The following is a 913142-nucleotide window of genomic DNA, read 5'->3' as shown; positions in this document are numbered from 1 at the left end:
CCACAGTAGTCGCTCGTGGTCGTCACTGACTGTGCCTGCCGGCTCGGGGGATGGGTGGGGCTTCCGCCGCCTTTGCTCTGCAGCCATTGGCGCAGCACCGCCTTGAGCAGGATGTCCGAGCCGAGTAACGCTACGTCGATCGGCCGAGCGTCGTCACCATCCGTGCGCGATGCGTCAGTGGGTGCAGAGCAAAGGCGGTGTGAGGTGACCTCGGCGGTGCCAGGAGCAGTCACCCGGCGCAACGCCGTGGCCCGGACGAACCGCCGCGCCCGCCTCGCCGCCGCGGCCGATCGGGATCGAGGATCCCTGGTTGTCCCGCCGTGGCCCGTGTCGCATTCCTTCAAGACCGTTCTCCTACGCTGGTCCGATGAGGACGAAGACTAGTGAGCTGCTGGCCGCCGCCGAGCCCGGCACGGTGACGGTGGTGCGCAGCATCTCCGACGACCAACTCGACCGACCCACGCCGTGCCGTGACTACACGGTGCGTGACCTGCTCAACCACCTGTTCGACGTGGTGGTCAACTTCGAGGCGCTGGCGCGGCGCGAGGAGGTCGACTGGTCGGTCCGGACCGACCACCTGACCAGCGGCTGGCGGGACCGGTTCCCGAAGGAGGCGGCGCGGCTGGTCGAGACGTGGTCGGACCCGGCCGTGCTGGAGGGCGTCTCGTCGGGCATGGGGGTGCCCCAGAAGACGATCGGGTCGATGGCCCTGATCGATCTCACCGTGCACGGCTGGGACCTGGCCCGCGCCACCGACCAGGAGTTCGCCGCGGACCCGTCGGTGGTGGCGGCGCTGCACGACTTCCTGGACGAGAGGGGCGACATGGGCCAGCGGATGGGCGTGTTCGCCGCGCCGGTGCCGACCGACGCGGCCCCGGGCGCGTGGGACGCGCTGATCGGTCGGACCGGACGCGACCCGGCCTGGACCCCCTGAACCGACCGGCCCGCGTGGGCCCGCGTCGGAGCGGGTCGCGCGGGCCGCTCTTGACACTGCTATTCACTCAGCGAATAGTAGGGCCGTGTCCACCCAGCACGTCCTGCTCGGGCTGCTCGCCGCCGGGCCGCGCCACGGCTACGAGCTGAAGCGCGCCCACGACGAGCGGCTGCCCCGGGCGCGGCCACTGGCCTTCGGTCAGGTCTACGCGACGCTGGCCCGCCTGCACCGGGACGGCCTGGTGAGTCCGGCCGGCCAGGTCCGCGAGGGCGGCCCGGACCGCACCACCTACGCGCTCACCGACGACGGGCGGGCCGCGCTCGAGGCATGGCTGGCCACCGTCGAGCCACCGATGCCGTACGTGGCCAGCACGCTCTTCGCCAAGGTGGTGGTCGCGTTGCTGGTGGCCGACGCCGACCAGGCCCGCGCCTACCTGATCGCGCAGCGCCGGGCGCACACCGCACGGCTGCGCGAGCTGACCGCCGTCAAGACCACCCCCGGCGTCCAGCTCGACGAGGTGGTCGCCGCCGACTTCGCCATCGCCCACCTCGACGCGGACCTGCGGTGGCTGCACACCACCCTGGACCGGGTCGCCGACTGGCACCGGGAGGTGCACCCGTGACGTTCCTGGAAGCGCGCGGCGTGGTCCGGGCGTACGGCCCGAGGCCGGCGCTGCGCGGCGTGACGCTCGACGTGGCCGAGGGCGAGATCCTCGCCGTGACCGGCCCGAGCGGCTGCGGCAAGTCCACGCTGCTGCACTGCCTCGCCGGCATCCTGCGCCCCGACGCCGGCCAGGTGACCTGGCGTGGCGAACGGATCGACACGTTATCGGAGACGGCCCGCTCCCGGCTGCGCCGTACCGAGTTCGGGGTGCTGTTCCAGTTCGGTCAGCTCGTCGCCGAGCTGACCGCGGCGGAGAACGTCGCGCTCCCGCTGCTGCTCGCCGGCACCGGCCGGCGGGCGGCGCGGACGGCGGCGCTCACCTGGCTGGAACGGCTCGGCGTGGCCGAGGTCGCCGACGTCCGGCCCGGCGAGATGTCCGGCGGGCAGCAGCAGCGCTGCGCGCTGTCCCGGGCGCTGGTCACCGAGCCACGGGTGCTCTTCGCCGACGAGCCCACCGGCGCGCTCGACACGCTCGCCGGCGAGCAGGTGCTCACCCAGTTGGTCCGGCTGACCCGGGAGCAACGCACCACGGTCGTGCTGATCACGCACGAGCCACGGATCGCCGCGTACGCCGACCGGGAGGTCAGCCTGCGCGACGGAACGGTCGACCACACCGGGCTGGGACTCGACCCGGCGCTGCCGGGCGGCACCCGGTGAGGCCCGGCACGCTGCTGCGGCTCGCGCTGGCCGGCACCCGCACCGACGGGGCGCGGGTGGCGCTGACCGCGCTGAGCGCCGCGCTGGCGACGCTGGTCGGGCTGGCCGCACTGACCGTGCTGGCGGTGGCGAAGCCGCCCGGTGACGAGGGGACGCAGTCCGAGCAGTACACCAACGCGCTGCTGCGCGAGCCCGGCCTGCGCCCCGGTGTCGCGTTCGCGTTGCTGCTGCTCTGCGTGCCGGTGCTCGGGCTGGCCGGGCAGTGCGCCCGCCTCGGAGCGCCGGGGCGGGACCGGCGGCTGGCCGCGCTCCGGCTGGCCGGGGCCACCCCGGGCCAGGTCACCGGGCTCGCAGCCGCCGAGACCGGGGTGGCGAGCCTGCTCGGCACCGTCACCGGCCTGGCCGTGTTCCTGGCCGGCCGTCGGCTGCTGCACCGGCCCGACGCCGACGGCCGGCTGCCGCTGCCCACCGACGTGCACCCCGCTCCGGCCGTCGTGGTCGCCGTCGTGGTCGGCCTGCCGCTGGTCGCCGCGCTGGTCAGCGCGCTGCTGCTGCGCCGGGTCACCACCACCCCGTTCGGCGTCGTGCGCCGGGTCCGCACCCGGGCACCCTGGCCGTGGCCGGGCCTGCTCCTCCTGGTCGCGCTGGCGACATTCGCCGCGATCCGCCCGCTCCGGCTCTGGTACGAGCGGCACGACGTCGTGGAGGCCGACATGCTGGTGCCGACGCTGGTGGTGACCGGTTCGCTCATCGCCATGATCGGCGTGGTCTCCGGCACCGGCTGGATCTCGTACACCACCGGGCGGCTGCTGCACCGTTACGGGCGCGGCCCGGCCGCGCTGCTCGCCGCGCGCCGGCTCACCGCCGACCCGTGGGCCGGCAGCCGCACGTTCGCCGCGCTGCTGGCGGCGCTCATCTTCGGCGCCGGCGCCGCCGGCGTGCGGGCCGACTTCCAGGCCGAGGCCGAGCTGGCCCGCCGCACCGGCGACGGCCTGTCCGACCCGGATTTCTATCTCGGCGCGATGGACCTGGTCGACCTGGCGGTCGTGATGGCGGTGGTGATCGCCTGCGGCGGTCTGCTGGTGGCCGTGGTCGAGGGCATCACCAGCCGGCGTCGGGCGTACGCGGCACAGGTGGCGACCGGGGTGCCCCGGGCCACCATCGGTCGATCGTTGCTCTGGGCGTCGCTCGCCCCGGCCGTGCCGGCAGTCGGGCTCGCGCTGACCGTCGGCTTCCTGCTGGTGCGGGGCACGTTGCCCGCCCCCCGGGGCGGCGGCTTCGAGCAGAGCGTCTGCGACGCCGGCACGCAGGCGTGCGGGACGAACGGCAGCGAGCCGCGTACCGGATGGGTGCCGGAGGTGACCGTCACGCCGGACGTACCGTGGGAGCAGTTGGCCTGGTTCGCGGCGGGTGGGCTGGCGGCGGTGCTGCTCACGGTCGTGGCCGGCCTGTTCCTCCTGCGTTCCGCCACCTCGGTGGAGGAACTGCGCACCGCCTGAGCCGGCGAGGTCAGCGGCCGAGCGCCGAGGCGGAGCGGATCGTGGCGGAGACCGGCGCGGTGGTCACCGGCGGGAACGCCGGTGACCACCGCCGGTGCTGTCCGCGGCGCTCGGGGTGTCGGGTGTCGGCAGAGGTCACGCCCGGCCGAGGCGGTCCAGCGTCCACGCGTTGACGAACGCCTCCTCGCGCCAGGCGTCGTACCGGCCGCTGGGGCCGCCGTGGCCGGCGCCCATCTCGGTCTTGAGCAGGTAGTCGCCGTGCGGGGCGAGCGCGCGCAGCCGGGCGATCCACTTGGCCGGCTCGTGGTAGAGCACCCGGGTGTCGTTGAGGCTGGTCACCGCCAGGATCGCCGGGTAGTCGGCCGACGTCACGTTCTCGTACGGGGTGTACGACTTCATGTACGCGTAGACCTCGGGGTCGTCCAGCGGGTTGCCCCACTCCTCCCACTCGGTGACCGTCAGCGGCAGCGACGGGTCCAGGATCGAGGTGAGCGCGTCCACGAACGGCACCTGCGCGACGATCCCGGTGAACGCGTCGGGGGCCAGGTTGGCCACCGCGCCCATCAGCAGGCCGCCGGCCGAGGCGCCCCGGGCGACCAGCCGGTCGCTCGCCGTCCAGCCGGCCTTGACCAGGTGCCGGGCGCAGGCCACGAAGTCGGTGAACGTGTTCTTCTTGGCCAGCAGCTTGCCGTCGTCGTACCAGCGGCGGCCCAGCTCGCCGCCGCCACGGATGTGCGCGACCGCGAAGATGACGCCGCGGTCGAGCAGGCTCAGCCGGGCGATCGAGAACCAGGGGTCCATGCTGGCCTCGTACGACCCGTAGCCGTAGATGACCGCCGGCGCGGAGCCGTCGCGCGGGGTGTCCCGGCGGCAGACCAGGGAGATCGGCACCCGGGTGCCGTCGTCGGCCAGCACCCAGTCCCGGTGCTGCTCGTAGTCGGCCGGGTCGTACGCCCGCCCGTCCGGGCCGGGCCGGACCGGCTTGCGCCGCAGCAGCGTCAGCTCGCGGGTGGTCAGGTCGTAGTCGTAGACCGAGTCGGGGGTGACCAGCGAGGTGTAGCGCAGCCGGACCGAGCCGGTGCGGTACTCCGGGTTCGCGTCCAGCCCGACGCTGTAGATCGGCTCGGGGAAGTCGATGTCCCAGCTGTCGTCGCTGCCGACCGGCAGCACCCGCAGCCCGGTGAGCCCGTTGCCGCGCAGGGAGACCACGAGGTGGTGCTCGAACGCGTCGACCGACTCCAGCCGGGTGCCCGGCGTGTGCGGGATCAGCGGCGTCCAGTCGCCCGGCGCGTCCGCCGAGGTGTACGCCAGCGCGAAGTCCTCCGCGCCGTCGTTGTGCAGGATCAGGAAGCGGTGGCCGTGGTGCTCGACCGCGTACTCGACGCCCTGCCGCCGGGGGGCCACGATCGCCGGCTCGCCGGTCGGGTTCTCTGCCGGGATGACCCGGACCTCGCTGGTGATCTTGCTGTGGATGTCGATGACCACGAAGCGCTCGGAGCGGGTCAGCTCGACACCGACCCAGAACCGCTCGTCGTCCTCCTGGTGGACCATTACGTCCTCGCCCGGGCCGGTGCCGACGGTGTGCCGCCACACCCGGTTCGGCCGCCACGCGTCGTCCACGGTGACGTAGAACAGCGTGGAGGCGTCGCCGGACCACGCCGTGCCGTAGAACGTGTCGGGCACCTCGTCGGGCAGCAGCTCACCGGTGGACAGGTCCTTGATCCGCAGCGTGAACCGCTCGTCGCCGGAGAAGTCGGTGGAGTAGGCCAGCCAACGGCCGTCCGGGCTCACGTCGAACGCGCCGAGCGAGAAGAAGTCGTGCCCCTCGGCGAGCTGGTTGCCGTCGAGCAGCACCTCCTCGCCGTCGAGCGGGGCGCCGTCCGCGCTGATCGGGGGCGTGGTCTCGTCGGGACGGACCGCGCGCCGGCAGTGCACGCCGTACTGCTGCCCCTCGACGGTCCGGGTGTAGTACCAGTGGCCGTCCTTGCGGGTCGGCACCGACAGGTCGGTCTCCTGGGTGCGCCGGCGTGTCTCCTCGAACAGCTCGGCCCGCAGCTCGGCCAGGTGCGCGGTGCGCGCCTCGGTGTAGGCGTTCTCGGCCGTCAGGTAGGCGATCGTCTCCGGGTCGTCCTTGGCGGCGAGCCAGGCGTACTCGTCGACGACGGTGTCTCCGTGATGGGTCCGCTCGGCCGGAACGCGCTTCGCCGTGGGCTGTGGGGTCGTGGTCACGGCGTCACGTTACCGGTCGACGGGTCGCCGCCGGGCGTCCGCGCCGCGCGAACCGGCGACTCGCCGCCAGCACTTTCGAACATGTGTACGATTGCCGCCATGGCGGCTGCTACGCGATCCACCGACCGACCCGGAGCCCTCGAGATCACCCGGAAGCTGGCCGAGATCTGCGGCCGGCCGTTCGCCCGTTTCGCCGGCCCGGCCGACGAGGTGGCCGGCCGCACCGCCCGCTGGGTGGCCGTGCCGGGCGGTCCGCGTGCCGCCGCCGAGGTGCTCCGGCTGGCGGCGGCGCACGACCTGACCGTGGTGCCGCGTGGCGCCGGCACGAAGATCGACTGGGGTGCCGCCCCGGCCCAGGTCGACATCATGCTCGACACCGGCCGGCTGGCCGGCGTCTGGCACGAGCCGAGGAACGCCGCCGTGGCCGAGATCGGCGCCGGTACGCCGCTGCGGGCCGTCCAGGCCACGTTGGGCCGCACCGGCGGCCGGCTTCCGGTCGACGCGCCCTCACCGGGGGCGACGCTGGGCGGGGTGCTCGCCGCGGACGAGGCCGGCCCGTTGCGCCACCGGCACGGCAGCCCGTGCGCGCAACTCGTCGGGGTGCGTTACCTCGACGCCGACGGCGAGCTGGTCAGCATCGGCGAGTCCGGCACGGCACGCCTCGGGCGGGCGGCCCCGGCGGGCGGTTCCGACGGCCTGTTCGCCGCCGGCTCCGCGGGCGGAGGCGGCGCGGTCCTCGGGCGTGGCGAGCTGCCGGGGCTGGACGTGGCCCGGCTGCTCTGCGGCTCGCAGGGCGGCCTCGGGGTGCTGGTCTCGGCCACCATGCGGGTGCACGCGGCGCCGGCCGGCCGGGTCTGGGTGTCCCGCCCGCTCTGGTCCCCGTTGGAGTTGCCCGACCTGGTCCGCGCGGTGCACGCCGCCGGGGTCGATCCGGCCGCGGTGGAGCTGGACCTGCCGGTGCCGGTGCCGCTGCCCCGCCGCCGGATCCCGGCGAGTCATCCCTCGGTCGCCGGCCGTCCCGACCATGCGGCGGTGACCGGGCGGCCCGCGGTGGGCAGTCTGGTGCTGCTGCTGGAGGGCGGGCCGTCCGACGTGGCGGAGCGGGCCGACCGACTGACCGCCGTGCTCGGCGGCGGGACCGCGGTGAACCAGCACGCGCCCGAGTGGTGGGGGCGCTATCCGTTCGCCCCGGGCGACACGGCGCTGCGCATCGAGGTGCCGGCCACCGACCTGCACGCCGCGGTGTACGCGCTGCGCGACGCCGCCGGCGCCCCGGTGCCGGTGCGCGGCTCGGCCGGCGTCGGCACCGCGTACGCCGCCCTGTCCGGTGCGCTGTCGCCCGAGCGGGTCGGCTCGATCCTCACCGCGGTCCGCAGCGTGCTGATCGCCCGGCAGGGCCGGTGCGTGGTGGTGGCGGCGCCGGCCCCGGTGCGCCGTTCCGTCGACCTCTGGGGTGAACTGCCCACGTTGCCGCGCCTCCGCAGCGCCAAGGCGCACCTGGATCCGCACCGTCGGCTGGCTCCCGGCCGCCTCCCCGGCGGCCTCTGACCCGGCCCGCTCACGCCCACCCGGGCGGTGATCATGAGGTTGGCGGTGACAAATGGACGGATCACGGGGTCAACCTCATGATCAACCACGGGAAGGCCGGGGTGGTCAGGGGATGTCGTTGCGGAGGACCAGGACGGCGATGTCGTCGCGTGGGGGTTCGGGGGAGAAGGCGATGGTGGCGGCGCGCAGTCTCGCGGCGACCACGTCCGCCGAGTAGCCGGCCAGAGGCGCCGCGGACTCGCGCAGCCGCTCGGTGCCGAACAGCTCCCGGCCGCGCCGCCGCTCGGTCACCCCGTCCGTATAGAAGATCAACGCGTCGCCCGGCTTGAGCGCCAGCTCGGCCGTCGGGGTGGTGATCGTGTCGAGCAGGCCGAGCGCGGTGCCGCTGGCGCCGACGAACGTCGCGCCGCCGCCGCCGTGCAACAGCACCGGCCGGTCGTGGCCGGCCAGGTGCAGGGACACGTCGAGCTGGTCGCCGTCGCCGGGCGCGACCGCCGCCAGCGCGAGCGTGCAGTAACGCCCGCCGCCGCGCTCGACAAGCGTCTCGTTGAGCCGGCCGAGCACCTCCGGCAGCGGCTTGCCGTCGCCCACCAGCACCCGGATCACGTCCCGGACCAGGCCGGTCACGGCGGCGGCCTGCACGCCCTTGCCGGAGACGTCACCGACCACCACCAGCCAGCGACCGTCCGGCAGCGGCACCACGTCGTAGAAGTCGCCACCGACCTCGGCGTCGTCGCCGGTCGGGACGTACTCGGCGGCGAAGCCGATGCCCTCGACCACCGGCAGCACCGGCGGCAGCAGCGACTGCTGGAGCGTCTGCGCGACCCGGCGGCGTTCGGCGTGGATGCGGGCGTTCTCGATGGCGAGCGCGGCCCGCCGGGCCACGTCCTCCAGCACCGAGACCTCGTCGGGGTCGTGCCGGTGCCGCTGGTGCCGGCCCACGGCGAGCGTGCCGAGCCGCTGCCCGCGGGCGATCAACGGGACGGCGAAGCCCTCCATCGGCCCGCCCAACGGCACCTGCGTCTGACTGCGGGACGCCTCGCGCAGCCGGGACTGGATCGAGTCCGGGCCGGTCTCGGCGAGGACCCGGTGCAGGTGGGGAAGCATCCCCTCGTCGGCGTGGCTGGACGCGGCGAGGCGCAGCCGCCCCCATTCGTCGGTGGTGTGCACCGCGCACCACTGGCCGAGCCGGGGCACCACGAGCTGCGGGACGAGCGCCATGGTCAACTCGACGTCCAGCGACTGGGCGAGCAGCTCGCTCGCCTCGGCGAGGAAGGTCAGCCAGGCGGACCGGCGGACGTCGGCGCGGCGCAGCCGGTCGTTCTCCAGGTGCAGTGACAGCCGCTCGGCGGCCAGCACCGCGAGCGGCCGGGCGTACGCCGAGGGCGCCGCGTCCAGTTCCAGCTCGCCGGCGTACGGGCGGTGCACGGCGAGCGGGACACACAGCAGCTCGTTGCCCTCCCGGGGCGCCCGGCCGTAGCGGGCGAACACCTGGGTGCCCAGCCCGTCACCGCGGTCCAGTCGGACCGTGCCGCCGGCCGCGCCGACCATCTCGCCCACCCGGGTCAGCAGCCCGGTGGCGAACTCGGGAAGCGGGTCGTCGGCGTACGCGTCGGGGGTGGTCTGCATCAGCGCGCTCATCGCCGCGGCGCTCGGCGTGCCCTGGCCCGGGCGTTCCGTGGTGTCCCGGGCCGGCGCGGCGGACCGCCGGGTGGGCCCGCCGGGGTCGGGCCGGTCCAGGCGGAACCAGACGCCCTTGCCGGTGGGTAGGTAGGTGGTGCCCCAGCGGCTGGCGAAGTGGTCGACGAGCAGCAGGCCGCGACCGCGCGTGGCCACCTCGGTGATGTCGGCGGTGGTGTTGCGTACGCCGACGACGAGTTCGTCGACCGGGCCGGAGGCGAAGTCGGTGACGGTGACGGTGAACCCGGCGGGGTCGGCCTCGACCTCGATGTCCAGTTCGGTACGCGCGTGCTCGACCGCGTTGGTGGTCAGCTCGGTGGTGAGCAGTAGCGCCTCGTTGAGCAACTCGGGCAGGCCGGCTTCGAGGAGCATGGCCCGCACCAGCGCCCGGGCCGCTGCCGGGGTGCGCCGGTCGGCGGGGAGGCGGACGCGTCGGACGTGCTCGTCCGCGCCGTCGCCGTGGGCCGGCCCCGCATCCGCTGCCACCTCCGTATCCTCTACCGCCGCCGCCCCGGCTGCCAACCACCCCGCCCGAACCCGGAAACTCGGGCGGATACCGTCCGTGACGCGCCCTCAGCCGACCGTGACCTCGACGGATCGCGCGGCAGAATGATGGGATGGCCGCGTGTCGGCACGAGCCGGTGGGCCCCGAGCTGAGCGAGGAATGATGACCACGGCGAAACAGTCGGTGAGCGCGGATCCGTCCGCCACCGACCACGAGGCGCTCCTCGGCGAGCTGGTCGAGGCGTTGCAGCGGGTGGCCCGCGGCGACCTCCGGGCTCGCCTGCCGCGACGGGCGGGCCGCTCCGGCGAGGTGGCCGACGCGTTCAACGACGTGGTGTCGCTCCAGGAACGGCAGCACCTGGACCTGCGCCGGATCAGCCGGATCGTCGGCCGGGACGGCCGGCTGACCGAGCGCCTCGACGACGAGGGCCTGGAGGGCTCCTGGGCGGAGGGGCAGCGGGCGGTCAACTCGCTGATCGACGACCTGGGCCGGCCGGCCACCGAGATCGCCCGGGTCATCGTGGCGGTGGCCGACGGCGACCTGTCCCAGCACATGGCGTTGGAGATCGACGGACGCCCGCTGCGCGGTGAGTACCTGCGGATCGGCCGGACCGTGAACACCATGGTCGACCAGCTCTCGTCGTTCGCCGACGAGGTGACCCGGGTGGCGCGTGAGGTGGGCACCGAGGGCAAGCTCGGCGGCCAGGCCGACGTGCGCGGCGTCGCCGGCACCTGGAAGGACCTCACCGACTCGGTGAACACCATGGCGTCGAACCTGACCGGCCAGGTGCGGTCGATCTCCCAGGTGGCGACCGCGGTGGCGAAGGGTGACCTGTCGCAGAAGATCACCGTCGGCGCGCGCGGCGAGGTGGCCGAGCTGGCGGACACCATGAACTCGCTCACCGACACGCTGCGCCTCTTCGCCGAGCAGGTGACGCGGGTGGCGCGTGAGGTGGGCACCGAGGGCAAGCTGGGCGGTCAGGCGCAGGTGCCGGGTGTGGCCGGCACCTGGAAGGACCTGACCGACAACGTCAACTCGATGGCGTCGAACCTGACCTCCCAGGTCCGCAACATCGCCCAGGTGTCGACGGCGGTGGCGAAGGGCGACCTGAGCCAGAAGATCACGGTGGCGGCGCAGGGCGAGATCCTGGAGCTGAAGGACACCGTGAACACGATGGTGGACCAGCTCTCGTCGTTCGCCGATGAGGTGACCCGGGTGGCCCGCGAGGTCGGCATCGAGGGCAAGCTCGGCGGCCAGGCCCAGGTGCGCGGCGTCTCCGGCACCTGGCGCGACCTCACCGAGAACGTCAACCAGCTCGCCGGCAACCTGACCAGCCAGGTCCGGAACATCTCCCAGGTGTCGACCGCCGTGGCGAAGGGCGACCTGGGTCAGAAGATCACGGTGGACGCGCAGGGCGAGATCCTGGAGCTGAAGAACACCGTGAACACGATGGTGGATCAGCTCTCGTCGTTCGCCGACGAGGTGACGCGGGTGGCGCGTGAGGTGGGCACCGAGGGCAAGCTCGGTGGTCAGGCGCAGGTGAAGGGCGTCTCCGGCACCTGGCGGGACCTGACCGACAACGTGAACTCGATGGCGTCGAACCTGACCTCCCAGGTCCGCAACATCGCGTCGGTCACCACGGCGGTGGCGAAGGGCGACCTGTCGCAGAAGATCACCGTGGACGCCCGGGGCGAGATCCTGGAGCTGAAGTCGACGGTGAACACGATGGTGGACCAGCTCTCGTCGTTCGCCGACGAGGTGACGCGGGTGGCGCGTGAGGTGGGCACCGAGGGCAAGCTGGGCGGTCAGGCCCAGGTGCGCGGCGTGGCCGGCACGTGGCGGGACCTGACCGACAACGTGAACTCGATGGCGTCGAACCTGACCGCCCAGGTGCGGAACATCGCCCAGGTCTCCACCGCGGTCGCCAAGGGCGACCTGTCGCAGAAGATCACCGTGGACGCGCAGGGCGAGATCCTGGAGCTGAAGTCCACGGTGAACACGATGGTGGACCAGCTCTCGTCGTTCGCGGACGAGGTGACGCGGGTGGCGCGTGAGGTGGGCACCGAGGGCAAGCTCGGCGGTCAGGCGCAGGTGAAGGGCGTCTCCGGCACGTGGCGGGACCTGACCGACAACGTGAACTCGATGGGGTCGAACCTGACCTCCCAGGTCCGCAACATCGCGTCGGTCACCACGGCGGTGGCGCGGGGTGACCTGGGTCAGAAGATCACGGTGGACGCGCAGGGCGAGATCCTGGAGCTGAAGAACACCGTCAACACGATGGTGGACCAGCTCTCCTCGTTCGCCGACGAGGTGACCCGGGTGGCCCGCGAGGTGGGCACCGAGGGCAAGCTCGGCGGCCAGGCCCAGGTGAAGGGCGTCTCCGGCACCTGGCGCGACCTCACCGAGAACGTCAACCAGCTCGCCTCGACGTTGACCACGCAGTTGCGCGCCATCGCGCAGGTCTCCACGTCGGTGACCCGGGGCGACCTGACCCAGCGGATCAACGTGAAGGCGCAGGGCGAGGTCGCCGAGCTGAAGGACAACATCAACCAGATGATCGTCACCCTCCGGGAGACGACCAAGAAGAACGCCGAGCAGGGCTGGCTCGACTCCAACCTGGCCCGCATCGGCGGCCTGCTCCAGGGCCAGCGGGACCTGGGCGAGGTCTGCCGCATGATCATGATGGAGGTGACCCCGCTGGTCGACGCGCAGCTCGGCGCGTTCTTCCTGGCGGACAGCTCCGAGGGCAGCATGCGGCTGCGGCTCACCGCCTCGTACGGCTACGTGGCCCGGGGCCACGACGTCACGTTCGGCCCGGGCGAGGGGCTGGTCGGGCAGGCCGCGCTTTCCCGCCGCACCATCCGGGTCAAGGCGCAGCCGGGCGGCCGGCTGGTGGTCCGTTCCGGGCTGGCCGACACGCCCCCGGCCGACCTGGTGGTGCTGCCGGTGCTGTTCGAGGGTGAGCTGCTCGGCGTGATCGAGTTCGCCGGCGTGACCACCTTCTCCGAGCTGCACCTGTCGTTCCTGGAGCGGCTGGTGCTCACCATCGGCGTCGCGGTCAACACCATTCAGGCCAACCGGCGTACGGAGGAGCTGCTGGCACAGTCGCAGCGGCTGGCGCACGAGATGCAGGACCAGTCGGCGGAGTTGCAGCGCACCAACGCCGAGCTGGAGGACAAGGCGAAGCTGCTGTCGGAGCAGAAGGCCAACATCGAGACGCAGAACCGGGAGATCGAGCTGGCCCGGCTCGGCCTGGAGGAGAAGGCGCAGCAGCTCACCCGCGCGTCGGCGTACAAGTCGGAGTTCCTGGCCAACATGAGCCACGAGCTGCGGACGCCGCTGAACTCCCTGCTGCTGCTGGCGCGGCTGCTGGCGGAAAACCCGGAGCGGAACCTCAGCGCGAAGCAGATCGAGTTCGCCCGGACCATCCACGGCGCCGGCTCGGACCTGCTGTCGCTGATCGACGACATCCTGGACCTGTCCAAGATCGAGGCGGGCCGGATGGACGTGGAGCCGGCCGAGATCCAGTTTGCCGAGATCCGCGGCTACGTCGAGCAGGCGTTCGCGCCGCAGGCCGAGGAGAAGGGCCTGGACTTCCAGGTCCGGGTCAGCCGGGAACTGCCGCCGGCCCTGGTCACCGACGCCCAGCGGTTGCAGCAGATCCTGCGCAACCTGCTGTCGAACGCGGTGAAGTTCACCGACAACGGGGCGGTGACGCTGCGCATCGGGCCGGCCGCCGAGAACGCGGTCTTCGACGTGCCGGCACTGACCAACGCGCAGCGGGTCATCGCGTTCACCGTCATCGACACCGGGATCGGCGTCTCGGACGACAAGCTCTCGCTGATCTTCGAGGCGTTCCAGCAGGCCGACGGCACGACCAGCCGGCGCTACGGCGGCACCGGGCTGGGCCTGTCGATCAGCCGGGACCTGGCCCGCCTGCTCGGCGGCACGATCACCGTGTCGTCCGCGCCCGGGCAGGGGTCGACGTTCACGCTCTTCGTACCGGACGTGCTGGCGCCGGACGCGGTGGTGGCGCCGGCCCCGCCGTCGCCGAGCCGCGCGGGCCTGCCGTCGTCGCTGCTCATGCCGATGGAGCTGCCGCAGCCGCAGGAGACGCCGGCGACCCGCCGGCTGGACGGCGTGACCGTCCTGATCATCGACGACGACGTCCGGAACGTGTTCGCGCTGACGTCCGCGTTGGAACTGCACGGGATGACCGTGCTGTACTCGGACAACGGCGTGGACGGCGTGCGTCAGCTCGCCGAGCACCCGGAGGTGGACATCGTCCTGATGGACGCGATGATGCCGGATCAGGACGGCTACGAGACGACCGCGCAGATCCGCCGCAACCACCGCTTCGCGGACCTGCCGATCGTGTTCCTGACCGCCAAGGCGATGCCCGGCGACCGGGAGTCGGCGCTGGCGGCCGGCGGCAGCGACTACATCACCAAGCCGGTGGACCTGGACGAGCTGATCGGGCTGATGGCGTCCTGGATCGGCCGCAGCAGAGGCGAGGAGAACGCGTGACGCAGACGGCCAAGGCCCTGCTGGTGGACGACCGGCGGGAGAACCTGATGGCGTTGGAGGCCATCCTCCAGGGGCTCCCGGTGCAGTCGGTCGCGGTGGAGAGCGGTGAGGCCGCGCTCAAGCAGTTGCTGGTGGACGACTTCGCGGTGATCCTGCTGGACGCGCAGATGCCGGACATGGACGGCTTCGAGACCGCCACCCACATCAAGCGGCGGGAGCGCACCCGGCACGTACCGATCATCTTCCTCACCGCGGCGGACAAGGACGCCCAGCTCGCGCTGCGCGGTTACGCGGTCGGTGCGGTCGACTACCTGACCAAGCCGTTCGATCCGTGGGTGCTGCGGGCCAAGGTGACGGTCTTCGTCGAGCTGTGGGTGAAGACCCGGCAGCTCGCCGCCCAGTCGGATCTGGTGCGGGAGCGGGACCTCCAGTGGCGACGCCTCGCCGAGGCGGTGGACGCGGCGACCGCGTTGCTGCGTACCGACGACGACCCGGCGGCCCGGGAGCGGGCGGCGGACCTGTTGGAGCAGGCCCGCTGGGGGAACACCCGCTGAGGTTCAGCCGCCGGCCGGGCCGCCGTGCCCGGTCGCGGCCCGATGGGCCCGCCACCGGTCGCCGAGCGACTCCACCTCGTCCTGTACGAAGAGGAAGAAGTCCCGCATCTCGGTGACCCGTTCGCCGGCCGGGGTGCTCCGGCCGCGCAGCGCGTCGACGCCGCCACCGGCGATGTCGATGAAGTTCTTGTAGAGGTTGGTCTTGGTGATGGTCGCCTCGTACCAGGGGTTGTCCGGCATCCGGTAGCGGTCGCGTCGGGAGCCCTTGACCGGCTCGCGGACCAGCATGGCGAACTGGGTCAGGTAGCGGACCGCGCCGGAGACGGCCGCCGCGCTGACACCCAGCCGCTCGGCGATCTCGGCCGCGGTCAGCGGGTCGTCGGCGCTCATCACGGTGAACAGGACCCGGGCGGCCATCCGGGGGAAGCCGACGTCGGCGAAGGCCATCGCCATCCGCTCGACGAAGAGGTGGACCTCTTCCTCGTCGTACGCGGGGGGTTGGCTCATGGTCGTCTCCTCGGCGCTCATCCCCGTGATCGTCTCTCACCTCTCACTGTCTTCACAAGTTTCTGAAACGAGCGTAGCTTCCGAAGTATGGAAACCACCATTGAGGTGTCCGGCCTGGTGAAGACGTTCGGCCGGACCCGGGCGCTCGACGGACTCGACCTGAGCGTCCGCACCGGTGAGGTGCACGGCTTCCTGGGCCCCAACGGCTCGGGCAAGTCGACCACCATCCGGGTGCTGCTCGGCCTGCTGCGGGCGGACGCGGGGACCGTCCGGCTGCTCGGCGGCGATCCGTGGCGGGACGCCGTCGCGCTGCACCGCCGGCTCGCGTACGTGCCCGGCGACGTCACGCTCTGGCCCAACCTCAGCGGCGGCGAGGTGATCGACCTGCTCGGCCGGATGCGCGGCGGGCTCGACCCGAGGCGCCGCGCCGAGCTGCTGGAGTCGTTCGAGCTGGACCCGCGCAAGAAGGGCCGCACCTACTCCAAGGGCAACCGGCAGAAGGTCGGCCTGGTGGCCGCGCTCGCCTCCGACGTCGAGCTGCTCATCCTCGACGAGCCGACCTCCGGGCTCGACCCGCTGATGGAGGAGGTGTTCCAGCACTGGGTCCGCCGGGCCCGCCACGACGGCCGCACCGTGCTGCTCTCCAGCCACATCCTGGCCGAGGTGGAGGCGCTCTGCGACCGGGTCACCATCATCCGGGCCGGCCGCGCGGTGGAGTCCGGCACGCTCGGCGACCTGCGCCACCTGCACCGCACCGCGATCGACGCCGAGGTCACCGCCCCGCTCGACGGGCTGGCCGACCTGCCCGGCGTGCACGACCTGCGGGTGGACGGCCACCGGGTGCGCTTCGACGTGGACACCGCCGCGCTGGACACCGCGCTGCGCCGCCTCACCGAACTGGGCGTCCGCAGCCTGGTCAGCACGCCGCCCACGCTGGAGGAACTGTTCCTGCGGCACTACGAGACCGCCCCGGAGAAGGTGCTCTCATGAGCGCGCTCACCGGGACCCGTCACCTGGCCCGGCTGATCCTGCGCCGGGACCGCGTCCTGCTGCCGCTCTGGGTGCTGGTCCTCGCCGTGCTGCCGATGTCGTACGCGACCAGCTTCTTCGAGCTGTTCCCCACCGCCGCCGAGCGGGCCGCGTACACCGAGGGGACCGCCCGCAACCCGTCCATCGTCGCGCTGCTCGGCCCGGTCTACGGCGACAGCGTCGGCGCGCTGACCGCCCAGCGCAGCGGCTTCCTGCTGGTGATCGTCGCGCTGGCCAGCCTGCTCACGGTGATCCGGCACACCCGCACCGAGGAGGAGGCCGGCCGGCGGGAGCTGCTCGGCGGCAGCGTGCTCGGCCGGTACGCCGGCCTGACCGCGGCACTGCTCGTCACGTACGCCGCCGATCTGCTGCTCGGGCTGCTCACCGCCGCCGGGCTCGCCTCGACCGGGCTGCCGGCCGCCGGCTCCTGGGCGTACGGCCTGGCCGCGGCGCTGACCGGGATGGTCTTCGCCACGCTCGGCGGGCTGGCCGCGCAGCTCACCGAGACCGCCGGCGGGGCACGGGGGATCGGCCTCGCCGGCCTCGGCGCCGCGTTCGGGCTGCGCCTGGTCGGGGACACCGCCGGCAACGACTGGCCGAGCTGGCTGTCGCCGCTGGGCTGGGCGGCCCGGGTGCGGGCGTACGAGGGGGACCGGTGGTGGGTGCTGCTGCTGCCGCTGGCCGCGATCGCGCTGATCGCGGCGTTCGCGTACCCGGTCTCGGTCCGTCGCGACCTCGGCGCGGGCGTGCTGCCGCCCCGGCTCGGGCCGGCCACCGCCGGCGGTGCCCTGTCCGGTCCGGTCGGCCTGGCCTGGCGGCTGCACCGGGGGCAGCTCCTCTGGTGGTCGGTCGGGTTCGGCCTGCTCGGGCTGATCCTGGGCGGCGCCGCCGAGGCGGCCGGGCGCTCGGTGGAGGGGAACCCGCGGCTGGAGGAGGTCATGGCCCGGCTGGGCGGGGCCTCCGGGCTGGCCGACGCCTACCTGGGCGTCACGCTGAGTCTGGCCGGGCTGGCCGCCGCCGGGTACGGCATCCAGGCGGCGTTGCGGATGCGCGCGGAGGAGACCGCCGGCCGGGCCGAACCGGTGCTCGCCACCGGCACGCGCCGCTCGACCTGGCTGCTCTCGCACGTGGCGTTCGCGCTGCTCGGGCCGGTGGTGGTGCTCGCGGTGACCGGCCTGGCCACCGGCCTCACGTACGGCTTCAGCGTGGGCGAGGTGCCCCGGCAGGTGGGCCGGATGCTCGGCGCGGGGCTGGCCCAGGCGCCGGCCGCCTGGGTGCTGGCCGGGCTCGCCGTGCTGCTCCACGGGCTGCTGCCCCGGCTCGCGTCGGCCGCCTGGGCGGTGCTGGCGGTCTGCGTCCTGCTCGGCCAGCTCGGCGCTGTCCTGAACCTGAACCAGTGGCTGCTGGACCTGTCCCCGTTCACGCACACCCCCCAGGTGCTGCGCGCCGCCTGGACCCCCACCCCGCTGCTCATGCTCACCGCCCTGGCCGTAACCCTCACCCTGACCGGCCTGCTCACCTTCCGCCGCCGAGATCTCCCCATCACCTGACCCCGTTGATCTTGCACATTCGGCCCCGGCGAAAGGGTTGAATCACCTACGCCCGGGGCCGAAAGTGCGAGATCGCGAGTGGGTCAGGGGGCGGTCTCGTTGCGGATCATCAGGGCGCTGCGGAGGCCGGTGATGTCCAGGACGCGGAGCAGGAAGTCGCCGACGTTGCTCAGCATCAGCACGCACTGGGCATGGCTCGCCTTCCGGCTGAGCACCACGAGCGTGCCGAGGCCCTGCGAGTCGCAGAACGTGACGCCGCCCAGGTCGAGCACGATGCGCGGGGGCGGGTCCGCCAGCATCTCGTTGACCACCGTCGAGAGCTGGGCGGCCGTGAGCATGTCGATCTCACCGGCCAGGCGAAGCACGGCTTCGTCACCCGTCCGGTGCACGGTGATGGACAGTTCGGCACGATCCACCCGGTCAGCCTATCGCGATCCCCACCAACGGGCCCGTCGAGCGCTCCCCGCCCACCCGCCCCACCTCCGGGCGGTCGCTGTTTCACGGAAAGAGCGGCCATGGAATGCGAGATGGCCGCTCTTTCCGTGAAACAGCGCGGAGGGGTGAGGGGGTGAGGCGGGTAACGCCCGGGGCGGGGTGCTGGTGGGGGAGGGGTCGGGCGCTGACACAATGGGGAGCATCGTGACCGAGACCTTTTCCGCCGGATCCGGCCGTTACCCGGCCGACGCTCCGGCCTCCGAGGCCCTGTTCGACCGCGCCAAGGCCCTCGTGCCCGGCGGGGTCAACTCCCCTGTGCGTGCGTTCCGTGCGGTCGGCGGCACCCCACGCTTCATGGTCCGGGGGGAGGGACCCTGGCTGTTCGACGCCGACGGTCGGCGCTACGTCGACCTGGTCTGCTCCTGGGGCCCGCTGATCCTCGGTCACGCCCACCCCGCCGTGGTGGAGGCGCTGCGCGAGGCCGCCACGCTGGGCACCAGCTTCGGCACCCCGACGCCGGGCGAGGTGGACCTCGCCGAGGAGATCGTCGCGCGGACGCCGGTCGAGCAGGTGCGCCTGGTCAACTCCGGCACCGAGGCGACCATGTCGGCGATCCGGCTGGCCCGCGGCTTCACCGGCCGCGCCAAGATCATCAAGTTCGCCGGCTGCTACCACGGCCACTCCGACGCGCTGCTCGCCGCCGCCGGCTCCGGCGTGGCCACGTTCGGTTTGCCCGACTCGCCCGGCGTGACCGGGGCGGCGGCCGGCGACACCATCGTGCTGCCCTACAACGACCTGCGCGCCGTCGAGGCCGCCTTCGCCGCCGAGGGCCCGCACATCGCGGCGGTCATCACCGAGGCGGCGGCCGGCAACATGGGCGTGATCGCGCCGCGCGACGGCTTCAACGCCGAGCTGGCCCGGATCGCCCATGCGCACGGCGCGCTGCTCATCGTCGACGAGGTGATGACCGGGTTCCGGGTCTCCCGCGCCGGCTGGCACGGCCTCGACGCCTCCGACGCCGACCTGTGGACGTACGGCAAGGTGATGGGTGGGGGCCTGCCCGCCGCGGCGTTCGGCGGGCGCGCGGAGATCATGGCGAAGCTGGCCCCGGCCGGCCCGGTCTACCAGGCCGGCACGCTCTCCGGGAACCCGCTCGCCTGCGCTGCCGGCCTGGCCACGCTGCGGCTCGCCGACGACGCGCTCTACCGGCGCCTCGACGAGACGTCCGCCGCGCTGGGCAAGCTCGCCACCGAGGCGCTGTCCGCCGCCGGCGTGCCGCACCGCCTCTCCACCGCGGGCAACATGTTCTCGATCTTCTTCACGGACGCCGACGTGCACGACTACGACAGCGCCCGCACCCAGCAGGTGCCGGCGTTCAAGGCGTTCTTCCACGCGATGCTCGCCGGCGGCGTCTACCTGCCGCCGAGCGCGTTCGAGTCGTGGTTCGTCTCGACGGCGATCGACGACGCCGCGTGGGACCAGATCGCCGCCGCCCTGCCGGTGGCGGCGCGGGCGGCGGCAGCGGCGGGACACGGGGGGTAACCGATGGCGGAGACTGTGGTGCACGTGCTGCGGCACGGCGAGGTGTACAACCCGGACGGCATCCTCTACGGCCGGCTGCCCGGTTTCCGCCTCTCCGAGCTGGGCGTGCAGATGGCCAAGGCGGCGGCCCAGGCGCTCGCCGAGCGGACCGTGGTGCACGTGGTGGCCAGCCCGCTGGAACGCGCCCAGCAGACCGCCGAGCCGATCGCGGCGCAGTTCGGCCTCTCCGTCGGCGTCGACGAGCGGCTGATCGAGAGCGCGAACTGGTTCGAGGGCAAGAAGGTCTCGCCGGGCGACGGCTCGTTCCGCGACCCGCGCAACTGGTGGGTGCTGCGCGACCCGGTCACGCCGTCCTGGGGTGAGGCGTACCAGGCGATCGCCGAGCGGATGTTCGCCGCGCTGCACGCCGCCCGCGTCGCCGCCGAGGGGCGTGAGGCGGTGCTCGTCTCGCACCAGCTCCCGATCTGGACGCTGCGCCGGCACGTCGAGCGCAAGCGGCTCTGGCACGACCCGCGCCGCCGGCAGTGCGGCCTGGCCAGCCTCACCTCGTTCCACTTCGACGGCGCCCGGATCGCCGGCATCGGCTACTCCGAGCCGGCGGCCCACCTGATCGCGATCTCGCCGACCGCCCGGACGGCCAAGGGGGCCTGATGCTCACCCGGAGGCTCGCCGCCGCCCTGCTCGCCGCCGTCACCGCCGGTACGGCGCTGGTCGGCTGCTCCTCCGGCAGTCAGGAGAGCCGGTGCGCGGCCGACGGGCTCACCGTGACCTGTGCCCCGGACCAGCGGTCCAAGACCCCGAAGGTGAGCGGTGAGCTGCTCACCGGCGGGAACTACGACATCGCCCGCGACCGTGGGCAGGTCGTGGTGGTCAACTTCTGGGGTTCCTGGTGCGCGCCCTGCCGGGCCGAGGCGGACGACCTGGAGGCCACCTACCAGGCCACCAAGGGCGCCGGTGTGACGTTCCTCGGCATCAACGTGCAGGACAGCAAGGACAAGGCGATCGCGTTCGAGGAGGGCCGGGTCACCTACCCGAGCATCTTCGACCCCTCCAGCCGGCAGGCGCTCAACTTCGACATCCCGCCGAACAGCACCCCGGCGACGGTGGTGCTCGACCGGGACGGGCGGATCGCGGTCGTGATCCGCCGCGCGGTGACGCGGGACGAGCTGCGGCCGATCGTGGAGAAGATCGCCGCCGAGCGGCCGGCGCCGAACGGCTCCCGCTGATGGGCGAGACGTTCGCGCGGCTCGCCGCGTCCGGCCCGCTGCTGTTCGCGGTGGGCGCGGCGGCGCTGGCCGGCCTGGTCAGCTTCCTCTCCCCGTGCGTGCTGCCGCTGATCCCCGGCTACCTGTCGTACGTGACCGGCCTGGCCGGCACCGACCTGGAGGGCCGCCGCGTGGGTGCGACGCCGCCCGCAGCCGCGCCGCCCACCGGCGGCGGCGTCGCCGTGGCGGAACGCGCGCCGGCCCGCACCACCGCCGCCGTCAAGGGCCGGGTGCTCGCCGGCACGTTGCTCTTCATCGCCGGCTTCACCGCCGTGTTCGTCGCCACCGCGATCCTCTTCTCCGGCGTCGGCAAGCTCTTCTTCCGGTACGAGCGCACGCTGGAGATCGTCATCGGCGCGCTGGTGGTGGTGCTCGGGCTCGGCTACCTCGGCGTGATCCCTGGTATGCAGCGCGAGTTCCGCATCCGCGCGCTGCCCGCCGCCGGCCTGCTCGGCGCTCCGGTGCTCGGCGCGGTCTTCGCGCTGAGCTGGCTGCCCTGCACCGGGCCGACGCTCGGCGCGGTGCTCGGCCTGGCCGCCACCGAGGGGAGCGCCGACCGGGCCGTGGTGCTCGCCGTGGCATATTGCCTCGGGCTGGGGATACCGTTCGTCGTCTTCGGGCTGGGCTTCCAACGCCTGCTCGGGGTGTTCCGCGCCGTCCGGCGCAACAGCCGCTGGGTCACCCGCGTCGGCGGGGCCCTGCTGATCGTGATCGGCCTGGCACTGGCCACCGGCGGCTGGCAGAACGTGGTGATCTGGTTGCAGACGCACGTCGGTGTGGGTGAGGTGAGCATCTGATGACGTCCGTGGACGACCGGCCGGCCACCCCGCCGGCCGAGGCGCCCCGGCGGCGGGTCAACCCGGTGCTGGCCCTGCTGCGCAATTCGTGGCGGCAGCTCACCAGCATGCGTACCGCGCTGATCCTGCTCTTCCTGCTCGCGGTCGCCGCCATCCCCGGCTCGGTGCTGCCGCAGCGCGGGGTCAACCCGGAGAAGGTCGACCAGTGGTTCGTCGACCACCCCGACCTGGCGCCCCGGCTGGACCGGATCGGCGCGTTCGCGGTCTTCGGCTCGGTCTGGTTCTCCGCGATCTACCTGCTGCTGTTCGCCTCGCTGATCGGCTGCATCCTGCCGCGTACCCGCGACCACGTCCGGGCGCTGCGGATGCGCCCGCCGGCCGCGCCGAAACGGCTGGAGCGGCTGCCGCAGCACGCGGTGCTGGAGGCCCCGGCCGCCGCCGACCCGGACGCGATCGCGGCGGTGCTGCGCCGCCGCCGGTGGCGGGTCACCGTCCGCGGCAACGAGGTCTCCGCCGAGAAGGGCTACCTCAAGGAGACCGGCAACCTGCTGTTCCACACCTCGCTGATCGCCGTCCTGCTCGGCGTCGCGGTCGGTTCCTGGTACGGCTGGCACGGCAACCGCATCCTGGTCGCCGGCGCGGACAACGCGTTCTGCAACACCCGCCAGCAGTACGCCGAGGCGTCGCTCGGTCCGCGGGTGGACAGCGCCGACCTGCCGCCGTTCTGCCTCACGCTGGAGAAGTTCGAGGCCGACTACCTGGACTCCGGCCAGGCGTCCCGCTTCTGGGCCACGGTCAGCGTCGACTCCCCCGGTGGCACGCCCCGGACCGCCGGTTTCTCGGTGAACTCGCCGCTGCGGCTCGACGCGGCAAACGTCTACCTGCTTGGCAACGGCTACGCGCCGGTGCTGAGGTACACCGACCGGTTCGGCACCAGCCAGACCAGCGACGACCCGTTCCTGCGCACCGGTGACCCGAACGCCACCGAGGAGGGCGTGGCCGTCTTCCCGGACGCGAACGTCGACCCGAAGACCGGCACCCGGGCCGCGGACCAGCAGGTCGCCTTCGACGGGCTCTACCTGCCCACCGCCGGGGACCGCGCGCCGTACGTCGCCTCGCAGTTCCCGGCCGAGCGGAACCCGGCGCTGAACCTGACCGCCTACCGGGGCAACCTCGGGCTGGACGCCGGCATCCCCGGCTCGGTCTACCAGCTCGACCAGCGTCAGGTCGACAACGGCAAGCTGAAGCAGATCGGCACGAAGCTGCTGCGGCCGGGCGAGACGTGGACCCTGGACGACGGCAGCACGCTGGAGTTCGTCGGCACCCGGCCGTACGTGACGCTCGCGATCCGGCACGCGCCCGGCCAGACGCTGCTGCTGGTGGCCAGCGGCACGCTGCTGCTCGGCCTGATGGGTTCGCTGTTCGCCCGCCGGCGTCGGGTCTGGTTCCGGGTGTCGCCCCCCGACGGTGGATCTCCGACGAGCGGTAGTAGCTTGGTGGAGGCCGGTGGGCTGCCGCGCACCGAGCACCCAGGGTTCGCCGACGAGTTCGCGCAGCTCGTCGCCGCGGTCAGCGGCGGCGGGACGGACGAGCGGCGGGCGCGAGAAGGAGACGAGTGATGTCCGCACTCTCGGATCAGCTGGTCACGTTCGCGATCCTGGCGTACCTGATCGCGATGATCAGCCACGCCGTGGAGTTCGCGGTCGGCAACGCGCGGAAGGTGGCCGTGGCCGCCCCGGCCCGCGAGCTGGTCGGCGCGGGCGTCGGCGGGGCCGGGGGGACCGTCGACGAGCCGGCCGCGCCGCAGCGTCCCGACCGCTCCGCCGCGCGGGCCGCGCTCGCCGGGCGGATCGCCGCCTGGCTCACCGCGCTCGCCGCCGCGCTGCACCTGGGCGCCGTGGTCACGCGGGGCATCGCCGCCGAGCGGATGCCCTGGGGCAACATGTACGAGTTCGTGCTGACGGTCACCTGGATCGGGGTGGCCGCGTGGCTCGTGGTGCTCTGGAAGCAGCCGTCGCTGCGCCGGCTCGGGCTGTTCCTGACGCTGGTGATGGTGCTGCTGCTGGCGTTCGCCGAGCTGAAGCTCTACGTCCAGGTCGTGCCGCTGATGCCGGCGCTCCAGTCGTACTGGTTCATCATCCACGTGTCGACGATCATCTTCGCCTCGGGCATCTTCCTGCTGGGCGTGGTGCCGGCCGCCGCGTACCTGATGCGGGCCGGTTGGGAGCAGGGGCGGCGCAGCTTCCCGTACACCCTGGCCCGCCGGCTGCCGGCGGCGGCCGGGCTGGAGCGGCTGACCTTCACGACGCACGCCTTCGCGTTCCCGATCTTCACGTTCGCGGTGATCGCCGGCGCGATCTGGGCCGAGGCGGCCTGGGGGCGGGCCTGGGGCTGGGACCCGAAGGAGACCTGGGCGTTCATCTCGTGGGTGGTCTACGCGGGCTACCTGCACGCGCGGGCGACGCCGAGCGTCAAGCGCAACGTGGCCACCTGGATCGCCGTGGTGGGCTTCCTGACCGTGTTGATGAACCTGTTCGGGGTCAACTTCTTCTTCACCGGCCTGCACTCGTACGCCGGCGTCAACTGACGCGGTCGGCCGCTCTTCGGCCGTCCGGCCGATCGCTGGTCGGTGGTCTCGACGGCGGCGCCGACCGCCGGGAGTCGGGCGACTCCCGGCGGTCGCGTCGTCGCCGGCTCAGCCGATGACGACCGGGGCGGTGTCGTTCGCCGGGTCGTCGTCGGGTCGGGGGTAGCTGTAGGGCAGGGCGACCGAGCCCGGAGCGCCCAGTGGGCCGTCGATCCGCAGGTCGACGTCGACCAGGAAGGTGTCGCCGGCCGGGAAGACAGCGCCCGGCATCGTGCAGTACCAGGTGATCGGCGCGCCCGGGTCCTCCTCGTCGCCGTTGCCCGAACAGTCCTCCGGCGCGTTCGTCACCACCGTCCCGGCCGGTGGGGTGAACGTGAAGCGGGCGGCGTCGCCGCCGGAGACGGTGCCGTCCGGCACGCCCGGCCCGTCGTTGCGCAGGCCGACCCGGACCCGCACCGTGTCGCCGGGCGCCCCGGCGGCGGTCGCGCCGAGCGCGACCACGTCGAACGCGCCGTAGACGGCGCGGAGATAGTACTGACCGGAGGCGTACTGCTGATCCGGGCCGAGCACGTCGACCGCGTCACCGACCGGGCGCAGCCGCAGCGCCGCGTCCGCCGGGCGGCGCCGCAGCACCACGCCCTCGGGCAGCGGGCCGGCGGTGGCCTCGGGCGCCACGGTCTGCACGATGCGCTTGTCGCCGACCGCGGCCGGGCCGACAGTGGTCGGGAAACCATCGGGCACCTGGTAGCGCCGGCCCGGCGTCAGCTCGCGGCCGAAGTGGCAGACCACGACGGTGCTGAGCTGGCCACCCGTGCCGTAGCGGCAGTTGCGGAACGCCGCCGGCTCCAGCCCGACCGGGAAGCGGAACGTGGCCCGCAGGCCGGTCACCGGCTGATCGCCGGCGCTGAGGAGGGTCACCGGCACGGCCAGCCGGTCGCCGGTGCCGGCGCCTTCCACGTACGCGTCGACGAGGTCGACGGCGTCCGGCCCGGTGCGCACCGTGACGGCCGCCTGCTGGGCCTCGCCGTCGACGCCGTCGGCCAGCGTCGCCCAGCCGATGGTGCCGGCGACGCCGTCGACCGCGCCGGCCACCGCGCGGAGCACGATCGGGACGGTGCCGGTGACGCCGCCGAACTCGTCGGTGGTGGCGTCGGCGGGCATCGGGCAGGTCGCCACCGCGCCCGCCCGGTCGCAGCCGGCCGGGAACGTGGCGGTGGCGACGTCGGCGAGGCCGCTCACGTCGATGCGGACGCGCGGGTGCACCGCGTCGGCGTCGCTGCTGAGCGAGAAGGCGGCGGTGCGGGCGGGTGCGGCCGGACCGCCGAGGGTGGTGTCGCCGAGCCAGCCGCCGACCCAGCCGGGACCGGGGTCGGCGGCGGCCGGGGCCGGCAGCGCCACGACCACCCCGAGCGTGGCCAGCGCCGCCGCGCCGGCCGAAACGCGCAGACGTCTCATCGAACTCCTTGCGGACGGGGACGCCGGCCCGAGCGGCCGACGTCCGCGATCCTATGAGGAGGGTGTGACGGTCAGTCAGTGGCAGGTGCCGCTGCCGGAGTCGGTGAAGGTAGCGCCGGCCACCGGGATGAACTGCCACACGTAGGCGCCGCTTGCCATCTCATCGATGGATGTCTATGGTTAACAGAAAGCGCTTTCTCATACAGAGTACGCACGCTTGAAAGGGTGAAACCGGATGAGACGAAAAGTCGCCACGCGGTGGCTGGCCGGCGGTGCCACGGCGATCGCAGGTGCCGTCATCGCGCTGGCGTTGCAGGTCCCCGACGCCTCGGCCGCCACGAACCTCAGCCTCGGCGCCGGCGCCGACGGCTCCAGCAAGGCCGATGGCACCAGCTACGGCAACGTCATCGACGGCAACGCCGGCACCTACTGGTCGCCGAGCGGCTCGACCGGCACGGTCTCGGTCAAGTGGGGCAGCGCCACCACGGTGTCCTCGGCCGTCATCGTCCAGGGCTCGGGCGGTGGCTCGATCAGCGGCTGGCAGCTCAAGAACTACGACACGGGCGCCGTCCTGGCCAGCGGCAGCAGCGCCCCGAGCGTCATCACCTTCTCCTCGACGTCGCTGAAGAAGATCTCCTTTGTCATCACCAGCGCGTCCGGCGCCCCGCGAATCGCCGAGTTCGAGACGTACTCCAGCGGCGGCTCGACCCCGACCACCAGCCCGACCAGTGGCCCCACCAGCGGTCCGACGTCCGGCCCGACCGGCAACCCGGGCACGCCGACCGGTGCGTGGCCGTCGTCGGCCGGCTCGGTGAGCATCTCGAGCACGGTCAACGTCTCCGGCACCTTCGACGGTGGAATGAAGACCTACTGCTGCATGGGTGACGGTGGGCAGGGCGAGTCGCAGGACCCGATGTTCAAGATCGCCAACGGGGGCACGCTCCAGAACGTCATCCTCGGTTCGCCCGCCGGTGACGGCGTGCACTGCGAGGGCACCTGCACGCTGCGCAACGTGTGGTGGAACGACATCGGCGAGGACGCCGCCACCTTCAAGCAGACCAACGGCGGCACGTCCTACGTCATCGGTGGCGGCGCGCGCAGCGGCAGCGACAAGACCTTCCAGCACAACGGCAACGGCACCGTCAGCATCTCCGGCTTCTATCTCAAGGGGTCCGGCAAGCTGTACCGCGCCTGCGGCAACTGCTCCACCTCGTACACCCGCCACGTGCGTGTCGACAACGTCCTCGTCGACGACATCGACATGCTCACCGGCATCAACAGCAACTGGAACGACACCGCGACGATCACTCGTGTGGTCGTGATCGGCTCGGCCACCATCTGCGGCAAGTACAAGGGTGTGGCCAAGGGCAGCGAACCCAGCTACCTCGGCGAGGGCTGGAACGACGCCAACTGCAAGGTCAACAGAAGTGACGTCATCTTCCGGTAGTGGCGTTCAGAAAGGGGCACCCGGCGTCCGGCCGGGTGCCCCTTTCGTGCTTCGTGACGACCGGGGTTCACGCGCCGAACCAGCCGGGGACGTCGAGGCGGAACACGTCGGCGGGGACCATCCGGCGCAGGTCGTCCTCGATGGCGGCGACCCGGTCCGCGCCGAGCGTGGCCGCCCACCGGTCGCGCAGTTCGTCGAAGACGGTCGCCGAGCGGCGCAGCCCGTCGTGACCCCGGGCGGTCATCCGGACCAGTTTCCGGCGCGCGTCGGCGGGGTCGTCCACCCGTTCCAGGTAGCCGAGCGCGACCAGCCGGTCCACCGTCTTGCCGGCGGCCTGCTTGGAGACGCCGAGGCGTTGCCCGAGGTCGGAGGCGGTGGTGCCGGCCGGTCCGACGGCCTGGAGGACGAAGCCGTGCGCCGGTCGCAGCTCGGGGTGCCCGTGCCGGGCCAGCTCGGCGTGCAGGTCGTCGACGAGCGCGCGGAAGCCGGCGAGCAGCAGCAGCGGCAGCGCGAAGCCGGGGCGGTCAGGCGTTGCCATGTTCGACAACCTGGTTTACGGTTTGGTCAACCATGTTGACTATCTTACGAGAGGGGACCCCGGATGTCCCGCTTCACCACGTACGAACCCGACACCGCGCCGGCCGCCGCCCGCCCGGTCATGGCCGGCGTCCACCGCAAACTGGGCCACCTGCCCGCCGCCGTCGGCTTGATGGCCGGTTCACCCGAGCTGCTCAAGGGCTTCCTCGCCGCCAACGCCGCCTTCGAGGTCACCGATCTCGACCCGGTCGCCCGGGAGGTGGTCGTGCTGACGGTCGCCACCCGCAACGAGTGCCACCTCTGCGTGGCCATGCACACCGCCACGCTCACCCGGCAGGACGCCGCGCCCGAGCTGATCGACGCGCTGCGGGCCGGCGGGGCGCTGCCCGAGCCTCGGCTGGAGGCGCTACGCCGGTTCACCGTCGCCGTGCTCGACCACCGGGGCGCGGTCCCCGACGCCGAGCTGGACGCGTTCCTGGCCGCCGGCTGGCAGCCACGGCACGCGCTGGACGTCGTGCTCGGCGTCGGGACCTACACCATCTCGACGTTCGCGAACCGGCTCACCGCCGCGCCGCTCGACGCGCCCCTGCACCGGTACGCCTGGCAGCCGGCCGCCTGAGGTGAGGTGTTAGGCGGGGCCCCCGCCTCTACCGAATACGTTAAGCGGGGCCCCCGCCTTCGCTCCGGGGGCGGCGTGGGGCGGCCCAGCCGAGGAAGCGTTCGTGCAGCGCGGCGGGCTTCGGCGCGTCCTGCGGGGCGAGCCGGTACAGATCCTCCACGGCGGTGTAGAGCAGCCCGGCGAGGTGGATGCACAGAGCGACGCGGCCGTCCGCCCCGTACTCGGTCAGGAGCGTCAGCCGGGCCGGGCCGCACGGCCACGGGCCGCCGCAGGCCCGGCAGAGCCACAGTGGCCGGTGCGGGTCGTGACGTCGCGTCATCGCACGGTCCTCTTCTCGGTCCCCGGGCTGGAGGAGGGGCCGTCCGCCGCCGACGTACCGGACGGCCCCTCCGCGGTTTCGTCCGTCCTTTCGGGTCGGATCCGAACGATTCCGCTGCGCCCAGTTTCGGGACGGCGGAACTACTGGCGGAAGGCGTATGGTCACTCGGTGTGTCGGGCCGGGCGGTCGGTGAGGTCGGTGAGACACACGGAACGCGGCCGTGAGGAGGGCGTGCGGATGGACGAGCGCTTACAGGTGCTGATCGAGGAGCTGCGGCACATGCGCGCGGCCCGGCGGATGACCCAGGAGGATCTGGCGAAGGCGATCAGCTATTCGCCGTCGACTGTGGCGATGGTCGAGACCGGGGCGCGCAAGCCGCCACCGGATTTCTGGGAGCGGGCCGACGTGGCGCTCGACACCGGTGGCGCGTTCGGCCGGATGCTGGCCCGGTTCGGGTCGCCGCAGTGGATGCGGGCCTGGGAGGCCAACGAGCGGCAGGCCACCGTGCTCCGGTCGTATGAGAACACGGTGGTGCCGGGGCTGTTGCAGACCTCGGCGTACGCCCGCGCGTTGTTCCGCAGCGTCGGCCTGTTCCAGGAGGCGGAGGTGGAGCAGCGGGTGGAGGCCCGGCTGGCGCGGCAGGCGGTGCTGACCGGGGAGAAGCCGCCGCAGCTCGTCGCGGTGCTGGACGAGCACGTGCTGCGCCGGCCGGTCGGTGGGCCGCTGGTGATGCGTGAGCAGGTGCTGCGGTTGATGAAGCTGGCCACCGAGCGGTCCCGGGTCCGGCTCCAGGTGGTGCCCGCCTCGGTCGGCGCATATTCCGGTGTCTCCGGGGCCTTCGTGCTTGCTACGCTCCCCACCGGGGAGGACGTCGCCTATCTGGACGATCAGCTCAAGGGCCAGGTGATCGACCACACCGAGGACGTGCTGGCGGTCCGGTCGTCCTGGGAGTCGATCGAGGGGGAGGCGCTGCCGCCCCGGCAGTCGATGGAGTTGCTAGCGGAGGTGGCGGAGACATGGCGGACCTGACCGGCGCCCGGTGGCGCACCAGCACCCGGAGCAGCACCAACGGCGGCAACTGCGTCGAGGTGGCCGACAACCTGCCGCGCGTGGTCGCCGTCCGGGACAGCAAGGACCGCGCCGGGGCGGTGCTGACGTTCCGCCCGGCCGCCTGGCGCGCGTTCGTCGAGTCGGCCCGCCGGGGCTGACCCGCCCGTCCGTCAACCCTTGAGGAACGGCAGCAGCAGGGCGGTGAGCTTCGCCGGCTGCTCCTCGAACAGCCAGTGGCCGCAGTCCTCGACCACCTCGCCGGTGACCCGATCGGCGTACCGGCGCACCTGCTCGGCCACCTGGCCGCCGAGGCTGGCCTGCGCGCCGACGGCAAGTACCGGCATCGGCAGCTTCGTGCCCCGGTACGCCGTGTTGTCCGCGACGTCCTGCCCGAACGCCCGGAAGTAGGCGAAGCTGGCCCGCAGGTGCGCCTCGTCGCGCAGGTGGCCGGCGTACTCCTCGATGTCGTCCGGGCCGAGACTGCCCTTGTTGACCATGATCGAGTCGGTGAACCGGTCGACCCAGAGCGCCTCCCGGCCGGCGACGAGCTGCTCGGGCAGGCCGTTGGGCACGGTGAAGAAACCGAAGTTCCACACCGCCGGGCCGGCCGCGGTGAGCGCCGGCATGGCGTAGATGCTCTCGTCCGGGATCGGCGCCTCGGTCAGCACCAGCCGGGCGACGGCGTCGGGATGGGCGGCGGCATAGGCGTACGCGACCATGGTGCCCAGGTCGTGGCCGACCAGCCGGATGTCGCCGGCCAGGCCGAGCGCGGTGAGCAGCCCGTGCAGCTCGGCGGCGACCGTCTTCTTGTCGTAGCCGTCGGGCGGGGCGTCGCTGTCACCGAAGCCGCGCAGGTCGGGGGCGATCACCTCGTAGGAGCGCGCCAGCTCCGGCAGCACGTGCCGCCACATCCGCCAGCACTGCGGGTAGCCGTGCAGCAGGACCAGCGTGGGGCCCTGGCCCCCTCGGACATAGTTGATCTCCACGTCGCCGACCTGGGCCCGCTGCTCGCTGAACCCCGCTGGCACCCGCTCGTCGCCCATGCCGCCGACTACCCGCCCGACGGGGCGTTAAAAGGGGGCCCCGCCTCTACCGAATGCGTTAAGAAGGGGCCCTTCCTTGCACCTCAGGGGGGTGGGGGAGGATGGAGGCATGGGGCGTGGCTTTCCGTACGACGATCTCAAGGATTTTCTCGCGGCGCTGGAGCGCGCGGGTGAACTGCGGCGGGTGAGCGTCCCGGTCGACCCCACGCTGGAGATCAGCGAGGTGGTCACCCGGACCGTCCGCGCCGGCGGGCCGGCGCTGCTGTTCGAGCGGCCCACCCGGGGCGAGATGCCGGTGGCGGTCAACCTGTTCGGCACCGAGAAGCGGATGGCCATGGCGCTCGGCGTCGAGTCGCTCGACGAGATCGGCGCGCGGATCGGCGAGCTGCTCAAGCCGGAGCTGCCGCAGGGCTTCACCGGCATGATGGGTGGGCTCGGCAAGGTCATGCAGCTCAAGTCCATGCCGCCGAAGAAGGTCCGGACCGCTCCCTGCCAGCAGGTGGTCTACTCCGGTGACGACGTCGACCTGAACCGGCTGCCCGGGTTGCAGGTGTGGCCGGGCGACGGCGGCATCTTCCACAACTTCGGCCTGACCCACACCAAGCACCCGGAGACCGGCAAGCGCAACCTCGGGCTGTACCGGCTCCAGCAGCACGGCCGGAACACGCTCGGCATGCACTGGCAGATCCACAAGAACTCCACCGCGCACCACGCGGTCGCCGAGCGGCTCGGGCAGCGCCTGCCGGTGGCGGTCGCCATCGGCGCCGACCCGGCGGTCGCGTACGCGGCCAGCGCGCCGCTCCCCGCCGACATCGACGAGTACCTGTTCGCCGGCTTCCTGCGCGGCGAGCGCGTCGAGATGGTCGACTGCCTGAGCGTCCCGTTGCAGGTGCCGGCGCACGCCCAGGTCGTGCTGGAGGGGTACCTCGAACCGGGCGAGCGGCTGCCCGAGGGGCCGTTCGGCGACCACACCGGCTTCTACACGCCCGTCGAGCCGTTCCCGGTGCTGCACATCGAAACCATGACCATGCAGCGCGACCCGGTCTACCACTCGATCGTCACGTCCCAGCCGCCGCAGGAGGACCACGGCCTCGGCAAGGCCACCGAGCGGATCTTCGCGCCGCTGCTGCGCTTCCTGATCCCCGACATCGTCGACTACGACCTGCCCGCCGCCGGCGTGTTCCACAACTGCGCGATCGTGTCGATCCGCAAGCGCTACCCGAAGCACGCGCAGAAGGTGATGAACGCGATCTGGGGCGCGCACATGATGTCGCTGACCAAGCTGATCGTTATCGTCGACGAGGACTGCGACGTGCACGACTACAACGAGGTCGCGTTCCGCGCCTTCGGCAACGTCGACTACGCCCGCGACCTGCTCCTCACCGAGGGGCCGGTGGACCACCTGGACCACGCCTCGTACCAGCAGTTCTGGGGCGGCAAGGCCGGCGTGGACGCCACCCGCAAGCTGCCCACCGAGGGCTACACCCGAGGCTGGCCGGAGGAGATGCGCATGTCCCCCGAGGTGACCTCCCTGGTCGACAAGCGCTGGCAGGAGTACGGAATCCGATGACCGTGGTGGCGGAGCGGCCCGGCCGGGTCACGTCCTTCCTCAAGCTCGTCGCGATCGAGCACTCCGTGTTCGCGTTGCCGTTCGCGTACCTGTCGGCGCTGACCGCGATGCAGGTCGACGGCGGGCGGGTCCGCTGGCTCGACCTGCTGCTGATCACGGTGGCGATGGTCGGCGCGCGGACGTTCGCGATGGCCGCCAACCGGATCCTGGACCGGCGGATCGACGCCCGGAACCCGCGTACCGCGAACCGGGAACTGGTCACCGGGGCGGTGAGCGTGCGGACGGCCTGGACCGGCGCGGCCGTCGCGCTGGTGGTCTTCCTGGCCGCCGCCGCGCTGCTCAACCCGCTCTGCCTGATGCTCGCGCCGCTGGCCGTGGTGCCGCTGGTGGTCTACCCGTACGGCAAGCGCTTCACCAACTGGCCGCACGCCATCCTCGCGGTGGCCCAGGCGGTCGGCCCGGTCGGCGCGTGGCTCGCGGTCACCGGCACGCTCCACGGCTCCGGCCCGGCCTGGCTGCTCGGCGCCGCCGTCGGGCTCTGGATCGGCGGCTTCGACCTGATCTACGCCTGCCAGGACTCGGAGATCGACCGGGAGATCGGGGTGCACAGCGTCCCCGCCCGGTACGGCCGGCGCTTCGCGCTGCACGCCTCCACCGCCGCACACGTGGTGACGTTCGCGCTGTTCATCTGGTTCGGCGCGCTGGTCGGCTTCGGCTGGCTGTGGTGGATCGGGCTGGCGCTCACCGCGGTCGCCTTCGCCTACCAGCACCTGGTGGTCAGCCCCACCGACCTGAGCAAGGTCAACCGGGCGTTCTTCACCGCCAACGGGTTCGTCGGGATCGCGTTGTTCGTGCTCGCGCTGCTCGACCTGGTGGTCCGGCTCGGCCTGCGGCCGTGACCTGCCCGAGTCGGCCGCCGGTCGGTCAGGGCGTCGCCGCGACCGGGTAGCGGGTGCTCTCCAGCGTCCAGTCGACGGTGCCGCGCACGGCGGCGGCCACCCCGTCGAGATGGATGGCGACGGCCTCGTCCAGCGCCGGGCCGAACGACGGCACCGCCGCGCGCAGCGTCATGAAGCGGCTCATCTCGGCGCGCCAGTGCGCGGCCACCAGGTCGACCGCGGCCGGCACCGGCACGCCCCGTTCGGCGGCCACCGCGAGCACCAGGTTGTGCCCCCCGCCGGTGGCCCGGTCCCGCTCCAGCGAGGCGATGTCGTTGAACCAGGAGAGCAGGTCGTTGGCGAGGTCCGCGTGGCGGCGCAGCGCCGGATGGTGGTAGACCGCGTCGGGCAGCGGGCGGCCGGCGGCGAACTCGATCAGCGGGTACGACACGTACGCCGCCGAGGTGGCCCGGCGCAACCGCACGTACTCCGCGACGCCGGGCGGGCGGCCGGCCGACGTGGCGGCGGTCTCCCGTGAGACGCCGTCGAGGTGGTCGGCCACGGCGTCGGCGAAGCGCAGCCGCCAGCGTGCCGGCATCCGGCGACGCGGCTCCCGCCAGGCCTGCACGAGCAGCCGGCGCAGCGGACCGGTGAACCCGGGGTGACGGGTCCGGGGCCCCTCGCGGAGCAGCGCGAGCGCGCCGTCGCGCAGCGCGCGGATCTGCGCCGGGACCAGCCCGTCCGGTCCGTCGCAGGCGTCGTCGACCAGGAAGAACCAGGTGAACAGCGCGGCCAGCACCCGCAGGTCGGGCTCGGTGGCGTCCGGGTAGAGCCGGCCGGCGTACCGGGCGAAGCCAGCGCGGGCCAGCCGTCGGCGGGCGCCCGGATCGAGCGGCAGGTCGAGTCGGTCGAGGCGGTCGACCAGCCAGCCCTGCACCTCGTCGGCGTACGGGGAGAACCGGGGCGCGACAGGGCAGGCGGAGCGCAGCGCCCGCAGCACCGCCGCCGTCATCACCGGGCCCTTCCGAGGACGTGGATCGCCGGACGAAAGAATCCCATGGCGCGGGAAGCCCCGTCGACCCGCCGGACATTCGGCCTGGCAGGCTTGACGGCATGCGCGAACCATGGGTGGTGGGCGTCTCCGGTGCCTCCGGGACCCCGTACGCGGCAGCGGTCGTCCGGGGACTGCTCGACGCCGGCGCGGCGGTGGACCTGATCGTGTCCCGAGCCGCCCGGCTGACCGTCCTCGACGAGACCGGCCGGCCCTTCCGGGACGCACACTGGGCCGAAGACCTGGCCGCGTGGCTCGACCGCGACCTCACCGGCGCGGACCTGCGCCACTGGCCCGCCGGTGACCTGGCGGCCGGCCCGAGCAGCGGCTCCTACCGGGTACGCGGCATGGCGGTCGTGCCGGCCAGCACCGCGGCCTGCGCCGGCATCGCGATCGGTCTCTCCAAGGACCTGCTCCAACGCGCCGCCGAGGTGAACCTCAAGGAGCGCCGCCCGGTCGTAGTGGTGCCCCGGGAGACCCCGGTGACCCGCAGCCACCTGGAACACCTCATCGCGCTGCACGACGCCGGCGCCGTGGTGCTGCCGGCCAGTCCGGGCTTCTACGGCGCCGGGGCGTCCGCCTCCGCGCCACAGTTGGTCGACTTCGTGGCCGGGAAGGTGCTCGACGCGCTGGGCGTCGAACACACGCTGTTCCGGCGCTGGTCGGGCACGCTGGCCGCGGACCGCCGACACGTGGACCGGGCCTGACCCGGCCCGCGACCGGCCGGGGCGCGGCCCGCCCCACCGGCCGGACCGCGCCCGCTCGCTCAGTACATGCCGGCGTTCGCCGGTCCGGGGCCGGTCGAAGCGGTCGGGCCCATGTTCCGGGCCTTGCCCATGTCGTCCGCCTCGTCCAGCATGCCCTCCCCCTCAAGCAGGGCCCGCACCTCGGATTCCCGAAACCGGCGATGCCCGCCTGGAGTCCGGATGCTGCCGATCCGGCCGGCCGCTGCCCATCGGGTCACGGTTTTCGGGTCCACCCGAAACAGCGCAGCGACCTCACCCGGTGTCAGCAGGCGATCTCCAGTGTCCACAGCCCCCTCCTCGCGTCGACGAAGCCCCCGGCTGAACACACTGCCCCCGGCCGGTGCGAGCCCAGAGCCGTCATGAGGGACGTATGGCAATTACAGCACCAGGGACCGGGCGTGTCCGCCAAACGCGAAAAACGCACACACTGCGAAGTTAGTAAATGGTACCGGCGTAGAACCTCCATGACCGGACGTTTGTGAATGACGACGTACCGTCATGTTCAACGGGTGCCGTCCGCTCCCGGTCACGGTCCAAGGGATAGGGTCACTCTCCGTGGACACGATCGACCTGGCCCTCGTGGAGCTGCTACGGGGCAACGCCCGCCTGTCGTACGCCGAACTGGCCCGGCAGGTCGGCCTCTCCGCCCCGGCCGTGCACGAGCGGGTCGGCAAACTGGAGTCCGGCGGCGTGATCCGGGCGTACCGGGCCGAGGTCGAGCCGGAGGCGATCGGGCTCGGGGTCACCGCGCTGATCGGCATCATGGAGAACTCCGACGCGGACACCGACGACGTGCTGGAGGCGTTCCGCCAGATCCCCGAGATCGAGTCCTGCTACTTCATGGCCGGCGTCGAATCCTTCCTGCTCAAGGCGCGGGTCGGCACCATCGCCGAGCTGGAACAGTTGATCGTCCGGCTGAACCGCACGCCCGGGGTCGCCTCCACCCGCACCGGCATCGCGCTGTCGACCAAGTGGGAGAACCGCCCCCAGCCGCTCGAACCACCCACTCCCTGACGGCCCACCGCCCGCCGTTCTGCTGCCTACGAAGTTGATGGCACGAACGACTCAGGCTCGTCGGCGGAGCCGCCACAGCAACGGCGACGCCGCCGCGCCCCGCGCCACGCGCTCGCTCCGCGCCCCACGCCCCGCGCTCCGCGCCCCGCGCCCCGCGCCCCGCGCCCCGCGCCCCGCGCCCCGCGCTCCGCGCTCCGCGCTCGCGCCGCGCCCCGCGCTCGCGCCGCGCGCTCGTCGCCCACATTCACGGAAAGAGTGGCTGTTCGAGCCCGAATAGCCACTCTTTCCGTGAAACTGTGCGCGGGCGGGGGTGCGGGGCGCCAGGGCTGCCTGCCGGCCCCCGGGAGTCCACTCGCGGGACCGGGACTCGGATGGCGAGCCTGTGGCGGCCCCAACCACCGGGTCCTGCTCCGCCCGTCGGCATCGATGCTGAACCCCCGAGCCCGACGAGCGTGATCGTCTGCGTGAGCAGCCCGGGTACCGTCACAACGAGACGGCTTGACTCATCTGCGCCGTCAACTTCGTAGGCGGACGCGGGATACCACCGCTACCTCTCTGCTGCCCTGCCTCGCGTTGGCCAGCCCAGCCCAGCCCAGCCCAGCCCAGCCCAGCCCAGCTAAGCCCTCAGCCCCCGGCCCGGTCCCAGCCCACGGCCCGGTCCCAGCCCACGGCCCGGTCCCAGCCCACGGCCCGGTCCCAGCCCACGGCCCGGCCACGGCCCGGCCACGGCCCGGCCACGGCCCGGCCACGGCCCGGCCACGGCCCGGCCACGGCCCGGCCCGGCCTCGGCCAAGGGGCTGGCCCGCGACCGGTGCGGGCGGTTAGCGTGCGGCGATGACGACCTCGGGGCGGGGCGCCGCCGTGGTGACCGGAGCGGCCGGCGGGCTGGGCCGTGCGCTCGCTGCCGCGCTGCACGCCGACGGCTGGCGGGTGCTGCTGACCGACGTCGAGGCGGCGGCGGTGGCCGAAGCCGCGGCGCCGCTGGGCGGCTGGTCCGCTGAACTCGACGTCCGTGACGGGGCTGCCTGCGCGGCGGTCGCCGCCGAGGCGGCCGGCGCGCCGGGTGGGCTCGGGCTGTGGGTCAACAACGCGGGCATCCTGGTCACCGGCCCCTCCTGGGCGCAGGACGCCCAGGTCCGGCAGCGGGTGGTCGAGGTCAACGCGCTCGGCGCGATGAACGGCACGCTGGCCGCCGTGGCGGTGATGCGGGAGCAGGGCCACGGGCACGTGCTCAACGTCGTCTCGCTGGCCGGGCTGATCGCCGCGCCCGGCGAGACGGTGTACGCGGCCAGCAAGCACGCCCTGCTGGCGTTCAGCCTCGGCACGCTGACCGACCTGCGGATGGCCGGCGTCCGAGGCGTACACGTGTCGTGCCTGTGCCCGGACGGGATCTGGACGCCGATGCTGCACGACAAGCTCGACGACCCCGGGGCGCTGGCCTCCTTCACCGGTTCGTTGCTGACGCCGGAGCGGGTGGCCGCGCGGGCGGTCCGGCTGGCCCGCCGGCCGCGCCCGGTGGTGAGCCTGCCGCGCTGGCGCGGCGCGCAGGTCCGGCTGCTCGACGCGTTCCCCCGGCTCGCCCTGGTGCTCACGCCGGTGGTGCGCGCGGCCGGCCGGGCCGGGCAGCGCCGGCAGGCGCGCCGGGTCCGGGCGGATCCGAGCCGGCCTCACTTGTAACGTTGCCGGCGTGACTCATCTCGACCGGTGTGACGAGGTCGGCCGGCACTGGCTCACCGAGGCGATCGCCACGGTCGAGGCGGACGCCAACCGCTCCGCCGACACCCACCTCCTGCCGTTCCCGCTGCCCAAGGCGTGGGGGATCGACCTCTACCTCAAGGACGAGTCGGTGCACCCGACCGGCTCGCTCAAGCACCGGCTGGCCCGCTCGCTGTTCCTCTACGGGCTGTGCAACGGCTGGATCGGCCGGGACACCACGGTGATCGAGGCGTCGTCCGGGTCGACAGCGGTCTCCGAGGCGTACTTCGCGCGGATGCTCGGGCTGCCGTTCATCGCGGTCATGCCGGCCTCCACCTCACCCGAGAAGATCGCCCAGATCGAGTTCCAGGGCGGGCGCTGCCACCTGGTCCAGGACCCGGCCAAGGTGGTGATCGAGGCGCGCTGGTTGGCCGAGGACACCGGCGGTCACTACATGGACCAGTTCACCTACGCCGAGCGGGCCACCGACTGGCGGGGCAACAACAACATCGCCGAGTCGATCTACGCGCAGCTCGCGCTGGAGCGACACCCGGTGCCGGCCTGGATCGTGGTGGGCGCCGGCACCGGCGGCACCAGCGCTACCATCGGCCGGTACGCCCGCTACCGCCGGCTGCCCACCAAGCTGTGCGTGGTGGACCCGGAGAACTCCGCGTTCTACCCGGCCTGGCAGGCCGCCGACTGGTCGGTCCGCACCGGCCGGGGCTCCCGGATCGAGGGCATCGGCCGGCCCAGCGTCGAGCCGTCCTTCCTGCCCAGCGTGGTGGACCGGATGGTCCAGGTGCCGGACGCCGCCTCACTGGCCGCCATGCGCGCCGGCTCGGCGGTGCTCGGCCGCCGGGTGGGCGGCTCCACCGGCACCAACCTCTGGGGCGCGTTCGGGCTGATCGCCGAGATGCGGGCCGCCGGCCGGACCGGCTCGGTGGTGACGCTGATCTGCGACCCGGGCGACCGCTACGTCGACACCTACTACTCCGACCAGTGGGTGGCCGGGCAGGGCCTCGACCTCGCCCCGTACCTCACCGCCGTCGACCGGTTCCTGGACGACGGCACCTGGCCGGCCTGACCGGCGTCGGTCGTCACCGCAGGTCCGGCGGGTACTCGACGGCGGTCCAGGCCCGGGCCCGGTCCCACAGCCGGCCGGCGAGAGCCGGGTCGTCCGCGGGCGCGACGACCGGGTCGAGGTGCACCCGGTCGTCCCACTTCCGGTTGCCGGGGCCGATGAAGACCCCGCCACGCGCTCCGGGATCGGTGGCGGCGAACAGCAGCGGAACCGCCGCGCGTTCGGCCGGGCGACCGATCAGGGCCTGGAGGACCGCCATCGTCGCGCGCAGGGCCGGGTGCCCGATGTCATCGTTCAACTCGGTTTTCGCCAGGCCGGGATGCGCGACCAGGCTCCGCACCGGCCGGCCGGCGCGCCGCAACCGGCGGTCGAGTTCCAGGCCGAAGAGCAGGTTCGCGAGCTTGGACGCCACGTACGCCCGAGAGGGCGAGTAGGACCGTTCGGCGGCCGGGTCGTCGAAGGGCGGTGCCACCCGGAAGAGCCGGTAGAGGCCGGACCCGACGTGCACGACGCGCCCGTCGTCGCGGACCAGGTCGAGCAGGCGACCGGTGAGCGCGAAATGGCCGAGGAAGTTGGTGGCGAACTGCATCTCGATGCCCTGTGGGCTGAGCCGACGGCCCTGGTGGCCACCGATGCCGGCGTTGTTGACCAGCAGGTCGACGGTCCGCCCCTCCTCGTGCAGGCCGGTGGCGAACGCGTCGACCGAGTCCAGGTCGGCGAGGTCGAGCTGCCGCGCCTCCGACCCGGGCAGGACCCGGGCCGCCTTGCCCACGTCGCGGACCGCCGCGATCACCGTCGCGCCGTGCGCCGTCAACTGCCGCGCCACGACCAGGCCGAGCCCACTGCTCGCGCCGGTCACCACCGCCGTGCGGCCGGTCAGGTCCGGTATGTCGGCGAAGGTCCAGCTCACAGCCATGGCCACTCCTCAAGGGATGCATGATCCGATCGGATTATCTATCCGTTCGGGGCCCAGCGTAGCAGGCGAGCGGATGAGTTATCCTTTCGCTGTGTCGACAGGTGGGGGCGGACGGCTGCGGGCGGACTCCGCCCGGGTCCGCGAGCAGATGCTCACCGTGGCCGGGGCCCGGCTGCGCGGCGGCGACCGCGACCTGCCGCTGAACGCGATCGCCAAGGCCGCCGGCGTCGGCGTGGGCACCGCCTACCGGCACTTCCCCAGTCGGCAGGTGCTGATCGAGGCGCTGGCCGCGCAGAGCTTCACCCGGCTGGCGGCGGACGCCCGGGCGAGCGCCGCCGCCGACGATCCCGTCGTCGGGTTCGAGCGGCTGATGTCGACCGGGCTGCGGCTGCTCCGCGAGGAACCGGCGCTGGCGGAGGTGCTGGCCGCCCGTGACGACCTCACCGCCGACGCCGCCGCGCCAGCGGCCGACTTCTTCGACGCGCTCGACCACCTGCTCCACCGGGCGCGGCAGGCCGGCGCCGTCCGGTCCGACATCACGGCCGACGACCTGCGCAGCCTGATGTGCGGCGTGCAACACGCGGTGACGATCAGCGACGCGGACGCCGCCGACCGCTACCTCGGCGTCCTGCTGCGCGGACTACGCGGCTGACCGGCCGGCCCGACGACGGTCAGCGCGGGCCGACCCGCTCCGCGAGCCCGGGATAGCGCACCACGAAGCCCTCCGGATCGACCTCCAGGTCGGCGGTGAACGTGCCACTGGCGTACCGCACCCGGCCCGGACCGAGCGAGGTGTAGACCTGCTCGACGGGGAGCACCGTCAACCCGGGCAACAGCACCCACACCACCGTCACGCTCGTCGCCAGGTCGGCGGGGAGCCGGCCCAGCCCGATCCGGCGGATGGGCAGCGTGTTGGTCAGCGGGGAACCGCCCAGGTCGACGTCGAGCGCGTCGGCCAGCCGGTCCGGGTCGTCCGTACCGGGCAGGCCCGCGGGCGGATGCCCGGCCGCACGCAGCGCCGCGTCCAGGTCACCCTCCTCACCGGTACGCACGCGCCACCCGTCGCCGCCCCGCTCCAGGCGTACGCTCCGCGCCCAGCCGGCGCCGTCCGCGTCGACCTCCAGCCGGCTGGTCGACCAGTCCGGCGCGACCGTCAAGCGGTACCGGCAGGTGTAGGGGATCGGGTCCACGGCCAGCGCCACGCCCTGCGCGGTCAGCCCCTGGCGGTCGTCGAGCACCACGTGCTCGGATCCGGCGGTGTCGGTCCGGGCCCAGAAGAGCGACTTCGGCATGGACCGGACGTTACGCGACCGGTCGGCCACCGGCAGCGGATGCACGAACGCCGCCGCCGAGCGGGTGCTCGACGGCGGCGTTCGAAGGTGCTCTTCGGGAGGCCCCGGATCAGTGGGTACGGGCCGGCGGACGCCCGCCGAAACCACGCCGGTCGTCGCGCGGCCGGTCGTCCCGGCCCCGCGCCTCGGGACGGAACCCGCCCCGACGCTCGGCCGGCCGGACGTCGCCCCGGTCCCCGAAGCGGCGTTCGGTGTTGCCGTCGCGGTCCCCGAAGCGGCGTTCGGTGTTGCCGTCCCGGTCCCCGAAGCGGCGCTCGCCCTGCGGGCGGTCCTCGTGGCGGCGCTCGCCGAAGCCACGACCGCCGGTGGGACGGTCGTCCCGGGCATCCCGGTCGAAGCCACGCCCGCCGGCCGGCCGGTGCCGGTCCCCGAACGGCCGGTCACCGCCGGTACGGTCGCGCTGCGCCCGCTCGCCGAAGCGCCGGTCGTCGGACTGCCGGCCCCCGAAGCGGTCCCCGCGCTCGTCGGACCGCCGCTCGCCGAAGGCCCGGTCGTCGCGGCGCTCGGTCCGGTCACCGCCGAACCGGTCGCCGTAGCCGCGCTCGCCGGTGGGGCGGTCGCCGAAGCGGCGCTCGCTGCTGGGCCGGTCGCCGTAGCCGCGCTCGCCGGTGGGGCGGTCGCCGAAGCGGCGCTCGCCGGTGGGCCGGTCGCCGTAGCCGCGCTCGCCGGTGGGCCGGTCGCCGTAGCCGCGTCCGCCGGTGGGGCGGTCGCCGAAGCGGCGCGGGCCGCGTCCGTCCCGGTCGCCGTAGCCGCGCCCGTCCCGGTCCCCGAAGCGACGGGGGCCGCCGCCGCGGCGGGGCTCCGGCTCCTCGCGGACCGGTACGCCGCTGGGCTCGCGCGCGCCGGTCAGCTCGGCCAGCGCCTCGTCGCCGGCGCGGACCCGAGCCTCGGACGGCTCGACGCCCGCCTTCTCCAGCATGGCCAACGTGGTCCGGCGCTGCTTGGGCAGTACCAGGGTCGCCACCGCGCCGGACTCGCCGGCCCGGGCGGTGCGACCGGCCCGGTGCAGGTAGTCCTTCGGGTCCTTCGGCGGGTCCACGTGCAGCACCAGCGTGACGCCGTCGACGTGGATGCCCCGGGCCGCCACGTCGGTGGCGACCAGCACGTTCATCCGGCCCTCGCGGAACTCGGCAAGCGTCTTGGTGCGCATCCGCTGGGTCTTGCCGCCGTGCAGGCCACCGGCCCGTACGCCGACCGCGGTGAGCTGCTCGACCAGCCGGTCGACGCCGAGCTGCGTACGGGCGAAGACCATGGTGCGTCCCTCGCGGGCGGCGATGGACGCGGTGACCGCGAACTTGTCGTGCGGCGGGATCAGCAACATGTGGTGGTCCATGGTGGACACCGCCGCGGTGGCCGGCGCGGTCGAGTGGGTGACCGGGTCGGTCATGAACCGCTTGACCAGCGAGTCGACGTCGTTGTCCAGAGTGGCCGAGAAGAGCAGCCGCTGGGCGTCCGCAGGCGTCTTCGCCAGCAGCTCCGTGACCTCGGGCAGGAAGCCCATGTCGGCCATCTGGTCGGCCTCGTCCAGCACGGTGACCTCGACGTCGTCGAGCCGGCAGACACCGCGCGTGATCAGGTCGCCGAGCCGCCCCGGCGTGGCCACCACGATCTCCACGCCCCGGCGGAGAGCGTCGATCTGCCGGTCGTACGGCACGCCGCCGACCGCGGTCTTCAGGAAGATGCCCACCGCCTTGCCGAGCGGCACCAGCGCGTCGTTGACCTGCATGGCCAGCTCACGCGTGGGGACCAGGATCAGCGCGCGGGGGTGCAGCGGCCGGGCCCGGTTGCGGTCGGCGAGCCGGGCGATCACCGGCAGGCCGAAGGCGAGCGTCTTGCCGGAGCCGGTCTGGCCCCGGCCGAGCACGTCGCGGCCGGCGAGCGCGTCCGGCACGGTGGCCCGCTGGATCTCGAACGGGGTGGTGATGCCCTGCCGGGCGAGCGCGTCGACCACCTGCGCCGGAAGACCGAGCGAGGCGAAGTCGGGGGCGTCGATGGTCGGGTCGGTGGACGGGGACATGCCGGATTCAGCGAAGGTGGTCAAGAAATGCCTTTCGAGCGGGGCGCATCTTCGCGATGGCCCGCCGCGGCGCCGTCACGCCGCCGAATCGCCCGCAAGATCGCCCATGGGCGCGCAGTCGGGCGCGCCGGGTCAGTGATCCCGACAAGTGTACGGCGCTCCGCCGACACCGCCACCGCATCGCGTGGTCGTAGTGGGCGGGCTCACCCCGTCAGCGCACGAACACGGTGCCGGTCAAGCCGCTCAGCGCGTCGTCGGCCAGGAACACCACGAGCAGGCTGATGGCGATCAGCGCCGTCAACGCGATGGCCAGCACGATGATGACCTTGGTGTTGCTGGCCCGGGTGGTCGGGGTGTCCTCGGCCCAGCCCTGGGCCAGGATGTGCCCGGTCAGCGAACCGGAGTTCTCCGACGGGCTGCCCTGCGGGAACGAGACGGTGGCGAAGCCCGGGCCCTCCGTGCCGCCGTACGCGGTGCCGGCGAGGTCCTGACTGCCGTGCTGCGGGCGTACCGGACGGGTGGCTTCGGGCTGCCGGGCGGAAGCGGCCGGCGGCGGCCAGGTCGGCAGCGCCGGTGCCGGGACGGCCGGGGCCGGTGGCGGCGATGCGGGCGTGGGGGGCCAGACCGGCTGCGGTGCGGGCACGGCCGACCAGGTCGGCTGTGCCCCGGGTGCGCCGGCCATCGCCGGCGGCGGCGGGAACGGGGGCGCGGGCATCGGGCCGGGTGGTGGCGGTGGCGGAGGCACCGCCGGCCCCGGTGGCGGCACGGGTGGCCCGGGCATCGGCGGAACCGGGCCGGGCGGTTTCGGGGACGGCGCGGGCGCGGGGGCCGGTACCGGGGGCGTCGGGCGGAGCGGCGGCTCCGGCTCGGGTACGGGCGGAGCCGGTGACGGGGGCGTCGGGCCCGGCACCGGGGTCGGAGCCGGCTCGGGCTCGGGACCCGACGGGGTCGGCGGCTGCGCCGGCTCCGGCGGCTGGGCGGGCTCCGGCGGCTCCGGGCTGACCGGGCCGGCGCGGTAGACCTTCGAGGCGGCGGGAGCAGCCGCCACCGAGGCGGCGACCTCGTCGGCCGAGACCCGGCTCAGGCCGGGCACCGACGCGCTGGCCCGGGCGGGTGCCGTCTCGGAGTCGGCGCGCGGCGCGGGCGTGGCCCGGCCGGCCGGCTGGTGCAGCACGGCATCGCCGGCCGGGTGATCGTCCCGGCTCGGGTCGGGGGACTCCGTGCGCGGCGCGGGCACCTGGGCGGAGCCGGCGACCCGACCGGCCGGCGGGCCGCCGTCGGCCGGGCCCGTCGCGGCCTCCCCGGTCGGCGTGGGCGCCGGCGTGGGCGCGGCCGGGAGCGGTGCCGGGGGGCCGGCGTCGTCGTCGGTGGGGGCCGGGCGGTCGGCCGCCGCGAAGGCGGACCAGCTGGACGGCGGCGGGACGGTCGCCCCGGGGCGGCGGCGGTCCAGCGGCGGGACGCTCTCCGCCGGGACACCCGCCCGGTACGTGGTGGCGGTGGCCGGCGGAGCGGACCGTTCGCCGCCCGACGGTGGCGGTACGGCCGAGCCGGCCACACTGACCCGGGCCCGCGCGACGGGACCCGGTCCCGGCTGCGCCGGGCGCTGGTCGGCGTCACCGACGGGATCGGGCGTGGATCCCGGTTGGACCGTCTCCGCCGGAACCTCGTGCTCGCCCATCTCCGCCCTCCGCACCCACGCTCGCCCCCGACCGTGGCGCCGGCCGGAAGTGCCTGGATCTCACCGTGCCACATTCCGGCCCGGGAGCACAGTCGGAGCGGGCGGTTGGGTCAGCCGGTGCTGGTCGGGCTGGCGGACTTGCTGCCGACCGTGCTCTCCGTCGGCTTCGCCGTGCTGCTCGACGGCGCGGCGGCGCTCTCGGTCGGCTTCGCCGAGGTCGAGGACGGCGCGACGGTGGCGGTGCGGCTCGGCGTCGGGCTCGGCGTGTCCGACGGGGTGGGCGTCGGGCTGGTGCTCGTCGACGGGGTGGGCGTCGGGCTGGACGTGGTCGGCGTCGGCTTCGGCGTGGCGGACTTCGTCGGCTTCGGTGTCGGCTTCGGCGTGGCGGACTTCGTCGGAGTCGGCTTCGGGGTGGTGCCGGGCTTCGGCGGGTTGGCCGGCACGGTCGGGAGCGGCTTCGGCGTGGCGGGCGCGGGGACGGCGCCGACCACCCGGGTCGCCGCGTAGAGCCGGGACCACCGGACCACCGAGATCTTGACCACGTCGCCGGTCCGCGGCGCCTCGACCATCTTGCCGTTGCCGATGTACATGGCGACGTGGTGGATGCTGGTCCAGCTACCGCCGGAGGCGAAGAAGAGCAGGTCGCCGGGGAGGAGAGTGGTCGGGCTGACGGTGCGGGCGCGGGTCGCGAAGTACTGGTCCCGGGAGACGCGGGGCAGGCCCCGGTAGCCGGCCGACTGGTAGGAGGCGAGCATCAGACCGGAGCAGTCGAACCGGTCCGGCCCTTCCGCCGCCCAGAGGTAGGGGTCGCCGAGCTGGGCCAGGGCGTAGCGCACCGCGGCCAGGGCCCGCGGGTCGGCGACCAGGCCGTTGATGCTCTGGTTGACGACGTACGGGTTGCCGAGCCGCTGCTCGGCGGCGTCCTCCCGGCGCTCGATCTCGAGCAGCTTGGCGGCGTTGTCGCGGCGGAGCTTGAGCAGCGCGGCTTCCTGCTTGTGCAGGTCGGTCTCGACGCGGGTGAACTCCGCGGTCTTCGCGGTGACGCGTCGCTGGACCGAGGCGTGCGCCTCGCGGGCGACCCGCTCGTCGGTGGTGGCGCGCAGCAGCTCGCCGGTCACCGAGGTGGTGGCCCCCTCGGCCTTGTCGCCCCGGGTGATCCGCTGGAGGTCGGAGAACTGGCGCAGGCTGGCGCCGAACTCGCCAGGCGGCAGTGCGGCGTCGGCCTTGACCGCGTCGGCGGCGGCGCTCTTGGCGTTCTCCTGGGCCCGGGCCAGCGCGTCCTGCGCCTCCTTGAGCCGGGCGGCGGCGGCGGTCAGCTCGGTCTGGGCCGCGTCCCGCTCGCCCTTGATCCGCAGGAGGTTGTCGCCGAGCTGGGCGACCAGGCCGTCGACCTGGTTGATCTGCGCGATCAGCGGACCGTCGGCCGGGTTCGTGGCACCCGGCAGCACCGGTGCGCCCCCGGGGACGGTGGCGCCCGGCAGGCCGGGGACGGCCGCGCCGGGCAGACCGGGCACCGCGCCGCCGGGCAGGCCGGGGACGGTGGCGCCGGGGCGGCCGGTGGTGGCGCCCGGCACGGTGGGGAGCTGGAGCGGGCCGGTGACCTGCGGGCGGGAGCCGGTGCTGGGGATGGTGTCGGGCAGCGGTTCGGCCCAGGCCGGGGTGGCGAGCGCCGCAGCCGCGACCGCCCCGAGCAGGGCGGACCAGAGCGCCGGGCGCAGCACCGGTGAGATCACCGGTGCGCGTCGCCGTCGCCTTCGGGCCTTGGTGCTGTCGACCATTCCGCTCCCCGTCCGGTCCGGTGCGTCCCACGCGTCGTGGGCGTGATGGGACAGGGCGGCCCTGGTGTGTGTTCCGCCCCACCCTGTCTTACCTCACGGACGCAACGATGTCGATGTGCGGAGCGTGACCGTCGGTGAACTGGGTCGCTGCGGTCGACCGCGCGGGTCGGCGCGTCGGACCCGCGACGTACGCTCGATCGGGACCCCAGGTGGAAGGACGTGGCTTTCGGATGGACGCCGGACTCAAGCGCGAGCTCGAAGCGAAGGTCTACGCGGGGGAGCGGCTGACCCGCGAGGACGGCATCGCGCTCTACGCGAGCGACGACCTGACCTGGCTGGGCCGGCTGGCCCACCACAGGCGCACCGAGCTCAACGGCGACCGGGTGATGTTCAACGTCAACCGGCACCTCAATCTGACAAACGTCTGTTCGGCGTCGTGCGCGTACTGCTCGTTCCAGCGCAAGCCGGGCGAGAAGGACGCCTACACGATGCGGATCGACGAGGCGGTCCGCAAGGCCAAGGAGATGGAGGACGAGCAGCTCACCGAGCTGCACATCGTCAACGGCCTGCACCCGACGCTGCCCTGGCGCTACTACCCCAAGGTGCTGCGCGAGCTGAAGGCCGCGCTGCCGAAGGTCAACCTCAAGGCGTTCACCGCGACCGAGGTGCAGTGGTTCGAGAAGATCAGCGGGCTCGGCGCCGACGCGATCCTCGACGAGCTGATGGACGCCGGGCTGGAGTCGCTGACCGGCGGCGGCGCGGAGATCTTCGACTGGGAGGTCCGGCAGCACATCGTCGACCACGCCTGCCACTGGGAGGACTGGTCGCGGATCCACCGGCTGGCCCACTCGAAGGGCATGAAGACGCCGTCGACCATGCTCTACGGCCACATCGAGGAGCCCCGGCACCGGGTCGACCACGTGCTGCGGCTGCGCGAGTTGCAGGACGAGACCGGGGGCTTCCAGGTCTTCATCCCGCTGCGCTACCAGCACGACTTCGTCGACTCGGCGGACGGCAAGGTCCGCAACCGGATCCAGGCCCGCACCACGATGGCCTCCCCGGCCGAGTCGCTCAAGACGTTCGCGGTCTCCCGCCTGCTGTTCGACAACGTCCCGCACGTGAAGTGCTTCTGGGTCATGCACGGGCTCTCGGTGGCCCAGCTCTCGCTGAACTTCGGCGTGGACGACCTGGACGGCTCGGTGGTGGAATACAAGATCACTCACGACGCCGACTCGTACGGCACGCCGAACACCATGCACCGGGACGACCTGCTGCACCTGATCTGGGACGCCGGCTTCCGGCCGGTGGAGCGGAACACCCGTTACGAGACCGTCCGTGAGTACGATGCCGCGCCGTCGATGGCCGAGCGCCGCTCCGAGCCGCAGCAGGTCTGGGCCTGACCCGGCGATGAGCACCGGGGAGCAGCAGCGCGGTTTTCCTCGGCGGGACGCCGAGGGGCGCATCCTGACGCTCGGTGACCTGCTCGGCGTGACGCTCGCCGGCCTGGTCATCGGGTTGCTGGCGCTGCTGCTCTTCGAGTGGGCGTTCGCCACCGTCGGCGCCGGCGGGTTCGGGGGGACCAACGGCTGGCTGGCGGTGATCCTGCCGCTCTGGCTGTTCTGGGACGACTTCCGGGCCTGGGAGTTCGGCGCCGCCCGGGTGCTGGCCGCGCTGGTCGGGCTCGGGGTCGGCGTGCTGGCCGGGTTGCTGGCGGCCGGGCTGGCCGCGGGGCTGCCGGCGTTGTTCACCGGCGCGCTGGCCGCGGCGGTGTTCACCGTGGTCTACGCGGTGATCTGGTTTCATGGCGTGCACTGGCTGGCCCGGCGGACGGGCTGAGGCGGCGGAGAGAGTGGGAATGCGGGCATGAGCGCGGCGGTCAAGTACACCCTGGGCCGGATCGGGCTGTTCGTCGCCGTGCTGGCGGCCCTCTGGTTCGTCGAGATGAACATGTTCCTGCGGCTGATGCTGGCGTTGGTCTTCTCCGCCACGCTGTCGTTCTTCCTGCTGAAGGGCTGGCGGGACGAGATGGCCGGGGAGATGGCCGAGGCGGCGGAGCGCCGTCGCGCGGAGAAGGACCGGCTGCGCTCCGCGTTGGCCGGGGACGACCGGACCGAGCCGGGAGAGCCCGGGGCCGACCGCCGCGACTAGCGGTGCGGTGCGGCGAGGCGGTGAGGAGGGGCCCCTTCTCGACGCCAGGCGTCAAGAAGGGGCCCCTCCACTCAGCTCACCAGTTGGTCGAGCCGGGCACGGCCGGCCAGGGCCGGTCCGTCGGCTTGATCAGGTACGCGATGCCGCCGGAGCCGGAGGCCACGGTGCCGTTGGCCCGGTACCGCTTGGTGCGCAGCCAGATCTGCTCGAACTGCTCGCGCTGGTAGACGTTGCGCACCGCCTCGTTCGACGACGACGCCGGGTCGTTGACGATCACGTCGCCGTCGGCGGTGAAGCCGACGATCACGAACAGGTGCCCGGAGGTGCCGTAGTTCGCCCCGTCCAGCTCGCTGGCCAGGAACGACTGCGACGTGACCACCGGGATCCCGGCCTTGATGAACCGTTCCGCCTCGTCCAGCGAGTGCAGCCGGGTGACGCGCGCCTCCAGGCCGGGGAAGCCGGCCGCGTACGCGGTGTTGAACGGCCAGTTGCCGGCGCCCTCGTACTCGTGGTCGTAGGTCATCCGGGCGGCGTGGTCGACGGTCGGGTCGGCGTAGGCGGGGTCGACCCAGGCGGTGTCCTCGGCTGAGGGCTTGCGGCCCCAGTACTCGACCACCATCTCGGTGGAGGTGGGGGAGCACCACGCCTCGCCGCCGCCGTCGTACTCCGGGTACTCGCCGATGTGGACGTTCTGCGAGTAGCGGGGTACGGCCAGCTCGGTGCCCCAGGCGATGCCGCCGCGGCTCGGCGTGACGGTGAACCGGTCCGGCACGTTCGAGGCCATCGCGCCGACCATCCGGACCTGCGGCGCGGCGGCCTGCCCGGGCGCGCGGTAGAGCGTCAGCCGGAGCTGGTACGAGCGCAGCAGCACCCCGGCCGAGGCGTCGTCGATGGAGAACGTGTCGGTCCAGATGCTCGACCAGGGGTCACCCTGGCCGTCCAGGGTGGACCGCTTGATGTCCTGGTCGCCGGAGGCCCAGCGGCCCATCACGTACCACGGGGTCTGTGCCCCGGTGGTGTAGGTGCCGTGCAGCTCGACCTGGATCCAGGTGCCGGCGGGGGTGCTGGCGTTCCACGATGCGACCAGTTCGGTGGCGTCGAACCCGATCCGCCGCTCGGGTGAGGTCCAGGTGGCGTACTCCCAGGTGTGGGTGGTGCCGGTGTGTTCGTCGGTGAATTCGGTGGTGCCCGCCGGGCGGTCGATGGTGAGCGCCGGGTGGCGGCCGGGGACGGCGCGGGTGCCCTGGTGCGAGCCGGTACGCCAGTCGGGGTAGCGGGAGAAGTCCTGGAACGTGATCTGTTCGTCGTGGGTGACGCCCGGCCGGGGGCCGTGCGCCTGGGCGGGTGCGGTGGTGCCGAGCAGGGTGAGCGCGGTGAGGCCGGCGAGGGCGACCGCGCGCAGGGGTCTTCCGAACATGGCAGCTCCACGGGAGACGGCATCGTTGCCGTTCACTGTCGCGCTTGGCGGGAAGTTTCGCCAGATGTTCAGCCATGGAAAATCATTGCCGACGTGAGGATCAGGTCGGGATGGTCCATGGCAGCGACGGATGTTGATATGACCATGTGACTGCTGGTGAAGTGTGCGGACAACGGGATCTCCCCGTACCCCGAGGAGGTTGTCCATGGCCCTCCGCACGTCCCCGCTGCGCCGCCGGCTCGCGTTCGTCGCCGCCGTCGGCCTGATCCTGGTCACCGCCGCCGCCGGGCCGGCCGCCGCCCGCCCCGACCCGGACCGGGCCGGTGAGTCGGCCGCCGTCGCCTACCGGGTGCTCGGCCCTCGGACCGTCGCCGACCGCACCGCGGTCGCCCGCACCGGCGCCGCCATCGACTACTCCGAACACGGCGTGCTGCACGTCACGGCGACCACCGCCGAGGCGAACGCGATCACCCGGCTCGGCTTCCGGCTGGAGAAGGACGTCGCCCCGGCGCCGACCGGCGGCGCGACCGCGTACGCGTTCCCGCCCGCCGACTCGAACTACCACGACTACGCCGAGCTGACCGCCGTGGTGAACCAGGTGGTCGCCGACCACCCGGGCATCGCCCGCAAGCTCAGCATCGGCACGTCCTACCAGGGCCGGGACCTGATGGCCGTGAAGATCTCCGACAACGTCGGCACCGACGAGAGCGAACCGGAGATCCTGTTCAACGCCCAGCAGCACGCCCGCGAGCACCTGACCGTCGAGATGGCGATCTACCTGCTCAACCTGTTCACCGACAACTACGGCAGCGACTCCCGGATCACCAACATCGTCAACTCCCGGGAGATCTGGATCGTGCCCACCGTCAACCCGGACGGCAGCGAGTACGACATCGCCACCGGCTCCTACCGCTCCTGGCGGAAGAACCGGCAGCCCAACAGCGGCTCCACGTACGTCGGCACCGACCTGAACCGCAACTGGAGCTACCAGTGGGGCTGCTGCGGCGGCTCGTCCAGCACCAAGTCGTCGGACACCTACCGCGGCCCGTCCGCCTTCTCCGCCCCGGAGACCGCCGCGCTGCGTAACTTCGTCAACAGCCGGGTCGTCGGCGGGGTGCAGCAGATCAAGGCGAACATCGACTTCCACACCTATTCCCAGCTGGTGCTCTGGCCGTACGGCTACACCTACAGCGACACCGCCACCGGGATGACCGCCGACCAGTACAACACGTTCGCCACCATCGGCCAGCAGATGGCGGCCAGCAACGGCTACACCCCGGAACAGTCGAGCGACCTCTACATCGCGGACGGCACCAGCATCGACTGGATGTGGGGCACCCACAAGATCTGGGCGTACACGTTCGAGATGTACCCCGGCTCGGCCTCCGGCGGCGGCTTCTACCCGCCCGACGAGGTGATCCCGGCGCAGACCTCGCGCAACCGGGACGCCGTGCTGACGCTCTCCGAGTACGCCGACTGCCCGTACCGGGCGATCGGCAAGCAGAGCCAGTACTGCTGACCTCACCCGGCGGCGGGGACCCCGGCTCCACCCCCACCGGGGTCCCCGCCCACCCCGCCCGTCCGGGTGATCTCCGCTGGTCGTGCGCTACGGTGACACCGACCGTGCCACAGCGAAGCCGGTGTGAAACCGGCGCTGTCCCGCAACTGTGATGCCCCGTACGCGCGGCGTCGGCCTCCCGCCGGCGCCGACGGACGTGGGACGAGCCAGGTCGCCTGCGGCCCGGTCGCGACACGCGCTCTCGAGGAAGGGCGCCTCGCGGACGGGCCTTCCACCTGTCGGCGAAGCACCACGCTCCTCGACCGACAGGAGGACCCGTGACCCGACGTACCCCTCGACTCTTCGCCACCGCGCTCGCGGCCGGCGTGTTGCTTCTCGGCGGCTGCGCCGAGAAGACCTCGACCGACACCCCCGCTGCCGGCGCGTCCGGCGGCTCGTTCCCCGCCAGCGTGGGCAACCTGACGCTGGACAAGCGCCCCGAGAAGATCGTCTCGCTGTCGCCGACCTCGACCGAGATGCTCTTCGCCATCGGCGCCGGCAAGCAGGTCACCGCCGTCGACGACCAGTCGAACTACCCGGCGGACGCGCCGAAGACCGACCTCTCCGGCTACCAGCCGAACGCCGAGGCGATCGCCGCGAAGAGCCCCGACCTGGTGGTGATCACCAACGACACCAACAAGATCGCCAGCCAGCTCGTCGCGCTGAAGATCCCGGTCCTGCTCACCCCGGCCGCGACCACGCTCGACGACACGTACCGGCAGCTCACCGACCTGGGCAAGCTCACCGGCCACCCGGCCGAGGCGGACGCCGTGGTGCGCAAGATGAAGGACGACATCACCGCGCTCACCAAGGACCTGCCCAAGCGCGCCGAGAAGCTGACCTACTACCACGAGCTGGGCCCGGAGCTTTACACCGCGACCAGCAAGACGTTCATCGGCACCATCTACGCGCTCGCGGGGCTTACGAACATCGCCGACGCGGCCGACGCCGGCGGCAAGAGCGGCGGCTACCCGCAGCTCTCCCAGGAGGTCATCGTCAAGGCGAACCCCGACTTCGTCTTCCTGGCCGACACCAAGTGCTGCCAGCAGAGCGCCGACACGGTCAAGGCGCGCAGCGGATGGGCCGGCCTCACCGCCGTCAAGAACAACCAGGTCGTGGCGCTGGACGACGACATCGCCTCCCGCTGGGGCCCGCGCGTCGTCGACCTGCTGAAGGCGATCGTCGACGCCACCGCCAAGGTCCCGGCCTGACCGTGGCCGTACGACCGGCGGACGTCGCGCCGGCCGGGACCCCCGACGGGCCCCGGCCGGCCGGCCGGCTGCCCCGCCCCCGCCGGGGCGGCACCCGCGCCGGCACCGGCCGGCCGGCCGGGCTGCGCCCGAGCTGGCTGCTCGCCGGCCTGGTGGCGGTGCTCGTCGCGCTGGTCGCCGGCGTCTCGTTCGGCCCGGTCAGCCTGCCGCCCGGCAGCGTCGCCGCCGAACTGCTCAACCTGCTGCCCGGCGTGCACCTGGACAGCGGGCTCACCGAGCAGGAGGTCGCCATCGTCACCGAGCTGCGCCTGCCCCGGGTCGTGCTCGGTCTGCTCGTCGGCGCGCTGCTCGCCCTGGCCGGCGGGTGCTACCAGGGCGTCTTCCGCAACCCGCTGGCCGACCCGTACCTGCTCGGCGTGGCGGCCGGGGCCGGGCTCGCGGTCACCGCGGCGATCGTGCTCGGCGCCGGGGCCGGCGGGGCGCTCACCGGCCTTCCGGTCACCATTCCGCTCGCCGCGTTCGTCGGCTCGCTCGGCGCGGTGGCCATGACGTACCTGCTCGGCGCCGCCGGCGGCCGGGACCGCTCGCCGGCCACGCTGATCCTGGCCGGAGTCGCGGTGTCGGCGTTCCTCGCCGCCGGGCAGACCTACCTGCTGCAAGCGCACTCGGACAGCCTCCAGCAGGTCTACTCCTGGCTGCTCGGGCGGCTCTCCACCGCCGGCTGGCACGACGTGCTGCTGGTCCTGCCGTACTTCCTGCTCACCGCCGTGGTGGTGCTGGTGCACCGGCGGGAACTGGACGTGCTCGCCCTCGGCGACGACGAGGCCACCAGCCTCGGGCTGCACCCGCAACGCTCCCGCTACCTGCTGATCGCCGCCGCCTCGCTGGGCACCGCCGCCGCGGTCTCCGCCTCCGGCCTGATCGGCTTCGTGGGCATCATCGTGCCGCACACCGTACGGCTGCTCGCCGGCTCCAGCCACCGGGTGATCCTGCCGCTGTCGATGCTCTTCGGCGGCGCGTTCCTGGCGCTGACCGACGTCGTAGCGCGGACCGCCGCGGCACCCGCCGAGATCCCCATCGGCGTGGTGACCGCGCTGCTCGGCGGCCCGTTCTTCGTCCTGATCCTGCGGACCGCCCGCGGGGTGGGAGCATGACCGCCGCCGTCGAGGTCCGTGACCTGCGGGTCGAGTTGGGCGGCAGCCCGGTCCTGGCCGGCGTCGACCTGACGGTCGCGGTGGGCGAGTGGGTCACCGTCATCGGCCCCAACGGCGCCGGCAAGTCGACGCTGTTGCGCGCCGTCGGCGGCCTGCTGCCCGCGCCGGACGCCGTCTCCCTCTTCGGTACGCCGATCCGCGCGCTGCGCCGCCGCGACCGCGCCCGGGTGGTGGCCACCGTGGCACAGTCGCCGGTGGTGCCGGCCGGCATGGCGGTCTTCGACTACGTGCTGCTCGGGCGCACGCCCTACATGCCGCCGCTGGGCCGGGAGTCCGCCGCCGACCTGACGGCCGTGCGCCAGGTGCTGGACCGGCTCGACCTGGCCGGATTCGGCCACCGCGAGTTGGCCACGCTCTCCGGCGGCGAGCGGCAGCGCGTCTTCCTGGCCCGCGCACTGGCCCAGGGCGCCACCCTGCTGCTGCTCGACGAGCCGACCAGCGCGCTGGACATCGGGCACCAGCAGGAGGTGCTGGAACTGGTCGACCAGCTCCGCCGCGAGCACGACCTGACAGTGCTCGCCACCATGCATGACCTCTCCATCGCCGGCGAGTACGCCGACCGCCTGGTGCTGCTCGCCGACGGCCGGGTGGCCGCGGCCGGCCCACCCGACGAGGTGCTCACCGAGGATCTGCTCGCCCGCCACTACCGGGCCCACGTCCGGGTCATCCCCGGCGACCACGGCCCCCTGGTAGTCCCCGTCCGCCCCCACTGACCCGCCCCTCACTCCCCCCCGCCCCACCCCCGCCCCCCGCTAATTCACGGAAACTGTGCAGGCGGGGCGTGGGCGCGGCGGGGGGCGGGCGTGGCGCGGGCGCGGTGCGGCGTGGTGCGGGTCAGCGGAGGGTGGAGATGGAGAAGAGGGCGCCGTGGGGGTCGCGGAGGGCGGCGGCGCGACCGGCCGGATTGTCCCGGGGCGGGACGAGGATGGTGCCGCCCAGTTCGGCGGCGCGGGCCGCGGTGGCGTCGGTGTCCTCCACGGCGAAGTAGACCGTCCAGTACGCCGGCAGGTCGGCGGGGAGCGGCTCGGCCGGCGGCAGCATGCCGGCGACGATGCGGGCGCCGCAGCGCCACCCGATGTAGGGTTCCGGCCCGGTCGACCGTTCCTCGGGATGCCAGCCGAAGACCAGCGCGTAGAACTCCCGGGCCCCTTCCGGGTCGGGGGTGACGAGTTCGTTCCAGCACATCGCGCCGGGCGCGTTGAACAGTTCCGCGCCGCGCATCGCCTTCGGCTGCCAGACGCTGAACACCGCGCCGGCCGGGTCGGCCAGCACCGCCATCCGGCCCTGCGCGGCGACGTCGAACGGGGGGACCACGACCTGCCCGCCGGCCGCCGCCACCCGGGTGGCGACCAGGTCGGCGTCGTCCGTGGCCACGTACGTCGACCAGATCGGCACCTGGTCCGGGGTGGCCGGCGGGCCGACCCCGGCGACGGCCTTGCCGTCCTTGAGGAAGACGGTGTAGCCGCCGGCGTCCGGCACGGTGGAGATCCGCCCGGTCCAGCCGAACAGTTGCGGGTAGAACCGCCTCGCGTCGTCCAACCCGGGGGTGGCCAGGTCGGTCCAGCAGGGTGTGCCGGGCTCGACGCCGTTCACGGTGACCCCTTCCGCCGGGAGCGGCCCCGCTGGCCCGCCCTGCCGGCATCGTGGCACCACCGGGCCGGCCGGCGGGCCGGAACCGGACAAAACGTCAACTGAAGCGGCGTCCCTCGTCCCGCCGGTACGCCCAGCCGGCGACCGCGGCGAGCGCCACCACCCAGACCACCAGCATCACCAGCGCCCGGGGGTCGGGCTGCCAGTCGGTGACCGCCGCCCACATCAGCTCCACCGCGCCCCGCGTCGGCAGGTAGGGGGCGACCGCCTGGACGAAGCCGGGCGCCTGGTCCGGCGCGGAGAGCAGGCCGCCGCCGAACGCCAGCGGGAAGAAGAGCACCTGTGCCACCACGATCGCCGCCTTGCTCGGCAACGAGTAGCCGATCGCCAGGCCGAGCAGCGTGAACGGCACCGAGATCACGGCGACCACGGCGAGCCCGAGCAGGAACTGCGCCACGGTCACCCGGGCCGCGGTGGCCACCGCCGCGATCACCACCACCGGCACCATCGACAGGTAGGTCAGCACCAGGCCGGCCAGGATCCGCCCGGCCAGCCGCGGCGCCGGCCCGGCCGGCAGCGTCCGGGTGTACGGGTTCCAGGGCTGGTCGCGGTCCTCGGCGACGCCCACGCCGTACTGGAAGATGTTGGCGCTCATGGTCGCGAACGTGACCATGGCGGCGGTGGCGTAGGTGGCGCCGGTGGGGTCGTCGCCGGCGAACGGCACCACGAAGAAGAGCATCGCGACGGCGGGGAAGAACGCGCTGCCCACCACCGCCACCGGGATCCGGATGATCTCCAGGAGCTGGTAGCGGGCGTGGACCAGGGCGAGCGGCACGGCGATCTCCTAGGCGGGGGTGGGCGCGGGTCGGTCGCCGGCCGTGATGGCGAGGAACGCCTCCTCCAGCGAGGTGGGGCGGACCTCCAGGTCGCGGAACGCCACACCGGCGGTGACGAGGTCACGGACGAGTTGGTCGGCGTCGGTGGTGAGCAGGTGGACCCGCCCGTCGAGGCGTTCGGTGGCGACCACCCCGGGCAGTGTGGGCAGGTCGTCGGCGACCAGGCTGACCCGGCGTACGCCGACGATGCCCCGGATCGCCGCCACCGAGTCGTCGGCGAGCACCCGACCGTGGCCGATCACCACCACCCGCTGCGCCAGCGCCTCCACCTCCTCCAGGTAGTGGCTGCTCAGCAGCACGGTGCCGCCGTCGGCGTGGAAGCCGCGGACCGCCTCCCAGAGCGTGTGCCGCGCCTCCACGTCCAGCCCGGTGGTGGGCTCGTCCAGCACCACCAGCCGGGGCCGGCCGACGAACGCCAGCGCCACGGCCAGCCGGCGACGTTGGCCGCCGGAGAGGCCGCCGGTCTGCCGGCGCACCTGGTCGGTGAGGCCGAACCGGTCGAGCAGCTCGTCCCGGGGCACCGGGTCGGGGTGGTGCGCGGCGACGAAGTCGACCACCTCGCCGACCCGCAGCGTGCCGGGCAGGCCGGTTTCCTGCGGGGTCACCCCGAGCTGCCGCCGGCTGGTCGGGTCGCGCGGGTCGCCGCCGAGCAGCTCGACCCGGCCGGCGGTCGGCCGGCGCAGCCCGACCAGCAGGTTGATCAGGGTGCTCTTGCCGGCGCCGTTCGGGCCGAGCAGGCCGACCAGCTCCCCGGCCCGGACGGTCAGGTCGACCCGGTCCAGCGCCAGCACCTCGCCGTAGCGGCGGCTGACCTGTTCGGCGCGGGCCAGGATCATCGCGGGCTCCTCGGGCGGCGGGATTGTGCCCCCTCTGTGTACCGGGTGCCCGCCAGTCGCCCCGCCGGGGGCCACCGGTTCCGTCAGCCGGCCAGCGGGGCGGGCAGCGGGGCGCGGTGCAGCACCGCCAGCCCGGAGACGGCCCGGGTCAGCACCACGTAGAGGCGGTGCAGGCCGCGCGGCTCGGCGGCCACGATCGCGGCCGGCTCGACGACCACCACGTGGTCGTACTCCAGGCCCTTGACCAGCGTCGCCGGGACGACCGTGACGCGCGCCGCGGCCTCGACGTCGTCGGCGGTCGCGGTTTCGACGCCGGCGGCGTCGAGCGCCGCGCGGAGCCGGTCCACCGTGTCGTCGGCGGCGATCACACCGATCGAGCCGTCGTGCGCCAGCGCCGCCCGCACCTCGGCCACCGTCGCGGCCGTCAGGTCCTCGACGGTACGCACGTCGAGCGCCCCGTCGTGGCGCAGTGACCGGGCCGGGGGTACGTCGACGGCGAGCGCGGGCAGCAGCCGGTTCGCGAACGCCACCACGGCGGCCGGCACCCGGAAGCCGACGCTCAGCGGCACCACCGCGGCGTCCGGCTTGCCGAGGTGGGCCAGGGACTCCCGCCAGTCGGTCGCGGCCCAGGGCGCGGTGCCCTGGGCCAGGTCGCCGAGGAGCGTGATGGAGCCGTGCTCGCTGCGGCGGGCGATGGCCCGGCACTGCATCGGCGAGAGGTCCTGCGCCTCGTCGACCACCACGTGACCGAACCCGGCGGGCCGTTCCAGCAGCCCGGCGGCCTCGTCGAGGAGGACCGCGTCGGCGGCGGTCCACCGGGTCGCCTTCGCGGTGCGTCCGACCTTGCCGGCGCGGAACAGTTCCTGCTCCTCGGCGCTGAGCAGCCCGTCGGCGGCGGCGGCGAGCGCCTCGGCGTCGGTCCGCAGCCGGTGCAGCAGCCCGTCCGGGGTGAGCGCCGGCCAGACCGCGTCGAGCAGGTCGGTGACCGGCTTGATCCGGCTCATCCGGCGCAGCCAGGTGTCGGAGGGCGACTCGGCGCGGCGGGCCTCGGCCTGGCGTTGCAGCAGCCCCACCACCCGGGCCCGAACCCGTTCCCGGCCGGTGGCGTAGGGCAGCCCTTCCTGCCGCGTCTCGACGACCAGGCGGTGCAGCGGGTCGAGCCCGATCCGCCAGCGGTACGAGCCGTCCGAGACCATGATCGGCTCGGTGGGCGTACCGATGTGGGCGTCGACGGCGCGGCGCAGCACCTCGGCCATCCGGATGTCGTGCTTGAGCGCGGCGGCGGCCGGGTCGTCGACCGCGCGGACCGGCACCCGGGCGACGAGGTCCTCGACGGTGGCCTGCTCGACCTCGACCTCGCCGAGCGCCGGCAGCACCGCCGCGATGTACGACAGGAACGCCCGGTTCGGCCCGACGATCAGCACGCCCGAGCGGCGCAGCCGTTCCCGGTGCAGGTAGAGCAGGTACGCGGCGCGGTGCAGCCCGACGGCGGTCTTGCCGGTGCCCGGCGCGCCCTGCACGCAGATCGAGTCGGCCAGGTCGGCCCGGACCAGCTCGTCCTGCTCGGGCTGGATGGTGGCGACGATGTCCCGCATCGGGCCGACGCGGGGGCGTTCGATCTCGGCGGTGAGGATGCGGCTGGCCGTGCCGAGTTCCTCGCCCCGGTCGAGGTGTTCGTCCTCGAAGCTGGTCAGCGTGCCGGCGCTGAAGCCGAACCGGCGGCGCACCGCGACGCCCTGCGGGTCGCGGGCGCTGGCCCGGTAGAACGAGCGGGAGACCGGGGCCCGCCAGTCCAGCACCAGCGGTTCGCCCCGTTCGTCGGTGACGTGCCGCCGCCCGACGTGGTAGTCCCGCCCGGCGTGGTCCGGGTCCGTCTCCCCGAAGTCCAGCCGGCCGAAGAAGAGCGGGGTGGTGGGGTCGTCGGCCAGTTCCTTGACCCGCCGGGCCATGTGCCGGCCGAGCTGTTCGGCGGTGTACGCGTCGCCGGCCACCTTGTCGCCGGTGGCGAAGAGCGACTCGGCGCGCTCCCGCATCCGGCGCAGCGCGGCGCGGGAGGTGTCCAGGTGGGCCCGCTCGGCGACGAGTTCGTCGTCCAGCGGGGTGGTGGTCAGTTCCGGTGCGGGCACTGTGAACTCCCAAGGCTCAACATGATGCTCGCTCGCGTGTCCGGGGCGGTTGGCCTGCTCCCGGCGCGGGGACGTCCGCTGCGGTGCGTGCTCACCGCGGCCGTCGGGCGGTCGTCAACTATACGGAACTACCTGGCGCGGACGGTAGCGGTTTGTGTTGTCACTGAACGTGTTCGCCTGCTCGGGCTGGGATGTGTCTGGGGCGCCTTTGCTCTGCAGCCACCAACGCATCAGCGCCTGACCAGGGGTGGAGGTCCGGTGCCGCGGACGTAGTGACGGACGGAATCGTTGCTCTGTGTGTCTGCTGCGCCCAAGGCTGCAGAGCAAAGGGCCCTGACGTGGATGTCCGCCGCCCGGACGTCGCTACTTTCTGCCATCTTGTCCTCTCACCGAGGGCGGGTGATCGCCGCGCCGTCCGGACTCGCCTTCCGCGCTCGTCGCCGGCCGGTGCGGGATCACCCGGCCGGCGCGGGATCATTGGGGGCATGAGCGAGGCGCGTCCCGAACAGCACCGGGTGACGATCAGCGACCCGCAGGTGATGCGGGCGCTCGCCCATCCGGCCCGCATGGCGATCATCGAACATCTCAGCGCGGTGGAGGGCGGTGCGACCGCCACCGAGTGCGCCGAGATCGCCGGCCTGTCGCCGAGCGCCACCAGCTACCACCTGCGCGAGTTGGCGAGGTTCGGCCTGGTCCGCGAGGCGGCCGGCCGGGGTGACGCGCGGGAGCGGGTGTGGCAGGCGGTGAATCCGTCGTACTCGGTCGAGGTCGGGCCGGACGCCGACCCGGAGACGCACGCCGCCGAGGCGGCGCTGGTCGAGGCGCACCTGGTCCGGGGCGCGCAGCGGGTTCGGGACTGGATGCGCCGTGCGCCGGACGAGCCGCGCGAGTGGTACGAGGCGACCTGGTTCAGTGACAGCGTGCTGCTGTTGACCGCCGAGGAGCTCATCGAGCTGAACGAGGCGGTTCGGGCGCTGATGTCGCCATACCGGCAGCGGAGCCGGACCGATCCGCCGGCGGGGGCGCGCAAGGTGGCGGTGCAGTACCGGGCGATGCCCATCGAGTGAGGTGGGTTGCGCGCACCAGATGTGAAGGATTATTTTCGAAGTATGTCCTTCGCATCTGGTTCGTCGCGCTGGTCGGACGTCTGGCTCGCCGCCACCGCCCGGGGCGTCTCCAGCTGTGGCGACTTCCTCGCCGCCACCGCCCTGACGCTCGCGCTCCAGTCCGCCGGGGCGGGCGGCCTCGCCGTCTCCGGGCTGCTGCTCGCCGCGACGCTGCCGCTGGTCGCGCTCGCCCCGCTGACCGGGCGCCTCGCCGACCGGGTGGACAGCCGGTTCCTGCTGGTCGCCACCGGCCTGGTCCAGTCCGCGATCTGCGCGGCGCTGGCGTACGCGACAGCGCCGGTCCTGGTCCTCGCGCTGGTGGCGCTGCTGGCGACCGGGCTCGCGGTCACCCAGCCGGTGCTCGCCGCGCTGGTGCCGGTCATGGTCCGGGCCGAGGATCTGCCCCGGGCCGGCGCGCTCAACCAGACCGCCGGCACGCTGGGCGCGCTCGCCGGGCCCGCGCTGGCCGGGCTGCTCGTCGGGCAGTTCGGCACCCGGGTGCCGCTGCTCGTCGACGCGGTCAGCTACCTCGCGCTGGTGGTGGCCGCGCTGCTCATCCGTACCCGCCGGGGTGGCCGGGGGACGACGGTGGCCGGCGTCGCCACGGCCACGCCCGCCTGGCGGCTGCGTCGCGACCCGATGCTGCTGGTCATGGTCGGCAGTGTGGCCGCGGTGGTCGGCGCGGTGGGGGCGATCAACGTGATCGAGGTCTTCTTCATCCGCGAGACGCTGAACAGCTCCACCACCGTCTACGGCCTGGTCACCGGTGCCTGGACGCTCGGCATCGTGCTCGGGGCCTGGCTGTTCGCCCGGGTCGCCCGCCGGCTCGCGGACGACGGCGCGCTGCTCGGGGCCGGGCTGGTGCTGCTCGGTGGCTGCTGCCTGGCGGTGCTCGGCTCGGCGGCGGTGCCGTCGGCCTGGCTGCTGGTGCCGATCTGGCTACTGGGCGGCGTGGCCAACGGCGGCAACAACGTCTTCGACCAGTTGCTGCTGGCCCGTCGGGTGCCGGAGGCGGCCCGGGGCCGGGCGTTCGCGGTCTTCGGCGCGGCGGTGCAGGGCGGTGGGATGGCCGGCTACCTGGTCGGTGGGCTGCTGCTGACGGTGGCCGACCCCCGACCGCTGGTCGCCGGCTGCGGGGTGGCCGGCCTGCTGGTCGTCGCGGCGCTGGCCGGCCCGGTCCGCCGCACGGTACGCGCCGAGCGCACCGCGGTGCGGGATGGGCCACTCCCGGGCCTCCCTGCGGCGCGGGGAGCCGGTGGCGGGGATACGGTCGGGTCATGGCCGACCGCATCGCCCGCCCCCGGGTGGGGCACATCCAGTTCCTCAACTGCCTCCCGATCTACTGGGGCCTGATGCGGTCCGGCGCGCTGCTCGACGTCGACCTGCACAAGGATTCGCCGGACCGGCTGAGCGCCGACCTGGTCCGCGGCGACCTCGACATCGGCCCGATCACGCTCGTCGAGTTCCTGAAGCACGCCGACGAGTTGCTGCTCCTGCCCGACCTGGCGGTCGGCAGCGACGGCCCGGTGCTCTCGGTCAACATGGTCTCCACCCGGCCGCTGGCCGAGCTGGACGGCGCCAAGGTGGCGCTGGGCTCCACCTCGCGTACCGGGGTGCTGCTGGCCCAGGTGCTGCTCGCCGAGCGGTACGGGGTGAATCCGGAGTACTTCCGCTGCCCGCCCGACCTGACCCAGATGCTGCTGGAGGCCGACGCCGGGGTGCTGATCGGCGACGTGGCGCTGCGCGCGCTCTACGAGGCGCCGGGCAAGGGCCTCGCGGTGACCGACCTCGGGCAGGCGTGGCACGAGTGGACCGGGATGCCGATGGTGTTCGCCGTCTGGGCGGTGCGCCGCGACTTCGCCGCCGCCCATCCGGGGCTGGTCAAGGAGGTGCACGAGGCGTTCCTGCGCTCGCGTGACCTGTGCCTGGCCGAGCTGGACCAGGTGGCCGAGGCGGCGGCCCGCTGGGAGCCGTTCGACGCGGCGACGCTGGCCACCTACTTCCGCACGCTCGACTTCTCGCTGGGCGAGCGGCAGGTGGCCGGGCTGCGCGAGTTCGCCCGCCGCGCCGCCGCGTACGGGGAGGTGCCGGCGCTGCCGCCGGGCGGCCCGGAGTTCTTCCAGGGCTGAGCGGGCCGCGCGGGGATCAGGTCGGCTCGCGCAGCAGCGCCTCGGTGATCTGCTCGCAGGCCTTCATGCCGTAGTCCCAGCCGCCCACGCTGAACGGGCTCTTGACCATCACGCCCATCGTCCAGGTGTCGCCGACGGCCAGGCAGTTGACGTGGTATTCCTGTTCCTTCTGCCGGTCGATCCAGCCGTTCTTGATGGCGATCGTCTTCTGCTCGGCGGCCGGGAACGCCTTGCGGATGCCGAAGTCACCGGAGCCGCGCACCAGGCGCATCTCGTTGAGCAGCCACTTCGTCCACTTCGGCCCGGCCGCGCGCCCGTCGTCGATGCAGAGGCCCAGCCGCGCGGTGTCCCGGGGGGACAGCAGCGTGCGGCTCCAGCCGCCGTCGGCGGCGACCTTGCTGTCGGTCAGCTCGCAGATCGAGATCAGCCGCTTGATCGACGCCGCGCTGCCCACGTTCTCGTAGAACTCCTGGGCCCGGGTGTTGTCGCTGTCGCGGATGATGCGCGTGGCGTCGGCGAGCTTGGCGTCGCTCGGGGTCTTTCCCGCCTCGGCGCTGCGGCGCAGGTAGTCGGCGACCACCCAGGACTTGATCAGGGACGCGGTGGTGCTGGTCTCGTTCATGTTCTTCGAGCCGATGATCTGCCCGGTCCGCTTGTCCAGCACGGACCAGGCGTACCAGCCCTTGAGGTCGAGGTCGTCGAGGTCCCTGGCCTGGAACGGCAGCGGCTCCAGCGACGGCGACGGCGACGGGGCCGGTCGGGGCCGGGCGTTGCGGTCGGTGGGCTGCGCGGTGGACCGGTCACCCCTCGGTTCGGGGTGCGTGGCGGCGGTCGGTCGCAGCGGCGAGCCGGGAACCAGCCGGAGCGAGAGGACCAGCAGGCCGACCAGGGCCACCGCCACCGCGCTGAACGCCAGCGGGCGACGGTGGCTGCCGGGCCGTCGCCGGGCGCCGGCCATCAGAGCTTCCCGACCGGCTGCTGCGGCACCTTCAGGGCGGCGCCGGGCTGCGGGGTGACGAGCTGCGTGGCGACGCTCGCGCACACCTTCGAGCCGTACGACAGGCCGGCGCTGCCCGGATAGCGCATCATCACCGCGAGACTCCACTGGTCGGTGACGGCCAGGCAGTTGACGTGCCAGTTGTTGTCGTAGACGAGCCGGGTCCAGCCGTTCTTGATGTGCACCGGGCCCTGCGACGTGATCGAGGCGGGGAGGCCGTCGACGATGCCCCACTTGCCGCCGCCGGACTTCGCCTGCTGGCTCTTGATGCTGCCGCGGACGTTCGCCATCTCGTCGAGGAGCCACTTCGTCCACTTGGGGCCGGCGGCCTTGCCGTCGGCGATGCAGTCGCCGAGCCGGACCGCGTCCCGGGGGGACATCTGGGTGAAGCTCCACCAGCCCTCGTAGGAGGGCACGGTGCCCGCCTTGGTGTCGGTCAGACCGCAGATCTTGACGGCGCGTTGGAGCACCGGGTTCAGCTTGTTGCCCGGCTGCTTCTTGTACGACCCGCCGGCCGCCCGGTAGACCGCATTCGCCCCGTCGTCGTTGCTGTCCCGGATGGCCACGCTCGCCGCCTTCCTGAGCGCGGCGGTGGGCTCCTTGTCGCCGAGCTGGCGCAGGTAGTCCGCGACGATCCAGGTCTTGAGCATCGACTCGGTGGAGCTGGTCTGGCTCATGTTCTTCGCGCCGGTGACGGCACCGGTCTTGCGGTCCATCAGCGACCAGGAGAAGAACTCGCCCTTGAAGCTCACCGAGACGGGGGCGTCGGCCAGCGTCGGGGGCGGGGGCGTGCTCGGGGCGGGCGCCGGCACCTGCTCGGTGCCGCCGCCGAAGCCGCCGAGGCTGCTCGGGCTGTCTCCGCCGGAGAGCTGCGCGTACGCGGCGGGCACCAGCATGCCGCCGCCGACGAGCACTGCCACGACGGCGAGCACCATGGTCACGCGAGGTCGCATGAGTGGGTGAACTCCAGATGTATGGCCGGGGGGACCGGCTTCCGCATGTGTTCGGCCCGATCACCACGAGGCCGGGGGACGGTGGCCTGGGGCGGTGGCGATCAACGGCAGCCGATCGGTGTGCCGGGGGAAGTCTACTTCCGGACTGGCTTTCCGCCAGATCCCGACACCCGGCGACTCGCCAGATCGGCGGGATATTGAGCAGATATGCCCGCCTTGGGAGGTTTCGTTTTCGGCAAGTGGTCGACGTCACAACCATTTCCCCAGCTCAGGGGCGACCGCTGTCGGATTCCGTGCGGCCACGGAAGCTCGCTGCGGAATCCTGTTACACCCTCTGGTGTCATCCGTCGCGAGCTGTAACACTGGCCTCATGTATGGCAACGATTTCGCCCCGCCCGAGGACGCTCCGGGCGGCGGCCTGCTCGGCGAGGTGGAAGCCGCGGAGGCAGCGCTGCGCGAGGCCGCGGCGCGGGCCCGCCGGGGCGGCCCGGGGCCGGACGAGGACTTCGAGGCGTACTTCGCCGACGTGATCGACGCCGACCAGAAGATCGAACCCCGGGACTGGATGCCCGAGGCGTACCGGAAGACGCTGATCCGGCAGATCGCCCAGCACGCCCACTCCGAGATCATCGGCATGCAGCCGGAGGGGAACTGGATCAGCCGGGCCCCCTCGCTCAAGCGCAAGGCCATCCTGCTGGCCAAGGTGCAGGACGAGGCCGGCCACGGGCTCTACCTCTACGCGGCGGCCGAGACGCTCGGCATCAGCCGCGACGAGCTGGTGGAGCTGCTGCTCGACGGCCGGCAGAAGTACAGCTCGATCTTCAACTACCCGACGCTCACCTGGGCCGACGTGGGCGCCATCGGCTGGCTGGTGGACGGCGCCGCGATCGTCAACCAGGTGCCGCTGTGCCGCTGCTCCTACGGTCCGTACGCCCGCGCCATGATCCGGGTCTGCAAGGAGGAGTCGTTCCACCAGCGCCAGGGCTACGAGATCCTGCACACGCTGGCGCACGGCACCGGAGGCCAGAAGGCGATGGCCCAGGACGCGATCGACCGCTGGTGGTACCCGTCCCTGGCGATGTTCGGCCCGCCGGACGGCGACTCCACGCACAGCGCGCAGTCGATGAGCTGGAAGATCAAGCGCTTCTCCAACGACGAGCTGCGCCAGCGTTTCGTCGACATGTGCGTCGGCCAGGCTGAGGTGCTCGGCCTGACCATCCCCGACCCGGACCTGCGTTGGAACGACGAGCGGCAGGCGCACGACTACACCCAGCCCGACTACGCCGAGCTGATGCGGGTCATCAAGGGTGACGGGCCGTGCAACCGGGAGCGGATGGCGCACCGGCAGCGGGCCCACGCCGACGGCGCGTGGGTACGGGAGGCCGCCGCGGCGTACGCCGCGAAGCGGGCGGAGCGGAAGGAACCGGTGGCGGCATGACCGAACGCACCGAGCGAAGCGAGGGCCGTGAGGGCATGCCCGGTCGGCTCGGCATGACCGAACGCACCGAGCGAAGCGAGGGCCGTGAGGGCATGCCCAGTCGGCTCGGCATGACCAGCCAGTCCTCGCCCCTGTGGGAGGTCTTCGTGCGGGCCCGGCGCGGCCTGTCGCACACCCACGTCGGCAGCCTGCACGCGCCCGACGCCGAGTTGGCGCTGCGCAACGCCCGCGACCTCTACACCCGCCGCCAGGAGGGGGTCTCCATCTGGGTGGTGCCGGCGGGCGCGATCACCGCGTCCAGCCCGGACGAGAAGGACGCGTTCTTCGACCCGGCGGCCGACAAGGTCTACCGCCACCCGACGTTCTACGAGGTGCCGGACGGGGTGGCCCACCTGTGACGACCGTCTTCGACTTCACGCTCGCCCTCGGCGACGACGCGCTGATCGCGGCGCAGCGGCTCGGCGAGTGGACCTCCCGCGCACCCGAGATGGAGGAGGACATCGCGCTGGCCAACATCGCCCTCGACCAGTTGGGCGCGGCCCGGCTGCTGCTCACCTACGCGGGCGAGCTGGAGGGCGCCGGCCGGGACGAGGACGACCTGGCGTACCTGCGCGACGACCGCGAGTTCCGCAACTGCCTGCTGGTCGAGCTGCCCAACGGCGACTTCGCGGTGACCATGGCGAAACTGTTCCTCCTGGCCGCCTGGCAGCTTCCGCTCTACACCGCGCTGGCCGGCTGCGGCGACGACCGGCTGGCCGCGGTCGGTGCGAAGGCGCGCAAGGAGTCCGCGTACCACCTGGACCACGCCTCGCTCTGGGTGAAGCGCCTCGGCGACGGCACCGACGAGTCGCACCGTCGCATGCAGGACGCGGTCGACCAGGTCTGGCCGTACGTCCACGAGCTGTTCACCCCCGACCCGGCCGCGCCGGTCGACCCGGCCACGCTGCGGGCCGGCTTCGACGCCACCGTGGCCGCGGTGCTGGACGAGGCCACGCTGACCCGCCCGGAGACGCGCTGGACGCCCGGCGGTGGCCGGGACGGCGTGCACACCGAGCACCTCTCCTACCTGCTCGCCGAGATGCAGGTGCTGCACCGCGCCCACCCCGGAGCCAACTGGTGAACGCGCGGGAGGCCGTGGCGGCGGTGGTGGACCCGGAGATCCGGGTGATCACCATCGACGAGCTGGGCATCCTGCGCGCGGTCGAGGAGGAGCCGGCCACCGGCCGGGTCGTCGTCACCATCACCCCCACCTACACCGGCTGCCCGGCCATGGACGTGATCCGCGCGGACATCCGCCGCGCGCTCGCCACCGCCGGGCACCCGGACGCCGAGGTCCGCACCGTCTACGCGCCGGCCTGGTCCACCGACTGGATCTCCGCCGCCGGCCGGGCCAAGCTGGCCGCCGCCGGCATCGCCCCGCCCGCCCCGCGTGGCGACGACACGGTGGTGCCGCTGACCCTGACGGTCCGCTGCCCGCGCTGCGGATCACCGGAGACCACGCAGGTCAGCCGGTTCGGCTCCACCGCCTGCAAGGCGCTGTGGCGCTGCCGCTCCTGCGCCGAACCCTTCGACCACCTGAAGGCGCTGTGACTGTCACCATCACCCGGCCCGTCCGCCGCCGGCCGGTCTTCCACCCGCTGCCGGTCGCCGCCGTCGACCGGCTCACCGACGACTCCGTGTCGATCACCTTCGCGGTGCCGGCGGAGCTGCGGGAGACGTTCGCGTTCTCCGCCGGGCAGCACCTCACGGTCCGCCGCCCGGCCGTCGCCGACGACCCGGAGTCCGCGGAGGCGCGGCGGTCGTACTCGATCTGTTCCACCCCCGACGAGCTGGCCCGGCACGGCCGGCTGCGGATCGGGGTGCGCGAGGTCCCGGGCGGGGCGTTCTCCGCGTACGCCTGCGGCGCGCTGCGCGACGGCGACACCGTCGAGGTGCTGCCGCCGCTCGGGCACTTCACTTCCGCGTTCGCGCCGGACCGGGTCCGCCGCTACGGCGCGGTGGTCGCCGGTTCCGGCATCACGCCAGTGCTCGGCCTGGTCGCGACCGCGCTGGCCGTCGAGCCGCGGAGCACCTTCACCCTGGTGTACGGCAACCGCACGGCGAACACGGTGATGTTCGCCGAGGAGCTGGCCGACCTGAAGGACCGCTATCCGACCCGGCTGCACCTGGTGCACGTGTTGAGCCGCGAGATGGGCGAGTCGGCGCTGCTGTCCGGGCGGATCGACGCGGACCGGCTGACCCGGCTGCTGGACACCGTCGTGCCGGGCGACGAGATCGAGGAGTGGTTCCTCTGCGGCCCGTACGGCATGGTGGTGGACGCCAAGGCGGTGCTGGCCGGGCGCGGGGTGCCGGACGCGGCGGTGCACACCGAGCTGTTCCACGTGGACGCCCCGCCGGAGCCGGTGCGCCGCCCGGTCGAGCAGCCGGGCGCGGGCGCCGAGGTGACGATCGTGCTGGACGGGCGCTCGTCGAGTTTCACCATGCGCCGGGACGAGCGGGTGCTGGACGCCGCGCTCCGGGTGCGGGGCGAGCTGCCGTACGCGTGCAAGGGTGGGGTCTGCTCGACCTGCCGGGCCCGGGTCACCTCCGGTGAGGTGACGATGGCCCGCAACTACGCGCTGGAGCCGGACGAGGTGGCCGCCGGCTACGTCCTGACCTGCCAGTCCAGCCCGGTGACCGACCGATTGACGGTCGACTACGACGCGTGACGCCACGAGCGTGTGCGCCGGTGCGGGTGGCCGCGTCGCGTCCGGTTCGCGGTCCGACGGATGGGGCCGGAAGCGGACGTCTGGTCGGCCCGTGGACCGCGACGCCCGGCTCGGCGGCTGACGCGGGCTGACGTGCCGTTCCCGACCGTTCGGCGTCAGTCAGGTACGCGCTCGTAGCGAGTGGTGCGCAGCCTGGCCTGGCCGATCATCCGGACCAGACCGTGCGCCCGAAGCAACCGAAGCGCGTGCGACACCTGGTGTGGTTTCAACCCGGTGGCCGCCTGCAACTCCGCACGTGTGAGGCGCGCACCGCCGAGCGCCGACAAGATCGCCGTCTCGTTGGACGACGCCTTTTCGGAGGCTGCTGGACTCGGTGCGGTCGGCGGTGGCGGAATCTCGGAGATCTCAAACAGATTCGGTACGCTGCCAACTGCAATTTGGTAGATTGCGCCGCCGCCCGACCCGTGCAGGGTGACGAGCCCGCGGTCCACGAGATCCCTCAGTTCTCGACTCGCGACCCTGCTGTCCGGGACTCCGGTCGTGGCGCGATAGCCGCTGTTGGTCATCGTCGTTCCGTTGCGCATCACCACCAGGGCTGCCATTTGCGACCGGCTCAGCGGCCCCCTGCCCAGCGATCCCAACCAGCTGATCGCTTCCTCGTCGAGGAGCGTGTGATTGGGGAACTCAACCGAGAAGAGTGAGATGTCGTCGTTGAACCGTGGCTGTTCCATACCTGCCTCGGCCAGCGCCATCCGAATTCGGGCGATACCAGTGCCGCGGTTCTCGCAGACCATGTGGCCGTCTCCGAAGGGAGTGTCCTCCAAGATCTTCAGTAGCGCCCGGTTTCGGGACGAAGTGACAGTGACGGTTCCCAGCGAGCCGACCTCGACCGGACCGAACAGACCGCCAGGGTTCCTGATCAGCAGGCGGTCGGGATACATCTCGACTTGGACCTGCATGCCTCTCGCGAACTCGCTGTAGTCGCGGTGAACCAAGGCGTTGACCAAGGCTTCGCGGAGGACCTCCTCGGGGTACTCCCACTCCTCGACCCGGTAGATGCCGGTGATGACGCTGCGTCGCTTCATGTTCCGCTTGAGGATGCGGACGCATTCCGCCACCAGTACCGGGATGGAGCCGTCGATCGCCTGGTTCTCGGTGAACCGCTCACCCATCGGCCCCAGGGCGCCAGCCGAGTTGGCCGGGTAGGCGACGAATGTGATCCCGAGTTGGGGCTCGAACGTCTGCGGGTAGATGCCGAAGACGAGCAAGCCGGCCAGGGTCGGCACCAGTGATGCCTCATGGTGGGTCAGCACATTGAGCATGGTCAGGGCCCGCTCGTCGGACACCCGGCGGAAGATCTCGCCCTTCGTCTGCCGGATACGCCGGAGAAAAGCCTGGATGAGGTCTTCGTCAAGGTCCGCCAGTGAGGCGCTCGGCACCGGCGCGATGTCGTGCCTCTGGTCGGAGCGATTGGCCAGGAGGACCGCCACCTCGTAGTCCGTCAGTCGGCGGTCGCCGTCACTGACTCGGATGCGAGAGCCGGCCCACGGGCCGAGGTTGCGTTTGTAACACGGTCGCTGGTCGCGGGCGAGTTGCGGTATCTCGCAGATCACTACCATTTCGCCGTCAAGTTCGACCGTAGTGATCTGGGCGCGAACCGGTGGTTCCATCTCAGCGCAGATGGCGCCGAGGGCTGCTTCCATCAGGCCGGGTTCGCGGATGCCGGTGACCTCGAACCCGTTCCGCTCGTCGATCCCCAGGATCAGGAAGCCGCCGCTGGCGTTGGCGAAGGCGCTGACCGTCTCCCACACGCTGGCCGGTAGTCCGCCCCGCGCCCGCTTGACCTCGCACGAAGCGTGGTCGTTGCCCAGGTGGCGCAGCTCGACCAGGAGATCTCTCAGCTCGGACGAGTTCATCGTCCCCCATCCGGAGTGGTCGCTTGCTTTCAGGTACACCCTATCGCTTTCTGGTGCACGGAGCGCCTTTCTGGTACACGACTTGAGGGAGTCGTGTACCAGAACCGACTGGTCCCGCATGGGGCTGACGGGTCGGTTCCGGCCCGACGTAGGCTCGGTGACGTGACGGTGAGCCGGGAGATCGACGACATCCTGCAGCGCGGCGCGGACGGCGGGCGGATCACGCCCGAGGAGGCGCTGCTGCTCTACACCGAGGCGCCCTTCCACGCGCTGGGCGAGGCGGCCGACGCGGTACGACGGCGCCGGTACCCGGACAACATCGTCACGTACCTGATCGACCGAAACATCAACTACACGAACGTCTGCGTGACGGCGTGCAAGTTCTGCGCGTTCTACCGGGCCCCCAAGCACGCCGAAGGCTGGACCCACCCGACCGAGGAGATCCTGCGCCGTTGCGGCGAGGCGGTCGAGCTGGGCGCCACCCAGGTCATGCTCCAGGGCGGGCACCACCCGGACTACGGCGTGGACTACTACGAGGAGCTGTTCTCCTCGGTCAAGCGGGCCTACCCGCAGCTCGCCATCCACTCGATCGGCCCGAGCGAGATCCTGCACATGGCGAAGGTCTCCGGCGTGAGCCTCGACGAGGCCATCGCCCGGATCAAGGCGGCCGGCCTGGACTCGATCGCCGGCGCCGGCGCCGAGATGCTGCCGGACCGGCCGCGCAAGGCGATCGCGCCGCTGAAGGAGTCGGGCGCGCGTTGGCTCGAGGTGATGGAGCTGGCGCACCGGCAGGGCCTGGAGTCGACGGCGACCATGATGATGGGCACCGGCGAGACCAACGCGGAGCGCATCGAGCACCTGCGGATGATCCGGGACGTGCAGGACCGCACCGGCGGCTTCCGGGCCTTCATCCCGTGGACGTACCAGCCGGAGAACAACCACCTGAAGGGCCGCACCCAGGCCACCTCGCTGGAGTACCTGCGTCTGGTCGCGGTGGCCCGGCTCTTCTTCGAGACGGTGCCGCACCTCCAGGCGTCCTGGCTGACCACGGGCAAGGACGTCGGGCAGCTCGCGCTGCACATGGGCGTGGACGACCTGGGCTCGATCATGCTGGAGGAGAACGTCATCTCCTCGGCCGGCGCCCGGCACCGGTCCAACCTGCACGAGCTGATCGGCATGATCCGGTCGGCGGACCGGGTCCCGGCCCAGCGGGACACGCTCTACCGCCGGCTCGCGGTGCACCGTACGCCGGCGGACGACCCGAGCGACGACCGCGTGGTCTCGCACTTCTCCTCGATCGCGCTGCCGGGCGGCGGCGTCGGGAAGTCGCTGCCGCTGGTCGAGGCGAACTGACCGGTCCACCGTTCGGTCGGCCGGGGGCGTCGTGCGGCCGGGTGTCGTACCCGTTTCCGGTGGAGCTTCGGCGTGGCCCTCGACGGGCCTGACCGGGAGCCGCTAACGTCCCGCTCGACACCGCCCATCCGGGCCGCGAGCTGCCAGGTAACAGGTCGGCGGCGACCCGGGCGAGCGTGGCCACGCCGGTCGCCGCCGCGACTACGCTGGCGGCGTTCGTCGGACCGTCGTCCTCCATCGGCCCATGAGGGTCGTTCACATAACGCACCGCGGCAGGGGCGGGATGGGTGACCATCCCGCCCCTGCTGTCGGTCGAGGACGGTGGGAATTCCGCCCGTGGGACGCTGGCGCGGCGCCGCGTCGCTCCGGTACCGTCCGTTCGTTCCGTGCCTGATCGGCACGTCCCTACCCCCGGGGGAACCATGACCTTCCGCTTCCGATCCACACTGGCGCGTGCCGGTGTGGTCGCCCTGTTCTCCACCGCCGGCCTCGCCGCCGTCGCCGGCCCGGCGTACGCCGCCGACGAGGCCGACCTTCAGCTCGTCCCGCTGAGCTACCAGCTCGCCAAGGGTGTCGACGAGGCCCGGGCCAAGCCGTTCAAGTTCCAGGTGGACAACACCACCGGCGCCGTCGACGCGAAGGGCGTCCGGGTCACGGTGGAGACGAAGAGCCTGAAGGACCGCAAGGTCGGCGTGCTGGTCCCGGAGGGCTGCGAGGTGACCGGCACCTCCTTCACCTGCCTGCTCGGCGACCTCGCCGCGGGCACCACCGAGGACTTCGGCATCCCGCTGTTCTCCACCGGCGGCAAGGGCGCGGCCGGCACGCTCACGGTCTCCATCAGCGCGGCCACCGCCGACCCCGACCTGGAGAACAACTCGGTCGAGCACGACATCACCGTGACCGCCCCCGGCTACGACCTCACCACCTGGGTGCAGGACGTGTACGCCGACGTGCAGGTCGACGGCGACGATGCCGGCGAGGCGAACCTGCGTCCGGTCCGGCCGGGCGAGACCGCGCCGCTGGACTGGGCCGTCTTCAACGACGGCAGCCGGAAGGCCACCGGCGTCGCGTACGGCATCACGCTGCCGGCCGGCGTCACCTTCGCCGAGCTGCCCGAGGGCTGCGTCGAGCAGGACCTGGGCGGCTTCGCGCAGGCGTACTGCGAGGACCGGGGCGCGGTGCTGAAGCCCGGCCAGTTCTACACCGCGGGCGTGCGGGTGACCGTCGGCGCGGACGTGACGGAGAAGCTGCTCCGGCCCGGCTTCGTCTTCGCCGCCGGCCTGGACTCCGCATCCGGCGAGCCCGAGGAGGAGCCGCGCGTCGCCAGCTCGGCGCAGCGCCGCGCGTTCTCCGAGGTCGACGACGTCGACAACACCGCCCAGTTCGACGTCTTCGTCGACCCGAACGGGCAGCCGACGCCGACCCCGACCCCGACGCCGACCGGCACCCCGACCGCCGAGCCGACCCCAAGCGGCGGCGCGACCGCGGTCCCGACCCCGACCACGGGTGGCGGCAGCGGCGGTGGCGCCGGTGACGGTGGCCTGCCGGTGACCGGTATGCAGGTCGGCCTGATCGGCGGCATCGGCGCGCTCGTGCTCGCCGCCGGCGCGGCGCTGATGATGCTGTCCCGCCGCCGCAAGGTGGTCCTGGTCGCCCCGACCGAGGAGCGCACCGGGGACTGAGCCGGACGCTCCGGACACGGCGGGGGCGGGGTGGGCGACCACCTCGCCCCCGCGCCGTACCCGGGCCGGCGCGGCTGGCAGAGTGGAGGGGTGAGCCGTACCCCGCAGGGCCAGCGCGCCAGCCTGGAGAAGCAGCCGCACGAGGTCGCCGCCATGTTCGACGGCGTGGCGGCCCGCTACGACCTGACCAACACCGTGCTCTCCTTCGGGCAGGACCGGTCCTGGCGGCGGGCCACCCGGGCGGCGCTCGGCCTGCGGCCCGGCGAGCGGGTGCTGGACGTGGGCGCCGGCACCGGCGTCTCCACCGAGGAGCTGGCCCACTCCGGGGCGTACGCGGTCGGCGCCGACCTGTCGCTGGGCATGCTGCACGCCGGCAAGCGCACCCGCCCGTCGGTGCCGCTGCTGGCCGGCGACGCGCTCCGGCTGCCGTTCGCGGACGCCAGCTTCGACGCGGTGACCATCTCCTTCGCGCTGCGCAACGTGAACGACACCGACGCCGCGCTGCGCGAGCTGGCCCGGGTCACCAGGCCGGGCGGGCGGCTGGTGGTCTGCGAGTTCAGCACCCCGGTCAACCCGGCGTTCCGCACGGTCTACCTGTCGTACCTGATGCGGTCGTTGCCGGCGGTGGCGCGCGCGGTCTCCAGCAACCCCGACGCCTACGTCTACCTCGCCGAGTCGATCCGGGCCTGGCCGGACCAGCCGGCGCTGGCCGCGCGCGTCGGCGCGGCCGGCTGGGGGCGGGTGGCGTGGCGCAACCTGACCGGCGGTGTCGTCGCGCTGCACCGGGCCGTCCGGAACTGATCGTCCCGGCGCATCGGCCGGGCATTTCGTGAATGTCCGGCTTGAGCGTGATTCGCGCCGTAGGCTCGCGCCCATGACGGGACCCGACCACGCCGCCACCGACGACGACGCCGCGGAGCTGATCGCGCAGCTCAGGGCGCTGGCCGGTGCGGATCCCGCCGAGGTCCGCCAGGTGGTCGCCGAGGTGCTGGCCGCGCTGGACCGAGCGGCCGGCGGCGCGCTGCGCGACCATCTGCCCGAAACCATCCGGCTCGACGCCGGGCTGGGACCGGCCGCCCCGGCCCGCTGGTGACCGATCTCCGCGCCCTCACCGGCGGGTTTCCGGGAAGTTAGGACCCCCTCAGCGCATACAGGTGTAACGCCGGTCATAGACTCCAACCCGATCGGCTTGTGAAGCATTTCACGAGCATGCGGGAGGAGGCGCGGATGACCGCGGTGGAGAACGACGCCGACGTCATCGTCGTGGGCGCCGGTCCCGGAGGATCGGCCACGGCATACCACCTGGCGCGGCACGGCGTACGCGTGCTGCTGCTGGAGAAGACGGAGTTCCCCCGGGAGAAGGTCTGCGGCGACGGGCTCACGCCCCGTGCCGTGCGGCAGCTCATCCGGATGGGCGTGGACACCTCGCCCGAGGCCGGCTGGCTGCACAACAGGGGCCTGCGGGTGATCGGCGGCGGGGTGCGCCTGGAGCTGGACTGGCCCGACCTGGCCAGCTTCCCCAACTACGGCCTGGTCCGGACCCGGCTCGACTTCGACGACCTGCTCGCCCGGCGTGCCGTCACCGCCGGTGCGGAGCTGCGCACCGGCGTCAACGTGCTGACCCCGGTGCTCGACGCGGATGACCGCGTGGTCGGGGTGCAGGCCGAGGTGGGCCCGGACAAGGAACCGGCCACCTTCCACGCGCCGCTGGTGGTCGCCGCCGACGGCGTCTCCGGCCGGTTCCCGCTCGCGCTCGGGCTGGCCAAGCGCGAGGACCGGCCGATCGGCGTGGCGGTCCGCCGCTACTACCGCTCGCCCGCGAAGCACGACGACGACTACCTGGAGTCCTGGCTGGAGCTGCGCGCCAAGGGCAACGACGCGTTGCTGCCCGGCTACGGCTGGATCTTCGGCCTCGGCGACGGCCGGGTGAACGTCGGCCTCGGCGTGCTCAACTCGTCCTCGGCGTTCGGCAAGACGAACTACCGCCGGCTGCTCACCGACTGGTTGGCCAACACCCCGGAGGACTGGGGGATGACCGACGAGGCCAACGCGGAAGGGCCGATCCTCGGCGCCGCGCTGCCGATGGGCTTCAACCGGGTCCCGCACTACAGCCGCGGAGTGCTGCTGGTCGGCGACTCCGGCGGCATGGTCAACCCGTTCAACGGCGAGGGCATCGCGTACGCGATGGAGTCCGGCGAGCTGGCCGCCGAGGTCGCGGTGCAGGCGCTGGCCCGCCCGGCCGGCGCGGAGCGGGAGCGGGCGCTGATGGCGTACCCGCAGGAGCTGAAGGCCCGCTTCGGTGGCTACTACCGGCTCGGCGGCGTCTTCGTGAAGCTGATCGGCCGCCCCGAGGTGATGCGGATGGCCACGAAGCACGGCATGCCGCACCCGATGTTGATGCGCTTCGTGCTCAAGCTGCTGGCGAACCTGACCGACCCGCGCGGCGGGGACGCGATGGACCGGGTCATCAACGCGATGACCAGGGTGGCGCCGGCCGTGTAGGAGACCACCGGTGCGCGGTCGACCGACCACGGACCGGAGAGATCGACCCCCGCCGACCGAGGTCGTCAGGGACGTGAATAGTGTGATTTTGGCCGACCACCGAGGTCAGGGAAGGACGAGCAGGGGACAACGATGACGCTCTCTCCTTATGCACCCATCATCGGGCTGTTCGCCCTCGCCGCGGGGTTCGCGCTGTTCTCCGTGGCCGCTGCCCGATTCGCCGGCCCCCGGCGTCTGAACAAGGCCAAGCTCGAGGCGTACGAGTGTGGCATCGAGCCGAGCCCGCAGCCGGTCGGCGGCGGCCGGTTCCCGATCAAGTTCTACCTGACGGCGATGCTCTTCATCGTCTTCGACATCGAGATCATCTTCCTCTACCCCTGGGCGGTCTCCTTCGACGCCCTGCCGATCTTCGGCTTCGTGGAGATGGTCATGTTCATCGTCGCGGTCTTCGTCGCCTACGCCTACGTCTGGCGGCGCGGCGGCCTGGACTGGGACTGAGGAGGTAGCAGATGGGCATCGAGGAGAAGCTTCCCTCCGGCGTCCTGCTCACCAGCGTCGAGAAGCTGGTCAACTGGTCGCGGAAGTCGTCCGTCTGGGGCGCCACCTTCGGGCTGGCCTGCTGCGCCATCGAGATGATGGCCGCCGGTGGCCCGCACTACGACATGGGCCGGTGGGGCATGGAGGTCTTCCGCGCCTCGCCCCGGCAGGCGGACCTGATGATCGTGGCCGGCCGGGTCAGCCAGAAGATGGCCCCGGTGCTGCGGCAGATCTACGACCAGATGGCCGAGCCCCGCTGGGTCATCTCGATGGGCGTCTGTGCCAGCAGCGGCGGCATGTTCAACAACTACGCCATCGTGCAGGGCGTCGACCACGTCGTCCCGGTCGACATGTACCTTCCCGGCTGCCCGCCCCGGCCGGAGATGCTCATCGACGCGGTGCTCAAGCTGCGCGAGAAGATCATGTACGAGCCGCTGGGCCCGAACGGCCGCAAGATGCACGAGGCCCGCAAGGAGCGCGGTGACGTGCCCGTCGTGCCCTACGGCTCGATGCCGTCGTCGTACCGCAACGACAAGGCCCGGCGCGCCGAGTGGACGAAGGCGGTCCGCGAGGGACGCGAGGAGCAGTTGCGGATCGAGAACTGGATGAAGGCGCAGAACCACCTCCAGACGCAGGGGGGACCCAAGTGACGTCGCCGCAGGACAGGAACAACGACGGCGGGGTCCCGGTGCCGACCACTCCCGCCGGAGCCAGCTCCACCGCGCCGGCCGAGTACCCGCCGGCCAGCCCGGCCGGTCGGGGCATGTTCGGCAACCAGGGCACCGGTGACGTCTCCGGCTACGGCGGCCTGGTCCGCCCGCGCAAGCCGATCGAGGAGGCCACCCGGCCGTACGGGAGCTACTTCGACGAGGTGCGGGACGCGCTGGAGGAGGCGTACCCGGGCTTCGGCGACGCGATCGAGAAGGTCGTGGTCGACCGGGGCGAGCTGACCCTGCACGTCCGCCCGGAGCGGATCGCCGAGGTCTGCCAGGTGATGCGCGACGACCTGTCGCTGCGCTTCGAGCTGCTCTCCTCGGTGTCCGGCGTGGACTACCTGGGCGCCGACGTGCGCCGGCTGCACGTGGTCTACCAGCTCACCTCGATGACCTACCGGCGGCAGGTCCGGCTGGAGGCCGCGGTCTCCGCCGAGGACCCGCACCTGCCGAGCGTGACCGCCGTCTACCCGACCGCCGACTGGCAGGAGCGGGAGGCGTACGACATGTTCGGCATCGTCTTCGACGGCCACCCCAACCTGACCCGGATCCTCATGCCGGACGACTGGGAGGGGCACCCGCAGCGCAAGGACTACCCGCTCGGCGGCGTACCCGTCGAGTACAAGGGCGCGGAGATCCCGCCGCCGGACCGACGGAGGTCGTACCAGTGACGACGTCGAACTACGCGACCGAGCGCGAGACCACCGAGGGCAAGGTCTTCACCGTCACCGGCGGGGACTGGGACCAGGTCGTCTCCGGCACCGACCCGATCAACGACGAGCGGATCGTCGTCAACATGGGTCCCCAGCACCCGTCCACGCACGGCGTGCTCCGGCTGATCCTGGAGCTGGAGGGCGAGACGGTCCGCGAGGCCCGCTCCGTCGTCGGCTACCTGCACACCGGCATCGAGAAGAACCTGGAGTACCGCAACTGGGTCCAGGGCTCGACGTTCGTGACCCGGATGGACTACCTCTCGCCGATCTTCAACGAGACGGCGTACGCGCTCGCGGTGGAGAAGCTGCTCGGCGTCACCGACGACGTCACCGAGCGGGCCACCACCATCCGGGTGCTGATGATGGAGCTGAACCGGATCTCCTCGCACCTGGTCTGGCTGGCCACCACCGGCATGGAGCTGGGCGCGATCAACATGATGTTGTACGGCTTCCGCGAGCGGGAGTACATCCTCGACATCTTCGAAACCATCACCGGCCTGCGGATGAACCACGCGTACGTGCGGCCGGGCGGCGTGGCGCAGGACGTGCCGGACGACGCGATCCGCAAGATCCGCGACTTCCTGGTGCTGATGCCGAAGAAGCTCAAGGAGTACGAGAACCTGCTCTCCGGGCAGCCGATCTGGATCGAGCGCACCACGAACGTGGCGGTGCTCGACGTGACCGCGTGCATGGCGCTCGGCATCACCGGCCCGGTGCTCCGCTCGGCGGGGCTCGCCTGGGACCTGCGCAAGACCATGCCGTACTGCGGGTACGAGACGTACGAGTTCGACGTGCCGACCCACACCGACGGTGACGTGTGGGGCCGCTACCTGGTCCGGCTGGCGGAGATCCGTGAGTCGCTGAAGCTCGTCGAGCAGGCGCTGGACCGGTTGAAGCCGGGCCCGGTGATGGTCGCCGACAAGAAGATCGCCTGGCCGGCGCAGCTCGCCATCGGCGTCGACGGCATGGGCAACTCGCTGGAGCACGTCGCCAAGATCATGGGTCAGTCGATGGAGTCGCTGATCCACCACTTCAAGCTCGTCACCGAGGGCTTCCGGGTCCCGCCCGGCCAGGTGTACGTCGGCATCGAGTCGCCCCGCGGCGAGCTGGGCGTGCACGCGGTCTCCGACGGCGGCACCCGGCCCTACCGGGTGCACTACCGGGAGCCGAGCTTCGTCAACCTCCAGGCCCTCCCGGCGATGGCCGAGGGCGGCCTGATCGCCGACGTGATCGCCGGCGGCGCCTCGCTGGACCCCGTGATGGGTGGTTGTGACCGATGAACGTGTTCACTGAGGAGACGCGGCTGCGGGCGCGGGAGATCATCGCCCGCTACCCGGCGGACCGGTCCCGTTCGGCGCTGCTGCCGCTGCTGCACCTGGTGCAGTCCGAGGAGGGGTACGTCTCCCCGGCCGGCGTCGAGTTCTGCGCCGAGGTGCTGGGGCTGAACAAGGCCCAGGTCGGCGCCGTCGCCACCTTCTACACCATGTACAAGCGCAAGCCGACCGGCGACTACCTGGTCAGCGTCTGCACCAACACGATGTGCGACGTGCTCGGCGGCCAGGCGGTCTACGACGCGCTCGCCGAGCACCTGGGCGTCGGGCACGAGGAGACCACCGCCGACGGGAAGATCACCCTGGAGCACGCCGAGTGCCTGGCCGCGTGTGACTACGGCCCGGTGATGACCGTCAACTACGACTTCTTCGACAACGTCGAGCCGCAGGGCGCGCTCGGCGTGGTGCAGGAGTTGCAGGCCGGCGGCCGACCCATGCCGACCCGGGGCGCCCGGCTCTGCACGCTGAAGGAGATGGCGGTGCAGCTCGCCGGCTTCGCCGACGAGCGGGACGGCGCGGTGGCCGACGGCGGGCCGGGTGAGCCGAGCCTGCGCGGCCTGCGCCTGGCCGAGCAGCACGGCATCTCGGTGGCCGGCTTCGACCCGAGGACGCCGATCCGCAGCAAGGCCGAGGCCGACCGGGCCGCCGCCGAGGCGAAGGCGAAGGCCGAGTCCGGGAAGCCGGCCCCCGCGCCGGAGCCGGCCAGGGCCGCCGAGCCGGCGAAGGCCGACACCACCACGGCGAAGGCCGACACCGCGGGCAACGCGGGCGCGGCCGAGCCGGCCACGCCGGAGGCGGCCAGCGGCAGCACCGCGCCGGACGTGAAGGCGCCGGACGTCAAGTCGCCGCAGGTGCGTACCGCCGAGACCCGGCAGCCGGACGCGCGGACCCCGGTCGCGGACGCGCCCGGCACCAAGGTCCCGACGGACGGCCCGGCTCCGGCGCCCCGCGACGCGCGGGCGGCGGAGGCGGCCGGCGCGGCGGCGAACCCGCCGGCCGGTGACGGCAAGCCCGCCGGCGACGCGGCCGGCGCCCAGGAGCGCAACCTCAAGGACGCCGAAGCCGGCACGGGCGCCGACGGCGCCGACCCGGCGGACGCGAGCGGAACGGGGGTCCGGAAGTGACCACTCCTCGGCCGGAGACGCTGGCCAAGCTCACGCCGGTGCTCACCAAGCGCTGGCTGTCGCCGGACGCCTGGCGGCTCGGCACCTACGAGAAGCTGGACGGCTACGCCGCCCTGCGCAAGGCGATCAAGGCGCACCCGGACGACCTGATCCAACTGATCAAGGACTCCGGGCTGCGCGGCCGGGGCGGCGCGGGCTTCCCGACCGGGCTCAAGTGGGGCTTCATCCCGCAGGGCGACGGGAAGCCGCACTACCTGGTGGTGAACGCCGACGAGGGCGAGCCGGGCACCTGCAAGGACCTGCCGCTGATGACCCACGACCCGCACTCGCTGGTCGAGGGCGTCATCATCGCCTCGTACGCGATCCGGGCCAACCGGGCCTACATCTACATCCGCGGCGAGGCCGTGCACGCCGCCCGCCGGCTGCGCAGCGCGGTCGCCGAGGCGTACGCCAAGGGCTACCTCGGCCGGAACATCCTCGGCTCGGGCTTCGACCTGGACCTGGTGGTGCACTCCGGCGCCGGGGCGTACATCTGCGGTGAGGAGACCGCGCTGCTGGACTCGCTGGAGGGCTTCCGGGGCCAGCCCCGGCTGCGCCCGCCGTTCCCGGCGACCCACGGCCTGTACGCCAGCCCGACCGTGGTCAACAACGTCGGCACCATCGCGAGCGTGCCGTACATCGTGCTGGGCGGCGCGGACTGGTGGAAGACCATGGGCACGGAGAAGTCGTCCGGCCCGATGATCTACTCGCTCTCCGGCCGGATCGCCAACCCCGGGCAGTACGAGGCCTCGATGGGCATCACGCTGCGCGAGCTGATCGAGCTGGCCGGCGGCATGAAGCCCGGGCACGAGCTGAAGTTCTGGACCCCGGGCGGCTCGTCGACGCCGCTGCTCACCGCCGAGCACCTGGACGTGCCGCTGGACTTCGAGGGGGTGGCGGCGGCCGGCTCGATCCTGGGCACCACGGCCACCCAGATCTTCTCGGACCAGGACTGCCCGGTGTACGCGACCTACCGGTGGCTGGAGTTCTACCACCACGAGTCGTGCGGCAAGTGCACCCCGTGCCGGGAGGGCAACTACTGGATGGTCCGGGTCTACCGGCGCATCCTGGCCGGCCAGGGCACCCACGAGGACCTGGACACCCTGCTCGACACCTGTGACAACATCCTCGGCCGCTCGTTCTGCGGCCTGGGCGACGGTGCGACCAGCTCGGTGACCTCCTCGCTGAAGTACTTCAAGCAGGACTACCTCGACTACATCGAGGGACGTACCGCACCGAAGCTGTCGGACAAGCAGCTGGTGGGAGCCCACTAATGACGGACGTAGCCAAGCAGACCGAGACCGTCACGCTGACCATCGACGGCGTCGAGGTCACCGCGCCCAAGGGAGCGCTGCTGATCCGGGTCGCCGAGCAGTTGGGCACCGAGATCCCGCGCTTCTGCGACCACCCGCTGCTGGCCCCGGCCGGCGCCTGCCGGCAGTGCCTGGTGGAGGTGGAGGGCCAGCGCAAGCCGGTCGCCTCCTGCACCCAGACCGTCGCCGACGGCATGGTGGTGCGGACCCAGCTCACCTCGCCGGTCGCGAAGAAGGCCCAGGAGGGGGTGATGGAGCTGCTGCTCCTGAACCACCCGCTGGACTGCCCGATGTGCGACAAGGGCGGCGAGTGCCCGCTCCAGAACCAGGCGATGTCCACCGGCCGGACGGACTCGCGCTTCCACGAGCACAAGCGGGAGTACCCGAAGCCGCTGCCGATCAGCACCCAGGTGCTGCTCGACCGCGAGCGCTGCGTGCTCTGCCAGCGGTGCACCCGGTTCTCCGAGGAGATCGCCGGCGACAAGTTCATCGACCTGATGGGACGCTCCTCGCACGAGGAGATCAACATCTACCGGGACGACGCGTACGGCGAGGAGGGCGACGAGGGGGACGTCCCCTTCAACTCCTACTTCTCCGGCAACACCGTGCAGATCTGCCCGGTGGGCGCGCTGACCGGCTCGCAGTACCGCTTCCGCTCCCGCCCGTTCGACCTGGTCTCCTCGCCCAGCGTCTGCGAGCACTGCTCGGCCGGCTGCGCCCAGCGCACCGACTGGCGGCGGGGCAAGGTGCTGCGCCGGCTGGCCGGTGACGACCCGGCGGTGAACGAGGAGTGGAACTGCGACAAGGGCCGCTGGGGCTTCCAGTACGCCCGCGCGTTCGACCGGCTCACCACCCCGCTGGTGCGCGACGAGAAGACCGGTGAACTGCGCGAGGCGTCCTGGAGCGAGGCGTTCACCCGGGCCGCCGAGGGGCTGCGCGCGGCCCGTGACGGCGCGACCGGCACGGCGGTGCTGACCGGCGGCCGGCTCTCCGTCGAGGACGCCTACGCGTACGCCAAGTTCGCCCGGGTGGCGTTGCACACCAACGACATCGACTTCCGGGCCCGCCCGGTCTCCCGCGAGGAGGCCGAATTCCTGGCCAGCAGCGTCGCCGGGGTCACCGACGTGACCTACGCGGACGTGGAGAACGCGCCCGCGGTGGTGCTGGTCGGCCTGGAGCCGGAGGAGGAGTGCCCGATCCTCTTCCTGCGGCTGCGCAAGGCGTACCTGAAGAAGACGCTCACCGTGTACGCGATCGCGCCGTTCGCGACCCGCGGCCTGGAGAAGCTCGGGGCCAAGCTGGCCCGGGTGGTGCCCGGCGAGGAGGCCAGCGTGCTGGCCGAGCACGCCACGGTGGCCGAGGCGCTGGGACAGCCGGGCGCGATCCTGATCGTCGGCGAGCGGCTGGGCGCGGTGCCCGGCGGCCTCTCGGCGGCGGCGGACGTGGCCCGGCGTACCGGTGCCCGGCTGGCCTGGGTGCCGCGGCGCGCGGGTGACCGCGGCGCGGTCGACGCGGGCTGCCTGCCCAACCTGCTGCCCGGCGGCCGGGTGGTCACCGAGCCGGCCGCCCGCGCGGAGCTGGGCGAGACGTGGGACCTGCCGGCCGGGGTGATCCCCAGCCAGGCCGGCCGCGACACCGACGGCATCCTCGCCGCGGCGGCCGACGGCAAGCTCGGCGCGCTGGTGGTGGCCGGCGTCGACCCGGCCGACCTGGCCGATCCGCGCCGGGCCGAGGCGGCCCTGGACGCGGTGCCGTTCCTGGTCAGCCTGGAACTGCGGATGAGCGCGGTGGCCCGACGTGCCGACGTGGTCTTCCCGGTCGCCCCGGTGGTCGAGAAGGCCGGCAGCTTCCTGGACTGGGAGGGCCGGCTGCGGACCTTCGAGCGGGTGCTGGACACCGGCGCGATGACCGACGGCCGGGTGCTGGACGCGATCGCCGCGCAGCTCGACGTGCAGCTCGGCACCGGCGACGTGCTGAGCGTGCGCCGCGAGCTGGGCGCGCTGCCCCGGACCCGCACCGAGCGGCCGTCCCCGCCCTCGGTCGAGCCGGCCACCGTGCCGCAGCCCGGTCCGGGCGAGGCCGTGCTGGCGACCTGGCACCAACTGCTCGACCTGGGCAGCCTCACCGACGGCGACGAGCACCTCGCCGGCACCGCCCGCCTGCCGGTCGTCCGGCTGGGCAAGGGCACCGCCGAGGCGCTCGGCGTGGCCGACGGCGACCCGGTCACGGTCGGCACCGACCGCGGCGCGGTCACCCTGCCGGCGGCGATCACCGAGATGCCGGACGGCGTCGTCTGGCTGCCGACCAACTCACCCGGCTCGACCGTGCGGCGCAGCCTCGGCGCGACGTCCGGTCATGTCGTGAAGGTGACCGCGGGCTCCAACGACGGGCCGGCCGTTCCGGCCGGACGCGTCGCCGCGGACGCCGCCGCACGGCCGGGTCCGCTCCTCAACGCAGGGGGTGCACACCAGTGAACGCGGTCTACCTCGCGGCGCAGGACCCGACGCTGGCCGACTTCGGCAAGGACCCGTGGTGGCTGGTCCTCGGGAAGATCGTCTTCGCGTTCGCGTTCGGTCTGCTGGCCACGCTGCTCGGCGTCTGGTTCGAGCGGCGGGTGGTCGGCCGGATGGCGGTGCGCCCCGGCCCGAACCAGGTCGGCCCGTTCGGCCTGCTCCAGACGCTCGCGGACGGCCTGAAGATGGCGTTCAAGGAGGACATCCTCCCGCGCGCCGCCGACAAGGTGGTCTTCTTCTTCGCGCCGACCATCTCGGTGATCTCCGCGGTCACCGCGCTGTCGGTGATCCCGTTCGGCCCGAAGGTGAGCATCTTCGGCCACTGGACGCCGCTCCAGGTCACCGACGTGTCGGTGGCGGTGCTGGTGATCCTGGCCTGCTCCTCGATGGGCGTCTACGGGATCGTGCTCGGCGGCTGGGCCTCCGGCTCGACGTACCCGCTGCTCGGCGGTCTCCGCTCCAGCGCCCAGATGATCTCGTACGAGGTCGCCATGGGGCTCAGCATCGTGGCGGTCTTCATGACCGCCGGCACGATGTCGACGAGCGGGATCGTCGCCGCGCAGGGCGACGGCACGCGACTGAGCCTCGGCGGCTTCGAGCTGCCCACCCCCGGCTGGTACGCGATCCTGCTGCTGCCCAGCTTCATCATCTTCTTCATCGCCATGGTCGGCGAGACCAACCGGGCGCCGTTCGACCTGCCGGAGGCGGAGTCCGAGCTGGTCGCGGGCTTCATGACGGAGTACAGCTCGCTGAAGTTCGCGCTCTTCATGCTCTCCGAGTACGTCGCCATGGTGACCATGTCCGCGGTCACCACGACGCTGTTCCTCGGCGGCTGGCGGGCCCCCTGGCCGATCACGCTGTGGTCGGGCGCCAACGAGGGTTGGTGGCCGATGCTGTGGTTCTTCGGCAAGGTGATCCTGCTGGTCTTCGTGTTCGTCTGGCTGCGCGGCACGCTGCCGCGGCTCCGGTACGACCAGTTCATGCGCTTCGGCTGGAAGGTGCTGCTGCCGATCAACCTGGTCTGGATCCTGGTGCTCGCCGGGCTCCGCTCGATCGAGGACTGGCAGACCCGGGACCGGCTGCTCGTCACCGCCATCGGCGCGGGCGTGCTGCTGCTGGCCACGCTCTTCTGGCCGAGCCGGAAGAAGCAGCCGAAGCCGTCGCCCCAGGAGCAGGTGGACAGCCGGCCGTACGGCAGCTTCCCGCTGCCACCGATGGATCTTCAGGTTCCGCCGAGCCCGCGTACCAAGCGCGTGGTCGCCGAGCGGGAGCCGGCCAACGTCGTCGCCGGCTCCGAGTCCAGGGAGGTGTGACGTGGGCGCGATCACCGGAACGTTCAAGGGCTTCGGGGTCACCTTCTCGCACATGTTCAAGAAGGTCGTTACCACCGACTACCCGTTCAAGCCGCCGGTCTCGGCGCCGCGCTACCACGGGCGGCACATCCTCAACCGGCACCCGGACGGGCTGGAGAAGTGCATCGGCTGCGAGCTGTGCGCCTGGGCCTGCCCGGCCGACGCGATCTACGTCGAGGGTGGCGACAACACCGAGGAGCAGCGCTTCTCCCCCGGTGAGCGGTACGCCAGCAACTACCAGATCAACTACGCCCGGTGCATCTTCTGCGGGCTCTGCATCGAGGCCTGCCCGACCCGTTCGCTCACCATGAGCAACGAGTACGAGCTGGCCCGGGACAACCGGCAGGACCTGATCTTCACGAAGGAGCAGCTGCTCGCGCCGCTGCTCGAAGGCATGGAGCAGCCGCCGCACCCGATGCGGCTGGGCGACAGCGAGAAGGACTACTACGTCGGTGCGCTGACCAACCCGGGCACCTCGGCCGGCGCCGAGCACTCGCCGATGGGCCCGGGCCGGTACCAGGTGGAGGAGCACCCCGGCGTGACCTTCCCCGGCGCCGAGCAGGCCGCGCAGCGGTCCGAGGCGGGCAAGGGAGCAGGGGTATGACCACTTCTACGGTGCTCGCCGCGGCGGGCGACGTGACCGGGGGTGAGGAGGTCACGTTCTGGATCCTCGCCCCGCTGGCCCTGATCGGGGCGCTCGGCATGGTGTGGGCCCGCAACGCGGTGCACTCCGCGCTCTGGCTGGTGCTCACCATGCTCTGCCTGGGCGTGTTCTACGTGCTCCAGGCCGGCCCGTTCATCGGCATGGTGCAGATCATCGTCTACACCGGCGCGATCATGATGCTCTTCCTGTTCGTGCTGATGCTCGTCGGCCGGGACGCGTCCGACTCGCTGATCGAGACGCTGCGCGGCCAGCGGGTCGCCGCCGTGGTGCTCGGGCTCGGCTTCGCCGGTCTGGTCGGCACCGGGCTCTACCGCGCGCTCGACGGCGTGCGGGCGGCCGGGCTCGACCAGGCGAACGCCGAGGGCAACGTGCAGGGCATCGCCCGGCTGCTGTTCACCAAGTACGTCTTCGCCTTCGAGCTGACCTCGGCGCTGCTGATCACGGCCGCGGTGGGCGCGATGGTGCTGGCGCACGTGGAGCGGCGCAAGGAGGACCGGATGGACCAGGTCGCCACCATGAAGGCGCGGTTCCGGCCCGGCAACTACCCCGGCCCGAAGCCCGGTCCGGGCGTCTTTGCCACCTCCTCCTCGGTGGCCACGCCGGCCCGCCTGCCGGACGGCCGGCTGACCGACCGCGGCATCCCGGAGATCATGCCGGTGCGCGACATGACGGCCGAGGAGACCGCATTGAAGGGCACTGACAAATGACGCCGGACTACTACCTGATCCTCGCGGCGGTGCTGTTCACCATCGGCGCCGTCGGCGTGCTGGTCCGCCGCAACGCGATCGTGCTGTTCATGTGCGTCGAGCTGATGCTCAACGCGGCCAATCTGACCCTGGTCACGTTCAGCCGGATCAACGGCGACCTGAACGGCCAGATCATGGCGTTCTTCGTGATGGTGGTGGCGGCGGCCGAGGTCGTGGTCGGGCTCGCGATCATCATGGCGATCTTCCGGACCCGGCGCTCGGCCAGCGTCGACGACGCCAACCTGCTGAAGTACTGAGGGGCTCGTGGTGGAAGAGACTGTGGAATTCGCGCAAGCCGGCGGGCTCCTGGGCAGCGTCTGGCTGCTGGTGGCGATCCCGCTGGTCAGCGCGGCGGTCCTGCTGCTGCTCGGCAAGCGGGCGGACCGCTGGGGCCACTGGCTGGGCGTGGCGGCCATCGGCGCCGCCTTCGTGCTCGGGTTGACCTACTTCTTCCAGCTACGCGGCCTGGAGAACAAGCAGGTCGAGCAGAGCCTCTGGCAGTTCATCACGGTCGGCGACCTGAAGGTGGACTTCGGTCTGCTCTTCGACCCGCTGGCCGCGGTGTTCGTCCTGCTGATCACCGGGGTGGGTTTCCTGATCCACCTCTACGCCGTGGAGTACATGGCGCACGACGAGGGCCGGCGACGGTTCTTCGGGTACTTCAACCTGTTCGTCGCCGCGATGCTGCTGCTGGTGCTCGGCAACAACTACGTGATGCTCTACTTCGGCTGGGAGGGCGTCGGCCTGGCGTCGTACCTGCTGATCTCCTTCTGGTACGGCCGGCCGAGCGCGGCCACCGCCGGCAAGAAGGCGTTCCTGATGAACCGGGTCGGCGACGCCGGCCTGGCCATCGGCATCTTCGTCATGTTCGCCATGCTCGGCACCACCCAGTACGACGAGGTGTTCAACGGGGTCGGCTCGCTGACCTCCACCACCGTGCTGGTGCTCGGCCTGCTGCTGCTCCTCGGCGCCGCCGGCAAGTCCGGCCAGTTCCCGCTCCAGGCGTGGCTGCCGGACGCGATGGAGGGTCCGACCCCGGTGTCGGCGCTCATCCACGCGGCCACCATGGTCACCGCCGGCGTCTACCTGATCGCCCGCTCCAACCCGATCTTCTCGGCCAACGAGACGCTCCAGCTCGTGGTGGTCAGCGTCGGCGCGCTCACGCTGCTGATGGGTTGCGTCATCGGCGCGGCGAAGGACGACATCAAGCGGGTGCTGGCCTGGTCCACGGTCAGCCAGATCGGCTACATGTTCCTCGGCGTCGGCCTCGGCGGCGCGGCGTACGCGCTGGCCATCGTGCACCTGCTGGCGCACGGCTTCTTCAAGGCCAACATGTTCCTCGGCGCCGGCTCGGTCATGCACGGCATGAACGACCAGGTGGACATCCGCCGCTTCGGCAACCTGTCGAAGTACATGAAGGTCACCTGGCTGACGTTCATGATGGGCTGGCTGGCCATCATCGGCATGTTCCCGTTCTCCGGCTTCTTCTCCAAGGAGCCGATCATCGTGGCCGCCTTCGAGCGGGAGGGCTGGACGGCCTGGCTGTTCGGCATGGCCGCGCTGATCGGCGCCGGGCTCACCGCGTTCTACATGACCCGGCTGTTCGTGCTCACGTTCCACGGCCCGGCCCGCTGGACCGAGGACATCGAGCACCCGCACGAGTCGCCGAAGCTGATGACGATCCCGCTGATCCTGCTGGCGATCGGTTCGGTCGGCGCGGGCTTCCTGCTCGCCACGTCCGTGCCGGACTGGTTGGAGGCGACCGCCGGCCTGGGTGTCCAGGAGGAGGGCCACGAGGCGGTCCTCGCGCACTGGGTGATCACCGTGCTCTCGCTGCTGCTGACGGTGCTCGGTGCCGGGCTGGCCTGGTTCCTGTTCCGCAACGGCACCGCCACCGAGCCGCAGCCGGCCGGCGTGCTGGTCACCGCCGCCCGCAAGAACCTCTACACGGACACCGTCAACGAGGCGGTCTTCGAGAAGCCGGGCATCTTCCTCACCCGGGCGCTTGTCTTCCTCGACAACCGGGGCGTCGACGGGCTGGTCAACGGCCTGGCCGCCGCGGTGGGCGGGGGATCGGGCCGGCTCCGGCGGCTGCAGACCGGCTTCGTGCGGTCGTACGCGACCTCGATCCTGACCGGCGCGCTGCTCGTGGTGGCGGCGTTCCTGGCGGTGCAGGCGGGGTGGCTGGCGTGATCGACCTCAACGCGGCCGCCCCCGCCGGCGGGCCACGCAGTCACGACGGAGGTAAGGCCGAATAATGTCCAACTTCCCGTTCCTCTCGGTGCTGACCGTGGCGCCGCTGGTCGGCGCGCTGGTGGTGGCCCTGCTGCCACGTAGGCGGCCGGACCTGGCCAAGCTGGTGGCGTTCGGTTGGTCGCTGCTGGTGCTGGTGCTCTCGGTGGTGATGTGGTTCGCCTTCTCCGCCGGCGGTGACCGGTTCCAGTTCCGCGAGTCGTACGCGTGGATCCCGAACTGGGGTGTGCGGTTCACCTTCGAGGTGGACGGCATCGCGCTGGTCATGCTGATGCTGATCGCGATCCTGGTGCCGCTGGTGATCCTGGCGTCGTGGCACGACGCCGAGTCGTCGAAGCGCTCGGTGCCGGTCTACTTCGCGCTGCTGCTCGTCCTCGAGTGCACGATGATCGGCGTCTTCGCCGCCGCCGACGTCTTCCTGTTCTACGTGTTCTTCGAGGTCATGCTCGTGCCGATGTACTTCCTGATCGGCAGCTACGGCGGCCACCAGCGGCAGTACGCGGCGGTCAAGTTCTTCCTCTACTCGCTGGTCGGCGGCCTGTTCATGCTGGCCGCGGTGATCGGCCTCTGGGTGGTCGGCGGCAAGACGTTCGACTGGCAGACGCTGAGCCAGGCCGAGTTCGCCACCAACACCGCCCGCTGGCTGTTCCTCGGCTTCTTCCTCGCGTTCGCGATCAAGGCGCCGTTCTTCCCGTTCCACACCTGGCTGCCGGACGCCGGTGGCGCCGCACCGGCCGGCGCGGCGGCGCTGCTGGTCGGCGTGCTGGACAAGGTCGGCACGTTCGGGATCCTGCGCTACTGCCTCCCGCTCTTCCCGGAGGCGTCCCGCTGGTTCGCGCCGTGGGCGATGGCGCTCGGGGTGATCGGCATCATCTACGCGGCGCTGCTGGCGGTCGGGCAGAACGACCTGAAGCGGCTGGTGTCGTACACCTCGATCGCGCACTTCGGCTTCATCGGGGTGGGCATCTTCGCGTTCACCACCCAGGCCGGCACCGGCGCGGTGCTCTACATGCTCAACCACGGTCTCGCCACCGGCCTGCTCTTCCTGGTGGTCGGCATGCTGATCGCCCGGCGCGGCTCGGCGCTGATCAGCGACTTCGGCGGCGCGGGCAAGCTGGTGCCGGTGCTGGCCGGCGTGCTCTTCTTCGCCGGTCTGGCCTCGCTGGCGCTGCCCGGCACCGCGCCGTTCGTCTCCGAGTTCCTGGTGCTGATCGGCACGTTCACCGTCAACAAGCCGGTCGCGGTGATCGCCACGCTCGGCATCATCCTGGCGGCGGCGTACGTGCTGTGGATGGTGCAGCGCACCACCCAGGGCACGCTGAACCCGGCGCTGACCGAGGTCCAGGGCATGCGTCGGGACCTCAGCCTGCGCGAGAAGGTCGTCGTCGCGCCGTTGATCGCGCTGATCGTGCTGCTCGGCTTCTATCCCAAGCCGGTCACCGATGTCATCAACCCCGCCGTCCAGGCGACCATGCAGGACGTCGGCAAGTCCGATCCCGCCCCTGAGGTCGGCAGCGTCCAGGAGGCTTCAAAGTGAGTGAACTGAAGCTGCCGTCGATCGACTACGCGGCGCTCGCTCCCATCCTGATCATGTTGGGCGCCGCCCTGCTGGGCGTCCTGGTCGAGGCGTTCGTGCCGCGCCGGCTGCGCAACGCGGTGCAGCTCGCGCTCGCCCTGGTGGCGGCGCTGGCCGCGATCACCATGGTGATCCTGAAGTCCGACGCCCGGCTGGTCACCGCCGGCGGCGCGATCGCGGTGGACGGGCCGACGCTCTTCCTCCAGGGCGCCATCCTGGTCCTGGCCGTGATGGCGCTGCTGCTGGTCGGCGAGCGCACGGTGGAGCGGGGCGGCGCATTCGTGGCGCACGCGGCGGTCACCGCCGAGTCGCCCGAGGACCGGAAGCAGGCCGACGGCGTCGGCGGGGCCACCGAGGTCTACCCGCTGATCTCGTTCGCGATCGGCGGCATGCTGATCTTCGTGGCGGCGAACGACCTGCTGACCATGTTCATCTCGCTCGAGGTCTTCTCGCTGCCGCTCTACCTGCTCTGCGCGCTGGCCCGCCGCCGGCGGCTGCTGAGCCAGGAGGCCGCGATGAAGTACTTCCTGCTCGGCGCGTACGCCTCGGCGTTCTTCCTGTTCGGCGTGGCCCTGATCTACGGCTTCACCTCCGGCATCCCGGGCCGTGGCGCCGGCGTCGACTTCGCCACCGTGCACGCCGCGGTCGGCGAGTCCTCGTCCAGCCAGGTGCTGCTCTTCGCCGGCATGGCGCTGCTCGCCATCGGCCTGCTCTTCAAGGCCGCCGCCGCGCCGTTCCACGTCTGGACGCCGGACGTCTACCAGGGCGCGCCGACGCCGGTGACCGGCTTCATGGCGGCCTGCACGAAGGTCGCCGCGTTCGGCGCGCTGCTGCGGGTGTTCCACGTCGCGTTCGCCGGGGCCTCCTGGGACTTCACGCCGGTCATCGGCGCGGTGGCGGTGCTGACCATGCTGGTCGGCGCCGTGCTGGCGGTCACCCAGACGGACATCAAGCGCCTGTTGGCGTACTCGTCGATCGCGAACGCCGGCTACCTGCTGGTGGGTGTGCTGGCCCCCAGCAAGGAGGGGCTGTCGGGCACGATGTTCTACCTGGCCGCGTACGGCTTCTCGGTGCTCGCCGCGTTCGCCGTGGTGACGCTGGTGCGGGACGCGGACGGCGAGGCCACCCACCTGTCCCGCTGGGCCGGGCTGGGCCGCCGCTCGCCGTTCTTCGCGGCGATCTTCACGTTCATCCTGCTGGCGTTCGCCGGCATCCCGCTCACCAGCGGCTTCACCAGCAAGTTCGCGGTCTTCGGCCCGGCGCTGGAGGCCGACCAGGCCTGGCTGGTGATCGCCGGCGTGCTGACCAGCATGGTGCTGGCCTTCCCGTACCTGCGGGTCGTGGTGATGATGTGGCTGTCGGAGCCGGGTGAGGCGACCCCGACGGTGACCGTGCCGGGCGCGCTCACCTCGGCCGCCCTGATGATCGGCGTGCTCGCCACGCTGGTCCTCGGTGTGGTCCCCGGGCCCCTGCTGGACCTGACCACCGGTGCCGCCGAATTCGTCCGATGACGGAAGTGGTTCCACCCGGGGGCCGGTACGCCGTGGCGTACCGGCCCCCGGTCCGTATCCCCCTCACCGAGCAGGTCGAACGGGTGTGGCATGGTTGAAGACGTGGTGAACCCGGCTGGCGAGCGTTCAGGTCAGTTCGGCGCGCTCGGCCTGCACCTCGCCGACCCGCGCGTCGAAGCGTCCGTGCTGGGCGTCCTCGACCGCGTCGAGACCCAACTGTGGTCCGGCGTGGCCAGCGCCGACCCGCTGGTCACCGACGCGGCCCGGCACCTGATGGAGGCCGGCGGCAAGCGGTTCCGGCCACTGCTGGTGGCGCTGGGCGCGCAGTTCGGCGACCCGGACGCCGCCCAGGTGGTGCCGGCGGCCGTGGTGATGGAGCTCACTCACCTGGCGACGCTCTACCACGACGACGTGATGGACGAGGCGGCTGTGCGGCGGGGCGCGCCGAGCGCCAACTCCCGCTGGAGCAACTCCGTGGCCATCCTGGTCGGCGACTTCCTCTTCGCGCGGGCCGCGGACATCGCGGCCGACCTGGGCCCAGAAGCGGTCCGGTTGCAGGCGCGCACGTTCGCCCGCCTGGTGCACGGCCAGATCGCCGAGACGGTCGGCCCGCGCGGCACCGACCCGGTCGCGCACTACCTGCACGTGATCGCCGAGAAGACCGGTTCGCTGATCGCCACCTCGGCCCGCTTCGGCGGCATGTTCGGTGGCGCGTCCGCCGCGCACACCGAGGCCCTGGCCGGGTACGGCGAGGTCATCGGCGTCGCGTTCCAACTCTCCGACGACCTGCTGGACATCGCCAGCGAGTCGGTGCAGTCCGGCAAGACGCCCGGCACCGACCTGCGCGAGGGCGTGCCCACCCTGCCGGTGCTCTACGCGCTCGCCGGCGACGACTCGGACGCGGCCAGCGTGCGACTCCGGGAGATCCTGGCCACCGGCCCGCTCGTCGACGACGCGCTGCACGCCGAGGCGCTCTCGCTGCTCCGCGAGTCCCCGGCGCTCAAGCGCGCACGGGAGACGGTGCGCAGCTACGCCGAGGACGCCCGCGCCCACCTGGCCCCGCTCCCGGAGGGCCCCGCCCGCCGCGCCCTCGAATCCCTCTGCGACTACATCGCCGACCGCACCAGCTGACCCGTTCCGGTCGAGAGGTGACTTCCGCACGTCCGGACCGCGGACGCCGGTGCGGTCTCCTGCTGTCCCCGGCCGCTACCGAGCGTGGTCTCCGCCAGGAACAGGTCGTGGTCGAGCCATATACCTCACGGTCATAAATATGACTCCTGGTCATAACCGTCCGAGGCGGTATCTTCCCTCGGCGCCCTGCGCGTCCCGAGCGGCCCACGGCGTAGGGATCAGGTCGGGCGGGACAGCAGGCGGGCGGCGAGCAGCATGAGCACGGCCGCCAGGAGCATGGCTCCGGCCGCGGTCAGCCACATCGCCGGGTAGCCGGCCGCGCCGGCCAGCGCGCCGAGACCGAGCGGGCCCAGACAGCCGCCCGCGTACACGCCGGTCTGGGTGATCGAGGTGGCGGCGGCCGGGGCCTGCGGGTGGAGCCGGACCACCGCGAAGGTCAGCAGCCCCGGCCAGGCCCAGCCGAGCCCGAAGCCGAGCACCACGCCGGCGAGCAGCGGCACCGGCCCGGCCACCGCGAGCAGGAGCAGCCCCACCGAGCCCGCCACCAGCAGCCCGGCGATGACGCCGACGTGCCCGCCGGCCCGCCGGTCGGCCAGCCACCCCACACCGACGCGGGCGGACACGCACACCGCGCTGCCGAGCGTCAGCGTCAGGCCGGCCAGGCCGGGGGAGAGCCCCCGCCCGGCCGACGAGTCGACGAGGAACGTGCCCAGCGCGTTCGCCGCGCCGGCCGCGAGCGTCGCGGCCAGCCCGACCACCACCAGCGCGGCCCGGCCGTCGCCCCGGCCGGCGGAGGCGGACCGGGTGCGCCGGTTCCGACCGGACCGGGGAACGGCCGCCAGTGCGGCCAGCGCGGCCCCGGCAGCCACCACGAACGCCCAGCGCCAGCCGGCGGTCAGCGCGATGGTCGGGACTGCCGCGCCGGCCAGCAGCGTGGAGAGCGGGATGGCGGCCTGCTTCACGCCGAAGGAGAGCCCCTGCCGGTGGGCGGGCACGTGCTCGGCCAACGCGGCGTTGCTGGCGAGTTGGCCGAGCGCGTTGGCGGCGGCGCTGAGCGCGAGCAGCGCCACCAGCGTGGGGTACGACCGGGCGAGGCCGGCCACGGCCAGCAGCGAGCCGGCGGAGAGCGCGATGGCGACGCGCGCCACCGGGGCCGGTCCGTACCGCTCGACCAGGGCGCCGGAGGGCACCGAGGCCAGCGCGCTGATGCCGAAGTAGATCGAGACGGCCAGGCCCAGCCCGGCCGGGCTGAAGCCCAGCTCGTCGCCGAGCTGCACGGCCAGACCGCCGACCAGGAAGACCGGCAGGACGCAGGCGATCGTGGTGACGGTGGCCCCGACGCCGACCCGGACGGGTCGCCCGGTAGCTGCCCGGTTGGTTCGCGAAATTGTTTCAGTCATTGCCGGTCAACCTACGCCGGCCGCGTTTTCGCTGCTGATCGTGTCTGTCGATGCACGGTCTGTGCCCGGTGATCTGACATCCTCGACCCGAACAGGCATTTCGCACTCGGACCTTTTTTCATATGGTGTAAGCCCCCGGCGGCGGAGGTAGTTGTGCGCGACCCTCTGGCGGAACCTTCGGACCTGATCCGCAGCGTCTCCCGCGCGCTTCGAGTGCTCGAGTCGGTCGGCCGTGCACCGAGGGGCCTCACCGTGAAGCAGATCGCCCGCCGCTGCGAGCTGACCGTCGCCACCACCTACCACCTGGTGCGCACGCTCGCGTACGAGGGCTACGTGATCCGGCGCGAGGACGGGACGTACATCGTCGGACTGGAGATCGCCGACCGCTACCGCGAGCTGGTCACCGCGTTCCGGGGCCCGCCCGCGGTCGGTGAGGCGTTGCGTCGGGCCGCCGTGGAGACCGGTTGGAGCCACTACCTCGGCCGCTTCGTGGGCGGGCAGGTGGCAGTGACCGCGTGCGCCGAGGGGGCGCGCTCGCCGTACCTGGAGGATCTGGTGCCGGGCTTCGACGAGGGCGCGCACGCCACCGCGCTCGGCAAGAGCCTGCTCGCCACGCTCACCGCCGAGCAGCGCTTCCGCTACCTGCGGGAATACGGCATGCGGCCGTTCACCACCGCCACCCTGACCACCGTCGAGGCGTTCGAGGCCGACCTGGCCGCCGGCGACCGGCGCGGCATGCAGCTGGAGCTGGGCCAGTTCCGGCAGGGCGTGGCGTGCGCCGCGGTGCTGGTCACCCCGGACAAGGACATCGAGCGGCGGGTGGTGCTGGCCTGCGCGTTGCCGGCCAGCGAGATGATGACCTCGGCACGCGTGGTACGGGCGAAGCTGCTCACCGCCGCGCGGGCGATCGCCGACGGGATCGCCACCGAGAACTGAAAGGGCCACCATCCTGGCCGGATGGTGGCCCTCCAGCGGGCGGTCCAGCGCCGGACCGCCCCGGGGTTGGCTCAGCTGCCGACCGGGCCCCCGTCGAGGCGCCAGGTGACGACCACGCCGGGCTTGGCGAAGTCGCCGTCCGGCCAGGTGGAGGCCGGGTTCTCCACCGTCGCGCCGGAGATCTCACCCGGGTGCTGCACGGCCACGAACACCGACCGGTTGTCCCGGGTGATGAACGGGCCGCAGGTCTCCGCGCCGAGCGGCACGGTGAGGAACTGCTTCAGGTGGCCCCGCTCCGGACCCTCGACGGCGGTGGCGAACAGGCCGTCGTTGCTGCCCAACGCGTTGCCGTCGGTCGAGATCCAGAGGTTCCCGGTGGCGTCGAACGCGACGTTGTCCGGGCAGGAGATCGGCGAGACCTTCGTCTTGTCGTAGCCGGCGAAGTACGTCGACGCGTCGGCCGGGTCGCCGCAGACGATCGGCAGCGACCAGGTGAACGCCTCGGCGGTGTTGTCGCCGCGCTCCTCGACCAGCTCCAGGATCTGCCCGTGCTTGTTGGCGTTACGCGGGTTCGCCTCGTCGGCCGGCGCCTTGCCGGCCTTGCCCCGGTCGGAGTTGTTGGTCAACGCCACGTAGACCTTGCCGGTGAGCAGGCTCGGCTCGACGTCCTCGGGACGGTCCATCTTGGTCGCGCCGACCTTGTCGCCGGCCAGCCGGGTGAACGTGAGCACGTCGGCGGCGGTCATCCCGTCGACGTACGAGCGGTTGCCGCTGACCAGCTTGATCCACCGGCCCCGGCCGGAGAAGCCGCCGTCGGCGGGCAGCGTGCCGCTGCCGTCGATCTCACCGGCCGGACTGTCGCCGGTCAGCGTGGCGACGTAGAGCGTGCCGGACTCCAGCAGCGTCAGGTTGTGCTTGCGGGCCACCCAGGAGTTGCCCGGCATGAACTTCTTGTCCGACACGAACTTGTAGAGGTAGTCGAAGCGCTCGTCGTCGCCCATGTACGCGACCACGTGCCCGCTGCGGGCCACGATGACGTTCGCGCCCTCGTGCTTCACCCGGCCCAGCGCGGTGTGCTTGCGCGGCCGGGCCTGCGGGTCGAACGGGTCGATCTCGACGACCCAGCCGAACCGGTGTGCCTCGTTCGGGTGCCGGGCCAGGTCGAAGCGCTCGTCGGCGCGGTCCCACTTGCGGCTGCCGCTCGGGTAGCGCACGTCGGTCGGGATGCCGTACCGGGCCAGCTTCGGCTTCAGCTCCTCCGGCGCGCCGTCGCCGCCGACGAAGTACTGGTTGAAGTTCTCCTCACCGGAGAGCACGGTGCCCCACGGGGTGACGCCGCCGGCGCAGTTGTTCAGCGTGCCGACAACCGTCCGGCCCTTCGGGTCGGCGGCGGTCCGCAGCCACGCCGAACCGGCGGCCGGGCCGGTCAGCTCGAACTTCGTGGCCAGCGCCGTGACCCGACGGTTGTACTCGCGCCGGCCGCGCCGTACCGGCCGCCACTGCCCGGTGTCCGCCACCCGCTCCAGCTCCACCACGGACATGCCGTGCGCGGCCATCGCCACCCGTACCTGCTCCACGGTCAGCGCGTCCTGACCGGTGAAGCCGGGGAACATCAGGTCCTCGTTGGTGTACTCGTGGTTGACCACGAGCAGCGCGCGTTTGCGGTCGATCGGCAGCACGCCGACGAAGTCGTTGTTGTAGCCGAACTGCTTGGCCTGGGCGGCGGCGCTCTGGTGGTGGACGTCGAACGCGGGCGCGCCGGGGACCACCTCGTCGCCCCACTTGATGACGACGGCGTGGTCGTACCCGTTCGGCACGACGAGCGTGTCGAGCTTGTTCGGCGGGATCGGCTTGAACGTCAGCGCGCCACTGCCCGGGCGTCCGAACGCGGCGGCGGCCTCGTCCGTGCCCGGGGCGGTCGGCGTGGCGGGCGCGGCGGCGGCCGGCGCCGCGCCGGCGAGCGCGCCCACGGCGGTGCCGCCGAAGCCGAGCACCAGCGCGCCGACCGCGCCGGCGCGGACCACGCCGCGCCGGGAGACCTCGGCGTCGACCAGGTCGCCGAAGTACGGGTTGTCGGAAGAGTTGGGCACCGGGTGGTCGCAGGCGTTTCCGCACCGGTACAGACAGGTCATCGCGTCGCGGCTGCCGTGGCGGGTGGCACCCAGCAGCGGAAGCAGGCGAGGACGGTCGCTCATGTGGTGGAGCCTCCTGGTCGGACGTCGGACGGCGCGCCCGGGCGGTCGGCCCGGGCGCGTACCTGCCGGACGGTGCCAGCACGTGGTGAGCGGCCGTCGGCCCGAACGTGAACCGGACGTGAACAGCTCCGGCCTGACCTGCGGCTGAACCGTTCGGTGTCACGGCACGTATGGAAGGGCGAACGCAACCGCCCGGACGGGCGAACGCGTCGCCGGTCTCCCCGTCGCGGGAAGCGAGGTACCGCCATCAGCGACCACGACGCCCAACTGCTGCGCGCGCTGCACGACGAGCACGCCGACGCGCTGTTCGCGCACGCCCTGCGACTGGTCAACGGCGATCGGCCGCGTGCCGAGGACCTCGTGCAGGAGACGCTGCTGCGGGCCTGGCGGCACCCGGAGTCGCTGGACCCACGCCGTGGCTCGGTCCGCGCCTGGCTGTTCACCACCGCCCGGAACCTGGCCATCGACGCCTGGCGTCGACGCTCGGCGCGGGTCGGCGAGGTCTACACCGACGAGCTGCCGGAAACCGCGGAGACGGTCGACGAGACGGAGCGCGCGGTGGAGGCGTGGACGGTGGCCGAGGCGCTCAACCGGCTCAGCCCGACCCACCGCGAGGTGCTGGTCGAATGCTTCTACCAGGGTCGGTCGGTGGCGGAGGCGGCTGCCCGGCTGGGCGTACCGCCGGGCACGGTGAAGTCGCGCACCCACTACGCGCTGCGCTCACTGCGGTTGGCGCTGGCCGAGATGGGGGTGACCGGATGACCCGCTGCGAGTTCGCGCACGACGACGGCGCGTACGTGCTGGGCGCCCTCGCCCCGGCCGACCGCGCCGCCTACGAGCGGCACCTGGGCGGCTGCGCGCAGTGCCGGGAGGCGGTGGCCGAGATCGCCGTGCTCCCCGGCCTGCTGGGCCGGCTCGACCCGGCCGGGCTGGAGCAGTTCCTGGAGGTCGGCCCGAAGACGTCGCGGCTGCCCGCGCTGCTCGACGCCGCGCGGGCGCGCAAGCACCGCGACCGGTCCCGCGCCCGGCGACGGTACGCGTCGACCGCGCTCGCCGCCGCCGTGCTGGCGGTGCTGGCCGGCGTCGGCGTGACAGTGCTCCGGCCGCCGGCCGCGCCGACCACCCGACCGGTGGCGCTGACCTCGATGCGGCCGGTCGCCGGGACCGCGCCGGTGCACGCCGAGGTGGGGCTGACCGAGACGCCGTGGGGCACCGAGGTCACCATGCACTGCGGTTACGACCGGCGGGCCGGGCACCGCGAGGCGTACACGTTCCGGCTGGTGGCGCACGGCCCGGACGGCGCGACCGAGCAGATCGGCTCCTGGCTGGCCGCCCCCGGTGACGACCTGCGCTTCTCCGGCGTCACCCGTTTCACCCGGGGCGACCTGGTCCGCCTGGAACTCCTGCGCGGCGACGAGACCCCCGTCCTCGCCTACGACCTGCGCTGACCGCCCACTCGCCCATCCCCCCACCCCTCTGCCGCTGATTCACGGAAAGCGTGGCTGTTTCGCGCCCCATGGCCCCGCTTTCCGGGAATCAGCGCGGAAGGGCAGGGGGTGCGGGGGAGTGCGGAGTGGGAACGGGGATCCGGGCGGCGGCGCGGGTGCGGCGGGTGTGGCGCAGCGCGTCGACGGTGAAGACCAGCAGGGCCAGCCAGACCAGGGCGAAACCGGCCAACCGGGCCGGCGGCATCGGCTCGTGGAAGATCAGCACGCCGCAGCCGAGCTGGAGGATCGGGGCCAGGTACTGGAGCATGCCGACGGTGGACAGCGGCAGCCGGTTGGCCGCGCCGGCGAAGAGCAGCAACGGGATCGCGGTGGCGGCGCCGGCCAGCACCAGCAGCGCGGTGTGCCCGGCGGAGACGTGCCCGAACGTCGAGTCGCCGCGCGCCGACAGCCAGCCCAGGTACGCCAGGGCGGGCAGCGCCAGCACCGCCGACTCGACGAAGAGCCCCTCGGCGGCGGGCAGGCCGAGCTGCTTCTTGACCAGGCCGTACCCGGCGAAGCTGAACGCGAGCGTGAGCGCCAGCCAGGGCAGGCGCCCGTAGTCGGCGGTGAGCACCGCCACCGCGAGCGCGCCGACACCGAGCGCCGCCCACTGCGTCGGACGCAGCCGTTCCCGCAGCGCGAGCACGCCGAACAGCACCGACACCAACGGGTTGATGAAGTAGCCGAGCGCGGTCTCCACCACCCGGTCGGAGTTCACGCCGTAGATGTAGGTGCCCCAGTTGACAGCGATCAGCGCGGCGGCGAACGCGATGCCGGCCAGCGCCCGGGGCCGCCGGGCCAGCGCCCGCAGGAAACTGACGTGGCGCATGGCGGCCAGCAGCAGCGCCACGAACGCCACCGACCAGATGATCCGGTGCGCGAGGATCTCCACCGGTCCGGCCGGCCGGAGCAGTTTCAGGTAGATCGGAAAGAAACCCCAGAGCAGGTACGCGCCGATGCCGTACAGATAGCCGAGGCGGAGCTGGTTCACCGCTCCACCGTAAGTGGTGAAACCGGTTGTTGATCCTTTCTGGTGAGCGGTGTCACCGCTCGTCCAGCTCCATGTACCGGTCCGCAGCCACCGGGCGGAAGCCGAGCTTGCCGTACACGCCGTGCGCGTCCAGCGTGGCCAGCATGATCCGGCGTACGCCCAGCTCGGCCACATGGTCGCGGACCCCGGCGGTCAGCCAGGTGCCCAGCCCGCGACCCCGCTCGGCCCGGTCCACGTAGACGTCGCACAGCCACGCGAACGTGGCCCGGTCGGTCACCACCCGGCCGACCGCGACCTGCTGGCCGTCGCCGGGGCGGTAGACGCCGAAGCCGATCGAGCCGGCGAAGGCGCGCTCGACCGTCTCCCGTTCCCGCCCCCGCGCCCAGTACGCGTCAGTGGCGAGCCAGGTGTGTACGCGGCCCAGGTCGAGCCGGTCGGGGTCGGTGCTGAGCTGGTAGCCGTCGGCGCGCGTCAGGGTGAACACCCGGCCGAGGCTAGTGCCGCCCCGGGGGCCGCTCGCCAGCCAATTCCCGCGCACTGGCCTGCCCGCCCGGTCGGAGTGCCGGGCGGGCGTCGGGTCTCAGTCGCGGTCGAGGACCGCGCCCAGGATCCAGGTGACGATGCCGACGAGGAGCGCGCCGAGCACCGCCGCCGGCCAGAACCCGTCCACGTGGAAGGGCAGCCCGGCCTCCCCGGCGATCCAGCTGGTGAGCAGGAAGAGCAGGCCGTTCACCACCAGCGCGATCAGACCGAGGGTGAGCAGGTAGAACCCGCAACCCACGGTCTTGATGATCGGCTGGAGCACCGCGTTGACCACGCCGAAGATCACCGCGACGAGCAGTAGCGTCGTCACCGTCTCGGTGGCGGACCCGGAGTCGAGCGTGATGCCCGGGATGAGCAGCGTGGCGAGCCAGAAGGCGACCGCTGTCGACGCCACCCGGATCAGAAGGCCCTTCAGGAAATCCATGGCCGGGATCGTGCCACGCCGCTACCACCGGCGGAAGCGTGCACGCCCTCAGCGACGGGTCGGAGGGCCGACCAACTGCGACTCGACCGGGGTCGGCGACAGCAGGGCCCACCGCAGCGCCCGCCGGTTGACCACCGCCACCATGTCGTCGCGGATCCGGGTGAGCCAGCCGGCGGAACCGCCGAGACCCAGCGCGGTGCCGGCCAGTTCCGCCTCGGCCGGGTCGAGCGGCTGGAGGACGGCCAGGTCGGCGCGGGCCAGCGCGGGGGCGTCCGCCGGGGTCAGCTCGTCGCGGACCACCAGCACCGACTGCCAGGCCGCCGCCGGACCGACCTCCGGCGGCACCGGACCGGCGTCGACCACCAGCAGCAGCGGTCGCAACGGCGAACCGGGCGCCCCGCCGACCGGCCGCCCCGGCGGGAGCAACGGCACCCCGTCGCCCGGACCGCCGACCCCCCGCGCGAACGCCTCCCAGGCGCGTGGCCGGGTGGTCTGCACCGCCACCCGGGCACCGAGCGCCAGCGCCCGCAACACGAGCAACTGCGCGGCGGGCACGCCGCCGACCAGCAGCATCCGGGTCGTCGCCGGGCGGAACAGACGTACGGTGAGCGGGCCGCCGCGCCGGTTGGCGCCCACCATCAGGCCGGACCCACCGACCGGCAGGTCCGGCGCGGCCGGCGGCAGCCCGGCCGGAGGTGCCGCGCCGCCGGTCACCGCCAGCGGCAGGGTGGCGGCCAACCCGGTCAGGTGCTCGCCGTCGAGGCGGCGTAGTTCCGCGCCCGCGGCCCCGGCCACCCGGTCGAGGGCCCGTTCGGCGATTGCCAGCTCCGCCACGCTCCCGGCGGCCACCCGGACGGTCAGCTCGGCCGGGGGCGCCGCGGCATCGGCGCGGGGGCCGACGCAGAGCGCGACGGTGGTGGCGGTGGCCGGCACGGCCAGCAGCCGGGGCACCAGCCCACCGGCGGTCCCGCCCCGCGGATCCGGCCAGCGACGCAGCCGCCACGTGGCCTGCGTCAGCCCACCCACGGTGAGCAGCGGCCAGGTCTCCCGGGCCGGGGCGCCGGCCTCGTGATGGGCCAGCTCGGCGATCACCCGCAGTGCGGCCGGCACGCCCAGCGGCCGGCCGACGAGCGGGCCGAGCCGGCGGACGATCCGCCGGACCGTACCGGAGAGCGCCCGCAGCAGTTCGTCGTCCGACCAGCCGTCGGCCCGCAGCACCCGCACGGCCAGCACCACCCGGGCGCGCCCGGCCAGCCGACCGTCGGTGAGCTGGCGGTAGGACGTCCCGGCCGGACCGGCCGCCACGGCCGGCACGGGGGCCGGCGAGGCGGAAAAGACCAGCTGGAGCCGGACCGGAGGGCTCTCCGGGCCGGCGGGCGGGAGCAGGTCGGGCGGCGCCGGGAGCGACTGGGGACGGTCGCCGAGCAGGTCGTCCGGATCGCCGAGTTCCAGCAGCGCGGTCAACCCGGCGGCGTCGTGCAGCACGGCGGCCGGACCGCCGGCCAGCTCCGCGGCGTGCGCCACCGTGCCCGGCCCGACCAGGTCCAGCAGCGCCGAGGGATCGGTGGCCGGCGGCAGGGCGCGGCGACGACTGAGGTACGCCGCGCCGACGGTGAGCCATTCGTGCAGCCAGCGGCCCCGGAACCGGACCCACGCGGCGGGCACCAGCAGCGCCGCGCAGAACAGCGCGACGGCGGTCGGCACGACGCCCCGCCCCACGGCGGCCACCAGGACCGCTGCCGCGACCTGTGTCGTCACGATCTGCCCGGCGCGGACCCGTCGACCGGGCCGCGCCCTCCACTGTGGGGGCAGGGCGGGCGCGGGCCGGTCCATGGTGCTCGCGGTCACCGCACCTCCTCGTCGGCCCGCCGGGTGACGCCGCCGTGGCACATCGTAGTGGCGTCGTTGTCCACAGGGGAGGCCCGGGGGGTAGCAGAACCGGACCGGGACGGCTACCGTCAGCGACGAAAATCGTTACGCGTGCGCCCGCCGTCTCCCTCCCCCTCAGGCGGCCGCGAGCGCCGCGCCGACGAGTCCACGGTGGTCACGCCGGTGGCCAGCCACGACCGAGGAGACGAGGTGACGTCCGGGATGTCCCAGACCCAGGCAGAAGCCGCGGTGATGCAGCAGACCGCCGCGAAGTTCGAGCAGGTCGACCAGTCGCTCCAGACCATGCTCAGCGGCCTGATGGCCGAGCTCGAAGTGTTGCAGCAGGCGTGGCGAGGCGCCGGCGGGCGCTCGTTCGCGCAGGTCAAGCAGCAGTGGGCGCAGGACCAGGCGGCCCTGCAACGGGCACTGCGCGAGACGGCCACCGCGATCCGCACCGCCGGCCGCCAGTACGACGTCTCCGACACCGAGGCCGCCGGCCGGGTGGCCGGCACCAACCGCGGCATCCAGCTGCCGCTCTAGATGATCGGAAGGATCGAAACCATGGAGCACGGTGTGCTGGTCGTCAACTTCGCCGCCCTGCAACAGGCCGGCGCCGACATCCAACGGGCGCTGACCACCCTCGAGAGCCAGCTCGGGCAGCTCGAACGGGACGCGGCACCGCTGGTGGCGAGCTGGAACGGTGCGGCGCGCGAGGCGTACGAGCAGCGGCAGTCCCGGTGGCGGGCCGCCTCGCAGGACATGCAGGCGATGCTGCGCGACATCAAGCTCGCGGTGGAGGACTCCGCGACCGACTACCTCGACACCGAGAAGCGCAACGCGAACCTGTTCCACTGAGCCGGGTGCGGCCCGGGTGCCCACCACCCGGGCCGGCCCCGTCCGTCGGTCAGGCCGGGCCGGCCGGGTGCCAGCGTCGGCGTGCCCCCCGGGGCAGCACCACGGCCAGCAGCGCCACGAGCACCGCCGCGCCACCTGTCACACCGGCCACCAGCAGCGCCCGGCTCCGGGCCGTGGCCCGGCGGGACTGGCGGGCGAGCGCGGCCGGGTCCGGCCGGTCAGCCGGGAGCGCGGCACCCCGCTCGGGTGGGGCGTCCGCCCCGCCGGGCGACTCGGTCACCGCGCGGTACGGATTGAGCACCCCGGCGCCGTAGCCCTCGCTCCGTCCCGGCGCCGGGTCGGTGCCGGCCACGATCCGCCCGGCGACCTCGGCCGCGTGCAGGCCGGGGCGGTACTGCCGCAGCAACGCCGCGGTGCCGGCGACGAACGGCGTGGCGTAACTGGTCCCCTCCGCCCGGCGGTGGCCCTGCCGGGGCGCCGCCATCAGCACCTCGCTACCCGGGGCGACCAGGTCGACGTACGGGCCGGTCTGGGAGAAGGCGGCGCGCGTCCCGTCCCGCCCGATCGCGCCGACGCCCAGCACCCCGTCGTACGCGGCCGGGAAGGGCCGGGGGTCACCACTGTCGTGCAGGTTGCCGGCGGCGGCCACCACCACCACGTCCCGCCGCACCGCGTAGGCGACCGCGGCGCGCACCGCCGGGTCGTCCGCGTACAGCACGACCGAGAGGTTGAGCACGTCGGCGTCGTGGTCCACGGCCCAGCGGACGGCCCGGGCGAAGTCGGCCGCGTCGACCGTACGACCCGACTCCCGACCGTCGACCACCTGCTGTTCGCTGACCCGTACCGGCAGGATGCGCGCGCCCGGCGCGAGCCCCCGGAACGCGACGCCCGGCCGGGGCGTGGCGGCGATGATGCTTGCCACGCCGGTGCCGTGCCCGGCGCAGTCGCGGGTGCCGTCACCGCCCGGGTCGAGGAAGTCGGCGCCGGGCAGCACCCGGCCGGCGAGCTGCGGATGGGACCGGTCCACGCCCGAGTCGACCACCGCCACCACCACGCCCGCGCCGGTCGCGAGCGGGGCCAGTCGGTCCGGCGCGTACCGTTGCTGGGGCCACGGTTGCTCGGCCACCGGGCGGGCCGGTGCGGGCGGCGTGGCGCAGCCGGACGGCGCGCGGGCCGCCGCCGCCGGGGCCGCCGGCAGGCCGGAGACGAGGAGGGTCGCCAGCGCGGTCGCGGTCGGGCGCGCGAGGGGCCGAGGCATCGACGACCTCCGTAACGTGTCGACTCCGGAACGGGATGTTAGCGCCTCGCCGACGCCACGGCCGACCGTCGATGGCCAGGCATTGTGATCTTGTTTCCACCTTGTAGGTTGTAGGCGATGCCTGTGGCCTGTGCACGGAAGGAGAGGTGGCCGTGACCGGATGGGAGCCGGCCACCGAGGCCGAGGTGGCGATGCGGGACGCGCTGCGAGCGCAGGACCAGCAGCAGTACTTCCGCGTCCTGACCCGCGTCGATCTGGTGCTGCCGGTCGCCGGTGGCCCCACCGCGGGGTGGGGCACCTGGACCTCCGAGGGCCGCACGCACGTGCTGGCGTTCACGTCGGTCGCCGCGCTGCGCGCCAGTCTGGGCGAGAACGCCGGCGCCACGCGTCTCGTCGCGTACCCGGATCTGGCCGCCGGCTGGCCCAACCAGGAGTGGTGGCTGGCGGTGAACCCCGGCCTGCCCGTCGAGGGCTACCTGCCCGCCTGGTACGTAGCCCAGCTCGCCCGGGGTGACGTCCGGCTGCCCGGCCGGACCATGGGCGCCCGCGCCCGCCTGGAGCGGGTGGAGAACGCCGCCCGGGCCGCCCGCGACGGTGCTTCCGCGTCGGCCCGCGACGGTGCTCCCGGACCGGTCCGCGACGGTGCTTCCGCGCCGGCCCGCGACGGTGCTCCCGGACCGGTCCGCGACGGTGCTTCCGCGCCGGTCCGCGACGGTGCTTCCGCGTCGGCCCGCGACGGTGCTTCGGCGCCGGTCGGCGACGGTGCTCCCGGACCGGTCCGCGACGGCGGCGCCGAGTCCGGCCGCTTCGGTGTCCCGAAACCCGCCCGCGAGGCACCGTCCGTCCCGGTTCCCGCCGCCGCGACACCGCCGGCACCGGTCCCGTCCGGCCGCGGCGGGTGGGTGGCCGAGGCCGAGGAGCCGGCCACCGTACCCATGCGATCCGTTCCCCTCCTGGGCCGCCGCGCCCCGACCGCGCCGCGCCGCCGCCCGGCGCCCGGTGACCACGGCCGCGCCGTGGCGGGCGACGGACCCGACCCGGACGCGCTCGACGGTTGGCTCACCGACCTGCGTCGCCGTCCCGACGAGCCGGACCCGTTCGCCGCCGGCCGCGCAACGCCGGACGAGCCACCGGTGCCGCCGGCCCCACCGCCGGCCCGCTCCTTCTTCGAGCCCACGTCGGGCCGGGCGACCCGGCGGCCCTCGCCGCTGGACGCCCCCCGGCGGGCCGGCGAGCGGGCGACGCCGCCGTCCCGGTTCGCCGGTGGCCAACCGTTCCCCCGGCGCCGGCCGCTGAACGAGCCGGTGCGCGAGGACCAGACCCGGGCGTTCCGGGTGGGGGCGGACGAGCCGGCGCCGACGCCGGCCGGGCCGACCTCACCGTTCCGGCCGGCCCGGCCGCCCGAGGACATCCCCCGGACGCTGCCCCGCCGGCACTCCGGCCCGCCCGCGCCGGACCGGTGGGCCGGGACGGTCACCGACCGCGACGCGCCCGGCCTGGCCCCGCTCGACGACCCGGCGGAAGCCGAGGCGCTGCCGCCGTCGATCGCCGAGCCGGTGTCCGCTCCGCCCGCGCCGCGCCGCGACTTCACGCCGATCGTCATCGAGGGCACCGTCATCGAGGCCCGCGACCTGACCGCACCCGTGGCGGCCGGGCCAGCTTCCGAGGGGTACGCCGCCACCGGCCCTGTCGCGTCCGGGGTGGACGCCTCCGCGCCGACCGCGCCGCCGACCGTCGGCGAGCCCGCCCGGGCCGACGAGCGCCGGGCGTCCGAGCCGTTCGCCACCGAGCCGTCCACTGCTGACGCGGTGCCGACCGAGCCGTTCGCCACCGGACTGTTCCCGACCGGGTCGTCGGTCACCGACCCGTTCGCCACGGGGTCGTCGGTCACCGACCCGTTCGTCACCGAGCCGTCGGTCACCGACCCGTTCGCGACCGAGCCGTTCGTCGCCGGGTCGCACTCCGACCAGGTCGGGTCGGCGCGGCAGACGGCGGCGCCGCTCTCGCCGGCCGCCACCCCGCCGTTCCCGTCCCCGGCCGCCGAGCCGGCCACGTCGGTGTTCGGCCTGATCCGACCGGCCGAGACATCCGTCCCGGTGGACGCGGCACCGGTGTCGGACGATCCGACGGTGTCGTTCGCCGGGCCGGCCACGCCCCCGGACGAGCCGACGGTGTCGCTGTTCGAGCCGACCACGTCGCTGTTCGCCCCGTCGTCGGTGTCGGACGAGCGGGGCGCCCCGGTGGCGTCCTCCGCCGAGGAAGCCACCACGTCACTGTTCGAGCCGGCGTCCTCCCCGGCCGAACCGACGACGTCCCTGTTTGCGCCGTCACCCCCGGATGAGCCGACCACGTCGTTGTTCGCGCCGGCCGCGGACGGGGCGGCCACCGCGTCGATCGCGCCGGTCGCGGATGAGCCGACGATGTCCTTGTCCGCGCCGGCCGTCGATGAGCCGACCACGTCGCTGTTCGCGCCGGTTGCGGATGAGCCGGCCACTGCGTCGTTCGTGCCGGTCGCGGATGAGCCGACCACGTCGTTGTTCGCGCCGTCGCTGTCCGACGAGCCGACCACGTCGTTGTTCGCGCCGTCGCTGTCCGACGAGCCGGCCTCGTCGGCGGAGACGACGGAGGCGATCCCGTACGCCCCGGCCGAGGAGTCGCCCGTCGAGCCGGTGACCGACGGCACCGGCCGCCCGACGGCCGAACCGGACTTCGTACCGGCGAACGAGGTGGAGGAGGAGTTGCTGGCGGCTGCCGCCAGCGGTAACACCGACGGCTTCCTCACCACGCTGCTGCTGGCCCGGGTGCTGTTGCCGGTCGCGTTCGACTCGGCGGCGCGCACCCGGCCCGGCGATCCGGGTTTCGCCTGGCGCACCGAGACGGTCGACGGGGTGCGGTACGTGGCGGTCTACACCTCGCCGGAGCGGCTCGCCGATCACGCCGACGGGCCGATCGACACGGTACGGGTCAAGTTCGTCCAGCTCATCCGCCAGTGGCCGGACGTGGCCTGGTCGTTCCGGGTGAACCCGGGCACGCCGGTCGGTGCGGCGTACCCGGGGGAGCAGGTTCTCGCGCTGGCCAACTGGGCGGCCGAGGTGGGACTCGGCGACGATCCGGAGACCGAGCCGGAGCCACCCGCCGCCGGACCGGCGCCCACGGCCGGGCCCCGTCCGGACGCGCCACCGGCGAAACCGACCCCTCCGGTGATCATGCAGAAGGCGATCGCGGCGAGCCAGCTCGCCTACTACCTGGAGCGTGGCTACGACCGGGTTTCCGGTTTCGTGCACCGGGCCGGCGAGCTGGCCCACCTGCGTACTCCGGCGGAGCTGTTCGACGCGCTCGGTCTCGGCCATCCCGGGTCCCCGTTCTCCCGGGACGCCGAGGAGCTCTACCTGCTGCGCTGGCCGGCGTACCGGCCGAGCCTCTACCGGATCCCGTACGGCGGGCAGAACGAGGCCGCGATGCGGGCGATGGAGGGCTGGGTGATCGAGCGGTACCCGTTCCGGGGCAACGGCTTCGCCCCGGGCGAGAGCAGCGACGTGATCGCCGAGTTCAAGGTGGACAGTGCCCGGTTGCCGCACGGCGCCGAGCTGTGGCGGGTCGCCGCCGGCGGTGACGCCCGACTGGTCGCGGTGTTGGACACCGACGCGCTGCTGTGGCGGAAGGCGGACGGGGCGTGACCCGCGACGGCTACGTGGCGCGCTGGCGCGGCCGGGAGTACCAGGCCAGCCCGGACGGCGACGACGTGCGGCTCTACCAGCCCGAACCGGATGAGGGCTTCACCGAGGCGCGCCCCGGCCGGTACGTCCGGGTGGTGCCGGCGGCCGAGGTCGACGACCTGGCGTACGTGCGGACCACCTGCACCTGGCAGGGGCAGCCGTTCATCGTGCTGGCCGAGCACGAGGGCTGGTTGCGGGTGGAGTACACCGGGGGGCGCTGGCCGGTGGCGGAGGCGATGGGGTTGGAGGCCTTCGACTTCGGCGTCTACCAGGGTTGGGCGCCCGCGACCGAGGTGGCCGGTCTGGGCGAGCAGCGGGTCTGAGTCAGGACTTCGCCCACCGCAGGATCTCGCCGAGCACCACGTCCCGGGCCTCCACGTGCGGGAAGTGGCCCACCCCGTCGAGCAGCCGCCACTCGTACGCGGCGCTGACGTAACGGCCGGAGCCCTGCGCGGTGCGGGGGAGCGAGGCCCGGTCCAGCGCGCCGTGCAGTTGCAGGGTCGGGGTGACCAGCGGCTTCTGCATCAGCTTGACGAACCGGTAGCCGTGCAGCCGCAGCACTGACCGGAACGCCCAGCGGTAGCCCTCCAGGGCGCAGAAGGCGGCCTGCGGGATCTGCATCGCCACCCGGCAGCACCGGGCGTAGTCGTCGAAGTCCGGCCCGTCGATCCAGGCCGGCCCGCCCCAGCGGCGCAGCATCTCCGTCACCTCGGCGGCGCCGTCCCGGGTCAGCACGTGCTCGTAGCGGGGGAGTTGGAACTTCAGCGTCGCCGTGGCGGACGCGAACTGGCCGCGCGGGTCGGCGACGATGGCGGCCCGCAGCCGGAGCGGGTGCGGTGCGCCGAGCACCACGAGCCGGCGGACCAGCGTGGGGTGGAACGAGGCGGCGGTCCAGCCGATGAGGCCGCCCACGCCGGTGCCGACCACGGTGGCGGACCGCTCGCCGAGCGCGCGGATCAGGCCGGCCACGTCGGCGGCGAGCGTGTAGCCGTCGTACCCCCGGGGTGGCTTGTCGCTCGCGCCGTAACCGCGCAGGTCGACGGCGACCGCGCGGAAGCCGGCGTCGGCGACCGCCGGCAGCATCTCGTGCCAGGCGTACCAGTATTCCGGGAAGCCGTGCAGGAAGAGCACCATCGGGCCGGTGCCCGCCTCGACGACGTGGAACCGGCTGCCGTTGGCGCCGACGAACCGGTGCGTCCACGGCCCTTCGGGCAGGACGCAGGATTCGTCGGCGAATCCGCCGCGCTGGTCGGTCATGGGGCACAGCCTAGGGCCGCCGGTCGCCCACCGGCCCCGCAGGTGCGCAGGATCAGGGGATTCTCCGGGGAACGCGGTCGAGCGGGTCAGGCCACGCGTTCGATGCGCAGCAGGCCGACGAGCCGTCCCGGCCCGCACTCGACGCCCGCCGGTGGCGGGCCGACGGTGACCCGGACCCAGGTGCCGGCGGGCCAGGTGCCCTGGTCCGGGCCGTACAGGGCGTGTTCCTGGCCGTCGTCGGTGACCAGCGTGTAGCAGGGGCCCGCTCCGCCGTGGCTGATCCGGCCGGCGAGGACGTTCGACTTGCGCTGGTCGGTGGGGTGCCGTGGTGGCCCGGTCGGCGGCCGGAGCGTCGGCAGGTCGGTGGCGGAGAGCGGGCGTCGCCCGGAGGAGGCGGCCGGGGCCGGTGCGGCGGTGGCCGATGCGGTGGGGGGCGTCGGTTCCGGCGTGGAGCTGACGGGTTCGGTGGGGCCGCCCGGTTCGGCGGCGCGCCCGGACGCGGGCACGTCTCCTCCGTCTCCCGGGTTCGCGCAGCCGGCCAGCGCCAGGGCCAGGGGCAGCGCGAGGACCGCGGCGAGGCGGCGGTCGAGGGTTGTGGTCACCCGCTTGGGACGCGCCGTGGGTCGCGACGGTTCCCGAACAGGGGCGAGGCCCGGGCAGGTGACCTGCCCGGGCCTCGTCGTGGTGTCGCGTGGATCAGTGGCTCAGGAGAAGCGGACCTTCAGCGAGGTGCCGTCCTGCTCCAGAACCTTGATCTTGGTGCCGGTGGCCGGGAGCTTGACGCCGTGGTTCGGCAGCTCCGGGTACCAGTACTGCTTGGTGTCATCGAACAGCGGCTGCGCGGCCTGGCCACGGATGTACTGCGGCTGGCTGTTGAGGTGCAGCGTGAACGAGTCCGCCTTCTTCAGGCCGAACGGCGCGTCGTAGACCTGGACGCGGGCCCGCCAGGGCGCCCCGGTCAGGTTGTAGATCGGCCGCGGGTGGGCGTCGATGATCATGTTCCGACCCTCACCCGGGTGCACGAACGTGTCGTTGTCCGCCCACCGGAGGTTCCAGTAGGAGATCAGCAGACCCTCCTGGTACGCGTAGTGGTCCACGTAGTCCGGGCGGGTGTTCGCGTAACCGAAGAAGTACGGGCCGGTCTTGAGGTACTTGTCGTACGAGACGTACGACCGGTTACCGGCGATGTAGTAGTTGTCGAACAGACGGGTGTAGGTCTCCTCGACGATGCTCCAGCCGCTGAGCGTCCAGCCGGGGGCACCGGCCTCGGCGCCATCGGTGAGCAGCGTCTGGCCGTCGGCGGTCACGGTGAGGGCGTCACCGTAGAAGCCGCCCTCGGACACGCCACCGTCGGTCTGGTAGCGGAGCCGGAACTGCACGGCCTTGCCGACGACCGAGTCCAGGTTGACGTTGACGTCGACCCAGTTGCCGTCGCTGGAGCCGTCCAGGGCGTACCGCCCGGGGGAGATCTCCTTGAGCGCCTGGCCGTTGGCCGTGCCCGGGAGCGAGACCCAGTTCTGGCCACCGTCGGTGGACGCCTCGAAGAAGAGGTAGTCGAAGTCCGCCTCGATGCTGTAGCGACCCTTCATCGACACCGCGGCGCTGCTCTTCCCCGTGAGGTCGATGGACCGCGTCATCGTGGTGTTCAGGTCGTCCTCGTTGCCCGAGAAGAACTGCTTCGTACCCTCGAACGGCTTGCCGTTCTGGAACTCGTACGCCCGCTGCGGCAGCACCACCACGGCGCCCTGCGCCTTGGTGGAGTTGTACTCCTGCGGGCCCAGCTCCAGCGTGCGCTTCTGACCGGCGACGACCACCTCGTAGTCGAGCCAGCCGAGCTGGAGCTTGTTCCAGGCGCCGAGGTCGCCGCCGCGGTCGCCGATGCCGGCGTCGTTCTTGGCGCCGAGCCGGCTCTGGGCCATCAGGGTCCAGTGCTCGTTGTTGTTGTCCCCACCACTGGTGACGTTGTAGTCGTCCGGCAGACCGAGGTCGTGGCCGTACTCGTGGTAGAAGACGCTCCGGCCACCGTTCTCCGGCTGGATCGTGTAGTCACCGATCCAGACGCCGGTGTTGCCGATCTGGGTGCCGCCGGCCGGGAAGTTCTCCGGACCGGTGTTGCCCTGGTCGCTGGCGAACGCGTACCAGCGGTGGCTCCAGATCGCGTCCTCACCCTGGATCGGGTCACCGTCGGCCTGGTCGCCGCCGGCGTGGACGATCTGGAAGTGGTCGATGTAACCGTCCGGCTCGTTGAAGTTGCCGTCGCCGTCGAAGTCGTAACGGTCCCACTCGTCCATCGACTTGACGTCGGCCGCGATCTCCTCGTCGGAGCGGCCCTGGGCCTTCTGGTCGGCGACCCACTGGTTCGCGGCGTCGCGGACCAGCGCCCAGGTGTTGTTGCAGACGTTCGAGGCGCACGGGTAGCCGTTGGAACGGCCGTAGCGGGCCTCGTTGTACTTGACCTTCACCCAGTTGGTGACCTCGCCGTCGACGCTGTACCGACCCGACGACTGGGCCTCGTAGTACTGCTTCAGCGACTCGTCACCCGGGTTGGTGCCGAAGTAGACCTGCCGGAAGTGGTCGGCGCTGAAGTCCGGCTGCCAGATCGTGGAGTTGTCCACGGCCCGGTTCGGCTCGGGGATCTGGTTGACGCGCGGACCGTCGAACCGGGTCGGACCCGGCACGGCCGGGGCGGTGTCCTTGTCCGGGTAGTTCGGGTGCCGCTCGTCGCCGAACTCCGCGAGGATGACGAAGATCTTGTCGGTCTTCTCGCGGGACAGCTCGACGTACTGGTCCTCGGTGGGACCCTTGCCGGCCCGGGTGCTCTTGGCGGCCTTGCCCGCCGCGGCACCTTCGGCAGCCTTCTCGCCGACCTTGACGACGGTGCTGCCGTTGATCTTCTGGGCCTTCGCCCTGCCCGACAGGACCTCGCTCAGGCCTTCCTGGCGCAGCGCGCGCCGCTTGTCCTCGAGCGGGTTGGGCAGGTCGTGCTCAGCCTGCGCAGGCTCGGCCACCGACGGGGCGGCGGCTGGCAGCTTCGGCGTCGGCGCGGCGCTGGCGGACGTGCCCGCCATCAACCCCGTCGCGGTCAGCGAAAGCCCGAGCAGACCCACTGCGACTTTGCGCACGTGGTACCTCCGGTGTGAGGGAACCGGCCCCATGGGGGTACGGGCCGGTGGAACGTCCCACAAGTGGGACCCACGGTGAACATAGACACTGCCGGGACTGCTGTGAAGATGTGTGCGTCGATTTGTAGCAACTTTTTGTTGGGGTTGACTTTCGCCGTCACACTCTGGTTCGTCATCTCGGCGTTGACCAGCGGCGATGGCCGTTCGGCCAGAGGTAGTGAAACAGATGGATATGCGGAACGGGCCGGGAGCGCCATGCTCCCGGCCCGTCCGTCATCCGGCTCGTTCGGCCCGTATTCCGGGCATTCCGGTTCCGGTTTGGAGTTGTCGATCAGCTCCGCGGCGGAACCACGTACACCGTGGCGTACGAGTTGTCCTTGGCGGCGCGCTTGATGATGATCGACGTGCCGTACGCGACACCCGCGTCACCCGGATTGCCGGTGCCGAGCACGATCGCCCCGCCACCCAGCGTCGAACCGTAGTAGTCGGTCGCCGGGGTGCCGTCCGGGTTCACCACCCGGGTGGTGTACTGCTGGTTGCCCTTCGACGGGACCACCACCGAGGCGTCGTTGTCCCGCGCGTACGGCGAACCGTCGCGGATCTCGATGCCCGGGTACCAGCCCTTGGTGTCGGTGAAGCCCCGCACCGGCGCCTGGCGGCCGAACGTCGTGCAGTACTCGCTGTACGGCTCGTCGGCCGCCTCCAGGCACTCCTTGAAGGGGTACGTGGGGGTCAGGCCGAACGCGGCGTTCGACGACTGCGGACGGCTGGGCAGGTTCTTCAGCACCGACGGGTCCTTCTCGGCCGCCACGCCCTTGCGACGCAGCGGGTCGTTGTGCGAGTCGACGATCAGCAGCCCGCCCTTGGCGCCGTAGCTGGGCAGCGCGGTCATCTGCGCGGTGACGTGGTTGACGTCGCCCAGCTCGGTGTCCCGGTACCAGACCAGCATGCCCGGCGCGTTGTAGGAGATCCGGTCGACCTTCCACGCCTCGTGCGAGTAGACGGTGTCGTAGGCGTACTTCAGGCCCTTGTCGAAGCCGTCGAAGTTGCGCCACTCGGCCAGGTAGTAGTGCGACCGGACCTGGGTGCCCGTGTCGACGTGCCAGCCCGCGCCGGTGGTGTCGGTGAACGTGCCGCCGGTCTGGGTCCAGCCGGCCGCGCCGCCCTCGACGTCGTCGCTCCACGTGGTCGCGCCGCCGCCGGTGACCGAGAAGTCGTCGGCGAACCAGCCACGCTCCTGGAACGCCTCGTCGGTGGCGTACCGCAGCCGCACCTGCACGGTCTGTCCGGCGTACGGCGACAGGTCCACGTAGTCGTGGCGCCAGCCGCCGGTGCTGCCGGTCAGGCCGTACTTCTTGTTGCCGAAGTCGACCATCCGGCCGTTCGGGTCGGAGTAGCCGTCGTCGGTGGAGACCAGCGCGCCGGAGGAGTCGTAGACCTTGCGCTCGGTCCAGGTGGCGCCGCCGTCCGTGGAGACCTCGACGAAGCCGTAGTCCCAGTCCTCCTCGATGACGTAGTCGTTCCACATCCAGAACTTCGCGTCGGCGGCGTTCGGGACGGCCACCGTGCGGCTCAGCTTGACGTCCGCCCACGCCTGGTCGGCGCCGGAGTACCACATGTTCGCGCCGCTGTGCGGCTCGGCCAGCGTGATCACCTTGTCCGGCAGGTCGATCTTGATGCCGTCCTCGGTGCCCACCGGCGTACGCGAGGTCTGCCCGAGCTTGACCAGCTTGGCCCGGTCGCCCGGCCCGAACGTCTTCGGCTCGGCCCAGCCCAGCACCCACTTGTCCCAGAGGCCCATGTGGGTGGGGAGCGCCTGGAAGATCTCGCCGGAGTGCGAGCCGGACGCCATCAGGTCCCAGAAGTCCACGTCGGAGTCGGCGTTCCCGGACGTGTCGTAGAGGTCCGGCAGGCCCAGGTCGTGCCCGAACTCGTGGGCGAAGACGCCGACACCGGCGTCCTCCGGCTGCACGATGTAGTTCGACACCTTCAGGTTCGTGCCGGGAATGGTGTAGCCACCGGCCACCGTGGAGGAGTGCGCCCAGACCGAGTAGACGCCGACGTCGCCGCCACCACGGGACTTGCCCTGGTTGGCGTGCACCAGCACCAGGTGGTCGATCACGCCGTCCGGCTCGTGGTAGTTGCCGTCGCCGTCGCGGTCGCTCTGGTCCTCGATGTCGTAGTCGGCCCAGGGGAAGTTCGGGTCGGCGGCGGCCAGCGAGTCGATCGCGTCGGTGGCGAGCCGCCCCGCGCCCTGCGGGTTGTCCGGGTGGCCGTTCATCGACTGCTCACGGCCGGCGACCCAGTTGCCGTTCTCGTCCTGGAAGCAGCGGGAGGCGGCGTACCAACCCTCCGAGTGCGGCACCGTGATCCACGGGCTGGCCTGCCCGTCCACGGTGTACGCGTTCTTGGACATCTCCAGGTACATGTTGTGCATGGTCCGGCCGGCGAGGTTGATGCCCGGCTTGCCGTCCGGCCCCTTGAGGTCCTTGCGGACCCGCTCGGTGATGCCCTGCTTGGTGTAGAGCATCTTGTCGTAGTGGGCCGGCGAGAAGTCCGGCACCCACATCGAGTTGTTGTCCTTGTGCGGCAGCGTGGCCGGGTTCGGGATGGTGTTGTGCCGCGGCCCGTTCTGCACCGTGCCGGGCACGCAGGTGCGGTCCTCGAAGACCGTCTTCGGCACCATCACGTTGGTGAAGTCGTCGTTGGCCTTGTCGTTGAACTCCACCAGCAACGTCAGGAGCTTGGCGGTCTGGGTGTTCTTGGCCTTCTTGATCTTGCGAGGGCTCTGGCCGGTCCGGATGGACTTGGCCTCCAGCTTGGCCAGCTCCCGGGCGGCGATCGGGTTGCCGCCGGCGTACTTGCGGTCGTAGGCGCGGGCCTCGTCCGCCGGTGCGGAGAAGACCCCGTCCTTGCCCTTGGTCTCCTTGCCGCCGGTGTCCGGCTGCACCTCGGGCTCGGCGTAGTTGATGTAGAACTCGTCCGCCGCGATGGTGGCCGACGCGGACCGGGACGGCTGGGCCGCCGCACTGCCCGTCACGGTCAGCGACGTGGCCGCGAGGGCGATGGCGGGCAGCGCGACGAGTAGTCGCCGGCGGGCCCGGGATTGCGAACTGGGGAGCATGCCACTCCGTTCGTAGGGAATGGTGAGGGACCGGCCGTCTCAGTGACGCGTGTCAAAATTTGCCGGTGCGGCTGAACGTAGCCGACGACGAGCGCCATCGACAGGGGCTATCCGGGCCCTCTGCCCGTTCAGGTCACTACCTCCTCCGCCGATCGACCGGCCCGTTCCCGGGTACGACGAGGGGCGGGCCGCCGCGCGGCCCGCCCCCCTTCCGTTCCGGTGTCGTCAGTCCTCGTCGGACTTGCCGCCGCTCATCCCTGACGAGATCAACTCCATCACCGAGGAGTCCTGCAACGTGGTCACGTCACCGAGCGACCGGTTCTCCGCCACGTCCCGCAGCAGCCGACGCATGATCTTGCCGGATCGGGTCTTCGGCAGCTCCGGCACCAGCATGATCTGCCGCGGCTTGGCGATCGGGCCGAGCGTCCTCGCCACGTGGTTACGCAGCTCGGTGATGAGCTGCTCGCCCGCGTCGCCGGAGATCTCCGCGCTGCCACGCGGGATGGCGAACGCGACGATCGCCTGCCCGGTGGTCGGGTCGGTCGCGCCGACCACCGCCGCCTCCGCCACCGACGGGTGACTCACCAGCGCCGACTCCACCTCGGTGGTGGAGATGTTGTGCCCGGACACCAGCATCACGTCGTCGACCCGGCCGAGCAGCCAGACGTGCCCGTCGTCGTCCTTCTTCGCGCCGTCACCGGCGAAGTAGACCCACCTGTCGCCGGCGTTGGCGCCCGCCCCGAACCGCGACCAGTACGTCTCCAGGAACCGGTTGTCGTCGCCCCAGATGGTGCGCAGCATCGACGGCCACGGCTCGGTGAGCACCAGGTAGCCACCCCCGCCGTTCGGCACCGACTCGCCCTGGTCGTCGACCACGTCGGCGACGACACCGGGCAGCGGGGTCATCGCCGAGCCGGGCTTCGCCTCGGTCACCCCCGGCAGCGGCGAGATCATCATCGCCCCGGTCTCGGTCTGCCACCAGGTGTCGACGACCGGCAGCTCACCGCGGCCGACGTACTGCCGGTACCAGATCCACGCCTCCGGGTTGATCGGCTCGCCGACGCTGCCGAGCAGGCGCAGCGACGACAGGTCGTAGCCCGCCGGGATGTCCTCGCCCCACTTCATCATCGTGCGGATCAGCGTCGGCGCGGTGTAGAGGATGCTCACCCGGTACTTGTCGACGATCTCCCAGAACCGGCCCTTGTGCGGGGTGTCCGGGGTGCCCTCGTACATGACCTGGGTGGCGCCGTTGGAGAGCGGGCCGTAGACGATGTAGGAGTGCCCGGTCACCCAGCCGATGTCGGCCGTGCACCAGTAGACGTCGGTCTCCGGCTTCAGGTCGAACACCGCGTGCGTCGTGTACGACACCTGGGTCAGGTAGCCGCCGGTGGTGTGCAGGATGCCCTTCGGCCGGGCGGTGGTGCCGCTGGTGTAGAGGATGAACAGCGGATGCTCGGCGTCGAACGGCTGCGCCTCGTGCTCCGGCGCGGCGGTCTCCACCGTCTCGTGCCACCAGTGGTCCTTCGCCGACCAGCCGACCTCCTCGCCGGTGCGGCGGACCACCAGCACGTGCTCCACCGACGGGCAGTTCGCCACCGCCTCGTCCACGGTCGGCTTGAGCGCCGACGGCTTGCCCCGCCGGAAGCCGCCGTCCGCGGTGATCACCACCTTGGCGCTGGCGTCCTGGATCCGGTTGGTCAGCGCGTCGGCGGAGAAGCCGCCGAACACCACGCTGTGCGTGGCGCCGATCCGGGCGCAGGCGAGCATCGCCACCGCCGCCTCCGGGATCATCGGCAGGTAGATCGCCACCCGGTCACCGGCCGTCACGCCCAGCTCGGTCAGCGCGTTCGCCGCCTGACAGGTGAGCCGGTGCAGGTCCGCGTAGGTGACCGTCCGGGTGTCACCCGGCTCGCCCTCCCAGTGGATCGCCACCTTGTCGCCGTGACCGGCCTCCACGTGCCGGTCCAGGCAGTTGTACGCCACGTTGAGCCGGCCGCCGGTGAACCACTTCGCGAACGGGGCGTTGGACCAGTCGAGCACCTGCTCCCACGGCTGGGCCCAGGTCAGCCGGCCGGCCTGGCGCTCCCAGAAGGCGAGCCGGTCGGCGGTCGCCTCCTCGTACGCCTCCGCTGTCACGTTGGCGTTCGCGGCGAGTTCGGCCGGCGGCGGGAACTGGCGCGTCTCGTTCAGCAGATTGGCCAATGCCTCGCTCATACGGTGACTCCATTCGTCGCGTGACCTGCGTCTCCCTACTCCGGGGAAGGTTAGCCGCGCGGTACGCCACCCGCGACCGCGCGCCCCGCTCCGCGCGCTCAGCGGCTCCCCCGCCGCGCTGAGGTGCAAGGAGGGGCCCCCGTTAACGCCTCCGGTAGAGGAAGGGCCCCTTCTCAACATCCCGGACCGTGTCGCTAGCGTGACGGGGTGACCACTGATCCGCTCGCCCCGCTGCTCGCGCTCGCCGACGTCGCGCCCGCCGTCGAGCAGGCCCGGGACCGGGTCGACCAGGCCCACCGGCACCGCGCGCTGCGCCGCCAGGGCGGTCCGCTCGCCGCCGAGATCAGCCTCCGCTCGGCCGTGGCCAGCGCCGCGCTGGAGGGCCGGGACCACGACCGCGAGGAGGTACGCGCCGGCACGGTCACCGACCCGGTGCTCCAGGGCGCGCTGCGGGTGGCCGGGGCGCTGCCCGGCCTGAGCGACCTCTGGCCGAAGGCGCCCCGACAGGTGCTCGCCCGGCTGCACGTGCTCGCCGCCCGCGACGTGGTGACCGAGGAGGAGCTGGGACGCCCGGTGGCCGACCCGGTGGTGGCGGCCCGCCTCGACGGCCTGGCCGGCCTGGTGGCCGGCGGCACGAAGGTACCGCCGCTGGTGCTGGCCGCCGTGGTGCACGGCGAACTGCTGAACCTGCGCCCGTTCCCGGGCCCCTCCGGCGTGGTCGCCCGCGCCGCCGCGCGCCTGGTGCTGATCTCCACCGGGTTCGACCCCCGTGGGCTGGTCGCGGTCGACGTCGGGCACCGCGAGCGGGAACCGGAGTACGTCGGCGCGGCCGGCGCCTTCGCCACCGGCACCCCGGACGGCCTGCGCTCCTGGCTGCGGCACTACATGGCGGCGGTGGAGGTCGGAGCGGACCAGATCACGCTCATCGGCGACGAGATCCTCGCCGCCTCCTGACGCCTTGCCCCAGGCGCTCCCGGCGCTTGGGCGCTGCCTTCCGCCGCGCGGCCGAACCGGGTCAGGCGGTGGGCGCGGCGGCCCGGGTCCGGCGGTGCCGGCCGTACCAGGCGATGCCGATGGCGACGCCGACACCCACGCCCAGCGCCGCCGCCGCGACCGGCACCGCCGGCCGCTCGCGCAACCGGCGGCCCAGCGGGATCGGGTGCCGGAACTCCAGCACCGGCCACGCGTTCTCCATCGCCAGCCTGCGCAGCGCCCGGTCCGGGTTGACCACGGACGGGTGCCCCACGCACTCCAGCAACGGCCGGTCACTGTACGAGTCGGAGTACGCGTACGAGTCGGCCAGGTCGTAGTCGCGCTCCTGGGCCAGCTCGCCCACCGCGTCGACCTTGCTCGGGCCGGCCGCGTAGAACTCGACCTCGCCGCTGTAGCGGCCCTCGACGACAGCCATCCGGGTGGCGATCACGTCGGTCACCCCGAGCAGCTCGCCGATCGGCCGGACCATCTCCTCGCCCGAGGCGGAGACCAGCACGACATCCCGGCCGGCGGCCTGGTGCTCCTCGATGAGGGCAGCCGCCTCGGCGTACACGTAGGGGTTGATCAGCTCGTGCAGCGTCTCCGCGACGATCTGGCGGACCTGCTCCACCGGCCAGCCCTTGCAGAGCGTGGCCAGGTAGTCCCGGGTCCGGGCCATGGTCTGCTCGTCGGTGCCGCCCAGCCGGAACATCAGCTGCGCGTACGCCGACTTGACCACGTCACGCCGGGTGATCAGCCCGTCCCGGTAGAACGGCCGACCGAACGCCAGAGCGCTCGACTTGGCGATGACGGTCTTGTCGAGATCGAAGAAAGCGGCACCACGGCCCACGGCGCGAAAGTCTAGCCGGACGGGCGGCCCAGGGCCCCCCGGCCCGGACCCCTAACCTGAGGTGCACCCGGCCGAGTGACCCCGGTCACATACAAGCGCAAGAAATTAGCTTTGCGTGGAGTGAACACCACTCGACGTATAAGGGTCGGCTGCGGCATGCTTGTCCTCGCGACGGGAGTTCACGTCCCGTCGCCGCTGGAGGCCCTCGGCGGTTGCACCCCCCGTAACCGCTGAGTCGGTTCGGCTCGACCCCCCCGGAGCCGAACCACCCGACGACCCCCGTCTCCCCCCGACGGGGGTCGTCCCTTTGCGGGGAGCGCTCCCGCCCTGGTGAAAGCGCCTTTCCCGGCTCGGCCAGCTCCGGCACCGACGAGCGCCGGACCGTCGCCGGGCCGGCCGCTCCGATGCTGCCTGGGAGGCAGTCCACGCGGGTGGTGAAGTCACCCCGGACGATGGTCTTCTTGGCGATCTCGGTGACGGTGCCGTAGAGCGCCACGGAGGTCGGCTGGTTACAGGTGACCGTGCCGTGCACGATCGCCTTGCCGCTCACCGTGCTGGCCGTGCCATGGGTGGCCACGGCGAGCGCGAGGTCCAGCGGTGCCGGGGCGGGCGGGTTGGCGATGTGCGCCTCGCCGCGGGCCGCCGCGGTGCCGCCCTCGCCGTGCTGCTCGAAGGTGGCGTCGAACGTCTGGACATAGCCGTTCGGTCCGAAGACGGCGTTGAGCACGGTGAACGTGCCGGTCAGCTCGTTGCAGCCGCGGCCGTTCCCGTGCAGGCTGAGGCCGGGGCCCGCGCCGTTGAACGGGTAGCGGGTCGCGTTCTCGTAGGTGCCCGGGGTCAGCGGCTGGCTGCCCGGGCGTCGAAGTCCAGGTACCACCAGTCGCCGCCGTAGCCGTTGACGTTGACCGACACGTGGCTCCTCTCGGTGAGACAGCTTGGCGGTCGCGCCGCCCGGAAGTTGCTGTCGATCAATTACCGCACAGAGTGGTGATGTGTCGTTACACCGCGAGGACGGACCTGTCTAAGAAGGACTGTCAGCGGATCACGGCGCGCAGTGTCTGCCGTGCCGGCTCGAAACAGACGAGCGGGCGGCGCTGCTCGTCGGTCACCACCCACGGGTGGCCCACGTACGTCTGCTGCCGGTAGGACTGTCCCACCTGGAGCACCGCGTACCGCTGGCGTCGGCCGTCGTAGTTCAGCCAGTGGACGACCACGGGCGCGGTCCGGGCGTTGACGAAGTCGACGAAGGTCTCCGGCCCACCCCCGCTGGAGCGCAGCGTCGACTCCCGGGACGCCGGCAGCGGGATGAGTTCGCCGGGCCGGGACACCGGCGGCTTCGTCCGGCTGGCCGACGGCTTCGGCGCGGGTGGCCGGGCGGCCGGAGTGGTGCGACGGGGCGGGGCCGGCGAACGGGTCGGCAGCGCGGCGCGGGTGGAGAGCGACACCGGCGCCGGGGAGTACGACTCGGTCGGCAGGTCCGCGGTCGGTGGCGAGGCCAGGATCGCCTCGCCGCCGACCGGCGGCGGCAGGTCGGGGCGACGCGGCATGGCGAAGAAGCTGAGCGTACCGACCAGCACCACCACCACGATCCCGATCGCCACCGAGGCGAGCGTGGCCGGGGACGGGTCCCGGAGCCAGCCCTCGCCGCCAGTGGGCGGATCCGGCCGGGTGTGGCGCCTTCCGGTGCCGTGCGGTGAATCGGTCATGGCCTCGATCCCGCGAGCCGGTGCCGTCCGTTCCGCGGCAGGGGGCTCCGATTATGCGGGACGGGCAGTGTTCCCAGTCAATGGCTGGCGGTCCCACCGGTGCCGGCCGGTGAGCCCGGCCTGATCAGTCGTCCGGGCAGCGTCGTCCGCCGATTCGGCACGCGGACGCATAGCAGATCGACTCAATTCCCGAGGTCTGTCCACAAGCCCCTCCTTTGTCCACAGGCGAGCGGCTGCGGCGCCCGCGCGGCCGGCCGGATGGGCAGGCTCCACCCCGGCACGTCCGAGTCCGACCGTTGGAGGCCGCCATGCCGCCCCGCACCCCGATCCCGCCGTACCGTCGACTGCCACTGCTCGTCACGGCCGACGGTGACCTGCTCGACGAGCTGTTGCGCCTGGCCGCGGCCGGCGGCACCGAGGTCGAGCTGGCGGCCGACCCGGCTTCCGCCCGCGCCCGCTGGGTGCCCGCGCCGCTGGTGCTGGTCGGTGCCGACCAGGCGGCGGCCTGCCTGCGGGCCCGCCTGCCACGGCGTCCGCGCACGGTGCTGGTCGGGCGTTCCGGCCAGCTCGATCCGGGTACGGAGCTGGCCGAGCTGATCGGCGCCGAGCACGTCGCGGCGTTGCCCGCGGCGGAGCCCTGGCTGGTCGACCGGTTCGCCGAGTGCGCGGCCGGGCCGGTCGGCGCGGGCCCCGGCCGGGTCGTGGCGGTGCTCGGCGGGCGCGGCGGCGCGGGGGCCAGCGTGCTCGCCGGTGGGCTCGCCGTCAGTGCGGCCCGGTCCCGGCTGCGCACGCTCCTGGTCGACGCCGACCCGCTGGGCGGCGGCCTCGACCTGGTGCTCGGGTGGGAGCAGCTCGACGGGCTGCGCTGGCCCGAGCTGGCCGGCGCCGACGGCCGGCTGGATCCACCGTCGCTGGTCCGCGCGCTGCCCAGCCGTGGTGACCTGGTCGTGCTCTCGTGGGACCGGGGCGACCTGCGGCACCTGCCGGCCGAGGCGATGGCCGCCACCGTCGACGCCGGCCGGCGCGGGCGGGACCTGGTCGTGCTCGACCTGCCCCGGCATCTCGACGACGCGGCCGTGATCGCGCTCCAGGCCGCCGACCGGGCGTTCCTCGTGGTGCCCGCGGAGCTGCGTGCCACCGCCGCCGCTGCCCGGGTGGCCGCCGTCGTGGCCCCGCAGTGCGCCGACCTCTCGGTGATCGTGCGCGGCCCGGCTCCGGGCCGGCTCCGGGCGGCCGAGGTGGCCCGCGCGCTCGGCCTGCCGCTCGCCGGCACGCTCCGACCCGAGCCCGGCCTGTGCCGAGGGCTGGAGCGCGGCGAGGCCCCGGGTGCCACCGGAAAGGGCCCGCTCGCCGTGCTGTGCCAGCGGCTCGTCGACGAGCTGACCGGTCGGTCCGCGGCGGGTGCGGCGTGACCGGCCCGGCCGATCCGGAGGAGTTGGCCGCCCGGGTCCGGCACCGCCTCGCCGCCGAGGCCACCCCGGTCACCTCTGCCGCGGTCGTCTCCGCGGTACGCGCCGAGCCGGGCGCCGGCGTGCTCGGCGACACCACCCTGCTGCGGATCGCCGACCGGGTGCACGACGACCTCGTCGGCGCCGGCCCGCTCGCGCCGCTCCTCGCCGACCCGCAGATCACCGACGTGCTGGTGAACGGCGTCCGGGTCTGGGTCGACCGGGGGCGGGGCCTGCACCAGGTGGCCGTGCCGCTCGGCACGGTCGACGACGTACGCCGGTTGGCGCAGCGGTTGACCGCGGCGGCCGGTCGCCGGCTGGACGACGCGTCGCCCTACGCCGACGCGCGACTGCCGGACGGCACCCGGCTGCACGCCGTGCTGCCACCGGTGGCGACCGACGGCCCCTACCTGTCGTTGCGTACCTTCCGGCAGCGGCCGTTCACGCTGGCGGAACTGGTCGACCACGGCACCGTGCCCCGGCCGGTCGCACCGCTGCTCGACGCGGTCGTGGCCGCCCGACTCGCGTACCTGGTCACCGGTGGCACCGGCTCCGGCAAGACCACGCTGCTCAACACGTTGCTCGGGCTGGTGCCCGGCACCGAGCGGATCGTGCTGGTGGAGGACGCGGCCGAGCTGCGCCCGGTGCATCCGCACGTGATCGGGTTGCAGGCGCGTACCGCGAACGTCGAGGGCGTCGGCGCGGTCGGCCTCAGCGACCTGGTCCGGCAGGCGCTCCGGATGCGACCGGACCGGCTGGTGGTGGGCGAGTGCCGGGGTGCCGAGGTGGTCGACCTGCTGGCCGCGCTGAACACCGGCCACGACGGCGGCGCGGGGACGCTGCACGCCAACGCCCCGACGGACGTGCCCGCCCGCCTGGAGGCGCTCGGGATGCTCGGCGGGCTGCCGCGGGTCGCGTTGCATGCCCAGGTCGCCGCCGCGTTGCAGGTCGTCCTCCAGGTACGCCGGACCGGCGAGGGGCGGGTGCTCGACTCGATCGGCCTGCTCCTGCCGGGCGGCCCCGAGCGGGTGGTGACAGTGGTGCCGGCCTGGATCCGTGGCCGAGGTCTCGGCCTGGCCGCCCGGCCGCTCGGCAACCTGCTGCGCGAGCGGGGTGTGCCCGTGCCGCCGATCCTCCGCGCGGTCTGGCCCGACGCGGCAGGCCCCTCGTGACCGGCCAGCTCGGGCTGGTGGTCGTGCTGCTGGCCGGTGCCGCGGTGACGGTCGGTTGGCCGGTACGCGGCGGCCGGGCCCGACAGCGGGCGGTCCTCGACCCGGGGCCTCGTGCCGGCGAGCGGTCCACCCCTGAGCGGCGGGCCACCCCGACGTCGGGCGGTCGGGACGCGTTCCGCGCCGTGTCCGTCCGGCGGGCCCTGCCGGCGGCGGCGCTGCTCGGCGGCGGGGCGGGGGCGCTTCTCGGTGGTCCGGTGGCCGCACTGGTGCTCGCCGTCTACGGCACGCTCGCGGCCCGGGCGGCGCTGCGTCGGCGTACCCGGCAGGCGGTCGAGCGGGACCACCGTCGTGATCTGGACCGGCTCGGTGCGGTCGCCGCCGACCTGCGGGCCGGTCTGCCCGCCGGTCACCTGCTCGACGACGGTGCGGGGCGGATCGCCCGGCTGGCCCGGGCCGCGGTGCGACTGGCCGACCGCACCGGTGCGCCGCTGGCCGACCTGCTCGAGCGGATCGAAGCCGACGCCCGGGCGGCCGACCGGGGGCTCGCCGCTGCCGCCGCCCAGGCCGCCGGCGCGCGGGCGACGGCGTGGCTCCTCGCCGCCCTACCGCTCGGCGGGATCGGTCTGGGTTACGCCATCGGCGTCGACCCGGTGGCCGTGCTCCTGCACACGCCGGTCGGCGGCGGCAGCGCCCTGGGGGCCGTGGTCCTTCAGGTAGGCGGGTTGCTCTGGGCGGAGCGTCTCGGTGCCGGGCCCGGGCGGGCGGCCTGATGTCCCGTCAGACGGTGGCCGCCGTCTGCCTCGGCGGCGCCGCGTCACTCCTGGTCGTGACCGGGGCCGCCGTCCGCCCGGCCCGGCGGCTGCGCCGGCTCGCGCCCACCCCTCGGCCCGGCCGCCCGAACTGGTGGCCGGACCGGATCCGGCTGGGCGCCGGCCTGACCGCCGTGGCCGTGGCGGTGGTCGCCGGTGGCTGGGGCGGCCTGCTCACCGGGCTGCTGGCCGGCGTCGCCGCCGACCGTCTGCTGCGCCGGATCGAGCCCCGCGCCGTACGGGAGCGTCGCCTGCGCGAAACCGCCGACCTGCCGCTCGCCGCCGATCTGCTGGCTGCGGCGCTCCGGGCCGGGGCACCTGTCGACGGCTCGGCGCTCGCGGTCGCCGAGGCGCTCGGCGGACCGCTCGCGGACCGGCTCGGCCGGGTGGGCCGCACGCTGGGCCTCGGCGGCACGGCGATCGAGGCATGGGCGCACCTGCGTCCCGTCTCCGGGGCGGAAAGCCTGGTCGCCGCCGCGGTCCGTTCGTCGAACAGCGGTGCCGCGCTGGCCGGCGCGCTCACCCGGCTCGCGGACGACCTGCGGGCGCAACGCTCGACCGCGGCCGAGGCGGCGGCCCGACGCGCGGGCGTGCTCATCGTGCTGCCACTCGGGCTGTGCTTCCTGCCCGCCTTCATTCTCGCCGGTCTGGTGCCGGTGATCGTCGCCGTCCTCGGCGACGTGCTCTGAACCATCGAGAAAGGACGTACGACATGCGCAAGCTCCTCACCCGACTGCGGGGTGACGCCGGCATGAACACGGCGGAGTACGCCGTGGGCACCCTCGCCGCGGTCGCCTTCGCCGGGATCCTGCTGAAGGTGCTCACCTCCGGCAACGTGCAGTCCGCGCTGACCGCCGTCATCGACCGGGCCTTGAAGTGACCGGGCGCCGGTGGGCCGACCGACACCGTGGCCGGTGGGCCCGCGTTCCGGCCGTCGGGGCGGTGAGTGGCGGGGCGCCGTACGGCGTCGGGTGCGGCACCGCCCGCCGCCGTCCCTGGGACGCCCGGGAACGGGGGTCGTTCACCGCCGAGCTGGCGGTCGGCCTGCCGGCGTTGATGTTCCTTCTCCTCGCCGGCCTCACCGCGGTCGACGCGGTGACCACGCGCGCCGGCTGTGTCGACGCGGCCCGGGAAGCGGCACTTGCCGCCGCTCGGGGCGAGCCGGGCCAGCCGGCCGGCGCCCGGTACGCCCCGCCGGGCGCGGAGGTGACGCTGACCGTGGTCGGTGACCGGGTGACCGCGACCGTCCGGGCGCCCGTCCGGACGTTAGGTACGAGGCTGCCCCGGTCGACCGTGTCCGGCGTCGCGGTGGCCGCCGTGGAACCCGGCGCTCCCGGGCCGCCGCCGTGACGCCGGGACCGCCGGGGACGCCGGAAACACCGGGACCGCCGGGGACGCCGCAAACGCCGGGGACGCCAGGACCGCCGGGGCGGTTGGGGACGCTGGAGGAGCTGGGGAGCTTGTCACCGACCGTCGGCTCGGCCGACGGTGAGCCGCACCCGGATGAGCTGTCGGAACCGGCTGGGCCGTGCCTCGCCGGATCGGGCCCTGGCGGGCCGAGCCATGACGGGTCGAGCCTTGGTGGGCCGCACGCAGGCGGACGGCCCGCCGACCGGTCGGCGCCCGAGCGGGGTGGGGCGACGGTGTGCCTGCTCGCCATCGGCCTGGTCTTCGTGCTCGTCGGGCTGTTCGGCGCGGGACTCGGGGCCGCCCGCTGCGCGCGCCATCAGGCCCGGGTGGCGGCCGACTTCGGCGCGCTCGCGGGCGCGAGCCGGGTGCTCGACGGGGCGGACGCCGCATGTGGGTCGGCCGACGCGCTGGTGTCCGCCAACGGCGGCCGGATGACCGGGTGCCGGGTCGACGGCCTCGACCTGATCGTCACGGCGCAGGTACGCGTCGCGCCGCTGCCCGGGCTGTCCCGCGCTGCCACCGCGACGTCCCGGGCCGGACCGGCGCGCGAACCCGCCACCGCGCCATGATCATCGCCTGACGCCCGCGACGGGACAGGAGCGCAGCCTGCCGCCTGCCGCTACTCGTCGGTCGGCCGGTGGGCCCTGCTCGGCAGTCGGCCCGGCGGGGCCCGCCGCGACGGGCGCCACCGGCCGACGCCCGGCTCAGCGGGACTGGAGCGCGTCCAGGCCCACCGCCATGGCGATGACCAGCCGGCGGTCGATGTGCGGGTGCTGGATGTCGACGACGTACCGGTCGCGCAGGCCCCACTTCTTGTCGACCGAGAACACCGGCTGGCCGCCGGCCAGGAAGTCGAAGTGGTAGGGCAGCCAGGAGAGCGAGTCGACGAAGCGGCGCAGCAGCGCCACCGGCAGGCTGCGCTCCTGTCCCGTCGCGGGCGGCAGACCGGGCTGCTCGACGTGCCAGGTCGACCGCAGCAGCGACTGGGCGAAGTCCTTGCGGAACAGGCCGATCGGGGCGCCGGCGTGGTCGGTCACGTCGTAGGTGGCGCCGAGATCGAGCCGCTGGCGGGCCTTGAATCCGAGAAGGGGGTACTGCTTGGTGTCATCGGTGTAGATGGTGACCTGCTCCTTGAAGGCGAGCCGCTTCTGCTGCGCGAACGCGAGCAGCCCGCCCTCGGAGCCGTCCGGTGCCACGGCGTGCACCTCGTACTGGTTGACCATCATCCGGATTCGCTGGCGGACGATGAACCGGTGCTGGGCCTGCAGGCTGTCGAGCGACATCTGATCTCCTTCGAGGGGTCGCCGGAGTCTCGCACAGCGCCGCCACCAGCGTGCGACGGCGGCTGGCGTGCCGGCGAGCTCGATCGACTCCTGCACGCCGAAGTGGCGGTGCCGGTTGTCGTCCGACACCGCTGTCTCGGTGAACTGGCGGTACTCCACCCGGTTCGACCCCCGGCCACCACGCGCGGCGGCTCGCGCCGCGACGGGCGGTCAGCGTCCGCCGTCGACCGTGGCTTTCATCGCCCACGCGTTGAGCACCTGGTGGATGCCGCGCAGGCGTTCGTTGATCTGGTCCAGCCGCTCCGCCTGGGCCAGGTTCGCCAGTGCGGTGCCCAGTGCTATCTGCTGGTCGGGGGTGAGGGTTTCCTGGTCGATGGTGTAGAGCAACTCGACGGTCTCGGCGATCGTGTCGGCCACGGCGGCACCTCCGGCGGGACGGGTCTCGGGGTCGCGTCTGCGCTACCGGAATGATGCATGGAAGCGCTCCCATACATCAATGCCCCGCTGCGCCCGTCCTCATGCACCCGTCCCACCCACCAGACTCACTTCTCTCTCTCCCCCCAACCCGGCCCGATGAGCGAACCGACAGCACCTCTCCCACGCCCCGCCCCGTCGATCTTGCACTTTGCGCCCAGGCGTATCGGGCGGAACGGGCGAGACGCGGGCCGAAATTGCAAGATCGAGGGGCGGGTAGGGGCCGCGCGCTGTCGAGCATCGGGCGACCCGCTGGTGAGGGGAATAGCGGTCGATTGTCGGCATCACCGCCTCGGCGAGCCGGCGGGCGCCGAGTGATCCGGCGAGGTCAGTCCGTCGTGTTGCGGCCGGCCGCCGACCGTCGGGTTGCCCGGTCGTCCTGCCGTGGCAGCATCCCGCCGCGCTCCGCCCCCGGCCCGTCATCCGCCGCGGCGTCACCCGACGAATCACCGGCCGTCGCGTCGCCGGCCGTCGCGTCGCCGGCGGCGGCGAGGTTGGTGAGCACCACGTCGAGGACCTTGACGGCCTCCGGCTTGGCCAGCGGGTTGTTGCCGTTTCCGCACTTCGGGGACTGGACGCAGGACGGGCACCCGGTTTCGCACCCGCACTCGACCACGGCGTCGCGGGTGGCGCGCAGCCAGGCGGCGGCCGTCCGGTACGCCCGCTCGGCGAAGCCCGCCCCGCCGGGGTGGCCGTCGTAGACGAAGACGGTCGGGGCCTCGGTGTCCGGGTGCAGGGCGGTCGACAACCCGCCGATGTCCCAGCGGTCGCAGGTCGCGATCAGCGGCAGCAGGCCGATCGCGGCGTGTTCGGCGGCGTGCAGCGCGCCCGGCACGTCGGCGGCCTCGACGCCGGCACGAGCCAGCGACTCCGGCGAGAGCGTGAACCAGACCGCGACCGTGCGCAGTTCGCGTGCGGGCAGGTCCAGCGGGCGGGTGTCGATCACCTCGCCGGTGGCGATGCGCCGGCGCTGGTACGACACCACCTGGCTGGTCACGTCGACCTCGCCGAGGAACAGCCCGACCGGGCCGGCGTCGACGTACGAGCGGACGGAGACCACGGACAGCGAGGTGACGTCGCGGGCGTGGGTGGACCAGTCCGGCTCCTCGGCGTGCACCAGCGCGCACCCGTCGGGCAGGTCGAGCGTGTCGACCACGTACGAGACGCCCTGGTGCAGGTAGACCGCGCCGGTGTGGAGCAGGAAGTGCGCGGAGCCGCCGTCGACGGTGCCGAGCAGCCGCCCGGTGGACTCCTCCACCACGCAGACCGGTGCGCCGTCCTCGCCGCGCAGGTCGACCTCGGGGCGTTCCCGGTGCCGCCAGTACCAGCCGGTGGGCCGCTGCCGCAGCGCGCCCGTCTCGACCAGCGAGTCCACCGCCTCCTTGGCGCCCTCGCCGAAGAGTTCCAGGTCGGCGGCGGTGAGCGGGGCCTCGTGCGCGGCGCAGGCGAGTTGCGGCGCGAGCACGTACGGGTTGGCCGGGTCGAGCACGGTGGCCTCGACGGGACGGCCGAACAGCGCCTCCGGGTGGTGCACGAGGTAGGTGTCGAGCGGGTCGTCGCGGGCCACCAGCACCGCGAGGGCCTCGTCGCCGGAACGCCCGGCGCGGCCGGCCTGCTGCCAGAGCGAGGCGCGGGTGCCCGGCCAGCCGCAGATCAGCACCGCGTCCAGCCCGACCAGGTCGACGCCGAGTTCGAGCGCGTTGGTGGAGGCGAGCCCGAGCAGGTCGCCGTGCAGCAGCGCCCGTTCCAGCTCGCGGCGCTCCTCGCGCAGGTAGCCGGCGCGGTAGGCGGCCACCCGGTCGCCGAGGCCGGGCACCGCCTCGTCGAGTGAGCGCCGCGCGTTCGCGGCGACCACCTCGGCGCCCCGGCGGGACCTGACGAACGCGAGCGTGCGTACCCCCTCGACCACGCTGTCGGCGAGCAGGTCGGCGGTCTCCCGCAGCGCGGAGCGCCGGACCTGCACGAGGTCGGCGACGTCGCTCTCCGAGGTGGGCGGCAGCAGCGGCGGCTCCCAGAGCGCGAACGTCACCCCGCCGCGCGGCGACGTGTCCTCGGTGACGGCGGTGACGGGCAGGCCGGTGAGCCGCCCGGCCGCCGTCGCCGGATCACCGGACGTGGCCGAGGCCAGCAGGAACACCGGCGTACGCCCGAAGCGGGCGCACTGCCGGCGCAGCCGCCGCAGCACGTGCGCGACGTGTGAGCCGAACACGCCCCGGTAGGTGTGGCACTCGTCGACCACCACGTACGCGAGGCGGCGCAGGAAGCCGGACCAGTGGGCGTGGCCGGGCAGGATGCCGTGGTGCAGCATGTCCGGGTTGGTCAGCACGAACCGGGCGTGCCGGCGGATCCACTCCCGCTCGGTGCGCGGGGTGTCGCCGTCGTAGGTGGCCGGGCGTACCCCGTCGAGGTCCAGGCCGGCGACGGCGCGGAGCTGGTCGGCGGCGAGCGCCTTGGTCGGGGCCAGGTAGAGCACCGTGGCGCGCGGGTCGGTGAGCAGCGTGCTCAGCGCGGGAAGCTGGTACGCCAGCGACTTGCCGGACGCCGTGCCGGTGGCGACGACGACGTGCTGCCCCGCGTACGCCAGCTCGGCGGCCTCGGTCTGGTGCCGCCACGGCGCGACCACGCCGCGCTCCGCGAACGCCGCCCGCAGTTCCTCCGGCGCCCAGTCGGGCCAGGGCGCGGGCTCGCCGACGCGGGCCGGCACCCGCTCGACGTGGGTGACCGGGTCGGTGGCGTGGCGCAGCCGCAACCGGCGCAGCAGCTCGTCCGGCGTGCGCCGCGGGCCGGGGCTGTCGTCGGTCACGTCCTGCACTCTCGCACTGGTGTTCGGAATTGGGAACCGCAGGGTGGGGGTATGGGGAGGGCCAGGCCGGTGACCCGAAGCGGTCGCACGGGGGGATGGTTAGATGCCCAGGAGAGTTTACCGAGGAGGGGCCGATGGAGCTGTCGCTGGCGACCCGCGCCGTGGGGGAGCACACGGTGCTCGAGGTCGGCGGTGAGGTGGATGTCTACACCGCACCCCGCCTGCGGGAACGGCTCATCGAGCTGATCGACGGTGGGGCCCGCCACGTGGTGGTGGACCTGGGCCGGGTGGACTTCCTCGACTCGACCGGGCTGGGCGTGCTGGTCGGCGCGCTCAAGCGGCTCCGGTCGGCCGGCGGCTCGTTCGCGCTGGTCTGCGACAAGGAGCCGCTGCTCAAGATCTTCCGCATCACCGCTCTGGACCAGGTCTTCCCGCTGCATCCGACGGTCGACGCGGCCATCGCCGCCGACACCACCGGCGCGTGATGGCCACCGTCAAGCTCTCCTTCTCACCGGCGCCGGTCCACGTGCGCACCGCCCGCCTGGTCGGTGTCGCGGTGGCCCGGCGGGCCGGGGTCCGCGAGGACCTGCTCGACGAGGTGCGTCTGGCCATCGGCGAGGCGTGCACCCGGGCGGTGGCGCTGCACCGGCAGTACGGGCTGGGAGAGCTGGTCTACGTGGAGATGTCCGACGGCGGGCCGTACACGGTGCGGGTGGTGGACCGGGCCCCGATCGAGGCGGGTCTGGGGCTGGCCGCGCTCGGCCCGGACGAGTTGGCGAAGGAGTCGCTCAGCGAGGACGCGCTCACCACCGGCGTGGGGTTCGCCCTGCTCGCCGGTTTCGTGGAGGACCTCCAGGTCCGCCCGGTCGACGAGGGCGTCGGCACCGAGGTCCGGATGGCCTGGCCGACCGGCCGCGTCTGATCCGATCGTCACGCAGGCCGCGTTCCCCGCACGGGGAGCGCGGCCTCGTCGTGTTGACCGGCCTATATATCAGATTTCCTCGCATAACACAGTTACGAAGATCATCGAGACACGGTGCCCCCTCGATGTGACCCTCACCACGCCGGAGGGCTACAGTACCCGGGTTGTCAGCAAGTGATCGCTCCCCGCAGCCAGCGGGAACGGGTGGATGGCGCGCGCTGGCGAGTTCGCATCCAGGCGTCGGCCCGTGCGTCTCCACGAGCCGGTGCGAGTGTTCGGTACAGGAGGACATAGATGTCCGGGACCTTGGCCGCCGACGGCGGCGCACTGTCCCTTACCGGAGCCAACGTGACGTACGTCGTCATCGCCGCGGTCATCGCGCTGGTGGCGCTCGTCTTCGCCGCCGCCTTGACCAAGGCGGTACTGGCAGCCGGTACGGGAACCACCAACATGCAGGAGATCTCCGGGGCGGTGCAGGAGGGCGCCTCGGCGTACCTGCTGCGGCAGTTCCGCACCCTGGCGATCTTCGTGGTGATCGCTGTCGTGCTGCTGTTCCTGCTGCCGGTGCACGACACCGACGGCAACCAGACGCTGGTGAAGATCGGCCGCTCGGCGTTCTTCGTGGTGGGCGCGCTGTTCAGCGCGTTCATCGGCGGCGCCGGCATGTGGCTGGCCACCCGCGCCAACCTGCGGGTCGCCGCCGCCGCGCGGGAGCGCGAAGGTGGCCGCGAGGGCGCCATGAAGATCGCCTTCCGCACCGGCGGCGTGGTCGGCTTCCTCACCGTCGGCCTCGGCCTGTTCGGTGCGGCGCTCGTCGTCATCCTGTTCCGCGGTGACGCCCCGACCGTGCTGGAGGGCTTCGGCTTCGGCGCCGCGCTGCTGGCCATGTTCATGCGGGTCGGTGGCGGCATCTTCACCAAGGCCGCGGACGTCGGCGCGGACCTGGTCGGCAAGGTCGAGCAGGGCATCCCGGAGGACGACCCGCGCAACGCCGCGACCATCGCCGACAACGTGGGCGACAACGTCGGCGACTGCGCCGGCATGGCCGCCGACCTGTTCGAGTCGTACGCGGTCACGCTGGTCGCCGCGCTGATCCTGGGCCGGGCCGCGTTCGGCGAGGACGGCCTGGTCTTCCCGCTGATCATCTCCACCATCGGTGTGCTGGTCGCGATCGTGGGCGTGTTCATCACCCGGCTGCGCGCCAGCGACCGCAACGGTCTGACCGCGATCAACCGGGCCTTCTACCTGTCCGCGGTGATCTCCGCGGTGCTGGTGGCGATCGCCGCGTTCGCGTACCTGCCGGCCACGTTCGGCGAGCTGGAGGGCGGGCTGACCGACGTCGACCGCAACCCGCGGCTGGTGGCCATCGGCGCGGTCGTGATCGGCATCGTGCTGGCCGCCGCGATCCAGGCGCTGACCGGCTACTTCACCGAGACCAACCGGCGCCCGGTGCAGGACATCGGCAAGAGCTCGCAGACCGGCGCCGCCACCGTCATCCTGGCCGGCATCAGCATCGGCCTGGAGTCGGCGGTCTACTCGGCGCTGCTGATCGGCGCCGGCGTCTTCGGCGCGTTCCTGCTCGGCGGCAGCTCGATCACGCTGTCGCTGTTCGCGGTCGCGCTGGCCGGCACCGGCCTGCTCACCACCGTCGGCGTCATCGTCGCGATGGACACGTTCGGCCCGATCTCGGACAACGCGCAGGGCGTGGCCGAGATGTCCGGGGACATCGACGAGCACGGCGCGCGGACGCTGACCGAGCTGGACGCGGTCGGCAACACCACCAAGGCGATCACCAAGGGCATCGCGATCGCCACCGCGGTGCTGGCCGCGACCGCGCTGTTCGGCTCGTACACCGACACGCTGCGGACCTCGTACGCGGACGCGGGCGTGGGCGACGTCGGCACCGAGATCCTCAACGCGCTGAACGTGGCCAACCCGCGCAACCTGGTCGGCCTGATCATCGGCGCGGCCGTGGTCTTCCTCTTCTCCGGCCTGGCCATCAACGCGGTCTCCCGCTCGGCCGGTGCCGTGGTGATGGAGGTGCGCCGGCAGTTCCGCGAGCTGCCCGGCATCATGGACCGCACCCAGCGGCCCGAGTACGGCAAGGTCGTGGACATCTGCACCCGGGACGCGCAGCGCGAGCTGCTGACCCCCGGCCTGCTGGCCATCCTGGCCCCGATCGCGGTCGGCTTCGGTCTCGGCCCGGGCGCGCTGGCGTCGTACCTGGCCGGCGCGATCGGCGCGGGCACGCTGATGGCGGTCTTCCTGTCCAACTCCGGTGGAGCCTGGGACAACGCCAAGAAGCTCGTCGAGGACGGCGCGTACGGCGGCAAGGGCTCCGAGGCGCACTCCGCCACGGTCATCGGCGACACGGTCGGCGACCCGTTCAAGGACACCGCCGGCCCGGCGATCAACCCGCTGATCAAGGTGATGAACCTGGTCTCGCTGCTGATCGCCCCGGCCGTGGTGGCCTGGAGCGTGGGCGACGACAAGAATCCCGCGCTGCGGATCACGATCGCCGTGGTGGCCGCGCTGATCATCGCGGCGGCGGTGGTGTTCAGCAAGCGCAAGGGCGTCGTGATGGACAGCTCGGACCACGGTGCGGGCACCTCGGACCAGCACCCGGAGACGGTGGGCGCCTGACCGGCGGGACGGTTCCCGGCCGGCCACGACCGGCCGGGAACCGTCCCGTGCACGAAACCTGACCGGTGGCGGTTCCACCCGGAGGTCGTACGCTGCAACGCATGCGTACGCGCCGGGCGGCAACCGCCGGAAAGCTCACGGTGGTCCTGGCCACGCTGGTCCTCGTGGTCGCCGGCTGCGGCGGCCCCAGCCCACGGGCCTGGGCCGCGTCGGTCTGCCAGGCGCTCACCCCGTGGCGCGCGGAGATCTCCAAGCTGACCAGCAGCACCAAGCAGCAGATGACCGCGCAGACCACCCCGCCACAGGCCAAGGAGAACCTGGTGCGGTTGTTCGCCGGCGCCGAGGCGGCCAGCGAGACGGCGCGGCGCAAGGTCGAGGAGGCGGGCGTGCCGGAGGTCGACCACGGCACCGAGGTCTCCGCCGGGTTCCGCGGCTCGCTGGGCAAGATGCGGGACGCTTACGGGCGGGCCCGGACCACCATCGAGGGGCTCGACACGGCCCAGGCCGGCCCCTTCTACGACGGCGTGCGCGCCGCCGTGGACACGCTGAACCAGGAGTACGACGCGAGCGCGCTGGACACCAGCAAACTCAACTCACCCGAACTCAAAGAGGCCTTCGACGAGGTCCCGGAGTGTCGCTGACGCCACCCTCCCCGAATCCGAACCCGGCCCGCCAGCCCTCGCTGTTCTCCACCGAGGCGGCCGATCCCGCGCTGGCGGACCTCGCCGGCCTGCTCGCCGGGCCGGGGGAGGTGGTGCGGATGGGTGGCACGGCCCGGCTCTCCGTGGTGGTGGACGCGGCCTGGCGGGTGCACGTGCTGGTGGCCGAGCTGGGTGCCCGGGGCGTGCCGGCGGGCTGGGAGCCGACCGGGGACGGCCGGTACCGGGTGCGCACCGCGTACGCGAGCACGCTGACGCCGCTCGCCCGGGGCTGGCTGCACGGCGCGGCGAAGCGACCGCCGGCCCGGTTCCACCTCGACGGGCGGCGGTTGCGGCTCTGGGCCGCCGCCGCCGGGGCCGCCGAACCGGCCGGGTTCCGGCTCGGGCTCGGCCCGGCCGACGGGCAGTGCTGGCCGGCGGTGCGCGCCGCGCTGGCCGCGGTGGGGCTGCCGGCCGCGTTCGTGGAGCCGGGTGAGGGCGGGCCCGCGTACCGGATCGGTGGGCGGCGGGTGACCCGGTTGGCGGAGCTGGTGGGGGAACGGCCGCCGGCCGCGCCGGCCACCGACTGGCCGGGCCTGCACGGCTGACCCACCGGCGCAACCCCGCCGGCTGTCCGATCGCCGACCGACCTGGCGGCGGTTTGCGCAGGAAAACGACTGGAGTCACCTCCGCCGGGGGGTGTGTGATCGTCACAGTGACCCGCCCGGCGCCCTACCCACGGTGTACGGTGGCGCCGTCCGGCAGGGTGCGGCCGGCGCCACCGGGGAGGCGGCCCGTCTGCCGCCCACGAAACCCGGGACGCGGACGGCGCGTTACGTTGGACGTCCGGGCCGGCGGTGGTCCCGGGCGGTGCCACACGGCCCGAAGCGGGCATGGCGTAGGAGTGAGGTCGGGGAGAGACGTGCCGAGCAACGCTGGAACCACCCGTCTGGTCATCGTCGAGTCACCGGCGAAGGCCAAGACGATCTCGGGCTACCTCGGCCCGGGGTACGTCGTGGAGGCCAGCTTCGGCCACGTCCGGGACCTGCCCCGCAACGCCGCCGACGTGCCGGCGAAGTACAAGGGCGAGCCGTGGGCGCGGCTCGGCGTCGACGTCGACAACGGCTTCCACGCGCTCTACGTGGTCTCGGCCGACCGCCGCCAGCAGATCAACAAGCTGGTGAAGCTGGCCAAGGAGGTCGACGAGATCCTCCTGGCGACGGACGAGGACCGCGAGGGCGAGGCGATCGCCTGGCACCTGGTGGAGACGCTCAAGCCCAAGGTGCCGGTCAAGCGGATGGTCTTCCACGAGATCACCAAGCCGGCCATCCAGGCCGCGGTGGCCAACCCCCGGGAGATCGACCGCGACCTGGTCGACGCCCAGGAGGCCCGGCGCATCCTGGACCGGCTCTACGGCTACGAGGTCTCCCCGGTGCTGTGGAAGAAGGTCATGCCGAAGCTCTCGGCGGGCCGGGTGCAGTCCGTGGCGACCCGGATCGTGGTCGAGCGGGAGCGCCAGCGGATGGCGTTCCGCACCGCCGAGTACTGGGACATCCTGGCCACCCTGGCGGTGGCGAAGCCGGGCGAGGGCCCGCGTACCTTCAACGCCACGCTCGTCGCGCTGAACGGCGACCGGATCGCCACCGGCAAGGACTTCGAACCGACCACGGGCCGCGTACGCGCCGGTGCCGGGGTCGTGCACCTCGACGAGGGCGGGGCCCGGGGGCTGGCCGCCCGGCTGGCGGACCGTCCGTTCACGGTCACCCGGGTCGAGGAGAAGCCCTACCGCCGCCGCCCGTACGCGCCGTTCATCACCTCCACGCTCCAGCAGGAGGCGGCCCGCAAGCTGCGCTTCTCGTCCCAGCAGACGATGCGCACCGCGCAGCGGCTCTACGAGAACGGCTACATCACCTACATGCGTACCGACTCGGTGAACCTGTCGGAGACCGCCATCGCGGCGGCCCGCCGGCAGATCGTCGAGCTGTACGGCGAGCGCAGCGTGCCGCCGGAGCCCCGCCGCTACACCGGCAAGGTGAAGAACGCGCAGGAGGCGCACGAGGCGATCCGCCCGGCGGGTGACAACTTCCGCACCCCGGGCGACGTGGCCAAGGAGCTGTCCGGCGAGGAGTTCAAGCTCTACGAGCTGATCTGGCGGCGCACCATCGCCTCGCAGATGACCGACGCGGTCGGCTCCAGCGTGTCGGTGCGCATCCGGGCCGTCTCCGCCGCGCAGGAGGAGGCCGACTTCGGCGCCACCGGCAAGACCATCACCGACCCGGGCTTCCTGCGGGCGTACGTCGAGTCGAGCGACGACGAGAACGCCGAGGCGGAGGACGCCGAGCGGCGGCTGCCCACGCTGGTCAAGGACCAGCCGCTGACCGCCGACGAGCTGGCCGCGCAGGGCCACCACACCCAGCCGCCGTCGCGCTACACGGAGGCGTCGCTGGTCAAGGCGCTGGAGGAGCTGGGCATCGGCCGACCCTCCACGTACGCGTCGATCATGCAGACCATCCAGGACCGCGGGTACGTGACCAAGCGTGGCCAGGCGATGATCCCGACGTTCCTGGCGTTCGCCGTGATCGGGCTGATGGAGCGGCACTATCCGCGCCTGATCGACTACGACTTCACCGCCAGCATGGAGAACGAGCTGGACGAGATCGCCGGCGGTGACCACGCCGCGGTCGACTTCCTCACCTCGTTCTACTTCGGCAGCGCCAACGGCGCCGGTGACCAGGCCATCGCGCACGCCGGTGGGCTGAAGAAGCTGGTCACCGAGAACCTCAGCGAGATCGACGCGCGCAGCGTCAACTCCATCCCGCTGTTCACCGACGACGAGGGGCGCGAGGTCGTCGTCCGGGTCGGCCGGTACGGGCCCTACCTCCAGCGGGCGGTGCCCGGCGAGCAGCAGTCGCCGGCCGTCCCGGCAGAGGGCGAGGAGGGCGGCTCCCAGGGCGACCGCGCGCCGATCCCGGAGGGCCTGGCGCCCGACGAGTTGACCCCGGAGAAGGTGCACGAGCTGTTCCTCGGCGGCGGGGGCGAGCGCAAGCTCGGCGACGACCCGTCGACAGGTGAGCCGATCGTGCTGAAGTCCGGCCGTTACGGCCCGTACGTGGCCAGCGGCGAGCGGAAGTCGTCGCTGCTGCGCTCGCAGTCGCCGGACGACCTCACCCTGGACCAGGCGCTGCGGCTGCTCAGCCTGCCCCGGCTGGTGGGCGTGGCCCCGGACGGCGGGGAGGTCTTCGCCAACAACGGCCGCTACGGCCCGTACGTCAAGCGTGGTGACGAGTTCCGCTCGCTGGACTCGGAAGACAAGATGTTCACCGTCACGCTGGACGAGGCGCTGGCGTTGCTGGCCGCCCCGAAGACCCGCCAGCGCCGGGCCGCCGCGCCGCCGCTGCGGGAGATGGGCGTCGACCCGCTCACCGAGAAGCCGCTGGTGATCAAGGACGGGCGCTTCGGTCCGTACGTCACGGACGGGGAGACCAACGCGTCGCTGCGGCGCGCGCAGACGCCGGAGGCGCTGACGCTGGAAGAGGCGTCCGAGATGCTCGCCGAGAAGCGGGCGAAGGGGCCGGCGCCGAAGAAGAAGGCCGCCAAGAAGGCGGCCCCCGCGAAGAAGACCGCGGCGAAGAAGACCACGGCGGCGGCGAAGACCACGACGGCGGCCAAGAAGACGACGGCGGCGAAGAAGGCTCCGGCGAAGAAGGCCGCCCCCAGGAAGGCGACCTCAACTCCGAAGGAGTGATCCTGGTACGCGTCCGCCCCTCCGGGGGCGGACGCGTACCGAGATCTCCTTCAGGAACCGAGGACCTGCTTCAGATACGGGTTCGTGAAGAGGCGCTGCGGGTCCAGGCGGGACCGGACGGACTGGAACGCGGCGAACTTCGGGTAGGCGGTGGCCAGGGAGGCGGCGTCGCGCCAGTGCAGCTTGCCCCAGTGCGGGCGACCGCCCAGCTCGGTGGCCACCTGCTCGAACGCGCGGAAGTACGGCTCGTACGGCATCCCCACGTACTGGTGCACGGCGAGGTACGCGGAGTCCCGCCCGTAGGAGTGGGAGAGCCAGATGTCGTCGGCGGCGGTGAACCGCACCTCGACCGGAAACAGCACCTTGAACGGCAGCCGGTCCACGATCCGGCGCAGCTCCGCCAGCGCGGTGGGCAGCGCGTCGCGCGGCAGCCCGTACTCCATCTCCACGAACCGGACCCGGCGCGGGGTGCAGAAGACCCGGTCGGAGCGGCCGGTGTAGGTGCGTTCGGTGAGCGCCCGCGCGGAGACGGCGCTGATCCGGGGGGCCAGGGCGGGCATCGCGCGGCCGACGCGGCAGGCACCGGCGAAGACGGTGTTGGCGAGGAACTCGTCGTCGAGCCAGCCGCGCCAGCGGGGCAGCGGCCGGTCGTCGGCGGGCACCCGGTCGTTGGTCTTGACCTGGACCCGGTCGGTGTACGGGAACCAGTAGAACTCGGCGTGGTCGTGCGCCTCGTAGAGGCCGGGCAGGTCGTCGAGCACCTCGGCGAGCGCGGCCGGCCGTTCGTGCGCGTGCAGCACGAAGGCGTCCACGCAGCGCAGTGTGACCTCGACCAGGATGCCGAGGGCGCCGAGCCCGACCCGCGCGGCGTCGAACACGTCGGGGTGCTCGTCGGCGGAGCAGCGCAGCACCTCGCCGGTGCCGGTGACCAGCGTCAGGCCGGCCACGAACGTGGAGAGGCAGCCGAGTGTCGCGCCGGTGCCGTGGGTGCCGGTGGAGAGCGCGCCGGCGATGGTCTGCGCGTCGATGTCGCCGAGGTTGGGCACCGCGAGGCCGTGGCCGGCGAGCAGGTCGTTGAGCGTGTGCAGCGTCATCCCGGCCGGTACGGTGACCAGGCGGCGTGCCACGTCGACGGTGATGTCGGTCGTCAGCTCGGTGAGGTCGAGCCGGTGCCCGTCGGCGACGGCGGTGGCGGTGAAGGAGTGGCCGCTGCCGACCGCCCGGATCGTCGTGCCGGCGGCGGCGGCCCGGTGCACCGCCTCGGCGGTGTCCGCCACGCTTCGGGGGCGCACGGTGACCAGTGCCGTGCTGCGTTGGTTGCCGGCCCAGTTGGACCAGTCGGCGGGGGTACCGGCCATGGCGGACGCTCCTCGACATGAATATGAACTGAATTCATATCAGGAACGTTGTGCCTGGTAAATACCGCAATCGAGGCCGGCTCGTTGTACCGGTAGTCACAGACTCGTGACGTGCAGATATGTTCATCCGTCGAAGGGGGGTGGCGCCGAGTGTCCACACCAGCCGCCACGACCGGGCCGCTGCGTCGGGTACCGGTGCAGGGTCGAAGTGTCGCGCGTGTCCAGCGGATGCTGGACGCCTGCGCCGAGCTCGTCGACGAGGTGGGGTACGAGGGTTTGACCACGACCCTGCTCGCCGAGCGCGCCGAGGTGGCGATCGGGTCGGTCTACCAGTTCTTTCCGGACAAGCGGGCGATCGTGCAGGCGTTGACGTTGCGCACCATGGAGTCCTACCTCCAGCGGCTCGACGAGCGCTTCGCCTCGGACGACCTGAGCCACTGGTGGGACGGGGTCGACGCGGCGATCGACGAGTACATCTCGATGCACCGCACGGTGCCCGGTTTCCGTACCCTGCACTTCGGCGACGTGGTCGACCTGCACCTGCTGGACGACCAGCGCGACAACAACGGGGTCATCGCGGAGCAGCTCGCCCGCGTGCTCACCGAGCGGTTCGGTCTGGCCGGCGTGCCCGACCTGCGCTTCCACCTGGAAGTCGCGGTGGAGGCCGCCGACGCCCTGATCAAGCTGGCGTTCCGCCGCCGTGCCGACGGCGACGAGCGGGTGCTGGTCGAGGCGAAGGCGCTCATCCGGGAGTACCTGCACCGGCAGGTCGACGCCCCGACCGAGGCCGTCCACCAGGGCTGAGCGGCACGCCGAACGGCGGGTTCTGAGAGTGCGCCCGGGGCCCGCCGTCGTCATGTCACGTCACGTCACGTCAGAGGAACGCGTGGCCCTCGCCCCGGTAGGTGGGCACGGTCGCCACCACGGCGTCGCCGTCGACCAGATGCACCTCGTTGACGTGCTCGCACACCTCACCCGCCTTGGCGTGGCGGAACCACACCCGGTCGCCGACCCGTAGGTCGTTTGCGGCGTCGCCGGCGAGCGGGGTCTGCACCTCGCCCGCGCCCTCCGCGCCGAGCAGCTTCAGCCCCTCCGGCAGCCACGGCCGGGGCAGCCGGCTCTCCGCCGCCGGGCCGGAGGCGATCCAGCCGCCGCCGAGCACGGTGGCCAGCCCGGGCGCCGGCCGGCGGACCACCGCGCAGGCGAAGAACGCCGCCGGGGTGGGCCGCCAGGCGCGGTACGCGTCGAACAGCGTCGGGCCGTACAGGCCGGAGCCGGCGGTGACCTCGGTGACCGCCGGGTCGGCGCTGGTGGCGGCCACGCTGCCGGTGCCGCCGCCGTTGACGAACTCCAGGTCGGCGTGCTCGCGTACCGCGGCGACCGCGGCCGAGCGGCGGGCCAGCAGTTCCCGGTACGACCCGCGCTGGGCGACCCGGATCGCCGAGCCGAGCGCCGCCTGCCCGGGCGGGGCGTCCCCGAGGCCGGCGATCTGTGCCTCGTACGACATCAGGCCGACCAGCCGGAAGCCGGGCCGGCCGGCGACGGCGGCGGCGAGCGCGCCGGCCGCCCGGGCGCTGTGCACCGGGGAGCGGCGCACGCCGACGTGCACCCGGCCCCGCAGCGGTCGCCAGGAGGCGTCCAGGTCCAGGCAGATCCGTAGCGCGGGCCGGCCGCCGGGTGGGCACACCCGGTCGATCAGGTCGAGCTGCCCGGCGTCGTCGACCATCAGCGTGACCGCGTCGGCGAGCGCCCGGTCGGCGGCCAGCTCGGCGAGCGCCCCCCGGTGCGCGGTCGGGTACGCGACCAGCACGTCGTCGGCGACGCCGGTGCGGGCGAGCCAGAGCGCCTCGGGCAGCGTGAAGGCCATCACACCGCGCCAGCCGGGCCGCTTGAGCGCGCGGGTGAGCAGCTCGCGGACCCGCACCGACTTGCTCGCCACCCGCAGCGGCTTGCCGCCGGCCCGGCCGGCCAGCGCGTCGGCGTTGTCGTCGAACGCGGAGAGGTCGACCACCGCGTACGGCGGGTCGAGGTGGGCGGTCGCCCGGTCGAGACGATCGCGAAGTTCGGCACGGTCGATGGCCACGTCTGCACGCTAACTGTCCGGACGGCAATGCGAAATACCCTCGCGTCTGTCCGGGCTGCGGGCGGTGGTCCCGGCGGCCTAGGCTCGGCGAACAGGCGATGTCACGGGGGGCGAGGCCCTCCGCGCGGCTAGAGTGTTCCACCGGGGATGCCCAGACCTGGGCCGGCACGTGGAGGTACGGCCATCGAAAGCCAGAAGAACGGCGAGTCGTCCGGCGTGTCGTCGCCCGGCACAGCCGCCGACCGGTCCGGGTTCGCCGCCATCCGCTCGGTGCTGCGCATCCGGCCGTTCCGCCGGCTGTGGATCGTGCTCAGCGCTGCCTCCTTCGGCGACTGGCTCGGCCTGCTCGCCACCGCTCTCTTCGCCGCCTCGCAGGTCTCCGGCAGCACCGCCCAGGGCGCGGCGTTCGGCGGCGTGACCGCGATCCGGCTGCTGCCGGCGCTGGTGCTCGGCCCGGTGGCGGGCGTCTTCGCCGACCGGTTCGACCGCCGGTGGACGATGGTCATCTGCGACCTGCTGCGCTTCGTGCTGTTCGCCTCGATCCCGCTCTACGCGCTCACCGGCGCGGCGGGCGGCCTGGTGGTCGGCTGGGCGTTGATCGCCACCTTCCTGATCGAGTCGATCACGTTGCTGTGGATCCCGGCCAAGGAGGCGGCGGTCCCCAACCTGATCCCGCGTACCCGGCTGGAGGCCGCCAACCAGCTCACCCTGATCACCACGTACGGCCTGACCCCGGTGGCCGCCGCCGTCGCGCTGGCCGTGCTGACCCGAGGCCTGCCCAGCGCGGTCGGCGGCAACCTGCCCGACTGGGCCCAGCCGGCCCAGCTCGCGCTCTGGTTCAACGCCTTCTCCCGGCTGGCCACCGCGCTGGTGGTGGCGTTCGGGATCAAGGAGATCAGCGAGGCCCAGCGCGGCGAGGCCCAGCGCACCGAGCAGAGCATGTTCCGCCAGTTCGCCGACGGCTGGAAGTTCATCGGCCAGACACCGCTGGTCCGCGGTCTGGTGCTGGGCATCTTCGGCGCGTTCGCCGGCGGCGGCATCGTGGTCGGCACGGGCAAGTTCTTCGCCAACTCGCTCGGCGCCGGTGACGCCGCGTTCTCGCTGCTCTTCGGCGCGATCTTCGTCGGTCTGGCGCTCGGTATCGGGCTCGGGCCGATGATCGTGCGGGACATGTCCCGGCGCCGCTGGTTCGGCATGAGCATCGTGCTGGCCAGCGCCTCCGTGCTGGTGCTCGCGTTCGCGATCCACCTGTCCATGGCCATCCTCGGTGCGATCCTGGTCGGCGCCGGCGCCGGCATGGCGTTCCTGGCCGGCACCACGTTGCTCGGCGGCGAGGTCGCCGACGAGGTGCGCGGCCGGGTCTTCGCGGTGGTGCAGATCGGCACCCGGCTGGTGCTGATCCTGGCCATCGCGCTCAGCAGCCTCCTGGTCGGCGTCGGCGGCTCCCGCCAGCTCACCATCGCCGACCTGGGCATCTCCATCTCCTCGACCCGCCTGCTGCTGCTCGCCGCCGGCGCGGCCGGCATCTTCGCCGGGATCAGCGCGTTCGGCCAGATGGACGACAAGAAGGGCGTGCCGGTCCTGGCCGACCTCTGGGGCTCGATCCGGGGCCGCCCGCTGATGCCGGCCGAGCCGTTCGTCTCCTCCGGCCTCTTCGTGGTCTTCGAGGGCGGCGAGGGCGCCGGCAAGTCCACCCAGCTCGCCGCGCTCGCCGAGCGGCTGCGCGGCGACGGTCGGGACGTGGTGGTCACCCGGGAGCCGGGCGCCACCGGGGTCGGCGAGCGGATCCGCTCGCTGGTGCTGGGCACCACCTCCGACGACGCGCCGTCGCCGCGTGCCGAGGCGCTGCTCTACGCCGCCGACCGGGCCCACCACGTGGCCACCGTGGTCCGTCCGGCGCTGGTCCGGGGCGCGGTGGTGATCAGTGACCGGTACGTCGACTCGTCGCTGGCGTACCAGGGCGCCGGCCGGACGCTGCCGGTGGACGAGGTGTCGTGGCTCTCCTCCTGGGCCACCGGTGGGCTCAAGCCCGACCTGGTGGTCCTGCTCGACGTCGAGCCGCACACCGGGCTGGGCCGGGTGGCGGCCCGCCGGGAGGACGCCGACCGGCTGGAGGCCGAGTCGCTGGCGTTCCACGAGCGGGTCCGGTACGCGTTCCTCGACCTGGCCGCCGGCGACCCGAAGCGCTACCTGGTCCTCGACGCGTCCCGCCCGGCCGAGGAGATCACCGACGCGATCGCGCGCCGGGTGGACGAGTTCCTCGTCGACCCGGCCGGCATCGTGCACCCGCGCCCGGCCCAGGGCCCGGACACCTCGGTCCAGCCCGAGTTATCCGAATCGGAGCTGGTGACGATGGAGCAACGCCGACGATGACGGACGTCTTCGGCGATCTGGTCGGGCAGGACGAGGCGGTGGCCACGCTGCGGCGGGCCGCCGCCTCGGCCGCCGCGCTGCTGCGCGCCGCCACCCTCGTGCCGGCCGGCGCGGGCGCCCCGACCGGCGGCGGAGACCCCGACGGGTACGACGATCTCGACGCGCTCGCCGAGCAGTTCGACGAGCCGGGCGATCCGGACGGGCCCGGCGCGACCGGCGACCCGGGCGCGACGGTGCCCGGTGCTGGCATGACGCACGCGTGGATCTTCACCGGGCCACCCGGTTCCGGCCGGTCGGTGGCCGCGCGTGCCTTCGCCGCCGCCCTCCAGTGCGTGCACGGCACCGGCTGCGGTCGCTGCCCCGGCTGCCACACCACGCTCGCCGGCACCCACGCCGACGTGCGGCTCGTGGTGCCCGAGGGGCTCTCCATCGGCGTCGGCGAGATGCGGGCGCTGGTGCTGCGGGCGGCGAGCACGCCCTCCGGCGGTCGCTGGCAGATCGTGATCATCGAGGATGCCGACCGGCTCACCGAGGCGGCCGGCAACGCGCTGCTCAAGGCGGTCGAGGAGCCGCCACCGCGTACCGTCTTCCTGCTCTGTGCCCCGTCCACCCATCCGGACGACGTGTCGGTGACCATCCGGTCGCGGTGCCGGGTCGTGCCGCTGCGCCAGCCGCCGGCCGGCGCGGTGGCCGAGGTGCTGGTCCGTCGGGACGGCATCGCCCCGGACGTGGCCGAGTGGGCCGCCGCCGCCGCGCAGGGGCACGTGGGCCGGGCCCGGCGGCTGGCCCGCGACCCGGAGGCCCGGCAGCGGCGGGACGCCGTGCTGGCCGTGCCGCGCCGGCTCACCGGCGTGGGCGCCGCGTTCGACGCCGCGTCGGCGCTGATCGAGGCCGCCGAGGCGGAGGCTGCCGCCGCGGTCGCCGAGGTCGACGAGGCGGAGCGGGCGGCGTTGCAGACCGCGCTCGGCGCCGGCGGCACCGGCCGGGGCGCGGCCGGTGCCATGCGGGGCGCCGCCGGCCAGCTCAAGGATCTGGAGAAGCGGCAGAAGTCGCGGGCCACCCGGGCCCAGCGGGACGCGCTGGACCGGGCGCTGGTCGACCTGGCCGGCTTCTACCGGGACGCGCTCACCGTGGCGCTGCGGGCACCGGTCGCCCCGGTGCACACCGACACCGCCACGCTGGCCGCCGCCGGCGCAGAGAAGTGGGACGCCGAGGGCTCACTGCGCCGCCTGGAGGCGGTGCTGGAGTGCCGGGCGGCGATCGAGGCGAACGTCAAGCCGCGGATCGCGGTCGAGGCGATGATGCTGTCGCTCTGGCGGGGCTGACCCCACCCCACCCCACACTGTCCACAGGGCATCGACACGTGCGATTGACGTGCGGTACGGTCCGTGAAAGCCGTGGTGACGGAGGCGGCACGCTCAGTGAGGGTGGCGTCGGGGTGGGGCGGCGGCGCCGACCGGGGAGGAGTCCGCCGATGGCGCGGGGGGAGATCGACGAGGCCTGGATCGAGGAGGCGGTGCGGCGTTACCGCCGCATCGAGACGCTCCAGGCCGAGTTCGACCAGGCGGTCGCCACGGTGGAGGTCACCGTCCGTTCACCCGACGGGCTGGTCGAGGTGGTGGTCACGGCCGGTGGGCGGATCACCGACGTCCGCTTCCTCGGCCCGCTGCACCAGCGCAACCCGCGCGACGTGGCGGGTTCGGTGCAGGCCGCGGTGAGCGCCGCCGCGGACGCGGCGCAGTGGGCCCGGGAGAAGCTGCACAACGAGACGTTCGCGGCCTACCGGCCGCTGGCGGGAGCCTGACATGGAATCGCTGCGTGCGCTGGCCGCCCGCCTCGACGAGGCCGCCGCCGGCCTGGCCACGCTGGCCCGCACCGTGCCCGCCACCGACCCGCCGCACCCGGCGTTCGGTGCCCACGCCGCCGGCCGACCCGGCGAGGTCGGGCGCGCGCTGCACCGGCAGTGGACCGCGGCCACCGCCGACCGGGCACGTGAGGCGCAGGCCGCCGCGAACCGGCTGGCCGCCGCCGCGGCGGCGCTGCGCAGCGCCGCCGAGCGTTACGCGGCGGCCGACGAGGCGGTCGCGCGCCGGCTGGCCCGGGAGGCCTGATGGACGCGCTGGACCGCCTCGCCGAGCCGGGCCTCGACCTGCTCACCCGCGTCGACGCGCTGCTCGCCGCCGGAGCGCCCGAGGGGCACCGGCTCTGGCCGCTGCTGCGCCGGATGCAGGTGCTCCCCGGTGCGGCCGTGCGGGAGTTCCTCGACCTGCACCCGGCGCCGCTGACCGGTGCCGGCCACGCCGTGCGCCGGCTCGTCCGGGGGTACGACGACACCTGCGCCGTGCTCACCGACCCGGTCGCCTGGTCCGGATCTGCCGCGTCGGCGTACGACGAGGCGCGCACCGCCCTGCTCCGGCACCTCGACGAAGGGCCGGAGAGCCTGGTCGGGCGGCTGGAGTCGACCGCCGGCTACGCGGACGCGCTGGCCGGCTGGGTGGAGAGCAGCCGCGCCGCCCTGGCGCGGGCGCTCGCCGAGGTGGTCGGCTCGGCCGAGGCGGTCACCGTGCACGCCGCGTCCCGGCCCGGGGTCGAGGCCGGCCCGGCCGGCGCGTCGGCGGCGGCCGAGATCGCCACCCGGGTGCTGGGGGTGCTCGGGGTGGCCTACGACGGGGCCGAGACGCTGCTGCGTCAGTGGGGGCCGAGCCTGGCGGAGACGACCTGGCGGGACCGTGCCGTCTCCGCGCCGCGCTACGGCGGCACCACCCGGATCGGCTACTGACGGCCCACGGCGTCGCACGCCGCTCCGACCGTGGCCGGGCACCGGCGTGCGACGCCGTGGCCTTCCCCTGCACCCCCCGCAGGTATGCCTTCACTCAACGCGGTGGATGGGCGTTTGTCCCGGGGCCGGCCCAGGTTTCAACCGTCCGGGCGAGGGACGGGGCCGGTTCGGTCGGGTCGACCGGGATGGATCGCCGCGCGGTGTGACCGGACGGCGAGCGGTGGGCCATCCGGTCACACGGGTCCGCGTAGGGTAGGCGCATGGGCATGCTCTGCGCGGTCAGTTTCAACCGGTACGGGCGCCTCTACTACCTCGATCCGGGTGAGTTCCGTCCGCAGGTGGGGCAGCGGGTGCTGGTGCCCACCGACGAGGGTCCCGAGGTGGCCGAGTGCGTCTGGGCCGCGCAGTGGGTCAGCGAGGACACCGACGGTTTCCCGAAGCTGGCCGGGCTGGCCGGCGAGGACGACCTGCACCGCGACGAGCTGCTGCGCCGGCGCAAGGCCGACGCGAAGGTGGCCGCCAAGCGGCTGATCCGCGAGCACGGCCTGCCGATGAAGGTGGTGGCCGTCGACCACGTCCTGGCCACGCCGGAGACCGGCAGCGACCGCACGACCATCTACTTCACCGCGCCGCACCGGGTGGACTTCCGTTCCCTGGTCCGCGATCTGGGCGCGACGCTGCACTGCCGGGTCGAGCTGCGGCAGCTCTCCGCCCGCGACTCGGCGCGCGTGCAGGGCGGCATCGGCTCGTGCGGCCGTGACCTGTGCTGTGCCACGTTCCTCACCGACTTCGAGCCGGTGACGATCCGGATGGCGAAGGACCAGGACCTGCCGCTCAACCCGCTGCGCATCTCGGGCGCGTGCGGCCGGCTGATGTGTTGCCTGAAGTACGAGCATCCTCTGTATCAAAAATTCCAGGAGACGGCCCCGGCGGTCGGCAGCCGGGTGTCCACGCCGCAAGGCGAGGGCAAGGTGGTCGGCCACAGCGTTCCGCGCGACGCGGTCACTGTCCGCCTGGACGCCGACGGCTCTCGGTGCTCCTGCTCGCGAGCATCCGTCTGTGCGCCGAGGCAGGCGCATGAAGAGCGATACAGTGAGGAGTGAGCGCTGACTTCGCTGATGGGGAATCCCTGCCCTGGTCAAGATGGGAAAACGTCACCGCTCAGAAGTTTCGAAGTGACGCTCAACGTGATAGTGGCGCCGAATAGAATGGCAGAGGCGGACAGGGACCTTAAATAGAACCGGTCTCTTGCACTCTTGGCGATCTTAGAATCTGCGATCATCTGCTTCCGTAGAGTTAAGATCGACAGTGCAAAGCCCAGCATTGAGCCCCAGGTGGCTCCGTTGCTGATGTTCGACAGGAGTTGGGGTTCGCATCCGTCGCCAGGCTCGAGGTGCAAGGTTGCGAGCGTAGAAATCGATGTTCCGTAGATCGCACCGATGCCAGCTCTCTCGAGGGCCACGCGTACGGCGCTCACGCTGTTCTCCAAGCGCTCGACCATGACGCCCAGGGTGACAGCAATCATGAGGATGGCCGTTACTCCTCCGCCGATTGCCAAGCCTACTGCGATTGACGTAATTACATGAGCTTCCCCTTGGGTCTGTTGAGGGCAGGCAATGTAGTTGGAGAATTTCAACCCCAGGAGGATGGTGGCCGGAAGGGTGATTGCAGCGACAAGCGGAATTGGAATCGGCCGCCTGTGGTCGCGGCCGAGAGTTGCCCAGGTGGTCGACCTGGGTGCATTAGTATATTCTTTCGAGCGGTCAAGTTCAGGGGTTGAGGTATTCGTTGCTGCTTGAGATTTGCGTGGCGGGTTCTTGCGGCGTCGCGTGCCCATTGAGCCGACCCCCCATCTGTCGAGTTCGACCGAAGGGTAGCTAATAGTCGCAAGTCATATTTCTCACCCTGAAGTGCTGCCTGCGGCGAAGAGAGGGCATCCGCTGTACCAGCGGTTTCAGGAGTCCGCGCCGGCGGTCGGCACCCGGGTGGAGACGCCGCAGGGCGAGGGCAAGGTGGTCGGCCACAGCGTCCCGCGCGACGCCGTCACGGTCCGGCTGGACGCCGACGGCTCCCGCTGCCAGTGCAGCCGCGCCTCCGTCTGCGCCCCCGCCAGTCCCACGACCAGCACTACAACCCCGCCACCTGACCCCTTCCCCGCGTCGATCATGAGAGGTCGGCTGTTCGCGCCGCCAACTTCATGATCAACCGGGCGGGGCCTGCGGGCGGGGCGGGCCGTGGGGCGGTCAGCGGAGGGTGATGGGGGGTTCGGCCAGGCGGGGCGTCAGGGGGGTCTTCGGGGTCAGCCACGGGGCCGTGGGGGACTGGTCCGGGTTGAGCTGCCAGGCGTGCGACACGCGGTCCAGCGCGATGGGGTAGATCGTCAGCGTGCCGTCGGGGTCGAACCGGAACCGGAGGAACGCCTTCGAGTCCTCGATGCCCTGGCCGGCGAACAACTCGTTCAGGTTCACCCCGAACGCGCCCGCCACCAGCAGGTAGAGCGCCACGAGCTGACTGGCGGCCAGCCCGCTGGCCGGGCCGTAGAGCACCGCCGCCGCGACCGCCGGCAGCGGCCACGGCCAGTCGTAGAACGGCAGGTGCAGCCAGAGCCAGGTGCCGCCCGCCGCCAGCGCCACCTGGGCCGCCCCGTGCGCCACCCCGAGGATCCAGTGCCGGGCGTGCCGCTTGCCGCCCGCGCTGGGCGGCTTCGCGAAGAACGCCGCGCCCAGCACCGTCACCGCGAGCATCGCCACCAACGGGACGCTGAACAGCCGCTGCGCGGTGGAGTCGGCCCGCTGCGCCGTCACGCCGGCCATGGCGAGCATCAGCAGCGTGTGCACGGTGCCGAGCAGCGTGGTGAAGCCCGGGTTGCGGAACGGCAGCCGGCCGAAGATCCCCCACCCGTACCGGCGGGAACGCGCCCGGTCCGGGTAGCGGGCGGCCAGCTCGTACTCGCGGGTGCGGCTGGCCCGGCGGGTCAGCGTGTCCCGCGGCGGCACCTCCAGCCGCTCCGGAAGCTGGTGCGTCGGATAGAGGTACGCGCCACCGCCACCGCAGGTGATGAGCTGCCGCTCCGGGCCGGCGTACCGGGCGTAGTGGTGCAGGTCGCCGGAGACCAGCACCCGGACCTGGGCCCCGGTGGGCGCCACGATGGTGCGGATGAAGTAGTCGACCGAGTCGTACGCGTTGGGGTGGTCGGCGGCCTTGATCCACGTCGGCGCCGGCACCGCCAGGATCACCCTCGACCGCGGGGTGAGCTTGCGGGCCACCGCGTCGAAGTAGGTGAGCTGCGGATCGTCCAGGTACGAACCGGACTGGTCGTCGAGGCCCAACAGCCACCATCCGGCCGGCAGCTCCACCGCGAAGTAGGAGCGGGACTGGCCGGTGCCCCAACCGGCGAAGTGGCGGTCCCGGGAGCGCACGAACAGCCGCAGGAACGCGGTCAGGCCGTCGTACCAGTCGTGGTTGCCGGGGACCGCGAAGAGCGTCGGCCGCTCCGGCGGGGCGACCGGCAGCGCCGCCTGGTACGGGCCCTTGCACCGGTCCTCGTACGCCTCGTAGCCGGCCGACGGATAGACCTGGTCGCCGCCCATCACCAGGGTCTGTGCCCGGGGCAGCCGGTGCCCGTCCACGGTCAGCTCCGGCTGGGCGAGCAGGTAGGCGATCGAGTACGTGGCGTCGAAGCCGTCGCCCAGGTCGGCCACGTAGTCCAGCCAGAGCCCGCCGTCCGGCCCGACCTGCCGGAACGTGCCGTCGCCGAACGCGTTCTGCAACTCCCGCTTGTCCAGGTACGCCCCGAACAGCATGGCCAGCAGCGTCCGCAGGCCGGTGCTGATCAGCAGCAGCGGCGCGAGCCACGGCACCGGCCGGCGCGGGGTGAAACCCAGCTCCTGCGGGTCCAGGCTGTGCGGCCGACGGCTGGCCCGCTCGCCCGGGCGCGTCTCCGGATCCGGCTGTCGCGGCGGTACGTGGTCGTCGGTCACCCGCCGCAGGGTAGTCCGGACCGGGCGGGAAGTCTCTCCCGTGCCGGGGCCGAGGTGTCCGGTTGTCCGGTTCCGGACGAGGGGGATCCGGTTCGGCGTCCGGCGGCGCGTGCCGTACACTTGGCGGTCGTTGCCGCCTTAGCTCAGTCGGCTAGAGCGACGCACTCGTAATGCGTAGGTCGACGGTTCGATTCCGTCAGGCGGCTCAGGATGATGCCCTGACCAGCGGAGACGCAGGTCAGGGCATCATTTGCATCGATGAAGATTTGATTCACTCCCCGAAAACCTCCCGCGCGCCGCCCGAGCGGAGCCGCCCGGCTGGGTGTCGAGGTAGCCCAGGAACGCCATGACCCCTGAAGGTCGCCTGGTGCGACTTAATCCGATCTCACTGGTCGGGGTCGGGGTCGACCGCGCCGCAACGCTGATCGCCCTGGTCGGCGATGAACTCGACCGGCTGGCTCGCGACGCGTCCTCCCGCCGCTTGGTGTAGCGAGATTCCGGCTCGTCGAAGTTGAGCGGGATTGAGGTGTCCGCGCCAGTCATGAACGATCAAGGCTATAAACACAAAACAAACAAAATGCGTGAATTGGACCTCTCTCAGCTCAGTCGGGAGAGAAACTGTTCCATGGCGGTAGCGATGGCGCCAAGGGCATCGGTGTAGGCACGAAGTGATCCGGGCGGCCGCAGGGCATGGTTGGCGCTGTCGACGGTGACTACCGTTTTCCCAGTTCTCGCCGCGGTTTCGGAGATCCAGCTCGAGTCGCGCGTACCGCCGACGAGCAGGGCCGGTGCGGGGTTGTGAGTGATCGCCTCGGCGACGGCGTGGTCATTTAACAGCGGCGTCAGCCAGATAGCGGGAAGCTGCCGTTCGGCAGCCAGTGCAGCGGCGTGGGTGCCGAGCGACTTGGCGATGATCACGGGCTTTGGCCCTGGCGTTGCCGTGCCGAGCCGGTGTAGCGCGGCCGCGACGTGTGCTCTGACAAATGGCTCCGGGCCGATATCAATGAGGCCGTCGGGAACGGCCCACGTGATGGTCTCGATGGTGGCGTCGAGGTCGGCCAGTGCCTCGTTGGCAAGGTTGAGTAGCGGCGCTTGCGGACCGTAACCGAGCCCGGGGACGATCACTCCAGTGAGCATCCCGAAACCCTACTGGCTGTTTTTCCTTCGACGCACGGATCTGCCGCAGGGCGTTCGAGCGACGCGTCAGAATCGTTACTGTCCGTGCCCATCGGCCGGTTGGTGGCCTGTCTGGCTCGACTGGCAACACACTGTCTGGTCCTTGCCCGAGGCGGACTTGCTGCCCACCGTCGCCGATCCGCAATGGCGATCATGAGAGTATTAGCGACGTGGACGAATATACAGGTGTCGCCCCGGGGGTGCGTGAGTTGGACGGACTGACCATCAGCAAGGTGTCCGTGGGCCGCGGCGACAACAACTGTTACCTTCTGCGGTGCCGATCGACCGGCGAGCAGGTGCTGATCGACGCGGCCGCGGAGCCGCTGACTCTGCTCGAGTTGTGCGATCACCAACTCGCCGGTGTCGTGACGACGCACCGGCACTGGGACCATTGGCAACGTGCACTTCCCCAGGTGGTCGAGGCCACCGGCGCTCGCACGTACGCCGGTGAGCCGGACGTCGCGGGAATCGACGTGCCCACAGACGTCGCTCTCACTCACGGTGACATTATTCGATGCGGTGAGGCGAAGCTGCGCGTGATCCGGCTTACTGGACACACTCCAGGCGGCGTCGCTCTGCTCTACGACGATCTTGCGGGCAACCCGCACCTGTTCACGGGTGACTCGCTGTTCCCAGGCGGTGTGGGGAATACGTTCGGTGACGCAGAGGCGTTCTCCTCGCTCCTGGGGGACGTAGAGATAAGGATCTTCGGTGTGCTGCCGGACGAGACATGGGTCTACCCGGGACATGGCCGCGACACCACGCTCGGTGCCGAGCGGCCGGCGCTGCCGGAGTGGCGCTCACGCGGCTGGTGACCATCCTGCGCGTAGCGGGAATCGACGGGGAGCTCAGAGATGAAGTTTTGCTTGCTCGGTGACCTTGAGGTTTGGGAGGCCGGGCTTCGGCTACCGCCTTTGCGACCGCGACAGCAGAGGTTCCTCGCGCGGCTGCTACTGAGCCCACACACGCTCGTCTCCATCGGAGCGCTGGCGGAGACCCTATGGGATGGGGACCCTCCAGCGTCGGCGGAGCGCCAGGTCCAGAACACGGCCTCGCAACTGCGCCAGGTGTGGCTGGGCGCCGGAGTCACCGAGGCGAGGCAGGTGCTGCGGACGGCCCGGGCGGGCTATGTCCTAGACATTGACCGCGACCAGATCGACCTCTACCAGTTCCGCGGTATGGTCGCCGACGCGGCAGCGATCATCGAGACAGGTGAGCTGCGCGGCGCGGCCAGGACACTGCGGCAAGCGCTGGCCCTGTGGCGGGCACCGGCCTTCGCGAGCGTCGACAGTCGGTTCATCCGCGAGCACGCACTGCTGCTCGATGAGGAGCGCCCCGCCGCCTGGGAGGACTGCATGCGGCTGGAACTCCAGGCGGGGCTGCACGGCCGGGTGATCGCCGAGATGGCCGCGCTAGTCGCCGAATTTCCGTTCCGAGAGCAGCTGACTGGGCTGCTGATGGTCGCTCTCTACCGCTCCGGCCGGCAGAGCGACGCCCTGATCACCTACCAGAAAACGCGGGCCCTGCTCTCCACCGAACTGGGCATCGACCCAGGGCCGGAGTTGCGCCAGCTGCACCAACGGATCTTGCATAGCGACCTCACACTACTTGGGCCGGCTGTGCACGAAACCATGGCGGTCGCGCACCCGGCCGCTCCCGTGGATCCGTACCCGCGGATACCGCGTCAGATACCCCCGGCAGACGGTCACTTCACCGGCCGTGGGAAGGAATTGGAGGCCGTGGTCGGGCACTGCGGGCAAGCCCAAGTGATTGTCATCGTCGGCGGGGCGGGCATGGGTAAGACCTCGCTTGCCGTGCAGGCGGCGCATCAGGTCGGCGACCGCTTCCCCGACGGCCACCTGTTCCTCGACCTCGGCGCGCACAGCGCGGCGACCAACCGCCCACCCACCGGCGTGCTGGCACACCTGCTGGAAAGCTTAAACCTGCCAGCGAACACGATTCCCGGGGCGCTGGAAAAGCAGATCGCTCTATACCGGTCGATAACTGCGGACAAGAAGCTTCTAATCGTGCTCGATAACGCGGGCAGCATCGAGCAGGTGCTCCCGGCGGTGCCAACAGCGGGTGGCTCGCAACTGATCGTCACGAGCCGTAACACGCAAGCTGCCTTGCACGCTCACGTCGCCGTCAAGATGATCGCGCTGGACGGGCTCAGCCGGCCGGTCAGCCGAACCTTACTGACCGAGGCCGCCGGCTTGGCGCCGCAAGCCTCCAGCCCCGCGCTCGAGAGCCTTCTCGACCTTTGCGGAGGGATGCCGCTTGCCCTGCGGATCCTCGCAGCGCGGCTCCTGTCAGAGTCGGCGTTGACCATCGAGGAACTCGCCACCGGCCTCCCGCACCACAACGCGTCACTCGATGGGTTCACGATCGACGGTGACGCGCGCAGCGTCCGATCTGTCCTGGCGAACGTGTACGCGGCCCTCTCACCGGAGGAGGCGCGGCTGCTGCGGTTGCTCGCCGTCCACCCCGGACGACGGATCCGACGCGAAGCCGCTGCCGCGCTGGCCGCCGTGCCGCTGCCGCGGGCCCAGGCCGCCGCGAACAGCCTCATCGCACTGCACCTGCTCGCCGACGGCGGCGACGGATACCTCACCATGCACGATCTTATTCGCTCATACGCGGCGGAGCGCCTTGCCGAGGAGCCGGCAAGCCGGCAGGAGGCCGCATGCCGCCTGCTGGCGTGGTACCTGGCGCTGGCGGCCCGGGCAAACGGCGTTTTGCGGCCGGACCGCGACGCCTTCGGTCCACCGGCAGCCGGCACCAACCCGTTCGTCCAGCCATTCACCAAGGACATCGAGGCGATCAAGTTTTTCAATGCCGAACGAGATAATCTCGCCCCGGTGGTGCTCCTTGCCGTCCGGCACCGCATCGAGGGTGCCGTGGAACTCGTGTACTACCTGCACAGTTATTTCATCCGCTCTGGCTTTCCGAATGCAATCGTGGCCGCCTGGCGGGAATGCGAGCAGCAGAGCGGGCGGATCGGGGAACCTCGCCTGCTCGCCCATCTGCACCACGCGCTAGGCGGCGCGTTAGGCGTCACGAACGAGCCCGAGGCCGCTCTGGACAGCCTGTACCTCTCAGCCGTGCTGTACGAGCGGGCGGGCGACCTCGCGGGCGCTGCGGGCGCGCGGCTCGGCATCGGCGCCGGTCTCGACGCCCAAGGCAAGTACCAGGACGCGCTGGAGGAAACCGAAGGTGCGCTTAACCTCGCTCGCGCGGCGCGCAACACTACTCTTGAGGTGCACGCGCTCAACAATTCGGCGGACATCCTGGTTGCCCTCGGCGGCAGTGACGCCGCGTTGCGGCGACTGGAAGCCGGGCGGGAACTTGCCCGCGACGGTGGCCTGCGCCACCACGAAGCGGCGATCCTGAGCAGTGTTGGTGCGTTGTTCCTGCGCCACGGCGAGTATGCGAAGGCCCTGGAGTACCTGCACGAGGGCCTTGCCCTGATGCGGCGCTCCGGGTTCCGCACGGCCGAGGCCACAACGCTCAGCCGCGTCGGCCACGCGGTACTGGGGTCCGGCGACCGCGACGGTGCCGCCGATTGGTTCCGCAAGGCACAGGAAGTGTATCGGCAGAACAACGACGTGGCGGGTGAGGCGGCGATGACGCGGCTGATGGGCGAGTTCGCCGCCGATCGCCTTTCGCGCACGGCAAGCCGATAGCGGGCGGATGAAAGTCGGATGAAGGCGCAGTGCAGCGTTCCTGCAAGCTTTAGCTGCCGAACCGAACGGGGCGGTACAGCGCCGGGCCGGGGACGTCCTGGAGGAATCCTCCGGTCCATGATCAAGGGAGAGATGCCATGGAACAGGTCGTCGAAATCATCGAGGTTATCGAGGCGCTCGAGGAGACCGAGGAGGGCCTGGACGCGCTGGCCTCGGTGCAGGCCGGTGAGACCTGGTACTGATCCACGGCCGGATCAAAGTATGACGAGGCGCTCGGCCCATACGGGCCGAGCGCCCCTACTTGCGAGGGAGACCCGCCGATGGCTGCCGAACCCGACTACCTCACCGAGGCGGACCGCTTGCGGGCCGCAGCCCGCCGGGCGGCGGTCAAGTACGGCCCGTTTTCCCAAGCGGTGGTCTTCCTCAAGTACGAGGAACTAGTCCGGCTACGGCACGCGGAGCTGACGATGGATCCGCGTCCCACGCTCGCTGGCCGGATCGCCGAGGTTGGCGAGGCGCTTCGCGAGGCGTACTCGCGGGAGTTGGCAGTGCGGCACGATCACCCGACTCGAGTGATAAACGAGGATCCGCTGGTCATCCAATTCGACCGGAAGGTGTTCGACGAACGTTACGCCGGTGCCGCGCGCACTGCGGTCGAGCAGATCTGGAAGGTCGGTGCGGCCGAGCTGCCGGAGGGCATTGTCTCCGGTGCTCCGCACATGTTCGTCATCGACGACGAAGATCGTTTGCTCATCTGGCGCCGCCGATTCACCTTTCGGGAGTTAATCTTCGGCCGGGCCAAGTCGAAGGTCGTGGGCGTGCCCGTGGCGCACCCGATGCTGGTACCGGATCGCCTGCGAGTCCGCGCTGCGGGCGAGATTGTGCTGATCGGTGCCCCGCGCGTCTTCGCAATCGTGGCCAACACCAAGTCCGGGCACTTCCGGCCGCCGCCCTCGACCGGTGCCGTCGTCCGACGGGTGTGCGAGCGGCTCTTCGATGTGCCAGCCGAGCGGATCGACGTTTTCACTGTGGGCGGTCTTTCGGACGTGGAGTATTCGGGATTTACCCATCGCCTGGCGGGGGCAACCTCGTGACCGTCTGCACCGAGTTGTGCGGGCCGCGGCGTCGCGCCTGTTCGTAGGCGAGGGCGGGAAGGGCATGGCAGGTGACGAGGGAGGCTCAGCAGTGACAGTGACGGAACAGGTCCTGCGTGTACCACGGGTGGGCGTGGAGCACGAATACCGGTGGCACCTGGGCAAGGGCGCTCTGGCCGCGCCGGAAGCGAGCGAGGAATTGCGGGAGCAGCTGATCCAGGCCTCCGGGCTGCGGCTCCACGAGCAAGCGAGGATTTCGCAGCACACCCTCTGCTTCGACAGCCCGGACTGGTCTCTGACGTCCGTCGGCTGCTCTCTAACCGCACTGGTCAACCGCGGGGCGGGACCGTCCTGGCTGGTAGCGAAGGAGACCGTACAGTGGGTTGACGGCCGCCGCGACGTTCTTGAGCTGACTGAGTATGTCGCTGATCTCGTGGCCCTCTCCGGCGCGGACCTGATCGCCTCCCGGCCGGGGCAGTATCTGGCCCGCCGAGCAAGTGGCCTTTGCGGGTTGAGCGTCTTCGGCTATCTGTCCCAGCGGCGCACCAAGGCCACGTTGCGGACCGATGACAATGCGGTCCTTGCCCTCAGCTGCGACGCCGTTGAGTTGCGCGACGCGTGCTCTCGACTGGTCAATACATTCGCCATCCTGGAGTTGGAAGTGAACCAGGCCAGCCGTGCCAACCTTGACCTTTTGTCGCGGGTCGCCGGGAAGTTCTCCGCGTTGGTCGGACGGGCGCCCGCGGACACCACCAAACCGCAGATCGCCGCCACCCACCTTGGCTGGGGTTCGCAACGTGGTCACTGACAGCTCGACAGTCTCCACGGCCGAGGCGCCGGAACGGATGGCCGGGCCCTGGCAGGCGTGGCGCATCCTGCTCCTCGCCAACGCCTGTTCGCTGATCGGCAACTACGTCCAAAATCTGGCCCTGCCGCTTTGGGTGCTGTCGGTGACCGGTTCTTACACCGCCACCGGCATCGCCTTCGCCGTCGGGACGCTGCCGGTCGTCTTCTGTGCGCCAGTCGCCGGGCGTATCGTCGACCGCTGGAACCGGCGGTGGGTGTTCGTCGTCTGCGAACTGGTCTGCGCTCTGCTAGTGATAGCCCTGGTATTCGCGGTCCGCGCCGAGAACCTCACGGCTGTCTACCTCCTGGTGGGATTGCTCAAGGCAGTCGGAAGCGTCTCCGTCCCGGCTGCGCAGGCACTCCTAAAGGAACGGCTCGATCCGGAGGCAATCCGTCCGGTCATCGCCCTGTTCGAGATTGCCTTTGGCACTGCGTTGAGCCTCGGGCCGCTCATCGGCGCGGCGCTCTCTGCGGGCCTGGGCATTGAGGTGGCGCTGTGGGTGAACCTCGGCTCGTTCGTCGTGGCCGGTCTGCTGGGTACGTTGCTGCGCCCCTCCCGGGCAGAGGTGTCCCGCACCGCGCCTTCAACCAGCGGAGACGGGATATCTAGCAGGCTGGAGCCGGTGCGTTGGCGGAGCATCGATGCGCGACTGCGCCGGGTCGCCGTCGCCGAGGCGTCGTATTTTCTGTTCCTGGGTTCGGAGGTCGTCGTCGCACTAGCGGTCTTCGAGGAGTCGATCGGTATTGCGGCGGCGGCCGTCTACCAGACCCTGTCCGGCTTGGGCTGGATCGCAGGGTCGTACATCTTCGTACGCCGGTCTACCCGGCCGGCATGGACTGTGTGGCTCGGAGCCGCCCTGTCAGCGGTGGCTGCGGCCATGCTCGTGCTCAATGGCCACGGATGGAGTTGGGTCGCCGTCGTGGTGGTAGGGCTACTCGGCGGGGCCGGCAACGTGATGATTGCCGGTGCGGCCACGGTGGTCTACCAGACGCTGACCGACAACGCGGTTATCGGCCGGGTTTTCGCCTTCCGCCGGGCTGTGCTGAACCTGCTCATGACGGTGTCCTACGTCACCGTGCCGCTGATCGCTGACATAACCCACCATCCGGTGTTGATCCTAATGCTCGCCGGGGCAACGAACCTGGTGATCACCACGTCGCTGCTGGCTCGCACCCTGTTAGGGAGAACCCGTGACGACGGTGCTTAGTCTGCTGGGCCGCTTCGCCGTAGAGCAGCCCGCACGCCGCCCGACTGTGTGGGTCCCCTGGGGCAAAGCTACCGAGGCGCCCGGGGAGTCCGGCCTCACCGCTCTAGCCTGCGCTGCTTTGGCCGGCCCGGAGAACTTCCGCGTCGGGCATCGCCGGTCGGTGATCACGGTGGACGTATCGCTGCCGGATAGGGGTGCGCTTGCTGCGCTCCGGCGTATGCTAGCCGCGCGGCGAACTCAACTGTTGGGTGACCGCGTCTGGCAGGCAGAGCGCGCTATTCACCTCGCGGCCTGGGGCGAGGCATGTGTGGACGACCTACCCTCCCCGACAATGGCCATGGCGTTAACCGACGAGCAGATCCTGTGCCGGGCGCGGGAAATTGCCGATTGCGTACGCGACGGGGGTGTCCGGGATTCACCGCCCGACCCGCTCGACTGGCGCGGAGGCCTTTACTACGGAGTGGGCAACCAACAGCGCCTGACCGTGGGCGTGCGGGTGCCGTGGCCCGGGCCGCTCGACGTGGGCGTCGTCGCCTCGCATCTGGGTCGGGTGGGTGCACCCGGAGCGCTGGTCAGCACGCTCGCGCAGCGGCAGGTGCCGTACTACGCCGCGGCGGCAGCACCCGTGTGGGAACACGCGACGCCCTGTCTCGGCTTGGGTCTGAGCACCACAGCCGAGCATGTGGTGGCGCTGCTGGAGACGGTCCGCGAAGTGTTGCGCACCCTCTACATTCCCGCTTACCGACTGCCGTTCCTGCAAGCGAGCGCCGCGCTCCACGAGGCGATCCACCCGTCGACTGGCCCTTTCGACCAACTCGGCAATGGGCCGACTCCCGCGACGGGGGCACCAGCGGTTGCAGTAGTTGGACGACTTCGAGAGCAGACTGTGACAGAGATGCGAGCTGCCCTGCATGACTGGTGAAGTCTGGCGGTTTTCCGAGGGCGAGTGCCAAGTGATCGCCGTGTACCGGCCCGGGTCGCCGACCACCTCGCTGGTGGCGACGTATGGGCGGGGCTTCGGCGACGATCCCGCGATCACACCGGGCGTCGCCCACCTGCACGAGCATCTGTTTCTAGCAACCCTGCGCACGGTGGTGCACGAACCACTGGTGGCACACGCACAGACCCACGCCGAGTCGATGCGAATTACGGTGACCGTCCGGGCCGGAGCGGAGCGGCAGTTGGTCCAGGCATTGGCCACAACGGCCCACTGGCTGGCCTCCTCGCCGGTGGCTGAGCAGATGCGGCAGCGGGAATGCCGGGCAATTGACGTCGAACTGGCCGAGTGGTTTGGCAGCCCGCTGCTGGTCGCGGGTCACAAACTTGCGGCACTCGCCGCCCGGCGGCCCAAACTGGGCCGGTTCGACGAGTGCCGGCCGGGTGACAGTGCTCGTCTGACGCCAGAAGATTTACTCCGCCATGCCAAATGCGCGGAGCTTCTGTGGCCCCGGCAGATTGTGGTAGCGGGTCCGTCATCGGCGCAAGAGTGGCAGCAGTTGTTGGAAGGTCTCGCCGCCCGTAGCACCGTCTCCTCGCTTTCGGCAACCGGCGGTTCACGCGCTGGCCTAACCGCCCAGGATGGCCGGGTCTACGCGGGCATTCCGCTTCCCGCGACCGACGCCGAGACGGCGTGGCTCGCGGCGCGGGTCATGGTGCACGAGCGAGGCCCCCTCGCAGAAGTTGGGCGTATCGCCGGTGCTCGTTTCCGGGGTGGATCCGTCATCCCGACCGCCACGGGTGCGGTCGTGGCCGTCAGTTGGCTGACTGATGACGCCCGGCAACGAGAAGCCATCGGTTTCGCGATGAGCCAGCACGACGGCTGTGTGGGCGACGGACTAATTGCGGCGCAGGCGGAGGCACTGCCGCCGATGCGGGCCGCCGCAGCAACCACTTCGGCGACGCTGGCGGCGGCGGTCGACGGCTGGCAGTCCGGTTACGGCATCGACCCGACCGCCACCGAGCCGCCCGGCAACAAGCCAGTGAGCCAGACCATGCACGCCGGCTGGAAGCGTGCCGTCCTGGTAGGCGCGAACTTGATGCGCTGCGAGCCATTCTAAGTAGCCTTTTCCGGTTCGATCTTCCAGGTCTTGAGTGTGGCGATCGCTCGTTCTCCGCGGGCGCGGATCTTTGCATGGGCCCGGTTCACGGCCTTCCGCTGGCGTGAGAGTTCGGCCGGAAGCGGCGCCGTTTGAACGGCGTGCGCACGCTACCGTAGGTGGGATCAAGGACGGCTCATCGGATGTCAGGCCATCGAGCCTTTCCATTAGGGCCTGTGTCGAAGTCGGTTACAGTCACTCGTTGATCGCGGCGATGTGAACGGTGGCTTCGTAGCGGACGGCGAGTTTGTCGAACCGGGTCGCTACGGCCCGGTTGCCCTTGAGCCGGTTAATGCCGCACTCCACGGCGTGACGCTGCTTGTACCGCTCGGGGTCGAAGGCCGGTGGTCGGCCGCCCTTGGACCCCAGCTTTCTCCGGTTGGCGTCTTGGTCGGCCTTCGACGTGTACGCCTTGTCGGCCAAGACCCGGTCAGGGCGAGTCCGGGGCCGACCCGAGCCCAAGCGAGGCACCCGGATGCCGTCGAGCACGGCCCTGAACTGCGGGCTGTCCCCGCGCTGCCCAGCGGTCAACACGATCGACAACGGCTTCTGCCCCTGCTCACAGGCCAGGTGCAGCTTCGTGGTCAGCCCACCCCGCGACCGACCGAGCGCGTGATCGGTCGGCTCGACCGCGACCCCGCCCGGCGGCTCGGCCTGCAGATCCCCCTTTTACGCGCCCCAGCGGCGTGCTGGTGCGCCCGGGCGACCGTCGAGTCCACCGACACATCCCAGACCACACGTCCGGCCGCGTCAGCCAGGGCCTGCAACACGGTCAGGATCTTCGCCCACGTCCCGTCACGCTGCCAACGCCGGAACAGCCCATACGCCGCGGCCCAGGATCCGTAGCACTGCGGAACATCCCGCCACGGGGCACCGACCCGGGTCCGCCACCGGATCCCATCAATGAGCTGCCGTTCCGTCCATGTCGACGGCCGACCTGGCCGACGCCCCACAGGCAGCAACGGCTTCAGCGCCACCCACTGTGCGTCGGTCAAGTCGTGCCGCCTCGCCACCGCTAGGGTGTCCACGAGGTCTCCGGTGTTCGGGTTCAGCGAGTGCGTGCTGGGCTGGGCCGCCGGAGATCCCGCCGAGGTGCGGCGGGTCGTCGACCGGGCCCGGGCCGCGGGTGCCCGCGTCGTGACGCCGCCGGCTGAGCAGCCGTGGGGTTACACCGCCACGTTCGCCGACCCGGACGGCCACCTGTGGATGGTGACGGCGTCCTGACGCACGGTCCGGAACCCGGCGCTCGTATCCGGCAAGGACGAGGGTCCGACGGGCCACCGGAACGTTCCCGGTGGCGGCCCGACCGGCCCGTACGGCATTGCCCGCATCCGTGAGAGCCGCTATCGTTCCCTGGCCAGACGCCCCAGAGTTCGAGGATCGCGGTGACTTCCCCGGAGTTGACGAACCAGGTTGCCCGGGACGGCTCCCGCACCGACGAGGCGATCGGGCGCGGCCCGAGCCGGTTCCGGGGTGACGTCGCCGGGCTCCGCGCCGTGGCCGTCGCGGTGGTGCTGCTCTACCACGGCGGGCTGTCGTTCCTGCCCGGCGGTTTCGTCGGGGTCGACGTCTTCTTCGTGATCTCCGGCTTCCTCATCACCGGGCAGATCGTCGCCGAGATCGAGCGCACCGGTCGTCTCTCCCTCGTCGGTTTCTACGCGCGCCGGGCCAAGCGGATCCTGCCCGCCGCGACGGTGGTGCTCGCGGCGACCGCGGTGGCGGTCCGGCTCTTCGTGCCCCGCGGCGACTGGCAGGCCATCGGGGGCGACATCGCCGCCGCGGCGGTCTACGTGGTGAACTGGCGGTTCGCCGACCGGGCGGTCGACTACCTCGCCGCCGACAACGCGGTGGACTCGCCGGTGCAGCACTTCTGGTCGCTCGCCGTCGAGGAGCAGTTCTACCTGATCTGGCCGTTGTTGATCGTGCTGGCGCTCCTCGCCGCGCGGACGTTGCGGCGGACGAACGTGCGGCCGGTCCTGTGGGTGGGTCTCGCGGTCCTGGCGGTGCCGTCGTTCGTCTGGTCGATCGTCGAGACGGCCGACTCGCCGGCGCGCGCGTTCTTCGTCTCGACGACGCGGTTGTGGGAACTCGCCGTCGGGGCCGGCGTCGCGCTGATCGCGACCCGGGCCGCGCGGATGCCACGGGCGGTGGCGGTCGTCCTCGGGTGGCTCGGGCTGGCCGCGATCGTGGCGGCGGCGGTGCTGGTGAGCGGCAAGACGGCCTGGCCCGGGTACGCTGCCGCGCTGCCCACGCTCGGTGCCGCCGCGGTCATCGCGGCCGGCGCGGCGGCGGGGTCCCGGGGGCCGGTGCTGCTGCTCGGCACGCGCCCGTTCCGCTGGGTCGGTGACCTGTCGTACTCGCTCTACCTGTGGCACTGGCCGATGCTCATCGTGGCCGCCGCCCGCTTCGGTGAGCTGTCGCCGGCCGAGGGGCTGGCCGTGGCGCTCGCCTCGGTGGTGCCCGCCTGGCTCACGTTCCGGCTGGTGGAGAACCCGCTGCGGTACTCCCGGAAGATCGCCACGTCGCCGCGGCTCGCGTTGAGCCTCGGCGGCAACTTCACCATGGCCGGGATCTGCGCCGGCCTGGCGCTGGTGCTGTTCGGTGCCTGGGCAGCCGCCGCGACACCCACCAAGGGCCGGTACGCGCCGGGCGCGGCGCTGCTGTCCACCACGCCCGGCACCGCACCGATCGGCCCGGTGCCGGAGCGGTTCGACGTGATCACGCCGGATCCCCTCCAGATCCGGCAGGGGTTCCTGGACGTGCCCGACACGAAACGGGACCGGTGCTTCCAGCAGGTCGAGGGCGCCGAGGTGCTGTGGTGCACGTACGGCAACCCGGCGGGCGCCACCACTGTCGCCCTGGTGGGTGACTCCAAGATGGACCAGTGGTTGCCGGCGTTCCAGGTGCTCGCCGAGCAGAACGACTGGAAGCTGGTGATCGCCGCCAAGGCGGGATGCGCGTTCACCAGCGCCCGGGTGCTCAAGGGCGACAAGTCCGGTAAGCCGTACACCGACTGCATCGAGTGGAACCGGGCGCTGCTGAGCCGGCTGCTGCGGGAGCGCCCCGACTACGTGGTCACCTCGCAGTCGGCGCCGACCGCCCTCAACCGCACCGGCGACGGGGTCTCGGTCGACGCGATGGTCGCGGGCGTGCGGTCCTCCTGGAAGAAGCTCGACTCGGCCGGTTCGCAGGTCGTCGTCATGGCCAACAACCCGCTGCCCCCCGGGGCGCCGGTGGCGTGCGCCGACGAGAACCGGAAGCACCTCTCCGTCTGCGCGTTCGACCGCGTGCTCCACGACCGGGACGAGGCCTATCGGATGCAGCGTCGGGCGGTGGCCGGGGTGCCCGAGGTCAGGATGATCGATCTGTTCGACGCCGTCTGCCCGACCGAGCGGTGCCCGGTGGTGTTCGGCAACGTGCTGATCTACCGCGGCGGTTCGCACATCGGCGCCGCCTACGTGAAGACCACCGCCCCGCACCTCGCCCGCGCCCTGTCCGACGTGGGCGTGCCGGCGGTGTACGCGCCGCAGAAGTGACTCAGGCGTAGAGCTTCCGGGCGTATTCCGGGCCGTAGTGACGTTCCAGGTCGGCCAGGCTCTCCGCCGGCGCCTCCACCTCCTTGATCAGCTTGGCCCGGGACGGCAGCGCGTCCGGCTGCCAGGTCTCCGGCTGCCACAGCTCGGACCGGAGGAACGCCTTCGCGCAGTGGTAGAAGATCTGCTCGATCGCCACCTCCACGGCGAGCAGCGGCCGGTGGCCCTGGACCTCCATCTCGGCGAACCACGGGGCGTCGCGGATCAGCCGGGCCCGTCCGTTGATCCGCAGCGTGTCGGTGCGCCCCGGGATCAGGAAGATCAGCCCGACGTGCGGGTTGGCCAGGATGTTGCGGTAGCCGTCGGCGCGCCGGTTGCCGGGCCGTTCCGGAATGGCGATGGTGGTGTCGTCCCGCACCAGCGCGAAGCCGGGCGGGTCGCCCTTCGGCGAGACGTCACAGGTGCCGTCCGCGCCGGCGGTGGCGATCAGGCAGAACGGGGAGGCGGCCAGCCACTCCCGGTCGCGTGAGTGCAGCGTTCGGCGGTCCTTGGCGGCCGCCCGCGGCGTCGGCACCCCGATCAGCTCGCGTAGCTCCGCCTCGTCGGTGATCTCCCGCGTCGTCACGTCTTCCTCCCCCGTCCGTTGACCTTGATGACGGTTCCGGCCCGCGACGGGCCGGGATCCGTCATCGTCAGTCTAGGAGCGCGTCGGCCGCCGGGTTTGCTCCCGGGGTCGACGGGTAGGGACCGGAACACAGCGCGTGTCCGGAACGCGACGGATGGAGGCCGCGATGGAGAGCCGACTGAAGGTGCTCGGCCATCCCGTGCACCCGATGCTGGTGATGTTCCCGGTGGCGCTCCTGGTGACCGCGGTGATCTTCGACGTGGTCGACACCGTGGGCGGGCCGGACTTCCTCGGCGAGGTCGCCTACTGGAACATCACGGTCGGCCTGATCGGCGGCCTGCTCGCCGCCGTGGCCGGCGCGTTCGACCTGCTCGCCCTGCCGACCGGCACCCGGGCCAAGCGGGTCGGGCTCCTGCACGCCGCCGCCAACATCGCGGTGATCCTGCTCTTCGCCGCCGTCTGGGCGGTCCGGCTCAACGCCGAATCGCGGACCGCCGGCGGCGCGCTGATCGCGATCGAGGTGGTCGCCGTGGCGATCCTCGGGATCAGCGCCTGGCTGGGCGGCGAGCTGGTGGACCGGCTCGGCGTCGGCGTCGACCCGGAGCACGACCTGAACGCGTCCAGCTCGCTGCGGCCCACCTCGACGGCCCGCCGGATCGGAGACGTGCGATGACCGAGCAGGACGGCGGTCGGGGCTGGCGGGGCCGGCAGCAGGGCTGGGACCCGATGGGCGAGTTGCAGGCGCTGCGCGCCGAGCTGAGCCGCCTGGTCGGTGGCCGTCCCGCCACGCCGGACGTGGACGTCACCGAGGTGGCGGACGGCTGGGAGGTGTCGGTCCGGCTGCCCGGCGTGGCGCCGGAGGAGGTGGCCGTCGAGCTGGACGAGCGGGAGCTGTGCGTCCGGGCCCGGTCGGAGGCCGAGGTCAACGCCGACCAGGGCATCCCGGGCGGGTTCACCACCCGGGGCTTCGAGTACCACGTCGACCTGCCGTCGCGCGTCGACCCCGAGCGGATCGACGCGGTCATGGACCACGGCCTGCTCCGGGTGCGACTGCCCCGGGCGGCCCGGCCCGCGCCGCGCACCATCACCGTCGGCCGCACCGGCCCGCGCGACACCGTCGGCCGTACGCCGACCCCGGCCGACCCGGCCGCGGACCGGGAACTGCACCACCCGGACACCGGACTCGACGAGACCGACCGGCCGTAGGGGCGGCGTGGCCAGCCTCTCCGACGACTCCAGCTCGGCGCGTCCGTTGCCGCGCCGCGACCTGGAGCCGTCGTCCGACGACGCCAGCTCGGCGCGTCCGTTGCCGCGCCGCGACCTGGAGCCGTCGTCCGTGCTCGGTCCGGTCGGCGCACTCGTGCCGGACGTCGAGCGGATCGCCGTGCTCCGGGCCAACGCGCTCGGCGACTTCATCTTCGTGCTGCCGGCGCTGGAGGCGGTGCGGGCCGCGTACCCGTCGGCGGAGATCGTGCTGCTCGGCGCGCCGTGGCACGCGACGCTCTGGCGCGACCGGGCCGGCCCGGTGGACCGGGTGCTGGTGGTGCCGCCCGGGCCGGGCATCCGCGACGCCGGCCCGGACGAGTCGCCGGTCGAGCCGGCGGACTTCCTGGCCGCCGCCCGCGCCGAACGGTTCGACCTGGCGTTGCAGGTGCACGGCGGCGGCGCCAACTCCAACCCGTTCGTCGCCGGGCTCGGCGCCCGGGTCACCGCCGGGCTGCGCGCCGAGGACGCGCCGCCGCTGGACCGCTGGTTGCGGTACGTCTACTACCAGCACGAGGTGATCCGTTACCTGGAGGTGGCGGCGCTGGTCGGGGCAGCGGCCACCACTGTCACCCCGACGCTGGCGGTGACCGACGCGGACCGGGCCGAGGCGACGGCGGTGCTCGGCGTGCCCACCCGCCCCCGGGTGGCGCTGCACCCGGGCGCCACCGACACCCGGCGGCGCTGGCCGGCGGAGAGCTTCGCCGAGGTCGCCCGCGAGCTGGTCGCGGACGGCTACGAGGTGCTGGTCACCGGCACGCCCGCCGAGCGGGAGACGGTCGACGCGGTGGTCACGGCGGCCAGCGTGCCGGTCCGCCCGCAGGTCGGCACGCTGAGTCTCGGCGCGCTCGCCGCCGCCTACGCCGACTGCGCGCTGGTGATCTCCAACGACACCGGCCCGCTGCACCTGGCCGCCGCGGTGGGCGCGCCCACGGTGGGCGTCTTCTGGGTCGGCAACCTGATCAACGGCGCGTCCCCGCTGCGCGGCCGGCACCGCCCGATCGCCGCCTGGACCACCCGCTGCCCGGTCTGCGGCGTCGACTGCACGCCCGGGATCTATCCGCACCGCCCGGGTGACGGCGACTGCCCGCACCGGGTGTCGTTCGTGGCCGACGTGCCGGTCGCCGAGGTGGTGGAGGCGGCCCGCGAGCTGCTCACACCTCCGCGCCCGACTCGTTGAGCACGACCTCCCACGCCTCCACGTCGCGCTCGGTGACGGTGGTCGGCGACTCCAGGTGGTAGGCCCCGCTGGGCAGCACGCCGGCGCCGCCGTGGCGCTCCAGCACCGCGAGCTGCGCGGCCACGTCCTCGCCCTGGTGCCGCTCGGGCAGCCGCTCCCAGAAGTCGAAGCCGCCGGCGTCGACCAGCTTCGCCCGGTCGTAGAGCACGCAGCCACCGATCCAGGACACCTTGTACGCCCGCCAGGCGCCCGCCGGCAGGTCGAGCTTCTCGGTGACGTGCAGCAGGTTCGCCGCCGGGTGGATCGACGACCGGTGCCACTCCGGCGTGCCCGGCCGGATCCGTTCCGGTTCCGGCCGGCCCGGCCACTCCTCGTAGTGCCGGTGCGTGTCCGGGCGGACGTCCTCGGTGTAGGAGAGCCCGTGCACCGCGTTGCCGACGAACCCGCAGCCCAGCTCGTACAACGCGGTGACCAGCCGGGACAGCGTGCCCGGCTCCAGCCACACGTCGTCGTCGAGGCAGAGCACGGCGTCGGCCGCCGAGCGGGACAGCAGGTAGCAGCGGTGTTCGGCCAGCCCGCGCCGGGGCAGCCGCCGGGTCAGCAGCACCGGGTGCCCCCGGTGGCGCAGCGCCCGGACCATGGTGGCCGCCGCCGGGTGCGCGTACGCGGGCTCGCCGTCGGACTGGTCGCTGACCACCACCCCGAACCCGGGCACACCCTCCTGGGCGGCCAGCCCGGAGAGCGTGACCGCCAGCTCGGCCGGCCGGTTGCGGGTGGGGATCAGCACGTCGAGCCGTCGGGGGTGACGGAACTGCCCGGGTGCGCCCGGGTCGAGCGGTCGGGTCACGCCGGCCTGCTCTCGCCCACCGTGGGGCTGTGCCGGTCGGGCATGGCCTCACGGCCCTCGCTTCGCTCGGTGCGTTCGCTCATGCTGTGCTGGTTGGGCATGGCCTCACGGCCCTCGCTTCGCTCGGTGCGTTCGCTCATGCTGACCGCCTGGGCGCGGATCCGGTCGATGATGGCCGAGGTGGAGCGGTCCGGCACGTAGCCGAGCGTGCGTACCTGGCCGCCGAGCCGGCGGACCAGCGGCGCCTCCGGCACCATCTCCGGCGGGTAGTCGCCGCCCTTGACGTAGACGTCCGGGCGGACCGCCTCGATCAGCCGGGCCGGCGAGTCCTCCTCGAAGACCACCACGTGGTCCACGCAGGCCAGCGCCGCCAGCAGCGCGGTGCGGTCCTCGACCGGGTTGACCGGCCGGTCCGGGCCCTTGAGCCGCCGTACGCTGCCGTCCGAGTTGACCGCCACGATCAGCAGGTCGCCGAGCGCGCGGGCCTGGGTCAGGTAGCGGACGTGCCCCGGGTGCAACACGTCGAAGCAGCCGTTGGTGAACACCACCGACCGTCCCGACCGCCGGTGCTCGTCGACGAGCGCGGCCAGCTCGTCGGCGCCGACCAGGGCCGGGTGCCCGGCCTCCTCACCGCCGGTGCCCAGCGCGGTGAGCAGGTCTTCCCGACGGCACACGCAGGTGCCGGTGTCGGCGACCGTGATGGTGGCGGCGAGCTGGGCGAGCTGCGCGGCGGTCGGCAGGCCCGCCTCGGCGGCCAGCGCCAGCGTCATGGCCGCCAGGTACGCGTCCCCGGCGCCGACCGCGTGGCTGGCCGGGACCGGGGTGCTGTGACTGCGCCGGGGCGAGCCGTCGGCGCCGCCGACCACCGCGCCCTCGGTGTCCAGGGTCACCGCGACCACGTCCGCGCCGGTGTGCGCGCGCAGCTCGGACAGGCGCGACTCGGCCAGCACGGCCCGGTCGACGCCCTCGCCGACTGTCGCGTTCACGGTCACCCCGGTGCCGGTGACGCTGAGCCCGTTGCCGGTCAGCGCCACCCGCTCCTCGCCGGGCGTCGGCTCGCCGGTCGGCCCGGACGGGCCCGCGGTGGAGCCGTGCACGGGTGCGCCGGAGGCCGGATGTGGGCTGCCGGGCGTACGCGCGCCGGTCGCGGCGCCCGGTGCGCCGGCCCCACCGGCCGCGGCCACCGTCCGTGCGTCGACCTCGCCGGTCGCGGCGGCCACCGTGCGTTCGCCGGCTCCGCCGGGTGCGGCGCCGACCACCAGCTCGGACGGGCCGTCGGACGCCGCCGGATGGTCCAGGTGCAGGTCACCGGTGCGGACGACGCCGCGCTCGGCGTGGGCGAAACCGGCGGCGGCGCGGGCCAGCAGCCGGGTCGCCTCGGCGAAGCTCGGCGTCACCACGGTCGGGTTGAGCCCGCGCCAGTCGGCCAGGTCGTGCGCGTCCAACGCCACCGTGCCGTAGCGGTCACGGTTGGCGACCAGCCAGGCGCGCACCGCCGACGGCAGCGCGCCCAGGCCGTAGTCGCAGACCACCAGCGTGAGTGGCTGCCCGCCGGCCACCGCCCGCAGCTCCTCGGTGGCGCAGTGCAGCGCGGTCAGCAGGCGGGCCACCCCGTCGTCGTCGAGTGCGTCCTCCGGGCCGCCGGAGTCCTCCCGGAGCAGGATCTGGTTGCCGGCGAGCATCCGACGCTTGACCGGGGTGGGGCGGCCGGGCTGGCTCACCGTCCGGTCCCAGACCGCCGCCCGGTCCAGGCAGTCGTGCAGCTCGTCGCCGGCGACGTCGGCGCCGACCGGGGCGACGAGCGCGGCCCGGCCGCCGAGCGCGGCGACGTTGACCGCGGTGTTCGCGGCGCCGCCGGCGGCGGAGATCCGGCGGCGCAGGGTGAGGACCGGCGCGGGCGCCTCCCGGCAGAGCCGTTCCGACTCGGCGAACCGCCACTCGTCCAGCATGGCGTCGCCGACGACCAGCACGGGACGCCCCTGCCAGCTCGCCACCACGGTGGCCAGCCGGCGCTCTTCCGCTGCTGCTCCTGCCATGCCTCCCCGGGTCCCCCGGCGCCGACCGGCCAAACCTGGCCGCCCCGCGACCGGGCTGCGACGCGGCCCACCCGGTGTGTCCGGTTTCCGGGCATCGGCCGGGGGAATCGTCCAGATACCCCCCGGAGAGGAGAAGCAGCATGACAGCGACACTTCAGGGCAAGCGGATCGCGTTCCTGGCCGCCGACGGCGTCGAGGAGGTCGAGTACACCAAGCCGCGCGAGGCGGTGGAGAACGCCGGCGCCCGGGTGGAGCTGGTCTCCATCGAGTCCGGCTCGATCCAGGCGTTCAACCACCTGGACCACGGCAAGCAGTACCCGGTCGACGTCACCACCAAGGAGGCGGACGCCGGCGCGTACGACGGGTTGGTGCTGCCCGGCGGCGTGGCGAACCCGGACTTCCTGCGGACCGACCCGGACGCGGTCCGGTTCGTGAAGTCGTTCTTCGACGCCGGCAAGCCGGTCGGGGTGATCTGCCACGGCCCGTGGACGCTGGTCGAGGCGGACGTGGTGCGCGGTCGTCGGATCACCTCCTGGCCGAGCCTGCGCACCGACCTCACGAACGCCGGCGCCACCTGGGTCGACGAGGAGGTCGTCACCGACAACGGGCTGGTCAGCAGCCGTAAGCCGGACGACCTGCCGGCGTTCTGCGCCAAGATCATCGAGGAGTTCGCCGAGGGCCGGCACACCGCCGGCTAGAAAAACTCATCCGCCCACCGGGGGCATGATCCGCCCCCGGTGGGATAGGAAGCGGGATGAACGCCCAGGCCGCTGCACCCGCGTTGCCCGCCCGCCAGATCCGCCTGCTGATGTTCGGTCTGATGACCGGCATGCTGCTGGCCGCTCTCGACCAGACCATCGTCGGCACCGCGCTGCCCACCATCGTGGGCGAGTTGGGCGGCATCGACCACTACTCGTGGGTGGTCACGGCGTACCTGCTGGCGTCGACCGCCTCGACGCCGCTCTACGGCAAGATGGCCGACCTGTACGGGCGACGGCCGGTCTTCCTCTTCTCGATCGGCACGTTCCTGGTCGGCTCGCTGCTGGCCGGGCTGTCGCGGGACATGACCCAGTTGATCGTCACCCGGGGCGTGCAGGGTCTCGGCGCGGGCGGCCTGATGACGCTGGCGTTCGTCATCATCTCGGACGTGGTGCCGCCCCGGGAGCGGGGCCGCTACCAGGGTCTGTTCGGCGCCGTCTTCGGCGTGTCGTCGGTGGCCGGCCCGCTGGTCGGCGGCTACTTCGCGGAGACCAACTGGCGGTGGATCTTCTACCTCAACGTGCCGCTGGCGATCCTCGCCATCGTGGTCTGCTGGCACGTGATGCGGCTGGTGCCGTTCCAGCGCCGGGAGCACACGGTCGACTGGCTCGGCGCGGCGCTGCTGGTCGCCGGCGTGAGCTGCCTGCTGCTGGCGTTGAGCTGGGGCGGCAACTCGTACGCCTGGGGCTCCGGCGTGATCGTCGGGCTGTTCGTGGCCGGCGCGGTGCTGGGCGTGGCGTTCCTGCTCCAGGAGGCCCGGACCCGGGAGCCGATCCTGCCGCTGCGGCTGTTCCGCAGCCGCACGTTCGCGCTGGCCAACGCCGCCGGCTTCGTGCTCGGCCTGGTGATGTTCGGGTCGATCATCTTCATCCCGCTCTACCTCCAGATCGTCAAGGGCGCCTCGCCGACCCGCAGTGGTCTGCTGATGCTGCCGATGATGGCCGGCATCATCGTCACGTCGATCCTGACCGGCCGGGCGATGAGCCGGATCGGCCGGTACAAGTGGTTCCCGGTGACGGGCGCCGCCGTGCTGGTGGTCGGCATGTTGTTGTTCCGTCAGCTCCAGGTGGGTACGTCGCTGTGGGCCGCGTTCGGCTACATGGTGGTGATCGGCGTCGGGCTGGGGCTGTGCATGCAGTCACTGATCCTGGCCGTGCAGAACGCGGTGAACGTCCGGGACCTGGGTGCGGGCACCTCCTCGGCCACGTTCTTCCGCTCGCTGGGCGGCTCGTTCGGGGTGGCCATCCTGGGCGCGGTGCTGTCGACGCGGCTCGCCACCGCGCTGGCCGACCGGCTGCCGGGCGCGCTCGCCCAGCTCCCGCCGCAGCAGCGGGCGGCGGTGGCGGCCGGCGGCGCGGAGAACATCTCGATCAACGATCCGGCCACCATCCTCGCGCTGCCCGGCCCGGTACGCGCCGCGATCCAGTCCTCGTTCGTCGACGCGCTGCACCTGGTCTTCCTGACCACCGGGCTGATCGCGGTGCTGGCGGTGCTGGTCACCCTGGCGATGCCGAACCTCCAGCTCCGGGGCGCCGGCCCGCAGGGCGCCACCGGCGGGGCGGACCCGCTGGGCGGGAAGGCCGCCGCGCCGGGTGGCAAGCCGCTGCCGAAGGAGTCGAAGGACGAGTCCGCCGCCGAGATGGAGGCGAAGTCGCAGACGATGCTCTGAGCGGGCCCGCTGGGGGAGCCGGCCCGGCCTACTTCAGGATCAGGCGGTTGGTCTGCTCGAAGACGTCCAGGTCGGCGAGCGTCTCGTGGACGCTGGTCGAGAGCGGGGTGGGGAACTCCCCCGGGGGGAAGAAGCCGGCGTCGGTGGTCTCGTCGGTGAACCGGGACAGCTCGCCGTCCCACTCGTCGACCCGGAACGCGGCGGTGAAGACCTGGTAGGTGTGCCCGTACATGTTGGTGTGGATGCGGTCCGGGCCGGTGTAGAGCGCGAACGCGCTGACCCGCAGCGCGCGCAGGCCGGTTTCCTCGCGGACCTCGCGGACCGCGCAGTCGGCGATCGACTCGCCCAGCTCCATGGCGCCGGCCGGCAGCGCCCACTGACCGTTGTCGGAGCGCTGGATCAGCAGCACCCGGGCGGCGTTGTCGCGCACCACGGCGCGGGCGCCGACGAACATCAGCGTGCGGTCACCGGCCAGCGCACGGAGCTGCCCGACGTACGAGTCGGCCCAGGAGATGCTCACCCGGACAATCTACGCAGCATTCCGGGTCGGCTCGACCGTTCCGGGGGGTTCCGCTGGTGTGAACGGCGACACTACGTTGTCACCCATGCGTAGCACGATGATGGACGCCCCGCTCCAGGTGGCCCGGATCCTCGAACACGGCGCCACCGTGCACGGCGCGGCGGAGGCGGTCACCTGGACCGGTGCCGAACCCCGCCGGATGACGTACGCGGAGGTGGGGCGTGCCGCCGCCCGGCTGGCCCACGCGCTGCGCGACGAGTGCGGCGTGACCGGCGACGAACGGGTCGCCACCTTCATGTGGAACAACAACGAACACCTGGTGGCCTACTTCGCGGTGCCGAGCATGGGCGCGGTGCTGCACACGCTCAACCTGCGGCTCTTCCCGGACCAGGTCGCCTACATCGCCAACCACGCGCAGGACCGGGTGGTGCTCGTCGACAGCACGCTCATTCCGCTGCTGGCCCGCGTGATCGGCGAGCTGGCCACGGTGCGGCACGTGGTGGTGGTCGGTGGCGGCGACCCGGCCCCGCTGGTGGCCGCCGCCGGTGACCGGATCACCGTGCACCACTGGGACGCGCTGCTGGCCGACCGGCCGGACACGTTCGACTGGCCGGAGGTGGACGAGCGGGACGCGGCGGCGCTCTGCTACACGTCCGGGACCACCGGTCACCCCAAGGGCGTGGCCTACTCGCACCGCTCGATCTACCTGCACTCGCTCCAGGTGTGCATGCCGGAGGGCTTCGGCCTCGGCCCGAACGACCGGGAACTGGCCATCGTGCCGATGTTCCACGCCATGTCGTGGGGCCTGCCGTACGCGGCGTTCCTCTCCGGCGCCTCGCTGATCATGCCGGACCGCTTCCTCCAGGCCGAGCCGATCGCCGCGATGATCGCCGCCGAGCGGCCCACGCTGGCCGGCGCGGTGCCGACCATCTGGAACGATCTGCTGGCCTACCTGGACAGCCATGACGTGGACACCTCCTCGCTGACCGAGGTGATCGTCGGCGGCTCGGCGTGCCCGCCGGCGCTGATGCACGCGTTCCACGACCGGCACGGCATCGAGGTCATCCACGCCTGGGGGATGACCGAGATGTCGCCGCTGGGTTCGGTGTCCCGCGCGCCGGCCGGCGCGACCGGTGACGACGCCTGGCGCTACCGCTACACCCAGGGCCGTGTCCCGGCCGGGGTGGCGGCGCGGATCGTCGGCCCGCTGGGTGAGCCGCTGCCCGCCGACGGCACGTCCGTGGGCGAGCTGGAGGTCCGGGGGCCGTGGGTGACCGCCCGGTACGTCGGCGACGACGTGCCGGACGCCGAGAAGTTCCGGGACGGCTGGCTGCGGACCGGCGACGTCGGCACGCTCTCGCCGGACGGGTACATCACGCTCACCGACCGCGCCAAGGACGTGATCAAGTCCGGCGGGGAGTGGATCTCGTCGGTGGAGCTGGAGAACGCGTTGATGGCGCACCCGGCCGTGCTGGAGGCGTGCGTGGTGGGCGTGCCGGACGAGCGCTGGGACGAGCGCCCGCTGGCCACCGTGGTGGTCCGCGAGGGCGCCTCGGTCACCGCGGAGGAACTGCGGGACTTCCTGGCCGGCTCGGTGGCCCGCTGGCAGTTGCCCGAGCGCTGGGCGTTCATCGACGCGGTGCCGAAGACGAGCGTCGGCAAGTTCGACAAGAAGGTGGTGCGCTCGCGGTACGCCGACGGCGGGCTTGAGGTGCGGGAACTGTCCGCGCCGTAACGCTTTCCGGCGTACCGTCGCCTACACAGGTAGGACCACGGTTTCCACGGACATTCCTCCCAGAGGGCGGCCCCGGCGTTCGCACCGCGCCGGGGCCGCCCGTCCGTTACGGGGTGACCCGCACCGTCATTGTTGCGAAACTTGTTCGCCTCTGTCCCGGTGTCGGGGAAATCCCTACTCGTCGGCGGTGCTGACCAGCACCTTGCCCACCGCACCGTCCCGTACCGCCTGCTGCGCCGACGCGGTCCCGGCCAGCGGATACCGGTGCAGCGGCAGCCCGGCCTCCGCGCCGACCCGGATCGCGCCCTGCGCCACCGCCGCCGCGATGTCGGTCACCGCCTGGGCCTTGGCCACCTTCGGCGCGGTGTAGACCAGCACGAACTGCCAGCGCGCGTTCGGACCCATCAACGGCCGGATCGGCAGCGTCACCTCGTCGCCGCCGTCGTCGGCGTAGACGCAGACCGCGCCGCCGGTACGCAGGATCCGCACGTCCGCGGCGGCGTTGCGGGCGGCGGAGACCTCGACGATCGTGTGCACACCGTCGGGCGCGATCTTGCGGACCTCCTCGACCACGTCCTGCTCGCGATAGTTGATCACGAAGTCGGCCCCGGCCGCGGCGGCGAGCTGCGCCTTCTCCGGGGTACTCACCGTGGTGATCACGCAGGCGTCGGCCCAGCGGGCGAGCTGGATCGCCGCGTTGCCCACCGCGCCCGCCCCGCCCTGCACCAGCACCACGTGGTCGCTCAACGCGCCGGCGTGCAGCGTGTCCGGCACGAACTCGCCGGCGGTCAGGCAGCGGTGCGCGGTCATGAACGGGATGCCCAGCGACGCGCCCAGATCGAACGACGCCGAACCGAGCGGCACCGCGTGCCGGACCGGGACCACGGTGTATTCCGCCGCGGTGCCCCAGGGGCGCTGCCACGCCGCCTCCCACAGCCAGACCCGCTCGCCGATGAGGATCCGGTCGACGCCCTCACCGACCGCCTCCACCACACCGGCGCCGTCCTGGTGCGGGATCTGCCAGCCGGCCGGCAGCGGCCACGCCTCACGCGCCTTCCAGTCCGTCGGATTCACCCCCGAGACGGCCATCCGCACCAGCACCTCACCCGGGCCGGGCTCCGGCACCGGGCGCTCCACCACCTGGAGCACCGAGGCGTCCCCGCTGCGCTCGTACACGATCGCCCTCATCGTCGTCCCTCCGCCGTCGTCGTCCGATGCGCTACCCGAACCCCGGCCGAACATGCCGGGCCCCGCCTCAGCCCAGCCCGGCCAGCAGCTCCGGGGTGAGCGCGTCGATCGAGGGCAGCAGCACGGCGGCGAGCGCCGCCGCGTCCGGATCCAGCGGGTACGACAGGTGCGGCACCGCCACCACCCGGCACCCGGCGGCTGCCGCCGACCGGACCCCGTTTGACGAGTCCTCCACCGCCACGCACCGGGCCGGGTCGACGCCCAACCGGGCCGCCACCGCCAGCCAGACGTCCGGCGCCGGCTTGCCCCGGGCGGTCTCCTCCGTCGACAGCGTCGCGCCGAACGAGTCGGCCAGGCCCGTCGCCGCCAGCGCCGCCGCGATCAGCCGGGTCGGTGAGGAACTGGCCAGCCCCAGCGGCCACCGCGCGGCCGTCCGGCGCACCACCGCGTCGGCGTCGTCGATCAGCGGTACGCGCTGCGCGTACCGCCGGGTCATCTCCGCCACCACCTCGTCGGCGACCTGCTCGGCCGACCGGTCGACGCCCAGCTCGCCGCTCAGGTAGGCGGCCCACTCGCCGGTGCTCATGCCCATCAGCCGGCGCTGCGTGTCCGGCTGCCAGACGCCCCCGTGCTCGGCCACGTACGCCCGCCGGACCTCCTCCCACACCGGCTCCGAGTCCACGATCACGCCGTCCAGGTCGAAGAGCACCGCGTCTACCATGTCGCCATCCTGCCCCAGCCGGCGGCCCGGCTCACCCCGGCAGCGCCGCTCCGGTGGAGCGCTGCGCCGGCAGCCCGATCGGGGCCTGCGACGGGATGATCGTGCGGCAGCGCGTCGCGATTGGTTCGAGCAGCTCCCGCAGTCGCCCCGTACGCTCCGCGCCCAGGGCCCGCCACGGGCCCGCCGCGGCCCGGTCGGTGGCCTCCTCGACGGCCCGGAACGTGGCGGTGGCTTCCGGGGCGGGACGCCGGTCGTCGGTCAGCCAGCCCTTGTCGACCAGCCGCTCCTCGGCGGCGGACCACTCCTCGTCGGTCCAGCCCCGGGCCGGCTGGTGGAACTCGCGCGACTGGTCGACCCGGCACCGCCAGGCCACCACCTCGAGCGGATCCAGCCCGGTGCCGACCAGCGCGGCCACGTGCCCGTCGCCCCGGTGCTCGCGCAGCGTGGCGGCGGCCTGCCAGAGCCGGGCCAGCGGGTACTCCCCGCGCGGCAGGGCGGCGTTGACCGCGCCGAGCACCCGCCCGGCGGTGTCCACCCGGCCGGCCGCCTCCTCCAGCAGCTCGGCGGCCTCGACGAGGTGCGACTCGGGCAGCTCGTAGGTGAACTCGGCGAGTGCCTGCACCGCGCCGGTGAGCCGGGCGCGCAGCACCTCCTCCGGCGTGGCCAGCCGCCACACCGACGGCAACGCGCGGGCCACCATCGGCGGCGCGAAGCTGAAGAAAGCGGCCGTCACCGTCGGGGCGTCGACCGGCCCGAGCGGCGCGGCCCGGCCGGCGAAGTAGCCACGCCAGTAGCCGCGCAGCCCGACCGCCTCGAAGGCGGCGCGGGCGCGCGGGTGGAAGTAGGTCACCGCGTGGACCGGCTCGAACAGCGTCCACATCTGCCGGGCCACCCCGGGGTCGTCCAGCGCCGCCACGTGCACCTCCGCGTCGGTGGTCAGGTCACCACGGGCGGACGGGCCGCCCGTGGTGACCACGAACCTACTGCCGTTGGGTGACCGGACGGAAGCCTGGAGTGATCTACTGCGCAGCCAGCACGTCGACGACGAAGCGCAGCGGCCCGGCCGGACGGCCGCCCTCGGCCTTGTCGCCGTACGCCAGGTCGGCCGGGAGGTCGAGCTGCACGCGGCTGCCCACCGGCACGCCGACCAGGCCCTGGTCCCAACCCTTGATGACCTGCCCCACGCCGATCTGGAAGGTGGCCGGCTGGCCGTTGTCCCAGGACGCGTCGAACTGCTTCCCGTCCTTGTAGAAGACGCCCACGTAGTTCGTGGTGATCGTCTGCCCGGCCTTCACCGCCGCTCCCTTGCCCTTGACCAGCGTGGTGACGGTCAGCTTCTTCAGCTCGCCGGAGCCGGCCTTGACCGCCGGCTTGGTCTTCAGCGCCGGGTCGATGTTGGCGGGCAGCTCCGGCGCGGGCGGCGCGGTGGGCTCGACCGGCTCGCTCGGGGCGCTGGGGCTGGCCGAGGAGCCGGCGGCGGCCGGCTTGTCGTCGTCCCCGCTGTTCAGCCAGACGAGACCACCGACCAGGGCCACCACGGCGAGCACACCGGCTGCTGCGCCCAGCATCGACTGCCGGCGCCGTCGCGCCTCGGCGGCCTTCTTCTCGGCCAGCTGGGCGGCCAGCCGCCGCCCGGCCTTGGTGGCCGGGGCGGCCTGGTCCTCCGACCGGTTCTCCACACGCTCGCTCACGTCGACTCCCTGCAAATGGGGGGTGGGTGCGCCCCCGGCGGGCCGCCGCCGAGGCCAGCGCACACGGTACCCGCCCGCACCCCCACAGCGACGAAAGGCCGGGGCCCTTCTTAACGCATTCGGTATGGGCGGGGCTCGTTCTTCACACCCCGGGCCGGAGCGGACACCGAGCGGGTACGTTCTCGAACATGGCGATCCTCACCGAAGAAGACCTGACCCTGCTCGGCGAGCCGCAGCTCGCGCACGTGGCCACGATCGAGGCCGACGGCACCCCGCACGTCACCCCGGTGTGGGTGGACACCGACGGGAAGCACATCGTGTTCAACACCGCCAAGGGCCGGCAGAAGTACCTCAACATGGCCCGCAACCCGGTGGTCGCGGTGTCGGTGGTGGACAAGGCGGACGACTACCGCACGCTCTGGGTGAAGGGCACTGTCGAGTTCGTCACCGAGGGTGCCGACGAGCACATCGACCGGATGGCGAAGAAGTATCTCGGCCAGGACACCTACCCGTGGCGCCGCGCGGGCGAGGAGCGGGTCATCGTCCGCGTCACCCCGACGGAGAAGCTCGGCCGCGGGTGACGAACGGGGGCCCCGCCCACACCGAACACGTCGGGCGGGGCCCTCGCCGTACCCCTCAGGCGGTCTTCTTCTTCGCGGCGGTCTTCTTGGCGGCGGTCTTCTTCGCCGGCTCGGCCTTCTTCGCCGCTGTCTTCTTCGCGGCGGTCTTCTTCGCCGGTGTGGCCTTCTTCGCCGGCTCGGCCTTCTTGGCCGGGGTCTTCTTCGCGGCGGCCTTCTTCGCGGAGCGGGCCGACGAGATCGGAGTCGGCTCGGCCCCGCCGCCGGACGGCGCCTCGCCCCGGGCCGTCCGGGCCCGCTCGACCGACGCCTTCAACGCGGCCATCAGGTCCACCGCCGCGGCCGGCGCGGCCTCTTCCTCCTCCGGCTGCACCACCTCGCGGCCCTCCACCTTCGCGTCGATGACCTCCTGCAACGCGGCCCGGTAGTCGTCGGTGAAGGCGTCCGGCTCGAACTCGCCGGCCATCGAGTCGATCAACGAGCTGGCCATCGCCAGCTCCGGCGGGCGGACCTTCAGGTCCTCGTCCAGGAAGCCGAAGTCGGGCTGCCGGATCTCGTCCGGCCAGAGCATGGTGTTGAGCAGCAGCACGCCCTCGCGGACCCGCAGCGTCGCCAACTGCTCCCGCTGGCGCAGCGCCACCTTGACGATCGCCACCCGCTCCGAGTCGGTCAGCGCGTCCCGCAGCAGCACGTACGGCTTGGTGGCGGTGCCCTCCGGCTCCAGGAAGTAGGCCTTGTTGTAGAGGATCGGGTCGACCTGCTCGGCCGGCACGAACTCCAGCACGTCGATCGCGTGCGAGGTGCTCAGCGGTAGTTCGGCGAAGTCCTCGTCGGTCAGGATGACCATTTCGCCGCCGCCGAGGTCGTAGCCCTTGGCGATGTCGTCGTAGGTGACCTCCTCGCCGCAGACCGAGCAGGTGCGCTTGTAACGGATACGGCCGCCGTCCTCGCGGTGCACCTGATGAAACCGGATGTCCTTCTCCTCGGTGGCCGAGTAGACCTTCACCCCGATCGACACCAGGCCGAACGACACCGCTCCTTTCCAGATGGCCCGCATACCCGCGCTCCTCTCCCCGGTTGAAGACCAGAATCGCAAACGATCGAACGGGCCGCACGCCCTTCCGTGCCCTACTACAGTCAGATGGTGTCCGGCGCGCCGTTGAAGCCGATGCTCGCGATGACCGGGCAGCTCCCGGCCGGTGCCGCATGGGCGTACGAGTTCAAGTGGGACGGCATCCGCGCGCTCGCCGACATCTCCCACGGCGACCGGCACTTCTACGCCCGCTCCGGCGTCGAGATCACCACCGCGTACCCGGAACTGCTCAACCTGGCCGAGCAGGTCGACGACGCGCTGCTCGACGGCGAGGTGGTGATCTTCACGGACGGGCAGCCGTCGTTCACCGCGCTGGCCGAGCGGATGCACGTGCGCAACCCGGCCAAGGCGGCCCGGCTGGCGGCGACCGCGCCGGTCACGTACATGATCTTCGACCTGTTGCGGCTCGACGGCGAGGACCTGACCGCCCGGCCGTGGCACGAGCGGCGGGCGGCGCTGGAGGCGCTCGGGCTCGGCGCCGCCCGGTGGGCGGTGCCGCCGGTCTTCACCGACGGGCCGGCCACCTACGAGGCGGCCGGCGAGCACGGGCTGGAGGGCGTGCTGGCCAAACGGGCCGACTCGGTCTACCGGCCCGGGGTGCGCTCGCCGGACTGGGTGAAGGTCAAGCTGGAGGTCACCGGCGACTTCGTGGTCGGCGGTTGGCGGCCGGGCGCGCGCCGGGTCGGCGGGCTGCTGGTCGGCGTGCCCGGCCCGGACGGGCGGTTGGTCTACCGGGGGCGGGTCGGCGGCGGCATCGGCGCGGCCATCGAACGGGAGCTGCTGCGCGAGCTGGAGCCGCTGCGTGCCGGCGTGTCGCCGTTCGCCGGGGGCGTGCCGCGCGAGGATGCGCGGGGCGCGATCTGGGTATCACCCCGGGTGGTGGTGGAGGTCAAGTACGGCCAACGCACCCCGGACGGGCGGCTGCGCTTCCCCCGGGTCCTGCGCCTGCGCCCGGACAAGCCGCCCGAGGAGGTCGAGGATGCCGGCTGACCGGTTCAAGGTCGAGGTCGAGGGGCGCTCCCTGGAGCTGTCCAACCTGGACAAGGTGCTCTTCCCGCAGGCCGGCTTCACCAAGGGCGAGGTGATCGACTACTACACCCGGATCGCCCCGGTGCTGCTGCCGCACCTGCGCGACCGCGCGCTCACCCGGATCCGCTTCCCCAACGGCGTCGACGGCGGCTCGTTCTTCGAGAAGAACGCGCCGGCCGCGACGCCCGGTTGGGTACGCACCGAGAACCTGCCCGTCCCCGGGTCGAGCAAGGGGCGGGAGACCATCGACTTCGTGGTCTGCGACGAGCTGCCCACGCTGGTCTGGCTGGCGAACCTGGCCGCGCTGGAGCTGCACACGCCGCAGTGGAGGATCGGTGCACACCCGGACATGATGGTGGTCGACCTGGATCCGGGCGCCCCGGCGGCGCTGCGGCAGTGTTGCCAGGTGGCGCTGCTGATGCGCGACCGGCTGGCTCTTGACGGCGTGGCGGCGTACCCGAAGACGTCCGGGAAGAAGGGCATGCAGCTCTGCTGCCCGATCGCCGGCACGCAGGACGCCGAGGTCGTCTCCGGCTACGCCAAGCGGATCGCGCAGGAACTGGAGCAGGCGCATCCGAAGCTGATCGTGTCGAGGATGGCGAAGAACCTGCGTCCCGGCAAGATCTTCATCGACTGGAGCCAGAACAGCGCGGCGAAGACGACGGTGGCGCCCTATTCGCTGCGCGCCCAGCCCGTCCCGGCCGCCTCCACGCCGCTGACCTGGGACGAGGTGGAGGCCGGCGCGGCCGGGAAGCGGCCGGCGACGCGGCCCTACACGGCGACCGAGGTCCTCAGGCGGGTGGCGAAGCAGGGCGACCTGCTGGCTCCGCTGCTCGACGCCGGTCCCGAGCTGCCCGCCCGCTGACCCGCCACCACGCGCCACCGACCAGCAGCAGCACGATCACGCTGATCGCCACGTCGCCCACCAGGTCGGCCACCGGGCCCGCCGGGGTGTAGGTCGGCACGCCGTACGCGAAGACGGCCGCGACGACCACGGCGGCCGAGCCGGCGGCGAGCACGTGGCGTTGCCCCCAGCCGGCCCGCCGGGACCACCGTGTCAGCAGTACGGCGGTGACCACGGCGAGCGCGAGCGCGACGCCGATCCCGGTCCATCCCGCCACGGCTCCGGCCCCGGCGTAGGCGACCAGCACCACCAGGCCCGGCCGGACCGGCCGTGGCGCGGCCATGGCGGTCCGGTCGACGGACGCGTCGGCGGGCGCGCCGATGTGTGCGTCGGGGGCGCGGCCGACGCGCAGCAGGGCGGCGGCGATCAGGACCAGCGCCACGCCGGCGGCGAACGTGAGCTGGACCGGCGAGGCCAGGAAGCCCTTGCGTCCACCGTCGTCGGCGAAGACCAGCAGGCTGCCGCCGAGCCAGATCAGCGCGGCCACGACCAGGCCCGGACGACCCAGCCAGGGCCGCGACCGGCGACCCGCCCCGAGGTACGACTCGACGAACGCGATCGACGCGCAGATGGTCAACGCCACGTGGTTGCCCACGTAGTCGACCGCCTGCCGGGCGCTGAACCCGAGGCCGGGCACGAGCGTCGCCTCGGCGACGGTGCGGGCGTCGGCGAACTGGGTGTCGTCGAGGTAGGCCGGGTTGAACAGCGACTGGTCGACCAGACCGGCCTGGACCACGCCGAAGGCGGCGGCGAGCAGCACGATCCCCGGCCAGCCCAGCCCGAGCCGGCGGGCGGTCTCCCGGATCAGCAGCGCGGCGCCGCCGTACATCGGGGCGAGCACCAGCACCACGAACGGCATGCCGGCGAGCGTGAATCCGCCCCAGGAGCACTCGGCGGTCCAGGGCGCGAGCAGCAGCAGCGCGACGGCCGGCGCGAGTCGCCGGCGCAGGGGTTCGGTCGTCATGTCCGCACCGTGCCGCAGCCGTCCGGCCCGTCGATACGGCCATCGGCCGAGGGCGTCCGCGACCAAAGTCGACGGCCGCTTCGGGCCGTCTGTCGGCGCTCCCGGGGGACCGGTTCGTGCCGCTAGGCTGAGCCGACCGCCCGGAAGGAGCACATCCGATGGCAGCATCCGCATCCGCTTCCGTCGCGACCGACGAGCCGCTGCTCAGTTATCTCGACGACGCCACCGGCGAACGCACCGACCTGACCGCGCCGGAGCTGGGGGCGTGGGCGGCCCGGAGCGCCGGGCTGCTGCGGGACGGCTGCGGGCTGCGCCCCGGTGACCGGGTGGCGGTGCTGCTGCCGCCGCACTGGCGCACCGCGGCGGTGCTGCTCGGCGCGTGGTCGGTCGGGCTGACGGTCTCCTTCCGGCCCCGGGCGCTGGCCGGGCTGCCGACGCTGGAGCCGGGCGCGGACCGGCCCTTCGACGCGGTGTTCGTGACCCCGGAACGCCTGGACGACTGGCTGGAGGACGTCCCCGAGGGGACCCACCGCTACCTGGTCGGCGTGCGTTCCGGCGCGCTCGACGAGGTGCCGCCGGGCTGGCTGGACTGGTCGGCCGAGGTGCTGCGGCACCCCGCCGACCCGCCGGACTACGCCGCCGTGGACCCGGCCGACCCGGCCACGCCGGACGGCACCAGCTTCGGCGCGTGGCGGCGGCTGGCCGCGGAGATCGCCGCCCAGCTCGACCTGCGCCCCGGCGACCGCCTCCTGGTCGACCCGACCGAACACGAGCAGCCTTTGAAGTGGCTGCTCGCCCCGCTCGCCGCCCGCGCCACCCTCGTGATCCATGCCAACCCCACCCACCCCGCCCCACCCCACACCCGTCGCCTCTGACCCGCCGCCCCCGCCCCGGCTCCGCGTTGGGAAGACGCGGGTGGGGGAATCCGGTTGACGGGGCGAGTGGGGTCGGGGCCTACTGCTCGCGAGGGGGTGGGCGGTGGGCGGGACGGAAGAGCTGGTCTGGCGGGCGTACGGGGAGGACGACCTCGCCGCGCTGACCGGGCTGGTCGAGGCGTGCCTCGCTGTCGACGGCGGGTTGCCGCTGTTCGCGCGTACCCCGTTGACGCGGGCGCGGCTGCTCCAGACGCGTACCCTCGCCGCCTGGCACGACGGCGGCCCGGTCGCGGCCGTCGGGGTCGGCACCGGGCGGACGCCGGCCACCGCCACCGGCCTGGTGCATCCGGCCTGGCGCGGACGCGGCCTCGGCGGCACGCTGCTGGACTGGGCCGGCGAGCAGGCGGGCGACGGCGGCCTGCTGCTCACCACCGAGACGTGGACCGCCGAGGCGGAGGCGCTGTTCGCGTCGCGCGGCTTCACCCGCACGTTCCTGGAACGGGTGCTGCGGCACGATCTCGACACGCTGCCCGACGTGGCCGCGCCGGACGGTGTCACCCTGGAACCGGCGACGCTCGGGCCCGAGCTGTTCGACGCCTACCGGTCGTCGTTCGCCGACCGGCCCGGCTTCGTCGAGCCGGCGGCCGAGGAGTGGTTGGGTGACCTGCGCGACGACGAGGACTACCGACCGGAGTTGTCGATGGTCGCGCGTGGGCCGGACGGCGGCGCGGCCGGCTTCGTCACCGTGCTCGACACCTGGATCGACCAGGTCGGCGTGGTGCCCGGCCGGCGTGGCCGGCGGATCGGCGCGTACCTGGTGGCGCGCGTGCTGCGCGGGCTCGCCGAGGCGGGCGCGGACGCCGCGTGGCTGTGCGTCAACGACGACAATCCGGCGGCCGGGCTGTACCGTCGGCTCGGCTTCGGCGAGGCCGGCTGTCGCGCGCGCTACCTGCGCCGATGACGGACGGTGCGACGCGGAGCCGCTGGTGCGCGACCACGGGTGCCGGGCCGGGCGGTCGCCGGGCGCAACGCCGTCGCTGGTGCTCTTACCGCGCCTACGAACTTGATGGCGTGGACGGGTCAGCGCCGCCGGAGCCAGGGCGCGCGACGGGCGCACGCCGAGACGTGATCCGCCGGTAGCACACACCGCCCGCCGCCGTCCGGCAGCGGCCGGTCGCAGAAGACCCAATGGTGTACGCGCTGCGCGTCCTCCGCCGACACGGTCACCCCGCCCGGCTCGACCCGGGCGCTGAGCTGGGCCAGCACCCGGGCGGCGGTACGGGCGAAGATGCGCGCCCGGTGCAGGTCCGGCGCGGTCACCGGCAGGTGGATCACCCAACGCTCGGTCATCGGTACCGGTGCTGTGCCGACTGGGCGCTCTGCCAGGCGCGCAGCGCGTTCTTGACGCGGACGTTCTCCTCCCGCAGCGCGACCACCGTGCTCTGTGCGACGGCCAGCTCGTCGGCGACGCGGTGCAGGAAGGCGCGGATCTCGGCCGGGTCGAGGCCGTGCCGGCGGACCGAGAAGCAGCGCTCCCGCACCTGGGCCGGGCGCAGCGGGGAGCGGTACGGCGGCGGGGGTTCGTCGGGCCGGCGCGTCGGCCGGTGGAACGGGTTGCGCACGAGGTGAACGCCCTTCGGTGCGGGTCGCTTGGTCGCGTGGTCTCGACGGCGATGCGAGACCGGTACGAGAGGCGCCAACCGACCGCAACAGCCCGCATCACCGAGAGCGACGGTATTGCCACCGAGTCACCTATGTCAAGCATGTCGCTGAGTCATTTACCCACCTGGTTCACCGCTGCTACATGCGTTGCCTCTGTCGAGTTCGTTGATCGATACTGGGCGGGCCAACCGACTGCAAGGGGCCCGACGTGCCTATCCCGCCCACGATGGATGAGCTGCTCGCCGACCTTTCGAAGAAGATCAAGGACGGCACCTATCCGCCTGGTTCTCAACTTCCATCCGGGCGCAAGCTGGCCGATGACTACGACGTGTCGCAGTCGACGATCAGCCGGGCCGTGGCGCGGCTGCGGGAGCAGGGCGTGCTGGTGGGCCGCCCCGGCCGAGGCGTCTTCGTCGCCGAGTCCCCACGGCACTGATGGCTGAGGTGGTCGCGATGGGATCGGCGTTGACGGCGTGCGGGGCCGAGTTGCGGGCACTCCACTGCCCTATGCTCGTCGAGTGAAGGCGGGAGCAGCACAGACACGGCAGCTTGTGTCAGGCGAGGCGTTGCCGTTGCTGACGGCCATCCCTGCGGAGTCGGTTCAGCACGGCGAGGTGTTCACCCGTCGTTGGGTCGTCGAGTTGATCCTCGACCTTGCTGGGTACACCGCCGATCGTGATCTTGCTGAGCTGGTGGCGGTTGAGCCGGCGTGTGGCGGCGGTGCCTTCCTGGCTGTGATGGCGTCGCGCGTCAGCGCCTCGTGCCGCAAGCACGACCGACCGCTCCTCGACGCCAAGTCAGCTCTGCGTGCCTTCGACCTGCTCGCCCCGAGCGCGGCTAACAGTAGGGCGCTCATCCGAAACGTGCTGGTTGACGAGGGTTGGTCGCTTCCCGAAGCACGCGAGGTGGCAACGGCGTGGGTGCGCCAAGGCGACTTTCTGCTCGATCCGCATCTGCCGACTGAGGTGGACTTCGTCGTAGGTAACCCACCCTACGTCCGTCTTGAGGATGTGCCTCCGGACCGTATGCAGGCCTACCGGGCGGCATGCCCCACCATGACGGGTCGGTCCGATCTCTACGTCGGCTTCTACGAACGCGCGCTGCGATCCCTGCGTGTGGGAGGAGTCCTCGCATTCATCTGTGCCGACCGTTGGATGCGCAACCAGTACGGGCGTCAGTTGCGAGAGCTTGTCGCCGAGGGTTACAGCGTCGACGCCACCATCAGCATGCATGATGTCGACGCTTTCGAGGAGCAGGTGTCGGCGTACCCGGCCATCACTGTGCTGCGCCGAGCCCGGCAGGGTGCAGCCGTGGTCGCGGATACGCGACGAGGCTTCGGGCCGCAGGACGCACCAGAACTGGTGGAGTTGATCCACGCCGCAGAGCAGAGGGCAGCGGCGAACGGCAGTTTCGAGGTGGCCCGGTTGCCCCACTGGTTCACCGGGGGCGACTCCTGGCCGGCTGGCTCACCATCGAGGCTCGCGCTGATCGAGACATTGAACGACCGCTTTCCCCCACTCGAGGATCAAAGCACCGGAACTCGGGTCGGCATCGGTGTGGCAACGGGCGCTGACAAGGTTTTTGTCACCACGCATGCCGACGTCGAGCCACGGCGACTGCTGCCGCTGTCAATGGTCAAGGACACCACTTCGGGGACTTTTTCCTGGTCAGGTCACTACCTCGTCAATCCTTGGGACGTGGAAGGTGCCCTCGTCGACTTGGCTGCGCTGCCGCGCCTGCGGGAGTACTACCAGCGGCACGCGGCGGCCCTCAAGGGCCGGCACGTGGCGGGCAGGCGGCCGGCGCACTGGTACCGGACCATCGACAAGGTGGACCACACCCTGATTGATCGCCCGAAACTGCTCCTACCAGACATGAAGACCATGATCCATCCGGTGCTGGATGAGGGTGGCTTCTACCCGCACCACAACCTGTACTACATCGTCTCCGACACCTGGGATCTGCGGGTACTGGGCGGATTGTTGTTGTCGGGTGTGGCACAGGCCTTTGTGGAGGCTTATGCCGTTAGGATGCGAGGCGGCACCCTTCGATTCCAGGCTCAGTATCTGCGTCGAATCCGCGTACCCAGGCCCGAGGCCATCTCGTCCGCCGACCGTGCTGCGCTAGCCGCGGCCTTCGATGAGCGGAACCCGCAAGCGGCGACGAAGGCTGCGCTACGTGTGTATGGGATCGAGGCGATGGGGGATCTGGTCGGTGGATCAGCACTCGTTGGAAGAGGCGGTTCGTAGCTCCTGGGCTGTTCGCGAGTCACAGGTCGCGAAAAAGCTGCTGGGCGGCAAGACCGATACCGGAGGACGTGGCGCGGTCACCGGCGGAGCCCACCTCGACGCGCTGACGGAATTGCTCGCCCAGGTGTTCCGTGATGCCGGCTTCCCGCCCGACACCGTGCGCTCCAAGTCCGGTGTTGAGCTACCCGGTTACTTCCGACCCACCAAGAAGTGGGACTTGGTGGTGCTTCACGAGGGCGAACTGGTCGCTGCCGTCGAGTTGAAGTCGCACGCTGGCCCATCGTTCGGCAACAACTTCAACAACCGGAACGAGGAAGCGATCGGCAGCGCAGTCGACCTGCGGCATGCCTATGACCACGGCCTACTCGGCCGACTCAGGCCATGGCTCGGTTATCTGCTGCTCGTAGAGGAGGCGCCGGCCTCCATCCGTCCGGGTAGGCCTCGGAGCGGCACCTTCCCGGTCGACCCGTCCTTCGCCGAGACCTCGTATGTCGATCGCTACGTGATTCTGTGCAAGCGGCTGCGCAGCGCCGGCCTTTACGACGCCACCTGTCTCCTCACCTCCGCCCGAGAAGCCGATGCCCACATCCGGCAACCCGACCCGGAGATCGGCTTCGCCGCCCTCGTGAGCGCCATCATGGCGCGGACCGAGGAGGTCGGCCTCCGTCACCCCAGGCAGAATTGAACCGAGGTTCGTCGCCACCTGCGCCGAGTTCCCGTCGCACCTACTCGGGCAAGTTCAACCTCCGCGTCGGTCAGAGAAGGGGCCGGGAAGCGGTGCCGCGCCGGGCGGTCGGGGACTGTTGCGGACGCCGCTGACGTGGTCTTATGTCGGAACGACGACGTCATCGACCCGCAGCTTTGACAACCCCGCGTCGGTTCCGTGTTCCTTTCATGCCTCTCGAAAGGTGCAGCGATGCACAGGAAACCGACCATCCACCTGGCGGTGCTCGCCACGGCCGCCGCCACGTTCCTGACCGGCGGAGCGCACGCCACGGCCGCACCCGTGACCGCCTCCGCCCAGGTCGCCGCCTGCCAGCCGGGCGCCGACCCGCACAGCGCCGCCCGGGTCCGCGAGGGCGCCACCGCCCAGGAGCCGGAGCTCTACTCGAAGAACGAGGCCAACGCGTACGGCGTGATCAAGGACGTGCCGCGCCTGGCCAACGGCAGCGTCACCGTGCCGACGATCTTCCACATGGTTTCCGACCACGAGCTGAGCGCGGCCGAGAAGGCCCGGTGGAACACGCTGATCGCGGCGCAGATGACCGTGCTCAACGACTCGTACGCGGGTCGCACCGCCGCCGACGCCTCGGACACGCCGTTCCGGTTCTCGCTCGTCGACACCACCTGGACCGTGAACAGCGCCTGGTACACGGTGGTGCCGGGCAAGAACGAGCGGGACATGAAGAAGGCGCTCTACACCGGCGACTCCCGCACGCTCAACGTCTACGCGGCGAACATCGGCGGCGGGCTGCTCGGCTGGGCGTACTTCCCGAAGGGCTACAACAACGGCCGCGACTACATCGACGGCGTGGTGATGCTCGACGAGTCGATGCCGGGCGGCACGGCCGGCAAGTACGCGCTCGGCGACACGCTCACCCACGAGGTGGGGCACTGGCTGATGCTGGAGCACACGTTCGCGCACGGCTGCTCCGCCTCCGGCGACTTCGTCGCCGACACGCCTCGTGAGGCGGCGCCGCAGTTCAACTGCCCGGTCGGCGCGGACACCTGCACCGCGCCCGGCCTCGACCCGATCCACAACTTCATGGACTACACGCAGGACTCCTGCATGAACATGTTCACCCCCGGCCAGGCCGACCGGATGAGCGACGCCTGGGTCGCGTTCCGCGCCGGCGGCCAGGGCTGACGCGTCGGAGGGGACGGCCGCCTCGCACCTCGGCCGTCCCCTCCGCTGCCCGAATCAGCAGCCCGAATCAGCAGGTGGTGTTGCCCAGCGGCACCCAGCCGTCCAGCGACGGGTCCTCGGCGCCGTGGCCGTACACCCAGGCGTCGTCGTCCTCGGCCCAGCCCCCGTGCGCCCGGAAGCCACGCCCGGCGGTCAGGGTGCGCAGCACCATGCCGTGCGGTGCGGCCCGCAGCCAGGTGTTCTGCGTGAGGTTGCAGACGAAGCCGGGCGCGTCGCTCGCCGAGGCAGGCGTGGGCGCCACGGCCGCGCCGGCGAGGCCGACGGTGGCGACCGTCAGTGCGGAGAGAATACGGCGTTTCACTCGGGTCCCTTCCGGTGTTCCAGTGACGGCCACGATTGTGCCACTGTGGACCGACAGTCGGGCGGAACCCGGTCCGCCTACTCGAACGACGGCAGCGACGGGCCGAGCACGTCGTCGGCGTCCACGATCGTGTACGCGTACCCCTGTTCGGCGAGGAACCGCTGCCGGTGCGCGGCGTACTCGGTGTCGATGGTGTCCCGCGAGACCACCGTGTAGAAGTGCGCCTGCCGGCCGTCGGCCTTCGGGCGGAGCACCCGGCCCAGCCGCTGCGCCTCCTCCTGCCGCGACCCGAACGTGCCGGACACCTGGATCGCCACCGCCGCCTCCGGCAGGTCGATGGAGAAGTTGCCCACCTTCGAGATCACCAGCGTGCGGACCTCACCGGAGCGGAACGCGTCGAACAGCCGCTCGCGCTCCTTGTTCGTGGTGGACCCCTGCACGATCGGCGCGTCCAGGTACTCGCCGAGCTGGTGCAACTGGTCGAGGAAACCACCGATCACCAGCACCTGCTCCTGCGGGTGCCGCTCCACCAGCGCGCGGACCACCGGCAGCTTGGTGCGGGCGGTCGCCGCCATCCGGTAGCGCTCCTCCGCCTCCGCCGTCGCGTACGCCATCCGCTCCGCGTCGGTGAGCGTCACCCGTACCTCGGTGCACTCCGCCGGCGCGATCCAGCCCTGCTGCTCGATGTCCTTCCACGGCGCGTCGTACCGCTTCGGGCCGATCAGGCTGAACACGTCGCCCTCCCGGCCGTCCTCGCGTACCAGCGTCGCGGTGAGGCCCAGCCGGCGGCGGGCCTGGAGGTCCGCCGTGAAGCGGAAGATCGGCGCGGGCAGCAGGTGCACCTCGTCGTAGACGACCAGGCCCCAGTCGCGGGCGGAGAACAGGTCCAGGTGGGTGAACGCGCCGCCGCGCCGCGAGGTGAGCACCTGGTACGTGGCGATGGTGACCGGGCGGATCTCCTTGCGCTCGCCCGAGTACTCGCCGATCTCCTCCTCGGTCAGCGACGTGCGGGCGATCAGCTCCCGCTTCCACTGCCGGCCCGCCACCGTGTTGGTCACCAGGATCAGCGTGGTCGCCTTCGCCTCCGCCATCGCCGCGGCCCCGACCAGCGTCTTGCCGGCGCCGCAGGGCAGCACCACCACGCCCGACCCGCCGGCCCAGAACGCCTCCACCGCCTCCCGCTGGTACGACCGCAGCGTCCACGGCCGGCCGCCGTCGGAGCCGGACTCGGCCAGCTCGATCGGGTGCGCCTCGCCGTCCACGTAACCGGCCAGGTCCTCCGCCGGCCAGCCGAGCTTCAGCAGCGCCTGCTTGAGCCGGCCCCGCTCGGACGGGTGCACCGCGATGGTGTCGTCGTCGAGCTTCGCGCCGAGCATGCCGGCGAGCTTCTTGCTCTTCGCCACCTCGATCAGCACCAACCGGTCCAGGGCGCGCAGCACCAGCCCGTGCACCGGGTCGTTGGCGAGCTGGAGCCGGCCGTACCGGTCCATCGTCTCGGCCACGTCGACCAGCAGCCCGTGCGGCACCGGGTAGCGCGAATACTTGATCAGGGAGTCGACCACGCCCTCCGCGTCGTGGCCCGCCGCCCGCGCGTTCCACAGGCCCAGCGGGGTCAGCCGGTAGGTGTGCACGTGCTCGGGGGAGCGCTCCAACTCGGCGAAGGGCGCGATGGCCATCCGGCAGGCCTGCGCGTCCGGGTGGTCGATCTCCAGCAGCAGCGTCTTGTCCGACTGCACGATCAGTGGTCCACCGCTCACGCCGCGTCCTCCTCGACTCGCCCGGAAACCTCCCCGCACGGCGGCTGACCTGCCGGAGGCGGACCATCCAGTGTTGCACGCCGGGGAATGTCGGAAAAAAGTCCCGCTGGACAGGCAACGTCATACTCCTCTCACACGTCTAGCAAGCGGGACAACTGTCCAGGGAGGGCCCATGCAGCGTGTCCGGTTTCTCGCCCGGGTCGTCGGCCTGGCGGTGGTCGTGCTGGTCGGCGTCGGCGCGTGCGCGCTCGATCCGCAGACGGAGGGCGCCGGGACCACCACCCCCGCGCCGGTCGGGCTGACGGAACAAGCATCGGGGGCGAGCGCGCCGCCCACGCCCGAACGGTCGGCCACGTCCCCGTCGGCGCAGCCGAGCCGGACGGCCACGCCGAAACCCGCCCGGTCGCCGTCGGCGACCGCCTCCCCGAAGCCGAAGCCGAAGCCGAGCCGGTCCGCCGGGTGCCCGCAGGGCGAGCACCAACGGGCCGTGGAGCGCTACCTGAGCCGGCTGGGCGGTTTCGGGACGCTGACCGTGGACGGTGCGCAGTCCGCCGCCGACTGCGTCGCGATCAAGAAGTTCCAGACCCGGTACGGCATCAGCCCGGCCTCCGGTCGCGCCGGCCCCACCACGTACGACGTGGCGAAGCGGCTGGCCGACACCGACGTGTCCCGCTGCCGGGCCGGTGCCCGGCTCACGTTCTGCGTCGACCTGACCCGGCAGACCGTGTGGGCGATGCGTGGCGGCACGGTGGTGCTGGGCCCGACCGTCACCCGCACCGGCATGTCCGGGTACGCCACGCCGGCCGGCACCTACTCGGTCGGCGGTCGGAACCTGCGCGAGTGGTCCAACCCGTACGAGGTGTGGCTGCCGTACTGGCAGCAGTTCAACGGCGGGATCGGCTTCCACGAGACCACCACCTACCTGCACAACGGCGCGATCGGCTCGCACGGCTGCGTCAACCTGCTGCACCGCGACGCGGTCCGCCTCTGGGAGCTGGGCTCGATCGGCACCCGCGTGGTGGTGATCGGCCGCCGTCCCGGCACCTGAGCCCGACCGCGGTCCCGCCCGTACCCGTGACCGGACCGTCCGGATCAGGGTTTTAACCCCTGTCCGCGCCGTTCGGTCGGTGCCACTCTGGAAGCCGGGTCCACCACGGGGCGGGGAGGGACTGGCATGACCGTCGATCAGGACGTGCTTCCCGAGGGCGAGCGGACGCCACAGCAGGTCTCCACCGCGGTGATGGTCGGTTACGCGACCGCCGCCGCGGGCGTGTTCGGTTGGTTCCTGTTCGGGCTGCTGGTGCAGCGGCAGGGCTTCGTCGACTCGTTCGGCGAGTCGGCCGGCGCGGCGTTCGCGCTGCTGCTGGCGATCTCGGTGATCGGCACGTTGCGCCGCAACGGGGAGTGACTCACTCCTCCAGCACGGCGGCCGTGATCCGGTGCAGCGCGAACGTGTGCAGTATCTCGGTGCGCTCGTCCTCGGCGCGCAGGTAGCCGGCGCCGATCGAGACCGGCCGGACCAGCCGGGACGCGGTCGCCCCGTGCGCGTCGACGTAACCCACCCAGACCAGCGCCTTGTCCCGTACCGCCTGCTGGAGCACGGCCAGCGCGTCGCCGTGCCCGGGCACCGGAGTGGGGCCGCTGGCCGCCGGTCCGCCGCGGACCACCGCCGGGGCCCGCCGCGCCGCCCGGGCCGCCGCCTCGCCCCGGCGGATCTGCTCCACCACGCCCAGCAGGCGGGGCATCGGCAGCTTCGGGGTGGCCAGCGGGTCCACGGCCCGGCCGGCGAGTGGCGTCCGGGCCGGCGCCCGCCGGTTCTTCGGCCGGGACAGCACCGTCGCGCCGCTGGCGTCCTCGGGCACCGGCGCGTATCCCGCGTCGCGCAGCGCGAGCAGCATCCGGTTCACCTGGTACGGGGTGACCAGCACGGTCGGGGCCAGCCGGCGGAACGCCAGCGCCTCCAGCCGCCGGTCCGCCTGCACCTCGGTGAGCAGCGCCTCGTCGTCGCTGCGCACGTAGCCACCGGCCGAGCCGACCCGCAGCCCGCCGTGCTTGCGGGCCACGTCGTCCACCAGATAGGTCAGCCCCTGCGGCACCGGGGTACGCGACCGGCGGCGGAACAGCGCGTGCAGGTCGTCGGCGGTGTACCCGGCGTCCAGCGCCCGCCGGATGCTCGCCGTGGTCACCCGGTGCACGCTCGCCCCGCCCGCCGACTCGTGCTCGGCCACCACGTCCAGCTCGGCGGCGAGCGCCGGGTCGGGCGGGCCGGGCACCACCACGCTCAGGTCGGCCTGCACGAGGACGTGGTCGACCGGGGCGGGCAGCAGCCCGTCCAGCGCGCGTACCGCCGTCGACGGGTCGCCCGACTCGGCGTCGGAGCGCAGCCCCAGCGGGTCGTCGCCCCGCTCGTCGGCGTCGGTCAGCTCGGCCAGCAGCAGCCGCCCGTACGAGGTGAGCGCGCCCAGCCCGGTCACGCCGAGTCGGGCCGCCTCGGCCAGCACGTCGCGGTGCGCGTTCTCCCGTCCCCGGGCCCGCCGGGGCGCCCGCCAGTCCAGCAGCGCCAGCACCTCCTCCGGCGTCGGTGCGGTGGCCGGCGGCAGGTCGGCCAGGACGGCGAGCACGGCGCGGCGGGCGGCCGGCGCGCCGGCGCGTTCCGCCTCGGCCGAGAGCACCGAGATCGGCCGGTCCCGGTCGTCCCGCTGGCCGACCAGGCCCACCTGCCGGGTCATCGCCAGCCACGACCGGGCGAGCTGCTCCCAGCGCTGGGCGAGCGACGCCGCGCGCCACACCTCGTACCCGCCGGTGGGCACGATCTGCTGGTCGCCGCCGTACCGGGTGGTGGCCGCGCCGGTCAGCTCCAGCTCACCGGTCAGCCCGGCCGCGTACGCCACCTCGAAGATCAGCGCGGTGGTCGGCTCGTCCAGCCCGAGGACCCGGGCGAGCCGGCGCAGGTCCCGCACTCCGACGCCGCCGGACCGCAGCACCGGGGCCGGCTCGACGACAAGCGCCTCCAGCAGCGCCTCGGTGTGCCGGACCACCTCCATGGTCTGCCCGGCCCCGGCCGAGTCGACGGCCTTGATCTCCCGGGGCGGGCCGGACACCGCCGGCGGGCTGGTGCGCAGCGGGCCGAGCGGACCGGTGTCGCGGCGTAGCACCAGTCCCACCTCGCGGGGCAGCTCGACCGTGCCGTTGCGACCGCCGGACATCCGTACCAGCAGGTGGTGCTCGACCAGCCAGCGGATCGGGGAGCCGGTGGGCGTCCCGCCGTTGACCAGGTCGGGCGGGAGCACGTCCTCTTCGCCGGTGGCGGGGGCCTCCAGCGCGCCCGGCGCCACGGTGCCGACCGGCGGCCCGGCGGCGAGCCGGTCCAGGACCGCCCGGGCCGAGGGCGGCGCGGCGAGCAGCGCCCGCCGCAGCTTCGCCGGGTCCGCGCAGAGGGCCGCCGCGCGTGCGTCCAGCTCGGCGGCCGGGCGGCCCAGCCCCGCCGGGTACGGGGACACCTCGTCGACGCCGCCGACCACGGTCAGGTCGTGCTCGGGGCCGTACACCAGGAACCGCGCCCGGAGCCGGTCGACGGCGGCACGGACCGCGGTCGGGGCGGGCGGGTGCGGCCCGGTGGTGGCCATGGCGAGGATCTGGTCGGTGGAGGTGGTGCCGTCGGGGCCCCGGGTGAGCCGGGCGGCGTCGAGGATCTGGAGGGTGAACTGGTCCAGCCCGTCGAGGGCCCGGGCCACGGAGACCCGGGACTGGGCGCGCAGGGCGAGAGCGGACACGTCCGCCGGCACCGGCACGACGAGGTCCGGCCGCAGTTGGAGCAGGGCGGCCAGCGACTCGTCGGGGAGGGCCCGCAGATGGTCGGCGAGTGAGGTGGTCATCGTCGTACCACGCTAGCCCGCTGGGTAGGTTCTCGGCATGTCTCTGCTGATGGTCGGCTTCGACCTCGACATGACCCTGGTCGACTCCCGTCCCGGGATCGCCGCCGCCTACCGCGCGTTGACCGAGCGCACCGGCGTGCCGGTGGACGCGGAACTGGCGGTGTCCCGGCTGGGCCCGCCGCTGCGTACCGAGCTGGCGCACTGGTTCCCGCCGGAGCGGATCGAGGAGGCGGTGACGCTCTACCGCGAGCTGTATCCCGCGTACGCGATCACGCCGACGGTGCCGATGCCGGGCGCGGAGGCCGCGGTACGCGCGGTGCACGAGCGCGGTGGCCGGGTGATGGTGGTGACCTCGAAGATCGGCCGGCTGGCGAAGCTGCACCTGGACCACCTCGACCTGGCGGTCGACGAGCTGGCCGGCGACCTGTTCGCCGAGCAGAAGGCGACCGCGCTGCGGGAGCACGGCGCGACGCTCTACGTGGGCGACCACGTGGCCGACATGGCGGCTGCGCGGGCGGCGGGAATCCCAGGCGTGGGAGTGGCAACGGGCCCTTGCTCGGCGGACGAGTTGAGCGCGGCCGGGGCGGAACTGGTGCTCGATGATCTCGGCGGATTCCCGGCGGCGGTGGACCGGATCATCGGGCTAGCCTTGGAGGGGTAGACGGTTCGAGTGGAGCGGGGTTCGACAGGTGCCGACGGGTCGAGTGAAGTGGTACGACGCGGCCAAGGGATACGGGTTCGTCACCAGTGACGAGGGTGGCGACGTGTTCCTGCCCAAGGGCGCGCTACCGGCGGGTGTCGCCGACCTGAAGGGTGGCCAGCGGGTCGATTTCAGCGTGGTGGACAGCCGGCGGGGCGCCCAGGCCATGGGCGTGAAGCTGCTGGAGGCGCCGCCGTCCGTGGCGGAGCTGCGTCGCCGGCCGGCCGAGGAACTGCACGGCCTGGTCGAGGACATGATCAAGGTGCTGGAGGCCAAGGTCCAGCCGGATCTGCGCCGGGGGCGCTTCCCGGATCGCAAGGCCGCGCAGAAGATCGCTCAGTTGGTCCACGCGGTGGCGCGCGAGCTGGAGGTCTGAGGGACGAGCCCGGCGTCGGCGGCCCGGCCCAGCAGCGCCTCCACGGCGGCGAAGCCGGCCTCACCCAGGTCGGCGGTGAACTCGTTGACGTAGAGGCCGATGTGCCGGTCCACCACGTCGGGCTCCATCTCCTGCGCGTGCGCCAGGACGTATCCACGGCTGGCCTCCGGGTCGGCCCAGGCCTGCTGCACCGACTCCCGGATCCAGGCGGCGGCCTCGACCGGGTCGACCGCGCCACGGCGGGCCAGGATCGCGCCGAGCGGGATCGGCAGCCCGGTGTCGCCCTCCCACCATTCGCCCAGGTCGACCAGCGCGGTCAGCCCGTGGCGCGGGTACGTGAAGCGGGCCTCGTGGATCACCAGGCCGGCGTCGTACCGGCCGGCCGCCACGCCCGGCATGATCTCGTGGAACGGCACCACCTCGATCCGCGCCGGCGCCTGGTCCGCCGCCCAGAGCCGGAACAGCAGGTACGCCGTGGTCCGCTCGCCGGGCACCGCCACCGTCGCGCCGGACAGGTCGGCCCGGTCGCCCCGGGTGAGCACCAGCGGGCCGCACCCCCGGCCCAGCGCGCCGCCGCAGGGCAACAGGTGGTAGTCGTCGAGCAGCCACGGCAGCGCCGCGTAGCTCACCTTCACCAGGTCGAACGCCCCCCGCTCGGCGGCCGTGTTGGTCACGTCCACGTCCGCGTAGGTCACCTCGACCGGCGGGGCACCGGCCACCCGGCCGTGCACCAGGGCGTCGAAGACGAACGTGTCGTTGGGGCAGGGGGAGATCGCCAGGGAGAGCGCCACCCGACCACCGTAACCCCGCCCGCCGTGCCGTCCCCCACCCCGGCCCGGCCGGTGTGACCCGCTCGGTCCCGGGGGTGGCGGATTCGCTCGCTCCCGGGTGGCGGAGTGGTCGTTCGCCGGCCCTACGAACTTGATGGCGAGAACGGGTCGGCCGTCGGACCCAACCGTTCACCCACGGCGACGAAGGCCCGCCCTCGCCGTCCCGGTCCCGCACCACGACCCGGGGGACGCTGGTCATCCTCGACGAGATCCACCACGCCGGCGCCGTGCAGGTCCCGCCGGCCGTGCACCGCCGGCGCGGGAGGTGTGACTCACCCGCGCCCTCAGGTTTGCAGGGCATCGGGAGGGGGCCCCGTCCCCAGCAGAGCGGCTTTTCCACAGGGTTGTCCACAGGAGGATGCTGCGGGGTGGAGGACGGCGTGACGAGGGTCGACCATGGCCTGGTGACCGACGCCGGACCGCCCCTGGAGCTGCCGCCGACCGACCTGGGGGCGACGCTGCGGGCGCTGCGCCGGGCGGCCGACCTCAGCCAACGTGAGCTCGCCGCCCGGTCGGGAGTGCCGCAGACAACCGTCTCCCGGATCGAGTGCGGAAGGTCGGCGGGGCCGAGTTTCCGCACCGTCGAACGGCTGGCCACGGCAGCGGGCGGACGGATCGTCATCGTGCCGCCGCCGACCGCGGGACAGGGACCGCCGGTGACGCCGCGGCAGCTACGGGACGCGGCGGGGCGGCACTGCCCGGCGCACCTGGACGCCCGGGAGGTCCGCGAGCCGAAGGACTGGCCGGGGGCCTGGTGGGCACACGTCCCGGGCCTCTCCGGTTACGGGTCGGCGCTGCCGGCGGTGACCTATCGCCTCGACCGCGGGCACCGGGACCGCGACCGCGACCGGGCACGGGTGCGCCGGGAGTGTCGGATCCGGCGGCACCTCGACCCGGCGGTGCCGGCGACGTCCTGGCGCTTCGTCGCCGAGCTGCCGGACGGCGAACTGGTCGGCGAACTGCGCGCGCACGAGCGCAGCGACGAACTGCTCATCGGGTACCCGTTGCCGGGCCGGCACCACCTCGTGCTGGACGGGGTGCTGGTCGCGCCGGCGTACCGGCTTCTCGGCGTCGGCCGGCGGCTGGTGGCCGCGCTGACCGCCGAGATGGCCCGGCGTGACGTGCCGTCGGCGTACGCCGTCACCGACGGGACCGGAACGTGCCTGCTGCACCGCTGCGGCTTCCGGGTCGAGTCGAGGGACGCGGCGGTCATGCGGTTCGACCTCACCGCCGGTGGAGAGCCGCCGCGGCGGTGGTGAGCGCGGCGAACGCCTCGCGCATGCGCCACGCGCCGCGGTCGCGGGGACCGATCGGGTTCGAGATGGTGCGCAGCTCGGCGAAGGGTACGCCGGCCTGGGCGGCGGCCACGGCGACGCCGTACCCCTCCATGGCCTCGGCCACGGCGTCCGGGTGCCGGTCGGTGAGCGCGGCGGTGCCGGCGGCGGTGCCGGTCACGGTGCTGACCGTGAGCACGGTGCCGACGGTGGCCGTGGGCAGCGCGGCGCGCAGCGCCTCCAGCAGGGTCGGGTCGGCGGGCACGGTCCGGCCGCCGCCCAGCAGCTCGGGCGCCATGCCCAGCTCCTCGACCGGGATGAAACCGGTCGGCGACTCGGCACCGAGGTCGGCGGCGACGCTGCGGTCGGCCAGCACGGTGCCGCCGACCGCCACCCGGTCGACGAATCCGCCGGCGATGCCGGCGCTGACCACCGCCCGGTACGGCCGGCCGGCCGCCTCGGCCAGCGCCAGCAGGCGCGCGGTGGCGGCAGCGGCGACGGCCGGGCCGACGCCGAGCGGTCGTACCGTCACGCTCGGGTCGGTGAGGCCGGCGCGGACCGCCTCGGCCTCCGCGGGCACCGCGGTGACCACCAGCAGACCGCTCACGCCACCGGCCCCCGGGGGTCGCGCCGCTTCTCGTCCTCCGCCGTCCCGGGTCCGCCGACCGACGAGGAGGGGCGGTAGATGTGGAAGCCGGGCGGAGCGAGCGCGTCGTCGTCCGGTGGGGGCGTGTCGACCCGCTGCGGCGCCGGTGAGGTGGGCGCCGGGTCGTCGAACGAGGTGACCGGCGGCATCGCCGGCTCGTCGTCGCCGAGCGGGCGGGAACTGGTCGGCTCGTCGTCGCTCAATGGGCGGCCACTGGTCAGCTCGTCGTCGCTCAATGGGCGGCCACTGGTCAGCTCGTCGTCGCCCAATGGGCGGCCGACCAGGTGCTCGCCGCGCAGCCGGCCGGCGGCCAGCACACCGCGTACGGCCACCAGCGCGGCCACGCCGGCGGCGACCGCCACCCCGACCAGGCCGGTGAACGGCACCAGCCCGAGCCCGCCGCCGGCCACGAACGCGAGCATCAGCGCGGTTTCCGAGTGCGCGAAGGAACTGGCCCGCAGCCGCTCCGGGATCCGCTCCTGGATCGAGGCGTCCACCGCCAGCTTGGCGATCCCGCTCATCAGCGCCGCCACCAGGCAGAGCAGCGCCACCATGGGCAGGGAGAACATGATCGCGGCGAGCAGCGCCACGCCGGCCACGATGATCGTGCCGCTGGACTGGATCGCGGTCGGCCGGTGGATGCGCAGCCGGGTGCCGAGCGCGGTGGCCAGGAACGTGCCCACCGCCAGCGCGCCGCCGACCAGGCCCAGCGCGGCCTGGGCGCCCAACTCGCGGCCGAAGAAGTCGGTGGTCAGGTCGCCGGCCTTGATCGCGAAGGCGAGGAAGAGCAACAGGAAGCCGTAGATCCCGCGCAGCGCCGCGGCCCCGATCAACGTGGCGATCACCAGACGGCCGGCGGGGCGGCCCCGGCCCAGCGGGCGCTCACCGTCGCGGCGGCGCATCGCCCGCAGCGGGTGCGGCATCCGCTCCGGCGGCTCCGAGTCGGCCTTCGGCGGCAGCCGGAGCGAGACGACCATGCCGATCAGGAAGATCACCGTGGCGACCCGGAGCGGCCACTGCGGCCCGAACCAGAACGCGGCCAACCCGATCGGGGCGACCAGCGCGCCGGCCACCGTGCCGTAGACGCTGGCCCGCGCCCCGACCTGGGACAACCCCAACCCGGCGGGGAGCAGCCGGGGCACCGCCGCCGACCGGGCCACCCCGTAGGCGCGGGAGAGGGCGAGCACCCCGAACGCCGCCGGGTAGAGCCCGAGCCCGCCCATGTAGTCGGAGATCAGCCAGGCCAGGAACGCCCGGCCGAGCATGGTGGTGGCCAGCGCGTACCGCCGGCCGTGGCGGAAGTGGTCGAGCAGCGGGCCGACCACCGGTGCCAGCATGGCGAACGGGACCATGGTCACCAGCAGGTAGAGCGCGACCTTGTTGCGCGCCTCACCCAGCGGCACGTCGAAGAAGATCGTCCCGGCCAGGCCGATGGCGATCAACGTGTCGCCGGCGCAGGAGAGCGCGTGCAGGTCGAACAGGCGGACCATGCCCACTTCGTTGCCGGCGCTGCGGGCCCGGGCGGTGCCGGCCCGGCGGGTCATCCAGCGCCCGCCGTGCAGTGACCCCCGCAGCAGCAGCCGGGTGGCGCGGATTCCGGTGCCCACGGTCCGCCCGAGGAAGGAGCGGCCGGAGCGGGAGGACAGCGCCATGTGTCCCATCCTCGCCCATCTGCTCCACGCGTGCCGCCTCACCCGGAGAGAACCCGCCGACGGGCATGGGGAACAATGGACAGGTGACCAGGCCCGCCTCTGCCCGCGCTCCCCGGCTCGACCAGGTCTGCGCCGCCGCCGTCGAGGTGGCCCGCGACGCCATCACCGAGGTGGAGCCGACCGACGTCGGCGACCACCTCCAGGCCGTCGCCGAGGGCGACCGGGTCGTCACCCACTACTTCGACTGCCGGATGGCCGGTTACCGCGGCTGGCGCTGGGCCGTCACGGTGACCCGCGTGCCGCGCAGCAAGCACGTCACCATCTGCGAGACGGTGCTGCTGCCCGGGCCGGACGCGATGCTCGCCCCCGGCTGGCTGCCCTGGCAGGAGCGGCTCAAGCCGGGCGACCTGGGTCCGGGCGACCTGCTGCCCACCCCGGCCGACGACGAGCGGCTCGCCCCCGGCTACCTGCTCTCCGACGACCCGGCCGTGGAGGAGACCGCCTGGGAGCTGGGCCTCGGCCGGGCCCGGGTGCTGTCCCGGGAGGGGCGCGCGGAGACCGCCCAGCGGTGGTACGACGGCGACCACGGGCCGGACGCCGCCATCTCGGCCGCCGCGCCGGCCGCCGCCCGCTGCGGCACCTGCGGCTTCTACCTGCCGCTGGCCGGCTCGCTGCGGCAGGCCTTCGGGGCGTGCGGCAACTTCTTCGCCCCGGACGACGGGCGCGTGGTGAGCGCCGACCACGGCTGCGGCGCGCACTCGGAGACGCTTGTCGACACCGCCGAGACGCCGGTCGCCGAGCTGCCCACCATCTACGACGACAGCGCGGTCGAGGCGATGCCGGTCGGCCGGGCCCCCGGTGTCGTGGAGGCGGCCGAGCCGGCGGAGCCGTACGCGCACTCCTGACCGGTCAGCGCTGACGCTCGGCGACCGCCGCCCGACGGCGACGCCGGTTGGCGTCGTGCCGCATCATCGTGGCCAGCCCGGGAAAGCCCCACAGAAAACCGGCGAGGCAGGTCCAGAGCCAGTTCTGGTGGCCGTGCGCGGTGAGCCAACCGCGGCAGAAGATCAGCAGCACCAGGCCGGCCACCGCCCAGGCGATCAGCCCGGCGACGGCGAACGGCACCATCGGCGGGTCGAGCGGCTCCGGCCGCGGCTGTTGCTCCTGGGGCACCGGACCAGCGTACGTGATCGTCCTTCCCTGTCCGCCGGGTGATCTGGCACGATGCGCGCGACAAACCGGTTGATCGACAAGATGAGGACCCGATGTCCATTGCCCCGCCGGCGGACCACGGCACACCGCCCGATCCCGCGCACCCGCGCAACGCGTTCGACCGTTTCTTCGAGATCTCCGCCCGCCGGTCCACCACCGGTCGGGAGATCCGCGGTGGCTTCGCCACGTTCTTCACGATGGCGTACATCGTGGTGTTGAACCCGCTGATCCTCGGCGGCGCGGAGGACGCCGACGGGCGCACGCTCGCCATCCCGGCGCTGGCCGCGGCGACCGCCCTGGTCGCCGGCCTGATGACCATCCTGATGGGGGTGGTGGCCCGGTTCCCCATCGCGCTGGCCGCCGGGCTGGGCGTGAACGCGCTGGTGGCCTTCGAGATCGCGCCGCAGATGACCTGGGCGGACGCGATGGGCCTGGTCGTCATCGAGGGCGTGCTGATCGGCATCCTGGTGCTCACCGGGCTGCGTACCGCGGTGTTCCGCTCGGTGCCGACGCAGCTCAAGACCGCCATCGGTGTCGGCATCGGCCTGTTCCTGACCATCATCGGTCTGGTCGACGCCGGGTTCGTCCGGCGGGTGCCGGACGCGGCGAACAGCACGGTGCCGGTCGGGCTGGGCATCAACGGCAAGATCGTCAGTTGGCCGATGCTGGTGTTCGTGGTGGGTCTGCTGGTGACCGTGGTGCTGGTGGTGCGGCGGGTCCGCGGCGCGATCCTGATCGGCATCCTGGCCTCCACCGTGCTGGCCGTCGTGGTCGAGGCGATCGGCAACATCGGTCCGTCGTTCGTCAACGGCAAGCCGAACCCGAAGGGCTGGGCGCTGAACGTGCCCGAGCTGCCGAAGCGGGTGGTGGACCTGCCGGACCTGTCGCTGCTGGGCAACTTCAACGTGCTGGACTCGTGGACCCGGGTCGGCTGGCTGATCCCGCTGATGTTCGTCTTCACGCTGCTGATCACGGACTTCTTCGACACCATGGGCACGATGGTCGCGATCGGCCAGGAGGGGGACATGCTCGACGAGCAGGGCACCCCGCCGCGCGCCAAGGAGATCCTGCTGGTCGACTCGATCGCCGCCGCGGCAGGTGGCGCGGCCTCGGTGTCGAGCAACACGTCGTACATCGAGAGCGCGGCCGGGGTCGGGGAGGGTGCCCGGACCGGCGTGGCCAACCTGGTCACCGGCGGCCTGTTCCTGTTGGCCATGTTCCTGGCGCCGCTGTCGGCGATCGTGCCGTTCGAGGCCGCGTCGACCGCGCTGGTGGTGGTCGGCTTCCTGATGATGACGGCGGTCCGGACCATCGACTGGACCGACTACGAGATCGCGATCCCGGCGTTCCTCACCATCGTGCTGATGCCGTTCACCTACTCGATCTCGAACGGCATCGGGGCCGGCGTGATCAGCTACGTGTTGGTGAAGCTGGCGAAGGGCAAGGCCCGGGAGGTCCACCCCCTGCTGTACGGCGTGGCCGCGCTCTTCATCCTCTACTTCCTGCGCGGGCCGATCGAGTCCGTGCTGCTCTGACGCTGGTGAGCCTGGTCATAACGCACGTCGTTAGCCAGGCTCATTAGTTAAGCTAACTAGTGTGACGGAGCGGACGGTGACGGCGAAACGCGTGCCACCGGCGCAGCTGGCCCCCCAGCTGCGAGATGCGATCACCCGACTCAACCGGCGGGTCCGACAGGCCCGGCCGGTCGGCGACCTCACGGTCACCCAGCTGTCGGCGCTCACCAGCCTCAAATTGGCGGGCGCCCTCACGCCACGGGAACTGGCCGACGTCGAGCGGGTGCAGCCGCCCACGATGACGAAGATCGTCGCGAAGTTGGAGGAGCGTGGCCTCGTGCAGCGCACCCCCCATCCGACCGACGGACGGCAGGTCATCCTGGCGGCGACCGAGGGGGGACGGGCCGTGCTCGACCAGTTCGAGCGCGCCCGCAACGAGTGGCTGGCCAGCCGACTGGCCGCACTCACCGAGGAGGAACGCGACACGCTGCGGCGGGCCGCCGACATCCTCCAGGGGATCGCCCGCGGCTGACCCCGCGTCGCGCGGTTCGCTTCGTCCGTTGTCGATGAGGCGTACCTGACGCGAGGAGGCGCACCTAGAGTGCAGGCCAAGCTGAGCACGATGTTCCAGTCCCTACGAGTCCGCAACTACCGACTCTTCGCCACCGGGCAGCTGATCAAACTGATCGGCGTCTGGATGATGTTCATCGCGCAGGACTGGCTCGTCCTCGAGCTGAGCGACAACTCCGCCACCGCGCTCGGCGTGGTCACCGCGTTGCAGTTCACCCCCGTACTCCTGCTCACGCTGCTCTCCGGCCGCCTCGCCGACCGGTACGACAAGCGGATGCTGCTCTTCGTCGCCAACGCGTTCTGGACCGTGCTGGCGCTGGGGATGAGCATGCTGGTCGTCACCGGTGTCGTGCGGCTCTGGCACGTGTTCGCGTTCGCCGCGCTGCTCGGCGTCGCCAACGCGGTGGAGACCCCGGTGCGGCAGGCGTTCGTCTCCGAGCTGGTCGGCATGACGCTGCTGCCGAACGCGCTCTCGCTCAACGCGGCCGTGTTCAACTCCGCCCGGATCGTCGGCCCCGCCGTCGCCGGCCTGGCCATCGCCGCGTTCGACGTCGGCCCGGTCTTCCTGGTCACCGCGCTCAGCTCCATCGCGCCGCTGGTCAACGTGGTCAAGATGCGCCCCGCCGAACTGCACCGCAAGGACCTGCCGCCGGCCGGCGAACGGGACCAGGCCCGGGTGGTGGACGGCCTGCGGTACGTGGCGCGCCGCCCCGACCTGCTGCTGCCGATGGTCGTCATGTCGGTGATCGGGATGAGCCTGTTCAACTTCCAGCTCACCCTCGCCGCGCTCGCCAAGACCGTCTTCAACACCGGCGCCGCGTCGTTCGGCCTGTTCAGCACCGTGCTGGCGGTCGGCGCGCTGGTCGGCGCGCTCGCCGGCACCGGCCGGCGCAGCCGCCCCTCGGTCTGGCTGGTGCTGGGCGCCGCCATCGGCTGCGCCACCTTCGGCACGCTGGTCGGGCTCGCCCCCGCGTACTGGATGGTGGTGGCGCTGCTGCCGCCCACCGGGTTCTTCATGATCTTCTTCGCCCAGGCCGCCAACCAGCGGGTGCAACTCGGCGTCGACGCCTCCTTCCGGGGCCGGGTGATGGCGCTGTGGGTGCTGGTGTTCCTGGGCACCAACCCGGTCGGCGCGCCGATCATCGGGTGGACGGCCGAGACGTTCGGCGCCGGCGCGAGCATCTGGATCGGTGGCCTGATCTCGCTGGCCGCCGCGCTGCTGGCGCTGACCTGGCAGTTGCGCCGCTCCGGCGCCCGGCTGCGGCTGCGGATGCTGCCGATGCCCCGCTTCTACGTGGTGTCCCCCGGGGCCGAGTGAAAGGCGGGGCCCCGCTTAACGCATCCTGCGTGGGAGGGGGCCCCGCTTAACACCGCACGAACGCGTACCGACCGGATTCGGCAAACGGGTGGCGGGCGCGGTCGGCAGGGCTTAGCGTCGATGTGTGGGATGGGGGCAGGGGCTGCTGCTGGCGCTGGCGATCCTCGCCGTCTGCTGCCTTCCCGCCGTGTTCGCGCTGGTCTTCTGCGCCGACGAGATCATCGACCGGTTCGCCTGCGGGTGGGCCGAGTGGCGCGAGCGGCGCCGTGAGCGTCGCACCATCGCCCGGCTCGACCGCGCCATCGAGGCCGAGGTGCTGACCCGCGACATCGACCTGACCGAGTTCGAGCGGGAGGGCCGCCGCCCGCTGGAGCAGCTCGCCACCGACCTGCGCCGACTCGGCGGCCACCGGCTCGCCGCCGCCGACCGCTCGGTGGTGTGGCACGGCGCGGTCATCGAGGCGTACGACGAGCGGCTGCGCGCCGCCTGCCACGCCCTCGGCATCGCCGAGCACCTGGCCGAGCTGGCCGGCGTCGACCGGGAGATCGAGCGGGTCCGGGTGGAGGGCCTGCTGCACGCCGCCGGGCTGACGCTGCCGGCGGCGCGGGCGGCGCACCACCAGCGGCACCGCTGACCGGGTGCGGCTCTTCACGGCGGTCTACCCGTCCGCGGCGGCGGTCACCGACCTCACCGCGCGGGTCGTCGGGCTGCGCGTCGGCGTCGCGTCCGCCGCCGGCGTGAACGTCCGGCTCGCCGACCCGGCCCACCTCCACCTCACGCTGGCCTTCCTCGGTGAGGTGCCGGACGACCGGCTGGTCGCGGTGCAGAGCGCGCTCGGTCTGGCGGCGGCGTCCTTCCAGGACGGCCGGGGCAGCTCGCCTCGGCTGCGCCTGGGTGGCGGGGGCAGCTTCGGGCAGGGCCGGTCCACTGTGCTCTGGGTGGACGTGCGCGGCGACACCGAGCCGCTGGACGCGCTCGCCCGCCTGGTCCGCGACGCGTTGCGCCGGGCCGGGCTGCCGCACGACGACAAGCCGTTCCGGCCCCACCTGACCATCGCCCGCCCCGGCGACCGCCTCGACCCGGTCGACGTGCACGCCGACCGGGAGACGCTGCACGGGTACGCCGGCCCGGAGTGGCCCGCCGACGAGTTGGTCCTGGTCCGCAGCCACCCGGGCCCCCGCACCCACCACACCCGCCTCGCCGGCTGGCCCCTGTAACTCCGGGCACGTCGAGTGCCCGCACGTCACGCGTGCGTCCAGGGTGGAACGGTCGATCAGGAGGACTCGCGGGCCGCCGGGCCGCTGCCGAAGAGGACGTCGTCCCAGCTCGGCAGCCGCTTGCGCGGCTTTCCGCCGGCCTCGCCGGACTCGGTGCCGGAACCGCCGGACGCCGGCGGGTTGCCGGTGCGCCGAGGCCGCAGCACGGCCAGCGACGGCACGGCCGGGATCTCCTTCGGCGCGTCCGAGTCGTCGTCGAACGCCGAACCCTGCCCGCCACCGAGCAGCGCGGCGGCACCCCCGGCGACGGCCCGCTGGCGGGGCGCATCCGAACCGGCCAGCGCGGCCGGGGAACGGGTGTCGAGCCCCCGGCCGGACGTGCCGCCGAGCGGCCGGTCGAGCGAGGCGAGCAGCGCGTCCCGGCCGGCGCGGATCGGGTCGCGCCCCGGACGGGCCTGCTCGACCCCGGACGGCAGGCCGTGCCCGCCGCCCCGGTTCGGCTCGCCGCGCGACGGGCCGGGCAGCGCGTGGCCGCCCCGCTCGGGCGCCGGCTCCTGGCCGAGGATCGGCGTGGGCCGCTCGGCGCACAGGTACTGCGCCATGTCGTCGTGCGCGACGACGTTCTGCCGGGACTTGTCGAGATCCCACACCGCCTGGGCGGTGGCCTTGCCGGACGGCCAGGTGGCGATGATCCGCCAGGTGCCGTCGTCGCGGCGGTAGGCGTCCCAGGAGATCTTCTCGGTGTCGATGCCGTGCTGGGCCAGCCGGCCGTTGACCACCTCGGCCAGCGGGGTCGGCTTCTCGGCGCCCTTGAGCCGGGTGCGGCGGGCGTGCTGGGCGAGCATGGCCCGCTCCTGGAGCACCGGGCCGGCGTAGCGCAGCACGCGGTCGACCGGCACGCCGGCGATGCGGGCGACGTCCTCAGCGGACTCGCCGGAACGGATCCGGGCCTGGATGTCGCGCGGGGACAGCGACGGCGTGGGATCGGTGGAGGCCGGCACCACCGCGAGCGGGGTCGCGCCCGGCTCGGCGTGCAGCACCGAGGCGACGCGTTCGTCGATGGGCAGCGCGAGCAGGCGGCCCACCTCGTCGGTGAGCACCAGGGCCTGGCCGTCCTCGGAGAGGGCGACGAAGCGTACTGGGCGCATGGGCTTGCCTCCGTCCCGCTTCGCTGGCCGTCACGCCACGGGCCGGCCACCCGGGCGTCCTCACCACCGTACGCTCATCTACCCGGCGATGGGGATTGCGACACCCCGGCATGTCGCGACTGAGCTGCGGCGATGATCACGGTGGGTGGCCGCCGGAGCCCCGACGACCACCCAGCGTCACGGCGTGATCAGAGTCGCTCGACCACGTAGTCGATGGACGCGGTGAGCGCCTCGACGTCGGCCGGCTCGACGGCCGGGAAGAGCGCGACCCGGAGCTGGTTGCGGCCGAGCTTGCGGTAGGGCTCGGTGTCGACGATGCCGTTGGCGCGCAGCGCCTTGGCGATCGCGGTGGCGTCCACCCCGTCGGCGAAGTCCACGGTGGCGACCACGTTGGAGCGCAGCGCCGGGTCCGACACGAACGGGGTGGCGAACGACGAGCGCTCGGCCCAGCCGTACACGATGCCGGCGCTCTCGGCGGTGCGCTTGGCCGCCCAGCCCAGCCCACCCTGGGAGTTCATCCAGTCGGTCTGCTCCGCGGCCAGGAAGATGGTGGCCAGCGCCGGGGTGTTGTAGGTCTGCTCCAGCCGCGAGTTGTCGATCGCGGTGACCAGGTCCAGGAAGGCCGGGATGTAGCGGCCCGAGGACTTGATCTCGGTGGCCCGGGCGAGTGCGGCCGGCGACATCAGCGCCAGCCAGAGGCCACCGTCGGAGCCGAAGCACTTCTGCGGGGCGAAGTAGTAGACGTCCGTCTCGGCGACGTCGACGTCCAGCCCGCCGGCGCCGGACGTGGCGTCGACCAGCAGCAGGGAGCCCTCGTCGGCGCCCGGCACCCGGCTGATCGGCACCGCCACTCCGGTGGAGGTCTCGTTGTGCGGGGTGGCGTAGACGTCCACGCCCGCCTCGGCGACCAGGGACGGCGCGCTGCCCGCCGCGGACTTGCGCACGGTCGGCTCGCCCAGGAACGGCGCGTCGGCGACGGACTTGGCGAACTTCGCCCCGAACTCGCCGAAGCTGGCGAACTGGGCCCGGTCGCGGACCAGGCCGAACGTGGCGACCTCCCAGAACGCGGTGGTGCCACCGTTGCCGATGATCACCTCGTAGCCCTCGGGGAGGGAGAAGAACTCGGCGATGCCCCGGCGCAGCCGGGCGACCTCGTCGCGGACCGTCTTCTGCCGGTGCGACGTGCCCAGGTAGCTGGTGGCGACGTCGGCGAGCGCGGAGACCGCCGCCGGACGGACCTTGGACGGGCCGCAGCCGAAACGGCCGTCGGCGGGCTTGAGGTCGTCGGGAATCCGGATGGTCGGTGCGTCAGCCACGGTTGTCTCGATCCTTCCGCATGGGCGAGGGCGGGCCCTTCATGCGGGCGCGGACCGACGACCGGCTCGTGCGCCGGGCGCACGGGGCGGCCGGGATCCGAACCCGGCCGGCAGCGCTGCCGGCCTTCATCCTCGCACCCGGCCGGCCGGGACCGGCCGCTGGTCCCACCGCGAGTGCTGAGGCGTACGCCACAGAGCGGGCGTCAAGAAGGGGCCCCGCCTGTGCCGAAAGCGTTAAGCGGGGCCCCTCCTTACGTCTCAGACGCCGTGCGGGATGGCGTCCCAGCCCTCGACCTGCTGCGGCTTGCGGGTGCCCGGGCCGACGTAGGTGGCGGACGGGCGGACCAGCCGGTTCAGCTTCTTCTGCTCCAGGATGTGCGCGGACCAGCCGCCCATCCGGGCGCAGGTGAACATCGAGGTGAACATGTGCGCCGGCACCTCGGCGAAGTCCAGCACCACGGCCGACCAGAACTCGACGTTGGTGGCGAGGACGCGGTCCGGGCGGCGGGCCTGCAACTCGGCCAGGGCGGCCTTCTCCAGCGCCTCGGCGACCTCGAAGCGCGGCGCGCCCAGCTCCTTGGCGGTCCGCCGGAGCACCCGGGCGCGCGGGTCCTCGGCCCGGTAGACCCGGTGCCCGAAGCCCATCAGCCGCTCGCCGCGGTCGAGCACGCCCTTGACGTACCCCTCGGCGTCGCCGCTGCGCTCGACCGCCTCCAGCATGGTGAGCACCCGCGACGGCGCGCCGCCGTGCAGCGGGCCGGAGAGGGCGCCGATGCCGGAGGAGATGCAGGCCGCGGCGTCGGCGCCGGTGGAGGCCACGATCCGGGCGGTGAAGGTGGAGGCGTTCAGGCCGTGCTCGGCGGCCGAGATGAAGTACGCGTCGACGGCCTTGACGTGCCGCGGGTCGGGCTCGCCGCGCCAGCGCTTCATGAAGCGCTCGACGATCGTCTCCGCCTTGTCGATCTCCTTCTGCGGCACGGCCGGCAGGCCCAGCCCGCGCGCCGACTGGGCGACGAAGGACAGCGCGGTGACCGACACCCGGGCCAGGTCCTCGCGGGCCTGGGCGTCGGAGATGTCGAGGAGCTGGTCGAGCCCCCAGTACGGGGCCAGCATGGCGACCGCGGACTGCACGTCGACGCGGATGTCGCCGGAGTGCACCGGCACCGGGAACGGCTCGGCCGGCGGCAGGCCGGGGCCGAACCGGCCGTCCACCAGCAGCGCCCAGACGTTGCCGAAGGAGACCTGGCCGATCAGATCCTCGATGTCCACGCCCCGGTAGCGCAGCGATCCGCCCGCGCGGTCGGGTTCGGCGATCTGGGTCTCGAAGGCTACGACGCCCTCCAGGCCCGGCTTGAAATCGGACATGTCGTCTCCTGGCTTCCGGCTCGGTGCGCCCGGGCGGGCTGATCCAGCCCCGTAGCTCAGGCGACCCTCAGGGATGTGGTTCGAAACATCTTGCCCGGTGGGTAACCGGCTGCGCGACCCGCAGCGACTGTGCGCCACGCGACATCCCCGCCGGTGGACACGCGTGCGGACAGGAGAAGACTAGGCGTCGGGGCCTGGCCAGCGTCGGGGGACGCCGGTACGCCCGGGAGAAGGACGGCGAGAGTGACAGGCGACACACCCGCTCCGGCCGGCATGCGTAACGAGTACGCCGCCGACCTGGGCCTTTCCGAAACGGACCTGGCGCTGGACTGGCACACCCAGTTCGCCCGCTGGTTCGCCGACGCGGTGGCGCATCCGCTGCCCGAGCCGAACGCGATGGTGGTCGGCACCGCCGACGACCGGGGCCGGCCCAGCGGGCGCACCGTGCTGCTCAAGGGCTACGACGCGGAGGGCTTCGTCTTCTACACCAACCACCGCTCGCGCAAGGGCGCGGAGGTGACCGCCAACCCGTGGGCCAGCCTGGTCTTCCCGTGGTTCCCGATGCAGCGGCAGGTGACCGTCACCGGCCGGGTGGAGCACGTCGACCGGGCCGAGACCGAGGCGTACTTCGCCAGCCGGCCGCGCGGCTCGCAGCTCGGCGCGTGGGCCAGCACCCAGTCGGCGGTGGTGCCGGACCGGGCCGCGCTGGACACGGCGTACCGGGCGGCGGCGGAGCGGTTCGCCGGCGTCGGGTCGATCCCCGCGCCGCCGCACTGGGGCGGGTTCCGGGTCCGCCCGGAGGCGGTGGAGTTCTGGCAGGGCCGGGCCGGCCGGCTGCACGACCGGCTGCGGTTCCGGCGTACCGCCGACGGGGTGTGGGTCGTCGAGCGGCTCGCACCGTGACGGAGGTCACCAAGGCCCGGTCGCGCGGACCCCGCCGCTGGGCGATCGACCTGCGCCCGCTGCGGGTGCCCGCCTACCGGCGGGTGTGGCTCGGCAGCGCGGTGGCGATGTTCGGCTTCCAGTTCACCGCCGTGGCGGTGCCGGTGGAGATGTTCGACCTGACCGGCGGCTCGTTCTGGGTCGGGCTGCTCGGCGTCGCCGGTTTCGTGCCGCTGCTGGTCTTCGGGCTCTGGGGCGGCGCGGTCGCCGACGCCCGGGACCGGCGGCGGGTGCTGCTCGCGGGCGGCGCGCTGCTCTGGGCGGCGACGCTCGGGCTGCTGGTGCAGTCACTGGTCGGCGCGCGCAGCCCGGTGCTGCTCCTGCTGCTGGTGGGCGTGCAGTCGGTGGCGTTCGCGATCACCTCCCCGGCCCGCAGCGCGATCCTGCCCCGGCTGGTGCCGGCCGAGCTGGTCCCGGCCGCGACCACGCTGAACTACACCACGTTCACCGCCGCCGCGGTCGCCGGGCCGTTGGCCGCCGGGCTGATCTTCGCCGCCTGGCGGGTCGACGCGGCGCTGCCCATCGCGTACGGGTTGGACGCGCTGCTGTTCACCGTGTCGTTCTGGGCCACCCTGCGGCTGCCGGCGATGCCGCCGGAGCCGGAGCCGGGCGGCGGCGTCCGCCGGGCCGGACTGAGCAGCGTCGTCGACGGCTTCCGCTACCTGGCCACCACGCCGGTGCTGCTGCTCTCCTTCGCCATCGACCTGATCGCGATGATCCTGGCCATGCCGCGGGCGCTCTTCCCGGAGCTGGCCGAGGACCGCTTCGGCGGTGCTGCGGCAGTCGGCTGGCTCTACAGCGCCATCGCCATCGGCGCGATGCTCGGCGGCCTCACCTCCGGCTGGATCGGCCGGGTGCGCCGGCAGGGGCTGGCGCTCACCGTGGCGGTGGTCGGCTGGGGCGTGGCCATCGCGCTGGCCGGGCTGGCCGGCCGGCTCTGGCTGGCGGTGCTGCTGCTCGCCGTGGCCGGCGCCGCCGACCTGGTCAGCGCCACCCTGCGGCAGTCGATGCTGCTGGTGTACGCGCCGGACCGGATGCGCGGCCGGCTCCAGGGCGTGAACACGGTGGTGGTGGCCGGCGGCCCGCGCCTGGGCGACCTGCGGGCCGGCGTGACCGCCGCCGGGTTCGGCACCGGCGTCGCCATGGTCGGTGGCGGTATCGCCGCCGCCGTGCTGGCGGTGCTGCTGGTGACGGCGTTCCCCGCGTTGCTGCGCTATCGCGCCACCGCTCCCACCGAGAACCGTCGGTGACGGTAGGGTCGCCGAATGGGGATCGACGAGCGGGCACCGTCCGGAACACAGTGGACCATTTCCGCCGACGGCCACGAGGCCGTCGTGGTGGAGGTCGGCGGCGGGCTGCGGGCCTATCGGCACGACGGGGTGGACTACCTCGACGGGTACGCCGAGGACGAGCTCAGCCCCGGCTCGGCCGGGCACGTGCTGGCGCCCTGGCCGAACCGGATCCGGGACGGCGCGTACACGTTCGGTGACCGCTCGCTCCAGCTCGACCTGACCGAGCCGGAGCGGCACAACGCGCTGCACGGCCTGGTCAACTGGGTCCGGTGGGAGCTGGTCGAGCAGAGCCCGGCGAGCGTGACGCTCGGCTACGACCTCCCGCCCACCCCGGGCTACCCGTGGGCGCTGCGGCTGCGCAGCCGGTGGAGCGTCGGCCCGGACGGCCTGCGCGCCGAGCACGAGGCGACGAACCTCTCCGCCGAGCCGGCGCCGTTCGGCTTCTCCGTGCACCCCTACTTCCAGCTCCCCAAGGTGGGCGTGGACGAGCTGCTGCTGCACGTGCCGGGCCGGAACCGGGTGCTGGTGGACGGCCGGCTGCTGCCGGTGGGCGCCGCCGCGGTGGCCGGCACCGAGTACGACTTCACCGCGCCCCGACCCATCGGTGACCTGGTCCTCGACCTGGCCTTCGGCGACGTGGAGCGGGACGCCGACGGCGGCTCGGCGGTGACGCTCGGCGCGCCGGACGGCTCGTCCGGGGTGGCGATCTGGGCGGACCGCGAGTTCGGCTGGTGGCAGGTGTTCACCGGCGACACGCTCGGCGGTGAGCGGCACCGCCGCTCGGTCGCGGTGGAGCCGATGACCTGCCCACCGGACGCGTTCCGCTCCGGCCGGGACGTGATCAAGCTGGACGCCGGGCAGACGTGGCGCGGCGCCTGGGGCGTCCGGCCGGGGCGCTGAGGCGTGGAGTTCGGCGAGGTCGTCCGGCGGCGTCGGATGGTCCGCAACTACGACCCCGACCGGCCGGTGCCGCCCGAGGTGGTGGACCGGTTGCTGGCGCACGCGGTCCGGGCCCCGTCGGCCGGGTTCGCGCAGGGCTGGGGTTTCCTGGTGCTGGAGGAGCCGGCGGACCGGGCCCGGTTCTGGGCGGCCACCACGCCGGACGGCGGCGGTCGGGAACGCTGGCTGACCGGGATGCGCCGGGCCCCGCTCATCGTGGTGCCGCACGCGAACCGGGACGCCTACCTGGACCGGTACGCCGAGCCGGACAAGGGCTGGGCGGACCGCGCCGAGGACCGCTGGCCGGTGCCCTACTGGTACGTGGACACCGGCTTCGCGGCGTTGCTGATGCTGCTGACCGCGGTGGACGAGGGGCTGGGCGCCTGCTTCTTCGGCATTCCGCCGCAACGCGTCGGGGCGTACCGGGAGGCGTTCGGGGTACCGCCGGAACTGCATCCGATCGGTGCCGTCACCATTGGTTACCGAGCCGTCGACCACCGGTCACCATCGCTGCGCCGGGGGCGGCGCCCGGTGGATGATGTGGTCCGGCGGGGGCGGTGGAGCTGAGCGGTTAGGCTGGCAGCCACATCGTCAGCCCGGCCTGGGGGAGGAGAGCACGCGGTGATCTTCAGGGCGGTCCGGGACGGGCGTCCCTACCCGGAGCACAACTTCACGCTGAAGCAGTGGGCCGCGATCCCACCGCGTCCACTGCGGCTGGCCGAACTCATCACCACCAAGCGGGAGTTGGCGTTGGACAAGCTGCTCGCCGAGGACTCCACCTTCTACGGCGACCTCTTCCCGCACGTGGTGCAGTGGAACGGCGGCCTCTACCTGGAGGACGGCCTGCACCGGGCGTTGCGCGCGGCGTTGCAGCAGCGCAACCAGATCCATGCCCGGGTGCTGGTCCTCGGCGACCAGGGCGAGTGACGCCGTGACCGCTCTCGACCTGCTCGACCTCGACGCCTCGCTGAGCGAGGAGGAGCGGCAGATCCGTGCCGTCGTGCGTCAGCTCGTGACCGACCGGGTCCGCCCGCACGTCGCCGGCTGGTACGAGGACGGCGACGTGCCGGCCCGGGAGCTGGCCCGCGAGTTCGGCAAGCTGGGCCTGCTCGGCATGCACCTGACCGGGTACGGCTGCGCCGGCGCGTCGGCGGTGGCGTACGGGCTGGCCTGTCTGGAGTTGGAGGCCGGCGACTCCGGCGTCCGCTCGCTGGTCTCGGTGCAGGGCTCGCTTGCCATGTACGCGATCTGGCGCTTCGGCAGCGAGGAGCAGAAGCAACGCTGGCTGCCGGCGATGGCGACCGGCGACGCGATCGGCTGCTTCGGGCTGACCGAGCCGGACCACGGCTCGGACCCGGCCTCGATGGCCACCCGGGCCCGCCGCGACGGCGACGACTGGGTCCTCTCCGGCGGCAAGATGTGGATCACCAATGCGCCGATCGCCGCCGTCGCGGTGATCTGGGCCCGCACCGACGAGGGCGTGCGGGGTTTCCTCGTGCCGATGGACACCCCCGGGGTGGGCGTGCGGGAGATCCGCCGGAAGATGTCCCTGCGTGCCTCGCTCACCGGCGAGATCACGCTGGACGACGTGCGGCTGCCGGCGGACGCGCGACTGCCCGAGGCGACCGGGCTGAAGGCGCCGCTGAGCTGCCTGACCGAGGCCCGGCACGGCATCGTCTGGGGCGCGCTCGGCGCGGCCCGCGACTGCCTGGAGACCGCCCTGTCGTACGCGACCACCCGCACCCAGTTCGGCCGGCCGCTGGCCGGTTTCCAGCTCACCCAGGCCAAGCTCGCCGACATGGCGGTGGAGTGGAACAAGGGCCTGCTGCTGGCGCTGCACCTGGGCCGGCTCGCCGACGCCGGGTCGCTGCGGCCCGAGCAGGTGAGCGTGGGCAAGTTGAACAACGTCCGGGAGGCGCTGGCCATCGCCCGGCAGTGCCGCACCATCCTCGGCGCGAACGGCGTCTCGGGGGAGTACCCGATCATGCGGCACGCCGACAACCTGGAGAGCGTGCTCACCTACGAGGGCACCTCGGAGATCCACCAGCTCGTCATCGGCCAGCGGCTGACCGGGCTTTCCGCGTTCGCCTGACCTGCGGTTTCACCCGATCGGGGCACTCGACGAGCGAGTGTCGCACAGTGCCCGTACCGTCATTGTCAGTCGATGTGTCGGACGAGGACGGTGAGGGCGATGGCCCGCGACGGTGACACCCAGCAGCCCACCAGGGAGTTCCCGGAATACCCGACCAGTGAGTCCCTGCACGACCGGGCGGACGCCCCGCCCGGGTCCGGGCCGGGGGCCCGGCCACCGGTCGGTGGGCCCGCGCGTGGCCTGCTCTGGGTGCTCGGTGCGGCGGCGCTGGCGGTGGTGGTGCTGCTCGGCGTGCAGGCGACCGGTCTGTTGCCCGAGTTCCGCAACCCGTTCGCCAAGGAGCAGACCGACCGCAGTCAGCCGCCGCTGCTCAAGTCGATCCGTGACCTGAGCCGTTACGTCGCGGCGGAGGGCAACTTCCAGGTGGTGGTCGACGTGCAGAAGGACCGGCGCAACGTGCCGGACTTCCTGCTCAACGAGCGCACGCTGTTCGTCGGGGCGGGCCGGGTCGAGGCGTATGTCGACTTCTCGAAGATCGCCGACGGGGCGGTGGTGGCCTCCGACGACGGCAAGTCCGTCGAGATCAAACTGCCCGCGCCGCAGCTCGGCGAGACCGACCTGGACATGGACAAGAGCTACGTCTTCGCCGAGGAGCGTGGCCTGATCAACCGGCTCAACGACCTGGTGGCCGGTGACCCCAACCGCCAGCAGCAGGTCTACAAGCTGGCCGAGGACCGGATCACCGCGGCGGCCCGGGACAGCGGGCTGGCCGCCCGGGCGCAGGAGAACACCCGCAAGATGCTGGAGGGTCTGTTGCGCTCCCTCGGCTACCAGAAGGTGACAGTCACCTACACGGCCCCCTGACCTCGCACGACGCGCCCGCCCTCCCAGGGCGGGCGCGTCGTCGTGTGCGGGTCAGCGGGTGGCGAGGTGGCGGTCCTCGTTCGGCATCAGCACCCACAGGATCAGGTAGACGATCACCTGGGTGCCGGGCAGCAGCAGCGACAGCAGGAACAGCAGCCGGACCATGCCGGCCGACATGCCGAACCGCCGCCCCAGGCCGGCGCAGACACCGGCGATCATGCGCCCCTCACGGGGCCGGACCAGTTTGCGACTCATCGTCGTCTCCCACTTCTGCGGCGATCCGCCGCGCTGATTCCACGGTAGAAAGGGCTGCGCGCCGCGCCCTCGGCCCCGAGGAGGATCGGCGACCCGGGCACCCGTAGGTACTTACCCCGGCCCGCCCTTCCCGACGCCCCGCCTCGTCCTCCGCGATCTTGCAGTTACGGCCCCCGAGCTGCCCCGTATGCCTGTTTCGCCGGGGCGGTAACTGCAAGATCAACGGGGGAGGGGTGGGGGGCGCGTGGTGGGGTGGGGACGGGTATTGAGCTGGGCGGGTAGGCTCGCCGGTCGGGGCGCCCCCACCCCGGGCGCCGCGCCACCGGCCCGTCGAGCGGGCACGTGGCAGACACCGGTTCGGATCCGCACGACGGGGACGACGGCGAGGAAAGTGCAGCCATGATCAGTGTTTTCGATCTCTTCAGTGTTGGTATCGGGCCGTCGAGCTCGCACACCGTTGGGCCGATGCGGGCCGCCCGTACGTTCGTGGGTGGGCTGAAGGCCGACGGGTTGCTCGCCGACGTGGTCCGGGTGCGGGTGGAGCTGTTCGGCTCGTTGGGTGCCACCGGGCATGGGCACGGCAGTGACCGGGCGGTGCTGCTCGGGTTGGAGGGCGAGGCCCCGGAGTCGGTCGACACCGACTCGGTCGGTGAGCGGGTGGCGCGGATGCGGGCGGAGCGGCGGCTGCGCCTGCTGGGCAGCCAGGAGATCGACTTCGACCCGGACCGGGACCTGGTGCTGCACCGTCGGCGTTCGCTGCCGTTCCACCCGAACGGGATGACGTTCGCGGCGTTCGACGCGGCCGGGGACGAGGTGCGGGCGCGGACCTACTACTCGGTGGGTGGCGGGTTCGTGGTGGACGAGGCGGCGGCCGGGGCGGACCGGATCAAGCCGGATTCCACGCGGGTGCGGTATCCGTTCCTGACCGGGGCGGAACTGCTCAGGGTCACCACGGACACCGGTCTGTCGATCAGTGAGGTGATGCTCGCCAACGAGGTGTCCTGGCGTGGCGAGGCGGATGTGCGCGCGGGGCTGTTGGACATCTGGCGGGTGATGCGGGAGTGCGTGGAGAGCGGCTGCACCCGTGACGGTGTGCTGCCGGGTGGGTTGAAGGTGCGCCGTCGTGCCGCGGAGCTGCGGCGTGGTCTGGAGGCGGAGACCGGGGCGGACGATCCGCTGCGCGCGATGGACTGGGTGACGTTGTTCGCGCTCGCGGTCAACGAGGAGAACGCGGCCGGCGGTCGGGTGGTCACCGCGCCGACCAACGGCGCCGCCGGGATCATCCCGGCCGTGTTGCACTACTACACCCGGTTCGTGCCGGGCGCCTCCGACGAGGGGGTGGTCCGGTTCCTGCTGGCCGCGGGCGCGATCGGGGTGTTGTTCAAGGAGAACGCGTCGATCTCGGGCGCGGAGGTGGGCTGCCAGGGCGAGGTCGGCTCGGCGTGCTCGATGGCGGCGGCCGGGCTGGCGGAGGCGCTGGGCGGCACGCCGGAGCAGGTGGAGAACGCGGCCGAGATCGGTATGGAGCACAACCTGGGGTTGACCTGCGACCCGGTCGGCGGGCTGGTGCAGATCCCGTGCATCGAGCGCAACGCGGTGGCCAGCATCAAGGCGATCACCGCGGCGCGGCTGGCGTTGCGCGGCGACGGCGTGCACCACGTGTCGCTGGACAAGGTCATCAAGACCATGCGGGAGACCGGCGCGGACATGAAGGTCAAGTACAAGGAGACAGCGCGCGGCGGCCTCGCGGTCAACGTCATCGAGTGCTGACCCCGTTGGGGTGACCACCCGCTGACGACCGCCACGCCAGCAGGAAAAGGGCGACGATGGTGCGGTGACGTCCGGCGTCGCGGCGCTCTGGTCCGCCCGCACCTCGCTGCGCATCCTGGTCCGGCGGGATCTCGCGGTGAAGTACCAGCAGTCGCTGCTCGGCTACCTCTGGTCGCTCATCGAGCCGCTCGGCATGGGCCTGATCTACTGGTTCGTCTTCGGCGTGCTCTACTCCGGCGCGACCCGGCGGCACCTGGGCGAGGCGGCCGGGTCGTACCCGCTGTTCCTGATCACCGGGATCTTCGCCTGGATGTGGGCCAGTTCGGCGCTGACCGAGGCGGCCGGCGCGCTGACCGGGCAGGCCCGGCTGATCACCACGATGAACCTGCCCCGGCCGATCTTCCCGATCGGCCGGGTCGCCGGCCGCTTCGCCGAGTACCTGGCCGGCCTGCCGATCCTGGTCGCCATCGCGGCGCTCTACGCCAGCCAGGGGAAGATCCACCCCGGGTGGAGCCTGCTCGCCCTGCCGCTGGCGGTGGCCGTGCAGTTCGTGCTGCTGGTGGGCCTGGCGCTGCTGCTGTCGGCGGGCAACGTGCTGATGCGCGACATCGAGCGGACCATGCGGCTGGTCATCCGGCTGCTGTTCTACGCCACCCCGATCATCTATCCGTTCAACCTGGTCCGGGACTCCGGCATGCCGGGCTGGCTGAAGCTCGTGTACGAGCTGAACCCGCTGGTCGGGATCTTCCAACTGCACCACGCGGTCTGGTACCCGGACGAGTTCCCGGACGCCCGGCTGCTCACCGTGACGGTGGCGGGCAGCGTGCTGGTGCTGGTGCTGGGCTGGTGGGCGTTCCGCCGCCTGGAACCGGCCGTGCTGAAGGAACTCTGAGTGGCGCCGATCATCGAGGCGGACCGGCTCGGCATCCGGTTCGTGCGCAACCGGCGTCGGCAGTTGCGGCTGCGGGAGCTGATCGTGCACCGGGGAGCCCGTGACCCGGACGCCGGCCGGTTCTGGCCGCTGCGGGACCTGTCGTTCCGGATCGAGCCGGGTGAGACGGTCGGTGTGGTGGGGCGCAACGGCACCGGCAAGAGCACGCTGCTGCGGCTGATCGCCGGGGTGCTCATCCCGGACGAGGGCACGATCTCGGTGCACGGCCGGGTGGCGCCGCTGCTGGAGCTGTCCGCGGGGTTCTCCGGCGACCTGACCGGCCGGGAGAACCTCTACCTGGTCGGCGGGCTGCACGGGCTCTCCTCGGCGTACCTGCGCCGACACTTCGACGAGATCGTCTCGTTCGCCGGTGAGCAGGTGGAACGCGCCATCGACACGTCGGTGCGGCACTACTCGTCGGGGATGAAGGTGCGGTTGGGTTTCGCGGTGATCGCACACCTGCCGCACCCGGTGCTGTTGGTGGACGAGGTGACCGCGGTCGGGGACGCGGAGTTCCGCGCGAAGTGCTATGCGACCATCGAGCGACTTCTCGCGGAAGGACGCACGTTGGTGCTGGTGTCACACAACGACAAGGACCTCACCCGGTTCTGCCGTCGGGGGCTCTACCTCGACGCCGGACGGCTGATCGTCAACGGGACGATCGACGAGGCGCTGGCCGCCTACGCCGACGCGGCGCAGCGGTGACGCTCGCGATCGTGCTCGCCGCCGAACCGGCGGCGGGCCACCCGACCGACCCGACCGACCCGACCGGTCCCGCCGAACCGGTGGCGGGCCGGCCCACCGGGGAACCGCCCACCGCGAGGCTGGCCGCGCAGTGGCGGCGGGCCGGGGCGGACGACGTGCGGATCGCCGCCGACCTGACCGAGTTGGCCGACCTGGTGGCCGCCGCGACCGGCCCGGTGCTGGTGAGCGGCGCGGATCTGGTCGCGCACACGGCCGTACTCAGGCATCTCGCGACCAGCCCGGTGGGGCCGACGGTGGCCCTGGTGCTCACCGATCCGCCCGCTCCCGGGCAGGCCACGGTGCGCGAGGAGCGCGGACAGGTGGTCGAGGTCGACGCCGCCGACGCGACCGGCGTGTTCGGTGGCGCGCTGCGGGTGGGCGCGGCCGACCTGCCGGCGCTCGCCGAGGCCGCCCGCCGCGCCGCAGGCGTCGCGCCCGACCCGGCGTCCGCGCCGGATGCGCGCCCGACCGTGCCCGCGTCCGCGCCGGATGCGCGCCCGACCGTGCCCGCGTCCGCGCCCGGGGTCGCTGCCGCCGGGGGCGGGACGCTCGGCGCGGTGGACCGGCTCGTGGCCGGGCTCGCCGCCCGGGGCGTCCTGATCTTCGCCCATCGGGTACGCCTGCTCGTGGCGCACCGGGCCGGCGACGCGGCGCAGCGGGCCGCCGCCGAGGCGGAGGTGGCGGCGGTCGACGAGGACCGGGCCGAGCTGAAGCTGTCGGTGAAGGAACGGGACGACTTCTTCACCACGTTCTTCGTCAGCACCTGGTCGCCGTACGTGACGAAGGCGGCGGCCCGGATCGGGATCGGCCCGACCGGCGTCACCATGGTCTCGGTGGCGTTCGCGGTGGCCGCGGCCGTGCTGTTCGGCGTCGGTGGCCGGCCCGCGCTGGTGGCCGGCGCGGTCCTGCTCTACCTGGGGTTCGTGCTGGACTGCGTGGACGGGCAGTTGGCCCGCTACACCCGGCACTTCAGCGCCTGGGGCGGCTGGCTGGACACGATGGCCGACCGGTTCAAGGAGTACGTGGTCTACGCCGGTCTCGGCTACGGCGCCACGCACGCCGGGTTCCGCTACGGCTGGGCGCTGGCGCTGGCCGCGATGACGTTGCAGACCGTGCGGCACATGACCGACACCTGGTACGGGGCGCTGCACGACGAGGCGGCCCGCCGGCCGAAGGTGGTGACCGGGGACGCGGGCGGCATCGGCGGGAAGCTGAACGCCGCGTCGACCCGGGTGCAGGCGGACACCGGCTCGGTGTCGTACTGGCTGAAGCGGACCGTGGTCTTCCCGATCGGTGAGCGGTGGGCGTTGATCGCGGTGGCCGCCGCGCTGTTCGGGCCGCTGGTGGCGCTCTGCGCGGTGCTGGTCTGGGGCACGTTGGCGTTCGCGTACACCGGGGCGTTGCGGACGCTGCGGGCGCGCTGGATGCGGGTGCCGGTGCTGACCACCGTCGACGCGGGGCTGTACCGCGACGACGGCCCGCTGGTCCGGACGCTGCCGGTGGCGCGTCGGCCGCTGGCGCTGGCGGTGCTGGCCGCGCTGGGCGCGGCGGCGTTGCTGGGGTGGGCGCTGTGGGCGGTGCACGGCGGGGGTGACCTGCCCGGCTGGGCGGCGGTTCTCGCGCTGGTGCTGCTGCTGGGCGCGGCGCAGGGTTCCCGGACGCCGCACGCGGGGGCGTTGGACTGGCTGGTGCCGGCCGCGTTGCGGGCCGCCGAGTACCTGTTCGCCGTCGCGGTCGGCGTGGCCGGGCGCGCGCCGGCCTGGCTGATCTTCGGGTACGTCCTGGTGCTCACGCTGCACCACTACGACCTGACCGCCCGGCTGGAGAAGCGGCAGTCGGCGCCGCCGCTGCACGTCGCCACGCTGGGCTGGGAGGGGCGCTCGCTGCTGCTGGCAATCGCGCTGATCGCCGGAATTGCGAGTGTTGCTCTGGCTACACTCGGTGCGTACCTTCTCGTGGTTTTCGTCGCGAGTGTGGTCCTCGCCTGGGTGGTCCTGCCGGCCCGCGCCCGTGGGGGTGCCCCCTCGCCGGGCTGACGGAGGGCGGGCCGGGATGACGCTGATCAGCTTCGTCGTGCCGGCCTACCGGGTGCAGGGCTACCTGCGGGAGTGTCTCGACTCGATCCTCGACCAGCCGTTCGGCGACCTTGAGGTGATCGGCGTGGACGACGCCTCCCCGGACGCCAGTGGCGAGATCCTGGCCGAGTACGCGGCCCGCGACCCCCGGGTCCACCCGGTGCGGCTCGCCGACAACGTCGGGCTCGGTCCGGCCCGGAACATCGGGCTGGACCGGGCCACCGGCGAGTACGTGTGGTTCGTCGACGGGGACGACTGGCTGGCGGCCGGCGTCCTGCCGCACGTCGCCGACCGGCTCCGCGACACCCGCCCGGACGTGCTGATCGTCGACCACGTCCGGTCGCACTGGAACGACGTCGGCACCCCCAGCGCCATGCGGGACGTCTTCCCCGACCCGCCCGGCCCGGAGACGTTCGCGCTGCGGGACCGGCCGGAGACGCTGTGCCTGCTGCACACCGCCTGGAACCGGTTGGTCCGCCGCGAGTTCCTGGTCGGGCGCGGGCTGCGGTTCGCGCCGGGCTGGTACGAGGACGTCTCGTTCAGCTACCCCGCGCTGATGGCCGCCGACCGGATCGGTGTGCTGGACCGGGTCTGTCTCCACTACCGGCAGCGCCGGACCGGGGCGATCACCCGGACCCGGGGCGACCGGCACTTCGAGGTGTTCGCCCAGTGGCATCGCGTGTTCCGGCTGATGGACCGGTGGGCGCCGGTGGTGGACGGGCTACGGCCGGCGGTCTTCGAGCGGATGATCTGGCACTACCTGACCGTGCTCGGCAACGGCGAGCGGATCGCGCCGGAGCTGCGGGCACCGTTCTTCGCCCAGATGCACGAGGACTACGTCCGCTTCCGGCCGCCGGAGGGCTACCCGGTGCCGCCCGGCGTGGAGGGCCTGAAGCACCGGCTGGTGGCGGCCGGCCGGTGGCGGACGTTCAGCGCACTGCGCGAGGCCCACCAGGCCGGGGAGACCGCTCGGCGGACGGCCGGCCAGGCCCGGCGGCGGGTGACGCCGGTGGTGCGGCGGACCGCCCGGCGGGCGCGTGACACCGCGCTGCGCGAGTACTACCGGGCCGAGCTGCGCCGCCCGATCGACCCGACGCTGGCGGTCTACGCGGCCTACTGGTACCGGGGATACGCGTGCAACCCGGCCGCGGTCTACGAGGCCGCCCGCCGGCTCGCACCGCAGGTGCGCGGCGTCTGGATCGTCCGGCGGGACCGGGTGGCCGCGTTGCCGCCGGGCGTGGAGTACGTCGTCGCCGGCACCCGGGAGTACCACCGGGTGCTGGCCCGCGCCCACTGGCTGGTCAACAACGTCAACTTCCCGGACTTCGTCCGCAAGCGCCCCGGCTCGGTGCACGTGCAGACCCATCACGGCACGCCGGTGAAGGTGATGGGCCTGGACCAGCAGCGCTACCCGGTGGGCGCGATCGGCATGGACTTCGCCGGCCTGCTGCGCCGGGTGGACCGCTGGGACTACAGCATCACCGCGAACGGCTTCTCCACGCAGATGTGGGAGCGGGCGTACCCGGCCGACTACACCACGCTGGAGGTCGGCTACCCGCGCAACGACCGGCTGGCCCGGGCCACCGCCGACCAGTGCCGCCAGGTCCGCGCCGCGCTGGGCATCGGCGCGGAGGAGTACGTGGTGCTCTACGCGCCGACGCACCGTGAGCACCTGCCCGGCTGGCGGCCACCGTTCGACCCGGACCGGATGCACGACGTGCTCGGCCCGACCGGGCGGCTGCTGATGCGCAGCCACTACTTCCACGACCGGGAGCGACGGCCGCGTGGACCGGCGGCCGGCGGGGTGCTGGACGTCAGCGACCACGACCGGGTGGAGGACCTCTACCTGGCCGCGGACGTGCTGGTCACCGACTATTCCTCGGCGATGTTCGACTATGCCGTGCTGGACCGGCCGATCGTGGTCTACGCGCCGGACTGGGACGCGTACCGGGTGGCCCGGGGCGTCTACTTCGACCTGCTGGCCGAGCCGCCCGGCGCGGTCGCGGTGGACTTCCCCGGGCTGCTGGACGTCTTCCGCACCGGCGCGGTACGCGGCGCGGCGGCCGAACGGGCGCGGGCGGCGTTCCGGGCGCGGTTCTGCGCGCTGGAGGACGGGCACGCCGCGGAACGGGTAGTCCGCCGCGTGTTCCTCGGCAAATCCACGTAATACGACTGTCACGAGCCGAACATGGCACGTTTACCCGATGTGCGAACCCGATGATCCTGGTCACAGTCATTCCCGGGTTCGGGCGAGCAACTGGGGAGGTGACGGTGACCACCGTCGCGCTCAAGGATGTCACCAAGGTGTTCCAGGACGGAACGATCGCGGTCGACACCATAAATCTGGACGTCAACGACGGCGAGTTCATGGTGTTGCTGGGGCCCTCGGGCTGCGGCAAGTCGACCGTGCTGCGGATGGTGGCCGGCCTGGAGGATCCGACCTCGGGAGCGGTCATGCTCGGCGGCGAGCTGGCCAACGACCTGCCGCCGCGGGACCGGAAGATCGCCATGGTCTTCCAGGACTTCGCGCTCTATCCGCACATGACCGTCGGCGACAACATCGGCTTCCCGCTGCGGCTCTCCGGCATCGAGCCCGGGCCGCGCGGCGAGCGGATCCAGGACGTGGCGGGCGCGCTGGGCATCGGCGACGTGCTCGCGCGCAAGCCGAGCCAGCTCTCCGGCGGCCAGCGGCAGCGGGTGGCGATGGGCCGGGCGATCGTCCGGCGGCCCGGCCTGTTCCTGATGGACGAGCCGCTGTCCAACCTGGACAGCGGGCTCCGCGCCGAGCTGCGGGCCGAGATCTCCGCGCTCACCCGTGAGCTGGGCGTCACCACCATCTACGTCACCCACGACCAGGCCGAGGCGCTCACCATGGCCGACCGGGTGGCCATCATGCGCAAGGGCGTGCTCCAGGACGTCGGCACCCCCACCCAGGTGTACGGGCGGCCGGCCACGCTCTACGTCGCCGCGTTCCTGGGCAGCCCCCGGATGAACCTGCTGGAGGCGTCCGTCTACGTCCACCTCGACCGCTACGTCGCGTTGAACCTCGGCGAGCAGGCGCTCTACCTGCCCTGGGACGACATCCGCAGCCGCGCGGTGGCGCACTACCACGGCGAGCGGATCGTGGTCGGGCTGCGCGCCGAGGCGCTCACCCCGGTCGCCCCGGACACCGCCGGCGACGTGCTGCACGGCCGGATCCGCTACCTGGAGCACCACGGCCACGAGTCGCTGGCCTTCCTCGACATCGGCGCGACCGCGATCGTGGTCGACGAGATGAGCTCCCCGGTCGAGCGGTCCGTCCCCGGCCAGCGCAGCCTGCGCCGGTTCGGCCAGGTGATGCAGCGGCTCACCGGCCGGGCGGCGGAGGCGGCCTCGCCGGAGTCGGCGCCGAGCGGCGCTGGCAACCGCACCAGCGTGCTGCCCGACCCGGGCCGGCACCACCGTCGCCCGGCGGAACTGGCGGTGCGGCTGGCCCCGTACCCGCAGGTGTCGGCCGGACATGCGCTGGCGGTGCAGGTGCGGATGGACGCGCTGCACTTCTTCGACGAGCGCGGCGACCGCATCGACGTCGGCTGGCGCTGAGGTTTCAAGGACGGGCCCCCTGTTAACGCTTTCCACCGAGAACCTGGCCGCGTTCGTCGGCTACACCGCTGCCGGGCCGGCGTTGCAGCTCAGCGGGCTGCGCCCCAGTAGGCGGCGGACTGGCCCGCCAGTTCGGCGTCGGTCGACTGCGGCGTCGTCATGGGAGCGACGGTAGGACCTCCACCCGGCTTCAGCTCAAGGGGTCACGCCTGGCGCCCCAGGCGACGAAGCGGGCGAACATGTCGGCGGGGTCTGGTGCGCCGGCCGGGTTCAGCCGGTAGAGGTCGCGGGTCGCCTCGTAGAACAGCCCGCACAGGTAGAGCGACAGGCCGACGTTGTTGTCCGCGTACTCGCTCTTGAGCAGCAGGCGGGCGGTCGGGCAGGGCCACTGCTGGCCGCACGCCCGGCAGCACCACATCGGACGCAGCGGTGTGTGCGGCGCGGCATGCCGGGGGTACGGGCGTTGATTGGTCACGGGCGCTCCTGTCGGTAGCGGGTAACGGACGAGTTTGGCTCCGTTGCGTGACAGTGTCGTCACCGCGTCGCTAGGGTCGGAAGGCGTTCCACCCCCACCTTCCGGGCCGTCCGACCGGCCGTTTTCCGTGTGCAGCCGTGTGCAGAGGTGTGCAGATGATCCGTATGGCGTTGTGGGAGCTGTTCGCCGGTGAGCTGCGCCGGCTCCGTTCCGAGGCCGGGCTGACGCAGGAGGCGTTGGGCGAGCGGGTGAGCTATTCGGCGTCGCTGGTGGCGGCCGTCGAGCAGTGCCGCCGCGCGCCGCGGGCCGAGTTCACCGAGCGCTGCGACGACGTGCTCGACGCCGGTGGCCTGCTGGTCCGCATCCGGGCCGCGTTGGTGCAGGAGTCGCTGTTGCCGTGGTTCCGCGAGTGGGTGGGCATCGAGCAGGAGGCGACTGCGCTGCGCAATTACGAGCCGCTGGTCATTCCGGGCCTGTTGCAGACCGAGGAGTACGCCCGCGCGCTGCACGAGGGCGCGAGTCCGCTTGTCGGTGAGGCGCTGGAGCAGCAGGTGGCCGCGCGGCTGGCCCGGCAGGCGGTGCTGGATCAGCCCGCGCCGCCGCAGTTCGTGGCCGTGTTCGACCACTCGGTGCTGACCCGACCGGTCGGCGGCCCGAAGGTGATGCGGGAGCAGTTGGCACACCTGGTCGAGATGGGCCGCCGGCCCCGGGTGCACCTGCACGTGGTGCCGGAGACGGTCGGGGCCCATCCGGGGCTCAACGGCGCGTTCGTGCTCGCCACCCCGGCCGACGGCGACGACGTGGGCTATCTCGACAACCAGTTGCACGGCACAATCGTGGAACGGACGACGGACGTGAACTCCCTGCGGCAGACCTGGGAGTCCGTCCGCGCGGAGGCGATGCCGCACGGGGCGACCCTGGCGGCGATCTCGGAGGCGGCGAACCGATGGAGCTGACCGGCGCGACCTGGCGCACGAGCACCCGCAGCAGCGGCAATTCCGGCAACTGCGTCGAGGTGGCGGACAATCTGCCCGGCGTGGTCGGGGTCCGTGACAGCAAGGACCGGCAGGGGCCGGCGCTGAGGTTCACACCGGCGAGCTGGGCGGCGTTCGTCGCCCACACCAAGCGCGCCTGACTCGCCCGCCTCGGAGGCCCTGCCCCGACGAGGAACGCCGTTGCGTGGCTCCGGATGCCGTCGTTAACGTGCGTCGGTGGAATTCGTCACCAGAATCGACCGGCCCGATCTGCACGATTCCGCGGAAGCCGTTTTCCGAGAGGACTGGCCGGAGTTCATCTTCCACGACGATGTTCCGACGAACTACATGGTTCGGGTGGGGAAATACTTTCCCCGATACGACGTCATGGCGCTCGACGAGGGTCGGGTCGTCGCCGGCGGTTGGGGCGTGCCAATGGCCTGGAACGGCACGCCTGACGATCTGCCCGCTGGCTATGACGACACGTTGATCCGGGCGGTGCAGGGCCGGGAAGCGGGCGTCGTACCGACGTGTCTGAGCTTCATGGCGGTCGCCGTCGGCTCGTCACTTGCCCGGCGAGGCGTGGCCGGTGAGGTGCTCGCCGAGCTGACCCGACGTGCGCTCGACGACGGGCTCGCGCACGTGGTCGCTCCGCTGCGGCCGACGTGGAAGGCGCGATACCCGCTGGTGTCGATGGCCGAGTACGCCTCGTGGACGCGACCGGACGGGCTCTCGATCGACCCGTGGATCCGTACCCACCAACGCATGGGTGCCCGGGTGGTCCGTCCGGCCCATGAATCGATGGTCGTCGAAGGGTCCGTCGCGGAGTGGGAAAGCTGGGCGGACATGCCGTTCCCGGTCTCCGGGGACTATGTGGTGCCGGGCGCGCTCAACCTCGTGCTCATCGACCGCGAGCATGATCGGGGCGTGTACGTCGAGGAAAACCTGTGGGTTCAGCACCGCTGACTCAGGAATCAGGGGATCGACGGCGGCCAGCGACGCGTACGCCACTCGTCCCAGCTCGCGAATCCGGCCGGTGGGGCGTCGACGGGTTCGCTGCCGTCGAGTTCGCCAGGTGTGGGGATCTCGATGGTGGCGGCCCACCCGGCGAGTTCCTCGTCGGTCATGGGCCACGTCGTGTGCGGCGCCTCGGCCTGCCGCTGATCGCGTCGCCGGCGCTGTTCGGCAGTAGTGAGTGCGAAGTAGTGCGGCTCCACCGTCGCGCCGAGGTCCGCCACGGCCTGCCGCAGCGCGGAGCGCTCGTCCCGACTCCAGAGGCCGAAGTCGAGCACGACGTTGGTGCCGAGTTCGAGCGCGCGCAGGCCGATCTGGATGAGGCGTCCCTCGATCACGTCCTGAGCCGACGACGGGTTCTCGGGCCCGTAGAGGGCCTTGACCCACTCGTCCTTGGTGAGACGAAGCGCCTGCCGCTCCCGTTCGATGCGCCGAGCGGCGGTGGTCTTGCCGGTGCAGGGGAGCCCCACGGTCAGGTACAGCGTCGGTCGCCTCGTCATCGCCACACCCAATGGTCACGCCTGGCGGCGTAGTTCGCGTAGTACGCCGTGCCGGCGGAGCGCCCACGCGAGGCGCCGGGCGCTCGGATGGCGGACGAACAGCACCGCCGCCCGGCGGATCAGACCGAACCGGTCGTCGCTCACCTGGCGGTCGATCGCCTGCCAGATCAGCTCGCGCACGTCCGCGCTGTCCAGCATCGTGCGCACCTCACGGCGTACCGCGGGGTCCTCGGTCGCCGACGTGATGGCGGCGGCCCGGGCCGGTCGGTCGGCGAGCGGCTCCACCGCCGCGGCGACCAGTGGCCGGCGGACCGTGTCGCGCTCCAGCAGCAGCAACACCGCTTCCCGGACCTCGGTGGTCGCCAGGCCGGACCGCAGCAGACCCAGCAGGCTCCGCTCGACCTCGCCGTCCCGGTCCGGGACGGACAGCGCGGCCAGCAGCACTGTCACCTCGTCGAGGTCGACGAGGTGACGCAGGCCGTCGCGGAACTCGGGCAGCCCCCAGGCCACGGTCAGCCCTCTGGCGAGATCGCGGTTCATGCGCCACTGGCTACCCGGAGCCGGCGGCCGGTGAAACGCCGGAGGGCGTCTTGCCATGCTGCTTGACTGGTGTTCTACTTAACCATAACAATCGTGAAGGGGCTCACCAGGTGATCAACTTTCATGTCGACCGGTCCAGCAGCGTCCCGGCCTACGCCCAACTGGTGCGACAGGTCCGCGAAGGGCTGCGGATCGGGACGCTGCAACCCGGGGACCAGCTCCCCACCGTGCGCAGCGTGGTGACCGCGTGCACGGTCAACCCGACCACGGTGCTCAAGGCCTACCGGGAGCTGGAGCTGTCCGGTCTGGTGGAGGCCCGGCAGGGGGCGGGCACCTTCGTCAGCGGGACGCTCGGCTCCACCGACCCCCATGTGATGGCCCGCCTGCGGAGCAGCCTCGCACGGTGGCTCGGCCAGGCCCGGGAGGCCGGTCTGGAGGACGAGGACGTCCAGGCGCTGCTCGCCTCGGTGATCGTGGAGAACTCCACGCGCCAGAAGCGGGAGGGTGCCGCGTGAGCGGGCAACCCGTCGCCGTCGAGGCACGCGGGCTGAGCCGGCGCTACGGCAGCGTGTGGGCGCTGCGGGAGTGCGCCTTCCAGTTGCCCGCGAACCGCATCGTCGCGTTGGTCGGTGCGAACGGCGCGGGCAAGTCGACGCTGCTGAGCATCATCGCCGGCACGCTGGCGGCCACCAGCGGCACGCTGCTGGTGCACGGCCGGCCGGTGACCCGGGGCGGTTCCACCGACGGCGGGAGCAGGGTCGCGATCCTGGCCCAGGACAAGCCGCTCTACCGCGACTTCACCGTGTCGGAGATGCTCCGCTTCGGCCGGTCGACGAACCGCCTGTGGGACCAGCGGCGGGCGCTGTCGTGGCTGAGGCGCTTCGACATCCCGCTGGACCGTCGTTGCGGCAGGCTGTCCGGCGGGCAGCGGGCCCAGGTCGCGCTGGCGGTCGCGCTGGGCTCCCGCCCGACGGTGCTGCTGCTGGACGAACCCCTCGCGAACCTGGACCCGGTGGCCCGCACCGAGGTCACCGGTGAACTCATGGCGGAGGCCGCCGACACCGACATGACCATCATGCTGTCGACTCACATCATCGCCGAGCTCAGTGGCGTCGGTGATTATCTGCTGCTGCTCGACGCGGGTCGACCCGTGCTCACCGGCGACGTCGAGGAGTTGCTCGACAGCCATGTCCGGCTGACCGGCCCGCGTGCCGACCAACCGCCCGGCGCGGGCGCGGTCGTCCAGGCGCAGCACACCGAGCGTCAGTCCACCTTCGTCGTCCGGCAGCCGGCGTCACCGACGGCGCACGCCGTCGTGGCGCCGGGCTGGACCGCCCAGCCCATCACCCTGGACGAGCTGATCCTGACCTATCTCAGGGCGTCGTCCAGGGCACCGCACGAGCGGGAGGCAGCCGCATGAGCCCGGTCACCGAACTGTCCGCCCCCACGAACCGTCGGGACGACCTCGGGTACGCCGGGGGCGTACGCGGTCTGCTGTGGCTGACCTGGCGTCAGCACCGGTGGACCCTGATCGGCACGCTGGTCCTGGCCGCGGTGCTGGTGGGCTGGATGACCTATCTGTCCGTGGAGCTGACGAGCCTGTGGCACCAGTGTCACGAGGCGTTCTGCCCGGACAACTCCCCCCAGTCCGAGCGGCTCGCCGGGTCCTCGCCCCTGGTCCTGACCATGGCCGCCCTGTTGCGGGTGGTGCAGTGGATGCCGCTGCTGATCGGCGTGTTCGTCGGCGTGCCGGTGCTGACCAGGGAACACGAGCAGCGCACCCTGCTGCTGGCCTGGAGCCAGGACGTCTCCCCGCAACGGTGGCTGTGGACCAGGCTGGCCCTGCTCGGCCTGTTCGTGGCCGCCGTGACCACGGCCGTCGGCGGGGTCAGCGACCATCTGGAGCGGACCCGGGCCCTGGTCGGCCCGGTCAGCCTGTTCGAGTACGAGCCGTTCCTGAACACCGCGATGCTGCCGGCCGTGATCAGCCTCTGCTGGTTCGCGATCGGTGTGGCACTCGGCGCCGCGCTCAGACGCACGCTCCCCGCCGCGTTCGGTGTGATCGTGGGCTTCGTCGGCCTGACCTACTTCGTCCAGTGGCGCTATCCCACGCTGATGACGCCGTTGTCCGCGCGCCGCACCATCGGCGGGCCGAACATCGACGTGCTCCGCGACAACGCCCTGGTCGTCAGCGGCGGCATGATCGACTACGGGGTCGACGGGCCGTCCGGCGCGTACGACGCCTCCGGGCGCGAGCTGACCGGCGTCGAGCTGCAACGCCTCTGCCCGCCCGACAACGGCAGCGGTCGGACGCTCGTCTGCTTCGCAGAGAACCACCTCGAACAGCACCTGCTCTATCAGCCGGGCAGCCGGATCACCGACTTCCACCTGATCGTCTCCGGCGGCTACCTGGGCCTGACCGCGGTGGCGCTGCTGATCGTCTGGTGGATCGTCCGCCGTACCGACCTCCGCGCGGGCTGATCCCGGCCGCCAGTCGGGCTTGCCCGGGAAGTTACCGGCGAGTAGCGTTCGAGCATGTCCATCGACTCTCGGCAGGTGGCGGCCGGTCTCCTCGCAGCGGTGCCATTCGCCCGTACGCTCAATATCGAGATCGTCGAGGTGGCGCCCGAGGCCGACGGCGGGGTCCGCGCCGTGGTGCGGCTCCCCGACGACCCGGCGCACCACAACCACGTGGGCGGCCCGCACGCCGGCGCCATGTTCACGCTCGGGGAGACCGCCTCCGGCGCGGTGGTGCTGGCCGCGTTCGGGCAGGTGCTCGACCGGGCCGTACCGCTGGCCGTGACCGCGACCATCGACTACCGCAAGGTGGCGATGGGCCCGGTGCTGGCGACGGCTCGGCTCGGCCGCCCGCCCGCCGACGTGCTGGCCGAGCTGGACGCCGGGCAGCGGCCCGAGTTCGGCGTCCAGGTGGAGATCGGCACCGAGGACGGCACCGTCACCTCGGCGCTCACCGTGACGTGGACGCTACGCCCGAACCGCTGACACGCGAATCGGGTTTGCCCGGCGAGCCGCCTGGATAGATTCAGGCAATGCTGGGCCTACCCGCGCACGTGACCGCGTGTCTCTTCGATCTGGACGGGGTGCTGACGCAGACCGCCAAGGTGCACAACGCCGCCTGGGCCGAGACGTTCGACGCGCTCCTGCGACACCGGTCGGCCGAGACCGGCGAGCCGTTCCGCCCGTTCGACCCCGGACCGGACTACAACCGGTACGTGGACGGAAAACCGCGAGCCGACGGGGTGCGATCGTTCCTGGCCTCGCGCGGCATCACGCTGCCCGAGGGTTCACCCGACGACCCGCCGGACGCCGACACCGTCAACGGTGTCGGCAACCGCAAGAACGTCGTCCTGCTCCAGCGCATCGCGCACGACGGCGTCGAGGTCTACGACGGCTCGGTGCGCTACCTGGAGGCCGCCACCGCAGCCGGGCTGCGCCGGGCGGTCGTCTCGGCCAGCGCCAACTGCGAGGCCGTGGTGCACGCCGCCGGGCTGGACCGGTGGCTTCAGGCGCGGGTCGATGGCGTGGTCGCCCGGCAACGCGGTCTCCAGGGCAAACCGCACCCGGACACGTTCCTGGAGGGCGCGCGGATGCTCGGCGTCGACCCGGCGCAGGCCGCCGTCTTCGAGGACGCGCTCGCCGGGGTGGCGGCCGGCCGGGCCGGCGGCTTCGGGTACGTGATCGGCGTGGACCGGGTCGGCCAGGCCGACGAGCTGCGCGCGCACGGCGCCGACGTGGTGGTCTCCGACCTCGCCGAGCTGCTGACCACGGAGCCGGCCCCGTGATCCGGGAACGGTCGTACCCGGTCGAGCCCTGGCACGTCCGCGAGGTCCGCCTCGACATGGACGTGCTGGCCCAGTCCGAGTCCGTCCTCGCGCTCTCCAACGGCCACATCGGGCTGCGCGGCAACCTCGACGAGGGCGAGCCGCACGGCCTGCCCGGCACGTACCTGAACTCGTTCTACGAGCTGCGCCCGCTGCCCTACGCGGAGGCCGGCTTCGGCTTCCCCGAGTCCGGGCAGACCATCGTCAACGTCACCAACGGCAAGCTGATCCGGCTGCTCGTCGACGACGAACCGCTCGACGTCCGCTACGGCGAGCTGATCGACCACGAGCGGGTGCTCGACCTGCGCGCCGGCACGCTCCAGCGGGAGGTGCACTGGCGGTCCCCGGCCGGCCGCGAGGTCAAGGTCCGCAGCACCCGGCTGGTGTCGTTCACCCAGCGCTCGGTGGCCGCGATCAGCTACGAGGTGGAGGCGGTCGACGGGCCGCTGCGGCTGATCCTCCAGTCCGAGCTGGTGGCGAACGAGTCACTGCCGCCACAGAGCCGGGACCCGCGGGTGGCCGCGGTGCTGGAGTCGCCGTTGCAGGCCGAGGAGGAGCTGACCACCGGCGACGGCGGCCTGCTCATCCACCGCACCAAGGTCAGCGGCCTGCGGGTCGCCGCCGCCATGGGCCACGACGTGCACGGCCCGGAACGCACCACCATGGAGTCCGAGGGGTACGAGGACTGGGTCCGCACCACCGTCGGCTGCGTGCTCAAGCCCGGTGAGAAGCTACGGGTGATCAAGTACCTCACGTACGGCTGGTCGAGCCGGCGGTCCCTGCCGGCGCTGCGCGACCAGGTCGGCGCCGCGCTGGCCGCGGCCCGGCTCGACGGCTGGGACGGCCTGCGCCGGGCGCAGCGGGAGTACCTCGACACGTTCTGGGACGCCGCCGACGTGCGGGTCGAGGGCGACCCGGAGGTGCAGCAGGCGGTCCGCTTCGGCCTCTTCCACGTGCTCCAGGCCGGCGCCCGCGCGGAACGGCGGCCCATCTCCGCCAAGGGCCTCACCGGCCCCGGGTACGACGGCCACGCGTTCTGGGACACCGAGATGTTCGTGCTGCCGGTGCTCACCTACACCCAGCCGGGCGCGGTGAAGCACGCGTTGCAGTGGCGCTACGACACGATGGCCCAGGCGCAGGAGCGGGCCCGCACGCTGAACCTCGAAGGCGCCGCGTTCCCGTGGCGCACCATCGAGGGGCCGGAGTCGTCGGCGTACTGGCCGGCCGGGACCGCCGCGTTCCACATCGCCGCCGACGTCGCCGACGCGCTGCGCCGCTACGTGCTGGTCACCGGCGACGAGGCGCTGGAACGCGAGATCGGGCTGGAACTGCTGGTCGAGACCGCCCGGCTGTGGCGCTCGCTCGGCCACCACGACCGCGCCGGCCGGTTCCACATCGACGGGGTGACCGGCCCGGACGAGTACACCGCGGTGAAGAACGACAACGTCTACACCAACCTGATGGCGCAGCGGAACCTGCTGACCGCCGCCGACTGCGCGATGCGCTACCGCGACCAGGCCATCGACCTCGGCGTCACCGAGGAGGAGTCGGCGGCCTGGCGGGACGCCGCGAACGACATGCACATCCCGTACGACTCGGACATCGACGTGCACGAGCAGGTGGAGGGCTTCACCCGGTTGCAGGAGTGGGACTTCGAGCACACGCCGCCGGAGAAGTACCCGCTGCTGCTGCACTACCCGTACTTCGACCTGTACCGCAAGCAGGTGGTGAAGCAGGCCGACCTGGTGCTGGCCATGCACTGGCGGGGCGACGCGTTCAGCGCCGCCGAGAAGCTGCGCAACTTCACCTACTACGAGCGCCGTACCGTCCGGGACTCGTCGTTGAGCGCCTGCACGCAGGCGGTGCTGGCGGCCGAGGTGGGCTTCCCCGAGCTGGCCCACCGCTACCTGCGCGAGGCCGCGCTGATGGACCTGCACGACCTGAACGAGAACACCCGCGACGGGGTGCACATGGCGTCGCTGGCCGGCGCCTGGATCGCGCTGGTCGCCGGCTTCGGCGGGTTGCGCGACCACGACGGGACGCTCTCCTTCACGCCCCGGCTCTCCAGCCGGCTCAGCCGCCTGGAGTTCTCGTTGCAGTGGCGGTCGATGCGGCTGCGGGTCGACGTCCGGCCGCACCAGACCACGTACTCGCTGCGCAACGGCGGGCCGGACACGGTGCTGGACCTGCTGCACCACGGCGAGCCGCTGCGGGTCACCTGTGCCCAACCGGTCACCGTGCCGGTGCCGCCGGCACACCCGGCCGGGTCGCAGCCGGAGCAGCCGTCGGGCCGGGCGCCACTGATGCACCTGCCGGAACACCCCGCCTGAGCGGTTCCCGTCCGGCGCGGTCCCGCCCGGGTGGGCGGGACCGCGCGGTGGGCGTACCTCAGAACTGGCGGCCGTTGGACGGACGCCCGCCGGCGTCCCGTGGCGCCACCGCCCGCGGGTCCTCGGGAGTACGCGCCGACGCGGCCCGGTCGGCCCACTCCGGCGAGCCCTCCAGCTCCTGTTCGCGACGCTTCTGGTCGGTGGGTTCCTGCTCTCGCGCCCTGTCCTGTTTCGCCATCGGAGATCCTCGCGATCGGTCGGGGTCCGTGGTCACCCCGCGCGTTCCCGCCCGGCGTCGGCTCAACCGTCCAGGTGGCGGGCGAAGCTCAGCCGGAGGTGGTTCTTCGGCCGGGAACCGACGACCGAGCCGACCACCTCGCCGTCGCGGAAGACCAGCATGGTCGGCGCGGACATCACCCGGTGGGCCCGCGCGGCGGCCGGGTTCTCGTCGATGTTCAGCGTGACGAAGCGCAACGCGTCGCCGAACTCCTCGGCCAGCTCGGCCAGGTGCGTGGACACCACCCGGCAGGGCGGGCACCACTCGGCCCAGAAGTCGACCACTACCGGTCGGTCGGCGGCCAGCACCGTCGCCGCGAACGTGGCGTCGGTGACCGCGGTCAGTCGGCCGGTCTGCGTGTCCTGAGGCATGTTTCCTCCCGATGGGCGATCGCGTGGGCGAGTTGGTCGTGCAGCCGGCGGCGGACCGCGCCAAGCCGGCCGAGGTAGTCGTCCACCTCGGCGAGCTTTCGTCGCAGCACCGCCACCGAGTCGGGGCAGACGTCGCCGGAGTCGTGCCCGGCGCGCAGGCAGGCGACGAACGGGCGGATGTCGTCCAGCCCGAAGCCGATCGCCAGCAGGGACCGGATCTCGTGCACGACGCGCAGCTCCGCCTCGTCGTACACCCGGTAGCCGTTGGCGGACCGGCGTGGCCGGACCAGTCCCTGGCTCTCGTAGTAGCGCAACGTGCGGGCGCTCGTACCGGCCCGTTCCGCCAGCTCCCCGATCCGCATCCGCGCCCCCGGTTTTGTCTCTTCCACGGCCGACGCTAAACCTTGCCGCCGATGTCAAGGCAACCCCACGCGCCCCGCCCCGCCTCGACGGTCAGGAGGGAGCCTCCCTCGACGGTCAACTTCATGATCGGCGAGGGGCGGGGTATGCGGGGAGCGGAGGTGAGGGGTGTGCGGGAGGTTTCGGTGCCGGTGGTGGAGGGCGGGCTCGTGGGGGACGTCGCCGTTCCCTCCGGGGCCGGTGGGATGGTCTTGTTCGCCCACGGGAGCGGCAGCTCGCGGCACAGCCCGCGCAACGTGGCGGTGGCGCGGGCGCTCCACGCGCGCGGACTGGCCACCATGCTCGTCGACCTGCTGACGGTCGACGAGGAGGCGCGCGACGAGGTCACCGCCGAGTTGCGCTTCGACATCGGGATGCTCGCCGAACGGCTGGCCGGCATCGTCGACTGGACCGGTGTCGACCCGGAGCTGGGGCGCCTGCCGATCGGGCTCTTCGGCGCCAGCACCGGCGCGGCTGCCGCCCTGGTCGCCGCCGCGGCCCGTCCGGACCGGGTGGGCGCGGTGGTCTCCCGGGGCGGCCGGCCGGACCTGGCCGGCAGCTCACTGACCGCGGTACGCGCACCCACGTTGCTGCTCGTCGGCGGGCTCGACGAGCAGGTGATCACGCTCAACGAGCGGGCGCGGGACGAGTTGGGCGAGGTGGCGGAGCTGCGCATCGTGCCCGGCGCGACGCACCTCTTCGAGGAGCCCGGCACGCTGGAGCAGGTGGCCGACCAGGCCGGCGCCTGGTTCGTCACGCACCTGCGCCGACCGCACCCGGCCTGAGCCGCCGCCCGGACCCGGTCTGAGCCGCCGCCCGCACCCGGCCTGAGCCGCCGCCCGCACCCGGCCTGAGCCGCCGCCCGCACCCGGCCTGAGCCGCCGCCCGCACCCGGCCTGAGCCGCCGACCGCGCGTCGCCCGCGCGCCGGCCGTTCAGCCGGTGGTCTCGGCGGCTCGCGCGGTCCCGCCGGAGCGGTGCCGCTGCACGGTGTCCAGCACCCGCCAGAGCACCGCGGCGATCGGCACCGAGACGAACGCGCCGGCGACGCCGGCGACGAGCGTGCCGGCGGTGACCACCACCAGGATGACCGCCGGGTGCAGTTGGACCTGGCGGCGCATCACGAGCGGCTCCAGCAGGTTGCCCTCGATCTGCTGCACGGCGATCACCGCCGCCAACGTGAGCAGCGCGGTGGTCGGGCCGTTCGCGGCCAGCGCGACGAGCACCGCCACCGCGCCGGCCACGGTGGCGCCGATGATCGGCACGAACCCGCCGAGGAACGTGATCAGCGCGAGCGGCAGGGCCAGCGGGACACGCAGCACGACCAGCGCCAGCCCGATGCCGATGGCGTCGATCGCCGCGATGATCATCGTGCCCCGGCTGTACGCGCCGAGCGTCCGCCAGCCGGCCCGACCGGCCTCGGCGGTCACCTCGCGACGTGGCCCGGTCAGCCGGCGCAGCACCCAGTGCCACATCGACCGGCCGTCCTTGAGCAGGAAGAACAGGAGGACCAGACCGAGCAGCAGCGCACCAGCCACCTCGGCGGCCTTGCGGGCCCCGGCGACCGGGTCGGGAGCGCCGGCGCTGACGCCCTGGCGGACCTGCTCGACCAGCTTGTCGAGCTGCTGGTCGCTCACCGGCAGCGTGGAGGTGACGAAGTCACGGCTGCGTTGCAGGCCCTCGTCGAGCTGCTGGCTCAGCTCGCCGAACTGGCTGGCGGTGAGGTTCCAGACCAGGACGCCGGCGCCGACCAGGACACCGAGCAGCAGCAGGACCGTGAGCAGCGCGGCCGGCGCGGCCGGCACCCGGAGCCGGCGCAGCCGTACCAGCACCGGGTCGAGCAGCGCGGTGAGGAACAGCGTGCCGGCCAACGCCACGGCCAGCGGCGCCAGCAGCACCGCGACCTGCCCGAGCAGCCACAGCCCGGCGGCCACCACCAGGAGACAGAGGCTCCAGGTGACCGCCGTGCGTACCGGCCAGGGCAGCCCCGCCCACGTCTGTCGCGGCCCGACCCGCGCCGGCTCGGCGTGGGCCGGCTCGGGAGCCGTCCGCCCGGCATGGGCCGGCTCGGAGTGGGCCGGCTGGGAGTGGGCCGGCTGGGAGTGGGCCGGGTCGAACCGGGCCCCGGCGGGGCGAGCCGGGTCGGGCGTGCCAGCGTCGTCGTCCACGTCGCCTCCTCGTCGATCGTGGCCGTTGGTACCCGACCCGGGGGAATCCGACACCCGGGCGGTCATCGCCCGCCCGGTGTTTGTCGCCCCGGCCGCAGGGAAGGCATCCAAGGTACTGAAGGGAGATGCGACATGAGTGACTTCATGGACAAGGCCCAGGACTTCGCCGACAAGCATGACAAGCAGGTCGACCAGGGCATCGAGAAGGCCGGCGACATGGCCGACAAGCGCTCCGGCGGCAAGTACGACCAGCAGATCGACAAGGGCGTCGACATGGCGCAGCAGCGCACCGGAGACGGCGACACCGGACGCTGAGCACCCGACGACGAATCCCGGGCCGGCCCGAAACGGGCACCCGGGATTCGTCGCGTCCGGTGCGCGACGCGTACCGCCGGGGCCGACGGCGGCCACGCCCCGTGGGGAGCGTGGCCGGGAACGTCAGGAGCTGTAACCGCGGCCGGCGATCCAGTTGGCCAGCTCGGTCACGCTCATCCAGTACGTCGGCTCGTCCGGCCGGGCCGGGTCGGCGATCAGCACCGTGTTGCCGTCGTCCTCGTACCGCACCACCGTGACGTAGTGGCCGGGGTAGCTGTGCTCCACCCCGTCGACGTCCCGCGCGGCGCCGAGGATGTTCGTCACCACCGGGCGGTCGGCGTCCACCGCGGTCCGGATGTCCGCGCGCAGCCGTTCGATCTGCTCGCGGCTGGCCACGTCGTCGCGGATCTCGGTGGTCCGGTACTTGCCGCCGGTGTACTCGTTGAGCACACGCGTCACGTCGACGGCCGAGTCGGTGCCGTTCTCGGTGGTGCCGAGCTTGGCGGCCAGCTCGTCCTGGCTGACGTCCCGACCCTCGGCCGAGAGCGCGATCCGGGTCGACGCCGGTCCGCAGTAGAAGAAGTTCGGCTGTGCCTGGTACTCGTAGTCGGCGCTGCGGTCACCCTTGCCCTTGACCGGGGCGGCGTGGGCGGCGGTGACCGGGCCGGCCACGGCGCTGCCGGCGGCGGCCAGGCCGGCGACGGAGAGCAGGCACCTACGGACGATCGGGTTCATGCGAGGCTCCATTCGGGGGTCGACGCTCCACGCGGGAGACGTGGCACCGGGAGTGGCACTCGGCGTACGGGGAGTGCAACGGCCCTGCTCAGCCGCCCATTTCCGGGTGTGGTCGCCGGCACCGTGGAACCGGACGAACCGCTCAGTCGGGCAGGCTGCCCAGCAAACGGGTCACCGCGATCTCCAGCACCACCCGCTCCGGGTTCGGGCGCGGCGTGCGGTAGCGCTCGGCGTACCGGCGTTCGGCCTCGGCCACCGACGCCGGGTCGCGGCGCAGCACCGCCCGGCCCTCCACGGTCAACCACCAGCGGCCGTCGACCTGGCACACCGCGACCGGCGTGCCCGCCGGCCCCGCGGCGGCCACGTGCCGCGCCTTCGCCGAGCCGCCGGAGGTGATCACGCGGGCCAGGCCCGCGGCCGGGTCGAACGTCACCCCGACCGGTACGACGTGCGGCGTGCCGTCGGCGCGCAACGTGGTCAACGTGGCGAGGTGCCGGTCGGCGAAGAAGCGCGCGACCCGTCCGTCGTGCGGATCCAACCGGTGCTGCCCAGTCATGCCGTCTCCTCGCTCGTCCGGAGCCGATCATCACATGTCGGGCCGGCGGCGCGCCGGGAGACGAGGCATATTCCATGCTCGATGTCCGGCGCAAGTGCCGCCGCGTGTGCTCTTCTTCACGCCAAGGTGGACAGTGGGTGAATCGAACGCTTCATAAGGTGACCCCGTGCGCCCGCCGTGCGGTGGGCGTCGTTCGAATCGGGGGAAACATCGTGTCACCGTCGTACCGTCGTGTCGCCGTTCGCGGCGCAGGGCTGTCAGCCGCCGTCCTGCTGGCCGGGACAGCCGCAGCCACACCCGTACAGGCCGTCACCGGCGGCGCCGCCGTCACCGACGGCTCCTACGCCTTCGCCGCCAAGATCTCGATCGGTCCCGCCGACCGCTCGTGCAGCGGTGCGCTCGTCGATCCGTGGTGGGTGCTCACCGCCAAGAGCTGCTTCAGCTTCGACGGCCAGCCCGTCGTCGACGGCAAGCCCGCGCGGCCCACCACCGTCACCGTGGGGCGGTCCGACCTGACCACGTCGGCGGGCGCCACGTCGTCGGCCTTCCGGGTCGTGCCGCACCCCGACCGCGACGTCGCGCTGGTGCGGCTGACCCGCCGGGCGGACGTCGCGCCGGTGGCGCTCGGCACCGCACCCGTCGTGGGTGAGCAGCTCACCGCGGCCGGCTTCGGCCGCACGGCCACCACCTGGGTGCCGGACCAACTGCACACCGGTCCGTTCGAGGTGCAGAGCGTCGGCGCCGCCACGGCCGGCATCCTCGGCACCGGCACGGCCGGGATCTGCCGGGGTGACCTGGGCGGCCCGACCGTCCGCACGACCGGCGGCACGCCCAAGCTGGTGGGCCTGCACCACTCCTCCTGGCAGGGCGGCTGCCTCGCCGAGACGGAAACCCGCCGGGACGCGGTGGACACCCGGGTCGACGACCTCGGCCCGTGGCTCGCCGCCACCCTGCCGCAGGGGCCGGCCACCGACCAGTACGGCGACATCAACTTCCTCTACGTCTACGCCAACGGCGACATCGCGCCGCAGACGTTCCCGGCCACGTCGACCGGCGGGTTCGGCAGCCCGCTGGGTGCCTGGCGAGGCGGTGCCGGCGCGTACGCCACGGACCGGGTCAAGGTGTTCAACGACGACTTCGACGGCGACGGCGTCGACGACGTCGCGGTCATGTCCACCACCACCGCCAACGCGTTCGCGCTCGACACGTTCGTCACCCGCCCGGACGGCACCCACGGCGCGCCGGTCCGCTCCTGGACGTCGCCCAACTTCGGCCACCTGACCAGCATGAAGATGGCGTCGGGCGACATCAACGGCGACGGTCGGGCCGACCTCACCGCCTTCTACGGCTACGCCAACGGTGACGAGGCGTGGATCAACTGGCTCGCCCGACCCGACGGCGGGTTCGACGCCCCGATCGAGGCGTGGCGGGCGTCGACCTTCGGCACCTGGGCCAGCACCAGCGTCTTCGCCGGCGACGTGACCGGCGACGGGCGGGCCGACGCCAGCCTCTTCTACGCGTACGCCAACGGCTCGATGGCGGCCATCACCTGGCAGGGGCAGGCGGACGGGAAGTTCGGCACCGGCTACACCTCGTGGTTCGTTGCGGCGGACAAGTCGCCCGGCGCCCTCTCCACCCTGAAGATCGTCGACGGCGACTTCACCGGTGACGGGCGGGCCGACGTGGCCGCCCTCCAGACCAAGGACAACAAGCTGCGCCTGCTGACCTGGACGGGCCGGACCGACGGCACCTTCGCCGACCCGGTCGAGTCGTGGTCCTCGTCGGCCTTCGGGCAGTTCGCCAGCATCAAGCTGGTCGGCGGCGACTACAACGGTGACCGGCGGGACGACCTGGCCGTCCTCTACAAGTACCCGGACAACGGGCTGGGCCTGCACACGTTCACCTCGACGCCGACCGGCGGGTTCAACGTGCCGCTCGCCTCCTGGCGGGTCGGCTCGGGCGTCTACGGCTGGTGGCCGAGCATGCGGATGGACGGCGAGTAAGGCCGACCGGACGATGCCCTGACCGGCGCCCCGCCCCGTGCGGAGCGGCGTCGGTCAGGGCCGGCGCGGCGGGGCGGCGGGCAACGACGCGGCCGGCGCGTCGCGGGTGACGCGTTGCGCCGCCCGGTGCTTGGCGGCCAGCCGACCCAGATAGAACAGCGCGCCGGCCAGCACGCCCATGTCGTCCAGGTAGATCGGGTCGGGAAGCAGGTCCACCGGCAGGATCGTGTAGATCAACGCGCCGTAGAAGGCCACCTTGCCGCCGGCACCGAGCGCGCCCAGCATGCGACGGGTGCGGACCACCCGGATCGCGAGCAGCACGGCGCCGACCAGCGTCGCGGCTGCGACGACGACAGCGAGAACGACGAGCACCCACGCTTCACGGGACACGACACCACGCTAGCGGAGTCGGGCCGCCGCCGCCCGGACGGTCAGTACGCCGGCACGGCCGCCCGGCCCCGGGCCACCGGCGTCAGCTCCCGGGTGGTCTCCGCGACCGGCGTCGTGGTCGGCAACTCCCGCGTGTTCTCCGGGCCGGCGAAGCCCACGATGGAGAGTGCCGCCGGCGGCTCGACGACCGGGTGCAGCGCCGTGAACGCCTCCTCGCGCAGGCTCCGCGCCGCGGCGGCGGCCGTCTCGGCGGCCCGCCACGCGGCCTGCTCCCGCTCCGACGCGGCATGCTGCCGGGCGAGGAGATTGTCCCGTACCAGCCGGCGCAGCAGCAGTTCCTGCTCCACCGGGTGTCGGCTCGGGTCCCAGCCGCGCCCGCCGAGAATGTCACTGAGCTGCTGCACGCTGATCTCCTTACGCCACTGGGCGTCCAGCGCCGCCCGGTGCAGCCAGCGCTCCCGGTCCGCGTACTCGGCCGGGGTGCGGGCGGTCCGGGGCAGCGGCAGCGCGGCGGCGGCGGCCAACCGCCGGACGTCCTCCTCCGCCGCCTGGCAGGCGAGCCACGCCGCCTCCGCCTCGTCCTGGGCGGCCAGCCACTCGGCCCGGCGCCGCTCGGCGGTCACCGTCGCGCGGGACGCGGCCACCGACACCTCGTCCGCGTACCGGGCCCGTTCCCGCGTCCGCTCCCGGTCCTGCTCGGCCCGGTCGATGCTGCTCGGCCGGGCGGCCTCACTGATCCGTTCGCCGAACACCGAGCGGAACCGGGTGGGGCGGACGACCAGCGCGGCGACCACGACCGCCGCCACGGCGAGCAGGGCCAGCCAGATCACGGCGGCGGCGGGGACGTCGGGCAGGACGGTGGAGAAGACGGTCTGCATACCAGCACCTCGCGGTGGAACGAATTGACGATCAACGGTTGGGGCCCGGGCGTCGGGCGGAGTGCGCGTCGGGGCGCGACGGGGTGCGCGGGTGGGCGGCCTCCGGTGGGGCCGCGCCGGGGCGTACCGGTGAAGGTGGCCCGTCAGGCGCGCGGCGGGCCGCGGCGGGCGATGGCCGCCCGGCCCGGATCGCCGGCGGCCGGGACCTCGACGGTCGGGGCCGGCGCGGCGGACGCGTCGTCGGCCCGGTCGGTGACGGCCGGCCCGGTGGCCGGGTGGGTGACCACCCACGGTGCGGCTTCGGAGCCGGCGACCGCCGTGGCCGATGCGGCCTCGTGGCCGACGTCGACGGTCGATGCCGCACGGGTGTCGGTCACCGTGATGCCGGCGGGACGCGCCTCGGTGGCGGCGTCGGCGGACGTGGCGGCGATGCCCTGGAGGCCGGCGATGAGCGCCAGGGTGGTCACGGCCGTGCGGGCGATCCGGCGCAGCATCGCCGTCCAGGTGGACGAGGCGAACGCTACGGGCAGCACCACCTCAACCTATCGGTTGATGCCCGCTCGCGCAGCTCGACGATCTTGCCGGTTAGGTGAGCCGGCCCACGGGTCGGTGTGGACGGACCCTCTCCGTGCCGTCAGCCGTGCCGAGGTCAGTGGCCGTCGAGCACCGGCGGCGGGGCGGCCCGGCCGTCCCCCCAGACCATCTCGTCCTCCAGGAGCCAGGTCAGCCGGCCCTCGGACTCGTCGTCGTCGGAGTTGCCACGTGCGCCCAGTACCCCGTTGCGGCCGGCCATCGCGGGCCGCCCGCCGGTGCGACCGGTCGACCTGCCCTCCGTGTCGACGCCCAGGCCCCGGCCGGAGGTGAGCCGCCCGGTGCCCGCTGCCGAGCGGCTCTCCGCGCCGGGCACGCCGCCGAACCGGCCGGCGACGGCGTTGGAGCCGGTGCCGGCGAGCGAACCGGTGCTCAGCACGCCGGGACCGCCGAAGAGCCCGCCCCCGCCCGCCGTCACGGTCGGGTTGGCGCCGCCGGGGCCGAACCCCGGGCCGCCGCCGATCGCCGGACCGCCGGGGGCGGTGGTCAGCGGGCCGGCGCCGGCCAGCGAGGTGCCGCTCGGGTCGACAGTGCCGCCGGTCGTGACCGAGCCCGGGGCGCCCGCGCCGGGGTGGCCGCCCGGGTTGCCGCCGCCCGGTGCGCCGTCGCCCGGCGTGCCGCTGGTCGGGGCCGTGTGGTGCACGCCCGAGGTGGTCGCGGTGCCGTGCGCCCCGGGACCGAAGCTACCCAGACCCGGGCCGGACGACGGCGTCCTGACCGAGGGGCCGTCGTGCAGCGTCGGGTCCTTCGGCGTGTGGTGGCCGGGCAGCTCGCTCCCGGGCGGCTCCGGCGCGACGACCCGGCCGTACGCCGAGAAGTCGTAACCCTCGGCCAGCTTCGCCACCACCTGCACCATCCGCTGGTGCGCCTTCTTCTGCTCGGCCTCGTCCTGCTGGTGGCCGATGATGCCACCGATCACCGCGCCCGGACCGCCGCCGAGCAGGAAACCCTTGCCGGCGCCGGAGAGCAGCTTGTCGTTGTCGTCGGTCTTCTCCGGGCTCTCCGCCTCGGCCTGGGCGGCGCGGAGGTCACCGGCCATCATGTCCAGTGCCTGCCGGATGCCGGTCATGCCCTCGGCCAGGTTGCCGGAGTAGCCGGCGACCATGGTGAGCCGGCGCTGGAACTCCCGGCTCGCGTCACCGGTCCAGGTCTTCGCCAGCGCGTCCAGGTCGGCGGTGAGGTCGCGGGCCAGGTCGTCGAGCGTGCCCTTGAGCGAGGTCCACCGGGCGCTCAGCCCTTCGATCTGCGCCGGGTCGCCGGCGTTGACGCCCTGGTAGAGCTCCTCGTGGCTGACGTGCTCGTAGCGTCGGGTGTATTCAGACACGGGGATCCTCCTTCGGCTGCTTCATCGCCTCGTTCAGGCCGGCGAGGGCGGACGCGATGTCGGCCGCGGCGGCGGCGTTGCGGGCCTCGGCGGTCCGGTAGTTCGTCATGATCGTCCCGGTCGCCTCGCGGGCGGCCAGGACCGCCCGGCGCAACCGGTCGACGTGGTCGACGTAGCTCTGGTGGGTCTCGGCGTAGCGACGCGAGTTGTCGGTCGCGTCGGTGAACGTGCCCAACGACGGCGGCCGGCACTGCATCTCGGTGTTGAGCGTGCGCAACACCGACTCGGCCTCGTGCAGGCGTCGTTCGAGCCGCCTGTGGAAGTCCTCCAGGGAGAGTACGTCGACTGTCGTGCGCCCGGTCATGGCGAATCCCCGTTGTCGTCGTCGAGAGCCGTTGGCCATGCTCAGATTAGTCGAACCGCGCCAACCCGGGTGACCCCGGACGCGTCGCTCCACGTCGGCCGGTCAGCCGCCCCGGACCTGGGCCGCCCCCGCGTCCGGGGCGGGCGTCGCGGTGCTTCCCGGCGTCGCCGTCGCATCGAAGTACGCCATGGCGTCCGCGCGGGCCAGCGTCGGCCCGGTCGGCACCAGCGCCAGCAGCGAGGCGGGCACCCCCACCGGGCTCACGTCGCCGTAGCCGAGGGCGCTCCGCGCGTCGCCGGCGGCGGTGCCGAGCGGGTAGCGGATCCCCTGCGCGGTGATCAGGTAGACCGTGGCGCCGGCCGCCGGCTTGCCACTCTCCCCGGCGGTGGCCTGCACCAACGCGCCCTTGCCGCCGGGCAGCAGCACGCTGTCGGCGGTGCGGACCGCGTCCCGGGCACCCTGCCGTGCCGGCAGCGCGGTCGCCGCGGTCAGCTCCGCCGGCGGGGAGTCGAAGACCTCCAGCGTGGTGGCCGGCGGCTGACCGGCCGCACCGGACCGGTAGGTGGCGCAGAGCACGGTGCGGCCGGGGCGGACCTCGTGCAGCGTGGGCATCCGGGCCGGCAGCCCGTCCGCCTCCAGCCGCTGGTCGGAGTAGAGCCGGCCGGCCTCGTCCGGCGTGATGTCGGTGACCCCGCCGCCGCCACCGAGCAGCAGTCGTGCGGTGACCTCGCCGATCGCCGCCAGGCCCTGCCGGGTGAGGACGTAGAACTGCCCGGCGGCCTGGTAGACCTGGCCGATCCGGGCCGGCCGGTCGGCCACCGTCAGCCCGCTCGGACCGCCGTCCCCGGCGATCGTGGGCCGGCGCAGCGCCGGGCCCACCGGCACCGCGTTGAGCAGTTGCGGGCCGACGGTGAGGCTGGCGGTGCCGGCCATCCGCAACGCGACGAGCGCCTGCTCGTCGCCGACCACCCGCAACCGGGCGCCGCCGGTCAGCAGCCAACGGGCGTCGCCGGTGCGGACCAGGACGGCCCGGTCGGTGAGCGGGGTGCCGCCGGGCAACGGCCGGTCGATCAGCAGCCGGGTGGTCGAGCGCCGCGGGTCGTTCGGGTCCGGCACGTCGCAGACCGACCAGGGCAGACCGACCAGCGACCCGCGGTCGGGCAGGTCGTCCGGCGCGCCCACGATGCCCACCGTCCGGCCGCGGGGCCGGTCCCGGATCGACGCCTGGGACATGGTGCGCACCGTCGCCGAGGCGTCGTCGACGACGAGCCGGGCCGAGGCGTAGTTGAGCGTCGGGTGCAGCACCTGGTCGTCACCGAACCAGTAGGTGGCGCCGGTCTCCCGCTCGATCACCACCGTGTTCGGCTCCAGCGGGGCGGAGTTGCTGGTCAGTTGCCCGTACGCGCCCACGCCGCCGAGGACCACCGCCGCGGCGATGACGCTGCCGAACACCGCCGCGCCGAGCCGGCGCATCGGCAGGTCGTTGGTCTCCGGGTCACCGGAGAGCAGCGCCGAGACGATGCGGCGGGTGACGAAGCGGTACGCCTGCACCTGATCGCGGCGGGTCCGCATGACTAACCTCCGGGCCGGGGTGGGTCCACGACGATCAGGTCCGAACAGCGCCGCGGGCTTCCCTACGATAAGGGGCCGTCGGGGGTGCGCCGGACCCCGTCCGCCGCCCGGCGACGCATCCGCCGGCAGGTACCCGGATGTCCAGAAGGGACGCTCACCGATGACGCAGCTCCAGGCGCCGCCCGGTCGTACGGCCACCGCCCCCGCCCCGGCGGACCGGCCGGTCACGCCGGCGGACAAGCGGCGTCGGGGCCGCCTCGGCCCGGTCGTCGTCGGTCAGCTCGTGGTGGTCGAGTGCGCCGCGCTCGCCGTCTGGTTCGCCACCGCCGGCCCGGCCTGGCTGCTCGCCACCGTGGCGCTGCTCGCGCTGCTGGCCGTGGTGGCCGCGTTCGCCCGGCGGGGCGGCCGATGGTGGTACGAGGACCTGATGCTCCGCCGCCGGCTGCGCCGCCGTCGGGACCGGGCCCGGGGGGTGCTGCCGGGCGGTGACCCCCGGCTGGCCGCGCTCGCCCCCGAGCTGACCGTGGTCGAGCTGACCGAACGCGGCACCCGGCTCGGCATCGGCCAGGACGACCGGGGCTGGTTCGCCGCGGTGGCGCTGACCGGCCGGCCCGGCGCGCCCGCCGGGTCGATCGAGGCGGCGACCGTGGACCGCGCCCTCGCGGTGCTCGCCGACTTCACCGGCCCGGTCACCCAGGCCCAGGTCGTCTCGCACACCCTGGTCTGGTACCCCGCGCCGGGGGCGCCCCCGGCCGCGCACCGCACCGTGTGGGTGGCGCTGCGGCTGGCGGTGGGCGACGCCCGGGCCGAGACGGTGAGCCGCGGCGGCGGCCTGCGCGGCGTGCACCGGACGGTGGCGGCCGGGGTGGGTCGGCTCGGCAAGGCGTTGCACGCCGCCGGTCTCGGGCACCGCGTGCTGGGCCGGGACGAACTGCACGCGGCGGTGGTCTCCGGGGCCGGGCTCGACCTGGCGCCGGAGTCCCCGACCGAGACCTGGACCAGCCTGCGCGGGGGCGGCTGGACGCAACGCTGCCTGGCGCTGCGGGTCCGGCCCCACGGCTCGCTGGGCGCGCTGGTGGACGCGGTCACCGCCACCTCCGCGCCCTCGCACACGGTCGCGGCGGTGGTGCTCCCCGGTGGCCGGCGGCTTCCCCCGCTGCTGCGGGTGGCGGCCATGGACGGGCACGCCGAGGCGCTGGTCAAGGCCGTCCGGGAGATGGCCCGGCGGGCCGGTGTGCCGGCCCGCCCGCTGGACGGCCAGCACGGGCCCGGCGTCTACGCCACCGCGCCGGTGGGCACCGCGATGGGCACCGTCACGGTCGAAGGTTGACGATCCAGCCGTACGCGCCGCAGACCCAGACGGCCAGCGGCACCAGCGCGACGATCAGCAGGATCTCGACGATGTCCAGGACGCGCCCCCAGACCGGGGAGATCCGCTTGCCGGCCACGGTGAGCCCGTAGACCAGGCTGACCACGGCCAGCACGGTCAGCCCGCCGAGGATGAGGCCGAGTCGCACCGGCAGCGCGCCGGCGTCGAAGACCGCCGCGGCGACGAGCCCGAGCCCGAGCGTGCCGGCGAACAGCACCGGGGTGCGCTGGTTCCGGCCGAGGAACGGGCGGGCCCGCAGCAGCGACAGCAGGGCGAGCACCAGGCAGAGCAGGGCCGCCGGGAGTCGACCGTCGGCGGCCAGCACCACCTCACCGCCGAGCACCAGCAGCGCGACGGTCCACAGCAGACCGGTGAGGAACCCGTCGGCCCGTTCGCTGTCGCGCAGCACGGACGGCCCGTCCACCGACTCGGTGTCGGTCTTCAGGTCCTCCGGGCCGGTCGGGATGGACGGCACCGGCAGCCGGGCGAGCCGGTAGGCGAGCATCGGCAGCGCCGGCAGCGCGCCGAACGCCACGGCCGACACCACCGCCGCCGAAGCGGCGGCGTCGATGCCGAAGGTCAGGCTGAGCACCGCGCCGAAGCCGACCGCCGCGCCCCCGCCCACGGTGCCGAGGAAGAGCGGCATCCGGTCCCCGACGGCGAGCGCGGCGAGCGCGGCGAAGAGCACCACGGCGGTGCCGGCGAGCAGCACGTGCGGGCTGGCCAGCTCGTGCAGCGGTCGGTCCCCGGCGAGCACCAGCAGGCCACCGACGCCCGCGTAGCCGACCCCGACCAGGGCCAGCACCGCGCCGGTGCGGCTGTCGCCGGCCGCCCGGGACAGCACCGCGGCACCGACCAGCAGGGCGATCGCGACCACCAGGGCGGCCACCGCGCCGGGTAGCTGCGGCGGCCCGGCGAACAGCGCCGCGACCGCGCCGGCGGCCAGTGCCGACGAGGCGAGCAGCACCGCGTACGCCCGGGTGGTGCCCACCTGCCAGGCGCCGGCCCGTTGGGTGGTGGAGGTGGCGACGGCGTCCACCACGTCGTCGAAGACGATCTCGGGCGCGGTGGCGGCGCGCGGGTTGAAGTAGAGCACCTCACCGTCGCGGACGCCGAGCTGCGCGGCGGTGCGCCCGCCGTCGAGCGGCTGCCCGCCGAGCCGGGACAGGCTCCACCCGCCGTGTCGCACGCCCTCGTCGGCGAGATCCTCGCCCGCGTAGCGCAGCAACGTCGGCAGCAGGTCGGCCAGGGGCACGTCGGACGGCAGGGCCAGATCCATCCGGGTCCGTGGCGCCACGATGGTGATCCGGCTCAGCCCGCCGGTCGCCGCCTTCGTCGCCACAGTGGCCTCCTCGTGCTCGCCTACGATCCACCCGGCCGTCGACGTCGTCCCCAGGGGTCCACGACGCCCCCGGGAGATTACCTACGATGGCGGTCGCACAGGTCGCCCACCCGACGCTCGCCGGCGGTGGCGGACCTTCTGGGGAGGGGAGAGCCGTGAGTACGGTGGTGTTCCGCCGGCCACCGCGTCAACCGGGGCCGGCGATGCCGCGCGGTGAGGTGCTGCTGGAGTCCCCGCCCGAGCTGCCGGAGCCGACGGCCAAGGGCATGGGGCAGGTGCTGATGATCCTGCCGATGCTCTGCGGCGTCGGCGCGATGGCCTTCCTCTACGCCGGCCGTGGCGGCGGCATGATGACCTACGTGGCCGGCGGCCTGTTCGGGGTGTCCATGTTGGGCATGGCGCTCGGCACGCTCGGCAACGGTGGCAACGACAAGGCCGAGCTGAACGCCCAGCGCCGCGACTACATGCGCTACCTGGCGCAGATGCGCAAGCGCACCCGGCGGGCGGCCGAGCAGCAGCGCGCCGCGATGACCTGGCGGCACCCGGAGCCGGACGCGCTCTGGTCGATCGCCGCCTCGCGCCGGCGGTGGGAGCGGCGGCCCACCGAGGACGACTTCGGCGAGGTGCGCATCGCGCTCGGCCCGCAGCGGCTGGCGGTGGAGATCGTGCCGCCGGAGACGAAGCCGGTGGAGGACCTGGAGCCGATGAGCGCGATCGCGCTGCGCCGGTTCGTCCGCGCCCACTCCAGCGTGCCGGACCTGCCCACCGCGCTGTCGCTGCGGGCGTTCAGCCGGGTCGCGTTGCGCGGCGACCGGGAGCCGGTGCTCGACCTGGCGCGGGCCGCGCTGGGCCAGTTGGTGACGTTCCACGCCCCGGAGGACCTGCTGGTGGTCGTGGTGGCCGCGCCGGACCGGCAGCCGGTCTGGGACTGGGTCAAGTGGCTGCCGCACGCCCAGCACCCGGGGCGTACGGACGCGGCGGGCGCGCGCCGGATGGTCTTCGCCGGTCTGGCCGAGGCGGAGTCGGCGCTCGCCCACGAGCTGGGTGGCCGTCCCCGGTTCGCCCCCGAGGCGAAGCCGCTCACCACCGCACCGCACGTGGTGGTCGTGCTCGACGGCGGTGAGGTGTCGGCGACCTGCGCGCTGACCGGGGCGGGGCTGCTCGGCACCACGGTGGTGGACCTGTCCGGCGCGGTGCCGCGGGACGCCGGGCGTTGGCTGCTCGGCCTGGACGTCGGCGACGGCACCGGGCTCGGCCTGATCGGCGCCGCCAACGCGCCCCGGCTCGGCCGGCCGGACCGGTTGGCCCTGCCGGCGGCCGAGGGGTTGGCCCGGCAGATCGCGCCGTTCCGGCTCTCGCAGCAGCAGGGCGCCAGCACCGACGAGCCGCTGGCCCGCAGCATGGAGCTGCCCGACCTGCTCGGCGTCGGCGACGCGGCCACCGTGGACACCCGGCAGACGTGGCGTCCCCGCAGCCACCGGGACCGGCTGCGCATCCCGCTCGGCCTGGGGCCGGACGGCAACGTGGTCGAGCTGGACTTCAAGGAGTCCGCGCACGAGGGCATGGGCCCGCACGGCCTGGTCATCGGCGCGACCGGCTCCGGCAAGAGCGAGCTGCTGCGCACCGTGGTCGGCGCGTTGGCCGTGACGCACTCGTCGGAGGAGCTGAACTTCGTCCTGGTCGACTTCAAGGGCGGTGCCACGTTCGCCTCGCTCGACGCGTTGCCGCACACCAGCGCCGTGATCACCAACCTGTCGGACGAGCTGCCGCTGGTCGACCGCATGCGCGACGCGCTGGCCGGCGAGATGAACCGGCGGCAGGAGGTGCTGCGGGCGGCCGGCAACTACGTCTCCCGGTACGACTACGAGAAGGCGCGGGCGGCCGGCGAGTCGCTGGAGCCGATGCCCAGCCTGCTCATCATCTGCGACGAGTTCTCCGAGCTGCTGGCCGCCAAGCCGGACTTCATCGACCTGTTCGTGATGATCGGCCGGCTCGGCCGGTCGCTCGGCGTGCACCTGCTGCTCGCCTCGCAGCGGCTGGAGGAGGGCAAGCTGCGCGGGCTGGACACCCACCTGTCGTACCGGATCGGCCTGCGGACGTTCTCGGCGGTGGAGAGCCGGATCGTGCTGGGCGTGCCGGACGCGTACGAGCTGCCGAACGCGCCCGGTCACGGCTACCTCAAGACCGACACCGCCACCATGCTGCGGTTCCGCGCGGCCTACGTCTCCGGCCCGTACCGGGCGCCGGGGCAGGTGCAGCGCTCCACCCGGGCGCAGGTGCAGCGCCGGATCGTGCCGTACGGCGTCGACTACGTGCCGGCGCCGGCGTTGCCGACCGCGGCGGAGACCGCGGCGGAGCCGGAGCAGACCGGCGACGGCAAGACGGTGGCGATGCTGGACGTGCTGATCGGTCAGCTCAAGGGCCGCGGCCGTCCGGCGCACCAGGTCTGGCTGCCGCCGCTGGCCGAGCCGTCCGGGCTGGCCGAGCTGCTGCCGGCGTTGAGCGTGCACCCGACGTTCGGCCTGACCACCGCCCAGTGGTCGGGGCGCGGCCGGCTGGCCGTCCCGGTGGGCGTCGTGGACCGGCCGTACGAGCAGCGCCGCGACCCGATGATGGTGGACCTCGCCGGCGCCGGCGGCAACGTGGTGATCGTGGGCGCCTCGCTCAGTGGCAAGAGCACCATGCTGCGTTCACTGCTGGCCTCCCTGGCGCTCACCCACACGCCGCGCGAGGTGCAGTTCTTCTGCCTCGACTTCGGCGGCGGCGCGCTGCGCAGCCTGGACGGGCTGCCGCACGTCTCGGGCGTCGCCGGCCGGCGCGACGTCGAGGCGGTGCGCCGGACGGTGGCCGAGGTGGTCGCCGTGCTCGACGAGCGGGAGAACCGGTTCACCCAGCACGGCATCGACTCGGTGGCGAGCTACCGCCGGCGGCGGGCCGCCGGGGAGTTCGCCGACGACCCGTTCGGGGACGTCTTCCTCGTCGTGGACGGCTGGAACACGCTGCGCCAGGAGTACGAGGAGCTGGAGCAGACCATCACCAACCTGGCCAACCGGGGGTTGGGCTTCGGCGTACACGTGGTGGTCACGGCGGTGCGTTGGGCGGAGATCCGGATCAGCATGCGGGACCTGCTCGGCACCAAGCTGGAGCTGCGGCTCGGTGACCCGGCCGAGTCGGAGATCGACCGGCGGGCCGCGCAGAACGTGCCGGTCGGTGCGCCGGGTCGTGGCCTGACCCGCGACAAGCTGCACTTCCTGACCGCGGTCTCGCGGATCGACGGCAAGCGCGACATCGAGGACCTGGCCGAGGCGTCGGTCGCGCTGGTCGGGCACGTGGCGGCGAACTGGCCGGGCCGGCCGGCGCCGAAGGTCCGGTTGCTGCCGCGTCGGCTCACGGTCGGCGAGCTGGCCTCCGTGGTCGACCGGGCCGCCCCGGGCATCCCGATCGGGGTGAACGAGTCGGCGCTGGCCCCGGTCCACCTGGACCTGGCGGGCGAGCCGCACCTGACCGTCTTCGGCGACGCCGAGTGCGGCAAGACGAACCTGTTGCGGCTGATCGCCCGGGGGATCGCCGAGCGGTACACGCCGGCGCAGGCGCGGTTGGTCATCGCCGACTACCGGCGTGGCCTGCTGGGCGCGGTCGAGGGTGACCACCTGCTGGACTACGCGCCGTCCAACCAGGTGTTCAGTCAGGGGCTCGGCTCGATCCGCAGCGCCCTGCAGAACCGGCTGCCGGGCCCGGACGTGACGACCGCGCAGCTCCGCGACCGGAGCTGGTGGAAGGGGCCGGAGCTCTACATCCTGGTGGACGACTACGACCTGGTCGCCTCCGGCGGGAGCAACCCGCTCAGCGCCCTGCACGAGCTGCTGCCGCAGGCGCGGGACATCGGCCTGCACCTGATCGTCACGCGGCGGGTGGGCGGCGTGGCCCGGGCCCTCTACGAGCCGGTGCTGCAACGCCTGCGGGAGCTGGACTCGCCGGGCCTGCTGATGTCCGGCAGCCGGGAGGAGGGCGCGGTCTTCGGCAATCTGCGGCCCAGCCCGCAGCCGCCGGGTCGGGGCACGCTGGTCCGCCGCCGCGACGGCCAGCAACTGATCCAGACCGCCTGGACGGAGCCGGCCTGACGGGGGCGCACGGGGGACGGTCGTTCCGGTAGCGTCGGCCCGACCGTCGTGAGTGTGGGGAGGAGCCCGTGGTGAGCAGCCCGTCGGGTATCGGTGGAGCCGTGGAGAGCCTGTTACGGCAGGCCCAGGAGCAGCAGCGCCGGCTGGCCGAGCTTCAGCAGCAACGGGCGGAGCTGCGGGTGACCGGGGAGAGCCCGGACGGCCTGGTCCGGGTGACTGTCGACGGCGAGATGAAGGTCGGTGACATCGAGCTGAACGCCCGGGCCATGCGGCTGGACAGCTTCTCGCTCGCGGAGTCGCTCCAGGCCGCCGTCGACGCCGCGTACGCGGCCTTCGCGCAGCGGCAGGAGGAGATGCTGGCCGAGACGCTCGGCGACTCCGACCTGGTCCGGCGGGCGCAGGACGGCACGCTGACCCCGGAGGACTGGTTCCGTCAGTTCGGGGTGGACCTGTCCGACCCGACCCGCGGCCTGCGGCGCTGAGCGGGAGGGGGCGACATGGCGAACACGGTGGACGTCGACGCGATCCGCAAGGCCGGCCGGATGCTCGACGCGCCGGACGGCCCGATCCAGTACCTGCGTAACGTGCAGGCGCTGCTGGCGGACGTGAAACTGCCGGGCGGCGCGCTCAGCATGTTCGGCCACGGTGCGGTGGAGCGGCACAACGCCTCGGTCGACGGGCACCTCGACAATGTCCGGACCGGCGTCGAGCACCTGCACCGGGCTGCGGAGCAGCTCGAACAGAGCGCGAAGAACTGGGAGAAGTCGGATCAGCCCTGGGTGGTCAAGTGACCGGCCGGGCCAGCCAGGGGGAGGACGCCTGATGCCACCGGAGATTTTCATCGCCAACGCCTCCGGCTCGGTGACCGGCACGGTCTCGGTCGCCGAGACGACCGCGCCGGTTCGGTCGGCGGCGGCGATCGCCCGGGGCAACCTGATGTGGATCGCCGCCTCGGCGGGGCTGATCGGCGCCATCCTCTACCTGGAGATGTTCGACAACCAGCAGGTCAACGAGACGATCAAGAAATGGGAGGAGGCCGCGCGTCTGCTCGGCCCCGACCAGTTCGGCGCCGCGATGGCGGCGGTTCCGCCGGACGCGAAGGAGTGGGACTTCGACGACCGGGACGCGTTCGACCTCTTCATCCGCAAGCTCGGTGCGGAGATCAACTCGCTGGCCGAGGCGTTCAACGCCAACAAGGAGACGCTCACCTCGGCCCGGGACGCCTACAACGACGCGGTCTCCGGGTTCGCGCAGGCGCTGATGCCGGTCCTGGTCGCGGTGATCGCCTCGATCGCGCTCCAGTTCTTCCCGGCGACCTCCGCGTTGGCGCAGGCCATCGGCATCGCCGGTCTGACGGCGACCGCCGCCATCCTGGTGATGGTCTTCGGGGACATCGGCGCGCTCCTGCACGCGGTGATGGCCGGGTTCAACACCGACAGCCGGGTGATGTTCGCGTCGGACTCCCGGCCCGGTTGGGCGCCCACCGGCACCGACCCGGGCATCAAGGACATCAAGATCGATTGGGTCCGGGACAGCAAGTTCTACCAGTGACGGGAGCCGACCACGTGGACACGCTGATCCCCGGGTTGTTCGTCTATTTCGTGCTCACCATCCCGGCCTTCCTGGTGCTGGCCCTGGTCGGCGGGCTGACCCGCTCGCCGCGGCTCCGGCTGGCCGCCGAGGTGGTGGTGCTCAGCGGCTGTGCCGCGCTGCTGGTGGTGGTGGTCGACGGCGCCTTCGGGAAGCCGTTGCTGTGGTTGGTGGTGGCGCTGCTGGTCGCGGTGTTGGCCTTCGGCGTGACGATGCTGGTGCGAACGCGCGGCGACCGGTTCTGACCTCGACCCGGCCGTCCACTTCGTACGGTGCGCTCCGGATCGCGTTGGCAGGGCTGCGCGGGTTGGAGGTCGTCCGCTACGGTTCGGTTGATGTGTCCGTCGGTGGGGTGTGTTCGCCTTGCCGCGGGGGAGGGCGCGGCGGATCCGCCGCCACAAGATGACGGAAGGGTGTGAAGCATGGCGTTCGAGGTCAGTGCAGCAAGCCTGCACACCGCCGCGAGTGACGTGCGGTCCACGCGCAGCGATGTCGACGGTGAGCTCAAGAAGCTGTGGAACGTGGTCGACGACCTGGCCATGGCCTGGAAGGGCCAGGCTTCCACGGGCTTCCAGAGCCTGATGACCCGCTGGAACGAGGACACGAACAAGCTGCTCACCGCGATGGACAACATCGCGGACCTGCTGGACAAGTCCGGCACGACGCACCAGGTCAACGACGAAGAGCAGCAGCAGATGCTGGACAAGTTCCACGCCGCGCTCAACCCGTGATCCGCGAAGACAGGCAGAGGAGGAATCGATGAGCATCAAGGTTGACTACGCTGTCCTCGAGAGCAGCAACCAGCAGATGCAGGCCATCTCGCGGACCATCGACGAGAAGCTGGACACGCTGCGGGCCATGCTGACCAAGCTCGAGTGGGAGGGCCAGGACCGGGTGGCCTACCAGCAGCACCAGGCCCAGTGGGACGCCGCCGTGCGGGACATCAACAAGGTCCTCAACGAGATCGGCGGCGCGGTGGGCATCGCGCGCGAGAACTACATGACCACGGAGATGAGCAACTCCAAGGTCTGGGGCAACTGACCCTCGACCGGTCCACCGCGGCTCCGCTCCGGCTCGCGTCGGGCGGAGCCGCGCGGTGTTCCGGGCCCGGGGCTCGGGTCCGCCCCGGCCCGGAGGCCGTCCGCGTCGCCGGCCGTTCGGCCGGTCAGGCGTCCCGGGGGACGTCGCGCCGGCCGGGGCGCCATCCGCGCCGCCGGCCGCGTGCCAGGATCGGGCGCACCGTCAGCAGCACGCCGGCCAGCAGCGCGCCGACCACGGCGGCCCAGATCGCCGCGGTGCGCTGCCCGGCCAGCGGGTCGGTGCGCGGGGCGGGCGGCGGCATCGCGCCCAGCGGCGGGTCGCTCCGGGTGCCCAGCAGGCTGGTCACCGCCCGGTAGGGATTGACCATCCCGTAGCCGACCTGCGGGTTGTGCCCGTCGGGCGGGTTGTCCGCGGTGCGGGTCAGCCGGTAGGCCACCTCTTCGGGGCTGATGTCCGGGTACGCGGCGCGGACCAGCGCCGCCGCCCCGGAGACGTACGCGGTGGCAAAACTCGTCCCGCCCTGCGGCTCGGCCCGGTAGCCCGGGCCCTGCGGCGCGGGGCCGACGATGTTCAGGCCGGGGCCGGCGATGTCCACGTAGTCCGCGCTGACCGAGCTGCCGACGTGCCCGCCCTGCTCGTCGATGCCGGCGACGGCGATGACCCCCGGGTACGCCGCCGGGTAGGCCGGCCGGTCCTCCCGGTTCTCCTGCCGGTTGCCGGCGGAGGCGACCACCACCACGTCCCTGTCGAGCGCGTAGGCCACCGCCGACCTCAACGCCGGGTCGTCGAGCGTGACCAGGGACAGGTTGATCACATCGGCGTCGTGGTCGACCGCCCACCGGATCGCCCGGCCGATCTCACCCGGCACGTTCGGGTCGAAGTTCTCCTTGTTCTCCGCCAGCACCCGCAGCGGCAGGATCCTGGCCTCCGGCGCGATGCCGGTGTAGGGCGAGCCGCTGCCCTCCCGGCCGGCGATGATGCCGGCCACCATGGTGCCGTGCCCCACCAGGTCGCACTGCCCACGCAGGTGGACCAACTGGTTGAAGTCCTCACCGGGCAGCACCCGGCCGCGCAGCAACGGGTGGCTCGGCGAGACGCCGGAGTCGACGACCGCGACCGTGACCCCCTGCCCCTTGCCGACCCGCCAGGCGGCGGCCGGATCGAGCCGGCTCAGCGCCCAGGGCGTCTCGGTGGGGGCCGGGCCGCCGGTGGGCCCGCACTTCGGTGCCGCCACCGCCGGTACGGGGACCGCCAGCGCGCCGCCGACGAGGGCGGCCACCGCCGCTCCGGACAGGACGGACCTGATCCGGTGTCCGGTAGGGGCGCGCCCCGTCGTCCGGTCCGGCCGCAAGCTGTCGCGCACGCGGTGAGATTACCGTCGTGGCCGGACGCGTGCGGGCACGGGCGTACGCCCGGCCACGGTCAGCGCTCGGGGGTGGCGTCGGTGGCCGACTGCTCGGCGGCGAAGAGGTCGAGCAGCGCCCCGACCTGCTGGTCGGCCTCGGCCGGGTGCCGGAAACGGCCGTTCGGGTTGATCGTGTACTCGTTGCGCCGGCCCACCCGGGTGCGGTGGAGGTAACCGCCGGCTTCCAGGTCGGCGACGATCGCCTGGGCCGCCCGCTCGGTGACGCCCACCTCGTCGGCCACGTCCCGCAGCCGCGCGGTGGGGTTGCGCGCGATGGCCAGCAGCACGTGCCCGTGGTTGGTGAGGAAGGTCCAGTGCCGGCGGCTCCCGTCCTCGCCTGGTGTGGTCGCCATGGTGGTCATCGTATGGCGTTCCGGGCAGTCAGCCGGAACCGGAGCGGGTGGCGTCATGATGCCTGAAATGCGTATCACGAAATCTTGACGTGCCTTCGGTCCCGTGTGACGGTGGGTCGCGAGGCCGACACCGCCGCCGGCCGGCCTGGTCGTTCCGCCCGAGGACAAGGTGAGCAGCGATGATCCCGAGCACTCCCGAAGAGGCACTCGCCGAACTGCGGGCCGGTAACCACCGGTTCGTCACCGGCGTGCCGCAGCACCCGAACCAGGACGCCGGGCGTCGGGCCGCGGTCGCGGAGGGCCAGCACCCGTTCGCGGTGATCGTCGGCTGTTCCGACTCCCGGCTCGCCGCCGAGATCATCTTCGACCGGGGTCTCGGCGACCTCTTCGTGGTGCGTACCGCCGGGCACACCGCCGGCCCCGAGGTGCTCGGCAGCGTCGAGTACGCGGTGACCGTGCTCGGCACGCCGCTCGTGGTGGTGCTCGGCCACGACTCGTGCGGCGCGGTCCAGGCGGCCCGCGAGGCGGTCCGCACCGGCTCCGCGCCGGCCGGGCACCTGGGCGCGGTGGTGGACGCCGTCTCGCCCAGCCTGCTCCGGGCCGCCCGGCAGGAGGTCACGGAACTCGACGGCATCATCGACATCCACATCGCGCAGACCGTGGAGACCCTGCTGGCCCGCTCGTCGGTGCTCGCCGAGCGGGTGGCCGGGGGAGCGTGCGCGGTGGTCGGCATGTCGTACCGGCTCAGCGGCGGCGAGGTGCGGACGGTGGCGCAGTCGCCGGGCCCGCTGCCCGCGCCGGCCGCACCGGCGGACCCGGCGCTCGCCGGCTGACCGCTCGCCGGACACCCGGAAGGGCCGCCCGGAGGCGGCCCTTCTCGGGTACGCGTCAGAGCAGTGACATGTGCACGTGGTCGGTGTGGTTCGAGGGCCCGCTGTAGGAACTCCAGCCGGTGGCCGGGAACCAGATCTGCCGGTTCCAGATCACGTAGTAGATGCCCAGCCGGTCGGCGTTGCGGATGAGGAAGGCGGCCACCTCGTTGCCGTACCGGCGGGTGTCGTTGTTGTGCCACGGCGCGAAGCCGCTGTTCTGCAACGACCAGTCGCACGCCTTGCCCTTGGGGTGCTCCCACGGCCCGCCGGGGCGGTAGCAGCCCACGAAGCGGTTGAAGCCGGCGCGCTTGACCTCCTTGTACGCGTGCAGCGTGCGCGGCGTGACGCAGCCGGAGGTGGTCGGGTCGTCCTCGCTGCACGACTCGGACTTCCACCCGCCGTCGGCGGTACGACCGGGGCCGATCTTGGCGACCGGCGAGGTGGCCGAGACCAGGCCACCGGTGAAGCCCAGCCCGCCGACGAGCTTCAGCGCCTTCTGCGCCTCGACCTTCTCGCGGGCCATCGCGTTCGTCTGCTTCTCCTGCTCGCGCACCTCGGCGTCGAGTGCGATCTTGGCCTGCTCGGCGCGCGTCTTCACCTCGTTGATGGCGGCGAGCCGCTGCGCGTTGAACAGGTTCAGCTCGTCCAGGGCGCTGGCCCGGCGGACGAACGAGTCGGGCGAGTCGCTCTCCAGCAGCATCGCCATCGCGCCGACGCGACCGGTCCGGTAGGACTGCGCGGCGATCTCGGTGACCTGCGGGCTGAGCGCGTCGAGCTGGTTCTGCGCCGCCTTCACCTCCAGCGCGAGCTGGAGCTGCCGCTTGCGCGACTTGTCCAACTTGGACTTGGCCTGGAGGTAGGCCCGGTTGGCCGCGGTGACGGCCTCGCTGATCAGCGGTGGGTCGTCGTCCTCCGCGTGCCCCGAGGGATTGGGGGCGGCGGTGTGCGGGGCCGCCGACGCCGGGGTCGGGCCGGCCAGCACGGCGAGCGCGGCGAGCACGGCCACCACGGGTGTCAAGCAGCGGCGCAGGGGTGCCGTCACAGTGTTCCCTTCCGTCGGCCGCCGACCGGGTTAGCTGACGGGTTCGGGACGGAAGTGGCCCCTACCGCTCGCGCGGATTCACCCCATGTACCTGGTTCCCCGGCTCGCCCGGAGGCGATTGGGCGGCGGCACCGCAGGCGCGGGTGCGCGCCTTCGGCGGTGACCGGCAGCGAGGTTACCCGAGATGCCGACCGGGGATCTACGCCCGGAAGCCGACCAATCGCGAGAATTCGACATTGCCCAGCGTGACCAGCATCGCGTTTCAGGCGGGCCGTCACGCTGCGGAGTGTCACCATGCGACATCCGTACTTCCCCGGTGGCCGGACCTCCGTTCGGCCGGCGTCCCGCCGAGCGCCTCCAGCGCCTCGCCGCGGGCCGTCGGTGGCCGGCCCGGGGACGGCGACGACGCGCCGGCCGCCGGTCCGCGCCGCCCGGCGGTGGCCACGACCGCGGCCAGCGCGGTGGTGAGCGGTACGGCGGCGATCAGACCGAGCGTCGCCACCGCGCTGCGGACGATCTCCTGGGCGAGGAACTCGCTGGTCAGGATCTCGCTCACCGGGCGGGAGTCGGCGACCAGCAGGAGCAGCAGCGGCAGCGAGGCGCCCGCGTACGCCAGCACGATGGTGTTGACCGTGGACGCGATGTGCGCCCGGCCCACCCGGGTGGCCGCCCGGTAGAGCTGCCGCCGGGACAGGTCGGGGTTGGCGTGCGCCAGCTCGGTGACGGTGGCCGCCTGGGTGACCGTGACGTCGTCCAGCACGCCGAGCGAGCCGATGATGATGCCGGCCAGCAGCAGCCCGTGCAGGTCCACGTCGCCCCGGAACATGGACAGCGTGGTGGCGTCCTCGCTGCCGAAGCCGGTCAGGTGGGTGGCGGCGGTGGCCAGCGTGCCCAGCACGCCGGTGATCACCAGGCTGCCGAGCGTGCCGAGCACCGCCACCGACGTCTGCGCGGTGATCCCGTGGGTCAGGTAGAGCACCACGAACATGATCAGCGCGGCGCCGACGATCGCCACCGGCAGCGGGGACCGGCCGGCGCCGATCCCGGGCAGCACGAAACCGAGCAGGATGGCGAAGCTCGCCACCAGCCCGCCCAACGCGGCCAGCCCGCGCCAGCGCCCGAACGCCACGATCGCGGCGGCGAAGAGCGCCACCAGCCAGATCAGCGGCGTGCCGCGCTGGTGCTCGGCGATGTTGTAGGCCTTCACCGACGGGTCGGCCGGGTCGGTCAGCTCGACCAGGATCACCTCGTCGCCGACCTCGACCCGGGGCGCACCGGGCCCGTTGGGGATCGGCGTCTCGACCTGCCGGCCGGCGTCCGGGCCCTGCTCCGCGGTGACGGTCACGGTGCCGCACCGGCCGCCGCCGCCCGCGGGGGCCTCCGGCGTGGGCGGGCAGGGCTCGGTCACCACCCGGGTCACCGTGCCGTGGTGGCGCGGCACGTTCTCGGCCCCGGCCGGTTCCGGGCCGCCGCCCCGGGGCCAGAGCACCAGCGCCGCGAGCACGGTGAGCACGAACAGCGGCACCACTGTCGCGAGCAGGAGCCGGCGTACGCCCGGCGGCGCGGCGGGGGCGGGACGGGTGTGGTCGGCGCCCACGGCGTCTCTCCCTACGGTCGCGGCGCGCCGGATCACCGGACCGGTCGGGCACCGGCCGGCCCGGACGCGTCCTGACCACGCCCGGTTCGCCGCCGGGCCATGGTAGCCAGCCCACCTGCGCGATCTTGTAATTGTGGACCCGGCAAACGTCACGAACGGGGCGTGTCGGGGGCCGCAAGTGCAAGATCGGCGGGGTCAGCCGCGCTTCATGAGGCGGCCCACGGCGGCCATCATCTCGGTCGCCATCTCGTCGGCGCGGCCCTCGGCGGCGCCCTCGTGCATGCAGTGCCGGGCGTGGCCGTCGAGCAGGCCCAGCGCGACCTTGTCCAGCGCGGCCTGGATGGCGGAGATCTGGGTCAGCACGTCGATGCAGTAACGGTCGTCCTCGACCATCTTCTCGATGCCCCGGACCTGCCCCTCGACGCGGCGCAGCCGCGCGAGCAGTTGGTCCTTGCTGGCGGTGTAGCCCCGGACCGGGGTGGACGGCGTGGTCATGAGTCGAGGATACCGTACCCCTCGGGGGTATGATAGCGTTCGGCTTGTACCCCCGGGGGGTATGAGATCGGAGGGCGAGATGGAGACCACCTACCAGGTGCGCGGCATGACCTGCGGGCACTGCGTCACCGCGGTCAGCACCGAGCTGAACGCGCTGCCGGGCGTCACCGACGTCCAGGTCGACCTGGCCGGCGGCCGGGTCACCGTCACCAGCGGGCAACCGCTGGACGCGGACGCCGTACGCGCCGCCGTGGACGAGGCCGGCTACGACCTCGCCGGCGCGTGACGGGTCCACCGACCCGCAGAACCGAGGAGGCACCATGAACACGGCGACGAAGCTGAGCGGCTTCGCGCTCGGCCTCGCGGCGGTGTTCGCCGGGGCGTACGGGATCGGTCACGTGGCCGGTCCCGCCGCCCCGGCCGCCGCGACCCGGCACGACACCACCGACACCGACCACGGCGCCGCCGGCCACGGCGACGGGGACACCGACCACGGCGACGAGAGCGCCGGCGGCGCGCACCTGCCCGGCGGCCTGCTGGTTTCCGAGCGGGGCTACACGCTCCAGCCGGTGGCCGCACCGGCCGGCGAGTTCGCGTTCCGGATCACCGGCCCGGACGGCGCGCCGGTCACCCGCTACGACGTGGCGCACGACAAGCGCATGCACCTGATCGTCGCCCGCCGCGACCTGTCCGGCTTCCGGCACGTGCACCCGGAGCTGGCCGACGACGGCACCTGGCGGGTCGCCTCGCCGCTCGCCGGGCCCGGCGTCTGGCGGGCGTTCGCCGACTTCACCCCGACCGGCGGCGAGCCGCTGACGCTCGGTGTCGACGTCACCGTCCCCGGCCCGCTGGCCGACCGGCCGTTGCCCAGGCCGACGACCACCGCCACGGTCGACGGCTACGCGGTCACGCTCACCGGCACACCGGAGCCCGGCCGCACCAGCCGGCTCACGCTCACGGTCAGCCGGGACGGTCGCCCGGTCACCGACCTCCAGCCCTACCTCGGCGCGTACGGGCACCTGGTGGCGCTGCGCCAGGGCGACCTGGCCTACCTGCACGTGCACCCGGAAGGCACGCCCGACGACGGGCGCACGCCCGCCGGGCCGGCGGTCACGTTCGCGGCCGAGGTGCCGTCGACCGGGGCGTACCGTCTCTACCTGGACTTCCGGCACGGCGACGCGGTGCACACCGCCGAGTTCACCGTCCTGGCCGGCGACCAGGCCCCGCCGGCACCCGCCGCGCCGGCACCCACCACCGCACCGACCCCGGACGCCGGAAACGGCACGCCGGGGCACGGGCACAGTTGACCGGGAGGTGTCGCGATGACCACCACGGGAAAGACGCTGCCGACCGCGCCGAACCTGCTCGAACTCGCGATCGGCGGCATGACCTGCGCGTCCTGCGCCGCCCGGATCGAGAAGAAGCTCAACCGGATGGACGGCGTCGAGGCCACGGTGAACTACGCCACCGAGAAGGCCACCGTCCGGTACGCCGACGACGTCGCGCCGGCCGACCTGATCGCCACCGTGGAGCAGACCGGCTACACGGCCGTGGTCCCGCCGCCGCCCGACCGGTCCGAGGCCACGGCCGCGCCGGTCGACGAGTTGCGCGGGGCGCGTACCCGGTTGTGGGTCTCCGCCGTGCTGACGCTGCCGGTGATCGTGCTGGCCATGGTGCCGGCCTGGCAGTTCGACTACTGGCAGTGGGCCTCGCTCACGCTGGCCGCGCCGGTGGTGGTCTGGGGCGGGCTGCCGTTCCACCGGGCCGCGCTGGTCAACCTGCGGCACGGCGCGGCGACCATGGACACGCTTGTCTCGCTCGGCACGCTGGCCGCGTTCGGCTGGTCGCTCTGGGCGCTCTTCCTCGGTGACGCCGGGATGCCCGGGATGACGCACCCGTTCCGGTTCGACATCACCCGCAGCGACGGCGCCGGCAACATCTACCTGGAGGCCGCCGCCGGGGTGACCGTCTTCATCCTGGCCGGGCGCTACTTCGAGGCGCGGGCCAAGCGCACCGCCGGCTCCGCGCTGCGGGCCCTGCTCGAACTGGGCGCGAAGGACGTGGCGGTCCGACGCGGCGGGCAGGAGGTCCGGATCCCGGTCGACCAGCTCGCGGTCGGCGACCGGTTCGTGGTCCGGCCCGGCGAGAAGATCGCCACCGACGGCGTGGTCGAGGAGGGCACCTCGGCGGTCGACGCCAGCATGCTCACCGGCGAGTCGGTGCCGGTCGAGGTCGGGCCGGGGGACGCCGTGGTGGGCGCCACCGTCAACGCCGGTGGCCGGCTGGTGGTCCGGGCCACCCGGATCGGCGGCGACACCCAGCTCGCCCAGATGGCGCGGCTGGTGGAGCAGGCGCAGACCGGCAAGGCGGCGGTGCAGCGCCTCGCCGACCGGATCTCCGGCGTCTTCGTGCCGATCGTGATCGCCCTGGCCGCCGGCACGCTGGGCTGGTGGCTCGGCACCGGCGCCGGGCCGACCGCCGCGTTCACCGCCGCCGTGGCCGTGCTGATCATCGCGTGCCCGTGCGCGCTGGGCCTGGCCACGCCCACCGCGCTGCTGGTCGGCACCGGGCGCGGCGCGCAGCTCGGCGTGCTGATCAAGGGGCCGGAGGTGCTGGAGTCCACCCGCCGGGTGGACACCGTGGTGCTGGACAAGACCGGCACCGTCACCACCGGCCGGATGACGCTGGCCGAGGTGCTGCCGGCGACCGGCGAGGACGCCGGCGAGCTGCTCCGGCTGGCCGGCGCGCTGGAAGCGGCCTCCGAGCACCCGATCGCGCGGGCGGTCGCCGAGGGCGCGGCCGAGGCCGGGCCGCCGGCCGCCGTCAGCGACTTCGCGAACGCCGAAGGGCTCGGCGTGACCGGCACGGTCGACGGCCGGAGCGTGGTGGTCGGGCGGCTCCGGCTGCTGCGGGAGCGCGGTCTCGACGTACCCGAGGAGGTCGCGCGGGCCGCGACCGGCGCGGAGGCCGCCGGCCGCACGGCGGTCCTGGCCGGCTGGGACGGGCGGGCCCGGGGCGTGCTCGCGGTGGCCGACGCCGTGAAGCCGACCAGCCGGGCGGCGGTCGACCGGCTGCGCGGGCTCGGGCTCACCCCGGTGCTGCTCACCGGCGACAACGCCATTGTGGCCGGGGCGGTGGCCGCCGAGGTGGGCATCGACGAGGTGATCGCCGAGGTGCTGCCCGCCGACAAGGTGGCCGAGGTCGAGCGGCTCCAGCGTGAGGGCCGGGTGGTGGCCATGGTCGGCGACGGGGTCAACGACGCCGCCGCGCTGGCCCGGGCCGACCTCGGGCTGGCCATGGGCACCGGCACCGACGTGGCCATCGAGGCCGCCGACCTGACCCTGGTCCGGGGCGACCTGCTGGCCGCCGCGGACGCCATCCGGCTCTCCCGCCGCACGCTGGCGATCATCAAGGGCAACCTGTTCTGGGCGTTCGCCTACAACGTGGCCGCGCTGCCGCTGGCCGCCGCCGGGCTGCTCAACCCGATGCTCGCCGGCGCGGCGATGGCCTTCTCGTCGGTCTTCGTGGTGGCGAACAGCCTGCGGCTGCGGCGCTTTCGCCCGATCGGGTGACGACGGGCACCCGCATGGTTGGGCGGGTGACCGGGTGGGTAACTCGTTGTCGTCAAGCAACCGCTGAGCTGGAGGTTCCGATGGGTCTCGACGACAAGATCGACAACGCTTCCCAGGACACCGCGGGCAAGGTCAAGGAGGGCGTCGGCCGGGCCACGGACAACGAGCGCCTCGAGGCCGAGGGCCGCAACGACCAGGCCGGCGCCAAGCTCAAGCAGGCCGGCGAGAAGATCAAGGACGCCTTCAAGAGCTGACGTACGCTCGCACACCCCACCGGGTCGGCCTTCGGGCCGGCCCGGCGTGCTGCGTGGGGAGTGGACACCCGACCGTCCACAGTCGCTCACCCGGGGTCACCGGCACCGGGGCGGTTGTTCTGAGCCGACGCCGGGTCAGCGCGGCACCCGGTAGCGGATGTGGGTGACGGTGGGGCCGGCGACCACCTTCTCCGGCGTCAAGGTGACGTCCAGCGGCCCGTCGAAGAGCGGCGTGCCGCCGCCCAGCACGATCGGCACCATGTGCAGCCAGAGCGAGTCGAGCAGGCCCGCCGCCAGGTAGCGGCGTACCGTGCCGCCGCCACCGGCCACGCAGACGTCGCGGTCGCCGGCCGCCGCCCGGGCCCGCTCCAGCGCCGCCTCGGCGCCGTCGGTGACGAAGTGGAACTCCGTGCCGCCGGCCATCAGCAGCGGCGCCCGGGTGTGGTGGGTCAGCACGAACACCGGGGTCCGGAACGGCGGGTCCGCACCCCACCACCCGGTCCAGGCCCGATCCCACGGCCCCTCGCCGCCGCCGAACATGCGCCGGCCCATCACGTACGCCCCGATGCCGGCGGTCATCTCCTCGACCACGTCGGCGTCGACGGTGCGTTCCCCGCCGGTCAGGGCGTGCTGCGCGCGCCAACTCTCGGTGGCGAACGCCCACTCGTGCAGCCGCAGGCCGCCCTGCCCGAGCGGATCCTGCACGCTCTGGTCCGGCGCGGCCACGTACCCGTCCAGCGACACCGACAGTTGACTGGTGACCTCTCCCATGAGGGGTGGACCTGCCGGGTCGGCGGAACTCATCGCCCGGTGGTCAGCCGCGCGGCGCGTACCTCCAGGTAACGCCGCTCGGGCAGGCTGGTGGTGGCCCGGGCGGCGGCCAGGTAGGCGGCCCGGGCGTCGGCCCGGTCGCCGGCCAATTCGAGCAGGTGGGCGCGGACGGCGGCGAGGCGGTGGTGGCCGGCGGTCCGGTCGTCGGCGTGCAGCGGCGCGAGCAGCGCCAGGCCGGCCCGGGGCCCGTCCACCATGGCCACCGCGACCGCCTGGTTGAGCGTGACCATCGGGTTGGGCGCGATCCGGGCCAGCACCCGGTAGAGCGCCACGATCTGCGGCCAGTCCGTGGTCGCGGCCGTGGGCGCCTCCGCGTGCACCGCGGCGATGGCCGCCTGCACCTGGTAAGGGCCGGGCGCGGACCAGGTCAACGCGTCGGTCACCAGCGCGATCCCCTCCGCCACGGCGGCGGTGTCCCAGCGGGTGCGGTCCTGCTCGGCCAGCGGCACCAACTCCCCGTCCGGTCCCACCCGGGCGGCCCGGTGCGCGTCGGTGAGCAGCATCAGCGCCAGCAGCCCGGCCACCTCGCCCTGGTCCGGCAGCAGCCGGTGCAGCTCCCGGGCCAGCCGGATCGCCTCCCCGGTCAGCTCGGCCCGGTGCAGCGTGTCGCCGCTGGACGCGGTGTAGCCCTCGTTGAAGACCAGGTAGAGCACGCGCAGCACCGCGCCCAGCCGCTCGTCCCGGTCGGCTCCCGACGGGAGCGTGAAACGTGCCCCGGCCGCCTCGATCCGCTGCTTGGCGCGGCGGATCCGCTGGCTCATGGTGGCCTCCGGCACCAGGTACGCCCGTGCGATCTCGGCGGTGCTCAACCCGCCCACCGCCCGCAGCGTGAGCGCCACCTGGGCGCTGACCGGCAGCGCCGGATGGCAGCAGAGGAACAGCAGCCGCAGCGTGTCGTCCCGGCTCGGCGGCTCCTCGTCGGCGGGCGGGGCGACCGCCGCGTACGCCGGCTGCCGGACCGCCACCGCGACCTCGCGGGCCCGGCGGGCGTGCTCGCTGCGCCACTCGTCGGTGAGCCGGCGGGTGGCCACGGTGACCAGCCAGGCGCGGGGGTGCTCCGGCACGCCCTGCGCCGGCCACTGGGTGGCGGCGGCGAGCAGCGCCTCCTGGACGGCGTCCTCGCAGGCGTAGAACTGGCCGTGCCGGCGGACGAGCACGCCGAGGACCTGCGGCGCGAGTGTCCGCAGCAGGTCCTCGACCGCCGGGGACGTCACATCTCCGTCCCGGCTTGCTCCATCACCGCGCGCACCTCCAGCACACCGAAGCCGTGCCGCACGTCCGGCCAGGACGCGGCGATCTCGGCGGCCCGCTCCGGCGTCTCGCAGTCGACCGTCAGGTAGCCGGCGAACTGCTCCTTGCTCTCCACGAACGGCCCGTCGGTGATCTCCGTGCCGCCGCCCGCGGGGCGTACGGTCCGGGTCTGCGACGGGTCGGCCAGCGCCTCCCCGCCGACCAGCTCACCGGACTCGGTCAGCTCCTTCATGATCTCGTCGACCTCGCCGAAGATCGCGGTGCGCTCCGCCTCGGTCAGCTCGTCGGCGAAGCCGGGCCGGTTCCAGATCAGCAGCATGTACTTCACGGTCCACTCCTCGGGTACGGGCCACCGTCGGTGGCGCCTCGCAGACGGGTCGGAGCCGGCCGGCCCGATCCGACATGGGGAGGGGTAGGAAGTTATTCGGGCTCGGCGACGAAAACGCCCTGACCCTGCTGGCCGTAGATCAGGTTTCGGGCGTGCAGTTCCTTCACCGCCCGATAGGCCGTCGAACGGGCGACGTTGTACCGCTCACCGATCTCGGAAACCGAGGGAAGTTGTTGCCCTGGCGCGTAGTCGCCGGCACGAATCTTGGCCTCGATGTCATCGGCGACGCGCCGGTAGTGCGGTGGCCTGGTCGGCATGGTCGGTTCTCCTGGACTTCAGCGGAGATCATGCTTCCAGCCCGGACTGGCCGAGACAAGCGAAGAACCCGGCAATGTGGAGACAGTGAGAACTTGACTACACTGAGACAGTGGATACAGTGAGATAGCGGTCGGCTACTCCTGGACTTCAGCACTCCCGGTTTCCGGCCGTCCCCGCTGTGGGGGAGCACGACGCAGGGACTCTGCCCCCCACGGCGGTCTACTCGCGGTCGTTTCGGGAGGGCGGTCCACCATGCCGATCGACGAGCCAGGTGCGGCCTCGGAGGCGCGGGAGGTCTTCGAGGCGCATCGCATCATCGAAGCTCACTGGCCGCCCACCGCCGGCCGGCCACGGCGTGGCTGCCTTCAGTGCCGGGACTGGCACGCCTGCGCTCAGCTCGATTGGGCGGTGGAGCGGTTCGCACACTACGCATCGATCAGGTTGCAGAAGCAATGAACGGAGCACGTGCCCGTCCGAGGCCGATCATGAGGTTGACGGTGAAAAAACGGACCACGCCTACCGCCAACTTCATGATCGCCGGGGCAGGGGCGCGCAGGCCTCGCGTCGCGCGGGAAGACGGTCAGCGTGGGCCGCGTAGGGGGCGGGGTGCGGGGCGGCCGGCGTCGAGGGAGGCGCGGTCGGCGGCGGTGGTGCCGGAACTCCACCCCTCCGTGTCACGCACCTGGAGCCGGTGCCGGACGGTGCCGGGAAAGAGCGTGTCGGCGCGTTCCCGGACGGCGTCCGACCGGGCCGCCAGCACCGGCAGCAGTCGGTCGTCGGCGTGTTCCTCGGCCGCCGCCGTGCTGGCCGCCCGCAGCCGCTCCCCGATCCGCAGCGCGAACGCGTTGAGGAACGACTCGTCGTAGCCCTTGGTGCGCCGGCCACCGCCCTTGCCGCGCCCGCTGCGGTCGTGGCGACCGCGCAGCATCGCGGCGGTGGCCTGCACCAGCAGCGACGTGTGCAGCAGCTCGACCGCGGCCAGGTCGGCCGGGAACCCGAGCACGGTGGCGAAGCCCAGGTCGTCGGACCAGACCGACTCGCAGCGGTTCGCCGCCGCCACCTCCTGGATCAGCAGCGCCTTCGCCGCCGCGTACGGGGCGTCGGTGCCGAGGCGCATCCCGCCCGGCTGGTCGGGCCGCTCGGCGGTGGCGTCGAGCAGCGCCGCGTCGATGCTGTGCCGGGCCATCAGCTCCTGCGCCTTCGCGGTGAACGCCTCCGCCTCGGCCGGGTAACCGGTCGACTCGGCCTTGGCCAGCAGCGCGCGTACCCGGTCGAGCATCCGGGAACCGGTGGCCGGCACGGCGGCCAGCGGGACGGCGGCGGCGCCGGGCGGCGGGCGGAGCAACGCGATCGGCGGCAGCGTCTCGACCAGCACGAGCGCGTCGACCGCGTCCCGCAGCGCGGTGATCCGGTCGCCGTCGGCGCGGCGGTCCAGCCAACCCGCGTCGGCGTCCCAGCGGGCGTCCAGCTCGGTGAGCTGCTCGTCGAACCAGGCCGGCACCGGTCCGGGGAGCGCGCGGCGCTGGGCGGCCAGCGTGTCGCGCAGCAGCCGGGCACCGCGCGCGGTCAGCCGGCGGGTGGCGAGCCGGTCCAGGTCGACCGGTTGCCAGCCGCGCGGCCAGAGCCGCCCCACGGCGCGGGTGAGGCGGGCGAGCAGCGCCGCGTCCACCGCCGCGCCGTCGCCCACCACCAGCCGGTCGAGGGCGCGCTCGGCGGCGCGTACGTCGGTGCCGCGTGCCGCCGCGAGGGCGTCGTCGAGCAGCGTCTCGGCTGGTGACACGGGTGGCTCCCCTGGAATCCGACAGGCGGCAGGTCGTCCACCCCGGCACTGACGGTACCCGGCTCCTCCGTTCAACCGTCCGGGCCTGGTATCCGTACTCCTGCCCGGAGCGCGGGCGGGCGACGGACGGAGAGCGACGTGGGCGGGCAGGACCGGGGCGTGCACCGCCGCCGACGACGGTCGCGGGCCGGCCTCCGCGCGCTGGCGGCGGTGCTCGTCGTGACCTGCCTCACGGCGGGCGGCGGGTACGCGGTGCGACGCCACCCGGAGCTGCTGGCCTCGGTCGGTGTGGACCGGACGGGACCGTCGGCGGTGCCCTCCGCGCGCCCGCCGGCGGCGACCGCCCCGGCGAAGGCCGCCCCGTCGCCGGTGCCGGCGGCCGGCCGGGTGCCGCCCGGCATCGGCTTTCCGGCCCGGGGCGGCGGCGGGTTCCGCACCGCCGACACCACCGGCGCGGTCGCCGGGCGCGGCGGCGCGCTGCTGCGCTACCGGGTCGCGGTCGAGAACGGCATCCGCAACGTGGACGTGGAGCGCTTCGCCCGGGAGGTCGCGGCGACGCTCGCCGACCCGCGCGGCTGGACCGGTGACGGCCGGTGGCGGCTGCAACGGGTGGGCCGGGACGGGCCGGCCGACTTCACCGTGCTGCTGACCACGCCGGTGACCCGGGGCGAGCTGTGCGGCGACCCGACCGACCGCTACACCTCCTGCCGCAACGGCGACCGGGTCGTGATCAACGTGGCCCGCTGGGTGTACGGGGTGCCGCACGTCCCCGACCTGGACCTCTACCGGCAGTATCTGCTCAACCACGAGGTGGGTCACCGGCTCGGCCACGGGCACGAGCGCTGCCCCCGGGCCGGCGGCCCGGCGCCGGTGATGGTGCAGCAGACGCTCGGCCTGCACGGCTGCGCGCCGAACGCGTGGCCGCTGGTGGGTGGCGAGCCGCTCGCCGGCCCGTCCGGCCAGTACGACGACCCGATCCCGGCCGGGGACCACTGACCGGCCGACCCGCCGGGTGACTGCGGGCCGGGTGGAGAGGCCCCCGCCCGCTGCCGGTCGAGGACGACCGCGCCCTGTCCGGTCTCCTCGCCGACCCGCTGGCCGAGGACCGCCGGCTCGACGTGGGCAGTCGTCGGGACTGCGCACCCCGCACGGCGGTGGTGAGATGGACCGCATGGATTACGTGACGTTCGGCTCCACCGGCCTTCAGGTGTCCCGGCTCTGCCTGGGTTGCATGAGCTACGGCGAGCCGGGGCGGGGCACCCACCCGTGGTCGCTGCCGGAGGACGACGCCCGGCCCTTCATCAAGCAGGCGCTGGAGCTGGGGGTGAACTTCTTCGACACCGCCAACGTCTACTCCGACGGCACCAGCGAGGAGATCGTCGGCCGGGCGCTGAAGGACTTCGCCGACCGCGACGACGTGGTGATCGCGACGAAGGTCCATGGCCGGATGGGGTCGGGACCGAACCGGGGCGGCCTGTCCCGCAAGCACATCATGAGCGAGATCGACGCGAGCCTGCGCCGGCTCGGCACCGACTACGTCGACCTCTACCAGATCCACCGACTCGACCCGGTCACGCCGATCGAGGAGACGCTGGAGGCGCTGCACGACCTGGTCCGGGCCGGCAAGGTCCGCTACCTCGGCGCCTCGTCGATGTACGCGTGGCAGTTCGCCAAGGCGCTCTGGGCCGCCGAGCGGCACGGCTGGACCCGGTTCGTCTCCATGCAGAACCACTACAACCTGCTCTACCGGGAGGAGGAGCGGGAGATGCTGCCGCTCTGCCTCGACGAAGGCGTCGCGGTGATCCCGTGGAGCCCGCTGGCCCGTGGCCTGCTGACCCGCGACCCGGGGGAGCGGACCGCGCGGGCGGACACCGACGAGTTCGGCCGCAAGCTCTACGCGCGCACCGAGGAGCACGACCGGGCGGTGGTCGACGCGGTGGGCCGGGTCGCCGCGCAGCGGGGGGTGCCGCGTGCGCAGGTGGCGTTGGCCTGGGTGGCGCGTCACCCGGCGGTGACCGCGCCGATCGTCGGCGCCACGAAGCCGCACCACCTGACCGACGCGGTCGCCGCGCTGGAGCTGGAGTTGACCGACGCCGAGGTGGCGGAGCTGGAGGCGCCGTACGTCCCGCACCCGGTCTCCGGTTTCTGAGCGCTACCGGGAGAACGAGGCCCAGATGTTCTTGGTCTCCCCGGTGGCGTACCAGCCGACGTCGAGCGAGATCGACTGGGCCAGGAAGAGCCCGCGTCCGCCCGAGTCGAGCGGGTGGATGTCGGACAGTTCCGGCACCGAGCTGACGTCGTGGTCGGCCACGTCGAGCAGGAAGCAGTCGTCGGTGGCCAGCAGCGTGACGATGGTGGGGGGTCGCCCGTGCCGGAGCGCGTTGCTGGCCAGCTCGGTGACGACGAGCAGCACCATGTGCGGCACCTCGTCGAGGTCCTCGCCCTGCACCAGCCCGTGCCGGTTCAACGCGTCGCGCAGCAAGGCGCGCACTTCCCGCAGCTCCGCAGGGGTGGCGAGCACCCAGCGCTCCAACTCGGTGGCCTGTGGCGGCGGCGGCGACGTGCGCAACTGTCCCATGATCTGTCTTTACCCTGCGTAGCGATCTGCTAAGCCGGCCCGCCCCGCGGTCGACGGGCCGGGGCATCAGCGGCGCATGAGCGCGAACACCCCCCAACCGAGATGTTCGCGCTGGAAGCGGACGTACCGCAGCGGGTCCTCGGTCAGCTCCTGTCGTAGCTGCGGGGCCAGCTCGTCGTCCGGGTTGGCGTCCAGCCAGCGGCGCAGGTTCAGCCAGTGCGCGGCGGCGTAGCGGTCCCAGCTGTCCTGGTCGGCGAGGACCATCTCGACCAGGTCCCAGCCGCACGCGCCGAAGAGCCGGACCAGGCCGGGCAGGTCGTGGAACTCGTCCCGGGACCGCGCGTGCGAGCCGGTCACGGTTTCGGCGTCCGGTGGGTCCCGCCGCCAGTACGGCTCGCCGACCAGCGCCAGACCGCCGGGGCGCAGCGCGCGGCCGAGCAGTTCCAGGGTGCCGGGCACGCCGTCGCCGATCCAGGTCGCGCCGACGCAGGCGGCCACGTCGACCGGACGTTCCGGTTCGTACGCGGCGGCGTCGCCGTGCACGAACCGGACCCGGTCGGCGACGCCCAGTTCGGCGGCGCGGTCCCGGGCGGCGGCGGTGAACACGGTGCTGATGTCGACGCCGGTGCCGGTGACGCCGTGGTCCCGCGCCCAGGTGCAGAGCAGCTCGCCCTTGCCGCTGCACAGGTCGAGCAGCTCCGCGCCGGGCGGGAGCCGGAGCGCCCGGCCCAGCGTGGCCAACTTGGCCTCGTCGATCGGGTTGAGGACGCGTAGTTCGCCCTCACGGATGGTGAAGCTCCGTGGCAGATCCATCCGCCGGGACGCTAGTTCGGGCCCCGGCGACGGTCCAGGGGATTTCCGGCTGGACGGCCCACACCGCCCCGGCGGCCGAGGTGCCGGCCGTACGGATATCCGCCACGGTCGATCTCGCTTGTCAACGGCTTGGCGACCGGGCCAACCTCAACCAGTACGCCGACACCAACCGGCTGATCGTGTTCCATCCGCAGGCGATCGCCACCGGAGTCGACCCGAACGGCTGCCGGGAACTGGTGGGACTGCCTCGGCGCCACGAACTACCCGGTCAAGGGTGGTGCCCGGGTCGAGAACGTCATGAACGTGGCCCGTCGGCTGGACGACTGACCGGCGGGGAACCCCGGTCCGGCCGCCGGGTCTGGGCCGGACCGGGTCACCTGCGGTACGGTCAACTCATGGTCGTCGAGGAACACTGGTGGAACGGCGTCAACATCCCTCGCGGGCGCCGCGACGTCTACATCTGCACCGACGGACAGCGCTGGCAGGTCCAGGCCCAGATCGGCGGGGCCGCCGGCCGGTCGAAGATCCAGCAGTGCCCGAGCCGCGGTTCGGCGAGCATCCTCGCCGGCGCCTGGCGGTCGAGCGGCACCGGCTGGCGGGAGATGCCCCGCTGATCCGGGTACGGCGGTCAGTCCCGGCCGCCGTGCACCGCCCGGTCGACGAGTGACTCGGCCACCGCCGAGCACCGGCGCTGGCCCATGATGATGCCCTTCGCCTGCTCGATCACCGCGCGGCTCTGCATCGCCTCCTGCATCTGCTGGGCCAGCGTGGCCGTGCTCTCGTAGAGGTGGACGTTGGCGAGCGCGATGGCGGCGTACCCGGCCAGCGTCTGCGCGAGTTCGACCTGGTCGTCGAAGACGCCCGCCACGGCGGCGTAGATGTTGAGCGCGCCGACCATCGCCTCCTGGATGGGCAGGCCGATGGAGAGTGAGCTGGCGGCGCCCGCCTTGTGGGCCCGGCTCGCCCACTCCGGCCAGCGGCTCTCCGTCGACATGTCCGGCACCAGCATGGCAGTGCCGGTGGTCGCGGCGTCCAGGCATGGTCCGCGACCCTGCTCGTACTGCCACTCGTCCAGGGTCAACGCCAGGTCACCGGTGTAGGCGGCGGTGTGCGCCTCAGCGCCCTGGACCAGGGTGACCGAAACCTCGGCGGTGCCGTGGATGGTGTCCTTGGCGACCTGCGCGATGGTCGACAACACCACGTCGAGGTCGACCTCGTCGTACTTGATCCGCCCGAGTCTGATCAAGGCTGCGGCGAGGTCGGGGTGGGCCTGCGGCATGAGCTGTGACGTCCTTGTGCGAAGCGCCGTCGGCCCAGGGGGTGGGACGGCGGGTGGCGGGGAGACGGCCCGCAGTCGCGGACCGCTGTCCCGATCCGACGGACCGGGACATGCGCCGCTTCTTGACGCTCGTTCGTGACGCCCCGGCCGGGACGTCAGTCACGGGTCAACTCTACGACCCGGCGCGGGCCGGGACGACGGGACGTGCCGGCGCGTTGCCGGTGACCCGGGCGTGTGGACGGTCGACGACCTCGAACACGCCGAGCGTGCCGGTGATCTCCAGGACCCGGCGGACCACCGACGAGGGGCGGCACAGCGTGAGCCGGCCGCCCTGCCCGGTCAGCACCTGATGGGCCCGGACCAGCGCGTCGGTGCCGTTGGCGCCGAAGAAGGTGACCTCGGAGAGGTCCACCGCCACCATCGGGGTCCGGGCGGCGACGTTCTCCAGCAGCTCCGCGAGCAGATGGGCGTTGCTCAGGTCGACCTCGCCGACCACCGAGACCTGGGTCACGTGCCCACGGGCCTCGCAGCTCAGCCACATGATCGGTTCGTCGGGCCGGAGCGACCCGGACGCGGTCGGCACATGATGGCGGCCGAAGCCCGGCAGATTTTCCGACATGGCACCTTCCACGCGACGAATCGGCGGACGCTCCCCGGCCGGGAGAACGAGATCGACCGTGAGCGGGTGGAGGGCACCTGTCTTGACCCGTCCCCGACACTACGTCGGTCCGGCCGCCGCCGCACCTCGGGCTTCCGTGCCGCGTGGCAGCCCGGCGAGTAGGTTGGGCGGTGCCCCGACCGTCCGACCGCCGGCCGACAAAGGACCCGCTGATGGCAGCCCCGAGCACGGACCCCGGTGAGGCCCTCGCCGAACTGAGCCGCATCCGGCTCGACGAGGTGGACCTGGCGGACATCCTGCGACGCGTCGCCGGGCTGGCGAACCAGACGGTTCCGGGCAGCGCGCACGTGACGGTCACGCTGGCCCAGGGCGGTGCCAACTCCAGCGCCGCCTGCACCAGCGACCTGGCCCGGCAACTCGACGAGTGGCAGTACCGGTACGAGCGGGGACCCTGCCTGGACGCCGCGGCCAGCGCGGCCAGCATCTCGCTGCCCGACCTGGCGGTGGAGGAGCGCTGGCCGGAGTGGGCCGCGCAGGCCCGGGCGGCGGGCATCGGGAGTTCCCTGTCGATCGGGCTTCCGATCCAGGAGGCCGTCACCGGCGCGCTCAACCTCTACGGCCTCACCGCGCACGCGTTCGACGGCGTGGCCGTGCGGGCGGCGGAGAACTTCGCCGCGTACGCCGCGGTGGCCCTGGCCAACGCGCACCTGTACGACAACGCCGCGACGTTGGCCCGGCAGATGCAGGAGGCGATGCGCAGCCGGGCGGTGATCGAGCAGGCCAAGGGCATCATCATGGGCGAGCGGCGATGCTCGGCGGACGAGGCGTTCGCGTTGCTGTCGAAGCTCTCCCAGGACGCCAACCGGAAGGTACGCGAGGTGGCCGAGGCGCTGGTCGCCAACGCCGCCGGTCGCTGAGCGGGACTGATCCGACCGGAAGCGGGCCCGCACCGGCGTGGCCGGTGCGGAGGCGGGACGTCGAGGTGGCGATCGCCGCGCGGGACCGGCCGCGCGTGTGAAAGGCGCGTCAAGAAACCGGCGGCCGGCGTGATGGTCGCGTGATAGCCCCTGTCCGCGCGCCCGACCTGGCGTTGTGATTGTCCGGCGCGACCGGGAGGCGGTCGCGGGGACGTTTCGCTAGGAGAGCCAGCCGTGTCTGACGTGCTGTTCGTGTTGCTGACGGTGGGGCTGTTCGCGGCCCTCGCCCTTGTGGTGAGGGGCGTGGAGAGGCGGTGAGCGCCGTCAACGCCGTCGGCCTGGTGCTGGCGATCGGGCTGGGTGTGTTCCTGGTCGTCGCCCTGCTGTTCCCGGAGCGCTTCTGATGAGCACGACAACAGCCGGGGTGCTCTTCGTGTCGTCGCTGGTGGTGGCGCTGGTCGCCGTGCACCGGCCGTTCGGCGACCACATCTACCGGGTGGTCTCCGGCACCCGGTCCACCCGCGTCGAGCGGGGCGTCTACCGCCTGATCGGGGTCGACCCGGCCGCCGAGCAGACCTGGGGCGTGTACGCCCGCGCCGTGCTCGCCTTCTCGGCCGTCTCCGTCCTGTTCCTGTACGCGTTGCAGCGTCTCCAGAACCACCTCTGGCTCTCGCTGGGCTTCGACCCGGTGGTGCCGCACGGGGCGTGGAACACCGCTGTGTCGTTCGTGACGAACACGAACTGGCAGTGGTACTCGGGTGAGTCGACCATGGGTCACCTGGTGCAGATGGCCGGGCTGGCGGTGCAGAACTTCGTCTCCGCCGCGGTGGGCATCGCCGTCGCGGTGGCGCTGGTGCGCGGCTTCGCCCGTAGCCGCACCGGCGAGCTGGGCAACTTCTGGGTCGACCTGACCCGGATCACGCTGCGGATCCTGCTGCCGATCGCGGTGCTCGGCGCACTCGTGTTGATGCTCGGCGGGGTGGTGCAGAACCTCTCCGGCGGCACCGACGTGACCACGCTGACCGGCGGCGTCCAGACGATCACCGGCGGGCCGGTGGCCGGTCAGGAGGTCATCAAGGAGTTGGGCACCAACGGCGGCGGCTTCTACAACGCCAACAGCGCCCACCCGTTCGAGAACCCGACCGCGTGGACGAACTGGCTGGAGATCTTCCTGATCCTGGTGATCCCGTTCAGCCTGCCCCGGGTCTTCGGCCGGATGGTCGGGCAGAACCGGCAGGGCTACGCGATCGTCGCGGTGATGGCGATCCTGGCGCTGGCCAGCATCAGCCTGACCAACGTCTTCGAGCTGGCCGGGCGCGGCACGGTCCCGCAGGCGGTCGGCGCGGCGCTGGAGGGCAAGGAGGTGCGGTTCGACGTGTCGAACTCGGCCACCTTCGCGGCGGCCACCACGCTCACCTCCACCGGCGCGGTCAACTCGTTCCACGACTCGTACACCGCGCTGGGCGGGATGATGACGCTGGGCAACATGATGCTCGGCGAGGTCGCGCCGGGCGGCGTCGGCGCCGGCCTGTACGGGCTGCTGATCCTCGCGGTGATCACCGTCTTCGTCGCCGGCCTGATGGTCGGCCGCACGCCGGAGTACCTGGGCAAGAAGATCGGGCCGCGCGAGATCAAGCTCGCCTCGATGTACTTCCTGATCACGCCGGCGCTGGTGCTCACCGGCACCGCCGCCGCGTTCGCCACCGGCAACTCCTCGACCGCGCTCAACGTCGGGCCGCACGGGCTCTCCGAGGTGCTCTACGCGTTCACCTCGGCGAGCAACAACAACGGCTCGGCGTTCGCCGGCATCACCGTGAACACTCCCTGGTGGAACATCGCGTTAGGGCTGTGCATGCTGCTCGGTCGGTTCCTGCCGATCATCGTCGTGCTCGCGCTGGCCGGCTCGCTGGCCCGCCAGCAGCCGACGCCCGCGTCCGAGGGCACCCTGCCGACCCACAGGCCGCTCTTCGTCGGCATGGTCGTCGGCGTCACGGTGGTCCTCGTCGCGCTCACCTTCCTTCCCGCCCTCGCGCTCGGCCCGCTGGCCGAAGGGCTGTGACCACCATGAGAGACAAGGACATGACGGCACCTCTCGACACCGCCGACGCGCCGACCCCCGGCACACCGGCCACCCCGGGCGGCCGGGTCGGCGGCGGGCTGCTCGACCCGCGCCAGTTGGTCGCGTCCCTGCCGGACGCGCTGCGCAAGCTCGACCCGCGCACGCTGTGGCACAACCCGGTGATGCTGATCGTCGAGATCGGCGCGCTCTTCACCACAGTGCTCGCGGTGGCCGACCCGACCGTGTTCGCCTGGGCGATCACGAGCTGGCTCTGGCTGACCGTGGTCTTCGCCAACCTGGCCGAGGCGGTCGCCGAGGGGCGCGGCAAGGCCCAGGCCGCCACGCTGCGCCGGGCCCGGCAGGACACCGTCGCCACCCGCCTGCTCGGCTGGACGCCGGGCGCGGCGGCAGACGCCTACCGGGACGAGGCGGTGCCCGCGCCGCAGCTCCGGCCGGACGACGTCGTGCTGGTCGAGGCCGGCCAGATCGTTCCCGCCGACGGCGACGTGGTCGAGGGCATCGCCAGCGTCGACGAGTCGGCCATCACCGGCGAGTCCGCCCCGGTGATCCGGGAGTCCGGCGGCGACCGCAGCGCGGTCACCGGCGGCACGCGGGTGCTCTCCGACCGGATCGTCGTCAGGGTCACGCAGAAGCCGGGCGAGAGCTTCATCGACCGGATGATCGCGCTGGTCGAGGGCGCCAACCGGCAGAAGACGCCGAACGAGATCGCGCTCAACATCCTGCTGGCCGCGCTGACGGTCATCTTCCTGCTCGCGGTGGTCACGCTCCAGCCGATGGCGATCTTCGCCAAGGGCTGGCAGGCCGCCGCGCCGGACACCCAGGCGGTCACCGACTCCGGCGTCACCGGCATCGTGCTGGTCTCGCTGCTGGTCTGCCTCATCCCGACCACCATCGGCGCGCTGCTCTCCGCGATCGGCATCGCCGGCATGGACCGCCTGGTCCAGCGCAACGTGCTCGCCATGAGCGGCCGGGCGGTCGAGGCGGCCGGCGACGTCGACACGCTGCTGCTGGACAAGACCGGCACGATCACCCTGGGCAACCGGCAGGCCGCCGAGTTCCTGCCGGTGGACGGCATGGACGCGGCCACCGTCGCGGACGCGGCCCAGCTCTCCAGCCTGGCCGACGAGACGCCCGAGGGGCGCTCGGTGGTGGTGCTGGCCAAGAACGCCTTCGGGCTGCGCGAGCGGGAGCCCGGCCTCGTCCCGCACGCCACCTTCGTACCCTTCACCGCGCAGACCCGGATGAGCGGTGTCGACCTGGACGCCGACGGTGGCGTCCGGCAGATCCGCAAGGGCGCCGCCGCGGCGGTGACGAAGTGGGTACGGGAGCACGGCGGCCACCCGACCGAGCAGGTCGGCGAACTGGTCGACGCGATCAGCGGCGCCGGCGGCACGCCGCTCGTGGTCGCCGAGCGGATGGCCGGTGAACCGGCCCGGGCGCTGGGTGTCATCCACCTCAAGGACGTGGTCAAGGCCGGCATGCGCGAGCGCTTCGACGAGATGCGCCGGATGGGCATCCGGACCGTGATGATCACCGGTGACAACCCGCGCACCGCGAAGGCCATCGCCGACGAGGCGGGCGTGGACGACTTCCTCGCCGAGGCCACGCCGGAGGACAAGCTCGCCCTGATCCGCAGGGAACAGGAGGGCGGCCGGCTGGTCGCGATGACCGGCGACGGCACCAACGACGCCCCCGCGCTGGCCCAGGCCGACGTCGGCGTCGCCATGAACACCGGCACGTCGGCCGCGAAGGAGGCCGGCAACATGGTCGACCTCGACTCCGACCCGACCAAGCTGATCGAGATCGTGGAGATCGGCAAGCAGTTGCTGATCACCAGGGGCGCGTTGACCACGTTCAGCATCGCCAACGACATCGCGAAGTACTTCGCGATCATCCCGGCCATGTTCGCCGGCATCTACCCGTCGCTGGACCGGCTCAACGTGATGCGGCTGGCCAGCCCCGAGTCGGCGATCCTGTCCGCCGTCGTCTTCAACGCGATCGTCATCGTCGCGCTGATCCCGCTGGCCCTGCGCGGGGTGCGCTACCGCCCGGCCAGCGCGTCGAAGCTGCTCAGCCGCAACCTGTGGCGCTACGGCCTCGGCGGCATCGTGGTGCCGTTCGTCGGCATCAAACTCATCGACCTGCTCGTCCAGTTGATCCCGGGGATCTCGTGATGCGCCTTCCCAGTTGGCTCGCCCAGCACCTGGCCGCCCTGCGTGCCGTGCTCGTCCTCACCGTGCTGCTCGGCCTGGCCTACCCGCTCGCCCTGGTCGGCGTGGGCCGGCTCCCCGGCTTCGACGGCAAGGCGGACGGCTCGCTCGTCACCGTCGACGGCCGGACCGTCGGCAGCGCGCTGATCGGGCAGTCGTTCACCGACGCGGAGGGCAACCCGATCCCGCGCTACTTCCAGTCCCGACCCTCCGCCGCCGGCGACGGCTACGACCCGACCGCCACCGCGGCGAGCAACCTCGGCCCGGAGAGCGTGGTGGACACGCTCGCCGCCGACCCCGCCGACTCCACGCCGAGCCTGCTCACCCAGGTCTGCGCGCGCAGCAGGGCGGTCGGCGTGTGGAACGGCGTGGACGGGCGGCGGCCGTACTGCACGCCGGACGGGGTGGGCGCGGTGCTGGCCGTGTTCCGCGCCGACGGCCTCACCGGTCCGGTCACCCGCGTGGTCAGCGTCAACCAGGCCGCGCCGGCGACACCGTTCGTCGCCACCTGGGCGGGTGTCCCGGTCGAGCCGGCCCGACCCGGCCGGGACTACGTGGCCGAGGGCGGCGTGATCACCCCGGTCCGGGGGGACGCGCCGGCCGAGCCGGCCGTGCCGGCCGACGCGGTCACCGCCAGCGGCAGCGGCCTCGACCCGCACATCTCCCCGGCGTACGCGGAGATCCAGGTGGCCCGCGTGGCGCGGGAGCGCGACGCGGACCCGACGGCGGTACGGCGGCTGGTCGCCGAGCACACCACCGGCCGGGCGCTGGGCTTCATGGGCGGGCCCGGTGTGCACGTGCTGGAACTCAACCTGGCGTTGGACGAGGCGTTCCCGGCGAGCTGACGGAAGTGTCAAGAAGGGCCCCCTTCACCTCGCGAGGCGTTGACCGGGGGCCCTTCCTCGCACTCGGGGAGGATGGGGTCGTGGGCAGGGGTGAACTGCGGATCTATCTCGGCGCGGCGCCGGGCGTCGGCAAGACGTACGCCATGCTCGAAGAGGCCCGGCGCCGGGCCGAACGCGGCACCGACGTGGTGGTCGGGCTGGTCGAGACGCACGGCCGGCCGCACACCGCCGCCATGCTCGGCGACCTGGAGGTGGTGCCGCGCCGGAAGATGAGTTACCGGGGCGTCGACCTCACCGAGATGGACCTCGACGCGGTGCTGGCCCGCCGCCCCGAGGTGGCGGTGGTCGACGAGCTGGCCCACACCAACGTCCCCGGGTCCCGGCACGACAAGCGCTGGCAGGACGTCCAGGACCTGCTCGACGCCGGCATCAGCGTGCTCTCCACGGTCAACGTCCAGCACCTGGAGTCGCTCAACGACGTCGTCGCGCAGATCACCGGCGCCACCCAGCGGGAGACCGTGCCGGACCAGGTGGTCCGCGCCGCCGAGCAGGTCGAGCTGGTGGACATGACGCCGGAGGCGCTGCGCCGCCGGATGGCGCACGGCAACATCTACCGGCCGGACCGGATCGACGCCGCGCTCGGCAACTACTTCCGGGTCGGCAACCTCACCGCGCTGCGCGAGCTGGCGCTGCTCTGGCTGGCCGACAAGGTCGACGAGCAGCTCGACGCGTACCGGGCCCAGCAGGGCATCTCCGACACCTGGGAGGCGCGGGAGCGGGTCGTGGTCGCGCTCACCGGCGGCCCGGAGGGCGAGACGCTGATCCGGCGGGCCGCGCGGATCGCCGCCCGCAGCAAGGGCGCCGACCTGCTCGCCGTGCACGTGGCCCGCAGCGACGGCCTGGCCGGGGCGGACCCGGCCCAACTGGCCCGGCAGCGGGTGCTGGTGGAGAGCCTCGGCGGCACGTACCACCAGGTGCTCGGCACCGACGTCCCGGCGGCGCTGCTCGACTTCGCCCGCGGCGTCAACGCCACCCAGCTCGTGCTCGGCGCCAGCCGGCGCGGCCGGTTCGCCCAGGTGCTCTCCCGGGGCGTCGGCGTGACCACCACCGCGCTCTCCGGACCGATCGACGTGCACCTGGTCACCCACCCCCAGGCCGGGCGCGGACGCCGCGGGGCGGCGGTGCCGGCCGCGCTGTCCCGCCGCCGGCGGCTGCTCGGGTACGCGCTGGCCGTGCTCGGCATGCCGCTGCTCACGCTGCTGCTGCGGACGCTGCCCGACCTCACCCTGACCAACGACATCCTGCTCTTCCTCGCCGGCGTGGTCGGCGTGGCGCTGGTCGGCGGCCTGTGGCCGGCGCTGGTCGCGGCGCTCGGCGGTTCGCTGCTGCTCAACTGGTTCTTCACCCCGCCGTTCCACACGCTGACCATCGCCGAGGCGGACAACCTGCTCGCGCTCGGCGTGTTCGTCGGCGTGGCGGTCGCGGTGAGCGGGGTGGTCGACGTGGCGGCCCGGCGGACCCGGGAGGCGGCGCGGGCGTCCGCGGACGCGCAGACGCTGGCCACCGTCGCCGGCAGCGTGCTGCGCGGCGCGCGCCCGCTGCCGGCGCTGCTGGACCGGCTCCGGGAGACGTTCGGGTTGCGCGCGGTCAGCGTGCTCGAACTCGCCGCCGAGGCGGAGGGGCGGCCGGCCCGGTCCCGCGAGGAGGCCGCCTGGCGGGTGGTGGCCAGCGTCGGCGACGCGCCGCCGGGCAGCCCGAGCGCGGGCGAGACGGTGGTGCCGGTGGACGAGCGGCTCAGCGTGGTGCTCGCCGGCCGGCGGCTGGCGGCGGCCGACCGCCGGGTGGTCGAGGCGTTCGCCGCCCAGGCCGCCGTCGCGCTGCGCCAGGAACGCCTGGCCGAGGAGGCGGCCACCGCCCGTCCGCTGGCCGCCGCCGACCGGATGCGCACCGCGCTGCTCGCGGCCGTCAGCCACGACCTGCGGACGCCGCTGGCGTCGGCCAAGGCCGCGGTGAGCAGCCTGCGCAGCCACGACGTGGAGTTCGACGCCGACGACTCCGAGGAGCTGCTGGCCACCGCCGACGAGTCACTGGACCGGTTGGGCCGGCTGGTGGCGAACCTGCTCGACATGAGCCGGTTGCAGGCCGGCGCGCTCGGCGTCGCCGCGACCGCGATCGGGCTGGAGGACGCCGTACCCCGGGCCCTGGACGAGCTGGGCCCGGCGGCGGCCGAGGTGACCACGGACATCCCGCCGGACCTGCCGGCGGCGCTGGCCGACCCCGGCCTGCTGGAACGGGTGCTGGTCAACATCGTCGCCAACGCGTTGCGGCACAGCCCGCCCGGCCGGCCGCCGACGATCACCGGCAGCGCGCACGCCGGCCAGGTCGAGGTACGGGTGATCGACACCGGACCGGGCATCCCGGAGGACCGGTGGGAGCACGTGTTCCTGCCGTTCCAGCGCCTCGGTGACCGGGACAACCGGACCGGGGTGGGGCTGGGCCTGGCGCTGTCCCGGGGGCTCGCCGAGGCGATGGGTGGCAGCATCACCCCGGAGACCACGCCCGGCGGCGGTCTCACCATGGTGCTGCGGCTGCCCGCCGCCGCCGAGTCCGGAGGGCCGCGGGAATGACGCGCATCCTGGTCGTCGACGACGAACCGCAGATCGTCCGCGCGCTGCGGATCAACCTGCGGGCCCGCGGCTACGACGTCGACGTGGCCGGCAGCGGCGCCGCCGCGTTGAAGGCCGCCGCCGGCCACCCGCCGGACCTGGTGGTGCTCGACCTCGGCCTGCCCGACCTGGACGGCACCGAGGTCATCCGTGGGCTGCGCGGCTGGACCGCCGTGCCGATCATCGTGCTCTCCGGCCGGGCCGGCAGCGAGGACAAGGTCGCCGCGCTGGACGCGGGCGCCGACGACTACGTCACCAAGCCGTTCGGGGTGGACGAGCTGCTCGCCCGGATCCGCGCGGTGACCCGGCGGCTGGCACCCGTCACCCCCGGCGTTCCCGCGCTGCGCATCGGCCGGCACCTCGTCGACCTGGCCGACCGCACCGTCACCCGGGACGACGGCACCGAGGTCAAACTGACCCCCACCCAGTGGGCGGTGCTGGAGAAGCTGCTGCGCAACCCCGGCAAGCTGGTCAGCCAGCGCCAGCTCCTGCACGACGTGTGGGGGCCGGAGTACCAGCAGGAGACCACCTACCTCCGGCAGTACCTGGCCCAGCTCCGCCGCAAGCTGGAGGACGACCCGGCCCGGCCCCGGCACCTGATCACCGAGCCCGGCATGGGCTACCGCTACCGGCCCTGACGTTTGCGCCGGTCCTCGCGGGGGACTCGGCGAGCCGGCCGAGCAGCGGGGGAGGGGCATGGCGGACAACCGGTTCGTGACGCCGCCGCCGGAGGGGTTCGGCCGCCGCCTGGACGAGCACGCCGTCGACGCCGGCGCGGCCGAGCCGGAACGGCCCGCCGGGCTGGTCGACAGCGGCGTCTACGTCGACGGCGTCCGGCGCGCGTCGCCGGTCGGCCTCGCCGACACGTTCCGCTGCCTGCAACAGCTCGACGGCGGCATGGCCTGGATCGGGCTGCGCCGGCCGAGCCGGGAGCAGGTCGCCTCGCTCGCCGCCGAGTTCCAGCTCCCCGAGCTGGCCGTCGAGGACGCGATCAACGCGCACCAGCGGCCGAAGCTGGAGCGCTACGGCGACACCCTGTTCGTGGTGCTGCGCGCCGCCCGGTACCTGGACGCGCGGGAGGCGGTCGAGTTCGCGGAGCTGCACCTCTTCCTCGGCCCCGGCTTCGTGATCACCGTCCGGCACGGCGGCACGCCCGACCTGGCGGCCGTCCGGCGGCGGCTGGAGGCGGACCCGGCCGTCCTCGCGCTCGGCCCCGAGGCGGTCCTCTACGCCGTGCTCGACCGCGTGGTCGACGGCTACGCGCCGGTGGTCGCCGGCCTGGAGAACGACATCGACGAGATCGAGACCGAGGTGTTCGGCGGCGACCCGAACGCCAGCCGCCGCATCTACCAGCTCAGCCGCGAGGTGATCCAGTTCCAGCGGGCGGCGAGACCGCTGCTGAACGTCGTCGAGGCGCTCTCCGACGGCTTCGACCGCTACGGCACGGACGAGGAGCTGCGCCGCCGGCTGCGCGACGTGGTCGACCACCTCACCCAGGTGGTGGAGCGGGTGGACGGGTTCCGGCACCTGCTCCAGAACATCCTCACCGTCAACGCGACGCTGGTCTCGCAGGCGCAGAACGAGGAGATGCGCAGCCTCACCGCGGCCAGCTTCGAGCAGAACGAGGAGGTCAAGCGCGTCTCCGCCTGGGCGGCGATCCTGTTCGCGCCCACCCTGATCGGCACCGTCTACGGGATGAACTTCACCCACATGCCGGAGCTGGGCTGGCGGTACGGCTACCTGTTCGCGGTCGCGCTGATGTTCGCCGTCTGCGCGGCGCTCTATCTGCTCTTCAAGCGCCGCGGCTGGCTGTGAGCCCGGCCGTCCGGTCGGAGCGCGGGACCGTCCACAGCAGCGCGGTGCCGAGCAGCGCGGCGGCGGGCGCGACCACCAGCCCGTACCGGACGCCGGCCGACACACCGGCGAGCGCGGAACCGGCCGCGCTGCCCACCACGAACGCGGTGCTCACCCAGGCGAACGCCTCGGCCACCGTGCCGGGTTCGGCGAGCCGCTCGGCGGTGAGGAAGACGGCGGTCAGCACCGGCGGCAGCGCCAGCCCGCCGACCGCGAGCAGCCCGGCCATCGGGACCGGGCCGGGCGCCAGCAGCAGCGGCAGGAAGCCGACGGTGAGCGCGGCGGCCAGCAGCGGCAGCCGACCGGGCCCGCCCGGCCGGACCCGGGTCCAGCACAGGCCGCCGACCAGCGCGCCGGTCGCCTGCGCGGCCAGCAGCCACCCGCTGAGCCGCCGGTCGCCGGCCGCCTCGGCGTAGCCGGTCACCGCCACCGCGATGCTGCCGACCGCCGCGCCGACGCCGACCACGCCGAGCATCATCACCCCGAACCGGGGTACGCGCAGCGGCCCGGCCCAGTGCCGCACCGCGGCCACCCCGCGCCAGGCCCGGGCGGCGGGACTCAGCGCGTACATCGCGGTGCCGACGAGCTGCACCGCGGCGGCGGCGAGCAGCCCGGCGGCCGGCCCACCGACGGTCACCGCGAGCAGCGTGACCAGCGGTCCCACCACGAAGATCACTTCCTGGACGGCGATGTCCAGCGTGTACGCGGTGGGCACCGTGCCCGGCGTCAGCAACGCCGGCCAGAGCGTCCGCAGGCACGCCTCCAACGGTGGGGTGCCGAGCCCGGCGACCGCCGCGCCGGTGACCGCGCCGGCCAGGTGCCCGCCGGTGAGCGCCACCGCGCCGAAGCCGAGGCCGGAGACGACGGCCGCCGCCCAGAGCACCGGCGGCTGCCGCCAGCGGTCCACCGCGCGGGCCAGCAGCGGGGTGCCCACCGCCATCCCCGCCGTGTACGCGGCGACCAGCAGGCCGGCGGCGGCCAGGCTCAGCGACTGGCGGGCGAAGAGCAGCAGCGCCAGCGGGCCGCTGGCGGTGGGCAGCCGGCCGATCTGGCTGGCCAGCAGGACGCGGGCGACCTGCGGGGCACGCAGCACCGCCCGGATGGAGGTGTCGACGGACATGGGGCATCGCTCCCGGAGTGCGGGTCGGGTGGAGGCGTCGGCTGCGTCGCGCGCCTCAGGGAGCGAAGTCGGCCCGCTCGGGATCGTCGCCGTAGAGGGGGAGGGCCGGCGTGATCCACTGCGCGAAGGCGGTCGCCGGGATCATCCGCCGACGTTAACCCATAGGGTGTCGGAATGGTTGACCGGCGGACCGACGTGCCGGCCCAGCGGGGGGCGCGTCGTCCCGGCGGCGCGGAACGGGGACTGGCGGCCGGGTGCGCCCGGATCGTCGCGTCCCGGCCGTTCGAGGTCGCGATCGTCGTGCTCATCATGGCCAACGGCGTGGTGCTGGGCATCGAGACGTACCCGCACCCGGGCACCACGGCGGCGGTGCTGCGCGGCATCGAGTGGGTGTTCCGGGCGGTCTTCGTCGTGGAGATCACCATCCGGGTGCTCGCGTACGGGCGCCGGCCGCAGGACTTCCTCCGGCACGGCTGGAACGTGTTCGACCTGCTGGTGACCGTGGCGATCTTCATACCGTGGCTGCACGGCGACCCGGCCGTGCTGCGCTTCGTACGGGTGGCCCGGGTGCTGCGGCTGGTCCGCTTCTCGCCCGGCCTGCGCACCATCGTCACGGCGCTGTGGCGCAGCCTGCCCGGCGTGGCGGCGTTCCTGGCGCTGGCCGGCGTCACGCTCTACGTCTACGGCATGGCCGGCTGGCTCATCTTCGGCGACCGCTACCCCGAGCAGTACGGCGACATCGGCCGCTCGCTGGTGACGCTTTTCGTGCTGCTCTCCCTGGAGACACTGCCCGACCTGCTCGAACAGGGCCTCGACGTGTCGCCGTGGACGCTGCTCTACTACGTCAGCTTCGTGATGATCGCGGTCAACCTGCTGCTGAACATCCTCATCGCCGTCATCGTCAACTCGATGGAGGAGGCCCGCCGGCTGGAGATGACCGAGGGGCTGGCGCCGGACTACGACTCCGACGGCGACGGGGTGCCGGACGAGGTGGACCGGATCGCCATCAGCCAGCGCCTGGACGACCTGCGGACGGTCATCGCCGAGCTGGAACGGGAACTGCGGATCGACCGGGAGGACGCGCACCGGCGCTGAGGCGCACGGGACCTCGGGGGTTGACCTGGGCCGGCCCGGGCGGGGCGGGCCATGACAGTTCCGTGAAGAAACGCACCTCGCGTTTGGCGGCCGGGTCGGGCGGGGCACCGAACGAGACGTCAGCCCATCGGAAGAACAGGACGGCTCTCGTGGAAGTTACCGGTTTCCTCACCGCGATCATCATCGGCCTCATCATCGGCGCGCTGGGCCGCCTGGTGGTGCCGGGCAAGCAGAACATCCCGATCTGGCTCACCCTGCTCATCGGTGTGGTGGCCGCGATCCTGGGCACACTCGTGGCCGGCCTGTTCGGCGTCGACGACACCGCCGGCATCGACTGGATCGAACTGCTGCTCCAGGTGCTCTTCGCCGCGGCCGGCGTCTACATCGCCGCGGGTGCGTACGGACGTCGCCGCCACTGACGCGCTTCGCGGGGCCCCGCTCGGCGGGGCCCCGCCGCACGTCTACTCCCGCCAGCCGGTCAGCTCGACGCCCTTGGCGAGTTCCACCCGGAAGGCCAGCGTGATCTCGCCGCGGTCGCCCGGTGCCAGCGACAACCGCCAGGTCAGCTCGCCCAGCTCGGTACGCTCCGCCGGCTGCGGCGCCACCGTCGTCTCCCGGACCACCACCGCCTCGTCGCGGGAGACCGGCAGTTGGTCGCGTACCTCGACCGTCGCCGGTCGGGGCGTGTGGTTGGCGACGGTGATCCGGTACTCCACCTCCCGCCGCCGGGTCGACCCGAGCGTCGCCTTCGTCTCGGTGCGCCGGTGCAGTTTCCGCTCCACCCGCAGCCGGTCGTCCACCCCGAGCGCCAGCTCGGTTTCCTCGCCGGGCGCCCACATCGGCAGCCGGGTGGCGGCGACGAAGTCGGCGCCGTGGAACACCGACGCCGGGCCGGGGAGCATCGTGTGCGCCGACGTGTTGCGTACCGTCGCCCGCAGGTGGGCCTCGGCGGCGCGCACCGGCGCTGTCACGTGGTCCAGCCGGGCCGGCAGCTCCAGCACCGCGATGGTGGCCCGGTGCGCGCTGCCGTCGGCCGGCACCGCCACCGGCCGGGCCGGCCGGTAGGTGGCCGCGCTGACCCCCTGCTCGACCTCCGCGACGCTCTCCCGCAGGCGCGGCCGGGGCGCCGCGGACCGGGCCGAACCGCCGCCGGCCGGTGCCGCGCCGGGAGCCGGCGGCGCCGGCATCCCGAACGACATGTCCGCCGACATCGCGGGCAGCGGCATCGGCCGGAACCGGTCGAGGTACCAGGGTGAGAGTTCGGGCACGCCGGCCGTGGCCGCCGGCCGGGCGGTGGAGAGCGCCAGCTCGCACTCCGGCCAGTCCTCCCCGGTGCTCTGGCTGACCAGCCCGAACCAGGTGACGGTCATGGTGTCGTCGACCAGTCGCAGGTCGTAGGCGGGCGTCCAGCGCGCGCCGTCCACCAGGTAGCTCAGTTCCAGCTCGACCTCGGCGTCGTCGGCCTCCACCGCGACTGTCACCTCGGCGGCCAGCCGGTCCGGGGCCCGCTTGTCAGCCGCGGCGGCCAGCTCCCGTTCGACCGCGGCCAGTTCCTCCGCCAGCTCGGTCCGCCGGCGGGTCAGCCCGCGACGTCGGGCCCGGGAGTCGGCGAGCTGACCGGCGAGCGACTCGGTGAAGGCGGCCACGTCGGCCGGCGTGGCGTCGCCGGCGGCCAGCGCCCGGGCGTACGTGCCGCCGGCGCGCTCGGCCAGCCGGGTGAGGAACTGCTCGCGCTGCTCCTCGATGCCGTCCGCGTCACCGGTCCCGGCCAGCTCGTCGGCCAGGTCACGACGTCGCTGTTCCAGGCCGGCCACCTGCGCGTCGGTGCTGCGGGCCTGCCGCCAGGCGGTCACGTCCACGCCGAGCACGGTGGCCGCGCCCCGGCCGCCGACCCGGACCGAGTCGCGCCGCAGGCCGGGCGGGAGCGGCGCGACGCGTACCCGATGGTCGCCGGCGGGCAGCCGGACGCTGCCGCGGCGGGTGACCCGGGCCCGGTCCGGATAGACGGTGACGCCGACGACGGGTGCCTCGATCTCTGCGGTGTCCACGGCGGTGACGCTAGTTCAGCCGTGCATCTTGGCAGCGGGGCCCGCCTCCGCTACCGTCCATGGGAACGCTCCCATGAACTTAGATACATCAATGTGATCAGGAGGAAACACGTCGTGGCTATCCTCTCCCCGCTGCGCCGCAGATCCGCGGCCCTCGGCGTGGCGGCCGTCGCGGCCGTCACCGCCGCCGGTGTCAGCCTCACCATCGGCGACGCGTCCGCCGGCACGGTGTCCGGCTCGCTCTACCGCGACCCGAGTTCGGCGGTCGTCCGCTGGGTCGCCGCCAACCCCGGCGACTCACGGGCCGCCGTCATCCGCGACAAGATCGCGAGTCAACCGCAGGCCCGCTGGTTCGCCAACTTCAACCCGTCGACCATCCAGTCCGAGGTCTCCGGGTTCGTCGGCGCCGCCAACGCGGCGCAGCAGATCCCGGTGCTCTCGGTCTACGAGATCACCAACCGGGACTGCGGCGGGGCCAGCGCGGGCGGGGCACCGGACCTCAACCAGTACCAGACGTGGGTGTCCAACTTCGCCCGCGGGCTGGGCAACCAGACCGTCCTGATCATCCTGGAGACCGACTCGCTGGCGCTCCAGACGTGCCTGAACAGCGGCGAGCTCAGCGCCCGCAACCAGGCGATCTCGACGGCCACCCGGACCATCAAGTCGGCCAACCCCAACGCCAAGGTGTACCTCGACGGCGGTCACTCCACCTGGAACAGCGCGGGTGAGACCGCCAACCGGCTCCGGGCGGCCGGCGTGCAGTACGCCGACGGCTTCTTCACCAACGTGTCGAACTTCAACCCCACCTCCGGCGAGGCGAACTTCGGCCGGGCCGTCATCTCCGCCCTCAACGGCATGGGCATCTCCGGCAAGCGCCAGATCATCGACACCAGCCGTAACGGCGGCGCCAGTGGGGACTGGTGCGCGGACGACAACACCGACCGGCGCATCGGGATGTACCCGACCACCGCCACCGGCGACGCCAACATCGACGCGTACCTCTGGGTGAAGCCGCCGGGTGAGGCGGACGGCTGTCGCTACACGGCCGGTTCGTTCCAGCCCGACCTGGCCTTCAGCCTGGCCAACGGCGTCCCGAACCCGCCCACCACCGCGCCCCCGACGACCGCGCCCCCGACCACCGCGCCCCCGACCACGGCGCCGCCGACCACCGCGCCGCCGACCACCGCGCCGCCCACCACCACGCCGCCGCCGACGGGCAACGGCTGCTCCGCGTCGGTGTCGCTCAACCAGTGGTCCGGCGGGTTCACCGCGAGCGTGACGGTCACCGCCGGCTCGGCGGACCTCAACGGCTGGACCGTGACCATCACGCTGCCCGGCGGCGCCGCGACCACCGGCGTCTGGAGCGCCCAGGCCAGCGGCACCAGCGGCACCATCCGGTTCACCAACGTGAGCTACAACGGGCACGTCGGTGCCGGGCAGTCGACCAACTTCGGCTTCCAGGGCACCGGCACCGGCCCCGGTGCGGCGGCGAGCTGCACCGCTGCCTGACCCGCGTGACGCCGGGGCCCGGTGCGGAGGACGACTCTCCGCGCCGGGCCCCGGCGGGTGGCTGACCCCGCTTCACCGCAGGGGGCCCGCGTCTCGCTGACACCTGCGCCCGGAACACCCGCACAACTACTTCCCCGGACCGTGCAACGTCCCGGGTGGCTGGCTCCGTTCTACCTCCGTCACGAGGAGGCAGTCGACGTGAGAGCCGAAGACGAGCAAGCATTCCGCGAGTTCGTGACGTCGCAGATGGCGGCGCTGCGCAAGCTGGCGTACCTGACCTGCGGCGACTGGCACGCGGCGGAGGACGCCGTGGCCAACGCGCTGATCAAGCTCTACCCCCGCTGGCGGAAGCTGGAGCGCCCCGATCTCTACGTCAAGACCATGGTCTACCGGGCCGCGGTCGACGAGACCCGCCGGCCCTGGCGGCGCGAGCGGTCGTCCGGCGACGCCATGCCGGACATCGCGCTGCGGGACCCGGCCGGTGCGACCGACGAGCGGATGCGCCTGCGCGCGGCGCTCGACGCCGTGCCGGCCCGGCAGCGGGCCGCAGTCGTGCTCCGGCACTACCTGGACCTGAGCCTGGAGGACACGGCCGGCGTACTCGGCTGCACCGTGGGCACGGCCAAGAGTCAGGTCTCCCGTGGCCTGGCGAAGCTGCGCGAGTCACTCGGCGGCGAACGCATCGAACTCACCGGGAAGCCGATGGAGGAGTGGACCAATGCAGTTGCATGACCTGGTGGACGCCGTGACCGACGACGAACCACCGATGCGGCGCACCGCCGACGACATCGTCGCGGCCGGGCGGCGGGCCGAGCGGCGCCGCCGGGCCGGGTTCGCGTCGGCCGGCGCGGCCGGTCTCGTCGTGGTCGCGGTCGCCGGCGCGTTCACGTTGCCGACCCTGGGCGCCGAGCGGGACACCCCGGCCACGCCGGCCCCGGCCGCCGCGGCGGCGTCCCGGCCGGTCGGAGCCACCTGGCCCGCCGCCGCGCCGTTCACCTTCACCTTCCAGGGGTACGACGCCGGCACGCTGCACGTGCAGAACCCGATCGTCACCTCGACCGCGTACCAGATCGCCTCCGTCTACTCCGACCGCCACACCTCGAACGACAAGCCCGTGACGGCGGCGGAGGCCGAGGCGCAGGGCGACACCGTCGAGCAGAAGAGGAAGGCCGCCGGAGGGAAACCGTCCCTGTGGGCGTATCTGACCGTCTACCGGCCGGGCGCCTTCGACCCCGCCGGGATCAGGAACGGCAGGACGGTCACCGTGGCCGGGCACCGGGCGGTGCAGGCGACGCTGCCGGTCGGCCTGGACCCGAAGAACCCGATCGACGCGGGCAACAAACTGTTCGCCTGGGAGTACGCCGCCGACGCGTGGGCGGCTGTCACGTCGATCTCCAGCGATGAGGCCACGCCGAGCTTCGCGGACCTGGGCGGTCTGGTCGAGGGGTTGAAGCCCGCCGGGCCGACGCCGGCCCTGGTGCCGTTCACGGTGGGTTACGTGCCGGCCGGCTACCTGCCGTTGCAGACCGGCACGCACGCCATGCCCGGCCTCAGCGGCATCGCCACCGCCCGCGCCGGTGACTACGGCGGCGCGACGTACACCCGGCCGGCGGCACCTACCTCGGGCCTGACCGCACCGTACGACGCGGTCGAGGGCACCATCAGGGACGGGTTCCACATCTTCGTCACGCCGAGCACCAGCGCGAACCAGTCGCCGGAGCCCGGCACGACGAGGTGCTACCAGGCGTCCGACCGGCGACTGCGGGAAGCGGGTCGCGCGGTCGGCGGCTTCTGCAACATCTGGAGCGCCGACGGCACCGTCGTCCTCCAGGTCAGCGCCACCGGCCTCGGCGACAGGCTGCCGCAGGCCGAGCTGGAGAAGATCGCCAGGGGGATCACGGTCGCCGACGTCGGGGACGAGTCGACCTGGACCCCGGCCGCGAGCGCTCTGCGGCCGTAACGATGGGCACCGGGCTCGCCGGCGAGAAAATCTGTGCCGGCGAGCCTAGACATCCTCGGCGGTGTGGCATACTCTTCTTCAAGTCGAGAGATAAGATCCGTCAAGACGTGGACGGGCCGTCCGGCCGTGAGGTCATGACGGACGGCGTGACGCAGGTGGAGCCAAGGCTCTTTTCGGGGCTGCACCTGATGCTCGCCGCGCGTGTCGGGGCCATGAAGTCGCGTGGGCTCCGAACCGGCGGGCCGCACCACCGCACGTGAAAGAAGTAGGCAGAGGAAAGGGAGGGCCGTACACCGTTGGATCGCCCGCCCTCGGCCGGCACGTCAGGCCGGGCGGACACCGCAGTTTCCATCGAACGAGAGGTGGTCTCCGGTCACGCATACGCGATCCTCGCGCCCGAAGCCGTCCACGGCGGCTGGCGCGCATACGACAAACCGACGTTCCTGTCGGTAGATGGTGTTCAGACCCGTAACCCTGGGCCCCGGCGCTTGTGCGCCGGGGCCCTCGACGTGGAGGTGACATGGGGCAGCAGCCCGACGACATGTTCGGTGATGACAACTACCCGGCCTACACCATCGGCCAGGCCGCGGAGATGCTCGGCGCCACCCAGGACTTCCTGCGCCGCCTGGACGAGGCGGGACTGATCAACCCGCACCGCTCCAGCGGCGGGCACCGCCGCTACTCCCGTTACCAGCTACGCCTGGCCGCCCGGGCCCGCGAGATGGTCGACCAGGGCACCGCCATGGAGGCCGCCTGCCGGATCATCATCCTGGAGGACCAGCTCGAGGAAGCCCTTCGGCAGAACGAGAAGCGGTGACGGTCGCCGCGGCGACCGCCACCACCGGGCCGCCGACCCGCGTCGATCAGTTCCCGGCGCTTTCGTAGCGCCGTAGGCCGTGGTGGAACATGCGGTACGCCAGAAAGGCCCACGCCACCGCCACCACCGGCGTCAGCAGGCCGAGCCAGCCGTATCCGCCCTTGTCGAGGAGCCAGCTCGCCGGCACGAATCCCGCGAAGGCGAAGGGCACCACGACCACCACCACCAGCTTGAGGGCGAAGCCGTAGATCGAGATGGGATAGCGGGCCAGCTCGCCGACGTGGTAGACCGCGGTCGCGAACATCGGAAACGGGGATCGCACCCAGAAGGAGACCGAGTTGGAGGCGACCGTGATGGCAACCCGGATGACGATCGCCGAAACGAGGAGGATCGCGCCGACGAGCACTTTGCCGACCGTCCACCCGACATCCACGTGGAACAGGGCCCAGCCCAAGAGAATGCCGGCCCCCACCGTGTCCCCCACGCCATTGAAACCGACCTGGCTGCTCATCACCTGGAGCACCGGAGGGTACGGCCGGACCAGGTAGTAGTCGAGGTTCCCGTCGTGGATCGACTTTCCGAGTTCCCAGATTCCGTCCGCGATGACGGGCACCACGGACTGCGCGAGGCCGGCCAGCGCGTAGATCAGCACGACCTCACCGAACGTCCACCCGTTCAACGTCTGCACCCGGGCGAAGACCGCCCCCAGGAAGACGATGCCCAGTGTCTGGGTGCCGATCCCCGCCGCCACCAGGATCCAGAAATCGGACTGGTATTCGAGCACGGCCCGGATGTGGGCGCCGAGACTGCGCAGGTAGAACCGGACGTGTCCCATGGTCAACCCCCGTGCACGGTCAGGTGGCGTACGGAGCGCCGCCAGGCGAACTGTCCGATGTACCAGAGGAGGACCACCCACATCAGTTGCAGGCCGACCAGCCTGGCCGCCTCCGCCTCCGAGATCCGCCCGATGAAGATGAGGGCCGGCGTCGACGTGATGCTGGCGAAGGGCAGGGCCGTGGCCAGCACGTTGACCCACTGCGGCAGGAACACCAGCGGCACCAGTGCGCCCGAGAAGACGGCCACGATCACGTTCCGCGCCCAGGACACACCGTGGTAGTTCTGCGTCCAGAAGCAGATCAGGGTGCTCACGTAGAGGATCATGAACTTGATGGGCACCACGGCCAGCAGGCTGATCAGGAACAGCAGGTGGTACGCGGGCGTCATCACCGGGCCGGCGAACGAGGTGAAGACGGTCCCGACCACGACGACCAGCGCCACCTCCATCGGCAGCCCGCCCAGCGACTCGGCGAAGCGCGCCTTCTGGTAGTTGAGCGGTTTGACGAGATCGAGCGACACCGCGCCGCTGCGGATCCGCTCGGCCATCCACTGTTCCCCGAAGCCCGTTCCCAGCACGCCGGTGGCATAGCCGACGAGCAGGTAGCTCTTCATGTCGGTCAGGGAGAAACCCGCCAACTCGTCGCGGTTGCGCAGCAGGGCGGTCCACAGTGCCACCATGGCCAGCAGTTGGAAGATGGCGCCCACGGAGCCGAACAGGAAACTCACCCGGTAGGCGAAGATCGTCTTCGCGGAGGCCCGCAGCACGCGTGCGTACGCCCTGACCCTCACGTGGTCAGCTCCTCGGCGGCGATGTCGCCCGCGTACACGCGCCGTACCACGTCCTCGATCGAGGGCTCGTCGATGCGGACGTCCAACACCTCGGCCAGCGGCGCGACCCCGGTCAGCACCTGCCCCGCCGTGAGCTGCTCCTTGTCGAAGGTGATCGTGAAGGCGCCACGGTCCGCCCCGGCGGACACGGCCGCCATGGGAAATCGCCGGGCCAGCGCCGCCAGGTCGACCGGGCCACCCAACTGCAGATGGACCGACCTCTCGCGGGCGTACCTGTGCTTCGCCTCGGCCAGGCTGCCGTCGTGGATGATGCGGCCGTGATCGATGATCACCATCCGTTTGCAGGTGTCCTCGATGTCGTCCAGGTCGTGCGTGGTGAGCATCAGCGTGATGCCGTCGCCGACGAGGTCCTTGAGAAAGTCCCGCACCTGGTATTTGACGGCGATGTCCAGGCCGATCGTGGGCTCGTCCAGATACACCACCTTGGGGCGGTGCACCAGCGCGCAGGCGAGGTCGGCGCGCATGCGTTGACCGAGGGACAGTTTGCGGGCCACGACCGGTAGTAGTTCCCCCAGACCCAGCACGGATTCGAAGCGCCGCATCTGGCTGGCGAAGTCGGCGGGCGAGATCCCGTGCATGTCCCGCAGCAGTTCCAGCGAGTCCCGGACCGGCAGGTCCCACCAGAGCTGGGTCCGCTGGCCGAACAGCACCCCGATCTGGCGGGCGTTGGCCATCCGGTCGCGGGTGGGCACGACACCGCCCACCCGGACCTCTCCCGACGTGGGCTCGAGGATGCCCGACAGGAGCTTGACCGTGGTCGACTTGCCGGCGCCGTTGGGACCGATGTACGCGACCGCTTCGCCGGCCGTTATGGAAATGTTTATTGCATTGACGACTACCGAATCGACAAACCGTCTTTGAAACAAATTTTTGACAGACCCCCGCAGGCCCGGATCTTTCAAAGGTCTCCGGAAAATCTTTGTTAGTTCATGGGCCTCGATTAATGCCATGTCGAGCAGTGTTGCAGACCGCCACCGAGAAGCACAACCACCCCTGCAATTTCTTGCACGGCTTACACGAGCCCTTGCGTGCCCCTGTACCCCATGCTACGATCTTGACGGGAATCCATGTTAAAAGCAGTTGTCCGGGACGTCGTGCGCATGACTGAAGTGGAGTGTGCTGACCCATTACATCTCGCTGCGGCAGGGTCAGCCCGAAACATGCGCGCCGATTCCCTCCAAGACCTGGATAGCCAGCCAAAACGGGGAGAAGAATGCACATCGGCATGGCCTTCGATGAGAAGTACGCCGATTACGCGGCGGTGACGATCGAATCAATCCTGGCAACCAGGGCGTCAGCCGAGGACGAAGTGACGTTCTGGATCCTGCCGACGCCCGACGTCGGTGCGAGCACCTTCGACCGCATGGTGGAATGTGTGTCGGGGCGGGCGGCGATCAATTTCCTCGACTCCACCGACGCCGTCTCGCACCTCCCGGGCTCGGTCATGAACGGGCTGGAGTACATCAGCTCCGCGATGTACCTGAGGTTGCTCCTGGCGGACCTGGTGCCCGACGAGGTGGACCGCATCCTCTACCTCGACACCGACATCCTGTGCACCGGCGACCTGAGGCCGCTGTACGACACGGAACTGAACGGCGCCCCACTCGCCGCCGTACGGGACGCCTTCACCCTGACCTTCGCCCACAACGGCGGCATTCCCGGTCTCGACGAGGAAGAGGTCGGGTCGCTGGCGGACCGGAAGTACTTCAACTCGGGTGTGCTGCTCATCGACGTGGCGAGCTGGCGCAACAACGGCTTCACCGAGCGGTGCATTCGATATCTGGAGCAGAACGCCGGTAAGCTCCGCTATCCCGACCAGGATGCCCTGAATGTGGTTTTCGACGGCATCTGGCACGAGCTGCCCAAGATCTGGAACGAGATGGAGAGCCACGAGCTGGAGTGGGTCGGTCGGAGCTTGACCGAAGCGCGTCTCCTGCATTTCGCCGGCCCCTACAAGCCATGGCAGAAGGACTTTCCGGACGGCCCCCGGCTGGCCGCCTACCACAAATACATGGTCCAGGTGGGCCTGATCGGGGCGCAGACGGCATGAAGATCGCCATGATTGCGCCGCCCTACACGCCCTGCCCCCCTCGCGGCTGTGGAGGGTTGGAGCACATGGTGGCCGAACTCAGCAACGAACTCGTGGCCCGGGGCCATGAGGTGACGCTGTTCGGCCACCCCGCATCCGACACCCGCGCCCGCCTCGTCTCGATGCCCTTCGAAGAAGGATTCATCTTCGACTCCTTCCGTGAGCACGTCCACGCGGCGGAGTCCCTGCTGCACGCCGCCGAATTCGACGTGGTCCACAACCACACGGTCTCAGCCGTCACGTTCGACAAGCACCTCGACCTGCCGATGATCACCACCGTCCACGGCACGACCGGTCGGGCGATGGAACGCCCGGTGTACGAATACAACAAGCAGGCCCGCTACATCTCGATCAGCTACGGGCAACGCCGGGTGGGCGTCCAGGGCATGAACTGGATCGAGAACATCTACAACGGAATCGACGTCGACTACTTCCGCCCCGGCCCGGCGGACGGGTCGAGGCCGTACCTGCTCCACATGGGAGCGCTGTCGCGCCGCAAGGGGACGGCCGAGGCCGTCCAGATCGCCCAGTTGGCGGGCATGCGGCTGGTCCTGGCCGGGCGGCCCGACCCGATGGACGAGGAGTATCTCGACAAGGACGTCCTGCCCTGGGTCGACGGGGAGAACGTCATCCTGGCGAACGAGGTCGAAGGCGAGGAGCGGCTGGCCCTGCTCCAGGGGGCGACCGCGCTGCTGGCCCCGATCCAGTGGGACGAGCCGTTCGGCCTCGTCCTGGTCGAGGCCATGGCATGTGGTGTGCCCGTACTGGCCTGCGACCGCGGGTCCGCCCAGGAGGTGGTGGCCGACGGGGTCACCGGTTTCGTGCGGCCGACCTGGCAGGAACTGGTGGAGGCGGTCGGGCGGGTCGACCGGTTGGATCGGGCGCGTTGCCGGGAACGGGTGGTTCGGCACTTCCGGAAGGACACGATGGTCGACGCGTACGAAGCGCTCTACGCGCGGATCGCGTAATCGGAAACCGAATCCGCCGGAGCGAGGACGAGTGGGTGGCACGGCGCCCGCGAGGCTCTTGTGGCCCTGTGCGCGGCGGTTCGACGACGCCATGACCTCCGGGACGCCCGCCGCCGGACAGGTGCCGGGCTCCGTCGGCTGGTCGTAGCGCTCGGCCGGCCCGGCTCTCCGGTGCCATGACCGCCCCGTAGGCGTTCGCCGCATATCGACGTTGGGGGCTTCGATGGATGTCGAGTATGAGTCGAATGATTTGTATGAGTTGTCCGCGCCGGACGACCTGGACTGGCTGCTCTACCGGTCGGTGCTCGACGGCGGGGTGGTGACCGACCTCGGAGCGCTGCGCGCCGAGCTCCGGCTCAGCGAGGAGCGCTTCGAGGAGTGTCTGGAACGGATGCGCCGGTTGCGCCTGCTGCGGGTCGACGCCACCGGCGGCCTGAGCGCGGTGCGACCGGACGTGGCCGCCACGGATGTGGTCGACCCGTTGGAGCGACAGATCGTCCGCCTGCGCGCGGAGGCCGACCGGATGCGGGAGAACTTCAGCAAGCTGACGTCCGTGTACCACCATCACCGGGAACGGCAGCTGCGCCGCACCGGCGCGGGCGTGCTGGCGATCCCCGAGGACGCCGGGGTCAACTTCATCATCAGCGAGATCGTGAACGCCGACGTGGCGGAGGTCTCCCTGCTGCATCCCGGGCCCACCCGGTTCGGCGGACTGCTCGACCAGATGATCGCTGAGGCGCCGGCGCTGTCCGAGCGGGGCGTGACCCTCCGTGTGGTCTACGGGGCCGGCGCGTCGGGCCGGGACGAACAGGCGCTGCGCGCCTGCGCCGTCGAAGCCGGCTACGAGGCACGTCTCGTGCCCGAGGTCGCGGGCGCGGTGGCGATCCTCCACGAGCAGGCCGCGTTCATCCCGACGGTGGCCGCCGACGCCGGCGAGGCGGTCGTCGTGGTGCGTCAGGCGACCGTGTTGGAGGTGCTGTGTGGCGCGTTCGAGCAGCACTGGTCGGCGGCGGCGCGGCTGACCGACGACCGGACACCGGAGCCGACCGACGGCGACGAGGTCAAGCGCCGGATCCTGGAACTGCTCGTGCAGGGCGCGCGGGACGAGACGATCGCCCGTCGCGTCGGGATCTCCGTGCGGACGTGTCGAAAGTACGTCGCCCGGATCCTGCACGAGGCCGGTGCGCAGAGTCGGTTCCAGGCGGGGTACCTCCTCGGTGACGCGTCGGAGCGGGAGTGCCGGCTGTCGTCGTGATCCGGGCGGCGGTGCGACAGCAGTCGCGAACCGCGCCGGTCGGCATATTTAGGCAGTGCAGCATGGTGACGTCTGCTCACTCTGGACGCATCGACGGCCGTTCGTGAGGATTGTCCTGGCAGGGTGGCTGAGTCCGAGGGGGATTTCGTGGTGGAAGTTCGCCTCGACCATCTGCGGGTCGACGTCGCAGACATTGACCGCGCCGAGCGGTTTTACGTCGAGGCGCTGGGCTTGGATCGCATTGTCAGATATGAGATCGACAATGGAGTGATCCTTCAGCTCGGGCCCGGCGGCCGGCCACCCGGTGTCGAACTGTGGTGCGAGGCGGGGCTGGTGCCGCGCCCGAGCGCGACGGAGCACCTGGCATTCGCGGTCGATGACGTCCACACGATGGTCGAACACGTGCGTGCGCTTGGTTACCGGGTGGCGCGTGAACCGTGGCGGATCGGGGGCGAGACAGTGGCCTTCGTTCTGGATCCTGACGAACATCTGGTGGAGTTGAACGACTTCGCCGATCGCCGCACCTGAGAACCGATTCGATCCGCGTTCGGCCGACCGCTGATGGGCAACCACACCTAGGGGGACAAGCTGTGATTCTGGCCAGCACCGTGCTCGAAACGGCACATGGCACGTTCAACGTCTCCACGCACGGCGTGGACGGTCCGGAGCGCTGCGTGTCGATCTCGCTGGGGGAGCTCTCACGCGACGGCGCCGCCGTGCGCCTGCACTCCTCCTGCCTCTTCGGCGAGGCGCTGGGGGCGTGCGACTGTGACTGCGGCCCGCAGTTGGCGACCGCGATGCAGGAGGTCGCGAGGCGGGGTGCCGGCGTCGTGGTCTACCTCTACCAGGAGGGTCGCGGCGCCGGCCTGGACACCAAGATCAGTGGCATGGAGCTGCAACGCGTCGAGGGCATCAACTCCTACCAGGCCTACGCGAAGCTCGGACTGTCCCGCGACGTCCGCGACTACCGGCTGGCCCAGGTCGCGCTCACGGACCTGGGGCTGGCCCAACATGTCACGCTGCTGTCCAACAATCCCACCAAGCGTCAGGCGCTGGAGGGGTTCGGCTATGTGATCGACGAGCAGATCGCCTTGTCCTACCAGGTGAGCAAGCGGGCGTACGACTATCTCCTCATGAAGCACGAGGAGGGCAAGCACGCTCTCGACTTCGACAAGATTCGCTTTGTCGGCTGACCCCACCCGCAGGCTGTTCGTCATCGACTTCACCGGGCTGGGAAGCGCGTGTCTGGCGGTCCCCGTGCTGCGCGGACTGGAGGCGGCGAATCCTGGTATTCGCTACACGTATCCGCAGAATGCGATTCTGCGGGACGAACACCTGAGGGCGGCGAGCGACCTGCGCGGCATCCTGGAACTGACGCCGTCGCACTGGCGCCGATTCGATCCGGCGGACTGGCGGCACATGACGCGGGTCATCGAACTGCATCGCATCGACACCATCGTCAACTTTCGCAACCCGGACCTCACCGTCGATCCGCGCTTCCCGCAATTTCGGGCCTGGTGCCGGGAGAACGGCCCGGAGGTGCGATGGCACGACCTCTACGACGTTCCCGACGTCGGTCGGCTGCATGTCCACGAACGGATGCGGGCGGTGCTCGCCTCGGCGGGGCTCACCGTCGCGCCCGTCGAGGACCAGTGGCTGGCCGGATCACCCCCCGTACACCCGGTGATCGGGTTCTTCAGCAGCGCCAGCGCCCCCACCAAGCGTTGGCCGATCGACCGGTGGGTGGAGCTGGCCGGCGAGTTGGCGTCGGACCAGGTGTCCTTCGTGATCCTCGGCGGTGCGGGCGGCGAGGAGTGGGCCGAGGCGTTGGCGCTCGCGGAACGGCTCGGGCGGGTGGTGCCGGCGGAGCGGTTGACGCTCGCCCCCGCCACCGGGGTACGCGAGTTGACGGCGCGGCTGGCGGCGCTGTCCGTGCTGGTCGCCAACGACACCGGCGTCGGCCACCTGGCCGCCGCCTGCGGCACGCCGGTGGTGTCGGTGTTCCTGTCGACCGTCGCGGACGTGTGGGCCCCGCGGTCACCCGGGGGTGTCGCGGTGCAGAGCGCGATCGGCGCCCGCTGCCCGAACCAGCGTCCGGCCCAGGGCAACTGCACCCGGCACTACGACCACTGCGTCGCGCCGTGCCATCTCGATCTGACCGCCGCCCAGGTGGGGGCCGCTGTCCGTACCGTCCTGTCCGCATCGAGGAGGGATCGCGATGTCCCGTGAGCTTGCCGTCGCCGCCCCGGAGTTCTTCGGCACGGGCCCGCTGCTCGGCCGGGTCGACCACCTGCGGGTGCTGCGGGACCTGGGCATCGACGCGCTCGAACTGTGGTCGCCGTGGCAGGTGACCGAGGACGACGCGGCTGACGTGCGCGCCGCCCTGGACGCGGCCGGGCTGCGCACGGCCTGCGTGTCCACCCCGAGCTACCTGCACGGCGAGGAGACCGGCGAGGGGCGGGCCCTCATCTCGTCGAGCATCCGCATCGCGCGGCTGCTCGGCGCCGTCCGGGTCAACACCTACTTCGGCCACGGCGGGGACGGCGACGACCGCCGCGCCGCCGACCGCTACGCCCGGCTGGTCGCCCCGCTGCTGGACCAGGCCGCGGAGGCCGGTGTGCTGGTCGTGCTGGAGAACGAGTTCGACGGGTTCGGCCACGACCCGGAGCACCACGACATCTCCCGACGAGCGTCGTCGCTGGCTCACCTGATGACGGTGGTGGATCACCCGGCGCTCCGGCTCAACTTCGACGCGGCCAACTTCCGCTGCGCCGGCGAGGACCCGGGGAGAGCCGCGGCGCTGCTGGCGCCGTACGTCGGGTACGTGCACGTGAAGGACGTGATCGAGATCGGTGGGCAGCGGCCGGGCGCCGAGTCGGGTTGGCACACCTACACCGACGGCTCCACCGCCTTCCAGACCACCGAGCTGGGCACCGGCGAGGTGCCGTGGACGGACGTGCTCCACGAGCTGGACCGGGTCGGCTACACCGGGCCGCTCACCCTGGAGCCGCACTGCCAGCCGGAACTCCTCGTCGACCAGTTGCGGGCCGGCGTCGCCTACCTCGGGGACGAGCGATGGAGGTGACGGTGGCCGGGCCGGACCTGGCGGGCACCTACCTCGGGTTGAGGCGGACGCTCACCACACCCGGGCCCGTCGTCCTTGAGGTTCCCGCCGACGCCAACGTCCCCTTCTGGACCTGGTACGCCGGATGGCTGCGGGGCGGCCAGGCGCAGATCAGGGTCGTACCCCCGGCGGGTGCGACCTTCCCCGCCGCCACCGGTGAGATCGCCCAGTGGCGGTCGAACGGGCTCGCGTCGGCCTACACGGATCTCGTCGTGGGTCACCTGTCGCCCACCACGCTGCGTCACGAGGGCGCGGCGGACGACGCGGTGCCGCTGCTGTTCGGCCTCGCGGTGCGGTCGGCGCGTCGGGGCGCGTCGTGTGCGTACGTGGGCGTGCACCGGCGGGCCGCTCTGGCCCCTCCCGCGGGGCCGCCCGGCCCGGCCGACCTCGACGCGGACCTGGAGTTCCTCGCACGCTGGAACGAGTTCCATCCGACCACCCAGGTGCGGACCGTGTGCGCGGAACTCACCCGTGACCAACTGGTGGCGGCTCTGCCCCCCGGCGCGGAGCACCAGCTCGAAGGATGCGGCCGGGCGGCGGACGCCTGGTGCGGCGACTGCGCGACCTGCTTCGACACCTACTACGCCGCCAAGGCCGTCGGCCGCCCGATGAGGTTCCGACTGTCCCCGCGGATCTTCGCCAGCCGCTACGACCATGGCTACCGTCCGTGGCTCACCGGTGAGTTCGCCGGTCCCCCCGACGCGGGGTTCCAACTCTTGGCCAGGCTCGCGCTCACCCACGGGCTGCGACCCGACCGCACCGTCGACGTCGACGACGCTCGCGCGCACTGAGGAGTGACCGGTGGATCGTACGTACGTTGAGGAGATCGCCGCACTCGGCGACACCTGGCAGGCGTGGGAACGTTGGCATGCCGACGACGACCTCGCCGAGCTGACCGCACGGCTCGGTGGGCCGGCCGCGTTCGTCGCCTCCGGCGGCTCGCTCGCGGTCGCCCATCTCGCCGCGTCGGTCTACGAACGGCGTTGGCGACAGCCGGCTGCCGTGCTCACCCCCGTCGACTTCGCGCTCTCCCGCGTCCCCTACCGCACGGTGTTCGTCATCTCCGACAGCATGAGCCACCCGGATGCCCTGCTCGCCCTGGAGCGGGCCGCGGAGGTCAGCTCGTGCGCGGTGGTGCTGTCCAACCGCCCGGCCGCGGACCTGCGGGAGCTGGCCGGGGAGAACGTCGTGGTGGTCTCCTGCCCGAGGCCGGGCCGCGACGGCTGGATCGCCACCAACTCCATCCTCAGCCTGAGTCTGGGCGCGCTGACGGTGCTGGGCGTCGGTGACGGCGCGCCGGAGCCGGCGGCGGTCCTGGCGCGCTGGCTGGTGGACGGCCGGTTGCGGGCGTCGGCGGACCTCACCCGTCAGCGTCTTCTCTGCCTCTACACGCCGGGGCTGCGCAACGTCGCCGTCGACCTCGAGGCCCGGGTGTCGGAGGCCGGGCTGGGCGTGGTCACCAGCACCGACCTGCGCAACCTCGGCCATGGCAGACACGTCGGCCTGTACCGCAACGCGCACGTCTCGAGCGTGCTCGTCCTGGCGGAGAAACGATGGGCGCCGGTCGTCCGACGCACCGTCGAGTCGTTGCCGCCCGGGGTCGAGGTGGCCACCTGGCAGGCCGGCGGCTCCGACGAGTGGGCGCCGGTGGAGTTGCTGGTGCCCAGCGCCGCCTTCCTCGCCAACCGCGCCGCCGAGGCGGGTGTCGATCCCGGCAACCCGGAGGTGTGGGCCGGCGGCAACGCGCTGTTCAGAGCCAGGGTGATCGAGCTCGTGCCGGATCTGATCGGGGGCGTGGGTTGAGCGCGGACGCGGTCGTCGACGCGCTGCTCACCAGTTGTGTGGTGGTGACCAGCCGGGACACCGCGCCGAGAGGCTGCCTGGTCGGGTCGGTCATGCCGGTGGGCTACGCCGCCGGTGTGGTGGCCTTCGCGCTGACCACCGGCGGGCGCACCGAACGTGCGGTGGCGGCGAGCGGGGTGGCGGTGCTGCACGTGCTGGCGGCCACCGACCTCACCACCGCGCAGGTCTTCGCCGGCGACGTCGACCGGTTCGCGGCAGTCCAGTGGGCTCCCGGCGCGCTCGGCGCACCGGTGCTGACCGCCGCGACGGGTGTCCTGGAGCTGGTGATCACCGCCTCGTGTTCGGCCGGCGGGTGCACGGTCTTCTGCGGTGAGGTGCGGCATGCGTCCGGCGCACCGGGTGAGGTGCTGACGATCACGGAAATCCGCGCCGCGGGTGTCGAAGCGGCGCGCACGTCGACCGAGGGAAGTGCATGACGCGCATGGAGACTGGATTCGAGCACGTCGCCCGGCTCCAGCACCGGCTGGCCGGTCTGGACCACGCACTCATCGAGCGTTGGGGCGGGAAACTGGCGGACGTGCTGGGCCGGGGCGGGCGGCTGCTGGCGGCGGGGAACGGCGGGTCGGCGGCCGAGGCGCAGCACCTCACCGCCGAGCTGGTGGGCAAGTTGCGTGACGACCGCAGACCCTTCTCGGCCATCGCGTTGCACGCCGAGTCGTCGAGTGTCACGGCGATCGCCAACGACTACGGCTTCGAGGAGATCTTCGCCCGCCAGGTCCACGCGCACGGGCGCCCCGGTGACGTGCTCGTCCTGATGTCCACCTCCGGCGGCAGCGAGAACATCCTCCGCGCGGCACGAGCGGCCCGCGCGGTGGGTCTGCTGGTCTGGGGCATGACCGGTCCGACGCCCAACCCGCTCGCCGAACTGTGCGACGAGGTCCTGTGCGTACCGGACGCCAGCACCGCGACCGTGCAGGAGTGCCATCTGGTCGCGGTCCACCTGATCTGCGCCGAGTTGGACGTGGCCCTGGGCGTGTGCACCAGGACGGTGCCCGCCGCCCGGACGGCGCCGGACGATACGCAGCCCGCGCCGATCGTCGTGGTGGGCGACGCCCTGCTCGACCGGGATCTCGTGGGCGACGTACGCCGGCTCTCGCCCGAGGCGCCCGTACCCGTGATCGACGACGTCCAGGTCCGGACCCGGCCCGGCGGCGCGGGGTTGGCGGCGACGCTCGCCACCCGGGGCTCCCGCCCGGTCGTGCTGGTGACCGCGCTGTCGGCCGACCCGGAGGGCCGCGAGCTCGGCGACCTGCTCCGCGCGCGCGGCATCCGGGTGGTCGACCTCGGCGCGGACGTCCCGACGGCGGTGAAGTCCCGGGTACGCGCGCAGAGCCGCTCGCTGCTGATGCTCAGCCAGACCAGCGACCGGCAGGCCGTGCTGCGCCGTGGCCTGACCGACGGGGAACGGGATCTGCTGCGCGGCGCGGCGGCGGTGCTGGCGTCCGACTACGGCCGCGGGGTCCTGTGGGACGAGTCGGTGCGCGACGCGTTGACCGACGTCGCGGCGGACACGCCGGTGGTGTGGGACCCGCACCCGCGGGGCGCGTCGCCGGTGCCCGGGGTGCGGCTGGTGACGCCGAACTCCCGTGAGGCGGAGCAGTTCACCGGGATCGCCGGGGCCGGGCCGAACGAGGACATCGACCGGGCGGCGGCGCTGCTGGAGCGGTGGCCGGTCGCCGGTGTGGTGATCACGCGGGGCGCGGACGGTGCGCTGTTGCTGGAGTCACGCCAGGACGCCCCCTTCGTGGCGCCGGGCGTCCCGGTCACCGCGCTCGACACGTGCGGCGCCGGTGACCAGTTCGCCGTCGCGGTGACGATGCGACTGGCCGACCGGGCCTTCACCTCGGCGGCGGTCACCTCGGCGGTGTCGGTATCCGCGCAGTTCGTCGCCGCGGGTGGCGCTTCCGCCGTCACCGACCCGGCGTCGGCGGGCGAACCGGGTCGGGCGGCCGAGCAGGTCTTCGACGCCGACGACGTGGTGGCCCTGACCGCCCGGGTCCGCACCATGGGCGGCACGGTGGTGGCCACCGGTGGATGTTTCGACCTGGTCCACGCCGGCCACATCGCCATGCTGGCGCAGGCCCGCCGGCTCGGCGACTGCCTGGTGGTCTGCCTCAACGACGACGATTCGGTGCGGCGGCTCAAGGGCGAGGCCCGACCGGTGATGCCGGAACGGGACCGGGCACTGGTGCTGGCGTCGCTCAGCTCGGTCGACGCGGTCGTGCTGTTCGGGGAGGACACGCCGGAGGAGATCCTCAAGGTCGTCCGCCCGGACATCTGGGTGAAGGGCGGCGACTACCGCGCCGAGGACGTGGTCGAGGCCGGCACCGTCGCGGCCTGGGGTGGTCGAACCGTGATCGTCCCCTACGTCGAGGGTCGTTCCACCACCGGCACGATCGCCCGGATACACGGAGGGGTCTCGTGAGTCGTTCAGCCCGTCTCCAGGACGACGTGCGTGGTGCCGTGGTGCGCGACCACGCTCGCGCCCGCGTTGGCGAAGTGCTGACGGTAACGCGTTTCGAGGCTCGCGTGCACCACGGTGAGCAGCTTGCGGCCGGCGCGGGCGCGATGGACGAGCGCGGCCATCAGCGCCGCCGTCTTCTCCGCGTCGATGTGCGTCGGAACGTTGCACACGGTGAGCGGCGTGTCCTCGACCTCACCCGGGTCCGCCGTGCAGATCGTGCTCAGCGGCACGCCGTTGACCCGCGCGTTGTGCTCGGCGAGGTAGAGCGCGATGCAGTCGATGTCGGCGCCGACCGCGCGCTGGGCCGTGCCCGCGCGGACCAGCGCGACCGCGAGCGGACCGTAGCCGACCCCGATGTCCGCGACCGACGCGACCGGTGGCTGCCGGAGCGCCACCTCGGCGAGCAGGCGGGTGCCCTCGTCGACATGGCCGGGGGAGAACACGCCGTAGTCGGCGGCGAACACGAGGTCGTTGCCGCCGATCCGGGTCCGGAACGCCGGCGGGTCCGGCAGCTCGGCGGTGTCCGCCGGGATGCCGCCGACGCGATGGACCCGGCCCGACCGCTCACGGGTGACGTCCCGCCACCCGAGGTCGCCGAGCAGTGTCGCGATCGACGCCGGCCCCTGCTGCTTCTCCAGCAGGAACGTGGCCTTCCCGCCCGGCTCGATCAGGCGGTGGACGACGAGCCAGTTCAGCAGCCGCACGAGCGACTTGCCCCGGTACGCGGGCAGCCGGATCTCGACCTCCGGGGCCCGGGGCAGGGTCGGCGACGACATGGCCTGGTGTAGGCCGACGGCCAGCGGGCCCCCGAGCTCCGACACGTCGAAGGCGATCCCCCGCTCCGGTGCGCGCAGCTCGGTGCCGGGGAAGCCGATACGCCACCGACCGACGGAAGTGTCATGTGCGGACATCGGTCGGAAATCCTAGCTCATGAGCCCCCGCCACCTGGTTGACCACCACGACGAGAGAACGGAGGGCCGTCTGTGCCCGGCCCCGGTTGGTACCTGATCGATGACGCCGAGGAACGTGCGGTACTCGAGGCGATGCGGGAGCGGCACCTCAGCCGCTACCGCTTCGGCGACGAGTCCGCCGTCTCGAAGACCATGCGGTTCGAGCGTGAGATGGCCGCGTTGCTCGACTCGCCGCACACCCTGGCGGTGAACAGTTGCACGTCGGCGCTCCTGGCCGGGCTCGTGGGCCTCGGGGTCGGCCCCGGCCACGAGGTGATCGTGCCCGGCTACACGTTCATCGCCTCGATCGCGGCGGTGCTGTTCGCGGGCGCGCGACCGGTGCTGGCCGAGATCGACGAGAGCCTGACCATCGCGCCCGAGGACGTCGCCAAGAAGATCACCGAGCGGACCAGGGCGATCATGCCGGTGCACATGATCGGCGGGCCCGCGGACATGGAACGGCTCCTCGCCGTCGCCGACGGGCTGCCGCTGATCGAGGACTGTGCGCAGGCGTGCGGTGGCTCGTACCGGGGCCGGCGGCTGGGCACGATCGGCGCCGCCGGCACGTTCTCGTTCAACGTCGGCAAGACGATGACCACCGGTGACGGTGGCCTGTTGGCCACTGCCTCACCCCAGGTGTACCGCAACGCGTTCGCGCTGCACGACCACGGTTTCGCGCCGGACCGGGCGGGGCTGGTGGAGGACGGTCCCCGGATCGGCCTGAACCTGCGGATGCACGAACTCGCCGCCGCCGTGGGCCTGGTCCAACTGGGCCGGCTGGACCGCACCCTCGAGCACTGCCGGGCGCTGGCCGCCGTGGTCCGGGACGGACTGGACGGGATCCCCGGTGTCGGTCACCGGGTGGTGCACGACGAGGGCTGGTGCGGCAGCGCCCACGTACTGATCTTCGACGACGGGGCACATGCCGCCGCGTTCGCCCGCGAACTCGGCGGATCGACCCTGGACGCGTCGACGAAGCACAACTACGCCCGGATGGGGCAGTTGTACGGCGAGTTCACCGGCGTCGGGGTCGACGGCTCGCGGACGGTGGCCAACGCCGTGCCGGGCGACCTCCCGCGTACCGACGACCTGTTGTCCCGGTCGGTGGCGTTGAGCGTGGGTGTGGTCGACGGGTACCTCGGCACGCTGGGCGAGGTCACTGTCCTCGACACCCCGGCGGAAGCCGCGGTGAAGACGGCGCGGGTCCGTGAGGTGCTGCTGCGCGTGCTGGCGGAGTCGGCCGGATGACCGGCGAGGTTCTGGTCACCGGCGCGGCGGGATTCATCGGCTCCCACCTCACGACCGCGTGCGGACGGATCGGCTTCGCGGTCACCGCCGTCGATCCGCGGCCGGTGCGGGTGCCGGCCGCCCACGTCGTGCGGGGACCGGCGGCGTCGGCGTCGGTGGTCGCCGACGTACGGGCCGGGCGGTACCGGGCCGTGCTGCACCAGGGCGGGATCAGCTCCACCCTCGAGTCCGACGTGGCCCGGCTTCGTGCGGTGAACGTGGCGGAGCCGCTGGCCCTGGCGGAGGCGTGTGCCGCGTCCGGCACGCCCTTCGCCTACGCCTCGTCGCACAGCGTGTACGGCACCGTCCACGCCCGTGTCCCGATGGCCGAGCACGACGTGGACGACGCGGACCGCTGCACCGGGCCGCTCAACGCCTACGCCTGGTCGAAGCTCACCCTGGACCGGGAGATGGCGGCGCGTTTCGGCGCCGACGCCGCCTGGGCGGGTTACCGCTACACCAACGTGTTCGGCACCGGCGAGGAGCACAAGGGATCGATGGCGTCCATCATCTCGCAGCTGCTCAGGCAGACGGCCCGGGGCCAGCGGCTCCGGGTGTTCGCCGACACGCTGGAGGCCTGCCGGGACTACGTGCCGGTGGAGGTCGTCGCGGAGACGATGCTCGCCGCGATCGTCGAGCCGCCACCTGCCGGCGTGTACAACCTCGGGTCGGGGGTTGCGGTGAGCTTCGCCGCGCTGCTGGGCTGGTGCGCCGAGCTGCGGGCGGACGGCGAGCTGGACGTCCGCCTGGTACCGAACCCGGTCCGGGACCGCTACCAGTACTGGACCTGCGCCGACCAGAGCGTCACCGGCAAGGTGCTCGCGCCGGCCCGGGCCCGTACGGTCGACGAGGTGCGGGCCGCCGCGAGCCGGCTGTACGCGACGTTCTCCGCCGCACCCGGGCCGGTGTCGTGACCGGCCGGACCGTGCTGCGCTCGATCAGCGCGGACGGCCGGTGGTGGCCGGTGGTCGTGCGTCGTCCGGTGCCGCCGCGGCCGGGCCCGGAGTGGTCGCTGGCCCGGGTCACCATGGCCGGGATCTGCGGCAGCGACCTGCGCGGCCTCGCCGACCACGACACCGACGGCACCTGCGACTCCGTCGTGCCCGGTCACGAGGTGGTCGGTGTGGTGGAGGACGGTCCACTCGCCGGGCGACGGGTCGTGGTGCATCCGCTGGTCCCGTGCGCCGCGCGGGCGGTCGATCCGTGCCCCGCCTGCCGCGCGGGCCGGTTCGGGCAGTGCCGTTCCTTCTGGGCGCCGGAGCTGCGATGGGGCAAGTCCCTGGGGTTCAGCGCGGCACTCGGTGGCGGCTGGGCCGACCGGGTCTGGGCGCATCGCACGATGCTGCGGCCGGTGCCGGCCGCGGTGCCGGATCGGACGGCGGTGCTCGCCGAACCGCTGTCGGTGGCCGTGGCCGGGTTGCGGGAGGTGCGCGACACGGCGGCGACGGAGGTGGCTGTGGTCGGCGGCGGCACGGTGGGCCTGGTGACGTTGGTGGCCGCCGCTTCCGTGCTGCCGGGACGGCGGCTGTCGGCGATCGTGCGCCACGGCTTCCAGGCGGACGCCGTGCGCGCGCTCGGCGCGGAACCCTCGATCGGGCCGCCCGAACTGACCCTCGACGGGCCGGCGCTGGTGGTGGACGCGGGGGGCACGTCGTCCTCGCTTGTCGACGCGATGCGCGCGGTGGCTGCCGGTGGCACCGTGCTGACCCTGGGCAATCCGGAGGACTGCGCGGACCTCACCCCGCTGTGGCTCAAGGGGCTCACGCTGGTCGGTCACCTCGAACACTCCGCGCACGACGTTCCGCCGCCGGCCCTCGCCGACTCGCTGGACGAGGCGGTACGTCTGCTCGCCGCCACGCCGGACCTCGGCGACCTGCTGGTCACCCACTCATTTCCGCCGGACGATCTTGTCGAGGCGCTCGCCGTGGCCCGGTCGCGGGAGACGCACCGCGCGATCAAGGTCGTCCTGGAGCACCCGTGAGGAGCGCCCCTGTGTTGATCGTCTTCGACCTGATGGACACGTTGCTGACCGACCCGTTCCAGGCCGCTCACGAGGCGGCCTGCGGAATGTCGTTCGCCGAGTTCGAGACGCTACGCCCGGACGGCCTCTACCACCGCCTGGAACGGGGGGAGGTCGAGGAGGGTGAGTACTGGCGGGGGCTGGTGACAAGCGGCCTGCGGTGGGACACCGAGGAGTTCCACCGCACGCGGCGAGCGGGATACGCGTGGATCGACGGCATGCGTGACCTGCTGGTCGACTGCACCGCCCGGCACCGGGTGGCGATCGGCAGCAACTATCCGGTGTGGATCGACGAGGTCGTGGGGGACCATCTCGCCGGGCTGGACGTCGGCGTGTTCGCGTCCTGCCGACTGGGCGTACGAAAGCCGCGTCCCGAGTTCTTCGAGCGGCTGGCCGAGCAGGCCGGCACGGCGGTGACCGACCTGATCCTGGTCGACGACAAGAAGGTCAACGTGGATGCGGTGACCGCCGTGGGTGGGACGGGCGTGCACTTCACCACCGCCGCGGAGACGCGTGCGGCGTTGCGTACGGCGGGGGTGGCCGGTGTCTGACCGCTTCGAGGGCATCGGGTACGCGCTCACCTCCGCCGGGGAACTGGTCGGCTCGCCGACGGTCACCGTGGCGGCGCGGACGGTGGTCCGCGTCGACGCGGCCGGCATCTGCGGCACCGACCTGGCGGAGTATCGCCGACGGTGTGCCGAACCCGGCGTGCTGCCCGACGTGGCGCTGGGGCACGAGGTGGCGGGGACGGTCGTCCACAGCGACGAGGGCTGGGCGCCGGGCACCCGGGTCGTCATCGATCCGGCCATCCACTGCGGCTCGTGCGCCCGGTGCGTGACCGGCCGGACGAGTTACTGCGAGCGGTTGCTGCTGCTGGGCCACAACTACGGTGCCGGCGGGCTCGCGCGGTACGTCTCGGTGCCCGGCTCGGCGCTGCTGGAGGTGCCACCGGGGCTCGACCCGGTGACGGCCGCGCTTGTGGAACCGCTGGCGTGCGCCCACCACGCGGCGGCGAAGGTGCCCGGGGAAGGGCCCGTGCTCGTGCTCGGTGCGGGGACCATCGGGCTCGGCGTCGCCCTGTTCCTGCGGGCCCGAGGTGTCGAGGTCTCGGTCACCGACCCCGTTGCGGCCCGGGCCGCGCTCACCCGGTCGCTGGGCCTGCCCACCGATCGCCCGGACACGCCGTGTCCCGTTGTCGTCGAGGCGTCCGGGACGGCCGCCGGCTTCGCCGAGGCGTTGGGCGCGGTCGACCGTGGCGGGACGGTCGTGGTGGCCGCGCAGCACCCCGGCGTGCTCGCCGTCGACGCCGGCACGGCGTTCGGGAAGGAGGTCACCATCGGCTGGTCACTGGGTGCCCTGCGACCCGACTTCCGGGCCACGCTCGCGCTGTTGGCCGACGGGGTGATCGACCCCCGTCCGCTCGCCAGCCCGATGGCGCCGGCGGATCTCGGCACCGGCACGTTGCGGGACATGGCGGCGGGACGGACCGCCAAACCGGTCGTCGTCTGGCCCGCTCAGGCGTAGTGCTTCAGCTCGATGCGGTGGCCGTCCGGATCGAGCACGAAGGCCATCGTCTCGTCGCCGATGGTGAACGGCTCACGCTCGACCCGGTAGCCGAGGCTCCTGATCCGCTCGACCCACGCGGGCACGTCGTCGGCGAGAAACGCGATGTGCTCGGTGGGGCTGGCGTTCGGGACGAGGTCCGTCAGCATGGTCAACTCGACGCCCGGCGGCTTGCCGCCCGGCGCCATCATCTGGATCACCCCGTCCGGGATGTCGTAGCGGAAGACCCGCTGGAAGCCGAGGGCGTCCCGGTAGAACGCCTCGGCCGCGTCCATGTCGCGAACGTCGAGGCGCGCGCTGTCGAAGGTGAGGTCGGTCATGATGTCTCCTCATGGTGCCGGGGCGGCCTCTCGGCGGGCCGCCCCGGGTCGGTTCCGATGGATCAGGCCGGAGCGTGGAAGTCCACGACCCGGTTCTCCCAGAGGATCAGCAGCGCGTCGAGCACGTCGTCGTCGGCGGGCAGGCCGTGCGCGGCAGCCGACGTCGGGCCGGCGGTCGCGGCGCGCAGGAGACCGAACACGGCCGCGTCGACCTCGACCTCCTTGGCGCCCTGGGTGCGGAACGCCACGACGCGCCGCGACGTGCCGTCGGCGGTGACCACCTCGCGCAGCCGGGTCGCCGGATGCAGCTCGATCCGGGCCGTGTGCAGGGCGGCCCGGAAGCCCTCCTTGCGGCGCACCACGTGGCCGGGGAGGACCACCAGGTCCAGCGCGGTGGTCACCAGGCACCGCAGGACGTCCCGGACCGACTGCACGATCGGCTCCGCGAAGTTGTTGAACGAGGTGTTCAGCAGCACCGGTGTCCCGGTGGCCGCGCGGAAGTGGTCGATCAGCTCCCACATGACCGGGTTCGTGTCCCGGTGCACGGTCTGCACCCGCGCGCTGCCGTCGACGTGCGTCACGGCGGGCAGCCGTTCCCGCCATTCCGGCCGGACGTCGACCACGCACCCCATGAAGTCCAGCCGCGCCCTGGTCGCGGTCAGGTCGAACACCTCGGCGGCCGACTCCGCCAGCACCGCGGGCGCGAACGGGCGGAATCCCTCCCGCTTCTTGATCATCGCGTTGACCCGGTCGCGGTTGGCCGCGTCCCGGGCGTCGGCGAGGATGCTGCGATGGCCGAGCGCACGCGGACCGAACTCGGATCGTCCGTGCGCCCAGCCGACCACCTGGCCGTCGGCGATGGCGGATGCCGCTCGGATGGTCTCGGTGCCCGGATCGATCTCTTCGACCTCCACGAAACTCCGCCAGGAGACCAGTTCGGCGCGGACCGCCGTGTGGTCCCCGAGCTCCGGCCCGAGGAACGCGTTGATCAGCCCCTTGCCGCGTCGGCCACCCTCCTCCGCCTGCCGGTACTGCGCGGCACCGGCCGACGCGCCGGCGTCGTGGGACGCGGGATGGACGAAGACCTCGTCGAACAGGCCCCACTGGAGCACCCGCCCGTTGGCGGTGGAGTTGTGCGTGACCCCGCCCGACAGGCAGAGCCGGGTCGCCCGGGTCTCGCGCGCCCAGTACCGGAAGAGGTGTTGCTCGATGTCCTCCAACGACGCCTGGAGCGCCGCCGCCAGGTCGGCGTCCTGGGTGCGGGTCGCCTCACCACGCCGGCGCGGCCGGAAGCCGCTGCGCAGCAGGTGCTCCACCACGGCGGCCGGGTCCAGCGAGTATCCGCCGTCGGCGAGCAGCTCGTAGTGTTCGCGGATCAGCCCGAGGTAGGTCGAGGGGTCGCCGTAGGGCGCCAGACCCATGACCTTGTACTCGTCGAAGCGCCGGAACCCGAGGAACGGCAGGAGCGAGAGGTACAGGTGCCCCAGCGAGTCACGGGTGGGATAGCTGCGGAGCAGCTCCAGGCCGTTGTCCCGGCACTGGAACACCGAGATGCTCTCGGCCTCGCCGTTTCCGTCGATGACCACCGCGAGCGCGTCGTCGAACCCGGAGTCGGCGAACGATCCGAACGCGTGCGCCCGGTGGTGCTTGGTGAAGTGGATGTCCTCCGGGCGGAACGTGCGCCCCACCGCCTCGGCGAGCCGGGCGCCGAGCAGTTCCCGCGCGGACAGCGCGGGCACGTCACCGAACTTGAGGTACTCGTAGCCGACCTCGAGGTCGGCGTAGTCCTCGCCGAAGAAGAACGCCACCTGGTCGACGTCCCCGGCCCGCACGCCCGCCATCTCCAGGCACTGGCGGGCTGCCGAGGCGGGGAAGAGGTTGCTGTGCTTGAGCCGGTTGAGGCGCTCCTCCTCGACCGCGGCGACGACCGTGCCGTCCACGACCAGCGCCGCGGCCGAGTCGTGGAACAGCCACTCCGGGACGTCGGGCATGAAGGTGCCCGCCAGGTCGGCGAAGCTGCCCGTGATGCCGAGCGTGATCATCGGATGCTTCCTCGCGTGGTCACTTCGCCGTCCACTCGGTTGTCGTGGCGGTGCCGCCGGTCACCCGGATCGAGCATCTCCCGTCGACCACGAGCTGCTCGTCCGGACGCAGGTCGACGGTCCATGCCGGGGGCTCGGGGGAGGAGGGCGGCCACGCCTGGCTGCCGATCGCGATCCGCACCGTCGCGCCGACGTCGGTCGTCAGCACGACAGCGGTACGCGTCGGGCCGAGCGGGTTCTGCGAGTCGGGCCGTTCCGCGCAGGTCCAGGAGTCGGGGGCGGTGCCCCGGGCGGTGACCACCGGGTCGTCGCCCAGCACCGCTGGCACCACGTCCAGCCCTGCCCCCGTTGCCGCCCAACCGCAGAGCGCCACCGCGCGGGCGGCGAACTGCGTGTCGGCGAACCTCGTCGTGCCTTCGAGAATCGTCATCTGCGTCCCCACGTTCACGCCCCCACCTCGTGGTGCTCGGCGGGCAGCACATCGAAACCGTCGTAGAAAGTCCGTGGCTTGCTCGTGTCGTGCAGCCGAGGGTTGAACCACTCCCAGCGGTCACCGCCGGGGCGCGCGATCTCCCGGTGGAACCGGTGGAACTTCTCCTTCTCCCGCCGCATCTCCCGGAAGGACTGGCCGAAGGCGCACTTGGCGCAGATCGCCATCTCCGTGTTGCGCTCACGGAACTCGCGGGACACCGGTTTCGCCCAGATCTCCTCCAGGCTCTCCTGCCGGAGGTCACCGAGCACCATCTCGCCGTTGTAGTCGTGACAACACGGCACGACCCGCCCGTCCCAGAGGATCGCCACGGAGTTCCACGGCCGGGTGCACGGTTCGGTATAGCCGGGTGAGGTGTGCTCACCGAGCTCCGCGACCAGGTCGTCCTCGAAGTCCCAGCGTTCCAGGCGGATCACCACGCCGCGGTCGACGCCGAGCTCCTCGCAGTAGGCCAGAAACCGCGCCGCCTCGTTGCCGTTGGCGTGCATGCTGATCATCTGGAGGGTGAGGTTGGTGTCGTAGCCGCCCTCGTCCCGCATCCGGACCAGCTCGCGCAGGTTGCGGTCCGCGACGTCGAGACGCGCCGCCCGGCCCCGGATCGACTTGTAGACCTCGGGGTCGAGCGAGTCCAGGGACAGCACCATGTTCGCGATGCCCGCCTTCAGCACCGCCTCCGCCCGCGCCGGCAGCAGGCTCGGGGGGTTGCAGGACAGACCGGTGCGTACGCCGTGACCGAGAGCGATGGCGATGGCCTCGCCGACGCCCTTGTGCAGCAGCGACTCACCGAAGTGGTGCAGCGCGCAGAACGTCGTGCTGCCACTGACCTGACGCATGATCGAATCGAAGAGTTCGAGCGACATGTCGCCCAGGCCGCGGTCCATCTCGAAGGTACGCGGGCACATCTTGCAGGTGTAGGGACAGCGGTTCGTCAGCTCGATCTGCTCGATCTTGGGCAGTCGGCCGGCCTGTCGCGAGGGTCCGCTGTCCAGCCAGCGGTTGGCCTGGTCCCGGTCGGCGAAGACGATCTCCAACTCCTCGGCGACCGCCGGCGGAGTGATCGCGGCGGACGGGGCCTCGTGGATCGCCGCCAGCGTCTCGACGGCATCCCACCCGGCCACCGCCTGCCGCTTCGTGATGTGGTTGGTGAGCACCACGCCGTCGGCCACCTGTCGGTAACTGAAGAAGGGCAGCACGTACACGTCAGACCCCCACCCTGGTCGGTGCCGAATCGTCCTCGTACACGGCGTCGCCCCGGAAGAGACGCCAGCGGAGTTCTTCCACGCTGGTGGGCGGCACGTTGTGCACGTTGAGGTACCGCTGTGCGCGTGGCGCGAGTCTGTCCAGGATCTCCGGGGGCACCGCGCGGGTGAAGTCCATCTGCGGGCGGTACCAGGGCGCGGTGAACAGCGTCTTGATCAGGGTGCGCGCCCCGCCGACGTGGTTCGTGCCCGCGCAGTGCCAGATCCGCGCGTCGAAGACCACCCCGTCGCCGGGCTCGACCTCCAGCGGTACGGACAGCGGTGCCATGACGTCGGGGTCGGGCTTGTCGGCGAGGGTGTGGTGGCTTCCGGGGACCACCCAGGTCGCGCCGTTCTCCTCGCGTACCCGGTCGAAGTAGTAGAGGACGTTGACGCCCGGAATGCGCGACGGCGGGAACGAGACGCCGGTGACGTCCATCAGGTCCGTGTGGTAATCCCACGGGTAGCGGCCCTGACCGGGGAAGAGCGTCAGCGCGTCGTAGCAGTTGAGGATGCCCTTGGGGCCGAGCAGGGCGTCCACCACGTCCAGCGCGGGTGACGACTCCAGCAGCGGGTGGAAGGCGTCGTCGGCGGCGGCGAGGTTACGCAGCGCGCCACGCTCGCGGAGCTTGGCGAGTTCCTCGCTGCCGTACGTCTCGTCGTCCTGTTCCGACAGCCGGTGCAGCACCTCCCTGGTGCGACGGGTCTGCTCGGGCGACAGGACGCCGGGCAGCACCGCATACCCCACGGTTCGCACCTTGTCGATGATCACGTCAAGATCGATTGCACTGGCTGGCAATGGCCTTCTCCCCTCGTGGTTCACACATCCGGGCTTGCTCTGAAAGGCTCGGTGCGATCCTCGCCGAACCAGCGGCCGGGGTCCACGCTTCTCCTTCGGCACGATGCTGCACAGCCGCAAGCTGTCCACTAGCCGCCGGCGTGCCCCCGGGTCGGCGCGCTCCGCGCCGGCGCGCGGATCGTGGCCGGTTCCGACCAGGACTCCAGGCGCTCCGCCCGCCGGCGGTACGCCCGCCTCACCCTCGGCAATGCCAGCGCCAACCGGGCGTGTGTGGCCAGGGTGTCGACCAGCAACCGGCGGAACAGCGCCGGACGACGCTCACGCAGCGTGACCTGAGTTCCGTCGGGGCTGGCGACCGCAGCCGCGTCGACGTGCGCGAGGACGTACCACTGGGCCTGTTCCGCCGAGAGGTGCGGTCGTCGGTCCACCGACCCACCACGCCGGATCGGCAGGCAACCCCGGGCGAGCGCCCGCAACAGGCGCAGCGCCGATCCCGGACCGCTTCCCGGCGGCGACACCGTCGGCGCGGGAGATCGAGGGTCCGCCAGCGGGGGCGTCTCCGCCTGCGGGTCCACCGCCTGCGGGGCGTACCGGCCGTGGATCTCCACGGCGCGCGCCCGCGCGGTGGGCAGCGACGCCGCGAGCACCTCCGGGCCCTTCAGGAAGTCCCCGACACCGGCGTTACGCAGGCCGACGTGCCAGTACTGCATGGACACCAGGCGCTGGAGCGTCTCCGTCAGGTGGGCGGCCACCAGCCGGGGAAGCCACCGCGCCGAACCGTGCAACGACGCCGTCACCAGCCGGTTTCGGCTGTGGAAGTAGGTCTGCCAGCCGTTCTCCTCGTCCTTGCTCCACCACGGCTCGTGCCAGACCGCCACGCCCGGAACCGAAACCGTCGGCACTCCCTCCCGGGCGGCGCGCAGGCCGTATTCCACGTCGTCCCACTTGAGGAACAGCGGCAGCGGCCGGCCCAGCCGGGCCGCGACGTCGCGGGGGAAGACACACATCCACCAGCTGTTGTACGAGACGTCCACCCGCCGGTGCAGCCACGGTGTGTCAGGCAGGGATCGCACCGAGAAGTCGTGGTCGTACTCGGCGCCGGGCGGTTGCCGCCACCGGAAGGACCGCTTGTCGATCTGCTCACCGAGCACGTACAACTGCGACCGGATCTCCCGGTTCAGCATCTGGCCACCGACGACCAGCGGGTGTCTGGCGTGCCGGGCGAACGCGACGGCGCGCAGGATGCTCTCGGGCTCCACCACGATGTCGTCGTCCATGAAGGCGATCTGCTCGCACCCGGGCTCGCCGAGCGCCTCCCGTAGCGCGCGGGTGTACCCCCCGCTGCCGCCCAGGTTGTCCTGCTCGATGACGCGGAGGTTGTCGCCCAGGTCGTCCCGCAACGACCGGAAGTCCGGGTGGGCGGTGATCCGGTCGGTGCCCTGGTCCACCACGACGATCCGGGTGACGACCCGGCGTAGCTCGGGATGCCCGGCCATCGCCCGCAGGACCGCGACGCAGTCGTCCGGGCGGTTGAAGGTCGGCATGCCGACGACCACCGCGGCCCGCCCGGGCGCGCGCCCCGGCGCGTGCCACGCGCCGGACAGCAGCCGGGCATCGCCGGTCGGGGCGGTGACGTCGAACCAGTACCACCCGCCCTCGTCGAATCCGGTCAACGGCAGCCGGGTCTCCAGGCAGCCGGGGTCCGGCCCCCGGTGTCGCAGCCCGGCGACGCGTGTCGCGCTCCCGTCGGCCGCGGACCGGTAGACGTCCACCCGGACGTCGCCGGCGACGCGGAGCCGCAACACCACCTGCTCCAGCGCCGACCAGCGGGCCCAGTAGCCCGCCGGGAACGCGTTGAGGTAGCTGCCGAGGGAGACCCGCTCGCCACCGCGCAGGGCCAGCCCGTCCGGGGCGCCGCCCGCAACGGTCCCGGTGACGTCCAGCAGGAGCGCGGTGCGTCCGCCCACCGCGCCCGGTTTCGGCAGGAGGACCCGGTGCAGACAGGTGTCCGCGGCGTCCGCCCGCGCGCCGTCGTCGACAGTCCTCATCGGCGGGACCCGCCGACGGCGGCGATCGAGCCGCTGATCATCCGGTGGAAGAAGGCTTCGAGCATCGGTACGTGGTGGTCGAAGGTCAGCCGGGTCCGGTTGCGTCGCATCGCCTCGGCCCGCCCTGTCGTCAGCCTCCGGTCCGCGAGCAGGGCGAGCACCTCCTCCACCGTGTCGTAGCGGAGGTCGACTCCGAGCGTCTCCGCCAGCGACCCGACGGCGGTCAGCGTGCCCGGCGCGCCCCGGACCAACCACGGCAGACCGGCAGCCGCGCAGGTCCCCAGCCGGGCCGGGAGGTTCAGGTCGCTCCAACTGGCCGCTCGCACGTCACCACCGTTGTCGCTGGGGATGTCGTGCACCCAGGCCGCGTCGTAGCGCGACAGCTCGGACACCCAGTCGGCCGGTTCGACAGTGGCGTGCAGGTGCACGTTCGGCTGTTCACGGGCCAGTCCCGTGACGTCCGGGGCGTGGAAGTTCGTGCCGTACAGGTGGACGTGCACCCCGCGCCCGGCGACCGCCGACAGTCGGCGCAGATTGATCGGACGCCCGACGGAGACCGTGTGCACCGCGCCGTCGGCGTCGGACAGCCGGGGCGACCAGTCGTGCGTCATCCAGTCGGCCTTGGGGAGGTCGCCGTCGAGGACGAGCACCCGGTCGTCGCGCAGCACCCCCGGAAACGCGTGGCGGTGCCAGTCGAGGTTCTCCTGACTGATGAAGATCAGTCCGTCCGCCCTCCGCAGGATCTCCCGCAGCTCGGACCAGAGCCCGAAGGCCATCGCCCGCTGCGGGGACTCCTTGAGGTGGAAGACCACGGGTATGCCGGGCCGGGCCCGGATGGCGGCGTGCACGAGCGGTACGGCATGGACGTTCAGCAACGCGTAGATCACCTCCGCGCCGGTCTCCCGCATCCGGGCGGCCCACGCCGGGCCCCACGGCACCTCACGCAGCCCGCCCACCGGGAGGGTCGAGGCCGCGTCCCATGACTCGGGTCCGGGGATCCAGGTGGCGGAGAGCCGGTGACCCGCCTGCTCCAGGGCCAGGATCCGCTCGGGGTTGAACCCGAGTTCGCCGACGAGGTGGATGCCGAGCGCCTCCGGCCGGTCGGTCGCCGGCCCCGGCCCCCGGTCCAGCCCTCGGTACCGCACCGACTCGTCCACCCGGGGGCCGAGCGAGGGCTGCCAGTTCAGCGCCGCGCCCTGCGGTATCCCGTAGTGCTGGCGGTAGGCGGCCAGACCCCGGCCGGTTCCGGGCCAGACGAGCGGCGGTTGCCGCGCGAAGGCCTCCGCGATGATCTTGTGTCGTTGGTCCGGGTGATCCGTCCACTCGCACGTGACCCGCCCGGTCGAGGCGAACGTACAGCCGGCGTCGAGCAGCGCGGACCAGAACTCCGCCTCCAGGGTGTCGGACACGTACTGCTCCCGTTCCGTCCACCGCACCCCGGCCGGTGCCGGGCGGCGGTGCATCACCTGGGCCAGCGCGAGGAGGTTGCCGCTGGTCAGCCCCAGGGCGTTGCCGTGCGCCAGGCGGCCCCGGAGCGCCGCTTCCTCCCGGCCGACCGCATGGGCGCCCTGAAGCTCGACGTCGGCGTCGCCGTGCAGGGTCAGACCGGACCATCCCCACCAGTGGCGGTGGGAGCGGACACCGGAGTAGGCGAGGAACGCGTCCGGTCGGTCGTCGAGGGTGGCCACCAGCGAGGACAGGTGCCCGGGGTGGTAGAGATCGTCGGACGGGAGATAGGCGAGAAATCGGCCGCGCGCCCGGGCGCCGGCGTAGTTCAACGCCGCGCCCAGCCCGCTGTTGCGGGGAAGACGGTGGTACCTGACCCGCGGATCGGTGAGGTACGGCGTCACGACCGCCCGGGTGTCGTCGGGTGAGCCGTCGTCGACGAGGACAAGCTCCCAGTCCTCGAAATCCTGCCAGAACAGGCTGGCCAAGGCCCTCTCGATCACCCAGGCGTGTTTGAACGTCGGCATCAGCACCGAGACCGCCGGGGGAGCGGGAACCGCGCACGGCTCACCGGAACCACTCCTCGCCGTCAGGTGGTCGTCTCCCGTGGAGCCGTCCAAGACCCTCACCCCTCCGCCGTTTCTGCCGACCCGGACCTCACCGATGGAGGATGCGGGTGAACCGACTCGTCGCCGCCATGAGACACAGGCCGCCCAGGACGACGAAGTAGACGACGCCCGCCGCGTGGGGGTGGCCCGGTCGCACCGCGACGTCACGCAGCAGGACCATGCCCTGGTAGAGCGGAGTCCAGCTCACCGCCTCCTGCAACCAGCCCGGGTAACGCGTCACCGGAACGAACGTGCCGGACAGGACGAACATCGACGTCAGCGCCACGTTCACGTAGTCGAAGTCCTGCCAGCTCCGCATGAACGTGGTGGCGGCCAGACCGGCGAAGGCGAACGTCATGGCGATCAGCACCAGACAGGGCACCGCCCACATCGCGTCCGCCGGATCGACCCACCCGCACGCCGTGGCCATCGCCAGCAGGACCACTCCGTAGAGCGTGCCGCGAACGGTCGCCCACAGGCCCTCACCGAGAACGATCGACGCGGGAGTCACCGACGTCTGGACCACCGTGGCGTAGAAGCCGGATATGCGCATCTTGTTGAAGATGCTGTAGGTCGCCTCGGTGACGCTGCCGTTCATCACGGTGGTCACCACCATGGCCGGCGCCAGGTAGGCGGCGTAGGCGTCCGCGCCCGGCAGGCCGTCGATCTCACCGACGTAGCGGCCCAGACCGATGCCGAGCACCAGCAGGTACAGGACGGGTTCCACCACTCCCGTGGCGATCTCCAGCCAGTCCTTCGTCGCGACGACGACGTTCCGCTCGACCAGGCCGAAGGCGAACCTCGTGCCGGCTCCGCGCGCCCGGGAAACGGTGGCGTTCTCCACGGATTCCGCCCTCACCTGTGCAGGACCCGGGCGAAGCTCCGCGCGGCCAGTCGCCATCCCACGACCACCCAGAGCAGCAGATAGCCGACGTGCAGGAGCGTCGTGCCGCCCGCCTGGCCCAGGGAGAGTTCCCGGTACGCCTCGAGGGCGTGCCACAGCGGTGAGATCCACGCCACGAGCGCCAACCCCCAGGGCAGGTGCTCCACCGGGAAGAAGACGCCGGAGAAGAGTTGCAGCGGCACCACGCCCAACCGGAACACCACTCGGAACGTCGCGTCCGAACGCGCGCGTGCGGCCAGCGCGAACAGCGGGTTCGCGCAGGACAGGGCGAGGAGCATCACCAGCGGGAAGAGGATCAGGAGATCCGGTGGAGGCACCGCGCGCAGGATCGACGCCACGATGACGAAGACCGACGCGCTCAGGCCGGCACGCAGCATGACGAAGCACACGTGCCCGAGCAGGATGTCCCGCGACCGGAGACTCGTCGTCGCCATGCCCTCGTAGATCCTGGTCCAGCGGAAACCGCTGTAGACCGGCCAGGTGGACTCGGTGAAGGTGATGGTCAACGCGCCGGACATGATCATTCCCGGGACGAAGTACCGCAGGTACGGCACGACGGTGTCGCCGACGGTCACGTCCCCGGTCAGGCCCGTTCCGACCACGGTCATGAAGAGCAGCGGAACGACGAAGCTGGTGGAGAGACTGCCCCGCCACGTTCGCCGATATCCCGCCAGGTGGTGCCGGAAGACCGGGAGTACGCGCAGGTGAGCCGTCATGGCCCGGCCGCATCGTCGGTCGTCAACGCCAGGAAGACGTCCTCGAGGTTGCTGCGGCGCACGAGCATGCTGGCGGAACCCAGTGACATGCCGAGGATCGACCGGACCGCCTCGTCGGCGTCGTCGGTGAAGACCAGGATCTTGTCGGCCCGGCGCCGGACCCGGCCTCCCAGCTCGGCGAGGGCCGCCGGGGGCACCGGTCTGCTCGGGTCGAACCGCAGCTCGACGACCTCACGGGCGGCGAACCGCCTCACCAGGTCGGCGGGCACGCCCTCGATGACGATGCGTCCGTCATCGATGATGCCGATCCGGTCGCAGAGCTGCTCGGCCTCGTCCATGTAGTGGGTGGTGAGCAGCATCGTGACGCCGTCGCGCTTGAGCTGGTAGAGCCGCTCCCACAGCAGGTGCCGGGACTGCGGGTCCAGCCCGGAGGTCGGCTCGTCGAGGAGGATCATGGACGGCTCGTTGACCAGGGCCCTGGCGATGCTGAGTCGCCGGCGCATGCCCCCGGAAAGGTCGCCGGTCCTGGCGTCCGGCCGGTCGGCGAGGTTCATGAACTCCAACATCTGATCCGCGCGCTGCCGGGCCACCCGTCGCGGGATGCCGAAGTAGCGGGCGAACATGACCACGTTCTCCCGTACCGTCAGCTCCGAGTCGAGGGTGTCCTGCTGCGGCACGACGCCGAGCCGGGCGCGGATCTCGGGGCCGTGCACGAGGGCGTCCAGCCCCAGCACGCTCAGGTCGCCGGCGGAGGGCTTCGAGACGCAGCCGATCATCCGCATGGTCGTGCTCTTGCCGGCGCCGTTGCGCCCGAGGAGGCCGTAGACCTCGCCCAGGCCGATGCCCAGGTCGATGCGCCGGACCGCCGTACGGTCGGCGTACCGCTTCGTCAGGCCCCGGGCGACCACGGCCCGTGCGTGCGGCGGGTGTTCGGCCGAGACCGCCTCCCGGCCACCGCGCGGCAGGCCGCCGAGCGCCTCGGGGTCGACGGCGGCGCGTCTCATGCGTCGTCTCGACGCAGGGCGGAAGCGACGTCGCGGGCGCACGCCATCCCCTGTTCGATGGCCTGGTCCTGGTTGATGTACTCGTAGTTGGCGAGCCGGCCGCAGTAGAAGACGGCGAGGTCGGTCCGCTCGCGGATCATCGCCTTCAACGACTCGTTCCGGCGTTCGTTGGACCGGTCCGGAGTCTGCACCGGGTAGTGGCGGTCCGCCGACCCGGGGTACTCCTCACTCAGGACCGTGCCGGCGACGCGCTGCCCCGTCGCGTGCTTGGTCTCGACCGTACGGGTGAACGGATGGCGCAGGGACGGCCGGTTCACGACGTAGGCGGGCGTCACGGTCGCGGTCGGATCCGCCAACGGCAGGTAACGCGAAACCGTCCGGACGCCGCGCCACTCCAGGCTGCCGTCCTGCTTCGCGAAGACATCCAACGGCGCGGTGATCACCACTGCCGCGAAGTCGCGCTCCAGGGCCGGGAGGTCGTCCACGGAGATCGACTGCCCGGCGAGCACCGGGATCGGCGCGAGAATGGACTCGATCATCTCCTGGGAGCCGCGCTCCGGGAAGAACTCCCAGGTGTCCCGGAACAGGCGGCGGTTCCCGTCCGTACGCAGATCGAGACGACCGGGCGCGAAGCGACTGGACAGTTCGGTGGGATGCCGCCCCCACTGCTTGACCGAGTAGTCCCGGATGAAGAGCTGGTAGAGCGTCGGCCCCATGATCGACTCGCAGTAGGCCTCGAGGTTGTCCCGCCACGGCTCGGCGGGCAGGTCCGCCAACTCCTTCTCGACCCGGGGCCAGACCGGCAGCGCCCTGAGCTCCTCGACCTGCGGTGGCCAGGAGAGCAGCCGGGGGGAGTCGTCGTCATCCAGGAAGATCTCGGTCAGCACCCGGTGCTCGTAGGTGCGTCTCATGCCGAAGCGCTGCACGTACCGGGCGACCTCCGGGTTGGAGGTGTGGAAGATGTGCGGCCCGTTGGGTTCGAAGACCACGCCGGCCAGGGTCTCCGAACGGGAGTGCCCCCCGACGGTCTGTCTCTCCTCGAAGACTTCCACTGCCATGCCGTCGTCGTGCAGCGCGCGGGCCGTGACGGCCCCCGCCCAGCCGGCACCCACGACGGCGATCTTCTTCCTGTTCATGGACACATGCCTTCCCGGCCACGATGCCAGATCGATCACGTGGGGTCCGCGGCGTCTTCCGCCGGCGCGAAAGAGATCAGGTTCCAGGAGACGGGCGGCAGCATCTGGTGGCAGGTGTCGCCGCCACGCGCGGGGGGAACGTCGCGCGGCCGGCCGGTCGACGGCTGCGCGTCGCCCCCGTCGGCGGCGGCCATCGACTGGTGCCGGGCCACGACGAGGTCACCGAAGCCGGTCGCGGTCACGTCGAGCGCGATCGCCTCGGGACCCCGGTTGACGGCGAACAACGCGAGACGGCCGGTGGCGTCGTCGTACGTTGCCGTCACGTCCACGGCGGGGACCGGGCCGAACCGGCTCGTGGGTACGGTCGGAGCAGCCAGCTCGACGCGCATCACCTCGCCGTGCGCATGCTGCGACATCAGGGCGAACGGGTGGAAGATCGGCTGCTTCCAGGCGGGGCGTCCGTCCGCGGTCCTGATCGGGGCGATGACGTTCACCAACTGCGCCTGGCATCCGATGCGGACGCGGTCCGCGTGGCGGAGCAGCGTCATCAACAGGCTGCCCGCCACCACGGCATCCCGGACCGTGAAGTCGTCCTCGATGACGACGCGCGGATCGTCCGACAGTTCCCACTCGTACGGCTCGACGAAACGCGACTGGTACCAGATGTTCCACTCGTCGAAGGCGAGGTTGACGCGCCGGTCCCTGCCCTGCTTCGCCCGGACGAAGTCCACCGCGGCGACGACGTCCTCGATGTGGCGGTCCATGGCGACGGCGGACGCCAGGAAGGACGCCTCGTCGCTCTTCTCCGGGTCGTAGTACTGGTGCAGCGACACGTAGTCGACGTATTCGTAGGCCGCCTCCAGTGCCTCGGCCTCCCACGCCACGTACGACGGCATGCCCGTGTGCGAGCTGCCGCACAGCACCGTCTCGATGCTCGGGTCCACCAGCTTCATCGCCTGCGCCGCCTGGGCGGCCACCTCACCGTAGGAACGGGCGCTGCGGTGGCCCACCTGCCACGAGCCGTCCATCTCGTTGCCGAGGCCCCACAGCTTGACGCCGAACGGATCCGGCGCGCCGTTTCGTCGTCGCCGGTCGGACAACCGGGTCCCCGCCGGGTGATTGCAGTACTCGACCAGGTCCGCCGCGTCCTTCGGGCCCCGGGTGCCGAGATTCACCACCAGGTAGGGAGCGACCTCCGCGCGTCTCGTCCAGTCGATGAACTCGTGCAGGCCGAACTCGTTGCTCTCGACCGTCCGCCAGGCCAGGTCGATGGTGCGGGGCCGGTCGTTCCGCGGCCCCACACCGTCCTCCCAGAAGTGGCTGGAGACGAAGTTGCCACCGGGGTAGCGAACCGTGGTGACGCCGAGTTCGCGGGTCAGGCGCAGGACGTCGCCCCGCAGGCCCGTCCCCTCGATCTCCGTGGCATGGCCGGGCTCGTACAACCCTCCGTAGACGCCTCTGCCCATATGTTCGGCGAAGGACCCGAAGACGCGTCGGTCCACCGGACCGATGCGGTAACTCCCGTCCAGGCGAACGGTCGCCGTTTCCATTGACGTCCTACCTCGCATCCGGTTGCCGGCCCGCCCAGCGTCCGCCGTTCCACGGCATCGGCGCTCCTCGATCATCCGTCGCCGGTGTGACCTCGTCCACGCCGGCCGACGTCAGGATGTTGCATGACAGACAACTGACAGGCATGGCGGAAAAGCCGCCGCCCGCGCCGGGCGGGCGAAGCGAGGTGGGAGGGCTAGGAAAGCCGGTGGGCCAGTCGCTTGGCCAGTGCCAGGATCGTCAACGCCGGGTTCGCCGCGCCACTGCGGGGGAAAGTCGACGGTCCGGCGGCGTACATCCCCGGGACGCCGTGGAATTGGTGGTCGTCGTCGAGCAGCGTGCCGAACGGCGTGGTCCCCCCTTCGTGCTGCTCGGATCCGAGTTGGAACGAGTAGGTGCGGGCCTCGGTCGGCCCGGTCGCGTCCTTCGGCGCGAGCAACAGTTCCTGGAGATCGGGCGAGCCGAATTCCGGTGCGAAGGCGAGCGGTTGCCGATCGGCGCCCGCGGCGTCCAGGAACTGACTCCAGAGCCGCTGCAACTCCGTCTGCTGTGCGTGGCGGAGCTTCTCGTCGATGTCGCTCAGGCCCGCCACGACGGACGTGGGCCACGGCCACGCCGGTGCGGGCCGGGCCTCGACGTAGGCCGCCTCACCGGCGATCTGCTCACCCATCACCCAGGCGTCGAGGACAGCCGTGCCGTGCGGATTGACGTGCAACGCCAGGAACGTGTTCGAGCGCAGCCCGGACGCGCAGGCCGTGATGCCGTAGCTGTGCTCCCGCGCGGCGTCGGCGAGTTCCGGCGACAGCCGGGCGAGGTCGAAATTGGCATTGAAGCCGTGGACGACCTTGTCGACCAGGCCGGGCAGGCGCGGCTCCGTCAGCCACCCGACCTCGGTGAGCGCCTGGATCGCCAGCCGGCTGTTCTCCACCGTGCCGCCGGCCAGCACCACCCGGTCCGCCCTGAACTCGGTGATCCCCGACTCCGTCTCGGCGCGTACGCCGACGGCCCGGCCGTCCGAGATGATCACCCCGAGTACGCGGCAGTCGGGGACGAGCCGCGGCTTCCCGCCGTCCTTCCACTGGCCGAGTGGGCTGTAGGCCTGCCAGCGCCCGTCGGCCCGACTGACCACCGCCTGCGGCACCGGGCCGAACTCGTAGTCGCCGAACGCGATCCGCCTGCCCGTGCCGGGCGGATCCGTGATGTCGTAGCCCGACCACTTCGTGAGCTCTTCCGACACCCGGTGGTACAGCGACGGCCCGCCGAGCCACTCGGCGGTCAGATCGTGGGTGACGCCGACGGGCCAGCTCTCCAGCGCCCAGTTCTCGATCGGAAGCGTCACGCCGTGCCAGTACAGCGAGCGGCCACCCATCCGCCGGCGCAGCCCGGAGATGCCGGCGTAGCTGACGCCGTCGGTCGCGTACGGGCGCCAGAAGTGCGGGTCCGAGGTGGGGTCGAGCCACTGCCGCATGGCCGTCGGTTCGTCGGCGCTCCACCGGTAGTGCTCACGGTCACCGTCGGGACCGGCCTCGAGCACCACCACGTCGGCGGCCCGTGACGCGCTGAGTTCCGCGGCCACCGCCAGCCCGGCCATGCCGCCCCCGACGATGACGATGTCGACCTTCTCCGAGCGCTCCATCTTTCCCTCCAGGTGGCTCTGCGGCGTCCGACCGGGCGATCCCGGCGTCGCCGAAACGTCAGGGGAGCTGTTCGTGCGGTGCGGCCGACCCTCGTCGGCCGGCCGATCGGCGCGACGGTCGGCCGTGGCGAATCTCAGCGCCACGGACGCGGCGCGCACCGCGTGCGACGCCTCGTCGAGCCGTTCCCGGTCGGGCGGGGTGCCCGGTGCGGTCGACGCACGCCACGTGCAGAGCGCCGCCTCCACGCAGGCGAGCGTGGCCTCCACCAGTGGATCGGAGCGATCCCCGGAACCGGACAGCCGCTCCACCAGGTCGGCGAGGTCCCGGTGGAGCGCCACCTGTTCCGCCCGCTGCGGTGCTCTCGCGTCCAAAGACTCCTCCATCGACGACGTGATGGCTCGACGAAATCGACGGGCGAGCCAGCGGGGATGGATACCGATATGGCGATCTCCGTCGTATCGACGCAACAAATTGACCACCCGAAAAAACAGTGGTAAAATTGTCAGAACTGCGTAAATCTCGGGGAAAAGGGTCGATGTCGCGGCAGACCTGGAAGTCATACGAGAACGGCTGTGCCCAGGGATGCTGCCATTCACCGCGGCTGCGGTGCGGTTGGGGGCAGGTGTCGCGGCGGCTGAGCGGGCCGACTCCGCGGAATTGCGTAAGGCAATTCACGGCGTCGCCGGATGAGGGCCGAGACATCACACGAATCCTAGAAACCGTGGAACGCTAAGTGGGAAATCCGTCCGACCAGAGCGACCCGCCTCAGCCCGAGATGGACGACGTGGCAGTGGAGGCGCTGCTCGCGCCGATAGACGAAACGGCCCACCGGGTCTACGCCTGGTTGCTCGAGAACGGTCGGAGCGACCATCCGAGGATGGCCGCCGAACTCGGCATCGAACCCGACGAGCTGCGGTCCGCGGTGGAGGCACTGAAACACTGGCGGCTGCTGCGGGAAACCGCCGACGGCACCATGGTCCTGGCCGACCGCCCGGACGCCGCGTTGGCCGAGACGATCCTGATGCTCGAAGCCACCATCACCGGGTTCCAGCTCGCGGTCATCCGGATGCGGGACCGGCTCGACGCGCTGCTGACGAGGCGCCGGACGCCGAACGACCAGGGGACGATGGTGTCGCTCGCCACCGAACGTGACCTCGCCACCGCGCTCAGGATCCTGCTCGACGGCTCCCCGCGGGAGGTGCTCATCGCCAGCCCACGCAAGTCGCCGTGGCCCGACGCGATGTGGCAGACCCTGAGCGAAGGTCGACCGCCGCTGCCCAGCACGGCGAAGGTGCAGTTGCTCTACCAGCACTCCTCGCGCTTCGACCCGACCGCCCGCAGGCACGCCGAATCCGCCCGTGCCGCCGGAGCGGAGGTCCGCACGGTAGGCGAACTGCCCAACCGGATCATCATCTTCGACCGGGAGGCGGCGGTGCTGACCGGCAGCGACGGCCAGGACGCGCTGCTGGTGCGGGAGTCGACCGTGGTCGACCTGCTGGTCCGGATCTTCCACCAGTTCTGGCAGGAGGGCACCGACTTCGCCGGTGAGAACGGTTGGCGCTCCGACGCGCACGAACTGGTCGGCACGGTGCGGCAGGACATCATCCGGTTGCTCATGGACGGGGCCCGTGACGAGGCCATCGCCCAACGGCTGAACATGTCGGTCCGCACCTGCCGCAGACACATCGCCGCGATCATGGAGCAGTTGGGCGCGGAGAGCCGCTTCCAGGCCGGACACCTCCTGCGCGAGCAGGGTTACACCGGCTGAATCGGCCCGCCGGGGGACCGTTCGACGCCGGGGCGTCGAACGGTGGCCCCGGTCCGGTCGGAACCGCAGCGACTGGCTATCGCGCACCCGACCTCCACGAGACGATGGGGCATCGGTGAGCGCGACGCCGCGGCAGCGGTTCCGCACCGTTCCTCCGTCACCGCTGTCGGCGGCATCGATCCCGGATGCCTGACCGCACCCAGCGTCGCGTGCACCCGGGGAACGGGTCCACAGCGTCCACGTGGCAACTCCCTGCAACGCAGACAACTGCCTGTTGTCGGCACCAATCCGGGCGGACGTGGACGACGTCCGGCCACCCATGGTCGACCGCCAGGTCGCGAGTTCCCGCGCCCGCGGTCGCGTCGGCGTGCAGGGCCGGCAGGTCGGCCAGCGGAACCCGCCGGGCGACGTCGATGCGCCCTGCTGGGACGACCCCGCCTGGTCGCTGACGAAGGCTCGGACGAGGCCGTTGAGGGTCGACCCCATTGTGCTGGTAGAAGTCGTGGTACGCGCGGTAGCCGACGGCGCCGCCTACCTGTCACCGAAAGTCGCGGCCCGCGTCGTCGCGCACCTCGCCGCGACGGGCGCGGACACCCTGGCCGCGCGGCGCTCCAGCGCCCGTGCCCGGGTCGACGCCCTCAGTCCCCGGGAACGGGAGGCGCTGGCCTTCCTCGGCAGCGGGCTGTCGCCGGCACCGCGCCGGGACGCTCGCCGCCCGGGACAACCCGTGCCGCTGCGGGCCGGACCGGCACGGTTCAGGAGCGCCCGAGGCGGTCCAGCAGCTCGCCGAGGAGCGCGCGCTCCCCGGCGGTGAGCCCGGCCGGATCCTGCTCCAACAGGGTTCGCAGCGCCAGCGCGGTGCTGGCGCGGGTCGCCGCCGGGGACTCGCCGCGGGCGGTGGTGTCGAGGACGCCGGCGAGCGCGGCCTCCCGTACCCGGTCCGAGAGGCCCCGGTCGCGCGCCTCCTCGGGCTGCGTGATCAGGCTGAGGGTGACGCCGACGTTGGCGGCGAGGAGCTGCTCGGCCGCGTCGTCGACCGGTACCCGCAGCAGCCCCTGGCGCGCGGCGGCGCCCAGCAGGTCCCGCAGCATGGCGTGGGCGGGCGCGGTGATGGCGCAGGGCCGGCCGGGCTCGACCCGTCCGTAGAGCAGGGCATAGAAGGAAGGATGTTCCAGACCGAACCGGACATGCTCGTCCCAGCCTTGGCGGATGTCGTTCAGCGCGTCCCGGGTGTCGCCGGAGGGCCGCGGGGAATGGACGTACTGGCTGAAGCCGTGGTTGATCACCGCGTCGATCAGGCCCTGTTTGCTGCCGAAGTGGTGGTACAGCGTCGGCGCCTGCACTCCGGCGCGCTCGCAGACCGCTCGGGTCGACAGGTCACGGTCGCCGGAGCTGTCCATCAGCTCGGCGGCGGCTAGGAGGAGACGGTCTCGGGCACTACCGCTCCACGCACGACGGGCCATAGCGCTAGAGTATCTCATGTAGCGCTACATGAAGCTGTGTAGCATAAATAGCAGCGATGGGAGAGGCATGGACACGGCAGTTCCCACGGTCGTCCGGGAGTACTTCGATGCGAGCGCGCGTCGCGATGTCGAGAGCATCGTCGGCCTGTTCACCGAGGACGCGGTGGTCGTCGACGAGAGTGAGACGCGGCGCGGCCGGTCGGAGATCCGGGCCTGGCAGGAGGGGGCGGCGTCGCGGTACGAGTACACGACCGAGCTGCGCCGGGTGGAGCCGGCCGGGGCGGACGCCTTCCTGGTCAGCGGTCGCATCGAGGGGAACTTCCCGGGCGGCACGGCCGACCTGACCTGGCGGTTCACGCTCGCAGGCGACCGGATCCGTCAGCTGGAGATCGCACCCTGACGCCCTCCGCTCCCCTGGACCGTCGAACCATTTAAAAATCGGGAAGAAGATCATGAGGACCTGGTTCATCACCGGAGGCACCCCGGGCGGCTTCGGCATGACGTACGCGGACGTCGTGCTCGGCCGCGGCGACCGGGTGGTGCTGACCGCGCGGCGCCCCGACGAACTGCGCGACTGGGTGGTGCGGCACGGCGACGACGCGCTCGTCCTGCCCTTGGACGTCACCGACGCCGAGCAGATCCGGCAGGCCGTGGCAGAGGCCGAAGGGCGCTTCGGGAGCATCGACGTACTGGTCAACAACGCCGGCCGCGGCTGGAGCGGCTCGGTCGAGGGAATGGACGAGGCCTCCGTACGCAGGACGTTCGAACTGAACTTCTTCTCGGTGGTGCAGGTGACGCGCGCCGTGCTGCCCGGGATGCGGGCCCGGCGCGCCGGCTGCATCGTCAACATGTCCTCGGTCGCCGGCCTGGTCGGCGTACCCGGATTCGGTTTCTACACGGCGGCGAAGTTCGCCGTCGAGGGGCTGACGGAGGTGCTGCGGCAGGAGGTCGCGCCGTTTGGCATCAGGGTGCTCGCGGTGGAGCCCGGCGCTTTCCGCACCAGGGCCTACGCCGGCTTCGCCGACGAGCCGGTCGAGGAGAGCGTCGAGGAGTACCGGTCAATGCTGACGACCGTGCGAACCGGCATGATCGAACAGAACGGCCGGCAGCCCGGCGATCCCGTGCGCGGCGTCGAGGCCGTGGTCGCGGCGGTCGACCGCGATCAAGCCCCGAGGCGCCTGGTGCTGGGCAACGCGGGGTACGACCGGGTGGCGGACAACCTGGAGGCCATGCTCGCCGAACTGCGGGCGGATGAGGCGGTCAGCCGGGGGGCGGACTTCCCGGCCGAGGCGGACACCGGCGGTCGCCGGTGAACCAGTCGCCGGGTCCCTTGGCGGTGACGATGGAGCTGCGGGTGATCTGCATCAGGTTCCTTCCGAATCGCGGACTGCGGCGGTGGCAGTGGTGGCGGTGGCCGCCCAGGAGGCGAGCAGGCGCATCCGTTCCGCGGACGGCGACCCGGGTTCGGCCGTGTACACGAGCAGCACCAGGCCGGGTTCGGCGGTGATCGCGAGTTCCTCGTAGGCGAGGGTGAGTTCGCCGACGACGGGGTGGCGGAACCGTTTGGTGCCGGCGCCGTGGGTGCGCACGTTGTGGTCGGCCCAGAGCCGGCGGAAGTCCTCGCTGCGGGTGGAGAGCTCGCCGACGAGGTCCTGCAGCGCGCGGTCGTGCGGGTCGCGGCCGGCCTCGGCGCGCATGACGCCGACACACATTTCGGCGAAGCGGTCCCAGTCGGGGTAGAAATCGCGCGAGGCCGGGTCGAGGAACTGGAACCGGGCCAGGTTCGGTGGGCGTCCCCCGTCGCCGATCACCGGTGCGTAGAACGCGCGGCCGAGCGCATTGGTCGCGAGCAGGTTCTGCTGCGGGTCGCGCACGAAAGCGACTCCGTCGGTGATGGCCTCCATCGCCCATCGCAGGCTGAGGCGCTCGGCGGCCTTGGTGGCCGTGCGGCGGCGGGGCCGCCCCGAGGTCGGGATGCCGTCGGCGGCGCGGGCCAGGTCGAACAGGTGGGCCCGTTCTGTCTCGTCGAGCTGCAACGCCCGGGCCAGGGCCTCCAGCACGCCGGACGACGCACCGGCGATCTGGCCGCGCTCGAGGCGGGCGTAGTACTCGACGCTGAGCCCGGCGAGGGCGGCGACCTCGCTGCGCCGCAGCCCGGGGACGCGGCGGCTGCCGGTCGGCGGCAGGCCGACCTGCTCGGGCGTCAGGCGGGCCCGGCGCGTGGTCAGGAAGTCGCGCACCTCCGAACGGTTGTCCATGCGTCGAGCGTAGGCCGCGCGACACCGGGTAGGGGTGCCCTGTCAGTACACCCATCACCAGGGACTTCTCCCCGCTCGGGTGGGCACGTTGACTGGGTCCCGTGGCCCTGTAGGGCCGTCGGAACCGAAGCGAACGGAGCGCACCAGGATGCGTCAGGTTGTCATGCACAAGCCCGGGGACGTGCGGGTCGAACAGCGCCCGGACCCGACGATCATCGAGCCGACCGACGCGATCATCCGGCTGGCCGCGACCTGCATCTGCGGCAGCGACCTGTGGCCGTACCGCGGCGCCGAACCGGTCGACCACCAGGTGATGGGTCACGAGTACGTCGGCGTCGTCGAGGCGGTCGGGTCCGAGGTGCGCACCGTGAAGGTCGGTGACTTCGTCGTCGGCTCGTTCTGGGCGTCCGACAACACCTGTGAGATCTGCCAGGCCGGATACCAGGCGTACTGCGTGCACCGCGTCCTGATGGGCACCATCGGCACCCAGGCGGAGCTGGCCCGCATCCCGCTCGCCGACGGCACCCTCGTCGCCACTCCCGGCCGGCCCGACCCGGAGCTGATCCCGTCGCTGATGGCGGCCTCCGACGTCCTCGGCACCGGCTGGTTCGCCGCGGTCGCCGCCGAGGCCGGACCAGGTAAGACCGTCGCGGTCGTCGGGGACGGCGCGGTCGGCCTGCTCGGCGTCCTGGCCGCCCGGCAGCTCGGCGCGGAGCGCATCATCGCGTTCAGCCGCCACCCCGACCGGCAGGCCCTCGCGCGCGAGTTCGGCGCCACCGACATCGTCACCGAACGCGGTGACGCCGGCGTGAAGCGGATCAAGGAGCTGACCGGTGGCCTGGGCGCGCACAGCGTCATCGAGGCCGTCGGTACCCAGGAGGCCATGATGCAGGCCATCGGCTCCACCCGCCCCGGCGGCCACGTCGGGTTCGTCGGGGTGTCCCACGACGTCGCCATCCCCGGCGACGAGCTGTTCATGTCCGGCGTGCACATCCACGGCGGCCCCGCCCCGGTCCGGCGGTTCCTGCCCGAACTGATCCAGCTGATCTGGGACCGCACCATCGACCCGGGCAAGGTCTTCGACCTCATCCTGCCGCTCGACCGGGCCGCCGAGGGCTACCGGGCGATGGATCAGCGCACCGCCACCAAGGTCCTGCTCACGCTGTGACCCGGTGGCGAACCCGACACCGGGAGATGCCATGCCAGCCACACGCACGGCCGTGGGCGTAGCGCTGTCGGCGCTGCTCGGCCTGAGCCTCTCCGGCTGCGGCGTCAACGGTCAGTCCGGCGATATCGGCGGCGCAACGTCCGCGACGTCGCCCGGCAACGCCGGCCGGGCCACGGCACCACCGAGCGGCACCACCGCGCCCCGGGGAGAGCAGATGAAGATCCAGATCACCATCAACGACCAGCGCTTCCAGGCCACAATCTTCGAAAGCGCCGCCGGCCGTGACCTGCTTGCCCAACTGCCGCTGACCGTCAACATGATCGACCACGGCGCGGTGGAGAAGACCGGCCCACTGCCCGCACCCCTGTCGCTGAGCGGCCAGCCGGACGGCGCGGACCCCGACGTCGGCGATGTCGGCTACTACGCCCCCGGCAACGACCTCGTCCTTTACTACGGCGACCAGTCGTACTATCCCGGCATCGTGATCATCGGCCGCATCGACGGAGACGCCGCCAGCCGCATCGCCGACCTCGACGGCGCCGTCACCGTGACCGTCAAGCCCTTCGCCGCCTGAAGAACACCGAGCGCGCCACCGGGAGACACCATGAACCCCACCTACGACTTCACCGGCCAGGTAGCCCTGGTCACCGGCGCCAGCTCCGGCATGGGGCTCGCCACCGCGCAGGCGTTCGCCCATGCGGGAGCCTCGGTCGTCCTGGCCGACATCAACGACGCGGCCCTGCAGACCGCCACCGCCCAACTGCGGGCGGGCGGGCACGAGGCCCTCGGCATCCGGTGCGACGTATCCGACGAGGCGCAGGTCGCCGCCCTCATTGACCAGACCGTCGCGGCCTACGGCCGGCTCGACATGGCCTTCAACAACGCCGGCATCCAAGCCCCACCCTCCGACGCCGCCGACGAGCCCGCTGACACCTTCGACCGCGTCAACGCCGTCAACCTGCGCGGCGTCTGGGCCTGCATGAAGCACGAGCTGCGGCAGATGCGTGAGCAGGGCAGCGGCGCCATCGTCAACTGCTCCTCCCTCGGCGGCCTCGTCGGCCTGCCCGGACGCGCCGCCTATCACGCGTCCAAACACGGCGTACTCGGGCTCACCAGCAGCGCAGCCCTGGAATACGCGCCGCGCGGAGTCCGGATCAACGCCATCTGCCCCGGCACCTTCGAGACCCCCATGGTCACCGCCATGATCGCCAACGGTGAACTCGACACCGCCGAAGCGCTGGCCAACCAACCCATCGGCCGGTTCGGCCGAGCCGACGAGATCGCCTCCACCGTGCTCTGGCTGTGCAGCCCCGGCGCCAGCTTCGTCGTCGGCGTCGCCCTTCCGGTGGACGGCGGATACACCGCGCAGTAGGGCGGGTGTGCTTACCCGCCATGTGCAGGGTGACCAGGTAGCCTCCTGCTTGACGCTGAGCTGGGTGCCCTGCCCGGCAACGGGCTGCGGGCTCCGTCCCAACAAAGAACGATCGATTTCCCGGATGAGGTCAAGGCTGGACTGCCAGGTAGTCATCCCAGCTGTTGCCGGCGCTCCCTCGGCGCCAAGCCGGGCTCACCGCCCGCGCCGGCCCTGAATGTGCGTCATCCTCACATCGTGTATTTGCGAGAAGGAATGCCCGGTGGTGGCCACGGCCTGACCAGTGGAAGATCGCGTGGACTAGCGTCCCGCCCGGTCCGAACGCGTTCCGGTGCACGTCATGGCGCGGGGTGAGATCACCGAACGCCTCGATCCGTTCCTGTCACCGATCCGTCCCGTTGCCGAGGACTGATCGCCCTACGGATCAGAAGGGTGAAGGTTGGGTCCCTTGGCCGCCTTGGACGAGGACGCTGCCGGAGCCCCGCTCCGGGCCAATCTGAGTTAATGATCTTGTTCATTGCCCTGTCCGGTGTGGTCGGCGTGTGATCGTCGGCTGCGACGGGTTGTTCGGGTCAGTGCAGGTCAACGTGGGTCACTCCCTGCCAACGCGGGTGGACCCGCAGGTCGGTACACTGGCCCCTCGCGCCCTCGTAGCTCAGGGGATAGAGCATCGGTTTCCTAACCGGACGCTCCGCCCGTATTCATAGGCCGACGACCTGCGGTTATCCATCTTTTGTCTTTGCGTCCTGGTCGCTTAGCGGCCTTGCTGCGATCGTTTGCCGAAGATCAGCTGGAGCGTTTGGCCCTGCGAGTGCAGGCATGTCGCTGCCGCGAGCTGAGAGTGGAGCCATCCTTGGCTGCGGCGGACTTTCTTGGTGCATGCCGCGGTAGACCACGAGCGCAGGACGGTGTCCGGGCGGCAACTGAGCGCCGGGAGGTCAGCTGACGGAGCCGTCAGGTCGAGCGGGTACCTCTTCGCCGAGCAGTTCACGGCGCCATTCGGCGAAACGGTTACGGAGATTGTCCAGCGCTCGGCCGGTGACGCCGTACTGGGCGAAGTCGTCAGGATCGAGCAGGGTGGCTTGTCCGAGGGCGTCGGCGAAGACGCGTCGGTCGAAACCACGGTCGGCGCGCTGCGCGAGGGCTAGGAGGGCTTCGTGGGTGTAGCGGCCGGATCGAAGCGTGGCGTCGATGTCGATGAAGTCACGAGCGAACGCTCGCCCGTAGAGTGCGCTCATCTTGTTCGCGACCGCGTCGTCAGGGTGCAGTACCGGCCCGATCGCCATGACGATCGGTTCGTTGGCACGCCAGTCCACGCCGAGTTCGACCTTGGAAACCCGGATACCGTCGGTGACAGCCAGCCGGGCGAAGGTGTCGTACTGTCTCTCGGTCTCGACGCTCAGGCCGTCGTTGCGGTAGGCGTGCACGACGGCGGCGACCGCCGCGGTGAACTCCTGCCGGCGGTCCCAGGCGGTGAACAGATCCACGTCCTCGCTGGGCCGCTCGAGAACCCCGGCGGCCTGGACCGCGTAGCCTCCGGCCAGAGCGAAGCCGTATCGATCGGCCGCCGCGAGCCCCGTACGGGCGAGGCGTTCGTGGAAGGGGTCCACCGCTATGCCGCGTTGCTGCGGGTGGCGGCGAGGTCGGGGAAGGCGTCCTCCCAGCGCTGGCGGAGCTGGGGTGGCAGCCAGAGGGTGGGCCAGAGCCGCCGAAGGGGGTCGGCGTTGAGCCAGGTGTTCAGATCCTCGACCGTGCTGGCTTCGGTGAGCACCACCTTGTACATGCTAGCCAGGCGTGCGGCCCGGTTCAGGTCGTACTCGGCGTGCCCGGACCAGTCGAGATGACGCGGAAGCGTCACCACGCCCTCGGTCGGGCCGTGCAGATCGGCGAGGGTTTCGGCCACCACGTAGGGCTTCCGGTCACCGTAGGGCCGGTAGTCCGTCGGCGGCTGGGGTGATGTCCGGCGCCGGCTGATGTTGGTCGCCCGCCGGACCTCCGGTCGTAGCGCCTGACGAATCGTCTCCCGGCTGTATCCGGTGACCCGCTGCAGATCCACCGGCCGCCACCCGGCCGCGTGGAACGCCCGCAGCTGCTCGTCCCGCTCGGTCAACGCGGCCGCCCGCGTCGCCTCGTACCGGGAGACAACCGCATGCAGCTCATCCTCGGAGAACCGACCCATGCCGTCAGCCTACTACGCTAGGCCCAGCACGCTTGGCTTCCTGTCATATCTCCTTAACCGGCGGGACCAGCCATGGTGATCGCGCTCGGATGCACTCATGTCCTGGTGAAGCCGAGGGCCCGGTATCCGGGCATGCGGCGTGGGAGTGAGGCGGCAAGGATGGGTGTGGCCGAGTCGTGGTAGTCGTGGACCTCGGCGAGGTCCTTGCCGGGCGCGGCGCGGATGACACGGCCGGCGCATTGGACGAGTAGGCCGTCGTAGGAGATCGGGCCGGCGAGGAACAGTGTGTCGAGGGCGGGGGCATCGAAGCCTTCACCGATGAACGGTGTCGTGCCGATGACGAGCAGGCCCTCGCCGGCCTTGGCGCCGTCGAGCCGGTCAATGGTGGCCCGTCGTTCGCTGGTGCTCATCGCGCCTTGGAGCACGAGCGCCTGATGTCCGCGTGCGGCGAGCAGAGCGGTGAGGGCCTCGACCTGGGCGACCCGTCGGGTCAGAACGAGACAGTTGCGACCGCGGGCCAGGGCTACGGCGACATCATCGGCGATCTGGGTGTTGCGGGGCTCGTCGACTGCAAGTCTTCGGTGCACCTCGGCGAGCGCGCCGGGCGCGTCAAGGTCGACGTCGCCGGGTTGGAAGGTGGTCTCGTGGATGAACAGCGCTCGACGGGGTCCGGCGTCGGTGTGCATCGCTGCCGCGAGGGTGCCTTGTTCCTCGTCGGTCAGGGTGTGCCGGACGGGTCCAAGTTGCCAGGTGACGAGTTGGCCGAGGCCGTCGCGTCGGGTGGGTGTGGCGGTGAGGCCGAGCCAGAACTGCGCGGCGATCCGTTTGACCGAGTGCTCGTACGCCGCGGCGCCGAGGTGGTGGCATTCGTCGACGATGACGTGCCCATACCCCTGGGTCAGGGCGGCGACGTCGTCGCGCCGGGCGAGGGAGGGCAGCAGCGCGATGTCCACCGTGCCGGTGAGCTTGCGTCGGCCGCCGCCGAGTTGGCCGGGCTTGATGTCGAGGAACTGTTGGATGCGGGTGCGCCACTGGTCGGCGAGGGCTTTGCGGTCGACGAGGACGAGGGTGGAGGTGTTGCGTTCGGCGATCACGGCGCAGGCCATGACGGTCTTGCCGGAGCCCGGCGGGGCGACCAGGATCCCGTCGTCGTGGGCGAGAAGCGCGCCGACCGCGTTGGCCTGCTTGCCGGTGAGTTCGGCGGTGAACGCGGTGTCGATCTCGGTCCCGGAGTTTCGTGCGTCCGTGACGACCAGCCGCGACCCGGCGCGCTCGACGATGGTGGCGATGGTGTGCCGCAGGCCCCGGGGGACGACCAGGTGATCGTCGAGGGTGAGGTCGTAGCCCTGGATGAATCGTGGGGTGTCCCAGGTGGACTTGCGGAGTCGCTGCAGTTCGTAGAACTTCGGGTTGACCATGGCGGCGGCGTGCTTGAACGTCGCCAGCGCGGCGGGGGTCAGCTGGGCCGCGTCGATGCTCAGCCCGGCACCGGCCTCCGCGTGGACCACCGGAGGAAGCGGAGGATGGACCTGGGTCGCCGCGGATCGGCTCATCGTGGCGACGTCGGCACCGGTCGGGGTTTGCTTGGCCTGCCGGGCGATCTGTTCGGCGTCACCGGGGCTGAGCCGGTCCAGCGTCGACAGGAACGTCCACTGATCGGCGTACGGCTCAAGCGTGCCGAGGTCGAGAAACGTGGTCAGTCCGTCCTTGCGGCGGCGGCCCTGTAGCGGTGCGGCGATGAGGTTGCCGAAGCCGCCCTCGGGCAGGACGTCCTGGTTGGGGAACAGCCGGTCGTACGACCGGAGATCCATCGATCCGCGTAGCACCATCGCCTCACGGAGAAGGACGGTGCCGACGGCGCGCGCGGTGGCCGCGGGAACAGCGCCGGTGAAAAAGACCCACACGTGGGCTCCGCGGCCTGACTGGGAGATCTCCAACGCAGCCGGCACCGTCCTCGCTCGTGCCGCCTTCACATAGGCGAGGGCGTCGAGCATCGCCGTCGGCCCGTCGAAGTCGGCCACGACGAAGTGGCAGGTGTTGCCGGGCATCAGCGGGTACAGGCCCATGAACACGTCGCCGACGAGATGCGCCGCGACGACCTCCGTCGTGCGGGCCAGGTAGGTGGCACCGCGCCGGTCCATACCCTTACGCCAACCGCCGGCGACCGCGGGCATCCACCCGGCAGCGCCGGTACGGGCGTTGTCCCACCGCACGGCGTACACGTCGACCCGGGCCCTGAACCGGTCGGCGAACAACGCCAGCTTGTCCCGAGTCGGCGAGGCCATGGTGACCAGCCCTGGCGGCTCGACCGGCGCGGACAACTGCTCCGGCGCCGCAGACGTGTCCTGGCCGCGTAGCTCCAGCAGACGCGCCAGCCGGGCGTTCTCCGCCCGTAACCGCTCCACCTCCCGCCGGAGATCGACGAACTCGGACACCGAACCCACGCCGACCATCCTCGCGCATCGGACTCCGAACACCCTGACGCCAGTCCGCTATCCTCCGCCGATGGCATCGAAGGGCAACGCCGCGCTGGAGGCGATGATCGAGGAGGCCACCGTCGACACGGACGGTCACGAGGACGAGCGCACCGGCCTGTTCATCATGATCGAGGAGCATCTGGCGGCGCCGTTCCCCACCACCGTCCTCGGCATCGAGGTCACCGTGAGTAAGATCGACCTGACCGCGGACACCATCGTCGCGCTCTGCACCCGAGGCCACCACCGGCAGAGAATCGACCTCCTCGACCTGCCGCTACCCACCCCCGCGCCCGACGGCACCGCGTGGATCGACGACTACCGGCATTGGGCCGGAAAGTAGGCCCCCGTGAGCGAGTACCAGTACTACGAATTCACCGCCGTCGACCGACCCCTCACCGGCCGGGAGCGGGCCGAGCTGCGGGCGCTGTCCACCCGGGCCGACATCGCCGCCACCAGCTTCGTGAATACCTACGAGTGGGGCGACTTCAAGGGCAACCCGCGCACGCTGATGGAACGGTACTTCGACGCACACCTGTACCTGGCGAACTGGGGCACCCACCAGCTCATGCTGCGGCTACCGAAACACGTGCTCGACCCCGCCACGGTGGCCCAGTACTGCCAGGGCGACAGCGCGTCCGCGTGGACGGCCGGCGAGCACGTCATCATCGACCTCCACGACGAGGACGAGGACGGCACCGACGAGTGGGACCTCGACGGCCACGGCCTGCTCACCTCGATCATCCCGGTCCGGGCCGGCCTCGCCGCCGGCGACCTGCGCCTGCTCTACCTGGCCTGGCTCCGCTGCGTACAGTCCGAGGAGATCGCCGACGACGAGCCGGAACCGCCCGTACCCGCCGGCATGGAAACCCTCGACGCGTCCCTCACCGCCGTCGCCGAGTTCCTACGCATCGACCCCGATCTGATCGCGGCTGCGGCGGCCGTGCCGTCGCCGGCCGCCTCCGGTGAACCGACCGCCACGCAACTACGCACCTGGGTCGTCGGGCTGCCCGCTCGGGACAAGGACGCCATCCTGGCCGACCTGATCACCGGCAGCGACAACCACCTGCGCAACCGACTGCTGCGCCGCTACCGCGACGCCCATCCCGCCGACGCATCCGCCCCGACGGCCGTCCGTACCGCCGGGCAACTGCTCGCCACCGCCGCCGAGTTGCGCGCCGTGCGGGAACGACGGGATGCCGAGCAGCGGGAACGCGACCGGGTTCGCCGGGAACGCTCCGCCGCAGCCGCCCGGCAACGACACCTCGACACCCTCGCAATCGACCAACCCGCCGCCTGGCAGCGGGCCGACGAACTCATCGCCACGAAGAAACCCCGCGAGTACGACACCGCTGTTCAACTCCTCGTCGACCTGCGCGAACTCAGTGAACGCGACGGGGACAGCTCATCGTTCCGGTACCGGCTGGCCGAGCTACGGGCGGCGCATGCCCGCAAGCCCAGCCTGCTCGAACGCCTCAACCTCGCAGGCCTCGACACCTGACGGCATGGTTCGCCGCCCGATGACCATCACCCAGGCACGCAAAGATCCTGGACCGCTCGGCGTTCCGGCGCGACGCCCCTGATAGCGGCGGCTTGGGCTCCGGGTGTCCGTCCGGAGCCGCAACCATACATCGAAGCTTGTCGTTTGTCGGGGTGGACCCGGTGGGTCGGGTGACTGTCTGGGTGTGTGCTGCCGCTGTCATGGCCAGCTTGGAGTAGGACGCCCCGGCCCTCGCTGACGACCGCTGTATCAGCACTGGATGGAGACTTGCGACCGATCGCCCTTTCCGAAGTTGTGGCTACTGAACCGCGGCGGGTCCACGCCCCTTGACCAGACAACCGAAGGGGTGATGCCCGATGGGCAGCCTGTGGGCCGGCGTCGACGTCGGCAAGACCCACCACCACGTGTACGTCGTCGACGACGACGGCACCGTGGTGATGTCCGAGAAGATCCCCAACGACCAGCACGCGATCTCCGGCATCGTCGGGCGGCTCGGTAAGCGCCGCAAGCCGATCCGCTGGGCCGTCGACCTGCGAGGCGGACCGGCTTCGCTGTTGCTGGCGGTCCTGTTCGACCGCGGGGCGGACGTGCGCTACGTCAGCGGCACGGTCACCTCGCGGATGGCGGAGGCGTTCCACGGCGAACGCAAGACCGACGCCCACGACGCCTACGTCATCGCCCAGACCCTGCGCATGCGCGCCGACCTGCCGGCCCTCACCCTCGCGGACGGGGTGCAGCAGCAGTTGAAGCTGCTCGTCTCCCGCCGCCTCGACCTGGTCGCCGACCGCGTCCGCCTCACCGCCCGCATCCAGGACCTGCTGGCCATGATCAGCCCCGCGCTCGAGAAGACGCTGAACCTGCGCAACAAGGGCGCGCTACGGCTCCTCACGCAGTGGCAGACACCCGTCGGGCTGCGCCGCGCCGGCGAGGCCCGCATCCTGGCCTACCTACGCCAGCACGGCGTCCGGGCCGCCAAGGCTCTCACCGCCAAGGTCCTCGCCGCCGCGCGGACGCAGACCGTCGCCGTCGCCGGGGAGGCCACCGCGGCCGGGATCGTGGCGCAGATGGCCACCGACCTGGAAGCGGTCAACGACCGCATCACCGCCATCGAGGAGATCATCGCCGGCATCGTCGCCGAGCACGAACTGGGAGAGATAGTCACCAGCCTGCCCGGCATCGGCACCACCCTCGCCGCCGAGTTCCTCGCCCACGCCGGCAGCCTCACCACCTACCCCAGCGCCGCCGCACTCGCCGCCCACGCCGGCCTCGCGCCGATCTCCCGCGACTCCGGGAGCAGGCAGGGTCACCAGGTCCGACCCCACCGCTACCACCGTGGCCTACGCCGGGTGTTCAGCATGTCCAGCTTCACCGCCCTGACCCACTGCCCACGATCACGCGCCTACTACGACAAGAAACGAGCCGAAGGAAAGACCCACCGCCAAGCCACCGCCGCCCTGTCCAGACAACGCCTCAACGTCCTCTGGGCCTGCATCCGCGACAAGACTCCCTACCAGCCCAAACCATCAAGATCAGCAGAGGTGGCGCTGTGCGGACTCGCGTAGAGACTCCGTCTGCTGAAGATCAGCCGAGGGCCCGGCTTCCGATGGGGCGTTGTCTGAGTGGTCTTGCACCCGCGGCTACATGGAGGGTCTGGGTTGCTCGGGTGGGTTGCCGCGGGCCCGGACGCCGTCCGCGATGGCGACCCCCGCCAGGACGAGGGTGGCGGTGAGCCCGGCCACCAGAGTGGGTGCGAGCAGCAGAGCGGGGCCGGCGATGATCAGCACGAGCAGCGCGACCAGCCGGGACGGTGACACCCGGCTGAACACCTCGTATTCGAAGCGGGCTCGTCCGGCCAGGAACAACGCGGGACCGCCGAGGATGACGCCGGCCAGCCAGGGGGTGGTGTGGTCGGTGGGGTGGGTGATGACGACCTCGAAGCCGGCGGAGGCGGCGACGACGCCGGCCACCATCAGCAGGTGGGTGTTCGGTGCGGACCGCACGAATCCGCCGGGATCTCGGGAGGATTCGATGGTGGCCTTGAGTAGGGCGCCGGCGCGGTGGACGTAGATCTGCCAGAGCAGCACGCTGACGGCGAAGGCCAGCACGAGCGCCGCTGTGCGGCCGATCGTCGCGTCGTTGTCGGAGTAGGTCAGAGTGGTGAGGAGGATGAGATCACCGAGGGCGAGAGTGAAGAACTGCTGGTAGCGCTCCGCCAGGTGGTCGGCCGCCACCGTGTACTGGGATGTAGGTACCCGACCGAGCCGGGGCGTGGGGTACCGGAGCCAGGCTGCCCCGTAGTCGACGGCGAGCGCCGCGGCCCACAGCAGACCCCGCGCCGTGCCCGCCACGAGACCGCCGGCGAGCCACGGCACTGCGGACACGACGAACCAGAAGGTGAACCGGCTGGAGCGCACTCGCGTCCTGCTGCCGTGCAGCGCGGCGATGAGGAAGATGCCACGCCCCACCTGGATCGCCACGTATGCGCCCGCGAAGATCAGGGCGTGATCGGAGAAGGCTCCGGGCAGCGAGCCAGCCATCAGGACGGTGCCGAGCATGACCCAGAGCGTCATGACGAAGATGGGTGGCCGCTGGGTGTGGTACAGGTCGGTCACCAGCGCGGTGACCGACCAGACCCACCAGATCGCCATCAGCAGCACCACGGTCTGGAAGGCCCCCACCCAGCCGAGATTCTGCGCCAGGGTTCTAGACGTCAGGGCGAGTGCGGCGACGAATACCAGGTCGAGAAACAGTTCCAACAGGGTCGCCCGCTGGGGCCCCTCGCCCTCCCGGGCCAGCCCTACCGCTTGGTCGATCGTCATCAGGTTCCCGTCTACTGACTCCGGGTCCTCAGGACTGGAGAGGGACTGCAGTAGGGGAACTGACCGAGTCGGGTGGCAAGGAAGCCCCTGAACGACCTTATCGAGGGTGTAAGCCTCAATGCGGCAAAGGTGCGGTTTGTCCTGTGCGGTTGTGCCGGTCACTCGCGCCATGTGGGCTGCCCGTGACTACTGGCGGGGTCTGACCTGCCCGGGGCTGTGTCACAGATCCCGAGCAAGTGTGGTGAGTATGCCGCGGACGACCGGTTCGGCCCGCCGCACGCAGTCGCAGGTGTCGCCGTGCGCGTCGCGGTGCCAGGCGATGAGGTACTGCAGGGCGAGCTGGTTGACCTGGTAGTCATGTTCGGCCTTCACCCGGTCGGTGTCGGCCTGGCGGTTCTGGCTCAGCAGGATCAGGGGGGCGGCGTAGGCGGCCTGGGTGGAGAAGAGCAGGTTGAGCAGGATGAACGGGTAGGGGTCCCAGCGGTGCAGCACGGCGACGACATTGGCGGCTATCCAGGCGACCACGATGCCGGTCTGGATGATGATGAATCGCCAGGAGCCGAAGATCGAGATGACCGAGTCGGCCAGCCGTTGTCCGGAGGTGCGGTGGTCGAGCCGGTACTGGTTAGCGGGGTGCCGGTGGTGACGTGGGTTCATGCCGACCGTCGCCCTTCCGGTTGATTGGTCTTCCGACCGGAGCCGTGCAGGAGCGGAAGTCCGCCGGCGGAGGTCGGTCGATGGTCTGGTCGGCCGGCAGTCGCGGTGCGTGCGCCGGTCCCGGGTCGTCGGTGTCGAGCATGCCGAAGCGCAGCACCAGGTACGGGTGTCCGAGGTTGGCCACAAGCCTCCGGATGGTCTGCCGGCTGTCGGCTACCTCGACGGGGGCGCTGATCGGGAGTACGGACACGCCGAGTTCGGTCGCGGTGAGCCAGGCCGACGACAGGGCCTCGCCCGCTCGTAGCCAGTCCATCGGCTGGTCGGCGCGGCCGTAGAGCACCGCGTAGGTGGCATTGTGGTCGTGTCCGGTGCTGACGGGCAGGTCGCCGTGGTGGCCGAAGTCGCGCCCGGCCACGGTCGTCTGCGGCGCATGGAGCGGAATCGCGGTGTCGGGAATGCCGGTGCCCGCCGGCCGGGAGCCGCCGGTCCAGTACGCCAGCTCCGCCTGCCACGCCGGCTCGGCGGTCTCTGTCTCCTGGGCATGGCTCGTCGCGGCGGCGAGATCCACCACCTGATCGGGTCGCAGGACGTGCAGCAACGTCGCTTCAGCCCGTGCCGCCGCGCTGATCGCCCCGAGATCGTCGGACCCGACCGGAAGGCCGGTGACGGGACGGCGGTCGGTGCGCCGGAGCCGGATGGTGTGCGTACGGCGGACGGCCTGGAGCTCGACGGGTGCCCGCCCGTCGACGCGCAGTCGCGCCAGATGGCCGGGGTCGGCCGGGTCGGGCATCCGGGCGACGGTGACGTGCCAGCCCTGCGCGGCCAGGCCGATCCGGGCGTGGTGCAGCGCGGCTCCGCAGCTCAGCGTGGCGAGCAGGGCGTCGGGGTCGGTGCTGTCGAGGACCCGGTCGTGGTCGATGAAGAGGTCCAGCCGGTTCCGGGCGATCCGCCACCGCCATGGCTGGGTGTTGAGGATCGACGGCGCGTGGCCCGCGACGGTGGCCGCATCGACCAGCGCCTGGGTCATGGATCCACTGCCGGTCGGGTGAGTCTGCGTGGGCACGACGAGGTCCCTTCTCGGGCCTTCTCGCGCGGTCACCGGTACCGGCTGGTCGCAAGGGGCCCGCGTGGGCGAGGAGAGGGGAGGGGTGGCACCGCGTCCGCTGAGGGTTGTCTTCCGGCCGGGGAGTGGGCCGTCCTCGGGTCGGCAACCGTCAGGAAGGGCCGGCCTTGCGGTGGGTGGGACAGCCACCGGGGGCCCGGGCGACACGTTGAGCCTACGCTCCGGTGGGACCGGTGACGAGGACCAGCGGACCGGTACCGGTGATGCCTGGTGCCGCCGATTCTCCCGCCGCCTTTTCGTACGGCAGCGCGTATGGTGAGGATGTCGCTCGGGTCCCCGGTGGCTGACCGCCCGCCGCCGCCTCCGGTCCGCTCGATGTCGAGACCGACGTCCAGCGGCTTTCCCGCCAGGTGCCGAGGCCACGTCGTCCGTCGCATCGGATGTTGTGCCGGCGCCGACCCACCCGTGTCCAGCAGGCCGCGGCACCGCGTGACGAGCAGAACAAGGAATGTGAGTGCGATGGCCTACATCGCCAGGAACCACAATGCAGCATTACGGAACGCCGTGCCGGCCGCCGGGTTGGCGCTGCTGGTACCGGACGCCTCCGCACACCGGCCCGGCGCCGAGTCGGTGGGTGTCGGGCCGGACCGAGCCGGTGGAGCCGTGGCGAGGGCAGCGACCGGGGGCGACCCGCGGGTCAACGCCACGGTGCGGTACCTGCTCGCGGGCATCCGCCTCGCGCTGGGTTGGATATTCCTGTGGGCGTTCCTGGACAAGGCGTTCGGCCTGGGGCATGACACGACCGCCGCGAAGTCCTGGGTCAACGGAGGGAGCCCGACGAAGGGATTCCTGGGATCCGCGGCAACGGGCCCGTTCGCCGGTTTCTACCACTCGATCGCCGGCGTCGCCCTGACCGATGTCCTGTTCATGGGCGCCCTGCTCGCCATCGGCGTCGCGTTGCTCCTGGGCGTCGCGATGCGGCTGGCGGCCGGCGCCGGAGCACTGCTGACCCTGATGATGTGGACCGTCGTCCTCCCCCCGGCGAACAATCCGTTCATGGACGACCACCTCGTCTACGCCGCCGTGCTGGTCGTCCTGGCCCTGTCGGGTGCCGGCGACACCCTCGGTCTGGGCACCTTCGGGGCCCGGATCCCGCTGGTGCGACGCACCGGCTGGCTGAAGTAGACGACCTCAGGTGACAGCCTCCCGAGAGGAGCTCGACGTGACGGACCAGGCCGAGGAGCATGACCGGTGCATCGTGGTCGGAGTCGACGGATCACCGGGCTCACGGATCGCCCTGCGCTGGGCGGTGGCCCAGGCGGAGCTGAGCGACGCGCGGGTCGACGTGGTGGGCGCTTGGCACGACCCGGCGGAGTACGCATTCGCGTACGGGTGGTCGCCCGCGGTGTTCGAGGATGTGAGCATCGCGGCGATCACCGAGAAGATGCTGGTGGAGGCGGTCGCAGACGTGGCCGGCGGCGGTGCGCCCGTCCAGTTCACCACCCACGTGGTACGCGGGCATCCGGCCCAGGTGCTGCTGAACGCCGCGGACGGGGCGCAGTTGCTGGTGGTGGGCAGCCGCGGACACGGAGCCTTCGCCGGGATGCTGCTCGGCTCGGTCACCCAGCACTGCGTACAGCACGCGTCGTGCCCGGTGGTGGTCGTTCCGTCGACGGACCGGACGGTCGACGAGGTCGGGAGCGACTGAGGGCCGCCCTGATCCGGCCGCCAGGAGCCATCGTGCCCGGTCGCTTCGAGGTTCTCGTCGCAGCCGGGCACGGTGACCGGGCCCGCGCCGTGCACCCGGTGCGCGGCGCGGCAACCCGGCATCGGCGCCGCCCGCGACGACCCGTGAGGGATGTCGCGGGCGGTGCCGGTGCACCGCCTCCACGGCGGTCGGTCAACTGCGGCTGAGGACCACCTTCGATGGCCGGCGCGATGGCGTAGGGTGGGGCGGAACGGCCGCCCTGGTCCCTGGTGGTGCCTCAGCCGCAGGCACACCACCAGGAGCATCGGATGCCTGTTTCCCCTGTCTACGTCGTCCCCGGTCCAGAATCGGTGAACGACCTCGTCAAGCGGGTCGCCGACCGTGACCGGGCCGCCTTCGGTCGCCTCTACCGCCGTCTCGTCCGCGTGGTCTTCATCCAGGTGTGTGAGGTGGTGCGCCGCCCGTCGGTCGCCGTCGCGGTGACCCGGGCGGTGTTCGTCGAGGTGTGGCAGCTTGCGCCGAGGTGCGCCGCCGGTCAGGTCGATGGTCTCGCGTGGGTGACGGCCATCGCCGATCGCCGGGCCGCGGAACGGCTTCGCGAGATCGATGGCCGCACTCCGCCCCTCGGCGCCGGATACGACGAGTTCGTCGGTCGCGAACTGATCGCCGCGCTGGACGGCGAGCCGCCGGCACTGCTCGGCACGTCGGTTCCACCGACCACCGGATGACCGGCTGCCGGCGGGCCTCGGCCCGGTGACCGACGCGGTCACCGGGCCGAGCAGCCGTTCCTGTCGGTCAGCCCACCGGCACCGCGGCCGTCGTGGGCTCGGATTCGGGGAGGATCCGCCGGACATCCGGCATCGTCGCTGTCTCCGCTACCCGGGGACGGGTCGCGACGACCGGCGCCGGCGGGGGCGTCGCGTGGTCGAGAAACCGCAGCAATTCGACCGGGAACGGCATGACGAGGGTGCTGTTCTTCTCCGCAGCGACCTCCACCACCGTCTGCAACAGTCGCAGTTGCAGCGCGGCGGGATCGGCGGCCATGGTGGCGGCTGCCAGGGCGAGCTTCTCGGCGGCCTGGTACTCACCGTCGGCGGCGATGACCCGGGCCCGGCGTTCACGCTCGGCCTCGGCCTGACGTGACATGGAGCGTTTCATCGATTCCGGCAGCGCGACGTCCTTGACCTCGACGCGCTCGACCTTGACTCCCCACGGACCGTCGGTGGGTGCGTCGATGATGCCGGTGAGTTCGGCGTTGAGCTTGTCCCGGTCGGAGAGCAGCTCGTCGAGGTCGGCGCGGCCGATCACCGCGCGCAGTGAGGTCTGCGCGACCTGGGAGACGGCGTACAGGTAGTTCTGCACGTTCACCAGCGCCTTGACCGGGTCGACGACGCGGAAGTACACGACCGCGTCGACGCGTACGGAGACGTTGTCGCGGGTGATGCCGTCCTGAGCGGGCACGCTCATGGTGGTGATCTGGAGATTGACCTTCGCCAGCCGGTCGACCCCGGGGACGATCAGGGTGAGGCCCGGGCCGCGGGTGCCGTCGCGCACCCGACCGAAGCGGAACACCACCCCACGCTCGTACTGCTGGACGACCCGCACCGCTCGGGCGGCGGTGCCGAGACCGATGACGCCGATCGCCACGATCGCGATCACGATGACGGTCTGCAGAGCGTTCATGCGGGCACTCCGGTCCGGGGAGGGGTGGTGAAGAAGTCATTGACGGGGCGGCGGCCGATCGGAGCGGTGCTGCCACCTTCGTTGTCCCACACCGCGTCTGCGGCGGAGCCGGTCGCCGCTGCGGCCTGGGGCCCGACCGGTGCGCTGGCCAGGATGTCGGGCGCGCGCCTGAGGTTGGTCGGGTCGGCGGCGGTTGCCATCGCCCACTCGGCTGCCGTCCGTGGCGTGGCGGGCGGCACCACCAGCAGGTCGACCTGGACGTCGCGGCCGGTGGTGGCGACCAGCAGGGCGGGGTCGAGGGTGTCGAACCAGCCGATCCGGATCACGTCCGGTCCGACGGTCAACCGGCGGAACCGGCTTTCCCAGGCGTGGATGTTGAGCATGAGATGCCGGATCCGACCATGGCGTTCGGACAGGGCGAGGACGAGGCCGGGGAGTTCGACGGCCGGGTCCCAGGACCTCGGCCACCACCCGCCGTCCAGGACCGCCCGGTCCCGGGTCGGGGCGAGGACGAGCCGAGGCGCGGACGTAGCCGACGCGGGGGTCGCGGCGGCTCGTCGCGTGTTGACGGACATGGCTCATCCGTCCGCACGGGGTGGGCGGGGCGGCAGCGGGACGGCAGCGATGCCGGTCGACGACGGGGGAGTCGGGCCGGGCCCGTGCGGACCGACCGGCTGCGTGACGGGACGGCGGTCGAACATCCTCAGCTGTACGATCCGGGCGGTGCCGGGCAGGGCGACGAGAAGGACCCCGAAGACTGCGGCCAGCAGCAGCGCCACTCCCATCGGCAGGGTGCCGTGTGCGCCGAGGAACGACACCTCGGCACGTTGCCCGTTCTGCAGTACGAAGATCAGGAGCAGCAGGAGCACGAACGCGAACACCACGGCGGCGACCCACACGCCTCCGACCCGTGAGCGCTTCACCGCCGGCCGCCGGGGCCTCGCACGAGAAGCATCGGTGCCGCTGCGGCCGTCTGGCGGGAGGAATCGAACATGATTGTTCCGGGGTGCGGTCATCACGAACCGCCGCCTTCCGATGAGGACCTGGCGCGCCTGGACGCCGTGGTGCGCTGGCGCGCCCGGATGATGGCGGGCCTGCGACGGACTGTCGCGGTCCGACGTGCTGGTGCGAGGGAGGTGCCTGGTCGGGAATGCGGCGGGGATCCGAGGACCTGACCGGTGCATGCCGTGCGGTGGGTAACCAACAACGGGGACCTCGATCGGTGGGATGCGTCCGCCGGCGGCGAACTGTCAGCCACCGGGGTCCCGAGCGACACCGCAAGCGTACGCTCCCGCGACCGGCTCGTCAGCCGTCGGTGCCCTCGTGGTCCGGTGGGCGCCGGTCGCGCGGCGGCGTCACGCGGGAGTACGGTGTGACCGTCGCCCGGGACCTCGGCGCCGCACGGCAGCGGGTCCGTTCGACTGATCCGGGTCGGAGTCAGCAGTGGGGAAGGCCAACCCGGGGCGCGGGGATCCGATGGACGCCGATCGTCGGCTGCGGCTGTGGGCTGTTGTCGTCGATGTCGCCCGGGGCGGCACCGTGGCGGTCGATCATGTCTGCGCGGCGGCGGTGTCGGTCGCCGGCGTCGACTCCGCCGCCGTCGCGGTTCTCCTCGACGCCACGCCGCGCGAACTGGTGTACGCCACGGACCGGACCGCGTCGGAGCTGGAAGACCTGACCCTGACCCTCGGTGAGGGGCCGTGCGTGGACGCGACCACCGGTGGACCTGCCCTGGTCGCCGATCTGACTGTGCCGGAGTGCCGGAACCGCTGGCCGGTGTTCGCGCCGGCCGCGGTGCTCACCGGGGCCGGCGCGGTGTTCGCGTTGCCACTACGGGTGGGCGGGATCCGCCTCGGTGTCCTGGACCTCTATCGGGCCCGCGCGGGTGACCTCAGGGCGGAGCAACTGGCCGACGCGCTGGTCCTGGCGGACACGGCATGCGGGTGCTGCTGGACGACGCGACGCGCCACGGGGCGGACCGGGACGACCAGTGGCCCGAGGGGCGCCGGCCTGCACTACCCCAGGGTGCACCAGGCGACGGGCATGATCATGGTCCAGTTGGGAGTATCCGCGGCGGTGGCGCTCATCCGGTCGCGCGGCGCGTACGGACCATCCCGCCGGGCGACCGGCGGAACCACTGACGGACGAGGTGACTGACATGGCCGAGACCCCGCTGGCCGACGTTTTCGTGGAGATGGCCGACACACTCGTCGACGACTTCGACGTGATCGAGTTCCTGCACGTGCTGACCGAGAGGTGTGTCGAGCTGCTGGGTGTGTCGGCGGCCGGGCTGCTCCTGACCGACCAGCGGGACACGCTGCAGTTGGTCGCCGCCTCCTCCGAACGCACCCGACTGCTGGAGCTGTTCCAGCTCCAGACCGACCAGGGGCCCTGCCTCGACTGCTTCCGTTCCGGGCAACCGGTGTCGGTCGCCGATCTGACCCTGGCCACCGCCCGATGGCCGAGGTTCACCGCCGCCGCGGCCGAGGTCGGCTTCGCCGCGGTGCACGCCCTGCCCATGCGCCTGCGCTCCGAGGTGATCGGCGCGCTGAACCTCTTCGACGTCCGGCCGGGAGCCCTCGACGAGGACAAGCTCCGCATCGGTCAGGCGCTCGCCGACGTGGCCACCATCGGACTGCTGCAACACCGCGCCATCCACCGGCGTGACATCCTCACCGAACAGCTACAGACCGCCCTGAACAGCCGTGTCCTGATCGAACAGGCCAAGGGGGTTCTCGCCGAACGCCTACAGGTGGACGTGGGCCAAGCCTTCGCGATCCTGCGCGACGGCGCCCGCAGCCGCAACCGGCGACTGTCCGAACTGTCCCAGGCGATCGTCGACGGCTCCGAGCAGCTCGTGCCGGGGCTGGTCACCCACCGGTCCGGCTGACGACCGGTTCGACACCCGAGTGCGCTTCCCAGCGCCCGTCCGGGTGTCGGTCGGGAAGATGAAGGCGTACGGTTGCGGTGTCGCCCGGGTCCCCGGTGGCCGCCAGTCTCGCCGCCACCAGCCCGTTAGGGGCGTTGGAACAAATGGTTCCCTCCGCCGTGACACCCACAGCCGTTTCCTCCCCTCCGACGCTGAGCCCGGCTGTCGGTGACAGCGAACACCTGCTGCGCCGACGCGCAGCCCTGAACGCCGATGATCCCGACCGGGCACGACTGCGGAACCGGATCATCGAGGCGAACCTGCCGATGGCGGGTCGACTGGCCCGCCGGTACACCGGTCGCGGGGAGTCCTACGACGACCTGGCACAGGTCGGCGCGCTCGGCCTGATCAGAGCCGTCGACGGGTACGACACCAACCGGGGCGTGGCGTTCGCCAGCTACGCCATCCCGACCATCCTCGGCGCCATCCGGCGGCACTTCCGCGACACAGCCTGGGCGATCCGGGTCCCGCGCGCGGCCCAGGAACTGAGCGCACGGGTGCCCGAGGCCCGTGGCAGGCTGGCCCAGCAACGCGGTCGCCATCCGACGGATCGAGAGCTCGCCGACGACCTGGAGGTGACCGTCGCCCCACTCGTGGCCGCAGTCGCCGCCTTCGACGTCTATCGCCTGACGTCGCTGAACGAGCCGCGACCCGGGGCCGACGGCCCCGAGCGCCTCGCGCTCATCGGCGCCGCCGATCCGGGATACGCAGCCGTGGACGACCACCTCGCCCTCCGACTGCTCCTCGCGGCGCTTCCCGCCCGGGAACGTCGGATCCTGACCATGCGGTTCTACGGCGACCTGACCCAGGCGCAGATCGCCCCCCGGGTCGGGCTGTCCCAGATGCACGTCTCCCGGCTGCTGAAGCGTTCGTTGGCCCAACTGAGAGCCGGGATGCTCCGCTGACTGTTCGCCGGCCGGACCGCTCAAGCAGTCAGGCCGAATCGTCGAGATCACCAGGAGACGACGACGTGGCCGTTCGGCCGATCGCCGCTACCGGGTCGTCGTCGCCGGTCAGCGGGACATCCACCCCCTCGACGTTCGAAGGGCGGGTCAGGCGGGCCCTCGACGTCCGCGCGCTCCGCCTGCGGGTGTTCCTCCTGGTGGCCGTCCTGCTTCTGCCCCTGGTGCTCGTCACGACGTTCGCCGACCGCTGACCACGACCGTTCCGAACGACCGTTCGAGGAGATAGACGATGAGGCTCGCCAGACACCGGATCGTTGCCGCGCTGCGCGAGCGCGGCCAGCAGACCAGGGCCGACTGGGTCGAGCGGGAACTACCGCCCGCACGCCGTCGAGCTGCTCACCGGCGGCCCCGGTCTGGTCGTACCCATCAGGATCCGGCGGCGCTGGCCGCAGCGATCCGGCGGATCCTGACCGAACCGGGCCTGGGCGCGCGGCTGGCCGGCCGCGTCCGGCCGCTGGCCGCGGACCTGCGCTGACCGGCGGTGGCGGCCCGCTACGGCGCGCTCGCCGAGCGGCTCGTCGCCGCCCGCCGTCGGGGCGATGGTACGACCGCGGCGCCGCCCTGCTGCCCAGGCGACGGAGTAGGCTGAGGAAGCGTTCGCTCCAGACCCCGGCGACGTGCGCTGAGCGCCGGCTGCCGGGAGGATCCATGAGCACCATCGACCAGACCATCGGAGCGGTGCCGCCAGGGGTGCAGCGCCGTCCTGTCAGCGACTACGCCGAGCTGTTGAGCCGGGTGCGCCAGGCGGGCCTGCTCGAACGACGCCCGACCTACTACCTGGTCATGATCGCCGTCAACGCCGCGCTGGTCGCCGCGGGCTGGACGGCCTTCGTGCTGGTGGGGGACTCGTGGTGGCAACTGGTCACCGCCGCGTACCTCGCCGTGGTCTTCACCCAGAGCGGTTTCCTCGGCCACGACGCCGGCCACCGGCAGATCTTCCGGTCCCGGCGTGCCAACCACCTGGTCGGGCTGGTGCACGGCAACCTGGCCATCGGGCTCGCCTTCGGCTGGTGGGTCGACAAACACCATCGCCATCACGCCCACCCCAACCAGGAGGGCCGCGACCCCGACATCTCGGGTGAAGCTCTTGCGTTCACCGGGGCGCAGGCCCGCAGGCGGCGCGGCGCGGGACGGCTGCTCGCCCGCCACCAGCGGCTCCTGTTCTTCCCGATGTTGCTGCTCGAGGCCGTGTCCCTGCACGTGGCCAGCGTCCGTGCGCTGTCCCGGCCCACCTACCGGGAGCGTGGCCGGGAGGCGCTGCTGCTCGGGCTGCACACCGCCGCATACTTCACCGCGGTCTTCGTGGTGCTGTCCCCGCTGCGCGCGTTGGCCTTCGTCGTCGTACAGCAGGGCCTCTTCGGGCTGTACCTGGGATGTGCCTTCGCCCCCAACCACAAGGGCATGCCGATCCTCAGCGCGGACGAGGACGTGGACTTCCTCCGCCGCCAGATTCTCACCTCCCGCAACGTCCGCGGCAACCGGCTGACCGACTTCCTGCTCGGCGGCCTGAACCACCAGATCGAGCACCACCTGTTCCCCAGCATGCCCCGCGCCGCACTGCGCCACGCCCGGCCGATCGTCCGCGCCTTCTGCCGCGAGCACGACCTGCCCTACGTCGAAACCGGCCTGCTCGACTCCTACCGGCAGGCGCTGCGCCACCTGCACCGCGTGGGGCGCAGCGTCCGGCCGGCCGGAGAATCCGCGTCACCCGTCGAGCCGACCTGACCGACGGGACCGGTGGCGCGGCTGCGCCGAGTGAGTTGTCACCGGCCGCGAGCCGCGGCCAGTTCTCGGCGTTCTCCCGGGCGTCGTAGTAGGCGCCGTCCGGGTCGCTGGAGGAGATGGCGTAAGGCTGACCTCACCTGCCAGGGCGTGTGAGGACCTCTGGCCGTGCGGTCAGCCATCCGACCACGACCACGTACCGTGCGGTGGTACTGGCTGCGGCCGTGGTCGGCCTCGTGGCGGTCGGATCCGTCGCGGTGGCCGTGACGCGGCACTTCTGTGCCCTGGCTCACCCGTCCACCCACGCGTCGCGCGATGATCGGGGTGTCCCGCGGTGATGCCAGGGGTGCGGGTGTCGATGTCCCGGAAGGGGGTGGGCAGGTGCGGGTGCTGGTCGTGGAGGACGAGACCGCCCTGGCGCAGGTGCTGCGCGCCGGCCTGACGGACGAGGGTTTCGCCGTGGATGTGCAGCACACCGGGACCGACGGGCTGTGGGCGGCAACCGAGCACCCCTACGACGTGATCGTGCTGGACATCATGCTGCCCGGTCTGAACGGTTACGAGGTGTGCCGGCGGCTGCGGTCACAGGGCGTGTGGACACCGGTGTTGATGTTGACCGCGAAGGACGGCGAGTACGACCAGGCGGACGCTTTCGACCTCGGGGCCGACGACTATCTGGTCAAGCCGTTCTCGTTCGTGGTGCTGGTGGCCCGGCTGCGGGCTCTGGTGCGCCGGGGCGCGCCCGCCCGGCCGGTCGTGCTGACCGCCGGGGACCTGACCGTGGATCCGGCCCGACGGCAGGTCAGCCGAGCCGGCCAGGCCGTTCGGGTCACCGCGCGGGAGTTCGCGCTGCTGGAGTTCCTGATGCGTCACCGTGGTGACGTGGTGTCCAAACGACAAATCATCGACAACGTCTGGGACGCCCACTTCGACGGCGATCCCAACATCGTCGAGGTGTACGTCGGCTACCTCCGCCGCAAGATCGACCAGCCGTTCGGGCGCCGGGCCATCCAGACCGAGCGGGGCATGGGCTACCGCCTGGCCGCCGACGGCGGCTGAGCATGGCCATCGGGTGGATCCGCCGGCATCTGGGAGTACGGCTGCGGTCGGCGCTGGCCGCCGCCGCTGTCGTGGGGGCGGCCTTCGCCGTCGGCGCGGCGGCGTTCGTCTACCTCGCCCGCGCGGATCTCGCCGGCAACGTGGATGCCGCCGCTCGGCAGCGGTCGGCCGAGGTGGTCGCGGCGGTGGCCGCCGGCGATCAGGACGCGCTCGCCCAGACGCTGAGGCCCAGCCCGGGAGAGCAGACGTTGGTGCAGGTCCTCGACCCGACCGGACGGGTCGAGGCGGCTTCCGCCGCGCTCGGCGACGCCGCGCCGTTGTCCCCGCTGCGGCCCCGGCCCGGTCAACTTCTACGCGAGCAGCGGCTGCTGCCGTTCGCCGACGAGGACCCCTTCCGGATCGCCGCCGAGGGGGTGGCCACCGACTCGGGCGTACGCACGGTTCTGGTCGCGCAGTCGCTGCGGCCGGTCAACGAGAGCACCGAGGCGGTCGCGGCGATCCTGGCCGCCGGGCTGGCGCCCATGCTGCTGGTGGTCGGCGCGGCCGTGTTCTGGTTCGTCGGTCGTTCTCTGCGCCCGGTCGAGGCGATCCGCCGCCGGGTCGCCGGCATCAGCGCCCGTGACCTGCACGCCCGCGTGCCCGTGCCGGCCGCCCGCGATGAGGTCGCTGCGCTCGCCGAGACGATGAACCGGATGCTTGAGCGTCTGGAGACCGCCGCGGCGAGCCAGCGCCGGTTCGTCGCCGACGCCAGCCACGAACTGCGCAGTCCTCTGGCCACCCTGCGTGCCGGCCTCGACCGCCTGGCCGTGGCACCCTCGCCGAACGGCCAGCACGACCTGGTCACGCTGCTACGCCGGGAGACCAGCCGACTCGGCGATCTCGTCGCGGACCTGCTGCTGCTCGCGCGCATCGACGAGCGCGGCGCCACCGGGCGCCGCGACGACGTCGACCTCGACGACCTGGCCTACACCGAGCGGGACCGGCTCGCCGCGCACCGCCCGGACCTGACCGTCCGAGCCCACCTCACCCCCGTGCGGGTGGCCGGGGACGCCCACGACCTCGGCCGCGCGCTGCGGAACCTGGCCGACAACGCCGCCCGTCACGCCCGTACCCAGGTGTCCCTGCGCGTGTCGGTACGCGACGGGTGGGGGTGCGTCGAGGTCACCGACGACGGACCCGGTGTCCCCGATGCCGACCGCGAGCGCATCTTCGACCGGTTCGTCCGTCTCGACGACAGCCGCACCCGCCCGGAAGGCGGCACCGGCCTGGGCCTCGCCATCACCCGCGAGGTCGTCCAAGCCCACGGCGGACACGTGCAGGCGATGCCCGGGCCGGGCATGACAGTCCGGATCCTTCTGCCCCGCCACGTCGACTCCGAACATCGCTGAACCGGCGCCGGCCGGTTCAGGCTCCTCTCAGCTGACGGGCGGCACCCTGGACGAGAGGCGCCTGTCTGGGCCGCAGCCACCAACGGGGGAGCGATGAACTATCACCTGTTCCAGATCGTCAACGCCGCCGCCGGCCGCAGCGACCCCGTCGACGACGTCTTCGAATGGTCGGCGGTCTGGCTGATCTACGCCCTCGCCGTCACCGCAGCCATCCCCGCCCTTGCCCACCTGCGGCACGGTCGTGCCGCCCTGGTGCGCGTCGTCGCCTCCCTCGGGCTGGCATTCGCTGTCGGGCAGGCCGTCGCCGCGCTCAGCACCGAGGTGCGGCCCTTCCAGACCCACCCGGTGCACCAGTTGATCCCGCACGCCGCCGGACCATCGCTGCCCAGCGACCACGCCACCGCGGCGTTCGCGGTGGCCTTCGCCGTCGGGGCGTTTCTGTCCCGTCGATGGGGGGTAGCGCTGAGCGTGCTCGCCACCATCATCGGTTTCGCCCGCGTCTGGACCGGCGTGCACTACCCCGGGGACATCCTCGTCGGCACGCTCATCGCCGCCGCGGCAGTCGCCGCCATCGGCGTCGTTGGCCGCGCCCACGACCGCCTTACCAGCCGCCGCCTCGACACCACCGCCTGAGCACCAGCCCTCGCCCCCTCGTTCCGGAGGTCATGCCATGTCCACGCCTCACGCGCTACTCGCCGTGGGCCCCAGCTTCATCGACCCGGAATGGCTGATCTCCACCTTCGGTCTGATCGGAATCCTCGCGATCATCTTCGCCGAATCCGGGCTGCTCATCGGGTTCTTCCTACCCGGCGACTCGCTGCTGTTCACCGCAGGACTTCTCGTCGCCGACGGCCGCTACCTGCACCAGCCGCTCTGGCTCGTCTGCCTCCTCGTCGCCGTCGCCGCCATCGCTGGCGACCAGGTCGGTTACCTGTTCGGCAAGCGGGTGGGCCCGAGCCTGTTCCGTCGCCCCAACTCCCGGCTGTTCAAGCAGGAGAACGTGCACCGGGCCAACGCGTTCTTCGCCCGCTACGGCGCCCGCTCGATCGTGCTGGCCCGCTTCGTGCCGATCGTGCGGACCTTCACCCCCATCATCGCCGGGGTCAGCCGCATGCACTATCGCACCTTCGTCACCTACAACGTCCTCGGTGGTGTTCTCTGGGGAACCGGCGTCACCGTGCTCGGGTACTTCCTCGGGCAGATCAGCTTCGTCAAGTCGAACATCGAGTTCATCCTGATCGCCATCGTGCTCGTCTCCGTCCTGCCCATCGGTATCCAGCTCCTGCGCTCCCGCCGCCGTTCGGCCACCGAGGCGACGGTGGCCGGAAACTCCTCCCGCACCAACTGAACGACCCGTCGGCGCTGAGGCGACACTGGCCGGGTGACCTCGACGATGCTGGTGCTCGGGCCGAAACTCGCCGTCGCGCTGGTGCTGATGACCGCCGCCGCAGCCGCCATCGCCACCGTCGGGCGGCTCGGGCACGGCCGGCAGATCGCCGTCGCCGCCGTCCGCGCCGCGCTGCAACTGGCCGCCGTATCCCTGGTGATCACCGCGATCGTCGGCTCGCTGTGGGCCACCGGGGCGTTCGTCCTGCTCATGTGCGTGGTCGCCGCCGGCACCTCAGGCCGGCGGATCACCGGCGGGCCGTACGGCTGGTGGGCCGGAGTCCCGATCGCCACCGCCAGCCTGACCGTCGTCGTCGCACTACTGCTCGCCGGGCTGGTACCCCTGCGCGGCATCGCGATCATCCCGATCGCCGGCATCCTGACCGGCGGCGCGATGACCGCCACGAGCCTCGCCGGGCGGCGCTTCAACGACGATCTGCGCGCCCGGCGCGGCGAGGTCGAAGCCGCGCTCGCGCTGGGCCTGTCTCCCCGCGACGCCGCGCTGCTCGTCTGCCGTCCCGCCGCGAGCCAGGCACTCATCCCCGCCCTCGACCAGACCCGCACCGTCGGCCTCGTCACCCTCCCCGGCGCCTTCGTCGGAGTCCTCCTCGGCGGCGCCAGCCCGCTGACCGCCGGGATCACCCAACTGTTCGTCCTCGTCGGCCTCCTCGCCGTCGAAGCCACCGCCACAGTCCTCACCATCGAGTTGATGGCCAGAGGACGGCTCCGTCCGCGAGGCGGTCAGCTGACGCCGTCGAACTGATTCAAGGTCGCCATCAGGGTGTCCACCGCCGACGCGCAGTCATCCTGCACCGGACTCGACGCCCGCAGAGCCGTCAGGACCGCATCGATCTGGCCGTCGAGTTGGTGCCACCTCGCCGAATCGCGCGGCTTCAGCCCCGCCTCGGCGTCGTCCCAGGCCACTTCGAGATCCTTCGCCCTGGCCTTCCCACCCACCAGGTCGTCCTTGGCGACCCTTTCCCTGACGTCCGTGACGATCACCGCGAACTTGCCCAGGTTGCCCAGCTTCGTGGTCGGATGAGCCTGCTGCGGAAGGGCCCCGGGGGCACCGGCCGGGCTACCGGGCTGTGCGGTCGTCATGGGCGCAGGCTCGGCGGTCGGCGTCGTGTCCGCAGCCGGCCGCAGCACCCACCCGGCCAGCGCGACAGCTACGACGGCCGCGCCGGCCCACAGGTAGTCCTGCCGGTAGCCGCCCAGCGGCCCCGCGCCCTTCACCGCCACCCCATGACGACTGACCAGAACCTGTTCACGGATGACGAGGACCACGATCGTGCCGAAGAACAGCAGACTGGTCACGCTCGCGCCCAGCCCCAGACCGCCGAGATCCTTGTCCTGCGTCAGCAGGTCACCGAGCGAGGCGCCAAGCGGACGGGTGAGCACGTAGGCGATCCAGAACGTCAGCACCTGCCCGGCGCCCAGCCGGTAGGCCACCCACGTCGCCGCGATCAGGCCCCCGAAAATCAGCACCCCGTTGCGGAAACCGAGGCTGAGTGCCTCGGTGGCGAGGTCACCAGCGGCGGTGCCGAGCGCGAACGTGGTGAGGATCGCGCCCCAGTAGAACGCCTCGCGGCGCGGGGTGTCGATGGAGGTGATCGCGAGAGTACGTTCCTGCCGGTACCAGACGGCGAACACGACCGCGAGGACCACTGCGAAAACAGCGGTGCTGACATACAAGCTCACGCCCAGCGTGTCGGTGAACAAGTCGGTCAACTGGGTACCGACGATGCTCACCAACACCACACACAACCAATAGATCCACGGCGTGTACGCGCGGGTCCGGAACTGGATGACAAGCGCGCCGACCAGCGCCACGGTCATGACCGCGTCGGTGACGGCAGGACCCAGCCCGACGTTCACGGCCAGATAATCGGCGAACGTCTCCCCAATCGTCGTCGACAACACCTTGATGACCCAGAACGTCGCAGTGATCGCCGGGACTTTCGTCAACCACCCGCGCGTACCTACCAGCCGGTCAGTGGCAACGGACACGACTCTTCCCTTCGTCAAGGACACTGACGCGAGCATGGAACGCCGACCCTGAAACCTTGCTGAAGACCTCACCCGCTCTTCGACCTCAGCGACCCCGAGAACCACTCCGGACGCGGCCCTCGCCGCCCGATGGCCATCACCGAGGCGCCCAAAATCGTGGACCGTCCGGCGTTCCCGGCGCGACGCCCCGGACAGCGGCGGCTGGGGCTCCAGGTGTCCGTCGGGACCCGCAACCGGACATCGAGGTGTGTCGAGCGTTCTGGCTGGTCTGGTCCGTGTCGCGCTTTCAGTTGCACTTGGATGACCAGTGGTCGTTGATTGAGGGGATGCTCCCGAAATCGACGGGACGCCCGGGCCGGAAGGGAATGACTGGCGACATATAATCGCGGTGAGGGCGAAGCGCCAGGCCGAGATTCCGCCACCGGTGTGAGGGAGGGGCCAGGATGTTCGGTTCGAAGAAGAAGCTCAACGATCTGATGGCGCAGCTCAGGCCCGACCTGAGTCGGGAATCGCTCGGCGTCGGGCCCGACTTCCCGGGCGTCGCCCCGAACCCGCTCCTGAGCAGTGATGCACGGAAGCGCAATGCGGAACTGCGTACGGGGGCGCTTGCGCTCGGCGTTCTCGTCGACTGGCGGGAGGTCAACAGCAACCCGCGCGTGGTCCTGATGTTCGACGTGGAGACCGCCGACGGCATCTCGTTCCGCGGTATCGCAGACGAAGACCTCACGATCACCGAGCTCACCCGACTCGCCCCCGGACAGACGTTGCCCGTGCGCTACCGGCCGGCCGTCATGGACCACTACGTCGCCCTTGCCCGTGACGCGGACCCCGCCCGTGTGCAGCAGCTCTCTGACGAGATCGCGAGCCGCAAGTGGACCTGACTCGAAGCCATTGGCCGGGTGCGGCTAGCTTGATCTTTAAGCTGCTGGGCGGTGGTATCGACCCCGGCTGATCACGGGGACAGCCCTTGATCGATCATTCCTCTTGTCTAGGGAAGAAGATCGCAAACCAAGGGCTGTCTGGTGATCAGTGTGCACGATGCCGGGCCGACCGATGAGGTCGGGCGGCTGGCGGTGTTCCGGCGTGAGTTCTACCGTTGTCTGACCGCTCGTGCGGATGCGTTGTTCGAGCTGGCGGACGCGTTGTTGTGCGGTGACGCGCCGGTGCGCTCGTCGGTGGAGTTGTCGCTGGTGGGCGAGCACCGGCGCGGTCACGGCTCGTTGTAACGCCGGTACCAAGCCGGCGGCGAGGTGATCGCCGGGGCCGCCCGTCACGCTCGCTCCTACGGATCAGAAGGTAGGGGGTTCGAGCTCTTACGTGCCCTGAATCAGGATGCTGCTCGGCGTAGCCGACCGGCGACCGGCCCTAAGCTCGTGCGATGAAGCGTTAGCATCCGCAACGGCACCAGCGAGCGGCTGGTGCCTAGGCATGACGGGGTCGGGGGGACCCGCTATCGATCTTGCCGATGTGTGCGCTGTGTGCTCTCCAGCGGGGGCCACCCCGAGTCAACCTGTGCCACTCCAGGCCAATCAGGGCCAATGATCTTGTCGATGGTCCCGGCCCGGTGTGGTCGGCGTGTGGTCGTCGGCTGCGACGGATCGGCGGGTCAACACAGGTCAACGCGGGTCACTCCCTGCCAACGCGGGTGGACCCGCGCGGGTGGGGAGCCGGAGCAGGGGCTTCGTCGCGGCGGCGACGGTCACGGGTCTGCTGCTCGGCGCAGCGGTGGGTATCGGGTTGATCTGGTTCGGCATCTCCTTCAACCTGAATGCCTCCACCTGCGATCCCGAGAGCAGCCGATGTGTGACCGTGATCGACGGAGTCGCGCGTGGCGAGTCGACGGAGTCCGTCGGGAGCCAGCAGTTCGGCAACCTCCTACTGTCCCTGGTGGCCATTCTTCCCGGCGCCGTGATCCTTGTCGGTGTGACCCGGGGGATGGTTTCGCTCGTCCGCAAGGGTCGAGGTCGTCCCGGTGCGCCCGGGCCTGACCCGGTGTGACGAGAAGCCAAAACGCAGGAATCCAACCTGCCTCTGCGCCAAACTCCCGAACCCGCAAAGCCGGCGAATCGCAGCTACTCAGGGGCGAACCTCCCGTCACAGGAACGATGAGTCCCTCGCGCTGAAGACGACTCACGTCACGTGGGACCGCTCGACCGTCGCCCCCACCGAGTTCCGATCTCAGTCAAGCCTCAAGCCCTGCCACGACCCGCACACGCGCCTGTAGGGTGCCAAAATTATGAGCCTTTTCATCCTGCATGGCCGGTTGGCTTCGACGTGGTGCAGAACGAGGATGGCCTGCGCGATCGTGGTCGCTCGCCGTGGGCAGCAGCGCAGCTTGGCCAGGCTCCTCCAGGTCTTGAGGGTGGCGATCGCGTTCGCTGCGGGCGCGGATTTTCGCGTGGGCGCGGTTCACGGACTTCTGCCGGCGTGACAGCTTGTGGGCCGGAAGCGGCGCCGCTTGAAAGGCGGGCGCACGCTGCCGCGGGCTCCTTGATAGCCCTTATCGGTGAAGGTCATCACGTCTGTACTGGTCAGTGCCTCGATGATGCCGTGGGTTCGGGCTGCGGTCAGGTCGTGGACCGAGCCGGGCAGTGCCGGCGAAGCCCAAACGAGGCGGCCAGCCGCGTCGGCGATGACCTGCACGTTCACGCCGTGCCGCTGATGTTTTCCGGAGTAGTTCGGCTTCCGGTCGGCGACCCGGTCGATCCGGATGAGGGTGCCGTCCAGGATCGCGTACGCCAGTCGGCGGATCCGGTTCATAACGGTGGCCAGGTCATCGGCGGCCGTCGCGAGCAGGCTATCGCTTCCTGCACGTACCGCCATGCGGTGCTCACGCCGACGGCGAACCCGGGGGCCAGCCGGGTGTAGGTATCACCGTTGCGCAGGTGAGCCAGGGCGAGCAGTGCCTGCTGTCCCGCGTCGAGGCGCCGCCACCTGGATCGGCGCTGGTTGCGGTGGCTGCGGATACGGTCAGCGAGATGGTTCAGGGTCCGGCTGGACAACGAAATCATGGACGGGTAAGACAGCACAGGCGAGGCTCCCGTGTTGGGGCATCGGGTTTTGGTCGATTTGCTGTCTTACCTGGAGCCTCACCCCTCATCGATCCCCGGGCTGCGCGCACCGCCCCTGACCTGCAAGATCTGTGAAGGTGTTTGTCAAGCGGTGGCTTCGAGGGTGCGCCAGATTTGGCGGGCTATGTAGCGTTTGAGGCTGCGGGTGATCTCGGCTGGGGTGCGGCCTTCGGTGGTGCGGCGGTTGATGTAGTCCTTGGTGGGTTGGTGGCATCGTTGCCGGGTTTTGGCGATGGTGTGCAGGGCGGCGTTGAGGGTGCGGTCGCCGCCTCGGTTGAGGCGGTGGCGGGTGATGCGCCCGGAGCTGGCGGGGATGGGGCTGACGCCGGCGAGTGAGGCGAAGGCGGCCTCGTTGCGGAACCGGCCGGGGTGCGACCAGGCGCTCAGCGCAATCGCGGCGGTGACGGGGCCGATGCCGGGCTGCTCGAGCAGGGTTGGGCAGAGTTTGTCGACCAGGGTGCGGATCTCGGTGAGGTTGGTTTTCAGGAGCTGGTCGAGGGTTAGGATCTGCTCGGCGAGTGCTGCCAGTTGAGTGCGGCGCAGCCGGTCGAGACCGCTGCCGCTGCTGGTGGTGAGGGTGGTGGCGTGTTGGACCTGTCGCAGGGTGCTCAGCCCACGCATCTGTGCGCGCAGGTCGTCGTCGGCGGTGAGGATCACCGATTTGAACAGGTTGATGGTGGCGGTGCGGGTGTCGCTGTAGTGGCGGCGGCAGACGTGCAGCAGGCGCAGGGCTTCCCGGTCGCCGTCGGTGCGGGGTGTGGCGACGTGGTCGGCGGCCAGGACGCCACGAGCGGCGTGCACGGCGTCCAGCGCGTCGGACTTGCCGCCTCGTCGGCGGCGCCCGGCAACGGGTTTGGGTGCTTCCAGGACGTACTCACCCGCGGCACGCAACACGCGCAGCAGGCCGACACCGTGACTGCGAGCACCGTCCAGGGCCCAGGCCCGCCGGCCCGCTCCCAGCATGATCGTCTGCCGCCCGGCCCAGGCCAGCAGGACACCGGCGCCCTCGTCGGTGGCCGGCACGGTGATCTCGGCCAGCACGGTACCGACCGCAGTGAGGACCGCAGCGGTGTGCGTATCGGTATGGGTGTCCACACCGACGACCGCATCGACACGGTCAGCCAGACGTTCTGCCAGGATGGAAGGCACGGACGGTTTCTCCCTTGCACGGGACGACGTTCGGACGGCGTCGGCCCGGGAGCGATCACCCGGCGGCACATCTGTGATGAGTCACGCGACACGGGCTGCACACCCTTCGCGGACAGGCTTCTGATCAGGCCAACAAGGTGGGCCGGGCCGACGCCGGCAACCCACGAGGACAAGTCAGCTCCACGGCACGCCATCTGACGGCGGCCAGATCTTGCATGAGTCACTCGTCGATCACCGACGTCGAACCCTACCGATACCAATCCCTCCCAGAACCGGCTCACCTATAGAAGCGTCAGGTTGGAAAAGGCTCAATGCTGGTGTAACGGGGTTGATGTGCGCGCTGTCGTGCTCGCGTAGCAAGGTGCGGCGGAGGTAGTCCTGTTTCAGCTTACTGACCGTCGTTGATGTTGAATTGTCTCTGAGCTAGGAGGAAACGTCGCGAACATGTTCGTGACGTCGGCTGTCTGACCTTCCTGCTCGGTCGGCCTTCGTACTCGAACGCCAACCCGGGCACCTTCACGGCCACCCTCACGGTGAGGATCTGCCACCGCGACAGCCTGAACGCCAGGATGTCCTCCAGGCCGGCAGGCCGGGCGGCGTGTCAACCAACACCGCGAACGTTCGTCGTAGGCGCTAGAAGGCGGGGGATGGTGGTTCGGGTGGGCGGCCATGAGCGCGAACGATGTCCGCGGTGGCGATCCCGGCCAGGACCAGGGTGGCGATGATGGCAGCGCCCAGCGGTGGTCCATGCGCCAGGACCAGTGCCGGCGCGGCGGCGGCCAGCACGAGCAGCGCGACCAGCCGGGACGGGGAGACCCGGCTGAATACCTCGTACTCGAATCGGGCTCGGCCGGCCATGAACAAGGCTGGTCCGCCGAGAACGACGCCGATCAGTCCGGGGCCGCTATTTCCGGTGGGATGATGGATGACCGCTTCGGCTCCGGCCGAGGTGACGGCCACGCCAGCTACCATGATCAGGTGGGTGTAGGGCGCGGACCGCACGAGCCGGCCCGGATCACGGGAGGACTCGATGCTGCTCTGGAGCAGTGCTCCGGCGCGTTGGACGTAGATCCGCCACAGCAACACGGTGGTGGCGAACGCGACCGTGAACGCGATGGTCTGGTCGAGCGTGAACCCGTTGCCGGCGTACGTGAGGCTGGTGACCAGGATGAGATCGCCGAGGGCGAGAGTGAAGAACTGCTGGTAACGCTCGGCCAGGTGTTCGGCCGCCAACCCGTACTGCGACCGGGGCACCCGTCCCAGCCAGGGTGTGGGGTAGCGGAGCCAGGCCGCCCCGTAGTCCAGGGTGAGGGCGGCCATCCACAACGCGCCACGCGCGGGACCTGCCATGGCGGCTCCGGCGAGCCACGGTACGGCCGAGACGGAGAACCAGAAGAGGAACCGCCCGGCGTGCCGGCGTGCCTGCTGGCTCCGTAAAGCGGGTACCAGGATGAGGCTGCGGCCGAGGTGGATCGCCACGTAGGCGCCCGCGAAGACCATGGCATCACGGGTGAAGGCCGCAGGCAGCGCGACGGCCATCAACATGGTGCCGAACATGACCGAGACGGTCATGAGGTAGATCGGGGGTCGGTGCGGCAGGTAGAGATCGGTCGTGAGCGCGGTGATCGACCAGACCCACCAGACCGCCGCCATCAGCACCAGCGTTTCAAAGGCACCGGCCAAGGTCAGATCGGCGGCCAGTTTCTGCGAGATCAACGCAAGAGCGGCAACGAACACCAGATCGAGGAACAATTCCAACAGGGTGGCTCGTTGCGGGCCGCCTGCCCGGCGTCCCAACCCCACCGCCGCGTCGCCCGTCACGGGCCACCCGGTCCGGTCGTATGCCGTCGGCTGCCGACGGTCGATGGTTGGAGCTGGTGCCGATATCCGGCAGCCCACCTGCCCTTACGCGCGATCATTATCGGTGATACGCCCTCCTTCAGGCTGATCGTAAGCGCCGCCAGTCGCTGAGTAACGATTTAGCGGCAACCGGGAACGTTTCGCGTCTCAGCTGGCCGTGACAGGTGCGAGCAGCGGCTGAGCGGCCTCCACGCTATCGAGGAGATTTCAACCGGACGGGTTCGGCAGCGTTCACGGCCGAAGAGTACTTCCTGAGTCCGACGCAGGTCACGAGGTCAATAGTTTACGGAGCGTCACACGCCGTCAACTCGACCGCATCGGCCGCCAGCCGTTGCGACACATGCTGTTGCAACAGTTGGGCGACCGCCGCCGCGACCACGACCGCCGTCGTGCCGAGCAGCGCCCCGAGGACGGCCGGCAGGCTGGGTTGGACACCGCCTGGCAGGACCAGTAGGACGAGGCCCACCGAACCGGCCGCGACCCACCGGCGGGCCGCGGTGCCACGTGCGGCCGCCGCCAGCGGTAGGAGCGCCCACAGCAGATACCACGGATGCACGACGGGACTGGCGAGCACGACCACCCCGAGGCAGCATCCGAGGGCAGCGACCGGACCGATCCGCTCGCTGCGCCGCCACAGGAGCAGGCAGACACCAGCGGCGATGACGAGGCCGACCAGCCACACCACGTGCCGGGCCTGCTCGACATCCACGCCTAGGACATGGTGCAGCACCGCGCCGACCGCCCAGCCCAGGTCCGTGCTGATCGACATCCAGGTACGGGCGTGCGTGGGAGTCCCCAGCGCCCGTACCCACCCGAAGCCGGTCCCCGCCAGGGCCGTGACTGCCAGAGCGGTGGCGCCGGAGATCGAGGCCGCCAACAGCGCTGCCCGCAGCCTCGCGCGGGGGCCGCCCAGTTGGCGTGCCCAGATGGGCACGACGAAGGCGATCGCCAGGGCCGCCGGTGCCTTGACGAGCACGGCGAGTGTGATCAGCATGACCCCCGACACGGGCCGGCGCCGCAGCACCAGGAGCAGCCCCAGACACATCAGCCCCAGCATCACCGCCTCGTTGTGGGCGTCACCGACGAGGTGGAGCAGCACGAGCGGGTTGAGCACCCCCAACCACATCGCCGCGGCCGGCCGCGCCCCGCATTGGCGGGCCAGCCGGGGTACGGACCAGACCAGCAGGCCCACCCCCAGCAGCGCGAGCAGACGCATCCCGAGAATGCCGGCCCAGACGCCGCCGCCGGTCGCGTCGGTCACCCAGCTTGCGAGGTTGAGGAAGACCGGGCCGTACGGTGCGGGAGTGTGCTGCCAGATGTCGGGCACGTTTACGGTGAGGGGCCCGCCCAACGCCGCCGGTCCCGTTCGGTACGGGTCGAGGCCGGCGCTGGTCATGGCTCCCTGGGCCAGGTAGCTGTGAGCGTCGCCGCTGAAGACGGGCGTGGTGAGGGCGAAGGGAAGAGACCACCACGCGGCTGTCGTCGCCAGTGCGGGCACGGGTACCCGGTCGACGGTACGCACCAGGATGCCCACCCGCCACCAGGCGACGACGAGCATGCCGAGCCCGACGTAGACCACGAACACGGACAGCGCCGTGGACGCCCGGAGGGCGAGAACGATCGGCAGGTCGATCGCGACCTCGCCCAGTGGCCGTACGCCCGCCACCTGGCCGCCCAGCACGGTCACCAGGGAACCGGCCGCCCCGAGTGCCCGGCAGATGGCCAGCCCGTACGGTGGGGTCCGCGACGAGTCGAGGCGACCGAACTGTTCCGTGGCAGCGTTCCACCGCATCATCAGCAACCGTTCATCCGGGCGTGCCTCTCGACAGGGCATGCGCGACTGCCGTCCCACCACGGAGCCGTCGCTGTGCATCGGCTCTCGCGTCAACGGGATCGGCTGCGTCCTGCCGTGAATGTAGCGTTCCCGAACGCACCGGACGAAAACCACGAATAGCGTGTTGCGTGAGCTAGATGTACTGCCCAGGGAGGTTGGTTAGGCGGGTGATGGGTGCGGCGCTTGCCGATCGCGGTGTGGGGCCTGTGATGGCTGTATTCGTGAGCCAGGCCGGTAGGGCTTTTCGACGGCCTGACTCGCTGGAGTACATCCGTTTGATAGCTCACCGCTGTGTCATGGTGCGATGGAACCGGCCTCGGTGGCATCGCCGTCGCCACTGGCACAGCATTGCTGCTCTACATCCGCCGAAGGACCTCGCAGCCCTGATCGGGCAGGCCTCGGCGGCCGGTCACGGCCAACCGAGGCACAAAGGTCTGTACATGAGTCCCCGACGCCGCACGGTTGTCAGCGTTGATGGTGTTCGTCGGCTCCGGTCGAGCAGGCGGAAGCGGCGAGCCACACCCCGCCACCGACCGTAACGGCCGCCAGGACGAGACCGACGACCCGGATGGGCTCGTCGGAGAAGGTTTCCCGAAAGACCGTGATGGCGACGAGGACGCTCACCACGGGATCGGTGAGCGTGAGAGCTGTCAGGGGCGCGGCGAGGCGACCGTGCTGGAACGCGGCCTGATTCACCATCAGCCCGAGGGCGACGGCCACCACCAGCGCCGCGGCCCGCCAGCTGACCACGACCCCCAGCAGAGAGCCGGCTGGCCCGCTGGCGAGATCCTTGACCAGCGCCGCCGCGAAGCTGTACGCGACGCCGCCGGCTACGCCCAACAGCGCGCCCCGCGCAGCGCCATGGCGGTGGCGCGCGGCCACGACGCAGACCGCGATGGCCGCTACCGCGCAGCTCATGGCAACCGTCCAAGCCGTCGGCGCAGGGCGGGTCACGCCGGCGTGGACGTCGGCGAGGAGCAGGAACGCGGTCAGGCCCACCACGCCCACCGCGACCGCGAGCAGGTCCCGGCGCGCGACGCGCCGGCCGGCGATGACGGCCTCGATCAGCACTGCCATGAACAGCCCGCTGGCCATCACGGGTTGCACGACCGCGAGCGCGCCGACACGCAACGCGAGCACCTGGAAGACGACTCCGGCCGTGTCCGGGATCCAGCCGGAGAGCCACAGGCGGTTGCGGAACAGCCGCAGCAGCAGCCGCGGATCGAGCACTGCGAAGCGGGGTTGTCGGGTCGCGGCGCGCTGGTGCAGCGCGGCGGACAACGCGAAGCTGAAGGCCCCGGCCAGCGCGTAAAGGATCATGGTCGGGCGCGGGGGTGGTGCGCTGGTGAGCGCCGGGACGTCACCGCGAGTTCCCGTTTGGTCCGGTCCCGGACCAGAGGGCCGCGGCCACGATCGCGGCCACGTCGGCGGCGCCGGCGAGCGCCGGCACCGTGGGAGCCGCTGCGCGGGTCAACTCCTGGCACAGGTCCGTGGGGCTTCGGACATAGGTGGTCAGGCCGGCGTCGGCGAGCACCTGCGCGTTGGCTCGGCCGTGGCCGGGAATCGGGCGGTAGGTGATGGTGGGCAGACCCACGGTCAGGGCCTGCTGGCAGGTGAGGCCACCGGCGTTCTCCACGACCAGGTCCACCGCCTGCATGAGGGTGGGCATGTCGTCGACCCACCCCATGACGTGGCCGGGTAGTCCGGCCAGCCGCCGGCGCAGGCTGTCGTTGCGTCCGCACACCACCACCGGCGTGACACAACCGGCGGCCAGCACATCGCTGGCGGTGCGGGCCACGTCGCCTGCACCCCAGGACCCGGCAACGATGAGCGCCAGCCTTCCCTTTTCGGGCAGCGCGAACTGGGCGCGGGCGGCGCGTCTGGTAGCCTCCGTCCGAGGCCGGTACCGGGCGGGCACCAGCGGGTCGACGAGTCGGACATCCGGTGCGCCTCGAACCGCGGCCTGCTGCTGGGTGGCCTCGTGGATGACGCAGTAGGTGTCCACGCCGGTCGCCATCCAGGTCGGGTGGATCACGAAGTCGGTGACATAGGTGACGACCGGTGTGTCCAGCCGCCCGGTATGGCGCAGCGGCCCGAGGACCTGGTTGGCGAACGGGAACGTCGACACGACCAGGCCAGCGTCCGGAGGCACTTGCATCAGCATCCGCCGGCGGGCCGGCCGCAACGCCGACCTGATCGTCGCCACCAGCGGTGGCGAACGGTCAGTGACCGTGAACAAGGCGTCGTAGCTGAGTGGACACCAGCGCAACAGTGCCCGATAGCCCTCGCGGATCACCCGGTGCAGGGGCTTGGGCAGTGACGCAAAGAAGTTGAGGTGGTGCACCTCGACGCCGTCGACGGCGAGCCGGGCAGCCAGTTCAGCGGCGGCAGCGTCGTGGCCCGCGCCGATGTCGGCCGACACCACGACAATCCCTCCGCCGCCACACCGACGATCCGGCTGCAGTGCCTCGTCGCCGGCCCGACCCGGCGCAGGCCGCTTCCCGGGAGGGACCCGAGCATGAGGTTGCTCCTGCCACCCGTTGTTCACGGGCGCGGGTACCCGCCATCACCGTCGTCACACACAACCACCGTGAGCACTCGGGCGCTGCCCAACTGCCCGCCACGACCCGACGACGGACGGGCACCACCCACGGAGCGAACGCCGCGACTACCAGAGCCCACGCAATCGCGGTCTTTCCGCGTCGACCACCAACCCGCGCTGCTCATCGGTTCGAACTATGCACGCCTCGGCGGTGCCGCTCTTAAGGCGACGCTCTATCTGTACCCAGAGGCTCGCTACCTGCAGGTTCCTATTCCGTATTCACATTAGTGGGTCGCACACGGGCATTGCTGTGCTCGCTTGCCGAAGATCAGCAGAACAGGCGTAAGTCCTGCTCAGGACCTGCTTCGGTCGTGCGATGCGTCCCTTGCCGAGATCCCGTGAGGTTGCCGCGCCGCGTCAGTTTACGGTGCCGCACGAGCTCGGGCCAGCAGCGTGGCGAGTTTGGCTGCGCGTGCCGGATGGTGATGACCGACCCAGAGAACTCGTCCGATGAGCGAAGTCGGGGTGGCCGGTCCGGCTCTGCGCGGCGAGGCCGTGCGGGCGGCGTTGTGGAGGATGGCGCGGAGCTGGTCGTATTCGTCCCGTGGTGTGGCGGGGTGTTGGTTGACGACGAGTCCGGCGAGGAGCTGCCGGTCGGCTCGGCTACGGACGCGGGTCTTGGCTGGGTGGACTTGGAAGCCCTCGTCGCGGGCGATGTCGGTGACGACGGCGATCAGGTCGTCGATCCGGCGGGTGGTGAGGTCGCCGGAGAAGGCGAGGTCGTCGGCGTATCGAGTGTAGGTGGTCTCGAAGGCATCGGCGAGCCCGGTGAGGCGGCGGTCGAGTCGGTAGGCGCGCAGGTTGGCCAGTGCGGGTGAGGTGGGCGCTCCTTGGGGCAGGTGGCCGGTGCGCAGCGCGGTGAGCCGGGCCGCCCGGTGCGTTAGGTCGGTGGGTGCGCGGCGGAGAACGGGGTGCGGGGTGCGGTTGGTGCAGAGTCCGGTGAGGGTGTGGGCGACGGGTTCGGGGTAGCCGGCGGTGCGGAACAGTCTGTGGACGCGGGTGGCGGGGATGTGGGTGAAGAAGGCGAGCAGGTCGATCCGGACGACGACCGGCTGCGCGGTGTGGGCGGCGGCGAAGGTGTGTGCGGAGCGGCCGGGTACGAAGCCGTGGGCGGCGGAGTGGACCGGGATGGGGCCGAGTGCCTCGGCGAGCAGCCGGCCTTGCAGGGCGCGGAGCCGAGACTTGGGTATCTCGATCAGCCGCCCGTGGTCGGTCCACCGGTAGTGGTAGTGGTGCAGCCGGTGGGCGGTGGCGCGTCGGTTCATGGCGCGTCGGTCGGCGTACCAGTCGAGGTGTTCGATGCTCAGGTCGAGCATTGCGGCCAGGTCGTCGACGGTGTCGATGACGGGGGTGTGCCAGGGACGGCGGACCGTGCGGGTCGGCGTCACGGGCCGAGGGTGCTCAGGAACGTGGCCAGCTCGCGCGGCCGGTCGGTGGGTGGGCGCGGGTAGGCGCCCAGCACCGCGTCGGCGGCCGGCCACAGCCATCGCCGTCGGACCCCGAGGACGAGCCCACCCTGGTCGACGAGATCGCCGCGGCGCAAGCCGTCGCCGGCGAGGAACGCGTCGGCGAGCGCGGCGGCCAGGGCATGGATGGTGGTCACGGGCAGGCCGGTAGGGGTGGCAGCGTGTCCCGACGATGCCCGGTCGTGCGGGTGCACAGGCTCGCGGAGCGTGCCGACGCACCTGTGGTGTGGTGCCGAGGTGAGTGTCGCGTCCCCGGGGTTGCCCCGGAGAGACCATGACCGGACCCCGCGTGGGGGAGCGGCCTGGTCAGCTCGGGACACGCTGCCATGGGAGCAGCGTAGAGAGCGGAGACCGTCATCGGTGTCCGCGATGCTCGTGGCGCGGCGGGGAGAGAACGTGCGGGGCTGGGTCTCGCTGTCGTGGGACAACGGGCGTGCCGGCCGGAGTGCGTCGCGGCCGTACGACGCTGTTGATCGGTCGGTAGGCGGTACCGGTGTCGGGTCGATGTCGGCGCGGACCTCGTCGTGCCTGCTGCGGCACGCCGGTGACCCTGACGACGGCGGACCAGAGAATCTAGGCTGAAACGGCTAGACACTCTCGGCGGTGTGGAATACTCTTCTTCGAGTCGAGAGAGAAGATCCGTCAAGACGTAGACGGGCCGCCCGGCCGTGAGGTCACGACGGACGGCAAGAAGTTTCGCCAGAATGGCAGTAGGAGCACGTCAGCCCCAACGTGTGATGCGCGATGGGGGCACGCAGGTGGGGCCAAGGTTTGCTCAGGGCTCCAGCTGATGTTCGCCGCACGTGTCGGGGCCATGAAGTCGCGTGGGTTCCGGCGCCGGCGGACCGTACGACCGCAAGAGCAAGAAGAAGCAGAGGAAAGGGAGGGCCGTACACCGTTGGATCGCCCGCCAGTAGCCGTCATTCCAGGCTCGGCGGACACCGCAGTTTCCATCGAACGAGAGGTGGTCTCCGGTCACGCAGATGCGATCCTCGCACCCGAAGCCTTCAGCGGCTGGTGCGGATACGACAAGCCGACGTTCCTGTCGGTAGATGGTGTTCTGACCCGTAACCCTGGGCCCCGGCGCGTGAGCGCCGGGGCCCTCGACGTGGAGGTGACATGGGGCAAAACCCCGATGACATGTTCGGCGACGAGAACACTCCGGCCTACACCATCGGTCAGGCCGCGGAGATGCTCGGCACCACGCAGGACTTCCTGCGCCGCCTGGACGAGGCCAGACTGATCAACCCGCACCGCTCGGCCGGCGGGCACCGCCGCTACTCCCGCTACCAGTTGCGTCTGGCCGCCCGGGCCCGCGAGATGGTGGATCAGGGCATCGCCCTGGAAGCCGCATGCCGGATCATCATCTTGGAAGACCAGCTCGAGGAAGCCCTGCGGCAGAACGAGAAGCAGTAGCGTGGGCCGCGGCAGCAGACCGGCCGGCCCGCTCTCGGCTGAGGTCGCCGGGCGATGAGCCGGCCGCCCGCCAGAGCGAGAGTCCCCCGTTGCCGGCTCGGTCCTGGTAGCCCCTACTCCTGCTTGTCACACCTCTTCGCATCCCGGCCGTCGGCCGGGATGTTGCTGTTCGTGACCGGCGGTCCGAGGCGGCCGTCGGCCGCCGGTGCCCGCGCGGGGCGGGTCGGCGGCGTGTAGCGTCCGACCATGGGCAGCGGCGGGACGGACGACGTGGGTGCCGGGTGGCGCACCGCTCGTGGCGCCGACGAAGCGGTGCTGTTGTCGGAAGAGATCAGCGCTGCGCGGGTGACCGCGCTGCGACACGCGGTCGCCGCGGCAGCCCATTCGGCGGGTTTGGTGGGCCATGGGCTGGAGGACTTCGTGTTGGCGGTGCACGAGTTGGTCACCAACGTGGTGCGTCATGGCGGGGGTAGCGGCGAGGTGCGTCTGCGGCGGCACGCTGACCTGCTGATCTGCCAGGTCAGCGACGACGGGCCCGGGTTGGGTGAGGTAGAGGTCGCGCTGCCGTCGCCGGGGGAGGTCGGCCACCGGGGACTGTGGCTGGCGCAGCAGCTCACCGATGGACTGATGGTCGACAACTCCGGTCAGGGTACGACCGCCTCGGTGACGGCGCGGCTGCCGACCCGATCGATCGTGAACGAGGGACGGTGACCGTGGCCTCGGAGCAGACCTGGCAATGGCGTGTCGACGTCGGTGCCGCTCGCCGTGTCGTGGTGCTGTCGGGTGAGATCGACATGTCGGGCGCCGACCGTCTCGACGACCTGTTGCACGAGACGATCGCCCAGGCCGCGACGGTGGAGGTGGACCTGGCGGGGGTGGCCTTCATCGACTCGACCGTGCTGAGCATCCTGGTCGGCGCGTACCACCACGCGGCTGACCGGGGAGTGGATCTCTCCCTGGTCAACGCCGCCGGGCAGGTTGGCCGGGTCCTCGACATGACCGGCCTCACGCGGCTGTTCGGCCGGGTGGCAGATCCGCCGCCCGCCGCGTTCTGAACGGGTGACGCTGGGGCCGTGGGATGGTCAGCCGCGGCCTGTCGTGGGCTCAAGGAAGCGGACCATGAGTACGGTGGCGTCGTCCTGGAGTTGGTCGTCCTGGTAGGCGAGGATCGCGTGGACGAGACGCCGGGCGGTCTCTGGTAGCGGAAGTCCGTCGGCCAGGGCCCGGACGGTGAAGTCGACCAGCCGCTCGGTGCCGAACCGCGTTCCGTCGGCCGACCGGGCCTCGATGATGCCGTCGGTGTAGAAGAGCACGTCGTCGCCGGGTTCGAGGGATTCCTCCACTACCACCGGAGGACGCCGGTCGCCCAGGGCCACGGGCAGGGCGGTGGGGGTGGGCAGGACGGTGGCGACCCTGCCGTTGCGGAGCACCAGCCCGCCCGGGTGTCCGGCGGAGATGACGCGCAGCCGGCCGGTGCGTTGGTCGAGTTCGGCCAACACGCCGGTGATCAGCCCGCGCCGGTCGTGCTCACGCACCGCGCTGTCGATGTGGTGGTACGTCTCGACCAGGTCGAACCCGCCCCGGCGAGCGTTGCGATACGCGGCCAGGGCCAGGCTGGCGAGGATCACGGCACGCATTCCGCCGCCGGAGCCGTGCCCGACGGCGTCGAGCAGGGCGAGGTGGGCGATGTCGCCGTTGACCGCGTAGTCGAAGGCGTCACCACCCACTTCGTAGCAGGGCTCCAGGATCCCGCTGATGATCAGGTTGCCGGTGGAGAAGGTGAGCGGTGGGAGTTGGGCGCGCAGCATCTCGGCTGGCAGGCGCATCGGCTCGCGGCGGCGGACCTGCTCGATCGTGTCGCTGTAGTACGACCGTGTGATCACCATTTCGGTGAGCAGGGAGGCGACCGCCTCGAACGCCGCTACCGCGGAGTCGGGCACGGCAGCCGCCGCGACCACCTCCGCGACGCCCATGCGCTCCGGACCGTTGAGCAGCGGCAACCACAACCGCGCACCGTCGTCCACCGGGCTGCGGACGGGGCGCAGCATGCTGAACGCCCGGCCGGCCAGGGTTCCCTCGATGGTCAGCGCTTCCCGGCGCGGCGCGTCCGGGCCGGGCAGGGGCAGGAGCTGACGCTGCTCGTGATCGACCAGGTAGAGGACCATGTCGTCGGCGCTGAGCTGCCGGGCGGCCCACCGTGCCATCCCCGGCAGGTCCTCAGGCAGGGCGTGGCGCGAACGCCGCAGCAGACCTCGCAGTGCGTCCCGCTCGCCCATGCCCACCAACCTTCACCCCTGCCCTCTCGGGGCCGCCCGACCGGTCAGAGTACGCGGGTGATCCACCCATCCCGCACCAGTACGACACGGTGGCCTCGCCCGGCGCACGCCGCGCCGGGTCGCGCGAGGGGGACGCGGTGCCAGTCGCCGCCGACCGGACCGAGCAGGCCGTCGCTGGCCAGGCGGCGGCGGTACTCAGGTAGTGGGGCCGCCAGGGCCGTGATCCTCGAGTTCGGCGCGGAGGGTGTTGGCGAAGCCCTCGGCCGTGGCGAGTCGGTCGCGTAGGGCAGTGACGCGGGCTGTGGAGGCGGGTGTGGAACGTGGCAAGCCTGTCGAGCAGGTCGGCGCGGTCGGTGCCGGTGGCGGGTATGGAGGGCGTCGAGGACGGTGAGGAGGTCGCGCATCTCGTCGAGGGGAGCGGCGTCACCAGGGTGAGCGCGTCCACGATCGCCAGGCGCGCCGGGTTCGCCGAGCGCGGCGTGGATCCGGGCGCGCCTCCGCAGGGAAGCAAGCTCAGTGGCCAGGTCCACTCACCGCCATCGGATCAACCACGGATCATGTGCTACGGTAGCCGAGTTGCAGTTTTGATTTCCGTAGACGTTTTCCGGCGCCTGATGGGGCATCTGAAACCCATCCAGGCGCTTTTCGTTTTTCGTGTCGTTTCGACGCGGGTGATCAACGCGGCGGCGTAAGGGCCCGCACAATGCGGTCTCTCACAGCCTGCGAAGGAGCAGACATGACTACAGGCACCGTGAAGTGGTTCAACGCCGACAAGGGCTTCGGCTTCATCAGCCCGGACGACGGCGGCGCTGACGTCTTCGCCCACTTCTCCGCGATCTCGGCGAGCGGCTTCCGCAGCCTCGACGAGAATCAGAAGGTGGAGTTCGACATCACCCAGGGCCAGAAGGGCCCGCAGGCGGAGAACATCCGCCCGCTTTGATCCACACTCTGCCAACGGCGGCCCGACTGGTTCAGCGGGCCGCCGTTCGGCGTTTCATGCGCTCACCAGGGCATCGCGAAACCGTCTGATCGGCAGAAGGCCGGTCAGCTCGGCGTGGAGCCAGGTCAAATTGCCCCCGTTCTCCTCCCTGGATCGATTCGGACCTCGGGCGCCAGTCTGCCAAGCATCGACCATTATCTATAATGAGCCGGATTCCGCCTCGCCGCCCTGAGGGTCGAGGCTTGTACGGTCGCGGTCGGGTGGAATACACCATGGTCGGACTCGACGCCTTACCTCCTGATGACTGTCAGACAGTTGGGACCCGGGGTGCACGGCGCTACATCCTGAAGGGTTGATGACTATGACGACGACCTACTCCGGTCCTGCGAGGCTGATCCTGGTCGACGGCGCCTGCATCTCCGGCATGGCTTCCCTCAGTACCAACCAGCGCGGAGGACTCAACGGCTGGGGCGGCACGTTCCGTCCGGACGAGATCACGACAGACCTTCGCAACGCAGTCCAAGGGCTGCAATTGGAGCTGCCCTACGATCGCGTGGGGACAGTCGCCGTCACCGGCATACGCAAGCTACTCGCCACGCAGGTATTGATGTCGTTGGCAGGCCGTGGACCCGCACCATTCTGATCGTACGCCGCTACATCGCCGCCGCGACGCGGTCAATCTGCTCTGACGCAGCGACGAGGGTAGGACCGTGTTGATCGGAAGACTCTGCCAGGAACCGTCAACTCTCTAGCCACTGACTGGGCGTCCCGGGTGCGTTACGAGGGTGCGTGCAGCGAACAATCGTTCCTTCCCAAGAGAGTGCGCGCACCTGGCTCTGTCGGCTCCGCCTGAAAAATGACCCCGTGGTTCCGGTTGACTCGACCGTCGCCAGCCCTCGGGTGTCACTCGCGGGTCAGGCCCGGTGGCAGCGCGTCTTCGTCGGGTCGAACCCGGCGGGCGTTGGCCAGGGGGATCTCGTTCGAGGGTGTGGATCAGTGGTTCCGGGCCACCGACGCAGGTCCAGGTGTCGTCCCAGAGTGCGGAGACCAGCCATGATCGGTCGGCGGGGAAGAACAGGTCGGGTAGCGCTCCGTGGGGGTGGCGTATGTGACCTTCGGTGCGCCAGGTGAGGGCTTGCTCCACACCGAGCTCTTCCCCGCTCGATGTAGGTGCTGATGCTCCCGGACCTCGCACCGCGCGTCCGAGATTGCCGGCGGCGGGTGCGGCAGGGCTGGGGTCGCCGTGCTCGCTGGGTCGGGGGTGGGGATGGCCTCTGTGTGTTCCCGACGCTCCGCCGCTGTCCGTGGGCCGATGACCTGCGGCTCTTTGCTTCTTGGCCTCGTGTGCCGGTCGCTGCGCGGTCCAGTTGCGATCGCTTGCTGAAGATCAGCGGACCAGGCCCTTTCGGTCCTCGAGACCACGCCCTTTCGGTCCTCGGCGGCCCTGACCGGCTGAGGAGCGACCTGCGGGCGAGGTCAGCCTGCTGTCGGGGCGGGAGCCTGCCACAGGGTACTGACCGGCATGGCGCGGAGTCTGTCGCCGAACGGCAGCGTGGAGGCTCCGGTGTAGAGGACGATGCCGGCGACGAAGTCATTGCCGAGGCGCTCGGCGAGCCGGCGTAGCCCGCGGAAGTCGTCGGGTCCGACGGTGGTGGCTGCTTTGACTTCGATCCCGACCACCTGACCAGCTCGGTTCTCGAGCACCGCGTCGACTTCGTACCTGCTCTGGTCGCGGTAGTGGGACAGGTCGACGAGCTGCTCGGACCAGGTGAGCTGCCGGGACAGCTCGGACAGGACGAATGATTCGAGCAGCGGACCGAACGGTGCGCCCGGCCGGAGCAGTGCCCGGACGTCGGTCGCGATCTCGTTTGCGGCGATACCCGAGTCGACGAAGATCAGTTTCGACGCGGCGGTGGCCCGGGTGCCCAGGTTGCGGGACCAGCCCGGGATCCGCTTGACCAGAAAGATCTCCTCCAGTGCCTGGAGGTAGCGGGCGATCGTCGGCCGGCTCAGTCCGAGGGCGGATTCGAGGGAGTTTGCGGCGATGAGGGTCGCGGACCTGGCCGCAAGCAGGCGTACCAGTTTGCGTAGCTCGCCCTTGTGCTGGATGTCGGACAACTGCCGGACATCGCGGTCGATGAGCGCCTGGACGTAGGCGTCGAGGAACCGTTGGCGGCGGCGCGGGTCAGTACGGGTGGTGGCCTCGGGTAGGCCACCGCGCACTATTCTGGCCGCGTAGTCGGCGCGGGTCACCTCCGACTCGTGTCGCAGGTCCGCACCGAGCGTGAAGACGGCGTCGATGAATCCGTCCGGCTCAGCGTCGAGTTCCCCTTGGGAGAACGGCCAGAGTTCCACAGTCTCCATCCGGCCGGGCAACGCGTCCGGGGCGGCAACCATGCCGAACAATCGTGACGAGCCGGTGAGCAGATACCGGCCCGGACGAGGGTCCTCGTCGACCGCAGCCTTGATGGCCAACAGGAGTTCCGGAGCGCGCTGAATCTCGTCGATGACCAAGAGTTCGGAGGAGTCCACGAACCCGACGGGATCGGCGATCGCCGCCGCCCGGTCCTGAGCCCGATCAAGATCGCGGCGCTCGGCTAGACGATCGCCGGCAACGAGGCGAACCAGGGTGCTCTTCCCTGCTTGGCGTGCTCCGCTGATCAAGACGACGCGGGTGTCCGCCAGAGCCGCATTGACCTGCGCGGCAGCGCGGCGGGGGATTAGGTGCGGTGTGGGCACGGCCTCATCATAACGACCGCACTTTCGATCCGCGAGGACCTTGGCTTTCGATCTGCGGCACCAGGTGCGTTCGGTTCGCGGTCATTTGATGTTCGATCTGCGGGCCACGCGGGCGAGGTGGTTCGTAGAAGGGTCCACCGCTACGCCGCGTCGCTACGGGTGGCGGCGAGTTCGGGGAAGGCTTCCTCCCAGCGCTGGCGGAGTTGGGGTGGCAGCCAGAGGGTGGGCCAGAATCGCCGGAGGAGGTCGGCGTCGAGCCAGGCATTGAGCGGTGTCCGCAGCCCTGACCGACTGGGAGTCGATAATCCCCGCTGTCGGCTCGGGCTGCCGGTCGTGGGCCAAGCGGACCTGCTCCCGCAGCTCGGTGAGGATCCGCTCGGTCACACCCCGCCGGTTCAGGCGTTGGAAGTGGGAGTACACGGTCTGCCAGGGCGGGAAGTCCACCGGCAGGTACCGCCACGCGCACCCGGTACGCACCACGTACAGGATGCCGTCGACGATCGCCCGACGCGGGTGCTTCTCCGGTCTGCCCATCCACTGCGGCGACGGCAGCATCGGCTCGACGATCTCCCACTCGGCATCGGTCAGGTCAGACGGGTACCGCCGCGCTCGATCCATGCCCGTCTACCGACCGAGCCCGGCCCATCGATCGCACCCACTGTGCGACACACCCGGCCAGCACACATCCCAAACGCGCTCTCACAGTTCGCATCGTTCCATCCGACGGCCGGAAACCCGAGACGCGAGCCGTCCTCTCCGGGGCAGCCTCGCCCCACCATCGACCCAGGCACCAGAACTATCGATCAGGACCTCGCGTCAAGCATCCTGCGATGCCGTTTCGTCAACCATCATGCGAGAGCAGGCATAGAGACAGCGTGTCAGCAGCACCAGATAGCGGCACCTCTGGTCGCCCCCCACTTCTTTACCTCCGCATAGAACTGGGTTGCCTTCAGTTCCGTACACGAAAGCGCGGCGCGAATAGCTCTTCCCGCAGCCTCGACTCCCACGTGTTTCCCGCCCCACGCACTCTTTAGTACGAATGCCAGAGCGGAAATCAGGTCATGCCCAGAGCAGAAGTCCCGGCGGCTATACGTTCCCCAGGACCACGCGCTCATCGCGGTCGCGACATCCTCCGCGCGCACAGCACCCTTGCTTCTACCCGCCGCGATGGCGGCTAGTCTGGGCTGCGAAACCTGCAGAGTAGCTGTATCGATGACTTCATGAACAGGAAAGTCGCGAACCTTTACCCCCCACCCGTTCCGAATGTTGAGCATCCTAAGGACGCCCACCTCTGAGGCAACTTCGACAAGAACCGAGAGCGGGTCCGCCTGCCCAGATTTGGTCAGATGCGCGCGCACGGTTGGACCATCACAGTGAACTGACACAACGCGCTGACACACGTTGCCCGAAAAAAGTGCGGTCGCATCAATGTCATAGAAGTCAGTGTAGATCACGTTCGGGATCCGAACAGCGGCGGCGAGGAGACCCTCCCAATCTCGGTCAGCTATCCCGAGGACTCGCTTGAGCTTCCTCTGGTTGACTAACCGAATGGTGGCTAAGAGATTAACTTTGCCGCCAGTGGGCAGCGAGCGGCATTCGACGTCATCCAGATGCGGCTCCAGTATTGCCATGTCGTTCGGTCCTTCTACCAGAAGGATCGTCCGCTGGTCTTTCGTGCGCAGCATCTCTATTTCCATCAGCAGGACGTCTGGGGTCAGGGACTCAACCAGGTCGTTTGCCTGGCTCATCCCTCGACCTCGCTATCATTAGCGCTCGGCAAGAGGGGAACTGTTCTCTCTATCCACTTGTGCGCGATCTGTGGAGAGTGCGTCGCTACTACGAATCGAAGAGACGTCAGCCGCGCCACCCGGACAATGTCGTTCAAGAATTCTCGCTGCCAACTCACGTGTAGTGAGATCTCGGGCTCGTCGATTAGCACCAAGCTGCCCGCTTGGACCCGAAAGAGCAGGTCGTATACAAGAACCAGTTCGTGCTGCTCCCCCGAAGAGAGCTGCTCGGGACGAACCTCTTCGCCCTGAGCAGTCTCAAAGACGAAGCCTTTCTCTCGATCGATACGCAGATATTTGTGCAGGAATCGAGAGTTCACAATCTCGATAAGCAGTTCAAGCTTCGCTAGAAAATCCTCGAACTGATCGAGCTTAAGGCTGGAGTCCAGCAGGTAAGTCCAAAGGACGCGACGCTGCCACGGCAGGAGGACTTCGGGAATTGGAGGCTCAGGAGCCTCTTCTAGCAGATCGATCTGAGCCAACCGCTCCCGTAGGCGCGCTTGGCGGAAGTACTCCTCTCGGATCTCCGCATCGTCAGGTGGCTCTGGCTGATCATCCCCGGTTAGGACTCGCGCAGGAAAGGTCCGGTCTAGCTCCTGCGAGACTGGGGAGCTTTGTGCCAATACTTCCTTGATGCGGCGGGCGATATCTGCGGAGTACGACTCCGCCCTGGACTTGCTGCGGGATCCGATCTTCTCGCCATCGGGTTTACTAGGAAAGGGCGTCAAATCCAGTAGCCGTTGAGTCTCAATGAGGTGGATGTTGACGTCCTCAATCAGTCTCTTGTAAACCGGATGGCGATCCTCATCGCGGTACCGGCCGTGACTAAGCCTGAGGAATTCCCTCATCAGCCAAGGCTCAATCGAGCTCGAGTCTCGCTGCTGTTGGAGCATCCAGTTTTCGAGCATGAGCATCTCTCGATGGCTCGCGAATGGAGCATCGTGGGCCGGATCCCTGAGAATGGGCTCGGTCCAGCGCTTGACCTCACCCTCGCCCTCGCTGTATCGGAAGACCAAATGAGTGCCGTGCAAATCGTCCTTGTAGGAGACGTTGCTACGCTTCGGGCTTTTTCTGTGCGGACCCTGAGAGCGCTTGGTTCGCTGAACGTGTAGCGTTGAACCTCCGCTGAAGTTCATGACCATCGTTATGAACGGGATGGTGTGAACCCTAGCCAATTCCCCCCGTAGGATGGCATGCGTTAGCTCCAGCAGTTTGGTCTTGCCGATACCATTCGGTCCGTGCAGAATCACAAACTCCCAGTTTTCCGGGAAATCAAAGCGGTGATCGAATGCACCGAGGAGCTTTCCTACACGCACACTTGTAAGATTCCTCATCTACCCCCACATTCCGAGCTAGCCCGTAGGACCGCAAGCCTGCTCACTTCCGATGCGATGAAGCCCTCGAACCCGGCCGACGGACTTCGATCTGAAGGATCGACACGGCCGAGCAGTCCATAAGAGCAGCTTCTTGGCTGCCCCACAAGTCCTCTCTAACAGTCAGGACAAGGATCTAGCGGAGCAAGTCGGGCAGCATACTATTATGCGATGCGTCCACTTCCTGCCAAGGCCGCCGAGGCTGCGGAACGCCACCTAGCTCTCGCGCATCCACGGCGATGGCGGCACGTGCAAGCTGTAGCAGCGAAGGCGACATACCTTGGAGGGCCGTGCTGGCGTCGTATGAACTCAACCGATCGCCGTCTCGTCGAGCCATTCTTGGGGGATGAGCTTTTCTCCGCCTCGCCAGTTGTGCTCCACGGAGTCCTGGAACCATGCCTCAGGCAGGTTTGCGTGGTCGCAGACGATGACTTGCATGTTGGGTGTCAGCTCGACTATCACGTCGTAGATCAGTCGGAAGAGGCGACCGACTGCTTCCCGGTCGGTGTCCTGGCCGGGTGTGCCCGATTGCTGGTCAACCTCGGATCGATACCACACCTGGGTGGGCTGGTCGAGCATGAGCAGGCGGGGGACTGGTCGGTGCTGCCGTACGAAGTATCGGTGCAGCGCGAGGTGGGTGATGAGGTGGTAGCCGACCCAGTTCTCCCCGCTACCGATTCGGAATAGGGGTGCCGGGCCTTGCTCGGTGTCGGTGACGACGGTGAGGCGGTTCAGGTCGAGACGGACGCTCCCACCGCGGTGCTCCAACTGGAGCCGGTCAGCCCACCGGGTCATGTCTTGGCTGATAGACACCAGGCGTGAGGTGAGTTGCTCGCGTTCCTCGGCTGGGTCAAGCTCCGCTTCGAGCGCTTGCACCTGCCCGAGGGTAGTCTCGTATTGACGGCGGAGCCGCGCCAGCTCGGCGTCCGAACTGCCAGGCAGCGCGGCGAGCGTCGCGTGGATACGGCCGCGGGTGAAGTCCCTGCGTGCGGTGTCGGGAAGTTGTTCGGTGATCGTCTGGCTTGCTGTGAGTGCCTGGATGACGCCCTCGGCCGCTCTGAGTTCGTTGCGCAGTGAGGTGGCCCGCTCGTCGAGCGCCTGCAGGGCGGCGCGCCGGGCGGGCCGCGCCGCGTCTACGCCGTTGAGCTGGCTGGTGAGCTGCACCAGACTTTGCCGCAGCTGCTCTGGTGAGGGGTCTGGTTCAGTGAGCTGCGAGCCGCAGAGCGGGCAGGGCAGTGTTTCATCGATGGTGTCGGTGGCAGTTGCTGGGTTGCTGTTGGCGGGCAGCCCGAGGAGGTTGAGGCTTGCCAGCCTCGCGGACTGGAGGCGGACAGCGCCAGCGAAGTCGGTCTCTGTGTCGTTCTGCTGCAGGAGCACGTCGCGTTCCGCGTGGAGGGCGCGTAGCTGGTCACGGAGTTGGTCGCGCTCCCGCTGTAGCCCGGCTATGCGGCTGGCGGTATCGGAGTCGAGTGTTGCCGGGGCGCTGACCGCTGCGGTGACGGCGGTGTGCAGGAGGCCGACTGTGGTGGATCGGTCCGCCGGTTGTGGGGTGTCGACCATTCCGAGGGCGTATGCCTCGCGCCAGAGTGTCGCTAGGCCCGCATCGGCAGCCTCACTTGCTCGAAGTGTTTGCCGGTAGGTTGTTTCCGCGCGCCGCAGCTCGCGACGGGCGGCAGCGAGCTGGGCACGCTTGAGTGCCTGGTCGCGCGGTACGGCGCCGATGAAGTACGGGACGGTGTCTTTGAGGGTTTGCGCCATGCCCTGGTCGCCCTGGCGGTGGAACAGCAAGTCGCGGGCGGCGATTTCGCCTTGCCGCTGCAGGCACAGCAACGCGGCGTGACCGATGTGCGCTTCAAGTGGGTACCGGGAAGACCCTATCGGCGGTTCGTGCAGATTTTCCTCGATGCCAATGCGGCGCCCGAGTTGCTCCCGGACAGCATCCGAATCGGCGTTCACGACGAGGTCATCGAACTCTAGTGGGGCCAGGTCGCTACCGAACTCCAACATCGCGCGCTGGGTAGATGCCTTGCCTACATCAGGTGCAGGTCGCGCGACGAACGCTCGACCGCCGTCGAGCTCGAACAACGCCGCGTACCAGGACACGGTGCTGGTGATCGGGCCAATCGGCATCTGCAACGTGTCGCGACCCAGGCAGTACTCGACGATGTCGAGCAGAGCACTCTTCCCCGTCTTCGACTCCCCGGTGACGATGTTGAGCGCGCCGGTGGTGAAGTTGAGGACGCGCCGACGTCCGTGGGTGCTGTAGAGGATGATCGCGAGCAGCTGCACAGTGGTCAGGGTGTCACGCCGAGTACCGCAAACACTGTCGCGGTGTTGTCAATCTTCGCCAACCAACGGCCAACAAAGCTCGCCCTGCGGAGGATGTCCGCAAGTTCATCGGGCATCTGAAACCCCTTCGGCCGACGCGTCCTACCTCGTAGCGCGGTCCCCTCGAGGGTGAGCGCGCCGTGAGTGAGACCGAACCGCACCCCCTCCTTCACCGGCTCGACAAGACCCTGCGCACGGGGCGGGAACCCGGCGCGCAACGCTGGGTTGCGGGAGGTCCACGTTGCGAGGTGAGTTCTGACCGAGGTCGGGAGAGCTTGGCGGGTGCCGCGGTGCAGGACTAACGGGACGATGATAAAGGCCATCGGCCACGGCATCGCCCGGTTGGACTCCTTGCGGTACCCATCAGCGGCGGTGGCGAGGATCGCCGCGACCAGCGCGGGGTTCAGCATCGCCGCCGTGATTGGCGGCCGTTCATTCCACGCCGTCACAGATCCCCCCAGGGCGTCGCTGTGCTTGAAGACGGTGATGTGCCCGCTCATGCGGCGACCTGCAGCAGCCTCTCGATACGGCTCTCGAAGTCGGGGTGCCAGCCGATCCGGCCGGCATCAGCTAGGACGTGGCGCTTGCCGCGAACGAAGAACGGCTCGTTGTAACGCGCACGGACGCTGATGCCGGTCTGCGCGAGGAGTTGCCGCAGCATCTGTTTGCCAGCCTCTTGCTTGGCGGCCTCGTCCGCGTCGTCGTCGAGCGTGTCGAGCATCCAGTCGAACTCACGATCCCACTCGTCGACCAGCTCGGCCTCGAATCTGTTTAGCTCGGCCACACCGATGAGGTCCTCGTCGAGCCACCGGACCGTCTGGACGTAAGCGCGGTAGTAGTCGACGATTGCCTTCTGCAGGTTCCGCGGCGGATAGGCAACCCACTGCATCTGCTGCACGAACGTATGGGTCCGGTACTCTGCGGCGACCGTCTCGCCATCGACGTCCAGCAACTCGACCATGGTCGGTAGGCTCTCGCTGGTGAACTGGTCGCGGATGTCGGCGATCGCCGAACGCGCCACGCCGACATCGAGGCTCGAAAGCCTGCCCTGCAACATGGCCAGTGCCTGCTCGTCCCACCAGCGCCAGATCATCGCTAAGAACAGCTCCTCGTGCCCCGTCGGCAGCGCCCAGTGAAGGTGCGTGCGAACCAGCGCGGGCACGTCATGGATGTGCGGCGATCCATCGATCACGCGGATCCTCGTGAGGAAGGCTCGGCGGTCTGCCGGACTCAGCTCGAGGAACTGCTCCCGTGCCGTCTTGGTTTGTTGTGAGGTCGTTTCTCTAGCCACAGCTTCCAGCCCGATGAGGGCGGTCTTCTCGTCGAGGGTCTCCGGCCGCAGGGCGGCGATCGCTGTTCCATCAGCTGCTGTCTGGGTCGTGATCAGGAGCAGCTGCGGCCCGGACGTGTCACCCGGCGTCGCGGTATCCATCCATACTTTCAGCGTTCGCCAAACGTCCGGCGAGGTATCGGTCAGTGCCCGGTGTGTCAGCTGGTGATGCTTGACTTGGAGCAGATGAGTCGGGTTGTTGTCCGCCTCCCAGGCGACGTCGTCATGCAGCTCAAGACTGATGGACGCGTCCGGTCTGTCAACCCCGGAGCCTAGAAGCTCCACCAATGCCCACCAGGTCTGATGCTGATACCCGACCGCGTTAGGCGCTGCACTGTGCGAACCCGGAGCCATTGTGTGAGTTTCTACCCCTGCTGACGATCATGTCTAGCCGACAAACAGGGCATTGACGAGGCACCGTCTGGCGCGAACATGAAGCGGATCCGCCACTGCGTCCGACAGACGGCGTGATCAACCATCTGCACCTCGGCAGAAGCGGATGCGAGCGGCTCGGTCTCAGACGGCTGTTTGCGGGGGTGCTATAGCGGGTCTGGCAGCGTTCGCGGCTCATCAGCAGACCCACGGGCACTCACCCCAGGTCGCCGAAGTAGCCCTCTTCCTCGCCGAGCAATAGCGGTACGTCGTACACCGACATGTCCGGCCGCGGCCTCGCGTACCGCACTCCGTGCCGCCAGCGGCCGTGTTCGAAGGCCACATCCGCGTCAATCTCTGCGACTACGGTCGGCTCCACCTGCACGTACTGCAACGGCTCCGGCCGTTCCAGTTGCCCAGACCATGACGCCGGCAGCGGCTCCGGCCACGGGTGGGCCGACACGGCCCGATAGTGCTGCACAGGGTGCAGCGGCGAGAGCATCGCGCCGAGTTGCTCCCGCTGGACTCTGGTCAGCGGGTGGGTGCGGCCGGTGTAACGGAGTCGGCCCCGTCGATCGAACCGGCCGAGCAGCGCGGTGACGGGGCTGCGCATGCTGCCGGTGACCCCGCCGACGATCGCCTCGGTCACGAGCCTCGTCCTGAACTTCCACCAGCCCCGCCGGCCCGGTTCATATCGGCCGGCCAGGCGCTTGCTCACCACGCCCTCAATGCCTGCAGCGACGGTCCAGTTCAGCAGCCAGTCCGCCACCTGCTGCATGTCGGTGGTCTGCGGAGTCTGGGTCAGCTCGGTCGGCGCGTCGATGAGCAGCTGCTCGAGCCGGGCTCGTCGCTCCGACAGCGGCAGCTCCAAGACCAACTCGCCGCCAGCGTCGGCCAGCAGATCGAACAGAACGTAGTGGGCGGGGCAATCACGGGCCAGGCGCAGCAGCCCGCGACCGGCGGTGATCCTCCGCTGAAGCAGCGCGAAGTTTGTCCTGCCTCGCTCCCACACGATCAGCTCGCCGTCCAGCACCACTCCGTGCGGGAGTGTCCGAAGCGCCCGGCTGATGTCCGGAAAGTAGGTGGTCAGGTTACGGCCGACCCGCGACTGCAGGTACACACCGTCGGCCTCGCGGAAGGCGATGCACCTCCAGCCGTCCCACTTGGGTTGATGTACGAGGCCGGGGCCCTCGGGCACGGCGTCGACCGGCTTGGCGAGCATCGGCGCGACCGGCCGGCGCAGCGCCGGGTCTGCGGCTGCGCTCCCGCGGCGCCAGGCCGGGCTCACCGCCCGCGCCGGCCCTGAATGTGCGTCATTCTCGCATCGTGGAGGATGGAAAAGCCGGTGGGGGCTAATATTTGCGAGAAGGAATGCCCGGCGGTGGCCACGGCCTGATCAGTGGAAGATCGCGTGGACGAGGTCGACGCCGGGCGGACGAGGCGAGGGCCCGGCCGGGCCGTCGGGTCTGATGGTCTTCGAGGTGGTCGCGGCGGCGGGGCGGCGCGGAGTTGAGCCGCAACGGTGAGTTGCAGCTCAACGAAATTCGAGTTCGCTGCTTGAATGCTGATCATGCAGCGATTCGGTGGAGCTCACTATTCTGTAGGCCCAATCAAGAACAAGCTCCCCGTGCCCGTCGGCAGCTGGACCAGCAGGAGTTGGGCGGGCAAGTCGACGGCGTCCGGCATACGCCCTGGGCCAGCGCGTTGTGGCTGCCTCGCCGACCGCGTTGGTGGCGTCCATCACCTCCTGCTGGCCCGACCATTCGGTCCAGCCTGGATCGGGTATCGCGGTCGCGGGTGGCGGCGCTGCGGAGGCGCGTCGACGCGGCGGTAACGGCGCTGCACGCGGCGAGCGCCAGCAGCGGTAGTGCCAGCAGTAGGGCGGTCGGGCGTCGGGGCATGGGTCAGCCCTCCTTCGGCGGCCACCTGCGGAGCCGCGAATCAGACTCTTCGCGAACGGCGATCTTTTTGGTGTGAGACGAACGCTCGCCCCGATCGATTCCCCTCAACTGGGCGAGTCCGCTTTACTGCGTGTTGGCCGGTCATTTCCGCCAGAGATCCAGTCGTAGCTGATCTCGGATCTGGACCGACGCCCCGTCCCGAGCGGCTGGATGTTGGTGCGTGCGGCACCACCGGCCGTTGGCAACTGCTCGGGACGGGCATCTCAGGCTGCCTTGGAACGCCTCTTTCTGATCTTGTTCGCGACGGCGTCGGCGGCTTCGCGGTGGAGTTGCTTGCTGACGCTTTGGTAAGTGTCGCGGGTGAGAGTGGTAGTGGTGTGGCCGAGTTGTTCGGAGACGACTTTGATGTCGACGCCGGCGTCGAGGGCCAGGGTGGCGGCGCTGTGTCGGAGGTCGTGTAGGCGGATTGGTGGCAGTCCGGCCTTGCGGACGAGTCGGCGGAATCGTTGGGTGACGGCGTTGGGATGCCAGGGGTGGCCGTCCGGACGGACAAAAAACAGCCCGGTGCTGGGCCATGCCTCGCCGGCTGCGAGACACCACTTGGCGCGGAGGGCCTTGTAGGCGGTGAGGACCCTGACGGTGTCGGCGTCGAGGGCGACATCGCGGTTGCCGGCCTGGCTCTTGGGGGCTTTCTGGACTGGGCTGTATCCGTGGGTGGCGATCTGGTTGTTGATGGTGGTTTCGTGCCGGTGAAGTCGGACTTCGCTGTCGCGTAGCCCGCAGGCTTCGCCGCGGCGGGGTCCGCGGTAGGCCATGTAGTGCCACATCGGAAACAGATCGGGTGCGTGGTTGGCGGCGTAGTCGAGGAATTCCACGATCTGGTCGTCGGTCCAGACCATGACCGGTCCGGGGACCTTACCGGTCTTCTTCCACTGTTGGACGCGTTCGTCTTCCCACATGATTGGGCGGGCGGGTTCGCCGGGGACCTTGACCAGCGCGGCGGGGTTGGCGCCGACGATGAGTTCCTCGGCGAGGGCGTCGTTGATGGCTTTGCGTAGGCAGGCGCGGATGCGTTGGCGGGTGTTGGGGCCGGTGGTACGTACACCGGCGACGGTCTTGCGGACGGCGGGGTCGGGACTGGCTTTCGCGGCGACGATGTCGGCGTTTCGGCCTTCGATCGCGACGAACATGGCGCGGATGTGGCTGGTGCGTAACTTGTCGAGCGGGATGTCAGCGAGGTGTGGGATGAGGTGTACACGCACGATTGACTCGTACCCGCGCAGGGTGTTCGCATCGACGTCGATGTGGGCTAGCCAGCTGGTGAGGTAGTCGGCGACGGTGGGCATGTCCGCGAGGACCCCGTCGCCGCGCAGTCGTTGGCGGATGCGGTCGACGTCGGGCAGGGGTCGTTTGGCACGTACGGCGCTTTGGATGAGGTCGGCGATCTCGCTGCGGCGTCGGGTGTCGGCGGCAGGCGCGAGGGCGAGGAGCTCACGGACGTGGTCGAGTTCGTCGGCGGCAGCTCGTCGGGTGGGTAGGCCGGCGCGTCGCATAGGGCGTCGGCGCCCGTCGGTGCTGGGAGGGAGTTCGAGTTGGTAGGCCCAGCTTCCGTGCTCGGAGCTCCAGGCGCGGTTGGGCCGGCGTAGTTTCGGGCAGTCGTTTCCGTAGGGCTTGCCGGTGTCGGGGTGGCGGCAGCCGCAGCGTTTGAAGATGCTTCCTGCAGGCATGGCTGGTAGTGCTCCTTGTCCAGATGTGGTGCATCGGTTTCGGTGATCCACATCGACGCGTGACATGCGGGCATAATCAAGTCGGCCGGGCTCGTCCATTGGACGGGCCCGGCCGATATGGTTGCGGAATCCGGAATTCAGATGGAGGGGCGCGGGCCAGTATCCGGAGTGGCTATAGGGCCCGCGCCAGGCGGTTATGGGAAGGTGTCCGTTGTGGCCCTGGGTTCCCCTCGAGATGCGGGGGCGTCGAGCAGGTGCAGGGCAGTCAGTAGCGACGCGGTGGGGATCCGGTAGTGGCTGCCGACGCGGAAGTGCGCCACAGGGAACGCGTCACGCCGGATCAACTTGTAGGCCGTGGAGCGGGACATGCCAAGCACCGACGCAGCGGTAGCCAAGTCGGTGCTGGCACCCAAGGCGCGGATACTCTCGGCTGTCCAAACGATCTCCGAGCTGGCCGGCGTGCGGCTGGGAAACTGCTCTTGTAATACCGAATTCTTGTGTTCATGGGGTCGCATGATCGTCTCCTCATTGGTGGCGGGATCTCGAGTGTGGCTCGCGCGCCGTTGTGCCCCTGCGGTCGAAGCGGAGCCCTCATTACAGCGAAGGCGAATCGCTGTAGCGATTCACTACAGGTACTCCGCAGAGGTCGTCGCCGTGGGCGCTGGTGCTGCCGGCGCATCAGGCCGACGGGGATGTGGTTCTCGCGCAGCCACAGACCAGGTCGACCTGATCTAGCGCCGCTGCATGGGCGACTGCCGCCTCAGCTGGTACCTCGACGCTGCATGTTTGGTTACGGCAGATGTGAGCTGCTGGCCAGCTACCGTTGCCTGCGAGCGCCAGGTCCTGCGTTGCGCTGTCGCCGATGACGAAGCAGATTTTCTGCCCGTTCTGCCTCACTGCTCGTTGAAGTGCGGCGGCGAACGCTGGGTCCGCCTTGGCCGCTCCGACCTCACCAGAGATCCAGACGCGATCGAAGATAGGGGTCAGCCGAGTAGCTGCGAGCTTCATGCGCTGTTGGGCGGGCAGGCCGTTGGTGGCCACCCACAGTGCATGGTCCTTCCGGAGCGATTCGAGGCCGTCCTCGACGCCCGGCAGTAGCCGGAGGGCTCCTCGACGGTAGGCGCGAAAGGCGCGGGCGGCGGCAGGTGCCTGAGTCGGGTCACCATGCATCGACTCGATAATCGTCGTCCAGACCTGAGTCTCGTACACGCGCAGTGAGCCATCTACTGCCGCCGGCAGTCCACTGCCCTCATGCGGCAGCCACAAGGCCTCCCACCCGCTTACGGCGGCAAGCGGGCCCGTGCGGCGGTGAGGATGGCGTGACCACATCTTGCGGATATGCGTGAAGGCATTATCGATCACCGTCGGATCTGTAGCTATGTGTGCTGACGTGAGCGCTGCAGTCACTGACTCTCGCGTCGCGAGGGTGTCGTCGACAAGCGTGTCGTCAAGGTCGAGTACGAGGACGTTGATGACTGACCTCCGTGCAATCCGCGCGACGTTCTTGGTTGTGTCTCATAGGGTTCGTGTCGTAGTCTTTGTCAATCAATCACAGAGCCACTTGCCCCGGCATTTACTCCATACGCCGAGAGGGCGGTTGTGCTCCGACGGAGGATACGTGCAGATCGACATAGTGCATCCCGGGTACCTTCCGGTGCGGCCCTCTGACCTACAAGATAAAGGGCTGGGCGGCAACGAGACCGCACTGGTTCTCGCTGCTCGTGGGCTGGCGGATCGGGGGCATCAGGTGAGAGTCTTCGCCGATTGTCCCACCGTCGAGGATCAGGGCGTACGTTGGGAGCCGCTACGTTCGTTGCGCGAAGATGAGCGGCGAGATGTAGTGATTTTCTGGGTACGTACGAAGAGAGTCGATCCTGCAAGGTTCAAGGCGCCGGTTAGGGTGGCGAAGCTGGGCCTCAAGACACCTAATGAAAGTCTGCTGGGTCAGGCCCTGAGGGGTGACGTTAATGTCTTGATCGCCTTCTCTGATTTCCAGCGGAGACTTTACCTGGATAACTTCGGTTACCCCGAGTCTGCGCATTGGGTGGTCACCGCTGACGGGCTGGATGTATCGCATTATGCGCGGAGGTTGCCGAAGGTACCGGGCAGGTTCTTGCACGCCGCCAATCCGAAGCGAGGGCTGGAGCCGCTCCTAGGCATGTGGCCGGCCATCCGTCGGGCGTATCCGGGTGCCGAGTTGTTCATCGCGTCGAGCCACCTGCTGCGGGGGATCTCTCCGGATGAGGATGAGCGGCGCGCGGGAGATCTGTACCGGCGGGCGGCAGCGATGTCGGGCGACGGCGTGCGGTTCCTGGGAAGGGTCGCGAAGCCGGACCTGATCAAGTTGCAGCTGACCGCAGAATTCTACCTCTATCCGACCTCGTACCCGGAGACGTGCTGCATCGCCGCGCTGGAGGCCGCGGCCGCGGGCCAGGTGATCGTGTGTTCGCCGGCCGGCGCACTGCCCGACCGAGTAGTGGACGGCGTAACCGGCTTTCTTGTGGATGGGGATCCGGGGGCTCCTGCGGTGGCACAGCTCTTCGCTGAGCGGGTCGCGCTGCTGCGGCAGGATCCTTCGCGCCTGAGGCGGATGGCGCAGGCGGCTCGTGACCTTGCCGCGACTCATGACTACGCACATGTGCTGCCCATCTGGGAGGAGGCGTTCGCGCGGGCTGCGAGGTCCGCACGAGCGTGACCGGCCGTGGTCTGGCGGGGAGGTCAGGCGTAGGGGTTGTCGCTGCTGTGAAGCATCTCGACCCGCTCGTGTTGAGCGGTGAACTCCTCACGGCGACGGTCGCGCTGCTTCCACAGCACCGCCAGCCACCGTAGAGCGCAAGTTCGCTGATTCGCGGCGAAGCGGCGACGGTTGACGCCGGTGATCCCGAGGTCTGGCAGGAGTTGCACCCAGATGCAGTCCGGGACGGCGCGGCCGGAGATGTGCTCGATGAGGTCGGCGGCGTCGAAGTCGACGTTGCTGTAGCCGGCGTACTCGAAGTCAACGCACGCGGCACAGTCGTCGGTCACCATCCAGTTGAGTAAGTTCGAGTCGCCGCGGGACAGCACCGGTGCGGCCTGAGCGGTGACCAGGTCGGCGTCGCCACTGCGCCGCCAGACCTCCAGCAAGTGCTGCATAGCGGGGGTCAGCGGGTCGTTGGGCTGGTTGGCCAGCAGGTCGGGCCAAGTCTGAGTCAGGCGGATCATGTAGTGCTCGCCGGAGTCGACTCGTGGCAATTCGGCAAGCAGACCGGTCAGGGGCACCGCCTGGAGTCTTCTGGTGGTGCCCGCGAGGGCGCGCAGGGCGGCCAGCTGGTCTGCCGCTTTGATCATCGGCCGTCCATGAAGGCGGGTCATGCCGATCGCGGGCTCGATCGGCTTGGCATCACGCCACAGCGGAGCGGGCACGGTATGGAGGTGGTGGGGGGCGAGCAGGGTCAGGGCTGCCCACTCTCGCTCGACGCGATGCCGGTCGGTCTTGACGTATAGCTTGATGACCGCCTCGCCGTCGTCGTGCGGAGATGTCCACAGATAGATGTCGTTCTGCATCCCGCCGGTGAGGGGGCGCAGACCCAGCGCCGACAGGGCTGCGTCTCGGTCCCCGGCGCTGGCGCGCACGCGACGGAGCTCGGCGAGCAAAGCGGCGGGGGGAACGTCGATGAGCGGCACAGTCATGGCGTACGGACTCCAGCTCGATGGAACGGATCGGACTATAGAGATCGACGGTAGTGCTGGGGCTATGCCCCGAGGCGCATGACGCGGCTTGCATCGTCGCCGGATGGCGGACAGGCCGAGGGCGGCGAAATCAGGTCGGTGACGGCGGCGAGTACCGCCCGCTGCGTCTCGTCCGTGGTGAGTCCGCTGACATTGATTGCATGCAGGTCAGGGTTGTTCTCGGCGAGGGCAGCGTATGCGTCGTGGGCGCAGCGGAGGAAGGCCCGTTGCTCGGCGGTGTACGGACGGCCCTGCCGTCGCTCGGCGCGGGCGATGGCCTCGTCGGGGGGAAGCCGCAGCCATACCGATCTAGTGGCGGCCGGGCCGGCGAACGTGCCGACCTCCAGGATCCAGGCGATCGCCTCGTCAGGTGGGGTTCGGTGTTTCTGCACCAGCGAGGCGAGGCTGTAGGAGTAGAGGGTGTGCAGGCCCCGGTCTTCGATGACGATGCCGGAGGCGAGCGCGCTGGCGATGTGGGTGGCGTAGGTGTCGATCCGGATCGCGGCCGCGAGGTAGGTGTCGGTGAGCACGCTGTCGTGCCGTGAGAATGGGTCACCGGAGTCGAACAGGGCCAGCAGGGCCTGTCCGAGCGGTTCGGCGGCGCGCGTGAGGTTGTCGGGCAGGTATGTGACGGTGGTTCCACGCTCGGACAGGTGGGCGGCGAGGGCGCGGGATTGGGTGGTCTTGCCGGCGCCGGGCAGGCCCTCGAAGGCGATCAGCACGCGGCCGCTCTCCTGTCGTATCGAGTTCCGGTGGCTGCGGTGGCCAGGATGGTCAGCATTGAGTCGGTGAGCCCTGGTGCCGTGGCGATCGTGGTCAGTGACTTGCTGTCGTGAGGGCTGCCGTCGGTGTCAGTGACAGCCGCGCCCGCCGCGCGGGCGATGGCAACGCCAGCGGCCATGTCCCAGTCGCGGTTGCCCAGTGTGACGCTGGCGCCGAGGGTTCCGTCCGCTACGAGGGTGAGGTCGACAGCCGCACTGCCGAGCATGCGGACCTTTCCTGCGACCGGCGCGAGCGCGGCGTGCAGGGCCACAGCGACGGCGTTGCGTGCCGGGGCGTCGTCGCCTGTGCCGTAGTCACCGATCGCGATCATCGATTCGCCGACGTCGGTCGTGCTGGATGGGGTGATCGGGGTCCCGTCGCGCCAGGCACCGAGGCCGGGCGCTCCCCAGTAAGTGCGGCCGAGCGCGGGGAGGCCGATCACGCCGAGCATGGGTCGGATGCCGTCGGTCAGCGCCAGGGAGATGCCGTAGAGCGGCAGGCCGTGCACGAGGTTGAAAGTGCCGTCGACCGGGTCCAGGACCCATCGGTGCGGCGTGGCGGGCTTGCCGCCGGATTCCTCGCCGAAGCGGTCGATGTGGGGTGTGCGGTCGGCCAGGAATGTGAGGATCTCGCGTTCGATGGTGTGGTCGAGGTCGGTGGCCACGTCGCGGTTGCCCTTGGGGATGACCTTTTGGACGGTCTGGGTTGTCAGGCGTTGGGCACTGCGGCGCACGGCGTCAAGCGCGATGTCGAGCAGAGGACCGATGTCGGTCATCGGGTGGCTCCTACGGGGGTGGACGCTGCGGATATGTCGTGGAGGTAGGCGATGGCGGCAGTGAGAATTCGTGCCGGTGGCGCATCGGTGCGCAGATGCAGCGCTGGGGCGTCGATCCGGTCGGCGGTGGCGTGCAGCCGTTGGTAGAGGGCGAAGTCGCGGTCGGAAGCTGGGTGTCGGTCGTGCTGCCGGTCGGCGGCGAGGCGGGCCCGCGCAATCGGAGCCGGGCACCAGCACCTGATGATCGCCAAAGGCTGTTGTAATCCAGCCGCGAGGCGAACGACATCGCCGATCTGGTAGCTGCGAGTGCAGGTGCGCTCAAGGATCACCGTCGCATCTGGGTACCGAGTCAGGTGCTCCCGGGCCGCCTGGTGCAGCAGTGAGATGACGAAGTCGTCCTGGTCCCGGCTGTAGGTGACGTGCCCGCTGGCTTCGTAGAACGCGGCCCGGACGCGGTCTTTGTCGAGCACCAAGCAGCCCTGGCCGAGGCGCGTGTGCAGTGCAGCGGCCAGGGAGCTTTTGCCGGTGCCGGGCAGACCGGCCATCTGCACGATCACGGGCGACCTCCGGTCTCCGGCGGGCGGGTGGTGATGCTGGCGGCATCACCCTCTCCGCCGTTGGACAGGGGCGGCCGTTCGGGCAGCTGGGGCCAACACGAGCGCAGCAGGTGCCATCCGGTCAGGGCGGCGTCGGGTACCACGGCAACGGGGGGCGGCGGCGTGGGGGAGTGGGCGCTGTAGCGGAGCGCATCGGCCAGCGCTGGCCAGCGGCGCTGAGCGGCGACGCGGGCCAGGGTGTGGAGGAAGCCGTCGTCGTGGCTGAGGATCGGCAGCGGCTCAAGGTGGGCATAGTGTTGCGGCGCAGGTGTGCGGCGGTTGAGGACGGAGGCTATGTGGGCAGGGTCGCCCGTGTGCGCGAGGCGTGCGCTCAGGTCGAGGGTGAGGCCGGGGATCAAGGGGTCGTCGAAGTCTCGGTGCAGCGCGGTGGGTCGGCGCCCGGTGGCGTAGTAGCCGCAATTGGTCAGGGCGTTCACGGCGACGTCGGCAGCCTCGGCGGGGATGAGGATGTCGACGTCGCTGGACTGGCGGGATCCATCAGCGCGGTAGAGCAAGGTCGCGTGGGCGATCCCGTTTATTGCGGCGGCCTTGACGCCGCAGCCGGCCAGGATGGTGATGACGCGGGCCGCTTCGCGGTGGTGGGTTCGCCAGCGGTGGGTGTTGAGCCGCCTTTGTCCGCGTAGGAACTGCTGCATCGGCCGCGTCAGGCTTACCGTGTGGCCGTGTCGGTCGAGCCAGTCGGTCAAGAGGCAGAGCATCTTGGCGGTGATGGCGTGCTCCAACACCTCACCGAATGGTGGGAGGTCCCTAGCATCGACATTGGTTGCGGTACCAGTCGGTTCGCAGGCGGCGCGCAGCAGCCGGTATACCCGTGGGTGGCCGGTGGTGTCGGGGAAGAAGCTGGCGGGGGCGTCGGTCATCGGAGCTCTCCAGCGTTGAGGAGGCCATCGACAGCAGCGACCAGGGCGGCCGGGTCCGCGCCGGCGTGGATGCGGTAGCAGGGCAGCAGGGCCAATGCGGCGGCGGTGCGTCGTAGGTGAGCCTCGGTAACGTCGTCGGTCGGGCCGGGCACAAGCCATTGATTGATGTGCGCGCTTGTGCCGCGCTCGGGGTCGTGCATGAACATGCGGGTATCGAGCAGCGTCTGGTGCACCTCGCCGGCATCGACACGCTCGACGCTGACGTCGGCGCGGTGGGGGTCAAGGTGTGGCCAGATCATCAGTGACGGTGTCATCTGACGGGCGACCTTCCCTCCGTGGTTCAGGAGGGTGGAAAATTCTTCCGGCTCGATGGCGACCTTGTTCGGGAAGGCCCACTTGTCGTCCGTCGTCAGCGCTCGCTGATCAGCGGGGACCCGGTGGCGCAGGTGAGGTAGGGCGGCTAGCGTGCCGATCCCCGCGCGCAACGGCATCGGCCAGGGGTATCCGTGCAGGCCGCTGTCCTGGGCGTGCAACATCAGCCGGTCGTTGGTCACGTAGTCGCCGCCGAGGTAGTGCAGCCCGGCCAGCAGGGTGGTCGTCTTCCCGCGTCCACGGTGCCCGGCGACCAGGATGCCCCGACCGCGCACGATGTACGCCGCGGCGTGGGCGTAGACCACGCCCGCAGTCAGCAGCTGCGCGGTCATGGCCTGCCGCACCAGTCGCGGCGCCCACAGGCCGGCCGCCTCCGCCGTGGCGCACCAGACATTGATGATCCTTGTCGCCTGACTGGTACGCAGCAGCGTGCCTCGGTCGGGCACCCAGAAGACGCGTACCGGCCATTCCCCCTGCTGGTAGGCGTAGCTCTGGGGGCCGATGTCGAAGCCCATCCCTCCGGACTTGGCTGCCGGGGTGAACTCGACGTCGCGCTCAAGGCTCAGGTGGATGTTCCACGTCGCGGGCCCGGCCGGTTGGACCTCGTAGGAGTAGAGCACCCGCTGCGCCTCGGCCAGCGCACGCGCGTCGGAGTGAAGCGTGACGCTAGCGTCGCCGCACCGGAACGTTGCGGCGACGCTGTTGGCGTCGAGCGTGACCGGGCCGGCAGGCGTGAGGCTGGTCATCGGTTCTCCGTGACGAGGTGAAGCGGTGAGTGCGCGGGCAGCCGGCGACGCGCATGCCCGATGAGGCTGGCGAGCTTCGATCGGTCTCCTTTGCGGTAGAAGTCCGCAAGATTTGCGCCGTGGAGGGCACGACGCAGCCAGGCTGGCTCCGTGGTCTTTTGGGCGGGCCCCCAAGCGGCGAGTCCGGGCCCAGCGAGCTGGTAGCCGTCTTGAGTGAGGATGGCGGTGACCTCTACTGCCGGCGCGCGGCGGTACTTGTCCGCGTTGGCATCTTCCCGTTTGACGGCCGGGTGCCTTGTGGTGGGTAGGTCGGTGTAGAAGTTCACAACTGCCGCCGGGCCGTCGAGCACCAGGGTGAGGTGCCAACCGCCGAACGGGATCGCCGCTAGGGACCCCGCGGGGCACTCCTGATAGCGCAGGGTCTGCCGGCCGTCGGCGGTCCGCCAGGCGGTGATCATCAGCGTGCGGCCGGTGAGGGTCTGGAAGACCTCCAGCTGGGTCGGGGTGTTCCAGTGCCCGGTCGAGCGGTGCAGCTCCCCGCCGGAAAGCACGCCGGGCTGGTACTCGACCAGGTCGGCGAACCAGTCGGTGTCGAGTAAACGCCGGCACGGCAGATAGTCGCGGTGGGCGGTGTAAAGCACCGGATCGTCCCCGGTTCCCCGTTGGCCAAGCACGGCGTCGCTGACGAAGACGGTGTTCCGACCGTGGTGATGGCGGGCAATCAGGTCGGACAGGCGGAAGCTCGCGCTACCTCGGCGCGCGGGCGGTGCGGTCGAGGTGGCAGCCGCTGCGGTGGTGGTCATCGGGATTCCGGGGCCAGGGCGGCGTGGCGGGCGGCGAGCACCGCGTTCACCATCTGGTCGAGCGCGATAATGCTGAGGACGCCGGGTCGGGCTGGACGACCAGCCTGCCGGTAGTAGACGGCCTGGCAGCCGGCGCCCAATGCGCCTCGGACGTCGGTGAGCCAATCGTCACCGACGTGGATCACCCGGTCCGGCGTGGTGTGCGCGCGTTCCGCGACCCTGAGGAATACCTCGCGTCTGGGCTTCGCGACACCGAGATCACCACTGAACATCATGTCGGCGAAGAACGGCGACAGCTCAAGGCTATCGAGCAGCTGTCGGTGAACCAGGGGCGAGGTCGACAGCGTGTTCGAGGTCAGCACGAGTCGCGCACCCGTTCTGGCGAGCGCCCGTAGCGTGTCCTGCGCGCCGTCGATATGGCGTGGGCATCCGCGCAGGCTCGCGTGGGTGTGCACGACGTCGAGGACCTGCAGCATCTCCGGCGTCTCTTGGACGGCGAGCGAGTTGAGGATCTCGGCGAGCAGCTTCGTGGTGGTGGGCTGCGTCCCTTCGTGGCGCTGTTGGTGAAGAGCGAGGCGGTCGACGGAAGTCACTGCCTGGCGGATCTGGGAGGCGGGTCTGTCCTGGTCGAACGCGGCCAGAACTTGGCCGAACTCGGCCACTCGCCAGTCTGTCACGGCGGCCTGGTCGCTGTGCTCTATCAGAGTGCCCCACAAGTCGAGGCTGACCGTCCATCCCGAGAGATCTTGTCCGGTGGTCATCGTGGGGTCTGCCTTTCGGATGATGCCGGCGTCATCGGTCGGTGGGTGCGGATCCACGCGGCGGTGCTGAGCAGGTCATGGCTGGCCCAGAGCAGGGATCCGGGGACGACACCGTTGGCGCCGGCAGCGGCCACCGACGCGACGGTGTCCTGGCGGATGCCGCCGTCGGCGATGATCGGAACCATCCGCTGCTCAGCATCGAGCAGCCGCCGCGCCGCGGTGATTTTGGCGAGGACAGTGGGCTGCATGGTGGTGCCTTTGGTGCCAAGGGGAGTGCCGATCAGGACGATCGCGTCGGCCTCTGCGAGCAACCCGCGAACGTCGGCAGGGTCGGTGTCGAGCGTCAGCGCGATGCCCGCAGGCCGTCCAGCGTCGTGGATCGCTCGTACGGCGTCGGCCGCGCCTGTGGCTTCCGCGTGCACGGTGATCAGGTCCGCGCCAGCGTCGGCGAACGCGCACGCGAGTCGGGCCGGTCGGTGCGCCATCAGGTGCACGTGCAGCGGTCGGGCGGTGTGCGGACGGACCGCGCGCACGAGATCGGGGAAGAACAGCGGCTCCGGCACGAAGTGGGTGTCGGAGGCGTCGATGTGCAGCAGATCCGCGTGTGGGCTGATCCGGGCCGCCTCAGCGCCGAGCGCGGCCAGGTTAGCCGACCATAGGGACACATCCAGCAGCAGCCGGTCGCGCGGGAGCGCATCGAGCCAGGACGCCATGATCATCCTCTTCTCTCTGCACGCTGGGACAGCGGCGCTGCCTGAAGGGTGCCGAGGAGCCGGTTGGTGATCTCCTCAGCGATCTCTCCCGGGGCGCGCAGTCCAACTGGAACCCGAATCACTCGGTCGTCGTGGTAAGCGAGGATCTGCCGGTAGGCGGCGGTGTAGCGGGGGAGAAACAGCAACCGTTCGATCGCGGCGGGGTGGCCGCCGCCGTGTCCCCGGGCGATTGCGCGTTCCCGAGCCAGTGGCCACGGCGTGTCGAGATACACCGGCACGTCGGGCTCGCAGAACCAGGGCGCGACGACGGCCTGTAGCCGTTGCAGCGTACGAAGGCTGTCGGCATCGGGCTCGGTCTCGGTCAGCACCGTCAGAGCCCATGCGAGTTTGGAGTAGATGCCGTGGTCGACCAGCACCACGTCGTTGACCGCCAAGGCGGGCTGGAAGCAGTGAACGTGGTGGTGGGCCTCGCGGCACAGACGTAGAAGGACGTCGACGATGCTGTGGTGCGGGAGGGTGTATCCGCCTAGACCGGTGCGCGCCCGCAGTGGAGACCGTTCGAGAAACGCAGAGAGTCGGCCGATGCTGCCGGTCTCTCCGCCGTAGTGGACGACTTGGACAGCGAATCCGGCTCGCCGAAGCCGCGCGCCCACGAGCTGGGCCGCAGTCGTCTTGCCCGCCCCCCAAACCCCCTCGATCGTGACCAGGAGGCCTTTCGGCGGCGCCAGTCGCCACGACGGACTGGCCAGCCCGCCGACGACCGGTGTGTCCGGTGACGTCATCGAGTGGGCCCTCCCATCGGTATCCAGTCGTAGTCGACGGCTGGGTTTCGGGTCGGCTCGTACTCCAGCCCGATCCAGCCCTGGTAGCCGATCTCCTGAAGAGCAGCGAGGTAGCCCGGGTAATGCAGGACGCCAGATCCAGGGCGGCCGCGGCCCGGGTCATCGGCCACTTGCACGTGGACGATGCGAGCCGCATGCCGACGCAGCAGCGCGGGTACGTCTTCACCGGAGCGGCCGTGGTGGTAGAGGTCGCACAGGAAGCCGGTGTTGGTCAGGCCGGTGAGGGCATTGACCGTATCGGCGGTCGCCACGGCGGCGTCTGCATCGGCGAGGGGGTAGTTCGGAGCCTCCCTACGGCTGATGGCCTCCAGCACGATCGTGGCGCCGATCGCGTCTGCCGCCGTGGCTGCGGCGGCGAGGCTGTCGAGGGCGAGCTGGTCCTGATGCGCGGGGTCGACGCCTGGTTCCCGGTTGCCGTAGAGCGCGTTGAGGATCCGGCAGCCGGTGCGGGCCGCGAAGTCGATGGCGGTGTCGAGCCCCGCCCGGAAGACCTCTTGGTGACGGGGGCTTGACAGCAGCCCGCGGTCGCCGCCCCGCATGTCACCTTCCACGAGGTTCATTGCGATCAGACATACTCCGGCGTCGTCGAGCGCGTTCTCGTAGGCGTCGACCTCCCGATCGCCGGGCATGTGACTGGTAAACGGCCACCAGCACTCGACGGCGTGGAAGCCGTCGGCCGCCGCAGCAGCCGGCCGCGCCAGCAGGGGCAGGTGACCGTAGAGGATCGACAGGTTCGCGGCGTACCGCATGGCGGGGACTTTCATTGCTGCTCCCGGTGCGTGGTGTCGGTGATGCCGGCGGCATCAGCTGGCGGTTGAGGTGCGTTCACTGACGACGGCAGCTCGGGGAGCAGTCCGACGGTGGCCATGGCGCGGTGGAACTCCTGGGCGCGGTGTGGCGGGTACTGGCCGCTGGCCATCGCCGGCAGGTAGTGGGTGCGAATGCGCTCCCAGGTCCACGGTGAAGAGGCAAAGCGCCCGTTGACGCCGTTGTTGGTCAGGGCGATCCACCGGCGCAGGCAGCTCGGACATTGACCGCAGTGCACCAAGGCGGCACCGGGTGTCGCACAGGAGAACGTCTGCAACAAGTCGTTGACGGGCAGGCCGGAACTGAGGTACCAGGCGACGACGTCCGTCTTCGTCATGTCCCAGAAGGGGCTGTCGACACGGATCGGCCGGTCCGCGAAAGCGGAGAGCATCTCGCTCATTCGTGCGAAGGCCTCAGGGCTCTTGTCGGCCGTGTGGTCGCCTTTGACACCGACACACCAGATCACCTCGGCGCGGAAGCTTGCGAGCATCGCGAACAGCACGTTTCGGAACGGGATGAGATCCCCCTGCGGGGTGGCCCGGCTGGACAGGTCTAGTTCGCTGCTGACCTCCAGGTCCATCCCATGGGTAGCGGCGAGCGCCCGCACGGTGTCGATCTCTTGCTGCCGGCCGTAATGCCCACTATCGAAGTACAGGGCCGGGGGCTTGCCCAGGTAGTGCCAGGCTGGGAAGGAATCGAGGCCGGCGGAGAAGAGGAGAATCTTGCGCATCTGTCACTCCTCGTTGGTGGGGGGCGGCGCGGTGCGGCCGGATGGCCAGGGCGTGCCGCGGAGATGAGGGTCTTCTGAGGCTGAGGATTGCCGGCACCGCTGCCGGTTTCAGGTGGTGAGGGCTGCGGTCGGCTGGCCGTTGCGCGGTTCCAGGTCGAGAGGATCGCGGGCGTTTCGGTTTGTTCGCGAGGATGTAGGCCATGCCGGGCAAGGAGTTGCTGTACTTCGTTCGGGGTGCGCCGGAAATGGAAACCACAGCGGTTCCGCCGCTGATTCACCTCGTACCGCTCGCTGATCACAATGTCGGCGTATGCAAGCAGATTGCCGAGCTCGGCTTCGGGATCGCGAAGGTTGTCGAGCGTGTCGATGGTCCAAAGCACACTCGCGCCTCTGACTTGGGTGCCCGAATCCAGGATTGGGCGGGGATACCCGCCTCGGGCGGCACGCCATTGCATGAAGTCTTGGGGTGACGAAGGGAGGTCGCAGCCCCAGACGTCGAGGCCGGCGTGGTGTATCCGAAGTAGGTCGATGCCGATCCCGCACCCCCAGTTGAGGACCGGCGCACCGTGCGCTCGCAGGATGGGCAGAGCTGCGATGACGTAGTCCGGGCGGGCGCCGCTGGCATGCCAGATGACTTGGTTGTAGAGGTACGCCGGCGTCGTGCGGTAGAACCGCCTGATGTCCTCGGAGGTGACGGGCTTGGCCCTCTCCCAGTCGACCGCTAGGGCATGGTAGGAGTCGAAGTACGGCTCGAAGTCGTCACCGAGGTAGGCAGCAAGTTCCTCATACAGGTCGGTGCCCCGGGCTGCATCCCACCGGACTCGCTTCCAAGCATGCCGGCAGGCGCGACAGCCGTCGAGATGATCACCGACCTGTGCCGTCAGACTTGCGCTGATACTGCGGGTGCGGTAGCCGTCGAGAGCGGCAGCAACCTCGGCGCACCCCACTGCGACCCTGTCACCGTCCCGGACCCCGCTTGTGGTCATGCGTGGTGCCGCCACCGCGCAGCCTCTCGGGAGATCGTCGTTGCGTAGGCCGCGATGCGCCCCTCATCGTCGTGGTCGGTAAGGACGACGGCGAGAGTTCGATCTACGACCGCGGCGGCATTGAGGCAGGGCGCGGTGGTGAAGTCGGCGAATAACGGCTGTTGGTCGGCGGGGATCAGACCGAACGTGCCGACGCTGTTCGGTACTCCGCGGCGGGCAAGATGCTCGCAGAACGCGCGAGGTCGATCCAGGGTCACCGTTGCCAGAAAGCTGTAGCCATTCCAGCCCCGTCGAGCCGGCACGTCAGTCACGTTGATGCCGGGCGTACCGGTCAGCAGGTCGGCAAGCAGGCAGGCCTGGTGGCGGCGGCGCGCGGCTGACGTGTGGAAGCGGGCGAGGTTGGCGCGGGCGATGAGCGCGAGCGGCTCGGCGAGCCGGTAGTTGTAGCCGACCTCAGCAGACGGCCAGTCCTCACGTGGTGGCGGCTGCATATGGGAGCGGAGAGACCTCGCGCGCCAGGCAACGTCGTCACGGTCGGTGAGAAGGTAGCCGCCCTCTCCCGCCCAGAGCACCTTCCCGTCTTTTAGGCTGAAGCACCCGACATCGCCCACGGTCCCGGCAAGTCGACCGCCGGCTCGGCTGCCCTGCGCTTGGCAGGCATCCTCCACCACGGCCAAGCCCCCGTGTTCAAGCCCTGCGCGGGCGAGCCGAGCCGGGTCGGCGGGCCGGCCCCAGAGGTAGACGGGCAGGATCGCCTTGGTGGAGGACGTGACCTTACGGGCTAGGTCGTCGTAGTCGAGGTCGGTGCCGGCGCGGTTACAGTCGACGAAGACCGGGCGGGCGCCGGCGTGGATGACCGAGGCGACCGACATGATCACTGACAGCGCTGGGACGAGGACGTCGTCGCCTGGGCCGATGCGTAGCGCGCGCAGCGCGGTGTGTAGGGCTGCGGTACCAGAGGACACTGCGACCGCATGCCGCACTCCGGTTGTTGCGGCCAGCTCCCGTTCCAGGGCTGCGCCATGCACGGTCCCGGCCGAGTCGGGCATCCGGTCAAGCAGGCGTGCGAGGTCCGCGACGATGGCTTGGTCAATGCCGGCGGTGCCGGGCGGCGCAGCGGGCTGCGGACCATCGGTCGTCATGACGGCGAACCTTCGGGAAGGAACTCGGCGAAGCCCATGAGCGGCCACATGTTGACGCAATCGGCAGAGAACAGATGGCAGTCCGCGCAGCCGCCGCCGCGGCCGAACAGCGTGGTGGCGCTCGCGCCGCGGATCGAACGCCGTGCGCTACCCGCCGCATCGGCGTGGATCTTCAAACCCGAGGGGCAGTCCCAGACACTGCCGTCGGGCTCGATGAAGAACAGATCGGTACCGCCGAAGCAGCAGCGCACGAAGCCGGGACGCTCAGCCGTGACCGCCTTGACGACTTGCCCCGGGTAGCTGGGGGCGGGAAGTTGCACCGGCGGCGCGGCGTACAACTGCGCGAACGCCGCATCCAGATCGTGGGCGTCGGTCGGCGTGAGCGACAGCTGCTGGTGCAGCGCGTGGTCTGGCTCCAGGGCGATCGGCTGCGGCACGAAGTAGTCGCAGCCCAGCCGAGCGGCCAAGGCCGCGGTCTCGGTGACCGCGTCGATGTTCTGCCGCGTGATCACCGAGTAAATGCCCACGCGGGGAGTCCGGTCATCGCCGCGGGCGGTGATCAGGGCTTGGATCCCGGCTACGACGTCGCCGTGGCCGTGCTGGCCGTTACGGGCCGGGCGCCAACGATCGTTGTAGTCGGGGTCGGCGGAGTCGAGCGAGACGGATACGGCGTCGACACCGGTGGTGAGGATGGCTTCGACGACCTCAGGCCGGTTGAGCGGGATGCCGTTGGTGCACAGCACCACTTGGACGCCCGCGGCCTTGATCCCGGCGACCACGTCCATGATTGGTGGCCAGATCAGCGGCTCACCGCCGGCGAGGAAGATCCGCTCGACCCGCGATGCGGGCAGGGTCTGCACGAAAGCAGCTATGGTCGCCAGTTCCAGATCGGTGCGCGCCAAGTGCGACAGCATCCCCGCCTGAGCCGGCATTGCCTGCCGGTGCTCCTCGATGGTGCCGAAGTAGCAATAGCGGCATCCGAGGTTGCATGGTGAGCGCAGCGCCCAGAGCAGAGACACGCCGTGCATCGCCCCGGTCTGCCCTCCGAGCTGCGCGACGGCCGGAGCGCTGGCGCCCAGAGTGGTCCTCGGTGTGAGTGTCACTGGGACCGGGGGCGCCGCCCTGTTCACGAATTCTCCCATGGGAAGATCACCCATCCGATGACGACGGTTCCGATGTAGGTCAGCAACTCCCCGGGTCTCTGCGCCCGCCGCCAGTTGCCGAGGTTGACCACGAGCACCGCCGTCCGAACGCGGGCGGCACCAGCACTTCGCACCAGCTCGACGGTGCGCGCCGCGGTGTCACCGCTGCCGGCGATGTCGTCGACGACGAGTACATCCGCGCCGGTCAGGTCACCCAAACTCGCTGCGTTGTCGACCAGGGGCGCGGCGGACTTCGCCGCGTTGACGCTGTCGTCGGTGGTGTGGAGCACCTCTACGGCCCGCACCGTCCGCACGCCGAGGATGTGTGCGAGTAGCACGGCAGGGATGACCCCACCGCGCAGCACGCCTACCAGCACATCGGGAACCTGGTCAGTGCGGACGGCGTCCGCAAGGCGGGCAGCGGTAGCGGTGACGCCATCCCAGCTGAGCGTCGTGAGGGCGCGGTCACCGTCCACGCTTGTCACCCCAGATCAGCACGTGCTGGCGCGTGGTGAGGTTCCACCCGTGGGTCAGTGCGACATCGGCCAGCCATCGCATCCGGTCAAGGACAACCTCGGTGCTGGTGCCTTCCGGGGACAACCAAACCTCCGTGAGGCCGAACTTTCGCTGGAGATCAGCGATCTCTTGCACGTCGGCGGGACCGGTCACCACGAACTTCCACCGGGTCCGGCCGCTGGACTGGAGCCGCTCGATGACCGAGGGCTTGATCCGCTTGCTGTACGGCACGGCGGAGCTTGCCAGCTTCAGGCCCGCGTTGAAATGCGCTCCCGCGGCGATCAGATCGGCGCCCGGCGCGATGGTTGCGTTCGTCTCGATCTCTAGAGCCCTGCCGGTCGCTGCGGCGCGTCGGGCGAGGTCGGTCACGATGCCGGCGTTCAGGAGCGGTTCGCCGCCGGAGACGACGATCAGATCCACCGGGGTCAAGCCCGGTGCCTCGGTGATGCCGTTGGTACCGCCGAGGCATGGTGAGCCGGTGACCGGATCCAGCCGGATCAGCTTGTCCCAGATCTCGGCGGCACTCATCGTGGGCGCGGCCAGCAGGTCGTGCTTGGCGGCGTTCCAGGTGTACTCGGTGTCGCAGACCATCGCGCCGCCGGTGGGTGCGTCCGCCTTTGGGGGAAGGACCGGGTATCCGCAGGTCAAGTTGCATCTCATGAGGCGGACGAACAGAGCGCGTCGGCCGAGGTTCACTCCCTCTCCCTGGAAGGAGTAGAAGAGCTCGGCGACCGCGACCCGCTCGTCGGTTTGGTTGACCGTTGCCGTGGTGTCGGAAGACATGGTGAGTGGTTCCCTCCGGAGTCAGGAGAGGTCGACGCGGTATTCCGCCCAACTGGTTGTGGTCTCGTGCACCCGCACGGCCTCAATGTCCGCGCTTTCTGGCAGGGAAAGGTGGGACGCGCACCACTCGAACAGCACTCGGGCGAGGTTCTCGCTGGTTGGCTCCACGCCCAGGATTTCGTTCAGGAACTGGTGGTCGAAGTTGTCATTGAGGTGCCGTTTCAGCGGCTGAAGCTCGGCGAAATCGACCACGAAGCCTGGACCGGTCAACTGCCTGCCGGCGAGGGTGATCTCCACCGTGTATCCGTGTCCGTGTAGGCGGGCGCACTGGTGCCCCTCGGGGAGGCCGCCGAGCAGATGCGCTGCCTCGAACTTGAACGATTTGGTGATCCGGTGGATTCCTGGCCCACGGGCGGTCGGTGCCGGGAAGTCCGGCGGAGCCGGGGTCATGAGTCTCTAGCCGACGGCATGGCGAGGCAGAGAAACTCGCTTCGGACCGCCTGGTCGCGCGCCAACCGACCACGGGTGGCAATGGTGACTGCGTTCGTTCCCGCGGCACGCGCTCCTCGGCGTGTCATGCACAGGTGCTCGGCCACGAGCACCACGCCGACGTCATCGCAGCCCAGCTGGGTTTCCAGATACGTGGCGACCTGCTGACCTAGGCTCTCCTGTATCTGCAAGCGAGCCGCGAACGCCGCTACCGCTCGGGCGATCTTCGATAGACCAGGCAGTCTCTCTTTTGGATAAAAGCCGACATGCGCGTGGCCATAGAACGGCAACAGGTGATGCGCGCACAGCGACGTGAACGGAATTTCCCGCACCAGCACCAGGTCGTGGTGACTATCGTCGTTCAAGAACGTCGTGAACGCCAACGGCTCAGGTGTGAGCAACTGCGTTAGCGCATCGGTCACGCGCCGCGGGGTGTTGCGAGCGACTTCGGAGTCCCCAGGGACGCCGAGGGCCTGTAGCAGGTGTGTCACCGCCAGTCTGACCTGCTGCTGATCGAAAGCGTCGGCGCCGGAAGGCGCAGTCTGCGCTGAAGCGTTGAGGCCGGGGAGCGTGGTTGTCACCTAGTCTCCTTGAGGGGGGTGAGCGCGGCCGTCGGGACCTGGCTGATCGCAGGCTGTGCAAAGGCGCGGCTCCCAGATACGGCGCAGCCCTTGCTGCCACCTATAGGGAGGCGTGCAGGCCGTCCAGGGCCACAGTGAGGAGCAGGTCGACCGGTGTCGGCTGCTCGTTGGTTCGACCGCAGAGGCCGTGCGCCTAGCGTGGTCGCATGTGGTGCAGCAGGGGAATACCGACTTGCGGTCCGACTTCGCGTCAGTCTTCGTCGCCTCATGTCCCGACGGCAGAGAGCTGGATGATCTAGACAACCGGTGGCATAGTCGGCAAGGAGTTAGCATGTAGGTAAGGGGAAGTCGTGCCTCGTCATCCGGACACCACGATCAGGCCGAATAGCGTTCTCAGCAGAGCTCGGCATCGACTGTCCTCACCTGTGCGTCCCGGCCAGTGCATGTCCCGTCGCGAGCTGGCTGATGCGGTCAACGCGGCGCTCGATCGGATCTACCCCAGCCGCGACGTCACCGCCCAATACGTCGACTCCCGCTGGGTCGGCAAACTCGAACGAGGCGAGCATCGTTGGCCTAGCGAAGCGCGGCGGACAGCTCTGCGTCAGGTGCTCGGTGCTGTCACCGATGCGGATCTCGATCTTTACAGTCCTCGACGTAGCGACGGCGTAGACGCTGAAGGGCCTGTGGTCGTGCCTGAGCCAGGTAGTTGGGACGAGGCTATTTACCTCCTGCGCGAGCAGTGGCATTTGTTGGTGCAGAACGACAAGATGTTCGGTCCCGAGTACGCACTGATGGGTGTCACGAGGCAGCTGGCCACGATCGAGGACACCTTGTACGGGGTGCCCGAAGCGCTTCGCCCCGCCGTGATTCGACTCGCCGCCCAGTATGCCGAATCCGCGGCATGGCTTCACCAATCTCTCAACGACCACGCCGCCGGCCACCGCCGAACACGACAGGCACTCGCCTGGGCAGACGAGATCGCTGACCCGACGATGACCGCCTGGGCCACGTACCGCAGCAGCCAACAATGGTTGTCCACGGGGCACGCCGCCCAAGCGATTGGACAGGCGGAGGCCGCGCTGCTGCACGACACGAAGCTCCCTCGTCCGATGCATGCAGCGCTGCGCGTGCAGCACGCGCATGCCCTCGCTGCGACGGGTGAGCATCAATCGGCCATGCGGCTGCTGGACGCCGCGCACCGCTGGGCAGCGGACCGTTACCCGGGTAAGCCGGAAGGCGAGCACGGCTCTTACTGCACCAGCGCGTACATCGAAGTACACCGTGGGGCGTGTCTTCGGCTGGCACAGAAGCCCCAGGAAGCGTTCAAGGTTCTCGACCAAGCGCTTCCGGCGATTTCGCGCCGGCATCGCCAGGACTTCGCGTCGGCTCTGTTGATCAAGGCGATGGCTCATGCCGCGGCGCGCCAACCGGATCAGGCAGCGGCAGCGGCACACCACGCGCTGCCTATCGCGCGCCGGGCAGGATCACGAAGGGTCTTGCATCAGCTCGCGCAGCTCGGCGCTACGGTCAGCGGGCACCAGCAATTACCAGCGGTCCGCGACTTCCTCCACGACCTCCCAGGAGGTCACCTGATGGCATCCGACGTCGAACTCGCAGCGATGCGCCAAGCGATCATTCTCTCATCGATCGGGATAGGAACCACAAGCCCGAACCCGCCCGTCGGCTGCGTCATCCTCGATCGCCACGGCGCGACCATCGGCGCGGGCTATCACCGGCGCAAAGGAGAGGCACACGCCGAGGTCAACGCGCTCAGGGCAGCAGGCTCTGCAGCACGAGGCGGTACCGCTGTCGTCACGCTCGAACCCTGCAACCATGTCGGCGTCACTCCGGCCTGCCGGCAGGAACTCATTGACGCCGGCATCGCGCGAGTCGTCATCAGCGTTGTCGACCCGACCTCCCGAGGCGATGGTGGCGCCGCAGTACTCACCGCCCACGGCATCGACGTCGAGACCAACGTGCTTCCCGACGAGACACTCACCGTCCTCGGCCCCTGGCTCACCGCCACCCGTCGCCACCGCCCCTACCTGACCTGGGCCTACGCCCTCGACGGCCAGGACAGCCACGTCGCCCATGAGCAACTAACTGCGGAGCTGCGCAGCGCGGCGGATCTCGTTCTCGGCGAGAAGACAATCGAAGAAGGCAGGCCGGGCAGCCACGCACCTCAACACTTCACCCTGCCCGGCGAGCCAGCCGACGATCTCCAACGGTGGCTGTCGGCCTGCTACGCCACCGGCTCACGCACAGCCCTCGTCACTGGCGGGCATCATCGCGCTGTACTACGAGACAACCTCGACTGCGTCGATGAGGTTGTGGTGGCTGTCGAAAAGACCCCACTGGCGGGCGGGTTCGCGGCAGCCACCGCGGACCTCGCGCCGGCGGGTTTCGAGTTGGCAGACATCTGGCCCGGAGGTACGGGCGTGCGCATTCGCATTCGCCGGCCGAGGATTTCGTCAGCGCGAGCCGGTATAGCAGAACCCGGCATGCGCTGATGCGTTGCCCGCGGCCGGGGTCGAACGATTGCGCCTGCCAGACCTACAACATGTGAGGCCGGAACAGGCAGGCCGATGCCGGCCGGGGAGGTCATCGAGGGGGTTTGGCCGGGAAGGGAGAGGAGTCGGGTGCGTGCGGAAGAAGCGATCGACGCGGTGACGTCGGCGGCCACCCAGGCGGGCCTTCCGGCTCACGATGCCAGCGTGGTGCGTGTGGGCGAGAACGGTGTGGTCCTGCTGCCTAGCGCTGGTGTGCTGGCGCGGGTGGTACCAAGGGCGGCCAAGGGGAGTGCCCCCCGCCGGGAGATCGACGTCGCTACCTGGCTCGCCTCCCGCCACGTGCCTGTTGTTCACCCCGCACGGCCGGAGCCAATGATCGTCGGACAGTACGTGGTGTCTTTGTGGGAGTACCTGGCCGATAGTCGGCCAGCCGACTTGGTCACCCTCGCCAAGTGCCTGCGTCAGCTACACGTGCTTGCCATCCCGGCAAACCTTTTGCCCTGCTTGTCGCCGTTTGATGGGTTCGAAGAGCGGTTACAGGCGGGCGCCTGCCTCGACATCAACGACCGCATGCTCCTGCGGGAACTCCGTGATCAACTCTCGGCCCGGTGGGTCACCGCGGAATTTACGCTCGGTGAGGCAGTGCTGCACGGCGACGCGCATATGGAAAATCTCCTAGTGTCGGCAGGCGGCCGGGAAGCATTCGTGGATCTGGAGGCAGTATGTATCGGACCACCGGAATGGGATTTGACCCTGACGGCCCTCTACTACGAGTGTGGGTGGTTCCCCCATAAGGAGTACGTTGACTTCGTTCAAACGTATGGATTCGATGTCCGCCTGAGTCCGTCGTGGTCGGAGCTGCGAATGGCGCGTATGCTGCGCATGACTCTATGGCTGGCTCAGTCAGCAGGCAACGACCTGCAACGACAGCGTCAACTGAGGCATCGTATCAACACGTTGCGAGACGGAACCGCTCCTGCCGGTTGGACGGGTTACTAGATCTGTGCACGCATCGCCTCCGCTACGTGCGCCCGCGCAGCCTCCAATTCACCTGCGAGGTTCGGCTCCGGATCTGTGTTCGCGAGGACGGAGCCAAGGGCGCGGAGGTCATCCCGCACTCTGCTGGAGTGGACGCCCCGTGCGTCTGCCAAGCCAGCCCGGATCGAGTTCAGCCCACCGACGAAATTGCCACCGCATATCTGGAGGCAGGCGATCCGAATCATGGTGAGAGCTCGCGATCTGGCAGCTTCCTTCGGGTGGTAGGAGTACGCGGACTGCAATCGATTGATAAATGCGTCCGCCTGAAGGCGGTCATCGGTCGCTACGGCGATATCGAACAGAGCATGGCCAGCGTCACCGAGAATCTGGCCGACATCGGCGTAGTAGCCCCAAACTGGATCTTCCGGCCCATCCGAACCGCTCGCCGCGAACTCCTCATCACATAAGCCGACCGCCCGAATGCATGCCCGCCTATCATGGCTCCTTGCATAGTACTCCAGCCGGGGATGTTGACCTCGGCTGAGCTGCGGTTTGGTGCGGTGGGGGTACGAGGACAGCCACCGTCGATCATGGACGGTTGTGTGGACTGACCATGACGCAGCGGTGGCTGCCGGATACAGGGTAGACGCCCAGCGGTGGCGGGTGTTGTTCGACGAGCTGATGTTGACGGTCGGGCGGCGTTTCCGCAGGCCCGAGCCGCGCCGCCGGGTTCGTGACTTCGTCCGAGGGCTGTTGGCGCCGCTACCGCGGAAGAACTGCTGGAGCATCGCTGAGCACGCCGGGGACGCCAGCCCGGACGGGATGCAGGACCTGCTGACCCGGGTGACGTGGGACGACGCTGAGGTTCGTGCCGATGTCCGCGAGTTCGTCGGTGAGCATCTCGGTGATGTCGAGGCCGTGCTGGTCATCGACGAGACGGGTGATCTGAAGAAGGGCCGGCACACCGTCGGGGTACAGCGGCAGTACTCGGGCACGGCCGGGAAGATCGAGAACTGTCAGCTCGCCGTGCACCTGGTCTATGCCACCGAGGCTGGGCACGCGATGCTCGACACGGCCCTCTACCTGCCGAAGTCGTGGTGCGACGACCCTGATCGCCGCGCCGAGGCCGGTGTCCCTGAGCAGGTGCGCTTCGCGACCAAACCGCAGTTGGCGTCCCGCATGATCGCCGCCGCGGTCACCGCTGGGCTGCCGTGCCGGTGGGCGACCGGCGACGAGGCCTACGGCAGCGATCCGCGGCTGGCCGCCCGGCTGCGTCAGCTACGACTGGGCTACGTCCTGGCCGTGGCCTGCTCACATCAGGTGATCACCGGCCTGGGCATCTACCGCGTCGACGGCCTCGCCGCCGAGCTTCCCGACACCGCCTGGCAACGGCTCTCCGCCGGTCGAGGCGCGAAGGGCCACCGCTACTACGACTGGTCCTTCGTCGCCCTGCCCCACGCCACCGACGCCCACGGCGGGCACCACTGGCTGCTGATCCGCCGCAGCCGCCGCACCGGTGAACTGGCCTTCTACCGCTGCTGGTCACCCGAGGTCGTCTCCCTCGGCACTCTCGTCGCGGTCGCCGGCCGGCGCTGGAAGATCGAGGAGTCGTTCCAGGCCGCGAAGACTGGCCTCGGCCTCGACCAGCACCAACACCGCCGCTGGACCTCCTGGCACCGCTGGAGCACCCTGGCGATCCTCGCCCACGCGTTCCTCGCCGCCGCGACCACCGAGCACCGCCACCGCTACCAGCCGGTCGGGCTCATCCCCCTGACTGTCAACGAGCTACGCCACCTGTTCCACGTCCTGATCATCGAACCCACCCGCCGACTCTGCGACCCGCTGCTCTGGTCAATCCGCCGACGCCGCCACCAAGCCCGCGCCATGAACAGCCACTACGCCCGACAAGCCCTCATCGAGCCGTGATCACGATCCCCGGCTGGAGTAATAGGCGCGAGCCTCCACGATGCGAACCGCAGCACGTCCCAACGGAGGAATCAACCGCCAATCCGAGTGGACAAGGCCAATCACATCAAGAGCGTCCGCGACCTGCCCGATGTAGGTGAGATGCCTGCTCAAGGTGGTGGCGGTGTGTGCCCTTTGCTGTAGGCCCTCGGCTTCGCCGGCCAATCGGATCGCCAAAACGAGGTACTGCTGTGTTGTGCCGGGCTCATCGCCTGAATCGAAGCACGCCCATCCGGCAAGGTCAGCAAGTCGGGCCGCCGTCGACAACCAGGCTCGGCGTATCGTCTCGGTGGACGACGCCTGACGGGCGACCTGGCATGCCCATTCGAGCTGACCCGCCATAGCTGCACGGGCGAGTCCGCCACCGTGCTGATGGTCCCACTCTTCGAACAAGGCAATGCTGCGTTGAAGGGCCTCGACATGAGGCCACTCGATTTTGGCCGGTGCCTGCAACCCGAGTCCGGATGTCCATGGTCCCGGAAGCTCAGCAAGGTCACCTGGCAGCTTGCCGAACCATGCAGCCGTCACTTGCCGGCGGTCGGGGATCGCGCAGCCCTCGGTGCGTCGAGGGCTGTAAAGGCCGAGATCTGCGTCTACCGCGGCACCGAGCACCTGGCGCAGGGCAGTGCGGCGCTCGCGGCTGGGCCAGCGGTGTTCTCCTCGTTCGAGTTTGCCGACCCAGCGATGGTCAACGTAGTGGGCGGTAAGGCTTTGCGCGGGGTACAGACGGTCGAGAGCGGCGTTGATGGTGTCAGCCAGTTCGGCTCTGGACATGCGCTGGCCGGGCCGTAGCGGCGACGTCAGGCGCTGGCGGGCCTGGACGAGCAGCCTGTTGGGCGTGATGACGGTGTCAGGATGGCGAGGCATGGCACCTGTTTCGCATGCGGGTCGGGCCGTTCTCTTCCGTCACGCCTGGCTAAGTAGAGCGGCGAGATGGTCGTCGAACGACTGCGCGAGGCTTAGCAGCAGGGCTTGGCCCTTGGCTGCGGTGCCGGCTGAGGGCCGTCCGATGACGCCCGTCTCTGTGTACGCGCTCATCCCCCGGAGTAGCAGCATCGGTCGGTCATCTGCGTAGTGGTCTCCAGCGGTGAAGTCCTCGCCGACCGCGTGGGGCTGTACGTGCAGCAGGATGGACACTTCCAACTCGCCGGCGTGCATATCTTGGTGAGCGTCGCTGTCCAAGCACGCGTCCTTCCGGGCCCTTGCCCAGTCGGTACGGGTCGGGAACAGCGTCATTGAACCGGGCGTCACGGCGTTGGCGGTCTGCACGACGTTGGACAGCACGTAGTTGCCGCCGTGGCCGTTGACGATGGCCAGCCGGGTGATTCCGCTCCCGGCGAGAGAGGACCGGATGTCCTCGATGATCGCCGATAGGGTCTGGTGGCTGATGCTGACGGTACCGGCCCACCCTGCGTGCTCATGCGAGCACGACAGCGTGATCGGCGGAAGGGCCAGGACGTTGTGCCGTTGCGCGATGGCCTCAGCGACCGCGGTGGCGACGATCGTGTCGGTGGTCAGCGGCAGAAACGAACCGTGCTGCTCGAAGCTGCCGACGGGCAGAACGGCTACCTCAGGTGCGCTCGCGGCGATGTCGGTGCTGGTGATAAGCGGCAAGAGGTCCATGCGGTCATCCTGTCACTGGGATGTCACTGCGGTGCGGTGCCTGTCGATGAAGGCTTGGGCTGCGGGCAGTGCTGTGTGCCGGCGCAGCGCTATCGCGAGTGGCTGCGTAGCGCGGATGACACGGTAGGAGGCAGTCTCGTCCGAGAGCCGCAGGGCGCTCATCCCGTGGGCGGCGGCGTGTTCCGGGTTGTGGTGCAGGTAGCACTCAGCGAGGTGGGCGTGCCAGAGTCCCGCGTCGATCGGTGCGATGTCGGCTAGGTCGCTGAGGAGTTCCTGGAAGATCGAGGTGGCGGAGGCCGGGTCACCGAGCAAGTGCCGGCAGCGGGCGTCAACCGCGGCAACGTAACGGGGGTCGCAGTGTCGGGCGAAGTCGTCTTCATCGGCCGCATTGGCGTCCGCACCGAGCAGCCCGCGTCGGGCTGCCATGATTGCGGTACGTGCCTCGTCATCACCGCTGGCAGCCAGTGCTTCGGCTATGCGAGTAAGGCACAGCGTGCGAGTGCGGGCGGGTACCGAACCGGGTGCCAGGGAGCGGCGTGAGAGAGCAATCGCCGCGCGGACGTCGCCGTTGTCGAGAGCACGTTGACTCTGCCGCATGAGCGTGTAGGCGGCAAGCGATGTGTCATCAGCCTCAGTGGCGCGACGGTGCGATCGGTCAAGCCACGTCCAACCCTCGGGTGAGGCGGTGTTGTCGGCGATCCAACTCATGAACTCCGACCAGCGAGCATCGACCCGTGCAAGGTGCGGTCGAGCGTGGCGGCCCTGGAGATGGTCGAGGACTTCGAGGTACTCCTGCACCTGGCACCTGAGTTGAGGCCATGTTCGCATGGGTTGGTTAGTGAGATCGTCGAGCTCATGTAGCCATGCCTCCGGATCGCCGTCGAGAAGTTCGTCACTGACGCAGACGTGGAGTAGCCGGCGTGTGGGCGGTTGGTCCTGGACGCGGCCAGATCGGATCGCGTCCGGAGTGCGTCGCGGACTGTAGAGGCCGAGTTCGGTGTCGGTGGTGGCGCCGATGACGTGACGGAGGGCAGTGCGGCGCTCGCGGCTGGGCCAGCGGTGTTCTCCTCGTTCGAGTTTGCCGACCCAGCGATGGTCAACGTAGTGGGCGGTAAGGCTTTGCGCGGGGTACAGACGGTCGAGAGCGGCGTTGATGGCGTCGGCCAGTTCGGCTCTGGACATGCACTGCCCAGGCCTTTGCGGCGACGTCAGGCGCTGGCGTGCCCGGACGAGCAGCCGGTTGGGCGTGATGACGGTGTCGGGATGGCGCGGCATCCACACCTCCCTCGTGGCAGGGTCGCGATCGTTAGCCGATGCGCAGTTGTGGTACGTCGTACAGGTCGGTGTTCGGTAGCCGACGCATTGCCGGTGAGCTGATCTCGATGATGAGCATTTCGGTGAGGAATGGGACGCTTGCATTTAGCAGGTGGCCGGTGTGAGCGGTCGCGCTGTGTTCCTTGAGTCCGGGCGTGAGGTGGATGTGGGGAAGTGTCTTCTGATTGGTGTCGTCCCAGGCGATGTGCCGCAGAGTGCTTCGACATTGGTCAGGTCGACGTGCGTCCAGACGGGGTCGTCGAGGCGTTGGCAGATACCGACGACCTTGGCGGTCGACAGGCCGGCGATGAACATCGGGATGTAGCCCTGCCTAATGTTGTGGGCGCGGTGGGTGTCTCCGATCATGTGCTGGTAGGGGTGGGGCCAGGCGCCACGGCCGGGCTGTGGGTATGCGCATCGTCTTTGAGTGACGAGGCGCGTTAGTTCCTCCACGTGGGGCGGCGAGGTGCCGCGTCTCGCCGACGTATCGTGCTTGCCCTCGTCGGCGATCAAACCGCGGCGAGCGACGCGGCACCTCGCTTCTAGATCGGCCTTCTTAGCGAGTTGCCGGTTGGCCGAGGCCGCCGATGGGCGGGGTCGACACGAACGTGTGCCACGCCCGGGCATCGAACCGAAGGATTGGACCTTGAGGGTCTTTCGAGTCTCGGACGAGAACTGCGTCGGCGATGGCCACTTCGACGCAGTTGCCGTCGTCGCTGCGGCTGGATTTGCGCCAGGTGTGGGTCGGTGTGGTCATGCTGGGACTCCTTGGGTGGGTGCCAGTTGGTCTGCCGCGGCACGAATGAGGTCGGTGCTCGCCTCACGTGATAGGGCGGCGGCCTTGAGCCTGCTGTGCAAGCTCAAGTAGGGGTCGATCGCGCGGGGATCGGTGTGGATGATGTCTGTGGTGAGGGTGGCGGTTGCCAGGGCGTATGAGCGTTGGGGATCCCGGTAGCGGTAGATCGAGTATGCGGAGCATGGGGCGCTGTGCGACCGGATCACCGCGTCGCTGGCCAGTACGAGAACGCTGACGGACGATCGTGTTTCGCAGACGTCGAGGATGTGTCGTAGTTGTTCGGCGATGATTGGCGGGTCGGCGGCGCGGCGTCGGATGGCGGTCTCGTCGATGATGACGGTGTAGCTCGGCCCGCCGGCGGCGAGTATCTGGTCTTGGCGCCGGGCGCGGGCGGCGACCGCGACGGCAGGGTCGAATGCATGGTGGTGGCGAGCGGGGTCGCTGCGTAGCCGAGCGTCGGCGTAGGCGGGCGTTTGGAGCAGGCCGGGAATCAGGGCTATGGCGTATTCGGTGATCGTTTCGGTGCCGCTTTCAAGGTCGGCGTAGATCGCCTGACGGGCGCCCATCTGGTTGGCGGTGGTCGCCCACCAGCCTTGAGCCCAGCCGTCGGTGGCCGCGTCCATGATCGCTTGCTGACGCCTTTCTCCTACCGTGAGGTAGTCGCATATCCCGCTGACGAGGTCGATGTCCGGGCCGAGGTGTCCGTTTTCCAGAATGCTCAGATGTTTGCGCGGGAATCCGACTCCACGTGCGAGGGCTTCGGCGGTCAGGCCGTGCTCTTCGCGGAGGCGGCGGATCTCGCGTGCGAGCCATTGCCGACGGACGTAGGGACTGGGGCGATTCACCGGCAGCCTCCGGATACCACTGGTGCCCGACCGGCGGCAGCCGATCGGATTGGGGTCAGGATAGCCCCAATTTCGCGGGTTGTGAGGTGGGTGCGAACGGGCGTGTGACCTCGTTTGCGCTGCTCAGGTGCCGGTCGGACCGCAAGTCGGTACGCGAAGTCGGACCGGAAGTCGGCATTCCCAGCATCGTCAAGGTCCGTGATTGTGGATTAGCAGATAGCTATACGCCGTCGTCACGCCTAGTACTCCAGCCGGGGATCGTGATCACGGCTCGATGAGGGCTTGTCGGGCGTAGTGGCTGTTCATGGCGCGGGCTTGGTGGCGGCGTCGGCGGATTGACCAGAGCAGCGGGTCGCAGAGTCGGCGGGTGGGTTCGATGATCAGGACGTGGAACAGGTGGCGTAGCTCGTTGACAGTCAGGGGGATGAGCCCGACCGGCTGGTAGCGGTGGCGGTGCTCGGTGGTCGCGGCGGCGAGGAACGCGTGGGCGAGGATCGCCAGGGTGCTCCAGCGGTGCCAGGAGGTCCAGCGGCGGTGTTGGTGCTGGTCGAGGCCGAGGCCAGTCTTCGCGGCCTGGAACGACTCCTCGATCTTCCAGCGCCGGCCGGCGACCGCGACGAGAGTGCCGAGGGAGACGACCTCGGGTGACCAGCAGCGGTAGAAGGCCAGTTCACCGGTGCGGCGGCTGCGGCGGATCAGCAGCCAGTGGTGCCCGCCGTGGGCGTCGGTGGCGTGGGGCAGGGCGACGAAGGACCAGTCGTAGTAGCGGTGGCCCTTCGCGCCTCGACCGGCGGAGAGCCGTTGCCAGGCGGTGTCGGGAAGCTCGGCGGCGAGGCCGTCGACGCGGTAGATGCCCAGGCCGGTGATCACCTGATGTGAGCAGGCCACGGCCAGGACGTAGCCCAGTCGTAGCTGACGCAGCCGGGCGGCCAGCCGCGGATCGCTGCCGTAGGCCTCGTCGCCGGTCGCCCACCGGCACGGCAGCCCAGCGGTGACCGCGGCGGCGATCATGCGGGACGCCAACTGCGGTTTGGTCGCGAAGCGCACCTGCTCAGGGACACCGGCCTCGGCGCGGCGATCAGGGTCGTCGCACCACGACTTCGGCAGGTAGAGGGCCGTGTCGAGCATCGCGTGCCCAGCCTCGGTGGCATAGACCAGGTGCACGGCGAGCTGACAGTTCTCGATCTTCCCGGCCGTGCCCGAGTACTGCCGCTGTACCCCGACGGTGTGCCGGCCCTTCTTCAGATCACCCGTCTCGTCGATGACCAGCACGGCCTCGACATCACCGAGATGCTCACCGACGAACTCGCGGACATCGGCACGAACCTCAGCGTCGTCCCACGTCACCCGGGTCAGCAGGTCCTGCATCCCGTCCGGGCTGGCGTCCCCGGCGTGCTCAGCGATGCTCCAGCAGTTCTTCCGCGGTAGCGGCGCCAACAGCCCTCGGACGAAGTCACGAACCCGGCGGCGCGGCTCGGGCCTGCGGAAACGCCGCCCGACCGTCAACATCAGCTCGTCGAACAACACCCGCCACCGCTGGGCGTCTACCCTGTATCCGGCAGCCACCGCTGCGTCATGGTCAGTCCACACAACCGTCCATGATCGACGGTGGCTGTCCTCGTACCCCCACCGCACCAAACCGCAGCTCAGCCGAGGTCAACATCCCCGGCTGGAGTACTAGGCCGAGAGGGGAGCGTGCCTTGCTGAAGGTGCTACCTATCGTGACGCGCCGCCGGCGCGGTCGGCCTGCGGCCTCGCCTACGCACGCCGCAGCGGTAGGGCCGCCTGGTGGCCCGGACAATGCCGATGGACGACGCTCTACCGAGGTCCGATCGGATAGCGGGATCGAGGGCGTCGGTCGAGCCAGCGCACCGGGTCCCGCGCCGGCCTCCTTGTCGACGCCTGGTCCCGACGCTGTGCGTCGGTCCCGCGTGGATGTGTTGACAGTCCGTCCCGCGGTGATGGCGCAGGTCGATGCCCTCTCGGGGGTGATTGCTGATGCTCTGTGCGTGAGTGCCCTCGCGGCGTGGCTTGTGCCGGATGCGAGCGAGCGGGCAGGGCTGCTGCGTGCCTACGCTCGGCTGTTGCTGGACGCAGGCATGCGGTCTGGCCAGGTCCACGCCACTGCCGGGGAAGCGGCGGTATCAGTGTGGTACGAGCGGCGCGTATCTCGGAAAGCGGCCGGGACCAACGCAGATGAGCTGCGCACGGCGCTGGGACGGCGCGCCGACCGTTTCGTCTATCTGCACACCTGCCTCGATGCGATTCTCCCCCAGGAGCCGCACGCTTATCTCTCGATTTTGGGGGTCCGGCCTGGGTACGAGAACGCGGCTGTCGCGCTGCTGGAGCACCGCCATCGTCTGCTCGATACCGTGGGGCAGCCGGCCTATACGACGATTGTCACCGCCCAGCCCCGAGAGAGCTTGTTCACGCAGCTCGGCTATGTGCCGCGGTCCCCGATGCAGCTTGAACGTGCCGGCCCGACGTTGTGGCGGATGTGGCGCTCCCCCCAGTCGGAGCGGGACGGACTATTTCCCCATCGGGCCCGGCTTCATCAGGTCACACCCCTTCAGTGGGGGCGGTACGCGGCTCGATGACTGACGCGTGAGCCTTTTGTAGCCCGCAGCTTCCACCCCGCCGGCGGATCGCATCACCACGCGGGGCCGTCCCTTCACACCCTCAACCAGATGGAGGCATCCCTCATGCTGTCCGCGATTCCCCGCCTACACATGATGGCGTTGCCGCGGCGTCATCGTGCGCGGAGATGGTTGTCAACTCGGCGCCGGTCTTCTGGCGTGGTCGCGGGAGGCGCGGCGTCGGCCGGAGATGGCTTGGGCGTTGCCGTGCGCCGCGAGTGGCCCGACGGACGACACGACCTCTTCGGCTTCACCCGCAACGTCGAAGCCGCCATGCGGGGGCTGACGGGTCAGCGCCGCTACTGGCAGCGCAGCCCACTCAGGCCGACAGCGACGTATCTCGTGGCGGCGGATGAGCAGGTCGTCAGGAGCCATCCGGTGACTGGGTGTCGCGCCAAGTCGTGCCCCGGCTATCTGGTGGGGGAGGGGCGATGAGGTCGACGCATGCGCCGGTGGCGTTGCAGCGCGGCACGGTGACGCCGTTGGGGTTGCGGGTGGTAGGTGCAACGGCGTCGGCGCCGCTGGTGGTGCTCGTCGGCGGCATCGTGACCACGTACGCGGCAACGGGCGTGGTTGCTCTGCCCTTGGTGTTCGTGCTGGTGACCGCCGTTGTCGGGTTGCTGGCGGTGGGGTACGCGGCGATGGCCGGGCGGGTGGGGCATCCGGCGGCGTACTACGGGATCCTGGCCGTGGGGTTGGGTCGGCGGTGGGGTGTGGCCGGCGGGCTGGTCTCGCTGCTGGCCTACAACGCGATCCAGATCAGCCTGTACGGCCTGCTCGGGTCGGTGGCCGCTGCCTCCCTGGGCGGGGTGTGGTGGGTGTGGGCGCTGGTCGCGCTGGTCGTGGTGGGGTGGCTCGGGGTCCACACGATCGTGACGTCGACCCGGGTGGTGGCAGCGGTGCTGCTGCTGTCGTTGCTGGTGGTGGCGCTGTTCGTGGTAGCTGGCCTCGGTACGCCGGCGGCCGGCGAAGGGTCGCCGTGGGCAGGGTTCTCGGTCTCGCAGCTGACGGTGGGCGGTGTCGGTGGCGCGTGCGCGTTGTGCGTGGCGGCGCTGATGGGCTTCGACGTGCCGGGGTCGCTGGGTGAGGAGGCCACCGACCGTGGCGCGATCTACCGGGCCACGGTCGGCGGGGTGCTCCTGCTCGGCGGGGTGTACGCGGTGGCGTCGTGGGCGATGGGCGTGGCGGTCGGACCCCGGGCGGTCGCCGCGGTCGCGGCGGACCCCAACGGCGGTTTGCCGTTCTCGGTGCTCGGCCGGCTCGGCGAGTGGTGCGTGCTGCTGGCGGAGGTGCTGCTGATCGCGGCAGTCCTGACTTCGATGCTGGTGTTCCACCACACGGTGGCCCGGTACGTGTTCGCGATGGCGCGTGAGCAGGTGCTGCCCGGGTGGCTGGCGCAGTCCTCCACCGGCCGGCAGGTCGCGGCACCGCGGGAGGCGTCACTGGTCCAGTCGGCCCTCGCCGCCGTGGTGGTCGCCGCCTTCGCCGTGGCGGGGATGGACCCGCTGCGGGTGATGTTCTCGTGGTTGTCGGCGTTGGGCGCGATGGGTCTGCTGTGTCTGCTGCTGGCCGCGTCGGTCGCCGCGCTCCGGGCTCCGTCCCGAGTCCGTGGCGAGGGGTGGAGTTGGTGGCAGTGGCGGATCGCGCCGACGCTCGGCGTGCTCGGCGGCCTGGTGGTGCTGGCGGTCATGGTCGTCAACGCGGACTCCCTGCTGGGCGCCGGCACGGGCTCGCTGTATCCGCTGCTGCTGCCGGCGGCCCTGGCGGTCACCGCGATGGTGGGCGTGGCGTGGGGCGCCCGATTGCAGAAGTCACGGCCGGAGATTTCGGCGGGCATCGGCCACGGCCAGCCCCGCCGGAACGCGGTGCCGGACAACATCTCTGAGTCGATCTGAGGCCAGCCGATGCGATCGAACCCCGACACCGCCCACGCCTACCACCGGCAGGCCGGCCAGTACGGCGACCCCGTCCGGGAGGCCGCGTCGTCCGGGCCGCCGCCGCAGCGGCAGCCACCGGCGCACCGACAGCCCGGCTCGCCGTACGCGGCCCCGCATCCGCCGGCGCGCCGCCATCCCGCGCCGCCGGGTCCACCGTCGGCACCCGTAGGCGGGCCGGCCGATGCGGGATGGCCGGAGCACTACGGTCAGCCGCCTGCGGCCCATCCAACAGTGCAGCCGTCCCCGGCGCGCGCCGCTGCGTCCGAGCCGCATAGCAAGCCTGGTCCGGCGATGTCGGACGAGCAGCAGCCCGCCGAGCCGAGCTTCGGGTTCGAGTCGGTGGACGCGCGGACACTGGCGTCGTTGCGATGGCAGGTCGGCTCTCGCCTCAAGATCGCCAATACCGGACACCTGTCATCAGCGAGCCTGAAGTTCGGCACGCGGGAGGCCCGGGGCCCGCACGCGCTCCTGTTGTTCTTCGTCAGTCACGCGCCCAACGAGCCGGGTGGTCGGCTGCTGCACACGGCGAGCCGACTGTTCCGAGCCGGTCCGGACGCCGATCACCTGCCGACCCTGCTCGATGACCTGGTCATCACCGCCCGAGGGCACATCGCCGCCGCCGGAGCACAGTGGCATCCGCTGGACAGCTCCCGATCGATGGTGAACGGGGAGGACGTGCACCTACCGATCGGGGCGCGCTATCTCGGGGTGGGGGTGAGCACGCTCGACACCGACCAGGGTCGCTGGTCCGACATCGCTACGTCCCTGCACGAGACCATGTCGGCCGGAGTCCTGGGCGCGTCGCAGCAGATCCCCGGCCGCTGTTTCGCCCGCCTGGTGGACCACACCGCGATGCAGGTCGACCGCGACCCCTACGCACGACTCGGGGACAACGGATTACGTTGCAACCGACCGGTAGACATCGATCACTACGACTCGTACCGGCTACATGCGGACCTGACCACGCGGGGGGATCACGACAACCAGCAGATTTGGCAGCGCCTGAGCACCCTGCACGACCTGCTGACCGCCCACCTCAACCCCGGCCGTGATGTATGACGGCGGCCGAGGTGATGGACCTGGCCGGCGCCGCAGACCTCAGCCAGGACCACATCGACATCGCCGCCGTCCTCGATCAGCTCGTGAGCGACGCGGACGCGTCGGCGGCAACCACGATCGGCTACCCGGGTGCGGTCGACCTGGACCACCGTGAAGTCGTCGACCGGCTGGCACGCCGGCTGTGGAACAACATCGGCGATATTTCGGATGATGGGGGATTCGCCCATACTCGGGTCTTGGAGCGGGCCGTGGTCGCCTGGGTGGCTGACCAGCTCGCCGTACCCGACGACGACCGGTGGGGCTACGTCACGACCGGCGGCACCGAGGGCAACCTCGCCGCGCTGTGCGCGGCCCGTCGCCGCTACCCCACCGCCCGGATCTACTATTCCGGCTCCTCGCACTACTCCATCCGCAAGCTCGTCGGCATCCTCGGTGCGCAGGGCGTGTCAGTGCGGGCCGACGAGCGCGGAGAGATGGACTACGACGACCTGGCCGCGCAGCTACACCGCCGCAAGCGGTGGCCCGCGATCGTCGTCGGCACCGCCGGGACGACCCTGACCGAGGCCGTCGACGACACCGACCGGCTGCGGGACCTCCTGACCGCGCACGCCGGCGGCGGCCTCCTGCACGTTGACGCCGCCCTGTCCGGGATTCCCCTGGCGTTGGACGGGCGGTTGCGGCTCGATGATGCCGCCGGCATCAGCAGCATCGCCGTCAGCGGTCACAAATTTCTCGGCACGCCCGTGCCGTGCGGTGTGGTCCTGGTGCGCGGCAGCGCCCATTCCCTCGCCAGCCGGATCGCCTACACCGGCACCGTCGACACCACGATCAGCGGGTCCCGATGCGGCCTGGCCGCCGCGCTGCTGTGGCACAGCATCGCGGTCCAGGGACGGGAGGGACACCGGTGGCGAGCCGTCCGTGCCCGTCACCTGGCCGCCTACGCCGTCGAGCAGATCAATGCCATCGGCTGGCACGCCTGGCGCCACGACCACGCCTTCACCGTAGTAGTGCAAACCCCGCCCGCCGACGTGCGGAACAAGTGGGTGCTGGCCACCGAGAGCTCCGTGAGCCACCTGATCTGCATGCCCGGCATCACCCGGAAGCAGATTGACGCGTTCGTCACCGACCTGGCCGCCGCCGTATCACGCCCGACAGCGCTGCGGCCCCGAACTCCAGCCGACGACGCCGACCTGACGACCACCACCCATTGATGAAGGAGGCCACGATGGCGACCGGTTTCATGACTGACACGCTGTTCTTTTGGCACGACACCGGCACAGCCGCTCTCATGCTGCCGGCCGACCCGCTCGCCGGCGTCGAGCCCGACGCGCACGTCGAGAGCGGTCGGACCAAGCGGAGAGGCGTCGAGCTGCTCGACGTCACCGGCCTGCTGGACACGATGCAGAGGGTGCGGGCGCGTCCCGCGACGATCGGCGAGCTGCTGCGCGTCCACACCGACGCGTATGTGCAGCGGGTCGCGGACGCGAGCGCCCAATCGCGGGGAGGCGACGCCGGGGACGGCTTCACCCCGCTGGGCAGGGGTAGCGCGGAGATCGCCCGCCTCGCCGCCGGCGGGGTCCTGGAACTCGTCACCGCCGTCGCGTCCGGAAACCTCACCAACGGCTACGCGCTGGTACGTCCCCCCGGGCATCACGCCGTCGCCGGCATGGGCATGGGTTTCTGCGTGTTCAACAACGCGGCCCTCGCCGTCCGACACGCCCAGGCCCAGCTCGGCCTGCGTCGGATCGCGATCGTCGACCTGGACACGCACCACGGCAATGGAGGACAGGAGCTGTTCTACAACGACCCGAGCGTGCTGCACATCAGCATCCACGAGGCCGGCGCCTTCCCACCCAACTCCGGATGGATCGACGAGAACGGCGCCGACGCCGGCGAGGGATACACCATCAACATTCCGCTGCCCATGGGCAGCGGCCACGCCGCCTGGCTCTACGCCATGCACCAGGTCGTGCTCCCGGCACTGCAACGGTTCCAACCTGAGTTGATCATCGTTCCGGTAGGGTTCGACGGCGGCTGCTTCGAGCCGTTGGCCCGTCAAGCGCTGGTCGTGGACTCGTACCGGCAGATGGCCCGACTGCTCAGCCGCGCGGCCGAACGGTTGTGCGACGGCCGGATCGTCGGGATCAGCGAGGGCGGCTACAGCTCCGGGATGGCCCCGTGGTGCCTCGTCGGCTTCATCGAAGGTCTGACCGGTGAAACCGGCAGCCTGACCGACCCATGGGCCGGCGTCACCGCCGGGTACGCCGCCGCGCCGATGCTGCCCCACCAGCAGGACGTCATCGACCAGGCCGCCCGCCTGCTGCCCTCTATCACGACAGCCGTCCCGGCCACCTGACACGCTCATGTTCCCAAGCCCAAGCATCGCGGCGACGACCGCCGCGACCCTACTCGTCACGGCAGCTGTCGTGGCCACCCTGCCCCCACCCGCGCCGTCCGAAGGCACCGACCTGCGTGCCGCAGTCGACTGCGCGGTACCGACGCCGGTATCGCTACCGCCTTCCGGCAATTCGCCTTGGTCTACGGGGGTGCGGCTTCGTCCCGGCGATCCAGCACGCCCAGTGCTACTGAACCTGGCGAGCCGACTCACCGCCGACCGCTGCGACACATTGCCCGGCCGGTTCGCCGTCGTGCACCACCGCCTCTGGCGCTACGACACCAACAGCACGAGAGAAACCGATGTGGTGCGCTGGTACGCCGCCGATGACTCCGGCGCGGAGCTCGCCAGACGCTCCCCGAACCGGCAGATAACACAGGACTGGTGGCGACCAGGTGAACTCCGTGTCCGGAACCTCACCAACGCCTACCTGACCAGCGAGTGGTTGATCACCCAGGCGCATATGCAGGGGTGGGGAGACGGCCCGGCGGCGCTCGTGGAGGGCCTCGCCGCATTGGCGACGTGGCACAACCCCGGCCAGAGGCAGCGGCGCCTCGCGACGCGGGTACTCGCCGACACCAGCGGCCTCACCGCACACCCCGCCGTAACGGACCGAGCTGGCAGGCGCGGTGTCGGTATCACTGCGTTCACCGAACAGGGCCACACGCGACACCTGCTGATCCTGGACTCCGACACCGGACAGATCCTCGCCTACGAGGTCTCGACGCTCACCGCGACCGGCTGGCGTGCGCAGATCTACCTGCTCCTGCTCACCCGCACCCACACTCCGCGACGCTGGTGGGAGCCCTCCACCGCAAACAACCCGGCGGCGCCCCCGCGACGGTACCTGCACCCCCGCCACTCACCCGTGTGGCTGATCCACCAAGACCAGCCCTGCCTGGCCAGCCACACTGACGACGGAGCGAGATCATGACAACAACACGCGCCATCGGGATGTCCGCAGCCCTGCGGGAGCTGCTCGACCCGACCGTCACGCAGCAGATCAACCGCCTCGACACCACAGCCGGATCCAAGGTGCTGGAAATCGGCGCCGGGACCGGTCACGTCACCGCCTACCTCGCCCGCCTCGTCGGGCCACTCGGCCGTGTCGTCGCCGTGGACGACAACACTACGTTCCTCAACCCGAGCGCCGTGGTGGACGTGTACCAGCGCGACGTGGCCGCGCCCCCGCAGGAGTTGCCCGGGGATGCCGAGTCCTTCGATCTGGTGATCGGCCGCTGGCCGCACCGCCGACTGTCCGACCCGGCCGGGTTGATCGATCAGATGCTCGCGCGGCTGCGCCCAGGCGGGTGGCTGATCTGCGCCGACGTCACCAACACCCTCCCGCGCGTATACGGCGCTGCCGGGACGGACCACGCTGACTTGATCAACATGATGGTGCGGCGCCTTTACGACACGGTTCTCGGCGCCGGCAGCACCGGCCGCTGGCCAGCCGACGTCGAGGGACTACTCCACCACAGAGGCATGGACAGGGTGTGCCTGACCGCCGCGTCGGAGACGTGGACCGGCGGTGGCCCCGGCTGCGGCATCCTCGCAGCCATCGCCGTCGACGCCCAGACCACCCTGCGCGCCCTCGGGCTAACCACCAACGACCTCGACCACTTCCAGGCGCTCATGGACGACCCCACCGTCGTGCTGCGCTCGGTCGAACGCCGTGGTCTGCACGCCCACAAACCCCTCTGACCGCCGAGATGTGCCGCTGGGGGACCGGCAACCTCCAGCGTCGCATCGACGACCCCAACGACGTGGTCACCGGCAGACAGTGACGGATCTCAAACCACCCGATACCGTCGCCGCGGACGGCCACGCCGGGAGGAGGGTCCCGGCCGGTCGATCATCCCGGCGGCAGTAACACCGACAGCCCCTGCTGTCGGCCGCTCCTCCCGCACGCACGCTCACGGCTCGCACCGGGCGCGGTGATGCCGCCGGCGTCACCCACACCAGCGCCCCTGTTGTCGATCGCCGTGCGACGCCCCTGACTGGCGAGCACCACAGTCACGTTCAGAGAGGGCTGCCATGACCACACGTCTCACCGGAAGGCCCCGCCGGCTGTTGACCGTTAACCGGCGCCGTATCGTCGTCGCCCTCCTACACCATCCGAATCGGTCCTGGACAGTCCGTGAGCTGGCCGAAGCCGTGCCGGACGTTCCCGAAGGCGCGGTGCGGGACACGATCAATCAATTTCTCGCAGAGAGCATCCTGCGGCCGGTGCCCCACCGGGCGCTGACAATCGCGCTCACCGACACCGGGCAAGGGCTGCTCAAACGGCTCGTCGGGTGACTCTCGCCAAGGTACCGGAAGGTCCGCCCCCGAGCTGACGCCCAACCCGCCGGCATGCGCCGGCGCAGGGCTACCCACACGCCGAGCGACGCGCCACAGCATCGGGCCGGGCTGCCCGACGGCGACCTCGTCTGGCCCGCCTGGCAGCAACTCACCCTGTTACCGGCCATGCCGAGAATCCTGACCGGCCGCGACCTTCAACGCCGTGCCGACCCTCGGCAGGCTGCTGAACTCGACGAGAATGCCGCGGCGATCGCGGCGCGACTCGGCTGGACCGACCGGCTGCGGCGCGAGGTATGCATCGGCCTGCGCATCGTGATCGGGCTGAGGGACCACCGCGAAGATCCGGTCCGGGCCAGCGACGTGACACTGCTCAGCACGATCAGACTGCCCGTCGAAGCCGTGACGAGAGTCCTCGACGACGCCGGCATGCTGGCCGACGACCGCGTGCGCGCTTTCGACGCATGGGCGACCGCTCAGATCAGCCGTCTCCCGGACACGATGGCGGCAGAACTGACCCTGTGGTTCGAGGTCATGAAGCACGGGAGTCCCACCCCGCCGCGGCGACGGCCACGCAGCGAGACCACCATCCAGCTGCACCTACGCTGGGCACTGCCCACGCTACTGCAGTGGGCGACGGCGGGGCACCACAGCCTGCGCGAGATCACCCGCGACGACGTGGTCCGCGCGCTGCCGCCATCGGGCAACCCGCGGTCGCAGGTCGGCCAAGGACTCAAGTCGATCTTCCGGCTGCTCAAGGCCCGGAAAATGGTCTTCACCGACCCGACCGCCCGGATCGCCACCGGCCGACACGAAACCCGGCAGCCGCTCCCGGTCGACCTCCCCGCGCTACGGCAGGCCCTCGCCTCGAACAACCCCGCGCACGCCGCAGTCGCCGCGCTCATCGCCTTCCACGGACTGCGCACCAGCCAGTTGCAGATGCTGCGGCTCACCGACGTCCGCGACCGAGTGCTGCACGTCGACGATCGGGCGATGCCCCTGGCCGAGCCCGTCCAGCAGGCGCTGGCCGCCTGGCTCGACCACCGCCGCAGCCGGTGGCCACGCACCAACAACGCCTACCTATTCGTGACCACCCGGACCGCCAACACCGACGCTCCCGTCAGCCGAACCTGGATCTGGAAGGCCACCGGACCCCGGTTGTCCGCCACCGACATCCGCCAAGACCGCATCCTCGACGAAGCCCAGGCCACTAATGGAGACGTTCGCCGGCTGGCCGACCTGTTCGGCCTGAGCACCGCCGCCGGCAACCGCTACGCCGCCACCGTAGAACACCCTGACCTAATACTGCAACGGCAGTAGGCGAATCGAGTTCGACTCGTGTTCGTTGGTCTGCCTGTGACGGATGGTGATGTCGATCGTTGGCGCAGCGAGTTGGACGAGTTACACGGGCGTATCGGGCCTCGGTTTCGTCGCTCGGAGCCGCGGCGGCGTGCGCGACAGTACCTGTGCGGGCTGGTCTCCGGCCTGGGCCGCAAGAACGGCTGGACCCTCGCCGAGCAGGCCGGGGACGTGTCGCCGGACGGTATGCAGCGGTTGTTGCGGTGGGCGGACTGGGACGTCGACGCGGTCCGTGACGATGTGCGGGACTACGTGGTCGAGCACCTCGGAGACCCGGCCGGTGTGCTGATCGTTGACGACACCGGGTTTCTGAAGAAGGGCACGCGGTCGGCCGGGGTGCAACGGCAGTACTCCGGCACCGCTGGCCGGACGGAGAATTGCCAGGTTGGGGTGTTCCTGGCCTACCGCTCCAGCAAGGGTCACGCGTTGATCGACCGGCAGCTCTACCTTCCGGCGTCGTGGACCGATGACCGGGACCGGTGTCGAACGGCGGGGATCCCGGACGAGGTGGAGTTCGCCACGAAGGTGCAGATGGCCCGACAGATGCTGGCCCGTGCGTTGGACGCCGATGTGCCGGTGGGGTGGGTGACGATGGACGAGGCCTACGGCCAGTCGAAGTCACTGCGGCTGTGGTTGGAACACCGGGATGTGGGTTATGTGGTCGCGACCCGACGCAACGACGACATGATCACCACCACGATGCGTCGGGCCCGCGCGGACGACCTGATCGCAGCCCTCCCCGCCCAGGCGTGGTGCCGGTTGTCCGCCGGCGCCGGCGCCCACGGCCCCCGTGAGTACTGGTGGGCGCGGGTGCCGGTGCGCATCGGATGGCAACCCGGCCGGGGGCACTGGCTCCTGGCCCGACGCAGCATCACCACCGGCCAGATCGCCTACTACGTCTGTTACGGACCCCGCCGCACCCGCCTGCTCGACCTCGCCCGCATCGCTGGAGCCCGGTGGGCGATCGAGGAGTGCTTCCAACAGGCCAAGAACGAAGCCGGCCTCGACGAGTACCAGGTCCGCGACTGGCGAGCCTGGTACGCCCACATCACCCTCGCGATGGCCGCCCACGCCTGGCTCTCCGTCGCCCGGTCCCTTACCGCAAAAGGGGATCCAGCACCGACGACGGCATGATGATCGGCTACACCGTACCGGAGATCCGAAGACTACTCACCGCACTCGTAGTGCGATCAATCCACCCACCAGAGCAGGTCTGGGCCTGGTCACGATGGCGCAGGCGACGCCAACACCAAGCCCGAACCTGCCACTACCGACAACGCGGCTACCCCTGACCAACTGCCGTTGCAGTATTAGGGCTGCTTCGGACGTGATTGGCCGACGGCCCAACCCTACGGATCAGAAGGTTAGGGGTTCGAGTCCCTCCGGGCGCACCTCAGGATCAAGGCCGTAACCAGCGGAAACGCCGGGGTCTTGCCCTTGTCCTTGTCCCGGCACGTGGCGCGATTTTCCATGATTGATCTTGGTGATGTGGTCGCCGTGTGGTCTCCAGCGGAGGTCACCCCGGGTCAATCCGCGCCACTCTAGGTTAACCGGGGTCAAGGATCATGGTCGCTGCCCCGCCTGGTGTGGTCAGCGTGTGGTCGTCGGCTGCGACGGATCGGCGGGTCAACGCAGGTCAACGCGGGTCACTCCCTGCCAACGCGGGTAGACCCGCAGGTCGTTACACTGACCACTCGCGCCCTCGTAGCTCAGGGGATAGAGCATCGGTTTCCTAAACCGTGTGTCGCAGGTTCGAATCCTGCCGGGGGCACCGGATCAAGGCCCTGACCAGCAAGAAGCTGATCAGGGCCTGGGGAATCGTTCCCCGAGGCGCCGCCGATGATCATGGCCGACGGTGACGGGCCGGCGCCACCACCTGGACCTGTCGGGGGCTCACCACCTGACGCCCGCCACCCCACTGGCATCGTGGGACGACGATATAGAATTCGGCGCCCGCATTGTCTATGGTGCGGTAGGTAATTGATCGTCATCATCACCTGGGACTGGAGTCGCCGGTGTCGATCATCCTGCGCCGCGTCGTCAGCAATCGCTCCGTCCGATGAGGACCCGTCTGCACCGTGCCGGGACGGTGGCCGTCCTGGCCGCCGTGCCGATCTGTGTCGGCACCACCCCGGCCTGGGCGCACGATCACGATGCCCCGACCGGCGTGGCCCCGTTCGGCGACATCGCGGTCATCATCCACTGTCTGAGCCTGCTGGCCACCGCCGCCGCCGTGGCGACAGCCTGGGGCGGCGGCCGGGCGGGGCGGTCGCGGACAGCCGTCGCCGCGGTCATCGCCGCCGCCGCGGACATCGGCGCGATCCAGGCGTGCGGCACCGAGGTGGTGTCCTCGATCCTTCTCGCGCTCGGGACGTTGGCGCTGCCATGGCTGGTGACCCGCCCCCGGACGGCGCTCGCGCTCGGCGCGGTCATCGGTGCGGGCCGCGTCCTCCAGGTCGTGCCGGACGGGTCCCCGGCCCGGGCACTCACCGCCGCCGGGCTCCTGGCCGCGATGTGCTGTGTGGGCGCGATCGCCGCGATGCTCGTTGGTCGCCGCGGCGTCGGTCCGGTCGCGTTGGGCCCGGTGGCCACCGGGGCAGCGATGGTCACCGCCGGCGTCGCCACGGCGTACTGCGTGCGCGGCGAGGTGCGGCTGGACGCCACGGTGCTGTGGTTCACGTTCGAATGGCTCAGCATCGCGTACTTCGGGCTCGCTGCCGTGGCGGTGACGGCCGGGCCCGCGTCGCGCCGGTTCCAGGCGGTGACGGCGGCGACCGCGCTGGTGGCGGGGGTCGTGCTGGTCGGCGTCCCGCTGCCGCCCGACGCCGGGGTCCCGATGGTGCGGCAGGTCGACGCCGCCGGCCAGCGGCTGCCCGTGCTCGTCGTCCCGCAGCGCCCGGGCTGGAACCTCGTCCACATCGGCGCCGACGACGTGCGGGTCGGCCTCGATCCGGGCCGGCTGGCCGCGACGGGCGCCCGGCCCGGCACCACCGGCTCGTGGGGGCTCGTCCGGCTGCCGGCGGGCCGCAGCCGGCTCTGGTTCACCCACGGTGGCACCACCGCCTCGCTCGCCGTCGACGCGGGTCAGGCCGGCCCCGGCCCGGACGTGACCACTCCGGACGGCCCCGAGTGCGCCAGCGCGAGCCTGGGGGCCGTGCTCGCCGGCGCCAGGCGACCCTTGGCGGCCTGTCCGGCCCAGGAGTTGACCGCCGAGGACGCCGACGCGCTGCGGGCGATGGTGTCCTTCATCGCGGGGCGTGGCGTCACCACGATCTCCGTCAGGTCCGACGACTCGCCCCGCGGCGTCGCGGCCCGGCGGCTCGTCGAGGCCGCCGGCGCCGCCGAGAAACTCCGGGTCACCGACCCCGGCGACCACCCGCTGCTGGTGGTGTCCGGATGGGCGGCGGCCGAGACGACCCTCCGTGAGGTGGCGGCCGACCGTCTCCCCGCGCAGGGCAGCTACCTGGCGCCGTGGCTGCTGACCGGTCCGCTGCTGGCCATCCCGAGCGGTCCGCTGCTGCCGCTGCGTTTCGACGTGCGCGACGACGCGCCGACGGCGTACCTGGCCGGGCTTTCCGAGCTGTTCCCGCTCGAACCGCCGACCGGAGTCGGGTACACGACGTGGATGCGCCAGCGCGCCGTGTCCGCCGGGCCGCTGCGCCTCTACGCGGCGGGCCAACTGTTCGTTCCGGGCGCCGGCGGCCACGACCACGAGAGCACCGCCTGGGTGCCCCAGGGCACCGTCACGGCGGTGAGCGGCCAGTTGCCCTGACGGCACCCGGACGGTGGTGAGCGGCCAGTTGCCCTGACCGGCACCGCGGACGGCGGACGAGGCGCAGCGGTCGCTGCGCCTCGTCCGGGTGCCCAGCTGTTCGGTGTTACTGCCGGTTCAGCGCAGGACCCTGTCGCTGACCACGAAGAGCACGCCGTGCGGGCGGGCCACGCCGACGCTGCCGTGCGGCCAGTCCTGGCGGTTGAAGCTCACGCACGGCTGGTGCGTCTGCTCGTCCCGGAACGCGGTGTCGGGGGACAGGACGCCGGCGTGGTCGAAGTTGAACATGCAGATGCGGTGGTCACCGTCGAGGCCGGTCTTGGCGACGAAGTAGTTCGAGGTGGCGATCCGCTCGATGTGGTCGGCCTCCCGGTAGAAGCCGTTCCGGTCGCGGGTGAACATGTCCTGGCTGCCCCAGTGGGGACCGACGCCGATGTTCGGCGTCACCTTGTCGGCGATCGGGACGACGCTGGTCAGGGCGGGGCAGTCGGACTCCGCCCCGCCGGCGGTGACCTCCTCGATCGTGTCGATCTTGCACGAGGGGTTGGCGCCGGCCGCGAGGAGTTTCTGGATGTCGAGCACGAAGACCATGCCGCTGGTGACGTCGCGTGGCAACCGCGGGTCGGTGCCCATGACCGTGTGGATCAGGAACCGGTCGTCGGGCGTGACCTGCAACCAGCTACCGCCGGCATTGGACCCGGTGAGCACGCCGCTCGAGTCGAACCTGCGGTACGCCGCCGTGTCGTCGAAGACCTCCTGCCACTTCGGCGAGCGACTGGTGATGTCGGGGGTGTAGAAGATGGCGCCGCCCGCCATCGTGGAGGCGAAGGCACCCCGGTGCCGCCGCTGGTTGGTGACCGCGTTCTCCATCACCATGCGGTTCTCGTTGACGGCGGTCGACTCGTCCACGCGCGGTCCGTCCGGCAGGTACGACACGGAGCGCAACGTCGGATTGTTCCGGTTGGTGATGTCCAAGACGCGGATGCTGGTGCGCAACAGGAGTGCGTCGGTTTCCACATCGGAGGGTTCGAGGAAGCTTCTGAGCTCGGCGAAGTCGCTCGCGACCAGTACGTTGAGGTCCTCGCGGACCTGGAGCCCGTGCGGGTTGGCGCACGTCGCCGGGGTGATGCTCGGCCTGTTGTGGCAGATCGCCGGGTCCTCGCCGTTCGGCAGCGCCATCGGGATCTCGGCAAGCGTGCGCCCGTCGGCCGACATCCGGACCACTTCGCCGGGCGAGCCGTTGGCGCCGTTGCCGACGCGGACCTGACCGTTGGTGTAGCGGCAGGGCCCGGCGACATCGGGACCGCCGAGGTAGGTGGCGTAGGCGGTGCCGTCGCGCAGGGACCAGAACGCGTCCGGCGCGGAGCCGCACGGCGTGTCGACGGCGAGGTTGACGCCGGTGAGGCGAAGCACCGGCAGGCTTCGCGCGTCGAACACGAAAGCGGTGTCGCTCAGAATGCTCGCGGCGAAGATCCGTTGGCCCTTGTGCCAGATGTACTGCATGTGGTGCGGCTCGTTCTGACGTTGCGGGCTCAACGTCACCGTGTTGACCACCTGCCCGTACGTCCGCGAGCCCCGCGTCGCGTCGATGACGGCGATGAAGTCCTTGGCCGCCGGATTCGACGCGTCCGCCGCGCCGGCCCAGGCCAGCAGCCACTCACGGGGACCGCCGCGCAGCGCCGCCGCCGTGAGGTGGTTGGTGGCGGTGTACGTCCGGTTGTCCGAACCCCGCACGCTCGAGGACTCCTGCGTGACGGCGTAGGCCGTGCTGCCGGGCGCCGCGACCAGGCCCGTGCTGGCCACGACGACCAGGACCAAGGCCGCCGTGATGCCGGCTGCCCGAGGGACGCGCCGTCTCGGCACGCGTTGTCTCCACATGGCTTGCTCCTGTCAGGACATGTTGGCGGTGAGTGTGGTCATGGCATGCACATGACCGGCCGGAATGCCGGCGATGGCAGCGGTGGTACGGGAGATCACCCTGTTGCGCGCGTGCAGGACCCCGGTGCCCGTCGGGCCGCACCGGGGGTATGTCGAATCGGAGCCGCGGAGGAAGTCGATCCCGCGATCGTGCACGTCGAAGGTGGTCTGCCCGGGCAGGTGGACGCCGTCGGGCACGATGATCAGGTTGCGGCGTCGAAGCTGGCCTGTCCGACGCCGACCATCCCGGCGGCGGCGAATGTGGGGTGCATGTTCCCGTCCAGGTTGGTCGCAGTCCGATAAGACGACATTCGACGGGACGTGTCGCGCCATCCCGCCCGGCGCATATATCTTCGGCGATATTATCATCGCCTAAAGTTGAGTCAAGGGATAGGCGATCGTCGACAAAGCATCGAGATCATTTGCCGAGATCGAACTCGGCGGAAGCCATTCCGAACTGGCTATTGACGTCCAAGCGGTGGCAAAACGTTCGGGGTTGACGCGGGCCGGCCCGGTGGTTCGGATGACGTCCGTGGGCGGGCGGTCTGCGGGGTGCCCGCTGCGCGGCGGCGGGCTGACCGTGACATCGCTGTTGAGCTGGGCTGACAGCTCGTCCATCCGAGTGCTCGGTGGGCCGGATCGCCCAGAACTCGGGCTTCGCCGGGTTGGCGCTGATCTGTGCCGGCCGTCCGGAATGATTTGGGTGTTCGGCATTCGTTAGGGATGTGGCCTATGGTTGCCCCATTCACCCCCGAAAACCCCCTGTCGACGGTTGGTCGGCTGTGACGCGTACGGGTCTCCCGGTTCAATGCCAATTTCTGACAGTCGATGGCAAGTCCGAGGTTGCGATGGTCGAGGGCCGGGTGTCGCGGGTTCGATTCCTGCCGCGGTCACCAGCGTGAAGCTTCGAAAATCCGAAATGCAGCATGTTCCCGATTCGGGCTTGAATCGCCCTGATAATCGTCCCGGCCGGTCCGAGAGTGCTGAGGTTGACAGCTCTCGATCAATGGTGGACTCTCCTGCTGCGTTCGACGTTATGATCGAAAGCTCGGGCGGTGAGGGGTGCGGATGCGAACCATCGACTGGCGAAACGACCGGATCGTCGCGATCGATCAGACCCGGTTGCCGCACGAGGTCGAGTTCCTGGAGATCGACACGGTGGAGGATCTGGTCGTGGCGATCCGGTCCCTGGCGATCCGGGGCGCGCCCGCGATCGGTGTCGCCGGGGCGCTCGGCGTGGCGCTCGCTGCCCGCCGGCACGCGGATCCGGTCGAGCGGGCTCGCGCGGTCGACGCGATCCGGGCGGCCCGTCCCACCGCGGTCAATCTCGCCTGGGGGGTGGACCGGGTCCGTGCCCGCCTCGATGCCGAGGGCGTCGAGGCGGCCCTCGACGAGGCCTTGGCCGTGTTGGCGGAGGATGTGCGCTGCTGTCGGGAGCTCAGCGAGCGCGGCGCCCGTTGGTTGGTCGACACCGTGGGGCCCCAGGTGGCGGTGCAGACGCACTGCAACGCCGGTGCGCTGGCGACCGTGGAGTGGGGCACCGCGCTCGGGGTCGTCCGGTCTCTTCAGGAACACGGTGCGCTCACCCACGTGTACGCCTCGGAGACCCGCCCGCTGCTCCAGGGCGCGCGGTTGACGGTGTGGGAGTTGGCCCAGATCGGGGTGCCGCACACGCTGGTGGTGGACTCGGCGGCGGCGTCGGTGCTCGCTCAGGGTCGGGTCGACGCGGTGGTGGTGGGCGCGGACCGGATCACCGCCAACGGCGACGTGATCAACAAGGTGGGCACGTATCCGCTGGCGTTGGCGGCGGCGCGGGCCGGGGTGCCGATGGTGGTCGCCGCTCCGGAGTCCACGGTCGATCTGGCCACCCCGTCCGGCCGGGACGTGCACATCGAGGTACGCGATGCCGAGGAGATCACCGCCCTGGGGGCGGTGGCGCTGGCCCCGAAGGGCACGGGCACGCTCAACTACGCGTTCGACGTGACCCCGGCGGATCTGGTCACCGCGATCGTCACCGAGCGTCGGGTCATCCTGCCGGCTGCCGGTGGTCGTCCCGACGACCCCATCGGCCGGAGCTGACCCACCCACCCCACGAGGAGCCACACCCCGATGCGTAACCGCTGGTCCGCCGTCGACGCCCCGGACGACTCCGCCCCGATCGCGGGACTCGTGTACGCGTCCCGGCTGCTCGGGGCCGACACCGGCCTGGTGCTGCACGGCGGGGGGAACACCTCGGTCAAGACGACGGTCACCGACCTCACCGGGGAGCCGGTGTCGGTGCTGCACGTCAAGGGCAGCGGCTCCGACCTGGCGACGATGGATCCGTCCGGGTTCACCGCGCTGCGGCTGGACCGGCTGCGGGCGCTGCTGCGGCTGGAGCGTCTCGGCGACAGCGACATGATGAACGAGCTGCGCTGTGCCCGGCTCGACGCGAGGGCGCCGGACCCGAGCGTGGAGACGCTGCTGCACGCGCTGTTGCCGCACCCGTTCGTGCTGCACAGCCACGCCGACGCGCTGCTCGCCCTCACCAATCAGCCGGACGGCGCGCGGCTGGTCGAGGAACTCTACGGCGACAGTGTCGTCGTGGTGCCGTACGTCATGCCGGGGTTCGACCTGGCCCGGCGGTGCGCGGACCTCTACCCGCAGCGGGCTCACGCCGGGACGGTCGGCATGGTGCTGCTCCACCACGGGCTCTTCACCTTCGGCGTGGACGCCGAGGAGGCGTACCGTCGGCACATCGACCTGGTCAGCCGGGCGGAGGAGCGGATGGCGCTGCCGCGGCCCCGGGTCGCGCCGGTCACGCCCCCGCCGGTGGACCGGGTGCGGCTGGCCCGGCTGCGCCGGGAGGTCTCCACCACGGCGGGCTTCCCGATGCTGCTCAGCCGCCATGAGGATCCGGCCGTGCGGGCCTTCCTGGACCGGCCCGACCTGGCGTCGGTCGCCACCCGGGGCCCGGTCACCCCCGACCACGTGCTGCGCACCAAGCGGATCCCGCTGGTGGGCACCGACCCGGCCGACTACGCCGACGCCTACCGCCGGTACGTCGAGCAGCACCGCTCCCGGGCCCGGACCACGCTGACCATGCTCGACCCGGCGCCACGGGTGATCCTCGACCCGGAGTTGGGGATGCTCACCGCCGGTCGGTCGGCGGCCGAGGCCCTGATGGCCCGGGACATCTACCGGCACACGGTCGACGTGATCGAGGCCGCTGAGGCGGTCGGCGGCTACCGGGCGCTGCCGGCGGAGGACATCTTCGACCTGGAGTACTGGGAGCTGGAGCAGGCGAAGCTGCGGCGGGGCGGGGCGGCACCGGAGTTCGCGGGCGAGGTGGCGGTGGTGACCGGGGCGGCCTCCGGCATCGGCCGGGCCTGCGCCGAGGCGCTGCTGGCGCGCGGGGCCTGCGTGGTGGCCCTGGACCGGGACCCGTCGGTCGGCGCGTCCGACGGGCCGGCCCGCCTCGGTCTGACCGTCGACGTCACCGACGCCGCGGCCGTGGACGCCGCCCTGGACGCCGCCGTGGATCGCTTCGGCGGGGTGGACATCGTCGTCGCGGCGGCCGGGGTCTTCCCGCCGAGCCGGGCGATCGCCGAGCTGGACCCGGCCGGGTGGCAGCAGACCATGGCGGTCAACGCGGAGTCCGTGGCGTACCTCTTCGCCCGGACCCACCCGCTGCTGGCGCTCGCGCCCCGTGGCGGCCGGGTGGTCGTTGTCGCCTCCCGCAACGCCCTCGCCCCCGGCCCCGGCGCGGTCGCCTACTCCGCCTCGAAGGCGGCGGTGACGCAGGTGGCGCGCGTGGCGGCGCTGGAGTGGGCGGGCGACGGCATCCGGGTGAACGTGCTGCACCCCGACGCGGTCTTCGACACCGGGCTGTGGAGCCCCGAGGTGCTCGACGCCCGGGCCCGGCACTACGGGCTGACCGTGGCGGAGTACAAGCGACGGAACCTGCTCGGCGCCGAGATCACCAGCGCCCGGGTGGGGGAGCTGGCCGCCACGCTCTGCGGGGAGACGTTCGCGGCCACCACCGGGGCGCAGATCAGTGTGGACGGCGGGAACGAGCGGGTGATCTGAGCACGCCTCGGGGAGCGCTCAGGCCAGCCGGTAGACCGACACGTGGGAGCGGGACTCCGCGGTGAACTCCGCGCCGGACCAGTCGGCGTGCCGGCTCTCCAGCGTGAAGCCGGCCAGCTCGCCCATCAGGTCCAGCTCGGCCGGCCAGATGTAGCGGTGCGGGGAGCGGAAGACCCGCGCCTCGCGGCCGTCGCCGAAGTGGAAGTGGTGCGACACCACCCGCTGACGCAGCACGTCGTAGGTGTCCAGGCCGATGTAGCCGGCCTCGGTGTGCCACACGGTCGCCTGTTGGCCCGGGGGGAGCTTGCGCAGCTCCGGCACCCACAGCTCGATCACGAACCGGCCGCCCGGCCGGAGGTGGCGCGCCGCGTTGCGGAAGCAGGCCACCTGCTCGTCCTGGCCGAGCAGGTTGGCGATGGTGTTGTAGACCAGGTAGACCAGGCTGAACTCGCCCGGAACGGTCGCGCGGGCCATGTCACCGACCACCACCGGGATCGTGGCGGCGTCAGCCTTCGTCCGCAGCCGCTCCAGCATGGGTACGGAGAGTTCGATGCCGCTCACCCGCACGCCGCGTTCGGCGAGTGGCACCGCCACCCGGCCGGTGCCGATGGCGAACTCCAGGGCCCGGCCGGTCCCGGCGAGCGCGGCGAGCCGGTCGACGGTGGGACCGAGCACCTCCGGCGCGAACATTCCGCTGCCCGGCGTGTCATAGCGTCGGGCGGCCTCGCCGTCCCAGATCTCGTCCTGGCGCATCGGGCCACCATCGGCGTCGATGCGGTCGCGTGTCCAGCGCTTTTTCCGGTCGCCGTACGCGGTCCGCTTGTTACTCTCCGTCAGTGGGTGGAGCCCACGGGCGCTCAGGAACGCGTCAGGTCGCATCGGTACCCTGCTAGTCCCGACCAGCCCGCGACGACACATGAGGTATTCGTGAACGATCTTCGAGTGGTGGCGTTCGACCTCGACGACACCCTGGCGATTTCCAAGTCCCAGATCGATCGTCGGATGGCGGACCTGCTCGGTCACCTGCTCGGCGAGGTGGATGTCCTGATCATCTCCGGCGGGCGGTTCGAGCAGTTCCAGTCGCAGGTGCTGGCCCACCTCGACCTCACCGAGGAGCAGCGGGACCGGCTGCACCTGATGCCGACCTGCGGCACCCGCTACTACCGCTGGTCGTCCGGCGACTGGCGGCTGGTCTACGCGGAGGACCTGAGCGAGGCGGACAAGGCCCGGGTGATCGCCGCGCTCACCGAGTCGGCGCAGGCGCTCGGGCTGTGGGAGGCGAAGACCTGGGGCGACATCGTCGAGGACCGGGGCAGCCAGATCACGTTCTCCGCGCTCGGGCAGTCCGCCCCGCCGGCGGAGAAGTACGGCTGGGACCCGGACGGCAGCAAGAAGAAGCTGCTGCGCGACGCGGTCGCCGAGAAGCTGCCCGACCTGGAGGTCCGGGGCGGCGGCTCGACCTCGATCGACGTGACGCGCAAGGGTGTGGACAAGGCGTACGGCATGCGGAAGCTGCTGGAGCACCTCGATCTGAAGATCGACAACGTGCTCTTCGTGGGGGACCGCCTCGACGTGGGCGGCAACGACTACCCGGTCAAGGCCATGGGCATCCGCAGCGTCGCGGTGACGCGCTGGGAGGAGACCGCCGACTACGTCGAGACGCTTGTCGACGGCCTGGTGAAGCAGCGCGCCGAGCGCGCCTGACGGAAACCGCGCCCGTCACCCCTGTGGGGGTGACGGGCGCGATCCGGTCGTTCAGCGCGCGGCGCGGATCGCCTCGGCCAGCGTGGTCGGGGCGTGGCCGAGCAGCTTGGCGAGGTCGTCGCCGACCTCCAGTTCGCCCCGGGCGGCGCCGAGGTCGCTGTCGGCGAGCACGGCGGCGTACCCCTCGGGCAGGCCGGCAGCGACCAGCGCCTCGGTGTAGCGGTCCGCCGGCAGGTCGGTGTAGTCGACCGCCGCGCCGGTCTGCCGGGCCACCTCGGCGGCGAGTTCGGTCAGCGTGAACGGCGCGCCGCCCAGCTCGTACACCTGGTGGTCGTGACCGTCGGTGGTGAGCACCACGGCGGCGGCCTCGGCGTAGTCCGCGCGGGTGGCGGCGCTGACCCGCCCGTCGCCCGCCGCGCCCGCCACCCCGTGCTCCCGGTACGCGTCGAGCTGGTCGGTGTAGTTCTCCAGGTACCAGCTGTTGCGCAGGAAGACGTACGGCAGTCCGGAGTCGCGGATGAGTCGCTCGGTGTCCCGGTGCTCGCCGGCGAGCCGCATGCCGGCGGTGTCGGCGTGGGCGATGCTGGTGTAGACGACCAGCCCGACGCCGGCCTCCCGGGCGGCGGTGACCACGTTGGCGTGCTGCGGCCGACGCCGGCCGACCTCGCTGCCGGAGACGAACATCAGTTTCTCGGCGCCGGCGAGGGCGGCGCGGAGCGAGTCGAGGTCGTCGTAGTCGGCCCGCCGGGTGACGACGCCCCGGTCGGCGAGGTCGGCGAGCCGTTCGCGGTCGCGGCCGACCGCGACGATCTCCGCGGCCGGTACGCCCCGGTCGAGCAGCGCGGTGACGATGAGGCGGCCGAGCTGGCCGGTGGCCCCGGTGACGACGATGGACATGGGCGCGCTCCCTGTGGTTGCGAGTTCAACTTGCGTGAGGGGCAACCACGACGGCCTCGCGATGCTTCCCGGTTCCGGAACCGGCGGGCTCTGGCGGGAGTGGCGGTGATGCGGTAGGAACGCCAAGAGAGCGCTCTCCCCACCATCACCGAACAGGCAGGCAGATGCGATCACCCGACCCCTCCCGCCGCCGCTTCCTCACGCTCACCGCCTCGGCGGCCTCGCTCACCGCCCTCGGCCTCCCGGCCGGTGCCGCCGTCGCCTCGCCGCCGGCACGCCCGACGGAGGAGCCCGACCTCGGCCCCCACGTGCACGTCTTCGACCCGAGCACGCCGGTCGCGGAGATCCAGTCCACGCTGGACCAGATCTTCACCGCCCAGGAGCACAACGAGATGGGCTCCGACCGGTACGCCGTGCTGTTCAAGCCCGGCCGCTACGAGGTGGACGCCCGGCTCGGCTACTACACCACGGTGGCCGGCCTCGGCAGCCACCCGGACGACGTGGAGATCCACGGTGCGGTCCGCGTGGTCGGCCAGCCCGACCCGAACTCGCCCGCCGGCATCTCCGCGCTGACCAACTTCTGGCGCTCGGCGGAGAACCTCGCCGTCACCCCGACCGACTGGTCGAACCAGTGGGCCGTCTCCCAGGCGTCGCCGATGCGCCGGGTGCACGTCAAGGGCGTGCTCTGGCTGGAGCCCGGCAACGGCGGCTACTCCAGCGGCGGCTTCATCGCCGACTCCAAGGTGGACGGCATCACCATCAACGGCTCCCAGCAGCAGTGGCTCACCCGGGACAGCGAACTCGGCGGCGAGTGGACCAACGGCGTCTGGAACCAGGTCTTCTCCGGGGTGATCGGCGCGCCCGCGCAGGGCTTCCCCGACCCGCCCTACACCACGCTGCCGACCAGCCCGGTGATCCGGGAGAAGCCGTACCTCTTCGTGGACGACGCGGGCCGCTGGCGGGTGGCGGTGCCCCGCCTGCGCCGCGACACCGCGGGCACCACCTGGGCCGCCGGCGGCGCGCCGACGCCGTCGCTGCCACTCACCGACTTCTTCGTCGCCCGGCCCACCGACACCGCGAAGCGGATCAACGCCGAACTCGCCCGGGGTCGCCACCTGCTGCTCACCCCCGGCGTCTACCGGCTGGACCGGGCGCTGCGGGTGCGCCGGCCGAACACCGTCGTGCTCGGCCTCGGCATGCCCAGCCTCGCGCCGGCCACCGGTGACGCGGCGCTGCGGATCGAGGACGTCGACGGGGTACGCGTCGCCGGGGTGCTCGTCGACGCCGGGCCGGTCGAGTCCGAGGTGCTGGTCGAGGTCGGCGGGCGGCACAGCAACCAGTCGCACGCGGCCAACCCGATCTCACTCCAGGACGTCTTCTTCCGCATCGGCGGCCCGTCCGCCGGGCGCGCGGAGACCAGCCTGGTGGTGAACAGCCGGCACACGCTCATCGACAACATCTGGGCCTGGCGGGGCGACCACGGCCGGCCGGGCACCATCGGCTGGGACGTCAACACGGCCGCCACCGGCGTGGTCGTCAACGGCGACGACGTCACCGCGTACGGGCTCTTCGTCGAGCACTACCAGCGCTGGCAGACGATCTGGAACGGCGAGCGCGGCCGGACCGTGTTCTACCAGAGCGAGCTGCCCTACGACCCGCCCAGCCAGGCGGCCTGGCGCAGCCCCACCGGTGAGGGCTGGGCCTCCTACCAGGTGGCCCCGCACGTCCGCACGCACGAGGCGTGGGGGCTGGGCGTCTACGCGTACTTCAACCAGGGCGTGGACATCCGCTGCGACCGGGCGGTCGAGGCGCCGCGCCGCGCCGGGGTGCGGTTCCATGACGCGATCACCGTGTTCCTCAACGGCAGCGGCGGGATCGAGCGCACGATCAACGAGGCCGGCACCCCGGTCGTCGGCTCGTACGGCACCAGCCCGGTGGTCAGCTACCCCTGACCCGGGCGGGCGGCCCGGCCGGCGTGACACCGGCCGGGCCGCCCCCGCTCACGCCGTGAGCTGGTCGACCCGGGAGAGCACCTGGTCGACCAGGCCGTACTCGCGGGCCTCCTCGGCGGTGAACCAACGGTCCCGGTCCCAGTCGCGCTGGATCTCCTCCAGCGTGTGCCCGCTGTGCCGGGCGATCAGCTCCTGCATGGTGTGCTTCACGTGCAGCATGTTCTCGGCCTGGATGGTGATGTCGGCGACCGTGCCGCCGAACCCGCCGGACGGCTGGTGCATCATGATCCGCGAGTGCGGCAGCGCGAACCGCTTGCCCGCCGTGCCGGCGCAGAGCAGGAACTGCCCCATCGAGCCGGCCATCCCGAGCGCCAGCGTCGCCACGTCGTTCTTCACCCACCGCATGGTGTCGTAGACGGCCATCCCGGCGCTGACCGAGCCGCCGGGCGAGTTGATGTAGAGGTAGATGTCCCGCTCCGCGTCCTCGGCCGCGAGCAGCAGGATCTGCGCGCAGATCTGGTTCGCCGAGTCGTCGGTGACCTCGGTGCCGAGGAAGATGATCCGCTCTTTGAGCAACCGCTCGAAGACCCGGTCGCCGAAGACCGGCTGCCCCTCGTCCCGCATCCAGATGCCACCCATGACCGCCCACCTCCGTAGCGCCGGTGGACGGGGGACCGCCCGGCGAGCCGGCGGCCTCCAGCGTCCGCCGGGCGCACCCGCCCGGCCCAGGCTTTCTGCCCGGGGCAGATTCGCCCTCGGCAGAAGCCGGGTGGGAGCCGGTGCGAGCGTCCCGCCGCACCCGGCGTCGCCCCCCGGGCCACGTCGTGCCCGGTCGGTGTCCGTCCGGCCCGACCGGGGCGCGCTACGCCGCGACCGGGCGCCGTCGGGCCGCCCGGGCCCGTCGCCGGGCCAGCGCCGGTGAGGTACGCGGACGCGGGCGCGCGGCCGGCGTCGGGATCAGCCAGATCCGGGTGCCGGTGCCGAACAGCTCCGGGGCGCCGTGGCCGAGCGGCGGACCGACCGGCGTGGGGGACATGCCCACCGGGCGCAGCCCACCGCCGAGCAGCGGGGTCGGCCGGACCGGGCGGGCGGCGTGCGCCGGCGTGACCGGACGGGCGGGATGCGGCGCGTTCGGGCCGCCCGGGCGGCGGGTGGCGTGCAGGCGGGGCGGGCCGACCCGGAGCTGCGGGCCGCTGCGGGCGGCGGGCACCCGGTCGAGCCGGGCCAGCGGCACCCCGGAACCGACCGGCGTGGGCCGCTCCCGGCGCAGCTCGTCGCGCGCCTCCTCCAGCAGGTCGGCGAGGTGGATGCCGAGCGCCCGGCAGATCGCGGCCAGCACCTCGGAGGAGGCTTCCTTGCGCCCGCGCTCGACCTCGGAGAGGTAGGGCAGGGAGACGCCGGCCGCCTGCGCCACCTCGCGCAACGTGCGGCCCTGACGCAGGCGGGTCCGCCGCAGCACCCCGCCGATCACCCGTCGCAGCAACGACATGCCGGCCTCCTCGCGGTCGCCGTTCGCCGACGCTACCCATCATGCCCCGTCCCGGCGGCGTGGGCCGGCCCGGGCGGCCCCCGTGGTACCGACCGGACCGGTGTCGGCCTACCGCTCGTGGCGCGGGCCCGGTCCACGGCCCGCCCGGCCGACTCCCGGCGTACCGGCTATCTTGAGGGCGTGCAGGCGACGGTGGCGGGGCGGGACCGACGGTGATCCATTTTCCCGCGCAACGGCGGGGGCCGCTGAGCGCGCTGAGTCTGCGCCTGCTCGCGGCCCTCGGCCTGGTCTTCGCCACGGTCTTCGTGGTCTGGCTCGACCGGGACGGCTACCGCGACGTCAACGAGGACGGCCTGACGCTGCTCGACTGCTTCTACTACACGGTGGTCTCGCTCTCCACCACCGGATACGGCGACATCACCCCGGCCAGCCCGTCGGCGCGACTGATCAACGTCCTGTTCATCACTCCCGCCCGGGTGCTCTTCCTGATCATCCTGGTCGGCACCACCCTGGAAGTCCTGACCGAGCAGTACCGGACCGGCCGTCGCCTGTCGCGGTGGAGGAGAACCGTGAAGGATCACGTCATCATCTGCGGCTACGGCACCAAGGGTCGCAGCGCGGTCTCCGCGCTGCTGGAGAACGGGGCGGACAAGTCCAAGATCGTGGTGGTGGAGCGGAGCGGGCCGGCGCTGCGCCAGGCCACCTCGAACGGGCTGGTCACGATCGAGGGCTCGGCGACCCGCTCGTCGGTGCTGGAGGAGGCGCACATCCGCACCGCCAAGGCGGTCATCATCGCGACCGACAGCGACGACGCCTCGGTGCTGGTGGCGCTGACCGTCCGGCAGCTCACCGCCGGTCAGGTCCGGATCATCGCGGCGGTCCGGGAGGCGGAGAACGCGCCGCTGCTCAAGCAGAGCGGCGCGCACCACGTGATCGTCTCGTCGGCCACCGCCGGTCGGCTGCTCGGCCTCTCCACCTCGGCCCCGCCCCTGATCGACGTGGTGGAGGACCTGCTCACCCCGGGTCAGGGCATGGCGTTGGCGATGCGCTCGGCCGAGCGCAACGAGGTGGGCCGCTCGCCGCGTGAGCTGGAGTCACTGGTCATCGCGCTGGTCCGCCGGGGCAAGGTGGTCACGTTGAACGACCGCGCCGCCGCGGTCATCGAGACCGGCGACATGCTTGTCCACGTCCGCGACGACCGCCCGCAGGCGACCACCGCCGTGTGATCCGCCCGGGGCCCGGTCAGCAGGCGTCCGGGCTCTCCGCCACCGCCTCGGTGCAGGTCGGAGCGCAGCCCTGGCTGGCCCGCCGCAGCAGGTCGTAGAGCAGCTCCCGTTCGCCGGGCGCCAACGCGCCGAGCACCTCGCCCTCCGCGTCGGCGAGCGCGCACTCGGCCTCGCGGATCCGCGTCGCGCCCGTTGCGGTGAGGCTGACGACGTGCCGGCGACGGTCGGTCGGGGAGCGGCGCCGCTCGACCAGGCCGGCCGCTTCCAGGTCGTTGAGCAGCCCGACCACGTTGGTGCCGTCGATCTGGAGCATGCCGGCCAGCCCCTGCTGGCTGATGCCGCCCGAGTCGCGCAGCACGGTGAGCGCGACCAGGTGCCGGGGGCGCAGGCCGAGCGGTGTCAGCACCGACTCCGAGCGCAGCCGCATCCGCCGGGCCAGGTGCTGGAGCAGCGGCCCGGAGCGGCGCGCGTCGGCGGGCTCGGCTGGCATGTGACCCAGTCTACGGCGGACAAGGAACATCGACCTGCTATAAATAGTTGGTGCTACACGAACGATCGATGGAGGAGTAAACAATGGCCCACCTGTTGCACATCGACTCGAGCATCAACGGCGAGCGGTCGGTCAGCCGTCGCCTCACCGCCCGCGCGGCCGACGCCTGGCTGGCCGCCCACCCCGGCGGCACGGTCGCCTACCGGGACCTCGGTCAGGACCCGCTGCCGCACCTGGACGCCGCCGGCGGTCTCGCCCGGGCGGTGCCGCCCGACCAGCACACGCCCGCGCAGCGCGCGTCCTGGCGGCTGACCGAGGAGCTGGTGGGCGAGGTCCTGCGCGCCGACACGATCCTGCTCGGCCTGCCGCTCTACAACTTCGGGCCGCCCAGCAGCGTGAAGGCCTGGGTCGACCACCTGATCGCGCCCGGCCTCGCGCTCGACCCGGCCACCGGCGCCGGGCTGCTCGGCGGTCGCGAGTTCATCGTGTTCGGCACCCGGGGCGGCGGCTACGGCGCGGGCACCCCGCGCGCCGGCTGGGACCACGCCGAGCCCTGGTTGCCGCACGGACTGTCGCGCACCGGCCTGGAGCCGCGGTTCATCTCGGCCGAGCTGACCCTGGCCCCGGTCAACCCGGCGATGGCCGAGCTGATCCCGCTGCACGAGGCGAGCCTCGCCGCCGCCGAACGGGCGATCGACGAGCTGTGGGTGCCGGCGGTCGTCTGACCGGTTCGGGAAACCGCGAAGGCGGGCCGTCCCCGGTGGGACGGCCCGCCTTCCGGATGAGCGGATCAGGGGCGGAGCTACAGGATCGTCCAGGTGTCGCCGCCACCGAGCAACGCCGAGAGCTGCTGCTCCGGGGTCTGGTCGACGCTCGCCCGCGCGGCGGCGACCTGCTCCTGCACCACGCTGTCGTAGGAGGGCCGGTCCACCGACCGGAACACCCCGAGCGGCGTGTTGCGCAGATCCAGGCCGGGCAGCCGGGACAGCGCGAACGCGTACGCCGGGTCGGCGACCGTGACGTCGTGCACCACGATCTGCTCCGCCGGGGTGGCCGCGGTCTCCCGCACCTCCAGCCCGAAGCCGCCCGGCGGGTGGACGACGCAGAACTGCCCCTCCGAGCCGAACGTGATCGGCTGCCCGTGCTCCAGCCGGATCAGGTAGTCGTCCCGGGTGGTCGGCTCCTTCAGCGGCTCGAACGCGCCGTCGTTGAAGATGTTGCAGTTCTGGTAGATCTCCACGAACGCCGAGCCCCGGTGCTCGGCGGCGGCCCGCAGCACCGACTGGAGGTGCTTGCGGTCCGAGTCGAGCGTACGGGCCACGAACGTGGCCTCCGCGCCGAGCGCCAGCGACAGCGGGTTGAACGGGGCGTCCGCGGAGCCGACCGGCGTCGACTTGGTGATCTTGCCGACCTCGGAGGTGGGCGAGTACTGACCCTTGGTCAGCCCGTAGATCCGGTTGTTGAACAGCAGGATTTTCAGGTTGACGTTGCGGCGCAGCGCGTGGATCAGGTGGTTGCCGCCGATGGAGAGCGCGTCCCCGTCACCGGTGACCACCCAGACCGACAGGTCCGGCCGGGACACCGACAGGCCGGTGGCGATCGCCGGGGCGCGGCCGTGGATCGAGTGCATGCCGTACGTGTTCATGTAGTACGGGAAGCGGGACGAACACCCGATGCCCGAGACGAAGACGGTGTTCTCCCGGGGGATGTTCAGCTCCGGCATGAACCCCTGCACCGCGGCCAGGACGGCGTAGTCGCCGCAGCCGGGGCACCAACGCACCTCCTGGTCGGACTTGAAGTCCTTGGCGGTGAGCTTCAGGGCGACGGGCTCAGACATTCTTCAGGACCTCTTCCAGCATCGTCTCCAGCTCCGCGGCGGTGAACGGCAGGCCGCGGACCTGGTTGTAGCCGATCGCGTCGACCAGGTACTTCGCCCGGATCACGTGGGCGAGCTGGCCGAGGTTCATCTCGGGAACGACCACCCGCTCGTAGGAGCGCAGCACCTCGCCGAGGTTGGCCGGCATCGGGGACAGGTGCCGCAGGTGCGCCTGGGCCACCGGCAGCCCGCGCTGACGCAACCCCCGGCAGGCCGCGCCGATCGGGCCGTACGTCGAGCCCCAGCCGAGCACCAGCACCCGGGCGTCGCCGTCCGGATCCTCCACCTCGACGTCCGGCACCGGGATCGTCTCGATCCGGGCCGCCCGGGTCCGGACCATGAAGTCGTGGTTCGCCGGGTCGTACGAGATGTCGCCGGTCTTGTCGGCCTTCTCCAGACCGCCGATCCGGTGCTCCAGCCCCGGCGTGCCGGGCACCGCCCACGGGCGGGCCAGCGTCTGCGCGTCACGCAGGTAGGGCAGGAACGTGGTGCCGTCCTCGCCGTTGGGCCGGGTGGCGAACTCGACCCGCAGGTCGGGCAGGGACTCCACGTCCGGCAGCAGCCACGGCTCGGAGCCGTTCGCCACGTAGTTGTCGGAGAGCAGGATGACCGGCGTGCGGTAGGTCAGCGCGATCCGCGCCGCCTCCAGCGCGGCGTGGAAGCAGTCCGACGGCGACTTCGGCGCGATCACCGCGACCGGTGCCTCGCCGTGCCGGCCGTACAGGGCCATGTTCAGGTCGGCCTGCTCGGTCTTGGTGGGCATGCCGGTGGACGGCCCGGCCCGCTGCACGTCGACGATGACCAGCGGCAGCTCCAGCGCCACCGCCAGGGAGATCGTCTCGCTCTTCAGCGCCACGCCCGGCCCGCTGGTGGTGGTGATGCCGAGCGAGCCGCCGTACGACGCGCCCAGCGCCGCGCCGACCGCGGCGATCTCGTCCTCGGCCTGCATGGTGACCACGCCGAACTTCTTGTGCTTGCTCAGCTCGTGCAGGATGTCCGAGGCCGGGGTGATCGGGTAGGCGCCGAGGAACACCGGCAGCCCGGAGCGCACCCCGGCGGCCACCAGGCCCAGCGACAGCGCCGCGTTGCCGGTGATGTTGCGGTACGTGCCGGGCGGCATCTTCGCCGGCTTGACCTCGTACCGGACGGAGAAGTCCTCGGTGGTCTCGCCGAAGTTCCAGCCGGCCCGGAACGCGGCCACGTTCGCCGCCACCAGCTCCGGCCGGCGGGCGAACTTGCGCTCCAGGAACCGCAGCGTCGACTCGTACGGGCGGGAGTACATCCAGCTCAGCAGCCCGAGCGCGAACATGTTCTTGGCCCGCTCGGCGTCCTTCTTGGACACCGTCAGCTCGGCCAGCGCGCCGACCGTCATCGAGGTGAGCGCGACCGGGTGCACCGCGTAGCCGGCGAGCGAGTCGTCGTCCAACGGGCTGGTCGCGTAGCCGACCTTGGCCAGGTTGCGGCGGGTGAACTCGTCGGTGTTGACGATGATGTCCGCCCCGCGCGGCAGGTCGGCCAGGTTGGCCTTGAGCGCGGCCGGGTTCATCGCCACCAGCACGTTCGGCGCGTCGCCGGGGGTCAGGATGTCGTAGTCGGCGAAGTGCACCTGGAAGCTCGACACGCCCGGCAGCGTGCCGGCGGGCGCGCGGATCTCGGCCGGGAAGTTGGGCAACGTGGAGATGTCGTTGCCCAACTGTGCCGTCTCCGAGGTGAACCGGTCGCCGGTGAGCTGCATGCCGTCGCCGGAGTCGCCGGCGAACCGGATGACCACCCGGTCCAGTTGACGGATCTGCTTGGTCACGCCCGCACCTCGCTTCGCTGAGCGCCGTCGCCCTCGCCGACGCGGCCCGCTCCGTTTCTCACCGTCAGAGCCTACGTCGGACGGTTAGGGCCGCCTTGGTGGCGGTCCGACGGGTGAGATCCGATCGGGCTGCTGTATGCCCCACTTCGGGGCGGTTAGTACCGTCGACCGTAATCGAGATCACCGCGCCGCGCGGCTCACTGCTCCGTGGTCGGCTTCGGCACGGTGATGTCGCTGCGGCGTCGCAGCGAGCGCGTGGCCAGCGTCAACGCGAACACGACGAGCAGCCCCGACATGATGATCAAGGCAATCGCGATCCCCCGCGCCGGGCCGTCGTCGGAACCGGACCGCTCGGACGCAGTCAGCACTCCCTGAGAACCGGTCGGCGCCGGCGCCCCGGCCAACGGGGTGGACTGCGCCGCCGCCGCGCTGATCCGGAAGCTCATCTGCACCTGCCGGTCCCGCCCGCTGCGCGGGTCCAACCGGCCGATCACCGCGCCGGCGAGCGGGGCCATCCGCTGGGCCTCCGCCGACGCGGACACCGGCAGGCGCAGGGTGGCGGTCCGGCCGGCCGGCAGCGTGCCCAGCTCGCACCGGGTCCGGTCCGGGGCCGCCGGGGCGCAGCCGTTGCCCGCGTCGCCCACCGTCACCCCGGCGGGAAGGAGCACCTCCACCCGCCCGGCGGCGTCCACCTCGCCGGTGTTGCCCAGCCGGACGGTGAGCGTGCTCGGTGCGCCGCTGATGTCGAAGAGGACCTCGTCGGCGCGGAGCGCGATGCCGGGCACCGGCGGGCCGGGCGGGAACAGCACGGCGAAGCCCTCGTCGTCGTACGCCGCTCCGGTGACCCCGGGCGCGACGGCGGTGACCTGGACCGACCCGCTCAGCGGCATGGTCCGCCAGGCCTCCCCGTCGACCCGGACCCGGATGGTGGCGCTGAACCGGGCGCCGGGCGCGACGGTCCAGCCGCCGCAGCGGTGGTTGCCGCCGCCGGCAGCGACGCAGCCCGGCGTGCCGCCGTCGACCAGCCCGGCCGGCAACGTGTAGCCGAGGCTGATCTCCTCCTCCCGCCCACCGGTGTTGGTCACCGTCACCCGCAGCGCGGCCACCGTGCTGTCGGCGTTCCAGTAGGCCGGCGTCAGCACCAGGTCGTCGGTGCCGACCTGCACGCCCAGCGGCCCGCCCGCCGGCTGGGTCCGCGGCGGCGGCGGGGGCTGCACGACCGGCGGCGGGGACGTGGTGGTGGCGGGCGCGCCGGTGGTCGGCGGCATGGTGATCGGCGCCGTCGTCGGCGTGGTCGTCGTCGGGGTGGTGTCGACCGGCGCCGGGGGCGTGGTGGGCGGCGGGGCCGGCTCGGTCGGCGGCGCGCTGGTCGGGGCCGGCGCGGTGCTCGTCGCGTCCCCGGTCGGCGTCGGCTCGGTCGGGTCGCCGCCGGGATCGCCGCCCGGGTCGCCCGGCGGGCCCGGGTCGGCCACCCGGACCACCCCGGCCGCGGCGGCGGGGGTGACCGCGGCCCACCCCGGTGCCACCACGGCGACCGCCGCGGTCGCGGCGATCAGCGCGGGCGCGAACAACGCGAGGGTACGGCGAGGCGTGACCCGTTGGGCAGGCCGGACGCGGGGGCGGGTCATCTGTCCTCCGGGGACGTGTCAAGAGGTCTCATTATTCGGGGACCGTTGCCATCCGGCACTAGTCCCCACAGGAAACGAATTCGTAACGTGTCCGAGACGATTCGGCGGGACCGGTACGCTCCGGGGCGTGACCGGATACCTCGGCTCGTACGCCACGCTCGGTCTGCTGCTGCTCGCTGCCGTGCTCTTCTTCGTGACGGCGTTCTCGGCGAACCGGATGTTACGTCCGGCCCGACCGGCGGAGCCGTGGGGCAAGCGGGCCACGTACGAGTGCGGGCTCGACCCGGTCGGTGGCGACTGGGCCCAGATGCAGATCCGCTACTACGTCTACGCCTATCTCTACGTCCTCTTCGCGGTGGAGGCGGTCTTCCTCTTCCCGTGGGCGCTGGTCTTCGACCGGCCCGGCTTCGGGGCGACCACGGTGGCGGAGATGGGCGTGTTCGTGGCGATCGTGGCGCTCGGCATCCTCTACGCCTGGCGGCGCGGCGTCCTGCGCTGGGCCTGACCTAGGCCAGCCCGCGCCGGGTCGCCGCCGGCGGCCGGTCCCCCCGGATCGACGCCACCATGTCCAGCACCCGACGGGTCGGGCGGACCTGGTGCGCGCGGAACACCCGGGCGCCGAGCCAGGCCGAGACCGCGGTGGCGGCGAGCGTCCCCTCCAGCCGTTCGGGCACCGGCAGGTCCAGCGTCTCGCCGACGAAGTCCTTGTTCGACAGCGCCACCAGCAGCGGCCAGCCGGTGCCGGTCAGCTCGGCCAGCCGTCGGGTGATCTCCAGCGAGTGCCGGGTGTTCTTGCCGAAGTCGTGCGCCGGGTCGATCAGGATGCCGTCCCGGCGTACCCCCAGCCCGGCCGCGCGTTCCGCCAGCCCGGTGACGGTGTCGAGCACGTCGGTCACCACGTCGTCGAAGGCCGCCCGGTGCGGCCGGGTCCGTGGGGCCAGGCCGCCGGCGTGCGAGCAGACCAGGCCGGCGCCGGTCGCCGCGGCGACCCGGGCCAGCGCCGGGTCCGCCCCCGACCAGGTGTCGTTGAGCAGGTCCGCGCCGGCCGCGACCGCCTCCACCGCCACCTCCGCCCGCCAGGTGTCGATCGAGACGACCACGTCGGGAAAGGCGGCCCGGACCGCGGCGATGGTGTCCACCGTGCGCCGGATCTCCTCGGTCACGTCCACCTCGTCGCCGGGCCCGGCCTTCACCCCGCCGATGTCGACGATCTCCGCGCCCTCGGTCACCGCCCGCTCGACCGCCCGCAGCGCGCTGTCCTGGGCGAACGTGGCACCCCGGTCGAAGAACGAGTCCGGGGTGCGGTTCACGATCGCCATCACCACCAGCTCGCCGGGGGCGAAGCTCCGCCCGCCGAGCCGCAACACCCCGGTCATGCCCGCCTCCTCGTCTCCGCGCCCCTGCCGACCGGTCACCCCGTACCCACCGTCGTACCGCAGCACGGTGGCGCCCCGAGATCTTGGTATGAAACGGCCCCTCCGGGGGCACCTTCTCGCCAAGATCCTCGCATTTCCCGAGATTTGGAAGATTGATCTCATCTCATTGGAAGGTTTCCGGAGCCGGGACAGCCGGGCGGCGGTGGCAACGGACCCGGGCCGGCCCGGGCGGGCGGATCGGAGCGCCTGCCGTGCGAGAGCAGGCCGTCCCGCCATTTCGGCGAGGTGGTGGGGCGGGCGGCGCCGGTGTCGCCACGCCGCCGAGTCGGCGCGGGGTCGGCCGGTCCGGCTGGCCGAGCGGGTGCGCGGGCCGGTCGAGGGGCTACCGGTACGGCTCGGGAGCGCGGGTTTTGCCGACCGGAGGCCGTGGAGGGCTCGCCCGATCCCGGCCCGCGTGCCACGATCTCTGCATGGGTGAGGTTCTGCTCCTCTTGGTCGTCGCGTTGACCGTCGCGGCAGTGGTGTTCGGAGTGACGGTGCTCGTCTCCGGGCGGGATCCGGGACTGGTGCCGGCCGAGCCGGACGGGCGGGCCGTGCCGCTGCCGGGCAGCCGCCCGCTCGACGAGTCGGACGTGACCGGGGTCCGGTTCGACACCGCGCTGCGCGGATACCGGATGGCCCAGGTCGACGTGGCGCTCCGGCGGGCCGCCTACGACATCGGCTACAAGTCCGAGCTGATCGGCGTGCTGGAGGCCGAGAACGCCGCGCTGCGGGACGGCCGGACCGAGGAGGCCGACGCGTTGCGCCGGGCGCGCGAGGAGGCCGTCGCGGCCGGGGCCGGGGCCGGCGAGGCGGGGCTTGAGACGTCGAGCGCCGCTCCGGTGACCATCGACCTGTCGGCGCCGGAGCCGGAGACCACCGCGACGCCGGCCCTCGACAAGCCCGCCGCCGAGCAGCCCGCCGCCGACCGGCCTGCCGCCGAGCAGCCCGCCGCCGACCGGTCCGCTGCCGAGCAGCCCGCCGACGACCGGCCCGCCGGGAGCCGGCCGGGAGCCATGGCCGGAGCCCGCGCCGGGGCGGCCGAGGCGGGCGTGGCGGAGGCGCCGGCCGCCGCCGCGGTCGAGGACACCACGTCCCCGGCCGGCGGGATCATCGCCGGGCCGGCCGGCGCGGGCGCGGACCGGAGCGACGCGGACGACCGGGAACGCGGGCCGGTGGCCCGCTCGGAGCCGGCGTGACCGGCGCGGAGGGCTCCGCCGGCTTCGCCGAGGCGGCCCAGCCGGGTGCCGCCGAGGTCACCGCCACGGTGATCGTCGACGCGCCGGCGGAACGCGTCTTCGCGGCGCTGACCGCGTGGGAACGGCAGTCCGACTGGATCCCGTTCACCACGGTCCGGGTGGTCGAGGGGGACGGCGGCGAGGGCAGCCTGGTCGAGGCGGTCACCGCGCTCGGTCCGGCGGTGCTGCGGGACGAGATGCGGGTGGTGCGTGTCGACGCGCCCTACGAGGTCGGGGTGGTGCACTGCGGCAAGCTGCTGCGCGGTCCGGGCGTGCTGCGGTGCACCCCGATGGACCGGGAGCGCACCCAGGTCATCTGGCACGAGTGGTTCCACCTGCCGGGCGGGGCGGCGGGCCGGGTGGCCTGGCCGGTGCTCTGGCCCGGCTCGAAGTTCGGCCTGACCCAGGCGCTGAAGAGGTTCGCCCGGCTGGTCGAGCAGGGCCGCCTGCCCTGACGGTGGCGCACGTCGACCCTGTCGGTGGGCCGCACTACCGTGTGCGACGTGACTGACCTGGTGACCGGCCCGGACGGGCTGCCCCGCTGCGCCTGGGGAGCGAGCACCCCCGACTACGCCGCCTACCACGACGAGGAGTGGGGCCGGCCGCTGCACGGCGACGACGCGCTCTACGAGCGGCTCACCCTGGAGGCGTTCCAGTCCGGCCTGTCCTGGCTGACCATCCTGCGCAAGCGGCCGGCGTTCCGGCTCGCCTTCGACGGGTTCCGGATCGAGTCGGTCGCCGGCTTCGGCGAGGCCGAGGTGGCCCGGCTGCTGGCCGACGTCGGGATCGTCCGCAACCGGGCCAAGATCGAGGCGGCGGTCGCCAACGCGCGGGCCGCGTTGGCGTTGCCCGAGGGCCTCTCCGCGCTGCTCTGGTCGTTCGCGCCCCCGCCCCGGGCGGCGCGGCCCGGGTCGTTCGCCTCGGTGCCGGCGCTCACCCCGGAGTCCACCGCGATGGCCAAGGCGCTCAAGAAGCGCGGCTTCCGCTTCGTCGGCCCGACCACCGCCTACGCGTTGATGCAGGCCACCGGCATGGTGGACGATCACCTCGCCGGATGCCACGCCAGCGGTGACCGGGCCGAGGTGTGACGACACGGCGTGATGGGATTGAGGCATGACCGACACCGAGCCACGGACGAGCGGGACGACCGACGGTGACACCACGCCGGGTGCCTGGGCGGTGCTGCTGCCCGCCGAGCGCTACCAGGCCGAGCGGTTGGTGCACCACGACGTGCTGGAGCTGACCGGGTTGCCGGGGGCGGCCCGACCGCGCCCGGGTGACCGGGTGGCGGTGCTGGTCGAGGAGCCGCTGCGGCTGGTGGCGCTCGGCCGGGTGACGCGCCCCGACGCCGGGGGCCGGGAAGACCCGGACGACCCGCAGTCCGACCCGGCGGCCGGCGCGCTCGTGGTGACGTACACCCGGCGGGCGCTCGACGAGCCGGTGCCGGTCGACGGCCCGGCCCCGGACGGCCCGGTCGCCGCGCTCGACCCGGCGCGCTGGCGGGCGCTCGCCGACCGGCTCGGTCCGCCGCCGGCCCGGCGCACCTGGCTGGTCAGCCTCGACCTGCCGATCGAGGCGGCCACCCGGGCCGAGGCGGTCCGGGTCTTCTGGTCCTACGTGCAGGAGCTGGGCCCGCGTGAGCTGCCGGCGTTCGTCTCGCCCGCCGGCGACGAGCTGGCCATGCAGGCGTTCGTGCTCGGCGTCGAGGCCAACCAGGACCCGGAGGAGGACGACTGAGCCTCAGCGGCCCTCGAAGACCGGCTTCTGCTTGTTGACGAACGCCATCGTGGCGGCCCGGTGGTCGGCGGTGCCGCCGCAGATGGCCTGCGCCTGCGCCTCGGCGGCCAGCGCGTCGGCAAGCGTGCCGGCGTCGGCGACCGAGAGCTGGCGCTTGATCGCCCCGTACGCGACGGTCGGGCCGGCGGCGAGCCGGGCGGCCAGCTCCTGCGCGGTCGGGAGCACCTGCTCGTCGTCGTCCACCAGTCGGGTGAGCAGGCCCAGCCGGCAGGCGTCCTCGGCGCCGACCGGCTCGGCGAGCATGAGCAGCTCGACCGCCTTGGCGTGGCCGACCAGCCGGGGCAGCGTCCAGGACGCGCCGGTGTCGGCGGCGAGCCCGACCCCGGCGAACGCCATCAGGAACCGGGTCTTCGGGCCGCCGATGCGGAAGTCGGCCAGGAACGCCAGCGAGGCGCCGGCCCCGGCGGCCATTCCGCGTACCGCGGCGACCACCGGCTTGGGCAGGTTGGCCAGCCGGGCGGCGATCGGGTTGTAGTGCGCCCGCACGGTGGCGAGCGGGTCGGCGTCCGCCGACTCCAGCGTCTGCACGTGCTCCCGCAGGTCCTGCCCGGCGCTGAACGAGCCGCCCGCGCCGGCCAGCACGACCGCCCGGCAGGAGCGGTCGGTCTCCAGCTCGGCCAGGACGTCCCGGAGCGCCTCCTTGAGCGCCACGTCGAGCGAGTTCATCGCCGTGGGGCGGTTCAGCGTCAGGGTGACGACGGCGTCGGTGCGGTCGACGAGCAGCGGCTCGGTCACGTTTCTAACGACCCTTCTGTCGGGCGAGGCGGTGGCTGGCGTCGAGGCACTGCTCGACGTACCGGTCGGCGGCCGGCCGGAGCCGGGCCGCGTGCCGGTCGAAGAACCCGGCCGCGCTGGTGCCGGGCCAGCGCTCGGGGAGCAGCGCCGGGGGCAGTTGCGGGTCCCGGAACAGGAAGGTACGCCACGCGTGCACGAGCCGGAACCGGGCCGCGTACGCCTCCTCGTCGCTGCTGCGGACCGTGACGCCGGACAGCAGCGGCTTCTGTTCGGCGACGAAGCGTTCGTACGCCCGGCCGATCTCGACCAGGTCCCAGGCCCGACGGACCACGCCCATGGCGCCCGGGGTGCCGGCGGCGTGCGCGGCGGTGAACCGTTCGAAGCGCACGCCCGCCTCGGCGAGCAGCAGGTCGACGTCCTCGCCGGGGCGGGTGGCGACCCAGGTGCAGTCGTCGAGCGTGCCGTAGCCCAGGAAGGTGAGGTTCGCGGCGAGCCGCTGCCGGTCCCGCCGGGAGGTGGGCGCCGTGAGGACGAGAAGATCGAACCGTCCGTCCCAACTGTGCCGACCGGTCCGGTAGATCCGGGAAGCCGCCTCGTCCAGTCGACGACCCGCTTTCGGGGTGATCGAATATCCCGGTCCGGAGGCGAGCCGGAGTGGTTCCAGCCAGCCCTGGCGGACCATCCGGGACACCGCGGTACGTACCGCCGGTGGGGCGATCCCGAGCGGCGCCAGCAGCTTGACCAGGGCGGCGACCGGTGCACGGCCACCCCGGACGCGGAGGTGGTCGCCGTACAGGTCGAAGAGTGCCGACCGTGCCTGCATGACCGCACATTGTGACAGGCCTATCCAGGATAAGCTAGATGCTGTTACATCAATGCTGCTTCGGTTTGGGTCCGGCGGTGTTCATCAGGGAAAATCGTTGGTCGACGCCTCCGCGACTGTTGCGGGTGCGATGGCGAAGTGGCTGTGGGGCAACCCACCGACCCTGGCGTAGGTCTGAGGGGAGACAACATGGCGGCGATGAAGCCGCGGACGGGCGACGGTCCGCTGGAAGTCACCAAGGAGGGCCGGGGCATCGTCATGCGGGTCCCGCTGGAGGGTGGTGGCCGGCTCGTCGTCGAGATGACTCCCGACGAGGCCACCGCGCTGGGTGACGCGCTGAAGGCGGCCGCCGGCTGATTCGAGGAGCGGTCCGCGTGGCGTCCGCCGCGCGGACGGTTCGTTCTGCCCTGAGCCACCGGCTTGCCCGGTGGCTCAGGGCCTTCCTCGGCCGGCAAGCGGCAATGCGTCCCGCTTAGAGCGTTTTCGGAGGTACGGTCCAGCGTGCTGGCCATTCGTCTGGTGAGCGGGTCGACGCGACCCGACGCCCTCGTCCTGCCCGTTCGTCCCGGTGGGCCGGACGCCCCGCCGGCGCTGCTCCCGACCGCCGTGCCACCCGGTGACGACGTCCGGGCCGAGGCGACCGCGCTGCTGCCCGCCGCCCGCCTCACCGGCGCCGCCGGCGAGGTCCGCGAACACCTGCGCCCCGGTGGCGTCCCGGGCCGGCTCTGGCTGCTCGGCGTCGGCGACGGCGACGAGCCGGGCTGGCGCTCCGCAGGCGCGGCACTGGCCCGCGCCGCCAAGGATGAGACACAGATCACGATCTCGATTCCCGACGGGTCCGAGGCGGCGCTGCGCGGCCTGGCCGAGGGACTGCTGCTCGGCGCCTACCGGTTCCGGCTCACCGAAGCCGGCGCGCGGCCCGCCCTGGCCCGGGTGGACGTGCTGGTGGCCGACCCGGACGCGCTCGCCGACACGCTGGCCGCGGCCCGGATCACCGCCGAGATGACGCGGCTGGCCCGTGACCTGACGAACACCCCGTCCTCGACCAAGCATCCGGCGTGGTTCGCCGACCAGGTGGCCGGTGCCGCCGCCGGCCGGCCCGACCTGCACCTGCGCGTGCGTGGCCCGGAGGAGCTGTCGGCCGAGGGCTTCGGCGGCATCCTGGCCGTCGGCGGCGGCTCCGCCCAGGGGCCGCGCCTGGTCGAGCTGGACTGGCGGCCAGCCGGTGCGCGTACCCACGTGGTGCTGGTGGGCAAGGGCATCACGTTCGACACCGGCGGCATCTCGATCAAGCCGGTCCCGGCCATGAAACTGATGCGCAAGGACATGGCCGGCGCCGCCGCCGTGGTCGCCGCGACGCTGGGCGCCGCCGCGCTGCGCCTGCCGGTCCGGGTCACCACGCTGGCCCCGCTGGCCGAGAACATGGTCAGCGGCTCCGCGTTCCGCCCCGGCGACGTGATCCGCCACTACGGCGGGCTGACCAGCGAGAGCACCAACTCCGACGCCGAGGGGCGGCTGGTGCTCGCCGACGCGCTGGCGTACGCGGTCCGGGAGCTGAAGCCCGACCTGCTGGTCGACCTGGCCACCCTGACCGGCGCGAACGCGGTCGCCCTGGGCAAGCGGCACGCCGCGCTCTACGCCGACGACGACGACCTGGCCGGCGACCTGCTGGCCGCGATCACCGCGGCCGGCGAGCGGGCCTGGCGGATGCCGCTCCCCGACGACTACCTGGAATACCTGGCCAGCGACGTCGCCGACCTGCACAGCTCCCCGGCCCGGGGCGCCGGCTCGGTGGTGGCCGCGCTCTTCCTCCGCGAGTTCACCGGCGACCGGCGGGACCGCTGGGCGCACCTGGACATGTCCGCCCCGTCCTGGTCCGACGACGTGCACGGCGAGCTGGTTAAGGGCGCCACCGGCTGGGGCGTACGCGGGTTGCTGCGCTGGCTGGCGACGCTGGGCTGACCGGGCGGCGTCAGCTCTTCACGGCGGCGAGCAGCCCGTGGCCGACCGGCAGCAGCGCGGGCACCCAGTGCTCCGACTCGCGGATCGCCTTGATGGTCTCCCGCACCGTCACCGTCTCCACGTCCCGCGCGGCCGGATCACCGATCCGGCCGGCGGCCAACGCGCCGTTGAGGGCGAGCACCCCGCCGGGGCGCAGCAGGCGCAGCGCCGCGTCCACGTACGCCGCGAAGCCGGGCCCCGGCGCGTCCGCGAAGACCAGGTCGTAGACGCCGTCCGCGAGACGCGGCAGCACGTCGAGCGCCCGACCGGTGATGATCCGGGTACGCCCCGACGGGAAGCCCGCCTCCTGGAACAGCCGCCGGGCGATGCGCTGGTATTCCACCTCCACGTCGATCGTGGTGAGCACGCCGTCGGGGCGCATGCCGCGCAGCAGCCACACGCCGCTGACCCCGGTGCCGGTGCCGATCTCCACCACCGCGCGGGCGTTGCCGGCGGCGGCGAGCAGGCGCAGCGCGGCACCGGCGCCGGGCGTCACCGCCTCCACACCCACCTCGTGGGCGAGGGCGCGGGCCGTGCGCAGCACGATGTCCTCGGTGACGTACGACTCGGCGAACTGCAACGCCTGGGCCGTCGAACCGCCGGGACCGGCGACCGTGGCGATGGGGCACCTCCTGGGGGCGGGCTGGTACGAGGGTCGGTTGGCACTGTGAGCGTAGAGGCGAGCCGGTACGCGCGCAGCCGCGAGGCGGCCCCTCGGGCGATCACGGCCGGCAACCCCTGACTCCACCCGGGACATCCGTGCAATCCTGGATGGGTCCCGCGCGTCTCGGTCGTCCGGCTCCGCCGACGTCCGGCGCGGGGCGCGCGGGACGAATGTGGGAGGCACGGACGTGACCGACGGCTGGGACTGGCGCCGGCCCGGCGGGTCCGGCGCACCGGTGGGAGGGCCGGTGCCCGGGCAGCCACCGCCGAGCGCCGGGGGTGGCACGACGTCGCCCTGGTGGTCCGACGCGCTGGCCGACCCGTGGCGGGACCCGTACGCGCCCGCGGCCGTGGTGGTCCCGGCCGCCGCGCCCGCCGGTGCGGGTGAGCCGGAGCCGGTCACCGACCCGGACGCGCCGACCCGGCCGGGGCTGCGCCAGGTGGTGCTGATCTCGCTGATCACCGCGCTGCTGGCCGGCTCACTGGGCAGCGCCCTGACCTACGCCTTCCTGCGCGGCGGCAACGTGCCGACGCTGGGCGCGCAGGCCGGGCAGGCCCCGGCGCTCGCCCAGCGCAAGCCGGAGTCGCTGGCCGGGGTCGCCGAGCGGGTGCTGCCCAGCGTGGTCACCATCCGGGTGGCCAGTCTCGGCGGCACCAGCGAGGGCTCCGGCTTCGTGGTGAGCACCGACGGGCACATCGTCACCAACGACCACGTGGTCGCGGACGGCCCGGGCCGGGCCACGGTGGTCTTCAACGACGGCAGCACCGCCGCCGGCACGGTGGTCGGGCAGGACCCGGAGTCGGACATCGCGGTCATCAAGGTCACCCGGAGCGGGCTGACGCCGGTGCAGTTCGGCGACTCGGACGCGCTCGCGGTGGGCGACCCGGTGCTCGCCATGGGCTCGCCGCTGTCGCTCGCCAACACGGTCACCGCCGGCATCGTCAGCGCGCTGGACCGCACCATGCAGGCGGGTGAGCCGGGCGGACCGACCCGCTACTACGCGGCGATCCAGACCGACGCCGCGGTCAACCACGGCAACTCCGGCGGCCCGCTGGTGGACGGGGCGGGGCGGGTGGTCGGCGTGAACTCGACGATCAAGTCGTTGGTGGCCGACGGGCAGGAGGCCGGCAACATCGGGCTCGCCTTCGCCATCCCGATCAACCAGGCCAAGCGCGTCACCGAGGAGATCATCGGCACCGGCAAGGCCCGGCGTACGGTGATCGGGGCCCAGGTCGGCGGCACCGGCGCCACCGGCGGCGGGGTGCGGCTCAACGCCGTCGAGCCGGCCGGCCCGGCGGCGGCGGCCGGGATGCGCACCGGGGACGTGGTCCTCCGGCTGGACAACCACCCGATGACCGATCCGACCGACCTGGTGGCGCTGGTGCGCAAGTACGCGCCGGGTTCGGTGGTGACGGTGGAGTACCGGCGCGGGTCGGCCCGGCAGAACACCTCGGTGACGCTCGCCGCGGACGCGAAGTGAGGACCGGCGACCCCCTCCCGGAGGGCCGCCTTCCGTGCGTAGTCTTGCCCTGACACGGACGAGGAGGCCGGAGTGTTCGAGAACCTGAACTGGTGGGAGATCGGCGCCCTGCTGCTCCTGGCGTTGTTGATCTTCGGGGACCGGCTGCCCAACGTGATCAACGACGGCCTGCGGATGGTGCGCAACCTGCGGAACATGGCGCGGAACGCGACCGGCGACCTGAGTCGCGAGCTGGGGACGGACATCCAACTGGAGGATCTGCACCCGAAGGCGTTCATCCGCAAGCACCTGCTCAGCGAGGACGACGAGCAGGCGATCCGGAAGCCGCTCCAGAGCATGTACGACAACCTGCGCTCGGACGTCACCGGCGTGCACGACGAGCTGAAGGACGTGGCCAAGGCCGCGGACCTGCGGAACCCCACCGCCCGCCCGGCGGTGGCGACCCCGACCGCCCCCGCCACCCCGCCTGCCCCCGCCCCCCGCCCCTCCTACGACGACGCCACCTGACCCCCACCCCACGGGATCCGCGGGGGAGGGGTCAGGGAAGTGGGTCAGCGGCCGGCGGGCTTGAGGCCGAGCGGCTTGCCGAGCAGGGACTCGCGGCGTACGGCGAGCCGGTCGGCCACCTCGAACATGGCCTTCGCGGCCGGCGCGTCCGGCTGGGTCAGCACGATCGGCTGGCCGGCGTCGCCGCCCTCGCGGACCCGGGTGTCCATCGGGATCTGCCCCAGCACCGGCACCTGCGCGCCGATGGTCCGGGTCAGCGACTCGGCCACCGCGGCACCGCCGCCGGCACCGAAGACCTCCATCCGGGAACCGTCCGGCAGTTCGAGCCAGGACATGTTCTCGATCACACCGACCACCCGCTGGTGGGTCTGCAACGCGATGGCGCCGGCCCGCTCGGCCACCTCGGCGGCGGCTGCCTGCGGGGTGGTGACCACCAGGATCTCCGCGTTCGGCAGCAGTTGGGCCACCGAGATCGCGATGTCGCCGGTGCCCGGCGGCAGGTCGAGCAGGAGGACGTCCAGGTCGCCCCAGTAGACGTCGGCGAGGAACTGCTGGAGCGCGCGGTGCAGCATCGGGCCGCGCCAGACCACCGCCGCGTTGCCGGGGGTGAACATGCCGATCGAGATGACCTTCACGCCGTGCGACTGCGGCGGCATGATCATGTCCTCGACCCGGGTCGGCGCGCCGTCGGCGCCGAGCATGCGCGGCACCGAGTGGCCGTAGATGTCGGCGTCCACCACGCCGACCGACAGGCCGCGGGCGGCCAGCGCGGCGGCCAGGTTGACCGTGACGCTGGACTTGCCGACGCCGCCCTTGCCGCTGGCCACCGCGTAGACGCGGGTCCGCGAGCCGGGCTGGGCGAACGGGATCACCGGCTCGGCGGTGCCACCGCCGCGCAGCTTCGACTGCAACTCCTGGCGCTGCTCCGGGCTCATCACCCCGAAGATGATCTCGACGTGGCTCACCCCGGGCACCGCCCCGACCGCGGCGGTGATGTCGGTACGCAGCTTGTCCTTCAGCGGGCAGCCGGCCACGGTGAGCAGCAGCTCCACCCGCACCACGCCGTCGTCGTCCCGCTCCGCGGAGCGGACCATGCCGAGTTCGGTGATCGGCCGGCGGATCTCCGGGTCGTTGACGGTGGCCAGCGCGGCCTGGATCGCGTCGGAGACGGTGCTGACGGGTGCTGACATGCCCGTAATGCTACGTCGGGCTCTGGTGGCGGACGTCGTGGGCGTGGTCACCGTCGAGCTCGTCGCGGGGCTCGTCGAGCGGGCCGCCACCGGGCGGTCGCCGCGCCCCTCGGTCCTGCTGTCCCCGCTCGTGCTGCCGCCGTTGCAGCTTGCGCCGCCGCTCGGCCGCCTCGTCCAGCTCCTCGGCCAGCCGGGTCAGCTCGGAGCGGAGGAAGTCCCGGGTCGCCACCTCCCCCATCGCGATCCGTAGCGCGGCGATCTCCCGGGCCAGGTATTCCGTGTCGGCCTTCTGCATGGTGGCCCGCCGCCGGTCCTCGTCCAGCGAGACCCGGTCCCGGTCCGCCTGCCGGTTCTGCGCGAGCAGGATCAGCGGGGCGGCGTACGAGGCCTGGAGGGAGAGCACCAGGGTCAGGAACGTGAACGTGTACGGGTCGAACCGCAGGTGCGCCGGGGCCAGCGTGTTCCACAGGAACCAGGCGGCCAGGATCAGCGTCATGTAGACCAGGAAGTTGGCCGTGCCCATGCCCCGGGCGATGCCCTCGGCCCAACGGCCGAAGGAATCCGCGTCGATCCGGGGCAGGTGCAGGCCCCGGGGGGCGCGTGGCTGGTCGAGCCGCTCGCCGCGTCGCTGCTCACTCATCGTCCACGGTCCCGTCGTCGGTGGCGGACGGGGTCGGTGCCGCGTCCCGGTCCCGCCAGTCGCGCGGCAGGGAATGGTCCAGCACGTCGTCCACCGTGACGGCGCCGACCAGCCGGTTGCTCCGGTCCACCACCGGCATGCCCACCATGTCGTAGGTGGCCATCCGGCGGGTGATCTCGGTCAGCGGGGTGGACGTCCGGAGCGGGTCGATGTCGTTGACCACGATCCCGCCGAGCAGGTCGGCCGGGGGCTCGCGGAGCAACCGCTGGAAGTGAACCATACCCAGGTAACGCCCGGTCGGCGTGGTCAACGGCGCGCGGGTCACGAAGACCTGCGCGGCCACGGCGGGCGAGAGCTGCACCTCCCGGATCCGGGCCAGGGCCTCGGCGACGGTGGCGTCCGGTGGCAGGATCACCGGCTCGGAGGTCATCACGCTGCCGGCGGTGCCCGAGGCGTACCGCAACAGCTGGCGCACCGGGTCGGCCTCGTCCGGCTCCATCAGGTCGAGCAGCACGTCCTGCTCCGGCGGGGGCAACTCGTTGAGCAGGTCGGCGGCGTCGTCCGGATCCATCTCCTCCAGCACGTCGGCGGCCCGTTCCCGGTCCAGCGCGGCCAGGATCTCCACCTGGTCGCGCTCGGGCAGCTCGCTGAGCACGTCGGCGAGACGCTCGTCGTCGAGCGCGGCGGCCACCTCGTTGCGTCGGGCGTCGGGCAGGTCCTGGAGCGCGTTGGCCAGGTCGGCCGGGCGCATGTCCTCCAGCACGGCGAGCAGGTTGGCCGTACCCCGGTTGTTGTCGCCCACCGCGCCGAGGCCGCGGACCCGGTCCCACTCGACCTGGTGCAGGTGGCCGCGGCGGGTGAGCCGGCCGGTCTGCTCGCGGACGGCGACCCGGGTCAGCGCCCACTCGCCGCCGCGGCTGTGCTCCATGGCGACGTCCACCACCGAGCCGGCCTGCCCGCCCTCGAGCTGGACCCGCCGGTCGAGCAGTTCCTGGAGCACCAGCAGCTCATTCGGTCGCTTCTCGAACCGGCGCAGGTTGAGCGTGCCGCTGCCGAGCACCACGGCGTCCGGGTCGATCGAGGTGATCCGGTTGATGGAGAGGAAGATGCGGCGCCGCATTGGCATCTCGGCGACCAGCCCCACCACCTCAGGCGGTCGTTGGGTCGGACGCATCCGGGCGACCGCGTCGCGGACGCGGCCCACCTGGTCGCCGTTCGGGTCGAAGACGGCGACTCCGGCGAGTCGAGCGATGTAGACCCGGTTCGGCGTGCTCACGGGGACCAGCCTAAGGGCCTACTCTCTAACAGCATGTCGACCTTGGCCTACGAGATCGTGGACGTCTTCACCGACCGCCCGTTCGCCGGCAACCCGCTGGCCGTGGTGTTCGGCGCGGAAGGGCTGGCCACCGAGCAGATGCAGGCGCTCGCGCTGGAGTTCAACCTGTCCGAGACGGTCTTCGTGCTGGCACCCACTCAGGCCGGTGCGACCTACCGGGCCCGCATCTTCACCCCGACCGACGAGCTGCCGTTCGCCGGGCACCCGAGCGTGGGCGCCGCGGTGACCGCCGGCCGGCGCGGCCTCTTCGAGTTGGGCCGGGTCACCCAGGAGTGCGGCGCCGGCGTGCTGCCGATCGAGGTGACCGCGACCGGCGCGACGCTGACCGGCGGCACCCCGACGCTCGGCCCGGAACTCGACCCGGAGCCGCTGCTGGAGATCGCCGGCCTCACCGCGGCCGACCACGCCGGCCCGCCGCCGCGCGTCGCCGGGTGCGGCCTGGAATTCCCCTACCTCCCGGTACGTCCCGACGCGGTGGCCCGGGCGCGGCTGAACACGGCGGCTGCGGAGCGGTACGGCGTCGAGCACGTCAGTCTCTTCTCCTGGGACCCGGAGTCGCAAACCGCGCACGCCCGGGTCTTCGTGCCCGGGATCGGCGTCCCGGAGGACCCGGCCACCGGCTCGGCCGCGCTCGGGCTGGGCGTCTGGCTGGTCGCCAGCGGCCTGCTGCCGGGCGAGGGCCGGACGTCGTACGCGGTGCGCCAGGGCATCGAGATCCACCGGCCCTCGTCGCTGGCCTGCACCGTGACCGCGGCCAGCGGGACGGCGGTCGGCGCGACCGTCTCCGGTCAGGTGATGCCGGTGGCCCGTGGCGAGATCGCCGTCCCGCCGTTCATCGGCTGAGCCGCCCTCGCTGCCCCCGCCGCCCCCGCTGCGCCGCCGCGCCCGCTGGCGGAGCGATCCGGGCTTGCCGGGGGTATGGCGGGCTGAGGGCCAAGCAGGCCGAGTGGGCTTGGCGGGCCTGGTTGGCCGGCCGCCTGATCCCGGACTGGGGCTGGCCCGCCGGTCCGTCCACGCGCGGGTGGTCAGCGCGGAAGGGACTACTCGCCCGCCTACAAACTTGATGGCGTAGATGGTTCAGCGGCGCGGTCGGCGGGAGCCGGCGCGCTCGCCAACCGGCGATCCATCCGCGCCATCAAGTTCCTAGTCTCCGAAGCAGAGCCTGGACGGCCCGCCTGGTTCCCGCGCAGGCCCGTTCGCTTGGCCTCGCCCGGCTGGCCGAGCTTCGGCCCGAGCGGGCCTTCGTCTGACAGTCCCGCACGGCAGCCCGAGCGGCCCTCGTCAGGCAGTCCCGCACGGCAGCCCGAGCGGCCCTCGTCAGGCAGCCTCGCACGGCAGCCCCGCACGGCAGCCCCGCGCGGCAGCCCCGCCCGACGGGGCGTCCGGCTGGACAGGGCGGCCGTCCGCCGGCCCGAATGGGCGCGGGATGCGGGAGGATGGCGGGGTGAGCGACGAGGTGGACGAGCGGGTGACCCCGCCACTGGTGGACGAGGCGGTGAAGAAGGCCGCCGTCTGCTGGGTGAGCGTGTCGGGCGGCCCGGCGTACGCGTTGTGGTGCCTGCCGCTGGACGGCGCGTTGCTGGTGGTGACCGGCCCCGGCGAGCAGGCCGCGCCCGGGCTGGCCGACGCCGACGGGGCCGACGTCACGCTGCGCGGCGATCACGGCGGGCGGATCGTGAGCTGGCCGGCGCGGGTGACGCGGCTGCGGCCCGGCACCGAGGAGTGGGACACCGTCGCGCCGCTGGTCGCGGCGAAGCGGCTCAACGCGTCCGGCTCGGCGGCGGAGCTGGTGGCGCGCTGGGTGGCCGGGGGCTGCGCGCTCAACCGGCTCACGCCGGCCGGCAGCGCGGTCAGCGGCGCCGACCTGCCGGACGGTTCGTTGGCCGAGCAGCCCCGCCCGACGCCGGCGGTCCGCGCCGTCCGTAAGCCGTTCCGCCTGCACCGGGTCCGCCGCCGCTGACCGCGGAGCCCGCGTCGCGCACCGGCGCGCAGCCCGGCCGCGCGGCGGTCAGCGGGCAGCACGGCAGCGGGGCGCGGGTCAGTCGCCCAGCGGCGTGGGGTCGACGGGCACGGGCACCGGCTCGGTGCGCCGGCCGGCCCGCGCGCCGCCGAGCACGACCACGGCGACGCCGACCAGCAGCAGCGCCAGCCCGGGCAGGGCGAGCGGCCGGGGTAGCTGCCCCAGCCAGACCCAGCCGATCAGCGCCGCGCCCGGCGCCTCCAGCAGGATCAGCACGCTGACCGTGGTGGCGGAGACCCGGTGCAGCGCGTAGTTGAACATCGAGTGCCCGAGGAGTTGGGCACCGGCCACCAGGCCGAGGACGGCCAGCCACGTCCCGCCGTCCCAGCCGTGCAGGGGTACGCCGCCGACCAGGCAGACCACCAGCAGGACCAGCGCGCAGACGCCGTAACAGACGGTGGTGTAGCCGGTGGTGCTGATGCTCGCCCGGGCCCGCTCGCCGAGGGCGGTGTAGACGGCCGCGAACAAGCCGCCGGTCACGGCCAGCAGGTCGCCGGCGAAGGCCCGGCCCGAGACGGCGAAGTCGGCGCCGGTGGCGAGCACCGCGCCGAGCACCGCCACCGCGATGCCGGCCCAGACCGCGGCCGGCAGCCGGCGTCCCTGCCAGCGGGCGATCAACCCCTGCCACACCGGCTGCGTCGCGCCCAACGCGGTCGCTGCCGCGACCGAGGTGAGCTTCGCGCTCGGCATCCAGGTGGCGAAGTGGGCGGCCAGCGCCACCCCGGAGAGTACGCAGTACAGCCCCTCCCGACGGCTCGGCCCGACCAGGAGCGCCCGGAGTTCGGCCCGTCGACGGGTCACCGCGACCGGACCGAGCACCGCCACCGACAGCGCGTTGCGCCAGAACGCGATGGCCAGGGCCGGCGCGGTGGCGAACGCCACCAGCGGCGCGGAGGACGAGACGGCGGCGACGGCCAGCGCGAGCGCGCCGACGGTCGGCGCGTCGAGCGGCGGGCGGTGTGGAGCGGGGTGCACGGCTACGATCATGCGCGTGTTCCACGCGGTGCTGTTCGACTTCTTCGGCACCCTGACCCACAGCGTCCGGCGCGGAGCCGCCCACCACGCCATCGCGGAGCAGCTCGGCTGTTCCACCGAGGCCCTGGTCGAGGTGCTCGACCGCAGCTACTACGAGCGCGCCAGCGGGTTCTTCGGCAACGCCGAGTCGACCATGCGGTGGGTCTGCGCCCAGGTCGGCGTACGCCCCTCGGACGCGGCGGTACGCGCCGCCGTCGCCTCGCGGCACCGGGCCGTCCGGGCCGACACCCGGCTGCGCGTGGAGGCGGTGCCGGTGCTGGCCGCGCTGCGCGGCCGGGGCGTACGCACCGGGCTGGTCAGCGACTGCACCCACGAGTTGCCGGCGTTCCTGCCCCAGCTCGCGGTCGCGCCGCTGCTCGACACCGGGGTCTTCTCGGTACGGCTCGGTCGCTGCAAACCCGACCCGGCGCTCTACCTGGCCGCCTGCCACCGGCTCGGCCGCGCCCCGGCCGACTGCCTCTACGTCGGCGACGGCGGCAGCCAGGAACTCAGCGGCGCGGAGCGGGCGGGGCTGCGCGCGGTCCGGCTCGCTGCTCCCGACCTCGCCGGCCACCTGGTCTTCAACGCCGACCACGGGTGGGACGGGCCGGTGCTGACCTCGCTCACCGGCGTGCTCGACCTGCTCGGTCCGGTCGCCGTCGGCTGATGCCGGTCGGCCGAACTGTGGCCGAACCGGTCACCGGAGGGGCCGGCGTGCACGACAGTGCGGGAGTGGAGGCAGAGCGGGACGGCGCGGAGGAGCCGGGCACCGTGGTCACGCCGTCGGCCGAGTTCCCGCCGCTCGGCACCGAGGAGCGGGCCGCGCTCGGCCGGATCGGCACGCGCTGGCACGTCCCCCGCGAGGCCGGCGACCTGCCCGTCGACCCGACGCTCGGCCGGCGCGGGCGCCGGCCCCGGCCCACCCGGTTCGGGCGGTTGGCCCCGATCGACCTGTTCACCGTGGCGCAGCCGGACGAGGTGGTCGCCACCGGGCCGGCGTACCTGCCCGGCAACCGGGCCGGCCGGGCGGCCACCCGGCTGCGCCGGACCCTGATCGGCCCGCCGCTGGCCAGCAGCTCGGTGCTCTACGAGCGGATGCGCAAGCTGGTCGCGCTGCCGGTGCTCTCCTCGGACCTGCTCAGCTCCGTCGCGTACGGGCCGGAGGCGATGCTCGCCGTGCTGGTGCTGGCCGGCGGCGCCGCGCTCGGGCTGGCGCTGCCGCTGGCCGCGCTGCTGGCGGTGCTGATGGTCGCGGTCGGGCTCTCCTACCGGCAGACCATCCCGGCCTATCCGCACGGCGCCGGGTCGTACATCGTGGCCGGGGACAACCTCGGGCGTACGGCGGGACTGGCCGCCGCGGCCGGGCTGATGCTCGACTACGTGCTGACCGTGTCGGTGTCGGTGGCCGCCGGCGTGCACGCGGTCACCTCGGCGCTGCCGGCGTTCACCAGGTGGACCGTGCCGCTCGGGGTGCTGGTGATCGCCGTACTGCTCGCCGGCAACCTGCGCGGCGTACGCACCGCCGGCAACATCTTCGTACTGCCCACGTACGCGTTCGTGGTGGTGGTCCTCGCGGTGCTGGCGGTCGGCTACGCGAAGGCCGCGGCGCGGGGCTTCGCGCCGGTGCCGCCGCCGGCGGTGCCGGCCGCGGAGGGGCTGGGGCTGCTGCTGGTCCTGCGCGCCTTCTCCTCCGGCGCGGTGTCGATGACCGGCATCGAGGCGGTCTCCAACGCGGTGCCCGCGTTCCGCCCGACGGAGTGGCGCAACGCCCGCACCACGCTGGGCTGGATGGTCGCCATGCTGGTCACGCTCTTCGCCGGTCTGGTCGGGCTGATCCACCTCGACGGCCTGGTGCCCCGGGGGGACGAGACGTTGCTGTCCCAACTCGGCCGCGTCACGTTCCCCACCGGCCCCGGGTACGCGATCCTCCAGGCCACCACCGCGCTGATCCTGCTGCTGGCCGCGAACACCGCGTTCAACGACTTCCCCCGGCTGTTGTTCTTCATGGCCCGGGACGGTCACGCGCCGCGCCGCTTCCTGCACATGGGTGACCGGCTGGCGTTCAGCAACGGGCTGGTCGCGCTCGCGCTCGCCGCGGTGGCGGTCTTCGTCGCGTTCGGTGGGCACACCCAGACGCTGATCCCGCTCTACGCGGTCGGCGTCTTCCTCGCGTTCACGCTGTCGCAGGCCGGGATGGTGGTGCACTGGCGACGCCGGCGCGGGCGGGGCTGGCGTCGCCGGCTCGCGGTGAACGCCGTCGGCGCGACGCTCTCCGGGCTGGTGCTGGTGACCGCCGCGGTCGCCAAGTTCGCCGAGGGCGCCTGGGTGGTGGTGGTCGCGGTGCCGCTGCTGGTGCTGCTGTTCCGCCGGATCCACCGGCACTACGCCACGCTGCACCGCGCGCTGGCGCTGCATCCGCCCCCGTCCGCCGGGCCGCCGGGCCCGGCCGGGTCCGCCGAGGGCGAGGAACTGCCACAGCAGGTACGCCACCTGGTCATCGTGCCGGTGGCCCGGCTGAACCGGGCGTCGCTGCGGGCGCTGGCGTACGCGGCCTCGCTGGGCCGGCCGACGCTGGCCGTGCACATCGCGCCGGAGGAGCCCGAGGCGGACCGGTTCCGGGACCAGTGGCGGGCCTGGGGCGACCACCTGCGGCTGGAGACGATCGTGTCGCCGTACCGGTCGGTGATCGGGCCGCTGGCGCACTACCTGGAGGCGCTGCACGCCGCGCGCCCGGAGCTGACGCTCACCGTGATCGTGCCGGAGGTGGTGCTGCGCCGGCGTCGGCACCGGTTGCTGCACAGCCGCGCCGAGCAGCGGCTGCGCGCCGCGCTGCGGGCGCTGCCCGGCGTGGTGGTGACGAGCGTCCCGGTGCACGTGTCGCAGTGACGCCTCAGACGTCGTGGACCTCCAGCACGCGCGTGCTGGGGGCGGCGTCGCCCAGCACGGCCCGCAACGCGGCGCGCTCCGGGTCGACCAGGAACGCGTCGAGCCCGTCGCGGGCGGCGAACCGGATCACGTGCACCTCGGTCTCCCCGTCCCCGGTGCGCAACCGTCGCTCCAGCCGGCCGCCGTGCCGGCCGAGCAGCGCCAGCACCGCGTCCTCGTAGCGCCGGCCGGCGTCGGCGTCGGCGCTCAGGTCGACCAGCGCGACCAGCAGGACCTCGTTCCCCGTCGTCATGGCGTCGAGTGTCCCAGCCGGCCGGCCGTCGCGGCGTCCCTCAGCGTCCCGGCCGGCCGACCGAAGCGGGGTCCCTCAGCCGGCGAGGCCGACGGCCTCGACGCTGGCCGTCCAGAGCCGGGCCGCCAGCGCCGGGTCGGCCGCCTTGGGGCGCGGCCGGTGCGGCCGGCGGTCGGCGTAGTAACCGCCGTCGGTCAGCCGGGACGGGTCCTGGCCGGCGAGCCAGACAAGCGTTTCCGCGCCCTTCTCCGGGGTGCGGAACGGCAGCAGCCGCATGCCGAGCGCCACCACCCGGCTCTCGTTGCCGAACCGGGTGCTGACCACGCCGGGGTGGAACGCGTACGCCCGCACCCGCGGCCAGCGGCGGGCCGCCTCGGCGGTGAACAGGATGTTCGCCTGCTTGCTGGTGCCGTACGCGCGGAACGGCCGGTAGTGGCGCAGCGCGGCGTTGAGGTCGTCCGGGTCGAGCACGCCGCTGCGGTGCGCGTTGGAGGCGGTCACCACCATCCGGCGCACCCGGTCGGCCAGCAGGTTGCTGAGCAGGAACGGGGCGAGGTGGTTGGCCTGCATGCTCAGCTCGAACCCGTCGACCGTGGTGACCGGTTCGAGCACGATCGCGCCGGCGTTGTTGGCCAGCACGTCGATCCGGTCGTAGTTCGCGCGCAGCCGCTCGGCGAGCCCGCGTACGTCGTCGAGCACGGCGAAGTCGGAGCGGAACAGCTCCGGCTGCTCGCCGCTGGACTCGCGCACCCGCTCCCCGGCGGCGCGCAGCCGGGCCGGGTCCCGGCCGACCAGCACCACCTGGTCACCGCGGCGGGCCAGCGCGACGGCGGCGGCCAGCCCGATGCCCGAACTGGCGCCGGTCAGCACCACGATCCGACGCTCAGTGAGATCTTCCACAGGTCCATTCACCCCGGTCACGGCACGAGGTTACCGTGACGTAGCCCTGCCCTTTGGGATCGTTAAGTTCTCGACATCCACCGCCGCGTCGGCGTGCTGCCGCCGGACGCTGATAGGAGCGCATCCATGGTCGCTGTCGGTCGCCCCCGCCGGTCCTGCCTGGCGGTACCCGGGTCCAGCGTCAAGATGCTCGGCAAGGCCCAGGGCCTCCCCGCCGACCAGGTCTTCCTGGATCTGGAGGACGCGGTCGCCCCGCTGGCCAAGCCGGACGCGCGCAAGAACATCGTGGCCGCGCTGAACGAGGGGGACTGGGCCGGCAAGACCCGCGTGGTCCGGGTGAACGACCTGACCACGCCGTGGACCTACCGGGACGTCATCGAGGTGGTCGAGGGCGCCGGGGCGAACCTGGACTGCATCATGCTGCCGAAGGCGCAGAACGCCGAGCAGGTGCACTGGCTGGACCTGCTGCTCACCCAGATCGAGAAGACGCTCGGCCTGGAGGTCGGCCGGATCGGCATCGAGGCGCAGATCGAGAACGCCGCCGGGCTGGTCAACGTGGACGCCATCGCCGCCGCCTCGCCCCGGGTCGAGACGATCATCTTCGGCCCGGCCGACTTCATGGCCTCGATCAACATGAAGTCGCTGGTGGTCGGCGCGCTGATCCCGGACTACCCGGGCGATCCCTACCACTACATCCTGATGCGCATCCTGATGGCCGCCCGGATGCACGACAAGCAGGCCATCGACGGCCCGTTCCTCCAGATCCGCGACACCGACGCGTTCCGCGAGGTGGCGAAGCGCTCGGCCGCGCTGGGCTTCGACGGCAAGTGGGTGCTGCACCCGGGCCAGATCGACGCCGCGAACGAGGTCTACTCGCCGGCGCAGGCCGACTACGACCACGCCGAGCTGATCCTCGACGCGTACGACTACTACACGTCCGAGGCGGGCGGGAAGCTGGGCGCGGTGATGCTCGGCGACGAGATGATCGACGAGGCGTCCCGCAAGATGGCGCTGGTGATCGCCGCCAAGGGCCGGGCCGCCGGGATGACGCGTACCTCCTCGTTCACCCCGCCCTCGGCGTGACCGCGCGCCGGGCCGCCCCGCGCCGAAGGGCGGCCCGGTCGCCTCAGTAGCTGCTGCTGGAGCTGTCCGCGTTGATGGCGATCGCGATCATCACGATGTAGAAGATGATGCCGGCGACCAGCAGGGCGGTGAGGATCCAGCCGACGATGATGGCCGCCTTCGCCATGCCCTCGCCCTGTTCACCGGTCTCCCGGATCTGCCGCTGGGCCACGTGCCCCATGATCGCGCCGATCGGCGCGGTGATGCAGGAGGTGAAGCCCACCAGCGAGAGCACCAGCGCCACGATGGCCAGCGTGTTCGTCCGGCTCGCCGGCGCGTAGCCGGGGTACGCGCCGGGCGGCGGGTACGTCCCGGGCGGCGGATACCCGGCCGGCGGGTAGCCGGCCGCCGCGTACGGGTCGCCGGGCGGGGGCGCGTAGGGCGACTTCCCGACCGCGTACGGATCCTCGGGCGCGTAGGGGTCGACAGGTGGGCTCGACTGCGGCCCGGCCGAGGGGTCGTGCCAGCCACCGGGCGGTGGGGGATAGCTCATCTGATCATCTCCAGGTACGTGGTCCGGGTCAGGGTAGCCACCACCGGGAAACCCGGAGCACCCCCTTTCCGGGTGCCGCGTTGCCCGGAAGGTCCACAGCGGGCAGGATCCTCGACATGGCACTTGACGCGCGTGGGGGTCGGTCGCGACGGGACACGAGCCGGCCGGGGTCGGTGCGCCGCCCGCGCGCCGGGGAGCCGGCGGGCGCCGACGACCAGGAACGGGCCGCGCCGCTCCCGGAGCCGGCCACCATGCGGCTGGACGGCCGGGTCGCGTTGGTGACCGGCGCGGGCAGCGCGGACGGCATCGGGTACGCGACCGCGCGCCGGCTGGCCGACCTGGGCGCCCGGGTGGCGATCGTGTCGACCACCCGGCGCATCCACGACCGTGCCGAAGAGCTGGGCGTGACCGGCTTCGTCGCCGACCTCACCGACGAGTCGGAGGTGGGCGCGCTCGCCGACGCGGTGGCCGAGCAGCTCGGCGACGTCGAGGTGCTGGTCAACAACGCGGGCCTGGCCAGCCGGGCCAGCCCGGAGGTGCTGCGGCCGGTGGCCCAGTTGACCTACGACGAGTGGCGCGGCGAGATCGACCGCAACCTGACCACCGCGTTCCTGTGCAGCCGCGCGTTCATCAACGGAATGTCCGAACGCGGCTGGGGGCGGATCGTCAACCTGGCCGCCACCGCCGGGCCGGTCAACGCGTTGCCCACCGAGGCGGGCTACGCGGCGGCCAAGGCCGGCGTGGTGGGGCTGACCCGGGCGCTGGCGATGGAGATGATCGCCGACGGGGTGACCGTGAATGCGGTGGCGCCGGGCATCATCCACACCGCCGCGTCCACCATGGCCGAGATCAAGCAGGGGCTCGGCACGCCGGTGGGTCGTCCCGGCCTGCCGGACGAGGTGGCCGCCGCGATCGCGTTCCTCTGCTCGCCGGCCGCGTCGTACATCACCGGGCAGATGCTGGTGGTCGACGGCGGCAACAGCGTGCGGGAGGCGCAGTTCCGCTGAGCGTCAGTAGCCGTTGTTGTCCGCGTTGGCCCAGATCGCCAGCCCGATCCAGCCGCAGCAGGCCAGCAGGCCGAGCGCGGTGAAGACGTAGCTGAGGATCAACCCCCAGGTGGCGAGCTGGTCGCCCTCCTCGCCGGTCTGCCGGATCTGCCGCTTGGCCAGGTGGCCGCAGACGATGCCGGCGGGCGCGAAGACGAACGCGAAGACCAGCGACAGGATGGCGAGCACGTTGGGGCCGCCGCGCGGGCGCGGGCCCTCACCGGGCGGGCCGTACTGGCCGTAGGGCGGCTGCGGGGCGTACGGCGGCTGCTGCCCCCACTGCGGTTGGTGCCCGTACGGCGGTTGTTGCCCGTACGGCTGGCCGCGGTCCGGTGGCTCGTACGGCGACGGTGGCTGCTCGTCGGTCACGCCGGCCCCCTCGGTAGCAGGTCAACCGCCCTCTCTCTTGCGGACGCTACCCGCAGCGGTGAACCTTTTCACAGCGGTTGTGTGGACTGGTCACCTTGGCGCGGCCGGTTGCGGGGCCGATACTGACCGAGCGTTCAGTTACCCATGAGTAATGCGCCGACCCCGGAGGCTGAGATGGCCCGACTCGCCCAGACGCCCGGCCTGACCGACGTGCAGCGGTCGATCCTGGAAACGGTCCGGGAGTTCGCCGACAAGGAGATCGTTCCGCACGCCCAGCGGCTGGAGCACGCCGACGAGTACCCCACCGACATCCTCGACGGGATGCGCGAGATGGGGCTGTTCGGCCTCACCATCGACGAGGAGTACGGCGGCCTCGGCGAGTCCCTGCTGACCTACGCCCTGGTGGTCGAGGAGCTGTCCCGGGGCTGGATGTCGATCTCCGGCATCGTCAACACGCACTTCATCGTGGCGTACCTGATCTCGCAGCACGGGTCCGCGGACCAGAAGGCCCGCCTGCTGCCGCGGATGGCCACCGGCGAGGTGCGCGGCGCGTTCTCGATGTCCGAGCCGGAGTGCGGCTCGGACGTGTCGGCGATCAAGTCGAGGGCGGTCCGCGACGGCGACACCTACGTGCTCAACGGCCAGAAGATGTGGCTGACCAACGGCGCGTACTCGTCGGTGGTGGCCACCCTGGTCAGGACGGACACCGGGGCCGACTCGGTCTACGGCAACATGAGCACGTTCCTGCTGGAGAAGGAGCCCGGCTTCGGTGAGACCGCGCCCGGCCTGACCATCCCCGGCAAGATCGACAAGATGGGCTACAAGGGCGTCGAGACCACCGAGATGGTGCTCGACGGCGTCACCGTGCCCGCCTCCGCCGTGCTCGGCGGCGAGGAGAAGGTCGGTCGCGGCTTCTACCAGATGATGGACGGCATCGAGGTCGGCCGCGTCAACGTGGCGGCCCGCGCCTGTGGCATCTCGATCCGCGCGTTCGAGTTGGCCGTCGCGTACGCCCAGCAGCGCAAGACGTTCGGCCAGCCGCTCGCCCGGCACCAGGCGATCGCGTTCAAGCTCGCCGAGATGGGCACGAAGATCGAGGCCGCGCACGCGCTCATGGTCAACGCGGCCCGGCTCAAGGACGCCGGCCAGCGCAACGACGTCGAGGCCGGCATGGCCAAGCTGCTCGCCTCGGAGTACTGCGCCGAGGTGGTCCAGGAGGCGTTCCGCATCCACGGCGGCTACGGCTACTCCAAGGAGTACGAGATCGAGCGCCTGATGCGCGAGGCCCCGTTCCTGCTCATCGGCGAGGGCACCTCGGAGATCCAGAAGACCATCATCTCCCGTGGCCTGCTCAAGGAGTACAAGCTTTGAAGGACGGGCCCCCTCTTATCGTTTCCGGTGGAGAAGGGCCCCCTCTCAACGCTTCGGCCGGCGTGTGACGGGGTCGGCGGCAAGGTGTCGGCGGGCGTGCTCGACAAGCGCGGCCGGGTCGTCCGCGTACATTCGGATCTCCCGGACCGGGGTGCTCGGCCCGCTCGGCAGCAGCACCGACAGCGGTTCCCGCAACACCAGGTCGATCGCCGTCTGGCTGCCGACGCCGAAGATGAGCACCGTGGGGTCGTCCTCGTCGTACCGGACCGCCCGGCTGGACGGCAGCGACCGGCGGCGGACCGCCACGTCGGCGACGGCGGCCCACGGGATCGTGACGTCGAGCGAGACACCGTTGCGCACCCGCAGGCCGTCGCCGTCGACCACGTGCGGGTGGATCCGGAGGCTGGCCATCAGCCCGAACATCCACAGCAGACCCCAGACGCCGAGCCCGACGGCGGCGTGCCGGATCGTCGGCGAGTCGACGGTGTGCCGCAGGATCACGTCCAGGATCGGAATCTCGATCGCGGACATGACGAGGAAGGCCAGCAGGATCGGCTGTACGCCGCCGACGTAGGCGAACGTCGTCGCGTCGGGCGCCACCGGGTAGGGGCGGCGCAGCACCCACCGGGCCAGGCTGCGCCACATGCCCCACTCGTACGCCACCACCCGTCGGATCAGCCTCATCGTCAGCCCTCCTCCCTTTTTGCAATACAGTTGCAAGGTAAAGGCGACCCGGCCTACGTGTCAATGCAGTTGTATTGTGAAAACATGGGGGGATGCCGAAGCGGGTGGACCACCGGGAGCGCCGGGCGCTGATCGCGGACGCGTTGATGCGGGTCGCGGCCGAGCAGGGGCTGGAGGCGGTCAGCCTGCGACAAGTGGCCGCCGCGGCCCAGGTCAGCACCGGGATGGTGCAGCACTACTTCCGTACCCGGGACGAGATGATGGTCTTCGCGCTCGCCGTGGTGAGCGAGCGCAACGAGACCCGGGTCCGTCAGGCGGTCGAGGCGCTCGGCGTGACGCCGCCACCCCGGGCGTTGCTCCGGGCCATGCTGACCGAACTGCTGCCGCTAGACGAGGAACGGCGGGCGGACGGCCGGGTGGCCCTGGCCTTCCTCGCCTACACCGCCGTCCGGCCGGCCGTGGCCGCTGCGCTGCACGACGACACCGCCGCGCTGCGGGCGTTCGTCGCCGGTCAGCTCGCCCGGTCACCGCTCGCCGCGGACGGCCGGGTCGACCCGGAACCGGCCGCGGTCGGCCTGCTCGCCGTGATGGAGGGGCTCGGCATCCACGTGCTCGGCGGCCACTACCCCCCGGAGACCGCGCTGGCCGCGCTCGACGCCCAGCTCGACCTGCTCTTCGGGGCCGAACCGCCGGCCGATGCGGTCAGCCGCGCCGGGTCAGGCCGGCCGCAGCCCGCTCCACGATGAGGCACCTGTCCTCGACGTAGTCGATGCCGGCCGCCTCGGCGATCCGGCGCGCCTCGGCCGAGAGGATTCCGAGCTGCAACCAGACCGCCGGCGCGCCGATCGCCACCGCCTGCCGGACCACCTCGACCGCGTCCCCCGCCGGGCGGAACACGTCCACCAGGTCGACCGGGTGCGGGATGTCGGCAAGCGTCGGGTACGCCTTCTCGCCGAACAACTCGTCCACCGTCGGGTTCACCGGGATGATCCGCCACCCGTGCCGCTGCATCTCCAGCGGCACCCGGTGCGCGGCCTTGCCCGGGTCGCGGGAGGCCCCGACGACGGCGATCACGGCGGAGTCGGCGAGGAGCTGCTGGGCGGAACGCATTCACCGAGACTAACCCGCCGGCCCGCTCACAGCAGGGAGAGCTGTTCGGCGGTCGACGCCGGCGGTGCGGTGTCGGGCAGCCGGCGGTTGTCGCCGACCTCGCCCCGGTGCAGCCCGTGCCGGCGTGCCGCCATCCGGACCCGCGCCGTCACCTCCCGCTGGTACGCCTGCGGCGCGTACGCCCCGGCCTGGTAGAGCTGCCGGTAGCGGGGCACCAGGTGGGGGAACTCGCGGGCCAGCCAGCGTGCGTACCACTCCCGGGCGCCGGGGCGCAGGTGCAGCGGCAGCGGCGTCACGTCGACGGCCCCGGCCGCCGCGATCGCCGACACGGTGGCGTCGATCGACTCCTCGTGGTCGCTGAGGCCCGGCAGGATCGGGGCCATCAGCACGCCGACCGGGAAGCCGGCGTCGGTGAGCCGGCGGACCGCGTCCAGCCGGCGGCGCGGGCTCGGCGTGCCCGGCTCGGCCAGGCGCCAGAGCGCCTCGTCCACGAAACCCACCGAATAGGACAGCCCGACCCGGGTCACCTCGGCGGCCTGCCGCAACAGGGGCAGGTCGCGCAGCAGCAGGGTGCCCTTGGTCAGGATCGAGAACGGGTTGGCGAAGTCGCGTAGCGCCTCCAGGATCGGCGGCATCAGGCGGTAGCGCCCCTCGGCCCGCTGGTAGCAGTCCACGTTGGTGCCCATGGCGACGTGCGCGCCCCGCCAGCGTGGGGCGGCCAGCTCGCGCCGGACCAGCTCGCCGGCGTTGGCCTTGACGATCACCTTGCGGTCGAAGTCGGCCCCGGCGTCCAGGTCGAGGTAGGTGTGGGTGTTGCGGGCGAAGCAGTTGTGGCTGACCACCCCGTTGGCGATGAAGTCGCCGGTGCCGGTGGTGATGTCCCACAGCGGCAGCTCCAGCCCCAGATCCTCGACGGATGTCACCTGGAGCCGCGCCGCGCACTTGAGCGCCGCGCCCTCGATCGAGCGACGGCCGGTGACCGCCGGATCGGTCAGGTGGAAGAAGCGCAGCCGCTCCGGCAGGCCACCGGTCAGCCGGATCTGGAAACTTCCGCTGCGGTTGCCCGGATCGTCGAGCGCCCACCGGAAGGCGAACCGTTCGAGCGCCTCGACCGCGTGGCGCCGGCTCTCGTCGTCGGTGACGCCGATCCGGAACACGCCCCGGCGGCAGCTGCCGGCGGCGTCGAACATGCCGGCCAGGAAGCCGTGCCGCCAGTCGTCGGTCGGGTCGTCGGGTGGTCGGACCAGCGCGGCGACGACCCCGGCCCGGACCGGCCCCACCGTGCGCAGGGTCGTCAACCGACCGGCGGGCCGCCTGGTCATCCGCTCGACGCCCACCCCGGCGTCGGCGAGGAACCGCTCGGCCCGCTCCAGCGCCTCCGCCTCGACGGTGCGCAGCCGGAAGCGGAGGCGCGGGCCGTCGGCCTCCGCCTCGTCGAGCGGCAGCCGCCGCCGGTCGGCGTCGCGGACCAGCGCGTGCAGGTAACCCCGGTGGTAGTCGGCGGAACGCTTCGGCGGGACCGCGAACCGACCGGTGCCGAGCAGGCGGTTGCGGGTGGTGAGGTGCGGGCGGCGCCCGCCGCCTCGCATACCGCCGGTGACGTGCTTCCAGCCGCGTTCGGTGAGGAACCGATGGTCGCCGCTGGCCACCAACGTGGTGCCGTCGGCCAGGGTGACCCGGTAGGCCCGCTTCACCGTCGACCACGTGTCGAGCACGGTGGTGACGACGTAGTGCCGGTAGGCGCCGCGCCGCTGGGTGCCGTAGATCCGGTCGCCGGGCGTCAGCTCGCTGATCGGCCGGGTGCGCCCGTCCGCCATCAGGATCGGCGTGTCGCCGGCCAGGCAGTAGGTGCAGGCGTGGGAACAGCCACGGTAGGGGTTGACGGTCCACTCGAACGGCACGCGCGACTGACCGGGCACCCGGTTGATGATCGACTTGGCCTGCACCTCGTAGAACGTCATGCCGGCGAAGTCGGGGGTGTCGAACGTGCGGACGACCGCGTGGGGCAGCGCCAGCGGCAGGGGTGGAGCCGCTGGCGCTGCCCGGTCAGGAGTCCCCTCGTCCGGGGGAGCGGAGAGGTTGTCCCAGCGCATGGCGTTCATTCGAACATGTGTACGAACGAAGCGCAAGTGACGCGCCGGACACCGCGTACCGTCGTGATCGGTGCGGGTGCAGGATGGACGCATGGAGACGTCGACCTTCGTGTACGACGGCGACTGCGCGTTCTGCACCCGCTGCGCGCAGTTCATCGAACGTCGGATCCCGACCGGGGCCCGGGTGGTCCCGTGGCAGTTCGCCGACCTGGCGGCACTGGGCCTGACGGAGGCCGAGTGCGAGGAGGCGGTGCAGTGGGTGGGCGCCGACGGCTCCCGGGCCGCCGGGCCGGACGCCATCGCCCGGCTGCTCGGCGACAGCGGGCCGCTCTGGCGCGTCGCCGGTGGCGGGCTGCGTCTGCCCCCGGTGCGCGCCGCCGCCTGGCCCGCGTACCGCTGGGTGGCCCGCAACCGGCACCGGCTGCCCGGCGGCACCGCCGCGTGCGCGCTCCCGCAGGAGACCCGCGACCGCCTCTACGGCCCCACCAACCGCCCCAACCCCACCCCCTAACCACCCACCCCCACCCCCACCCCGGCCCTCGGCCGCCAGCGTGGCGTGATCAAGGGGTTTGTGTCGGCGTCGATCTCTGCGGTGGCGCGAAGTCCTTGATCACCGTGGCGGGCGGTGCGGACGGCGGGGGAGATGCGGGACGGTGGAGCAGGCGGCGGGCCAGGAACACCGGGCGGACCTTCTCCAGCGGGAGGAACGCGGTCATCGCCACCAGGTGCGGGGCGAACGAGATGGTGATGGTCGCGAAGGTCACCAGGTGGAACGAGTAGAAGAAGCCCACCATGGCCGTCCGCCACCGCGCGGGCAGCACGAACACCAGCGGGCTGAGCAGCTCGAACGCCAGGATGCCGAACTGGGCCACGATCAGCAGGTGCGGCACCTGCGCGATCAGGTCGGCGAGGTCGGTGCCGCGGCGGATGATCGCCCGCGCCAGCACCGAGCCGGTCGCCCAGTCGAGGCCGCCGAAGCGGAACTTGGCCCAGGCGGCGAGGAAGTAGGTGCAGATGACCGCGATCTGGGTGACCCGCAGTGCCCAGCCGCCCGCCTCGGTGCGGGTCGCGTCACCGTGCCGGGCCCGGCCGGCGGTGGGCAGCGCGGCCAGCGCCACCAGGAGCCCGAACCGGTCGTGGTCGACCTTGCCGTAGCTCATCGCCACGATCATCCACTCGAGGTAGAGCGCGAAGACCGTCCAGCCGAGCAGTCGCGGCGCCCGACCGGTCGCGGCGAGCAGCGCGGCGACCAGCAGCACCCAGAAGACCACGCCGACCAGGGCCGGGGTGGGCGTGGGCAGCGGCAGCAGCCGGCCGACGAGCAGCGGCTGGTAGAGGTCGCCGGGCACGTCGACACGGGTGCGTACCCAGGGGGTGAAGACGACCAGGTCGGCGGCGACGAAGAGGTAGACGAGGGTGCGGAACGCGGCGACCCGGCCGCGCGGCACCGCCTCGGTGAGCCAGCCGGTCATCCGGCGGTGTCCCAGCGTACGGCCGTGCGGTCGGTCCACTCGCCGGTCGGGCGCCCGCCCCGGATGTCGTGCAGGCGGATCACGATGCGCACCTCCACCAGCGCCGGCGCTCCGGGGTGGCGTTCCGCGTACGCCTCGGCGACGGTGCGCAGCAGGCTGGTATCGGCGGCGTAGCGGCCCTGCTGGCCCTCGATCTCGGCGCGGCGGATGCCGGTGGCGTCCTGGCCGAGCGGCACCACCGCGCCGGTCTCGTCGACGCCCTCGACCCGGGTGTCGGGGGCCGGCGTGTCCGGCGGGTCGGAGGTGGAGTACATCCGGAACGGCCCGAACGGGAAGTCGTCGTCCGTGCCGTGCACGGTGCCGAGCAGGAGCAGCGCCATTCCGAGCAGGGTGGCGCCGAGCCGGACGGCACGCCCGCGCGCGGTCAAGGTCTCCATCAGGTCGTGACGATACGGGAGTGAACCGTCCGCAACTGTCCCTCAGTCGGCCATTTCCCGCTGCCCGTCCCGCCGGTCACCCGGTACGCGAGACGCCGCCGGCCGGGCCCCGTGGACGGGCCCGGCCGGCGGCGGAAGGCGTTGCGTGCTCAGTGCTTGTGCTCGGACAGCTTCTTGCGGACGTCGTCCATGTCCAGCTGCTCGACCTGCTCGATGAGGTTCTCCAGTGCCGACTCCGGCAGCGCGCCCGGCTGGGCGAACACGATGACGCCGTCGCGGATCGCCATCACGGTCGGGATGGAGCTGATGTTGAACTTGGCCCCCAGCTCCTGCTGCGCCTCGGTGTCGACCTTGCCGAAGACGATCTCCGGGTGCTTCTCCGAGGAGCGCTCGTAGACGGGTGCGAAGCGCTTGCACGGACCGCACCAGTCCGCCCAGAAGTCGAGCAGGACGATGCCGTCCCGGCTGGTCACCTCGTCGAAGTTGGCCGTGGTCAGCTCAACCGTTGCCATGTGCTCTCTCCGATCACCGCGGATTGCCGTACGTCCGGTGGAACCAAGGTCGATCCGTGGGAATTCCCGTGACCTGCGCGACGAAACGCCGACCACCCCGCAGGTGACCTCCGCTACATCGAACTCTATCTGTTCGCTTGATCGTGCGGATCGCAAGTGCAGGACGCATTTGCGTGACGGCACGTGATGGGAGCGTTTCCAAGGAGATCACGCTCCGTTCTTGCTACGAGTCGGTAACTTGCGTGCTGAAGAGCGGTGATCCGGCCTGCGGAGATCGCTTAGGGAGGGCCCTTCGATGACTCTGAGTATTGTTACGAAAAGATAAATGTGACGCCGGTCTCTGTCGGACCGGGTCCCCGTACGGCAGAATCTTTCACATCAGAGCGTGGGCGGCGGGTGCCGGGGAGGGCCCCGCCGCTCATTGCGTCTCCTCCCAGGTGGCGCCCGGTGTGACATTTCCGCCGCGCGAGCGCCCCGCCCCTCGCCTTAACCAGCGGTAAGGCATGCTGTGCCGAACTCCATCGCCGCCCGTCGAAGGGACCAGGATGCAGTTCGGCCGCTACTACGAGGAGTTCGAGGTCGGCGCGGTCTACCGGCACTGGCCGGGCAAGACCGTCACCGAGTACGACGACCACCTCTTCTGCCTGCTGACCATGAACCACCACCCACTCCACCTGGACGCGCACTACGCGGAGTCCGCCTCCCAGTTCAAGCGCAACGTGGTGGTCGGCAACTACGTCTACTCGCTGCTGCTCGGCATGTCGGTGCCCGACGTCAGCGGCAAGGCGATCGCCAACCTGGAGATCGAGTCCCTGCGGCACGTCGCCCCGACCTTCCACGGCGACACGATCTACGGCGAGACCACGGTGCTGGACAAGCGTGAGTCGGCCTCGAAGCCCGACCGTGGCGTGGTCGCGGTGGAGACCCGCGGCTACAACCAGGACGGCACGCTGGTCTGCGTCTTCCGCCGCAAGGTCATGGTCCCGAAGCGGGAGTACGCCGTCGCCGCCGTGCCGGACGGCGTCGACCCGGAGCGCCCGAGCTTCCCCGAGCCGCGCTGAGCCGGCCGCCCGCCGACCGGGTCCCGTTCCCGTTCCGCCGGGACGGGGCCCGGACCCTCCTGGCGGGGCATATGCTCGGGCTGGAGGTCCCCATGAGCCACTCCGTCGCCGGAGAGCCGCCCTCTGCCGGTCGCCGCGCCGCACCGCTCACCACCGCCGTCTACTCGGCGGCGGAGTGGGACCTGCTGACCGAACTGCCCGGCCGGGTCCTCGTCGCCGCCGCCTCGCCCGGCCCCGGCCGCCCGCCGCGAGGGATCGCCGCCGGCCTGGCCGGCCTGGACGCGGTGGCCGCCGGCCGCGCCTTCGACAGTGATCTGATCCGTGCGGTGGTCACCGCCATCTACGCGCGCCACGACGGCGCCGCCGACCGGGGCGAGCGCCTCACCGACCTGGTCGACCTGCTCGCCGCCGCCCGGGCCGCGGTACGCGTGCTGCGCCGCCGGGCCGATCCGGCCGACTCCGCCGCGTACCGGCAGTGGGTGGAGTCGGTGGCCGCCCGGGTGTGCCGGGCCGGCGGGACGTCGCCCGGCCCCGCCGACAGGCGTTTCCTGGACCGGCTGGCCGGCGCGCTCGACCTGCGCTGACGGCGCGCGCGGCCGGGTGCGTACCCTCGGCAACCGTGACCGACGACCAGCTCACCGTGGGGGTGGGGCCGTGGACCGGTGACCCGCCGGACGACCCGCGACTCGACCCGGAGCTGCTCGCCGCCGGCGACCGGCGCAACGTGGTGGACCGCTACCGCTACTGGCGGCGCGAGGCGGTGGTGGCCGACCTGGACCTGCGGCGGCACGACTTCCACGTGGCGATCGAGAACTGGCAGCACGACTTCAACATCGGCACCGTGGTCCGCAACGCCAACGCGTTCCTCGCCGCCGAGGTGCACATCGTCGGGCATCGGCGGTGGAACCGCCGGGGCGCCATGGTGACCGACCGCTACCAGCACGTCCGGCACCATCCGACGATCGAGGAGTTCGTCGCGTGGGCGGCCGGGGAACGGCTGCCGGTGGTCGGCATCGACAACCTGCCCGGCTCCCGGCCGCTGGAGACCGCCGTCCTGCCCCGCCGCTGCGTGCTGCTCTTCGGCCAGGAGGGACCGGGGCTGTCGCCGGTGGCCCGGGCGGCCTGCGACGCGCTGTTCTCGATCGCCCAGTACGGCTCGACCCGGTCGATCAACGCGGGGGTGGCCAGCGGCATCGCCATGCACGCCTGGGTCCGGTCGTACGCCGGCCCGCCGCCGCCCGGCTGACGTCGGTGGGTGTGGCGCCGGGCGGAAATCCCACGTTCGTCGGCCCGCCCCGCTTGACGGCTCGCCGCCCCGGCGGGACGGTGAAGGCGTGACTGTCGCGGTGAGTTGTCCGAGATGCGCGGGCCCGGTGCGCGAGCCGGACCTGATGCACGGCGAGTCCCGGTGCCTGCGCTGCGGCCCGGTCCCGCCCCTGCACGTGCCGGAGCACATCGGCGCCGAGATCATGGCGAGCGTGGTCGAGCGGGTGGCCGCCGACGGCGACACGCCCGACCGGCCCGGCGTGCCGCTCTGGTGCCCCTGGCCGCTCCCACCGGGTTGGACGCTGACCGGCGTGGCCTGGGCGGGCGACGACCGGGCCGGCATCCGGGCCACGGTGGTCGCCTGCGCCGGCCCGGCCCCGCTCGACGGTGGACCGGCCGACCTGATCTTCGTCGCCGAGGAGCCGGGTGTCGGTCTGGGTTCCCGCTTCGCGGGACTGCCCGGACCCGATCCCGGCCCCCAGGTCGAGGAGGCGCTGACCGATCCCGGCCCTGGTCACCCGGAGCGTGTGCCGCACGCGAAGATCCGGGTGGCGGGCCATCCCACTCCACTGTGGCTCGTCCGGTCCGAAACGGATCGAAGCGCGTACGCCGGAGAGGCTCGGGGAATGTGGCTCCATGCGATAGCCTGGCCGGCGAGCGCGGGTTACCTCCTCGCGGAAGAAGTCGTCCTGCACGACCTCACCGAGTGGACACCGCCCGAGCTCGTGTACGGCGCACCGTCCCCGTACCTGCACGGGCAGGCCTGACCGGCCGGCACCGGCGAGTCGGGGAACGGACGCAGATATTCACGGTAAGACACCATGCTGATACTCTGGGTGCCGCTGCGGTACATGGACCCGGCTCCGCGCGAGAGGATGGCCCGCTATGGTCAAGAAGGTCCTCACCTGGGCCGGCATCGCATTCTTGATCTTCTTCGTCGCCTACCGACCCAACTCGGCAGCCGACGTGTTCAAGTCTCTCGGTGGCGGCATCATGGACATCGCGCAGGGCTTCGGTGATTTCTTCACCAACCTGGTCGCCTAGCCGGCCATGGGAAGCCCTTCCGGTCCCCCCTTCGACCCGGACGATCCCGACCGGGCACGCCGGGAGCGCGACACCGAGCCGATCCCCCGGATCGACCCGGACGACGGTCCCGGCTACGGCGCCGGTCCCGGCTACGGGGCCGGCCCCTCCCTCTCGGACGATGCCGCATTCGGCGACGGACCCGGCTTCGCCGGTGAGGGGCGCTCCGGTCGCGCCTGGGCGCGTGACCCGGAGGGCTACCCGGAACAGCCGATCTCCGAGGAGGAGCTGGCCGGTCTCCGGGTCGACGCCTCCGGCATGGCCCCGCGCCGGGTGCTGCCGTTGGAGGACGAGCCCAGCTCGCTGGTCGCGCGCTACCTCTTCCCCACCGAGCGCTACCGGGGCGAGTGGAAGCGGCACTGGATCCACCTCAGCACGCCGATCATCGTCGGCATCGCGGCCACGTTCGTGCTCGGCTACCTCTCCGGCTTCCTCGCCGGGCGGGACGTCGGCGCGCTGACCACCATCGCGGTGCTGCTCTGGTTCGCGGTGATGGGCTGGGTCGCCTGGCGGGTCGCCGACTGGTGGTACGACCGGTTCATCCTGACCAACAAGCGGGTGATGGTGGTCAACGGCATCATCACCCGCCGGGTCGCGATGATGCCGCTGGTCCGGGTCACCGACATGAAGTACGAACAGACCCCCACCGGCCGGGCCCTCAACTACGGCACGTTCGTGCTGGAGTCGGCGGGCCAGGAGCAGGCGCTCCGCGAGGTCAAGAACCTGCCCAACCCGAACGAGCTCTACCTGCGCGTGGTGGAGGAGATGTACGAGCCGCAGGCCGTCGAGGCGCGGTTGGGCAAGGAGGCCGACGAGGCCAAGGCCGACGACGGCGCCTGAAACTTTTCGTCCGAACATCTCAAGGACTGCGCACCTTTCGCCGTCGACCCGACCCGCTCGGTCGTGGGAGCCTGCCAGGCAGGACGGGGGCGCGGAGGTGGGTGTGGCGAGCAGGGATCCGCTGGAGGAGGAGTTCCGCGAGTTCGTCGCGGCCCGGTCCGGCGCCCTGCTGCGCACCGCGTATCTGCTGGCCGGTGACTGGGCGACCGCCGAGGACCTGCTCCAGACCGCGCTGACCAAGACCTACCTGGCCTGGAAGCGGCTCGGCGGGATCGACGCCATCGAGCCGTACGCCCGCCGGGTCCTGGTCAACACGTCGACCAGTTGGTGGCGTCGCCGCTGGCACGGTGAACGGCCGACCGAGGTGCTGCCCGAGCGGGCCGGCGTCGACGAGATCGAACACCAGCTCGACCGGGACGCGCTCTGGCGGCACCTCCAGGCGTTGCCCGCCCGCCAGCGGGCCGTGCTGGTGCTCCGTTTCTACGAAGACCTGTCGGAGGCGCAGACGGCCGCCCTGCTGGAGATCTCCCCGGGCACGGTCAAGAGTCAGACCTCCCGGGCGTTGAACACGCTGCGCCGCCGCCTCGGCTCGGAGGCCGCCCTGGGCCTGCCGGGCGAGTCGGCCCCCGCGCCCGCCCCGGCCCCCGCGACCCCCCGGGTCCCGCCGGCCCCGGCCGGTCCGCGGGTCGGGCGCGCGGCGCCGGCACGGCAGCCCGCCACGCCACCGGCGTCCCGCCTCCCGGTCGGGTCGACGCGGCAGCCCGCCGCCCCCGCGCCACGCCCGGCCACGCCACCGGCGACGACCGTGCCGGCCCCGGTCCGCCCCGCCGCCCCGATCCCGGCGGAGACGCGATGAGCGGCGTCCGGTCACCCGGTGACAACCGAACCGGCAGCCCGGAGCGTCCACTCCCCGTGGGCGAGGACGAGCTGGAACGGGTGCTGCGGGAGACGTTCTCCCGCCAGGTCGCCACGCCCGCGCCGCGCCGCGCCGATCCGGCGGGGGAGGTGCTGCGCCGGGCCCGCCGCACCGCGCGCCGCCGGACGCTCACCGGCCTGGCGCTGGCCGGCGTGGCGACGGTGCTGGTCACCACCGGCATGGCGCAGCTCAGCGGGCCGGACGGGCGCGGCGGCACGCCGACCGTGGTGCTCGGCGACCCACCCGCGTTCTCCGTGTCCCCGATGCCGACCGCGCCCACCCCGGTGTACCGGCCGGGCCCGGTCCGCGCCGAACTCGACCTGCTCGTCGGTGGCCAGCTCGACACCAGTGGCGGCCAGCGCCGGGAGCTGAGCGGGGTGGACGGCGTCGAACGGGCGCAGCGGATCCACGACGGGGAGGGCTGGCTGCTCACCTCGGCGGCCACCGCCGCCGGCCGTACCCTGTGGTGGGTGTCGGCCGACGGGGGCGCGCCGCAGGTGATGCTCGCCGCCGCGGACGCGGTCGCGGTCTCGGCGGACGGCCGACAGGTGGCCTGGCGGGACGGCACGGACGTGGTCGCCGCCGGGGTGGTCGCCGGCCAGCTCATCGCGCCCAGCCGGGTGACCGCGCCGACCGGCGTCGTGCCGGTCGGCTTCACCGGCGACGACGTGCTGATCACCCAGCCCGGCCGGGGTGGCATGAGCGTCTGGCGGCGGGCGATGGGCGGCGTGCCGGGCACCCCGAACCCGAACGTCCGGGTCGTCTACGGCACCCGCCCGGACGGTCGGCTCGTCGGCCTCGTCACCGCAGAGCCGGCGCGGCGGTCCTGCGTGGGGCTGCTCGACCCGGCCCGCGGTCTCACCCCGACCCGGACCGGCTGCGTCGCCGAACTGGCCGACGACGGGCTCGGCGGCGTCTCGCCGGACGGGCGCTGGCTGCTGGTGAACGGCACCGGCCGGACCGCCCTGCTGATCGACCTCGCCGACCCGGCCGCCACGCCGGCGGCCCACCCGGCCGGCCCGCTGCTGGCCGGCCCGGTGGCCTGGACCCGGGCCGGCGTCGCGCTGCACGTGGACGCCGCCGGCGGGCTGGTCCGGGTCAAGCCGGAGCGGGTGCTGGCCGGCGAGCGACCGACCCCGTCCACGATCGACGGGATGGCGCCGGGGCAACGGCCGGTGGTGGTGACCGACACCCCCGCGCTGCCCGACGGGGCGTAGCGTCGGGCCGGTGACCGTTCCCGCCCGCATCGACCTGCACACCCACTCCACCGCGAGCGACGGCACACTCGGCCCGGCCGGGCTGGTCCGGGCCGCCGCCGACGCCGGGCTCGACGTGGTGGCCCTGACCGACCACGACACCACGGCGGGCTGGGCGCCGGCCGTCGCCGCCCTGCCGCCCGGCCTCACCCTGATCCGCGGCGCGGAACTGTCCTGCCGCTGGTCCGGCATCAAGCCGGCGGTCCCGCTGCACCTGCTCGCGTACCTCTTCGACCCGGCCGAGCCGGAGCTGGCCGCCGAACTGGCCCGGGTCCGGCGGGCCCGCGAGGAACGCGGCGAGCGGATCGTCCGGCTGCTCCAGGCCGACGGCATCCCGGTGAGCTGGTCGGAGATCCTGGCCGGGGCGGCTGGCGGAACGGTCGGCCGACCGCACATCGCACAGGCGCTGATCCGGGCCGGCCTGGTCGCCACCACCACCGAGGCGTTCGGCAGGGACTGGCTGGGGGAGCGGTACCGGCTGCCCAAGGACGACATCGACGTGTTCCGGGCGGTCGCGCTGGTCCGGGCCGCCGGCGGGGTGCCCGTCTTCGCCCATCCGAGGGCCAGTCGGCGCGGCCGGATCGTGCCCGACGAGCTGATCGCGGCGTTGGCGGCGGCCGGACTGGCCGGCCTGGAGGCCGACCACGAGGACCACAGCCTGGCCGAACGGGAGCACGTCCGCCGGCTCGCCGCCGAGCTGGGGCTGCTGGTCACCGGCGCGTCGGACTTCCACGGCACGCACAAGACGGTCCGGCTCGGCGCGTACACCACCGCCCCCGAGGCGTACGAGCGGATCGTCGCGCTGGCCCGGGGGGTGACCCCGGTCGCTTCAGGCTGAAGCGTTCCGGCGGCACGGCTACCGTGTCCGCGTGGATCTCAAGCTCTTCGGCGAGGTCTTCGTGACCCTGCTGGTGATCGTCGACCCGCCCGGAATGATGCCCATCTTCCTCGCGCTCACCGGGCCGCTGCCCGCCCGCGACCGCAACCGGGCCGCCTGGCAGGCCGTGGCGCTGGCGCTCGGGGTCATCGTGATCTTCGCGGTGGCGGGGCAGACGATCCTGGCCTACCTGCACGTCGACCTGCCCGCGTTGCAGGCCGCCGGCGGGCTGCTGCTGATACTCGTCGCGTTGGAGCTGCTGACCGGCAAGGCGGACGACCCGAGCCAGCAGGTCACCTCCAACATCGCGCTGGTGCCGCTGGGCACCCCGCTGCTGGCCGGGCCGGGCGCGATCGTGGCCACCATGCTGTTCGTGCAGCAGGCCGGCGGCGTCACCGACTACGTCGCCATCGCGCTGGCCATCGTCGCGGTGATGGTCGCGGTCTGGGTGGTGCTGCGCTTCTCCGGCGGGATCGTCAAGGTGCTCCGTCCGGGCGGCATCGAGGTGCTCACCCGGATCGCCGGCCTGCTGCTGGCCGCCATCGCGGTGCAGCTCATCGCCGACGCGATCGCCGCGTTCGTGACCGAGTACGTCAACAACGCCTGAGCCTGTCGTCCGCTGTCGGACCCGGGTGGCAGGATCTGCGGTGTGCGACGATCCTCATCGACCGGCCGCTCCGCGTCGAGCAGCCGACCCACCGGCGGCCGGGCGCCCCGGCCCCGCGCCGAGCAGGCCGAGCAGCTCGGCTTCGAGGGCATGCCGGAACGGCTCTTCGTCTGCACGCCCAGCAAGCTCGGCGCCTACGCCGACTGCCCCCGGCGCTACCGCTACGCCTACGTCGACCGGCCCGCCCCGCCGAAGGGGCCGCCCTGGGCGCACAACTCGCTCGGCGCCAGCGTCCACACCGCGCTGAAGAACTGGTATGCGTTGGCTCCCGACCGCCGCCGCCCCGAGGTGCTCGGCACGCTGCTCAAGGGCACCTGGGTGCGCGAGGGCTACCGCGACGACGAGCAGGAACGCGACGCGTTCCGGCGGGCGCTGACCTGGCTGGAGTCCTACGTGGCGGGCCTCGACCCGGCCGACGAGCCGGTCGGCGTGGAGCGGGTGGTGGCGGTGAAGACCGCGGTGCTCGCCTTCAACGGCCGCACCGACCGCATCGACTCCCGCCCCGGCCCCGACGGGCGGCCCGAGCTGGTCATCGTCGACTACAAGACCGGCCGCACCGGGCTCGACGCCGACGACGCGCGCGGCTCGCAGGCGCTCGCGCTCTACGCGTACGCGGCCGAGCGGGTGTTCCGGCGGCCGTGCCGCCGGGTCGAGCTGCACCACCTGCCTACCGGCACGGTCGCCGCGCACGAGCACACCCCGGAGTCGCTGGACCGCCAGCTCACCCGCGCGGAGCACACCGCCCGCGACATCATGGCCGCCGAACGGGCGGTGGCCGACGGGACGGACCCCGACGAGGCGTTCCCCACCGAGGCGGGGCCACGCTGCGGCTGGTGCGACTACCGGCGCACCTGCCCCACCGGCGCCCAGGTCCCCGGCAAGGAGCCGTGGTCGGCCGTCGAGCGTTCCGCCCAGCCCACCGCCGACGCCGGCTGAAACCGGCACCCGCTGCCGCAGCCCTCATCGGCACCCCGCAGCCGCTGGCGGCACCCCGCTGCCGCTGGCGGCACCCCGCTGCCGTTGCCGGCGGCTCAGGCCGCCGCGAGGCGGGCGGCACGTTCCTTGGCGGCCTGCTGCAACGGCCCCTCCCGGTAACGACGCGGCACCGCCGCCAGCGCGAGCCGCAAGGCCCGCACGCCCACCTCCGCCGACAGCGCGGTGGTGGGCAGGCCCAGCCCGCCGTAGAGCCGCAGCGCCCAGGGCGGCAGCAGACCCAGCGCGGCGCCGGCCACCCCGAGGTACGCCCAGCGTGGCGGGCCGAGACTCAGGCCGAGCCGCGCCGGCAGGTTGAGCTTCCAGGGGATCGGCGGGGCGGTCAGGAACAGCGCGGTCTCGGCCGCCTCGCGGGTCATCCGCAACTCCGGGCGTACGCCCCGGTAGTAGGCCTCGACCTCGGCGGCGGTGCCCGGCACCCCGGCCGGGTCCAGCCCGACCAGGGCCGCCGCCCGGCGCTGCTCGGTGTAGTAGCCGTCCACCTCGTCGTCGGTCAGCGCGAGCCCGGCCCGGCGGGCGGTGCTCACGAACGACTCGACCTCGGTGACGTGCACCCACCGCAGCAGGTCCGGCTCGTCGACGCGGAACTCCTCGCCGGTGACCGGGTCGGTGGCGCGCATCCGGGCGTGCAGCATCCGCAGCCGCCGGCCGGCCGCCTCCGCCTCCGCGGTGGTGCCGTAGATCGTCGTCGCCACGTAGGTCGCGGTCCGGACCAGCCGCCCCCACGCGTCGGCGCGGTAGTTGCTGTTCTGCGCGACGCCCGCCATCGCCCGCGGATGCAACGCCTGGAGGTAGAGCGAGCGCAGGCCGGCGACGATCAGGATCGGTTCCTCGTGCACCTTCCACGTGACCGATCCCGGACCGAACAGGCCGAGGTCGTCGGTGTCCACCGGTCAAGAGTGCCACGCCGGGCGGACCTGCCCGGCCGGCCGACTCAGTCGTCGGCCGAACGACGGGACTGGCAGGCCGGGCAGAGACCCCAGAACGTCACTTCCGCCTCGTCGAGCTGGAAGCCGTGGGCCTCGTTCGGGTCCAGGCAGGGAGCGCCGCCGACCGCGCAGTCGACGTCGGCGATCACACCGCAGCCGCGGCACACCACGTGGTGGTGGTTGTCGCCCACCCGGGCCTCGTACCGGGCGGGACTGCCGGCCGGTTCGATCCGCCGGGACAGGCCGGCGCGGGACAGCGCGCCCAGCACGTCGTAGACCGCCTGGGTGGAGACCGAGTCGAGCCGTTCGCGGACCCGCCGGGTGATCTCGTCGACCTCCAGGTGACCGCCGTCGGCGAGCACGGCCAGCACGGCGAGACGCGGCCGGGTGACCCGCAGGCCCCGCGACCGGAGCAGTTCCTCACCCGTGGCCATGCCCTCATGACAGCACGGAGCCGGCCGAGCCGACAAGTGAGCGTTCCTCGACGGTCGTCATCAGCGTCGCGTGAACCGGGGTGGCGGCCCGTGCGTGTGTGTCGGTGTGCGACAGCACCGCGTCGTACGCTGACCGCGCGAATCCGTCCACTCGCCGGAGGTGTCGGTGTTCAGGGAAATCAACGGCCTCCCGGGCCACGTTCTGGTCATCCACGCCGTCGTGGTGCTGGTGCCGCTGCTGGCTGTGCTCACCGTCGCGTACGGCGTGCTGCCCCGCTGGCGGCCCCGACTGGACTGGGCGGTGGCGGCGCTGGCCGTGGTCACCCCGATCGTGGCCTGGGTGGCGACCGAGTCGGGCGAGGCGCTGGAGGAGGCGCTGCGGTCGCGGGGCTACCCGCCCGAGGGGCTTCAAAAGATCCACGAACATGCCGAGTACGGCGAGACGCTGCTCTGGTTCACGCTCGGCCTGGCCGTGGCGGCGCTCCTGCTGCTGCTGTCCACCGCGGGCTTCGCCCGCGCCCGGAACCTGCCCCGCTGGCTGCCGCTGGCGCTCACCGCCGTGGCCGCCGTGCTCGCCGTGTTCGCGCTGGTCTACGTCTACCTGACCGGCGACAGCGGCGCCAAGATGGTGTGGGACGGCATCGTCTGACGGCTACGGGCTGCACTTCGCCGCCAGTTACCGTGCGTCGCTTCCGGCGAAGAAACTATCGGGTGTGAGCGGTATACCTCAGAGTCATTTTTATGACTCTGAGGTATACCGCTCCACGCATCTCAGTGCCGCCTGCCCCGACACAGACGCTAGAACAGCAACCGCGAGCAGAGCAGGCACATCAGCAGCACCAGCACCACGCCGACGACCGCGCCGATGCCGTAGGTGAGCTGCTGGGCACGCTGTTCCGAGCGGTCCATGGCGGCCATGTCCTGCGGCGGGAGCTGCCGGGGCGGTGGCGTCTGCACGTGCACCGGCGGTCGCCAGCCAGGGGGCGGCGGCGTGCTCGGCGGCGGCCCGGCGTACCCGCCGGCTGCGGATCCAGCGGCGGTGGGCGGTCCACCCGCATACCCGCCCGCTGCCGGATCGAAGGCGGTTGTTCCAGGTGCGCCGGGCCACTCGCCGCCGGTTGCGGTCCAGCCACCGGTCGGTGCGGCCGGGTCTGGCCTGGCCCAGGGACTCTCCGCCGCACCCGCACGCGACCACGGGCTGGCACCCTCGACCCCGCCGGCCCCGGCCGTTGAGGATTCGGCCGTGCCCGCTTCGGTGGTGTGCGGCCCGGTCGTGTCGTCTTCGGTGGTCGTGTCGTCTTCGGTGGTGTGCGGCCCGACGAGGGCGGTGTCGGGCGTCGGCCCGGTGTCGGGCGTCGTGTCGGTGTCGGGCGTCGAGCGTCCAGTCGTGTCGGTGCCGGGTCCGCCGTCCGCGTCGGCCTGCTCCCGGCGGTTGGCCTCGGCCGGGTCGCCGCCAACGGTGAGACCGGTCTCCGGGAGCGTTCCGTCGTGCGGGTGGCCCGCCCCGGCCGGACGGCGGTCAGCGGGGCGGTCCACGGTCGGGGCTTCGTCGGGGGCGGCCGGCTGATCGGGGCGTCGCCAGGTCTCGTCGTCGGTGCTGCCACCGCTCGGCGTCGTCACGCCGACCGACGCTACCAACGCCGTGGCCGGTCGGCCGCCCGACGCGGCGAAGGCTGACCCATTCACGCCCTCAAGTTCGTAGCCATTTCGACCACCCGCCCCGCCCCGCCCGCCCCGCCCCACCCGCCCCGCCCCACCCGCCCCGCCCCACCCGCCCCGCCCCGCCCGGCCCGGCCCGGCCCGGCCCGGCCCCGCCCCGCCCGGCCCGGCCCGCCCGCCCGGCTCCGCCCCGCCCCACCTCGCCCGGCTCCGCTGATTCACGGAAAGCGTGGCTATCGGGCGCGTGATGGCCCCTGTTTCCGTGAATGAGCGGGCGGGGGCGGTGAGGTCGAGATGGCCGCCCGACGGCGGTATCGTTGCTGTTCGTGACCGAACCCGGCATCGGGGTCCCGCGCGGCGACGACGACCGCGTGGTCGACCTCATCGACGATCTCGTGGTGCTGCCTGAGCAGACCACCGACGACACCGACCACGGCTGGGGCGAGCGCCCCGGCGGTGACGACGACTGGCTGCTCGCCGAGCGCCCGCCGCACTGGGGCTGACCCGCGCCGCGGCCGACCCCACCCATCGTCGACCCAGGCGGCCGGAGTCAGCCGCGGACCACCACGGCGAAGCGGCTGCCCTCGGGCAGCCCGACCGCGCGCCGAGCCTGCTCGGGCGGGAGCGCCAGGTAGAGCGCGGACGAACCGTCGACCGCCCCGCCGGCCCCCACCACGTCGAGCACCAGCGCGCGCGGAGCGAGCAGGGTGGGGTCCGGCGACCCGCCGGCCGGTACGACCAGCAGGTCGACGCGGGCACCCGGATGCAGCACCGCGAGGGCGGCCGGCTCGGCCAGCCGGATCGGCACGCCGACCGCCCCGTCGGGCAGCGGTGGAGCCCCCGAGGGCGAAGGCTCGGCGGACGCCGTGGCTCCGGTGCCCGGGGTTGACCCGGGCGGACAGCCGGGCGGCGTCCTGAGCACCACGGCGGCCAGCCCCAGCAGCACCGCGACCAGCGTCACCCGCACCAGCGTGCGGCGACGGGGCAGCCCGCGCCAGTGCACCGGCCGCAACGTCGGCTCCCGACCTGTCACCGCTGCCTCCCCGCCCGCCGATCGACCGTCCGGCAGCAGGCTAGGCGGGTGCGGCACCTCCGCGTCGTCCCGCCGGTCCCTCCTGTGGATAACCCCGCCACGCTGTGGACAGCGTCGGCCGGGACCGGCTCTCCCGGGCTCGGCGCGCGCGAAAGTGGCCGCCCCCGGGCGGGGACGGCCACCTGCGGCTCAGCGCGCGATCAGGAGGAGCTGGAGGAGGCCGGCGCCTTGCTGGCAGCCGAGCCGGACGAGCCCGACCCCGACGAGCCCGACCCCGAACCGGACGAGCCCGACGACGAGGACGACCCGGACGAGGACGACCCCGACGAGGACGCCCCGGACGACGAGTCGGACGAGGACGAGTCGGACTTCCCCGGCTTGTTCGTGGTGCTCGAGGCGCTGTCGGAACCGGACGAACGGGAATCCGTCCGGTAGAAGCCGGAGCCCTTGAACACGATGCCGACCGAGTTGAAGAGCTTGCGCAGCCGCCCCTCACACGCCGGGCACTCGGTCAGCGGCTCGTCCGAGAAGGACTGCACCGCCTCGAGCTGGTGGCCGCACGCGGTGCAGGCGTACTGGTACGTGGGCACGTTCTCCTCCGGATCTCTGGCACGGCCGGTCTGGCACTCGTGGTCTTCGAGTGCCAATGGTGCGTCATGGCACCCGGATTCGTCCAGCGGAAGCGCCCGGCCCCACACCCGGCACCGCCACCAGCCCGTCCCCGGGCGTGATCACGCAGTGCACCGGCCGGTCGTGCGGGTCGGCGGGCACCGCCGTGACCAGCTCGCCGTCGTGCAGCAGCGCCACCGTCGGCACGGTGGCGGGCACCCGGGCCAGCGCGCGGTCGTACGAGCCGCCGCCCCGGCCCAGCCGGACGCCCCGGCGGTCCACCGCCAGCGCGGGCACCACCACCAGGTCCGCGCCGGCCACGGCGGTGCGTCCCCGTGGCGGGCCGGTCGGCTCGCGCAGCCCCCGGCCGGCGGCGCGCAGCGACTCCCGGTCGGTGTAGGCGGCCCAGTCGAGGTCCAGGTCGTCGGCGAGCACCGGCAGCAGCAGCTCCGCTCCGGGCGGCAGCGCGGCCCGCAGCACCTCCGGCAGGTCGTCCCCACCGGGCTCGGAGGCGACCGGCACGTACGCGGTCATCCTGGCCGGGCGCAGCCGGCGTACCAGGGCCACCAGCTCGGCCTGGACGGACGCCGCCGCCTCGGCGCGACGCGCCGCGGGCAGCGACCGGCGGGCGGCGAGCAGCGCGACGCGCAGGTCCCGCTTCGCCTCGTGCACCTCATCCGAAAAATCCGGCACGCAACACTCCTGACGCAACGCTTGCCTACCGGTCGCTCTGTGCCAGCATCGCACCAAGGGCGCGGAACTTCCGGGGGGAAGGCTTTTGACGCTACGCGGGCGGTTGACGGTGGCCTTCCTCGTGGTGGTCCTCGGCCCCGTCCTGCTCGGCGCGTTCTTCGTCGGCGCCACGCTCAGCGCGGTCGACCGCAGCCGCGCCACCGAGCGGCTGGGCCTGGCCGCGGCCGGCGTGCGTACCTCGGTCGACGCGCTCTGCCAGCAACTGCGCGCGGCGGCCGACGCGGTCGCGCTGGTGACCGACCCGGCCGCCCGGTCGCGCGCCGCCGACCAGGTGGTCGGCCGGGGGCTGGCCGCCGCCGTCGTGATCGCCGACCCCGCCGGCCGGACCAGCTACGCCACCGCCGGGGGGCCGGCCGGTCCGTGGCAGGACTGCGTCGGCGCGCCGGCCGGCCGGGTGGGGGCGCTCGCCGTCCAGGTCCGGCTCCGCGACCCGGCCGGCGCCGACCTGGGCGCGGTCGCCGCCGCCCAGCCCGTCGACCCGGCCTTCGTGGCGCGGCTCGCGGCCGTGACCGGCGTCGGGGTCACCCTCCTCGACGGCCCCGGGCGGATCACCCACACGACCGAGGACCCGGGGGTACGCGCGGCGGTGCTGGCCGCCGCCCGCCAGGCGGTCGGGGATCGGGTGGCCGGGACCGGCGACGGGCGGTACGTGCGCCGGGTCGGGCCGTCCCCCGGGCAGCCGCTGCCGTTGGTGCTCTCGGTGCCGGCCCGCCGCCCGCCGGTCCTGTTCGGCGCGTTGGCCGCCGCGGTGGCGCTGGCCGCGCTGCTGGCCGTGCTGGCCGCCTGGCGGCTGGCCCGGGTGACCACCCGGCCACTTGTCGAGCTGGCCGGCGCGGTGGACCGGGTGGCGCACGGCGACCTGACCGCGCGGGTGCCGGTCCGCAGCCGCGACGAGATCGGGCGGCTGGCCGCCGCGTTCAACCGGATGATGCGGGAGACCGGCAGCTACGTGGCGGCGCTGACCAGCAGCCGGGACCAGCTCCGCAACCACCTCGTCGTGCTCGGTGACACGCTGGCCAGCACGCACGACCTGCAACGCATCCTGCGGGTGATCCTGGACAGCGCGATCGCCGGGACCGGTGCCCGGGCCGGCGCGGTGCTGCTGCTCGACGGCCACGGCGTGCTGGTCGGCCAGTGCGTCGAGGGGCTGGTCGGGCGCTGGCCGACCGACGACCCGGCGGACCCGGCGACGCTGCGGGTGCCGGTCGGCACCGGCGTGGTCGGCGCGGTGGCCGCCACCGGCGAGCCGGTGCGGGGCCGCTGGACCGCGCCGGACCCGCCGACCGGGGAGCCGACCTGCGAGACGTACGTGGCGGTGCCGTTCGCCGCCCCCGAGCCGCGCGGCCAGGAACGTCCCGGGCACCCGCCGGCCGACGGCGACCCGGCCGCTCCGCCCAGCGCGGCGCTCGGCGTGCTGGCCCTCTACGACCGGCTCGGCGGGCACGAGTTCGACGACGACGACCTGGCCATGCTGCGGACGTTCGCCGGGCACGCGGCGGTGGCGGTGGAGAACGTCCGGGTGCACGAGGAGGCGCAGCGGCTCTCCCTCACCGACCCGCTGACCGGGCTGTGGAACTACCGCTACCTGCGGGAGTCGATCCGGCGCGAGGTGGAACGGGCGAACCGCTTCGGCCGGATGCTCAGCGTGCTCGCGCTCGACCTGGACCGGTTCAAGGACGTCAACGACACCTGGGGGCACGCCGCCGGGGACGCCGTGCTGGTCGAGTTCGCCCGCCGGGTACGCGGCGTGATCCGCGAGGTGGACCTGGCGTTCCGGCAGGGCGGCGAGGAGTTCGTGGTGCTGCTGCCGGAGACCGACGCCCGGGGCGCCACGATCGTCGCCGAGCGGCTCGGCGCGGTGGTGCGGGACCAGCCGGTGCCGGTCGACGGCCACGGCGACGACGACGAGCCGCTCCGGGTGCCGGTGACGGTGTCCATCGGCATCGCCGTCTATCCCGATCACGCCGCCGGTGACCAGCAGGTGCTGGACGCGGCCGACGACGCGTTGTACGCGGCCAAGGCGGCCGGGCGGGACGGCTACCGGCTGGCGCCCGCGGCCGTCCCCGATCCGGTTCGCACCCAGGAGATTCCGGTGGTGGCCACCACGGTCAGCCCGCCCGACGGGCTGCCCCGGGCCGGCGCGGCGGACCCGGCGGGCGCCGCACAGGGCGGCGCGTCTTCCGGTCCTCACCCGCCGCGGCAGAGCCGTGGCCGATAGTCTCGCGGCATGTCGGAGCACTCAGCGAACCCCTCAGCGACCCCCGGTCGCTCCCGTGCGGTCAAGGCCGTCATCCCGGCCGCCGGCCTGGCCACCCGGTTCCTGCCGGCCACCAAGGCGGTCCCGAAGGAGTTGCTGCCGGTCGTCGACCGGCCGGTTCTCCAGTACATCGTCGAGGAGGCCACCCAGGCCGGCATCACCGACGTGCTGCTGATCACCGGGCGGGGCAAGACCTCGATGGTCGACCACTTCGACCGGCGGCCCGACCTGGAGGAACGGCTCGCCAAGAAGCCCGAGCTGCTGGCCGCCGTCAAGCGCACCGAGGAACTTGCCGCCGTCTACACGGTCCGCCAGCCGGAGCAGCTCGGCCTGGGCCACGCCGTCGGGTTCGCCGAGTCGCACGTCGGCGACGCCGCCTTCGCGGTGCTGCTCGGCGACGAGTTCGTCAAGCCCTCCGAGCCGCTGTTGCCGGCCATGCTGGAGCTCCAGGCCCGCACCGGCGGCGTGGTGCTCGCGTTCTTCGAGGTCGACCCGGCCGAGACCAGCCGCTACGGCATCGCCTCGGTCGAGCCGGCCGAATCGGAGTACGCCGACATCGCCGAGGTCGTCAGGGTCACCGGCATGGTGGAGAAGCCCAGCCCGGAGGACGCGCCCAGCAACCTGGCCGTCCTCGGCCGGTACGTGCTGCCGGGGCGGATCTTCGACGCGATCCGGCGCACGAAGCCGGGCAGCGGCGGCGAGATCCAGCTCACCGACGCGATGGAGCTGCTGCGCACCGAGGGGGTGCCGGTGCACGCCATCGTCTACCGGGGCACCCGCTACGACACCGGTATGCCGCTGGGCTACCTCCAGACCGTGGTGCAGATCGCCGCCGAGCGGGAGGACATCGGCACCGAGTTCCGCAAGTGGCTCGTGGAGTTCGTCAACAACGGCGACGAGACGGTCACCGACGCGGTCCTCAACGGGCTGCGCAACGCGTCCGGCGGTGCCGATACATGACCGCGACGGCCGACGCCGAGGCGGCCGCGAACGAGTTGACGCCGCTCGCCGACTACCTGGGCAGTGTGCTGCGCAGGTTACGCGCGCTGCCTCCGCTCGACCTCGACCTGACCCAGGCGTACGGCAACGTGCTCGCCGAGGACGTGGTCGCCCCGCACTCGTTCCCCGCCTTCGACCAGGCGGCGGTGGACGGGTACGCCGCGCGCTGGGAGGACATCTCCGGAGGGAGCCGGGGGCCGGGCTACGTCCCGGCCCCCTCCGGTATCCGCGGCGGGCGCAGCATCCGGCTCAACGTGGTCGGTGACCTTGGCGCGGCGAGCTGGCGGCCGGTCCGGCTCACCCCCGGCGCGTGCTTCTCGGTGGCGGCCGGCGCGCCGCTGCCGGTGGGCGCCGACGTGGTGGTGCCGGTGGAGTGGACCGACCAGGGCATGGCCGCCGTGGAGATCTTCCGCGCGCCCAAGCGCGGGTACGGCCTCCGCCGCGCCGGCGAGGAACTGGTCGCCGGCACGCTGCTCGCCCGCGCCGGCGCGTACGTCTCGCCGGCCCTGGTCGCGGTGTTCGCCGCCACCGGCATCGGGCACGTGGTGGTGCGGCCCAGCCCCCGGGTGGTCATCGTGGCCACCGGCGACGAGCTCGTCGACGTGGGACGGGGCAGCCAGCCCGGCCAGGTGGTGGACACCAACTCGCACGCGTTGACCGCGGCGGCGGCCGAGGCGGGCGGGCTCGCGTACCGGGTCGGGATCTGCGACGACGATCCGGAGGCGCTGCGCGGCCTGTTGGAGGACCAGACGCTGCGGGCCGACCTGATCATCACCACCGGCGGCACCGGCACCGGGCCGGGCGACATGGTCCGCCGCATCCTGTCCCGCCGCGACGGCGGCCGGGCCGGGCCGGTGACCTTCACAGAGGTGGCCCTCTATCCCGGCACGGCGCTCGGGTTCGGTACGGTCGGCGCCGAGGAGGTGCCGGTGGTGTGTCTTCCCGGTGAGCCCGGCGCGGCGCTGATCGGCTTCGAGGTGCTGGCCCGCCCGGCCATCCAACTGCTGGCCGGCGCGGAGCCGGTGTTCCGGCCCAGTGTGCGCGCGCACCTGCTGGAAACCGTCTCGTCGCCGGGAGGGCTGCGCGAGTTCCGCCCCGCGCACGTGGCCGAGCGGCGCGGCGGCGGCTACACCGTGCAGCCGCTGGCCGGCGGCCCGTACACGCTCTCCGGCCTGGCCGAGGCGAACGGCCTGCTGGTGCTCGGCGAGCGGGTCACCACTGCCGCCGCCGGCTCCACCGTGGACGTGCTGCTGCTGGACCGGCGCCGGTGAGGTTCCGGCGGGCGCCGGGGTGGCCTGCGGTGCTGGTGGACGGTCCGGTGGTGCTGCGGCCGTACCGGCGTTCCGACGCGGTGACCTGGTCGGCGATCCGGCGCGCGAACCGGGAGTGGCTGGCCCCGTGGGAGTCGCACGTGCCGGGCGGCTGGGACGAGACGAACTCGCCGGCCGCGTTCCGCCTGGTCCACGCCGACCAGCGGAAGTCGGCGCGGACCGGTGACGGCATGCCGTTCGCGGTCTGCCTGCGCGAGGACGGGCAGGAGCGGCTGGTCGGCCACCTCAACGTGGGCAGCATCGTGCGGCGGGCGTTCTGCTCCGGGTACGTGGGCTACTGGGTGGACTCGCGGGTGGCCGGGCGGGGTGTGATCCCGACCGCTGTCGCGCTGGCCGTGGACCACGCGTTCGGCCCCGGTGGCCTGCACCGGATCGAGGTGAACATCCGGCCGGAGAACGTCCCGTCCCGGCGGGTGGTGGAGAAGCTGGGCTTCCGCGAGGAGGCCTACCACGTGCGGTACATGCACATCGACGGCGCCTGGCGGGACCACATCGGATACGCGATGACCGGCGAGGAAGTGGCCGCCGAGGGCGGTCTGCTGGCGCGGTGGCACCGCGTACGTGACACCCGGCGCTGAGCCGTTCCGGCCGTGACGCCCGGCGCGGCGCACGGTGAAGCGGGTCGGCGGCCCGTAACCTCAAGTAACTGCAAGCTGTGGCAAGCGCTGCCCGACCGCACGATGTGCGCCGTTAACGAGAGTCGACGGAAGAAGTTGCGGCCGTGTGGCGCTCGCCCCGAACTTGGTGACGGGAGGGGTGAGGGTGCCGACGTCGGTGCTCCTCGCCGTCCTCGCCGCCGCCGGTCTGCTCGCTCTCGCTCCGGCGCTGGTCCGCCGGTACGACGCCACCGAGCGGCTGGTGGCGGAGCGGGCGCAGTCGACGGCGCGGGTGCTCCAGCGCCAGCGTCGTCGGCGCACCGTGCCCGGACGCCAGCCGGTGCACCCGCCCCGCGCGCTCGTCGTCACCTTGAGTGAGGACTCCGACACGGGCGGTCTGGCCCGTCCGGTTTCCGCGCCCCCCGTCCGGCGGCGCTCCGGCCGGCTCCGGCCCGTCTCGGCGGTCCCCGCGCAGTCCCGCCGACGGCACCCGCCCCGCCGCCGGCACACCCCGGCCGTCTACCGCCGCCGCCGGGTGCTCGCCGCGCTGCTGCTGCTCAACCTGGTCGAACTGGTCGGCGTGATGCTGGTCGGGCCCGGGTTCTGGATCAGCGTGTCGGTCACCGGCGCGCTGCTCGTCGCGTACGTCGCACACCTGCGGCAGCGGGCCCTCGCCGAGCGCCGGCGGCGGCGCGCGGACGCCCGGGAAGCGGCCTGGCTGGCCGCCCGCCAGGCCGAGGTGCGCCGCGAACAGGCCCGGCGCGCGGCAGCCCGGCGGGAGGCGCAGCGCCGGCTGGCCGCCCAGCGGGAGGCGGTCCGGCGTACCGCGATGGGCCTGGACCGGCCCGCCGACCTGCCGCCGGCCGCGAGCGGCGGCTCGGTGTCCTACCGGCGGGCGGGTGGGCTGCGTGGTCGCCCGTACCAGTCCGGCCGGGGCGCCTGACCCTTCTGATCCACTCCAGTTCGGGCCTTGATCGGGTCCGGTGCGGCCTTGATCGACTGCCGGTGCGGCCTTGATCGACTGCGGTTCGGGGAAGTGGCGGTATCCGGGTGTCTTGGATGCCACCACTTCCTCGAACTGGTGCCCGCCGGGCCGTCGTGGGGTGGTTCGCGTGACAGGTGCGGGACCTGTTAGCCTTGGTGCCGGCCCGCCCGGTGCAAGCCGGGTGGGACCGACGCTGGTTCGCCAGCGGAGGGGCTGTGGCGCAGTCCGGTAGCGCACCTCGTTCGCATCGAGGGGGTCAGGGGTTCGAATCCCCTCAGCTCCACCAGTTCAATGGCCGTCTCCGCAAGTTGGAGGCGGCCATTTATCATGCGTTCAGCAGCGAAGTACCACATCGACCTCATCAGACGTCGAGCTGTTCGTTGGCGTGCTTGAGGGCGGTCCGGATGTTCTTACTATGCCGTCCCGTCGGAGTGCTCCTTGCCCGCGACCGCTTCGCTGTTGCCCCGACATCCGCCCATCCCCGGTCTTGCGCGAGCTGTGCCCCGTGTCCTCGGTACCCCTACAGATGCTTGAGTTGGGAAAACGTGGTGGGTAGTCGAGGGCGGGCGCCCCTCTGGCGAACCTACGGCGGTTGCCAGGCGGACAGTCTGTCGAGTGAGGGCTGCCGGACGCCTAGTCCTCTGCTGTTGAGAGCATGTTGCCCGCACGGGTCGGAACATCTGGGGCCAGCGACGGAGGGCTACGAATCAGCGCCTGTGACGTGGAGTGGATGCATCAGGATGAAGCGCCCAGGTCTGGCAGCTCAGGGTCAGCTCGCTGGTTCCGTCGGTGGTGTGAGCCAGGCAAGGGGCTGACCGTCCAGTGCTGCGTCGGCGAGTTGCTTGGCGGAGGCGGTGGTGAGCGCGGCGCGGCTGCTGTCGATCCACCGTTGGACGTTGTCGACGCCCTGGTGGCGGTATTCAACGGCTTGGACGAGACATTCGAGTTTGTCGGCGTCCCCGGCGACGACGGCTTCGAGGGTTTCACCGGCTTCGTACTCGGCCACGGCCGCTGTGATGGTGTCGGTGACGCTGGGTGGGCAGCCTGCGACCTGATCTGCGGTGACTGCGGTATTGGGTGCGGCGCTGAGGTAACGCCGGGCGATGTGTGGGATATCCGTGATGCGCGTTTCCTGGGTGTCGTGCAGGACGCAGAGCATTGTGGTCCGCGCGGGATCGGCTCCCTCCATGGCGGCGAGGATCATGCCGATCAGGGCGGTGCGGTGGGAGTGTTCGGCGATCGATTCAGGGTGCTTGACCCCGGCGAACCACCAGCCGGTACGAGCGGCGCGTTTCAGGACGCCGGCCTCGAAGATGAACCTCATCGCTGCGGCGTACTGGTCGTCGCTCATCTGCCCGTCCCTGTGCCAGTGATGCCCTCGGTACGCAGGCTGTAGACAACAGAGGTTAGTTCTTTGCGGGACTGCGCGGAGATCTGGTCGCTGTCGAGGACGGTGCCGGCACGGTTGGCGAGCGTTTGTCCGGTGGCGGGGTGGTCGTGGACGAGCCCGCGTCGGGCAGTGAGCAGAGCCCACAGGTTGTGGATGTTGAGATCGATGAACGGGTGGTCAGCTTCGAGGCGCTCGACGAGGTGCCGCAGGAGACGGCACCGCGCCAATCGTCGATAGTGGCGGGCATGAAGGAGCCGTTGGGTTGGCGATAGGGGATCTCGCCGACCCAGTACGCGGAGTAGTTGAGGGCCGTTCCGTCGGTGGTCGAGTTCGGCGACCCGGCGGAGCTGTCGCTGTGCGGGACACTGCTGGCGCAGGCCGCCCTGGCCGCCGCCCGCGACGGGGACGACCGCGCCGCCGTCGAGCTGGTCGACGAGGCCGCGGAGATGGCGGCGCGGGTGGGGGACGGCCACGACCACCACCGGACCGGGTTCGGGCCGACGACGGTCGAGTTGGCCCGGGTCGCGGTAGCGGCGGAACGCGGTGACGTGGCGGACGCCGTGGCCCGGCACGAGCAGGTGATCACGCGGGAGGGGTGGCGGTGGCTGGCCGCCGAGCATCGGGCCGCGTACCTGATCGACGTCGCCCGTGCGTACCTGCAAGCCGGCGACCCGGTCAGCGCCGGCCGGGTCCTGGTGGAGGCCGACCGGGTCGCGCCGGCCGAGATCCGCCACCGGCCGGACGGCCGGGGCGTCCTCACCGAGATTGCCCGTGACCCGCGCGCCCCGGCGATGCTCGTCCACCTCGCCGCCGCGCTCGGAGTGGGTTGACGATGACCGCGCCGTTTCTGTCCCTGGCCCAGATCCGCAACCGGCTGATTGTCACCGCCCGGTGGATTCTCCACGTTCTCCGCAGGCTGATTGACCTTGACGACACGCCACCCGATACATCCGCGGCCGAGTCGTGTCGAGAAGGCCGGCGTGCCTTCACCATTGACGCCAATGGTCGGTGGAAGGTCAAGGCGAGTAGGCGAGAGGTGAGATTGCCGCAGACAGTCGAGGTGTCGATCTCGCGTCACCCCGCTGCCTGCGGCAACCACACCACACCGTTTATCGGTTCGTCCTACCAGACGACGCGTGGCGGTGCTGTGATGGCTCTCCGCGCGTCATTCGCCGGTTCGGATCAGGTCTTGTCCCGCTGCTCCCCACCGACAATCGCCGTGCAGCAGCCGGGGTTCGCCCAACCCTGCGCGGTAAGGTTCCAGACGATCGTCTGGTTCTCCGGGAAGTCGTAGTTGCAGGTCTTGGAGGTGCCGGCGCCGTTGCTGTTCACACACTGGCCGGTGCGGCTGCCCACCTGCCAGAAGGCGATTGCGGCCCGCCCGTCGCTCTCGTCGTCCCACACGGTGAACTTGTCGCCGTAGCTGGTGAAGGTCGCGTGCGCGATCCGGTTCGGCCAGAATCCGTAGATGGTGTCGCCGGAGTCGGCGAGCGCGGGGGTCGCGGATGCGGCAACAAGTGCCACCACAGCACTGGCGGTGAATCCGATCCTTCGGGCTAGCTTCATGACGAACTCCGTTCCCGGGCACCGCATTAGGCGCCTTCATGGTTCGTTGAACACGACATCCGGGGAATCGGCACACCCGCCGCCCCCCAGCGATCTCCGAGTGAGCATAGTCCACTGTGTCCAACTCCGTTCGGTGAACGTCGATGGGTGGTGGGGTGGTGACGCGGAAACCGCGATAGGAGCGCTCCCAAATGCAGCTATCGGTAAAACCGCGAGAGTGCATGACAATCGCCACCCTGGTCCTATTCGGGCTGACTTATCGGGCGTCGGTCGGTATGGGGGTTCGAATCCCCCTTCGGTCCCCGCGGTTCGGAGGCCGCTCATCGTGGTCCTTTCCGGACTTCGGCCGGCTCTCCGTGAAGGGCGCCCAGTGCCATTCGACTCCTGAGTCGGATAGCCGCTTGTCGGATCGCTTTGAGGGCCGGAGTCCCCGGCACCAGACTTGATCGAGTTCGCGAATCGATGGGGGGCCGCTGATGCGGGAAGGCATGTCCGACTATGAGGCTCGGGCCTGGGCCAGCCTGCTGGAGAGCGAGCGGAAGCGCCGCGACGGCGTGCGAGCGCGCATGGTCGGCCAGGTCGCGCTTCTCACCAGGCGTGCCGGCGAACACGACGTCACGTCCGTCGAGCAGGGCGACTCGACCGTCGAAAAGGAAACCGGTGGGCGTCGACCGCCGCGCACCGCACCGGCATGGGAATCCCGGCGGACCGATGACTTTCCGGGCCGGCGACTGTCGACCGGAGCATGACCACGCAGACACTCCACCTGCCCGACGTCGACCTCGTCTACGACGTGCACGCCCCGAACACCACCGCCGGCGGGCACCGGCCGCTGTTCATGATCGGCCAGCCGATGTGCGCCGACGGCTTCGCGGCGCTGGCCTCGTACTTCCCGGACCGGACCGTGATCACCTACGACCCGCGCGGGCTCGGCCGCAGCGTGCGCCGGGACGGCCGGACCGACTCCGTGCCCGAGGTCCAGGCCGCCGACGTGCGGGCCGTCGTCGACACGCTCGGCACGGGCCCGGTCGACATGTTCGCCAGCAGCGGCGGCGCGGTGACCGCGCTCGCCCTGGTCGCGGCGTACCCGGACACGGTGGCCACGCTGGTGGCGCACGAGCCGCCGCTCGTCACGCTGCTGCCCGACGCGGACGCCGCCGCGCGGGCCACCGCGGCCTGCCAGGAGGCGTACCGGAAGAACGGCTGGGGGGCCGGCATGGCCGCGTTCGTGGCCATGACGTCGTGGCGCGGCGAGTTCACCGACGACTACTTCGCCCGGCCCCTGCCCGACCCGGCGGCGTTCGGGATGCCGGTCGAGGACGACGGCTCCCGGGACGATCCGCTGCTCTCCGACCGGTCCGTGGCGGTCACCAGCTACCGGCCCGACGTCGACGCGCTGCGCGCCACCCGGACCCGGCTCGTCATCGCGGTCGGCGAGGAGTCGGCGGACACGTTCACCGGCCGCACGTCGGTGGCGACGGCCGAGCTGCTCGGCGGGCGGCCGGCGGTCTTCCCGAGCCACCACGGCGGCTTCGTCGGTGGGGAGGGCGGCTACGCCGGGCAGCCCGAGGCGTTCGCCCGCCGGCTGCGCGAGATCCTCGACGACCGGGGCTGACCGGCCGGCCCCGGCCTCAGGCCCGGCGCAGCTCGGTGACCATGACCGGATAGGGGCCGGCCGGCGTGTCGGGGCCGGCCTGGTCCGCCGGGACCACGTTCTCCATCACCAGCCGCAGCGTCGCCGGGTCGGCGGCGTCGAGCGTGATCCGCCACCCCCACCCGCCGGCGTACTCGGCGGCCAGCTCGACCGCCGACGCCGCGCCCGTCGCGCCGGTGAGCGTCATCGCGGTGGGCTGCTGGTGCCACGAGTCGCCCCACCAGGCGGCCAGCGAACCCGGCTGCTCCCCGGCGGCGATCACGAGCAGGCCGTCCTGCGGCCCGTCGGCCGGATGCGCCCACGAGTACGCCACAGTGGTCAGGTGACCGCCGGCAGCGGTCGCCACGGTCAGCGTGGCCGGCGACTCGGCGAACGGATCGGCGGGCAGCATCCGGAAACCGTTGGTGCCGGCCCAGGAACCGGTGGCGTCAGCGAGGATCACCGGCCCAGCATAGGGGCGCGGAGGTCGTCCCCCGCGCCCCTGCGCCGGCATGCGGGAGCCGTCAGTCGTCGCAGCCCACCCCGTCGCCGTCCCGGTCGAGGTCGTAGATGTCGCTGCCGACGACCCGGACCGGGCCGTCGACGTACGCGGGACCGTTGCCGCTGCCGCCGGAACAGTCCACATCGCTCGCGATCGGCACGCAGGCCCCGCTGTAGTTCGGGTCGCACCTGCGCGCCGGCTTGGTGCCGACGGCGACCACCTGCGTGACCGGCTGCCGGGTGACCACCGACCGGATCAGCTTCCGGGCGGTCTGCACGCCGTCGGTGACCGTCACCTGGTAGGTCAGCGTGCGGACCCCGGTGACGCCGCGCGTGCGTACCTTCCTCGTGCCCTGCGGCAGGGTGGCGTCCTTGACGGTCCGGGTCGCGTAGGCGATCTTCGCGGTCGAGGTGACGGTCGTGGTCCGGACCTGGGGCGACGGCGGCGCGCTCGGGCTCGGGCTCGGGCTCGCCTCGGTCGGCGACGCGGTCGGGGACGGGACGGAGGTCGTCGGCGCGGCGACCGCCGCCGCCTCGACACCGGCCGTCGCGGACGTGGCCGGCGCGGCCTTCTTCCCGGCCGGGGCCGAGGGGGAGTCGGGGCCGGCGCCGATCGCCACGCCGCCGCAGCAGCAGAGCAGCAGCACGCCCGAGGCCGCGACCGCGACCTTCGCGCCGCTGGAGAGCCGGCGCCACCAGGACTGCTTCGGAGCGGGGTACGCCGGGCCGTGCGGTGATGGGTTCGTCACGCACCACAGTCTGCTTGCGTACGCAACGATTGCCAGCGGTCAATCGGTGCGCACCGTATCGACGCTCCGACAGCGCCCGACGACGACGAGTCGCGGGATTCGGACCAACCGGCGGGCCCGGGGGCACCGGTCGACCGGGGCCCCGGCCGGTGGACCGACGGCGGCCGGCCGATCGGCCGGGCGCGACACTGCCGGAGATCTTGGTACGGGATCGCCCGTGGAGGGCCGTCTCGTACCAGGATCGGAGTGGCGGGACTCAGCCGGTCGGTAGGGCGGCGGTCAGGTCGGTGGCGTGCTGGAGGGTGTCGGCCAGCCGGCCGCGCAGCGCCTCGTCCAGCGGCACCGCGCCGACCCGCCGCAGCAGCCCACGCGCAACCGCCGGCTCGTCCAACAGCAGCGCCAGCTCGGCGCGGTAGACCAGCGCCTCGACGTGGACGGCCGGATCGTCGGCGGCGTCGGGCCGGGCCAGCGCGCCGTCGAGGATCCGGGCGGCATGCTCGGGCATTCCGCGCGAGTCGGCCTGCACCACCGCGTTCCGCAGTGCCCGGGCCAGCCCGGCCCGGCTGTCGTCCGCGTCCGGGGTGGCGGCCCGGGCCACGAACCGGATCCAGTTGCCGCCGGGGTCGACGATGCTGAACCCGGTGTGCCCGTCGGCGTTGCGCCGGAGCCGGGGGCGCGTCATCCGGGGCACGCCGGACACGAGCACCTTGCCGTAGGCGGCACGCAGGCCCGCCGCGAAGGCCCGGTGGATGCCGACCGGATCGTCCACCACGACCAGGCAACTGCCGTACGAGGTGGCCGGATCGAACTCCGGCATGCCGAAGAAGTGCAGGTTCAGATCCTCCCGGCGCAGCGCCACGTACGGGTTGGGGCGTGCCTGCCGGTGCGTCACCTCGAAACCGAGGGCCCGGTAGAACGGCACGACGTCGTCCAGGGAGCGGCACGGCAGCAGCGGGATGGTGGTCTCGTTCGCCATCCGTCGAGCCTGACGAACGGCGGGCGGCACGCGCACACGGAACGGCCCGATCGGCTCGGCGGCACCGACCGAACGGCCCAGGGGCCGGCCCCGGACGGGACCGACCCCCGGGCGGGGTCACGCGCCGGTCAGGGCTTCCAGGACCCGGCGGTACGCAGGTGGTGCTCGTACTCGACGACGCCGTTGCGGTCCTTGACGTCGAAGACGAGCTGGCCGCTGCGCTTGGAGCCGGCCGGCAGGTTGTTGCCGGAGGTCATCAGCTTGCCGCAGCCGGAGAACGCGCCGGCGATGCCGCTCTCCTCGGTGCCGTCCGCGCCCTTCCAGGTGAAGAAGAACGGGTTGATCGAGCCGGTGCCCTTGGTGACCTCGGCGGACACGTCGGCGATCAGGAACGTGCCGTTCTTCGGGCCGGACGCGTACTCCCGGCAGGCCGCGTCCTTGGTCCGGAAGTTGCCGACCGTGATCTCCACCGTGCCGTCGTCGTCGTTGACGATCAGCTTGTCGCCGGCGGGCATGTTGAACGTCTCGTCGTCGGTCGTGCCCGGCTGCGGCGTGGTGACGGACGGGTCACCGGTCGGCGGCGTGGGGTCGGCCGGGTTGCTGTAGCTGATGCCCGGGGTGGGCAGCGTGTCGATCGCTTCCTTGGTCTTCTTCGCGCCGCTGTAGAGCGCGAAGGCGCCACCGCCGCAGCAGAGCAGCAGCAGGACCACCACCACGATGCCGACGGTGAGCCAGACGTTCCGGCTGGACTTCTTCGCCGGCGGCCCGAACGGCTGCCCCGGTGGCGGCGGGTACGGCCCGGGTGCCCCGTACGCCTCACCACCCGGCGGCGGGTACTGCCCGGGCGGCGGGTAGGCCGCGCCCGACGTGGGCGGATACGGCGGCTGCGCACCGCCCGGCGGCGGGTAGCCACCAGCCTGCGGATACGCGCCACCAGCCTGCGGGTAGCCCTCCGCCTGCGGGTAGCCGCCCCCCTGCGGGTAGCCGCCGGCCTGCGGGTAGCCGCCCGCCTGCGGGTACGCCCCGCCCGGTGGATACGGCGCGCCCGACGTCGGTGGCGCCGGCGGGAACGCCTCGGTGGACGGTGGCGGCGGGAACGTCTGGGGCGACGGCGCCGGCGGGTAGGTCTGCGTCGGTGGCGTCGGCGGGAACGCCTCGGTCGGCGGGGCCGGCGGGATCGCCTCGGTCGGCGGCGCCGGGGGGAACGCCTGGGTCGGCGGCTGGGGCGCGCCGGAGACCGGCTGGGACGGGAACGCCTCGGTGGCCGGGGCCGGCGGGAACGCCTGCGTCGGCGGGGCCGGCGGCTGGGGCGGGCCGGAAACCGGCGGGTGCGGCGCGCCCGAGATGGGAGCCGTCGGCGCGTCCGGGGTCGACGGCGGGCCGGACACCGGAGGCATCGGCGCGGTGGGGAACGCCTGCGTCGGCGGTTCCTGCGGCTGCTGGTCCGGGTCCTGCGACCCGGGCGGAGGCTGAGGGTGGCTCACCGTACTCCTTGGGCACCTTCGGGAGATTTCAGTCGGGACGACGGTACAAGCCGGCGACAACGCCGCCGTCCGGCCCTCACCGACGTGCCAGGACGGCGGCGGTGCGGATCAGGTCGTCGTCCACCGCGAACCGTCCGGTCATCGACGACGGCGGATCGGGCACCGGGGCGGCGGCGAGCCGGGCCGGCGCGATCTCCACGTGGAACGTGCCCGCGTCGGGGTCGAGCGTGACCCGTGCGTCCGGGAAGCCCAGCCAGGTGCCGACGAGCGGGTACCAGACCTTGTAGACGGTCTCCTTGGCGCTGAACAGCACGGTCGGCCAGGAGGGCCCGGACGGCAGCCGGGCCAGGTCCGCCTCCTCGTCGGGGCGGCACACCTTCCGGCGTACCCCCGGGGTGAGCGGGTGGTGCCGCTCGGCGTCGATGCCGACCGCGCGCAGGTCGGCGGCGCGGGCGACGGCGGCGGCGCAGTAGTCCCGGGTGTGGGTGATCGCCCCGACGACGCCGGCCGGCCAGACCGGGGCGCGGTCCGCGCCGGCGGGCAGCGGCGTGACCGGCAGGCCGAGCGCGGCGAGCGCCCGGCGGGCGCACATCCGGCCGGCGGTGAAGTCGCGCCGGCGGCTGGGCACCGCGCGGTCGCCCAGGGCGGCCCGCTCGGCCGGCAGCAACGTGCCGGACCACTCGGCCGGGCCGGCCACCGCCACCGCCACGGTGGACGGCAACAGGTCACGCACGTGCGTCAGTGGGTGACGGGGACACGCGGTGACCGTACCGTAACGGCGGAGTGGAGTGTGGCGCTGACAGAACGTCGTGGGGGGAGGCAGCGTCGTCAACATCGATGAAAGGAGTGGCCGATGGCCCCCGGTGTGGAGGCGTCGGAACCACGGTCCGGCGAGCACGTCCCGGTGACGCCCGACTGGACCTGCCGCTCGTGCGGCGAGGACTGGCCCTGTGCCACCAAACGCCGGCACCTGCTGATCGAGTACCAGGTGGACCGGGCGTCGCTGAGCGTCTATCTCGGTTCCTGCCTGGCGGCCGCCACGCACGACCTGCGTACCGCGCCGGTCACCGCGTTGCAGGACCGGTTCATCGGCTGGGTGCCGCGCGGTCCGCGTACGTTCTGAGTCCGCGCTTCCGGTGGCCGCCGCGTCGGGTTCGCGGCGGCCACCGGTCGCGGGTCTCAGCGGCGGCGGGGCCGCCGGGTGAGGGCGAAGCCGACCACGCCGGCCACGGCGGCGAGCACCCCGCCCACGCTGGTCCACACCCAGCGCGAGCCGGCTTCGGGCAGCCAGCCGGTCAGGTCGGTCTCCTCCTCGGCGGCCGGCTCCGGCGTCGGCTCGGCGGCCAGCACCGTCCCGGCCCGGGTGTTCGGCACCAGCGGCGCCGCCAGCTCACCGTCGTCACCGGACGCGCCGCCGGAGTCGGTCGCGCCGGCCAGCAGGTCCACCTCGATCGGCAGGCCCAGGTCGGGTTCGGGCAGGTCGGTGACGGAGAGCCGGACGTAGTAGGTGCCGGGCAGCGGGTCGCCGGACCACGGCTCGGCCCACGGCCGCACCCGGCGCAGCGTGCAGCCGAGCGTCACGCCGGTCGCCGCCGCGTCCACGGTGGGGGTCTGCGCGCCGGCCGTGCACGCCTGCCGGCGGCGCAGCCCGTCGAAGACGTCGACGGTCCAGGTGGACGCGCCGGTGCGCGGCTTTCCAAAGGTGACCGTGACGCCGACCTCGTGCACCTGCCCGGCCTCGGCCCGGAACGACCAGTACAGGTGGTCGCCGGTCGAGGCGCCCACCCGTACCGGCTGGCCGGCGGTGATGGTGGTGGCGGTGAGGAACGAGGTGCCGGCCTTGGTCACGGTGGTCGCGCCCGGGGACGGGCTCGGCGCGGCGAGGGCCGCACCGGGCACGAGCGCGAGGCCCACGGCGGCGGTCGCCGCGGCGACGCGGATGAGGGTACGCATCCTCAGTTCTCCCTCCAGGTGGCGACCCACCAGCGGGTGAGCAGCCCGGCGGCCAGGCCGGTGACGAGCCCGACCAGGGTGAGCAGGAGCAGCAGGGCCCAGCCGCGGCCCAGGTCCGGCCCGTCCGGGGCGGGGGAGGCGGCGACCACGTCCACGGTCAGCTCCACCGGCATGCCCGGTTCGGCGCGGGTGCCGGCGCGGGCCGCGAACGAGTTGCTGACCACCAGGCAGACGGTCCGGGCCGCCTGCGTCCCGCTCGGGGTCGGCGTCGGGCTCGCCGCGTCCTCCTCCTCGGCGGCGGCCGACCAGCGCAGGCCGGCCGAGACCACGTCGGTACGCCCGCTGCCGGCGTCGACGCCGCGCACCAGTTCCCGCCCGTCCGGCGCGGTGGCCCGCAGCAGCACGCCGTAGTCCGGGTTCACCGGGCGGTCCAGCGCGACGCTGACCGAGGCGCGCAGCTCCTGCCCGGGACGCACCGGCACCCGGTACCAGCGGTGCTCGGAGAACGCCTCGCGGTCGGTGTAGACGCCGGGCGCGAGCAGCGGCGCACCCGCGCAGGCCGCCGCGCCGTCGACCACCGCCGGGGTGACCGTGTACGTGTCGCGGGCCCGGTCGACGAGCTGCTTGATCCGGCCGGTCAGCTCGTCGGCGCTCTGCGCCGCGGTGTAGGTGCCGCCGGTGGCGCCGGCGATGCAGAGCAACTGCCGGCGTACCTTCTCGTCGGGGGCGAGGCCGAGCGTGTCGACCACCAGCCGGGTGCCCTGCGCGGCCAGTTCGCGGGCCACCTCGCACGGGTCGGGCGGGGCGCAGGTGTCCTCGCCGTCGGTGATCAGCACGATCCGGCGGGCGGTGCTGCCGGTGCCCAGGTCCTGCGCGGCGGAGCGCAGCGCCAGCCCGACCGGGGTGAAACCGGTGGGGCGCAGGCCGGCGACGGCGGCCTTGGCCGCGGTCCGGTCCACCGGGCCGACCGGCACGATCTGCTGGGTGTCCCGGCAGCCCTGCTTCTTGTCCTTGCCGCGGTAGGTGGCGCCGAGCACCCGGATGCCGAGTTGTGTCTCGTCGGGCAGGCCGTCGACCACCTCGTTGAACGCCTGCTGGGCGACGCTGATCCGGCTACGCCCGTCGATGTCGCGGGCCCGCATCGAGCCGCTGACGTCGAGCACCAGCTCGACCTTGGGCGGCTCGGCGGCGGGTTCGGTGGTGTCGTCGTCGGCCCCGGCGGGGCTCGGACCGATCAGCGCGGTCGCCGCCAGCAGTCCCCACAGGACGGCCGTCGATCGTCTCTTGTTGATCACCGGGCGAAGTGTAGTGAGATCCACAATGGAAGATCATCCGGGTCGGGGCCGGCCCGGAGGCCGGTCGACGATGGTGACGAACCAGTTATGTTCCCGGCATATGACCCACCGTTAGCTGCCCGATGTAAACCTTTCGGGGGGTGGCGCGTCGGTCGGAAATCTGACTCGGCTGCACCCGTTGTGCGGTCGACGCAGTGTGGTTAAGCTCTGTCTTGCGCGCCCCAATCGCCCGCTTCCCCCGTGGCAGGCGATCGGGGCGCGCTTTTTCTTGCCCCGGCCCGCCATGCAGATCGGCGCCGGGGGCGCAATCGAATTTCGGCCCGGTGGGGTGTCCCCACCGGGCCGTCGCGTGGTCGGCCACGCTCAGATCCAGCGACCGTCCAGCCACATCCGGGCGGACCAGTCCGCGTACGGCAGCAGCCTGCCCACGAAGATCGGATAGAAGTAGCCGAAACAGAGCGCGACCAGCAGCACGTAGGCGCCCGCGATGATGCCGCCGACCAGACGGCGGTCACTGGTCTGCTCCTCGGTCGGCGGCGCGGCCGTGCCGGTGACCGGCGCGGGGGTGGCGATCGCGCCCAGCACGTAGACCACGGCGAGCACCAGGAACGGCACCGCCGGCGCGGCGTAGAACGAGAACATCGTCCGGCCGTCGAGGGCGAACCAGAACCAGGGCAGCAGCCCGGCGGCCACGCTCAGCAGGATCGCCCCGGCCCGCCAGTCCCGCCGGGCCAGGCCCAGCCAGACGGTCGCGACCAGCGCCGGCAGGAACGACCACCAGAGCAGCGGGGTGCCCAGCAGCAGCACCTCGGAGGCGCAGCTCGGCGCACCGCAGTTGCCGTCGCCGGACCAGGAGAACGCCACCGGCCGGCCCAGCAGCAGCCACTGCCACGGCCAGGACTGGTACTTGTGCGGGTCGTCGAGCTGGGTGTGGAAGCCATACGCCGCCTTGTGGTATTCCCACAGGTTGATCAGCGCGCCGATCACAGGCGTGTCGCTCAGGCCCTCGACGTTCGGGTAGCGGGCGGCCAGGCGGTAGTAGCCGTCGTCGCTCAGCAGCCAGCCCGACCAGGTGGCCACGTACGTCACCACCATCAGCACGCCGGCCGCGAGCAGCCAGGGCAACTCGTCGAGGACGGCGTCCCGCCACGGGTGGCGGACCCCGGCCGACCGGCGGACCCCGACCTCCCAGAGCAGCACCAGCAGCGCGAACGCCGGCACGAAGTAGAGCCCGCTCCACTTCACCGCGCAGGCGCAGCCCAGCAGCACGCCGGCGAGCAGCCGCCACCACGGCCAGTTCCGCCAGCCCGACGCCGGTCGGCCGGCCCGCCCCCGTGCCGTCGGGTCGAGCCCCGCCTCCAGCGCCCGTGCCCAGCGTCGCCGCCGGGCGTCCCGGTCGAGCACCAGCGCGCCGAACGCGGCCAGCACGAACAGCAGCAGGAAGATGTCGAGGATGGCGGTGCGGGACAGCACCAGGTGGAAACCGTCCAGCGCGAGCAGCAGACCCGCCGCGCAGCCGAGCGTGGTGGAGCGGAACATCCGCCGGCCGATGCGCACCAGCAGCAGCACCGACAGCGTGCCGCAGATCGCGGCGCCGAAACGCCAGCCGAACTCCGGGGCGGTGGTCATCAGGTGCCCGGGCACCGAGATGTTGGTCTCGGCGTCCTGGTAGCCGAAGGCCCACTCGCCGATCCCGATCAGCCACTTGCCCAGCGGCGGGTGGACCACGTACGACGGGCCGTTGTCCTTGTAGTTCCACTCGACGCCACGGTCGATGAGCCCGTACGCGTCCTTGGCGTAGTAGGTCTCGTCGAAGACCTTGCCGGACGGGTGGCTGAGCCCGACGAAGCGCAGGATCGCGGCGATCGCCACCACCACGGCCGTGGCCAGCCACGCCTGCCCCCGCCCCAGGTGGTCGTCGACGGTGGCGAGCCGGCGTCGGACCGCGGCCGGGATCCCACCCCCGCCGCCGTCGTCGCCCGGTGAGCCGGCGGCCCGGTCGGTGGTGGAGGGCTCCTGTGCTGTCGAGGCACTCGTCACCCGGCGATCGTAGGCTGCGAGGGTGCCCGGTGGCGTCCATCGTCCCCGAAATTGGTACGACCATCGATGAGGGAGCGCCAGCCATGGGGGAAATGTCCGAGGTAGGACGCTTGGTGCTGCTCGGCGCGCCACTGGGCAACCCGGCCGACGCGTCCGCCCGGTTCCGCGAGGTGCTCGCCACCGCCGACGTGGTCGCCGCCGAGGACACCCGGCGGCTCACCCGGCTGGCCCGCGACCTCGACGTCACCGTGCCCGGCCGGATCGTCTCCTACTTCGAGGGCAACGAGGAGCGGCGAACCCCGGAACTGGCCGAGGTGCTCACCGCCGGCTACACCATCGCGCTGGTCACCGACGGCGGCATGCCGAGCGTCTCCGACCCCGGCTACCGGCTGGTCCGGGCCGCGCTGGAGGCCGGCGTCCCGGTCACCGCCGCCCCCGGCCCGAGCGCGGTCACCACCGCGCTGGCCCTCTCCGGCCTGCCCTGCGACCGGTTCTGCTTCGAGGGCTTCCTGCCCCGCACCCCCGGCGCCCGCCGCAGCCGGCTGCGCGCGCTGGCCGGTGAGGAACGCACGCTGGTGCTCTTCGAGGCGACCCACCGGATCGCCGGGGCGCTGGCCGACCTCGCCGAGGCGTTCGGCCCGGACCGGCCCGCCGCGCTCTGCCGCGAGCTGACCAAGACCTACGAGGAAGTGGTCCGCCGGCCGCTCGGCGAGCTGGCCGAGTGGGCCGCCGCGGGCGACGTGCGCGGCGAGATCACGCTGGTGGTGGCCGGCGCGCCGCCGGCCCCGGCGGTCCGCCCCGACGACGACACGCTGCGCGCCGCGGTGGCCGAGCGCGAGGCGGCCGGAACGTCCCGGCGGGACGCGATCACCGAGGTCGCGACCGCGTACGGGCTGCGTCGCCGCGAGGTCTACGCCGTCGTGCACCGCTGAGCCGGTAAGGAGGGGCCCTCCTTGCACCCCTCACCAGGCGGCGGCGAGGAAGCCGACGGTGATCAGCAGCGGGCCGGCCACCGCCAGCCCGACCGCCCAGCGCCGCTGCCGCGGGTCCGCCAGCCGGGTCGCGCCCGTCCACCGGGCGATCCCGGCGGCGCAGCCCGCCACCAGGGCCAACCCGAGCAGCCAGCGCAGGTGCCGCCCGACGCCCGGGTCCGCGTACGCGGTGGCGCCGTCCGGCCCGGTCATCCGGGCCGGCAACGTGCTGCCGGTGGCGGTGTGCCCGGCCGGTACGCCGCTGACCCGGACGCCCTGGGCCTGGAAGCGGTCAGCGTCGGCCTGGAAGATCCCCCGGCAGCGCTGGGTGAGGCCGCCGCCCGCGCACTCGGTGACCATCACGGTGCCGCCGGTCGAGTGCCCCACCGCCAGCCAGAACGGCTCGGCGCTCACCCAGGCGAAGAACGCGGCGAGCAGGCTCAGCGCCACCAGCACGGCGAGCCCGGCGGGCGGGTCCGGCGGGTGGACCGGGCGGGCCGGTTCCCGCCGGGGGCGGACCCGGACGGCCCGACGGCGCGGCTCGTCGCGCAGCGGCGTGCCGTCCCAGTGCACCTCCTCGATCGGCGCCCAGCCGGTCGACTCGTCGCCGGTGGGGGTGGACCACCGCTGCCAGCGCGGCTGCCGCACCGGCACCCGGCGCGGCACGGCGTCCACCGGCGCGCCGGTGGTCGGCTCCACCTCCACCGTCGGGTCCGCCGGGTCCACCCGGGGCTGCGGGGCGACCGGCGTGCCGCGAGCGGCCCGCGCGGCCCGGGCGGACGCGGACGGCTCGGGCGCCGCGGGTCTGCTGGTCACGACGTTCATTCCACACCGGCAAAGCGGGCCAGTCGGGCAGCTCAGGCCGCGTGTCGGCGACAAATCGGGCGTACGGCGGGTGTGCCCGCCCTATTGGTTCGCGGGTCGCCCACGCCAATCACTAGGCTTGGCGCTCATGAGTCACGTTCTCGCCGCGGTCGCCTGGCCCTACGCCAACGGCCCGCGCCACATCGGCCACGTATCCGGATTCGGCGTTCCCTCCGACGTCTTCGCCCGGTACATGCGGATGGCCGGTCACGACGTGCTCATGGTCTCCGGCACCGACGAGCACGGCACCCCCATCCAGGTGCAGGCCGACGCCGAAGGGGTCACCCCGCGCGAGCTGGCCGACCGCTACAACCGGGTGATCGCCGAGGACCTCCGGGCGCTCGGCCTGTCGTACGACCTGTTCACCCGCACCACCACCCGTAACCACTACGCGGTGGTGCAGGAGTTGTTCGCCGGGCTGCACCGCAACGGCTACATCGTCCCGAAGGTCACCACCGGGGCAATCTCCCCGTCCACCGGTCGCACCCTGCCGGACCGCTACATCGAGGGCACCTGCCCGATCTGCGGCTACGACAGCGCGCGCGGCGACCAGTGCGACAACTGCGGCAACCAGCTCGACCCGATCGACCTGATCAACCCGAAGTCGAAGATCAACGGCGAGACGCCGGAATTCGTGGAGACCGAGCACTTCTTCCTCGACCTGCCCGCCCTCGCCGACGCGCTGCGGCAGTGGCTGGACACCCGCGAGGGCTGGCGGCCCAACGTGCTGCGGTTCTCCCGCAACCTGCTCGACGACCTCCAGCCCCGGGCCATCACCCGGGACCTGGAATGGGGCGTGCCGATCCCGCTCGACGGCTGGCAGGACCGCACCGACAAGCGGATCTACGTCTGGTTCGACGCGGTCATCGGCTACCTGTCCGCCTCGATCGAGTGGGCCCGCCGCACCGGCGACCCGGAGGCGTGGCGGAAGTGGTGGTCGGCCGACGCCGAGGGGAAGGACGCGCTCGGCTACTACTTCATGGGCAAGGACAACATCGTCTTCCACTCGGTGATCTGGCCGGCGCTGCTCGGCGGCTACTCCGGCGCCGGCGCCCGCGACGGCGAGCCCGGCGCGCTGGGCCGGCTCAACCTGCCCACCGAGGTCGTCTCCAGCGAGTACCTCACCATGGAGGGGCGCAAGTTCTCCTCCTCCCGCAAGGTCGTCATCTACGTGCGGGACTTCCTGGAGCGGTACGACGCCGACGCGCTGCGCTACTTCATCGCCGTCGCCGGCCCGGAGAGCAACGACACGGACTTCACCTGGGCGGAGTTCCTCCGCCGCAACAACGACGAGCTGGTCGCCGGCTGGGGCAACCTGGTCAACCGGTCCGTCTCGATGGCGGCGAAGAACTTCGGCGCGATCCCGCCGGTCGACCCCGCCGGGCTCACCGACGCCGACCGGACGCTGCTCGACGTTGCGAAGGCCGGCTTCGCCACCGTCGGCGACCTGATCGCCCGGCACCGGCAGAAGCAGGCCATCGGCGAGGCCATGAAGGTGGTCGCCGAGGCCAACAAATACCTCTCCGAGCAGGCGCCGTGGAAGCTCAAGGGCGACGACGACAAGCCGCGGATGGGCACCATCCTGCACGTCGCCCTCCAGGTGGTCGCCGACGCCAACACGCTGCTCACCCCGTTCCTGCCGCACTCCGCCCAGAAGATCCACGAGCTGCTCGGCGGCACCGGCACGCACGCGCCGATGCCGGTGATCGAGGAGGTCGAGGACCTCGACGGCGGCCCGGCGTACCCGGTGCTGACCGGCGACTACACGGTCGGGGCGCGCTGGGAGTCCGTACCCCTGGAAGTGGGCCGGCCGCTCGCGGCGCCCAAGCCGGTGTTCCGCAAGCTCGACCCGTCCATCGTCGACGAGGAGCTGGCCCGCCTCGCCGGCTGACCACCGACGCGACGGCGGCCCCGGGGAAAGCCCGGGGCCGCTCGTCGTCCGGGGTCAGGCCCGGGCCATGCTCGGCTTGCCGATGAACTCCATGATCGCGTTGTTGACCTCGGTCGGGTGCGTCCACGGGGTGCCGTGCGGCGCGCCCTTCAGCGTGACCAGCTTGGCGTCGGGCAGCATGTTCACCAGCCGCTGACCCGTCTTCGGGTACGGCAGCACGTTGTCCTTGTCGCCCTGGATGATCAGCACCGGCACCTTGATGTTCGGCAGGTCGCCGCGGAAGTCGGTCTGCCAGGCGTCCACCGAGTCGTGGGTGCCCTTGGCCGACGCCTGCGCGCCGATCTGCCAGTGCGCGTGGTACGCCTCGTCGCTGACCAGCTTGCCCCTGTTCTCGCTGGCGTTGAAGAACGCGTCGCAGAACTGCGTCAGGTAGGCGAACCGGTCCTGGATGATCGCCTGCTGGAACCCGTCGAACAGGCTCTTCTCGACACCCTCCGGGTTGTCGGCGGTCTTCAGCAGGAACGGCGCCAACGGCGCCATCACCACCGCCCGCGACACCCGGTCCGAGCCGTACGCGCCCAGGTAGCGGGTGACCTCGCCGGTGCCCATCGAGTGCCCGACCAGGATCGCGTTCCGCAGGTCCAACTCGGTCATCAGCACGTCGAGATCGGCGGCGAACGTGTCGTAGTCGTAGCCGAACGCCGGCTGGGCGGAACTGCCGAACCCGCGCCGGTCGTACGTGATCACCCGATATCCGGCGGCGAGCAGCGGACCGCTCATCTTCTCCCAGGTCGCCCCGTTGAACGGGAAACCGTGGATCAGCACGATCGGCTGACCGGAACCGTGATCCTCGTAGTACAGGTCGATAGGTGCGGAGTTCTCCGTACCGACGGTGACGAAAGGCATGTCGGAATTCCCCCTCGCGTGGGTCTCGGACGCCCTCGCCTTCCCGACCCGCCGCCGGCTATGCGTCGCGGCGCGGGTACGGCAGGTCCACCACCCGGTCCTCGGTCAGCTCGCCGCCCGGCGCCCACACCTCGTAGACGCCCCGTTCGTGACACTGCGCCCCGGTCACCGCCACCGCGTCCGGATCCGGGCGGCGCAGCCGCAACCGCAGCCAGCCCGCCTCCTCCCGCAGCACCAGACACGGCACCCCGCGCCAGACGGCCACGCGCAGCCGCCGGGCCGCCGCGTCCACCGGATACCGGGCCGCCCGGGTCATCGCCAGCACCCGGAACCCGCCGGGCTGGTCGGCCACCGCCTCGTACTCGGCCCCGGCGTACGCGCCGACGAGCCGGGTGGAGCGCGGCGCGTCGCCGGTCGGCACGTACTCCTGGTCGGCGGCGAGGCCGGGCACCGCGGCGAGCAGGTGCCGCCACTGCGGACCGGCCAGCCGCAGCCAGCCGCGCTGCTCCGCCTGATAGGTGTAGAGCACCACCTCCACCCCCTCCGCCGGGTAGGCGAGCAGCGAGGCGTTGGCCGGCAACGGCAGGTCGGCGAAGTCCCGGGTGACGAACTCCGGGACGAGCTGCGCGTCGCTCGGCACGAACCCGGTGCCCAGCACCGGCGGCCCGATCCGGTCACGGGGCGGCAGGGCGGTCAACCCGCGGTGCGCCGGGCCGACCGGGACGTCGTAGTCGGCCGGGTCGGCGGCCCGCCAGCGCAACGCGTACGCCACGTCGCCGCCCTCGGAGTCGCCGCGCAGCACCGCCAGCCCCGCCGGCGTCCGCAGGTGCGCCACGTCGTGCTCCCGGTAGCAGAAGCCGTGCGGCAACCAGCCCCGCACGTAACCGGCGAGCTGCCGGGCGGAGAGCACCTTCACCATCCGGGTGCCCGGCCGGATCACCGCCGACGCCCGCACCGCGGCCAGCGTCGCGTCGCCCGCCGCCGCCGGCCGCTGGCTGAGCTGGTGCACGTACGCCCAACCCCGGTCCCGGTGCACCGGCATCAGCAGCGGCGAGTCGGACTCCTCGGTCGGCTCGGCCGCCCCGTGCACCGCGTCCACCTCGGTCGCGTGCACGAACCGCCGCCAGGGCAGCCCGCCGCCCGGCCGGGGACACCACTCGAATCCGGGCACCTCGTCGGCGCTGAACAGCTCGTACGCCGCGCCCCGGGCGAGTTCCTCGGCCGGGTGCACGCGCCCGTCGTACGTCACGCGCACCCCGGTCCGCTCGGAGGCGGCGCCGTCGGTCTGGTCGGTGACGGTCATTTCCGGGACGCTAGGCCGGCCAGATGTGGGGCGTGTGAACGACCGGTGGCGGTCCGGAAACGTGGCCCGGCGCGGATGTGTGATGCTGGCCGCGATGACCGAGCAGACCGAGACCCGCAAGCAGCGCGCGGCCCGCCGGGCCGGCGAGTTCCCGCCCGCCCCCGAGCCGCTGCCCGTGCCCGTGCCGGACAGCCACACCCACCTCGACATCACCGTCGGCGAGTACGGCACGCCCCCGGGCGGACCCACCGGCGGCGACCCGGTCGCCGCCGCGGTCGCGGTCGCCGCCGCCGTCGGCGTGGACCGGCTCGTCCAGGTCGGCGTGGACGTCGCGTCGTCCGAGTGGGGCGCCGACGTCGCCGACCGGCACGCCGCGGTGCTGGCCACCGTGGCGCTGCACCCCAACGAGGCGCCCCGCCTCGCCGACCTGGACGAGGCGCTGCGCCGGATCGAGACGCTGGCCGGACGGGACCGGGTCCGCGGCGTCGGCGAGACCGGGATGGACTTCTTCCGCACCGGCGAGGCCGGTCGGGCCACGCAGGAGGAGAGCTTCCGGGCGCACATCGCCATCGCCAAGCGCCACGGCAAGACGCTCGTCGTCCACGACCGCGACGCGCACGCCGACGTGCTGCGCATCCTCGACGACGAGGGCGCCCCGGACACCGTGGTGATGCACTGCTTCTCCGGCGACGCCGACTTCGCCCGCGAGTGCGTCCGCCGGGGCCACCTGCTCAGCTTCGCCGGCACTGTCACGTTCGGCAGCGCCGCCGCGCTGCGCGAGGCCGCCGCCGTCACCCCGGCCGGGCAGATGCTGGTGGAGACCGACGCGCCGTACCTGACGCCGATGCCGTACCGGGGCCGGCCGAACGCGTCGTACCTGATCCCGCTGACGGTCCGGTTCCTGGCCGACACCACCGGCACCGACCTGGAGACGCTCTGCGCCGCGCTCTCCACCAACGGTGAGCGCGCGTTCGGCCCGTGGGGTTGAGAAGGGGCCCCGCCAAGGGGCCCCTCCTAACCGCCCGGCGCGGGCGCTTACGCTACGGGGCGTGACCGGACTCCTCGGCCCGGCGGAGATCCGGGAACTCGCCGCGCGGCTCGGCGTCACGCCGACCAAGAAGCTCGGCCAGAACTTCGTGCACGACCCGAACACGGTGCGCCGGATCGTCACCGCCGCCGGGCTGGCCCCGGACGACGTGGCGCTGGAGGTCGGCCCCGGCCTCGGCTCGCTCACGCTGGCGCTGCTGCCGGTCGCCGCACACGTGCACGCCGTGGAACTCGACCCGGCGCTCGCCGCCGCGCTGCCGGGCACCGCCGACCGGTTCGCCGGCCCGGACGCCGCCCGGCTCACCGTGCACCCCGCCGACGCGCTGCGGGTCACCGCCGCCGACCTGGGCGACCCGGCGCCCACCGCGCTGGTCGCGAACCTGCCCTACAACGTGGCCGTGCCGGTGGTGCTGCACCTCCTCGCCGAGCTGCCCACCCTGCGGCACGGCCTGGTGATGGTGCAGAAGGAGGTCGCCGACCGGCTCGTCGCCGGTCCCGGCTCCAAGGTGTACGGCATCCCCTCGGTCAAGCTCGCCTGGTACGCCCGCGCCCGCGCCGCCGGCAAGGTCCCGCCCAACGTGTTCTGGCCGGTACCCAACGTCGACTCCGGCCTGGTCGCGTTCACCCGCCGCGAGCCGCCCCGCCCCGACGTACCCCGCAAGGCGGTCTTCGCGGTGGTCGACGCCGCGTTCGCCCAGCGCCGCAAGACGCTACGCGCCGCGCTGGCCGGCTGGGCCGGCGGCGCGGACCGGGCCGCCGCCGCGCTCACCGCCGCCGGCGTGGACCCGGGCGCCCGCGGCGAGTCGCTCACCGTCGAGCAGTTCGCCGCGGTCGCCGCGTCGGCCCCGGACGGCTCCACCGGTGCCCAGTAGGCTGGCGCCGTTGCCCGACCCGCCGAGGAGCTGACCGTGCAGAAGCCGTTCGACACCCGCCTGCGCCCACGGGAGCTGTCCCGGTGACCGAGGCCTGGCGACCGGAGGGCGAGGACGGGCAGCGGCGCGGGGCCAGCGGTCCGGTCAAGGTGCGGGTGCCCGCCAAGGTCAACCTCCACCTCGGGGTGGGGCCGCTGCGGCGGGACGGCTACCACGAGCTGAACACCGTCTACCACGCGATCTCCATCTACGACGAGCTGACCGCCCGCCGCGGCGACACGCTCGCGCTCACCATGGAGGGCGAGGGCGCCGGCGAGCTGGCCCTGGACGACACCAACCTGGTGATGCGGGCCGCGCACGCCCTCGCCGGCTACGCCGGCGTCGCGCCGCACGCCCGGTTGCACCTGCGCAAGCACATCCCGCTCGCCGGTGGGCTGGCCGGCGGCAGCGCCGACGCGGCTGCCGCGCTGGTGGCCTGCGACGCGCTCTGGGGCACCGGGCTGTCCCGCGACGAGCTGGCCGGCATCGCCGCCGACCTCGGTTCCGACGTGCCGTTCCTGATCCACGGCGGCACCGCGCTGGGCACCGGCCGCGGCGAGGCGGTCAGCCCGGTGCTGGCCCGCCCCACCTCCTGGCACTGGGTGGTGGCGATCGCCGACGGCGGCCTCTCCACCCCGGCCGCCTACCGGGAGCTGGACCGACTGCGCGACACCGGGGCCGCCGGCGCGCCGCTGGGCAGCACCGACGCGCTGCTCGGCGCGCTGCGCCAGCGGGACCCGCGGGTGCTCGCCGCCACGCTCGGCAACGACCTCCAGGACGCCGCGCTCGCCATGCGCCCGGCGCTGGCCGGGACGCTGAAGGCCGGCGAGGCCGCCGGCGCGCTGGCCGGCATCGTCTCCGGCTCCGGGCCCACCTGCGTGTTCCTCGCCGCCGACCAGGCCGACGCGGGGCGGATCGCCGACGAGCTCAGCGCCGCCGGGGTGTGCCGGGAGGCGCGGGTCGCCCACGGCCCGGTGCACGGCGCCCGGATCATCTGACGACCCGTACCCTTGAATCAGGCGTCCCGGGCCCCGGGACGCCTGATTCGTGAAAGGTGGCTCAGTGGCCAACATCGTCAACCTGGACCGGGTGTCCAAGGGGTACGGCGCCGCCGGGCCGTTGCTCACCGACGTCTCGCTCGGTCTCGACGACGCCGACCGGATCGGCGTGGTCGGCCTCAACGGCGCCGGCAAGTCGACGCTGCTGCGGATGCTCACCCGCACCGAGGAACCCGACGACGGCCGGGTGACCCACCGCCGCGACCTCCGGGTCGCCTGGCTGCCGCAGCGCCTGGACCTGGCCCCCGACCTCACCGTGCGGGACGTCGTGCTCGGCACCGCCTGGCTCGGCGAGAGCATGGGCGCCGAGCACGAGTGGGCCGGCGACGCCGGCGTCCGGGCCATCCTCGACGGCCTCGGCATGCCCCACCTCGGCCTCGACGCGCCGGTCGGCACCATGTCCGGCGGCGAACGCCGCCGGGTCGCGCTCGCCGCGCTGCTGGTCCGCGACGCCGACCTGCTCGTCCTCGACGAGCCCACCAACCACCTCGACGTCGGTGGCGTCGACTGGCTGGCCCGGCACCTGGTCACCCGCAAGGGCGCGCTCGTCGTGGTCACCCACGACCGCTGGTTCCTCGACGCCGTCTGCACCACCACCTGGGAGGTCGCCGACCAGACCGTCCGGGCGTACGAGGGCGGCTTCGCCGCGTGGACGCTGGCCCGAGTCGAGCGGCAGCGGATCGCCGCCGCCACCGAGGCCCGCCGGCAGAACCTGCTCCGCAAGGAGATCGCCTGGCTGCGGCGGGGCCCGCCGGCACGGACCTCCAAGCCCAAGTTCCGCATCGACGCCGCGAACGCGCTCATCGCCGACGTGCCGGAACCGCGCGACACCATGTCGCTGCAACGGCTCGCCACCGCCCGGCTCGGCAAGCAGGTGTACGACCTGGAACGCGTCACGCTGCACGCCGGCCCGAAGGAGATCCTGCGCGACACCACCTGGCAGGTCGGGCCCGGCGACCGGATCGCCGTCCTCGGCCGCAACGGTGCCGGCAAGACCACGCTGCTGCGGCTGCTCGCCGGCGTGACCCGCGCCGACGGCGGGCGCTTCGCCGCCGGGCAGACCGTGCGGCCGGCGTTCCTCTCCCAGGAACTCGCCGAGCTCCCCGGCCACCTGCGCGTGCTGGAGGCCGTCGAGGAGGTGGCCCGCCGGGTGCAGTTCGGCGACCGGGAGATCAGCGCGTCCCAGCTCGCGGAGATCTTCGGCTTCGACGACCGGCGGCTCTGGACCCCGGTGAGCGACCTGTCCGGCGGCGAGCGCCGCCGCCTCCAGATGCTGCGGCTGCTGGCCGGTGAGCCCAACGTGCTCCTGCTCGACGAGCCCACCAACGACCTGGACACCGACACGCTGGCCGCGCTGGAGGACCTGCTCGACTCCTGGCCCGGCACCATCGTGGTGGCCAGCCACGACCGCTACCTGATCGAGCGGGTCACCGACGTCGCGTACGGCATGTTCGGCGACGGGCGGCTGGTGCACCTGCCCGGCGGCGTCGACGAGTACCTCGCCCGCGCCGCCGCGGCCGGCGGCCCGGCACCCGCCGACCTCACCCCGGGCACGGCGGCGCCGGCCCGCGACGGCATGTCCGCCGCCGAGGTACGCACCGCGAAGAAGGAACTCAACCGGCTGGAACGGCAGATCGCCAAGCTCGAACAGAAGGAGGCGGGCCTGCACGAGCAGCTCGCCGTCAACGCCACCGACTACGCCCGCGTCGCCGAGCTGGACGCCCAGCTCAAGGAGGTGCGGGCCGAGCGCGACCGCACCGAGGAGACCTGGTTGGCCCTGGCCGAGGAGCTGCCCGCCGGCTGAGGCGTGGGGGGTGTGCGGCGTCACTGACCGCCGTACGGGACAATCTCCGGAGGAACCCTCATCCGAACGGTCTTGGAGACGCAGAGATGGCCCACACCCCCGTCAACCACCCCGCGCGGCCGATCTACCGGGCGATCGGCGGGCTCGTTGGTCTGTACTTCGTCGTCTTCGGCGGCCTCGGCATCATCGCCAGCGCCGGCAACGACTTCTTCGCCCAGGACGACACCAGGGTGCTCGGTCAGGGCACCAACCTGGCCTACTCGCTGCTGTCGATCCTGATCGGCGTGGTGATCCTGGTCGGCACCGCGATCGGCCGCAACCTCGACGTGGCGATCAACCAGTGGCTGGCGTACGCCCTGATGGTCATCGGTCTGGCCGCGCTGGCGTTCCTCCACACGGACGCCAACGTGCTCAACTTCTCGATCATGACCGTCATCGTGGTCCTGACGCTGTCGCTGGTGCTCCTGATGGTCGGCATGTACGGCAAGGTCGGCAGTTCCGACGAGCACGAGGCCTGGCAGAAGGCCCGCCTGGTGCTCTGATCCGATTCGTCCCGACGGCCCGGCGCACCGCGCCGGGCCGTCGGCGTTTTCCGGGACGGGAGCGGCCGGCTCGGGCGACAATTGCCCCGAATCAGTCGGACGACTGGAGGGCACCATGGCGCACTTCCCGGTGAACCACCCCGCGCGACCGCTCTACCGGGTGCTGTCCGGTCTCATCGGCCTCTACATCCTGGCCTTCGGTGTCTGGGGCGTGTTCAAGACCTGGGGCGACGGGCTGTTCAGCCGGCAGGACACCTACGCCCTCGGGCTGCGCACCAACCTGGCCTTCTCGCTGGTGTCGGTGGTCTTCGGCGCGGTCCTCCTGCTCGGCGCGTCCCGCCGGAACAACCTCGGGCACTACATGAACCTCACCGCCGGCGCGGTCTTCCTGGTCACCGGCATCCTGATGATGTCCGTGCTCCAGACCTCGGCGAACTTCCTGAACTTCTCGATGTCCACCGTCGTCGTGTCGCTGCTGTTCGGGCTGATCCTGCTCGCCACCGGGCTCTACGACAAGGTCGGGCCGCCCGAGCACGCCGAGGAGGAGCGGCGACGCCGCTACCACCCGGTTGCCGAGGGCAACCGCTAACCGCGGATCGGCCCCGGTTTCGACTCCAGGTGCGACAGGCCGTTCCAGGCCAGGTTCACCAGGTGCGCCGCCACCGTCTCCTTGCGCGGCTTGCGCACCTCCAGCCACCAGCGCCCGGTCAACGCCACCATGCCCACCAGCGCCTGCGAGTAGAGCTCCGCGAGCTTCGGGTCGTACCCCCGACTGGAGAACTCCGCGCCGAGGATGTGCTCCACCTGGTGCGCGACGTCGTTCATCACGCTGCTGAAGTTGCCCGTCGCCGACATCAGCGGCGACTCCCGGACCAGCACCCGGAACCCGCTGGTCTCCTCCTCGATGTAGGTCAGCAGCGTCAACGCGGCCTGCTCCAGCAGCTCCCGGGGATGACCCGCGGTCAGCGCCGTGGTGATCCGGTCCAGCAGCGAGCGGACCTCCCGGTCCACCACCACCGCATAGAGCCCCTCCTTGCCGCCGAAGTGCTCGTAGACCACCGGCTTGGAGACCTTGGCCCGCGACGCCACCTCCTCGATCGAGGTGGCGTCGAACCCGCGCTCGGCGAAGATCTGCCGGGCGATCGAGATCAACTGCTCGCGCCGCTGCGCCGCGGACATCCGCACCCGGGGCTTGGCCGCCGGGACGGCCCGCCGGCGAGCGCGGTCGCTGCCGGGAACGTCGGTCACCCGCCCCATCCTGCCAGGCGCGGCCCGCGCCGGCCGACCGGCGACCAGATGTCGTACACCTGTTCTAAGTTGGGGTGGTGACCGATCCGCTCGCTGCCGAGGCGCGCCGGCTGCGCGTCGAGGAACAACTCTCCGTCGTGGAGATCCGGGCCCGACTCGGCATCGGCCGCGACCGGGCCTACGCGCTGCTGCGCGGCGTGTCGCCGCCGAAGTGGACCCGTCGCCCCCGGGCCCGGGACGACGCCCGCGCCGAGGCGCTGAGGCTGCGCGCGACCGGGTGTTCGGTCAACCAGATCGCGGTGCGGCTGGGCGTGGCGAAGTCCACCGCCTACCAGTGGGTGCGGCACCTGCCGCTGAACCCGGACGCCGCGACGGCCGAGCGGCGACGGGCGCACGCGAAGGTGATGACGGATGCGCGTTGGGGCGCCTACCGGGAGGCGCGGGATGCGGAGCAGGCTGCCACGAAGGCTCGGGCCGCGGCTGCGGTGGGTGGCCTCAGCGAGCGGGACCTGCTGGTGCTTGGCGCGGCGATCTACTGGTGCGAGGGGAGCAAGTCGAAGCCGTGGCGACCGCAGGATCGACTGGAGTTCGTCAACAGCGACCCCGGCTTGCTCGCGCTGTTCCTCGCGTTTCTCGCCGCCTGTGGTGTCAACCGCGAGATGGCGAGTTACCGACTGCTCATCCACGAGTCCGGCGAGGTCGAGGCGACCGAGCGCTGGTGGGCGGAGCGGCTGCGGCTCCCGCTGGAGCGGTTCACGCGGGCGACGCTCAAACGGCACAGTCCGACGACGGTGCGGCGGAACAGCGGCGAGGGCTACCGGGGTTGCCTGGTGATCGCCGTTCCTCGAAGCCGGCAGCTCTACTGGCGGGTCGAGGGCCTGATCGCCGGGCTCGGGGACGCCGTGGCGGGAATGCGCGATGAATGAACGGCCGGCAGCGGAGTGGCTCGCCCGCGTGGCGATGCGCCCGATCCGAGGCGTCCGGAGGTGAGCGAGACCCGGTAAGCTGTCAGCGTTCCCTTCGGCCGTGGTGTAACTGGCAACACCCAAGATTTTGGTTCTTGTGTTTCAGGTTCGAATCCTGGCGGCCGAGCAGTTCCAGGTATAGGTGCCCTTCGTGGGGTACGCGGCAAGCTGCCCGCTGCTCTGGTTAGCATGACCGCGAGACTGTCGCCGTCCCGACGGGAGCCACGTCGTGTCCCAGCCCCACCTCCGCACCGTTGTCGTGCTCGCCGCCGGTGAGGGCAAGCGGATGAAGTCGTCCCTGCCCAAGGTGCTGCACCCGCTGCTCGGCCGCACCCTGCTCGGTCACGTCCTGGCCGCGGCCGAGCCGCTCGGCGCGGACCGCACCGTGGTGGTGGTCGGCCACGGCGCCGACCAGGTGCGGGCGCACCTGACCGAGGTGGCCCCCGGGGCCACACCCGTGCTCCAGGAGCGCCAGCTCGGCACCGGGCACGCGGTCCGCATCGCGCTGGACGCGGTGCCGGACGCCACCGGCACCGTCGTGGTGATCAACGGCGACGTGCCGCTGCTGCGGCCGGAGACCGTCGCGGCCCTGGTCGCGGCGCACGAGGAGGCCGCCGCGGCGGCGACCGTGCTGGCCGCCGAGGTGCCGGACCCGACCGGCCTGGGCCGGATCGTGCGGGACACGGACGGGCGGTTGGCGCAGATCGTCGAGGAGCGCGACGCCACGCCGCAGCAGCGCGCGCTGCGGGAGATCAACGCGGGCATCTACGCGTTCGACCTGGCCCGGCTCCGGGAGGCGCTGGGCAAGCTCTCCACCGACAACGACCAGGGCGAGGAGTACCTCACCGACGTCTTCGCGCTGCTCCGGGACGCGGGCGAGCCGGTGGCGGTGCACCGGGCGGCCGACCACGTGGAGACGCTGGGCTGCAACGACCGGGTGGAGCTGGCCGGGCTGCGCCGGCTGCTGCGCGACCGGGTGAACGAGGGCTGGATGCGTACCGGCGTGAGCATCCTCGACCCGCACACCACCTGGATCGACGTGACGGTGACGCTGGAGCGGGACGCCGTGATCGACCAGAACACCCAGTTGCAGGGCGCCACGACGATCGGCGCGGGCGCTTCGGTCGGTCCGGACACCACGCTCGTCGACACCGCGGTGGGCGAGGGCGCGAGCGTGGTGCGCAGCCACGCGGTGGGCGCCGAGGTGGGCCCGCAGGCCAGCGTCGGCCCGTACGCGTACCTGCGGCCGGAGTCGCGGCTGGCCCGCAAGGCGAAGGTCGGCACGTTCGTGGAGACCAAGAAGGCGACGATCGGCGAGGGCTCGAAGGTGCCCCACCTGTCGTACGTGGGGGACGCGACGATCGGCGACCACAGCAACATCGGCGCCGCCACGGTCTTCGTCAACTACGACGGGGTGCACAAGCACCACACCACGATCGGCAGTCACGCGCGTACCGGGGCGGACAACATGTTCGTGGCGCCGGTGCGGGTGGGCGACGGCGCGTACACCGCGGCCGGTTCGGTGATCATCGCGGACGTGCCGCCGGGCGCGATGGCGGTGGCGCGTGGTCAGCAGCGCAACGTGGAGGGCTGGGTGCTGCGCAAGCGGGCCGGCACGGCGGCTGCGGACGCGGCGCGGCAGGCCCGGGAGGGTGCGTCGGAGCCGGGCGGGGCCGCAAGCGAAGGTGACTGAATCCACGGGGACCGCCGGGCGGTGGGTGGGCCGGTGAACCCGGGGGATACTGCAACCGAACAGTCCCCGGCCCCGCCGGGTACCACCGACATACGGGAGCAGACGGGCCCATGGGCAGCATCGTCGCCGAAAACCGCAAGAGCCTGATGCTCTTCTCCGGGAGGGGTTTTCCGGAGCTGGCCAAGGAGATCGGTGAGGTGCTCGGCGTCGCGCCGACGCCCGCCGACGCGTACGAGTTCGCGAACGGTGAGATCTTCGTACGGTTCAAGGACTCGGTCCGTGGTTCGGACGCCTTCGTGGTGCAGTCCGTGACGCACGGGGTGAACACGTGGGTCATGGAGACCCTGATCATGGTGGACGCGCTGAAGCGCGGTTCGGCCAAGCGGATCACCGTGGTGTTGCCGTTCTATCCCTACTCGCGGCAGGACAAGAAGCACCGGGGTCGCGAGCCGATCTCGGCGCGGCTGGTGGCCGACCTGCTGAAGACGGCGGGCGCGAACCGGATCCTGACCGTGGATCTGCACACGGCGCAGATCCAGGGCTTCTTCGACGGCCCGGTGGACCACCTGTTCGCGATGGACGTGCTGGCCGAGTACGTGGAGCACAAGTACGCGGGCCGGCCGATGACGGTGGTGGCGCCGGACTCGGGCCGGGTGCGCGTGGCGGAGCGCTGGACGGACCGGCTCGGTGGGTGCCCGCTGGCGTTCATCCACAAGACCCGGGACCCGATGAAGCCGAACCAGGTGGTGGCGAACCGCGTGGTCGGCGAGGTCGAGGGCCGGGTGTGCCTGATCGTGGACGACATGATCGACACCGGCGGCACGATCTCCAAGGCGGCGGACATCCTGAAGGAGTCCGGGGCGGCGGAGATCGTGGTCGCGTCGACGCACGCGCTGCTGTCGGACCCGGCGACGGAGCGGCTGAAGAACAGCCCGATCAGCGAGGTCGTGGTGACGAACACGCTGCCGTTGCCGCCGGAGAAGCAGCTCGACAAGTTGACCGTGCTGTCGATCGCCCCGCTGCTGGCGCGGGCGATCCGGGAGGTCTTCGACGACGGCTCGGTGACCACCCTGTTCGGTGGCCTGAGCTGACCGCGGGGTCCGGTCGCCGGCGTGGTCCGGCGGCCGGGCCGTTGCGCTGCGGGCCGGCCGGCGCGGTGATAATGGGGGACTGCCGGCAGGCGCGGAAATCGCTCGGGTAGACTGGTCCGGTTGCCACGGCGAGGGTGCCCGGCGGGCTGCTGAATAGCACCGCGCGGAGGCGCCGTCATCGACGCGGTGCTCCGGGCGGTCGTTCATGACCTTGAGCCCCAGCGAGCCCCTCGCCCAGCACCGCCAGACGACAAGCCGCCGCAGCGAAGCATCAGGAGTTTCCCCGTGTCCGAGGTAAAGATCAGCGCCGAGCCCCGTACCGAGTTCGGCAAGGGTGGTGCCCGTCGTACCCGCCGGGCCGGCAAGGTGCCTGCCGTGCTGTACGGCCACGGCGAGAAGCCCAAGCACATCGCGCTTCCGGCGCGTGAGTTCGCCGCCGCGATCCGCAAGGGCGGCGCGAACCAGCTCTTCGCGATCGAGGTCAGCGACGGCACCCAGGTGCTGGCGCTGCCGAAGGCGATCCAGCGCGACCCGATCAAGGACACCTTCGAGCACGTGGACCTGCTGCTGGTCCGCCGCGGCGAGAAGGTCACCGTCGAGGTCCCGGTCCAGCTCACCGGCGAGGCCGCGCGGGACACCCTGATCGTGCACGACCACGACACCCTGTCGGTGACCGCCGACGCGACGAAGGTGCCGGACCACCTGGAGGCGTCGATCGAGGGCGCCGAGGCGGGCACCACGATCACCGCCGCCGACGTCGAGCTGCCGTCCGGTGTCGAACTGGCCGCCGACAGTGAGCTGCCGGTCGCCTCGGTGACCGCCGCCCCGACCGCCGAGCAGCTCGAGGCCACCCTCCCCGAGGTCGAGGAGGCCACCGAGGAGGCCGAGGCCGAGACCGGCGAGGAGACCGCCGAGGCGCCGGAGGGCGCTCCGGCCGCCGAGGGCGCCGAGGCTCCGGCCGAGGCGAAGACCGAGGCCTGATCGGTCCGCAGGCTGTGCGACAGGCGTCCCCGGTGTCCGGGGGCGCCTGTCGGCGTATCGGGACGGGTCGTCGGGGAAGCGAGCGGGAAGGGGCGTCGGGGTGACGGACGAGGCGGGGCCGTGGCTGGTGGTCGGCCTGGGCAACCCCGGTCGGGAGTACGCGGACAACCGGCACAACGTCGGGTTCATGGTGGCCGATCTGCTGGCCGCCCGGCTGGGCGCGAAGTTCGGCCGGCACAAGCGGGCGGTGGCGGTGGTGGCCGAGGGGCGGCTGGGGTTCGGCGGCCCGAAGCTGGTGCTGGTGAAGCCGCTGACCTACATGAACCTCTCCGGTGGTCCGGTGGCCGGGCTGGCGCAGTTCCACAAGATCCCGCCGGCACGGGTGATCGCGGTGCACGACGAGCTGGACATCGGCTACGGGCAGGTGCGGGTGAAGTGCGGCGGCGGCGAGGGCGGCCACAACGGCCTGCGGTCGATGTCGAAGTCGCTGGGCACGAAGGACTACGTCCGGGTGCGGTTCGGCATCGGACGGCCGCCGGGCCGGCAGGACCCGGCCGACTACGTACTCTCGGATTTCTCCGGCGCGGAGCGCAAGGAGCTGGAGTTCCTGGTCGACCGCGCGGCGGACGTGGTGGAGTCGGTGGTCACCAAGGGTGTGGAGCCGACGCAGAACCTGTACCACGGGGCTTGACCGGCTCCTGAGGTGCCGGCCGGTAGTCTGCGCCTCGCGACGCGAGCGAAGCCGGCGACGGGAGCGGTGACACCATGGGCAGTCCTCCGATGATCGACGGCGCGTTCGCCCGCTGGCTGGCGTCGCGGGCCGGGCAGGCGTTGACCGGTCTGCGCGCGGAGCTGGGCTTCGCGGACGCCGGGGCGCTGACGTCGGCCGGGGACAAGGTCTCGCACGACCTGATCCGGACCGAGTTGGCGCGGTGGCGGCCGGCGGACGCGGTGTTGTCGGAGGAGGACGAGGGCTCGCGGCTGGCCTGGACGGCCGAGGTGAGCCGCGAGGCGATGTCCCGGCTGACCGCGGACCGGGTGTGGATCGTCGACCCGCTGGACGGCACCCGGGAGTACGCGGAGGAGGGGCGCGCGGACTGGGCGGTGCACGTGGCGCTCTGGTCGCGGCACGCGTCCACGCCGCACGGTCTGGTGGCGGGCGCGGTGGGCCTGCCGGCGCAGCATCGGGTGTTGGGTACGGACTACCCGCCGGCGTACCCGCCGATGACGGTGGAGGCGGCGACGGCGGGCGCCGGGCGGGCCATCCGATTGGCGGTCAGCCGTAGCCGTCCGCCGGTTTTCCTGACCGATCTGGCAGAGGACGTCGGCGCTCATCTGGTTCCGATGGGCTCGGCGGGTGCGAAGATCGCCGCGGTGGTGACCGGCGAGGTCGACGCGTACATCCACGCCGGCGGCCAGTACGAGTGGGACTCGGCCGCTCCGGTCGCTGTGGCGACGGCCACCGGACTGCACGCTTCCCGGATCGACGGTTCTGCGCTGAAATACAACGAGGCCGACCCGCGCCTACCCGATCTGCTGGTCTGCCGCAAGGATCTCGCGAGTCGGTTGCTTGCGGCGTTGCAGCGTCGTTCCGGGTAACCTGAGCGTTCTTCTTCACGACTCCGACCGGAAAGGTCTGGAATCCGATGTACGGATCCGAGCGAATCGAGTTCGTGTCATGACGGCCCCCGCCGCGTACCAGGTGTCGCACCTCGACGCGCTCGAGGCGGAGAGCATCTTCGTGATGCGCGAGGTCGTCGCCGAGATGGAGCGGCCGGTTCTGCTCTTCTCCGGTGGCAAGGACTCGATCGTGATGCTCCGGTTGGCGCAGAAGGCGTTCGCGCCCGCCAACATCCCGTTCCCGGTGATGCATGTGGACACCGGGCACAATTTCCCCGAGGTGCTCGACTACCGCGACCAGCGGGTGGCCGAGCTGGGCCTGCACCTCATCGTGGCCAGCGTGCCGGAGGCGCTGAACAAGGGCATGGTCCGCGAGTCGGCCGACGGCATGCGCAACCGCATCCAGACGCCGGTGCTGCTCGACGCGGTGGAGAAGCACCGCTTCGACGCGCTCTTCGGCGGCGCCCGGCGGGACGAGGAGAAGGCCCGGGCCAAGGAGCGGGTGTTCAGCTTCCGCGACGAGTTCGGCCAGTGGGACCCCAAGAACCAGCGCCCGGAGCTGTGGTCGCTGTACAACGGCCGGCACCACCCCGGCGAGTCGATCCGGGTGTTCCCGCTCTCCAACTGGACCGAGCTGGACGTCTGGCACTACATCGCCCGGGAGCGGATTCCGCTGCCGGCGATCTACTTCGCGCACGAGCGCGAGGTGATCGAGCGCGACGGCATGTTCTACGCGGTCAACGAGTTCTTCCGGGCCCGCGTCGGTGAGCAGCCGTTCAAGGCCCAGGTGCGGTACCGGACCGTGGGTGACGCCTCCTGCACCGCGGCGGTCCGCTCGGACGCCGACACGGTGGAGAAGGTGATCGAGGAAGTGGCCGCCACCCGGATCACCGAGCGCGGCGCGACGCGCGGCGACGACCGGGTCAGCGAGGCCGCCATGGAGGACCGTAAGCGAGAGGGCTACTTCTGATGAGTGTCGACACCTTGGCGCCGGCCGACGGTGAGACCGCCGCACGGCCGATGGACCTGCTGCGGTTCGCCACCGCCGGCAGCGTCGACGACGGCAAGTCGACCCTGATCGGTCGGCTGCTGTACGACACGAAGTCGCTCTTCAGCGACCAGCTCGCCGCGGTCGAGGCGGTCAGCGCGGCGCGGGGCGACGAATACACCAACCTGGCGCTGCTCACCGACGGCCTGCGCGCCGAGCGGGAGCAGGGCATCACCATCGACGTGGCGTACCGCTACTTCGCCACGCCGCGGCGGAAGTTCATCATCGCCGACACGCCGGGGCACATCCAGTACACCCGGAACATGGTCACCGGCGCGTCCACGGCCGACCTGGCGCTGATCCTGGTGGACGCGCGCAAGGGCCTGGTGGAGCAGTCGCGCCGGCACGCGTTCCTCTGCTCGCTGCTGCGGGTGCCGCACCTGGTCCTGTGCGTCAACAAGATGGACCTGGTCGACTGGTCGCAGGAGGTGTTCGAGCGGATCGCCGACGAGTTCACCGCGTTCGCCGCGAAGCTCGACGCGCCGGACCTGACCGTGGTGCCGATCTCCGCGCTGCGCGGCGACAACATCGTCACCCGCTCGGAGAACATGCCCTGGTACGAGGGCCCGTCGCTGCTGCACCACCTGGAGCGGGTGCACATCGCCTCGGACCGGAACCTGGTCGACGTCCGGTTCCCGGTGCAGTACGTGATCCGGCCGCAGTCCACCACCGTCACCGACTACCGGGGTTATGCCGGCCAGGTGGCGTCCGGCGTGCTCAAGCCGGGCGACGAGGTGATGGTGCTGCCGTCCGGGTTCACCAGCCGGATCGCCTCGGTGGAGACGGCCGACGGCCCGGTGGACGAGGCGTTCCCGCCGATGTCGGTGACGGTCCGGCTGACCGACGAGATCGACATCTCCCGGGGTGACCTGATCTGCCGGCCGAACAACGCCCCGATGGTCGCGCAGGACATCGAGGCGATGGTCTGCTGGATGGACGAGAGCCGGCCGTTGCAGGTCGGCGGCCGGTACGCGATCAAGCACACCACCCGTTCGGCGCGCACGATCGTGCGGGAGCTGCACTACCGGCTGGACGTCAACTCGTTGCACCGGGACGAGACGGCGGCCGAGCTGAAGCTGAACGAGATCGGCCGGGTCCGGCTGCGCACGACGGTGCCGCTGCTCGCCGACGAGTACCGCCGCAACCGCACCACCGGCGGTTTCGTCATCATCGACGAGGCGACGAACCGTACGGTAGGCGCCGGCATGATCGTCGAAGCCACCTGACACGCCCCTCCCCGCGTCGCGCCTCCCCGCGTCGCGCAGATTCACGGAAAGAGTGGCCATCCGAGCGTGGATGGCCACTCTTTCCGTGAATCAGGGGCGCGCAGGCGGGGCGGGGGTCAGGGGAGGCGGGTGACGCCGGGGGCGGGCAGGACGGTCAGGGTGCCCGGGGCGGCGAAGCCGCGTTCGGCGTACGCGGTCGTCACGGCGGCGGCCACCTCGTCGGCGGCGTCCGCGTCGACCAGGGCGAGCACGCAGCCGCCGAAGCCGCCGCCGGTCATCCGCGCGCCGTACGCGCCGGCGGCCAGCGCCGCCTCGACCGCGGTGTCGATCTCCGGGACGGTGATCTCGAAGTCGTCGCGCATCGAGGCGTGCGAGGCGGTGAGCAGCGGACCGGTGTCCCGGGCCCGGCCGGCGCGCAGCAACGCGACGGTGTCGAGCACCCGCTGGTTCTCGGTGACCACGTGCCGGACCCGGCGTCGGGTCTCGTCGTCGTCGAGGCGGGCCAGCGCCGCGTCGAGCCCGTCGGTGGGCACGTCGCGCAGGGCGGTCACGCCGAGCGTCGCGGCGGCCCGTTCGCAGCTCCTGCGCCGGGCGGCGTACTCGCCGTCGGCGTGCCGGTGCGGCGCGCGGCTGTCGACCACCAGCACGGCCAGTCCGGCGGCGTCGAGGTCGAACGGGATCTGCTCGATCTCCTCGGTGCGGCAGTCGAGGAAGAGCGCGTGACCCGCCCGGCCCCGGATGACCGCGGACTGGTCCATGATCCCGGTGGGCGCGCCGACGTAGTCGTTCTCGGCGCGTTGGGCGAGCCGGGGCCAGCGCCCGGTGGGCAGGTCGAGCCCGCCGAGGTCGACCAGCGCGGCCAGCACCGCCGACTCGATGGCGGCGGACGAGGAGAGGCCGGAGCCGACCGGGACGTCGGAGGCGATCGCGAGCCGCGCGCCGGGGACGTCGAGGCCGGCGGCGCGCAGCGCCCACACCACCCCGGCCACGTAGGCGGCCCAGCCGTCGACCCGGCCGGGCTCGTCCGCCTCGGCGACGTCGAACTCGACCGGCTGGTCGTCCAGCTCCGACCAGACCGTCCAGCGCCCGTCCGGGCCGGGCGCCGCGGCGACCACGGTACGCAGCGGCAGCGCGAAGGGCAGCACGAAACCGTCGTTGTAGTCGGTGTGCTCGCCGATCAGGTTGACCCGGCCGGGAGCCGCCCAGCGGCCGGCCGGCTCGGCGCCGTACCGCTGCCGGAAGCCTTCGGTGGCGCGGGCCGCGACGTCGCCGCTCATGAGGCTCGCCCGGTGAGGTGCTCGCGGTAGAACGCCCAGGCGTCGCCGATCATGTCGTGCAGGGTCGCCTTCGCCGGCACCCAGCCCAGCTCGTCGCGGGCCAGCGCGGACGACGCGACCAGCTCGGCGGGGTCACCCTCGCGACGTGGCGCCACCTCGACCGGCACCGGGTGGCCGGTGACCTCGCGGACCACGTCGACGACCTGGCGGTTGGTGAAGCCGTTGCCGTTGCCCAGGTTGTAGATCCGGTGCCGGCCCGGCGTGGCGGCGTCGAGCGCGAGCAGGTGCGCGCGGGCCAGGTCTTCCACGTGGATGTAGTCGCGGACGCAGGTGCCGTCGACGGTGGGGTAGTCGTCGCCGAAGAGTTGGAGCTTCTCGCGCCGGCCGGCGGCCACGTCGAGCGCGATCGGGATGAGGTGCGTCTCCGGGTCGTGCCGTTCGCCGATCGCCGTCCCGTCGCGCAGGTACGCCCCGGCGACGTTGAAGTAGCGCAGCGAGACGGCGCCCAGCTCGTGCGCGACCGCCTCGGAGGTGAGCGCCATGTCGACGGCCAGCTTGGTCGCCCCGTACGTGTTGGTGGGTGCCTTGACGGCGGTCTCCGGGATGGGCAGCTCGGTGGGGTTGCCGTAGACGGCGGCGGTCGAGGAGAAGACCATCCGGGGCACCCGGGCGGCGCGGACGGCGTCGATCAGGGCGATCGAGCCGACGGTGTTGGTGTGCCAGTAGAGCTCGGGGCGGATCATCGACTCGCCGGCGGCGATCAGGGCGGCGAAGTGCAGCACGCCGTCGAACCCGGCGTCGGGGGTGAGCACCCGGGCGGCCTCGTGCACCGGCAGGTCGACGTGGGTGGCGTCGGGGGCGAGCGCCTCGCGGTGGCCGGTGCGCAGGTCGTCCAGCACGGTCACCTGGTGGCCGTGGTCGAGCAGCATCCGGGTCACCACGCTGCCGATGTAGCCGGCGCCGCCGGTGACGAGCAGTTTCACGTCGATCCTCCTGCCTGGCCGCGTCCGTGTCGGCCGTTCGTGATCACCCTACGGCCGGCGGCCACGGCGCGACGGTCGAGTGCGCGTCACCCCATTCCATCACGATCCACCAGGATTGAACAGATCCGCACATTGGGCCGGGCATCCGGCGGTCGCTGTCTACCATGCTTGTCATGCGGGAAGCGGGTGGTCCCGGGCCCCGGCGGCGACCGTCGGGGCGGCCCCGACGCGAATCCGGCCCGCTGGCCCGGGCCGTGGCCCGGCTCGTGGTGCGGGCCGCCGACGGCGCCACCCGGGTGGTGACCGACCTGCTCGGGGCGAGTCCCACCGCCGGGCGGGAACGGATCAGCGAGGCCGAGCTGCGCGACCTGGTCGCCGCCAACACGCTGCTCGACCCGGACGAGCGGCGGATCATCGACGAGGTGCTGGAGGCGGGTGCGCGGCTGGTCCGCGAGGTGATGGTGCCCCGCACCGAGGTGGTGTTCCTCGCCGCCGGTCTGCCCGTGGCCGAGGCGCAGCGGCTGGTCCGCGCCGACCCGCACACCCGCTACCCGGTGGTGGACGGCACGCACGACGACGTGGTCGGTCTGGTGCACCTGCGCGACGTGCTGCTGCGGCCGGAGCCGGCCGGTCGGGTCGCGGTCGGCGCGTTGACCCGCGAGGTGAAGCGGCTGCCGGGCAGCAAGCGGGTGCTCGCGGCGCTCACCGAGATGCGCCGGGAAGGGCACCACCTGGCCGTCGTGGTCGACGAGTACGGCGGCACCGCCGGCATCGTCACCTGCGAGGACCTGGTGGAGGAGCTGGTCGGGGAGATCCACGACGGGCGCCACGGCCCGTCCGACCCAGGGCCGGCCGGCCTGCCCGCCGTGGTCGACGGCCGGCTCAACCTGGCCGACTTCGCCGAACGCACCGGAGTGCCGCTGCCGGCCGGCCCGTACGAGACGGTCGGCGGGTACGTGATGGCCGCGCTCGGTCGCCTGCCGGTGGTCGGTGACGAGGTGCCGGTACGCGGTGACCCGGCCGACGGGTCGGGTGCCGCCGGTCCGGAGGGCTGGCTGCTGCGGGTGCTGGTGCTCGACGGCCGTCGGGTGTCCCGCCTGGCGGTCTCCGTACGCCGGCTGCCCGAGCCCCGGCGCGAGGTCAACGGCCCGCGCCCACCCGTACCCGCCCGACCCGCCGGCCCGTCATGACGGACCGGGGGGCTTGCTGACAGAATTGCCGCCATGTCCGACGTACCCGCCCGCCCGCGCGTCTTCTCCGGCATCCAGCCGACGGCCGACTCGTTCCATCTCGGGAACTACCTGGGCGCGCTGCGGCACTGGGTGGCGCTCCAGGACAGCCACGACGCCTACTACTGCGTGGTCGACCTGCACGCGATCACCGCGGGGCACGACCCCGAGCTGCTCAAGCGCCGCAGCCGGGTGGCGGCGGCGCAGCTCTTCGCGCTGGGCATCGACCCGGAGCGCAGCGTCCTGTTCGCCCAGTCGCAGGTGCCCGAGCACCCGCAGCTTGCCTGGGTGCTCGGCTGCATCACCGGCTTCGGCGAGGCGGGTCGGATGACCCAGTTCAAGGACAAGTCGCAGAAGCAGGGCAGCGAGCGGGCCAGCGTGGGCCTGTTCACCTACCCGATCCTCCAGGCCGCCGACATCCTGCTCTACCAGGCGCACGCGGTGCCGGTCGGCGAGGACCAGCGGCAGCACCTGGAGCTCTCCCGCGACCTGGCCCAGCGGTTCAACTCGCTGTTCGGCCCGACCTTCACCGTGCCGGCGCCGCACATCGTGAAGGACACCGCCAAGATCGTCGACCTCCAGGACCCGACGGCCAAGATGTCGAAGTCGTCCTCCTCCCCGGCCGGCATCATCGACCTGCTGGAAGATCCCGCCCGCTCGGCCAAGAAGATCCGCTCGGCGGTCACCGACACCGGCCGCGAGATCGTCTTCGACGCGACCGGCAAGCCGGGCGTCTCGAACCTGCTCACCATCTACTCCGCGCTCTCCGGCCGGAGCATCGACGACCTGGTCGCGGCGTACGACGGCAAGGGCTACGGCGACCTCAAGAAGGATCTCGCCGAGGTGGTGCGGCAGTTCGTCACGCCGGTCCAGGAGCGCACCAACGCCTACCTGGACGACCCGGCCCAGCTCGACAAGCTGCTCGCGCAGGGCGCGGAGAAGGCCCGGGCGGTGGCGGCCGACACGCTGCGCACCGTGTACGAGCGGGTCGGTTTCTTCCCCCCGGTGCGGTCCGAGTAGCGGCCCGGGCAGGGCGGGAACGGTGGCGGTGACCGGAGGGATGGCGCGCAACGTGGCGGGCAGTGACGCAGCGCCGGGCGGCGGGGACACGATCCAGATCGGGATCGCGGTCGACGTGCCCGAGCCGTGGGGCGGGCTGCTCACCCGCCGCCGGGTCTCCGCCGGTGACCCGCAGGCCGTCCCGGCCCACGTCACCCTGCTCGGTCCGACCGAGATCCCGGTACGCGCGCTGCCCTCGGTCGAGGCGCACCTGAGCCGGGTGGCCGCCACGCACCTGCCGTTCACGCTGCACCTGCGCGGCACCGGCACGTTCCGCCCGGTCACCCAGGTGGTCTTCGTGACGGTGGCGGCCGGGATCAGCGAGTGCGAGCTGCTCGCCGCTGCCATCAACTCGGCCCCGGAGCTGCGGCGCGAGGCCCGCTTCCCGTACCACCCCCACGTCACCGTGGCCCAGGACGTGCCACCCGAGGTGCTCGACAAGGCGTACGAGGACCTGGCCGACTTCTCCGCGCTGTTCGAGGTGGAGGCGTTCACGCTCTTCTCGCACAGCGGCGCGGCCCGGTGGCAGCCCCGTCGCGACTTCCGGCTCGGCGGCCCGCGCTGAACACCCGGCCGACCGGGCCGCCTCCGCCGGGGGCGGCGATCGGCGAGGATGGCGGGGTGAACGTCTTCGGCCGGATCGAGACGGCGGTCGGGCGCCGGATCGACGCGGCCCGGGGTCGCTCGTCCGTCTTCGACCACGTCTGGCTGGCCGGAACGCTCTACGCCGACCTGCTCGCCGGGCGGCTCGCCGCCGCCATCGCCTACTACGGCTTCTTCGCCGTGTTCGCGCTCGCCCTGGTCGCGTACTGGATCTTCGGCGCGGTGCTGCGGGACAACGAGGAGGTCAGCCGCGCGGCGGCCGAGTTCCTCCGGGAGAACCTGCCCTTCCTCGACCCGGCGCAGATCGCCGAGAGCAGCAACACCGTCGGCGTGGTCGGCCTGATCATCCTGGTCTTCACCGGGATCGGGTGGGTGGAGGCGATCCGCTCGTCGCAGCGGCTGATGTACGGCTTCAACCAGCAGCCCGGCAACCTCGTGGTGCGCCGCCTGGTCGACCTGGGCGTGCTGGTCGCGGTCTTCGTGCTGCTCTTCGTCTCGGTCGCCGCCGTCGACGCGCTGGAGTCGCTGCTGCGCTTCCTGCTGCGCAGCACCGGCTCGGTCGGCCTGACCACTGTCAGCGCGGTGCTGAGCGTGCTGGTCAATGCCGTGCTGGCCGCCGCGCTGCTGTTGGCCGTGCCCCGGCTGCGGATGAGCCGCCGCCGGTTGCGCCCGGCGGTGCTGACCGTCGCGATCGGGATCACGTTGCTCAACACCGTGGGGCGCTACTACGTGGTGCGCACCGAGCGGAACCCGGCGTACACGGTGGTGGCGACCGCCGTGGGCCTGCTGCTCTACCTCTACCTGCTCAACCAGATGGTGCTCTTCGGCGCCGCGCTCGCCGCCACCAGCCGGTACGGCCGGGTGGTCGACCTGGCCGAGGGCGGTGCGCGGGAGGTGGACGTGGAGGCGGACGTGCTGGACGAGGAGACCGACCCGGGCACGCCGGGGGGCGGGGGATGAGCCCGCGGATCCTGGTGGACGCGGAGTCGGCGACACCCCCGTACGAGCAGGTGCGCGCCCAGCTCGCGGGCGCCATCGGGACCGGGAGGCTGGCGGTGGGCACCCGGCTGCCCGCGGTCCGGCAGCTCGCCGCCGACCTGGGGCTGGCGGTGAACACGGTGGCGCGGGCCTACCGCGAGCTGGAGGCCGCCGGGCTGGTGCAGACCCGGGGCCGGCACGGCACGGTGGTGGCGCCCGGACGCGACGACGCCACCGACCGGCTGCACCGGGCCGCGGCCGACTACGCCGTCGAGGCGCGTCGCCTGGGTGTGCCGCCGGATCGGGCGGTCGCCCTGGTCCGGGCCGCGCTGGACGCCGGTACGCGTGGCTGAGGACGGTCGCCTGAGCGGGGAGACTCGGGGGATTGCGGTCCCCGCGCGGGCGCGGACCGACCATGATGAGCCGGTGGGCGCACTCGTGACACTGGACCTGCCGAACGACTCGCCGATGCTGACCCTGCCCTGGATCATCACGTTCGGCCCGCTGGCCGCCGAGGACGAGTGGGAGCCGGTGGTCTGCGGCCCGTACGAGCGACCGCACGCGCTGGCGCTGGCCGAGGCGGTGGTGGCCGAGGAGCAGTTGATGGCGGTCGTGGAACCGCTGCTGCCGGCGTTGACGCCGGAGGAGATCCGCGGTGAGATCGCCGCCGCGCAGCTCGCCGCCGAGGACGAGACCGACCAGGCGGACCTCTACGGCGACTTCGAGGACGTCATCGACGAGGAACTGGAGCTGGCCGCCGAACGCCAGCCGGAGCCGGAGCCGGCGAACCCGCCGGACGCCGACGAGGTCCGCGCCGGCTTCGCCCGGATCGCCGCGCTGCTCACCGCCAAGGGCGGCTGACCACCGGGGTAACCGCACCGGCGGACGCCGGCCCCCGGAAGCGGACTCCCGGGGGCCGATGCCACCTCACCCCCCACCACAAGGGGTCGGCAGCCCAGCCGCCCGTCGGCGCGGAGCACAACGGACGACCAGGTCGTTGGCGGGTTACCCGGCTCAGCGCCGTTCGAACCACGCAGCCGCGTCCACCGGCAGGACGTGCCCGTCGCCCCGCCCGGTGAGATCGGCGCTGGCGACGATCGGCCGGCCGAGGCCGGTCACCGTCACGTCGGCGCCGCTGAGGTTGACCACGCAGGTCAGCTCCGTGTCCCCGGTGGTGCGGCGGAACGCCAGCACGCCGGGTTCGGTCTCCAGCCAGGTGATGTCGCCGACGCCGGCCAGCGCCGGGTGCGTGCCGCGGATCCGCAGCGCCGCCCGGTAGAGCTCCAGCGTCGAGCCGGGCGTCCCGGACTGGGCGGCCACCGAGAGGGCCCGCCAGGTCGCCGGCGCCGGCAGCCAGCTCAGTTCGCTGCCGTCCGGCCCGAAGCCGTACGGGGCCAGCTCGCCGCTCCACGGCATCGGCACCCGGCAGCCGTCCCGGCTCTCGCCGGTGCGGAGGAACGCCGGGTCCTGGCGCAGCTCGTCGGGGAGGTCCAGCACCTCGGGCAGGCCCAGTTCCTCGCCCTGGTAGACGTACGCGCAGCCGGGCAGCGCGAACATCAGCAACGCGGCGGCCCGAGCCCGGCGCAGGCCGACCTCGCCGTCGCCGTACCGGGTGACGTGGCGCTGCTTGTCGTGGTTGGAGAGCACCCAGGTGGTCGGCGCGCCGACGATGGTCGCCTCGGCCAGCGCCGTGTCGATCACCTTGCGGAACGAGTCGGCCGACCAGGTGGCTTCCAGGAAGTCGAAGCTGAACGCCTGGTGCAGCTCGTCCGGGCCGATGTAGCGGGCCAGCCGCTGCGGCGTCTCGGCCCAGGCCTCGGCGACCGCCATCCGGCCGCCCGGGTAGCTGTCCAGGATCGGCCGCCAGGCGCGGTAGATGTCGTGCACCTCGTCCTGGTCGAAGTAGGGCAGCCGGCCCTTGCCCAGCAGATCCGACTGGCGCTGCCCGGTGGTCATCGTGCTGAAGCCGACGTCGGGCAGGCCCTCGGCCTTGATCATCCCGTGCGCCACGTCGATCCGGAAGCCGTCGACGCCGCGGTCCAGCCAGAACCGCAGGACGTCCTCGAACTCGGCGCGCACCTCGGGGTGACGCCAGTTGAGGTCGGGCTGGGCCGGGTCGAACAGGTGCAGGTACCACTGGCCGTCGACCACGCGGGTCCAGGCCGGTCCGCCGAAGATGCTCTCCCAGTCGTTCGGGGGCAGCTCACCCTGCTCGCCCTTGCCGTCGGCGAACAGGTAGCGCTCGCGCTCCGGGGAACCCGGGCCGGCGGCGAGCGCCGCGGCGAACCAGGGGTGCGCACTGGAGGTGTGGTTCGGCACCAGGTCGACGATGATCCGCAGGCCCAGGGCGTGCGCGTCGGTGATCATCTCGTCGAAGTCGGTCAGGTTGCCGAAGAGCGGGTCGACGTCGCGGTAGTCGGCCACGTCGTAGCCGGCGTCGACCTGCGGGGAGGTGTAGAAGGGCGTGAGCCAGAGCGCGTCCACGCCCAGGTCGCGCAGGTAGGGCAGGCGCCCCCGGATGCCCTGGAGGTCACCGACGCCGTCGGAGTTCGCGTCCGCGAAGCTGCGGACGTAGACCTGGTAGACGACTGCGGAGCGCCACCAGTCGTCGTCGGTGGCCGGTGGCGTGGGGGTGGGGGCGGAGGTCATCGGTGTCGATCCCCGTTTCTGTGGCGGCGCAGGGTGTCTGAGCAGAATGCCGCGCCGCCGCTGCAAGAGTCAAGCATTCCTTGCGCAAGAAATGACGCCGGTCACGCCGCTGGCCAGCGTGATCACCCTTCACCACCCGTCCCGCATCCCGAGACACCACCCGCGCTCGCCTCGCTCCCCATGCCCGCCTCCGCCCTCGATCTTGCGGTTGCGGACCCGGCGGCGGGGCATTCATCCCCATTCGCCCCGGCTGAAAGTGCAAGATCGGCGGGGTGGGGGCGGGGGTGGGGGTCAGGCGGGGATGGGGAGGGTGGGGGCGGGGCGTTGGCGTTTGGGGGCGGGGGCGGGCCTCGCCACCGCGGTGGAGCCGCGTACCACCAGCTCCGGGCGGAACAGGTACTCGGAGTTCGGGGACGGGTGCCCGTTGATCTCGTCGACCAGGGCCCGCACGGCGGCCACCGCCATGGCCGCGACCGGCTGGCGCACCGTGGTCAGCGGCGGATCGGTGAAGGCCATCAGCGGCGAGTCGTCGTAGCCGACCACCGAGACGTCGTCGGGGACGGACCGGCCGCGCTGGCGGGCCGCCCGGATCGCGCCGAGCGCCATCAGGTCCGAGCCGCAGACCAGGCCGGTGACGCCGCGTTCGAGGAGCCGACCGGCGGCGGCCTCGCCGCCCTCCACGCCGAACAGGGACAACTCGGTCAGCTCGGTCAGGTCGTCGTCGGCGACGTCGGTGAGACGCCGCATCGCGGCCTTGTAGCCGGCGACCTTGCGCTGGACCGGGACGAACCGGTCCGGGCCGGTGATCAGGCCGATCCGTCGGTGCCCGAGCGCGACCAGGTGGGCGACCGCGAGCTCGGCGGACTCCCGGTCGTCGCAGGAGACGAACGGCGCGGGGATGCCGGGCGCGTACCCGTTGATCATGACGATCGGCAGTGGCCGGGCGAGCAGCGTGCGGTACCGGTCGTGGTCGGCGGCGGTGTCGGCGTGCAGGCCGGAGACGAAGACGATGCCGGAGACCTGCCGGTCCAACAGCATCTCGACGTACTCGTCCTCGCGGACGCCGCCGGGGGTCTGGGTGCACAGCACCGGCGTGTAGCCGGTGGGAGCCAGGGCGGACTCGATGATCTGGGCGAACGCCGGGAAGATCGGGTTGTCCAGCTCGGGCACGACCAGGCCGACCAGCCCGGCGCTGCGTTTGCGCAGCCGGGCCGGGCGCTCGTAGCCGAGCACGTCGAGGGCGGTGAGGACGGCCTGCCGGGTCTCCGGGGCCACACCGGGGCGGTCGTTGAGCACCCGCGACACCGTGGCCTCGCTGACTTCGGCCTGTTGGGCGATGTCGGACAGTCGAGCGCGCATGGCGGCACTTTAGCTCAACGGCAAAGTCTTGCGTACACTTCTGCAAGCTCTTCCATTCTCTGCAACCTCTTGCTAACGTCCCCGCAACATGCGAGAGCAGCGGCGCAGCACCCCGGCGCCGGTCAGCAAGAAATTTCAGAGGTTCCCACTGGCGGTCGCCCTTCCCCCGGCGTGCCGCCATGACGACAGGAGTACCGATGCGCATCCGTACCGCGGGTGTGGTCGCCGTCCTCGGCCTGGCGCTCGCCGCGTCCGGCTGTGGTGACAGCGGCAGCGACAAGCCGGCCGCCGAGCAGTCCGCCAGCAAGGCGACCGGCGGCAAGCTGGTCATCTGGGCCGACGACAAGCGCACGGCCGCCCTCAAGCCGTTCACCGAGAAGTTCGGCCAGGAGAACGGCGTGACCGTCGAGGTCCAGGCCGTCCCGAACGAGGACCTCCAGAACAACTTCGTCACCGTGTCCAGCCAGGGCGGCGGGCCGGACGTGGTGATCGGCGCGCACGACTGGATCGGCAACCTGGTCCAGAACGGCGCCATCGAGCCGGTGCAGCTCCCCGACGAGCAGAAGGCCGCCTTCAACGAGACGGCGATCAAGGCCGTCACGTTCAACGGCCAGCTCTACGGCGTGCCCTACGCGCAGGAGAACCTGGCGCTGATCCGCAACACCGACCTGGCCCCCGAGGCGCCGAAGACGATCGAGGACCTGGTCGCCACCGGCAAGCAGCTCAAGGCGCAGAAGAAGGTCACCGAGACGCTCTGCCTCCAGGTCGGCCAGAAGGGCGACGCGTACCACATCTACCCGCTGTACGCCTCGGCCGGCGGCTACCTCTTCGGCACCACCGCCAACGGCGACTACGACCCGAAGGACCTGGGCGTGGGCAAGCCGGAGTCGATCGCCGCGTTCAAGAAGATCGCCGCGCTCGGTGAGAAGGGCGAAGGCGTGCTGAAGCGCTCCATCGCCGACACCAACTCGACCGCCACCTTCACCGGCAAGAAGTGCGCCTTCCTGGTCTCCGGACCGTGGGCCACCGCCGACGTGAAGAAGGCCGGCATCAAGTACGACGTCTCCGCCATCCCGGGCTTCGCCGGTGGCAAGGCCGCTGCGCCGTTCGTGGGCGTCCAGTCCTTCTACGTGGCCGCCAAGGGCAAGAACAAGGCGCTGGCCCAGGAGTTCGTCGCCAACTACGTCACCAAGCCGGAGCTGGCCGTGGCGCTGTACCAGGCCGACCCGCGTCCGCCGGCGCTGACCGCCGCGTTGGACCAGGTCAAGGGCAGCGACGCGGACCTGGCCAAGTTCGTCGAGGCCGGCAAGAACGGCCAGGTGCTCCCGGCGATCCCGGCCATGGCCGCGGTCTGGGACCCGTTCGGCAAGGCCGAGGCCGCCATCATCGGCGGTGCCGACCCGACCAGCACGGTCACCGCGGCCGGTAAGACGATCGCCGGTTCGATCAAGTAATGAGCACGCCGCTGTCCGGCCCGGGGCCTCTCCAGCAGACCCCGGGCCGGGGGCCCGCCGGCACCGGGTCCCCGCGCTCGTCCCGTACCGCGCGGAACCACGCGCCGATCACCGCGGCCGGCCTCGCCGCGAAGGTGATCCTGCTCGGCCTGGTGGCCGGCATCGCGATCTGGGCGGCCTTCCCGCTCGTGGAGGCCGGCATGTGGGTCGGCCTCGCCGTGCTGGTGGCGAGCACCGCCGCGCTGTTCTACCTCTACCTGGGTCGCCGGCACGTCCCGGCGAAGTACCTCGTCCCGGGCACGCTCTTCCTGATCGCCTTCCAGATCGTCCCGGTGCTCTACACCGCGAGCACGGCCTTCACCAACTTCGGCGACGGTCACCGCGGCAGCAAAGACGACGCGGTCGTCGCCATCCAGAGCTCCTCGGTGAAGCAGGTCCCCGGCTCCGCGCAGTACCCGCTGTCGGTCGCCACCAAGGGCGACCCCGCCACCGGCCCGCTGGTCTTCCTGATCACCGACCCGAAGACCGAGAAGGTCTCCGTCGGTGACGCCGAGGGCCTGCGACCGCTCGACCCCGGCGCGGCCACGGTCGCCCCCGGCGGGAAGGTCACCGCGGCCGACGGCTACACCGTGCTGAACTTCGGCCAGGCCAGCGCCCGCAGCAAGGACATCACCGACCTGGTGGTGCCGACCGCCGGTGGCGCGCTGCGATCGTCCGGCCTGTCCCGGGCGTACGAGGGCAAGGCGGTCCGGGCGTACGACCCGGGTTGTGACTGTGTCAGGGACAGCGACAGCGGCAAGACCTGGACGGCCGACGAGGAGGTCGGCGCGTTCGTCGCCGCCGACGGCGACCGCCTGGCCCAGGGCTGGAAGGTGAACGTCGGCCTGTCCAACTTCACCCGGGTGCTCACCGACGAGCGGATCTCCGGACCGTTCCTCAGCACGCTGATCTGGAACTTCGCCTTCGCGATCGGGTCCACCGGCGGCACGTTCATCCTCGGCATGCTGATCGCGCTCGCGCTGCACTCGCCCCGCGTCCGTGGCACCAACATCTACCGGGTGCTGCTGATCCTGCCCTACGCCATGCCGTCGTTCGCGATGCTGCTGGTCTGGCGGGACATGTTCAACACCGACTTCGGCCTGATCAACAACATGTTCGGGCTGGACGTCGACTGGTTCGGTCAGGCGTGGTCGGCCCGTGCGGCGGTCATCCTGGTGCAGCTCTGGCTCGGCTACCCGTACATGTTCCTGGTGGCCACCGGCGCGTTGCAGGCCATCCCGCGCGAGTTGACCGAGGCCACCTCGGTCGACGGGGCGTCGCCCTGGCAGTCGTTCAAGGCGGTCACGCTGCCGCTGCTGCTGGTCGCGCTCTCTCCTCTGCTGATCTCGTCGTTCGCGTTCAACTTCAACAACTTCAACGCGATCTACCTGACCACCGAGGGCGCGCCGTTCCCGGCGGACAACCCCAGCAACGGCGCCACCGATCTGCTGATCACCTACACGTACCGACTGGCGTTCGGCGGGCAGGCGGCGCAGTTCGGCTTCGCGGCGGCGATCTCGCTCTTCATCTTCGCCATCGTCGCGGTCGTGTCGGCGGTCAGCTTCCGGCGTACCCGCCAGCAGGAGGAGGTCTACTCATGACCACGCTCACCGGCGGCACCCGCACGGGGGGCGCGAGCGGTCCGGCGACCGTCGGCCACCACGCGGGCCGGCGGAAGAACCGGTGGTTCGCCCAGGTCGGTTGGCGGCATCTGGTCGGCCTGCTCGGCGTGCTGTTCAGTCTCTTCCCGCTGGTGTTCGTCATCTCCGCGGCGCTCAATCCGCTCGGCACCCTCTCCTCCACCGCCCTGGTGCCGACCGGCGGGGTGTCGTTCGGCAACTTCTCCGAGCTGTTCGCCCGCACCGGGTTCGCCCACTGGTTCCTGAACTCGCTGCTCATCGCCGGGGGGGCCTCGTTCGCCTCGGTCTTCCTCTCCGCGCTCGCGGCGTACGCCTTCTCCCGGATGCGGTTCCGGGGGCGGCGGGTGGGGTTGCTCTCGTTGCTGCTGATCCAGATGTTCCCGCAGTTCCTGGCGATCGTGGCGATCTTCCTGATCTTCGGCACGATCACCGACCTGTGGCCGGCCATCGGGTTCAACACCCCGTGGGGGCTCCTGCTGCTCTACATGGGTGGCGCGCTGGGCGTGAACACCTGGCTGATGAAGGGCTTCTTCGACACGCTGCCCAGGGAGTTGGACGAGTCGGCCACCATGGACGGCGCCTCGCACGCCCAGGTCTTCTTCAAGATCATGCTGCCGCTGGTGGCGCCGATCCTCGCGGTGACCGGACTGCTCGCCTTCATCAACACCATCAACGAGTTCCTGATGGCGAGCGTCTTCCTCACCGACACCGACGCCAAGACCCTCGCGGTCGGTATGCGGACCATGCTCCAGGGCGCCGAGCGGAACACCAACTTCGGCATCTTCGCCGCCGGCACCCTGCTCACCGCGATCCCCACCGTGCTGGTGTTCCAGTTCCTTCAGCGCTTCATCGTCTCCGGACTCACCTCCGGAGCGGTCAAGGGCTGAGCCTCCTCGGCGCACGCGGCGGCGAGGGGCGTCGGGTCGGCGTACACCGGAGTGGTGTGCGGGGCGCACCGTCGCGGTCGGGTGACCGGCCGCGGCGGGCGCCCGCCCACCCCTGTCGGTACGACGCGAAAGGCCACCCCCCATGTCCCTTCAGCCGCACCACGACGGATCCGCCACCTACGTGCCGGAGCAGGAGCCCGCGCTCGGCGGGACCGTCCCGGTGTTCGTCCGGGTGCCGGCCGGCGCCGACGTCCGCCAGGTGCACCTGCGCACCACCCACGACGGCGAACCCCACTTCACCGAGGCGGTGGTCGACCGCACCGTGGGCGGTGAGGTGTGGTGGCGGGCCGACGTCGAGGTCCGCAACCCGGTCAGCACCTACCGTTTCCTGCTCGACGGCGACGCCGGCGCCCGGTGGCTCAACGCGGCCGGCACCGCCGCCCACGACGTGCCGGACCACGGCGACTTCAAGCTGGTCAGCTACGCGCCGCCGCCGGCCTGGGCCCGGGACGCTCTGATCTACCAGATCTTCCCGGACCGGTTCGCCCGCTCGGCCGCGGCGGACGGACGCACCGCGCCGGACTGGGCCGTGCCGTGCGACTGGGACACGCCGGTGATCGAGCACGGCCCGGACACGCCCCGCCAGTTCTACGGCGGCGACCTGGACGGCATCACCGAGCGCCTGGACCACCTGGACCGGCTGGGGGTCAACACGGTCTACCTCACCCCGATCTTCCCGGCCCGCTCCAACCACAGGTACGACGCGTCCAGCTTCGACACCGTCGACCCGCTGCTCGGCGGCGACGCGGCGCTGGTCCGGCTCGCCGACGCGGTACGCGCCCGGGGCTGGCGGCTGCTCGGCGACATCACCAGCAACCACACCGGTGACGCGCACCGCTGGTTCACCGCCGCGGTGTCCGACGTCGACGCGTTGGAGCGGGACCTGTACTACTTCGACCTCGCGGGCGGGGACTACGAGTCGTGGAACGGGGTGAAGTCGCTGCCGAAGCTCAACTGGGGCAGCGCCGAGCTGCGCCGCCGGTTCGCCACCGCCGAGGACTCGCTGCTGCGCCGCTGGCTGCGCCCGCCGTACGGGCTGGACGGGTGGCGGGTGGACGTGGCGAACATGACCGGCCGGCGGGGCGCCGACGCGTACACCCACGAGGTGGCGCGGCTGCTGCGCGAGGTGGTCGCCGAGACCCGGCCGGACGCGTTGCTGCTCGCCGAGCACGGCCACGACCACACCGGCGACCTGGACCGGGACGGCTGGCACGGCACGATGAACTACGTCGGGTTCACCGACCCGGTGTGGTCCTGGCTGCGCACCGGGGACGCCCCGGTGCCGAACTTCCTCGGCACGCCCGGCGGGGTCCGGCGGCGGGACGCGGACGCGGTGCTGGCCACCATGAACGCCTTCCGGTCGTTGGTCTCGTGGCGGTCGTACACGCACTCGTGGCAGATGCTCGGCTCGCACGACTCGGCCCGGATCCGCACCGTGGTGGGCGACGCGGCCCGGCAGGAGGTCGCGGCCGGGCTGCTCGCCACCATGCCGGGGACCCCGGTGATCTTCGCCGGTGACGAGCTGGGCCTGACCGGCACGAACGGGGAGGGCTCGCGTACCCCGATGCCGTGGCACCGGCCGGCGAGCTGGGACCGGCGCACGTTCGACGCGTACCGGTCGCTGCTGGCGTTGCGCCGTGACGAGCCGGCGCTGCGGCACGGCGGCCTGCGCTGGGTGCACGCCGACGCGGACACGCTGGTCTTCCTCCGGGAGGCGCCGACCGGCACGGTGCTGGCCCTGGCCCGCCGCGCCCCCGGCACCCCGCTGTCGTTGACCGGCCTGCCCGCCGCCGACAACGTCTACGGCGGCGCCCCCGCGCTGTGCCCGTCCACGGACGGCACCGTGACGCTCCCGGCGGACGGCCCCACCTTCCAGGCCTGGCGCCTGTCCTGACCTTTCCCCCTCCGGCGATCTTGCAGATTGCGCCCCGGCAAAGGGGACGAAAGCCGTGAGGCGCGGGCCGCAACCGCAAGATCGCGGGGGCGGGGGTCAGGGCAGGAGGGTGCGGGCGCCGGTCAGGTAGGTGGCGCGGTCGGGGTAGCCGGTGAGGATGCGCTGGGTGAAATAGCCGGGGACCAGGCCGAACAGGGCCGCGCCGACCGCGTCGGGGTCGGCGTTGGGGGGCAGCTCGCCGGTGTCGCGCGCCCGCCGGGCGGCGGTCACGAAGTGGCCGCGCAGCCGGGTGTACGTGGCCGCGACGAACTCGGCCAGCACCGGGTCCCGCTGCGCCTCGCTCCACACCTGTAGCGCCAGCGGCAGCACGCCGTCCGGGCCGAGCTGGGTGTCGACGAAGGTCAGGGCGCGGTCGAGCACACCGATCAGCGGCAGTGGCGGCTCGGCGGTGGACAGGTCGGCGAAGGCCGCGTCCGCGGTGCCGATGACCGCCTGGGCGATGGCCGTGATCAGGTCGTTCTTGCTGGGGAAGTAGCGGTAGACCGCGCCGACCGAGAGCCCGGCCTCCTTGATCACGTCCTGCATGGAGGTGTGGTGGAAGCCGTCGCGCACGAAGCAGCGCCGGGCCGCGTCGAGGATCTGCTGGCGGCGGGCGGCGAGGTGCTCGTCGGACACGCGTGGCACGCCCCACATCTTAAAGCGAACGTTCGTTCTTGACGAACCTCAGGTCGGTGGCGCACGCTCGACCCCAAAGAGAACGAGCATTCGTTTTAGGAGGCGTTGATGCGTCGATCCCGTTCCCCCTGGGCCCTCGCCGCGCTGCTTGTCGGCCTGGTGGTGCTGGCGCAGGCGCTGCTCGTACCGCTGTTCGCGGCGCCCGCCGCGCACCTCGCGCCCCGCGACCTGCCGGTGGCCGTGGCGGGCCCGCCGCCGGCGACCGCCGAGCTGGCGGCCCGGCTGGCCGCCGCCCGCCCCGGCGGCTTCAGAATCACCACGCTGCCGGACGCCGCGGCGGCCGACCGGGCGCTGCGCGACCGGGAGGTCTACGCCGCGTTCGTGGTCGGCCCGGACGGCGTCGGCCTGCACACCGCGCCGGCCGCCGGCCCGACCGTGGCGGCCCTGCTCACCGAGGCCGCCGGCCAGCTCTCGGCCGGCCGCCCGGTGCCGGTGACGCCGGTCGTGCCGGCCGACCCGGACGACCCGCGCGGGGCCGGTTTCGCCGCCGGGTTCCTGCCGCTGGCGCTCACCGGCATGCTGGCCGGTGTGCTGCTCACGCTGCTCGTCGCCGGTCGCGGCGCCCGCCTCGCGGGCCTGCTCGGGTACGCGGTGCTCGCCGGCCTCGGCGGCGTGACGGTGCTGCACGGCTGGCTCGGCCTGCTCGACGGGGACCCGTGGCGGGAGGCCGGCGCGATCGGGCTGTTCTCGCTCGCCGCCGCCGGTGCCGTGGCGGGTCTCGGCGCGCTGCTCGGTCGGCCCGGCCTGGGGCTCGGCGCGCTGCTGGTCTTCCTGCTGGGTAACCCGCTCTCCGCCGTCTCCGCCGCGCCGGAGCTGCTGCCGCAGCCGTGGGGGACGGTGGGCCAGTTCCTGCCGGTCGGCGCCGGTGGCACGCTGCTGCGCTCGGCGGCCTTCTTCGACGGTGCGGGCGCCGGCCGGCCGTTGGCGGTGCTGACCGGCTACGCGGTGGTCGGGCTGGCGCTGGTCCTGGTCGGTCGGGGGAGCTCGGTGGGCGGGGAGGTGGCGGCGCGACCCGGGCCGGCCCGGGTCACGGTATGACGGCAGCTCGCCGGGGTGACTACTACGCAGCGTCGTTGATGGGGGAGGATGGTCGACGTGGAAGCTCTTCGACTGATCCTTCTCTACGTCCATCTGATCGGCTTCGCGCTGCTGCTCGGCGGCGGGATCGCCCAGTACGTCAGCGGCAGGCTGCGGATCAACGCGGCCATGCTGTGGGGGGCGGTGATCCAGATCCTGACTGGTCTCGGACTCTCCGCGCCCCTGCGTGACGGCGACGAGCCGGCCCCGGCGAAGCTTGTTACCAAGTTGGTGCTCGCGCTGCTCATCTTCGTCATGGTCTTCTTCTCCCGTAAGCGGGAGTCCGTGAACCGCGGGCACTTCCTCGCGATCATCGGGTTGACGCTGCTCAACGCGGCGGTCGCGGTGTTCTGGCGGTAGTCCGCCAGGCGCCGGGAGGGCTGCGGGAAACGGACGTTCGGGACGTGCCCACGCACGCCTACCGGCCCGACAAGTGATCTGCCCCACGCAAGGGTTACACCGGGGTAACGGACGCTCAACAGTCGTGCACGATTGTCGGCCGGTGGGTGGGCGCGGGCGTACGCTCCCGTCCGTAACGTGGGACGCCGGCGGCACACCGCAGGCCGGCGCAAGGGCTGCCACCGCGCACGACGCGGTCGGCAATGGGAAGGAGACGTCTTGCGCTCTGTGCGTGGGATGCGGATCGCCTCCGCCTTCGTGGCGGGTGGCCTCGTGCTGGGCGCCGCCGCGTGTGGTGAGGCTCCGGACGACAGCAAGGACAACGCCGGCGGCAACGGCGGCAAGAAGTACAGCGCCTGCATGGTGACCGACGTCGGCGGTATCGATGACAAGTCCTTCAACACCTCCGCCTGGAAGGGCCTTCAGGAGGCGCAGAAGGAGAACGACAACATCGAGATCAAGAACGTCCAGTCGAAGGCCGAGGCGGACTACGAGGTCAACCTCACCGGGTTCGTCAACCAGAAGTGCGACTTCATCCTGGCCGTCGGTGGCCTGATGTCGGACGCCACCAAGAAGGCGGCCGCCGCGAACCCGAACCAGCAGTTCGCGATCGTGGACGCCAACCCGGGCGTGGCCAACGTCTACCCGATGCAGTTCGACACCGCCCAGGCCGCCTTCCAGGCCGGCTACCTGGCCGCCGGGATGAGCAAGAGCGGCAAGGTGGGCACCTACGGCGGCCTGCCGATCCCGCCGGTCACCATCTTCATGGACGGCTTCGCCGACGGCGTGGCGTACTACAACAAGGCCAAGAGCAAGAACGTCCAGGTGCTGGGCTGGGACAAGGCCACCCAGAAGGGCTCCTTCACCAACGACTTCGTCAAGCAGGACGAGGGCAAGAAGGTCTCCGACGCGCTGGTCGCCCAGGGCGCCGACATCATCATGCCGGTCGCCGGCGGCGCCGGGCTCGGCACCACCGCCGCGGCCAAGGCCTCGGGCGGCAAGTACTCGGTCGTCTGGGTGGACGTCGACGGCTGCGAGAGCACCCCGGACTGCTCGGCGATCGTGACCACGGTCGTCAAGAACATCCCGGGGGCCGTCAAGGAGGCCGTGGTGAAGGCCGCCGGTGGCGAGAAGCTCCAGGCGCAGCCCGGCTTCGTCGGCACGCTGGCCAACTCCGGCGTCTCGATCGCGCCGTACCACGACTTCGACAGCAAGGTCCCGGCGGACCTGAAGACCGAGGTCGACAAGATCAAGGCGGACATCGCCGCCGGCACCATCACGGTCACCTCGAAGGCCCAGCCGACCAAGTGACCGCTCCGCCGGCTGCCGCGGTGAGATCATCGGCAGCGGGGCCGGCGGGCACCAGGTAGCACGATCCGGCCGTCCCGGCGTACGGGGTCCGAACCCCGCGCCCCGGGGCGGCCGGTCACCTTCTTCCCCACACCCCACCCGGCGTGGTGGCTGCGCGGCAAGTCGCTACGCTGCACCATCGCTCGCACTCCAGGAGGTTGCGCTGAGACTCGAACTGCGCGGCATCACCAAGCGGTTCGGTGATCTGGTCGCCAACGACCACATCGACCTCACGGTGGAGCCTGGAGAGATCCACGCCCTGCTCGGCGAGAACGGCGCCGGCAAGTCGACCCTGATGAACGTGCTCTACGGGCTCTACCAGCCGGACGAGGGCGAGATCCTGGTCGACGGCGAGCCGCTGAAGCTGAAGGGCCCGTCGGACGCGATCACCGCCGGGATCGGCATGGTGCACCAGCACTTCATGCTGGTGCCGGTCTTCACCGTGGCCGAGAACGTGATGCTCGGCGCCGAGCAGGTCAGGGTGCCCTTCGCCGGGCTCCTCGACCGTCGGCGGGCCCGGCGTGAGGTGGCCGAGGTCTCCGAGCGGTACAACCTCCGGGTCGACCCGGACGCGGTGATCGAGGACCTGCCGGTCGGCATCCAACAGCGGGTGGAGATCGTCAAGGCCCTCACCCGCGACGTCGACCTGCTGATCCTCGACGAGCCGACGGCCGTGCTCACCCCGCAGGAGACCGACGAGCTGCTCACCGTCATGCGGTCGCTCAAGGCCGCCGGCAAGTCGATCGTGTTCATCACCCACAAGCTGGGTGAGGTCAAGGCGATCGCGGACCGGATCACCGTGATCCGGCGCGGACGGACGGTCGGCACCGCCGAGCCGACCGCCAGCCGGGACGAGCTGGCCGCGCTGATGGTCGGCCGCAACGTCCGACTGACCGTGGACAAGGAGCCGGCCCGGCCGGGCAAGCCGGTCCTGGAGGTCGCCGGCCTGGTCGTCGACGACGACCGGCAGGTACGCGCGGTCGACGGCGTCGACCTGACCGTGCACGCCGGTGAGGTGCTCGGCGTCGCGGGTGTGCAGGGCAACGGCCAGACCGAGCTGATCGAGGCGATCATGGGCCTGCGCCCGACGCTCGCCGGCACGATCACGCTGGACGGGGAGTCGACCCACGGCTGGTCCACGAAGAAGGTGCTGCGCGCCGGTGTCGGCTACGTCCCGGAGGACCGCAGCGTCGACGGCCTGGTCAAGGAGTTCTCCGTGGCGGAGAACCTGGTGCTCGACATCTACGACCGGCCGCCGTTCGGCAAGGGCCTGTCGCTGAAGCCGGACGCGATCGCGAAGTCGGCGAAGGAGCGGATCGAGCAGTTCGACGTCCGGACCTCGTCGGCGGAGGCGGCGGTCGGCACGCTCTCCGGCGGCAACCAGCAGAAGGTGATCGTGGCCCGGGAGCTGTCCCGGCCGCTGAAGCTCTTCATCGCCGCCCAGCCCACCCGGGGCGTGGACGTCGGCTCGATCGAGTTCATCCACAGCCAGGTCATCCGCGAGCGCGACGTCGGCACCGCGGTCATGGTGGTCTCCAGCGAGCTGGACGAGGTGATCGGCCTCGCCGACCGGATCGCGGTGATGTACCGCGGTCGGGTCATCGGCATCGTCGGCCCGGACACGCCCCGCGAGGAGATCGGCCTGCTGATGGCCGGCATCACCCCGGACACCGCGGCCACGACCGCGGACGAGGGCAGCGCCGCCGCGACCGCGGACGAGGGCAGCGCCGCCGCCCCGGCCCCCGAGGGCCCTGGCAACGAGGACGAGGCATGACGAACCCGAACCCGGCGTCGGGCTCCCCGGACAAGGAGCCGGCGACCGAGGCGCTCCAGGCGCGCAGCGAGGCCCGCGCGACGCCGACCGCGCCGGCCGGCGACACCGAGCGGGCGGTCACCACCACCGTGACGAAGCAGCCGCCGGCCGAGGGGCCCCGGCCCAGCCTGGGCCGGCTCTTCCTGGAGAACCTCTGGGCGGCCAACACGGTCACCGTGACCGTGCTCGCGGTGGTGCTGGCGATGCTGGTCGGCGCGGTGCTGATCATCGTCTCCGACCCGGACGTGCTGGCCACCTACGGCTACATCACCGCCCGCCCGGCGGACGCGTTGAGCGCGAGCTGGACCGTGGTCAGCGAGGCGTACGCGAACCTGTTCAAGGGCGCGGTCTTCGACCCGGACGCGGTCGGCTTCACCGCCGCGATGAGCCCGATCTCGGAGACGCTCACCTACACCGCGCCGCTGGTCTTCACCGGTCTGTCGGTGGCGCTGGCGTTCCGTGGCGGCCTGTTCAACATCGGCGCCCAGGGCCAGGCGACCATCGGCGTCATCCTCGCCGCCGTGGCCGGCTTCGCGCTGCCGCTGCCGCCCGGCGTGCACCTGCTGGTGGCGCTGATCGCCGGCGCGCTCGGCGGTGCGCTCTGGGGCTTCGTCCCGGGCATCCTCAAGGCGCGTACCGGCGCCCACGAGGTGATCAACACGATCATGCTCAACTACGTGGCGGTCTACTTCCTCTCCTGGATCATCATCCAGGCCGGGGTGCAGAACCCGACGCGGTCGGACGCGATCAGCAAGCCGGTCGAGTCCTCCGCGCAACTGCCCCGACTGCTCGGCGACAACCTGCGGGTGCACGCGGGCATCCTGCTCGCGGTGCTGGCCACCTGGTTCATCGCCTGGCTGCTCAACCGCTCGACGCTCGGCTTCGAGCTGCGCGCGGTGGGCGCGAACCCGGACGCCGCCCGGACCGCCGGCATCAGCGTCACCAAGACGTACGTGCTGGTGATGGTGATCGCCGGTCTGCTGGCCGGCCTCGGCGGCTCGAACATGGTGCTCGGCTCCACCGCCAACGCGCTGACCCCGCTGGTGGTCGCGCAGATCGGCTTCGACGGCATCCTGGTCGCGCTGCTGGGCCGGGTGAAGCCGTGGGGCGTGCTGCTGGCCGCGCTGCTGTTCGGGGCGCTCCAGGCGGGCGGCAACCGGATGCAGTCGTACTCCGGGATCTCGCTCGAGCTGGTCACCGTGCTCCAGGCCCTCATCGTCATCTTCATCGCCGCGCCCGCCCTGGTGAAGGCGATCTTCCAGCTCCGGGCGGCCCGCGCCGCCCGGCTGCAGACGAGCCTCGCGAAGGGCTGGTGAGCATGTCCACCACCGCTGTCCCCGACGTCGCGGTCACCGTGGTCGACGAGGGTTTCTGGACGCGGGCCCGCAAGGCCGGAGCCGTCCTGCTGGCGCTGGGCGTACTCGCGGCGGTGCTGTTCGGGGCGCTCGCCACCGACCAGCAGGCCCGCTTCACGCTCAGCGAGACCGAGGGCGGCGCCGCCCTGGAGATCAACGGCACGGTCGGCGCGATCCTGTTCGGCGTGATCGCCGCCGCGGCCGGGGCCGCGCTGCTGGCCGGCGTGCCGAAGCGCTGGTTCACGCTGCTGCTCGGCGCCGGGCTGGTCGCCTTCGTGCTGAGCTTCCTGTGCTGGCAGGTCTCCGCCGCCCCCGAGGGGCGCAACTTCATGCCGCTGGTCAACGTCGTGCGGGGCACGTTCGTCCTGGCGCTGCCGCTGATCTTCGGCGCGCTGGCCGGCGTGCTCTGCGAGCGCTCCGGCGTGGTCAACGTGGCGATCGAGGGGCAGTTGCTGATGGGCGCGTTCTCCGGCGCGCTGTTCGGCAGCATCTCCGGCAGCGTCTGGGTGGGCCTGGTGGCCGCCGCGATCGGCGGCGCGTTCATCTCGCTGCTGCTGGCCGTGTTCGCCATCCGCTACCTGGTCGACCAGGTGGTCATGGGCATCGTGCTGAACCTGCTGGCGGTCGGCATCACCGGCTTCCTCTACGAGCGGTTGATGGCGACCGACGCGGCGAAGTACAACAGCGCGCCGCGCTTCAGCAACTGGGAGATCCCGCTGCTGAAGGACATCCCGCTGCTCGGTCCGGCGCTGTTCCGGGGCAACATCTTCCTCTACCTGGGCCTGCTGCTGGTGCTGGTGATCCACCTGGCGCTGTTCCGGACCCGGTGGGGCCTGCGGACCCGGTCGGTGGGCGAGCACCCGACCGCCGCCGACACGCTCGGCGTGAAGGTGCTGCGGCTGCGCTACCGCAACGTGATCATGGCCGGTCTGGTGGCCGGCGTCGGCGGGGCGTCGTACACGCTGGCGCTCTACTCGTTCACCAAGAACATGATCGGCGGCAAGGGCTTCATCGCCCTGGCCGCGCTGATCTTCGGCCGGTGGAGCCCGACCGGGGCGCTGCTCGCGGCGCTCTTCTTCGGCTTCGCCGACCAGCTCGCCACCTACCTGGGCGCGATCGGCAGCAGCATCCCGAGCCAGTTCCTGGCGATGCTGCCGTACCTGGCGACGATCCTGGCGGTGGCCGGGCTGGTCGGCAAGGTCCGGGCGCCGGCCGCCGACGGCAAGCCGTACATCAAGGGCTGACCGGCCCGACGTACCGTGCCCGGCGGGGGAACCCGCCGGGCACCGTCGTCTCCGGCCGCGCCCGCGACCGATCGGCGTGAATTGGGCAGAATGGGAGTCGTGATGGACATCGACTGGGAGCGGCTGCGAGCCGCCGCCACCGAGGTGATGCGGCACGCGTACGTGCCGTACTCGAACTTCCCGGTCGGGGCTGCCGCCCTGGTCGACGACGGCCGGGTGGTGGTCGGCTGCAACGTGGAGAACGCCGCGTACGGGGTGGTGCTCTGCGCCGAGTGCGGCGTGGTCTCCTCGCTGCACGCCACCGGTGGCGGCCGGATCGTGGCGCTGTCCTGCGTCGACGCGACCGGCGAGCCGCTGATGCCGTGTGGCCGGTGCCGGCAGCTGCTCTGGGAGCAGGGCGGGCCGGAGTGCCTGATCGAGGCGAAGGGCGGCCCGCTGCGGATGGCCGAGCTGCTGCCGCACGCGTTCGACGTGGCCGACATCGAGGCGGTGACCGGCGAGCACCCGGTGCCGGTGGTGCCGGACCGGCTGGCCGCCTGGCGGGGGCGCGGCACGGTGTTCGTGCACCCGGACCTCTCGGCCGGGCAGCAGGTCTGGACGGCGTACTGGGAGCGGTCGGCCGGGGACACCGAGGGCGCCGAGACCGGGGTGCTGGAGGAGGGCCCGACCTGGGACGATCCGGCCGGGGCGATCGAGTGGGGGGCGGCCCGGACGCCGCGTGTGGTCGTGGTGGACGCGTCGGGCGCGATCTTCTGGGCCGGTGAGGGTGAGCCGCCCTCGGAGATTCCGGTTCGGTGGGGTGGTTGAGGTGCGGGCCGGGGCGCCGTCCGTCCGTGGGTTGAGCGGGACCATCGCAGATTACTGATTGGATCATCAGAAGTGAGTGCTTTTACGGCGGTTGACGTCATCCGGGCGAAGCGGGACGGGGGGGTGCTGGGCGACGGGCAGATCGACTGGGTGGTCGACGCGTACACCAAGGGGTTGGTGGCCGACGAGCAGATGTCGGCGCTGGCGATGGCGATCCTGCTGCGCGGCATGACCGGCCCGGAGATCGCCAGGTGGACCGCCGCCATGATCGCCAGCGGTGAGCGGCTGGACCTGTCGCCGGTGGCCCGGCCGACTGTCGACAAGCACTCCACCGGCGGTGTGGGCGACAAGATCACCCTGCCGCTGACGCCGCTGGTCGCGGCGTGCGGCGCGGCGGTCCCGCAGCTCTCCGGCCGGGGCCTCGGCCACACCGGCGGCACGCTGGACAAGCTGGAGTCGATCCCGGGCTGGCGGGCGGCGCTGAGCAACGACGAGTTCATCGCCCAGCTCCGCGACGTGGGCGCGGTCATCTGCGCGGCCGGCGACGGGCTCGCCCCGGCCGACCGCAAGCTGTACGCGCTGCGCGACGTCACCGGCACGGTCGAGGCGATCCCGCTGATCGCCAGCTCGATCATGAGCAAGAAGATCGCCGAGGGCACGGGCGCGCTGGTGCTCGACGTCAAGGTCGGCTCCGGCGCGTTCATGAAGAACGCCGACGACGCCCGCGAGCTGGCCCGCACCATGGTCGAGCTGGGCGGTGCGCACGGGGTGCGCACGGTCGCCCTGCTCACCGACATGTCCACCCCGCTCGGCCTGGCCGTCGGCAACGCGGTCGAGGTGACCGAGTCGGTGGAGGTGCTGGCCGGCGGTGGCCCGGCCGACGTGGTGGAGCTGACCCTGGCGCTGGCCCGGGAGATGCTCGACGCGGCCGGCCTGCCGGACGCCGACCCGGCCGCCGCGCTGCGCGACGGGCGGGCCATGGACGCGTGGCGCGCCATGATCCGCGCGCAGGGCGGCGACCCGGACGCCCCGATGCCGACCGCCAACGAGGTCGAGCTGGTCACCGCGGACGAGGACGGCTGGGTGGCCGAGGTCGACGCGTACGCGATCGGGGTGGCCGCCTGGCGGCTCGGCGCCGGCCGGGCCCGCAAGGAGGACCCGGTCAGCGTCCCGGCCGGGGTGGTGCTGCACAAGCGCCCCGGCGACCCGGTACGCGCCGGCGACCCGCTGTTCGAGCTGCGCGCCGAGCACGCCGAGCGGATTCCGGCGGCGCTGGAGCAGGCACGCGGGGCGTTCCGGGTGGCGCCGGCGGCCCCGGCCACGACGCCGCTGGTCATCGAGCGCATCGGTTGACCGGCCGCCATGGTGCCGACCCGGTCGGAGCCGCTATCCTCCCAGGCCAGGGGGATCGGCCGGCGACGAGCCGGGGCGAGCAGACAGGGACTGAGGCGTTGCGCGTATCCGCTCCCGACCCCCGGGCCGTCCGTGAGGCGAGCCTCGACGAGCTGTCCCGGCTGGGTCTTCCGCTGCCCCCACCGCAGTTCCCGCTGGTCTGGGAGCCGGGTGACGAGATCGAGCTGCGTCCCACGCCGGAGATCGAGGCGCGCATCGCGGTGCTGCACCTGATCCTGGCCCGCTGTTTCGGGATGCCCCCGCAGGCCGCGATGAGCTGGCTGCTGGAGTCGCACCTGGTGGAGATGCTGACGGCACCGGAGTGGCAGTTCGTGATGGGCGGCCGGGGCGACCACCGGTCGTTCGTGCTGCACCACGACGCGCTCTTCTCGCTGGCCTGGGTGCTCGGCCTGAGCAAGCAGCTCGATCCGACCGTGCCGGTGGACGAGCGGTTGGTCGAGCGGATGCCGAACCTGGTCACCGGCGAGACGTTCGCGCAGTGGCGGGCCCGGATCCTGGCCGCCCCGCAGCATCCCGCCCACGCCGCCGCCCTGCTCGACCTGCACTACTGCCTGGACTGGGCGTACCTGGAGACCGAGCAGGTCGGCGGCGCGCTGCCGGGGCTGGTGGACGCGAACGCGATCGGGCAGCGCCGGTGGGCGCTGGAGTGGGCGGTGGTGCTGCGCGGGCCGTACCACGACGAGCCCCCCGGTTGGGAAGAGGTCGACCTCTCCACCTAGCGGGGGCGGTGCGTGCCGAGCCGGACGGCGAGCGTGACCGGGGCCGGCTCGGGCAGCGCGGCGATCCGCGCGGCGAGCCGTCGCGGGTCGGTGTGCCAGGCGCTGGGGCCCATCCCGACGAGCGTGGTGACCTCGGCGCGGGTCAGCGCCAGCCGGGCCCGGTGCTCGCCGGCGGACTCCTCGACGAAGTGGGCGCCCAGGCTGCCGGCGACCCGGTCGGCCTTGGCCGGGTCCACCCGCAGCAGGTCGAGCGCGTCGACCAGCTCGGCGAGGTGGTCGGCGGCGGGGGTGACCACCAGCAGCGCGCCGGCCGGGTCGAGCACCCGGTGGAACTCCGGGCCGTTGCGCGGCGCGAACACGTTCAGCAGCACGGCCACCGACCGGTCGGCGAGCGGCAGCCGCTGCCAGGTGTCGGCCAGCGCCGCGGCGGCCCGTGGATGGGCGCGGGCCGCGCGGCGCAGCGCCGGCTTGGAGACGTCCAGCGCCAGGCCGGCGGCGTCCGGCAGCGCCGCCAGCACCGCCGCGAGGTAGTGCCCGGTCCCCGCGCCGGGCTCCACCACCAGCGGGTACGGGTGGCCGGCCGCGACAGGTGCCGCGGCGGCGGCCAGCGCGGCGGCGACGGTGTCGTAGTGGCCGGCGGCGAGGAAGTCGGCCCGGGCGGCGACCATCTCGGCGCTGTCCCCGCTGTGCGGGGCCCGGCCGGCGAGCAGGTTGACGTACCCCTGCCGGGCGGTGTCGAAGCTGTGCCCGCGCGGGCAGCGCAGCACGCGGGTGGTGCCGGCGGTGGCCTCGGCCAGCGGCTCGGCGCAGACCGGGCAGCGCAGCCGGGCCAGCACCGGGGGGAACAGTGCGGAAGCGGGATCGGCCACCGGCAGATCCTATTCCGGCGCCGCGCGGACGGATCTAGATTGATCGCATGACGACGGATGCGCGGCTGTGGGAGTTGTTCGGCGGGCACGGGCGCGGGGTGCTGGTCACGCTGCGCCGGGACGGTCGCCCGCAGCTGTCCAACCTCGACTACCTGGCCGGGCCGGGGCTCCTCCTCCGCTGCTCCACCACGGCCGACCGGGCCAAGGTGCGCAACCTGCGTCGGGACCCGCGGGCCAGCTTCCACGTGACGACCGCCGACGGCGGGGCGTACGCGGTGGCCGAGGGCACGGCGACGCTCACCCCGCCGGCCGCCGCGACCGACGACGCGACGGTCGAGGAGCTGGTCGAGGTCTACCGGGGCATCCGGGGCGAGCACCCGGACTGGGCCGACTACCGCGCCGCGATGGTGGCCGACGGCCGGCTGGTCCTGCGCCTGGCGGTGGAGCGGGTGTACGGCTGGCGCCCCTAAGCCGGTCCGATGCCGGGCCGGCACCGCCGGTGACTAGGGTCTGAGCATGGTCGCAATCTCGTACGAGGACATCATCAAGGCCCCGAAGGCGCTGCTGCACGATCACCTCGACGGCGGCCTGCGGCCCGCGACGATCGTGGAGCTGGCCGCCGAGGCCGACCACGAACTGCCCACCACCGATCCGGACGCGTTGGGCCGCTGGTTCGCCGAGTCGGCGAACTCCGGCTCGCTGGAGCGCTACCTGGAGACGTTCGCGCACACCGTGGCCGTGATGCAGACCGCGCCCGCGTTGCGTCGGGTCGCCCGGGAGTGCGCGCTCGACCTGGCCGCCGACGGCGTGGTCTACGCCGAGGTCCGGTTCGCGCCCGAGCAGCACCTGGAGCGGAACCTCACGCTGGACGAGGTGGTCGACGCGGTGGTCACCGGCTTCCGGGAGGGCAGCGCGCTGGCCGGCGAGGCGGGCACCCCGATCCGGGTCGGCACGCTGCTCACCGCGATGCGGCACGCCGCCCGCTCGCAGGAGATCGCCGAGCTGGCGGTGCGGCACCGGGACACCGGCGTGGTCGGCTTCGACATCGCCGGCGCGGAGGCCGGTTTCCCACCCACCCGGCACCTGGACGCGTTCGAGTACCTCCAGCGGGAGAACTTCCACTTCACCATTCACGCCGGCGAGGCGTTCGGGCTGCCGTCGATCTGGCAGGCGATCCAGTGGTGCGGCGCGGACCGGCTCGGCCACGGCGTGCGCATCGTCGACGACATCACGCCGGGCAACCCGCCCGTGTTGGGCCGGCTGGCGGCGTACGTGCGGGACAAGCGCATCCCGCTGGAGCTGTGCCCGTCGTCGAACGTGCAGACCGGGGCGGCGGCGTCGATCGCCGACCACCCGATCGGGCTGCTGCGTGACCTGCGTTTCCGGGTGACGGTGAACACCGACAACCGGCTGATGAGCGGCACCTCGATGTCCCGCGAGATGGCGCTGCTGGTGGAGGCGTTCGGCTACGGCTGGAAGGAACTCCAGTGGTTCACCATCAACGCGATGAAGAGCGCCTTCATCCCGTTCGACGAGCGGCTGCGGATCATCGACGAGGTGATCAAGCCGGCGTACGCCGAGCTGATCGACTGATCACGGCCGGCGCGGGTGACCGGCGAGCAGGGCGGCCACCCCGCGCAGCACCTCCCGTGCCCGGGCGGCCTCGGCGCCCAGCCCGGTCTGGCGGCGCAGCACGGCCGGCTCGGTCCGCAGCAGGGTGATCCCGCGCCGGATCAGCACCCGCGGCGCCTTGCGCTGTTCGGCCAGGTCACGGGCGAGTCGGCGGAGGAAGGTCGCGCCACGCGGGCGGCGCAGCGCGTACGCTCCGGCGAGCAGGCCCCGGCGCCGGCACTCGGCGACGATCTCGGCGGCGAAGATCCCTTCGGCGACGAAGAATGGCGATCCGTCGACGTCGAATGGCCGGGTGGCCACCCGCCGGTCCGCGCCGATCGCATAAACCGGCACTTCGGCCTTGCCCTCCCGGGCCAATCGGGCAATTGTTTCCACCGCCGTGTCCGCATCCCAGGACAGCGGGGACTCCCAGTCGACCTGTCCGTTCCGGCGTGGACACGTAGGGTCATCGCCGTCCTTGTAAAAGTCGTCCAGACAGAGCACGGGAAGTCCGGTTCGATGCGCTATATACGACTTTCCAGAGCCGGAGGGTCCGGCGAGGAGGACGACGCGGTGCGGGTGATTCATTACCTTCAGTGACTCCGGCCAGACGGATTGCTATCAAATTGCATCAACATCTCATCACACCTCCGGTGAGCGACAACCTGGGCTTTCTCTTTGCGGGGCGGCGTGATGGAATCTCGGAGGTCCGACCCGCCGGGTCGGACGCTCGGCGTTGCCCGCAGGTGACGTCGGACGCGGTTTTGCGAGGGCGGTGACGTGAGCAAACGGCCAACGACGGCGGGCTCCTTCCTGTCGCGCCTGCGCCGGCCGGCGAGCCGGCTGCGCGACATGCCGATCTGGTCCAAGCTCGGTCTGATCATGATCGTGCCGACCATCGCCACGGTCGTGGTGGGCACCAGCGGTCTGGTCGACCACCTGGAGACGCTCAACAATGCCAACCGGGCCGGCGACCTGGCCAGCCTGATCGGCTACTCGGGCGAACTGGCCGACACCATGCAGGACGAGCGGGTCGGCTCGGTGCTCTTCCTCGGTGCGAAGGAAGTCCAGACCCGGGCGCAGTACCAGGAGGCCTACAACCGGGCCAACCAGCGGGTGGACCAGGCCAAGGGCCCCTACCTGCGGCAGCGCGGTGAGATCGACGACCTGCCCCGCAACTTCCAGGTCCGGCTGAACGAGATCGACGACCAGCTCAAGGACCTGCCCGCGACCCGTAGCCAGGTGCTGAACGGCAAGCTCAAGATTGACGAGGCGGAGAAGGCGTACGAGCGCCTGATCAACGACCTGCTGTCGATCCGCGACTCGGGCACCCAGCTCGCCGGTGACAACGACCTCAGCGACCGGATGCGCGCCGCCGGCGCGGTGGCCCGGCAGAAGGAATACCTGGCCCAGCGCCGGGTGGTCGTGCACCAGGCGCTCACCCAGGGGCAGTACAGTCCCGCGCTGCGCGAGCAGTTCATCGCCAGCGGCACCGCCCAGGCCCAGGCGCTCGCGACCTTCCGGTCCGTCGCCACCCCGGCCGACTCCGAGTTCTTCGACCAGACCGTCGAGGGTCCCGACCTGCGCAAGGCGGACAACCTCACCGGCTTCATGTCGGCGAACAACAGCGGCTCGATGAAGAACGCGCCGTTCGGGCCGGACCAGTGGGACCAGGCCATGGTCGGCAACGCCAAGCTGCTCCGCGCCGTCGAGTCCCGCCTCGACGGCAACGTGGTCCGGCAGGCCGATGAGCTGCGCTCGGACACCCAGCGCCAGGTGTTCCTGGAGACCGGCCTGCTGCTCACCATGCTGCTGCTGGCCATCCTCTTCGCCTACCTGGTCGCCCGCTCGATGGCCCGCTCGCTGCGCGACCTGCGCCAGGGCGCCCTGTCGGTGGCCCAGTACGGCCTGCCGCAGGCGGTGGCCCGGCTGCGCGACCCGCAGGTGACCGGCCAGCTCTCCCCGGTGCAGTTGGCCAACCAGATCGCCGAACCGCTGCCGGTCCGCAGCAAGGACGAGTTCGGCCAGGTGACCGAGGCGTTCAACGCCGTCCACCTGGAGGCGGTCCGGACCGCGGCCGAGCAGGCCGCCCTGCGCGCGTCCGTCGCGACCATGTTCGTCAACCTGGCCCGCCGCTCGCAGATCCTGGTCGACCGGCTGATCGGCCACCTCGACCGGCTGGAGCGTGGCGAGGAGGACCCGGACCGGCTGGCCGAGCTGTTCCAGCTCGACCACCTGGCCACCCGGATGCGCCGCAACGACGAGAACCTCCTGGTGCTCGCCGGCGCGGACTCCACCCGCGTGCAGCGCGAGCCGGCCGCCCTGATCGACGTGCTCCGCGCCGCCCAGTCCGAGGTCGAGCACTACACCCGCATCGAGTTCGGCGTGATCGACCGGGACATCGAGGTCGCCGCCCACGCGGTCAACGACCTGGTGCACCTGGTCGCCGAGCTGTTCGACAACGCCACCGCGTTCTCGCCGCCGGACTCGCACGTGATGGTGGAGGCCCGCCGGGTCGGCGACCGCGCCTCCCTCTACGTCGAGGACCGGGGCATCGGCATCAGCGCCGAGCAGCTCCACGACCTGAACGACCGGCTGGCCACGCCGCCGCAGGTGGACGTGGCCGTCTCCCGGATGATGGGCCTGGTCGTGGTGGCCCGGCTGGCCGCCCGGCACGGCGTCAAGGTCGAGCTGCGGCCCGCCGCCGACCGGGGCACCGTCGCCGACGTCACGCTGCCCACCACGGTCCTGGTGCCGCGCGCCCTCGCCGGCCGCGGCGGCCCGGCACCCGCCCTGCCCGCCGCCGGTCCGCAGCAGACCGGCCCGGCGCCCGCCTTCGGCCAGTTCGGTCAGTCGGGCGGTCCGGCGCCGGCGTTCGGTCAGTCGGGCGGCCCGGCGCCGGCCTTCGGCGCGCTGGCCGCGCTCGGCAACGGCCCGCACACCCCGCCGCCCGCGCCGCACCCCGGCACCTCCGGCAACCAGGTCACGCTCGGCGGGCGGTCCTTCGACCCGGCCCACCGCAACGGCGCCGGCACGCCGGCCAACGGCGGTCGGGCGATGCCGGCCTGGTCCGACCTGACCGGGGCCAACGCGGGCGCCGGCGACGGTTACCCGCCCCGGTCGTCGAACGGCCAGCCGATCGACCCGCTGCCCCAGCGACGCAACCCGGGCGAGGGTGACCCGGCCACCACCGGCCAGCAGCCGGTGATCCCACGGCAGTTGCCCAGCAGCCCCGAGGCGCGGCCGTACACGCCGCCGCCGGTGTCGGCGCCGCCGCTGCCGCCGGTCTCCGGCGCCCCGGTCTCGGGCCACCCCTTCCCGGGCCGTCCGGTCTCGGCCGTGCCGGTCTCCGGCCACCCGGTCTCGGGTGACCCGTACTCGGGCCGTCCGGTCTCGGGTGACCCGTACTCCGGCCGTCCGGTCTCGGGTGACCCGTACTCCGGCCGTCCGGTTTCGGGTGACCCGTACTCGGGCCGTCCGGCGGCGGACCCGTACCCGGGCCGTCCGGTGTCGGCGGCGCCGGTCTCCGGCCACCCGCTCCCGACCCGTCCGGTGTCGGCCGTGCCGATCTCCGGCCAGCCCGCCGGGGGGAACCCGGTCTCCGCGCCGCCGGCAGGCCAGTTGCCGTCACGTCCGGCGCCCGCGCCGCACGTGGGCGCTCCGCCGGTCTGGCCGCCGGTCGCCCCGGCCACGCCGGCTCCGGCTCCCGCGGTGCCGGAGCGGCTCTCCGCCGGCCTCGACATGACCACCGAGCTGCCGCGGGTCCCGCGGGCGGAGACGCCGTCGGCCGCCGCCCCGCAGCCCGCCGCGCCGTCGGCGCCCGCGCCACGGCCGACCACGCCACAGCCGCCGCAACAGGCCGGCAACCGTCAGCGGTACGCGGACGAGACGATGGAGCTGCCGATCTTCCGGGAGCTGGAGTCCGCCTGGTTCCGCACCCGCCGGCCGGGGCCGAACGACGAGGCGCCGGCCCCGGCCGCCCCGGCGAACAGCGCCGCGACCCAGCAGTTCGCCAAGGTGGACACCGCCGGGCGGCCGGTGCCGCAGCCGACATCCGCAACGACAGGTAACACACCGATGGCACCGACTCCGACGGCCGGCGGAGCGCCGCGAGACGACCGGGCGGCGAACGGCAACGGGCGTCCCGCGTACGCCGGCGGGCTGCCCAACCGGCAGCCGACGGCGCCGCAGCAGTCCTCGCCCTGGCAGACCGCGGCCGACGACGGCTGGCGTGCCGCCTCGGCGGCCACCGAGGTGCCGGTGGCGGAGACCACCCGGAAGGGCCTGCCCAAGCGCACGCCGATGGCGCAGCTCGTGCCGGGCAGCATCGACAAGCCGGCACCGGCAGTCCAGCGGCGGACGCCGGAGGCCGTCCGGGGTCTTCTCTCGGCCTACCATCGGGGCGTACAGCGGGGGCGTAACCACCCGACCGACAGCAACACGACCGGCCCGGAGGGCACTCCGGGGCGGCAGCAGTCCTCGCAGTCTGGCTCAGGCCCGGTGGCCGGGAGCGGGCAGAAGGAGCAACAAGGATGACTAGTACGCAGGATCTCGGATGGCTGCTCGCCAACTTCGCCGACCGGGTGCCCGGCGTGGCGCACGCGGTCGCGGTCTCGGCCGACGGCCTGCTTCTCGCCTCGTCCCGTGACCTCCCGCGGGACCGCGCCGACCAGCTCGCGGCGATCGCCTCCGGCCTGGTCAGCCTGACCCAGGGCGCGGCGCGTTGCTTCGAGGGCGGGGCGGTGCTGCAGACAGTGGTCGAGATGGACAACGGCTTCCTGTTCCTGATGTCCATCTCCGACGGCTCGTCGTTCGCGGTGCTCGCCGCGCGTAGCTGCGACGTGGGCCAGGTCGGGTACGAGATGGCCCTGCTCGTCGACCGGGTGGGCGACGCCCTGACCCCACAGCCGCGTACGGCTGTGGGGATGATGGGCTGAATGACGCGCTGGCCGGTGGGTCAGGAGCGGGAACAACCAGGAAAGCGACGGATGTCACCGGGGCGAGCCGGTGCCGGGTGCGAGGGAGGTGAGCGGCGACATGGCGGATCGTGACGAGCCGACCGGAGCGTTGGTCCGGCCGTACGCCGTGACCCGTGGTCGTACCCGCCCCCGGCTCGACATCGCCCTGGAGGCGCTCGTCGAGACGACGGTGCGCGGCCGAGCGATGGCCACCGGCAACGGTGGCCAAGGCCGTGAACACCAGTACATAGCCGCGTTGTGTGACGGACGCGTGCAGTCGCTTGCCGAGATCGCGGCGCGGATGCAGCTTCCGCTCGGCGTGGCCCGGGTGCTCATCGCCGACATGGCGACGGATGGCCTGGTCGCAGTCCACGAGCCGACCGTTCTGGACGACTCCGACGACGCGGTGGGCACTGAATTGCTGGAGAGGGTGCTGAGTGGACTTCGCAGGCTCTGACATGTCGCACCGGCCGCCGGCCCCGAGCGGGCGCGTGACGTCGGCGAAGATCGTTATCGCCGGTGGTTTCGGCGTCGGCAAGACGACGCTGGTCGGCTCGGTCTCGGAGATCACGCCGCTGACCACGGAGGCGATCATGACCTCCGCCGGCGTCGGTGTCGACGACACCCGGCAGGTGCCGGGCAAGACGACGACCACGGTGGCGATGGACTTCGGTCGTATCTCGATCGACCGTGACCTGATCCTGTACCTCTTCGGTACGCCGGGTCAGACGCGGTTCTGGTTCATGTGGGACGAGTTGGTCCGGGGAGCGATCGGCGCGGTGGTGATGGTCGACACCCGCCGGCTCGCCGACTGCTTCGCCGCCATCGACTTCTTCGAGCACCGGCGGCTGCCGTACCTGGTGGCCATCAACTGCTTCGACGGCATGCAGTACCACGACCCGCAGGACGTCCGGGACGCGCTGGCGATCTCCCGCGACGTGCCGGTGGTGCCCTGCGACGCCCGTAACCGGGAGTCGACGAAGCACGTGCTGATCTCGCTTGTCGAGTACGTGCTCACCATGCGGCGCTCCCGGGCCGTCGCGCCCGCCTGACCGACACGCGGAAGCGCCCGATGGCCGTGGGCCACCGGGCGCTTCCTGCCGTCCGTCGCCGGAGGCGGTACGCGGCCACCCCGCGCCGTCCCGCCGGGACGGCGCGGGCGCGAGGTCAGGCGTACCGGGTCCAGCTGCCCTGGGACACCCGGTAGACGCCGAGCGAGTCGACCTCCATGCCCCCGTGCCGGTCCGCGCTGAACGCGTACCCGCCGGCGATGCCCTCGGTCATCTGGGTCTGGAGGAACGCCCGCAGCCGGCCCCGGTCGAGGCTGGTCGCCTTCCGGGCCGCCGCCGCGAGGAGCTGGAGCGCGTCGGCGGCGTACGGGGCGAAGCCGACCGAGGTGCCGTGCCGCTGGGTGTAGCGGTAGTCGAAGTCGCGCCGGGCCACCTGCGCGCCGCTGGTGGCGGTCAACGCGGAACCACCCAGGCAGGCCGGGTGCACGGCGTACGCCCCCTCGACCGCCTTCGCGTTGGCGCCGCGCAGCGTGTCGTCCACCACCGCGCCGGCGTCGAAGAAGATCGCGCCGCGGTGACCGGCCCGCCGCAGTTCCCGGGCCGCATCGCCGGAATCGGGCGCGGTGCCCCAGACGATGACGGCGTCCGGGTCGCCGGCGGTGGCGCGTTCGGCGACGGCGCGGAAGCTCTGCCCGGTCTCCGGCAGCCGCAGCGTGCGTGCCAGGTCCACGCTGCTGTTGCCGAGCGCCTCCCGCACCGCCCGTACGCCGGAGTCGCCGTGCGGCCCGTCCGCGGCGAGCAGGGCCACCCGCCGGATCCGCTGGGATTCGAGCAGGTCCACCATCCGGCGGGCCACGTCGATGCTGTCCGGGGTGAGCTTGAAGCTGAACGTGCGCTCGGCGAGCGGCAGCACGATGCGGTCCCCCTGGCCGAGCGCCAGGAACGGCGTCTTGAGCTGCTGGGCGGCGGTCGCGAGAGCCGTCGCGGTCTCGCCGAGGACGCCGCCGACCAGCGCGTGTGCTCCGGCGCGGGTGAGGTCGGCGGCGTGCCGCGCGGCGACCTGCGGGTCGCTGCCGTTGTCCCGGATCTCCAACCGGACCGACCGGAGCAGGCTCCCGACCGGGATCCCGGACCGGTTCAGCGACTCCGCGGTGATCTCCAGCGCCCGGCGCTGCACCGCGCCGAGGGCCGCGCCGCGACCGCTCAGTTCCAGGCTGACGCCGACGACCAGGTTCTGGTCACCGGGCGCGCTGCTGCTCCCGCCCTCGTCCGGCCGTTGCCCCTGCGGCCCGCAACCGGCGAGCAGCAGGCTGCCCGCCGCGACCGCGAGGACGCCCCGACGGGTGAGCACGGTGGAGTCGAATGCCGGTGTCGCCAATGGAGTCGCCTTCCCACCCCGGCGAACAGGCGCCGCCGCTGGTCCGCCGGGTATGCTCCCGGCCGGCCGGACCTGGCGTCAAATCATCCGGGTGTGGGTAGGAACACGCCGCCTGCGGGCCGGCTCAGGACCGGTAGCCCGCGGAACGGAACTCGTATTCCCGCTCGTCGTCCCGGTCGCCGGTGTCCCGGCTGAAGTCCCAGCCGCCGGCCGCCTCCCGGCCGGGGCGACCGCCGACGGCGAAGCCGCCGATCTCCTGGCCGCGCCGCCACCCCCGGAAGTAGCCGGTGGTGTTCTCGGCGAGACTGGCCGCGTTCCGGACGATCCGCAGCGGACGCTCCTCGCGCAGCGGGGAGCCCGGCACCAGGTTGGCCTGCGGGACCCGCTTGGGCAGGCCGGCCTTGGTCTCCGCGCCGATCGACGGGCGGGCCGCCTGCTCGGCGGCCTGCCAGCCGGTGTCCGCGGTGGACGCCCACTCCAGGTCGGCCTCGTCGCCGTGCCCGACGAACCAGGCGGACTTGGCCTGCGCGAAGATCAGCAGGTCGCCGTCACCCTCGTCGGAGACGGGCGGCGGCCGGTGCTCCTTCGGCGCGGGACGACGCTCCAGCGGGGCAGGACGGCGCTCCAGCGGGGCGGGCAGCTCGGCACGGGGTGCCGGTCGGCCGGCGTTGCCCCGGTCCACCAGCCGCAGCGGCGGATTGTCCAGCCCCGGGTCGGCCGGCCGACCCGGCTCGCCGCGCAGCGCCCGGTCGGCCAGCGGCGGCGGTTCCACCAGCCGCAGCATCGGCGGCTCCGGCGGCAGGTCGTCGGCGAGCCACGGCGGGGTGACGCGTCCCGGGTCGCTCGGCGCGTCCACGCTCCGCCCGTACGGGTAGGCGGGTGCCTCCCGCTCCCGGTCGGCCTGGTCGTCGCCGTTGTTGACGAGCGGCCAGTTGGCCCGGGAACCCGGCGGGGCGGGCTCCGGCGCGGGCGGACGCGGCGTCGGCACCGGAATGCTCAGGTCGGTGGCGCTGAACCCACCGGTCGGCGGCTCCGGAGGAGTGGTCTTGGGGCGCGGCGGGATGACGGTGCGCTGCCGCTCGGCCCGGGCCTTGTTGATCGCGGCGGTGGTCAGCGTCGGCCGGAACGGCTCGCCGGCCTCGGCCGGGGGCACCGTGCCACGCGAGGACGGGGGGATCGGCGTGATCCCGGGCGGCGGCGGGGGCGGCGCGGAGACCGGCCGGTTGGTCGGCCCGTCCACCCGCGACGGCAGGGGCGCGCCGGTGGGCTCGGGACGGCTCGGCGGCGCGGACGTCGGGCGGCCCAGCGACGCGGCCGGGGCGACGGGGGTGACCGGTGCGGGGGCGACCGGCGGCGGCGTGACCGGCGCGGGTGCCACCGGCGGCGGGCCGAGCGGACGGGGCAGGGCCGGGCCGGTCGGCCCGGACACCGGTTCCGGGCGGCTGCGCCGGCCACCGGGGACCGGCTCGGGGCGGCTGCGGCGGCCCGCCGGCTCGGTGGCGTCGAGGTCCGGCTCGGGGCGGGTGCGCCGGCCGGCCTGCTCGGTGAGCGGCTCGGGCTGGGCCGGACGGACCGGGCGCAGCCCGGCCGGTGCCGTGACGGCCAGGTCGTCGACCTGCTCGCCGCGGCGGGCGGCGGCCCGACGACCGGTGGCCGGGGTCGGCGTGGTGCGCTCGGCCAGCGCGCCCACCAGCGCGTCGCAGCCAGCGTCCAGGGCGCGGACGGAGGCGACCGCCTGCCGCACCGTCTCGGCGACGGCGGCGGTGAGCGCCCGGTTGACGGTGGCCCGGCGGGGCGTCTCGGAGATGGCGACCCGGAGCGCGGTCACCGCCTCGGTGACGGTGTCGGCGTCGGCCAGGCCGTCGGCGGCCAGCTGCGCGGAGACGGCGTCGGTGGCGACGCCGAGGTCACGGCCCCGGGCCGAGGTGCCGGTCAGCATGCTCGGCTCGGGTAGCGCGTCGAGGACCGCCAGCGCGACCGGCTCGGCGGGATCGGGGTACGCGCGCAGCGCGGCCGGGTAGAGCTCGCGGAGCACCTCGCGCAGCGTCACCGCGGCCGAGTGCCGCCCGCTGGCCAGTGCCGCGTGGGCGGAGAGGACCTGCTTGTAGCCGGCCAGGTCGCGCGGCGCCGGGAGCGTCACCGCGGAGAGCGCGCCGGCCTGGAGCGCCCGGGCCAGCCCGACCGCCCGGCGCTCGGCCGGCGGGGACTGCATCTCCTCCAGCGAGTCGTCGTCGGCGAACCGCTCGGCGAAGTCGTCGACCGAGTCGTCGTCGGCGATCGCCAACGGCCGACCGGCGGCGCTGAGCAGCGAGGTGACGGTGTGGTCGTCGCTGTCCGCGGCGATGGCCACGCCGCTGGGCCCACCGGACCGCTCGACCAGCAGCGTGACCAGCCGGGCGTAGCCGGCGGGCTCGTCACCGATCTCACAGACGTGCAGCAGACGGCCTGCGTCGTCGACCACAGCGGACGTCAGCGTCGTTCCGGCCGAAGCCGTTCGGTCGGCCGGATCTGCCGAGGCCAGACCGCAGTACACGCGCACGAGCGCCACAGCGTCGTCCTCCTCCCGGGACACAGGTTGCTCTGCCAGAGACTGATGCTCCCCGCTCCGGGTCAGTCGCGCCAGTCCACAACGGCAGAGATCTTGCCGACAATGGTGCGCCAACCCAGACTTGCGGTTTGTGCCCCGATTTTCTTCAGCCGGCGACGACCCAGGAAACCACCGACCCCGCCGTTGACGGAAGCGCGCAGCGCCTCGTCCAGATCGTCCAGGCTGGAGCCGGCGGAGAGCATGTCCAGGACGGCGGGTAGCCGCAGGGCGTACGCCAGGTCACGGGCGACCTCGCCGGCCTCGATCAGCAGCGCCGGATCCCACGCGTCGTGCCCGCCGCGCAGGTTCTCCACCACCAGGTCCAGCTCGTAGGTGTCCTCGTCCAGCGGGGCGACGTCGGCCGGTTCCAGCCGTTCGGACAGTTCATTCCAGCTGTCCAGTTGGGAGAGGTCGTTGGGCGCACCGGAACGGATGAAAGTGACAAGTGACTCCGGCGTCTTGAAGAGCAGCAGCCGCCCCTTGTGGGTGAGGAAGACCGGCACCTCCTCGTCGCCCGCGGCGTCGTCGTCCTCGTCCGCCTCGTCGTCGGCCCCGTCCTCGTCGTCCGCCCGGGCCTCGTCGGCGGCGCCGTCGGCGTCCGCGTCGGCCTTGCCGGGGCGGCGCTTCCCGTCGGACTTCTCGTCCTCGTCGTCCTCCTCGGCGGAGAGGGCGGCGAACTCCTCGTCGAGGATCACCACCTCCTCGTCGTCCTCGGCTTCGACGACCTGGCGGCGGGCCAGGAACGGGTCGTCCTGGTCGCGCTCGTCGACGTCGGTCGGGGTCAGCTCGCGCGCCGGCCGGTAGGCCCGCAGCGTGAAGCCGGTGCCGGCGGGCAGGGCGATCTCCACCGGGTCGATCCGCACCTCGTCCCAGAGGGCGCGGTCCGCCGCCGGACGGTCGACCTCGACCTCGTCTGCTGCGGCCGAGGTGTCGGTGTCGTCGAGCTCGGGCTCGTCGGCGTCGGGCCGTTGGGGCGACTGGCGGGCCACGCTGACCTCCGTGTGCGTTCGGGTGCCCACCCGGCGGCGTCGCGCCGCCGAGTGACTCTGCGCACATACCCTAGTGGGCAACCGGTTCCGACCGGGAGCCGCACCCCGGTGGCGTCCCGAACGCCTCACAAGTAGGCTTTCTACACATGAAGGCGCAGGCGCTGCACGGACACCTGGACGCGCTGCTGCTCGCCGTGCTGGAGCAGGGCGCGCAGCACGGCTACGCGATCATCGAGGCGTTGCGGGCCCGCAGCGGCGGCGCGCTGGACCTGCCCACCGGCACCATCTATCCGGCGCTGCGCCGGCTGGAACGGGCCGGCCTGGTGGCCAGCACGTGGAGCACCGTCAACGGCCGGGAACGGCGCACCTACCAGCTCACCGACGCGGGCGGCCGGGCGCTCGCCGGGGAACGGGCCGGCTGGCGCGAGTTCAGCGCCACCGTGGGCCGCTTCCTCGGCGTGGACGAGCCGCCCGCGACGCCGGCCTGAGCGGCCTCACCGGCGGGCGAACCGCGGGCCGCGCGCGCTGAGCAGCCACCAGCGGGCCGAGCGGGCCAGCGAGAACCAGGCCGCCGACGCCACCACCGCCCCGATGATCATCGGCGGCCAGGTCAGCGCCGCGTCCCACAGCCGGACCGACCAGCCGAACAGGGCGCTACCGGCGAGCGCGCCGACCAGCAGGCCACCGGTCAACCCGAAGCCGACCGCGCGGGTCGACCGGACGAGCCGGGTCGAACCCCGCCGAGCGGCGAGCGCGCCGAGCACCAGGCCGGCCAGCGCCAGCCCGGCGATCAGCCCCCAGATGCCGTGTATCGACGAGGCGAGCAGCAGGTAGCCCGCCGGCGGTCGGGGGCCGGTGCTCCAGCTCGACCCGTGCCAGGTCAGGTCCCCGGCGGCGATCAGCACCGCCGCGACCGCGAGCGTGCGCACCGCCAGCCCGCGCAGCGCGCCGGCGGCCAGCTCGGCCTGGAAGCCCGGCGCGAGCTGGGCGGCGGTGCCGAACTCGGCCACCGCGCGCCGCTCCGCCTCCGCCCGCGGCAGACCCCCCTCGCGGTACGCCTCGACGGCGTCCTCCAGCGCGTGCCGTGCCTCGGTCAGCAGGTCGGCCTTGAGCCGGGTCGGCCCGTGCAGCCGCCCGGACAGCTCACGCAGCCGGTCCTCGACCCGTGCCCCACCGTGCTCCACCCGCATGGCACCAGCCTGCCACCGCCGGTCGACGGCCGCGTCGGGGGAATCCCCGGAGCCGGCTCAGGGCGCGAGCGCCAGATAGCCGCGCTCGGCCGCCTCCTGGCGCAGCCACTGGTCGCGGTACCAGCCGGGGCGCGCCACCAGCTCCTCGTGCCGGCCGCGCTGCACCACGCCGCCGTCCTCCAGCACCACGATCTCGTCCAGCCCGGCCAGGCCGCTGAGCCGGTGGCTGATCAGCAGCACCGAGTGCCCGGCCGGGGTGGCGGCCAGGGTGGAGGCGAGCACCGCGTCCGCCGCCGCCGGGTCGAGGCCCTCGGTCGGCTCGTCCAGCACCAGCACCGGCGGGGCGGCCAGCAACGCCCGGGCCAGCGCCAACCGTTGCCGCTGCCCGCCGGAGAGCTGCCCGCCCTGCTCACCGACCACGGTGTCCCAGCCCTCGGGCTGGTCGCGTACCCAGTCCCGCAGCCCGGCCGCCCCGGTGGCCCCGGCCAGCTCCGCCTCGTCGGCGTCCGGGCGGCCGAGCAGCAGGTTCTCCCGCACCGTGGCGTGGAAGACGTACGCCTCGGCCAGCAGGCCGCCGACCACCCGGGGCAGGTGTCCGGCCGGGTGCTGCGCCACCGGTACGCCGCCGACGGTGACCCGGCCGGCGTCGGGGCGGACCGCGCCGGTGAGCACCGCGGCCAGCGTGCTCTTGCCGGCCCCGCTCGGCCCGACCACCGCCACCCGACGGCCGGCCGGCAGGTCGAGGTCGAACCCGGTCAGCGCGGGCGCGGCGCCGGCCCGGTAGCGGACCGTCACCCCCTCGAACCGCACGTCGTGACCGTCCGGCACCGGTCCCGCAACCACGGACGGGGCCGGTGCCGAGGGCTCGGTGAGCAGGTCGGCGACCCGGGTCAGCCCGGCCCGGAGCTGGGTCCGTTGCCGGGCGGCGGCGACCAGCGCGAGAGCCACCTCGACGGCGGCCAGCGTGCCCACCGCGAGCACCCCGACCAGCACCCCGCTCACGTCGGCGCGCAGCGCGACGAGCACCACGGCGGCGGCGGTGAGACCGCCCACCAGCACGCCCGCCGCGTCCACCGCGAAGCCGACCGCGGCGAGCCGGCGTTCCAGCCGGGCCAGCCGCCCGGCCCGCCCGTTCGCGGCGGCCAGCGCGGCGCCGGTCGCCCCGAACGCGGCCAGGTCGGCGGCGCCGTGGGTGAGGTCGACCGCGTCCACCGCGAGCGCGCCACGCAACGGGGCCACCTCGTCGGCGGCCCGGCGGGTGAGCCGGGTGGCCAGCGCGGGCAGCGCCACGCCGGCCACCAGCAGGCCGACCGCCAGCACGCCGGCGGCCGGCGGTGAGATCAGCGCGGCGCCACCGACGGCGAGCAGGCTGACCAGCGCCGCCGCCGCACCCGGCACCAGCACCCGCAGGAGCAGGTCCTGGGCCGCCTCCACGTCGGAGACCAGCCGGCTGAGCGCGTCCCCGGTGCGCCGGTCGGCGGCGTCGCGCCGGGCCGCCAGCGTGGCGAAGACCCGGGCCCGGACGTCGGTGATCATGCGGAGTACGGCGTCGTGCCCGGCGAGCCGCTCGGTGTAGCGGAACACCCCCCGACCGACCGCGAGCGCCCGGACCGCGACGATGGCCACGGTGAGCCGGTCCAGCGGCGGCCGGCCGGCGGCGCTCATCAGCAGCCAGGTGGCGGTGGCCATCAACGCCAACCCGGCGAACTCGGTGGCCGCGGCGAGCAGCCCGGCGCCCAGCAACCGGCCCAGGTACGGCCGGGCCAGGCGCAGCACCGCCCGCTCGGCGCCCCGACGGGCGCGCGCCGGTGGCTCTGGCGGGCCGGACGGCTCCACCGGGACCCCGGTCGGCCCGGCGGGCACCCGCCCCACCGGCGTCACGCCGTCGCCGGCGGTCACCGGGCCACCGCCCGGCGGGCACGGCCGGCCCGGACCCTACGGGGGCGCGGGGTCACCGGGTCACCGCCGGGCCGGTGGTCGTGGGGCGTCGTGCGGGGGCGCGGGGTCACCGAGTCACCGCCGGGCCGGTGGTCGTGGGGCGCAGTTCGGTGACCCGGCCGTCCTCGACGCGCAGGATCCGGTCGGCGTCGGCCAGCAGCGCGGGGCGGTGCGCGACCAGCAGCGCGGTCCGGCCGGCGACCAGCCGGCGGGTGGCGTCCAGCACCACCGCCTCACTGGCGCTGTCCAGCCGGGCGGTCGGCTCGTCGAGCAGCACCAGCGGGGCGTCCCGCAGGAACGCGCGGGCCAGCGCGACGCGCTGCCGCTGCCCGCTGGACAGGCCGTGGCCGCGCTCGCCGAGCCGGGTGTCGAGCCCGTCGGGCAGCGCGGTGACCACCTCGTCCAGCGCGGCGTCGGCGACGGCGGCGGCCAGCGCGTCGTCAGGGGTGTCCGGCGCGCCGAGTCGGATGTTGTCGGCCAGCGAACCGGCGAACAGGTGCGCCCGCTGCGGCACCCAGGCCAGCTCGCGGCGCCAGGCGTCCGGGTCGGCCCCGGAGAGGTCGGCCCCGTCCACGGTGATCCGGCCGGCGGTCGGCGTGACGAAGCCGAGCAGCAGGTTGAGCAGCGTGCTCTTGCCCGCGCCGCTCGGACCGATGACCGCCACCCGGTCGCCGGGCCGGATGGTCAACGTCACGTCGCGCAGCGCGGTCGTCCGGTCGTACGCGACGGTCACGCCCTCGAACCGGATCTCGCCGCGGCCGTCCGGCGTCGCGCTCCCGGCGGTGGCCGGGCCGGTCGGCGCGTCGGTAGCGGACAGCGTGAGCGCCTCGTCCAGCGCGGTGAGCCCCTCCATGCTGGCGTGGAACCGGCTGCCGGCGGCGCGCAGCGGCAGGTACGCCTCCGGGGTGAGCAGCAGCACCAGCAGCGCGGTGGAGAGCGTGATCCCGCCGCCGAGCAGCCGGATGCCGACCGGCACCGCGACCAGCGCGACGGAGAGCGTGGCGACCAGCTCCAGCACCAGCGCGGAGAGGAACGCGATCCGCAGCGTCCGCATGGTGGCCTCGCGGTGGCCGTCGGCCATCCGGCGCACCACGTCGACCTGGGCCCGGGCCCGGCCGAACGCGCGCAGCGTGGGCAGCCCGGCGACCATGTCGAGGAAGTGGCCGCCGAGCAGCGACAGCCGCCGCCACTGCCGTTCGGTGGCGGCCTGCGCCTGCCAGCCGAGCAGCGCGCCGAAGATCGGGATGAGCGGGATGGTGAGCGCGATGATCAGCGCCGAGCTCCAGTCGGCGAACACGACCCGGGCCAGCACCGCCGCCGGCACGGTCACGCTCAGCACGAGCTGTGGCAGGTAGCCGGTGAAGTAGGGGTCGAGCGCGTCCAGGCCGCGCCCGGCCAGCGTGGCGAGCTGCCCGGCCCGCCGGCCGGCGACCCAGGTGGGACCGTGCCGGCCGACCGCGCGGAGCAGGTCCGCCCGGAGCGCCGCCTTGACCGTCGCGGCGGCCCGCGCCGCCACCGTGCCCTGCGCCCAGCTCACCAGCGCCCGGGCCGCGACCGCCACCAGGAAACCGGCCAGCGCCGGCCGGTGCAGCCGCCCGTCGATCGCGGTGGCCAGCAGTGTGGCCAGCGCGGTGGCCTGGGCGACCACCAGCAGCGCGGTCAGGCCGCCCAGCGCCGCGAGCACGGCGAGGTCACGCCGGGCCGCGGGGACCCGGCGCAGCAGACGCGGATCGAACGGGCGGCGGTTCACCAGTACACCGGTGCCCTGCCGTCGACTCGTCCTCGGAACACCCACCAGCACATCGCCTGAAAGCCTAGTAGGGCCGGCACGAGCGGCAGCACGAGCCAGCCCAGCAGGACCAGCGTCGGGCGGCTGGCGGCGGCCCCGGCGACCGTCAGCGAGGCCGCCGGATCACCGGTGGCCACCAGGACCCGGGGCCAGAGCGCGGCCCCGACCAGCGGCGCCGGCAGCGCCAGCGCCGTCGCGGTCGCCGCGAACGCCACCCCGGCCCGGCCCCGGCGCAGCGCCGCGCGAGCCACCAGCAGCGCCGCGACCAGCGCAAACGGCAGGAGTACGGCGAGCGCCGGCCGGGCCACGGCAGCGCGTACCCGATCGGAGAGCAGGCCCAGGACGGTGGTCGCGGCGACCGCGGTGAGCGCGGCGGGCACCAGGCCGCGGGCCAGCCGGGCGAGTGCCGGCGCGTCGGCGGGCGGCAGCCGGAGCGTGAGGAACGTCGCACCGTGCACCGCGACCAGCGCGAGCAGCGTCAGCCCGGTGGCGGCCACGAACGGGGTCACCACGTGGCCGACGCCGGCCACGTGCCCGTCGGCGGTCAGCGGCACGCCCTGGAGCAGCCCGCCGAGCAGCGCGCCCCAGCCCAGTGCGGCCAGCACGCTGCCGACCACCACCACCCGGTCCCAGCCGGCGCGGGCCGGGCCGCCGGTCGGCCGGCTGCGGAGCTGCACGCCGGCGGTCACCAGCACCACGCCGGCCAGCGCGCCGAGCACCACCGGGTAGAAGCCGGCGAGCAGCTCACCCTCCAGCGTGGGGAAGGCGCCGAACAGGATGCCGACGGCGGCCACCAGCCAGACCTCGTTGCCGAGGAAGAACGGCCCGACCGCGGTGAGCGCGGTCCGACCGGCGCCCGCTCCCGCGCGCCGGGCCAGCAGCAGGCCGACGCCGTAGTCGTAGCCGCCGAGCACCAGGTAGGCGGCGAAGAAGAGGCCGAGCAGGGCGTACCAGGCGAGTTCCACGGGCGGGCTCCTCAGGCGAACACGGGCTGGTGGTGGGCGTCGGGGTCGGGTGCGGGCGGGCGGCCCAGGGCCGGGTCGAGCGCGCCCCGGGCGGCGTGCCGGGCCATCAGCGCCCAGTTGGTGACCGCGAGCGCGCCGAGCAGCAGGCCGAACCCGAGCAGCGAGGCGAGCATCAGCCCCGGCGACACCGGCGAGACGGCCCGCTCGGTGGGCAGCAGCCCGTACGCCACCCAGGGCTGGCGGCCCACCTCCCGGGCGATCCAGCCGAGCAGCACCGCGACGAACGGCAGCGGCAGGCCGAGCAGGACCAGCCACAGCGGGAACCTCAGCCGGATGATCCAGTCGCGCCAGAGCAGCGGCAGCAGCAGCCAGACGCAGCCCAGCGCGAAGCCGATCAGGATCATGAAGCCGAGGCCGACGCTGGACAACACCGGCGGCTCCCAGTCACCCGGGCCGAACCGGGCGGTCCAGTCGGCGACCAGCGCGTCCCGGTCCGGGCCGCCGCCGAACTTGGTGGGCTGGAGCTGACCGACCGGGCCGAACTGGGCGAAGCCGAAGCCCTGCAACGCGGTCACCGCGAGCGCCGCGGTGACCAGCCCGAGCCGCAGCGAGGTGCGGAACAGCACGAAGTCGGGGGTACGCCGGAGCAGGTGCCACGCGCTGACCGCGGCCATCAGCAGGCCACCGGTGACCAGGCTCGCGGACACCACGTGACCGAACGCGAAGCCGAACGTGGGGTTGGTCACCAGCGCGCCGAAGTCGGTGAGGTGGGCCACGCCGTCGCGTACCTCGTAGCCGACCGGGTGCTGGAGCCAGGCGTTCGCCACCATGATCCAGAACGCCGAGGCGTACGCGGTCAGCGCGACGCCCCAGAGCAGCGCCAGGTGCACACCGCGCCGCAGCCGGTGCCAGCCGAAGATCCACATCCCGAGGAACGTGGACTCCAGGAAGAACGCGACGAGCGTCTCGATGGCCAGCGGCGCACCGAACACGTTGCCCACGTAGCGCGACAGGCCGCTCCAGTTCAGCCCGAACTGGAACTCCATGACGATCCCGGTGGCGATGCCGAGCACGTAGTTGATCACGTAGAGCTGGCCCCAGAACCGGGTCAGCCGCTCGTAGACCGGCTTGCCGGTGAGGTAGCCGGCGGTCTGGAGTCCGACCAGCAGGGTGACCAGACCGAGCGTGACCACCACGAAGAGGAAGTGGATCGAGGTGGTGGTGGCGAACTGGAGGCGGGCGAGGAGCAGGGGGTCCATGGCGCGTTCTCCCACGGGTTGGCTCGCTTGTCGTAGCCACCCTACACGTAGACTGACTACCTATAGGGTCCGGTGAGGTCCCGGTGACCCGCCGAGGGCGGATCAGCTCAGGAACAGGGAAACCGGCAACGCGACGAGCGTCGCGGCGACGGCCAGCGCGGTGGCCCCCAGCACCCGGGGCGGGCGGTCCGCGACCAGCAGACGCTGCACCCGTACGTCGAGATCGCGGTCACCGATGCCGAGCGTGCCGGCCGGCGTCACCCGGTGCCCGGCGGCGGCGAACCGACGCAGCGCGCCGGCCAGCGGCTCGTCCGCGTGCAACTCGCGGGCCTTGTCGTCGGCGCGCATCTCGACCAGCAGCGCCACCCGCGCGTGCGCGTCGCGCACCCAGCGGAACCAGGGCAGCGCCCGGCACAGCGCGGTGAACGGCAGCAGCACCAGGTCGTGCCGCTCCTGGGCGTGCGCACGCTCGTGGGTGAGCACCGCCGCCAGCTCGGCCGGAGCCAGCAGGTCGACAGTGCCGGCGCTCACCACCACGCGGGGACGCACCCCGGGCAGGCAGTACGCCGCCGCGCTCGGATGGTCGAGCACCAGCGCGCCGGGCACCGTCGGATCGCGCCGGGCGACCAGGCTCAGCAGCTCCCGGTGCCGGCGCTGGGCGCGGACCGCGCCGTGCACGGCCCGCACGGTGGTGGTGACCAGCACCGCGCCGATGCCGAAGCCGACCCCGACCAGGCTGAGGTGCACCGCGCCCACGCCGGCCGGCAGCGTGCCGTGGGCCAGGTCGTCGCCGAGCGCCAGCAGCGCGCTCCCGGTCGGCCGGTCGTAGGCGGCGAGCCCCACCGCCATCGGCAGCCCCATGGCGGAGAGCCCCAGCGCCAACCCGACCGCCTGCCAGCAGACGATCGCCACCCGCGGCGCGCGCCACGTCCACCGCGCGGCGGCGAGGACCTGCGCGGTCAGCCAGCAGGCCAGGATGGTCGCGGCGAAATGCACGGCGTACGCCACGGCGGTCGCCTACCGGTCCGTCGCCTCGTCGAGCGCCGGCCCGGTGGCCCGCGGCTCCTCGATCCGGCCGCTCACCCCGGCCCCGGCGGACCGGGCCTGGTCGGGTTCGGCGCGTCCGGGTTCGGCGAGTCCGGCCTCGGCGGCGAGGGCGGAGCGGAGCACGTCCGCCTCCGTCCCGGTCACCGAGCGGGCGAAGCGCACCAACGCCGCGTCCCGGCTGCCACCGAGGTCGAGCGCGTCGAGCATGAGCTGGGCGATGTGCGCCTCCCGGGTGGCGGCCGGCCGGTAGCGCCAGGCCCGCCCCTCCCGTTCGCGCTGCACCATGCCCTTGCCGGCGAGCCGGTCGAGCACGGTCATCACCGTCGTGTAGGCCAGCTCGCGCCCGTCCAGCGCGTCCGCGACCTCGCGCACCGTCACGCCGTCCGACGCGGCGGGGACCGAGTCCCACAGCACGTCCATCACCGCACGCTCAAGGTCCCCCAGCCGAGTCACCCGTCAATCCTACCCCCCGTAGTAGACCCGCCCGTCGCCCCGTCACCCCCGCCCCACCCACCCACCCCTGATTCACGGAAAGAGTGGCCATCCAGGCGCGGATCGCCACTCTTTCCGTGAAAGTGCGCGGATCTTGCTGGGGTGACGTGGCGGTCAGACGCCCTTGGGGTGCCAGACGGTCTTGGTCTCCAGGAGAGTGGTCATCCGGGTGAGGCCCGGATCGGTGTGCCAGTCGTGGTCGGCCGGGGCCGGCCGGAGCACCCGCTTGAGGTTCTCCGCCGCCTTGACCTCCAGCTCCGCCGCCAGCTCGGCATCCGCCACACCGGTCAGGTCGATCGCGTTGACGTCCATGTGCGCGGCGAGCGTCGGCACCGTCTCGGTGATCTTCCCGGTGAGGACGTTCACCACACCACCCGGCAGGTCGGAGGTGGCCAGCACCTCGGCCAGCGTGACCGCCGCCAGCGGCGCGGCCGGGGAGGCGGCCACCACCACCGTGTTGCCCGTGACGATCGCCGGGGCGATCACACTCACCAGGCCGAGCAGCGCCGGGGACTCCGGGGCCACCACGGCGACCACGCCGGTCGGCTCCGGCGCGGAGAGGTTGAAGTACGGGCCGGCCACCGGGTTCGCGCCGCCGTAGACCTGCGGGAGCTTGTCGGACCAGCCGGCGTACCAGACCCAGCGGTCGATCGCCGCGTCCACCTCGTCGGCCGGGACGCCCAGCGCGACGAACTGCTCGCGCCGGCCCTCCAGCATCTCGGCGACCCGGTAGAGGATCTGACCCCGGTTGTACGCGGTCGCCCCGGCCCAGCCCTTCACGGCGGCCCGGGCGGCGACCACCGCGTCCCGCGCGTCCTTGCGGGAGGCCAGCGACACGTTGGAGTCCTGCACGAGATACGACCGTCCCGACTCGCTGCGCGGGAACTTCCCGCCGATGAAGAGCTTGTACGTCTTGCGTACCGCGACCCGCTCAGACATTGAGGTACGCCTCCAGCCCCTGCCGGCCGCCCTCGCGACCGTAGCCCGACTCCTTGTAGCCGCCGAACGGTGAGGTCGGGTCGAACTTGTTGAACGTGTTGGCCCACACCACGCCGGCGCGCAGCCGGTCGGCGACCCACAGGATCCGGGAACCCTTGTCGGTCCAGATCCCGGCCGACAGCCCGTACGGCGTGTTGTTGGCCTTCTCGACGGCCTCCGCCGGGGTGCGGAACGTCAGCACGGACAGCACCGGGCCGAAGATCTCCTCGCGGGCGATGCGGTGCGCCTGGGTGACCCCGGTGAAGATGGTCGGCGCGAACCAGAACCCGCGGTCGGGCAGCTCGCACGGCGGCGACCAGCGCTCGGCCCCCTCGGCGGCGCCGACGTCGGACAGCTCGCGGATGCGCGCCAGCTGCTCGGCCGAGTTGATCGCGCCGACGTCGGTGTTCTTGTCCAGCGGGTCACCGACCCGCAGCCGGGCCATCCGGCGCTTGAGCGACTCCAGCACCTGCTCGGCGACCGACTCCTGGACCAGCAGCCGGGACCCGGCGCAGCAGACGTGCCCCTGGTTGAAGAAGATGCCGTTGACGATCCCCTCGACCGCCTGGTCGACCGGGGCGTCGTCGAAGACGATGTTGGCGGCCTTGCCGCCCAGCTCCAGGGTGAGCTTCTTGCGGGTGCCGGCGACGCCGCGGGCGATGGCCTTGCCGACCTCGGTGGAGCCGGTGAACGCGACCTTGTCCACGCCCGGGTGCTCGACCAGCGCGCGGCCGGTGTCGCCGGCCCCGGTGACGATGTTGACCACGCCGGGCGGCAGGTCGGCCTGCTGGCAGATCTCCGCGAACAGCAGCGCGGTCAGCGGGGTGGTCTCGGCCGGCTTCAGCACCACCGTGTTGCCGGCGGCGAGCGCCGGGGCGATCTTCCAGGCCAGCATGAGCAGCGGGAAGTTCCACGGTATGACCTGGGCGGCCACCCCGAGCGGCTTCGGGTCCGGGCCGAAGCCGGCGTGCTCCAGCTTGTCCGCCCAGCCGGCGTAGTAGAAGAAGTGCGCGGCGACCAGCGGGAGGTCGACGTCGCGCGACTCCTTGATCGGCTTGCCGTTGTCCAGCGACTCCAGCACGGCCAGCTCGCGCGAGCGCTCCTGGACGATCCGGGCGATCCGGAACAGGTACTTCGCCCGGTCCCGACCCGGCATCGGACCCCAGACCTTCTCGTACGCCGTCCGGGCGGCCCGGACCGCGCGGTCCACGTCCGCGCTGCCGGCCTCGGCGATCTCGGCCAGGACCTCCTCGGAGGCCGGGTTGATCGACTTGAAGCTGCCGCCGTCGGCCGGGTCGACGAACGTCCCGTCGACGAAGAGCCCGTACGAGGGCTTGAGGTCGACCACCGAGCGTGACTCGGGGGCGGGTGCGTATTCGAACATCGCGTTCAGTCCAGGGTGAAGTAGTCGGGGCCGGCGTAGACGCCGGTCGTCAGCTTGGTGCGCTGCATGAGCAGGTCGTTGAGCAGGCTGGACGCGCCGAACCGGAACCAGTCCGGGTCGAGCCAGTCGGCGCCGACCGTCTCGTTGACCATGACCAGGTACTTGATCGCGTCCTTGGTGTTCTTGATGCCGCCGGCCGGCTTGACGCCGACCTGCCGCCCGGTGGCGGCCCGGAAGTCGCGGACCGCCTCCAGCATCACCAGCGTCACCGGCAGCGTGGCCGCGACCGGGACCTTGCCGGTGGAGGTCTTGATGAAGTCGCCGCCGGCCAGCATGGCGAGCCAGGAGGCGCGGCGCACGTTGTCGTAGGTGGCCAGCTCGCCGGTCTCCAGGATCACCTTGAGGTGCGCGTCCCCGCAGGCTGCCTTGGTGGCCACGATCTCGTCGTAGACCTCCTGGTAGCGCCCGGCCAGGAACGCGCCCCGGTTGATCACCATGTCGATCTCGTCGGCGCCGGCCTCGACGGCGGCCCGCACGTCGGTGAGCTTGATCTCCAGCGGCGCCTGCCCGGACGGGAACGCGGTCGCCACGCTGGCCAGGTGCACGCCGCTGCCGACCAGCACCTCGGCCACGTACGGGACCATGGCGGGGTAGACGCAGACCGCGCCGACGTGCGGGCAGCTCGGGTCCGCCGGGTCGGGCCGCAGCGCCTTGGTTGCCAGCGCCCGCACCTTGCCGGGGGTGTCGGCCCCCTCCAGCGTGGTCAGGTCGACCATCCGGATCGCCAGGTCGATCGCCTCGGCCTTGGCCGTGGTCTTGATGGAGCGGGTGCCGAGCTGGGCCGCCCGCTGCTCCGCGCCGACCTGGTCCACGCCGGGTAGGCCGTGCAGGAAGGTCCGCAGAGCGGTCTCGGATCGTCCCAGCTCGGAGAGGTCCGACCGGGCCGACGTCGTTGTCGCCGTCATGCCCCGAATAGTACGCACCCGCGAGTCGAGTGATCTTGGTCACTGCGGAGCGGTCTGAGCGCCGCACGTGAGCGGCGTCGCTGGTCCGCCCGCACCCGCCCTGCGCCGGGTCGGGGACCGGTAGGTTGAGCGATCGTGGACGTACACGTCATTGACCATCCGCTCGCCCAGACGCGGCTGACCGCCATGCGGGACGCCCGGACCGACTCCTCGTCGTTCCGGGCGGCGCTGCGCGAACTCACCACCATGCTGGTGTACGAGGCCGCGCGCTCCTTCCCCGTCGAGAAGTACTCGATCCAGACTCCGGTCACCGCCACCGAGGGCACCCGGCTGGCCAACCCGCCGCTGCTCGTGCCGGTGCTGCGGGCCGGACTCGGCATGGCCGACGCCGCGCTCGCCCTGGTGCCCGAGTCGTCGATGGGCTTCGTGGGCCTGGCCCGCGACGAGGAGACGTACGAGCCGCGGGCGTACATGGAGTCGCTGCCCCGGGACCTCAGCGGCCTGCCGGTGCTGGTGCTCGACCCGATGCTGGCCACCGGCGGCTCGCTGGAGCACTGCTGCCGGCTGCTCGCCGACCGTGGCTGCACCGACATCACCGTGCTCTGCGTGCTGGCCGCCCCGGTCGGCATCGCGCGGCTGGAGCGCAGCGGCCTGCCGCTGCGCCTGGTCACCGCGTCCATCGACGAGGGCCTGAACGACCGGATGTTCATCGTGCCCGGCCTCGGCGACGCCGGCGACCGCCAGTTCGGCGGCATGCCCCGCTTCTGACGCCCGCCCACCCCTCGATGTCGCTGATTCACGGAAAGAGGGCTCATTCCCCTCGGAAAGGCCCGCTTTCCGTGAAACAGGCGGGTAGGGGACGCGACGGCGGCGAGTTGGTGCGCGGGGGTGCGGGGAGGCGCTAGCGTTCCGGGCCATGACTGGTGTTGCGCTCGCCGAGGAGTTGCTCCTCCTCGCGTATGACGACGAATCCGGCAAGGCCGCCATGCCCCGGATCAGCCTGGACCTGGGCATGGCCGCGGCGGTGCTGGTCGAGCTGGCCCTGGCCGGCCGGATCGCGTACGCGGACGGGAACCTGGCGGTGGTCGACCCCGCGCCGACCGGCGAGCCGATCGCGGACGCGGTGCTCGCCAAGATCGCCGCGGACACGCCGCACACGCCCTCGTCGTGGGTGCAGCGGCTGCGGCACGGCCTGCGCGACCGGATCCTCGGCGACCTCTGCGAACGGGGCGTGGTCCGCGACGTCGACGAGACCGAGCTGGGCTTCATCCACGTGCACCGCTACCCGGTGGCGGACGCCTCGGTCGAGGCGGACATCCGACGGCGGCTGGCCGACGCGCTGACCAGCGGGCAGCTCCCGGACGAGCGGACCGCCGCGCTCGCCACGCTGGTCGCGGTGCTGCGGATGGAACCGGCGCTCGGGCTCACCGGCGCCGCCGCCGACGACGCCGGCAAGCGCCTGGAGGAGATCGCGGCCGGCGCCGGCTTCTCCGGCACGGTGAGCCTGGACGACAGCGTGGTGCGCCCCTCGGTGAGCCTGGTGATCGCCGCCCTGGGCCAGGCGGTCGACGCCGCCCTCGGCAAGCGGTAAGGAGGGACCCCTGTTAACGCATCCGGTATAGATGGGGCCCCTTCGCACACTCAGGGGTCAAGAAGGGGCCCCTCCTTGCATCTCGGTCAGAGGCCCAGCGCGGCGGCGATCTCGGTGCGCAGCTCGGTGACGGCGGCGCGGGCGCGCTGCCGGGCCCCGGGGACGTCGCCGTCGGTCACCGGCGCCACCACCTCCAGGTACGCCTTCAGCTTCGGCTCGGTGCCGGAGGGCCGGATGACCACCCGGGCGGCGTCGGTGCGCAGGATCACCACGTCCGCGTCGGGGAGCAGGTCGGACGCCTCGGCGACCGGCTGGCCGAGCAGCGACGTCGGGGTGGCCGCCCGGATCCGCGCCATCGAGTCCGCGATCACCCGCAGGTCCTCCACCCGCACCGAGAGCTGGTCGGTGTGGTGCACGCCGAACTCGGCGGCCAGCTCGTCCAGCCGGTCGGTGAGCGTCCGGCCCTGGGCCTTGAGCCCGGCGGCCAGCTCGGCGACGGTCAGCGCGGCGGTGATGCCGTCCTTGTCCCGGACGTGTCCCGGCGCGACGCAGTAGCCCAGCGCCTCCTCGTAGCCGTACACCAGCGGCTCCCGGCCGCCGCCGGCCCGGACGATCCACTTGAACCCGGTCAACGTCTCGTCGTAGGGCAGCCCGCGCGCCTCGGCCATCGCCCGCAGCAGCGTCGACGAGACGATGGTGGTGGCGTACAGACCGGTCACCCCGCGCCGCATCAGGTGGTCGGCGAGCAGCGCGCCCACCTCGTCGCCGCGCAGCATCCGCCAGGAGCCGGCTTCGCGGACGGCCACCGCGCACCGGTCCGCGTCCGGGTCGTTGGCGATCGCCAGGTCCGCGCCGGTGCGCTTGGCGAGCGCGACCAGCAGGTCCACCGCGCCCGGCTCCTCCGGGTTGGGGAAGCTCACGGTCGGGAACGCGGGGTCCGGTTCCGCCTGCTCGGGCACCACGCCGGGCACGCCGAAGCCGGCCCGCGTGAACGCGGCGGTCAGCACCACCGCGCCCACCCCGTGCAACGGCGTGTACGCGACCTTCAGGTCCCGCGGCCCGGCCGGGTCCACCACCGCCGCGGCCCGGTCCACGTACGCGGCGACCAGGTCGTCGCCGAGCACCTGGCCGGCCGGGCCGAGCGGCACCCGGGCGAGCGGGCCGACCGCCCGGATGGCGGCCTCGATGCCGGCGTCGGCCGGCGGCACGATCTGCGCCCCCGCGCCCAGTTCACCGCCGAGCTGCGCGCCCAGGTACACCTTGTAGCCGTTGTCCTGCGGCGGGTTGTGGCTGGCGGTGACCATCACGCCGGCGACGGCGCCGAGCTGCCGCACCGCGAACGCCAGCACCGGCGTGGGCAGCGGGCGGGGCAGCAGCAGCGCCGGCCGGCCCGCGCCGGTGGCCACCTGTGCGGTGCGCTCGGCGAACGCACGCGAGCCGCGCCGGGCGTCGTACCCGATGACCAGCGGGCCCTCGCCGCCCTGGGCGGCGAGCCAGCCGACCAGCCCGGCGGCGGCCTGGGTGACCACGGCGAGGTTCATCCCGTTGGGCCCGGCGCGCAGCGGGCCGCGCAGCCCGGCGGTGCCGAACGTCAGCGGGCCGGCAAACCGGTCGGCCAGCTCGGGGGCCGTGCCGGGCAGCCCGTCGAGGACGGCGCGCAGCTCGTCCCGGTCCGCCGGGTCGGGGTCGTCGGCGAGCCAGCGCTCGGCTCGGCCGCGCAGGTCGTCAAGGTCAGTGGTGTCCGCCGCCATGGCCTCTTGATAGCACATAGCGAAGGGGTGATGGTCAGAGCTGCGGCTCCGAGTCAGAAGTATTCATTGCCCTCAATTGATTTCGTCTGTAGTCTTGGTGTTCAAGCCACCTCGTGGCGGTATAGGAGGATACTGTGTGGAGTCTGCGCAAATCCCGGTTCGGTGCGTCAGTAAGCGTAACCATTTTGGTTGTTGCTACGGCGGGTGTTTCTCTGGCCTTCTCTTCACCGGCTTCTGCCTCGTGTAGTCACTCCCATCGCGTGGCATCCCACAACGGCCCGTTAACGGTTACTGGAGATAGCGTCGCCATTCGCACTGGCCCGCACACGAGTTGCGGCTTGGTGGAGCGACTGGCTGCCGGCACGTATATGACCCCGCATTGCTGGACGTATGGGGATACGGTCACGAGGGGCAGCTCCTCGTCCTCCACTTGGTCCTATGTTTCCTTCTTTGGCACAGGTAGCCCTGAGGGGTGGATGTCAGACTTGTACCTGAGCGGCGTTGGTGCAGACAGCCCGTGCTGATCATCCGAGGCGGAGAATGATGGTGTCGGTGTAAAATTCCGAAACTATTTTCCCGCTTGGTCTTACCCATCGCCTGCGATCTGAAAGCTTTTGCTCATTTCATTGAAGATGGGCTTACTCTCGGCGAAATTCGCCTCGGTCGAGGACAAATAGAACGAGTACATCTTCCCGTCGCTCAGCGCGGCTTGCCAGATGCCATGGCGCTTTCCGTCGCCGTCCCCGCAGGTGTACTCGAACTGCACGCCGGGTCTGCCGGCGATCTCCTTCTCGGTCAGAGCAATTTCCTGGTACGGCTTCGCGCAGTTAGTACTCTTTGAGCGAAGGAAGTTCTGCGCGCTCTCGGCCCACCTGGTCGGCGTTCCTCGCCACTTCTCGGCGATGATCCGCACCTTACGACCCTCGTCCTGGGGGTCGACAAAGTCGACGAATGACTGCCCGGTCGCCTTGTTCCAGCCCTTCGGCACCATGACGCGGACGCCCTTGGCCGAGACTTCCTGCATCTCCGGCGGGGCAGCGGCCGAGTTCGACGGCAGCGTGCCGACGATCGCGGGCGGCGCGTCGTCGCCGCCACTGGTCAGCGCGATCACGCTAACAAGCAGCACCACCGCCAGGCCGCCGGCGGCGAGCTGCACCTTGCGGGGCCACGCCTTCACGCGGCCGAGCAGGCTCTTCGCGCCGCCGGGCGTGCCACCGCCCCCGGCCGGCGCGGTGGCCGGCGTGGTCCATGGCTGGCCGGTGCCCGGCACCGACCACTTCGCGCCACCGCCGTACACCGGCTGGGTGGCGTCGGCGCTGCCGCCGTAGGTGGCCGGCGTGCCGGTGGGGATGTGCTGCGTGGCGTCCGTGCCCGGGCCCAGCCGGACGGTCGGGTCCGACGAGATGCGCTGGGTGGCCTCGGGCGCGTCCGGCCCGGACATCGCGCCGGTGGGGGTGTGCAGCGGGCCGGCGAGCGCGTCGGCGCTGGTCTCGTCGAGCGCCGCGGCGCCGGTCGCCGGCTTCGCGGTGGGCCGCTCCCCGCGCCGCAGCGCGGCGAGCCGGTCGGTGAGCGACTCGCTCGGGCCGATCATCGCCCGGCCGCCGATCTGCCCGCTCGGCTTCGGCTCCGGCGCGGCCGGCGGCGGCGTGGTCGGGCGCGGCACCGGCACCACCGCGTACGGGTCGGTGACCGAGTTGACCGCGGTGGCGGTGCTGGTCAGCGGGCCGGCGAGCAGCTCGCGCAGCATGGCGCGGGCCCGGTGCACGTCCAGCCGGCGGGCCGGGTCCTTCTCCAGCAGGCCCATCAGCACGCCGGTGAGCGGGCCGCTGCGCTGCGGCGTGGCGGGCGGGTCCTCGACCACGGCGTGCATGGTCTCGATCGGGTCGCCCTTGTCGAACGGGGGTCGGCCCTCGACCGCGGTGTAGAGCGTCACGCCGAGCGAGAACAGGTCACTGGGCGGGCCGAACTCCTGGCCCATGGCCCGCTCGGGGGAGATGAAGTGCGGCGAGCCGAGCACCATCCCGGGCGTGGTGAGCTGCACGTCGGTGGGCATCCGGGCGACGCCGAAGTCGGTGAGCACGCAGCGGCCGTCGGAGCAGATCAGCACGTTCGCCGGCTTGACGTCGCGGTGCAGGACGCTGAGGGCGTGGGCCACCTCCAGCGCGCCGAGCAGCGCGATGCCGATCTTGGCGACCGCGCGCGGCGCGACCGGCCCGTCCTCGATCACCATGTCGGCCAGGCTGCGGGCGTCCAGCAGCTCCATCACGATCCACGGCCGGCCACCCTCGGTGACCACGTCGTAGACCTGCACCACGGCCGGGTGCTGGATCGCGGCGGCGGCGCGCGCCTCGCGCAGCGTCCGTTCGTAGAGCGCGTCGCGGTCGCTGGGGGCGAGCCCCGGCGGGAGGACGACCTCCTTGACCGCCACGTCACGGCGCAGAAGTGTGTCTGTGGCCCGCCAGACCGTGCCCATGCCGCCGTTGCCCACCGGGGAGCGCAGCGAGTAGCGACCACCGATGGTGGTGCCGGGCGCCGCGCGTCCAGTGGGGGGACTGGCCGGTCCGCCGCTCCACGTCGGAATCTGAGTCACAGAAAAGCCACCGGGGGATATCGAGGGGGCTGGGACACAACCCCTCTATCTTGCTGGTTCCGACGCCCGATGCGAAACCCGACGCGGCGGGCGTTTACCTACTCGACGGTATGTGGCCAGCTACTCACCTCCGGTGGGCCGCCGGTCCGGTGTGCGGTATCCCTCACCCACCGAGCGGCGACCGCGTCCTACCATCCGGTAATGAGTGATGCGCGGTCAAGCGAGTCGGGTTTCCCGATCAAGGGCGTCTACACGGCGGCCGACCTTCCGGCGGACCTGGACTCCCGACTCGGTGAGCCGGGCGAGTACCCGTACACCCGCGGGGTCTACCCGACGATGTACACGTCGCGGCCGTGGACCATGCGGCAGTACGCCGGCTTCGGCACCGCCACCGAGAGCAACGCGCGCTACCACCAGCTCCTGCGGGCCGGCACGATGGGCCTGTCGGTCGCGTTCGACCTGCCCACCCAGATGGGGTACGACTCGGACGACCCGATCGCGCACGGCGAGGTGGGCAAGGTCGGCGTCGCCATCGACTCCATCGAGGACATGCGCACGCTCTTCGGCGGGATCCCGCTGGACCAGGTCTCCACCTCGATGACCATCAACGCCCCCGGCTCGGTGCTGCTGCTGCTCTACCAGCTCGTGGCGGAGGAGACCGGGGTGCCCGGCGCGGCGCTCAACGGCACCATCCAGAACGACATCCTCAAGGAGTACATCGCGCGGGGGACGTACATCTTCCCGCCGAAGCCGTCCCTGCGGCTGGTCGCCGACACCTTCGCCTACTGCCGGGCCGAGGTGCCGAAGTGGAACACCATCTCCATCTCCGGCTACCACATGGCCGAGGCCGGCGCCTCCCCCGCCCAGGAGATCGCGTTCACGCTGGCCAACGGCGTGGAGTACGTCCGGGCGGCGCTCGCGGCCGGGCTGGCCGTCGACGACTTCGCGCCCCGGCTGTCGTTCTTCTTCGTGGCCCGCACCACGCTGCTGGAGGAGATCGCCAAGTTCCGCGCGGCCCGCCGCATCTGGGCCCGGCTGATGCGCGACGACTTCGGCGCGAAGAACCCGAAGTCGATGATGCTGCGGTTCCACACCCAGACCGCCGGCGTGCAGCTCACCGCGCAGCAGCCGGAGGTCAACCTGGTCCGGGTGGCGGTGCAGGGTCTGGGCGCGGTGCTCGGCGGCACCCAGTCGCTGCACACCAACAGCTTCGACGAGGCGATCGCGCTGCCCACCGAGAAGGCGGCCCGGCTGGCGCTGCGGACCCAGCAGGTGCTGGCGTACGAGACGGATCTCACCGCCACGGTCGACCCGTTCGCCGGGTCGTACGTGATCGAGGCGATGACCGACGAGCTGGAGGCGGCGGCCGTCGAGCTGATGGACCGGGTGTTCGACCACGGCTCGGCGGTGGACGCCATCGAGGCCGGCTTCCAGAAGCGGGAGATCGAGCAGTCCGCGTACCGGATCGCCCAGGAGATCGACGCGGGCGAGCGGGTGGTGGTCGGGCTCAACCGGTTCCGGGTCGACGAGGAGGAGCCGTACGAGCCGCTGCGGGTGGACCCGTCGATCGAGGCGGCCCAGGCGGAGCGGCTGGCCAAGCTGCGCACGGAGCGTGACTCGGGAGCGGTCGAGCGGGCGCTGACCGAGCTGCGCGCCGCAGCCGAGGGTGACGCCAACGTGCTCTATCCGATGAAGGAGGCGCTGCGGGCCCGGGCCACGGTGGGCGAGGTCTGCGGGACGCTGCGCGGCGTGTGGGGCATCCACCGGCCGAGTGACCGGTTCTGAGACGTCCCCGACGGCGGCCCCGCCGAGGCACCCGGTGCCCGGCGCGGGCCGCCGTCGCGTCCGGGGCGGGTGTGCGATTTCCGAATGCGGGTAACCCGATCGGGTGAACGGGACGGACAGCATGTGCGGTCGGTGAGCGGACGGCCATGTCACCGTCGGGAGTCGCCCGGCAGCCGACGGTTGTCGGGCAATTGTCGGAGTGGCAGTTAATTGCCGCGACTAATGCGACAATTCGGAACGACCACTCGGCTTTTGGTAATCGATGAATCGGTTACGCGTTGTAGGAGGTGGGGGGCAGATGACGGCGTCCGACCGCGATCTACCTGCTGTCCCGCAGATATTCGAGCGCTCCCACCAGGGCATTCGTGACGCTGCGCGGTCCGACCGCTACCAGAAAGACGTTGCGCAGCGTCACCGTCGGGGGTCTAGGCTGTCTGCTGTTCTGCCCGATGATCCATCCCTCTCAAGTGATCGAGAATTCGACGTGACGAGTGCGTTGACGCTGCCCTCGGGCGGCCCGCTGGCGTCGTCCCGGCCCGAGGCGCCGACCGGTTCCCAGCCCCTGCCCTTCGAGCTCGACCATCTGCTCGCGCTGCGGGTACCCGGTCTCATCGCGACCCGCCGTCACATCCACTCCCACCCGGAACTGTCGGGCGAGGAGTTCGAGACGGCCGCCCTGGTGCACCGGGAACTCTCCCTCGCCGGGTTGAGCCCGCGCCTGCTGCCGAAGGGCAACGGCGTCATCTGCGACATCGACGGCCGCCCCGACGGGCCGGTGGTCGCGCTCCGCGCCGACATCGACGCGCTGCCGCTCAGCGACCCGAAGGACGTGCCGTACCGCTCGACGGTGGACGGCGTCTGCCACGCCTGCGGCCACGACGTGCACACCGCCGTGCTGCTCGGCGTCGGCATGCTGCTCGCCCAGCTCGCCGACCTCGGCCAGCTCGACGGCCGGGTGCGGCTCATCTTCCAGCCGGCCGAGGAGATCCTGCCCTGCGGCTCGCTGGAGGTCATCGAGGCCGGCGGCCTCGACGACGTGGTGCAGATCTTCGCGCTGCACTGCGACCCGAACCTGCCGGTCGGCAAGGTCGGCCTGCGGGTCGGCCCGATCACCGCCGCCGCCGACAACGTCACCGTCCGGCTCACCGGGCCGGGCGGGCACACCGCCCGGCCGCACCTGACCGTCGACCTGGTCGACGCGCTCGGCCGGCTGGTCACCGAGGTGCCGACGCTGATCAGTCGCCGGGTGCCGGCCAACAGCGGGCTGCTGCTGGTGTTCGGCCACGCCTCCGCCGGCACCCGCTACAACGTCATCCCCTCCGAGGCGTCCGCCGCCGGCACGCTGCGGGTGATGGACCGGGAGACCTGGGAGCAGGCCCCCAAGATCGTGGCCCAGGTGGTGCGCGACGTGCTCGCCCCCACCGGCGCCACCGTCGACCTGGAATACCTGCGCGGTCGCCCGCCGGTGACCAACGACGCCGGGGCCATCGGCGTGCTCACCGCCGCCACCGCGTCGGCGCTCGGGCCGGAGGGCATCGCCGAGACGCCGCAGAGCATGGGCGGCGAGGACTTCTCCTGGTACCTGGAGCACGTGCCCGGCGCGCTCGCCCGCCTCGGCGTCGGCCGGAACGGTCCCAACGTGGACCTGCACCGGGCCTCCTTCGACGTGGACGAGCGCGCCATCGAGGCGGGCGTACGCCTCATGGTCCAGACCGCGCTGCGGGCACTGGCGGCGGCGCGCTGACCGGACCGCCGCCCGGCCCGACCGGCGGCGGTCCCACCGGGTACGGGCCGGGCGGCGGCGTCCGCCGGGCCCGCACCCGCCGCCGCCACCGCAGCAGCAACCACAGCGGTACGCCGATCACCACCGCGAACGGCAGCACGGCGCCGAGCACGGTGAGCAGCACGCGTACCGAGGTGAGGAACACCGCCCAACCGCCGCCCAGCCCGGAGAGGAAGCCGAGGTCGGCACCCTCCTCGGCGGTGCTGGCGTCCCGACCGAGGAACGTCACGGTGATGGTGGAGAGCGCGGTCAGGTCGGCCAGCCGGCGCTTGCGCGCCTCCAACGCGGCCAGATCCGCCTGCCGGGTGCCCACCTCGTTCTCCAACGTGACGAGCTGATCCACAGAACTCGCCTGGGCGAGCAGCTTGCGGGCGCTCTCCACCCGGGCCCGCTGGGTGGCGATCCGGGCGTCCAGGTCGACCACCTGCTCGGTGACGTCCTCGGTGCGGATCTCCCGGCGCTCCTGCCGGCCGTAGCCGGCGAGCTGGTCGATCACACCGGCGAACCTGTCCGCCGGCACCCGCAGCGTCAGCACCGCCCGGGCGTCCGCCGACGAACTCGACCGCCGGTCGCCGCCGACGAAGCCGCCGACCGCGGTCACCGCCCCGGTCGCCTCCCGCGCCGCGCGGTCCACGTCGTCCACCCGCACCTGCATCGTTCCGGTGTAGATGATCGACCGCTGGTCCACCCGCAGGTCGGCGCCGCCGGTCCCGCCCGGCGCCGCCTGGTCGCGATCCGCGCCGCCCTCGGCCGCCTGCGGCGCCCGCGCCGCCGAGTCGCCGCCGCTGTCCCCGCCCGCGCTGCACGCCCCCACCGCCAGCACCGCGACCAGGCCCACCGCCACCAGGGACCCGCCCCGGAGTCGTCGTCCGCCCATTCCCCGCTCCGATCGTCGACGGCCCCGCCAGCCGGGACCGATACCTCGGACGCGACGCGAGGTCGCGCCGGTTCCGGCAGACTGCGCTGAGGACGTCACGATTCGATATTGGAGGAGTCACGATGCGGCTCACCAAGTACGCCCACTCCTGTCTCCGGCTGGAGCACGACGGGGCAGTGCTGGTCGTCGACCCCGGTGTCTTCAGCGACGCGTCCGAGGCGCTGGACGGCGCGGACGCGGTGCTGGTCACCCACGAGCATCCGGACCATGTGGACGTCGCCGCGCTGACCCGGGCGCTGGCGCGGCGGGCGGTGCCGGTGCACGGGCCCGCCTCGCTCGCCGGGGTCCTCGGCGACGCCGCCGAGGCGCTCGTGGTGGTCACGCCGGGCGAGTCGTTCACCGCCGCGGGCGTGCCGGTGCGCGCGTACGGGGGCCAGCACGCGGTCATCCACCCGGACATCCCGGTGATCCAGAACCTGGGCTACCTCCTCGGCGACACGGTCTACCACCCGGGCGACGCGCTGGTCGCCCCCGACGACGTCCAGGTGGACACGCTGTTCGCCCCGATCCACGCGCCCTGGTCGAAGTTCTCCGAGGTGCTCGACTTCGTCCGCGCGGTCGCCCCCCGCCGCGCGTACGCGCTGCACGACGGGCTGCTCAACGCCAACGGCCTCGGCCTGCTGGACCGGCAGTACACGGCCATGTCCGGCACCGACTACCGCCGTCTGGAGCCGGGCACCCGGATCGATGCCTGACGTTCCGGCCGAGGTGGTCCGGCAGCTCTACGCCACGCCGCCGGACCGGTTCGTCGCGGCCCGGGACGCCGCCGTCGCGCAGGCGCGCCAGGCGGGCGATCCGCGTACCGCCCGGGAGATCGGCCGACTGCGCCGGCCCACGGTCGCGGCCTGGCTGGTCAACCTGCTCGCGATCCGGCGACCCGAGCTGGTCGCCGACCTGGCCCGGCTCGCCGACTCGCTCCGCGCCGCACAACGCGACCTGCGCGGCGGCAAGCTGCGGGAACTCTCCGCCCAGCGGCGCGCCGTCGTGGGCGCGCTGGTCGCCGAGGTACGCAAGCTGGCCGCCGCCGAACCCGCCGCGCCGCCGGCCGGGAAGCTGCCGCTGGGCGAGGTGGAGGCGACGCTCAACGCCGCGCTCTCCGACATCGAGGTGGCCGAACAGGTACGCGCCGGCCGGCTGCTGCGGGCCAGCCACTACGCCGGGTTCGGCGAGGTGCCCCGCCCGCAGCTCCGGCTGGTGACCGGCGGCGAGGAGGAGACCGGCGTACCGCAGCGGGCCGGGAGGTCCGGCGTACCGGACGGGGCCGGGAAGTCCGGCGTACCGGACGGGGCCGGGAAGTCCGGCGTACCGGACCGGGCCGGGAAGTCCGGCGGACCGGACGGGGCGACCGCGCGGGCCGACGCGCGCCGGGCCCGCGACGAGCGGGCGGCGCGGGCCGAGCGGGCCGCCCGGCGACGGGCGGCGACCCGGGAACTGGCGAAGGCCCGCGCGGACCTGGACCGGGCCGAGCAGGAGCTGGCCGGGGCGGGTACGGCCGAACGGGACGGCGTGGCGGCGCTGGACCGGATCGAGACCGAGCTGGCCGAGTTGGAGCGCCGCCGGGCCGTGGCCGAGCAGGAGCTGAGCCGGGCCCGGCTGGCCCGCCGGGGCGCGGAACGGACGCTCACCGCCGCCCGTCGGCGTGCCGGCGAGGTGGAGGCCGTGTTGGAGGCGCTCGACGCCGAAGAGGGGGATGCCGAACGCGGTGACGACCGGGCAGACTGAGCGTGATGAACGGCCACGGTGGACGGACGGCGGATCGCCGATGACTCCCGAGCAGGTCGTGGCCGCCAGCAAGCCGCTGGTGCTGGAACTCGGCGAGGCGTTCTCCCGATGCCCGTCCACGCTGCGCCGGGCCCGGCTGCTCGGCATCTCCGGGTGGGCCTTCTACATCACCGGGCGGGCCGGCGCGCTCGGTGACGTCCGCGCCGAGACGGTGGCCGCGACGCTCGGCTTCATCGCCCCGGAGGCGGTCGCGGACGGCTGGGACGCCTCGGCGCGGACGGTGCCGCCGCTGGAGGTGGCCGCCGCCAACCTGGCCGAGTGCTGCCGGTGGGGAACGGCCCGGCTGGGCGACGCACCCGGCGTGGCCCGGCTCGCCGGGTTGCTCGGCCGTGCCGTCGACGCGGCGGACGGCAGCGCCATGCCGCTCTTCGCCGCCTGGCGGGCCATGCCGATGCCGGCGCCCGAGCCGTCCGCCGGCGCCCGCGCGGCCGTCGGCCTGCTGCTGCTGCGCGAGCACTTCGCCGGGGCGTACCTGCTGGCGGTGCGGGCCGCCGGGCTGACCCCGCTGGAGGCGGTGCTGGCCGGGCCGGAAGGGGAGGCGGGCGCCGCCGCCTGCGGGTGGGCGCCGCCGTACCCGCCGATCGGGCCGCTGGTGCGGCGCCGGATCTGGGCCGAGGCGGTGACCGACCGCCTGGTGTCCCCGGCGTTCCACGCCCTCGGCCCGGCCGGCGGCACGGAGCTGGTCGAGCTGCTCACCGCCGCGCGGCGGCACGCCCGGGGCGGATAATTGGGAGGCGCGACGGTCGGCCCGGCTGCCAGGATCGGCCGCGTGACGCTCCCCGCCGGCTGGACGGCCCGCCGCCCCACGCTCGACGACGTCCCCGCGATCCTGGCGGTGGTGCATGCCGCCGACACGTTCGCCGTGGGATACCCGGACTTCGACGCCGACGACGTGCGGGACGCGCTGACCGCGCCGTTCGTCGACCCGGCCCGGGACTCCTGGCTGGTCACCGACCCGGCCGGGACGGCGGTCGCCTGGTCGATCCTGAGCAACCCGACCGGCGTGGGCCGGGAGTGGGTGGACGTGTTCGTCGATCCGGCCCGGGGCGTCGAGCTGCGCGCCCCGCTGCTGGCCCGGCTGCTCGACCGCGTCGCCGAACGGGCCGCCGAGCGCGGCGTGCCCGCGCTGACCGCGCGCACCGGCTTGTGCGCACCGGAGACCCGCTGGGCGGGCGAGCTGGTCGAGGCCGGGTTCCACCGGGTCAAGCGGTACGTCCGGATGAGTCGCCCGCTGGCCGACCTGCCGGCCGAGCCGCCCCCGCCGGCCGGGGTGACGGTCCGGCCGCTGCGCCCCGACGACGAGGCCGACCTGCGGCTGTTCCACCGGATCCACGACACCGCGTTCCGCGACACGCTCGACTACGAGCCGCTCGACTTCGCCCGCTGGCGGGAGCTGATCCCGGCGTACGGCAAGGTCTGGGACGAGTGGTTCGTGGCCGCTGTCGACGGCGAGCCGGCCGGGGCGTTGCAGTCCTCCGACCAGGCGGTGGAGCACGGCGCGGGCTGGGTCCGGACGCTGTCCGTGCTGCCGGCCCACCGGCGGCGCGGGGTGGGTGCGGCGCTGCTGCGCCGGGCCTTCGCGGTCTACGCGGCCAAGGGGCGCGTCCGGGCCGGGCTGGGCGTGGACCTGGCCAACCCGACCGCCCCGGTCACGCTCTACCGCTCGGTCGGACTGGTGGAGGAGCGCTGGACCGACCTGTACGAGCGGAGCGTGACCGCCCCGGGGGTGTGACCCGGGACCCCCGTGCCGGGGTCGCCGAGCGGCCGGCCAGTCGTCCGGCGCACACTGTCGGGGTGGGAGACGCGCTACGCGGACGCTGTGCCGGTGGGGCGGGACCGCAGCTCGGTGACGTAGTCGTCCGGCGCGCCCGCCTTCTCCGCCGCGTTCGCGATCTCCGACAGGTACCACGACGTCGGCAGGCCGCCCTCGTAGCCGTCGAAGACGTAGACCCACGCGGTCACGTCCCCGTCCAGCGTCGAGACGCGGACGGTCAGCTTGCGGTACGTCCCGGCGGTCACGCCCTCGATCTCGTCGAGCTGGGCGGCGTCGTACGGGTGGATGTCGTAGAGCGCCACGAAGACCCGGTCGCCCGGGGACTCGACCACGGTGCTGACCGAGCCCTCCCAGCCGATGACGTCCTCGCCCGCGAAGGTGAGCCGCCACCCCTCCAGCCAGCCGGTGCCCACCATCGGCGAATGCGGGCAGTAGGCGCGCATGCGAGCGGGGTCCAGGTTTGAGCCGTAAGCGGCGTAGAGACGCACGGCGATGACGATAGCCCGGTCTGCGGGTGGGGGAGAATACGACGGTGCGTGTCGGACACGACGGGGAGAAGAAAGTCACTGTGAGCACGGACGAAAGGATGGCTCCGTGAGCCAGATCGTGATCATCGGCGGTGGACCGGCCGGGTACGAGGCGGCGCTGGTCGCCGCCCAGCTGGACGCCGATGTCACAGTGGTCGAGGCGGAGGGCGCCGGCGGCGCCTGCGTGCTCTCCGACTGCGTACCCTCGAAGACCTTCATCGCCAGCTCGGAAGTGGTCACCGGCTACCGGGACACCGAGGAGTTCGGGGTGCACTCCGACGGCCTGGAGGCGGTCACGGTCGACGCCCCGGCGGTGCACGAGCGGGTCAAGCGGCTCGCCCTGGCCCAGTCCGCCGACATCCACGCCAAGCTGGTCAAGGCCGGGGTGGAGTTCGTCGCCGGGACCGCGCGGCTCGGCGAGGACAAGCTCGGGCACACCCACCAGGTGATCGTCGCCCCCGCCGACGGCGGGGCGCGGTACCCGATCGACGCCGCCACCGTGCTGGTCGCCACCGGCGCGACCCCGCGCCAGCTCCCCACCGCGCTGCCCGACGGCGAGCGCATCCTGACCTGGCGCCAGGTGTACGACCTGCCCGAGCTGCCCGAGCACCTGATCGTGGTCGGCTCCGGCGTCACCGGCGCCGAGTTCGCCAGCGCCTACCTGGCCATGGGCGTCCAGGTCACGCTGGTCTCCAGCCGGGACCGGGTGATGCCGCACGAGGACGCCGACGCCGCGATGGCGATCGAGCGGGTCTTCCGCAACCGGGGCATGAGCATCCTCAACAACTCCCGGGCCGAGGCGGTCCGCCGGGTCGGCGACGGCGTGGAGGTGGTGCTCTCCGACGGCCGGCAGGTCTCCGGCTCGCACGCGCTGATCGCGGTCGGCTCGATCCCGAACACCGCCGACCTGGGCCTGGCGGAATACGGCGTCGAGCTGGCCCGGGGCGGCTACGTCACGGTCGACCGGGTCTCCCGCACCAACGTGCCGGGCGTCTACGCGGCCGGCGACTGCACCGGCGTGCTGCCGCTGGCCAGCGTCGCGGCGATGCAGGGCCGGATCGCGATGTGGCACGCGCTGGGCGAGGCGGTGCGACCGCTGCGCCTGCGTACCGTCGCGGCGAACGTCTTCACCGACCCGGAGCTGGCCACCGTCGGGGTGTCGCAGGACGAGGTGGACGCCGGCAAGACCCCGGCCCGCCAGGTGATGCTGCCGCTGTCCGGCAACGCCCGGGCGAAGATGGACGACCTGGCCGACGGCTTCGTGAAGCTGTTCTGCCGGCCGGCCAGCGGTCAGGTGATCGGCGGCGTGGTGGTGGCGCCGAAGGCCAGCGAGCTGATCCTGCCGATCACCATGGCGGTGGAGAACAACCTCACCGTCAACGAGCTGGCCCAGACCATCACCATCTACCCGAGCCTGTCCGGCTCGATCACCGAGGCCGCCCGCCAGCTCATGCTGCACGAGCTGGAGTGACGCCTGAGGGAGCGGTCGCGGTTGTCGCTACGGCCACCACCACTGCGCGATCAAAGGAATCGGCGATCCTGTCATCTGTATCCGAGCGGTATGAAAGCCCCTCATCGGGCCGGACTTACCGACGCACCGTTCTCCGGCAGACACGCCGCACGTCGGGCAGGGCTCGCTGACCCTCTTCACGATCACGTTGGGGTGTGGGAAAGCCTCCGACAGACTATTGCGGTCAATCCTCTTGGCCATCAACTGGGATGTAGGCCCATCCCATCACCCATCAGGGGGTAGCCGCTCGGCTGTCTCCTTCTTGCTGTGCCCGTCTGCGGGCAAGGGAGGAGACGACCAGTGCACACCATCGAGGGCATCACCTACCTGACCGTCGCGGAGGCGGCGGCGCGGGGCTGGGCCAGCGGCACTCAGTACGTGCTCTGCCGATGCGACTGCGGCAACGACAAGCGGGTAGGGCTTCAGAACCTCGCTCGCGGCCTGCTCGTCAACTGCGCCGACCGCGGCCGGCATCCCGATCCCAGGGTCCGGCGAGAGCAGCCGACCGACTACGACTCAGCACACAAGCTGGTCAACACAAGGTCAAGGGCAGCGCCACCGCCCACCGCTGCCGGTGCGGGAAGCAGGCCGAGCAGTGGGCGTACTCCCACGCTGACCCCGACGTCCTGCGCGATGGCGACGGCAGAGAGCAGGGCAAGGCGTTTAGCCCGAATCCCGCCCACTACTCGCCGATGTGCCGTAGCTGCCACGCCCGATTCGACCGGGCGCACGCCCGCATCTTCGGTGACCGGCTCTCGCTGTTCCATCACGTGCTCTGGATGGCCACCGCCCCGGACGACGAACCGACGAAGAGTTGATCGAAGTGCGCCTATCGACCCTGAAGCCGTGGCACCGCATAATCCGGGGACGAGCCCCTACGCCGCCAGGGATACAGGGTCGATAGGCGTCCTGATCACTCCTACACGGTGGCAAGATGGCCGCTGCTATCACTGGGCGGTGGGGAGAATCGGGCGCAGAGGGTCATGCCCCCCCGGCGGCATACTCCCTCGCCCTGCTGGGTTGTGTTTCAATCACGGCCATGAGCGAGGCCAACACTCAAGGCTCTGCAAGCGAGCTGGTCGAGTGGTTGCTAGGGGGCAGGGTGGGGCGGCTAAGGCGTAGAGGCCGACGGCAAGACGTCATCGGCTTCCATCTGGTGGCTGACTTCGGCGATCTACCAGACCTCCGTGAGGTGGGCGATTACCTGCGGAATCTTGATGTCCTCTGGTCCTACTGCCTTGAGCTGGCCATCCTTGACACGAAGGACAAGGATGGCGAGCGGGCTCGGGAACTCCTCGCCGATGCTGAGCGCTTCAGGCTCGGCGACCGGATGCTCGTCGACGAGGCGGTGCCCTCGTTGGGCAGTCCGGATGAAGGCGAGATAGCGCTCGGTCCCGACGAGGCCTACCACCTGTTCATGCGGCAGAGGGGAGCGCGAATCCAGGTCCGGCGTCTGACCATGGCCAGTCCGCTTGACGTGCTGCTCGAAGCCTCGCTCGGCGAGGTCAAGTGGGCCGGATATGTCGCTGGTGGCTTGGTCGCTCTCGAACGGCTCTGCCAGTTGGTGATGAACTGGCAAACGCACCGACTCGATCTAGCCGAACGGCGGGCGGCGCTTACGACTCACCAGGGGCCCGAGCGGGTCGGGACTGAGATTGCGAGCCAGCTATCTCCCCATGGCATAAGGGTGATGCCGCAAGTACAGGACGGTTGGAACACCTCTGATCCAGTTAGCACGCTGGCGGATCGACGGCTGATTCAAGGTCGTGCAATCCCCCCCGACTCCAACCGATGAACCGAGCGAACAGCGCTTGCGGTGGCGGTGCCTCGTTCGGGTTGAGCCGGTGCAGGTCGATCGCTGCTTCGTAGAGCTGCCCGCACAGGTAGACCGACATGCCCACCCGATCTCCGCCGTACTCGGCGACCAGGGCCAGGCGGGCGACCGCGCATGGCCACGGGTGAGCACACCGCTTGCAGAGCCAGATCGGACGCACTGGCAGGTGCGGGCGGCCGGCGCGGCTCATGCCGGCACCGACGCCGCGACGCGTGGCCGGCGGCGGCCGGTGGGTGATGCCGGAGCGGAGGCAGTGAGCCAGCGGAGTCCGGCCGGCTGTACGAATAGCTCCCGCTTGGCGACCGCCTCGCCCATGGCGTTCAGCTCGTAAGCCTCGATCCATGTCCAGCCGTCATAGCAGTGCCGGTCCGTAATCTCTCGGATGACGCGGATGATGATCGGGCGAACGAACTGCACGCTTGCGGCGCGGGTCAGGTGCAGGACGTCTCCGCCCTTGATCGGGCCAGTAGTTGCCGGCACGCTTCCCCCTCTGTCGTTGGGAAGGGGTCGCCCCTGGTTGCTCGCCCACGGGGGCGACCCCGGGCACCGCTCCCGCCTGGCATCGGGCCTCCACCGGGTAGCGCCGCTCAACCATCACCCTGCCGAGAGCTACGGGATCAGTACACAGCGTTGATGTATGGTGCCGAGATATCTGGGACGTCCATAGAGGAGGCGGGATGAACCATGTACTTCAGGCGGCGATGGTTGAGGCTGGCGAGACAGCCGAGAGTCTTGCAGCTCAGACCGGCGTAGACCCGAAGACGGCAGCCCGTTGGATCTCCCCGGGACGTGTGCCGCAACCACGTCGACGCGCGCAGGTGGCCATGCTCCTTGGCCGGGACGTTGAGGATCTATGGCCCGATGTCCTGAAGCGTCGTGAGCCGCAGTGGCTACGCGAGTGGGTCGACTGGGAGCGGGAGGCCGTAGCGCTCCGCTGGTTCGAGCACTGCTGGATACCTGGCCTGCTTCAGACCGAGGCGTACGCACGGGCGACGCTTGCCGGTGAGGCGCTGACTCCAGCGGAGGTAGACGAGTTGGTCGCCTCCCGCATCGAGCGACAAGCCATCCTGCGTCGGGAGCGCCCACCTTTGTTCGTCGCCGTGGTCTTCGGTGGCGTGCTCTACCAGTCCGCGTATGGAGACCGCGAGCTGATGCGGGAACAGGTCGAGCACCTTGCCCGCTGCGCGGCCCTCCCCACGGTGCAGGTGCACATCGTTCCCAGGGACATAGGCATGTATCCGGGGCTAGGCGGAGGCTTCATCCTCGCCGAGCTGCCCAGCGGTGAGCATGTCGCGCATGTCGACAGCCAGGGGCCGGCGCAGATCGTAAATCAGGCTGCAGACGTTGCTACCCTCAGTCGTAGGTGGGAGCGCATCAGGGGTGAAGCCCTCTCCCGCAACCAGTCCCTAGACCTGATCAGAGAAGCGGCAGGATCATGGACATGACCGGTGCGCAGTGGCGCAAGAGCACGAAGAGCGGCAACAACGGTGGCTCGTGTGTCGAGGTCGCCGACAACCTCCCGGGCGTGGTCCTGGTCCGGGACACCAAGGACCGTGACGGCGGAACCCTGGCCTTCGGGCCGGCATCCTGGCAGGGCTTCGTCAACCTTGCCAAGGAGATCGGCGTGGCCTGACCACAGGTCAAGCGCAGCCCCAGCATCCTGATGGGTGCCGGGGCTGCTTGGCGTTGGGCACGTGAGAAATAGTTGTCACTATCCTGCCCTGTTGAATCGAACGTGCGAATAGCCGTCCGATATGGTGTCTCGGGCGCACGACACGAAACCCGAACCACTCTCCGAGAAGCAGGCCGGCACACCCGTCCTGATGCGCGCGGGGGACGGTCCCCCGGCCTCTGAAAATCGGGGAGGGTGGAGAGTGACGACGCGCCGCAAGGGGCTCTCGGGCCCCAAGAAGTACCGGCCGACCAACGCCAACCGGTGGCGGGAGGTCGCGGAGTGGGCGGCACTGATACTCAAGGTGCTTACCTACGCCGCAGCGCTGGCGGTGACGCTGGCTGGAGGTGGATGCGGGCCCAACTGACCAACCGGTAGTTGGACCCACACCCGACGGAGGAAGGGCCCTCGCCTCGTGGCTGCCATACCTGGCGGGGGTTCCTCTGCACTGCAGTGCACTGTTGTGCACTGCACTGTCTCACTCTGTCTCAGACGATACACAACGCGGAAGTATGCCGAGCGGCAACGTAGCGCCATTTTTCTGCACCGTGTAGCGAGGCAGTGATCATGCTTGGCTACTCGGTGACGCTCCCGGACCACCTGGTGAGGTCTGCCCTTGCGTACAAGTCAGCGTTACCGCTCTTGCCCCTCACTCCCGGTACCTCGCCTACGCGCCGCTGTAGCCGCTTCTTCGCGGCCTCGTAGGACCAGGGGAGCACTCCGGTCTCTACCGCTTGGCGTAGCGTCAGGAAGTCCCCGGCGGGGCTTGAAGTTGACGAGTTGTCCGATGGTGGCGTTCAACTCTTCGCAGATGACCAGCACGCGGGGGCCGCAGTCCCAGTCTTCGGCCTCGTGCATGGCCAGGGTGTTGCGCTCGTCGGCGAGCGCGGCCAGGCGCACGAGCGCGTCATGCATCTGCGCCGAGCGGGTGCAGTAGTCGACGCCGGCCAGGTTGAGGGCCCAGCGGTGCGAGCCCTTGCGGTCGAGGATGACCACTCGTCCGCCTCGGTTGAGTATGTTCCCGCACCTGCCGGGCCCGTCTTCTCTTGAGTCCCTGACCCCCCTTTCGCGGTGGCGATCAGGTAGATGACGGCGGCGGCCACGAGATTGGCAAGCACGTTTACACCGACGTCACGCATGAAGCGCTTGAACCGGTCACCGGAGGGCTCTGCCGCGGCGCTCATGCCTCTGCCATAGAGCGGTTTCGCTATCCGGCCGGCCCGGTGCCGCTGGCGTAACGCTGCGAACCAGCCTAGAGGTGAAGTTCGCCGGTCGCGGCCAGGGCGCAGCGACCGGTGAGCCTGGTCCCCTCGGGCGCGACGTCGATGGTCAGGACCGACGGGCGGCCCATCGCGCTGCCCTGAAGGAACCGCACCCGGTCGCCGACGAGCCCACGGCGGTGCAGGTGGGCGGCGAGCGGACCGGCCGCGGTGCCGGTGGCTGGATCCTCGTCTATCCCGACGGTCGGGTTGAAGAACCGGCAGTAGGCGTCGTGCCCGGCACCTGCGTCGCTGGACTGGCTGTATACGTAGCAGCCCTCGGCCCCGAGGTCCGCCAGGACCCGGGCCAGGGCCGGCCCGTGAGGGTCAACGGCGTCGACGTCCCGGGGAGAGGCCAGGGCGACGAGCAGATGGGTGCTGCCGACGGACCCGGTGACCGGGGAAAGCGTCGGGTCCAGGCGTAGCGGGTCGCTCCCGGTGAGCGCCTCGCCCAGCGTCTGCGCCGTCACCGGTGCCTCGGCCAGCTCGACCGGCCCCTGGTCGAGACCGATGGTGAGCACCCCGTCGTCGGTGTCGATGTGCACCGGCAGCGCCCGGCCGCCGAGCTGCTGGACGGCTCCCGGTGCACGCGCGGCACCGATCGTGACGAGCCACCACCAGGCGCCGAGCGCGTTGTGGCCGGCCCCGCCCACCTCATCGCCGCCGGGCGTGAAGGACCGCAGCGAGTGGTCGGCCCCCGGCAGGGTGGGGCGAGAGACGAACGTGGTCTCGGAAAGGTTGAACTCGACGGCGATGGCGGCCATCTGCGCGTCGGTGAGATCGTTGGCGTCGGTGACGACCGCGAGCGGGTTGCCGGTGAGCGGACGGTCCGCGAAGACGTCGACCACGGCGTACGGGTGGGTGTTCCGGTTCCGGCCCGCGTCCGGCGTCACTGATCGAGGAGTGTCCACGCGGTGACGCTAACCATTCGCGTCAGGTCAGGTCGAGCCGGTAAGGCCCGCTGCTTCCGCCAACTGGGCCTGTGTCATGCCCAACTGCTTACGGATCTCCGCCAACTGTGCGCCGCTGACCGAGGCCAGCAACTGCTCCCTGAGCCGGCTGCGGCGGGCCACCCGGTCGGCGTCGTCCCAGGAGGGGTCGACCTCCCGAGCCTTCGCCTTGACGTCGCGCCAGTTCGCCCAATCGGTCATGTCCGGTCTTCCTTCGAGCTGATCAAGTGTTCCCGAGGGCCGGGACCTAGTCGATCGAAGCCTCGGCCCGGGCCGGCGGGTCCGGCTCCTCGCCGGCCCGGTCGGGCCGGGCACCGTCGACCGCGGCCAGCATCTGCTTCCTGAGCTGCCGGCGCCGGGCCACCCGCTCGGGGTCGTTCCAGGTGGGATCGAGTCGCCGGGCCTGCGTCCCGACGTCGCGCCAGTTCGTCCCGTCATTCATGATCGGTTCTCCTCCGCTGTGGTCACGTGCTCGTGGTGTCGCTCCGGCCGGCTGGGGCTGCCGGGTGCTGAGCCAGGTCATCACCCAGCCGGCCGCCGCGAACCCGAGCGCGGCCAGGCCGCCGATCAGCAGCAGCCGCCAGCCCGACTGGGTGAGCGCCCGACCGCCCAGGTGACCGACGAGCGTGCCGTAGCCGGCCCAGCCGACGGCCGCCACCGCCTCGTAGCCCAGGAAGAGGCGGTACGGGTAGCGGCTGCGGCCGGCCGAGAAACAGGCCGCCATCCGGCCGCCGGGCACGAACCGGCAGAGCAGGATCACCAGCGGTCCGGGCTCGCGCAGCCGGCGGGTGGCCCGGGTGACGGCCCGACGGGCCCGCCCCGGCGTCGCGTCCCGGGTCACCCGTCGGGTCGGCGTGGTGCGGCCGAGCAGGTAGCAGGCCAGGTCGCCGACGAAGACGCCGGCCGCGCCGACCGCGATGGTGAGCGGCAGGCTGAGCCCGCCGTAGACGGTCAGCGCGCCGGTGGTGATCATGACGATCTGGGTCGGCACCACCGGAACGAAGGCGTCGGCGACCAGCAGCGTCAACAGCAGCGCGTACGCCCACATGGGCGACGCGACGCCGGCGATGAGGTCAGCCATGACCGCCGCCGGGGATCGGGCGGGGCGGCGGATCCGAGCGCACCGGCGTACCGTTGACGGGACGCGGCACCGGTGCCGTCGGGTCCCCCGTTCCCGATGCCCGAGCCGCCGCGGGTCGCCGGCAGGTCCCGTGCCGGCGACCCGCACCCGGCCTTCGCTGTCGGGCCTGCGACAGCACGCCTCCCTGAGCGCCCTCCCTCGATACGATCTTGGGCCTTAGCAGCAGCAATCGCGCACAGGAGGCTCCATGGTTTCCACCCTGCTCCGGGGTGTGTTCGCTCTGACCCTGGCGATCGGCGGCGGCACGGCCGTCGCGGTCGCCCCGGCGGAGGCGGCGGCCAAGACATACAAGAACTGCACCGAGCTGAACAAGACCTACAAGCACGGCGTCGGCAAGAAGGGCGCGAAGGACAAGGTGCGCGGCACCACCAAGCCGGTCACCAACTTCACCGTGTCCAACACCGTCTACGCGAAGAACACCCACCTCGACCGGGACAAGGACAGCGTCGCCTGCGAGAAGCGCTGACCCGCCACCGGCGGCGCGGCCCGGAAAAGCGGTCGCGCCGTCCGGTCGGCCGGCCGTACGGTCACCGCATGCGCAGCGCGGTGAGGACCACGACGCCGGGAGTTCCCGGCGCGCCGCACTGACGTTTCCGTCGACGAGGCCCCGGGGCGATCCGCTCCGGGGCCTCGCGGCGTTCCGGACCAGCTCGCCTCCGGGTCGTACCCGATCAAGGAGAGCGACATGATCGACCACCGTAGGCTCGGCCGGGACCTGGAGCTGTTCGTCTCCGATCCGCTCGCGGGCGCCGGCCTGCCGATCTGGCTGCCGGCCGGCGCCGCCGCCCGGCACGCCGTCGAGGAGTACGTGCGGGAGCTGGAGCGCCGGGCCGGATACCGGCACGTCTACTCGCCGCCGCTGGGCAAACGGGAGTTGTTCGAGCGGTCCGGGCACCTGGACTTCTTCGCCGACGACATGTTCCCGCCGATGCGCCTGAGCGCCGACGACGAGTTCGTGCTGCGCCCGGCGCTCTGCCCGCACCACGCGCTGGTGTTCCGCGCCCGCGGCCGGTCCTACCGGGAGCTGCCGCTGCGGGTCGCCGAGCTGGGCGGAATGTATCGGGCAGAGCGTTCCGGCGTGCTCGGCGGGCTGTCCCGGGTGCGGGCCATCTCGCTGAACGACGCGCACAACTTCTGCGCGCTGGAGCAGGTCGGCGACGAGGTCCGGGAGATCCTGCGGCTGATCGGCGAGGCGCACGCCGCGCTCGGCGTCCGGCCGGCCGGGTTCCGCCTGTCGCTGCGCGGGCCGGGGCAGCGGTACGTCGGCGACGACGCCGGCTGGGCGCGGGCCGAGGAGCTGCTGCGCGCCGCGCTCGACGGGGTGGACGCCGTCGAGGTGCCCGGCGAGGCCGCGTTCTACGGGCCGAAGATCGACATCCAGATCATGGACGCGGCCGGCCGGGAGTCGACCATCTCCACCGTGCAACTCGACTTCGACAAGCCGGAGCGGTTCGACCTGTCGTACACCGACTCGGACGGGCGCCGGAAACGGCCGGTGATGGTGCACCGCAGCCTCGTCGGCAGCATGGAGCGGCTGTTCGCGTACCTGATCGAGGTGCACCAGGGCGCGTTCCCGGCCTGGTACGCCCCGGTGCAGTTGCTCCTGCTCCCGGTCGACGACGCGCAGGCCGGGGCGGCCCGTCGGCTGGGCCGGGAGGCGGAGGCGGCCGGCCTGCGCGTCGAGGTCGACGCCGGCGGCTCGCTCGGTGCGCGCATCCGGGACGCGTCCCGCCGGCGCGTCCCGTACGTCGGGGTGGTCGGCGCCCGGGAGGCCGCCGACGGTGCGGTGTCGCTGCGCCTGCGCGACGGGCGCGGGCTGGACCCGATGGCCGGCGCGGACGCGCTGACCCTCATCGGTGCCGTGGTCGCGAGCCGGTCGGCCGGCCTGCTCCCGCCGGCCTGACCCGGCCGCGCCGCCCGGGTGACGGGCCGTCACCCGGGCGGCGCGCGGTGTCCGGGCTGTCGCCGGGTCCACGTCAGTTCCCGGCCGGCGCGCCGGCGGGACGCATCCCGACCGGCGGGCCGGCGGGCGCCGGCGCCGGCACCTCGTCGGAGACGACCGCGCCGGTGAACTGCGCCCGGTAGAGCCGGGCGTACGCGCCGTCGGCGGCCACGAGCTGGTCGTGGGTGCCCTGCTCGACGATCCGGCCCCGCTCCATCATCAGGATCAGGTCGGCGTCGCGGATGGTGGACAGCCGGTGCGCGATGACGAAGCTGGTCCGGTCGGAGCGCAGCGCCGCCATGGCGCGTTGGAGCAGCACCTCGGTACGGGTGTCCACCGAGCTGGTCGCCTCGTCCAGGATCAGCAGCGACGGCTCGGCCAGGAACGCCCGCGCGATCGTGATGAGCTGCTTCTCGCCCGCGCTGACGTTGCTGCCCTCCTCGTCGATCACGGTGTCGTAGCCGTCCGGCAGGCTGCGCACGAACCGGTCCACGAACGTGGCCCGGGCGGCGGCCAGGATCTCCTCCTCGGTGGCGTCCGGCCGCCCGTAGGCGATGTTGTCCCGGATGGTGCCGCCGAAGAGCCAGGTGTCCTGGAGCACCATCCCGATCCGGCCACGCAGGTCGTCCCGGCGCATGGTGCTGATGTCCACCCCGTCCAGCGTGATCCGCCCGGCGTCCAGCTCGTAGAAGCGCATCACCAGATTGACCAGCGTGGTCTTGCCGGCCCCGGTGGGCCCGACGATGGCCACCGTGTGGCCCGGCTCGGCGACCAGGGAGAGGTCGTCGATCAGCGGCTTCTCCGGGTCGTAGCGGAACGAGACGTGGGCGAACTCGACCCGGCCGTGCGGGTCGGCGATCCGGGCCGGCTCGGCCGGGTCGCGGGTCTGCTCGTCGGCGTCGAGCACCGCGAAGACCCGCTCGGCCGAGGCCACCCCGGACTGGAGCAGGTTCGCCATCGACGCGACCTGGGTGAGCGGCTGGGTGAACTGCCGCGAGTACTGGATGAACGCCTGCACGTCGCCGAGGCTCATCGCGCCGGACGCCACCCGCAGGCCGCCGACCACCGCGATCGCGACGTAGCTGAGGTTCCCGATGAAGAACATCGCCGGCATGATGATCCCGGAGACGAACTGCGCGCCGAAGCTGGCGTCGAACAGCTCGTCGTTCTTGGTGCGGAAGGCGGCCTCGACCTCCTTCTGCCGGCCGAACACCTTGACCAGCTCGTGCCCGGTGTAGGCCTCCTCGATCTGCGCGTTCAGCTCGCCGGTGTGGGTCCACTGCGCGATGAACTTGCGTTGCGACCGCTTGGCGATCTGGCCGGTGACGATCACCGACAGCGGGATCGCGACCAGGGCCACCGACGCCAGCAGCGGCGAGATCCAGAACATCATTCCGAGTACGCCGACGACGGTGAGCAGCGAGGTGAGCAACTGGCTCAGCGTCTGCTGGAGCGTCTGCGAGATGTTGTCGATGTCGTTCGTGACCCGACTGAGCAGCTCGCCGCGCGGCTGCCTGTCGAAGTACGGCAGCGGCAGCCGGTTGAGCTTGTCCTCCACGTCCGCGCGCAGGCGCAGCACGGTGCGCTGCACCACGCCGTTGAGCACCCAGCCCTGCGCCCACATCAGCACGCTCGCCAGCACGTAGAGCGCGACCGCGAACGCCAGCACCCGACCCAGCCGGGGGAAGTCGATGCCGGCGCCGGGCACCACGTCCATCCGGGCCAGCATGTCGGCGAAGTTGCCGTTGCCGGAGGCCCGGGCCGCGGCCACCGCCGCCTCGGTGCTGGTGCCGGGCGGCAGTTGCCGGCCGATCACCCCGTTGAAGATGATGTCGGTGGCGTGGCCGAGCACCTTCGGCCCGACCACGCTGAGCCCGACGCTGGCCAGCGCCAGCGCCAGCACCCCGGCGAGCGGGAGCCGGTGCGGCCGGAGCCGCCCCAGCAGCCGGCGGGCGGACGGCCCGAACCGCATCGCCTTCTCGGCCGGCATGCCCATGCTCATGTGCGGCGGGCCACCGGGCCGCCGCCCGGCCGGCGGTAGCCGCTTCGGCTCGCCCCCCTGCTGCTGGGGTAGGGCGGTCATGCTCTTCTCACGGCCCTCGCTGCGCTCGGTGCGTTCGCTCATGCCGTGCTGGCCGGGCATGCCCTCACGGCCCTCGCTGCGCTCGGTGCGTTCGCTCATGCCGGCACCCCCGCGGTCTGCTGGGACGCCACGATCTCGGCGTACGTCGGACAGTTCTCCAGCAGTTCCTCGTGTCGTCCCATGCCGACGACACCCCCGTCCTCGAGCACGATGATCTGGTCGGCGTCGATGATCGTGGAGACCCGCTGGGCCACGATCACCACCGCCGCGTCCGCGGTGACCGGCTTGAGGGCGGCCCGCAGGCGGGCGTCCGTGCCGAGGTCGAGCGCGGAGAAGGAGTCGTCGAAGAGGTAGATCTCCGGCTTGCGTACCAGCGCGCGGGCGATGGCCAGGCGTTGCCGTTGGCCGCCGGAGACGTTCGTGCCGCCCTGCGCGATCGGCGCGTCCAGCCCGCCCGGCATCTCGGCGACGAAGTCGCGCGCCTGGGCGATCTCCAGCGCCGTCCACAGGTCGGCGTCGGTGGCCGCCGGGTTGCCGTAGCGCAGGTTGCTCGCCACCGTGCCGCTGAACAGGTACGGCCGCTGCGGCACCAGCCCGATCCGGCGCCACAGCTCGTCCGGCGCCAGCTCGCGGACGTCCACGTCGTCGACCAGGACCGCGCCGGCGGTGGGGTCGACCAGCCGGGGGATCAGCGTCAGCAGCGTGGTCTTGCCGGCGCCGGTGGACCCGATGATCGCCGTGGTCCGGCCCGGCCGGGCCCGGAACGAGATGTCGTGCAGCACCGGCGCGGTGGCGCCCGGGTACTGGAAGCCGGCGCCGCGCAGCTCCAGCTCGCCGCGGCCGGAGACCTCGGTCACCGGGTCCGGCGACGGCACCACCGACGAGTCGGTGTCCAGCACCTCCTGGATGCGTTCGGCGCAGACCGCGGCGCGGGGCACCATCATCAGCATGAAGGTGGCCATCATGACCGCCATCAGGATCTGCATCAGGTAGGCCAGGAACGCGGTGAGCGCGCCGATCTGGATCTGACCGGAGTCGACCCGGGCCGCGCCGAACCAGAGCACCGCGACGCTGGAGACGTTGAGCACCAGCATCACGATCGGGAAGATCAGCGCCTGGAGCCGGCCGATGCGCAGCGCGGTCGCGGTCAGCTCGGTGTTGGCGACCGCGAAGCGGTCGGTCTCGTACGGCTCGCGGACGAAGGCCCGGACCACCCGGATGCCGGTGATCTGCTCGCGCAGCACCCGGTTGACGGTGTCGATCCGGGTCTGCATGAGCCGGAAGCCGGGCACCATCCGGCGGATGATCAGGCCCAGCGCGACGGCCAGCACCGGCACGCAGACCAGCATCAGCCAGGAGAGCCCGACGTCCTCGCGCAGCGCCATCACCACGCCGCCGATGCTCATGATCGGCGCGGCCACCAGCATGGTGCAGCTCAGCAGCACCAGCATCTGCACCTGCTGGACGTCGTTGGTGTTGCGGGTGATCAGCGACGGCGCGCCGAACCGGGCGACCTCGCGGGCGGAGAAGCGGTTGACGTGGCCGAAGATGGCACCGCGGACGTCCCGCCCGAAGCCCATCGCGGTGCGGGCGCCGAGGTAGACGGCGGCGATCGAGCAGGCGATCTGGAGCAGGCTGACCACCAGCATCCACCCGCCGGTACGCAGGATCTGGTCGGTGTCGCCGCGGGCGACGCCCCGGTCGATGATGTCGGCGTTCAGGCTGGGCAGATAGAGCGAGGCCATCGTGCCGACGAACTGGAGCGCCACCACGGCGGCCAGTGGTCGTCGGTACGGGCGTAGGTGCGTCTGGAGCAGGCGGATCAGCACGGATGTCTCCCCGTTGGCGACTCGGTGTCGGACTCGCTGTCCCGGTTCAACCGACGGAGGTCCCCGTCGGACATGCCGGTGATGATTTCGGTCAGGAATTCGCGGATGATCGCGCGCTTGGCCGGGTCGGCGTCGACCGACGTCAGCGGGCGGTCGCTGTGGATCATGTCGATGATGGCGCGGGCGTGCTCGTGCCCCTTGTCGGTGAGCGTGAGCCGGACGGTGCGCCGGTCCTCGGGGACGCGCCGCCGGCTGACGAAGCCGTCCCGCTCCAGCGTGTCCACGATGCCGGTGAGCGTCGCCGGTCGGACGAAGCACAGCTCGGCCATCTCCCGGTGGGTGGCCTCGCCGGAGCGCAGCAGGATCATCAGCACCCGCATGCCGGCGGAGGTGAGGCCGTGGTGCTCGGCCAGGTAGCGCCCCCAGTGCTGCTCGACGACGTGGCCGGCGATGGAGATGAGCCGGCCGAGCGGCGCGTGCTGCAACGCGTCGGGGAAGCGGACGAGCGGTCCCATGTTCACGGCCGTCAGATTAGCGCCCGAATCATCAGGCCCCAAACTAATTACTGAGAATCGCCTCAGTCGCGTTCGTCACGGGGCGGCCGGGCCGGCCCCGGCCCGTCCGGCGCGGTGGCCACGTACTCACGCATCACGTCCGCGACCTCGCGCAGGAACGCCGCGGTGGCCTCGGCCTGCTCCGGGGTGAGCCGGGCGACCGCCCGGTCCACGCCAGCGGGCAGGGCTCCGGGTTGCAGAGCACCGCCCGGCAGGTCGGCTCCGCGCTCGGCATCGCGGTGCTCGGCACCGTGCTCTTCGCCGGCCTGGGCGGGCTGCTCGGCGACCGGCTGGCCGACCAGCCCGGTCTCGACCCGGCCGGCCGGGACCAGGTGGTGACCGCCGTCAAGGAGAGCGCCGACGCCCCGCCCGCCACCGCCGAACCCGCCCGGGTGTGAGGAGGGGCCCCCGCTTGACGCACTCCGCATAGGAGGGGGCCCCGCCTAACAACTCCGGATCACCAGCTCGTCGGCAGCGGCATGCCCTCGGTGTAGCCGGCCGTGCTCTGCACCCCGACCAACGCCCGCTCGTGGAACTCGTCCAGGCTGCGCGCGCCCGCGTAGGTGAACGCGCTGCGCACCCCGGAGACGATCTCGTCGATCAGGTCCTCGACGCCGGGCCGGGTCGGGTCGAGGTACATCCGGGCGGAGGAGATGCCCTCCTCGAAGATCGCCTTCCGGGCCCGGTCGAACGCGCTGTCCTCGGCGGTCCGGGCGCTCACCGCCCGGGACGAGGCCATGCCGAAGCTCTCCTTGTACCGCCGGCCGTCGGCGTCGGTGTAGAGGTCGCCGGGGGACTCGTAGGTGCCGGCGAACCAGGAACCGATCATCACGTTCGAGGCGCCGGCGGCCAGCGCCAGCGCCACGTCGCGCGGGTGACGGACGCCGCCGTCGGCCCAGACGTGTCGGCCCAGCGAGCGGGCCGCCGCCGCGCAGTCGAGCACCGCGGAGAACTGCGGTCGGCCCACCCCGGTCATCATCCGGGTGGTGCACATCGCGCCCGGCCCGACGCCGACCTTCACGATGTCGGCGCCGGCCTCGACGAGGTCGCGTACCCCGTCCGCGGTGACCACGTTGCCGGCCGCGACCGGGACGGCCGGGTCGAGCTTGCGGACCGCCCGCAGCGCCTGCACCATCCGCTCCTGGTGGCCGTGCGCGGTGTCCACGACCAGCGTGTCCACCCCGGCCTCCAGCAGCGCGGCGGCCTTGCCGGTGACGTCGCCGTTGATGCCCACCGCCGCGGCGATGCGCAGCCGGCCCCCGTCGTCCACCGCCGGCGTGTAGAGCGTGGCGCGCAGCGCGCCGGCCCGGGTCAGCACGCCGACCAGGCGGCCCTCGGCGTCCACCACCGGGGCGAGCCGTCGCCGGCCCGCGGAGAGCCGCTCGAATCCGGTACGCGGGTCCGCGTCCGCCGGCACGGTGTGCAGCTCGGTCGACATCACGTGCCGGAGCTGGGCGAAGCGGTCCACCCCCACGGTGTCCGCCTCGGTCACCACGCCCATCGGCCGTCCGTCGGCGTCGACCACGACCACCGCGCCGTGCGCGCGCTTGGGCAGCAGGTGGATGGCGTCGCCGACGGTGTCGGTCGGGCCGAGCGTGATCGCCGTGTCGTGCACCAGGTGCCGCTGCTTGACCCAGCCGACCACGTTGGCGACGACCTCGATCGGGATGTCCTGCGGGATCACCGCGACCGCGCCACGCCGGGCGACCGTCTCGGCCATCCGCCGGCCGGCGACCGCTGTCATGTTCGACACCACCAGCGGCACCGTGGTGCCGGTGCCGTCGCCGGAGGACAGGTCGACGTCGAGGCGGGAGCCCACCTCCGAACGGTTGGGCGCCATGAAGACGTCGTTGTAGGTCAGGTCGTGCGCGGGGACCGCGCCATGAAGGAACCGCACCCGGCCATCATTCCTGCTCCCGGCGCTTCCCGCCGCCGCTGGTGGCCCAGACCACCCGTCGCCGGGGTGTTGACAAGGGCCCCGCCTCCACCGGAGGCGTTAAGCCGGGGCCCCTCCTCACCCCTCGATGGCGCAGATCGGGGCACCGGCGGTGATCACGGCGCCCACCTCGGCGGCGAGCCCGCTCACCGTGCCGGCCTTGTGCGCGTGCAGCGGCTGCTCCATCTTCATCGCCTCCAGCACCACGACCAGGTCGCCCTCGGCGACCGTGTCGCCGTCGGCCACGGCGATCTTGACGATGGTGCCCTGCATCGGGGAGGCGAGCGTGTCCCCGCTGACCGCGGCGCCCGCCTTGCCGCCGCCACCACGTCGGGCCGGCTTCCGGGCGGCGGGCGCGGCGGTCGCCGTACCCGCGCCGAGGCCGGCGGGGAGGACCACCTCCAGCCGCTTGCCGCCCACCTCGACCACGACGGTCTCGCGCTCGGCGGGGGCCTCGGCGGCGCCGGCGACGGCGGTGAACGCCGGGACGGTGTTGTCCCACCCGGTCTCGATCCACCGGGTGTGCACGGTGAACGGCTCGGCGGTGAACGCCTCGTCGCGGACCACCAGGCGGTGGAACGGCAGCGCGGTGGCCATACCCTCGACCACCATCTCGTCGAGCGCCCGGCGGGCCCGTTCCAGCGCCTCGGTACGCGTCTCGCCGACGATGATCACCTTGGCCAGCAGCGAGTCGAAGTTGCCGCCGATCACGTCGCCGGCCGAGATGCCGGTGTCCACCCGGACGCCGGGACCGCTGGGCAGCCGCAGCGCGGTGACGGTGCCCGGGGCGGGCAGGAAGTTGCGGCCCGGGTCCTCGCCGTTGATGCGGAACTCGATGGCGTGCCCGCGCGGGGTGGGGTCCTCGGTGAGGCGCAGCTTCTCGCCGTCGGCGATGCGGAACTGCTCGCGGACCAGGTCGATGCCGGCGGTCTCCTCGGTCACCGGGTGCTCGACCTGGAGCCGGGTGTTGACCTCCAGGAAGGAGATGGTGCCGTCCGCGCCGACCAGGTACTCCACCGTGCCGGCGCCGTGGTAGCCGGCCTCCCGGCAGATCGCCTTGGCGCTGTCGTGGATCTGGGCGCGCTGGGCGTCGGTGAGGAACGGCGCGGGTGCCTCCTCGACCAGCTTCTGGTGCCGGCGCTGGAGCGAGCAGTCGCGGGTGCCGACGACGATCACGTTGCCGTGCTGGTCGGCCAGCACCTGCGCCTCGACGTGGCGGGGCTGGTCCAGGTAGCGCTCGACGAAGCACTCGCCCCGGCCGAACGCGGCGACCGCCTCGCGGGTGGCGGACTCGAACAGGTGCGGGATCTCTTCCAGCGTGCGGGCCACCTTGAGGCCCCGGCCGCCACCGCCGAACGCCGCCTTGATCGCGACCGGCAGGCCGTGCTCGGTGGCGAACGCGGTCACCTCGTCGGCGCCGGCCACCGGGTCCGGCGTACCGGGCACCAGCGGCGCGCCGGCACGCTGCGCGATGTGCCGGGCGGTCACCTTGTCGCCCAGGTCGCGGATCGCCTGCGGGGTGGGGCCGATCCAGGTCAGGCCGGCGTCGATGACGGCCTGGGCGAAGTCGGCGTTCTCGGAGAGGAAGCCGTAGCCGGGGTGCACCGCGTCCACGCCGGCCCGGGCGGCCACGTCGACGAGCTTGTCGATGCGCAGGTAGCTGTCCGCGGCGGTGTCGCCACCGAGGGCGTACGCTTCGTCGGCGAGCGTGGCGTGCAGGGCGTCCCGGTCGGAGTCCGCGTAGACGGCGACGCTGGCGAGCCCGGCGTCGCGGCAGGCGCGAATGACGCGGACGGCGATCTCGCCGCGGTTGGCGATGAGAACCTTGCGCACCTTGGGGGCTCCTCCCGGGAGGTCGATGCCGGGAGTGTATCGGCCGAGCTGCTGACCCTAACGATCGCTCAGTGTGGGATGCCGCACTGTAGTCAAACTTGGTTATTACGCTTGTCCGGTGTCGGCGACGCGGATGATGATCCTGGGACTGGTCAGGTGGATGCAGCCGGTGCACGGCTACGACGTGCGCCGCGAACTGCTCAGTTGGAGTGCGGACAAGTGGGCCAACGTGCAGCCCGGTTCGATCTACCACGCGTTGCGCAAGCTCACCGACGAGGGGCTGCTGCGGACCGTCTCGGTCGAGCAGGTGGGCGCCCGTCCGGCCCGCACCACGTACGAGGTGACCGAGAAGGGCGAGGACGAGTTCGAGACGTTGCTGCGGGCGCAGTGGTGGCAGCTCCACGAGTCGCCGGACCCGTTCGCGGTGGCGTTCTCGTTCCTGCCGGCGTTGCCGCGCGAGGAGGCGGCGGCGGCGCTGCGCAACCGGGCCAACCTGCTGCGTGCCGGTGTCGAGTCGATGCGGGCCTCGCTGGATTCGGACTGGGTACGGACCCGCAAGCCGGTGCACGTCGGCTGGATGTTCGAGCTGTGGCTGGCCCGGGCGGAGGCGGAGATGACCTGGTGCACGCGGATCGCGGAGCGGATCGAGTCCGGGGTGTCGTACCTGCCGGCCGGATGGAGCGGGCCGAGGGCTGGTCCGGCTGGACGGAGGGTGACACGATATAATCAACGTTGACCATAAGAGTTATATCGCGTTAGCCTCAACGTGAACCGCTGACCGGTGGCCGGGCGCCCCCGGCCCGGACGACCAGGAGCAGAAATGATCGAGACCAGGGGGCTGCGGAAGTCGTTCCGCTCCCGCGCGGGTCGCGAGACGAAGACCGTGGACGCGGTCCGCGGCGTCGACCTCGACGTCGCCGAGGGGGAGATCTTCGGCTTCCTCGGGCCCAACGGCGCCGGCAAGACCACCACGCTGCGGATGCTCGCCACCCTCATCGAGCCGGACGGCGGCCAGGCCACCATCGCCGGCGCCGACCTGCGCAAGGACCCGGCCGGGGTGCGCCGCCGGATCGGCTACGTGCCCCAGGGCGGCAGCACCTGGGACGAGTCCAGCGCCCGTGAGGAGCTGGTGCTCCAGGCCCGCCTCTACGGCATCACCAAGGCCGACGCGCACCGACGCGCCGCCCGCGCGTTGGACGCGTTCCAGCTCAGCGACTACGCCGACCGCAAGTGCAAGACCTACTCCGGCGGCCAGCGCCGGCGCGTCGAGATCGCGCTCGGCATCATCCACGAACCGAAGATCGTCTTCCTGGACGAGCCGACCACCGGCCTCGACCCGCAGAGTCGCGCGCACATGTGGGACGAGATCCGCCGGCTGCGCACCGAGGGGATGACCGTCTTCATCACCACGCACTACCTGGACGAGGCCGACGCGCTCTGCGACCGGATCGCGATCATGGATCATGGCGAGATCGTCGCGGAAGGCACCCCGACCGAGCTGAAGCGCGAGATCTCCGGCGAGGTGGTGATCGTCGGCCTGGACGCCGCCACCACCCCGCACGCCGCCGAGCTGCTCGACACCGAGGCGTACGTGACCAAGCTGGAAACCGTCGACGAGGGCGGCCTGCGCCTCTACGTCGACGAGGGCGCCGTCGCCATCCCGCAGGTGCTGCGCCGCCTCGACCACGCCGGGCTGGAGCTGCGCTCGATCGAGCTGCACCGACCCAGCCTCGACGACGTCTTCCTCACCAAGACCGGCCGCTCGCTGCGCGAGTCCTGACCCCCGGAGAAGCTGTCATGAAACTCGCCCGCGACACCTGGCTGATCTTTCAGCGCCAGGCGCAACTGCTGCTGCGCAACCCGGTCTGGCTCTTCGTCGGCGTCTTCCAGCCGGTGATGTACCTGCTGCTCTTCGCCCCCCTGCTCAAGCCGGCCCTGAACGCGCCCACCCAGGCCGAGGCCTACAAGATCTTCGTGCCCGGCCTGCTGGTCCTGCTGGCCATCTTCGGCGGCCTGTTCCAGGGCTTCGGCCTGATCGCCGAGCTGCGCGCCGGAGTGATCGAACGCTCCCGGGTCACGCCGGTCAGCCGGCTCGCCCTGCTGCTCGGCCGCTCGCTGCGCGACGTGGTCTCGCTGATCGCGCAGGCCGTCATCATCACGCTGCTGGCGGTCCTGTTCGACCTGCGGGTCTTCATCGGCTACCTGCTCCTGGCGTACCTGATGCTCGCCCTCATCGCGCTGATGACCTCGGCCGTCTCCTACGGCGTCGCGCTCAAGGTCAAAAGCGAGGACGCCCTCGCCCCGCTGATGAACACGGTCGCGCAGCCGGTGCTGCTGCTCTCCGGCATCCTGCTGCCGCTCACCTTCGCCCCCGGCTGGTTGCAGGGCGTGGCCAAGTGGAACCCGTTCTCCTGGGCGGTCGACGGCACCCGCGCGCTGTTCGGCGGCGACCTCGGCAACGAGAAGGTCTGGCAGGGGCTCGGCATCATCGCCGTGCTCGCCGTCGCCGGCGTCGTCTGGGCCGCCCGCCAGTTCGCCCGCAGCGTGCGCTGAAAGGCGAGCCCCCCGGTTAACGCATCCGGTAGCGGAAGGGGCCCCGCCCAACGCCCACGAGAGCTGCCTCTCACCGGGGGGCGGGGCACCGGCCGGCGGACGTACCGTCGGGCCGGTGCCCCGCCTCACCCGTGACCGGACGACCTGGCTGACCTACGCGCAGCTCGGCCTGTGGGGCTTCTTCCTCTACGGGTTCGGCCCCGTCGTACCGCTGCTCCGCGACGAACAGGGCACCAGCGCCGCGGTGGCCGGCCTGCACAGCACCGGCATCGCGGTCGGCGCGCTGGCCGGCGGCGCGCTCTTCGCCCCGGTCGCCCGCCGCTTCGGCCGCGGCCCGGCCGTCTGGCTCGGCCTCGCCGGCGTGGCCGCCGGCGTCACCGCGCTCGGCGTGCTCCGCCCGCTGCCCGCCACCATCGCCGCCGTCGCGGTCGTCGCCACGTTCGGCATGATGGTGATCAGCGGCGTCAACGTGGTGCTCACCGCCCGGCACGGCCCCGCCGCGCCCGCCGCGCTCACCGAGGCCAACGCCGCCTGCGCCGGCATGGGCATCCTGGCGCCGCTGACCATCGGCGCCACCGTGGACGCCGGCCTCGGCTGGCGGCCCGTGATGGCCGTCGAGGTCGGGCTCATCACGCTGGTCGCGCTCGCCGCCCTGACCTTCCGGGTACGCACACCGCAAGCCGCCCCCGCTGCCGCGGCTACCGGGCCCCTCGGCGAGACCCCGCCGCTCGTCCCCGCCGCGACGGCGGCAGTGGTCGGGTCGCGCGGACTGCCGGACCGGCACCGCACCGCGCGACCGGCACCTGTCCGGCACCCCGGGCCCGGCGGGCGGATCGGGTCGGGGCGGTTGCCGCGGGCGTACTGGATCGCCTGGGTGCTGATGTCGGTCACCGGCTCGATCGAGGTCTGTCTGTCCCTCTGGACCGCCGACGTGCTGCGGACCCACGCCGGGCTGAGTGCCGGCGGCGCGTCGGCGGCCGTCGCGGCGATCGTCTGCGGCATGTTCGCCGGTCGGGTCGCCGGAGGACGCGCGGCGCTGCGCTGGCCACCGGTGCCGCTGCTGCTCGGCGCGCTCACCGTGTCGCTCGCCGGGTTCGCGCTGTTCTGGGCCAGCCCGATCGGCTGGCTGGCGGTCACCGGTCTGGTCGTGCTCGGCCTGGGCAACGCCCTGCACTACCCGCTGGCGATCTCCATCGCGCTGGCCGTGGCCGGCACCGCCACCGACCGGGCGGCGGGCTGGTCGTCGTACTCGATGGCGGTGGGTTTCGGCATCGCGCCGGTCGTGCTCGGCCGGGTGGCCGACGGCGTCGGACCGCATCCGGCGTTCCTGATGCTGCCCGGCTTCATCGCGGTGGCCGTGTTGCTGACCGTCCGCCTGGGCCGCGCCCTGCCCCCGTTCAGCGCACCCGGGCGAGGGTGACCCCGTCGGCGACCGGCAGCATGACCGCCTCGACGCGGGCGTCCGCGACGACCTCGTCGTTGAAGGCGGCGATCGCCCGATCGTCGGCGTCGCGCGGGGCGAGTACCCGGCCCGCGCGGAGCGTGCCGCCGACCGCGATCACCGCGCCGGAACGCATCCGGGGCACCAACTCGTCCCAGTAGACCGGGTAACCCACCTGGTCCCCGTCCAGGAACGCGAAGTCGAGGTACCGCTCCCCGGGCAGCTCGCGCAGCGCGTCCGCCACCGGCCCGACGCGCAGGTCGATCCGGTCCGCGACGCCAGCCCGGCCCCAGTAGCGGCGGGCCACCCCGGCGTGCTCCCCGGAGACGTCGAAGCAGGTCAACCGGCCGCCGTCGACCAACCCACGGGCGATCGCCAGCGAGAGTAGCCCGGTGGACGTGCCCACCTCCACGGCCTGCCGCACGCCGACCAGCCGGGTCAGGAACGTCAGGAACGCCGCCTGCTCCGGCGCGACCCGCATGCCCGCCTCGGCCGGCAGGACCGCCCGGGTCTCCTCGGCCAACTCCCGGACGATCTCGTCGGGGGCGGACCCGTGGGCCACCAGGTACGCGTGCAGCTCCGTGGTCAGCGGCAACGGCTTCGTGCTCATGTCCGGACGTTAGCCGAGATGTTCGATCTCCTGGCCCCCTGGCGCGACCTTCGTCCACAGGTCCACGACGCTCAACCCCCACTCGCCGAGGAGCCGACGCAACAGCGGCAGGGACAGCCCCACCACCGTGCCCGGATCGCCCTCGATGCCGGTCAGGAACGCGCCGCCCAGCCCGTCGATGGTGAACGCCCCGGCCACCGCCAGCGGCTCGCCCGTCGCCACGTACGCGGCGATCTCCTCGTCGCTGATGTCGGCGAAGTGCACCGTGGTCGAGGCGACCGCCTCCGCGCGAGCCCCGGGTGCCACGTCGATCAGGCAGTGCCCGGTGTGCAGCACACCACTGCGCCCGCGCATCCGCTGCCACCGCCGGGTGGCGTCGGCCGCGTCCGCCGGCTTGCCGAGGATCTCGCCGTCGAACGCGAGCACCGAGTCACAGCCGAGCACCAGCGTGCGCTCGCCCGGGACGGAACGCAGCCGGCCGAGCACGGCCTGCGCCTTCAACCGGGCCAGTTCGAGGCACAACTCCTCGGCCCGGTCACTGACCACCTGCGACTCGTCGACGCCGCTGACCAACACGTCAGGCTCGATCCCGGCGGCCTGGAGCAGCTTGCGGCGGGCGGGACTCTGCGAGGCGAGTACGAGGCGCAGCGGCACGGAGTTCGACACCCCGCCGACGCTACCGACTCTCTCGCGGCGGCGGGTCGGCGGCACGCCGTCGCCGCCGCCAGACCAGATAGCCACCGCCGGCGGCCAGCAGCACTCCGAGGGTCGCGAGACCCCGGACCGTGCCGTCGTCACCGCCGGTCCCGGGCCCGGCTGCCGTCGAGGCCGGGGCCGTCACCCCCGTGGACTCGAAGCCGATCGGGGGGACGTCGGCGGTGAGCGCGGCGACCAGGTCGATGACCCCGTACCCGTACTGGTCGTCGCGACCGGGCGGCCCCTTGTCCACAGCGGTCGCGGTGAGCCGGTGCGCGACTTCTTCGGCGGGGAGATGGGGATATTTGGAGCGAATCAGAGCAGCGGCCCCCGCAACGATCGCGGTGGCGCTGGACGTGCCTGTGCCCTTCGAGTATTTGCCGCCAAAGCTGGTGCTGTAGATATCGACAGCAGGAGCTACAACGTCCACCTCTGGTCCACTGACAGAAATTGCCGCATGCAGCCCGTTTCGATCGATTCCGCCCACTGCGATCACGCCCGGCTCAGAGGCAGGGTAGCCCACGGTTGCATCTTCGGGCCGATTTCCGGCGGATGCGACTACTACAATGTCCGCGTCGAGTGCTGACTGAATCGCCTGCTGAAGACGAGCGCTGGCGCCAGCGACTGCCGAAATGCTGACTATATCCGCGTGATGGGCGGTTGCCCATTCTATGCTCGCAGCGAGATCGTTCGTGTCTCCTCTTCCTGCAAAAAGCTCGGATCGTATAGGCAGCAGCTTGGCTTTAGGGGCTACTCCGAGTGCTCCGATATTGTCGCTTCTTCCGTGGGCGGCGATTAAGCCGGCCATGGAAGTTCCGTGTCCATTAGTATCTTTGCGGCCATCACCTGTACCACTTTCATCAGTTCCAGGGAGGACATTTCCTGCCAAGTCTGGGTGAAGGTCGATGCCGGTGTCTGGAACTGCGACTGTGACGCCTTCGCCTTGACTGATTTGCTGTGCGTCAAGCACCTTTAGTGACTTGAGATGCCATTGATCTTTGCGTACCTCGACTGAAGGCGGTTCCACCGGAAGCGCAATTGTAGAACCAGCGAGAACTGAAAGGACTAGCCCGACTGTGAGGCGGAAGGTCATTGTCAGTCGAGGCCGATTGCCGGACCTGGATCGGAGGGGTCAGTCTCGTCAGGCGGTCGCATGACCGGCTCTACTCCTTTGTCGACCTGCCAAGGGTTGTCGGGATCCCATCGGCGCTGCTCATCAGTTCCGTTGCTCTTCCTCAAGTGCATGGTGTCCCCATTGGGATAGCCTGCTCTCATTGGCGCTGAGCCGGGACTTCCACCTAAGGGTGATAATCCGTGGGACCCATTAGGTGAGATGAGCTTACCGCTGCCGGGTCGTGAGCCAGCACCCCCGGTGGGCGCTGTCCCCGCCCCGCCTCCGCCAATCACGCCGCCCACCGGGTTCACCCGGCGAGGTGATACGCCTCCGTCTGAAGTTGACATCCCCGCAGGCAAGTTTCCGCCGATTAGCCCTCCCGTCGGTATTGACCGAGGTGAAGGAGTGGGTGCTGTGCCACCGCCCAGAGGTCGAATTGGCTGGTTTACTCCAGGAGTAGCCGGGATTTGCGGTTTCGTTCCGGGGCCCGTTATCGGCGGAATTGGAAAACTTGTTGCTCCGCCCGCCGTCGTGCCTGGGATCGGATTTGACGGCGACTGTACGGGTGGAGGTGGCGAGGCAAGCCCACTTCCTGCGGCGCCTAATACGGGTCCCGCGCTTGCATGTGGTGAGCCCGCTGATATGCCCGGCCTTGAATCTAGGCGATGTCGGACGTTAACAGGGCTGGCGGTGGGCACCGGCGCAATAGGCGGGATTATCGGCATAGAGTTACCGTATGCATCTGGGTCTTCGACCTGCCTTGGCAGTTTTGCCTTCGGTGGAGGCTGGCGCAGCATGACCTGGGCCTGTTGGAGTTCTCCGCTCAACCCCGTCATCAACCCGCGCGCCCGTACGTTCAACTGCTCCAGGTCGTCGTCCGTCACCGGGGGCCGCTCCGGAAGTCGGCTTCCGGCCACCGCCTTCGGATCGGCGACCGTCGTCTCGTACGCCTGCTTCTGCCGCAGTTTGGTCGCGTACTCGTCGTACAGCGGTTGAAGTTCGCTGCGGGCGCTGCCGATGGCGCGGGCGGCGGCGGCCAGCGCGTCGTAGTTCGCGGCGGCGGCGTCGTGGGTGCGCTGCACCCGGTCGATGAGCTGGTCGAGTTCGCCGACGTACGCCCGCGCGGCGGCGTTGGTTTCGGGCGGCCACGCCTCGGCGAGCCCGCGCCGGTACTCCCGCAGTCGGCTGAGGTGGGCCAGCGCCAGGTCGCACACCTTGCGCCAGCCGGCGACCTGCTTCCACTGGCCGGTGGTGTCCTGGTCCTGGAGGCACGCCCACATGCTGAGCACGTCCATCAGCCGCCAGTCGGTGAGCCCGGAGGTGCGTCCGCCGCCCCGTTCGATCACGGCAGGACCACCCGCCCCTGATCGGGGCCGGTGGGGTCGGCGAGTGGTGGAGTCGGGCGCGCGACGGCGGCGGTGGGGCCGGCGAGTGCCCGTTCGACGTCGCCGACCCGGGCGGAGGAGAAGGCGTCGGAGTCGTCGTAGCGGGCGGCGATCCGGCCGGCGGCCTCGGCGAGCCGGCCGGTGGCGGGTGCCAGGTCCCACACGGCGCTGACCGCTGCCTTCTGCGTCTCGTGGTGGGCCTGGAGGAACTGGACCAGCTCGATGAAGGCGTCGGCGGGGTTGGGCACCGGGGCCTTCATGTCGTCGGCGATGTAGGACAGGTGGGGCGAGTAGTTGCGCGTGACCTCGTCCTGTAGCCGGTCGGCGAACTCTCTCATCTGTCGGATGTCGGCCTCGATGCCGCCGTAGTCGCGCAGCCAGCCGGCTGGCCGATTGTCCTCCGGGATCATCGGACCTCCCTGCCCGTCACCGCACGATCTCTCAGAGTGAGGTTAATGGCTCCACGCCGATCCTGGCAGCCCCGGCACGACTCGCGTACGCGGGGAAGGTTTCAGCGGGGAAGGCCGGAGGTGCGCCACGCGCCGGGGCCGGCGACCGGCGTGGCGCCGGCCGGGCGGGCGCTGCGCGTCCAGTGCGACACGGCGGCCGGCGCGGCGGCCGTGACCGGCCGGGTGCGCACCATGATCGCGCCGACCAGGGCGGCCAGTTCCTCGGCGGTGGGCACGCCACGGACGACCCGGAACATCGGCTCTTCGGCAGACATGACCCAAGGGTACGCGTCGAGAACTCGACCTTCGTCGTAGAGTGGCGTGCCGGCGGTGTACGCGTCGGACCGGCCGGGTACCGTTTCTGCGATGTCGAACGCGCTTCCCCAACTCGTCGCTGACCGATACCGGCTTATCACGCCGCTCGGTCAGGGCGGCATGGGCCGCGTCTGGAAGGCGCGGGACGAGGTGCTGCACCGCGACGTCGCCATCAAGGAGCTGGTCCCGCCGCCCGGTCTCACCCCCGACGAGCGCCGTGAGATGCGGGAACGCTCGCTGCGCGAGGCGCGCGCGATCGCCCGGCTCAACAACGTCAACGTGGTCCGCATCTTCGACGTGCTGCGCACCGACGGCGACCCGTGGATCGTCATGGAGTACGTCGCGTCGAAGTCGTTGCAGGACACGATCGCCGAGGACGGCCCGGTGACGGTGGCCAAGGCCGTCGAGATCGGTCTCGGCGTGCTGGGCGCGTTGAAGGCCGCGCACAAGGCCGGCATCATGCACCGCGACGTCAAGCCGGGCAACGTGTTGCTCGGTGAGGACGGTCGGGTGGTGCTCACCGACTTCGGCCTGGCCACGATCCCGGGCGACCCGAACGTGACCCGCACCGGCATGGTGCTCGGCTCGCCGGCGTACATCTCGCCGGAGCGGGCCCGGGACGGCACCGCCGGTCCGGAGGCCGACCTGTGGTCGCTGGGCGCCACGCTCTACGCCGCCGTCGAGGGCAAGTCGCCGTACGCTCGCCCGTCGGCGATCGCCACGCTGGCCGCGCTCGCCACCGAGCCGATGCCGCCGCCGCGCAACGCCGGGCCGCTCAAGCCGGTGCTCCAGGGCCTGCTGCGCAAGGACCCGGACGAGCGGATCACCGCCGAGGTGGCGGAGCGGATGCTGCGCAAGGTCGGTGGCCGGCGGGTCAAGGGCATCTCGCTGCTGGACGGCGTACGCCGGCCGGGGCCGAACGGTCCACGGGCGCCGCGACCGCCACTGGTGCCCGCGCCGCGCCCGGCCGACGACCAGGTCGAACGCGCGTCCACCTCGGCGTCCGGGGTGGCCGCCGCGGCGAGCGGGGCGGTCGCCGATCCGACCGCGAAGGTGCCGGCGCCCACCTCAGACGCCGGCGCGACAGCGACGGTGACCCCGCCGGTCGCCGATCCGACCACCAGGCTCGACGCCGATCCGCCGGTTGACGAGACGCGGGTGGACGACGTCGACCCGGCGCTCGACGAGACCCGGCTCGACGGTGAGCCGGTGGCCGCCGCCCCCGCGCCGCGCACGCCGGTGAGCCCGGCTCCGGCCGGTGCCGCGCCGGTGAGCCCGGCGCCCGGCGGCGCGGTGTCGTCGACCGGCCGGGCGACCGTGCTGCCGGGCGTCAAGGCGCCGCCGAACCGGCGTAACCTGCTGCTCGGCGCGCTGGTCCTGGTGCTGCTGGTCGGCTTGGCGGTGGCCGTGCCGCTGCTGAACAACGGCGACGACGACGGGGGCGACGGCGGCCGACCGACCACCGGTTCCTCGGTGGCGTCGGCGGTCCCGCCCGCGCCGAGCGCCAGCGTCTCACCGAGCGCGAGCGCGTCGGCCAGCCCGTCCACCAGCCCGAGCCCGTCGGCCAGCCCGTCCCCGTCGGGGTTCGTGCTGCCGGCCGGCTGGCGCTACTACACCGGCTCGAACGGCTTCAAGGTGCCGATCCCGAACGGCTGGCAGGCCCGGCCCGGCAACAACCAGGTCGTGCTCTACGAGGTCGGCGGCGCCCGCCGGGTGCTGTTCATGCAGTGGACGGACCGGCCGGAGAAGGACGCGCTCGCCGACTGGCGGGAGCAGGAGCCGTACCGGCGCTCGCGGGTCAGCAACTACGAGCTGGTCGACATCACGCCGTGCAAGGGCTACTACCGCACGTGCGCCGACTGGGACTGGCTGGAGACGCGCAACAACGGCACCCGCTTCCATGTGCGGAACCGGGGCGTGGCCACGGCCAGCAACCGGGGCTACGCGCTGCGCTGGGAGGTGCCGGCGAAGGACTGGCAGGCCAACCTGGCCGCGTTCGACGTCATCACCAAGGGTTTCGTGCCGGACCGGAAGAACTGACCCGGCGATTCCCGCCGTCGCGAAACTCGTTCGCATGACTTTCCGTAGTCGGGGGTATGAATACCTCCGACGACGAAGGAGGTGCGACATGGGTTACCGACGTAGGGACACCGGCCCCCGGCTGGCACTGTGGATGCTGGTCGCGCTCGGCGACGCCGTCCTGCTCCTGATCACCGCCGGCCTGTCCGCGCCGGTCGCGGTCCTCGGGGTGCTCACCCTGACCGTCGCCGGGGTGGCGGCGTGGCGCTGGACCCGTCGGCCCGCCGCGGTGCCCGTGCCGGTCGCCGCGCGCCGCCGGGCCTGAGCTTCGATCAGACGGTACGACGACAGCGGGACCGCCCCGGTTCGGGGCGGTCCCGCTGTCGTGCACGTCCGTCAGGTGTTGTTGGCCAGCGCGATCAGCCGGGTGCGGTCGCCGTTCCAGTAGTTGCGGTCGACGTTGCCGCTGATGCCGGAGACGCTGCCGGTGCTGGTGTACTGCCAGAAGCTCCAGACCGGGGCGCCGGCCGGCAGCGTGCCGGCGGAGCTGGCCCAGCGGGCGAGCCACAGCGGGTGGTTGGCCCACGGGCCGGTCCAGCTGCCGGTGCACTGGTTCCACCAGCTCGTGGTGGTGTAGATGACCGCGTACCGGCCGGTGCGGGAGCGGTAGGTGTTGAGGAAGTCCTGGATCCAGTTGCGCATGCCGGTGGTGCTCAGGCCGTAGCAGTAGCCGCCGCTGTACGGGTTGGCCTCGATGTCCAGCGCGGCGGGCAGCGTCCGGCTGTCGGCGGACCAGGCGCCGCCGTTGCTGGCCAGGTAGCCGGCCTGGGTGGAGCCGGCGGAGATGTTCGGCCGGGCGAAGTGGTACGCCCCGCGGATCACGCCGGCGTTGTAGGCGTTGACGTAGTTCGCGTTGAAGCTCGGGTCCTTGTAGCTGGTGCCCTCGGTGGCCTTGATGAAGGCGAACTGGATGCCCGAGTTGCGGACGCTGGTCCAGTTGATGGTGCCCTGGTAGTTGGAGACGTCGATGCCGGGCGTGGTCGCGGCGGCGGCCGGTCCGGCGGTCGCCACGAGGGCCGCGGCCGCGGTGGCGGCGACGGCCAGGCCGGCGGCGAGCAGCCGGCGTACGGAGAGTCTGGTACGGGCCATGGTTTGCCTCCAGAGGACGTCAACTGATTGACGCCCATCTTTGGAGATAACTGCCCTGCATCGCAATAGGAAGCAAGGAAATTTTCATTGACGAATGTCGTCGTCCCTGGTGGCGCGCGATTTCGGGGTCAGTGGAGCGCGGCCCGGGTCCATCGCCCAGCGGAACGGCCCGGTCACCGTCAGTGTCTCGCCGACCTCACCGCCGTTCCGGTGCCTCGTCCGATCAGTCTCACACTCCACGAGGCCGGGCCGGTCGATCGACGCGACTCCGGCCGGTAGGCTCCCCGCCCATGCCCCTGATCGACGGTCTCACCACGCTCCGGGACACGCTGCTGAGCGCCCAGCCGGACCCGCCCCCGCTGCTGGTGGTGCTCACCGCGGTGGTCGCGCTCGCGGTGGTCGCCACCCGGCTGCCGTGGCGGATCGCCCGCAACGCGGTGACCATCGCCCACGAGGGCGGCCACGCGCTGGTGGCGCTGCTCACCGGCCGGCGGCTGCACGGCATCCGGCTGCACTCGGACACGTCCGGGCTGACGCTCTCCGCCGGCCGGCCCTCCGGACCGGGCATGATCCTCACGCTGCTCGCCGGCTACGTCGCCCCCTCGCTGCTCGGCCTGGCCGGCGCGTGGCTGCTGGCCGGAAACCGGATCACGCTGCTGCTCTGGGTCGCGGTGGCGCTGCTGCTGGCCATGCTGGTGCTGATCCGCAACCTGTTCGGCGCGCTGTCACTGCTGGTCACCGGCGGGCTGGTGCTCGCCGTCTCCTGGTACACCTCGCCCCAGGTCCAGGCCGCGTTCGCCTGGACCTCGGTCTGGTTCCTGCTGTTCGGCGGCGTACGCCCGGTGTTCGAGCTGCGCCGCCAACGCAGCCGGGGGCGGATGCCCGAGTCGGACGCCGACCAGCTCGCTCGGCTCACGCCGTTCCCGCCGCTGTTCTGGGTGGGCGTGTTCCTGCTGGTCAGCGTCGGTGCGTTGGTCGCCGGCGCGCTGCTGCTGGCCGGCCCGATCCTCGCCGACGCCGGCCTCACCGGCTGACCTTTCGGCGCTTCGACCCCGGCCGCTCCGGCATGCTGCGCCGCGCCCGTCCACCGGGACACGCCGCGGTCCCGGGCGGCACCCGGCCCGACGAGGCAGAATCGGACCGGTGCGATACGTGATCATCGGAGCCGGCGCGGTCGGCGGCACCATCGGCGTACTCCTGGCCGACGCCGGCCGCGACGTGACGTTGGTGGCCCGCGGCGCCCACCTGGACGCGCTGCGCGAGCGGGGGTTGACGCTGCGGACGCCGCGCGGCACGGTGACCGGCCGGCTGCCGGCGGTGGCCGGTCCGGAAGGCCCGCCGCTGCCGGCGGACACCGTGCTGGTCCTCACCGTGAAGTCGCAGGACACCGTCGCCGCGCTGGCCGCCTGGGTGGACGTGCCGGTGGAGGGCGGCGGGACGGCGGGCGAGCGGCTGCCGGTCGTGCTGGCCCAGAACGGGGTCGCGAACGAGCCGGCCGCGCTACGTCTCTTCGCCCGCGTGCACCCGGTCTGCGTGTGGCTGCCCGCCACCCATCTGGCGCCGGGCGTGGTGGTCGCCAACGGGCACCCGCATCCGGGCATGCTGCACCTCGGGCGCTACCCGACCGGCGTCGACGACACCGGCCGGGCGGTCGCCGCCGACCTGACCACCGCCGGGTTCGTCGCCCCGGTCCGCGACGACGTGATGCGCTGGAAGTACGGCAAGCTCCTGGCCAACCTCGGCAACGGCCTCCAGGCGCTGCTCGGCCGCGACGTGCCCGAGTCGCTGTCGGCCCGGGTCCGCGCCGAGGGCGAGGCGGCGCTGGCCGCCGCCGGCATCCCGCACACCACCCGCGAGGAGGAGGCCGCCGCACGCGGCGACCGGGTGTCGCACCGGCCGGTCGACGGCGAGGCCCGCTCCGGTGGCTCCACCTGGCAGAGCCTGGCCCGGGGCGCCGGCTCCGCCGAGGCCGACCACCTCAACGGCGAGATCGTGCTGCTCGGCCGCCTGCACGGGGTGCCCACCCCGGCCAACGCGGCGGTCCAGGTCGCCGTCCGGCGTGCGGTCCGCGAACGGATCCCGGCCGGCGAATTCCCACCCGGCGAACTGGCGAAATTGATCGGCTGACCGGGCAACCGCACCCGGTGCGCCAGGCGTCTCCCCTGCGACCGACACGGGGGAGGTGACAGGGTGCCGGACGTCGACGGGTTCGACGAGTTCTACCGGGGCAGCCGGCAACGGGTGCTCGGCTTCGTCTACGCGCTCACCGGCAACCTGGCCGAGGCCCAGGACGCGGTTCAGGAGGCGTACATCCGGGCCTGGCAGCGATGGCCGACGGTGCGCGGGTACGACGATCCGGAGGCATGGCTGCGGGTGGTGGCCAGCCGGATCGCGGTGAGCCGGTGGCGCAGCCTGCGCAGCCGGGCCCGGGCCTACCTCCGGCACGGGGCCGACGACCACATCCCGGCACCGAGCACCGACACGGTCGAGGTGGTCGCCGCGTTGCGCCGGCTGCCCGAGGAGCAACGCGTCGCCCTCGCGCTCTACTACCTGGTCGGCATGCCGGTCGCCGAGGTGGCCCGGGAGACCGCGGCTCCGGTCGGCACGGTCAAGGCGCGGCTGTCCCGGGGCCGCGCCGCCCTGGCCGAACTGCTCGCGGTCGTGGATCTGGAGGAGCCCGCCGATGCGTGACGACGACCTGACGTTCATCGAAGTGATGCAGCGCGAGCTGCGTACCGTCCGCTGGGCGGAGGCCGCCGAGCTGCGGGCCCGCGCGCGTCGACGCAGCAGGCGCACGGCGGGGGCGGCGGTGGCGGTGGCGGTGCTGACCCTCACCTCCGGCGCCGCGCTCGTGACGCGCGGAGGCACCACCCCGCCGACGCCGGCCGCGGCCCGCCCGTCGGTGTCCGTCTGGGCCGCCGCCGAGGTGCCCGCCGAGGCGCTGCTGCAACCGTCCGACCTGCGGCCGGCCCTCACGAAACCCTGGACCGAGGCCGGTCTCGGCGAGGAGGTCCGGCTGGACCGGATGCTGGAGTACTGCCGGCAGCAACAGGGTCTGCGGACGACGTGGGAGCAGTCGCGCTACTCGCGTTCGGTGACCATGGTCCGGGAGCGTACGGGCGGTCGCGATCAGCGGGAGGGCCAGGTCCTGGCCATGCAGGATCTCTACCGGATCGCGCCGGACCGGGCCGACCGGCTCTTCGACGGGCTGTCCGCGCTGCTCGCACCGTGCGGGAAGTGGCGGTACACCGGTCCGGCGGAATGGCGCGGCAAGACGGTCGACGCGGAGGTGGTCCACTCGTGGCAGGAGGTCGATCACGACTTCGCCGGCGACGAGTCGGTGCTCGTGCGGCACACGGTCAGCCAGGGGCGGCGCCTGGACACCGGCGCGTTGCTCGGTGACGCGCCCGTGACGGGCGACCGGGCGGTGGTCCGGGTGGGGGATCTCGTCACCGTCCTCCAGACCGGGCCGGACGGCGACGAGGTGCGGCTGCGGGAGCTGGCCCGCCTCGCGGCCGAGCGGATGTGCCGGGCCGCCGACCCCGGCTGCTGACCGCGGTGCCCCCCGCCGACCGACCTCGCTGCGGGGAGCACCGGATCCACGCCTACAGCGGGATGTTGCCGTGCTTCTTCGGCGGCAGCGTCTCGCGCTTGGTGCGCAGCACCCGCAGCGCCCGCACGATCTGGGTTCGCGTCTCGTGCGGCGGGATCACCCCGTCGACGTAGCCGCGTTCGGCGGCGATGTACGGGTTGGCCAGCGTGTCCTCGTACTCGGCGATCTTCTCCGCCCGCACGGCGGCCGGGTCCTCGGCGTTCGCCAGCTCGGCCCGGTAGAGGATGTTCACCGCGCCCTGCGCGCCCATCACCGCGATCTGCGCGGTCGGCCAGGCGAAGTTGAGGTCCGCGCCGAGGTGCTTGGAGCCCATCACGTCGTACGCGCCGCCGTACGCCTTGCGGGTGATCACGGTGACCTTCGGGACGGTGGCCTCGGCGTACGCGTAGATGAGCTTCGCGCCGCGCCGGATGATGCCGTCCCACTCCTGCCCGGTGCCGGGCAGGAAGCCGGGCACGTCCACGAACGTCAGCACCGGCACGTTGAACGCGTCGCAGGTGCGCACGAAGCGGGCCGCCTTCTCCGAGGCGGCGATGTCCAGCGTGCCGGCGAACTGCATCGGCTGGTTCGCCACCACGCCCACCGGGCGACCCTCGACCCGGCCGAAGCCGACCACCATGTTCTGCGCGTAGAGCGGCTGCACCTCCAGGAACTCGCCGTCGTCGAGCACGTGCTCGATGACCCGGTGCATGTCGTACGGCTGGTTGGCCGAGTCGGGGATCAGCGTGTCCAGTTCCCGGTCGGAGTCGGTGATCGCCAGCTCGGCCGGGGCGTCGAACACCACCGGCTCGTCCAGGTTGTTCGACGGCAGGTACGACAGCAGCGCCTTCACGTAGTCGATCGCGTCGGACTCGTCGGTGCCGAGGTAGTGCGCGTTGCCGCTGCGGGCGTTGTGGGTGCGGGCGCCGCCCAGCTCCTCCATGCCGACGTCCTCGCCGGTGACCGTCTTGATCACGTCGGGGCCGGTGATGAACATGTGCGAGGTCTGGTCGACCATCACGGTGAAGTCGGTGACCGCCGGGGAGTAGACCGCGCCACCCGCGCACGGGCCCATGATCAGGGAGATCTGCGGGATGACGCCGCTGGCCCGCACGTTGCGGAAGAAGATCTCGCCGTAGAGGCCGAGCGAGGCGACGCCCTCCTGGATCCGCGCGCCACCGGAGTCGTTGATGCCGACGACCGGGCAGCCGATCTTCATGGCCAGGTCCATCAGCTTGACGATCTTCTCGCCGAAGACCTCGCCGAGGGAGCCGCCGAAGACGGTGAAGTCCTGCGCGAACACGCAGACCTGACGGCCGTCCACGGTGCCGTAGCCGGTCACCACGCCGTCGCCGTACGGGCGGGTCCTCTCCAGCCCGAAGTTCGTCGAGCGGTGCCGGGCGAACTCGTCCAGCTCGACGAAGGAACCCTCGTCGAGGAGCAGCTCGATCCGTTCCCGCGCGGTCTTCTTGCCCCGCGCGTGCTGCTTCTCGATCGCACGCGTCGACCCGGCGTGCACCGCCTCGTCGAGCCGTCGCTCCAGGTCCGCCAGCTTGCCGGCGGTCGTGTGGATGTTGATCCCGGTCTCGGTAGTCACCCGTGGAATATAACGATGGTTCAGGTGCGTGAGGTTGTGCAGTGCGCCTCACCCGGGCCGTAGGCTGGCGGGATGCCCGGCTCGCCGTACACCGATCTGGACCGCCCGCCGCTGTCGGCGGCCCGGCTGCGGCGCGCGCTGGTCGCGCCGCACGGGCCCTGGCGGCGGTTGGAGCTGCTGGCGGAGACCGGCTCGACGAACGCCGACGTGGTGGCCGCCGCGCGGGCCGGCGAACCGGAGGGCCTGGTGGTGGTCGCCGAGCGGCAGACCGCCGGCCGGGGGCGGCGCGGCCGGGTCTGGCAGTCGCCGCCGCGCGCCGGCATCGCGGCCAGCGTCCTGCTCCGGCCCGGGGAGGCGGTCCCCGAGCGTGGTTGGTCGCCGGTGCCGACCACCGGGTACGGCTGGCTGCCGCTGCTGGCCGGCGTCGCGGTGGCCGAGGCGGTCCGCCTGCTGGCCGAGCTGGACGCCCGGCTGAAGTGGCCCAACGACCTGCTGGTGGACGGCGCGAAGTGCGCCGGGGTGCTGGCCGAGGCGGTGCCGGGCGACGCTGCCGCCCAGCCGCCGGCGATCGTGGTCGGCGTCGGCCTGAACGTGACGTTGCGCGCCGGCGAGCTGCCGGAGAACCCGACCGGACTGCCGGCCACCTCGCTCCAGCTCGCCGGCGCCACCGCCACCGACCGGGATCCGCTGCTGCGGGCGCTGCTGCGTTCGCTCGCCGACTGGTACGCGCGCTGGCGCGACGCCGGGGGTGACGCGGTGGCCAGCGGGTTGCGCGACGCGTACCTGGCCGGGTGCGCCACGATCGGCCGCCGGGTGCGGGTGCTGCTGCCGGACGGGCGCGAGGTGCACGGCACCGCGACCGGCGTCGACCCGGACGGGCAGCTCCTGGTGGAGGCCGCCGGCGAGACGCTCCGCCTGGCCGCCGGCGACGTGCTCCACCTGCGGTGAAAGGCGGGGCCCCTGCTTGACGCCTCCGGTATAGGTGGGGCCCCTCTCACCCCACCCGCCTCCCGCCCGCGCGGCCGATGCCGCCGGGGTGCGCCGACCGGTTACGGTCAGCGCGTCCGGTTTCGCGAGGAGGTTCGAAGTGGCGTTCCCCGAAGACGTGCTCACCGAGGACGAGCACGTCGTGCTGCACCTGCACCCGCACTGGAAGGCCCTGATCCGGCCGATCCTGGTGCTGGCGCTCACCGTCGCGGCGGTGGTCGCCGGCTGGATCCTGCTGCCCGAGGGCGACGGCGGCACCATCGCGCTCTCCGTGCTCGCCGGGCTGGGCCTGGTGCTGGCGCTGTGGCTGGGCCTGTGGCCGTTCCTGGTCTGGCGCACCACGCACTACCTCTTCACCAACGAGCGGGTGCTGCTCCAGGAGGGCGTGCTCTCCCGCAACCGGCGGGACCTGCCGCTGACCCGGATCAACGACCACGCCATGCACCAGCGTTTCGTGGAGCGCATGCTCGGCTGCGGCACGTTGACCATCGAGTCGGCCGGTGAGCGGGGCCAGTCGGTGCTGCACGACGTGCCGCACGTGGACCGGGTGCAGACGAAGCTCTACGAGCTGGTCGAGGCCCACCACGACAAGCACAGCCTGGGTGACGGCGAGATGCGGGAGATGCTGGCCGACATGACCGAGGGGAAGCCGCTCCGCGACCCCTCCTGACCGGTGCCGCAGTGGCCGGCGCCCACGCTCAGCGGCGGGCGCGGCGGGAGGGGAACTCGGCGGCCAGTTCGGCGTCGGCGCCGAGGGCCCCGCCCAGCGCGGCGTCGACCGGCGCCGTACGCCCCTGGGGCGGCGTGTAGTCGCTCCTCGGGCGGCTCGCACCGGGGGGCGGCTCCTCCTCTTCCAGCTCGCTGACCGATTCGGCCAGCTCGGCGACCGGGTCCATCTCGGCGACGTTGTCCCACTCGTCGCGCGGCACGGCGTGCCAGGTCTCCTCGGCGTGCTTGGGCACCGGCTGGAACACGAACGTGCGGTAGGACCAGAAGCGGAACAGGGTGGCCAGCAGGACGCCGACCGTCTTCGCCACGTTCAACGCCAGCAGGCCGTTCACGCCGAGGCCGTACTTCGCCAGCGCCAGGACGCCGAGTTCGATGACGAGACCGGCGCCGTTGAAAAGGAAGAACAGGACGTATTCGCGCCTGAGGGCCGATTTCGGGCGATCCCGGTACGTCCAGTGCCGATTCATCAGATACGACGTGATCATGGCGACAATGGTCGCGATCACGGTCGCCTTGAGTTGACCGTCCCGGAAGATGGTGAGCGCCAGCGCATTGAACACCGCGTAATTGATGACGGTGTTGATGCCGCCGACGATGCCGAACTTGGCCGCCTCGCGGATGAACTTCTGCCAGCGCTCGGGCAGCAGACGGACTCCAGGCATGCGGAACACCTTAGGGCAGTGGGCCGGCCCGGCTGGGCCCGGCGGGTCGGGATGGGCGGTGCGTCACGCCCCGGACTCTCGATCTCGGCTCGGTGCCGGAACGGGGGGAGTTCCCGCCTCGACGAAGACGAATCGTCGGTACGACCAGAAACGGAACAGCGTCCCGAGGCCGGTGCCGACGATGAAGCTGGCGATGTTGTCGGCCAGCGGCGTCTGGAACACCGCCGGCCAGATCGCGCCCAGGCCGTAGCGGCTGATCGCCAGGCAGGCCACCGCGATGCCGAGACCCACGCCGTTGAAGAAGAAGAACAGCGCGTACTCCCGGGCGGGGTGGGAGCGTTGGCGGTGCCGCCAGGTCCAGAACCGGTTGCCGAGGAAGGCGACCGTCGCGGCGATCACGGTGGAGATGGTCTTCGCCGCCAGCGGCGGCATGCCGCGCCCGCTCGCCAGGTAGTTGAAGAGCGCGAAGTCGACGAGGAAGGCCACACCGCCGACGGTGGCGAACTTGCTCAGCTCGTGGACGAGGTGACCGAAACGGTGGAGCAGTGCACCGACCGGACCCCGACGGGTCGGCGGAGCCCCCGGTTGGTCCCCGGTCATCGTCGCGGCCACCCGCCGAGAGTACCGGGTGGACGGAAGAGGGGCCGCCCGCAACGGCGAGTCGGCCGTGACAACTTCCCCATCGGTCACCGCGGCCGGCCGCCGCGTGGCGGGTCCGGCCGTCCGTTCGAATGTCCCGTGAGCAGAGCGTAACCGACCGTACGAATGCGTGGAGTGCATCACGCAATCACGCTTCCGCGGACCGGATCGCTGAAGGTTCACCGAAGGATTTGCGTGAAACTGCGCGCGAAAGCGGGTATCAGATCGTGTTGCCGCAGCGTGACCGTACCTTGTGCAGTTCTTCACAACCAGTCCCACTGACGGGGGAGGCAGCCCGGTTTACGCTGAGCCCAATCCCAGGTTTCCACGACGGCGGCGCCTCGCCCGCCAGAACTCGTGCATCCCATAGATCGGTCAGCGTCGACCACAAGGAGATGTGACATGGTTGCTCCGGCTGTTGTTCGGGGTATCGATCAGGCCCCGACATCCCACCCCAAACTGCTCGCCTGGGTTCGTGAGGTCGCGGAACTGACCACCCCGGATCGGGTGGTCTGGGTGGACGGGTCCGACGAGGAGTGGCGTCGCCTCACCGACGAACTCGTCTCCAACGGCACCCTGATCCGACTGAACCCCGAGAAGAAGCCCAACTCGTTCTACGCGCGGACGGACCCGACGGACGTCGCCCGGGTCGAGGAGCGCACCTTCATCTGCTCCGTCGACGAGGCGGACGCCGGCCCCACCAACAACTGGATGGCGCCGGCCGAGATGAAGCGGACGATGGCGGAGCTCTACCGCGGCAGCATGCGCGGTCGCACCATGTACGTCATCCCGTTCTGCATGGGCCCGGTCGAGGCCGAGAACCCCATGTTCGGCGTCGAGATCACCGACAGCCCGTACGTGGTCGCCTCGATGCGGATCATGACCCGGATGGGGTCGTCGGTCCTGGAGGCGATGGGCGACGACGCCGACTTCGTGCACGCGCTGCACTCGATCGGCGCGCCGCTGGCGCCCGGCCAGCAGGACGTGGCGTGGCCGTGCAACGAGACCAAGTACATCTCGCACTTCCCGGAGACCCGGGAGATCTGGTCCTTCGGTTCCGGCTACGGCGGCAACTCGCTGCTCGGCAAGAAGTGCTACTCGCTGCGGATCGCCAGCGTCATGGGGCGCGACGAGGGCTGGCTGGCCGAGCACATGCTGATCCTCAAGATCACCTCGCCGGAGGGCAAGGTCTACCACATCGCCGGCGCCTTCCCGTCCGCCTGCGGCAAGACCAACCTGGCCATGCTGGAGCCGACCATCCCGGGCTGGAAGGTCGAGACCATCGGCGACGACATCGCCTGGATGCGCTTCGGCCCGGACGGCCGCCTCTACGCGGTCAACCCGGAGTACGGCCTGTTCGGCGTCGCACCCGGCACCGACTGGAAGACCAACGCCAACGCCATGCGGACGCTGGACCGCGGCAACTCCGTCTTCACCAACGTCGCGCTCACCGACGACGGCGACATCTGGTGGGAGGGCATGGGCGAGCCGCCGGCGCACCTGATCGACTGGAAGGGCAACGACTGGACGCCGGACAGCGAGAACCTCTCCTCGCACGCGAACAGCCGGTTCTGCACCCCGATCACGCAGTGCCCGATCCTGGCCGACGACTACTACGACCCGAACGGCGTGCCGATCGACGCGATCCTGTTCGGCGGTCGGCGGCGGGACACCGTCCCGCTGATCACCGAGGCGCGGGACTGGGTGCACGGTGTCTACATGGGCGCCACGCTCTCCTCGGAGACCACCGCCGCCGCCTCCGGCGCGGTCGGCGTGGTGCGCCGCGACCCGATGGCCATGCTGCCGTTCATCGGCTACCACGCCGGTGACTACTTCCGGCACTGGATCGAGATGGGCAAGGGCACCGACGGCGACGAGGCCAAGCTGCCCAAGATCTACTACGTGAACTGGTTCCGCAAGGACCCCGAGGGCAACTTCCTCTGGCCCGGCTTCGGCGAGAACTCCCGCGTGCTGAAGTGGGTCATCGAGCGGCTGGAGGGTCGGGCGGAGGCCGTGGAGACCCCGATCGGCATGGTCCCGGCGCAGGACGCGCTGGACGTCGAGGGCCTCGACATGACCCCGGAGGACGTCCGGATCGCGCTGAAGGTCGACCCGGAGGAGTGGCGCAAGGAGCTGCCCCTGGTCACCGAGTGGTTCGAGAAGTTCGGGGACAAGCTCCCCGGCGTGCTCTGGGCCGAGCTGGACGCGCTGCGCGCCCGGCTGGACGTGGAGCCGCAGAAGTAACAGGTGTGCCGGTTGCCCGTGCCGGGCAACATCGGATGCCATGAGGACGGCCGTCGAACCTGTCGAGGTCCGGCGGCCGTCCGCCGTCCGGGCGCTGACCACCCTGCTCGCCGTGACCGCGGGCGCCACCGTCGTGGTCGAGCTGCTCAACTACTGGTACGCCCCGGAGCAGGAGTTCGGCCTCGCGGTACGCACGGGTTGGGCGATGCTCCGCTCGCTGGGTTTCCTGATCCTGATCGGGCACGTCAACCGGGGACGGGTGGCGGCCCGGCCGTTCGGGTTGATCCTGGCCGTGACCACGGTCTTCGCGGTGGGCCGCCTGATCGTGCCCCGGCAGGGGGTGCCGGCGCTGCCCGGCCTGCTCGGCTTCGCGGCGCTCACCGCGCTCTGCGTCGCCGTGGTGGTGCTGCTCTACCGCTCCGACGCGGTCCGGGCGCACCTGGTCCGGCACCGGAAGGGCCTGGTCGTCGAGGGCGGGACGATCTCCTGGCGTGAGGTGACGCCGAAGCGCCCGCAGGCGAACGGGTGGCTGCTCACCGCCCGGGTCGCCGCGTTCACCTACAGCCCGCTGATGCTGGTGCCGGCGCTGGTGGCGACCGGGTCGCTGCTGGACGGCGGGATCGCCGCCGTACCCGCGGTGCTGTTCTGGATCGGTGCCGGCATCGCGGCCAGCTACGCGGTGCTGTTCTGCACCGCGTTCCTGATGCGCGGCCGACAGTGGGCACGCCGGGCGTTGGTCGTGGTGACGCTCGGCGTGCTCGCGCTCGACCTGCCGCTCTGCTGGTGGCTGCTCGGCCCCGACGGCCTGATCCGCGACGGCGCCCCCCTCCTGACCGCCGCCGCCCTCACCCTCTACTCCCTCCACCGCGCCACCCCCTGACCCACCCACCCCCGCTTCTCGGTGATCAAGGAGTCCGCGTCGACGTCGAGCCGCACGGTGACGCGAACTCCTTGATCACCGGGTCCGGGGCGGGCCCGTCGACCACCGGTGGCGGTGCGGGCGGGGGAGGATGTGGGGGTGGGTGGTGACGTGGTGTGGGACGTCGTCGTGGTGGGGGCCGGGCCGGCCGGGGCGGCGGCGGCGCTCGCGGCGCGGCGGGCCGGGGCGGCGCGCGTGCTGCTGCTCGACCGGCACGACTTTCCGCGCGACAAGGCATGCGGGGACGGGATCGCCGCGCACGCGCTGGACGTGCTCGCCGAGCTGGGGGTGACCGGCGCGGTCGACGGATACCCGCCGCTGCCGGCGCTGCGCCTGGTCGCGCCCGGCGGCGGCACGGTGGCCCGGGCGCTGCCCCGGCCCGCGTACACGGTGCCGAGGCGGGTGTTCGACGCCCGTCTGGTCCGGGCGGCCGTCGAGGCGGGGGCGGAGCTGCGGCGGCACACCGTACGCCGGGTGGAGGTGGGCGTCGACCGGGTGGTGCTCGACGGGGAGTTGGCCGCCCGGGCGGTGGTCGGGGCGGACGGTGCCGGCTCGGTGCTGCGCCGGGCACTCGGGCATCCGGTGAACCCGGACCGGCACCTCGCGCTTGCCATCCGCGGCTACGCGCCCGCGCCACCCGGGCCGCCCGAGCAGCTCATCGTCACCTCGGCGGCGCGCTGGCCCGCGTACGCGTGGGCGTTTCCGATCGGCGACGGGCGGGCGAACGTCGGGTACGGGGAGGTGCTGCGCGGCGAGCCGCTGACCCGCGCGCACCTGCTGGACCGGATGGCCGCGCTGCTGCCCGGCACGGACCCGGCCACGGTGACCGACCTGCGGGCGCACCACCTGCCGCTCTCCACCCACCGGCCGGCGTCGGGCCGGGGGCGGGTGGTGCTGGCCGGCGACGCGCTGTCGTTGATCAACCCGTTCACCGGCGAGGGCATCTTCTACGCGTTGCGCTCCGGCGCGCTGGCCGGGGCGGCGGCGGCCGACACGCCCGCCGAGGCGGCCCGGCGGTACGCGACGGCGCTGCGCGACCGGCTCGGCACCCACCTGCGGCACAGCTCGGCGGCGGCCTGGCTGGCCCGGCGGCGTCGGGTGGTCGACGCGGCGGTCGGCGCGGCCGGCCGGGACGAGCGGGTCTACCGGACGGTGGTGGAACTGGGGCTCGGCGACGGCCGCCTCGACGCCCGCACGCTGGCCGCGATCGCCGCCGCGGTGCCGCGTCCGCGCCGGGCCGGGGGGTGACGCGCCGCGTCCGCGTCGGGCCGGGGGGAGACGCGCCGTCCCGCGATGCGCCACCGCGGCACTGATCTTTCCCGCGGGTCGCTACCCTGCAAGTGATGACTCTGCGGAAACTCCTCTACTCCGTGTACGAGCGCCGGCTGACGGCGAAGCTCGCGGGCAGGCCCGTGCCCGCACACGTCGGCGTGATGTGCGACGGCAACCGCAGGTGGGCCCGGGAGATGGGCTTCGTCGATCCGAACGACGGCCACCGGATGGGCGCCGAGCGGATCAAGGAGCTGCTCCGCTGGTGCGACGCGGCCGGCGTGGGGCACGTCACGCTCTGGCTGCTCTCCACCGACAACCTCTCCCGGCCGGCCACCGAGCTGGACCCGCTGCTCCAGATCATCGAGGACCTCACCACCGAGCTGGCCGAGGAGGGCAACCCCTGGCGGCTGCGCATGGTGGGGGCGCTCGACGTGCTGCCGGCGCAGCACGCAGCCGCGTTGAAGGCCGCCGAGGAGCGCACCCGGGACCGCGACGGCGGCGCCCAGGTCAACATCGCCGTCGGCTACGGCGGCCGGCGGGAGATCGCCGACGCGGTCCGCTCGCTGCTGCTGGAGCACGCGGCGCAGGGCGGCACGATCGAGGAGCTGGCCACCACGCTCGACGTCGACCACATCTCCGAGCACCTCTACACCAAGGGCCTGCCGGACCCGGATCTGATCATCCGGACCAGTGGCGAGCAGCGGCTCTCCGGCTTCATGCTGTGGCAGAGCGCACACTCGGAGTTCTACTTCTGCGAGCTGAACTGGCCCGACTTCCGCAAGGTCGACTTCCTCCGCGCGCTGCGTTCCTACGCGACCCGCCAACGCCGCTACGGCGTCTGACGCCGCCCCTCGCCGCCGATCGTGCACATCCGGCACCTCGTGCGGGGCTTTTGTCCCCTTTGCCGAGGCGGCACGTGCAAGATCGACGAGGGGGTGGGTCAGGCGTCCAGGTGGGGCAGGGCGGCGGTGAGGAAGTCGCCGAGGGCGGCGGGGGAGTCGAGCGTCAGGTCGGCGGCGTCGGCGACCTCGTGCCCGGTCTCCGGGTTGGCGACCGCCACGCACACGCCGAGGAAGTCGGGATCGGTGGCGGCGCGGGCGCGCAGCGCGGCGAACGCCTTGATGTCGGAGACGTCGTCGCCGAAATACCACGCCCCGCCGGCGTCGCGGACCGTCTCGCCGATGACCATGCCCTTGTCCCGGTCGACGGGGGGCTTCAGCTCCAGCACCATGCGGCCGGCCTGACAGCGCAGGCCCAGCCGCTCGGCCCGGGCCCGGCCCCACTCCTGCACCAGGTCGCCGAGGTGCGGGGCGGTGCGCCAGTGCAGCGCGACGGAGAGGCGCTTGAACTCGACGAGCGCGCCGGGCGGCAGCTCGGCCTGGGCCTGCTCGGCCAGCTCGGCCATGGTCGGCACCCAGGGCAGCGCGGCCGGCTCGGTGACCGTCTCACCGCCGGAGTGGCTGTGCTCCAGGCCGTAGAGCCCGTAGAGGTCGATGCCGGTGAGGCCGCCGAGATGGTCGCGGAGGAACTCCACCGGGCGCGCGGAGACGATCGCGATCCGGCGTACGCGCGGGGCGAGCGCCTCCAACGCGGCGAGCACCTTCGGCGCGGGGCGGACCGCGGTGGGATCGTCGTCGACCGGCGCCAGTGTGCCGTCGAAGTCGAAGAAGAGCACCACGTCACCCGCACGCGCGGCGGTGGTCCGCCAGGCGTGCTCGGCGTCCAACGGGGTTCTCGGCTGCTGGTTGCCCAAATTCAACGGCGGCACGCGCGACAGCGTACCCCGCGCCGGGCGGCGTATTCGTGGCCGAGATGTGACGTCGGGACGACGCGGGAGGTCAGCGTTCGGCGGCTCCTCGTCCCCGGCGCCCGAACGGCACCACGGCCGCTTCCTGCCCGTGGTTGAGCAGGTAGCCCTCCACGAAGCCGGTGTTCCGGTCGCCGGTGTGCGCCTCGATCTCGTTGAGTCGCGCCACCAGGAACTCGGTGAGCGCGCTGACCCGGTCGTTGAGCCGGTCGTGCAACTCGGCCACGACGGCGAGGATCACCGCCGTGCCGGCCGTGGTGAGCGCGAGGAGATTGACGACCACGGGAAGCTGCCCGCCGTCCAGCACGCCGACCACCACGTTGCCGGTCACGCACGATGTCACCGACACCACCGCGACCACGACTGCCAACCATTTCAGGGTCATGGACAGACCCCTCCTTCTGTCCCGCAGGGCTGGGTTCGGCTGTGTCCCGTCCCCCCGCCGACGACGAGCCCCTAGCAGTACAAACGTGGACGCTAGCCGGTCCGATCCGTCCCCGAGGCGAAACGATCGGGACTGCCTTTCCGTTCTTTCGCCATCTGAGAACTAGCCGGCCTGCTTGCCCCTATTTCGGACATTTGCCGGCAGTGTCGGGCGATATGCGAGGTATCTAATGGTTTCTCGAATGTGGAACTTCTCCGCGTCGGAGACGTTCGGGTCGACCAGTCGGCGCAGCAGCGCCTCGACGTCCGGGTCCATCGGGGGCGGGGCGGGGGCGGTGCGGGGGCCGGTCGTCCGGTCCCAGCCGAGCGCGGTGAACGCGGTGGCCGGGTCGAGCCCGAGCCCCTCGCAGAACGCGACCACCCGCTCGGCCTCGGGGTCGCTCGCCCAGTCGCCGCGTACCCAGCGGTTGATGGTCTGGCGGGAGACGCCGGTGCGCCGGGAGACCTCGGTGCCACTCCACGCGCGCATGGCCCGGGCGTCGTCCAGCGCGCGGCGGACGAAGGTGGCAAAGGCGATCTTCCGTGCATTGGCCGTCTCGGTCACCCCGTGACGGTACGGCCAGTCGCTCGCGCCGGGCTCGCTCGGCGCGCTGGTGTCACGCCGACGTGACGCCGACAGATGCGTCCCGATCAACGATCCAGAACTGCTCTTGAGGGGTGCCACCCGGGCAGGATAGAGAGACACGAGTACGGCGGCAAGCAGACGAAAAGCTGATACTGTCACGCCCATGAGACAACTTACGGTGTGTCACGTGCTTGAGACGACGAGTGCTCACATGCGTCACTCCGCAGTTGCGGAGGGGGTGTCGTGACCGAACTCGCGACCCGCGCCCAGGCCTTCGGTCTGATCGCGGACGGCGTCTCCGCCGGGCTGAGCGCGCCGTGGCGCGTCTACCTCGCCCGGGGTTGCCGCTACCTCTCGCTCAGCGTCGGCGACCGGGAGGAGTGGGACGCCTGGCGCACCCATCTCGGCTGCCCAGAGTTGAGCGTGCGGGTCTACGACTCCGGCGGTGAGATCCGCCGGGCCTCGGTGGCCGAGGTGATCCTCGACGGCTGCCGGATCAGTGTCGAGCTGGTCGAGGAGGTCAGCACCGCCGATCTGGAGCGGTTGCTGGTGGTCGACCCGCTGCCCGGGACGGACGAGCGATGAGCCGGGCGGCGGAGGTGGCCCGGTGAGCCCTTTTCTCGCCGTCGTCCTCGTCCTGGTCCTCGGTTCCACCTGCTACGCGGCCGGCCGCCTGCACGGCCAGCTCAGCTACCGGATCGGCTACCGGTTCGGCTACCGGCAGGGCTACTTCGACGGCGACCGGGGCGCCTGGAACCGCCGGCGTCGGGAGGCGCGGGCCGTCATCGCCTCGGCGCTGGCCGGTCCCGCCCCGACGGTGGTGACCTCGGTCGGTCGGTCGGGCACGCCGTTCGCCGGCACCGCCGTGCCCGCCGCGGTCACCGCCCGCTCGGACGGGCCGGGCGTACGGTCGCCGGCCGTCCGGGTCACCGCGACCGCCCAGCTCGGCGGTGGGGCCGCGCGCGCCGGCACCACGTACACCGGGTCCTCGTTCGGCGCGACCGCCGCCGGCCCGAGGGCCGGGACGTTGGTGAGGCGACAGGGCTGAGGCCCATCCGGTACGCGCCGTGCACACCCGCCGCCACGGCGGAGCGGTGCCGGCGGCTCCGGTCCGGCCGGGATGCGCGCAGGGGGCATGCATCCCGGCCGGTTCCGGCGTGTTCACCGGTGATCCATCCGGGCCTCTAGCCGAGCGGGCCCACGGCGATTAGCGTCTAGGCATGGCGCGGGGTTTTCCCGGGCCAGCCGGACAGCCCGGACCTGCGACCTCGCGCACGGGGCCCGCATCCGACCCCGTGTCCGCCGGGCACCGGATGAGGCGGAACTCGGGTGGCCGGGTGCCCATCCGCGGAGCAGGCCTGTGACCACTCGCCGTACCCCCGCCGGAGCCGAGCAGACCCCGGCCGCGACCGCCACGACCCGCCGGACCACGCGCAGCCGGCGGAGCGCCGCTGCCGCCACCGCCGGCACCGAGGAGCCCCGACCATCCGGCCCGGCCTTCGTCCTGGACACCTCGGTCCTCCTCTCCGACCCCGCGGCGTTCCACCGCTTCGCCGAGCACGAGGTGGTGCTGCCGCTGGTGGTCATTTCGGAGCTGGAGGGCAAGCGGCACCACCCCGAGCTGGGCTGGTTCGCCCGCCAGTCGCTGCGCATGCTGGACGAGTTGCGGGTGCGGCACGGCCGGCTGGACCGTCCGGTGCCCGCCAACGACTCCGGCGGCACGCTGCGGGTGGAGCTGAACCACACCGACGACGGCGTGCTGCCGCCCGGCTTCCGCAACGAGTCGAACGACGCCCGGATCCTCTCGGTGGCGCTCAACCTGGCCGCCGAGGGCCGGGACGTGACCCTGGTCAGCAAGGACATGCCGCTGCGGGTGAAGGCGGCCTCGGTCGGCCTGCGCGCGGACGAGTACCGGCACGGTCAGGCCAGCGACCCGACCTGGACCGGGATGGCCGAGCTGGAGCTTCCCGACGACGAGATCGGCCGGCTGTACGCGGGCGAGGCGCTCGACGTCGACGCCGCCGCGGGCCTGCCCTGTCACACCGGCCTGGTGCTGCACTCGTCGCGGGGCTCGGCGCTGGGCCGGGTGCTGCCCGACAAGACGGTTCGGCTGGTCCGCGGTGACCGGGAGGCGTTCGGTCTGCACGGGCGCTCGGCGGAGCAGCGGATCGCGCTCGACCTGCTGCTGGACGAGTCGATCGGCATCGTGTCGATGGGCGGCCGGGCCGGCACCGGCAAGTCGGCGCTGGCGCTCTGCGCCGGCCTGGAGGCGGTGATGGAGCGCCGCCGGCACAAGAAGGTGATCGTCTTCCGCCCGTTGTACGCGGTCGGCGGCCAGGAGCTGGGCTACCTGCCCGGCTCGGAGTCGGAGAAGATGTCGCCCTGGGCGCAGGCCGTCTTCGACACGCTGGGCGCGGTGGTGCACGAGAACGTGCTGGAGGAGGTCACCTCGCGGGGCCTGCTGGAGGTGTTGCCGCTCACCCACATCCGGGGCCGGAGCCTGCACGACGCGTTCGTCATCGTCGACGAGGCCCAGTCGCTGGAGCGGGGCGTCCTGCTCACCGTGCTGTCCCGGATCGGTCAGGGGTCCCGGGTGGTGCTGACCCACGACGTGGCGCAGCGGGACAACCTCCGGGTGGGCCGGCACGACGGCGTCACCGCGGTGATCGAGGCGCTGAAGGGCCATCCCCTCTTCGCCCATGTCACCCTCAGCCGGTCGGAGCGTTCGCCGATCGCCGCGATGGTCACGGACCTGCTGGAGGACATCCCCGGCTGACTTGACTTTTTGCCCCACTCTGTCCCTATTTTCAGTGTGGCGCAGATCACTTTTGGCTCCTGCGGTTTCCCACCCGCCTCACCGTGCGCGATGGTGTCCATCGAGCGTCACCGACAACTCCAGTGCCTGGAGTCCCATTCGCACCCGGCACCTCGTCGAGCATTCTCCGCCACGACGGCGGGAGCCACGGGGGCCGGTGCACCGGCGGAGACCGGTGGGTCGGGGCGCTCGCGGCACCCGGGCGCGGCCGTCAGGCCACGCGTGGTGCCGTGTCCCTGCCTCCGACGAAGGGAAACTTCGTGAGTCGGCTGTGGAGCCGGTTCGGCGCCCGTACGGCCGCTGTCGCGCTGCTCTCCGTGGGCGTCGCCAGTGGTTTCTACCTGGGCGAAGATCGTCAGACCCAGCAGCAGGGCCTGACCGCGCAGGTCGGCCGCGAGGTCGACCGGACCGAATACATGTACCAGCGCGAACGGCAGGCCGATCACCGCCTGCAGTCGTCCCGCCAGCGCGCCGCCGAGTACCAGGCCAAGCTGCGGGCCAAGGCGGCGGCGAAGGAGGCCGCCGAGCGGGCCAGGGCCGCCGAGCGCGCCGCCGCGAACCGCAAGAAGGAGCGCGCCGAGGCGGAGGCCAAGGCGAAGGCCGAGGCCGACGCGAAGACCAAGCCGTACGACGGCCCGATCCCGGCGTCCTGCGCGGAGTACAGCGGCAACCGGAAGGTCGGCTGCGCGGTCATGCTGGACAAGGGCTTCGGCATCGACCAGTTCCCCTGTCTGGACAAGCTCTGGACGAAGGAGAGCGGCTGGAACCCGAAGGCGTCCAACAGCAGCTCCGGCGCGTACGGGATCCCGCAGGCGGTGCCCGGCAGCAAGATGAGCTCGGTGGCCGACGACTGGCGGACCAACCCGGCCACCCAGATCACCTGGGGCCTGGGCTACATCAAGGGCCGGTACGACACCCCGTGCGGCGCCTGGCAGCAGTCGCAGAGCGAGGGCTGGTACTGATCGCACCGAACGGCGGCGGGAGGCACGGTGATCCGGGTGTCCCGCCGCCGTCGTCTTCCCGCCCGAGTGGCGGTCCGCCTCATTTGCTGATAGCTGTTGACAGGTGACCTGGCAGGACAGCCCGCGCGGCGGAGACCCCCACCGGTTCGGCACCGACGCGTTCTACGCGTCGCTCGGCCGGGCGTTCGTCGCCATGTGCGCGATCGTGCCGGTGCTGTTCCTCATCGAGGCGCTCGACGTCGGGTTGCGGCTCAACCTCGACGTCACCGCCGGCATCATCCCGCACCGCATCCAGGGCCTGGACGGCGTCTTCTTCTCGCCGTTCCTGCACGCCGGCTGGAACCACCTCTACAGCAACAGCATCCCGCTGATCCTGCTCGGCACGTTCGTGCTGGCCGCCGGCACCCGCCGGTTCCTCTGGTCCACCGCGGTCATCATCCTGGTCAGCGGTCTGGGTGTGTGGTTCACCGGCTCCCCCAGCTCGGTGGTGGTCGGCGCGAGCGGGGTGATCTTCGGCTACCTCGGCATCCTGCTCACCCGGGGCGTGGTGGAGCGGAGCTGGTGGAACTTCGCGGTGGTGCTGCTGGTCGGCCTGCTCTACGGCTGGCAGCTGCTGGGCATCCTCCCCACCGACGAGTTGATCTCCTGGCAGGGCCATCTGTTCGGGCTGCTCGGCGGCGTGGTCGCCGCGATCCTGTTCCGCCGGCGCGCGGACAGCGGCACGCCGGACCCGCTCGGGTCGCCGCCGGTGCGGCTGCCCTGACGACGCGTTGATCGATCGGCGGGACGTGCTTGCCCCCGGCCACCCGCCCGCCTACCGTCGGCAGCACGGGTTGATCCCTGGCCGAAAGTGACGGTACGCCATGCGCGAGGTCGATGTCGCCGTGATCGGGGCCGGCCCGGCCGGGCTCTTCGCCGCCTACTACGCCGGGTTCCGTGGGCTCTCCGTGGCTGTGATCGACGCGTTGCCCGAGCCGGGTGGGCAGGTCACCGCGATGTACCCGGAGAAGCTGATCCTCGACGTCGCCGGCTTCCCCGCCGTCAAGGGCCGGGAGCTGGTCGCGAACCTGGTCGCCCAGGCCGCGCCGTACCACCCCGACTACCTGCTCGGCGTACGCGCGGAGAAGCTGTCCTACCTCGACGACCGGCCGGTGCTCGGGCTGGCCGGCGGTGAGCAGCTCCGCTGCGGCGCGGTGGTGGTGACCGGCGGGCTGGGCAGCTTCACGCCCCGGCCGCTGCCGGTCGCGGAGAGCTTCACCGGCGGCGGGATCGTCTACTTCGTGCCCCAGCCGGTCGAGTTGACCGACCGGCACGTGCTCATCGTGGGCGGCGGCGACTCGGCGTTCGACTGGGCGGTCACGCTCGCGCCGCTGGCCCGGTCGGTGACGCTGGCGCACCGGCGGGACCGCTTCCGCGCGCACGCCGCCAGCGTCGAGCGGGTCCGCGCGCTGCCGGTGCGGGTCGTGGTGAACGCCGAGGTGAGCCGGCTGTACGGCGAGGAGCATGTCACCGGCGCCGAGCTGACCGTACGCGGCGGCGCGGTGGAGACCCTGCCGGTGGACACGGTGGTGGCCGCGCTCGGCTTCACCGCCGACCTGGGTCCGTTGACCGAGTGGGGGCTGGCGCTGGACCGGCGGCACATCCTGGTGGACAGCGCCATGGCCACCAACCTGCCCCGGGTGTACGCGGCCGGGGACATCACCGAGTACCCGGGCAAGGTCCGGCTGATCGCCACCGGCTTCGGCGAGGCGGCGACCGCCGTCAACAACGCGGCGGTCGCCATCGACCCGACCGCGCACCTGTTCCCGGGGCACTCCTCCGACGGCACCTGAGGTCAGTCGCCGGGCAGGCCGACCAGATCGGCCATCAGGGTGATCTGGTGGTCGAAGTACTCGTCGCGGTGCGGCAGCGCGCGGTTGATCCGGCCGAACAGCTCGAAGCTGATCAGCCCGAAGAGCTGCGTCCAGCCGGCCATGGCCCGGGCCATCAGCGCCGGTGGCAGCGGCACCCCGGTCAGCGTGGTCAGTTCGGCCAGGTCGCCGCGCAGCGGCTCGGGCGGCTCCTCGGCCGGCCGGTCGAGCCGGCCGGCGACCACCCCGTCGCGCAGGATGCCGAGCAGCGTCATCGGGGGCCGTTGGGCCGGCGCGACCGTGTCGTCCGGGGCCGCGTAGCCGGGCACCGGGCTGCCGTAGAGCAGCGCGTACTCGGCGGGGTGGGCGAGCGCCCAGGCGCGCGCCGCGCGGCAGGCGGCGAGCCAGCGTCCGCGCAGGTCGTCCTGGTCGGCTTCGGCGTCGGCCGTCTCCACCGCGTCGCCGAGCGCGTGGTACGCCTCCAGGATCAGCGCGGTGAGCAGCTCGTCGCGGCTGGGGAAGTAGCGGTAGATCGCGGAGGAGGCCATGCCGAGGTCCCGGGCGACGGCCCGTAGCGAGAGGTCCGCGCCGTCGGTGGCCAGGTGGCGGCGGGCGACCGTCTTGATCTCTTCGATCATGCCGGCGCGGACCCGGGCGCGGAGCGAGGGAGCGACCATGCGCCCACTGTGCCACGGATGAGAGCGGCAATCAAAACCGAGAGCACTGCTCTTGACTTTTCGTCGCGTCCTGAGTCATGCTCTTTTTCGAGAGCGGTGCTCTCCATTCGGACTACTGCTTCAGAGAAGGTGGACCACCATGGCCCTGCACGTGATCGTCGGCGCCGGACCCGTCGGCACCGCCACCGCCCGACTCCTCGCCGAGCGCGGCGAACGGGTACGCGTGGTGACCCGGCGCGGCACCGGCCCGCAGCACCCGGCGATCGAGCGGATCGCCGCCGACGCCGGTGACGCCGACCGGCTCACCGCGCTCACCGAGGGCGCGCTGGCGCTGCACAACTGCGCCAACCCGGCCTACCACCGCTGGGCCACCGACTGGCCGCCGCTGGCCACCGCGCTGCTCACCGCCGCCGAGCGCAGCGGCGCCGTGCTCGCCACCGTCGGCAACCTCTACGGCTACGGCCCGGTCGACGCGCCGATGACCGAGGCGACGCCGCCGGCCGCCACCGGCACCAAGGGCCGGATCCGTAACCGGATGTGGGCCGACGCCCTGGCCGCGCACCGCGCCGGTCGGGCCCGGGTCACCGAGGTACGCGGCTCCGACTACATCGGCGTCGGCGGCACCTCGCTCGCCATGATGGTGCTGCCCCGGGTGCTCGCCGGACAGCGGGTGTTCCTGCCGGTCCACTGGGACGCGCCGCACACCTGGACGTACGTCCCGGACGTCGCCCGTACCCTCGTCGCCGCCGCGACCGACGCGCGGGCCTGGGGCCGGGCCTGGCACGTGCCCAGCCCGCCGGCGGTCTCCATGCGGGAGCTGGCCGAGCGGGCGGCGACCCGGGCCGGCGCGCCGGCACCGAGGCTGACCCGGATGCCGTACCCGGTGCTCTGGGCGGCCGGCGTGGCCAACCCGTTCGCCCGGGAACTGCGCGAGACGGCACACCAGTTCGCCGGCCCGTTCGTGCTGGACTCGTCCGCGGCCACCGCCACGCTCGGCGTCGAGCCGACCCCGCTGGACCGGATCGTCGACGAGATGGTCGCCGGCCTGCGCGCCCCGGCTCTGCGTTAGGCCGGGCCCCCTGTCAACGCGCTGGTCAAGCGGGTGCCCCGCCTCTACTGGAGGCGTTGACAGGGGGCCCCGCCCCACCCCCGGCGGCGGCGATGAGGACGGCCACCAGGGTCAGGGCGGCGCCCAGGAGGGTGTTGAGGCCGGGGTGTGAGGCGGCGGTCGGCAGCACCACGTCCAGCAGCACCGCGCCGACGATCTGCCCGGCGATGGTGGCCAGCGCGAGCAGCAGCACCCCGGTGAACCGGACCAGCGCGGCGGCCAACGCGATGAACACGATGCCGATCGGGCCGCCGACGTAGAGCCACGGCTCGCTCGGGAAGCCGCCGGCCGGCCGACCCCGCACCGCCACCTCCACCGCGAACGTGGCGAGCAGCGCCGCCGTACCGACCGCGAAGTTGACGAGCGTGGCGGTCATCGCGCTGTCCGCCGCGGCCCGGACCCGGCCGTTCACCGCCTGCTGCCAGGCGATGCCCACCCCGGCGGCCAGCGGCAGCAGGGCCAGCGCCAACGCGCCCGGGTCGCCGAGCCGGTCGCCCACCGCCAGCAGCACGGCCAGCACGGTGAGCACCGCGCCGATCAGCCGGGTCGGGGTGACCGGCTGGCGGCCGGTCGGGCCGATGCCGGCCCGGTCGACCAGCAGGCTGCTGCCGGACTGCCCGGCCACCACCGCGACGGTGAAGACAGCCACGCCGAGCACGCCGATGGTCAGCCCCTGCGTCGCCACCAGGAACGCGCCGCACACACCGCCCAGGCACTGCCACGGCCGCAGCGTGCCGGTGCGCAGCGCGCCGCGCAGGGCGGCCAGCCCCCGCCGGCCAGCGGCGGTGGCGGGGACCAGCACCAGCAGGATCACCAGACCGAGGCCGAACGAGACCACCGCGGCGGCGATCCCGTCGGCCAGTCGTACGCCCAGCTCGCCGTTGATCCGGGACTGGAGCGCCACCAGGACGCCGGAGGCGGTGGCCAGCCCGACGCCGGCGATCCGCCGGCCGGTCGACAGCGTCGGCCCCGCCGTCCCGGTCGCGGCGGTCACTCCTGCTCGGCCAACGGGCGTCCGTCGAAGTCGACCGCCGAGTAGAGGGCGAGCTTCTCCAGCCGGTGGTACGAGTCGATGACCCGGATCGTGCCGCTCTTGGAGCGCATCACGATCGACTGGGTGTACGCCCCGCCGGCCCGGTACCGCACGCCGCGCAGCAGGTCGCCGGAGGTGACGCCGGTGGCCACGAAGAAACAGTTGTCGCCGGTGACCAGGTCGTCGGTGAAGAGCACCCGGTCCAGGTCGTGCCCGGCGGCCAGCGCCTTCTCCCGCTCGGGCGCGTCCTTCGGCCAGAGCTTCGCCTGCATCATGCCGCCCATGCACTTCAGCGCGCAGGCCGCGGTGATGCCCTCGGGGGTGCCGCCGATGCCCATCAGCACGTCGACGTCCGACTCGCCGCGGGCCGCCGCGATGGCGCCGGCGATGTCGCCGTCGGAGATGAGCCGGATGCCGGCGCCGGTGCGCCGGATCTGCTTCACCAGCTCGTCGTGGCGCGACCGGTCCAGCACGCAGACCGTCACCTCACTGGTGTCGGTGCCCTTCACCTTCGCGATCCGGCGGATGTTCTCGGCGACCCCGGCGTTGATGTCGACCACGTCGGCGTACATCGGGCCGACCGCCAGTTTCTCCATGTAGAAGACCGCGCTCGGGTCGAACATCGCGCCGCGTTCGGCCACCGCCAGCACGGCGAGCGCGTTCGGCATGCCCTTGCTCATCAGCGTGGTGCCGTCGATCGGGTCGACCGCCACGTCCACCTCGGGACCGGTCCCGTCGCCGACCTCCTCGCCGTTGAAGAGCATCGGGGCGTTGTCCTTCTCGCCCTCGCCGATCACCACGACGCCGCGCATCGGGATCGAGTTGATCAGCTTGCGCATGGCGTCGACGGCGGCGCCGTCACCGCCCTCCTTGTCGCCCCGGCCGACCCAGCGGCCGGCAGCCATGGCTGCGGCCTCGGTGACCCGGACCAGATCGAGGGCGAGATTGCGGTCGAGATCCTGGGGCGTCCGCGTACCGGTGGTTGTCATGGCGGCCTCCTCCTCGCGACGTTGCGGGGTGGACCGGCGGGATGCCGCCGGTTTTGTCGCTGATCCTCACACGATCTCAGGTTCGTCGCCCCGGCGGGGCGGAGGAGGCCAGGATCACCTTCCCCGTCGGGCTGCGACAATGGCCGGGTGGAACCCGCACAGCCTGCCGACCGCGTACCGTCCGACGCCACGCCGCCCGACGGCCAGCCGCCGGTGCGGCCCGACGCCGCCCCGCCCGCGGGCAAGGAGAAGGCCCGCTCCGAGCGGTCACCGAAGGACATGGTGCTGTCGCTGCTGATCCTGCTGGTCCCGATCGCGCTGCTGATCGCGTTCTACCGGGGCTTCCTCGGCGGCGACTCGCCGGTCACCGTCGACCCGGCGCCCGCGCTGGATCAGGCCCGCGCGGCCAACGCCTTCCCGGTCGCCACGCCGTCCGGGCTGGGCGACGACTGGCGTACGGTCAACGCCCGCTTCCGGACCGAGACGGACGGCGCGACGCTGCGGATCGGGTACGTGACCCCGGAGGGCCGGGGCGCGCAGCTCGTGGAGAGCAACGTCCCGGCGGAGAAGCTGCTGCCGGCCGAGCTGAGCGACGGCCAGCCGCAGGGCCCGGCCGACCTGCCGGACGGGCTGAGCTGGCAGCGGTACACCGCCCGCGGCAACGAGCAGGCGCTCGTCCTGCTGGAGCCGAATCGCACGGTGATCGTGGTCGGCGACGCGGGGGAGACGGAACTGCGCCGGCTCGCCACCTCGCTGCGCTGACGGTCCCGGTCGGGTGACCGGGATTGCGGAACGCCGCTTCAGGGAACAGAAGGGACACGATCCCGGACGACCCACCTGGAGAGGTTGACGTGAAGATACGACGCTTCAGCGCCACCGCGTTCGCCGCGGCGCTGCTCATTCCCGGCCTGGCGGCCTGCAACGGCAACGGGACCTCCGACGCCTCCGCGACCCCGAGCGCCGGCGCCTCCGGCAGCGTCGCCCCCAGCGCCACGGCGTCCGGCAGCGCGGCCAAGCAGGCATTGCTCGACTCCACGAACGCGATCCGGGAGGGCAACTTCCGGTTCTCCATGACAGGCGCCGGCTCCACCGCCGAGGGGCAGGTGCACGAGCCCAGCCAGAGCGCGGAGATGCGGATGACGATCGGTGACCCGTCGTCGGACCTGATGATGAAGCTGGATCTCATCCACGCCAAGCCGGACAGCTGGGTCAAGCTGGAGCTGGGCGGCACCGCCGCCACCCAGATCCCCGGCGTCAAGAACCTCAACACCGGCAAGTACCAGCACCTCGACCAGAGCCGGATCAAGGGCAACCGGGCGCTGGGCTTCGACTTCGAGAAGGTCGACCCGGCCGGCAGCGCGGTGCTCACCCAGGGCGTCACCGACGTCCGGCAGACCGGCGACGGCGCGTACGAAGGCACCGTCGACGTGTCGAAGGCCGCCGAGGCGGGTTCGCTCGACCCGGCCGTGATCACCGCACTCGGTGCGCAGGCCCAGTCGGTGCCGTTCACCGCCAAGGTCGACCCGCAGGGCCGGCTCAGCGAGCTGGTGCTCAAGATCCCGGCCGCCGGCCAGAGCGCCGCGCAGGACGTGAAGATCACCTACAGCGACTACGGCGCTGCCGCCGCGGCCCAGAAGCCGCCGGCCGACCAGGTCGTCGAGGCGCCGCCGGAGCTCTACAACCTGTTCAACTGACCGGAGGTCGTCCGGCGCACCCAACACTTTTTCGCGGTATACCTCAGCGGCATTTTTATGCCGCTGAGGTATACCGCCTTCCGGTGACAGGGTTGCGTCCCCAGCCGCGCTCAGCCGGCCCGGCCCGCAGCCGGCCGGAGCCGCTCGGACGCCGATCGCGGCTACTCCTCGGCGCGCTGCCGGGCGGCGTCGATGCGGGCCCGGGCGCCGTCCAGCCAGCGCTGGCAGACACCGGCGAGCTGCTCGCCGCGCTCCCACAGGGCCAGCGACTCCTCCAGCGAGGTGCCGCCCGCCTCCAGCCGCTCCACCACCGAGGCCAGCTCGGCGCGCGCCTGCTCGTAGCTGAGCTGCTCGGTCCTGGTCGATTCAGTCATCGGTCCCATCTCATCAGCCGTCGACGGTGGCGGTCAGCTCGCCCTCGGCGAGGCGTACCCGCAGTGGATCGCCCTTGGTGACCTCGGACGCCGCGCGGACCACGTGGCCGTCGGCGCGCTGGACGATGGCGTAGCCACGGTCGAGCGTGGCCGCCGGGGAGAGCGCACGCAGCCGGGCCAACGTGTGCCGCAGGTCGTCGTCGGCGGCGCCCAGCCGGTGCTCCAGACACCGACCGGCGCGGTCACGCAACGCGGTGACCTCGACGGCGCGCTGGTCGACCATCACCTGCGGCCGGGCCAGCACCGGGCGGGAACGGAGCAGGTCGACCCGGTGCTGCTCGCGGTCGACGAGATGACGCACGGCCCGCTCCAGCCGGGACCGGGCCTGACCGATGAGGCGGACCTCCTCGGTCAGGTCGGGCACGACCCGTTTCGCCGCGTCGGTGGGCGTGGAGGCGCGGACGTCGGCCACGTAGTCGAGCAGCGGCGCGTCGGTCTCGTGGCCGATCGCGCTGACCACCGGCGTGCGGCACGCGAAGACCGCCCGGCACAGCGCCTCGTCGGAGAAGGGCAGCAGATCCTCCAGGCCGCCACCGCCACGGGCGATGACGATCACGTCGACCGCCGGGTCGGCGTCGAGCACCTTGAGCGCGCCCACGATGTCGGGCACCGCGCTCGGCCCCTGCACCGCCACGTTGATCGTGCGGAACTCCACCGCCGGCCAGCGGCGCCGGGCGTTGGTCAACACGTCGCGCTCGGCCGCCGAGGCCCGCCCGGTGATCAGGCCCACCCGGGCCGGCAGGAACGGCAGCCGCCGCTTGCGGGACCTGTCGAAAAGCCCCTCGGCGGCGAGCAGCTTCTTGAGCTTCTCCAGCCGGGCGAGCAACTCGCCGAGGCCGACCTGGCGGATCTCGTCGGCGCGCAGACTCAGCGTGCCCCGCGCGGCGTAGAACTCGGGCTTGGCGTGCAGCACCACCCGGGCGCCCTCGCGCAGCTCCGGCGCGCCCGCGTCGAGCACGTCGCGGTTGGTGGTGACGGCCAGGCTGAGATCGGCCGACGGGTCACGCAGGGTGAGGAACACGGTGGCGGCACCGGGCCGGCGGCTGATCTGCGCCACCTGGCCGTCGACCCAGACCCAGCCGAGCCGGGCGATCCAGGCGCCGACCTTCTGGCTGACCACCCGGACCGGCCACGGCTCCTCGGACGTGCTCCGGTCCACCTCACCCGCGCTCACCCCGCCCACCCTACGGCCCGGGGCCGACAGGCCGGGCGAGGGCGCGTCCGGCGCACGTACGATGGTCGGGTGACTGACGCTGAGACGACTCCCCGGACCGGCAAGCGCGTGCTCCTGGCCAAGCCCCGCGGCTACTGCGCGGGCGTCGACCGGGCGGTGCAGACCGTCGAGGAGGCGTTGAAGCTCTACGGCGCGCCGATCTACGTCCGCAAGCAGATCGTGCACAACAAGCACGTGGTGCGCACGCTGGAGGCCAAGGGCGCGATCTTCGTGGAGGAGAACGAGGAGGTGCCGGAGGGCGCCACCGTCATCTTCTCCGCCCACGGCGTGGCCCCCGAGGTCTACGCGCAGGCGAAGGAACGCTCGCTGAAGGCGATCGACGCCACCTGCCCGCTGGTCACCAAGGTGCACCACGAGGCCCGGCGGTTCGCCCAGCAGGACTACGACATCCTGCTCATCGGCCACGAGGGGCACGAGGAGGTCATCGGCACCGCCGGTGAGGCCCCCGCCCACATCCAGCTCGTCGACGGGCCGGACAGCGTCGACCAGGTCACCGTGCGTGACCCGGAGAAGGTGGTCTGGCTCTCCCAGACCACGCTCTCGGTCGACGAGACGCTGGAGACCGTGGCCCGGCTCAAGCAGCGTCTGCCGCTGCTCCAGTCGCCGCCCAGCGACGACATCTGCTACGCCACCTCCAACCGCCAGCACGTGGTCAAGGAGATCGCCCCCGAGTGCGACGTGGTGATCGTGGTCGGCTCGCGCAACTCCTCGAACTCGGTCCGCCTGGTCGAGGTGGCGCTGGACGCCGGCGCCCGCGCCGGCCACCTGGTCGACTTCGCCCACGAGATCGACGACGCCTGGCTGGCCGGCGCGCGCACCGTGGGGCTGACCTCCGGCGCGAGCGTGCCGGACGACCTGGTCCAGGACGTGCTCGCGTACCTGGCCGAGCGCGGCTTCGCCGACGTCGAGGAGATCACCACCGCCGACGAGCGGCTGACGTTCTCGCTGCCGCAGGAGCTGAAGCGCGACATGAAGGCCGCCGCGGCGCGCGGCTGACCGGGAACGGATCCGGCGCCCGACGCGTCCAACCGACCATGAAGACTCCTCGGACGGTGCTCGTAGCCCTGATCGCCGGTGCCGCGCTGACCGCCTGCGCCGGCCCGGGCGACGAGCCCGCCAGCCCCAGCCCGAGTCCGACGGGAGCCGCCCCGGTGAGCAGCCAGCCCGACCCCGCCCCCAGCACGGGCCCGAGCCGCCCCGACCCCACCTGGAAGGGCGGCCCGTCGACGCCGCCGGGCGTCGGCGGCACCACGCTCAGTGGCACCATCCGCGCCGGTGTCGAGCCGAACTGCCTGCTGCTCGACGACCACCTGCTGGTCGGCGGCCCGCGCGACCTGCTCAAGCCCGGCGCCAAGGTGGAGGTCACCGGCCGTCCCGAGCCCGGCATGATGACCACCTGCCAGCAGGGCACCCCGTTCGTGGTCGAGTCGGCCCGCCCCGCCTGACGCGCGCGTACGGCAGGAGCCCCGCCCCCCGGACCGGGGGACGGGGCTCCCGTCGTACCAGCGGCTAGTTGACCGCGTGGACCTGCACCGAACCGCGGCCGACGACCGCGCCCTCGACGGTGGTGACGGCCATGTCACCGAAGAGCTCCCGGCCGGCGGCCGGGGTGGCGAGCGCGTTCACCGCACCGGTCAGGGTGGCGGTGGCGCCGTTGGCCAGGGACAGCGGCGTGGCCGGCGCGGAGAGCGAGCCCAGCGCCGGGGACGCGAACGAGTCACGGTAGTCGTACGCCGTGCCGCCCGCGGCGACCGCGTAGCCCTCGATGACCACCCGGTAGGTGGCAGCCACCGGGTTGGTCAGCGTGACGGCCTCCTCCGAGTCGCCGTCGGCCGACCGGCCCACCTCGGTGGTGCCCCGGAAGATGTACAGGTCCAGGTCGGCGCCGAGGTCGGCGGTGTTGCCGATCCGGGCGGAGAACGAGGTGGTCCCGGCCGGGATGTCCACCGTGTACTCCTGGGTGGCGCCCTCGGTGATGGTCGGCCGCTCGGCGCGCACGCTGGACAGCGGCCCGCCGACGCCGGTCACCTGGACCGGGCCGAACGTGTTGGTCAGGCTCCAGCTCACCGGGGCCGGCGTGCCGGCGGTCACCGACGGCAGTTCGACCACGGCGGGCTCCACCTGCACGCCCTGCACGCGGGCCTGGAGCGTGAACGGGTTGTCCAGCGCCGGCGAGGTGCGTCGCGCCTCCACCTCGATCTCCCAGACGCCCGGGATCGGGTTCTGGTAGTCGCGCTCCTGCGGCTTGCAGGCGGCGGCGTCGGAGAAGTTGGTGTAGCAGGCGGTGCTCGCGGTGCTCTCGACCGGAACGCCGTACGGGTTGATCGCGATGAACCGGGTCTGCGAGCCGGTGGCGATGCCGGACAGGTTGACCTGGAGCGCGCCGGCGCCCTGCGGCACCGTCACGAAGTACGACGTGAAGCTGTTCCGCTCCACCGAGCCGTTGGCCGAGTACGAGTACGCCGGGCCGGTCACCGCGTTCGAGGCGACCACGACGGTGGCGACCTCGAAGTCGACCACCGAGGTGGCCGGGTCGTCGACGGTCATGATCGCGCCGTGCGCGCCGACGGTCATCGGCTTGGCCTTCACCTTGACGGTGACGGTCGAGTTCAGCGGCAGCCACACCTCCTTGGGCGCGGTCCAGGTGCCGTCGTTGCCGCGGAAGTCGACCAGGTGCTTGATGCCCTTGTTCGGGCCGCTGGTGCGGGTCAGCTTGACCTCGTAGTAGCGGCTCTCCTTGGCCTTCTGCCCGCCCCGGTCGGCGGCGCAGCGGTTGTAGACGCCGGTGCCGACGTTCGGGTTCGGCACGAACGTGCCGGAGGCCCGGTCGTAGCGGGTCAGGTTCGGCGACAGCTCGGTGCAGACCGGGGCCTCGGAGGTGTAGGTGCGGGTCTGCACGCCCTGGGCGAGCAGGTTCCACGCGCCGGACACGTTGACCATGCCGTAGCCCTGGGCGTACGTCGGGACGTCCGCGATCGGCTTGGCCGAGGTGTAGACGGCCCGGCGCAGCGCGGCCGGGGTGACGCCGGTGCCGGTCGCCTTCGCGGCCGACAGCAGCAGCGCGGCGGCGCCGGTGGCCTGCGGGGAGGCCATCGAGGTGCCGTTCAGCATCTGGTAGCCCGGGGGCAGCGGGTAGCCCGCCTCCGGCACCGGGTTGCCCGCCTGCCAGGTCGGCGCGGTGGAGATGGCCGAACCGGGGGCGGTGATGTTCGGCTTGAAGCCGCCGTCCTCACGCGGGCCCCGGGAGGAGAAGTTGAACAGCCAGTTGTCCTTGCGGACCACCGAGCCGTAGTTCGCCAGCCAGGTGTCCTTGCTGACGTTCGCGGCGACGCTGACCACGTCGGTGGCGACCGACGGGTCGCCGACGGTGTTCAGGCCCGGCCCGGAGTTGCCGGCCGAGATGAACAGCTGCACACCGTAGGTGTTGATCAGGTCGTTGTAGAGGACCGAGCGGGCGTTCGCGCCGTCGTTCAGCGCCGGCAGGCCGCCGATCGACATGTTCACCACGTCGACCTTGCGGTTGACCACCAGGTCGACCATGCCGGTGGTGAGCGCCGCGGCGGTGCAGCCGCCACCCCAGGAGCAGGCCCGGGCGGAGACCAGCTTGGCACCCGGGGCCGCGCCGTCGAAGGCGCTGTTGCCCAGCATGTCGTTGGCGGCGGTGATGCCGGCGACGTGCGTGCCGTGGGTGCTCTCGATGATGCCGATGTTCACGTAGTCGACCAGGCCGGGGCCGCCGACCGGGGTGGTGTCCACGTTGCGGCGGTACTCGACCACGAACGGGATCTGCTCCCGCACGGCGGTGGCCGCGTTGTCGGTGCCGAAGTGGCCGACCTGGAACTTCTCCTTGTACGGCCGCCTCACCTCGTCGTCGGTGAAGTCGTTGTTCTGGTTCACGTCGACGCGGATGTCACCGTTGGCCGGGTTGTAGAGGATGCCCCAGGCGTCGGTGGTGTCCCCGTCGCGGTTGACGTCGCCCCGCGCGTCGCTGCCCGCGGTGATGTTCTCGCGGAACACGTTGAACTTGTAGGTGCCCGCCGGTGCCGTCCAGGTGCCCAGCGAGTTGCTGAACGACGGGCCGGTGACCTCGGTGGTCATCGGACGCCAGGACGCGTCCTCGAGCGGGTCGGTCGCGGTGACCCAGTCGACGATCTTGCGCTCGCCGGTGGTGGTCTGCTGGAGCGCCGGCTGGTCCAGGTCCACACCGGAGTCCATGATGCCGATGGTGACGCCGCGGCCGTCCCACTCCGGGTGGGCGGCCTTGAACGCCTCCGCGCCGGTCTCGTTGGTCGGCATGTACGGGTTGACCGCGCCGGTGTCCGCGCCGGGGCCGGCCAGCGTCTCACCCTGCTCGGCGGCCTTGGCGCCGTTCGGCGCGGCCTCCGGCGTCGGGTCGGGGAGCGTGATGGTCTCGTCGAGGTCGGCGGCGGCGACGCCGGGCAGCGTGGCGGCCTTAAGCGCCTTGGCGGTGGGGACCTTGGCCAGCACGTAGCCGACCTGGTCGTAGCGCTGGCTGACGGTGGCGCCGAGGCCGGTCAGCCCGTCGACGACCTTCTTGGCCGAGCCCTTCTTCGCCGCGATGATCATCGTGACGGTCGGCGCGTGCTTCGCCTCGGCCGCGTCGAGCAGCTTGGCGTCGTGGGCGCCCAGGGCCTTCGCGGCGGTCGGCAGCGAGGGTCGGGGGGCGGCGGGGGCCGCGCTCGCGGTTGCGGCGCCACCCCCGACGGTCATGGCCCCGGCCGCGAGGACCGAGGCGAAGAGCGCGGCGGAGGGACGCCGGCTCCGATTGCGGGGTTGACTCACGTTCTCTTCCTCCAGAGAACAGGGCCCTTCGAGGGGCAGGGCACGTGTGACGCAGATCCTTCGTGGCGTGTCGAGTCGTGTCACTACCAGGGATGGCTTTGTGACCACTCCGTGACAAGGATCGGCCGTCATCGTCACATCGACCGTGTTAGACGTCGATGCCTGCCGACCGTTCGGCCGATGTGGACGGGCCGTTCAGCAACTCCGGCGCCTGCGGCTGCCGGGGTGCCAGCTCGACCTGCGCCGGGGCGGCCAGCTCCTCACCCGAGACGCCCAGCTCGGCCAGCTTGCGCGCGCTGACCAGCACCCGGGCCTCCAGCGAACCGACCGCGCGGTTGTACGCCGTCACCGCCCCGCTCAGCGAGCTGCCCAGCTTGCCGACGTGGTCGCCCAGCGTGGACAGCCGCCCGTACAGCTCACGCGCCAAGGAGTGGACGGTGGCCGCGTTGCGCGCCAGCGCCTCCTGCCGCCACGAGTAGGCCACCGTGCGCAGCAGCGCCACCAGCGTGGCCGGTGTCGCCAGCACCACGTTGCGGGCGAACGCGTGCTCCAACAGCGCGGGATCGCGTTGCAGCGCCACGTCGAGGAACGGGTCGGCCGGCACGAACAGCACCACGAAGTCGGGCGTCTGGTCGAACGCGGTCCAGTAGGACTTGGCGGCCAGGCCGTCCACGTGTGCCCGCAGGTGCCGGGCGTGCGCGTCGAGCTGGGTGTCCCGCCCGCGCTCGTCACGCGCCTCCATCGCGGTCAGGTAGGCGTCGAACGGCGCCTTGGCGTCGACCACCACCGTGCGCCCGCCGTGCAGCCGCACCACCAGGTCGGGGCGGACCCCCTGGTGGTCGGTGGCGGCGGTGACCTGCTCGCTGAAGTCGCAGTGCTCCAGCATGCCGGCCGCCTCGACGATCCGCCGGAGCTGGTGCTCGCCCCAGCGACCCCGCACCTGCGGCGCGCGCAGCGCGGCGACGAGCTGCTTGGTCTCGGTGCGCAGCTCGCCGGAGACCGTGCTCATCGCGCGCACCTGCTCGCGCAGCTCGGCGTAGGCGTCGACCCGGTCGTGCTCCAGCTCGGCGACGCGTTGCTCGTAGCGGCGCAGCGAGTCGTGCAGCGGCGCGACCGCGCGCGCCACCGCCTCCTGCGACTGCGCGGTCGCCTCGTAGCTGAGCGCGCGCATCGACTGCTCCAGCCGCCCCTCACCCTCCCGGGTGGCCGCCAGCGTCGCCTCCAGCCGGGCCACGTCGGCCGCCGACCGGGCCCGGGCCGCCAGCCAGCCCACCGCGCCGCCCGCGGCGAGGCAGAGCACCACCACGGCCAGCGTCGAGAAGCTCATGCCGAAGAGCTTGCCAAACGGGTACGACGTGCGCGCGCTGGGTACGTTCGAGTCATGGAAGGTGCCCTGTGGCTGTTCCTGATCCTGATGCTCGGAGGTGCGCTGGTGTTCTGGCGGTGGGGGAGCAGGTCCCGGCGGGCGAACGAGCTGGCGGACGCCCGCGCCGAGGCGCAGCGCTGGTACGAGCGGCTCGGCGGCCAGCTCATGAACCTGCACGGCGACGCCCCGGCGGTCCGCCAGGCGCTCGCCGACGCCGGTGAGCGCTACAACGCCGCCGGCTCGCAGCTGGAGCAGGCGCGCACGCCGCACCAGTTCGCGCTGGCGCGGGAGACCGCGCTGGAGGGGCTGGCGTACATCCGGGCGGCGCGGACGGCGATGGGCATCGACCCGGGTCCGGAGCTGCCGCCGCTGGCCGCCGCCCGCGGGGTCGGCCAGCTCACCAGGGAGCGTGAGGTGAACGTGCAGGGCCAGACGTTCCGGGCCGGCCCGCAGCCGGGCAGCCACACGCCCTACTACTACCCCGGTGGTCACATGCAGGGTCGGCCGGTGCCGGCCGGTTGGTACTCGACGCCGTGGTGGAAGACCGCGCTGGGCGCGGGCGCCGGCGTGATCGGCGGCATGCTGATCGCGGACGCGCTCTTCTCGCCCGCGTTCGCCGACCCGGGCTACGGCTACGAGTCCGGCTACCAGGAGGGCTTCCAGGACGGCTTCGGCGACGGCCAGGACTACGGCGACCCCGGCGGCGGCGACGTCGGCGGTCAGGGCGACTTCGGTGGCGGTCAGGGCGACTTCGCTGGCGGCGGCGACTTCGGAGGGGACTTCGGTGGCGGCGACTTCGGTGGCGGCGACTTCGGTGGCGGCGACTGGTAGCCCGCGCCGCCGGTGTTGACAGGGCCCCCGCCTGTGCGTGACGCGTCAGGCGGGGGCCCCTGCCTACCGGCTCAGCCGGTGTTGCGCATGCCGGCGGCGATGCCGTTCACGGTGGTCAGCAGCGCCCGCTCCAGCGCCGTACCGTCGCTCGGGGCACGCCGGCCGCCCGGCGCGGTCGCCACCGCCCGCCCGGCGGCGCCGGACTCGCGGTACTGCCGCAGCAGCGCCACCTGGAGGTGGTGCAGCGGTTCGAGGTAGGTGTCCCGCACCGCGAGCGTCCGCTGGAGCACCGGCGAGTTCTCCAGCAGCGCCGGCGAGCCGGTCACCGCCAGCACCTCCCGCTTGGTCAGCTCGTACTCCTCCTCGATCTTGGCGAAGATCGGGTGCAGCTTCTTCGGGACCAGCGTCTCCACGTAGCGGCGGGCGATGCTGAGATCGGTCTTGGTCAGCATCATCTCGACGTTCGACAGGAACGTGCGGAAGAAGTGCCAGTTGCGGTTCATCTCGGCGAGCACGTCGGCCAGCCCGGCCTCGCGCGCCGCGGCCAGCCCGGTGCCGACGCCGAACCAGCCCGGCACGATCTGGCGGGTCTGCGTCCAGCCGAACACCCACGGGATGGCGCGCAGACCGGACAGGCCCGCGCCGGTGTTCGGGCGCTTCGCCGGCCGGGAGCCGATGTTCAACGCGCCGAGCAGCTCGGTCGGCGTGGAGGCCCAGAAGTAGGCCGGCAGGTCCGGGTCCTCGACCAGGGACCGGTAGGACCGGAAGGCGGACTCGGACACCACGTCCATCGCCGCGTCCCAGCGCTCCAACATCTCGGCCGGCTGCCGGGGCGCGGTGTGCAGCAGCGTGGCCTGGAGCACGGCCGCCACGGTCAGCTCCAGGTTCTCCCGGGCCAGCGCCGGCAGCGTGTACTTGTCGGAGATGACCTCGCCCTGCTCGGTCACCTTGATCGCGCCGTCCAGCGTGCCGTACGGCTGGGCCAGGATCGCCTCGTGGGTGGGGCCGCCGCCCCGACCGACCGTCCCGCCCCGGCCGTGGAACAACCGCAGGTGTACGCCGTGCCGGGCGGCCACGTCGCGCAGCGCGCGCTGGGCCCGGTGGATCGACCACTGGCTGGTGGTGATGCCGGCCTCCTTGTTGGAGTCGGAGTAACCCAGCATCACCTCCTGCACGTCGCCCCGCGCCGCGACCAGCGCCCGGTAGGCCGGCAGCGACAGCAGCTCGTCGAGCAGCTCGCCGCCGGCGTTCAGCTCGGCCGGCGTCTCCAGCAGCGGCACGATGCCCACCCGGGCCCGCCCGCTCTGCACGTCGACCAGGCCGGCCTCGCGGGCCAGCACCACCGCGGCGAGCACGTCGTCCACGCCCAGCGTCATGGAGATGATGTACGACTCGATGACCTCGGGACCGAACCGGTCCTGCGCCTCGCGGATCGCGGAGAACACGTCGAACGTCTTGCGGGCCGACTCGGTGAGCGGGCTGTCCTGGGTGGAGAGCGGCCGGCGGCCGGTCAGCTCGTCGGCGAGCAGCTTGGTGCGCTCCAGCCGGGTCAACGACGGGTAGTCGGAGACCTCGCCGACCGTCTCGTAGAGCTGCGCCAGCACCTCGTGGTGCTTCTCGGCGTGCTCCCGGATGTCCATGGTGGCCAGGTGCAGCCCGAACGCGGAGACCGTACGGATGGTGGAGGCCAGCCGGCCCACGGCGGTGAGCTGCCCGGCGTTGCGGGCCAGCGAGGCGCGCAGCAGCTCCAGGTCGGCGATCAGCTCCGTCGAGCCCCGGTAGTCGCGGCCCGGCACGTGCGGCGTGCCGGCGCGCAGCCGCTCCCGGGTGTTGGCCAGCTTCGCCTTCACGCACCGGGCCTTGAGGCGGTAGGGCTCCTCGGCGTTGACCCGGCGGAACCGGGGCGCCACCTCGGGCAGCGCGTCCAGGTCCTTGGCCAGGCTGGCGGAGAGGTCGAGCGAGACCGCGCGCAGCCGGCGGGAGACGCTGACCTCGCTGATGAGCTCGTCCATCGCCTTCTCGGTGGCCTCGATGCCGTGCTCGTGCTGGATGTGCAGCACCTCGCGGGTGACCGCCGGGGTGACGAACGGGTTGCCGTCGCGGTCGCCGCCGATCCAGGTGCCGAACGTCAGCGGACGGGCCGTCGGCGACGTCTCCACGCCGAGCGTGCGCAGCGTGTCGGCGAGGTCGTCGAGGACCTGCGGGGCGGCCTCGGCGTGCAGGTCGCGCAGATAGTAGATGGCGTTGCGGGCCTCGTCGGTCGGGTCCGGCCGGTCCAGCCGCAGCTCGTCGGTCTGCCACATCAGGTCGAGCAGCTCGGCGAGGCGGCGGTTGGCCGGGCCCTCGTCGCTGGCGCCGTAGAGGATGGCGTTGGCGGTCTCGGCGTCCAGCTCGTCGGCGACCGCGCGCAGCTTGGACAGGATGGACCGGCGGGCCGCCTCGGTGGGGTGCGCGGTGAACACCGGGCGGACGGCCAACCGGCGGGCCGCGGCGGCGATCTCCTCGGCCGGCACGCCGCGTTCGGCGATCATCTTGGCCGCCTGGTCCAGCCAGCCACCGTGGGTGGCGCGGCGGCGGCGCAGGTCGCGGGCGCGGTGCACCTGCTCGGTGATGTTCGCCAGGTGGAAGTAGGTGGAGAAGGCGCGGGCCAGCTTCGTGCCGGTGGTGACGTCGAGCCCGGCGAGGCGCTGCGCGGCGGCCGGCGCGTCGGAGCGGACCTGGGCGCGGATCTCCTCGACGAGGTCGAGCAGCGGGCGGCCCTCCTGGCGGGCGACCGTCTGCCCGAGCAGCGTGCCGAGGCGGCGGATGTCGGCCCGGAGAGCGGCGTCGGGGCCGTCGTGGTCGTGCTGGTCGGTCACGGGTGCGCTCCTTACGCGAGGACGAAGGACAGCGCTGTCCGACTCCCCTGGATGGTATCCGCGCGGGCCCCGGACGGAGGAGGGGGACGGCGTGATGATCTGCACTCTGGGACGGGCCGGCCGGTCAGCCGTCGACGGCGGCGTGCCGTCCCGGGCCGGTCCGCGCGGCCCGACGGCGGGCCCGGAACACCGTGGCGGTGAGCAGCCCGACCAGGCCGACGACCACCCAGACCAGCAGCCCGGTCAACGCCCAGCCGCCGCCGCGCCAGTCGAAGTAGACGGCCGACTTGAGCAGGTCGGTGGCGAGTCCGGGCACGTTCCAGCGGTGCATCCCGCGCAGGAACGCGGGCAGGAACTCGGGCGCGTAGATGCCACCGGAACCGGGGTTGCCGAGCACCACCAGCAGCAGGATCACCAGGCCGGTGCCGAGCAGCCCGAGCCACGCCTGCACGGCCGCCGCCACCATCCCGGCCGCGAACGCGGCCAGCGCGCCGACCACCGCGATGGTGCCCACGTCGTGGTCGAACACGTCCAGCACCGGCCCGACCAGCACCGCCCCGATGACGCCGAGCAGGATGGAGTGCACCGCGAGCGTGGCGATCCGCAGCCCGGCCCGGCGCAGCCCGCGCGGGCTGGTGCCGAGCGAGATGCCCAGCGCGGTGGAGGCCAGGTAGCCGCCGAGCACCACGCCGACCGCCAGGTAGAACGGGACCAGGCCGCGCGGGTCGCCGCCGGACACCGGCACCTCGTCGGTGACCTGCAACGGCACGCCGGCCTGCTGGGCGGCCTGGGTGAACACGTCGGTGACGAGTTCGGTGGCGGCCGGCGCGCCGGCACTGGCGGTGGTCAGGGTCAGACCGCCCGGGGCGGAACTCAGCACCGCGTACACCGATCGGTCGTTGAGGCCGCCGACGGCGCGGGCCTGGGTGTCGTACCCGACGGGTTTGACGGCGTGGGTGCGGGCGCGGACGGCGGTCATCACGGCCTGCGCCTGCTGGTCGGAGGTCACCACGGCGACCGGCAGGTCGCGTGGTTCCGGCTTGTGCAGCGCGCCGACGTAGGCCGCGATGAACGCGCTGGCCAGCGCCAGGGTGCCGAGCACCAGCGCCGCCGTGCGGGGCAGCCAGTCCCGGGTCCGCAGCTCCGGCTCGTCGTCCACGGGCCCAGCCTATTGCCGGCATGTGCCCTACTTGTGGGGTTTTGCTGGGCGGAAATCGCTGGTGCGGACCGATAGCGTTCGGATCATGACGATGCCGCGCCACCCCACCAAGCCGCAGCCGGGCGACCGGGTCGCCGTCGTCTCACCCTCCGCCGGCCTGCCGGGTCTCTTCCCGCACGTGTACGAGCTGGGCCTGCGCCGGCTCCGCGAGGAACTGGACCTGGTGCCGGTGGAGTACCCGACCACCCGGCAGATGGGCGCCGACCCGCGTGACCGGGCCCGCGACCTGACCGCCGCGTTCGCCGACCCGACGATCACGGCGGTGCTCGCCACCGTCGGCGGCGACGACCTGCTCACGGTCACCCCGTTCCTCGACGACGACGTGCTGCGGGCCAACCCGAAGCCCTACTTCGGCTACTCCGACAACATCAACGTGCTCAACCACCTGTACCGGCTGGGGATCGTGGCCTATCACGGCGGCTCGGTGCTGGTGCACCTCGGCCGGCCCGGCCGCCCGCACCCGCTGACGGTCGACTCGCTGCGCGCCGCGCTGTTCACCACCGGCTGGTACGACCTGACGGCGGCCACCGAGTGGGGCGACCAACCACTCGACTGGCGCGACCCGGCGACGTTGACCGAGGAGCCGCCGATGCTGCCCGGCGAGGGTTGGCGCTGGCACGGGCCGGCCCGGGTGGTGCGGGGCCGCACCTGGGGCGGCAACCTGGAGATCCTGCACTGGCTGGCGGCGGCCGACCGGGTGCCGACCGCCGCCGAGCTGGCCGGCTCGGTGCTGTTCCTGGAGACCTCGGAGGAGATGCCACCGGCCGAGGAGGTCTTCCGGATCGTGCGGAACCTGGGCGAGCGCGGCCTGCTGGCCGGCTTCCCGGCGATCGTGGTCGGCCGCCCCAAGGCGTGGGACTTCGACCGGCCGCTGTCCGTCGCGGAGCGACTGGCCTGGGGCGAGGCGCAGCGGGCGGCGATCCTGCGGGCCATCGGGCCCTACGTGGACGACCCGGTGGTGGTCTTCGACGTCGACCTCGGTCACACCGACCCGCAGTTGATCATCCCGTACGGCGGGGAGATCCGCGTCGACGCGGTCGACCGCCGCATCGCGGTGCGCTACTGAGCCATGGGTGGCGGGCGATCAAGGAGTCCACGTCGCCCACGAAGACCGACTCCGACGCAAACTCCTTGATCACACCGAACGAGTGGGCGGGAGCGCGGGAGAAGGGGCGTGGAGGCGAGGGGTCGTCCCGTTGGGCATGTGCGATAACGGTACGGAACCGACATGTACTGGCACCGCTACGCCAAGATCGGCGGTGCGGTGCGGTGCGGGGCGGGTCAGGCGTCGACGGTGGCGAAGGCGCGGACCGGGAACGTGCCCATCCCGGCCACCCTCGGCGGGGCGGCGGTGAACCGGAAACCGGTGGGCGGCAGCGCGTCGAGGCCGGTCAGGTGTTCCACGATCGGGATGCCGGCCGCCAGCAGCGCGCTGTGCGCCGGGCGCTCGCCGGCCGCCGCCGGCGTCATGTCGTCGATGTTGATCGAGTCGATGCCGACCAGTGCCGCGCCGGCCTCGACCAGCCAGGAAGCGCCGCCCCCGGTCAGGTAGGGCGCGTCCTCGGCGGCGTACCGGTCGGTGCCGAAGTGCCTGTCCCAACCGGTGTGCAGCAGCACCGCCCGCCCGGCCACCTCGTACGGGGCGAGCAGCAGGCGGTCCACCGCGCGGACCCCGGCGGGCACGCGTACCACCAGGCCGGGCAGGTCGGACAGCCGGTCCAGGGGCACCCCGGCCAGGTCGGGACCATCCGCGAAGCGGTGCGACGGCGTGTCGACGTACGTGCCGGTGTTGGCGATCATGTCGATGCGCCCGACGTGGAACTCGACGCCCGGCGCGTACCGGTCCCGGGACGTCTCCCGGGTGAGCCAGTCGGTGATCCGCGGCCCCGGCCAGCCCGGCAACGTGACCAGACCGGCGGTGATCTCGTGACTCAGCTCGACCAGCCGCCGCCCGCCGCCGAGCGGTGCCTCGACGCCGCGCCCGCCCTTGTGCGGCTCCTCGACGACGGTCCGGTTGCTGATCCGCACCTCACCGACCATGAGCAGCCCGAGATGCCGGACCAGCAACGCGGCCAGCTCGTCGTCGGTGATCTCGGGGCCGGGCACGTCCAGCCGGAACCCGTCGGTGCGCAGTCCGCCACCGTTCGCGAAGACCACCTCGGCGTCGAAGACCGCCCGATACTCACCCATGCCCCACGCCACCACGCCCCCTCGACCCCCGTCAAGCAGCGCCCCGGTCAAGGAGTGCCCCCGTCAAGCAGCGCTCCCGTCAAGGAGTGCCCCCGTCGAGCAGCGCTCCCGTCAAGGAGTGCCCCCGTCGAGCAGCGCTCCCGTCAAGGAGTGCCCCGTCAAGGAGTGCCCCGTCAAGGAGTGCCCCGTCAAGGAGTGCCCCGTCAAGGAGTGCCCCGTCAAGGAGTGCCCCCGTCAAGCAGCGCTCTCGTCAAGCAGCGCTCCCGTCAAGGGGCGCTCCCCTCAAGGGGCGCTGCAAATTCACGGAAAGAGTGCCTATGAGCGACCCGAAGGCCACTCTTTCCGTGAATCTGCGCGTGGCGGGGCTGCGCGTGGCGGGGGTGGCGCGTGGCGGGGGGTGGGGCGTGGCGGGGATGGCGCGTGGCGGGGCGGCGCGTGGCGGGGGCGCGCGTGCGGTGGGCGCGCGTGGGGTGGGCGGTGCGTGGGGTGAGGGAGGGGCGGGGCGCATCCCGGGGTGGGGGGTGGGGAGGGCGGGAGGGGGATAGGGTCGAACGGTGGGCCCCCCGTCCGGCTGGACGCGGGGTCGTCGTCATGCGTCAAGCCGCTGGAAGTGATCACTCATGCTCACCGGACTCTTCGCCGCCGCCCTGGCCGACCCCGGGCTGACCCGGGCGCGTGACCTGGCGCGCTCCGGTGCCGCGCAGGTCGACGGCCTCGACCTCACCGCTCCTCCCGCGCTGCGCCCGTTCGCCGTGGCGGCCGTCGCCGCCGACGAGCCGGCCGGCGGCGCGGGTCGGCCGGTGCTCGCGGTCACCGCCACCACCCGTGAGGCCGACGACCTGGTCTCGGCGCTGGGCAGCCTGCTGCCGCCGGAGCAGGTCGCGGTCTTCCCGTCCTGGGAGACGCTGCCGCACGAGCGGCTCTCGCCGCGCTCCGACACGGTCGGGCGGCGTCTGGCCGTGCTGCGCCGGCTGGCCCACCCCGACTCGGCCGACGCGCACGGGCGCACCGGGCCGCTGCGGGTGGTCGTCGCGCCGGTCCGGTCGCTGCTCCAGCCGCAGCTCAAGGGCCTCGGCGATCTGGAGCCGGTGCAGCTCGCCGCCGGCGAGGAGGCCGACCTGGAGGAGGTCGCCCGCCGGCTCACCGACATGGCGTACGCCCGGGTCGACCTGGTCACCAAGCGCGGCGAGTTCGCTGTGCGCGGCGGCATCCTGGACGTCTTCCCGCCCACCGACGAGCACCCGTCCCGGGTCGAGTTCTGGGGCGACGAGGTGGAGGAGATCCGCACCTTCGCGGTCGCCGACCAGCGCACCATCGAAGGCGTACCGCAGCTCTGGGCGCCGCCCTGCCGTGAGCTGCTGCTCACCCCGTCGGTCCGGCAGCGGGCCGCCGCGCTCGCCGCCGCGCACCCCGAGCTGGCCGAGATCCTCGACAAGCTGGCCGAGGGCATCCCGGTGGAGGGGATGGAGTCGCTCGCGCCGGCGCTGATCGGCGACGACGCGTTGGAGTTGCTCGTCGACTGCATGCCGGCCGGCACTCACGTGCTGCTCTGCGACCCGGAGCGGATCCGCACCCGGGCGCACGACCTGGTCCGTACCTCGGAGGAGTTCCTCCAGGCGAGCTGGGCCGCAGCCGCCGTCGGAGGCCAGGCCCCGGTCGACCTCGGCGCCGCCGCGTTCAAGACCCTGGCCGAGGTACGCACGCGGGCCCGCGCCCTGCGCCAGCCCTGGTGGACGCTGGCACCGTTCGGCCTGGTGGAGGCCGGGAGCGCGCCGGCCCGGCAGCCCTGGGAGGACGCGCCGGCCGAGGTCGACGTCACGCCCGACGACGCCATCGCGGTGAGCCTGGCCGCGCAGCCGGCCCCGCTCTACCACGGCGAGACCGCCCGGGTGGTCGACGACCTGAAGCGCTGGGCCGGCGAGGGCTGGTCGATGGCGCTGGTGTTCGAGGGGCACGGCCCCGCGCAGCGGGCCGTCGAGGTGCTCCGCGACGCCGGCCTCGGCGCCCGGCTGGTGGAGGAGGTGCCGGCCGCGCCCGTCCCGGGTGAGCTGCTGGTCTCGTGCGGCTGCCTGACCGCCGGCTTCGTCGACGAGGCGTCGAAGTTCGTGCTGCTGACCGGCAACGACGTCACCGGCGGCCGGGGCACCTCCACCCGCGACATGCGCAAGATGCCCAGCCGGCGGCGCAACACCATCGACCCGCTGGAGTTGCGGGCCGGCGACTACGTGGTGCACGAGCAGCACGGCATCGGCCGCTACGTCGAGCTGGTGCAGCGCACCGTCAACGGCGCCAGCCGCGAATACCTGGTCATCGAGTACGCGGCGAGCAAGCGCGGCCAGCCCGGTGACCGGCTCTTCGTCCCCACCGACCAGCTCGACCAGCTCTCCCGCTACGTCGGCGGTGAGCAGCCCACGCTGCACAAGATGGGCGGCTCGGACTGGCAGAAGTCCAAGGCCCGGGCCCGCAAGGCGGTACGCGAGATCGCCGCCCAGCTCATCCAGCTCTACGCGGCCCGCAAGGCGTCCAAGGGGCACAACTTCGGGCCGGACACGCCGTGGCAGCGGGAGCTGGAGGACGCGTTCCCCTGGCAGGAGACGCCGGACCAGATGGCCGCCATCGAGGAGGTCAAGCGGGACATGGAGCAGACCGTCCCGATGGACCGGCTGATCTGCGGCGACGTCGGCTACGGCAAGACCGAGATCGCGGTACGGGCGGCGTTCAAGGCGGTGCAGGACGGCAAGCAGGTGGCCGTGCTGGTGCCCACCACGCTGCTGGTGCAGCAGCACTACAACACGTTCGCCGAGCGGATGAGCCAGTTCCCGGTGAACATCCGGCAGCTCTCCCGGTTCCAGACCCCGAAGGAGTCCGAGCGGACGCTGGAGATGGTCGCCGACGGCACCGTCGACATCGTCATCGGCACCCACCGGCTGCTCCAGGCGGCCACCCGGTTCAAGCAACTCGGGCTGGTCATCATCGACGAGGAGCAGCGCTTCGGCGTCGAGCACAAGGAGCACCTGAAGACGCTGCGTGCCTCGGTCGACGTGCTCGCCATGTCGGCCACCCCGATCCCGCGGACGCTGGAGATGGCGATCACCGGCATCCGGGAGATGTCCACCATCGCCACCCCGCCGGAGGAGCGGCACCCGGTGCTCACGTTCGTCGGGGCGTACGACGACCGGCAGGTGGCCGCGTCCATCCACCGCGAGCTGCTCCGCGACGGGCAGGTGTTCTACCTGCACAACCGCGTCGAGTCGATCGACCGGGCGGCCCGCCGGATCCGCGAGCTGGTGCCCGAGGCCCGGGTCGCGGTGGCGCACGGCCAGATGGGCGAGGAGGCGCTGGAGAAGGTGATGGTCGGCTTCTGGGAGAAGGAGTTCGACGTCCTGGTCTGCACCACGATCGTGGAGTCGGGCATCGACATCCCGAACGCCAACACGCTGATCGTCGAGCGTGCCGACCTGCTCGGCCTGGCCCAGTTGCACCAGATCCGCGGCCGGGTCGGCCGGGGCCGGGAGCGCGCGTACGCGTACTTCCTCTACCCGGCGGAGAAGCCGCTCACCGAGAACGCGCACGAGCGGCTGGCCACCATCGCCCAGCACACCGAGCTGGGCGCCGGCATGTACGTGGCGATGAAGGACCTGGAGATCCGCGGCGCCGGCAACCTGCTCGGCGGCGAGCAGTCCGGCCACATCGAGGGCGTCGGCTTCGACCTGTACGTGCGGATGGTCGGCGAGGCGGTGTCCGCCTTCAAGGGGGAGCGCACCGAGGAGGAGGTGGACGTCAAGATCGACCTGCCGATCGACGCGCACCTGCCGCACGACTACGTCGGCGTGGAGCGGCTGCGGCTGGAGATGTACCGCAAGCTCGCCGAGGCCCGGGACGCCGAGCGGCTGCGCGAGGTGGTCGCCGAGATGACGGACCGCTACGGCGAGCCGCCCGCCCCGGTGCAGAACCTGGTCGCGGTGGCGAACTTCCGGCTGCTGGCCCGCCGCTACGGCCTGACCGACGTGTCGATGCAGGGCAAGCACATCCGGTTCGGCCCGCTGCCGCTGCCCGACTCGAAGCAGATGCGGCTCAAGCGCTACCACCCCGACTCGGTCTACAAGCAGGCGCTCGACCAGGTCAGCGTGCCCCGGCCGAGCACCCGGCGGATCGGTGGCGAGCCGCTGCGCGACCAGGCGTTGCTGGAGTGGTGCGCGCAGCTCCTCAAGGACGTGTTGGGGGAACCGGCGGCGGCGCAGCCGGCCGGGGCGGGGGCGCGGTGAGGTGGGCGGCGTCACAGCCGGATACGGGGCGTGAGAGAGTGACCGTCATGCGTGCTCGCCGTCTTGTCGCCGTCGCCAGCGTGGCGGTCGGCCTCGTCGCCCTCTCCGGTTGCCGTACCGAGCCCGGGGTCGCCGCCTATGTCGGCGACAACCGCGTCACCGAGGATCGGGTCACCTCGATCCTCGACGAGGTCCGGGACGGCCTGGCCAGCCAGCCGGCCACCGCCGCTCAGGCCGACGCGTTGCTGCCGGCCCGGGACCAGGTGGTCGCCACCCTCGTGCTGTCGGACGTGTGCCGGGCCCTCTCCGCCGACAAGGGCTACCAGCCGCAGGGTCAGGTGACGCCGGAGCAGGTGGCGCAGCAGACCGGGCTGCCCGCCGACGCGACGTACCCGAAGAAGGTGGCCGAGTTCTACACCTGCATGTCCGGCCTGCCGGCCGGCGAGCCGGCCGCTCCCACGGCCGAGGACCTGGCCACCGTGATCGCGGCCGGCCGGGCGGCCGGCGCCATCCCGCCGGACGTGAAGGACGCCGACGCGGCCAGCCAGCTCGACGGGCAGCAGCTCCGCTCCGCGCTGGCCACCCGCAAGGTGCTCGCCGACGCGATCGGCGGGTACGACGTCTCGGTCAACCCGCGCTACCGCCCGCTGGCGTTCCCGCTGCTCAGCTTCAAGGGCGACGTGCCGGCGGTGGCCGTGCCGCTGGGTGAGCCGGGCTCGTCGGTCACCGACGTCTCCACCCCGGAGCCGGAGACCGGTGAGTCGGTGCCGGTGATCGATCCGTCGGCGGCGCCCGGCGCATGACCGCGCGCATCGTCCTGCTGGTCACCTCACCCCGGCTGCCGGCCGGTCTGCTGACGTCGGCCGCCTGGGACGCCGTACGCTCCGCGCCGGTCCTCACCGGCGCGGAGAGCGAGCTGACCCGGGCGGTCCGGACGGCCGGCGCCGAGGTGCGCGTGGTGTCCGAGGGCGCGACGCAAGCGCTGCTGGACGCCGCCGCGACCGAGGGCGGCGCGGTCTGGCTGGCCGGCCCGGCCGGCGACGAGGCGCTCGCCCGCGAGTTGGGGCTGCGGCTGGCCCGGCAGCCCGGCCTGGCCGAGCTGGAGCTGATGTACGGCTCCTGGGACCCGCCCGGCGCCCGGCTGCTCGACGCGGTCGAGGTGATGGACCGGCTGGCCGCCCCGGGCGGTGACCCGTGGAAGCGCGCGCAGACGCACCGCAGCCTGGCCCCGTTCCTGCTGGAGGAGTGCTACGAGGCGTACGACGCGATCGGCGACGGCGACACCGACGCGTTGCGCGAGGAGCTGGGCGACGTGCTGCTCCAGGTGCTGCTGCACGCCCGCCTCGCCGAGGACCTGCCGGAGGGCCGGGGCTGGACCGTCGACGACGTGGCCGGCGGCCTGGTCGACAAGATGGTGCGGCGCAACCCGCACGTGTTCTCCGGCGAGCAGGCCGGCTCGATCGAGGAGATCGAGGCGAACTGGGAGCGGATCAAGCGGGCCGAGAAGACCCGCGACTCGGTGCTGGACGGCATCGCGTTGAGTCAGCCCGCGTTGGCCCTGGCCGCGAAGATCCTGGACCGCGCCGGCCGGGTGGGGCTGGCCGTGCCGCCGCCGCTCGCCGAGTCCCAGGTGGACGCCGAGGCGCGGCTCGGCGCGAGCCTGTTGGCCACCGTCGCCGCCGCCCGGCAGGCCGGCATCGACCCGGAGGCCGCGCTCCGACGCGCCACCCTGGCGTACGCCGAAGCGGTCCGCGCCGCCGAACGCCGGTGACCACCTCGTCGATCTTGCACTTTCCGCCCCGGCAAACCGGCTGAATCCGGCATCGGAGGGGCCGCAACTGCAAGATCGTGGGGGTGCGGGGTCGGGGGTGATCGGTAGGGTTCGGGGAATGGAAGCGTTTGGGCCGCTCGCGGAGCGGATCGTGGAGGCGTTGCTGGAGAGCCGGCCCGGGTTGGCCACCTCCGCCGGGGACCACCGCTACGACGACCGCCTGCCCGACCTCTCCGACGACGCGCTCGCCGCCGACCGGGCGATGCTCAAGGACGCGGCCGACGCGCTCTCCGAGATCGACCCCGACGTGCTCGACACCGACGAGAGCGTCGACCACGCGCTGCTCAGCAGCCTGGTCGACCGGGGGCTGTTCGAGGCCACCGAGATCCGCAGCCACGAGTGGGACCCGCTGCGGCACAATCCGGGTCCGCTGCTGCACGCGTTGCTGGCCCGTCCGTACGCCCCGGTCGAGGAGCGGCTGACCCACCTGGTGGGGCGCCTCTCCGCCGTACCGGATGCCCTGGCGACCGCGCGCGCGACGCTGCGGGACATGCCGCGGGTCCACGCCGAGACGGCGGTCGGGCAGTTCGCCGGCGCCGCCGCACTGGTCCGCGACGAGGTGCCGGCGCTGCTCGCCCGGTTGCCGGCGCTGCGCGACCGCGTGGGGCCGGCCGCCACCGCGGCGATCGCCGCGCTCGACGAGTTCACGGCGTGGCTGCGGGCCGGGCTGGCGGCCGACGCCGGGCCGGGGCGCGACCCCCGGCTGGGCCGGCGGCGCTGGGAGGCGCGGCTGTGGCACACGCTCGACACCGAGCTGAGCGCCGCCGAGGTGCAGCGCCGCGCCTGGGCCAACCTCGACCGGGTCACCGACGAGATCCGCGCGGCGGCCGTCGAGCTGGTCGGCGGTCCGGCCGACGACGAGACGGTACGCCGCGCGCTGGACCTGCTGGCCGCCGAGCACCCGGACGACGCCACCATCGTCGACCTCGCCTCGGTCACGCTCGACGAGGCCGCCGACTTCGTCCGCCACCACGACCTGGTCAGCCTCGTCGACGACCCGTGCGTGATCCAGGAGATGCCGGAGTTCGCGCGCGGTGTCGCGGTGGCCTACTGCGACTCCCCGGGCCCGTTGGAGACGGCCGACGTGCCGACGTTCTACTGCATCGCGCCCACCCCGGCGGACTGGCCGGCGCAGCGGGTCGAGTCGTTCTACCGGGAGTACAACGACCACATGATCCGCAACCTGACCGTGCACGAGGCGATGCCCGGTCACTTCCTCCAGCTCGCCCACGCCCGCCGGTACGCCGGCCCGACCCGGGTACGCGCGCTCACCGAGTCCGGCGTGTTCATCGAGGGCTGGGCGGTCTACACCGAGGAGCTGATGGCCGGGCTCGGCTTCGGCGGGCTGCCGGTGCGGTTGCAGCAGCTCAAGATGCAGCTCCGGATGACCATCAACGCGCTGCTCGACCAGCTCGTGCACTGCGACGACCTGCCGGAGGCCGACGCGATGGCGTTGATGACCGGGCGTGGCTTCCAGGAGGAGGGCGAGGCGGCCGGCAAGTGGCGGCGGGCGCTGCTCACCTCCACCCAGCTCTCCACCTACTTCGTCGGCTACAGCGAGATGGCGGACATCGCCGCCGCCCGACCGGTGGGCGTGTCGGCCCGTGACTGGCACGACGCGATGCTGTCGCACGACTGCCCGCCGCCGCGCCACCTGCGCACCCTGCTCGCCGTCTGACCCGTCAGCCCGCCGGTCACGGGGCCATCTCCATCGCCGTCGTCCTCTAGGGTCGGCCGGGGCCACCGATGGCCGGCCGGCGCGGCGGGCAGCCCCGGTTCCGTCGGATCGACCACCGGCTCGGCCGCAGGGTCAGGACGCCTTCGGGCGGCGGTCCACCACACCCGCGCCGGCGGGCACCGCGAACGCGCCGGCCTCGACCGTGTCGGTGTAGTGGCTCAGGGTGATCTCGGCGGGTCTGCCGTCGAGCGTGCCGGTGAAGCTGCCGAGCACCCCCTCGGTGGTGACGCAGGCGGTGAAGCGTTCCCCGGCGTCGGTGACGTCGACGCAGGTGGCGTGGTGCCCGGCCAGCGTGGTGTCGCTCTGCTTGATGACCGCCTCGGGTTCCAGCGCGGCGGCGGTGAGCAGTCGGATCACCGCCGGCGGGGTGACCAGGCCCTGCTTGCGCGCCTCGTCGTAGACGACCACCGACGGCTTGCCGGCGGTCAGCACCGGCGGGGACATCGTGCAGGAGGTGCGGGCGGTGGTGCTCGCGCACCGGGTCACCGCCTCCTGGGTCACCGTGATCTTGCCGCCGGGCCAGGCGTAGGTGGAGCGCAGCGGCTTCGCGGTCTGCGCGATCGAGGCGGTCCCGCCGCCGGTGAGCTGGTATTCCGCGGCCCAGGTCCGCTCCAGCGCCCGGTCCATCCGCGCGGCGAGGTCGTTGACCAGGTCGGCCCGTCCGAGCGCGACGCCCGCGTCGTCCAGGGCCTGACAGCCGGTGACCGAGAGCGACGCGATGACCGAGGCGGCGAGCACGCGGAGGGTCGTCGAAGCGGCAGGCATGATGCCCAGCCTTGTCGATCGACGCAACCTCTCGCAAACCCGTTGCCGGTTGACGACCGGTAAAGCGGGAATGTCCGTCTCATTCGCTGCCCCGGGGTCCGCCCCGAGCGCCGTACCACAGGGCGGGGACCGATACGCTGCGTTCAACACCTGCCTCAGCCGCACCGTCGCGGCCCACACCGGACCGGAACACACAAACGAGGAGCGACTCAGTGGCAACCATCGAGGGAATTGTCGCCCGGGAGATCCTGGACTCGCGGGGCAACCCGACGGTCGAGGTCGAGGTCGGGCTCGACGACGGCACGATCGCCCGCGCCGCGGTGCCGTCCGGCGCCTCCACCGGCGCCTTCGAGGCGGTCGAGCTGCGCGACGGCGACAAGGACCGCTACCTGGGCAAGGGTGTCGAGAAGGCCGTCGCGAACATCGAGGACCGGATCGTCGACCAGCTCATCGGCTACGAGGCCAGCGAGCAGCGGCTGATCGACCAGAAGATGATCGACATCGACGGCTCGGACAACAAGGGCGAGCTGGGCGCGAACGCCATCCTCGGCGTCTCCCTGGCCGTGGCGAAGGCCGCCGCCGGCAGCGCCGAGCTGAGCCTCTTCCGCTACCTGGGCGGCCCCAACGCGCACCTGCTCCCGGTGCCGATGATGAACATCCTCAACGGTGGCGCGCACGCCGACTCGAACGTCGACGTCCAGGAGTTCATGATCGCGCCGATCGGCGCGCCGACGTTCCGGGACGCGGTCCGCTCCGGCGCCGAGGTCTACCACGCGCTCAAGTCGGTGCTGAAGAAGAAGGGCCTGTCGACCGGCCTGGGCGACGAGGGCGGCTTCGCCCCGAACCTGCCCACCAACGCCGCCGCGCTGGACCTGATCGCCGAGGCGGTGGAGAAGGCCGGCTACCGGCTCGGCACCGACATCGTCTTCGCGCTCGACGTGGCCGCCACCGAGTTCTTCGACAACGGCTCCTACACGTTCGAGGGCAGCACGAAGAGCGCCGAGGAGATGAGCAACTACTACACCAAGCTCGCCGGCGACTACCCGATCGTCTCCATCGAGGACCCGCTCGCCGAGGACGACTGGAGCGGCTGGGCCACGCTGACCGCCGCGCTGGGCGACCGGATCCAGATCGTCGGCGACGACCTGTTCGTGACCAACCCGCAGCGCATCGCCCGGGGCATCGCCGAGCGGGCCGCCAACGCGGTGCTGGTCAAGGTCAACCAGATCGGCTCGCTCACCGAGACGCTGGACGCCGTGGACCTGGCCCACCGGGCCGGCTTCCGGTGCATGATGAGCCACCGTTCCGGCGAGACCGAGGACACCACCATCGCCGACCTGGCGGTGGCCACCGGCTGCGGTCAGATCAAGACCGGTGCGCCGGCCCGCTCCGACCGGGTCGCCAAGTACAACCAGCTCCTGCGGATCGAGGAGGAGCTGGCCGACGCGGCGCGGTACGCCGGTGCCGGCGCGTTCCCGCGTTACCGTTCGGCCTGAGGTCGACGCTCCGGGGGAGGGGTGTGACGATGCAGCAGCGCCGCACACCGGGCGGCCAGCGGCCCGCCCGCCGGCCGGGTCAGGCCGGCCGGGCGGGCGGTGCCCGGTCCACGGCCCGGGACGGCGGTGTCCGCGCCCAGCCGCGCGCCGCCGGCCGGTCGCCCGGCGCGTCCCGCGTCACCGAGGGCGTACGCGCCGCGAACCGTCCGGGCGCGGCCCGGCGCAGCGCGGCCGGCGGCCCCGTCAAGCGGCTCACCGCACCCCAACCCCGGCGCTTCACCGGTCGCGCCACCGTGCTGTTCGCGGTGCTGATCGCGCTCGCCCTGGCGTACACCTATCCGGTCCGGGTCTACCTCGACCAGCAGACCGACATCGAGCGGATGGAGGCGTCCCAGGCGGCGCAGCGGGCGGAGATCGACCGGCTCACCGCCGAGGCCGCCAAGTGGAAGGACCCGGAGTACGTCAAGACGCAGGCCCGGGAACGGTTCTTCATGGGCAAGCCGGGGGAGACGCTGCTGGTGGTGCTCTCCGACCCGGACGGGGCCGCCAAGGACGCCGGCAAGGGCGCGAAGCCGGGGGCGCCGAAGCCGCCCGACCCGTGGTACGACACGCTGTGGTCGAGCGTGCAGGCGGCGAACGCCGAGCGCCCCGACAAGTGAGCTGTTCTTCCGAGAGGCACAACCCGTGAGCGTCGAACCACCGCAGGACCCGGCGGCGGACTCCGTACCCCCGCCGGAGCGCCAGCCGGCCACCGAGGCCGACCTGGCCGCGGTCGCCGCGCAGCTCGGACGCCCGCCGCGCGGCACCCGCGCGGTGGCCCACCGGTGTCCGTGCGGCCTGCCCGACGTGGTGGAGACGACGCCCCGGCTGGCCGACGGCACGCCGTTCCCGACGCTGTTCTACCTGACCTGCCCGCGGGCCACCGGGGCGTGCAGCCGGCTGGAGTCGGCCGGGCTGATGAAGGAGATGGCCGACCGGCTCGCCGGGGACCCGGAGCTGGCCGCCCGCTACCGGGCCGCGCACGAGGACTACCTGGGCCGCCGCGACGCGATCGGGGAGGTGCCGGAGATCGCCGGCATCTCGGCCGGCGGGATGCCCGGGCGGGTGAAGTGCCTGCACGTGCATCTCGGTCACGCGCTGGCCGCCGGCCCCGGGGTGAACCCGTTCGGCGACGAGACGCTGGCGTTGGTGGAGAAGTGGTGGGCCGCCGGCCCCTGCGTGGACGTGCCCGAGGCGTGAGCACCGCCGACGAGGTTGTCGTCCGTCGGGCCCGGACCGCCGACGTGCGCGGCATCCGCCGGCTGGTGGACACCTACACCGACGACCGGCGGCTGCTCAGCAAGGCCACCGTGACGCTCTACGAGGACGTGCAGGAGTTCCGGGTGGCGGTGACGCCGGACGGCACGGTGGTCGGCTGCGGCGCGCTGCACGTCATGTGGGAGGACCTGGCCGAGATCCGCACGGTCGCGGTCGACCCGTCCTGCCGGGGGCACCGGATCGGCCACCGGATCGTCGGTGAGCTGATCGACGCGGCCCGCGAGCTGGGCGTCGCCCGGATCTTCGTGCTCACGTTCGAAACCGGCTTCTTCGGCGGCTTCGGCTTCCACGAGATCGACGGCGCCCCGGTGCCGCAGCCGGTCTACGAGCAGCTCCTCCGCTCCTACGACGAGGGTGTGGCCGAGTTCCTCGACCTGGAACGCGTCAAGCCCAACACCCTGGGCAACACCCGCATGCTGCTGCGCCTCTGAGCCGGTTCGGGCTGCCGTAGGGTGGGCGCGTGAGCGTGCGCGTGGGGGCCATCGACTGCGGGACCAACTCGATCCGACTGCTGATCGCGGACCTTCCCGATCCCTCCGCCGGGGAGGCGGCGCCGCTGACCGACGTCAGCCGGCGGATGGAGATCGTGCGGCTGGGGCAGGGGGTCGACCGGACCGGCATGCTCGCGCCGGAGGCGATCGAGCGGACCCGGGTGGCGCTCGCCGACTACGCGGCGGAGATCGAGAAGGCCGGCGTCGAGCGGGTGCGCATGTGCGCCACCTCGGCGTCGCGCGACGCGTCGAACGCCGCCGACTTCCGGGCCATGGTCGAACGGACGCTCGGCGTACCGCCGGAGGTGGTGACCGGCGACGAGGAGGCCCGGCTGTCGTTCACCGGTGCGGTGCGCGGCCTGCCCGCCGACGCCGAGCCGCCGTACCTGGTGGTCGACATCGGCGGCGGCTCGACCGAGTTCGTGGTCGGCACCCGCGCCGACGGCGTACGCGGGGCGATCTCGGTGGACATCGGCTGCGTCCGGATGACCGAGCGGCACCTGCACGGCGATCCGCCGACGCCGGCGGAGACCGCCGCCGCCGAGGCGGACATCGCGGCGGCGGTGGACCGGGCGCTGGCCGCCGTCCCCGGCCGGGAGGCCGCCACGTTGGTCGGGCTCGCCGGTTCGGTCACCACAGTGGTCGCCCTGGCGCAGGGGCTCCGGGAGTACGACCCGAGCCGCATCCACCACGCCCGGGTCCCGTACCAGCGGGTCGCCGAGGTGACCGCCTACCTGCTCGGCGCCACCCGGGAGCAGCGGCTGGCCGAGCCGGTGATGCACCCGGGCCGGGCGGACGTGATCGGCGCGGGCGCACTGGTGCTGCGGGTGATCATGGAGCGGGCCGGCATGTCCTCGGTGGTCGCCTCCGAGCACGACATCCTCGACGGCATCGCCTGGAGCCTCGCCTAGCGCGCCCTTCCGCCCGTCCCGTCCGTCTCTCGCTTGGACGGGCGTGGGCCGCAGTTCCGTGCGGGGCGGCTCAGTCGGTCGGCAGGTCCGGGCGGTGCTCCCGCACCCACTTCTCGACATCCGACTTCCGCCAGATCTGGCCCATCTTGAGCACCTGATACGGGGCGGGGAAGTCGCGCCGGGAGGCAACCACCGACGCGCGGGCGCGCGAGACGCCTCCGAGCATGTCTCGGATCTCAGCGATGCCCACGAACTCGACCACCTCTTGACGGTAGGTATGGCCGGTTGTCGGACGATCGATAACACCGATCAGGGTTGACGGTCGCCAACAGGGCGGCCACGATTGGGGGATGAGTGCGTCGAATGGCTATCCCGTACCCGATCGCGGTCGTCGGGCGATGCGACCGCACGTGCCGATGCGACCGCGCTGGCTCTGCCGGGTGTGCGCCGGCCCGTGGCCGTGCCAGCCGGCCCGCCTGTTGCTGCTGATGGACTACCGGCGCGACCGGGTCGCCCTCTCGGTCTACCTGGCGAGCTGCCTCTTCGAAGCCGCCGCCGACCTGCTGAACCTCAACCCGGATCCCCAGGAGTTGTTCGACCGCTTCGTCGGCTGGGCCGCCCGCCCCCCACTCCGTTGATCAAGGAGTTCGTGTCGGCGGCCGACGGCGAACCCGACGCAAACTCCTTGATCACCGGGTGGGGGGCGGAGGCGGGGTGGCGCGCGGGGGTGCAGTGTTCTTGACGGTACTGTGCAATGCGCACTAGTGTGCGGAGCGTGGATACGACGCAGCTCCTCAAGGGTGTCCTCGACCTGGCCGTGCTCGCCGTGCTCAAGGACGAGGACGGCTACGGCTACGACATCCTCCGCCGGTTACGCGACGCCGGCCTGACCGAGGTCGGCGACGCCTCGGTCTACGGCACGCTGCGGCGGCTCTTCGCGGGCGGCCTGCTGACCACCTACGTGGTGCCCAGCGAGTCCGGGCCGCACCGCAAGTACTACGCGTTGAACGCCGCCGGGCGGGATCAGCTCACCCGCTCCGGCAAGACCTGGCGCTCGTTCGCCACCACCATGGACGCACTGCTCGACGATCGGGGGATGGCGGCATGACCGTCACTGGGCAGGAGATCACGGACTACGTCGACCGGGTGCGGGCCGCGCTCGCCGACCTGCCGCCGGCACTCCGCGACGAGTTGACCGAGGACCTTCCGGAGCACCTCGCCGAGGTGGCCGCCGAGGGCGACGGCGCGCTCGTCGACCGGCTCGGCCCGCCCGAGGCGTACGCGCGGGAGTTGCGGACCGCGGCCGGCGCGGAGCCGGGCGGCCGACCGGCCCGCCTGCACCGGTTTGCCGCCGCGCGGGACCGCGCCGCCACCCAGGTCCGCCTGCTCGACCGTCAACTCGGCCCGCTGCTCGGGCACGCCCGGGTGGCGGACTTCCTGCGCTCGCTGCGCCCGGCCTGGTGGCTGGTGCGCGGCTGGCTGGCCGCGCTGCTGATCGGCGAGATGACGCGCAGCGGCCGGGCCGGCCTGCTGCCCCGGCTCGACGACAGCCTGCTGGGCGGCCTGCTGCTGCTCACCGGCGCGATCCTCGCGTCGCTGTGGCTCGGCCGTCGCTCCGCCGGCTTCACCGGATGGCCGCGCCGGCTGCACCTGGTGGGCACCGCCGTGCTGGTGGTCTTCTCGTTCGCGGTGCTCGCCGACGTGCACCGCAACGCCAGCGAGGACGGGTACGCCGACTACCGGGAGGTCGCGGTCGACCGGCGGTACGACCGGATCGAGGACGTCTTCGTCTACGACCAGCAGGGGCGGCTGATCCGCGACGCCCAGCTCTTCGACCAGAACGGCGTGCCGATCCGGCTCGGCTGGCCGAACTGCCTCGACGCGTCCGGCGCCGTGCCGGCACCGCGCAACGCCTACCCGTACTGCCCGGGACTGGCCCCGTTCGGCCCGCCGGCCCCGACGCCGGTGCCCTCCGCCCCGCCCACGGACGCCGGCACGTCCGCGCCGACCGCCCTCCCGTCCGCGCCGACCGGCCTCCCGTCCGCGCCGGCCGGCCTCCCGTCCGCGCCGGCGGCGACCGCCACGCCCGGCGCACCGGAGCCGACACCGACGCCCTGAGGCCGGCGGCGCCGGACGGTCCGGTGCGTCCGCGATCCACGACCTGTCGAGTCTCGACGAACAGCCGCCGCCCTGCCGCGGACGGTCCTCCTGTCCACCGGATCGACAGGAGGTGAATGCCACTGTTCTTCCGTCTTCCCCGCGCCGGTGACCGCGTGGCACGCTACCGGCACGTAACAGCCAACTGTGCGACCAGCCAACGGTGACTGACCGCTAGGAGGACGGGCCCATGGGCGAGATGGTGAGCTTCACCGGCAACGGGGGGACGAGCGAGGGGTATCTCGCGATACCCTCCGGCGGTGCGGCCAGCCCGGCGGTCATCGTCATCCAGGACTGGTGGGGCCTGGTGCCCCACGTCCGGGCCGTGGTCGACCGCTTCGCCGAGGCCGGCTTCGTCGCCCTCGCGCCCGACTTCCGTCACGGTGGCCCCGCCGTCAAGCCGACCGAGCCCCGGCAGATGCTGAACAGCAGCCAGATGGCCGAGGCGGCCAGCGACATCACCGCCGCCGCCGAATACCTGGCCAGCCGCGCCGAGGTGGCCGGCAAGGTGGGCTGCGCCGGGTTCTGCGCGGGTGCCAGCCTGGCCCTGTGGGCCGGCACGGCCTCCGAGCGGATCGTCGCCACGACCGCCTTCTACCCGCGCCTGCCCTGGGACGGCATGCCCGCCGGTGCGCCGGACGGCGACGACTGGGCCGGCTACGCCGGGAAGGCCGCGCTCATCCACTGCTCCGAGGCGGACGGTCTCTCCGCCGCCGACGGGGTGCAGGACGTACGCCGGTCCATCGAGGCCGCCGGCGGCACCTGCCAGACGTTCGACTACCCGGGCACCGCGCACGCGTTCTTCAACGAGGACCGGCCGGAGCACTTCGACCAGCGGGCCGCCGCCACCGCGTGGGCCCGCACCCTGGAACTGTTCCGGGCGAAGCTTGGCTGAGTCGCGTACCGCCGGGGAGGTGGTCGCCCGCGCGGCGCGGGCGACCGACCTGGCCGACCTCGACGGCGCGGTCAGCGACTGCTTCGCCTGCCCCCGGCTGGTGGCGTGGCGCGAGGAGGTGGCCCGGGTCAAGCGGGCCGCGTTCCGCGACCAGGACTACTGGGGGCGGCCGGTGCCGGGTTTCGGGCCGCCGGACGCGCGGATCGCCGTGCTCGGTCTGGCGCCCGCCGCGCACGGCGGCAACCGCACCGGCCGGATCTTCACCGGGGACCGCTCCGGCGACGTGCTCTTCGCCGCGCTGCACCGCGCCGGGCTGGCCAACCAGCCCACCAGTGTGGCCGCCGACGACGGCCTCACGCTCCGCGACACCCGCATCTTCTCCGCCGTGCGTTGCGCGCCGCCGGACAACAAACCCACCCCGGACGAACGGGACACCTGCGCGCCGTGGCTGCACCGTGAGGTCGAGCTGATCCGTCCCACGCTGCGCGTGGTGGTCGCGCTGGGCGCGTTCGCCTGGGCCGCGTGGTGGCCGGTGCTCCGCCAGGTGTACGGACAGCGCCCGCCCACACCGCGACCCGTGTTCGGCCATGGGGCACACTGGTCCGGCGAGTCCGTGCCGGCGTTGCTCGGCTGCTATCACGTCAGCCAGCAGAACACGTTCACCGGCCGGCTCACGCCGGCGATGTTGGACGACGTGTTCACCCGGGCGAAGCACCTGTCCGGGGTGGACTGAGGAACACCTGAGGCGGGGGAATGGACTTCGGCGTGCTGCGCAGGTGGTGGCCGGTCGCGGCGGTCGCGGCGCTGCTCGCGGTCGCCGCCTTCGCCGCCGGGCACTCCGCGATCGGGGCCAGCCGCATCCCGCCCGTGTCGGACACCATCCCGTACGTCCCGGAGTACCCGTCCCCGGAGGCGGTGCGCTCGATCCCGGTGGAACCCCGGGACGCGGGCGAGGCCACCTCGGGCGGAGTGCCGGACTGGCTGCTCACCGCCGTGCTGGTGGTGTCCGGTGCGGCGGTGCTGGTCGCCGTCGGCTACGTGCTCTGGAACGTGGTACGCGGCGCGCTGCGCCGGACCACCCGCGCGGTGCCGGCCCGGCGCGTCCGGCGTACCGCCGAGGGCACCGCCCGCGAGGTGGTGGCGGCCCTCGACGCCGGTCTGGAGGAGCTGGACGACCGCTCCACCGACCCACGGACCGCGGTGATCGCCTGTTGGGTGCGGCTGGAGGAGGCCGCCGAGGACGCCGGCGTGCCCCGGCAGACCGGCGACACCCCCACCGACCTGGTCAGCCGGCTGCTGCGCGGTGACCCCGGGGCCGGCATCCCGGCGATCGCCAGCGCCGACGTGCTGGACGGGTTCGCCCGCGTCTACCGGGAGGCCCGCTACGCCACCCGGGACGTCGACGAGCACACCCGTGACCAGGCGCGGGCGGCGCTGCGCCGGTTGCGCGGCGAGCTGACCAGCGTGTCGGCGGGGGAGGTCGGCGCTCCGTGAGCACCAGCATCGACGATCTGCTCGGCTCCGGCGAGGAGCCGGTCGGGGACGCCGAACGGCCCTCCGGTGGTCGGGCGCGTGGGCTGCTGCGGACCGCGGCGGTCACCGCCGCCGTGGTGGTGGTGATCGTGGTCGGCCTCCGCGCGGTCGGCCTGCGGGTGCCGATCTGGATCATCGTGGCGGGCGTGCTCGCCGTGCTCGCCGTCCGCCGGGTCACCGCCGCGCTCTCGCCCCCGCCGCCACCGCGCGCCGGCGTGCGGGCCTCCTCCGCCGGTGAGGAGCCCGGCACCTGGAACTGGTCCGCCCGGGACGCGCTGCGGACCGCCATCAACGGCTGGGAACGTCCGCTGGACTGGTGCGCCGACAACCGGGAGCGGTTCACCGAGCGGGTGCTGCCCCGCCTCGGTGAGCTGGCCGACGAGCGGCTGCGCCAGCGGCACGGCGTCACCCGCGAATCCGACCCGGCGCGTGCCCGTGCCCTGCTGGGCGAGCCCCTGTGGACGTTCCTCGGCACCCCCGCCCGCCGCCCCCCGACGCCGCGCGACCTCGCGGCGATCGTCGCCGAACTGGAGAAGATCTGATGAACGACGTGGACCGGAGCATGCCTCCCGCCGAGGTGGGCCGGCTCGCCCGGACCGTCCTGGACGCGGTCGGCACCGTCGTGGTCGGCAAGCGCGAGGCGCTGGAACTGGTGCTGGCCGGCATCCTGGCCGGTGGCCACGTGCTGCTGGAGGATCTGCCCGGCCTGGGCAAGACGCTCACCGCGCGGTGCTTCGCGCAGGCGCTCGGGCTGGACTTCCGCCGGCTCCAGTTCACCCCGGACCTGCTCCCCGCCGACGTCACCGGCTCGTTCCTGTACGACCAGAGCAGCGGCGACTTCTCGTTCCGGGCCGGGCCGCTCTTCACCAACCTGCTGCTCGCCGACGAGATCAACCGGACGCCGCCGAAGACCCAGTCGGCGCTGCTGGAGGCGATGCAGGAGAAGCAGGTCTCGGTGGAGGGCGTGACCTACCGCCTGGACGAGCCGTTCCACGTGCTGGCCACCGCCAACCCGATCGAGTACGAGGGCACCTACCCGCTGCCCGAGGCGCAACTCGACCGGTTCCTGCTGCGCGTCTCGTTCGGCTACCCGAACCACGACGAGGAGTGGGACGTGCTGCGCCGGCGTATCGCCCGTCGCCGCGAGGAGGCCGAGATCACGCCGGTGGTGGACGCCGCCACGCTGCGCGCCATGCAGGCCGCGCTGGAGGACGTGGTGGTCGAGGACTCGATCGGCCGGTACATCGTGGCGCTCACCGCGGCCACCCGGGAGCACCCCTCCGTGCTGGTCGGCGCGTCGCCGCGCGGTTCGCTGGCGCTGCTGCTGCTGTCCCGGGTACGGGCCGTGCTCGCCAACCGGGACTACGTGGTGCCGGAGGACGTCAAGGCGGTGGCGGCGCCCGCGCTGGCGCACCGGATCACGCTGCGTCCGGAGATGTGGCTGCGCCGGGTCGACCCGTCGTTCGTGGTCGGCGAGGTGCTCGAGTCGACGCCCGCCCCGGCCAGCGGCGCGCTGCCCAGCTACGCCGCCGGGCGCTGATGGACGAGCGGGCCGAGCCGGCGCACGGCTGGGCGCCCACCTGGGCGCTCGGCCGGGCCGTGCTGCTCACCGGCGTGCTGCTCGTCGCGGCCGTGCTGCTCGGCCGGATCGACCTGGTGGTGCTGGCCACGCCGTTCGCGCTGGGCACCGCGTACGGGTTGCGTCGCCGCCCGGCCACCCAGCCCGAGCTGGAGCTGAGCGTCACGGACACCCACCTGGTCGAGGGGTCGCCGATGGCCGCCACGGTGGCGGTGGCCAACCCGGACCTGATCGGCTACGACGTGGCGGTGGTGCGCACCCGGATGTCCCCGTGGCTGCGGGTGGAACAGGTCGGTTTCGGCGGCGCCGGGCTGGACGTGAGCCGTTCCGGCGCGGACCGGCCGTTCGTCACGTCCGTGCCCCGGGGCAGCGCCGTCGACCTGGAGCTGACCGGCACCGCGCTGCGCTGGGGCCGGCACCCGTTCGGCCCGGCCGGTGTCCGGGTCGCCGCCGCCGACGGGCTGCTGGTCTCCCGGGCGGTGATCACCGCCCCGATCCGCGCCCGGGTCTACCCGCGCACCGAGCCGTTCGACGCGGTCGAGGCGATGCCCCGGGCCGCCGGCCTGGTCGGGGCGCACCGGTCGCGGCGGCCGGGGGAGGGCGGCGAGCTGGCCGGCGTACGCGTCTTCGCGCCCGGGGACCGGCTGCGCCGCATCGACTGGCGGGTGTCGTTGCGGGCCCGTCAACTGCACGTCGCGGCCACCCTCTCCGACCGGGACGCCGAGGTGGTGGTGCTGCTGGACGTGCTCGCCGAGGCGGGCCGCTCCGGCGGCGTACGCGGGCCGGCGTCGGTGCTCGACACCACGGTCCGGGCCGCCGCCGCGATCGCCGAGCACTACCTGCACCGGGGCGACCGGGTGGCGCTGCTGGAGTACGGCCCGGCCGCCCGGCGACTGCGCCCGGCCACCGGGCGCCGGCAGTACCTGACGGTGCTGGAGTGGCTGCTCGACGTGCACGCCGAGTCGTCCCCGCACGAGCCGTACGACCAGGTGTTCGGCCCGCAGGTGCTCTCCTCGGACGCGCTCGTGGTGGTGCTCACCCCGCTGCTGGACGAGCGCTCGGCGCAGATGCTGGCCCGGCTGGCCCGGGGCGGGCGGTTCGTGGTGGCGGTGGACACGCTCCCGGCGGAGCTGCCGGTGCCGAAGGAGCGGGGCTGGGCCGAGGTGGCGTACCGGCTGTGGCGGCTGGACCGGGACACGATGATCGGGCAGCTCCGCGAGCACGGCGTGCCGGTGGTGCGCTGGGCCGGCGCGGGCAGCCTGGACGAGGTGCTGCGCGACGTGTCCCGCCTGGCCATGGCGCCGAGGGTGGGGTTGCGGTGAGTGACATGGCGGACGGGCTCGTCGAACGGGCGCGGGCGCTGCGGTACCGGGCCGCCCGGGTCAGCCCGCTGCCGCTGCTGGTGCGCGGCGGCATCTTCCTCGTCGTGCTGGCCGGCTTCCTGCTGGCGTACCCGGTGCAGGCGCTGGCCCCGCGTTCGCTGCTGGCCATGGCGGTGGCCGCGGTGCTGCCGGCGGTCGGGCCGCGCCGGCTCTGGCCGACGTTCACCGCGCTGGTCACGGTGGCCGGCTGGCTGCTGGCCACGCTCGGCTTCGACCGGCCGCCGGCGCTGTGGCGGCTGCTCGCCGTGGCCACGCTGCTCTACCTGGCGCACACGCTCTGCGCGTTGGCCGCCCTGCTGCCCTACGACGGGTTGATCGATCCGGACCTGGTGTTCCGGTGGCTGACCCGGGCCGGCGGCGTGGTGCTGGCCAGCGCCGTGCTCGGCATCGTGCTGGCCTGGCTCGGCGGGGTCGGTGGGGCCGGCGGGACCCAGGCGGCGACCGTGGTGGGGCTGCTGGTCGCGGTGGGGCTGAGCGCGCTGCTGGGGTGGCTGCTGCGTCGCAGATGACGGGACGCCGGGCGACGTTGTGCAGGTCACACCGGTTGTGCTCCGTCACAGAAGGGGGTCTCGCGCGGTATTACCGGAGCCGCCCGGGGAAAGATGGATACGTGAATCCGAAGCGGATCCTTGTCGTGGGTGCCGGGCACGTCGGCCTGTACGCCGCTCTGCGTCTGTCGAAGAAGCTGAGCTCGCGTGAGGCCGAGGTGGTCGTCGTCGACCCGCAGCCCCACATGACGTACCAGCCGTTCCTCCCGGAGGCTTCGGCCGGCAACATCTCCCCACGGCACGCTGTGGTGCCGCTGCGGCGGGAGTTGCGCAAGTGCACGGTGGTGGCCGGCACGGTCACCCGGATCGACCACGGCCGGAAGACCGCCGTGGTGCAGCCGATCAGCGGCCCGGCCCGGGAGATCCCGTACGACCACGTGGTGGTCGCCCCCGGCTCGGTCTCCCGCACCCTGCCGATCCCGGGGCTGCACGAGAACGGCATCGGGTTCAAGACCATCGGCGAGGCCATCTTCCTGCGCAACCACGTGCTGGACCGGCTGGACGTGGCGGCTGCCACGACCGACCCGGAGGTCCGCCGCCGCGCGCTGACGTTCACCTTCGTGGGCGGTGGCTACGCCGGCATCGAGGCGCTCGCCGAGATGGAGGACATGGCCCGCGACGCGCTGCGCTACTACCCGGAGCTGAAGCCGGAGGAGATGCGCTGGGTGCTGGTCGAGGCGACCCAGCGGGTGCTGCCCGAGGTCGACCGGGACATGGGCGCCTACACGGTGCAGCAGCTCCTGAAGCGGAACATGGACATCCGGCTGGACACCCGCCTGGAGTCCTGCGTCGACGGGGTGGTCAAGCTCTCCGACGGCGACAGCTTCCCGTCCGACACCATCGTCTGGACCGCCGGCGTGAAGCCGTCGCCGATGCTGGACGCGACCGACTTCCCGCGCGACGAGCGTCGCCGGGTGACCTGCCGGCCGACGCTCCAGATCGTGGACGGCGACCGGGTGGTCGAGGGCGCGTGGAGCGCCGGCGACTGCGCCGCCGTGCCGGACCTGACCAAGGAGCCGGGCAACTTCTGCTCGCCGAGCGCGCAGCACGCGGTGCGGCAGGCCGCCCGGATGGCCGACAACATCGCGAACGTGATCCGCGGGCGCGAACCGGTCGACTACAAGCACAAGCACGCCGGCAGCGTGGCCAGCCTCGGCCTGCACAAGGGCGTGGCGCAGGTCTACGGCGTGAAGATGACCGGCTGGCCGGCGTGGTTCATGCACCGGACGTACCACATGTCGCGGATCCCGTCGTTCAACCGCAAGGTCCGCGTGGTGGTGGACTGGTCGCTGGCGTTCTTCCTCAAGCGCGAGGTGGTCGCGCTGGGCCAGCTCCACGACCCGCGTGAGGAGTTCGCCGAGGCGTCCGCCCCGCCGGTCGGCGCGCGCGTCTGACGTTCGTCCCGAAGGGCCCCTTCCCGCACGGAAGGGGCCCTTCGGCGTACCCGGGTCAGAACCGCCAGGTCCAGGCGTCGGCGACCCGGAGGCCCGGACCGAAGAGCGCCTCCAGCGTCCGGCGCAGCAGCTCCGCGTGCGGGGCGTCGTCGGTCAGCGCCACGCAGGACGCGCCCCAGGCGTCGACGTCCCGGGCCGCCTGCCGGCGCTGCCGGTCACCGATCGCGGGCGGCACGCCCCGCCGGGCCACGTCGGCGAGCAGCGCCGAGGTGGGGCGCTGCCAGGTGCCCATGGTGGCCGAGCCGCCGGGACCGTACGGGCCGATGAAGAACCCCTCCGGCATGCCGAACCCGACGCCGGTGGCGGTGGCCCACCGCATCGGCCCGGGTTGCTGCGGGGTGGCCGTGGGCACCGGCACCAGCACCCCGCCGGGGCGTACGCACTGCCGCCAGTGGCCGCCGGTGACGAACTCGGGCAGCGGTGGCCGGTCGACCGTGGGCAGCGGCGTCGGGAAGACGCTGAGCAGGGCCGCGCCGACCGCCAGCGGCACCAGCCGGCGCGTCGGACCCGGCTCGTGCAGCGCCCGGTGCAGGGCGAGCGTGAGCACGGTGCCGACCAGCGGCAACACCGCCAGTGCGAACCGGGCGGGCAGCGCGCCGTCCACCACCGGCAGGCCGGCGAGCAGCGCGTACGGGCCGGGCACGCCGGTCCGCCTGCCGTCGGCGACCACCTCGGGGCCGAGCGAGAACGCGGCCATCACCAGGGCCCCGGCGGCCAGGGCGTGCACCAGCGCGCGCCGGCCGAGCCAGACCGCACCGCCGACCGCCACCAGCAGCAGCGGCCAGCCCAGGAACGTGGTGAACTCCGCCGGGCCGGTGGTCAGCCGGACCGCCTCCGGGCTGCCGAGCACGGTCAGCGCGGAGAGCCGGGTCCAGCCGGTCAGGTCGGCGGAGAAGTAGGCGGGCGGAAACATCCCGTCGGCGACGCCCTGCGGCCCGGCGAACTGGAGCCAGAGCGGGTACGCCAGCACCACCAGCGCCAGCCCGGTGGCGCCGAGCAGCCCGCCGGCGAAGCCGGGCAGCGCCCGGCGCGGCAGGTCCCGGTCGGCCAGCCCGTACGCGACGGCCAGCACCGCCAGCGTGAGCGCGGTGAGGAAGAGCACCTCCTCGCCGACGAAGACCTGGACGACGGCGGTGCCGGCCAGCCCGACCGCCGACGAGATCATCCGGCGGCGGTCCGGGCCGTCCCGGCGACCGGCCGGGTCGGCGGCGCGCAGCAGCCGTACCACCAGCCAGACCAGCACCGGGACCAGCCACTGCGCGGTCATGTGCAGGTGACCGTTGCTCTGCGAGATCATGCCCGGCCCGAAGCCGCAGAGCGCCGCGCCGAGCCCGGCGGCGAGCCGGTGGGCCCGCAGCGTCCGGGTGAACAGCAGATACCAGGCGACCGCCGTGCCGGCCAGGTTGCCGGCGACGAGCAGGGCGAACGTGACCGGCGCCCCGAACGCCAGGGTGACCGGCGCGAGCAGCACCCCGAGCGCGACGATCGAGGTGTTGGCCATCAGGTTGACCCCGTCCGGCGCGTTGAGCCGGTCGGTGACCAGGTCGAGGTCGCCGCGCAGGGCCCGCGCGTCGAGCGCCAGGAACCACTCGTAGAGCGTCTGGTCGGCCGGGTTGAGGGCGAGCATCCGGGTGCCCGGCGCCGGCCACAGGCCGTGGGTGAGCCCGCCCGCGAACGCCACGAACAGCAGCCCGACCAACAGGTCCGCGCGGTGCCGGCGAACGGCGGCCGGCAGCCGGCCGATCCGCGCCGGTGCGGTCGCCGGTGCGGTGCGGACCGCCTGGTCAGGGTCGGGCCCGGGGGCCGCGCGGGCGGCGCTGGTCACGGCCTCGACCCTATCGACCGCACCCGACGGGGTACGCCGCGGCGCGGCGCAGCCGCTACGGTGAGATCTGCACCGCGCGTGTCGGCGCGGCGGTGTCACCCGCCCGGGTGGTGGAACGGCAGACACGGCCGCCTTAAAAGCGGCTGCCGAAAGGCGTGCGGGTTCGACCCCCGCCCCGGGCACGGAACTCTCAGCTTTCCCACAGCTTGACGCCGCGCACGGTTTGGTCGCCACGTCTACGCTGGAAGCGCACGTCTACGTGCGAATGACCCCCTGAGGGAGGCCTGAGAAGTGAAGACCTCGAACCCGGTGCTCGCCCGGCTCGGCCAGGCGGCCGAGCGTGAGCGGGCGACCGGGTACGCCCAGCCCGGGCCGTACGCTCAGCCCGGATACCCCCAGCAGTACCCGCCGCAGCAGCCCTACCCGGGCGGCTACGGCCAGCCGGTGGCCCCGCCGGCAGTGACGCCGATGACGCTCGACGACGTGGTCGTCAAGACGGTCCTCATGCTCGCCATCCTCGGCGCCTCGGCCGCCGCGGCCTGGGTGCTCGTGCCGGACGCCCTGGTCGGCGTGGCCTGGATCGGCGCCGCCGTGGTCGGCCTGGTGCTCGGCCTGGTCATCTCGTTCTCCCGGATGGCGAATCCGGCGCTCGTGGTGGCGTACTCGATCGTCGAGGGCGTCTTCGTCGGCATGGTCAGCAAGGCGTTCGACTCGCTCTACGACGGCATCGTGCTCCAGGCGGTGGCGGCCAGCTTCGGCGTCTTCTTCCTGATGGCGATGATCTACAAGGCGCGGATCATCCGGGCCACCCCGAAGTTCGCCCGGATCATGGTGGCGGTCATCGCCGGCCTGTTCGGTGTGATGCTCGTCAACCTGGTGCTGGCGCTGTTCGGCGTCAACACGCACCTGCGTGACGGCAGCCCGCTCGCCATCGGCTTCAGCCTGGTCTGCATCGTGGTGGCGTCGCTGAGCTTCGTGCTCAACTTCGCCCAGATCGAGGAGGGGGTCCGGATGGGGCTCCCGCAGCGCTACGCCTGGACGGCCGCGTTCGGCATCGTGGTCGGCCTGGTCTGGCTCTACATCGAGATCCTGCGGCTGCTCAGCTACTTCCAGGGCGACGACTGATCGCCCCGCCCGCCCGTCGACGCCCGCCTGCCGCATCCCGCGGCGGCGGGCGTCGTCCGTAGACTCGGTGGTGATGAGCGCAGCGGAGCTGGACCGGGTGGTGGCCCTACTGGTCCGACAAATCGGGCACTGGCAGCAGTCGCGGTGGTCGGCGCCGGCCGCGGGCGGCAACGTGTCCCGGGCCGACCTGGTGCACAAGCTGGTCCAGGAGCTCGCCAACCTGGCCGCCGACGCCACCGGCGAGCCGCGCCGCGAGGTGCCCCGGCTGCCCAGTGACCTGGCCCTGCCCGACCAGCTCCGGGTGGTCGCCGCCGACCTGGCCCTGGCCGCCCCGCCGGACCCGGTCCTGGCCGGCGCCGCCGACGCGGTGGCCCGCACCCGCGCCGCACTCTGACCGCACCTTCTCACCCCGCCCTCTCCTCTCCGCCGGACGTGCGCGGGCGAGGCGCGGCACGTCTGCCGGTCCGGTGGTACGCCGGGAGGGCTGCCTCGCGGCGCGGGCGGTGGCAGCGCGGCGGGTCGCGCCGTGGTCTGTCGGATGCCTACGAGGTTGATGGCGTGAATGGGTCGGGCGGACGACGCGGCCCGGGCACGACGACCGACGCGAGGCACCGACCCGTCTGCGCCATCAAGTTCGTAGGTGCCGGGGAAGGCGGTGGCGACCGGAGCGTCCCCCTGCCGGGCTGGCGGGCCTCGTGAGAACCCGGGATCAGGGCTTCAGCCAGCGGCGCACGCTCGGTCGTCGGGCCCGGTCCCGTGCGCGCAGCACCGCCGGCAGGTCGTGCCCGGCGGCCTCGGCCTGCCGCGCGTGCAGCAGGCCGTAGGTGAACGTGTTCTCGCCCTCGGCGTACGCCCGCAGCGCGTGCCGGCGCAGCGCCTCCCGGGTCACCACCGAGTCCTGGTGGGTCCCGAGCAGATCCTGGAGCGTCTTGAGCCGCTTCACCAGGCGGGCGGCCGGCCGGCCGGCGTCGGGTACGCGCACCTCCACCGCGTACCGGGCCGCCTTGTACTTCTTGCGCGCCTCGTGCAGGGCGGCGTCCCCGGCCGGCCCACGGTCGGCCAGCGCCCGGTCCAGCCGCTCGTCGGCGCGACGCACCGCCCGGCGGACCCGGCGGTCCACCCAGCGGCGGTTCACGTCGCCGGTCCGGCCGTCGAGCAGCCGGTCCAGGCGGGTCAGCAGGTCGGGATAGCGGTCGGAGTCCAGCGCCGCGCGCAGTCCGGTGGTCGCCTCGGCCAGGTCGGCGGCGAACCGCTCACCGACCCGCGCGGCGACCGGGCCGAGCACCAACCCGTCGGGCAGCTCGTGCACCGCCGCGGAGAGCCGGGCGGCCATCACCTGGTGGTCGCGGACCGCGCCCAGGTCGCCGCCGAGCCGGCGCAGCTCGCCCCGGACCGCCTCGCTCTCCCGCCGGTCCCACAGACCGCGGAACGTGCGCAGCGTGGCCCGCAGCCGGCGGATCGCCACGCGCATGTCGTGCACCGCGTCCTCGTCCCCCTGGTACGCCGCCGCGTGGTTGCCGACGATCGCGTACCGCTGCTCCCGGGCGTACCGCACGACCGGCCCGGCCGGGCCGGTGGGCGGGCGGTCCTCGAACCGCGCGAGCCGCCCGGCGACCGCGCGGTGGGACTTGCTGGTCGGCACCTCGCGGGCGCCGGCCCCGGCCAGCCGGACGGCAACCGCGTCGAGCAGCTCCTCGTCGCCGTCGACCAGCTCGACCTCGATCTCGTGCCAGGTCCGGGCGGTGCCGTCGACCAGGTCCTCGGACCGGACGTCGTCCTCGGCGACCTCGGCCAGCACGTGCCCGTCGGCGTCCAGCAGCCGTCGCTCCCGGCGGTGGTTGACGATCCGGGCCGCCGGGGCCACCGGCCGGCCCCGGGACGCGCCCCGGATCAACGCGACCAGCTCGACCGGCGGGCCGGCGTCGGCCGCCCCGGCCGGGAACTGGTGCTCGACCCGGGCCCCGCCGACCGCGCCCACCTTGAGGTGCCAGCCCGCGTCGTGCCCGCCGGTACGCCGCCGCAGCGCGTGACCGCTGCGCAGCAGCCGCAGGTCGTCGGTGTCCCAGTAGACGGCGTCCAGCTCCGAGTCGGTGGCGTCGGACATGGTCACGACGCCACCGCACCCGGTCAGGTCGGGCAGCCGGAAACCCTCGTCGCCGGAGAATTTCCGCTCGCGTTCCACGACGGTCGCCATACGGGTTGCGGTACCCGGTGCGTGCCGTGGTGAATCGACCTCAGCTCAGTCGTTCGAGCACCATCGCCATGCCCTGGCCGCCGCCGACGCACATGGTCTCCAGACCGATGGTCCCGTCGTGCCACTCCAGCGCGTTGAGCAGGGTGCCGGTGATCCGGGCGCCGGTCATCCCGAACGGGTGGCCGACCGCGATCGCGCCGCCGGCCACGTTCAGCTTCTCCTCCGGGATGCCGAGCTGCCGGTACGACGGGATCACCTGGGCGGCGAACGCCTCGTTGATCTCCACCAGGTCGACGTCGTCGATGGTCATGCCGGCCCGCTTCAGCGCCTGCTTCGACGCCTCGACCGGGCCGAGGCCCATGATCTCCGGGGAGAGCGCGGTGACGCCGGTGGAGACGATCCGGGCCAGCGGGGTGAGCCCCAGCTCGGCCGCCCGACCGGCGCTCATGATCACCACGGCGGCGGCGCCGTCGTTCAGCGGGCAGCAGTTGCCGGCGGTGATCCGGCCGTCCGGGCGGAACACCGGCTTGAGCCCGGCCACGCCCTCCAGGGTCACCCCGGGACGCGGACCGTCGTCCGTGCTCACCACGCTGCCGTCCGGCGTGGTGACCGGCGTGATCTCGCGGGCCCAGAAGCCGTCCGCGATCGCCTTCTCGGCCAGGTTCTGGCTGCGGACGCCGAACGCGTCCATGTCCTCGCGGGACACGTCGTAGACCTGGGCCAGGTTCTCCGCGGTCTGCCCCATGGCGAGGTAGACGTCCGGCAGGTGGCCGGCCTCCCGCGGGTCGGTCCACACCTCGGCACCGGCCTGCGTGCGGGCCTGCGAGCGCTCGCGTGCCTCGGCGAAGCGCGGGTTCTCCCAGCCGCCGCCGACCAGCGCCTGCGCCTCCGGCGGCAGCGTGTCCGAGTTGCCCCGGGCGTAGCGGGAGACCATCTCCACGCCGGCGGAGACGAACACGTCGCCCTCGCCGGCCCGGATCGCGTGCATCGCCATCCGGGTGGTCTGGAGCGAGGAGGCGCAGTAGCGGGTCAGCGTGGCGCCGGGCAGCCCGTCCAGGCCGAGCAGCGTGGCGACCACCCGGGCCATGTTGAAGCCCTGCTCACCGCCGGGCAGGCCGCACCCGAGGTAGAGGTCGTCGATGGTGGTGGGATCGAGCGCCGGGACCTTGTCGAGGGCGGCCTGGACGATGGTGGCGGCGAGGTCGTCCGGGCGGACCTCGCGCAGGGAACCCTTGAACGCGCGGCCGATGGGGGACCGGGCGGTGGCGACGATGACGGCGTCGCGGGGCGACTCAATCGGCATGAACCAACGTTAACCCGCGGGTAACTTGCGGTGGAAGCCGCACGCCGGGCGGGAAATGTCACCCCGCCGGCGGCCGACGATGGTGCCGGAACGCGACCGCCGCGGCGGCCTCGACCGCCGGGAGCAGCGCGTGGGCCCAGACCCGGTAGCCGTCCGCGGACGGGTGGAAGCCGTCGTGGCAGAGCGTGCCGGCGTCGGCCCGGAACACCGGGCCGGTCTCGGTGCCCAGATCGACCACGGTGCCGCCCGCGTCCAGCACGGCCGCTGTCTGGGCCCGCGCCATCCGCCGCCCGGACCAGCCGAGCACCTGGCGTAGCGGGGCGGCGACGGCGCGTACCGCGCCGAGGTCGGGGCAGGTGCCGACGACGACCTCGACGTTGGCCTCACGCAGCCGGCGGACCGCCGAGCCGAGGTAGGTCGCCGCGTCGACCGGACGGCCCAGCGCGGTGGCGTCGTTGGCCCCGATCAGCACCACCGCCACGTCGGGCCGCTCGCCGAGCAGCGCGCGGGCCACCTGCGTGGCCAGGTCGGTGGCGCGGGAGCCGGAGACCCCGACGCTGGACAGGTGCACCCGCCGGCCGGTCGGCCCCTCGGCGAGCAGGTTGGCGAGCTGGCCGCCGATGGTCTCCTCGAACCGGTCGACGCCCACGCCGATCGCCGACGAGTCGCCGAGCAGCACCAGCCGCAGCGGCGGCGCGTCGGCCCGACCGACCGTGGCGCGCAGCACCAGACCCAGCTCGGGCTGCGCGTACTCCCGACTGCGGGCGGCGATGGCCTGGCCGGCGAGGACCGCCGCGCCACCCACCGTGCCGGCCAGCAGCGACAGCGCCGCGGCCCGGCCCCACCGGGCCGCCGTCTCGTTCCGTCCGCTCATGCCGGCACTCCGCTTCGCTCGCTGCGCTCGCTCATGCCATTCCCTCCAGCGTGGCCGAGTCGGTGGCGGTGCCGGTCGGGGGCATCGCGCCGACGCCGAAGAAAGCCCGTCGGCGAAGCTGCGCCCACCGCCCGCCCGGCCCACGGTCGCGGCCCCGGAGCTGGGCGCCGCTGACCTCCGTCCCGGCGTGCCGGGCCGCCTCGTGGGCCGCCTCCGGGAGCGACCGTACGCCCTCCAGCCCGGCGAGCGGAGGACGGCGTTCCGGCACCGCCCCCAGCGCGGAGAGCACGGTGGGCAGCAGCGCCGCCGCGGCCATCGCGTACCCCTCCGCGGAGGGGTGGAACCGGTCCCAGGCGAACATCCGGCCGGGCTCGGCGGCGAACCGCGGCCCCAGCAGGTCACCGAGGGAGACCGTCCGGCCGCCCGCCTCCACCACGGCCACCGTCTGGGCGGCGGCGAGCTGGCGGCTCCAGCGCCGGGCCAGCCAGCGCAACGGCGGCTGGATCGGCCGGATCGTGCCCAGGTCGGGGCAGGTGCCGACGACCACCTCGCAGCCGGCGCCGCGCAGCGTGCGGACCGCGTCGACCAGGTAGCGCACGGCCAGCGCCGGCGGGGTGCGGTTGGTGACGTCGTTGCCGCCGACCAGCACCACGGCGACGTCCGGCGTGACCTCCAGGGCGGACTCGACCTGCGGCTTCAGCCCGGCCGACAGCGCGCCCACCACGGCGAACCGGTGCAGCCGGACCGGGCGGTGCAGCCGCCGGGACAGCCCGGTGGCCAGCAGCGAGCCGGGTGTCTCCCGGCGTCGGTGCACGCCGTAGCCGGCCGCGGAGGAGTCACCGAGGACGACCATGGTGACCGGCCGGCCGGGGAACCTCGCGCCGTAGACGCCGTCGCAGCGCGGTGGCGGCGCCTCGGCCATCGGGATGGTGCGGCGGGCCTGCCGGGCCTGGCCGAGCAGGACTCCGCCGGTGGCGGCGGTGGCCGCCACCGTGGCACCCGTGCCGATCGCCGCGAGGCGGGCGATCTGCCGGGCACGCCGCCAGCGGACCGGCGCGACGGAACCGACGTCCCCCATGAACCGACAGTATCGCGCCGGTACGACGACCGCTGTCCTTGATCCTGCGGCTGGGAGTCGGCCGTTCTGGGTACCGGTGGGGTGGGCTTGCCCCGGGGCCGCACCCTGGTCGGGCGAAGAGAGGCGGAATCATGGGAAAGACGTTGAAGCGCAGCGCCGCGTTCGCCGCGCTGGCCCGGGCACTGGCGGCCGGGGCGCGGGGCGGGCCGTCGCTGGGTGCCCGGCTGGCGGCGCTGCCGCGCATGATCCGGGCGACCGGGCGGGGGGAGTACGACGGCGGGCTGCGCCTGGCCCTGATGGCCGGCGCGGCGGCGTACGTCGTCTCCCCGATCGACCTGCTGCCGGAGATCCCGCTGGCGATCTTCGGGCTGGCCGACGACGCCGTCATGGTCACCTGGCTGGCCGGCAGCGTGCTCGCCGAGACCGAACGGTTCCTGGAGTGGGAGGCACGCCGCGGCTCTGTCATCCCCGGGCATGTGGCGCCCTGACGGCACGTACGCTGGGCGGCGAACCGGCTGACCGGCCGCCCCCGACGGCGGCGCTACGAAGGGCACAACGAGGTGCAGTACTACGACAACGTCGTCGAGCTGATCGGCAACACCCCGCTGGTTCGCCTGCGCAACGTCACCGAGGGCATCCAGGCGACCGTGCTGGCGAAGGTGGAATACGTCAACCCGGGCGGCTCGGTCAAGGACCGGATCGCGTTGCGCATGGTGGAGGACGCCGAGAAGGCGGGCATCCTCGGGCCGGGCGGCACGATCGTGGAGCCGACCAGCGGCAACACCGGGGTCGGGCTGGCCCTGGTGGCCCAGCTCCGGGGCTACCGCTGTGTGTTCGTCTGCCCCGACAAGGTCAGCCAGGACAAGCAGGACGTGCTGCGGGCGTACGGCGCCGAGGTGGTGGTCTGCCCGACCGCCGTCGCGCCGGAGGACCCGCGCTCCTACTACAACGTGTCCGACCGGCTGGCCCGGGAGATCCCCGGCGCGTGGAAGCCCAACCAGTACAGCAACCCGGCCAACCCGCGCTCGCACTACGAGACGACCGGCCCGGAGCTGTGGCGGCAGACCGAGGGCAAGATCACCCACTTCGTCGCCGGCGTCGGCACCGGCGGCACCATCTCCGGCATCGGCCGCTACCTCAAGGAGGCGTCCGAGGGGCGGGTCCGGGTGATCGGCGCGGACCCGGAGGGCTCGGTCTACTCCGGTGGCACCGGTCGGCCCTACCTGGTCGAGGGTGTCGGCGAGGACTTCTGGCCGGAGACGTACGACCGCTCCGTCGCCGACGAGATCGTCGAGGTGTCGGACAAGCAGTCGTTCGAGATGACCCGCCGGCTGGCCCGCGAGGAGGGGCTGCTGGTCGGCGGCTCCTGCGGCATGGCCGTGGTGGGCGCGCTGGAGGTGGCCCGCAAGGCCGGCCCGGACGACGTGGTGGTGGTGCTGCTGCCGGACGGCGGCCGGGGCTACCTGTCGAAGATCTTCAACGACCGCTGGATGGCCCGGTACGGCTTCCTGGACGACGCCGGCGCCGAGCCGACCGTGGCCGACGCGCTCGGCGGCAAGCCGGGTGGCCTGCCCGAGCTGGTGCACGTGCACCCGACCGAGACGGTCCGCGACGCCATCGACTACATGCGTGAGTACGGCGTCTCCCAGCTCCCGGTGCTCAAGGCCGAGCCGCCGGTGGTGACCGGCGAGGTGGCCGGCTCGATCGCCGAGCGGGACCTGCTCGACGCGCTCTTCACCGGCCAGGCCCACCTGCACGACACGATCGAGCGGCACATGGGTGAGCCGCTGCCGATGATCGGTGGCGGGCAGCCGGTCAGCGAGGCGGTGACGCTGCTGGAGAAGGCCGACGCGGCGCTCGTGCTGGTCGACGGCAAGCCCAAGGGTGTGCTGACCCGGCAGGACCTGCTGGCCCACCTCGGCGCGCGCTGAGCGGGTGAGGGGTCCCGGCGACGGGGCCCCTCACACCTCGCGCGCGTAGCGGAGCCGGGAGACCCGCACGGGACCGATCCGGTCGGTGCGCCGGGTGCCGGTGGCGTGCCAGCCGCCGCGTTCGTAGAAGCGGCGCGCGGACGCGTTGTCGGCCAGCACCCACAGGGCCGCCCGGCTCCACCCGCGGGCGCGCAGCGCGTCCAGCGCGTCCACCATCAGCGCCCGGCCGGTGCCCCGGCCCCGCTCGTCCGGGTCGAGGTGGATGGCGCTGAGCAGCCCGGTCGTCGGGTCGCCCTCGTCGTCCGGCCCGAGATAGCTGAAACCCACCAGCCGTCCGTCCCGCTCGGCGACGGTCATCCGGTGGTCCGCGCCCTCCCAGGTCAGCCGTTCCACCCAGTAGCGGCCGAGCGCCTCGGGGGTGGGATCGACAAGCGCGTCCGGGGGCAGGAACGACGAGTACGCCGCCACCCGGGAGCGCTGGTGCAGGGCACCGACCGCCATCAGGTCGGCCTCGGTCGCGAGACGTAGGGAGACGGTCACCCGGGCGACGGTACCCGGCGGGGCGGCACCTGCACCGTCTGGAGGTCCTCGGCGATCACCAGGTCGCCGGCGAAGTGCTCGCGGGCCTCGTCGTGGAAGCGGCGCGGGTCGGCGTACCGCTGGGAGAAGTGGGTGAGCACGAGCGTGCGTACCCCCGACTCGGTGGCCACCCGCGCGGCCTGGCCGGCGGTGAGGTGGCCGACCTCGGCGGCGAGTGCGGCCTCCGACTCGCAGAACGTCGACTCGATGACCAGCAGGTCGGCGTGCTCGGCCAGCGCGTACACCCCGTCGCAGAGCCCGGTGTCCATGACGAACGCGAACCGCTGCCCGGGTCGGGTGACGCTCACCTCGTCGCGGGTGACGCGGCGTCCGTGGACGTCCAGGTGGCCCTCGCGGTGCAGCTTCCCCACCGCCGGACCGACGATGCCGTACGCGGACAGCCGCTCCGGCAGCATCCGGCAGCCGTCCGGCTCGACGAGCCGGTACCCGTACGTCTCGACGGGGTGCCGCAGCCGGCGGGCCTCCAGCGTGCCGACGCCCAGCGTGATCCGTTGCCCGTCGGCGTGGATCGGCTCGACGGTCAGCTCGGCGGTCTCGTGGAAGCTGGAGGCGTGGCGCAGCCGGTCGAAGTACTCGGCGCCGCCGGCCGGGAAGTGCACGGCCACCGGGTGGGGGACCCGGTCCAGGGAGAGGCGCTGGATCATGCCGGGCAGCCCGAGGCAGTGGTCGCCGTGGAAGTGGGTGACGCAGATCCGGGTCAGGTCGGTGGCGGTCACGCCGGTGTGCAGCATCTGGCGCTGGCTGCCCTCACCCGGGTCGAAGAGGATCACCTCATCGTCCCAGCGCAGCAGGTAGCCGTTGTGGTTGCGGGCCCGGGTGGGGGCCTGACTGGCCGTGCCGAGCACCACCAGCTCACGCATGGACACGGTTTTCTCCCGGGCATGAAGCGACCCCCGGGGCTTCCGCGCTCGCGCGCGGGCCGGCTGGACTGGGCCGGCACCCCGGGGGTCGGGTGGCTGTCGTGGTTTCGCCGCACCGCTGCCACACGGTCTCGACGATCGAGCTGCCCGCCTCGCGGCGGACGATGTTTCACTGTCGAGGACAGCGGCTAGCGGACAGCCACCTCACGAGTCCGATTGCTATACAAGTCTGGACCACCTCCTTTCCCGTGTACCGCCACGCTATCCACTTCCCGGCGGCCACGGCAACGGATTTCGATCACAGACGTTCACTCCACGCCGATCGGGCCCTCGCGCGGGCCGTCCTCGTGCGCCGGCTGCACCGCCAGCGACGGGAAGTCGGCCAGGTCGCCCTCCGGCTCGGCGTCCCACTCCGGGAAGACGAGCGGGCTCTGGAGGTAGAGGCAGAGCAACTGGGTGAGCTGGTGGAGGCCGTCCAGGTGGGTCCGCTCGTGGCCGTGGGTGGCGTCCACCCCGAAGCCGAGCAGCGCCACCCGCGCGTGCGCGCCGGCCTCGACCGCGGACGCCGCGTCCGAGCGGTAGTAGTCGAAGACGTCGCGGACCAGGTCGACGCCGTGCTCCGTGGCGATGGCGGCCAGGTTGCGGGTCAGGTGGTAGTCGAACGGCCCGACCCCGTCGCCCATGGCCAGCGTGGCGGCGTTCTCCCGGGACTGCTGGCCGGGCGCGACCACCGCCGCGTCCACCGAGACGATCTCCGCCACGTCCGGGTCCAGCCCGTGGCTGGCGCCGTGGCCGATCTCCTCGGTAACGGTGACCAGCAGGTGCGCGGTGACCGCCGGGGTCACGCCGGCGTCGACCATCGCCTTGAACGCGGTCAGCACCGCGGCCACCCCGGCCTTGTCGTCCAGGTGGCGGGACTTGACGTACCCGGCCGGGGTGATGGTCGGGTTGGGCAGCAGCGCGACGAAGTCCCCGGCGTCGATGCCGAGCGCCCGCAGTCCGGCCTCGTCGTGCACCGGCTCGTCGACCCGGACCTCGACCAGCTCCCAGCCGACGCCCTGGAGGTCGACCGCCTCGTTGTAGCGGTGCCCGCTCGCCTTCAGCGGCAGCACCTGGCCGGTGACCACCCGGTCCAGATCGTCGGTGAAGATCCGCACGTGGGCGCCCTCGGCGAAGCGGGCGCTGTGCGTGCCGATCGGGTTGATCTCCAGCCGCCCGTTCTCCTTGAGCCGCTTCACCATGCCGCCGATGGTGTCGGTGTGCACCACCACGGCCCGGTCGGCGCCGGTCGGCCGGGGCCCGGGCAGGCAGGCGCTCAGCGCCCCGCGCCGGGTCAGCGTGGAGCTGATCCCGAGCGCGGAGAGCCGCTCGCCGACGTACTGCTGGATGTGGTCGGTACGCCCGGACGGGCTGGGGATCTCCAGCAGTTCCACCAGCACCTGACGCAGGTATTCGAGGTCGAGCTTGAGCGGTTGGGGTTTGCGTGCGGTCATGCCCCAGAGCCTGCCGCACCGGCTGGCGACCAGAGTCGCTGCGGTGCCCGCGTACCCGGGAAGAGCAGGTCGACGAACCGTTCGGCGGTCGGCTGCGGCTCGTGGTTGGCCAGGCCCGGCCGTTCGTTGGCCTCGATGAACACGTGCTCCGGGGCGTCCGGCGCGGGCACCAGCAGGTCCAGCCCGGTGACCGGGATGTCCAGCGCCCGGCTGGCCGTCACGCACGCCTCGGCGATCACCGGGTGCAGTTCGGCGGTCACGTCGTGGATGGTGCCGCCGGTGTGCAGGTTGGCCGTCCGGCGGACCGCCAGCACCTGACCCTCCGGCAGCACGTCGTGCATCTGGTGGCCGGCCTCGGCCACCACCTCACGGGTCATGTCGTCGACCGGGATCCGGGACTCGCCACCGGTGGCGGCGGCCCGGCGACGGCTCTGCCGGTCGATCAGCTCGGTGACGTCGTGCACGCCGTCGCCGGTGATCTGCGCCGGCCGGCGGACCGCGGCGGCCACCACCTCGTGGTCGATCACCACCACCCGCAGGTCCTCGCCCGCGCGCAGCTCCTCGATCAGCACGTCCGGGCAGAAGCGCCGGGCCAGCTCGACGGCGGCGGTCAGCGCCTCCGGCGTCCGTACGCCGACGGTGATCCCGTTGCCCTGCTCGCCGCGCGCCGGCTTGACCACCACCGGGCCGACGTCGGCCAGGAACGCCAGGTCGTCGGGGTCCCCGGTGGCGGTGCGCCCACGCGGCACGGACAGGCCCGCCTCGGTGAGGATGCGCCGGGTCACCCGCTTGTCGTCGCAGCGGCTCATCGCCACCGCCGAGGTCAGCTCCGACAGCGACTCGCGGGTGTGGATGGTCCGGCCGCCGCTGGTCAGCTTCAGCTCACCCCAGTGCGGATCGGTCACCTCCACCCGGATGCCGCGCCGCATCGCCTCGTCCGCGACGATCTTCGCGTACGGGTTCAGCTCGTCGTACCCCGCCGGCATCGCGGGCAGGAACAGGCGCTCGTTGATCGGGTTCTTCCGCTTCACGCAGAGCGTGCCGGTGCGGTGGAAACCGAGCCGCTCGTAGAGCCGGATCGCGCCCGAGTTCTCCGCCAGCACGGACAGGTCCACGTACGCCCGGCCGCGCGCGTCGAGCTGGTCGGCGAGCGCGGTGAGCAGCGCCTGGCCGGTGCCGGGCGGCGCGGTGTTGAAGTCCACCGTCAGGCACCACAGGCTGGCGCCGTTCTCCGGGTCGGCGAAGACCGCGACGTGGTCCACACCGGTGATGGTGCCGACCACCTCGCCGGTCGCGTCCTCGGCGACCAGGTGCAGGAACCGGTCGGTGGCGGCGTTGTCCACCAGCACCTCGACCGGGGCGGTGACCATGCCGTTGCGGGCGTAGATCCGGTTCACCGCGTCCGCGTCGTCGGCGTCGCGCAGCGGCCGGATGGCCAACCCGGGAATGTCCTCGCCCCCGGTGGCGGCCGGCCGGCGCTCGCCCAGCGGCAGCCGGTAGGTCAGCGACGGGTCGATGAACAGCTCGTCCGGCAGCCGGGAGACCAGCACGTGCGGGTCGCGCAGGTAGATGCAGATGTCCCGGGCGCCGTTGGCCTCGGAGCGCAGCACGTCGGCGACGTGCACCTGGTCGGCGAAGGTCTGGCCGAAGACCAGCCGGCCCCAGCCGCAGTCCAGCACCACGCCGGAGGCGTCGGTGGCCGCGGCGGTGGACGGCAGCGCCGGTTCCGGCGTACCGGGGGCGACCGGGTCACCGCCCGGGCCGGTGCGTTCCCGGCGCCGGCCCAGCACCCGTTCCCGGTCGGTGCGAGCCGTGCCGGTGGCGAGGGTGTCGGTCACGGTCAGTCGATTCCGTGGCTCTGGAGCCACATTTCCAGGAGTCCCAGTTGCCACAGCTTGTTTCCGTTCAACGGGGTCAGTTCGGCGTTCGGGTCGGCGAGCAGCGCGTCGACGTAGTCGGCGCGGAACAGGTCACGGCGGCGCGCCTCGGGGGCGCCGAGCGCGTCGCGTACCCGGTCGAGGAGCTTGCCCTCCAGGTGGGTGAGGCCCGGGACCGGGAAGTAGCCCTTGGGCCGGTCGATGACCTCGTGCGGCAGCACCCGGCGGCCGATCTCCTTGAGCACGCCCTTGCCGCCCTGGGCCAGCTTCAGCTCCGGCGGGCAGCTCGCGGCCAGCTCGACGAACTCGTGGTCGAGGAACGGCACCCGGGCCTCCAGCCCGTGCGCCATGGTCATGTTGTCGACCCGCTTCACCGGGTCGTCGGTGAGCATGACCTGGGTGTCGATCCGCAGGCCGGCGTCGACCGCGGTCTGCGCGCCCGGCCGGCCCAGGTGCGCGGCGACGAACTCGCGCGCCGGGTCGCCGTCGGCCAGCCAGTCGGGGTTGAGCACGCGGGCCAGTCCGGCCGCGTCACGGTCGAAGAACGCCTTCGCGTACGTGTCGAGCGCCTGCTCCCGGTCCACCCCGGCCAGCGGCGGGTACCAGTGGTAGCCGCCCAGGATCTCGTCCGCGCCCTGGCCCGACTGGACCACCTTCACGTGCCGCGCGACCTCCTGGCTGAGCAGCCAGAACGCCACGCAGTCGTGGCTGACCATGGGTTCGCTCATGGCCGCGACGGCGGCCTCCAGCGGCGGCAGCAGGTCGCCGGTGGGCACCCGGATCTGGTGGTGGTCGGTGCCGAACGTCTTCGCCACCAGGTCGGAGTAGACGAACTCGTCGCCCTCCCGGCCGCCCACCGCGTCGAAGCCGATGGAGAACGTGGCCAGGCCGGAGCGGGCCTGCCCCTCGCCGGCCAGCAGCGCGACCACCAGGCTGGAGTCGAGGCCGCCGGAGAGCAGCACACCCACCGGCACGTCGGCCACCATCCGGCGGCGTACCGCGGTGGTGAGCGAGTCGAGCAGCGCGTCCTGCCAGTCCCGCTCGGACCAGTCGGCCCGCTCGGTGGCCCGGCCGAACGTGGGGTCCCAGTAGACCCGCTCGCGGGTGGTGCCGTCCGCCTCGTACACCTTGACCGTGGCGGGCGGCAGCTTGGTGACGCCGCTCAGGATGGTCCGCGGCGGCGGCACGATGCTGTGGAAGCTCAGGTAGTGGGCGAGCGCCACCCGGTCGATGGTGGTGTCGACGCCGCCGCCGGCCAGCAACGCCGGCAGGGTGGAGGCGAAGCGCACCACGCCGGGGCTCTCGGCCAGGTACAGCGGCTTGATGCCGAGCCGGTCCCGGGCCAGCACCAGGCGGCCGGTGTCCCGCTCGCTGATCGCCACCGCGAACATGCCGACCAGGTGGTCGACGAAGTCGAGCCCCCACTCGGCGTACGCCTTGACCACGACCTCGCTGTCCCCGGCGGAGAAGAAGCGGTGCCCCTTGGCCTGCAACTCGGCGCGCAGCTCGCGGTAGTTGTAGATGCAGCCGTTGAAGACCCCGGTGAGGCCCGCGGCGGCGTCCACGATGGGTTGGCCGCTGGCTGCGGACAAGTCGATGATCTTCAGGCGCCGGTGTCCCAGCGCGGTCGGGCCCTGCGACCAGATGCCGCTGTCGTCGGGCCCTCGGTCACTCATCGTGGCCGCCATCCGTTCCACGGCCGAGACATCGGCCCGTGAACCGTCACGACGGAACTCTCCCGCAAGTCCGCACATACGAGCCAATGCTGCCAGAGCTTGTTGCAGTTCGCCTGTTGAGACGATGACGAACGTGTGACAGCTTGCTACGATGCGCCGTCACCGAGGGTGGTTGCCTGTCACGGCTGGGGTTCCTGCCCGCCCCGGGACGGATGCCGGAAATGCGCCGGGCCCACGGTGTGACGAACACCGCAGGCCCGGTCGGCGGACGTCTGGGGTCAGCCGGCGGTACGGGCCACGCCGACCGGGCAGCTCAGCCCGTTGGGCCCGTGGTTGCAGTATCCGTTCGGGTTCTTCGTCGGGGCCAGGTACTGCTGGTGGTAGTCCTCGGCAAAGAAATAGTCGCCCAGCGGGGCGATCTCCGTGGTGATCTCCCCCTTGCCGGCGCGCGCCACGATCGGCGCGAACGCGTCCCGCGAGGCCAGCGCCGCGGCGCGCTGCTCGTCGGTGGTGGTGTAGATCGCGGAGCGGTACTGGGTGCCCACGTCGTTGCCCTGGCGCATGCCCTGGGTCGGGTCGTGGTTCTCCCAGAAGACCTTGAGCAGGTCCTCGTAGGTGATCTTCGACGGGTCGTAGACCACCTGGACCACCTCGGCGTGCCCGGTCATGCCCGAGCAGACCTCCTCGTACGTCGGGTTGGTGGTGTAGCCGCCCGCGTAGCCGGCCGACGTGGTGAGCACGCCGGGCAGCGTCCAGAACAGCCGCTCGGCGCCCCAGAAGCAGCCCATGCCGAAGACGGCGACCTGCGCGCCCTCGGGGAACGGGCCCTTCAGCGAGGACGGCAGCACCTCGTGCCGGTCGGCGACGGGCATGGCGAGCGGGCGACCCGGCAGGGCCTGGTCAGGAGCGATCATCTCGGCCTTCATGCGGCGGAGGAACACGGTGGGACTCCTCTCGTGGCTTTCCCCAGCCTGTAACAGCGCCGGCGCCCGGTTCCTTACCCACCCGCCCGCACGTCAGGCCAGCGCGGCCGAGATCCGCCCGGCGAACCCGGTCGCCTCCGCGTCGTCGGCGTAGCGCGTCCGCGGCCAGAAGAAGCCGCGCAGCCCGTCGCCCCTGGTCCGGGGCACCACGTGGGTGTGCAGGTGCGGGACGGACTGGGACACCTTGTTGTTCATCGCCACGAACGTCCCACCGGAGCCCAGGCCGGACTCGACCGCCACCGCGACGCGCTGCACCAGGCGGAAGTAGCCGGGCAGTGCGTCGGTCGGCAGGTCGGCCAGCGCCACCAGGTGGGTGCGCGGCACCACCAACACGTGTCCCTTGAACACCGGCCGGGTGTCCAGGAACGCCACCCCGTCCGGCTCGTCCGTCACCACGAAGCCCGGCACCTCGCCGGCCACGATCCCGCAGAACACACACCCAGCCATCCGCTCAGGCTAGGCCCACCCCACCGGTCCCGCCGGGCGCGCCCTGCCCCCGACCGGGCGGGTTGGTCAGGGCCGGTCCAGGTAGGCGTCCCAGTCGTCGTCGGGGATGCCGGGTGGGCCGGTTTCGCCGTTGGCGAGGCGCGCCTGGATGTCGGCCTCCCACCGGTGGGCCCAGCGGCGCAGTTCTCCGATGTCGTCCTCACCGAGGCCGTAGGCCACGAACGTCTCCACGTCGAGTTCGTCGATCCCGCCGAGTCGGTCCGCGAGGTCATGCAGCGAGAATCCAGCGGTGTGCCGGGCGGCCAGGGACTCCATCTCCGCGCATGTCATCAACCTGTTGGCGGCCCGGACATCTATGTAGTCGCGATGGGCGGCGCGGTCGTGCAGCGCCCGGACCTTGAGCCCGACCGCGTCCTGGAGCGCCAACACCGGACCGACGTGCAGTTCGACCGGCGGACCGATCGCCTCTTTCAACAGGTCGACCTCGCAGTCCCCGGCTGGGCCACTGACCATCAGCCGGGCCATTCGAGGAGTCGCCTCGACCACACGACAGTCATGGCCCGCGGCCTGGTACGCCTTCGCCAGGCGATCAGCCACCGAGACAAGCGGTAAGGCGGTGGCGGTGGCGAAGTCGATGTCGCGGGACGGGCGACGGAGAAGTTCGTGCGCGGCGAGGGCGTAGCCGCCGGCGAGCACCAAGCCGAGATCGTCGCCGGCCTGGAATCCGATCCGCAGCAAATGGAGATGCAGCTCGTCCACGGCTATGCGGCGAGGCCGGGCATTCGGCTCTCCCAGAGCGCGATGACCCGCCGCGCGGTCAACCTACGTATGCGGGGCCAATCCGCGCGGAGCAGGATGGGATTGACGTACCGGACGATGTCCTCACGTTGCCCGCAGTCCATCAACGTGCGGTACAGCGTGAGCCGCTGCCCGGAATCGTCGACGTCGAAGTCGGTGAGCCCGGACCAGGCGAGGCGGACCGGCAGGCTGAGGTGCCCGTGATCCGGCCCACGGAGATCGTCGAGCGACGTGGGGATCCGGTGCATGACGCCGTGCAGGCGCGAGGGCAGCGCTTCGGTCGAACTCACCGGCCCAGTATGGCCGACCGGGCGACGACCTCGCGGTCGTGACCCGCGCGCCGGGTTCCCTGCGTCGGGGTGAACCGGCGGACTAACGTCTCGGGCATGAGTCACGGCTTCGAGACGCTCGCCATCCACGCCGGCCAGGACCCGGAGGCCCGCACCGGCGCGGTGATCCCTCCGATCTACCAGACCAGCACCTACGCCCAGGACGCGGTCGGCGCGCCCCGCGAGGGCTACGAGTACAGCCGCTCCGGCAACCCCACCCGGGACGCGTTGCAGGAGTGCCTGGCCGCGCTGGAGGGCGGCCCGGTGGGGCTCGCCTTCGCCAGCGGCCTGGCCGCCGAGGACACGCTGCTGCGGACCGTCTGCAAGCCGGGCGACCACGTGGTGATCCCGGACGACGCGTACGGCGGCACGTACCGGCTGTTCGCCAAGGTGGCCGAGCGCTGGGGCCTGGACTACACCCCGGCGAAGGTCTCCGACGCGGACGCGGTCCGGGCCGCGATCCGACCCGGCGCGACCCGGATCGTCTGGGTGGAGACGCCGACCAACCCGCTGCTCGGCATCGCCGACATCGCCGCCCTGGCCGCCGTGGCGCACGACGCCGGCGCGCTGCTGGTGGTCGACAACACGTTCGCCTCGCCGTACCTGCAACAGCCGATCGCGTTCGGCGCGGACGTGGTGGTGCACTCCACCACGAAGTACGTCGGCGGGCACTCCGACGTGGTCGGCGGCGCGCTGGTCGCCGCGGACCGCGCGCTCGGCGAGGAGCTGCGCTACCACCAGAACGCGATGGGCGCGGTCAACGGCCCGTTCGACGCCTGGCTCACGCTGCGCGGCATCAAGACCCTCGGGGTACGGATGGACCGGCACTGCGACAACGCCGAGCGGATCGCCGCCTTCCTGGACAGCAACGCGAAGGTCGCCCAGGTGCTCTACCCGGGCCTGCCGTCGCACCCGGGTCACGAGGTGGCCGCCAAGCAGATGCGCCGGTTCGGCGGCATGATCTCGTTCCGCGCGGCGGGCGGCGAGGAGCACGCCGTGGAGATCTGCAACCGGGCCCGGCTGTTCGTGCTCGCGGAGTCGCTCGGCGGGGTGGAGTCCCTGATCGAGCACCCGGGCCGGATGACACACGCGAGCGCTGCCGGCTCGCCGCTTGAAGTTCCCGGCGATCTCGTGCGACTGTCTGTCGGCATCGAGACGGTCGACGACCTGCTCACCGATCTGGAGCAGGCACTGGGCTGACCGCTGGACGGGAGGGTGGCAGTGCCGGACATCTTGCCGACGACCTGGGTCGGGGCGACCGCGAAGCAGATCGCCCGCGCGGTACGCCGCGGCGACGTCTCCGCCACCCAGGTGGTGGCCGACCACCTCGACCACGTGTCGCGGGTCGACGCCGAGCTGGCCGCGTTCCGCGCGGTCCGTGGCGGCGAGGCGATCACCGAGGCGGAGAAGGTCGACGAGCAGGAGGAACTGGCCGACCTGCCGCTGGCCGGCGTGCCGGTGGCCGTCAAGGAGAACACGCCGGTGGCTGGCCTGCCCACCTGGAACGGGTCGGCCGCGATGCGTACCGCGGTGGCGGAGGCCGACCACGAGGTGGTCCGGCGGCTGCGCGGCGCGGGCGCGGTGATCATCGGGGTGACCCGGATGCCGGAACTCGGCCTCTGGGCCCTCACCGACGACGACACCGGCGTGACCCGCAACCCCTGGGACCGGACGCGTACCCCCGGCGGTTCCTCCGGCGGCGCCGCCGCCGCGGTGGCCGCCGGGTTGGTGCCGATGGCCCACGGCAACGACGGCCTCGGCTCGATCCGCATCCCGGCGGCCTGCTGCGGTCTGGTCGGGCTCAAGCCGGGCCGGGGCGTGGTGCCCTGCCAGCTCGGCGCGGACGACTGGTTCGGCCTCACCGAGCACGGCATGCTGACCTCGACGGTGGCGGACGCGGTGGTCGGCTTCTCGGTGCTGGCCGGCCGCCGGCCGGACAAGCTGGTCCCGCCGCCGCGGCTGCGGGTCGGCGTCTCGCTGCGCTCCCCGGTGAAGGGCGTCTCCCCGGACGCGGCGAACTCCGACGCGGTCGCCGCCGCCGGCCGGCTGCTCGCCGCCGCCGGGCACGACACCGTCCCCGCCGACCCGATCTACCCGACCCGGCTGGGCCTCCAGGGCATCGCCACCTGGTTCGCGGCTGCCGCCGCCGACGTGCGGGCCGCCGGCGTGGCGCCGCGCCAGCTCCAGCGGCGCAGCCGCCGGCACGTCGCGCTCGGCGAGTGGGCGCAGCGCCGGGGGTACGTCAAGGAGGCCGACCGGGCCGCCTGGCGGGAGCGGTCGGTGCACTTCTTCGACGACCACTCGGTCGACCTGCTGCTCACCCCGGCGCTGGCCGGGCCGCCGCCGGAGGCCGCCGGCTGGTCGGGGCGCTCCTGGCTGGCGAACATGTCGACGAACATCCGGTACGCCCCGTACGCCGCGCCGTGGAACATCGCCGGCCTGCCGTCGATCGTGGTGCCGGTCGGGCGTCGCCCGGACGGGCTGCCGGTCGGGGTGCAGTTCGTCGGCCCGCCCGGCTCCGAGCTGCTGCTGCTCGGGGTGGCCGGCCAGTTCGAGATGCAGGCGCCGTGGCAGCGGCACGCCCCCGGCTATCCCCGCGTCGGAACGGGGTCACCGGCCGTCGCATGATCGTCTAACGTGTGCGCGTCCCTGTCGCGCGTATCCCTCCGGACGGTCCCGATGCACTGCCAGACCTGCGGGGACGCCACGTCTCCCGCCTTCGACGAGTGTCAGCGCTGCGGCACCCGCCACGGCCAGCCCGCGGTGCTGCCCGGCGTGCCCACGTACGCGGTCCGGGGCCTGGGGCTGGCCGTCCGCGTCGCGGTCGGCGCGACCGCCGCGCTGTTCACGCTCTCCGCGCTCTTCCCGCTGCTCGGCGTCCACCTGGCCCGCTCGGCCGCCGAGCAGCTCGACCGGGACGTGCTGCTCGGCGCGGTGCTCGCCGAGGTCCTGTTCACGCTGCCGTTCGTCCTGGCCGTGCTGGTGGCCGCGACGCTGGTGGTGATCTGGACCTGGCGGGTGCGCAGGAACCTGGACGCGTTCTCCGGCGCGGCGCCGACGCAGAGCACGGCGTGGGCGATCGCCGGCTGGCTGGTGCCGTTCGCCAACGTCGTCGTGCCGGCCCGGGTGGTGGCCGAGGTGGCGCGGTACAGCCTGTGGCGCCGCCGCACGCCGTGGCTCGTTCCGCTCTGGTGGACGGCCTGGCTGGTCTTCTCCATCGGGGAGCGGGTGGTGGCGCAACTGGAGGAGCAGCGGTACGGGCGGCTGACCGAGTGGCCGCGCAGCGAGGCCGAGTTCGCCACGTACGTCACCTTCTACCAGGAGGCGTTCGTGCCCCGCCTGGTGCCGGTGATCGCCTGCCTGGTCGCCGCGATCTCTTTCGTCGTGCTGGTTCGCCGGATCTCCGCCGCCCAGCAGGACCGGATCGCACGGGCCCGACCCGTGTTCCCGGGCTGGCCCGGTCACCCCGGCTGGCCGGGACATCATGCCTGGTCAGGGCAGTTCGACCAGTCCGGCCGGCCCGGTCCGCCGACGGCCGGCGTCGCCGTCCCCGCGCCTGTCGTGGGGCCCGCGCCCGGTGCATCCGCGGCGACGTCGCCGCAGCTTCCACCCGGGGCGGGTGGCACGATCGGGGCATGACGGAACTGGTCGGTCTCGCCGACGTACAGGCCGCGCGGGAACTGCTCGCCGGCGTCACCCGGACCACCCCGCTGGAGCCGTTCCGGCCGCTCAGTGCCGCGTTCGGCGGGCCGGTCCTGCTCAAGTGCGAGAACATGCAGCGCGCCGGGTCGTACAAGGTGCGCGGCGCGTACGTGCGGATCTCCCGGCTCTCGGCGCAGGACCGGGCCCGGGGCGTGGTGGCGGCCAGCGCCGGCAACCACGCCCAGGGGGTGGCGCTCGCCGCCGGCCTGCTCGGCGCGGAGGCCACCGTCTTCATGCCGGTGAACGCGCCGCTGCCGAAGGTCTCCGCGACCAAGGGGTACGGGGCCCGCATCGAACTGGTCGGCACGACGGTGGACGAGGCGCTGGTCGAGGCGCAGGCGTTCGCGGAGCGGACCGGCGCGGTGTTCATCCACCCGTTCGACCATCCGGACGTCATCGCCGGTCAGGGCACGGTGGCGTTGGAGATCCTCGAACAGTGCCCGGACGTGCGCACCATCGTGACCGGGGTGGGTGGCGGCGGCCTCGTCTCCGGGATCGCGGTGGTGACCAAGGCGCTGCGCCCGGACATCCGGGTGATCGGGGTGCAGGCGGCGAGCGCCGCCGCCTTCCCGCCCTCGCTGCGGGCCGGCGAGCCGGTCCGGCTGCCCTCCTTCTCGACGATCGCCGACGGCATCGCCGTGGGTCGTCCCGGCGAGCTGACGTTCACCCACGTCCAGCGGCTGGTCGACGACGTGGTCACGGTCTCCGAGGAGGACATCTCGCGGTCGTTGCTGACGCTGATGGAGCGCGGCAAGCAGGTGGTGGAGCCGGCCGGCGCGGTCGGCGTGGCGGCGCTGCTGGCGGCCGTCGTGGAGGTGGACACACCGGTGGTCGCGGTGCTCTCCGGCGGCAACATCGACCCGCTGCTGATGCTCCGGATGATCGAGCACGGGCTGGCGGCGGCCGGGCGTTTCCTGCGCATCACGGTGCGCTGCACGGACCGGCCCGGGCAGCTCGCCTCGCTGCTCGGGGAGATCGCCGGGCACCGGGCCAACGTGGTGGACGTGGTGCACCAGCGGGCGAACCCGCACCTGCGGCTCGGGGAGGTGGAGGTGGCGCTCTCGGTGGAGACCCGCGGGGTGACGCACTCGGACAAGCTGATCAGCGCGTTGCGGGCGAGCGGCTACCAGGTGGATCTGGTCGGCGACGTGTGAGATCGCGAACGCCCCGGCCGGATCATCCGGTCGGGGCGTTCGACGGGTGTGGCTCGGGTCCGAGGAGCCTGTCAGCCTCGGTCGGGTCGGACCCGAGCCGGCCGGCGCGGGTCCGCCAGCGGGGTCAGCCGGAGTACGGCTCGAACGACACCACGGTCACCTTGATGTCGGCGCCGCTCGGCGCCGTGTAGGTGCAGGTCTGGCCGGCCTTGCCGCCGAGGATCGCCTTGCCGAGCGCGGACTCGGGGCTGTAGACGGTGAGCTCGGTGGTGGAGGCGATCTCGCGGGAGCCGAGCAGGAACGTCTCGGTGTCGTCGGCGTCGTCGTCGAAGTAGATCGTCACGACCATGCCGGGCGACACGGCGTCGGCATCCGGCGCCTCACCGACCTTGGCGGTGCGGAGCAGCTCCTTGAGGTAGAGGATGCGCCCCTCGGCCTTGCCCTGCTCCTCGCGGGCGGCGTGGTAGCCGCCGTTCTCCCGCAGGTCGCCCTCCTCGCGCCGGGCGTTGATCTCGGCGGCGATGACCGGCCGGTTGGCGATCAGCTCGTCGAGCTCGGCCTGGAGGCGGTCGTGAGCGTCCTGGGACAGCCAGGTGGCGGGCGCCTCGTTTCCGTTGGTGGACACAGGCGATCTCCTCGGTTGGTGCGGACTGGCTGACAGGTGAACTACCAAGCTACCAGTGCCGCGCCCGTGCGGGTGTGCTCGATCACCCGGGGTGCCGGCGGCGGGACCCCGGGTGCGTGTTCCGGCAGCTCGCCGGCGCTCCGGCTCAGGCCGGTCGGCAGCGCAACACCTCGCCGATGAAAGGCCGGGCGCTGGTCGGCACCGCCTGGCTGACCCGGACGTGCCGCTGGCCGGGCCCGGCGGTCACCGTCGCCTCGACGTGGCCCACCTCGGCGCCGTCGTGCGAGCGGGCCCGCAGCAGGCAGGTGGCCGAACCGCCCGGCGGCACGGTGACCCGGAAGTCGACCACCACCCGGGAGTCGGTGATGCCGGTGTAACTGATCATCTCGCCCTGGTACTCGGGGTCGCCGTACTGGGCGTAGAGCTTCGCGGCGCCCAGCCCGAGGACGGCCAGCATGACGGCCACGGTCAGGGCGAGCAGGAACGGCCGGCGGCGACCCGGCTCCCGGCGGCGGCCGTAGCGGCCGGGCGGGAAGACCGGCGTACCCGGTACGACTGTGGCGTGCGTCTCGCTCACCGGCGGGTATCTCCTGGCGTTGTTGTCGGCGGCATCGGCAAGAATGGCAGGGTCCATCTTCCCAGCCCGGCGCTGAGCCAAGGATGGCAGGTCGGCCCCGACCGGCCGAGTGGTCCCGGCCACTCCGACGGGGTGCCGACCGGCCAGCACGGGGGCTTTCGCAGGCGCGGGGGGAGATTCCGGCAGGTCAGCCGGTCGGCCCGGGTGGGTCGGCCGGTGGGCACAGACGAGGAGCGCCCAAGGTGGCAGAGCAACTGCGTCTCATGGCGGTGCACGCCCATCCCGACGACGAGTCGAGCAAGGGCGCCGCCACCATGGCGAAATACGTCGCCGAGGGGGTGGATGTCCTGGTCGTCACGTGCACCGGCGGCGAGCGGGGCAGTGTGCTGAACCCCAAGATGGACCGGCCCGACGTGTGGGCCAACATCGGCGACGTCCGCCGCGCCGAGATGGACGCCGCCCGCGCGATCCTCGGCGTCGAGCAGGCCTGGCTCGGCTTCGTCGACTCCGGGCTGCCCGAGGGCGACCCGCTGCCGCCGCTGCCGGACGGCTGTTTCGCCCTCCAGGAGGTGGACGTCGCCGCCGCGCCCCTGGTGCGACTGATGCGGCAGTTCCGCCCGCACGTGGTCACCACGTACGACGAGGAGGGTGGCTACCCGCACCCGGACCACATCATGACCCACAAGGTCACCGTGGCCGCGTTCGAGGCGGCCGGCGACCCGGAGCGCCACCCGGAGCTGGGCGAGCCGTGGCAGCCGCTCAAGCTCTACTACGACGTGGGCTTCTCCCGCGCCAAGATCATGAGCCTGCACGAGGCGATGCTGGCCGCCGGCCGCGAGTCGCCGTACGTCGAGTGGATGAAGCGCTGGGAGGACCGCCCCGACAAGGGCGACCGGATCACCACCCGGGTCGACTGCGCCGCCTACTTCCCGGTCCGTGACGACGCGCTGCGCGCCCACGCCACCCAGATCGACCCGGACGGGTTCTGGTTCCAGGTGCCGATGGACCTCCAGCAGCGTGCCTGGCCGACGGAGGATTTCCAGCTCGCCCGTTCCCTGGTCGACAGCCCGCTGCCCGAGTCCGACCTCTTCGCCGGCGTACGCGAGACGTGCCGTGCCCACTGACGTCGGCGCGGGCTACCCTGGTCGTCAGCCGCACATCGGAGGAACACCATGCTGACCACCGCCCAGATGCTCGCGGAGAACAACTTCGGTGACACCCGCACGGGTGGTCTGGCCGGCCCCATGGGCCTCTTCCTCATCGTCGCGCTGGCCACCGTCACCGTCCTGCTGATCCGCAACATGAACGCCCGGCTGCGCCGCCTGCCGGACCGGTTCCCGCACCAGGCCGAGCCGGGTCGGGCCGACGCGGCAGTCGTCGATCCGACAGCCGGGACCCTTGAACAGGATTCACCGACGAATACTCCCAACGGCTCCCAGCAGCGCCGCAACAGCTGAACACCGCGTGAATCACGCCCAAGCCGGTCGTCGACCCCTGTTGCGACCACCGGCTTTGGCTTAGCCTTCCGCCGGGGGGACCGTCAGGCCCCGGACCCTGCGCGGAAGGGGGCGCCGATGTCGAGGACAGCAACGCGCCCCGACCCTGCCCCGATTTCGGGCCCCCTCGGGGCGGGGCCGTGACCTCCGAACCGGCCGACCGTCCCCCGGACCGGCTCGGCCTGCGCGGCACGCCGTTGAGCGTCGTGCTGCTGACCGTCGCGGTCGCCGTCACCGCGCTGCTGGCCGCGGTGCTCGGCCTCGCCGTACCAGCGCACCTGCCGGCGGGCGACCCGCTGCCCGCGCCGGCGCGGTTCGGCCTCGCCGCTGTCGCGTTCGCCGTCACCCAGCTCGCCCGCCTGCGCTTCCGCGCCGCGGCGGGCATGGTCAGCATCACCTGGGGCGAGGCCGCGCTCGTGATCTGCCTCTGGCTGGTGCCCGCCGGCTGGCTCCCGGGCGCGGCGCTGCTCGGCGTCGGCGCCGCCTGGACCACCATGTCGCTTGTCGCCGACCGCCGACCGGTGCTGGAGCTGGTCCGCATCGCCGGCTCGCTCACCGCCGCCACGGCGCTGGCCGGGGCCGTCGCGAGCGCGCTCGGCCGGCCGCTGCTCGCCGCGCCGACCCCCGAGCTGGCCCTGGCGCTGAGCGCCGGCGCGGTGACCTACCTGCTCACCACCGCCTGGCTGGGCGCCGCCACGATCGCCCTGCGGCACGGCATCCCGATCGGGCCGCCGCTGCTGGCGGCGCTCCGGGGCAAGCTGCCCATGTTCGTGGGCAACGTCGCGGTCGGCCTGGTGGTGGTCGCGCTGCTCGAACTCGACGCACGCTGGCTGCTGCTCCTGCCGCCCCCGCTGTGGCTGCTGCAACAGACCTACCGGCACCGGCTCCGGGCCGATGCGGAACGGCGGACCTGGCGGGCGTTCGCCGAGGCCACCGCCGCGCTCAACCAGCTCGACGAACGCGGCGTCGCGACCGCCGCGGTGACCGGTGCGCTCACCCTGTTCGGGGCCGAGCTGGTGGAGGTGGACGTGGCGCGCGGGGAGGGGCACTGGCGCCGCTACCGGGCCGACCTCGGCGGTCAGGTGCGGGACGTCGAGGTGGACCCGGCCGCGGCACCCGGCGCGGGCGAGCACGAGCTGGTGCGGCGGCTCGCCGTGGGCAGCGTCGAGGTGGGCCGGCTACGGGTGCGTTTCGCCCGTTCCGCCCCGCCCAGTCACGCCGAACGCGACGGCGTGGCCGCGTTCTCCGACGCCCTGGCCGCCGCGCTGCACGACGCCGCGACCCACCGCGAGCTGCGGCTGGTCACGGCCCGGTCGTCGTACGAGGCGGTGCACGACCAGCTCACCGGGCTGCTCAACCGGGCGGCGCTGCTGGCCCGGGGCGACCAGGCGCTGCGGCAGCGCCCGCACGACCACCCGGTGGCCCTGCTGCTGCTGGACGTGAACCAGTTCAAGGAGGTCAACGACACGCTCGGGCACGCCGCCGGCGACGAGCTGCTGCGGCTGACCGCCAACCGGCTGTCCGTGCTGACCCGGCCGGGCGACCTGCTCGGGCGGCTCGGCGGCGACGAGTTCGCGCTGCTGCTGACCTCGGTCCCGGTGATCGACGACCGCACGGCCCCGCTGGCGTACGCGCTGCGTCAGGCCCGGGAGGTCGCCGAGCGGCTCGCCGCCCCGACGGAGGTGGCCGGCGTACGGATGTCGGTCGAGGTGGCGGTCGGCGTGGTGGTGGCCGACGCGGGCGCCGCCGACCTGACCGAGCTGCTGCGCCGCGCCGACATCGCGATGTACCAGGCCAAGGAGGGCGGCGGCAGCGTCGCCGCGTACGACAGCTCCCGGGACGCGGCGAGCACCGACCACCTGGCGTTGCTCGCGGAGCTGCGGGAGGCCCTGGCCGCCGACGACCAGCTGGTGCTCGCGTTGCAGCCGGCGGTGGACCTCGCCACCGGCGCGCCGACCGGGGTGGAGGCGTTGATCCGGTGGCGGCACCCGCGCCGGGGCTGGTTGGGCCCGTCCGACTTCATCCGGCCGGTGGAGAACAGCGAGCAGCTCGGCAGCTTCACCCGCTACGTGCTGGACAAGGCGTTGGCGGTGGCCGCCGAGTGGGCGCGTGAGGGGCTGGACGTGCCGATCTCGGTGAACCTGTCGGCGCGCAGCCTGCTCGACCCGCGGCTGCCCGCCGAGATCGAGGAGGCGCTGCGCCGGCACCAGGTCCCGCCGCGCCGGCTGGTCCTGGAGATCACCGAGACGGTGGTGATGAGCGAGCTGGAGGTCATCGACGAGGTGCTGGCGACGCTGCGGGCGATGGGCGTGCAGCTCGCCGTGGACGACTTCGGCACCGGTTTCTCCTCGCTGACGTTCCTGACCCGGATCGCGGTCGACGAGTTGAAGGTGGACCGCTCCTTCGTGATCCGGATGGCCGACTCGCCGGAGGCGGCGGCGATCGTGCGGACCACCGTCGGGCTCGCCCACGAGCTGGGGCTGCGGGTGGTGGCCGAGGGCGTGGAGACCGCCGAGCAGCGCACCGCGCTGGCGGAGCTGGGCTGCACCGCCGCCCAGGGCTACCACTTCTTCAAGCCGATGCCGGCGGACAAGATCGGCGCGGTGCTCGGCTCACTGCGCGACACCGCTCGCGGCAACGTCTTCCCCCTGCGCGCCGACGGCGCCTCCTGACCCTCCCGCGCCCGCCCGCCCTCCCGCGCCCCGCGCCCCGCGTGCCGCCCGCCCCCCACCCGCCCGCTGGCCGCAGATTCACGGAAAGCGTGGCCATCCGAGCCCGAACAGCCACGCTTTCCGTGAAACAGGGGCGTCAGTCAGGGGTCAGCCTCGGGGGAGGACGTCGTTGAGGACGGTGGGGAGACTGGACCAGTCGGCGGAGGCGATGCTGGCGTGCGCGCGGGCGAGCTGGGCGACCCGGGCCGCCGCCGCGTCGGCGTCACCGGCACCGACGGCGGGCGGGACGTTCTGCGCGTCGGTCATCACCAGCAGGTAGTGGTTGGTGTCGTACCAGGCGGTGTCGATGCCGCCGGTGACGTACGCCGAGGCGTCGCCGTCGAACAGCACGAACCACTGCCGCAGCGCGGTGTCCGCGTACCGGACGCGCGGGTCGCCGGACTGGGCCCGGTGCACGGCCGGGAACGCGCGGGCGGTGTTCAGTGTGCCGGCCGCCGCCAGGCCGGCCAGGTGGCGCGCGTACTCCACGTCGGTCCAGAGCGTGTCGGTCGGGTTGCCCTCCTCGACGGTGCCGGGGATCAGCTCGACGATCACCTTGCCGGCGAGCTGCGCCCGGGTCGGCCAGGCGTCCGCGCGGGCGGCGGCCTCCAGGCTGGGGTGGCCGCCGAGCAGGTCGGCCGGGCCGAACACCCGGTGGCCGAGGCGCGCGGCGAGCACCGCGTCGAGCTGGGCCGGCCCCTGCCCGGTACGGCTGCTGAAGCCGGTCTTGAGTTCCAGCTTGAGGACCACCGGGCCGGCGTCGGGGTGGGCGCCCAGCCAGATCCGGATGTCGTCCAGGCAGTGCTCCAGGTTCTTGTTGCGGGTGCCGGTGTAGAGCTGGGCGGCGCTGGTGGCGGCCACGCAGTTGTTGTCGTTGCCGAGCGGGTTGCTGTGGCTGACCCGCCACTGTCGGGTGAGCACGTCCGGCCAGACGTCCAGTTCGATCAGCCCGGGTCGGGCGTCGAGCGCCTGGGCCAGGTAGGTGTAGGTGCCGCGCTCGTACGTGTTGTGGATGCCGACGGCGGTGGTGGCGGACCACCGGGTGTCCGGCGGCACCGCGGCGGACGCGGCGGCGGGGGGCAGCGCGGCGCCGGCGAGGGCGGCGAGGGCGAGCAGGGCGGGGAGTCTGCGCATGGACCGTCTCCTTCGGACGTGCCGGCGGTGGGCGACGCCGGACATGCGCCGATTCAAATTGATGGAGGTGAATAACGGAAGGACGTTCCGTGGCGGGGCGTCGGGCTGCCGACATCCCGCCGGTGCGGGGCAGCGGAGGGCGGCCGGTCCACTCGCGGCGCGGGGGCGTCGCGCGCTCGCTATGGTCGGATGGTGAATCGACTCGCCCAGGCCACCTCGCCCTACCTGCTCCAGCACGCCGACAACCCGGTCGACTGGTGGCCCTGGTGCGACGAGGCGTTCGCCGAGGCGAAACGGCGCGACGTGCCGGTGCTCATCTCGGTCGGCTACGCGGCCTGCCACTGGTGCCACGTGATGGCCCACGAGTCGTTCGAGAACGAGGCCGTGGCCCGGCTCATGAACGACGACTTCGTCTGCGTCAAGGTCGACCGCGAGGAGCGCCCCGACGTCGACGCGGTCTACATGACCGCGACCCAGGCGATGACCGGCCAGGGCGGCTGGCCGATGACCGTCTTCGCGACCCCGGACGGCACGCCGTTCTTCTGCGGCACCTACTTCCCCCGGGCCAACTTCGTCCGGCTGCTCGGCTCGGTCGCCGCCGCCTGGCGGGACCAGCGTGAGGAGGTGCTGCGGCAGGGGGCCGCCGTGGTCGAGGCGATCGGCGGCGCCCAGGCCGTCGGCGGCGTGACCGCACCGCTCACCGCCGAGCTGCTCGACGGCGCCGCCGCCCAGCTCGCGAGCGAGTACGACGAGACGAACGGCGGCTTCGGCGGCGCGCCGAAGTTCCCGCCGCACATGAACCTGCTCTTCCTGCTCCGCCACCACCGGCGCACCGGGTCGGCGCGCAGCCTGGAGATCGTCCGGCACACCGCCGAGGCGATGGCCCGGGGCGGCCTGAACGACCAGCTCGCCGGCGGCTTCGCCCGCTACTCGGTGGACGGCCACTGGACCGTGCCGCACTTCGAGAAGATGCTCTACGACAACGCGCTGCTGCTGCGCGTCTACACCCAGCTCTGGCGGCTCACCGGCGACAGGCTGGCCCGCCGGGTGGCCCGCGACACCGCCCGGTTCCTCGCCGACGAGCTGCACCGGGCCGGCGAGGGCTTCGCCTCGGCGCTGGACGCGGACACCGAGGGCGTCGAGGGGCTCACCTACGTCTGGACACCGGACCAGCTCGTCGAGGTGCTGGGGGAGGACGACGGCCGGTTCGCCGCCGACCTGTTCACCGTCACCGCCGGCGGCACCTTCGAGCACGGCTCCAGCGTGCTGCGGCTGGCCCGGGACGTGGACGACGCCGATCCGGCGGTCCGGGCCCGCTGGCGGGACGTGGCGGGCCGGCTGCTGACCGCCCGCGACACCCGCCCCCAACCGGCCCGCGACGACAAGGTGGTGGCCGCCTGGAACGGCTTGGCGATCACCGCCATCGCGGAGTTCCAGCAGGTCGCCGCGCTCTACGCGTCCCCGGAGGACGAGGACGCGAACCTGATGGAGGGCGTGGTCATCGTCGCCGACGGTGCGATGCGCGACGCCGCCGAGCACCTGGCCGCCGTGCACCTGGTGGACGGCCGGCTGCGCCGGGTGTCCCGGGACGGGGTGGTGGGCGAGCCGGCCGGGGTCCTGGAGGACTACGGCTGCGTCGCGGAGGCGTTCTGCGCGCTGCACCAGCTCACCGGCGAGGGGCGGTGGCTGGCGCTGGCCGGTGAGCTGCTCGACGTGGCGCTGGCCCGGTTCGCGGCGCCGGACGGCGGCTTCTACGACACCGCCGACGACGCCGAGCGCCTGGTCACCCGGCCGGCCGACCCGACCGACAACGCGACCCCGTCGGGCCGGTCGGCGGTGGTCGCGGCGCTGGTCGCGTACGCGGCGTTGACCGGGGAGACCCGCTACCGGGAGGCGGCCGAGGTGACCCTGTCGACCGTCGCGCCGATCGTGGACCGGCACGCCCGGTTCACCGGTTACGCCGCCACCGTGGGCGAGGCGCTGCTCTCCGGGCCGTACGAGATCGCGGTGGCGACCGACGACCCGGCGGGTGACCCGCTGGTGGCCGCCGCGCACCGGCACGCCCCGCCCGGCGCGGTGGTCGTCGCCGGCGCCCCGGACCAGCCCGGCGTGCCGCTGCTGGCCGGCCGGCCCCTGGTCGACGGGCGACCGACCGCGTACGTCTGCCGGGGGTTCGTCTGCCAGCGGCCGGTGACCTCGGTCGAGGAGCTGGTCGCCCAGCTCGGCTGAGTCCTCGCGGCGGGCCGCCCTCACGGTCGGGCCCGGTGCCGGCCCGGTTAGGCTGGCGGCGCTATGGACTCCCGTACCGGACTCCCCGTCGTGGGCATGGTGGGTGGCGGCCAACTGGCCCGGATGACCCACCAGGCCGCCATCGCCCTCGGCCAGTCGCTGCGCGTGCTGGCACTCGCCCCGGACGACGGCGCGGCCCTCGTGGCCGCCGACGTCCAGTACGGCGACCACACCGACCTGACCGCGCTACGCACGTTCGCGAAGGGCTGCGACGTGGTCACGTTCGACCATGAGCACGTGCCCAACGACCACATCCGCGCGCTGGCCGCCGAGGGCGTGAAGCTGTTCCCGCCGGCCGAGGCGCTGGTGCACGCGCAGGACAAGCGGGTGATGCGGGAGCGGCTCGCCGAGCTGGGCGCGCCGAACCCGGCCTGGCGCCCGGTGGAGTCCCCGGCCGACCTGGTCGGGTTCGGCGCGGAGACTGGCTGGCCGGTGGTGCTCAAGGCCGCCCGGGGCGGCTACGACGGCCGGGGCGTGTGGCTGGTGGACGGGGCCGACCAGGCCGCCGAGCTGGCCGCCACGCTGCTCGCCGGCGGCACGCCGCTGCTGGTCGAGGAGCGGGTGGCGCTGCGCCGGGAGCTGGCCGTGCAGGTCGCCAGGTCGCCGTTCGGGCAGGTCGCCGCGTACCCGGTGGTGGAGACGGTGCAGCGCGACGGCATCTGCGTCGAGGTGCTGGCACCCGCGCCCGATCTGCCCGAGGAGCGGGCGGTCGCCGCGCAGCAGCTCGCCATCGACCTGGCCACCGCGCTCGGCGTGGTCGGGCTGCTCGCGGTGGAGCTGTTCGACACGCCCACCGGGCTGGTGGTCAACGAGCTGGCCATGCGTCCGCACAACTCGGGCCACTGGACGATCGAGGGCGCGCGCACCTCGCAGTTCGAGCAGCACCTGCGCGCGGTGCTGGACTACCCGATGGGGGACACGTCGCTCGCCGCGCCGGTGGTGGTGATGGCGAACGTGCTCGGCGGTGAGCCGGGCGGGATGTCGATCGACGAGCGCCTGCACCACCTGTTCGCGGCCGAGCCGGGCGCCAAGGTCCACCTGTACGGCAAGCAGGTCCGACCGGGCCGCAAGATCGGGCACGTCACGGTGCTCGGGACCGACCTGGCCGACGTGCGGGCCCGGGCCGCCCGCGCGGCGCGGTGGCTTCAGGAGGGAACAGCATGAGCACGGTCGGGCTGATCATGGGCAGTGACTCGGACTGGCCGACCATGCGGGCCGCGGCCGAGGCGCTCGACGAGTTCGGCGTGCCGCACGAGGTCGGCGTGGTCTCGGCGCACCGCACCCCGCTCAAGATGATCGAGTACGGCCGGGCCGCGGCGGGCCGTGGCGTCCGGGTGATCATCGCGGGTGCGGGTGGGGCCGCCCATCTGCCCGGCATGGTCGCCTCGGTCACCCCGCTTCCGGTGATCGGCGTGCCGGTGCCGCTGAAGTACCTGGACGGGATGGACTCGCTGCTGTCCATCGTGCAGATGCCGGCCGGCGTGCCGGTCGCCACGGTGTCGATCGGCAACGCCCGCAACGCCGGGCTGCTCGCGGTCCGCATCCTGGGTGCCTCCGACCCGGCGTTGCGCGACCGGATGGCCGCCTACCAGGCGAGCCTGGAGGATCTGGTCGCCGAGAAGGAGGCGGCGCTCCGCGCCTCGCTGGCCTGACCGGCGGCCGTTCATTCACTCTGCGTGGCGACTCTCGCTGTTGCTGAGCGTGATCGGCTGCGGCGGGAATGGTTGCCCTCGCCGCCGCCTTTGCTCTGCAACCATTGGCGCAGCACCCCACTGACCTGCGGTGACGTCTTCGCCTGTGGCAGGCGGCGGAGGGATGCCTGATCGCGCAGGGTGACCGATGCGCCCGTGGCTGCAGAGCAAAGGCATCAACAGGTGGCCGGGCTCCGCAGCCAGCCCGCTGCGGAGCGTAACCAGCCGGCCGGTGATCAGGCCGGCAAGGCGGTCCTGGTCACCGCATGCCGCGCAGCGCCGTCTGGAGACGCTCCTGGGCGCGGCGGCGGCGCTCGTTGCTGGCGCCGAGCACCAGCAGGACGATGCCGACCGGGATCAGCACCAACCACGGGCCGAGACTGAACAGCGCGTGCACCGCGGCGACGGCGGTCACCGTCGCGCCCACGATCACCGGCGCCTGCTGCCGGCTCGTCGAGCCGAAGATCAGCACCGCCACGGCACCGAGTAGCAGCAACACCTGGCGCAGCATGCTGGAGTCGGTGGCCACCACGATCGCCAGCGTGGGCAGGAACGCGGTCACCAACGCCGGCCCGTACGCCACCCAGCTCGACAGGTCGGGCCGGTGGCGCAGTTGCAGCACGCCGACCAGCAGGGCCAACGCCGCGAACGGCAGGGTGTACGCCTCGGGCAGCGCCACGTCGGCCACCCGCATCAGGATCCACCAGGCGGTGATCTCGCAGGCCACCACCGCCCAGAACAGCAGGTTCCGCTCGAACGGGCGGCGCCCCGGACGGCTGGCCGCCACCCCGAGCACCGCACCCCAGGCGGCCAGCAACGCGGCGATGTGCCGGGGCGAGTCGTACGCCAGGGCCAGCGCGATGAGCGCCGCCCCGTACCCGCTCCACTCGACGGTGGCCGCCTCCCGGTACGCCTCGGGCCGGCGCAGCCGGGGCAGCGTGGCGGCGAACACCTGCAACGCCGCGCCCACCGCGAGCACCCCGAACGCCGACCACACCGCGGCCAGCCCGGCCACCAGGCCCAGCGTGAGCACGAAGAGCTGAGCCATCAGCGAGGCGAACAACCAGCCGAGGATGCGGGCCCGCTGGGTGGTGCCGAAGAACGCGGCGACCGCACCCACCCCGACCGCGCTCCCCAACGTGATCAGGGTGAGCTCACGGGTGGCGAGCGCCCCGGCCAGCCCGGCGCCGCCGGCGGCCAGCCCGATGGCGAAGACCAGCACCCGGGCGACCCGGATCGAGCGGCCCGGCTCGGCCAACGCCGGAGGCGGGGTCAGCGCCAGCCCCAGCATCGAGATGGTGAACACCACCAGCCCCGCCTCCGCGGTCACCGGCCAGCCCTGACCGAGCGCCACCGGCGCGATCAGCAGCGTGAGCGCGGCCCCGGGCAGGATCACCGGCACCGCCCGGGAGCGGCGACCGCCGCTGAACCCGGTCGCGGCCAGCGCCGCGGTCGCGGTGAGCAGCAACGCGGTGAGCACGTGGGTCGGATCCACCGCGTCCGGCGGCGGGGTGAGCAGCTCCGGTGGGGGCCCCTGCCACACCCGGCCCAACACCACGAACGTCGAGAACAGCGCCACCACCAGGGACGGCGCCAGAGTGACAAGCGCCAGCGCGGTGGGCAACGCCGCCGCGGCCAGCGCGCCGGCCGCCGGGCTGACCCGCCACCGCAGTTCGGTGGGCCGCTCCGGGTCCCGGCGCAGCGCCCCGTCCAGCAGCACCGACCACCGGCGTACCGGCCGGGCCGAGCCGACCGGCGGGACGGTGGCCGCCCGGATCAGTTCGGCGAGCACACCGAGCAGCGCCGCGGCAGCGGCGAACACGCCGGCGGGCAGGTGGACGAGGAGCGCGGCGGCGGCGGTGACGGTGCCCGCCCCCACCACGGCCACACTGGCGTACGGCAGGTACTGCGGCACCTGCCGGCGGACCGCCGCGACCACGGCCAGGCCGATGCTGGTGGCGGCCAGCGCGGCGGTGAGCACCACCTGCGCGGGGCGGCCGAACTCGACCGACAGGGCGGCCACCGCGCCGGGCAGCGCGAGCAGGGCCGACCCGGCCGCCGCGCCGCCCACCTGGACCAGGTGCGGCGGCATCCCCTCGGCGCGCACGTCCTCCACCAGCGCCGGCGCGAACGACCGGGCCAGCGCCGCCACCGTCACCCCGATCAACGCGATGCTGCCCAACGCCAACGCGGTGGTCCAGGGCCGGACCAGCCCGGCGCCGGCGGCGTGCAACGCCACCACACCGGCCACCGTGGCCCGGGACAGCGCGGCCCTCGGGTCCGCCGAGGCCACCGCCGCCATCCCGTAGACCGTGGCCACCATGGCGCCGACCAGCACCGGTGACCACCACGGCAGGTCGAACGCGGCCGGCGCGCCCACGGTGGCGAGCACCGCGCACCCGCCCGAGACGTCGTACTTCCAGGGCGGCGGCAGCAGGACGGCGGCGGTCACCGCCAGCAGCGCCAGCGCGACCGGTGCCTGCCAGGTCGTCCCGCCGGTCGGCGCGGCCGGCCAGCCGCTCAGGTCCCCGGCCCAGATCGGACCGGGGGTGGCCAGCACGCCGACCCCGCCGCGCAGCGCGCTCCAGGCGGCGACCAGACCGATCAGGGTGCCGCCGGCGGCGATGCCGAGGATCGGGCCGCGCCGCCACTCCTCCGGCAGTGCCCGGGCCGCGACGGCCACCACCAGCACCAGCGCGGCGGCCACCATGAGTTGGCCGCCCGGCGCGAGCACGGCGGCGATCCGCACCAACGTGGCGACCAGCGCCACCGTGGTGGCGGCGAGCGCCAGGTCGGAGCCGTCGAGCGACATGTCGGCGCGGCGTCGGGCGTCGATCCGCGGCGCCGCCGCCAGCAGCCCGGCGGCGATCAGCAGCAGGCCGCCCACCCAGGCGTCCGCCGAGGTGGCGCCGGGCGCGAAGAACCCGGCGGCGGCGACGGCTACTGCGCCGAGCACGGTGCCGAGCGCGTGCGGCATGCTCAGCTGCCGCTGCGCCACCTGGACCAGGGCGGCGTAGGCGAGCGTCACGCAGACGCCGAGGAAGCTCGCCGCGAGGATCGGAACGGTGATCTCGCGCAGGTTGGCCGGGGTGGGCGCCGGCGGGGTCGGCACGGTGGCGGCGACGAACGCGGCCACCGCGCCGGGCAGGGCGAACGCCGCGCCACCGGCCGCCCAGGCGCAGACCGTGTCCGTCGCGGCGGCGGCGATCCGGACCCGGGGCGCGAGCGAGACCAGCGCCCCGGCCAGGAAGAGCACGGTCAGCGCGGCGGCGGTGAGCGCGGGTCGGGCGAGCGCGGCGCCGGCACCGGTCAGCCCCAGCCCGGCCGCGGTCACCGCGTGCACCACCGCGGCCCGTTCCGTGCCGGCGGTGAGCCCGAGCACCCCGATGGCGACGGCGGTCAGCAGCATCGGCCAGCAGGCCGTCGCCCAGCCCAGACCGAGCGAGGCCGGCACGGCGAGCGCGGTGAGCGCGGCGCCGACCACCGCGAACTCGCGCCGGATCGTGGTGGGCAGCGCGACCACGGCGGCGACGGTGAGCAGCAGGGCGCTGGCGGCGAGCTGCCAGCCGGTCGCGCCGACCGCCCGGGCCAGCTCGGCGTGCCAGCCGCTCAGGTCGGCGGACCAGGCGGGCAGCGCCGCCCGGACCGGGGCCAGCCCGGCGCGCAGCGCGCCCCCGGCGACCACCACGCCGCTGACCGTCAACGCCACCGCGGAGGCGAGCTGCGGGCCCCGGCGGGCCGTCTCCGGCATGGCCCGCACGGCGAGCCCGGTGAGCGCGATGACCGCGGCGATCAGCAGCAGGGACCGGCCGGGCAGCGCCACCGAGGCGACCCGGCCGAGCGCGCCGATGACCGCGAGCGTGAGGATGCCGGCGCCCACGTCGGGCAGCGGCGGCCGGCGCAGCACCAGCGTGCCGGCCAACGCCGTCAGCGCGGCGAGCAGCACCACCGTGCCCGCGCCGGCGGCGGCCGGCACGGTGGTGGCGCGCAGCAGGGCGGTGACCGCGTACGCCAGGGCGAGCGCCACCGCCGCGCCGTGCAGCAGCCAGGTCAGCTCGCGCAGCCACGGCACCGGCCGGGCCGGCGCGGCGGTGGCCGGACCGGCCGGCGACTCGCCGCCGAGCACCTCCGCGGACTCCTCCGGCGCCGACTCGGGCCGGTCGTCGTCGGCGCGTTCCCGGGCCGGGGCGGGTGCCGGCGGGGCGGTGCGGGGCAGGTCCGCCCGGACCGGCCGTTCGCGCACCACCGCGGACCGGGCCAGTGCCAGGTCCAGCACGGCCACCACGGTGAGCACCAGCGCCCAGCCGGTCGGCCCGGTCACCCGCTCGTACGCCAGCAGCGGCAGCACCGGTTGGGCGGCCAGCACGGTGGCGAAGCGGGGCGCGCGCAGCCCGGTGCCGTACGCGTACCCGACCGCGACCACGGTGGTGACCAGGAAGATCGCGCCGGCGAACGCGGCGCCCGAGGTGCCGCCGCCGATCCGGTCCACGGCCCAGACCGCGTACCCGGCCAGCGGCACCAGCAGCAGCCCGACCGCGGCGATCGTCTCGGCGGTCGAGGTGAGCCCGCGCCGGGCCAGCACCGGCGGGGCGAGCAGCATCAGCACGGTCGCGACCAGCAGCACGCCGAGCCGGGCCAGCGCGTCCATCGAGCTGGTGGCGACCGCCGCGAAGACCACCGCCGCGACGCCGAGCAGCAGCGCGCCCAGCCCGAGCGGGATGTTCTGCACCTCGCGCGAGGACGCCTCCGGCGGGTGCTCCGGGTCGTCCGCGTCGAGCCACTGCGGCCGGCCGCGGGGCGGCGACGGGGGAAGGTCCTCCGGCACGGGCGGCGGGGTGCCCTGGCGGGGCACCCGGGGCGGCGCGCCGGTGGCGGCGGTGGGCGGCCGGCGGCCGGGCCGCCGGCGCAGCACCCGCCGGGGCCGGGTGGCCTGCTTGACGCGCTCCTCACCGGCGTGCGCCAGGATGTCGCGTTGGAAGAGGGCGGCCTGCATCTTGGCGGCGATCTGCCGTTGCTCACGGGCGATCTCGGCGTCCCGGGCCTTCATCTCGGCGATCGACCGCTCGATGTCGGCCAGGTGTTCGGCCCACTGGGGCTGTTCCGCGCCGCAGTGCGGACAGACGGCGGCGGGCTTGATCTCCCGCCCGCACGAGGCGCACCTGAAGCTCTCCACGACCGTCTCCCGTCCGCCTGTGCCCTCGCACTGTGGACCTCCCAGAGGCAGCATGCCTTGACCGGGCCGGGATTTCGACAGTTGCCGGCGCGTTCCGGACAACAAAAAGGACCGGGCGGCCGGGGAAGCTGCTCCCCGGCCGCCCGGCCCGGTGTCGATCGGTCAGGGACGGCCCAGGCCGCGGTACTCCCAGCCGGCCTGCGTCCACAGTGTCGAATCGAGGCAGTTGCGCCCGTCGACGACCCGCCGGCCGTTGGCCAGCTCGCCCAGGGCCACCGGGTCGGCGTTGCGGAACTCGGCCCACTCGGTGAGCACGCAGACCAGGTCGGCGCCCTGGACGGCGTCGTTCATGGTCTCCTCGTAGGCCAGGCCGGGAACCGCGCGGCGCGCGTTCTCGATCCCCTGCGGGTCGAAGACGTGCACGTCGGCGCCGGCCTTGCCGAGCAGCGCGGCCACCGCGAGGGCGGGGGCGTCGCGTACGTCGTCGGTGTTGGGCTTGAACGTCGCGCCGAGCACCGCGACGCGGGTGCCGGAGAGGTCCGGGCCGGCCGGCCCGGAGCGGCGGCCGAGCAGTTCGGCGGCGAGCTGCACCACCCGGGTACGCCGACGCAGGTTGATCAGGTCGACCTCGTGCAGGAAGCGCAGCGCCTCGCCGGCACCCAGCTCCTGGGCGCGGGCCTGGAAGGCGCGGATGTCCTTGGGCAGGCACGCGCCGCCGAAGCCGAGGCCGGCCTGGAGGAAGCGGTTGCCGATGCGCGGGTCGTACCCGATCGAGCGGGCGAGCTGGGTGACGTCGCCGCCGGCGGCCTCGCAGACCTCGGCCATCGCGTTGATGAAGGAGATCTTGGTGGCCAGGAACGCGTTGGCGGCGACCTTGACCAGCTCGGCGGTGGCGAAGTCGGTGACCACCAGGGGCACCTCGCGGTCCTCGGTGGCGGCCAGGTCGAAGACGCCCTTGTGGGCGGCGAAGAGCATGCCGTTGGCCCACTCGCTCTTGACGCCGACCACGATCCGGTTGGGGCGCAGCACGTCGTCGACGGCGAAGCCCTCCTGGAGGAACTCGGGGCTCCACGCCACCTCGACACCCAGGTCGACCGGCGTGTGCTTGCCGACCAACTGCTCCACCCACTCGGCGGTGCCGACCGGCACGGTGGACTTGCCGACGATCAGCGCCTTGCGGGTCAGGTGCTGGGCCAGGCTGGTCACCGACGCCTCGACGTACGACAGGTCGGCGCCCATGCCGTCGGCCCGCTGCGGGGTGCCGACGCAGATGAAGTGCACGTCGCCGAAGTCGGCGGTCTCCTGGATGTCGGTGCTGAACCGCAGCCGGCCGGCGGCCAGGTTGCGCCGGAGCAGCTCGTCGAGGCCGGGTTCGTGGATCGGCACCTCGCCGGCGTTCAGCTTGGCGATCTTGTCGGCGTCGACGTCGAAGCCGAGCACCTCGTAGCCCAGCTCGGCGTAGCAGATGGCGTACGTCGCGCCGAGGTAACCGGTGCCGAGGAAGGTCACCCGGGGCCGGGCCGCGCCGGAGGGCGGGGTCACCGCGGCGATGGCGGGCATCGGCTGGGAGTTCGGGTACGGGATCGTCACGCCTGTTTTCTCCGCTCGCACTGGCGGCGCATCCTCGCGTCGCGTTCGGCTGGGGGCGCCTAGGCCGGGCACCGAGGGAAACTGATTCTGGTGTGAGGGTAGTGGGTCGGGTTGCCGCCGCCCGGGCGCGAGCCTACCCGCCGGTAAGGTCCGGTCGAGGCCCGGTGGCTATTCTTCAGTGTGCGGCAGTCGGCGGCCCCCGGGCGGTACGGACTGCGCATGATAGCGGTGGAAGGGGAGGGCCGACATGGCCGCAGAGCAGTCGTTCGACGTCTACCGGTTGCCGGAGGAGCACGAGGCGATCCGGGAGGCGGTCCGTGAGGTCTGTGCGGCCAAGGTGGCGCCGCACGCCGCTGAGGCGGATGAGACAGGTGAGTTTCCCAAGGCGTCCTACGACGCCCTGCGGGCGGCCGACTTCCACGCCCCGCACGTCCCCGTCGAGTACGGCGGCGCCGGCGCGGACGCGCTGGCCACGGCCATCGTGATCGAGGAGGTGGCGCGGGCGTGCGCCTCGTCCTCGCTGATCCCGGCCGTCAACAAGCTCGGCACCATGCCGCTGCTGCTGGCCGGCTCCGAGGAGCTGAAGCGGACGTACCTGACGCCGGTGGCCTCGGGTGACGCGATGTTCTCCTACTGCCTCTCCGAGCCGGAGGCGGGCAGTGACGCGGCGTCGATGACCACCAGGGCGGTGCGTGACGGCGACCACTGGGTGCTCAACGGCGTGAAGCGGTGGATCACCAACGCGGGCGTCTCCGAGTACTACACCGTCTTCGCGGTGACCGACCCCACGGCCCGGTCGAGGGGCATCTCGGCGTTCGTGGTGGAGAAGTCCGACCCGGGGGTGAGCTTCGGCGCCCCGGAGAAGAAGCTCGGCATCAAGGGTTCGCCGACCCGCGAGGTCTACCTCGACAACGTCCGGATCCCGGCCGACCGCATGATCGGCGCCGAGGGCACCGGCTTCGCCACCGCGATGAAGACGCTTGACCACACCCGGGTCACCATCGCCGCCCAGGCGATCGGCATCGCGCAGGGCGCGCTCGACTACGCCAAGGGCTACGTCCAGGAGCGCAAGCAGTTCGGCAAGGCGATCGCGGAGTTCCAGGGCATCCAGTTCATGCTCGCCGACATGGGCATGAAGCTGGAGGCGGCCCGGCAGCTCACGTACGCCGCCGCCGGCAAGTCCGAGCGGGGCGACGCGGACCTCACCTATTTCGGCGCCGCCGCGAAGTGCTTCGCCTCGGACGCCGCCATGGAGATCACCACCGACGCGGTCCAGTTGCTCGGCGGCTACGGCTACACCCGGGACTACCCGGTCGAGCGGATGATGCGGGACGCCAAGATCACTCAGATCTACGAGGGCACCAACCAGGTGCAGCGCATCGTCATGGCCCGTCAGCTCCTCAAGGGCTGACCGGCGGGGCCGGGCGGGGCAGTCGGCGTCGCCCGGTCCGACCCGTGACGGTCGGCCCGGCCCGTCGGCCGGACCAGCCGTCGACCACGTCGTCGAGCTGGTCGACCAGCAGCCGTCCGCACCCGGTCAGCCCGTCGGCGGTCCGGAGCAGGTCGGTCACCTCCCGGCAGGCCCCCCGGAGCCGGGCGAACTCGGCGTGCGCCAGGTGACGGCCGGTGGTCGTGCCGAAGTGCCGTTCCCGACGCCAGAACTCGCCGACCGCCACGTGGGCGTAGAGGCCCTGCACGAGCGCCGGCAGCGGACGGGCGCCGGCCCGCCACGGCGCCGGGTGGCGGGCCGGCTCCGCCGCCTCGACGAGCGGGAAGAGGTGGTCCAGCGCGGCCAGCTTGTTGTGCGCCAGCTCGTGCACGAGGGCCGCGGCGATCGGGCCGGCCGCGCCGGGGCCGTCGGACAGGGCGACGCATCCCACCGCGACGGGGAACGTCCCGCTGATCAGCGGGGCGGTCAGCTCGTCGGGCGTACCCCCGCTTGCCACCGCCGCCCAGGGCCGGCCGGCCGCGTCCCGGGCCAGCGGCATCACCATGGAGATCGCCTCGGTCAGCTCGGCGGCGGCCCGCCGGTGCCGGATGGCCAGCAGCCGCCAGCCGGGGGACAGCCGGGTCGCCCAACGGGCGGCCCGGGTCGCGTCGACCGGCGCGACCGCGGCGGGGTGGGCCAGCGACCAGAGGTCGTCCAGGTGCAGCCGTGGGCCGTGCCCGTGGGCCCGTAGCCGGGGCACGGGGTGCCAGACCGGCGCCGGGCCGCCGCCGGTCGCCCGCGGGCACGGTCCCGGACCGGTCACCGGCACGCCGTCGAGCGTCAGCGTGCCGCGCGCCCCGTCCACGGTCAGCTCCGCCAGGCCGGCCCCGCCGCCCGGCCCTCGGTGGACGAGTCCCAGGCCGGGCAGCGTCACCGCCACCGCGCCGGAGGGGCTTGTCGGGAAGCTGACACGGGCCCGCGCACCGGCACGCAGCGCCACCGCGGCCACCACCGCGCCCAGCGTCGCCGGGTCGTCGACGGACCCCCGGTCGCCGTGCCCCAGGGCCCGCAGCGTGCCCGCCGCCCAGACGCTCACGGTGGGGTAGCCGAGCACCGCGCGGGTGGGCGCCGGAGCCGACCGCCGCAGCTCGCCGAGGAGCTCCCAGGCGTGGTTGACCAGCGGCGCGTGCGGGTGCCCGAGGTCCGTGGCGAGCATCACGGCCGAGCGCAGCGCGAGCAGGTTACGGCTCACCGGCACCGCCAGCAACCGCCGGACCGCCGCCCGGCCACCACCTCCCCGGGCGATCGCCCGGAACGTGCCGACGGGCATCTCGAACCGGCCCGTCCGCATGCGCGGCCTCCCCAGACCAGTCGGCGGCCCACCGCGACGACGGTGGACATCGATGAAGGCTACGATATGTTACTGCCGGAACGCTGGCTGTGCCGTGCGGAGTGGTGGTGTCGATGGATCGAAGGTTGGGCCGGAGATGTCGGATCGGGTGAGTGGTGGCGACCGGGCACTGATATCCCAACTGCTCGACGTCGCGGAACTCGACCCGGCCGACCTCGACGCCATCCCGCGCGGGCAGTTGCACCGTTCGCTGCGGCGGCTGATCGACGAGACCGGCGACCCGACCGCCGAGTTCCTCTGGTTCGGCAACCAGTCCGACAATCCGGGCGCGCGGCGGCGGTGGGCGGCACCCGACACCGGGTCCGACGGGGGGACGGCATGACGATCGACGGGTTCCCGGACGGCCCGGTGCGCGGGACGCCCGCGTCGAGGCCCGAGCCGGGGGCGACCGAGACCAGGGTGACCGCCTTCGTCGCCGCGGAGAGCCTGACCGGGCGCACCAACGTGGCCAGCAACGTGGCATGGCTGCTGGCGCGCGCCGGCCGCCGGGTGCTCGTGGTGGACGCCGGCCGGGGGGCGGTCCGGGTGCACGAGCACCTGAGCCCCTTCTACAGCGGTGAGTCGCCGCTCACCGACCACCTGCCGCGCGGGCTGACCGACCTGATGTTCGCGCTGCCCGGGTTCACCACCGGGCAGCCCACCCTGCGGCGCTACGCCGCCCCCGCCGGTCACCTCGACGTGGTGTGGGTGCCCGAGTCGGCGACCTGGCCGCCGGTGACCGAGATCGGCGGTGACCTGGGCGGGACGATGCGCAGCGAACTGCGCCGGCAGTTGCGGTTCATCGAGTACGACGACGTCCTGCTCGACCCCGCCGACTTCTCCGGCACGGTCGCCCAGTGGCTGGCGGTCCTCTGCGACGCGCTCGTCGTCTGCTTCCCCTACCGGGCGCCCCGGCTCGGCGCCGCCGCCGCCGTGGCCCGTCAGGTGCACCGCAGCGCTCCCGCCGGGGTCCGGATCATCGCCGCCACCACGCAGTCGGCCCCCGCCGACTCGGTGGCCGCCGTCCGGCACGCCGACGAGGTGGCGTCGAGCTTCCGGGGCGCCCTGGACGAGCCGGCGTTGGGCGTGGACTTCTGGCAGGTCGCCATCCCCGGCGGCCCGGAGGGCCAGCCGCTCGCCCCGCTGCTGGAGGAGTCCCCGCACCGCGCGTCGGTGCTGACCGCGTACGGCGAGCTGCTGCGCCTGCTGACACACGGTGAGCTGGAACGGGCCGAGCCGGAGGCGGAGCCGGTCCGGGCGCGTTACCGGTTCGGGCTCAGCCGGCCGCTCGCCGAGAACGTCGGTGAGGTGTTCGTGGCCACCCCGGAACGGCAGCGACCGTGGGCCGACTGGCTGGGCGCGGAGCTGACCGAGCTCGAGATCCGGGTCCGGCCCTGGCGCCCACGCGGCCCGGCCGCGCCCGGCCCGGCCACCGTGCTGGCGGTCGCCCCGGATCCCACCGCGCACCGCGCGGCCCTCCCCGCCGTCGAGGAGGACGACGAGGCGTGGCTCGACGCGTTGACCGGGGAGGTGGCGGGGCGGCCGGGCACGGAGCTGCTGGTGCTGCGTACCGTGCCGTCCGGGCCACCCCCGGCCGGTCGGCCGGTGGACCTCTTCGACTGCGACGAGCAGGAGGCACGCCGACGCCTGCGCGCGGCGCTGGGACTGGCCGCGCTCAAACCGTCGCCGCTGGACCGGCCCTGGCGGGTGGGTTTCCCGGGCCGGGACGAGCAGTCCAGGAAGATGTTCCACCTGCCCGAGCGACCGCGGCTGTTCCTCGGCCGGGACCGTGAGCTGAGCGAGCTGCGGGACCTGCTGCTCGCGAGCCCGGGCGGTCAGCCGGTGTGGGTACGCGGCCCGCTGGCCGCCGGCAAGAGCACGCTGGCCCGCGAGTACGTGGCCCGGTTCCACCGCGACTACCGCCTGGTCGTCTGGATCCCGGCGGGCAGCCGGCACGCGGTGCGTACCGCGCTGGCGGGGCTCGCCGACGCGCTCGGGGTCGAGCCGAGCGGCAACGCCGTCCACGAGATGCTGGCGGAGCTGCGGAAGCGCAGCGACCAGTGGCTGGTGGTCTACGACGGGGTCCGTGACCCGACCGACCTGGTCGGGCTGCTGCCGGCCGGCCGCGGGCACGTCGTGGTGACCGGCGGCGCCGGGGACCCGCAGGCGCTCGGTCCCTCGGTGGCGGTGGAGGGGCTGCGCCGCGACGACGCGATCGGGTTGCTCATCCGGCAGGTGCCCGGGTTGTCCGCCGCCCCGGCCGCCGCGGTCGTCGACGCGGTGGGCACGTTCCCGCTGGACCTGCGGCTGGCGTCGGGGCTGTTGGGCCAGGCCGGCATCCTGCTCAACAAGCGGGAGGCGGTCACCGGGTCGCGGGCCCCGGACGCGGCGGTGCCGGCCTTCCTGGAGGCGATCCGGCCCACCGGGGACGGGGCGTCCCCCACCCGGCGGATCGTCCGGGTGGCGTTGCGGCTGATGGACGAGGAGTTCAGCGGTCGGGTCGCGGTGATGCTGACGGAGATGTACGCCTTCGCCGCGCCGATCGGCATGTCGCTCGCGTTGGTCCAGTCCCGACGGATGCGCGGGCAGGTCGCCGCCGACCTCGCCGACGAGGACGCCGCCCTGCTGCGCGCCGACGGGTGGGAGATGGACCGGGCGATGGCGCTCGGGATGCGGTTCCGGCTGTTCGACGTCGGCTGGGGCCGCGACGGGGCGGTCCGGATGCACCCCGCCGTGCAGGCCACCGTGCTGGCCGACATGACAGTCGAGCAGCGCGCCACCCGCCGGAAGCGGTTCCTGCTCGCCCTGGCCGGGGCGGCCCCCCGGACGATCGCGGCGGCCTCCGCGCTGCGGCACGAGCTGCACCAGCACCTGCTCAGCTCCGGCGCGCTCGACGAGGACGGGCCGGACGACGTCCGCCGGCTGGTGGTCGAGCAGCTCGAACACCTCATCGCCCGGGGCGAGGACGAGGCCGCCGAGGCGCACCGGCTCTGGCGGCCGGTGCTGGACCGCTGGCTGGCCGCGCACGGGTGGCGGGACCGGATCACGCTGCGGCTGGCGACCCGCCTCGCCGACGTCACCCGGTCCCTGGGCCGCAGCGAGGAGGCGTTGACGCTGAGCCGGCAGGTGCTGCGGGAGAGCACGGTCCTGCTCGGTCACGACCACCCGCGGGTCCTCGTCACCCGGCGGGGTCTCGCCGGTGACCTGCGCGGGCTCGGACGGTTCCGGCCGGCCCTCATCGAGGACCAGGCCACCTGGCGGGGCTTCCGGGACCAGTTCGGCAACTCCCACCCGGAGACGCTTGTCGCCGCGCACAACCTGGCCCACTCGTACTACCTGGCCGGGCGCACCGACGAGGCGGTGCGGGTCGCCCGGGAGACGCTCGAACGCCGCTGGCGGCTCTTCGCCGACAACCACCCCGACACGCTCGAACTCGCCAGCGACCTCGGCCGCTACCTGGGCGATCTGGGCGACCTCGTCGGGGCGCGCAAGCTGCTCCAGGACGCCTACCAGGAGCGGTTGCCGGTCGGCCGCAACGGCGAGGAGGACACGCTGCTGTTGCGGATCATCCGCCACCTGGCGGTCATCGTCCGCAGGCAGGAGGAGCTCACCCGGGCCAAGGAGCTGAACAGCCGCGCCTATTTGGCGTTGCGGCGGCTGCTCAGCGAGGACAATCCGCGTACCCAGTCGTGCCGGCTGAGTCTCGCCGTCGACTACCACCTCGGCGGGGAGAGCGAACACGCGGTGCGGCTGGCGGACGAGAGCCTGGCCGGCTACCGGCGCGACCTTCCGCCCGAGCATCCGTTCATTCAGGTCTGTCTGAGCCTGCGCGGGGTGCTGCTCCGCGGCGTCGGTGACCTCGAGCAGGCGGTGTCCGCCGGGCGTCAGGCCGCCGCCGGGCTGGAGGCCACCCTCGGCGAGTCGCACCCGTGGACGCTGGGTGGTCAGGTCAACCTGGCCGGCAGCCTGGCGGCGGCGCAGCGGACCACCGAGGCGGAGCGGTTGCTGCGTGGTGTCCTCGACGAGGGCCGACACTTCCTCGGGCTCCAACACCCCTACCTGCGCGCCACCCGGCGGCTCCTGGCCGCGCTGGTGACCGACGGCGAGATCAGCGGTGGCATCCCGTACGGCCCCGCGAAGCTCGACTTCGTCGACATGGAGGTCCCGGCGACATGAGCGCCCCCATCCCCGCCGACGAGGCGGCCCAGCCGGCCGGCGTCGACAGGCGGATCGACGTGATGCTCGCCGAGCACGTCCGGGAACGGCCGGCCGCGGTGGACGCCTGCGAGCGGCTGATGCGGAGCCTGCCCGGGCTGCTCCACCTCGCCCGGTACCGCACCGGGGTCTGCGACTTCGCCCTGGACGCCCCGGCGCCGGTGGCCGGCCCTCACGAGTTGGACGCCGACGAACGGCAGCTCGTCGACCGGGACGTGGTGCACGCGATGACCACCCTGGGCGGGGTGTTGCGCCCGGCGCGCAGCGGCGACCTGATCCGGGTGGTGCTGCACACCGCGCGGGGCGCGCTCTTCGCCCTGCAACTGAGCCGGGAGCAGCACCTCGTCGGCGTGGTCCGGGCGGAGGAGCCGGCGGACGAGCCGCCGCCCCGGCAGCCGGCGGTCCGGGCGGCCGACATCGGCCTGTTCCGGCTGGCCAACGAGGAGCACGCCGCGGTCGGTCAGCAGCCCACCAACTACGGCGGCTGGCTCACCCCGGCCAGCACCGCGTCGGGCCACCCCGGCCCGTCCGGTCCGCCCGCCGCCGACCTCGGGCCCCGGACGTGGGTACGCGACGAGTCGTACGCCGGGTTGGCGGCGCGCTGCGCCGGGCAGGTCCACGCCGAGGGCCTGCACTACGTGGCGGTGTGTCGGCCGGGCCGGCTGGAGGCGACCGCGGACGTGCTCGACGACCGGCGGTTGGACGGCTTCTTCGCGGACGTGTCCCCGGGCCGGCGGCGGGCCTTCTACGCCCAGCTCGCCCAGCGGGTGGACGAGCTGCTGCGCGCCGTGGTGCGGTCCGCGTACCCGGCGATCGGCTCCCGGGTGCGCCGGCTGGTGCTCGACGTCGAGCAGGGCGCGTTCTTCTGCTACCCGGTGGGGCTGGACCGCTACCTGCTCGCCGTCACGCTCGACCAGGACCGGGTGGCGGAGGGGGACGAGAGGGCGGCGGTGTTCGGCGCCGAGCTGGCCGGATGAGCGTGCCGCCGGGCGGGGCCGGGCCGGGTCCCGCCGACCGCCGGGCCCGGGTGGTCGAGGCGGTCCTGCCGTCGCTGCGGCGCAGCGCCCTGTTCGTGCTGGTCGCGACCGCCGGTTGGGCGTTGGCGGCCGGGCAGGGCTGGACCGGCGTCCACCGCTCCGACGGGTACCTGACGGTGGCCACCGCGCTGCTGGCGGTCGGCCTGTTCGCCAGCACCCACGGCATCGACCTCGCGGCGGCCCGGCGGAACCTGCGGCTGGTGGTCCTGGCGGTCACCGTCGGTGTGCTGGTCAAGGCGGCACTGATCTCGGCGGTGATGTACCTCGCGTTCGGTCGGCCCGCGTTCCTGGTGCTCGGGGTGGCGGTCGCCCAGATCGACCCGTTGTCGTTCGCGGCGACCCGGCTCCGCTCGCGGATGTCCGTCCAGGCCGAGTCGATCCTGTCCGCGTGGGCGTCGTTCGACGACCCGGTCACCGTGCTGCTGACCGTGTACGCCGCCGCCTGGGTGGTCCCCGCGCTGCCCGGCGGTCCGGCCGGCCCGACGGCGGCGGACCTGGGCGGGTTCACGCTCTCCCTGGCGCGGAACGCGCTGCTCGCCGCCGTCGCCGCGGTGGCCTGGTGGGGTACCCGGCTCCTCCACCGCCGGGCGGCCACCCGGGCCCGGTGGGTCGGCCGGGCGGTGACCGCCGGTCAGCTCGTCGTCCTGCTCGGGCTCGCCGTGCTGGCGGTCACCCAGTTCCTGCTGCTCGGGCTCGCCGTGGCCGGGTTGTTCTACCGCCCCCCGATCGGGCGGGTGCTCGACCTGCTGACCCGCGGGGCGTTCCTGGCCGCCACGTTCGCGCTCGGGTTGGTCCTGGTCGGTGGCGTGGACCCGGTGCCGGGTGTGGTGCTGGGGCTGGCCGCCGTGGCGGCGCACGTGGTGGTGGCGTCCGTGATCTGTGCCCGGCTCCCCGCCTCCGACCGCCTCGACGTGCTGCTCGGCCAGCAGAACGGCATCACCGCGGTCATCCTGGCCCTGGTGCTGCAACGGCAGTTCGTCGGCACGGTCGCCGTGGTGGCGCCGGCGATCCTCGTCGTCAACCTGGTGCACGCGGTGACCAACGGCCTGCGTGAGGCGTCCGGCCGGGACGGTCCGGGGACGACGCCCGCGGGGTCGGCGTCGCCGGTCAGGCCGCGTCGTCGGTCAGCGCGGTCACCAGCTCCCGGCGCACCCGCGCGCTGAAGTCGGTCAGCACGTCGCCGGCCGATTCCGGCCGGCGTACGTCGTCGTCGACGAGTTCCCGCGCGCCACGGAGCTGCCGGACGGGCAGGTACTCGTGCACGGCGTCGAAGATCAGGCACATCTCGTTGAGCCGGTCCCACTGGTAGGCGGCGGGGCCGTCGGGGCGCTGGCGGGCCGCACGGTACCACTCGGCCACGGCCAACCCGAACGCCTCGACGAGCGCGTTCAGCAGTGCGGCGACCCCGACCGCCGACTGGACCTCCGGGGTCCGGACCCGGGCCCGGACCGCCTGCCGGGCGCCGCGGCCCCCCTCGTCCTCGACGAACGCCCGCCGGAACAGCACGCCGACCGGTGTGCGCAGGTCGACCACGGCGAAGGCGCGGTCGAACAGCTCGGTCACCGGCGTCGGCAGGTCGGCGAGGTCGTCGCCGTTGCGGCGGTCGCCGGGCGGGACCGGCCAGCGTTGCAGCTCGCGCAGTTCCCGGCGGATCGCGGCCAGGTGCTCGTCGTTCTGGGCCCGCAGGTCGCTGAGCGAGCCGGTGAGCAGGCCGAGCAGGTGCTGGGTGGCCGACTGGCGGCGGTCCAGCCGGGCCATGTGCGGGGCCAGCGGAACCAGCGGCCCGTCGGCCGGGTAGCGCTCCTCGAGCCGCCCGGTCATCGACGTCACCTCGGCGGCGAGCTGGTCGGCGAACGACCGGGGGCGGTAGAGCAGCGGCTCCCGGCCGACGGCCTCGCGGATCCGGGGGAGGAAACGCTCGGGCACCGGCTCCAGCACGATGAGCAGCAGTTCGCAGTCGCGGTGCGCGTGGCTGATCCGGGCCCGGGTCTCCACCCGGGCGGCGTCGCTCTCCTCCAGCAGCGGGCCGGAGAACAGGATGCCGCAGCCGGCGTCGTCCCGGCCGGCCGGGATCCAGTAGTCGATGCGGCTGTCCGGGTTGTCGGTGGGGAAGTAGTCCGGTCGGAAGTTCTCGTGGCCGGTGCTCACCAGCACCCGACGGATCTCGGCGAGGATGTTCTGCGCGCCGACGCCCCCGTACAGCTCGCGGGCCGCCTCCCGGACCATCACGGAGGTGACCGGGCCACCCTGGTCGCGGGCCCGGCGCCAGAGCCGGTGACAGAGCGAGATGACGCCCCGGGGGACCCCGTTGGCCAGCTCGACGAGCTGCCCGACGGTCGTCTCGCTGAACGGTTCCAGTCGGCCCCGCTGCCGCCGCAGCACGTAGTCGAGCACGTCGGCCGTGCCGAGCGGGGTCATCGTGATCTGCTCGCCGCTGCGGTCCCGCACGTCGCGGCGCAGCGTGCTGAGCAGGTCGGGCAGCCCGGCGAGGAGCAGGAACGTGTTGGAGGCGGCGAAGACCCGCAGCATCTCCTTGAACGCGTCGAGGGCTTCGTCCTCCCGCCGGCCGGCGGCGGTGAGTAGCTGATCCAACTCGTCGATGACCAGGACGAACGGGTTCGGGCCGTAGCCGATCAGCAAAGCGAAGACGCCCATCGCCTGGAGCGCGGTGGCCTCGCTGCCGGTGAGCGTGCCGGTGATCCCCCGCTCGCGGAGCACGTCGGCCGGCGGTCGACCGGCGATCCACTCCCAGACCTGGTCCTCGAACCCGCCGCGCAGCAGCAGCGTCAGGGCGCGGGCGAACTCGGCGTTCTCGGTGACCTCGCGCAGCCGGTCGCGTAACTGCCCGAGCAGTTGGCTCTCCATCATGTTGAACGTGTCCACCACGGCGACCGGGTCCAGGGTGCCCGCGAGCAGTTGCTCGGCCAGGGGTTCGGTGACCCGGGACCGGCGCAGCTCGACGGCGAGGATGTCGGCGTACAGGCCGCGGACGCGCCGGTGCACCACCTCCCGGCGGTCGGCGAGCTTGTCGGCGAAGGTGCGGTACAGCGAGACGAAGGTGTCCGGCGGGGCGGTCAGGTAGATCGACTGGAGGTCGCCGTCGAGGCGGTCGGCCGCGTGACGGACCAGGTAGGACGCGAGGTGGGTCTTGCCGGTGCCGTAGTCGCCCACCACGGCCACCACCCGACCGGCCGGCGTCTGCGGCGCGACCCGCAGCGCGTCGAGGTAGCCGTCCATCGCGGTGGTGGCCCGGCGGACCGCCACGGTGGGAATGGTGTAGACGGTCGACCCGGTGTCGGCGACCTGCGCCACGGCGCTCGACGGGTAGGGGTTCGCCTCGCCGATCGGGGCCGGGTCGTACGCGTCCATCAAGGCTGCTCCCTGAGGCGGCGGGCTTCTCTCATGAAGTGTCGGGCCAGATCCTGCCAGGTCACCTGGTTGGGTCGGTCATCTTGCACACGTAGTGTCTCGTAAACGCCGAAGAGTAACCATTGCATCTCGCGGATCGTTGCCAATCTGCCGTCGTCTATGTACTCCTGGAGTGCGGTGTCCGCCAGGGGCGGGAGCAGCCCGGGTGGCAGCCGGTCGAGCCGGTCGGCGGCGAAGCGTGCCGCGTGCTCGTGGTCGAAGCCGTCAACCTCCAGGTGGACGGTGTGGCGACCCAGCGCGTCCCGGTCCCGGCGTTCGAGTGCGGCGGTGGTCTCGGCGAGGAAGACCATCCGCCGGGGCGCCCGCGCCGCGTAGTAGTGCAGCTCGTCGAGGAGTTCCACCGGCGGCAGCAGCACGATCAGCGCCTGCTCGTCTTCCAGGCAGCCGGGCAGGTTGCGGTACGCGTCGTCGGGCCTGTCGCGCATCTCGTACGCCAGGTTGTGCCGCAGCAGTTGCCGCTCGTTCAGCTTGTCGAGCAGCGCCCGGCAGGTGTCGCCGCGCCGGGTCGGGATCGGGTCGTTCTCGTGGGCCTCCTGGCGCAGGTTGACCACCTCCGCCCGCAGCCCGTCCCGGCCGAGCCGGTCGCGCAGCCAGTGCGCGCACCGGTTGACCAGCGCGGTCTTCCCGCATCCCCGTTCGCCCCGGACCAGCACCAGCCGGCCCTCGTGGTGCAGGGGGGCGACGTCCTCGAACATCCTCTGACAGTGCTCGAAGGACGCCTCGGTGTTGTCGACCGGGACGTAGTAGTGGACGTGTTCGGCGTACCAGATCGGGTTGAGCGGGTCGGTGCTGCCCAGCCTGGGCACCGCGAACGGATTCGGCGGGTGACCCGGCGCCGGCGGTGGCGCGTCGGGCGGCCGGGGGGTCACCGTACGCCCGCCGGGGTGCGGCCCGGGACCAGCCCGGGATTCTCCACCGCCTGGGCCACCTGCTCCACCTGCGCCTCCAGCCGGCTCAGTTCGGTGCGTTGCCCGCGCACCCACTCGGCGCGCCGGGGATCGTCCGCCGCACCGCCGCGCGGCACGTCGTGCAGCGGGCCGGCGGACGAGTCGAGCGCGTCACCCAGCCGCCGGGCCAGCCGCCAGCGCGGATGCGCGCCGGTCACCGCGTGCAACCGGCTGGCCAGTTCCCGCCGCCGGGCCCGGATGCCGTCGACTCCCGGGAACGGACCCGGCGTGACCCGTTCCACGTGCGACAGCAGTGGCTCGACGGCCAGCGCGTACTCCCGGGCCGCCGTGCGCAGCGCGTCCGCCTCCGTCCGCCGGATGCCCGCGGTGGCCGACCGGCGACTGAACCAGCCGGCCAGCGCGGCGCTGGCGGCGGCCAGCAGGATCGACGGAAGGAGGGTGGCCCAGGGTGACGGCGGCGGCGTGCCGGCGCCGGCCCGCTCCGACCGGGCGGCGGCCGTCAGCGCACGGCAGGTGCGGTCGAAGTCGGCGCGCCGGGCGGCCCGCCACTGCTCGGGGCTGCCGTGGCGGCCGGACCAGCTCAGCTGCCCCTCGGCCGGGCCGGGGGTGGCGAGGTCGAGCGCGCGGGCGGCGTCCACCAGATCCGCACGGTGGCCGGTCGACAGGCACCAGACCCGGGTGCCGTCGTCGACCGGGGGGTCACCCCGGGTCGCCAGGTGGACGCCGGTGGCGAGGAGAGCGGCGGCCAGGACGACCGTGGCCACGCCGACGACCCGTCGTGTTCTGACGGAAGGCAGCGGCATAACGGCTGACTGTAGTGACAGTCACTCATCCGTGGGTACCGCGGCCGGGGTCCGAGATCCGACTCGGCCGAGGCGTCGCCGCGCCCCGGAACGGGTGGGTCGACCGGGGCCGGCCGGCCCACCCGGGGGCGGTCAGCGGAGTTCGTCGTCCGGGCGGTTGCCGGCGCGCGGCGGCGCCGACCAGGGCGACTCGCCGCCGGTACGGCGGGGCAGGGGTTCGGTCGGGGTTTCGGGATAGGCCAGCGTGAGCGGGGCGGTGTCCGGGTCCTTCGCCGGGGCCGGCGCGGACCAGCCGGTGAGCGCGGGCTCGGACTCGGCCGGGGTGCCGGCCGGGGTCAGCTCCGCCCCGGCCGCCTCCGGCGTGGGTCGACGACGCCACCGCCCGCCGCTGAACACGGCCATCAGCAGCAGCATGCCGATGAGGAACAGCGTGCCGTTGTCCAGCGGCTGGCGCAGCGGCAGCGGGTCACCGAGCAGCTTCAGGTCGCCGGGGATCCGGTCCCGCACGGTGAAGGGCGCGACGAACAGCCCCACGTACGGTGCGGTGAGCAGCAGCCCGGCCACGAGCGGGCCGAGCGGCGAGAAACGCAGCGTGCCGAGCAGGCCGAGCAGGATGCCGGCGACGCCGAGGTAGACGGCCGGTTCGATCAGGTTGGGGGTGCTGTACGTACCGATCTCCACCCAGCGGTTGACGGTCCGCCCAGATCCGTCCTGACCGAGTGTGACGAACACCCAGGTGACGGGCGCCACCACCAACCCGGCGAGGAAGCTCCAGAGATGTCGCATCCGCGCACCGTACCGTTTTCGCCATGACAGATCATCCCGCGGTCCCGCCGGGTAAGCCGACCTCGTACTCCCGCGTCACGCTCAGTCGCATCATGACCGCTGTCGATGTCAATCTGTACGGGACCGTGCACGGTGGGGTACTGATGAAGTTCGTCGACGACGTGGCCGGCGCGGCGGCGGCCCGGCACAGCGGCGGCACCGCGGTCACCGCCTCCATCGACGAGATCGTCTTCTCCGAGCCGGTCCGGGTGGGCGATCTCGTGCACGCCCACGCCCAGGTCAACTGGACCGGCAGCACCTCGATGGAGGTGGGGGTGCGGGTGGTCGCCGAGCGCTGGGACTCGGCCGAGGACGAGCCGGTGCGGGTCGCCACCGCGTACCTGGTCTTCGTGGGCGTGGACGTCGGCGGCGCGCCGCGCCCGGTCCGCCCGGTGCTGCCGGAGACGTCCGACGACGAGCGCCGGTTCCGGGAGGCGGAGATCCGGCGTGCCCACCGGCTGGCCCGCCGTCGCGCCATCCAGGCCCACCGCACCGCCTGAGACGGAGCCGGCCCACATGGGGCAGGGGTGCGGGGTGTGGCGCGGGCACGCCCCGCAGCCGGTGCCGGGTGCGGAGAATGGCGGCACGAGGTAGGGCAAGATGGCGCCACGGCCCATGCACAGTGTCGTGCCGGGCCTTCAGGGAGGGTGGAACGTGTCTGACGTGCTGTGGACGCCGCCGGCCGACGTGCGTGATCGGTCCCGGATCGGTGCCTACCTTCGCTGGCTGGCCGAGCACCGTGGGCTGGAGTTCGCCGACTACGACGCGCTGTGGCAGTGGTCGGTGACCGACCTGGACGCGTTCTGGCGCTCGATCTGGGACTACTTCCAGGTGGTGGCGCACACCCCACCGGCCGTCACGCTCGCCGACCGGGCCATGCCCGGTGCCCGCTGGTTCCCCGGCGCGACGCTCAACTACGCGGAGAACGTGCTGCGCATGCCGGGGCTCGGCGACGACGACCCGGCGGTGATCGCGCACGGGCAGACCCGTGCGCCGGAGACGCTCACCGCGGCGGAGCTGCGCGATCAGGTCCGTCGGGTGGCCGTCGGCCTGCGCGGGCTCGGCGTGGGCGCCGGCGACCGGGTGGCGGCGTACGCGCCGAACATCCCGGAGACGTACGTCCTGCTGCTCGCCACCGCGAGCCTGGGCGCGATCTTCTCCTCCTGCGCGCCCGAGTTCGGCACCCGCAGCGTCACCGACCGCTGGCAGCAGATCGAGCCGTCGGTGCTGGTCGCGGTGGACGGCTACCGGTACGGCGACAAGGCGGTCGACAGGCGCGCCGAGGTGGCCGCCATCCGGGCCGCGCTGCCGTCGTTGCGGCACACCGTCGCGATCGCGTACCTCGATCCGGCGGGTGACCCGCCGGAGGACGCGATCTCCTGGGCGGCGCTGGCGGCGGAGACCGACCAGCCGCTGTCGTTCACGCCGGTGCCGTTCGACCACCCGCTCTACGTGCTCTACTCCTCCGGCACCACCGGCCTGCCGAAGCCGATCGTGCACGGCCACGGCGGCATCCTGCTCGAACACCTGAAGATGCTGGCGTTGCATCACGACCTGGGCCCGTCCGACCGGTTCTTCTGGTTCACCACCACCGGCTGGATGATGTGGAACTTCCTGGTCTCCGGGCCGGCGGTGGGCGCGGCGATCGTGTTGTTCGACGGCAACCCGGGCCACCCGGACCTGGGCGCGCTGTGGCGGCTGACGGCGGAGACCGGCACCACCTACTTCGGCACCTCGGCCCCGTTCCTGCTGGCCTGCCGCAAGGCCGGGCTGGTGCCGCGGGAGATCGCCGACCTGTCCGCGCTGCGTGGCCTCGGCTCGACCGGCGCGCCGCTGCCCGCCGAGGGCTTCACCTGGGTGTACGAGAACGTCGGCGACCGTCTCCAACTCCAGTCGCTCTCCGGCGGCACGGACGTCTGCACCGGGTTCGTCGGTGGGGTGCCGCTGCTGCCGGTGCACGCCGGTGAGATCGCCTGCCGGGCGCTGGGCGCGAAGGTGGAGGCCCGCTCCGCCGACGGCTCGGCGGTGGTCGGTCAGCTCGGCGAGCTGGTGATCACCGAGCCGATGCCGAGCATGCCGGTCGGGTTCTGGAACGACCCGGACGGCGTCCGCTACCGGGAGGCGTACTTCGAGGTCTATCCCGGCGTCTGGCGGCACGGCGACTGGATCACGGTGAACGAGCGCGGCGGCTGCGTCATCACCGGCCGGTCGGACGCCACCCTGAACCGGGGCGGCGTGCGGCTCGGCACGGCCGAGTTCTACTCCGTGGTGGAGGGGCTCGACGAGGTGGTCGACTCGGTGGTGGTGCACCTGGAGGACGACGAGGGCGGCGCGGGGGAGCTGCTGCTGTTCGTGGTGCTCGCGGACGGCCTGGAACTGGACGACGCGATGCGGAGGAAGATCTGCCGCGAGCTGCGTACCGCGCTGTCGCCCCGGCACGTGCCGGATGAGATCCACCAGGTCCGGGCCGTGCCGCGCACGCTGAGCGCGAAGAAGCTGGAGGTGCCGGTCAAGAAGATCCTGACCGGCACCCCGGTCGACCGCGCCGCGGCCAAGGGCGCCCTGGCCAACCCCGAGTCCCTCACCGCGTTCGCCGCCTTCGCCCAAACCCGCACCTCCCCCTGACCCTCCGGCGATCTTGCACTTGCTGCCCAGGCGAAAGGGGTGAATCGCCCGGAACCGGGGCGGCAACCGCAAGATCGCGAGGGAGGGGGTGGGGTCAGGACAGCGTGTGGGTGGTTCGCTCCGTCGCGGCGCGGGTCGTCAGGTGGGCCGGGGTGGGGTGGGCGCAGGCGACCACCGTGGCGCGGGCGGTCAGCGGGGCCAGCAGCCAGTCGACCGGGTCGGGGTGCCGGGTCACGTCGACCAGCAGGCGGTCGCCGGGGGTGAGGCCCAGCTCCGTGGCGCGGGCCGCCGCGCGGGCCAGCAGCGCCGCGTCCCCCTCGCCACCGGAGGGGTACGGGGTGAAGTGGTCGCCGTGCCCGCGTACCGCCGACACGAAGTCGGTGCAGCCGGCCGGTACCTGCCGCATCGGCAGCGCGAACGGGTCCAGCGCCAGCGCGTAGCGCTCGCCGGCCGGCCAGCGGGCCGCCTCGTCGACCCGGTCGACGGCGGTGAACAGCACCTCCACCGGGCCCGGCGCGTCGACCACCGTCAACGCCGCCGACCAGCAGCCGAGCAGCACCGCGGCGGTCTGCCAGTGCGGCGGCAGCAACACGCCGGCCATCTCGTCCGGTGCGGTGCCGACCTCGTCCACGAGCAGGTTGGCGGTCTTGGCCACCCAGTTCGCCAGCGTCGCGCCGGAGAGTTCGGTGCGCTCCCCGGTGGCGTCGTCGTACCAGGTCAGCAGCGGTCTGGTGGGATCGGGCGCGATCGCGTCGGCGAACACCCGGGCAATGTTGTCGGCCATCGGCGCGAACGATACGCGCCCGGAGTGCGTACTCGATGACGACGGCAAGTCGGCGTACCGTCGGGTCGCAGTCAGCGTAGGGCGGCCCGCCCGGCGTAGGCTTGCCGGCAGTGTTCTTCCCCACAACCGTGCCACCTGAGGAGTCGCCCCGTGACCGCCGGTCGCCCGCCCCGCGTTCTCATCGACGCCACGAGTGTCCCCGCCGACCGCGGCGGCGTCGGTCGATACGTCGACGGCCTGCTCGGCGCGCTCGGCCGGGTCTGCGGCGACGGCGTGGACCTGGCGGTGGTCAGCCTCCGCACCGACCTGGAGCGCTACACCCGGATGCTGCCCGGGGCCGAGATCGTCCCGGCGCCGGCGGCGGTGGCGCACCGGCCGGCGCGGCTCGCCTGGGAGCAGACCGGCCTGCCGCTGCTGGCCCAGCAGGTCGGCGCGGAGGTGCTGCACTCGCCGTTCTACACCTGTCCGCTTCGGGCCGGGTGTCCGGTGACGGTCACCGTGCACGACGCGACGTTCTTCACCGAGCCGGAGCACTACGACAAGTCGCGCCGGACGTTCTTCCGCAGCGCGATCAAGACCTCGCTGCGCCGCGCCGCCCGGGTGATCGTGCCGAGCAAGGCCACCCGGGACGAGCTGATCCGGCTGCTGGACGCCGACCCGACCCGGATCGACGTCGCCTACCACGGTGTCGACCAGGCCGCCTTCCACGCGCCGGGCGACGAGGAGAAGGCCCGGGTCCGGGCCCGGCTGGGGCTGGGCGACAACAGCTACATCGCGTTCCTCGGCGCCAAGGAGCCGCGCAAGAACGTCCCCAACCTGATCCGCGGCTGGGCCCGGGCGGTGGCCGACCGGCCGAACCCGCCGGTGCTGGTGGTGGCCGGCGGCCAGGGGCACGACGACGACATCGACCGCGCGGTGGCCGAGGTCCCGTCGCACCTGCGGCTGCTGCGCCCCGGCTACCTGCGCTACGCCGACCTGCCGGGCTTCCTCGGCGGCGCGCTGGTCGCCGCCTACCCGTCCTACGGCGAGGGCTTCGGGCTGCCGATCCTGGAGGCGATGGCGTGCGCCGCGCCGGTGCTCACCACGCCGCGGCTGTCCCTGCCCGAGGTGGGCGGCGACGCGGTGGCGTACACCAGCGAGGACCCGGATCAGATCGCCGCCGACCTGGGCGCCCTGCTCGACGACGAGCAGCGGCGGCTGTCGCTGGCCAAGGCCGGCTTCGACCGGGCCAAGGAGTTCACCTGGGAGTCCAGCGCCGAGGTGCACATCGCCGCCTGGCGGCGGGCCCGCTCCTGACCGGCGGTGCGGCGCGCCGCCTCATCCGCCGTGGCGGCTCGCCCGCTTCGGGCATGATGTGCTGATGTTCTACGCCGTCATCCCGGCGGGCGGCAGCGGCACAAGGTTGTGGCCACTGTCCCGCGCCGGCCATCCCAAGTTCCTCCACCCGCTGACCGGCACCTCCGCCTCGCTGTTGCAGGCCACGGTGGACCGGTTGGGGCCGCTGACCACACCGGAACGCACACTGGTGGTCACCGGGGCCGCGCACGCCGCGGCGGTGGCCCGGCAACTGGCTGGCGTGCCGGAGGAGAACATCCTGGTCGAGCCGTCGCCACGGGACTCCTGCGCGGCCATCGCGCTGGCCGCCGCGGTGATCGCCGACCGCGCCCCGGAGGCGGTGATGGGCGCGTTCGCCGCCGACCACCTGATCGCCGACCCGGCCGGCTGGGCCGAGGTGGTGCGGCAGGCGATCCGCGGCGCCGAGCAGGGGTTGCTGATGACGGTGGGCATCACCCCGACCCGGCCGGAGACCGGCTACGGCTACCTGGAAACCGGCGACCCGGTCGGTGACGGGCCGCTGCGGCCGGTACGCGAGTTCAAGGAAAAGCCTGCGGCCGAGGTGGCGGAGGGTTACCTGCGCTCCGGCCGGCACCTCTGGAACGCCGGCATGTTCGTCTGGCGGGTGGACGTCTTCCTGGCCGAGCTGGCCCGCCAGCAGCCGGCGCTGCACGCCGGGATCACCGCGATCGCGGCGGCCTGGGGCGCCCCGCAACAGGACGACGTGCTCGGCACGGTGTGGCCGACGCTGCCGAAGATCTCGGTCGACTACGCGGTGATGGAGGGCGCGGCGACCGCCGGCCGGGTGGCGACCGTGCCCGGCGACTTCGGCTGGAACGACGTCGGCGACTTCCACACGCTCAGCGAGGTGCTGCCGACCGACGCCGCCGGCAACGTGGTGCTCGGCGGCGACGCGAAGCCGGGTGTGCTGCTGCACGACACCACCGGCACCGTGGTGGTGCCGCACTCCGGCCGCCTGGTCGCCACCGTCGGCGTGCACGACCTGATCGTGGTGGACACCCCGGACGCGCTGCTGGTCTGCCCCCGGGACCGGGCACAGGACGTGAAGAAGATCGTCGACCAGCTCAAGGAGCGCGGCGAGGAGGGCCTGGTCTGAGCCGGCCGCGCCGTCACCCGGCGGCGCGGCGGGCCAGTGCCGCCAGCGCGGGCGCCACCAGTTGGGCGGTCCCGCCGGCCAGCGGTTCCGGCAGCCGGTCCGGCGGGAACCAGCCCAGCGCCTCGGACTCGTCGCTGACCCGTTCGACCGCGCCGGGCGGGGCGAACACGGCGTACCGGACGTCGTAGTGCAGCGAACCGCCCTGGCAGGCGACCGGGTGCACGTCCACGTCGATCGGCTCCGGGTCCAGGGTCAGGCCGGCGATCCCGGACTCCTCGGTGGCCTCGCGCAGCGCGGCCGTCGCCAGCGTCCGGTCGCCGGGCTCGCAGTGGCCGCCGAGCTGCACCCACTTGTGGAACTTGCCGTGCAGGCAGAGCAGCACCCGGCCGCCGGTCGGGTCGAGGACCAGCGCGCTGGCGGTGACGTGTCCGGGCCGGTGCGCGCGGCTCATCGCCACCGGCCCGGCGGCCAGCAGCGCCAGCGTCCGGTCCCGGTCGGCGGCGGCGGCCGGGCTGGTCGCCGTCCAGCGGCTCAGCGCCGCCGTGGCATCGGCGTGCAGGTCGGCGTACGCGGTGCGGAAGGTGTCGGGCACCCGGACACTGTACGAGCGCGACCTCCGTACCCTGACGCGGTGACCCTACGACTCGTCGAGTTCCTGGTGGCCGGCAACGAGGCGAGCGATCTGCTGCCGGTCCGCTCACCGACACTGCTGCGGGCGCACGGCGCGCGGCGCGGCTTCTGGACCGTGCTGGACGAGGGGCCGGTCGAGCGGTGCCTGGCGTTGCTGCTGGAACGCGACGACGGTGAGTGGGTGGCGCACCACGTGCCCGCCGACGCGGGCCGGGAGAACGGGCGTACCGAGGACGGCGAGGCGCTCGCCCACCACGACGGCTGGGTGTACGTCTTCGGCTCGCACTTCGGGTCGAAGGGTGGGCCGTTGCGGCCCCGGCGTGCGTTCGTGGCCCGGTTCCGGGAGGACGACGCGGTGTCCGGGCCGCTCGCCGTGCACGTGGTCCGTAACCGGTTCCGGCTGCATCGGGCGATCAACGACGCGCTCGTCGCCGCGCCGCTGACCACGCTGCCCCCGGGCGAGAACGTCCGGCGGCGGTTCGTGTCGGAGACCGTGGCGCGGGGCACCGCCCGGGCCAAGGGCTGGGTGGGCCGGCTGGCCGAGGACGACCTGCCGCTCAACGTGGAGGCGGCGGCGTTCACGCCGGACGGGACGGTGCTGCTCGGGCTGCGGTTCCCGGTGACCGCCGCGGGTGAGCCGATCTACGTCGAGCTGACCGGGGTGGCGGGGATGTTCGACGAGGCGGGCACGCGCTGGCCCCGGGCGCTCGGGGCGTACGCGCTGACCGGGGTGACGCCGGCCGGGGCGCTGGCCGGCTTCCGCGCGATCACGCCGACCGACGACGGCGGCTACGCGGCGGTGATCGGGTCGATCGACGCGCTGGGCAAGGGTTCGGTGCTGCTCGACGACCACCCGCACGGCGGCGAGGTGACGTCCCGCCACGTGCGGTTCCGGCACACCGCCGCCGACGACGCCCGGGTGGGCGCGGAGCTGGTGGCGGACCTGGCGCCGTTCCACCACGTGGAAGGGTTGGCCGAGGCGGCCGGGCGCTGCTATTACGTGACCGACGAGGACCACCGGGTGGCGCTCTGGATCGGATGAGCGACGACCGGACGGCACCCCTGCGGAACGAAATCCGCAGACCCTCGTGGTGCCGTCCGGCCACGCCCGTCAGCCGGCGCCCGGGTCGACACTGCGCCCCGGCGTCGGCGGGCAAGGAAGAGTCTGCCGAACCGGCCGCCCTACCGTCGAGGTCTTTCACGTCACGCTTAAAGATGGAGATTACTGCCGGCGGGTAAAGTGCCAGGGGTGGCGGGCACCTCCGCCGTCCACCCGGGAGCGCTCTCCATGCTGAAGATCATTTTCTCGAGTGAGGACATTCTGCGGACCCGGGTCGCCCCGGCCGCGGACCCGCTCTGGGAGTTGGTCCTCAGCCTGCACCTGCTCCAGGGCCGCGGCCGTGACCCCATGATGACCACCTGGCGACGCGCCGTCGCGCAGGGGCTGCGGGCCGACAACGGCGCCGAGCACTACCGGTTGCTCCTCGCGCTCAATCCACCGCGCGGCTACTTTCCCGACTTCCTCACGCCGTCCGCCAGCAAGGACGGCATCGAGGCGGGGTTGGAGGCGGTCCGCGGCACCCCGCGCGGAATGCTGCGCCGCGACCTGACCATGCTCGCCGCGGAGACCCCGCTGCCGCCCTCGGCGACCGCGCTCGTCCGGGGCGAACCCGAGGTGTTGCAGAACCTCACCGACAGCATGGCGCGCTACCAGTCCCTGGCCGTCACGCCCTACTGGGCCCGGGTCCAGGCCGCCGTCGAGGCGGACCGGGCCCGACGCGCCCGAGCCATGCTCGACGGTGGCGCCGAAGGGCTGCTCGCCAGCCTGCGACCCGCCATGCGGTGGGGCGGCGGGGTGCTCGAGGTGCTCGACTACCCGGACAGCCGGGAGCTGCACCTGGACGGCCGGGGGCTGCTGCTCGTCCCGTCCTTCTTCTGTTCCCGCACCCCGGTGGCGCTTGTCGATCCGACGCTGCCCCCGGTGCTGGTCTACCCGGTCGACCGGCTCGGCGGCCTCACGCCCGGCAACGGCGCCGCCCGGGACGGCGCCGGACAGGGCGAGGCGCTCGCCGCGCTGCTCGGCCGCACCCGCGCGGCGGTGCTCCAGGTCGCCGACGAGGGCTGCACCACCGGCGAGATGGCCCGACGGCTGCGCATCTCCGCCGCCGCGGCCAGCCAGCACACCACCGTGCTGCGTAACGCGGGGCTGCTGGTCAGCCACCGGGACCGCAACACCGTGCTGCACACGCTGACCCCGCTGGGCCGCGCCGTCCTCGACGCCTGACCGCGCCGGGGCCGGCCGGTCAGCGTGCCGCCGTGCCGCCGTGCCGCCGTGCCGCCGTGCCGCCGTGCCGCCGTGCCGCCGGGGCGCCGGGCGGCGGGGCGGGGCGTGGGCCCGGGGCCGGTCAGAGCGCCAGCGTGGCGCTGGCGGTGCTGCCCGCCGGTGGTGGCAGCAGCACGGACCCGATGCCCTCGGCGGCCAGCGCGGTGCGCAGGCGTTGCAGGTCGGCGCCGAACCGCACCAGGTCCGGCCGGTCCACCGGCGTCGGCGCCGCGCCGAGCAGCAGACCGGTGGCCGTGGCCGGCCAGTCGGGCACGGTGGCGGCGAATCCGGCGCGTACCTCCTCGTCGGTGACGTGGGTGAACACGGTGCCCGGGGCGACCACGTCGGCGACCGCGGCGATCGCCCGGTCCACCGCGGCCGGGTCGGGGGGCGTCGGCCCGGTGCCCTCGGGGAGCGTGGCCGCCGCCCGCAGGCCGGCGGCGCGCGCCTCGGCGGTGCCCAGCGAGAAGAGGTCCAGCGAGGCGTCCCGCACCAGCGCGCGGGCGCCCTCGTCGTCGTCCCGGGCCGCGCCGAGGTAACCGCGGACCACGGCGACGGGCACCTGGTCGCACTTGCCCTTGATCAGCTCGCCGGCGCCGGCCAGCTCGTCGACCACCGCCATCTGGGTGAGCTGGAGCTCGTTGCCGTACGGGTCGACCTCGCCCCGGTGGTCGCGGATCGCCGGCATGCCGGCCACGCCGAGCGCCACGTCGGTCAGGCCGTTGCGCCACGGGCGGCCCATGGTGTCGCTGACGATGACCGCGACGTCGAGACCGTGCCGCTCGCGCAGCGCGGCCCGCAACGCCCGGGCCGACGCGTCCGGGTCCACCGGCAGCAGCACCAGCCGGGTCTTGTCCACGTTGGACGCGTCGATGCCGGCGGAGGCCATCACGAACCCGTGGTGGGTCTGCACGATCCGGGTCGCGCCCCGGGAGGCGACCACCCGGGCGGTCTCGGCGGCCAGCACCCGGTCCCGCGCGGCGAGCCGCTCCGGACCGTCGGCGGGCACGTCGACCAGTCGGCCCTCCGCCTTCGACACGATCTTGCTGGTGACCACCAGCACGTCGCCGTCGCGCAGCCAGGGCGCCGCGCCGGCGATCAGCGCCGCCAGGTCGTCGCCCTCGGTCACATGGCCGATGCCCGGCACCGGCAGGATCTCCAGCCTCACATCAACTCCAACGCGGCGCGCACCATCGCGGCGGTCGCCGCCTCGTCGGTCATCCGCAGCGGCGCCGCGCGGACGGTCACCCCCGGCACCACGGCGTCCTCGTCCTCCGGGGCGACCAGCCAGCCGTCGAGCAGCCCGCCGCCGGACCGGCTGCCGTAGAGGGCGCCCACCCCGGCCGCGCTGCACTCGACGCCCAGCACGGCCAGGCAGCGGTCGGCCATGCCGCGTACCGGCGCGCCGCCGATGATCGGCGACACCCCGATCACCGGGGCCGGACCGCCGACCACCGTCTCACGCAGGCCGGGCACGGCCAGCACCGGGGCGACGCTGACCACCGGGTTGCTCGGCGCGATCAGCACCACGTCCGCGGCGGCGATCGCCTCGACCACGCCGGGCGCGGGCTTCGCCGCCTCCGCGCCGACGAAGACGAACTGCTCGGTGGGTACGGCGGCCCGGTACCGCACCCACCACTCCTGGAAGTGGACCGCCCGCCGCCCCTGCTCGTCGGAGATGACCGCGTGGGTCTCCAGGCGCTCGTCGGTGGCCGGCAGCAGGCGTACGCCGGGCTGCCAGCGGGTGGCCAGCGCCTCGGTGACCTGGGACAGCGGGTAGCCGGCGTTGAGCATGGAGGTGCGCACCAGGTGGGTGGCGAGGTCCTTGTCGCCGAGGCCGAACCAGCTCGGCTCCGCCCCGTACGCGGCCAGTTCGGTCTTCACCGTCCAGGTCTCACCGACCCGCCCCCAGCCACGCTCCGGATCGGCGCCGCCGCCCAGCGTGTAGAGCACGCTGTCCAGGTCGGGGCAGACCTTCAGCCCGTGCAGCAGCAGGTCGTCGCCGACGTTGACCACGGCGGTCACGTCGGCACCCGTCTCCCGGGCGTACGCCCGGACGCCGAGCAGGAACCGGGCGCCCCCGATGCCGCCGGTCAGTACCACGATGCGCATGCCGTCCATCCTTCCGCACGTGCCGCCGTGGATCGCCCGGTGGCCGGAGAGACTAGGCTCACGTCGCCAACTGTCCGCTTTCGTCCCCTGGGGGAGTCCGTGACCAGCCCCACCGAGCCCGCGTCCGGTGACGCCGCGCAGGCCAGCCAACTGACCAAGCCGCTGCGCGAACTGGCCGCGCTCGTCCTGCTCGGCGCGAACGCCGTGCTGCTCTTCGTCGGCCTGCTGCGCCTGCTGGTGCCGGTCGACGACTACAGCACGTTCGGCGGTCGCGCCGGCAGCACCTTCTTCTCCTTCGTCGGGCTGGAGTCGACGGTCCTGCCGCTGCTGGCCGTGCTGCTCGCCACCCACGTCCGGCCGACGCTGCCGAAGGCGAAACTGATCACCCAGGTGGCGTTGGTCGAGTACGCCGTCGCCGCCCTCTTCGGCGCGCTGACGTTCCTGATCTGGCTGGTCAACCGGCTCGCCGACGGCGAGGTGCTCGACGCGTTCCTCGGGCTGCTCACCCGGGTGGCCTGGCTGGCCGTCTTCGCGGTGGCCGCGTTCGTGGTGTTCAAGATCTGGCGCACGCTCTACTACGTGCCGAAGCCCAAGCCCCAGCCCGGCGTCTACGGTCAGGCCCAGCCCGGCTGGCCGCAGCAGCCCGGCCAGCCCGGTGGCTACCCCGCCCAGGGCGGTTACCCGCCGGCCGGGGTGCCCCCGCAGCCCGGCCAGCCTCCGGCGGGTTACCCGTCGGCGGGCGGGCCCCCGCAGCCCGGCTGGCCGCAGGCCGGTCCGTACGGCCAGCCGCAGTCGGCGCCGCCGTTCAACACCGCTCCGCCGCACGCCCCGCAGTCGGCCCCGCCGTTCGCCGGCCCGCAGTTCGGCGCCCCGCAGGGTGGCCCGCAGTTCGGCGCCCCGCAGGCCGGCAACCCGCAGTTCGGCAACCCGCCGTCGGGCTCGCCGTTCGACGGGCCGCAGTTCGGTGCTCCGGGGGCCGGCGGCCCGCAGGCCGGCTCGGCGCCGACGGCCCCGCCGTTCGGCCAGCCGCCGTCGGCCGACCCCACCCAGGCGATCCCGCGCCAGAGCGCCGAGCCGGGCCAGCCGGCGTCCCCGGCCGACGACGAGCGCACCCAGCGCTTCGACCGCGAGGACCCGCACCAGCCCCGGTGAACGCCGGGCGCAAGTGTCAGGCGGGGCCCCCTCCTCTTCCGGAGGCGTTAAGAGGGGCCCCGCCTTACACCTCGACGGGACGCGGCGGGCAGCGCATAGGCTGGGCCGATGGTTGATCGCAGCGACTCCCTCCCGACCGAGGCCAGCGTCCGGCGGGCGCTGGGGCGGGCCGCCACCGGCCGGGCGTTGGACATGGACGAGGCGGGCGCGTTGCTCACCGCGCGCGGCGCGGCGCTCGACGAGCTGCTCCGCGTCGCCGGTGAGATCCGCGACGCCGGGCTGCGCGAGGCCGGCCGGCCGGGCGTCGTCACGTACTCCAAGAAGGTCTTCATCCCGCTGACCCGGCTCTGCCGGGACCGCTGCCACTACTGCACGTTCGCCACCGTGCCGCACCGGCTGCCCGCCGCCTACCTGGAGCGCGACGAGGTCCTCGCCATCGCCCGGGAGGGTGCCGCGCAGGGCTGCAAGGAGGCGCTGTTCACGCTCGGCGACCGCCCCGAGGAGCGTTGGCCGGCGGCCCGCGAGTGGCTGGACGAGCGCGGCTACGACTCCACCCTCGACTACCTGCGCGCCTGCGCCGTGGCGGTGCTGGAGGAGACCGGCCTGCTGCCGCACCTGAACCCGGGCGTGCTGTCCTGGTCGGAGTTGCAGCGGCTGAAGCCGGTCGCGCCGAGCATGGGCATGATGCTGGAGACCACCGCGACCCGCCTCTGGTCGGAGCCGGGCGGCCCGCACTTCGGCTCGCCGGACAAGGAACCCGCGGTGCGGCTGCGGGTGCTCGACGACGCCGGCCGGGTCGGCGTGCCGTTCACCACCGGCATCCTGATCGGCATCGGCGAGAACCGGGCCGAGCGGGTCGACGCGCTGTTCGCGATCCGTCGCGCGATGCGGGAGTACGGCCACCTCCAGGAGGTGATCGTGCAGAACTTCCGCGCCAAGCCGGACACCGCGATGCGCGGCATGCCGGACGCGGAGCTGCACGACCTGGCCGCGACCGTGGCGGTGGCCCGGGTGCTGCTCGGTCCGAAGGCCCGCATCCAGGCGCCGCCGAACCTGATCGCCGGCGAGTACGACCTGCTGCTGCGCGCCGGCATCGACGACTGGGGCGGGGTCTCCCCGGTCACGCCGGACCACGTCAACCCGGAGCGGCCCTGGCCGCAGCTCGACGAGCTGGTCGCGCGGACCGCGGGCGCGGGGTTCACGCTGCGCGAGCGGTTGACCGTCTACCCGGAGTACGTGCGCGCCGGCGGGCCGTGGCTGGACCCGCGCCTGCTGCCGCACGTCACCGCGCTCGCCGACCCGGCGACCGGGCTCGCGGTCGAGGCGGCCCGCCCGGTGGGGCGGCCCTGGCAGGAGCCGGAGGAGGTCTTCGGAGGCCGGACCGACCTGCACGCCACGATCGACGTGACCGGCCGGACGGAGGACCGGCGGGGCGACTTCGACAGCGTCTACGGCGACTGGTCCGAGGTGGCGAACAAGGTCACCCGTCCGGTGCCCGGAAGCGGCGGCGGGGACGCCGACCTGCGCGCCGGCCTGCGGCTGGCGGCGGACGACCCGGCCGCGCTGCTGACGCCGGCGCACGAGGCCGAGGCGCTGGCGTTGTTCGGCGCGGACGGGCCGGCGCTGGACGAGCTGTGCCGCATCGCCGACGACGTGCGCCGGGACGCGGTCGGCGACGACGTGACCTACGTGGTCAACCGGAACATCAACTTCACGAACGTCTGCTACGTGGGCTGCCGGTTCTGCGCGTTCGCGCAGCGGGAGAGCGACGCCGACGCGTTCCGGCTCTCCCTGGAACAGGTCGCCGACCGGGCCGAGGAGGCGTGGACGGCCGGCGCCACCGAGGTCTGCCTCCAGGGCGGCATCGACCCGAAGATGCCGGTCACCGGCTACGCCGACATCGTCCGCGCGATCAAGACGCGGGTGCCCGGGATGCACGTGCACGCGTTCTCCCCGATGGAGATCGTCACCGCCGCCGCGAAGGCCGGCGTGCCGGTGCGGGAGTGGCTGGTCCGGCTGCGCGAGGCCGGCCTGGACACCATCCCGGGCACCGCCGCCGAGATCCTCGACGACGACGTGCGCTGGGTGCTCACCAAGGGCAAACTGCCGGCCGCCGCCTGGGTCGAGGTGGTCAGCACGGCCCACGAGCTGGGCATCCGGTCCAGCTCCACGATGATGTACGGGCACGTCGACCACCCGGGCCAGTGGTTGGCCCACCTGCGGGTGCTGGCCGGGGTGCAGGACCGTACCGGCGGGTTCACCGAGTTCGTGGCGCTGCCGTTCGTGCACACCAACGCGCCGATCTACCTGGCCGGCATCGCCCGGCCGGGGCCGACCTGGCAGGAGAACCGGGTGGTGCACGCGATGGCCCGGCTGCTGCTGCACGGCCGGATCGACAACATCCAGTGCTCCTGGGTGAAGCTCGGCGACGCCGGCACGGTGGAGATGCTGCGGGGCGGCTGCAACGACCTCGGCGGCACGCTGATGGAGGAGACCATCTCCCGGATGGCCGGTTCGGGCAACGGTTCGGCCCGCACCGAGGAGCAGTTGCGGGCGATCGCCACGGCGGCCGGCCGGCCGTTCCGCAAGCGGACGACCGCGTACGGTCACACCCGCGTCTGACGTCGAACCTTTCCCCGCGCCGCGCCGTACCTGTGGATGCCGGCGGCGGTTGCGGCGAGGACCGCCGCCGGTGACCCCAGCCCGGGGATCCGGCGGCGTCCGGGTGCCCGGCCCCCGCGGCGCTGCGGCGCCGGTTGCGGAAAGGTTGCCGATGAGCACTGACGAGACCACCGACGCGCCGAAGCGGCGGCCCTGGCCGCGGCTGACCCGCCGGCAGACGCTGACCGCCGCCGCGAGCGCCACCCTGGGCGCGGCGGCGCTCACCGTGCCGGGCCTGTCCGCCGCGCAGAACGCCCCCACCGCGGGCCGGCGCGACGAGCCGATCGTGGTCCACCTCCGTGACGCCGCCACCGGCACGATGGACGTCTTCGTCGGCACGACCCGGGTTCAGGTGCGCGACCGTGGGCTGGCCGACCGTCTGGTACGCGCCGCCGGCCGCCGCTGACCCCGCTCTTCCCGGCGCGGGCTCCCGGCGCCGGTCCGACAGACGTTTCCCCCGACGAAGGTGTGGTCCGCCATGTCCTCTCACCGCGAGGCCCCGGAGATCGCCAAGGATCCGGTCGCCGACAGTTCCGACCTGTACGCGTTCGTCAGCCCGAGTCGGCCCGACACGGTCACGTTGATCGCCAACTACGTGCCGGTGCAGCTCCCCTCCGGCGGCCCCAACTTCTTCGAGTTCGGTGACGACGTCCGGTACGAGATCCACGTCGACAACGACGGAGACGGTTACCCGGACGTCACCTATCGTTTCGAATTCACCACCGAGATCACGAATCAGAACAGTTTTCTCTACAACACCGGGCCGATCGAGTCGCTGGACAGCAAGAACTGGAACCGGCGGCAGTTCTACAAGCTGACCCGGATCGCGGACGGCCGGGAGCACGTGCTGGCGAACAAGCTGCCCTGCCCGCCGTGCAACGTCGGTCCGCTGTCCACGCCGAACTACCAGAACCTGGTGAAGCAGGCGACCTTCAAGCTGTCCACCGGCGAGAAGGTGTTCGCCGGCCAGCGCGCCGACGGCTTCTTCGTCGACCTGGGCGCGGTGTTCGACCTCGGTACGCTGCGGCCGTTCCAGCAGCTCCACGTCGCCGGCAGGAAGCTGTTCAAGGCCGAGGGCGAGCCGGTCAACGCATTGGACCGGCTGAACGTGCACAGCATCGCGGTCCAGGTGCCGCTGGGCAAGGTGCGCCGCCGGGCCGGCCGGTACGGCTACGCCGACCGCGCGTCGACCATCGGTGTCTGGACCACCGCGTCCCGCCAGCAGGTGCGGGTGCTCGGCGACCGGGTGTCCGCGGACACCGCCACCGGCCCCTTCGTTCAGGTGTCCCGGCTCGGCAACCCGTTGTTCAACGAGGTGATCGTGCCGATGTCGAAGAAGGACCTGTGGAACACGCTGCCGCCGTCGGAGGACAAGCGGTTCGCCGGGTTCGTCGAGCGGCCCGAGCTGGCCGGGCTGCTGCCGGTGCTCTACCCGGGTGTCTTTCCCCACCTGGACGCGTTGAACAAGGCGAAGAAGCCGCGCGCCGACCTGGTGGCGCTCCTGCTCACCGGCGTACCGGCCGGGCTGGTGGACGGTTTCGCGAACACCACCGGCGACACCCAGGCCGACATGCTGCGGCTCAACACGGCGATCCGTCCGAGCGCCCGACCGGACCGGTTCGGGGTGCTCGGCGGCGACCTGGCCGGCTTCCCCAACGGACGCCGGGTCGGCGACGACGTGGTGACCATCGCGTTGCGGGCGATCGCCGGGTTGACCGTGCCGCTGGTCGACAAGACGTTCCAGCCGGACGCCGCGGCGGCGGCCGTCACGCCGGGTCTGGACGCGACGGACGTGACCGCGCCGTTCCTCGGTGACTTCCCGTTCCTCGGCACCCCGTACGACGGGTTCGGCAACCCGCCGGCGAAGCGGTCCTGAGGGGAGGGGTGGCATGCACCGGCATCACGACCTCGGCCCGTCGTACCGCGGGACCGTCCTGCTCGACCTCGGCGGCGACTCCGGCGCGCTGATCATCCACACCGGCCGGGACCTGCACGGGCGGGAGATCGAGATCAGTCGCGCGGACCGGGACGGCCCGCGTACCCACTCGGCGGTACGGGAGCGGCACGTGCGGGACGGGGTGTTCCACAGCGCCGTCTACCCGGACCTGGAGGCGGGCGCTTATACCGTCTGGTGGGACGAAGATACGCCGGCCGGCACGATCTCCGTCACCGGCGGAGCGATCGCCGAATTCGTCTGGCCGACCAGCTCACCACCGCAAAGGGACTGACCGAACGCTCAGCGACCTACGCGCCCCGTCCACATGTTGGACGGGGCGCGGTCGACGTTGGCGGGCTGGACGGGCGGTACCGCGCCGAGCGCGTTAACCTTTGCCCCACCATTAGTGATCTTGGGGCGGCGGCCGGCGGGGGCGTCCGGCCGGCCCACCGGGGTTGCGCCACGGCAGAAAACTTGGAGCAACTCGCCGGGGAGGGCGTTACTCGCCCGGGGTCTGAATCGATAGGGCAGGTTGCGAGGCTACGGACGGCCGCAGCGGTCGCGCCGGACGTGTCGGGAGGGCGACTCCATTATCAAGTTCGGCTTGACGGCGCACGCATTACACGCGTGTAATTTGAATGGGGTTGTTCGCGCGGAACGCACCAATTCGGTCCGTACGGACAAGCACGCCTTTCGCGTGGGGGGTTGCAGCGGCGAATGACGCCGGTGCGCGACAAGGAGGCAATCGATGGACGGCCAGCTCGAGGTGGCCGACCTGCTCGGGAACGCGCCGGAGTGGCAGGAGCGGGCGCTCTGCTCGCAGACCGACCCGGAGGCGTTCTTTCCCGAGAAGGGCGGCTCGACCCGCGAGGCGAAGCGCATCTGCTCGCGGTGTGAAGTCAAGACGGAATGTCTGGAGTACGCGCTCGGCCACGACGAGCGGTTCGGGATCTGGGGCGGCCTCTCCGAACGGGAGCGGCGCAAGCTCAAGCGGCGGGTGGCCGCCTGACCCGACATGGACCGGGCGGTGGGGGCCGCCCGGGTCCGTGGGTCGGCGTGCGGGGTGCCACGCGGCCGACGGTCAGGCCAGTTCGTCCGGGTCGACCCCGAGCAGGTTCGCCACCTGCTCGATGATCACGTCGTGCACGAGATCCGCGAGGTCCTCCCGGTCCATCGCGCGGAACTCCAGCGGCCGACGGTAGAGCACGATGCGCGGCGGCACCTCCTGCCGGCCGGGCCGGCCCGGCAGCAGTCGGGCGAGCGGCACCTCGCCGTCCTCCAGCACGTCCGAGTCGTAGACGTTCAGATCCGGGGGGACGTCCTCGACGGCGAACTCCACCCCGGCCAGCTCCTTGGCGAACCGGCGTTCGAGCGTCTCCACGGTGTCGAGCACCAGATCGTCGAAGACCTCGGCCTTGGTCCGGGCCAGCGGCACGGTGGCCGGCACCAGCCGCCCGCGCAGCCCGCGACCGTGCCGGTCGCGGTGGGTGCGCCGACCCGAGCCGGGGCGGCTGTTCTGCGGGCTCGTCATGACGGACAGGGTAGCCCGATGACCCGGCCGTCCCGCCGTCGCGCGGCACGCCCGGCGCGCCGGTGCGCCGATCGGACGAATTGTGATCACCGTGACGGGCGTGTCGTAACGCGAAGCAGTGCGCCGGACCCGGTAATGGGGATACCCTGCCGCACGTGAGGTCACCACGGCGCTGCTCCCGTAACGGCTGCCCCCGGCAAGCGGTCGCCACATTGACCTATGTCTACAACGAGTCGACGGCGGTGGTGGGGCCGCTCGCGGCGTTCGCCGAACCGCACACCTACGACCTGTGTGAGCAGCACGCCCGCAGCCTGACCGCCCCGCGCGGGTGGGACGTGGTGCGGCACGAGGGCGAGTTCGAGCCGCCGCCGCCCACCACCGACGACCTGGTCGCGCTCGCCGAGGCGGTCCGCGAGGCCGCCCGCCCCGCGCCGCCGCGTCCCCCGGAGGACCCCCAGTCCCGCCCCCAGTCCCAGCCCCCGCACCAGCAGGGCCGCCGGGGCCACCTCCGGGTGATCCCCCCCAACCACTGACCCCGGGGTCAGTGGCCGAGGAAGCGGGCGAAGAGGGTGGCCCGGCGGGCCGGGTGGTGGGTGCGGGTCTCCGTGGCGTCGGCGGAGGACATGATCTTCAGGCCGGCGTTCATGGCCAGCCAGCGCAGCGGCTCCGGCTCCCAGCGCGGGGAGCGGTGCCCGACCCAGGGCAGCGCGGTCAGGTCGCTCGCCTCGCCCCGGATCAGGTCCGCCAGCGTGCGGCCGGCCAGGTTGCTGGTGCCCACCCCGTCGCCGACGTACCCGCCGGCCCAGGCCAGCCCGGTGCGGCGGTCCAGCCCCACCGAGGCGGCCCAGTCCCGGGCCACGCCGAGCGGACCGCCCCAGGCGTGCGTCACCGGCACGTCCGGGCCGAGCGCCGGGAACAGCTCGGCGAGCGCCCGGCGCAACGCCGCGAACACCTGGGGCTCCCGGTCGAAGCCGGGGCGCACCCGGGAGCCGTAGTGGTAGGGGGCGCCCCGCCCGCCGAACGCCAGCCGACCGTCGGCGGTGCGCTGGCCGTAGACGATGAGATGCCGGTAGTCGGAGAACGTCTCCCGCCCGGCCAGGCCGATCCGGGCCCAGGTCTCCGCCGGCAGCGGCGCGGTGGCCACCATCAGTGAGTAGACCGGCGCGACCGCCCGCCGGTGCCCGGGCAGCCCCGGCGTGAAGCCCTCGGTGGCGCGGACCACCACCGGCGCCCGGACCACGCCCGCCGGGGTCACCGCCGCGCCGGGCCGCAGCGCGGTGACCGGGGTGCGTTCGAAGAGGCGTACGCCCCGGCGCTCCACCGCCAGGGCCAGGCCCCGGACCAGCTTCGCCGGCTGCACCGTGGCGCAGTGCGGCGTGTACGTGCCGCCGCGTACCCCGTCGGCGGCGCAGCGTGCGGCGGCCTCGCCGGCGTCGAGCAGCACCAAGTCGTCGTCGGTCAGCCCGTACGTGTGGGCCTCCTCGACGGCGACCCGGGCCCGGCCGAGCTGCGCCTCGGTGCGGGCCAGCACCACCGTGCCGCCGGCCCGCCAGTCGCAGTCGATGCCCTCGGCGGCGGCCACCCGGCCCACCTCGTGGACGGTGTCGTGCATGGCCTGCTGCATGGCCAGCGCCCGGTCCCGCCCGTGGCGCCGGGCGAGCGCCGGCAGCGAGGTGGGGAACAGCGCCGAGCACCAGCCACCGTTACGGCCGGACGCGCCGTATCCGGCGATCTCCCGCTCCAGCACGACGACCCGCAGGGTCGGATCGGCCCGCGCCAGGTAGTACGCCGTCCACAGCCCGGTGTACCCGGCGCCCACGATCGCCACGTCGGCGTCCGTGTCGCCGGGCAGGCCGGGCCGTGGGCTCAGCGGCTCGTCCAGGTCGGACAGCCAGTGGGACAGCTCCTGGTAGCGCACCGTCTACAGCCGGGACCACGCCTCGGTCAACACCGTGCGCAGGATCTGCTCGATCTCGTCGAACTGCTGCTGCTCGGCGATCAGCGGCGGGGCGAGCTGCACCACCGGGTCGCCGCGGTCGTCGGCCCGGCAGTAGAGCCCGGCGGTGAACAGCGCGGTGGAGAGGAAGCCGCGCAGCAGCCGCTCGGACTCCGCCTCGTCGAACGTCTCCCGGGTCGTCTTGTCCTTGACCAGCTCGATGCCGTAGAAGTAGCCGTCGCCCCGGACGTCGCCGACGATCGGCAGGTCGGTCAGCTTCTCCAGGGTGGCGCGGAACGCGTCCTCGTTGGCCCGGACGTGCCCGACCAGGTCCTCCCGCGCGAACACCTCCAGGTTGGCCAGCGCCACCGCGCAGGAGACCGGGTGCCCGCCGAACGTCACGCCGTGGGCGAACATGCCGGTCTCGGTGAGGAACGGCTCCATCAGCCGGTCGCTGGCGATCATCGCGCCGAGCGGCGCGTAGCCGGAGGTGATGCCCTTGGCGGTGGTGATGATGTCCGGCTGGTACCCGTAGCGGGTGGCGCCGAAGTACTCGCCGAGCCGGCCCCAGGAGCAGATCACCTCGTCGCTGACCAGCAGCACGTCGTACGCGTCGCAGATCTCGCGGACCCGGGCGAAGTAGCCGGGCGGCGGCGGGAAGCAGCCGCCGGAGTTCTGCACCGGCTCCAGGAAGACCGCGGCGACCGTGTCCGGCCCCTCCCGTTCGATCGCCCGGCCGATCTCGTCGGCGGCCCACCGGCCGAACGCCTCGGCGTCGTCGCCGTGCTCCGGGGCGCGGTAGAAGTTGGTGTTCGGCACCTTGATCCCGCCGGGCACCAGCGGCTCGAAGTCGCTCTTGATGCCGGGCAACCCGGTGATCGAGAGCGCGCCCATCGAGGTGCCGTGGTAGGCGATGTAGCGGCTGACCACCTTGTGCTTGTTCGGCTGGCCGGTGCGCTTGAAGTAGGCGCGGGCCAGCTTCCAGGCCGCCTCGACGGCCTCGGAGCCGCCGGTGGTGAAGAAGATCCGGTTCAGGTCGCCGGGGGTCAGTGCGGCGATCTTCTCGGCCAGCTCCACCGCGGTCGGGTGGGCGTACGACCAGAGCGGGAAGTAGGCCAGCTCGCCGGCCTGCTTGGCGGCGGCCTCGGCCAGCTCGGTCCGGCCGTGCCCGGCGTTGACGACGAAGAGCCCGGCGAGCCCGTCGAGGTAGCGGCGGCCCTGCGCGTCCCAGACGTACGCGCCCTCGCCCCGCACGATGGTCGGGACCTCGCCGGCGGAGTAGCTGGCCATCCGGGTGAAGTGCATCCAGAGGTGGTCGGTGGCGTTGGCCATGTCAGCCCCATCGGGTCTCGGGCCGGTCAGGGGTGACACCGGCCGCTCTGCCCACGGTTATCCCACAGTCGATACGGCCAAGGCAAGTGTTATCGGTGGCGCAGGGGGGTGGATGCGACGAATTCGGCGCGCTGTGGGCTTCCGCACAACGGAAACCGCACCCTCGTGATTCGTCGTCTCGGCGAACCCGGCGCGTCCGGACGGCGAGTGCGCTCACCGGCTACCAACTTGAGCGCGTGGACGGTTCACCGTCGTGAGCCGTCCACGCCATCAAGTTCGTAGCGGCCCGGCACGCCATGCCGCGGTGCCGCCCGACCGGGTTCGCGCAGCGGTCGAGGACGTTCGGGACGTCCGCCAACCGTCCCGCCGCAACACGCCGGTGGACCGCAGACGTGCACACGCAGCGTGGCTATCGTGCGGCGCAGCGCATCGAGCGACGCGACGGTGAGCGGGGTGTCCCGCCGCCGGCCGTCGAGTGACGAGGGCGGGAGGGGTCCGTTGGCGAACGAGGTGCTGCGGTTGGCGATGGCGGCGCGGGGCGAGACGGCCGAGTCGCTCGCCGCGAAGGTCCAGGTCGATCCGAAGACGGCGGCGCGCTGGGTGACGGCCGACCGCATCCCCCATCCGCACAGCCGGGTCGCGGTCGCCGAGGTGCTGGGCCGCGAGGTCGCCGAGCTGTGGCCGGAGCCGTTTCGCCGCCGCGACCTGCCGTGGTTCCGCCCGTGGGTCGAGCTTGAGCAGGACGCCATCTCGATCCGCTCCTACCAGCCGCTGCTCGTGCCGGGCCTGCTCCAGACCGAGGGGTACGCCCGCGCGGTGCTGGGCACCGGTGGGCTGCTGCCGCCCGCCGAGGTGGACGAGATCGTGGCGAGCCGGATCGCGCGTCAGCGCGTCCTTGACCGGGACGACCCGCCGCAACTCGTCGCGGTGATCGACGAGGTGGTGCTGCGCCGGCCGGTCGGCGACGGGTCGGTGATGGTTGGGCAGCTCCGGCATCTCGCGGCGGTCGCCGGATGGGAGCACGTTCAGGTCCGGGTGATCCCGGCCGACGGTCCGTGGCACACCGGGCTCGCCGGTCCGTTCGTGCTGGGCCGGCTGCCCGACGGGACGGAATTGGCGTATCTCGACAATCAGCTCCGCGGTCAGGTCGTGACCGATCCCGTCGACGTCGCTAGCCTGGGCCGGAGGTGGGAGAGCGTGACCGGTGAGGCGCTGCCCCGGCGGCGCTCGATCGAGCTGATCAGGGAAGTGGCGGAGACATGGACATGACCGGCGCCCGCTGGCGTACCGCGACCCGCAGCAGCAACAACGGTGGCGACTGTGTCGAGGTGGCCGACAACCTGCCCGGTCGGGTGCTGGTGCGCGACAGCAAGGACCGCGCCGGCGGAACCCTCAGCTTCACGCCGACCGCCTGGCGGGCCTTCGTCGGCCAGGCTCAGGCCGTACCCCAGGTGTAGGTCTGCTTGCGCAGCTTGAGATAGACGAACGCCTCGGTCGACAGCACCCCGGGCACGCCGCGCAGCTTCTGGAGGATCTCCAGCAGGTGCGCGTCGTTGCGGCAGACCACCTCGGCCAGCAGGTCGAACGAGCCGGCGGTGATCACCACGTAGTCGATCTCCTCGAACTCGGCGAGCCGGTCGGCCACCGGCTCCAGGTCGCCGTCGGTGCGCAGCCCGATCATGGCCTGCCGGGGGAAGCCGAGCTGGAGCGGGTCGGTCACCGCCACGATCTGCATGACACCGGCGTCGAGCAGGCGCTGCACCCGCTGGCGTACCGCCGCCTCGGAGAGGCCGACCGCCTTGCCGATGCTCGCGTACGGGCGTCGCCCGTCCTCTTGGAGCTGCTCGATGATCTGCTTGGCCACGTCGTCCAGCAGAGCGTGGTGGGAGCCGTCACGCACGGTGACCCGGCGGGTGCCGTTGCCGTTCTCCAGTTGCCGGTTGGCCATCGCCGCTCCCCATGTCCGATTCGCTGTGCAGAAGCGTAGTGCCCCGGCGCAGTCTGGCGTAATTCGTGGTCCTTCGCTATTCCCACAACGGAATCCCTTGTGAGGGAGGGTTTCTCATGTCAGGATCAGGCCCCCATCGCCACTGACCTCCCGCCGGCGAGCCACCCCCGTCCCGCCGCCGACGATGCCCCCAAGGAGTCGTCACATGCGTAGTCCCCTCCGGACGCTCACCCGGCGTGGCCTGCTCACCGGAACGCTCGGCTCGGCCGCGCTGCTCGCCACCGCGGGCACGCTCGCCGGCTGCGGCACGAAGGGCGCCCAGCAGACCGAGGCCGGATGCAAGAGCGACGACGTGTCCGCCACCGAGAAGAAGCTGGCGTTCTCGAACTGGCCGCAGTACATGGACACCGACGAGAAGGACGAGTCGAAGCGCCCCACGCTCGACGCGTTCATCGCCAGCACCGGCATCCAGGTGACCTACACCGAGGACGTCAACGACAACAACGAGTTCTTCGGCAAGGTGCAGAACCAGCTCGCCGGCTGTCAGAGCACCGGCCGGGACATCATGGTGCTCACCGACTGGATGGCCGCCCGGATGATCCGGCTCGGCTGGGTCCAGAAGCTGGACAAGGCGAAGATCGGAAACGTCGAGGCGAACCTGCTGCCGTCGCTGCGTGGCCGGTCCTTCGACAAGGACACCCAGCTCGCGATCCCGTGGCAGTCCGGCCTCGCCGGTCTGGCCTACAACGCCAAGGTGGCCAAGGAGATCCGCACCGTCGACGAGCTGCTCACCCGCCCCGACCTCAAGGGCAAGGTGACCGCGCTGTCGGAAATGCGCGACACCATGGGCCTGCTGCTCCAGTCGAACGGCCACGACCCGGCCAACTTCACCCCGGCCCAGTTCGACGACGCGCTGAACAAGCTCAAGAAGGCCGTGGACAGCAAGCAGATCCGGCGCTTCACCGGCAACGACTACGCGCCCGACCTGGCCAAGGGCGACATCGCCGCGTGCATCGGCTGGTCCGGCGACGTGATCCAGCTCGGCTTCGAGGACCCCAAGGTCAAGTTCGTGGTGCCGGAGTCCGGCGTGATGCTCTGGTCGGACAACATGCTGGTGCCGAACAAGGCCACCCACAAGGCCAACGCCGAGGCGCTGATGAACTACTACTACGACCCGGCGGTGGCGGCGAAGCTGGCCGCGTACGTCAACTACATCTGCCCGGTGCAGGGCGCGCAGGCCGAGATGGAAAAGATCGACCCGGACCTGGCCGCAAACCCGCTGATCTTCCCGGACGACGCGATGCTGGCGAAGTCGAAGGTCTTCATGGCCCTCGACGAGCAACGCGAGAAGGAGTACGAGACCAAGTTCCAGCAGGTCATCGGGGCGTGAGGCAGATGGCGCAGGAAGCACCGGCCGGCGATCTGCGACTGGCCGACCTGACCAAGCGGTTCGGCGTCTTCACCGCCGTCGACGACCTCAGCCTCACGATTCCGCAGGGCTCGTTCTTCGCCCTGCTCGGCGCGTCCGGCTGCGGCAAGACCACCACACTGCGGATGATCGCCGGGCTGGAGACGCCGACCGGCGGGCAGGTGCTGCTCGGCGACCGGGACATCACCGGGCTGCGGCCGTACAGGCGGCCGGTCAACACCGTGTTCCAGAGCTACGCGCTCTTCCCGCACCTGGACATCCACGAGAACGTGGCGTTCGGGCTGCGCCGCCGGGGCATCCGCAAGGTGGGCGACCAGGTCGAGCGGATGCTCGCGCTGGTGCAGCTCCAGGGGTACGGCCGACGCCGGCCGGCCCAGCTCTCCGGCGGCCAGCAGCAGCGCGTCGCGCTGGCCCGGGCGCTCATCAACCACCCGCAGGTGCTGCTGCTCGACGAGCCGCTCGGCGCGCTCGACCTGAAACTGCGCCGGCAGATGCAGCTTGAGCTGAAGCGCATCCAGACCGAGGTCGGCATCACGTTCGTGCACGTCACCCACGACCAGGAGGAGGCCATGACGATGGCCGACACGGTCGCGGTGATGAACGCCGGCCGGATCGAGCAGCTCGGCGCGCCCGCCGACATCTACGAGTACCCGGCCACCGCGTTCGTGGCGAACTTCCTCGGCCAGTCCAACCTGCTCGCCGCCGACGCCGGCGGCCACGCCGGGGACGACGTGCTGGTCACCGCGCACGGCGCGCGCTTCTCGGTGCCCGCCGGCCGGGCCCGGCTCGTCGACGGGCCGGCCTTCCTCGGCGTACGCCCGGAGAAGCTGCACCTGGTCGACGGCCCCGACGAGGTGCCCGCCGGCCACCAGCACGTCGGCGGCGTGATCACCGACGCCTCCTACGTCGGGGTGAGCACCCAGTACCTGGTGCGCACCGCGTGGGGCAGCGAGCTGTCCGTGTTCGCGGCGAACAGCGGGCTGGGCGGTCGGCTCGCCACCGGCACGCCGGTGACCGCGCACTGGGACCCCCGGCACGCGTTCCTGCTGCCCCGGGCCGGCGGCGCGGACGACCAGACCACGCCGCTGCTCGACGAGCCGCCGGTCGGGGCGTTGCCGTGACCGCGCTGGCCCACGTACCCACCTCCGCCGGGTCACCCGCGCCGCCGCCGGCGCGGCGCGGCCGGAACCGGCTGCTGCCGTACCTGCTGTTGCTGCCCGGCGCGGCCTGGCTGCTGGTCTTCTTCGCGCTGCCGCTGCTGCAACTCGCCGCCGCCAGCCTCTACGACCCGGCCGGCTCGCTCTCCACCGGGTACGCGATGACCTGGGCGGTCGGCAACTACCCGGACGCGTTGCAGGCGTACTGGCCGCAGTTCCTGCGATCCTTCCTGTACTCGGCGATCGCGCTGGTGCTGGCGCTGCTGATGGGCTACCCGCTGGCGTACGCCATCGCGCAGAAGGCCGGCCGCTGGAAGAACCTGCTGCTGGTGGCCGTGGTCGCGCCGATGTTCACCAGCTTCCTGGTGCGCACGCTGGCCTGGAAGACCATCCTGTCGGACAACGGCGCGGTGGTCGGGCTGTTGCGCGACGTGCACCTGCTCGGGCCGGACGGCCGGCTGCTGGCCACCCCGATCGCGGTGGTGCTCGGCCTGACGTACAACTTCCTGCCGTTCCTGGTGCTGCCGCTGTACGCGAGCCTGGAGCGGCTCGATCCCCGGCTGCTGGAGGCGGCGAGCGACCTGTACGCGAGCCCGCTGCGCGCGTTCGCCCGGGTCACGTTGCCGCTGTCGATGCCCGGCCTGATCGCCGGCACGCTGCTGTTCTTCATCCCGGCCACCGGCGACTACATCAACGCCGAGCTGCTCGGCACGCCGAACGAGTACATGATCGGCAACGTCATCGACTCGGCGTTCCTGGTCCGGCTCGACTACCCGCAGGGCGCGGCGCTGTCGTTCCTGCTGATGGCCGCGATCCTGGCGATCGTCTTCACCTACCTGCGCAAGGCCGGCACGGAGGAGGTGCTGTGAAACTGAAGCGCTGGCTCGCCGACCGGTGGGTGATGGGCGTGGCCCTGCTCGTGCTCGGCTACCTCACGCTGCCGATCCTGGTCGTCGCCGGGCTCTCCTTCAACCGTCCGTCCAGCCGGGTCTCCTACGACTTCAACGAGTTCACGCTGGACAACTGGGCCCGCCCCTGCGCCACCGCCGACATGTGCGACGCGGTGGTCCGCAGCATGGAGATCGGCCTGATCGCCACCGTCGTCTCCACCGTGCTCGGCACGCTGATGGCGTTCGCGCTGGTGCGGCACGGCTTCCGCGGCCGGTCCGGGATCAACGGCCTGATCTTCCTGCCGATGGCCACCCCGGAACTGGTGATGGGCACCTCGCTGCTCGCGCTCTTCGTCGCCGCCGGGGTGCCGCAGGGCTTCTGGACCATCGTCATCGCGCACGTGATGTTCTGCGTGTCGTTCGTGGTGGTCACCGTGAAGGCCCGGCTCGCCGGCATGGACCGGCGGCTGGAGGAAGCCGCCATGGACCTGTACGCCAGCGAGTGGCAGACGTTCCGCCGGATCACGCTGCCGCTGGTGCTGCCCGGCATCGTGGCCGCCGCGCTGCTGGCGTTCTCACTCAGCTTCGACGACTTCATCATCACCAACTTCAACGCCGGCACCACCGTCACGTTCCCGATGTACGTCTGGGGCGCCGCCCAGCGGGGCATCCCGCCGCAGGTCAACGTCATCGGCACGGCCATGTTCGGGATAGCGTTGCTGCTGGTCGGGGCCAGCTCGCTGCGCGGGAGGCGGGCCCGCAGGGCGGCGCTCGCGGTGATCGCCACCCCGGCGGGCCGGCCATGACGCTCCCGCATACCGGGCGGGCGCTGGCCGATGCGGCGCCCGTGCCGTACTGGCTGGACCGCCCGGAGCGCCCCGACCCGCTGCCGCCGCTCACCGGCCCGGCCACCGCCGACCTGCTGGTGATCGGCGGCGGATACGCCGGGCTGTGGACCGCGCTGCTGGCCAAGGAGGCCGACCCGGACCGGGACGTGCTGCTGGTCGACGCCGGCACCTGCGGCTGGGCGGCGTCCGGGCGCAACGGCGGGTTCTGCGCCGCGTCGCTCACGCACGGGCTCGCCAACGGCGTCGAACGGTTCCCCCACGAGATCGGCGAGCTGGAACGGCTCGGCCGGGAGAACCTGGACGCCATCGGCGCGACGATCGACAGGCACGGCATCGACTGCGACTTCGAACGCACCGGCGAACTGGCGGTGGCCGTCGCGCCGTACCAGCTCGACGGGCTCGCCGCCGACGCCGAGCTGGGCCGCCGGCACGGCCACGACGTGCGGCTGCTCGACCGCGACGAGGTACGCGCCGAGGTGGCGTCGCCGACGTACCTCGGTGGGATGTGGGACACCGACCGGACGGCGCTGCTCGACCCGGCGAAGCTCGCCTGGGGCCTGCGCCGGGCCGTGCTCGACCTCGGCGTCCGCGTGCACGAGCACACCCGCGTCACCGGGCTGACCGCCGACGGCCCGGCGCTGCGCGCCACCACCGCCGGCGGCGCGGACGCCGCGCCCGGCACCGTGCGCGCGGCCCGGGTGGCGCTGGCCACCAACGCGTTCCCGCCGCTGCTGCGCCGGCTGCGCGCCCGGACCGTGCCGGTCTACGACTACGCGCTGATGACCGAGCCGCTGACCGCCGCCCAGCGGGACGCGATCGGCTGGCGGAACCGGCAGGGGCTGGCGGACACCGGCAACCAGTTCCACTACTACCGGCTGACCGCCGACAACCGGATCCTGTTCGGCGGCTACGACGCGGTCTACCACTACGGCAACCGGGTGGCCCCGGCGCTGGAACAGCGCGAGGCCACGTTCCGGGCCCTCGCCGCGCACTTCTTCACCACGTTCCCGCAACTGGACGGGCTGCGGTTCAGCCACCGTTGGGGCGGCGTCATCGACACCTGCACCCGGTTCTGCGCGTTCTTCGGCACCGCCCACTCCGGGCGGCTGGCGTACGCGTCCGGCTACACCGGGCTCGGTGTCGGCGCGACCCGGTTCGGCGCGCGGGTGACACTCGACCTGCTCGCCGGCGCGGACACCCCGCTGACCCGGCTCGACCTGGTCCGCCGCAAGCCGCTGCCGTTCCCGCCGGAGCCGATCCGGGCCGCCGGCATCAACCTCACCCGCTGGTCGCTCGCCCACGCCGACGCGCGGGACGGGCGGCGCAACCTCTGGCTCCGTACTCTCGACCGCTTTGGACTGGGGTTCGACTCCTGATGCGTATCCTGCTCGTCGGCGCCGGTGGCGTCGGCTCCGCCGCCGTAGCCATCGCCGCCCGCCGTTCCTTCTTCGAGACCATGGTGGTCGCCGACCACGACCCGGCGCGCGCCGCGCGGGCGGTCGCCGGCCACGGCGACCGGTTCGTGGCCGCCACCGTCGACGCCTCGGACGCCGAGGCGGTCACCGCGCTCTGCCGCGAGCACCGGATCACCCATGTGTTCAACGCCGTCGACCCGCGCTTCGTCCTGCCGATCTTCGCCGGCGCGTTCGCCGCCGGCGCCGACTACCTCGACATGGCCATGTCGCTGTCCCGGCCGCACCCCGACCGCCCCTACGCCGAGACCGGCGTCAAGCTCGGCGACGAGCAGTTCGCCGCCGCCGACGACTGGGCCGCCGCCGGCCGGCTGGCGCTCTGCGGCATCGGCGTCGAACCGGGCCTGTCCGACGTGTTCGCCCGCTACGCCGCCGACGAGCTGTTCACCGAGATCGACGAGATCGGGGTACGCGACGGCGCGAACCTCACCGTCGCCGGCTACGACTTCGCGCCGTCGTTCTCCATCTGGACCACCATCGAGGAGTGCCTCAACCCGCCGGTGATCTGGGAGGCCGACCGCGGCTGGTTCACCACCGAGCCGTTCAGCGAGCCGGAGGTGTTCGACTTCCCGGCCGGCATCGGCCCGGTCGAGTGCGTCAACGTGGAACACGAGGAGGTGCTGCTCATCCCGCGCTGGGTGCCGGCGAAACGGGTCACCTTCAAGTACGGCCTCGGCGCGGAGTTCATCGAGGTGCTGCGCACACTGCACAAGCTCGGCCTCGACTCGACCGCCCCGGTGCGGGTGCGCGGCGTCGACGTGTCGCCGCGCGACGTGGTGGCCGCCGCGCTGCCCGACCCGGCCACGCTCGGCGACCGGATGAGCGGCAAGACCTGCGCCGGGACGTACGTCACCGGCACCGGGCCGGACGGCCGGTCCCGCCGGGTCTACCTCTACCACGTGGTCGACAACGAGTGGTCGATGGCCGAGTACGGCCACCAGGCGGTGGTCTGGCAGACCGCGGTCAACCCGGTCGTCGCGCTGGAGTTGCTGGCCACCGGCGCCTGGTCCGGCGCGGGCGTGCTCGGGCCCGAGGCGCTGCCACCGACGCCCTTCCTCGACCTGCTCACCGACTACGGTTCCCCCTGGGGGATGGAGGAACGATGACCCGCTACGGCCCGATGTACGGCCCCGACGTCACGTTCCTCGGCGTGCCGCCGTGCACGGTCGAGGAACCGGTCACCTACGCCGACGCCGACGTGGTGGTCATCGGCGCGCCGTTCGACGGCGGCACCTCGCACCGGCCGGGCACCCGGTTCGGCCCGTCCGCCATCCGGCAGGCCTGCTACCTGCCGCACGACGGCTCCCGCCCGTCGCTGGCGCTGCGCGTGGACGCGCTCAAGGACCTGTGCGTCTACGACGCCGGGGACGTGGAGATGTTCGGCGGCGACATCGAACGTTCGCTGGCCGCGCTGGAGACCGCCGTGCACGCGGTCGCCGCTGCCGGGGCGATCCCGGTGGTGCTCGGCGGCGACCACTCCATCGCGCTGCCGGACGCCACCGGTGTGGCCCGGCACCACGGGCTCGGCCGTGTCTCGCTGGTGCACTTCGACGCGCACGCCGACACCGGCGACGTCGAGTTCGGCTCGCTGCACGGGCACGGCCAGCCGATGCGCCGGCTGATCGAGTCCGGCGCGGTACGCGGCGACCGCTTCCTCCAGATCGGCCTGCGCGGCTACTGGCCCGGCCCGGAGACGCTGGCGTGGATGGCGGAGCAGCGGATGCGCTCGTACGAGATGACCGAGATCGTGGCGCGCGGCCTGGACACCTGCCTCACCGAGGCGTTCGGCATCGCCACCGACGAGTGCGAGGGCGTGTTCCTCTCCGTCGACGTGGACGTGGTCGACCCCGGCATGGCCCCCGGCACCGGCACCCCCGAGCCCGGCGGGTTCACCTCCCGCGAGCTGCTCGACGCGGTCCGCCGGGTCTGCTACGAGCTGCCCGTGGTCGGTCTGGACGTGGTCGAGGTCGCCCCGCCGTACGACCACGCCGACATCACCGCCTACCTGGGCAACCGGGTCGTCCTGGAGGCGCTCTCCGCGATCGCCCGCCGCCTCCGCGACGCGGAAGCCGGAACCCCCTGGAACCCCACCCAACCCCTCCTCGACGACCGCTGAACGTGGCCCACCGAGTTTAGCTCGGGCTATAGTCGAGGCATGGGCGCTGACGGGAAGCGGTGGTCGGTCCGGGTCACCGGCGAGGTCCGGCACTGGCTACGCGACCTGCGGCACGACGACCCGGCGTCCTACGAGAGCGTGCGCGTGGCGGTGGACAAGCTGGCCGAGGTCGGGCCGGGTTTGGGGCGTCCCCTCGTGGACACGTTGCGCGGGAGCAATCTCCGTAACCTCAAGGAGCTGCGCCCCCGCTCCGGCCGTGAGGTGGCGATCCGGGTGCTGTTCGTCTTCGACCCGTGGTCCCAGGCCGTCCTGTTGGTCGCCGGCAACAAGGCGGGCGACTGGAGCCGCTGGTACCAGCGGAACATCCCGGCGGCGGAGATCGCCTACAAGGCCTGGCTCGACAATGAACGGGAACGAAGGGGGGAGTCGTGACGGAGTTCCACGACTGGGACGAGGTCCGCGCCGAACTCGGCGGCGACGACGAGGCGTACGCGCAGGAGCGCGCCCGGACCGAGGCCTGGGTGAGCGCCTTCCACCTGGCCGAGGAGCGCAAGCGGTTGGGGCTCACCCAGCGGCAGGTCGCCGAGATCATGGGGGTCACGCCGGGTCGGGTGAGCCAGATCGAGAACGGCGATCTCGACGTCAACGAGGTGGCGACGCTGAGTCGGTACGCCAACGCCCTCGGCGCCAGACTGCGGATCATCTTCGACTACGGCGACGACCTCCGGCAGATCGCCTGACCGGGGTCGGCCGTCAGGGGCGGGGGCAGGGGGAGAGCAGGCGTAGGCGCTCGGTGGTCTCGGTGAGGGAGTTGGGCTCGACGACCAGGCGGGCCGTGGTCGTGGCGGGACCGGGACGGAAGGACCCCTCGTCGGCGGGGACGGTCGCCGTCCAGGTGCCGGCCGTGCGCTCGCCGGTGCACGCGCCGATCACACCGAACCCGAAGCCGGTGACCCAGGCGCGGCGTACCCGCTGACCCAGGTGCACCTCGATGTACGCCAGGCCGCGCTCGTCGCCGCAGTCGAACCGGCCGCGGACCGTGGCGGTGTGTGCGCGGACGTCGGCGGCGCCGAACCAGTCGACGGAAATCGCCGGGGCGGAAACCGCCGGGGCGGCGACGGCGGCGCCGGGCGCGAGCCCGAGCGTGGCGAGGGTGGCCAGCGTGGTGAGGCCGGCGGCGAGCAGAGGCGGTCGGACCGGGTGCATGCGCGGCTCCTGTCGGACGGTGGTGGGACGGGGCTCCGATGTGGACGGCGCCAGCATCCCACCCCCGCGAAGCCCGCGAGCTGCAAGATCTTGGACAGGTCGGCCGGTCAGGCGCGCGGCGGCCCCGCCCAACCAGGTGGCCGGCTGAACGGTCCGGGGCTGGCATCCGTATCAGGCGTCGAGGACACCGACGACGGGAGACAACGTGAGGGTGCAGCGCAAGCACGTGCTGGCGGCGACCGTGGCGGTGGTCGCCTCGGTGGCCGTCTCGGTAGGGACCGGAATGGGATTCGCCGAGACCACCCCCGCCGGGCGGTCCGCCTGCGTCGGGTCGGTGACGTTCTCGGCGGAGGGCGGGGCTCCGGCCGCCACCAGTGACCGGTTCCCGGTGGGCACCCGGCTGCGGGTGACGAACCTGGACAACAACAGGGTGGCGACAGTGACCGTGGTCGGACCGTCGGGCAGTTGCGTGCTGCTCAACGCGGCGGCCATGGAGCTGGTCCGCGAGCCGGGCAAGAACGTCATCCGCCGCAACGTGGTGGAACGCCTCGACGGCGTCGCTCCCGCCCCCGGCGGTGGGCAGCCGGTCGAGACGCGGCCGGGCAACGCGCAGCCGATCGGCGGCAGCGTCTGCACCGGAGCGGTCACGTTCTCCGCCGAGGCCGGGGCGCCGGCCGCCACCAGCGGGCAGTTCCCGGTGGGCACCCGGCTGCGGGTGACGAACCTGGACAACGACAAGGTGGTGACCGTGACGGTGACCGGGCCGTCGGGCAGTTGCGTGCTGCTCAACGCGGCGGCCATGGAGGCGATCCGCGAGCCCGGCAAGAACCTGGTCCGCCGCAACACGGTGCAGTTGCTGCGCTGACGCCGGCGGGAGTGGAACACCACGGGCGGGACCTGGGGGGTCATGCCCGTGGTGCTCCACGATCAGGGGGTGGCCGGGTCAGCCGAACGCGGCATCGAGAATGTCGAGGCCCCGGCCCAGCTCGCCGTCGGCGATCACCAGCGGGGGCAGGAAACGCAGCACGTTGCCGTAGGTGCCGCAGGTCAGGGTGAGCAGCCCGGCCGCGTGGCAGGCCGCCGAGAGCGCCGCCGTGGCCACCGGATCGGGGACGGTCCCGCCCGGCTGCACGATCTCCACGGCGAGCATCGCGCCCCGGCCGCGTACCTCGGCGACCCGTGGGTCACGGGCGGCGATCGCGTGCAGCCGCTCGCCCATCACCGCGCCGATCCGCCGGGCGGCGGCGGGTAGGTCCAGCTCGTGCATGGTGGCGATCGCGGCGAGCGCGGCGGCGCAGGCGACCGGGTTGCCGCCGTACGTGCCGCCCAGGCCACCGACGTGCACCGCGTCCATCAGCTCCGCCCGCCCGGTCACCGCCGCCAGCGGCAGCCCGCCGGCCATGCCCTTGGCGAGCGTGACCAGATCCGGCTCGACGCCCTCGTGCGCGCAGGCGAACCAGTCGCCGGTGCGGCAGAAGCCGGTCTGGATCTCGTCGGCGACGAACACCGCCCCGGCCGCCGTCGCCCACTCGCGCAGCGCCGGCAGGAACCCCTCGGCGGGTACGACGAAGCCACCCTCGCCCTGGATCGGCTCGATCAGCAGCGCGGCCACGTTCTCCGCGCCCACCTGCTTCTCGATCATCTCGATCGACCGGGCCGCCGCGGTCGCCCCGTCGAGGCCGCCGTCGCGCAGCGGGTACGACATCGGCACCCGGTAGACCTCCCCGGCGAACGGCCCGAACCGGTGCTTGTACGGCATGTTCTTCGCGGTCAACGCCATGGTCAGGTTCGTCCGCCCGTGGTACGCGTGGTCGAACACCACCACCGCCGGCCGCCCGGTCGCGTGCCGGGCGATCTTCACCGCGTTCTCCACCGCCTCGGCGCCGGAGTTGAACAGCGCCGACCGTTTCTCGAAGCCACCCGGCGTCAACGCGTTGAGCTGCTCGCACACCGCCACGTACGACTCGTACGGCGCGACCATGAAGCAGGTGTGGGTGAACCGTTCGACCTGGGCGCGTACCGCCTCGACCACCCTCGGGGCGGAGTTGCCCACGTTGGTGACCGCGATGCCGGCCGCGAAGTCGATCCACTCCCGCCCGTCCACGTCGGTGAGCGTCCCGCCGCCGGCCCGGTCGACGTACGCGTCGACGACGCTGCCCACGCCCCGGGCCACCGCCGACGCGCGACGCTTGCGCAGTTCCTCGCTGGACGGCATGGATCAGCCCTCGATGTTGTGCATGACGTGCTTGACCCGGGTGTAGTCCTCCAGGCTGTAGACCGACAGGTCCTTGCCGTGGCCGGAGTGCTTGAAACCGCCGTGCGGCATCTCGGACACGAACGGGATGTGCGTGTTGACCCAGACGCAGCCGAAGTCGAGCCGGCGGGTCATCCGCATGGCCCGGCCGTGGTCGCGGGTCCAGACCGACGCGGAGAGGCCGTACTCGACGCCGTTGGCCCAGCGCACCGCCTCGTCCTCGTCGGTGAACCGCTGCACGGTGATCACCGGCCCGAACACCTCGTCCTGGATGATCTCGTCGGCCTGCCGGACGCCGGAGACCACGGTCGGGGCGTAGAAGAAGCCCCGCTCGCCGACCCGGCTTCCGCCGGTGGTGACGTCCGCGTGATCCGGCAGGCGGTCCACGAAGCCGCTGACCCGCGCGAGCTGGTTGGCGTTGTTCAACGGGCCGTAGAGCACGTCCGCGTCGTCCGGCCCGCCGGTGCGGGTGTTGCGGGCCTGCTCGGTGAGCGCGGCGACGAAGTCGTCGTGGATGCCCGGTCCGGTGAGCACCCGGGTCGCGGCGGTGCAGTCCTGGCCGGCGTTGAAGTAGCCGCCCACCGCGATCGCCTCGGCCGCCGCCGCCACGTCCGCGTCGTCGAAGATCACCACCGGGGCCTTGCCGCCCAGCTCCAGGTGGGTCCGCTTCAGGTCCGGCGCCGCCGCGGCGGCGACCTCCATGCCCGCCCGGGTCGAGCCGGTGATCGACACGAGCTGCGGCGTCGGGTGGGAGACCAGCGTACGGCCGGTGTCCCGGTCGCCGCAGACCACGTTGAACACCCCCGGCGGCAGGTGCTCGGCGGCGATCTCGGCCAGCAGCAGCGTCGACACCGGCGTGGTGTCCGACGGCTTCAGCACCACCGCGTTGCCGGCGGCGAGGGCCGGGGCGATCTTCCAGACCGCCATCATCAGCGGATAGTTCCAGGGCGTCACCTGGGCGCAGACGCCGATCGGCTCGCGCCGCACGTAGGACGTGTGGCCGGCCAGGTACTCACCCGCCGAACGCCCCTCCAGCAGGCGTGCCGCGCCGGCGAAGAACCGCAGCTCGTCCACGGCCGGCGGCAGCTCCTCGTCGGTGGTGAGCTGCCGGGGTTTGCCGGTGTTGCGCACCTCCGCGTCGACCAGGTCGGCGGCCCGGGCCTCCACCGCGTCGGCGAACTTCAGCATCGCCCGCTGCCGCTCCGCCGGGGTGGCGTCCCGCCAACTCTCGAACGCGGCGGAGGCGGCCCGCATCGCCGCGTCCACGTCCGCCGGCCCGGACACCGGAGCCCGGGCGAACACCTCGCCGGTGCACGGGTCGACCAGATCGGCGTACCCGCCGTCCACCGGATCGACGTACTCGCCGTTGACGAAGTTGCGCAGCTGCTGCTGGTCGCTCATCTCAAGTCTCCGAGAGGGTGGCCGGGAGGAAGGTCAGCGGAGGTTCTCGCAATCTGACTGCCATCTTGGCTACTGAATCCGAGGCAGACAAGGGTTTGGGCAACTGTTTCCGCGCGGGCGTTCCTGGTCTACGCTGCCGGACGTGGAGCCGAGAGCCTTCTACGTCGCCGGCCGCCCCGTCCACGGCGAGGCAGAGCTGACCGTCACCCACCCGTACGACGGGCAGGCGGTGGGTCGTACCACGCTCGCCACCACCGACCAGGTCGAAGCCGCCGTCGCGGCAGCCGCCCGGGTGGCCGCGACCGCCGCGGCCCTGCCCGCGCACGTCCGCGCGGCGGCCCTGGACCACGTGTCCCGGCGGCTCGCCGAACGGGCCGACGAGGTCGCGGCGCTGATCACCGCCGAGAACGGCAAGCCGGTCAAGTGGGCGAAGGCCGAAGTGGGCCGCGCGGTCTCCACGTTCCGCTGGGCCGCCGAGGAGGCCCGCCGCTTCTCCGGCGAGCTGCAACGCCTCGACACGGACCCGGCCGCGACCGGCCGGATCGCGCTGGTCCGACGCGTGCCGCGCGGGCCGGTGCTCGGCATCACCCCGTTCAACTTCCCGCTCAACCTGGTCGCCCACAAGGTCGCCCCGGCGCTCGCCGTCGGCGCCCCGATCGTGGTCAAGCCGGCCCCGGCCACCCCGCTCACCGCGCTGCTGCTCGGCGAGATCCTCGCCGAGACCGACCTGCCCGAGGGCATCTTCTCGGTGCTGCCGCTGCCCAACGAGCGCGCCGCCGACCTGGTCGCCGACCCGCGACTGCCGGTGGTCTCGTTCACCGGCTCCGGTCCGGTCGGCGCCGCCATCCGGCGGGCCGCCCCGGACAAGCACGTCACGCTGGAACTGGGCGGCAACGCGGCGGCGGTGATCTGCGCCGACTGGTCGTCGGACGAGGACCTGACGTTTGCCGCGCACCGCATCGCCACGTTCTCCAACTACCAGGCCGGGCAGTCGTGCATCGCCGTGCAGCGGGTCTACGTGCACGAATGGCTTTACGACGGCTTCCTGCCGCGGCTCGTCGCCGCCGTCGAGGAACTGCGCACCGGCGACCCCCGCTCCGCGCTGACCGACGTCGGGCCGCTGGTGTCCGTCGAGGCGGCGCAGCGGGTGGAGGCGTGGGTGGACGAGGCGGTCGCCGCCGGGGCCACCATCGAGGTGGGCGGCCGGCGCGACGGGGCCACCTACCCGCCGACCGTGCTCAGCGGCGTGCCGGCCGACGCGAAGGTCTGCGCCGAGGAGGTGTTCGGACCGGTCCTGGTGGTCGCCCCGGTCACGGACGACCAGGCCGCGTTCGCCGCGGTCAACGACTCCGCGTACGGGTTGCAGGCCGGCGTCTTCACCCACCGGACGGACGTGGCGTTCGCCGCCGCCCGTACGCTGGAGGTCGGTGGCGTGATCGTCGGCGACGTGCCGTCGTACCGGGCCGACCAGATGCCGTACGGCGGGGTGAAGGGATCGGGCGTCGGGCGGGAGGGGCTCCGCAGCGCCATGGACGACTACACCGAGCCGCGCGTCCTGGTGCTCACCGGGGTGGACTTGTAGGGCGGGTCACCAGGTGCCGTCGTCGCGGACCCGGGGGGCGGCGCGACCGAGCAGGAGCGTGGTGAGAGCGGCGTCGACGTCGGCGCCGAGGAACCACTCGCCGGCCTGATCGAGCGCGAAGACCCGGCCGTGCTCGTCGACCGCGAGGATGCTCTCCTGACGCTCGCTGCCCAACGGGAAGAGGCGGGCGCCCAGGACCGCGCCGAAGTCGGCGAGGGTGTCGGCGGTGTGCGCGACCTTGCGCGGACGCACCTCGAAGCGGGAGATCCACACCGCTTCGCCAGGGCCCTGCCGCGCACTCACCAGCCCGGGAAAGGCGGTGAGCGTCGCCAGGGCGGCGGGGAAGGAAGCGTGGCTGTGCTGCGCACCGCGGACCTCGGTGACCTTGCGGACCGAGGTGGCAGCCGACACCTCGTCCCCGAAGTGTGGCCGCCAGCCGGCGACCACGAGCGCGTCCGCCACCTCGGACGAGAACCGTTCGGAATCGGGTGGTGTCTGCGGATCGGGACGCCACTCCTCGGCATATGCCAGCTCCGGCCAGGGGAGCACGCCGAAGTGCACCAGGAACCTGATGCAGGACTCGCACCGTAGATCGGCCGGACCGCCCGCGGGATCACCGGACTCGCGGATGCGGAAGAACTCGACCCGGCTCGCCCCCAACCGCTGTCGAGCCTCCTCGACGGTGAGCGGCGGAAGCCCTTCGGCGGTGCGACGGTGGTCGTGCTCGTGCAACGCGTCGGAGACGACGATCACCTCCGCGTGCCGGTCGCCGCCCCGCACCAGGTGACCGGCGGGCAGCTCGTCGAGGTAGGACCGTACGAGTGGGTGATGGCGCAGCTCGACGTCGCCCTTGGCGCCGTGTGCCACGTGCAGCCGGCCGTCCAGCGTGAGGTGCGCGGCGGCGCCGGGCGTGGGCAGCCGGGTCAGCTCACGGAGCAACTGCCCGGCCGGGTCGACGGTGCGGGGCGCGCGCGGCTCGGCCGGCCGGCGTTGCCGGTACATCTGCTCGACCGAGGCGGCCGGCACCCGGGGCCAGGTGGAGACCTCGCCGGTCTCCTTGTCGATGACCGTGGTCGGCAGGTCGCCGGGCAGGGCGCGCGCCTCGGTGGACACGGTGGACAGGACCACGTAGCCCAGGTCGAACTCCTCGACCACCGGCGTGCAGGGGAAGCCGAGGCGGTCGGAGTCCCGCCGGGCCCAGACGGAGGCGATCTGCTCGGCCTGCTGTCGCTCGATCACCACCTGAAATTACCGGACCCCACGGATTCCGTGGCACCCGGTATGGTCGGCCCTACCCACGGTGACGGAAGGGGAGCGGTGGTGGCCGAGAGTGCGGATCGGGATGCGAACCGTGCACTGCGTGCGAGGTTCGACGAGGTGTACGGCCAGTACCAGCGACTGCGGTCCGGTCTGGACGAACTCCAGACCAGGCTGGCCGAGTTGCGGGTGACCGAACGCTCCGACGACGGCCAGGTCACCGCCGTGGTCGGGGCGCGCGGCGAGCTGATCAGCGTCGAGGTGAGTCCCGCCGTGTTCCACGACCGGGATGCCCGGGCGCTGAGCCGGAAGATCACCGAAACCGTGCTGCGTGCCTCCGCCGCCGCGTCCGCCGCCACCCGTGAGCTGGTCTCCGGCTATCTGCCGCCCGGCTCGCCGTCGGTCGAGTTCCTGCGTACCCATGACTTCGGCGCGCTGCTCGGCCGGGCCGACGCCGTTGCGGCACGCGGCGAGTGACCGGTGGCCGGGGGAGAGATCTGGCTGGACGCGGACCGCGCCCGGCGCGGAGGCGCCGACCTGGCCGCGACCGGTAAGGCCGTCACGGCGGCCCGACGGGAGACCGGCGATCCGATCGCCGCGGCGAGTGCCGGGCGACCGTGGGGGCGGGACGACATCGGTGCCGCGTTCGACAAGCACTACCAGGGCTACGCCGAGACGCTGCTGCGGGCGTGGGAGCTGCTCGGCCGCTCGCTCGACGGGATCGGGTCGGACGTCGTCCGCTCGGTCACCGCGACCGTGGAGACGGACCTGAGCAACGCCCGTGACCTCGGGCAGATCCCGCACCAACGGCACAACCCGCATCGGCCCTGGCGCTGACCACCGGAGGATCCGCGCGTGAGCATGCTGCCCAGCCCGATCCCGCACCCGCTCGACTACTGCCCCTGGGACGTGCCCGGCTGGATCTACGAGGCGCTCGACTGGGTGGTCGGCGTGGAATGGCCCGAGGGCAACGAGCGCGCCGTCTGGGACCTGGCCGACCAGTGGTACGGCGTCGCCGGCGTCCTGGCCGGCCCGCGCGACGAGGCCACCACCGCCGCCGGCGAGGTGAAGAGCGGCTACGGCGGGGTCGGCCTGGTGGCACACGCCTTCGACACGGCCTGGGACAAGGTGGCCGGGGGCGAGGACGCACCGCTGCACGCCCTCCTGGCGGCCACCGACGAGTTGGGGCGGCTGGTCGACTCCTGCGGCTGCGACATCGAGGGCGCGAAGCTGGAAGCCTGGATCGAGCTGGGCATCCTCGTCGTCGAACTGCTGTCCCTCGCGGTGGTCACCGTGCTCACGCTCGGTGCGGCGTCACCGGCGGCCGGAGCCGCGATCACCGCCACCCGGATCGCCGTGCAACAGATCTTCAAGCGGCTGGTGGCCCAACTGGCCCGCAAGGCGGTCAAGGAAGGCCTGAAGGAGGCCGGCGAACGGGCCGCGAAGGAAGCGGTCAAGAGCGGTGCCCGGGGGCTCGCCCGCAAGGCGGTGCTCGGCGGCCTGGCGGAGGCCGGGCAGGAAGCGGGCACCAGCCTGGCCACCCAGGCGTACCAGAACTCCACCGGCCGCCGGAACGGCCTCGACCTGACCGACGTGGGCGCGTCGGGGCTCGGGGGCTTCGCCGGCGGCGCGGTCGCGCCGCTCGCCGGCCTGGGCCGGCACGCGAGCGGGCGGTTCGCGCAGATCGGGGAGCGCTTCGGGCGCGAGATGGCCGGCGAGAGCCTCGCCGAGACCGCAGCCGGGCTGGCCACCGGCCAGGGCCCGTCGCTGGAGGACCTGGCCCGTGCCGCGGCGTCCGGCGCGAGCGGTTCCGTCACCGGGCAGACCGAGACGGCGCTGCATCACCGGCTCGACGGGAAGCTGGGCGGCCTCACGGCACCGCCGGTCGGCCTGGACCTGCCACCGGTCGGCCCGGACGTGCCGCCCGGGCCCGGCCCGGCCGGTGTCGTCCCGGACCAGCGGTCTGCCGAGCCGCCCCCACCCGTGCAGGGCGGTGATCCGGTCGTCCACTCCCGGACGGTTCCGGCCACCGCCGCGAGTGCTCCGACCCCGGCGCTGGCCGATACCGTGGCGGCAGCACCTCACCTCGACCCGGTGGGCGCGGCACACCCGACGTCGGAGCTGACCACCTCGACGCGGCCCCTCATCGGCGAGACGGGGTCGAATGTCGCGACGAGCCATCCGACGCATTCGTCCGTCACCGCGAATCCCACCTTGTCCTCGGTGGCCACCGAGGCGCTGGTCACCGGTGCGTCACCCGGCCCGGCCGAGGTCCGCAGCGGCCAGGTCCTCACACCGTCCGCGCTCGACGCAGGCGCGCTGCACCAGCCGGCTTCGGTGCAGCCGGCGGCGGCTTCGGCGGCGCTGACCATGCCGGCCACCGAGGCCCCGCACCCGACGGTGCCTCCGGGCCGGGCGTCGACGGCGGCCGGCGTCACGCAGTCACTGCCCCCCGCTGCTCCGGCGACCAATCCGTCATTCGCGCCGGCATCGGGGCCGACGAGTCTCGGGCCGGACGTGCGGCCCGTGCCGAGCCCCCGTTTCCCGCTGCTGGAGACGTTGGCGCCACAGCACTCGACGAGTCCACCGCCGAGCGTCCCCAATCCGCTCGGTCCGCCGCCTCCCAACCGCGAAACCCCGCGCAAGCGGGCCGCGCGTCTGATCGCGGACCGGGAGGCCCTCGACCGACGCCGCTATCAGGGCTACCTGCGATCCCAGCGGGACTGGTTCGAGGACCGCCGACGTCAGACCCGGGCGGACTGGCTCAATGAACGCGCTGACTACCACGAGGAACGGGCGAGTGACTGGGCGGCGCAGGCGATGGAGCTACGCCGTTCGGGGCGGACGCTCGCCGCGGAGCGTTGGCACCGAGAAGCGCATGAGGCCGACCTGGAGGCGTCGGAGTTGCGCGCGGAGGCGCGGCACGTGCTCGCCGGCAAACTCGTACCGGATCGGGTGATGGTCGAGGACGACCTCGACTTCTACCGGATCAACGACGACGTGGCGGACCTCGCCCTCGGCGCGGTGGAGACGGCCGACCACTCCGCGCTCACCGGCCACGGTCACCCACCGCCGGTCGACCGGTCCCGCCCCTACGGCCGGCGTGGTGGGCTCCGGCCGCCGCTCGCGCTGCACCAGACCGACCTCGAACGGCAGATGCCCCGCAACCCCGACGGCAGCGTGGTCCGGACCGCCGACCCGCGGCGGGGAGACTGGTTCCGGCTGTCCAACGACGGTGGCCCGGCCGCCGACGCGACCCGGGGCATCAACTGCCTCGACTGCACGCTGTCCTTCTTCGAGACGTGGGTGCACGGTCGGCCGCGGGTCGCCGCGCCGCGTACCTTCGACGGTTATCTGGCGGGCGACGTCCGCCGGCCGGTCGGCGGCGAGATCGACGGTCCGCTGCGGGTCGAGGAGACGACCGGAGGACGGTTCCAGAAGCTGTGCGCGCCCGACCGCGCCGGGGTGACCGGTGAGGCCCGGCGACGGCTGGTCGAGCGTGGCTACCGCGACCTGCACGCGCAACTGACGTCGGGCGGTCACGGCAGCTACGCCTTCCTCATCACCAGCTTCGAGGGCGGTGGCTCGCACGCCTGGGTGGCGCTCAACCAGAACGGCACGGTGCTCTACCTCGACCCGCAGAGCGGGGTGGTGGCGGGCCAGCCGCTCTACCGGCACAGCGGGGTCCCGTTCGACGGCAACGTGGTGGATGTGGACGCCCTGGTCCTCGGCCCGGACGGCCGGCCGATGCCGCTCACCGGCCGGCCGCCCGGCGACTACAACGCGCTGCCCGAGCCACGACACCGTCCGGCGCCGCCCCGACCGCCCGACCCGCCGCCGCGCGACCACGGTCCTACGCCCGACTTCAACCGCGTCCACCTGCTCGGCGAGTCCACCACCTTCCACCGCCCGCCGGGCACCCCGTTCCCGGGCGGCGCGCCCCCGGCCGAGCCGGCACCCGATCGGGTACGCAGGGCACACCGTGAGGCCCACGCCGCCCGGATCGCCGCCGGGCTCTACGTCCGGGACGCGCTGGCGGCGAGCGGCAGCCTGACCGACGCCTTCGCCGCCGGGGTGACCCCGGTCGAGTTGGCGCAGCACGCCGACGGGCCGACGTTGCGACGGCTCGTGCCGGGGCTGGACGAGGCGGCGGCCGGTGATCTGAACCGGCTCTTCGCCGACCCGCGCGTGCAGCGGATGCTCGACCAGAGCTGGGAGGCGCCGCCACGGCGGGAGGAGTTGCTGGCCGAGACGCTCGTGCGGCAGCTCGCGGAGCGTCCCGACCTGGTTCGGATGATCCTGGCGACGCCGGAGCTTGCCAACTCGCTGACCGCCAGGCCGGTGACCCTGCACCATCTCGCCAGCCACCAACAGGCCATCGACGTCCTCGGCGACGTGGTGCGGGAGATCGAGAGCAATGGGCCGGACGCCTTTTTGATTCTCGGGGATCGGGATCCCGTTCCGACCCCACTGACCGCCGAACAACGCCGCCTTACTCGGGCGGTGGCATCTCGGAGGCAGCTGGCTCAGCAAGCCGGCTTCGAGCAGGACCGGAAGAACGACCCGATCTATCTCAGCGAGTACGTCGATCGGTTGTATGCCGACGCAGCGGTGGCTCAGTTGGAGCTGAACCACATCGCGAGCACGATCGCGGGCGAGACCGGCAAGCCGGGTTGGCGTAGCGAGCCCAAGAGCCGCAAACGCGTGACGGACAAGTTGGCCGAGTACGGGAACAACGCCGCCCGCCTGAAAGACCTGGCGGGAGCCAAGGTGGAGTTCGCCACGCTTGGTGACATCTATGGCGCGCTGGCTGCTCTGGCTGATCGTCCCGATGTGTTGGTCATGGACATCAAGGACCGCTTTGTCTCGCCCCAGAGCAGCGGTTACCGAGATATCTTGTTGAATCTGAACCTCTCGAACGGGCATGTGGGGGAGCTGCGCCTGCACCTTGCCGCCATGGAGGATGTAGCTGGGTGGGAACATGCGCTCTATGAGGTCAGGCGAGATCTGGAAGCATTGGCAGAGTTGGATCATCGACCGTTGACGACGTTCGAGACAGCGGTTCGGGATGGCCTTCTGAGGCGGGCCCAGGGCATCTACTGGGATGCCTTGCAGGGTGGGCTGGGAGGGCTGTGACGGCGATGACGCATCTGCCCGGCTTGGCGCTGCCGAAATTCTTCCTTTACTACGAGTCCCCGCTGAAGCTGGTGCAGGCAGAAGGCGGTGGCGCGGCCGGCTGGCGACTCTCGCCGGATACCGGTGGCTGGCGCGCGGCGAACAATCTCGTGGACAAGGTGCTCTTCGTGGGGGGCGACGAGGTACATGAGATCGATCGCAACGAGTTCGTCTGGTACGTGGAGCAGGAGCGGGGCCGCTACCTTCGCGGTGAGGGTCCCCTCTTCGCGCTCTACGAGACCGTTCGAGGGATTGAGGACACCATCCGTGAGGAACGTCGCTACCCGACGCCGCACGAGCAGGCACTTATCCGGGGCATCCGGCGGCGCACCTTCGTGATGTTCGAGGAGCAGCTCCGGCGCGCCGGCGATCCCGGCGCCGATCCCGGCATCGCGACCGACGCGTCCTGAGGGCACCGGGTGCCCGGCGTTTGCCGGCCCGGACTGTTTCCGGCATGGTCCAGCCATGCCTGACACGAGCACCGGTGCGGGGGCCGGTCCACGCCGGTTCGGCTGGGAGGACATGTTCGTCGCGCCGGAGGAGGATCCCCGCGTCGACTCTCCGGGTGCGGACGAGCGGAGCGTCCTGGTCGGCGAGTTGCGGTACCACCGTCGCACGCTGGAGTTGAAGTGCGCCGGCCTCGACGCGGAGCAGCTCGCCCGGCGGTCGGTGCCACCGTCGACGATGTCGTTGCTCGGGCTGCTCCGTCATGCCGCCGAGCGTGAGCGGCACTGGTTCCGCCGCGTCATGGCCGGGAAGGACGTGTCGCGGATCTGGCCGACCGGTGACGTGGACTGGCACTTCAACGGCGCCGTCGCCGATCCGGCGCTGGTCGGGCAGGCGTGGACGGCGTGGCGCCGTGAGGTGGGTTTCGCCGAGCGGTTCGTGGCGGCGGCGCCGGATCTGGAGGTCCGGGGTCACCGGGGCGACCGGATGGTCTCCCTGCGGGAGCTGCTGGTGCACGCGATCGGGGAGTACGCCCGGCACAACGGGCACGCCGATCTGCTGCGCGAGCGGATCGACGGGCGCGTGGGCCGGTGAAGCGCGTCGACCCCGCGCGCCCCGGGGGGAACCCGGGTGCGCCGCAGGCCGGGCCGCTGGCGGAGGGGCTCCCGTACCGGCCGCCGGCCGACGCGGCGGAGGCGCTGCGCGTACAGGAGGAGTTGCGGGCCCGGGTCGACCTGGTCGGGCCCGGTCCGAGTGCGCCCGCGACGGTGGCCGGGCTGGACGTCGCGTACGCGGAGAGCGGTGACCGGCTCGCGGCGGCCGTCACGGTGTTGGACGCGGCCACCCTGACCGTGGTGGACGAGGCGGTGTGCGTGGGGCGGCCGGCGTTCCCGTACGTGCCGGGGTTGTTCGCCTTCCGGGAGATGCCGGCGCTGCTCACCGCGCTGGAGCGGCTGACCGTCCGCCCGGAGCTGCTGGTGTGCGACGGGCACGGGGTGGCGCATCCGCGCCGGTTCGGGCTGGCCTGTCACCTGGGTCTGGTGACCGGGCTGCCGACGATCGGGGTGGGCAAGACGCCGCTGGTCGGTTCGTGGGCCGGGCCGGGCCCGCGGCGCGGCGACCGGGCCGACCTGCGTGACGGGGAGGAGGTGGTGGGGCGGGTGCTGCGTACCCGGGACGGGGTCCGGCCGGTCTTCGTCAGTGTCGGGCACCGGATCGGGTTGGACGAGGCGGTGGAGCGGGTACTGGCTCTGACGCCCCGGTACCGGCTGCCGGAGACCACCCGGACGGCCGACCAGCTCTGCCGTCGGGCCCTCGCGGCGGACGGCGACCGGGGCTGACGTGTCACGTAACGCGGCACACATGTGGGGCGCTCGATGAGCAGGTGCCAGGGTGGCCCGGTAGTAACCTGACCGGCGGATCCCTTCCGGGACGGAAACGGTGAGGTGGAGATGTCGGTGAGGCGGCACGCGGCGCGTGGGGCCACGGTCGGCGTGATGCTGGGTGGCCTGGTGGTCGCCGCGGCGTCCCCGGCGCTGGCCGACGACGACCGGGTCGGGCTGCGCTCGGCGAGCAGCTTCACGGCCGGCGGTTCGGCGGGCGCGGTGGCGGTCGAGGTACGCAAGCGCACCGAGGGGTGTGTGTCGCTGCGCACCACGCTCGGGCTGAGGCTGGACGGCCTGCGGGCCGACCAGGTCCGGGTGCAGGTGGCGTCCGGTGGTCGCTGGGTGGCGGTGCCGGTCTCCGGTGGCGGTGGCGTGGTCACCACCACTCAGGTGGCGTCGGTCGGGCGACCGTTGTGCAAGGGCAAGGGCGCGACGGTGCGCTACCGGGTGTCCTTCCTGCCGGGCGCCGTGGGTGGGCGGTTGGAGATCGCCGGCGAGGCGAGCGCCGCGAACGGCGGGGTGCTCGGTCGCGCCGGCCGGTCGGCCCGGCTGGTGGGCGCGGAGCCTACGCCGAGCCCGAGCCCGACGCCCTCCCGTAGGCCCTCGCCGACCCCCACGCCCAGCGCGGTCGTCTCCGCGCCGGCTGAGACGGCCGGTACGTCGGCGGTGGTCGCCGCCGTCGATCCGGCTGCCGGTGCCGCTGCCGATGATTCGTCCTCCGGAGGTTCCATGATCATGTGGTTCGGCATCGCGCTGGTACTCGCCGGCGTCGCCCTCATCGCCCTGCTGGTGCGTCGGAGCCGGGCGGACCGGACCGACGACGGCCCGGTGGTCGAGCATCCGCCGGTCCCGCTGCCCCGCAGCAGCACCACCTACCGTTCCGGGACCCCCGGCCCGGCCCCGACGGTGTACGGCGGCGCCACGGCGCCGCGTCCGACCGGCAACGTCTACGGGACGCCTCCCGCCGGGCCCCCGCCGGCGGCCCCCGCGGACGGGGACGCCACCAGCGTGTTGCCGCGCATGCCGGACTGAGCCGGACCCGCCGGCTCCCGGGTTTACCGTGACCATGGGTGGACCCGGCCGGCCGGCTGGTGAACGGGGCCGGGTGCCGGGTCCGGTTCGCCGTTAAGATCGCGTGCGCCGGACGGCACCGCCGACCGGTGAGACCACATACGTGGAAGGAGCCGCGCCGTGGCCCTGGACCCGCAGTTGCTCGAGATCCTCGCCTGCCCGGACACACACCACGCCCCGCTCGACTACGACCCGCAGGCGCAGACGTTGACCTGCACCGAGTGCGGTCGCGTCTTCGAGGTCCGGGACGACGTCCCGGTGCTGCTCCTGGACGAGGCGCGTGGCGGGCCGGCGGCCGACGACGCGCGGGGCGGGTCGTCGCGGTGATGGACGGTACGGCCGGGGTGAGCGGGCACCGGCACGCGGACGAGGCCCTGTTGGACGATCCGGCGCAGCTCGGCGAGCGGGATCCGGGCGGGATGCTGCGGTTCACCGCCTCCGCCGGCGCCCAGGTGCGCGAGTCGGCGGCGTTGGCCGCCGAGGCGAACCTGTCCGTGCTGGCCGACGACGGGCGACCCCGTGCGGTGGTCATCGCCGGCATCGGCACCGCCGGGCGTACCGGTGACGTGCTGGCCACGGTCGCCGGGCCGCGCTGCCCGGTGCCGGTCATCCCGCACCGCAGCGCCGGCGTGCCCGGCTGGGTGGGCGCGGCGGACGTGGTCATCGCGGTGAGTGCCTCCGGCCGTAGCCCGGAGGCGTTGGGCGCGGCCGAGGCGGCGCACCGGCGCGGGGCCCGGCTGGTCGCGGTCGGCGCTCCGGACTCGCAACTCCAGTCGGTGGCCGAGCGGGCCCGCGCGCCGTTCATCCCGGTGCCGCGGCGTGCACCGGCCCGGGCCAGCCTGTGGGCGCTCACCGTGCCGGTCCTGCTCGCCGCCCGTACGCTCGGCCTCGTGAAGGTCAACGAGGCGGATCTGGCCGAGACGGCGGCCCGGCTGGACGCCGACGCCGACCGGTGCCGGCCGACCGCCGAGTCCTTCGTGAATCCGGCGAAGTCGCTCGCGCTGGGGCTGGCCGGGTCGATCCCGATCGTCTGGGGCTCGTCCCCGCTGGCCACCGTGGCCGCCCGCCGGTTCGGTGACACGCTCTCCGCGAACTCCCGCTACCCGGTGGTGAGCGGTGCGCTGGGCGAGGCCGGCCGGGGCCGGGTGGGGCTGCTCGACGGCGTTTTCGGCGGGCTGGCCGAGGGCGAGCGGGACATCTTCGCCGACCCCGACGACTCCGACCCGGAGGGCATCCGGCTGCGGCTGGTGCTGTTGCGCGACGGCGGCCTCAACGCCGACGACGACACCGACGAGCCGCTGGCGGTGGAGGAGCGCCGCGCGGACGCGGTGCAGACGCTCGCGGAGCGGCGCGGGGTGCGCTGCGACGTGGTGACCGCCGAGGGCGGCTCCGCGCTGGAGCGGCTCGCGTCGCTGGTGGCGGTGCCGGACTTCGCCTCGATCTACCTCGCTTTGGCACACGGGTTGGACCCGATGGCGGTTCCGGCCATCACGGAAATGAAGGAGCTGGCAAACCAGTGAGCATGTGCGGCATCGAGCGAGGCGGGGAATGAGCGCAAACGGGGGCAACAAGGCGATCGTCGCCGCCCTGGCGGCGAACCTCGGCATCGCCGTCACCAAGTTCATCGCGTTCCTGCTGACCGGCTCGTCGTCGATGCTGGCGGAGTCGATCCACTCGGTGGCCGACTCCGGCAACCAGGGTCTGCTGCTGATCGGTGGCCGGCGGGCCAAGCGGGAGGCCACGCCGCAGCATCCGTTCGGCTACGGCCGGGAGCGCTACATCTACGCGTTCATCGTGGCGATCGTGCTGTTCAGCCTCGGTGGCCTGTTCGCGCTCTACGAGGCGTACCACAAGGCGTCCGACCCGCACCCGATCGAGAGCTGGCAGTGGGTGCCGGTGGTGGTGCTGCTCGCGGCGATCGTGATGGAGGGCTTCTCGTTCCGCACCGCGATCAAGGAGTCCAACCTGGTCCGGGGCAAGCAGACCTGGGTCCGGTTCATCCGCCGGGCCAAGGCCCCGGAGCTGCCGGTGGTGCTGCTGGAGGACTTCGGCGCCCTGGTGGGTCTGGTCTTCGCGCTGTTCGGCGTGGGTATGACGCTGGCGACCGGCAACGGCATGTGGGACGCCGCCGGCACCGCGATGATCGGGGTGCTGCTGGTGATCATCGCGATCACGCTGGCCGTCGAGACCAAGAGCCTGCTGCTCGGTGAGGGTGCCGAGCGCAGCGAGCTGGCCAAGATCGAGCAGGCCGTCACCGGCGGCCCGGAGGTCGAGCGGATCATCCACATGAAGACGCTCTACCTCGGCCCGGAGGAGCTGATGGTGGCCGCGAAGATCGCCGTACCGGCGTGCGAGAGCGCCGAGGAGCTGGCCCGGGGCATCAACGCTGTCGAGGCGCGGATCCGCCGCGAGGTGCCGATCGCCCGGGTGATCTACCTGGAGCCGGACATCTACAGCGCGGCGGCGGAGCGGGCGGGCACCGGCCAGGCGGCGGACACCGCCGTGCCGGAGGCGGCGACCGAGCACGCCGGCGGGACCGAGGTGACGGCCGACGAGGTGGCCGGCCGGCCCGGGAGCTGACCACCGATGGAGTTGTTGCAGGGCCGGATCCGGGACTACGCCTGGGGCTCGCGGACCGCGATCGCCGGGTTGCAGGGCCGGGCGGTGCCGAGCGACGGGCCGGAGGCCGAGCTGTGGCTGGGCGCCCACCCGGGCGCCCCGGCCACTGTCGACCGGGACGGCCGCCCGGTGAGTCTGACCGAGCTGCTGGTGGCCGAGCCGGGGCACTGGCTGGGCGAGCGCCTGGTCGGCCGGTTCGGCACCCGGCTGCCGTTCCTGCTGAAGGTGCTGGCCGCCGACGCGCCGCTGAGCCTCCAGGCGCATCCGGACGCCGAGCAGGCCCGCGCCGGGCACGCGGCCGACACCGGGCGGGTCAACTACGTCGACCCGTACCACAAGCCGGAGCTGCTGGTGGCGCTCTCCGAGTTCGACGCGCTCTGCGGCTTCCGGGACCCGGCCGAGTCGGCGGCGGTGATCGCCGGGTTCGGCGTACCCGCGTTGGCGCCGGTGGTGGCGGCGTTGCGCAGCGGGCCGGCGGGCCTGCGGGAGGCCGTACGCGCGCTGTTGAGCTGGCCGGAGTCGGAGCGTGCCGGGTTGGTGGCGGCCGTGCTGGCGGCGGCGACCGCCGGGCCGGCGTCGGCGGAGGCCGCGCTGGTCCGCGTGCTCGCGGCCGGTTATCCGACCGACCCGGGTGTGGTGGTGGCGCTGCTGCTGAACCGGGTGCGGCTGGCGCCCGGCGAGGGGATCTGGATGCCGGCCGGCAACCTGCACGCCTACCTGCGCGGCACCGGTGTGGAGATCATGGCGGCGAGCGACAACGTGCTGCGCGGCGGGTTGACCTCGAAGCGGATCGACGTGGACGAGCTGCTGCGGGTGCTCCGGTTCGAGGTGCTGGCCGATCCGGTGCTCCGGCCGGAGCCGGTGGCGCCCGGTGTGTCGACCTGGCCGGTGCCGGTGGAGGATTTCGCGTTGCACCGGGTGGTGGTGGGTGCCGCGGCGCGGGAGGTGCGGTTCACGCGGCCCGGTCCGCGGGTGGTGCTCTGCGGTGCCGGCGAGCTGACCGTGGACGACGGGGTCGGCGTGGTGACGTTGGCCGCCGGCCGGTCCGCGGTCGGCACCGCCGCCGGCGGTCCGCTGGTGCTCACCGGCGAGGGCGAGGCGTTCGTGGCGACCTGCGGCCTGTGCTGAGCAGCGCCTGCCGATTTCCCGAAACCGCTTGACGGTCTGGTTGCTCAGTGTGACTCTGTGTTTACGCAGCGTTGTCGCGACGAAGGTCCGGGAACGCGCGGGGATCCAAACCGGGGGGATGCACGGGGGTGGCGGGGCCGTGGGCGGAAAGTCTGTCCACGACCCACCGCCCCCGTGCGCTGTTTGCCGTTCCTCCACCAACCGGCCCGGGGTGGGCGGGCCCACGCGCGTAAGGTGGAAGGCTGCGCAGCCCTTCGTTCGACAGGAGCTTCCATGACCAGCACGCTTCCGGCGGCCCCCAGCGGCGCGCCGTCCGGCGCCCGGCCGAGCACCCTCGCCGAGGGCGACTACAAGGTGGCGGATCTGTCGCTCGCCGAGTTCGGGCGCAAGGAGATCCGGCTCGCGGAGCACGAGATGCCCGGCCTGATGGCGATCCGGCGGGAGTTCGCCGACGCCCAGCCGCTCGCGGGCGCCCGCATCACCGGGTCGCTGCACATGACCGTCCAGACCGCCGTCCTGATCGAGACCCTGGTCGCGCTCGGCGCGCAGGTCCGCTGGGCGTCCTGCAACATCTTCTCCACCCAGGACCACGCCGCCGCGGCCATCGTGGTCGGCCCCGAGGGCACCCCGGAGGCGCCGGCCGGCGTCCCGGTCTACGCCTGGAAGGGCGAGACGCTGCCGGAGTACTGGTGGTGCACCGAGCAGGTGCTCGCCTGGCCGGACGGGCAGGGCCCGAACATGATCCTCGACGACGGCGGCGACGCCACGCTGCTGGTGCACAAGGGCGCCGAGTTCGAGAAGGCCGGTGTCGTGCCGCCGGTCGAGTCGGCCGACTCCGAGGAGTACGCGGTCATCCTCGGCCTGCTGCACCGCTCGCTCGGCGAGGACAACCAGCGCTGGACCCGGATCGCCGCCGGCATCAAGGGCGTCACCGAGGAGACCACCACCGGCGTGCACCGGCTCTACGAGATGCACCGTGCCGGCACGCTGCTCTTCCCGGCCATCAACGTCAACGACTCGGTGACCAAGAGCAAGTTCGACAACAAGTACGGCTGCCGCCACTCGCTCATCGACGGCATCAACCGCGCCACCGACGTGCTGATCGGCGGCAAGATGGCCGTCGTCATGGGCTACGGCGACGTGGGCAAGGGCTGCGCCGAGTCGCTGCGCGGCCAGGGCGCCCGGGTCGTGGTGACCGAGGTCGACCCGATCTGCGCGCTCCAGGCGGCGATGGACGGCTACCAGGTCGCCACGCTCGACGACGTGGTCGAGCAGGCCGACATCTTCATCACCGCGACCGGCTGCTTCGACGTGATCACCAACGAGCACATGGCCCGGATGAAGCACCAGGCCATCGTCGGCAACATCGGTCACTTCGACAACGAGATCGACATGGCCGGCCTGGCGAAGCGCAGCGACGTCACCCGGGAGAACATCAAGCCGCAGGTCGACGTGTGGCGCTTCGACGACGGCCACGCCATCATCGTGCTCTCCGAGGGCCGCCTGCTGAACCTGGGCAACGCGACCGGGCACCCGAGCTTCGTGATGTCGAACTCGTTCGCCAATCAGACCATCGCGCAGATCGAGCTGTTCACCAAGACCGACGAGTACCCGATCGGCGTCTACGTGCTGCCCAAGCTCCTGGACGAGAAGGTGGCCCGGCTGCACCTGGACGCGCTCGGCGCCAAGCTGACCACGCTCTCCAAGGAGCAGGCGTCCTACCTGGGCGTCTCGCAGGAGGGCCCGTTCAAGCCGGAGCACTACCGCTACTGAGTTCCGCGCCCGGAAGGGACCGGGGTCGGCCGCCGCGCGGCCGTCCCGGTCCCTTTTCGCGTACGCGGCGACGAACGGGTCCTCCGGCCCTGGCCGGTCCGGCCGGCCCGGAGCGAGGCTGGGTGAGGTTGCCGTGAACAACTTGACGCCGTGCCGGAACAGGAGCAAGGTATGGCTGCCCTAAGTTAACTGAGGCATGCCTGACCGACTACGGAGTAACGGATGTTCGCCACGTACCTGATCGGCCTGCGGGAGGGCCTGGAAGCGACCCTGGTGGTCAGCATCCTGGTCGCCTTCCTGGTGAAGTCGCAGCGGCGTGACCGGCTGCCCCAGGTGTGGGCCGGCGTCGGCCTGGCCGTGGCGCTCTCCGTCGTCTTCGGCTCGCTGATCCAGTACACCTCGACCTCGCTGCTGCGTACCTCCGAGTCGCGCGAGTTCTTCGAGGCGGTGACCTCGGTCGCCGCCGTGGTGTTCGTGACCTGGATGATCTTCTGGATGCGTCGGGCGGCCCGCTCCATCGCGGGCGAGCTGCGCGGGAAGCTCACCGAGGCGCTCGCCGTCGGCTCGCTGGCGGTCGCCGGCATGGCCTTCCTCGCGGTGGTCCGGGAAGGGCTGGAAACCGCGCTGATCTTCTACGCGGCGGCCGAGAGCGTGGCCGGCGGCACCGGCGCGGGCTCGCTGCTCGCCCTGATCGGCGGCATCGCCACCGCCGTGGTGATCGGCTTCCTGCTCTACCGCAGCGCCCTGAAGATCAACCTGAGTCGGTTCTTCACCTGGACCGGCGCGCTGCTGATCCTGGTCGCCGCCGGCATCCTCAAGTACGGCATCCACGACTTCCAGGAGGCCGGCGTGCTGCCCGGCCTGAACAACCAGGCGTTCGACATCTCCGCCACGCTGGACCCGAACGCCTGGTACGGCGCGCTGCTCGCCGGCATGTTCAACATCACCGCCGCGCCGACCGTGCTGGAGCTGATCGCCTGGGTCGCGTACGCGGTGCCGGTGCTCGTGCTCTTCCTGCGCAAGCCGGCCGCGCCGGCCAAGCCCTCCGCCGCTCCGGCCGCGACCCCGACCGCTCCGGCCCCGCCGGCCGCGACCGCGCCGGCCGCGGCCCCGCCGGCCGAGTCCACCGCGACCACCCCCGAGCCCGCGCCGGCCGCTGTCGACGCCGCCGCCGTCCCGTCCCCGCGCGCCTGACCGCCCGTTTCCGAGGAGATCCCGCACCGATGCGTACCACTCGATTCGTCGCGCCCGCCGCCGCCGGGTTGCTCGCCGTCGCCGGACTGACCGGTTGCGGCGGTGGTGACGACGCCGACGCGCCCGCCGGCGGGCCGATCGCCGTCAAGGCGACGGACAGCGCCTGCGAGGTCGGCAGCACCGAGATCGACGCCGGCCAGGTGACGTTCAAGGTGACCAACAACGGTTCCAAGGTCAACGAGTTCTACGTCTACGCCGCCGGCGACCGGGTGATGGGCGAGGTGGAGAACATCGCTCCGGGGCTGAGCCGGGAGCTGCGCGTCGAGCTGCCCGCCGGGACGTACGAGACCGCCTGCAAGCCGGGGATGAGCGGCCGGGGCATCCGGGGCGCGCTGAAGGTCAGCGGCACCGCCGCGAGCGTCGCGCCGGACGCCGCGCTCGCCGAGGCCACCGCCAGCTACCAGCGCTACGTGCGCAGCCAGACCGCCGCGCTGCTGACCAAGACCGAGGAGTTCGTGGCCGCGGTCAAGGGCAACGACGTGGCGAAGGCCAAGGCGCTCTACCCGGTGGCCCGCACCTACTGGGAACGGATCGAGCCGGTCGCGGAGAGCTTCGGCGACCTCGACCCGAAGATCGACGGTCGCGAGGAGGTGGTCGAGGAGGGCATGGAGTTCACCGGCTTCCACCGGATCGAGAAGGACCTCTGGACCACCGGCGACATCAGCAAGGACGGCCCGATCGCCGACCGGCTCCTGGTCGACGTCAAGGCGATCGTGGCCAAGGCCGACGCCGAGAAGCTCACCCCGCTCCAGCTCGCCAACGGCGCCAAGGCGCTGCTCGACGAGGTCGCCAGTGGCAAGATCACCGGTGAGGAGGAGCGGTACTCGCACACCGACCTCTGGGACTTCAACGCCAACCTGGAGGGCTCGAAGGCGGCCGTCGCCGCGCTGCGCCCGGCCCTGGAGCAGCGCGCGCCCGACCTGGTCAAGCAGCTCGACGCCGAGTTCGCCAACGTGGAGGCCGCGCTCGGCAAGCACCGGGCCGGCGACGGCTGGAAGCTGCACACCCAGCTCAGCAAGACCGAGCTGAAGGTGCTGTCGGACAGCATCAACGCGCTGGCCGAGCCGGTCAGCAAGATCGCGGCGGCCGTCGCGCGATGACCACCCCGGCCGGCGGTGACGCGACGAGCGAGCCGAACAGCCAGCAGGCCGGTCGCGGGATCTCCCGCCGGCGGGCGATGACCCTGGCCGGCGTCGGTGCGGCCGGCGTCGGCGCGGTGGCGGCCGGCGCGGGCGCGCTGATCGCCGGTGGCGGCCAGGCGTCGGCCACCGCGACGGCCGCCGGGGCGGTGCCGTTCCTCGGCGAGCACCAGGCCGGCATCACCACCGCCGCTCAGGACCGGCTGCACTTCGTCGCGTTCGACGTGGTCACCAGGGACCGGGATCGGCTGGTCGCGATGCTCCAGGAGTGGACCGCCGCCGCGGCCCGGATGACCGCCGGCAAGGACGCCGGGCTGATCGGCGCGGTCGGCGGGGTGCCGGAGGCCCCGCCGGACGACACCGGCGAGGCGCTCGGACTGCCCCCGTCGCAGCTCACCGTCACGGTCGGGTTCGGCCCGTCGCTGTTCCGCGACGCCCAGGGCCGGGACCGGTTCGGCATCGCCGACCGCCGCCCCGCCGCGCTCGCCGACCTCCCGCACTTCGCCGGCGACGCGCTCAAGCCGGAGCTGTCCGGCGGCGACATCTGTGTCCAGGCCTGCGCCAACGATCCGCAGGTGGCGGTGCACGCCATCCGCAACCTGGCCCGGATCGGCATGGGCGTGGTCAGCGTCCGCTGGTCGCAGCTCGGGTTCGGGCGTACCTCGTCGACGTCGCGGGACCAGGCCACGCCGCGTAACCTGTTCGGCTTCAAGGACGGCACCGCCAACCTCAAGGCCGAGGACGCCGACCTGCTCCGCGAGCAGCTCTGGGTGCAGCCCGGCGACGGTCCGGACTGGATGGCCGGCGGCTCCTACCTGGTCACCCGCAAGATCCGGATGCTGATCGAGACCTGGGACCGCAGCCCGCTGGCCGAGCAGGAGGCGATCACCGGCCGGACCAAGGGCAGCGGCGCCCCGCTCGGCCGGCGCGACGAGTTCGACGAGCCGGACTTCGCCGCCAAGGGCGACGACGGCGAGCCGGCCATCGCGCCGACCGCGCACGTGCGGCTCGCCCACCCGGACCAGAACGGCGGCGCCCGCCTGCTGCGACGCGGCTACAACTTCGTGGACGGCTCGGACGGGCTGGGCCGGCTCGACGCCGGGCTGTTCTTCATCGCCTACCAGCGGGACCCGCGCAAGCAGTTCGTGCCGATCCAGACGCGGCTGGCCCGCAACGACGCGATGAACGAGTACCTGCGCCACGTCTCCAGCGGCCTGTTCGCCTGCCCGCCGGGCGTCCGCGACGCGGCCGACTGGTGGGGCCGGGCGCTGTTCTCCTGAGCCGGCCCGGCCCGCTCAGCGGCGTACCGGATCGGGTCCGGCGGGTTCCGGGGCGGCCCGCCGCAGCGGCACCCCGGGCGGCGCGGCCGGGGTCGGGGCCAGCTCCGGCCAGAGCGCGTCGCTGACCGCCCGGACCCGGCCCAGCCGGTACGCGGCCCGCCGCCGGCGCTCGGCCAGCACGGCGGCCAGGTACGCCCACTCCGGCGCGGCCCACGGCGGCGGCGGTGATGTCACCGAGGCCACCTCCGCCCACAGCTCCCGGCCCAGCCGGACTCGCTCCGCGGCGGCGAGCTGGGGCAGCCGGTCCACGTACTGCCGGACGGCCAGGGCCAACCCGTCGTCCACCCGGGTCAGGTCGAGCGTGCCCGCCCAGGCGAGCAGTGGCGGCACGGCCGGCGGCAACGGCCGCCACACCGCGGCGCCCCGGGTGTGCACCACCAGCGTGCCGGCCACCAGGTCACCCAACCGCCGGCCGCGCGGGTCGGTGAGCATCACCGTCAGGGTCGCCGCCCAGCTCAACAGCGGCAGCACCAGGCCGGGCCACTCCACCGCGACGCCCACCAGCGCCCGGGCCAGCGACTGCCCGACCCCGACCGGCCCGCCGTCGGCCCGCACCACCCGCAGTCCCACCGCCAGCTTGCCCACCGTTCGGCCGCCGGCGAACCGCTCCATCACCACCGGGTAGCCGACCAGCACCAGCACCAGCAGCACGACCTGGAGGCCGCCGGCCAGCGCGGCGTCCACCACGTCCGGCGGCATGGCGAGCACCAGCATCGACAGCGCCGCACCCAGCACCAGCGCCAGACCGAGCTGCACGATCAGGTCGATCAGCAGCGCGAGCACCCGGGAACCCAGCCGGGCGACCCGGACGTCCAGCTCCACGGCCTCACCGCTGACCAGACCGGCGTCGGCCCACCCGGAGGGCGGGGGAGGTTGCGCGCGCACCCCGACAGTGAACACCATGAACGAGTGGATCTCGACGCGTACGTGGCGGAGCATGGTGCGCAGTGGCGACGGCTGGAGCAGTTGACCGGCCGGCGCCGACTGGACGCGGCCGAGGTCGACGAGCTGATCTCGCTCTACCAGCGCACCGCCACCCACCTCTCCGCGCTGCGCAGCCGCGCCCCCGAGCCGGCGCTCCTCGGTCACCTGTCCCACCTGGTCCTGGCCGCCCGCGCCCGGATCACCGGCCGACCCCGGCCGTCCTGGGCGGCGGTGCGCCGGTTCCTGCTGGCCGACCTGCCGGCCGCCCTCTACCGGGCCTGGCCCTGGTGGTGCGGCGTCGCCACCGGCTTCAGCGCGTTGAGCGTCTTCCTCATCTGGTTCGTCGCCGGTCACCCGGACACCGCCGCCGCGTTCATCGGCGCCGAGTCGGCCCGGCAGCTCGTCGACTCCGGCTTCGCCGGCTACTACACGGAGTTCGCCGCGCCGACGTTCGCGTTCCACCTGTGGACACACAACGCCTGGCTGGCGGCCCAGTGCCTGGCCGCCGGCGTGCTGGTGGTGCCGGTGTTCTGGCTGCTGTGGCAGAACGCGCTGAACATCGGCGTGGTGGGCGGCGTGATGGTCTCCTACGACCGGGCGGACGTCTTCTTCGGCCTGATCACGCCGCACGGCCTGCTGGAGCTGACCGGCATCTACGTCGCCGCCGGGGTCGGGCTGCGCACCGCCTGGGCGTGGATCGCCCCGCCGGCGCATCTCGGGCGCGGCCGGGCGGTCGCCGAGGCGGGACGGTCGGCCATGGTGGTCGCGGTCGGCCTGGTCGGGCTGTTCGCCGTCTCCGCGCTGCTGGAGGCGTTCGTCACCCCGGCGCCGCTGCCGATGGCCGTGCGGGTGGCGGCCGGCGCCACCGTCTGGGCCGCCTTCCTGGCGTACGCGCTCATCCTGGGCCGCCGCGCCGCCGCGCTTGCTCCGCGCCCCCTCCGCCACTGAGCGCAGATTCACGGAAACAGTGGCCATGGAGCCCGCGACAGCCACTGTTTCCGTGAATCAGGGCCCGGGGGCCCGGGGTTGGGGGAGTCAGAGCTGGCCCAGGGACTTCAGGCGCAGGTAGGTGTCGGCCACGGCGGGGGCCAGTCGGTCGGCGGGCACGTCCACCACTGTCACGCCGTGCCGGGACAACGCGGCCCGCACCCGGTCCCGCTCGGCCAGCGCCCGCCACGCCGACGCGACCGCGTACGGGTCGTCCGGGCCGACCGGGGTGGCGGTGGCGAGCCCGGTCAGCACCGGGTCGTGGGTGGCCGCCAGCACCACCCGGTGCCGGGCGGCCAGCCGTGGCAGCACCGGCAACAGACCCTCCCCGAGCGCGCCCACGTCCAGCGCGGTGAAGAGCACCAGCAGGCTGCGCTGCCGCCCCCGGCGCAGCACCTCACCGGCGATCAGCTCGAAGTCCGTCTCCGCCAGCGCCGGCTGGAGCGGGGCCATCGCCTCGACCAGCCGGGTCAGCAGCGCCGGGCGGTTGCTGCCGGTCACCCGGGCCCGTACGACGGTGTCCACGGCGAGCAGGTCGACCCGGTCGCCGGCGCGGGCGGCCAGCGCGGTGAGCAGCAACGCCGCGTCGATCGCGGTGTCCAGCCGGGGTTCGTCGCCGAGCCGGACCGCGGAGGTGCGGCCGGTGTCCAGCACGCAGACGAGCCGCCGGTCCCGCTCCGGCCGCCAGGTGCGCACCAGCACGTCGGCGCGGCGCGCGCTGGCCCGCCAGTCGATGGACCGGACGTCGTCGCCGACGGCGTACTCGCGCAGCGTGTCGAACTCGGTGCCGTGGCCGCGTCCCCGGGTCACCTGGACGCCGTCGATGACCCGCAGCCGGGCCAGCTTCTCCGGCAGGTGCCGGCGGGAGTCGAAGCGGGGCAGCACGCGCAGCGTCCACGGTGGGGTGGCGGGCCGTTCGGCGCGCTGCCGGAAGCCGAGGCGCATCGGCCCGAGCGAGCGTACGGTCAGCGCCACCGCCGGCCGGTCGCCGCGTCGCGTCGGGGTGAGCCGGACCGGCAGCGCGACCGCGCCGCCGGGCTCGACGGTCAGCACCTCGTGCGCGGACCGTTCGGGGCGTGCCCCGGCCGACGGCACCCACGCGTCGCGGACGTGCGCGTGCAACGTCCGGTCGGTGGGGTTGGTCAGGTGCAGGATGACCGTGGCGGTGCCGCCGAGCCGGACGGTCCGGTCGCCGGTGCGGGTGGCGGTGAGCGCGTGCGGCGGAGCCGCGAGCGCCCGGTCCAGGGCGACCAGCAGCAGCACCGCCGTGGTCAGCACGGCGACGCCGAGGAACGGCGCCGGCCAGGCCGGCAGCGTCACGGCGCCGGCCGCGAGCAGCAGGCCCGCCCGCCAGGTCATCGCGGCGTCGGCACGGTGGCCAGTACCGAGTCGAGCACGGCGTCCGCCGTGACGCCCTCCAGCTCCACCTCCGGACGCGCCCGGAGCCGGTGCCGCAGCGTCGGGCGGGCCACCGCCTTCACGTCGTCCGGCGTGACGTGGTCCCGGCCGGCGAGCCAGGCCCACGCCTTCGCGGTGGCGAGCAGCGCGGTCGCGCCCCGGGGCGAGGCGCCCAGCTCCAGCGCGGGAGCGGCCCGGGTGGCCCGGCAGAGGTCCACGATGTACCCGAGCACCGGCTCGGCCACGTGCACGGCGTGCGCCTGCGCGCGGGCGGCGGCCAGGTCGGCCGCGCCAGCCACCGGGCGTACGCCGGCGGCGCGCAGGTCACGCGGGTCGAAGCCGGCGTGGTGCGCGCGGAGCACGCCCAGCTCCTCGTCCCTCCCGGGCAGCGGCACGGTCAGCTTGAGCAGGAAGCGGTCGAGCTGCGCCTCGGGCAGCGGGTAGGTGCCCTCGTACTCGACCGGGTTCTGGGTGGCCGCGACGATGAACGGCTCGGGCAGCGGGCGGCGCTCGCCCTCGACGGTGACCTGCCGTTCCTCCATCACCTCCAGCAGCGCGGACTGCGTCTTCGGCGGGGTGCGGTTGATCTCGTCGGCGAGGAGCAGGTTGGTGAAGACCGGCCCCTCGCGGAACGTGAACGCGGCGGTGTGCGGGTCGAAGATGAGCGAGCCGGTGACGTCGCCGGGCATCAGGTCGGGGGTGAACTGCACCCGCTTGGCGTCGAGGTCGAGCGCGGTGGCGAGGGTGCGCACCAGCAGCGTCTTGGCCACCCCCGGCACGCCCTCCAACAGCACGTGTCCCCGGCACAGCAGCGCGATGACCAGGCCGGTGACCACGGCGTCCTGCCCGACCACGGCCTTGGCCACCTCGGCGCGCAGCCGGTGCAGGGCGGCGCGGGCGTCGGACGGGGCAGCGGGCGACGCGGCGGCGATGACGGGTCCGGTCACCGGGGTTCTCCTTCGCTCGGGGGCGGGGCCAGGGTACGGGTCAGCGTGTCCAGCTCACGGGCCAGCTCCAGCAGCTCCCGGTCGTCTCGCGGGGCGGGGCCGTGCAGCAGCCCGGCCACCCGGTCGGGGTCGTCACCGGTCGCCGCCGCGACCCGGGCCGCCACCTCGTCGTCGGGTGTGTCGGGCGGCAAATTGAGCCGGGGCAGGACGCGGTCCCGGGCGGCGTCGCGCAGCGTCCCGGCGACGGTGTCCCGGGCGCCGGCCCGCCGGTAGAGCCGGGCCCGGCCGTAAACGGTCTCGGCGGAGCGGACGGTCACCGGCAGCGGCTCCGTCACCGGCGGCCCGAGCCGGCGGGCCCGCCAGAGCACCACCAGCAGCCCGGCCAGCGCGAGCTGCGCCAGGATCGCCCAGAACCAGGCCGGGAACGCGCCCCACAGCGGGTTGTCGCCGCGCGGCGGCGGGTCCGCCCGATCGGGGCGCTCCGCGGTGCGGCGGGGCGTCGGCGACCCGTCGCGGTCCTCGGTCGGCGAGGCGCTGGGCCCGGTCGGGGCCGGCGCCGGGGCGGGCAGGTCCAGCCAGACCAGCGGACGACCGCCGGCGGCGAGCAGGCCGGTGGCGAGATCCCGGTTGCCCCACTCGTCGATCCGGTCGTTGCGGAACGGGTCGCTGGCACCCACCAGCACCACCTCGGCGCCGGCCGGAATCCGGAGCAGCGCGCCGCCGTAGCAGCGGTCGGCGCGCTCCGGCCCGGCGTACCGCTGGTGGTCGACCGCGGCGGTGCCGGCGCGAACCGCCTCGGGCAGCCGGCACTCCGCGCCGTCGGCGTCCGGCGGCAGCGCCCGGGTGGCCCACCGGCGGCCGGCCGGCTCGACCGACGTGCCCAGGTCGGCCAGCACCCGGCGGGACGGCTCGACCAGCACCAGCCGACTGCCGGGCGGCAGCGCGGTCAACCCGGTGAGCGTGTCCGGGTGCACCAGGTCGGGGGCGGGCACGAAGAGCGTGCTCGGCGCCGTCCGGGCGGCCCGCAGCGCCCCGGCGGTGTCGGTCTCCCGGCGCAGCGGCACCCCCTGCGCGCGCAGCGCCTCGGCGAGCCGGCTGCCGCCGTCGTCGTCGGTGGCGACGGGGGAGAGGAAGCCACGCTCGTCCGGGTCGGGCTGATCCACCGCGTGCAGCACCACCGTGGTCCCGATCAGCAGCGCGGCCAGCCCGAGCGGGATCAGGATGCGGTGCCGCCGGCGACGGGACGCCGGTGGGGCCGTGGGGCGGGTCGGGGCGACGGTCACCGCGGTCCCTCCTCGCCGGTCAGTTCGCGGCGCAGCTCGGCGGCGAGCGCGCGCATCCGCTGGTCGTGGCCGGCGGTGGCGGGGCGTTGGGCGTACCAGAGCTCGGAGAAGATCGTGCCGGCGGCGTGCAGGGTGGACCGTACCGCCGGGCGGGTCCGGGCCGCCGCCTCGGTCAGCTCGGTGACGGTGAGCCCGGCCCGTGGCTCCACCACCTGCCGGGTGACCAGGAGCCGGACCATCTCCCGCAGCCGTTCCCGCACCGCCTCGGCGTAGCGGCCCTCGGCGGCCAGCCGGTCGGCCGTACCCGGGCCACCGGTGGGTGCCGGCTGCGCGGCCCGGGGCGCGGGAACGTGCACCGGCCGGTCCGGCCGTTGGCGGCGGGCGGGACGCCGAAGACGCAGGCGCAGGCGCGGTCGCCGGAGCCGGGGCAGTCGCAGCCGGGGCCGGCGGAGCCGGGGCAGCGTGAACCGGGGCAGCCGGCGGGGCACCCAGGCCGGGAAGGAGTGCCAGGCCAGGGCCGTCAGCAGCGCGGTGGCCAGCAGGAGCAGCGCGACCAGCGGCAGCGGGACCACGTCACCCAGCGCGGCGACCGTCTCGGTCCACCAGCGGCTCACCGCTCGACCGCCAGCAGCACCGGCTCCGGCATGCCCGCCGGCGCCCGGGAGAGCCGGATGTCCAGCCCTTCGGTGCGCATCCGGGTCTCCAGGTGCAGCACCGCGTCCAGGCAGGCCAGCGCCGGGTACGCGAGCGCGTTCACCGCCGCCTGCGCGACGACGGCGACCGGCAGCGCCCAGGCCGACACGTCGAACAGGCCGAGCTGCCCGAGACCGTAGGGGACGCCCAGCCCGATGCCGAGCCGGACCAGCCACCAGCCCAGGTAGCCGAGCAGCCGGACGGCGGCGCCGCGCCCGCCCACCCGGCCGGCCAGCCGGACCGCCCGTCCCGGCGCCCGGTGCGCCGGCACCCCGTCCAGCACGAGCACCGGCACCACCAGGCCGAGCAGCCCGTACGCCACGAACCAGGCGGGCCCGGCCAGCCCGGCGAGGCCGACGACGAGCCCGACCGCGCCCGCGGCCAGCAGGGTCGCGCCCGGGCGGGCCTCGTGGAGCAGCTCCGACGGCGCGCGGCGGCGGCCGAGCAGCGCCGCCGCGCCGCCCCGCGCGGCCGGGTTGCCCAGCAGCGCGATGATCGCCGCCTCGGTGCCGGCGCCGGCCGCGAGCAGCAGCCAGTACCAGCCGAACCGGTGTTCGTCGCCGGGCCACCAGCCGGGCGGGTGCACGCCGGCCAGCAGCCGCAACGGGTACAGCACGGCCTGCTCGGCGGCGGCCAGCGCGACGGCGAGCGGCAGGAGCACCCGGGCCTGGTCGCGGAGCAGCAGCACGGCGGCGTCGAGCAGCTCACCGACGGTCAGCGGACGGCGCGGGAGCACCGCGGTCGGGCCGGCGTCGGACACGCGTACTCCTGGGCGGGCAGGGCAGCAGAGGTGGCGGGCGGTGGGGCACCCGGGGGATCATGGTTGCACGGCGGGTCCGCATCCGGTGGACCCCGTCCGTCGCGGTGCGCCACGCTGGTGGCCACGCCGTCAGCTGTGGTGCGGGGGCGCGCTCGGCGCTACCGTGCCGGAAAGACTCCGACCTTCACATGAACGGGGATGGAACGATAAACCCCATGAGAGCCCGCGTACTCGTGGTCGACGACGACCCCGCCCTTGCCGAGATGCTCGGCATCGTGTTGCGCAGTGAGGGCTTCGTGCCGTCCTTCGTCGCCGACGGAGAACGGGCATTGGCCGCGTTCCGCGACAGCCGGCCCGACATCGTCCTGCTCGACCTGATGTTGCCGGGCATGAGCGGCATCGACGTGGCCCGTGCGATCCGCGCCGAGTCCGGCGTGCCGATCGTGATGCTGACCGCCAAGAGCGACACGGTCGACGTGGTGCTGGGGCTGGAGTCCGGCGCCGACGACTACGTGGTCAAGCCGTTCAAGCCCAAGGAGCTGGTGGCCCGGATGCGGGCCCGGCTGCGTCGCGGCGAGGACGTCGCGCCGGAACTGCTCACCATCGGCCCGCCCGGCAACCAGATCACCATCGACGTGCCGGCGCACACGGTCAGCCGGGACGCCGAGGAGGTGAAGCTGACGCCGCTGGAGTTCGACCTGCTGGTCGCGCTCGCCCGCAAGCCCCGCCAGGTCTTCACCCGGGAGGTGCTGCTGGAGCAGGTGTGGGGCTACCGGCACGCCGCCGACACCCGGCTGGTCAACGTGCACGTGCAGCGGCTGCGGGCCAAGATCGAGCCGGATCCGGAGCGACCCGAAATCATCCTCACCGTTCGGGGCGTGGGCTACAAGGCGGGCACCGGATAACCTGGTCAGCACTGTGCTGACCGCCCCGCTGCCCGATCCGCCGACCGCCTCGCCCCGCCGGCTGCGTGCCGTGCGGGCGCTCTGGCGTGCCCTGGCCGGCCGGTCGGCGCGGTTCGCCGCCGGCGTGCACCAGGCCTGGCGGCGGTCGCTCCAGCTCCGCGTGGTCACCATCACACTCGTGGCGTCGAGTCTGCTGGTGGGTGGTTTCGCCTACCTGATCGCCGACAAGATCACCAGCATCCTGCTGGAGAACGCCGAGACCGACGTGCGGATGCGGCTGAGCAACGGCAGCGAGTACGCGGCGAAGCAGTTCAACCTCTACAGCCAGCCGCAGGAGGCCCAGCTCCAGGACACCATCGACGGCACGGTCAACTACCTGGCCGGCGGGGACCCGGCCCAGACCAGCGGCGTGGTGGTGGCGATCACCGCCGACAACTTCGCCGAGTTCATCGAGCCACGCGTCTCCCCGGACGTGCCGGTGCGCCCGGTGATCGGTGACGAGCTGCGGGCCACCGTGGCGTCCGGCAAGGTGGCCCACCAGATCCGCACCGGCACGCTCGGCGGCGACCGCACGAAGTACCTGGTCTACGGCTCCCCGGTGCCCACCCGGTTCGGGCAGGTCGAGCTCTACTACCTCGTACCCCTGGCCCGGCAGGACGCCACCGCGGCCGACGCCCGGGCCACCGTGGTCGCCACCGGTGTCGCCCTGGTGCTCCTGCTCGGCCTGCTGGCCGCGCTGGTCACCCGACTGGTGGTGACCCCGGTACGGGTGGCCGCGCGCACCGCCCAGCGGCTCTCCGCCGGCCTGCTCGACCAGCGCATGGTGGTCTCCGGCGAGGACGACCTGGCCCTGCTCGCCGCCTCGTTCAACCAGATGGCGACCAACCTGCAACGGCAGATCCTCCGGCTGGAGGAGATGTCCCGGCTGCAACGCCGGTTCACCTCGGACGTCTCGCACGAGCTGCGGACGCCGCTGACCACGGTCCGGATGGCGGCCGACCTGATCTTCGCCGAACGGGACGAGTTCGATCCGGCGGTGGCGCGCAGCGCCGAGCTGCTCCAGGCCGAGCTGGACCGGTTCGAGGAGCTGCTCACCGACCTGCTGGAGATCAGCCGGTTCGACGCCGGTTTCGCCGTGCTGGACAGCGAGCCGACCGATCTGGTGCCGGTGGTGCACCGGGTGGTCGAGCGCCTGGCCGGGCTGGCCGAGCGGGTCGGGGTGACCATCGAGCTGGACCTGCCGGACACGCCGGTGATCGCCGAGGTCGACCCGCGCCGGGTCGAGCGGGTGTTGCGCAACCTGGTCGGCAACGCGGTCGAGCACGGTGAGGCCAAGCCGGTGCGGGTCACGCTGGGCGTCGACCAGAGCGCGGTGGCGATCACCGTGCGGGACCACGGCGTCGGGCTGAAGCCGGGGGAGGAGAAGCTGGTCTTCAACCGGTTCTGGCGGGCCGACCCGTCCCGGGCCCGGCAGACCGGTGGCACCGGCCTGGGCCTGTCGATCAGCGTGGAGGACGCCCGGTTGCACGGCGGCTGGCTGGAGGCGTGGGGCGCACCGGGGCAGGGCGCGCAGTTCCGGCTCACCCTGCCGGCGCGGGCCGGCGACCGGCTGACCACGTCGCCGCTGCGGCTGGTGCCGGCCGACGCGGCCCTGCCGTTCGGCGGCCCCCGCGACGGCGGCCTGCTCGCCATCGGTCCGGGCCGCGGCGCCGGTGCGCTGGCCGTCGGCCCCGCCGACGACTCCGCGCGGATGGAGGTGGGGCCGTGAACGTGACGCGGCGGCGGCTGCTGGCCGTGCTGCTGGTCGGCGTCCTGCTCCCGGCCGGGTGCGGCATTCCGGCCGAGACCGACGTCCAGGTCGACGGTTCGGTGCCCGCCGGCGAGGCCGGCTCGCTCAACGGCCCACCGGCCTCACCGCCCGCGCCGACCGACAGCGACGAGCCGGTGCCGTTCCTCGAGAACTACCTTCGGGCGGCTGCTGCCGGGGAGCGCGACCAGGCGTACACCCGGGCTCAGAAGTTCCTCGCGCCGGAGGCCCGGGACCTGCTGCCGGGCAAGCCGCAGACCAGCGAGGTCGAACTCACCGTGGTCCGGCTGCGGGCGAAGCCGGAGAGCACGCCGCCGAACAACCAGGGCACCAGCACCGTCACGATCAAGGTGCAGCAGGTCGGTGTGCTGCGGGCCGACGGCACCCTCGGCCCGCCGGCGGCCACCGAGACAGAGTACGTCTTCCAGCTGCGCCGGGCCGAGCCGGCCGGGACCGGGCTGCTGATCACCAGCCTGCCGAACGTGCTGTTGACCAGCGACGCGGCGCTGCGCCAGTACTACCGCTCGCGCACCGTCTACTTCTGGAACTCGGACCTGACCCGGCTGGTGCCGGACCTGCGCTACCTGCCGTCGTCGGTGCCGGCCGAGCGGCGCGTCACCGAGGTGGTGAAGTGGCTGGCCGGTGGCCCGTCCGACTGGCTGGCACCCGGGGTGACCGGGCTTCCGGACGGCACCCGCCCGATCAACAACGCCACCGGCGCGGACTCCCAGTGGGAGGTCAACCTGACCATGCCGGGGGCCAACGAGGGGCGGTTGGCCCGGCTCGGCACCCAGCTCGCCTGGTCGTTGCCGGAGTTGACCGGGCAGCTCGAGCTGAAGATCCAGAACCAGAAACGGTTCAGCGTCGATCTGGAGCGGGAGCGCGGCACCCATCTCGCGTACCCGAGCGGCGCGAACCCCACCCGGTTCAGCGTCTACGACGGCGTCCTCCATCCGCTCGCCATCGGCACCGAGCAGCGGGCCACCGTCCCGTTGCCGGCCGCGGAGAACCGGAACGTGGTCTCGGCGACGCTCGCCCGCGCCGAGGACCAGGTGCTGGCCGCGTTGGTGGTGACCGGGGCGGACCGGCGGCTCCGGCTCAAGGTGGGCACCGGGCCGGAACCGGTGGCGGTGTTCAACACCAGCGACGTGAGGGCCGGGTTCCAGGCGATGAGCCGGCCCACCTGGCTGCGCTCGTTGGACAAGGACCACCCGGCGGGTCTGGTGGCGGCCGACGGCAAGCTCTACCGGTTCGACGGGGCGGCCACGTTGAGCCCTGTCCCGCTGAACGTCTCCGGAAGCGTCGTGGCGGTAGCCGGCTCCCTCGACGGTCACCGGATCGCGCTGGTCAGCGGCGGTGCGGTCTACGTGGCGCCGGTGAGCGTGGAGGGCGGCGTGGTGACCCTGGGCCAGCCCCGCCGGCTGCCCACGCTGCTCACCGGCGTGACGGCCGTCGACTGGATCGCGGAGGACCAGCTGGTGATCGCCGGCAACGACCCGGACCGGCGTTCGGCCATCCACCAGCTCGCGGTCGACGGCTCCTGGGAGCCTCCGCTCGCGTCCGAGATCGGCGCCCCGGTGAGCCAGTTGGCGGCGTATCCGGGCGGCGGGGACCGGGGGCTGCCCGCGTACTCGTTCATGTTCGAGACCGCCGGCAGCGCCTGGCGGAACAACCCGATCGACTTCGTCACGCCGGAGCAGGTGCTGGACCTGCCGGCGGGCAGCCGGACGGCCAACCCGACCGCACCGTTCTTCCTCTACTGAGATGCTGGGCGGTCTCTGGTCGGACCTGACCGACCTGGTGCTGCCGGCCGGTTGCGCCGGGTGCGGGGTGCGCTCCTCCGGGCTGCGGCAGGGCTTCTGCCCGCGCTGCGTGGCCGAGCTCCAGGCGTTGCGGCCCGCGTCGACCCGGCCCGATCCGGTCCCACCGGGCCTGCCGCCCTGCGTCGCCCTCGGCCCGTACGGCGGGGCGTTGCGCGAAGGGCTGCTGGCGTACAAGGAACGGGGCCGGCACGGGTTGGCCCGGCCGCTGGGCGCGTTGCTGGCCGAGGTGGTGGCCGTGGCGGTGGGCCGGCCCGGTCCGGTGACGCTGGTGGCGGTGCCAGACACCGCCCGCGCGGCCCGGGCCCGCTACGGCGACCACCTGGAGCGGCTGGTCCGGCCGGCCGCGGCCCGGCTGCGCGCGGCCGGCTGGCCGGTGCGGGTACGGCGACCGCTGCGGGCGTTGCCGCGGCCGGACTCGGTGGGGCTGGACAGCGCCGGCCGGGCCGCCGCGGCGGAGGCGGCGTTCCGGTTGCGCCGGTCGGGGTCGGCGGCGCCGGCCGGGACCGTGGTGCTGCTCGACGACATCGTCACCACCGGTGCCACGCTCGCGGCGGTGAGCCGGAAATTGCACCGCGTGGGAATGACACCAAAGGTCGCGGTGGTGCTCGCCGCAACGCAAAAGCGGCGTACCCGGTGACGCTTCGTGTCTCCGTTTCACCCCATGGTGTATGAGGTGTTAATTTTCGCGACCGCTCTCGACAACCGGGGGTGACTGGTGGCCGAACAGGAGTTAGCGTTTCCCTGTCGGGGGTAGTGAGGATGCCAACCTTCCCCGGCACTGGAAGGAGGCGTAGCCGTACATCACCGGTCGACGCCGAGCGGGGCTGTCCCAGGCGCGTCGACCGGAAGATCCGGACCGAACGACCGTCCGAACAAGGGAGGTCACGTGGACATCGTGGTCAAGGGCCGTAACGTCGAAGTGCCGGACCATTACCGGGTGCACGTAGCCGAAAAACTCGCGAAGATCGAACGCTACGACCACAAACTCATTCGCGTGGATGTCGAGTTGTTCCACGAGCGCAATCCGCGCCAGGCCGACCACTGCCAGCGGGTGGAGATCACCTGCGTCTCGCGGGGCCCGGTGATCCGGGCCGAGGCCTGCACGAACGACTTCTACAGCGCGCTCGACGCCGCCATCGCCAAACTGGACACCCGCTTCCGCCGTGCGGCCGACCGCCGCCGCGTGCACCGCGGGCGGCACGCGCCGCTCTCGGTGGCCGCCGCGACCGCCGGCCTGCCGGTGGCCGACCTCGACGGGCCCGGGTTGGCGTCGCTGAACGGGCACGGCGCGGCCACGGCCGTGGCGGAACGCCCCGACCCGAGCGGCTACTCCGAACCCGACGACCAGCCGTGGCACATCGCCCGGGAGAAGGTCCACCCCGCCGAACCGATGACCGTCGACGACGCGCTGTTCCAGATGGAACTGGTCGGCCACGACTTCTACCTGTTCCTGGACAAGGAGTCCGGCCGTCCGAGTGTGGTCTACCGCCGGCGCGCGTACGACTACGGGATCATCTCGCTCGACACCTGACCCCTGGCCGACGACCCGGAGCCCCCGCCCGCCCGCGGGGGCTCCGTCTCACTCCCGGCCGCGGCGAGCCGGCCGAGGACCACCGTGTCGGTGCGGGGCGCCGGCCGGGCCCAGCCGGACCGTCCGGCACCCCTCGATCCGTTCCGGGGTCACACCAGGTCCTGCGCCAGCAGGCCGCCGATCCACACGTCCTGCCGCTCGCCCCGGTGCGCGACGCCGCCGCGCAGCGTGCCCTCGACGGTGAAGCCGGCCTTCTCAGCGACCCGCCGGGACGCGGTGTTGCCCACGTTGGCGCGCCACTCGATGCGGGCCAGGCCGAGCGTGGTGAAGCCCCAGGCGCAGAGCGCGGCGAGCGCCGCCGGCAGGTAGCCGCGCCCCCGGGCGTACGGGGCGGTCATGAAGCCGACGTCGGCGACCAGCGGGTCGGTGGGGAGGATGCGCAGGTCGATCGAGGCGACGTAGCGGTCGTCCGGATCGGCCACCGCGAACATCGCGGCGGTGCCCCGGGCCCAGGCCGGCCGCACCAGGTCCCGCAGGTAACCCTCGGCGTGCTCCGGCCGGTACGGGTGCGGGACCGTGGTCCAGCGCACCGTCTCCTCGTCCTGGCAGGTGCGGGTGACCTCGGCCAGGTCCTTCTCCTCCAACGCGCGCAGCCGCAGCTCGGTGTCGCCGGCGGTGGCGAACAGGTCGGGCTGCGGCCGGCCGAAGACCGCCGCCCGGCGGGCCTGGAGCGTGGTCGGACCGTACGGGACCGGATCGCCCGGCGCGGTCAGATCGGCCGGGAGCAGCGAGCCGATCCACGCCTCCGGCCGGCCCCCGTCGGCCGGGTGGGCCAGCCGCAACTCTCCCTCGACCCGGAATCCGGCCCGCAGCGCGACCAGCCGGGACGCGTGGTTGCCGATCTCGGCCTGCCAGGTCAACCGGCGCAGCGTGAGCGCGTCGAACGCCCAGCGGGCGACCGCGCGGACGGCGCGGACCGCGACGCCCCGGCCCCGCGCCCACGGCGCGGTCCAGTAGCCGATCTCGGCCGAGTCGAGCGCGCGGTCGACGGAGACCAGGCCGCACGAGGCGAGCAACTCGCCGCTGCCGGCGTCGCAGACCGCGAACAGCGCGCCGGTGCCCGTCGCCCAGGCCGTCGCGCTGACAGTGGTCACGAACGCGAGGGCGTGTTCGGGCCGGTACGGGCGAGGTACGGTGGTCCAGCGCTGGATGTCCGGGTCCTGGCAGGCGCGGTGCACCGCGTCGGCGTCCGCCGCCCGCCAGGGGCGCAGCAACAGCCCGTCCTCGACGATCTCCACAGGCTCCATCCGAGCCATGGTGCCGGATCGTTCGCGGACGGCGTAACCCGATTAGCGGTTGCTGCCCGCGTGCCCGCGGCGTTATGTCGGGTTCCGGGGTTCGGACCGCTGCCACCAGTGACCATCGCCGCGTCGGAGCGCCTACGATGGTTCGAGACCGTCTAGGGGAGCGTTGATCCGTGTCGATTCTGGAAAAGGTCCTTCGCGCCGGCGAGGGCCGCATGGTGCGTCGGCTGAAGGCCATCGCGGCCGCCGTCAACTCGATCGAGGACGACTACGTCAACCTCAGCGACGACGAGCTGCGCGGCATGACCGACCAGTTCAAGGAGCGGCTCGCCGACGGCGAGACCCTCGACGACCTGTTGCCCGAGGCGTTCGCGGTGTGCCGTGAGGCCGCCTCCCGGGTGCTCGGCCAGCGGCCCTACGACGTCCAGGTGATGGGCGGCGCGGCGCTGCACTTCGGCAACATCGCCGAGATGAAGACCGGTGAGGGCAAGACGCTGACCTCGGTCATGCCGGTCTACCTGAACGCGCTCGCCGGCAAGGGCGTGCACGTGATCACGGTGAACGACTACCTGGCCGAGCGCGACGCCGCCTGGATGGGCCGGGTGCACGAGTTCCTCGGGCTCACCGTCGGGGTGGTGCTGCCCAACCGGCCCGCCACCGAGCACCGCACGGCCTACGAGTGCGACATCACCTACGGCACCAACAACGAGTTCGGCTTCGACTACCTGCGCGACAACATGGCCTGGTCGAAGGAGGAGCTGGTCCAGCGCGGCCACTTCTTCGCGGTGGTCGACGAGGTCGACTCGATCCTCATCGACGAGGCGCGGACCCCGCTGATCATCTCCGGCCCGGCCGAGCACTCCGCCCGGTGGTACCAGGAGTTCGCCGCCGTGGTGGCCCGGCTCCAGCCCGGCACCGACGGCGAGGGCGACTACGAGGTCGACCACGCCAAGCGCACCATCGCGGTCACCGAGCGCGGGGTGGCCCGGGTGGAGGACCGGCTCGGCATCGACAACCTCTACGAGTCGGTCAACACGCCGCTGGTCGGCTACCTGAACAACGCTATCAAGGCCAAGGAGCTCTACAAGCGCGACAAGGACTACATCGTCAGCGACGGCGAGGTCCTGATCGTCGACGAGTTCACCGGCCGCATCCTGCACGGCCGCCGCTACAACGAGGGCATGCACCAGGCGATCGAGGCCAAGGAGGGGGTGGAGATCAAGCAGGAGAACCAGACCCTGGCCACCATCACCCTCCAGAACTACTTCCGTCTCTACGAGAAGCTGTCCGGCATGACCGGCACCGCGCAGACCGAGGCGGGCGAGTTCAACAAGGTCTACAAGGTCGGCGTCGTGACCATCCCGACGCACCGCCCGATGGTCCGGATGGACAAGCCCGACGTCATCTACAAGACCGAGAAGGCCAAGTTCAACGCCGTGGTGGAGGACATCGCCGAGCGGCACGAGCAGGGTCAGCCGGTGCTGGTCGGCACCGTCTCGGTGGAGAATTCCGAGATCCTGTCGCACATGCTGCGCCGCCGCGGCATCCCGCACTCGGTGTTGAACGCGAAGTTCCACGCCAAGGAGGCGGAGATCGTCGCGCAGGCCGGGCGCAAGGGCGCGGTCACGGTCGCCACCAACATGGCCGGCCGGGGCACCGACATCCTGCTCGGCGGCAACCCCGAGTTCCTCGCCGCCAACGACCTCCGCCAGCGCGGCCTCGACCCGGTCGAGCAGCCGGAGGAGTACGCGAAGGCGCTGGAGGAGATCCTCCCGACCTGGAAGCAGGCCTGCGACGCCGAGGCGGAGGAGGTGGCCGCCGCCGGTGGGCTCTACGTGCTGGGCACCGAGCGGCACGAGTCCCGCCGGATCGACAACCAGCTCCGTGGTCGCGCCGGCCGGCAGGGCGACCCGGGCGAGTCCCGGTTCTACCTGTCCCTTCAGGACGAGCTGATGAAGCGTTTCCGCGCGGGTGCGGTCGAGGCGGTGATGGACCGCTTCAACATCCCGGAGGACGTGCCGATCGAGTCGAAGATGGTCACCCGCCAGATCAAGAGCGCCCAGGCCCAGATCGAGGGCCAGAACGCCGAGATCCGCAAGAACGTCCTCAAGTACGACGAGGTGCTCAACAAGCAGCGCCAGGTGGTCTACGCCGAGCGTCTCCGGGTGCTCAACGGCGAGGACCTCTCCGACCAGGTCCGCAACATGATCGACGACACGGTCGGCGCGTACGTGGTGGGCGCGACGAGCGACGGCTACGCGGAGGACTGGGATCTCGACCAGCTCTGGTCCAGCCTGAAGCAGCTCTACCCGGTCGGCGTCACGGTCGAGGAGCTGGAGGAGGAGGTCGGCTCCCGGGCCGGCCTCGACCAGGACTTCCTGCTTGCCCGCCTCAAGGAGGACGCGCACGCCGCGTACGACCGGCGCGAGGAGACCCTCGGCGAGGAGGCGGTCCGCCAGTTGGAGCGGATGGTCCTGCTCCAGGTGATCGACCGCAAGTGGCGCGAGCACCTCTACGAGATGGACTACCTCCAGGAGGGCATCAGCCTGCGGGCGTACGCCCAGCGCGACCCGGTCATCGAGTACCAGCGCGAGGGCTTCGACATGTTCGCCACCATGATGGACGGCATCAAGGAGGAGACGGTCGGCTTCCTCTACAACCTGGACGTCCAGGTCGAGGAGGCCGAGCCGGAGGCCGCCGAGGAGGTGGAGCTGCTGGACAAGCCGGTGGAGATCCGGGCCAAGGGTCTCAACCGCACGCCGCAGCAGCAGGGCCTGCAATACTCCGCTCCCGCCGTCGACGGCGAGGCCGGTCGCGGCGCTCCGGTGATCGAGCGGGTCGAGCAGCAGGCGCCGGCGCTGGGCATCGGCCAGCCCGCGCCGGAGCGCCCGGCCGCCTCGACGCCGCGCCGGGCACCGGCCGGGGCGAGCGGCCAGGCCGCCGCCGCGAGTAGCGCCCGGCGCTCCGCGTCGCCCCAGGTCGACGGCGGCGAGGGCCCGTCCCGGAACGCGCCGTGCCCGTGTGGCTCCGGCCGCAAGTACAAGCGCTGCCACGGCTCGCCCAACGGCGGCAACTGACCCCAGCGCGTAGCCCGACGGGCCCCGGCCACCGGCCGGGGCCCGTCGGCGTCGCGTCGTGGCCCGGTGATGGTTGCCCGCGCGCCCGCCGGGTCGGCGACGTGGCGGCCTTGCGCCGTGTGGGCGGCCCTCCCGCCGGCTGGAGTCGGTCACGCCTCAGAGCACGTCCAGCACGAGACAGAGCCAGTTGCCCCGGCGATGTTCCAGGCGGACCGCGACCGCCCAACTCGCGCCGCCGGCACCGGTGAACACGGCGGTGGCCTCGACCGCGCCGGCCCGGGGTTCGCAGACCCGCAGGCGGAGCAGGTGCAGCGCCGGCCGGGCGGTGCGCCGGCGGACCGGCGGCACCCGGCGGGCCGCCCGGGTCAGCTCGGCCGACACCTGGCTGGCGGCCTCGGGCAGGCAGAGCGGCCGGAGCTGGCCGGGCGGCCGGAAACCGTTGACGATCTCCAGGAACATGCGGACGAACCGGTGCGCCGCCCGGGCCGCCTCGGGCGAGGCGGCGGCGAGGGCGGACGTGGACGGCCCGCTCCCCGGTCGGCCGGTGGTGTCCCGGTCCGCCGGTCGGCTGGTGGTGCCGGCGGAGTGTGCCGCGGACCAGGTGACGCCGCTGCCGGGAGCGCCGGAGGCGGACCAGCGTGGCCACCCGGGAGCGCGGTCCGGAGCCCGGCCGGCGGGGCGGCCGGGATCGCGGCGACGCGTGTCGACCAGGTCGAGCGCGAGCTGGCCGACGTGGCTCCAGACCGCGTCCTCGTCGGTGCAGGGCGGGTCGAGCGGTGGGGCGGGCCGGAGGCGGACCGGTGGACGCGGTGCCCGGGGACGGCGGGTGTCAACCATGTCAGCCCTCGAATCCCTGCGTTTGCCTTCGTTTGCCTCCGACAACCACCATCGTCGAACATGAGACACGCGCGCGTCAATGGCCCACGGTCAACGGGAGGTCACTCCACGTCGCGCTCGCCCAGTGGATTGCCGCGTACCCACTCGGCGGTCTCGGCGTACTTGCGTTCGATGTACTCCTCCAGTCGCGCCCGCTCGACCCGCCACTGCCCCCGGCCACCGATCTTGATCGCGGGCAGCTCACCGCTGCGGACCATGTGGTAGACCTGCGAGTCCGACACGTTCAGCTCGGCGGCGACGTCGGAGAGCAGCAGGAACCTCGACTCCACGGTGACTCCCGGGGTTGGCTTCGTTTGCCTCAGTTTGCCACCAGCCGGCGACGCCGCCCACGCCCGTTTCGGCGGACACACCGGCGGGACGCTTCTCCCGGGCGGGTGCCGGGTGTATGACGGTTTCGGCGTACGGCATGATCGGCGCCCGGAGCCGGCGCCCGCCGGCGAGTGGCGGAGAGTGCGGGGAGAGTGCGGTGACCGACGAGCTTGTCCGGGTGTACCTGCCGGCGACCGTCCCGATGCTGGCCCGGCTGCGGGACGAGGGCCTGGTCGCGGAGGCGGCGCACGCGGTCACCCCGGAGCTGCGCGAGTGGTACGCCGAGGGCGACGAGGAGGAGCTGGAGTACGTCGCCTTCACCCGGGCCGCCCAGGACGCGTTGCTCCTGCTGCGGGCCGATCCCGGCGCTCCCCGGCGGCGGGTGGTCGTCTCGGCCGACCTGCCGGCCCGCGCGGTCGGTCGGGTCGGCGGCGAGCTGGGCTCCAGCGTGGTCCGGCCGGCCGGGCCGGTGCCGGTGACGTCCGTCGCCGCGATCCACGTGGACGGCGCGGACGCGGCCGGGGACGTGGTCGCGGCCGTGGACGTGGTGGCGGAGGCGCAGGCCGGCGACCCCGACGCCCAGTTCGCGGTCGACGGCGTCGAGGACCACGAACTGGAGTGGTACGACGTCTCGGAGCTGGACCTGCTGCTGCGCGACGCCGGCTGAGGCCGGCGGCCGGCTCAGGCCGTCGGCTCGTCCACCTCGTCGTCGGGGACGGCGCGCGGCCCGAGCGTGCGCCCGAAGACGATCAGCGTGGTGAGCGCGCCCACGAAGAGCACCCAGATCGCGTTGTCCACCCGGGAGGTGCCGAGCGCGGTCTGCGCCACCTGGTCGGCCTCGCTGAGCGCGGCGGCCAGGTCGAGCAGGCCGCGCCCGCCGATCCGGATGATCACCTCGGTGAGCAGGAGGAGCAGCCCGGCGCCGGCGCCGGCCACCAGGTACGCCGGCCAGCGCAGCGACGACGCCCCGCCGTCCCGCCGCTCCGCGCGCCGGCGCGACCAGGCGAGGTAGAGGTACGCCACCAGGCCGGCGATCAGCCCGGCGAGCAGCGACTCCGTCCGGGACACCCACTTGGCGGCGTCCAGCACCGACTGCTGCGTCTCCCCGGCGCCGAACAGGTCGGAGAGCGGGTCCCGGGCGCGGCTGAACAGCACCACGAAGACCTGCGCGGCGAGCGTGGCGGCGGCGAGACCGGCCACCACCCGGGCCTGGCGCGCGCCGGCCGTCGCCCCGCCGATGATCGCGGCGGCGGCCGTGGTGCCGGCGATGGTGTTGGTGGTGGCGTTGTCCGCGTACGTCAGGTTGATGCCCACCGCGGTGGCGAGCCCGACCAGCAGGCCGGCGCCGACGGTGGCCAGGAAGCGCAGCGAGGCGCGGTCCAGCCGGTTCGTGGCCGCCAGGGCGACGGCGGCGCCGGTGACCAGGGCCGCGGTGATCACGCCGGGCAGCGCGTACGCGGAGAGGCTGATCGCGGTGACCCCGGCCGCGGTCGAGGTGATCGCCTCCCGGGTGGACCAGAGCATGGCCGCCAGCCAGGCGAGCGACAGCACGGCCAGCGGCAGCGCGCCGGGCGCGTGTCCCGGCCGGCCGGCACCCGGGGCGGCCTGGGTGGCGGCGGGCGGCACGTCGGCCTCGGGCCGGTCCGGTTCCGCGGCCGTGGAGCTGCCGGGCTGGTTGCTCATCGTCTCCCTTTCGACGGATGCCCTGTCGCCCCGCGCGGGCCGGGCAGGTCACCGGCCATCCAGCGTACGCGTCCCGCGACGCCGCTCCGGCGGGCCCGCCGCGGCGGTGGACCGCGGGCGGTGACGGCGGTCCGCCCCGCTCGACCGGCCCCGCGCCCCCTGGCAACGCGCTGACGAATCGTCGATCCGGGGCCCTCGATTCTGACGTTTCGTCGGGCGAGGGGCACTCGTGCCGATGGTCCGGAGAGGGCGGGTGCGTCCGATCTTCCGTCCCGCACCCGGGGAGCCCGGGCCGGCGAGGACGCCGCGTGAAACAATCGGCGCAGGTCCCGCCGCCGCGACCGGTCCGCCGCGTGGTGTCCGGCATCCGGCCGCCCGGCCGGTGCCCGCGGGTCCGGTTTCGCCATCGCCGTCGAGATCGCACAGGAGCCTGTGATGGACGCCGTGTTCTCCGTTCCCGAGCCGCGCAACGAGCCGGTCCACACCTACGAGCCCGGCAGCGCCGACCGGGAGCGGCTCCAGCGGCGGCTGGCCGAGCTGGCCGCCGAGCGGATCGAGCTGCCGATGACCATCGCCGGCGAGCAACGGATGGCCGGCGGCGAGTCGATCGACGTGGTCCAGCCGCACAAGCACGCGCACGTGCTGGGCGTCACCGGGCACGCCACCCACGACGACGCGCGCGCCGCGGTCACGGCGGCCAAGGACGCCGCCGGAATGTGGCGGGCACTGCCGTTCGAGGAGCGGGCCGCGATCTTCCTGCGCGCCGCCGACCTGCTGGCCGGCCCCTGGCGGGACACGCTCAACGCGGCCACCATGCTCGGCCAGTCCAAGACCGCGGTGCAGGCCGAGATCGACGCCGCCTGCGAGCTGATCGACTTCCTCCGGTTCAACGTCCACTTCGCCCGCCGGCTCCTGGCCGAGCAGCCGATGTCCTCGGCCGGCGTGTGGAACCGCTTCGACCACCGGCCGCTGGAGGGCTTCGTCTACGCGGTCACGCCGTTCAACTTCACCGCGATCGCCGGCAACCTGCCGTCCGCGCCGGCCATGCTCGGCAACACCGTGGTCTGGAAGCCGGGCCCGACCCAGCAGTTCGCCGCGCACTTCACCATGCGGCTGTTCGAGGCGGCCGGCCTGCCGCCCGGCGTGATCAACATGGTCACCGGGCGCGGCGAGGAGGTCTCCGACGTCGTCCTCGCCGACCCGGACCTGGCCGGCATCCACTTCACCGGCTCCACCAAGGTCTTCCAGCAGCTCTGGCGCACGGTCGGCGACAACATCGCCCGCTACCGGGGCTACCCGCGTCTGGTCGGCGAGACCGGCGGCAAGGACTTCGTGGTGGCGCACACCAGCGCCGACGTGGACGCGCTGCACACCGCGCTGCTCCGGGGCGCCTACGAGTACCAGGGCCAGAAGTGCTCGGCCGCCTCGCGGGCGTACGTTCCGCGGTCGCTCTGGGAGGGCGGGCTGCGGGACCGGCTCGCCGCCTCCGCCGACGCGCTGACGTACGGCGACGTGACCGACTTCAGCAACTTCGGCGGCGCGGTCATCGACGACAAGGCGTTCGGCCGGCACACCGCCGCGCTGGAGCTGATCAAGGGGGACGAGAGCTGCCGGGTGCTGGCCGGCGGCACCGCCGACGACTCGGTCGGCTACTTCGTCCGGCCGACGCTCTTCGAGTGCTCGGACGCCGCGCACGAGACGTTCACCACCGAGTACTTCGGGCCGATCCTGGGCGTGCACGTCTTCGACGACGCCCGGTTCGACGACGTGGTCGCCCAGGCCGAGTCGATCGCGCCGTACGCGCTGACCGGTTCGATCTTCGCGAACGACCGCCGGGTGGTCGACCGGGTGGCGGAGAAGATGCGGTACGCGGCCGGCAACTTCTACATCAACGACAAGCCGACCGGCGCGGTGGTCGGGCAGCAGCCGTTCGGCGGCGCCCGGGCCAGCGGCACCAACGACAAGGCGGGCTCCTGGCACAACCTGGTCCGCTGGACGTCGCCGCGGACGATCAAGGAGACGTTCGTCCCGCCGACCGACCACACCTACCCGCACATGGGCTGAGACGTCCCGGAGCGGCCCGTCCCGACCCGGGGCGGGCCGCTTCCCTACCCGACAGTGCACATCGGACCCGCCTACGAGTGGCGAAAACGGCAAATCCTGGACGCCAGAGCCGACAAAGTGGCAGCTTAGAGGGCATGGCGGAATCCGGAGTCAACCCGACGGCGGCGGCCCTGCTCGGCCTGCTGCACGACGGCCCGATGACTGGCGGCCAGTTGATGGCCGCTGCCGAGCGCCGGCTGGCGCCGTACTGGTCGATGACCCGCAGCCAGGTCTACCGGGAGCTGCCGGTGCTGGCCGAGAAGGGTCTGGTGCGGCTCGGCAAGCCCGGGCCGCGGATGAGCCAGCCGTACGCGCTCACGGCGGCCGGGAAACGGACATTCTCCCGCTGGCTCGCGGAGAATCCCGGCAAGGACACCATCCGTAACCCGGTGGCGCTGCGGATCGCGTTCGGCAACCTGCACTCGGCGAGCCAGCTCAAGAACCTGTACGCCTCGGCGAACGAGTACCACACCGAGGCGCTGGCGGCGGTGCGCGAGCAGGTCAAGAACGCGAAGAAGGAGGGCGACGGCTACGACGCCAGCGCGCTGGAGTTCGCCGTCGCCTACCACAGGGCGGCGCTGTCCTGGCTGAAGACCGCGCCGGCCGGCTGACCACCTACGGCGAACGCGCTGGACTAGGCAGCGCAGACTTTTCGCGCGTGACTGCGGGGCTCGCAAGCTCACTCCTCGCACGCGCCGGTAGTCTTGTCTGTCGTGACCGCTGCCGATTATGCCGAACAGCTCAAGGAACTCGACGCCACGCTGCGCAACATCGAGGCCGTGCTCGACCTCGACAAGCTGCGCGAGCAGAAGGCCCGCCTGGAGCAGGAGGCCTCCGCGCCCGATCTGTGGGACGACCAGGCCAAGGCGCAGGCGGTGACGTCGCAGCTGTCGTACGTCAACGGCGAGATCACCAAGCTGGGCGGCCTGCGCTCCCGGCTCGACGACGCCGGCGTGCTGCTGGAGCTGGCCCAGGCGGAGTCCGACCCGGCCGCGCTGACCGAGGTCGAGTCGGAGATCACCGGGCTGACCAAGGCCATCCAGGAGATGGAGGTCCGCACGCTGCTCTCCGGCGAGTACGACTCCCGGGAGGCGCTGGTCGCCATCCGGGCCGGGGCCGGTGGCGTGGACGCCGCGGACTTCGCCGAGATGCTGCTGCGGATGTACCTGCGCTGGGCGGAGCGCCACGGCTACCCGACCGAGGTCTACGAGACCTCGTACGCCGAGGAGGCGGGCCTGAAGTCGGCCACCTTCACGGTGAAGGTCCCCTACGCCTTCGGCACGCTCAGCGTGGAGTCCGGCACCCACCGGCTGGTGCGGATCAGCCCGTTCGACAACCAGGGACGCCGGCAGACCAGCTTCGCCGGGGTCGAGGTGCTGCCCGTGGTGGAGCAGACCGACCACATCGACATCCCCGAGAACGAGATGCGGATCGACGTCTACCGGTCCTCCGGTCCGGGTGGGCAGAGCGTCAACACCACCGACTCGGCGGTCCGGATCACCCACATTCCGACCGGCATCGTGGTCACCTGCCAGAACGAGAAGTCCCAGCTCCAGAACAAGGCGTCCGCGCTGCGGGTGCTCCAGGCCCGGCTGCTGGAGCGCAAGCGGCAGGAGGAGCAGGCCAAGATGGCCGGCCTGAAGACCGACGCCGCCGGCTCGTGGGGCGACCAGATGCGGTCGTACGTCCTGCACCCGTATCAGATGGTGAAGGATCTGCGTACCGAGCAGGAGACGGGCAATCCGTCCGCGGTCTTCGACGGTGAGCTGGACAGCTTCATCGAAGCGGGTATCCGCTGGCGGAAGCAGCAGCAGCTCAGCGCTGACGGTGCGTGATCACACTCGGACGGAGCGCGTCATCGATCTCGGTCTGACCCGGCAAATCGATGACGCGCACCGCATCTGAGGGGCGTGGGGCTTGGCTCTGCGGTTACACCGCGTAGACTCTCGACCCGTGATTCAGCTTGAGCAAGTGACGAAGACGTACCCGAAGGCGTCCCGGCCTTCGCTCGACAACGTGTCCGTCTCGATCGAGAAGGGCGAGTTCGTCTTCTTCATCGGTCCATCCGGCTCCGGCAAGTCCACAATCATCAAGTTGCTGCTGCACGAGGTCACGCCCAACAAGGGTCGCGTCGTCGTCAACGGCAAGGACGTCACGTCGATGCGTTCCTGGAAGCGACCCCACTTCCGGCGTTCCATCGGCTGCGTCTTCCAGGACTTCCGGCTGCTGCCGAACCGCACCGCGTACGAGAACGTGGCGTTCGCGCTGGAGGTGATCGGCAAGACGAAGGCGGTCGCCCGTCGGGTCGTGCCGGAGGTGCTGGAGCTGGTCGGTCTCGGCGGCAAGGAGCACCGCTACCCGCACGAGCTCTCCGGTGGTGAGCAGCAGCGTGTGGCGGTGGCCCGGGCGTTCGTGAACCGGCCGCTGATCCTGCTGGCCGACGAGCCCACCGGAAACCTGGACCCGGACACGTCGATCGAGATCATGCGCCTGCTGGACCGGATCAACCGCACCGGCACGACCGTCGTGATGGTCACCCACGACTCCAACATCGTGAACCAGATGCGGCGCCGGGTGATCGAGATCGAGAGTGGCCGCATCGTGCGCGACCAGGCCCGCGGCGTCTACGGCTGAGCCGACAAGGCAGCCCGAAGACCCCGACGACGAACACCTCACGCCGGAGAGCCGGAGGAATATCCCGATGCGGATGAAGTACGTCCTGTCCGAGGTACTGGTCGGACTGTGGCGCAACGTCACCATGACGGTCGCCATGATCATCACCATGGCGGTGTCGCTGTTCATGCTGGGCGGCAGCGGCCTTCTGTACCAGAAGGTCGGCGACATGAAGGATCTCTACTACGAGAACGTCCAGGTGTCGATCTTCCTGAAGACCGACGTCCAGGAACAGCAGCGGACCGACCTGGAGACCAAGCTCAAGGCCGACCCGCTGGTCAAGGACGTCACGTACGTCAACAAGGACGAGGCGTACAAGCGCTTCCAGCAGATGTACGCCGACGCGCCGGACCTGGTGAACGCGGTCAAGGCCGACCAGCTGCCGGAGTCGTTCCGGATCACGCTGAACGACCCGCAGCAGTACAAGCAGATCTACGACCAGTACAAGGCCGCCGAGGGCATCGACACGATCGTCGACCAGAGCAAGCTGCTCGACAAGGTCTTCGGCGTGCTCACCGGCATCCAGAACGGCGCGCTGGCGCTGGCCATCGTGATGGCCGCCGCCGCCCTGCTGCTGGTCGCGAACACCATCCAGGTGGCCGCGTACAGCAAGCGGCGTGAGGTCGCGGTCATGAAGCTGGTCGGCGCCTCCAACTGGTTCATCCAGGCGCCGTTCGTGCTGGAGGCGGTGGTGGCCGGCCTGATCGGCTCCATCCTCGGCCTGCTCGCGCTGATCGGCGTGAAGACGCTCGCGGCCGGCAGCTCGATGGCGGCCCTGGAGGGCCTGATCACCCCGATCTCCTGGTCCGAGATCTTCCTGACCTTCCCGCTGATGGCCGCCGTCGGTGGCCTGGTCAGCGCCATCACCGCCTGGGTCACGCTCCGCTTCTACCTGCGGGTCTAGTTATCCGCACGGCTCTCCGAAGGGGCCCTCCCGCGCCGGAATAAACGGTGCGGGAGGGCTCTTGTGGTTCCGGTAGCATGATCTTCGCTCGTCGGTCGCCGGCCGGGGAGCCGGCGGAAAGGGGGTGGCGCCGATGCCACGGGAAAAGGGTCGCAAGGTGGTCGCCTCCAACAAGAAGGCGCGGCATGACTACGCCATCCTCGACACGTACGAGGCGGGCATGGCGTTGACCGGCACCGAGGTGAAGTCGCTGCGGGCCGGCCGGGCGTCGCTCGTCGACGCGTTCGCCCAGGAGCGGGACGGCGAGCTGTACCTGCACGGCATGCACATCCCGGAGTACACCCAGGGCACCTGGACGAACCACGAGCCCCGGCGGACCCGCAAGCTGCTGCTCAACCGGTTGGAGATCGACCGGTTGCTCGGCAAGACCCGGGAGGGCGGCCTGACCATGGTGCCGTTGCAGGTCTACTTCTCGGACGGCTGGGCCAAGGTCGAGATCGCCCTGGCCAAGGGCAAGAAGTCGTACGACAAGCGGCAGGATCTGGCCAAGCGGGACGCCGACCGGGAGATCCAGCGGGCGGCGGGCCGGCGCGGCAAGGGCATGGACGATTGATTCGTCACGTTAGTCCGGTTCGGCGTGTCCGGACCGGGGCTCGGGATGAAACCCGTTGCGGGAGGCGTTAGGCTTGTCAGTGCCACCACGTCGGTGGCCTGTCGAGGGGGTGACTGGTTTCGACTTCGTACGCAGCGACAGGGGAAGCGAGCCGAGGAAGCCGACGTCGTCTCGAGAATCGGTCGTCGGAAACCAATAAGCGCCAAGAACAATCGCGCTGACTTCGCTCTCGCCGCCTGAGGCGAGTAGTGAGTCTGTCGGCCTGGGAGCGCCTTCGACCCAGTTAGCCGGCATCAGCTAGAAGGCTGGCCAATCGGACCCGGTCGCGGGGTCCGTGCGGCGAGATCAATCAGCGACTGGGCCCGTCACACCAACTTGCTCGCGTGAGCGGTGGGGCCGAGTAGAGGCATAGCGAGCTGCGCTCGGAGAAGCCCTGACAAACCGGCGAAGGACCCGGGTTCGATTCCCGGCACCTCCACCACCTTGACCTGTGCGCCCCGGTCCACCGGACCGGGGCGCACAGTCGTCTGTCCCGCCGCATGCCGAGACCATCGCCGCTGTCGCCGCGCCCCGGGGACCGCCGTCGTCCCCCGCCCTCTTTCACGGAAAGAGTGGCTAAGCGAGCGCGGAAAGCCACTCTTTCCGTGAAAGAGGGCGCGCGTGGCGCGTGGCGCGTGGGGTGGGGCACGTGGGGCGTGGCGCGTGGCGCGTGGGGCGGGGCACGTGGGGCGTGGACACGGGCGGGGCGGAGTGCGTGGGGCGGGCGTGGACACGGGCGGGGCGGAGTGCGTGGGGCGGGCGTGGACACGGGCGGGGCGGAGTGCGTGGGGCGGGCGTGGACACGGGCGGGGGTGAAGTGCGCGGGGCCGGGCGTGGAGCGCGGCGCGGGGCGGGGTGGGGCGCGGGGGCGGGGTGGGGCGCGCGGGGTGCGCGGGCGGGTGGGTGGGAACCGGATGAGGGGGAGCGGCGTCTGATCCGTATGCGCCGATCGATTGCCCTGCTCGGGCTGCCGCTGCTGGTCCTCGCCGGATGCGCCGCGCCCGGCGTCGGGCCGGGCGCGTCGTCGCCCGCCGGCCCGGACCAGCGCCCCGCGTTCACCCGGCACGCCGAGGAGGTGGCCGCGCGCTGGCACCCCGGGCCGCAGTGGCGTGACGGGTACGTGCCGCTCCAGGATGCCACCGTGCTCAGCGGCGATCCGGGCTTGACCGCGGAGACGAAGGTGGCGTTCACCGCCGGCTGGTACCGGGACCAGATCCCGATGCCGGCCGCCGTACCGCCGCAGGGCACCATCCGCTTCCCCGACGGTGAGCTGCGGGTGCCGCTGGTCAGCGCCGCTGACGCCTACGCCCAACTCGACCGGGGCGACCCGCCGCCGTGCGACGGCCGGCCGCGCGAGCCGCTGAGGACGAAGCCCGGCGGCCCGACCGTCGAGCCGGGCCCGGACGACGCGGCGTCGACCACCGCGCCGACCCCGTGCGTCCCGCTCACCGTCACCGCGGTGCGACTGGGCAGCGCGCCGGTGTGGACCAGCCGGGGCCGGGCCGAGGTGCCGGCCTGGCTGTTCACCGTGGAGGAGCTGGCCGTGCCGGTGGCCCGGCTGGCGGTCGCGCCGCGCGCGGTCGGCACGGTGCCCGGCGGCGCGGCGGACACCGGCCCGCTGCCGGCCGGCCTCGTCGCCGCGCAGGAGCTGCGGGCGGTGGCCGACAACCGGCTCGACTACCTGGTCGGCGTCGGCGCCTGCGACGGCGCGCCCACCCCGCTGGTGCGGGAAGGGCCGGACGTGGTGGTGGTCGGCGCCGCCGTGGTCGCCGCCACCGGCCCCTGCACCATGCAACTCGCGTTGAAGCCGGTCAGCGTCACGCTCGCCGCTCCGCTGGGCGACCGCACGGTCCTGGACGTCGGCAGCGGCGCCCCGCTGGTCGTCCGGACCGGCGGGTGAGGTTCACAGGATCCGCGGCACGTCGGTGCTGATCGGCACCGGCAGCACCGTGGGCCGGTCCGCGGCCAGCGCCCGGGCCAGCGCCGGGCCGAGCGCGTCCGGCGACGCCACCACCTCGGCCGCGCAGCCGTAACCGTGGGCCACCGCCGTGAGGTCCAGCCCGGGCAGGTCCAGCGCCGGTACGCCCGGTGTGTGCTTCAGCTCGGCGAACGCCTTGAGGATCGCGTACTGCTGGTTCACCGGGACCACGACGGGCAGCGCCAGGCCCAGCCGCGCCGCGGTCCACAAGGCCTGCACCGAGTAGTGGACCGAGCCGTCACCGATCACCGCGACCACCGGCCGGCCGCGCCCGGTGTCCCGCTCGGCCAGCGCCAGGCCCACCGCCGCCGGCAGCCCGAACCCCAGCCCGCCGCTGGCCATGGTGTAGTAGGAGCGCGGCCGATCGATCCGCAGCCGGCGGCGCAGCGCGGCCAGGTTGGACGGTGACTCCTGCACCAGCACCCCGTCGGCCGGCCAGGCCGACGCCAGCGCCGCGAAGAGCGCGTCCGCGCTGGGCGGCTCGGCCGGCTCGGGCGGGGCCGGCGGGTCCCGGGGCGGCGGCGCGGGCCGGTCGGCCGGCGGCAGCAGCTCCCGCAGCGCGGCCATCACCAGCTTGGCGTCCCCGAGCAGGCTCTCCCCGACCGGGGCCCGGCCCGCCTCGTCGGGGTCGTCGGTGACGTGCAGCAGCCGGGCGTCGGCGGGCAGGTAGTCGCCCGGCACGTGCGGGTAGTAGCGGAACACCGGCGCGCCCACCACCAGCACCACGTCGTGGCCGCGCAGCGCCGCCGACAGCGGCCCGATCGCGTACGGCAGCACGCCCCGGAACTGCGGGTGCCGCTCGGGGAAGACGGCCCGTTCCGGCGCCGGAGCGGCCCAGACCGGGGCGGCCAGCCGTTCGGCCAGCGCGACCGCCTCCGGCCAGGCGTCGGCCCGGTCCACGGCCGCGCCCAGCACCAGCACCGGGGCGCGGGCGGTGGCCAGCGCGGTCGCGAAGCCGCGCAGCCGGTCCGGGTCCGGCCCGATCCGGGTGGCGACGGTCCGCACCGGCGGCGGCGGATCGGCGGGCCGGTCCCAGTCGTCCATCGGCAGGGACAGGAAGACCGGCCCGGCGGGCGGCTGCGCCGCCATGGCGTACGCCCGCATGAACACCGCCGGGACGTCCTGCGCGCGGGCCGGCTCGTGCGCCCACTTGACGTACGGCTGGGCCAGCTCGACCGCCCGGGGGCTGGCCAGACGGGGCTCGATCAGCAGCATCTCGCGGGTCTGCTGGCCGGCGCTGACGATCAGCGGGGTCCGGTTGTGCCAGGCGGTGACCAGGTTGCCCATGCCGTTGCCGGTGCCCGGCGCGGTGTGCAGGTTGACGTGCGCGGGCCGCCCGGTGCCCTGCGCGTAGCCGTCGGCCATGGCGACCGCGGACGCCTCCTGGAGCGCGTGCACGTAGTGGAAGTCGGCCGGGAAGCCGGCGAGGAACGGCTCCTCGGTGGAGCCGGGGTTGCCGAAGACGGTGGTCAGCCCGAGCGCGCGCAGCAGGTCGTAGGTCGCCTCGCGCACCGTCGCCATCGCCGGCTGCCTCCGTCCCTGGCCGAGAACGTCGGAGACGGCCCGGTGCACAGCCCCGACCCACCGAATCTAGCGGGCCGGGCCCGGCTTTTCGGGCGCTTCGCCCCGGCTCAGGGCAGCGGGAACGGCAGCGTGATGCCGTCCAGCGTGCTCCCGCAGGGGCAGTCCCGCGCGGTGGGCAGCGCGGCGACCGCGTCCAGCAGCAGCCCGCGCAGCCGGTCGGTGTTCTCCGCGAAGACCCGGAACACCTCCTCCTGGGTGACCGACTCGCCCGCCTCGACGCCCGCGTCCAGGTCGGTGACCAGCGCGATGGACGTGTAGCAGAGCGCCAGCTCGCGGGCCAGCACCGCCTCCGGGTGCCCGGTCATGTTGACCACCGCGCCGCCGATCGAGGTGAACCAGCGCGACTCCGCACGGGAGGAGAAACGCGGGCCCTCGACCACCACCACCGTCCCGCCGTCCACCGCCGGCACGTCCCGCCGGGCCGCCGCGGCCAGCAGCGTCCGCCGCCCGGTCGGGCAGTACGGGTCGGCGAACGACACGTGCACGGCACCCTGGTCGTAGTAGGTCTGCACCCGGCCGCTGGTGCGGTCGATGAGCTGGTCGGGCACCACGAAGGTGCCCGGACCCAGCTCCGGCCGGAGCCCGCCCACCGCGCAGGGCGCCAACACCTGGCGTACGCCGAGGGAGCGCAGCGCCCACAGGTTGGCCCGGTAGGGGATCCGGTGCGGGGGGTGCCGGTGGTCCCGGCCGTGCCGCGGCAGGAACGCCACCTGCCGGCCGCCCACCTCGGCGATCGTGATCGGGTCCGACGGTGCGCCGTACGGGGTGTCCACCACGTGCTCCACGCCGTCGAGAAGGGCGTAGAGACCCGACCCGCCGATCACCGCCAGTTCCGCTTCCGCCGCCATCCGGTCCTCCCTCGATCCGTCGCGATCACCCGACGGTCAGACCTTAGCCAGCGGGCGGGACGCAAGCTATGGTGCGTGACATGGCGTTGACAGCGTGGACGGTCGACGACGTCGGGCCCGTACGGGCGCACGGCTGACGGGTGTCGGACATGCAGGGTGAGGGGCAGGCGATCGGTGGCCGAGCCATGGAGTCGATGACCGGACGACTGCTGGTCGCGACGCCTGTGCTCAAGGACCCGAACTTCGACCGTACGGTCGTGCTGCTGGTCGCCCACGAGCCCGGTGGTGCGCTCGGCGTGGTGCTGAACCGGGCCACCGAGGTCCCGGTGGCCGATGTGCTCGGTGACTGGAGCGATCTGGCACGCGAGCCTGCGGTGCTCTTCGAGGGCGGCCCGGTGCAGCCCGACTCGGCCATCTGCCTGGCCCGGATGCGCCACCCGGTGCAGCCGGTCAAGGGCTTCCACCGCGTCTCCGGCGCGGTCGGCACCATCGACCTCTCGGTCGACCCGGAGAAGCTGCGCGACGCGGTCGGCGGGATCCGGGTCTTCGCCGGTTACTCCGGTTGGGGCGCCGGTCAGTTGGAGCGGGAGATCGAGGAGGGGTCCTGGTTCGTGCTGGACGCGCTGCCCGGCGACGCCTTCGTCGACCGGCCGGACGATCTCTGGCCGATGGTGCTGCGCCGGCAGGGCGGCATGATGGCGGCGGTGGCCCACTTCCCGCCGGACGTGGCGCTGAACTGACCCGTCCGGGGGGACCCCCGCGAGATGACCATGCTGGGCGGCGTGTGTATAGTTCTTCCCGTGCCCGGGCGACCGGGGACGACCGCAAGGGGCCGTGGCGCAGCTGGTAGCGCACCACACTGGCAGTGTGGGGGTCAGGGGTTCGAGTCCCCTCGGCTCCACCCGAGCGAAAACACCCTGGTGAGGAATATCCCTCACCAGGGTGTTTTGCGTCGGTCCTTTTGTCGAGCGGGATTCCTTATTCGCCGCGACCGAACAACGGTCGCGGCGAAATGCGGGCCCGGTCGGCGGGGGTCGCCGCCCGGGCCCGCCGATCAGGACTGCTGGGTCCGGCGACGCCGAGCGAGGAAGAACAGGGTTCCGCCCGCGGCGACCAGGACACCTCCCGCACCGGCCACGGCGGGAATCTGGTTGCTACCGGTCACCGGCAGCATGCCGCGGTTGCCGGGACCACCCGGCTTGCCCGGCTGACCATGGCCACCCGGGGCACCGGGGCTGCCGGGTGCTCCGGGGCTGCCGGGTGCTCCGGGGCTGCCGGGTGCTCCGGGGCTGCCGGGTGCTCCGGGGCTGCCGGGTGCTCCGGGGCTGCCGGGTGCTCCGGGGCTGCCGGGTGCTCCGGGGCTGCCAGGTGCGCCAGGGCTGCCGGACGGGCCGGGTGGGCCTGAAGGCCCGGGCGGACCGGAGGGGCCGGACGGGCCGGTGGTCGGCCCGGGGCACACCGGAGCGGTGATGACGTTGGTGTCGAGGGTGACGGCGGCGGTGCGAGCCAGCGCGCGGCCCTGCAGATTCGCGCCCGTGGTCATTGTGATCGACGCCTGGGCCATGATGGTGCCCAGGAAGGTGGTGCCCGTACCGAGGGTCGCGGAACTGCCGATCTTCCAAAACACGTTGCATGCCGAAGCGCCGTTGATCAGGACGACACTGCTGTTCGACGCCGTCGTCAGCGCGGAGTCGACCTGGAAGATGAACACGGCCTGGGGGTCGCCCTGTCCGTTCAGCGTCAGGGTCCCGGTCAGCTGTGCCGCCCCGATCCGGTAGACGCCGGGGTTGAGGGTGTTGCCGCCGAGTTCCGCGGGCAGGTTGGTGAACGGGGTCCGGCCGGCGGCGTCGTTGAAGGCCGTGGTCAGGTCGCTTTGGGCCTGGAGGGCGACCGCGTCGCCGAGGTGGACCGCACCGCCGATGGTCGCCGTTCCGAAGCCCGATGCGGTGTTCCCCGGGAACCGGCCGAGACTCTGTGCCAGGAAGCTCGGGCCGGTGTTGGTGGGCTCGGCGCCGGCCAGGACGGAGAAGTCGCTGGCGGTGCCGAGGTTGACCGGGGCGTCCGCCGCGCTGGCCGCGGTCGAGTTGAAGATCAGCATGGCGACGGCCACGGCGGCAGCCGCCGAGGCGGCGAGTACTGACGGCATCGCCCGCCTGAGGCGATGAATGTTTCTCACTCTCACAGAACACCCTCCGTGGGTATTGCTCGCCGAGGCGTCCCGTGAAGGCCCACCCCGGCTAAACGTGATCTTGTGGCACTAAGGTGCAACTGCTACCAAACCATTCGAAAATAGTCAGAGTAGCCGAAACGGACTAATTGGAATGCCGGTGAGGCGGCTTCATGTATCCATGGCCGGCTGCGAAGGCTTCCTCGGAACCTGCCTGCCCCGCCCGACAATCGTCAGTCGGTGGAGCCGCCCCGGTCGTACCGGTCGGGTGCAGATCGATCCGGTCGCGGCGGGTGCCGCCGCGATCGCCCTCGGGGTCGGGGTCGCCGCCCCTCCGGCCGCCGCCGGCTCACCCCAACGGCCGGTCGTCAGCCCGAACGAAGCCCTCGGCCGCCTCGTCGCCGGCAACCAGCGGTTCGCCGCCGGCCATGGCCGGCACCCCCACCAGGGGCTGGCGGACCTGCACCGGCTGGCCAGCGGGCAGCACCCGTTCGCCATCACCGTCGGCTGCGCCGACTCCCGGGTGCCCCCGGAGGTGCTCTTCGACCAGGGCCTGGGTGGCCTGTTCGACAACCGGGTGGCCGGCAACATCGTCGACGACCTGCTGCTCGGTAGCGTCGAGTTCGCCGTGACGGAGTTCCACAGCCCACTGATCGTCGTCCTCGGGCACGAACGGTGCGGCGCGATCAGCGCCACCATCGACGCGATCCGGGACGGTGGTTCGGCGCCCAGTCACATCGGCACGGTCGTCGACGCGCTGCGCCCGATCGTGGCGCCGGTGCTGACCAAGCCCGGCGACCCGGTGGACAACGCCGTCCGGGCCAACATCAGGGCGCAGGTCCGGGGCCTGCTCAGCCGCAGCGAGATCATCGCCGAGCGGGTGCGGCAGGGCGCGCTGAAGGTGGTCGGCGCCCGGTACGACCTCGACGACGGACGGGTCACCCTGGTCGGCTGAGCCGCGACCGCGCGGAGCCGCGACCCGGCCGACATCGCACAGATGTCGGCCGGGTACCACCACGGCCGTCAACCCCCCGTGCGGCCGACGACCGCCAGTGCCCAGCAGAGCGAGCCCAAGCCGGCTGTGCTCACCAGTGCGCGGACCAGGTTCCAGGCGACCCAGGTGGTTTCGAACCGCTGTCGAGCAGCTTCGAGGTCGGACGGCCCGGCCGCCGCGAGCGCGTCGTTCAGCGGCACGTTGACCGCGATCGTGACGCCGACCGCCACCAGGTACAGGGCGAGCCCGCCGAGGAGCCACGGCAGCGCCGGACGGCCCACGCCCCGCCAGTCCAGCACCGCCGCCAGCGCGGCGAGCAGCGGCGTACCGAGGAAGAGCAGCAGGAACCAGCCGTTGACGATGGTCACGTTGATCCGCTGCATCGCGTCCACGAACGTGCGGTCGTCGGAACCCCGCAGCGCCGGCATGACGGCGTAGGCGAACGCGGCGAAGAGCCCGGCCACCAGCCCGGCCCCGACCGTGGCTCCGATCATCGACAGTTGCTGCACGAGTCGCATGCGCCCAGTCAACCGCCGTCCGGTGGGACGGCCCATGGTCAGGACGCGCGATCCTGTGTGTAATCGTCTCCGTGGACGCCGTCGCCGGGCTGCTCGACGGGCCCCGGGCCCGTAGCGCCTTCCTGCTCCGCTCGATGCTGACGCCGCCCTGGTCGATGCTGATCCGGGACGAGGCACCGCTCACCGTGGTCGCCGTGGTGCACGGCGACGCCTGGCTGGTGCCCGGTGCGGCCCCGGCGGCGCGGCTCGGCGCTGGGGACGTGGCGATCGTGCGCGGCCCGGGTCCGTACACCGTCGCGGACGATCCGGCCACGCCGCCGCAGGTGGTCGTCCATCCCGGCCAGCGCTGCACCCCGGACGGGCGCGAGCTGTACGAGATGACCCGGCTCGGCGTCCGCACCTGGGGCAACGGACCAGACGGCCGGACGGTGCTGCTCACCGGCACGTACCCGGTGCGGGGCGCGGTCGGCCGGCGGCTGCTGGACGCGTTGCCGCCGCTCGCGGTGGTCCCGCGTGCCTCCTGGGACTCGCCGTTGGTGCCGCTGCTGGCCACCGAGATCGTCAAGGACGACCCCGGCCAGGAGGCGGTGCTGGACCGCCTGCTCGACCTGCTGCTCATCGCCGCGCTGCGGGAATGGTTCGACCGGCCGGGAGCGGCGGCGCCCGCCTGGTACCGGGCGCACGCCGATCCGGTGGTCGGGCGGGCCCTGCGGATGCTGCACCACGACCCGGCCCGGCCGTGGACCGTGGCGTCGCTGGCCGCCGGCGTGGGGATCTCCCGGGCGGCGCTGGCCCGGCGCTTCACCGGGCTGGTGGGCGAGCCGCCGATGTCGTACCTCACCGGGTGGCGGCTGGCGCTCGCCGCCGACCTGCTGCGGGAACCCGGCGCCACGGTCGGCGCGGTGGCCCGGCGGGTCGGCTACGGCAGTTCGTTCGCCCTGAGTGCCGCGTTCAAACGCCGGTACGGCGTGAGCCCGCGCCAACACGTCGACCGGTCCACCTAGGCCGGCCGGGGAGGACACCTTCCCGCCCCGGCCGGCACCGGCTCAGTGGGCCCGGTACGCCTTCGGCAGCCGCATGCCGCGCTCGGCCATGAGCTGCCGGACCCGGTTCGGGTAGTCGGTGATGATCCCGTCCACGCCCAGGTCCATGAGCGCGGCCACGGTCGGCATGTCGTCGCAGGTCCAGGGGATGACCTTGAGCCCGCGGGCGTGCGCGTCCGCGATCATGCGGGCGTCCGGGTAGAACCGGAAGGCGGGGTCGGCGATCGTGCCGTTCTGCGGGAACCCGTAGTTGGGGGAGAGCGCCGTGACGCCGGGAATCGCGTCGGCGGCGCGGACGAGGTCGCCACCGAAGTCGTCCGCGTCGAGCCCACCCAGCCACGGCGACGCGCCCGGCTGGCCGACCTGGAGGAAGTCGTAGTTGGTGAGCGCCACCAGTGGCCAGCGCGGCGCCAGCCGGTGCATCGCCCGCAGCGCTCCCCAGTCGAACGACTGGATGGTGACCTGCCGCTCGATGCCGGAGCGGCGGATCTCCTCGAAGACGCGCCGGACGAACAACTCGCGCGGCGCGGTCTGCTCGGGCGCCCCCGCCTCCACCTTGGTCTCGATGTTCAGCGTGATCCCGTACGCGCGGTAGCGCTTCACCAGGTCGAGCACGTCCCGCAGCTCGGCCATCCGGGCCCCGGCGACCCGCTCCTGCTCCGGGAAGCCCGGCAACTGCTGGTAGCCGCAGTCCATCGTCTTGATCTGGGCGAGCGTCAGGTCCTTGATGTACTTCCCGACGTAGGGGTACGTCGGGTCGCCGGGCCGGACCGGGCCGGTGTCCCGGCATTTCTGCGCGCTGACCTGACGGTCGTGTGTGACGACGACTTTCTCGTCCCGGGTGACCTGGGTGTCCAGCTCCAGCGTGGTGACGCCGAGCCGCATCGCCTTGGCGAATCCGGCCAGCGTCTCCTCGGTGGTCATGCCGATGCCGCCGCGATGGGCCTGTAGGTCGAAGTGGGTCCGCTGCGGCGGTACACCGGGCCGGGTCGCCGGGGCCGCGTGGGCGGCCGTCGGCGCGGCCAGCACCGCGCCGGCGACCAGAGCCGTCATGAGCTGACGGACGGACATGGAGGAACCTCCGCTACCTCGGTTGATGATGCGCAGCCGAAGCTAGGTGCTCCAGACGGTGGGGACCGTGGCGATCGGGTGAGGGGAGGGTGAACGGTCGCGGGCGGGCTGGTCCCGGTCGGGCCGCCGCGCGGGCGGCCCGACCGGTGGCGTCAGCGGGGCCGCCGCGTCTTCGGCAGGTCGAACTGGTCCGCCCGGCGGCAGTCCTTCGGGCCGCCGACGGCGGCCGGACCGACCCGGTCGAGGGCCTGGCGGGCCCGGTGCCGGCCCAGGTTCCAGGCGTACCAGGGGTCGGGCTGGTCGAGGTCGTCGGCGATCCAGCTCAGCGTGCAGCGGCGTACCGGGTCGGGGAGCTTGGTGAGGGCGGGCGTGGCGTCGGCGGACAGCGCCCGCAGGTACCAGGCGTCGATCTTGCCGGTCTGCTCGTACCGGAGGGTGTTGCGCCGGGCCGCGTAGTCCTCCGGGTTGAGCACCGCGAGGCCGAGCAGCATCGCCACCGCCAGCGCCACCGTGGTGCCGGGGATCCACCGGCCCCGCCACCGTACGCCCGCCGCCAGGATCATCAGGAAGACCGCGCCGAGCAGCAGCTCGAACGCCATCACGAAGATCCGCTCGCCGGTGAAGCTGTAGACCTTCTGGTAGGTCCACATCCGGGACAGCGCCGACACCACGATCACCACGCTCAGCGCGCTGAGCAGCCCGAGCAGGACGCGCAGCAGGATCCGCTCGACCGCCCGTTCCCGGCCGGCCCAGCGGCTCACCCCGCCGAGGACTGCCACGGTCAGCAGCGTGACGAAGAGCAACTGCCAGAAGCCGCTGCGGGCGTACTCCGCGTAGCTGAGCCCGGCGACCTTCTGCACGTGCCGCTCGCCGCCGAAGAGCACGGTGAACTGCACCACCACGAAGCCGGCGAAGAGCAGCGTCAGCGCCGCGATGGCCGGCGCCCACTCCAGCAGGCCGAGCCGCCGCCCGCTCGGGCGGTCCACGCTGGACAGCTCCGGCGGGGCGGCCAGCGTGTAGACGGCGGCGACCGCGATCAACCCGCCCACCGCGGCCAGGAACAGCCAGCGGAACACGGTGCCGAGGTCGACCTCGGGCACGAGCGCGCCGAGCGCCTCGGAGAACGCCGCGTCGGCCGAGGCGAGCAGGCTGCCGAAGACCACCAGCACCACCACGGTGGCGACCACCGAGACGGTGACCTTGCGGACCGTCGCCGCCTGGGGCGAGACGGCGACGTGGCCGCGGACCCAGGGCAGGCCCCGTAGCGCCGCGAACGGCGTGGCGACCAGGCCGAACAGGATCGAGCGGACCAGCCGGCCACCGACGATCGCCAGCGTGGCACAGCCCAGTGCGCCGAGCACGCAGAACGTCACCAGCCACCAGGCATTGCGGAACGCCGGCACGGCGAGCAGGGCCAGGGCCGCCGTCGCCCAGCCGGCCCGGATCAGCCGGTCGGCGCGGGGCAGCTCGGCGGTGCGGGTGCGGACCGCGAGCAGCACCCCGAGCGTGATCGTGAGCCAACCGAGGAACCAGCCGATGCCGACCCGGCTCAACGGTACGAAGATCGCACTGCCGAGCGCGCCGGCCAGCACCGCGAGCGGCACCGCCCGACCGGTGGCCGGTTTCGGGCCGGGCCAGCGCGCACCCAGGAACGAGGTGCGGGGTGTCCGCGGCCGGGGCGCCCAGCCGGGTGCCGGCGGGTAGGTGACCCACGGGCGTACGTCCTGGTGGCCCGGCCCGGGCACCGGCGGTGCCGCTCCACCGTGGACCGGGGGAAGGGCATGCCCGGTGGCCACCGGCGGAGCGCCGTGCCCGCCCGCCGGGCCGGCCGACACCGCCACGGCGGCCGGCTTGCCGGGGGCCGTCGAGGTGACGACCGGCGTGCTCGGAGCCGACGACGTGCCGGCCGGGACGGTGGTGGCCGGGTTCTCCACGGCCGGCGGTGCGGCCTGGGCGGGCACGCCGGCCGGTGCCGGCTGCCCGGCCGCTGGGACCAGCGGCACGAACAGCGCGTAGCCGTGGGTGCCGGGCGGCACGGTGACCGGGATCGCCCAGGCCGGTTGGCCCTGCGCGCCGGGCCACGGCATCGGGGGCGGCACGCCCTCCGTCGAGGGCAGCACCAGCAGGTACGGCTGGGCGGCGGGCGGGAGATCGCCCGTCGGGGACCCGTCCGCCGGGGCGGGACGGGGCGGCTCGGATTGCTGTGCCGGCTCGGGCAAGGCGCGCTCCTCGATCACAGGGTGTGGTCACTGTAGGGCCCACCCCGGCCGCTCCGCCGCCCCGCTTGTCCGTTCGGCCAGGCGAGCCTGACCGGACGTGGCGACGGTGCGGATCGAACCTTTGTCGCCTCCGGCCCGTACCAGTGCGCGGGAGGTCGATCACATGGGCACACGTCGCGCGCTCGTCGCGTTCGCCGTCGTCGGCGCGACGCTGCTGCTCACCGCCGTGCCGGCGAGCGCCCACGGCGCGCCGACCAGCCCGATGAGCCGCGCGGCGGCGTGCGGGCCGGAGGGTGGTCGGGCGGGGACGCCGGCCTGCCGGGCCGCGATCGCCGCCGGCGCGGCGGTACGGGAGTGGGACAACATCCGGGTGGCCCGGATCGACGGGCGGGACCGGGAACGCATTCCGGACGGCGAGCTGTGCAGCGGCGGGCTCTCCGCGTACCGGGGACTGGACCTGCCCCGGACCGACTGGCCGGCCACCACGCTCACCGCCGGCGCCCGGCACACCTTCCGCTACCGCACCACGATCCCGCACCGGGGCACGTTCCGGTTCTACGTCACCACCGCCTCGTACGCCCCGGACGCGCGGCTGACCTGGGCCGACGTGGAGCGGAAGCCGTTCCTGTCGGTGACCAACCCGCCGATCCGCGACGGCGCGTACGAGATGCCGGGGCGGCTGCCGACCGGGCGCACGGGCCGGCACCTCATCTACGTGATCTGGCAGAACTCGAACACCCAGGACACCTACTACTCCTGCTCCGACGTGGTCTTCCGATCGGCCTCACGCACCACCCGGTCGGCCGCTCCGGCGGCGGGCGCGGCGGCTCCGCGTACCCTCTCGGGGTCGGCGACCCCAGACGCGCCGGGAGTGCCGGTCGCGGCGGTGACCGGGACCGGCCCGTTCTCCCGGCCGCTGGTCGTCGGCGCGGCGGGGGCGGTGGTGGTCGCCGCGCTGCTCGCGGCCGTGGTCGGCCGGCGGATGCGGCGGGCCGGCGGTCCCCCGCCCGGACGGCCCTGCGGGGTCCGCAACCACCGCGCCGGGCGGCGCCGCATCTGGTGAGGCCGGACGCCCGTGCCCGCCCGGGTCGTCGCGCGCGGGCCGGCGGCCGGCGCACCGGGCCGCCGCCGGGCCGCACAGTCACCCGACCGGTCGCTCCCGCGTTGCCCCCTTGTCGAACCAGGCAGGGCAACGCAGAGGAGTGTCGATGTTCGTGCGTCTCGCAGTGGTACTCACGGTGCTGGCCGTCGCCGCGCCGGCCGGACCGTCCGCGTCGGCGGCGCCACCGACCGTCGCCGCCGACGACTTCGCCCTGACCGTCGCGCCCGCCGCCGTCACGGCGGTGGCCGGACATCCGGCCCGGGCGACGGTCGCCACGACGACCACCGGCGGGGCGCCGCAGCCGGTGGCGCTGCGGGTGACCAGCCTGCCCGCGGGCGTCTTCGCCACGGTCACGCCGGCCACGGTGACGAGCGGGGCCTCGGCCACGGTGACGGTGCAGACCTCCGTCTCGACCCGCGCCGGCACCTTCACGCTCGTCGTCGAGGGCGTCGGCGCGGCGCTGCGGCGGCAGGCGACGCTGCGGCTGGTGGTGCGGACGCCGACCGCCGTCCGGGCCGCCTTCTACTACCCGTGGTTCCCGGAGGCGTGGCGTCAGGGCGGGCTGGACCCGTACACGAACTACCGGCCGAGCCGGGGGCTCTACACCGTGGACGAGACGGTGGTCCGGGACCAGGTGGCGGACATGCGGTACGGCGGCGTCACGGTCGGCGTCGCCTCCTGGTTCGGCCAGGGCACCACCACCGACCGGCACTGGCCGGCGCTGTTCCGGGGCGCCCGGGACACCGGGTTCGCCTGGGCGCCCTACTACGAGCCGGAGGGCATCGGCCGGCCCACCCCCGACCGGATCGCCGCCGACCTGCACTACCTGCGGAGCACGTACGGCGGGGACCGCTCGGCGCTGGCCGTGCTGCCCGGCCGGGGCATGGTGGTCTTCGTCTACAACGCCCTCGACCGGACCACAGCCGACGGCTGCGACACCGTCGACCGGTGGGTCCGCGCCCGGTCGCTGCTCCAGCGGCTCTGGGGCGAGTCCATCTACCTCAGCCTGAAGGTGTTCTCCGGCTACCGCCACTGCGCCAACAGCGTCACCGTGGACGCCTGGCACCAGTACGCCCCGGCCCACGCCGAGGCCGACTTCAGCGGGGTGCCGGGCGGCGCGTACACCGTCTCGCCGGGCTTCTGGAAGGCCGGGCTGCCGTACGGGCGAGCGCCGTTCCTGGCCCGGAACCTGGACCGGTGGCGGGCCGGGGTGGCCCGGATGGCCGCCTCCGGCGCGTTCTGGCAGCTCGTCACCACCTGGAACGAGTGGGGCGAGGGCACGTCGATCGAGAGTTCGGTGGGGTGTCGGGGCGTCGCGCCGGCCGGCGCGCTCTGTGACTGGAGCGACGGTGGCCGGTCCGACTTCGTCGCCGTGCTGCACGCCTACCCGCCGACCGTGACGTCCGGATGACGGTGGCGCGTGGCGGCGGCCGTGTGCCACCGCCGCGCGACCATTCCGTGCCGCTGTTCAATTAACGCACGCCGACCCGGTGCCGGGGGCGTCATGATTCACAACTGCGCCATTGTTGCGACGAGTCGCGTCGCAGCGGTGGCGCAGTTTTTTCGCATTGTTCGACACGTGGCGCGCGGCAAGGTGAATGGCGTGCGCGTACCGGTCCTGAGCTGGGAAAGCACCTCATCTATATGTGAACCACTGCGGTCGACTTCGCTTATTGGACATGTCGTGGTGCTGACTTTTCAGGAACTGGAGGTCCACTGTTAACCCTCCGTACTCTCTGCGTATCCGAGCCGCCACCCCGTGCTGCGGGTCTCGTCCCTTGCCGAACTCCGGGGAAATCATTCGTCTCTCCGGCGGACGGTTCTGCATCAGTGCCGTCATCAACGTGGCTCATGCCGCTCGTGCCGACCGTGGGGGTTGTCATGAACAGAGTCGGATCCGGAGTTCGCGACCGGCGAACCGAACCGGAGGCGCAGCTCCAAGCGCTGCACGAGGCGGACGAGGGCCGCCCGCCCCGACTGACCGTCATCGTGCCGACCCGTAACGAGGCGGAGAACGTTCCGATCCTGTTGGCGCGGCTCGGCCCGCTGCTGGCCCCGCTCGACGCGGAACTCCTCGTGGTGGACGACAGCGACGACGGCACGACGGGGGTGCTCACCCGGGTGGCCGCGGCGGCACCGGTCACCGTACGACTGCTGCACCGGCCGCCGCACGCCCGCGCCGGTGGACTGGGCGGCGCGGTCCTGCTCGGCACCGCGCACGCCCGGGGCGAGTGGGTCCTGGTGATGGACGCCGACCTCCAGCACCCGCCGGAGGCGGCGGCGACGCTCGCGCGGATCGCGATGCGGCACGACGTCGACGTCGTCATCGGCACCCGGTACGCCGGCAACGGCTCCCCGGGCGGGCTCGACGGGCCCCTCCGGACGGCCACCTCGTCCTGGGTGACCCGCCTGGTGAAGGGCATGTTCCCGCGCCGGCTGGCCACGGTGAGCGACCCGATGAGCGGGTTGTTCGCCTTCCGCCGTGCCGCGGTACGCCTGGACCGGATGCACCCGACGGGCTTCAAGGTGCTGCTGGAGCTGCTGGTGCGGCACCCCGGCGCCCGGGTCGCCGAGGTGGCGTACGACATGGCGCCCCGGCACGGCGGCCGGTCGAAGGCGTCCGTGCGGGAGGGCGTGACGTTCCTGCGGCACCTGGCCCGGCTGCGGGGCCGCCGCCTCGTCGGGCAGATCCGGCGGAGCCCGCGCACCCGCGTCGAACGCCTGCGTGAGGTGGGCCGGATGATCGCGTTCGGCATGGTCGGTCTCTCCGGCATGGTGGTGAACACCGCCGTGCTCTGGTTCTGCTACGAACCCGCCCGGATGCACCACCTCGTCGGCGCGGCACTGGCCACCCAGGTGTCCACCTCGTGGAACTTCCTGCTGATCGACAGCCTGATCTACCGGCGGAACCGGCACGGCTCGTCCGCCGCCCGGGCGGCCCGGTTCTTCCTGCTCAACAACGCGTTGCTGTTGCTGCGGCTGCCCGTCCTCCAGGCGTTGGTCTGGGCCGGGGTCGGCATCCTGGTCGCGAACGCGGCCACCCTGGTGGCGTTCTTCCTGGTCCGGTTCCTGGTCAACGACCGGGTCATCTACACCGCTGTGGACAAGGCCCGGCGCGACCCGGTGCGGCTGCTGGTGGCCGGCGCCTCCGAGGCGCCCAGCAATCCGTCGCGCCGCCGCTACCAGTACCTCAAGTACCGCTACGACGTCGCCGGCGTGGTCACCATCGGCTCGCAGATCATGCTCCCGGAGCTGGAGTTCTTCCGGGCCCAGTGGGTGCCCGACTCCGAGGTGGACATCGCGGTGCGGGTCAGCGACATCGGCGGTCGCGGGCCGCAGCGACGCGCGGCCATGACCCAGTACGCCGACCAGTCCGTCCTGCGCTACGAGGAGCAGCTCGGCCGGTGGGGGGCGAACTTCCGCATCCAACTCGGCCCGCCGATCGAGATCCAGGTCGGCCCGCTGCTGGCCCACTCGCCGCACGTGGTCTACACCAACATCGTCGAGGCGCTGCTCCGGTTCGTCATGGTGGCCCGGGGACACATGCTGCTGCACTCCGCGTGCGTCACGCTCGACGGCGTCGGGGTGATGCTCTCGGCGCTGACCGACACCGGCAAGACCGCCACCGTGCTGCGGCTGCTGCGCGACCACGGCGGTTTCTTCCTCTCCGACGACATGACGATCGTGCGGCCGGACGGCGTGGCGACCTGCTTCCCCAAGCCGCTCACCATCAGCGCGCACACGCTGCGGGCGGTGCAGGCGCAGGACCTGACGCCCGCCGAGTGGCGGCGGCTGCAACTCCAGAGCCGCCTGCACTCCAAGGGCGGCCGGTCCCTGGCGCTGACGCTCAGCCGGTTCAACCTGCCGATCATGGGGATCAACGCCCTCACCCAGTTGCTGATCCCGCCGCCGAAGTACAGCGTCGACCGCCTGGTGCCCTGCCGGATCGGCACCACCACCCGGGTCGAGGAACTGTTCGTCATCGAGCGCGGCAAGCCCGACATCACCGAGCTGGGCGCCGCCGACACGCTCGACCGCATGATCGACAACACCGACGACGCGTACGGGTTCCCGCCGTTCCGCTACCTCGCGCCGTCCATCACCATCGACGGCCAGGGGTACGTCCAGCTCCGGGCGCGGGAGCGGGAGATCCTCGCCAGCTTCCTGTCCCACGTGCGCAGCCGGGTCGTCGTCTCGGACACCTTCGGCTGGGCCGACGAGATCCCCCGGCTGCTCCGGGCGGAGCGGGCCGGCCGGCACGCCCCGGTGGTGCCCGTCCAGCCGTGGCCGAGCTGGAGCGGTGACCTGACGGTGGCGGGAGGGCCGGCGTGAGCGTGAGCCCTCCGGCCACCACCACCGACACCCTGCCCGAGCAGCGCAGCGGCGACGAACAGCGAACCGGGGGGCGGAAGGGGGAGCGGAGGCCCGCGCCGCCGGCCTGGCTGCCGGCGCTGCGGCGGCCGAAGTGGAAGGTGGCCGGTGGACTGACCGGCGTCGCCGTGCTGGCGCTGTTCGTCCGGACGTGGCAGATCGACGCGTTCGGCTTCAACAGCGACGAGGCGGTGTACGCCGGGCAGGCCGCCTCGCTCGCCGGCAACCCCCGCTACACCGAGTACTTCCCGGTCTTCCGGGCCCACCCGATGCTCGTCCAGGCGCTGCTCTCGCCGTTCTTCCGGGTCGGTGAGGTGGACGTGGCCGGGCGGCTGGTCATCGTGGTGCTCGGGGTGCTGACCGTGCTCGCGGTCTATCCGCTGGGCGCGCGGCTCTACAACCGGCGGGTCGGGCTCGTCGCGGCGCTGTTGCTGGCCGTGATGCCGTACCACGTGGTGGTGACCCGTCAGGTGCTGCTGGACGGGCCGATGGTGCTGCTGGCCACGCTCACGCTCTACTGCATGGTCCGGTTCGTGCAGCGGCAGGACGCTCTCTGGTACGTGGCCACCGCCGCGATGCTCGGCGTCACCATGCTGGCCAAGGAGACCAGCATCGTGCTGGCCGGCAGCGTCTACGCGTTCCTGGCGCTCACCCCCGGCGTACGCCGACCGGTGCGGGCCACGCTGCTGGCGCTGCCGGTGCTGGCGCTGGTCTTCGCCACCCACCCGATCTCGCAAGCGCTGGCCGGCCGCACCGAGACCGGGCGCAGCTACCTCGTCTGGCAGCTGTTCCGGCGGCCCAACCATCCGATGTCGTTCTACCTGGAGAACGTGCCCACGTCGATCGGGCTGCTGGTGCTGCTCGCCGCGTTCGGGGGCCTGTGGTTGGCCCGTCGGCAGCGCAGTTGGCGGGAGACGCTGCTGCTGTCGTGGATCGCCGTCCCGGTGGTCTTCTTCCAGCTCTGGCCGGTCAAGGGCTTCCAGTACCTGCTGCCGGTCGTGGTGCCGGTGGCGGTGCTCGCCGCGCGGGCGCTGGCGGTCCTGCCGGTGCCGGCCCGGCTCGCCGCCGTCCCCCGGCGGGTGATGCCCCGCGCGCGCGTCCACCTGGTGGTCCGGCTCGCGGCGGTCGCCGCGGTGGCGTTGAGCCTGCTCGGGCCCTGTTGGCGGGCGGTGGGTCAGCAGGGCGGGACGCACTTCCTGGCCGGGTCCGGCGGCGTGCCGGGCGGCCGGGAGGCCGGCCGGTGGCTGACCGACCACACGCCGGACGGGTCGGTGATCCTCACGCTCGGCCCGTCCATGTCGAACATCATCCGTTACTACGGCCAGCGGCAGAGCTACGGGTTGTCGGTCAGTCCGAACCCGTTGCACCGCAACCCGTCCTACGTCGCGCTCAACAACCCGGACGGGTGGCTGCGCAACAACAACCTGCACTACATCGTCTGGGACTCGTTCTCCGCGCGCCGTTCGACGTTCTTCGCCGACCGGCTGGCGACCCTCGTCCGGCGCTATCACGGCCGGATCGTGCACACCGAGTACGTCGGCGCCGCCGACGCCTCCGGTCGCGACGTTCCCGTCCCCGTGATCATCATTTATGAGGTGCGGCCATGACCCGTCGGATCGATTCCGCGCTCCGGCGCCGGGCCGGGCGGCTGTCGGCCGTCGCCGTGCTGCTGACGCTGTCGGTGGTGACGGCGGCGCCGGCCACCGCGTCGGCCGCCCCGAACTCGCCGGCCGCCCCGACCACGCCGATCGAGAACCTGGTCTTCCTCATGCAGGAGAACCACACGTTCGACAACTACTTCGGCACCCGGCCCGGCGTGGACGGGATACCGAAGGACGTCTGCATGCCGATGCGGGCGGACCTGCCCGAACCCTGCGTCAAGCCGTTCCACATCGGCAAGCTGGGCGCGATCGACCTCGACCACTCCGCCGACGCGTTCGCCCAGCAGTACAACGGCGGCCGGATGAACGGCTTCGTGGAGGGGGTGAGCCGGGCCGGCAAGGACGGCCGGATGGCGATGGCCTACTACGACGACCGCGACCTGCCGTACTACTGGAACCTGGCCGACGAGTACGTGCTCTTCGACCGCTTCTTCAGCTCGTCGCACTCCGGCAGCATCCGCAACCACATGTACCGGGTCACCGGTGGCCCGGGCGCGGCCGGCAAGGCGGAGACCATTCCGGCGGCCGGCTGGGGCGACATCCCGACCATCTTCGACCGGCTGGAGGCGGCCGGGATCAGTTGGAAGTTCTACGTGCAGAACTACGACCCGACCATCACGTTCCGGTCCCGGGTCGAGGAGGAGGACATCGACCGGGGCGCGCAGGTCATCTGGGTCCCGCTGCTGGGGTACGCCCGCTACGTCGACGACCCGCGCCTGTTCTCGAAGATCGTCGACCTGGACGAGTACTACGCGGACGCGGCGAAGGGCGACCTGCCGGCGGTCTCCTTCATCGCGCCGGCCGGCAACAGCGAGCACCCGCCGGGCAACATCGGCGCCGGCCAGAACCTCGTCCGGGCGCTGCTGACGCAGCTCATGCGTTCCCCGGAGTGGTCCTCGTCGGCCTTCATCTGGTCGTACGACGACTGGGGCGGCTGGTACGACCACGTCACGCCGCCCCGCGTCGACCGGTACGGCTACGGGTTCCGGGTGCCGGCGCTGCTGGTCAGCCCGTACGCCCGGCGCGGGCGGGTCGACTCCACCACGCTCGACTTCACCTCGGTGCTGAAGTTCATCGAGATCAACTGGCGGCTGAAACCGCTCGCCAGCCGGGACGCCAGGGCGAACACGTTCCTCGACGCGTTCGACTTCGACGCGCCACCACGCCCCGGCGTCCTGCTCAGCGCCGAACGCACCCCGGTCGCGCTGAAACGGCCCGACCCCCGGCCCGTCTACGGCGCGTACGCCACCGCGCTGCTGCTCGTCGGCGCGCTGGTCGGCGCGGCGGCCGTACGGGGACGGCGGCGGCCCCGGTGAGCGCCGCCCGCCGGCTGCTGCCGCCGCTGATCCTGGTGCTGCTGGGCGTCCTGCTCACCCCGGTCGCCGCCACGGCCGCACCCCGCTCCGCGCTGCCCGGCACACTGCACCTCCAGATGGTGCCGCCGATCCGGGGCGTGCCGGTCGCGGTCGACGGCAACACCGGTCGCTCGGACGCCAAGGGACGGGTGAACGTCCGGGTCCGGAACTTCCTCGGGCTCGACAAGCGGCTCACGGTCGGCTCGGCGGCGGTCGGCGTCGACCGGAGGGTGATGCTCGACCGCATCCGGGGCAGCCTGGACCACGGCGTACGCGACCGGGTCGTCGAGGTGGGCCTGCGCACGGTCCGGCGCGTGAGCTGGCGCTACACCGACCGGTTCGGGTCGCCGGTGCCGACCCGGCGGGCGACCGCGATGCAACTGCGCAGCAACACCGGCGAGATCATCGAGCTGACCGGTGACCAGTTGACGAGGCCGCTCTGGGTCGCCGAGAGCCGCACCCAGCAGGGACCCCGGGGGCTCGCCTCGAAACGCCTCTACTACGTGGTGGACGCCGTGATGGTGGACGGCACCTCGGTGGTCAACCGGGCCGGCCAGAAGTTCGTGCCCTGGGACCGGCAGAGCTGGGTGGTGCAGTTGCTCTTCTTCAAGGTGTCGTTCACCGCCTCGGACATGTTCTTCCCCCGGCGGGCCGGCAGCGGGATCCGACTCACCCGGGCCGACGGGCGGGTGCAGCACCTGGGGTTCGCCTCGGACGGCACCGTGCTGGTCCCCGACCTGCCCCGGGGCACCTACACGCTGACCGTACGCGGCGGCGGTCTCTCCTTCGGCCGGCCGGTGACCATCAGCCGGGACCAGGAGGTGACGCTCACCGTGATCAGCATCGTCGACCTGGCGCTGGTGGCGGTGGGCGTGCTCGGGGTGGCCGTCGGGCTGGTCCTGCTGGGCCGCCCGCACCTGCGCCGCCCGTTGCGGGCGCTCCGCTCCGCCGCGCGGCGTCGCCGGCGGCCACGCGCCGCCGCCGGTCTGGTGCTGGTGCTGGTGACGGTCGCCGCGGCGAGCCTGCCGGCGGCCCGGGCACCGGCCGCGTCCGTCCGTTCCGGGTCCCGGCCCGCGGCGGCTCCGGCCACGCCGCCGGCACCGGTTCCGGTGCTGGCCTACTACTACATCTGGTTCAACCCGAGCTCGTGGAACAGGGCGAAGATCGACTACCCGGTGCTCGGGCGCTATTCGAGCGACGACGAGGAGATCATGCGGCGGCACGTCCGGATGGCGAAGGCCGCCGGGATCACCGGCTTCCTGGTCTCCTGGAAGCACACCGTGCAGCTCGACGAACGACTCGCCGCGCTGGTCGAGGTCGCCCGCGCCGAGAGCTTCCGGCTCGGCATCGTCTACCAGGGCATCGACTTCAGCCGTAAGCCGTTGCCACTGGCCACGGTCCGGACGGACTTGGCCGTCTTCGCCGAACGCTACGCGGCCGACCCGGTCTTCGGGATCTTCGACCAGCCGGTGGTGATCTGGAACGGCAGCGACCGGTACTCCGCCGCCGAGGTCGCGGACACCGTCCGTCAGGCCCAGGAGAAACTCCAGGTCCTCGGCACCGCCAAGAGCGTCTCGGTGGTGAACAGCCAGTCGAGCCTCGACGGGCAGGCGTACTACTGGTCGTCCGCCGATCCGCTCGCCGACCGCAGCCGGGACAAGCTCACCGCGATGTCCCGGGCCGTCCACCTCCGTGGCGGACTGTGGATCGCCCCGGTCTCGCCCGGCTTCGACGCCCGCCAGATCGGCGGGAGAAGGGAGGTGCCCCGCCGGGACGGTGAGACGCTGCGCGCGTCCTTCGCCGCCGCCCAGCTCTCCCAGCCCGACGCCCTCGGCGTCATCAGCTGGAACGAGTTCACCGAGAACACCTACGTGGAACCGAGTGAACAGTGGGGCAGCAGGTACCTGCTGGTGCTGGCCGACCTGCTCGGCGTCGCCCCGAACCCCGACGCGCAACTGGACAGCAGCACCGCCGACGGCGACGACTGGGGCCTGCCCGCCTGGGCGGCGCTGACCCTGACCGTCGGCGTGGTGGTCCTGGTGCCGCTCTGGCTGTACCGCCGTCGACGGCGTGCGCGAGCCGCCGCCACGCCGTCGACCCCATCCGGCGCCGCGCGGTCCGAGGAGGCGCCGCTCCACCACTGACCGGGCGACCCACCACCGATGTCGCGGCCGGCCCGGGCCACCCTCCACACCGTTCTGGAGGAGCAAATGACAGCTCGATCCCGATCCCCGCTCCGTCACCTCGCGCCGGCACTGGTCCTGGCCGTCGTCGCCGTCGCGTCGCCCGCCGCCGCGGCACCCGCCCGCGCCACGGCGAAGCCGCACGCCACCACCGCGGCGCAGGTCGCCCGGGCGGCTGCGGCCGTGACGCTCACCCCGGTCGCCGACGCCTGGGTGGACGCCTCCCATCCGACTGTCAACGCGGGGCGGACCGCCTCGCTCCGCGTCGACGCCGTGCCCCGACAGGTCGCCTACCTGCGCTTCGAGGTCACCGACGTCGACACGGACCCGACCGCGGTGCTGCGTCTCTACGTGGAGACCGCCAGCAGCACCGGAGTGGACGTCCACCCCGTCGCCGACAGCGCCTGGGACGAGAGCACCATCACCGACGACAACGCCCCACCGATCGGCGCCACGGTCGTCCGCAGCGGACCGGTGGGCGCGGACACCTGGGTGTCGGTGAACGTCTCGTCGTTGGTCACCGGCAACGGACCGGTGACCGTGGCGCTCACCACCACCAACGACACCGGCCTGCGGGTGACCAGCCGGGAGGGCACCAACAAGCCGCAACTGTTGACGCCGGCACCGCCCGACCCGTCGCCGTACGTGGTGACCAGGACCGGGCCGACGACCTACCGGGCGGCCTCCGACGTGACCGGCGAGACCTACACCGGCAGTCTCAAGACCGTGCTGGAGAGCGCCGTGGTCGAGCTGAACCGGCTGGGCGGTGGCGTGGTCCGGTTCGACGCCGGCACGTTCGACTTCGGCGCCGAGTACCTGAAACTGGAGGGCATCCGGCGGGTGACCTTCGTCGGCGCCGGCATGTACGACACGCTGATCCGTAACGACAACTCGACGGCGGGGGACACCGAGCCGTTCAACACCAAGGGATGGGACGGCGTGATCGTCCGGGACCTCGCGGTCTCGGCCGGCGGGGCAGCCCGGAGCACCAGCGACGCGCTCGACTTCGACGACGGCAACAACATGGTCGTGGAGCGGGTGCGGGTCACCGCGTCCCGGGGGCGGGGCATCGTGTTCGACGGCAAGAACCAGACCTGGACGTCGATGGGCAACACGGTCCGGGACTGCGTCATCAGCGGCGCCCAGAGCGACGGCGTCGAACTGCTGGCCACCAGCGGTGACACGGTCACCGGCTGCACCATCAGCGACGTGGGCGGGCACGGCATCCAGGTCAACCGTGCCTCGTCCACCGCCGACCAGCCGAACAAGACGGCCGATCACAACATCATCAGCGACAACGTGATCGACCAGGCCGGGCAGGACGGCATCAACATCAACAGCGGCACCGACAACCGGGTCGTCGACAACCACGTCACCGACAGCTCCGACGACACGGCGAACCGGGACGGCATCCGGGTCACCACGGCGACCGGGATCACCTGCGTCGACACCGTGGTCAGCGGGAACGTGGCCGTCGACGACCAGACCGTCAGGACGCAGCGCTACGGGCTCTACGTCACCGAGGGCTGCGACGCGACAGTGGTCGGACCCGGCAACACGTTCACCCCGAACCGGGTGAGCGCGGTCCGGGACGCCGGCAACGGCACCATCTTCCGCTGACCGCCGGCCTCACCGCGGGTCGGCGAGGATCTGGTCGATCTCGGCCAGGTCCTCGCCGGCGAGGTCCAGCTCGTCCAGCGCGGCGACGTTGCCCGCCAACTGCTCGACGCTGCTCGCGCCGATGATCAGGCTGGTCATCCGCGGGTCGCGCAGCGCCCACACCAGGGCGAGCTGGGCCAGGCTCTGCCCGCGCCGCCGGGCCACCTCGGCGAGCGCGCGGACGGTGGCCATCCGCGCCTCGTCCAGGTCGCTCTCGTTCAGGAAGACGCTGGTCCGCACGCGCGAGTCGGCCGGGATGCCGCCCAGGTAGCGGTCGGTGAGCAGACCCTGGGCCAGCGGGCTGAACGCGATGCACCCGGCGCCGACCTGGTCCAGCGTGTCCAGCAGGCCGTCGGACTCGGTCCAGCGGTTGAGCATCGAGTACGACGGCTGGTTGATCAGCAGCGGGGTGCCCAGGTCACGGAGGATCTCGGCGGCCCGGGCGGTCTGCTCCGAGTCGTAGTTGGAGACGCCCACGTAGAGCGCCTTGCCCGACCGGACGATCGCGTCCAGCGCGCCCATCGTCTCCTCCAGCGGGGTGTCCGGGTCGAACCGGTGCGAGTAGAAGATGTCCACGTGGTCCAGGCCCAGCCGGCGCAGCGAATGGTCCAGCGACGAGATCAGGTACTTCCGGGAGCCCCACTCGCCGTACGGGCCGGGCCACATCAGGTAGCCGGCCTTGCTGGACACCACCAGTTCGTCCCGGTACGGCTTCAGGTCGGTGGCGAGCAGCCGGCCGAACACCTCCTCCGCCGCGCCCGGCGGCGGGCCGTAGTTGTTGGCCAGGTCGAAGTGGGTGATGCCGAGGTCGAAGGCGCGGCGGACGATGTCGCGCTGCCGTTCGAAGGGCCGGTCCGGCCCGAAGTTGTGCCAGAGGCCGAGGGAGATGACGGGCAGCTTCAGCCCGCTGCGTCCGCTGCGCCGGTAGATCATCGAGTCGTAACGGTCGTCGCTGGCGAGGTAGGTCACCCGGTCATTCTGCCTCCCGCCGGTGAACCGGCGTGCGGTCACCGGGGCGCGGGTAGCGTCGAGGCCATGCGTTTCGTGCGGCTCGACACCCCCAAGCCCATTTCCAAGATCGGCCTCGGCACGTGGCAGTTCGGCTCCCGCGAGTGGGGCTACGGCCCCGACTACGAGCGCCGGGCGGCCGAGATCGTGCGGCGGGCGCTCGACCTCGGCGTCACCCTCTTCGACACCGCCGAGCTGTACGGCTTCGGCCGCAGCGAACGCATCCTCGGCGCGGCGCTCCGACAACGCCAGCTCGGCGCGTCTGACGCCACGCCGCGACCTGACGCAGTCGTCGGCGACGACCGGGCCAAGGTGGTGGTGGCCAGCAAGATCTTCCCGCTGCTGCCGGTCGCGCCGGTGGTGCAGCAGCGGGCGGTCGCCTCCGCCGCCCGGCTCGGCGTCGACGGCATCGACCTCTACCAGGTGCACCAGGCCAACCCGGTGGTCCCCGACACCACCACCATGCGCGGCATGCGCTCGTTGCAGGACGTCGGGCTGGTCGGCGAGGTCGGGGTCAGCAACTACGACCTGCGCCGGTGGCGGTTCGCCGAGGCCGCGCTGGGCCGCCGGGTGCTGAGCAACCAGGTCCGCTACAGCATGATCGACCGCGGGCCGGAGGACGACCTGATCCCGTACGCGGAGCAGGCCGGCCGGATCGTCATCGCGTACAGCCCGCTGGCACAGGGCTTCCTCTCCGGCCGCTACGACGCCGCCAACCCGCCGGCCGGGGCGGTGCGCCGGGCCAACCCGTACTTCCTGCCGGAGAACCTGGCCCGCGGCACCGAACTGATCGCCACGCTGCGCGAGGTGGCCGACGCGCACGACGCCACGCCCAGCCAGATCGCGCTCGCGTACGTGCTGCGGCACCCGAACGTGGTGGCCATCCCCGGCGCGTCCGGGGTGGAGCAGATGGAACGCAACGCCGCCGCCGCCGACATCGACCTGACCGACGACGAGTACGCCGCGCTGGTCACCGCCGCGCACGCGTTCCGGCCGGTCACCGGCCTGGCCGCGGTGCCCCGGATGATCCGCGCCCGACTGGGGAAGTGACCGCATGGACGACATCACCGCACTGATCCTGGACGACCACGCCGCCTTCCGGCGCGGCTTCGCCCGGCTCGACGACGCCCGCGACCCGGCCGAGATGCTGGCGATCTGGGAGGCGCTCGCCCTGCACCTGGACATCCACGCCGAGGCGGAGGAGGCCATCCTCTATCCGCACCTGGTGAAGCACGGTGACGACGGCGAGGACGAGACCGCCGACGCGATCGGCGACCACAACAAGATCCGCGACGCGATCGCCGAGGCCAAGCTGCACGAGGTCGGCTCGGACGCCTGGTGGGCGGCCGTGGGCACGGCCCGTAAGGAGAACAGCGAGCACCTGGCCGAGGAGGAGGACGAGGCGCTGCCCGACTTCCGCCGGCACGCGAGCGTGGAGCTGCGGGCCGAGCTGGGCGCGCGTTGGCTCACCTTCTACGGCGAGCACAAGAACGGCCGGGACCTGCCGTTCCGCGACAAGGACCCGCAGGGTTACGTGCGCGACCACCGCTGACGGCCGATCTTCCCGGCGCGGCAAGTCGCCCGGCGTCCGGGGCCGGTCCCGGCCACGGGACGGGACCGACCACCGGGCGGAGCGGAAAATCTGAGCTAGCGTGGGGCGGGTGAGCGCTCACCCTCAGGTTTCCCCGGCTCCGCCGGCCGAGCTGCCCGCCACGCTCGGCGCGCTGCGCGCGACCGGCCACCACTACCGCACCGTCAAGCAGGAACTCCGCGACAACCTCCTCGCCCGGATGCGGGCCGGCGAGGAGCGCTTCCCCGGCATCGTCGGCTACGAGGACACGGTGCTGCCCGAGGTCGAGCGGGCGTTGCTCGCCGGCCACGACATGGTGCTGCTCGGCGAGCGCGGGCAGGGCAAGACCCGGCTGATCCGCGCGCTCGGCGGGCTGCTCGACGAGTGGACCCCGGTGATCCCCGGCTCGGTGCTCAACGAGCACCCGATGCACCCGCTCACGCCGAGCTCCCGTGACCTGGTCGACTCGGCCGGCGACGACCTGCCGATCGGCTGGCTGCACCGCTCGATGCGCTACGGCGAGAAGCTCGCCACGCCGGACACCAGCGTGGGCGACCTGATCGGCGACGTCGACCCGGTACGGCTCGCCCAGGGGCGTACGCTCGGTGACCCGGAGACGATCCACTTCGGCCTCGTCCCGCGCACCAACCGGGGCGTGTTCGCCGTCAACGAGCTGCCCGACCTGGCCGAACGGATCCAGGTGGCGCTGCTCAACGTGCTGGAGGAGCGGGACATCCAGGTCCGCGGCTACCAGCTCCGGCTGCCGCTCGACCTGCTGCTGGTGGCCAGTGCCAACCCGGAGGACTACACCAACCGGGGCCGGATCATCACCCCGCTCAAGGACCGCTTCGGCGCCGAGATCCGGACCCACTACCCGCTCGACCTGGAGCTGGAGCTGGCGTTGATCCGGCAGGAGGCCGACCTGGTCGCCACCGTGCCGGAGCACGTGCTGGAGGTGCTCGCCCGGTTCGCCCGCGAGGTGCGCGAGTCGCCGTCGGTGGACCCGCGTTCCGGGGTGTCCGCCCGGTTCGCCATCGCCGCCGCGGAGACCGTGGCCGCCGCCGCGCTGCGCCGCTCCGGCCTGCTCGCCGGCACCGGCGCGCCGGAGCCGCCGGTCGCGCGCGTCGGCGACGCGGTCTCGGTGACGTCGACGCTGCGCGGGAAGGTGGAGTTCGAGAGCGGGGAGGAGGGGCGCGAGATCGAGGTGCTCGCGCACCTGCTGCGTACCGCCACCGCGGAGACGTTCCGGACCCGGCTGGCCGGGCTGGACCTGTCCGGCTTCACCGCGCTGGTCGCCGAGGGCGACGCCGTCGAGACCGGGGAGCTGGTCTCCGCCGCGGAGCTGCTGCGCCAGGTCGGCACCGTGCCGGGGCTGGCCAAGGTGCTCGACCGGCTCGGTCTCGGTGACGCGCCCAGCCCGGCGGAGGCCGCCGCCGGCGTCGAGTTCGTCCTCGAAGGACTGCACCTGACCCGCCGGCTCGGCAAGGACGTCACCGAGTCCGGGCGCACCGTCTACGGCGGCCGGGGCTGACCGTGGCCGGCAACCGGTTCCGGTACGGGCAGTGGCGCGGCGGACCCGACCCGCTCGCCCCGCCGTACGACGTGCGGGCCGCGGTGGACGCGGTCGGCGCGGAGGTGCTCGGCGGTGGCAGCCTCCGGGAGTCGCTGCGTGACCTGCTGCGGCGTGGCCCGGACGGGCGCGGCGGTCTCCAGGACCTGGCCGCCCGGGCACGCCGCCTGCGTCGGGAGGCGCTGCGCCGGGGCGACCTGGACGGCGCGGTGACCCGGACCCAGGCGCTGCTCGACCAGGCGCTGGCCGCCGAACGGGACGAGCTGCGCGGGCGCGACGGCGACGAGGCCCGGTTCGCCGAGGCGGTGCTGGACAACCTGCCCCGGTCCACCGCGCGGGCGGTGTCCGAGCTGTCCGGGTACGACTGGGCCAGCGCCGAGGCGCGCCAGACGTACCAGCGGATCCTCGACGGGCTGCGCGGCGAGGTACTGGAGCAGCGCTTCGCCGGGCTGCGGGACGCGGCGCGGGCCGCCGGCGACCCGGACGCCCAACGGCAGCTCGGCGACATGATGCGTGATCTCAACGAGCTGCTCGCCCGGCACGCGCGTTCGGAGGACACCACCGACGCGTTCGCCGAGTTCATGCGCCGGCACGGCGAGTTCTTCCCGGAACGGCCCCGGGACGTCGACGAGCTGATCGACGTGCTGGCCCGCCGGGCGGCGGCCGGGGAACGGCTGATGCGGTCGCTGTCGGACCGGCAGCGCGAGGAGTTGGCCGGGCTGATGCGCCAGTCGCTCGGTGACCGGCTCGCCGGGGAGCTGTCCCAGCTCGACGCGCACCTGCGCTCGCTGCGCCCCGACCTGAACTGGCAGCGCGGCGAGCGGGTCCGCGGCGACCAGCCGCTCGGCTACGGCGAGGCGACCGGCGCGCTCGACGAGATCGCCGAGCTCGACGAGCTGCTGGACTCGCTCGACCAGGACCAGGCCGGCGCCACGTTGGACGACGTCGACGTCGACGCGGTGGCCCGGACGCTGGGCCGGGACGCCGCCGACGACGTACGCCGCCTGCGTGACCTGGAGCGGGAGCTGCGCCGCCAGGGCTGGGTGACCCGGGACGCGGACGGGCTCACGCTCAGCCCGAAGGCGTTGCGCCGGCTCGCCGGCACCGCGTTGCGGCGGGTCTTCGCGGACCTGACGGCCGGTCCCCGGGGTCAGCACGACCTGCGGTCCGCCGGTGCGGCCGGCGAGGTCAGCGGCGCCTCCCGCCCCTGGGAGTACGGCGACGAGCAGCCGCTGGACGTGGTGCGCACCCTGACCCGCGCGGTGCGCCGGGCCGGCCCCGGCGTGCCGGTGCCGCTCGCGGTCGAGGACTTCGAGGTGATGGAGACCGAGCGCCGGGCGTCCGCGGCGGTGGTGCTCTGCGTCGACCTGTCGTACTCGATGATCTCGCAGGGGCGGTGGGGTCCGATGAAGCAGACGGCGCTGGCGTTGTCGCACCTGATGGCCACCCGGTTCCCGCAGGACGCGTTGCAGATCGTCGGCTTCGGGCGGGAGGCGGCGCCGCTGACCCAGCAGGAGCTGGCGGCGGCGGAGCCGGACATGGAGCAGGGCACGAACCTCCAGCACGCGTTGCGGTTGGCGGGCCGGCACCTGCGCCGCCACCCGGGCGCCGAGCCGGTGGTGCTCGTGGTCACCGACGGCGAGCCCACCGCCCACCTGGACCCGGAGGACGGCGAGGCGTACTTCAACTGGCCCCCGCTGCCGGAGACGATCGAGGCGACCATCCGCGAGGTGGACAGACTGACCCGGTACGGCGCCACGCTCAACCTGTTCATGCTCGGCGACGACCCGGGGCTGCGCCGGTTCGTCGACGCGGTGGCCCGCCGGTCGAACGGCCGGATGTTCACCCCCGACCTGGACGACCTGGGCGAGTACGTCGTCTCCGACTATCTCCGTGCCCGCCACGGTCGCCGCTGACCCCGCCCGCGGATGCACGGAAAGCGTGGCCATCGCGCGTGGAATGGCCACGCTTTCGGTGAATCCGCGCGCGGCGGGGGTGGGATGGGGTTGGATGCGGGCATGGACGAGGTGGACGCCGCCGACCTGCGGCGGGCGTACGACGAGCTGCTCGTGGAGGTGGACGCGGGCGGGTTCGGGCCGCCGCCGGAGGGTGAGTTGAGCGCCGAGCAGATCGTCGCGCACCTCGCCGCCAACGACGAGCTGATGAGCGAGGCGACCGAGGCGGTGCTGGCCGGCTCGCCGTTCGCCTACTACGACGTGGACACCATCCACCGGCCGCAGCTCGACGCGTTGGTGTCCGAGTGCGGCGGGCTGGACGGGCTCGCGACCCTGCTGCGGGCCACCAGCCAGAAGCTGTGCTCGCTGGCCGACCGGCTCGGCCCGGCCGCCGAGACGCCTGTGGAGACCGTGCTGCGGGAGGGCTTCGACCTGGACGTGGACGACTCGCTTCCCTGGGGGCGGGCGTTGGACCTGCACGTCCGGGTGCACCTTCCGCTGCACCTGACCCAGCTACGCGCCCTGCGCCGACACCCCCACCCGGCCTGACGGCACGGGTGCGCGGAAGGCGCGGCGGTAGGCCGTCGGGGACACGCCCACCCGGGTCTGAAAGTGCTGCCGCAGGGCGGCGGTGGTGCCGAAGCCGGCGTCCCGGGCGACCCGGTCGACGCTCAGGTCGGTCGTCTCCAGCAGCACCCGGGCGTGTTCGGTGCGCTGCCGGAGCAGCCACTGCGCCGGGCTGAGCCCGGTCTCGGAGCGGAAGCGCCTGGTGAACGTGCGCACGCTCATCCGCGCGTGCGCGGCCAGCTCGCGCAGCGTCACCGGTTCGTGCAGGCGCTGCCGGGCCCACTCCCGGGTGGCCGTGGTGCCGGCCTCCGCGACCCGGGGCACCGGCTGTTCGATGTACTGCGCCTGGCCGCCGTCGCGCCACGGCGGCACGACGCAGCGCCGGGCCGCCCGGTTGGCCACCGCGCTGCCGTGGTCGGTGCGGATCAGGTGCAGGCAGAGGTCGATGCCGGCGGCCACCCCGGCCGAGGTGAGCACCCGGCCGTCGTCGACGAAGAGCACCTCCGGGTCGAGTCGTACGCCGGGGTGCAGCCGGCGGAAACGGGCCGCGTACGCCCAGTGGGTGGTGGCGGGGCGGCCGTTGAGCAGGCCGGCGGCGGCGAGCACGAACGCGCCGGTGCAGATGGACATGATCCGCGCGCCCCGGTCGTGGGCGGCGCGCAGCTCGCCCGCCACCTCGGCGTCCACCGTGCCGGCGGTGAGCGGTGGGCCCGCGTGGATGCCGGGGACGATCACCGTGTCGGCGGTCGCGAGCAGGTCGAGCCCGTGGTCGGGGAGCACCTGGAAGCCGGCGGTGCTGCGCACCGGGCGACCGCCCGGCGTGCAGGTCGTGACCGCGTAGAGCGGGGTCCGGTCGGCCGCCCGGGCGGCGCCGAGGAGCTGGGCCGGGGTGCCGAGGTCGAGCGCGACCACGCCGTCCAGGGCGAGGACGGCGACGCGGTGCGGCAGCGTGGCGGGCATGGCCCGATTATTGCGCATGATGGCTTTCCGGCCACTCGTGCCAGCCACCCCGACCGTCGGAGACTCGGTGGGTGAAAAGACTGCATCCGGCCTGGCTCGTCGCCGGGGTCGCCTTCGTCGCGCTGGTCGGCGCCGCCGGCTTCCGGGCCACCCCCGGCGTGCTGCTGCACCCGTTGCACGCCGAGTTCGGCTGGCCGCTCGCCACCATCTCCGCCGCCGTCTCGGTCAACCTGCTGCTCTACGGGCTCACCGCCCCGTTCGCCGCGGCGCTGATGGACCGGTTCGGCATCCGTCGGGTGGTGGCCGGCGCGCTGCTGCTGGTGGCGGCCGGCAGTGGGCTGACCGTGGCGATGACCGAGAGCTGGCAGCTCGTCCTCTGCTGGGGCGTGCTGGTCGGGCTGGGCACCGGCTCGATGGCGCTGGCGTTCGTGGCGACCGTCACCGGGCGCTGGTTCGTCCGCCGCCGGGGCCTGGTCACCGGCGTGCTCACCGCCGGCGGGGCGGCCGGTCAGCTCGTGTTCCTCCCGCTGCTCGCGGTGCTGGTGCGCGACCACGGCTGGCGCGCGGCGGCACTCGTCGTCGCCGGGGCCGCGCTCGCCGTCGTACCCCTGGTGGTGTGGTTGCTGCGCGAGCACCCGGCGGACCTGGGCCGGCCGGCCTACGGCGCCACCGCTGTCGTGCCGCCGGCCCGGCCGGCGGGCGGCGCGGCGGCCCGCGCGGTCGGCGCGCTGACCGCCGCCGCCCGGACCCGGCCGTTCTGGCTGCTGGCCGGCGGCTTCGCGATCTGCGGCGCGACCACCAACGGGCTGGTCGGCACGCACTTCGTGCCGGCCGCGCACGACCACGGCATGCCGGAGACCACCGCCGCCGGCCTGCTCGCCGTGGTCGGGCTCTTCGACATCGCCGGTTCGATCGCCTCCGGCTGGCTCACCGACCGGGTCGACGCCCGGCTGCTGCTCGGCGCCTACTACGCGCTGCGCGGCGCGTCGCTGCTGCTGCTGCCGAGCCTGTTCGCCGGCCGGGCCGAGCCGAGCATGCTCGTCTTCATCGTCTTCTACGGGCTGGACTGGGTGGCCACCGTGCCGCCGACGGTGGCGCTGTGCCGGGAGTGGTTCGGCGCGTCCGGCGCGGTGGTCTTCGGCTGGGTGTTCGCCGCGCACCAGGTGGGCGCCGCGCTGGCCGCCACCGGTGCCGGCCTGGTCCGGGACCGGCTCGGCGACTACGCGGTGGCCTGGTACGCGGCCGGCGCGCTGTCGATCGGCGCGGCCGGGCTCTCGCTGCTGCTGCGCCGACGCACCGCGTTCGCGCTGCCCGTGGCGGCGGTCGGCCGGCGGGCCTGGAGCTACCGGGGCTGACCGGTCAGCCGAGCGCCCACTGCTGCTCGGCGGCGCCGCCGCACGGCGCCTGTTCCAGCTCCCGACCGGCTTCGGTGCCGGCGTCGTCGACCTGCGCGCACTTGCCGCTGTGCACGGCGACCAGCAGCACCGGGCCGCCGCCGGTCGGCTGGAGCTTCCACTGCTGGTTGGCCTGCCCGTTGCAGGACCACTGCTGCACGTCGGCGCCGTCGTCGGTGCTCGCCTCGTTGACGTCGAGGCACTTGCCGCTGGCGGCGTTGACCAGCAGGTAGGTGTCGGGGGCGACCGGCGTGACCACCCACTGCTGCTCCGGCCCGCCGGTGCAGTCGGCGAGCGCGGCCTGCGCGCCCTCCGGGTCGTCGCCGGTGACGCCGACGCAGCGCCCGGACGGCACGCCCCGGATCACCCTCGGCGTGGCCACCGGCGCGGCGGGCGTCTCCGGCGTCGCGCTCGGGGTGGGCGACGGCGGGGCCTCGGTCGTCGGCGGGGCCGGGGCCGGCTCGCTCGCCGCCGGGGTCGGCACGGCCGCCGCCGGCACCACCGGCCGGTCGGCCCCACCACCGAGCACGCCGGTGGCGAAGAACACCCCCAGGAGTACGCCGACCAGGGCGACGCCCAGCGCGGTCCGCATCAGCGGGTCCCGGGGCAGCCGGACGCCACCGCGGGCGGGGCGGGCACCGTAGACGGTGCCGGACGGGTCGGGACGCGGGTCGGCCATGGGGGCATCCTGACCCACCGGAGCCGCCGAGGGCCAGTCGCCCCGGCGGCCGGTGACTCAGTCGACGACCCGCACGTCCTTCCAGAACGCCACCCGGTCCCGCACCATCTCGGCCCCGGACTTCGGGTCGGGGTAGTACCAGACGGCGTCCGGGCTGGTGGCGCCGTCGTGTTCGAGCGTGTAGTAGGAGGCGGTGCCCTTCCACGGGCAGACCGTGTGCGTGTCGGAGGAGCGGATCAGGTCGTCGCGCAGGGCCGTACGCGGGAAGTAGTGGTTGCCCTCGACCAGCACGGTGTCGTCGCTCTCCGCGACGACCAGGTCGTTCCAGACGGCTTTCGGCATGTCGTCCACGCTATGCCGGGGCTCGCCCGCCGGCCACCCGTTGAGGTGCCGCGAATTGTCGGTCCGGGGCGTAAAGTGATCTCATGCGAGCTGTCCGTGATCATGAACGGGCGGTGGACGCGCTGCGGCGGTCCTACGCCGCGGTGCCCGCCGGCGAGACGGTGCGGCTGGCCAAGCAGACGTCCAACCTGTTCCGCCCCCGTTCCGCGCCGCGGGTGCCGGGGCTGGACGTCAGCGGGCTGACCGGGGTGCTCGGCGTGGACACGACCGCCCGCACCGCCGACGTGCAGGGCATGTGCACCTACGAGGACCTGGTCGACGCGACGCTCCCGCACGGGCTGATGCCGCTTGTCGTGCCGCAGTTGCGCACCATCACGCTGGGCGGCGCGGTGACCGGTCTGGGCATCGAGTCCACCTCGTTCCGCAACGGCCTGCCGCACGAGTCGGTGACCGAGATGGACGTGCTGACCGGCGCGGGGGAGCTGGTCACCACCCGCCCCCGGGGTGAGCACGCCGAGCTGCACCGGGCGTTCCCCAACTCGCTGGGCAGCCTCGGCTACGCCACCCGCCTGCGCATCGAGCTGCAACCGGTCGGCCGGCACGTGGCGCTGCGCAACATCCGGTTCACCCGGCTGGAGGAGCTGGTCGACGCGATCGGGGAGGTGGTCGACAAGGGCGCCTTCGCGGGCGAGCCGGTCGACGCCATGGACGGCGTGATGTTCAGCCCCGGCGAGTCCTACCTGGTGCTCGGCGCGTTCACCGACGAGGCCGACGGCCGCCCGTCCGACTACACCGGCCAGGAGATCTACTACCGCTCCCTGCGTCGCCGCACCCGCGACGTGCTGACCGCGTACGACTATCTCTGGCGGTGGGACACCGACTGGTTCTGGTGCTCGTCCGCGTTCGGTGTGCAGCACCCGGTCCTCCGGCGGCTCTGGCCGCAGCGCTACCGGCGCAGCGACTTCTATCACAAGATCGTGCGCTTCGAGCACCGGCACCAGGTGGCCGCCCGGGTCGACAGGTGGCGGGGCCGGCCGGCGCGCGAGCGGGTGGTGCAGGACGTGGAGATCCCGCTGGCGCGCACGCCGGATTTCCTGCGCTGGTTCGCGGGCGACGTGGGGATGAATCCGGTGTGGCTCTGCCCGCTGCGGCTGCGGGAGCCGGCCGGCCCGGGATCGGCCCGGGCGTGGCCGCTGTATCCGCTCCAACCGGGCGAGACCTATGTGAACATCGGTTTCTGGGGCAGCGTCCCGATCGCGCCGGGCGCCGCCGACGGCGACGTCAACCGGCGGATCGAGCACATGGTGTCGGAGTCGGGCGGCCACAAGTCGCTCTACTCCGACGCGTACTACGACCGGGCGGCGTTCGACCGGCTCTACGGCGGGGAGACCTGGCGTGCCGTGAAGGACCGCTACGACCCGGATCACCGACTCACCGGACTGTACGAGAAGGCGGTATCCCGAGCATGAGTCTGACCGACCGAACACCGGGGGCGGCGAGCGCCCCGGCCGGGCCGCCCTCGGGCGGCCGGCGCACCGGACCGACCGTCGCGGACGTGATCCGCGCGGTGACCACCGGCGACCTGCCCGTCCGGGTGACCGGGTACGACGGCAGCGCCGTGGGGCCGGCCGACGCCGGGATCACCCTGACGATCCGCACCGAGCGGGGCCTGTCCTACCTGCTCACCGCGCCGGGGGACCTGGGCATGGCCCGGGCCTACGTCAGCGGTGACCTGGGGCTCGACGGCGTGCACCCCGGCGACCCGTACGAGGCGTTGCGGGTGCTCAAGGACGAGATGCCGCTGCGGATGCCGCCGGTGGCCGACGCGCTGGCCCTGGTCAAGGGGCTGGGCTGGGAGCGGCTGCGGCCACCGCCGCCCCCGCCGCAGGAGGCGGCGCCGCGCTGGAAGCGGGTGGTGAACGGGCTGCGCCACTCGCGGGCGCGGGACAGCACCGCGATCTCCCACCACTACGACGTGTCGAACGCCTTCTACGAGAAGGTGCTCGGCGAGTCCATGACCTACACCTGTGCGGTCTTCCGCAGCCCCGGCGACACGCTGGAGGAGGCGCAGCGGGCCAAGTACGACCTGGTCGCCGGCAAGCTGGCGCTCCAGCCGGGGATGCGGCTGCTGGACGTCGGTTGCGGCTGGGGCGGCATGGTCCGGCACGCGGCCCGGGAGTACGGCGTGAAGGCGCTGGGCGTGACGCTGTCGAAGGCGCAGGCACAGTGGGCGCAGGCCGCGATCGAGCGGGAGGGGCTGGGCGATCTGGCCGAGGTGCGGCACCTCGACTACCGGGACGCGCCGCGCGAGCAGTTCGACGCGATCTCCTCGATCGGGCTGACCGAGCACATCGGCGTGCGCAACTACCCGGCCTACTTCGGCGCGTTGCGGTCCCGGCTCAAGCGCGGGGGCCGGCTGCTCAACCACTGCATCACCCGGGCCGACAACCGTGCCCCGCACCGCTCCGGCGCGTTCATCGACAGGTACGTCTTTCCGGACGGCGAGCTGGCCGGCCCGGGGCGGCTGATCAGCGAGATCCATGACGCCGGGTTCGAGGTGCACCACGAGGAGAACCTGCGCCAGCACTACGCGCTGACGTTGGCCGGCTGGTGCCGCAACCTGGTCGAGCACTGGGACTTCTGCGTGAACGAGGTCGGCCCGGGCACCGCGCGGGTGTGGGGCCTCTACATGGCCGGTTCCCGGATGGCGTTCGAGCGCAACGGCATCCAGTTGCACCAGGTGCTCGCCACGCACAACGGCCCGCAGGGGGTGAACGGCTACCCGCTGCGTCCCGACTGGACGCCCTGACCCGTACCGACGAGAGGCCGCGCGGACCGCGCGGCCTCTCGTCGCCGCCATTGACAAACAAATTTTGTACGTGCAAAAATGTTTTTGCCATGAGAGACGTCCTGTACCTGGAAGAGCGCGAGCAGGCGGAAGCCCTGCTCAAGCCGCAGCGCATCGAGGTGCTGCGGCAACTCGCCGAACCGCGCACCTGCACCGAGGTCGCCGCCCGGCTGGACCAGACGCCGCAGCGGGTCTATTACCACGTCAAACAACTGGTCGCGGCCGGGCTGGCCGAGCAGGTCGCCGACCGGCGGGTGCGCGGCATCACCGAGGGCATCTACCAGGCCGCCGCCCGGTCCTACTGGCTCTCCCCACGGCTGGTCGGCCGGATCGGCGGCGCCCGCCGGGCCCGCGACGAGCTGAGCCTCGGCTACCTGCTCGACCTGATGGAGGAGGTCCAGGCCGACATCGCCGCGCTCGACCGCGCCGCCCCCGAGCTGCCCTCGATCGGCGTGTCCGGCGAGATCCGGGTGCCCGCCGAGCGGCGCCAGGAGTTCCTGCACGACCTGCAGTCGACGCTGCGGGACCTGTTCACCCGCTACGGCGGCGCCGAGGGAGACGCCTTCAAGCTCGCCGTGGCCTGCTACCCGAAAGGCGACGACACCGATGACTGATCCGTTGACCGTGCGTGCCCGCCTCGCCGCCGACGTGGCGACCGTCCGCCGCGCGCTGACCGACCCGGCCGAGCTGCGCGTGTGGCTGGCCGAGCACGCCGAGGTCGAGCTGCCCCGGCGGTACGAGTTCTGGGGCCGCTTCACGCCCGAGGGAGACGCGCCGCACCAGCGGCTGCTGCACGCCGACGACGGGACGCTGCGCTTCGCCTGGACGCTCGACGGGGTGGAGACGACCACCGAGTTCGCGCTGACGCCCGACGGTGACGGCACGATCCTCACGCTGCGGCAGAGCCACTTCGTCTTCGAGGAGGCGATGAGCGGCAGCACCATCCGGGGCGTGCTCCAGACGTTCTGGGCGCTGTCGATCGCCAACCTCAACGCGCACCTGGAGGGCCGGCCGCTGCTGCCGCGTACCGACTTCACCGCTGCCGACCTGCGCGGCGAGCTGCTGATCGACGCCCCGACGGACGCGGTGTGGACCTCGCTGACCGACTCGGAGCAGGCCAGCGCCTGGTTCGGCTACCCGATCGGCATCGAACCCTGGGCGGGTGGTCGCTACGCGATGGGCGGCTTCGACGCCGGCTACGCGGCCAAGGTGCTGGACGTGACGCCCGGGCGGGCGATCTCCGTCGACTGGGGGCCCACCGGCGTCAGCACCTGGGAGCTGGCCGAGTCCGCCGGCCGGACGAAGCTGACGTTCGTGCAGTCCGGCTTCGACGAGGGCAACCCGCCGTACGCGGCCTGGACCGGCACGGTCGCCGGCCTGGCCGAGCTGCGCCGCTTCCACGAGGTCCCCGACTGGCAGCCCATCTGGCTCCCCTGAGCGCAAGGAGGGGCCCCGCCTGACGTCTCCGGCAGAGGCGGGGCCCCCGCTTAGCCAGCGCCTCCGGTGGGTAATGCCGGGCGATGTTCTTCATCTTCGGGCTGCGGACCAAGGTCACCCGGTCCGGCGTCGTCACCCAGGTCTGCCGGCACTGCGGCAACCAGGCCGCACAGGTGATCACCCGGCGGGCCACGAAGTTCAGCCTCTTCTTCGTCCCCCTGATCCCGGTGCGCACCCGGTACGCGCAGCAGTGCACGTTCTGCGGCGCCCAGTACGACATCTCCCGCGCCGAGGCCGAGCGCCTACCGGTCGGCTGACCGTGACCCGCTTCCTCTGCTGGCTGATGGGGCGGCCGATGGTCACGCCCCCCGCCGTACCGGTGCACACCGCCGCCCGCCCACCCTGCACGCCGGGCCGTCGGCACCGTCGCCGCAACCGGCCGACGGCGGGCGCGCTGTCCCCGCGCTCCCCGTGGAACCGCTCCGCCGGCCGCTGACTTCCCGGGTGTCAACAGGGGACCCGCCGCTACCGAAGGCGTTAGGCGGGGGCCCTCCTTACACTTCATCGGGTGGAAGATCGGCTGAGGGAGATCCGGGGTGGCGGGCCGCCCCGGCGGCACAACGCCCGCACCATCGCGGCGTTGACCGGCAACCCCGGGTGCACCCGGCGCGCGGTGCTGGACAGCGCCGGCGCGGACAAGCCGGCGTTGGCCGAGCGGCTGGGCTTCCCGGCCCGCTTCGGCCAGTCCCGCTTCGCCATCACCCGGGGCAACGCGTTCGAGGCGCAGGTCAAGGCGGACGGTGGGGTGGAACTGCTGCGCCTGGTGGCGGAGCGGCTCGGCGTGCCGGTGCCGGCGGGCGCGACCTGGACGGATCTGGGCGGCGACGCCGACCGGCCGGAACGCTCCCGCGCGGCGTTGACCGCGGGCGGCGACAGCCCGGCGCTCTTCGACCATCCGCTGCTCGGCCTGGACGTGGCCGGTCGGCGCGTGCACCTGGAGCCGGACCTGGTCGCCGCCCGGCTGGCCGGCCGGTTCCACGTCGTGGAGATCAAGTCGTTCCCGATCGTCGACGGGCAGGCCGACCCGGCCAAGGTGGCCGCCGCCGCGATCCAGTCCGCCGTGTACGTGCTCGCGTTGCGTGAGCTGCTCGCCGCCGAGGGACGCGACCCGGAGCTGGTCTCGCACGAGGTGGTGCTGATCTGTCCGCGCGACTTCGCCAACCGGCCGGTGGCCAGCCTGCTCGACGTCCGCCGGCAGCTTTTGGTGCTGCGGCGGCAGCTCGCCCGGATGGCCCGCGTCGACGACCTGCTGGCCACCCTGCCGGCCGGCTTCACCGCCGATCCGGCGGCCGACCCGGCTACGCTCGCCGCCGCGCTGCACGAGGTGCCGGCCCGCTACGCGCCGGACTGCCTGGCCGCCTGTGAGCTGGCCTTCTTCTGCCGGCACGAGGCGCGCGGCCAGACCGGGTCGCTGGGCCGGCCGGTCCGGGAGGCGCTCGGCGGCGTGCTGGAGGTGGCGGACGTGCTGGCGCTCGCCGAGGGCGTCCGTGCCCCGGAGCCGGAGCAGGCGGAGGCCGCCGCGCTGCTGCGGGCCGCCGCGCGCCTGCGCGCCGACGCTCTCACCGGAAACCCCGCATGAGTACGCCCCGAAGCGCGCGCCGGCCGGCGGCGGTGCGTCGACGCCCGGCCGGAGAGCTGCGGTGAGCACGCTGCGCGCGCTGGCCCGGGCGCAGGCGGTCGCCGCCGGGCGGGCCCAGCCGGTGGCCACGGTCCGGCACCTGCACCTGTCGGACCGGCCGCTGGTGCTGGTGCCGCTGGCGCTGGCCGGTGAGGCGAACGCCCCGCTGGCCGTCCTGGTCGGCTCCGCGCCGGAGGAGGCCCGGCTGCTGGTGGTGCCGCAGCCCCGCAACCGGGACCAGCGGTTCGCGTTCGCCGCCGAGCTGGCCGGCATCGTGCTGCCCTATCTGGACTCGTTCCGCGGCGGGACCGAGGCGGTGGCGGTGGACCGGGGCCGGGACGTCCGCCACCGGTACGTCGACGCGCCGCAACTGCTGGTGCCGAACCCGGCCGGGATCTCGTTCCTGCGGCTGTTCGGCCGGTCCACCCGCTTCCGGCGCCCGGACGGCGACCATCCGGTGCACCCGTCGGTGCCGTTGCTCGGCCGCTGGTTGACGTTCTTCGCCGAGCGGGCCGAGCAGCCCGGCTCGTCGGCGCTGCTGGCGATGACCGACGCGTTGACGCTGCACTGGGCGACCGGGCAGAGCGCGGTGGAGGACCTGCACCTGCCGGCGGTGCTCGGCTGGCTCGACCCGCCGCCGGGACGGTCCGGGGCGGAGGCGGCGGTCCGGGCCGAGGACCCGGCGCTCGTGCCGCCGGCCGGGCCGGCCACCGATCCGGACTTCGACAACCATCGGCTCGCCCCGGCGATCGAGGCGTACGCCGGGACCGAGGACGATCCGGTGGCGCGCGCGTCCGCGTACGACGAGCTCCGTGAGCTGTTGCGCGGCCAGCTCGCGCCCACCTGGGAGCTGATGTGGCGCGGCGTCGGGCTGCTGCGGGCGCTGCCGCCCGCCGCGCGGGTGGCCGGCCGCTGGGCCGGTGACCGGGACGCGTTCACCGGGTACGCCGAGCACGTCGACGCCGGGGGCGGTCCGCAGCCGCGCCGCGACGGCGCGGTGGCCGCGGCGCTGCGGTTGCAGCGGCTGGAGCGGGCGCTGACCGCGTGGGCGGTGCAGCGGGCGTACGACGATCCGCTGGTGATGGCCGAGCACCGGCTGGCCGGGGAGGCGTTCGTGGGCGAGGTGACGCTCGCCGACCCGAAGCGGGTGGACGACTCGGGGAAGCGGCCGGTGCTGCGGCCCCGGATCCAGGTGGTGACCGTCGAGCCGGTGCCGATGCCGGTGGGCGCGACGCTGTATTCGCCGGCCCGTCCGGGGCAGAAGGCGACTGTGGTGTTCGTGACCCCGGGCGGGGACGGCAAGACCGAGGTGGTGCTGGAGTTGTCCGGTGGGATGGGGCGCGGGCTGACCGCGCCGGCCGGCAGCGTGCCGGAGGTGGGGGAGCGGATCTGCCTGACCAGCCTCTCCGACGGCTACCTGCCGGGCGGCGCGTTCCCGACGCCGGAGGAGACGCCGTGGACGCACGGCGGCCCGCCGGAGCATCACGAGGAGTAGTGGTATCAATTTATTTACATGCTTGAAACTTAATCGGTTCAGTAGTGCACTGGTGGCAGCCCCGCCGACCTCCTGACCCGAAAAGGTGACCCATGCGAAGCCGCCGGATCCGCCTCGCGTCGACCGCCGCCGCCACCGTCCTGGCCGCCGCCACCGCGCTCTCCGTCATCGCGCCGGCCGAGGCGCACACCGTCTCCCCGGCCAACGCCAACGCGTCCACCGCCACCCGCAACGTGCTCAACTGGCTCGCCCACCTGCCGAACCGCAGCAGCAACCGGGTCGCCTCCGGCTTCTTCGGCGGCTACAGCAACAGCGGCTTCTCGCTCAGCCAGACCGAGGAGCTGCGCGCCGCCACCGGCCAGTACCCGGCGATCCTGAGCTGCGACTACGGCTCCGGCTGGGCGACCAACAACGACATCACCGCGCTCGTCGACTACTCCTGCAACTCCACGCTGAAGTCCTGGTCCGCCAGCGGGGGCCTGGTCACGATCAGCGTGCACCTGCCCAGCCCGGCCAACGCCAACGGCGGCGGGCTGAACACCCCGATGGGCAACTTCGCCGACCTGCTCAACCCGTCGACCGCCGCCGGCGCCCGCTGGCGTCAGCTCCAGGACAAGATGGCCGCCGGCCTCCAGGACCTGGAGAACGCCGGGGTGCCGGTGCTGTTCCGGCCGTTCCACGAGGTCAACGGCGACTGGTTCTGGTGGGGCAACCGGGACCCGAACACGTTCAAGCAGGTCTGGCAGCAGACGTACACCTACCTCACCGGCACGAAGGGGCTGGACAACCTGCTCTGGGTCTACTCGGCGGACTTCAGCCGGGGCAACCGCACCGCCTACTACCCGGGCAGCTCCTACGTGGACGTGGTCGGCATGGACGCGTACGACGACAACCCGCAGGTCTCCGGCATCCAGTCCGCGTACAACGAGCTGGTCGGGCTGGGTAAGCCGTTCGCGTTCGCCGAGATCGGGCCGGACAGCCAGGGCTCGTTCGACTACGGGCGCTGGGTCACCGCGTTCCAGCAGAGCTACCCGAAGACGTCCTACTTCCTGGCCTGGAACGACGGCTGGGGACCGGCCCGCAACTCCGGCGCGAGCACGCTGTTCACCAACTCCTGGATCGCCAACCGCGGCGAGGTCGACCTGGGTAACGTCACCGAGCCGGGTGGTGGCACCACCACCCCGCCCCCGTCCGGCGGCACGCTGCTCAACGGGTTCGAGTCCGGCACCGAGGGCTGGACCGGCGCCAACGTCACCGGGGGGCCGTGGCAGGTGACCGAGTGGGCGGCCCAGGGCACCCGCTCGCTGAAGTCCGACGTGAACCTTGCGGCCGGCGCCGCGTACCTGAAGAAGACCGCCACCACCGGCCTGAGCGGGCGCGGCACGCTGCGGGCCACCGCGCGGGTCGCGCCGTGGGGCGGTTTCGGCACCGGCAGCCAGGCGAAGCTCTACGTCAAGACCGGCGCCGGCTGGCAGTGGTTCGACGGCGGCGCCGTCGCGGTCACCTCGGGCGGGGTGAGCCTGTCGCTGTCGCTGGCCGGCGTGGCCAACCTCGGCGACGTGCGGGAGATCGGCGTGCAGTTCGTGCCGGGCAGCGGCGCGAGCGGCACCTCGGCGATCTATGTGGACGACGTCACCGTCCAGTGACGACGGACCGGTCCGGTCCGGCTGGTTGTCGCTCTTGAGCGCTTATGTTCCGGTGCGCTACACGTCGCGTGTCCGCCGGATAACATCCAGCGGGATCGGACCGGGCCCCCCGGTCCGTGCCGATCCGAACCACGGGGGATCCGTTGTCAGTTCGCCATGCCCGCCGATGGGGAGCCGCTCTCCTCGGCGTCGTCACCGTCTCGACACTGCTGGGCGGTGGAACCGCGTCGGCCGTCAGCGGCGCCACCCCGGTGCCCGACGGCACCTACGCCTTCACCGCCAAGATCACTTTTGGTGATCTGCGCGCCTGCACCGGCGCGTTGGTCGACCCGAACTTCGTGGTCACCGCGAAGACCTGCCTCACCGACGGCACCGGCCCCGTCACCGCCGGCGCCCCGGCCCGACCCACCACCGTACTCGTCGGGCGCACCGACCTGACCAGCGCCGCCGGGCACGAGCGCGGCGCCGTCGCGGTCCTCCCGCACCCGGACCGCAACCTGGCGCTGCTCCGGCTCGCCAACCCGGTCACCGGCGTCACCCCGGTCGCGCTCGCCGCCGCGGCGCCCGCCGCGGCCGAGACGCTGACCGTCGCCGGGTACGGCCGCACCGCCACCGAGTGGGTGCCGGACCGCCTGCACGCGGCCGACTTCACCGTGCAGGGCGTCGGCGCGGTGACCGCCGACGTCACCGGCGCCACGGCCGGGGCCACCATCTGCCGGGGCGACGCCGGCGGCCCGGCGCTCCGCGTCGTCGCCGGTGCGCCGCAGCTCGTGGCGATCGGCAACACCTCCTGGCAGAAGGGCTGCCTCGGCGAGACCGAGACCCGCGACGGGGCCACCGTCACCCGGGTGGACGACCTGACCGCGTGGATCCGCGAGCAGACCGCCGACGTGCAGATCTTCGGTGTGACCGCCGCCGGGCAGCTCACCTACGGCGTCATCGACGCCGCCAGCGGCGAACTGCGCGCGAACCGGGTGTCGACCGCGACGCTCGGCTTCACGCCCAAGGCGATGGCCACGCTGAACGAGAACACCATCCTCGTGACGGACACCGCCGGCAAGATGTACCGGCTCGACGTCACCGGCGTCGACCCGTTGACGTTCACCAGCACATGGATCATGGACGGTTGGTCCAGCTACGACCGGCTGACCTACGACGGCTACGGCTCGCTCTACGGGCAGATCGGCTCCGAACTGCGTCGCCGGACGCTCACCACCGAGAAGCCGGCGTCGCAGACCGACCTCGGGTACCCGGTGACGGTCTCCACCGGCTTCAGCCAGAAGACGCTCACCTCCCCGGCGCCGGGCCGCATCCTCGGCAACCTCGCCGACGGTCGGCTGCTCTCCTACCGCATCAACGGAGGCGGGTCGGAGGGGTTCATCCTCAGCACGCTCGCCACGACCGGCTGGGCCGGTTACACCCACGTGCTCTCGCCCGGTGGCGGCTGGTACTTCGCCCGTACCGCCGGCGGCGGACTGGACCGCTTCCGCGACGCGAACCCGGTCGACGGGAGCGGCGCCGACCTGACGAAGTCCACAGCGGTCAGCACCAGCGGCTGGAACCAGACCCTGCTGTCGGCCCGGCCGTGGCACGGCGTCATCTCGGTCTTCGGCGCCCGGTCCGACGGTCGGCTCACCTACACCGCCCTCGACCCGGTGACCGGAGCGATCGTGGTGCGGACGGTCTCCGAGCAGACGCTCGGCTTCACACCCAAGGCGCTGGCCACCCTCAGCTCGGACACGCTGCTGGTGACCAATGGTGGTGACCTGCACCGGGTGGACGTCACCAGCGTCCAGCCGCTCACCTTCACCCGCACCACCGAACGCCTCGGCGGCGGCTGGACGCACGACCGGCTGGTCTACGACGGCAACGGCTCGCTCTTCGGGCAGGCCGGCAGCGTCCTGCACAGGTACACGGTGGCCAAGGCCAAGCCGGCCGACGCGACGACCGACCTGCCCAACCACGTGGTGTCGATCGCCAGCGGCTTCGGGGTGCAGTCTCTCGGTGCGAACGGCAAGGGGCACCTGATCACCACGACCAGCACCGGGGCGCTGGCCACCTACGTCATCCCGGCCGGGGGCACGTGGGACGGCGGCCGGTTCGACCCGGCCACCAGCGGCTGGACCGGGGTCACGTCGCTCTTCTCACCCGGCGGCGGCCAGTACTACCGGCGCGACGCCAACGGCGTGCTGACCGGCTACCTGGAAACCAGGCCGTTCGACACGAGCGGGGCCGACCTGGCGGCGTACGTGCCGACCGGCACGGGCAGCACCGGCTGGGACCCGATCCTCTCCGCCCAGTCGTACGACTCCTGGCCGGACAGCACCCGCCGCTGGTGACGCGCGACGAATTCCGATGAGGACGCGGGCCGGCTCCACCCCGGTGGGACGGCCCGCGTCACGTCCGGTGACCGACCCCGGGCGACTCTGGCGGCGGCCCCCGGCGCTGACTAGGCTTGCGCCGTTCGTCGTCCGCCGTCCGGTCCTCGTCGCCGAGGGCGCACGTCTGGAAGAGAGCCGGAGCGCATCGTTGTCCCCCCGCACGACGTGAGCCTCGCCGCCGCGGCGCCGGCCCGTCACCCGCTCGTCGGCCGTGTCGGACTCGTCGCGGCCGCCGTCGTCGTACTCGGGGAAATGGTCTGGCTGGTCTCCGGCCTGCCCGGCGCGGCGCTGGTCAGCGACCTCGGTGCGACGGCGGTGTCGAGCTGGGCGGCGGTGCTCTGCGTCGGCGCGGCCCGCCGGCACCCGGTCGCGCTGCGGCGGTTCTGGCGGCTGCTCGCGGCCACCATGGCCCTCGCCGCGCTCGGGCGTACGGTGTGGACGGTCGAGCGGCTCAGCGGGATCGACCTGCCGCACACCCCGCTGGTCGGCGGCCTCTTCACCGCCGGCATCATCACCGGCACCGGCGCGGTGCTCTGCTCCCGGGCCGGCGGACGCAGCCTGATCGGGCAGGCCCGCACGCTGCTCGACGGCGTGATCGTCGGGCTGGCCCTGATCCCGATCGGCTGGGTGGTGGTGTTCCGCGACCTCGCCGACGCCGACCTGTCCGACCCGCTGCGTACGTTCGGGTTGCTCTACCCGATGTTCGACCTGATGCAGCTCACCATCCTGGTGGCGGTCGCCGGCCCCGGCCGGCCGATGTGGCGGGCGCTCGCCGTGATCGGCGCGGGCCTGGCGATCCGGGCCGGCGCCGACGCGGTCTACGTATCCCTCGTCGCGCACGGCAGCTACGCCCCGGGGCACCCGGTCGACGTCTGCTGGCCGCTGAGCTACCTGCTGGTCGGCCTGGCCAGCCGTTACCCGCCGCCGGGCTGCGGCGACCGGGAGGACGACGCCGGGGAGTCGCCGCTGCCGCCGTGGTGGCGCGTCGCGTTGCCGTACCTGCCGGTGGGCGGCGCGATCGTCGCGGTGATGGTGTCCCGGCAGCCCACCGGGCAGACCCCGCACCTGGTCTTCGTCGGCATGATGGCGCTGCTCGGGGTGCTCGCGCTGCGGCAGGGGCTGGCCGCGAACGAGAACCTGTGGCTGGTCGCCCGGCTGCGCCGGCTCGCGTACTCCGACCAGCTCACCGGCCTGCCCAACCGGTTGACGTTCATCCGGCGGCTGCGACGCGCGCTGCGGACGGGCGGGCCGGTCGCCGTGGTGCTGCTCGACCTGGACGGCTTCAAGCAGGTCAACGACCGGTTCGGGCACGCCGCCGGGGACCGCCTGCTCACCACCACCGCGGAGCGCATGCGGGACGCGATCGGCCCGGACGGGATGATCGCCCGGCTCGGCGGCGACGAGTTCGCCGTGCTGGTGGCCGGGGACCGCCAGGTCGCCCCCGAGCGGCTCGCCGTCCGGCTGCTCGCCGCGCTCGAACCGCTGCCCGGCGAGGAGGACCTCGGCGTCCACCCGTCGGCCAGCATCGGCGTCGCCGAGTACGGCCCGCAGCACAGCTCGCACACCGACCTGCTGCGCGACGCCGACATCGCCATGTACGCGGCGAAGGCGGCCGGCAAGTCCGCGTACCGGACGTGCACGCCGGAGCTGCGCGAGTCGGCGGTGAGCCGGGCCGAGTTGATCGCCGACCTGCGCCGCGCGGTCGACGAGGGCCAGTTGCTGATGGAGTTCCAGCCCATCGTCGACCTGGCCACCGGCACGGTGCGCAGCGCCGAGGCGCTGGTCCGCTGGCGGCATCCCCGGTTGGGCGTGCTCACCCCGGCGCGGTTCCTGCCGCTGGCCGAGGAGACCGGGCTGATCCTGGCCATCGACCGCTGGGTGATCCACGAGGCGTGCCGGGCCGCCGCGACCTGGCGGGAGCGGGCACCCGAGGTGACCGTCGCGGTCAACATCGCCGCCGCCCACCTGTGCCGCCCGGACCTGATCGCGACCGTCACCGGCGCGATGGGCGCGGCCGGGCTGCCACCGCGCGCGCTCACGCTGGAACTCACCGAGTCGGCGCTGATCGAGGGCAGCGAAGCGGTGCTCGACCGGCTGGCCCAGCTACGCGACCTCGGCATCCGCATCGCCATCGACGACTTCGGCACCGGCTACTCGTCGTTGAGCTACCTGCACCGCATCCCGGCCACCGAGCTGAAGATCGACCGTTCGTTCGTGTCCCGGCTGGGCGTCGGCGATTCCCGCGCGTACGCCACCGTGGAGATGGTGAACCGGCTGGCCGGCGCGTTCGACCTGGCGGTGGTGGCCGAGGGGGTGGAGACCGGCGCCCAGCACGCGGCGGTCACCGCGATCGGCTGCCGGCAGGGCCAGGGCTGGCGGTACGGCCGCCCGAGCGCCCTGACCGACCTGCTCCCCACGCTGGTGCACGAGAGAATCAGCGGGTGACTTGACCCTCACGCTGCGGGAGGCGGGAGCCTTGGTCGCGGAAGGGAGGGAACCCATGGCGTACACGGTGGGACAGGTGGCGCGGGCGGCCCGGGTGACGGTCCGCACGCTGCACCACTACGACGAGATCGGGCTGCTGCGGCCGAGCGGGCGGACCCCGGCGGGCTACCGCCGCTACCACGACCGCGACCTGGACCGCTTGCAGCTCATCCGCTACTACCGCGAGCTGGGGTTCCCGCTGGACGAGATCGCCGCGATCCTGGACGACCCGGACGCCGACCCGGCGGCGCACCTGCGCCGGCAGCACGCGCTGCTCTCCGGGCGGATCGGCAGGCTCCAGGAGATGGTCGCGGCGATCGAGTGCGCGATGGAGGCGAGAAAGTTGGAGATCCGATTGACGCCGGAGGAGCGGTTCGAGGTGTTCGGGGACTTCGACCCGGACGAGCACACCGAGGAGGTGGAGCAGCGCTGGGGTGACACCGAGGCGTACCGGCAGTCACAGGAGCGGGCCAGCCGCTACTCGAAGGAGGACTGGCTGCGCAACAAGGCGGTGAACGAGGACTGGGGGCGGCGGTTCGCCGCGCTGATGGACTCGGGCACGCCGGCCGACGGCCCGGAGGCGATGGCGCTGGCCGAGGAGCACCGCCAGCTCATCACCGAATGGTGGTACGACTGCTCGTACGAGATCCACACCGGGCTGGCCGACATGTACGTGGCCGACCCTCGGTTCACGGCGTACTTCGAGACGATCCGGCCGGGGATGGCCGCCTACCTGAACGAGGCGATCCACGCCAACGCGATCAGCCGGGCCTGAGCCCGCCTCTGCTGCACGTCTCAGGCCTGGGACGGCCGGGGTAGGACAGTGCCCCCGCTTGCCAAGTTCGTAGGCCGTGCGAAGGGCACCATCCGTCAGCCACGCGCCCGGCTAGACGAAGACGTCGAGCAGGAGGACGCCGAGGAAGCCGACCACCGAGATGATGGTCTCCATCACCGACCAGCTCTTGATGGTCTGCCCGACGGTCAGCCCGAAGTACTCCTTCACCAGCCAGAAGCCGGCGTCGTTGACGTGCGAGAAGAACAGCGACCCGCAGCCGATCGCCAGCGCCAGCAGCGCCACCTCGGGGCCCTGGAGCGTGGCGGCCAGCGGCGCGACGATGCCGGCGGCGGTGATGGTGGCGACCGTGGCCGAGCCGGTGGCCACCCGGATGCCGACCGCGACCAGCCAGCCGAGCAGCAGCGGCGACAGGTTGGCGCCGGTGGCGGCGTCCGCGACCAGGTTGCCCACGCCGGCGTCCACGAGCACCTGCTTGAAGCCGCCGCCGGCGGCGACGATCAGCAGGATGCCGGCGATCGCCGGCAGCGAGCCACCCAGGAAACCCGAGACCTGGCTACGGCTGAAGCCGTTCCGGTAGCCCAGGAAGATCATGGCGAAGATGACGCCGGCGAGCAGCGCGACGATCGGGGTGCCGGCGATGTCCAGTGCCTTGCGGCCGGCGGTGTCCTCGCCGAGGGTCAGCTCGCCGATGGCCCGCAGCAGCATGAGCGCCACCGGCAGCAGCACGGTGACCACGGCGGCCCAGAGCGCCGGTGCGCGACGCGACCGCGGCCCGACCGGCTCGTCGATCGACGCGCCCGGACGACCGGTGCCGGGGTTGACCAGGTCGTCCTCGGTGACCAGGTCGCCGTCGGCGTCGGCCCGCCCGTCGCCGGGGCGGGTGGGACCGCGGTCGTCGGCGACCGCCAGGTCGCGCCGGGTGGGCAGCAGCGCCTCCGGTGCGGTGGCCGGCACGTACCGGGCGATGAAGTTACCGAACACCGGACCGGCGATGATCACCGTCGGGATCGCCACCAGCAGGCCCAGGGCGAGTGTCTGGCCCAGGTTGGCGCCGAGCGCGTCGATCGCGACCAGCGGGCCCGGGTGGGGCGGCACCAGGCCGTGCAGCACCGACAGGCCGGCCAGCGCCGGGATGCCGATCTTCATCAGCGGCACGTCGACCCGGCGCGAGACCAGCAGCACGATCGGCACCAGCAGCACCACGCCGACCTCGAAGAACAGCGGCAGGCCGATGAGCGCGGCGACACCGGCCATGGCCCAGGGCAGCGCGCCACCAGAGACCCGGCCCACCACCCGTTCGACGATGCTGTCCGCCCCGCCCGACTCGGCCAGCATGCCGCCGATCATCGCGCCGAGCGCGATCAGCAGGCCGACGCCGCCGACCGTGGAGCCGACCCCGCCGCTGAACGAGGTGACGATCTTGTCAGCGGAGACGCCGGCGACCACGCCCAGCACCGCCGCGCCGAGGATCAGCGCCAGGAACGGGTGCACCTTCCCCCAGGCGATGAGCAGCACCACCGCGGCGATGCCGAGCAGCGCGGCGACGACGAGTTGGGTGTTGCCGGCGTTCGTGAGTGGTTCCGCAGGTGCGGCGAGCAGTGTGACCACGGCTATCACGACCTCTGTTCGGTCATCGGGGAGGGGCGGTGGGCGGTGGTTCCGGCGGCAGGCTCGGGGCCAGCCGTCGCAGCGACGCGAACGTGGGCACGAGCGCGTCGTACAGCTCGGAAAAGAGCGGGAGCAACGCCGCGTACGTGGCGGCGGCGGCGGGATCGGGTCGGACCGTCTCCTCGATCCGGACCAGGTCTGCGGCGACCTCGATCGAGGGGATCAGGCCGAGCGCCTGCATGCCGAGCAGCGCGGCGCCGAAGCCGGAACCCTCGTGCCCGGCCGGGAAGCGCACCGGCATGCCCAGCGCGTCGGCCAGGATCTGCCGCCACAGCGGGCTACGCGCGAAGCCGCCGCTGGCGCGGACCTCGCGGACCTCGTTGCCGGCCGCGCGGACCGACATCAGGACCAGCGCGAGCTGCTGGCAGACCCCCTCCAGCGCGGCGCGCACCAGGTGGGCGCGGCCGTGGCCGTGGGTCAACCCGATGTACGCGCCGCGGGGCAGCGCGCTCCAGTGCGGCGCCCGCTCGCTGAGCAGGTAGGGCAGCATGATCAGCCCACCGGAGCCGACCGGCGCCTGCGCGGCCAGGTCGAGCAGGTCCTCCTCGGCGTGCTCGCCCAGCTCCGGGGCGAGCGCGTCGTGGGCCCACTGGAGCACGATCCCGCCGTTGTTGATCGCGCCGCCGACCACCCAGCGGTCCTCGGTCAGCGCGTAGCAGAAGACACCGCCCAGCGGGTCCACGCCGGGGCGTTCCACCATCACCCGCATCGCGCCGCTGGTGCCGATCGAACAGGCCACCACGCCGGGGCGTACCGCGCCGAGCCCGAGGTTGGCCAGCGGGCCGTCGCCGGCGCCCACCACGAGCGGGGTGTCCGCCGGCAGGCCGGTGGCCCGGGCGGCCTCGGCGGTCAGCCCGGGCAGCACATGCGTGGTGGGAACGAGCTGGGGGAGCTGCTCCTCGGTGATGCCGGCGACGCGCAGCGCCTCGGTGTCCCAGGCCAGCTTGTGGATGTCCATCAGGCCGGTGGCGGAGGCGACCGAGTGGTCGGTGACGAGCGCCTCGGCGAGCCGCCGCAGGACGAGATCCTTGATGCCGACCCAGTGCGACACCCGCTCGTGCAGCTTCGGCTCCTGCTCGGCGAACCAGACCAGCTTGGGCAGCGGCGCCATCGGGTGCACCGGCGTGCCGGTACGCCGGTGCAACGCCAGCCCGGACGGCGCGGCCCGCAGCCGCTCGGCCTGCGCGCTGGCCCGGGAGTCGGCCCAGGTGATCGACGGGGTGAGCGGGTTGCCGTCGGCGTCCAGCCCGATCAGGCTGTGCAGGGCGGTGCTGAACGACAGGCCGGCCACCGGCCGGTCCAGCTCGTCGACGACCGCGCGGATCACGCCGACCACGGCCTGGTAGATCAGCTCCGGGTCCTGCTCGGCCCAGCCCGGGTTCGGCTCCTCCAGCGGGTAGCCGATCGAGTGGCTGGCCAACTGCCGGCCGTCGGTGTCGAACGCGACCGCCTTGCTGCTGGTGGTGCCGATGTCCACGCCCACCACGACGGCCGGGTCCCCCACCGGTGCACCTCCACTCGCCCCCGGGGCCCGCGGTACGCCCCGCCCTGCGGCTGACGTTACCGACGTGTCCACCGGCCCGCATGGGGAAGCCGGGCCACCGGCGGCAGACCGACACGAAACACGAATCGACGCAGCGCTTTCCGCCGATTGCGACCGTCAATCAGCCGATCGGTCTAATTGGTGACTTTGGCGTGTCTTCGTACCCCCGGATCGCCGTTGACACCAGTGACACCCCGGATGGTGGCTCGCGCGGCGGAGGAGTCGGCGTGGCGATGACTGATTCGACGGGTTCCACATGGCGTTACCGGTGGGCGCACCGGCAGAACGAGCGGCGACAGCGCGCCTTCCGCGCGGCCGACGAGGCGTGGCGACGCCGCGACGACGAGCTGCGCCGCCTGCGTACGCTCGCGGTGTCCTTCCACGGGTCGGTGCGGGCCGGCGTGGGCCTGCCGATGGAGCTGGCCCCCGGCGAGGTGGTCTTCTGGACGCTGCCGGCCGCGCAACTGGTCGAGGTGCGGCACACCGCCGTGCTGCCGGCCCCCGAGCTGACCGTCGACCCCGACCCGCCGGTGCTGCGCCCGCGCCGCCCCGAGGGGGTGCGGGTGGCCGACGCCGGGCTGGCCGTGCTCACCAACCGACGCCTGGCGCTGCTCGGTGGGCGCGGGCGGCGCGACTGGGTGTACGGCAGGATGACCGGGCTGTCCCACGACCCGGCCGCGCCGGTCACCCTGATCCAGGTGCTGGACCGGCGGCGTACCTCGGGGCTGCTGCTGCCCACCGGCGCGGCGGCCGACTTCCGGTTCACGCTCACGCTGGCCTTCGCCGACGCGATCGAGCAGCGCGCCGCGGTCGTCGCCGAGCTGGACGAGCTGCTCGACGAGCACGCGGCGGCGCGCCCGCAACGGCCGGCAGTGCTCACCCCGGGCCAGGCCCGGGCCTCCACGCTGCTGCCCGGCGGCCGGCGGACCGTCGCGGTCGGCGCGGCGCTCGCGCTGGCCGTGCCGGCGATGCTGGTCGAGGCCGACCCGCCCACCCGGGCCGGGTCGGAACGCGCCGCCGCGGCCACCCCGGCCGCCACCGGCATGCCCGCGCCGCCGGTCGTCGCCCCCGCCGTCCAGGTCCGGCCCAGCACCAGCCCGGAGCCGCGCCGCACCCGGCCCGCGTCGCCGCGCGACGCCGTCCCGCAGCCGGCCACCGCGCGGCGCTGCGGCGCCCCGGTGAACCCCTTCGGGTACGACTTCTGCGGCGGCGACCGGATCCGCAAGCCGGCCGCCGGTGTCTGCGACTGGTTCGAGTGCGTACCCGGGTTCTGGTCCGGTCGGGGCTGGCTGGTGCAGTGCCGCGACGGCGCGATCAGCCGGACCGGCGGTCAGCGCGACGCGTGCGCCGGAAACCGCGGCCCGCGCCGCACCCTCTTCGGCTGAGGTGTAAGGCGGGGCCCCCTGTTAACGCTTCTGGTATAGGCGGGGCCCCCGCTTGACACCTCGGCCGCGCAGCGGCAGCAGGCCGGCCAGGACCAGCGCGGCGCCGACCGGCAGCAGGTCCAGGTTCACCGCGATCGCCACGAACCCGACCAGCACCAGCACCGGCGCCCACCCCGGCAGCAGCCGCGTCACCGCCGCCCGGCACAGCAGCACCAGCAGGCCCAGCTCGAACAGCACCGGGCCGCCGAACAGCACCACGCCGGGCGTGTCCACCGCGTCGGCGAAGCGCGGGAACAGGTCGCCCAGGATCACCCAGACGAAGGCGGCGGCGCCGACCAGGCCGGCCACCGCGGCCACGTCGTCGAGCGTCCGCAGCCGGCCCGACCGGGTACGCAGCAGGCCGTGCAACCCGACGATCAGCGCGCCGAACCCGAGCACGCCGAACAGGAACAGGGTGTGCCCGGTGTTCCACGCCCAGGCGCCTTTGTCGCTGTGCCCGTCCAGGCGGTCGAGCAGGCGCAGTAGCCCATAGCCGAGCAGCAGCAACGCGGCGGTCACCGCGACCGGCCGCAACCAGCGGTACGCGGGAGGAGTCCGGGATTCGAGAAGGCTCATTGCCCCAGCGTGTCCGCCGCCCCCTCGCCGGGACATCCGGGAGCCGCCCCGCGCCGCTCCCGGATCAATCCGCTCGCATCCCGTAGGGGTGCTCGACTAGCGTCCGGCTGTGTCCCGCACCGTGACAGTGGTCCTGGTCGACGCCGCCGGCCGGCCGCTCGGCGCGCTGCCTCCGTTCGACGTGCCGGACCCGTGGTGGCAGCAGGTCGCCTCCGTCGTCGACGGCGCCCGCCACCGGCACGGCGTCGACGTGGCCGTGCTGCGGCTGCTCGACGCCGACCGCCCGCACCCACCCGGCGGCCACGTCCGCTACCTGGCCCAGCTCACCGAGGCCTCGGCCGTCGCCGCCGCGGCGCCCGTCATGCCCCTGGCACCGGTCGCGGTGGACCTCGCACCGCACCCACTGCGCCAGCCGTGGGCGCAGCCCGGCGGCCCGGCCCGCAGCGTGGCCTGGGCCACCGACGAGCTGCGCCGCCTCGGCCGCCCGGTGACCGCGGTGGCGCAGCAGCGCACCTGGAACCTCTCCGCGATCTGGCGCCTGGAAACCCCACAGGGCCCGGCTTGGTTGAAAGAACTCCCCCCATTCGCCCACCACGAACCCACCGTCCTGACCTGGCTGACCAACCTCCCGCTCCCCACCTCCCTCGTCTCCCCGGTCGATCAAGGAATTGGTGTCTCCGCCGATCTCTCTGGCGACGCGAACTCCTTGATCAACGACGCCGGGGTCGGGCCGGGGGTGCTGGCGGTGGGTGGGGAGGGGCGGGTGCTGGTCGAGCACGTGGTGGGGGAGGACCGGTACGGGGCCGGGGAAGTGGAGCGGGCGGGCATCGCGGCGGCGCACCATGCGGTGCAGGTGCGCGCCGTGGGGGCGGTGGACCGGCTGGTGGCGGCGGGGGTCCCCGACCTTCGCGGGGCACGGCTGGGTGGGTGGATCCGGAGGTGGCTGGCCGGGCACGACGTGTCGGTCGCCGCGGGGCTGCTCGACGGGCTCGACGAGCGGCTGCGGCGGGTCCGCGACTGCGGGCTGCCCGACACGCTCGTGCACGGCGACCTGCACCCCGGCAACGTGCGCGGCGACGACACCCGGTACGTGGTCATCGACTGGGCGGACGCGTTCGTCGGCCACCCCGCGTTCGACATCCTGCGGCTCACCGAGACGCTCGCCCCGGCGACCGTCGCCCGGCTGGTCGACGCGTGGGCCGACCGGTGGCGGGCCGACGCGCCCGGCTGCGATCCGCTCCGGGCGGTCGACCTGCTCCGGCCGGTCGCGCCGCTGCGGCTGGCCGCCGTGTACGCGATGTTCCTCGCCGGCATCGAGCCGAGCGAGCACCGCTACCACGCACACGACGTGCCGGTCGCGCTGGCGCAGGCCGCCGCCGAGGCGCGACGCTAGGCCCGGCGCACCGGGATCCACAACTCCGCGTCGGCGGTGCCGCCGCCCTCGGCGATCCGCACCCGGGAGATCTCCGGCCCCGGCCGCGTCTGGTACGGGTTGGACGGGAACCACAGGGTGAACACGTCTCGCCACAGGTGCTGCAACGCCTGCGGGAACGCGCCGGAGCTGCGGAAGACCGCCCAGTCCCCGGCCGCCACCGGCAGGCTGTCCAGATCATCCGGCACCGGCGCGCCGGTCACCACCGCGTGCCAGTAGTCCAGCTCGGTACCCTCCGCGCGGGACCCGGCCAGGTCGTCGCTGACGTTGACGACGCCGCGCGGCTCCTGGTCGGACAGCGCCCCGATCCGGCGTACGGTGGCCGGGTCCACACTCTTGACGAACGCCACGATGTGCGGGTTCATCCCCTCGTGGACCAGCGGCACCCGGGCCTTGCGGCCGGCGAGGTGGAACGCCTCCTTGGTCACGATCCGGTAGTCCATGCTGGTGCTCCCTTCGACGACGAGCCGGAAGGACATCCGGGGCTGGGACCGCAGCACCGCACCGGTACGCCGCGCCTGTGCCGGGCCGACGCCGTGCACGGCCCGGAACGCGCGGGCGAACGCCTCGTTCGAGCCGTACCCCCAGCGGACCGCCACGTCGAGCAGCGGCTCCCGGCCGGCGAGCACGTCGGCGCCGGCCAGCGTGAGCCGGCGACGACGCACGTACTCCGACAGCGGCACCCCGGCCAGCGCCGAGAAGAGCCGCCGGAAGTGGTGCTCCGACGTGCAGGCGACGCGGGCCAGCGCGGCCACGTCGAGCGGCTGGTCGAGCCGTTGCTCGAGGTGGTCCATGGCCTCGTTGAGCCGATCCAGCACCGGGTGCTCCTTCCTGGTTACGCGCTCGACGCTATGGTTCCGCCCCGCCCGTCGACCCGACCTCACCGGTCCCGTTCCGGTCGGCCGAGCCGCCGCTGGCGGGGGTGTCGCATCATGGCCTCGTGATCATGCGGAAGCGACACCACAAGAAGAAGAAGGACCGGGACTGGTGCGACTGTGACTGCGACCTGCTCGACTGCGACGGCCCGGGCTGCTGCGACCTGGGGCTCTTCTCGACGCTGCTCACCCTCGGCTCGGTGACCGCCGGCCTGGTGCGGACGCCGGCCGTGGACCGCGTCGGCCGGGCCGCCATCCTCGGCTACCGGCGGTGGCTGTCGCACCGCTGGCCGGGAACGTGCCGTTACACGCCGACGTGCAGCGCGTACGGGCTGGCCGCGGTGGAACGGCACGGCCTCGCGGTGGGTGGCCGGATGGCCGCCGACCGGGTCCGCCGGTGTCGCCCCGACGTGCCGCGCGGCACCCACGACCCGCTGCGCTGACCGTCGGCCGGCGCGCGGTCAGGGGACCGGTGTGGGGCCGCCGAAGACGACCGGGACGCCGGGTGAGTGCAGCACGCTCACCGGCGGCCCGTCCGGTGCCGGCAGGCCGGCGGCGGTGACCAGCTCGTCGTCCAGGTGCACCAGCTCGGCGCGGTGCAGCGGCCACTGCGGATGCCAGTTCGGCAGGTGCCGGGTGCGCCCGTACGCCCGGGTGTGCAGGCCCCACCGCGCGGTGAGGAAGTGTTCCAGCGGCGTCGGTTCGGTGATCGGCGCGCCGACCCGGACGGTCATCCGGCTGGTCGCGCCCGCCGGGCCGGGCCAGCGGCGGCGGCAGCGGTAGGTGAGCGTGTCGCCGGCCCGCTCCAGCCGCATCGCCGACCACTTGTAGGGCAGGCGCAGGGTGAGCTGGGCGACCAGCACCGGCACCAGCCGGGACGCGTCCAGGGAGCGGAACACGACCGCGCGCCGGCCGGCGCCGTCGACGGAGTAGAGCCGTACGTTGGTCTCCCAGAACGTGCCGAAGTAGGGCACGCCGGGGCCCCGGCCGAGCCCCAGCCCGACCATCCGGAAGCCGATCAGCCCGACGTAGGTGAGCCCGTCGAGCGTGTCGGGACGGGTGCCGGCGGGCAGCAGCGGCGCGACCCGCTCCGGTGGCGCCGCCCAGTGCAGGAACGTGAGATCGTGCCAGCGTTGCGCCAGCCAGGCCCGCCGGATGGCGCGTGCGGGTGCGTGCTCGACCGGCTCGATCTCCACCCGTCCATCCTGCCTCCCGGGCGGGACCAATGGTCACTCCGGCCGGTGGCAGACCGCCTCGACGTTGTTGCCGTCCGGGTCGCGGACGAACGCGCCGTAGTAGGCGGCGTGGTATTCCGGCCAGACCTTCGGCGCGTGCAGCACCTCGGCGCCGGCCGCCACCGCCGCGTCGTGGAACGCGTGCACGGCCGCCCGGTCGGGCGCGGTGAACGCGATGTGCACCGGCGCGGGGGCGGCGTCGGCCGGCGCGGGCTCGACCCAGAAGTCGGGCGTGTCGACGCCGTAGCCGATCGGCCCCGGCTCCATGATCCGCCGGCCGCCGAGCGGGGCGAGGACCGTGTCGTAGAAGGCGCCGCTGGCCCTCAGGTCGCGCACCGCTACCGAGAAGTGGTCGAGCACGTCGCCTCCCTGCGATCGTCGATGACCCCGCCAGGCTACGAGCCCACTACGACACTTCCCGGCTGATCGGGCGCCGCGCTTCCGCCCGCGGACCGGCCGGCGCGCCGCCGCCGGGCGGTGTCCACGCCGACCAGCAGGCCGGGAAGCGCGCCGACCAGCCAGATCACGCCCACCGGCCAGTGGATCAGCGCGCCCACCGCGCCCCGGATCCGCGGCTCGTCGCCGACCACGTAGGACGCCTCCGGGTCCGACGTGCGGCAGGTCAGCGTCCACGCCCCGGCCGCCGGCAGCCGGACCGAGGCGACCCAGGCGTAGCTGGCGGCGTCCGTGCCGTAGCCGCCGGGCGGCACGCGGACCGGTTCCGCCATCCGGACCGCCGCGCCGGCGCCGGTGAGCCGGCAGTCCGGGGCCGCCGGTGCGAAGCCCACCCCGAAGATCGCGTACGCGCCGGGCGTCGGCACCGTGACCCGCCCGGCCGTCGTCGCGGCGGGGCCCGTGCCGCCGTACTCCCGCGGGGGCTCCCCGACCGTGCTGCCCTCGGCGCCGAGCCGGACCGCGGACTGCGCCAGCAGCGCACCGAACACGACGGCGAGCGCGCCGACCAGGTAGCCGCGCCGCGACGGCGGCCGGTCCCGGCGGCTGAGACGTCCGCCGGCGGCGTACCCGGTCAGCGCGCCGACCACCGCGAACGCCAGGCCGCCGAGCAGCGCCCGCCCCCAGCGGGCCTCGCCGGTCAGCGGCACCACCCAGCGGAAGAACGCCAGCGACGCGCCCAGCAGCACGGCCGTGACCGCCACCGCGAGCGCGGGGCCGGCGACGCCGCGGCGGCGGGGCTGACCGGCCGCGATCACGGCGGCGAGCACCGGCGACGCCAGCACCGGCCACCACAGCGCGGCGGTGAGCGGCGGATCCTCCTCCCACCGGTGGGTCCACTCGAAGAAGAGCAGCGGGACCGGCACGGTCGCCAGCAGCCACGCCGCCAGGACACCCGGACCGGGCCGGCGCACGCTCATCCACCGATCCTCGCACGCGGTCCGTCGGACCCGGCCACGGTCGAGGCCGGATCACCCCTCGCCGGGGCGCACCAGCCCACTCTCGTACGCGATCACCACGAGCTGGGCGCGGTCGCGGGCGGGCAGCTTCTGGAGCAGCCGGCTCACGTAGGTGCGCGCGGTGTCCGGGCTGAGGAACAACGCCGCCCCGATCTCCGCGTTCGACCGACCGGCGCCGACCTGCGCCAACACGTCCCGCTCCCGGGCGGTGAGCCCGGCCAGCCGCGCCGGGTCGGCCACCGGCGAGCGGGCCGCCGCGGCGAGCACCCGACGGGTGACGGCGGGGGAGAGCAGCGCGTCCCCGCCGGCCACCACCCGCACCGCGTCCCGTAGCGCGTCCGGCGGGGTGTCCTTGAGCAGGAAACCGGCCGCCCCGGCGCGGATCGCCTCGAACAGGTACTCGTCGTCGTCGAACGTGGTCAGTACCACCACCTGCACGCCGGTCAACGCCGGGTCGGCCAGGATCCGCCGGGTCGCGGCCAGCCCGTCCCCACCCGGCATCCGCACGTCCATCAGCACCAGGTCGGGCCGCTGCTCCCGGACCACCGCGACTCCGCCGCCGCCGTCGCCGGCCTCGCCCACCACCACGATGTCCGGCGCGCGTTCCAGCAGCGCCCGCAGCCCGGTCCGTACCAGATGCTGGTCGTCCACCACGACCACGCGGACCGGGGTCACGCGGCGACCCGCGCGAGCGGCAGGTCCGCGTACACCCGGAAGCCGCCGGCCACGACGGCGCCCGCCGCGACCGTGCCACCGAGCAGCGCGACCCGCTCCGCCATGCCCCGCAACCCCTGGCCGGCGCGGCCCGGCGACCCGCCACGGCCGTCGTCGACCACCTCCACCGTCAACCGGCCCGGCGTCGCCCGCACCGCGACCGTGACCCGGCCGGCCCCGGCGTGGCGCACCACGTTCGTCAACGCCTCCTGCACCACCCGGTAGACCGTGCTGCCCACCACCGCCGGCAGCGCCGCCACCGGCCCGTCGATGCGCAGCTCCACCGCCAACCCACCGCGGCGGACGCCGTCGACGAGTGCCGGGAGCTGCGCGAACCCGGGCGTCGGCCGGTGCGGACCCGGCTCGCGGCGCAGCGTGCCCAGCGTCGCCCGCAGCTCCACCATGGCGCTGCCGCTCACCGCGTGGATCGCCGCCAGCGCGGTTTCCGCCTGCGCCGCCTCGTGGTCGGCGAGCGCCTCCCGCGCCACCGCCGACTGCAACGTGATCACCGACATGGCGTGGCCCAACGTGTCGTGCAGCTCGCGGGCGATGCGCAGCCGCTCCGCCTCCACCTGCCGGGCCGCCTCCCGGCGACGGTCCTCGGCCGCGGTGGCGGCCTGCCGGTCCAGCGCCGCCCGCAGCGACCGCCGGTTGCGCACCGCGTCCCCGAGCGCGATCACCGCCAGCATCAGCGCCGCCTCCGACCCCAACGCCGCCCCCACGACGACCGCGACGTCGTCGCCCTCGACCAGCCGGGCGGCCACCGACACCGCCAGCAGCCCGCCGGCCACCAGCGCGGCCGGCACCACCCGCCCCCGTTCCGCGACCCGGTAGAGCACCGCGGCGGCCGGCGCGGCCACCCCGAGCGGCGGCAGGTCCAGCGCGTAGTACCCGAGGATGCCGACCGCGGTGGCCAGCAGCGCCGGCAGCGGCCACCGCCGCGCGCACCACACCAGCCCGGCGAACCCGACCCCGAACGCGCCGGCCAGCGCCGCCGCGCCGGCCGGGGTCGCCTCCGTCGCCACGGCCACCACGACCAGGCCGAGCGTGGCCGCCGCGAGCAGCGCGTCGGCGCGGGTCAGCGAGAAGTCCGGCACGGCCCGAGCCTAGGTCCGCGCGGCCCCGGGCGCTGCCGCCCACAGGCGTCACTGACAACCCCCGGTTGTACGCCGAGAGGCGACAACCGCGCACGCCGCTGCGCGGACGACGGCCGACGATCGCCGCCGTAGCGTCGGCAGCGTCCCCTTTCGATGAGGAGAAACCATCGTGTCCCGCACCAAACTGACGTGGCTCGCGCTGATCGTGATGGTCTGGGCGGCGATGATGTCGTTCGGCGGCGTCGCCGCCGAGACCGTCATGCTCTACCCGAACATCTTCAACGACCCGCCCGCCTCGCTCGACCGCGCCCGCGCGTTCCTGATCGACGGCGGCCCGCACGACTACTTCCCGCCGCTGGGCGCGACAGTGGTGCTGAGCAGCCTCGCCGCGACGCTGCTCACCTGGCGCGACCGCCGGCTGCGCTGGTGGGTGGCGGGTGCCACCGTCGTCTTCCTCGGCTGCGAGTTCCTGTTCTCCGCGGTGTTCTTCTGGCCGCGCAACGAAATCATGTTCGTGGACCCGCCGGGGACGCACTCGCCGGAATACCTGCGGCAGGTGGCCTCGGAGTTCGTCGCCGGCCACTGGGTGCGGTTCGCGGGTGGGGCGGTGACGGCCGGGTTGGCGTTCGTCGCGCTGCTGCGGTTCGTCCGCTCGACCGCGTCGGCGCGTCAACGCGGCTGACCTGCGGCGTCGGCGGCATCGGGGCGACGGCATCCGGGAGATCGAGGTCAAGTACCGGGTCGCGGAGCCCGACGCCCTGATCCGGGCGCTGGCCGCCAGGGGAGTCGCCTTCTCGGCAGCATCACGCCAGGACGACCAGGCCTACGCTGCCAACGACTGGGACTACGGGCAGAGCAAACAGGGCAGAACCTTCGCCCGGCTGCGCACCCAGGACGGTCGGCATCTGTTCTGCGTCAAGACACCGCTCGACAACGAGCTGGCCTGCCAGGAACACGAAACCGAGGTGCTCGGCCGCAGCGAGATGCACGCGGCGATCCTGGCGATGGGCTTCCACCCGACGGTACGGATCGCGAAGAACCGTCGCACCGCCCGACTCGGTGACATGGTGCTCTGCCTCGACGAGGTGGACGGGCTCGGTGCCTTCTTCGAGATCGAGGCGATGGTCGGTGACGGTCGGCCGGCGCCGCAGGTGCAGGCGGAGCTGGATGGGTTCGCCCGCTCGCTGGGGGTCGAGCTGGAACGCAGCACGGCACAACCTACGACTCGCTGATCAGGGCGGCGTCGGCGGTCGTGGTCTGAGGGGTTGACGCCTCGGGAAGAAGCCGCCGCACCTCGGCGAGCAATGCGGCAGCGACCTGGTCCGGGGGCTGCTCTCCCACGTCGTGCAGGTGCAGCCGGAAGCCGGCCCCAGTCTTCGACACCATCCCGTACCAGCGGATGCGCGTATCGGCCATGCCTAAGCGATGCTCGGCACGATTGATTTCGTGCGGACATCGAACAACGGCGCGTCGTGCCGGGTGGGTCTGAGCCGCCCGGCCATCTGCCATCCCCAGGAGTCGTACGCATGCTGGGCGGCAGCGTTGTCCGGCCGGACGAGCAACGTGGCGCGTTCTTCTCGACGGTCGCTCAGCAGCTCGTCGTGCAGGGCGCGCGCGATCCCCCGGCGCTGCCAGGCGCGTCGCACCAGCAACTCGGCGACGCCGAACGTCCGGCGACCGTTCTCCTCCGTGAAGCCGTCCGGCACCGGCCCTTCGATCCCCTCCCACCACCGGGTGTCCGCGTCCAGCGGGAACCCGTAGATGTACCCCACCAACCCGTCACCGATCGACGCCGTCACCACCGTCCATCCCTGGCGGGGCATGTGCGCCGCGAGCTGCTGCTCGTACCGCTCGGCCGTGTAGCGCGGTCCGTCGTCGGCGTGTGCGTCGAGATACACGTCCACGAGATGGCCCAGCATGCGCTCTGCCTGTATGGCCGTGTGGTGGCGTAGCCGCAGGTTCTCCACCATCAGGCCATCGTCCCTTCGTAGACGTCGATGAACTGGCGGGCTTCCGGCACCGCGCGGTGCGCGTCGAGGCTGGACCGCACCTCGGCGAGCACGCGTAGCGTCCGCCCTGAACGCACGGCCTGAAGCTCAGGCAGCACTGCCAACGCGGCGCGGGCCGCGCCGGGCACATCACCCTGCCGTCCCGAAGCGCGGGCGAGCTGTGCCGTGGAGTAGACCCGGTTGCGCCGGTACGCATCGGCCGGGCTGGCGGTGATCGCCCGAAAACAGGACGCGGCCCGTTCCGGCCGGTCGAGGGCAAGATATGAGAGCCCGGTGATGGCCGTGACCTCGTGCTCGGTCACGAACGAGATGAAGGGCAGGTCGTCCTCGTGGCTGCCCCCTTCGAATGCCCGGCGTGCGTTGGTCATCTCCCGCTCGAATCCGAACGTGTCCCGGAGGATGGCGTGGGCGTGAGCAGAACGAAGGTGAAGCAGAGTGGTCAGGCGCGGTGTGGTCCAGCCGGCGGCCGTTCGCAATGCCGCCTCGGCGCAGTGCAACGCTTCGACCGGCCGGTCCTCGCGGAGCAGCAGGGACATGCAGGCAAGGGCACGCACCTCGACACGGGCATCGTCGGCGATGCGCGCCCGCGCGATGGCCTCGTTCAGGTAGGGCCTCGCCTCGGCGCGGCGGTCCGCGTCGATGGCTAACCAGGCTGCCTGGATCGCCAGATGCGCCAGCGCGCTTTGCAGCGCCTCGCCCACCGACCGGCTGTAATCGGCGTGCTCTGCCCAGGCGGACAGTCGCTGGTGTACCTGCATGGCGATGTCGCAGAGCGCGTCCGCGCCCACGGCGGCATCCGCGGAGCGGAACTGGTCCACGAGCGAGGCCGCGTACCGCACCTGTTCCATGCCGAGGCTCGGCGGTGGCTCGGTGCTCACCGTCAGCAGGTCAAGGCCGGTGCTGGCCTGGATGCCGGCCAGCGCGGCCAGCGCGTGGAATTGACGGCGTTTCGTAGGACCACCTTCTTCGACGCATGCGCCGGACACCAGTGTGGGTGCCGGCTGGCCGGGTAGAGCGAACCAGAGACGTGTCGGCGGGATTCCCAGCATCGAGGCCCAGTGCGCCAGCCGGTCCAGGTGCACCAGCGCCGGTCCGTTCTCGATCCGGCTCAACTGGGCCTGCGTGATCCCCAGCCATCCCGAGACGACGCTCTGCGGCAGCGGATTCCGACCGTGGTACGGGTGGTGCCGGTACGCGCGGATGACCGTCCCCAGGTGCCGCGACGTGAGCGCCTGCCGCACCGGCTCGTGTTCCCAGAACGACTCCGGCACCACCGGCGGCGCGCTCAGTCGGTCCCGCTCGGCCGCCTGGCACGGCGCGCACCGGCCGCTGTCGTTGTCGCGCGCCAGGCGTCCGCCGCAGCGGGGACAGTTCGCGTGTGTCACCGGCAACCTCGCTTGTCGCGGGTAGCTGCGTCCGAAATCGAGCCTAACCATTCAAACCGTTCCGCGGCGTGCCGGTATGCATGCCACGCATACCGATGACCCGCACCGACGGTGACGCGATCCGTCACCGGCTGCATACCCCACGTGTATGGCTTTGAGGATCAACACGGAATGCCACCACCGGCTGCCAAGGGCCAGATTCGGTGCACGGCCCGGGGCGGGTGCTGGCTCCGGCGGTGCCGCGCCACCCGATCGCGGCTCATCCGCCGCTCCCGCCCGCCCCGGCGTCGCTCCACGAACCCCCGACCCCGGAGGCGCCCACCGATGTCCACCCCGCTCACCGCTCCAGACCCGGCGCACGTGCGCGTCCAGGTGCCCGAAAGTCGGCCCCCGGGCCGCCGCGGGCGCACCTCGCACCCGCGTCGTCCGGAACACGCCAGAGAGCACGCCGGCGCGGGACAGCTCCCGTGACCGACGAGGCCCTCAGGTTCTGGGCGGCGGTGGAGGCTCGCTGTCCGGGGTTACTGCCGGAGCGGGACGCGGCGCTGCTGCACGCCTCCCTGCTGCGCCTGCTGAACGGTGGCGGTGACGACCGGGCCGCGCGGCTGGCGTTGCTGCGGGTGCTGGGTGGCGCGTACCGGAGTCTGGGGTGGCGGCCCTGGCACGCGGCGGCGATCGGCGGCGCGCTGCTGGCCGCGCCGGGCGTGCGGTGGTGGCGGGCGTGGCGGCTGGTCGAGCGGACCGCGGCCCGGCTGGGCGACGGGCCGGCCTGGTGGCCGGTCGAGGTGGTCGACCACGACCGCGCCGCCGAGGGCGTCGCGACAATGACGGTACGACCGTGGCGGCGGCTGCCCCACCGACCCGGTCAGGCGGTCCCGGTGTGCACGCCCCGCCACCCGGGACGGTGGCGGTGGCTGTCCCCGGCCAACGCGCCCCGCCCGGACGGCACCGTCGAGTTCCACGTACGCGCCGTCGGGTCCGTCTCCAGCAGCCTGGTCCATCGGGTACGCGTCGGCGAGCCGCTCCACCTCGGCGCGCCGGCCGACTCCGGGCTGGAGCTGGCCGACGGGGACGACGATCTGCTGCTGGTGGCCGGCGGCACCGGCCTGGCGCCGCTGCGCGCCCTGGTGGAGCACGTTGCCGCCACACCGGCCGGCCGGCGGGTGACGCTGATCGTCGGCGCGCGCACGTTCGCCGACGTGTACGACGCGATCGCGTTGGACAAGCTGCAACAGGCCCAGGACTGGCTGACCATCGTGCCGGCGTTCTCCGACGACCCGGAGGCCGAGCCGGGTGAGCAGGGCACCGCGATCGGCCTGGCGATCCACCATCACCGGCCCGGCCAGCACGTGTACGCGTGCGGGCCGCCCGCCATGCTCGCCGCCGCCCGCCGCTGGCTGCCCATCGCCGGCGTCCCCGCCGACCGCCTGCACCTGCCGACGCTCGGGCAGCGGTGACCACCGGCCACGCATGGTGAACGTCGGGAATTGACGTGCCGAAAGTGCAGTCCGCAATTGGCAGTCGGAAAGAATCGACGCTGGAAATTCCACGTGGGCGGCGGCGGAAATATCGGCATGGCGACAGGGTGTGCCGGTCGCGACCCCTGGTGATCAGGGAAGATGCCTTCCTATTCTGGTTGGACGGAGGGATTCATCAATGTCCAGCGGGGGTGTGGAATGGCGTTTCCGCGTGCGTACCGAATGGGTCTGGCCGCTCTCCTCGGCGGTTTCCTGATCATTTTAGGGGTGCCCG

The 913142-nt window shown here is 72.5% G+C and carries 855 protein-coding genes, 6 tRNA genes, 1 other RNA gene, 10 pseudogenes and 2 riboswitches (1 of these 874 cut by a window edge); of the genes and pseudogenes, 519 read left to right on the top strand and 353 right to left on the bottom strand.

Annotation, left to right across the window (positions count from 1 at the left end; translation table 11 throughout):
• The first annotated feature begins 367 nt into the window (after positions 1–367).
• From VKK44_RS27315 to VKK44_RS27300, 4 genes are all read left to right on the top strand, one after another.
• Positions 368–934 (top strand): TIGR03086 family metal-binding protein, encoded by a 567-nt coding sequence (locus VKK44_RS27315; protein ID WP_343444047.1) that lies wholly within the window; start codon positions 368–370, stop codon positions 932–934.
• Positions 935–1019: 85 nt separating this feature from the next.
• Positions 1020–1556: a PadR family transcriptional regulator gene (locus VKK44_RS27310; protein WP_343444046.1), complete on the top strand. Its 537-nt coding sequence runs from the start codon at positions 1020–1022 to the stop codon at positions 1554–1556.
• Positions 1553–2254 (top strand): ABC transporter ATP-binding protein, encoded by a 702-nt coding sequence (locus VKK44_RS27305; protein ID WP_343444045.1) that lies wholly within the window; start codon positions 1553–1555, stop codon positions 2252–2254. The genes VKK44_RS27310 and VKK44_RS27305 overlap by 4 nt, the downstream gene beginning before the upstream one ends.
• The gene (locus VKK44_RS27300; RefSeq protein ID WP_343444044.1) at positions 2251–3753 is read left to right on the top strand and encodes an FtsX-like permease family protein; all 1503 of its coding nucleotides are present in this window, start codon (positions 2251–2253) and stop codon (positions 3751–3753) included. Before VKK44_RS27305 ends, VKK44_RS27300 begins: the two co-directional genes overlap by 4 nt.
• 135 nt (positions 3754–3888) lie before the next feature.
• On the opposite strand, the gene VKK44_RS27295 is transcribed toward VKK44_RS27300, so the two are convergent.
• Positions 3889–5982, bottom strand: a complete 2094-nt coding sequence (locus VKK44_RS27295; RefSeq protein WP_343444043.1) for a S9 family peptidase — start codon at positions 5980–5982, stop codon at positions 3889–3891.
• 99 nt (positions 5983–6081) lie between these two features.
• Between VKK44_RS27295 and VKK44_RS27290 the strand changes: the two genes are divergently transcribed.
• On the top strand, positions 6082–7530 hold the full coding sequence (locus VKK44_RS27290; RefSeq protein ID WP_343444042.1) for an FAD-binding oxidoreductase: 1449 nt from the start codon (positions 6082–6084) through the stop codon (positions 7528–7530).
• 105 nt (positions 7531–7635) lie between these two features.
• Here the strand turns inward: VKK44_RS27290 and VKK44_RS27285 are convergent, their stop codons facing one another.
• Entirely contained in the window at positions 7636–9696 is a 2061-nt protein-coding gene (locus tag VKK44_RS27285) for a SpoIIE family protein phosphatase (protein ID WP_343444041.1), read from the bottom strand.
• A 181-nt stretch (positions 9697–9877) separates the two neighbouring features.
• Here VKK44_RS27285 and VKK44_RS27280 point away from each other — a divergent pair, with 181 nt between their 5' ends.
• Positions 9878–14242 (top strand): HAMP domain-containing protein, encoded by a 4365-nt coding sequence (locus VKK44_RS27280; protein ID WP_343444040.1) that lies wholly within the window; start codon positions 9878–9880, stop codon positions 14240–14242.
• Positions 14239–14796 (top strand): response regulator, encoded by a 558-nt coding sequence (locus tag VKK44_RS27275; protein WP_343444039.1) that lies wholly within the window; start codon positions 14239–14241, stop codon positions 14794–14796. The genes VKK44_RS27280 and VKK44_RS27275 overlap by 4 nt, the downstream gene beginning before the upstream one ends.
• Before the next feature lie 3 nt (positions 14797–14799).
• Here VKK44_RS27275 and VKK44_RS27270 read toward each other — a convergent pair whose 3' ends face one another.
• Positions 14800–15303, bottom strand: a complete 504-nt coding sequence (locus VKK44_RS27270; protein WP_343444038.1) for a GbsR/MarR family transcriptional regulator — start codon at positions 15301–15303, stop codon at positions 14800–14802.
• Between the two features lie 87 nt (positions 15304–15390).
• Between VKK44_RS27270 and VKK44_RS27265 the strand changes: the two genes are divergently transcribed.
• Both VKK44_RS27265 and VKK44_RS27260 read left to right on the top strand, forming a co-directional pair.
• On the top strand, positions 15391–16293 hold the full coding sequence (locus VKK44_RS27265; RefSeq protein ID WP_343444037.1) for an ABC transporter ATP-binding protein: 903 nt from the start codon (positions 15391–15393) through the stop codon (positions 16291–16293).
• Positions 16290–17882, top strand: a complete 1593-nt coding sequence (locus tag VKK44_RS27260; protein ID WP_343444036.1) for an ABC transporter permease — start codon at positions 16290–16292, stop codon at positions 17880–17882. Before VKK44_RS27265 ends, VKK44_RS27260 begins: the two co-directional genes overlap by 4 nt.
• Before the next feature lie 83 nt (positions 17883–17965).
• Here the strand turns inward: VKK44_RS27260 and VKK44_RS27255 are convergent, their stop codons facing one another.
• Positions 17966–18298, bottom strand: a complete 333-nt coding sequence (locus tag VKK44_RS27255; RefSeq protein ID WP_343444035.1) for an STAS domain-containing protein — start codon at positions 18296–18298, stop codon at positions 17966–17968.
• Positions 18299–18521: 223 nt separating this feature from the next.
• Between VKK44_RS27255 and hemL the strand changes: the two genes are divergently transcribed.
• Genes hemL through ccsB form a run of 6 tightly spaced genes read left to right on the top strand, consistent with a single transcriptional unit; the run spans position 18522 to position 24508 of the window.
• Positions 18522–19859, top strand: a complete 1338-nt coding sequence (gene hemL, locus VKK44_RS27250; RefSeq protein WP_343444034.1) for a glutamate-1-semialdehyde 2,1-aminomutase — start codon at positions 18522–18524, stop codon at positions 19857–19859.
• A gap of 3 nt (positions 19860–19862) precedes the next feature.
• Positions 19863–20510: a histidine phosphatase family protein gene (locus VKK44_RS27245; RefSeq protein ID WP_282286066.1), complete on the top strand. Its 648-nt coding sequence runs from the start codon at positions 19863–19865 to the stop codon at positions 20508–20510.
• A complete protein-coding gene (locus VKK44_RS27240; RefSeq protein ID WP_343444033.1) occupies positions 20510–21085 on the top strand; it encodes a TlpA family protein disulfide reductase in 576 nt (191 codons plus the stop codon). The genes VKK44_RS27245 and VKK44_RS27240 overlap by 1 nt, the downstream gene beginning before the upstream one ends.
• On the top strand, positions 21085–21921 hold the full coding sequence (locus VKK44_RS27235) for a cytochrome c biogenesis CcdA family protein (protein WP_343444032.1): 837 nt from the start codon (positions 21085–21087) through the stop codon (positions 21919–21921). Before VKK44_RS27240 ends, VKK44_RS27235 begins: the two co-directional genes overlap by 1 nt.
• Complete coding sequence (gene resB / locus VKK44_RS27230) at positions 21921–23540, top strand: cytochrome c biogenesis protein ResB (protein WP_343444031.1); 1620 nt, start codon at positions 21921–21923, stop codon at positions 23538–23540. The genes VKK44_RS27235 and resB overlap by 1 nt, the downstream gene beginning before the upstream one ends.
• Positions 23540–24508 (top strand): c-type cytochrome biogenesis protein CcsB, encoded by a 969-nt coding sequence (gene ccsB / locus VKK44_RS27225; RefSeq protein WP_343444030.1) that lies wholly within the window; start codon positions 23540–23542, stop codon positions 24506–24508. Before resB ends, ccsB begins: the two co-directional genes overlap by 1 nt.
• Positions 24509–24616: 108 nt before the next feature.
• Here ccsB and VKK44_RS27220 read toward each other — a convergent pair whose 3' ends face one another.
• The gene (locus tag VKK44_RS27220) at positions 24617–25963 is read right to left on the bottom strand and encodes a hypothetical protein (protein ID WP_343444029.1); all 1347 of its coding nucleotides are present in this window, start codon (positions 25961–25963) and stop codon (positions 24617–24619) included.
• A 235-nt stretch (positions 25964–26198) separates the two neighbouring features.
• Between VKK44_RS27220 and VKK44_RS27215 the strand changes: the two genes are divergently transcribed.
• On the top strand, positions 26199–27410 hold the full coding sequence (locus VKK44_RS27215) for a pectate lyase (RefSeq protein WP_343444028.1): 1212 nt from the start codon (positions 26199–26201) through the stop codon (positions 27408–27410).
• 67 nt (positions 27411–27477) lie between these two features.
• On the opposite strand, the gene VKK44_RS27210 is transcribed toward VKK44_RS27215, so the two are convergent.
• The gene (locus VKK44_RS27210; RefSeq protein WP_343444027.1) at positions 27478–27948 is read right to left on the bottom strand and encodes a MarR family winged helix-turn-helix transcriptional regulator; all 471 of its coding nucleotides are present in this window, start codon (positions 27946–27948) and stop codon (positions 27478–27480) included.
• A gap of 63 nt (positions 27949–28011) precedes the next feature.
• On the opposite strand from VKK44_RS27210, the gene VKK44_RS27205 reads away from it, so the two are divergent.
• On the top strand, positions 28012–28566 hold the full coding sequence (locus tag VKK44_RS27205) for a carboxymuconolactone decarboxylase family protein (protein ID WP_343444026.1): 555 nt from the start codon (positions 28012–28014) through the stop codon (positions 28564–28566).
• Positions 28567–28606: 40 nt separating this feature from the next.
• Here the strand turns inward: VKK44_RS27205 and VKK44_RS27200 are convergent, their stop codons facing one another.
• The gene (locus VKK44_RS27200; RefSeq protein WP_343444025.1) at positions 28607–28885 is read right to left on the bottom strand and encodes a hypothetical protein; all 279 of its coding nucleotides are present in this window, start codon (positions 28883–28885) and stop codon (positions 28607–28609) included.
• 237 nt (positions 28886–29122) lie between these two features.
• On the opposite strand from VKK44_RS27200, the gene VKK44_RS27195 reads away from it, so the two are divergent.
• Positions 29123–29914: a helix-turn-helix domain-containing protein gene (locus VKK44_RS27195; protein ID WP_343444024.1), complete on the top strand. Its 792-nt coding sequence runs from the start codon at positions 29123–29125 to the stop codon at positions 29912–29914.
• A complete protein-coding gene (locus VKK44_RS27190; protein ID WP_281943667.1) occupies positions 29902–30093 on the top strand; it encodes a DUF397 domain-containing protein in 192 nt (63 codons plus the stop codon). Before VKK44_RS27195 ends, VKK44_RS27190 begins: the two co-directional genes overlap by 13 nt.
• 12 nt (positions 30094–30105) lie before the next feature.
• On the opposite strand, the gene VKK44_RS27185 is transcribed toward VKK44_RS27190, so the two are convergent.
• A complete protein-coding gene (locus tag VKK44_RS27185) occupies positions 30106–30978 on the bottom strand; it encodes an alpha/beta fold hydrolase (protein WP_343444023.1) in 873 nt (290 codons plus the stop codon).
• A 109-nt stretch (positions 30979–31087) separates the two neighbouring features.
• Here VKK44_RS27185 and VKK44_RS27180 point away from each other — a divergent pair, with 109 nt between their 5' ends.
• Together VKK44_RS27180 and mqnP are read left to right on the top strand one after the other, a co-directional pair.
• Positions 31088–32548, top strand: coding sequence for a menaquinone biosynthesis decarboxylase (locus VKK44_RS27180; RefSeq protein ID WP_343444022.1), 1461 nt, complete (start codon positions 31088–31090; stop codon positions 32546–32548).
• Complete coding sequence (gene mqnP, locus VKK44_RS27175) at positions 32545–33447, top strand: menaquinone biosynthesis prenyltransferase MqnP (RefSeq protein WP_343444021.1); 903 nt, start codon at positions 32545–32547, stop codon at positions 33445–33447. The genes VKK44_RS27180 and mqnP overlap by 4 nt, the downstream gene beginning before the upstream one ends.
• 25 nt (positions 33448–33472) lie before the next feature.
• Here mqnP and VKK44_RS27170 read toward each other — a convergent pair whose 3' ends face one another.
• Positions 33473–34438, bottom strand: a complete 966-nt coding sequence (locus VKK44_RS27170; protein WP_343444020.1) for a terpene synthase family protein — start codon at positions 34436–34438, stop codon at positions 33473–33475.
• A 101-nt stretch (positions 34439–34539) separates the two neighbouring features.
• Between VKK44_RS27170 and VKK44_RS27165 the strand changes: the two genes are divergently transcribed.
• Positions 34540–35184 (top strand): UbiX family flavin prenyltransferase, encoded by a 645-nt coding sequence (locus tag VKK44_RS27165; RefSeq protein WP_343444019.1) that lies wholly within the window; start codon positions 34540–34542, stop codon positions 35182–35184.
• A gap of 59 nt (positions 35185–35243) precedes the next feature.
• Here VKK44_RS27165 and VKK44_RS27160 read toward each other — a convergent pair whose 3' ends face one another.
• Positions 35244–35510 (bottom strand): BldC family transcriptional regulator, encoded by a 267-nt coding sequence (locus VKK44_RS27160; protein WP_091565253.1) that lies wholly within the window; start codon positions 35508–35510, stop codon positions 35244–35246.
• A 268-nt stretch (positions 35511–35778) separates the two neighbouring features.
• Between VKK44_RS27160 and VKK44_RS27155 the strand changes: the two genes are divergently transcribed.
• From VKK44_RS27155 to cds1, 3 genes are all read left to right on the top strand, one after another.
• Positions 35779–36237, top strand: coding sequence for an Lrp/AsnC family transcriptional regulator (locus tag VKK44_RS27155; protein WP_343444018.1), 459 nt, complete (start codon positions 35779–35781; stop codon positions 36235–36237).
• A gap of 834 nt (positions 36238–37071) precedes the next feature.
• Complete coding sequence (locus VKK44_RS27150) at positions 37072–37914, top strand: SDR family NAD(P)-dependent oxidoreductase (protein WP_343444017.1); 843 nt, start codon at positions 37072–37074, stop codon at positions 37912–37914.
• Positions 37915–37924: 10 nt separating this feature from the next.
• Positions 37925–39016 carry an L-cysteine desulfhydrase Cds1 gene (gene cds1, locus VKK44_RS27145; RefSeq protein WP_343444016.1) on the top strand — a complete coding sequence of 364 codons (1092 nt, stop codon included), beginning with the start codon at positions 37925–37927 and terminating at the stop codon, positions 39014–39016.
• A 13-nt stretch (positions 39017–39029) separates the two neighbouring features.
• On the opposite strand, the gene VKK44_RS27140 is transcribed toward cds1, so the two are convergent.
• Positions 39030–39929 (bottom strand): SDR family NAD(P)-dependent oxidoreductase, encoded by a 900-nt coding sequence (locus tag VKK44_RS27140; protein ID WP_343444015.1) that lies wholly within the window; start codon positions 39927–39929, stop codon positions 39030–39032.
• A gap of 91 nt (positions 39930–40020) precedes the next feature.
• On the opposite strand from VKK44_RS27140, the gene VKK44_RS27135 reads away from it, so the two are divergent.
• Positions 40021–40581 carry a TetR/AcrR family transcriptional regulator gene (locus VKK44_RS27135; RefSeq protein ID WP_343444014.1) on the top strand — a complete coding sequence of 187 codons (561 nt, stop codon included), beginning with the start codon at positions 40021–40023 and terminating at the stop codon, positions 40579–40581.
• A 19-nt stretch (positions 40582–40600) separates the two neighbouring features.
• Here the strand turns inward: VKK44_RS27135 and VKK44_RS27130 are convergent, their stop codons facing one another.
• The 4 genes from VKK44_RS27130 to VKK44_RS27115 all read right to left on the bottom strand — a co-directional run bounded on the left by VKK44_RS27130 (position 40601) and on the right by VKK44_RS27115 (position 46754).
• On the bottom strand, positions 40601–41221 hold the full coding sequence (locus VKK44_RS27130) for a putative glycolipid-binding domain-containing protein (protein ID WP_343444013.1): 621 nt from the start codon (positions 41219–41221) through the stop codon (positions 40601–40603).
• A gap of 109 nt (positions 41222–41330) precedes the next feature.
• A complete protein-coding gene (locus VKK44_RS27125) occupies positions 41331–43322 on the bottom strand; it encodes a DEAD/DEAH box helicase (RefSeq protein WP_458351573.1) in 1992 nt (663 codons plus the stop codon).
• 187 nt (positions 43323–43509) lie between these two features.
• Positions 43510–44976: a hypothetical protein gene (locus VKK44_RS27120; protein ID WP_343444011.1), complete on the bottom strand. Its 1467-nt coding sequence runs from the start codon at positions 44974–44976 to the stop codon at positions 43510–43512.
• Positions 44977–45086: 110 nt separating this feature from the next.
• Positions 45087–46754, bottom strand: a complete 1668-nt coding sequence (locus VKK44_RS27115) for a C40 family peptidase (RefSeq protein WP_343444010.1) — start codon at positions 46752–46754, stop codon at positions 45087–45089.
• A gap of 230 nt (positions 46755–46984) precedes the next feature.
• Here VKK44_RS27115 and mqnE point away from each other — a divergent pair, with 230 nt between their 5' ends.
• Genes mqnE through VKK44_RS27100 form a run of 3 tightly spaced genes read left to right on the top strand, consistent with a single transcriptional unit; the run spans position 46985 to position 48902 of the window.
• Entirely contained in the window at positions 46985–48154 is a 1170-nt protein-coding gene (gene mqnE, locus VKK44_RS27110) for an aminofutalosine synthase MqnE (protein ID WP_343444009.1), read from the top strand.
• Between the two features lie 7 nt (positions 48155–48161).
• Positions 48162–48590 carry a hypothetical protein gene (locus VKK44_RS27105; RefSeq protein ID WP_343444008.1) on the top strand — a complete coding sequence of 143 codons (429 nt, stop codon included), beginning with the start codon at positions 48162–48164 and terminating at the stop codon, positions 48588–48590.
• 27 nt (positions 48591–48617) lie between these two features.
• Positions 48618–48902 (top strand): DUF4229 domain-containing protein, encoded by a 285-nt coding sequence (locus tag VKK44_RS27100; RefSeq protein ID WP_343444007.1) that lies wholly within the window; start codon positions 48618–48620, stop codon positions 48900–48902.
• 76 nt (positions 48903–48978) lie between these two features.
• On the opposite strand, the gene VKK44_RS27095 is transcribed toward VKK44_RS27100, so the two are convergent.
• Positions 48979–50319, bottom strand: a complete 1341-nt coding sequence (locus VKK44_RS27095) for a C39 family peptidase (RefSeq protein WP_343444006.1) — start codon at positions 50317–50319, stop codon at positions 48979–48981.
• 205 nt (positions 50320–50524) lie between these two features.
• Here VKK44_RS27095 and VKK44_RS27090 point away from each other — a divergent pair.
• The 4 genes and pseudogenes from VKK44_RS27090 to VKK44_RS27075 form a co-directional block, all read left to right on the top strand.
• Positions 50525–51835 (top strand): annotated as a pseudogene (locus VKK44_RS27090) (M14 family metallopeptidase); the annotation flags it as partial.
• A 70-nt stretch (positions 51836–51905) separates the two neighbouring features.
• Positions 51906–52075: riboswitch (cobalamin riboswitch) on the top strand.
• A gap of 80 nt (positions 52076–52155) precedes the next feature.
• Positions 52156–53088: an ABC transporter substrate-binding protein gene (locus VKK44_RS27085; RefSeq protein WP_343444005.1), complete on the top strand. Its 933-nt coding sequence runs from the start codon at positions 52156–52158 to the stop codon at positions 53086–53088.
• 68 nt (positions 53089–53156) lie between these two features.
• Positions 53157–54242 carry a FecCD family ABC transporter permease gene (locus VKK44_RS27080; protein WP_343447915.1) on the top strand — a complete coding sequence of 362 codons (1086 nt, stop codon included), beginning with the start codon at positions 53157–53159 and terminating at the stop codon, positions 54240–54242.
• Positions 54239–55015 (top strand): ABC transporter ATP-binding protein, encoded by a 777-nt coding sequence (locus tag VKK44_RS27075; protein WP_343444004.1) that lies wholly within the window; start codon positions 54239–54241, stop codon positions 55013–55015. Before VKK44_RS27080 ends, VKK44_RS27075 begins: the two co-directional genes overlap by 4 nt.
• A gap of 121 nt (positions 55016–55136) precedes the next feature.
• On the opposite strand, the gene VKK44_RS27070 is transcribed toward VKK44_RS27075, so the two are convergent.
• From VKK44_RS27070 to VKK44_RS27055, 4 genes are all read right to left on the bottom strand, one after another.
• Complete coding sequence (locus VKK44_RS27070; RefSeq protein ID WP_343444003.1) at positions 55137–55895, bottom strand: VOC family protein; 759 nt, start codon at positions 55893–55895, stop codon at positions 55137–55139.
• A 94-nt stretch (positions 55896–55989) separates the two neighbouring features.
• Entirely contained in the window at positions 55990–56727 is a 738-nt protein-coding gene (locus tag VKK44_RS27065) for an ABC transporter permease (protein ID WP_343444002.1), read from the bottom strand.
• Positions 56728–56736: 9 nt separating this feature from the next.
• A complete protein-coding gene (locus tag VKK44_RS27060) occupies positions 56737–57624 on the bottom strand; it encodes an ABC transporter ATP-binding protein (protein WP_343444001.1) in 888 nt (295 codons plus the stop codon).
• An 83-nt stretch (positions 57625–57707) separates the two neighbouring features.
• Positions 57708–59750, bottom strand: coding sequence for a HelD family protein (locus tag VKK44_RS27055; RefSeq protein WP_343444000.1), 2043 nt, complete (start codon positions 59748–59750; stop codon positions 57708–57710).
• A gap of 485 nt (positions 59751–60235) precedes the next feature.
• Here VKK44_RS27055 and VKK44_RS27050 point away from each other — a divergent pair, with 485 nt between their 5' ends.
• The 3 genes from VKK44_RS27050 to VKK44_RS27040 are packed head-to-tail and all read left to right on the top strand — an operon-like array spanning position 60236 to position 62985.
• Positions 60236–60817, top strand: coding sequence for an ArsR/SmtB family transcription factor (locus tag VKK44_RS27050; RefSeq protein WP_343443999.1), 582 nt, complete (start codon positions 60236–60238; stop codon positions 60815–60817).
• Between the two features lie 42 nt (positions 60818–60859).
• On the top strand, positions 60860–62209 hold the full coding sequence (locus VKK44_RS27045; protein WP_343443998.1) for an MFS transporter: 1350 nt from the start codon (positions 60860–60862) through the stop codon (positions 62207–62209).
• The gene (locus tag VKK44_RS27040; protein ID WP_343443997.1) at positions 62134–62985 is read left to right on the top strand and encodes a menaquinone biosynthetic enzyme MqnA/MqnD family protein; all 852 of its coding nucleotides are present in this window, start codon (positions 62134–62136) and stop codon (positions 62983–62985) included. Before VKK44_RS27045 ends, VKK44_RS27040 begins: the two co-directional genes overlap by 76 nt.
• A gap of 16 nt (positions 62986–63001) precedes the next feature.
• On the opposite strand, the gene VKK44_RS27035 is transcribed toward VKK44_RS27040, so the two are convergent.
• Both VKK44_RS27035 and VKK44_RS27030 read right to left on the bottom strand, forming a co-directional pair.
• Positions 63002–63943: a serine hydrolase gene (locus VKK44_RS27035; RefSeq protein WP_343443996.1), complete on the bottom strand. Its 942-nt coding sequence runs from the start codon at positions 63941–63943 to the stop codon at positions 63002–63004.
• Entirely contained in the window at positions 63943–64935 is a 993-nt protein-coding gene (locus VKK44_RS27030) for a hypothetical protein (protein ID WP_343443995.1), read from the bottom strand. The genes VKK44_RS27035 and VKK44_RS27030 overlap by 1 nt, the downstream gene beginning before the upstream one ends.
• A 370-nt stretch (positions 64936–65305) precedes the next feature.
• Here VKK44_RS27030 and paaA point away from each other — a divergent pair, with 370 nt between their 5' ends.
• From paaA to paaE, 5 genes are all read left to right on the top strand, one after another.
• Entirely contained in the window at positions 65306–66373 is a 1068-nt protein-coding gene (gene paaA, locus VKK44_RS27025) for a 1,2-phenylacetyl-CoA epoxidase subunit PaaA (protein ID WP_343443994.1), read from the top strand.
• A gap of 110 nt (positions 66374–66483) precedes the next feature.
• Positions 66484–66771 (top strand): 1,2-phenylacetyl-CoA epoxidase subunit PaaB, encoded by a 288-nt coding sequence (gene paaB / locus VKK44_RS27020; protein WP_343447914.1) that lies wholly within the window; start codon positions 66484–66486, stop codon positions 66769–66771.
• Complete coding sequence (gene paaC, locus VKK44_RS27015) at positions 66768–67493, top strand: 1,2-phenylacetyl-CoA epoxidase subunit PaaC (protein ID WP_343443993.1); 726 nt, start codon at positions 66768–66770, stop codon at positions 67491–67493. The genes paaB and paaC overlap by 4 nt, the downstream gene beginning before the upstream one ends.
• A complete protein-coding gene (paaD, locus tag VKK44_RS27010; RefSeq protein WP_343447913.1) occupies positions 67487–67963 on the top strand; it encodes a 1,2-phenylacetyl-CoA epoxidase subunit PaaD in 477 nt (158 codons plus the stop codon). The genes paaC and paaD overlap by 7 nt, the downstream gene beginning before the upstream one ends.
• A complete protein-coding gene (gene paaE / locus VKK44_RS27005; protein WP_343443992.1) occupies positions 67960–69081 on the top strand; it encodes a 1,2-phenylacetyl-CoA epoxidase subunit PaaE in 1122 nt (373 codons plus the stop codon). The genes paaD and paaE overlap by 4 nt, the downstream gene beginning before the upstream one ends.
• 155 nt (positions 69082–69236) lie before the next feature.
• Here paaE and VKK44_RS27000 read toward each other — a convergent pair whose 3' ends face one another.
• Positions 69237–70997: an ATP-binding protein gene (locus tag VKK44_RS27000; protein ID WP_343443991.1), complete on the bottom strand. Its 1761-nt coding sequence runs from the start codon at positions 70995–70997 to the stop codon at positions 69237–69239.
• Between the two features lie 162 nt (positions 70998–71159).
• Between VKK44_RS27000 and mqnC the strand changes: the two genes are divergently transcribed.
• The 20 genes from mqnC (at position 71160) to VKK44_RS26900 (ending at position 94050) form a co-directional block, all read left to right on the top strand.
• On the top strand, positions 71160–72350 hold the full coding sequence (gene mqnC / locus VKK44_RS26995) for a cyclic dehypoxanthinyl futalosine synthase (protein ID WP_343443990.1): 1191 nt from the start codon (positions 71160–71162) through the stop codon (positions 72348–72350).
• 422 nt (positions 72351–72772) lie between these two features.
• Positions 72773–74032 carry a cell wall anchor protein gene (locus VKK44_RS26990; protein ID WP_343443989.1) on the top strand — a complete coding sequence of 420 codons (1260 nt, stop codon included), beginning with the start codon at positions 72773–72775 and terminating at the stop codon, positions 74030–74032.
• 153 nt (positions 74033–74185) lie between these two features.
• The gene (locus VKK44_RS26985; protein ID WP_343447912.1) at positions 74186–74833 is read left to right on the top strand and encodes a demethylmenaquinone methyltransferase; all 648 of its coding nucleotides are present in this window, start codon (positions 74186–74188) and stop codon (positions 74831–74833) included.
• 73 nt (positions 74834–74906) lie between these two features.
• Positions 74907–75125: a hypothetical protein gene (locus VKK44_RS26980; protein ID WP_343443988.1), complete on the top strand. Its 219-nt coding sequence runs from the start codon at positions 74907–74909 to the stop codon at positions 75123–75125.
• A gap of 134 nt (positions 75126–75259) precedes the next feature.
• Positions 75260–76534 carry a geranylgeranyl reductase family protein gene (locus tag VKK44_RS26975; protein WP_343443987.1) on the top strand — a complete coding sequence of 425 codons (1275 nt, stop codon included), beginning with the start codon at positions 75260–75262 and terminating at the stop codon, positions 76532–76534.
• A gap of 132 nt (positions 76535–76666) precedes the next feature.
• On the top strand, positions 76667–77032 hold the full coding sequence (locus tag VKK44_RS26970) for an NADH-quinone oxidoreductase subunit A (RefSeq protein ID WP_089154551.1): 366 nt from the start codon (positions 76667–76669) through the stop codon (positions 77030–77032).
• 11 nt (positions 77033–77043) lie between these two features.
• On the top strand, positions 77044–77721 hold the full coding sequence (locus tag VKK44_RS26965; RefSeq protein ID WP_343443986.1) for a NuoB/complex I 20 kDa subunit family protein: 678 nt from the start codon (positions 77044–77046) through the stop codon (positions 77719–77721).
• Positions 77718–78455, top strand: a complete 738-nt coding sequence (locus VKK44_RS26960; RefSeq protein WP_343443985.1) for an NADH-quinone oxidoreductase subunit C — start codon at positions 77718–77720, stop codon at positions 78453–78455. Before VKK44_RS26965 ends, VKK44_RS26960 begins: the two co-directional genes overlap by 4 nt.
• The gene (locus VKK44_RS26955; protein ID WP_343443984.1) at positions 78452–79777 is read left to right on the top strand and encodes an NADH-quinone oxidoreductase subunit D; all 1326 of its coding nucleotides are present in this window, start codon (positions 78452–78454) and stop codon (positions 79775–79777) included. Before VKK44_RS26960 ends, VKK44_RS26955 begins: the two co-directional genes overlap by 4 nt.
• A complete protein-coding gene (gene nuoE, locus VKK44_RS26950; protein ID WP_343443983.1) occupies positions 79774–80952 on the top strand; it encodes an NADH-quinone oxidoreductase subunit NuoE in 1179 nt (392 codons plus the stop codon). Before VKK44_RS26955 ends, nuoE begins: the two co-directional genes overlap by 4 nt.
• Complete coding sequence (nuoF, locus tag VKK44_RS26945; RefSeq protein WP_343443982.1) at positions 80949–82265, top strand: NADH-quinone oxidoreductase subunit NuoF; 1317 nt, start codon at positions 80949–80951, stop codon at positions 82263–82265. The genes nuoE and nuoF overlap by 4 nt, the downstream gene beginning before the upstream one ends.
• The gene (locus VKK44_RS26940) at positions 82265–84778 is read left to right on the top strand and encodes an NADH-quinone oxidoreductase subunit G (RefSeq protein ID WP_343443981.1); all 2514 of its coding nucleotides are present in this window, start codon (positions 82265–82267) and stop codon (positions 84776–84778) included. The genes nuoF and VKK44_RS26940 overlap by 1 nt, the downstream gene beginning before the upstream one ends.
• Positions 84775–86130 carry an NADH-quinone oxidoreductase subunit NuoH gene (nuoH, locus tag VKK44_RS26935; RefSeq protein ID WP_343443980.1) on the top strand — a complete coding sequence of 452 codons (1356 nt, stop codon included), beginning with the start codon at positions 84775–84777 and terminating at the stop codon, positions 86128–86130. Before VKK44_RS26940 ends, nuoH begins: the two co-directional genes overlap by 4 nt.
• 1 nt (position 86131) lies before the next feature.
• Complete coding sequence (gene nuoI, locus VKK44_RS26930; RefSeq protein ID WP_343443979.1) at positions 86132–86773, top strand: NADH-quinone oxidoreductase subunit NuoI; 642 nt, start codon at positions 86132–86134, stop codon at positions 86771–86773.
• Entirely contained in the window at positions 86770–87540 is a 771-nt protein-coding gene (locus tag VKK44_RS26925) for an NADH-quinone oxidoreductase subunit J (RefSeq protein ID WP_343443978.1), read from the top strand. Before nuoI ends, VKK44_RS26925 begins: the two co-directional genes overlap by 4 nt.
• Positions 87537–87836, top strand: a complete 300-nt coding sequence (nuoK, locus tag VKK44_RS26920; protein WP_089154544.1) for an NADH-quinone oxidoreductase subunit NuoK — start codon at positions 87537–87539, stop codon at positions 87834–87836. Before VKK44_RS26925 ends, nuoK begins: the two co-directional genes overlap by 4 nt.
• A 10-nt stretch (positions 87837–87846) precedes the next feature.
• Positions 87847–89772 carry an NADH-quinone oxidoreductase subunit L gene (nuoL, locus tag VKK44_RS26915; RefSeq protein ID WP_343443977.1) on the top strand — a complete coding sequence of 642 codons (1926 nt, stop codon included), beginning with the start codon at positions 87847–87849 and terminating at the stop codon, positions 89770–89772.
• Between the two features lie 64 nt (positions 89773–89836).
• Positions 89837–91369 (top strand): NADH-quinone oxidoreductase subunit M, encoded by a 1533-nt coding sequence (locus tag VKK44_RS26910; RefSeq protein WP_343443976.1) that lies wholly within the window; start codon positions 89837–89839, stop codon positions 91367–91369.
• Positions 91366–92919, top strand: coding sequence for an NADH-quinone oxidoreductase subunit NuoN (gene nuoN / locus VKK44_RS26905; RefSeq protein ID WP_343443975.1), 1554 nt, complete (start codon positions 91366–91368; stop codon positions 92917–92919). Before VKK44_RS26910 ends, nuoN begins: the two co-directional genes overlap by 4 nt.
• 90 nt (positions 92920–93009) lie before the next feature.
• Positions 93010–94050, top strand: a complete 1041-nt coding sequence (locus VKK44_RS26900; RefSeq protein ID WP_343443974.1) for a polyprenyl synthetase family protein — start codon at positions 93010–93012, stop codon at positions 94048–94050.
• A 218-nt stretch (positions 94051–94268) separates the two neighbouring features.
• Here the strand turns inward: VKK44_RS26900 and VKK44_RS26895 are convergent, their stop codons facing one another.
• The gene (locus VKK44_RS26895; RefSeq protein WP_343443973.1) at positions 94269–95450 is read right to left on the bottom strand and encodes an MFS transporter; all 1182 of its coding nucleotides are present in this window, start codon (positions 95448–95450) and stop codon (positions 94269–94271) included.
• Positions 95451–95603: 153 nt separating this feature from the next.
• Between VKK44_RS26895 and VKK44_RS26890 the strand changes: the two genes are divergently transcribed.
• A complete protein-coding gene (locus VKK44_RS26890; protein WP_343443972.1) occupies positions 95604–96386 on the top strand; it encodes an IclR family transcriptional regulator in 783 nt (260 codons plus the stop codon).
• 71 nt (positions 96387–96457) lie between these two features.
• On the opposite strand, the gene VKK44_RS26885 is transcribed toward VKK44_RS26890, so the two are convergent.
• Positions 96458–98581, bottom strand: coding sequence for a PhoX family protein (locus tag VKK44_RS26885; RefSeq protein WP_343443971.1), 2124 nt, complete (start codon positions 98579–98581; stop codon positions 96458–96460).
• Positions 98582–98848: 267 nt separating this feature from the next.
• Between VKK44_RS26885 and VKK44_RS26880 the strand changes: the two genes are divergently transcribed.
• Both VKK44_RS26880 and VKK44_RS26875 read left to right on the top strand, forming a co-directional pair.
• Positions 98849–99343, top strand: a complete 495-nt coding sequence (locus VKK44_RS26880; protein WP_233219431.1) for a sigma-70 family RNA polymerase sigma factor — start codon at positions 98849–98851, stop codon at positions 99341–99343.
• Positions 99340–100029, top strand: a complete 690-nt coding sequence (locus VKK44_RS26875; protein ID WP_343443970.1) for an anti-sigma factor family protein — start codon at positions 99340–99342, stop codon at positions 100027–100029. The genes VKK44_RS26880 and VKK44_RS26875 overlap by 4 nt, the downstream gene beginning before the upstream one ends.
• Positions 100030–100117: 88 nt before the next feature.
• Here VKK44_RS26875 and rarD read toward each other — a convergent pair whose 3' ends face one another.
• From rarD to eccE, 4 genes are all read right to left on the bottom strand, one after another.
• Positions 100118–101059, bottom strand: coding sequence for an EamA family transporter RarD (rarD, locus tag VKK44_RS26870; RefSeq protein WP_343443969.1), 942 nt, complete (start codon positions 101057–101059; stop codon positions 100118–100120).
• A gap of 52 nt (positions 101060–101111) precedes the next feature.
• A complete protein-coding gene (locus tag VKK44_RS26865) occupies positions 101112–101543 on the bottom strand; it encodes a GNAT family N-acetyltransferase (RefSeq protein ID WP_343443968.1) in 432 nt (143 codons plus the stop codon).
• A gap of 96 nt (positions 101544–101639) precedes the next feature.
• Positions 101640–102026, bottom strand: a complete 387-nt coding sequence (locus VKK44_RS26860; RefSeq protein ID WP_107154690.1) for a phage holin family protein — start codon at positions 102024–102026, stop codon at positions 101640–101642.
• A gap of 48 nt (positions 102027–102074) precedes the next feature.
• Positions 102075–103859 (bottom strand): type VII secretion protein EccE, encoded by a 1785-nt coding sequence (gene eccE / locus VKK44_RS26855; RefSeq protein WP_458351692.1) that lies wholly within the window; start codon positions 103857–103859, stop codon positions 102075–102077.
• Between the two features lie 258 nt (positions 103860–104117).
• Between eccE and VKK44_RS26850 the strand changes: the two genes are divergently transcribed.
• Together VKK44_RS26850 and VKK44_RS26845 are read left to right on the top strand one after the other, a co-directional pair.
• Positions 104118–104435 carry a WXG100 family type VII secretion target gene (locus tag VKK44_RS26850; RefSeq protein ID WP_091322065.1) on the top strand — a complete coding sequence of 106 codons (318 nt, stop codon included), beginning with the start codon at positions 104118–104120 and terminating at the stop codon, positions 104433–104435.
• Between the two features lie 21 nt (positions 104436–104456).
• Positions 104457–104750 (top strand): WXG100 family type VII secretion target, encoded by a 294-nt coding sequence (locus VKK44_RS26845; RefSeq protein WP_343443966.1) that lies wholly within the window; start codon positions 104457–104459, stop codon positions 104748–104750.
• A 49-nt stretch (positions 104751–104799) separates the two neighbouring features.
• On the opposite strand, the gene mycP (VKK44_RS26840) is transcribed toward VKK44_RS26845, so the two are convergent.
• The gene (gene mycP / locus VKK44_RS26840; protein ID WP_343443965.1) at positions 104800–106008 is read right to left on the bottom strand and encodes a type VII secretion-associated serine protease mycosin; all 1209 of its coding nucleotides are present in this window, start codon (positions 106006–106008) and stop codon (positions 104800–104802) included.
• Positions 106009–106160: 152 nt separating this feature from the next.
• Between mycP (VKK44_RS26840) and VKK44_RS26835 the strand changes: the two genes are divergently transcribed.
• Positions 106161–109685, top strand: a complete 3525-nt coding sequence (locus VKK44_RS26835; protein ID WP_343443964.1) for an SseB family protein — start codon at positions 106161–106163, stop codon at positions 109683–109685.
• On the top strand, positions 109682–110047 hold the full coding sequence (locus VKK44_RS26830; protein WP_343443963.1) for a hypothetical protein: 366 nt from the start codon (positions 109682–109684) through the stop codon (positions 110045–110047). The genes VKK44_RS26835 and VKK44_RS26830 overlap by 4 nt, the downstream gene beginning before the upstream one ends.
• 1 nt (position 110048) lies before the next feature.
• Here VKK44_RS26830 and VKK44_RS26825 read toward each other — a convergent pair whose 3' ends face one another.
• From VKK44_RS26825 to acs, 5 genes are all read right to left on the bottom strand, one after another.
• The gene (locus VKK44_RS26825) at positions 110049–110981 is read right to left on the bottom strand and encodes an alpha/beta fold hydrolase (RefSeq protein ID WP_343443962.1); all 933 of its coding nucleotides are present in this window, start codon (positions 110979–110981) and stop codon (positions 110049–110051) included.
• A gap of 86 nt (positions 110982–111067) precedes the next feature.
• Complete coding sequence (locus tag VKK44_RS26820) at positions 111068–111583, bottom strand: hypothetical protein (protein WP_343443961.1); 516 nt, start codon at positions 111581–111583, stop codon at positions 111068–111070.
• 102 nt (positions 111584–111685) lie between these two features.
• Positions 111686–114088, bottom strand: coding sequence for an immune inhibitor A domain-containing protein (locus VKK44_RS26815; RefSeq protein WP_343447911.1), 2403 nt, complete (start codon positions 114086–114088; stop codon positions 111686–111688).
• 346 nt (positions 114089–114434) lie between these two features.
• Complete coding sequence (locus VKK44_RS26810; protein ID WP_343443960.1) at positions 114435–117227, bottom strand: immune inhibitor A domain-containing protein; 2793 nt, start codon at positions 117225–117227, stop codon at positions 114435–114437.
• A 225-nt stretch (positions 117228–117452) separates the two neighbouring features.
• Complete coding sequence (gene acs, locus VKK44_RS26805; protein ID WP_343443959.1) at positions 117453–119441, bottom strand: acetate--CoA ligase; 1989 nt, start codon at positions 119439–119441, stop codon at positions 117453–117455.
• A 207-nt stretch (positions 119442–119648) separates the two neighbouring features.
• Between acs and VKK44_RS26800 the strand changes: the two genes are divergently transcribed.
• Positions 119649–120395 (top strand): Fic family protein, encoded by a 747-nt coding sequence (locus VKK44_RS26800; RefSeq protein ID WP_343443958.1) that lies wholly within the window; start codon positions 119649–119651, stop codon positions 120393–120395.
• Between the two features lie 61 nt (positions 120396–120456).
• On the opposite strand, the gene VKK44_RS26795 is transcribed toward VKK44_RS26800, so the two are convergent.
• The 3 genes from VKK44_RS26795 to VKK44_RS26785 all read right to left on the bottom strand — a co-directional run bounded on the left by VKK44_RS26795 (position 120457) and on the right by VKK44_RS26785 (position 122969).
• Entirely contained in the window at positions 120457–121263 is an 807-nt protein-coding gene (locus tag VKK44_RS26795) for an HAD family hydrolase (protein WP_343443957.1), read from the bottom strand.
• 85 nt (positions 121264–121348) lie between these two features.
• Positions 121349–122140 carry a hypothetical protein gene (locus VKK44_RS26790; protein ID WP_343443956.1) on the bottom strand — a complete coding sequence of 264 codons (792 nt, stop codon included), beginning with the start codon at positions 122138–122140 and terminating at the stop codon, positions 121349–121351.
• Between the two features lie 157 nt (positions 122141–122297).
• The gene (locus VKK44_RS26785; RefSeq protein ID WP_343443955.1) at positions 122298–122969 is read right to left on the bottom strand and encodes a VHL beta domain-containing protein; all 672 of its coding nucleotides are present in this window, start codon (positions 122967–122969) and stop codon (positions 122298–122300) included.
• 308 nt (positions 122970–123277) lie between these two features.
• On the opposite strand from VKK44_RS26785, the gene ssd reads away from it, so the two are divergent.
• From ssd to VKK44_RS26750, 7 genes are all read left to right on the top strand, one after another.
• Positions 123278–124381, top strand: coding sequence for a septum site-determining protein Ssd (ssd, locus tag VKK44_RS26780; protein WP_343443954.1), 1104 nt, complete (start codon positions 123278–123280; stop codon positions 124379–124381).
• Entirely contained in the window at positions 124378–125589 is a 1212-nt protein-coding gene (locus VKK44_RS26775; RefSeq protein WP_343443953.1) for a TadA family conjugal transfer-associated ATPase, read from the top strand. Before ssd ends, VKK44_RS26775 begins: the two co-directional genes overlap by 4 nt.
• The gene (locus tag VKK44_RS26770) at positions 125586–126359 is read left to right on the top strand and encodes a type II secretion system F family protein (protein ID WP_458351572.1); all 774 of its coding nucleotides are present in this window, start codon (positions 125586–125588) and stop codon (positions 126357–126359) included. Before VKK44_RS26775 ends, VKK44_RS26770 begins: the two co-directional genes overlap by 4 nt.
• Positions 126359–127087 carry a type II secretion system F family protein gene (locus VKK44_RS26765; RefSeq protein ID WP_343443952.1) on the top strand — a complete coding sequence of 243 codons (729 nt, stop codon included), beginning with the start codon at positions 126359–126361 and terminating at the stop codon, positions 127085–127087. Before VKK44_RS26770 ends, VKK44_RS26765 begins: the two co-directional genes overlap by 1 nt.
• Before the next feature lie 23 nt (positions 127088–127110).
• Positions 127111–127278, top strand: a complete 168-nt coding sequence (locus tag VKK44_RS26760) for a DUF4244 domain-containing protein (protein WP_013283643.1) — start codon at positions 127111–127113, stop codon at positions 127276–127278.
• Positions 127279–127340: 62 nt separating this feature from the next.
• Positions 127341–127748 (top strand): TadE family type IV pilus minor pilin, encoded by a 408-nt coding sequence (locus VKK44_RS26755; protein WP_458351571.1) that lies wholly within the window; start codon positions 127341–127343, stop codon positions 127746–127748.
• A gap of 293 nt (positions 127749–128041) precedes the next feature.
• A complete protein-coding gene (locus VKK44_RS26750) occupies positions 128042–128377 on the top strand; it encodes an Rv3654c family TadE-like protein (protein WP_343443951.1) in 336 nt (111 codons plus the stop codon).
• 135 nt (positions 128378–128512) lie between these two features.
• Here the strand turns inward: VKK44_RS26750 and VKK44_RS26745 are convergent, their stop codons facing one another.
• The 3 genes from VKK44_RS26745 to VKK44_RS26735 all read right to left on the bottom strand — a co-directional run bounded on the left by VKK44_RS26745 (position 128513) and on the right by VKK44_RS26735 (position 132410).
• On the bottom strand, positions 128513–129091 hold the full coding sequence (locus VKK44_RS26745; protein WP_343443950.1) for an LURP-one-related/scramblase family protein: 579 nt from the start codon (positions 129089–129091) through the stop codon (positions 128513–128515).
• Between the two features lie 210 nt (positions 129092–129301).
• Positions 129302–129508: a hypothetical protein gene (locus VKK44_RS26740; protein ID WP_343443949.1), complete on the bottom strand. Its 207-nt coding sequence runs from the start codon at positions 129506–129508 to the stop codon at positions 129302–129304.
• A 385-nt stretch (positions 129509–129893) separates the two neighbouring features.
• Positions 129894–132410, bottom strand: a complete 2517-nt coding sequence (locus VKK44_RS26735) for a DEAD/DEAH box helicase (RefSeq protein ID WP_458351691.1) — start codon at positions 132408–132410, stop codon at positions 129894–129896.
• A gap of 92 nt (positions 132411–132502) precedes the next feature.
• Between VKK44_RS26735 and VKK44_RS26730 the strand changes: the two genes are divergently transcribed.
• From VKK44_RS26730 to topA, 6 genes are all read left to right on the top strand, one after another.
• The gene (locus VKK44_RS26730) at positions 132503–132853 is read left to right on the top strand and encodes an STAS domain-containing protein (protein ID WP_343443947.1); all 351 of its coding nucleotides are present in this window, start codon (positions 132503–132505) and stop codon (positions 132851–132853) included.
• Positions 132853–133290, top strand: a complete 438-nt coding sequence (locus VKK44_RS26725; protein WP_343443946.1) for an ATP-binding protein — start codon at positions 132853–132855, stop codon at positions 133288–133290. The genes VKK44_RS26730 and VKK44_RS26725 overlap by 1 nt, the downstream gene beginning before the upstream one ends.
• A 294-nt stretch (positions 133291–133584) precedes the next feature.
• Positions 133585–135933, top strand: coding sequence for a sodium-translocating pyrophosphatase (locus VKK44_RS26720; protein ID WP_343443945.1), 2349 nt, complete (start codon positions 133585–133587; stop codon positions 135931–135933).
• 101 nt (positions 135934–136034) lie between these two features.
• Positions 136035–136574, top strand: a complete 540-nt coding sequence (locus VKK44_RS26715; protein ID WP_343443944.1) for a hypothetical protein — start codon at positions 136035–136037, stop codon at positions 136572–136574.
• Positions 136565–137179: a hypothetical protein gene (locus VKK44_RS26710; RefSeq protein WP_343443943.1), complete on the top strand. Its 615-nt coding sequence runs from the start codon at positions 136565–136567 to the stop codon at positions 137177–137179. Before VKK44_RS26715 ends, VKK44_RS26710 begins: the two co-directional genes overlap by 10 nt.
• Positions 137180–137493: 314 nt before the next feature.
• The gene (topA, locus tag VKK44_RS26705; protein ID WP_343443942.1) at positions 137494–140316 is read left to right on the top strand and encodes a type I DNA topoisomerase; all 2823 of its coding nucleotides are present in this window, start codon (positions 137494–137496) and stop codon (positions 140314–140316) included.
• 50 nt (positions 140317–140366) lie between these two features.
• Here the strand turns inward: topA and VKK44_RS26700 are convergent, their stop codons facing one another.
• A complete protein-coding gene (locus VKK44_RS26700) occupies positions 140367–141674 on the bottom strand; it encodes a D-arabinono-1,4-lactone oxidase (protein ID WP_343443941.1) in 1308 nt (435 codons plus the stop codon).
• A 228-nt stretch (positions 141675–141902) separates the two neighbouring features.
• Here VKK44_RS26700 and VKK44_RS26695 point away from each other — a divergent pair, with 228 nt between their 5' ends.
• Complete coding sequence (locus tag VKK44_RS26695) at positions 141903–142478, top strand: TetR/AcrR family transcriptional regulator (RefSeq protein WP_343447909.1); 576 nt, start codon at positions 141903–141905, stop codon at positions 142476–142478.
• Positions 142479–142548: 70 nt separating this feature from the next.
• Here VKK44_RS26695 and VKK44_RS26690 read toward each other — a convergent pair whose 3' ends face one another.
• Positions 142549–143757, bottom strand: coding sequence for an amino acid deaminase/aldolase (locus VKK44_RS26690; RefSeq protein ID WP_343443940.1), 1209 nt, complete (start codon positions 143755–143757; stop codon positions 142549–142551).
• A gap of 306 nt (positions 143758–144063) precedes the next feature.
• On the opposite strand from VKK44_RS26690, the gene tmk reads away from it, so the two are divergent.
• The 6 genes from tmk (at position 144064) to VKK44_RS26660 (ending at position 150012) form a co-directional block, all read left to right on the top strand.
• Positions 144064–146130, top strand: a complete 2067-nt coding sequence (gene tmk / locus VKK44_RS26685; protein WP_343447908.1) for a dTMP kinase — start codon at positions 144064–144066, stop codon at positions 146128–146130.
• Positions 146127–147455: a DNA polymerase III subunit delta' gene (locus tag VKK44_RS26680; protein ID WP_343443939.1), complete on the top strand. Its 1329-nt coding sequence runs from the start codon at positions 146127–146129 to the stop codon at positions 147453–147455. Before tmk ends, VKK44_RS26680 begins: the two co-directional genes overlap by 4 nt.
• Before the next feature lie 149 nt (positions 147456–147604).
• Complete coding sequence (locus VKK44_RS26675; protein WP_343443938.1) at positions 147605–147934, top strand: YbaB/EbfC family nucleoid-associated protein; 330 nt, start codon at positions 147605–147607, stop codon at positions 147932–147934.
• 1 nt (position 147935) lies between these two features.
• Positions 147936–148241, top strand: a complete 306-nt coding sequence (locus tag VKK44_RS26670) for a hypothetical protein (RefSeq protein WP_343443937.1) — start codon at positions 147936–147938, stop codon at positions 148239–148241.
• Entirely contained in the window at positions 148241–148909 is a 669-nt protein-coding gene (locus tag VKK44_RS26665) for a hypothetical protein (RefSeq protein ID WP_343443936.1), read from the top strand. The genes VKK44_RS26670 and VKK44_RS26665 overlap by 1 nt, the downstream gene beginning before the upstream one ends.
• 260 nt (positions 148910–149169) lie before the next feature.
• Positions 149170–150012, top strand: a complete 843-nt coding sequence (locus VKK44_RS26660) for a PSP1 domain-containing protein (protein WP_343443935.1) — start codon at positions 149170–149172, stop codon at positions 150010–150012.
• 35 nt (positions 150013–150047) lie between these two features.
• Here VKK44_RS26660 and VKK44_RS26655 read toward each other — a convergent pair whose 3' ends face one another.
• Positions 150048–150746: a hypothetical protein gene (locus tag VKK44_RS26655; RefSeq protein ID WP_343443934.1), complete on the bottom strand. Its 699-nt coding sequence runs from the start codon at positions 150744–150746 to the stop codon at positions 150048–150050.
• 88 nt (positions 150747–150834) lie between these two features.
• Between VKK44_RS26655 and VKK44_RS26650 the strand changes: the two are divergent.
• Positions 150835–151055: pseudogene (locus VKK44_RS26650) on the top strand (regulatory iron-sulfur-containing complex subunit RicT); the annotation flags it as partial.
• Between the two features lie 97 nt (positions 151056–151152).
• Here VKK44_RS26650 and VKK44_RS26645 read toward each other — a convergent pair.
• The gene (locus tag VKK44_RS26645) at positions 151153–152889 is read right to left on the bottom strand and encodes a metallophosphoesterase family protein (RefSeq protein ID WP_343443933.1); all 1737 of its coding nucleotides are present in this window, start codon (positions 152887–152889) and stop codon (positions 151153–151155) included.
• A gap of 132 nt (positions 152890–153021) precedes the next feature.
• Between VKK44_RS26645 and VKK44_RS26640 the strand changes: the two genes are divergently transcribed.
• A tRNA-Thr gene (locus VKK44_RS26640) sits at positions 153022–153095 on the top strand.
• Between the two features lie 391 nt (positions 153096–153486).
• Here the strand turns inward: VKK44_RS26640 and VKK44_RS26635 are convergent.
• Positions 153487–154026: an alpha/beta hydrolase gene (locus tag VKK44_RS26635; RefSeq protein WP_343443932.1), complete on the bottom strand. Its 540-nt coding sequence runs from the start codon at positions 154024–154026 to the stop codon at positions 153487–153489.
• Positions 154027–154235: 209 nt separating this feature from the next.
• Between VKK44_RS26635 and VKK44_RS26630 the strand changes: the two genes are divergently transcribed.
• The 7 genes from VKK44_RS26630 to VKK44_RS26600 all read left to right on the top strand — a co-directional run bounded on the left by VKK44_RS26630 (position 154236) and on the right by VKK44_RS26600 (position 162953).
• A complete protein-coding gene (locus tag VKK44_RS26630) occupies positions 154236–154880 on the top strand; it encodes an MBL fold metallo-hydrolase (protein ID WP_343443931.1) in 645 nt (214 codons plus the stop codon).
• Between the two features lie 39 nt (positions 154881–154919).
• Positions 154920–157748 carry an AfsR/SARP family transcriptional regulator gene (locus VKK44_RS26625; RefSeq protein ID WP_343443930.1) on the top strand — a complete coding sequence of 943 codons (2829 nt, stop codon included), beginning with the start codon at positions 154920–154922 and terminating at the stop codon, positions 157746–157748.
• 320 nt (positions 157749–158068) lie between these two features.
• The gene (locus tag VKK44_RS26620; RefSeq protein ID WP_343443929.1) at positions 158069–158842 is read left to right on the top strand and encodes a hypothetical protein; all 774 of its coding nucleotides are present in this window, start codon (positions 158069–158071) and stop codon (positions 158840–158842) included.
• Between the two features lie 133 nt (positions 158843–158975).
• Positions 158976–159650 carry a hypothetical protein gene (locus VKK44_RS26615; protein ID WP_343443928.1) on the top strand — a complete coding sequence of 225 codons (675 nt, stop codon included), beginning with the start codon at positions 158976–158978 and terminating at the stop codon, positions 159648–159650.
• Complete coding sequence (locus VKK44_RS26610) at positions 159640–160896, top strand: MFS transporter (protein WP_343443927.1); 1257 nt, start codon at positions 159640–159642, stop codon at positions 160894–160896. The genes VKK44_RS26615 and VKK44_RS26610 overlap by 11 nt, the downstream gene beginning before the upstream one ends.
• 331 nt (positions 160897–161227) lie before the next feature.
• Positions 161228–161818: a hypothetical protein gene (locus tag VKK44_RS26605; protein WP_343443926.1), complete on the top strand. Its 591-nt coding sequence runs from the start codon at positions 161228–161230 to the stop codon at positions 161816–161818.
• Positions 161808–162953, top strand: coding sequence for an insulinase family protein (locus tag VKK44_RS26600; protein ID WP_343443925.1), 1146 nt, complete (start codon positions 161808–161810; stop codon positions 162951–162953). The genes VKK44_RS26605 and VKK44_RS26600 overlap by 11 nt, the downstream gene beginning before the upstream one ends.
• Before the next feature lie 17 nt (positions 162954–162970).
• Here VKK44_RS26600 and VKK44_RS26595 read toward each other — a convergent pair.
• Positions 162971–163107, bottom strand: a pseudogene (locus VKK44_RS26595) (IS5/IS1182 family transposase); the annotation flags it as partial.
• 80 nt (positions 163108–163187) lie between these two features.
• Positions 163188–164005, bottom strand: a protein-coding gene (locus VKK44_RS26590; protein WP_458351690.1) for an IS5 family transposase whose coding sequence is annotated in 2 segments (ribosomal slippage) — positions 163188–163609 and positions 163609–164005 — 819 coding nt in all. Because the reading frame shifts where the segments join, the coding sequence is not laid out codon by codon here.
• Positions 164006–164030: 25 nt separating this feature from the next.
• On the opposite strand from VKK44_RS26590, the gene VKK44_RS26585 reads away from it, so the two are divergent.
• Complete coding sequence (locus VKK44_RS26585; RefSeq protein WP_343443924.1) at positions 164031–164216, top strand: VOC family protein; 186 nt, start codon at positions 164031–164033, stop codon at positions 164214–164216.
• A 161-nt stretch (positions 164217–164377) separates the two neighbouring features.
• Positions 164378–166528: an acyltransferase family protein gene (locus VKK44_RS26580; protein ID WP_343443923.1), complete on the top strand. Its 2151-nt coding sequence runs from the start codon at positions 164378–164380 to the stop codon at positions 166526–166528.
• Position 166529: 1 nt separating this feature from the next.
• Here VKK44_RS26580 and VKK44_RS26575 read toward each other — a convergent pair whose 3' ends face one another.
• Complete coding sequence (locus VKK44_RS26575) at positions 166530–167150, bottom strand: pyridoxamine 5'-phosphate oxidase family protein (RefSeq protein WP_343443922.1); 621 nt, start codon at positions 167148–167150, stop codon at positions 166530–166532.
• Positions 167151–167316: 166 nt separating this feature from the next.
• On the opposite strand from VKK44_RS26575, the gene VKK44_RS26570 reads away from it, so the two are divergent.
• From VKK44_RS26570 to VKK44_RS26560, 3 genes are all read left to right on the top strand, one after another.
• Positions 167317–167823 (top strand): DUF2231 domain-containing protein, encoded by a 507-nt coding sequence (locus VKK44_RS26570; protein ID WP_343443921.1) that lies wholly within the window; start codon positions 167317–167319, stop codon positions 167821–167823.
• The gene (locus VKK44_RS26565; protein WP_343443920.1) at positions 167820–168356 is read left to right on the top strand and encodes an Hsp20/alpha crystallin family protein; all 537 of its coding nucleotides are present in this window, start codon (positions 167820–167822) and stop codon (positions 168354–168356) included. Before VKK44_RS26570 ends, VKK44_RS26565 begins: the two co-directional genes overlap by 4 nt.
• Positions 168357–168471: 115 nt before the next feature.
• Complete coding sequence (locus tag VKK44_RS26560; RefSeq protein ID WP_343447907.1) at positions 168472–169593, top strand: glycosyltransferase family 9 protein; 1122 nt, start codon at positions 168472–168474, stop codon at positions 169591–169593.
• On the opposite strand, the gene VKK44_RS26555 is transcribed toward VKK44_RS26560, so the two are convergent.
• Together VKK44_RS26555 and rfaE2 (VKK44_RS26550) are read right to left on the bottom strand one after the other, a co-directional pair.
• Positions 169568–170440: a glycosyltransferase family 2 protein gene (locus VKK44_RS26555; protein ID WP_343443919.1), complete on the bottom strand. Its 873-nt coding sequence runs from the start codon at positions 170438–170440 to the stop codon at positions 169568–169570. The genes VKK44_RS26560 and VKK44_RS26555 overlap by 26 nt on opposite strands.
• A complete protein-coding gene (gene rfaE2 / locus VKK44_RS26550) occupies positions 170437–172476 on the bottom strand; it encodes a D-glycero-beta-D-manno-heptose 1-phosphate adenylyltransferase (protein ID WP_343443918.1) in 2040 nt (679 codons plus the stop codon). Before rfaE2 (VKK44_RS26550) ends, VKK44_RS26555 begins: the two co-directional genes overlap by 4 nt.
• Before the next feature lie 140 nt (positions 172477–172616).
• On the opposite strand from rfaE2 (VKK44_RS26550), the gene VKK44_RS26545 reads away from it, so the two are divergent.
• Together VKK44_RS26545 and VKK44_RS26540 are read left to right on the top strand one after the other, a co-directional pair.
• Entirely contained in the window at positions 172617–173174 is a 558-nt protein-coding gene (locus tag VKK44_RS26545; protein WP_343443917.1) for a type 1 glutamine amidotransferase domain-containing protein, read from the top strand.
• Between the two features lie 56 nt (positions 173175–173230).
• Positions 173231–174904, top strand: a complete 1674-nt coding sequence (locus VKK44_RS26540) for an MDR family MFS transporter (protein ID WP_343443916.1) — start codon at positions 173231–173233, stop codon at positions 174902–174904.
• A 28-nt stretch (positions 174905–174932) separates the two neighbouring features.
• Here the strand turns inward: VKK44_RS26540 and VKK44_RS26535 are convergent, their stop codons facing one another.
• The gene (locus VKK44_RS26535; protein WP_343443915.1) at positions 174933–175424 is read right to left on the bottom strand and encodes an NUDIX domain-containing protein; all 492 of its coding nucleotides are present in this window, start codon (positions 175422–175424) and stop codon (positions 174933–174935) included.
• An 85-nt stretch (positions 175425–175509) separates the two neighbouring features.
• Between VKK44_RS26535 and VKK44_RS26530 the strand changes: the two genes are divergently transcribed.
• The gene (locus VKK44_RS26530) at positions 175510–177159 is read left to right on the top strand and encodes a fatty acid--CoA ligase (RefSeq protein ID WP_343443914.1); all 1650 of its coding nucleotides are present in this window, start codon (positions 175510–175512) and stop codon (positions 177157–177159) included.
• A 174-nt stretch (positions 177160–177333) separates the two neighbouring features.
• On the opposite strand, the gene VKK44_RS26525 is transcribed toward VKK44_RS26530, so the two are convergent.
• The 4 genes from VKK44_RS26525 to VKK44_RS26510 all read right to left on the bottom strand — a co-directional run bounded on the left by VKK44_RS26525 (position 177334) and on the right by VKK44_RS26510 (position 180759).
• A complete protein-coding gene (locus tag VKK44_RS26525; RefSeq protein ID WP_343443913.1) occupies positions 177334–178347 on the bottom strand; it encodes an NADPH:quinone reductase in 1014 nt (337 codons plus the stop codon).
• Positions 178348–178414: 67 nt separating this feature from the next.
• Positions 178415–179068 carry an HAD family hydrolase gene (locus tag VKK44_RS26520; protein ID WP_343443912.1) on the bottom strand — a complete coding sequence of 218 codons (654 nt, stop codon included), beginning with the start codon at positions 179066–179068 and terminating at the stop codon, positions 178415–178417.
• Between the two features lie 31 nt (positions 179069–179099).
• Positions 179100–179948, bottom strand: coding sequence for an SCO6745 family protein (locus VKK44_RS26515; protein ID WP_343447906.1), 849 nt, complete (start codon positions 179946–179948; stop codon positions 179100–179102).
• Between the two features lie 139 nt (positions 179949–180087).
• Positions 180088–180759 (bottom strand): FKBP-type peptidyl-prolyl cis-trans isomerase, encoded by a 672-nt coding sequence (locus tag VKK44_RS26510; RefSeq protein WP_343443911.1) that lies wholly within the window; start codon positions 180757–180759, stop codon positions 180088–180090.
• 188 nt (positions 180760–180947) lie between these two features.
• Between VKK44_RS26510 and VKK44_RS26505 the strand changes: the two genes are divergently transcribed.
• On the top strand, positions 180948–181340 hold the full coding sequence (locus VKK44_RS26505) for a PPOX class F420-dependent oxidoreductase (RefSeq protein ID WP_343443910.1): 393 nt from the start codon (positions 180948–180950) through the stop codon (positions 181338–181340).
• A gap of 55 nt (positions 181341–181395) precedes the next feature.
• Here VKK44_RS26505 and ku read toward each other — a convergent pair whose 3' ends face one another.
• Entirely contained in the window at positions 181396–182394 is a 999-nt protein-coding gene (gene ku / locus VKK44_RS26500) for a non-homologous end joining protein Ku (RefSeq protein WP_343443909.1), read from the bottom strand.
• Positions 182395–182481: 87 nt separating this feature from the next.
• Between ku and ligD (VKK44_RS26495) the strand changes: the two genes are divergently transcribed.
• Positions 182482–183420: a non-homologous end-joining DNA ligase gene (gene ligD / locus VKK44_RS26495; protein WP_343443908.1), complete on the top strand. Its 939-nt coding sequence runs from the start codon at positions 182482–182484 to the stop codon at positions 183418–183420.
• Complete coding sequence (gene ligD, locus VKK44_RS26490; protein ID WP_343443907.1) at positions 183410–184324, top strand: non-homologous end-joining DNA ligase; 915 nt, start codon at positions 183410–183412, stop codon at positions 184322–184324. The genes ligD (VKK44_RS26495) and ligD (VKK44_RS26490) overlap by 11 nt, the downstream gene beginning before the upstream one ends.
• Here the strand turns inward: ligD (VKK44_RS26490) and VKK44_RS26485 are convergent.
• Positions 184251–185327 (bottom strand): hypothetical protein, encoded by a 1077-nt coding sequence (locus VKK44_RS26485; RefSeq protein WP_343443906.1) that lies wholly within the window; start codon positions 185325–185327, stop codon positions 184251–184253. The two genes, ligD (VKK44_RS26490) and VKK44_RS26485, sit on opposite strands and share 74 nt — an antisense overlap.
• A 158-nt stretch (positions 185328–185485) precedes the next feature.
• On the opposite strand from VKK44_RS26485, the gene VKK44_RS26480 reads away from it, so the two are divergent.
• Together VKK44_RS26480 and VKK44_RS26475 are read left to right on the top strand one after the other, a co-directional pair.
• Positions 185486–186202, top strand: a complete 717-nt coding sequence (locus VKK44_RS26480) for a TIGR03089 family protein (protein WP_343443905.1) — start codon at positions 185486–185488, stop codon at positions 186200–186202.
• Positions 186203–186305: 103 nt separating this feature from the next.
• Positions 186306–187163: a GNAT family N-acetyltransferase gene (locus VKK44_RS26475; RefSeq protein WP_343443904.1), complete on the top strand. Its 858-nt coding sequence runs from the start codon at positions 186306–186308 to the stop codon at positions 187161–187163.
• 119 nt (positions 187164–187282) lie between these two features.
• Here the strand turns inward: VKK44_RS26475 and VKK44_RS26470 are convergent, their stop codons facing one another.
• Positions 187283–187552 (bottom strand): hypothetical protein, encoded by a 270-nt coding sequence (locus tag VKK44_RS26470; protein WP_343443903.1) that lies wholly within the window; start codon positions 187550–187552, stop codon positions 187283–187285.
• Positions 187549–187824, bottom strand: a complete 276-nt coding sequence (locus VKK44_RS26465) for a DivIVA domain-containing protein (RefSeq protein ID WP_343443902.1) — start codon at positions 187822–187824, stop codon at positions 187549–187551. The genes VKK44_RS26470 and VKK44_RS26465 overlap by 4 nt, the downstream gene beginning before the upstream one ends.
• A gap of 266 nt (positions 187825–188090) precedes the next feature.
• On the opposite strand from VKK44_RS26465, the gene VKK44_RS26460 reads away from it, so the two are divergent.
• The 4 genes from VKK44_RS26460 (at position 188091) to VKK44_RS26445 (ending at position 191980) form a co-directional block, all read left to right on the top strand.
• On the top strand, positions 188091–188300 hold the full coding sequence (locus tag VKK44_RS26460) for a winged helix-turn-helix domain-containing protein (RefSeq protein WP_343443901.1): 210 nt from the start codon (positions 188091–188093) through the stop codon (positions 188298–188300).
• 82 nt (positions 188301–188382) lie between these two features.
• On the top strand, positions 188383–190113 hold the full coding sequence (locus VKK44_RS26455) for an Eco57I restriction-modification methylase domain-containing protein (RefSeq protein ID WP_343443900.1): 1731 nt from the start codon (positions 188383–188385) through the stop codon (positions 190111–190113).
• Positions 190079–190798, top strand: a complete 720-nt coding sequence (locus tag VKK44_RS26450; protein ID WP_343443899.1) for a PaeR7I family type II restriction endonuclease — start codon at positions 190079–190081, stop codon at positions 190796–190798. The genes VKK44_RS26455 and VKK44_RS26450 overlap by 35 nt, the downstream gene beginning before the upstream one ends.
• Before the next feature lie 231 nt (positions 190799–191029).
• Positions 191030–191980 carry a zinc metalloprotease gene (locus tag VKK44_RS26445; protein ID WP_343443898.1) on the top strand — a complete coding sequence of 317 codons (951 nt, stop codon included), beginning with the start codon at positions 191030–191032 and terminating at the stop codon, positions 191978–191980.
• 67 nt (positions 191981–192047) lie between these two features.
• Here VKK44_RS26445 and VKK44_RS26440 read toward each other — a convergent pair whose 3' ends face one another.
• Positions 192048–192341 carry a hypothetical protein gene (locus VKK44_RS26440; protein ID WP_343443897.1) on the bottom strand — a complete coding sequence of 98 codons (294 nt, stop codon included), beginning with the start codon at positions 192339–192341 and terminating at the stop codon, positions 192048–192050.
• A gap of 77 nt (positions 192342–192418) precedes the next feature.
• The gene (locus VKK44_RS26435; RefSeq protein WP_343443896.1) at positions 192419–194098 is read right to left on the bottom strand and encodes a DNA repair helicase XPB; all 1680 of its coding nucleotides are present in this window, start codon (positions 194096–194098) and stop codon (positions 192419–192421) included.
• 172 nt (positions 194099–194270) lie between these two features.
• Between VKK44_RS26435 and VKK44_RS26430 the strand changes: the two genes are divergently transcribed.
• Positions 194271–195146 carry a L,D-transpeptidase family protein gene (locus VKK44_RS26430; RefSeq protein WP_343443895.1) on the top strand — a complete coding sequence of 292 codons (876 nt, stop codon included), beginning with the start codon at positions 194271–194273 and terminating at the stop codon, positions 195144–195146.
• A 126-nt stretch (positions 195147–195272) separates the two neighbouring features.
• On the top strand, positions 195273–195506 hold the full coding sequence (locus VKK44_RS26425; protein ID WP_343443894.1) for a hypothetical protein: 234 nt from the start codon (positions 195273–195275) through the stop codon (positions 195504–195506).
• Between the two features lies 1 nt (position 195507).
• Here VKK44_RS26425 and VKK44_RS26420 read toward each other — a convergent pair whose 3' ends face one another.
• Positions 195508–197973, bottom strand: a complete 2466-nt coding sequence (locus VKK44_RS26420) for a helicase-associated domain-containing protein (protein ID WP_343443893.1) — start codon at positions 197971–197973, stop codon at positions 195508–195510.
• Between the two features lie 37 nt (positions 197974–198010).
• Between VKK44_RS26420 and VKK44_RS26415 the strand changes: the two genes are divergently transcribed.
• Together VKK44_RS26415 and VKK44_RS26410 are read left to right on the top strand one after the other, a co-directional pair.
• Positions 198011–198634 carry an HAD family hydrolase gene (locus VKK44_RS26415; RefSeq protein WP_343443892.1) on the top strand — a complete coding sequence of 208 codons (624 nt, stop codon included), beginning with the start codon at positions 198011–198013 and terminating at the stop codon, positions 198632–198634.
• A 28-nt stretch (positions 198635–198662) separates the two neighbouring features.
• Complete coding sequence (locus VKK44_RS26410; RefSeq protein WP_073826071.1) at positions 198663–199049, top strand: cold-shock protein; 387 nt, start codon at positions 198663–198665, stop codon at positions 199047–199049.
• On the opposite strand, the gene VKK44_RS26405 is transcribed toward VKK44_RS26410, so the two are convergent.
• Entirely contained in the window at positions 199010–199840 is an 831-nt protein-coding gene (locus VKK44_RS26405) for a 1,4-dihydroxy-6-naphthoate synthase (protein ID WP_343443891.1), read from the bottom strand. The genes VKK44_RS26410 and VKK44_RS26405 overlap by 40 nt on opposite strands.
• Positions 199841–200259: 419 nt before the next feature.
• Here VKK44_RS26405 and VKK44_RS26400 point away from each other — a divergent pair, with 419 nt between their 5' ends.
• A complete protein-coding gene (locus VKK44_RS26400) occupies positions 200260–201138 on the top strand; it encodes a GNAT family N-acetyltransferase (protein WP_343443890.1) in 879 nt (292 codons plus the stop codon).
• Here VKK44_RS26400 and VKK44_RS26395 read toward each other — a convergent pair.
• Positions 201104–201760: a futalosine hydrolase gene (locus VKK44_RS26395; protein ID WP_343443889.1), complete on the bottom strand. Its 657-nt coding sequence runs from the start codon at positions 201758–201760 to the stop codon at positions 201104–201106. The two genes, VKK44_RS26400 and VKK44_RS26395, sit on opposite strands and share 35 nt — an antisense overlap.
• Complete coding sequence (locus VKK44_RS26390) at positions 201757–203451, bottom strand: MFS transporter (protein ID WP_343443888.1); 1695 nt, start codon at positions 203449–203451, stop codon at positions 201757–201759. The genes VKK44_RS26395 and VKK44_RS26390 overlap by 4 nt, the downstream gene beginning before the upstream one ends.
• Before the next feature lie 65 nt (positions 203452–203516).
• Here VKK44_RS26390 and VKK44_RS26385 point away from each other — a divergent pair, with 65 nt between their 5' ends.
• On the top strand, positions 203517–204356 hold the full coding sequence (locus VKK44_RS26385; protein WP_343443887.1) for a DUF3027 domain-containing protein: 840 nt from the start codon (positions 203517–203519) through the stop codon (positions 204354–204356).
• Positions 204357–204360: 4 nt separating this feature from the next.
• On the opposite strand, the gene VKK44_RS26380 is transcribed toward VKK44_RS26385, so the two are convergent.
• Positions 204361–204579 carry a DUF2530 domain-containing protein gene (locus VKK44_RS26380; RefSeq protein WP_458351689.1) on the bottom strand — a complete coding sequence of 73 codons (219 nt, stop codon included), beginning with the start codon at positions 204577–204579 and terminating at the stop codon, positions 204361–204363.
• Between the two features lie 137 nt (positions 204580–204716).
• Between VKK44_RS26380 and VKK44_RS26375 the strand changes: the two genes are divergently transcribed.
• The 5 genes from VKK44_RS26375 to thpR all read left to right on the top strand — a co-directional run bounded on the left by VKK44_RS26375 (position 204717) and on the right by thpR (position 209282).
• Entirely contained in the window at positions 204717–206198 is a 1482-nt protein-coding gene (locus VKK44_RS26375; protein WP_343443885.1) for an NCS2 family permease, read from the top strand.
• Positions 206199–206259: 61 nt separating this feature from the next.
• On the top strand, positions 206260–206709 hold the full coding sequence (locus VKK44_RS26370) for a MarR family winged helix-turn-helix transcriptional regulator (protein WP_281943423.1): 450 nt from the start codon (positions 206260–206262) through the stop codon (positions 206707–206709).
• A 69-nt stretch (positions 206710–206778) separates the two neighbouring features.
• Positions 206779–208065: an MFS transporter gene (locus VKK44_RS26365; protein ID WP_343443884.1), complete on the top strand. Its 1287-nt coding sequence runs from the start codon at positions 206779–206781 to the stop codon at positions 208063–208065.
• 124 nt (positions 208066–208189) lie between these two features.
• Positions 208190–208699 carry a hypothetical protein gene (locus VKK44_RS26360; RefSeq protein ID WP_343443883.1) on the top strand — a complete coding sequence of 170 codons (510 nt, stop codon included), beginning with the start codon at positions 208190–208192 and terminating at the stop codon, positions 208697–208699.
• Between the two features lie 4 nt (positions 208700–208703).
• Positions 208704–209282: an RNA 2',3'-cyclic phosphodiesterase gene (thpR, locus tag VKK44_RS26355; protein WP_343443882.1), complete on the top strand. Its 579-nt coding sequence runs from the start codon at positions 208704–208706 to the stop codon at positions 209280–209282.
• A 56-nt stretch (positions 209283–209338) separates the two neighbouring features.
• On the opposite strand, the gene sepH is transcribed toward thpR, so the two are convergent.
• From sepH to VKK44_RS26340, 3 genes are all read right to left on the bottom strand, one after another.
• A complete protein-coding gene (sepH, locus tag VKK44_RS26350) occupies positions 209339–210430 on the bottom strand; it encodes a septation protein SepH (RefSeq protein ID WP_343443881.1) in 1092 nt (363 codons plus the stop codon).
• Positions 210431–210618: 188 nt separating this feature from the next.
• Positions 210619–211746, bottom strand: a complete 1128-nt coding sequence (gene serC, locus VKK44_RS26345; protein WP_343443880.1) for a phosphoserine transaminase — start codon at positions 211744–211746, stop codon at positions 210619–210621.
• A gap of 258 nt (positions 211747–212004) precedes the next feature.
• Complete coding sequence (locus VKK44_RS26340) at positions 212005–213111, bottom strand: citrate synthase 2 (RefSeq protein ID WP_343443879.1); 1107 nt, start codon at positions 213109–213111, stop codon at positions 212005–212007.
• A 273-nt stretch (positions 213112–213384) separates the two neighbouring features.
• Between VKK44_RS26340 and pdxH the strand changes: the two genes are divergently transcribed.
• The 7 genes from pdxH (at position 213385) to VKK44_RS26305 (ending at position 219240) form a co-directional block, all read left to right on the top strand.
• A complete protein-coding gene (gene pdxH, locus VKK44_RS26335) occupies positions 213385–214014 on the top strand; it encodes a pyridoxamine 5'-phosphate oxidase (RefSeq protein WP_343447905.1) in 630 nt (209 codons plus the stop codon).
• Entirely contained in the window at positions 214011–215303 is a 1293-nt protein-coding gene (locus VKK44_RS26330) for an MFS transporter (protein WP_343443878.1), read from the top strand. Before pdxH ends, VKK44_RS26330 begins: the two co-directional genes overlap by 4 nt.
• A 15-nt stretch (positions 215304–215318) precedes the next feature.
• Positions 215319–216245: an aldose 1-epimerase family protein gene (locus tag VKK44_RS26325; RefSeq protein WP_343443877.1), complete on the top strand. Its 927-nt coding sequence runs from the start codon at positions 215319–215321 to the stop codon at positions 216243–216245.
• A 3-nt stretch (positions 216246–216248) separates the two neighbouring features.
• Positions 216249–216851, top strand: coding sequence for a nitroreductase family protein (locus tag VKK44_RS26320; RefSeq protein WP_343443876.1), 603 nt, complete (start codon positions 216249–216251; stop codon positions 216849–216851).
• A gap of 54 nt (positions 216852–216905) precedes the next feature.
• The gene (locus tag VKK44_RS26315; RefSeq protein ID WP_343443875.1) at positions 216906–217211 is read left to right on the top strand and encodes a type II toxin-antitoxin system VapB family antitoxin; all 306 of its coding nucleotides are present in this window, start codon (positions 216906–216908) and stop codon (positions 217209–217211) included.
• Between the two features lie 4 nt (positions 217212–217215).
• Positions 217216–218376 (top strand): acyl-CoA dehydrogenase family protein, encoded by a 1161-nt coding sequence (locus tag VKK44_RS26310; protein ID WP_343443874.1) that lies wholly within the window; start codon positions 217216–217218, stop codon positions 218374–218376.
• Positions 218377–218475: 99 nt separating this feature from the next.
• Positions 218476–219240, top strand: coding sequence for a DUF4230 domain-containing protein (locus tag VKK44_RS26305; RefSeq protein WP_343443873.1), 765 nt, complete (start codon positions 218476–218478; stop codon positions 219238–219240).
• Between the two features lie 51 nt (positions 219241–219291).
• Here the strand turns inward: VKK44_RS26305 and VKK44_RS26300 are convergent, their stop codons facing one another.
• Positions 219292–219495 carry a PspC domain-containing protein gene (locus tag VKK44_RS26300; RefSeq protein WP_343443872.1) on the bottom strand — a complete coding sequence of 68 codons (204 nt, stop codon included), beginning with the start codon at positions 219493–219495 and terminating at the stop codon, positions 219292–219294.
• Between the two features lie 399 nt (positions 219496–219894).
• Here VKK44_RS26300 and VKK44_RS26295 point away from each other — a divergent pair, with 399 nt between their 5' ends.
• From VKK44_RS26295 to VKK44_RS26270, 6 genes are all read left to right on the top strand, one after another.
• Complete coding sequence (locus tag VKK44_RS26295; RefSeq protein ID WP_343443871.1) at positions 219895–221265, top strand: L-serine ammonia-lyase; 1371 nt, start codon at positions 219895–219897, stop codon at positions 221263–221265.
• Positions 221266–221329: 64 nt separating this feature from the next.
• Positions 221330–222157, top strand: a complete 828-nt coding sequence (locus VKK44_RS26290; protein ID WP_343443870.1) for an ABC transporter permease — start codon at positions 221330–221332, stop codon at positions 222155–222157.
• On the top strand, positions 222158–222901 hold the full coding sequence (locus VKK44_RS26285; protein WP_343443869.1) for an ABC transporter ATP-binding protein: 744 nt from the start codon (positions 222158–222160) through the stop codon (positions 222899–222901).
• Between the two features lie 80 nt (positions 222902–222981).
• A complete protein-coding gene (locus tag VKK44_RS26280) occupies positions 222982–224976 on the top strand; it encodes a DUF5941 domain-containing protein (RefSeq protein ID WP_343447904.1) in 1995 nt (664 codons plus the stop codon).
• Positions 224977–224992: 16 nt separating this feature from the next.
• Positions 224993–227182, top strand: coding sequence for a bifunctional glycosyltransferase/CDP-glycerol:glycerophosphate glycerophosphotransferase (locus VKK44_RS26275; RefSeq protein ID WP_343443868.1), 2190 nt, complete (start codon positions 224993–224995; stop codon positions 227180–227182).
• Positions 227183–227286: 104 nt separating this feature from the next.
• Entirely contained in the window at positions 227287–228597 is a 1311-nt protein-coding gene (locus VKK44_RS26270) for an ABC transporter ATP-binding protein (protein WP_343443867.1), read from the top strand.
• A gap of 190 nt (positions 228598–228787) precedes the next feature.
• Here the strand turns inward: VKK44_RS26270 and VKK44_RS26265 are convergent, their stop codons facing one another.
• On the bottom strand, positions 228788–229015 hold the full coding sequence (locus VKK44_RS26265; RefSeq protein ID WP_343447902.1) for a hypothetical protein: 228 nt from the start codon (positions 229013–229015) through the stop codon (positions 228788–228790).
• A 212-nt stretch (positions 229016–229227) separates the two neighbouring features.
• On the opposite strand from VKK44_RS26265, the gene VKK44_RS26260 reads away from it, so the two are divergent.
• The 3 genes from VKK44_RS26260 to VKK44_RS26250 all read left to right on the top strand — a co-directional run bounded on the left by VKK44_RS26260 (position 229228) and on the right by VKK44_RS26250 (position 231012).
• Positions 229228–230028 (top strand): helix-turn-helix domain-containing protein, encoded by an 801-nt coding sequence (locus VKK44_RS26260; RefSeq protein WP_343443866.1) that lies wholly within the window; start codon positions 229228–229230, stop codon positions 230026–230028.
• A complete protein-coding gene (locus VKK44_RS26255) occupies positions 230019–230207 on the top strand; it encodes a DUF397 domain-containing protein (protein WP_343443865.1) in 189 nt (62 codons plus the stop codon). Before VKK44_RS26260 ends, VKK44_RS26255 begins: the two co-directional genes overlap by 10 nt.
• Positions 230208–230283: 76 nt before the next feature.
• The gene (locus tag VKK44_RS26250) at positions 230284–231012 is read left to right on the top strand and encodes a hypothetical protein (RefSeq protein ID WP_343443864.1); all 729 of its coding nucleotides are present in this window, start codon (positions 230284–230286) and stop codon (positions 231010–231012) included.
• Between the two features lie 8 nt (positions 231013–231020).
• Here the strand turns inward: VKK44_RS26250 and VKK44_RS26245 are convergent, their stop codons facing one another.
• Entirely contained in the window at positions 231021–231560 is a 540-nt protein-coding gene (locus VKK44_RS26245) for an AAA family ATPase (protein ID WP_343443863.1), read from the bottom strand.
• 15 nt (positions 231561–231575) lie between these two features.
• A complete protein-coding gene (locus VKK44_RS26240) occupies positions 231576–232100 on the bottom strand; it encodes a hypothetical protein (protein WP_343443862.1) in 525 nt (174 codons plus the stop codon).
• A 110-nt stretch (positions 232101–232210) separates the two neighbouring features.
• On the opposite strand from VKK44_RS26240, the gene VKK44_RS26235 reads away from it, so the two are divergent.
• From VKK44_RS26235 to VKK44_RS26210, 6 genes are read left to right on the top strand one after another with little or no spacing between them, the layout of a single operon-like run.
• Positions 232211–232615 (top strand): GntR family transcriptional regulator, encoded by a 405-nt coding sequence (locus tag VKK44_RS26235; protein WP_281943375.1) that lies wholly within the window; start codon positions 232211–232213, stop codon positions 232613–232615.
• Entirely contained in the window at positions 232612–233520 is a 909-nt protein-coding gene (locus tag VKK44_RS26230; protein ID WP_343443861.1) for an ABC transporter ATP-binding protein, read from the top strand. The genes VKK44_RS26235 and VKK44_RS26230 overlap by 4 nt, the downstream gene beginning before the upstream one ends.
• Entirely contained in the window at positions 233517–234581 is a 1065-nt protein-coding gene (locus tag VKK44_RS26225) for an ABC transporter permease (protein ID WP_343443860.1), read from the top strand. The genes VKK44_RS26230 and VKK44_RS26225 overlap by 4 nt, the downstream gene beginning before the upstream one ends.
• A gap of 54 nt (positions 234582–234635) precedes the next feature.
• On the top strand, positions 234636–235103 hold the full coding sequence (locus VKK44_RS26220) for a DUF4442 domain-containing protein (RefSeq protein ID WP_343443859.1): 468 nt from the start codon (positions 234636–234638) through the stop codon (positions 235101–235103).
• A 47-nt stretch (positions 235104–235150) separates the two neighbouring features.
• Positions 235151–235903 carry a beta-phosphoglucomutase family hydrolase gene (locus VKK44_RS26215; protein ID WP_343443858.1) on the top strand — a complete coding sequence of 251 codons (753 nt, stop codon included), beginning with the start codon at positions 235151–235153 and terminating at the stop codon, positions 235901–235903.
• A complete protein-coding gene (locus VKK44_RS26210) occupies positions 235900–238272 on the top strand; it encodes a glycoside hydrolase family 65 protein (RefSeq protein ID WP_343443857.1) in 2373 nt (790 codons plus the stop codon). The genes VKK44_RS26215 and VKK44_RS26210 overlap by 4 nt, the downstream gene beginning before the upstream one ends.
• A 58-nt stretch (positions 238273–238330) precedes the next feature.
• Here the strand turns inward: VKK44_RS26210 and VKK44_RS26205 are convergent, their stop codons facing one another.
• From VKK44_RS26205 to VKK44_RS26195, 3 genes are all read right to left on the bottom strand, one after another.
• Positions 238331–238510 carry a hypothetical protein gene (locus VKK44_RS26205; RefSeq protein ID WP_343443856.1) on the bottom strand — a complete coding sequence of 60 codons (180 nt, stop codon included), beginning with the start codon at positions 238508–238510 and terminating at the stop codon, positions 238331–238333.
• Between the two features lie 62 nt (positions 238511–238572).
• Entirely contained in the window at positions 238573–238920 is a 348-nt protein-coding gene (trxA, locus tag VKK44_RS26200) for a thioredoxin (protein WP_343443855.1), read from the bottom strand.
• On the bottom strand, positions 238890–239282 hold the full coding sequence (locus VKK44_RS26195; RefSeq protein ID WP_343443854.1) for a MerR family transcriptional regulator: 393 nt from the start codon (positions 239280–239282) through the stop codon (positions 238890–238892). Before VKK44_RS26195 ends, trxA (VKK44_RS26200) begins: the two co-directional genes overlap by 31 nt.
• 123 nt (positions 239283–239405) lie before the next feature.
• Between VKK44_RS26195 and VKK44_RS26190 the strand changes: the two genes are divergently transcribed.
• Positions 239406–240104: a dienelactone hydrolase family protein gene (locus VKK44_RS26190; protein WP_343443853.1), complete on the top strand. Its 699-nt coding sequence runs from the start codon at positions 239406–239408 to the stop codon at positions 240102–240104.
• 149 nt (positions 240105–240253) lie between these two features.
• On the opposite strand, the gene VKK44_RS26185 is transcribed toward VKK44_RS26190, so the two are convergent.
• On the bottom strand, positions 240254–241486 hold the full coding sequence (locus tag VKK44_RS26185) for an AI-2E family transporter (RefSeq protein ID WP_343443852.1): 1233 nt from the start codon (positions 241484–241486) through the stop codon (positions 240254–240256).
• Positions 241487–241618: 132 nt separating this feature from the next.
• On the opposite strand from VKK44_RS26185, the gene VKK44_RS26180 reads away from it, so the two are divergent.
• A complete protein-coding gene (locus VKK44_RS26180) occupies positions 241619–241801 on the top strand; it encodes an antitoxin (RefSeq protein ID WP_343443851.1) in 183 nt (60 codons plus the stop codon).
• A gap of 123 nt (positions 241802–241924) precedes the next feature.
• On the opposite strand, the gene VKK44_RS26175 is transcribed toward VKK44_RS26180, so the two are convergent.
• Together VKK44_RS26175 and VKK44_RS26170 are read right to left on the bottom strand one after the other, a co-directional pair.
• Positions 241925–242536, bottom strand: coding sequence for a C39 family peptidase (locus VKK44_RS26175; protein WP_343443850.1), 612 nt, complete (start codon positions 242534–242536; stop codon positions 241925–241927).
• 142 nt (positions 242537–242678) lie between these two features.
• The gene (locus tag VKK44_RS26170; protein WP_343443849.1) at positions 242679–243092 is read right to left on the bottom strand and encodes a pyridoxamine 5'-phosphate oxidase family protein; all 414 of its coding nucleotides are present in this window, start codon (positions 243090–243092) and stop codon (positions 242679–242681) included.
• 212 nt (positions 243093–243304) lie between these two features.
• Between VKK44_RS26170 and VKK44_RS26165 the strand changes: the two genes are divergently transcribed.
• Complete coding sequence (locus VKK44_RS26165; RefSeq protein ID WP_343443848.1) at positions 243305–245095, top strand: trypsin-like serine protease; 1791 nt, start codon at positions 243305–243307, stop codon at positions 245093–245095.
• A 54-nt stretch (positions 245096–245149) separates the two neighbouring features.
• Here the strand turns inward: VKK44_RS26165 and VKK44_RS26160 are convergent, their stop codons facing one another.
• The 6 genes from VKK44_RS26160 to eccB all read right to left on the bottom strand — a co-directional run bounded on the left by VKK44_RS26160 (position 245150) and on the right by eccB (position 250214).
• Positions 245150–245485 (bottom strand): YkvA family protein, encoded by a 336-nt coding sequence (locus tag VKK44_RS26160; protein WP_343443847.1) that lies wholly within the window; start codon positions 245483–245485, stop codon positions 245150–245152.
• 41 nt (positions 245486–245526) lie between these two features.
• Complete coding sequence (locus tag VKK44_RS26155) at positions 245527–246363, bottom strand: hypothetical protein (protein WP_343443846.1); 837 nt, start codon at positions 246361–246363, stop codon at positions 245527–245529.
• A gap of 143 nt (positions 246364–246506) precedes the next feature.
• The gene (locus tag VKK44_RS26150; RefSeq protein WP_343443845.1) at positions 246507–246896 is read right to left on the bottom strand and encodes a hypothetical protein; all 390 of its coding nucleotides are present in this window, start codon (positions 246894–246896) and stop codon (positions 246507–246509) included.
• Between the two features lie 116 nt (positions 246897–247012).
• Positions 247013–248278 (bottom strand): WXG100 family type VII secretion target, encoded by a 1266-nt coding sequence (locus tag VKK44_RS26145; RefSeq protein WP_343443844.1) that lies wholly within the window; start codon positions 248276–248278, stop codon positions 247013–247015.
• Entirely contained in the window at positions 248271–248642 is a 372-nt protein-coding gene (locus tag VKK44_RS26140) for a hypothetical protein (RefSeq protein WP_343443843.1), read from the bottom strand. Before VKK44_RS26140 ends, VKK44_RS26145 begins: the two co-directional genes overlap by 8 nt.
• A gap of 102 nt (positions 248643–248744) precedes the next feature.
• Positions 248745–250214 (bottom strand): type VII secretion protein EccB, encoded by a 1470-nt coding sequence (eccB, locus tag VKK44_RS26135; RefSeq protein WP_343443842.1) that lies wholly within the window; start codon positions 250212–250214, stop codon positions 248745–248747.
• A 160-nt stretch (positions 250215–250374) separates the two neighbouring features.
• On the opposite strand from eccB, the gene VKK44_RS26130 reads away from it, so the two are divergent.
• Positions 250375–251544, top strand: coding sequence for a type VII secretion protein EccE (locus VKK44_RS26130; RefSeq protein WP_343443841.1), 1170 nt, complete (start codon positions 250375–250377; stop codon positions 251542–251544).
• Here VKK44_RS26130 and eccD read toward each other — a convergent pair.
• Positions 251528–252925 carry a type VII secretion integral membrane protein EccD gene (gene eccD / locus VKK44_RS26125; protein WP_343443840.1) on the bottom strand — a complete coding sequence of 466 codons (1398 nt, stop codon included), beginning with the start codon at positions 252923–252925 and terminating at the stop codon, positions 251528–251530. The genes VKK44_RS26130 and eccD overlap by 17 nt on opposite strands.
• A gap of 155 nt (positions 252926–253080) precedes the next feature.
• On the opposite strand from eccD, the gene eccCa reads away from it, so the two are divergent.
• From eccCa to VKK44_RS26090, 7 genes are all read left to right on the top strand, one after another.
• Positions 253081–257046 carry a type VII secretion protein EccCa gene (gene eccCa, locus VKK44_RS26120; protein WP_343443839.1) on the top strand — a complete coding sequence of 1322 codons (3966 nt, stop codon included), beginning with the start codon at positions 253081–253083 and terminating at the stop codon, positions 257044–257046.
• 71 nt (positions 257047–257117) lie between these two features.
• On the top strand, positions 257118–257528 hold the full coding sequence (locus tag VKK44_RS26115; protein WP_343443838.1) for a YbaB/EbfC family nucleoid-associated protein: 411 nt from the start codon (positions 257118–257120) through the stop codon (positions 257526–257528).
• Positions 257529–257543: 15 nt separating this feature from the next.
• On the top strand, positions 257544–257837 hold the full coding sequence (locus VKK44_RS26110) for a hypothetical protein (protein WP_343443837.1): 294 nt from the start codon (positions 257544–257546) through the stop codon (positions 257835–257837).
• 31 nt (positions 257838–257868) lie between these two features.
• The gene (locus tag VKK44_RS26105) at positions 257869–258597 is read left to right on the top strand and encodes a hypothetical protein (RefSeq protein ID WP_343443836.1); all 729 of its coding nucleotides are present in this window, start codon (positions 257869–257871) and stop codon (positions 258595–258597) included.
• 14 nt (positions 258598–258611) lie between these two features.
• A complete protein-coding gene (locus tag VKK44_RS26100; RefSeq protein WP_343443835.1) occupies positions 258612–258881 on the top strand; it encodes a hypothetical protein in 270 nt (89 codons plus the stop codon).
• Between the two features lie 177 nt (positions 258882–259058).
• Positions 259059–259367, top strand: coding sequence for a WXG100 family type VII secretion target (locus VKK44_RS26095; RefSeq protein WP_343443834.1), 309 nt, complete (start codon positions 259059–259061; stop codon positions 259365–259367).
• Positions 259368–259395: 28 nt separating this feature from the next.
• Positions 259396–259677, top strand: a complete 282-nt coding sequence (locus tag VKK44_RS26090) for a WXG100 family type VII secretion target (RefSeq protein ID WP_091062555.1) — start codon at positions 259396–259398, stop codon at positions 259675–259677.
• 124 nt (positions 259678–259801) lie between these two features.
• On the opposite strand, the gene mycP (VKK44_RS26085) is transcribed toward VKK44_RS26090, so the two are convergent.
• Both mycP (VKK44_RS26085) and VKK44_RS26080 read right to left on the bottom strand, forming a co-directional pair.
• Positions 259802–260956, bottom strand: a complete 1155-nt coding sequence (gene mycP, locus VKK44_RS26085) for a type VII secretion-associated serine protease mycosin (RefSeq protein ID WP_343443833.1) — start codon at positions 260954–260956, stop codon at positions 259802–259804.
• 143 nt (positions 260957–261099) lie between these two features.
• The gene (locus VKK44_RS26080) at positions 261100–261444 is read right to left on the bottom strand and encodes a helix-turn-helix transcriptional regulator (protein WP_343443832.1); all 345 of its coding nucleotides are present in this window, start codon (positions 261442–261444) and stop codon (positions 261100–261102) included.
• Between the two features lie 170 nt (positions 261445–261614).
• Here VKK44_RS26080 and VKK44_RS26075 point away from each other — a divergent pair, with 170 nt between their 5' ends.
• Positions 261615–262268 carry a carbonic anhydrase gene (locus tag VKK44_RS26075; RefSeq protein ID WP_343443831.1) on the top strand — a complete coding sequence of 218 codons (654 nt, stop codon included), beginning with the start codon at positions 261615–261617 and terminating at the stop codon, positions 262266–262268.
• Positions 262269–262323: 55 nt separating this feature from the next.
• On the opposite strand, the gene VKK44_RS26070 is transcribed toward VKK44_RS26075, so the two are convergent.
• From VKK44_RS26070 to VKK44_RS26060, 3 genes are all read right to left on the bottom strand, one after another.
• The gene (locus VKK44_RS26070) at positions 262324–263349 is read right to left on the bottom strand and encodes a coiled-coil domain-containing protein (protein WP_343443830.1); all 1026 of its coding nucleotides are present in this window, start codon (positions 263347–263349) and stop codon (positions 262324–262326) included.
• Positions 263350–263353: 4 nt separating this feature from the next.
• A riboswitch (cyclic di-AMP (ydaO/yuaA leader) is annotated at positions 263354–263484 on the bottom strand.
• A 154-nt stretch (positions 263485–263638) separates the two neighbouring features.
• Positions 263639–264946: a YibE/F family protein gene (locus VKK44_RS26065; protein ID WP_343443829.1), complete on the bottom strand. Its 1308-nt coding sequence runs from the start codon at positions 264944–264946 to the stop codon at positions 263639–263641.
• A 195-nt stretch (positions 264947–265141) separates the two neighbouring features.
• The gene (locus VKK44_RS26060) at positions 265142–265441 is read right to left on the bottom strand and encodes a metal-sensitive transcriptional regulator (protein ID WP_343443828.1); all 300 of its coding nucleotides are present in this window, start codon (positions 265439–265441) and stop codon (positions 265142–265144) included.
• Positions 265442–265520: 79 nt separating this feature from the next.
• Here VKK44_RS26060 and VKK44_RS26055 point away from each other — a divergent pair, with 79 nt between their 5' ends.
• The 4 genes from VKK44_RS26055 (at position 265521) to VKK44_RS26040 (ending at position 269267) form a co-directional block, all read left to right on the top strand.
• On the top strand, positions 265521–265727 hold the full coding sequence (locus VKK44_RS26055) for a heavy-metal-associated domain-containing protein (RefSeq protein WP_343447901.1): 207 nt from the start codon (positions 265521–265523) through the stop codon (positions 265725–265727).
• 34 nt (positions 265728–265761) lie between these two features.
• Positions 265762–266748, top strand: coding sequence for a hypothetical protein (locus tag VKK44_RS26050; protein ID WP_343443827.1), 987 nt, complete (start codon positions 265762–265764; stop codon positions 266746–266748).
• Positions 266749–266763: 15 nt separating this feature from the next.
• On the top strand, positions 266764–269013 hold the full coding sequence (locus VKK44_RS26045) for a heavy metal translocating P-type ATPase (protein ID WP_343443826.1): 2250 nt from the start codon (positions 266764–266766) through the stop codon (positions 269011–269013).
• 80 nt (positions 269014–269093) lie between these two features.
• A complete protein-coding gene (locus VKK44_RS26040; RefSeq protein WP_013283784.1) occupies positions 269094–269267 on the top strand; it encodes a CsbD family protein in 174 nt (57 codons plus the stop codon).
• Positions 269268–269402: 135 nt separating this feature from the next.
• Here the strand turns inward: VKK44_RS26040 and VKK44_RS26035 are convergent, their stop codons facing one another.
• The 4 genes from VKK44_RS26035 to VKK44_RS26020 all read right to left on the bottom strand — a co-directional run bounded on the left by VKK44_RS26035 (position 269403) and on the right by VKK44_RS26020 (position 271994).
• Complete coding sequence (locus VKK44_RS26035; RefSeq protein WP_343443825.1) at positions 269403–270038, bottom strand: dihydrofolate reductase family protein; 636 nt, start codon at positions 270036–270038, stop codon at positions 269403–269405.
• Positions 270039–270067: 29 nt separating this feature from the next.
• Complete coding sequence (locus VKK44_RS26030; RefSeq protein WP_343443824.1) at positions 270068–271312, bottom strand: RNA polymerase sigma factor; 1245 nt, start codon at positions 271310–271312, stop codon at positions 270068–270070.
• On the bottom strand, positions 271309–271668 hold the full coding sequence (locus tag VKK44_RS26025) for a YciI family protein (RefSeq protein ID WP_343447900.1): 360 nt from the start codon (positions 271666–271668) through the stop codon (positions 271309–271311). The genes VKK44_RS26030 and VKK44_RS26025 overlap by 4 nt, the downstream gene beginning before the upstream one ends.
• Before the next feature lie 101 nt (positions 271669–271769).
• Positions 271770–271994 (bottom strand): GntR family transcriptional regulator, encoded by a 225-nt coding sequence (locus VKK44_RS26020; RefSeq protein WP_343443823.1) that lies wholly within the window; start codon positions 271992–271994, stop codon positions 271770–271772.
• A gap of 253 nt (positions 271995–272247) precedes the next feature.
• Between VKK44_RS26020 and VKK44_RS26015 the strand changes: the two genes are divergently transcribed.
• Positions 272248–272451, top strand: coding sequence for a hypothetical protein (locus tag VKK44_RS26015; RefSeq protein ID WP_343443822.1), 204 nt, complete (start codon positions 272248–272250; stop codon positions 272449–272451).
• A gap of 124 nt (positions 272452–272575) precedes the next feature.
• Here VKK44_RS26015 and VKK44_RS26010 read toward each other — a convergent pair whose 3' ends face one another.
• Complete coding sequence (locus VKK44_RS26010; protein WP_343443821.1) at positions 272576–273775, bottom strand: DUF2786 domain-containing protein; 1200 nt, start codon at positions 273773–273775, stop codon at positions 272576–272578.
• A gap of 138 nt (positions 273776–273913) precedes the next feature.
• Here VKK44_RS26010 and VKK44_RS26005 point away from each other — a divergent pair, with 138 nt between their 5' ends.
• On the top strand, positions 273914–274771 hold the full coding sequence (locus VKK44_RS26005; protein WP_343443820.1) for a DUF3152 domain-containing protein: 858 nt from the start codon (positions 273914–273916) through the stop codon (positions 274769–274771).
• A gap of 175 nt (positions 274772–274946) precedes the next feature.
• The gene (locus tag VKK44_RS26000) at positions 274947–275924 is read left to right on the top strand and encodes an aldo/keto reductase (protein ID WP_343447899.1); all 978 of its coding nucleotides are present in this window, start codon (positions 274947–274949) and stop codon (positions 275922–275924) included.
• 3 nt (positions 275925–275927) lie between these two features.
• Here the strand turns inward: VKK44_RS26000 and VKK44_RS25995 are convergent, their stop codons facing one another.
• Both VKK44_RS25995 and VKK44_RS25990 read right to left on the bottom strand, forming a co-directional pair.
• Complete coding sequence (locus tag VKK44_RS25995; protein WP_343443819.1) at positions 275928–276353, bottom strand: ATP-binding protein; 426 nt, start codon at positions 276351–276353, stop codon at positions 275928–275930.
• Between the two features lie 66 nt (positions 276354–276419).
• The gene (locus VKK44_RS25990; protein ID WP_343443818.1) at positions 276420–277166 is read right to left on the bottom strand and encodes an SAM-dependent methyltransferase; all 747 of its coding nucleotides are present in this window, start codon (positions 277164–277166) and stop codon (positions 276420–276422) included.
• Positions 277167–277561: 395 nt separating this feature from the next.
• On the opposite strand from VKK44_RS25990, the gene VKK44_RS25985 reads away from it, so the two are divergent.
• Entirely contained in the window at positions 277562–277780 is a 219-nt protein-coding gene (locus VKK44_RS25985; RefSeq protein WP_343443817.1) for a hypothetical protein, read from the top strand.
• Between the two features lie 14 nt (positions 277781–277794).
• Here VKK44_RS25985 and VKK44_RS25980 read toward each other — a convergent pair whose 3' ends face one another.
• Together VKK44_RS25980 and VKK44_RS25975 are read right to left on the bottom strand one after the other, a co-directional pair.
• Positions 277795–278445, bottom strand: coding sequence for a GAF and ANTAR domain-containing protein (locus VKK44_RS25980; protein WP_343443816.1), 651 nt, complete (start codon positions 278443–278445; stop codon positions 277795–277797).
• Positions 278446–278617: 172 nt separating this feature from the next.
• A complete protein-coding gene (locus tag VKK44_RS25975; RefSeq protein WP_343443815.1) occupies positions 278618–279064 on the bottom strand; it encodes an STAS domain-containing protein in 447 nt (148 codons plus the stop codon).
• A gap of 212 nt (positions 279065–279276) precedes the next feature.
• Between VKK44_RS25975 and VKK44_RS25970 the strand changes: the two genes are divergently transcribed.
• From VKK44_RS25970 to VKK44_RS25935, 8 genes are all read left to right on the top strand, one after another.
• On the top strand, positions 279277–279981 hold the full coding sequence (locus tag VKK44_RS25970) for an ANTAR domain-containing protein (protein ID WP_343443814.1): 705 nt from the start codon (positions 279277–279279) through the stop codon (positions 279979–279981).
• A gap of 314 nt (positions 279982–280295) precedes the next feature.
• Complete coding sequence (gene kdpF, locus VKK44_RS25965; RefSeq protein ID WP_036343797.1) at positions 280296–280385, top strand: K(+)-transporting ATPase subunit F; 90 nt, start codon at positions 280296–280298, stop codon at positions 280383–280385.
• A complete protein-coding gene (gene kdpA, locus VKK44_RS25960; protein ID WP_343443813.1) occupies positions 280385–282040 on the top strand; it encodes a potassium-transporting ATPase subunit KdpA in 1656 nt (551 codons plus the stop codon). The genes kdpF and kdpA overlap by 1 nt, the downstream gene beginning before the upstream one ends.
• Before the next feature lie 20 nt (positions 282041–282060).
• Positions 282061–284235 (top strand): potassium-transporting ATPase subunit KdpB, encoded by a 2175-nt coding sequence (kdpB, locus tag VKK44_RS25955; RefSeq protein WP_343443812.1) that lies wholly within the window; start codon positions 282061–282063, stop codon positions 284233–284235.
• Entirely contained in the window at positions 284235–285116 is an 882-nt protein-coding gene (locus VKK44_RS25950; protein ID WP_343443811.1) for a potassium-transporting ATPase subunit C, read from the top strand. The genes kdpB and VKK44_RS25950 overlap by 1 nt, the downstream gene beginning before the upstream one ends.
• 80 nt (positions 285117–285196) lie before the next feature.
• Positions 285197–287743 (top strand): sensor histidine kinase, encoded by a 2547-nt coding sequence (locus tag VKK44_RS25945; RefSeq protein WP_343443810.1) that lies wholly within the window; start codon positions 285197–285199, stop codon positions 287741–287743.
• Entirely contained in the window at positions 287740–288420 is a 681-nt protein-coding gene (locus VKK44_RS25940; RefSeq protein ID WP_343443809.1) for a response regulator, read from the top strand. The genes VKK44_RS25945 and VKK44_RS25940 overlap by 4 nt, the downstream gene beginning before the upstream one ends.
• 58 nt (positions 288421–288478) lie before the next feature.
• The gene (locus tag VKK44_RS25935; protein ID WP_343443808.1) at positions 288479–289597 is read left to right on the top strand and encodes a magnesium and cobalt transport protein CorA; all 1119 of its coding nucleotides are present in this window, start codon (positions 288479–288481) and stop codon (positions 289595–289597) included.
• Here VKK44_RS25935 and VKK44_RS25930 read toward each other — a convergent pair.
• A complete protein-coding gene (locus tag VKK44_RS25930; protein WP_343443807.1) occupies positions 289575–290756 on the bottom strand; it encodes an MFS transporter in 1182 nt (393 codons plus the stop codon). The genes VKK44_RS25935 and VKK44_RS25930 overlap by 23 nt on opposite strands.
• 174 nt (positions 290757–290930) lie before the next feature.
• Here VKK44_RS25930 and VKK44_RS25925 point away from each other — a divergent pair, with 174 nt between their 5' ends.
• Both VKK44_RS25925 and VKK44_RS25920 read left to right on the top strand, forming a co-directional pair.
• Positions 290931–291851, top strand: coding sequence for an ion transporter (locus tag VKK44_RS25925; RefSeq protein WP_343443806.1), 921 nt, complete (start codon positions 290931–290933; stop codon positions 291849–291851).
• Between the two features lie 149 nt (positions 291852–292000).
• Positions 292001–292270 carry a GlsB/YeaQ/YmgE family stress response membrane protein gene (locus tag VKK44_RS25920; protein WP_107154844.1) on the top strand — a complete coding sequence of 90 codons (270 nt, stop codon included), beginning with the start codon at positions 292001–292003 and terminating at the stop codon, positions 292268–292270.
• A 42-nt stretch (positions 292271–292312) separates the two neighbouring features.
• Here the strand turns inward: VKK44_RS25920 and VKK44_RS25915 are convergent, their stop codons facing one another.
• Entirely contained in the window at positions 292313–293899 is a 1587-nt protein-coding gene (locus VKK44_RS25915; protein WP_343443805.1) for a mucoidy inhibitor MuiA family protein, read from the bottom strand.
• Between the two features lie 114 nt (positions 293900–294013).
• Here VKK44_RS25915 and VKK44_RS25910 point away from each other — a divergent pair, with 114 nt between their 5' ends.
• From VKK44_RS25910 to VKK44_RS25895, 4 genes are all read left to right on the top strand, one after another.
• Positions 294014–295408 carry a glycoside hydrolase family 6 protein gene (locus VKK44_RS25910; protein ID WP_343443804.1) on the top strand — a complete coding sequence of 465 codons (1395 nt, stop codon included), beginning with the start codon at positions 294014–294016 and terminating at the stop codon, positions 295406–295408.
• Positions 295409–295606: 198 nt separating this feature from the next.
• Entirely contained in the window at positions 295607–296140 is a 534-nt protein-coding gene (locus VKK44_RS25905) for a SigE family RNA polymerase sigma factor (protein ID WP_343443803.1), read from the top strand.
• Positions 296127–297368, top strand: a complete 1242-nt coding sequence (locus VKK44_RS25900) for a hypothetical protein (RefSeq protein WP_343443802.1) — start codon at positions 296127–296129, stop codon at positions 297366–297368. The genes VKK44_RS25905 and VKK44_RS25900 overlap by 14 nt, the downstream gene beginning before the upstream one ends.
• Positions 297369–297888: 520 nt before the next feature.
• On the top strand, positions 297889–298185 hold the full coding sequence (locus VKK44_RS25895) for a helix-turn-helix domain-containing protein (RefSeq protein ID WP_343443801.1): 297 nt from the start codon (positions 297889–297891) through the stop codon (positions 298183–298185).
• Positions 298186–298231: 46 nt separating this feature from the next.
• Here the strand turns inward: VKK44_RS25895 and VKK44_RS25890 are convergent, their stop codons facing one another.
• From VKK44_RS25890 to VKK44_RS25880, 3 genes are read right to left on the bottom strand one after another with little or no spacing between them, the layout of a single operon-like run.
• Complete coding sequence (locus tag VKK44_RS25890) at positions 298232–299020, bottom strand: ABC transporter permease (RefSeq protein WP_343443800.1); 789 nt, start codon at positions 299018–299020, stop codon at positions 298232–298234.
• Between the two features lie 2 nt (positions 299021–299022).
• A complete protein-coding gene (locus VKK44_RS25885; RefSeq protein WP_343443799.1) occupies positions 299023–299811 on the bottom strand; it encodes an ABC transporter permease in 789 nt (262 codons plus the stop codon).
• On the bottom strand, positions 299808–300821 hold the full coding sequence (locus VKK44_RS25880) for an ABC transporter ATP-binding protein (protein WP_343443798.1): 1014 nt from the start codon (positions 300819–300821) through the stop codon (positions 299808–299810). Before VKK44_RS25880 ends, VKK44_RS25885 begins: the two co-directional genes overlap by 4 nt.
• Positions 300822–301084: 263 nt before the next feature.
• Between VKK44_RS25880 and VKK44_RS25875 the strand changes: the two genes are divergently transcribed.
• The 12 genes and pseudogenes from VKK44_RS25875 (at position 301085) to rfaE2 (VKK44_RS31080) (ending at position 311595) form a co-directional block, all read left to right on the top strand.
• Positions 301085–301921, top strand: coding sequence for a glycosyltransferase family 8 protein (locus VKK44_RS25875; protein ID WP_343443797.1), 837 nt, complete (start codon positions 301085–301087; stop codon positions 301919–301921).
• 65 nt (positions 301922–301986) lie between these two features.
• A complete protein-coding gene (locus tag VKK44_RS25870) occupies positions 301987–302928 on the top strand; it encodes a glycosyltransferase family 4 protein (protein ID WP_343443796.1) in 942 nt (313 codons plus the stop codon).
• 223 nt (positions 302929–303151) lie between these two features.
• On the top strand, positions 303152–304183 hold the full coding sequence (locus VKK44_RS25865) for a hypothetical protein (RefSeq protein ID WP_343443795.1): 1032 nt from the start codon (positions 303152–303154) through the stop codon (positions 304181–304183).
• Positions 304184–304306: 123 nt separating this feature from the next.
• Complete coding sequence (locus tag VKK44_RS25860) at positions 304307–304711, top strand: VOC family protein (protein ID WP_343443794.1); 405 nt, start codon at positions 304307–304309, stop codon at positions 304709–304711.
• Between the two features lie 80 nt (positions 304712–304791).
• The gene (gene ribA, locus VKK44_RS25855; RefSeq protein WP_343443793.1) at positions 304792–305376 is read left to right on the top strand and encodes a GTP cyclohydrolase II RibA; all 585 of its coding nucleotides are present in this window, start codon (positions 304792–304794) and stop codon (positions 305374–305376) included.
• Positions 305366–306412: a glycosyltransferase family 9 protein gene (locus VKK44_RS25850; RefSeq protein WP_343443792.1), complete on the top strand. Its 1047-nt coding sequence runs from the start codon at positions 305366–305368 to the stop codon at positions 306410–306412. The genes ribA and VKK44_RS25850 overlap by 11 nt, the downstream gene beginning before the upstream one ends.
• The gene (locus tag VKK44_RS25845) at positions 306402–307268 is read left to right on the top strand and encodes a sugar phosphate isomerase/epimerase family protein (RefSeq protein WP_343443791.1); all 867 of its coding nucleotides are present in this window, start codon (positions 306402–306404) and stop codon (positions 307266–307268) included. The genes VKK44_RS25850 and VKK44_RS25845 overlap by 11 nt, the downstream gene beginning before the upstream one ends.
• A complete protein-coding gene (locus VKK44_RS25840) occupies positions 307259–308098 on the top strand; it encodes a hypothetical protein (RefSeq protein ID WP_343443790.1) in 840 nt (279 codons plus the stop codon). Before VKK44_RS25845 ends, VKK44_RS25840 begins: the two co-directional genes overlap by 10 nt.
• A 10-nt stretch (positions 308099–308108) precedes the next feature.
• On the top strand, positions 308109–309110 hold the full coding sequence (locus VKK44_RS25835) for a hypothetical protein (RefSeq protein ID WP_343443789.1): 1002 nt from the start codon (positions 308109–308111) through the stop codon (positions 309108–309110).
• Entirely contained in the window at positions 309107–309586 is a 480-nt protein-coding gene (locus tag VKK44_RS25830) for a flavin reductase family protein (protein WP_343443788.1), read from the top strand. Before VKK44_RS25835 ends, VKK44_RS25830 begins: the two co-directional genes overlap by 4 nt.
• Before the next feature lie 5 nt (positions 309587–309591).
• A pseudogene (locus VKK44_RS31085) lies at positions 309592–311019 on the top strand (PfkB family carbohydrate kinase); the annotation flags it as partial.
• 156 nt (positions 311020–311175) lie between these two features.
• Complete coding sequence (gene rfaE2 / locus VKK44_RS31080) at positions 311176–311595, top strand: D-glycero-beta-D-manno-heptose 1-phosphate adenylyltransferase (RefSeq protein WP_458351688.1); 420 nt, start codon at positions 311176–311178, stop codon at positions 311593–311595.
• A gap of 5 nt (positions 311596–311600) precedes the next feature.
• Here the strand turns inward: rfaE2 (VKK44_RS31080) and VKK44_RS25815 are convergent, their stop codons facing one another.
• Complete coding sequence (locus tag VKK44_RS25815) at positions 311601–312545, bottom strand: methyltransferase (RefSeq protein WP_343443787.1); 945 nt, start codon at positions 312543–312545, stop codon at positions 311601–311603.
• A gap of 72 nt (positions 312546–312617) precedes the next feature.
• On the opposite strand from VKK44_RS25815, the gene VKK44_RS25810 reads away from it, so the two are divergent.
• From VKK44_RS25810 to VKK44_RS25790, 5 genes are read left to right on the top strand one after another with little or no spacing between them, the layout of a single operon-like run.
• Complete coding sequence (locus VKK44_RS25810) at positions 312618–313832, top strand: DegT/DnrJ/EryC1/StrS family aminotransferase (RefSeq protein WP_343443786.1); 1215 nt, start codon at positions 312618–312620, stop codon at positions 313830–313832.
• Positions 313829–314785 carry an NAD-dependent epimerase/dehydratase family protein gene (locus tag VKK44_RS25805; protein ID WP_343443785.1) on the top strand — a complete coding sequence of 319 codons (957 nt, stop codon included), beginning with the start codon at positions 313829–313831 and terminating at the stop codon, positions 314783–314785. Before VKK44_RS25810 ends, VKK44_RS25805 begins: the two co-directional genes overlap by 4 nt.
• On the top strand, positions 314782–315852 hold the full coding sequence (locus tag VKK44_RS25800) for an alcohol dehydrogenase catalytic domain-containing protein (RefSeq protein WP_343443784.1): 1071 nt from the start codon (positions 314782–314784) through the stop codon (positions 315850–315852). The genes VKK44_RS25805 and VKK44_RS25800 overlap by 4 nt, the downstream gene beginning before the upstream one ends.
• Complete coding sequence (locus VKK44_RS25795) at positions 315849–316442, top strand: HAD-IA family hydrolase (protein WP_343443783.1); 594 nt, start codon at positions 315849–315851, stop codon at positions 316440–316442. The genes VKK44_RS25800 and VKK44_RS25795 overlap by 4 nt, the downstream gene beginning before the upstream one ends.
• Positions 316435–317415, top strand: a complete 981-nt coding sequence (locus VKK44_RS25790; protein ID WP_343443782.1) for a zinc-dependent alcohol dehydrogenase — start codon at positions 316435–316437, stop codon at positions 317413–317415. The genes VKK44_RS25795 and VKK44_RS25790 overlap by 8 nt, the downstream gene beginning before the upstream one ends.
• On the opposite strand, the gene VKK44_RS25785 is transcribed toward VKK44_RS25790, so the two are convergent.
• From VKK44_RS25785 to VKK44_RS25725, 13 genes are all read right to left on the bottom strand, one after another.
• Positions 317406–317774, bottom strand: a complete 369-nt coding sequence (locus VKK44_RS25785) for a VOC family protein (RefSeq protein WP_343443781.1) — start codon at positions 317772–317774, stop codon at positions 317406–317408. The genes VKK44_RS25790 and VKK44_RS25785 overlap by 10 nt on opposite strands.
• Positions 317775–317836: 62 nt before the next feature.
• A complete protein-coding gene (locus tag VKK44_RS25780) occupies positions 317837–319816 on the bottom strand; it encodes a carbamoyltransferase family protein (RefSeq protein ID WP_343443780.1) in 1980 nt (659 codons plus the stop codon).
• A gap of 19 nt (positions 319817–319835) precedes the next feature.
• The gene (locus VKK44_RS25775) at positions 319836–320246 is read right to left on the bottom strand and encodes a hypothetical protein (RefSeq protein ID WP_343443779.1); all 411 of its coding nucleotides are present in this window, start codon (positions 320244–320246) and stop codon (positions 319836–319838) included.
• A gap of 14 nt (positions 320247–320260) precedes the next feature.
• Positions 320261–321505, bottom strand: a complete 1245-nt coding sequence (locus tag VKK44_RS25770; protein WP_343443778.1) for a radical SAM/SPASM domain-containing protein — start codon at positions 321503–321505, stop codon at positions 320261–320263.
• A 1-nt stretch (position 321506) separates the two neighbouring features.
• On the bottom strand, positions 321507–322292 hold the full coding sequence (locus tag VKK44_RS25765; RefSeq protein WP_343443777.1) for a phytanoyl-CoA dioxygenase family protein: 786 nt from the start codon (positions 322290–322292) through the stop codon (positions 321507–321509).
• 179 nt (positions 322293–322471) lie between these two features.
• Complete coding sequence (locus tag VKK44_RS25760; RefSeq protein WP_343443776.1) at positions 322472–324391, bottom strand: glycosyltransferase; 1920 nt, start codon at positions 324389–324391, stop codon at positions 322472–322474.
• Positions 324388–326340, bottom strand: coding sequence for a glycosyltransferase (locus VKK44_RS25755; RefSeq protein WP_343443775.1), 1953 nt, complete (start codon positions 326338–326340; stop codon positions 324388–324390). The genes VKK44_RS25760 and VKK44_RS25755 overlap by 4 nt, the downstream gene beginning before the upstream one ends.
• 154 nt (positions 326341–326494) lie before the next feature.
• Positions 326495–327304 carry an ABC transporter permease gene (locus VKK44_RS25750; RefSeq protein ID WP_343443774.1) on the bottom strand — a complete coding sequence of 270 codons (810 nt, stop codon included), beginning with the start codon at positions 327302–327304 and terminating at the stop codon, positions 326495–326497.
• Positions 327301–328065, bottom strand: coding sequence for an ABC transporter permease (locus VKK44_RS25745; RefSeq protein WP_343443773.1), 765 nt, complete (start codon positions 328063–328065; stop codon positions 327301–327303). Before VKK44_RS25745 ends, VKK44_RS25750 begins: the two co-directional genes overlap by 4 nt.
• Entirely contained in the window at positions 328062–329069 is a 1008-nt protein-coding gene (locus VKK44_RS25740) for an ABC transporter ATP-binding protein (protein ID WP_343443772.1), read from the bottom strand. The genes VKK44_RS25745 and VKK44_RS25740 overlap by 4 nt, the downstream gene beginning before the upstream one ends.
• Positions 329066–330205 (bottom strand): UDP-galactopyranose mutase, encoded by a 1140-nt coding sequence (locus VKK44_RS25735; RefSeq protein ID WP_343443771.1) that lies wholly within the window; start codon positions 330203–330205, stop codon positions 329066–329068. Before VKK44_RS25735 ends, VKK44_RS25740 begins: the two co-directional genes overlap by 4 nt.
• 35 nt (positions 330206–330240) lie before the next feature.
• Positions 330241–331755, bottom strand: coding sequence for an alpha-N-arabinofuranosidase (locus VKK44_RS25730; protein ID WP_343443770.1), 1515 nt, complete (start codon positions 331753–331755; stop codon positions 330241–330243).
• Positions 331756–331949: 194 nt separating this feature from the next.
• Positions 331950–333986 (bottom strand): GMC oxidoreductase, encoded by a 2037-nt coding sequence (locus VKK44_RS25725; RefSeq protein WP_343443769.1) that lies wholly within the window; start codon positions 333984–333986, stop codon positions 331950–331952.
• Between the two features lie 179 nt (positions 333987–334165).
• Here VKK44_RS25725 and VKK44_RS25720 point away from each other — a divergent pair, with 179 nt between their 5' ends.
• Positions 334166–335158 (top strand): helix-turn-helix transcriptional regulator, encoded by a 993-nt coding sequence (locus VKK44_RS25720; protein WP_343443768.1) that lies wholly within the window; start codon positions 334166–334168, stop codon positions 335156–335158.
• 755 nt (positions 335159–335913) lie between these two features.
• On the opposite strand, the gene VKK44_RS25715 is transcribed toward VKK44_RS25720, so the two are convergent.
• Positions 335914–336621, bottom strand: a complete 708-nt coding sequence (locus tag VKK44_RS25715) for a TetR/AcrR family transcriptional regulator (RefSeq protein WP_343443767.1) — start codon at positions 336619–336621, stop codon at positions 335914–335916.
• A gap of 67 nt (positions 336622–336688) precedes the next feature.
• Here VKK44_RS25715 and VKK44_RS25710 point away from each other — a divergent pair, with 67 nt between their 5' ends.
• Positions 336689–337021 carry a nuclear transport factor 2 family protein gene (locus VKK44_RS25710; protein WP_343443766.1) on the top strand — a complete coding sequence of 111 codons (333 nt, stop codon included), beginning with the start codon at positions 336689–336691 and terminating at the stop codon, positions 337019–337021.
• 52 nt (positions 337022–337073) lie between these two features.
• Positions 337074–337934: an oxidoreductase gene (locus VKK44_RS25705; RefSeq protein ID WP_343443765.1), complete on the top strand. Its 861-nt coding sequence runs from the start codon at positions 337074–337076 to the stop codon at positions 337932–337934.
• 51 nt (positions 337935–337985) lie between these two features.
• On the opposite strand, the gene VKK44_RS25700 is transcribed toward VKK44_RS25705, so the two are convergent.
• Positions 337986–338879 carry a helix-turn-helix transcriptional regulator gene (locus VKK44_RS25700; protein WP_343443764.1) on the bottom strand — a complete coding sequence of 298 codons (894 nt, stop codon included), beginning with the start codon at positions 338877–338879 and terminating at the stop codon, positions 337986–337988.
• 148 nt (positions 338880–339027) lie between these two features.
• Between VKK44_RS25700 and VKK44_RS25695 the strand changes: the two genes are divergently transcribed.
• The 4 genes from VKK44_RS25695 to VKK44_RS31075 all read left to right on the top strand — a co-directional run bounded on the left by VKK44_RS25695 (position 339028) and on the right by VKK44_RS31075 (position 341831).
• Complete coding sequence (locus tag VKK44_RS25695) at positions 339028–340047, top strand: zinc-dependent alcohol dehydrogenase family protein (protein WP_343443763.1); 1020 nt, start codon at positions 339028–339030, stop codon at positions 340045–340047.
• A 52-nt stretch (positions 340048–340099) separates the two neighbouring features.
• Positions 340100–340621: a cyclophilin-like fold protein gene (locus VKK44_RS25690; protein ID WP_343443762.1), complete on the top strand. Its 522-nt coding sequence runs from the start codon at positions 340100–340102 to the stop codon at positions 340619–340621.
• Between the two features lie 30 nt (positions 340622–340651).
• A complete protein-coding gene (locus VKK44_RS25685; protein ID WP_343443761.1) occupies positions 340652–341419 on the top strand; it encodes a glucose 1-dehydrogenase in 768 nt (255 codons plus the stop codon).
• A 340-nt stretch (positions 341420–341759) separates the two neighbouring features.
• A complete protein-coding gene (locus tag VKK44_RS31075) occupies positions 341760–341831 on the top strand; it encodes an Imm7 family immunity protein (RefSeq protein WP_458351687.1) in 72 nt (23 codons plus the stop codon).
• A gap of 526 nt (positions 341832–342357) precedes the next feature.
• On the opposite strand, the gene VKK44_RS25680 is transcribed toward VKK44_RS31075, so the two are convergent.
• The 3 genes from VKK44_RS25680 to VKK44_RS25670 form a co-directional block, all read right to left on the bottom strand.
• Positions 342358–343029 carry a nucleotidyl transferase AbiEii/AbiGii toxin family protein gene (locus VKK44_RS25680; RefSeq protein WP_343443760.1) on the bottom strand — a complete coding sequence of 224 codons (672 nt, stop codon included), beginning with the start codon at positions 343027–343029 and terminating at the stop codon, positions 342358–342360.
• 2 nt (positions 343030–343031) lie between these two features.
• A complete protein-coding gene (locus VKK44_RS25675) occupies positions 343032–343598 on the bottom strand; it encodes a hypothetical protein (protein ID WP_343443759.1) in 567 nt (188 codons plus the stop codon).
• 95 nt (positions 343599–343693) lie between these two features.
• A complete protein-coding gene (locus tag VKK44_RS25670) occupies positions 343694–346051 on the bottom strand; it encodes a TOTE conflict system archaeo-eukaryotic primase domain-containing protein (protein WP_343443758.1) in 2358 nt (785 codons plus the stop codon).
• Positions 346052–346103: 52 nt separating this feature from the next.
• On the opposite strand from VKK44_RS25670, the gene VKK44_RS25665 reads away from it, so the two are divergent.
• The 3 genes from VKK44_RS25665 (at position 346104) to VKK44_RS25655 (ending at position 349135) form a co-directional block, all read left to right on the top strand.
• On the top strand, positions 346104–346415 hold the full coding sequence (locus VKK44_RS25665) for a hypothetical protein (protein ID WP_343443757.1): 312 nt from the start codon (positions 346104–346106) through the stop codon (positions 346413–346415).
• Between the two features lie 6 nt (positions 346416–346421).
• A complete protein-coding gene (locus VKK44_RS25660) occupies positions 346422–347573 on the top strand; it encodes a hypothetical protein (RefSeq protein ID WP_343443756.1) in 1152 nt (383 codons plus the stop codon).
• A 356-nt stretch (positions 347574–347929) separates the two neighbouring features.
• Complete coding sequence (locus VKK44_RS25655; RefSeq protein WP_343443755.1) at positions 347930–349135, top strand: IS110 family RNA-guided transposase; 1206 nt, start codon at positions 347930–347932, stop codon at positions 349133–349135.
• Positions 349136–349210: 75 nt separating this feature from the next.
• Here the strand turns inward: VKK44_RS25655 and VKK44_RS25650 are convergent, their stop codons facing one another.
• The 3 genes from VKK44_RS25650 to VKK44_RS25640 all read right to left on the bottom strand — a co-directional run bounded on the left by VKK44_RS25650 (position 349211) and on the right by VKK44_RS25640 (position 352112).
• Positions 349211–350392 (bottom strand): low temperature requirement protein A, encoded by a 1182-nt coding sequence (locus VKK44_RS25650; protein ID WP_343443754.1) that lies wholly within the window; start codon positions 350390–350392, stop codon positions 349211–349213.
• Between the two features lie 219 nt (positions 350393–350611).
• Entirely contained in the window at positions 350612–351049 is a 438-nt protein-coding gene (locus VKK44_RS25645; protein ID WP_343443753.1) for a DUF1003 domain-containing protein, read from the bottom strand.
• Positions 351018–352112: an Acg family FMN-binding oxidoreductase gene (locus tag VKK44_RS25640; RefSeq protein ID WP_343443752.1), complete on the bottom strand. Its 1095-nt coding sequence runs from the start codon at positions 352110–352112 to the stop codon at positions 351018–351020. Before VKK44_RS25640 ends, VKK44_RS25645 begins: the two co-directional genes overlap by 32 nt.
• A 663-nt stretch (positions 352113–352775) precedes the next feature.
• Between VKK44_RS25640 and VKK44_RS25635 the strand changes: the two genes are divergently transcribed.
• From VKK44_RS25635 to VKK44_RS25625, 3 genes are all read left to right on the top strand, one after another.
• Entirely contained in the window at positions 352776–353297 is a 522-nt protein-coding gene (locus VKK44_RS25635) for a hypothetical protein (RefSeq protein WP_343443751.1), read from the top strand.
• A 37-nt stretch (positions 353298–353334) separates the two neighbouring features.
• Positions 353335–353820: a universal stress protein gene (locus tag VKK44_RS25630; RefSeq protein ID WP_343443750.1), complete on the top strand. Its 486-nt coding sequence runs from the start codon at positions 353335–353337 to the stop codon at positions 353818–353820.
• A gap of 272 nt (positions 353821–354092) precedes the next feature.
• Entirely contained in the window at positions 354093–354548 is a 456-nt protein-coding gene (locus tag VKK44_RS25625; protein ID WP_343443749.1) for a sigma-70 family RNA polymerase sigma factor, read from the top strand.
• 67 nt (positions 354549–354615) lie between these two features.
• On the opposite strand, the gene VKK44_RS25620 is transcribed toward VKK44_RS25625, so the two are convergent.
• Genes VKK44_RS25620 through VKK44_RS25610 form a run of 3 tightly spaced genes read right to left on the bottom strand, consistent with a single transcriptional unit; the run spans position 354616 to position 356387 of the window.
• Positions 354616–355503, bottom strand: a complete 888-nt coding sequence (locus tag VKK44_RS25620; protein WP_343443748.1) for an SPFH domain-containing protein — start codon at positions 355501–355503, stop codon at positions 354616–354618.
• A complete protein-coding gene (locus VKK44_RS25615) occupies positions 355500–356078 on the bottom strand; it encodes a DUF5994 family protein (RefSeq protein WP_343443747.1) in 579 nt (192 codons plus the stop codon). Before VKK44_RS25615 ends, VKK44_RS25620 begins: the two co-directional genes overlap by 4 nt.
• Positions 356079–356081: 3 nt before the next feature.
• Positions 356082–356387 carry a LapA family protein gene (locus VKK44_RS25610; RefSeq protein ID WP_343443746.1) on the bottom strand — a complete coding sequence of 102 codons (306 nt, stop codon included), beginning with the start codon at positions 356385–356387 and terminating at the stop codon, positions 356082–356084.
• A 592-nt stretch (positions 356388–356979) separates the two neighbouring features.
• Here VKK44_RS25610 and VKK44_RS25605 point away from each other — a divergent pair.
• The 11 genes from VKK44_RS25605 (at position 356980) to VKK44_RS25555 (ending at position 365715) form a co-directional block, all read left to right on the top strand.
• Positions 356980–357660 carry a GAF domain-containing protein gene (locus tag VKK44_RS25605; protein WP_343443745.1) on the top strand — a complete coding sequence of 227 codons (681 nt, stop codon included), beginning with the start codon at positions 356980–356982 and terminating at the stop codon, positions 357658–357660.
• Between the two features lies 1 nt (position 357661).
• Positions 357662–358393, top strand: coding sequence for a GAF and ANTAR domain-containing protein (locus VKK44_RS25600; protein ID WP_343443744.1), 732 nt, complete (start codon positions 357662–357664; stop codon positions 358391–358393).
• Positions 358394–358551: 158 nt separating this feature from the next.
• Positions 358552–359337: a SigB/SigF/SigG family RNA polymerase sigma factor gene (locus VKK44_RS25595; RefSeq protein WP_343443743.1), complete on the top strand. Its 786-nt coding sequence runs from the start codon at positions 358552–358554 to the stop codon at positions 359335–359337.
• A gap of 65 nt (positions 359338–359402) precedes the next feature.
• Positions 359403–359588, top strand: coding sequence for a hypothetical protein (locus VKK44_RS25590; protein ID WP_343443742.1), 186 nt, complete (start codon positions 359403–359405; stop codon positions 359586–359588).
• A gap of 38 nt (positions 359589–359626) precedes the next feature.
• Complete coding sequence (locus VKK44_RS25585; RefSeq protein ID WP_343443741.1) at positions 359627–359872, top strand: hypothetical protein; 246 nt, start codon at positions 359627–359629, stop codon at positions 359870–359872.
• Between the two features lie 173 nt (positions 359873–360045).
• Positions 360046–361122, top strand: a complete 1077-nt coding sequence (locus VKK44_RS25580; protein ID WP_343443740.1) for a fatty acid desaturase family protein — start codon at positions 360046–360048, stop codon at positions 361120–361122.
• A gap of 378 nt (positions 361123–361500) precedes the next feature.
• Positions 361501–362178, top strand: a complete 678-nt coding sequence (locus VKK44_RS25575) for a response regulator transcription factor (RefSeq protein WP_343443739.1) — start codon at positions 361501–361503, stop codon at positions 362176–362178.
• Positions 362179–362180: 2 nt separating this feature from the next.
• Positions 362181–363566: a sensor histidine kinase gene (locus tag VKK44_RS25570; protein WP_343443738.1), complete on the top strand. Its 1386-nt coding sequence runs from the start codon at positions 362181–362183 to the stop codon at positions 363564–363566.
• Between the two features lie 93 nt (positions 363567–363659).
• Complete coding sequence (locus VKK44_RS25565; protein ID WP_343443737.1) at positions 363660–364199, top strand: phosphatase PAP2 family protein; 540 nt, start codon at positions 363660–363662, stop codon at positions 364197–364199.
• A gap of 37 nt (positions 364200–364236) precedes the next feature.
• A complete protein-coding gene (locus VKK44_RS25560; RefSeq protein WP_343443736.1) occupies positions 364237–364914 on the top strand; it encodes a DedA family protein in 678 nt (225 codons plus the stop codon).
• A gap of 33 nt (positions 364915–364947) precedes the next feature.
• Positions 364948–365715 (top strand): ABC transporter permease, encoded by a 768-nt coding sequence (locus VKK44_RS25555; protein WP_343443735.1) that lies wholly within the window; start codon positions 364948–364950, stop codon positions 365713–365715.
• On the opposite strand, the gene VKK44_RS25550 is transcribed toward VKK44_RS25555, so the two are convergent.
• Entirely contained in the window at positions 365694–366962 is a 1269-nt protein-coding gene (locus VKK44_RS25550) for a COG4705 family protein (protein ID WP_343443734.1), read from the bottom strand. The genes VKK44_RS25555 and VKK44_RS25550 overlap by 22 nt on opposite strands.
• Before the next feature lie 443 nt (positions 366963–367405).
• Here VKK44_RS25550 and VKK44_RS25545 point away from each other — a divergent pair, with 443 nt between their 5' ends.
• The 3 genes and pseudogenes from VKK44_RS25545 to VKK44_RS25535 all read left to right on the top strand — a co-directional run bounded on the left by VKK44_RS25545 (position 367406) and on the right by VKK44_RS25535 (position 368960).
• Complete coding sequence (locus VKK44_RS25545) at positions 367406–367843, top strand: hypothetical protein (protein WP_343443733.1); 438 nt, start codon at positions 367406–367408, stop codon at positions 367841–367843.
• 141 nt (positions 367844–367984) lie between these two features.
• Positions 367985–368185 (top strand): annotated as a pseudogene (locus VKK44_RS25540) (transposase); the annotation flags it as partial.
• A 436-nt stretch (positions 368186–368621) separates the two neighbouring features.
• A complete protein-coding gene (locus VKK44_RS25535) occupies positions 368622–368960 on the top strand; it encodes a hypothetical protein (protein WP_343443732.1) in 339 nt (112 codons plus the stop codon).
• A 261-nt stretch (positions 368961–369221) separates the two neighbouring features.
• Here the strand turns inward: VKK44_RS25535 and VKK44_RS25530 are convergent.
• The 9 genes and pseudogenes from VKK44_RS25530 to VKK44_RS25490 all read right to left on the bottom strand — a co-directional run.
• A pseudogene (locus VKK44_RS25530) lies at positions 369222–369991 on the bottom strand (transposase family protein); the annotation flags it as partial.
• A 126-nt stretch (positions 369992–370117) separates the two neighbouring features.
• A complete protein-coding gene (locus VKK44_RS25525) occupies positions 370118–371182 on the bottom strand; it encodes an IS110 family RNA-guided transposase (RefSeq protein WP_343443731.1) in 1065 nt (354 codons plus the stop codon).
• A gap of 633 nt (positions 371183–371815) precedes the next feature.
• Complete coding sequence (locus VKK44_RS25520) at positions 371816–372934, bottom strand: low temperature requirement protein A (protein ID WP_343443730.1); 1119 nt, start codon at positions 372932–372934, stop codon at positions 371816–371818.
• Positions 372935–373325: 391 nt separating this feature from the next.
• Entirely contained in the window at positions 373326–374915 is a 1590-nt protein-coding gene (mptB, locus tag VKK44_RS25515; protein ID WP_343443729.1) for a polyprenol phosphomannose-dependent alpha 1,6 mannosyltransferase MptB, read from the bottom strand.
• 94 nt (positions 374916–375009) lie between these two features.
• Positions 375010–375189 (bottom strand): annotated as a pseudogene (locus VKK44_RS25510) (integrase core domain-containing protein); the annotation flags it as partial.
• Between the two features lie 152 nt (positions 375190–375341).
• Positions 375342–376196 carry a DMT family transporter gene (locus tag VKK44_RS25505; protein ID WP_343443728.1) on the bottom strand — a complete coding sequence of 285 codons (855 nt, stop codon included), beginning with the start codon at positions 376194–376196 and terminating at the stop codon, positions 375342–375344.
• A gap of 40 nt (positions 376197–376236) precedes the next feature.
• Positions 376237–377424, bottom strand: coding sequence for an MGDG synthase family glycosyltransferase (locus tag VKK44_RS25500; protein ID WP_458351570.1), 1188 nt, complete (start codon positions 377422–377424; stop codon positions 376237–376239).
• Between the two features lie 416 nt (positions 377425–377840).
• Entirely contained in the window at positions 377841–378866 is a 1026-nt protein-coding gene (locus tag VKK44_RS25495) for a reverse transcriptase family protein (protein WP_343443727.1), read from the bottom strand.
• Entirely contained in the window at positions 378863–379081 is a 219-nt protein-coding gene (locus VKK44_RS25490; protein WP_343443726.1) for a hypothetical protein, read from the bottom strand. Before VKK44_RS25490 ends, VKK44_RS25495 begins: the two co-directional genes overlap by 4 nt.
• Before the next feature lie 982 nt (positions 379082–380063).
• On the opposite strand from VKK44_RS25490, the gene VKK44_RS25485 reads away from it, so the two are divergent.
• The 3 genes from VKK44_RS25485 (at position 380064) to VKK44_RS25475 (ending at position 381415) form a co-directional block, all read left to right on the top strand.
• A complete protein-coding gene (locus VKK44_RS25485) occupies positions 380064–380360 on the top strand; it encodes a helix-turn-helix domain-containing protein (protein WP_343443725.1) in 297 nt (98 codons plus the stop codon).
• Positions 380361–380606: 246 nt separating this feature from the next.
• Complete coding sequence (locus tag VKK44_RS25480; RefSeq protein WP_343443724.1) at positions 380607–381071, top strand: ATP-binding protein; 465 nt, start codon at positions 380607–380609, stop codon at positions 381069–381071.
• Complete coding sequence (locus VKK44_RS25475) at positions 381068–381415, top strand: STAS domain-containing protein (protein ID WP_343443723.1); 348 nt, start codon at positions 381068–381070, stop codon at positions 381413–381415. Before VKK44_RS25480 ends, VKK44_RS25475 begins: the two co-directional genes overlap by 4 nt.
• Positions 381416–381442: 27 nt before the next feature.
• Here VKK44_RS25475 and VKK44_RS25470 read toward each other — a convergent pair whose 3' ends face one another.
• Positions 381443–382636 (bottom strand): PP2C family protein-serine/threonine phosphatase, encoded by a 1194-nt coding sequence (locus VKK44_RS25470; protein ID WP_343443722.1) that lies wholly within the window; start codon positions 382634–382636, stop codon positions 381443–381445.
• Between the two features lie 320 nt (positions 382637–382956).
• Here VKK44_RS25470 and VKK44_RS25465 point away from each other — a divergent pair, with 320 nt between their 5' ends.
• The 3 genes from VKK44_RS25465 (at position 382957) to VKK44_RS25455 (ending at position 384219) form a co-directional block, all read left to right on the top strand.
• A complete protein-coding gene (locus VKK44_RS25465) occupies positions 382957–383328 on the top strand; it encodes a hypothetical protein (RefSeq protein ID WP_343443720.1) in 372 nt (123 codons plus the stop codon).
• 44 nt (positions 383329–383372) lie between these two features.
• Positions 383373–383576: a transcription antiterminator/RNA stability regulator CspE gene (gene cspE / locus VKK44_RS25460; protein WP_013283833.1), complete on the top strand. Its 204-nt coding sequence runs from the start codon at positions 383373–383375 to the stop codon at positions 383574–383576.
• Positions 383577–383937: 361 nt separating this feature from the next.
• Complete coding sequence (locus tag VKK44_RS25455) at positions 383938–384219, top strand: hypothetical protein (RefSeq protein ID WP_109805227.1); 282 nt, start codon at positions 383938–383940, stop codon at positions 384217–384219.
• Between the two features lie 833 nt (positions 384220–385052).
• Here the strand turns inward: VKK44_RS25455 and VKK44_RS25450 are convergent.
• The 11 genes and pseudogenes from VKK44_RS25450 to VKK44_RS25405 all read right to left on the bottom strand — a co-directional run bounded on the left by VKK44_RS25450 (position 385053) and on the right by VKK44_RS25405 (position 398606).
• Positions 385053–386315, bottom strand: coding sequence for an ATP-binding protein (locus VKK44_RS25450; RefSeq protein ID WP_343443719.1), 1263 nt, complete (start codon positions 386313–386315; stop codon positions 385053–385055).
• A gap of 416 nt (positions 386316–386731) precedes the next feature.
• Positions 386732–386933 (bottom strand): annotated as a pseudogene (locus VKK44_RS31070) (transposase); the annotation flags it as partial.
• A gap of 260 nt (positions 386934–387193) precedes the next feature.
• On the bottom strand, positions 387194–388063 hold the full coding sequence (locus tag VKK44_RS25445) for a DUF4435 domain-containing protein (RefSeq protein ID WP_343443718.1): 870 nt from the start codon (positions 388061–388063) through the stop codon (positions 387194–387196).
• A complete protein-coding gene (locus VKK44_RS25440; RefSeq protein ID WP_343443717.1) occupies positions 388060–389418 on the bottom strand; it encodes an AAA family ATPase in 1359 nt (452 codons plus the stop codon). The genes VKK44_RS25445 and VKK44_RS25440 overlap by 4 nt, the downstream gene beginning before the upstream one ends.
• A 366-nt stretch (positions 389419–389784) precedes the next feature.
• A complete protein-coding gene (locus tag VKK44_RS25435; RefSeq protein WP_343443716.1) occupies positions 389785–391764 on the bottom strand; it encodes a DUF3732 domain-containing protein in 1980 nt (659 codons plus the stop codon).
• Between the two features lie 5 nt (positions 391765–391769).
• Positions 391770–392303, bottom strand: coding sequence for a three component ABC system middle component (locus tag VKK44_RS25430; RefSeq protein WP_343443715.1), 534 nt, complete (start codon positions 392301–392303; stop codon positions 391770–391772).
• Positions 392300–393418 carry an ABC-three component system protein gene (locus tag VKK44_RS25425; RefSeq protein WP_343443714.1) on the bottom strand — a complete coding sequence of 373 codons (1119 nt, stop codon included), beginning with the start codon at positions 393416–393418 and terminating at the stop codon, positions 392300–392302. Before VKK44_RS25425 ends, VKK44_RS25430 begins: the two co-directional genes overlap by 4 nt.
• A gap of 304 nt (positions 393419–393722) precedes the next feature.
• A complete protein-coding gene (locus tag VKK44_RS25420; protein WP_343443713.1) occupies positions 393723–394727 on the bottom strand; it encodes an ATP-dependent DNA ligase in 1005 nt (334 codons plus the stop codon).
• A 942-nt stretch (positions 394728–395669) separates the two neighbouring features.
• Complete coding sequence (locus VKK44_RS25415) at positions 395670–397133, bottom strand: site-specific integrase (protein ID WP_343443712.1); 1464 nt, start codon at positions 397131–397133, stop codon at positions 395670–395672.
• Between the two features lie 194 nt (positions 397134–397327).
• On the bottom strand, positions 397328–397501 hold the full coding sequence (locus VKK44_RS25410) for a hypothetical protein (RefSeq protein WP_343447897.1): 174 nt from the start codon (positions 397499–397501) through the stop codon (positions 397328–397330).
• Between the two features lie 310 nt (positions 397502–397811).
• Positions 397812–398606 carry an HAD family hydrolase gene (locus VKK44_RS25405; RefSeq protein ID WP_343447896.1) on the bottom strand — a complete coding sequence of 265 codons (795 nt, stop codon included), beginning with the start codon at positions 398604–398606 and terminating at the stop codon, positions 397812–397814.
• 145 nt (positions 398607–398751) lie between these two features.
• Here VKK44_RS25405 and VKK44_RS25400 point away from each other — a divergent pair, with 145 nt between their 5' ends.
• Entirely contained in the window at positions 398752–399828 is a 1077-nt protein-coding gene (locus VKK44_RS25400; protein WP_343443711.1) for a glycosyltransferase family 4 protein, read from the top strand.
• Between the two features lie 23 nt (positions 399829–399851).
• Here VKK44_RS25400 and VKK44_RS25395 read toward each other — a convergent pair whose 3' ends face one another.
• The 12 genes from VKK44_RS25395 to VKK44_RS25340 form a co-directional block, all read right to left on the bottom strand.
• Positions 399852–400796 carry a phosphotransferase family protein gene (locus tag VKK44_RS25395; protein WP_343443710.1) on the bottom strand — a complete coding sequence of 315 codons (945 nt, stop codon included), beginning with the start codon at positions 400794–400796 and terminating at the stop codon, positions 399852–399854.
• Positions 400797–400864: 68 nt separating this feature from the next.
• On the bottom strand, positions 400865–401563 hold the full coding sequence (locus tag VKK44_RS25390) for a dTMP kinase (protein ID WP_343443709.1): 699 nt from the start codon (positions 401561–401563) through the stop codon (positions 400865–400867).
• Positions 401557–402378: an inositol monophosphatase family protein gene (locus tag VKK44_RS25385; RefSeq protein ID WP_343443708.1), complete on the bottom strand. Its 822-nt coding sequence runs from the start codon at positions 402376–402378 to the stop codon at positions 401557–401559. Before VKK44_RS25385 ends, VKK44_RS25390 begins: the two co-directional genes overlap by 7 nt.
• A complete protein-coding gene (locus VKK44_RS25380) occupies positions 402375–402935 on the bottom strand; it encodes an AAA family ATPase (protein ID WP_343443707.1) in 561 nt (186 codons plus the stop codon). Before VKK44_RS25380 ends, VKK44_RS25385 begins: the two co-directional genes overlap by 4 nt.
• The gene (locus VKK44_RS25375) at positions 402932–403855 is read right to left on the bottom strand and encodes a nucleotidyltransferase family protein (protein ID WP_343443706.1); all 924 of its coding nucleotides are present in this window, start codon (positions 403853–403855) and stop codon (positions 402932–402934) included. Before VKK44_RS25375 ends, VKK44_RS25380 begins: the two co-directional genes overlap by 4 nt.
• Positions 403852–404973, bottom strand: a complete 1122-nt coding sequence (locus VKK44_RS25370) for a hypothetical protein (RefSeq protein WP_343443705.1) — start codon at positions 404971–404973, stop codon at positions 403852–403854. The genes VKK44_RS25375 and VKK44_RS25370 overlap by 4 nt, the downstream gene beginning before the upstream one ends.
• The gene (locus tag VKK44_RS25365; RefSeq protein ID WP_343443704.1) at positions 404970–405776 is read right to left on the bottom strand and encodes a hypothetical protein; all 807 of its coding nucleotides are present in this window, start codon (positions 405774–405776) and stop codon (positions 404970–404972) included. The genes VKK44_RS25370 and VKK44_RS25365 overlap by 4 nt, the downstream gene beginning before the upstream one ends.
• Positions 405773–406537: an HAD family hydrolase gene (locus tag VKK44_RS25360; RefSeq protein WP_343443703.1), complete on the bottom strand. Its 765-nt coding sequence runs from the start codon at positions 406535–406537 to the stop codon at positions 405773–405775. The genes VKK44_RS25365 and VKK44_RS25360 overlap by 4 nt, the downstream gene beginning before the upstream one ends.
• Positions 406534–407256 (bottom strand): ribulose-phosphate 3-epimerase, encoded by a 723-nt coding sequence (locus tag VKK44_RS25355; RefSeq protein ID WP_343443702.1) that lies wholly within the window; start codon positions 407254–407256, stop codon positions 406534–406536. The genes VKK44_RS25360 and VKK44_RS25355 overlap by 4 nt, the downstream gene beginning before the upstream one ends.
• The gene (locus VKK44_RS25350) at positions 407253–408032 is read right to left on the bottom strand and encodes a dTMP kinase (RefSeq protein ID WP_343443701.1); all 780 of its coding nucleotides are present in this window, start codon (positions 408030–408032) and stop codon (positions 407253–407255) included. The genes VKK44_RS25355 and VKK44_RS25350 overlap by 4 nt, the downstream gene beginning before the upstream one ends.
• Positions 408029–408841 (bottom strand): TIM barrel protein, encoded by an 813-nt coding sequence (locus VKK44_RS25345; RefSeq protein ID WP_343443700.1) that lies wholly within the window; start codon positions 408839–408841, stop codon positions 408029–408031. Before VKK44_RS25345 ends, VKK44_RS25350 begins: the two co-directional genes overlap by 4 nt.
• Before the next feature lie 11 nt (positions 408842–408852).
• Positions 408853–409629, bottom strand: coding sequence for a 7-cyano-7-deazaguanine synthase (locus tag VKK44_RS25340; protein ID WP_343443699.1), 777 nt, complete (start codon positions 409627–409629; stop codon positions 408853–408855).
• 200 nt (positions 409630–409829) lie between these two features.
• Here VKK44_RS25340 and VKK44_RS25335 point away from each other — a divergent pair, with 200 nt between their 5' ends.
• Complete coding sequence (locus VKK44_RS25335; RefSeq protein WP_343443698.1) at positions 409830–410099, top strand: hypothetical protein; 270 nt, start codon at positions 409830–409832, stop codon at positions 410097–410099.
• Between the two features lie 512 nt (positions 410100–410611).
• Here the strand turns inward: VKK44_RS25335 and VKK44_RS25330 are convergent.
• The 6 genes from VKK44_RS25330 to folE all read right to left on the bottom strand — a co-directional run bounded on the left by VKK44_RS25330 (position 410612) and on the right by folE (position 415268).
• Positions 410612–411757: a DegT/DnrJ/EryC1/StrS family aminotransferase gene (locus VKK44_RS25330; protein ID WP_343443697.1), complete on the bottom strand. Its 1146-nt coding sequence runs from the start codon at positions 411755–411757 to the stop codon at positions 410612–410614.
• On the bottom strand, positions 411754–412785 hold the full coding sequence (locus VKK44_RS25325; protein ID WP_343443696.1) for a radical SAM protein: 1032 nt from the start codon (positions 412783–412785) through the stop codon (positions 411754–411756). Before VKK44_RS25325 ends, VKK44_RS25330 begins: the two co-directional genes overlap by 4 nt.
• 98 nt (positions 412786–412883) lie before the next feature.
• Complete coding sequence (locus VKK44_RS25320) at positions 412884–413375, bottom strand: phosphoribosyltransferase (protein ID WP_343443695.1); 492 nt, start codon at positions 413373–413375, stop codon at positions 412884–412886.
• On the bottom strand, positions 413365–414198 hold the full coding sequence (locus VKK44_RS25315) for a 7-carboxy-7-deazaguanine synthase QueE (protein WP_343443694.1): 834 nt from the start codon (positions 414196–414198) through the stop codon (positions 413365–413367). Before VKK44_RS25315 ends, VKK44_RS25320 begins: the two co-directional genes overlap by 11 nt.
• Positions 414199–414219: 21 nt before the next feature.
• On the bottom strand, positions 414220–414648 hold the full coding sequence (gene queD, locus VKK44_RS25310) for a 6-carboxytetrahydropterin synthase QueD (RefSeq protein WP_343443693.1): 429 nt from the start codon (positions 414646–414648) through the stop codon (positions 414220–414222).
• Complete coding sequence (folE, locus tag VKK44_RS25305; protein WP_343443692.1) at positions 414645–415268, bottom strand: GTP cyclohydrolase I; 624 nt, start codon at positions 415266–415268, stop codon at positions 414645–414647. The genes queD and folE overlap by 4 nt, the downstream gene beginning before the upstream one ends.
• A gap of 443 nt (positions 415269–415711) precedes the next feature.
• Between folE and ribD the strand changes: the two genes are divergently transcribed.
• The 4 genes from ribD to VKK44_RS25285 all read left to right on the top strand — a co-directional run bounded on the left by ribD (position 415712) and on the right by VKK44_RS25285 (position 420682).
• Entirely contained in the window at positions 415712–417778 is a 2067-nt protein-coding gene (gene ribD / locus VKK44_RS25300) for a bifunctional diaminohydroxyphosphoribosylaminopyrimidine deaminase/5-amino-6-(5-phosphoribosylamino)uracil reductase RibD (protein WP_343443691.1), read from the top strand.
• Positions 417779–417907: 129 nt separating this feature from the next.
• Positions 417908–418777 carry an aminoglycoside phosphotransferase family protein gene (locus VKK44_RS25295; protein WP_343443690.1) on the top strand — a complete coding sequence of 290 codons (870 nt, stop codon included), beginning with the start codon at positions 417908–417910 and terminating at the stop codon, positions 418775–418777.
• A 128-nt stretch (positions 418778–418905) separates the two neighbouring features.
• A complete protein-coding gene (locus VKK44_RS25290) occupies positions 418906–419223 on the top strand; it encodes a hypothetical protein (protein ID WP_343443689.1) in 318 nt (105 codons plus the stop codon).
• Between the two features lie 214 nt (positions 419224–419437).
• Positions 419438–420682 carry an IS701 family transposase gene (locus tag VKK44_RS25285; protein WP_343447794.1) on the top strand — a complete coding sequence of 415 codons (1245 nt, stop codon included), beginning with the start codon at positions 419438–419440 and terminating at the stop codon, positions 420680–420682.
• Here the strand turns inward: VKK44_RS25285 and VKK44_RS25280 are convergent, their stop codons facing one another.
• The 6 genes from VKK44_RS25280 to VKK44_RS25255 form a co-directional block, all read right to left on the bottom strand.
• Complete coding sequence (locus VKK44_RS25280; RefSeq protein ID WP_343443688.1) at positions 420683–421588, bottom strand: helix-turn-helix domain-containing protein; 906 nt, start codon at positions 421586–421588, stop codon at positions 420683–420685.
• Positions 421589–421627: 39 nt separating this feature from the next.
• Positions 421628–422344: a creatininase family protein gene (locus VKK44_RS25275; RefSeq protein ID WP_343443687.1), complete on the bottom strand. Its 717-nt coding sequence runs from the start codon at positions 422342–422344 to the stop codon at positions 421628–421630.
• Positions 422345–422356: 12 nt separating this feature from the next.
• Entirely contained in the window at positions 422357–423619 is a 1263-nt protein-coding gene (locus VKK44_RS25270; RefSeq protein ID WP_343443686.1) for a hypothetical protein, read from the bottom strand.
• A gap of 595 nt (positions 423620–424214) precedes the next feature.
• Positions 424215–424415, bottom strand: coding sequence for a DUF397 domain-containing protein (locus tag VKK44_RS25265; RefSeq protein ID WP_343443685.1), 201 nt, complete (start codon positions 424413–424415; stop codon positions 424215–424217).
• Positions 424412–425299 (bottom strand): helix-turn-helix domain-containing protein, encoded by an 888-nt coding sequence (locus tag VKK44_RS25260; protein WP_343443684.1) that lies wholly within the window; start codon positions 425297–425299, stop codon positions 424412–424414. The genes VKK44_RS25265 and VKK44_RS25260 overlap by 4 nt, the downstream gene beginning before the upstream one ends.
• A gap of 264 nt (positions 425300–425563) precedes the next feature.
• On the bottom strand, positions 425564–426808 hold the full coding sequence (locus tag VKK44_RS25255) for an IS701 family transposase (RefSeq protein WP_343447794.1): 1245 nt from the start codon (positions 426806–426808) through the stop codon (positions 425564–425566).
• 452 nt (positions 426809–427260) lie between these two features.
• On the opposite strand from VKK44_RS25255, the gene VKK44_RS25250 reads away from it, so the two are divergent.
• From VKK44_RS25250 to VKK44_RS25195, 12 genes are all read left to right on the top strand, one after another.
• Positions 427261–427896 (top strand): N-acetyltransferase, encoded by a 636-nt coding sequence (locus tag VKK44_RS25250; RefSeq protein ID WP_343443683.1) that lies wholly within the window; start codon positions 427261–427263, stop codon positions 427894–427896.
• Positions 427897–428366: 470 nt separating this feature from the next.
• Positions 428367–429830: an APC family permease gene (locus VKK44_RS25245; RefSeq protein ID WP_343443682.1), complete on the top strand. Its 1464-nt coding sequence runs from the start codon at positions 428367–428369 to the stop codon at positions 429828–429830.
• 333 nt (positions 429831–430163) lie between these two features.
• Positions 430164–430931 carry a hypothetical protein gene (locus VKK44_RS25240; protein ID WP_343443681.1) on the top strand — a complete coding sequence of 256 codons (768 nt, stop codon included), beginning with the start codon at positions 430164–430166 and terminating at the stop codon, positions 430929–430931.
• Entirely contained in the window at positions 430928–432142 is a 1215-nt protein-coding gene (locus VKK44_RS25235; protein WP_343443680.1) for a histidine decarboxylase, read from the top strand. Before VKK44_RS25240 ends, VKK44_RS25235 begins: the two co-directional genes overlap by 4 nt.
• A 14-nt stretch (positions 432143–432156) precedes the next feature.
• The gene (locus VKK44_RS25230) at positions 432157–433287 is read left to right on the top strand and encodes a class II histone deacetylase (RefSeq protein ID WP_343443679.1); all 1131 of its coding nucleotides are present in this window, start codon (positions 432157–432159) and stop codon (positions 433285–433287) included.
• A gap of 223 nt (positions 433288–433510) precedes the next feature.
• On the top strand, positions 433511–434260 hold the full coding sequence (locus VKK44_RS25225; protein ID WP_343443678.1) for a hypothetical protein: 750 nt from the start codon (positions 433511–433513) through the stop codon (positions 434258–434260).
• Entirely contained in the window at positions 434257–435030 is a 774-nt protein-coding gene (locus VKK44_RS25220) for a class I SAM-dependent methyltransferase (RefSeq protein WP_343443677.1), read from the top strand. The genes VKK44_RS25225 and VKK44_RS25220 overlap by 4 nt, the downstream gene beginning before the upstream one ends.
• A gap of 333 nt (positions 435031–435363) precedes the next feature.
• Positions 435364–435627: a hypothetical protein gene (locus tag VKK44_RS25215; RefSeq protein WP_343443676.1), complete on the top strand. Its 264-nt coding sequence runs from the start codon at positions 435364–435366 to the stop codon at positions 435625–435627.
• A 54-nt stretch (positions 435628–435681) separates the two neighbouring features.
• Positions 435682–436947 carry a hypothetical protein gene (locus tag VKK44_RS25210; protein WP_343443675.1) on the top strand — a complete coding sequence of 422 codons (1266 nt, stop codon included), beginning with the start codon at positions 435682–435684 and terminating at the stop codon, positions 436945–436947.
• Positions 436948–436983: 36 nt separating this feature from the next.
• On the top strand, positions 436984–438120 hold the full coding sequence (locus VKK44_RS25205; RefSeq protein WP_458351569.1) for an IS701 family transposase: 1137 nt from the start codon (positions 436984–436986) through the stop codon (positions 438118–438120).
• A gap of 564 nt (positions 438121–438684) precedes the next feature.
• Positions 438685–438757, top strand: a tRNA-Arg gene (locus tag VKK44_RS25200).
• 288 nt (positions 438758–439045) lie between these two features.
• Positions 439046–440758 carry a hypothetical protein gene (locus VKK44_RS25195; protein ID WP_343443674.1) on the top strand — a complete coding sequence of 571 codons (1713 nt, stop codon included), beginning with the start codon at positions 439046–439048 and terminating at the stop codon, positions 440756–440758.
• Between the two features lie 117 nt (positions 440759–440875).
• On the opposite strand, the gene VKK44_RS25190 is transcribed toward VKK44_RS25195, so the two are convergent.
• The 3 genes from VKK44_RS25190 to VKK44_RS25180 all read right to left on the bottom strand — a co-directional run bounded on the left by VKK44_RS25190 (position 440876) and on the right by VKK44_RS25180 (position 443293).
• Positions 440876–442561, bottom strand: coding sequence for a hypothetical protein (locus VKK44_RS25190; protein WP_343443673.1), 1686 nt, complete (start codon positions 442559–442561; stop codon positions 440876–440878).
• Positions 442562–442648: 87 nt separating this feature from the next.
• Positions 442649–442873 (bottom strand): hypothetical protein, encoded by a 225-nt coding sequence (locus tag VKK44_RS25185; protein ID WP_343443672.1) that lies wholly within the window; start codon positions 442871–442873, stop codon positions 442649–442651.
• Positions 442874–443047: 174 nt separating this feature from the next.
• Positions 443048–443293: a hypothetical protein gene (locus VKK44_RS25180; RefSeq protein ID WP_343443671.1), complete on the bottom strand. Its 246-nt coding sequence runs from the start codon at positions 443291–443293 to the stop codon at positions 443048–443050.
• Positions 443294–443743: 450 nt separating this feature from the next.
• Here VKK44_RS25180 and mtnA point away from each other — a divergent pair, with 450 nt between their 5' ends.
• Complete coding sequence (gene mtnA, locus VKK44_RS25175) at positions 443744–444754, top strand: S-methyl-5-thioribose-1-phosphate isomerase (RefSeq protein ID WP_343443670.1); 1011 nt, start codon at positions 443744–443746, stop codon at positions 444752–444754.
• 30 nt (positions 444755–444784) lie between these two features.
• Positions 444785–446743, top strand: coding sequence for a bifunctional aldolase/short-chain dehydrogenase (locus tag VKK44_RS25170; protein WP_343443669.1), 1959 nt, complete (start codon positions 444785–444787; stop codon positions 446741–446743).
• Positions 446744–446761: 18 nt separating this feature from the next.
• On the opposite strand, the gene VKK44_RS25165 is transcribed toward VKK44_RS25170, so the two are convergent.
• Entirely contained in the window at positions 446762–447496 is a 735-nt protein-coding gene (locus tag VKK44_RS25165; RefSeq protein WP_343443668.1) for a class I SAM-dependent methyltransferase, read from the bottom strand.
• Positions 447497–447670: 174 nt separating this feature from the next.
• Here VKK44_RS25165 and VKK44_RS25160 point away from each other — a divergent pair, with 174 nt between their 5' ends.
• Entirely contained in the window at positions 447671–448447 is a 777-nt protein-coding gene (locus VKK44_RS25160; RefSeq protein WP_343443667.1) for an HAD-IIB family hydrolase, read from the top strand.
• A 51-nt stretch (positions 448448–448498) separates the two neighbouring features.
• On the opposite strand, the gene VKK44_RS25155 is transcribed toward VKK44_RS25160, so the two are convergent.
• On the bottom strand, positions 448499–449344 hold the full coding sequence (locus VKK44_RS25155; RefSeq protein ID WP_343443666.1) for an SDR family oxidoreductase: 846 nt from the start codon (positions 449342–449344) through the stop codon (positions 448499–448501).
• A gap of 164 nt (positions 449345–449508) precedes the next feature.
• Between VKK44_RS25155 and VKK44_RS25150 the strand changes: the two genes are divergently transcribed.
• Entirely contained in the window at positions 449509–451296 is a 1788-nt protein-coding gene (locus tag VKK44_RS25150) for an adenylyl cyclase (RefSeq protein ID WP_343443665.1), read from the top strand.
• Positions 451297–451344: 48 nt separating this feature from the next.
• Here the strand turns inward: VKK44_RS25150 and VKK44_RS25145 are convergent, their stop codons facing one another.
• Both VKK44_RS25145 and VKK44_RS25140 read right to left on the bottom strand, forming a co-directional pair.
• Positions 451345–451935 carry an ATP-dependent Clp protease proteolytic subunit gene (locus VKK44_RS25145; protein WP_343443664.1) on the bottom strand — a complete coding sequence of 197 codons (591 nt, stop codon included), beginning with the start codon at positions 451933–451935 and terminating at the stop codon, positions 451345–451347.
• 223 nt (positions 451936–452158) lie between these two features.
• On the bottom strand, positions 452159–452785 hold the full coding sequence (locus VKK44_RS25140) for a helix-turn-helix domain-containing protein (RefSeq protein WP_343443663.1): 627 nt from the start codon (positions 452783–452785) through the stop codon (positions 452159–452161).
• Between the two features lie 212 nt (positions 452786–452997).
• Between VKK44_RS25140 and VKK44_RS25135 the strand changes: the two genes are divergently transcribed.
• Positions 452998–454011, top strand: coding sequence for a potassium channel family protein (locus tag VKK44_RS25135; protein ID WP_343443662.1), 1014 nt, complete (start codon positions 452998–453000; stop codon positions 454009–454011).
• Between the two features lie 16 nt (positions 454012–454027).
• Here VKK44_RS25135 and VKK44_RS25130 read toward each other — a convergent pair whose 3' ends face one another.
• Positions 454028–454501: a MarR family winged helix-turn-helix transcriptional regulator gene (locus tag VKK44_RS25130; protein ID WP_343443661.1), complete on the bottom strand. Its 474-nt coding sequence runs from the start codon at positions 454499–454501 to the stop codon at positions 454028–454030.
• Between the two features lie 83 nt (positions 454502–454584).
• Between VKK44_RS25130 and VKK44_RS25125 the strand changes: the two genes are divergently transcribed.
• On the top strand, positions 454585–455226 hold the full coding sequence (locus tag VKK44_RS25125) for an FMN-dependent NADH-azoreductase (protein WP_343443660.1): 642 nt from the start codon (positions 454585–454587) through the stop codon (positions 455224–455226).
• Between the two features lie 77 nt (positions 455227–455303).
• Here VKK44_RS25125 and VKK44_RS25120 read toward each other — a convergent pair whose 3' ends face one another.
• The 3 genes from VKK44_RS25120 to VKK44_RS25110 form a co-directional block, all read right to left on the bottom strand.
• On the bottom strand, positions 455304–456338 hold the full coding sequence (locus tag VKK44_RS25120; protein WP_343443659.1) for a 2-oxoacid:ferredoxin oxidoreductase subunit beta: 1035 nt from the start codon (positions 456336–456338) through the stop codon (positions 455304–455306).
• Positions 456331–458178, bottom strand: coding sequence for a 2-oxoacid:acceptor oxidoreductase subunit alpha (locus VKK44_RS25115; protein ID WP_343443658.1), 1848 nt, complete (start codon positions 458176–458178; stop codon positions 456331–456333). The genes VKK44_RS25120 and VKK44_RS25115 overlap by 8 nt, the downstream gene beginning before the upstream one ends.
• A 197-nt stretch (positions 458179–458375) precedes the next feature.
• Positions 458376–459806 (bottom strand): hypothetical protein, encoded by a 1431-nt coding sequence (locus tag VKK44_RS25110; protein WP_343443657.1) that lies wholly within the window; start codon positions 459804–459806, stop codon positions 458376–458378.
• Positions 459807–459933: 127 nt separating this feature from the next.
• Here VKK44_RS25110 and VKK44_RS25105 point away from each other — a divergent pair, with 127 nt between their 5' ends.
• On the top strand, positions 459934–460311 hold the full coding sequence (locus VKK44_RS25105; protein WP_343443656.1) for an NADH-quinone oxidoreductase subunit A: 378 nt from the start codon (positions 459934–459936) through the stop codon (positions 460309–460311).
• Position 460312: 1 nt separating this feature from the next.
• Here the strand turns inward: VKK44_RS25105 and folP are convergent, their stop codons facing one another.
• Complete coding sequence (folP, locus tag VKK44_RS25100; protein ID WP_343443655.1) at positions 460313–461182, bottom strand: dihydropteroate synthase; 870 nt, start codon at positions 461180–461182, stop codon at positions 460313–460315.
• Positions 461183–461652: 470 nt separating this feature from the next.
• Between folP and VKK44_RS31065 the strand changes: the two genes are divergently transcribed.
• From VKK44_RS31065 to VKK44_RS25080, 4 genes are read left to right on the top strand one after another with little or no spacing between them, the layout of a single operon-like run.
• Positions 461653–462420 (top strand): DivIVA domain-containing protein, encoded by a 768-nt coding sequence (locus VKK44_RS31065; RefSeq protein ID WP_458351568.1) that lies wholly within the window; start codon positions 461653–461655, stop codon positions 462418–462420.
• The gene (locus VKK44_RS25090) at positions 462417–462914 is read left to right on the top strand and encodes an SRPBCC family protein (protein ID WP_343443654.1); all 498 of its coding nucleotides are present in this window, start codon (positions 462417–462419) and stop codon (positions 462912–462914) included. Before VKK44_RS31065 ends, VKK44_RS25090 begins: the two co-directional genes overlap by 4 nt.
• Positions 462915–462962: 48 nt before the next feature.
• Positions 462963–463547, top strand: a complete 585-nt coding sequence (locus tag VKK44_RS25085) for a DNA-3-methyladenine glycosylase I (RefSeq protein WP_343443653.1) — start codon at positions 462963–462965, stop codon at positions 463545–463547.
• Positions 463548–463572: 25 nt separating this feature from the next.
• Entirely contained in the window at positions 463573–464196 is a 624-nt protein-coding gene (locus VKK44_RS25080; protein WP_343443652.1) for a hypothetical protein, read from the top strand.
• A 3-nt stretch (positions 464197–464199) separates the two neighbouring features.
• Here the strand turns inward: VKK44_RS25080 and VKK44_RS25075 are convergent, their stop codons facing one another.
• Together VKK44_RS25075 and VKK44_RS25070 are read right to left on the bottom strand one after the other, a co-directional pair.
• Positions 464200–464991, bottom strand: coding sequence for an enoyl-CoA hydratase/isomerase family protein (locus VKK44_RS25075; RefSeq protein WP_343443651.1), 792 nt, complete (start codon positions 464989–464991; stop codon positions 464200–464202).
• A 4-nt stretch (positions 464992–464995) separates the two neighbouring features.
• A complete protein-coding gene (locus VKK44_RS25070) occupies positions 464996–465814 on the bottom strand; it encodes a PaaX family transcriptional regulator (protein ID WP_343443650.1) in 819 nt (272 codons plus the stop codon).
• Positions 465815–466003: 189 nt separating this feature from the next.
• On the opposite strand from VKK44_RS25070, the gene VKK44_RS25065 reads away from it, so the two are divergent.
• Positions 466004–466171, top strand: coding sequence for a DUF3117 domain-containing protein (locus VKK44_RS25065; protein WP_013283866.1), 168 nt, complete (start codon positions 466004–466006; stop codon positions 466169–466171).
• A 144-nt stretch (positions 466172–466315) separates the two neighbouring features.
• Positions 466316–467776 carry a leucyl aminopeptidase family protein gene (locus VKK44_RS25060; RefSeq protein WP_343443649.1) on the top strand — a complete coding sequence of 487 codons (1461 nt, stop codon included), beginning with the start codon at positions 466316–466318 and terminating at the stop codon, positions 467774–467776.
• 10 nt (positions 467777–467786) lie between these two features.
• Here VKK44_RS25060 and VKK44_RS25055 read toward each other — a convergent pair whose 3' ends face one another.
• Positions 467787–468395, bottom strand: coding sequence for an O-methyltransferase (locus tag VKK44_RS25055; RefSeq protein ID WP_343443648.1), 609 nt, complete (start codon positions 468393–468395; stop codon positions 467787–467789).
• Positions 468396–468651: 256 nt separating this feature from the next.
• On the opposite strand from VKK44_RS25055, the gene VKK44_RS25050 reads away from it, so the two are divergent.
• Both VKK44_RS25050 and VKK44_RS25045 read left to right on the top strand, forming a co-directional pair.
• Positions 468652–469959 carry a S1C family serine protease gene (locus VKK44_RS25050; protein ID WP_343443647.1) on the top strand — a complete coding sequence of 436 codons (1308 nt, stop codon included), beginning with the start codon at positions 468652–468654 and terminating at the stop codon, positions 469957–469959.
• 72 nt (positions 469960–470031) lie between these two features.
• Positions 470032–470466 carry a Sec-independent protein translocase family protein gene (locus VKK44_RS25045; protein ID WP_343443646.1) on the top strand — a complete coding sequence of 145 codons (435 nt, stop codon included), beginning with the start codon at positions 470032–470034 and terminating at the stop codon, positions 470464–470466.
• A gap of 44 nt (positions 470467–470510) precedes the next feature.
• Here the strand turns inward: VKK44_RS25045 and VKK44_RS25040 are convergent, their stop codons facing one another.
• From VKK44_RS25040 to VKK44_RS25030, 3 genes are read right to left on the bottom strand one after another with little or no spacing between them, the layout of a single operon-like run.
• Positions 470511–471656, bottom strand: a complete 1146-nt coding sequence (locus tag VKK44_RS25040; RefSeq protein ID WP_343443645.1) for a P-loop NTPase — start codon at positions 471654–471656, stop codon at positions 470511–470513.
• Positions 471657–471666: 10 nt separating this feature from the next.
• A complete protein-coding gene (locus tag VKK44_RS25035; protein ID WP_343443644.1) occupies positions 471667–472296 on the bottom strand; it encodes a DUF1003 domain-containing protein in 630 nt (209 codons plus the stop codon).
• Entirely contained in the window at positions 472289–473572 is a 1284-nt protein-coding gene (locus VKK44_RS25030; protein WP_343443643.1) for a magnesium transporter MgtE N-terminal domain-containing protein, read from the bottom strand. Before VKK44_RS25030 ends, VKK44_RS25035 begins: the two co-directional genes overlap by 8 nt.
• A 33-nt stretch (positions 473573–473605) precedes the next feature.
• Between VKK44_RS25030 and VKK44_RS25025 the strand changes: the two genes are divergently transcribed.
• The gene (locus VKK44_RS25025) at positions 473606–474475 is read left to right on the top strand and encodes a PhzF family phenazine biosynthesis protein (protein WP_343443642.1); all 870 of its coding nucleotides are present in this window, start codon (positions 473606–473608) and stop codon (positions 474473–474475) included.
• Between the two features lie 583 nt (positions 474476–475058).
• Entirely contained in the window at positions 475059–475592 is a 534-nt protein-coding gene (locus VKK44_RS25020) for a hypothetical protein (RefSeq protein ID WP_343443641.1), read from the top strand.
• A gap of 78 nt (positions 475593–475670) precedes the next feature.
• Here VKK44_RS25020 and VKK44_RS25015 read toward each other — a convergent pair whose 3' ends face one another.
• Positions 475671–476639, bottom strand: a complete 969-nt coding sequence (locus VKK44_RS25015; RefSeq protein WP_343443640.1) for a DMT family transporter — start codon at positions 476637–476639, stop codon at positions 475671–475673.
• Here VKK44_RS25015 and VKK44_RS25010 point away from each other — a divergent pair.
• Together VKK44_RS25010 and VKK44_RS25005 are read left to right on the top strand one after the other, a co-directional pair.
• A complete protein-coding gene (locus VKK44_RS25010) occupies positions 476638–477333 on the top strand; it encodes an HAD family hydrolase (RefSeq protein ID WP_343443639.1) in 696 nt (231 codons plus the stop codon). The genes VKK44_RS25015 and VKK44_RS25010 overlap by 2 nt on opposite strands.
• A 65-nt stretch (positions 477334–477398) precedes the next feature.
• On the top strand, positions 477399–479552 hold the full coding sequence (locus tag VKK44_RS25005) for an APC family permease (protein ID WP_343443638.1): 2154 nt from the start codon (positions 477399–477401) through the stop codon (positions 479550–479552).
• Between the two features lie 4 nt (positions 479553–479556).
• Here the strand turns inward: VKK44_RS25005 and VKK44_RS25000 are convergent, their stop codons facing one another.
• A complete protein-coding gene (locus VKK44_RS25000) occupies positions 479557–479844 on the bottom strand; it encodes a DUF1330 domain-containing protein (RefSeq protein WP_343443637.1) in 288 nt (95 codons plus the stop codon).
• A 75-nt stretch (positions 479845–479919) separates the two neighbouring features.
• Positions 479920–480744: an SDR family NAD(P)-dependent oxidoreductase gene (locus VKK44_RS24995; protein WP_343443636.1), complete on the bottom strand. Its 825-nt coding sequence runs from the start codon at positions 480742–480744 to the stop codon at positions 479920–479922.
• Between the two features lie 126 nt (positions 480745–480870).
• Here VKK44_RS24995 and VKK44_RS24990 point away from each other — a divergent pair, with 126 nt between their 5' ends.
• Entirely contained in the window at positions 480871–481827 is a 957-nt protein-coding gene (locus VKK44_RS24990) for an HpcH/HpaI aldolase/citrate lyase family protein (protein WP_343443635.1), read from the top strand.
• 43 nt (positions 481828–481870) lie between these two features.
• On the opposite strand, the gene VKK44_RS24985 is transcribed toward VKK44_RS24990, so the two are convergent.
• Entirely contained in the window at positions 481871–482359 is a 489-nt protein-coding gene (locus VKK44_RS24985; protein ID WP_343443634.1) for a DUF4190 domain-containing protein, read from the bottom strand.
• Positions 482360–482475: 116 nt separating this feature from the next.
• Here VKK44_RS24985 and VKK44_RS24980 point away from each other — a divergent pair, with 116 nt between their 5' ends.
• Positions 482476–483366: an SDR family NAD(P)-dependent oxidoreductase gene (locus VKK44_RS24980; RefSeq protein ID WP_343443633.1), complete on the top strand. Its 891-nt coding sequence runs from the start codon at positions 482476–482478 to the stop codon at positions 483364–483366.
• A gap of 3 nt (positions 483367–483369) precedes the next feature.
• On the opposite strand, the gene VKK44_RS24975 is transcribed toward VKK44_RS24980, so the two are convergent.
• Positions 483370–483774, bottom strand: coding sequence for a DUF4190 domain-containing protein (locus VKK44_RS24975; RefSeq protein ID WP_343443632.1), 405 nt, complete (start codon positions 483772–483774; stop codon positions 483370–483372).
• Positions 483775–483948: 174 nt separating this feature from the next.
• On the opposite strand from VKK44_RS24975, the gene VKK44_RS24970 reads away from it, so the two are divergent.
• Positions 483949–485145, top strand: coding sequence for an acyl-CoA dehydrogenase family protein (locus tag VKK44_RS24970; protein WP_343443631.1), 1197 nt, complete (start codon positions 483949–483951; stop codon positions 485143–485145).
• 45 nt (positions 485146–485190) lie between these two features.
• Here VKK44_RS24970 and VKK44_RS24965 read toward each other — a convergent pair whose 3' ends face one another.
• Entirely contained in the window at positions 485191–485829 is a 639-nt protein-coding gene (locus VKK44_RS24965; protein WP_343443630.1) for a hypothetical protein, read from the bottom strand.
• Positions 485830–485921: 92 nt separating this feature from the next.
• On the opposite strand from VKK44_RS24965, the gene VKK44_RS24960 reads away from it, so the two are divergent.
• Complete coding sequence (locus VKK44_RS24960) at positions 485922–486575, top strand: TetR/AcrR family transcriptional regulator (RefSeq protein WP_343443629.1); 654 nt, start codon at positions 485922–485924, stop codon at positions 486573–486575.
• Here VKK44_RS24960 and VKK44_RS24955 read toward each other — a convergent pair.
• The gene (locus VKK44_RS24955) at positions 486532–486939 is read right to left on the bottom strand and encodes a CoA-binding protein (RefSeq protein ID WP_343443628.1); all 408 of its coding nucleotides are present in this window, start codon (positions 486937–486939) and stop codon (positions 486532–486534) included. The genes VKK44_RS24960 and VKK44_RS24955 overlap by 44 nt on opposite strands.
• A gap of 26 nt (positions 486940–486965) precedes the next feature.
• Positions 486966–489032, bottom strand: coding sequence for an intein-containing Rv2578c family radical SAM protein (locus tag VKK44_RS24950; RefSeq protein ID WP_343447895.1), 2067 nt, complete (start codon positions 489030–489032; stop codon positions 486966–486968).
• Between the two features lie 91 nt (positions 489033–489123).
• Between VKK44_RS24950 and VKK44_RS24945 the strand changes: the two genes are divergently transcribed.
• A complete protein-coding gene (locus VKK44_RS24945; RefSeq protein ID WP_343443627.1) occupies positions 489124–489543 on the top strand; it encodes a thiol-disulfide oxidoreductase DCC family protein in 420 nt (139 codons plus the stop codon).
• Positions 489544–489592: 49 nt separating this feature from the next.
• On the opposite strand, the gene VKK44_RS24940 is transcribed toward VKK44_RS24945, so the two are convergent.
• The 3 genes from VKK44_RS24940 to trxA (VKK44_RS24930) form a co-directional block, all read right to left on the bottom strand.
• Positions 489593–490504: an HTTM domain-containing protein gene (locus VKK44_RS24940; protein ID WP_343443626.1), complete on the bottom strand. Its 912-nt coding sequence runs from the start codon at positions 490502–490504 to the stop codon at positions 489593–489595.
• Positions 490501–490941 carry a hypothetical protein gene (locus VKK44_RS24935; RefSeq protein WP_343443625.1) on the bottom strand — a complete coding sequence of 147 codons (441 nt, stop codon included), beginning with the start codon at positions 490939–490941 and terminating at the stop codon, positions 490501–490503. Before VKK44_RS24935 ends, VKK44_RS24940 begins: the two co-directional genes overlap by 4 nt.
• A 149-nt stretch (positions 490942–491090) precedes the next feature.
• Positions 491091–491453, bottom strand: a complete 363-nt coding sequence (gene trxA / locus VKK44_RS24930; RefSeq protein WP_343443624.1) for a thioredoxin — start codon at positions 491451–491453, stop codon at positions 491091–491093.
• A gap of 545 nt (positions 491454–491998) precedes the next feature.
• On the opposite strand from trxA (VKK44_RS24930), the gene VKK44_RS24925 reads away from it, so the two are divergent.
• From VKK44_RS24925 to VKK44_RS24875, 11 genes are all read left to right on the top strand, one after another.
• Positions 491999–492514 (top strand): MaoC family dehydratase, encoded by a 516-nt coding sequence (locus VKK44_RS24925; protein WP_343443623.1) that lies wholly within the window; start codon positions 491999–492001, stop codon positions 492512–492514.
• A gap of 92 nt (positions 492515–492606) precedes the next feature.
• A complete protein-coding gene (locus tag VKK44_RS24920) occupies positions 492607–493098 on the top strand; it encodes a hypothetical protein (RefSeq protein WP_343443622.1) in 492 nt (163 codons plus the stop codon).
• A gap of 35 nt (positions 493099–493133) precedes the next feature.
• On the top strand, positions 493134–493760 hold the full coding sequence (locus tag VKK44_RS24915) for a TrmH family RNA methyltransferase (protein ID WP_343443621.1): 627 nt from the start codon (positions 493134–493136) through the stop codon (positions 493758–493760).
• Positions 493761–493887: 127 nt separating this feature from the next.
• Positions 493888–494547 carry a DUF6758 family protein gene (locus tag VKK44_RS24910; protein ID WP_343443620.1) on the top strand — a complete coding sequence of 220 codons (660 nt, stop codon included), beginning with the start codon at positions 493888–493890 and terminating at the stop codon, positions 494545–494547.
• Between the two features lie 118 nt (positions 494548–494665).
• A complete protein-coding gene (locus VKK44_RS24905) occupies positions 494666–494824 on the top strand; it encodes a hypothetical protein (protein WP_013283898.1) in 159 nt (52 codons plus the stop codon).
• A 6-nt stretch (positions 494825–494830) separates the two neighbouring features.
• The gene (locus VKK44_RS24900) at positions 494831–495703 is read left to right on the top strand and encodes a PH domain-containing protein (protein WP_343443619.1); all 873 of its coding nucleotides are present in this window, start codon (positions 494831–494833) and stop codon (positions 495701–495703) included.
• Positions 495704–495806: 103 nt separating this feature from the next.
• Positions 495807–496559, top strand: a complete 753-nt coding sequence (locus VKK44_RS24895) for a SigE family RNA polymerase sigma factor (protein ID WP_343443618.1) — start codon at positions 495807–495809, stop codon at positions 496557–496559.
• A 56-nt stretch (positions 496560–496615) separates the two neighbouring features.
• A complete protein-coding gene (locus VKK44_RS24890) occupies positions 496616–497836 on the top strand; it encodes a hypothetical protein (protein ID WP_343443617.1) in 1221 nt (406 codons plus the stop codon).
• Between the two features lie 10 nt (positions 497837–497846).
• Entirely contained in the window at positions 497847–498713 is an 867-nt protein-coding gene (locus VKK44_RS24885; RefSeq protein WP_343443616.1) for a PHP domain-containing protein, read from the top strand.
• Positions 498714–498744: 31 nt separating this feature from the next.
• Positions 498745–499359, top strand: a complete 615-nt coding sequence (locus tag VKK44_RS24880; RefSeq protein ID WP_343443615.1) for a MarC family protein — start codon at positions 498745–498747, stop codon at positions 499357–499359.
• A gap of 150 nt (positions 499360–499509) precedes the next feature.
• Positions 499510–500355: a RecB family exonuclease gene (locus VKK44_RS24875; RefSeq protein WP_343447894.1), complete on the top strand. Its 846-nt coding sequence runs from the start codon at positions 499510–499512 to the stop codon at positions 500353–500355.
• A gap of 95 nt (positions 500356–500450) precedes the next feature.
• Here the strand turns inward: VKK44_RS24875 and VKK44_RS24870 are convergent, their stop codons facing one another.
• Both VKK44_RS24870 and VKK44_RS24865 read right to left on the bottom strand, forming a co-directional pair.
• Positions 500451–501302 carry an oxygenase MpaB family protein gene (locus VKK44_RS24870; protein ID WP_343443614.1) on the bottom strand — a complete coding sequence of 284 codons (852 nt, stop codon included), beginning with the start codon at positions 501300–501302 and terminating at the stop codon, positions 500451–500453.
• 44 nt (positions 501303–501346) lie between these two features.
• Entirely contained in the window at positions 501347–501775 is a 429-nt protein-coding gene (locus VKK44_RS24865; protein ID WP_343443613.1) for a Fur family transcriptional regulator, read from the bottom strand.
• A gap of 166 nt (positions 501776–501941) precedes the next feature.
• Here VKK44_RS24865 and VKK44_RS24860 point away from each other — a divergent pair, with 166 nt between their 5' ends.
• On the top strand, positions 501942–502424 hold the full coding sequence (locus VKK44_RS24860; RefSeq protein ID WP_343443612.1) for a DUF2231 domain-containing protein: 483 nt from the start codon (positions 501942–501944) through the stop codon (positions 502422–502424).
• A gap of 149 nt (positions 502425–502573) precedes the next feature.
• Here VKK44_RS24860 and VKK44_RS31060 read toward each other — a convergent pair whose 3' ends face one another.
• Positions 502574–502738: a hypothetical protein gene (locus tag VKK44_RS31060; protein WP_458351567.1), complete on the bottom strand. Its 165-nt coding sequence runs from the start codon at positions 502736–502738 to the stop codon at positions 502574–502576.
• 1016 nt (positions 502739–503754) lie between these two features.
• Here VKK44_RS31060 and VKK44_RS24850 point away from each other — a divergent pair.
• The gene (locus tag VKK44_RS24850; protein WP_458351686.1) at positions 503755–503937 is read left to right on the top strand and encodes a hypothetical protein; all 183 of its coding nucleotides are present in this window, start codon (positions 503755–503757) and stop codon (positions 503935–503937) included.
• 47 nt (positions 503938–503984) lie between these two features.
• Here the strand turns inward: VKK44_RS24850 and VKK44_RS24845 are convergent, their stop codons facing one another.
• Complete coding sequence (locus tag VKK44_RS24845; RefSeq protein ID WP_343443609.1) at positions 503985–504467, bottom strand: flagellar biosynthesis protein FlgA; 483 nt, start codon at positions 504465–504467, stop codon at positions 503985–503987.
• 228 nt (positions 504468–504695) lie between these two features.
• Between VKK44_RS24845 and VKK44_RS24840 the strand changes: the two genes are divergently transcribed.
• Positions 504696–504902, top strand: a complete 207-nt coding sequence (locus VKK44_RS24840; protein WP_343447979.1) for a hypothetical protein — start codon at positions 504696–504698, stop codon at positions 504900–504902.
• Between the two features lie 219 nt (positions 504903–505121).
• On the opposite strand, the gene VKK44_RS24835 is transcribed toward VKK44_RS24840, so the two are convergent.
• Positions 505122–505769 (bottom strand): 5-formyltetrahydrofolate cyclo-ligase, encoded by a 648-nt coding sequence (locus VKK44_RS24835; protein ID WP_343443608.1) that lies wholly within the window; start codon positions 505767–505769, stop codon positions 505122–505124.
• An 85-nt stretch (positions 505770–505854) separates the two neighbouring features.
• Between VKK44_RS24835 and VKK44_RS24830 the strand changes: the two genes are divergently transcribed.
• The 6 genes from VKK44_RS24830 to VKK44_RS24805 all read left to right on the top strand — a co-directional run bounded on the left by VKK44_RS24830 (position 505855) and on the right by VKK44_RS24805 (position 512283).
• Entirely contained in the window at positions 505855–508047 is a 2193-nt protein-coding gene (locus tag VKK44_RS24830; protein WP_343443607.1) for a sensor domain-containing diguanylate cyclase, read from the top strand.
• 9 nt (positions 508048–508056) lie between these two features.
• Positions 508057–509046 (top strand): UTP--glucose-1-phosphate uridylyltransferase, encoded by a 990-nt coding sequence (locus VKK44_RS24825; RefSeq protein WP_343443606.1) that lies wholly within the window; start codon positions 508057–508059, stop codon positions 509044–509046.
• Complete coding sequence (locus tag VKK44_RS24820) at positions 509043–510356, top strand: molybdopterin molybdotransferase MoeA (protein ID WP_343443605.1); 1314 nt, start codon at positions 509043–509045, stop codon at positions 510354–510356. The genes VKK44_RS24825 and VKK44_RS24820 overlap by 4 nt, the downstream gene beginning before the upstream one ends.
• Positions 510353–510994 carry a GNAT family N-acetyltransferase gene (locus tag VKK44_RS24815; RefSeq protein ID WP_343443604.1) on the top strand — a complete coding sequence of 214 codons (642 nt, stop codon included), beginning with the start codon at positions 510353–510355 and terminating at the stop codon, positions 510992–510994. Before VKK44_RS24820 ends, VKK44_RS24815 begins: the two co-directional genes overlap by 4 nt.
• A 178-nt stretch (positions 510995–511172) precedes the next feature.
• Positions 511173–511955, top strand: a complete 783-nt coding sequence (gene sepX, locus VKK44_RS24810) for a divisome protein SepX/GlpR (protein ID WP_343443603.1) — start codon at positions 511173–511175, stop codon at positions 511953–511955.
• 251 nt (positions 511956–512206) lie between these two features.
• Positions 512207–512283: transfer RNA gene (locus tag VKK44_RS24805), tRNA-Ala, on the top strand.
• A gap of 483 nt (positions 512284–512766) precedes the next feature.
• On the opposite strand, the gene VKK44_RS24800 is transcribed toward VKK44_RS24805, so the two are convergent.
• On the bottom strand, positions 512767–513348 hold the full coding sequence (locus VKK44_RS24800) for an HD domain-containing protein (RefSeq protein WP_343443602.1): 582 nt from the start codon (positions 513346–513348) through the stop codon (positions 512767–512769).
• A 140-nt stretch (positions 513349–513488) separates the two neighbouring features.
• Between VKK44_RS24800 and VKK44_RS31055 the strand changes: the two genes are divergently transcribed.
• A complete protein-coding gene (locus tag VKK44_RS31055) occupies positions 513489–513659 on the top strand; it encodes a hypothetical protein (protein WP_458351566.1) in 171 nt (56 codons plus the stop codon).
• Between the two features lie 30 nt (positions 513660–513689).
• A complete protein-coding gene (locus VKK44_RS24790; RefSeq protein WP_343447977.1) occupies positions 513690–514217 on the top strand; it encodes a hypothetical protein in 528 nt (175 codons plus the stop codon).
• A 352-nt stretch (positions 514218–514569) separates the two neighbouring features.
• Here VKK44_RS24790 and VKK44_RS24785 read toward each other — a convergent pair whose 3' ends face one another.
• Entirely contained in the window at positions 514570–514953 is a 384-nt protein-coding gene (locus tag VKK44_RS24785; RefSeq protein ID WP_343443601.1) for a hypothetical protein, read from the bottom strand.
• Positions 514954–515429: 476 nt separating this feature from the next.
• On the opposite strand from VKK44_RS24785, the gene VKK44_RS24780 reads away from it, so the two are divergent.
• The gene (locus tag VKK44_RS24780; RefSeq protein WP_343443600.1) at positions 515430–515702 is read left to right on the top strand and encodes a hypothetical protein; all 273 of its coding nucleotides are present in this window, start codon (positions 515430–515432) and stop codon (positions 515700–515702) included.
• A complete protein-coding gene (locus VKK44_RS24775; RefSeq protein ID WP_343443599.1) occupies positions 515699–516568 on the top strand; it encodes an alpha/beta fold hydrolase in 870 nt (289 codons plus the stop codon). The genes VKK44_RS24780 and VKK44_RS24775 overlap by 4 nt, the downstream gene beginning before the upstream one ends.
• Before the next feature lie 16 nt (positions 516569–516584).
• Here the strand turns inward: VKK44_RS24775 and VKK44_RS24770 are convergent, their stop codons facing one another.
• From VKK44_RS24770 to VKK44_RS24750, 5 genes are all read right to left on the bottom strand, one after another.
• Positions 516585–517049: a hypothetical protein gene (locus tag VKK44_RS24770; RefSeq protein WP_343443598.1), complete on the bottom strand. Its 465-nt coding sequence runs from the start codon at positions 517047–517049 to the stop codon at positions 516585–516587.
• Positions 517050–517110: 61 nt separating this feature from the next.
• A complete protein-coding gene (locus tag VKK44_RS24765) occupies positions 517111–517836 on the bottom strand; it encodes a G5 domain-containing protein (RefSeq protein WP_343443597.1) in 726 nt (241 codons plus the stop codon).
• 256 nt (positions 517837–518092) lie between these two features.
• On the bottom strand, positions 518093–518812 hold the full coding sequence (locus VKK44_RS24760) for a VOC family protein (protein ID WP_343443596.1): 720 nt from the start codon (positions 518810–518812) through the stop codon (positions 518093–518095).
• A gap of 128 nt (positions 518813–518940) precedes the next feature.
• The gene (locus VKK44_RS24755; RefSeq protein ID WP_343443595.1) at positions 518941–520296 is read right to left on the bottom strand and encodes a DUF4352 domain-containing protein; all 1356 of its coding nucleotides are present in this window, start codon (positions 520294–520296) and stop codon (positions 518941–518943) included.
• Between the two features lie 76 nt (positions 520297–520372).
• Positions 520373–521029, bottom strand: a complete 657-nt coding sequence (locus VKK44_RS24750; RefSeq protein WP_343443594.1) for a 4'-phosphopantetheinyl transferase family protein — start codon at positions 521027–521029, stop codon at positions 520373–520375.
• 120 nt (positions 521030–521149) lie between these two features.
• Between VKK44_RS24750 and VKK44_RS24745 the strand changes: the two genes are divergently transcribed.
• Positions 521150–521419: a hypothetical protein gene (locus VKK44_RS24745; protein WP_343443593.1), complete on the top strand. Its 270-nt coding sequence runs from the start codon at positions 521150–521152 to the stop codon at positions 521417–521419.
• Positions 521420–521475: 56 nt separating this feature from the next.
• On the opposite strand, the gene VKK44_RS24740 is transcribed toward VKK44_RS24745, so the two are convergent.
• The 3 genes from VKK44_RS24740 to VKK44_RS24730 all read right to left on the bottom strand — a co-directional run bounded on the left by VKK44_RS24740 (position 521476) and on the right by VKK44_RS24730 (position 525584).
• Positions 521476–522249, bottom strand: a complete 774-nt coding sequence (locus tag VKK44_RS24740; protein WP_343443592.1) for a peptidase — start codon at positions 522247–522249, stop codon at positions 521476–521478.
• A 2-nt stretch (positions 522250–522251) separates the two neighbouring features.
• A complete protein-coding gene (locus VKK44_RS24735; protein WP_343443591.1) occupies positions 522252–523544 on the bottom strand; it encodes a VWA domain-containing protein in 1293 nt (430 codons plus the stop codon).
• 363 nt (positions 523545–523907) lie between these two features.
• Positions 523908–525584 carry a dolichyl-phosphate-mannose--protein mannosyltransferase gene (locus VKK44_RS24730; protein ID WP_343443590.1) on the bottom strand — a complete coding sequence of 559 codons (1677 nt, stop codon included), beginning with the start codon at positions 525582–525584 and terminating at the stop codon, positions 523908–523910.
• Between the two features lie 83 nt (positions 525585–525667).
• Between VKK44_RS24730 and rsmI the strand changes: the two genes are divergently transcribed.
• Positions 525668–526516 (top strand): 16S rRNA (cytidine(1402)-2'-O)-methyltransferase, encoded by an 849-nt coding sequence (gene rsmI / locus VKK44_RS24725; RefSeq protein ID WP_343443589.1) that lies wholly within the window; start codon positions 525668–525670, stop codon positions 526514–526516.
• A 30-nt stretch (positions 526517–526546) separates the two neighbouring features.
• Here rsmI and VKK44_RS24720 read toward each other — a convergent pair whose 3' ends face one another.
• Positions 526547–527380, bottom strand: coding sequence for a hypothetical protein (locus VKK44_RS24720; protein WP_343443588.1), 834 nt, complete (start codon positions 527378–527380; stop codon positions 526547–526549).
• 127 nt (positions 527381–527507) lie between these two features.
• Here VKK44_RS24720 and metG point away from each other — a divergent pair, with 127 nt between their 5' ends.
• A complete protein-coding gene (gene metG / locus VKK44_RS24715) occupies positions 527508–529310 on the top strand; it encodes a methionine--tRNA ligase (RefSeq protein WP_343443587.1) in 1803 nt (600 codons plus the stop codon).
• Between the two features lie 54 nt (positions 529311–529364).
• Here the strand turns inward: metG and VKK44_RS24710 are convergent, their stop codons facing one another.
• Together VKK44_RS24710 and VKK44_RS24705 are read right to left on the bottom strand one after the other, a co-directional pair.
• Positions 529365–530216, bottom strand: coding sequence for an alpha/beta fold hydrolase (locus VKK44_RS24710; RefSeq protein ID WP_343443586.1), 852 nt, complete (start codon positions 530214–530216; stop codon positions 529365–529367).
• A gap of 58 nt (positions 530217–530274) precedes the next feature.
• Positions 530275–531519, bottom strand: coding sequence for a hypothetical protein (locus VKK44_RS24705; RefSeq protein WP_343443585.1), 1245 nt, complete (start codon positions 531517–531519; stop codon positions 530275–530277).
• A gap of 82 nt (positions 531520–531601) precedes the next feature.
• Here VKK44_RS24705 and VKK44_RS24700 point away from each other — a divergent pair, with 82 nt between their 5' ends.
• From VKK44_RS24700 to VKK44_RS24675, 6 genes are all read left to right on the top strand, one after another.
• The gene (locus tag VKK44_RS24700) at positions 531602–532507 is read left to right on the top strand and encodes a TatD family hydrolase (RefSeq protein ID WP_343443584.1); all 906 of its coding nucleotides are present in this window, start codon (positions 531602–531604) and stop codon (positions 532505–532507) included.
• 61 nt (positions 532508–532568) lie between these two features.
• Complete coding sequence (gene rsmA / locus VKK44_RS24695) at positions 532569–533438, top strand: 16S rRNA (adenine(1518)-N(6)/adenine(1519)-N(6))-dimethyltransferase RsmA (protein WP_343443583.1); 870 nt, start codon at positions 532569–532571, stop codon at positions 533436–533438.
• Positions 533439–533521: 83 nt separating this feature from the next.
• A complete protein-coding gene (locus tag VKK44_RS24690) occupies positions 533522–534475 on the top strand; it encodes a 4-(cytidine 5'-diphospho)-2-C-methyl-D-erythritol kinase (protein ID WP_343443582.1) in 954 nt (317 codons plus the stop codon).
• Positions 534476–534539: 64 nt separating this feature from the next.
• Complete coding sequence (locus VKK44_RS24685; protein WP_343443581.1) at positions 534540–536339, top strand: ABC-F family ATP-binding cassette domain-containing protein; 1800 nt, start codon at positions 534540–534542, stop codon at positions 536337–536339.
• Between the two features lie 86 nt (positions 536340–536425).
• Complete coding sequence (locus VKK44_RS24680; protein WP_343443580.1) at positions 536426–536881, top strand: DUF4383 domain-containing protein; 456 nt, start codon at positions 536426–536428, stop codon at positions 536879–536881.
• Positions 536882–536996: 115 nt separating this feature from the next.
• Positions 536997–537470, top strand: coding sequence for a DUF4383 domain-containing protein (locus tag VKK44_RS24675; protein WP_343443579.1), 474 nt, complete (start codon positions 536997–536999; stop codon positions 537468–537470).
• Here VKK44_RS24675 and VKK44_RS24670 read toward each other — a convergent pair.
• Positions 537467–538129, bottom strand: a complete 663-nt coding sequence (locus VKK44_RS24670; protein WP_343443578.1) for a TetR/AcrR family transcriptional regulator — start codon at positions 538127–538129, stop codon at positions 537467–537469. The two genes, VKK44_RS24675 and VKK44_RS24670, sit on opposite strands and share 4 nt — an antisense overlap.
• A 77-nt stretch (positions 538130–538206) precedes the next feature.
• On the opposite strand from VKK44_RS24670, the gene VKK44_RS24665 reads away from it, so the two are divergent.
• The 9 genes and pseudogenes from VKK44_RS24665 (at position 538207) to cysN (ending at position 546753) form a co-directional block, all read left to right on the top strand.
• Positions 538207–539055, top strand: a complete 849-nt coding sequence (locus VKK44_RS24665) for a helix-turn-helix domain-containing protein (RefSeq protein ID WP_343443577.1) — start codon at positions 538207–538209, stop codon at positions 539053–539055.
• A 94-nt stretch (positions 539056–539149) separates the two neighbouring features.
• Positions 539150–539221 (top strand) — tRNA-Gln (locus tag VKK44_RS24660).
• 159 nt (positions 539222–539380) lie between these two features.
• Positions 539381–540847: pseudogene (glmU, locus tag VKK44_RS24655) on the top strand (bifunctional UDP-N-acetylglucosamine diphosphorylase/glucosamine-1-phosphate N-acetyltransferase GlmU); the annotation flags it as partial.
• Between the two features lie 50 nt (positions 540848–540897).
• Positions 540898–541878 (top strand): ribose-phosphate diphosphokinase, encoded by a 981-nt coding sequence (locus tag VKK44_RS24650; RefSeq protein ID WP_181571583.1) that lies wholly within the window; start codon positions 540898–540900, stop codon positions 541876–541878.
• A gap of 285 nt (positions 541879–542163) precedes the next feature.
• On the top strand, positions 542164–542859 hold the full coding sequence (locus tag VKK44_RS24645; protein ID WP_343443576.1) for a 50S ribosomal protein L25/general stress protein Ctc: 696 nt from the start codon (positions 542164–542166) through the stop codon (positions 542857–542859).
• Between the two features lie 100 nt (positions 542860–542959).
• A complete protein-coding gene (pth, locus tag VKK44_RS24640) occupies positions 542960–543550 on the top strand; it encodes an aminoacyl-tRNA hydrolase (protein ID WP_343443575.1) in 591 nt (196 codons plus the stop codon).
• A gap of 74 nt (positions 543551–543624) precedes the next feature.
• Positions 543625–544458: an inositol monophosphatase family protein gene (locus tag VKK44_RS24635; RefSeq protein ID WP_343443574.1), complete on the top strand. Its 834-nt coding sequence runs from the start codon at positions 543625–543627 to the stop codon at positions 544456–544458.
• 79 nt (positions 544459–544537) lie between these two features.
• The gene (cysD, locus tag VKK44_RS24630; RefSeq protein ID WP_343443573.1) at positions 544538–545449 is read left to right on the top strand and encodes a sulfate adenylyltransferase subunit CysD; all 912 of its coding nucleotides are present in this window, start codon (positions 544538–544540) and stop codon (positions 545447–545449) included.
• On the top strand, positions 545449–546753 hold the full coding sequence (cysN, locus tag VKK44_RS24625; RefSeq protein WP_343443572.1) for a sulfate adenylyltransferase subunit CysN: 1305 nt from the start codon (positions 545449–545451) through the stop codon (positions 546751–546753). Before cysD ends, cysN begins: the two co-directional genes overlap by 1 nt.
• A gap of 116 nt (positions 546754–546869) precedes the next feature.
• Here the strand turns inward: cysN and galK are convergent, their stop codons facing one another.
• Both galK and galE read right to left on the bottom strand, forming a co-directional pair.
• Complete coding sequence (gene galK / locus VKK44_RS24620; protein ID WP_343443571.1) at positions 546870–548030, bottom strand: galactokinase; 1161 nt, start codon at positions 548028–548030, stop codon at positions 546870–546872.
• Positions 548027–548959 (bottom strand): UDP-glucose 4-epimerase GalE, encoded by a 933-nt coding sequence (gene galE / locus VKK44_RS24615; RefSeq protein ID WP_343447892.1) that lies wholly within the window; start codon positions 548957–548959, stop codon positions 548027–548029. Before galE ends, galK begins: the two co-directional genes overlap by 4 nt.
• A gap of 227 nt (positions 548960–549186) precedes the next feature.
• On the opposite strand from galE, the gene VKK44_RS24610 reads away from it, so the two are divergent.
• The 6 genes from VKK44_RS24610 to VKK44_RS24585 all read left to right on the top strand — a co-directional run bounded on the left by VKK44_RS24610 (position 549187) and on the right by VKK44_RS24585 (position 553743).
• The gene (locus VKK44_RS24610; RefSeq protein WP_343443570.1) at positions 549187–550203 is read left to right on the top strand and encodes a hemolysin family protein; all 1017 of its coding nucleotides are present in this window, start codon (positions 549187–549189) and stop codon (positions 550201–550203) included.
• A gap of 33 nt (positions 550204–550236) precedes the next feature.
• Complete coding sequence (gene trpS / locus VKK44_RS24605; RefSeq protein ID WP_343443569.1) at positions 550237–551262, top strand: tryptophan--tRNA ligase; 1026 nt, start codon at positions 550237–550239, stop codon at positions 551260–551262.
• 40 nt (positions 551263–551302) lie between these two features.
• Positions 551303–551866, top strand: coding sequence for a 2'-5' RNA ligase family protein (locus tag VKK44_RS24600; RefSeq protein WP_343447891.1), 564 nt, complete (start codon positions 551303–551305; stop codon positions 551864–551866).
• A 56-nt stretch (positions 551867–551922) separates the two neighbouring features.
• Positions 551923–552864, top strand: a complete 942-nt coding sequence (locus VKK44_RS24595) for a YihY/virulence factor BrkB family protein (RefSeq protein ID WP_343443568.1) — start codon at positions 551923–551925, stop codon at positions 552862–552864.
• Positions 552861–553235, top strand: coding sequence for a GntR family transcriptional regulator (locus tag VKK44_RS24590; RefSeq protein ID WP_343443567.1), 375 nt, complete (start codon positions 552861–552863; stop codon positions 553233–553235). The genes VKK44_RS24595 and VKK44_RS24590 overlap by 4 nt, the downstream gene beginning before the upstream one ends.
• A gap of 73 nt (positions 553236–553308) precedes the next feature.
• Positions 553309–553743 carry a hypothetical protein gene (locus VKK44_RS24585; protein WP_343443566.1) on the top strand — a complete coding sequence of 145 codons (435 nt, stop codon included), beginning with the start codon at positions 553309–553311 and terminating at the stop codon, positions 553741–553743.
• Between the two features lie 153 nt (positions 553744–553896).
• Here the strand turns inward: VKK44_RS24585 and VKK44_RS24580 are convergent, their stop codons facing one another.
• Both VKK44_RS24580 and VKK44_RS24575 read right to left on the bottom strand, forming a co-directional pair.
• Positions 553897–555531 carry a glycoside hydrolase family 13 protein gene (locus VKK44_RS24580; RefSeq protein WP_343443565.1) on the bottom strand — a complete coding sequence of 545 codons (1635 nt, stop codon included), beginning with the start codon at positions 555529–555531 and terminating at the stop codon, positions 553897–553899.
• 291 nt (positions 555532–555822) lie between these two features.
• Positions 555823–556890, bottom strand: coding sequence for a LacI family DNA-binding transcriptional regulator (locus VKK44_RS24575; RefSeq protein ID WP_343443564.1), 1068 nt, complete (start codon positions 556888–556890; stop codon positions 555823–555825).
• Between the two features lie 197 nt (positions 556891–557087).
• On the opposite strand from VKK44_RS24575, the gene VKK44_RS24570 reads away from it, so the two are divergent.
• The 4 genes from VKK44_RS24570 (at position 557088) to VKK44_RS24555 (ending at position 562864) form a co-directional block, all read left to right on the top strand.
• The gene (locus VKK44_RS24570) at positions 557088–558344 is read left to right on the top strand and encodes a sugar ABC transporter substrate-binding protein (protein ID WP_343443563.1); all 1257 of its coding nucleotides are present in this window, start codon (positions 557088–557090) and stop codon (positions 558342–558344) included.
• On the top strand, positions 558344–559984 hold the full coding sequence (locus VKK44_RS24565; protein ID WP_343443562.1) for an ABC transporter permease subunit: 1641 nt from the start codon (positions 558344–558346) through the stop codon (positions 559982–559984). The genes VKK44_RS24570 and VKK44_RS24565 overlap by 1 nt, the downstream gene beginning before the upstream one ends.
• Positions 559981–560910: a sugar ABC transporter permease gene (locus VKK44_RS24560; protein WP_343443561.1), complete on the top strand. Its 930-nt coding sequence runs from the start codon at positions 559981–559983 to the stop codon at positions 560908–560910. Before VKK44_RS24565 ends, VKK44_RS24560 begins: the two co-directional genes overlap by 4 nt.
• Positions 560911–561052: 142 nt before the next feature.
• The gene (locus VKK44_RS24555) at positions 561053–562864 is read left to right on the top strand and encodes a glycoside hydrolase family 13 protein (RefSeq protein WP_343443560.1); all 1812 of its coding nucleotides are present in this window, start codon (positions 561053–561055) and stop codon (positions 562862–562864) included.
• Between the two features lie 96 nt (positions 562865–562960).
• On the opposite strand, the gene VKK44_RS24550 is transcribed toward VKK44_RS24555, so the two are convergent.
• On the bottom strand, positions 562961–563548 hold the full coding sequence (locus tag VKK44_RS24550) for a TetR/AcrR family transcriptional regulator (protein WP_343443559.1): 588 nt from the start codon (positions 563546–563548) through the stop codon (positions 562961–562963).
• A gap of 99 nt (positions 563549–563647) precedes the next feature.
• On the opposite strand from VKK44_RS24550, the gene VKK44_RS24545 reads away from it, so the two are divergent.
• The 9 genes from VKK44_RS24545 (at position 563648) to VKK44_RS24505 (ending at position 573776) form a co-directional block, all read left to right on the top strand.
• Positions 563648–564637 carry a hypothetical protein gene (locus VKK44_RS24545; RefSeq protein ID WP_343443558.1) on the top strand — a complete coding sequence of 330 codons (990 nt, stop codon included), beginning with the start codon at positions 563648–563650 and terminating at the stop codon, positions 564635–564637.
• A 57-nt stretch (positions 564638–564694) separates the two neighbouring features.
• Positions 564695–565036 (top strand): hypothetical protein, encoded by a 342-nt coding sequence (locus VKK44_RS24540; RefSeq protein ID WP_091061503.1) that lies wholly within the window; start codon positions 564695–564697, stop codon positions 565034–565036.
• A gap of 276 nt (positions 565037–565312) precedes the next feature.
• Positions 565313–566386 (top strand): BMP family lipoprotein, encoded by a 1074-nt coding sequence (locus tag VKK44_RS24535; protein WP_343447890.1) that lies wholly within the window; start codon positions 565313–565315, stop codon positions 566384–566386.
• Positions 566387–566660: 274 nt separating this feature from the next.
• The gene (locus VKK44_RS24530) at positions 566661–568199 is read left to right on the top strand and encodes an ABC transporter ATP-binding protein (protein WP_343443557.1); all 1539 of its coding nucleotides are present in this window, start codon (positions 566661–566663) and stop codon (positions 568197–568199) included.
• A complete protein-coding gene (locus VKK44_RS24525; RefSeq protein WP_343443556.1) occupies positions 568196–569554 on the top strand; it encodes an ABC transporter permease in 1359 nt (452 codons plus the stop codon). The genes VKK44_RS24530 and VKK44_RS24525 overlap by 4 nt, the downstream gene beginning before the upstream one ends.
• Before the next feature lie 2 nt (positions 569555–569556).
• Complete coding sequence (locus VKK44_RS24520) at positions 569557–570837, top strand: ABC transporter permease (RefSeq protein ID WP_343443555.1); 1281 nt, start codon at positions 569557–569559, stop codon at positions 570835–570837.
• Positions 570838–570927: 90 nt separating this feature from the next.
• Positions 570928–571644 (top strand): cytidine deaminase, encoded by a 717-nt coding sequence (locus VKK44_RS24515; RefSeq protein WP_343443554.1) that lies wholly within the window; start codon positions 570928–570930, stop codon positions 571642–571644.
• A 72-nt stretch (positions 571645–571716) separates the two neighbouring features.
• Positions 571717–572997, top strand: a complete 1281-nt coding sequence (locus VKK44_RS24510) for a thymidine phosphorylase (protein WP_343443553.1) — start codon at positions 571717–571719, stop codon at positions 572995–572997.
• 98 nt (positions 572998–573095) lie between these two features.
• Entirely contained in the window at positions 573096–573776 is a 681-nt protein-coding gene (locus tag VKK44_RS24505; RefSeq protein WP_343443552.1) for a DUF4272 domain-containing protein, read from the top strand.
• Here VKK44_RS24505 and VKK44_RS24500 read toward each other — a convergent pair.
• Complete coding sequence (locus VKK44_RS24500; protein ID WP_343447889.1) at positions 573773–574624, bottom strand: putative RNA methyltransferase; 852 nt, start codon at positions 574622–574624, stop codon at positions 573773–573775. The two genes, VKK44_RS24505 and VKK44_RS24500, sit on opposite strands and share 4 nt — an antisense overlap.
• A gap of 68 nt (positions 574625–574692) precedes the next feature.
• Here VKK44_RS24500 and VKK44_RS24495 point away from each other — a divergent pair, with 68 nt between their 5' ends.
• Positions 574693–575115, top strand: coding sequence for a PPOX class F420-dependent oxidoreductase (locus tag VKK44_RS24495; RefSeq protein WP_343443551.1), 423 nt, complete (start codon positions 574693–574695; stop codon positions 575113–575115).
• Positions 575116–575161: 46 nt separating this feature from the next.
• Positions 575162–576238, top strand: a complete 1077-nt coding sequence (locus VKK44_RS24490; protein ID WP_343443550.1) for an adenosine deaminase — start codon at positions 575162–575164, stop codon at positions 576236–576238.
• Here the strand turns inward: VKK44_RS24490 and VKK44_RS24485 are convergent, their stop codons facing one another.
• Positions 576239–576577: a hypothetical protein gene (locus VKK44_RS24485; protein ID WP_343443549.1), complete on the bottom strand. Its 339-nt coding sequence runs from the start codon at positions 576575–576577 to the stop codon at positions 576239–576241.
• 459 nt (positions 576578–577036) lie between these two features.
• Between VKK44_RS24485 and VKK44_RS24480 the strand changes: the two genes are divergently transcribed.
• The 4 genes from VKK44_RS24480 to VKK44_RS24465 all read left to right on the top strand — a co-directional run bounded on the left by VKK44_RS24480 (position 577037) and on the right by VKK44_RS24465 (position 582266).
• Positions 577037–580792, top strand: coding sequence for a sensor histidine kinase (locus tag VKK44_RS24480; protein ID WP_343443548.1), 3756 nt, complete (start codon positions 577037–577039; stop codon positions 580790–580792).
• A complete protein-coding gene (locus VKK44_RS24475; protein ID WP_013731521.1) occupies positions 580789–581193 on the top strand; it encodes a roadblock/LC7 domain-containing protein in 405 nt (134 codons plus the stop codon). Before VKK44_RS24480 ends, VKK44_RS24475 begins: the two co-directional genes overlap by 4 nt.
• Positions 581194–581293: 100 nt before the next feature.
• Positions 581294–581671 (top strand): DUF742 domain-containing protein, encoded by a 378-nt coding sequence (locus VKK44_RS24470; RefSeq protein WP_343447888.1) that lies wholly within the window; start codon positions 581294–581296, stop codon positions 581669–581671.
• 1 nt (position 581672) lies between these two features.
• The gene (locus VKK44_RS24465; protein ID WP_107157178.1) at positions 581673–582266 is read left to right on the top strand and encodes a GTP-binding protein; all 594 of its coding nucleotides are present in this window, start codon (positions 581673–581675) and stop codon (positions 582264–582266) included.
• A 115-nt stretch (positions 582267–582381) separates the two neighbouring features.
• Here the strand turns inward: VKK44_RS24465 and VKK44_RS24460 are convergent, their stop codons facing one another.
• The 3 genes from VKK44_RS24460 to VKK44_RS24450 form a co-directional block, all read right to left on the bottom strand.
• Entirely contained in the window at positions 582382–583602 is a 1221-nt protein-coding gene (locus VKK44_RS24460; protein WP_343443547.1) for an ABC transporter substrate-binding protein, read from the bottom strand.
• 124 nt (positions 583603–583726) lie between these two features.
• Complete coding sequence (locus tag VKK44_RS24455; protein ID WP_343443546.1) at positions 583727–586174, bottom strand: serine/threonine-protein kinase; 2448 nt, start codon at positions 586172–586174, stop codon at positions 583727–583729.
• Between the two features lie 38 nt (positions 586175–586212).
• Positions 586213–587208, bottom strand: a complete 996-nt coding sequence (locus tag VKK44_RS24450; RefSeq protein WP_343443545.1) for a DNA primase — start codon at positions 587206–587208, stop codon at positions 586213–586215.
• A 116-nt stretch (positions 587209–587324) separates the two neighbouring features.
• Between VKK44_RS24450 and VKK44_RS24445 the strand changes: the two genes are divergently transcribed.
• Complete coding sequence (locus tag VKK44_RS24445; RefSeq protein WP_343443544.1) at positions 587325–587666, top strand: PadR family transcriptional regulator; 342 nt, start codon at positions 587325–587327, stop codon at positions 587664–587666.
• 6 nt (positions 587667–587672) lie between these two features.
• On the opposite strand, the gene VKK44_RS24440 is transcribed toward VKK44_RS24445, so the two are convergent.
• From VKK44_RS24440 to deoC, 10 genes are all read right to left on the bottom strand, one after another.
• Positions 587673–588368, bottom strand: a complete 696-nt coding sequence (locus VKK44_RS24440) for a permease prefix domain 1-containing protein (protein WP_343443543.1) — start codon at positions 588366–588368, stop codon at positions 587673–587675.
• 57 nt (positions 588369–588425) lie between these two features.
• Positions 588426–590204 carry a thiol reductant ABC exporter subunit CydC gene (cydC, locus tag VKK44_RS24435; protein ID WP_343447887.1) on the bottom strand — a complete coding sequence of 593 codons (1779 nt, stop codon included), beginning with the start codon at positions 590202–590204 and terminating at the stop codon, positions 588426–588428.
• 169 nt (positions 590205–590373) lie between these two features.
• Entirely contained in the window at positions 590374–592056 is a 1683-nt protein-coding gene (gene cydD / locus VKK44_RS24430) for a thiol reductant ABC exporter subunit CydD (RefSeq protein WP_343443542.1), read from the bottom strand.
• Positions 592053–593060 carry a cytochrome d ubiquinol oxidase subunit II gene (locus VKK44_RS24425; RefSeq protein WP_343443541.1) on the bottom strand — a complete coding sequence of 336 codons (1008 nt, stop codon included), beginning with the start codon at positions 593058–593060 and terminating at the stop codon, positions 592053–592055. The genes cydD and VKK44_RS24425 overlap by 4 nt, the downstream gene beginning before the upstream one ends.
• A gap of 11 nt (positions 593061–593071) precedes the next feature.
• The gene (locus VKK44_RS24420; RefSeq protein WP_343443540.1) at positions 593072–594319 is read right to left on the bottom strand and encodes a cytochrome ubiquinol oxidase subunit I; all 1248 of its coding nucleotides are present in this window, start codon (positions 594317–594319) and stop codon (positions 593072–593074) included.
• A gap of 102 nt (positions 594320–594421) precedes the next feature.
• Entirely contained in the window at positions 594422–595327 is a 906-nt protein-coding gene (locus VKK44_RS24415) for a M56 family metallopeptidase (protein ID WP_343443539.1), read from the bottom strand.
• 9 nt (positions 595328–595336) lie between these two features.
• Complete coding sequence (locus tag VKK44_RS24410) at positions 595337–595819, bottom strand: BlaI/MecI/CopY family transcriptional regulator (protein WP_343443538.1); 483 nt, start codon at positions 595817–595819, stop codon at positions 595337–595339.
• A gap of 153 nt (positions 595820–595972) precedes the next feature.
• Positions 595973–596797, bottom strand: coding sequence for an aldehyde dehydrogenase family protein (locus VKK44_RS24405; protein WP_343443537.1), 825 nt, complete (start codon positions 596795–596797; stop codon positions 595973–595975).
• Positions 596790–598220, bottom strand: a complete 1431-nt coding sequence (locus VKK44_RS24400) for an aldehyde dehydrogenase family protein (protein ID WP_343443536.1) — start codon at positions 598218–598220, stop codon at positions 596790–596792. Before VKK44_RS24400 ends, VKK44_RS24405 begins: the two co-directional genes overlap by 8 nt.
• Positions 598221–598225: 5 nt before the next feature.
• Positions 598226–599185, bottom strand: coding sequence for a deoxyribose-phosphate aldolase (gene deoC / locus VKK44_RS24395; protein ID WP_343443535.1), 960 nt, complete (start codon positions 599183–599185; stop codon positions 598226–598228).
• A 135-nt stretch (positions 599186–599320) separates the two neighbouring features.
• Between deoC and upp the strand changes: the two genes are divergently transcribed.
• Positions 599321–599953 carry a uracil phosphoribosyltransferase gene (upp, locus tag VKK44_RS24390; RefSeq protein WP_343443534.1) on the top strand — a complete coding sequence of 211 codons (633 nt, stop codon included), beginning with the start codon at positions 599321–599323 and terminating at the stop codon, positions 599951–599953.
• 148 nt (positions 599954–600101) lie between these two features.
• Positions 600102–600776, top strand: coding sequence for a GOLPH3/VPS74 family protein (locus VKK44_RS24385; protein ID WP_343443533.1), 675 nt, complete (start codon positions 600102–600104; stop codon positions 600774–600776).
• Between the two features lie 86 nt (positions 600777–600862).
• Here the strand turns inward: VKK44_RS24385 and VKK44_RS24380 are convergent, their stop codons facing one another.
• Together VKK44_RS24380 and VKK44_RS24375 are read right to left on the bottom strand one after the other, a co-directional pair.
• Complete coding sequence (locus VKK44_RS24380) at positions 600863–602527, bottom strand: phospho-sugar mutase (RefSeq protein ID WP_343443532.1); 1665 nt, start codon at positions 602525–602527, stop codon at positions 600863–600865.
• Positions 602528–603113: 586 nt separating this feature from the next.
• Positions 603114–605117, bottom strand: coding sequence for a serine/threonine-protein kinase (locus VKK44_RS24375; RefSeq protein WP_343443531.1), 2004 nt, complete (start codon positions 605115–605117; stop codon positions 603114–603116).
• A 201-nt stretch (positions 605118–605318) separates the two neighbouring features.
• Between VKK44_RS24375 and VKK44_RS24370 the strand changes: the two genes are divergently transcribed.
• Together VKK44_RS24370 and VKK44_RS24365 are read left to right on the top strand one after the other, a co-directional pair.
• Entirely contained in the window at positions 605319–606902 is a 1584-nt protein-coding gene (locus VKK44_RS24370) for an acyl-CoA mutase large subunit family protein (protein WP_343443530.1), read from the top strand.
• A gap of 484 nt (positions 606903–607386) precedes the next feature.
• Entirely contained in the window at positions 607387–608646 is a 1260-nt protein-coding gene (locus VKK44_RS24365) for an amidohydrolase (RefSeq protein ID WP_343443529.1), read from the top strand.
• Here VKK44_RS24365 and VKK44_RS24360 read toward each other — a convergent pair.
• Positions 608603–609562, bottom strand: coding sequence for a DUF4349 domain-containing protein (locus tag VKK44_RS24360; protein ID WP_343443528.1), 960 nt, complete (start codon positions 609560–609562; stop codon positions 608603–608605). The two genes, VKK44_RS24365 and VKK44_RS24360, sit on opposite strands and share 44 nt — an antisense overlap.
• A gap of 122 nt (positions 609563–609684) precedes the next feature.
• On the opposite strand from VKK44_RS24360, the gene VKK44_RS24355 reads away from it, so the two are divergent.
• From VKK44_RS24355 to VKK44_RS24340, 4 genes are read left to right on the top strand one after another with little or no spacing between them, the layout of a single operon-like run.
• Complete coding sequence (locus VKK44_RS24355) at positions 609685–610317, top strand: MBL fold metallo-hydrolase (protein ID WP_343443527.1); 633 nt, start codon at positions 609685–609687, stop codon at positions 610315–610317.
• Complete coding sequence (locus tag VKK44_RS24350) at positions 610310–611344, top strand: hypothetical protein (RefSeq protein WP_343443526.1); 1035 nt, start codon at positions 610310–610312, stop codon at positions 611342–611344. Before VKK44_RS24355 ends, VKK44_RS24350 begins: the two co-directional genes overlap by 8 nt.
• A 40-nt stretch (positions 611345–611384) precedes the next feature.
• Positions 611385–612131: an SCO6745 family protein gene (locus VKK44_RS24345; protein WP_343443525.1), complete on the top strand. Its 747-nt coding sequence runs from the start codon at positions 611385–611387 to the stop codon at positions 612129–612131.
• A gap of 42 nt (positions 612132–612173) precedes the next feature.
• Positions 612174–613136 carry a GNAT family N-acetyltransferase gene (locus tag VKK44_RS24340; protein ID WP_343443524.1) on the top strand — a complete coding sequence of 321 codons (963 nt, stop codon included), beginning with the start codon at positions 612174–612176 and terminating at the stop codon, positions 613134–613136.
• A 74-nt stretch (positions 613137–613210) separates the two neighbouring features.
• On the opposite strand, the gene VKK44_RS24335 is transcribed toward VKK44_RS24340, so the two are convergent.
• Entirely contained in the window at positions 613211–613666 is a 456-nt protein-coding gene (locus tag VKK44_RS24335) for a gamma-glutamylcyclotransferase (protein WP_091670050.1), read from the bottom strand.
• 106 nt (positions 613667–613772) lie between these two features.
• Between VKK44_RS24335 and VKK44_RS24330 the strand changes: the two genes are divergently transcribed.
• On the top strand, positions 613773–615176 hold the full coding sequence (locus VKK44_RS24330; protein ID WP_343443523.1) for an NAD(P)H-quinone dehydrogenase: 1404 nt from the start codon (positions 613773–613775) through the stop codon (positions 615174–615176).
• Between the two features lie 27 nt (positions 615177–615203).
• On the opposite strand, the gene VKK44_RS31050 is transcribed toward VKK44_RS24330, so the two are convergent.
• Positions 615204–615416 carry a zinc finger domain-containing protein gene (locus tag VKK44_RS31050; protein WP_458351565.1) on the bottom strand — a complete coding sequence of 71 codons (213 nt, stop codon included), beginning with the start codon at positions 615414–615416 and terminating at the stop codon, positions 615204–615206.
• Between the two features lie 491 nt (positions 615417–615907).
• Between VKK44_RS31050 and VKK44_RS24325 the strand changes: the two genes are divergently transcribed.
• Entirely contained in the window at positions 615908–616033 is a 126-nt protein-coding gene (locus VKK44_RS24325) for a hypothetical protein (protein ID WP_343443522.1), read from the top strand.
• Positions 616034–616254: 221 nt separating this feature from the next.
• Positions 616255–617010 (top strand): hypothetical protein, encoded by a 756-nt coding sequence (locus VKK44_RS24320; protein WP_343443521.1) that lies wholly within the window; start codon positions 616255–616257, stop codon positions 617008–617010.
• A 225-nt stretch (positions 617011–617235) separates the two neighbouring features.
• On the opposite strand, the gene VKK44_RS24310 is transcribed toward VKK44_RS24320, so the two are convergent.
• Positions 617236–617529 carry a hypothetical protein gene (locus VKK44_RS24310; protein ID WP_343443519.1) on the bottom strand — a complete coding sequence of 98 codons (294 nt, stop codon included), beginning with the start codon at positions 617527–617529 and terminating at the stop codon, positions 617236–617238.
• A gap of 197 nt (positions 617530–617726) precedes the next feature.
• Here VKK44_RS24310 and VKK44_RS24305 point away from each other — a divergent pair, with 197 nt between their 5' ends.
• The gene (locus VKK44_RS24305) at positions 617727–618494 is read left to right on the top strand and encodes a DUF5753 domain-containing protein (protein WP_343443518.1); all 768 of its coding nucleotides are present in this window, start codon (positions 617727–617729) and stop codon (positions 618492–618494) included.
• Positions 618491–618682, top strand: a complete 192-nt coding sequence (locus VKK44_RS24300; RefSeq protein WP_343443517.1) for a DUF397 domain-containing protein — start codon at positions 618491–618493, stop codon at positions 618680–618682. The genes VKK44_RS24305 and VKK44_RS24300 overlap by 4 nt, the downstream gene beginning before the upstream one ends.
• A gap of 672 nt (positions 618683–619354) precedes the next feature.
• Here VKK44_RS24300 and VKK44_RS24295 read toward each other — a convergent pair.
• The 4 genes from VKK44_RS24295 to VKK44_RS24280 form a co-directional block, all read right to left on the bottom strand.
• The gene (locus VKK44_RS24295; protein WP_343443516.1) at positions 619355–619717 is read right to left on the bottom strand and encodes a hypothetical protein; all 363 of its coding nucleotides are present in this window, start codon (positions 619715–619717) and stop codon (positions 619355–619357) included.
• A gap of 256 nt (positions 619718–619973) precedes the next feature.
• Entirely contained in the window at positions 619974–620891 is a 918-nt protein-coding gene (locus VKK44_RS24290) for a PhzF family phenazine biosynthesis protein (protein ID WP_343443515.1), read from the bottom strand.
• A 27-nt stretch (positions 620892–620918) separates the two neighbouring features.
• Complete coding sequence (locus tag VKK44_RS24285; protein ID WP_343443514.1) at positions 620919–621131, bottom strand: helix-turn-helix domain-containing protein; 213 nt, start codon at positions 621129–621131, stop codon at positions 620919–620921.
• 46 nt (positions 621132–621177) lie between these two features.
• Positions 621178–622011 (bottom strand): DedA family protein, encoded by an 834-nt coding sequence (locus tag VKK44_RS24280; RefSeq protein WP_343443513.1) that lies wholly within the window; start codon positions 622009–622011, stop codon positions 621178–621180.
• A gap of 247 nt (positions 622012–622258) precedes the next feature.
• On the opposite strand from VKK44_RS24280, the gene VKK44_RS24275 reads away from it, so the two are divergent.
• Both VKK44_RS24275 and thrS read left to right on the top strand, forming a co-directional pair.
• Positions 622259–622537 carry an excalibur calcium-binding domain-containing protein gene (locus tag VKK44_RS24275; protein ID WP_343443512.1) on the top strand — a complete coding sequence of 93 codons (279 nt, stop codon included), beginning with the start codon at positions 622259–622261 and terminating at the stop codon, positions 622535–622537.
• A 219-nt stretch (positions 622538–622756) separates the two neighbouring features.
• On the top strand, positions 622757–623974 hold the full coding sequence (gene thrS / locus VKK44_RS24270) for a threonine--tRNA ligase (RefSeq protein ID WP_343443511.1): 1218 nt from the start codon (positions 622757–622759) through the stop codon (positions 623972–623974).
• A gap of 73 nt (positions 623975–624047) precedes the next feature.
• Here thrS and VKK44_RS24265 read toward each other — a convergent pair whose 3' ends face one another.
• The 4 genes from VKK44_RS24265 to VKK44_RS24250 all read right to left on the bottom strand — a co-directional run bounded on the left by VKK44_RS24265 (position 624048) and on the right by VKK44_RS24250 (position 628652).
• Positions 624048–626096 (bottom strand): ABC transporter ATP-binding protein, encoded by a 2049-nt coding sequence (locus tag VKK44_RS24265; RefSeq protein WP_343447886.1) that lies wholly within the window; start codon positions 626094–626096, stop codon positions 624048–624050.
• Positions 626097–626191: 95 nt separating this feature from the next.
• Positions 626192–627925 (bottom strand): ABC transporter ATP-binding protein, encoded by a 1734-nt coding sequence (locus tag VKK44_RS24260; protein ID WP_343443510.1) that lies wholly within the window; start codon positions 627923–627925, stop codon positions 626192–626194.
• The gene (locus VKK44_RS24255; RefSeq protein WP_343447885.1) at positions 627919–628440 is read right to left on the bottom strand and encodes a MarR family winged helix-turn-helix transcriptional regulator; all 522 of its coding nucleotides are present in this window, start codon (positions 628438–628440) and stop codon (positions 627919–627921) included. The genes VKK44_RS24260 and VKK44_RS24255 overlap by 7 nt, the downstream gene beginning before the upstream one ends.
• Positions 628441–628502: 62 nt before the next feature.
• The gene (locus VKK44_RS24250) at positions 628503–628652 is read right to left on the bottom strand and encodes a hypothetical protein (RefSeq protein ID WP_458351564.1); all 150 of its coding nucleotides are present in this window, start codon (positions 628650–628652) and stop codon (positions 628503–628505) included.
• On the opposite strand from VKK44_RS24250, the pseudogene VKK44_RS24245 reads away from it, so the two are divergent.
• A pseudogene (locus tag VKK44_RS24245) lies at positions 628644–628844 on the top strand (MFS transporter); the annotation flags it as partial. The gene VKK44_RS24250 and the pseudogene VKK44_RS24245 overlap by 9 nt on opposite strands.
• A 92-nt stretch (positions 628845–628936) precedes the next feature.
• On the opposite strand, the gene VKK44_RS24240 reads toward VKK44_RS24245, so the two are convergent.
• Both VKK44_RS24240 and VKK44_RS24235 read right to left on the bottom strand, forming a co-directional pair.
• Positions 628937–630376 carry a GuaB1 family IMP dehydrogenase-related protein gene (locus VKK44_RS24240; RefSeq protein WP_343443509.1) on the bottom strand — a complete coding sequence of 480 codons (1440 nt, stop codon included), beginning with the start codon at positions 630374–630376 and terminating at the stop codon, positions 628937–628939.
• A gap of 117 nt (positions 630377–630493) precedes the next feature.
• Entirely contained in the window at positions 630494–632248 is a 1755-nt protein-coding gene (locus tag VKK44_RS24235; protein ID WP_343443508.1) for an acetyl/propionyl/methylcrotonyl-CoA carboxylase subunit alpha, read from the bottom strand.
• 118 nt (positions 632249–632366) lie between these two features.
• Between VKK44_RS24235 and VKK44_RS24230 the strand changes: the two genes are divergently transcribed.
• From VKK44_RS24230 to VKK44_RS24215, 4 genes are all read left to right on the top strand, one after another.
• The gene (locus VKK44_RS24230; protein ID WP_343443507.1) at positions 632367–632984 is read left to right on the top strand and encodes a PadR family transcriptional regulator; all 618 of its coding nucleotides are present in this window, start codon (positions 632367–632369) and stop codon (positions 632982–632984) included.
• A gap of 84 nt (positions 632985–633068) precedes the next feature.
• Complete coding sequence (locus VKK44_RS24225; protein WP_343443506.1) at positions 633069–634028, top strand: ATP-binding cassette domain-containing protein; 960 nt, start codon at positions 633069–633071, stop codon at positions 634026–634028.
• A 17-nt stretch (positions 634029–634045) separates the two neighbouring features.
• Complete coding sequence (locus tag VKK44_RS24220) at positions 634046–634801, top strand: ABC transporter permease (RefSeq protein ID WP_343443505.1); 756 nt, start codon at positions 634046–634048, stop codon at positions 634799–634801.
• Positions 634802–634916: 115 nt separating this feature from the next.
• The gene (locus tag VKK44_RS24215; RefSeq protein WP_343443504.1) at positions 634917–636221 is read left to right on the top strand and encodes an MFS transporter; all 1305 of its coding nucleotides are present in this window, start codon (positions 634917–634919) and stop codon (positions 636219–636221) included.
• Here VKK44_RS24215 and VKK44_RS24210 read toward each other — a convergent pair.
• The 5 genes from VKK44_RS24210 to VKK44_RS24190 all read right to left on the bottom strand — a co-directional run bounded on the left by VKK44_RS24210 (position 636199) and on the right by VKK44_RS24190 (position 640771).
• Positions 636199–636852, bottom strand: a complete 654-nt coding sequence (locus VKK44_RS24210; protein WP_343443503.1) for an O-methyltransferase — start codon at positions 636850–636852, stop codon at positions 636199–636201. The two genes, VKK44_RS24215 and VKK44_RS24210, sit on opposite strands and share 23 nt — an antisense overlap.
• Before the next feature lie 9 nt (positions 636853–636861).
• Positions 636862–637518, bottom strand: a complete 657-nt coding sequence (locus tag VKK44_RS24205; protein WP_343443502.1) for a Maf family protein — start codon at positions 637516–637518, stop codon at positions 636862–636864.
• A 10-nt stretch (positions 637519–637528) separates the two neighbouring features.
• Complete coding sequence (gene mycP, locus VKK44_RS24200) at positions 637529–638641, bottom strand: type VII secretion-associated serine protease mycosin (protein WP_343443501.1); 1113 nt, start codon at positions 638639–638641, stop codon at positions 637529–637531.
• Between the two features lie 1363 nt (positions 638642–640004).
• On the bottom strand, positions 640005–640457 hold the full coding sequence (locus VKK44_RS24195) for a hypothetical protein (protein WP_343443500.1): 453 nt from the start codon (positions 640455–640457) through the stop codon (positions 640005–640007).
• Positions 640458–640558: 101 nt separating this feature from the next.
• A complete protein-coding gene (locus tag VKK44_RS24190; RefSeq protein ID WP_343443499.1) occupies positions 640559–640771 on the bottom strand; it encodes an acyl-CoA carboxylase subunit epsilon in 213 nt (70 codons plus the stop codon).
• 91 nt (positions 640772–640862) lie between these two features.
• Here VKK44_RS24190 and VKK44_RS24185 point away from each other — a divergent pair, with 91 nt between their 5' ends.
• Both VKK44_RS24185 and VKK44_RS24180 read left to right on the top strand, forming a co-directional pair.
• Positions 640863–642851, top strand: coding sequence for a protein kinase domain-containing protein (locus VKK44_RS24185; protein WP_343443498.1), 1989 nt, complete (start codon positions 640863–640865; stop codon positions 642849–642851).
• A gap of 88 nt (positions 642852–642939) precedes the next feature.
• On the top strand, positions 642940–643155 hold the full coding sequence (locus tag VKK44_RS24180; RefSeq protein ID WP_343443497.1) for a hypothetical protein: 216 nt from the start codon (positions 642940–642942) through the stop codon (positions 643153–643155).
• Between the two features lie 71 nt (positions 643156–643226).
• On the opposite strand, the gene VKK44_RS24175 is transcribed toward VKK44_RS24180, so the two are convergent.
• Positions 643227–643979, bottom strand: a complete 753-nt coding sequence (locus VKK44_RS24175) for a GH25 family lysozyme (RefSeq protein ID WP_343443496.1) — start codon at positions 643977–643979, stop codon at positions 643227–643229.
• A gap of 290 nt (positions 643980–644269) precedes the next feature.
• On the opposite strand from VKK44_RS24175, the gene VKK44_RS24170 reads away from it, so the two are divergent.
• From VKK44_RS24170 to VKK44_RS24155, 4 genes are all read left to right on the top strand, one after another.
• Entirely contained in the window at positions 644270–645013 is a 744-nt protein-coding gene (locus tag VKK44_RS24170) for a M50 family metallopeptidase (protein ID WP_343443495.1), read from the top strand.
• Between the two features lie 109 nt (positions 645014–645122).
• On the top strand, positions 645123–646106 hold the full coding sequence (locus VKK44_RS24165; protein WP_343443494.1) for a ketopantoate reductase family protein: 984 nt from the start codon (positions 645123–645125) through the stop codon (positions 646104–646106).
• A 63-nt stretch (positions 646107–646169) separates the two neighbouring features.
• Positions 646170–646670 carry an RNA polymerase sigma factor gene (locus tag VKK44_RS24160; RefSeq protein WP_343443493.1) on the top strand — a complete coding sequence of 167 codons (501 nt, stop codon included), beginning with the start codon at positions 646170–646172 and terminating at the stop codon, positions 646668–646670.
• Complete coding sequence (locus tag VKK44_RS24155; protein ID WP_343443492.1) at positions 646663–647532, top strand: hypothetical protein; 870 nt, start codon at positions 646663–646665, stop codon at positions 647530–647532. Before VKK44_RS24160 ends, VKK44_RS24155 begins: the two co-directional genes overlap by 8 nt.
• Positions 647533–647584: 52 nt before the next feature.
• On the opposite strand, the gene VKK44_RS24150 is transcribed toward VKK44_RS24155, so the two are convergent.
• Complete coding sequence (locus VKK44_RS24150; RefSeq protein ID WP_343443491.1) at positions 647585–649168, bottom strand: acyl-CoA carboxylase subunit beta; 1584 nt, start codon at positions 649166–649168, stop codon at positions 647585–647587.
• A 72-nt stretch (positions 649169–649240) separates the two neighbouring features.
• Here VKK44_RS24150 and VKK44_RS24145 point away from each other — a divergent pair, with 72 nt between their 5' ends.
• Together VKK44_RS24145 and VKK44_RS24140 are read left to right on the top strand one after the other, a co-directional pair.
• Positions 649241–650116 (top strand): biotin--[acetyl-CoA-carboxylase] ligase, encoded by an 876-nt coding sequence (locus tag VKK44_RS24145; RefSeq protein ID WP_343443490.1) that lies wholly within the window; start codon positions 649241–649243, stop codon positions 650114–650116.
• A gap of 139 nt (positions 650117–650255) precedes the next feature.
• Positions 650256–650825, top strand: coding sequence for a PH domain-containing protein (locus VKK44_RS24140; protein WP_343443489.1), 570 nt, complete (start codon positions 650256–650258; stop codon positions 650823–650825).
• A gap of 28 nt (positions 650826–650853) precedes the next feature.
• Here the strand turns inward: VKK44_RS24140 and VKK44_RS24135 are convergent, their stop codons facing one another.
• Together VKK44_RS24135 and VKK44_RS31045 are read right to left on the bottom strand one after the other, a co-directional pair.
• Complete coding sequence (locus VKK44_RS24135; RefSeq protein WP_343447884.1) at positions 650854–651546, bottom strand: GtrA family protein; 693 nt, start codon at positions 651544–651546, stop codon at positions 650854–650856.
• A 63-nt stretch (positions 651547–651609) separates the two neighbouring features.
• A complete protein-coding gene (locus tag VKK44_RS31045) occupies positions 651610–652452 on the bottom strand; it encodes a GtrA family protein (protein ID WP_458351563.1) in 843 nt (280 codons plus the stop codon).
• A 135-nt stretch (positions 652453–652587) separates the two neighbouring features.
• Here VKK44_RS31045 and VKK44_RS24125 point away from each other — a divergent pair, with 135 nt between their 5' ends.
• From VKK44_RS24125 to VKK44_RS24110, 4 genes are all read left to right on the top strand, one after another.
• Positions 652588–654429 carry a phosphoenolpyruvate carboxykinase (GTP) gene (locus tag VKK44_RS24125; protein ID WP_343443488.1) on the top strand — a complete coding sequence of 614 codons (1842 nt, stop codon included), beginning with the start codon at positions 652588–652590 and terminating at the stop codon, positions 654427–654429.
• Between the two features lie 40 nt (positions 654430–654469).
• Entirely contained in the window at positions 654470–655309 is an 840-nt protein-coding gene (locus VKK44_RS24120; RefSeq protein ID WP_343443487.1) for a hypothetical protein, read from the top strand.
• 108 nt (positions 655310–655417) lie between these two features.
• Positions 655418–656596 (top strand): geranylgeranyl reductase family protein, encoded by a 1179-nt coding sequence (locus VKK44_RS24115; protein WP_458351562.1) that lies wholly within the window; start codon positions 655418–655420, stop codon positions 656594–656596.
• 95 nt (positions 656597–656691) lie between these two features.
• The gene (locus VKK44_RS24110) at positions 656692–657462 is read left to right on the top strand and encodes an isoprenyl transferase (RefSeq protein ID WP_343443486.1); all 771 of its coding nucleotides are present in this window, start codon (positions 656692–656694) and stop codon (positions 657460–657462) included.
• A 98-nt stretch (positions 657463–657560) separates the two neighbouring features.
• Here VKK44_RS24110 and otsB read toward each other — a convergent pair whose 3' ends face one another.
• The 3 genes from otsB to VKK44_RS24095 form a co-directional block, all read right to left on the bottom strand.
• A complete protein-coding gene (gene otsB, locus VKK44_RS24105) occupies positions 657561–658388 on the bottom strand; it encodes a trehalose-phosphatase (RefSeq protein ID WP_343443485.1) in 828 nt (275 codons plus the stop codon).
• A 70-nt stretch (positions 658389–658458) separates the two neighbouring features.
• Positions 658459–658812, bottom strand: coding sequence for a hypothetical protein (locus VKK44_RS24100; RefSeq protein ID WP_343443484.1), 354 nt, complete (start codon positions 658810–658812; stop codon positions 658459–658461).
• A gap of 162 nt (positions 658813–658974) precedes the next feature.
• Positions 658975–659415, bottom strand: coding sequence for a helix-turn-helix domain-containing protein (locus VKK44_RS24095; RefSeq protein WP_343443483.1), 441 nt, complete (start codon positions 659413–659415; stop codon positions 658975–658977).
• A gap of 264 nt (positions 659416–659679) precedes the next feature.
• Between VKK44_RS24095 and VKK44_RS24090 the strand changes: the two genes are divergently transcribed.
• The 6 genes from VKK44_RS24090 (at position 659680) to VKK44_RS24065 (ending at position 665045) form a co-directional block, all read left to right on the top strand.
• Positions 659680–660021 (top strand): hypothetical protein, encoded by a 342-nt coding sequence (locus tag VKK44_RS24090; RefSeq protein ID WP_343443482.1) that lies wholly within the window; start codon positions 659680–659682, stop codon positions 660019–660021.
• Positions 660022–660043: 22 nt separating this feature from the next.
• A complete protein-coding gene (locus VKK44_RS31040) occupies positions 660044–660484 on the top strand; it encodes a hypothetical protein (protein WP_458351561.1) in 441 nt (146 codons plus the stop codon).
• Positions 660485–660796: 312 nt separating this feature from the next.
• Entirely contained in the window at positions 660797–662212 is a 1416-nt protein-coding gene (locus VKK44_RS24080; protein ID WP_343443481.1) for a PhoH family protein, read from the top strand.
• 299 nt (positions 662213–662511) lie between these two features.
• A complete protein-coding gene (locus VKK44_RS24075; protein ID WP_343443480.1) occupies positions 662512–663213 on the top strand; it encodes an aggregation-promoting factor C-terminal-like domain-containing protein in 702 nt (233 codons plus the stop codon).
• 103 nt (positions 663214–663316) lie between these two features.
• Positions 663317–663976, top strand: a complete 660-nt coding sequence (locus tag VKK44_RS24070; protein ID WP_343443479.1) for a rhomboid family intramembrane serine protease — start codon at positions 663317–663319, stop codon at positions 663974–663976.
• A 100-nt stretch (positions 663977–664076) separates the two neighbouring features.
• On the top strand, positions 664077–665045 hold the full coding sequence (locus VKK44_RS24065) for an NAD(P)/FAD-dependent oxidoreductase (RefSeq protein ID WP_343443478.1): 969 nt from the start codon (positions 664077–664079) through the stop codon (positions 665043–665045).
• Positions 665046–665047: 2 nt separating this feature from the next.
• Here the strand turns inward: VKK44_RS24065 and VKK44_RS24060 are convergent, their stop codons facing one another.
• Positions 665048–665740 carry a TetR/AcrR family transcriptional regulator gene (locus VKK44_RS24060; RefSeq protein ID WP_343443477.1) on the bottom strand — a complete coding sequence of 231 codons (693 nt, stop codon included), beginning with the start codon at positions 665738–665740 and terminating at the stop codon, positions 665048–665050.
• A gap of 139 nt (positions 665741–665879) precedes the next feature.
• On the opposite strand from VKK44_RS24060, the gene VKK44_RS24055 reads away from it, so the two are divergent.
• A complete protein-coding gene (locus VKK44_RS24055; protein WP_343443476.1) occupies positions 665880–666809 on the top strand; it encodes an NAD-dependent epimerase/dehydratase family protein in 930 nt (309 codons plus the stop codon).
• 25 nt (positions 666810–666834) lie between these two features.
• On the opposite strand, the gene VKK44_RS24050 is transcribed toward VKK44_RS24055, so the two are convergent.
• Positions 666835–667809, bottom strand: coding sequence for a DMT family transporter (locus tag VKK44_RS24050; protein WP_343447881.1), 975 nt, complete (start codon positions 667807–667809; stop codon positions 666835–666837).
• Between the two features lie 29 nt (positions 667810–667838).
• A complete protein-coding gene (glpX, locus tag VKK44_RS24045) occupies positions 667839–668870 on the bottom strand; it encodes a class II fructose-bisphosphatase (RefSeq protein ID WP_343443475.1) in 1032 nt (343 codons plus the stop codon).
• A 147-nt stretch (positions 668871–669017) separates the two neighbouring features.
• Between glpX and VKK44_RS24040 the strand changes: the two genes are divergently transcribed.
• Positions 669018–669632 carry a DUF4245 domain-containing protein gene (locus VKK44_RS24040; protein ID WP_343443474.1) on the top strand — a complete coding sequence of 205 codons (615 nt, stop codon included), beginning with the start codon at positions 669018–669020 and terminating at the stop codon, positions 669630–669632.
• Positions 669633–669721: 89 nt separating this feature from the next.
• Positions 669722–670564 carry a hypothetical protein gene (locus VKK44_RS24035; protein ID WP_343443473.1) on the top strand — a complete coding sequence of 281 codons (843 nt, stop codon included), beginning with the start codon at positions 669722–669724 and terminating at the stop codon, positions 670562–670564.
• 161 nt (positions 670565–670725) lie between these two features.
• On the opposite strand, the gene VKK44_RS24030 is transcribed toward VKK44_RS24035, so the two are convergent.
• Positions 670726–670938 (bottom strand): exodeoxyribonuclease VII small subunit, encoded by a 213-nt coding sequence (locus VKK44_RS24030; protein WP_343443472.1) that lies wholly within the window; start codon positions 670936–670938, stop codon positions 670726–670728.
• A 13-nt stretch (positions 670939–670951) separates the two neighbouring features.
• The gene (gene xseA, locus VKK44_RS24025; protein ID WP_343443471.1) at positions 670952–672181 is read right to left on the bottom strand and encodes an exodeoxyribonuclease VII large subunit; all 1230 of its coding nucleotides are present in this window, start codon (positions 672179–672181) and stop codon (positions 670952–670954) included.
• 60 nt (positions 672182–672241) lie between these two features.
• Between xseA and VKK44_RS24020 the strand changes: the two genes are divergently transcribed.
• Together VKK44_RS24020 and VKK44_RS24015 are read left to right on the top strand one after the other, a co-directional pair.
• Positions 672242–673228 (top strand): 4-hydroxy-3-methylbut-2-enyl diphosphate reductase, encoded by a 987-nt coding sequence (locus VKK44_RS24020; RefSeq protein ID WP_343443470.1) that lies wholly within the window; start codon positions 672242–672244, stop codon positions 673226–673228.
• 38 nt (positions 673229–673266) lie between these two features.
• The gene (locus VKK44_RS24015) at positions 673267–673677 is read left to right on the top strand and encodes a hypothetical protein (protein WP_343443469.1); all 411 of its coding nucleotides are present in this window, start codon (positions 673267–673269) and stop codon (positions 673675–673677) included.
• A gap of 64 nt (positions 673678–673741) precedes the next feature.
• Here VKK44_RS24015 and VKK44_RS24010 read toward each other — a convergent pair whose 3' ends face one another.
• Together VKK44_RS24010 and rmuC are read right to left on the bottom strand one after the other, a co-directional pair.
• Positions 673742–677035 carry a S8 family serine peptidase gene (locus tag VKK44_RS24010; protein ID WP_343443468.1) on the bottom strand — a complete coding sequence of 1098 codons (3294 nt, stop codon included), beginning with the start codon at positions 677033–677035 and terminating at the stop codon, positions 673742–673744.
• Positions 677036–677183: 148 nt separating this feature from the next.
• On the bottom strand, positions 677184–678362 hold the full coding sequence (rmuC, locus tag VKK44_RS24005; protein WP_343443467.1) for a DNA recombination protein RmuC: 1179 nt from the start codon (positions 678360–678362) through the stop codon (positions 677184–677186).
• Positions 678363–678416: 54 nt separating this feature from the next.
• Between rmuC and VKK44_RS24000 the strand changes: the two genes are divergently transcribed.
• Positions 678417–679232 (top strand): hypothetical protein, encoded by an 816-nt coding sequence (locus VKK44_RS24000; RefSeq protein ID WP_343443466.1) that lies wholly within the window; start codon positions 678417–678419, stop codon positions 679230–679232.
• 71 nt (positions 679233–679303) lie between these two features.
• On the opposite strand, the gene ppc is transcribed toward VKK44_RS24000, so the two are convergent.
• Together ppc and VKK44_RS23990 are read right to left on the bottom strand one after the other, a co-directional pair.
• The gene (gene ppc / locus VKK44_RS23995) at positions 679304–682090 is read right to left on the bottom strand and encodes a phosphoenolpyruvate carboxylase (RefSeq protein WP_343443465.1); all 2787 of its coding nucleotides are present in this window, start codon (positions 682088–682090) and stop codon (positions 679304–679306) included.
• A gap of 124 nt (positions 682091–682214) precedes the next feature.
• Positions 682215–683249 (bottom strand): YhgE/Pip domain-containing protein, encoded by a 1035-nt coding sequence (locus tag VKK44_RS23990; protein ID WP_343443464.1) that lies wholly within the window; start codon positions 683247–683249, stop codon positions 682215–682217.
• An 85-nt stretch (positions 683250–683334) separates the two neighbouring features.
• Here VKK44_RS23990 and VKK44_RS23985 point away from each other — a divergent pair, with 85 nt between their 5' ends.
• Positions 683335–684375, top strand: coding sequence for a S66 family peptidase (locus VKK44_RS23985; protein ID WP_343443463.1), 1041 nt, complete (start codon positions 683335–683337; stop codon positions 684373–684375).
• 215 nt (positions 684376–684590) lie between these two features.
• Here the strand turns inward: VKK44_RS23985 and VKK44_RS23980 are convergent, their stop codons facing one another.
• Positions 684591–685499, bottom strand: coding sequence for a cyclase family protein (locus VKK44_RS23980; RefSeq protein WP_343443462.1), 909 nt, complete (start codon positions 685497–685499; stop codon positions 684591–684593).
• A gap of 620 nt (positions 685500–686119) precedes the next feature.
• Between VKK44_RS23980 and mfd the strand changes: the two genes are divergently transcribed.
• The 4 genes from mfd to VKK44_RS23960 all read left to right on the top strand — a co-directional run bounded on the left by mfd (position 686120) and on the right by VKK44_RS23960 (position 693273).
• Positions 686120–689764 carry a transcription-repair coupling factor gene (mfd, locus tag VKK44_RS23975; RefSeq protein WP_343443461.1) on the top strand — a complete coding sequence of 1215 codons (3645 nt, stop codon included), beginning with the start codon at positions 686120–686122 and terminating at the stop codon, positions 689762–689764.
• 47 nt (positions 689765–689811) lie between these two features.
• The gene (locus tag VKK44_RS23970; RefSeq protein ID WP_343443460.1) at positions 689812–690567 is read left to right on the top strand and encodes a Ros/MucR family transcriptional regulator; all 756 of its coding nucleotides are present in this window, start codon (positions 689812–689814) and stop codon (positions 690565–690567) included.
• Positions 690564–691535, top strand: coding sequence for a nucleoside triphosphate pyrophosphohydrolase (locus VKK44_RS23965; protein WP_343443459.1), 972 nt, complete (start codon positions 690564–690566; stop codon positions 691533–691535). Before VKK44_RS23970 ends, VKK44_RS23965 begins: the two co-directional genes overlap by 4 nt.
• A 118-nt stretch (positions 691536–691653) precedes the next feature.
• The gene (locus VKK44_RS23960) at positions 691654–693273 is read left to right on the top strand and encodes a DUF885 domain-containing protein (RefSeq protein WP_343443458.1); all 1620 of its coding nucleotides are present in this window, start codon (positions 691654–691656) and stop codon (positions 693271–693273) included.
• 132 nt (positions 693274–693405) lie between these two features.
• On the opposite strand, the gene VKK44_RS23955 is transcribed toward VKK44_RS23960, so the two are convergent.
• Positions 693406–694098, bottom strand: coding sequence for a hypothetical protein (locus tag VKK44_RS23955; protein ID WP_343443457.1), 693 nt, complete (start codon positions 694096–694098; stop codon positions 693406–693408).
• Positions 694099–694310: 212 nt separating this feature from the next.
• Between VKK44_RS23955 and eno the strand changes: the two genes are divergently transcribed.
• From eno to VKK44_RS23930, 5 genes are read left to right on the top strand one after another with little or no spacing between them, the layout of a single operon-like run.
• On the top strand, positions 694311–695594 hold the full coding sequence (gene eno / locus VKK44_RS23950) for a phosphopyruvate hydratase (RefSeq protein WP_107162353.1): 1284 nt from the start codon (positions 694311–694313) through the stop codon (positions 695592–695594).
• Between the two features lie 29 nt (positions 695595–695623).
• The gene (locus VKK44_RS23945; protein WP_343443456.1) at positions 695624–696253 is read left to right on the top strand and encodes an FtsB family cell division protein; all 630 of its coding nucleotides are present in this window, start codon (positions 695624–695626) and stop codon (positions 696251–696253) included.
• Positions 696254–696278: 25 nt separating this feature from the next.
• Positions 696279–696833, top strand: coding sequence for a DUF501 domain-containing protein (locus tag VKK44_RS23940; RefSeq protein WP_343443455.1), 555 nt, complete (start codon positions 696279–696281; stop codon positions 696831–696833).
• Positions 696830–697342 carry an amino-acid N-acetyltransferase gene (locus VKK44_RS23935; protein ID WP_343443454.1) on the top strand — a complete coding sequence of 171 codons (513 nt, stop codon included), beginning with the start codon at positions 696830–696832 and terminating at the stop codon, positions 697340–697342. The genes VKK44_RS23940 and VKK44_RS23935 overlap by 4 nt, the downstream gene beginning before the upstream one ends.
• A 41-nt stretch (positions 697343–697383) precedes the next feature.
• On the top strand, positions 697384–698313 hold the full coding sequence (locus VKK44_RS23930) for a Ppx/GppA phosphatase family protein (RefSeq protein WP_343447880.1): 930 nt from the start codon (positions 697384–697386) through the stop codon (positions 698311–698313).
• A gap of 70 nt (positions 698314–698383) precedes the next feature.
• Here VKK44_RS23930 and VKK44_RS23925 read toward each other — a convergent pair whose 3' ends face one another.
• The gene (locus VKK44_RS23925) at positions 698384–698575 is read right to left on the bottom strand and encodes a hypothetical protein (protein WP_396861220.1); all 192 of its coding nucleotides are present in this window, start codon (positions 698573–698575) and stop codon (positions 698384–698386) included.
• Positions 698576–698663: 88 nt separating this feature from the next.
• On the opposite strand from VKK44_RS23925, the gene VKK44_RS23920 reads away from it, so the two are divergent.
• The 11 genes from VKK44_RS23920 (at position 698664) to VKK44_RS23870 (ending at position 707801) form a co-directional block, all read left to right on the top strand.
• Positions 698664–698951, top strand: coding sequence for a hypothetical protein (locus tag VKK44_RS23920; protein WP_343443453.1), 288 nt, complete (start codon positions 698664–698666; stop codon positions 698949–698951).
• 137 nt (positions 698952–699088) lie between these two features.
• Positions 699089–699421 carry a PadR family transcriptional regulator gene (locus VKK44_RS23915; protein WP_343443452.1) on the top strand — a complete coding sequence of 111 codons (333 nt, stop codon included), beginning with the start codon at positions 699089–699091 and terminating at the stop codon, positions 699419–699421.
• A complete protein-coding gene (locus VKK44_RS23910; protein WP_343443451.1) occupies positions 699418–700431 on the top strand; it encodes an HAAS signaling domain-containing protein in 1014 nt (337 codons plus the stop codon). The genes VKK44_RS23915 and VKK44_RS23910 overlap by 4 nt, the downstream gene beginning before the upstream one ends.
• Positions 700432–700660: 229 nt before the next feature.
• Positions 700661–701365 carry a dienelactone hydrolase family protein gene (locus VKK44_RS23905; RefSeq protein ID WP_343443450.1) on the top strand — a complete coding sequence of 235 codons (705 nt, stop codon included), beginning with the start codon at positions 700661–700663 and terminating at the stop codon, positions 701363–701365.
• Positions 701366–701384: 19 nt separating this feature from the next.
• Positions 701385–702098, top strand: a complete 714-nt coding sequence (locus tag VKK44_RS23900) for a uracil-DNA glycosylase (RefSeq protein WP_343447877.1) — start codon at positions 701385–701387, stop codon at positions 702096–702098.
• A gap of 20 nt (positions 702099–702118) precedes the next feature.
• Positions 702119–702859 carry a DUF4129 domain-containing protein gene (locus tag VKK44_RS23895; protein ID WP_343443449.1) on the top strand — a complete coding sequence of 247 codons (741 nt, stop codon included), beginning with the start codon at positions 702119–702121 and terminating at the stop codon, positions 702857–702859.
• Positions 702856–703440 carry a hypothetical protein gene (locus VKK44_RS23890; RefSeq protein WP_343443448.1) on the top strand — a complete coding sequence of 195 codons (585 nt, stop codon included), beginning with the start codon at positions 702856–702858 and terminating at the stop codon, positions 703438–703440. The genes VKK44_RS23895 and VKK44_RS23890 overlap by 4 nt, the downstream gene beginning before the upstream one ends.
• Positions 703440–704438, top strand: coding sequence for an AAA family ATPase (locus tag VKK44_RS23885; RefSeq protein WP_343443447.1), 999 nt, complete (start codon positions 703440–703442; stop codon positions 704436–704438). The genes VKK44_RS23890 and VKK44_RS23885 overlap by 1 nt, the downstream gene beginning before the upstream one ends.
• Positions 704438–705799, top strand: coding sequence for a DUF58 domain-containing protein (locus VKK44_RS23880; RefSeq protein ID WP_343443446.1), 1362 nt, complete (start codon positions 704438–704440; stop codon positions 705797–705799). The genes VKK44_RS23885 and VKK44_RS23880 overlap by 1 nt, the downstream gene beginning before the upstream one ends.
• Before the next feature lie 5 nt (positions 705800–705804).
• Positions 705805–706368 carry a hypothetical protein gene (locus VKK44_RS23875; protein ID WP_343447876.1) on the top strand — a complete coding sequence of 188 codons (564 nt, stop codon included), beginning with the start codon at positions 705805–705807 and terminating at the stop codon, positions 706366–706368.
• A 101-nt stretch (positions 706369–706469) separates the two neighbouring features.
• Positions 706470–707801 (top strand): NAD(P)/FAD-dependent oxidoreductase, encoded by a 1332-nt coding sequence (locus tag VKK44_RS23870; RefSeq protein WP_343443445.1) that lies wholly within the window; start codon positions 706470–706472, stop codon positions 707799–707801.
• A gap of 55 nt (positions 707802–707856) precedes the next feature.
• On the opposite strand, the gene VKK44_RS23865 is transcribed toward VKK44_RS23870, so the two are convergent.
• Positions 707857–709686: a hypothetical protein gene (locus VKK44_RS23865; RefSeq protein WP_343443444.1), complete on the bottom strand. Its 1830-nt coding sequence runs from the start codon at positions 709684–709686 to the stop codon at positions 707857–707859.
• Between the two features lie 101 nt (positions 709687–709787).
• Between VKK44_RS23865 and VKK44_RS23860 the strand changes: the two genes are divergently transcribed.
• The 3 genes from VKK44_RS23860 (at position 709788) to VKK44_RS23850 (ending at position 711205) form a co-directional block, all read left to right on the top strand.
• A tRNA-Leu gene (locus VKK44_RS23860) sits at positions 709788–709868 on the top strand.
• Positions 709869–709977: 109 nt separating this feature from the next.
• Positions 709978–710811, top strand: coding sequence for a Bax inhibitor-1/YccA family protein (locus VKK44_RS23855; protein ID WP_343443443.1), 834 nt, complete (start codon positions 709978–709980; stop codon positions 710809–710811).
• Between the two features lie 73 nt (positions 710812–710884).
• Entirely contained in the window at positions 710885–711205 is a 321-nt protein-coding gene (locus VKK44_RS23850) for a hypothetical protein (protein WP_343443442.1), read from the top strand.
• 315 nt (positions 711206–711520) lie between these two features.
• Here VKK44_RS23850 and VKK44_RS23845 read toward each other — a convergent pair whose 3' ends face one another.
• The 4 genes from VKK44_RS23845 to VKK44_RS23830 are packed head-to-tail and all read right to left on the bottom strand — an operon-like array spanning position 711521 to position 716260.
• Positions 711521–713005, bottom strand: a complete 1485-nt coding sequence (locus VKK44_RS23845; RefSeq protein WP_343443441.1) for a CYTH and CHAD domain-containing protein — start codon at positions 713003–713005, stop codon at positions 711521–711523.
• 40 nt (positions 713006–713045) lie between these two features.
• The gene (locus tag VKK44_RS23840; protein WP_343443440.1) at positions 713046–714308 is read right to left on the bottom strand and encodes an acetyl-CoA C-acetyltransferase; all 1263 of its coding nucleotides are present in this window, start codon (positions 714306–714308) and stop codon (positions 713046–713048) included.
• A 58-nt stretch (positions 714309–714366) separates the two neighbouring features.
• Entirely contained in the window at positions 714367–715182 is an 816-nt protein-coding gene (locus VKK44_RS23835; protein WP_343443439.1) for an SGNH/GDSL hydrolase family protein, read from the bottom strand.
• 31 nt (positions 715183–715213) lie between these two features.
• Positions 715214–716260 (bottom strand): SGNH/GDSL hydrolase family protein, encoded by a 1047-nt coding sequence (locus VKK44_RS23830; RefSeq protein ID WP_343443438.1) that lies wholly within the window; start codon positions 716258–716260, stop codon positions 715214–715216.
• 131 nt (positions 716261–716391) lie between these two features.
• Here VKK44_RS23830 and VKK44_RS23825 point away from each other — a divergent pair, with 131 nt between their 5' ends.
• Together VKK44_RS23825 and VKK44_RS23820 are read left to right on the top strand one after the other, a co-directional pair.
• Positions 716392–716748 carry a YkvA family protein gene (locus VKK44_RS23825; RefSeq protein WP_343443437.1) on the top strand — a complete coding sequence of 119 codons (357 nt, stop codon included), beginning with the start codon at positions 716392–716394 and terminating at the stop codon, positions 716746–716748.
• 72 nt (positions 716749–716820) lie between these two features.
• Complete coding sequence (locus VKK44_RS23820) at positions 716821–718191, top strand: cystathionine beta-synthase (protein ID WP_343443436.1); 1371 nt, start codon at positions 716821–716823, stop codon at positions 718189–718191.
• A gap of 30 nt (positions 718192–718221) precedes the next feature.
• Here VKK44_RS23820 and VKK44_RS23815 read toward each other — a convergent pair whose 3' ends face one another.
• From VKK44_RS23815 to VKK44_RS23775, 9 genes are all read right to left on the bottom strand, one after another.
• On the bottom strand, positions 718222–718731 hold the full coding sequence (locus VKK44_RS23815) for a GNAT family N-acetyltransferase (protein ID WP_343443435.1): 510 nt from the start codon (positions 718729–718731) through the stop codon (positions 718222–718224).
• Positions 718728–719657, bottom strand: coding sequence for a ribonuclease Z (locus VKK44_RS23810; RefSeq protein ID WP_343443434.1), 930 nt, complete (start codon positions 719655–719657; stop codon positions 718728–718730). Before VKK44_RS23810 ends, VKK44_RS23815 begins: the two co-directional genes overlap by 4 nt.
• A gap of 302 nt (positions 719658–719959) precedes the next feature.
• Complete coding sequence (locus tag VKK44_RS23805) at positions 719960–721144, bottom strand: osmoprotectant NAGGN system M42 family peptidase (protein ID WP_343443433.1); 1185 nt, start codon at positions 721142–721144, stop codon at positions 719960–719962.
• On the bottom strand, positions 721141–722982 hold the full coding sequence (gene ngg / locus VKK44_RS23800; RefSeq protein WP_343443432.1) for an N-acetylglutaminylglutamine synthetase: 1842 nt from the start codon (positions 722980–722982) through the stop codon (positions 721141–721143). Before ngg ends, VKK44_RS23805 begins: the two co-directional genes overlap by 4 nt.
• A gap of 2 nt (positions 722983–722984) precedes the next feature.
• Positions 722985–724775 carry an N-acetylglutaminylglutamine amidotransferase gene (locus tag VKK44_RS23795; protein WP_343443431.1) on the bottom strand — a complete coding sequence of 597 codons (1791 nt, stop codon included), beginning with the start codon at positions 724773–724775 and terminating at the stop codon, positions 722985–722987.
• A 200-nt stretch (positions 724776–724975) separates the two neighbouring features.
• Positions 724976–725638, bottom strand: coding sequence for a peptide-methionine (S)-S-oxide reductase MsrA (msrA, locus tag VKK44_RS23790; RefSeq protein WP_343443430.1), 663 nt, complete (start codon positions 725636–725638; stop codon positions 724976–724978).
• A 75-nt stretch (positions 725639–725713) separates the two neighbouring features.
• The gene (locus VKK44_RS23785) at positions 725714–726127 is read right to left on the bottom strand and encodes an HIT family protein (protein WP_343443429.1); all 414 of its coding nucleotides are present in this window, start codon (positions 726125–726127) and stop codon (positions 725714–725716) included.
• 66 nt (positions 726128–726193) lie between these two features.
• Positions 726194–726886 carry a nucleotidyl transferase AbiEii/AbiGii toxin family protein gene (locus tag VKK44_RS23780; protein ID WP_343443428.1) on the bottom strand — a complete coding sequence of 231 codons (693 nt, stop codon included), beginning with the start codon at positions 726884–726886 and terminating at the stop codon, positions 726194–726196.
• 2 nt (positions 726887–726888) lie between these two features.
• A complete protein-coding gene (locus VKK44_RS23775; RefSeq protein ID WP_343443427.1) occupies positions 726889–727215 on the bottom strand; it encodes a hypothetical protein in 327 nt (108 codons plus the stop codon).
• 96 nt (positions 727216–727311) lie between these two features.
• On the opposite strand from VKK44_RS23775, the gene VKK44_RS23770 reads away from it, so the two are divergent.
• From VKK44_RS23770 to ilvA, 4 genes are read left to right on the top strand one after another with little or no spacing between them, the layout of a single operon-like run.
• The gene (locus tag VKK44_RS23770; RefSeq protein WP_343443426.1) at positions 727312–728454 is read left to right on the top strand and encodes a cystathionine gamma-synthase; all 1143 of its coding nucleotides are present in this window, start codon (positions 727312–727314) and stop codon (positions 728452–728454) included.
• Positions 728455–728469: 15 nt separating this feature from the next.
• The gene (locus tag VKK44_RS23765; protein ID WP_343443425.1) at positions 728470–729882 is read left to right on the top strand and encodes an amidase; all 1413 of its coding nucleotides are present in this window, start codon (positions 728470–728472) and stop codon (positions 729880–729882) included.
• Positions 729883–729933: 51 nt separating this feature from the next.
• A complete protein-coding gene (locus VKK44_RS23760) occupies positions 729934–730893 on the top strand; it encodes a DUF4328 domain-containing protein (protein ID WP_343443424.1) in 960 nt (319 codons plus the stop codon).
• Entirely contained in the window at positions 730890–732110 is a 1221-nt protein-coding gene (gene ilvA / locus VKK44_RS23755) for a threonine ammonia-lyase (protein WP_343443423.1), read from the top strand. The genes VKK44_RS23760 and ilvA overlap by 4 nt, the downstream gene beginning before the upstream one ends.
• A 124-nt stretch (positions 732111–732234) precedes the next feature.
• Here ilvA and greA read toward each other — a convergent pair whose 3' ends face one another.
• Both greA and VKK44_RS23745 read right to left on the bottom strand, forming a co-directional pair.
• On the bottom strand, positions 732235–732735 hold the full coding sequence (gene greA / locus VKK44_RS23750) for a transcription elongation factor GreA (protein WP_343443422.1): 501 nt from the start codon (positions 732733–732735) through the stop codon (positions 732235–732237).
• A 145-nt stretch (positions 732736–732880) separates the two neighbouring features.
• Positions 732881–733312 (bottom strand): DUF4307 domain-containing protein, encoded by a 432-nt coding sequence (locus VKK44_RS23745; RefSeq protein ID WP_343443421.1) that lies wholly within the window; start codon positions 733310–733312, stop codon positions 732881–732883.
• A 242-nt stretch (positions 733313–733554) separates the two neighbouring features.
• Between VKK44_RS23745 and mca the strand changes: the two genes are divergently transcribed.
• The 3 genes from mca (at position 733555) to VKK44_RS23730 (ending at position 737480) form a co-directional block, all read left to right on the top strand.
• Positions 733555–734436: a mycothiol conjugate amidase Mca gene (mca, locus tag VKK44_RS23740; protein WP_343443420.1), complete on the top strand. Its 882-nt coding sequence runs from the start codon at positions 733555–733557 to the stop codon at positions 734434–734436.
• A 48-nt stretch (positions 734437–734484) separates the two neighbouring features.
• Complete coding sequence (locus tag VKK44_RS23735; protein WP_343443419.1) at positions 734485–734769, top strand: hypothetical protein; 285 nt, start codon at positions 734485–734487, stop codon at positions 734767–734769.
• 221 nt (positions 734770–734990) lie between these two features.
• On the top strand, positions 734991–737480 hold the full coding sequence (locus VKK44_RS23730) for a putative bifunctional diguanylate cyclase/phosphodiesterase (RefSeq protein WP_343447875.1): 2490 nt from the start codon (positions 734991–734993) through the stop codon (positions 737478–737480).
• 147 nt (positions 737481–737627) lie between these two features.
• On the opposite strand, the gene VKK44_RS23725 is transcribed toward VKK44_RS23730, so the two are convergent.
• Positions 737628–738653, bottom strand: coding sequence for a phosphatidylinositol-specific phospholipase C domain-containing protein (locus VKK44_RS23725; protein ID WP_343443418.1), 1026 nt, complete (start codon positions 738651–738653; stop codon positions 737628–737630).
• A gap of 192 nt (positions 738654–738845) precedes the next feature.
• Here VKK44_RS23725 and VKK44_RS23720 point away from each other — a divergent pair, with 192 nt between their 5' ends.
• The 3 genes from VKK44_RS23720 (at position 738846) to purE (ending at position 742594) form a co-directional block, all read left to right on the top strand.
• Positions 738846–740882 (top strand): thioredoxin domain-containing protein, encoded by a 2037-nt coding sequence (locus tag VKK44_RS23720; RefSeq protein ID WP_343443417.1) that lies wholly within the window; start codon positions 738846–738848, stop codon positions 740880–740882.
• A gap of 63 nt (positions 740883–740945) precedes the next feature.
• A complete protein-coding gene (locus VKK44_RS23715; protein WP_343443416.1) occupies positions 740946–742106 on the top strand; it encodes a 5-(carboxyamino)imidazole ribonucleotide synthase in 1161 nt (386 codons plus the stop codon).
• Positions 742103–742594 (top strand): 5-(carboxyamino)imidazole ribonucleotide mutase, encoded by a 492-nt coding sequence (gene purE, locus VKK44_RS23710; protein ID WP_343443415.1) that lies wholly within the window; start codon positions 742103–742105, stop codon positions 742592–742594. The genes VKK44_RS23715 and purE overlap by 4 nt, the downstream gene beginning before the upstream one ends.
• Before the next feature lie 298 nt (positions 742595–742892).
• Here the strand turns inward: purE and VKK44_RS23705 are convergent, their stop codons facing one another.
• Both VKK44_RS23705 and VKK44_RS23700 read right to left on the bottom strand, forming a co-directional pair.
• On the bottom strand, positions 742893–747806 hold the full coding sequence (locus VKK44_RS23705; RefSeq protein WP_343443414.1) for an SCO7613 C-terminal domain-containing membrane protein: 4914 nt from the start codon (positions 747804–747806) through the stop codon (positions 742893–742895).
• Between the two features lie 162 nt (positions 747807–747968).
• The gene (locus VKK44_RS23700) at positions 747969–749396 is read right to left on the bottom strand and encodes a UDP-glucose dehydrogenase family protein (RefSeq protein ID WP_343443413.1); all 1428 of its coding nucleotides are present in this window, start codon (positions 749394–749396) and stop codon (positions 747969–747971) included.
• A gap of 247 nt (positions 749397–749643) precedes the next feature.
• Here VKK44_RS23700 and VKK44_RS23695 point away from each other — a divergent pair, with 247 nt between their 5' ends.
• Positions 749644–750807, top strand: coding sequence for an acyl-CoA dehydrogenase family protein (locus VKK44_RS23695; protein ID WP_343443412.1), 1164 nt, complete (start codon positions 749644–749646; stop codon positions 750805–750807).
• Here the strand turns inward: VKK44_RS23695 and VKK44_RS23690 are convergent.
• Entirely contained in the window at positions 750797–752176 is a 1380-nt protein-coding gene (locus VKK44_RS23690) for an aKG-HExxH-type peptide beta-hydroxylase (protein ID WP_343443411.1), read from the bottom strand. The two genes, VKK44_RS23695 and VKK44_RS23690, sit on opposite strands and share 11 nt — an antisense overlap.
• 136 nt (positions 752177–752312) lie before the next feature.
• Between VKK44_RS23690 and VKK44_RS23685 the strand changes: the two genes are divergently transcribed.
• The 4 genes from VKK44_RS23685 to VKK44_RS23670 are packed head-to-tail and all read left to right on the top strand — an operon-like array spanning position 752313 to position 758630.
• A complete protein-coding gene (locus VKK44_RS23685; protein ID WP_343443410.1) occupies positions 752313–752558 on the top strand; it encodes a hypothetical protein in 246 nt (81 codons plus the stop codon).
• The gene (gene fxsT / locus VKK44_RS23680) at positions 752555–756391 is read left to right on the top strand and encodes an FxSxx-COOH system tetratricopeptide repeat protein (protein WP_343443409.1); all 3837 of its coding nucleotides are present in this window, start codon (positions 752555–752557) and stop codon (positions 756389–756391) included. Before VKK44_RS23685 ends, fxsT begins: the two co-directional genes overlap by 4 nt.
• On the top strand, positions 756388–757407 hold the full coding sequence (locus VKK44_RS23675; RefSeq protein ID WP_343443408.1) for a hypothetical protein: 1020 nt from the start codon (positions 756388–756390) through the stop codon (positions 757405–757407). The genes fxsT and VKK44_RS23675 overlap by 4 nt, the downstream gene beginning before the upstream one ends.
• Complete coding sequence (locus tag VKK44_RS23670) at positions 757404–758630, top strand: hypothetical protein (protein WP_343443407.1); 1227 nt, start codon at positions 757404–757406, stop codon at positions 758628–758630. The genes VKK44_RS23675 and VKK44_RS23670 overlap by 4 nt, the downstream gene beginning before the upstream one ends.
• Here VKK44_RS23670 and VKK44_RS23665 read toward each other — a convergent pair.
• From VKK44_RS23665 to VKK44_RS23650, 4 genes are all read right to left on the bottom strand, one after another.
• Positions 758575–760836: an AAA family ATPase gene (locus VKK44_RS23665; RefSeq protein ID WP_343443406.1), complete on the bottom strand. Its 2262-nt coding sequence runs from the start codon at positions 760834–760836 to the stop codon at positions 758575–758577. The two genes, VKK44_RS23670 and VKK44_RS23665, sit on opposite strands and share 56 nt — an antisense overlap.
• Complete coding sequence (locus VKK44_RS23660) at positions 760836–761702, bottom strand: hypothetical protein (RefSeq protein WP_343443405.1); 867 nt, start codon at positions 761700–761702, stop codon at positions 760836–760838. Before VKK44_RS23660 ends, VKK44_RS23665 begins: the two co-directional genes overlap by 1 nt.
• A 59-nt stretch (positions 761703–761761) precedes the next feature.
• Positions 761762–762568, bottom strand: a complete 807-nt coding sequence (locus VKK44_RS23655) for a hypothetical protein (RefSeq protein ID WP_343443404.1) — start codon at positions 762566–762568, stop codon at positions 761762–761764.
• A 171-nt stretch (positions 762569–762739) separates the two neighbouring features.
• A complete protein-coding gene (locus VKK44_RS23650) occupies positions 762740–763393 on the bottom strand; it encodes a hypothetical protein (RefSeq protein WP_343443403.1) in 654 nt (217 codons plus the stop codon).
• A 23-nt stretch (positions 763394–763416) separates the two neighbouring features.
• Here VKK44_RS23650 and VKK44_RS23645 point away from each other — a divergent pair, with 23 nt between their 5' ends.
• Together VKK44_RS23645 and VKK44_RS23640 are read left to right on the top strand one after the other, a co-directional pair.
• A complete protein-coding gene (locus VKK44_RS23645; protein WP_343443402.1) occupies positions 763417–763932 on the top strand; it encodes an acyl-CoA thioesterase in 516 nt (171 codons plus the stop codon).
• 154 nt (positions 763933–764086) lie between these two features.
• Positions 764087–766057 carry an acetoacetate--CoA ligase gene (locus tag VKK44_RS23640; RefSeq protein ID WP_343443401.1) on the top strand — a complete coding sequence of 657 codons (1971 nt, stop codon included), beginning with the start codon at positions 764087–764089 and terminating at the stop codon, positions 766055–766057.
• Positions 766058–766151: 94 nt separating this feature from the next.
• Here the strand turns inward: VKK44_RS23640 and VKK44_RS23635 are convergent, their stop codons facing one another.
• A complete protein-coding gene (locus VKK44_RS23635) occupies positions 766152–766841 on the bottom strand; it encodes a TIGR03089 family protein (RefSeq protein WP_343443400.1) in 690 nt (229 codons plus the stop codon).
• 150 nt (positions 766842–766991) lie between these two features.
• Between VKK44_RS23635 and VKK44_RS23630 the strand changes: the two genes are divergently transcribed.
• Together VKK44_RS23630 and VKK44_RS23625 are read left to right on the top strand one after the other, a co-directional pair.
• A complete protein-coding gene (locus VKK44_RS23630) occupies positions 766992–768137 on the top strand; it encodes a glycosyltransferase family 4 protein (protein ID WP_343443399.1) in 1146 nt (381 codons plus the stop codon).
• A 64-nt stretch (positions 768138–768201) separates the two neighbouring features.
• Positions 768202–769293: a mannose-1-phosphate guanylyltransferase gene (locus VKK44_RS23625; RefSeq protein ID WP_343443398.1), complete on the top strand. Its 1092-nt coding sequence runs from the start codon at positions 768202–768204 to the stop codon at positions 769291–769293.
• Between the two features lie 13 nt (positions 769294–769306).
• Here VKK44_RS23625 and VKK44_RS23620 read toward each other — a convergent pair whose 3' ends face one another.
• On the bottom strand, positions 769307–769885 hold the full coding sequence (locus tag VKK44_RS23620) for an NUDIX hydrolase (RefSeq protein WP_458351560.1): 579 nt from the start codon (positions 769883–769885) through the stop codon (positions 769307–769309).
• Positions 769886–769924: 39 nt separating this feature from the next.
• Between VKK44_RS23620 and VKK44_RS23615 the strand changes: the two genes are divergently transcribed.
• Positions 769925–770965 (top strand): hypothetical protein, encoded by a 1041-nt coding sequence (locus tag VKK44_RS23615; protein WP_343443397.1) that lies wholly within the window; start codon positions 769925–769927, stop codon positions 770963–770965.
• Between the two features lie 207 nt (positions 770966–771172).
• A complete protein-coding gene (locus VKK44_RS23610) occupies positions 771173–772207 on the top strand; it encodes an ArsR/SmtB family transcription factor (RefSeq protein ID WP_343443396.1) in 1035 nt (344 codons plus the stop codon).
• Positions 772208–772328: 121 nt separating this feature from the next.
• On the opposite strand, the gene VKK44_RS23605 is transcribed toward VKK44_RS23610, so the two are convergent.
• Together VKK44_RS23605 and cofD are read right to left on the bottom strand one after the other, a co-directional pair.
• On the bottom strand, positions 772329–773414 hold the full coding sequence (locus tag VKK44_RS23605) for a coenzyme F420-0:L-glutamate ligase (protein WP_343443395.1): 1086 nt from the start codon (positions 773412–773414) through the stop codon (positions 772329–772331).
• Positions 773411–774358 (bottom strand): 2-phospho-L-lactate transferase, encoded by a 948-nt coding sequence (gene cofD / locus VKK44_RS23600; protein ID WP_343443394.1) that lies wholly within the window; start codon positions 774356–774358, stop codon positions 773411–773413. Before cofD ends, VKK44_RS23605 begins: the two co-directional genes overlap by 4 nt.
• Positions 774359–774457: 99 nt before the next feature.
• Between cofD and VKK44_RS23595 the strand changes: the two genes are divergently transcribed.
• The 6 genes from VKK44_RS23595 to VKK44_RS23570 all read left to right on the top strand — a co-directional run bounded on the left by VKK44_RS23595 (position 774458) and on the right by VKK44_RS23570 (position 781116).
• Complete coding sequence (locus tag VKK44_RS23595; protein ID WP_343443393.1) at positions 774458–775510, top strand: hypothetical protein; 1053 nt, start codon at positions 774458–774460, stop codon at positions 775508–775510.
• A 108-nt stretch (positions 775511–775618) separates the two neighbouring features.
• The gene (locus VKK44_RS23590) at positions 775619–778132 is read left to right on the top strand and encodes a bifunctional FO biosynthesis protein CofGH (RefSeq protein WP_343443392.1); all 2514 of its coding nucleotides are present in this window, start codon (positions 775619–775621) and stop codon (positions 778130–778132) included.
• A gap of 151 nt (positions 778133–778283) precedes the next feature.
• The gene (locus VKK44_RS23585; RefSeq protein WP_343443391.1) at positions 778284–778577 is read left to right on the top strand and encodes a hypothetical protein; all 294 of its coding nucleotides are present in this window, start codon (positions 778284–778286) and stop codon (positions 778575–778577) included.
• A gap of 72 nt (positions 778578–778649) precedes the next feature.
• A complete protein-coding gene (locus VKK44_RS23580; protein WP_343443390.1) occupies positions 778650–780047 on the top strand; it encodes a DUF4331 domain-containing protein in 1398 nt (465 codons plus the stop codon).
• 13 nt (positions 780048–780060) lie between these two features.
• Positions 780061–780399: a phospholipase gene (locus VKK44_RS23575; RefSeq protein WP_343443389.1), complete on the top strand. Its 339-nt coding sequence runs from the start codon at positions 780061–780063 to the stop codon at positions 780397–780399.
• Between the two features lie 456 nt (positions 780400–780855).
• Complete coding sequence (locus VKK44_RS23570; RefSeq protein ID WP_013284161.1) at positions 780856–781116, top strand: WhiB family transcriptional regulator; 261 nt, start codon at positions 780856–780858, stop codon at positions 781114–781116.
• A gap of 72 nt (positions 781117–781188) precedes the next feature.
• Here the strand turns inward: VKK44_RS23570 and VKK44_RS23565 are convergent, their stop codons facing one another.
• Positions 781189–781638 carry a metallopeptidase family protein gene (locus VKK44_RS23565; protein ID WP_107157758.1) on the bottom strand — a complete coding sequence of 150 codons (450 nt, stop codon included), beginning with the start codon at positions 781636–781638 and terminating at the stop codon, positions 781189–781191.
• Positions 781639–781793: 155 nt separating this feature from the next.
• Between VKK44_RS23565 and VKK44_RS23560 the strand changes: the two genes are divergently transcribed.
• On the top strand, positions 781794–782171 hold the full coding sequence (locus VKK44_RS23560; protein ID WP_343443388.1) for a DUF3499 domain-containing protein: 378 nt from the start codon (positions 781794–781796) through the stop codon (positions 782169–782171).
• A gap of 8 nt (positions 782172–782179) precedes the next feature.
• Here the strand turns inward: VKK44_RS23560 and VKK44_RS23555 are convergent, their stop codons facing one another.
• Both VKK44_RS23555 and VKK44_RS23550 read right to left on the bottom strand, forming a co-directional pair.
• Positions 782180–783556: an NAD(P)/FAD-dependent oxidoreductase gene (locus tag VKK44_RS23555; RefSeq protein WP_343443387.1), complete on the bottom strand. Its 1377-nt coding sequence runs from the start codon at positions 783554–783556 to the stop codon at positions 782180–782182.
• Positions 783557–783559: 3 nt separating this feature from the next.
• The gene (locus tag VKK44_RS23550) at positions 783560–784906 is read right to left on the bottom strand and encodes an aspartate aminotransferase family protein (RefSeq protein ID WP_343443386.1); all 1347 of its coding nucleotides are present in this window, start codon (positions 784904–784906) and stop codon (positions 783560–783562) included.
• Between the two features lie 525 nt (positions 784907–785431).
• On the opposite strand from VKK44_RS23550, the gene VKK44_RS23545 reads away from it, so the two are divergent.
• Both VKK44_RS23545 and VKK44_RS23540 read left to right on the top strand, forming a co-directional pair.
• Positions 785432–786175: a DUF5753 domain-containing protein gene (locus tag VKK44_RS23545; protein WP_343447872.1), complete on the top strand. Its 744-nt coding sequence runs from the start codon at positions 785432–785434 to the stop codon at positions 786173–786175.
• On the top strand, positions 786166–786363 hold the full coding sequence (locus tag VKK44_RS23540; protein ID WP_343443385.1) for a DUF397 domain-containing protein: 198 nt from the start codon (positions 786166–786168) through the stop codon (positions 786361–786363). Before VKK44_RS23545 ends, VKK44_RS23540 begins: the two co-directional genes overlap by 10 nt.
• Here the strand turns inward: VKK44_RS23540 and VKK44_RS23535 are convergent.
• Positions 786342–786854 (bottom strand): Lrp/AsnC family transcriptional regulator, encoded by a 513-nt coding sequence (locus tag VKK44_RS23535; RefSeq protein ID WP_343443384.1) that lies wholly within the window; start codon positions 786852–786854, stop codon positions 786342–786344. The two genes, VKK44_RS23540 and VKK44_RS23535, sit on opposite strands and share 22 nt — an antisense overlap.
• Positions 786855–787059: 205 nt before the next feature.
• Here VKK44_RS23535 and VKK44_RS23530 point away from each other — a divergent pair, with 205 nt between their 5' ends.
• The 9 genes from VKK44_RS23530 to VKK44_RS23490 are packed head-to-tail and all read left to right on the top strand — an operon-like array spanning position 787060 to position 795506.
• On the top strand, positions 787060–788244 hold the full coding sequence (locus tag VKK44_RS23530) for a polyamine ABC transporter substrate-binding protein (protein WP_343443383.1): 1185 nt from the start codon (positions 787060–787062) through the stop codon (positions 788242–788244).
• Positions 788245–788249: 5 nt separating this feature from the next.
• Entirely contained in the window at positions 788250–789404 is a 1155-nt protein-coding gene (locus VKK44_RS23525; protein WP_343443382.1) for an ABC transporter ATP-binding protein, read from the top strand.
• Positions 789401–790309, top strand: a complete 909-nt coding sequence (locus VKK44_RS23520; protein ID WP_343443381.1) for an ABC transporter permease — start codon at positions 789401–789403, stop codon at positions 790307–790309. The genes VKK44_RS23525 and VKK44_RS23520 overlap by 4 nt, the downstream gene beginning before the upstream one ends.
• Positions 790306–791136 (top strand): ABC transporter permease, encoded by an 831-nt coding sequence (locus VKK44_RS23515; RefSeq protein ID WP_343443380.1) that lies wholly within the window; start codon positions 790306–790308, stop codon positions 791134–791136. The genes VKK44_RS23520 and VKK44_RS23515 overlap by 4 nt, the downstream gene beginning before the upstream one ends.
• A complete protein-coding gene (locus VKK44_RS23510) occupies positions 791133–792554 on the top strand; it encodes an NAD(P)/FAD-dependent oxidoreductase (protein WP_343443379.1) in 1422 nt (473 codons plus the stop codon). The genes VKK44_RS23515 and VKK44_RS23510 overlap by 4 nt, the downstream gene beginning before the upstream one ends.
• A complete protein-coding gene (locus VKK44_RS23505; RefSeq protein WP_343443378.1) occupies positions 792554–793756 on the top strand; it encodes a saccharopine dehydrogenase family protein in 1203 nt (400 codons plus the stop codon). The genes VKK44_RS23510 and VKK44_RS23505 overlap by 1 nt, the downstream gene beginning before the upstream one ends.
• A complete protein-coding gene (gene speB, locus VKK44_RS23500; protein WP_343443377.1) occupies positions 793753–794766 on the top strand; it encodes an agmatinase in 1014 nt (337 codons plus the stop codon). The genes VKK44_RS23505 and speB overlap by 4 nt, the downstream gene beginning before the upstream one ends.
• A 39-nt stretch (positions 794767–794805) precedes the next feature.
• A complete protein-coding gene (locus tag VKK44_RS23495) occupies positions 794806–795198 on the top strand; it encodes a type II toxin-antitoxin system RelE/ParE family toxin (protein ID WP_343443376.1) in 393 nt (130 codons plus the stop codon).
• Positions 795195–795506, top strand: a complete 312-nt coding sequence (locus VKK44_RS23490; RefSeq protein WP_107157744.1) for a helix-turn-helix domain-containing protein — start codon at positions 795195–795197, stop codon at positions 795504–795506. Before VKK44_RS23495 ends, VKK44_RS23490 begins: the two co-directional genes overlap by 4 nt.
• Positions 795507–795519: 13 nt before the next feature.
• Here the strand turns inward: VKK44_RS23490 and VKK44_RS23485 are convergent, their stop codons facing one another.
• Positions 795520–795972: a hypothetical protein gene (locus VKK44_RS23485; protein WP_343443375.1), complete on the bottom strand. Its 453-nt coding sequence runs from the start codon at positions 795970–795972 to the stop codon at positions 795520–795522.
• Positions 795973–796177: 205 nt separating this feature from the next.
• On the opposite strand from VKK44_RS23485, the gene VKK44_RS23480 reads away from it, so the two are divergent.
• Positions 796178–796837: an RlpA-like double-psi beta-barrel domain-containing protein gene (locus tag VKK44_RS23480; protein WP_343443374.1), complete on the top strand. Its 660-nt coding sequence runs from the start codon at positions 796178–796180 to the stop codon at positions 796835–796837.
• 78 nt (positions 796838–796915) lie between these two features.
• Here VKK44_RS23480 and gabT read toward each other — a convergent pair whose 3' ends face one another.
• On the bottom strand, positions 796916–798187 hold the full coding sequence (gene gabT, locus VKK44_RS23475) for a 4-aminobutyrate--2-oxoglutarate transaminase (RefSeq protein ID WP_343443373.1): 1272 nt from the start codon (positions 798185–798187) through the stop codon (positions 796916–796918).
• Between the two features lie 3 nt (positions 798188–798190).
• The gene (locus tag VKK44_RS23470) at positions 798191–799627 is read right to left on the bottom strand and encodes a gamma-aminobutyraldehyde dehydrogenase (protein WP_343443372.1); all 1437 of its coding nucleotides are present in this window, start codon (positions 799625–799627) and stop codon (positions 798191–798193) included.
• Between the two features lie 142 nt (positions 799628–799769).
• Here VKK44_RS23470 and VKK44_RS23465 point away from each other — a divergent pair, with 142 nt between their 5' ends.
• Positions 799770–801209, top strand: coding sequence for an aldehyde dehydrogenase family protein (locus VKK44_RS23465; protein ID WP_343443371.1), 1440 nt, complete (start codon positions 799770–799772; stop codon positions 801207–801209).
• Between the two features lie 6 nt (positions 801210–801215).
• Here the strand turns inward: VKK44_RS23465 and VKK44_RS23460 are convergent, their stop codons facing one another.
• The gene (locus VKK44_RS23460; protein WP_458351559.1) at positions 801216–802451 is read right to left on the bottom strand and encodes an SUKH-3 domain-containing protein; all 1236 of its coding nucleotides are present in this window, start codon (positions 802449–802451) and stop codon (positions 801216–801218) included.
• A gap of 135 nt (positions 802452–802586) precedes the next feature.
• Between VKK44_RS23460 and VKK44_RS23455 the strand changes: the two genes are divergently transcribed.
• The 15 genes from VKK44_RS23455 to efeB all read left to right on the top strand — a co-directional run bounded on the left by VKK44_RS23455 (position 802587) and on the right by efeB (position 819737).
• Positions 802587–802943: a YbaB/EbfC family nucleoid-associated protein gene (locus tag VKK44_RS23455; protein ID WP_458351558.1), complete on the top strand. Its 357-nt coding sequence runs from the start codon at positions 802587–802589 to the stop codon at positions 802941–802943.
• A 3-nt stretch (positions 802944–802946) separates the two neighbouring features.
• The gene (locus VKK44_RS23450; RefSeq protein ID WP_343443368.1) at positions 802947–803303 is read left to right on the top strand and encodes a hypothetical protein; all 357 of its coding nucleotides are present in this window, start codon (positions 802947–802949) and stop codon (positions 803301–803303) included.
• A 24-nt stretch (positions 803304–803327) separates the two neighbouring features.
• The gene (locus VKK44_RS23445) at positions 803328–807602 is read left to right on the top strand and encodes a toxin glutamine deamidase domain-containing protein (RefSeq protein ID WP_343447871.1); all 4275 of its coding nucleotides are present in this window, start codon (positions 803328–803330) and stop codon (positions 807600–807602) included.
• Positions 807603–807607: 5 nt separating this feature from the next.
• On the top strand, positions 807608–808051 hold the full coding sequence (locus tag VKK44_RS23440; RefSeq protein ID WP_343447870.1) for a hypothetical protein: 444 nt from the start codon (positions 807608–807610) through the stop codon (positions 808049–808051).
• Between the two features lie 55 nt (positions 808052–808106).
• Positions 808107–808682: a DinB family protein gene (locus VKK44_RS23435; RefSeq protein WP_343443367.1), complete on the top strand. Its 576-nt coding sequence runs from the start codon at positions 808107–808109 to the stop codon at positions 808680–808682.
• Between the two features lie 56 nt (positions 808683–808738).
• Positions 808739–809428: a deoxyribonuclease V gene (gene nfi / locus VKK44_RS23430; RefSeq protein ID WP_343447869.1), complete on the top strand. Its 690-nt coding sequence runs from the start codon at positions 808739–808741 to the stop codon at positions 809426–809428.
• A gap of 111 nt (positions 809429–809539) precedes the next feature.
• Positions 809540–810505, top strand: a complete 966-nt coding sequence (locus VKK44_RS23425; RefSeq protein WP_343443366.1) for a hypothetical protein — start codon at positions 809540–809542, stop codon at positions 810503–810505.
• Positions 810506–810664: 159 nt separating this feature from the next.
• A complete protein-coding gene (locus VKK44_RS23420) occupies positions 810665–810871 on the top strand; it encodes a Trm112 family protein (RefSeq protein ID WP_107157732.1) in 207 nt (68 codons plus the stop codon).
• Positions 810868–812064, top strand: a complete 1197-nt coding sequence (locus VKK44_RS23415) for an SIS domain-containing protein (protein WP_343443365.1) — start codon at positions 810868–810870, stop codon at positions 812062–812064. Before VKK44_RS23420 ends, VKK44_RS23415 begins: the two co-directional genes overlap by 4 nt.
• Positions 812065–812092: 28 nt before the next feature.
• On the top strand, positions 812093–813124 hold the full coding sequence (locus VKK44_RS23410; protein ID WP_343443364.1) for a cation diffusion facilitator family transporter: 1032 nt from the start codon (positions 812093–812095) through the stop codon (positions 813122–813124).
• Positions 813125–813130: 6 nt separating this feature from the next.
• Positions 813131–814291, top strand: coding sequence for a mannose-6-phosphate isomerase, class I (gene manA, locus VKK44_RS23405; RefSeq protein WP_343443363.1), 1161 nt, complete (start codon positions 813131–813133; stop codon positions 814289–814291).
• A 273-nt stretch (positions 814292–814564) separates the two neighbouring features.
• Positions 814565–816064, top strand: coding sequence for an adenosylhomocysteinase (gene ahcY / locus VKK44_RS23400; RefSeq protein ID WP_343443362.1), 1500 nt, complete (start codon positions 814565–814567; stop codon positions 816062–816064).
• 222 nt (positions 816065–816286) lie between these two features.
• Complete coding sequence (gene efeU / locus VKK44_RS23395) at positions 816287–817258, top strand: iron uptake transporter permease EfeU (protein WP_343443361.1); 972 nt, start codon at positions 816287–816289, stop codon at positions 817256–817258.
• A gap of 29 nt (positions 817259–817287) precedes the next feature.
• Positions 817288–818418 (top strand): iron uptake system protein EfeO, encoded by a 1131-nt coding sequence (efeO, locus tag VKK44_RS23390; RefSeq protein WP_343443360.1) that lies wholly within the window; start codon positions 817288–817290, stop codon positions 818416–818418.
• Positions 818415–819737, top strand: coding sequence for an iron uptake transporter deferrochelatase/peroxidase subunit (gene efeB, locus VKK44_RS23385; RefSeq protein WP_343443359.1), 1323 nt, complete (start codon positions 818415–818417; stop codon positions 819735–819737). Before efeO ends, efeB begins: the two co-directional genes overlap by 4 nt.
• Positions 819738–819752: 15 nt before the next feature.
• Here the strand turns inward: efeB and VKK44_RS23380 are convergent, their stop codons facing one another.
• Positions 819753–820736 carry an RDD family protein gene (locus VKK44_RS23380; protein ID WP_343443358.1) on the bottom strand — a complete coding sequence of 328 codons (984 nt, stop codon included), beginning with the start codon at positions 820734–820736 and terminating at the stop codon, positions 819753–819755.
• On the opposite strand from VKK44_RS23380, the gene VKK44_RS23375 reads away from it, so the two are divergent.
• Positions 820707–821669, top strand: a complete 963-nt coding sequence (locus VKK44_RS23375) for a stage II sporulation protein M (RefSeq protein ID WP_343443357.1) — start codon at positions 820707–820709, stop codon at positions 821667–821669. The two genes, VKK44_RS23380 and VKK44_RS23375, sit on opposite strands and share 30 nt — an antisense overlap.
• Before the next feature lie 87 nt (positions 821670–821756).
• On the opposite strand, the gene VKK44_RS23370 is transcribed toward VKK44_RS23375, so the two are convergent.
• The 5 genes from VKK44_RS23370 to VKK44_RS23350 are packed head-to-tail and all read right to left on the bottom strand — an operon-like array spanning position 821757 to position 826789.
• Positions 821757–823067, bottom strand: coding sequence for a DUF58 domain-containing protein (locus VKK44_RS23370; protein ID WP_343443356.1), 1311 nt, complete (start codon positions 823065–823067; stop codon positions 821757–821759).
• Entirely contained in the window at positions 823064–824038 is a 975-nt protein-coding gene (locus VKK44_RS23365; protein WP_458351685.1) for an AAA family ATPase, read from the bottom strand. Before VKK44_RS23365 ends, VKK44_RS23370 begins: the two co-directional genes overlap by 4 nt.
• An 11-nt stretch (positions 824039–824049) precedes the next feature.
• Positions 824050–825336, bottom strand: coding sequence for a DUF4350 domain-containing protein (locus VKK44_RS23360; protein ID WP_343443354.1), 1287 nt, complete (start codon positions 825334–825336; stop codon positions 824050–824052).
• The gene (locus VKK44_RS23355) at positions 825333–825950 is read right to left on the bottom strand and encodes a DUF4129 domain-containing protein (protein ID WP_343443353.1); all 618 of its coding nucleotides are present in this window, start codon (positions 825948–825950) and stop codon (positions 825333–825335) included. The genes VKK44_RS23360 and VKK44_RS23355 overlap by 4 nt, the downstream gene beginning before the upstream one ends.
• A complete protein-coding gene (locus VKK44_RS23350) occupies positions 825947–826789 on the bottom strand; it encodes a hypothetical protein (RefSeq protein WP_343443352.1) in 843 nt (280 codons plus the stop codon). The genes VKK44_RS23355 and VKK44_RS23350 overlap by 4 nt, the downstream gene beginning before the upstream one ends.
• 215 nt (positions 826790–827004) lie before the next feature.
• On the opposite strand from VKK44_RS23350, the gene mtrA reads away from it, so the two are divergent.
• The 5 genes from mtrA to hpf all read left to right on the top strand — a co-directional run bounded on the left by mtrA (position 827005) and on the right by hpf (position 832855).
• Positions 827005–827694: an MtrAB system response regulator MtrA gene (gene mtrA / locus VKK44_RS23345; RefSeq protein WP_091060316.1), complete on the top strand. Its 690-nt coding sequence runs from the start codon at positions 827005–827007 to the stop codon at positions 827692–827694.
• Positions 827695–827707: 13 nt separating this feature from the next.
• Positions 827708–829462 carry an MtrAB system histidine kinase MtrB gene (gene mtrB / locus VKK44_RS23340; protein WP_343443351.1) on the top strand — a complete coding sequence of 585 codons (1755 nt, stop codon included), beginning with the start codon at positions 827708–827710 and terminating at the stop codon, positions 829460–829462.
• A 2-nt stretch (positions 829463–829464) separates the two neighbouring features.
• Positions 829465–831264 carry an LpqB family beta-propeller domain-containing protein gene (locus VKK44_RS23335; protein ID WP_458351684.1) on the top strand — a complete coding sequence of 600 codons (1800 nt, stop codon included), beginning with the start codon at positions 829465–829467 and terminating at the stop codon, positions 831262–831264.
• A gap of 1 nt (position 831265) precedes the next feature.
• Positions 831266–831961 (top strand): ComF family protein, encoded by a 696-nt coding sequence (locus VKK44_RS23330; RefSeq protein WP_343443349.1) that lies wholly within the window; start codon positions 831266–831268, stop codon positions 831959–831961.
• 249 nt (positions 831962–832210) lie between these two features.
• A complete protein-coding gene (gene hpf, locus VKK44_RS23325; protein ID WP_343443348.1) occupies positions 832211–832855 on the top strand; it encodes a ribosome hibernation-promoting factor, HPF/YfiA family in 645 nt (214 codons plus the stop codon).
• Between the two features lie 149 nt (positions 832856–833004).
• Here hpf and VKK44_RS23320 read toward each other — a convergent pair whose 3' ends face one another.
• Complete coding sequence (locus VKK44_RS23320) at positions 833005–834162, bottom strand: GNAT family N-acetyltransferase (RefSeq protein ID WP_343443347.1); 1158 nt, start codon at positions 834160–834162, stop codon at positions 833005–833007.
• Between the two features lie 170 nt (positions 834163–834332).
• Between VKK44_RS23320 and secA the strand changes: the two genes are divergently transcribed.
• Positions 834333–837236, top strand: a complete 2904-nt coding sequence (secA, locus tag VKK44_RS23315; RefSeq protein ID WP_343443346.1) for a preprotein translocase subunit SecA — start codon at positions 834333–834335, stop codon at positions 837234–837236.
• Positions 837237–837392: 156 nt separating this feature from the next.
• Here the strand turns inward: secA and VKK44_RS23310 are convergent, their stop codons facing one another.
• Both VKK44_RS23310 and VKK44_RS23305 read right to left on the bottom strand, forming a co-directional pair.
• Positions 837393–838073: an Rv3235 family protein gene (locus VKK44_RS23310; RefSeq protein ID WP_343443345.1), complete on the bottom strand. Its 681-nt coding sequence runs from the start codon at positions 838071–838073 to the stop codon at positions 837393–837395.
• A 101-nt stretch (positions 838074–838174) separates the two neighbouring features.
• Positions 838175–838402 carry a helix-turn-helix domain-containing protein gene (locus tag VKK44_RS23305; RefSeq protein ID WP_091060288.1) on the bottom strand — a complete coding sequence of 76 codons (228 nt, stop codon included), beginning with the start codon at positions 838400–838402 and terminating at the stop codon, positions 838175–838177.
• Between the two features lie 197 nt (positions 838403–838599).
• On the opposite strand from VKK44_RS23305, the gene VKK44_RS23300 reads away from it, so the two are divergent.
• Complete coding sequence (locus VKK44_RS23300; RefSeq protein WP_343443344.1) at positions 838600–839109, top strand: DUF6912 family protein; 510 nt, start codon at positions 838600–838602, stop codon at positions 839107–839109.
• Positions 839110–839123: 14 nt separating this feature from the next.
• Here VKK44_RS23300 and VKK44_RS23295 read toward each other — a convergent pair whose 3' ends face one another.
• The gene (locus tag VKK44_RS23295) at positions 839124–840125 is read right to left on the bottom strand and encodes a hypothetical protein (protein WP_343443343.1); all 1002 of its coding nucleotides are present in this window, start codon (positions 840123–840125) and stop codon (positions 839124–839126) included.
• Between the two features lie 435 nt (positions 840126–840560).
• On the opposite strand from VKK44_RS23295, the gene pruA reads away from it, so the two are divergent.
• The 8 genes from pruA (at position 840561) to VKK44_RS23255 (ending at position 848357) form a co-directional block, all read left to right on the top strand.
• Entirely contained in the window at positions 840561–842189 is a 1629-nt protein-coding gene (pruA, locus tag VKK44_RS23290; protein ID WP_343443342.1) for an L-glutamate gamma-semialdehyde dehydrogenase, read from the top strand.
• Positions 842190–842323: 134 nt separating this feature from the next.
• Entirely contained in the window at positions 842324–842839 is a 516-nt protein-coding gene (locus VKK44_RS23285; protein ID WP_107157710.1) for a PadR family transcriptional regulator, read from the top strand.
• 102 nt (positions 842840–842941) lie between these two features.
• A complete protein-coding gene (prfB, locus tag VKK44_RS23280; protein WP_343443341.1) occupies positions 842942–844063 on the top strand; it encodes a peptide chain release factor 2 in 1122 nt (373 codons plus the stop codon).
• A 118-nt stretch (positions 844064–844181) separates the two neighbouring features.
• Positions 844182–844862, top strand: coding sequence for a cell division ATP-binding protein FtsE (gene ftsE, locus VKK44_RS23275; RefSeq protein ID WP_013284225.1), 681 nt, complete (start codon positions 844182–844184; stop codon positions 844860–844862).
• A gap of 67 nt (positions 844863–844929) precedes the next feature.
• Complete coding sequence (ftsX, locus tag VKK44_RS23270) at positions 844930–845805, top strand: permease-like cell division protein FtsX (protein ID WP_281943960.1); 876 nt, start codon at positions 844930–844932, stop codon at positions 845803–845805.
• A 133-nt stretch (positions 845806–845938) separates the two neighbouring features.
• On the top strand, positions 845939–846418 hold the full coding sequence (gene smpB / locus VKK44_RS23265; protein ID WP_343443340.1) for an SsrA-binding protein SmpB: 480 nt from the start codon (positions 845939–845941) through the stop codon (positions 846416–846418).
• 105 nt (positions 846419–846523) lie between these two features.
• Positions 846524–846899, top strand: a transfer-messenger RNA (tmRNA) gene (gene ssrA / locus VKK44_RS23260).
• 498 nt (positions 846900–847397) lie between these two features.
• Complete coding sequence (locus tag VKK44_RS23255; protein WP_343443339.1) at positions 847398–848357, top strand: hypothetical protein; 960 nt, start codon at positions 847398–847400, stop codon at positions 848355–848357.
• Between the two features lie 3 nt (positions 848358–848360).
• Here the strand turns inward: VKK44_RS23255 and mdlC are convergent, their stop codons facing one another.
• Both mdlC and VKK44_RS23245 read right to left on the bottom strand, forming a co-directional pair.
• Entirely contained in the window at positions 848361–849956 is a 1596-nt protein-coding gene (gene mdlC / locus VKK44_RS23250; protein ID WP_343443338.1) for a benzoylformate decarboxylase, read from the bottom strand.
• A gap of 110 nt (positions 849957–850066) precedes the next feature.
• On the bottom strand, positions 850067–850867 hold the full coding sequence (locus tag VKK44_RS23245; protein ID WP_343443337.1) for an S-methyl-5'-thioadenosine phosphorylase: 801 nt from the start codon (positions 850865–850867) through the stop codon (positions 850067–850069).
• A gap of 149 nt (positions 850868–851016) precedes the next feature.
• Between VKK44_RS23245 and VKK44_RS23240 the strand changes: the two genes are divergently transcribed.
• Both VKK44_RS23240 and VKK44_RS23235 read left to right on the top strand, forming a co-directional pair.
• A complete protein-coding gene (locus tag VKK44_RS23240) occupies positions 851017–851607 on the top strand; it encodes a YqgE/AlgH family protein (RefSeq protein WP_107157788.1) in 591 nt (196 codons plus the stop codon).
• An 88-nt stretch (positions 851608–851695) separates the two neighbouring features.
• Positions 851696–851768: transfer RNA gene (locus VKK44_RS23235), tRNA-Ala, on the top strand.
• Positions 851769–851921: 153 nt separating this feature from the next.
• Here VKK44_RS23235 and VKK44_RS23230 read toward each other — a convergent pair.
• Positions 851922–853013 (bottom strand): ice-binding family protein, encoded by a 1092-nt coding sequence (locus VKK44_RS23230; RefSeq protein ID WP_343443336.1) that lies wholly within the window; start codon positions 853011–853013, stop codon positions 851922–851924.
• Positions 853014–853215: 202 nt separating this feature from the next.
• Here VKK44_RS23230 and VKK44_RS23225 point away from each other — a divergent pair, with 202 nt between their 5' ends.
• Positions 853216–853989, top strand: a complete 774-nt coding sequence (locus tag VKK44_RS23225) for a carbonic anhydrase (RefSeq protein ID WP_343443335.1) — start codon at positions 853216–853218, stop codon at positions 853987–853989.
• Between the two features lie 68 nt (positions 853990–854057).
• Here the strand turns inward: VKK44_RS23225 and VKK44_RS23220 are convergent, their stop codons facing one another.
• Positions 854058–854546: an anthrone oxygenase family protein gene (locus tag VKK44_RS23220; protein WP_343443334.1), complete on the bottom strand. Its 489-nt coding sequence runs from the start codon at positions 854544–854546 to the stop codon at positions 854058–854060.
• 71 nt (positions 854547–854617) lie between these two features.
• Here VKK44_RS23220 and VKK44_RS23215 point away from each other — a divergent pair, with 71 nt between their 5' ends.
• On the top strand, positions 854618–855550 hold the full coding sequence (locus VKK44_RS23215; RefSeq protein WP_343443333.1) for an AraC family transcriptional regulator: 933 nt from the start codon (positions 854618–854620) through the stop codon (positions 855548–855550).
• A 42-nt stretch (positions 855551–855592) separates the two neighbouring features.
• Here the strand turns inward: VKK44_RS23215 and VKK44_RS23210 are convergent, their stop codons facing one another.
• Complete coding sequence (locus VKK44_RS23210) at positions 855593–856660, bottom strand: glycerophosphodiester phosphodiesterase family protein (protein ID WP_343443332.1); 1068 nt, start codon at positions 856658–856660, stop codon at positions 855593–855595.
• A 152-nt stretch (positions 856661–856812) separates the two neighbouring features.
• The gene (locus VKK44_RS23205; RefSeq protein WP_343443331.1) at positions 856813–858879 is read right to left on the bottom strand and encodes a DUF4153 domain-containing protein; all 2067 of its coding nucleotides are present in this window, start codon (positions 858877–858879) and stop codon (positions 856813–856815) included.
• A gap of 163 nt (positions 858880–859042) precedes the next feature.
• Between VKK44_RS23205 and VKK44_RS23200 the strand changes: the two genes are divergently transcribed.
• From VKK44_RS23200 to VKK44_RS23170, 7 genes are all read left to right on the top strand, one after another.
• A complete protein-coding gene (locus VKK44_RS23200) occupies positions 859043–859942 on the top strand; it encodes a lytic polysaccharide monooxygenase auxiliary activity family 9 protein (protein ID WP_343443330.1) in 900 nt (299 codons plus the stop codon).
• A 145-nt stretch (positions 859943–860087) separates the two neighbouring features.
• Entirely contained in the window at positions 860088–861392 is a 1305-nt protein-coding gene (locus tag VKK44_RS23195; RefSeq protein ID WP_343443329.1) for a glycoside hydrolase family 71/99 protein, read from the top strand.
• 470 nt (positions 861393–861862) lie between these two features.
• A complete protein-coding gene (locus tag VKK44_RS23190) occupies positions 861863–864313 on the top strand; it encodes a glycosyltransferase (protein ID WP_343443328.1) in 2451 nt (816 codons plus the stop codon).
• The gene (locus tag VKK44_RS23185) at positions 864310–865959 is read left to right on the top strand and encodes a glycosyltransferase family 39 protein (protein WP_343443327.1); all 1650 of its coding nucleotides are present in this window, start codon (positions 864310–864312) and stop codon (positions 865957–865959) included. Before VKK44_RS23190 ends, VKK44_RS23185 begins: the two co-directional genes overlap by 4 nt.
• Entirely contained in the window at positions 865956–867329 is a 1374-nt protein-coding gene (locus VKK44_RS23180; protein WP_343443326.1) for an alkaline phosphatase family protein, read from the top strand. The genes VKK44_RS23185 and VKK44_RS23180 overlap by 4 nt, the downstream gene beginning before the upstream one ends.
• Positions 867326–869512: a glycoside hydrolase family 71/99 protein gene (locus tag VKK44_RS23175; protein WP_343443325.1), complete on the top strand. Its 2187-nt coding sequence runs from the start codon at positions 867326–867328 to the stop codon at positions 869510–869512. Before VKK44_RS23180 ends, VKK44_RS23175 begins: the two co-directional genes overlap by 4 nt.
• A 66-nt stretch (positions 869513–869578) precedes the next feature.
• Positions 869579–871171 (top strand): CBM96 family carbohydrate-binding protein, encoded by a 1593-nt coding sequence (locus tag VKK44_RS23170; RefSeq protein WP_343443324.1) that lies wholly within the window; start codon positions 869579–869581, stop codon positions 871169–871171.
• A 9-nt stretch (positions 871172–871180) separates the two neighbouring features.
• On the opposite strand, the gene mgrA is transcribed toward VKK44_RS23170, so the two are convergent.
• Positions 871181–872179, bottom strand: a complete 999-nt coding sequence (gene mgrA / locus VKK44_RS23165; protein WP_343443323.1) for an L-glyceraldehyde 3-phosphate reductase — start codon at positions 872177–872179, stop codon at positions 871181–871183.
• A 66-nt stretch (positions 872180–872245) separates the two neighbouring features.
• Here mgrA and VKK44_RS23160 point away from each other — a divergent pair, with 66 nt between their 5' ends.
• The 5 genes from VKK44_RS23160 (at position 872246) to VKK44_RS23140 (ending at position 877862) form a co-directional block, all read left to right on the top strand.
• Complete coding sequence (locus VKK44_RS23160) at positions 872246–873268, top strand: aldo/keto reductase (protein ID WP_343443322.1); 1023 nt, start codon at positions 872246–872248, stop codon at positions 873266–873268.
• Positions 873269–873272: 4 nt separating this feature from the next.
• On the top strand, positions 873273–873770 hold the full coding sequence (locus VKK44_RS23155; RefSeq protein WP_343443321.1) for a hemerythrin domain-containing protein: 498 nt from the start codon (positions 873273–873275) through the stop codon (positions 873768–873770).
• A gap of 100 nt (positions 873771–873870) precedes the next feature.
• Positions 873871–875319: a magnesium chelatase gene (locus VKK44_RS23150; protein WP_343443320.1), complete on the top strand. Its 1449-nt coding sequence runs from the start codon at positions 873871–873873 to the stop codon at positions 875317–875319.
• A 2-nt stretch (positions 875320–875321) separates the two neighbouring features.
• On the top strand, positions 875322–877274 hold the full coding sequence (locus tag VKK44_RS23145; protein ID WP_343443319.1) for a VWA domain-containing protein: 1953 nt from the start codon (positions 875322–875324) through the stop codon (positions 877272–877274).
• Between the two features lie 111 nt (positions 877275–877385).
• Positions 877386–877862: a hypothetical protein gene (locus VKK44_RS23140; protein ID WP_343447868.1), complete on the top strand. Its 477-nt coding sequence runs from the start codon at positions 877386–877388 to the stop codon at positions 877860–877862.
• On the opposite strand, the gene VKK44_RS23135 is transcribed toward VKK44_RS23140, so the two are convergent.
• On the bottom strand, positions 877827–878858 hold the full coding sequence (locus VKK44_RS23135) for a GlxA family transcriptional regulator (RefSeq protein WP_343443318.1): 1032 nt from the start codon (positions 878856–878858) through the stop codon (positions 877827–877829). The genes VKK44_RS23140 and VKK44_RS23135 overlap by 36 nt on opposite strands.
• Positions 878859–878911: 53 nt before the next feature.
• On the opposite strand from VKK44_RS23135, the gene VKK44_RS23130 reads away from it, so the two are divergent.
• Positions 878912–880195 (top strand): MFS transporter, encoded by a 1284-nt coding sequence (locus tag VKK44_RS23130; protein ID WP_343443317.1) that lies wholly within the window; start codon positions 878912–878914, stop codon positions 880193–880195.
• Positions 880196–880199: 4 nt separating this feature from the next.
• Here VKK44_RS23130 and VKK44_RS23125 read toward each other — a convergent pair whose 3' ends face one another.
• Positions 880200–880913: an RICIN domain-containing protein gene (locus tag VKK44_RS23125; protein ID WP_343443316.1), complete on the bottom strand. Its 714-nt coding sequence runs from the start codon at positions 880911–880913 to the stop codon at positions 880200–880202.
• 57 nt (positions 880914–880970) lie between these two features.
• The gene (locus VKK44_RS23120) at positions 880971–881255 is read right to left on the bottom strand and encodes a DUF427 domain-containing protein (RefSeq protein ID WP_281943917.1); all 285 of its coding nucleotides are present in this window, start codon (positions 881253–881255) and stop codon (positions 880971–880973) included.
• Positions 881256–881338: 83 nt separating this feature from the next.
• Between VKK44_RS23120 and VKK44_RS23115 the strand changes: the two genes are divergently transcribed.
• The 11 genes from VKK44_RS23115 (at position 881339) to VKK44_RS23065 (ending at position 895999) form a co-directional block, all read left to right on the top strand.
• A complete protein-coding gene (locus VKK44_RS23115) occupies positions 881339–882724 on the top strand; it encodes an FAD-binding oxidoreductase (RefSeq protein WP_343443315.1) in 1386 nt (461 codons plus the stop codon).
• Positions 882721–884064, top strand: coding sequence for a class I SAM-dependent methyltransferase (locus tag VKK44_RS23110; RefSeq protein WP_343443314.1), 1344 nt, complete (start codon positions 882721–882723; stop codon positions 884062–884064). Before VKK44_RS23115 ends, VKK44_RS23110 begins: the two co-directional genes overlap by 4 nt.
• An 89-nt stretch (positions 884065–884153) precedes the next feature.
• Positions 884154–884717 (top strand): helix-turn-helix domain-containing protein, encoded by a 564-nt coding sequence (locus VKK44_RS23105; protein ID WP_343443313.1) that lies wholly within the window; start codon positions 884154–884156, stop codon positions 884715–884717.
• A complete protein-coding gene (locus tag VKK44_RS23100) occupies positions 884710–885540 on the top strand; it encodes an SRPBCC family protein (RefSeq protein WP_343443312.1) in 831 nt (276 codons plus the stop codon). The genes VKK44_RS23105 and VKK44_RS23100 overlap by 8 nt, the downstream gene beginning before the upstream one ends.
• Before the next feature lie 83 nt (positions 885541–885623).
• On the top strand, positions 885624–885857 hold the full coding sequence (locus VKK44_RS23095; protein ID WP_343443311.1) for a zinc-ribbon domain-containing protein: 234 nt from the start codon (positions 885624–885626) through the stop codon (positions 885855–885857).
• Between the two features lie 251 nt (positions 885858–886108).
• Positions 886109–887179, top strand: coding sequence for a hypothetical protein (locus VKK44_RS23090; RefSeq protein WP_343443310.1), 1071 nt, complete (start codon positions 886109–886111; stop codon positions 887177–887179).
• 61 nt (positions 887180–887240) lie between these two features.
• On the top strand, positions 887241–888713 hold the full coding sequence (locus VKK44_RS23085) for a hypothetical protein (protein ID WP_343443309.1): 1473 nt from the start codon (positions 887241–887243) through the stop codon (positions 888711–888713).
• A gap of 92 nt (positions 888714–888805) precedes the next feature.
• A complete protein-coding gene (locus tag VKK44_RS23080; RefSeq protein ID WP_343443308.1) occupies positions 888806–890359 on the top strand; it encodes a glycosyl hydrolase in 1554 nt (517 codons plus the stop codon).
• A 143-nt stretch (positions 890360–890502) separates the two neighbouring features.
• Positions 890503–892698, top strand: a complete 2196-nt coding sequence (locus VKK44_RS23075) for a trypsin-like serine protease (protein WP_343443307.1) — start codon at positions 890503–890505, stop codon at positions 892696–892698.
• 294 nt (positions 892699–892992) lie between these two features.
• Positions 892993–895185: a putative bifunctional diguanylate cyclase/phosphodiesterase gene (locus tag VKK44_RS23070; RefSeq protein WP_343443306.1), complete on the top strand. Its 2193-nt coding sequence runs from the start codon at positions 892993–892995 to the stop codon at positions 895183–895185.
• Between the two features lie 55 nt (positions 895186–895240).
• Complete coding sequence (locus VKK44_RS23065) at positions 895241–895999, top strand: MerR family transcriptional regulator (protein WP_343443305.1); 759 nt, start codon at positions 895241–895243, stop codon at positions 895997–895999.
• Between the two features lie 111 nt (positions 896000–896110).
• On the opposite strand, the gene VKK44_RS23060 is transcribed toward VKK44_RS23065, so the two are convergent.
• Together VKK44_RS23060 and VKK44_RS23055 are read right to left on the bottom strand one after the other, a co-directional pair.
• Positions 896111–897628, bottom strand: a complete 1518-nt coding sequence (locus VKK44_RS23060; RefSeq protein WP_343443304.1) for a GntP family permease — start codon at positions 897626–897628, stop codon at positions 896111–896113.
• Between the two features lie 22 nt (positions 897629–897650).
• On the bottom strand, positions 897651–899192 hold the full coding sequence (locus VKK44_RS23055; RefSeq protein ID WP_343443303.1) for a gluconokinase: 1542 nt from the start codon (positions 899190–899192) through the stop codon (positions 897651–897653).
• Positions 899193–899458: 266 nt separating this feature from the next.
• Here VKK44_RS23055 and VKK44_RS23050 point away from each other — a divergent pair, with 266 nt between their 5' ends.
• Positions 899459–900616, top strand: a complete 1158-nt coding sequence (locus VKK44_RS23050) for a hypothetical protein (RefSeq protein ID WP_343443302.1) — start codon at positions 899459–899461, stop codon at positions 900614–900616.
• Positions 900617–900637: 21 nt separating this feature from the next.
• On the opposite strand, the gene VKK44_RS23045 is transcribed toward VKK44_RS23050, so the two are convergent.
• The gene (locus VKK44_RS23045) at positions 900638–901231 is read right to left on the bottom strand and encodes a hypothetical protein (RefSeq protein WP_343443301.1); all 594 of its coding nucleotides are present in this window, start codon (positions 901229–901231) and stop codon (positions 900638–900640) included.
• Between the two features lie 109 nt (positions 901232–901340).
• On the opposite strand from VKK44_RS23045, the gene VKK44_RS23040 reads away from it, so the two are divergent.
• Positions 901341–902624 (top strand): phosphotransferase family protein, encoded by a 1284-nt coding sequence (locus VKK44_RS23040; protein WP_343443300.1) that lies wholly within the window; start codon positions 901341–901343, stop codon positions 902622–902624.
• On the opposite strand, the gene VKK44_RS23035 is transcribed toward VKK44_RS23040, so the two are convergent.
• Positions 902621–903481, bottom strand: a complete 861-nt coding sequence (locus tag VKK44_RS23035; RefSeq protein ID WP_343443299.1) for an AraC family transcriptional regulator — start codon at positions 903479–903481, stop codon at positions 902621–902623. The genes VKK44_RS23040 and VKK44_RS23035 overlap by 4 nt on opposite strands.
• Before the next feature lie 128 nt (positions 903482–903609).
• Between VKK44_RS23035 and yidD the strand changes: the two genes are divergently transcribed.
• Entirely contained in the window at positions 903610–903981 is a 372-nt protein-coding gene (gene yidD, locus VKK44_RS23030; RefSeq protein ID WP_343443298.1) for a membrane protein insertion efficiency factor YidD, read from the top strand.
• Between the two features lie 18 nt (positions 903982–903999).
• Here yidD and VKK44_RS23025 read toward each other — a convergent pair whose 3' ends face one another.
• From VKK44_RS23025 to VKK44_RS23005, 5 genes are read right to left on the bottom strand one after another with little or no spacing between them, the layout of a single operon-like run.
• Positions 904000–904734, bottom strand: a complete 735-nt coding sequence (locus VKK44_RS23025) for a YqjF family protein (RefSeq protein ID WP_343443297.1) — start codon at positions 904732–904734, stop codon at positions 904000–904002.
• Positions 904735–904767: 33 nt separating this feature from the next.
• Positions 904768–905133, bottom strand: a complete 366-nt coding sequence (locus VKK44_RS23020; RefSeq protein WP_343443296.1) for a VOC family protein — start codon at positions 905131–905133, stop codon at positions 904768–904770.
• Positions 905134–905168: 35 nt separating this feature from the next.
• Positions 905169–906146, bottom strand: coding sequence for a hypothetical protein (locus VKK44_RS23015; protein ID WP_343443295.1), 978 nt, complete (start codon positions 906144–906146; stop codon positions 905169–905171).
• Positions 906147–906197: 51 nt separating this feature from the next.
• Positions 906198–906860 (bottom strand): response regulator transcription factor, encoded by a 663-nt coding sequence (locus VKK44_RS23010; protein WP_343443294.1) that lies wholly within the window; start codon positions 906858–906860, stop codon positions 906198–906200.
• The gene (locus tag VKK44_RS23005; RefSeq protein WP_343443293.1) at positions 906857–907996 is read right to left on the bottom strand and encodes a sensor histidine kinase; all 1140 of its coding nucleotides are present in this window, start codon (positions 907994–907996) and stop codon (positions 906857–906859) included. The genes VKK44_RS23010 and VKK44_RS23005 overlap by 4 nt, the downstream gene beginning before the upstream one ends.
• Before the next feature lie 169 nt (positions 907997–908165).
• On the opposite strand from VKK44_RS23005, the gene VKK44_RS23000 reads away from it, so the two are divergent.
• Both VKK44_RS23000 and VKK44_RS22995 read left to right on the top strand, forming a co-directional pair.
• On the top strand, positions 908166–908678 hold the full coding sequence (locus VKK44_RS23000; RefSeq protein ID WP_343443292.1) for a DUF1772 domain-containing protein: 513 nt from the start codon (positions 908166–908168) through the stop codon (positions 908676–908678).
• A 1-nt stretch (position 908679) separates the two neighbouring features.
• A complete protein-coding gene (locus VKK44_RS22995; protein ID WP_343447867.1) occupies positions 908680–909228 on the top strand; it encodes a class IV adenylate cyclase in 549 nt (182 codons plus the stop codon).
• Here VKK44_RS22995 and VKK44_RS22990 read toward each other — a convergent pair.
• The 3 genes from VKK44_RS22990 to VKK44_RS22980 are packed head-to-tail and all read right to left on the bottom strand — an operon-like array spanning position 909215 to position 911390.
• The gene (locus VKK44_RS22990) at positions 909215–909412 is read right to left on the bottom strand and encodes a hypothetical protein (RefSeq protein WP_343443291.1); all 198 of its coding nucleotides are present in this window, start codon (positions 909410–909412) and stop codon (positions 909215–909217) included. The two genes, VKK44_RS22995 and VKK44_RS22990, sit on opposite strands and share 14 nt — an antisense overlap.
• 2 nt (positions 909413–909414) lie before the next feature.
• On the bottom strand, positions 909415–909915 hold the full coding sequence (locus VKK44_RS22985; RefSeq protein WP_343443290.1) for a GNAT family N-acetyltransferase: 501 nt from the start codon (positions 909913–909915) through the stop codon (positions 909415–909417).
• Between the two features lie 50 nt (positions 909916–909965).
• The gene (locus tag VKK44_RS22980) at positions 909966–911390 is read right to left on the bottom strand and encodes a helix-turn-helix domain-containing protein (RefSeq protein ID WP_343443289.1); all 1425 of its coding nucleotides are present in this window, start codon (positions 911388–911390) and stop codon (positions 909966–909968) included.
• A 467-nt stretch (positions 911391–911857) separates the two neighbouring features.
• Between VKK44_RS22980 and VKK44_RS22975 the strand changes: the two genes are divergently transcribed.
• Together VKK44_RS22975 and VKK44_RS22970 are read left to right on the top strand one after the other, a co-directional pair.
• Positions 911858–912847, top strand: coding sequence for a ferredoxin reductase domain-containing protein (locus VKK44_RS22975; protein ID WP_343443288.1), 990 nt, complete (start codon positions 911858–911860; stop codon positions 912845–912847).
• Positions 912848–913066: 219 nt separating this feature from the next.
• On the top strand, positions 913067–913142 hold the beginning of the coding sequence (locus VKK44_RS22970) for a hypothetical protein (protein ID WP_343443287.1). It continues 413 nt past the right edge of the window; 76 of the gene's 489 nt are visible here — the first part of the coding sequence; the start codon lies at positions 913067–913069; its stop codon lies beyond the right edge, outside the window.

The sequence above is a fragment of the Micromonospora sp. DSM 45708 genome, from assembly GCF_039566955.1.
Classification (GTDB): Bacteria; Actinomycetota; Actinomycetes; order Mycobacteriales; family Micromonosporaceae; genus Micromonospora.
Note: the sequence above shows the minus strand (reverse complement) of the source record. Positions and strands in the feature narration are given on the sequence as shown.

Bases quoted from the DNA above. Each gene is read 5' to 3' on its own strand.
- VKK44_RS27315 (WP_343444047.1), top strand. From the start codon at position 368: ATGAGGACGAAGACTAGTGAGCTGCTGGCCGCCGCCGAGCCCGGCACG.
- VKK44_RS27290 (WP_343444042.1), top strand. From the start codon at position 6,082: ATGGCGGCTGCTACGCGATCCACCGACCGACCCGGAGCCCTCGAGATC.
- VKK44_RS27280 (WP_343444040.1), top strand. From the start codon at position 9,878: ATGACCACGGCGAAACAGTCGGTGAGCGCGGATCCGTCCGCCACCGAC.
- VKK44_RS27270 (WP_343444038.1), bottom strand. From the start codon at position 15,303: ATGAGCCAACCCCCCGCGTACGACGAGGAAGAGGTCCACCTCTTCGTC.
- VKK44_RS27265 (WP_343444037.1), top strand. From the start codon at position 15,391: ATGGAAACCACCATTGAGGTGTCCGGCCTGGTGAAGACGTTCGGCCGG.
- VKK44_RS27260 (WP_343444036.1), top strand. From the start codon at position 16,290: ATGAGCGCGCTCACCGGGACCCGTCACCTGGCCCGGCTGATCCTGCGC.
- VKK44_RS27245 (WP_282286066.1), top strand. From the start codon at position 19,863: ATGGCGGAGACTGTGGTGCACGTGCTGCGGCACGGCGAGGTGTACAAC.
- VKK44_RS27240 (WP_343444033.1), top strand. From the start codon at position 20,510: ATGCTCACCCGGAGGCTCGCCGCCGCCCTGCTCGCCGCCGTCACCGCC.
- VKK44_RS27235 (WP_343444032.1), top strand. From the start codon at position 21,085: ATGGGCGAGACGTTCGCGCGGCTCGCCGCGTCCGGCCCGCTGCTGTTC.
- resB (WP_343444031.1), top strand. From the start codon at position 21,921: ATGACGTCCGTGGACGACCGGCCGGCCACCCCGCCGGCCGAGGCGCCC.
- ccsB (WP_343444030.1), top strand. From the start codon at position 23,540: ATGTCCGCACTCTCGGATCAGCTGGTCACGTTCGCGATCCTGGCGTAC.
- VKK44_RS27220 (WP_343444029.1), bottom strand. From the start codon at position 25,963: ATGAGACGTCTGCGCGTTTCGGCCGGCGCGGCGGCGCTGGCCACGCTC.
- VKK44_RS27215 (WP_343444028.1), top strand. From the start codon at position 26,199: ATGAGACGAAAAGTCGCCACGCGGTGGCTGGCCGGCGGTGCCACGGCG.
- VKK44_RS27210 (WP_343444027.1), bottom strand. From the start codon at position 27,948: ATGGCAACGCCTGACCGCCCCGGCTTCGCGCTGCCGCTGCTGCTGCTC.
- VKK44_RS27205 (WP_343444026.1), top strand. From the start codon at position 28,012: ATGTCCCGCTTCACCACGTACGAACCCGACACCGCGCCGGCCGCCGCC.
- VKK44_RS27200 (WP_343444025.1), bottom strand. From the start codon at position 28,885: ATGACGCGACGTCACGACCCGCACCGGCCACTGTGGCTCTGCCGGGCC.
- VKK44_RS27195 (WP_343444024.1), top strand. From the start codon at position 29,123: ATGGACGAGCGCTTACAGGTGCTGATCGAGGAGCTGCGGCACATGCGC.
- VKK44_RS27190 (WP_281943667.1), top strand. From the start codon at position 29,902: ATGGCGGACCTGACCGGCGCCCGGTGGCGCACCAGCACCCGGAGCAGC.
- VKK44_RS27185 (WP_343444023.1), bottom strand. From the start codon at position 30,978: ATGGGCGACGAGCGGGTGCCAGCGGGGTTCAGCGAGCAGCGGGCCCAG.
- VKK44_RS27180 (WP_343444022.1), top strand. From the start codon at position 31,088: ATGGGGCGTGGCTTTCCGTACGACGATCTCAAGGATTTTCTCGCGGCG.
- mqnP (WP_343444021.1), top strand. From the start codon at position 32,545: ATGACCGTGGTGGCGGAGCGGCCCGGCCGGGTCACGTCCTTCCTCAAG.
- VKK44_RS27170 (WP_343444020.1), bottom strand. From the start codon at position 34,438: ATGACGGCGGCGGTGCTGCGGGCGCTGCGCTCCGCCTGCCCTGTCGCG.
- VKK44_RS27165 (WP_343444019.1), top strand. From the start codon at position 34,540: ATGCGCGAACCATGGGTGGTGGGCGTCTCCGGTGCCTCCGGGACCCCG.
- VKK44_RS27150 (WP_343444017.1), top strand. From the start codon at position 37,072: ATGACGACCTCGGGGCGGGGCGCCGCCGTGGTGACCGGAGCGGCCGGC.
- VKK44_RS27140 (WP_343444015.1), bottom strand. From the start codon at position 39,929: ATGGCTGTGAGCTGGACCTTCGCCGACATACCGGACCTGACCGGCCGC.
- VKK44_RS27130 (WP_343444013.1), bottom strand. From the start codon at position 41,221: ATGCCGAAGTCGCTCTTCTGGGCCCGGACCGACACCGCCGGATCCGAG.
- VKK44_RS27120 (WP_343444011.1), bottom strand. From the start codon at position 44,976: ATGGGCGAGCACGAGGTTCCGGCGGAGACGGTCCAACCGGGATCCACG.
- VKK44_RS27115 (WP_343444010.1), bottom strand. From the start codon at position 46,754: ATGGTCGACAGCACCAAGGCCCGAAGGCGACGGCGACGCGCACCGGTG.
- mqnE (WP_343444009.1), top strand. From the start codon at position 46,985: ATGGACGCCGGACTCAAGCGCGAGCTCGAAGCGAAGGTCTACGCGGGG.
- VKK44_RS27105 (WP_343444008.1), top strand. From the start codon at position 48,162: ATGAGCACCGGGGAGCAGCAGCGCGGTTTTCCTCGGCGGGACGCCGAG.
- VKK44_RS27100 (WP_343444007.1), top strand. From the start codon at position 48,618: ATGAGCGCGGCGGTCAAGTACACCCTGGGCCGGATCGGGCTGTTCGTC.
- VKK44_RS27095 (WP_343444006.1), bottom strand. From the start codon at position 50,319: ATGTTCGGAAGACCCCTGCGCGCGGTCGCCCTCGCCGGCCTCACCGCG.
- VKK44_RS27075 (WP_343444004.1), top strand. From the start codon at position 54,239: ATGACCGCCGCCGTCGAGGTCCGTGACCTGCGGGTCGAGTTGGGCGGC.
- VKK44_RS27060 (WP_343444001.1), bottom strand. From the start codon at position 57,624: ATGATCCTGGCCCGCGCCGAACAGGTCAGCCGCCGCTACGGCGAGGTG.
- VKK44_RS27050 (WP_343443999.1), top strand. From the start codon at position 60,236: ATGAGCGAGGCGCGTCCCGAACAGCACCGGGTGACGATCAGCGACCCG.
- VKK44_RS27045 (WP_343443998.1), top strand. From the start codon at position 60,860: ATGTCCTTCGCATCTGGTTCGTCGCGCTGGTCGGACGTCTGGCTCGCC.
- VKK44_RS27040 (WP_343443997.1), top strand. From the start codon at position 62,134: ATGGCCGACCGCATCGCCCGCCCCCGGGTGGGGCACATCCAGTTCCTC.
- VKK44_RS27035 (WP_343443996.1), bottom strand. From the start codon at position 63,943: ATGGCCGGCGCCCGGCGACGGCCCGGCAGCCACCGTCGCCCGCTGGCG.
- VKK44_RS27030 (WP_343443995.1), bottom strand. From the start codon at position 64,935: ATGCGACCTCGCGTGACCATGGTGCTCGCCGTCGTGGCAGTGCTCGTC.
- paaA (WP_343443994.1), top strand. From the start codon at position 65,306: ATGTATGGCAACGATTTCGCCCCGCCCGAGGACGCTCCGGGCGGCGGC.
- paaB (WP_343447914.1), top strand. From the start codon at position 66,484: ATGACCAGCCAGTCCTCGCCCCTGTGGGAGGTCTTCGTGCGGGCCCGG.
- VKK44_RS27000 (WP_343443991.1), bottom strand. From the start codon at position 70,997: ATGAACTCGTCCGAGCTGAGAGATCTCCTGGTCGAGCTGCGCCACCTG.
- VKK44_RS26990 (WP_343443989.1), top strand. From the start codon at position 72,773: ATGACCTTCCGCTTCCGATCCACACTGGCGCGTGCCGGTGTGGTCGCC.
- VKK44_RS26985 (WP_343447912.1), top strand. From the start codon at position 74,186: ATGTTCGACGGCGTGGCGGCCCGCTACGACCTGACCAACACCGTGCTC.
- VKK44_RS26980 (WP_343443988.1), top strand. From the start codon at position 74,907: ATGACGGGACCCGACCACGCCGCCACCGACGACGACGCCGCGGAGCTG.
- VKK44_RS26975 (WP_343443987.1), top strand. From the start codon at position 75,260: ATGACCGCGGTGGAGAACGACGCCGACGTCATCGTCGTGGGCGCCGGT.
- VKK44_RS26970 (WP_089154551.1), top strand. From the start codon at position 76,667: ATGACGCTCTCTCCTTATGCACCCATCATCGGGCTGTTCGCCCTCGCC.
- VKK44_RS26965 (WP_343443986.1), top strand. From the start codon at position 77,044: ATGGGCATCGAGGAGAAGCTTCCCTCCGGCGTCCTGCTCACCAGCGTC.
- nuoE (WP_343443983.1), top strand. From the start codon at position 79,774: ATGAACGTGTTCACTGAGGAGACGCGGCTGCGGGCGCGGGAGATCATC.
- VKK44_RS26940 (WP_343443981.1), top strand. From the start codon at position 82,265: ATGACGGACGTAGCCAAGCAGACCGAGACCGTCACGCTGACCATCGAC.
- VKK44_RS26925 (WP_343443978.1), top strand. From the start codon at position 86,770: ATGACCACTTCTACGGTGCTCGCCGCGGCGGGCGACGTGACCGGGGGT.
- nuoK (WP_089154544.1), top strand. From the start codon at position 87,537: ATGACGCCGGACTACTACCTGATCCTCGCGGCGGTGCTGTTCACCATC.
- VKK44_RS26910 (WP_343443976.1), top strand. From the start codon at position 89,837: ATGTCCAACTTCCCGTTCCTCTCGGTGCTGACCGTGGCGCCGCTGGTC.
- VKK44_RS26900 (WP_343443974.1), top strand. From the start codon at position 93,010: ATGGTTGAAGACGTGGTGAACCCGGCTGGCGAGCGTTCAGGTCAGTTC.
- VKK44_RS26895 (WP_343443973.1), bottom strand. From the start codon at position 95,450: ATGACTGAAACAATTTCGCGAACCAACCGGGCAGCTACCGGGCGACCC.
- VKK44_RS26885 (WP_343443971.1), bottom strand. From the start codon at position 98,581: ATGAGCGACCGTCCTCGCCTGCTTCCGCTGCTGGGTGCCACCCGCCAC.
- VKK44_RS26875 (WP_343443970.1), top strand. From the start codon at position 99,340: ATGACCCGCTGCGAGTTCGCGCACGACGACGGCGCGTACGTGCTGGGC.
- VKK44_RS26860 (WP_107154690.1), bottom strand. From the start codon at position 102,026: ATGGATTTCCTGAAGGGCCTTCTGATCCGGGTGGCGTCGACAGCGGTC.
- eccE (WP_458351692.1), bottom strand. From the start codon at position 103,859: ATGGACCGGCCCGCGCCCGCCCTGCCCCCACAGTGGAGGGCGCGGCCC.
- VKK44_RS26850 (WP_091322065.1), top strand. From the start codon at position 104,118: ATGTCCCAGACCCAGGCAGAAGCCGCGGTGATGCAGCAGACCGCCGCG.
- VKK44_RS26845 (WP_343443966.1), top strand. From the start codon at position 104,457: ATGGAGCACGGTGTGCTGGTCGTCAACTTCGCCGCCCTGCAACAGGCC.
- mycP (WP_343443965.1), bottom strand. From the start codon at position 106,008: ATGCCTCGGCCCCTCGCGCGCCCGACCGCGACCGCGCTGGCGACCCTC.
- VKK44_RS26825 (WP_343443962.1), bottom strand. From the start codon at position 110,981: ATGACCGACCAGCGCGGCGGATTCGCCGACGAATCCTGCGTCCTGCCC.
- VKK44_RS26810 (WP_343443960.1), bottom strand. From the start codon at position 117,227: ATGCTCCCCAGTTCGCAATCCCGGGCCCGCCGGCGACTACTCGTCGCG.
- acs (WP_343443959.1), bottom strand. From the start codon at position 119,441: ATGAGCGAGGCATTGGCCAATCTGCTGAACGAGACGCGCCAGTTCCCG.
- VKK44_RS26785 (WP_343443955.1), bottom strand. From the start codon at position 122,969: ATGACCGATTCACCGCACGGCACCGGAAGGCGCCACACCCGGCCGGAT.
- ssd (WP_343443954.1), top strand. From the start codon at position 123,278: ATGCCGCCCCGCACCCCGATCCCGCCGTACCGTCGACTGCCACTGCTC.
- VKK44_RS26765 (WP_343443952.1), top strand. From the start codon at position 126,359: ATGTCCCGTCAGACGGTGGCCGCCGTCTGCCTCGGCGGCGCCGCGTCA.
- VKK44_RS26760 (WP_013283643.1), top strand. From the start codon at position 127,111: ATGCGCAAGCTCCTCACCCGACTGCGGGGTGACGCCGGCATGAACACG.
- VKK44_RS26745 (WP_343443950.1), bottom strand. From the start codon at position 129,091: ATGTCGCTCGACAGCCTGCAGGCCCAGCACCGGTTCATCGTCCGCCAG.
- VKK44_RS26730 (WP_343443947.1), top strand. From the start codon at position 132,503: ATGGAGCTGTCGCTGGCGACCCGCGCCGTGGGGGAGCACACGGTGCTC.
- VKK44_RS26725 (WP_343443946.1), top strand. From the start codon at position 132,853: ATGGCCACCGTCAAGCTCTCCTTCTCACCGGCGCCGGTCCACGTGCGC.
- VKK44_RS26720 (WP_343443945.1), top strand. From the start codon at position 133,585: ATGTCCGGGACCTTGGCCGCCGACGGCGGCGCACTGTCCCTTACCGGA.
- VKK44_RS26715 (WP_343443944.1), top strand. From the start codon at position 136,035: ATGCGTACGCGCCGGGCGGCAACCGCCGGAAAGCTCACGGTGGTCCTG.
- VKK44_RS26700 (WP_343443941.1), bottom strand. From the start codon at position 141,674: ATGGCCGGTACCCCCGCCGACTGGTCCAACTGGGCCGGCAACCAACGC.
- VKK44_RS26695 (WP_343447909.1), top strand. From the start codon at position 141,903: ATGCTGGACGCCTGCGCCGAGCTCGTCGACGAGGTGGGGTACGAGGGT.
- VKK44_RS26680 (WP_343443939.1), top strand. From the start codon at position 146,127: ATGACGGACGTCTTCGGCGATCTGGTCGGGCAGGACGAGGCGGTGGCC.
- VKK44_RS26675 (WP_343443938.1), top strand. From the start codon at position 147,605: ATGGCGCGGGGGGAGATCGACGAGGCCTGGATCGAGGAGGCGGTGCGG.
- VKK44_RS26670 (WP_343443937.1), top strand. From the start codon at position 147,936: ATGGAATCGCTGCGTGCGCTGGCCGCCCGCCTCGACGAGGCCGCCGCC.
- VKK44_RS26665 (WP_343443936.1), top strand. From the start codon at position 148,241: ATGGACGCGCTGGACCGCCTCGCCGAGCCGGGCCTCGACCTGCTCACC.
- VKK44_RS26660 (WP_343443935.1), top strand. From the start codon at position 149,170: ATGGGCATGCTCTGCGCGGTCAGTTTCAACCGGTACGGGCGCCTCTAC.
- VKK44_RS26655 (WP_343443934.1), bottom strand. From the start codon at position 150,746: ATGGGCACGCGACGCCGCAAGAACCCGCCACGCAAATCTCAAGCAGCA.
- VKK44_RS26635 (WP_343443932.1), bottom strand. From the start codon at position 154,026: ATGCTCACTGGAGTGATCGTCCCCGGGCTCGGTTACGGTCCGCAAGCG.
- VKK44_RS26625 (WP_343443930.1), top strand. From the start codon at position 154,920: ATGAAGTTTTGCTTGCTCGGTGACCTTGAGGTTTGGGAGGCCGGGCTT.
- VKK44_RS26620 (WP_343443929.1), top strand. From the start codon at position 158,069: ATGGCTGCCGAACCCGACTACCTCACCGAGGCGGACCGCTTGCGGGCC.
- VKK44_RS26605 (WP_343443926.1), top strand. From the start codon at position 161,228: ATGGCCATGGCGTTAACCGACGAGCAGATCCTGTGCCGGGCGCGGGAA.
- VKK44_RS26600 (WP_343443925.1), top strand. From the start codon at position 161,808: ATGACTGGTGAAGTCTGGCGGTTTTCCGAGGGCGAGTGCCAAGTGATC.
- VKK44_RS26570 (WP_343443921.1), top strand. From the start codon at position 167,317: ATGGAGAGCCGACTGAAGGTGCTCGGCCATCCCGTGCACCCGATGCTG.
- VKK44_RS26565 (WP_343443920.1), top strand. From the start codon at position 167,820: ATGACCGAGCAGGACGGCGGTCGGGGCTGGCGGGGCCGGCAGCAGGGC.
- rfaE2 (WP_343443918.1), bottom strand. From the start codon at position 172,476: ATGGCAGGAGCAGCAGCGGAAGAGCGCCGGCTGGCCACCGTGGTGGCG.
- VKK44_RS26545 (WP_343443917.1), top strand. From the start codon at position 172,617: ATGACAGCGACACTTCAGGGCAAGCGGATCGCGTTCCTGGCCGCCGAC.
- VKK44_RS26540 (WP_343443916.1), top strand. From the start codon at position 173,231: ATGAACGCCCAGGCCGCTGCACCCGCGTTGCCCGCCCGCCAGATCCGC.
- VKK44_RS26530 (WP_343443914.1), top strand. From the start codon at position 175,510: ATGCGTAGCACGATGATGGACGCCCCGCTCCAGGTGGCCCGGATCCTC.
- VKK44_RS26525 (WP_343443913.1), bottom strand. From the start codon at position 178,347: ATGAGGGCGATCGTGTACGAGCGCAGCGGGGACGCCTCGGTGCTCCAG.
- VKK44_RS26520 (WP_343443912.1), bottom strand. From the start codon at position 179,068: ATGGTAGACGCGGTGCTCTTCGACCTGGACGGCGTGATCGTGGACTCG.
- VKK44_RS26515 (WP_343447906.1), bottom strand. From the start codon at position 179,948: ATGTGGACGCTGTTCGAGCCGGTCCACGCGGTGACCTACTTCCACCCG.
- VKK44_RS26505 (WP_343443910.1), top strand. From the start codon at position 180,948: ATGGCGATCCTCACCGAAGAAGACCTGACCCTGCTCGGCGAGCCGCAG.
- ku (WP_343443909.1), bottom strand. From the start codon at position 182,394: ATGCGGGCCATCTGGAAAGGAGCGGTGTCGTTCGGCCTGGTGTCGATC.
- ligD (WP_343443907.1), top strand. From the start codon at position 183,410: ATGCCGGCTGACCGGTTCAAGGTCGAGGTCGAGGGGCGCTCCCTGGAG.
- VKK44_RS26485 (WP_343443906.1), bottom strand. From the start codon at position 185,327: ATGACGACCGAACCCCTGCGCCGGCGACTCGCGCCGGCCGTCGCGCTG.
- VKK44_RS26480 (WP_343443905.1), top strand. From the start codon at position 185,486: ATGGCAGCATCCGCATCCGCTTCCGTCGCGACCGACGAGCCGCTGCTC.
- VKK44_RS26470 (WP_343443903.1), bottom strand. From the start codon at position 187,552: ATGACCGAGCGTTGGGTGATCCACCTGCCGGTGACCGCGCCGGACCTG.
- VKK44_RS26460 (WP_343443901.1), top strand. From the start codon at position 188,091: ATGGATGAGCTGCTCGCCGACCTTTCGAAGAAGATCAAGGACGGCACC.
- VKK44_RS26445 (WP_343443898.1), top strand. From the start codon at position 191,030: ATGCACAGGAAACCGACCATCCACCTGGCGGTGCTCGCCACGGCCGCC.
- VKK44_RS26430 (WP_343443895.1), top strand. From the start codon at position 194,271: ATGCAGCGTGTCCGGTTTCTCGCCCGGGTCGTCGGCCTGGCGGTGGTC.
- VKK44_RS26425 (WP_343443894.1), top strand. From the start codon at position 195,273: ATGACCGTCGATCAGGACGTGCTTCCCGAGGGCGAGCGGACGCCACAG.
- VKK44_RS26420 (WP_343443893.1), bottom strand. From the start codon at position 197,973: ATGACCACCTCACTCGCCGACCATCTGCGGGCCCTCCCCGACGAGTCG.
- VKK44_RS26415 (WP_343443892.1), top strand. From the start codon at position 198,011: ATGTCTCTGCTGATGGTCGGCTTCGACCTCGACATGACCCTGGTCGAC.
- VKK44_RS26390 (WP_343443888.1), bottom strand. From the start codon at position 203,451: ATGGCGCTGTCCTCCCGCTCCGGCCGCTCCTTCCTCGGGCGGACCGTG.
- VKK44_RS26385 (WP_343443887.1), top strand. From the start codon at position 203,517: ATGGGGAACAATGGACAGGTGACCAGGCCCGCCTCTGCCCGCGCTCCC.
- VKK44_RS26380 (WP_458351689.1), bottom strand. From the start codon at position 204,579: ATGGTGCCGTTCGCCGTCGCCGGGCTGATCGCCTGGGCGGTGGCCGGC.
- VKK44_RS26375 (WP_343443885.1), top strand. From the start codon at position 204,717: ATGTCCATTGCCCCGCCGGCGGACCACGGCACACCGCCCGATCCCGCG.
- sepH (WP_343443881.1), bottom strand. From the start codon at position 210,430: ATGCGCCCAGTACGCTTCGTCGCCCTCTCCGAGGACGGCCAGGCCCTG.
- VKK44_RS26340 (WP_343443879.1), bottom strand. From the start codon at position 213,111: ATGTCCGATTTCAAGCCGGGCCTGGAGGGCGTCGTAGCCTTCGAGACC.
- pdxH (WP_343447905.1), top strand. From the start codon at position 213,385: ATGCGTAACGAGTACGCCGCCGACCTGGGCCTTTCCGAAACGGACCTG.
- VKK44_RS26325 (WP_343443877.1), top strand. From the start codon at position 215,319: ATGGGGATCGACGAGCGGGCACCGTCCGGAACACAGTGGACCATTTCC.
- VKK44_RS26305 (WP_343443873.1), top strand. From the start codon at position 218,476: ATGGCCCGCGACGGTGACACCCAGCAGCCCACCAGGGAGTTCCCGGAA.
- VKK44_RS26300 (WP_343443872.1), bottom strand. From the start codon at position 219,495: ATGAGTCGCAAACTGGTCCGGCCCCGTGAGGGGCGCATGATCGCCGGT.
- VKK44_RS26295 (WP_343443871.1), top strand. From the start codon at position 219,895: ATGATCAGTGTTTTCGATCTCTTCAGTGTTGGTATCGGGCCGTCGAGC.
- VKK44_RS26275 (WP_343443868.1), top strand. From the start codon at position 224,993: ATGACGCTGATCAGCTTCGTCGTGCCGGCCTACCGGGTGCAGGGCTAC.
- VKK44_RS26265 (WP_343447902.1), bottom strand. From the start codon at position 229,015: ATGTGGTGCTGCCGGGCGTGCGGCCAGCAGTGGCCCTGCCCGACCGCC.
- VKK44_RS26260 (WP_343443866.1), top strand. From the start codon at position 229,228: ATGATCCGTATGGCGTTGTGGGAGCTGTTCGCCGGTGAGCTGCGCCGG.
- VKK44_RS26255 (WP_343443865.1), top strand. From the start codon at position 230,019: ATGGAGCTGACCGGCGCGACCTGGCGCACGAGCACCCGCAGCAGCGGC.
- VKK44_RS26245 (WP_343443863.1), bottom strand. From the start codon at position 231,560: ATGACGAGGCGACCGACGCTGTACCTGACCGTGGGGCTCCCCTGCACC.
- VKK44_RS26240 (WP_343443862.1), bottom strand. From the start codon at position 232,100: ATGAACCGCGATCTCGCCAGAGGGCTGACCGTGGCCTGGGGGCTGCCC.
- VKK44_RS26225 (WP_343443860.1), top strand. From the start codon at position 233,517: ATGAGCCCGGTCACCGAACTGTCCGCCCCCACGAACCGTCGGGACGAC.
- VKK44_RS26220 (WP_343443859.1), top strand. From the start codon at position 234,636: ATGTCCATCGACTCTCGGCAGGTGGCGGCCGGTCTCCTCGCAGCGGTG.
- VKK44_RS26215 (WP_343443858.1), top strand. From the start codon at position 235,151: ATGCTGGGCCTACCCGCGCACGTGACCGCGTGTCTCTTCGATCTGGAC.
- VKK44_RS26205 (WP_343443856.1), bottom strand. From the start codon at position 238,510: ATGGCGAAACAGGACAGGGCGCGAGAGCAGGAACCCACCGACCAGAAG.
- trxA (WP_343443855.1), bottom strand. From the start codon at position 238,920: ATGCCTCAGGACACGCAGACCGGCCGACTGACCGCGGTCACCGACGCC.
- VKK44_RS26195 (WP_343443854.1), bottom strand. From the start codon at position 239,282: ATGCGGATCGGGGAGCTGGCGGAACGGGCCGGTACGAGCGCCCGCACG.
- VKK44_RS26190 (WP_343443853.1), top strand. From the start codon at position 239,406: ATGATCGGCGAGGGGCGGGGTATGCGGGGAGCGGAGGTGAGGGGTGTG.
- VKK44_RS26180 (WP_343443851.1), top strand. From the start codon at position 241,619: ATGAGTGACTTCATGGACAAGGCCCAGGACTTCGCCGACAAGCATGAC.
- VKK44_RS26175 (WP_343443850.1), bottom strand. From the start codon at position 242,536: ATGAACCCGATCGTCCGTAGGTGCCTGCTCTCCGTCGCCGGCCTGGCC.
- VKK44_RS26170 (WP_343443849.1), bottom strand. From the start codon at position 243,092: ATGACTGGGCAGCACCGGTTGGATCCGCACGACGGACGGGTCGCGCGC.
- VKK44_RS26155 (WP_343443846.1), bottom strand. From the start codon at position 246,363: ATGCAGACCGTCTTCTCCACCGTCCTGCCCGACGTCCCCGCCGCCGCC.
- VKK44_RS26140 (WP_343443843.1), bottom strand. From the start codon at position 248,642: ATGACCGGGCGCACGACAGTCGACGTACTCTCCCTGGAGGACTTCCAC.
- eccB (WP_343443842.1), bottom strand. From the start codon at position 250,214: ATGCGGACCCGCCGCGATCAGGTGCAGGCGTACCGCTTCGTCACCCGC.
- VKK44_RS26130 (WP_343443841.1), top strand. From the start codon at position 250,375: ATGACGCAGCTCCAGGCGCCGCCCGGTCGTACGGCCACCGCCCCCGCC.
- VKK44_RS26110 (WP_343443837.1), top strand. From the start codon at position 257,544: ATGGCGAACACGGTGGACGTCGACGCGATCCGCAAGGCCGGCCGGATG.
- VKK44_RS26105 (WP_343443836.1), top strand. From the start codon at position 257,869: ATGCCACCGGAGATTTTCATCGCCAACGCCTCCGGCTCGGTGACCGGC.
- VKK44_RS26095 (WP_343443834.1), top strand. From the start codon at position 259,059: ATGGCGTTCGAGGTCAGTGCAGCAAGCCTGCACACCGCCGCGAGTGAC.
- VKK44_RS26090 (WP_091062555.1), top strand. From the start codon at position 259,396: ATGAGCATCAAGGTTGACTACGCTGTCCTCGAGAGCAGCAACCAGCAG.
- VKK44_RS26080 (WP_343443832.1), bottom strand. From the start codon at position 261,444: ATGACCACCATGGCGACCACACCAGGCGAGGACGGGAGCCGCCGGCAC.
- VKK44_RS26075 (WP_343443831.1), top strand. From the start codon at position 261,615: ATGATCCCGAGCACTCCCGAAGAGGCACTCGCCGAACTGCGGGCCGGT.
- VKK44_RS26060 (WP_343443828.1), bottom strand. From the start codon at position 265,441: ATGACCACGCCGTCCACCCCGGTCCGGGGCTACACCGCCAGCAAGGAC.
- VKK44_RS26055 (WP_343447901.1), top strand. From the start codon at position 265,521: ATGGAGACCACCTACCAGGTGCGCGGCATGACCTGCGGGCACTGCGTC.
- VKK44_RS26050 (WP_343443827.1), top strand. From the start codon at position 265,762: ATGAACACGGCGACGAAGCTGAGCGGCTTCGCGCTCGGCCTCGCGGCG.
- VKK44_RS26045 (WP_343443826.1), top strand. From the start codon at position 266,764: ATGACCACCACGGGAAAGACGCTGCCGACCGCGCCGAACCTGCTCGAA.
- VKK44_RS26040 (WP_013283784.1), top strand. From the start codon at position 269,094: ATGGGTCTCGACGACAAGATCGACAACGCTTCCCAGGACACCGCGGGC.
- VKK44_RS26035 (WP_343443825.1), bottom strand. From the start codon at position 270,038: ATGGGAGAGGTCACCAGTCAACTGTCGGTGTCGCTGGACGGGTACGTG.
- VKK44_RS26025 (WP_343447900.1), bottom strand. From the start codon at position 271,668: ATGCTGCTGATCTGGAACCGGCCCGGCTTCGCCGACGAGCTGACCGAG.
- VKK44_RS26020 (WP_343443823.1), bottom strand. From the start codon at position 271,994: ATGCCGACCAGGCCACCGCACTACCGGCGCGTCGCCGATGACATCGAG.
- VKK44_RS26015 (WP_343443822.1), top strand. From the start codon at position 272,248: ATGCCGATCGACGAGCCAGGTGCGGCCTCGGAGGCGCGGGAGGTCTTC.
- VKK44_RS26000 (WP_343447899.1), top strand. From the start codon at position 274,947: ATGGATTACGTGACGTTCGGCTCCACCGGCCTTCAGGTGTCCCGGCTC.
- VKK44_RS25995 (WP_343443819.1), bottom strand. From the start codon at position 276,353: ATGGGACAGTTGCGCACGTCGCCGCCGCCGCCACAGGCCACCGAGTTG.
- VKK44_RS25990 (WP_343443818.1), bottom strand. From the start codon at position 277,166: ATGGATCTGCCACGGAGCTTCACCATCCGTGAGGGCGAACTACGCGTC.
- VKK44_RS25985 (WP_343443817.1), top strand. From the start codon at position 277,562: ATGGTCGTCGAGGAACACTGGTGGAACGGCGTCAACATCCCTCGCGGG.
- VKK44_RS25980 (WP_343443816.1), bottom strand. From the start codon at position 278,445: ATGCCGCAGGCCCACCCCGACCTCGCCGCAGCCTTGATCAGACTCGGG.
- VKK44_RS25975 (WP_343443815.1), bottom strand. From the start codon at position 279,064: ATGTCGGAAAATCTGCCGGGCTTCGGCCGCCATCATGTGCCGACCGCG.
- VKK44_RS25970 (WP_343443814.1), top strand. From the start codon at position 279,277: ATGGCAGCCCCGAGCACGGACCCCGGTGAGGCCCTCGCCGAACTGAGC.
- kdpA (WP_343443813.1), top strand. From the start codon at position 280,385: ATGAGCACGACAACAGCCGGGGTGCTCTTCGTGTCGTCGCTGGTGGTG.
- kdpB (WP_343443812.1), top strand. From the start codon at position 282,061: ATGACGGCACCTCTCGACACCGCCGACGCGCCGACCCCCGGCACACCG.
- VKK44_RS25950 (WP_343443811.1), top strand. From the start codon at position 284,235: ATGCGCCTTCCCAGTTGGCTCGCCCAGCACCTGGCCGCCCTGCGTGCC.
- VKK44_RS25940 (WP_343443809.1), top strand. From the start codon at position 287,740: ATGACGCGCATCCTGGTCGTCGACGACGAACCGCAGATCGTCCGCGCG.
- VKK44_RS25935 (WP_343443808.1), top strand. From the start codon at position 288,479: ATGGCGGACAACCGGTTCGTGACGCCGCCGCCGGAGGGGTTCGGCCGC.
- VKK44_RS25930 (WP_343443807.1), bottom strand. From the start codon at position 290,756: ATGTCCGTCGACACCTCCATCCGGGCGGTGCTGCGTGCCCCGCAGGTC.
- VKK44_RS25925 (WP_343443806.1), top strand. From the start codon at position 290,931: ATGGTTGACCGGCGGACCGACGTGCCGGCCCAGCGGGGGGCGCGTCGT.
- VKK44_RS25900 (WP_343443802.1), top strand. From the start codon at position 296,127: ATGCAGTTGCATGACCTGGTGGACGCCGTGACCGACGACGAACCACCG.
- VKK44_RS25895 (WP_343443801.1), top strand. From the start codon at position 297,889: ATGGGGCAGCAGCCCGACGACATGTTCGGTGATGACAACTACCCGGCC.
- VKK44_RS25890 (WP_343443800.1), bottom strand. From the start codon at position 299,020: ATGGGACACGTCCGGTTCTACCTGCGCAGTCTCGGCGCCCACATCCGG.
- VKK44_RS25880 (WP_343443798.1), bottom strand. From the start codon at position 300,821: ATGGCATTAATCGAGGCCCATGAACTAACAAAGATTTTCCGGAGACCT.
- VKK44_RS25875 (WP_343443797.1), top strand. From the start codon at position 301,085: ATGCACATCGGCATGGCCTTCGATGAGAAGTACGCCGATTACGCGGCG.
- VKK44_RS25870 (WP_343443796.1), top strand. From the start codon at position 301,987: ATGGTGGCCGAACTCAGCAACGAACTCGTGGCCCGGGGCCATGAGGTG.
- VKK44_RS25865 (WP_343443795.1), top strand. From the start codon at position 303,152: ATGGATGTCGAGTATGAGTCGAATGATTTGTATGAGTTGTCCGCGCCG.
- VKK44_RS25845 (WP_343443791.1), top strand. From the start codon at position 306,402: ATGTCCCGTGAGCTTGCCGTCGCCGCCCCGGAGTTCTTCGGCACGGGC.
- VKK44_RS25840 (WP_343443790.1), top strand. From the start codon at position 307,259: ATGGAGGTGACGGTGGCCGGGCCGGACCTGGCGGGCACCTACCTCGGG.
- rfaE2 (WP_458351688.1), top strand. From the start codon at position 311,176: ATGGGCGGCACGGTGGTGGCCACCGGTGGATGTTTCGACCTGGTCCAC.
- VKK44_RS25815 (WP_343443787.1), bottom strand. From the start codon at position 312,545: ATGTCCGCACATGACACTTCCGTCGGTCGGTGGCGTATCGGCTTCCCC.
- VKK44_RS25805 (WP_343443785.1), top strand. From the start codon at position 313,829: ATGACCGGCGAGGTTCTGGTCACCGGCGCGGCGGGATTCATCGGCTCC.
- VKK44_RS25785 (WP_343443781.1), bottom strand. From the start codon at position 317,774: ATGACCGACCTCACCTTCGACAGCGCGCGCCTCGACGTTCGCGACATG.
- VKK44_RS25780 (WP_343443780.1), bottom strand. From the start codon at position 319,816: ATGATCACGCTCGGCATCACGGGCAGCTTCGCCGACCTGGCGGGCACC.
- VKK44_RS25775 (WP_343443779.1), bottom strand. From the start codon at position 320,246: ATGACGATTCTCGAAGGCACGACGAGGTTCGCCGACACGCAGTTCGCC.
- VKK44_RS25760 (WP_343443776.1), bottom strand. From the start codon at position 324,391: ATGAGGACTGTCGACGACGGCGCGCGGGCGGACGCCGCGGACACCTGT.
- VKK44_RS25745 (WP_343443773.1), bottom strand. From the start codon at position 328,065: ATGACGGCTCACCTGCGCGTACTCCCGGTCTTCCGGCACCACCTGGCG.
- VKK44_RS25740 (WP_343443772.1), bottom strand. From the start codon at position 329,069: ATGAGACGCGCCGCCGTCGACCCCGAGGCGCTCGGCGGCCTGCCGCGC.
- VKK44_RS25735 (WP_343443771.1), bottom strand. From the start codon at position 330,205: ATGAACAGGAAGAAGATCGCCGTCGTGGGTGCCGGCTGGGCGGGGGCC.
- VKK44_RS25730 (WP_343443770.1), bottom strand. From the start codon at position 331,755: ATGGAAACGGCGACCGTTCGCCTGGACGGGAGTTACCGCATCGGTCCG.
- VKK44_RS25720 (WP_343443768.1), top strand. From the start codon at position 334,166: ATGGACGACGTGGCAGTGGAGGCGCTGCTCGCGCCGATAGACGAAACG.
- VKK44_RS25715 (WP_343443767.1), bottom strand. From the start codon at position 336,621: ATGGCCCGTCGTGCGTGGAGCGGTAGTGCCCGAGACCGTCTCCTCCTA.
- VKK44_RS25710 (WP_343443766.1), top strand. From the start codon at position 336,689: ATGGACACGGCAGTTCCCACGGTCGTCCGGGAGTACTTCGATGCGAGC.
- VKK44_RS25705 (WP_343443765.1), top strand. From the start codon at position 337,074: ATGAGGACCTGGTTCATCACCGGAGGCACCCCGGGCGGCTTCGGCATG.
- VKK44_RS25700 (WP_343443764.1), bottom strand. From the start codon at position 338,879: ATGGACAACCGTTCGGAGGTGCGCGACTTCCTGACCACGCGCCGGGCC.
- VKK44_RS25695 (WP_343443763.1), top strand. From the start codon at position 339,028: ATGCGTCAGGTTGTCATGCACAAGCCCGGGGACGTGCGGGTCGAACAG.
- VKK44_RS25685 (WP_343443761.1), top strand. From the start codon at position 340,652: ATGAACCCCACCTACGACTTCACCGGCCAGGTAGCCCTGGTCACCGGC.
- VKK44_RS25675 (WP_343443759.1), bottom strand. From the start codon at position 343,598: ATGGGTCGGTTCTCCGAGGATGAGCTGCATGCGGTTGTCTCCCGGTAC.
- VKK44_RS25670 (WP_343443758.1), bottom strand. From the start codon at position 346,051: ATGGTCGGCGTGGGTTCGGTGTCCGAGTTCGTCGATCTCCGGCGGGAG.
- VKK44_RS25665 (WP_343443757.1), top strand. From the start codon at position 346,104: ATGGCATCGAAGGGCAACGCCGCGCTGGAGGCGATGATCGAGGAGGCC.
- VKK44_RS25655 (WP_343443755.1), top strand. From the start codon at position 347,930: ATGGGCAGCCTGTGGGCCGGCGTCGACGTCGGCAAGACCCACCACCAC.
- VKK44_RS25650 (WP_343443754.1), bottom strand. From the start codon at position 350,392: ATGACGATCGACCAAGCGGTAGGGCTGGCCCGGGAGGGCGAGGGGCCC.
- VKK44_RS25645 (WP_343443753.1), bottom strand. From the start codon at position 351,049: ATGAACCCACGTCACCACCGGCACCCCGCTAACCAGTACCGGCTCGAC.
- VKK44_RS25620 (WP_343443748.1), bottom strand. From the start codon at position 355,503: ATGAACGCTCTGCAGACCGTCATCGTGATCGCGATCGTGGCGATCGGC.
- VKK44_RS25615 (WP_343443747.1), bottom strand. From the start codon at position 356,078: ATGTCCGTCAACACGCGACGAGCCGCCGCGACCCCCGCGTCGGCTACG.
- VKK44_RS25605 (WP_343443745.1), top strand. From the start codon at position 356,980: ATGGACGCCGATCGTCGGCTGCGGCTGTGGGCTGTTGTCGTCGATGTC.
- VKK44_RS25600 (WP_343443744.1), top strand. From the start codon at position 357,662: ATGGCCGAGACCCCGCTGGCCGACGTTTTCGTGGAGATGGCCGACACA.
- VKK44_RS25585 (WP_343443741.1), top strand. From the start codon at position 359,627: ATGAGGCTCGCCAGACACCGGATCGTTGCCGCGCTGCGCGAGCGCGGC.
- VKK44_RS25580 (WP_343443740.1), top strand. From the start codon at position 360,046: ATGAGCACCATCGACCAGACCATCGGAGCGGTGCCGCCAGGGGTGCAG.
- VKK44_RS25570 (WP_343443738.1), top strand. From the start codon at position 362,181: ATGGCCATCGGGTGGATCCGCCGGCATCTGGGAGTACGGCTGCGGTCG.
- VKK44_RS25565 (WP_343443737.1), top strand. From the start codon at position 363,660: ATGAACTATCACCTGTTCCAGATCGTCAACGCCGCCGCCGGCCGCAGC.
- VKK44_RS25560 (WP_343443736.1), top strand. From the start codon at position 364,237: ATGTCCACGCCTCACGCGCTACTCGCCGTGGGCCCCAGCTTCATCGAC.
- VKK44_RS25545 (WP_343443733.1), top strand. From the start codon at position 367,406: ATGTTCGGTTCGAAGAAGAAGCTCAACGATCTGATGGCGCAGCTCAGG.
- mptB (WP_343443729.1), bottom strand. From the start codon at position 374,915: ATGCACAGCGACGGCTCCGTGGTGGGACGGCAGTCGCGCATGCCCTGT.
- VKK44_RS25505 (WP_343443728.1), bottom strand. From the start codon at position 376,196: ATGATCCTTTACGCGCTGGCCGGGGCCTTCAGCTTCGCGTTGTCCGCC.
- VKK44_RS25485 (WP_343443725.1), top strand. From the start codon at position 380,064: ATGGGGCAAAACCCCGATGACATGTTCGGCGACGAGAACACTCCGGCC.
- VKK44_RS25480 (WP_343443724.1), top strand. From the start codon at position 380,607: ATGGGCAGCGGCGGGACGGACGACGTGGGTGCCGGGTGGCGCACCGCT.
- VKK44_RS25470 (WP_343443722.1), bottom strand. From the start codon at position 382,636: ATGGGCGAGCGGGACGCACTGCGAGGTCTGCTGCGGCGTTCGCGCCAC.
- cspE (WP_013283833.1), top strand. From the start codon at position 383,373: ATGACTACAGGCACCGTGAAGTGGTTCAACGCCGACAAGGGCTTCGGC.
- VKK44_RS25455 (WP_109805227.1), top strand. From the start codon at position 383,938: ATGACGACGACCTACTCCGGTCCTGCGAGGCTGATCCTGGTCGACGGC.
- VKK44_RS25445 (WP_343443718.1), bottom strand. From the start codon at position 388,063: ATGAGCCAGGCAAACGACCTGGTTGAGTCCCTGACCCCAGACGTCCTG.
- VKK44_RS25430 (WP_343443715.1), bottom strand. From the start codon at position 392,303: ATGAGCGGGCACATCACCGTCTTCAAGCACAGCGACGCCCTGGGGGGA.
- VKK44_RS25420 (WP_343443713.1), bottom strand. From the start codon at position 394,727: ATGCTCGCCAAGCCGGTCGACGCCGTGCCCGAGGGCCCCGGCCTCGTA.
- VKK44_RS25415 (WP_343443712.1), bottom strand. From the start codon at position 397,133: ATGCCTGCAGGAAGCATCTTCAAACGCTGCGGCTGCCGCCACCCCGAC.
- VKK44_RS25410 (WP_343447897.1), bottom strand. From the start codon at position 397,501: ATGTCCCGCTCCACGGCCTACAAGTTGATCCGGCGTGACGCGTTCCCT.
- VKK44_RS25385 (WP_343443708.1), bottom strand. From the start codon at position 402,378: ATGACCGACATCGGTCCTCTGCTCGACATCGCGCTTGACGCCGTGCGC.
- VKK44_RS25375 (WP_343443706.1), bottom strand. From the start codon at position 403,855: ATGACCGACGCCCCCGCCAGCTTCTTCCCCGACACCACCGGCCACCCA.
- VKK44_RS25370 (WP_343443705.1), bottom strand. From the start codon at position 404,973: ATGACCAGCCTCACGCCTGCCGGCCCGGTCACGCTCGACGCCAACAGC.
- VKK44_RS25365 (WP_343443704.1), bottom strand. From the start codon at position 405,776: ATGACCACCACCGCAGCGGCTGCCACCTCGACCGCACCGCCCGCGCGC.
- VKK44_RS25360 (WP_343443703.1), bottom strand. From the start codon at position 406,537: ATGACCACCGGACAAGATCTCTCGGGATGGACGGTCAGCCTCGACTTG.
- VKK44_RS25355 (WP_343443702.1), bottom strand. From the start codon at position 407,256: ATGATCATGGCGTCCTGGCTCGATGCGCTCCCGCGCGACCGGCTGCTG.
- VKK44_RS25350 (WP_343443701.1), bottom strand. From the start codon at position 408,032: ATGACGTCACCGGACACACCGGTCGTCGGCGGGCTGGCCAGTCCGTCG.
- VKK44_RS25345 (WP_343443700.1), bottom strand. From the start codon at position 408,841: ATGCGGTACGCCGCGAACCTGTCGATCCTCTACGGTCACCTGCCCCTG.
- VKK44_RS25340 (WP_343443699.1), bottom strand. From the start codon at position 409,629: ATGCGCAAGATTCTCCTCTTCTCCGCCGGCCTCGATTCCTTCCCAGCC.
- VKK44_RS25335 (WP_343443698.1), top strand. From the start codon at position 409,830: ATGCCGGGCAAGGAGTTGCTGTACTTCGTTCGGGGTGCGCCGGAAATG.
- VKK44_RS25330 (WP_343443697.1), bottom strand. From the start codon at position 411,757: ATGACGACCGATGGTCCGCAGCCCGCTGCGCCGCCCGGCACCGCCGGC.
- VKK44_RS25325 (WP_343443696.1), bottom strand. From the start codon at position 412,785: ATGCACGGCGTGTCTCTGCTCTGGGCGCTGCGCTCACCATGCAACCTC.
- VKK44_RS25315 (WP_343443694.1), bottom strand. From the start codon at position 414,198: ATGTCTTCCGACACCACGGCAACGGTCAACCAAACCGACGAGCGGGTC.
- queD (WP_343443693.1), bottom strand. From the start codon at position 414,648: ATGACCCCGGCTCCGCCGGACTTCCCGGCACCGACCGCCCGTGGGCCA.
- ribD (WP_343443691.1), top strand. From the start codon at position 415,712: ATGTCCCGTCGCGAGCTGGCTGATGCGGTCAACGCGGCGCTCGATCGG.
- VKK44_RS25285 (WP_343447794.1), top strand. From the start codon at position 419,438: ATGTTGACGGTCGGGCGGCGTTTCCGCAGGCCCGAGCCGCGCCGCCGG.
- VKK44_RS25280 (WP_343443688.1), bottom strand. From the start codon at position 421,588: ATGCCTCGCCATCCTGACACCGTCATCACGCCCAACAGGCTGCTCGTC.
- VKK44_RS25275 (WP_343443687.1), bottom strand. From the start codon at position 422,344: ATGGACCTCTTGCCGCTTATCACCAGCACCGACATCGCCGCGAGCGCA.
- VKK44_RS25270 (WP_343443686.1), bottom strand. From the start codon at position 423,619: ATGCCGCGCCATCCCGACACCGTCATCACGCCCAACCGGCTGCTCGTC.
- VKK44_RS25265 (WP_343443685.1), bottom strand. From the start codon at position 424,415: ATGACCACACCGACCCACACCTGGCGCAAATCCAGCCGCAGCGACGAC.
- VKK44_RS25255 (WP_343447794.1), bottom strand. From the start codon at position 426,808: ATGTTGACGGTCGGGCGGCGTTTCCGCAGGCCCGAGCCGCGCCGCCGG.
- VKK44_RS25250 (WP_343443683.1), top strand. From the start codon at position 427,261: ATGGCGCAGGTCGATGCCCTCTCGGGGGTGATTGCTGATGCTCTGTGC.
- VKK44_RS25245 (WP_343443682.1), top strand. From the start codon at position 428,367: ATGAGGTCGACGCATGCGCCGGTGGCGTTGCAGCGCGGCACGGTGACG.
- VKK44_RS25240 (WP_343443681.1), top strand. From the start codon at position 430,164: ATGTCGGACGAGCAGCAGCCCGCCGAGCCGAGCTTCGGGTTCGAGTCG.
- VKK44_RS25235 (WP_343443680.1), top strand. From the start codon at position 430,928: ATGACGGCGGCCGAGGTGATGGACCTGGCCGGCGCCGCAGACCTCAGC.
- VKK44_RS25230 (WP_343443679.1), top strand. From the start codon at position 432,157: ATGGCGACCGGTTTCATGACTGACACGCTGTTCTTTTGGCACGACACC.
- VKK44_RS25220 (WP_343443677.1), top strand. From the start codon at position 434,257: ATGACAACAACACGCGCCATCGGGATGTCCGCAGCCCTGCGGGAGCTG.
- VKK44_RS25215 (WP_343443676.1), top strand. From the start codon at position 435,364: ATGACCACACGTCTCACCGGAAGGCCCCGCCGGCTGTTGACCGTTAAC.
- VKK44_RS25210 (WP_343443675.1), top strand. From the start codon at position 435,682: ATGCGCCGGCGCAGGGCTACCCACACGCCGAGCGACGCGCCACAGCAT.
- VKK44_RS25195 (WP_343443674.1), top strand. From the start codon at position 439,046: ATGAGGACCCGTCTGCACCGTGCCGGGACGGTGGCCGTCCTGGCCGCC.
- VKK44_RS25180 (WP_343443671.1), bottom strand. From the start codon at position 443,293: ATGGACGAGCTGTCAGCCCAGCTCAACAGCGATGTCACGGTCAGCCCG.
- mtnA (WP_343443670.1), top strand. From the start codon at position 443,744: ATGCGAACCATCGACTGGCGAAACGACCGGATCGTCGCGATCGATCAG.
- VKK44_RS25170 (WP_343443669.1), top strand. From the start codon at position 444,785: ATGCGTAACCGCTGGTCCGCCGTCGACGCCCCGGACGACTCCGCCCCG.
- VKK44_RS25165 (WP_343443668.1), bottom strand. From the start codon at position 447,496: ATGCGCCAGGACGAGATCTGGGACGGCGAGGCCGCCCGACGCTATGAC.
- VKK44_RS25155 (WP_343443666.1), bottom strand. From the start codon at position 449,344: ATGTCCATCGTCGTCACCGGGGCCACCGGCCAGCTCGGCCGCCTCATC.
- VKK44_RS25150 (WP_343443665.1), top strand. From the start codon at position 449,509: ATGCGATCACCCGACCCCTCCCGCCGCCGCTTCCTCACGCTCACCGCC.
- VKK44_RS25145 (WP_343443664.1), bottom strand. From the start codon at position 451,935: ATGGGTGGCATCTGGATGCGGGACGAGGGGCAGCCGGTCTTCGGCGAC.
- VKK44_RS25140 (WP_343443663.1), bottom strand. From the start codon at position 452,785: ATGTCGTTGCTGCGACGGGTGATCGGCGGGGTGCTGCGGCGGACCCGC.
- VKK44_RS25130 (WP_343443661.1), bottom strand. From the start codon at position 454,501: ATGCCAGCCGAGCCCGCCGACGCGCGCCGCTCCGGGCCGCTGCTCCAG.
- VKK44_RS25125 (WP_343443660.1), top strand. From the start codon at position 454,585: ATGGCCCACCTGTTGCACATCGACTCGAGCATCAACGGCGAGCGGTCG.
- VKK44_RS25120 (WP_343443659.1), bottom strand. From the start codon at position 456,338: ATGTCTGAGCCCGTCGCCCTGAAGCTCACCGCCAAGGACTTCAAGTCC.
- VKK44_RS25110 (WP_343443657.1), bottom strand. From the start codon at position 459,806: ATGACCCGCCCCCGCGTCCGGCCTGCCCAACGGGTCACGCCTCGCCGT.
- folP (WP_343443655.1), bottom strand. From the start codon at position 461,182: ATGACCGGGGTGTTGCGGCTCGGCGGGCGGAGCTTCGCCCCCGGCGAG.
- VKK44_RS31065 (WP_458351568.1), top strand. From the start codon at position 461,653: ATGGGTGAGGTTCTGCTCCTCTTGGTCGTCGCGTTGACCGTCGCGGCA.
- VKK44_RS25080 (WP_343443652.1), top strand. From the start codon at position 463,573: ATGACCGACACCGAGCCACGGACGAGCGGGACGACCGACGGTGACACC.
- VKK44_RS25070 (WP_343443650.1), bottom strand. From the start codon at position 465,814: ATGCAGGCACGGTCGGCACTCTTCGACCTGTACGGCGACCACCTCCGC.
- VKK44_RS25065 (WP_013283866.1), top strand. From the start codon at position 466,004: ATGGCGGCGATGAAGCCGCGGACGGGCGACGGTCCGCTGGAAGTCACC.
- VKK44_RS25040 (WP_343443645.1), bottom strand. From the start codon at position 471,656: ATGTCAGCACCCGTCAGCACCGTCTCCGACGCGATCCAGGCCGCGCTG.
- VKK44_RS25035 (WP_343443644.1), bottom strand. From the start codon at position 472,296: ATGAGTGAGCAGCGACGCGGCGAGCGGCTCGACCAGCCACGCGCCCCC.
- VKK44_RS25025 (WP_343443642.1), top strand. From the start codon at position 473,606: ATGTCGACCTTGGCCTACGAGATCGTGGACGTCTTCACCGACCGCCCG.
- VKK44_RS25020 (WP_343443641.1), top strand. From the start codon at position 475,059: ATGCGGGAGGATGGCGGGGTGAGCGACGAGGTGGACGAGCGGGTGACC.
- VKK44_RS25010 (WP_343443639.1), top strand. From the start codon at position 476,638: ATGCGCGTGTTCCACGCGGTGCTGTTCGACTTCTTCGGCACCCTGACC.
- VKK44_RS25015 (WP_343443640.1), bottom strand. From the start codon at position 476,639: ATGATCGTAGCCGTGCACCCCGCTCCACACCGCCCGCCGCTCGACGCG.
- VKK44_RS25000 (WP_343443637.1), bottom strand. From the start codon at position 479,844: ATGACGACGGGGAACGAGGTCCTGCTGGTCGCGCTGGTCGACCTGAGC.
- VKK44_RS24990 (WP_343443635.1), top strand. From the start codon at position 480,871: ATGGTCGCTGTCGGTCGCCCCCGCCGGTCCTGCCTGGCGGTACCCGGG.
- VKK44_RS24985 (WP_343443634.1), bottom strand. From the start codon at position 482,359: ATGAGCTATCCCCCACCGCCCGGTGGCTGGCACGACCCCTCGGCCGGG.
- VKK44_RS24980 (WP_343443633.1), top strand. From the start codon at position 482,476: ATGGCACTTGACGCGCGTGGGGGTCGGTCGCGACGGGACACGAGCCGG.
- VKK44_RS24970 (WP_343443631.1), top strand. From the start codon at position 483,949: ATGGCCCGACTCGCCCAGACGCCCGGCCTGACCGACGTGCAGCGGTCG.
- VKK44_RS24965 (WP_343443630.1), bottom strand. From the start codon at position 485,829: ATGAGGCTGATCCGACGGGTGGTGGCGTACGAGTGGGGCATGTGGCGC.
- VKK44_RS24960 (WP_343443629.1), top strand. From the start codon at position 485,922: ATGCCGAAGCGGGTGGACCACCGGGAGCGCCGGGCGCTGATCGCGGAC.
- VKK44_RS24955 (WP_343443628.1), bottom strand. From the start codon at position 486,939: ATGCGTTCCGCCCAGCAGCTCCTCGCCGACTCCGCCGTGATCGCCGTC.
- VKK44_RS24950 (WP_343447895.1), bottom strand. From the start codon at position 489,032: ATGCGCTGGGACAACCTCTCCGCTCCCCCGGACGAGGGGACTCCTGAC.
- VKK44_RS24945 (WP_343443627.1), top strand. From the start codon at position 489,124: ATGGAGACGTCGACCTTCGTGTACGACGGCGACTGCGCGTTCTGCACC.
- VKK44_RS24940 (WP_343443626.1), bottom strand. From the start codon at position 490,504: ATGACCGGCTGGCTCACCGAGGCGGTGCCGCGCGGCCGGGTCGCCGCG.
- VKK44_RS24935 (WP_343443625.1), bottom strand. From the start codon at position 490,941: ATGGAGACCTTGACCGCGCGCGGGCGTGCCGTCCGGCTCGGCGCCACC.
- trxA (WP_343443624.1), bottom strand. From the start codon at position 491,453: ATGGCAACGGTTGAGCTGACCACGGCCAACTTCGACGAGGTGACCAGC.
- VKK44_RS24925 (WP_343443623.1), top strand. From the start codon at position 491,999: ATGCAGTTCGGCCGCTACTACGAGGAGTTCGAGGTCGGCGCGGTCTAC.
- VKK44_RS24920 (WP_343443622.1), top strand. From the start codon at position 492,607: ATGAGCCACTCCGTCGCCGGAGAGCCGCCCTCTGCCGGTCGCCGCGCC.
- VKK44_RS24905 (WP_013283898.1), top strand. From the start codon at position 494,666: ATGGTCAAGAAGGTCCTCACCTGGGCCGGCATCGCATTCTTGATCTTC.
- VKK44_RS24900 (WP_343443619.1), top strand. From the start codon at position 494,831: ATGGGAAGCCCTTCCGGTCCCCCCTTCGACCCGGACGATCCCGACCGG.
- VKK44_RS24875 (WP_343447894.1), top strand. From the start codon at position 499,510: ATGCCGGAACGGCTCTTCGTCTGCACGCCCAGCAAGCTCGGCGCCTAC.
- VKK44_RS24865 (WP_343443613.1), bottom strand. From the start codon at position 501,775: ATGGCCACGGGTGAGGAACTGCTCCGGTCGCGGGGCCTGCGGGTCACC.
- VKK44_RS24825 (WP_343443606.1), top strand. From the start codon at position 508,057: ATGTCGGAGCACTCAGCGAACCCCTCAGCGACCCCCGGTCGCTCCCGT.
- VKK44_RS24820 (WP_343443605.1), top strand. From the start codon at position 509,043: ATGACCGCGACGGCCGACGCCGAGGCGGCCGCGAACGAGTTGACGCCG.
- VKK44_RS24800 (WP_343443602.1), bottom strand. From the start codon at position 513,348: ATGAGCGACGACCAGTACGCCGCAGCGATGAGGTTCATCTTCGAGGCC.
- VKK44_RS24785 (WP_343443601.1), bottom strand. From the start codon at position 514,953: ATGAAGCTAGCCCGAAGGATCGGATTCACCGCCAGTGCTGTGGTGGCA.
- VKK44_RS24780 (WP_343443600.1), top strand. From the start codon at position 515,430: ATGCGGGAAGGCATGTCCGACTATGAGGCTCGGGCCTGGGCCAGCCTG.
- VKK44_RS24775 (WP_343443599.1), top strand. From the start codon at position 515,699: ATGACCACGCAGACACTCCACCTGCCCGACGTCGACCTCGTCTACGAC.
- VKK44_RS24760 (WP_343443596.1), bottom strand. From the start codon at position 518,812: ATGGCGAACGAGACCACCATCCCGCTGCTGCCGTGCCGCTCCCTGGAC.
- VKK44_RS24745 (WP_343443593.1), top strand. From the start codon at position 521,150: ATGGCCCCCGGTGTGGAGGCGTCGGAACCACGGTCCGGCGAGCACGTC.
- VKK44_RS24740 (WP_343443592.1), bottom strand. From the start codon at position 522,249: ATGCGTACCCTCATCCGCGTCGCCGCGGCGACCGCCGCCGTGGGCCTC.
- rsmI (WP_343443589.1), top strand. From the start codon at position 525,668: ATGGGGGAAATGTCCGAGGTAGGACGCTTGGTGCTGCTCGGCGCGCCA.
- VKK44_RS24720 (WP_343443588.1), bottom strand. From the start codon at position 527,380: ATGAACGTCGTGACCAGCAGACCCGCGGCGCCCGAGCCGTCCGCGTCC.
- metG (WP_343443587.1), top strand. From the start codon at position 527,508: ATGAGTCACGTTCTCGCCGCGGTCGCCTGGCCCTACGCCAACGGCCCG.
- VKK44_RS24710 (WP_343443586.1), bottom strand. From the start codon at position 530,216: ATGCCTTTCGTCACCGTCGGTACGGAGAACTCCGCACCTATCGACCTG.
- VKK44_RS24705 (WP_343443585.1), bottom strand. From the start codon at position 531,519: ATGACCGTCACCGACCAGACCGACGGCGCCGCCTCCGAGCGGACCGGG.
- VKK44_RS24700 (WP_343443584.1), top strand. From the start codon at position 531,602: ATGCTGGCCGCGATGACCGAGCAGACCGAGACCCGCAAGCAGCGCGCG.
- VKK44_RS24680 (WP_343443580.1), top strand. From the start codon at position 536,426: ATGGCCCACACCCCCGTCAACCACCCCGCGCGGCCGATCTACCGGGCG.
- VKK44_RS24675 (WP_343443579.1), top strand. From the start codon at position 536,997: ATGGCGCACTTCCCGGTGAACCACCCCGCGCGACCGCTCTACCGGGTG.
- VKK44_RS24650 (WP_181571583.1), top strand. From the start codon at position 540,898: ATGGGCAGCATCGTCGCCGAAAACCGCAAGAGCCTGATGCTCTTCTCC.
- VKK44_RS24635 (WP_343443574.1), top strand. From the start codon at position 543,625: ATGGGCAGTCCTCCGATGATCGACGGCGCGTTCGCCCGCTGGCTGGCG.
- cysD (WP_343443573.1), top strand. From the start codon at position 544,538: ATGACGGCCCCCGCCGCGTACCAGGTGTCGCACCTCGACGCGCTCGAG.
- cysN (WP_343443572.1), top strand. From the start codon at position 545,449: ATGAGTGTCGACACCTTGGCGCCGGCCGACGGTGAGACCGCCGCACGG.
- galK (WP_343443571.1), bottom strand. From the start codon at position 548,030: ATGAGCGGCGACGTCGCGGCCCGCGCCACCGAAGGCTTCCGGCAGCGG.
- galE (WP_343447892.1), bottom strand. From the start codon at position 548,959: ATGCTGCTCGACCACGGCCACCAGGTGACCGTGCTGGACGACCTGCGC.
- VKK44_RS24610 (WP_343443570.1), top strand. From the start codon at position 549,187: ATGCGGGAAGCGGGTGGTCCCGGGCCCCGGCGGCGACCGTCGGGGCGG.
- trpS (WP_343443569.1), top strand. From the start codon at position 550,237: ATGTCCGACGTACCCGCCCGCCCGCGCGTCTTCTCCGGCATCCAGCCG.
- VKK44_RS24600 (WP_343447891.1), top strand. From the start codon at position 551,303: ATGGCGCGCAACGTGGCGGGCAGTGACGCAGCGCCGGGCGGCGGGGAC.
- VKK44_RS24590 (WP_343443567.1), top strand. From the start codon at position 552,861: ATGAGCCCGCGGATCCTGGTGGACGCGGAGTCGGCGACACCCCCGTAC.
- VKK44_RS24580 (WP_343443565.1), bottom strand. From the start codon at position 555,531: ATGACCTCCGCCCCCACCCCCACGCCACCGGCCACCGACGACGACTGG.
- VKK44_RS24575 (WP_343443564.1), bottom strand. From the start codon at position 556,890: ATGCGCGCTCGACTGTCCGACATCGCCCAACAGGCCGAAGTCAGCGAG.
- VKK44_RS24570 (WP_343443563.1), top strand. From the start codon at position 557,088: ATGCGCATCCGTACCGCGGGTGTGGTCGCCGTCCTCGGCCTGGCGCTC.
- VKK44_RS24565 (WP_343443562.1), top strand. From the start codon at position 558,344: ATGAGCACGCCGCTGTCCGGCCCGGGGCCTCTCCAGCAGACCCCGGGC.
- VKK44_RS24560 (WP_343443561.1), top strand. From the start codon at position 559,981: ATGACCACGCTCACCGGCGGCACCCGCACGGGGGGCGCGAGCGGTCCG.
- VKK44_RS24555 (WP_343443560.1), top strand. From the start codon at position 561,053: ATGTCCCTTCAGCCGCACCACGACGGATCCGCCACCTACGTGCCGGAG.
- VKK44_RS24545 (WP_343443558.1), top strand. From the start codon at position 563,648: ATGCGTCGATCCCGTTCCCCCTGGGCCCTCGCCGCGCTGCTTGTCGGC.
- VKK44_RS24535 (WP_343447890.1), top strand. From the start codon at position 565,313: ATGCGGATCGCCTCCGCCTTCGTGGCGGGTGGCCTCGTGCTGGGCGCC.
- VKK44_RS24525 (WP_343443556.1), top strand. From the start codon at position 568,196: ATGACGAACCCGAACCCGGCGTCGGGCTCCCCGGACAAGGAGCCGGCG.
- VKK44_RS24520 (WP_343443555.1), top strand. From the start codon at position 569,557: ATGTCCACCACCGCTGTCCCCGACGTCGCGGTCACCGTGGTCGACGAG.
- VKK44_RS24515 (WP_343443554.1), top strand. From the start codon at position 570,928: ATGGGAGTCGTGATGGACATCGACTGGGAGCGGCTGCGAGCCGCCGCC.
- VKK44_RS24495 (WP_343443551.1), top strand. From the start codon at position 574,693: ATGACGACGGATGCGCGGCTGTGGGAGTTGTTCGGCGGGCACGGGCGC.
- VKK44_RS24490 (WP_343443550.1), top strand. From the start codon at position 575,162: ATGGTCGCAATCTCGTACGAGGACATCATCAAGGCCCCGAAGGCGCTG.
- VKK44_RS24475 (WP_013731521.1), top strand. From the start codon at position 580,789: ATGACTAGTACGCAGGATCTCGGATGGCTGCTCGCCAACTTCGCCGAC.
- VKK44_RS24470 (WP_343447888.1), top strand. From the start codon at position 581,294: ATGGCGGATCGTGACGAGCCGACCGGAGCGTTGGTCCGGCCGTACGCC.
- VKK44_RS24465 (WP_107157178.1), top strand. From the start codon at position 581,673: ATGTCGCACCGGCCGCCGGCCCCGAGCGGGCGCGTGACGTCGGCGAAG.
- VKK44_RS24445 (WP_343443544.1), top strand. From the start codon at position 587,325: ATGAAGGCGCAGGCGCTGCACGGACACCTGGACGCGCTGCTGCTCGCC.
- VKK44_RS24440 (WP_343443543.1), bottom strand. From the start codon at position 588,368: ATGCGGGTGGAGCACGGTGGGGCACGGGTCGAGGACCGGCTGCGTGAG.
- VKK44_RS24420 (WP_343443540.1), bottom strand. From the start codon at position 594,319: ATGGACCCCCTGCTCCTCGCCCGCCTCCAGTTCGCCACCACCACCTCG.
- VKK44_RS24405 (WP_343443537.1), bottom strand. From the start codon at position 596,797: ATGTCTGAGCGGGTCGCGGTACGCAAGACGTACAAGCTCTTCATCGGC.
- VKK44_RS24400 (WP_343443536.1), bottom strand. From the start codon at position 598,220: ATGTTCGAATACGCACCCGCCCCCGAGTCACGCTCGGTGGTCGACCTC.
- deoC (WP_343443535.1), bottom strand. From the start codon at position 599,185: ATGACGGCGACAACGACGTCGGCCCGGTCGGACCTCTCCGAGCTGGGA.
- VKK44_RS24385 (WP_343443533.1), top strand. From the start codon at position 600,102: ATGACTGGTGTTGCGCTCGCCGAGGAGTTGCTCCTCCTCGCGTATGAC.
- VKK44_RS24380 (WP_343443532.1), bottom strand. From the start codon at position 602,527: ATGGCGGCGGACACCACTGACCTTGACGACCTGCGCGGCCGAGCCGAG.
- VKK44_RS24370 (WP_343443530.1), top strand. From the start codon at position 605,319: ATGAGTGATGCGCGGTCAAGCGAGTCGGGTTTCCCGATCAAGGGCGTC.
- VKK44_RS24360 (WP_343443528.1), bottom strand. From the start codon at position 609,562: ATGGGCGGACGACGACTCCGGGGCGGGTCCCTGGTGGCGGTGGGCCTG.
- VKK44_RS24355 (WP_343443527.1), top strand. From the start codon at position 609,685: ATGCGGCTCACCAAGTACGCCCACTCCTGTCTCCGGCTGGAGCACGAC.
- VKK44_RS24350 (WP_343443526.1), top strand. From the start codon at position 610,310: ATGCCTGACGTTCCGGCCGAGGTGGTCCGGCAGCTCTACGCCACGCCG.
- VKK44_RS24345 (WP_343443525.1), top strand. From the start codon at position 611,385: ATGACTCCCGAGCAGGTCGTGGCCGCCAGCAAGCCGCTGGTGCTGGAA.
- VKK44_RS31050 (WP_458351565.1), bottom strand. From the start codon at position 615,416: ATGGCCAAGAGGATTGACCGCAATAGTCTGTCGGAGGCTTTCCCACAC.
- VKK44_RS24325 (WP_343443522.1), top strand. From the start codon at position 615,908: ATGTGCCGTAGCTGCCACGCCCGATTCGACCGGGCGCACGCCCGCATC.
- VKK44_RS24320 (WP_343443521.1), top strand. From the start codon at position 616,255: ATGAGCGAGGCCAACACTCAAGGCTCTGCAAGCGAGCTGGTCGAGTGG.
- VKK44_RS24305 (WP_343443518.1), top strand. From the start codon at position 617,727: ATGAACCATGTACTTCAGGCGGCGATGGTTGAGGCTGGCGAGACAGCC.
- VKK44_RS24300 (WP_343443517.1), top strand. From the start codon at position 618,491: ATGACCGGTGCGCAGTGGCGCAAGAGCACGAAGAGCGGCAACAACGGT.
- VKK44_RS24285 (WP_343443514.1), bottom strand. From the start codon at position 621,131: ATGACCGATTGGGCGAACTGGCGCGACGTCAAGGCGAAGGCTCGGGAG.
- VKK44_RS24280 (WP_343443513.1), bottom strand. From the start codon at position 622,011: ATGGCTGACCTCATCGCCGGCGTCGCGTCGCCCATGTGGGCGTACGCG.
- VKK44_RS24275 (WP_343443512.1), top strand. From the start codon at position 622,259: ATGGTTTCCACCCTGCTCCGGGGTGTGTTCGCTCTGACCCTGGCGATC.
- thrS (WP_343443511.1), top strand. From the start codon at position 622,757: ATGATCGACCACCGTAGGCTCGGCCGGGACCTGGAGCTGTTCGTCTCC.
- VKK44_RS24265 (WP_343447886.1), bottom strand. From the start codon at position 626,096: ATGACCGCCCTACCCCAGCAGCAGGGGGGCGAGCCGAAGCGGCTACCG.
- VKK44_RS24255 (WP_343447885.1), bottom strand. From the start codon at position 628,440: ATGGGACCGCTCGTCCGCTTCCCCGACGCGTTGCAGCACGCGCCGCTC.
- VKK44_RS24225 (WP_343443506.1), top strand. From the start codon at position 633,069: ATGATCGAGACCAGGGGGCTGCGGAAGTCGTTCCGCTCCCGCGCGGGT.
- VKK44_RS24220 (WP_343443505.1), top strand. From the start codon at position 634,046: ATGAAACTCGCCCGCGACACCTGGCTGATCTTTCAGCGCCAGGCGCAA.
- VKK44_RS24210 (WP_343443503.1), bottom strand. From the start codon at position 636,852: ATGAGCACGAAGCCGTTGCCGCTGACCACGGAGCTGCACGCGTACCTG.
- mycP (WP_343443501.1), bottom strand. From the start codon at position 638,641: ATGACCTTCCGCCTCACAGTCGGGCTAGTCCTTTCAGTTCTCGCTGGT.
- VKK44_RS24195 (WP_343443500.1), bottom strand. From the start codon at position 640,457: ATGATCCCGGAGGACAATCGGCCAGCCGGCTGGCTGCGCGACTACGGC.
- VKK44_RS24190 (WP_343443499.1), bottom strand. From the start codon at position 640,771: ATGTCTGCCGAAGAGCCGATGTTCCGGGTCGTCCGTGGCGTGCCCACC.
- VKK44_RS24185 (WP_343443498.1), top strand. From the start codon at position 640,863: ATGTCGAACGCGCTTCCCCAACTCGTCGCTGACCGATACCGGCTTATC.
- VKK44_RS24180 (WP_343443497.1), top strand. From the start codon at position 642,940: ATGGGTTACCGACGTAGGGACACCGGCCCCCGGCTGGCACTGTGGATG.
- VKK44_RS24175 (WP_343443496.1), bottom strand. From the start codon at position 643,979: ATGGCCCGTACCAGACTCTCCGTACGCCGGCTGCTCGCCGCCGGCCTG.
- VKK44_RS24170 (WP_343443495.1), top strand. From the start codon at position 644,270: ATGCCCCTGATCGACGGTCTCACCACGCTCCGGGACACGCTGCTGAGC.
- VKK44_RS24155 (WP_343443492.1), top strand. From the start codon at position 646,663: ATGCGTGACGACGACCTGACGTTCATCGAAGTGATGCAGCGCGAGCTG.
- VKK44_RS24145 (WP_343443490.1), top strand. From the start codon at position 649,241: ATGCCCGGCTCGCCGTACACCGATCTGGACCGCCCGCCGCTGTCGGCG.
- VKK44_RS24135 (WP_343447884.1), bottom strand. From the start codon at position 651,546: ATGCCTGGAGTCCGTCTGCTGCCCGAGCGCTGGCAGAAGTTCATCCGC.
- VKK44_RS24125 (WP_343443488.1), top strand. From the start codon at position 652,588: ATGGTTGCTCCGGCTGTTGTTCGGGGTATCGATCAGGCCCCGACATCC.
- VKK44_RS24120 (WP_343443487.1), top strand. From the start codon at position 654,470: ATGAGGACGGCCGTCGAACCTGTCGAGGTCCGGCGGCCGTCCGCCGTC.
- VKK44_RS24110 (WP_343443486.1), top strand. From the start codon at position 656,692: ATGACTCTGCGGAAACTCCTCTACTCCGTGTACGAGCGCCGGCTGACG.
- VKK44_RS24100 (WP_343443484.1), bottom strand. From the start codon at position 658,812: ATGACCCTGAAATGGTTGGCAGTCGTGGTCGCGGTGGTGTCGGTGACA.
- VKK44_RS24065 (WP_343443478.1), top strand. From the start codon at position 664,077: ATGCGCGAGGTCGATGTCGCCGTGATCGGGGCCGGCCCGGCCGGGCTC.
- VKK44_RS24060 (WP_343443477.1), bottom strand. From the start codon at position 665,740: ATGGTCGCTCCCTCGCTCCGCGCCCGGGTCCGCGCCGGCATGATCGAA.
- VKK44_RS24055 (WP_343443476.1), top strand. From the start codon at position 665,880: ATGGCCCTGCACGTGATCGTCGGCGCCGGACCCGTCGGCACCGCCACC.
- glpX (WP_343443475.1), bottom strand. From the start codon at position 668,870: ATGACAACCACCGGTACGCGGACGCCCCAGGATCTCGACCGCAATCTC.
- VKK44_RS24030 (WP_343443472.1), bottom strand. From the start codon at position 670,938: ATGACTGAATCGACCAGGACCGAGCAGCTCAGCTACGAGCAGGCGCGC.
- VKK44_RS24015 (WP_343443469.1), top strand. From the start codon at position 673,267: ATGAAGACTCCTCGGACGGTGCTCGTAGCCCTGATCGCCGGTGCCGCG.
- rmuC (WP_343443467.1), bottom strand. From the start codon at position 678,362: ATGAGCTTCTCGACGCTGGCCGTGGTGGTGCTCTGCCTCGCCGCGGGC.
- VKK44_RS24000 (WP_343443466.1), top strand. From the start codon at position 678,417: ATGGAAGGTGCCCTGTGGCTGTTCCTGATCCTGATGCTCGGAGGTGCG.
- VKK44_RS23985 (WP_343443463.1), top strand. From the start codon at position 683,335: ATGACGATGCCGCGCCACCCCACCAAGCCGCAGCCGGGCGACCGGGTC.
- VKK44_RS23980 (WP_343443462.1), bottom strand. From the start codon at position 685,499: ATGGGTGAGTATCGGGCGGTCTTCGACGCCGAGGTGGTCTTCGCGAAC.
- mfd (WP_343443461.1), top strand. From the start codon at position 686,120: ATGCTCACCGGACTCTTCGCCGCCGCCCTGGCCGACCCCGGGCTGACC.
- VKK44_RS23970 (WP_343443460.1), top strand. From the start codon at position 689,812: ATGCGTGCTCGCCGTCTTGTCGCCGTCGCCAGCGTGGCGGTCGGCCTC.
- VKK44_RS23965 (WP_343443459.1), top strand. From the start codon at position 690,564: ATGACCGCGCGCATCGTCCTGCTGGTCACCTCACCCCGGCTGCCGGCC.
- VKK44_RS23960 (WP_343443458.1), top strand. From the start codon at position 691,654: ATGGAAGCGTTTGGGCCGCTCGCGGAGCGGATCGTGGAGGCGTTGCTG.
- VKK44_RS23955 (WP_343443457.1), bottom strand. From the start codon at position 694,098: ATGCCTGCCGCTTCGACGACCCTCCGCGTGCTCGCCGCCTCGGTCATC.
- VKK44_RS23945 (WP_343443456.1), top strand. From the start codon at position 695,624: ATGCAGCAGCGCCGCACACCGGGCGGCCAGCGGCCCGCCCGCCGGCCG.
- VKK44_RS23920 (WP_343443453.1), top strand. From the start codon at position 698,664: ATGAGTGCGTCGAATGGCTATCCCGTACCCGATCGCGGTCGTCGGGCG.
- VKK44_RS23910 (WP_343443451.1), top strand. From the start codon at position 699,418: ATGACCGTCACTGGGCAGGAGATCACGGACTACGTCGACCGGGTGCGG.
- VKK44_RS23905 (WP_343443450.1), top strand. From the start codon at position 700,661: ATGGGCGAGATGGTGAGCTTCACCGGCAACGGGGGGACGAGCGAGGGG.
- VKK44_RS23895 (WP_343443449.1), top strand. From the start codon at position 702,119: ATGGACTTCGGCGTGCTGCGCAGGTGGTGGCCGGTCGCGGCGGTCGCG.
- VKK44_RS23885 (WP_343443447.1), top strand. From the start codon at position 703,440: ATGAACGACGTGGACCGGAGCATGCCTCCCGCCGAGGTGGGCCGGCTC.
- VKK44_RS23880 (WP_343443446.1), top strand. From the start codon at position 704,438: ATGGACGAGCGGGCCGAGCCGGCGCACGGCTGGGCGCCCACCTGGGCG.
- VKK44_RS23875 (WP_343447876.1), top strand. From the start codon at position 705,805: ATGGCGGACGGGCTCGTCGAACGGGCGCGGGCGCTGCGGTACCGGGCC.
- VKK44_RS23850 (WP_343443442.1), top strand. From the start codon at position 710,885: ATGAGCGCAGCGGAGCTGGACCGGGTGGTGGCCCTACTGGTCCGACAA.
- VKK44_RS23845 (WP_343443441.1), bottom strand. From the start codon at position 713,005: ATGGCGACCGTCGTGGAACGCGAGCGGAAATTCTCCGGCGACGAGGGT.
- VKK44_RS23840 (WP_343443440.1), bottom strand. From the start codon at position 714,308: ATGCCGATTGAGTCGCCCCGCGACGCCGTCATCGTCGCCACCGCCCGG.
- VKK44_RS23835 (WP_343443439.1), bottom strand. From the start codon at position 715,182: ATGAGCGGACGGAACGAGACGGCGGCCCGGTGGGGCCGGGCCGCGGCG.
- VKK44_RS23830 (WP_343443438.1), bottom strand. From the start codon at position 716,260: ATGGGGGACGTCGGTTCCGTCGCGCCGGTCCGCTGGCGGCGTGCCCGG.
- VKK44_RS23825 (WP_343443437.1), top strand. From the start codon at position 716,392: ATGGGAAAGACGTTGAAGCGCAGCGCCGCGTTCGCCGCGCTGGCCCGG.
- VKK44_RS23805 (WP_343443433.1), bottom strand. From the start codon at position 721,144: ATGACCGCACGCAAACCCCAACCGCTCAAGCTCGACCTCGAATACCTG.
- VKK44_RS23795 (WP_343443431.1), bottom strand. From the start codon at position 724,775: ATGTGCGGACTTGCGGGAGAGTTCCGTCGTGACGGTTCACGGGCCGAT.
- VKK44_RS23785 (WP_343443429.1), bottom strand. From the start codon at position 726,127: ATGGCTGGGTGTGTGTTCTGCGGGATCGTGGCCGGCGAGGTGCCGGGC.
- VKK44_RS23770 (WP_343443426.1), top strand. From the start codon at position 727,312: ATGAGTCACGGCTTCGAGACGCTCGCCATCCACGCCGGCCAGGACCCG.
- VKK44_RS23760 (WP_343443424.1), top strand. From the start codon at position 729,934: ATGCACTGCCAGACCTGCGGGGACGCCACGTCTCCCGCCTTCGACGAG.
- ilvA (WP_343443423.1), top strand. From the start codon at position 730,890: ATGACGGAACTGGTCGGTCTCGCCGACGTACAGGCCGCGCGGGAACTG.
- VKK44_RS23735 (WP_343443419.1), top strand. From the start codon at position 734,485: ATGCTGACCACCGCCCAGATGCTCGCGGAGAACAACTTCGGTGACACC.
- VKK44_RS23725 (WP_343443418.1), bottom strand. From the start codon at position 738,653: ATGCGCAGACTCCCCGCCCTGCTCGCCCTCGCCGCCCTCGCCGGCGCC.
- VKK44_RS23715 (WP_343443416.1), top strand. From the start codon at position 740,946: ATGGACTCCCGTACCGGACTCCCCGTCGTGGGCATGGTGGGTGGCGGC.
- purE (WP_343443415.1), top strand. From the start codon at position 742,103: ATGAGCACGGTCGGGCTGATCATGGGCAGTGACTCGGACTGGCCGACC.
- VKK44_RS23695 (WP_343443412.1), top strand. From the start codon at position 749,644: ATGGCCGCAGAGCAGTCGTTCGACGTCTACCGGTTGCCGGAGGAGCAC.
- VKK44_RS23690 (WP_343443411.1), bottom strand. From the start codon at position 752,176: ATGCGGACGGGCCGGTTCGAGATGCCCGTCGGCACGTTCCGGGCGATC.
- VKK44_RS23685 (WP_343443410.1), top strand. From the start codon at position 752,313: ATGTCGGATCGGGTGAGTGGTGGCGACCGGGCACTGATATCCCAACTG.
- fxsT (WP_343443409.1), top strand. From the start codon at position 752,555: ATGACGATCGACGGGTTCCCGGACGGCCCGGTGCGCGGGACGCCCGCG.
- VKK44_RS23675 (WP_343443408.1), top strand. From the start codon at position 756,388: ATGAGCGCCCCCATCCCCGCCGACGAGGCGGCCCAGCCGGCCGGCGTC.
- VKK44_RS23670 (WP_343443407.1), top strand. From the start codon at position 757,404: ATGAGCGTGCCGCCGGGCGGGGCCGGGCCGGGTCCCGCCGACCGCCGG.
- VKK44_RS23665 (WP_343443406.1), bottom strand. From the start codon at position 760,836: ATGGACGCGTACGACCCGGCCCCGATCGGCGAGGCGAACCCCTACCCG.
- VKK44_RS23650 (WP_343443403.1), bottom strand. From the start codon at position 763,393: ATGCGACATCTCTGGAGCTTCCTCGCCGGGTTGGTGGTGGCGCCCGTC.
- VKK44_RS23645 (WP_343443402.1), top strand. From the start codon at position 763,417: ATGACAGATCATCCCGCGGTCCCGCCGGGTAAGCCGACCTCGTACTCC.
- VKK44_RS23635 (WP_343443400.1), bottom strand. From the start codon at position 766,841: ATGGCCGACAACATTGCCCGGGTGTTCGCCGACGCGATCGCGCCCGAT.
- VKK44_RS23625 (WP_343443398.1), top strand. From the start codon at position 768,202: ATGTTCTACGCCGTCATCCCGGCGGGCGGCAGCGGCACAAGGTTGTGG.
- cofD (WP_343443394.1), bottom strand. From the start codon at position 774,358: ATGCGCATCGTGGTACTGACCGGCGGCATCGGGGGCGCCCGGTTCCTG.
- VKK44_RS23590 (WP_343443392.1), top strand. From the start codon at position 775,619: ATGGTTGATCGCAGCGACTCCCTCCCGACCGAGGCCAGCGTCCGGCGG.
- VKK44_RS23585 (WP_343443391.1), top strand. From the start codon at position 778,284: ATGAGCACTGACGAGACCACCGACGCGCCGAAGCGGCGGCCCTGGCCG.
- VKK44_RS23580 (WP_343443390.1), top strand. From the start codon at position 778,650: ATGTCCTCTCACCGCGAGGCCCCGGAGATCGCCAAGGATCCGGTCGCC.
- VKK44_RS23575 (WP_343443389.1), top strand. From the start codon at position 780,061: ATGCACCGGCATCACGACCTCGGCCCGTCGTACCGCGGGACCGTCCTG.
- VKK44_RS23570 (WP_013284161.1), top strand. From the start codon at position 780,856: ATGGACGGCCAGCTCGAGGTGGCCGACCTGCTCGGGAACGCGCCGGAG.
- VKK44_RS23565 (WP_107157758.1), bottom strand. From the start codon at position 781,638: ATGACGAGCCCGCAGAACAGCCGCCCCGGCTCGGGTCGGCGCACCCAC.
- VKK44_RS23550 (WP_343443386.1), bottom strand. From the start codon at position 784,906: ATGGCCAACGCCACCGACCACCTCTGGATGCACTTCACCCGGATGGCC.
- VKK44_RS23545 (WP_343447872.1), top strand. From the start codon at position 785,432: ATGGCGGCGCGGGGCGAGACGGCCGAGTCGCTCGCCGCGAAGGTCCAG.
- VKK44_RS23540 (WP_343443385.1), top strand. From the start codon at position 786,166: ATGGACATGACCGGCGCCCGCTGGCGTACCGCGACCCGCAGCAGCAAC.
- VKK44_RS23535 (WP_343443384.1), bottom strand. From the start codon at position 786,854: ATGGCCAACCGGCAACTGGAGAACGGCAACGGCACCCGCCGGGTCACC.
- VKK44_RS23530 (WP_343443383.1), top strand. From the start codon at position 787,060: ATGCGTAGTCCCCTCCGGACGCTCACCCGGCGTGGCCTGCTCACCGGA.
- VKK44_RS23525 (WP_343443382.1), top strand. From the start codon at position 788,250: ATGGCGCAGGAAGCACCGGCCGGCGATCTGCGACTGGCCGACCTGACC.
- VKK44_RS23510 (WP_343443379.1), top strand. From the start codon at position 791,133: ATGACGCTCCCGCATACCGGGCGGGCGCTGGCCGATGCGGCGCCCGTG.
- VKK44_RS23505 (WP_343443378.1), top strand. From the start codon at position 792,554: ATGCGTATCCTGCTCGTCGGCGCCGGTGGCGTCGGCTCCGCCGCCGTA.
- speB (WP_343443377.1), top strand. From the start codon at position 793,753: ATGACCCGCTACGGCCCGATGTACGGCCCCGACGTCACGTTCCTCGGC.
- VKK44_RS23495 (WP_343443376.1), top strand. From the start codon at position 794,806: ATGGGCGCTGACGGGAAGCGGTGGTCGGTCCGGGTCACCGGCGAGGTC.
- VKK44_RS23485 (WP_343443375.1), bottom strand. From the start codon at position 795,972: ATGCACCCGGTCCGACCGCCTCTGCTCGCCGCCGGCCTCACCACGCTG.
- gabT (WP_343443373.1), bottom strand. From the start codon at position 798,187: ATGCCGTCCAGCGAGGAACTGCGCAAGCGTCGCGCGTCGGCGGTGGCC.
- VKK44_RS23470 (WP_343443372.1), bottom strand. From the start codon at position 799,627: ATGAGCGACCAGCAGCAGCTGCGCAACTTCGTCAACGGCGAGTACGTC.
- VKK44_RS23445 (WP_343447871.1), top strand. From the start codon at position 803,328: ATGCTGCCCAGCCCGATCCCGCACCCGCTCGACTACTGCCCCTGGGAC.
- VKK44_RS23440 (WP_343447870.1), top strand. From the start codon at position 807,608: ATGACGCATCTGCCCGGCTTGGCGCTGCCGAAATTCTTCCTTTACTAC.
- VKK44_RS23435 (WP_343443367.1), top strand. From the start codon at position 808,107: ATGCCTGACACGAGCACCGGTGCGGGGGCCGGTCCACGCCGGTTCGGC.
- VKK44_RS23425 (WP_343443366.1), top strand. From the start codon at position 809,540: ATGTCGGTGAGGCGGCACGCGGCGCGTGGGGCCACGGTCGGCGTGATG.
- VKK44_RS23410 (WP_343443364.1), top strand. From the start codon at position 812,093: ATGAGCGCAAACGGGGGCAACAAGGCGATCGTCGCCGCCCTGGCGGCG.
- manA (WP_343443363.1), top strand. From the start codon at position 813,131: ATGGAGTTGTTGCAGGGCCGGATCCGGGACTACGCCTGGGGCTCGCGG.
- ahcY (WP_343443362.1), top strand. From the start codon at position 814,565: ATGACCAGCACGCTTCCGGCGGCCCCCAGCGGCGCGCCGTCCGGCGCC.
- efeU (WP_343443361.1), top strand. From the start codon at position 816,287: ATGTTCGCCACGTACCTGATCGGCCTGCGGGAGGGCCTGGAAGCGACC.
- efeO (WP_343443360.1), top strand. From the start codon at position 817,288: ATGCGTACCACTCGATTCGTCGCGCCCGCCGCCGCCGGGTTGCTCGCC.
- efeB (WP_343443359.1), top strand. From the start codon at position 818,415: ATGACCACCCCGGCCGGCGGTGACGCGACGAGCGAGCCGAACAGCCAG.
- VKK44_RS23380 (WP_343443358.1), bottom strand. From the start codon at position 820,736: ATGCTCCGCCACGTACGCGTCGAGATCCACTCGTTCATGGTGTTCACT.
- VKK44_RS23370 (WP_343443356.1), bottom strand. From the start codon at position 823,067: ATGACCTGGCGGGCGGGCCTGCTGCTCGCGGCCGGCGCCGTGACGCTG.
- mtrA (WP_091060316.1), top strand. From the start codon at position 827,005: ATGAGAGCCCGCGTACTCGTGGTCGACGACGACCCCGCCCTTGCCGAG.
- VKK44_RS23330 (WP_343443349.1), top strand. From the start codon at position 831,266: ATGCTGGGCGGTCTCTGGTCGGACCTGACCGACCTGGTGCTGCCGGCC.
- VKK44_RS23320 (WP_343443347.1), bottom strand. From the start codon at position 834,162: ATGGAGCCTGTGGAGATCGTCGAGGACGGGCTGTTGCTGCGCCCCTGG.
- VKK44_RS23310 (WP_343443345.1), bottom strand. From the start codon at position 838,073: ATGGTTGACACCCGCCGTCCCCGGGCACCGCGTCCACCGGTCCGCCTC.
- VKK44_RS23295 (WP_343443343.1), bottom strand. From the start codon at position 840,125: ATGAGCAACCAGCCCGGCAGCTCCACGGCCGCGGAACCGGACCGGCCC.
- pruA (WP_343443342.1), top strand. From the start codon at position 840,561: ATGGACGCCGTGTTCTCCGTTCCCGAGCCGCGCAACGAGCCGGTCCAC.
- VKK44_RS23285 (WP_107157710.1), top strand. From the start codon at position 842,324: ATGGCGGAATCCGGAGTCAACCCGACGGCGGCGGCCCTGCTCGGCCTG.
- ftsX (WP_281943960.1), top strand. From the start codon at position 844,930: ATGCGGATGAAGTACGTCCTGTCCGAGGTACTGGTCGGACTGTGGCGC.
- smpB (WP_343443340.1), top strand. From the start codon at position 845,939: ATGCCACGGGAAAAGGGTCGCAAGGTGGTCGCCTCCAACAAGAAGGCG.
- VKK44_RS23255 (WP_343443339.1), top strand. From the start codon at position 847,398: ATGCGCCGATCGATTGCCCTGCTCGGGCTGCCGCTGCTGGTCCTCGCC.
- mdlC (WP_343443338.1), bottom strand. From the start codon at position 849,956: ATGGCGACGGTGCGCGAGGCGACCTACGACCTGCTGCGCGCGCTCGGG.
- VKK44_RS23245 (WP_343443337.1), bottom strand. From the start codon at position 850,867: ATGGCGGCGGAAGCGGAACTGGCGGTGATCGGCGGGTCGGGTCTCTAC.
- VKK44_RS23240 (WP_107157788.1), top strand. From the start codon at position 851,017: ATGCAGGGTGAGGGGCAGGCGATCGGTGGCCGAGCCATGGAGTCGATG.
- VKK44_RS23230 (WP_343443336.1), bottom strand. From the start codon at position 853,013: ATGCCGTCAGTACTCGCCGCCTCGGCGGCTGCCGCCGTGGCCGTCGCC.
- VKK44_RS23225 (WP_343443335.1), top strand. From the start codon at position 853,216: ATGGCCGGCTGCGAAGGCTTCCTCGGAACCTGCCTGCCCCGCCCGACA.
- VKK44_RS23220 (WP_343443334.1), bottom strand. From the start codon at position 854,546: ATGCGACTCGTGCAGCAACTGTCGATGATCGGAGCCACGGTCGGGGCC.
- VKK44_RS23210 (WP_343443332.1), bottom strand. From the start codon at position 856,660: ATGTCCGTCCGTCAGCTCATGACGGCTCTGGTCGCCGGCGCGGTGCTG.
- VKK44_RS23200 (WP_343443330.1), top strand. From the start codon at position 859,043: ATGGGCACACGTCGCGCGCTCGTCGCGTTCGCCGTCGTCGGCGCGACG.
- VKK44_RS23195 (WP_343443329.1), top strand. From the start codon at position 860,088: ATGTTCGTGCGTCTCGCAGTGGTACTCACGGTGCTGGCCGTCGCCGCG.
- VKK44_RS23190 (WP_343443328.1), top strand. From the start codon at position 861,863: ATGAACAGAGTCGGATCCGGAGTTCGCGACCGGCGAACCGAACCGGAG.
- VKK44_RS23180 (WP_343443326.1), top strand. From the start codon at position 865,956: ATGACCCGTCGGATCGATTCCGCGCTCCGGCGCCGGGCCGGGCGGCTG.
- VKK44_RS23170 (WP_343443324.1), top strand. From the start codon at position 869,579: ATGACAGCTCGATCCCGATCCCCGCTCCGTCACCTCGCGCCGGCACTG.
- VKK44_RS23160 (WP_343443322.1), top strand. From the start codon at position 872,246: ATGCGTTTCGTGCGGCTCGACACCCCCAAGCCCATTTCCAAGATCGGC.
- VKK44_RS23155 (WP_343443321.1), top strand. From the start codon at position 873,273: ATGGACGACATCACCGCACTGATCCTGGACGACCACGCCGCCTTCCGG.
- VKK44_RS23135 (WP_343443318.1), bottom strand. From the start codon at position 878,858: ATGCGCAATAATCGGGCCATGCCCGCCACGCTGCCGCACCGCGTCGCC.
- VKK44_RS23125 (WP_343443316.1), bottom strand. From the start codon at position 880,913: ATGGCCGACCCGCGTCCCGACCCGTCCGGCACCGTCTACGGTGCCCGC.
- VKK44_RS23120 (WP_281943917.1), bottom strand. From the start codon at position 881,255: ATGCCGAAAGCCGTCTGGAACGACCTGGTCGTCGCGGAGAGCGACGAC.
- VKK44_RS23115 (WP_343443315.1), top strand. From the start codon at position 881,339: ATGCGAGCTGTCCGTGATCATGAACGGGCGGTGGACGCGCTGCGGCGG.
- VKK44_RS23110 (WP_343443314.1), top strand. From the start codon at position 882,721: ATGAGTCTGACCGACCGAACACCGGGGGCGGCGAGCGCCCCGGCCGGG.
- VKK44_RS23105 (WP_343443313.1), top strand. From the start codon at position 884,154: ATGAGAGACGTCCTGTACCTGGAAGAGCGCGAGCAGGCGGAAGCCCTG.
- VKK44_RS23100 (WP_343443312.1), top strand. From the start codon at position 884,710: ATGACTGATCCGTTGACCGTGCGTGCCCGCCTCGCCGCCGACGTGGCG.
- VKK44_RS23095 (WP_343443311.1), top strand. From the start codon at position 885,624: ATGTTCTTCATCTTCGGGCTGCGGACCAAGGTCACCCGGTCCGGCGTC.
- VKK44_RS23080 (WP_343443308.1), top strand. From the start codon at position 888,806: ATGCGAAGCCGCCGGATCCGCCTCGCGTCGACCGCCGCCGCCACCGTC.
- VKK44_RS23070 (WP_343443306.1), top strand. From the start codon at position 892,993: ATGGTCTGGCTGGTCTCCGGCCTGCCCGGCGCGGCGCTGGTCAGCGAC.
- VKK44_RS23065 (WP_343443305.1), top strand. From the start codon at position 895,241: ATGGCGTACACGGTGGGACAGGTGGCGCGGGCGGCCCGGGTGACGGTC.
- VKK44_RS23045 (WP_343443301.1), bottom strand. From the start codon at position 901,231: ATGAGCCTTCTCGAATCCCGGACTCCTCCCGCGTACCGCTGGTTGCGG.
- yidD (WP_343443298.1), top strand. From the start codon at position 903,610: ATGCGGAAGCGACACCACAAGAAGAAGAAGGACCGGGACTGGTGCGAC.
- VKK44_RS23015 (WP_343443295.1), bottom strand. From the start codon at position 906,146: ATGAGCGTGCGCCGGCCCGGTCCGGGTGTCCTGGCGGCGTGGCTGCTG.
- VKK44_RS22990 (WP_343443291.1), bottom strand. From the start codon at position 909,412: ATGGCCGATACGCGCATCCGCTGGTACGGGATGGTGTCGAAGACTGGG.
- VKK44_RS22985 (WP_343443290.1), bottom strand. From the start codon at position 909,915: ATGCTGGGCCATCTCGTGGACGTGTATCTCGACGCACACGCCGACGAC.